Origin of the sequence: Bacillus sp. FSL R12-0074 (assembly GCF_038005725.1) — a bacterium.
Taxonomy (GTDB): Bacteria; Bacillota; Bacilli; order Bacillales; family Bacillaceae_G; genus Bacillus_A; species Bacillus_A mycoides.
Map to the genome: position 1 here is coordinate 1,213,937 of NZ_JBBOTR010000001.1, position 922,746 is coordinate 2,136,682.

The 922,746-nt window shown below is 35.2% G+C and carries 950 protein-coding genes, 1 tRNA gene, 3 other RNA genes, 46 pseudogenes, 11 riboswitches and 12 other annotated features (2 of these 1023 only partly in view); of the genes and pseudogenes, 740 read left to right on the forward strand and 260 right to left on the reverse strand.

Annotated features, from left to right (window positions below; genetic code table 11):
• The 3 genes from fabF to NSS97_RS06280 form a co-directional block, all read left to right on the forward strand.
• On the forward strand, nt 1-543 hold the final stretch of the coding sequence (gene fabF / locus NSS97_RS06270) for a beta-ketoacyl-ACP synthase II (RefSeq protein WP_002030364.1). 696 nt of this gene lie to the left of the window's left edge; 543 of the gene's 1,239 nt are visible here — the last part of the coding sequence; the start codon falls outside the window, past its left edge; the stop codon is at nt 541-543.
• A 115-nt stretch (nt 544-658) separates the two neighbouring features.
• Nucleotides 659-1,450, forward strand: coding sequence for a DUF2268 domain-containing protein (locus tag NSS97_RS06275; RefSeq protein ID WP_002064238.1), 792 nt, complete (start codon nt 659-661; stop codon nt 1,448-1,450).
• 141 nt (nt 1,451-1,591) lie between these two features.
• A complete protein-coding gene (locus NSS97_RS06280; RefSeq protein WP_002030367.1) occupies nt 1,592-2,338 on the forward strand; it encodes a YjbA family protein in 747 nt (248 codons plus the stop codon).
• Nucleotides 2,339-2,602: 264 nt separating this feature from the next.
• Here the strand turns inward: NSS97_RS06280 and trpS are convergent, their stop codons facing one another.
• A complete protein-coding gene (gene trpS / locus NSS97_RS06285; RefSeq protein ID WP_002011330.1) occupies nt 2,603-3,592 on the reverse strand; it encodes a tryptophan--tRNA ligase in 990 nt (329 codons plus the stop codon).
• A 74-nt stretch (nt 3,593-3,666) separates the two neighbouring features.
• Nucleotides 3,667-3,884, reverse strand: a binding site (T-box leader).
• 105 nt (nt 3,885-3,989) lie between these two features.
• Nucleotides 3,990-4,370 (reverse strand): DUF3899 domain-containing protein, encoded by a 381-nt coding sequence (locus NSS97_RS06290; RefSeq protein ID WP_033708890.1) that lies wholly within the window; start codon nt 4,368-4,370, stop codon nt 3,990-3,992.
• 319 nt (nt 4,371-4,689) lie between these two features.
• Between NSS97_RS06290 and NSS97_RS06295 the strand changes: the two genes are divergently transcribed.
• The 5 genes from NSS97_RS06295 (at nt 4,690) to NSS97_RS06315 (ending at nt 10,404) form a co-directional block, all read left to right on the forward strand.
• A complete protein-coding gene (locus tag NSS97_RS06295) occupies nt 4,690-6,345 on the forward strand; it encodes an ABC transporter substrate-binding protein (RefSeq protein WP_107887020.1) in 1,656 nt (551 codons plus the stop codon).
• Between the two features lie 126 nt (nt 6,346-6,471).
• Entirely contained in the window at nt 6,472-7,401 is a 930-nt protein-coding gene (gene opp3b, locus NSS97_RS06300; RefSeq protein WP_000534165.1) for an oligopeptide ABC transporter permease, read from the forward strand.
• Nucleotides 7,398-8,414: an oligopeptide ABC transporter permease gene (opp3C, locus tag NSS97_RS06305; RefSeq protein WP_002086981.1), complete on the forward strand. Its 1,017-nt coding sequence runs from the start codon at nt 7,398-7,400 to the stop codon at nt 8,412-8,414. The genes opp3b and opp3C overlap by 4 nt, the downstream gene beginning before the upstream one ends.
• 18 nt (nt 8,415-8,432) lie before the next feature.
• The gene (locus NSS97_RS06310; protein ID WP_002011337.1) at nt 8,433-9,476 is read left to right on the forward strand and encodes an ABC transporter ATP-binding protein; all 1,044 of its coding nucleotides are present in this window, start codon (nt 8,433-8,435) and stop codon (nt 9,474-9,476) included.
• On the forward strand, nt 9,469-10,404 hold the full coding sequence (locus NSS97_RS06315; protein WP_002086978.1) for an ABC transporter ATP-binding protein: 936 nt from the start codon (nt 9,469-9,471) through the stop codon (nt 10,402-10,404). Before NSS97_RS06310 ends, NSS97_RS06315 begins: the two co-directional genes overlap by 8 nt.
• Before the next feature lie 191 nt (nt 10,405-10,595).
• Here the strand turns inward: NSS97_RS06315 and NSS97_RS06320 are convergent, their stop codons facing one another.
• The gene (locus tag NSS97_RS06320) at nt 10,596-12,041 is read right to left on the reverse strand and encodes an MATE family efflux transporter (protein ID WP_341111958.1); all 1,446 of its coding nucleotides are present in this window, start codon (nt 12,039-12,041) and stop codon (nt 10,596-10,598) included.
• A gap of 354 nt (nt 12,042-12,395) precedes the next feature.
• Here NSS97_RS06320 and NSS97_RS06325 point away from each other — a divergent pair, with 354 nt between their 5' ends.
• Nucleotides 12,396-14,042: an ABC transporter substrate-binding protein gene (locus tag NSS97_RS06325; RefSeq protein ID WP_107887018.1), complete on the forward strand. Its 1,647-nt coding sequence runs from the start codon at nt 12,396-12,398 to the stop codon at nt 14,040-14,042.
• Between the two features lie 30 nt (nt 14,043-14,072).
• On the opposite strand, the gene NSS97_RS06330 is transcribed toward NSS97_RS06325, so the two are convergent.
• A complete protein-coding gene (locus NSS97_RS06330) occupies nt 14,073-14,276 on the reverse strand; it encodes a hypothetical protein (RefSeq protein ID WP_000559981.1) in 204 nt (67 codons plus the stop codon).
• Between the two features lie 579 nt (nt 14,277-14,855).
• Between NSS97_RS06330 and spx the strand changes: the two genes are divergently transcribed.
• Nucleotides 14,856-15,251 carry a transcriptional regulator Spx gene (gene spx, locus NSS97_RS06335; protein ID WP_002011348.1) on the forward strand — a complete coding sequence of 132 codons (396 nt, stop codon included), beginning with the start codon at nt 14,856-14,858 and terminating at the stop codon, nt 15,249-15,251.
• 50 nt (nt 15,252-15,301) lie between these two features.
• Here spx and NSS97_RS06340 read toward each other — a convergent pair whose 3' ends face one another.
• Nucleotides 15,302-15,976 (reverse strand): TerC family protein, encoded by a 675-nt coding sequence (locus NSS97_RS06340; RefSeq protein ID WP_044437786.1) that lies wholly within the window; start codon nt 15,974-15,976, stop codon nt 15,302-15,304.
• Between the two features lie 436 nt (nt 15,977-16,412).
• Here NSS97_RS06340 and mecA point away from each other — a divergent pair, with 436 nt between their 5' ends.
• From mecA to pepF, 4 genes are all read left to right on the forward strand, one after another.
• Complete coding sequence (mecA, locus tag NSS97_RS06345; protein WP_002011351.1) at nt 16,413-17,096, forward strand: adaptor protein MecA; 684 nt, start codon at nt 16,413-16,415, stop codon at nt 17,094-17,096.
• 72 nt (nt 17,097-17,168) lie between these two features.
• On the forward strand, nt 17,169-18,713 hold the full coding sequence (locus tag NSS97_RS06350) for a cardiolipin synthase (protein WP_002064255.1): 1,545 nt from the start codon (nt 17,169-17,171) through the stop codon (nt 18,711-18,713).
• Nucleotides 18,714-18,803: 90 nt separating this feature from the next.
• A complete protein-coding gene (locus NSS97_RS06355; RefSeq protein WP_341111961.1) occupies nt 18,804-20,039 on the forward strand; it encodes a competence protein CoiA in 1,236 nt (411 codons plus the stop codon).
• A gap of 50 nt (nt 20,040-20,089) precedes the next feature.
• Nucleotides 20,090-21,916, forward strand: a complete 1,827-nt coding sequence (gene pepF, locus NSS97_RS06360; protein WP_107887016.1) for an oligoendopeptidase F — start codon at nt 20,090-20,092, stop codon at nt 21,914-21,916.
• A 133-nt stretch (nt 21,917-22,049) separates the two neighbouring features.
• On the opposite strand, the gene NSS97_RS06365 is transcribed toward pepF, so the two are convergent.
• The 4 genes from NSS97_RS06365 to NSS97_RS06380 all read right to left on the reverse strand — a co-directional run bounded on the left by NSS97_RS06365 (nt 22,050) and on the right by NSS97_RS06380 (nt 24,508).
• Complete coding sequence (locus tag NSS97_RS06365) at nt 22,050-22,223, reverse strand: hypothetical protein (RefSeq protein ID WP_000748141.1); 174 nt, start codon at nt 22,221-22,223, stop codon at nt 22,050-22,052.
• A gap of 229 nt (nt 22,224-22,452) precedes the next feature.
• Nucleotides 22,453-23,346, reverse strand: coding sequence for a ClpXP adapter SpxH family protein (locus NSS97_RS06370; RefSeq protein WP_341111963.1), 894 nt, complete (start codon nt 23,344-23,346; stop codon nt 22,453-22,455).
• A complete protein-coding gene (locus tag NSS97_RS06375; protein ID WP_000043388.1) occupies nt 23,346-23,744 on the reverse strand; it encodes a globin domain-containing protein in 399 nt (132 codons plus the stop codon). The genes NSS97_RS06370 and NSS97_RS06375 overlap by 1 nt, the downstream gene beginning before the upstream one ends.
• 185 nt (nt 23,745-23,929) lie before the next feature.
• Complete coding sequence (locus NSS97_RS06380; protein WP_060749442.1) at nt 23,930-24,508, reverse strand: CYTH domain-containing protein; 579 nt, start codon at nt 24,506-24,508, stop codon at nt 23,930-23,932.
• A 144-nt stretch (nt 24,509-24,652) separates the two neighbouring features.
• On the opposite strand from NSS97_RS06380, the gene NSS97_RS06385 reads away from it, so the two are divergent.
• The 4 genes from NSS97_RS06385 to NSS97_RS06400 are packed head-to-tail and all read left to right on the forward strand — an operon-like array spanning nt 24,653 to nt 27,418.
• Nucleotides 24,653-25,024: a UPF0738 family protein gene (locus tag NSS97_RS06385; protein ID WP_002011362.1), complete on the forward strand. Its 372-nt coding sequence runs from the start codon at nt 24,653-24,655 to the stop codon at nt 25,022-25,024.
• Between the two features lie 30 nt (nt 25,025-25,054).
• On the forward strand, nt 25,055-25,693 hold the full coding sequence (locus NSS97_RS06390; protein ID WP_002125951.1) for a GTP pyrophosphokinase: 639 nt from the start codon (nt 25,055-25,057) through the stop codon (nt 25,691-25,693).
• 18 nt (nt 25,694-25,711) lie between these two features.
• Nucleotides 25,712-26,509: an NAD kinase gene (locus NSS97_RS06395; protein WP_002011365.1), complete on the forward strand. Its 798-nt coding sequence runs from the start codon at nt 25,712-25,714 to the stop codon at nt 26,507-26,509.
• A 15-nt stretch (nt 26,510-26,524) separates the two neighbouring features.
• Complete coding sequence (locus NSS97_RS06400) at nt 26,525-27,418, forward strand: RluA family pseudouridine synthase (RefSeq protein WP_341111968.1); 894 nt, start codon at nt 26,525-26,527, stop codon at nt 27,416-27,418.
• A gap of 45 nt (nt 27,419-27,463) precedes the next feature.
• On the opposite strand, the gene NSS97_RS06405 is transcribed toward NSS97_RS06400, so the two are convergent.
• The 7 genes from NSS97_RS06405 to NSS97_RS06435 form a co-directional block, all read right to left on the reverse strand.
• Nucleotides 27,464-28,858, reverse strand: a complete 1,395-nt coding sequence (locus NSS97_RS06405) for a peptidase G2 autoproteolytic cleavage domain-containing protein (RefSeq protein ID WP_107887015.1) — start codon at nt 28,856-28,858, stop codon at nt 27,464-27,466.
• 223 nt (nt 28,859-29,081) lie between these two features.
• Nucleotides 29,082-29,822: a bis(5'-nucleosyl)-tetraphosphatase PrpE gene (prpE, locus tag NSS97_RS06410; RefSeq protein ID WP_002125956.1), complete on the reverse strand. Its 741-nt coding sequence runs from the start codon at nt 29,820-29,822 to the stop codon at nt 29,082-29,084.
• Between the two features lie 79 nt (nt 29,823-29,901).
• Entirely contained in the window at nt 29,902-31,062 is a 1,161-nt protein-coding gene (locus NSS97_RS06415) for an FtsW/RodA/SpoVE family cell cycle protein (RefSeq protein ID WP_002030401.1), read from the reverse strand.
• A 130-nt stretch (nt 31,063-31,192) separates the two neighbouring features.
• Nucleotides 31,193-32,119 (reverse strand): glycosyltransferase family 2 protein, encoded by a 927-nt coding sequence (locus NSS97_RS06420; protein ID WP_002030400.1) that lies wholly within the window; start codon nt 32,117-32,119, stop codon nt 31,193-31,195.
• Between the two features lie 6 nt (nt 32,120-32,125).
• Complete coding sequence (locus NSS97_RS06425) at nt 32,126-32,884, reverse strand: class I SAM-dependent methyltransferase (RefSeq protein WP_002030399.1); 759 nt, start codon at nt 32,882-32,884, stop codon at nt 32,126-32,128.
• A gap of 224 nt (nt 32,885-33,108) precedes the next feature.
• Nucleotides 33,109-33,954 carry a TylF/MycF family methyltransferase gene (locus NSS97_RS06430; protein ID WP_044437794.1) on the reverse strand — a complete coding sequence of 282 codons (846 nt, stop codon included), beginning with the start codon at nt 33,952-33,954 and terminating at the stop codon, nt 33,109-33,111.
• A gap of 122 nt (nt 33,955-34,076) precedes the next feature.
• Entirely contained in the window at nt 34,077-34,973 is an 897-nt protein-coding gene (locus NSS97_RS06435) for a BclA C-terminal domain-containing protein (protein ID WP_341111972.1), read from the reverse strand.
• A gap of 165 nt (nt 34,974-35,138) precedes the next feature.
• Here NSS97_RS06435 and NSS97_RS06440 point away from each other — a divergent pair, with 165 nt between their 5' ends.
• From NSS97_RS06440 to NSS97_RS06485, 10 genes are all read left to right on the forward strand, one after another.
• Nucleotides 35,139-36,236, forward strand: coding sequence for a glycosyltransferase (locus NSS97_RS06440; protein ID WP_107887013.1), 1,098 nt, complete (start codon nt 35,139-35,141; stop codon nt 36,234-36,236).
• Nucleotides 36,237-36,447: 211 nt separating this feature from the next.
• Nucleotides 36,448-37,137, forward strand: coding sequence for a class I SAM-dependent methyltransferase (locus NSS97_RS06445; protein WP_001078430.1), 690 nt, complete (start codon nt 36,448-36,450; stop codon nt 37,135-37,137).
• Nucleotides 37,134-37,820: a glycosyltransferase family protein gene (locus NSS97_RS06450; protein WP_001271183.1), complete on the forward strand. Its 687-nt coding sequence runs from the start codon at nt 37,134-37,136 to the stop codon at nt 37,818-37,820. The genes NSS97_RS06445 and NSS97_RS06450 overlap by 4 nt, the downstream gene beginning before the upstream one ends.
• 14 nt (nt 37,821-37,834) lie before the next feature.
• A complete protein-coding gene (locus NSS97_RS06455; protein ID WP_000651524.1) occupies nt 37,835-38,515 on the forward strand; it encodes a glycosyltransferase family protein in 681 nt (226 codons plus the stop codon).
• A 14-nt stretch (nt 38,516-38,529) separates the two neighbouring features.
• Nucleotides 38,530-39,267: a sugar phosphate nucleotidyltransferase gene (locus tag NSS97_RS06460; protein ID WP_107887012.1), complete on the forward strand. Its 738-nt coding sequence runs from the start codon at nt 38,530-38,532 to the stop codon at nt 39,265-39,267.
• Nucleotides 39,268-39,275: 8 nt separating this feature from the next.
• Nucleotides 39,276-39,821 (forward strand): dTDP-4-dehydrorhamnose 3,5-epimerase, encoded by a 546-nt coding sequence (gene rfbC / locus NSS97_RS06465; RefSeq protein ID WP_107887011.1) that lies wholly within the window; start codon nt 39,276-39,278, stop codon nt 39,819-39,821.
• A 15-nt stretch (nt 39,822-39,836) separates the two neighbouring features.
• Nucleotides 39,837-40,808: a dTDP-glucose 4,6-dehydratase gene (gene rfbB / locus NSS97_RS06470; protein ID WP_044437803.1), complete on the forward strand. Its 972-nt coding sequence runs from the start codon at nt 39,837-39,839 to the stop codon at nt 40,806-40,808.
• Nucleotides 40,809-40,819: 11 nt separating this feature from the next.
• A complete protein-coding gene (rfbD, locus tag NSS97_RS06475) occupies nt 40,820-41,674 on the forward strand; it encodes a dTDP-4-dehydrorhamnose reductase (RefSeq protein ID WP_107887009.1) in 855 nt (284 codons plus the stop codon).
• 108 nt (nt 41,675-41,782) lie between these two features.
• Nucleotides 41,783-42,553, forward strand: a complete 771-nt coding sequence (gene fabI, locus NSS97_RS06480) for an enoyl-ACP reductase FabI (RefSeq protein WP_002011384.1) — start codon at nt 41,783-41,785, stop codon at nt 42,551-42,553.
• Nucleotides 42,554-42,700: 147 nt separating this feature from the next.
• Complete coding sequence (locus NSS97_RS06485; RefSeq protein ID WP_181295479.1) at nt 42,701-43,219, forward strand: CotO family spore coat protein; 519 nt, start codon at nt 42,701-42,703, stop codon at nt 43,217-43,219.
• 48 nt (nt 43,220-43,267) lie between these two features.
• Here NSS97_RS06485 and exsY read toward each other — a convergent pair whose 3' ends face one another.
• Nucleotides 43,268-43,732 carry an exosporium assembly protein ExsY gene (exsY, locus tag NSS97_RS06490; protein WP_002140857.1) on the reverse strand — a complete coding sequence of 155 codons (465 nt, stop codon included), beginning with the start codon at nt 43,730-43,732 and terminating at the stop codon, nt 43,268-43,270.
• Between the two features lie 124 nt (nt 43,733-43,856).
• Here exsY and NSS97_RS06495 point away from each other — a divergent pair, with 124 nt between their 5' ends.
• Both NSS97_RS06495 and NSS97_RS06500 read left to right on the forward strand, forming a co-directional pair.
• Complete coding sequence (locus tag NSS97_RS06495; RefSeq protein ID WP_000899658.1) at nt 43,857-44,216, forward strand: DUF1360 domain-containing protein; 360 nt, start codon at nt 43,857-43,859, stop codon at nt 44,214-44,216.
• Nucleotides 44,217-44,380: 164 nt separating this feature from the next.
• Nucleotides 44,381-44,566, forward strand: a complete 186-nt coding sequence (locus tag NSS97_RS06500) for a hypothetical protein (protein WP_044438098.1) — start codon at nt 44,381-44,383, stop codon at nt 44,564-44,566.
• Between the two features lie 76 nt (nt 44,567-44,642).
• On the opposite strand, the gene exsF is transcribed toward NSS97_RS06500, so the two are convergent.
• The 6 genes from exsF to NSS97_RS06530 form a co-directional block, all read right to left on the reverse strand.
• Nucleotides 44,643-45,146 (reverse strand): exosporium protein ExsF, encoded by a 504-nt coding sequence (gene exsF, locus NSS97_RS06505; protein WP_002011391.1) that lies wholly within the window; start codon nt 45,144-45,146, stop codon nt 44,643-44,645.
• A 167-nt stretch (nt 45,147-45,313) separates the two neighbouring features.
• A complete protein-coding gene (cotY, locus tag NSS97_RS06510; protein ID WP_002011392.1) occupies nt 45,314-45,784 on the reverse strand; it encodes a spore coat protein CotY in 471 nt (156 codons plus the stop codon).
• Between the two features lie 143 nt (nt 45,785-45,927).
• Nucleotides 45,928-47,994: an ATP-dependent helicase gene (locus NSS97_RS06515; RefSeq protein WP_044437809.1), complete on the reverse strand. Its 2,067-nt coding sequence runs from the start codon at nt 47,992-47,994 to the stop codon at nt 45,928-45,930.
• A 223-nt stretch (nt 47,995-48,217) separates the two neighbouring features.
• Entirely contained in the window at nt 48,218-48,640 is a 423-nt protein-coding gene (locus NSS97_RS06520; protein ID WP_044437812.1) for a GNAT family N-acetyltransferase, read from the reverse strand.
• A 1-nt stretch (nt 48,641) separates the two neighbouring features.
• Nucleotides 48,642-49,160 carry a YjcG family protein gene (locus tag NSS97_RS06525; protein ID WP_002011397.1) on the reverse strand — a complete coding sequence of 173 codons (519 nt, stop codon included), beginning with the start codon at nt 49,158-49,160 and terminating at the stop codon, nt 48,642-48,644.
• A gap of 90 nt (nt 49,161-49,250) precedes the next feature.
• Nucleotides 49,251-49,982, reverse strand: a complete 732-nt coding sequence (locus NSS97_RS06530; RefSeq protein ID WP_002030493.1) for an alpha/beta hydrolase — start codon at nt 49,980-49,982, stop codon at nt 49,251-49,253.
• 203 nt (nt 49,983-50,185) lie between these two features.
• Here NSS97_RS06530 and NSS97_RS06535 point away from each other — a divergent pair, with 203 nt between their 5' ends.
• Together NSS97_RS06535 and NSS97_RS06540 are read left to right on the forward strand one after the other, a co-directional pair.
• Nucleotides 50,186-51,097 carry a DMT family transporter gene (locus NSS97_RS06535; protein ID WP_002030492.1) on the forward strand — a complete coding sequence of 304 codons (912 nt, stop codon included), beginning with the start codon at nt 50,186-50,188 and terminating at the stop codon, nt 51,095-51,097.
• Between the two features lie 181 nt (nt 51,098-51,278).
• Complete coding sequence (locus tag NSS97_RS06540) at nt 51,279-51,854, forward strand: Crp/Fnr family transcriptional regulator (protein WP_002064291.1); 576 nt, start codon at nt 51,279-51,281, stop codon at nt 51,852-51,854.
• Here the strand turns inward: NSS97_RS06540 and NSS97_RS06545 are convergent.
• Nucleotides 51,844-52,515 carry a DUF4386 domain-containing protein gene (locus NSS97_RS06545; protein WP_044437814.1) on the reverse strand — a complete coding sequence of 224 codons (672 nt, stop codon included), beginning with the start codon at nt 52,513-52,515 and terminating at the stop codon, nt 51,844-51,846. The genes NSS97_RS06540 and NSS97_RS06545 overlap by 11 nt on opposite strands.
• Before the next feature lie 87 nt (nt 52,516-52,602).
• Here NSS97_RS06545 and NSS97_RS06550 point away from each other — a divergent pair, with 87 nt between their 5' ends.
• Nucleotides 52,603-52,998, forward strand: coding sequence for a PH domain-containing protein (locus tag NSS97_RS06550; RefSeq protein ID WP_044437816.1), 396 nt, complete (start codon nt 52,603-52,605; stop codon nt 52,996-52,998).
• Nucleotides 52,999-53,028: 30 nt separating this feature from the next.
• On the opposite strand, the gene NSS97_RS06555 is transcribed toward NSS97_RS06550, so the two are convergent.
• A complete protein-coding gene (locus NSS97_RS06555) occupies nt 53,029-53,427 on the reverse strand; it encodes an Ig-like domain-containing protein (protein ID WP_002064293.1) in 399 nt (132 codons plus the stop codon).
• 163 nt (nt 53,428-53,590) lie between these two features.
• Complete coding sequence (gene putP / locus NSS97_RS06560; RefSeq protein WP_002086927.1) at nt 53,591-55,069, reverse strand: sodium/proline symporter PutP; 1,479 nt, start codon at nt 55,067-55,069, stop codon at nt 53,591-53,593.
• A 308-nt stretch (nt 55,070-55,377) separates the two neighbouring features.
• Nucleotides 55,378-55,616 (forward strand) — a binding site (T-box leader).
• Nucleotides 55,617-55,658: 42 nt separating this feature from the next.
• Nucleotides 55,659-55,903, forward strand: a binding site (T-box leader).
• A gap of 51 nt (nt 55,904-55,954) precedes the next feature.
• Between putP and trpE the strand changes: the two genes are divergently transcribed.
• From trpE to NSS97_RS06610, 10 genes are all read left to right on the forward strand, one after another.
• On the forward strand, nt 55,955-57,373 hold the full coding sequence (gene trpE, locus NSS97_RS06565) for an anthranilate synthase component I (RefSeq protein ID WP_016094537.1): 1,419 nt from the start codon (nt 55,955-55,957) through the stop codon (nt 57,371-57,373).
• Complete coding sequence (locus tag NSS97_RS06570) at nt 57,370-57,957, forward strand: aminodeoxychorismate/anthranilate synthase component II (protein WP_044437819.1); 588 nt, start codon at nt 57,370-57,372, stop codon at nt 57,955-57,957. Before trpE ends, NSS97_RS06570 begins: the two co-directional genes overlap by 4 nt.
• Nucleotides 57,954-58,979: an anthranilate phosphoribosyltransferase gene (gene trpD, locus NSS97_RS06575; RefSeq protein ID WP_044437821.1), complete on the forward strand. Its 1,026-nt coding sequence runs from the start codon at nt 57,954-57,956 to the stop codon at nt 58,977-58,979. The genes NSS97_RS06570 and trpD overlap by 4 nt, the downstream gene beginning before the upstream one ends.
• 1 nt (nt 58,980) lies before the next feature.
• Entirely contained in the window at nt 58,981-59,742 is a 762-nt protein-coding gene (gene trpC / locus NSS97_RS06580) for an indole-3-glycerol phosphate synthase TrpC (RefSeq protein ID WP_107887007.1), read from the forward strand.
• On the forward strand, nt 59,739-60,353 hold the full coding sequence (locus tag NSS97_RS06585) for a phosphoribosylanthranilate isomerase (protein ID WP_107887006.1): 615 nt from the start codon (nt 59,739-59,741) through the stop codon (nt 60,351-60,353). The genes trpC and NSS97_RS06585 overlap by 4 nt, the downstream gene beginning before the upstream one ends.
• On the forward strand, nt 60,350-61,543 hold the full coding sequence (gene trpB, locus NSS97_RS06590) for a tryptophan synthase subunit beta (RefSeq protein WP_002086917.1): 1,194 nt from the start codon (nt 60,350-60,352) through the stop codon (nt 61,541-61,543). The genes NSS97_RS06585 and trpB overlap by 4 nt, the downstream gene beginning before the upstream one ends.
• Before the next feature lie 3 nt (nt 61,544-61,546).
• Nucleotides 61,547-62,323, forward strand: coding sequence for a tryptophan synthase subunit alpha (gene trpA / locus NSS97_RS06595; RefSeq protein WP_044437825.1), 777 nt, complete (start codon nt 61,547-61,549; stop codon nt 62,321-62,323).
• 74 nt (nt 62,324-62,397) lie between these two features.
• A complete protein-coding gene (locus NSS97_RS06600; protein WP_002086916.1) occupies nt 62,398-62,748 on the forward strand; it encodes a DUF4029 domain-containing protein in 351 nt (116 codons plus the stop codon).
• Nucleotides 62,749-62,875: 127 nt separating this feature from the next.
• On the forward strand, nt 62,876-64,375 hold the full coding sequence (locus NSS97_RS06605) for an L-lactate permease (RefSeq protein ID WP_044437826.1): 1,500 nt from the start codon (nt 62,876-62,878) through the stop codon (nt 64,373-64,375).
• Between the two features lie 91 nt (nt 64,376-64,466).
• Nucleotides 64,467-65,150, forward strand: a complete 684-nt coding sequence (locus tag NSS97_RS06610) for a DUF2278 family protein (protein ID WP_044437827.1) — start codon at nt 64,467-64,469, stop codon at nt 65,148-65,150.
• A 14-nt stretch (nt 65,151-65,164) separates the two neighbouring features.
• Here the strand turns inward: NSS97_RS06610 and NSS97_RS06615 are convergent, their stop codons facing one another.
• The gene (locus NSS97_RS06615) at nt 65,165-65,998 is read right to left on the reverse strand and encodes a hypothetical protein (RefSeq protein ID WP_044437829.1); all 834 of its coding nucleotides are present in this window, start codon (nt 65,996-65,998) and stop codon (nt 65,165-65,167) included.
• Between the two features lie 200 nt (nt 65,999-66,198).
• Here NSS97_RS06615 and NSS97_RS06620 point away from each other — a divergent pair, with 200 nt between their 5' ends.
• Together NSS97_RS06620 and NSS97_RS06625 are read left to right on the forward strand one after the other, a co-directional pair.
• A complete protein-coding gene (locus NSS97_RS06620) occupies nt 66,199-66,981 on the forward strand; it encodes a zinc ribbon domain-containing protein (RefSeq protein ID WP_044437831.1) in 783 nt (260 codons plus the stop codon).
• A 19-nt stretch (nt 66,982-67,000) separates the two neighbouring features.
• Nucleotides 67,001-67,096: pseudogene (locus NSS97_RS06625) on the forward strand (zinc-ribbon domain-containing protein); the annotation flags it as partial.
• A 103-nt stretch (nt 67,097-67,199) separates the two neighbouring features.
• Here NSS97_RS06625 and NSS97_RS06630 read toward each other — a convergent pair.
• Nucleotides 67,200-67,622, reverse strand: coding sequence for a hypothetical protein (locus NSS97_RS06630; RefSeq protein WP_044437833.1), 423 nt, complete (start codon nt 67,620-67,622; stop codon nt 67,200-67,202).
• A 200-nt stretch (nt 67,623-67,822) separates the two neighbouring features.
• On the opposite strand from NSS97_RS06630, the gene NSS97_RS06635 reads away from it, so the two are divergent.
• Nucleotides 67,823-69,157 carry an FAD-dependent oxidoreductase gene (locus NSS97_RS06635; protein WP_107887003.1) on the forward strand — a complete coding sequence of 445 codons (1,335 nt, stop codon included), beginning with the start codon at nt 67,823-67,825 and terminating at the stop codon, nt 69,155-69,157.
• Between the two features lie 157 nt (nt 69,158-69,314).
• Complete coding sequence (locus tag NSS97_RS06640) at nt 69,315-69,725, forward strand: DUF3908 family protein (protein WP_002030461.1); 411 nt, start codon at nt 69,315-69,317, stop codon at nt 69,723-69,725.
• Nucleotides 69,726-69,756: 31 nt separating this feature from the next.
• On the opposite strand, the gene NSS97_RS06645 is transcribed toward NSS97_RS06640, so the two are convergent.
• The 6 genes from NSS97_RS06645 to odhA all read right to left on the reverse strand — a co-directional run bounded on the left by NSS97_RS06645 (nt 69,757) and on the right by odhA (nt 80,269).
• Entirely contained in the window at nt 69,757-70,347 is a 591-nt protein-coding gene (locus NSS97_RS06645; protein ID WP_044437838.1) for a class I SAM-dependent methyltransferase, read from the reverse strand.
• A 92-nt stretch (nt 70,348-70,439) separates the two neighbouring features.
• The gene (locus NSS97_RS06650) at nt 70,440-72,002 is read right to left on the reverse strand and encodes a SagB family peptide dehydrogenase (protein WP_107887001.1); all 1,563 of its coding nucleotides are present in this window, start codon (nt 72,000-72,002) and stop codon (nt 70,440-70,442) included.
• 22 nt (nt 72,003-72,024) lie between these two features.
• Entirely contained in the window at nt 72,025-73,974 is a 1,950-nt protein-coding gene (locus NSS97_RS06655; RefSeq protein ID WP_044437842.1) for a TOMM precursor leader peptide-binding protein, read from the reverse strand.
• A complete protein-coding gene (locus tag NSS97_RS06660) occupies nt 73,971-75,890 on the reverse strand; it encodes a putative thiazole-containing bacteriocin maturation protein (RefSeq protein ID WP_044437844.1) in 1,920 nt (639 codons plus the stop codon). The genes NSS97_RS06655 and NSS97_RS06660 overlap by 4 nt, the downstream gene beginning before the upstream one ends.
• Before the next feature lie 125 nt (nt 75,891-76,015).
• The gene (gene odhB / locus NSS97_RS06665; protein ID WP_044437846.1) at nt 76,016-77,272 is read right to left on the reverse strand and encodes a 2-oxoglutarate dehydrogenase complex dihydrolipoyllysine-residue succinyltransferase; all 1,257 of its coding nucleotides are present in this window, start codon (nt 77,270-77,272) and stop codon (nt 76,016-76,018) included.
• Nucleotides 77,273-77,401: 129 nt separating this feature from the next.
• A complete protein-coding gene (gene odhA / locus NSS97_RS06670) occupies nt 77,402-80,269 on the reverse strand; it encodes a 2-oxoglutarate dehydrogenase E1 component (protein ID WP_002186381.1) in 2,868 nt (955 codons plus the stop codon).
• Between the two features lie 826 nt (nt 80,270-81,095).
• On the opposite strand from odhA, the gene NSS97_RS06675 reads away from it, so the two are divergent.
• The 16 genes and pseudogenes from NSS97_RS06675 to NSS97_RS06750 all read left to right on the forward strand — a co-directional run bounded on the left by NSS97_RS06675 (nt 81,096) and on the right by NSS97_RS06750 (nt 92,180).
• Nucleotides 81,096-81,305, forward strand: a complete 210-nt coding sequence (locus tag NSS97_RS06675) for a helix-turn-helix transcriptional regulator (RefSeq protein ID WP_000428506.1) — start codon at nt 81,096-81,098, stop codon at nt 81,303-81,305.
• 2 nt (nt 81,306-81,307) lie between these two features.
• Nucleotides 81,308-81,685 carry a hypothetical protein gene (locus NSS97_RS06680; RefSeq protein WP_044437847.1) on the forward strand — a complete coding sequence of 126 codons (378 nt, stop codon included), beginning with the start codon at nt 81,308-81,310 and terminating at the stop codon, nt 81,683-81,685.
• A gap of 28 nt (nt 81,686-81,713) precedes the next feature.
• Entirely contained in the window at nt 81,714-81,896 is a 183-nt protein-coding gene (locus NSS97_RS06685; RefSeq protein ID WP_002086895.1) for a DUF3976 domain-containing protein, read from the forward strand.
• Between the two features lie 136 nt (nt 81,897-82,032).
• Nucleotides 82,033-82,395 (forward strand): annotated as a pseudogene (locus NSS97_RS06690) (hypothetical protein).
• 42 nt (nt 82,396-82,437) lie between these two features.
• The gene (locus tag NSS97_RS06695) at nt 82,438-82,983 is read left to right on the forward strand and encodes a hypothetical protein (protein WP_107887000.1); all 546 of its coding nucleotides are present in this window, start codon (nt 82,438-82,440) and stop codon (nt 82,981-82,983) included.
• Nucleotides 82,984-83,142: 159 nt separating this feature from the next.
• Entirely contained in the window at nt 83,143-83,739 is a 597-nt protein-coding gene (locus NSS97_RS06700; RefSeq protein ID WP_002126039.1) for a hypothetical protein, read from the forward strand.
• A gap of 400 nt (nt 83,740-84,139) precedes the next feature.
• On the forward strand, nt 84,140-84,388 hold the full coding sequence (locus NSS97_RS06705) for a polyprotein (RefSeq protein WP_341111989.1): 249 nt from the start codon (nt 84,140-84,142) through the stop codon (nt 84,386-84,388).
• Nucleotides 84,389-86,304: 1,916 nt separating this feature from the next.
• Entirely contained in the window at nt 86,305-87,285 is a 981-nt protein-coding gene (locus NSS97_RS06710; RefSeq protein WP_341111991.1) for a MarR family transcriptional regulator, read from the forward strand.
• Between the two features lie 138 nt (nt 87,286-87,423).
• On the forward strand, nt 87,424-87,750 hold the full coding sequence (locus NSS97_RS06715; RefSeq protein WP_341111994.1) for a BRO-N domain-containing protein: 327 nt from the start codon (nt 87,424-87,426) through the stop codon (nt 87,748-87,750).
• 1,032 nt (nt 87,751-88,782) lie between these two features.
• Entirely contained in the window at nt 88,783-89,679 is an 897-nt protein-coding gene (locus NSS97_RS06720) for a phage major capsid protein (RefSeq protein WP_341111996.1), read from the forward strand.
• Nucleotides 89,680-89,745: 66 nt separating this feature from the next.
• Nucleotides 89,746-90,333 carry a hypothetical protein gene (locus tag NSS97_RS06725; RefSeq protein ID WP_341111999.1) on the forward strand — a complete coding sequence of 196 codons (588 nt, stop codon included), beginning with the start codon at nt 89,746-89,748 and terminating at the stop codon, nt 90,331-90,333.
• Complete coding sequence (locus NSS97_RS06730; RefSeq protein ID WP_341112002.1) at nt 90,330-90,527, forward strand: hypothetical protein; 198 nt, start codon at nt 90,330-90,332, stop codon at nt 90,525-90,527. The genes NSS97_RS06725 and NSS97_RS06730 overlap by 4 nt, the downstream gene beginning before the upstream one ends.
• Nucleotide 90,528: 1 nt before the next feature.
• Entirely contained in the window at nt 90,529-90,999 is a 471-nt protein-coding gene (locus NSS97_RS06735) for a hypothetical protein (RefSeq protein WP_341112006.1), read from the forward strand.
• Nucleotides 91,000-91,021: 22 nt separating this feature from the next.
• Nucleotides 91,022-91,213: a hypothetical protein gene (locus NSS97_RS06740; protein WP_341112008.1), complete on the forward strand. Its 192-nt coding sequence runs from the start codon at nt 91,022-91,024 to the stop codon at nt 91,211-91,213.
• Between the two features lie 216 nt (nt 91,214-91,429).
• A pseudogene (locus tag NSS97_RS06745) lies at nt 91,430-91,615 on the forward strand (Rha family transcriptional regulator); the annotation flags it as partial.
• Between the two features lie 145 nt (nt 91,616-91,760).
• Nucleotides 91,761-92,180 (forward strand): BRO family protein, encoded by a 420-nt coding sequence (locus NSS97_RS06750; RefSeq protein WP_341112009.1) that lies wholly within the window; start codon nt 91,761-91,763, stop codon nt 92,178-92,180.
• Here the strand turns inward: NSS97_RS06750 and NSS97_RS06755 are convergent.
• From NSS97_RS06755 to NSS97_RS06780, 6 genes are all read right to left on the reverse strand, one after another.
• On the reverse strand, nt 92,131-92,721 hold the full coding sequence (locus NSS97_RS06755; protein WP_341112011.1) for a BRO-N domain-containing protein: 591 nt from the start codon (nt 92,719-92,721) through the stop codon (nt 92,131-92,133). The two genes, NSS97_RS06750 and NSS97_RS06755, sit on opposite strands and share 50 nt — an antisense overlap.
• The gene (locus NSS97_RS06760) at nt 92,715-92,936 is read right to left on the reverse strand and encodes a hypothetical protein (protein ID WP_341112014.1); all 222 of its coding nucleotides are present in this window, start codon (nt 92,934-92,936) and stop codon (nt 92,715-92,717) included. The genes NSS97_RS06755 and NSS97_RS06760 overlap by 7 nt, the downstream gene beginning before the upstream one ends.
• Before the next feature lie 105 nt (nt 92,937-93,041).
• Complete coding sequence (locus NSS97_RS06765; protein WP_341112016.1) at nt 93,042-93,824, reverse strand: helix-turn-helix domain-containing protein; 783 nt, start codon at nt 93,822-93,824, stop codon at nt 93,042-93,044.
• A gap of 158 nt (nt 93,825-93,982) precedes the next feature.
• Nucleotides 93,983-94,903 (reverse strand): tyrosine-type recombinase/integrase, encoded by a 921-nt coding sequence (locus tag NSS97_RS06770; RefSeq protein WP_341112018.1) that lies wholly within the window; start codon nt 94,901-94,903, stop codon nt 93,983-93,985.
• 173 nt (nt 94,904-95,076) lie between these two features.
• A tRNA-Val gene (locus NSS97_RS06775) sits at nt 95,077-95,149 on the reverse strand.
• Nucleotides 95,150-95,335: 186 nt separating this feature from the next.
• The gene (locus tag NSS97_RS06780) at nt 95,336-95,560 is read right to left on the reverse strand and encodes a hypothetical protein (RefSeq protein ID WP_044437851.1); all 225 of its coding nucleotides are present in this window, start codon (nt 95,558-95,560) and stop codon (nt 95,336-95,338) included.
• A 283-nt stretch (nt 95,561-95,843) separates the two neighbouring features.
• On the opposite strand from NSS97_RS06780, the gene NSS97_RS06785 reads away from it, so the two are divergent.
• From NSS97_RS06785 to calY, 6 genes are all read left to right on the forward strand, one after another.
• Complete coding sequence (locus tag NSS97_RS06785; RefSeq protein ID WP_002135051.1) at nt 95,844-96,071, forward strand: hypothetical protein; 228 nt, start codon at nt 95,844-95,846, stop codon at nt 96,069-96,071.
• 153 nt (nt 96,072-96,224) lie between these two features.
• A complete protein-coding gene (locus tag NSS97_RS06790) occupies nt 96,225-97,511 on the forward strand; it encodes a serine hydrolase (protein WP_107886985.1) in 1,287 nt (428 codons plus the stop codon).
• Nucleotides 97,512-97,708: 197 nt separating this feature from the next.
• Complete coding sequence (gene sipW / locus NSS97_RS06795; RefSeq protein WP_002064334.1) at nt 97,709-98,278, forward strand: signal peptidase I SipW; 570 nt, start codon at nt 97,709-97,711, stop codon at nt 98,276-98,278.
• A gap of 74 nt (nt 98,279-98,352) precedes the next feature.
• Nucleotides 98,353-98,940 carry a CalY family protein gene (locus NSS97_RS06800; RefSeq protein WP_341112021.1) on the forward strand — a complete coding sequence of 196 codons (588 nt, stop codon included), beginning with the start codon at nt 98,353-98,355 and terminating at the stop codon, nt 98,938-98,940.
• A gap of 161 nt (nt 98,941-99,101) precedes the next feature.
• Nucleotides 99,102-99,935 (forward strand): DUF4047 domain-containing protein, encoded by an 834-nt coding sequence (locus NSS97_RS06805; RefSeq protein ID WP_078422193.1) that lies wholly within the window; start codon nt 99,102-99,104, stop codon nt 99,933-99,935.
• A gap of 444 nt (nt 99,936-100,379) precedes the next feature.
• Nucleotides 100,380-100,973 (forward strand): biofilm matrix protein CalY, encoded by a 594-nt coding sequence (calY, locus tag NSS97_RS06810; protein ID WP_002030430.1) that lies wholly within the window; start codon nt 100,380-100,382, stop codon nt 100,971-100,973.
• A gap of 82 nt (nt 100,974-101,055) precedes the next feature.
• Here calY and NSS97_RS06815 read toward each other — a convergent pair whose 3' ends face one another.
• Nucleotides 101,056-101,379 carry a helix-turn-helix domain-containing protein gene (locus NSS97_RS06815; RefSeq protein ID WP_002030429.1) on the reverse strand — a complete coding sequence of 108 codons (324 nt, stop codon included), beginning with the start codon at nt 101,377-101,379 and terminating at the stop codon, nt 101,056-101,058.
• Between the two features lie 79 nt (nt 101,380-101,458).
• Nucleotides 101,459-101,593, reverse strand: a complete 135-nt coding sequence (locus NSS97_RS06820) for an anti-repressor SinI family protein (RefSeq protein ID WP_002011474.1) — start codon at nt 101,591-101,593, stop codon at nt 101,459-101,461.
• A gap of 342 nt (nt 101,594-101,935) precedes the next feature.
• Here NSS97_RS06820 and inhA1 point away from each other — a divergent pair, with 342 nt between their 5' ends.
• The 11 genes from inhA1 (at nt 101,936) to NSS97_RS06875 (ending at nt 115,055) form a co-directional block, all read left to right on the forward strand.
• On the forward strand, nt 101,936-104,323 hold the full coding sequence (gene inhA1, locus NSS97_RS06825) for a M6 family metalloprotease immune inhibitor InhA1 (RefSeq protein WP_107886984.1): 2,388 nt from the start codon (nt 101,936-101,938) through the stop codon (nt 104,321-104,323).
• A gap of 157 nt (nt 104,324-104,480) precedes the next feature.
• A complete protein-coding gene (locus tag NSS97_RS06830) occupies nt 104,481-105,848 on the forward strand; it encodes an aldehyde dehydrogenase (protein WP_107886983.1) in 1,368 nt (455 codons plus the stop codon).
• Nucleotides 105,849-106,085: 237 nt separating this feature from the next.
• Nucleotides 106,086-107,069, forward strand: a complete 984-nt coding sequence (gene potA / locus NSS97_RS06835; protein ID WP_061675899.1) for a spermidine/putrescine ABC transporter ATP-binding protein PotA — start codon at nt 106,086-106,088, stop codon at nt 107,067-107,069.
• Nucleotides 107,066-107,914 (forward strand): spermidine/putrescine ABC transporter permease PotB, encoded by an 849-nt coding sequence (gene potB, locus NSS97_RS06840; protein ID WP_002126118.1) that lies wholly within the window; start codon nt 107,066-107,068, stop codon nt 107,912-107,914. The genes potA and potB overlap by 4 nt, the downstream gene beginning before the upstream one ends.
• Before the next feature lie 6 nt (nt 107,915-107,920).
• Nucleotides 107,921-108,721: a spermidine/putrescine ABC transporter permease PotC gene (gene potC / locus NSS97_RS06845; protein ID WP_107886982.1), complete on the forward strand. Its 801-nt coding sequence runs from the start codon at nt 107,921-107,923 to the stop codon at nt 108,719-108,721.
• 38 nt (nt 108,722-108,759) lie between these two features.
• Nucleotides 108,760-109,809: a spermidine/putrescine ABC transporter substrate-binding protein PotD gene (gene potD, locus NSS97_RS06850; protein ID WP_341112025.1), complete on the forward strand. Its 1,050-nt coding sequence runs from the start codon at nt 108,760-108,762 to the stop codon at nt 109,807-109,809.
• Nucleotides 109,810-109,868: 59 nt separating this feature from the next.
• Entirely contained in the window at nt 109,869-110,516 is a 648-nt protein-coding gene (locus NSS97_RS06855; protein WP_002126121.1) for a phosphatase PAP2 family protein, read from the forward strand.
• Between the two features lie 110 nt (nt 110,517-110,626).
• On the forward strand, nt 110,627-112,819 hold the full coding sequence (locus NSS97_RS06860; protein WP_002166118.1) for an MMPL family transporter: 2,193 nt from the start codon (nt 110,627-110,629) through the stop codon (nt 112,817-112,819).
• 98 nt (nt 112,820-112,917) lie between these two features.
• Nucleotides 112,918-113,334 (forward strand): hypothetical protein, encoded by a 417-nt coding sequence (locus NSS97_RS06865; protein ID WP_002126125.1) that lies wholly within the window; start codon nt 112,918-112,920, stop codon nt 113,332-113,334.
• Nucleotides 113,335-113,434: 100 nt separating this feature from the next.
• Nucleotides 113,435-114,358, forward strand: coding sequence for an RluA family pseudouridine synthase (locus NSS97_RS06870; RefSeq protein ID WP_107886981.1), 924 nt, complete (start codon nt 113,435-113,437; stop codon nt 114,356-114,358).
• Between the two features lie 91 nt (nt 114,359-114,449).
• Entirely contained in the window at nt 114,450-115,055 is a 606-nt protein-coding gene (locus NSS97_RS06875; protein WP_002126129.1) for a DUF1648 domain-containing protein, read from the forward strand.
• A 35-nt stretch (nt 115,056-115,090) separates the two neighbouring features.
• Here the strand turns inward: NSS97_RS06875 and NSS97_RS06880 are convergent, their stop codons facing one another.
• From NSS97_RS06880 to NSS97_RS06895, 4 genes are all read right to left on the reverse strand, one after another.
• A complete protein-coding gene (locus NSS97_RS06880; protein WP_107886980.1) occupies nt 115,091-115,906 on the reverse strand; it encodes a CAP domain-containing protein in 816 nt (271 codons plus the stop codon).
• A gap of 455 nt (nt 115,907-116,361) precedes the next feature.
• Complete coding sequence (locus NSS97_RS06885) at nt 116,362-117,690, reverse strand: (Fe-S)-binding protein (protein WP_002086860.1); 1,329 nt, start codon at nt 117,688-117,690, stop codon at nt 116,362-116,364.
• A complete protein-coding gene (glcD, locus tag NSS97_RS06890) occupies nt 117,687-119,099 on the reverse strand; it encodes a glycolate oxidase subunit GlcD (RefSeq protein ID WP_061688806.1) in 1,413 nt (470 codons plus the stop codon). The genes NSS97_RS06885 and glcD overlap by 4 nt, the downstream gene beginning before the upstream one ends.
• 117 nt (nt 119,100-119,216) lie before the next feature.
• Entirely contained in the window at nt 119,217-120,326 is a 1,110-nt protein-coding gene (locus tag NSS97_RS06895; RefSeq protein ID WP_107886979.1) for a sugar diacid recognition domain-containing protein, read from the reverse strand.
• A 136-nt stretch (nt 120,327-120,462) separates the two neighbouring features.
• Between NSS97_RS06895 and NSS97_RS06900 the strand changes: the two genes are divergently transcribed.
• The 9 genes from NSS97_RS06900 (at nt 120,463) to NSS97_RS06940 (ending at nt 128,622) form a co-directional block, all read left to right on the forward strand.
• Entirely contained in the window at nt 120,463-121,434 is a 972-nt protein-coding gene (locus NSS97_RS06900) for a YncE family protein (protein WP_044437867.1), read from the forward strand.
• Complete coding sequence (locus NSS97_RS06905) at nt 121,431-122,102, forward strand: response regulator transcription factor (protein WP_002126137.1); 672 nt, start codon at nt 121,431-121,433, stop codon at nt 122,100-122,102. The genes NSS97_RS06900 and NSS97_RS06905 overlap by 4 nt, the downstream gene beginning before the upstream one ends.
• Before the next feature lie 3 nt (nt 122,103-122,105).
• Complete coding sequence (locus NSS97_RS06910; RefSeq protein WP_002011591.1) at nt 122,106-123,506, forward strand: sensor histidine kinase; 1,401 nt, start codon at nt 122,106-122,108, stop codon at nt 123,504-123,506.
• A gap of 229 nt (nt 123,507-123,735) precedes the next feature.
• On the forward strand, nt 123,736-124,425 hold the full coding sequence (locus tag NSS97_RS06915; RefSeq protein ID WP_201053587.1) for a FadR/GntR family transcriptional regulator: 690 nt from the start codon (nt 123,736-123,738) through the stop codon (nt 124,423-124,425).
• Between the two features lie 168 nt (nt 124,426-124,593).
• Nucleotides 124,594-125,313, forward strand: coding sequence for a (Fe-S)-binding protein (locus NSS97_RS06920; RefSeq protein WP_002011587.1), 720 nt, complete (start codon nt 124,594-124,596; stop codon nt 125,311-125,313).
• Nucleotides 125,314-125,329: 16 nt separating this feature from the next.
• Nucleotides 125,330-126,751, forward strand: a complete 1,422-nt coding sequence (locus NSS97_RS06925) for a LutB/LldF family L-lactate oxidation iron-sulfur protein (RefSeq protein ID WP_002011586.1) — start codon at nt 125,330-125,332, stop codon at nt 126,749-126,751.
• On the forward strand, nt 126,751-127,461 hold the full coding sequence (locus tag NSS97_RS06930; protein ID WP_002126142.1) for a LutC/YkgG family protein: 711 nt from the start codon (nt 126,751-126,753) through the stop codon (nt 127,459-127,461). The genes NSS97_RS06925 and NSS97_RS06930 overlap by 1 nt, the downstream gene beginning before the upstream one ends.
• 112 nt (nt 127,462-127,573) lie before the next feature.
• Entirely contained in the window at nt 127,574-128,296 is a 723-nt protein-coding gene (locus tag NSS97_RS06935; protein ID WP_002086842.1) for a prepilin peptidase, read from the forward strand.
• A gap of 14 nt (nt 128,297-128,310) precedes the next feature.
• Complete coding sequence (locus NSS97_RS06940; RefSeq protein WP_002064363.1) at nt 128,311-128,622, forward strand: cyclic-phosphate processing receiver domain-containing protein; 312 nt, start codon at nt 128,311-128,313, stop codon at nt 128,620-128,622.
• A gap of 27 nt (nt 128,623-128,649) precedes the next feature.
• On the opposite strand, the gene NSS97_RS06945 is transcribed toward NSS97_RS06940, so the two are convergent.
• From NSS97_RS06945 to phaQ, 7 genes are all read right to left on the reverse strand, one after another.
• Nucleotides 128,650-129,501, reverse strand: a complete 852-nt coding sequence (locus NSS97_RS06945; RefSeq protein ID WP_002011581.1) for a formate/nitrite transporter family protein — start codon at nt 129,499-129,501, stop codon at nt 128,650-128,652.
• Between the two features lie 209 nt (nt 129,502-129,710).
• Nucleotides 129,711-130,505, reverse strand: coding sequence for a TerC family protein (locus tag NSS97_RS06950; protein ID WP_002011580.1), 795 nt, complete (start codon nt 130,503-130,505; stop codon nt 129,711-129,713).
• 79 nt (nt 130,506-130,584) lie between these two features.
• Nucleotides 130,585-130,757: riboswitch (yybP-ykoY riboswitch) on the reverse strand.
• A gap of 38 nt (nt 130,758-130,795) precedes the next feature.
• Nucleotides 130,796-132,115, reverse strand: a complete 1,320-nt coding sequence (locus NSS97_RS06955) for a TrkH family potassium uptake protein (protein WP_107886977.1) — start codon at nt 132,113-132,115, stop codon at nt 130,796-130,798.
• A gap of 113 nt (nt 132,116-132,228) precedes the next feature.
• Nucleotides 132,229-132,414, reverse strand: coding sequence for an alpha/beta-type small acid-soluble spore protein (locus NSS97_RS06960; protein WP_000241212.1), 186 nt, complete (start codon nt 132,412-132,414; stop codon nt 132,229-132,231).
• A 142-nt stretch (nt 132,415-132,556) separates the two neighbouring features.
• A complete protein-coding gene (locus tag NSS97_RS06965) occupies nt 132,557-133,000 on the reverse strand; it encodes a MaoC family dehydratase (protein WP_001067911.1) in 444 nt (147 codons plus the stop codon).
• 101 nt (nt 133,001-133,101) lie between these two features.
• The gene (gene phaP, locus NSS97_RS06970; RefSeq protein WP_002011575.1) at nt 133,102-133,626 is read right to left on the reverse strand and encodes a polyhydroxyalkanoic acid inclusion protein PhaP; all 525 of its coding nucleotides are present in this window, start codon (nt 133,624-133,626) and stop codon (nt 133,102-133,104) included.
• A gap of 42 nt (nt 133,627-133,668) precedes the next feature.
• Nucleotides 133,669-134,121, reverse strand: coding sequence for a poly-beta-hydroxybutyrate-responsive repressor (phaQ, locus tag NSS97_RS06975; protein ID WP_000903018.1), 453 nt, complete (start codon nt 134,119-134,121; stop codon nt 133,669-133,671).
• A 198-nt stretch (nt 134,122-134,319) separates the two neighbouring features.
• Between phaQ and phaR the strand changes: the two genes are divergently transcribed.
• From phaR to NSS97_RS07000, 5 genes are all read left to right on the forward strand, one after another.
• Entirely contained in the window at nt 134,320-134,802 is a 483-nt protein-coding gene (gene phaR, locus NSS97_RS06980) for a polyhydroxyalkanoic acid synthase subunit PhaR (RefSeq protein ID WP_000566956.1), read from the forward strand.
• 152 nt (nt 134,803-134,954) lie between these two features.
• Nucleotides 134,955-135,698: an acetoacetyl-CoA reductase gene (locus NSS97_RS06985; protein WP_002030515.1), complete on the forward strand. Its 744-nt coding sequence runs from the start codon at nt 134,955-134,957 to the stop codon at nt 135,696-135,698.
• An 83-nt stretch (nt 135,699-135,781) separates the two neighbouring features.
• A complete protein-coding gene (phaC, locus tag NSS97_RS06990) occupies nt 135,782-136,867 on the forward strand; it encodes a class III poly(R)-hydroxyalkanoic acid synthase subunit PhaC (protein ID WP_000206840.1) in 1,086 nt (361 codons plus the stop codon).
• Between the two features lie 94 nt (nt 136,868-136,961).
• Entirely contained in the window at nt 136,962-138,155 is a 1,194-nt protein-coding gene (locus tag NSS97_RS06995) for an NAD(P)/FAD-dependent oxidoreductase (RefSeq protein ID WP_044437878.1), read from the forward strand.
• 23 nt (nt 138,156-138,178) lie between these two features.
• Nucleotides 138,179-139,528, forward strand: a complete 1,350-nt coding sequence (locus NSS97_RS07000; protein WP_002011570.1) for a TrkH family potassium uptake protein — start codon at nt 138,179-138,181, stop codon at nt 139,526-139,528.
• 38 nt (nt 139,529-139,566) lie between these two features.
• Here NSS97_RS07000 and NSS97_RS07005 read toward each other — a convergent pair whose 3' ends face one another.
• Nucleotides 139,567-139,950 carry a DUF3905 domain-containing protein gene (locus NSS97_RS07005; protein WP_002011568.1) on the reverse strand — a complete coding sequence of 128 codons (384 nt, stop codon included), beginning with the start codon at nt 139,948-139,950 and terminating at the stop codon, nt 139,567-139,569.
• A 97-nt stretch (nt 139,951-140,047) separates the two neighbouring features.
• Between NSS97_RS07005 and NSS97_RS07010 the strand changes: the two genes are divergently transcribed.
• The 11 genes from NSS97_RS07010 to cbpA (NSS97_RS07060) all read left to right on the forward strand — a co-directional run bounded on the left by NSS97_RS07010 (nt 140,048) and on the right by cbpA (NSS97_RS07060) (nt 152,586).
• Nucleotides 140,048-140,203 carry a hypothetical protein gene (locus tag NSS97_RS07010; protein ID WP_002011566.1) on the forward strand — a complete coding sequence of 52 codons (156 nt, stop codon included), beginning with the start codon at nt 140,048-140,050 and terminating at the stop codon, nt 140,201-140,203.
• A gap of 228 nt (nt 140,204-140,431) precedes the next feature.
• Complete coding sequence (locus NSS97_RS07015) at nt 140,432-141,508, forward strand: putative 2-aminoethylphosphonate ABC transporter substrate-binding protein (protein WP_002030507.1); 1,077 nt, start codon at nt 140,432-140,434, stop codon at nt 141,506-141,508.
• Between the two features lie 19 nt (nt 141,509-141,527).
• A complete protein-coding gene (locus NSS97_RS07020; RefSeq protein ID WP_107886976.1) occupies nt 141,528-142,529 on the forward strand; it encodes a putative 2-aminoethylphosphonate ABC transporter ATP-binding protein in 1,002 nt (333 codons plus the stop codon).
• The gene (locus NSS97_RS07025; protein WP_131929218.1) at nt 142,530-144,287 is read left to right on the forward strand and encodes a putative 2-aminoethylphosphonate ABC transporter permease subunit; all 1,758 of its coding nucleotides are present in this window, start codon (nt 142,530-142,532) and stop codon (nt 144,285-144,287) included.
• A 21-nt stretch (nt 144,288-144,308) separates the two neighbouring features.
• Nucleotides 144,309-145,103 (forward strand): phosphonoacetaldehyde hydrolase, encoded by a 795-nt coding sequence (gene phnX / locus NSS97_RS07030; protein WP_044437885.1) that lies wholly within the window; start codon nt 144,309-144,311, stop codon nt 145,101-145,103.
• 15 nt (nt 145,104-145,118) lie between these two features.
• Nucleotides 145,119-146,216: a 2-aminoethylphosphonate--pyruvate transaminase gene (phnW, locus tag NSS97_RS07035; RefSeq protein ID WP_107886975.1), complete on the forward strand. Its 1,098-nt coding sequence runs from the start codon at nt 145,119-145,121 to the stop codon at nt 146,214-146,216.
• Entirely contained in the window at nt 146,213-147,397 is a 1,185-nt protein-coding gene (locus NSS97_RS07040; RefSeq protein ID WP_107886974.1) for a saccharopine dehydrogenase C-terminal domain-containing protein, read from the forward strand. The genes phnW and NSS97_RS07040 overlap by 4 nt, the downstream gene beginning before the upstream one ends.
• A 40-nt stretch (nt 147,398-147,437) precedes the next feature.
• The gene (locus NSS97_RS07045) at nt 147,438-148,220 is read left to right on the forward strand and encodes a DeoR/GlpR family DNA-binding transcription regulator (protein WP_002030497.1); all 783 of its coding nucleotides are present in this window, start codon (nt 147,438-147,440) and stop codon (nt 148,218-148,220) included.
• Between the two features lie 422 nt (nt 148,221-148,642).
• A complete protein-coding gene (locus NSS97_RS07050) occupies nt 148,643-150,958 on the forward strand; it encodes an NEAT domain-containing leucine-rich repeat protein (protein ID WP_341114605.1) in 2,316 nt (771 codons plus the stop codon).
• A gap of 249 nt (nt 150,959-151,207) precedes the next feature.
• On the forward strand, nt 151,208-151,837 hold the full coding sequence (locus tag NSS97_RS07055; protein WP_002011549.1) for a class II aldolase/adducin family protein: 630 nt from the start codon (nt 151,208-151,210) through the stop codon (nt 151,835-151,837).
• Nucleotides 151,838-151,962: 125 nt separating this feature from the next.
• Nucleotides 151,963-152,586 (forward strand): cyclic di-AMP binding protein CbpA, encoded by a 624-nt coding sequence (cbpA, locus tag NSS97_RS07060; RefSeq protein ID WP_002086818.1) that lies wholly within the window; start codon nt 151,963-151,965, stop codon nt 152,584-152,586.
• A gap of 67 nt (nt 152,587-152,653) precedes the next feature.
• On the opposite strand, the gene NSS97_RS07065 is transcribed toward cbpA (NSS97_RS07060), so the two are convergent.
• On the reverse strand, nt 152,654-153,424 hold the full coding sequence (locus NSS97_RS07065) for a divergent polysaccharide deacetylase family protein (protein WP_002011545.1): 771 nt from the start codon (nt 153,422-153,424) through the stop codon (nt 152,654-152,656).
• Between the two features lie 488 nt (nt 153,425-153,912).
• Between NSS97_RS07065 and NSS97_RS07070 the strand changes: the two genes are divergently transcribed.
• Nucleotides 153,913-154,194: an aspartyl-phosphate phosphatase Spo0E family protein gene (locus NSS97_RS07070; RefSeq protein ID WP_002011543.1), complete on the forward strand. Its 282-nt coding sequence runs from the start codon at nt 153,913-153,915 to the stop codon at nt 154,192-154,194.
• 29 nt (nt 154,195-154,223) lie between these two features.
• Here the strand turns inward: NSS97_RS07070 and NSS97_RS07075 are convergent, their stop codons facing one another.
• Entirely contained in the window at nt 154,224-155,720 is a 1,497-nt protein-coding gene (locus NSS97_RS07075) for a DUF3149 domain-containing protein (protein ID WP_044437894.1), read from the reverse strand.
• A gap of 194 nt (nt 155,721-155,914) precedes the next feature.
• On the opposite strand from NSS97_RS07075, the gene NSS97_RS07080 reads away from it, so the two are divergent.
• The 4 genes from NSS97_RS07080 (at nt 155,915) to NSS97_RS07095 (ending at nt 159,111) form a co-directional block, all read left to right on the forward strand.
• Nucleotides 155,915-156,361, forward strand: coding sequence for a MarR family winged helix-turn-helix transcriptional regulator (locus tag NSS97_RS07080; protein WP_002011538.1), 447 nt, complete (start codon nt 155,915-155,917; stop codon nt 156,359-156,361).
• A gap of 160 nt (nt 156,362-156,521) precedes the next feature.
• On the forward strand, nt 156,522-158,216 hold the full coding sequence (locus NSS97_RS07085) for a M3 family oligoendopeptidase (protein ID WP_061675920.1): 1,695 nt from the start codon (nt 156,522-156,524) through the stop codon (nt 158,214-158,216).
• A gap of 139 nt (nt 158,217-158,355) precedes the next feature.
• Entirely contained in the window at nt 158,356-158,889 is a 534-nt protein-coding gene (locus NSS97_RS07090; protein ID WP_002030551.1) for a DinB family protein, read from the forward strand.
• 105 nt (nt 158,890-158,994) lie between these two features.
• Nucleotides 158,995-159,111: a DUF6254 family protein gene (locus tag NSS97_RS07095; RefSeq protein ID WP_000038354.1), complete on the forward strand. Its 117-nt coding sequence runs from the start codon at nt 158,995-158,997 to the stop codon at nt 159,109-159,111.
• Between the two features lie 9 nt (nt 159,112-159,120).
• Here the strand turns inward: NSS97_RS07095 and NSS97_RS07100 are convergent, their stop codons facing one another.
• The gene (locus NSS97_RS07100) at nt 159,121-160,329 is read right to left on the reverse strand and encodes an ATP-binding protein (protein WP_044437898.1); all 1,209 of its coding nucleotides are present in this window, start codon (nt 160,327-160,329) and stop codon (nt 159,121-159,123) included.
• A 208-nt stretch (nt 160,330-160,537) separates the two neighbouring features.
• Nucleotides 160,538-160,581, forward strand: a riboswitch (PreQ1 riboswitch).
• 93 nt (nt 160,582-160,674) lie between these two features.
• On the opposite strand from NSS97_RS07100, the gene queC reads away from it, so the two are divergent.
• Genes queC through queF form a run of 4 tightly spaced genes read left to right on the forward strand, consistent with a single transcriptional unit; the run spans nt 160,675 to nt 163,053 of the window.
• Nucleotides 160,675-161,337, forward strand: coding sequence for a 7-cyano-7-deazaguanine synthase QueC (gene queC, locus NSS97_RS07105; protein WP_002086813.1), 663 nt, complete (start codon nt 160,675-160,677; stop codon nt 161,335-161,337).
• Nucleotides 161,337-161,828, forward strand: a complete 492-nt coding sequence (gene queD / locus NSS97_RS07110; RefSeq protein ID WP_002011526.1) for a 6-carboxytetrahydropterin synthase QueD — start codon at nt 161,337-161,339, stop codon at nt 161,826-161,828. The genes queC and queD overlap by 1 nt, the downstream gene beginning before the upstream one ends.
• The gene (gene queE / locus NSS97_RS07115) at nt 161,821-162,537 is read left to right on the forward strand and encodes a 7-carboxy-7-deazaguanine synthase QueE (RefSeq protein ID WP_002086811.1); all 717 of its coding nucleotides are present in this window, start codon (nt 161,821-161,823) and stop codon (nt 162,535-162,537) included. Before queD ends, queE begins: the two co-directional genes overlap by 8 nt.
• Nucleotides 162,538-162,555: 18 nt before the next feature.
• A complete protein-coding gene (gene queF / locus NSS97_RS07120) occupies nt 162,556-163,053 on the forward strand; it encodes a preQ(1) synthase (RefSeq protein ID WP_044437899.1) in 498 nt (165 codons plus the stop codon).
• A 50-nt stretch (nt 163,054-163,103) separates the two neighbouring features.
• Here queF and NSS97_RS07125 read toward each other — a convergent pair whose 3' ends face one another.
• Entirely contained in the window at nt 163,104-163,289 is a 186-nt protein-coding gene (locus NSS97_RS07125; protein ID WP_002064385.1) for a YkvS family protein, read from the reverse strand.
• A gap of 253 nt (nt 163,290-163,542) precedes the next feature.
• Here NSS97_RS07125 and NSS97_RS07130 point away from each other — a divergent pair, with 253 nt between their 5' ends.
• Both NSS97_RS07130 and NSS97_RS07135 read left to right on the forward strand, forming a co-directional pair.
• On the forward strand, nt 163,543-163,701 hold the full coding sequence (locus NSS97_RS07130; RefSeq protein ID WP_002086806.1) for a hypothetical protein: 159 nt from the start codon (nt 163,543-163,545) through the stop codon (nt 163,699-163,701).
• A gap of 81 nt (nt 163,702-163,782) precedes the next feature.
• Nucleotides 163,783-164,385, forward strand: a complete 603-nt coding sequence (locus tag NSS97_RS07135; protein WP_002188882.1) for a histidine phosphatase family protein — start codon at nt 163,783-163,785, stop codon at nt 164,383-164,385.
• A 60-nt stretch (nt 164,386-164,445) separates the two neighbouring features.
• Here NSS97_RS07135 and NSS97_RS07140 read toward each other — a convergent pair whose 3' ends face one another.
• Complete coding sequence (locus tag NSS97_RS07140; protein WP_341112044.1) at nt 164,446-165,024, reverse strand: GNAT family N-acetyltransferase; 579 nt, start codon at nt 165,022-165,024, stop codon at nt 164,446-164,448.
• Nucleotides 165,025-165,285: 261 nt separating this feature from the next.
• Here NSS97_RS07140 and NSS97_RS07145 point away from each other — a divergent pair, with 261 nt between their 5' ends.
• The 19 genes and pseudogenes from NSS97_RS07145 (at nt 165,286) to NSS97_RS07235 (ending at nt 184,626) form a co-directional block, all read left to right on the forward strand.
• Nucleotides 165,286-165,480 carry a hypothetical protein gene (locus NSS97_RS07145; protein WP_002011514.1) on the forward strand — a complete coding sequence of 65 codons (195 nt, stop codon included), beginning with the start codon at nt 165,286-165,288 and terminating at the stop codon, nt 165,478-165,480.
• A 25-nt stretch (nt 165,481-165,505) separates the two neighbouring features.
• On the forward strand, nt 165,506-165,823 hold the full coding sequence (locus NSS97_RS07150; protein ID WP_044437902.1) for a hypothetical protein: 318 nt from the start codon (nt 165,506-165,508) through the stop codon (nt 165,821-165,823).
• A gap of 481 nt (nt 165,824-166,304) precedes the next feature.
• The gene (nrdI, locus tag NSS97_RS07155) at nt 166,305-166,664 is read left to right on the forward strand and encodes a class Ib ribonucleoside-diphosphate reductase assembly flavoprotein NrdI (RefSeq protein WP_000959445.1); all 360 of its coding nucleotides are present in this window, start codon (nt 166,305-166,307) and stop codon (nt 166,662-166,664) included.
• A pseudogene (locus NSS97_RS07160) lies at nt 166,651-167,349 on the forward strand (ribonucleotide reductase N-terminal alpha domain-containing protein); the annotation flags it as partial. The gene nrdI and the pseudogene NSS97_RS07160, both read left to right, overlap by 14 nt.
• A 401-nt stretch (nt 167,350-167,750) precedes the next feature.
• Nucleotides 167,751-169,136 (forward strand): annotated as a pseudogene (locus tag NSS97_RS07165) (ribonucleoside-diphosphate reductase subunit alpha); the annotation flags it as partial.
• A 94-nt stretch (nt 169,137-169,230) separates the two neighbouring features.
• Complete coding sequence (nrdF, locus tag NSS97_RS07170) at nt 169,231-170,199, forward strand: class 1b ribonucleoside-diphosphate reductase subunit beta (RefSeq protein ID WP_002011508.1); 969 nt, start codon at nt 169,231-169,233, stop codon at nt 170,197-170,199.
• Between the two features lie 424 nt (nt 170,200-170,623).
• Nucleotides 170,624-171,973, forward strand: a complete 1,350-nt coding sequence (locus tag NSS97_RS07175; RefSeq protein ID WP_002126196.1) for an APC family permease — start codon at nt 170,624-170,626, stop codon at nt 171,971-171,973.
• 182 nt (nt 171,974-172,155) lie between these two features.
• Nucleotides 172,156-173,436: a Glu/Leu/Phe/Val family dehydrogenase gene (locus NSS97_RS07180; RefSeq protein ID WP_002126199.1), complete on the forward strand. Its 1,281-nt coding sequence runs from the start codon at nt 172,156-172,158 to the stop codon at nt 173,434-173,436.
• An 18-nt stretch (nt 173,437-173,454) separates the two neighbouring features.
• Entirely contained in the window at nt 173,455-173,745 is a 291-nt protein-coding gene (locus tag NSS97_RS07185; protein ID WP_000762559.1) for an SAV0927 family protein, read from the forward strand.
• Nucleotides 173,746-173,772: 27 nt separating this feature from the next.
• On the forward strand, nt 173,773-174,021 hold the full coding sequence (locus NSS97_RS07190) for a hypothetical protein (RefSeq protein WP_002011502.1): 249 nt from the start codon (nt 173,773-173,775) through the stop codon (nt 174,019-174,021).
• Nucleotides 174,022-174,165: 144 nt separating this feature from the next.
• Nucleotides 174,166-176,295, forward strand: coding sequence for a sigma 54-interacting transcriptional regulator (locus tag NSS97_RS07195; RefSeq protein ID WP_016119865.1), 2,130 nt, complete (start codon nt 174,166-174,168; stop codon nt 176,293-176,295).
• Nucleotides 176,296-176,685: 390 nt separating this feature from the next.
• Complete coding sequence (locus NSS97_RS07200) at nt 176,686-178,179, forward strand: aldehyde dehydrogenase family protein (protein WP_044437906.1); 1,494 nt, start codon at nt 176,686-176,688, stop codon at nt 178,177-178,179.
• Nucleotides 178,180-179,553, forward strand: coding sequence for a putrescine aminotransferase (locus NSS97_RS07205; RefSeq protein ID WP_078175602.1), 1,374 nt, complete (start codon nt 178,180-178,182; stop codon nt 179,551-179,553).
• 193 nt (nt 179,554-179,746) lie between these two features.
• A complete protein-coding gene (locus NSS97_RS07210) occupies nt 179,747-180,127 on the forward strand; it encodes a GntR family transcriptional regulator (RefSeq protein ID WP_002030586.1) in 381 nt (126 codons plus the stop codon).
• Nucleotides 180,124-180,822 carry an ABC transporter ATP-binding protein gene (locus NSS97_RS07215; RefSeq protein WP_044437909.1) on the forward strand — a complete coding sequence of 233 codons (699 nt, stop codon included), beginning with the start codon at nt 180,124-180,126 and terminating at the stop codon, nt 180,820-180,822. Before NSS97_RS07210 ends, NSS97_RS07215 begins: the two co-directional genes overlap by 4 nt.
• Nucleotides 180,819-181,607 (forward strand): hypothetical protein, encoded by a 789-nt coding sequence (locus tag NSS97_RS07220; protein WP_044437911.1) that lies wholly within the window; start codon nt 180,819-180,821, stop codon nt 181,605-181,607. The genes NSS97_RS07215 and NSS97_RS07220 overlap by 4 nt, the downstream gene beginning before the upstream one ends.
• Before the next feature lie 14 nt (nt 181,608-181,621).
• Nucleotides 181,622-182,524 carry an ATP-binding cassette domain-containing protein gene (locus NSS97_RS07225; protein ID WP_107886970.1) on the forward strand — a complete coding sequence of 301 codons (903 nt, stop codon included), beginning with the start codon at nt 181,622-181,624 and terminating at the stop codon, nt 182,522-182,524.
• A complete protein-coding gene (locus NSS97_RS07230) occupies nt 182,524-183,300 on the forward strand; it encodes an ABC transporter permease (protein WP_044437913.1) in 777 nt (258 codons plus the stop codon). The genes NSS97_RS07225 and NSS97_RS07230 overlap by 1 nt, the downstream gene beginning before the upstream one ends.
• Before the next feature lie 312 nt (nt 183,301-183,612).
• Nucleotides 183,613-184,626: a CPBP family glutamic-type intramembrane protease gene (locus tag NSS97_RS07235; protein ID WP_107886969.1), complete on the forward strand. Its 1,014-nt coding sequence runs from the start codon at nt 183,613-183,615 to the stop codon at nt 184,624-184,626.
• A gap of 29 nt (nt 184,627-184,655) precedes the next feature.
• Here NSS97_RS07235 and NSS97_RS07240 read toward each other — a convergent pair whose 3' ends face one another.
• Both NSS97_RS07240 and NSS97_RS07245 read right to left on the reverse strand, forming a co-directional pair.
• Nucleotides 184,656-184,838 (reverse strand): DUF3913 family protein, encoded by a 183-nt coding sequence (locus NSS97_RS07240; protein WP_000707108.1) that lies wholly within the window; start codon nt 184,836-184,838, stop codon nt 184,656-184,658.
• 100 nt (nt 184,839-184,938) lie between these two features.
• Nucleotides 184,939-185,391 (reverse strand): Lrp/AsnC family transcriptional regulator, encoded by a 453-nt coding sequence (locus NSS97_RS07245; protein ID WP_341112053.1) that lies wholly within the window; start codon nt 185,389-185,391, stop codon nt 184,939-184,941.
• A gap of 123 nt (nt 185,392-185,514) precedes the next feature.
• On the opposite strand from NSS97_RS07245, the gene NSS97_RS07250 reads away from it, so the two are divergent.
• The 3 genes from NSS97_RS07250 (at nt 185,515) to NSS97_RS07260 (ending at nt 186,982) form a co-directional block, all read left to right on the forward strand.
• The gene (locus tag NSS97_RS07250; protein WP_170935223.1) at nt 185,515-185,928 is read left to right on the forward strand and encodes a carboxymuconolactone decarboxylase family protein; all 414 of its coding nucleotides are present in this window, start codon (nt 185,515-185,517) and stop codon (nt 185,926-185,928) included.
• A gap of 13 nt (nt 185,929-185,941) precedes the next feature.
• A complete protein-coding gene (locus NSS97_RS07255; protein ID WP_341112055.1) occupies nt 185,942-186,496 on the forward strand; it encodes a cysteine hydrolase family protein in 555 nt (184 codons plus the stop codon).
• Nucleotides 186,497-186,583: 87 nt separating this feature from the next.
• Nucleotides 186,584-186,982, forward strand: a complete 399-nt coding sequence (locus NSS97_RS07260) for an SseB family protein (RefSeq protein WP_002011614.1) — start codon at nt 186,584-186,586, stop codon at nt 186,980-186,982.
• Between the two features lie 27 nt (nt 186,983-187,009).
• Here NSS97_RS07260 and NSS97_RS07265 read toward each other — a convergent pair whose 3' ends face one another.
• Nucleotides 187,010-187,930, reverse strand: coding sequence for a S66 peptidase family protein (locus NSS97_RS07265; protein ID WP_002011617.1), 921 nt, complete (start codon nt 187,928-187,930; stop codon nt 187,010-187,012).
• Nucleotides 187,931-188,003: 73 nt separating this feature from the next.
• On the opposite strand from NSS97_RS07265, the gene NSS97_RS07270 reads away from it, so the two are divergent.
• Nucleotides 188,004-189,140 carry an NAD(P)H-dependent flavin oxidoreductase gene (locus NSS97_RS07270; RefSeq protein WP_002140949.1) on the forward strand — a complete coding sequence of 379 codons (1,137 nt, stop codon included), beginning with the start codon at nt 188,004-188,006 and terminating at the stop codon, nt 189,138-189,140.
• Between the two features lie 17 nt (nt 189,141-189,157).
• Here the strand turns inward: NSS97_RS07270 and dltD are convergent, their stop codons facing one another.
• The 5 genes from dltD to NSS97_RS07295 all read right to left on the reverse strand — a co-directional run bounded on the left by dltD (nt 189,158) and on the right by NSS97_RS07295 (nt 193,474).
• Nucleotides 189,158-190,333, reverse strand: a complete 1,176-nt coding sequence (dltD, locus tag NSS97_RS07275) for a D-alanyl-lipoteichoic acid biosynthesis protein DltD (RefSeq protein ID WP_002126231.1) — start codon at nt 190,331-190,333, stop codon at nt 189,158-189,160.
• Nucleotides 190,330-190,569: a D-alanine--poly(phosphoribitol) ligase subunit DltC gene (gene dltC / locus NSS97_RS07280; RefSeq protein WP_002011622.1), complete on the reverse strand. Its 240-nt coding sequence runs from the start codon at nt 190,567-190,569 to the stop codon at nt 190,330-190,332. The genes dltD and dltC overlap by 4 nt, the downstream gene beginning before the upstream one ends.
• A 68-nt stretch (nt 190,570-190,637) precedes the next feature.
• Nucleotides 190,638-191,804 carry a D-alanyl-lipoteichoic acid biosynthesis protein DltB gene (gene dltB / locus NSS97_RS07285; RefSeq protein WP_044437917.1) on the reverse strand — a complete coding sequence of 389 codons (1,167 nt, stop codon included), beginning with the start codon at nt 191,802-191,804 and terminating at the stop codon, nt 190,638-190,640.
• A complete protein-coding gene (dltA, locus tag NSS97_RS07290) occupies nt 191,801-193,315 on the reverse strand; it encodes a D-alanine--poly(phosphoribitol) ligase subunit DltA (RefSeq protein ID WP_044437919.1) in 1,515 nt (504 codons plus the stop codon). The genes dltB and dltA overlap by 4 nt, the downstream gene beginning before the upstream one ends.
• A 12-nt stretch (nt 193,316-193,327) precedes the next feature.
• Nucleotides 193,328-193,474 carry a teichoic acid D-Ala incorporation-associated protein DltX gene (locus NSS97_RS07295; protein WP_002011626.1) on the reverse strand — a complete coding sequence of 49 codons (147 nt, stop codon included), beginning with the start codon at nt 193,472-193,474 and terminating at the stop codon, nt 193,328-193,330.
• A gap of 359 nt (nt 193,475-193,833) precedes the next feature.
• Here NSS97_RS07295 and NSS97_RS07300 point away from each other — a divergent pair, with 359 nt between their 5' ends.
• The 5 genes from NSS97_RS07300 to NSS97_RS07320 all read left to right on the forward strand — a co-directional run bounded on the left by NSS97_RS07300 (nt 193,834) and on the right by NSS97_RS07320 (nt 196,894).
• A complete protein-coding gene (locus tag NSS97_RS07300) occupies nt 193,834-195,012 on the forward strand; it encodes an amidohydrolase (RefSeq protein WP_107886968.1) in 1,179 nt (392 codons plus the stop codon).
• A gap of 222 nt (nt 195,013-195,234) precedes the next feature.
• Nucleotides 195,235-195,399: a hypothetical protein gene (locus tag NSS97_RS07305; RefSeq protein WP_002086761.1), complete on the forward strand. Its 165-nt coding sequence runs from the start codon at nt 195,235-195,237 to the stop codon at nt 195,397-195,399.
• Nucleotides 195,392-195,838: a flavodoxin gene (locus NSS97_RS07310; protein ID WP_002086759.1), complete on the forward strand. Its 447-nt coding sequence runs from the start codon at nt 195,392-195,394 to the stop codon at nt 195,836-195,838. Before NSS97_RS07305 ends, NSS97_RS07310 begins: the two co-directional genes overlap by 8 nt.
• A 24-nt stretch (nt 195,839-195,862) precedes the next feature.
• Nucleotides 195,863-196,636, forward strand: a complete 774-nt coding sequence (locus tag NSS97_RS07315) for a hypothetical protein (RefSeq protein WP_012260605.1) — start codon at nt 195,863-195,865, stop codon at nt 196,634-196,636.
• Between the two features lie 96 nt (nt 196,637-196,732).
• Complete coding sequence (locus tag NSS97_RS07320; protein WP_000651005.1) at nt 196,733-196,894, forward strand: hypothetical protein; 162 nt, start codon at nt 196,733-196,735, stop codon at nt 196,892-196,894.
• Here NSS97_RS07320 and NSS97_RS07325 read toward each other — a convergent pair.
• Nucleotides 196,891-197,739, reverse strand: a pseudogene (locus tag NSS97_RS07325) (aminoglycoside phosphotransferase family protein). The gene NSS97_RS07320 and the pseudogene NSS97_RS07325 sit on opposite strands and share 4 nt — an antisense overlap.
• Nucleotides 197,740-197,749: 10 nt before the next feature.
• Here NSS97_RS07325 and NSS97_RS07330 point away from each other — a divergent pair.
• A pseudogene (locus NSS97_RS07330) lies at nt 197,750-198,115 on the forward strand (biotin transporter BioY); the annotation flags it as partial.
• Between the two features lie 25 nt (nt 198,116-198,140).
• Here NSS97_RS07330 and NSS97_RS07335 read toward each other — a convergent pair.
• The 3 genes from NSS97_RS07335 to NSS97_RS07345 all read right to left on the reverse strand — a co-directional run bounded on the left by NSS97_RS07335 (nt 198,141) and on the right by NSS97_RS07345 (nt 199,917).
• Nucleotides 198,141-198,290 carry a hypothetical protein gene (locus tag NSS97_RS07335; RefSeq protein WP_000743737.1) on the reverse strand — a complete coding sequence of 50 codons (150 nt, stop codon included), beginning with the start codon at nt 198,288-198,290 and terminating at the stop codon, nt 198,141-198,143.
• 18 nt (nt 198,291-198,308) lie between these two features.
• Complete coding sequence (locus NSS97_RS07340) at nt 198,309-198,482, reverse strand: hypothetical protein (RefSeq protein ID WP_000343684.1); 174 nt, start codon at nt 198,480-198,482, stop codon at nt 198,309-198,311.
• A 76-nt stretch (nt 198,483-198,558) separates the two neighbouring features.
• The gene (locus NSS97_RS07345; RefSeq protein WP_016119879.1) at nt 198,559-199,917 is read right to left on the reverse strand and encodes an MATE family efflux transporter; all 1,359 of its coding nucleotides are present in this window, start codon (nt 199,915-199,917) and stop codon (nt 198,559-198,561) included.
• Between the two features lie 182 nt (nt 199,918-200,099).
• Between NSS97_RS07345 and uppP the strand changes: the two genes are divergently transcribed.
• Nucleotides 200,100-200,891 carry a bacitracin resistance undecaprenyl-diphosphatase gene (gene uppP, locus NSS97_RS07350; protein WP_002030627.1) on the forward strand — a complete coding sequence of 264 codons (792 nt, stop codon included), beginning with the start codon at nt 200,100-200,102 and terminating at the stop codon, nt 200,889-200,891.
• Between the two features lie 30 nt (nt 200,892-200,921).
• On the opposite strand, the gene NSS97_RS07355 is transcribed toward uppP, so the two are convergent.
• Together NSS97_RS07355 and NSS97_RS07360 are read right to left on the reverse strand one after the other, a co-directional pair.
• Nucleotides 200,922-201,509: a thioredoxin family protein gene (locus NSS97_RS07355; RefSeq protein ID WP_078175613.1), complete on the reverse strand. Its 588-nt coding sequence runs from the start codon at nt 201,507-201,509 to the stop codon at nt 200,922-200,924.
• Between the two features lie 33 nt (nt 201,510-201,542).
• A complete protein-coding gene (locus tag NSS97_RS07360) occupies nt 201,543-201,974 on the reverse strand; it encodes a regulatory YrvL family protein (RefSeq protein ID WP_002193242.1) in 432 nt (143 codons plus the stop codon).
• A 162-nt stretch (nt 201,975-202,136) separates the two neighbouring features.
• On the opposite strand from NSS97_RS07360, the gene NSS97_RS07365 reads away from it, so the two are divergent.
• Both NSS97_RS07365 and NSS97_RS07370 read left to right on the forward strand, forming a co-directional pair.
• Nucleotides 202,137-202,556 (forward strand): MarR family winged helix-turn-helix transcriptional regulator, encoded by a 420-nt coding sequence (locus NSS97_RS07365; protein ID WP_002064429.1) that lies wholly within the window; start codon nt 202,137-202,139, stop codon nt 202,554-202,556.
• A gap of 153 nt (nt 202,557-202,709) precedes the next feature.
• Nucleotides 202,710-202,865 carry a hypothetical protein gene (locus NSS97_RS07370; RefSeq protein ID WP_002011733.1) on the forward strand — a complete coding sequence of 52 codons (156 nt, stop codon included), beginning with the start codon at nt 202,710-202,712 and terminating at the stop codon, nt 202,863-202,865.
• A gap of 22 nt (nt 202,866-202,887) precedes the next feature.
• On the opposite strand, the gene NSS97_RS07375 is transcribed toward NSS97_RS07370, so the two are convergent.
• Nucleotides 202,888-204,123 carry a dicarboxylate/amino acid:cation symporter gene (locus NSS97_RS07375; protein WP_060750595.1) on the reverse strand — a complete coding sequence of 412 codons (1,236 nt, stop codon included), beginning with the start codon at nt 204,121-204,123 and terminating at the stop codon, nt 202,888-202,890.
• Between the two features lie 1,216 nt (nt 204,124-205,339).
• Here NSS97_RS07375 and NSS97_RS07380 point away from each other — a divergent pair.
• Nucleotides 205,340-206,683 (forward strand): TrkH family potassium uptake protein, encoded by a 1,344-nt coding sequence (locus NSS97_RS07380; RefSeq protein WP_044437938.1) that lies wholly within the window; start codon nt 205,340-205,342, stop codon nt 206,681-206,683.
• Between the two features lie 34 nt (nt 206,684-206,717).
• On the opposite strand, the gene NSS97_RS07385 is transcribed toward NSS97_RS07380, so the two are convergent.
• Complete coding sequence (locus NSS97_RS07385; protein ID WP_080118818.1) at nt 206,718-207,092, reverse strand: imidazole glycerol phosphate synthase; 375 nt, start codon at nt 207,090-207,092, stop codon at nt 206,718-206,720.
• Nucleotides 207,093-207,265: 173 nt separating this feature from the next.
• On the opposite strand from NSS97_RS07385, the gene ytfJ (NSS97_RS07390) reads away from it, so the two are divergent.
• Together ytfJ (NSS97_RS07390) and NSS97_RS07395 are read left to right on the forward strand one after the other, a co-directional pair.
• On the forward strand, nt 207,266-207,673 hold the full coding sequence (gene ytfJ, locus NSS97_RS07390; RefSeq protein ID WP_044437940.1) for a GerW family sporulation protein: 408 nt from the start codon (nt 207,266-207,268) through the stop codon (nt 207,671-207,673).
• A gap of 108 nt (nt 207,674-207,781) precedes the next feature.
• On the forward strand, nt 207,782-207,871 hold the full coding sequence (locus tag NSS97_RS07395; RefSeq protein WP_000608225.1) for a hypothetical protein: 90 nt from the start codon (nt 207,782-207,784) through the stop codon (nt 207,869-207,871).
• A gap of 428 nt (nt 207,872-208,299) precedes the next feature.
• On the opposite strand, the gene NSS97_RS07400 is transcribed toward NSS97_RS07395, so the two are convergent.
• Together NSS97_RS07400 and NSS97_RS07405 are read right to left on the reverse strand one after the other, a co-directional pair.
• A complete protein-coding gene (locus NSS97_RS07400; protein ID WP_002011725.1) occupies nt 208,300-208,539 on the reverse strand; it encodes a YkuS family protein in 240 nt (79 codons plus the stop codon).
• Nucleotides 208,540-208,625: 86 nt separating this feature from the next.
• Nucleotides 208,626-208,865 (reverse strand): DUF3911 family protein, encoded by a 240-nt coding sequence (locus tag NSS97_RS07405; RefSeq protein WP_016119885.1) that lies wholly within the window; start codon nt 208,863-208,865, stop codon nt 208,626-208,628.
• Nucleotides 208,866-208,924: 59 nt separating this feature from the next.
• Between NSS97_RS07405 and NSS97_RS07410 the strand changes: the two genes are divergently transcribed.
• The 21 genes from NSS97_RS07410 (at nt 208,925) to NSS97_RS07510 (ending at nt 227,516) form a co-directional block, all read left to right on the forward strand.
• Complete coding sequence (locus NSS97_RS07410) at nt 208,925-209,122, forward strand: hypothetical protein (protein ID WP_107886966.1); 198 nt, start codon at nt 208,925-208,927, stop codon at nt 209,120-209,122.
• Nucleotides 209,123-209,280: 158 nt separating this feature from the next.
• Nucleotides 209,281-210,177 (forward strand): branched-chain-amino-acid transaminase, encoded by an 897-nt coding sequence (ilvE, locus tag NSS97_RS07415; RefSeq protein ID WP_107886965.1) that lies wholly within the window; start codon nt 209,281-209,283, stop codon nt 210,175-210,177.
• Nucleotides 210,178-210,192: 15 nt separating this feature from the next.
• Nucleotides 210,193-210,421: a binding site (T-box leader), on the forward strand.
• A gap of 73 nt (nt 210,422-210,494) precedes the next feature.
• Nucleotides 210,495-212,195: an acetolactate synthase large subunit gene (gene ilvB, locus NSS97_RS07420; protein WP_002168823.1), complete on the forward strand. Its 1,701-nt coding sequence runs from the start codon at nt 210,495-210,497 to the stop codon at nt 212,193-212,195.
• Complete coding sequence (ilvN, locus tag NSS97_RS07425) at nt 212,192-212,701, forward strand: acetolactate synthase small subunit (protein WP_000822948.1); 510 nt, start codon at nt 212,192-212,194, stop codon at nt 212,699-212,701. Before ilvB (NSS97_RS07420) ends, ilvN begins: the two co-directional genes overlap by 4 nt.
• Nucleotides 212,702-212,722: 21 nt before the next feature.
• Nucleotides 212,723-213,739, forward strand: coding sequence for a ketol-acid reductoisomerase (gene ilvC, locus NSS97_RS07430; RefSeq protein WP_003188179.1), 1,017 nt, complete (start codon nt 212,723-212,725; stop codon nt 213,737-213,739).
• A 1-nt stretch (nt 213,740) separates the two neighbouring features.
• Nucleotides 213,741-215,261 carry a 2-isopropylmalate synthase gene (leuA, locus tag NSS97_RS07435; RefSeq protein ID WP_002064438.1) on the forward strand — a complete coding sequence of 507 codons (1,521 nt, stop codon included), beginning with the start codon at nt 213,741-213,743 and terminating at the stop codon, nt 215,259-215,261.
• Nucleotides 215,262-215,339: 78 nt separating this feature from the next.
• Nucleotides 215,340-216,404: a 3-isopropylmalate dehydrogenase gene (gene leuB / locus NSS97_RS07440; RefSeq protein WP_002011718.1), complete on the forward strand. Its 1,065-nt coding sequence runs from the start codon at nt 215,340-215,342 to the stop codon at nt 216,402-216,404.
• Nucleotides 216,404-217,798 (forward strand): 3-isopropylmalate dehydratase large subunit, encoded by a 1,395-nt coding sequence (gene leuC, locus NSS97_RS07445; RefSeq protein WP_002011716.1) that lies wholly within the window; start codon nt 216,404-216,406, stop codon nt 217,796-217,798. Before leuB ends, leuC begins: the two co-directional genes overlap by 1 nt.
• Entirely contained in the window at nt 217,776-218,357 is a 582-nt protein-coding gene (gene leuD, locus NSS97_RS07450; protein ID WP_002126281.1) for a 3-isopropylmalate dehydratase small subunit, read from the forward strand. The genes leuC and leuD overlap by 23 nt, the downstream gene beginning before the upstream one ends.
• A 309-nt stretch (nt 218,358-218,666) precedes the next feature.
• On the forward strand, nt 218,667-219,929 hold the full coding sequence (locus NSS97_RS07455; RefSeq protein WP_002140970.1) for an ATP phosphoribosyltransferase regulatory subunit: 1,263 nt from the start codon (nt 218,667-218,669) through the stop codon (nt 219,927-219,929).
• Complete coding sequence (hisG, locus tag NSS97_RS07460; RefSeq protein ID WP_033708301.1) at nt 219,905-220,540, forward strand: ATP phosphoribosyltransferase; 636 nt, start codon at nt 219,905-219,907, stop codon at nt 220,538-220,540. The genes NSS97_RS07455 and hisG overlap by 25 nt, the downstream gene beginning before the upstream one ends.
• An 11-nt stretch (nt 220,541-220,551) precedes the next feature.
• Nucleotides 220,552-221,841 carry a histidinol dehydrogenase gene (gene hisD / locus NSS97_RS07465; protein ID WP_044437950.1) on the forward strand — a complete coding sequence of 430 codons (1,290 nt, stop codon included), beginning with the start codon at nt 220,552-220,554 and terminating at the stop codon, nt 221,839-221,841.
• Nucleotides 221,841-222,425 (forward strand): imidazoleglycerol-phosphate dehydratase HisB, encoded by a 585-nt coding sequence (gene hisB, locus NSS97_RS07470; RefSeq protein WP_002030662.1) that lies wholly within the window; start codon nt 221,841-221,843, stop codon nt 222,423-222,425. Before hisD ends, hisB begins: the two co-directional genes overlap by 1 nt.
• Entirely contained in the window at nt 222,426-223,055 is a 630-nt protein-coding gene (gene hisH / locus NSS97_RS07475) for an imidazole glycerol phosphate synthase subunit HisH (RefSeq protein WP_002168816.1), read from the forward strand.
• Nucleotides 223,028-223,747 carry a 1-(5-phosphoribosyl)-5-[(5-phosphoribosylamino)methylideneamino]imidazole-4-carboxamide isomerase gene (gene hisA, locus NSS97_RS07480; RefSeq protein WP_044437953.1) on the forward strand — a complete coding sequence of 240 codons (720 nt, stop codon included), beginning with the start codon at nt 223,028-223,030 and terminating at the stop codon, nt 223,745-223,747. The genes hisH and hisA overlap by 28 nt, the downstream gene beginning before the upstream one ends.
• On the forward strand, nt 223,741-224,499 hold the full coding sequence (gene hisF, locus NSS97_RS07485) for an imidazole glycerol phosphate synthase subunit HisF (protein WP_044437955.1): 759 nt from the start codon (nt 223,741-223,743) through the stop codon (nt 224,497-224,499). The genes hisA and hisF overlap by 7 nt, the downstream gene beginning before the upstream one ends.
• Nucleotides 224,496-224,801 (forward strand): phosphoribosyl-AMP cyclohydrolase, encoded by a 306-nt coding sequence (hisI, locus tag NSS97_RS07490; RefSeq protein ID WP_002086731.1) that lies wholly within the window; start codon nt 224,496-224,498, stop codon nt 224,799-224,801. Before hisF ends, hisI begins: the two co-directional genes overlap by 4 nt.
• Nucleotides 224,802-224,811: 10 nt before the next feature.
• Complete coding sequence (gene hisE, locus NSS97_RS07495) at nt 224,812-225,135, forward strand: phosphoribosyl-ATP diphosphatase (protein WP_002011702.1); 324 nt, start codon at nt 224,812-224,814, stop codon at nt 225,133-225,135.
• Between the two features lie 12 nt (nt 225,136-225,147).
• On the forward strand, nt 225,148-226,182 hold the full coding sequence (locus NSS97_RS07500; RefSeq protein WP_044437956.1) for a histidinol phosphate phosphatase domain-containing protein: 1,035 nt from the start codon (nt 225,148-225,150) through the stop codon (nt 226,180-226,182).
• A gap of 53 nt (nt 226,183-226,235) precedes the next feature.
• Nucleotides 226,236-226,400, forward strand: a complete 165-nt coding sequence (locus NSS97_RS07505) for a YozQ family protein (RefSeq protein ID WP_002011700.1) — start codon at nt 226,236-226,238, stop codon at nt 226,398-226,400.
• Nucleotides 226,401-226,535: 135 nt separating this feature from the next.
• Nucleotides 226,536-227,516 carry a 2-hydroxyacid dehydrogenase family protein gene (locus tag NSS97_RS07510; RefSeq protein ID WP_080784391.1) on the forward strand — a complete coding sequence of 327 codons (981 nt, stop codon included), beginning with the start codon at nt 226,536-226,538 and terminating at the stop codon, nt 227,514-227,516.
• 32 nt (nt 227,517-227,548) lie between these two features.
• On the opposite strand, the gene pssA is transcribed toward NSS97_RS07510, so the two are convergent.
• The gene (gene pssA, locus NSS97_RS07515) at nt 227,549-228,250 is read right to left on the reverse strand and encodes a CDP-diacylglycerol--serine O-phosphatidyltransferase (protein ID WP_002011698.1); all 702 of its coding nucleotides are present in this window, start codon (nt 228,248-228,250) and stop codon (nt 227,549-227,551) included.
• Nucleotides 228,251-228,432: 182 nt separating this feature from the next.
• Complete coding sequence (locus NSS97_RS07520) at nt 228,433-230,319, reverse strand: LTA synthase family protein (protein WP_002086724.1); 1,887 nt, start codon at nt 230,317-230,319, stop codon at nt 228,433-228,435.
• 253 nt (nt 230,320-230,572) lie between these two features.
• Between NSS97_RS07520 and NSS97_RS07525 the strand changes: the two genes are divergently transcribed.
• The 12 genes from NSS97_RS07525 (at nt 230,573) to NSS97_RS07580 (ending at nt 241,579) form a co-directional block, all read left to right on the forward strand.
• Complete coding sequence (locus NSS97_RS07525; protein ID WP_176280957.1) at nt 230,573-230,968, forward strand: DUF3888 domain-containing protein; 396 nt, start codon at nt 230,573-230,575, stop codon at nt 230,966-230,968.
• Nucleotides 230,969-231,057: 89 nt separating this feature from the next.
• A riboswitch (Lysine riboswitch) is annotated at nt 231,058-231,239 on the forward strand.
• A gap of 180 nt (nt 231,240-231,419) precedes the next feature.
• Entirely contained in the window at nt 231,420-232,736 is a 1,317-nt protein-coding gene (lysA, locus tag NSS97_RS07530; protein WP_107886963.1) for a diaminopimelate decarboxylase, read from the forward strand.
• Nucleotides 232,737-232,853: 117 nt separating this feature from the next.
• Nucleotides 232,854-232,962: riboswitch (SAM riboswitch) on the forward strand.
• Nucleotides 232,963-233,034: 72 nt separating this feature from the next.
• Complete coding sequence (locus NSS97_RS07535; RefSeq protein ID WP_000116159.1) at nt 233,035-233,178, forward strand: YezD family protein; 144 nt, start codon at nt 233,035-233,037, stop codon at nt 233,176-233,178.
• An 87-nt stretch (nt 233,179-233,265) separates the two neighbouring features.
• A complete protein-coding gene (locus tag NSS97_RS07540) occupies nt 233,266-233,970 on the forward strand; it encodes a phosphoadenylyl-sulfate reductase (RefSeq protein WP_002011694.1) in 705 nt (234 codons plus the stop codon).
• Between the two features lie 39 nt (nt 233,971-234,009).
• A complete protein-coding gene (sat, locus tag NSS97_RS07545; protein WP_044437961.1) occupies nt 234,010-235,146 on the forward strand; it encodes a sulfate adenylyltransferase in 1,137 nt (378 codons plus the stop codon).
• 12 nt (nt 235,147-235,158) lie between these two features.
• Complete coding sequence (cysC, locus tag NSS97_RS07550) at nt 235,159-235,752, forward strand: adenylyl-sulfate kinase (protein ID WP_107886961.1); 594 nt, start codon at nt 235,159-235,161, stop codon at nt 235,750-235,752.
• A gap of 11 nt (nt 235,753-235,763) precedes the next feature.
• Nucleotides 235,764-237,386 carry a ferredoxin--nitrite reductase gene (locus NSS97_RS07555; RefSeq protein WP_107886960.1) on the forward strand — a complete coding sequence of 541 codons (1,623 nt, stop codon included), beginning with the start codon at nt 235,764-235,766 and terminating at the stop codon, nt 237,384-237,386.
• Nucleotides 237,387-237,396: 10 nt separating this feature from the next.
• The gene (locus tag NSS97_RS07560) at nt 237,397-237,597 is read left to right on the forward strand and encodes a DUF3906 family protein (RefSeq protein ID WP_044437964.1); all 201 of its coding nucleotides are present in this window, start codon (nt 237,397-237,399) and stop codon (nt 237,595-237,597) included.
• 84 nt (nt 237,598-237,681) lie between these two features.
• The gene (gene cobA / locus NSS97_RS07565; protein ID WP_002030683.1) at nt 237,682-238,458 is read left to right on the forward strand and encodes a uroporphyrinogen-III C-methyltransferase; all 777 of its coding nucleotides are present in this window, start codon (nt 237,682-237,684) and stop codon (nt 238,456-238,458) included.
• A gap of 1 nt (nt 238,459) precedes the next feature.
• Nucleotides 238,460-239,212, forward strand: a complete 753-nt coding sequence (locus NSS97_RS07570) for a sirohydrochlorin chelatase (RefSeq protein WP_044437966.1) — start codon at nt 238,460-238,462, stop codon at nt 239,210-239,212.
• Nucleotides 239,187-239,804 carry an NAD(P)-binding protein gene (locus tag NSS97_RS07575; protein WP_002166092.1) on the forward strand — a complete coding sequence of 206 codons (618 nt, stop codon included), beginning with the start codon at nt 239,187-239,189 and terminating at the stop codon, nt 239,802-239,804. The genes NSS97_RS07570 and NSS97_RS07575 overlap by 26 nt, the downstream gene beginning before the upstream one ends.
• A gap of 61 nt (nt 239,805-239,865) precedes the next feature.
• Nucleotides 239,866-240,112, forward strand: a binding site (T-box leader).
• 111 nt (nt 240,113-240,223) lie between these two features.
• Entirely contained in the window at nt 240,224-241,579 is a 1,356-nt protein-coding gene (locus NSS97_RS07580) for a sodium-dependent transporter (RefSeq protein ID WP_002140989.1), read from the forward strand.
• Between the two features lie 32 nt (nt 241,580-241,611).
• Here the strand turns inward: NSS97_RS07580 and NSS97_RS07585 are convergent, their stop codons facing one another.
• Nucleotides 241,612-241,776 carry a hypothetical protein gene (locus NSS97_RS07585; RefSeq protein ID WP_003188170.1) on the reverse strand — a complete coding sequence of 55 codons (165 nt, stop codon included), beginning with the start codon at nt 241,774-241,776 and terminating at the stop codon, nt 241,612-241,614.
• A gap of 98 nt (nt 241,777-241,874) precedes the next feature.
• Entirely contained in the window at nt 241,875-243,149 is a 1,275-nt protein-coding gene (locus tag NSS97_RS07590) for a murein hydrolase activator EnvC family protein (protein ID WP_044437969.1), read from the reverse strand.
• Between the two features lie 492 nt (nt 243,150-243,641).
• Here NSS97_RS07590 and gltP point away from each other — a divergent pair, with 492 nt between their 5' ends.
• The 3 genes from gltP (at nt 243,642) to NSS97_RS07605 (ending at nt 247,140) form a co-directional block, all read left to right on the forward strand.
• Nucleotides 243,642-244,916: a glutamate/aspartate:proton symporter GltP gene (gene gltP / locus NSS97_RS07595; protein WP_002030692.1), complete on the forward strand. Its 1,275-nt coding sequence runs from the start codon at nt 243,642-243,644 to the stop codon at nt 244,914-244,916.
• A gap of 68 nt (nt 244,917-244,984) precedes the next feature.
• The gene (locus NSS97_RS07600; RefSeq protein ID WP_002135200.1) at nt 244,985-245,503 is read left to right on the forward strand and encodes a DUF402 domain-containing protein; all 519 of its coding nucleotides are present in this window, start codon (nt 244,985-244,987) and stop codon (nt 245,501-245,503) included.
• Nucleotides 245,504-245,623: 120 nt separating this feature from the next.
• A riboswitch (SAM riboswitch) is annotated at nt 245,624-245,729 on the forward strand.
• Nucleotides 245,730-245,823: 94 nt separating this feature from the next.
• Complete coding sequence (locus NSS97_RS07605; protein ID WP_341112082.1) at nt 245,824-247,140, forward strand: Na+/H+ antiporter NhaC family protein; 1,317 nt, start codon at nt 245,824-245,826, stop codon at nt 247,138-247,140.
• 68 nt (nt 247,141-247,208) lie between these two features.
• On the opposite strand, the gene NSS97_RS07610 is transcribed toward NSS97_RS07605, so the two are convergent.
• Nucleotides 247,209-247,631 carry a GNAT family N-acetyltransferase gene (locus NSS97_RS07610; protein ID WP_107886959.1) on the reverse strand — a complete coding sequence of 141 codons (423 nt, stop codon included), beginning with the start codon at nt 247,629-247,631 and terminating at the stop codon, nt 247,209-247,211.
• A gap of 310 nt (nt 247,632-247,941) precedes the next feature.
• On the opposite strand from NSS97_RS07610, the gene NSS97_RS07615 reads away from it, so the two are divergent.
• The 6 genes from NSS97_RS07615 (at nt 247,942) to NSS97_RS07640 (ending at nt 251,903) form a co-directional block, all read left to right on the forward strand.
• Nucleotides 247,942-248,298 carry a lmo0954 family membrane protein gene (locus tag NSS97_RS07615; RefSeq protein ID WP_341112083.1) on the forward strand — a complete coding sequence of 119 codons (357 nt, stop codon included), beginning with the start codon at nt 247,942-247,944 and terminating at the stop codon, nt 248,296-248,298.
• Nucleotides 248,299-248,342: 44 nt separating this feature from the next.
• The gene (locus tag NSS97_RS07620) at nt 248,343-249,005 is read left to right on the forward strand and encodes a PspA/IM30 family protein (RefSeq protein ID WP_002011675.1); all 663 of its coding nucleotides are present in this window, start codon (nt 248,343-248,345) and stop codon (nt 249,003-249,005) included.
• A 106-nt stretch (nt 249,006-249,111) separates the two neighbouring features.
• Nucleotides 249,112-249,852 (forward strand): cell wall-active antibiotics response protein LiaF, encoded by a 741-nt coding sequence (gene liaF / locus NSS97_RS07625; protein WP_002126337.1) that lies wholly within the window; start codon nt 249,112-249,114, stop codon nt 249,850-249,852.
• On the forward strand, nt 249,852-250,907 hold the full coding sequence (locus tag NSS97_RS07630) for a sensor histidine kinase (RefSeq protein ID WP_341112086.1): 1,056 nt from the start codon (nt 249,852-249,854) through the stop codon (nt 250,905-250,907). Before liaF ends, NSS97_RS07630 begins: the two co-directional genes overlap by 1 nt.
• Entirely contained in the window at nt 250,904-251,536 is a 633-nt protein-coding gene (locus NSS97_RS07635; protein WP_000598709.1) for a response regulator, read from the forward strand. The genes NSS97_RS07630 and NSS97_RS07635 overlap by 4 nt, the downstream gene beginning before the upstream one ends.
• Before the next feature lie 10 nt (nt 251,537-251,546).
• On the forward strand, nt 251,547-251,903 hold the full coding sequence (locus NSS97_RS07640) for a DUF3992 domain-containing protein (RefSeq protein WP_060750572.1): 357 nt from the start codon (nt 251,547-251,549) through the stop codon (nt 251,901-251,903).
• Nucleotides 251,904-251,927: 24 nt separating this feature from the next.
• Here NSS97_RS07640 and brnQ3 read toward each other — a convergent pair whose 3' ends face one another.
• On the reverse strand, nt 251,928-253,283 hold the full coding sequence (gene brnQ3, locus NSS97_RS07645; protein WP_044437985.1) for a branched-chain amino acid transport system II carrier protein BrnQ3: 1,356 nt from the start codon (nt 253,281-253,283) through the stop codon (nt 251,928-251,930).
• Nucleotides 253,284-253,342: 59 nt separating this feature from the next.
• Nucleotides 253,343-253,601: a binding site (T-box leader), on the reverse strand.
• 262 nt (nt 253,602-253,863) lie between these two features.
• On the opposite strand from brnQ3, the gene NSS97_RS07650 reads away from it, so the two are divergent.
• Nucleotides 253,864-254,073, forward strand: a complete 210-nt coding sequence (locus NSS97_RS07650) for a hypothetical protein (protein ID WP_000880630.1) — start codon at nt 253,864-253,866, stop codon at nt 254,071-254,073.
• Nucleotides 254,074-254,112: 39 nt separating this feature from the next.
• On the opposite strand, the gene NSS97_RS07655 is transcribed toward NSS97_RS07650, so the two are convergent.
• A complete protein-coding gene (locus NSS97_RS07655; RefSeq protein ID WP_044437987.1) occupies nt 254,113-254,889 on the reverse strand; it encodes a class I SAM-dependent methyltransferase in 777 nt (258 codons plus the stop codon).
• A 108-nt stretch (nt 254,890-254,997) separates the two neighbouring features.
• Between NSS97_RS07655 and NSS97_RS07660 the strand changes: the two genes are divergently transcribed.
• Nucleotides 254,998-255,849, forward strand: coding sequence for a hypothetical protein (locus tag NSS97_RS07660; RefSeq protein WP_107886958.1), 852 nt, complete (start codon nt 254,998-255,000; stop codon nt 255,847-255,849).
• A gap of 183 nt (nt 255,850-256,032) precedes the next feature.
• Here NSS97_RS07660 and NSS97_RS07665 read toward each other — a convergent pair whose 3' ends face one another.
• On the reverse strand, nt 256,033-256,230 hold the full coding sequence (locus NSS97_RS07665; protein ID WP_000776287.1) for a hypothetical protein: 198 nt from the start codon (nt 256,228-256,230) through the stop codon (nt 256,033-256,035).
• A gap of 152 nt (nt 256,231-256,382) precedes the next feature.
• Between NSS97_RS07665 and NSS97_RS07670 the strand changes: the two genes are divergently transcribed.
• The 3 genes from NSS97_RS07670 (at nt 256,383) to hmpA (ending at nt 259,513) form a co-directional block, all read left to right on the forward strand.
• A complete protein-coding gene (locus tag NSS97_RS07670) occupies nt 256,383-257,480 on the forward strand; it encodes a site-2 protease family protein (RefSeq protein WP_002011667.1) in 1,098 nt (365 codons plus the stop codon).
• Nucleotides 257,481-257,594: 114 nt separating this feature from the next.
• Entirely contained in the window at nt 257,595-258,113 is a 519-nt protein-coding gene (locus NSS97_RS07675; protein WP_061688841.1) for a hypothetical protein, read from the forward strand.
• Nucleotides 258,114-258,304: 191 nt separating this feature from the next.
• Nucleotides 258,305-259,513 (forward strand): NO-inducible flavohemoprotein, encoded by a 1,209-nt coding sequence (gene hmpA, locus NSS97_RS07680; protein WP_107886957.1) that lies wholly within the window; start codon nt 258,305-258,307, stop codon nt 259,511-259,513.
• A 29-nt stretch (nt 259,514-259,542) separates the two neighbouring features.
• Here the strand turns inward: hmpA and NSS97_RS07685 are convergent, their stop codons facing one another.
• A complete protein-coding gene (locus NSS97_RS07685; protein WP_002086692.1) occupies nt 259,543-260,055 on the reverse strand; it encodes a Crp/Fnr family transcriptional regulator in 513 nt (170 codons plus the stop codon).
• A 170-nt stretch (nt 260,056-260,225) separates the two neighbouring features.
• On the opposite strand from NSS97_RS07685, the gene NSS97_RS07690 reads away from it, so the two are divergent.
• Entirely contained in the window at nt 260,226-260,453 is a 228-nt protein-coding gene (locus NSS97_RS07690; protein WP_000883004.1) for a hypothetical protein, read from the forward strand.
• 293 nt (nt 260,454-260,746) lie between these two features.
• Here the strand turns inward: NSS97_RS07690 and NSS97_RS07695 are convergent, their stop codons facing one another.
• The 3 genes from NSS97_RS07695 to NSS97_RS07705 form a co-directional block, all read right to left on the reverse strand.
• Entirely contained in the window at nt 260,747-261,547 is an 801-nt protein-coding gene (locus NSS97_RS07695) for a sulfite exporter TauE/SafE family protein (protein ID WP_002086690.1), read from the reverse strand.
• Between the two features lie 117 nt (nt 261,548-261,664).
• Nucleotides 261,665-262,663: an inorganic phosphate transporter gene (locus tag NSS97_RS07700; RefSeq protein WP_002126356.1), complete on the reverse strand. Its 999-nt coding sequence runs from the start codon at nt 262,661-262,663 to the stop codon at nt 261,665-261,667.
• Between the two features lie 11 nt (nt 262,664-262,674).
• Nucleotides 262,675-263,295, reverse strand: a complete 621-nt coding sequence (locus tag NSS97_RS07705) for a DUF47 domain-containing protein (RefSeq protein ID WP_002086688.1) — start codon at nt 263,293-263,295, stop codon at nt 262,675-262,677.
• A gap of 311 nt (nt 263,296-263,606) precedes the next feature.
• Between NSS97_RS07705 and NSS97_RS07710 the strand changes: the two genes are divergently transcribed.
• Nucleotides 263,607-265,646 carry a PBP1A family penicillin-binding protein gene (locus tag NSS97_RS07710; RefSeq protein WP_107886956.1) on the forward strand — a complete coding sequence of 680 codons (2,040 nt, stop codon included), beginning with the start codon at nt 263,607-263,609 and terminating at the stop codon, nt 265,644-265,646.
• A 178-nt stretch (nt 265,647-265,824) separates the two neighbouring features.
• Here NSS97_RS07710 and NSS97_RS07715 read toward each other — a convergent pair whose 3' ends face one another.
• From NSS97_RS07715 to NSS97_RS07725, 3 genes and pseudogenes are all read right to left on the reverse strand, one after another.
• Nucleotides 265,825-266,253, reverse strand: coding sequence for a hypothetical protein (locus tag NSS97_RS07715; RefSeq protein WP_107886955.1), 429 nt, complete (start codon nt 266,251-266,253; stop codon nt 265,825-265,827).
• A gap of 219 nt (nt 266,254-266,472) precedes the next feature.
• Nucleotides 266,473-268,726, reverse strand: a pseudogene (locus tag NSS97_RS07720) (Gly-Xaa-Xaa repeat protein).
• A 308-nt stretch (nt 268,727-269,034) separates the two neighbouring features.
• Complete coding sequence (locus tag NSS97_RS07725) at nt 269,035-270,285, reverse strand: ATP-binding protein (protein WP_107886953.1); 1,251 nt, start codon at nt 270,283-270,285, stop codon at nt 269,035-269,037.
• Nucleotides 270,286-270,445: 160 nt separating this feature from the next.
• Here NSS97_RS07725 and NSS97_RS07730 point away from each other — a divergent pair, with 160 nt between their 5' ends.
• Nucleotides 270,446-271,291 (forward strand): DUF72 domain-containing protein, encoded by an 846-nt coding sequence (locus tag NSS97_RS07730; RefSeq protein WP_002086674.1) that lies wholly within the window; start codon nt 270,446-270,448, stop codon nt 271,289-271,291.
• A 215-nt stretch (nt 271,292-271,506) separates the two neighbouring features.
• Here the strand turns inward: NSS97_RS07730 and NSS97_RS07735 are convergent, their stop codons facing one another.
• The 4 genes from NSS97_RS07735 to deoD form a co-directional block, all read right to left on the reverse strand.
• Nucleotides 271,507-271,701: a DUF3924 family protein gene (locus NSS97_RS07735; protein WP_002011737.1), complete on the reverse strand. Its 195-nt coding sequence runs from the start codon at nt 271,699-271,701 to the stop codon at nt 271,507-271,509.
• 120 nt (nt 271,702-271,821) lie between these two features.
• On the reverse strand, nt 271,822-272,352 hold the full coding sequence (locus NSS97_RS07740; RefSeq protein ID WP_000806230.1) for a tyrosine-type recombinase/integrase: 531 nt from the start codon (nt 272,350-272,352) through the stop codon (nt 271,822-271,824).
• A gap of 107 nt (nt 272,353-272,459) precedes the next feature.
• Nucleotides 272,460-274,271 carry a sensor histidine kinase gene (locus NSS97_RS07745; protein ID WP_107886952.1) on the reverse strand — a complete coding sequence of 604 codons (1,812 nt, stop codon included), beginning with the start codon at nt 274,269-274,271 and terminating at the stop codon, nt 272,460-272,462.
• 201 nt (nt 274,272-274,472) lie between these two features.
• On the reverse strand, nt 274,473-275,180 hold the full coding sequence (gene deoD / locus NSS97_RS07750) for a purine-nucleoside phosphorylase (RefSeq protein ID WP_000110707.1): 708 nt from the start codon (nt 275,178-275,180) through the stop codon (nt 274,473-274,475).
• Nucleotides 275,181-275,353: 173 nt separating this feature from the next.
• Between deoD and NSS97_RS07755 the strand changes: the two genes are divergently transcribed.
• On the forward strand, nt 275,354-276,148 hold the full coding sequence (locus NSS97_RS07755; protein ID WP_044438004.1) for a hypothetical protein: 795 nt from the start codon (nt 275,354-275,356) through the stop codon (nt 276,146-276,148).
• Between the two features lie 4 nt (nt 276,149-276,152).
• On the opposite strand, the gene mprF is transcribed toward NSS97_RS07755, so the two are convergent.
• A complete protein-coding gene (gene mprF, locus NSS97_RS07760) occupies nt 276,153-278,738 on the reverse strand; it encodes a bifunctional lysylphosphatidylglycerol flippase/synthetase MprF (RefSeq protein ID WP_107886951.1) in 2,586 nt (861 codons plus the stop codon).
• 186 nt (nt 278,739-278,924) lie between these two features.
• Between mprF and NSS97_RS07765 the strand changes: the two genes are divergently transcribed.
• The 14 genes from NSS97_RS07765 to NSS97_RS07830 all read left to right on the forward strand — a co-directional run bounded on the left by NSS97_RS07765 (nt 278,925) and on the right by NSS97_RS07830 (nt 291,970).
• A complete protein-coding gene (locus NSS97_RS07765) occupies nt 278,925-279,314 on the forward strand; it encodes a hypothetical protein (protein ID WP_107886950.1) in 390 nt (129 codons plus the stop codon).
• A 22-nt stretch (nt 279,315-279,336) separates the two neighbouring features.
• Nucleotides 279,337-279,828: a YpuI family protein gene (locus NSS97_RS07770; RefSeq protein ID WP_002166080.1), complete on the forward strand. Its 492-nt coding sequence runs from the start codon at nt 279,337-279,339 to the stop codon at nt 279,826-279,828.
• 106 nt (nt 279,829-279,934) lie between these two features.
• Nucleotides 279,935-280,849: a superoxide dismutase gene (locus tag NSS97_RS07775; protein ID WP_002030730.1), complete on the forward strand. Its 915-nt coding sequence runs from the start codon at nt 279,935-279,937 to the stop codon at nt 280,847-280,849.
• A 113-nt stretch (nt 280,850-280,962) separates the two neighbouring features.
• Nucleotides 280,963-282,087, forward strand: a complete 1,125-nt coding sequence (locus NSS97_RS07780; protein ID WP_107886949.1) for a serine hydrolase — start codon at nt 280,963-280,965, stop codon at nt 282,085-282,087.
• Nucleotides 282,080-282,676: a spore maturation protein SpmA gene (gene spmA, locus NSS97_RS07785; RefSeq protein WP_002086662.1), complete on the forward strand. Its 597-nt coding sequence runs from the start codon at nt 282,080-282,082 to the stop codon at nt 282,674-282,676. The genes NSS97_RS07780 and spmA overlap by 8 nt, the downstream gene beginning before the upstream one ends.
• Entirely contained in the window at nt 282,673-283,203 is a 531-nt protein-coding gene (spmB, locus tag NSS97_RS07790; RefSeq protein WP_002086660.1) for a spore maturation protein SpmB, read from the forward strand. Before spmA ends, spmB begins: the two co-directional genes overlap by 4 nt.
• Nucleotides 283,204-283,491: 288 nt before the next feature.
• Nucleotides 283,492-284,220 carry a 23S rRNA pseudouridine(2605) synthase RluB gene (gene rluB, locus NSS97_RS07795; RefSeq protein ID WP_044438007.1) on the forward strand — a complete coding sequence of 243 codons (729 nt, stop codon included), beginning with the start codon at nt 283,492-283,494 and terminating at the stop codon, nt 284,218-284,220.
• A gap of 94 nt (nt 284,221-284,314) precedes the next feature.
• A complete protein-coding gene (gene resA, locus NSS97_RS07800; protein WP_002064495.1) occupies nt 284,315-284,836 on the forward strand; it encodes a thiol-disulfide oxidoreductase ResA in 522 nt (173 codons plus the stop codon).
• A 124-nt stretch (nt 284,837-284,960) separates the two neighbouring features.
• Entirely contained in the window at nt 284,961-286,577 is a 1,617-nt protein-coding gene (gene resB, locus NSS97_RS07805; protein ID WP_107886948.1) for a cytochrome c biogenesis protein ResB, read from the forward strand.
• 18 nt (nt 286,578-286,595) lie between these two features.
• Nucleotides 286,596-287,753, forward strand: a complete 1,158-nt coding sequence (gene resC, locus NSS97_RS07810) for a cytochrome c biogenesis protein ResC (protein WP_107886947.1) — start codon at nt 286,596-286,598, stop codon at nt 287,751-287,753.
• Between the two features lie 301 nt (nt 287,754-288,054).
• Nucleotides 288,055-288,771, forward strand: a complete 717-nt coding sequence (gene resD, locus NSS97_RS07815) for a DNA-binding response regulator ResD (protein WP_002011758.1) — start codon at nt 288,055-288,057, stop codon at nt 288,769-288,771.
• A complete protein-coding gene (resE, locus tag NSS97_RS07820; protein WP_107886946.1) occupies nt 288,771-290,546 on the forward strand; it encodes a sensor histidine kinase ResE in 1,776 nt (591 codons plus the stop codon). The genes resD and resE overlap by 1 nt, the downstream gene beginning before the upstream one ends.
• Before the next feature lie 142 nt (nt 290,547-290,688).
• Nucleotides 290,689-291,270 (forward strand): cob(I)yrinic acid a,c-diamide adenosyltransferase, encoded by a 582-nt coding sequence (locus tag NSS97_RS07825; protein WP_002086651.1) that lies wholly within the window; start codon nt 290,689-290,691, stop codon nt 291,268-291,270.
• 85 nt (nt 291,271-291,355) lie between these two features.
• Complete coding sequence (locus NSS97_RS07830; RefSeq protein WP_002141020.1) at nt 291,356-291,970, forward strand: peptidoglycan DD-metalloendopeptidase family protein; 615 nt, start codon at nt 291,356-291,358, stop codon at nt 291,968-291,970.
• 220 nt (nt 291,971-292,190) lie between these two features.
• Here NSS97_RS07830 and NSS97_RS07835 read toward each other — a convergent pair whose 3' ends face one another.
• Nucleotides 292,191-292,877, reverse strand: coding sequence for a hypothetical protein (locus tag NSS97_RS07835; protein ID WP_002030740.1), 687 nt, complete (start codon nt 292,875-292,877; stop codon nt 292,191-292,193).
• Between the two features lie 248 nt (nt 292,878-293,125).
• Nucleotides 293,126-293,265: riboswitch (FMN riboswitch) on the forward strand.
• Between the two features lie 163 nt (nt 293,266-293,428).
• Between NSS97_RS07835 and NSS97_RS07840 the strand changes: the two genes are divergently transcribed.
• On the forward strand, nt 293,429-294,007 hold the full coding sequence (locus NSS97_RS07840) for an ECF transporter S component (RefSeq protein WP_002011769.1): 579 nt from the start codon (nt 293,429-293,431) through the stop codon (nt 294,005-294,007).
• A gap of 117 nt (nt 294,008-294,124) precedes the next feature.
• On the opposite strand, the gene NSS97_RS07845 is transcribed toward NSS97_RS07840, so the two are convergent.
• Nucleotides 294,125-294,373, reverse strand: a complete 249-nt coding sequence (locus NSS97_RS07845; RefSeq protein WP_001151994.1) for a ferredoxin — start codon at nt 294,371-294,373, stop codon at nt 294,125-294,127.
• 297 nt (nt 294,374-294,670) lie between these two features.
• Between NSS97_RS07845 and NSS97_RS07850 the strand changes: the two genes are divergently transcribed.
• From NSS97_RS07850 to NSS97_RS07905, 12 genes are all read left to right on the forward strand, one after another.
• A complete protein-coding gene (locus tag NSS97_RS07850) occupies nt 294,671-295,732 on the forward strand; it encodes a helix-turn-helix domain-containing protein (protein ID WP_044438012.1) in 1,062 nt (353 codons plus the stop codon).
• Nucleotides 295,722-297,251 (forward strand): RecQ family ATP-dependent DNA helicase, encoded by a 1,530-nt coding sequence (locus NSS97_RS07855; RefSeq protein ID WP_002086642.1) that lies wholly within the window; start codon nt 295,722-295,724, stop codon nt 297,249-297,251. The genes NSS97_RS07850 and NSS97_RS07855 overlap by 11 nt, the downstream gene beginning before the upstream one ends.
• A complete protein-coding gene (locus tag NSS97_RS07860; RefSeq protein ID WP_002064506.1) occupies nt 297,251-297,814 on the forward strand; it encodes a CPBP family intramembrane glutamic endopeptidase in 564 nt (187 codons plus the stop codon). The genes NSS97_RS07855 and NSS97_RS07860 overlap by 1 nt, the downstream gene beginning before the upstream one ends.
• A 22-nt stretch (nt 297,815-297,836) precedes the next feature.
• Nucleotides 297,837-298,316, forward strand: coding sequence for a LysM peptidoglycan-binding domain-containing protein (locus tag NSS97_RS07865; RefSeq protein WP_002126396.1), 480 nt, complete (start codon nt 297,837-297,839; stop codon nt 298,314-298,316).
• 71 nt (nt 298,317-298,387) lie between these two features.
• The gene (locus tag NSS97_RS07870) at nt 298,388-299,164 is read left to right on the forward strand and encodes a metallophosphoesterase (RefSeq protein ID WP_107886944.1); all 777 of its coding nucleotides are present in this window, start codon (nt 298,388-298,390) and stop codon (nt 299,162-299,164) included.
• Nucleotides 299,164-300,039, forward strand: coding sequence for a MerR family transcriptional regulator (locus NSS97_RS07875; protein ID WP_107886943.1), 876 nt, complete (start codon nt 299,164-299,166; stop codon nt 300,037-300,039). Before NSS97_RS07870 ends, NSS97_RS07875 begins: the two co-directional genes overlap by 1 nt.
• A gap of 77 nt (nt 300,040-300,116) precedes the next feature.
• Nucleotides 300,117-300,725 (forward strand): genetic competence negative regulator, encoded by a 609-nt coding sequence (locus NSS97_RS07880; protein WP_002011786.1) that lies wholly within the window; start codon nt 300,117-300,119, stop codon nt 300,723-300,725.
• Nucleotides 300,726-301,073: 348 nt separating this feature from the next.
• Nucleotides 301,074-302,360, forward strand: coding sequence for an NAD-specific glutamate dehydrogenase (gene gudB / locus NSS97_RS07885; RefSeq protein ID WP_000225168.1), 1,287 nt, complete (start codon nt 301,074-301,076; stop codon nt 302,358-302,360).
• An 80-nt stretch (nt 302,361-302,440) separates the two neighbouring features.
• Nucleotides 302,441-302,650: a hypothetical protein gene (locus NSS97_RS07890; protein WP_002126403.1), complete on the forward strand. Its 210-nt coding sequence runs from the start codon at nt 302,441-302,443 to the stop codon at nt 302,648-302,650.
• Between the two features lie 94 nt (nt 302,651-302,744).
• Nucleotides 302,745-302,981, forward strand: a complete 237-nt coding sequence (locus NSS97_RS07895; protein ID WP_002011789.1) for a DUF3961 domain-containing protein — start codon at nt 302,745-302,747, stop codon at nt 302,979-302,981.
• 79 nt (nt 302,982-303,060) lie between these two features.
• Nucleotides 303,061-303,591 (forward strand): peptidoglycan recognition protein family protein, encoded by a 531-nt coding sequence (locus tag NSS97_RS07900; RefSeq protein WP_002011791.1) that lies wholly within the window; start codon nt 303,061-303,063, stop codon nt 303,589-303,591.
• A 109-nt stretch (nt 303,592-303,700) separates the two neighbouring features.
• On the forward strand, nt 303,701-304,681 hold the full coding sequence (locus NSS97_RS07905; RefSeq protein ID WP_002030753.1) for a YpdA family putative bacillithiol disulfide reductase: 981 nt from the start codon (nt 303,701-303,703) through the stop codon (nt 304,679-304,681).
• Nucleotides 304,682-304,714: 33 nt separating this feature from the next.
• On the opposite strand, the gene ansA is transcribed toward NSS97_RS07905, so the two are convergent.
• Entirely contained in the window at nt 304,715-305,689 is a 975-nt protein-coding gene (gene ansA / locus NSS97_RS07910; RefSeq protein ID WP_002030754.1) for an asparaginase, read from the reverse strand.
• 213 nt (nt 305,690-305,902) lie between these two features.
• Between ansA and NSS97_RS07915 the strand changes: the two genes are divergently transcribed.
• The 5 genes from NSS97_RS07915 (at nt 305,903) to NSS97_RS07935 (ending at nt 310,398) form a co-directional block, all read left to right on the forward strand.
• Nucleotides 305,903-306,076 carry a DUF5359 family protein gene (locus NSS97_RS07915; protein ID WP_002135263.1) on the forward strand — a complete coding sequence of 58 codons (174 nt, stop codon included), beginning with the start codon at nt 305,903-305,905 and terminating at the stop codon, nt 306,074-306,076.
• A 130-nt stretch (nt 306,077-306,206) separates the two neighbouring features.
• Nucleotides 306,207-306,884 carry a (d)CMP kinase gene (gene cmk / locus NSS97_RS07920; protein WP_002011798.1) on the forward strand — a complete coding sequence of 226 codons (678 nt, stop codon included), beginning with the start codon at nt 306,207-306,209 and terminating at the stop codon, nt 306,882-306,884.
• Nucleotides 306,885-307,217: 333 nt separating this feature from the next.
• The gene (rpsA, locus tag NSS97_RS07925) at nt 307,218-308,366 is read left to right on the forward strand and encodes a 30S ribosomal protein S1 (protein ID WP_002126412.1); all 1,149 of its coding nucleotides are present in this window, start codon (nt 307,218-307,220) and stop codon (nt 308,364-308,366) included.
• Nucleotides 308,367-308,378: 12 nt separating this feature from the next.
• Nucleotides 308,379-309,428, forward strand: a complete 1,050-nt coding sequence (gene fni / locus NSS97_RS07930) for a type 2 isopentenyl-diphosphate Delta-isomerase (RefSeq protein WP_044438018.1) — start codon at nt 308,379-308,381, stop codon at nt 309,426-309,428.
• 250 nt (nt 309,429-309,678) lie between these two features.
• A complete protein-coding gene (locus tag NSS97_RS07935) occupies nt 309,679-310,398 on the forward strand; it encodes a hypothetical protein (protein WP_341112105.1) in 720 nt (239 codons plus the stop codon).
• Between the two features lie 210 nt (nt 310,399-310,608).
• Here the strand turns inward: NSS97_RS07935 and NSS97_RS07940 are convergent, their stop codons facing one another.
• Nucleotides 310,609-310,743, reverse strand: coding sequence for a YpzI family protein (locus tag NSS97_RS07940; protein ID WP_000513901.1), 135 nt, complete (start codon nt 310,741-310,743; stop codon nt 310,609-310,611).
• Between the two features lie 117 nt (nt 310,744-310,860).
• Between NSS97_RS07940 and NSS97_RS07945 the strand changes: the two genes are divergently transcribed.
• From NSS97_RS07945 to NSS97_RS08090, 30 genes are all read left to right on the forward strand, one after another.
• Nucleotides 310,861-311,472, forward strand: coding sequence for a YphA family membrane protein (locus tag NSS97_RS07945; RefSeq protein WP_002086626.1), 612 nt, complete (start codon nt 310,861-310,863; stop codon nt 311,470-311,472).
• Nucleotides 311,465-312,358 (forward strand): YIEGIA family protein, encoded by an 894-nt coding sequence (locus NSS97_RS07950; protein ID WP_002086625.1) that lies wholly within the window; start codon nt 311,465-311,467, stop codon nt 312,356-312,358. Before NSS97_RS07945 ends, NSS97_RS07950 begins: the two co-directional genes overlap by 8 nt.
• Nucleotides 312,355-312,540, forward strand: coding sequence for a capping complex subunit for YIEGIA (locus tag NSS97_RS07955; RefSeq protein WP_002086624.1), 186 nt, complete (start codon nt 312,355-312,357; stop codon nt 312,538-312,540). The genes NSS97_RS07950 and NSS97_RS07955 overlap by 4 nt, the downstream gene beginning before the upstream one ends.
• 124 nt (nt 312,541-312,664) lie before the next feature.
• The gene (der, locus tag NSS97_RS07960; RefSeq protein WP_002011811.1) at nt 312,665-313,975 is read left to right on the forward strand and encodes a ribosome biogenesis GTPase Der; all 1,311 of its coding nucleotides are present in this window, start codon (nt 312,665-312,667) and stop codon (nt 313,973-313,975) included.
• An 18-nt stretch (nt 313,976-313,993) separates the two neighbouring features.
• The gene (locus tag NSS97_RS07965) at nt 313,994-315,016 is read left to right on the forward strand and encodes an NAD(P)H-dependent glycerol-3-phosphate dehydrogenase (RefSeq protein ID WP_002011813.1); all 1,023 of its coding nucleotides are present in this window, start codon (nt 313,994-313,996) and stop codon (nt 315,014-315,016) included.
• 116 nt (nt 315,017-315,132) lie between these two features.
• Nucleotides 315,133-315,384 carry a stage VI sporulation protein F gene (locus NSS97_RS07970; RefSeq protein WP_000369753.1) on the forward strand — a complete coding sequence of 84 codons (252 nt, stop codon included), beginning with the start codon at nt 315,133-315,135 and terminating at the stop codon, nt 315,382-315,384.
• A gap of 227 nt (nt 315,385-315,611) precedes the next feature.
• Nucleotides 315,612-315,815, forward strand: coding sequence for a DUF2768 domain-containing protein (locus NSS97_RS07975; protein WP_002011815.1), 204 nt, complete (start codon nt 315,612-315,614; stop codon nt 315,813-315,815).
• 65 nt (nt 315,816-315,880) lie between these two features.
• Entirely contained in the window at nt 315,881-316,594 is a 714-nt protein-coding gene (locus NSS97_RS07980; protein ID WP_002126422.1) for a hypothetical protein, read from the forward strand.
• Between the two features lie 242 nt (nt 316,595-316,836).
• Nucleotides 316,837-318,315: a stage IV sporulation protein A gene (gene spoIVA, locus NSS97_RS07985; protein WP_000416521.1), complete on the forward strand. Its 1,479-nt coding sequence runs from the start codon at nt 316,837-316,839 to the stop codon at nt 318,313-318,315.
• A 298-nt stretch (nt 318,316-318,613) separates the two neighbouring features.
• Nucleotides 318,614-318,886, forward strand: coding sequence for an HU family DNA-binding protein (locus NSS97_RS07990; protein WP_001043860.1), 273 nt, complete (start codon nt 318,614-318,616; stop codon nt 318,884-318,886).
• Nucleotides 318,887-319,007: 121 nt separating this feature from the next.
• On the forward strand, nt 319,008-319,577 hold the full coding sequence (folE, locus tag NSS97_RS07995) for a GTP cyclohydrolase I FolE (RefSeq protein ID WP_002011819.1): 570 nt from the start codon (nt 319,008-319,010) through the stop codon (nt 319,575-319,577).
• A gap of 271 nt (nt 319,578-319,848) precedes the next feature.
• Complete coding sequence (locus NSS97_RS08000) at nt 319,849-320,601, forward strand: heptaprenyl diphosphate synthase component 1 (RefSeq protein WP_060751482.1); 753 nt, start codon at nt 319,849-319,851, stop codon at nt 320,599-320,601.
• A gap of 29 nt (nt 320,602-320,630) precedes the next feature.
• Nucleotides 320,631-321,344, forward strand: coding sequence for a 2-heptaprenyl-1,4-naphthoquinone methyltransferase (gene menG, locus NSS97_RS08005; RefSeq protein WP_002086620.1), 714 nt, complete (start codon nt 320,631-320,633; stop codon nt 321,342-321,344).
• 38 nt (nt 321,345-321,382) lie between these two features.
• The gene (gene hepT / locus NSS97_RS08010) at nt 321,383-322,345 is read left to right on the forward strand and encodes a heptaprenyl diphosphate synthase component II (RefSeq protein WP_002011823.1); all 963 of its coding nucleotides are present in this window, start codon (nt 321,383-321,385) and stop codon (nt 322,343-322,345) included.
• A gap of 124 nt (nt 322,346-322,469) precedes the next feature.
• Complete coding sequence (gene ndk / locus NSS97_RS08015) at nt 322,470-322,916, forward strand: nucleoside-diphosphate kinase (protein WP_000415879.1); 447 nt, start codon at nt 322,470-322,472, stop codon at nt 322,914-322,916.
• Nucleotides 322,917-323,216: 300 nt separating this feature from the next.
• Nucleotides 323,217-324,389 (forward strand): chorismate synthase, encoded by a 1,173-nt coding sequence (gene aroC / locus NSS97_RS08020; protein ID WP_107886940.1) that lies wholly within the window; start codon nt 323,217-323,219, stop codon nt 324,387-324,389.
• On the forward strand, nt 324,389-325,474 hold the full coding sequence (gene aroB, locus NSS97_RS08025) for a 3-dehydroquinate synthase (RefSeq protein ID WP_002011826.1): 1,086 nt from the start codon (nt 324,389-324,391) through the stop codon (nt 325,472-325,474). Before aroC ends, aroB begins: the two co-directional genes overlap by 1 nt.
• A 116-nt stretch (nt 325,475-325,590) precedes the next feature.
• Nucleotides 325,591-326,703 carry a histidinol-phosphate transaminase gene (gene hisC / locus NSS97_RS08030; protein WP_002188988.1) on the forward strand — a complete coding sequence of 371 codons (1,113 nt, stop codon included), beginning with the start codon at nt 325,591-325,593 and terminating at the stop codon, nt 326,701-326,703.
• A gap of 157 nt (nt 326,704-326,860) precedes the next feature.
• A complete protein-coding gene (gene aroA, locus NSS97_RS08035) occupies nt 326,861-328,135 on the forward strand; it encodes a 3-phosphoshikimate 1-carboxyvinyltransferase (protein ID WP_002086617.1) in 1,275 nt (424 codons plus the stop codon).
• Nucleotides 328,136-328,242: 107 nt separating this feature from the next.
• The gene (locus tag NSS97_RS08040; protein WP_341112111.1) at nt 328,243-329,505 is read left to right on the forward strand and encodes a tetratricopeptide repeat protein; all 1,263 of its coding nucleotides are present in this window, start codon (nt 328,243-328,245) and stop codon (nt 329,503-329,505) included.
• 73 nt (nt 329,506-329,578) lie between these two features.
• Nucleotides 329,579-330,115 carry a ReoY family proteolytic degradation factor gene (locus NSS97_RS08045; RefSeq protein ID WP_002086615.1) on the forward strand — a complete coding sequence of 179 codons (537 nt, stop codon included), beginning with the start codon at nt 329,579-329,581 and terminating at the stop codon, nt 330,113-330,115.
• Between the two features lie 153 nt (nt 330,116-330,268).
• Nucleotides 330,269-330,724 (forward strand): YpiF family protein, encoded by a 456-nt coding sequence (locus tag NSS97_RS08050; RefSeq protein WP_060751479.1) that lies wholly within the window; start codon nt 330,269-330,271, stop codon nt 330,722-330,724.
• A 144-nt stretch (nt 330,725-330,868) separates the two neighbouring features.
• Entirely contained in the window at nt 330,869-331,381 is a 513-nt protein-coding gene (gene qcrA, locus NSS97_RS08055) for a menaquinol-cytochrome c reductase iron-sulfur subunit (RefSeq protein WP_002011835.1), read from the forward strand.
• The gene (gene qcrB / locus NSS97_RS08060) at nt 331,382-332,056 is read left to right on the forward strand and encodes a menaquinol-cytochrome c reductase cytochrome b subunit (protein WP_000932700.1); all 675 of its coding nucleotides are present in this window, start codon (nt 331,382-331,384) and stop codon (nt 332,054-332,056) included.
• A 43-nt stretch (nt 332,057-332,099) separates the two neighbouring features.
• Nucleotides 332,100-332,867: a menaquinol-cytochrome c reductase cytochrome b/c subunit gene (qcrC, locus tag NSS97_RS08065; RefSeq protein ID WP_002011836.1), complete on the forward strand. Its 768-nt coding sequence runs from the start codon at nt 332,100-332,102 to the stop codon at nt 332,865-332,867.
• A gap of 510 nt (nt 332,868-333,377) precedes the next feature.
• The gene (locus tag NSS97_RS08070; RefSeq protein ID WP_002086612.1) at nt 333,378-333,968 is read left to right on the forward strand and encodes a DUF1405 domain-containing protein; all 591 of its coding nucleotides are present in this window, start codon (nt 333,378-333,380) and stop codon (nt 333,966-333,968) included.
• 25 nt (nt 333,969-333,993) lie between these two features.
• Nucleotides 333,994-334,680, forward strand: coding sequence for a lipoprotein intramolecular transacylase Lit (gene lit, locus NSS97_RS08075; protein ID WP_002064533.1), 687 nt, complete (start codon nt 333,994-333,996; stop codon nt 334,678-334,680).
• 107 nt (nt 334,681-334,787) lie between these two features.
• Nucleotides 334,788-335,573, forward strand: a complete 786-nt coding sequence (gene ypjB / locus NSS97_RS08080) for a sporulation protein YpjB (RefSeq protein ID WP_002141040.1) — start codon at nt 334,788-334,790, stop codon at nt 335,571-335,573.
• 105 nt (nt 335,574-335,678) lie between these two features.
• Nucleotides 335,679-336,359: a zinc metallopeptidase gene (locus NSS97_RS08085; protein ID WP_002086606.1), complete on the forward strand. Its 681-nt coding sequence runs from the start codon at nt 335,679-335,681 to the stop codon at nt 336,357-336,359.
• A gap of 133 nt (nt 336,360-336,492) precedes the next feature.
• Nucleotides 336,493-337,143: a uracil-DNA glycosylase gene (locus tag NSS97_RS08090; protein WP_131929264.1), complete on the forward strand. Its 651-nt coding sequence runs from the start codon at nt 336,493-336,495 to the stop codon at nt 337,141-337,143.
• Between the two features lie 28 nt (nt 337,144-337,171).
• Here NSS97_RS08090 and NSS97_RS08095 read toward each other — a convergent pair whose 3' ends face one another.
• Complete coding sequence (locus tag NSS97_RS08095) at nt 337,172-338,053, reverse strand: YitT family protein (protein WP_002011845.1); 882 nt, start codon at nt 338,051-338,053, stop codon at nt 337,172-337,174.
• Nucleotides 338,054-338,558: 505 nt separating this feature from the next.
• On the opposite strand from NSS97_RS08095, the gene NSS97_RS08100 reads away from it, so the two are divergent.
• The 17 genes from NSS97_RS08100 (at nt 338,559) to NSS97_RS08180 (ending at nt 353,624) form a co-directional block, all read left to right on the forward strand.
• Nucleotides 338,559-338,903: a nucleotide pyrophosphohydrolase gene (locus tag NSS97_RS08100; RefSeq protein ID WP_002011846.1), complete on the forward strand. Its 345-nt coding sequence runs from the start codon at nt 338,559-338,561 to the stop codon at nt 338,901-338,903.
• The gene (gene dapB, locus NSS97_RS08105; RefSeq protein WP_002126457.1) at nt 338,900-339,700 is read left to right on the forward strand and encodes a dihydrodipicolinate reductase; all 801 of its coding nucleotides are present in this window, start codon (nt 338,900-338,902) and stop codon (nt 339,698-339,700) included. The genes NSS97_RS08100 and dapB overlap by 4 nt, the downstream gene beginning before the upstream one ends.
• Nucleotides 339,701-339,715: 15 nt before the next feature.
• Nucleotides 339,716-340,111, forward strand: a complete 396-nt coding sequence (gene mgsA / locus NSS97_RS08110; protein WP_000684753.1) for a methylglyoxal synthase — start codon at nt 339,716-339,718, stop codon at nt 340,109-340,111.
• An 11-nt stretch (nt 340,112-340,122) separates the two neighbouring features.
• Nucleotides 340,123-340,827: a bacillithiol biosynthesis deacetylase BshB1 gene (gene bshB1 / locus NSS97_RS08115; RefSeq protein WP_002086598.1), complete on the forward strand. Its 705-nt coding sequence runs from the start codon at nt 340,123-340,125 to the stop codon at nt 340,825-340,827.
• The gene (bshA, locus tag NSS97_RS08120; RefSeq protein ID WP_107886936.1) at nt 340,824-341,969 is read left to right on the forward strand and encodes an N-acetyl-alpha-D-glucosaminyl L-malate synthase BshA; all 1,146 of its coding nucleotides are present in this window, start codon (nt 340,824-340,826) and stop codon (nt 341,967-341,969) included. The genes bshB1 and bshA overlap by 4 nt, the downstream gene beginning before the upstream one ends.
• A complete protein-coding gene (locus NSS97_RS08125) occupies nt 341,956-343,149 on the forward strand; it encodes a CCA tRNA nucleotidyltransferase (RefSeq protein WP_002086595.1) in 1,194 nt (397 codons plus the stop codon). The genes bshA and NSS97_RS08125 overlap by 14 nt, the downstream gene beginning before the upstream one ends.
• Nucleotides 343,134-344,114 (forward strand): biotin--[acetyl-CoA-carboxylase] ligase, encoded by a 981-nt coding sequence (locus NSS97_RS08130; protein ID WP_002086594.1) that lies wholly within the window; start codon nt 343,134-343,136, stop codon nt 344,112-344,114. Before NSS97_RS08125 ends, NSS97_RS08130 begins: the two co-directional genes overlap by 16 nt.
• Before the next feature lie 342 nt (nt 344,115-344,456).
• A complete protein-coding gene (panB, locus tag NSS97_RS08135; protein WP_002011854.1) occupies nt 344,457-345,293 on the forward strand; it encodes a 3-methyl-2-oxobutanoate hydroxymethyltransferase in 837 nt (278 codons plus the stop codon).
• Entirely contained in the window at nt 345,293-346,141 is an 849-nt protein-coding gene (gene panC / locus NSS97_RS08140; protein ID WP_002086591.1) for a pantoate--beta-alanine ligase, read from the forward strand. Before panB ends, panC begins: the two co-directional genes overlap by 1 nt.
• Before the next feature lie 12 nt (nt 346,142-346,153).
• Nucleotides 346,154-346,537: an aspartate 1-decarboxylase gene (gene panD, locus NSS97_RS08145; protein ID WP_000490176.1), complete on the forward strand. Its 384-nt coding sequence runs from the start codon at nt 346,154-346,156 to the stop codon at nt 346,535-346,537.
• A 130-nt stretch (nt 346,538-346,667) separates the two neighbouring features.
• Nucleotides 346,668-349,472 (forward strand): ATP-dependent DNA helicase DinG, encoded by a 2,805-nt coding sequence (gene dinG, locus NSS97_RS08150; RefSeq protein WP_107886935.1) that lies wholly within the window; start codon nt 346,668-346,670, stop codon nt 349,470-349,472.
• Between the two features lie 250 nt (nt 349,473-349,722).
• Entirely contained in the window at nt 349,723-349,893 is a 171-nt protein-coding gene (locus NSS97_RS08155; RefSeq protein ID WP_002166065.1) for a YpmA family protein, read from the forward strand.
• A gap of 7 nt (nt 349,894-349,900) precedes the next feature.
• Nucleotides 349,901-350,404 carry a cell wall elongation regulator TseB-like domain-containing protein gene (locus NSS97_RS08160; RefSeq protein WP_002030789.1) on the forward strand — a complete coding sequence of 168 codons (504 nt, stop codon included), beginning with the start codon at nt 349,901-349,903 and terminating at the stop codon, nt 350,402-350,404.
• An 18-nt stretch (nt 350,405-350,422) separates the two neighbouring features.
• The gene (aspB, locus tag NSS97_RS08165) at nt 350,423-351,610 is read left to right on the forward strand and encodes an aspartate transaminase AspB (protein WP_341112117.1); all 1,188 of its coding nucleotides are present in this window, start codon (nt 350,423-350,425) and stop codon (nt 351,608-351,610) included.
• A gap of 121 nt (nt 351,611-351,731) precedes the next feature.
• On the forward strand, nt 351,732-352,439 hold the full coding sequence (gene dnaD / locus NSS97_RS08170) for a DNA replication protein DnaD (RefSeq protein WP_000728546.1): 708 nt from the start codon (nt 351,732-351,734) through the stop codon (nt 352,437-352,439).
• A 15-nt stretch (nt 352,440-352,454) separates the two neighbouring features.
• Nucleotides 352,455-353,102: an endonuclease III gene (gene nth, locus NSS97_RS08175; protein WP_000933020.1), complete on the forward strand. Its 648-nt coding sequence runs from the start codon at nt 352,455-352,457 to the stop codon at nt 353,100-353,102.
• Nucleotides 353,103-353,105: 3 nt separating this feature from the next.
• On the forward strand, nt 353,106-353,624 hold the full coding sequence (locus NSS97_RS08180; protein ID WP_107886934.1) for a YpoC family protein: 519 nt from the start codon (nt 353,106-353,108) through the stop codon (nt 353,622-353,624).
• A gap of 23 nt (nt 353,625-353,647) precedes the next feature.
• Here the strand turns inward: NSS97_RS08180 and NSS97_RS08185 are convergent, their stop codons facing one another.
• Both NSS97_RS08185 and recU read right to left on the reverse strand, forming a co-directional pair.
• Nucleotides 353,648-356,389: a PBP1A family penicillin-binding protein gene (locus NSS97_RS08185; protein WP_341112119.1), complete on the reverse strand. Its 2,742-nt coding sequence runs from the start codon at nt 356,387-356,389 to the stop codon at nt 353,648-353,650.
• 66 nt (nt 356,390-356,455) lie between these two features.
• Nucleotides 356,456-357,058: a Holliday junction resolvase RecU gene (gene recU / locus NSS97_RS08190; protein ID WP_002030800.1), complete on the reverse strand. Its 603-nt coding sequence runs from the start codon at nt 357,056-357,058 to the stop codon at nt 356,456-356,458.
• Between the two features lie 103 nt (nt 357,059-357,161).
• Here recU and NSS97_RS08195 point away from each other — a divergent pair, with 103 nt between their 5' ends.
• Nucleotides 357,162-358,187 (forward strand): DUF2515 family protein, encoded by a 1,026-nt coding sequence (locus NSS97_RS08195; RefSeq protein WP_107886932.1) that lies wholly within the window; start codon nt 357,162-357,164, stop codon nt 358,185-358,187.
• Between the two features lie 343 nt (nt 358,188-358,530).
• Here NSS97_RS08195 and NSS97_RS08200 read toward each other — a convergent pair whose 3' ends face one another.
• Entirely contained in the window at nt 358,531-358,677 is a 147-nt protein-coding gene (locus NSS97_RS08200) for a phage portal protein (RefSeq protein ID WP_307838389.1), read from the reverse strand.
• Nucleotides 358,678-358,795: 118 nt separating this feature from the next.
• On the opposite strand from NSS97_RS08200, the gene NSS97_RS08205 reads away from it, so the two are divergent.
• Together NSS97_RS08205 and NSS97_RS08210 are read left to right on the forward strand one after the other, a co-directional pair.
• Nucleotides 358,796-359,038 carry a hypothetical protein gene (locus tag NSS97_RS08205; RefSeq protein WP_002011865.1) on the forward strand — a complete coding sequence of 81 codons (243 nt, stop codon included), beginning with the start codon at nt 358,796-358,798 and terminating at the stop codon, nt 359,036-359,038.
• Nucleotides 359,039-359,053: 15 nt separating this feature from the next.
• A complete protein-coding gene (locus tag NSS97_RS08210; protein WP_002011864.1) occupies nt 359,054-359,398 on the forward strand; it encodes a YppE family protein in 345 nt (114 codons plus the stop codon).
• 25 nt (nt 359,399-359,423) lie between these two features.
• On the opposite strand, the gene NSS97_RS08215 is transcribed toward NSS97_RS08210, so the two are convergent.
• Entirely contained in the window at nt 359,424-359,615 is a 192-nt protein-coding gene (locus NSS97_RS08215; protein ID WP_002030817.1) for a YppF family protein, read from the reverse strand.
• Between the two features lie 177 nt (nt 359,616-359,792).
• On the opposite strand from NSS97_RS08215, the gene NSS97_RS08220 reads away from it, so the two are divergent.
• From NSS97_RS08220 to pbuX, 13 genes are all read left to right on the forward strand, one after another.
• Entirely contained in the window at nt 359,793-360,431 is a 639-nt protein-coding gene (locus NSS97_RS08220) for a YppG family protein (protein WP_107886931.1), read from the forward strand.
• A gap of 156 nt (nt 360,432-360,587) precedes the next feature.
• Nucleotides 360,588-360,986, forward strand: coding sequence for a CotD family spore coat protein (locus NSS97_RS08225; protein WP_341112124.1), 399 nt, complete (start codon nt 360,588-360,590; stop codon nt 360,984-360,986).
• 56 nt (nt 360,987-361,042) lie between these two features.
• Nucleotides 361,043-361,597: a DUF1273 domain-containing protein gene (locus NSS97_RS08230; RefSeq protein ID WP_002030808.1), complete on the forward strand. Its 555-nt coding sequence runs from the start codon at nt 361,043-361,045 to the stop codon at nt 361,595-361,597.
• Between the two features lie 97 nt (nt 361,598-361,694).
• Nucleotides 361,695-362,030 (forward strand): cell division regulator GpsB, encoded by a 336-nt coding sequence (gene gpsB, locus NSS97_RS08235; RefSeq protein WP_000622426.1) that lies wholly within the window; start codon nt 361,695-361,697, stop codon nt 362,028-362,030.
• An 87-nt stretch (nt 362,031-362,117) separates the two neighbouring features.
• Nucleotides 362,118-362,509: RNase P RNA component class B (rnpB, locus tag NSS97_RS08240), an RNA gene on the forward strand.
• A gap of 180 nt (nt 362,510-362,689) precedes the next feature.
• The gene (locus tag NSS97_RS08245) at nt 362,690-363,829 is read left to right on the forward strand and encodes a THUMP domain-containing class I SAM-dependent RNA methyltransferase (protein ID WP_002011868.1); all 1,140 of its coding nucleotides are present in this window, start codon (nt 362,690-362,692) and stop codon (nt 363,827-363,829) included.
• Between the two features lie 61 nt (nt 363,830-363,890).
• On the forward strand, nt 363,891-364,073 hold the full coding sequence (locus NSS97_RS08250; RefSeq protein WP_002126488.1) for a DUF3921 domain-containing protein: 183 nt from the start codon (nt 363,891-363,893) through the stop codon (nt 364,071-364,073).
• Between the two features lie 138 nt (nt 364,074-364,211).
• Nucleotides 364,212-366,149, forward strand: coding sequence for an ATP-dependent DNA helicase (locus NSS97_RS08255; protein WP_002011942.1), 1,938 nt, complete (start codon nt 364,212-364,214; stop codon nt 366,147-366,149).
• A gap of 118 nt (nt 366,150-366,267) precedes the next feature.
• A complete protein-coding gene (gene ypwA / locus NSS97_RS08260) occupies nt 366,268-367,785 on the forward strand; it encodes a carboxypeptidase (protein ID WP_341112128.1) in 1,518 nt (505 codons plus the stop codon).
• Between the two features lie 48 nt (nt 367,786-367,833).
• Nucleotides 367,834-368,307 carry a GNAT family N-acetyltransferase gene (locus NSS97_RS08265; RefSeq protein WP_107886929.1) on the forward strand — a complete coding sequence of 158 codons (474 nt, stop codon included), beginning with the start codon at nt 367,834-367,836 and terminating at the stop codon, nt 368,305-368,307.
• Between the two features lie 156 nt (nt 368,308-368,463).
• Nucleotides 368,464-369,210 carry a type I methionyl aminopeptidase gene (locus NSS97_RS08270; protein ID WP_107886928.1) on the forward strand — a complete coding sequence of 249 codons (747 nt, stop codon included), beginning with the start codon at nt 368,464-368,466 and terminating at the stop codon, nt 369,208-369,210.
• Between the two features lie 116 nt (nt 369,211-369,326).
• Nucleotides 369,327-369,428: riboswitch (purine riboswitch) on the forward strand.
• A gap of 107 nt (nt 369,429-369,535) precedes the next feature.
• Entirely contained in the window at nt 369,536-370,129 is a 594-nt protein-coding gene (locus tag NSS97_RS08275) for a xanthine phosphoribosyltransferase (RefSeq protein ID WP_002086571.1), read from the forward strand.
• Nucleotides 370,130-370,131: 2 nt separating this feature from the next.
• Entirely contained in the window at nt 370,132-371,448 is a 1,317-nt protein-coding gene (gene pbuX / locus NSS97_RS08280) for a xanthine permease PbuX (protein WP_002126498.1), read from the forward strand.
• Between the two features lie 15 nt (nt 371,449-371,463).
• On the opposite strand, the gene NSS97_RS08285 is transcribed toward pbuX, so the two are convergent.
• Nucleotides 371,464-372,627, reverse strand: coding sequence for a DUF418 domain-containing protein (locus tag NSS97_RS08285; RefSeq protein ID WP_107886927.1), 1,164 nt, complete (start codon nt 372,625-372,627; stop codon nt 371,464-371,466).
• A gap of 354 nt (nt 372,628-372,981) precedes the next feature.
• Here NSS97_RS08285 and NSS97_RS08290 point away from each other — a divergent pair, with 354 nt between their 5' ends.
• On the forward strand, nt 372,982-373,137 hold the full coding sequence (locus NSS97_RS08290) for a hypothetical protein (protein WP_002011935.1): 156 nt from the start codon (nt 372,982-372,984) through the stop codon (nt 373,135-373,137).
• A gap of 218 nt (nt 373,138-373,355) precedes the next feature.
• On the forward strand, nt 373,356-377,015 hold the full coding sequence (locus NSS97_RS08295; RefSeq protein WP_107886925.1) for a dynamin family protein: 3,660 nt from the start codon (nt 373,356-373,358) through the stop codon (nt 377,013-377,015).
• A gap of 3 nt (nt 377,016-377,018) precedes the next feature.
• Here the strand turns inward: NSS97_RS08295 and NSS97_RS08300 are convergent, their stop codons facing one another.
• On the reverse strand, nt 377,019-377,273 hold the full coding sequence (locus NSS97_RS08300; protein ID WP_341112138.1) for a DUF3931 domain-containing protein: 255 nt from the start codon (nt 377,271-377,273) through the stop codon (nt 377,019-377,021).
• 71 nt (nt 377,274-377,344) lie between these two features.
• Between NSS97_RS08300 and NSS97_RS08305 the strand changes: the two genes are divergently transcribed.
• The 5 genes from NSS97_RS08305 (at nt 377,345) to ssrS (NSS97_RS08325) (ending at nt 379,446) form a co-directional block, all read left to right on the forward strand.
• On the forward strand, nt 377,345-377,812 hold the full coding sequence (locus tag NSS97_RS08305) for a GNAT family N-acetyltransferase (RefSeq protein WP_107886923.1): 468 nt from the start codon (nt 377,345-377,347) through the stop codon (nt 377,810-377,812).
• Nucleotides 377,813-377,833: 21 nt separating this feature from the next.
• Nucleotides 377,834-378,106, forward strand: coding sequence for a YpbS family protein (locus tag NSS97_RS08310; protein ID WP_044438066.1), 273 nt, complete (start codon nt 377,834-377,836; stop codon nt 378,104-378,106).
• Between the two features lie 2 nt (nt 378,107-378,108).
• A complete protein-coding gene (locus NSS97_RS08315) occupies nt 378,109-378,942 on the forward strand; it encodes a sulfurtransferase (protein WP_044438068.1) in 834 nt (277 codons plus the stop codon).
• 116 nt (nt 378,943-379,058) lie between these two features.
• Nucleotides 379,059-379,241, forward strand: a non-coding RNA gene (gene ssrS, locus NSS97_RS08320) — 6S RNA.
• A gap of 21 nt (nt 379,242-379,262) precedes the next feature.
• Nucleotides 379,263-379,446, forward strand: a non-coding RNA gene (ssrS, locus tag NSS97_RS08325) — 6S RNA.
• A gap of 54 nt (nt 379,447-379,500) precedes the next feature.
• Here the strand turns inward: ssrS (NSS97_RS08325) and NSS97_RS08330 are convergent.
• Nucleotides 379,501-379,950, reverse strand: a complete 450-nt coding sequence (locus NSS97_RS08330; RefSeq protein ID WP_107886922.1) for a hypothetical protein — start codon at nt 379,948-379,950, stop codon at nt 379,501-379,503.
• Between the two features lie 83 nt (nt 379,951-380,033).
• Here NSS97_RS08330 and NSS97_RS08335 point away from each other — a divergent pair, with 83 nt between their 5' ends.
• The 15 genes from NSS97_RS08335 to NSS97_RS08405 all read left to right on the forward strand — a co-directional run bounded on the left by NSS97_RS08335 (nt 380,034) and on the right by NSS97_RS08405 (nt 394,480).
• Entirely contained in the window at nt 380,034-380,345 is a 312-nt protein-coding gene (locus NSS97_RS08335; protein WP_002126505.1) for a hypothetical protein, read from the forward strand.
• 3 nt (nt 380,346-380,348) lie between these two features.
• A complete protein-coding gene (locus NSS97_RS08340; RefSeq protein ID WP_044438069.1) occupies nt 380,349-381,584 on the forward strand; it encodes a glutathionylspermidine synthase family protein in 1,236 nt (411 codons plus the stop codon).
• A complete protein-coding gene (locus NSS97_RS08345; protein WP_002086561.1) occupies nt 381,581-381,967 on the forward strand; it encodes a DUF350 domain-containing protein in 387 nt (128 codons plus the stop codon). The genes NSS97_RS08340 and NSS97_RS08345 overlap by 4 nt, the downstream gene beginning before the upstream one ends.
• A 203-nt stretch (nt 381,968-382,170) precedes the next feature.
• A riboswitch (M-box (ykoK) riboswitch) is annotated at nt 382,171-382,336 on the forward strand.
• A gap of 355 nt (nt 382,337-382,691) precedes the next feature.
• Entirely contained in the window at nt 382,692-383,417 is a 726-nt protein-coding gene (locus NSS97_RS08350) for a P-type ATPase (protein WP_107886921.1), read from the forward strand.
• A 132-nt stretch (nt 383,418-383,549) separates the two neighbouring features.
• The gene (locus NSS97_RS08355) at nt 383,550-384,416 is read left to right on the forward strand and encodes a 5'-3' exonuclease (protein ID WP_002135339.1); all 867 of its coding nucleotides are present in this window, start codon (nt 383,550-383,552) and stop codon (nt 384,414-384,416) included.
• A gap of 188 nt (nt 384,417-384,604) precedes the next feature.
• Entirely contained in the window at nt 384,605-384,745 is a 141-nt protein-coding gene (locus NSS97_RS08360) for an FbpB family small basic protein (RefSeq protein ID WP_001228050.1), read from the forward strand.
• 332 nt (nt 384,746-385,077) lie between these two features.
• Complete coding sequence (locus NSS97_RS08365) at nt 385,078-386,238, forward strand: acyltransferase family protein (RefSeq protein ID WP_044438072.1); 1,161 nt, start codon at nt 385,078-385,080, stop codon at nt 386,236-386,238.
• A 33-nt stretch (nt 386,239-386,271) separates the two neighbouring features.
• The gene (locus NSS97_RS08370) at nt 386,272-387,015 is read left to right on the forward strand and encodes a YveK family protein (protein ID WP_002193180.1); all 744 of its coding nucleotides are present in this window, start codon (nt 386,272-386,274) and stop codon (nt 387,013-387,015) included.
• Nucleotides 387,002-387,622: a CpsD/CapB family tyrosine-protein kinase gene (locus NSS97_RS08375; RefSeq protein ID WP_107886920.1), complete on the forward strand. Its 621-nt coding sequence runs from the start codon at nt 387,002-387,004 to the stop codon at nt 387,620-387,622. Before NSS97_RS08370 ends, NSS97_RS08375 begins: the two co-directional genes overlap by 14 nt.
• Before the next feature lie 18 nt (nt 387,623-387,640).
• Nucleotides 387,641-388,279 (forward strand): sugar transferase, encoded by a 639-nt coding sequence (locus NSS97_RS08380; protein ID WP_002030867.1) that lies wholly within the window; start codon nt 387,641-387,643, stop codon nt 388,277-388,279.
• 82 nt (nt 388,280-388,361) lie between these two features.
• Nucleotides 388,362-389,798 (forward strand): oligosaccharide flippase family protein, encoded by a 1,437-nt coding sequence (locus tag NSS97_RS08385; RefSeq protein ID WP_002141066.1) that lies wholly within the window; start codon nt 388,362-388,364, stop codon nt 389,796-389,798.
• A 3-nt stretch (nt 389,799-389,801) separates the two neighbouring features.
• Nucleotides 389,802-391,016 carry an O-antigen ligase family protein gene (locus NSS97_RS08390; protein ID WP_044438076.1) on the forward strand — a complete coding sequence of 405 codons (1,215 nt, stop codon included), beginning with the start codon at nt 389,802-389,804 and terminating at the stop codon, nt 391,014-391,016.
• Complete coding sequence (locus NSS97_RS08395; protein WP_044438077.1) at nt 390,991-391,791, forward strand: glycosyltransferase family 2 protein; 801 nt, start codon at nt 390,991-390,993, stop codon at nt 391,789-391,791. The genes NSS97_RS08390 and NSS97_RS08395 overlap by 26 nt, the downstream gene beginning before the upstream one ends.
• A complete protein-coding gene (locus NSS97_RS08400) occupies nt 391,788-392,840 on the forward strand; it encodes a glycosyltransferase family 4 protein (protein ID WP_107886919.1) in 1,053 nt (350 codons plus the stop codon). Before NSS97_RS08395 ends, NSS97_RS08400 begins: the two co-directional genes overlap by 4 nt.
• Before the next feature lie 92 nt (nt 392,841-392,932).
• On the forward strand, nt 392,933-394,480 hold the full coding sequence (locus tag NSS97_RS08405; protein WP_341112156.1) for a hypothetical protein: 1,548 nt from the start codon (nt 392,933-392,935) through the stop codon (nt 394,478-394,480).
• A gap of 299 nt (nt 394,481-394,779) precedes the next feature.
• Here NSS97_RS08405 and NSS97_RS08410 read toward each other — a convergent pair whose 3' ends face one another.
• Entirely contained in the window at nt 394,780-409,812 is a 15,033-nt protein-coding gene (locus NSS97_RS08410; RefSeq protein ID WP_341112158.1) for a DUF11 domain-containing protein, read from the reverse strand.
• A 122-nt stretch (nt 409,813-409,934) separates the two neighbouring features.
• On the opposite strand from NSS97_RS08410, the gene NSS97_RS08415 reads away from it, so the two are divergent.
• Nucleotides 409,935-410,795: a GNAT family N-acetyltransferase gene (locus NSS97_RS08415; RefSeq protein WP_341112161.1), complete on the forward strand. Its 861-nt coding sequence runs from the start codon at nt 409,935-409,937 to the stop codon at nt 410,793-410,795.
• Nucleotides 410,796-410,829: 34 nt separating this feature from the next.
• On the opposite strand, the gene NSS97_RS08420 is transcribed toward NSS97_RS08415, so the two are convergent.
• On the reverse strand, nt 410,830-411,390 hold the full coding sequence (locus tag NSS97_RS08420; protein WP_002064579.1) for a cysteine hydrolase family protein: 561 nt from the start codon (nt 411,388-411,390) through the stop codon (nt 410,830-410,832).
• A gap of 182 nt (nt 411,391-411,572) precedes the next feature.
• On the opposite strand from NSS97_RS08420, the gene NSS97_RS08425 reads away from it, so the two are divergent.
• The gene (locus NSS97_RS08425; RefSeq protein WP_001195213.1) at nt 411,573-411,833 is read left to right on the forward strand and encodes a DUF6123 family protein; all 261 of its coding nucleotides are present in this window, start codon (nt 411,573-411,575) and stop codon (nt 411,831-411,833) included.
• A 2-nt stretch (nt 411,834-411,835) separates the two neighbouring features.
• Here NSS97_RS08425 and NSS97_RS08430 read toward each other — a convergent pair whose 3' ends face one another.
• The 3 genes from NSS97_RS08430 to NSS97_RS08440 form a co-directional block, all read right to left on the reverse strand.
• Nucleotides 411,836-412,741, reverse strand: coding sequence for a DMT family transporter (locus NSS97_RS08430; RefSeq protein ID WP_002189044.1), 906 nt, complete (start codon nt 412,739-412,741; stop codon nt 411,836-411,838).
• 13 nt (nt 412,742-412,754) lie between these two features.
• Nucleotides 412,755-413,141, reverse strand: coding sequence for a reverse transcriptase-like protein (locus NSS97_RS08435; RefSeq protein ID WP_000573873.1), 387 nt, complete (start codon nt 413,139-413,141; stop codon nt 412,755-412,757).
• A 70-nt stretch (nt 413,142-413,211) separates the two neighbouring features.
• Complete coding sequence (locus tag NSS97_RS08440; RefSeq protein ID WP_341112163.1) at nt 413,212-414,084, reverse strand: aldose 1-epimerase family protein; 873 nt, start codon at nt 414,082-414,084, stop codon at nt 413,212-413,214.
• 132 nt (nt 414,085-414,216) lie between these two features.
• Nucleotides 414,217-414,261, forward strand: a riboswitch (PreQ1 riboswitch).
• A 6-nt stretch (nt 414,262-414,267) separates the two neighbouring features.
• Between NSS97_RS08440 and NSS97_RS08445 the strand changes: the two genes are divergently transcribed.
• Complete coding sequence (locus NSS97_RS08445) at nt 414,268-414,756, forward strand: QueT transporter family protein (protein WP_002011909.1); 489 nt, start codon at nt 414,268-414,270, stop codon at nt 414,754-414,756.
• Between the two features lie 361 nt (nt 414,757-415,117).
• Here the strand turns inward: NSS97_RS08445 and NSS97_RS08450 are convergent, their stop codons facing one another.
• Together NSS97_RS08450 and tnpA (NSS97_RS08455) are read right to left on the reverse strand one after the other, a co-directional pair.
• The gene (locus NSS97_RS08450; RefSeq protein WP_341112165.1) at nt 415,118-416,473 is read right to left on the reverse strand and encodes a transposase; all 1,356 of its coding nucleotides are present in this window, start codon (nt 416,471-416,473) and stop codon (nt 415,118-415,120) included.
• A gap of 35 nt (nt 416,474-416,508) precedes the next feature.
• Nucleotides 416,509-416,745: pseudogene (gene tnpA / locus NSS97_RS08455) on the reverse strand (IS200/IS605 family transposase); the annotation flags it as partial.
• A gap of 306 nt (nt 416,746-417,051) precedes the next feature.
• Here tnpA (NSS97_RS08455) and NSS97_RS08460 point away from each other — a divergent pair.
• Both NSS97_RS08460 and NSS97_RS08465 read left to right on the forward strand, forming a co-directional pair.
• Nucleotides 417,052-417,711: a ribonuclease H family protein gene (locus NSS97_RS08460; RefSeq protein ID WP_002126525.1), complete on the forward strand. Its 660-nt coding sequence runs from the start codon at nt 417,052-417,054 to the stop codon at nt 417,709-417,711.
• 12 nt (nt 417,712-417,723) lie between these two features.
• Entirely contained in the window at nt 417,724-417,900 is a 177-nt protein-coding gene (locus NSS97_RS08465; protein WP_002011906.1) for a zinc-finger domain-containing protein, read from the forward strand.
• A 32-nt stretch (nt 417,901-417,932) separates the two neighbouring features.
• Here NSS97_RS08465 and NSS97_RS08470 read toward each other — a convergent pair whose 3' ends face one another.
• Nucleotides 417,933-418,181, reverse strand: a complete 249-nt coding sequence (locus NSS97_RS08470; protein WP_002011905.1) for a DUF2564 family protein — start codon at nt 418,179-418,181, stop codon at nt 417,933-417,935.
• Between the two features lie 119 nt (nt 418,182-418,300).
• Entirely contained in the window at nt 418,301-418,498 is a 198-nt protein-coding gene (cspB, locus tag NSS97_RS08475; protein ID WP_002011904.1) for a cold shock-like protein CspB, read from the reverse strand.
• Nucleotides 418,499-418,758: 260 nt separating this feature from the next.
• Here cspB and NSS97_RS08480 point away from each other — a divergent pair, with 260 nt between their 5' ends.
• From NSS97_RS08480 to NSS97_RS08515, 8 genes are all read left to right on the forward strand, one after another.
• Nucleotides 418,759-419,487: a YqcI/YcgG family protein gene (locus NSS97_RS08480; protein ID WP_002030884.1), complete on the forward strand. Its 729-nt coding sequence runs from the start codon at nt 418,759-418,761 to the stop codon at nt 419,485-419,487.
• Nucleotides 419,488-419,626: 139 nt separating this feature from the next.
• Nucleotides 419,627-420,259: a LysE family transporter gene (locus NSS97_RS08485; protein ID WP_107887790.1), complete on the forward strand. Its 633-nt coding sequence runs from the start codon at nt 419,627-419,629 to the stop codon at nt 420,257-420,259.
• Nucleotides 420,260-420,278: 19 nt separating this feature from the next.
• On the forward strand, nt 420,279-420,572 hold the full coding sequence (locus NSS97_RS08490) for a hypothetical protein (RefSeq protein ID WP_002011898.1): 294 nt from the start codon (nt 420,279-420,281) through the stop codon (nt 420,570-420,572).
• An 82-nt stretch (nt 420,573-420,654) separates the two neighbouring features.
• A complete protein-coding gene (locus tag NSS97_RS08495; protein WP_002126527.1) occupies nt 420,655-421,284 on the forward strand; it encodes a sterol desaturase family protein in 630 nt (209 codons plus the stop codon).
• Between the two features lie 234 nt (nt 421,285-421,518).
• Nucleotides 421,519-421,860: a DUF485 domain-containing protein gene (locus tag NSS97_RS08500; protein ID WP_002011894.1), complete on the forward strand. Its 342-nt coding sequence runs from the start codon at nt 421,519-421,521 to the stop codon at nt 421,858-421,860.
• Nucleotides 421,861-421,862: 2 nt separating this feature from the next.
• On the forward strand, nt 421,863-423,413 hold the full coding sequence (locus tag NSS97_RS08505; RefSeq protein WP_002011892.1) for a solute symporter family protein: 1,551 nt from the start codon (nt 421,863-421,865) through the stop codon (nt 423,411-423,413).
• A 189-nt stretch (nt 423,414-423,602) separates the two neighbouring features.
• The gene (locus tag NSS97_RS08510; protein WP_341112168.1) at nt 423,603-424,952 is read left to right on the forward strand and encodes an aspartate aminotransferase family protein; all 1,350 of its coding nucleotides are present in this window, start codon (nt 423,603-423,605) and stop codon (nt 424,950-424,952) included.
• A gap of 65 nt (nt 424,953-425,017) precedes the next feature.
• Nucleotides 425,018-425,296 carry a DUF3986 family protein gene (locus tag NSS97_RS08515; RefSeq protein WP_044438089.1) on the forward strand — a complete coding sequence of 93 codons (279 nt, stop codon included), beginning with the start codon at nt 425,018-425,020 and terminating at the stop codon, nt 425,294-425,296.
• 63 nt (nt 425,297-425,359) lie between these two features.
• Here NSS97_RS08515 and NSS97_RS08520 read toward each other — a convergent pair whose 3' ends face one another.
• The gene (locus NSS97_RS08520; RefSeq protein WP_107887788.1) at nt 425,360-426,523 is read right to left on the reverse strand and encodes a cation:proton antiporter; all 1,164 of its coding nucleotides are present in this window, start codon (nt 426,521-426,523) and stop codon (nt 425,360-425,362) included.
• A 267-nt stretch (nt 426,524-426,790) separates the two neighbouring features.
• Here NSS97_RS08520 and NSS97_RS08525 point away from each other — a divergent pair, with 267 nt between their 5' ends.
• Both NSS97_RS08525 and NSS97_RS08530 read left to right on the forward strand, forming a co-directional pair.
• Nucleotides 426,791-427,621 (forward strand): MerR family transcriptional regulator, encoded by an 831-nt coding sequence (locus NSS97_RS08525; RefSeq protein WP_002086530.1) that lies wholly within the window; start codon nt 426,791-426,793, stop codon nt 427,619-427,621.
• Nucleotides 427,622-427,710: 89 nt separating this feature from the next.
• A complete protein-coding gene (locus NSS97_RS08530) occupies nt 427,711-429,066 on the forward strand; it encodes an MATE family efflux transporter (protein WP_107887796.1) in 1,356 nt (451 codons plus the stop codon).
• Nucleotides 429,067-429,104: 38 nt separating this feature from the next.
• On the opposite strand, the gene NSS97_RS08535 is transcribed toward NSS97_RS08530, so the two are convergent.
• Nucleotides 429,105-429,770 carry a DUF421 domain-containing protein gene (locus NSS97_RS08535; RefSeq protein ID WP_002126540.1) on the reverse strand — a complete coding sequence of 222 codons (666 nt, stop codon included), beginning with the start codon at nt 429,768-429,770 and terminating at the stop codon, nt 429,105-429,107.
• A 202-nt stretch (nt 429,771-429,972) separates the two neighbouring features.
• On the opposite strand from NSS97_RS08535, the gene NSS97_RS08540 reads away from it, so the two are divergent.
• From NSS97_RS08540 to NSS97_RS08560, 5 genes and pseudogenes are all read left to right on the forward strand, one after another.
• Nucleotides 429,973-430,509, forward strand: coding sequence for a YdcF family protein (locus tag NSS97_RS08540; protein ID WP_306475273.1), 537 nt, complete (start codon nt 429,973-429,975; stop codon nt 430,507-430,509).
• A 147-nt stretch (nt 430,510-430,656) separates the two neighbouring features.
• On the forward strand, nt 430,657-430,974 hold the full coding sequence (locus NSS97_RS08545; RefSeq protein ID WP_002011879.1) for a DUF4870 domain-containing protein: 318 nt from the start codon (nt 430,657-430,659) through the stop codon (nt 430,972-430,974).
• Nucleotides 430,975-431,139: 165 nt separating this feature from the next.
• Nucleotides 431,140-431,874, forward strand: coding sequence for an oxygen-insensitive NADPH nitroreductase (nfsA, locus tag NSS97_RS08550; protein ID WP_107887795.1), 735 nt, complete (start codon nt 431,140-431,142; stop codon nt 431,872-431,874).
• Between the two features lie 174 nt (nt 431,875-432,048).
• The gene (locus NSS97_RS08555; RefSeq protein WP_044438094.1) at nt 432,049-432,594 is read left to right on the forward strand and encodes a sigma-70 family RNA polymerase sigma factor; all 546 of its coding nucleotides are present in this window, start codon (nt 432,049-432,051) and stop codon (nt 432,592-432,594) included.
• Nucleotide 432,595: 1 nt separating this feature from the next.
• Nucleotides 432,596-433,206 (forward strand): annotated as a pseudogene (locus NSS97_RS08560) (PH domain-containing protein).
• Between the two features lie 201 nt (nt 433,207-433,407).
• Here NSS97_RS08560 and NSS97_RS08565 read toward each other — a convergent pair.
• From NSS97_RS08565 to NSS97_RS08590, 6 genes are all read right to left on the reverse strand, one after another.
• Nucleotides 433,408-434,133 carry a sulfite exporter TauE/SafE family protein gene (locus tag NSS97_RS08565; protein ID WP_044438095.1) on the reverse strand — a complete coding sequence of 242 codons (726 nt, stop codon included), beginning with the start codon at nt 434,131-434,133 and terminating at the stop codon, nt 433,408-433,410.
• 172 nt (nt 434,134-434,305) lie between these two features.
• Nucleotides 434,306-435,526, reverse strand: coding sequence for an MFS transporter (locus NSS97_RS08570; RefSeq protein ID WP_016094413.1), 1,221 nt, complete (start codon nt 435,524-435,526; stop codon nt 434,306-434,308).
• A 19-nt stretch (nt 435,527-435,545) separates the two neighbouring features.
• A complete protein-coding gene (locus tag NSS97_RS08575) occupies nt 435,546-435,995 on the reverse strand; it encodes an ArsR/SmtB family transcription factor (RefSeq protein ID WP_000461279.1) in 450 nt (149 codons plus the stop codon).
• A gap of 128 nt (nt 435,996-436,123) precedes the next feature.
• Nucleotides 436,124-437,347: an MFS transporter gene (locus tag NSS97_RS08580; RefSeq protein ID WP_107887786.1), complete on the reverse strand. Its 1,224-nt coding sequence runs from the start codon at nt 437,345-437,347 to the stop codon at nt 436,124-436,126.
• Nucleotides 437,348-437,352: 5 nt separating this feature from the next.
• Complete coding sequence (locus NSS97_RS08585) at nt 437,353-437,820, reverse strand: VOC family protein (protein ID WP_044441406.1); 468 nt, start codon at nt 437,818-437,820, stop codon at nt 437,353-437,355.
• 192 nt (nt 437,821-438,012) lie between these two features.
• Complete coding sequence (locus NSS97_RS08590) at nt 438,013-438,129, reverse strand: YjcZ family sporulation protein (RefSeq protein ID WP_000007805.1); 117 nt, start codon at nt 438,127-438,129, stop codon at nt 438,013-438,015.
• 304 nt (nt 438,130-438,433) lie between these two features.
• On the opposite strand from NSS97_RS08590, the gene NSS97_RS08595 reads away from it, so the two are divergent.
• Entirely contained in the window at nt 438,434-438,652 is a 219-nt protein-coding gene (locus NSS97_RS08595; RefSeq protein ID WP_107887785.1) for a Spo0E family sporulation regulatory protein-aspartic acid phosphatase, read from the forward strand.
• A gap of 54 nt (nt 438,653-438,706) precedes the next feature.
• A complete protein-coding gene (hfq, locus tag NSS97_RS08600; RefSeq protein ID WP_002012071.1) occupies nt 438,707-438,895 on the forward strand; it encodes an RNA chaperone Hfq in 189 nt (62 codons plus the stop codon).
• Between the two features lie 38 nt (nt 438,896-438,933).
• Here the strand turns inward: hfq and NSS97_RS08605 are convergent, their stop codons facing one another.
• Nucleotides 438,934-439,536 carry an HD domain-containing protein gene (locus NSS97_RS08605; RefSeq protein WP_341112182.1) on the reverse strand — a complete coding sequence of 201 codons (603 nt, stop codon included), beginning with the start codon at nt 439,534-439,536 and terminating at the stop codon, nt 438,934-438,936.
• Nucleotides 439,537-439,707: 171 nt separating this feature from the next.
• Here NSS97_RS08605 and NSS97_RS08610 point away from each other — a divergent pair, with 171 nt between their 5' ends.
• From NSS97_RS08610 to NSS97_RS08630, 5 genes and pseudogenes are all read left to right on the forward strand, one after another.
• The gene (locus tag NSS97_RS08610; RefSeq protein WP_341112184.1) at nt 439,708-440,541 is read left to right on the forward strand and encodes a flagellar motor protein MotP; all 834 of its coding nucleotides are present in this window, start codon (nt 439,708-439,710) and stop codon (nt 440,539-440,541) included.
• Between the two features lie 19 nt (nt 440,542-440,560).
• The gene (locus tag NSS97_RS08615; protein WP_044441413.1) at nt 440,561-441,238 is read left to right on the forward strand and encodes an OmpA family protein; all 678 of its coding nucleotides are present in this window, start codon (nt 440,561-440,563) and stop codon (nt 441,236-441,238) included.
• A gap of 151 nt (nt 441,239-441,389) precedes the next feature.
• The gene (locus tag NSS97_RS08620; RefSeq protein WP_000940577.1) at nt 441,390-441,758 is read left to right on the forward strand and encodes a response regulator; all 369 of its coding nucleotides are present in this window, start codon (nt 441,390-441,392) and stop codon (nt 441,756-441,758) included.
• A gap of 128 nt (nt 441,759-441,886) precedes the next feature.
• Nucleotides 441,887-443,875, forward strand: coding sequence for a chemotaxis protein CheA (locus tag NSS97_RS08625; protein WP_341112187.1), 1,989 nt, complete (start codon nt 441,887-441,889; stop codon nt 443,873-443,875).
• Nucleotides 443,876-444,210: 335 nt separating this feature from the next.
• A pseudogene (locus tag NSS97_RS08630) lies at nt 444,211-444,486 on the forward strand (chemotaxis protein CheC); the annotation flags it as partial.
• On the opposite strand, the pseudogene NSS97_RS08635 reads toward NSS97_RS08630, so the two are convergent.
• Nucleotides 444,486-444,773 (reverse strand): annotated as a pseudogene (locus NSS97_RS08635) (chemotaxis protein CheR); the annotation flags it as partial. The pseudogenes NSS97_RS08630 and NSS97_RS08635 sit on opposite strands and share 1 nt — an antisense overlap.
• Nucleotides 444,774-444,812: 39 nt before the next feature.
• The gene (locus NSS97_RS08640; protein ID WP_107887781.1) at nt 444,813-445,310 is read right to left on the reverse strand and encodes a flagellar motor switch protein FliG; all 498 of its coding nucleotides are present in this window, start codon (nt 445,308-445,310) and stop codon (nt 444,813-444,815) included.
• 143 nt (nt 445,311-445,453) lie between these two features.
• Here NSS97_RS08640 and NSS97_RS08645 point away from each other — a divergent pair, with 143 nt between their 5' ends.
• From NSS97_RS08645 to NSS97_RS08765, 25 genes and pseudogenes are all read left to right on the forward strand, one after another.
• A complete protein-coding gene (locus NSS97_RS08645; RefSeq protein WP_107887780.1) occupies nt 445,454-445,918 on the forward strand; it encodes a DUF327 family protein in 465 nt (154 codons plus the stop codon).
• Between the two features lie 16 nt (nt 445,919-445,934).
• Nucleotides 445,935-446,387 (forward strand): hypothetical protein, encoded by a 453-nt coding sequence (locus NSS97_RS08650; protein WP_002193155.1) that lies wholly within the window; start codon nt 445,935-445,937, stop codon nt 446,385-446,387.
• Nucleotides 446,388-446,404: 17 nt separating this feature from the next.
• A complete protein-coding gene (flgK, locus tag NSS97_RS08655; RefSeq protein ID WP_107887779.1) occupies nt 446,405-447,703 on the forward strand; it encodes a flagellar hook-associated protein FlgK in 1,299 nt (432 codons plus the stop codon).
• A gap of 346 nt (nt 447,704-448,049) precedes the next feature.
• Nucleotides 448,050-448,913, forward strand: a complete 864-nt coding sequence (locus NSS97_RS08660; protein ID WP_107887778.1) for a flagellar hook-associated protein 3 — start codon at nt 448,050-448,052, stop codon at nt 448,911-448,913.
• A gap of 16 nt (nt 448,914-448,929) precedes the next feature.
• A pseudogene (locus tag NSS97_RS08665) lies at nt 448,930-450,299 on the forward strand (flagellar hook-associated protein 2).
• Nucleotides 450,300-450,321: 22 nt separating this feature from the next.
• Entirely contained in the window at nt 450,322-450,690 is a 369-nt protein-coding gene (locus NSS97_RS08670; protein WP_107887777.1) for a flagellar protein FliS, read from the forward strand.
• Entirely contained in the window at nt 450,680-450,952 is a 273-nt protein-coding gene (locus tag NSS97_RS08675; RefSeq protein ID WP_002201054.1) for a hypothetical protein, read from the forward strand. The genes NSS97_RS08670 and NSS97_RS08675 overlap by 11 nt, the downstream gene beginning before the upstream one ends.
• A 386-nt stretch (nt 450,953-451,338) precedes the next feature.
• The gene (gene flgB / locus NSS97_RS08680) at nt 451,339-451,746 is read left to right on the forward strand and encodes a flagellar basal body rod protein FlgB (RefSeq protein ID WP_002117928.1); all 408 of its coding nucleotides are present in this window, start codon (nt 451,339-451,341) and stop codon (nt 451,744-451,746) included.
• Between the two features lie 20 nt (nt 451,747-451,766).
• Nucleotides 451,767-452,180 carry a flagellar basal body rod protein FlgC gene (gene flgC / locus NSS97_RS08685; RefSeq protein WP_107887776.1) on the forward strand — a complete coding sequence of 138 codons (414 nt, stop codon included), beginning with the start codon at nt 451,767-451,769 and terminating at the stop codon, nt 452,178-452,180.
• Nucleotides 452,181-452,190: 10 nt separating this feature from the next.
• Nucleotides 452,191-452,490 carry a flagellar hook-basal body complex protein FliE gene (gene fliE / locus NSS97_RS08690; protein WP_341112202.1) on the forward strand — a complete coding sequence of 100 codons (300 nt, stop codon included), beginning with the start codon at nt 452,191-452,193 and terminating at the stop codon, nt 452,488-452,490.
• Nucleotides 452,491-452,512: 22 nt separating this feature from the next.
• Nucleotides 452,513-454,087 carry a flagellar basal-body MS-ring/collar protein FliF gene (fliF, locus tag NSS97_RS08695; RefSeq protein WP_341112205.1) on the forward strand — a complete coding sequence of 525 codons (1,575 nt, stop codon included), beginning with the start codon at nt 452,513-452,515 and terminating at the stop codon, nt 454,085-454,087.
• 16 nt (nt 454,088-454,103) lie between these two features.
• On the forward strand, nt 454,104-455,108 hold the full coding sequence (locus NSS97_RS08700) for a flagellar motor switch protein FliG (protein ID WP_002193142.1): 1,005 nt from the start codon (nt 454,104-454,106) through the stop codon (nt 455,106-455,108).
• A complete protein-coding gene (locus NSS97_RS08705; protein WP_044441452.1) occupies nt 455,095-455,781 on the forward strand; it encodes a FliH/SctL family protein in 687 nt (228 codons plus the stop codon). The genes NSS97_RS08700 and NSS97_RS08705 overlap by 14 nt, the downstream gene beginning before the upstream one ends.
• A complete protein-coding gene (locus NSS97_RS08710) occupies nt 455,778-457,082 on the forward strand; it encodes a FliI/YscN family ATPase (protein ID WP_107887773.1) in 1,305 nt (434 codons plus the stop codon). The genes NSS97_RS08705 and NSS97_RS08710 overlap by 4 nt, the downstream gene beginning before the upstream one ends.
• Nucleotides 457,083-457,197: 115 nt before the next feature.
• On the forward strand, nt 457,198-457,608 hold the full coding sequence (locus tag NSS97_RS08715; protein WP_002193139.1) for a hypothetical protein: 411 nt from the start codon (nt 457,198-457,200) through the stop codon (nt 457,606-457,608).
• A 1-nt stretch (nt 457,609) separates the two neighbouring features.
• Nucleotides 457,610-458,734, forward strand: a complete 1,125-nt coding sequence (locus NSS97_RS08720; RefSeq protein WP_107887772.1) for a flagellar hook-length control protein FliK — start codon at nt 457,610-457,612, stop codon at nt 458,732-458,734.
• A gap of 3 nt (nt 458,735-458,737) precedes the next feature.
• The gene (locus tag NSS97_RS08725; protein ID WP_107887771.1) at nt 458,738-459,316 is read left to right on the forward strand and encodes a flagellar hook capping FlgD N-terminal domain-containing protein; all 579 of its coding nucleotides are present in this window, start codon (nt 458,738-458,740) and stop codon (nt 459,314-459,316) included.
• Between the two features lie 17 nt (nt 459,317-459,333).
• A pseudogene (gene flgE / locus NSS97_RS08730) lies at nt 459,334-460,600 on the forward strand (flagellar hook protein FlgE).
• Between the two features lie 49 nt (nt 460,601-460,649).
• Nucleotides 460,650-460,985 (forward strand): DUF3964 family protein, encoded by a 336-nt coding sequence (locus tag NSS97_RS08735; RefSeq protein ID WP_002030948.1) that lies wholly within the window; start codon nt 460,650-460,652, stop codon nt 460,983-460,985.
• 424 nt (nt 460,986-461,409) lie between these two features.
• Entirely contained in the window at nt 461,410-461,895 is a 486-nt protein-coding gene (locus tag NSS97_RS08740; RefSeq protein WP_044441464.1) for a hypothetical protein, read from the forward strand.
• A gap of 141 nt (nt 461,896-462,036) precedes the next feature.
• A complete protein-coding gene (locus tag NSS97_RS08745; protein WP_044441466.1) occupies nt 462,037-462,945 on the forward strand; it encodes a chemotaxis protein in 909 nt (302 codons plus the stop codon).
• Between the two features lie 547 nt (nt 462,946-463,492).
• Entirely contained in the window at nt 463,493-464,440 is a 948-nt protein-coding gene (locus NSS97_RS08750; RefSeq protein WP_044441468.1) for a DNA-binding domain-containing protein, read from the forward strand.
• A gap of 222 nt (nt 464,441-464,662) precedes the next feature.
• Nucleotides 464,663-465,594, forward strand: a pseudogene (locus NSS97_RS08755) (spore germination protein); the annotation flags it as partial.
• Between the two features lie 101 nt (nt 465,595-465,695).
• The gene (locus tag NSS97_RS08760) at nt 465,696-465,896 is read left to right on the forward strand and encodes a Ger(x)C family spore germination C-terminal domain-containing protein (RefSeq protein WP_003188425.1); all 201 of its coding nucleotides are present in this window, start codon (nt 465,696-465,698) and stop codon (nt 465,894-465,896) included.
• Between the two features lie 185 nt (nt 465,897-466,081).
• Entirely contained in the window at nt 466,082-466,858 is a 777-nt protein-coding gene (locus tag NSS97_RS08765; RefSeq protein ID WP_003188427.1) for a TerC family protein, read from the forward strand.
• 193 nt (nt 466,859-467,051) lie between these two features.
• Here NSS97_RS08765 and NSS97_RS08770 read toward each other — a convergent pair.
• Nucleotides 467,052-467,243, reverse strand: a pseudogene (locus NSS97_RS08770) (flagellin); the annotation flags it as partial.
• Between the two features lie 256 nt (nt 467,244-467,499).
• Nucleotides 467,500-468,180, reverse strand: a pseudogene (locus tag NSS97_RS08775) (flagellin); the annotation flags it as partial.
• A 518-nt stretch (nt 468,181-468,698) separates the two neighbouring features.
• On the opposite strand from NSS97_RS08775, the gene ltrA reads away from it, so the two are divergent.
• Complete coding sequence (gene ltrA, locus NSS97_RS08780) at nt 468,699-470,003, forward strand: group II intron reverse transcriptase/maturase (protein ID WP_061674703.1); 1,305 nt, start codon at nt 468,699-468,701, stop codon at nt 470,001-470,003.
• A gap of 147 nt (nt 470,004-470,150) precedes the next feature.
• Here ltrA and NSS97_RS08785 read toward each other — a convergent pair.
• Nucleotides 470,151-470,435, reverse strand: a pseudogene (locus NSS97_RS08785) (flagellin N-terminal helical domain-containing protein); the annotation flags it as partial.
• Nucleotides 470,436-470,681: 246 nt separating this feature from the next.
• Here NSS97_RS08785 and NSS97_RS08790 point away from each other — a divergent pair.
• The 17 genes and pseudogenes from NSS97_RS08790 (at nt 470,682) to NSS97_RS08870 (ending at nt 484,563) form a co-directional block, all read left to right on the forward strand.
• Nucleotides 470,682-471,470 (forward strand): transglycosylase SLT domain-containing protein, encoded by a 789-nt coding sequence (locus NSS97_RS08790; protein WP_107887765.1) that lies wholly within the window; start codon nt 470,682-470,684, stop codon nt 471,468-471,470.
• 222 nt (nt 471,471-471,692) lie between these two features.
• Complete coding sequence (locus NSS97_RS08795) at nt 471,693-471,917, forward strand: flagellar motor switch protein FliN (RefSeq protein WP_002189074.1); 225 nt, start codon at nt 471,693-471,695, stop codon at nt 471,915-471,917.
• Nucleotides 471,918-471,931: 14 nt separating this feature from the next.
• Nucleotides 471,932-472,918 carry a flagellar motor switch protein FliM gene (gene fliM, locus NSS97_RS08800; RefSeq protein ID WP_044441476.1) on the forward strand — a complete coding sequence of 329 codons (987 nt, stop codon included), beginning with the start codon at nt 471,932-471,934 and terminating at the stop codon, nt 472,916-472,918.
• 10 nt (nt 472,919-472,928) lie between these two features.
• Complete coding sequence (locus NSS97_RS08805; protein WP_044441478.1) at nt 472,929-473,288, forward strand: flagellar motor switch protein FliN; 360 nt, start codon at nt 472,929-472,931, stop codon at nt 473,286-473,288.
• Between the two features lie 12 nt (nt 473,289-473,300).
• Nucleotides 473,301-473,621: a hypothetical protein gene (locus NSS97_RS08810; protein WP_000121176.1), complete on the forward strand. Its 321-nt coding sequence runs from the start codon at nt 473,301-473,303 to the stop codon at nt 473,619-473,621.
• A pseudogene (locus NSS97_RS08815) lies at nt 473,618-474,377 on the forward strand (flagellar type III secretion system pore protein FliP). Before NSS97_RS08810 ends, NSS97_RS08815 begins: the two are co-directional and overlap by 4 nt.
• 33 nt (nt 474,378-474,410) lie before the next feature.
• Nucleotides 474,411-474,686 carry a flagellar biosynthetic protein FliQ gene (locus NSS97_RS08820; protein WP_002011993.1) on the forward strand — a complete coding sequence of 92 codons (276 nt, stop codon included), beginning with the start codon at nt 474,411-474,413 and terminating at the stop codon, nt 474,684-474,686.
• A gap of 15 nt (nt 474,687-474,701) precedes the next feature.
• On the forward strand, nt 474,702-475,463 hold the full coding sequence (locus tag NSS97_RS08825) for a flagellar biosynthetic protein FliR (protein WP_001055697.1): 762 nt from the start codon (nt 474,702-474,704) through the stop codon (nt 475,461-475,463).
• 10 nt (nt 475,464-475,473) lie between these two features.
• A complete protein-coding gene (gene flhB, locus NSS97_RS08830; protein WP_341112220.1) occupies nt 475,474-476,520 on the forward strand; it encodes a flagellar type III secretion system protein FlhB in 1,047 nt (348 codons plus the stop codon).
• Nucleotides 476,521-476,543: 23 nt separating this feature from the next.
• Nucleotides 476,544-478,610: a flagellar biosynthesis protein FlhA gene (gene flhA, locus NSS97_RS08835; protein WP_341112222.1), complete on the forward strand. Its 2,067-nt coding sequence runs from the start codon at nt 476,544-476,546 to the stop codon at nt 478,608-478,610.
• 13 nt (nt 478,611-478,623) lie between these two features.
• The gene (gene flhF / locus NSS97_RS08840; protein ID WP_341112224.1) at nt 478,624-479,934 is read left to right on the forward strand and encodes a flagellar biosynthesis protein FlhF; all 1,311 of its coding nucleotides are present in this window, start codon (nt 478,624-478,626) and stop codon (nt 479,932-479,934) included.
• Nucleotides 479,935-479,977: 43 nt separating this feature from the next.
• Nucleotides 479,978-480,751: a flagellar basal-body rod protein FlgG gene (locus NSS97_RS08845; RefSeq protein WP_080784544.1), complete on the forward strand. Its 774-nt coding sequence runs from the start codon at nt 479,978-479,980 to the stop codon at nt 480,749-480,751.
• 246 nt (nt 480,752-480,997) lie between these two features.
• Nucleotides 480,998-482,296 carry an NtaA/DmoA family FMN-dependent monooxygenase gene (locus NSS97_RS08850; RefSeq protein ID WP_044441493.1) on the forward strand — a complete coding sequence of 433 codons (1,299 nt, stop codon included), beginning with the start codon at nt 480,998-481,000 and terminating at the stop codon, nt 482,294-482,296.
• 177 nt (nt 482,297-482,473) lie between these two features.
• A complete protein-coding gene (locus NSS97_RS08855; RefSeq protein ID WP_107887760.1) occupies nt 482,474-483,310 on the forward strand; it encodes a helix-turn-helix domain-containing protein in 837 nt (278 codons plus the stop codon).
• The gene (locus tag NSS97_RS08860; RefSeq protein WP_002126646.1) at nt 483,300-484,028 is read left to right on the forward strand and encodes an AzlC family ABC transporter permease; all 729 of its coding nucleotides are present in this window, start codon (nt 483,300-483,302) and stop codon (nt 484,026-484,028) included. The genes NSS97_RS08855 and NSS97_RS08860 overlap by 11 nt, the downstream gene beginning before the upstream one ends.
• A complete protein-coding gene (locus NSS97_RS08865; protein WP_002086437.1) occupies nt 484,019-484,330 on the forward strand; it encodes an AzlD domain-containing protein in 312 nt (103 codons plus the stop codon). Before NSS97_RS08860 ends, NSS97_RS08865 begins: the two co-directional genes overlap by 10 nt.
• Nucleotides 484,331-484,392: 62 nt before the next feature.
• Nucleotides 484,393-484,563: a DUF3951 domain-containing protein gene (locus NSS97_RS08870; protein ID WP_016088508.1), complete on the forward strand. Its 171-nt coding sequence runs from the start codon at nt 484,393-484,395 to the stop codon at nt 484,561-484,563.
• A gap of 25 nt (nt 484,564-484,588) precedes the next feature.
• On the opposite strand, the gene NSS97_RS08875 is transcribed toward NSS97_RS08870, so the two are convergent.
• The 5 genes from NSS97_RS08875 to NSS97_RS08895 all read right to left on the reverse strand — a co-directional run bounded on the left by NSS97_RS08875 (nt 484,589) and on the right by NSS97_RS08895 (nt 487,545).
• Entirely contained in the window at nt 484,589-484,948 is a 360-nt protein-coding gene (locus tag NSS97_RS08875; RefSeq protein ID WP_107887759.1) for a hypothetical protein, read from the reverse strand.
• 11 nt (nt 484,949-484,959) lie between these two features.
• Complete coding sequence (locus NSS97_RS08880; RefSeq protein WP_107887758.1) at nt 484,960-485,553, reverse strand: dienelactone hydrolase family protein; 594 nt, start codon at nt 485,551-485,553, stop codon at nt 484,960-484,962.
• 3 nt (nt 485,554-485,556) lie between these two features.
• Nucleotides 485,557-485,892 carry a monooxygenase family protein gene (locus NSS97_RS08885; RefSeq protein WP_107887757.1) on the reverse strand — a complete coding sequence of 112 codons (336 nt, stop codon included), beginning with the start codon at nt 485,890-485,892 and terminating at the stop codon, nt 485,557-485,559.
• Nucleotides 485,893-486,084: 192 nt separating this feature from the next.
• A complete protein-coding gene (locus tag NSS97_RS08890; protein WP_001025736.1) occupies nt 486,085-486,264 on the reverse strand; it encodes an H-type small acid-soluble spore protein in 180 nt (59 codons plus the stop codon).
• Nucleotides 486,265-486,330: 66 nt separating this feature from the next.
• The gene (locus tag NSS97_RS08895; RefSeq protein WP_107887756.1) at nt 486,331-487,545 is read right to left on the reverse strand and encodes a helix-turn-helix domain-containing protein; all 1,215 of its coding nucleotides are present in this window, start codon (nt 487,543-487,545) and stop codon (nt 486,331-486,333) included.
• 117 nt (nt 487,546-487,662) lie between these two features.
• On the opposite strand from NSS97_RS08895, the gene NSS97_RS08900 reads away from it, so the two are divergent.
• Both NSS97_RS08900 and NSS97_RS08905 read left to right on the forward strand, forming a co-directional pair.
• Nucleotides 487,663-488,931: an MFS transporter gene (locus NSS97_RS08900; RefSeq protein WP_107887755.1), complete on the forward strand. Its 1,269-nt coding sequence runs from the start codon at nt 487,663-487,665 to the stop codon at nt 488,929-488,931.
• Nucleotides 488,932-489,057: 126 nt separating this feature from the next.
• Nucleotides 489,058-489,582, forward strand: coding sequence for a DUF4398 domain-containing protein (locus tag NSS97_RS08905; protein WP_002166025.1), 525 nt, complete (start codon nt 489,058-489,060; stop codon nt 489,580-489,582).
• A gap of 40 nt (nt 489,583-489,622) precedes the next feature.
• Here the strand turns inward: NSS97_RS08905 and NSS97_RS08910 are convergent, their stop codons facing one another.
• A complete protein-coding gene (locus tag NSS97_RS08910; RefSeq protein WP_107887754.1) occupies nt 489,623-490,516 on the reverse strand; it encodes a LysR substrate-binding domain-containing protein in 894 nt (297 codons plus the stop codon).
• Nucleotides 490,517-490,678: 162 nt separating this feature from the next.
• On the opposite strand from NSS97_RS08910, the gene NSS97_RS08915 reads away from it, so the two are divergent.
• From NSS97_RS08915 to NSS97_RS08935, 5 genes are read left to right on the forward strand one after another with little or no spacing between them, the layout of a single operon-like run.
• Nucleotides 490,679-491,671, forward strand: coding sequence for an ATP-binding cassette domain-containing protein (locus NSS97_RS08915; protein WP_107887753.1), 993 nt, complete (start codon nt 490,679-490,681; stop codon nt 491,669-491,671).
• Entirely contained in the window at nt 491,649-492,674 is a 1,026-nt protein-coding gene (locus NSS97_RS08920; RefSeq protein ID WP_341112232.1) for an ABC transporter substrate-binding protein, read from the forward strand. Before NSS97_RS08915 ends, NSS97_RS08920 begins: the two co-directional genes overlap by 23 nt.
• Nucleotides 492,675-492,686: 12 nt before the next feature.
• The gene (locus NSS97_RS08925; protein WP_088038032.1) at nt 492,687-494,357 is read left to right on the forward strand and encodes an ABC transporter permease; all 1,671 of its coding nucleotides are present in this window, start codon (nt 492,687-492,689) and stop codon (nt 494,355-494,357) included.
• Nucleotides 494,354-495,616 (forward strand): MBL fold metallo-hydrolase, encoded by a 1,263-nt coding sequence (locus NSS97_RS08930; RefSeq protein WP_341112237.1) that lies wholly within the window; start codon nt 494,354-494,356, stop codon nt 495,614-495,616. The genes NSS97_RS08925 and NSS97_RS08930 overlap by 4 nt, the downstream gene beginning before the upstream one ends.
• Nucleotides 495,617-495,636: 20 nt before the next feature.
• Nucleotides 495,637-496,470 (forward strand): hypothetical protein, encoded by an 834-nt coding sequence (locus NSS97_RS08935; protein ID WP_107887750.1) that lies wholly within the window; start codon nt 495,637-495,639, stop codon nt 496,468-496,470.
• Between the two features lie 53 nt (nt 496,471-496,523).
• On the opposite strand, the gene NSS97_RS08940 is transcribed toward NSS97_RS08935, so the two are convergent.
• A complete protein-coding gene (locus NSS97_RS08940; protein ID WP_002011948.1) occupies nt 496,524-496,946 on the reverse strand; it encodes a YfmQ family protein in 423 nt (140 codons plus the stop codon).
• Between the two features lie 131 nt (nt 496,947-497,077).
• Between NSS97_RS08940 and NSS97_RS08945 the strand changes: the two genes are divergently transcribed.
• The 4 genes from NSS97_RS08945 (at nt 497,078) to NSS97_RS08960 (ending at nt 499,387) form a co-directional block, all read left to right on the forward strand.
• Nucleotides 497,078-497,194, forward strand: coding sequence for a hypothetical protein (locus tag NSS97_RS08945; RefSeq protein WP_002018064.1), 117 nt, complete (start codon nt 497,078-497,080; stop codon nt 497,192-497,194).
• A 50-nt stretch (nt 497,195-497,244) separates the two neighbouring features.
• Complete coding sequence (locus tag NSS97_RS08950) at nt 497,245-497,406, forward strand: hypothetical protein (protein WP_002011945.1); 162 nt, start codon at nt 497,245-497,247, stop codon at nt 497,404-497,406.
• A 161-nt stretch (nt 497,407-497,567) separates the two neighbouring features.
• Nucleotides 497,568-498,203 carry a cupin domain-containing protein gene (locus tag NSS97_RS08955; protein WP_002064689.1) on the forward strand — a complete coding sequence of 212 codons (636 nt, stop codon included), beginning with the start codon at nt 497,568-497,570 and terminating at the stop codon, nt 498,201-498,203.
• Between the two features lie 86 nt (nt 498,204-498,289).
• The gene (locus NSS97_RS08960) at nt 498,290-499,387 is read left to right on the forward strand and encodes a serine hydrolase (RefSeq protein WP_107887749.1); all 1,098 of its coding nucleotides are present in this window, start codon (nt 498,290-498,292) and stop codon (nt 499,385-499,387) included.
• 76 nt (nt 499,388-499,463) lie between these two features.
• Here NSS97_RS08960 and NSS97_RS08965 read toward each other — a convergent pair whose 3' ends face one another.
• Complete coding sequence (locus tag NSS97_RS08965; RefSeq protein WP_107887748.1) at nt 499,464-500,588, reverse strand: exosporium leader peptide-containing protein; 1,125 nt, start codon at nt 500,586-500,588, stop codon at nt 499,464-499,466.
• Nucleotides 500,589-500,786: 198 nt separating this feature from the next.
• Here NSS97_RS08965 and NSS97_RS08970 point away from each other — a divergent pair, with 198 nt between their 5' ends.
• Together NSS97_RS08970 and NSS97_RS08975 are read left to right on the forward strand one after the other, a co-directional pair.
• Complete coding sequence (locus NSS97_RS08970) at nt 500,787-501,362, forward strand: histidine phosphatase family protein (protein WP_107887747.1); 576 nt, start codon at nt 500,787-500,789, stop codon at nt 501,360-501,362.
• A gap of 89 nt (nt 501,363-501,451) precedes the next feature.
• Nucleotides 501,452-501,823 carry a hypothetical protein gene (locus NSS97_RS08975; protein WP_000461762.1) on the forward strand — a complete coding sequence of 124 codons (372 nt, stop codon included), beginning with the start codon at nt 501,452-501,454 and terminating at the stop codon, nt 501,821-501,823.
• Between the two features lie 39 nt (nt 501,824-501,862).
• On the opposite strand, the pseudogene NSS97_RS08980 reads toward NSS97_RS08975, so the two are convergent.
• The 3 genes and pseudogenes from NSS97_RS08980 to NSS97_RS08990 form a co-directional block, all read right to left on the reverse strand.
• Nucleotides 501,863-502,075, reverse strand: a pseudogene (locus tag NSS97_RS08980) (alpha/beta hydrolase); the annotation flags it as partial.
• A 19-nt stretch (nt 502,076-502,094) separates the two neighbouring features.
• Nucleotides 502,095-502,424, reverse strand: coding sequence for a DUF3147 family protein (locus NSS97_RS08985; protein WP_341112244.1), 330 nt, complete (start codon nt 502,422-502,424; stop codon nt 502,095-502,097).
• Nucleotides 502,408-502,818: a MarR family transcriptional regulator gene (locus NSS97_RS08990; RefSeq protein WP_107887746.1), complete on the reverse strand. Its 411-nt coding sequence runs from the start codon at nt 502,816-502,818 to the stop codon at nt 502,408-502,410. The genes NSS97_RS08985 and NSS97_RS08990 overlap by 17 nt, the downstream gene beginning before the upstream one ends.
• Nucleotides 502,819-502,942: 124 nt before the next feature.
• On the opposite strand from NSS97_RS08990, the gene NSS97_RS08995 reads away from it, so the two are divergent.
• On the forward strand, nt 502,943-503,770 hold the full coding sequence (locus NSS97_RS08995) for a protein phosphatase 2C domain-containing protein (RefSeq protein WP_002012083.1): 828 nt from the start codon (nt 502,943-502,945) through the stop codon (nt 503,768-503,770).
• 46 nt (nt 503,771-503,816) lie between these two features.
• On the opposite strand, the gene asnB is transcribed toward NSS97_RS08995, so the two are convergent.
• On the reverse strand, nt 503,817-505,640 hold the full coding sequence (asnB, locus tag NSS97_RS09000) for an asparagine synthase (glutamine-hydrolyzing) (RefSeq protein WP_107887745.1): 1,824 nt from the start codon (nt 505,638-505,640) through the stop codon (nt 503,817-503,819).
• A gap of 269 nt (nt 505,641-505,909) precedes the next feature.
• Here asnB and NSS97_RS09005 point away from each other — a divergent pair, with 269 nt between their 5' ends.
• Both NSS97_RS09005 and NSS97_RS09010 read left to right on the forward strand, forming a co-directional pair.
• Nucleotides 505,910-506,476, forward strand: coding sequence for a sigma-70 family RNA polymerase sigma factor (locus tag NSS97_RS09005; protein ID WP_107887744.1), 567 nt, complete (start codon nt 505,910-505,912; stop codon nt 506,474-506,476).
• On the forward strand, nt 506,473-507,573 hold the full coding sequence (locus NSS97_RS09010) for a DUF4179 domain-containing protein (RefSeq protein WP_107887743.1): 1,101 nt from the start codon (nt 506,473-506,475) through the stop codon (nt 507,571-507,573). Before NSS97_RS09005 ends, NSS97_RS09010 begins: the two co-directional genes overlap by 4 nt.
• Nucleotides 507,574-507,627: 54 nt before the next feature.
• On the opposite strand, the gene NSS97_RS09015 is transcribed toward NSS97_RS09010, so the two are convergent.
• Nucleotides 507,628-508,701 (reverse strand): glycosyl hydrolase, encoded by a 1,074-nt coding sequence (locus NSS97_RS09015; protein ID WP_107887742.1) that lies wholly within the window; start codon nt 508,699-508,701, stop codon nt 507,628-507,630.
• A gap of 268 nt (nt 508,702-508,969) precedes the next feature.
• Here NSS97_RS09015 and NSS97_RS09020 point away from each other — a divergent pair, with 268 nt between their 5' ends.
• Together NSS97_RS09020 and fbpA are read left to right on the forward strand one after the other, a co-directional pair.
• Entirely contained in the window at nt 508,970-509,869 is a 900-nt protein-coding gene (locus NSS97_RS09020) for a cation diffusion facilitator family transporter (RefSeq protein ID WP_107887741.1), read from the forward strand.
• A 193-nt stretch (nt 509,870-510,062) separates the two neighbouring features.
• Nucleotides 510,063-510,233, forward strand: a complete 171-nt coding sequence (fbpA, locus tag NSS97_RS09025) for a Fur-regulated basic protein FbpA (RefSeq protein ID WP_002012091.1) — start codon at nt 510,063-510,065, stop codon at nt 510,231-510,233.
• A 52-nt stretch (nt 510,234-510,285) separates the two neighbouring features.
• On the opposite strand, the gene NSS97_RS09030 is transcribed toward fbpA, so the two are convergent.
• Entirely contained in the window at nt 510,286-510,957 is a 672-nt protein-coding gene (locus NSS97_RS09030; protein ID WP_107887740.1) for an FCD domain-containing protein, read from the reverse strand.
• A gap of 16 nt (nt 510,958-510,973) precedes the next feature.
• Nucleotides 510,974-511,939 carry a DMT family transporter gene (locus NSS97_RS09035; protein ID WP_341112256.1) on the reverse strand — a complete coding sequence of 322 codons (966 nt, stop codon included), beginning with the start codon at nt 511,937-511,939 and terminating at the stop codon, nt 510,974-510,976.
• Between the two features lie 315 nt (nt 511,940-512,254).
• On the opposite strand from NSS97_RS09035, the gene NSS97_RS09040 reads away from it, so the two are divergent.
• A complete protein-coding gene (locus NSS97_RS09040; protein ID WP_002064702.1) occupies nt 512,255-512,566 on the forward strand; it encodes a DUF3784 domain-containing protein in 312 nt (103 codons plus the stop codon).
• A 75-nt stretch (nt 512,567-512,641) separates the two neighbouring features.
• On the opposite strand, the pseudogene NSS97_RS09045 reads toward NSS97_RS09040, so the two are convergent.
• Nucleotides 512,642-512,759 (reverse strand): annotated as a pseudogene (locus NSS97_RS09045) (GTP-binding protein); the annotation flags it as partial.
• Between the two features lie 3 nt (nt 512,760-512,762).
• Here NSS97_RS09045 and NSS97_RS09050 point away from each other — a divergent pair.
• The 4 genes and pseudogenes from NSS97_RS09050 to fumC all read left to right on the forward strand — a co-directional run.
• A pseudogene (locus NSS97_RS09050) lies at nt 512,763-512,852 on the forward strand (TIGR03943 family putative permease subunit); the annotation flags it as partial.
• Between the two features lie 113 nt (nt 512,853-512,965).
• On the forward strand, nt 512,966-513,625 hold the full coding sequence (locus NSS97_RS09055) for a class I SAM-dependent methyltransferase (RefSeq protein ID WP_107887739.1): 660 nt from the start codon (nt 512,966-512,968) through the stop codon (nt 513,623-513,625).
• 395 nt (nt 513,626-514,020) lie between these two features.
• On the forward strand, nt 514,021-515,424 hold the full coding sequence (gene nhaC, locus NSS97_RS09060) for a Na+/H+ antiporter NhaC (RefSeq protein ID WP_002086402.1): 1,404 nt from the start codon (nt 514,021-514,023) through the stop codon (nt 515,422-515,424).
• 128 nt (nt 515,425-515,552) lie between these two features.
• Entirely contained in the window at nt 515,553-516,941 is a 1,389-nt protein-coding gene (gene fumC / locus NSS97_RS09065) for a class II fumarate hydratase (protein WP_002035171.1), read from the forward strand.
• A 204-nt stretch (nt 516,942-517,145) separates the two neighbouring features.
• Here fumC and NSS97_RS09070 read toward each other — a convergent pair whose 3' ends face one another.
• Together NSS97_RS09070 and NSS97_RS09075 are read right to left on the reverse strand one after the other, a co-directional pair.
• On the reverse strand, nt 517,146-518,495 hold the full coding sequence (locus NSS97_RS09070) for an FAD-dependent oxidoreductase (protein ID WP_341112260.1): 1,350 nt from the start codon (nt 518,493-518,495) through the stop codon (nt 517,146-517,148).
• A gap of 230 nt (nt 518,496-518,725) precedes the next feature.
• Complete coding sequence (locus NSS97_RS09075) at nt 518,726-519,148, reverse strand: PH domain-containing protein (protein ID WP_107887737.1); 423 nt, start codon at nt 519,146-519,148, stop codon at nt 518,726-518,728.
• A 131-nt stretch (nt 519,149-519,279) separates the two neighbouring features.
• On the opposite strand from NSS97_RS09075, the gene NSS97_RS09080 reads away from it, so the two are divergent.
• From NSS97_RS09080 to NSS97_RS09090, 3 genes are all read left to right on the forward strand, one after another.
• Nucleotides 519,280-519,471 carry a hypothetical protein gene (locus tag NSS97_RS09080; protein WP_142933471.1) on the forward strand — a complete coding sequence of 64 codons (192 nt, stop codon included), beginning with the start codon at nt 519,280-519,282 and terminating at the stop codon, nt 519,469-519,471.
• A 343-nt stretch (nt 519,472-519,814) separates the two neighbouring features.
• A complete protein-coding gene (locus tag NSS97_RS09085; RefSeq protein WP_107887736.1) occupies nt 519,815-520,579 on the forward strand; it encodes a DUF2087 domain-containing protein in 765 nt (254 codons plus the stop codon).
• A 228-nt stretch (nt 520,580-520,807) separates the two neighbouring features.
• Nucleotides 520,808-522,217: an MATE family efflux transporter gene (locus tag NSS97_RS09090; RefSeq protein ID WP_002086395.1), complete on the forward strand. Its 1,410-nt coding sequence runs from the start codon at nt 520,808-520,810 to the stop codon at nt 522,215-522,217.
• A gap of 53 nt (nt 522,218-522,270) precedes the next feature.
• On the opposite strand, the gene NSS97_RS09095 is transcribed toward NSS97_RS09090, so the two are convergent.
• Nucleotides 522,271-522,969 (reverse strand): Type 1 glutamine amidotransferase-like domain-containing protein, encoded by a 699-nt coding sequence (locus NSS97_RS09095; protein ID WP_107887735.1) that lies wholly within the window; start codon nt 522,967-522,969, stop codon nt 522,271-522,273.
• 542 nt (nt 522,970-523,511) lie between these two features.
• Here NSS97_RS09095 and NSS97_RS09100 point away from each other — a divergent pair.
• From NSS97_RS09100 to NSS97_RS09125, 6 genes are all read left to right on the forward strand, one after another.
• Nucleotides 523,512-523,910 (forward strand): DUF3942 family protein, encoded by a 399-nt coding sequence (locus NSS97_RS09100; protein ID WP_107887734.1) that lies wholly within the window; start codon nt 523,512-523,514, stop codon nt 523,908-523,910.
• Nucleotides 523,911-524,035: 125 nt separating this feature from the next.
• A complete protein-coding gene (locus NSS97_RS09105; RefSeq protein WP_107887733.1) occupies nt 524,036-524,452 on the forward strand; it encodes a BlaI/MecI/CopY family transcriptional regulator in 417 nt (138 codons plus the stop codon).
• 1 nt (nt 524,453) lies between these two features.
• Nucleotides 524,454-525,266, forward strand: coding sequence for a M56 family metallopeptidase (locus NSS97_RS09110; RefSeq protein ID WP_341112265.1), 813 nt, complete (start codon nt 524,454-524,456; stop codon nt 525,264-525,266).
• A 54-nt stretch (nt 525,267-525,320) separates the two neighbouring features.
• Nucleotides 525,321-526,034 carry a cytochrome c-type biogenesis protein CcdA gene (ccdA, locus tag NSS97_RS09115; protein WP_107887731.1) on the forward strand — a complete coding sequence of 238 codons (714 nt, stop codon included), beginning with the start codon at nt 525,321-525,323 and terminating at the stop codon, nt 526,032-526,034.
• An 18-nt stretch (nt 526,035-526,052) separates the two neighbouring features.
• Nucleotides 526,053-526,607 (forward strand): TlpA family protein disulfide reductase, encoded by a 555-nt coding sequence (locus NSS97_RS09120; RefSeq protein ID WP_044441543.1) that lies wholly within the window; start codon nt 526,053-526,055, stop codon nt 526,605-526,607.
• Nucleotides 526,608-526,621: 14 nt separating this feature from the next.
• Nucleotides 526,622-527,305, forward strand: a complete 684-nt coding sequence (locus NSS97_RS09125; RefSeq protein WP_142933468.1) for a prolipoprotein diacylglyceryl transferase family protein — start codon at nt 526,622-526,624, stop codon at nt 527,303-527,305.
• A 48-nt stretch (nt 527,306-527,353) separates the two neighbouring features.
• On the opposite strand, the gene NSS97_RS09130 is transcribed toward NSS97_RS09125, so the two are convergent.
• On the reverse strand, nt 527,354-527,899 hold the full coding sequence (locus tag NSS97_RS09130) for a helix-turn-helix domain-containing protein (protein ID WP_002012259.1): 546 nt from the start codon (nt 527,897-527,899) through the stop codon (nt 527,354-527,356).
• Between the two features lie 149 nt (nt 527,900-528,048).
• On the opposite strand from NSS97_RS09130, the gene NSS97_RS09135 reads away from it, so the two are divergent.
• Nucleotides 528,049-529,386, forward strand: a complete 1,338-nt coding sequence (locus NSS97_RS09135; protein ID WP_107887729.1) for a D-serine ammonia-lyase — start codon at nt 528,049-528,051, stop codon at nt 529,384-529,386.
• Between the two features lie 154 nt (nt 529,387-529,540).
• Nucleotides 529,541-530,788, forward strand: coding sequence for a DUF445 family protein (locus NSS97_RS09140; protein WP_107887728.1), 1,248 nt, complete (start codon nt 529,541-529,543; stop codon nt 530,786-530,788).
• 30 nt (nt 530,789-530,818) lie between these two features.
• Here NSS97_RS09140 and exsE read toward each other — a convergent pair whose 3' ends face one another.
• Genes exsE through NSS97_RS09160 form a run of 4 tightly spaced genes read right to left on the reverse strand, consistent with a single transcriptional unit; the run spans nt 530,819 to nt 533,817 of the window.
• Entirely contained in the window at nt 530,819-531,775 is a 957-nt protein-coding gene (gene exsE, locus NSS97_RS09145) for an exosporium protein ExsE (protein ID WP_107887727.1), read from the reverse strand.
• Nucleotides 531,772-532,839 carry a hypothetical protein gene (locus tag NSS97_RS09150; protein ID WP_107887726.1) on the reverse strand — a complete coding sequence of 356 codons (1,068 nt, stop codon included), beginning with the start codon at nt 532,837-532,839 and terminating at the stop codon, nt 531,772-531,774. Before NSS97_RS09150 ends, exsE begins: the two co-directional genes overlap by 4 nt.
• The gene (locus NSS97_RS09155; RefSeq protein WP_107887725.1) at nt 532,832-533,275 is read right to left on the reverse strand and encodes a hypothetical protein; all 444 of its coding nucleotides are present in this window, start codon (nt 533,273-533,275) and stop codon (nt 532,832-532,834) included. The genes NSS97_RS09150 and NSS97_RS09155 overlap by 8 nt, the downstream gene beginning before the upstream one ends.
• Nucleotides 533,272-533,817, reverse strand: a complete 546-nt coding sequence (locus NSS97_RS09160; protein WP_341114611.1) for an RNA polymerase sigma factor — start codon at nt 533,815-533,817, stop codon at nt 533,272-533,274. Before NSS97_RS09160 ends, NSS97_RS09155 begins: the two co-directional genes overlap by 4 nt.
• 219 nt (nt 533,818-534,036) lie before the next feature.
• Between NSS97_RS09160 and NSS97_RS09165 the strand changes: the two genes are divergently transcribed.
• The 13 genes and pseudogenes from NSS97_RS09165 (at nt 534,037) to NSS97_RS09225 (ending at nt 546,103) form a co-directional block, all read left to right on the forward strand.
• Entirely contained in the window at nt 534,037-534,675 is a 639-nt protein-coding gene (locus NSS97_RS09165; RefSeq protein WP_000694090.1) for a response regulator transcription factor, read from the forward strand.
• Nucleotides 534,676-534,679: 4 nt separating this feature from the next.
• A complete protein-coding gene (locus tag NSS97_RS09170; protein WP_078203058.1) occupies nt 534,680-535,780 on the forward strand; it encodes a sensor histidine kinase in 1,101 nt (366 codons plus the stop codon).
• A gap of 124 nt (nt 535,781-535,904) precedes the next feature.
• On the forward strand, nt 535,905-536,843 hold the full coding sequence (locus NSS97_RS09175; RefSeq protein WP_002086377.1) for an ABC transporter ATP-binding protein: 939 nt from the start codon (nt 535,905-535,907) through the stop codon (nt 536,841-536,843).
• Between the two features lie 36 nt (nt 536,844-536,879).
• Nucleotides 536,880-537,989, forward strand: a complete 1,110-nt coding sequence (locus NSS97_RS09180) for an ABC transporter permease (RefSeq protein WP_107887722.1) — start codon at nt 536,880-536,882, stop codon at nt 537,987-537,989.
• A 1-nt stretch (nt 537,990) separates the two neighbouring features.
• On the forward strand, nt 537,991-539,136 hold the full coding sequence (locus NSS97_RS09185) for an ABC transporter permease (protein ID WP_107887721.1): 1,146 nt from the start codon (nt 537,991-537,993) through the stop codon (nt 539,134-539,136).
• A 131-nt stretch (nt 539,137-539,267) separates the two neighbouring features.
• Nucleotides 539,268-540,479 (forward strand): cardiolipin synthase, encoded by a 1,212-nt coding sequence (gene cls / locus NSS97_RS09190; RefSeq protein ID WP_142933465.1) that lies wholly within the window; start codon nt 539,268-539,270, stop codon nt 540,477-540,479.
• 294 nt (nt 540,480-540,773) lie between these two features.
• Nucleotides 540,774-541,993: pseudogene (locus NSS97_RS09195) on the forward strand (AHH domain-containing protein).
• 51 nt (nt 541,994-542,044) lie between these two features.
• On the forward strand, nt 542,045-542,617 hold the full coding sequence (locus tag NSS97_RS09200) for an imm11 family protein (protein WP_107887719.1): 573 nt from the start codon (nt 542,045-542,047) through the stop codon (nt 542,615-542,617).
• A 156-nt stretch (nt 542,618-542,773) separates the two neighbouring features.
• Nucleotides 542,774-543,343 carry an imm11 family protein gene (locus NSS97_RS09205; RefSeq protein ID WP_107887718.1) on the forward strand — a complete coding sequence of 190 codons (570 nt, stop codon included), beginning with the start codon at nt 542,774-542,776 and terminating at the stop codon, nt 543,341-543,343.
• Between the two features lie 248 nt (nt 543,344-543,591).
• Nucleotides 543,592-543,843 (forward strand): hypothetical protein, encoded by a 252-nt coding sequence (locus NSS97_RS09210; protein WP_341114613.1) that lies wholly within the window; start codon nt 543,592-543,594, stop codon nt 543,841-543,843.
• A gap of 4 nt (nt 543,844-543,847) precedes the next feature.
• A complete protein-coding gene (locus tag NSS97_RS09215) occupies nt 543,848-544,501 on the forward strand; it encodes an SMI1/KNR4 family protein (protein ID WP_107887717.1) in 654 nt (217 codons plus the stop codon).
• A 239-nt stretch (nt 544,502-544,740) separates the two neighbouring features.
• Nucleotides 544,741-545,310: pseudogene (locus tag NSS97_RS09220) on the forward strand (imm11 family protein).
• 220 nt (nt 545,311-545,530) lie between these two features.
• Nucleotides 545,531-546,103 (forward strand): imm11 family protein, encoded by a 573-nt coding sequence (locus NSS97_RS09225; protein WP_107887716.1) that lies wholly within the window; start codon nt 545,531-545,533, stop codon nt 546,101-546,103.
• A 325-nt stretch (nt 546,104-546,428) separates the two neighbouring features.
• On the opposite strand, the gene pyrH is transcribed toward NSS97_RS09225, so the two are convergent.
• Complete coding sequence (gene pyrH / locus NSS97_RS09230) at nt 546,429-547,172, reverse strand: UMP kinase (protein ID WP_002012233.1); 744 nt, start codon at nt 547,170-547,172, stop codon at nt 546,429-546,431.
• Between the two features lie 379 nt (nt 547,173-547,551).
• On the opposite strand from pyrH, the gene NSS97_RS09235 reads away from it, so the two are divergent.
• From NSS97_RS09235 to NSS97_RS09260, 6 genes are all read left to right on the forward strand, one after another.
• Nucleotides 547,552-548,823, forward strand: coding sequence for a cation:dicarboxylate symporter family transporter (locus NSS97_RS09235; protein ID WP_341112278.1), 1,272 nt, complete (start codon nt 547,552-547,554; stop codon nt 548,821-548,823).
• 24 nt (nt 548,824-548,847) lie between these two features.
• Entirely contained in the window at nt 548,848-550,287 is a 1,440-nt protein-coding gene (gene aspA / locus NSS97_RS09240) for an aspartate ammonia-lyase (RefSeq protein ID WP_341112279.1), read from the forward strand.
• Between the two features lie 74 nt (nt 550,288-550,361).
• Entirely contained in the window at nt 550,362-552,074 is a 1,713-nt protein-coding gene (gene malS, locus NSS97_RS09245) for an oxaloacetate-decarboxylating malate dehydrogenase (RefSeq protein ID WP_341112281.1), read from the forward strand.
• 64 nt (nt 552,075-552,138) lie between these two features.
• Nucleotides 552,139-553,437: an ATP-binding protein gene (locus tag NSS97_RS09250; RefSeq protein WP_107887714.1), complete on the forward strand. Its 1,299-nt coding sequence runs from the start codon at nt 552,139-552,141 to the stop codon at nt 553,435-553,437.
• Between the two features lie 2 nt (nt 553,438-553,439).
• Complete coding sequence (locus NSS97_RS09255; RefSeq protein ID WP_107887713.1) at nt 553,440-554,372, forward strand: DNA-binding domain-containing protein; 933 nt, start codon at nt 553,440-553,442, stop codon at nt 554,370-554,372.
• Between the two features lie 119 nt (nt 554,373-554,491).
• On the forward strand, nt 554,492-557,698 hold the full coding sequence (locus tag NSS97_RS09260) for an SNF2 helicase associated domain-containing protein (protein WP_107887712.1): 3,207 nt from the start codon (nt 554,492-554,494) through the stop codon (nt 557,696-557,698).
• Nucleotides 557,699-557,833: 135 nt separating this feature from the next.
• Here the strand turns inward: NSS97_RS09260 and NSS97_RS09265 are convergent, their stop codons facing one another.
• The gene (locus NSS97_RS09265; RefSeq protein WP_000047589.1) at nt 557,834-557,965 is read right to left on the reverse strand and encodes a DUF3934 family protein; all 132 of its coding nucleotides are present in this window, start codon (nt 557,963-557,965) and stop codon (nt 557,834-557,836) included.
• Nucleotides 557,966-558,373: 408 nt separating this feature from the next.
• Nucleotides 558,374-558,633: a binding site (T-box leader), on the forward strand.
• A 70-nt stretch (nt 558,634-558,703) separates the two neighbouring features.
• On the opposite strand from NSS97_RS09265, the gene asnA reads away from it, so the two are divergent.
• The 3 genes and pseudogenes from asnA to NSS97_RS09280 form a co-directional block, all read left to right on the forward strand.
• Nucleotides 558,704-559,687: an aspartate--ammonia ligase gene (asnA, locus tag NSS97_RS09270; protein ID WP_107887711.1), complete on the forward strand. Its 984-nt coding sequence runs from the start codon at nt 558,704-558,706 to the stop codon at nt 559,685-559,687.
• Nucleotides 559,688-559,831: 144 nt separating this feature from the next.
• The gene (locus tag NSS97_RS09275) at nt 559,832-559,945 is read left to right on the forward strand and encodes a helix-turn-helix transcriptional regulator (RefSeq protein WP_002031128.1); all 114 of its coding nucleotides are present in this window, start codon (nt 559,832-559,834) and stop codon (nt 559,943-559,945) included.
• A 128-nt stretch (nt 559,946-560,073) separates the two neighbouring features.
• Nucleotides 560,074-560,415 (forward strand): annotated as a pseudogene (locus NSS97_RS09280) (helix-turn-helix domain-containing protein); the annotation flags it as partial.
• Between the two features lie 289 nt (nt 560,416-560,704).
• Here the strand turns inward: NSS97_RS09280 and NSS97_RS09285 are convergent.
• On the reverse strand, nt 560,705-561,157 hold the full coding sequence (locus tag NSS97_RS09285) for a VOC family protein (protein WP_107887710.1): 453 nt from the start codon (nt 561,155-561,157) through the stop codon (nt 560,705-560,707).
• Nucleotides 561,158-561,437: 280 nt separating this feature from the next.
• Nucleotides 561,438-562,667, reverse strand: a complete 1,230-nt coding sequence (locus NSS97_RS09290; protein ID WP_107887709.1) for an aspartate kinase — start codon at nt 562,665-562,667, stop codon at nt 561,438-561,440.
• Nucleotides 562,668-562,868: 201 nt separating this feature from the next.
• Nucleotides 562,869-563,055, reverse strand: a riboswitch (Lysine riboswitch).
• A gap of 192 nt (nt 563,056-563,247) precedes the next feature.
• Between NSS97_RS09290 and NSS97_RS09295 the strand changes: the two genes are divergently transcribed.
• Genes NSS97_RS09295 through NSS97_RS09305 form a run of 3 tightly spaced genes read left to right on the forward strand, consistent with a single transcriptional unit; the run spans nt 563,248 to nt 566,403 of the window.
• Entirely contained in the window at nt 563,248-564,156 is a 909-nt protein-coding gene (locus NSS97_RS09295) for a DoxX-like family protein (RefSeq protein ID WP_107887708.1), read from the forward strand.
• Between the two features lie 4 nt (nt 564,157-564,160).
• Nucleotides 564,161-564,772, forward strand: coding sequence for a DUF4166 domain-containing protein (locus NSS97_RS09300; protein ID WP_002141241.1), 612 nt, complete (start codon nt 564,161-564,163; stop codon nt 564,770-564,772).
• 5 nt (nt 564,773-564,777) lie between these two features.
• Nucleotides 564,778-566,403, forward strand: a complete 1,626-nt coding sequence (locus NSS97_RS09305) for a YndJ family transporter (RefSeq protein ID WP_107887707.1) — start codon at nt 564,778-564,780, stop codon at nt 566,401-566,403.
• Nucleotides 566,404-566,431: 28 nt separating this feature from the next.
• On the opposite strand, the gene NSS97_RS09310 is transcribed toward NSS97_RS09305, so the two are convergent.
• Nucleotides 566,432-566,917 (reverse strand): NUDIX domain-containing protein, encoded by a 486-nt coding sequence (locus NSS97_RS09310; protein WP_107887706.1) that lies wholly within the window; start codon nt 566,915-566,917, stop codon nt 566,432-566,434.
• A 174-nt stretch (nt 566,918-567,091) separates the two neighbouring features.
• Here NSS97_RS09310 and NSS97_RS09315 point away from each other — a divergent pair, with 174 nt between their 5' ends.
• The 4 genes from NSS97_RS09315 to NSS97_RS09330 all read left to right on the forward strand — a co-directional run bounded on the left by NSS97_RS09315 (nt 567,092) and on the right by NSS97_RS09330 (nt 571,747).
• A complete protein-coding gene (locus NSS97_RS09315) occupies nt 567,092-568,342 on the forward strand; it encodes an N-acetylmuramoyl-L-alanine amidase (RefSeq protein WP_341112291.1) in 1,251 nt (416 codons plus the stop codon).
• Nucleotides 568,343-568,599: 257 nt separating this feature from the next.
• The gene (locus NSS97_RS09320) at nt 568,600-569,979 is read left to right on the forward strand and encodes an S-layer homology domain-containing protein (protein ID WP_107887792.1); all 1,380 of its coding nucleotides are present in this window, start codon (nt 568,600-568,602) and stop codon (nt 569,977-569,979) included.
• A gap of 197 nt (nt 569,980-570,176) precedes the next feature.
• Nucleotides 570,177-571,439, forward strand: a complete 1,263-nt coding sequence (locus tag NSS97_RS09325) for an MFS transporter (RefSeq protein WP_341112292.1) — start codon at nt 570,177-570,179, stop codon at nt 571,437-571,439.
• Nucleotides 571,440-571,468: 29 nt separating this feature from the next.
• Nucleotides 571,469-571,747 carry a hypothetical protein gene (locus NSS97_RS09330; protein WP_002135550.1) on the forward strand — a complete coding sequence of 93 codons (279 nt, stop codon included), beginning with the start codon at nt 571,469-571,471 and terminating at the stop codon, nt 571,745-571,747.
• Between the two features lie 19 nt (nt 571,748-571,766).
• Here the strand turns inward: NSS97_RS09330 and NSS97_RS09335 are convergent, their stop codons facing one another.
• Nucleotides 571,767-572,231: a hypothetical protein gene (locus NSS97_RS09335; RefSeq protein ID WP_107887703.1), complete on the reverse strand. Its 465-nt coding sequence runs from the start codon at nt 572,229-572,231 to the stop codon at nt 571,767-571,769.
• A gap of 232 nt (nt 572,232-572,463) precedes the next feature.
• Here NSS97_RS09335 and NSS97_RS09340 point away from each other — a divergent pair, with 232 nt between their 5' ends.
• From NSS97_RS09340 to NSS97_RS09355, 4 genes are all read left to right on the forward strand, one after another.
• Nucleotides 572,464-572,772 carry a hypothetical protein gene (locus NSS97_RS09340; RefSeq protein ID WP_002126754.1) on the forward strand — a complete coding sequence of 103 codons (309 nt, stop codon included), beginning with the start codon at nt 572,464-572,466 and terminating at the stop codon, nt 572,770-572,772.
• A gap of 271 nt (nt 572,773-573,043) precedes the next feature.
• Entirely contained in the window at nt 573,044-573,856 is an 813-nt protein-coding gene (locus NSS97_RS09345; RefSeq protein ID WP_341112294.1) for a polyphosphate kinase 2 family protein, read from the forward strand.
• Nucleotides 573,857-574,035: 179 nt separating this feature from the next.
• Nucleotides 574,036-574,575 (forward strand): PadR family transcriptional regulator, encoded by a 540-nt coding sequence (locus NSS97_RS09350; protein ID WP_002086322.1) that lies wholly within the window; start codon nt 574,036-574,038, stop codon nt 574,573-574,575.
• Nucleotides 574,576-574,611: 36 nt separating this feature from the next.
• Complete coding sequence (locus NSS97_RS09355) at nt 574,612-576,360, forward strand: DHA2 family efflux MFS transporter permease subunit (protein ID WP_107887701.1); 1,749 nt, start codon at nt 574,612-574,614, stop codon at nt 576,358-576,360.
• 37 nt (nt 576,361-576,397) lie between these two features.
• On the opposite strand, the gene NSS97_RS09360 is transcribed toward NSS97_RS09355, so the two are convergent.
• A complete protein-coding gene (locus NSS97_RS09360; RefSeq protein ID WP_341112297.1) occupies nt 576,398-578,263 on the reverse strand; it encodes a hypothetical protein in 1,866 nt (621 codons plus the stop codon).
• Between the two features lie 174 nt (nt 578,264-578,437).
• Between NSS97_RS09360 and NSS97_RS09365 the strand changes: the two genes are divergently transcribed.
• A complete protein-coding gene (locus tag NSS97_RS09365; protein ID WP_341112299.1) occupies nt 578,438-579,706 on the forward strand; it encodes an MFS transporter in 1,269 nt (422 codons plus the stop codon).
• 57 nt (nt 579,707-579,763) lie between these two features.
• On the opposite strand, the gene NSS97_RS09370 is transcribed toward NSS97_RS09365, so the two are convergent.
• Complete coding sequence (locus NSS97_RS09370) at nt 579,764-580,747, reverse strand: ketoacyl-ACP synthase III (RefSeq protein WP_341112302.1); 984 nt, start codon at nt 580,745-580,747, stop codon at nt 579,764-579,766.
• A 180-nt stretch (nt 580,748-580,927) separates the two neighbouring features.
• Between NSS97_RS09370 and NSS97_RS09375 the strand changes: the two genes are divergently transcribed.
• The 6 genes from NSS97_RS09375 to NSS97_RS09400 all read left to right on the forward strand — a co-directional run bounded on the left by NSS97_RS09375 (nt 580,928) and on the right by NSS97_RS09400 (nt 587,184).
• The gene (locus tag NSS97_RS09375; RefSeq protein ID WP_107887698.1) at nt 580,928-581,479 is read left to right on the forward strand and encodes a cobalamin biosynthesis protein CbiN; all 552 of its coding nucleotides are present in this window, start codon (nt 580,928-580,930) and stop codon (nt 581,477-581,479) included.
• Between the two features lie 480 nt (nt 581,480-581,959).
• Nucleotides 581,960-583,219: a GTPase HflX gene (gene hflX, locus NSS97_RS09380; RefSeq protein ID WP_060751531.1), complete on the forward strand. Its 1,260-nt coding sequence runs from the start codon at nt 581,960-581,962 to the stop codon at nt 583,217-583,219.
• 290 nt (nt 583,220-583,509) lie between these two features.
• Nucleotides 583,510-584,721, forward strand: a complete 1,212-nt coding sequence (locus NSS97_RS09385; protein WP_098168116.1) for an MFS transporter — start codon at nt 583,510-583,512, stop codon at nt 584,719-584,721.
• Nucleotides 584,722-584,731: 10 nt separating this feature from the next.
• Nucleotides 584,732-585,649, forward strand: coding sequence for a cysteine synthase A (cysK, locus tag NSS97_RS09390; protein WP_044440432.1), 918 nt, complete (start codon nt 584,732-584,734; stop codon nt 585,647-585,649).
• 94 nt (nt 585,650-585,743) lie between these two features.
• On the forward strand, nt 585,744-586,253 hold the full coding sequence (locus NSS97_RS09395) for a GNAT family N-acetyltransferase (protein ID WP_016126768.1): 510 nt from the start codon (nt 585,744-585,746) through the stop codon (nt 586,251-586,253).
• A 106-nt stretch (nt 586,254-586,359) separates the two neighbouring features.
• Nucleotides 586,360-587,184 (forward strand): DUF4037 domain-containing protein, encoded by an 825-nt coding sequence (locus NSS97_RS09400; protein ID WP_044440434.1) that lies wholly within the window; start codon nt 586,360-586,362, stop codon nt 587,182-587,184.
• Between the two features lie 41 nt (nt 587,185-587,225).
• Here the strand turns inward: NSS97_RS09400 and NSS97_RS09405 are convergent, their stop codons facing one another.
• Entirely contained in the window at nt 587,226-588,860 is a 1,635-nt protein-coding gene (locus tag NSS97_RS09405; protein ID WP_044440436.1) for a putative polysaccharide biosynthesis protein, read from the reverse strand.
• Nucleotides 588,861-589,080: 220 nt separating this feature from the next.
• Nucleotides 589,081-589,303: a binding site (T-box leader), on the forward strand.
• Nucleotides 589,304-589,601: 298 nt separating this feature from the next.
• Here NSS97_RS09405 and NSS97_RS09410 point away from each other — a divergent pair.
• The gene (locus tag NSS97_RS09410) at nt 589,602-590,945 is read left to right on the forward strand and encodes a sodium-dependent transporter (RefSeq protein ID WP_044440438.1); all 1,344 of its coding nucleotides are present in this window, start codon (nt 589,602-589,604) and stop codon (nt 590,943-590,945) included.
• Nucleotides 590,946-591,136: 191 nt separating this feature from the next.
• Here NSS97_RS09410 and NSS97_RS09415 read toward each other — a convergent pair whose 3' ends face one another.
• Nucleotides 591,137-591,841 (reverse strand): polysaccharide deacetylase family protein, encoded by a 705-nt coding sequence (locus tag NSS97_RS09415; protein ID WP_107887696.1) that lies wholly within the window; start codon nt 591,839-591,841, stop codon nt 591,137-591,139.
• Nucleotides 591,842-592,167: 326 nt separating this feature from the next.
• On the opposite strand from NSS97_RS09415, the gene NSS97_RS09420 reads away from it, so the two are divergent.
• The 4 genes from NSS97_RS09420 to NSS97_RS09435 all read left to right on the forward strand — a co-directional run bounded on the left by NSS97_RS09420 (nt 592,168) and on the right by NSS97_RS09435 (nt 595,099).
• On the forward strand, nt 592,168-592,431 hold the full coding sequence (locus NSS97_RS09420) for a CD3324 family protein (RefSeq protein WP_002012161.1): 264 nt from the start codon (nt 592,168-592,170) through the stop codon (nt 592,429-592,431).
• Nucleotides 592,432-592,586: 155 nt separating this feature from the next.
• On the forward strand, nt 592,587-593,273 hold the full coding sequence (locus NSS97_RS09425) for a DUF421 domain-containing protein (protein WP_002126773.1): 687 nt from the start codon (nt 592,587-592,589) through the stop codon (nt 593,271-593,273).
• 110 nt (nt 593,274-593,383) lie between these two features.
• Nucleotides 593,384-594,025 (forward strand): FusB/FusC family EF-G-binding protein, encoded by a 642-nt coding sequence (locus tag NSS97_RS09430; RefSeq protein WP_044440442.1) that lies wholly within the window; start codon nt 593,384-593,386, stop codon nt 594,023-594,025.
• Between the two features lie 162 nt (nt 594,026-594,187).
• Entirely contained in the window at nt 594,188-595,099 is a 912-nt protein-coding gene (locus NSS97_RS09435) for a chromosome condensation regulator (RefSeq protein WP_107887695.1), read from the forward strand.
• Between the two features lie 307 nt (nt 595,100-595,406).
• On the opposite strand, the gene msrA is transcribed toward NSS97_RS09435, so the two are convergent.
• Together msrA and NSS97_RS09445 are read right to left on the reverse strand one after the other, a co-directional pair.
• Nucleotides 595,407-595,940: a peptide-methionine (S)-S-oxide reductase MsrA gene (gene msrA, locus NSS97_RS09440; RefSeq protein ID WP_044440446.1), complete on the reverse strand. Its 534-nt coding sequence runs from the start codon at nt 595,938-595,940 to the stop codon at nt 595,407-595,409.
• A 90-nt stretch (nt 595,941-596,030) separates the two neighbouring features.
• Complete coding sequence (locus NSS97_RS09445) at nt 596,031-596,789, reverse strand: SDR family oxidoreductase (RefSeq protein WP_000911713.1); 759 nt, start codon at nt 596,787-596,789, stop codon at nt 596,031-596,033.
• 398 nt (nt 596,790-597,187) lie between these two features.
• Nucleotides 597,188-597,433 (forward strand) — a binding site (T-box leader).
• A 67-nt stretch (nt 597,434-597,500) separates the two neighbouring features.
• Nucleotides 597,501-597,739: a binding site (T-box leader), on the forward strand.
• A gap of 151 nt (nt 597,740-597,890) precedes the next feature.
• Between NSS97_RS09445 and ilvE (NSS97_RS09450) the strand changes: the two genes are divergently transcribed.
• The 6 genes from ilvE (NSS97_RS09450) to ilvA are packed head-to-tail and all read left to right on the forward strand — an operon-like array spanning nt 597,891 to nt 604,792.
• A complete protein-coding gene (gene ilvE / locus NSS97_RS09450) occupies nt 597,891-598,790 on the forward strand; it encodes a branched-chain-amino-acid transaminase (RefSeq protein WP_000528152.1) in 900 nt (299 codons plus the stop codon).
• Between the two features lie 22 nt (nt 598,791-598,812).
• Nucleotides 598,813-600,528: an acetolactate synthase large subunit gene (gene ilvB, locus NSS97_RS09455; RefSeq protein ID WP_107887692.1), complete on the forward strand. Its 1,716-nt coding sequence runs from the start codon at nt 598,813-598,815 to the stop codon at nt 600,526-600,528.
• Nucleotides 600,525-600,755, forward strand: a complete 231-nt coding sequence (locus NSS97_RS09460) for an ACT domain-containing protein (protein ID WP_044440462.1) — start codon at nt 600,525-600,527, stop codon at nt 600,753-600,755. Before ilvB (NSS97_RS09455) ends, NSS97_RS09460 begins: the two co-directional genes overlap by 4 nt.
• A gap of 14 nt (nt 600,756-600,769) precedes the next feature.
• A complete protein-coding gene (gene ilvC / locus NSS97_RS09465) occupies nt 600,770-601,777 on the forward strand; it encodes a ketol-acid reductoisomerase (protein ID WP_107887691.1) in 1,008 nt (335 codons plus the stop codon).
• Nucleotides 601,778-601,823: 46 nt separating this feature from the next.
• Nucleotides 601,824-603,497, forward strand: coding sequence for a dihydroxy-acid dehydratase (ilvD, locus tag NSS97_RS09470; protein WP_002012150.1), 1,674 nt, complete (start codon nt 601,824-601,826; stop codon nt 603,495-603,497).
• Nucleotides 603,498-603,529: 32 nt separating this feature from the next.
• On the forward strand, nt 603,530-604,792 hold the full coding sequence (gene ilvA / locus NSS97_RS09475) for a threonine ammonia-lyase IlvA (RefSeq protein WP_341112315.1): 1,263 nt from the start codon (nt 603,530-603,532) through the stop codon (nt 604,790-604,792).
• Between the two features lie 99 nt (nt 604,793-604,891).
• Here the strand turns inward: ilvA and NSS97_RS09480 are convergent, their stop codons facing one another.
• Both NSS97_RS09480 and NSS97_RS09485 read right to left on the reverse strand, forming a co-directional pair.
• Entirely contained in the window at nt 604,892-605,119 is a 228-nt protein-coding gene (locus NSS97_RS09480; RefSeq protein ID WP_012260734.1) for a hypothetical protein, read from the reverse strand.
• 52 nt (nt 605,120-605,171) lie between these two features.
• Nucleotides 605,172-606,275, reverse strand: coding sequence for a CapA family protein (locus NSS97_RS09485; RefSeq protein WP_107887690.1), 1,104 nt, complete (start codon nt 606,273-606,275; stop codon nt 605,172-605,174).
• A 213-nt stretch (nt 606,276-606,488) separates the two neighbouring features.
• Here NSS97_RS09485 and NSS97_RS09490 point away from each other — a divergent pair, with 213 nt between their 5' ends.
• The 3 genes from NSS97_RS09490 (at nt 606,489) to NSS97_RS09500 (ending at nt 609,516) form a co-directional block, all read left to right on the forward strand.
• Entirely contained in the window at nt 606,489-607,208 is a 720-nt protein-coding gene (locus tag NSS97_RS09490; protein ID WP_341112318.1) for a DUF554 domain-containing protein, read from the forward strand.
• 15 nt (nt 607,209-607,223) lie between these two features.
• Nucleotides 607,224-608,090, forward strand: a complete 867-nt coding sequence (locus tag NSS97_RS09495; RefSeq protein ID WP_044440472.1) for a GNAT family N-acetyltransferase — start codon at nt 607,224-607,226, stop codon at nt 608,088-608,090.
• A 211-nt stretch (nt 608,091-608,301) separates the two neighbouring features.
• Nucleotides 608,302-609,516, forward strand: a complete 1,215-nt coding sequence (locus NSS97_RS09500; RefSeq protein WP_341112322.1) for a multidrug efflux MFS transporter — start codon at nt 608,302-608,304, stop codon at nt 609,514-609,516.
• Nucleotides 609,517-609,571: 55 nt separating this feature from the next.
• Here NSS97_RS09500 and NSS97_RS09505 read toward each other — a convergent pair whose 3' ends face one another.
• Nucleotides 609,572-610,333 (reverse strand): class III extradiol ring-cleavage dioxygenase, encoded by a 762-nt coding sequence (locus NSS97_RS09505; protein WP_107887689.1) that lies wholly within the window; start codon nt 610,331-610,333, stop codon nt 609,572-609,574.
• 209 nt (nt 610,334-610,542) lie between these two features.
• Here NSS97_RS09505 and NSS97_RS09510 point away from each other — a divergent pair, with 209 nt between their 5' ends.
• The 14 genes and pseudogenes from NSS97_RS09510 to NSS97_RS09575 form a co-directional block, all read left to right on the forward strand.
• Nucleotides 610,543-611,466 carry an alpha/beta hydrolase gene (locus NSS97_RS09510; RefSeq protein WP_341112326.1) on the forward strand — a complete coding sequence of 308 codons (924 nt, stop codon included), beginning with the start codon at nt 610,543-610,545 and terminating at the stop codon, nt 611,464-611,466.
• 56 nt (nt 611,467-611,522) lie between these two features.
• Nucleotides 611,523-612,128 (forward strand): pentapeptide repeat-containing protein, encoded by a 606-nt coding sequence (locus NSS97_RS09515; RefSeq protein WP_002031189.1) that lies wholly within the window; start codon nt 611,523-611,525, stop codon nt 612,126-612,128.
• A gap of 122 nt (nt 612,129-612,250) precedes the next feature.
• A complete protein-coding gene (locus NSS97_RS09520) occupies nt 612,251-612,610 on the forward strand; it encodes a YunG family protein (RefSeq protein WP_044440475.1) in 360 nt (119 codons plus the stop codon).
• Nucleotides 612,611-612,663: 53 nt separating this feature from the next.
• Complete coding sequence (locus NSS97_RS09525) at nt 612,664-613,989, forward strand: bifunctional S-methyl-5'-thioadenosine deaminase/S-adenosylhomocysteine deaminase (protein WP_012260737.1); 1,326 nt, start codon at nt 612,664-612,666, stop codon at nt 613,987-613,989.
• A gap of 263 nt (nt 613,990-614,252) precedes the next feature.
• A complete protein-coding gene (locus NSS97_RS09530; RefSeq protein ID WP_002189195.1) occupies nt 614,253-614,408 on the forward strand; it encodes a hypothetical protein in 156 nt (51 codons plus the stop codon).
• Nucleotides 614,405-614,681: pseudogene (locus NSS97_RS09535) on the forward strand (phage holin family protein); the annotation flags it as partial. The gene NSS97_RS09530 and the pseudogene NSS97_RS09535, both read left to right, overlap by 4 nt.
• A pseudogene (locus NSS97_RS09540) lies at nt 614,681-615,190 on the forward strand (N-acetylmuramoyl-L-alanine amidase); the annotation flags it as partial. The pseudogenes NSS97_RS09535 and NSS97_RS09540, both read left to right, overlap by 1 nt.
• A 99-nt stretch (nt 615,191-615,289) precedes the next feature.
• Nucleotides 615,290-615,454, forward strand: coding sequence for an N-acetylmuramoyl-L-alanine amidase C-terminal domain-containing protein (locus NSS97_RS30445; protein WP_369811979.1), 165 nt, complete (start codon nt 615,290-615,292; stop codon nt 615,452-615,454).
• 171 nt (nt 615,455-615,625) lie between these two features.
• Nucleotides 615,626-615,848 (forward strand): annotated as a pseudogene (locus NSS97_RS09545) (replication-relaxation family protein); the annotation flags it as partial.
• 182 nt (nt 615,849-616,030) lie between these two features.
• A complete protein-coding gene (locus NSS97_RS09550; RefSeq protein ID WP_107887687.1) occupies nt 616,031-617,659 on the forward strand; it encodes an ABC transporter substrate-binding protein in 1,629 nt (542 codons plus the stop codon).
• A 443-nt stretch (nt 617,660-618,102) separates the two neighbouring features.
• Complete coding sequence (locus NSS97_RS09560) at nt 618,103-618,312, forward strand: hypothetical protein (RefSeq protein WP_002189198.1); 210 nt, start codon at nt 618,103-618,105, stop codon at nt 618,310-618,312.
• 59 nt (nt 618,313-618,371) lie between these two features.
• Nucleotides 618,372-618,752, forward strand: a complete 381-nt coding sequence (locus tag NSS97_RS09565; protein ID WP_002189199.1) for a BA_1872 family lipoprotein — start codon at nt 618,372-618,374, stop codon at nt 618,750-618,752.
• Nucleotides 618,753-619,079: 327 nt separating this feature from the next.
• A complete protein-coding gene (locus tag NSS97_RS09570; protein WP_107887686.1) occupies nt 619,080-621,125 on the forward strand; it encodes a class I SAM-dependent methyltransferase in 2,046 nt (681 codons plus the stop codon).
• 27 nt (nt 621,126-621,152) lie between these two features.
• Nucleotides 621,153-621,299 (forward strand): annotated as a pseudogene (locus NSS97_RS09575) (radical SAM/SPASM domain-containing protein); the annotation flags it as partial.
• 166 nt (nt 621,300-621,465) lie between these two features.
• On the opposite strand, the gene NSS97_RS09580 reads toward NSS97_RS09575, so the two are convergent.
• Nucleotides 621,466-621,990, reverse strand: a complete 525-nt coding sequence (locus NSS97_RS09580; RefSeq protein ID WP_044440479.1) for a GNAT family N-acetyltransferase — start codon at nt 621,988-621,990, stop codon at nt 621,466-621,468.
• A 53-nt stretch (nt 621,991-622,043) separates the two neighbouring features.
• On the opposite strand from NSS97_RS09580, the pseudogene NSS97_RS09585 reads away from it, so the two are divergent.
• A pseudogene (locus NSS97_RS09585) lies at nt 622,044-622,316 on the forward strand (M23 family peptidase); the annotation flags it as partial.
• A 59-nt stretch (nt 622,317-622,375) separates the two neighbouring features.
• On the opposite strand, the gene NSS97_RS09590 reads toward NSS97_RS09585, so the two are convergent.
• Nucleotides 622,376-623,671: an Nramp family divalent metal transporter gene (locus NSS97_RS09590; RefSeq protein WP_044440483.1), complete on the reverse strand. Its 1,296-nt coding sequence runs from the start codon at nt 623,669-623,671 to the stop codon at nt 622,376-622,378.
• A gap of 493 nt (nt 623,672-624,164) precedes the next feature.
• Between NSS97_RS09590 and trhO the strand changes: the two genes are divergently transcribed.
• Nucleotides 624,165-625,124 (forward strand): oxygen-dependent tRNA uridine(34) hydroxylase TrhO, encoded by a 960-nt coding sequence (trhO, locus tag NSS97_RS09595; RefSeq protein WP_002086277.1) that lies wholly within the window; start codon nt 624,165-624,167, stop codon nt 625,122-625,124.
• 58 nt (nt 625,125-625,182) lie between these two features.
• On the opposite strand, the gene NSS97_RS09600 is transcribed toward trhO, so the two are convergent.
• Nucleotides 625,183-626,658: a hypothetical protein gene (locus tag NSS97_RS09600; protein WP_044440484.1), complete on the reverse strand. Its 1,476-nt coding sequence runs from the start codon at nt 626,656-626,658 to the stop codon at nt 625,183-625,185.
• Nucleotides 626,659-626,834: 176 nt separating this feature from the next.
• Here NSS97_RS09600 and panE point away from each other — a divergent pair, with 176 nt between their 5' ends.
• The gene (gene panE, locus NSS97_RS09605; protein ID WP_044440486.1) at nt 626,835-627,767 is read left to right on the forward strand and encodes a 2-dehydropantoate 2-reductase; all 933 of its coding nucleotides are present in this window, start codon (nt 626,835-626,837) and stop codon (nt 627,765-627,767) included.
• Nucleotides 627,768-627,829: 62 nt separating this feature from the next.
• On the opposite strand, the gene NSS97_RS09610 is transcribed toward panE, so the two are convergent.
• On the reverse strand, nt 627,830-627,958 hold the full coding sequence (locus NSS97_RS09610) for a hypothetical protein (protein ID WP_002086273.1): 129 nt from the start codon (nt 627,956-627,958) through the stop codon (nt 627,830-627,832).
• Between the two features lie 139 nt (nt 627,959-628,097).
• Nucleotides 628,098-628,244, forward strand: a riboswitch (cyclic di-AMP (ydaO/yuaA leader).
• Nucleotides 628,245-628,388: 144 nt separating this feature from the next.
• Between NSS97_RS09610 and NSS97_RS09615 the strand changes: the two genes are divergently transcribed.
• The 5 genes from NSS97_RS09615 to NSS97_RS09635 all read left to right on the forward strand — a co-directional run bounded on the left by NSS97_RS09615 (nt 628,389) and on the right by NSS97_RS09635 (nt 635,295).
• On the forward strand, nt 628,389-630,215 hold the full coding sequence (locus tag NSS97_RS09615; protein ID WP_044440488.1) for an APC family permease: 1,827 nt from the start codon (nt 628,389-628,391) through the stop codon (nt 630,213-630,215).
• A gap of 604 nt (nt 630,216-630,819) precedes the next feature.
• Nucleotides 630,820-631,980, forward strand: a complete 1,161-nt coding sequence (gene nheA, locus NSS97_RS09620) for a non-hemolytic enterotoxin NHE subunit A (protein WP_107887683.1) — start codon at nt 630,820-630,822, stop codon at nt 631,978-631,980.
• Nucleotides 631,981-632,011: 31 nt separating this feature from the next.
• A complete protein-coding gene (nheB, locus tag NSS97_RS09625) occupies nt 632,012-633,220 on the forward strand; it encodes a non-hemolytic enterotoxin NHE subunit B (protein ID WP_044440493.1) in 1,209 nt (402 codons plus the stop codon).
• A gap of 133 nt (nt 633,221-633,353) precedes the next feature.
• Complete coding sequence (gene nheC, locus NSS97_RS09630) at nt 633,354-634,433, forward strand: non-hemolytic enterotoxin subunit C (protein ID WP_341112337.1); 1,080 nt, start codon at nt 633,354-633,356, stop codon at nt 634,431-634,433.
• Nucleotides 634,434-634,668: 235 nt separating this feature from the next.
• Nucleotides 634,669-635,295, forward strand: coding sequence for a LysE family translocator (locus NSS97_RS09635; protein WP_044440497.1), 627 nt, complete (start codon nt 634,669-634,671; stop codon nt 635,293-635,295).
• Between the two features lie 564 nt (nt 635,296-635,859).
• On the opposite strand, the gene NSS97_RS09640 is transcribed toward NSS97_RS09635, so the two are convergent.
• Nucleotides 635,860-636,513, reverse strand: coding sequence for a CPBP family intramembrane glutamic endopeptidase (locus tag NSS97_RS09640; RefSeq protein ID WP_044440499.1), 654 nt, complete (start codon nt 636,511-636,513; stop codon nt 635,860-635,862).
• Nucleotides 636,514-637,204: 691 nt separating this feature from the next.
• On the opposite strand from NSS97_RS09640, the gene NSS97_RS09645 reads away from it, so the two are divergent.
• Both NSS97_RS09645 and NSS97_RS09650 read left to right on the forward strand, forming a co-directional pair.
• Nucleotides 637,205-637,795 (forward strand): TetR/AcrR family transcriptional regulator, encoded by a 591-nt coding sequence (locus NSS97_RS09645; protein ID WP_107887682.1) that lies wholly within the window; start codon nt 637,205-637,207, stop codon nt 637,793-637,795.
• A 387-nt stretch (nt 637,796-638,182) separates the two neighbouring features.
• On the forward strand, nt 638,183-639,130 hold the full coding sequence (locus NSS97_RS09650; RefSeq protein ID WP_044440503.1) for a sugar-binding transcriptional regulator: 948 nt from the start codon (nt 638,183-638,185) through the stop codon (nt 639,128-639,130).
• 48 nt (nt 639,131-639,178) lie between these two features.
• Here NSS97_RS09650 and NSS97_RS09655 read toward each other — a convergent pair whose 3' ends face one another.
• On the reverse strand, nt 639,179-639,541 hold the full coding sequence (locus NSS97_RS09655) for a hypothetical protein (protein ID WP_044440505.1): 363 nt from the start codon (nt 639,539-639,541) through the stop codon (nt 639,179-639,181).
• A 156-nt stretch (nt 639,542-639,697) separates the two neighbouring features.
• On the opposite strand from NSS97_RS09655, the gene deoC reads away from it, so the two are divergent.
• The 6 genes from deoC to NSS97_RS09685 all read left to right on the forward strand — a co-directional run bounded on the left by deoC (nt 639,698) and on the right by NSS97_RS09685 (nt 644,463).
• Nucleotides 639,698-640,369: a deoxyribose-phosphate aldolase gene (gene deoC, locus NSS97_RS09660; RefSeq protein WP_002012110.1), complete on the forward strand. Its 672-nt coding sequence runs from the start codon at nt 639,698-639,700 to the stop codon at nt 640,367-640,369.
• Nucleotides 640,370-640,474: 105 nt separating this feature from the next.
• Nucleotides 640,475-641,656, forward strand: coding sequence for a NupC/NupG family nucleoside CNT transporter (locus tag NSS97_RS09665; protein ID WP_000876193.1), 1,182 nt, complete (start codon nt 640,475-640,477; stop codon nt 641,654-641,656).
• 36 nt (nt 641,657-641,692) lie between these two features.
• A complete protein-coding gene (locus tag NSS97_RS09670; protein ID WP_002086256.1) occupies nt 641,693-642,994 on the forward strand; it encodes a pyrimidine-nucleoside phosphorylase in 1,302 nt (433 codons plus the stop codon).
• Nucleotides 642,995-643,027: 33 nt separating this feature from the next.
• Entirely contained in the window at nt 643,028-643,423 is a 396-nt protein-coding gene (locus NSS97_RS09675; protein WP_000358532.1) for a cytidine deaminase, read from the forward strand.
• Nucleotides 643,424-643,569: 146 nt separating this feature from the next.
• A complete protein-coding gene (locus NSS97_RS09680) occupies nt 643,570-643,965 on the forward strand; it encodes a DUF2871 domain-containing protein (RefSeq protein ID WP_044440511.1) in 396 nt (131 codons plus the stop codon).
• 15 nt (nt 643,966-643,980) lie between these two features.
• Nucleotides 643,981-644,463 carry a CcdC family protein gene (locus tag NSS97_RS09685; RefSeq protein ID WP_044440513.1) on the forward strand — a complete coding sequence of 161 codons (483 nt, stop codon included), beginning with the start codon at nt 643,981-643,983 and terminating at the stop codon, nt 644,461-644,463.
• A 47-nt stretch (nt 644,464-644,510) separates the two neighbouring features.
• Here NSS97_RS09685 and NSS97_RS09690 read toward each other — a convergent pair whose 3' ends face one another.
• Nucleotides 644,511-644,741, reverse strand: a complete 231-nt coding sequence (locus tag NSS97_RS09690; RefSeq protein WP_044440515.1) for a DUF896 domain-containing protein — start codon at nt 644,739-644,741, stop codon at nt 644,511-644,513.
• Between the two features lie 247 nt (nt 644,742-644,988).
• Between NSS97_RS09690 and NSS97_RS09695 the strand changes: the two genes are divergently transcribed.
• Entirely contained in the window at nt 644,989-645,906 is a 918-nt protein-coding gene (locus NSS97_RS09695) for a hypothetical protein (protein WP_341112342.1), read from the forward strand.
• A 52-nt stretch (nt 645,907-645,958) separates the two neighbouring features.
• Here NSS97_RS09695 and NSS97_RS09700 read toward each other — a convergent pair whose 3' ends face one another.
• Nucleotides 645,959-646,678, reverse strand: coding sequence for an urease accessory protein UreH domain-containing protein (locus tag NSS97_RS09700; RefSeq protein WP_341112344.1), 720 nt, complete (start codon nt 646,676-646,678; stop codon nt 645,959-645,961).
• A gap of 15 nt (nt 646,679-646,693) precedes the next feature.
• The gene (locus NSS97_RS09705; protein ID WP_107887680.1) at nt 646,694-647,686 is read right to left on the reverse strand and encodes a F510_1955 family glycosylhydrolase; all 993 of its coding nucleotides are present in this window, start codon (nt 647,684-647,686) and stop codon (nt 646,694-646,696) included.
• A gap of 223 nt (nt 647,687-647,909) precedes the next feature.
• On the opposite strand from NSS97_RS09705, the gene NSS97_RS09710 reads away from it, so the two are divergent.
• The 5 genes and pseudogenes from NSS97_RS09710 (at nt 647,910) to NSS97_RS09730 (ending at nt 653,815) form a co-directional block, all read left to right on the forward strand.
• Complete coding sequence (locus NSS97_RS09710) at nt 647,910-649,193, forward strand: aminopeptidase P N-terminal domain-containing protein (protein ID WP_107887679.1); 1,284 nt, start codon at nt 647,910-647,912, stop codon at nt 649,191-649,193.
• A 118-nt stretch (nt 649,194-649,311) separates the two neighbouring features.
• Nucleotides 649,312-650,967: a multicopper oxidase family protein gene (locus NSS97_RS09715; RefSeq protein ID WP_044440525.1), complete on the forward strand. Its 1,656-nt coding sequence runs from the start codon at nt 649,312-649,314 to the stop codon at nt 650,965-650,967.
• 532 nt (nt 650,968-651,499) lie between these two features.
• The gene (locus NSS97_RS09720; protein WP_165927682.1) at nt 651,500-651,637 is read left to right on the forward strand and encodes a hypothetical protein; all 138 of its coding nucleotides are present in this window, start codon (nt 651,500-651,502) and stop codon (nt 651,635-651,637) included.
• 183 nt (nt 651,638-651,820) lie between these two features.
• Nucleotides 651,821-651,955, forward strand: a pseudogene (locus NSS97_RS30450) (cytochrome c biogenesis protein CcdA); the annotation flags it as partial.
• A 150-nt stretch (nt 651,956-652,105) separates the two neighbouring features.
• Nucleotides 652,106-653,815: an SH3 domain-containing protein gene (locus NSS97_RS09730; RefSeq protein ID WP_131929277.1), complete on the forward strand. Its 1,710-nt coding sequence runs from the start codon at nt 652,106-652,108 to the stop codon at nt 653,813-653,815.
• Nucleotides 653,816-654,231: 416 nt separating this feature from the next.
• On the opposite strand, the gene NSS97_RS09735 is transcribed toward NSS97_RS09730, so the two are convergent.
• On the reverse strand, nt 654,232-654,807 hold the full coding sequence (locus tag NSS97_RS09735) for a hypothetical protein (RefSeq protein WP_080784502.1): 576 nt from the start codon (nt 654,805-654,807) through the stop codon (nt 654,232-654,234).
• A 414-nt stretch (nt 654,808-655,221) separates the two neighbouring features.
• On the opposite strand from NSS97_RS09735, the gene topB reads away from it, so the two are divergent.
• Together topB and NSS97_RS09745 are read left to right on the forward strand one after the other, a co-directional pair.
• A complete protein-coding gene (topB, locus tag NSS97_RS09740) occupies nt 655,222-657,366 on the forward strand; it encodes a DNA topoisomerase III (protein WP_341112351.1) in 2,145 nt (714 codons plus the stop codon).
• Between the two features lie 504 nt (nt 657,367-657,870).
• On the forward strand, nt 657,871-659,118 hold the full coding sequence (locus tag NSS97_RS09745) for a DUF4153 domain-containing protein (protein ID WP_107887677.1): 1,248 nt from the start codon (nt 657,871-657,873) through the stop codon (nt 659,116-659,118).
• Between the two features lie 124 nt (nt 659,119-659,242).
• Here NSS97_RS09745 and NSS97_RS09750 read toward each other — a convergent pair whose 3' ends face one another.
• Nucleotides 659,243-660,208: an arsenic resistance protein gene (locus tag NSS97_RS09750; RefSeq protein ID WP_107887676.1), complete on the reverse strand. Its 966-nt coding sequence runs from the start codon at nt 660,206-660,208 to the stop codon at nt 659,243-659,245.
• 312 nt (nt 660,209-660,520) lie between these two features.
• Between NSS97_RS09750 and NSS97_RS09755 the strand changes: the two genes are divergently transcribed.
• From NSS97_RS09755 to NSS97_RS09775, 5 genes are all read left to right on the forward strand, one after another.
• Entirely contained in the window at nt 660,521-661,213 is a 693-nt protein-coding gene (locus NSS97_RS09755) for an FMN-dependent NADH-azoreductase (protein ID WP_016092819.1), read from the forward strand.
• Nucleotides 661,214-661,450: 237 nt separating this feature from the next.
• On the forward strand, nt 661,451-662,809 hold the full coding sequence (gene brnQ, locus NSS97_RS09760; RefSeq protein ID WP_044444552.1) for a branched-chain amino acid transport system II carrier protein: 1,359 nt from the start codon (nt 661,451-661,453) through the stop codon (nt 662,807-662,809).
• Between the two features lie 86 nt (nt 662,810-662,895).
• Nucleotides 662,896-663,315 (forward strand): VOC family protein, encoded by a 420-nt coding sequence (locus tag NSS97_RS09765; RefSeq protein ID WP_107887675.1) that lies wholly within the window; start codon nt 662,896-662,898, stop codon nt 663,313-663,315.
• A gap of 355 nt (nt 663,316-663,670) precedes the next feature.
• The gene (locus tag NSS97_RS09770) at nt 663,671-665,320 is read left to right on the forward strand and encodes a copper resistance CopC/CopD family protein (protein ID WP_107887673.1); all 1,650 of its coding nucleotides are present in this window, start codon (nt 663,671-663,673) and stop codon (nt 665,318-665,320) included.
• Nucleotides 665,321-665,355: 35 nt separating this feature from the next.
• The gene (locus NSS97_RS09775; protein WP_107887672.1) at nt 665,356-665,976 is read left to right on the forward strand and encodes a DUF1775 domain-containing protein; all 621 of its coding nucleotides are present in this window, start codon (nt 665,356-665,358) and stop codon (nt 665,974-665,976) included.
• A gap of 118 nt (nt 665,977-666,094) precedes the next feature.
• Here NSS97_RS09775 and NSS97_RS09780 read toward each other — a convergent pair whose 3' ends face one another.
• Nucleotides 666,095-666,871, reverse strand: a complete 777-nt coding sequence (locus NSS97_RS09780; protein WP_087995671.1) for an alpha/beta fold hydrolase — start codon at nt 666,869-666,871, stop codon at nt 666,095-666,097.
• 185 nt (nt 666,872-667,056) lie between these two features.
• Nucleotides 667,057-667,962 (reverse strand): DMT family transporter, encoded by a 906-nt coding sequence (locus NSS97_RS09785; protein WP_002086216.1) that lies wholly within the window; start codon nt 667,960-667,962, stop codon nt 667,057-667,059.
• Between the two features lie 97 nt (nt 667,963-668,059).
• On the opposite strand from NSS97_RS09785, the gene NSS97_RS09790 reads away from it, so the two are divergent.
• From NSS97_RS09790 to NSS97_RS09805, 4 genes are all read left to right on the forward strand, one after another.
• Entirely contained in the window at nt 668,060-668,929 is an 870-nt protein-coding gene (locus NSS97_RS09790; protein ID WP_002012297.1) for a LysR family transcriptional regulator, read from the forward strand.
• 119 nt (nt 668,930-669,048) lie between these two features.
• A complete protein-coding gene (locus NSS97_RS09795) occupies nt 669,049-669,480 on the forward strand; it encodes an Rrf2 family transcriptional regulator (protein ID WP_002064865.1) in 432 nt (143 codons plus the stop codon).
• A 103-nt stretch (nt 669,481-669,583) separates the two neighbouring features.
• The gene (locus NSS97_RS09800) at nt 669,584-670,234 is read left to right on the forward strand and encodes a DsbA family oxidoreductase (protein ID WP_107887671.1); all 651 of its coding nucleotides are present in this window, start codon (nt 669,584-669,586) and stop codon (nt 670,232-670,234) included.
• A gap of 73 nt (nt 670,235-670,307) precedes the next feature.
• Nucleotides 670,308-670,910, forward strand: a complete 603-nt coding sequence (locus NSS97_RS09805) for a nitroreductase family protein (protein WP_002135720.1) — start codon at nt 670,308-670,310, stop codon at nt 670,908-670,910.
• A 190-nt stretch (nt 670,911-671,100) separates the two neighbouring features.
• Here the strand turns inward: NSS97_RS09805 and NSS97_RS09810 are convergent, their stop codons facing one another.
• Nucleotides 671,101-671,520: a GNAT family N-acetyltransferase gene (locus NSS97_RS09810; protein ID WP_002126872.1), complete on the reverse strand. Its 420-nt coding sequence runs from the start codon at nt 671,518-671,520 to the stop codon at nt 671,101-671,103.
• A gap of 328 nt (nt 671,521-671,848) precedes the next feature.
• Here NSS97_RS09810 and tnpA (NSS97_RS09815) point away from each other — a divergent pair, with 328 nt between their 5' ends.
• Nucleotides 671,849-672,253, forward strand: a complete 405-nt coding sequence (tnpA, locus tag NSS97_RS09815) for an IS200/IS605 family transposase (protein ID WP_044444549.1) — start codon at nt 671,849-671,851, stop codon at nt 672,251-672,253.
• 128 nt (nt 672,254-672,381) lie between these two features.
• Here tnpA (NSS97_RS09815) and NSS97_RS09820 read toward each other — a convergent pair whose 3' ends face one another.
• Nucleotides 672,382-673,575 (reverse strand): IS110 family transposase, encoded by a 1,194-nt coding sequence (locus tag NSS97_RS09820; protein ID WP_341112357.1) that lies wholly within the window; start codon nt 673,573-673,575, stop codon nt 672,382-672,384.
• Nucleotides 673,576-673,871: 296 nt separating this feature from the next.
• Here NSS97_RS09820 and NSS97_RS09825 point away from each other — a divergent pair, with 296 nt between their 5' ends.
• The 3 genes from NSS97_RS09825 to NSS97_RS09835 all read left to right on the forward strand — a co-directional run bounded on the left by NSS97_RS09825 (nt 673,872) and on the right by NSS97_RS09835 (nt 676,998).
• Entirely contained in the window at nt 673,872-675,227 is a 1,356-nt protein-coding gene (locus NSS97_RS09825) for a transposase (protein ID WP_341112359.1), read from the forward strand.
• 342 nt (nt 675,228-675,569) lie between these two features.
• Entirely contained in the window at nt 675,570-675,704 is a 135-nt protein-coding gene (locus tag NSS97_RS09830) for a hypothetical protein (RefSeq protein WP_002086208.1), read from the forward strand.
• Nucleotides 675,705-675,978: 274 nt separating this feature from the next.
• Nucleotides 675,979-676,998 carry an AI-2E family transporter gene (locus NSS97_RS09835; protein WP_002031308.1) on the forward strand — a complete coding sequence of 340 codons (1,020 nt, stop codon included), beginning with the start codon at nt 675,979-675,981 and terminating at the stop codon, nt 676,996-676,998.
• A gap of 46 nt (nt 676,999-677,044) precedes the next feature.
• Here NSS97_RS09835 and NSS97_RS09840 read toward each other — a convergent pair whose 3' ends face one another.
• Both NSS97_RS09840 and NSS97_RS09845 read right to left on the reverse strand, forming a co-directional pair.
• Entirely contained in the window at nt 677,045-677,329 is a 285-nt protein-coding gene (locus NSS97_RS09840) for a YesK family protein (RefSeq protein WP_002086206.1), read from the reverse strand.
• Between the two features lie 112 nt (nt 677,330-677,441).
• Nucleotides 677,442-678,386: an L-lactate dehydrogenase gene (locus NSS97_RS09845; protein WP_002012312.1), complete on the reverse strand. Its 945-nt coding sequence runs from the start codon at nt 678,384-678,386 to the stop codon at nt 677,442-677,444.
• Nucleotides 678,387-678,586: 200 nt separating this feature from the next.
• Here NSS97_RS09845 and NSS97_RS09850 point away from each other — a divergent pair, with 200 nt between their 5' ends.
• The 7 genes from NSS97_RS09850 to NSS97_RS09880 all read left to right on the forward strand — a co-directional run bounded on the left by NSS97_RS09850 (nt 678,587) and on the right by NSS97_RS09880 (nt 686,006).
• A complete protein-coding gene (locus NSS97_RS09850; RefSeq protein ID WP_341112362.1) occupies nt 678,587-680,023 on the forward strand; it encodes a flavin monoamine oxidase family protein in 1,437 nt (478 codons plus the stop codon).
• Nucleotides 680,024-680,140: 117 nt separating this feature from the next.
• Complete coding sequence (locus NSS97_RS09855) at nt 680,141-681,058, forward strand: CobW family GTP-binding protein (protein WP_170972649.1); 918 nt, start codon at nt 680,141-680,143, stop codon at nt 681,056-681,058.
• A gap of 298 nt (nt 681,059-681,356) precedes the next feature.
• On the forward strand, nt 681,357-682,574 hold the full coding sequence (locus NSS97_RS09860; protein WP_107887917.1) for an ABC transporter substrate-binding protein: 1,218 nt from the start codon (nt 681,357-681,359) through the stop codon (nt 682,572-682,574).
• Nucleotides 682,575-682,664: 90 nt separating this feature from the next.
• Nucleotides 682,665-683,438, forward strand: coding sequence for an ABC transporter ATP-binding protein (locus NSS97_RS09865; protein ID WP_002135736.1), 774 nt, complete (start codon nt 682,665-682,667; stop codon nt 683,436-683,438).
• Nucleotides 683,416-684,120, forward strand: coding sequence for a branched-chain amino acid ABC transporter ATP-binding protein (locus tag NSS97_RS09870; RefSeq protein ID WP_044444542.1), 705 nt, complete (start codon nt 683,416-683,418; stop codon nt 684,118-684,120). Before NSS97_RS09865 ends, NSS97_RS09870 begins: the two co-directional genes overlap by 23 nt.
• Nucleotides 684,121-684,142: 22 nt before the next feature.
• The gene (locus NSS97_RS09875) at nt 684,143-685,003 is read left to right on the forward strand and encodes a branched-chain amino acid ABC transporter permease (RefSeq protein ID WP_002141340.1); all 861 of its coding nucleotides are present in this window, start codon (nt 684,143-684,145) and stop codon (nt 685,001-685,003) included.
• A gap of 49 nt (nt 685,004-685,052) precedes the next feature.
• Nucleotides 685,053-686,006 carry an ABC transporter permease subunit gene (locus tag NSS97_RS09880; RefSeq protein ID WP_107887965.1) on the forward strand — a complete coding sequence of 318 codons (954 nt, stop codon included), beginning with the start codon at nt 685,053-685,055 and terminating at the stop codon, nt 686,004-686,006.
• A 164-nt stretch (nt 686,007-686,170) separates the two neighbouring features.
• On the opposite strand, the gene NSS97_RS09885 is transcribed toward NSS97_RS09880, so the two are convergent.
• Entirely contained in the window at nt 686,171-686,959 is a 789-nt protein-coding gene (locus tag NSS97_RS09885) for a LysR family transcriptional regulator (RefSeq protein ID WP_002031321.1), read from the reverse strand.
• Nucleotides 686,960-687,079: 120 nt separating this feature from the next.
• Here NSS97_RS09885 and NSS97_RS09890 point away from each other — a divergent pair, with 120 nt between their 5' ends.
• From NSS97_RS09890 to NSS97_RS09945, 12 genes are all read left to right on the forward strand, one after another.
• Complete coding sequence (locus tag NSS97_RS09890; protein ID WP_044444539.1) at nt 687,080-687,637, forward strand: DUF4865 family protein; 558 nt, start codon at nt 687,080-687,082, stop codon at nt 687,635-687,637.
• A 24-nt stretch (nt 687,638-687,661) separates the two neighbouring features.
• Nucleotides 687,662-688,072, forward strand: a complete 411-nt coding sequence (locus NSS97_RS09895; RefSeq protein ID WP_044444538.1) for a tautomerase family protein — start codon at nt 687,662-687,664, stop codon at nt 688,070-688,072.
• Nucleotides 688,069-688,392 carry a carboxymuconolactone decarboxylase family protein gene (locus NSS97_RS09900; protein ID WP_002135743.1) on the forward strand — a complete coding sequence of 108 codons (324 nt, stop codon included), beginning with the start codon at nt 688,069-688,071 and terminating at the stop codon, nt 688,390-688,392. Before NSS97_RS09895 ends, NSS97_RS09900 begins: the two co-directional genes overlap by 4 nt.
• A gap of 101 nt (nt 688,393-688,493) precedes the next feature.
• Complete coding sequence (locus NSS97_RS09905; protein ID WP_044444536.1) at nt 688,494-688,937, forward strand: MarR family winged helix-turn-helix transcriptional regulator; 444 nt, start codon at nt 688,494-688,496, stop codon at nt 688,935-688,937.
• Between the two features lie 54 nt (nt 688,938-688,991).
• A complete protein-coding gene (locus NSS97_RS09910) occupies nt 688,992-689,933 on the forward strand; it encodes a VOC family protein (RefSeq protein ID WP_107887919.1) in 942 nt (313 codons plus the stop codon).
• 16 nt (nt 689,934-689,949) lie between these two features.
• Nucleotides 689,950-691,005 (forward strand): LLM class flavin-dependent oxidoreductase, encoded by a 1,056-nt coding sequence (locus NSS97_RS09915; protein ID WP_002031331.1) that lies wholly within the window; start codon nt 689,950-689,952, stop codon nt 691,003-691,005.
• A 599-nt stretch (nt 691,006-691,604) separates the two neighbouring features.
• Nucleotides 691,605-693,008 (forward strand): cytochrome ubiquinol oxidase subunit I, encoded by a 1,404-nt coding sequence (gene cydA, locus NSS97_RS09920; RefSeq protein WP_002012335.1) that lies wholly within the window; start codon nt 691,605-691,607, stop codon nt 693,006-693,008.
• The gene (cydB, locus tag NSS97_RS09925; protein WP_016103182.1) at nt 692,995-694,011 is read left to right on the forward strand and encodes a cytochrome d ubiquinol oxidase subunit II; all 1,017 of its coding nucleotides are present in this window, start codon (nt 692,995-692,997) and stop codon (nt 694,009-694,011) included. The genes cydA and cydB overlap by 14 nt, the downstream gene beginning before the upstream one ends.
• On the forward strand, nt 694,011-695,732 hold the full coding sequence (gene cydD / locus NSS97_RS09930; protein ID WP_044444534.1) for a thiol reductant ABC exporter subunit CydD: 1,722 nt from the start codon (nt 694,011-694,013) through the stop codon (nt 695,730-695,732). The genes cydB and cydD overlap by 1 nt, the downstream gene beginning before the upstream one ends.
• Nucleotides 695,729-697,453: a thiol reductant ABC exporter subunit CydC gene (cydC, locus tag NSS97_RS09935; protein WP_044444533.1), complete on the forward strand. Its 1,725-nt coding sequence runs from the start codon at nt 695,729-695,731 to the stop codon at nt 697,451-697,453. The genes cydD and cydC overlap by 4 nt, the downstream gene beginning before the upstream one ends.
• Nucleotides 697,454-697,649: 196 nt before the next feature.
• Nucleotides 697,650-697,871, forward strand: coding sequence for a hypothetical protein (locus NSS97_RS09940; RefSeq protein ID WP_002031341.1), 222 nt, complete (start codon nt 697,650-697,652; stop codon nt 697,869-697,871).
• 244 nt (nt 697,872-698,115) lie between these two features.
• Nucleotides 698,116-698,565 (forward strand): DUF6376 family protein, encoded by a 450-nt coding sequence (locus NSS97_RS09945; RefSeq protein ID WP_044444531.1) that lies wholly within the window; start codon nt 698,116-698,118, stop codon nt 698,563-698,565.
• Between the two features lie 35 nt (nt 698,566-698,600).
• Here the strand turns inward: NSS97_RS09945 and NSS97_RS09950 are convergent, their stop codons facing one another.
• The 3 genes from NSS97_RS09950 to NSS97_RS09960 all read right to left on the reverse strand — a co-directional run bounded on the left by NSS97_RS09950 (nt 698,601) and on the right by NSS97_RS09960 (nt 700,548).
• Nucleotides 698,601-698,939, reverse strand: a complete 339-nt coding sequence (locus NSS97_RS09950) for an EamA family transporter (RefSeq protein ID WP_002168608.1) — start codon at nt 698,937-698,939, stop codon at nt 698,601-698,603.
• Nucleotides 698,932-699,273, reverse strand: coding sequence for an EamA family transporter (locus tag NSS97_RS09955; RefSeq protein ID WP_002168607.1), 342 nt, complete (start codon nt 699,271-699,273; stop codon nt 698,932-698,934). Before NSS97_RS09955 ends, NSS97_RS09950 begins: the two co-directional genes overlap by 8 nt.
• A 273-nt stretch (nt 699,274-699,546) precedes the next feature.
• The gene (locus tag NSS97_RS09960) at nt 699,547-700,548 is read right to left on the reverse strand and encodes a S66 family peptidase (RefSeq protein WP_044444530.1); all 1,002 of its coding nucleotides are present in this window, start codon (nt 700,546-700,548) and stop codon (nt 699,547-699,549) included.
• A gap of 219 nt (nt 700,549-700,767) precedes the next feature.
• Here NSS97_RS09960 and NSS97_RS09965 point away from each other — a divergent pair, with 219 nt between their 5' ends.
• Both NSS97_RS09965 and NSS97_RS09970 read left to right on the forward strand, forming a co-directional pair.
• Entirely contained in the window at nt 700,768-701,721 is a 954-nt protein-coding gene (locus tag NSS97_RS09965; RefSeq protein ID WP_341112371.1) for a D-alanyl-D-alanine carboxypeptidase family protein, read from the forward strand.
• Nucleotides 701,722-701,969: 248 nt separating this feature from the next.
• Nucleotides 701,970-702,569, forward strand: a complete 600-nt coding sequence (locus NSS97_RS09970) for a nitroreductase family protein (protein ID WP_107887921.1) — start codon at nt 701,970-701,972, stop codon at nt 702,567-702,569.
• Between the two features lie 43 nt (nt 702,570-702,612).
• Here the strand turns inward: NSS97_RS09970 and NSS97_RS09975 are convergent, their stop codons facing one another.
• Nucleotides 702,613-702,783 (reverse strand): hypothetical protein, encoded by a 171-nt coding sequence (locus tag NSS97_RS09975; RefSeq protein WP_002086168.1) that lies wholly within the window; start codon nt 702,781-702,783, stop codon nt 702,613-702,615.
• 705 nt (nt 702,784-703,488) lie between these two features.
• Between NSS97_RS09975 and entFM the strand changes: the two genes are divergently transcribed.
• Nucleotides 703,489-704,781 carry an enterotoxin EntFM gene (gene entFM / locus NSS97_RS09980; RefSeq protein ID WP_002012346.1) on the forward strand — a complete coding sequence of 431 codons (1,293 nt, stop codon included), beginning with the start codon at nt 703,489-703,491 and terminating at the stop codon, nt 704,779-704,781.
• Nucleotides 704,782-704,947: 166 nt separating this feature from the next.
• Here entFM and NSS97_RS09985 read toward each other — a convergent pair whose 3' ends face one another.
• The gene (locus NSS97_RS09985; RefSeq protein ID WP_002200844.1) at nt 704,948-705,712 is read right to left on the reverse strand and encodes an alpha/beta fold hydrolase; all 765 of its coding nucleotides are present in this window, start codon (nt 705,710-705,712) and stop codon (nt 704,948-704,950) included.
• 275 nt (nt 705,713-705,987) lie between these two features.
• Between NSS97_RS09985 and NSS97_RS09990 the strand changes: the two genes are divergently transcribed.
• The 8 genes from NSS97_RS09990 (at nt 705,988) to NSS97_RS10025 (ending at nt 713,703) form a co-directional block, all read left to right on the forward strand.
• Entirely contained in the window at nt 705,988-707,748 is a 1,761-nt protein-coding gene (locus NSS97_RS09990; RefSeq protein WP_002189288.1) for an ABC transporter ATP-binding protein, read from the forward strand.
• An 86-nt stretch (nt 707,749-707,834) separates the two neighbouring features.
• Nucleotides 707,835-708,512 (forward strand): envelope stress response regulator transcription factor HitR, encoded by a 678-nt coding sequence (hitR, locus tag NSS97_RS09995; protein ID WP_002189289.1) that lies wholly within the window; start codon nt 707,835-707,837, stop codon nt 708,510-708,512.
• Nucleotides 708,509-709,582, forward strand: a complete 1,074-nt coding sequence (gene hitS, locus NSS97_RS10000; RefSeq protein WP_002086159.1) for an envelope stress sensor histidine kinase HitS — start codon at nt 708,509-708,511, stop codon at nt 709,580-709,582. The genes hitR and hitS overlap by 4 nt, the downstream gene beginning before the upstream one ends.
• A gap of 168 nt (nt 709,583-709,750) precedes the next feature.
• Complete coding sequence (locus tag NSS97_RS10005) at nt 709,751-710,470, forward strand: 3-ketoacyl-ACP reductase (RefSeq protein ID WP_000818985.1); 720 nt, start codon at nt 709,751-709,753, stop codon at nt 710,468-710,470.
• A 149-nt stretch (nt 710,471-710,619) separates the two neighbouring features.
• Nucleotides 710,620-711,291 carry an O-methyltransferase gene (locus NSS97_RS10010; RefSeq protein ID WP_002126922.1) on the forward strand — a complete coding sequence of 224 codons (672 nt, stop codon included), beginning with the start codon at nt 710,620-710,622 and terminating at the stop codon, nt 711,289-711,291.
• A gap of 133 nt (nt 711,292-711,424) precedes the next feature.
• Nucleotides 711,425-712,303, forward strand: coding sequence for an aminoglycoside 6-adenylyltransferase (locus NSS97_RS10015; protein WP_002168604.1), 879 nt, complete (start codon nt 711,425-711,427; stop codon nt 712,301-712,303).
• A gap of 160 nt (nt 712,304-712,463) precedes the next feature.
• A complete protein-coding gene (locus tag NSS97_RS10020) occupies nt 712,464-713,294 on the forward strand; it encodes a peptidoglycan-N-acetylglucosamine deacetylase (RefSeq protein ID WP_107887922.1) in 831 nt (276 codons plus the stop codon).
• Nucleotides 713,295-713,364: 70 nt separating this feature from the next.
• Complete coding sequence (locus NSS97_RS10025) at nt 713,365-713,703, forward strand: SdpI family protein (RefSeq protein WP_002012358.1); 339 nt, start codon at nt 713,365-713,367, stop codon at nt 713,701-713,703.
• Between the two features lie 44 nt (nt 713,704-713,747).
• Here the strand turns inward: NSS97_RS10025 and NSS97_RS10030 are convergent, their stop codons facing one another.
• Complete coding sequence (locus NSS97_RS10030; protein WP_341112376.1) at nt 713,748-714,356, reverse strand: NUDIX hydrolase; 609 nt, start codon at nt 714,354-714,356, stop codon at nt 713,748-713,750.
• Nucleotides 714,357-714,437: 81 nt separating this feature from the next.
• Here NSS97_RS10030 and NSS97_RS10035 point away from each other — a divergent pair, with 81 nt between their 5' ends.
• From NSS97_RS10035 to NSS97_RS10125, 20 genes and pseudogenes are all read left to right on the forward strand, one after another.
• On the forward strand, nt 714,438-715,076 hold the full coding sequence (locus NSS97_RS10035; protein ID WP_107887924.1) for an MSMEG_1061 family FMN-dependent PPOX-type flavoprotein: 639 nt from the start codon (nt 714,438-714,440) through the stop codon (nt 715,074-715,076).
• A gap of 236 nt (nt 715,077-715,312) precedes the next feature.
• Nucleotides 715,313-715,544, forward strand: a binding site (T-box leader).
• Nucleotides 715,545-715,659: 115 nt separating this feature from the next.
• Nucleotides 715,660-715,891, forward strand: a binding site (T-box leader).
• Nucleotides 715,892-716,046: 155 nt separating this feature from the next.
• Complete coding sequence (locus NSS97_RS10040) at nt 716,047-717,342, forward strand: homoserine dehydrogenase (RefSeq protein ID WP_107887925.1); 1,296 nt, start codon at nt 716,047-716,049, stop codon at nt 717,340-717,342.
• A complete protein-coding gene (gene thrC / locus NSS97_RS10045; RefSeq protein ID WP_044444254.1) occupies nt 717,335-718,393 on the forward strand; it encodes a threonine synthase in 1,059 nt (352 codons plus the stop codon). The genes NSS97_RS10040 and thrC overlap by 8 nt, the downstream gene beginning before the upstream one ends.
• Complete coding sequence (gene thrB, locus NSS97_RS10050; protein ID WP_044444253.1) at nt 718,390-719,283, forward strand: homoserine kinase; 894 nt, start codon at nt 718,390-718,392, stop codon at nt 719,281-719,283. The genes thrC and thrB overlap by 4 nt, the downstream gene beginning before the upstream one ends.
• Nucleotides 719,284-719,375: 92 nt before the next feature.
• On the forward strand, nt 719,376-719,588 hold the full coding sequence (locus NSS97_RS10055; RefSeq protein WP_002031378.1) for a DUF6366 family protein: 213 nt from the start codon (nt 719,376-719,378) through the stop codon (nt 719,586-719,588).
• Between the two features lie 221 nt (nt 719,589-719,809).
• Nucleotides 719,810-722,113 (forward strand): glycoside hydrolase, encoded by a 2,304-nt coding sequence (locus NSS97_RS10060; RefSeq protein WP_107887926.1) that lies wholly within the window; start codon nt 719,810-719,812, stop codon nt 722,111-722,113.
• Nucleotides 722,114-722,472: 359 nt separating this feature from the next.
• A complete protein-coding gene (locus NSS97_RS10065; RefSeq protein WP_002126935.1) occupies nt 722,473-723,474 on the forward strand; it encodes an LCP family protein in 1,002 nt (333 codons plus the stop codon).
• Between the two features lie 62 nt (nt 723,475-723,536).
• A pseudogene (locus NSS97_RS30455) lies at nt 723,537-723,797 on the forward strand (sensor histidine kinase); the annotation flags it as partial.
• A 134-nt stretch (nt 723,798-723,931) separates the two neighbouring features.
• Nucleotides 723,932-724,753 (forward strand): peptidoglycan-N-acetylglucosamine deacetylase, encoded by an 822-nt coding sequence (locus tag NSS97_RS10070; RefSeq protein ID WP_044444251.1) that lies wholly within the window; start codon nt 723,932-723,934, stop codon nt 724,751-724,753.
• A gap of 14 nt (nt 724,754-724,767) precedes the next feature.
• Nucleotides 724,768-725,424, forward strand: a complete 657-nt coding sequence (locus NSS97_RS10075) for a YkyA family protein (protein WP_044444250.1) — start codon at nt 724,768-724,770, stop codon at nt 725,422-725,424.
• 158 nt (nt 725,425-725,582) lie between these two features.
• Nucleotides 725,583-726,263: an MgtC/SapB family protein gene (locus NSS97_RS10080; RefSeq protein WP_002012374.1), complete on the forward strand. Its 681-nt coding sequence runs from the start codon at nt 725,583-725,585 to the stop codon at nt 726,261-726,263.
• A gap of 77 nt (nt 726,264-726,340) precedes the next feature.
• Complete coding sequence (locus NSS97_RS10085; RefSeq protein WP_002141362.1) at nt 726,341-726,877, forward strand: GNAT family N-acetyltransferase; 537 nt, start codon at nt 726,341-726,343, stop codon at nt 726,875-726,877.
• A gap of 250 nt (nt 726,878-727,127) precedes the next feature.
• Complete coding sequence (locus NSS97_RS10090; protein ID WP_107887927.1) at nt 727,128-728,936, forward strand: IucA/IucC family protein; 1,809 nt, start codon at nt 727,128-727,130, stop codon at nt 728,934-728,936.
• A 67-nt stretch (nt 728,937-729,003) separates the two neighbouring features.
• Nucleotides 729,004-730,845 (forward strand): IucA/IucC family protein, encoded by a 1,842-nt coding sequence (locus tag NSS97_RS10095; RefSeq protein WP_016120048.1) that lies wholly within the window; start codon nt 729,004-729,006, stop codon nt 730,843-730,845.
• Nucleotides 730,832-732,070, forward strand: a complete 1,239-nt coding sequence (locus NSS97_RS10100) for an AMP-binding protein (protein ID WP_044444247.1) — start codon at nt 730,832-730,834, stop codon at nt 732,068-732,070. The genes NSS97_RS10095 and NSS97_RS10100 overlap by 14 nt, the downstream gene beginning before the upstream one ends.
• Nucleotides 732,067-732,342 (forward strand): petrobactin biosynthesis protein AsbD, encoded by a 276-nt coding sequence (gene asbD, locus NSS97_RS10105; protein ID WP_002064932.1) that lies wholly within the window; start codon nt 732,067-732,069, stop codon nt 732,340-732,342. The genes NSS97_RS10100 and asbD overlap by 4 nt, the downstream gene beginning before the upstream one ends.
• A 24-nt stretch (nt 732,343-732,366) precedes the next feature.
• Complete coding sequence (locus NSS97_RS10110; protein WP_341112386.1) at nt 732,367-733,371, forward strand: DUF6005 family protein; 1,005 nt, start codon at nt 732,367-732,369, stop codon at nt 733,369-733,371.
• Between the two features lie 14 nt (nt 733,372-733,385).
• The gene (locus tag NSS97_RS10115) at nt 733,386-734,228 is read left to right on the forward strand and encodes a sugar phosphate isomerase/epimerase family protein (RefSeq protein WP_341112388.1); all 843 of its coding nucleotides are present in this window, start codon (nt 733,386-733,388) and stop codon (nt 734,226-734,228) included.
• Nucleotides 734,229-734,350: 122 nt separating this feature from the next.
• On the forward strand, nt 734,351-734,557 hold the full coding sequence (locus NSS97_RS10120) for an alpha/beta-type small acid-soluble spore protein (RefSeq protein ID WP_000113539.1): 207 nt from the start codon (nt 734,351-734,353) through the stop codon (nt 734,555-734,557).
• Nucleotides 734,558-734,774: 217 nt separating this feature from the next.
• Nucleotides 734,775-736,025 (forward strand): MFS transporter, encoded by a 1,251-nt coding sequence (locus tag NSS97_RS10125; protein ID WP_080784646.1) that lies wholly within the window; start codon nt 734,775-734,777, stop codon nt 736,023-736,025.
• A gap of 48 nt (nt 736,026-736,073) precedes the next feature.
• Here the strand turns inward: NSS97_RS10125 and NSS97_RS10130 are convergent, their stop codons facing one another.
• Nucleotides 736,074-736,691, reverse strand: coding sequence for a LysE/ArgO family amino acid transporter (locus NSS97_RS10130; protein WP_002189328.1), 618 nt, complete (start codon nt 736,689-736,691; stop codon nt 736,074-736,076).
• Nucleotides 736,692-736,813: 122 nt separating this feature from the next.
• Here NSS97_RS10130 and NSS97_RS10135 point away from each other — a divergent pair, with 122 nt between their 5' ends.
• Nucleotides 736,814-738,256, forward strand: coding sequence for an aminotransferase class I/II-fold pyridoxal phosphate-dependent enzyme (locus NSS97_RS10135; protein ID WP_107887929.1), 1,443 nt, complete (start codon nt 736,814-736,816; stop codon nt 738,254-738,256).
• 12 nt (nt 738,257-738,268) lie between these two features.
• A complete protein-coding gene (locus NSS97_RS10140; RefSeq protein WP_002086120.1) occupies nt 738,269-738,436 on the forward strand; it encodes a DUF3933 family protein in 168 nt (55 codons plus the stop codon).
• Nucleotides 738,437-738,531: 95 nt separating this feature from the next.
• On the opposite strand, the gene NSS97_RS10145 is transcribed toward NSS97_RS10140, so the two are convergent.
• The gene (locus tag NSS97_RS10145) at nt 738,532-739,497 is read right to left on the reverse strand and encodes a patatin-like phospholipase family protein (protein WP_088032598.1); all 966 of its coding nucleotides are present in this window, start codon (nt 739,495-739,497) and stop codon (nt 738,532-738,534) included.
• 82 nt (nt 739,498-739,579) lie between these two features.
• Nucleotides 739,580-739,741, reverse strand: coding sequence for a YjcZ family sporulation protein (locus tag NSS97_RS10150; RefSeq protein WP_002012392.1), 162 nt, complete (start codon nt 739,739-739,741; stop codon nt 739,580-739,582).
• A gap of 224 nt (nt 739,742-739,965) precedes the next feature.
• Between NSS97_RS10150 and NSS97_RS10155 the strand changes: the two genes are divergently transcribed.
• The 4 genes from NSS97_RS10155 to NSS97_RS10170 all read left to right on the forward strand — a co-directional run bounded on the left by NSS97_RS10155 (nt 739,966) and on the right by NSS97_RS10170 (nt 742,823).
• Nucleotides 739,966-740,718, forward strand: coding sequence for a YwqG family protein (locus NSS97_RS10155; protein WP_107887931.1), 753 nt, complete (start codon nt 739,966-739,968; stop codon nt 740,716-740,718).
• 146 nt (nt 740,719-740,864) lie between these two features.
• On the forward strand, nt 740,865-742,025 hold the full coding sequence (locus NSS97_RS10160) for a transglutaminase domain-containing protein (RefSeq protein ID WP_107887932.1): 1,161 nt from the start codon (nt 740,865-740,867) through the stop codon (nt 742,023-742,025).
• A 108-nt stretch (nt 742,026-742,133) separates the two neighbouring features.
• The gene (locus NSS97_RS10165) at nt 742,134-742,334 is read left to right on the forward strand and encodes a DUF4083 domain-containing protein (RefSeq protein WP_002141377.1); all 201 of its coding nucleotides are present in this window, start codon (nt 742,134-742,136) and stop codon (nt 742,332-742,334) included.
• A gap of 27 nt (nt 742,335-742,361) precedes the next feature.
• Nucleotides 742,362-742,823 carry an NUDIX hydrolase gene (locus tag NSS97_RS10170; RefSeq protein ID WP_002130989.1) on the forward strand — a complete coding sequence of 154 codons (462 nt, stop codon included), beginning with the start codon at nt 742,362-742,364 and terminating at the stop codon, nt 742,821-742,823.
• Between the two features lie 44 nt (nt 742,824-742,867).
• Here the strand turns inward: NSS97_RS10170 and nadE are convergent, their stop codons facing one another.
• A complete protein-coding gene (gene nadE, locus NSS97_RS10175) occupies nt 742,868-743,686 on the reverse strand; it encodes an ammonia-dependent NAD(+) synthetase (RefSeq protein WP_044444240.1) in 819 nt (272 codons plus the stop codon).
• A 270-nt stretch (nt 743,687-743,956) separates the two neighbouring features.
• On the opposite strand from nadE, the gene NSS97_RS10180 reads away from it, so the two are divergent.
• The 3 genes from NSS97_RS10180 to NSS97_RS10190 all read left to right on the forward strand — a co-directional run bounded on the left by NSS97_RS10180 (nt 743,957) and on the right by NSS97_RS10190 (nt 747,529).
• Complete coding sequence (locus NSS97_RS10180; RefSeq protein WP_107887933.1) at nt 743,957-745,837, forward strand: FtsX-like permease family protein; 1,881 nt, start codon at nt 743,957-743,959, stop codon at nt 745,835-745,837.
• A gap of 119 nt (nt 745,838-745,956) precedes the next feature.
• On the forward strand, nt 745,957-746,244 hold the full coding sequence (locus NSS97_RS10185; RefSeq protein WP_002012401.1) for an AbrB/MazE/SpoVT family DNA-binding domain-containing protein: 288 nt from the start codon (nt 745,957-745,959) through the stop codon (nt 746,242-746,244).
• A gap of 334 nt (nt 746,245-746,578) precedes the next feature.
• Nucleotides 746,579-747,529, forward strand: coding sequence for a serine protease (locus NSS97_RS10190; protein ID WP_088032601.1), 951 nt, complete (start codon nt 746,579-746,581; stop codon nt 747,527-747,529).
• 40 nt (nt 747,530-747,569) lie between these two features.
• Here NSS97_RS10190 and NSS97_RS10195 read toward each other — a convergent pair whose 3' ends face one another.
• A complete protein-coding gene (locus NSS97_RS10195; RefSeq protein ID WP_016102179.1) occupies nt 747,570-747,878 on the reverse strand; it encodes an ArsR/SmtB family transcription factor in 309 nt (102 codons plus the stop codon).
• Between the two features lie 107 nt (nt 747,879-747,985).
• Between NSS97_RS10195 and NSS97_RS10200 the strand changes: the two genes are divergently transcribed.
• Together NSS97_RS10200 and NSS97_RS10205 are read left to right on the forward strand one after the other, a co-directional pair.
• Nucleotides 747,986-748,921, forward strand: coding sequence for an aldo/keto reductase (locus NSS97_RS10200; protein ID WP_341112395.1), 936 nt, complete (start codon nt 747,986-747,988; stop codon nt 748,919-748,921).
• Between the two features lie 19 nt (nt 748,922-748,940).
• Nucleotides 748,941-749,145, forward strand: a pseudogene (locus NSS97_RS10205) (hypothetical protein).
• 30 nt (nt 749,146-749,175) lie between these two features.
• On the opposite strand, the gene NSS97_RS10210 reads toward NSS97_RS10205, so the two are convergent.
• Both NSS97_RS10210 and NSS97_RS10215 read right to left on the reverse strand, forming a co-directional pair.
• Nucleotides 749,176-749,400 carry a hypothetical protein gene (locus tag NSS97_RS10210; protein WP_002141385.1) on the reverse strand — a complete coding sequence of 75 codons (225 nt, stop codon included), beginning with the start codon at nt 749,398-749,400 and terminating at the stop codon, nt 749,176-749,178.
• Nucleotides 749,401-749,484: 84 nt separating this feature from the next.
• On the reverse strand, nt 749,485-749,832 hold the full coding sequence (locus NSS97_RS10215; protein ID WP_000426320.1) for a DUF4257 domain-containing protein: 348 nt from the start codon (nt 749,830-749,832) through the stop codon (nt 749,485-749,487).
• A gap of 196 nt (nt 749,833-750,028) precedes the next feature.
• Here NSS97_RS10215 and NSS97_RS10220 point away from each other — a divergent pair.
• The 5 genes and pseudogenes from NSS97_RS10220 to NSS97_RS10240 all read left to right on the forward strand — a co-directional run bounded on the left by NSS97_RS10220 (nt 750,029) and on the right by NSS97_RS10240 (nt 755,084).
• Nucleotides 750,029-750,556: pseudogene (locus tag NSS97_RS10220) on the forward strand (DinB family protein).
• A 182-nt stretch (nt 750,557-750,738) separates the two neighbouring features.
• Nucleotides 750,739-751,788, forward strand: a complete 1,050-nt coding sequence (gene rsgA, locus NSS97_RS10225) for a ribosome small subunit-dependent GTPase A (protein ID WP_016102176.1) — start codon at nt 750,739-750,741, stop codon at nt 751,786-751,788.
• Between the two features lie 208 nt (nt 751,789-751,996).
• Nucleotides 751,997-753,979 carry a methyl-accepting chemotaxis protein gene (locus tag NSS97_RS10230; protein ID WP_002086101.1) on the forward strand — a complete coding sequence of 661 codons (1,983 nt, stop codon included), beginning with the start codon at nt 751,997-751,999 and terminating at the stop codon, nt 753,977-753,979.
• A gap of 164 nt (nt 753,980-754,143) precedes the next feature.
• Nucleotides 754,144-754,449 (forward strand): hypothetical protein, encoded by a 306-nt coding sequence (locus NSS97_RS10235; protein ID WP_107887935.1) that lies wholly within the window; start codon nt 754,144-754,146, stop codon nt 754,447-754,449.
• 266 nt (nt 754,450-754,715) lie between these two features.
• The gene (locus NSS97_RS10240; protein ID WP_002086098.1) at nt 754,716-755,084 is read left to right on the forward strand and encodes a DUF3979 family protein; all 369 of its coding nucleotides are present in this window, start codon (nt 754,716-754,718) and stop codon (nt 755,082-755,084) included.
• Between the two features lie 33 nt (nt 755,085-755,117).
• On the opposite strand, the gene NSS97_RS10245 is transcribed toward NSS97_RS10240, so the two are convergent.
• Nucleotides 755,118-756,158: a YkvI family membrane protein gene (locus NSS97_RS10245; protein ID WP_002031445.1), complete on the reverse strand. Its 1,041-nt coding sequence runs from the start codon at nt 756,156-756,158 to the stop codon at nt 755,118-755,120.
• Nucleotides 756,159-756,393: 235 nt separating this feature from the next.
• Between NSS97_RS10245 and NSS97_RS10250 the strand changes: the two genes are divergently transcribed.
• The 3 genes from NSS97_RS10250 to NSS97_RS10260 all read left to right on the forward strand — a co-directional run bounded on the left by NSS97_RS10250 (nt 756,394) and on the right by NSS97_RS10260 (nt 758,606).
• Entirely contained in the window at nt 756,394-756,837 is a 444-nt protein-coding gene (locus NSS97_RS10250) for a Dps family protein (RefSeq protein WP_002012416.1), read from the forward strand.
• A gap of 108 nt (nt 756,838-756,945) precedes the next feature.
• Complete coding sequence (locus NSS97_RS10255) at nt 756,946-757,410, forward strand: DUF3939 domain-containing protein (RefSeq protein ID WP_000488199.1); 465 nt, start codon at nt 756,946-756,948, stop codon at nt 757,408-757,410.
• 254 nt (nt 757,411-757,664) lie between these two features.
• Nucleotides 757,665-758,606 carry an alpha/beta hydrolase gene (locus NSS97_RS10260; protein ID WP_107887937.1) on the forward strand — a complete coding sequence of 314 codons (942 nt, stop codon included), beginning with the start codon at nt 757,665-757,667 and terminating at the stop codon, nt 758,604-758,606.
• 52 nt (nt 758,607-758,658) lie between these two features.
• On the opposite strand, the gene NSS97_RS10265 is transcribed toward NSS97_RS10260, so the two are convergent.
• Together NSS97_RS10265 and NSS97_RS10270 are read right to left on the reverse strand one after the other, a co-directional pair.
• Nucleotides 758,659-759,660 carry an LLM class flavin-dependent oxidoreductase gene (locus NSS97_RS10265; protein ID WP_002141391.1) on the reverse strand — a complete coding sequence of 334 codons (1,002 nt, stop codon included), beginning with the start codon at nt 759,658-759,660 and terminating at the stop codon, nt 758,659-758,661.
• 104 nt (nt 759,661-759,764) lie between these two features.
• Entirely contained in the window at nt 759,765-759,956 is a 192-nt protein-coding gene (locus NSS97_RS10270) for a DUF3896 family protein (protein ID WP_002012420.1), read from the reverse strand.
• A gap of 187 nt (nt 759,957-760,143) precedes the next feature.
• On the opposite strand from NSS97_RS10270, the gene NSS97_RS10275 reads away from it, so the two are divergent.
• Nucleotides 760,144-761,616: a flavin monoamine oxidase family protein gene (locus NSS97_RS10275; protein ID WP_088039248.1), complete on the forward strand. Its 1,473-nt coding sequence runs from the start codon at nt 760,144-760,146 to the stop codon at nt 761,614-761,616.
• Between the two features lie 75 nt (nt 761,617-761,691).
• Nucleotides 761,692-762,276 (forward strand): GNAT family N-acetyltransferase, encoded by a 585-nt coding sequence (locus NSS97_RS10280; RefSeq protein ID WP_088039249.1) that lies wholly within the window; start codon nt 761,692-761,694, stop codon nt 762,274-762,276.
• Between the two features lie 23 nt (nt 762,277-762,299).
• Here NSS97_RS10280 and NSS97_RS10285 read toward each other — a convergent pair whose 3' ends face one another.
• On the reverse strand, nt 762,300-763,202 hold the full coding sequence (locus tag NSS97_RS10285; RefSeq protein WP_002141394.1) for an aldo/keto reductase: 903 nt from the start codon (nt 763,200-763,202) through the stop codon (nt 762,300-762,302).
• Nucleotides 763,203-763,368: 166 nt separating this feature from the next.
• Between NSS97_RS10285 and NSS97_RS10290 the strand changes: the two genes are divergently transcribed.
• On the forward strand, nt 763,369-764,319 hold the full coding sequence (locus tag NSS97_RS10290) for a CobW family GTP-binding protein (RefSeq protein WP_002086082.1): 951 nt from the start codon (nt 763,369-763,371) through the stop codon (nt 764,317-764,319).
• Between the two features lie 130 nt (nt 764,320-764,449).
• Here the strand turns inward: NSS97_RS10290 and NSS97_RS10295 are convergent, their stop codons facing one another.
• On the reverse strand, nt 764,450-764,920 hold the full coding sequence (locus NSS97_RS10295) for a GNAT family N-acetyltransferase (protein WP_002012425.1): 471 nt from the start codon (nt 764,918-764,920) through the stop codon (nt 764,450-764,452).
• A gap of 138 nt (nt 764,921-765,058) precedes the next feature.
• Nucleotides 765,059-766,009, reverse strand: coding sequence for a metal ABC transporter solute-binding protein, Zn/Mn family (locus NSS97_RS10300; RefSeq protein ID WP_107887939.1), 951 nt, complete (start codon nt 766,007-766,009; stop codon nt 765,059-765,061).
• 197 nt (nt 766,010-766,206) lie between these two features.
• Between NSS97_RS10300 and NSS97_RS10305 the strand changes: the two genes are divergently transcribed.
• Both NSS97_RS10305 and NSS97_RS10310 read left to right on the forward strand, forming a co-directional pair.
• Complete coding sequence (locus NSS97_RS10305; protein ID WP_002012427.1) at nt 766,207-766,431, forward strand: hypothetical protein; 225 nt, start codon at nt 766,207-766,209, stop codon at nt 766,429-766,431.
• Nucleotides 766,432-766,547: 116 nt separating this feature from the next.
• Nucleotides 766,548-767,207 (forward strand): oxidoreductase, encoded by a 660-nt coding sequence (locus NSS97_RS10310; RefSeq protein WP_002031464.1) that lies wholly within the window; start codon nt 766,548-766,550, stop codon nt 767,205-767,207.
• Nucleotides 767,208-767,236: 29 nt separating this feature from the next.
• Here the strand turns inward: NSS97_RS10310 and namA are convergent, their stop codons facing one another.
• Nucleotides 767,237-768,274: an NADPH dehydrogenase NamA gene (gene namA, locus NSS97_RS10315; protein WP_107887940.1), complete on the reverse strand. Its 1,038-nt coding sequence runs from the start codon at nt 768,272-768,274 to the stop codon at nt 767,237-767,239.
• Nucleotides 768,275-768,407: 133 nt separating this feature from the next.
• Between namA and NSS97_RS10320 the strand changes: the two genes are divergently transcribed.
• The 6 genes from NSS97_RS10320 to NSS97_RS10345 all read left to right on the forward strand — a co-directional run bounded on the left by NSS97_RS10320 (nt 768,408) and on the right by NSS97_RS10345 (nt 773,423).
• Complete coding sequence (locus NSS97_RS10320) at nt 768,408-768,866, forward strand: methylated-DNA--[protein]-cysteine S-methyltransferase (RefSeq protein ID WP_002135839.1); 459 nt, start codon at nt 768,408-768,410, stop codon at nt 768,864-768,866.
• A gap of 165 nt (nt 768,867-769,031) precedes the next feature.
• Nucleotides 769,032-770,030: a DUF2628 domain-containing protein gene (locus NSS97_RS10325; protein WP_107887941.1), complete on the forward strand. Its 999-nt coding sequence runs from the start codon at nt 769,032-769,034 to the stop codon at nt 770,028-770,030.
• 71 nt (nt 770,031-770,101) lie between these two features.
• Nucleotides 770,102-771,763: a peptide ABC transporter substrate-binding protein gene (locus NSS97_RS10330; RefSeq protein WP_002189364.1), complete on the forward strand. Its 1,662-nt coding sequence runs from the start codon at nt 770,102-770,104 to the stop codon at nt 771,761-771,763.
• 59 nt (nt 771,764-771,822) lie between these two features.
• Nucleotides 771,823-772,239: a FosBx1 family fosfomycin resistance bacillithiol transferase gene (gene fosB, locus NSS97_RS10335; protein ID WP_002126995.1), complete on the forward strand. Its 417-nt coding sequence runs from the start codon at nt 771,823-771,825 to the stop codon at nt 772,237-772,239.
• Between the two features lie 12 nt (nt 772,240-772,251).
• Nucleotides 772,252-772,794 carry a short-chain dehydrogenase gene (locus NSS97_RS10340; RefSeq protein ID WP_107887942.1) on the forward strand — a complete coding sequence of 181 codons (543 nt, stop codon included), beginning with the start codon at nt 772,252-772,254 and terminating at the stop codon, nt 772,792-772,794.
• Nucleotides 772,795-772,811: 17 nt separating this feature from the next.
• Nucleotides 772,812-773,423 (forward strand): phosphoserine phosphatase 1, encoded by a 612-nt coding sequence (locus tag NSS97_RS10345; protein WP_341112405.1) that lies wholly within the window; start codon nt 772,812-772,814, stop codon nt 773,421-773,423.
• 46 nt (nt 773,424-773,469) lie between these two features.
• On the opposite strand, the gene exsB is transcribed toward NSS97_RS10345, so the two are convergent.
• Nucleotides 773,470-774,078, reverse strand: coding sequence for an exosporium protein ExsB (gene exsB / locus NSS97_RS10350; protein ID WP_341112408.1), 609 nt, complete (start codon nt 774,076-774,078; stop codon nt 773,470-773,472).
• 181 nt (nt 774,079-774,259) lie between these two features.
• Between exsB and cotH the strand changes: the two genes are divergently transcribed.
• From cotH to NSS97_RS10390, 8 genes are all read left to right on the forward strand, one after another.
• Complete coding sequence (cotH, locus tag NSS97_RS10355) at nt 774,260-775,336, forward strand: spore coat protein CotH (RefSeq protein ID WP_107887944.1); 1,077 nt, start codon at nt 774,260-774,262, stop codon at nt 775,334-775,336.
• Nucleotides 775,337-775,441: 105 nt separating this feature from the next.
• Complete coding sequence (locus tag NSS97_RS10360) at nt 775,442-776,059, forward strand: NUDIX hydrolase N-terminal domain-containing protein (protein WP_107887945.1); 618 nt, start codon at nt 775,442-775,444, stop codon at nt 776,057-776,059.
• Between the two features lie 104 nt (nt 776,060-776,163).
• Nucleotides 776,164-776,766 (forward strand): DedA family protein, encoded by a 603-nt coding sequence (locus NSS97_RS10365; RefSeq protein ID WP_000881203.1) that lies wholly within the window; start codon nt 776,164-776,166, stop codon nt 776,764-776,766.
• 96 nt (nt 776,767-776,862) lie between these two features.
• A complete protein-coding gene (locus NSS97_RS10370) occupies nt 776,863-778,242 on the forward strand; it encodes an oligosaccharide flippase family protein (protein ID WP_107887946.1) in 1,380 nt (459 codons plus the stop codon).
• 184 nt (nt 778,243-778,426) lie between these two features.
• A complete protein-coding gene (locus NSS97_RS10375) occupies nt 778,427-779,368 on the forward strand; it encodes a magnesium transporter CorA family protein (protein ID WP_000932392.1) in 942 nt (313 codons plus the stop codon).
• Between the two features lie 199 nt (nt 779,369-779,567).
• Nucleotides 779,568-780,464: a permease gene (locus NSS97_RS10380; RefSeq protein ID WP_000418719.1), complete on the forward strand. Its 897-nt coding sequence runs from the start codon at nt 779,568-779,570 to the stop codon at nt 780,462-780,464.
• 3 nt (nt 780,465-780,467) lie between these two features.
• Complete coding sequence (locus tag NSS97_RS10385; protein ID WP_341112414.1) at nt 780,468-781,337, forward strand: TIGR03943 family putative permease subunit; 870 nt, start codon at nt 780,468-780,470, stop codon at nt 781,335-781,337.
• 119 nt (nt 781,338-781,456) lie between these two features.
• On the forward strand, nt 781,457-781,963 hold the full coding sequence (locus tag NSS97_RS10390) for an acyl-CoA thioesterase (protein WP_341112416.1): 507 nt from the start codon (nt 781,457-781,459) through the stop codon (nt 781,961-781,963).
• Nucleotides 781,964-782,092: 129 nt separating this feature from the next.
• Here the strand turns inward: NSS97_RS10390 and NSS97_RS10395 are convergent, their stop codons facing one another.
• Nucleotides 782,093-782,179, reverse strand: coding sequence for a YjcZ family sporulation protein (locus NSS97_RS10395; protein WP_000505094.1), 87 nt, complete (start codon nt 782,177-782,179; stop codon nt 782,093-782,095).
• A 159-nt stretch (nt 782,180-782,338) separates the two neighbouring features.
• Here NSS97_RS10395 and cls (NSS97_RS10400) point away from each other — a divergent pair, with 159 nt between their 5' ends.
• From cls (NSS97_RS10400) to NSS97_RS10415, 4 genes are all read left to right on the forward strand, one after another.
• The gene (cls, locus tag NSS97_RS10400) at nt 782,339-783,523 is read left to right on the forward strand and encodes a cardiolipin synthase (protein WP_002086049.1); all 1,185 of its coding nucleotides are present in this window, start codon (nt 782,339-782,341) and stop codon (nt 783,521-783,523) included.
• 32 nt (nt 783,524-783,555) lie between these two features.
• The gene (locus NSS97_RS10405) at nt 783,556-784,020 is read left to right on the forward strand and encodes a spore coat protein (RefSeq protein WP_002012450.1); all 465 of its coding nucleotides are present in this window, start codon (nt 783,556-783,558) and stop codon (nt 784,018-784,020) included.
• 197 nt (nt 784,021-784,217) lie between these two features.
• On the forward strand, nt 784,218-784,397 hold the full coding sequence (locus NSS97_RS10410; protein WP_002012451.1) for a hypothetical protein: 180 nt from the start codon (nt 784,218-784,220) through the stop codon (nt 784,395-784,397).
• A 239-nt stretch (nt 784,398-784,636) separates the two neighbouring features.
• The gene (locus tag NSS97_RS10415) at nt 784,637-785,257 is read left to right on the forward strand and encodes an NAD(P)-dependent oxidoreductase (RefSeq protein ID WP_002168577.1); all 621 of its coding nucleotides are present in this window, start codon (nt 784,637-784,639) and stop codon (nt 785,255-785,257) included.
• A gap of 24 nt (nt 785,258-785,281) precedes the next feature.
• Here NSS97_RS10415 and NSS97_RS10420 read toward each other — a convergent pair whose 3' ends face one another.
• The 3 genes from NSS97_RS10420 to NSS97_RS10430 form a co-directional block, all read right to left on the reverse strand.
• A complete protein-coding gene (locus NSS97_RS10420) occupies nt 785,282-785,764 on the reverse strand; it encodes a DUF456 domain-containing protein (protein ID WP_000217328.1) in 483 nt (160 codons plus the stop codon).
• A 1-nt stretch (nt 785,765) separates the two neighbouring features.
• Complete coding sequence (locus NSS97_RS10425) at nt 785,766-787,073, reverse strand: hemolysin family protein (RefSeq protein ID WP_002086044.1); 1,308 nt, start codon at nt 787,071-787,073, stop codon at nt 785,766-785,768.
• A gap of 209 nt (nt 787,074-787,282) precedes the next feature.
• The gene (locus NSS97_RS10430; RefSeq protein WP_088032652.1) at nt 787,283-788,152 is read right to left on the reverse strand and encodes a hypothetical protein; all 870 of its coding nucleotides are present in this window, start codon (nt 788,150-788,152) and stop codon (nt 787,283-787,285) included.
• 388 nt (nt 788,153-788,540) lie between these two features.
• Between NSS97_RS10430 and cbpA (NSS97_RS10435) the strand changes: the two genes are divergently transcribed.
• The 4 genes from cbpA (NSS97_RS10435) (at nt 788,541) to NSS97_RS10450 (ending at nt 791,910) form a co-directional block, all read left to right on the forward strand.
• Nucleotides 788,541-789,188 carry a cyclic di-AMP binding protein CbpA gene (gene cbpA, locus NSS97_RS10435; RefSeq protein ID WP_002141406.1) on the forward strand — a complete coding sequence of 216 codons (648 nt, stop codon included), beginning with the start codon at nt 788,541-788,543 and terminating at the stop codon, nt 789,186-789,188.
• 441 nt (nt 789,189-789,629) lie between these two features.
• The gene (brnQ4, locus tag NSS97_RS10440; RefSeq protein WP_394818273.1) at nt 789,630-790,967 is read left to right on the forward strand and encodes a branched-chain amino acid transport system II carrier protein BrnQ4; all 1,338 of its coding nucleotides are present in this window, start codon (nt 789,630-789,632) and stop codon (nt 790,965-790,967) included.
• A 66-nt stretch (nt 790,968-791,033) separates the two neighbouring features.
• Complete coding sequence (gene csaA, locus NSS97_RS10445; RefSeq protein WP_341112418.1) at nt 791,034-791,363, forward strand: chaperone CsaA; 330 nt, start codon at nt 791,034-791,036, stop codon at nt 791,361-791,363.
• Complete coding sequence (locus NSS97_RS10450; protein ID WP_002193071.1) at nt 791,344-791,910, forward strand: DUF1572 domain-containing protein; 567 nt, start codon at nt 791,344-791,346, stop codon at nt 791,908-791,910. The genes csaA and NSS97_RS10450 overlap by 20 nt, the downstream gene beginning before the upstream one ends.
• Here NSS97_RS10450 and NSS97_RS10455 read toward each other — a convergent pair.
• Entirely contained in the window at nt 791,883-792,188 is a 306-nt protein-coding gene (locus NSS97_RS10455; protein WP_080019332.1) for a permease, read from the reverse strand. The genes NSS97_RS10450 and NSS97_RS10455 overlap by 28 nt on opposite strands.
• A 4-nt stretch (nt 792,189-792,192) precedes the next feature.
• Nucleotides 792,193-792,489 (reverse strand): hypothetical protein, encoded by a 297-nt coding sequence (locus tag NSS97_RS10460; RefSeq protein ID WP_061675470.1) that lies wholly within the window; start codon nt 792,487-792,489, stop codon nt 792,193-792,195.
• An 89-nt stretch (nt 792,490-792,578) separates the two neighbouring features.
• Between NSS97_RS10460 and spoIIP (NSS97_RS10465) the strand changes: the two genes are divergently transcribed.
• The 5 genes from spoIIP (NSS97_RS10465) to NSS97_RS10485 all read left to right on the forward strand — a co-directional run bounded on the left by spoIIP (NSS97_RS10465) (nt 792,579) and on the right by NSS97_RS10485 (nt 797,376).
• Entirely contained in the window at nt 792,579-793,733 is a 1,155-nt protein-coding gene (gene spoIIP / locus NSS97_RS10465) for a stage II sporulation protein SpoIIP (RefSeq protein ID WP_002141409.1), read from the forward strand.
• Between the two features lie 266 nt (nt 793,734-793,999).
• A complete protein-coding gene (locus NSS97_RS10470; protein ID WP_002141410.1) occupies nt 794,000-794,497 on the forward strand; it encodes a GNAT family N-acetyltransferase in 498 nt (165 codons plus the stop codon).
• An 11-nt stretch (nt 794,498-794,508) separates the two neighbouring features.
• A complete protein-coding gene (locus NSS97_RS10475) occupies nt 794,509-795,249 on the forward strand; it encodes a M15 family metallopeptidase (protein ID WP_002031537.1) in 741 nt (246 codons plus the stop codon).
• A gap of 23 nt (nt 795,250-795,272) precedes the next feature.
• Complete coding sequence (locus tag NSS97_RS10480) at nt 795,273-795,719, forward strand: NUDIX hydrolase (protein ID WP_002141412.1); 447 nt, start codon at nt 795,273-795,275, stop codon at nt 795,717-795,719.
• A 187-nt stretch (nt 795,720-795,906) separates the two neighbouring features.
• Nucleotides 795,907-797,376 (forward strand): amidase family protein, encoded by a 1,470-nt coding sequence (locus NSS97_RS10485; protein WP_107887948.1) that lies wholly within the window; start codon nt 795,907-795,909, stop codon nt 797,374-797,376.
• A 224-nt stretch (nt 797,377-797,600) separates the two neighbouring features.
• On the opposite strand, the pseudogene NSS97_RS10490 reads toward NSS97_RS10485, so the two are convergent.
• Nucleotides 797,601-797,726, reverse strand: a pseudogene (locus NSS97_RS10490) (MFS transporter); the annotation flags it as partial.
• Nucleotides 797,727-798,077: 351 nt separating this feature from the next.
• Here NSS97_RS10490 and NSS97_RS10495 point away from each other — a divergent pair.
• The 5 genes from NSS97_RS10495 to NSS97_RS10515 all read left to right on the forward strand — a co-directional run bounded on the left by NSS97_RS10495 (nt 798,078) and on the right by NSS97_RS10515 (nt 802,171).
• A complete protein-coding gene (locus NSS97_RS10495; RefSeq protein WP_002012470.1) occupies nt 798,078-798,506 on the forward strand; it encodes an NfeD family protein in 429 nt (142 codons plus the stop codon).
• Between the two features lie 2 nt (nt 798,507-798,508).
• A complete protein-coding gene (locus NSS97_RS10500) occupies nt 798,509-799,477 on the forward strand; it encodes an SPFH domain-containing protein (protein ID WP_002031527.1) in 969 nt (322 codons plus the stop codon).
• Between the two features lie 23 nt (nt 799,478-799,500).
• The gene (gene spoIIP, locus NSS97_RS10505; protein WP_002193069.1) at nt 799,501-800,706 is read left to right on the forward strand and encodes a stage II sporulation protein P; all 1,206 of its coding nucleotides are present in this window, start codon (nt 799,501-799,503) and stop codon (nt 800,704-800,706) included.
• A gap of 91 nt (nt 800,707-800,797) precedes the next feature.
• Nucleotides 800,798-801,388 carry a histidine phosphatase family protein gene (locus tag NSS97_RS10510; protein WP_002141416.1) on the forward strand — a complete coding sequence of 197 codons (591 nt, stop codon included), beginning with the start codon at nt 800,798-800,800 and terminating at the stop codon, nt 801,386-801,388.
• Nucleotides 801,389-801,394: 6 nt separating this feature from the next.
• A complete protein-coding gene (locus NSS97_RS10515) occupies nt 801,395-802,171 on the forward strand; it encodes a Cof-type HAD-IIB family hydrolase (RefSeq protein ID WP_002031522.1) in 777 nt (258 codons plus the stop codon).
• A 7-nt stretch (nt 802,172-802,178) separates the two neighbouring features.
• On the opposite strand, the gene NSS97_RS10520 is transcribed toward NSS97_RS10515, so the two are convergent.
• A complete protein-coding gene (locus NSS97_RS10520) occupies nt 802,179-802,640 on the reverse strand; it encodes a DinB family protein (protein WP_002031519.1) in 462 nt (153 codons plus the stop codon).
• 171 nt (nt 802,641-802,811) lie between these two features.
• On the opposite strand from NSS97_RS10520, the gene alr reads away from it, so the two are divergent.
• Complete coding sequence (gene alr / locus NSS97_RS10525; protein ID WP_002141421.1) at nt 802,812-803,987, forward strand: alanine racemase; 1,176 nt, start codon at nt 802,812-802,814, stop codon at nt 803,985-803,987.
• Nucleotides 803,988-804,007: 20 nt separating this feature from the next.
• On the opposite strand, the gene NSS97_RS10530 is transcribed toward alr, so the two are convergent.
• The 3 genes from NSS97_RS10530 to NSS97_RS10540 are packed head-to-tail and all read right to left on the reverse strand — an operon-like array spanning nt 804,008 to nt 806,503.
• Nucleotides 804,008-804,721 carry a class I SAM-dependent methyltransferase gene (locus NSS97_RS10530; protein ID WP_002189385.1) on the reverse strand — a complete coding sequence of 238 codons (714 nt, stop codon included), beginning with the start codon at nt 804,719-804,721 and terminating at the stop codon, nt 804,008-804,010.
• Nucleotides 804,714-805,601: a GNAT family N-acetyltransferase gene (locus tag NSS97_RS10535; RefSeq protein ID WP_088039263.1), complete on the reverse strand. Its 888-nt coding sequence runs from the start codon at nt 805,599-805,601 to the stop codon at nt 804,714-804,716. Before NSS97_RS10535 ends, NSS97_RS10530 begins: the two co-directional genes overlap by 8 nt.
• A gap of 23 nt (nt 805,602-805,624) precedes the next feature.
• Entirely contained in the window at nt 805,625-806,503 is an 879-nt protein-coding gene (locus NSS97_RS10540; protein WP_341112423.1) for a phosphotransferase, read from the reverse strand.
• A gap of 383 nt (nt 806,504-806,886) precedes the next feature.
• Between NSS97_RS10540 and NSS97_RS10545 the strand changes: the two genes are divergently transcribed.
• Together NSS97_RS10545 and NSS97_RS10550 are read left to right on the forward strand one after the other, a co-directional pair.
• Entirely contained in the window at nt 806,887-808,095 is a 1,209-nt protein-coding gene (locus NSS97_RS10545; RefSeq protein ID WP_107887950.1) for a macrolide family glycosyltransferase, read from the forward strand.
• 169 nt (nt 808,096-808,264) lie between these two features.
• Nucleotides 808,265-809,122: a YitT family protein gene (locus NSS97_RS10550; protein ID WP_107887951.1), complete on the forward strand. Its 858-nt coding sequence runs from the start codon at nt 808,265-808,267 to the stop codon at nt 809,120-809,122.
• Between the two features lie 44 nt (nt 809,123-809,166).
• Here the strand turns inward: NSS97_RS10550 and pdxR are convergent, their stop codons facing one another.
• Nucleotides 809,167-810,567 carry a MocR-like pyridoxine biosynthesis transcription factor PdxR gene (gene pdxR / locus NSS97_RS10555; protein WP_107887952.1) on the reverse strand — a complete coding sequence of 467 codons (1,401 nt, stop codon included), beginning with the start codon at nt 810,565-810,567 and terminating at the stop codon, nt 809,167-809,169.
• Nucleotides 810,568-810,698: 131 nt separating this feature from the next.
• Here pdxR and NSS97_RS10560 point away from each other — a divergent pair, with 131 nt between their 5' ends.
• The 7 genes from NSS97_RS10560 to NSS97_RS10590 all read left to right on the forward strand — a co-directional run bounded on the left by NSS97_RS10560 (nt 810,699) and on the right by NSS97_RS10590 (nt 815,057).
• Nucleotides 810,699-811,121: a GNAT family N-acetyltransferase gene (locus NSS97_RS10560; RefSeq protein ID WP_088032670.1), complete on the forward strand. Its 423-nt coding sequence runs from the start codon at nt 810,699-810,701 to the stop codon at nt 811,119-811,121.
• A gap of 150 nt (nt 811,122-811,271) precedes the next feature.
• Nucleotides 811,272-812,399 carry a metallophosphoesterase gene (locus NSS97_RS10565; protein WP_341112426.1) on the forward strand — a complete coding sequence of 376 codons (1,128 nt, stop codon included), beginning with the start codon at nt 811,272-811,274 and terminating at the stop codon, nt 812,397-812,399.
• Between the two features lie 231 nt (nt 812,400-812,630).
• Entirely contained in the window at nt 812,631-813,197 is a 567-nt protein-coding gene (locus NSS97_RS10570) for a GNAT family N-acetyltransferase (protein ID WP_088032674.1), read from the forward strand.
• A 6-nt stretch (nt 813,198-813,203) separates the two neighbouring features.
• Nucleotides 813,204-813,764 carry a 2'-5' RNA ligase family protein gene (locus NSS97_RS10575; protein WP_107887954.1) on the forward strand — a complete coding sequence of 187 codons (561 nt, stop codon included), beginning with the start codon at nt 813,204-813,206 and terminating at the stop codon, nt 813,762-813,764.
• Nucleotides 813,761-814,246 carry a GNAT family N-acetyltransferase gene (locus NSS97_RS10580; protein ID WP_002127033.1) on the forward strand — a complete coding sequence of 162 codons (486 nt, stop codon included), beginning with the start codon at nt 813,761-813,763 and terminating at the stop codon, nt 814,244-814,246. The genes NSS97_RS10575 and NSS97_RS10580 overlap by 4 nt, the downstream gene beginning before the upstream one ends.
• Before the next feature lie 12 nt (nt 814,247-814,258).
• Nucleotides 814,259-814,615: a cupin domain-containing protein gene (locus tag NSS97_RS10585; RefSeq protein WP_107887955.1), complete on the forward strand. Its 357-nt coding sequence runs from the start codon at nt 814,259-814,261 to the stop codon at nt 814,613-814,615.
• Between the two features lie 13 nt (nt 814,616-814,628).
• Nucleotides 814,629-815,057: a GNAT family N-acetyltransferase gene (locus NSS97_RS10590; RefSeq protein ID WP_002031496.1), complete on the forward strand. Its 429-nt coding sequence runs from the start codon at nt 814,629-814,631 to the stop codon at nt 815,055-815,057.
• A gap of 64 nt (nt 815,058-815,121) precedes the next feature.
• Here the strand turns inward: NSS97_RS10590 and NSS97_RS10595 are convergent, their stop codons facing one another.
• On the reverse strand, nt 815,122-815,907 hold the full coding sequence (locus tag NSS97_RS10595) for a GNAT family N-acetyltransferase (protein ID WP_107887956.1): 786 nt from the start codon (nt 815,905-815,907) through the stop codon (nt 815,122-815,124).
• 131 nt (nt 815,908-816,038) lie between these two features.
• On the opposite strand from NSS97_RS10595, the gene ytfJ (NSS97_RS10600) reads away from it, so the two are divergent.
• From ytfJ (NSS97_RS10600) to NSS97_RS10615, 4 genes are all read left to right on the forward strand, one after another.
• A complete protein-coding gene (gene ytfJ, locus NSS97_RS10600) occupies nt 816,039-816,464 on the forward strand; it encodes a GerW family sporulation protein (protein WP_002127061.1) in 426 nt (141 codons plus the stop codon).
• A 160-nt stretch (nt 816,465-816,624) separates the two neighbouring features.
• Complete coding sequence (locus NSS97_RS10605) at nt 816,625-817,401, forward strand: hypothetical protein (RefSeq protein ID WP_002085994.1); 777 nt, start codon at nt 816,625-816,627, stop codon at nt 817,399-817,401.
• A 51-nt stretch (nt 817,402-817,452) separates the two neighbouring features.
• Nucleotides 817,453-817,773: a hypothetical protein gene (locus tag NSS97_RS10610; protein WP_002118741.1), complete on the forward strand. Its 321-nt coding sequence runs from the start codon at nt 817,453-817,455 to the stop codon at nt 817,771-817,773.
• Nucleotides 817,774-817,842: 69 nt separating this feature from the next.
• On the forward strand, nt 817,843-818,055 hold the full coding sequence (locus tag NSS97_RS10615) for a hypothetical protein (protein ID WP_002012518.1): 213 nt from the start codon (nt 817,843-817,845) through the stop codon (nt 818,053-818,055).
• Nucleotides 818,056-818,085: 30 nt separating this feature from the next.
• Here NSS97_RS10615 and NSS97_RS10620 read toward each other — a convergent pair whose 3' ends face one another.
• Nucleotides 818,086-818,424, reverse strand: a complete 339-nt coding sequence (locus NSS97_RS10620) for a hypothetical protein (RefSeq protein WP_001253195.1) — start codon at nt 818,422-818,424, stop codon at nt 818,086-818,088.
• 359 nt (nt 818,425-818,783) lie between these two features.
• Here NSS97_RS10620 and NSS97_RS10625 point away from each other — a divergent pair, with 359 nt between their 5' ends.
• The 5 genes and pseudogenes from NSS97_RS10625 to NSS97_RS10645 form a co-directional block, all read left to right on the forward strand.
• On the forward strand, nt 818,784-819,464 hold the full coding sequence (locus NSS97_RS10625; protein ID WP_002085991.1) for a class I SAM-dependent methyltransferase: 681 nt from the start codon (nt 818,784-818,786) through the stop codon (nt 819,462-819,464).
• Between the two features lie 93 nt (nt 819,465-819,557).
• Nucleotides 819,558-821,246: a formate--tetrahydrofolate ligase gene (locus tag NSS97_RS10630; RefSeq protein ID WP_002031556.1), complete on the forward strand. Its 1,689-nt coding sequence runs from the start codon at nt 819,558-819,560 to the stop codon at nt 821,244-821,246.
• A gap of 90 nt (nt 821,247-821,336) precedes the next feature.
• Nucleotides 821,337-821,864 (forward strand): hypothetical protein, encoded by a 528-nt coding sequence (locus NSS97_RS10635; protein WP_002065080.1) that lies wholly within the window; start codon nt 821,337-821,339, stop codon nt 821,862-821,864.
• A gap of 19 nt (nt 821,865-821,883) precedes the next feature.
• On the forward strand, nt 821,884-823,053 hold the full coding sequence (locus tag NSS97_RS10640) for a DEAD/DEAH box helicase (protein WP_002012513.1): 1,170 nt from the start codon (nt 821,884-821,886) through the stop codon (nt 823,051-823,053).
• A gap of 8 nt (nt 823,054-823,061) precedes the next feature.
• Nucleotides 823,062-823,148: pseudogene (locus NSS97_RS10645) on the forward strand (VOC family protein); the annotation flags it as partial.
• 44 nt (nt 823,149-823,192) lie between these two features.
• Here NSS97_RS10645 and NSS97_RS10650 read toward each other — a convergent pair.
• Together NSS97_RS10650 and NSS97_RS10655 are read right to left on the reverse strand one after the other, a co-directional pair.
• On the reverse strand, nt 823,193-823,831 hold the full coding sequence (locus NSS97_RS10650) for a zinc dependent phospholipase C family protein (protein WP_002135913.1): 639 nt from the start codon (nt 823,829-823,831) through the stop codon (nt 823,193-823,195).
• A 29-nt stretch (nt 823,832-823,860) separates the two neighbouring features.
• The gene (locus tag NSS97_RS10655; RefSeq protein ID WP_107887957.1) at nt 823,861-824,847 is read right to left on the reverse strand and encodes a zinc-binding dehydrogenase; all 987 of its coding nucleotides are present in this window, start codon (nt 824,845-824,847) and stop codon (nt 823,861-823,863) included.
• A 206-nt stretch (nt 824,848-825,053) separates the two neighbouring features.
• Here NSS97_RS10655 and NSS97_RS10660 point away from each other — a divergent pair, with 206 nt between their 5' ends.
• Both NSS97_RS10660 and NSS97_RS10665 read left to right on the forward strand, forming a co-directional pair.
• Nucleotides 825,054-825,632: a sigma-70 family RNA polymerase sigma factor gene (locus tag NSS97_RS10660; protein ID WP_002031567.1), complete on the forward strand. Its 579-nt coding sequence runs from the start codon at nt 825,054-825,056 to the stop codon at nt 825,630-825,632.
• The gene (locus tag NSS97_RS10665; protein ID WP_002127077.1) at nt 825,629-826,309 is read left to right on the forward strand and encodes a DUF3600 domain-containing protein; all 681 of its coding nucleotides are present in this window, start codon (nt 825,629-825,631) and stop codon (nt 826,307-826,309) included. The genes NSS97_RS10660 and NSS97_RS10665 overlap by 4 nt, the downstream gene beginning before the upstream one ends.
• 53 nt (nt 826,310-826,362) lie before the next feature.
• Here the strand turns inward: NSS97_RS10665 and NSS97_RS10670 are convergent, their stop codons facing one another.
• The 4 genes from NSS97_RS10670 to NSS97_RS10685 all read right to left on the reverse strand — a co-directional run bounded on the left by NSS97_RS10670 (nt 826,363) and on the right by NSS97_RS10685 (nt 828,708).
• Nucleotides 826,363-826,605, reverse strand: a complete 243-nt coding sequence (locus NSS97_RS10670) for a hypothetical protein (protein ID WP_002141443.1) — start codon at nt 826,603-826,605, stop codon at nt 826,363-826,365.
• 311 nt (nt 826,606-826,916) lie between these two features.
• Nucleotides 826,917-827,351, reverse strand: a complete 435-nt coding sequence (locus tag NSS97_RS10675) for a hypothetical protein (protein WP_002135918.1) — start codon at nt 827,349-827,351, stop codon at nt 826,917-826,919.
• Between the two features lie 85 nt (nt 827,352-827,436).
• On the reverse strand, nt 827,437-828,402 hold the full coding sequence (locus NSS97_RS10680) for an MBL fold metallo-hydrolase (protein ID WP_002141446.1): 966 nt from the start codon (nt 828,400-828,402) through the stop codon (nt 827,437-827,439).
• A gap of 96 nt (nt 828,403-828,498) precedes the next feature.
• Nucleotides 828,499-828,708, reverse strand: coding sequence for a DUF3925 family protein (locus NSS97_RS10685; protein WP_002127081.1), 210 nt, complete (start codon nt 828,706-828,708; stop codon nt 828,499-828,501).
• Between the two features lie 225 nt (nt 828,709-828,933).
• On the opposite strand from NSS97_RS10685, the gene bsaA reads away from it, so the two are divergent.
• Nucleotides 828,934-829,416 (forward strand): glutathione peroxidase, encoded by a 483-nt coding sequence (bsaA, locus tag NSS97_RS10690; protein ID WP_002135920.1) that lies wholly within the window; start codon nt 828,934-828,936, stop codon nt 829,414-829,416.
• Between the two features lie 83 nt (nt 829,417-829,499).
• Here the strand turns inward: bsaA and NSS97_RS10695 are convergent, their stop codons facing one another.
• From NSS97_RS10695 to NSS97_RS10705, 3 genes are read right to left on the reverse strand one after another with little or no spacing between them, the layout of a single operon-like run.
• Complete coding sequence (locus tag NSS97_RS10695) at nt 829,500-831,728, reverse strand: transglutaminase TgpA family protein (RefSeq protein ID WP_107887959.1); 2,229 nt, start codon at nt 831,726-831,728, stop codon at nt 829,500-829,502.
• Nucleotides 831,725-832,939 (reverse strand): DUF58 domain-containing protein, encoded by a 1,215-nt coding sequence (locus tag NSS97_RS10700; RefSeq protein WP_107887960.1) that lies wholly within the window; start codon nt 832,937-832,939, stop codon nt 831,725-831,727. The genes NSS97_RS10695 and NSS97_RS10700 overlap by 4 nt, the downstream gene beginning before the upstream one ends.
• Nucleotides 832,939-833,901, reverse strand: coding sequence for an AAA family ATPase (locus NSS97_RS10705; protein WP_002135924.1), 963 nt, complete (start codon nt 833,899-833,901; stop codon nt 832,939-832,941). The genes NSS97_RS10700 and NSS97_RS10705 overlap by 1 nt, the downstream gene beginning before the upstream one ends.
• 710 nt (nt 833,902-834,611) lie before the next feature.
• Here NSS97_RS10705 and NSS97_RS10710 point away from each other — a divergent pair.
• The 4 genes from NSS97_RS10710 to narI are packed head-to-tail and all read left to right on the forward strand — an operon-like array spanning nt 834,612 to nt 841,017.
• Nucleotides 834,612-838,295 carry a nitrate reductase subunit alpha gene (locus NSS97_RS10710; RefSeq protein ID WP_107887961.1) on the forward strand — a complete coding sequence of 1,228 codons (3,684 nt, stop codon included), beginning with the start codon at nt 834,612-834,614 and terminating at the stop codon, nt 838,293-838,295.
• Nucleotides 838,285-839,760 carry a nitrate reductase subunit beta gene (gene narH, locus NSS97_RS10715; RefSeq protein WP_002141456.1) on the forward strand — a complete coding sequence of 492 codons (1,476 nt, stop codon included), beginning with the start codon at nt 838,285-838,287 and terminating at the stop codon, nt 839,758-839,760. Before NSS97_RS10710 ends, narH begins: the two co-directional genes overlap by 11 nt.
• A 19-nt stretch (nt 839,761-839,779) precedes the next feature.
• Nucleotides 839,780-840,310 carry a nitrate reductase molybdenum cofactor assembly chaperone gene (gene narJ, locus NSS97_RS10720; RefSeq protein ID WP_002031591.1) on the forward strand — a complete coding sequence of 177 codons (531 nt, stop codon included), beginning with the start codon at nt 839,780-839,782 and terminating at the stop codon, nt 840,308-840,310.
• A 17-nt stretch (nt 840,311-840,327) separates the two neighbouring features.
• A complete protein-coding gene (narI, locus tag NSS97_RS10725; RefSeq protein WP_002031592.1) occupies nt 840,328-841,017 on the forward strand; it encodes a respiratory nitrate reductase subunit gamma in 690 nt (229 codons plus the stop codon).
• A 118-nt stretch (nt 841,018-841,135) separates the two neighbouring features.
• Here narI and NSS97_RS10730 read toward each other — a convergent pair whose 3' ends face one another.
• Nucleotides 841,136-841,828, reverse strand: a complete 693-nt coding sequence (locus NSS97_RS10730) for a Crp/Fnr family transcriptional regulator (RefSeq protein WP_002189419.1) — start codon at nt 841,826-841,828, stop codon at nt 841,136-841,138.
• Between the two features lie 376 nt (nt 841,829-842,204).
• Here NSS97_RS10730 and moaA point away from each other — a divergent pair, with 376 nt between their 5' ends.
• The 9 genes from moaA to NSS97_RS10775 all read left to right on the forward strand — a co-directional run bounded on the left by moaA (nt 842,205) and on the right by NSS97_RS10775 (nt 850,284).
• Complete coding sequence (gene moaA, locus NSS97_RS10735) at nt 842,205-843,218, forward strand: GTP 3',8-cyclase MoaA (RefSeq protein WP_341112435.1); 1,014 nt, start codon at nt 842,205-842,207, stop codon at nt 843,216-843,218.
• A gap of 17 nt (nt 843,219-843,235) precedes the next feature.
• Entirely contained in the window at nt 843,236-844,249 is a 1,014-nt protein-coding gene (locus NSS97_RS10740; protein ID WP_002031598.1) for a molybdopterin-synthase adenylyltransferase MoeB, read from the forward strand.
• 43 nt (nt 844,250-844,292) lie between these two features.
• Nucleotides 844,293-845,582, forward strand: coding sequence for a molybdopterin molybdotransferase MoeA (locus NSS97_RS10745; protein ID WP_107887963.1), 1,290 nt, complete (start codon nt 844,293-844,295; stop codon nt 845,580-845,582).
• Nucleotides 845,583-845,626: 44 nt separating this feature from the next.
• Nucleotides 845,627-846,097, forward strand: a complete 471-nt coding sequence (locus tag NSS97_RS10750) for a molybdenum cofactor biosynthesis protein MoaE (protein ID WP_002031600.1) — start codon at nt 845,627-845,629, stop codon at nt 846,095-846,097.
• A complete protein-coding gene (gene moaD, locus NSS97_RS10755; protein WP_107887964.1) occupies nt 846,094-846,327 on the forward strand; it encodes a molybdopterin converting factor subunit 1 in 234 nt (77 codons plus the stop codon). The genes NSS97_RS10750 and moaD overlap by 4 nt, the downstream gene beginning before the upstream one ends.
• A gap of 80 nt (nt 846,328-846,407) precedes the next feature.
• Nucleotides 846,408-847,577, forward strand: coding sequence for a nitrate transporter NarK (narK, locus tag NSS97_RS10760; protein ID WP_002031603.1), 1,170 nt, complete (start codon nt 846,408-846,410; stop codon nt 847,575-847,577).
• A 267-nt stretch (nt 847,578-847,844) separates the two neighbouring features.
• Nucleotides 847,845-848,042, forward strand: a complete 198-nt coding sequence (locus NSS97_RS10765) for a PspC domain-containing protein (protein WP_000737853.1) — start codon at nt 847,845-847,847, stop codon at nt 848,040-848,042.
• Nucleotides 848,043-848,537: 495 nt separating this feature from the next.
• Nucleotides 848,538-849,281 (forward strand): amidohydrolase family protein, encoded by a 744-nt coding sequence (locus NSS97_RS10770; RefSeq protein ID WP_341112437.1) that lies wholly within the window; start codon nt 848,538-848,540, stop codon nt 849,279-849,281.
• Nucleotides 849,282-849,366: 85 nt separating this feature from the next.
• Nucleotides 849,367-850,284: an AEC family transporter gene (locus NSS97_RS10775; RefSeq protein ID WP_002031605.1), complete on the forward strand. Its 918-nt coding sequence runs from the start codon at nt 849,367-849,369 to the stop codon at nt 850,282-850,284.
• A 224-nt stretch (nt 850,285-850,508) separates the two neighbouring features.
• Here NSS97_RS10775 and NSS97_RS10780 read toward each other — a convergent pair whose 3' ends face one another.
• The 5 genes from NSS97_RS10780 to nirB all read right to left on the reverse strand — a co-directional run bounded on the left by NSS97_RS10780 (nt 850,509) and on the right by nirB (nt 856,053).
• The gene (locus tag NSS97_RS10780) at nt 850,509-850,979 is read right to left on the reverse strand and encodes a precorrin-2 dehydrogenase (protein WP_002189424.1); all 471 of its coding nucleotides are present in this window, start codon (nt 850,977-850,979) and stop codon (nt 850,509-850,511) included.
• Nucleotides 850,972-851,682: a sirohydrochlorin chelatase gene (locus NSS97_RS10785; protein ID WP_002189425.1), complete on the reverse strand. Its 711-nt coding sequence runs from the start codon at nt 851,680-851,682 to the stop codon at nt 850,972-850,974. The genes NSS97_RS10780 and NSS97_RS10785 overlap by 8 nt, the downstream gene beginning before the upstream one ends.
• On the reverse strand, nt 851,679-853,103 hold the full coding sequence (locus tag NSS97_RS10790; protein ID WP_002031608.1) for a uroporphyrin-III C-methyltransferase: 1,425 nt from the start codon (nt 853,101-853,103) through the stop codon (nt 851,679-851,681). The genes NSS97_RS10785 and NSS97_RS10790 overlap by 4 nt, the downstream gene beginning before the upstream one ends.
• A 214-nt stretch (nt 853,104-853,317) precedes the next feature.
• Nucleotides 853,318-853,632, reverse strand: a complete 315-nt coding sequence (gene nirD, locus NSS97_RS10795; protein ID WP_002031610.1) for a nitrite reductase small subunit NirD — start codon at nt 853,630-853,632, stop codon at nt 853,318-853,320.
• 15 nt (nt 853,633-853,647) lie between these two features.
• Nucleotides 853,648-856,053: an NADPH-nitrite reductase large subunit gene (nirB, locus tag NSS97_RS10800; RefSeq protein ID WP_107888427.1), complete on the reverse strand. Its 2,406-nt coding sequence runs from the start codon at nt 856,051-856,053 to the stop codon at nt 853,648-853,650.
• Between the two features lie 340 nt (nt 856,054-856,393).
• Here nirB and NSS97_RS10805 point away from each other — a divergent pair.
• A pseudogene (locus tag NSS97_RS10805) lies at nt 856,394-856,483 on the forward strand (transposase); the annotation flags it as partial.
• Between the two features lie 164 nt (nt 856,484-856,647).
• Here the strand turns inward: NSS97_RS10805 and NSS97_RS10810 are convergent.
• On the reverse strand, nt 856,648-857,841 hold the full coding sequence (locus NSS97_RS10810; protein ID WP_002127111.1) for an IS110 family transposase: 1,194 nt from the start codon (nt 857,839-857,841) through the stop codon (nt 856,648-856,650).
• 296 nt (nt 857,842-858,137) lie between these two features.
• Here NSS97_RS10810 and NSS97_RS10815 point away from each other — a divergent pair, with 296 nt between their 5' ends.
• On the forward strand, nt 858,138-859,493 hold the full coding sequence (locus NSS97_RS10815; RefSeq protein WP_326996507.1) for a transposase: 1,356 nt from the start codon (nt 858,138-858,140) through the stop codon (nt 859,491-859,493).
• Between the two features lie 397 nt (nt 859,494-859,890).
• Here the strand turns inward: NSS97_RS10815 and ric are convergent, their stop codons facing one another.
• Both ric and NSS97_RS10825 read right to left on the reverse strand, forming a co-directional pair.
• Nucleotides 859,891-860,598 carry an iron-sulfur cluster repair di-iron protein gene (gene ric / locus NSS97_RS10820; protein WP_107887432.1) on the reverse strand — a complete coding sequence of 236 codons (708 nt, stop codon included), beginning with the start codon at nt 860,596-860,598 and terminating at the stop codon, nt 859,891-859,893.
• 203 nt (nt 860,599-860,801) lie between these two features.
• Complete coding sequence (locus tag NSS97_RS10825) at nt 860,802-861,803, reverse strand: excalibur calcium-binding domain-containing protein (protein ID WP_341112441.1); 1,002 nt, start codon at nt 861,801-861,803, stop codon at nt 860,802-860,804.
• A 210-nt stretch (nt 861,804-862,013) separates the two neighbouring features.
• Between NSS97_RS10825 and exsG the strand changes: the two genes are divergently transcribed.
• The 4 genes from exsG (at nt 862,014) to NSS97_RS10845 (ending at nt 865,279) form a co-directional block, all read left to right on the forward strand.
• Complete coding sequence (exsG, locus tag NSS97_RS10830; RefSeq protein ID WP_000395676.1) at nt 862,014-862,166, forward strand: exosporium protein ExsG; 153 nt, start codon at nt 862,014-862,016, stop codon at nt 862,164-862,166.
• Between the two features lie 250 nt (nt 862,167-862,416).
• The gene (locus NSS97_RS10835) at nt 862,417-862,626 is read left to right on the forward strand and encodes a hypothetical protein (RefSeq protein WP_002085943.1); all 210 of its coding nucleotides are present in this window, start codon (nt 862,417-862,419) and stop codon (nt 862,624-862,626) included.
• A gap of 262 nt (nt 862,627-862,888) precedes the next feature.
• Nucleotides 862,889-864,499: a lipase family alpha/beta hydrolase gene (locus NSS97_RS10840; RefSeq protein ID WP_370671436.1), complete on the forward strand. Its 1,611-nt coding sequence runs from the start codon at nt 862,889-862,891 to the stop codon at nt 864,497-864,499.
• Nucleotides 864,500-865,003: 504 nt separating this feature from the next.
• On the forward strand, nt 865,004-865,279 hold the full coding sequence (locus NSS97_RS10845; protein ID WP_002035358.1) for a stage V sporulation protein S: 276 nt from the start codon (nt 865,004-865,006) through the stop codon (nt 865,277-865,279).
• A 358-nt stretch (nt 865,280-865,637) separates the two neighbouring features.
• Here the strand turns inward: NSS97_RS10845 and NSS97_RS10850 are convergent.
• Both NSS97_RS10850 and NSS97_RS10855 read right to left on the reverse strand, forming a co-directional pair.
• Nucleotides 865,638-866,776, reverse strand: a pseudogene (locus NSS97_RS10850) (site-specific integrase).
• A 20-nt stretch (nt 866,777-866,796) separates the two neighbouring features.
• Nucleotides 866,797-867,029 (reverse strand): annotated as a pseudogene (locus tag NSS97_RS10855) (ImmA/IrrE family metallo-endopeptidase); the annotation flags it as partial.
• A gap of 3 nt (nt 867,030-867,032) precedes the next feature.
• Here NSS97_RS10855 and NSS97_RS10860 point away from each other — a divergent pair.
• The 6 genes and pseudogenes from NSS97_RS10860 to NSS97_RS10885 form a co-directional block, all read left to right on the forward strand.
• Nucleotides 867,033-867,785 (forward strand): annotated as a pseudogene (locus tag NSS97_RS10860) (DnaB-like helicase C-terminal domain-containing protein); the annotation flags it as partial.
• Between the two features lie 22 nt (nt 867,786-867,807).
• Nucleotides 867,808-867,912: pseudogene (locus tag NSS97_RS10865) on the forward strand (cell division protein SepF); the annotation flags it as partial.
• Between the two features lie 63 nt (nt 867,913-867,975).
• Nucleotides 867,976-868,167 carry a DUF3954 domain-containing protein gene (locus NSS97_RS10870; RefSeq protein WP_107887436.1) on the forward strand — a complete coding sequence of 64 codons (192 nt, stop codon included), beginning with the start codon at nt 867,976-867,978 and terminating at the stop codon, nt 868,165-868,167.
• A gap of 35 nt (nt 868,168-868,202) precedes the next feature.
• The gene (locus NSS97_RS10875; RefSeq protein ID WP_254904960.1) at nt 868,203-868,328 is read left to right on the forward strand and encodes a hypothetical protein; all 126 of its coding nucleotides are present in this window, start codon (nt 868,203-868,205) and stop codon (nt 868,326-868,328) included.
• Nucleotides 868,329-868,500: 172 nt separating this feature from the next.
• On the forward strand, nt 868,501-868,899 hold the full coding sequence (locus tag NSS97_RS10880) for a hypothetical protein (RefSeq protein ID WP_044442007.1): 399 nt from the start codon (nt 868,501-868,503) through the stop codon (nt 868,897-868,899).
• Nucleotides 868,900-868,930: 31 nt separating this feature from the next.
• Nucleotides 868,931-869,341, forward strand: a complete 411-nt coding sequence (locus NSS97_RS10885; protein WP_044442005.1) for a hypothetical protein — start codon at nt 868,931-868,933, stop codon at nt 869,339-869,341.
• Nucleotides 869,342-869,778: 437 nt separating this feature from the next.
• On the opposite strand, the gene NSS97_RS10890 is transcribed toward NSS97_RS10885, so the two are convergent.
• The 3 genes from NSS97_RS10890 to NSS97_RS10900 all read right to left on the reverse strand — a co-directional run bounded on the left by NSS97_RS10890 (nt 869,779) and on the right by NSS97_RS10900 (nt 872,429).
• Complete coding sequence (locus NSS97_RS10890) at nt 869,779-870,336, reverse strand: hypothetical protein (protein ID WP_098362613.1); 558 nt, start codon at nt 870,334-870,336, stop codon at nt 869,779-869,781.
• A 1,483-nt stretch (nt 870,337-871,819) separates the two neighbouring features.
• On the reverse strand, nt 871,820-872,119 hold the full coding sequence (locus NSS97_RS10895; protein WP_107887438.1) for a hypothetical protein: 300 nt from the start codon (nt 872,117-872,119) through the stop codon (nt 871,820-871,822).
• An 88-nt stretch (nt 872,120-872,207) separates the two neighbouring features.
• Nucleotides 872,208-872,429: a penicillin-binding protein gene (locus tag NSS97_RS10900; protein WP_107887439.1), complete on the reverse strand. Its 222-nt coding sequence runs from the start codon at nt 872,427-872,429 to the stop codon at nt 872,208-872,210.
• Nucleotides 872,430-872,728: 299 nt separating this feature from the next.
• Between NSS97_RS10900 and NSS97_RS10905 the strand changes: the two are divergent.
• Nucleotides 872,729-873,198: pseudogene (locus NSS97_RS10905) on the forward strand (ArpU family phage packaging/lysis transcriptional regulator).
• Nucleotides 873,195-873,692, forward strand: a pseudogene (locus tag NSS97_RS10910) (tyrosine-type recombinase/integrase). The pseudogenes NSS97_RS10905 and NSS97_RS10910 overlap by 4 nt, the downstream one beginning before the upstream one ends.
• 395 nt (nt 873,693-874,087) lie before the next feature.
• On the opposite strand, the gene NSS97_RS10915 reads toward NSS97_RS10910, so the two are convergent.
• Nucleotides 874,088-874,393 (reverse strand): WGxxGxxG family protein, encoded by a 306-nt coding sequence (locus NSS97_RS10915; protein ID WP_044441992.1) that lies wholly within the window; start codon nt 874,391-874,393, stop codon nt 874,088-874,090.
• Nucleotides 874,394-874,738: 345 nt separating this feature from the next.
• Between NSS97_RS10915 and NSS97_RS10920 the strand changes: the two genes are divergently transcribed.
• The 4 genes and pseudogenes from NSS97_RS10920 (at nt 874,739) to NSS97_RS10935 (ending at nt 876,820) form a co-directional block, all read left to right on the forward strand.
• Nucleotides 874,739-875,254: a DUF3231 family protein gene (locus tag NSS97_RS10920; protein ID WP_000512143.1), complete on the forward strand. Its 516-nt coding sequence runs from the start codon at nt 874,739-874,741 to the stop codon at nt 875,252-875,254.
• Between the two features lie 569 nt (nt 875,255-875,823).
• On the forward strand, nt 875,824-875,991 hold the full coding sequence (locus NSS97_RS10925; protein WP_044441988.1) for a hypothetical protein: 168 nt from the start codon (nt 875,824-875,826) through the stop codon (nt 875,989-875,991).
• A gap of 58 nt (nt 875,992-876,049) precedes the next feature.
• On the forward strand, nt 876,050-876,484 hold the full coding sequence (locus NSS97_RS10930; protein ID WP_044441986.1) for a hypothetical protein: 435 nt from the start codon (nt 876,050-876,052) through the stop codon (nt 876,482-876,484).
• Nucleotides 876,481-876,820, forward strand: a pseudogene (locus NSS97_RS10935) (HNH endonuclease). The gene NSS97_RS10930 and the pseudogene NSS97_RS10935 overlap by 4 nt, the downstream one beginning before the upstream one ends.
• Nucleotides 876,821-876,932: 112 nt before the next feature.
• Here the strand turns inward: NSS97_RS10935 and NSS97_RS10940 are convergent.
• The 3 genes and pseudogenes from NSS97_RS10940 to NSS97_RS10950 all read right to left on the reverse strand — a co-directional run.
• Nucleotides 876,933-877,622 (reverse strand): annotated as a pseudogene (locus tag NSS97_RS10940) (helix-turn-helix domain-containing protein); the annotation flags it as partial.
• Nucleotides 877,623-878,094: 472 nt separating this feature from the next.
• Nucleotides 878,095-879,252: a tyrosine-type recombinase/integrase gene (locus NSS97_RS10945; RefSeq protein WP_000190115.1), complete on the reverse strand. Its 1,158-nt coding sequence runs from the start codon at nt 879,250-879,252 to the stop codon at nt 878,095-878,097.
• 80 nt (nt 879,253-879,332) lie between these two features.
• A complete protein-coding gene (locus tag NSS97_RS10950; protein WP_002094451.1) occupies nt 879,333-879,992 on the reverse strand; it encodes a LexA family protein in 660 nt (219 codons plus the stop codon).
• 202 nt (nt 879,993-880,194) lie between these two features.
• On the opposite strand from NSS97_RS10950, the gene NSS97_RS10955 reads away from it, so the two are divergent.
• The 11 genes from NSS97_RS10955 to NSS97_RS11000 all read left to right on the forward strand — a co-directional run bounded on the left by NSS97_RS10955 (nt 880,195) and on the right by NSS97_RS11000 (nt 884,903).
• Nucleotides 880,195-880,407, forward strand: coding sequence for a hypothetical protein (locus NSS97_RS10955; RefSeq protein ID WP_002094452.1), 213 nt, complete (start codon nt 880,195-880,197; stop codon nt 880,405-880,407).
• Nucleotides 880,408-880,480: 73 nt separating this feature from the next.
• On the forward strand, nt 880,481-880,750 hold the full coding sequence (locus NSS97_RS10960; RefSeq protein ID WP_341114618.1) for a hypothetical protein: 270 nt from the start codon (nt 880,481-880,483) through the stop codon (nt 880,748-880,750).
• An 86-nt stretch (nt 880,751-880,836) separates the two neighbouring features.
• Nucleotides 880,837-881,004 carry a hypothetical protein gene (locus tag NSS97_RS10965; protein WP_197228279.1) on the forward strand — a complete coding sequence of 56 codons (168 nt, stop codon included), beginning with the start codon at nt 880,837-880,839 and terminating at the stop codon, nt 881,002-881,004.
• Nucleotides 881,005-881,124: a DUF6906 family protein gene (locus tag NSS97_RS30460; RefSeq protein ID WP_445285993.1), complete on the forward strand. Its 120-nt coding sequence runs from the start codon at nt 881,005-881,007 to the stop codon at nt 881,122-881,124.
• Between the two features lie 52 nt (nt 881,125-881,176).
• Complete coding sequence (locus NSS97_RS10970) at nt 881,177-881,941, forward strand: phage regulatory protein (RefSeq protein WP_001072886.1); 765 nt, start codon at nt 881,177-881,179, stop codon at nt 881,939-881,941.
• A 12-nt stretch (nt 881,942-881,953) separates the two neighbouring features.
• A complete protein-coding gene (locus NSS97_RS10975) occupies nt 881,954-882,151 on the forward strand; it encodes a hypothetical protein (RefSeq protein ID WP_000665324.1) in 198 nt (65 codons plus the stop codon).
• Between the two features lie 230 nt (nt 882,152-882,381).
• Entirely contained in the window at nt 882,382-882,558 is a 177-nt protein-coding gene (locus NSS97_RS10980) for a hypothetical protein (RefSeq protein ID WP_341112456.1), read from the forward strand.
• Nucleotides 882,559-882,564: 6 nt separating this feature from the next.
• Nucleotides 882,565-883,446, forward strand: coding sequence for a DnaD domain-containing protein (locus NSS97_RS10985; protein WP_000185909.1), 882 nt, complete (start codon nt 882,565-882,567; stop codon nt 883,444-883,446).
• Nucleotides 883,388-884,251 carry an ATP-binding protein gene (locus tag NSS97_RS10990; RefSeq protein WP_341112459.1) on the forward strand — a complete coding sequence of 288 codons (864 nt, stop codon included), beginning with the start codon at nt 883,388-883,390 and terminating at the stop codon, nt 884,249-884,251. The genes NSS97_RS10985 and NSS97_RS10990 overlap by 59 nt, the downstream gene beginning before the upstream one ends.
• Before the next feature lie 107 nt (nt 884,252-884,358).
• Entirely contained in the window at nt 884,359-884,718 is a 360-nt protein-coding gene (locus NSS97_RS10995) for a cell division protein SepF (protein ID WP_341112461.1), read from the forward strand.
• 20 nt (nt 884,719-884,738) lie between these two features.
• Nucleotides 884,739-884,903 carry a DUF3954 domain-containing protein gene (locus NSS97_RS11000; RefSeq protein ID WP_000642661.1) on the forward strand — a complete coding sequence of 55 codons (165 nt, stop codon included), beginning with the start codon at nt 884,739-884,741 and terminating at the stop codon, nt 884,901-884,903.
• 76 nt (nt 884,904-884,979) lie between these two features.
• Here the strand turns inward: NSS97_RS11000 and NSS97_RS11005 are convergent, their stop codons facing one another.
• Nucleotides 884,980-885,453 (reverse strand): CDI toxin immunity protein, encoded by a 474-nt coding sequence (locus NSS97_RS11005; protein WP_341112463.1) that lies wholly within the window; start codon nt 885,451-885,453, stop codon nt 884,980-884,982.
• Nucleotides 885,454-885,882: 429 nt separating this feature from the next.
• Between NSS97_RS11005 and NSS97_RS11010 the strand changes: the two genes are divergently transcribed.
• Nucleotides 885,883-886,119 carry a hypothetical protein gene (locus NSS97_RS11010; protein WP_341112464.1) on the forward strand — a complete coding sequence of 79 codons (237 nt, stop codon included), beginning with the start codon at nt 885,883-885,885 and terminating at the stop codon, nt 886,117-886,119.
• Nucleotides 886,120-886,309: 190 nt separating this feature from the next.
• Here the strand turns inward: NSS97_RS11010 and NSS97_RS11015 are convergent, their stop codons facing one another.
• Both NSS97_RS11015 and NSS97_RS11020 read right to left on the reverse strand, forming a co-directional pair.
• Nucleotides 886,310-886,888, reverse strand: coding sequence for a hypothetical protein (locus NSS97_RS11015; RefSeq protein WP_341112465.1), 579 nt, complete (start codon nt 886,886-886,888; stop codon nt 886,310-886,312).
• A 174-nt stretch (nt 886,889-887,062) separates the two neighbouring features.
• Nucleotides 887,063-887,218 (reverse strand): DUF4021 domain-containing protein, encoded by a 156-nt coding sequence (locus NSS97_RS11020; protein WP_341112466.1) that lies wholly within the window; start codon nt 887,216-887,218, stop codon nt 887,063-887,065.
• Between the two features lie 811 nt (nt 887,219-888,029).
• Here NSS97_RS11020 and NSS97_RS11025 point away from each other — a divergent pair.
• The 12 genes from NSS97_RS11025 (at nt 888,030) to NSS97_RS11080 (ending at nt 895,710) form a co-directional block, all read left to right on the forward strand.
• Nucleotides 888,030-888,152 (forward strand): DUF3983 domain-containing protein, encoded by a 123-nt coding sequence (locus NSS97_RS11025; RefSeq protein ID WP_341112467.1) that lies wholly within the window; start codon nt 888,030-888,032, stop codon nt 888,150-888,152.
• Between the two features lie 113 nt (nt 888,153-888,265).
• Nucleotides 888,266-888,436 carry a hypothetical protein gene (locus tag NSS97_RS11030; protein ID WP_341112469.1) on the forward strand — a complete coding sequence of 57 codons (171 nt, stop codon included), beginning with the start codon at nt 888,266-888,268 and terminating at the stop codon, nt 888,434-888,436.
• A gap of 26 nt (nt 888,437-888,462) precedes the next feature.
• Nucleotides 888,463-888,945: an ArpU family phage packaging/lysis transcriptional regulator gene (locus NSS97_RS11035; protein WP_341112471.1), complete on the forward strand. Its 483-nt coding sequence runs from the start codon at nt 888,463-888,465 to the stop codon at nt 888,943-888,945.
• Nucleotides 888,945-889,487 carry a site-specific integrase gene (locus tag NSS97_RS11040; RefSeq protein ID WP_060749527.1) on the forward strand — a complete coding sequence of 181 codons (543 nt, stop codon included), beginning with the start codon at nt 888,945-888,947 and terminating at the stop codon, nt 889,485-889,487. The genes NSS97_RS11035 and NSS97_RS11040 overlap by 1 nt, the downstream gene beginning before the upstream one ends.
• A gap of 207 nt (nt 889,488-889,694) precedes the next feature.
• The gene (locus NSS97_RS11045; RefSeq protein ID WP_341112474.1) at nt 889,695-890,792 is read left to right on the forward strand and encodes a hypothetical protein; all 1,098 of its coding nucleotides are present in this window, start codon (nt 889,695-889,697) and stop codon (nt 890,790-890,792) included.
• 437 nt (nt 890,793-891,229) lie between these two features.
• Nucleotides 891,230-891,856 carry a hypothetical protein gene (locus NSS97_RS11050; RefSeq protein WP_341112476.1) on the forward strand — a complete coding sequence of 209 codons (627 nt, stop codon included), beginning with the start codon at nt 891,230-891,232 and terminating at the stop codon, nt 891,854-891,856.
• Nucleotides 891,857-891,939: 83 nt separating this feature from the next.
• A complete protein-coding gene (locus NSS97_RS11055) occupies nt 891,940-892,098 on the forward strand; it encodes a hypothetical protein (protein WP_162617267.1) in 159 nt (52 codons plus the stop codon).
• Nucleotides 892,099-892,104: 6 nt separating this feature from the next.
• On the forward strand, nt 892,105-892,425 hold the full coding sequence (locus tag NSS97_RS11060; protein ID WP_341112481.1) for a Rho termination factor N-terminal domain-containing protein: 321 nt from the start codon (nt 892,105-892,107) through the stop codon (nt 892,423-892,425).
• Nucleotides 892,422-892,814 carry an HNH endonuclease gene (locus tag NSS97_RS11065; protein ID WP_341112482.1) on the forward strand — a complete coding sequence of 131 codons (393 nt, stop codon included), beginning with the start codon at nt 892,422-892,424 and terminating at the stop codon, nt 892,812-892,814. The genes NSS97_RS11060 and NSS97_RS11065 overlap by 4 nt, the downstream gene beginning before the upstream one ends.
• Before the next feature lie 83 nt (nt 892,815-892,897).
• Nucleotides 892,898-893,338 carry a P27 family phage terminase small subunit gene (locus NSS97_RS11070; RefSeq protein ID WP_097998818.1) on the forward strand — a complete coding sequence of 147 codons (441 nt, stop codon included), beginning with the start codon at nt 892,898-892,900 and terminating at the stop codon, nt 893,336-893,338.
• Between the two features lie 38 nt (nt 893,339-893,376).
• On the forward strand, nt 893,377-893,925 hold the full coding sequence (locus tag NSS97_RS11075; RefSeq protein ID WP_341112486.1) for a hypothetical protein: 549 nt from the start codon (nt 893,377-893,379) through the stop codon (nt 893,923-893,925).
• A 57-nt stretch (nt 893,926-893,982) separates the two neighbouring features.
• Nucleotides 893,983-895,710 carry a terminase large subunit gene (locus NSS97_RS11080; RefSeq protein WP_341112487.1) on the forward strand — a complete coding sequence of 576 codons (1,728 nt, stop codon included), beginning with the start codon at nt 893,983-893,985 and terminating at the stop codon, nt 895,708-895,710.
• 70 nt (nt 895,711-895,780) lie between these two features.
• Here NSS97_RS11080 and NSS97_RS11085 read toward each other — a convergent pair whose 3' ends face one another.
• The gene (locus tag NSS97_RS11085; protein WP_341112488.1) at nt 895,781-895,975 is read right to left on the reverse strand and encodes a hypothetical protein; all 195 of its coding nucleotides are present in this window, start codon (nt 895,973-895,975) and stop codon (nt 895,781-895,783) included.
• A 79-nt stretch (nt 895,976-896,054) separates the two neighbouring features.
• On the opposite strand from NSS97_RS11085, the gene NSS97_RS11090 reads away from it, so the two are divergent.
• From NSS97_RS11090 to NSS97_RS11190, 21 genes and pseudogenes are all read left to right on the forward strand, one after another.
• Nucleotides 896,055-897,239, forward strand: a complete 1,185-nt coding sequence (locus NSS97_RS11090) for a phage portal protein (RefSeq protein ID WP_341112490.1) — start codon at nt 896,055-896,057, stop codon at nt 897,237-897,239.
• Nucleotides 897,229-897,810 (forward strand): HK97 family phage prohead protease, encoded by a 582-nt coding sequence (locus tag NSS97_RS11095; RefSeq protein ID WP_341112491.1) that lies wholly within the window; start codon nt 897,229-897,231, stop codon nt 897,808-897,810. The genes NSS97_RS11090 and NSS97_RS11095 overlap by 11 nt, the downstream gene beginning before the upstream one ends.
• Before the next feature lies 1 nt (nt 897,811).
• The gene (locus NSS97_RS11100) at nt 897,812-899,110 is read left to right on the forward strand and encodes a phage major capsid protein (protein ID WP_341112493.1); all 1,299 of its coding nucleotides are present in this window, start codon (nt 897,812-897,814) and stop codon (nt 899,108-899,110) included.
• A gap of 1 nt (nt 899,111) precedes the next feature.
• Complete coding sequence (locus tag NSS97_RS11105) at nt 899,112-899,372, forward strand: head-tail connector protein (protein ID WP_000343862.1); 261 nt, start codon at nt 899,112-899,114, stop codon at nt 899,370-899,372.
• Nucleotides 899,350-899,682 carry a hypothetical protein gene (locus NSS97_RS11110; protein ID WP_001126276.1) on the forward strand — a complete coding sequence of 111 codons (333 nt, stop codon included), beginning with the start codon at nt 899,350-899,352 and terminating at the stop codon, nt 899,680-899,682. The genes NSS97_RS11105 and NSS97_RS11110 overlap by 23 nt, the downstream gene beginning before the upstream one ends.
• On the forward strand, nt 899,672-900,001 hold the full coding sequence (locus tag NSS97_RS11115; protein WP_001167240.1) for a hypothetical protein: 330 nt from the start codon (nt 899,672-899,674) through the stop codon (nt 899,999-900,001). Before NSS97_RS11110 ends, NSS97_RS11115 begins: the two co-directional genes overlap by 11 nt.
• On the forward strand, nt 900,001-900,384 hold the full coding sequence (locus NSS97_RS11120; RefSeq protein WP_002192685.1) for an HK97 gp10 family phage protein: 384 nt from the start codon (nt 900,001-900,003) through the stop codon (nt 900,382-900,384). The genes NSS97_RS11115 and NSS97_RS11120 overlap by 1 nt, the downstream gene beginning before the upstream one ends.
• Nucleotides 900,385-900,389: 5 nt before the next feature.
• A complete protein-coding gene (locus NSS97_RS11125) occupies nt 900,390-901,028 on the forward strand; it encodes a major tail protein (protein WP_341112496.1) in 639 nt (212 codons plus the stop codon).
• 13 nt (nt 901,029-901,041) lie between these two features.
• Nucleotides 901,042-901,431, forward strand: coding sequence for a hypothetical protein (locus NSS97_RS11130; RefSeq protein ID WP_105586305.1), 390 nt, complete (start codon nt 901,042-901,044; stop codon nt 901,429-901,431).
• A 5-nt stretch (nt 901,432-901,436) separates the two neighbouring features.
• The gene (locus tag NSS97_RS11135) at nt 901,437-901,652 is read left to right on the forward strand and encodes a hypothetical protein (RefSeq protein ID WP_341112499.1); all 216 of its coding nucleotides are present in this window, start codon (nt 901,437-901,439) and stop codon (nt 901,650-901,652) included.
• Between the two features lie 16 nt (nt 901,653-901,668).
• Nucleotides 901,669-905,544 carry a phage tail tape measure protein gene (locus NSS97_RS11140; RefSeq protein WP_341112501.1) on the forward strand — a complete coding sequence of 1,292 codons (3,876 nt, stop codon included), beginning with the start codon at nt 901,669-901,671 and terminating at the stop codon, nt 905,542-905,544.
• Between the two features lies 1 nt (nt 905,545).
• The gene (locus NSS97_RS11145; RefSeq protein WP_341112503.1) at nt 905,546-906,223 is read left to right on the forward strand and encodes a distal tail protein Dit; all 678 of its coding nucleotides are present in this window, start codon (nt 905,546-905,548) and stop codon (nt 906,221-906,223) included.
• Nucleotides 906,220-908,637: pseudogene (locus NSS97_RS11150) on the forward strand (phage tail spike protein). The gene NSS97_RS11145 and the pseudogene NSS97_RS11150 overlap by 4 nt, the downstream one beginning before the upstream one ends.
• 22 nt (nt 908,638-908,659) lie before the next feature.
• The gene (locus NSS97_RS11155) at nt 908,660-909,715 is read left to right on the forward strand and encodes a BppU family phage baseplate upper protein (RefSeq protein WP_341112506.1); all 1,056 of its coding nucleotides are present in this window, start codon (nt 908,660-908,662) and stop codon (nt 909,713-909,715) included.
• Nucleotides 909,716-909,887: 172 nt separating this feature from the next.
• Nucleotides 909,888-910,373 (forward strand): hypothetical protein, encoded by a 486-nt coding sequence (locus NSS97_RS11160; protein ID WP_341112507.1) that lies wholly within the window; start codon nt 909,888-909,890, stop codon nt 910,371-910,373.
• Between the two features lie 27 nt (nt 910,374-910,400).
• Nucleotides 910,401-910,544, forward strand: a complete 144-nt coding sequence (locus NSS97_RS11165; RefSeq protein WP_341112508.1) for a hypothetical protein — start codon at nt 910,401-910,403, stop codon at nt 910,542-910,544.
• A gap of 83 nt (nt 910,545-910,627) precedes the next feature.
• Entirely contained in the window at nt 910,628-910,864 is a 237-nt protein-coding gene (locus NSS97_RS11170) for a hemolysin XhlA family protein (RefSeq protein WP_341112509.1), read from the forward strand.
• The gene (locus NSS97_RS11175) at nt 910,864-911,103 is read left to right on the forward strand and encodes a holin (protein ID WP_341112511.1); all 240 of its coding nucleotides are present in this window, start codon (nt 910,864-910,866) and stop codon (nt 911,101-911,103) included. The genes NSS97_RS11170 and NSS97_RS11175 overlap by 1 nt, the downstream gene beginning before the upstream one ends.
• Complete coding sequence (locus NSS97_RS11180; protein ID WP_341112513.1) at nt 911,100-912,149, forward strand: N-acetylmuramoyl-L-alanine amidase; 1,050 nt, start codon at nt 911,100-911,102, stop codon at nt 912,147-912,149. The genes NSS97_RS11175 and NSS97_RS11180 overlap by 4 nt, the downstream gene beginning before the upstream one ends.
• 124 nt (nt 912,150-912,273) lie before the next feature.
• Nucleotides 912,274-912,960 carry an AbiTii domain-containing protein gene (locus NSS97_RS11185; RefSeq protein WP_341112515.1) on the forward strand — a complete coding sequence of 229 codons (687 nt, stop codon included), beginning with the start codon at nt 912,274-912,276 and terminating at the stop codon, nt 912,958-912,960.
• Complete coding sequence (locus NSS97_RS11190; RefSeq protein WP_341112517.1) at nt 912,957-913,160, forward strand: hypothetical protein; 204 nt, start codon at nt 912,957-912,959, stop codon at nt 913,158-913,160. The genes NSS97_RS11185 and NSS97_RS11190 overlap by 4 nt, the downstream gene beginning before the upstream one ends.
• A gap of 41 nt (nt 913,161-913,201) precedes the next feature.
• Here the strand turns inward: NSS97_RS11190 and NSS97_RS11195 are convergent, their stop codons facing one another.
• From NSS97_RS11195 to NSS97_RS11215, 5 genes are all read right to left on the reverse strand, one after another.
• Nucleotides 913,202-913,534 (reverse strand): hypothetical protein, encoded by a 333-nt coding sequence (locus NSS97_RS11195; RefSeq protein WP_341112519.1) that lies wholly within the window; start codon nt 913,532-913,534, stop codon nt 913,202-913,204.
• An 88-nt stretch (nt 913,535-913,622) separates the two neighbouring features.
• Nucleotides 913,623-913,871 (reverse strand): hypothetical protein, encoded by a 249-nt coding sequence (locus NSS97_RS11200; RefSeq protein WP_341112521.1) that lies wholly within the window; start codon nt 913,869-913,871, stop codon nt 913,623-913,625.
• Complete coding sequence (locus NSS97_RS11205) at nt 913,861-914,094, reverse strand: helix-turn-helix domain-containing protein (protein ID WP_341112522.1); 234 nt, start codon at nt 914,092-914,094, stop codon at nt 913,861-913,863. Before NSS97_RS11205 ends, NSS97_RS11200 begins: the two co-directional genes overlap by 11 nt.
• Before the next feature lie 107 nt (nt 914,095-914,201).
• Nucleotides 914,202-915,035: a helix-turn-helix domain-containing protein gene (locus NSS97_RS11210; RefSeq protein WP_341112523.1), complete on the reverse strand. Its 834-nt coding sequence runs from the start codon at nt 915,033-915,035 to the stop codon at nt 914,202-914,204.
• Between the two features lie 628 nt (nt 915,036-915,663).
• Nucleotides 915,664-916,428 carry a hypothetical protein gene (locus NSS97_RS11215; RefSeq protein WP_341112525.1) on the reverse strand — a complete coding sequence of 255 codons (765 nt, stop codon included), beginning with the start codon at nt 916,426-916,428 and terminating at the stop codon, nt 915,664-915,666.
• Nucleotides 916,429-916,537: 109 nt separating this feature from the next.
• Between NSS97_RS11215 and NSS97_RS11220 the strand changes: the two genes are divergently transcribed.
• From NSS97_RS11220 to NSS97_RS11255, 8 genes are all read left to right on the forward strand, one after another.
• Nucleotides 916,538-917,185 (forward strand): HD domain-containing protein, encoded by a 648-nt coding sequence (locus tag NSS97_RS11220; protein WP_002065130.1) that lies wholly within the window; start codon nt 916,538-916,540, stop codon nt 917,183-917,185.
• On the forward strand, nt 917,182-919,077 hold the full coding sequence (locus NSS97_RS11225) for an ATP-binding cassette domain-containing protein (RefSeq protein ID WP_107887441.1): 1,896 nt from the start codon (nt 917,182-917,184) through the stop codon (nt 919,075-919,077). The genes NSS97_RS11220 and NSS97_RS11225 overlap by 4 nt, the downstream gene beginning before the upstream one ends.
• Before the next feature lie 75 nt (nt 919,078-919,152).
• On the forward strand, nt 919,153-919,884 hold the full coding sequence (locus NSS97_RS11230) for a Bax inhibitor-1/YccA family protein (RefSeq protein ID WP_002127140.1): 732 nt from the start codon (nt 919,153-919,155) through the stop codon (nt 919,882-919,884).
• Nucleotides 919,885-919,978: 94 nt separating this feature from the next.
• Entirely contained in the window at nt 919,979-920,233 is a 255-nt protein-coding gene (locus NSS97_RS11235) for a DUF4318 domain-containing protein (RefSeq protein WP_002012563.1), read from the forward strand.
• A gap of 161 nt (nt 920,234-920,394) precedes the next feature.
• On the forward strand, nt 920,395-920,733 hold the full coding sequence (locus NSS97_RS11240; protein ID WP_044441982.1) for a single-stranded DNA-binding protein: 339 nt from the start codon (nt 920,395-920,397) through the stop codon (nt 920,731-920,733).
• A 156-nt stretch (nt 920,734-920,889) separates the two neighbouring features.
• Nucleotides 920,890-922,017 carry a conserved virulence factor C family protein gene (locus tag NSS97_RS11245; RefSeq protein ID WP_016094150.1) on the forward strand — a complete coding sequence of 376 codons (1,128 nt, stop codon included), beginning with the start codon at nt 920,890-920,892 and terminating at the stop codon, nt 922,015-922,017.
• 3 nt (nt 922,018-922,020) lie between these two features.
• A complete protein-coding gene (locus tag NSS97_RS11250; RefSeq protein WP_044441980.1) occupies nt 922,021-922,404 on the forward strand; it encodes a thiol-disulfide oxidoreductase DCC family protein in 384 nt (127 codons plus the stop codon).
• Between the two features lie 82 nt (nt 922,405-922,486).
• Nucleotides 922,487-922,746: the 5' portion of a BrxA/BrxB family bacilliredoxin gene (locus NSS97_RS11255; protein ID WP_002012568.1), read on the forward strand. It continues 175 nt past the right edge of the window; 260 of the gene's 435 nt are visible here — the first part of the coding sequence; the start codon lies at nt 922,487-922,489; its stop codon lies off the right edge, out of view.

A 922,746-nucleotide genomic window follows, 5' to 3' on the forward strand; every position in this document is an offset into this window, starting at 1 on the left:
GAAGGATCAGGAATTCTTATTCTTGAAGAATTAGAGCACGCATTAGCACGTGGTGCTCACATTTATGCGGAAATTGCTGGTTATGGTGCAACTGGTGATGCGTTCCATATTACAATGCCTGCTCCTGGCGGTGAAGGCGGAGTTCGTGCGATGCGTCAAGCTTTAGCTGATGCAGGTCTAGAGCCAAAAGATATTGATTACATTAATGCACATGGTACAAGTACAGATGCAAATGAAAAGTATGAAACGATGGCAATTAAAGAAACTTTCGGTGAGCATGCATATAAAGTAGCGATTAGCTCAACGAAATCAATGACAGGTCATTTATTAGGAGCAGCTGGTGCTGTTGAAGCGATCTTCTCAATTAAATCAATTACAGACGGAGTAATTCCTCCGACGATTAACTATGAAACACCAGATCCAGAATGTGATTTAGATTACGTACCAAATACAGCGAGGCATCAAGAAGTGCGGGCTGTATTAAGTAATTCATTAGGATTCGGTGGTCATAACGCAGTATTAGTATTTAAAGCATATAAATAATATGTACAATAAGGTGTCTTTTCGTAAAGTATTACGAAAAGACACCTTATTTATTTTTAATCACCTTTACGTTCCTTTCTTTTTTGCATATATATAAGAAAAGGAGGGATGAAGGTTGGGGGTTGTTGAAACGGCAGAATGGTTACATCTGTATTATGGACGTCCAGAGAAGCTTTGTGAGAAATTTACAAAGTATATTCCATTACCAAAAGAGAGACTGTATCGCTTTTTAATCTCTAAAGGTATGTATCGCCCAGTAATGCGGGGGGAGCAGGAAATTAAAGAGTTAGAGAAGAAAGAAATTTGGAAAGAACTTAGCATGGAGTATGAAAAATTGAAAAGTTGGCTAAAAGGTCCAGATGTCCCTATCTTTATTTTATTATCAGATTCATACAATCGAACTGTACAAGAGGAATATAACGGGAAGGCTGGCTTATCTATGCGTCACGTTATTTTCTTATTCGTATGTGGACGTAATTCAGTAGAGGAACTAAAAGCTTTATTAACGCATGAATACCATCATATATGTAGGTTACATCAAATTGAGACGAAAGAAACAGAGTATACATTACTTGATACGATGATTATGGAAGGGTTAGCTGAGCAAGCTGTGTATGAAAGGTATACAGAAAAAAGATGTGCACCGTGGACTACTTACATTTCAAAAGAAGATGCTATTTATTATTGGAGGAATTCAATACAAGAACGAATAGGCGTAAAGAGAGGTACGAGGGAGCATGATGTTTTATTAAATGGACTGCACTCGTATCCGAAAATGCTTGGCTATGCACTTGGATTTCATATTGTGAAAGATTGTGTAGCATTTGAAGGAGAAAATACACTTTCTTTATTATCTATAGATGCGAAAGAAATATTGAATAAAGCAAATACATTTCATGTTTCATGAAAAACAGGGGAGCTATCTCCTGTTTTTTTAATATTATAGAAGAAAAAATAATAATTAGAATATATTTCCTCAAGTGGAATAAAGTTAAGCAAAACTGAACATAATGATTGGTACAAACAGTAGTGAAGTGAGGGGTAGTGAATGTTATATCTACATGATGTATGGGTAAATTGGTTTGAAGGTGAAGAGAATGGGTATAACGTTTGTCATTTTTACGAATGGCGGAAAGATGATACGATTGAGCTATTAGATCAAGTGCCATTATTAAAAGTAGATGCCACATTATATCATTACATCGAGAACGAATTATTAGAGCTTCCGCAAAAATTATTGGAAGACGTATATCATAAGGCTTATATTCGTAAAAATCACGAACGTTTGCAACAAGAATATTGTTTTGTAGTTACAGATGGAAAAGGAATTATTGCGATTGATTCAATCGGCTATAATGTGCCAATTAGAAAAAGTAGGCTTATACCGCGTCAAGAACAGATGGTATATGAGATGGTAGAGAATGTGCAAGCAGAAAAGTATGAGTTCCAAGTGGAAGAGATTGAAAAAGAACATCATATTTTATCGCCGTCGCCTTTCATTATGAATGGCCTAACTCGTAAAGAAAGACAGTTAAAACAATTATTATTTATGGCATTAGATCAATTACATACAACGAAAAATCCAGCTGAAATTCGCTATTGGTTCACAGAGTGGGATCCATCAGCGTACGGAATGGTCCAACATATGGAGTTTGAAGATGTTTGGGCTAAACTTTATGATGAAGCGAAAACTGGATGGTCTGAGAAGCACGAGCAATTATGTGAGCGCCTTGTAAAAGGACAGCCGTTTTTTGAAAAGTTATGGGAAATGGAAAATGAGCAGAAGGTAAATTAAAAAAACCGCCAATTGGCGGTTTTTTTTATGGAGGTGACAAGAATGTTCGGTGGCTTCGCGCCTTCCTGCGAGGCAAAACCCGCCTCTACGTCAGGAGCTCCATCCCCCTCACATTCTGAACGAGCCGCTTCCGCTTTATAAGAAATCCAGCTCCGGCTCCTAGCCCTTCGCGTCTAAGAACCTTCCCCACGAGAAGGTAAAAAGCACCTTCTGTGGGAAAGAACCTTAGCCGTCAGGGCTAAGCAGTCGCCTCCGCTTTATAAGTTACCTACGCTTTCTACTCAATCCCATTGCGTTTTCTACTTTACGTAGTTGTTTGAATGCAACGTGGTTCGCTTTTTCGGCACCTTTGTCTAGAATTTCGTCTAGTTCTGGTGAGTTGATTAGTTCGTTATATTTGTCTTGGATTGGACGAATTGCTTCTACGACTACTTGTGCTAGGTCGCCTTTGAAGTCTCCGTATCCTTTTCCTTCGTACATTGCTTCTATTTCTTCAACTGTTTTTCCAGAGAATGAAGAGTAGATTGTTAATAAGTTAGAGATTCCAGGTTTGTTTTCTTTATCAAATTTCACGATACCTTCAGAATCAGTTACAGCACTTTTAATTTTCTTTTCAATTGTTTTTGGTTCATCAAGCATACTGATCATTGCTTTTGGATTCGGATCAGATTTACTCATTTTTTTCGTAGGTTCTGTTAATGACATAACGCGAGCTCCTACTTTTGGAATACGAATTTCAGGAACAGTGAACACTTCACGGAAGCGTTTGTTGAAACGCTCTGCTAGGTCGCGTGTTAATTCCATATGTTGTTTTTGATCATCACCAACAGGTACGATTTCAGTGTTGTAAAGTAAAATATCAGCAGCCATTAATGGTGGATACGTTAGTAATCCAGCTGGAACTGAATCTCTACCAGAAGATTTATCTTTATATTGCGTCATACGCTCTAATTCTCCAACGTAAGCAACTGATTGCATAATCCATCCTAGTTGAGCGTGTGCTGGTACTTCTGATTGTACAAATAAAGTAGCTTTTTCAGGATCGATGCCGCATGCTACATAAAGTGCAGCAAGACTGCGAATGTTTTTACGAAGTTGTACGGGATCTTGAGGTACTGTAATCGCATGTTGGTTTACAATACAGAAATAACAGTCGTGTTCATTTTGAAGCTCTGTAAATTGCTTCATAGCTCCTAAATAGTTTCCAAGTGTAATTGTTCCGCTTGGCTGAATACCAGAAAAGATAACTGACATAAGTAATTCCTCCTAAATTTGAATGCGTGATGGGGAAGAGAAGGCATACAAAAAAGCCCATTCATCCCAAATTACATAGGGACGAATGGACCGCGGTACCACCCTAATTATTTCACAGCTGTGAAATCTCTCAAGATCCATAATAACGTCTGGATATAACGCCAAAGCCTACTACTTTCGGTTCGGTTTGGTGCTCAAAAGCCCATTCCATACTGCGCAATTACTTGTTCACACCAGCCACAAGCTCTCTGAAATTGCCTCAATATGTACTCTTCTTTATCATCGCATACATATAAATTTATTTATTGTTACCTAAGCTCTTTTAATATGAAAGAACTAAAGTTTTATAACAAAATGTTTTGCTGATTATTATATCATATGGGATAGTGTTTGCAAACTACATCAAAATAGTAAAGCTAATGAGGATCGAGAACAACCCAAGTACGATACCGGTAATACAAATCGGATACGTCCATTTGAATGAATATGTTTTATAAATACGTTCTTTCTTATCGATAGGTTCCTCTGCTTCTTCAATTAAAGAGTCAATTTTTTTATTCGTACCAAATACTCTTTGGAATGCGTAAATTGTTACGTTAAAAAATCCGTTTTGAAATATGAATAAAAAACCACCTATAAGAATAAAAACCAATGCAATATAGAATGAGATGTTGACAAAATTCAACAAAAAATGAGATGAAACGAGGAATGCGCCCACACTAGAAGCGATTATCGCAACCAAAAATAGTATACAAGTATGAAAAAAAACTTTATTCAAAATATTCCCCTCCGTCAAAATATTACTAGAATTATTATACTATAAAAGTTATAATAAGTAATATAAATAATTTTTTGAAAATTATACGCAATTGAGGTTCTAATTTCAAGATGATGGTAGCAATGTTACCGTATCCCTTTACAAAAAATTAAAAATATAAACATTTTATTAAAAATTTTAACAAAAAAACAAAAAACTATATTCACAATCGTCATATTATATGTATAATGAAAATTGTAGAAACTTGGAGATTATTCTTTCAATTCTACTTTTCTACAAGTGAGGGTACAGTAAGTGCAATTAGGGGAGGCAACACAACATGAAGAAAAGGATACCGTTATTACTTGCATCAACTTTAACTGCAAGTATGTTGCTTGGCGCGTGTAGCTACCAGAAAGAGGACGCTAAAGCAAAAGGAAAAGAAAACACTACTAGTAGTAGTAACGGAAAACAGATTCTTAATTTAACAGAGTTATCTGAAATTCCATCAATGGATGCATCGTTAGCATCAGATTCTGCATCTTCAACAGCATTAAATAATACGATGGAAGGTTTATATCGTACTGGCAAAGATCAAAAGAGAATGCCTGGGATTGCTGAAGATGTCCAAAAGCTAGATGATGGGAAGAAATACATATTTAAGTTAAGAAAAGATGCGAAATGGTCGAATGGGGAACCTGTAACAGCGAAAGACTTTGTGTATTCATGGAAAAGAGCAGTAAATCCAGATACAAAAGCGACGTATTCATACATTATGTTCGATATTAAAAATGCAGAAAAAATTCATAAAAAAGAATTACCTGCTGACCAATTAGGTGTAAAGGCGATTGATGATTATACATTAGAAGTGGAATTAGACAATCCCGTTCCTTACTTTATTGATTTAACGGTTTATCCGGTGTTCTACCCACTAAATGAGAACTTTGTGAAATCACAAGGTGATAAGTTTGGTTTAGAGGCAAATACAACATTATATAACGGGCCATTCGTTATGAGTGATTGGAAACATGAACAAAGCTTCCAATTTAAGAAGAACCCATCATATTGGGATAACAAGACGGTTAAAATCGAAGAAATAAATTTCAATATTGTGAAAAATACATCGACTGATGTAAATTTATATGAGACAAATTCGATTGATCGTGCGGCTCTAACATCGGAATTTGTTGATAAATTTAGACAAACTCCAGAGTTCCAAACACGAAAAGAAGCTGGAGTTGCCTACTTAAGATTTAATCAAAATAATAAGTATTTGAGTAATAAAAACTTAAGAAAAGCAATTTCAATGTCCTTTGACCGTGATAACATTGCAAAAGTTATTTTAAACAACGGCGCAATCGGTGCTTACGGATTTGTTGGAAAAGATTTCGCTGAAGGTCCGAATAAAAAAGACTTCCGTGCTGAAAATGGAAATCTAGTTGAAACGGATTCAAAAGAAGCGAAAAAACTTTGGGAAACAGCAAAGAAAGAGCTTGGCACTGATAAAATTGAACTAGAATTCTTAAGCTTCGATAATGAAGATGCGAAAAAAATTGGCGAATTCTTAAAAGGTGAGATGGAAAAGAACTTACCTGGTTTAACGATCAAAATTAAACAGCAGCCATTCGCACAAAAAAATAAGTTAGAAGACTCTCAAGAATATGATATGGCGTTTGGTATTTGGGGTCCAGACTTCCCAGATCCAGTCTCATATTTAGATATGTTTGTTACGAATGGTTCACAAAATAAAACAGGATATTCTAATCCGAAATATGATGAGCTAATTCTAAAAGCAAAAACAGATACAAAAGATTTACAAGCTCGCTGGAACAACCTTTTAGAAGTAGAGAAAATATTAATTAAAGAGGATGCAGTTATTGCTCCGATCTTCCAAAAAGGTTCAGCATATGTGGTAAAAGGTGCCGTAAAAGATATTATCCCAATTAACTATGGTGGTAAATTAACTTACAAATGGGCATCTGTTGAACAAAAATAATCTTTTTTCCATCGTTTACAAGGGTATATGCCTATGATGGGCATATGCTCTTATTTTAAAAAAATAAAAGTAAGAATATTTTAAACTATCTTATTGCTTTTGAGAAAAACGGGGAGGTGCTTGACTATGGGACGTTATGTATTAAAACGTTTCGTGTACATGGCTTTGACATTATTTTTAATTACTACACTGACTTTCTTTTTGATGAAATTACTACCGGGTTCTCCGCTTAAAAACCAGGAGAAGCTATCACCGGCACAAAAAGAAATCATTCTTGAAAAATATGGTTTAAATGATCCGGTACCAGTTCAATATGCACGTTACTTAGGTAACTTAGCAAAAGGTGATTTAGGGGTATCATTCCAATATGATAACCGCCCAGTAACAGATATGATTGTGGATCGTATTGGACCATCAGCACAACTTGGTTTACAAGCGATTATATTAGGAACATTTATCGGTTTAATTTTAGGAATCGTTGCGGCGCTTCGTAACAATACGTGGGTCGATTATGGGGCGACAATTATTTCCGTACTCGGGATGTCGGTACCCTCATTCGTATTCGCCGCATTACTACAATATTTCGTAGGGGTAAAACTTGGTTGGTTCCCAGTAGCATTCTGGAAAGGACCGGAGTTTACAGTAATGCCTACAATTGCCTTATCGATGGCAGTTATCGCAACAATCGCACGTTTCGCTCGTGCAGAGTTAATTGAGGTTATGCAAGCAGACTACATTTTAACAGCGAAAGCGAAAGGAATTAGCCAAGGCGTTATCATTATCAAGCACGCACTGCGTAACGCATTAATTCCAGTTGTAACAATTTTAGGACCAATGGTTGCAGGATTAATTACAGGGACACTAGTTATTGAGCAAATTTACGCTGTACCTGGACTTGGGGAACAATTCGTTAAATCGATTACAGTGAATGACTATACAGTTATTATGGGAACTACAATTTTCTATAGTGCGATCTTCATCTTAGTTATTTTCATTGTCGATATTTTATACGGAATTATTGATCCTCGTATTCGTTTAGCGGGAGGGAAAAAATGATGAAAGATGTACAAAAATTATCTCCAGATTTATTTCAACCAGCCAATCAGAGTAATGTTGATAATGAAGTCATTGCCCGTCCAAGCTTAACGTTTTGGCAAGATGTAAGAAGACGTTTGTTCCAACATAAAGGTGCAATGTTTGGTTTCGTATTATTAATGCTTATTGTACTACTAGCAATTTTAGGACCGATGGTAAGTAAGCATTCTTATAAAGAGCAGGATTTAGGTCGTGCGAAAATGCCACCGAAAATTCCAGTGATTGAAAATGTTCATTGGCTACCATTTGACGGTACAGATCAATATGGTGTTGACCAATATGAAAAACGTGATATTAAAGAGTACTTCTGGTTTGGTACAGATGATCTTGGCCGTGATTTATGGACAAGAACATGGGAAGGTACACGAGTATCATTATATATCGCTCTTTTAGCAGCAGCGATTGACTTAGTAATTGGGGTTGCATATGGAGGTATTTCAGCCTTCTATGGCGGCAGAGTAGATAATATTATGCAACGTATTATGGAGATCATTAACGGTATTCCATACTTAATCATCGTTATTTTAATGGTAATCATTATGGGATCAGGTATTTGGTCAATTACACTTGCGATGGCAATTACAGGTTGGATAGGGATGTCGCGTATCGTTCGTGGACAGATCCTAAAATTAAAAAACCAAGAATATGTATTAGCATCTCGTACATTAGGGGCAACGAATACACAGTTAATTGTGAAGCACTTAATTCCGAACGTAATGGGACCAATTATCGTAATGACAATGTTTACAATTCCAACAGCGGTATTTGGTGAAGCATTCTTAAGCTTCATCGGACTAGGTATTCAGCCACCATTCGCATCACTTGGTTCTCTTGTAAATGATGGTTATAAATCAATTCAAACGTATCCACATATGATGTTCATCCCAGCGGTTGTCATCAGTATGTTAATCTTAGCATTCAACTTAATTGCAGACGGATTACGCGACGCGTTAGATCCAAAAATGCGTAAGTAAAAGAGGGGAGAAGTAAAAATGAAAACATTGCTAGAGGTAAAAGATTTGCAAGTCTCCTTTGATACACATGCAGGTGAAGTACAAGCTGTACGCGGTGTTACTTTTGATTTGAAAAAAGGAGAAACATTAGCGATTGTAGGAGAATCTGGTTCTGGTAAATCAGTTACTTCTAAAGCGTTAATGGGATTAATTCCGAATCCTCCAGGGCGTATTAAAAACGGTGAAATCGTATTTGAAGGTCGTGACTTAACGAAACTAACAGAAAAAGAAATGCAACAAGTACGCGGTAAAGATATTGCGATGATTTTCCAAGATCCAATGACATCATTAAACCCAACGATGACAATTGGAAATCAAATTATGGAAGGCCTTATTAAACACCAAGGGATGAGTAAAGCAGATGCACGTAAAGTTGCGTTAGAATTAATCGACCTTGTAGGTATTCCGAATCCAGAAGCGCGCTTAAAACAATATCCTCACCAATTCTCAGGTGGTATGAGACAGCGTGTAGTTATTGCGATGGCGTTAGCTTGTAACCCGAAATTATTAATTGCCGATGAGCCGACAACAGCGCTAGACGTTACAATTCAGGCGCAAATTTTAGAACTTATGAAGGACATTCAGCAAAAAACAGAAGCAGCAATCATTTTCATTACGCATGACTTAGGTGTAGTGGCAAACGTTGCAGACCGAGTTGCGGTTATGTACGCTGGTAAAGTTGTTGAAATTGGAACTGTTGATGAAATTTTCTACAATCCAAAACATCCATACACATGGGGCTTAATCGCATCTATGCCAAGCTTAGATGGTGCAGAGGACGAGCTATATGCGATTCCAGGAACGCCTCCAGACTTATTAAAACCGCCAAAGGGTGATGCTTTTGCACCACGTAACCCGCAGGCATTAAAAATTGATTTTGAAATGGACCCACCTTTATTTAAAGTAAGTGATACACACTATGCGGCAACTTGGTTACTTCACGAGCAAGCTCCAGAAGTAAAACCACCGGCAGTCGTTGAAAAACGCATTCTTCAAATGAAAGCAGGTGAACAACATGACTAAACAACGTGAGAAATTAATTGAAGTAAAAAATGTAAAGCAGCACTTCGACGTGAGTGGTGGTGTTGTCAAAGCGGTTAATGATATTTCATTTGATATTTACCGCGGAGAAACATTTGGTCTTGTAGGAGAATCAGGTTGTGGTAAATCGACAACTGGAAGAACGATTATTCGTTTATATGATGCAACTGCCGGTGAAGTGTTGTTCGATGGTGAAAATGTACATGGTAAAAAATCACGTGCAGAGCTGAAGAAGTTCAACCGTAAAATGCAAATGATTTTCCAAGATCCATATGCATCATTAAATCCTCGTATGACAGTAGGGGATATTATCGCAGAAGGTATTGATATTCACGGACTAGCAAAAGGCAAAAAAGAGCGTATGGACCGTGTTCATGAATTATTAAATACAGTTGGTTTAAATAAAGAGCACGCAAACCGTTTCCCGCATGAATTCTCAGGCGGACAACGTCAACGTATCGGTATCGCTCGTGCGCTAGCTGTAGAACCTGAATTTATCATTGCTGATGAACCAATCTCAGCACTTGACGTATCGATTCAGGCGCAAGTTGTAAACTTACTGAAACAGTTACAAAGAGAAAAAGGTTTAACATACTTATTCATCGCCCATGATTTATCAATGGTAAAATACATTAGTGATCGCATTGGTGTAATGTACCGTGGTCAAATCGTTGAGTTGACAACAAGTGAAGAGCTATATGCGAATCCAATGCATCCATATACAAAATCACTACTATCTGCAATTCCGCTTCCAGATCCAGATTATGAGCGCAATCGTAAACGTATCGTATACGATCCATCTCAACATCAATATGGTGAGGAAGCACCAACAATGCGTGAAATTCGCCCAGGACATTTTGTATTATGTTCTGAAGCAGAGTATAAGAAATATAAAGAAATCTATCAATAATAAAGTAGAGCCATTCTTCTATTACAGAAGGATGGCTCTATTTTTTTATACTAATTAAACTTAATTTAGTATAAAGAGATTTTATCCAAGTTCTTTTTCTGTTTAAAGACAGCAAATTAAGAGTTTCCAAGAATGAAGAAAAGGCGACTGAAATTCAGCCGCCTTTTTCTTCATTTAGAAACACTTTTATTTTACTGCGCTTGAACAGAAACACTCTCATCTTGCTCATTTGGTTTAACAAGTGCATAATTTTCCCACGATCTACTTCTCCAGCGGAAGAACATAATAATTGCTCGCGTCCATTCGTCGATAGCAATCGCTAGCCAAATACCAACGAGCCCCATGTCTAAATGGAAGGCGAAAAAGTAACCGAGTGGTAAGCTCATTAACACCATGGAGAATGCGCCGATTAAAACAGGATATTTTGCATCGCCAGCTGCACGAAGTGAATTAATGATGACGATGTTCATCGTCCGTCCTGTTTCAAGTAGTACACTTAGTAAAAGAACGCTTGCCCCTAGAGCGATAATATGAGGATTATCCGTAAATAGTCCCATTAATTGTGTGCGGAATGTAACAACGAGCATGACCATAAATAAAGTTACACCAATCGCCCATTGTACACTTTTCCATACGCGTGTGTAAGCTTCATCTTTTTCATTTCCGCCAACTAGGCGTCCAACGATAATAGCTGTTCCCATACCGATAGCAATGGCGAATAAATAAGTGAACATGGAAATGTTAGTAGCGTATTGTCTTGCAGCTAACGATTCCGTACCTAAGTATGTTGCGTAATATAAGAAGACAATTTGACAAGCTTGATACATGACTTGTTCGAATGCAGATGGAATGCCAATCTTCAAAATTTTGCCAACATATTCTTTTGATAAAGTGAAGTAATATTGTAATTTCACACGGTATTCCATAACGCGGTACAGTAACCAGAAGAAAATGATAAGTGCGATTAACCGGCTGACAGCGGAAGAAATCGCGGCTCCTTGCACACCAAGTTCAGGGAAACCGAATTTCCCGAAAATAAGTACGTAGTTTCCGGCGATATGAATAATATTCATTCCAAGCGAAACAAACATCGCTTGCTTTGTAAAGCCGTGAACGCGGATAATTGCGGCTAATGAGTTAATAATAGCTTGAAGGAAAATAGCACCTCCGACGATGGATAGATAGCTTTGTGCATACGTTAGTACATCGCCTTGTAAATTCATTGCCGTCATCATATGTTTTGAAAATAAAAGAAAACCAGCGCTTATAATGAGTCCGACCACTAAATTTAATGTGACGGCTAATGCTGATATTTTTGATGCTTCCATAAAGCGTTTAGAACCGAGGTATTGGGATACAACGATAGCTGCACCATTCCCTATGACTTCTAGTACTAAAATCGCGATATGAAGGTATTGATTCGCTGCACCAACCCCAGATACAGCATCGTCTGATAATGCACTTAACATGAAAGTATCAGCGATCCCCATCAGCATAAAAAGAAAAACTTCTAGAAAAATAGGCCATGTTAATAAGAATAAACTTAATTTCTCTGTTGGCCCGTTTTTTGAGCGAATTGCTGTCATGTCCGTCCCCTCTTTACCGATATCTATTTTTAGCAAAGTGTATCGTAACACACTTTCATATCCTTTGCACTTATTTTAGCCTACATAATTTCAATATGAATAAACCTTCATTTTATGACAAAAAAGGAGGAATAATTATGCATAAGGTATTATAGAATATAAAATTTATTTTTCTCTGATAATTTAGAAAAGTATAAAAATGGACATTTTTAACACTTTAGTTCAATAAAAACGCAGTGTGAAACGTTTACAAATGCACGTGGTGTTAACAGAAAATTTTAATAAAATAGAAATATAAATATACAAAGAATATATTTGTGTGTATAATATGAATTATTAGAACATATATATATTTCTTTCTGTTTGAAAATGAAAGGGCTAACATTTTTTTTGGAGGGTGGAAGTATGAAAAAAAAGATACCAGTTTTTGTAGCATCAACAGTAGCAATGAGCATGATTTTAGGGGCATGTGGCTACCAAAAAGATGAACCGCAAGCGAACGCAAAAGGGGATAGCGGGAAAAGCGGTGCGAAGCAAGTTATTAACTTAATTGAAACACAAGAAATTCCAACGATGGACCCAGCGTTATCAGCTGATGCAGTTTCTTCAAAAGTAATGAACAATACGATGGAAGGCCTATACCGCCTTGGGAAAGACGATAAATTAGTTCCAGGTGTAGCGAAGGGATTCCAAAAGTCAGAAGACGGTAAAAAGTATACATTTAAATTACGTGAAGATGCAAAATGGTCAAATGGTGAACCTGTAACGGCGAAAGATTTCGTGTATGCATGGCAAAGAGCAATTAATCCAGATACAGCTGCGAAATCGGCTTACATTATGTACGATATAAAAAATGCTGAGAAAATTAATAAAAAAGAGATGAGTCCAGACCAATTAGGTGTAAAAGCGATTGATGATCATACACTAGAAGTAGAATTAGATAATTCTATTCCATATCTTGTTGATTTAATGGTCTATCCGATCTTCTATCCTGTTAATGAAAAGTATGTGAAAGAGCAAGGGACGAAGTTTGGTTTAGAAGCAAATACAACACTTTATAACGGACCATTTACATTAAGTGATTGGCAACATGAACGTAGCTTCAAAATGACAAAGAGCTCATCATATTGGGACAATAAAGAAGTGAAGCTTGAGGAAGTAAACTTTAATATTGTAAAAGATACGTCTACGCCAATTAATTTATATGAAACAAACGCAGTCGATCGAGCGACGTTATTAGCAGAGTTCATCGATAAATATAAAGGAAAACCAGATTTCAAAACGGTAGAAGATACATCTGTATTCTTCCTTCGCTTAAATCAAAAAGACCCAGCTTTAGCAAATAAAAATATTCGTAAAGCAATTTCTCTTGGTTTTGACCGTAAACCATTCGTTGATACATTATTAAATAACGGTTCTAAGCCAGCGACGGGATTAATTCCTGACAATTTCATTAAAGGACCGGATAAAAAAGATTTCCGTGTTGAAAATGGAGATATTGTAAAACCAAATGTAAAAGAAGCGAAAAAGTATTGGGAAGCTGGTAAAAAAGAGCTTGGTAAAAACGAAATTGAATTAGAGCTATTAAATGAAGACGTTGAATTATCGAAGAAAACTGGTGAATATTTAAAAGGTGAGTTAGAAAAGAATTTACCAGGTTTAACAGTGAAAATTAAACAACAACCATTCGCGCAAAAACTAAAATTAGAAGATGCGGGCGACTTTGTAATGTCATTCTCTGGATGGAGTGCAGACTTCCCAGATCCAGTTACATATCTTGATATGTTCGTAACTGATGGGGCACAAAATAAAATGAAGTATTCTAATCCGAAGTACGATGAGATTATTATGAAAGCGAAGAAAGATGGAAGCGACGTAAATGCTCGTTGGAAAAACTTACTTGAAGCAGAAAAAATGTTACTTGATGACGCTGCGATTGTTCCAGTATATCAACGTGGTAGAGCATATTTACAAAGAGAAACAATTAAAGATATGTACAACCATAAGTATGGTGGCGAAGTAAGCTTCAAATGGGCATCAGTAGGAAAGTAACAAAAAAAAGCAGGTAATTACCTGCTTTTTTTAGTACGTACGTTTTTTATAAATGCCTTTTCCGCCAACTTGGTTCCAGCCAGATTGTACATCTAAACTTTTGTTAACAAACTTCATTTTTTCTTTCCCACCAAAGAGTTTTTCACCGATGCTATTTGTAATGACACCAATCAATGCTGTTATTCCGATGATGAGGGTAGCAACAATGATAAAATCAGTAAAAAAAGCGATCATATGCAAATTCCCCCTTTGTCTGTCTGTATTTTTATTGTATGAGATAAATGGTAAAAAAGAAAGAAATGTCAGAAAAATATTCGATTTGCTTTAGAAAGCATATAGACATGAGCGGGGAGATTTGTTAAAATAAGAACAAATGTTCCTTTCGTTTCTAACCTTTAGAGTCTTACATTTCTCAATTGTTTTGTTGGGAAAAGGTAAGAAAACGCTCTCTTTTTAATGGGGAAGATTATGAAACTGTAATTGTATATCAAGTGAAGATTATTGTAGAAAGTAAGTATCAAAAGGGTTGAAGACCGTTGTTAAAGGACAGTTTTACTGAGTATAATCATGTTGCATAGCAGTGGAGTACACGGAGAAATTTTCTCAACTAGCAGTAAATTCACTGTATATTTCTTGCAAAAACTATTGTATAATGATTATAGAAGTTACTTATTAAAAGTAATTATTGTTGCTTACATGAATTGCGATTTTTTACTTTGCTATAAGACAAGTTATCGCGAAAAATTGCGGAAGTTAGAAATTTAAACTGTAATTAGTACAGAATTTGTACTCTTTAAGGAGAGTGAGCTTTGTATGGTAACATTATATAGTTCTCCAAGCTGTACGTCTTGTAGAAAGGCGAAATTATGGCTAGAGGAAAATCATATTCCTTATACAGAACGTAATATTTTCTCAGATCCATTAACGATTGATGAGATTAAAGAGATTTTACGTATGACAGAAAGCGGAACGGATGAGATTATTTCTACTCGTTCAAAAGTTTTCCAAGAATTGAATGTGAACTTAGAGTCTTTACCACTTCAAGATTTATATAAGATGATTCGTGACTATCCAGGTATTTTACGTCGTCCAATTATGATTGACGAAAAACGCCTTCAAGTAGGCTACAACGAAGATGAAATCCGTCGTTTCTTACCACGTACAGTAAGAACGTTCCAATTACGTGAAGCACAGCGTCTTGTAAATTAATTATAATAATATGAAAACCTTCTACCTATTATAGAGTAGAAGGTTTTTTTTTACTGTTTAACATTACGTAATCGCACTTGTTGAACGATAAAGCCTATGCATAAAATGGTGAAAATGAACAAATAAGGGATACTTGTGGCAAAACTAGGATTATGATGAAAAAACGTTGCAAGTCTGTCTTCATGTGTAATCATTTTTCCTGCTGTATAGGCGAGAACTGCTGCTCCGCAATAAATGAGAAATGGAAAGCGTTCCATGAGTATTAAAATAAGTTTGCTTCCCCAAATGATAATCGGGATAGAAATGAATAAACCGATAATTACGAGTGAAAGTCTTCCGTGAGCTGCTCCGGCAATGGCAATAACATTGTCAAACCCCATAACGAGATCCGCGAATACAATTGTACGCACAGCTTGGAATAAAGTCGTTTTTCCTTTGATAGAAGAAAGATCGTTGTTATTATCAGTGAGTAAATTGACCGCAATTAATGTGAGTAAAATTCCGCCGATGAGTTGTAAAAATGGGATATCAAGTAAATAGACAGCTAGTATCGTGAGGAGAATTCGTAGCACAATTGCTAACATAGTACCAATCAAAATGGCTTTATTTCGTTTTGCTTCAGGTAAATTTCGGCTAGCTAATGCGATGACAATTGCGTTATCGCCACCTAGTACAACATCGATACCGACAATCAGTAGTACAGATGTTAAAAACTCTAAGTCCATTCGTCTGCCTCCATTTATGATGTTTTAATAAGCGAAATATATGTATGTGGTGAAGAAAGTTTGTCTAGTTTTGATCCCGCGCTCCCAGGGACAAAATAATCACCTCTAATAGAAGTTTCACTTTATTACAGTGTACGAGGGAATATGGGAATGTATGTCCAAATTTTTTGCGAGCAGTGAATTGGTATAATGGTATATTTATTCCGATTGGTGCGAGCTAATAATCAGTGGAGGATGAAAAAAATACTGATTATTGTTTCACTTCATGTAAAAAGTCGAATACAGATAGGTATATAACTATTTTTGTAAAATAAATCGATTTTATTTCCCTTCTGGAGAATCTTATCATAAAATGAGAGTACAAGAATCTATTGTTTTGTCATATGAGTGGGGAATCCCTTCATAACAATTCTAAGCAGGAAGGGAGCGTTGTATTTTGGATATTGAAAGAATTAATGACCATACGATGAAATTTTTTATTACGTACATTGATATAGAGGACAGAGGGTTTAATCGTGAAGAAATTTGGTATGATCGCGAACGAAGTGAAGAGCTCTTTTGGGAGATGATGGACGAAGCTCGTGATCATGATGATTTCTTTATCGATGGGCCGTTATGGATCCAAGTGCAAGCAGTCGATAAAGGGATTGAAGTACTTGTAACGAAAGCGGAGCTTTCAAAGGATGGACAAAAGCTGGAACTACCAATAGGTGTAGACAAAATTATAGACATTCCTCTAGATGAAGGCATCGAATCATTATTCCAGCAAGAATTAGTGGAAGAGGTAGAAGAACAAGTAGGAACAAACTTTAATGAAGATGGTACGTTTGGCTTTTTAATTAAGTTTAATGATTTTGAAGATGTTATTTCATTAAGTCATCGTCTTATCTTTGAAGATATAAAAGATGAATTACATTCATTTGAGGACCGATATTATGTATATGTGGAATTCGATGAAGTGCTACATGATGAAGAAGAAATTGATCGTATTTTAAGTATTGTTTTAGAATATGGAGAAGAATCTACTTTAACGATTCACCGTGTAAGTGAGTATGGGAAACAGGTTGTGAAAGAGCGTGCGCTTGAGACAATTCGCAACAATTTCCCTCCTAAAATGTAGGCCGATTTCTATAGTATGAAATCGGCTTTTTTTATGAAGAATAGGAAGGCTTTCTTAGTAAGGAGGTAAGAGATGAAAAACACGTTAAAACTACTTTTCTTTTTTCTACTATTGTTCGCATTATTTGTTTCATTACGCATGTTTATTGATGTAGCATTTTATTCGGATGTCATTGGGATAAAGGATGTTTCTATTTTAGGTATTATTAGTATTTTATTTACGGTTTCCGCATTTTTAATTGGATGTGTTATTTTCTTAGAAAACCGCCATCCGTCTAAAACACTTACGTGGTTAATCGTACTAGGTATTTTTCCGGTGTTCGGTTTCTTTGCTTATCTTTTATTTGGACAAAATTTTCGTAGAAAAAGAATGTTCCAAAAGAAGGCATTACTCGATGAACAGGCGTTTTTACAATATAAGGGACACGAAGATTACGAAGAACGGATTTTACGAAATCATAAGCATCAAGAATTGTTATTTCGTTTAGCAGATCGACTAGGTGCTTTAAATATTTCATTTCAAACTGAAACGAGGACATTAACAAATGGAGACGAAACGTTTCAGGCAATTTTAGATGGGTTAAATCGAGCGAAACACCACATTCATATGGAGTATTACATTGTGCGTGATGACAAGCTCGGTACAGAAATTAAAGATATTTTAATAAAAAAATCAAAAGAAGGCGTTGTCGTTCGTTTTTTATACGACGCGGTTGGAAGCTTTAAATTATCAAATTCGTATATTGAAGAATTGAATGATGCAGGAGTAGAAATGATTCCATTTTTCCCTGTGCGCTTTCCAATTTTAAACGATAAAATTAATTATCGAAACCACCGGAAAATCGTTATTATAGATGGAAATGAAGGGTTTGTAGGTGGATTAAATATTGGTGATGAGTATTTAGGGAAGGATAAATATTTCGGTTTTTGGCGAGACACGCATTTATATTTACGCGGTGAAGCAGTTCAAAGTTTACAGCTAATTTTCCTTCAAGACTGGTTTTATATGACTGGTGAGGCGGTATTAGCACCTGAATATTTACAAGCGGAAGCAGTTGAGGGTGATCATTGGGGCGGAGTCCAACTTGTTGGAGGTGGACCGGATAATAAATGGGAAACAATTAAACATTTATATTTTGCAATGATTGCTTCAGCTAGGAAATCGATTTGGATTGCAACACCATACTTTATCCCAGATGATGATATTTTATCTGCATTAAAAGTAGCTGCACTTGCTGGTATTGATGTTCGTTTGTTAATGCCAAGTAAGCCAGATAAGCGGACTGTCTTTTATGCATCAAGATCGTACTTTCCGGAGTTATTAGATGCAGGAGTAAAAATATATGAATATGAAAAAGGTTTTCTTCATAGTAAAGTTGTCATCGTGGATTCTGATCTCGCATCAATTGGGACAGCTAATATGGATATGAGAAGTTTTCATTTAAACTTTGAAGTAAATGCCTTTTTATATGATACAGGTAGCATTCGAAAGCTCGTTCAAGATTTTAAAGACGATTTAGAAGAATCCAGTGAAATTCATGTTGACCGATTTCACAAGAGACGTCTTCATAGGCGGATTGTTGAATCGACGTATCGGTTATTATCACCTTTATTATAGAAAGAGATGTCCTAATTTAGGACATCTCTTTTTTTGAGAGGAATTTGTAGTAAATTGTAGAATACAAGAAGTTGAAAGGGTGTGATGGTGATGTTTATTGCAAGGAGAGAAAACGGAGAGAAAATTCATCTATTATATAACCGGGATGAAGAACGTTTACGCGAAATGCGTAAACGAGAAAAATTCTTTTGTACAGCTTGCGGAAAAGAAGTGCAAATGAAATTAGGAACACAAAAGAGCTGGCATTTTGCTCATAAGAAAGTGGATTCATGTCTTACCTTTTATGAAGCAGAATCTATGTATCATATGCACGGTAAAGAATTGTTATATAGATGGTTGAAACGTCAAAATTTTCATGTGGATATAGAGCATTACCTTCCAAAAATCCAGCAAAGACCAGATGTTTTCGTAGAGAGAGCAGGTAGGGAAATTGCGATTGAATATCAATGCGCCAATCTCTCCATAGAACAGCTTTCTAAACGAACATACTCGTATTGGCAAGCTGGTATACAGGTCATCTGGATCATTGGTGGAAATCAATTAAAAAAGCAATCTGCATATTGGATGAAATTTTCCTCACTTCTGGCTTTCTCCTTACAATCTTATCCTCAGCCATTTCTTATTTTCTTCTGTCCGAAACAAAAATCGTTTATGAAATGCGCATTTATCACTCCGTTTTCTACAAATGTCTCTTTCTCACATACTATTTATTTACCAACTGATACGACTACTGTTGACATGCTCTTTTCCTCTGTTCCTTTCCAAAAAGAGGTATTAGGACAAGAATGGAAGAGAAAAAAGAACCATTTTCGGCAAAACGCTCTATCTATCTGGAATTATAATCATAAGTCACTACTCCGCCTCTTATATCAATATAAATGTACCCCAGCGAGCTTTCCTTCTGAAATCGGTGTTCCGCTCCCATCCACGTTTGCTTTTCAAACAAATCCATTTACATGGCAAGCTTTTCTATACATGAAGTGTATAGGTGAGCTTGCGGTAGGGAAGTGTATTTCCCTTCAATATGTGTGTAGTTATGTAAAAAAAAATACGGAAATGCGCTTACTTCCGTACTTTTCACAACATATATGGAAAGTAGCGGTTACTGAATATATGACTTTTTTATGTTTTGTAGGCGTGTTGCATAAAGTAGGGACTTATACGTACCGAAAAATGAGGAATATAGTTATGTTACAGGCGGAGGAGGAAGTTAGGAAATATGATGAGATTTGCCTAACTTATGCGCTATCTCTATTTGAGACAAAGTTCAACATGAGAGAAGAAAAAGGGGATATAATAAAGAATGAACGTGAAGGAATTACATAAGAAAAACAGAATTGTACTTAAGTAGAGATATTTAAAGGAGGGCTTACAGAATGTCTGAACAAAATAAAGCAAAAACATTACCAGATCGCAATGAGATTGAAGAAGCAAGCACATGGCGATTAGAAGATATTTTCCAAACAGATGCAGAATGGGAAAAAGAATTCCAAGCTATTAAAGAGCTATTGCCAAAGTTAACTGAATTTAAAGGGAAGCTTGGCGACTCTGCAGACAATTTGCTTGAGGCATTGCAATATGAAGATGAAATTTCAATGCGATTAGGTAAGCTATATACATATGCACATATGCGTTACGATCAAGATACAACAAACTCTGTGTATCAAGCACTGAATGATCGCGCAACAAATTTATACTCACAAGTATCTAGTAGTACAGCGTATATCGTACCTGAAATTTTATCTATTTCAGAAGATACATTGCAAACATTTTTACAAGAAAATCGAGAACTAAGTGTATATGAGCATGCATTAGAAGAAATTACACGTCAACGCCCGCACGTATTATCTGAGGCAGAGGAAGCGTTATTAGCAGAAGCATCTGAAGTGATGAGTGCATCAAGTAATACATTCGGTATGTTGAATAATGCGGATTTGAAATTCCCATCTATTAAAGGTGAGGATGGAGAAGAGGTAGAAATAACACATGGCCGTTACATTCAGTTTTTAGAAAGTGATGATCGTCGTGTTCGCGAAGATGCATTCAAAGCTGTATTTGAAACGTATGGGAAATTTAAGAACACATTTTCAAGTACGTTAAGCGGGGCAGTGAAACGTAATAATTTCAATGCACGTATTCGTAAATATGACTCTGCTCGCCAAGCAGCATTAAGCAATAATAATATTCCTGAAGCAGTATACGATCAACTCGTTGAAACGGTAAATGACAACTTACATTTATTACACCGTTACATTGATATTCGTAAGCGTGCACTAGGACTTGATGAGCTTCATATGTACGATTTATATACACCACTTGTACAAGAAGTGAAAATGAATGTGAAGTATGAAGAAGCGCAAGACCTGTTATTAAAATCTTTAAACGTACTTGGTGATGAATATGTTGAAATTTTAAAAGAAGCATATGAAAATCGCTGGGTAGATGTGTACGAGAATAAAGGCAAACGAAGCGGAGCATATTCATCTGGTGCATACGGAACAAATCCGTATATTTTAATGAACTGGCATGATAATGTAAATAATTTATATACACTTGCTCATGAGTTTGGTCATTCGGTGCATAGTTATTACACAAGAAAGACACAGCCACACGTATACGGTGATTATTCAATCTTCGTTGCAGAGGTAGCATCAACTTGTAATGAAGCGCTTCTAAATGATTATTTATTAAAAACAACAGAAGATAAAAAAGAGCGTCTATATTTATTAAATCACTATTTAGAAGGATTCCGTGGTACTGTATTCCGTCAAACAATGTTTGCAGAGTTCGAGCATATCATTCATAAAAAAGTACAAGAAGGACATGCGGTTACGCCAGATATGTTAACGGAGATCTACTACGATTTAAATAAGAAATATTTCGGGGATGCTTTAGTAATCGATAAAGAAATCGGTTTAGAATGGTCTCGTATTCCGCACTTCTATTACAACTATTACGTATATCAATACGCAACAGGATTTAGTGCAGCGACTGCGTTATCTAAACAAATTTTAGAAGAAGGGCAACCAGCAGTAGAACGTTACATTAACGAATTCTTAAAAGCGGGAAGCTCCGATTATCCAATTGAAGTGTTGAAAAAAGCAGGAGTTGATATGGCATCTCCTGAACCAGTGAAAGAGGCACTTCAAGTATTTGAAGAGAAATTAAATGAATTAGAAGCGTTATTATTTGAAGAAAAGTAATGAGAAAAGACGAGGGATTTTATCCTCGTCTTTTTTGTTTGAAAATGTTTTTTGTCGATATTTGTCGATAAAATAAGGAGGATTTCCTTACTTTTTCTAAATTAGAAGGCAGTTTTACAGTTGATTTTTGTAATTAAAATCCTTTAAATCGTTTTCTATAGTTGAAATAAGAGACAGCGATGACGATAACTCCGAATAAAAGAGGAAAGGCAATAATTTTAGGGAAAGCTTGTAATAGAGAGAGGATATACAAGAAAAAAGAAACAATAACACATAGAAAGATAAGAAAAATATGAGATTTTTTCATAAGGAAACCTCCTAAATTGCTTTTTTTATAGCTTATTCAAGAATGAAAACGTTTAGAATGTGACAAAAATGTGAAATTCGACAAAAGGGGTTGTCATCTGACGTCGAATCTTGTAATATAATAAGCGTGAACGAATTCACATACAAACATATACCCCTTTGTTTGAACGTGAAAATTTCTCCCATCCCCTTTAATATTTTTATAAGCCGTAAAGAAAAAGACCTGGTGTTTACACCAGGTCTTTTTCTTTTGCTATCCATTTCCAATAACGCTCGCACTTCACTTCAATCATTTGTACTTTTCGTTTTAGTTGTAATTTTTTTAGTTCACGCTCTATTTCTTGCTGAGGGTAGTCATATATAAATGAGATTTCCTTTGAAGAAATAAATTGTGTTGCTTCTAGTAATACTTCTAAAGGAGGTAATGGTTCTGGCTCAATTTCGCATTTTACCAGTTCTTTTAATAGCTGTACGTATACATCATAGGAATAAATCCCTGTGATTTTAATACCTTCCTCATCTGAATTTGCATGAAAAAATAGGAGGGAAGGTATTTCTGTAATATGCATCTCATTTGTGAATTTTAGGTCGCATTGGAAAGCTTTTTTTGCGCTAACTGAGTGTAGGTCTTTTTTAAATTCCTCTACATCAATGCCACTATCTTTAGCACATGTAAGCAATAATTCACAGTCAGGGTTTGATACATTTTCAAGAAAAATGTATTCTTGGAGTTTTCGCAAAAACTTCGAACCTGCTTTTCGGCCTTGCAACTCCGCCGCCTTAATTGCCATCGAAACTAAATACGGTGTTGACGACGCCTCTTGCATATGTACTTTTCCATCACATGAAAAACCTTGTAAACTAGTTGTCTTTTCCCACACAAATCGAATATTAGCAGGTTTATTCCATTTGTGTGAGGAAGCGTTTGCCCCGTCCACTTTTCCTGTTACTATATGACGAATAGAGAAGTATTTCCCATACTCAAGCCATAGTTTAATAATAAATGGCTCGATATCCCAGCAATCTTTACAAAGTGGATCAATAAATAAATATGCTTCTACAGATTTATGCTCGCATGTGGAAGGAGAAGGCATATTTATATGCTTTGCTTCCTGCTTATCCATTACACTTCACCTGTTTCATTTGGAGTATTGACCATATGTTGAGCAGTTAATGCTAAACGTTCAAAAACAAACTCTCTTATATGACCGTGCACTCCTGTATCATCCATTGCTTGCTCCATACATGACAGCCAAGCTTCTGCGCGTTTTGGAGTAATCTCAAACGGAAGATGGCGTGCTCTTAGCATAGGATGCCCATGTTCTTCAGTGTATAAATTAGGACCACCTAAATATTGTGTTAAAAATTGTTTCTGCTTCCTAGCAGTTTCTGTTAAATCATCCGGGAAGATCGGAGATAAGTCAGGGTGTTCACTGACATAGGAATAAAATGTATCCACTAATGTTGCAATGCATTGTTCACCGCCAATTGCTTCAAATGGTGTCATCGGTTGCTTGCTCATCCTTTATAAACTCCTTTTTCCATGAAATGTATATCTATTGTAGCAATGGAATGTTATGAAGAGCAACTAAACAGCCTTCATAACATTCTTTGCTTATTCTATATGTTGCTAATAAATCTTTTGCTTTTCAAAAAGGTGAAATGTAGCCGTAAGTACAGCTCTTCTTCACTGATGGAAATTTTACTTTAGCGCTCTTCGTTTTGTTTGGCAAGGAAAAAGCGTTTTACTTTGTTGTTTGTATGACGAACTGGTACGTTATGTTGCTTTAATAACCTTATAAATGCTGCTTTACCGGTCTTTTCATCTTGCACTTCGTATTCAATTTCATAATCATCGTGATTGTAATAGAAACTATGATCAAAGACAAGCGTTCCGCCTTCAAATAATATTTCAGCTCTTTCTGTTGTTAAACTACCCATATAAGTTAAAGAGGAAACGGGAATTTGTAATTTGTGTAGCTGATCCATTACAGTTCCTTGAATGATTGTGTTTGTTTCCATCATAAGTTGTGCTTCTTTTTCTGTTATAGATTGATGGGTTTCTAATAAACCAATTTCAGCAGGTTGTTTTAATGTTAATGTATAAGTTCCATCTTTATGACGAATACGAAGTGCAGAGCCTGCATCTTTTAAAGAGAAGTGAGGCGTTTCAAAGTAGTGATTTACTTGTTTTGTAAATGCTTCAATAGAAAAAGATTTGCATAATGTTTGGAATTCTTCCTCTGTAACCATATTTTTAAATTCAATTTCAATTTCTTGTGTCATTGTATGCGCTCCTTTTGAAAAATAATTCTTTCCACATTATCGCTTTTTCGCAAATTTGGTTCAATGTTTTATTTGTTTGCGTCCATGTTATGATACAATAATACTGTTAAGTAAGACAGGAAGTTGAGATGGAGGAGTTCGAGTATGCAAAATAAAATTCAAGTTAAGAGCGTAGAAACGAGAGAGAATGCGCTTATTTTTTGTGCGGAAAATACTGAAATAGAGGTAAAGGAGTTAAGTGCGCGTAATCACGTACTTGTAGACTCAGACAATTTATCATTTTTATATATCTTAGAAAATGAATCATCTTTCATTTATGTAAGTATTCCGCATACATGCTGGGAAGCAATGCATGAAGCGATGAATAAAGATACAGCGATGTTTATTCGCGTGAATGATGTTGAAATAGAATTAGAAGGATTAAAAGAAGAAGTAGAATATTTAGTTGAAAATATTGAAGGTAATGCAAATTACGGAGAAGAACTAGTAACTGCTGTAGAAAAAGTGTTTCTATAAGCAAATGGATTGATTTTGGTGGTGGTTGAAATGAATCGTAATTGGGAAGAATTTTTAGCACCGTATCACCAAGCGGTGGCGGAGCTGAAAGTGAAACTAAAAGGAATGCGTACTCAATTTGCAATGTTAACGGAGCATTCTCCAATTGAGTTTGTAACAGGAAGGGTAAAGTCGGTTGCAAGTATTATTGATAAAGCGGAGAAGAGAAATGTACCGCTAGACCGAATTAGAGAAGATATGCAGGACATCGCGGGCCTTCGAATGATGTGTCAATTCGTAGATGAGATTAAGCCTGTTGTAGAATATCTTCGAAAACGAAATGATTTTGACATTGTAGAAGAACGTGATTATGTAACGCAAAAGAAAGATAGCGGCTATCGCTCTTACCACGTTGTCATTAGTTATCCTGTTCAAACGATACAGGGGGAGAAAAAAGTGTTAGTTGAAATTCAAATTCGCACGTTAGCAATGAATTTTTGGGCAACGATTGAGCATTCTTTAAATTACAAATATAGTGGACGTTTTCCTGAAGATATTAAAATACGCTTACAACGTGCAGCGGAAGCGGCGTTTTTATTAGATGAAGAAATGTCTTCCATTCGTCTTGAAATTCAAGAAGCGCAAAAGGTCTTTTCACGAAAGCAGGAAACGAAAGATTCTGAATCATAAACTAAAGGGTGTTGGGCGATGAAATTTACAATTATGTCAAAGGGAGATCAATCATCAGATACACTAGCAAGTACGATGAAAGAATACTTGTTAGATTTTGGGTTTACAATGGATGAAAAGGAACCTGATATTGTAATTTCTGTTGGGGGAGATGGAACGCTTTTATATGCATTCCATCGTTACTATAATCGATTAGATGAAACCGCATTTGTTGGTGTACATACAGGGCATTTAGGTTTCTATGCAGATTGGTTACCGACGGAAGTAGAGAAGTTGGTGATTGCAATCGCTAAAACACCGTTCCAAGTGGTTGAATATCCACTTTTAGAAGTGATTATTCGCTATGTGAATGGTAGTAAAGAGTCGCAGTATTTGGCGATGAATGAAGCGACTGTAAAAAGTGCAGAAGGTACATTAGTAACAGAAGTGGAAATACGCGGAGAGTATTTCGAAACGTTTCGCGGAGATGGTCTTTGTATTTCTACTCCTTCAGGAAGTACCGCGTATAATAAGGCGCTTGGCGGAGCAATTATTCACCCTTCTATTGAAGCGATTCAAATTGCAGAAATGGCATCTATCAACAATCGTGTATTTCGTACGGTAGGTTCGCCGCTCGTACTGCCGAAGCATCATACATGCGTTTTAAAGCCGGCTGCAGGAATGAACATGCAAATTACCGTGGATCATTTGACGATGGTTCATCAAGATGTGAAATCAATTCAGTATCGCGTTGCAAACGAGAAAGTACGATTTGTTCGTTTCCGTCCGTTCCCATTCTGGAAACGTGTTCGTGACTCGTTTGTTGCAGATAAATAGAGAGGGTTTATATATTTGAACAGATTTACATTGAAATGGGATATAGGGCTGGCTGAAGAGGGAACTTTAGTTAGAGAATTTTTGAAAACAAAAGGGATTTCGAAAGCTGCTTTAACGGATATAAAGTTCCGCGGGGGAGCAATTGAAGTAAACGGTCAACACACAAGTGTTCGTCACAAGTTACAAGCTGGTGAAGAGTTACAAATCTTTTTTCCAGTGGAGGAAAGAAGTGAAGGGATGGAAGTGGAAGAGATCCCTTTATATATCGTATATGAAGATGATGCGGTTCTTGTTATAAATAAAGAAGCAAATATGTCGACGATTCCGTCTAGGGAGCACCCGTCAGGAAGTATTGCAAACGCTCTTTTATATCATTATGATAAACAAAATCTTGCAAGTACGGTGCACATTGTGACGAGGTTAGACCGTGATACTTCAGGGCTTATGTTAATTGCGAAAAATAGATTCGTTCACCACCTTTTATCGAAGCAGCATCAACAAAAAGGGGTGAAACGAACGTATGAGGCAATCGTTCATGGGACTATTTTAGAAGAAGTAGGAACGATTGACGCGCCAATCGGACGAAAAGCGGATAGTATTATCGAGCGAACTGTCTGTGAAGATGGTCAAAGAGCTGTTACTCATTTTAGAGTGATGGAGAGTTCTTCCGATAAGACGCATGTAGCGCTTGAGCTCGAGACGGGAAGAACACATCAAATTCGTGTACATATGGCATATATAGGACATCCGCTACTTGGGGATGATCTATACGGTGGCCGAAGAGATGTGATAAAACGTCAAGCGCTGCATAGTACATCTTTGACGTTTTATCATCCTATTTTAGAAAAGGGAATGACTTTTACCGTAAGTATCCCAGAGGATATGCAATACGCTTTACATAACAATTAAAAGGGAACAAAATTCTTATCATAAAAAGAATTTTGTTCCCTTTTTTTAGCGAAATAATATTAAAATTTGATTTTCACCAGTACGTTTTATAACGAAAAAGCCACTTTCAGCTTTCGTGGCAATGCCGTCATCATTTGGAAGACAATATCCGTGTGTTTCGCAAGTGCCGTCATCACGTACTAACATTTGTCCAATTAATCCGACAGGAAGCCACTCGGTGCGATTTCGTCTCGATATATATTTGCAAGCTGGATCCCATTCTATATTTAAAAGTGGCTGTATTTCTTGCGTATCAGTACGTGTATATTGGCGTTTTCCGAAGCTATCTGTTTTATAACGCTTTGCCCAACTTAAAGCACCGCTATTTCCTATGAGAGCGGGGGTAGCGCTAGATATTCCTAATATGAATGAATCATTTGAAGTAGCTTTTCGAATTTTTTCTTCGCTACTAAATGTAATGAAATAGCCGATATCAATAGGGCTATGATCTGCTGCCTCAAACATTTGTGCAAAATCAGTACCACCTGCATTGTAAGAAGCACCATCGATATACATTTCTCCGTTATGGGCAAGCCATTTGGCACCTATATTATAATCAGTGTCATTTGTCCCATTTGCGATAAACCAGGAATAAGCTTCTTCTGCTGTACCAAATTTACCCATAATATGGCTGCCCGCAAAATTAGCTGTTGATGTATGATTTCCTTCCGCATGAGATGAGAATCCGTTAGCGATAGTTGCGGTTCCTTCTGCATGTGCTGCTTCGCCCAAAGCAATTGCATGTTTTCCTTCTGCATGAGAATAAGAGCCGCCTGCTGTCGTTTCACTTCCTTCGCTATGCGAACTATGTCCAGTTGCCTTTGTTTTTGTCCCTTCTGCATGAGAAAAGGGGCCCGTTGCATGTGTAAGAAGCCCTTCTGCATGTGAAGCGATTCCATCAGCTTTAGAGTGAAGTCCTTCTTTATATGCGTGACGAGCTCCTTTGTTATTTTCTTTTTTTATAGGTGTAGGTACAGGAGCCTGAATAGGGGCGGATCTTTCTATTTGTACATCGTTGCCCGAGATTAATGCTTCTTTTATTTTTTTTACTTGATTTATAATAGTAGCTGGAATTTCTGGTTGTACTTTTTCCTTTATTGCTGCAGGAATGTTTTCTTCTATATTTTCTTGTATCTTTTCCGAATTAAGCACAGGTTCATCATTATTAGAAGCGAGCTTCTTTTTTTGTTTTGCTTTTATTTTCCTGCTATCTATAATTCGCCTCATAACAGCATTTTCTAAAGAGACATATGTTTCTCTCGGTTTGCTTTTTTTTGATGACTCTTGTTCTTCTATTTCTTCTATAGCTGCAGCTCGAATACTGCACCAGTTGTTAATTCCATACATGGGATGGTATAAAGGGTGGAATTTTCTTTTTTGTTTAGAAGATTTTTTCTTCATTCCGTCACCTCCTGCGACAGTATATGCCGTGCAATTAAAAAAAGATGCACTTTATTGCATCTTTTTTTAATTGCTTTATCTAGTTTTAGTGTGGAATATGTCTAGAAAACACCATGATCCTCTGCAAATCGTGAATTGTATTAAGTAGAGGTATTTATCCCGATTGGTGCGGGCTAATAATCAGTGGGGGATGAACAAAACCCCCACTGATTAAAGTTTCACTTTATGAAATTGGGCGGAACTTTTCAGGGACAAAAGGTAGGGAAGAAGGGACAGAAACGGTCTCCAACTCAGGGTAACGTAGTCCAGTTAGTTTACCACCAAATACAGCACCAGTATCAATATTGACTGTATGATTCACAAAGCGAGGTTCATTGACAGGTGTATGTCCATAAACAATCCATGTTTCACCCTTATACTCTTTCGCCCAATCTTGGCGGACAGGTGAGCCGTCAGGGTGTTTTTCGCCTGTAATATCACCATATAATACAAAGGTTTCTACTTTTTTATCTTGTCTTCCTATGTAATCTTGCCGAATACCAGCGTGACAGACGGTTAATTTTTTTTCATCCAGTATGTGATATAGCGGTGATTGTTCGTAAAGAGTAATGAATTTTTCTTTTATTATTTGTTGCTTATTAGAAGGCAATGCTTCATATTCTGCAACAGTTGTTTCGAGCCCATGAGCGATTGTAACATTACGTCCAAGGAAGAAACGATACAGTTTATTACAGTGATTCCCTGGAGCATAATAAGCATCTTTTCTATTTATTACGAGCTCCCATACAATTTCAATCATCCGTAATGAATGAGGACCTCGGTCTGTAATATCACCAACGAATGCAAGCCTTCGTTTTGCGTTATGAATTGGGATACCACTATCCCAGCTATACCCTAGTTTCGTTGTTAAATCTTGAAACTCTTGGAAGCATCCGTGAATATCACCTATAATGTCATATTTCATATTTAAACCTCCAGCTCATTTTTTCATTAGTATATCTAAAATGGACATAGAAAAAAACCATACCGTTTTTCGATATGGTTCATTTAAACATAAAGATTTTAGTTCTTGAGCGTACGTTTAAAATAAATCCAATAGCAACCATATATGTGAGCAGTGAACTCCCGCCGTAGCTCATAAGCGGTAACGTTATTCCTGTAATAGGGAGTAAACCAATTGTCATCCCAATATTTTGGAATACTTGGAACGTAAACATTCCAATTGTACCAGCGCAAATATAACTACCGAAAGGTTCATTGCTTTCTAAAGCGATATGGATCATTCGATAAATGAGTAAGAAAAAAAATGAAATAATAACACTTGCTCCTAAAAAACCGAATTGTTCAGCGATATTTGTAAAAATAAAATCTGTATGTGGCTCTGGAAAATATACTTGTCTATTTTCCCATCCTTTTCCTTGCATCTCTCCTGATCCAGTAGCTAAAAATGCTTGTCTTAATTGATATCCTTGTGCGTCATATTCATAAGGTGCAAGCCAACCATAGAAGCGATTTAATTGATATTCTTTTAGAATGTGCTCTTTAAAGAACTCTGTATGCGTGAAATAAATATATGTTAAGGTAGAGCCTATGGCGAAAATACCGGAGGTTAATCCGAGGATAAAGCGCCAACGTATACCAGAAACTAAAACCATTGTTGCAAGCATCGCTGAAATGACCATTGTGTTTCCTAAATCAGGTTCTTTTGCGATTAGAAGTAGTGGAGGTAAACTAGCTGCAAATATTTTTAAAAGTAAAATGAAATCTTCGCGAGTTGTCCGAAAAAGGTATTTTTCATTATGATTCGCTATAATTCGTCCAACGACGATAATCAAAAATAATTTCATAATTTCAGAAGGCTGAAAGTTTCCGATGCCTGGAAGTCTGTACCACGCGGTAGCCCCTTTAATTGTAACGGCGCCAGGAACTTGAAGTTCTAGGCCAATTAGAAGTATGAGTGCAAAGCTATATAAATACCAAGCAATTTGTTTATAGCGATCGAAATCAATAACCATAATAACACCAATGGCGATAAATCCAATGGCATACCATTGGATTTGTTTTAATACAAAATTTACGTTTTGTAAAAATGGTGGTAAAGAAGCTTGTGCACTTGCGATAGCAAAGCAGCTAACAATCCCAATGGCAAATAAAATGAATATTAATATGTAGTCTATTTGATATTGAGTGTTCGGATCTTTCACTGTATGAATTCCTTTCTACTGCTCTCTATATTAGTGGGTTTTAGTTGGTGCATCACATAGTTTAAAAAGAATGTATGAACTATACGCATTATTCACGTAAAGCTCACACATTTTATTTTCACAGAATAGACTAATGATGTAGCTCTTTTATAATTATGTCCAAACAATGGGAAAGACGTACATGTGCATCTGGAATGAGGTTTGGTAACTGGCTATAATATTCTAAGGAACCTTTACACCATTTATAAGCGCTAATTAGACCTAGTCTATAATCTGTATTATCTTGTAAAAATCCGTATTCTTTTGAAGTTATAACGAGGTGCGTAAAATCCTCAGATCCTTCAAGGAGCTTGCTGTGTATTTGTTGCCCAGTATGGTAGCGAAATTGGCTTAAAGGTTCGGATATGTATACTGCGTCTCCTTTAGAAAGTAAGGAAATCCATGATGCCATATCGACACTACAAGAATAGTGCCTTCCTTTTAGCGTGCCGAAAGGTTCAGTGAGTAACTGTTTTCTAAACAGAATAGTTGTAGGCTCACCGATAATGTTATGTCCACCTTTTAACATCCAGTCGCCTAAAAATATTCCGTTTAATTGAATGTCTTCGCTATATAATCTTTGTGTTGGATGAGCATCTCCAATTAAATTCCCGTGATCATCAATACGTACTCGATAAGAAGTTATAAGAGCGAGATTTTTATTTGTGTCTTGCTCAAAATAAGCCATCATTTTTTGTATTTTATGATTATAAAACACATCATCGTCCATTAAAAAATTTATATACTCCCCATTAGATTTCTCTAAGAGCATAAGATCGTTATGAAATTGTCCTAAAGTAGTGGTATTTCGAATGTATGTTATGTTTTTATAATTAGGTAAATACTGTTCATTTATTAAGATTTCTGTTTCATCATTTGTACTATCGTCTCCTATAATAATTTCAATGTTTGGATAAGTTTGTGCTAATGCACTTTCTAGAGCAATTTTGAAATAGTGTGGTCGATTATAAGTGGGAATAAGGATGGAAACGAGAGGTGACTTTTTTTTATTATTCATACGAAACTACCTTTCAGAAGCTTTTTTTGTAAGAACGATATCTTGATAACTTGTATACTCATTTCTGCCGCACCATAAACCATAATGCGGTTTATTAATTACCTCTAAGCCATGTTTATTTAATAAGGTGCGGATATCTTCTTCAGGATAGGCAACTGCGAAATTAGGAATATCTTTATTCACAACATAACAATTTTCAATTTGATGATAAAAACCTAATGTACTTAGCCCAGAATTTAAGTAATAGGACGATTCAGGGTTAATGAGAAAGAAGGTAATAAAACATCTCCCATCTTTTTTTAGAACACGTACAATCTCAGATACGTAATGTTCTAATTCTTTCGGAAGAAGATGGGTAAATACAGAAGTTAAAAAAATAAAATCGAATGAATCGTCTTCATATGGAAATTTGTATTGAGAAGCATCTTCTTTTCCTTCTGGGTTGTAGAATTGATTATATATATCAACGTGTTCAAAATGGAAATTGCTACGGGCAGTTGAAATATTATTTTTGCACCATGTAATGCCATCTTTAAATAAATCAAATCCATAATAAGCTCCATCATCACCTAAGTAATTCATTAATGGAACCGCCATTCGACCGACACCACAACCTACATCTAACACTGTTTCATTGGATTTTAAACTACCAATTTGAATAAAATGCTTTATGAATTCTTTTCCAACCTTTTGAAAGTCGCCACCTACATATTGGACGAGTTCGGGAGGTGGGATTAATGCGATTTTTTTTTCAAGCTCGCTCATAATTTCACTCCTTCCTTGTAGTAAATAGGGAACCAACATTTTTAATATGCAGCTAACATTTTATAGTGGGAGGGGAAACGATATTAGAACTGTTACGATATGTAAAAAGCTCCCTAGAACAACTGGAAATAGTAATGGGAGCTTTTGTTTTTATTTATCATGCTATTGGCGAAGGCTAATAATTAGTGTGAGATGGAGAAACCCTAACTGAATAAAGTTTCGCCCTATTCTTTTCGCCAATAAACCCCGAATACATCAATTTTAGTAATAGGAGCTTTTAAATTTCTTTGATTTCTAAAGTCTGTCACGGCCTCTGCACAAGCTGGTAGTCCATAGTCATCAATAATAATATAGCCGCCCTTAGAAACTTTATCGTATAAGTTCACGAGACCATCCATTGTGGATTCGTACATATCACCGTCAAGGCGTGCAATTGCAATTTTTTCTATTGGTGCTGTTGGTAAAGTATCTTTAAACCAGCCTTTTAAAAATTTTACTTGATCATTTAATAAATCATATTTTCTAAAATTCTCTTGTACTTGTTCTAAAGAAACGCGTAAGTAATCGAAAGAGTGTAAATAATCTCCGTAATCTTTCGGATAGTGCTCTAAATTCGGTGTTGGCAAACCTTCAAATGAATCTGCAACCCACACATTACGATCAGTAATGTTATTTGCCTGTAAAAAACCATTCATAAAAATGCACGATCCCCCACGCCACACACCTGTTTCAATAAAATCACCTTCTATATTTTCACGGACAACTGTTTCTAGTGCTTCATGTAATTGATTCATTCGTTCCCGGCCGATCATACTGTGTGCTGCTCTTGGCCAATCCATTCCATCATGGCGTTCACTTTTTGAAACATTTGGTTTTACAATTTTTAAGTTATGGTTTTCAGCATATTGCTTAATGAATAAAGGGAGGGGGACTGTAACTGGCTCGAATTCTAGTTCTTTTGAAATATGTAGAGATGCGGGTAAGTATGCCTCATATTCTAACCATATTTCAAATAAAATGGTCTTCTTTAGCAATTCGAGATAAAGCTGAACAGCAGATTTACTTTCCATATTTGTGCCTCCTGCAAAATGTCATACAACAATATGATTATGTAGATAGCGAATGTTTCATGATTGAATTTGAAATTGAAAAAGCAGTAAAACTGATATCAGTTTTACTGCTAAGTAAAAAATTAAGCGATTTTTTCAATAATAATAGATGCATTTGTACCAACAGCTAATGATAGCCCAAGCCCTGTAACGATTACTTCAACTAATGATGGAGTTGTCGTAATTTGCGTAATTGCTTGAACAACGATAGGTGCTCCAACTGAGATTAAAGTGGCCCCAGTACCTGGAACAGATACCCCATTTACTTGGATTGTAAGTCCTCCTAATAGACTTACTGCTGCAGTGTATACGATAACGGTAATTTTATAGAATCCAGTTTGACTAATTACGAAAGTATCAGGATCTAATTGAGAAATTGCTGTACCAAACTGAGATCCAACAGTATTAAATGGTACTGGAGCATTAAGTCCAATATCCAAAGAAATCCCAGCGGAGTTAAATGCATACAATCCTGCTGGAAGCCCTAGTCCAGATGGTCCAGTCGGTCCCGTAGGTCCAGTCGGCCCCGTAGGTCCAGTAGTCCCAGTGCCACCAGTCGGCCCCGTAGGTCCAGTAGCACCATTGTCACCAGTCGGCCCCGTAGGTCCAGTAGCCCCAGTGTCACCAGTCGGCCCCGTAGGTCCAGTAGCCCCAGTGTCACCAGTCGGCCCCGTAGGTCCAGTAGTCCCAGTGCCACCAGTCGGCCCCGTAGGTCCAGTAGTCCCAGTGCCACCAGTCGGTCCAGTTGGCCCGGTTGGCCCCGTAGGTCCAGTCGGTCCAGTCGGTCCAGTTGGCCCGGTCGGCCCCGTAGGTACAGTCGGCCCCGTAGGTCCGGTCGGTCCAGTCGGACCGGTCGGCCCAGTCGGAAGGGTAAACGGTGGTATCGGTGGTAATGTTGGTCCTACAAGATTAGGGTCAAATGCACTAGCAGATAAAGATTCATCGGGATTTAATCCATTTGAATAATTATTATTTGACATAAATTCACCTCCATAAAGCGTTCATTATATAGTAGATGCAAAACCGAAAGAAAATGACACGGACATTTGAATTATTGAAAAGAAATCTTAAACTACTTGAACAATTTAAAAAAATGGAAAGTTTAGTATATGTATAACATATGATTGATTTGGAAGAGGGTGATTATGTTGAACAAGCAAGGAATTACAATTAGTTTATGTATGATTGTTCGAGATGAGGAGGAGACAATAGCCCGTTGTTTAGAAACAGTTGAAAAAATTGTGGATGAAATTATAGTAGTTGATACAGGTTCCGTCGATCGAACGAAAGAAATCGTAGAGAAATACACTTCTAACATATATGATTTCCAGTGGATTGATGATTTTGCAGCAGCAAGAAATTTTTCTTTTTCAAAAGCGACGCAAGAGTATATATTGTGGCTAGATGCAGATGACGTCTTATTAGAAGATGCTCAAGAAGCATTGAAACTTTTAAAAAGAGAATTAGATCCTAAAATTGATGCTGTTTCGATGCCTTATCATCTTGCAATGGATTCTAACGGGAAACCTTTATATTGTACAAAAAGAAATCGACTTGTAAAGCGTGAAAAACAATTTCAATGGTTTGGAAAGGTTCATGAGTATTTAGCTATTTCTGGTGAGGTTTTTAGTAGTAATGTTGCTATTACACATAAAAAAGAAAAAAAAGTAACAAATCGTAATTTGAAAATTTTTCAAAATACTGTAGCGGCAGGTGAAGAATTAAGTCCGAGAGATTTATTTTATTACGCAAATGAATCTACGGATAACCAAAAATATGATGATGCAGTTCTTCTATATGAAACATTTCTTAATCAAGACGAAGGATGGTATGAAGAGAAAATTTATGCATGTGGTAAGTTAGGAGATTGCTATGCAAAGCTCGGAATGTGGGAGAAGGCAATCGAATCTTGTGTGAAGTCGTTTCGGTATGACGTCCCTAGAGGAGAGAATTGTACAAGAATAGGATATATATATATGGAACAAGAAAAATATAATGAAGCGATATTTTGGTTTAAACTTGCTACGGAAGTACCAATGGCAACGGAAAGTCCTTTCCATAGTCCAGCTAGCTACACATGGCTACCCTATTTACAAATGTGTATTTGTTATAGCAGGTTAGGGGAGCAGGATAAAGCGTATTATTACAATGAATTAGCAGCTTCTTATGTTCCGAATAATGCTGCAATTGAATATAACCGTAAATATTTTCGGGGAGTTTTTGATGAACCATATAAAGTGTAATAGGTTTCGTTTTTTAGAAATGATTTATCGCTATTCTAACTCTAATAGATTGGTTATATATTAGAGTATCAGTAACGTAACCAATATAAATAAAAGATTTTATACTGCTATTTGCGGGCTAATAATCATTGGGGGATGAACAAAATCTGCACTTTATAGAATTCATATGAGATTTATATTTCTAATTCAATTTGCATAAGGAGTGTGTGAAATGAATCGCGAAAAAAGTTCTTTATATGAAGAAAAATCCGAGCATTATTATAATGCAGCGAATCCGAATTTATTAAAGCATATAAAAAAGGAATGGAAAGAAGTTCTTGATATTGGTTGCTCGAGCGGTGCATTGGGAGCGGCTATTAAAGAAAATGGTACACGTGTATCAGGAATTGAGGCATTTCCAGAGGCGGCAGAAAAAGCGAAAGAAAGACTAGATCATGTTATTTTAGGGGATATAGAAAAAATAGATCTTCCTTATGAGGAGGGGCAATTTGATTGCGTCATATTTGGGGATGTATTAGAGCATTTATTTGACCCGTGGGCTGTAATAGAAAAAGTAAAGCCATATATAAAGCAAAATGGTGTGATTTTAGCAAGTATACCAAACGTTGCTCATATTTCAGTATTAGCTCCCTTACTTGCTGGAAATTGGACGTATACAGAATATGGTTTATTAGATAAAACACATATTCGTTTCTTTACATTCAATGAAATGCTAAGAATGTTTTTAAAAGCAGGATATTCAATTAGTAAAGTAGATCGTGTATATGTTGATCATAAAATGTATGAGCCACTTATTGAGGAGTTATATGGAATTTGTAAAAAATATCGTCTTGGAAGTGGCTTCATGGCTGAGACAGTTGTATTTCAGTATATTATTGAAGCTGAAAAATCACAATTATGAGTGCTGCAGACAAGACAATATTATTTGTTACATGTATAAATGATCGGAAATTGTATGCAAACTGCGTGCGACATATATTGCAATTGTTAGTACCGCCAGGGTATATTGTCCAATTTATGCCGATTCGAAATGCGAAAAGTATGACGAGTGGATACAATCAAGCCATTTCGCATCCAGCGAAGTATAAAGTTTATTTACATCAAGATGTTTTTATTATAAATAGGGCTTTTTTATACGGATTACTTCAATTATTTGAGGAACATGAACATCTTGGGATGATTGGGATGGTTGGAGCGCAATATGTTCCTCCGACTGGTGTATGGAACGAAGGGCGTGGAATTGTAGGAAAGGTCATTGGTTATATGAATGATTTGTTTTATATGGCAAGTTTAGAACAACCGTATCATGAATCAAAAACATTTATTCCTGTAGAATGTATTGACGGTTTATTAATGGCGACACAATATGATGTTCCGTGGCGAGAAGACTTATTTGACGGATTTGATTTTTATGATGTATCTCAATCATTTGAATTTAAAAAAGCAGGATATACAGTCGGTGTACCTGTACAGCGCGATGCTTGGTGTATCCATTATCATTTTGATGTGAATATGACGAACTATGAAAAGTATCGGAAAATATTTGTGGAACACTATATGTCAGATGTAAATAAGGAAGAATAAAAGGGGGGACAAAAATGAAAGATCATACAATATTAGTCGTTGTTTGTGTAAATAATGAGGAGCTTTTCAAACAATGTGAGAGCCAAATAAGAAACATTTTTGTTCCCCCTGGTTATGTCGTGCAAATTTTTCCGATACGAGATGCACAAAGTATGGCAAGTGCATACAACCGAGCCCTTTCATATCCAGCGAAATACAAAGTGTATATACATCAAGATACATATCTTATTAATCGAGACATGTTTTCTACACTTATATCTCTTTTTAAAGAAAATGAAAAGCTTGGTTTAATAGGAGTCGCTGGGGCTCAGTTTTTACCGAATAACGGGATATGGTGGGAAGGAAAAAATTTAGTAGGGAAAGTGATTGAGTATAGAAGACAGAATTATCAATTATTAAATTTAGATCAGGTTTTTTATGGTAATCAACCATTTTTGTCAGTTCAGGCAATTGATGGTTTATTCATGGCAACGCAGTATGATATTCCGTGGCGAGAAGATTTGTTTCAAGGGTTTCACTTTTATGATGTGTCACAGTCTTTAGAGTTTCAAAGGGCTGGTTATTTAATCGGTATCCCAAATCAAGCAAATTTATGGTGTATTCATTACAACGGGGATGAGTTTGATGCGGATACATATGAGAAGTACCGGAAAGTGTTTGTAGAACATTACAAAGATATATTATCTCCATCATAAAGGAGAGATGCAAAGTGAAAGGAATTATTTTAGCAGGTGGTACTGGATCGAGATTATATCCAATAACGAAAGTAACGAATAAACATTTACTTCCTGTTGGTCGGTATCCGATGATTTATCATGCGGTATATAAGCTAAAACAATGCGATATTACAGATATTATGATTATTACAGGTAAAGAGCATATGGGGGATGTTGTTAGCTTTTTAGGGAGTGGTCATGAATTTGGAGTGTCCTTTACGTATCGTGTGCAAGATAAAGCGGGCGGGATCGCACAGGCGTTAGGGCTTTGTGAAGATTTCGTCGGGAATGATCGTATGGTAGTTATATTAGGAGATAATATCTTTTCAGATGATATTTGCCCGTATGTTAAAGAGTTTGCAAGTCAAAAAGAAGGGGCTAAAGTGCTGCTTCAATCTGTAGAAGATCCCGAGCGATTTGGTGTAGCGCATATTAAGGGCCGAAAAATAATTGAAATTGAAGAAAAGCCGAATGAGCCGAAAAGTTCTTATGCTGTTACGGGAATTTATTTGTATGATTCGAAAGTCTTTTCTTATATAAAAGAATTAAAACCTTCCGCAAGAGGGGAACTTGAAATTACAGATATAAATAATTGGTATTTAAAACGAGGGGTACTTACTTATAATGAAATGAGCGGCTGGTGGACTGATGCGGGAACTCATGCTTCTCTTCAAAAGGCGAATACGTTAGCACGGGATATTAATTTTGGGAAACAGTTTAACGGAGAATAGGTGAGAATATGAAAGTTGTAGAAACAAATTTTACCGATGCAAAATTGTTAGAACCAAGGTTATTTGGAGACGAGCGTGGCTTTTTTTCAGAGAGCTATAATAAGCAGTTGCTAGAAACATTAGGGATTACGTATTCATTTGTACAGGATAACGTATCTTATTCGGCTAAGGCAGGAACGATTCGAGGACTACACTTTCAAAAAAAACCGAAAGCACAAACGAAACTCATTCAAGTTATGCAAGGGGCAATTTATGATGTTATCGTTGATTTGCGAAAAAAATCACCAACATTTAAACAATGGAAAGGGTATATTTTAAGTGCGGATAATCATAGGCAATTATTAGTGCCGAAAGGATTTGCTCATGGTTTTTGTACACTTGTACCTCATACAATTGTTATGTATAAAGTAGATGAGTATTATAGTGCTGATCACGATTCCGGTTTGCTTTGGGAAGATAAAGAATTATCAATTCCATGGCCGGTAACAAATCCTATCTTGTCCGATAAGGATCGAATATTACCATTACTTCAGGAATATGAAGATAGTTTTTAAGTAGGAGAGTTGTTTATGAATATATTAGTTACAGGTGGAGCTGGATTTATTGGAAGTAATTTCATTCACTATATGTTAAAAAACTATGAAACATATAAAATCATTAATTACGATGCATTAACATATAGCGGGAATTTAAATAATGTAAAGTCTATTCAAGAAAATCCTAACTACTCATTTGTAAAAGGGAAAATCCAAAATGGAGAGCTGCTGGAACATGTTGTTAAGGAACGTGACGTGCAAGTAATTGTAAATTTCGCAGCTGAATCACATGTGGATCGTAGTATTGAAAATCCAATTCCTTTTTATGATACGAATGTAATAGGTACAGTCACGCTGTTGGAGTTAGTGAAAAAATATTCACATATTAAACTCGTGCAAGTATCAACAGATGAAGTATACGGTTCTTTAGGGAAAACCGGGAAATTTATAGAGGAAACCCCGCTAGCTCCTAATAGTCCATATTCTTCAAGTAAAGCGAGTAGCGACATGATAGCCTTATCTTATTATGAAACGTATCAATTACCAGTTATTATAACGCGTTGTTCTAATAACTACGGACCGTACCAATATCCTGAGAAATTAATTCCGTTAATGGTTACGAATGCGCTTGAAGGAAAGAAACTACCATTATATGGTGATGGATTGAATGTAAGGGATTGGCTGCATGTAACGGATCATTGTAGTGCAATTGACACCGTTTTGCATAAGGGATGTGTAGGAGAGGTGTATAATATCGGCGGAAATAACGAAAAAACAAATGTAGATGTTGTGGAACAAATTATAAAACTTTTAGGAAAAACGAAAAAAGATATTGAATTTGTAACAGACCGTTTAGGTCACGACCGTCGTTATGCGATTGATGCACAAAAAATGAAGAATGAGTTTGAATGGGAACCGAAGTATACGTTCGAACAAGGATTAAAAGAAACGGTGGAATGGTATAAAAACAATGTGGACTGGTGGAAACCACTAAAAGAAAAGTAAGGGGCATGTAGATGAAAGAACGGATTATCATAACGGGAGCGAACGGTCAGCTAGGGAAGCAACTACAAGAAGAGTTGAATTCTGAAGAATATGATATATATCCATTTGATAAAAAGTTATTAGATGTGACAAATATATCCCGAATACAACAAGTGGTGCAAGAAATAAAACCACATATAATTATTCATTGTGCTGCCTATACGAAAGTAGATCATGCGGAGAAAGAGCAGGATCTTGCATATAGAATAAATGCAATCGGAGCTCGAAATGTAGCGGTTGCTTCACAATTAGTAGGGGCGAAGCTAGTTTATATTAGTACTGATTATGTATTTCAAGGCGCCAGACCAGATGGATACGGCGAATTTCATAGTCCAGCGCCGATAAATATATATGGAGCCTCTAAGTATGCTGGGGAGCAGTTCGTCAAAGAGTTACATAATAAATATTTTATCGTTCGCACATCGTGGCTATATGGTAAATATGGAAACAATTTCGTGAAAACGATGATGCGATTAGGCAAAGAAAGAGATGAAATATCTGTTGTAGCGGATCAAGTTGGCTCTCCTACGTATGTGGCGGATTTAAATATGGTTATTAATAAGCTCATTCATACTTCTTTATACGGTACATACCACGTATCAAACAGAGGTTCATGCTCTTGGTTTGAATTTGCACAAAAGATATTTTCGTACGCCAATATGAAAGTGAATGTATTACCTGTTTCAACGGAAGAATTCGGGGCTGCGGCTGCGAGGCCAAAATATTCTATTTTTCAACATAACATGCTACGATTAAATGGTTTTTTACAAATGCCGTCTTGGGAAGAAGGATTAGAGCGGTTTTTTATAGAAACCAAAAGTCATTAACAAATTTCTGTTAATGACTTTTTTGTTTGCCTTTAAGCGGTTTTATGGTACTATAATTATAGTATCAGGTACTAATAACAAGTATAAGTATTTCTGGGAGGATATATCATGGAACTATTACAAGGGAAAACATTTGTTGTTATGGGCGTTGCGAACCAAAGAAGTATTGCATGGGGAATTGCTCGCTCTTTGCATAATGCAGGTGCAAAATTAATATTCACATATGCAGGAGAGCGTTTAGAAAGAAACGTTCGTGAACTAGCGGAAACATTAGAAGGACAAGAATCACTTGTATTACCTTGTGATGTAACGAATGATGAAGAACTTACAGCTTGCTTTGAAACTATTAAGCAAGAAGTTGGTACAATTCACGGTGTTGCACACTGTATTGCTTTTGCAAATCGTGATGATTTAAAAGGTGAATTTGTAGATACTTCTCGCGATGGATTTTTACTTGCACAAAATATTAGTGCATTCTCTTTAACAGCTGTAGCAAGAGAAGCGAAGAAAGTGATGACAGAAGGCGGAAATATTTTAACTTTAACATACCTTGGCGGCGAGCGCGTTGTGAAAAACTATAACGTTATGGGTGTTGCGAAAGCTTCGTTAGAAGCTAGCGTGAAATATTTAGCGAACGATTTAGGACAACATGGCATTCGCGTTAACGCTATTTCTGCAGGACCAATTCGTACGTTATCTGCGAAAGGTGTAGGCGACTTTAACTCAATCTTAAAAGAAATTGAGGAACGCGCACCACTTCGTCGTGCGACGACTCCAGAAGAAGTTGGAGATACAGCAGTATTCTTATTCAGTGATTTAGCACGCGGAGTAACAGGTGAAAACATTCATGTTGATTCAGGATATCATATTTTAGGATAAATATAATAGGAATTAAAGTTTAAAAAGGACAGTCTCTAAACGTTGAGACTGTCCTTTTTAATTGTTCCCAGAAAGAACGATTTTTAACGAAAGTTCTAGCCACGTTATGAATATAACTATAATAGTACACGATTTATCCAGCTACGTATGGAAGTGGGAGGGACGAGTGTGAAGAATAAAAATAAAAGTTCAACAGTTGGAAAACCGTTGTTATATATTGCACAAGTAAATTTAGAACTCGCTGCACCGAAAATAAAAAGAATTATTTTAACGAATTTCGAAGATGAGGATCAAAAAGAGCAAAGTAATAGAAATGAAAGTATTGTAAGTAGTGCTGTGGAAGAAGTGGTAGAACAAGAGAAACAAGAACCACGAGAGGAGCCTCAAGTGGAGGTGGAAGAAAAAGTAGAGGAAGAGCAAGTGAGAACGGTCCCTTACAATAAATCCTTTAAGGATATGAATAATGAAGAAAAAATTCATTTTTTATTAAATCGTCCTCATTACATTCCAAAAGTAAGATGTAGAATAAGAACGACGACCGTCTCATATATAGGATCGATTATATCTTACCGTAATGGCATTGTATCCATTATGCCACCAAATAGTATGAGAGATATTCGATTATCTATAGAAGACATCAAATCGATTGATATGGCCGGCTTTTAAATATGTAAAGGTGGTAGAAAGCTTCTACCACCCCAATAGTTTTTTAGTTTACTTAACTATAGAAACGTCGCGTAAGCACTGAATAGCACAGAAGCAGCTTAAATCAACAGTAATACAAGTAGATGTCGAGATTAATCTTGCATTTGGTATAGCTAAAAACGTACAAATTGGATCGTCGCCAGGTGGTACAGGAGACCCATCACCTAATACTACAGTTAACACACGTAGGACAGCACAGCTATCGTCATCTACGCTTTCTACACGGAAAATTGGAGATTGGCAGTTAGTAAGGCTTGAAGATGGTGCAAATGCTTCAAATGGCGTTCCAGCTTTTGTGTATAAAATAAAAGGGCGTGTATTTGCTACTGCTGCTGTATTGTGTGCTCCTAAAAATGGAATTTCACAACCAGAACCACATGTTGAACTAGAGCAATCTTGTAGTTCATTGATGAATTTTACGACGTCAACTACGCAGTGAGAAGAGCTATGGTGTTTATTTTCGTTACAACTCATTAATGTCACTCCTTATCTTCTTGTTTGTATTTACATTAATAAGATATTGGAGTGGGGGAGATTTGGTCACAATCTTAAGACCTTTTTTTTTAAATAGGCTAAAGAGGATAGGGAAGGTGGAATTATGTTATTTACAAGCTGGCTTTTATTTTTTATTTTTGCGCTAGCTGCATTTAGGTTAACTCGTCTTATTGTTTATGATAAAATTACAGCTTTTTTGCGAAGACCGTTTATTGATGAGTTAGAGATTACAGAGCCTGATGGAAGTGTATCGACTTTTACAAAGGTGAAAGGGAAAGGATTAAGAAAGTGGATTGGAGAATTATTAAGCTGCTATTGGTGTACAGGTGTGTGGGTTAGTGCTTTTTTATTAGTTTTATATAAATGGATTCCTATTGTTGCAGAGCCTGTACTAGCATTATTAGCCATTGCAGGTGCAGCAGCGATCATTGAAACAATTACAGGATATTTTATGGGAGAATAATAAAGTGAAAATTTAATCAGTGTGGGGCATCCCTCGCTAATTATCAGCCCTCACCAATCTGGATAAATTTTCATGATGTTAGAAAAAGCGGAGTTTAAAAGAATGAGGGAACGGAAATAAGGAGTTGTTCATATAGTGAATAGACAGAATTGACAGTAGAGGAGATGTTTGCTGTGAGCAATAATCCAAGGCGAAATTCATATGACCTGCAGCAGTGGTATAACATACAGCAACAGCAACAAGCACAACATCAGGCATATCAAGAGCAATTACAGCAACAAGGGTTTGTGAAAAAAAAGGGATGCAACTGTGGGAAAAAGAAGAATACAATAAAACAATATGAAGAATGAAACACTCATGTTACGGTGAGTGTTTTTTATTGTAAAAATAAAAAGCGGTATTTCAATTAAGAAATACCGCTTTTTACTAGCTAATTTGTGCAACTGTTAATGCTGCAGCACGGATGTCTACAGTTCCAAGCAGTTCAACTGGTACAATTTGAATTAAGTCACCAGGGTTTAAGTTAATAAGAATAACACCGCTGGATACGTCTACTTCACCAGTACCAATAACGTTAGAGCGAACCGCTGTACCTGATCCAGGAATAATGTTAGCTGGTGTACCTAATGATAAGAAGAAACGACCAGCTTCTGGTGCAGTAGGAACGTTATCAAGACTGATCGTTAATGTATAACTGATTTGATAAATACCAGCTACTTGAATTCGAATACCGTCTCCGACACTTACTGTATTATTTATTACAGGAACAGTAATATTTGGGTTTGGACTTACGCTAGGTAATAGTAGTGGTGTGAATAGTGAAGCGAACTGAGGTGCAGAAGCGTTGAAAGCAAAACCGAAGGCAGGTAGTGTACTAGCTGGTTTCGCCTCACAATCAATGTTATTAAATTCGCAATCAGAAGAGAACATGTTTTTCACTCCTTTATCTGTTTCTACTTTTAGTTAATGAAAAGGACAGGTTCTATGTTCTAGACAAGTTCCCAATTTTATAAAAAATACATAATAATACCTTTTAAGCATGGATTGGGTGGCAGAATCATCTGCCACCCAATCCATGCTTAAATTAGTATTCAGTTTTATATAGAAACATCGCGTAAGCATTGAATAGCGCAGAAGCAACTTAAATCAACAGTAATACAAGAGGAGGTTGATACTAATCTTGCATTTGGTACAGCTAAAAATGTACAGATTGGATCGTCACCAGGTGGTACAGAGGTACCATCACCTAAAACTACAGTTAATACACGCAATACAGCACAGTCATCATCATCTATACTCTCTACACGGAAAATTGGAGATTGGCAGCTAGTAAGGCTTGCAGATGGTGCAAATGCTTCAAAAGGTGTTCCAGCTTTTGTGTATAAAATAAAAGGACGTGTATTCGCTACTGATGCAGTGTTATGTGCTCCTAAAAATGGAACTTCGCAACCAGATCCACATGTTGTGGTTGCACATTCTTGTAGTTCATGTATAAAACGAACGACATTAGATACACAGTTGAAATCACAATCATGGTGTTGATGATCTTCATTACAATTGCAGCTCATTATGTTCACTCCTTATCGTGAGTTCTGACATACACTATTACAATATGAACGGGATATGGTTGATATTACGTTAATTCTCAGGATAGAAACAGGGAATTTATATAGAGGGGATGTACATATCGTGATATGGAAAAAGACACCCATTATTTAATGGATGTCTTTTCAGGTAAATCTTTTTGGGTAGTATATAGAAAACGAGATATATCTAGTTTCTTTCCTCTGAAAAATTGCGGGGAGGAAATGTAAAGTTCTTCTTTTGCGCGTGTAATGGCGACATAGAGTAATCGTCGTTCTTCTTCTAATGCTTCAGAAGTCTCCGTCACACGGTCATTTGCATCTTTTAAAGAAGAAGTATGCGGCAATATACCATCGCTTGCTCCGAGTAAAAAGACGCATGGAAACTCAAGGCCTTTCGCGTTATGAATTGACATAAGCGATACGGTATCTTTTTGCGGCATTGTTTTTAATGCTTCCATTTCTTTTTGACCTTGAATGGCTTCATTAATAAATTGTAAGTAAGCTGGAATATCCGTAAAGCGAGTTGCTGATTCCATTAATTCTTCTAACATTTCTTCTTGTATGTCCTTATGCATCGTAAAGGAAGAACGATCATTACTTTGTAAGTACTCTAAATACTTTCCTTTACCATGAATAATTTCTTTCAATGCTTTTTTCGGTTCAAGTTCTTTTATAAACTTAATAAAATCGATTCGCTCATTTACTTTTTTAACTTGAAAAGGTTTCAAGCTTGGGTTTAGTAATAGAAAATGAAGAAGAGAAGGGAAACGGCCCTCACCATATTTCCATTGTTCACGTTCAATAAATGAAATGCACTCATCACGGCCAATATACATTGTTGGTAATATATTTGAAAGTGATTCGAGGCGGAACGGTTCAAGCACGAGTCGTAAGTGATCTAATACGGGCCTAATTAAAGAATGTTCGTAGAACGATTGGCTCGCTCCATGTTTAATAAATGGAATCTTATGAATTGTAAGCTGATCAAGTAAAGAACGGCTCACAGAATGTGTACGATATAATAAACAAAAATCTTTATAATTTCGTTCACCACTATCTACTTTTTCCTGAATGAGTTGCAAAATTTGATTTGCTTCATCAAGAGTTGTCGCAGGTCGTGCATAAAACGGCTGCATGCCATCGTTACGAACAGAATATAGCTCTTTATCAAAACGTTCTTGATTGAGCTTAATAACTTCATTTCCAAGTCCGACGATAAATGGATTAGATCGATAATTCGTATTAAGTGCGATAATCGTTGTATTATCAAATTCCTTTGGAAAAGATAAAATAATTTGGTGACTTGCCCCTCGCCAGCCGTAAATCGCTTGATCGTCATCACCTGCGATAAATAAATTATTTCTTGGCGTGGCTAACAATTTTACAATTTCATATTGTGCATACGACGTATCTTGAAACTCATCTACTTCAATGTAATGAAAACGCTCTTGTAATTGAGTAAGCAGGGGAGCGTTATTTTCTAACATATAATACATTTCTAATAAGATGTCGTCAAAATCGATATAATTGTGTCGTTGTTTTACCTCTTCGAAACGTTCGTATACTTCTTTGAACTCTTGTTCAACCGGTGTTTTCGCTTTTACATCTTTCGGACGATTCAAGTTGTTTTTCTCAAGTGAAATCATAGCGAGTATCGTTTCGGCATCATAATCGTCTTTTAAGCGTAATTCTTTCAAAATTTTCTTTATCATAATTTGTTTATGTTTTTCATTTGCTAAAATTTGCTGATTATATCCTTGACTACGAAGCAATTTTAAAAAGACAGAGTGGAATGTACCAGCAACGACATAGCTACTTGCGGCATGATTCATACCAGGTAAATTCGCTACACGACTTCGAATTTCTTCAGCTGCTTTTTGTGTAAACGTCAGCAGTAAAATATTTCGCGGATGGACATGTTTTACATTAACTAAATAACCAACGCGAGTTGTTAAAACAGATGTTTTACCACTTCCAGCACCAGCTAGTGTAAGGACAGGTCCTTCTGTCGTTTGCACTGCTTCTAACTGTTTTTCATTTAAATAAACACCTTGCTGTTCTAAAGCGCGGAAATACGCCGCATCTGCATCTTCTTCCATAATTAAATGGGTAGATGTTTTCGGAATATGATACGCCGCTTGCGGAATGCCAGCGTGTGTTAACGGTTTTTGTGAAAATTTTTCTTGTGTCATATATTCACCTTCAAAACTATAGCATCAACATTTAACTTTAGCGGAAGAAAAAGAAAATAGCAATGTAAAAAACAGGAGGGGCTACCTCCTGCTACAAAATTACCCCGCTATTTGCGGGCAGTAAAACTCTCACTTCAAAATTCAGGTGCCCGTAAACGCCCGATTGGTGAAGGCTAATAATCAGTGGGGGATGAACAAAACCCCCACTGATTAAAGTTTCACTTTATAATTCTTTTATCATTACGACGTGTGGGATATTTGCTTCCATAAACACATCAGAAGCCGTCACGTATCCTAGCTTTTTATAGAAAAATTCAGCATGTGTTTGAGCATGGAGTTTCAATTTCGGTAGAGACTCTTCCTTCGCATACGCTTCAAGTGCATCCATAATGATTTTGCCAATGCCTTTTTTGCGATGGGAAGCTAGTACGCAAATGCGTTCCATCTTTCCAACTCCATCAACGATGCGGAAGCGACCAGCACCAACTGGAACATCATTATCATATATAACAACGTGTGTTGAAATTTCTTCAAACTCATCATACTCTTCTTCTGCAGAAACACGTTGCTCATTCACAAATACTTGCTTACGTACAGAGAATGCATCTCTTAGTTGTTCGTCCGTTTGTACGATTTGTGCGTGCAAATTAGTTGTTCTCCTTTCCAAGGTGGAATGTTTCATGTACAGTCCATGTTCCATTTTCTAATTGGTATAGAAGGTGGAAACGATCGATTGGTTGTTCATAATAGAAATCTTTCATACGTAATCGACCTAATACATCAGCGTGCTCTGCGTCTGATAAGTCTTGACCGATTGTTAAATGAGGTACGAAAGAGTACTCGCGCTCTTGTGTAAAGAAACCATTATGCATTTCTTCATTTAAGAAAGTAAGTTCAGGTGTTTTTTCTACTTTAAAATAAAGAACATTATTAACAGGTGCGAATGAACCGACTTTCCCAACATGAAGGGTGAAAGGGTTCGTTTTATTTGCGATTGTATGTAACTCATTCACAATCGATTCTAATTGTTCATCTTGCGTCTCAAAGGGTGTTTTCAATGTAATATGTGGCGGAACTAATGCGTAATGCGGATCATAACGTTTACGTAATCCGTTCGCTTTATCTTGAATCATTTTTGATGGGAAAATTACAATTCCTAATTTCATGTTCCAATTCCTCCCTTTGCAAGTCTAGTTAGATTTTGAGAATAAATCTCTTTATCTATTATATCAAATTATTCTGAATACCGCTCTCTATTATTTCATTGATAGAATATGAGAAAATGCTTTTGGTAAATCTGCTTGCCAATATTTCCATGTGTGATTCCCTTCAAACTCTTCATAATGCGTGATGAAATTTCTATCTGTAAGTAGTTTATTTAACTCGCGATTTGGTTCTACGAAATCAGATACTTGTCCGTCTGTACGCTTGACAGCTGTTTCTTCGGTCCCAATTACGTGATAAAGATCTAGCGCCCCCGGATTTTTGAAATCTTTTGCTAAGTTCATGACTGTTTCATCAACAAATGGTGATTGCATAACGACCTTACCAAATGTATGCGGATACATAAGTGCGGTCATGAAGGAAACTGTACCGCCGAGAGAATCTCCAATTAAAACGCGTCCTTTACCCATTTGATATGTTGGATAATTTGCATCAATATATGGAGCAAGCTCATGAGCAAGGAAACGAATGTAAGCAGCATTCTTTACATCATTTGGGAAATATTTTTCCTTACGATCGTGTACATTTTTATATGGAATACCGACAATAATTGTGCGGTCGATTTCTTCAGTTTCACGAAGACGCTCAATTACACGGTGCGCTTTACCAAGCTGAAAATAATCTCTACCATCTTGTGCAATAACAACCGTATGCTTATGGAGAGGTGTGTAATTTACTGGTAAATAAACAAGAAGTGTAAGCTCCTCTTGAAGTGATGTACTAAAAAATGAAATTTCTTCAATTCTCCCTATTGTTTGATTCATGTATATCCCCCTAAATAAAAATTTACTGTAATGATTGTAAGAGCAACGCTTGTAGTGAAAAGGAAAGAAATAATCACTAATAGGTGCCTTAATTTCTATTTTACCATAATGGTACGAAGAATCTAAAAAATTAGTATTTAAGTTGTGAAAGAAAACGGATATAATGAAGTGGGATTTTTTACAGGTGAGAGGGGAGACAGGATTTGAAACAAGAAAGATCAATCGCACTACCACTAGCAATTTCCATTATAGCAATTTCATTCGCAGCTGTTTTTGCAAAGATGTCCTCAGCACCATCTTCCGTTTTAAGTATGTATCGATTATGGATTATCGTACTTATTATGCTGCCGATCGTTTGGAAAAAACGGGAAGAGTTTAGTAGGATTCAAATAAAAGATTGGGGATTTTTAATTGGATCTGGTTTCTTTTTAGCTCTTCATTTTCTTCTATGGTTTGAATCCTTAAAGCATACGACAGTTGCTAGTTCGACGATTATTTTAGCACTTCAACCGATCGTATCTTTAGTGGGAGGTTTTTTCTTATTTAAAGAAAGAACAACCTATTCAGCAATTGCGACGATGGGAATTGCGATACTAGGCGTAATGTGTATTGGCTGGGGAGATTTAGGGCTAAGTGAGCAAGCAATTTATGGGGATATATTATCCTTTTTAAGTGTAATAGCAGTTGTCGGTTATTTATTTATCGGACAAACGACAGTAAAGAAAGTATCTCATTGGATTTATAGTTTCACTGTATTTGCCTTCGCTGGTATATTTATAGCGATTTATAACGTTATACTTCAAGTGCCATTTACAGGCTATACGAAGTGGGATTGGAGTATTTTTCTTTTACTTGCGATTGTACCGACAGTGTCACACGTCATTAATAATTGGTTATTAAATTACGTAAATGCAACAACGATTTCAATGAGCATTTTAGGAGAACCAGTTGGGGCATCTATACTAGCGTTCTTCTTACTTGGAGAAAAATTAAATGCAATGCAAATTATCGGTAGCATGCTCGTATTGTTTGGTGTATCTGTTTTCTTACTACAGCAACAAAAGCGAACAGCAAAAAATGTGGTGAACGAACCGGCTTATACACAGGAATTATAACGAGTTTATTCTAATATACGAAAAGAGAAGTTATTGGTAACTTCTCTTTTTTTTGTTCCATGCAGAAAATAAAACAGCTTAATAGGGGGAATTCCCGCCATGTAGCATGAAAAAAGATAATATATAGTGGAGTTACATCATACGTTTCTCATACAAATATAGAGGGGGAAGGAGAGACCAAATGAAAGAGATTTTAATGAAATACATGACAAATCTTACAACATTAAGTGAAGAGCAGCAGCGCATGATCGTAGAAGAATTACAAATTGAAGAGTATAAAAAAGGAACAGTGCTCTTAAGACAAGGAGATGTTCCGTCTAAATGTTATTTTGTATTAAAAGGATGCGTGAGGCAACATTGTATAGATGAATCTGGAAAAGAAGTTACATCAAATTTTTATACAGAAGAACAAGCAATCGCAAATTTCAATCATCATAAACAAGATAAATTATCCCCACATACGTTAACGTGCCTAGAAGATTGTCTAGTTGTAGTTGGCGATCTGTATAGTGAAAAGGACATGTATAAGAAATATTCACAGTTAGAAGAAATGACGCGCCAAATGATTGAATACAATTTTGGTGAAGTACAAGAAGAACTTACATTATTTATTACATCGACACCAGAAGAGCGCTACAAATCATTATTACAAAAACGACCGCATTTAATCGATCGTGTTCCTCAATATCAATTGGCAAGTTATCTAGGTATTACGCCAGAATCATTAAGCAGAATTAAGAAACGACTCAAACAGTAGAGTTTTTTCCACCTCTAAGCAATAGCCATATACTAAATCCTAGTTCACCTGTGATCATCGGTAGTTGAAAGACAACGTTAAGAGTGGAAATAATCGCATCATATTGTGAAAACATCGTATTCATTACGTTAATGATGATATAGCCGATTGCAGCAATGAGCAGTAATATACTAATAGTCTTCGGTATGTTTTTAGATTGAAAGGTTACGTATCCTAAGGTGAGAAGATGTAAGCCGAAAATGATTAATCCTACAGACCAAATGTATTCAAAAGCTTCTAGAAATAACATTGTATATGCTTCTGAATTAGCAACTGTGCTTTTTGAAAGAAGTAATACAAATGTTAAATTGAATATAGCAATACTAAGTATAGCTGTATACATAAGACGAAGACAGGTAGCTAGCAATGAGAGGCTAGTATGGATAGGTTTTAGAAAGAAATAAAGAGCCCACGAGGCGATAATATCCGTAATAAAAATGATAATCCATCCGAAAATTGCTGCTTTGAAAAGTGAACTTGAAGTTTGAATATTATGGAGTGTCGTGCTCGCATTACTTGGTACAACGAGATTTCCATGAACAAAACCGTAAGAAAAAAATGCAGTGAATGCCATGATAAGAAGAGAAGTGCCTGCAAATAAGGCAAAATTTCGCTCAGTCATAATACGTCCTCCTATTCTAATGTTGTTTTCATTGTAATAGGGAAGAGGAGGAGATTCATTGACTTAAATCAAGGGAGAGGAAGTTTAGTGGAATTTTCATCAAAAAAAGATGTATGGTTATATCCGATTTTTTTCGTTGTCATTGGAGCGTGTTTTGCGCCCATATTTGCAGGGAGAGAATATTTTTTCTTATTTTTTACAATTCCGTTGGCTATACTGTTTAGTTGGAGTTGGTTTTCAACAAAATATATCGTTAAGGAAGAAATAATTATAATTACATCAGGTCCCGTTAAAAAACGTATATTTATACGAGACATAAAACGAATTTCCAATACAAAAAATCCAATCGCAGCTCATGCACTATCATTCGATCGATTAGAAATTGTTTACGGATCATATGAAACAGAACTTATTTCTCCAAGAAATAAAGAAGAATTTATTTTGTTGTTAAAAAGAAAAAATCCTGGGATTGAAATAAAGTAAGAGAGTGGATTCATATCTACTCTCTTTATGTCACTTTGGATTTGTCATATAAGGTTGCACGTGAACGACACATAAGTCGCGGAATTTTCCTTCAGCAGTTGTGACAATTACGACTGCTCTCCCTGCACTTTTTCCAGTAATCGTTACTGTCTCACCTTTCGGATAGATGGTGATGACGTCGGAGTTCATATTTGTCCAAATAAGCTCTTGATTCTTTGCCTGCATTGGCAAAACGGAAGCTGATAAATCGGCACTTTGTCCGGTTTTTATTTTAAGCTTATTTTTCTGTATATGAATACCAATTACAGATATAACAGAAGGAGCAATTGAAATTTTGGATGGATTAGGTTGTATGTTTAAACGAGAAGTAGAAGTGTTTGTGATAGGTGAAAATTTTCTTATATGTTGTTGCTGTAAAGATGCTAACATTGTGGAGTCCCCTTTCTGTATAGGTGTCGATACTAATAATATAAAGGAAGAATGTTATAGTAAATTTAACGAAACATAAAGAATTTGTTAAATTTGAGAAGAAGATTGTCGAACTGTAATAAAAAGAAAGCTCTGCTGTTATCGTAACAGCAGAGCTTTCTTTTTATAGATTATGAATATGTTGTTTTTCAAAATTCTCAAATTGCTCTTCAACTTCTTTTGAAGGTTTGGTTAGTAAACTAACAATTATGATCACTATTAAACTAATAGCGAAACCAGGAATCATTTCATATAAGAAATCTTTTAGGAACTTAAACTGTGTCCAAATAATTACTGTGGCTGCACCTGAAATCATACCAGCAAGCGCGCCCCATTTCGTCATACGTTTCCAATATAAGCTTAATAAAATAGCAGGTCCAAATGAAGAACCAAATCCAGCCCAAGCATATCCAACAAGAGCTAAAATCGTATCATTTTGTTTAAGCGCTAATGCACACCCAATTAAAGCAACACCAAGAACAGCCATACGACCGACAAATACAAGTTCTTTATCAGAAGCAGAACGCTTAAAGAATGTTCTATATAAGTCTTCTGTTACTGCACTTGAAGTAACGAGAAGCTGAGAAGAAATTGTACTCATAATAGCGGCTAAAATAGCGGCTAATAAAAATCCAGTAATAAGTGGATGGAATAAAATTTTTCCAAGTTCAAGGAAAATTGTCTCTGGGTTAGATAATGTCAAACCTTGTTGTGAATAGTAAGCAATACCGATAAGACCAGTAAACATAGCTCCGACAACAGAGAAAATCATCCAGCTCATACCAATTCTTCGCGCGCTTTTAATTTCTTTTACAGACGAAATTGCCATAAAGCGTACGATGATATGAGGTTGTCCAACATAACCAAGGCCCCATGCGAATAAAGAAATCATTCCTAAAGTAGAGGCACCTTTAAAAATATCTAGACGTGTTGGATCTACAGATCGAATTGTATCAAATGCAGGTCCAAGTCCGTTTGTATTCATAATTGTTACGATAGGAACAAGAATAAGGGCAACTACCATAATGATTCCTTGCACGAAGTCTGTCCAACTTACTGCTAAGAAACCACCAAATAATGTGTAAGCTACAACAACGCCTGCTACAATGAGTAATCCAACATGATAGTTCATACCAAATGAATTTTCAAATAATACAGCGCCTGAAACTAATCCTGAAGCTACATAGAAAGTAAAGAAAATCATAATAACAAGTCCGGATACTAAGCGTAGCATGTGAGATTTGTCGTGGAAACGGTGTTCCAAAAATTCTGGAATAGTAATAGAGTTGTTTGCAATTTCAGAGTAGGTACGTAAGCGAGGAGCGACATAAAGCCAGTTTGCGTATGCGCCTAGTGTTAGGCCGATCGCAATCCAACTACTACTTAATCCAACGCTAAACATTGCACCGGGTAATCCCATTAAAAGCCAACCACTCATATCAGATGCTCCAGCACTTAATGCTGTTACTGCGGGGCCTAGTGTACGCCCGCCAAGCATATAATCTGTTAAGTTGGACGTTCGTTTGTAGGCGAAATAGCCGATTACTAACATCCCGAGCATGTAAATAGAGATAGAAGTTAAAGTTAACATCTGCGTACTCATGTAGTTCCCCTTCCTTTTGTCATGTCTTTTGATGCATTTTGCATATTTATAATCTATCATGATTATTCTGAAAAATCCATATACAAATATGAATTTTCAGAAATGTAAGCGTTTTTTGACATCATTTTACTTTTTAAATATATAAATTTCAGACGAAAAAACCTTAATTTTAATAGAGTATTTATTATATTTACATAAAAACACGTTGTTTTGTCAATATAATATTGAAAGAAGGGAGAAATAATTTTTTTTTAAAAAGTATTGACTTGTGAAAAAAGTTAGGTCTATAATGAGTGCAACTTAAAAAAATGCAAGCGTTGATGAAGAAGAGTACACATGATGAACATGTCAGAGAGCTGATGGTTGGTGCGAATCAGTATGGGATTGATGTGGAATGGGCTTCGGAGCTTCCAAACCGAAACGAAAGAAGTAGGCTTTGGCGACATGATCTCATCGATACAAGAGACACGTATTATTTTTTGATACGGCAAAGTGCGTTACATTCGTAACGAATTAAGGTGGCACCACGGGAGTACCCGTCCTTTCTATAGGATGAGTACTCCCTTTTTGTGTACAAAAAATTAAATATGTTAAATCGTTTAAGTAAGAAGAGTACGTATATTGGAGACGTTTCAGAGAGCCGGGGACAGGTGGGAGCCCGGTGCGGTGCCATATACGGAATGGGCTTACGAGAGGTATGCTGAACAATTATTTTCAGTAGGCAACCCGGGTTCCGCCGTTACAAGGATAAGGTATATATTTTGTACCTGAATAAAGCGGGATGCTTTTGCGTCCAACCTGAGGTGGTACCACGGTAAATTTATCGTCCTCTACATATTTCGATATGTAGGGGACTTTTTTATTTTTCAGAGTGAGGTGAAAGGCATGATGACAAAAGAGGAATTTATGAAGCAAAAAGAACAAAGAAACACATTTTTAGTAATTGCTGAAGAAGAAGGAGATAGCATTACGCCAATTTCTTTATATAGACGTATGAAGGGAAAGAAAAAGTTTTTATTAGAAAGTTCGCAGCTTCATCAAGATAAAGGGCGCTATTCTTACTTAGGGTGTAATCCTTATGGAGAAGTGAAAAGCGTTGGTATAGAAGTAGAGCGAATGATGTATGGGAAAAAAGAAAAGCTGCAGGGTAACGTACTGCAAATGCTAGAAGAGGTAATCGCACCAGCGCAAGTAGACAGTCCATTTCCGTTTTGCGGGGGAGCAGTTGGTTATATTGGCTATGATGTCATTCGGCAGTATGAAAACATTGGAGCAGATTTACACGATCCATTAAATATTCCAGAAGTACACCTTTTACTATATCGTGAGTTTACCGTTTACGATCATTTACGCCAAAAGTTGTCATTTGTATATGTATGCAGGGAAGACGATTCAGCTTCTTATGAAGAAGTATACGAAAGATTGCAAGTATACAAAGAGGAAGTGCTAAAGGGAGAAGAAGCGGAAGTAAATGAAATACAATCAATATTATCATTCACTTCTTCAATAACTGAAAAAGAATTTTGTGAAATGGTAGAAACAGCGAAAGAATACATTCGGGCCGGAGATATTTTCCAAGTTGTATTATCCCAGCGTTTGCAAAGTGAATGTAAAGGAGATCCATTTGCATTATACCGGAAACTTCGAATTGCAAATCCATCACCATATATGTTCTATATCGATTTTCAAGATTATGTTGTACTTGGCTCTTCGCCGGAAAGTTTGTTATCAGTAAGAGAGGATAAAGTGATGACAAACCCAATTGCTGGTACGAGGCCGAGAGGGAAAACGAAGCAGGAAGATGAGGAAATCGAAAAAGAACTGTTAGGAAATGAGAAAGAGCGAGCAGAGCATATGATGCTTGTGGACCTAGGACGAAATGATATTGGCAGAGTAAGTGAAATTGGCTCTGTGACGATAGATAAATATATGAAAGTAGAAAAATACTCTCACGTTATGCACATTGTATCTGAAGTTTACGGAACATTGCGAAAACAAACGAGTGGATTTGATGCATTAGCGTATTGTTTACCAGCTGGTACAGTATCAGGTGCTCCGAAAATAAGGGCGATGGAAATTATTAATACGTTAGAGCATGAAAAAAGAAATGTATACGCCGGAGCAGTTGGATATATTTCATTCTCAGGAAATCTTGATATGGCGCTAGCAATTCGAACGATGGTTGTGAAAGATGAGAAAGCGTACGTTCAGGCAGGAGCAGGTATCGTCTACGATTCAGACCCGGTTGCTGAATATGAAGAAACATTAAATAAAGCGAGAGCGCTTTTGGAGGTTATGAAATGATTGTACTGATTGATAACTATGATTCCTTCACATATAACTTGTATCAACTATTAGGCGAGTACGAAGAAAACATCGTCGTCGTAAGAAATGATCAAATAACAATTGAACAATTAGAGGGGATGAAGCCGAAAGGAATTGTGCTCTCACCAGGACCTGGGAAACCAGAAGATGCTGGAATTTGTATCGATGTTATTCGTCACTTTTATAAGAACGTTCCCATCTTAGGAATTTGCCTTGGCCATCAAGCAATCATATCCGCATTTGGAGGAGAAATTGTTAGAGCAGAGCGCATTAAACACGGAAAAACATCGCGTGTGAAACATAACGGAACGTCAATCTTTTCGTACGTTACGCAGCCGCTAACAGCGATGCGTTACCATTCACTCGTCGCAGTGCAAAATAGTTTGCCGCAGTGTTTTGACATACTAGCGACAGCGATGGATGACGGAGAAATCATGGCAGTTCGTCACAACTATTATCCGCTCTTCGGATTACAGTTTCACCCAGAATCAATTGCAACAGAAGAAGGCGGAAAGTTAATACGTGCCTTTTTAGCAGAAGTGAAAGAGGAGGAGAGAGTATGAACAGTTATCTTCGAAAATTAGTAGAGGGACAACATTTAACAGAAGAAGAAATGTATGAAGCGGGACTTCTTTTATTAAGTGACAACATATTGGAAAGTGAAGTTGCAGCTTTCTTAGTATTGCTGAAAGCGAAAGGCGAAACAGCAGAAGAAATATACGGTCTCGTTCGTGCTCTTCGCGAAAAGGCATTACCGTTTTCAAATCATATAAAAGGCGCGATGGACAATTGCGGAACGGGTGGTGATGGTGCGCAAACATTCAATATTAGTACAACATCGGCATTTGTACTTGCCGGAGCTGGTGTAAAGGTTGCGAAACATGGAAACCGCGCTGTTTCTAGTAAAACAGGAAGTGCTGATTTATTAGAAGAACTCGGTGTAAACATAAGCTGTACGCCGGGTGAGATTGACTATTTATTAGAGAATGTAGGTATTGCCTTCTTATTCGCACCAGCGATGCATCCAGCATTAAGACGTATTATGAAAATAAGAAAAGAATTAAACGTTCCGACGATCTTTAACTTAATTGGACCGTTGACGAATCCGGTTAATTTAGAAACACAATTTGTCGGTATTTATAAGCGAGATATGTTATTGCCGGTAGCGGAAGTATTGCAGAAACTTGGCAGAAAACAAGCGCTCGTCGTAAACGGAAGTGGCTTTTTAGATGAAGCATCATTACAGGGAGAAAATCATGTCGTCGTTTTAAAAGATAATGAAATAGTAGAAATGAGTATTGATCCAGAAAAGTATGGTTTTTCAAGAGTGAAAAATGAAGAAATTAGAGGTGGGAATTCAAAAGAAAATGCAAAGATTACACTCGGAGTATTAAGCGGAGAAAAGAGTGTCTATCGCGATACTGTTTTATTAAATGCAGGTCTAGCCCTTTTCGCAAATGGAAGAGCAGAAACGATTGAAGAAGGAATTACACTAGCGGCACATAGCATTGACTCTGGAAAAGCATTAGCCAAGCTAAACTTATTAATTGCAGCAAGTCATGAAAAATTAGAAAGGGTGAATTAAAATGGGGACGATTTTAGACAAAATTGTAGAGCAAAAGAAAGTAGAAGTTGCGGAGTTATATGAAACATATTCACCAGTGAAAGAAAAAAGGAAAACACACTCACTTGTAAAAGCTTTAGAGCAGTTTACTGTAATAGCGGAGGTAAAGCGAGCGTCTCCATCAAAAGGCGATATTAATTTACACGTTGATGTGCCAAAACAAGTGAAAACATATGAAGAATGCGGTGCTGGAGCAGTTTCGGTTTTAACAGACGATCAATTTTTTAAAGGGTCGTTTCACGACTTACAAACGGCAAGAGCAGAAAGTAACATTCCGCTTTTATGTAAAGATTTTATAATCGATAAAATCCAAATTGATAGAGCGTATGAAGCAGGAGCAGATCTTATTTTATTAATTGTTGCAGCATTGTCAAAAGAGAAATTAAACGAGCTTTATAACTACGTGCTAGAAAAAGGATTAGAAGCGATTGTTGAAGTTCATGATGAACAGGAATTAGAAATTGCAATCGAATTAAATCCGCACGTTATCGGTATTAACAATCGTAATTTAAAAACATTTGAAGTAGATTTAAGCCAAACTGAAAAGCTCGGAAAACGACTGAATGAGGAAAACCTACTTTGGATTAGTGAAAGCGGCATTCATTCAAAAGAAGATATTATTCGCGTCAAACGAGCTGGTGCAAAAGGTGTATTAGTTGGAGAAGCACTTATGACATCATCTTCTATAAGTAACTTTTTCGAAGACTGTAGGGTGAACATATGAAAGTGAAAATTTGCGGCATCACTGATGTTGAAACAGCAAAACATGCTTGCGAATACGGAGCAGATGCAATTGGATTTGTTTTTGCAGAAAGTAAGCGGAAAATCACCCCAGGGCTAGCGAAAGAAATTATTGGGGAAATTCCAGTCCACGTTTTCAAGGTAGGTGTTTTCGTAAATGAATCAGTAGAAGTGATCCAGAAAATTGCAGAGGGGTGCGGGTTAACGCATGTGCAACTACATGGGGATGAAGACAATCATCAAATTAGGAGATTGAATATTCCGTCTATAAAAGCAGTAGGAGTAACTTTAGAGAAAGATATTGAATGTGCGAAAAAATACGATACAGATTATCTGTTATTTGATAGCCCGAAAGAAAAGTTCCACGGAGGAAACGGAAAGACATTCTCATGGGAGTTACTCGCACATATGCCAAACGAGTTGCGAGAGAAAACGATATTAGCTGGCGGATTAAACATCCTTAATATAGAAGAAGCAATTCGAACCGTTCAGCCATATATGATCGATGTGAGCAGCGGAGTAGAGACAGAAGGAAAGAAAGATCTAAAGAAAATAAAACAATTTATTAAAAAAGCGAAGGAGTGTTCCAAATGAATTATGCATATCCAGATGAAAAAGGTCATTACGGTATATACGGAGGACGATACGTTCCAGAAACGTTAATGCAATCTGTATTAGAACTAGAAGAAGCATATAAAGAAGCGATGCAAGATGAAGCGTTTCAAAAGGAATTAGATCATTATTTACAAACGTATGTTGGAAGAGAAACACCGCTTTATTTCGCTGAAAATATGACGAAGTATTGCGGCGGAGCAAAAATCTATTTGAAACGTGAAGATTTGAACCATACGGGAGCTCATAAAATTAACAATACAATCGGTCAGGCACTTCTTGCGGTAAGAATGGGTAAGAAGAAAGTTGTCGCTGAAACAGGAGCAGGACAACACGGAGTTGCAACAGCTACTGTATGTGCACTTTTCGGTTTAGAATGCGTCATCTTCATGGGAGAAGAAGATGTGAGACGACAAAAATTAAACGTGTTTCGAATGGAATTACTCGGAGCAAAAGTAGAAAGCGTTGCGGCAGGTAGCGGCACGTTGAAAGATGCGGTAAACGAGGCGCTTCGTTACTGGGTTTCACATGTACACGATACGCACTACATTATGGGATCAGTTCTCGGGCCACATCCATTCCCGCAAATTGTTCGTGATTTCCAAAGTGTAATTGGGAAAGAAACGAAAAAGCAATACGAAGCGTTAGAAGGGAAATTACCAGAAGCAGTCGTTGCTTGTATTGGCGGTGGTAGTAATGCAATGGGAATGTTTTATCCGTTCGTACACGATGAAGAAGTTGCTCTTTACGGTGTTGAAGCAGCTGGAAAAGGTGTTCACACAGAAAAGCACGCAGCCACTTTAACGAAAGGAAGTGTCGGTGTTTTACACGGATCGATGATGTACCTTCTGCAAAATGAAGAAGGGCAAATTCAAGAAGCGCACTCTATTTCGGCAGGGCTGGATTACCCAGGTGTTGGGCCAGAACATAGCTTGCTAAAAGATATTGGCCGCGTTTCTTATCATTCCATTACAGATGAAGAAGCGTTAGAAGCATTTCAATTATTAACGAAAAAAGAAGGGATTATCCCGGCATTAGAAAGTTCACATGCTGTTGCATACGCTTTAAAACTAGCGCCGCAAATGAAGAAAGACGAAGGACTTGTCATTTGTTTATCCGGCCGCGGTGATAAAGATGTAGAGAGTATAAAACGTTATATGGAAGAGGTGTAAAAAATGGGAGTAGAAAAAATTATAGCAGCGTTTGAAAATGGCAAGAAAGCATTTATTCCCTATGTAATGGGCGGAGATGGTGGACTTGAAAAGTTAAAAGAAAGAATTCGTTTTCTTGATGAAGCAGGAGCAAGCATCGTTGAAATCGGTATTCCGTTCTCAGATCCAGTCGCAGACGGTCCAACTATTCAAAGGGCAGGAAAAAGAGCATTAGATAGCGGTGTAACATTGAAAAGTATTTTTCAAGCATTAATAGAGGTGAGGCAAGAAGTTCAAATTCCATTTGTACTTATGACATATTTAAATCCAGTACTCGCATTCGGAAAGGAACGTTTCATTGAGAGCTGTCTTGAAGCAGGGGTGGACGGTATTATCGTTCCAGACTTACCGTATGAAGAACAAGACATTATTGCACCGCTCCTTCGCGTGGCGAATATCGCTTTAATTCCACTCGTTACCGTAACGAGCCCTATTGAACGAATTGAAAAAATTACGAGTGAATCACAAGGATTCGTCTATGCCGTTACAGTAGCGGGCGTAACGGGAGTACGTCAAAACTTTAAAGATGAGATTCGTAGTTACTTAGAAAAAGTAAAAGCACACGTCCACTTACCAGTAGTCGCAGGATTCGGTATTTCAACACGAGAGCAAATTGAAGAAATGATTACAATATGTGACGGCGTTGTCGTTGGAAGTAAAGTCATTGAGCTGTTAGAAAATGAAAAGCGAGAAGAAATTTGTGAGTTAATACATGCAGTAAAAGAAACAGAAGAGGCTTAAGTCTCTTCTGTTTCTTTTGTGTAATAAATGTTAAAATATACAGAAAATACTTATAAATTAGAGGGTGAGAAGGCATGCTAAGACGTAAACTATTATATCTTCTTTTAACTGTACCATTATACGCTTGGCTTATTAGCATGACGAAAATAGAGTTGATGGCTCTGTTTTTAGGATATGTATTCATCTTTTCCCAATTAAATCGAATACAAGAGCAATCTATTTTAGAAGTATGTATATTTTCGGTTAGTATAGAACTATTTAGTATCGTTTCGATTGTATTATTAAGTGAATTATTCCAATGGATCCATTCATTTGAATTAATAAAACTTGGGAATATTGTATTGCAAGTAATATGTGCTTATATTGTGTTTGTTGTACTAGAAAAAATGATTGGACAGCAGACGGTTTTTCAGGATAAAAGATAAAATATTAGTTATTCAAAAAAGGAGCCAAGCGGCTCCTTTTTTAAATCTGTTATAAAAATAATTGAAAATCATAACATCTGTTATATAATAGTTAAAAATTGCAATTTTTACGAAAAGAGATGATAGCATGGCCATATTGTTGGCACTTATCCCAATTATGATGATTTTTATTTGTTTATTTTTGTTTAAACAAACGTCATTAAGGGCTTCATTAATTTCTTATGCCGTTTCTGTCGGAATCGTTTTACTTTCGCCAACGTTCCAATTAGGGATAAGTGAAACTGTGCACGCAACGATTAAAGGTTGGTTAATTTGTTTTATTGTCGGATACGTGTTGTTTTTTGGTATTTTTTTATTTCACCTCATGAACAAAATGGGATACATCGATCAAGTAGCACGATTTCTAGAACAAGTCACGCGCGATCGATTATTGCAAATGCTTCTTATGTGTTTTGGTATTTGTCCACTCATTGAATCAGTAAGTGGATTCGGAATTGGTTTTATGGTCGCAGCACCTATTTTTCTTTCGCTCGGTTATAAACCGTTTCAAGCTGTGCTACTATCGTTTATCGGTTTACTTGCAAGTTCATGGGGCGCGATGGCAACGGGTACGATTATCGGTTCTCAGCTTATTAACATGCCGCTCACAACTCTTGGTACAAATACAGCATTATTAAGCATCCCGATTTTCGCATATTTTATCTTCCTTTCTTTATACGTTGTCGGTGGCTGGCAGGCAGTTATAGAAAAGTGTAAGGAAGGAGTAGGATTCTTTCTATTATTTTCTCTCGGAATCTATCTTTCTAACGCATACGTAAGTGTTGAACTTGCAGGGATATTAAGTTCTATCGTTACCATTACATTTGGCTTTCTAATCATTAAATTAAAAGGCAAAAGTGAGCAAAACTTTATAACAGAACATGCGGCGACTGCAGAGAGAGAAGTATCTATTATAAAAATTATTAGCCCTTATATCTTTTTAACAGTTTGTATTTTACTTTCCCGCCTCGTTCCAGTATTACATGATTTTCTTAGGTCATATGCAGTTCTCGATTTAAAATCATATTCTTACAAACTAGAGCTACTATATTCACCAGGATTTTGGCTCGCTATGACTTGTTTATTTACAATTATTTTCTTCCGCATTCCATCAAATATTATTAAACAATCACTCTCACAAACGATAAAACAATGGATTCCTTTCGCTATTACAACGACAATGTTTATCGCAATTTCAGAACTAATGGGTGCATCTGGTATGCATTCATTACTCGCAAAAACAGCTGGTGAAACATTTGGGACATTTTTCGTTTTCGCTGCTCCTTTCATAGGCGGAATTGGCGGCTTTTTAACAGGTAGTAACGCAGGATCAAATGCGATGTTTATAAAACTACAAATGCAAACAGCGCAAAACGTAGCGCTCCCGTGGCAATATGTCACAACACTCCAAAACACCGCATCATCAGTAGCCACAATCGCTTGTCCATCACGGATTACACTAGGCGCGTATTTATGTAATATCCCTTATCGTGAAAATGAACTATTAAAGAAGACGACGTTAATGATTTTTGGTGCGGTGTTGCTTGTAGTGGTGGAGGTTATTGTTTGGTATATGTTGAGAAAATAAGAAATCCTCCTGGGAAAGGAGGATTTTCTTTTTATATGGATAATGCCTAAAGTATGAAAAGCTTCTACTAAATGAATAGGAGATGAAAGAGATGCCCTTAAAAAACTACGGTGTATTAAAAGGTACAGTTGTACAATCTAAGATTGGAAAAGGGAAAACAGCTCATTATCAAGTTCATTTACAAGGCGAAGCAGGAGTTAATTATCGCATTGCAATTAACGTGAAATCGCAAAGCTATCCGTCGGAAGTTTTATATTTTGCAAGCGAACATATTGATTCAGAAGCTATTCACATTTTACCGACATTACCGTTCGGTTTTACGGAAGTGAAAAACAATGAGCCGAAAGTGGCTTTAGATTATGTAAGAGGTAATTTATTTGATTCGAAGCAAATGATTCCTTTGCCAGCTGAAAAAACGGGATCTGATAATGATTTAAATGAAAAGATAGAACGTTATATAAAACGAGCAATAGATGAGAAAGCAATTATTTATGCGTTTGGTGAAAGGTGGGGACCAGAAGAAAAGGTTCCGGATTCGTATTTTCATTTTACACCTGGAAACGGTATACACGATATTCATATGAATCAAGGGAATGTAGAGAAATGGCAAGGTGATGATGGCAAATGGCAAGACGGTGGGATATTGATTCACTTTGAGAAGAAGGAAGAGTGGATTGGTATTTTTCTTGCCTTTCAGTCACAGTCATGGTGTACCGATGAAGAAGGGCACGCTCGTGTTCCGGTTGAGCATTGTGATTATAAGAGAAATAATTGATGAGAAGAGGGCGTTCACAATGAACGCCCTCTTCTTATTTTATAAAACACAAAACTCACAAGTGTAGAAATACAAGAGAAAAGAAGCGCCACACTAGAAAACGCGATGAAATACATATTATACTTCATCATTTTACCGATTAGTTGGTTACTATCGTACTGAAACAGTCCCGCTATTATATTGAATAAAAATAATAAGATAAACATGACGATGACGCCGTCTATTGATCCTTTAATGTCTGGTTTACTTAAAGCGATATGTGCGGAAATACAAATAGCGATAAATAAAAATAACCAAAAAGAAGGGGTCAATAAATTGTTCATTGTAAACAAGCTTTTTAATAAAAAGAATGTTGATAAAAACATGTTTTGGATCATGTCTAAGTTAATAGAAGTCGATGCAACAGTTGTTTCGAGAGTTGTATTAAATAAAGAATATGACTCTGGTACGAAATAGCGCATTAAAAGTATTAAGGCAGTAATACCAGAAATAATAGGACCGATGCCGATAAAGAAATTACCGATTCGTTGGTATATACTTTTTTGATTGTATTGATGTTGTACGTAACCTAAAGCTCCCTGACTTGTATCTGTTGGGAAAAACTGCGTTGCTACAATTTTATGACGAAATACTAGACACATAATTGCATGCCCAAGCTCATGAACGGGAACACCAATCCACGCGGTTAAAAGAAAACCTTTCCTACCAAAAGCTCTCGACCAATACGTTCGTGTGAGAGATTCTAAATAACCTAATATAAATCCAATTACAATGATGACACCAATTAAAGAAAATAATTGGATCACACTTGTAAGGAGTGTTTGAAAAATCGAGTTTACAAATTCCACTGTCTTCATCCAATCTGTTTAAAGTTTCACTTTATTTGCTCTGTTTCATAATAACATTATTTTTCTATATTACTAGCACACATAGTTTCGTTTAAAAGAAGGATTTCATATTCTTTTTCTTGTAGTCATGTTTTATGTACAAAGTCATATATTGAATTTGTAACACCCTATAAGGTATATGCTTAAGGAGGGATGAGAGAATGAAATGTCCGGCATGTAATACTGAAAATGCAGCGGAAGCAAGGTTTTGCGGAAATTGTGGACATTCGTTAACGGAAGAAGTGGTAGCGAGTGGTGGGCAGGAAGAAGGGCAGCTATCGCGCCCGGCACGAGTAAAGGAAACTCGTCCGAATGAAACGGTAGAGCAAGTGAAACAATTTGCAAGTGGCTATTTTCAGTTCTTTAAAAATGCTTTTAAATCACCATCGGCCATTATGGAAAGTGGAAATATTGAAGTGCGAAATGGAATTGTAAGTCTTGTGCTTATTTGCTTTTTAGGAGCATGTATTTTTTATAGAATGATGAGCGCAGCGGCGACTGTTACGAGGACATTAGTGCCAGATATAGCTACTCCTACTTTCTTTGGAGAATCTGTAATGGTCTTTTTCTTTTTATTAATTTTAACTTTATTTGTCGGATTTATTATTTTTGTAAGTGGTAAGATGATGAAATCATCTTTTTCTTTTCTTGAGGCATTCGGTATATGGGGGACGATAGCGACGCCAGCTATTGCTATACTAGTTCTTTCTTTTCTATTTAGTTTCCTATTGATCTTTTTTTTACCAATCTTATTAGGGCTGGCTACAACGTATATGGGAATTAGTATAATTGTAGCTATATTAAAACTAGACAACGGCGGAGTAGATCTTGTTTACACACTTATTATCGCAAATGTTTTAATCGGAATTGCAACGTTTATCGTGTTTTGGTCTTACATTAAAACGATAATCCAAACCTTTATCGGGGGATTAACAGGCTTCTAACGAAAAGGTGGTTGAATGGATGAATGTATGTACAAAATGCGGAGCTCAGTATGAAGATGGAGTGCAATTTTGCCAAAACTGCGGGATGAAGAGGGGGAATCCTGTAGTAAAGAAGCAGAAAGTGTTAACTAATATTGAATCTTATAATTTTGAACTGATCAAATCAAGAGAATAGAGTGCATGATAAAGGTACAGTGCATAACTGTACCCTTTTATGGTTATTTAGCTGGACCAGGATCCCTTGAGAAAAAGATATGAAAGAGGAATGTGACTTTGCTTGCTCCTCCTGATGTACTTGCTTGCACATCAGATAATGCACTAGATGTTAAAACACCTTCAGAACGAGGGGGTACGACTATTTTGAGAGTATCATCTTTTTCTGATGATGCAGTAACTGTTATTGTATCATCAGATAAGTTCAAAATTTTAACAGTACCGATTGGTAAGATGGACTTGCCAGCGTGTGATGCTGAAGCAAAGCGAGAGCCTTTCCAAATCGTTTGTGCGAAAGTCTCATCATTAGATAACCAAGCACGAGCGCTGTATAATGTTGCGTTAATAGAAAATTCTTGATCAAGTGGCATGGCGGCTTTCGGTTCTTGCGGTTCCTCTGGAGTTTGAGCGAGAAGGCCGGCGCACATGTATGTTTCACCTACTTTCAATAGTTGCTGTTATAGCATATTAAATATGTTGTTTATAAGACACGACACTTACCTATTAAAGCATAGGTAAGTGCACCAAATTTGAAGATGAAAGTCTCATTCTTTACAATGGAAGTAGGTGTTATTTCTAAAAAATATGGAAAACGTAAAGAGTATGTAAAAAAAGAAGGAGTGGTAAAGTGAACTATGTCATTATTGGTGGAGATGCAGCTGGTATGAGTGCAGCTATGCAAATTGTTAGAAACGATGAAAATGCAAATGTTGTAACATTAGAAAAAGGTGAAATTTATTCGTACGCTCAGTGTGGATTACCGTATGTGATTAGTGGTGTTATTGCTTCTACTGAAAAGTTAATTGCACGCGATGTAAAGACGTTTCGTGATAAATATGGAATTGATGCGAAAGTACGTCATGAAGTAACGAAAGTAGATACGGAAAAGAAAATGGTGTACGCAGAGCATACGGAGACGAAAGATGTTTTTGAATTTCCGTATGACCGTTTATTAATTGCGACTGGAGTGCGTCCTGTTATGCCAGAATGGGAAGGGCGAGATTTGCAAGGCGTTCATCTTTTAAAAACAATTCCGGATGCTGAGCGCATATTAAAAACGCTAGAAACGAATAAAGTTGAGGCTGTAACTATTATTGGCGGCGGTGCAATTGGTCTAGAGATGGCAGAAACATTTGTAGAACTAGGAAAGAAAGTAAGAATGATTGAGCGAAACAATCATATTGGCACAATTTATGATGCCGATATGGCGGAATATATACATAAAGAAGCAGATAAACATAATATTGAAATTTTAACAAATGAAAATGTAAAAGCGTTTAAAGGAAAAGAGAGAGTGGAACAAATTGAAACAGATAAAGGTACGTATAAAACAGATCTCGTTTTAGTATCTGTCGGTGTACAGTCAAATACTGATTTTCTTGAGGGGACAAATATACGTAAAAACCATAAAGGTGCAATTGAAGTAAATGCTTATATGCAAACGAATGTGAAAGACGTATACGCTGCTGGTGATTGTGCAACGCATTACCATGTTATAAAGGAAATGCATGATCATATCCCGCTTGGAACGACTGCGAATAAACAAGGGCGACTTGCCGGACTCAATATGGTTGATAAACGAAGGGCATTTAAAGGTACGTTAGGTACGGGCATTATTAAATTTATGAATCTGACGCTCGCAAGAACAGGCTTAAATGAAAAAGAAGCGAAAGGGCTAAACATCCCGTATAAGACGGTCAAAGTAGATTCAACAAATATGGCAGGCTATTACCCGAGTGCTTCGCCACTTCACTTGAAATTACTATATCACACCGATACGAAACAATTGTTAGGCGGACAAGTAATTGGAGAAGAGGGCGTAGATAAACGTATTGATGTTATCGCAATGGCACTTTTCAATAAAATGAGTATTCACGATTTAGAAGATGTCGACTTAAGTTACGCACCACCATATAACAGCGTTTGGGATCCAATTCAACAAGCAGCAAGGAGAGCGGAATAGCACTTTTTAAGTGCTATTTTTTTGTTAAAGGGGAATAAATAAAGTTTCACTTTATTTTGAATATACCGTTCACCCTTGAAAACATAGTACGTATCGCTTATATTGTCATATAGTATTTATTTTTTAACAAAGCAATGAACGAACCAGGGGGCACAGTATGGCAATTAACATGAATACAATCGAAGAATGGATTGCTGAATCAAATGCAAGAAACGAAGAAGACTTAGGAAACGTTGTTGAAGAGATGAAAGAAGTATGTGTCGGACTTGATAACGCGACATTAATTTATACGAAAAACGTATTTTGTTTCGGTAAGAAAGTAGAAGTATTCTTCTTCTTCCAAGATCACGTCGTTATCGGAGAAGAGAAGGAAGAGTATATTGAGATTGAAAAATTAAAGTATGATGACATTACAAATAGCAACTTAAAAACAAATGACAAAAATACAACGTTAGAACTAAAGTTTTCTAACGGGAAAGCTATTAATTTAGATAGTCTAAATGATAACTACGGTACGAAAAACTGGTTATTTGCAAGACAAATTAAGAGTATTTTTAAAGTAATCTAGTAAAAAAGCAGACCTTGAAAGGTCTGCTTTTTTACTTATTTCCTATTAAACAAAGGCACCCTCTTTCTTCGTAACATTTCACGCTTGTAAATCCCGTCTCATAAAAAAGGTTTACTAATTCTTCGGTCGTCTTAAATTTATCCATATGATATTGGATTTTGAAAGTTTCAGCGACTAGTAAAAAGGATCCATTCGGTTTTAAGACGCGAAATACTTCTTTCATATCATTCTCAACATCAGGCCAAAAGTAGTGGGTTTGAAAAGCGGTAATGAGATCAAAGAAGTCCGGATGATATGGAATAGAGGAGACGCTTGCTTGATGAATAATTACTTTCGCTGCTTTGACATCCTTCATATTTGCTTTCTTTGAGTTTTCAACAGCTTGATTGGAGTAGTCGATCCCGTATATTTTCCCAAGTGGAGTTCGTTTTGAAAGAGTCTGTATGGTTTTACCACCCCCACAACCAATATCTAAAATAATTGCATTTTCACGTATATGTATTTTTTGTAAAGCCCAATTTGTTAGTCTCGTATGCGCAGCATTCATAATGCAAAGCATAGAGGAACCAATTGTCCCGCGAGGATTTTTCGCTTGCTCGATTAATCTTTGTAAAATACTCAATTCAAACTCTCCTTTTATATAAGAATATGTATTTATTTCGCTTTTAATAATTTAACTCCTTTAAAAAAAGCACGCCATTAATCGGCGTGCTTCTAATTATGCAAGGACCCTTTTAGCCAATTTCGCGCTCGATACGCCCCAACCGGAATTTGAATGAGTGAAGTTTCATTTCCGGCATCAATCCCGTACAATTGATCGCATGAATTTGTATCAAAACTTAGTAACGGGTGCCCGCCCATCCCCATAGCGGTCGCAGCTAAAACGAGTTTATGAACGAGCATGCCAGCTTCCATTTGATGAATGCGATATCCTCTATAACCTAATTTATTTTTATAGTAATCTTTATTTCCGACTACATGTAGACAAAGTGGTACTTGAAAAAGGTTTACGTTATCCATCGTCATACTGGATTGCAGAGAATAACGAAGATCTCCGTACCGAATTGGCTGTATGGAATGTGTCCTACTGTTATAAGCGTAAGCGCCGTTTTCTATGTCTTTTACGTTATAAAAACATCCATATAGTGAGACTCGTGCGTTTTCATTTACATACTTGCCATCAAGGTCGTTGTAATAAGGGAAGGAGAGGCTCGCTGCTTGTAGTAGAGTAGCAAGCTCGGCTGCATCCCATTTCGTTAAAATGAAGTCAGAATCAGGTGAATATCGTTTTTTACAAAGTTGTAAGAAATCATATGATAAACGTTCCACTTTAGGTAGCTGCATAGCGTGTGTACTATATTGTTGTCGTTCTTCACAGGTAAATGTTTGGAAGTGTTCTGTCGATTCAATCATAGATGCCGCGGTTATTTTTTTTATCATCGGATAGTCATCTACATGTTTTGAACGAACGAAATGCTCATGTGTTAACGGCGGGATTTGTTGCAACAAGTCATGAGAAGTAACGGTTTTATTTTTACGATGATCATCATGAAACCAATCTGTATTCGGTTCTGTACTTAAAGGAATAACAGCATACACACTTTCTTCACCTTCTGACAGTCCAAGTAAATGATTCATTGCCCGATCTAGAAACTGAAAATACACACCATTTGTATAACCAAATTGTTTTGCGCATTCAAGTAATTGACCGATGAGAACACCGCTATCTAATCCTTGAAGACGATACGAAAAGTTATTGTATTTAAAGAAGTTTTTCCAAAACATAGTGGATACAAATGCAGCACCAAAACAAGAATGTATGTTACAACGATTGCCGAGTGCTTCTGTAAGATAAGAATCGAAATTTCCTTCGCGAAGTAAGATAAGACGGTGATGCGCGGCGTCGTAATGGTAAATGCCGTCTGGATAATGATCAATTTTTAAATACATATATAATTCATTCGGATATAAAGCACCCCCAGAAGGGATGAATCTTCGAAATAGAGTCGTTGTTTTATTATTTTCTAGGTTAGTAGTAGGCTGACATAATTGTGTTAAACCAAATGAGTACCAAAGATAATGACCGATTTCCTCTAAGTTAGGTTTAGTAGAAGAATTCCGCAAAGTTAATGGGATTTCTAAAGAGAGAGGGATTACTGGTAAATTTCGATATAATTTATAAGGAAGTGGTGCGTCTTCCCAGTCAATCTCTTTATCGGACGACATAATTTCATTAATAGAAAAATGGAGATGATGTAAAAAAGTATCAGGTTGCATCAAATTTCCCCCTCACTATGAATTATGGAAACGGATGCGGATGTGGATTTAAACTTTCATTCGTTAAAGGCTCAGCCCAATATCCAAGTGTCATCGGTACGGTATACACTCTATCCAGTCCTGTAACCCGAGTGAGATGGTGACCGAACGTCATCGGTAACATGCCTGGAATAATTACTTTTACACAATGTAAGCCGTTCTTTTCTATAAGGGGGACCGTTTGATCTACAACAATTACTTCAAGTCCAGATTGATGTAACCTGTTTAAAAGTTGATGAAGATCAGATGTTAAATCCATATCAAATGATTGTAATGCATTCATTTCTTGGAACGTTTGCACTGGAGCATCATCACGTAAAAGGAAGTGAAGACGCTCTTCAGCTTCTTTCAATCCGTACAGCATACTATGATCTTCCATTTGCGAAACAAGATAGGGATCTTGTAAACAGTGTTCATATTTCTCTCTTTTTTGTTCAAGCTCTTCATCTGTTATAAGTAACATGCCTGCTATTTCGTGAATTGCATTTTTTACAGCTCGAATTGGTTCCATATGTGCGCCGCCAGCACAGACGAGATTCATACCATCTTGCCTTGTATTTTTCGCAATGACCCATATGCTCGGAATACCATGTTCCATCGTCGCGTTGAAAACGTATAATTCATATCCAGTAATTGTGCGTAAGCGTTCCAACATTAGTTGCAATTCAGTATCATTGGCTGAACTAAGATCGAGACGGGGAAGAGGTAATTCGGCATACCAAGTGAGCAAAAAGGCGTCACGCTCTACAATTTCTAAAATGCCGTGAAAAATTGCTTCTTCTAAACTACCACCAATTGCACATCCATTTGATGTTTCATACACGAAAGCATCTCTATGACCAAGGCTATAATAAGCGATTGATTCTGGAACTAGAAGTGGTCGGTTTTGTAATAAAGAATATCCCCATACCCAGTTTTGCTCATAATCAGGATCAAACGGCTTAAATGGAAAACTATCACGATTGTAATGTTCATTTGTATGCACACCAAGTGTGAGGGGATTCAGTGCAATATCTTCTAGCTCACGAAAACTGCCATGTACATTTGTTTTTTTTCCACGAGGCGACATACCGCAATAGCGTTCTAAACCTTCTAAAATAGCGGTTGCTTCACTAAGTGAAAATGAATGAGTCCGGCCCGCGACACCTTCATTTCCAAACAGTAACGGCATGTTTATAATGACATCAGCAAACGGTAATAGAGAATGTTGCATTTTACCGTTTAAAATACCAGTCCGGTAATCTAAATAGTCTCTCGTTAAAAATGTGTTTAGCTCATGAATGGAACGACAGCGATACGTTTCAGTACTCGTTTTCAAACTTGGTTGTAAAGAAATTTGCGCTGCATCTGCTGTATCGTCAGGCAAATTGCTGCATACCGGACAGAGAGGGTCTGGAAGAAACGAATTCCGGGTACATTGTAACGTTTGTAAGTCCAGTAAAATGAGTTCGTTTTCTAAAGAAGAATATCCATGAGCTAATATTTTCTCTGTTTCAGCATGAATGAGCTGGCACATTTGTAACATTCCATTTTGGGTGGCGCGTACATCACGCCTCGTCACGTTCTCTGCTTTTAATGCATATTTTCGTTGTAGTTCCCACATTTCTTTTTGATCAAAGCCAGCTATAAACCGGCGTCCATCAGCGCAGTGGGAACATCCAGTTGTAAGAGGCTTCACGTAAGGACCGATAATACCTTCACCAAACGAAGTAAACGCGCGAAGCCACGGAATATTATTTGAGCGAAAGATAAGCTCAGCATCACGATGTACGGAAGAAGGAGACCCGTCATGTAAGACGAGAGCAAGATGAATGTTTTCAGGGAGAGCTTCTGTAATTGTATGCTGGCGGATGAGTGAATATTGCTTGCACAATTGCTCATGTACATAGTCTGTGAGTAGGCCATCTCCTATAAGTAGTATGTTTTGAGTCATTGGTCATCCTCCTTTGCAATTAATACCCCATATACACCGTCTAAGTTGTCTCTTAAAAATGACTCAATAGCTAAATCAAAAACGAATGGATACAAGTTGTTTTCCGTTAAATTTTGCAAAGCAACTTGTAAAGACTGTACGCCTGGAATTTCTTCCTCTTCTTGTATTGCTACTCTAACAGGATCCGTACTATATAAAACAATGGATGATTCCGGTAACATATTAGCTTTATAAGGAATCTCTTCATTTTGAATATGAAGGAGTGCTTGTTGCAGAGCATTTCTTAATGCGAGTGTTATATTAATATTTGCCGCACCATACCATCTATCATTAATACCGATCCAAACGACAGGAAAACCAAGTAACTCCTCACTCATTCCTACTTTAGGTATTTCATGAATTGTAGAGAGAGCATCGTAGTAAAACCTACAATGTTTATCATGAATTTCGGTTAAATAAAGCTCTGTAATCTCTTCTAGCATATGTGATTGGCGTTCATATAACTTATTATTTAAATGTTTTTGGAGTGCTCGGTATACACCTTCTGTCATCGTTTCCCCAGCACCAATACCGATATCAGTATGTTCGGGGATAAGACGATGAATCATTTCAGCTACATATGTTTCAACGCCTGTTAAACCAGCTTCGCGGCGTGCTTCATTATGAGTTAATCCACCGCAAGTTATAGTAGGAAGGGGAGAGGTAGGTCCGTCTGATAATGGATTTGCAACTTGAATATTGCACTGTGATAAAGGCAATTGGTATAAATCTTGTTCATCCCACATGTGGAATATGCCAGCTTCTTTAGAAGTTAACGCATCAAAAAAACGAAAAAGTTCAGTTGAAGTATATTGTCCGGAACGTTGGGCAAGGTTTTCTTGAAGATTTTGCACCGTATCAATTGTAAAGGTTTCATCGGTTGCGAGAAGATGTTTTATGAAAGGGTGCCACTTTCCTTCAAGTGTTTCCAAGTTTAATAAAAAGAATTGAGGATTATGCTGCCTATGTGAATCTTCAGCGACATGTTTAAATAACTCAAAAACGATAACATTTGCTAACATTGCAGATGCAATTGGTGAGAAAGGTTCAGGTGGATTTTCACTTTGTAAAGTAGTTTCGTGTAGACGATGCCAAGCTGATTCCCAGCATTCTTCACGGTCTGCGGTTACGACGGGTCCAGCTAAACCAATTCTTGATAAGCAAATAGCTGGTATGAAATTTTTCTTAAACTCTCTACAAATAGTATGGATTGCTCTTAAACTTTCAATATCTCCATTTTGGGAAACGTATAAAATCCAGTCGAAAGGCTCGAATACTTCATGTAAAGGGCGATCAATTGTAATATCTATTTCTTGAATGAGTACATTGTCATCATTTGCATATGCACGTTCGCTTAATTCATGAATTCGATTGTAGTTTGTTTCAGCACGATCTGTAACAAGATAATGAAATGTAGGTAAACCAGATTCTAATAAAGAAGAAACTAGGGAAGTAAGCATATCGCCAGAACCAATTATAAGCACATTTGCTGCGCGGTACGTTTCGAATTTTAAAGCGCCTGAATGGGAATCAGCTTCTAAAAACTCAATTTGCGAAGCATATCTGTCGAGTAATGCACTGTTTAATTCGTGGGGAGCATCTTGGCTTACATCACGAACGAAACCATTTTCATATAAAATCTCTCCAATTTCAAATACACGATTTTGATAGGGGAGAGGGAGACCATCGGTTATTTCTGTCAAAGAATGATTACCGTTAAACATAGGCATTAATTTCTCAATCCAGTCATAAATTCCATCACCATCCATACGGAATGAACTGGAGTTATTTCGAAAGTAAACACCCCCGTTTGAATCGGGGAGGAAGAAAGTATCCTTATTTGCTTTAAGTTTTGCATGAACTGGAAGGTTATTCATGTTTATCCCCCTTACGTTTTAGGCATACATTATTAGTCTATGTAGTGTGATTTGTCCCATATGAACATAATGAAAAAAGGCTGTAGAATGATTCATTCTACAGCCTTTAATAGATTAATAATCTATCAACCTTCTAATAATAATGATTTTGGATCTTCAAGCATATCTTTAACAGCAACAAGGAAGCTAACTGCTTCTTTACCATCAACAATACGGTGATCGTAAGATAGTGCAAGGTACATCATTGGACGGTTTTCCATACGCTCGTTATCGATCGCAACTGGACGTACTTGGATTTTATGCATCCCTAAAATACCTACTTGTGGACTATTTAGGATTGGTGTCGACATTAGAGAACCGAACACGCCACCGTTTGTAATTGTAAATGTACCACCTTGTAGCTCTTTTAATGAAAGTTTATTATCGCGTGCTTTCAGACCTAAATTACGAATCTCGCTTTCAATTTCAGCGAAGTTCAATTGGTTAGCATCGCGTACAACTGGAACAACTAATCCATCTGGAGCTGCTACTGCAATACCGATATCATAGAATTTTTTAATGATAAGCTCATCGCCTTGAATTTCAGCATTTAATAATGGGAACTGTTTTAATGCTGCAACAACTGCTTTTGTGAAGAATGACATAAAGCCAAGACGTACATCATGTTTTTTCTCGAAAGCATCTTTGCGTTCTTTACGTAATTCCATGATTGCACTCATATCAACTTCGTTAAATGTAGTTAACATTGCAGATGTTTGTTGAACTTCTACAAGACGTTTTGCAATTGTTTGACGGCGGCGGGACATTTTCACACGCTCAACTGGTTTTTCAAATTCAGTTTTTGCAACTGGAGCCGGACTTTGTTTTGGAGCAGCTGGTGCTTCTTTTGGCGCTGCAGCGTGAGCTTGTACATCATGTGGTCTCACACGTCCAAGTGGATCTGTGCTACGTACTTCGTTTAAATCGATTCCTAATTCACGAGCCATTTTGCGAGCAGCTGGTGATGCGATAGGACGATTTGTATTTGGTAAACCTTGCAACGCTTTATTTTGTTCAGCACTTGGAGCTGCTGCTTTCGGTGCTTCAGTAGTTTCTTGTTTTGGTTGCTCATTAGCCGGAGCAGGTGTGCTTACTTCAACCGCTGCGCCGTTTGCATCTAAAATTGCGATAGTAGCACCAACTTCAACTGTATCTCCAGGTTCGCCTAGTAACTTCGATACAATACCTGAATCCTCTGCAATGATTTCTACATTGACTTTGTCAGTCTCAAGCTCAACAACGCTGCCACCTTTCTCAACTTTGTCGCCTACGTTGATAAGCCATTGTGAAATAGTTCCTTCTGAAATAGATTCTGCAAGCTCAGGTACTTTAATTTCGATCATTTTAAATGTCCTCCCCTTATTTGCCTAACGGTGTGTTTTATCTTCTTTAATCTTCGGTAATCTCCATTTGTTAGCCTGGCTGTGGCAGACTATCTGCCACAGCCAAGCCTGAAAAACTCATTGTTACTTTCAGTTGCTGAAAACTTCAATTTCTTGTTTATCTTGACGGAAGTTGTACTTCACATCTAAAGCGTGTGCAACGATTAATTCTTGCTCAGCTTTGTGAGCGAATGGATCGCCACCAGATGGGCTAGAACGATCCGGGCGTCCAATGTAACCTGTTTTCACTTTATCCCCAGCTAGTTCGAACAGAATTGGAGCCATGTAATGCCATGCGCCCATATTACGAGGTTCTTCTTGAACCCAAATGATTTCTTCTAAGTTTTTAAAGCGTTTAATAATAGATTGAACTTTTTCAGCAGGGAATGGGTACAACTGCTCGATACGAACCATATGAACTTCATCTAGGCTGTACTCATGCTTACCACTTTCGATTTCTGCTGCTAAGTCAATTGCCATTTTACCTGTACTTAAAACAAGACGTTTTACTTTGTTTGGTTTCGCACCAAGGTTTTCTTGTTCTAAAGCAGGTTGGAAACGTCCTTCGCTTAACTGACTAGCAGTTGAAAGCGTAAGTGGATGACGTAATAAACTCTTTGGTGTCATAAGCACTAACGGTCGAACAGCTTCTGTTCCTAAGATAGATGCTTGACGGCGCAAGATATGGAAGTATTGTGCCGCGCTCGTTAAGTTTGCAACTGTCCAGTTGTTCTCAGCAGCTAATTGTAAGAAACGCTCTGGACGTGCACTAGAGTGTTCTGGCCCTTGACCTTCATAACCGTGTGGTAATAGAAGAACTAAACCAGATTTTTGACCCCATTTTGCTCTTCCTGCTGAAACATATTGATCAAATAATGCTTGCGCAGTATTTGAGAAGTCACCGTATTGAGCTTCCCACATCACAAGAGTTTCTGGAGCAAATACGTTGTAACCATATTCGTAACCAACAACAGCAGCTTCTGATAACGGACTGTTATGAACAGAGAATGATGCGTTAATGTTCGGTAAACGGTGTAATGGTGAATATGTTTCGTTTGTATCAGTATCGTGTAATACGATATGACGGTGCGCGAATGTACCACGCTGTGAATCTTGACCAGTTAAACGAATTGGCGTACCTTCTTGCAAAATAGAAGCGAATGCTAACGATTCAGCAAGTGCCCATTCAATTTTACCGTTCTCTTCAAGAGCATCTTTACGGCGCTCAAGAATTTTCTTCACTTTTGGATATACGTTAAAGCCTTCAGGCCAAGATAATAGTCCTTCATTAATTGCACGAAGTGATTCAATTGAAACACCAGTGTCAATCGGTTGAATTCCTTTTGCAACAACCTCTGGAACTTTAACGTGAATTGTTGCAGCACTCGTATCAGCTGGTGGCACTTGTGCGTATTCAGCCTTTAATTCCTCTTGTATAAACTGAGTAATTGTTTCAACCTCATCTGCATTCAGAACGCCAGCAGATTGTAATTGATCTGCATAAATTGCTCTTACAGTTGGGTGATTTTTAATTTTTTTGTACACTTGTGGTTGCGTAACTGCTGGATCATCCATTTCGTTATGACCATATCGGCGGTAACCGATTAAATCGATTAAGAAGTCCTTTTTGAACAGCGTACGATATTGGATCGCAAGGTTTGCAGCAGCAAGACAAGCCTCCGGATCATCAGCATTTACGTGAACAATCGGAATATCGAAACCTTTTGCAAGGTCGCTTGAATATTTAGTAGAACGAGAATCATAGCTATCAGTCGTAAAGCCGACTGCATTATTTGCGATAACATGGATCGTTCCGCCAGTTTGGTATGCATTCAATCTACTTAAGTTGAGTGTCTCAGACACAACACCTTGACCAGGGAATGCAGCATCACCATGAACTAAAATTACGAATGATTTTGTAGTATCTTGTTCTGGAAGACCAGATTTTTTACGATTCTCTTGAGCTGCGCGTGCGAAACCTTCAACAACAGGGTTAACGAACTCAAGATGACTCGGGTTATTTGCTAATGTAACACGAGTGCTAACTTCTTCATTACCAACGACTTGTTCTCTACCTAAATGGTATTTCACGTCGCCAGTCCAGCCAGCATTTGCCACTGCACCTTCTATTTTTGCATGTTTGAATTCTGCAAACATGTGATTATATGGCTTTTCTAATACGTGAGCGAGTACGCTTAGACGACCGCGGTGAGCCATACCAATCATGACATCTTCTACGCCGCCTTTAGCACCTTCAGAAACAATTTCATCTAGTACAGGTACAAGCATATCAACGCCCTCTATTGAGAAACGTTTTTGACCAACGAATGTTTTATGCAAGAATTGCTCGAAACCTTCAACAGCAGCTAAACGTTTTAAAAGAGCAGTTCGTTTTTTATTTGATAATGGTTGACGCAATGAATTTGATTCCACCATTTGATGCAACCACGCGCGTTCTTCACTATCTTGTATATGTGAAAATTCATAAGCTAAAGATTTTGTATAAACGTCTTTTAATCTATGAATTACATCAAGTGCAGTGTGAATACCCTCTGGTGCATCTTGCCATACTGTTTTTGCTGGAATCGCTTTCAAGTCAGCATCGCTCAGTTCGTTCATTGTTTTCTCGATAAGAGATTGGCCGTTTGCAGCATCTTCCATCGGATTAATGTGAGCCAATGTATGCCCGAAAGAACGGATCTGTTCAACAAGTTGAACGACTTTAAGAATCTTTTCAATGTTCCCTGTGTTTTGAGGAGAAAAATGTGTTGCTGTGTTGTCCCCTGTTACGACATCATCTTGAAACGAAGGAGCTCCAAAAATTTCAAAAAGCTCTTGTAATTCCGGATCAACAGAACCTGCTCCAGTTACGTAAAGATCATACTGTTCAATAACATAACCAAGGTTCGGACCATGGAACTTGGCCCAAGGGTTTGTCGTTGTATTCTTCCTCGTCATTTGTTTAAACCTCCCAATGCATATAATCCTTTTTCCATACAAAAAGGTGCATTTTGCTCTTTTCAATAATTGATGAACCAATAATCAATGTAAATGTTTTTCTTTACTCTTATGTTATTACAATAATTTACATAATACCAAACACTATTACTTATCTGTTTTGTAAAAAAACATTCACAATAACTTATCACCCAAGTTAATCTTTCATGTTATAAAGTAATTTCACGGGAAAACGGGGTGGATATATTTGGTATACCTACATTAATACCTATAATTGTTGCATTTAAATATAAGTATAACTATCAGAATGTTTCGATAAAGTTTAGTTCGAATTATGTATATTGGAATAATAAGCGCTTTCATTGATATTATACAACAATATAACGGAATATAGTATAAAAAATAAAAAATTATGAATTTACCATAAACTTTATCTCGATAGTGTTAAATATCGAAAGGAAAATGAAGGATTTCTACAAAAAAAGTGGCTATACATAAAAAATGCTTCATAAACCGTTAGTTTCTATAAATATGGCGAAAAACAACGTAAAAACAATAGCGCATTTCACCCGATAAAGAGCAGAATGAAACATTTTAAAAGGATAAAACAAATATGGAGATATTAAATTTTCATAAAAACGGAGAGGAGATATAGTAACGGCTATATACATTGTTCCATGTTTCATTTCAAAATAGACGTGCTGAATTTGAAAAAGTTTCTTCTATATAAATAGAATGAAAAATAGACGAAATGAATGTAAAGGAAACTTGACGTAAAGTTTACTTTACATATATACTCGGTATAAGGAAGGAGGGAGAAATTTCCTTGGAAAATAAAATGGTTGAATACCGAAAAAAATTTGGACTATCTCAAGAAAAATTGGCTGAGAAACTTGGAGTTTCCAGACAAACCATCATTTCAATTGAAAAGGGAAAATATGATCCATCACTTCCGTTAGCATTTGAAATAGCAAAAACATTTCAGACAACGATAGAACATGTATTTATTTATGAAGGAAAGGAAGAGGGGGAATAAAGATGAACTATTCACAAAAGTACTTCGTTATGATGGGAATTATTTTTCTATTTATGAGTGGATTTATGATATTAACAGGTATAATGACGCATTCTGCACCACCGGCTCCAACGTATACATTGCTTGGGATGATGATTATGAGTTTCTGCCTAAGTTACTTGCACCCACAATTTAAAGAAAAAGACGAGCGAATGAAGCTTATTCGTTATAAAGGGATGTTCGTGACCTTTTTTGCACTAACCGCATATTATCTTCTTTTCTCTATCGGCTTAAACTTAAAAATACTTACACTATCTGCTACTGAACTATTGAACATACTTATGGCACTCACGATGAGTACAGTTTTTATATCGTTTGTTGTTTTATCGAAAAGATATTAAGATGTAAAAGAGAAAGGAAGATTAACATATGCAAATGATGTATGCTTTTGGCATGGGCCTTGTATTATTTTTAGCCGTATTCTTATTTATTCGTAAAGACGTTCAAGGCGGGACGTTAACGAAAAGAGGATTTTATAAAATGATCGGCTGTTTAGTTGTTATGTTTATAGCGATTATCGTAATGATCGTTTTAATAAATCAGTCATTATAGAACTTAAAAACGGAACCTTACTTTATAGTAAGGTTTTTCTATTTGAAATTAATACTAAAAAACACCATAAAAACTAGTTGGTGACTATATTTCCTATTATATAATCCAATAAAATGATAGATAAGGAGAATAGTATATGAACAAAAAAGCTATCTTCTTTTTATTAACATGTCTACTACTGATAGCTAGTATTACTTATATAATATGTAACAAACGAGAACATGTACCACCTATATTAGTATGGGAGGGCTAGGAATACTACGTTACAAATGAACCTGCAAAAGCAGAAGAAGTTGGGCAAAAACTTGGCGAAGTGACGAAGAAAATTGAAACAAGCAAAAAGCCTACTAACAATAGCGAATCTAATACATTAAAAGAAAAAACAGAAGTATTCACAATGATTGAGGAAGAAAAAAATGCTCATTCGCCATTAATCATAAAGGAACCTTATGGTGACGAATATAGAATAGTAAGGCTGATGTTAAAGCAAGTATTATAATATAAATGAAGAAACAAATTTTTAATAGGGAGTAGTGGCGTTATGAGATGGAAAGTAGGGATTTTTGAAAAAATAGAAACAAACCATTCATCTATTGAGCAACTTATAAACACATTTAAGAAACAAAACTTAAATGGTGGAGCAGTAATAAGCTGTTTTAAAGTACATAACGAAAATTTTTCCAAAGAAATACCTTATGAAATAGATAGATACGAGCACTTTTTCAAAAAAGTCTTCAACTCTTTAGATATAATCAATAACTTAGAGGAATTAAAAATACATACATCAAAAAAATATAAGTTTCAATTTAAATATAATAGTGCGGTAATACTTGATGGGAGTATTGCATTTCAAATTATAAGAAGCGGAGCATATAAATATTTTCCAGAGAGAATGGTAGTTGCGAAGCAATTAGCGAGCGATGTATGCCAATACATGTTCCAAGATCGTTATGAGGATATTATAGTGTTCGAAAGTCAAAGCCCTTGGACGGACTGGTTTTACGATGTTGCATGGGATAATACTTGGATGGTGTTAGATAGTAAGGGGCATAAAATGTGGTTAATTTGCGCTACGGATACGGATTGATAGAAGAGGGAGCTTTGTAGAAATGCTACAAGGCCCTTTATCTTCTGGGAATGAATAGAAAACGAATCATATAAATGCTATACTAAAAAATGTTTGTAATGTCAGTTTCATACTATTGTATAATGCTGACTTACTAGAAAAGATAAGAGGAGAATGAACGTGAAAAAGATACAGAAATTATTGCTGTTAATGATGGTAGTAGGATTGACAGTAGGTGTTTTAGCAGGGTGTGCAAATCCGAAAGATACTACAGAAGAATTTTTAACAGCGATACAAAAAGGTGATGTAGAAAAGGCTCGTACATTTGTTGAGAGTGACAAGGAATTTAATAAACTAAATGAAAAAACAGATGATGCTGAGGCAAAAGCAATGCTGAGTGCAATTACGAAAAACTTTAAATTTGAAAAGCCAGAAGAAGTATCGAAAAAGGATGACAAAGCAGAAGTGAAAGTGAAAATTACATCTGCTGATCTATCCGTTGCTGTAACAAAAGCAGTGGGAGAAGTTATGCCAATGGCCTTTGCTAGTGCTTTTAGCGAAGACAAAGAACAATCTGAAAAAGCAATCGAAAAAACAATGACATCAACTATCGTCAAAAACTTAGCGGATAAAGATGCAGCAATGGCAACTCGCGAAGTTACATTGAACTTAAAGAAAAACAAAGATGGCGACTATAAAATCGTTGCTGATGATAACTTGAAAGAAGTATTATTTGCCAATGCGAAGTCTTTGGAGAAGATGTTTGGTGGGAAGTGATTAACTGGTAAGATTTTTAGTTTTTATAAGAAGTGCCTTGGATAAAAAAAGACACGATATCACCTAGTAGGTTGATATCGTGTCTTTTTTTATGACCCCGGAGAGGTTCGAACTCACGACCTCCACCCTGTCAAGGGAACTTCCCAGTGAACTGTAGAGGTTTGGGATCAGTAAAACTTATATGCATCAAGGCTCTCGAGTTATTATCCTCATTGAGAACCACTTCAGTTAGAGTTTCTTATGGAAAATAATAAAGTAGTTTTAATATTTAGTCAACCCTCTTTTGCTACGACCTCCACAGTTTTAACTTTTGAGTTAACGTTCTCAAGGGTGGTATTGATAGGGAAAACTTGGGAATAAATAGAATAACTATTTATGAGAACTAAGAGGAGGAATTATAATGTTCGGATGGTTTAAGAAGAGGGTTAACTGGCACGATAATCTAGATCAGGCAGCTATTGAGTTCTACATTGGTGACGATAGAGTCGTTCTCATAGGTGCTGATGCAAGGAACTTTGTAGCTAACTTTAATAAGAAATACAAAACTCTATATGTTGAAAATAAATTAACTGGAATGAATATACGGTTCAAGGTGTACCACGTGGGTACCTACAAGAGAACAACTTATAAAGTAGCAACTGGGAGGTGATACTAAATAGCAAAACCCCCACCTCGATGGACTGACTTTCCCTACACTAGGATATCGAATAGTATTCACCCCATCAGCTACTACCCAGTAGTTATCCTCCCTCATATGTACTGTATGAGATAGTGCATAACCAACCGACTAAACCCTGTAGGTACAACGACGGGATGGTATATCTATACAGCACTATACAGCCGTACTCATAGTGATAATTATGCATTATATACCCATACAGGTAACCTATCCCTTGTGGCTCTAAGGCTCACCTCTTGGATGTAACTAATGCGGTTACTTATTATAAGATATGTTATGTTAACAAGGTAGGTGATACCTGTTATGCTATCTATCTCTACTGAGTATGGCTAAGTAGTACGCAATGTACCCATAAGAATGACCTCACAGGAGTCTATCTAAGTGTATCTAATGAGATAGCAACCATTTGTACTACTCCATAGGATAAGGCCTCATAAAGGGAAGCCTGATAAGCCTCAGAGGTATCTTAGTGAGTTTGCTTCTCGTGTCTGGCTCGTTAGGTGATCAAGTAGGTCAGCTCCCTCGAATATTAGAAAGTATAGGGGGGTTCTCCCACTCGGTAGTTGCCAAATGTAGTAGAAATATAGTAGGAAAATCGCCCCCTAGGTTCTATTTTAGTAGGGGTCATTTTGCCACTTACTAAAATCTCTCTAATTTCTTTGCCATCTTAGTTTTGCCTCCTCGTATTTATTTAAAATATTTATCTCCCAAAGTTGAACTTGTCGTTATCACCTCCAGAGATCGGCTACCTCAGGTATTACTCAGGGACTATGCTCAACATAGGTCGTCCTTATAAGGTATTTAAATATATTCATATATGAGATGGTAACCCCTAGAGTCGGCAACCTACTTGTATATACCTGTGAGTTATCCTATCTCGTATCACTACCCGAGTTAACTAGTGAGACTGATACAAACCAGTAACATGTAGGAATTGATACCTAAGTTACACAACAGTCCTCCTTAGATGTTAATACTGAGGAGTGAAATACACGTAATGTGCCATAAAGCACTACACAAGTTTTACAATATACTAAAAAGAGTTAACTCGATAGGTACCACTTGATAGAAATACCTAATTAGGAATAACCAATAGGTAATCATAGAGAAAGAAAAATAAAAAAGGTCTATAAGAGGAGTAGCTCTAAGAGTAACCTATCAAGTAGTAACTATCCGATGAATCGGAAAGAATAACCCTGATAGGATAAACTAAGAGATGCCAGCTCATATAGGTATTAGGTATTAAATGATTTTAAAACAATAACCATGAGGAAGCAGATATAGAGGTTAAGCTATCAGGTTGTACTAGCCGAGAATCGGCAGAGAATCCTTGATAGTAAATCTATATAGATTCCCCGTCTCAGGTTTTGTATTTATTGTTTTGAGAAAGTAGAATCTAATTAGGAATATCCCAGGAGGCAGCCAATCAGGTTTGTCTCCTTTTGTTATGCCTAACGAGGACGGACAAAGGAGTTTGCCTCCAAAGGTAAAACTCATAGGTTGCTGGAGAGATAGCCTAGTAGGGTTGTCTAAGAGTAAAGAAGGGTTTACAAGCCGAAACAGGCTCAATCCCTTGGGGGAGTAAGGCTGAAGCCTATTTGAATCGACGCATTTTTTTTACACTTTTGGAAGAATCGACGCATTTTTTTTACAGGTTTTATTGTATAGTGTGCTATTAGGATATATCTATACGGATACTATATGTAGTTTGTAACACAAAAGTAACATACTAAATATTGAATATCTATTGAAATTGAGGCCTATATATGGTAAAATATAGGTATCCGGTAAAACGAAATCAAGAAACCTATAGAGAGAAAAAACAGGCTTTCTCGTGGACTGACTACCCACTGAGGGAGCCAAAACTATTTATAGGAGGAATATTCATGAGTAAACGAATTGGAACACTTTTAGGAGCTGGAAAGATTAACTTTGAGGACATTAGGTACAAGCCATACCCTCAATTAAGCCCAGCTGAGATGGACTATCTCGCTAAACTACATGTAGAAAACGGAGGTGGAAAAGTAACCACTGGAGCACAATTGGAACAACAAAAGAAATACAGTGAGAAGAAAGCTAATCAGGATAGTAAACATTTTAGCATGCAAATACTAGAAAGATATGAAGCTTTGCAGGAAAATCTAACATTACAACAACATGGATTACTTTTGTATTTATCAACATGTATGAGACTCAGCAAAAAGAACGAGTCAGGTAAGAAAAAAGGACAACTCTATGATGGAAGAGGAAACCGAGTTAGCGTATCACTATTAGTAAAACAACTAAATAAAACACGATCTCAGATAAACAGAATTATCTCAGAGTTAGAATTGAATGGAGCTATTACTCGAGTAGCCGAGGGAAAGACAACCTATATAGATATGACTGAAATGTTTTATGTCTGTGGTAAACTCGAGGAAGATTATAAAACAGTTAAACTATTTAAGGCTCACCTCCACGACAAGGCACAGGAGCTACCTTTGAACGCTCTAGGATTATTCGCTCGATTGCTAACATATATGAGCTGGACGACAAATCTAATTGTAGAGAATCCTGATGAGCAGGACACTAGCGAGCTTGTACTATTAAAGCGATCTCACTTGGTTGACCTGTTAGGACTATCAAAACCAACTGTAAATAAACTTATGGGAGAATTAAACCGAGCTAGATTGATTGTAGAGGTTAAAACTATAACGGATGCTATCTGTTTAGATCCCAAAGCAGTAAGCAGACAAGCTAAGAAGATAACTTTCGAGGAGCTTCTTGACAATATCGAGGAAGCTTCTCTTTCTGTAATTAACTTTAAGGCAAACAAAAAGGCTGTAACCTTTGCAGAGGCACAACCTATAAATGTAATAGCTATGTAGTTTTAAACTTGGTAGGCATTGTAGTGCCTACCTCTATATTATCAGATAACTTGTGAGAATGCAAGTACTTTATTGATAAACTGAGGAGGAGCTGGCCTAACAGGTTGGCTCTTTTTGTTTGTCTAAGGGGGAATATTAATGAGTAACTTAACAGTCGTACACCAACAAGAAGTTTTAGGTCAAGGATTCAGGGTTTATGGATCTATTGAGGAACCGATTTTTTTAGCAAAAGATGTAGCTGAGTGGATTGAATATCCAAACGGAAACATAACTAACATGCTAAGAAGTGTCGATGAAGACGAAAAGCTGAAATTAAAATTCTTAATCTCAGGTCAAAATAGGGATACAATGTTTTTGACTGAAGAGGGTATCTACGAAGTTATCATGCAGTCACGAAAACCAATCGCCAAACAGTGGAAAAGGGAAGTAAAGAAAATCGGATCGAACGGACTAGATTTAATCTAGGTCTACTGGGTTACCTGAGAAGGGTAGCTCCTTTTAAAACCTTCTAATTGGAGGTTTTGTTTTTTACCTGATGGCGTTATATATCTATCTGACTATTGTTATTTATAAGGGAATAAATTAGCACACACTACGGTCCCCTTACTATAGTTATGTAGGCAGTTAACACATTAGTTAACTAATCGTGTTCTTTCCTATACTCCAGTTACTCATAGTATCGTCCCCCTTTAGTCTTGCTGAGAACGGAAAACTCAGCAGGGCACCCTTTTTAGCATTGCATTACCTACTGAGTCCTCCAGAGAACGTTCACTTCCTCAGTAGGTAATGGAGTGTTAAACTCCAGTGTTGAACCTAAGATTAAATCTGACATGTATTTAACCTCCTGTGGATGGTGATGGGGATCACCTACATAGGCTACCTCACTAGCCTTCAGCCAGCTGGTGGGGTCTTCTTTTTAATTAACTACTCTGTAGTACAGAGTATCATATATAGATAAACGAAAGAGGAGTGATTGTATGCCAATCAAGTTTAGTAACGAAGAGTTAGATATCAAGTTAGCAATGAATCAGGCTACACGAGAACGCTATAAAGCTTACAAGGAGAGAGTAGGTTGTACTAACTCAGCGTTTGCATCTCGTGTAGGATTCTCTAGAACGATTATCCAGAGATGGATGAATGGCTCATTTGATTTCTCTCAGCAGAGTTGTGAACATATGCAGTTCTATATGAGTTGTATTCATGACAAGTTGGAGGACATCAAAGGGTGATAGCAATGTAGCAATAACGAGCTGGCAACTGCTGAAGGTACTAGCTACTGGAGGTTTCCGTTCTCGTAGTTGTTACAAAGAGAAATACTGTTAGGTTTTCCTCCTCCTGGGGTTTTCCTAACAAGTATGTCTTTTTGTAATGGCTTAGCTACTGGGTAGCACTATTTCGTCATTACCAACCCCAGCGGAGACCGTACTCTTGCGGTTATCCCAACAAATCAACTAAATGGATATATCTTCACATGAGGATATACGAGGAGGAACACACATGGGATATGATTTAACACTTGGTAACCATCCAGCTCTTAAAAAGATTATGGCTCCACGTATTCGTGAGCTATCAGAGAAACGCTTTGTTGCTGATGCTTTACTAATGAAGACTACAGCAGATGCTCTAGCAGTTAAGTACTTTAAGGATGCTGAAGGTTACGGAGCTTACGAGGAAGTGCCCGAAGTAGGTGAAGGCTCAGGATTCAAACGTATTGGCCTATCTGAGGAAGCTCGCTTAGAGATGATCCGTAAATACGGTTTAGAATTTACGTACTCTTATGAGATGCAACGATGGGGTTCAGCTGGACAGTTTGAGAAAGCTTTCCGTAAGTTGTCTAACTCAGTAGTGGCCATGGTGAATAATTTAGTTTATGACAAACTACATGCAGCAGCTACAGCAGGTAACGGCAACCTAGTTAACAAGACAGACAAGTTCTGGGATGCTCCTATCATGGCACCTACAGCAGGACAGGCAGTACCTCCAACAGGTGCAGATAACATGATCGCTGACATTGTAGCGGCTAAAAAGGTTGCTAAGTCTAAAGGGTACAAGCTAGACACGATGGTAATCGGCATCGACGTTGAGGCTGTCTTACTATCTAGTAAATCTGTTCGTGATGCTCTAAGCAAGAATAACGAGGACGTATCCTTCTTAGAGGGCTACCTTGGAGACTTCTTAGGCTTATCAGTTATCGTCGATGAGAACTACCCAGGAGACCAGGCTTTACTAGTAGAGCGTAACATCGTAGGTGAGATTGCTGATGCTGAACCTCTTAAGTCTAGCACGTATAACCATGAGGAAGACATGACTACAATTGGTCGAGTTACTCGCTTCACTACAGCATATGTAACTGACGAGTCAGCGTTATTCCTAATCAAGAACGTTATCGCTTAATCTAATAACTAGGAGCTTGCCTACTCGGTGGGCTCCTTTTTTTATTATCCATAAGAGGTGAAACATATGAATTACAAAATAGAGAGATTCAACGAGTCAGGGAAGCTACAGGAGTCTTCTAGCTCTAGTGGTAAAGACTTGCTAAAAGATGCAATCTTATTCGAGGCAGGCACCCACAGAGGAAAAGAATACACTGTAGATCACCTACAGGCGCTTGCTAGCTCGTTTAACATTGAGGATAGCGTACCAGTACAGCTTGACCACTCAGAGAGCGCAAAGGACACTGTAGGCTTCCTCGAGTCGGTATACGTGAAAGGTAATCAGCTACTAGGTAAGCTACGTGTTATCGAGGAGTTCGCAAAGGAGAAAGTCTCCAAAGGCCTTATGAAGAAGGTGTCCATCTCGTTTTATACAGACAAACAGGGCAACCCTAATAGGATTCGAGAAGTAAGCCTAGTAGCATTTCCGCAGCTCAAGGGGGCTACCTTGTTTAGAGAGGGTGCAAGATGCACCTCACCTCAGCATACACCTGAGGAGGTCTACAAGGCTTTCAAATTAGTACTGGATGCTGTCTCTCGGGAGGAGCAGGACTTAGAGAAAGAACTACAGCAATATAAAGAATCATTGGGATTAACTAGGAGGCGGACTATATGAACAAAGTTAAGATTGTAACTATTTCAGGTGGCACATTAGAGGTTTCCCTATCAGATGACAAGCTACAAGAGTTTAAAGCTTGGCTAGAAAGTGAATCCAGCTCACTGTTTACTATAGAGGTAGACGACAAGAAGGAAATTAATCTAACATGCGTATCAGTATTACTGTTTAGCGTGACTAAGGAGGGTAACTAATATGGGACACTTTAAATCAGAGGAGTCAAAGGCACGAGCTGTAGCAGGACTAACACACCATACTGGCCCGAAAACTCCAGAAGGAAAAGCGAAGGCATTAAAGAATCTAACTCCAGGGAATTACGTCCACGGTATCTACACAAAGACGTTCAGAGAGGAATGGAATCCTGAGGAGCAAGCATACTATAACGACTTCATGGATCATTACCAAGAGGAGTATGAACTTAGCAAAATGGATATTGACATGCTAGACCGCTATCTCGTGGCAATGATTAAGACGAGAAGGGTAGACTCTGTGGGGATGAAGTACGCATTAAACCGTCCAGCTAGTATGATTAACTTTGACCAGGAAGCGGTAAGAATGGCACAGGAGCTGGGCTTGTCGAGACGTTATAGACTAAGCAAAGGTAACTCTGAAAACAAATCAGAGGTTGACCTGTCAGTGTTGTTTGACGGTATGAACGAGCAGTAATAAACCTAGAGGGGGAATGTTTATGAAGGCTTACAAGTGTTTCGTGAGATGGTCTAATGGTAACAATGAGTACCTGTCAGAGTTTACTGTAGAGACGAAGAACTCTGAGAGCTGGCTATATGAGGATATAGCTAAGAGTTACAATAATCAATTTAGGTACTTGCTAGATGGACGACTAATAGGAATTGAAATAGAGGAGATAGCTGATGTATAAAATATATATATCAGGTGGATGTACGTGTGGGTGTATGGATCACTATTCTGGTTCATCGTATTTCTGCTCATGTAGGATATCCTAAAAGTACAATACCGAGATAGCATATTCTGAGGAGATTAACTTTCCCTAGTTGATACTAGGTAGGGCTAACTCTGTAGAATATGCTATCTCGGTATTTTTTGTACACAACAAAAGACACGATCATTTAATTAGAGACATGATCACTTAATCAGGGATATTGATAATTACGTAAGTGTTTTGACTCAAAACCCAAAATTGGGGTCTGATAATTTCTTCGTAGAAACGACTTATACAGCTGGAACTGGAAAGAAATACAAGAGCTACCTTCTAACTCGTAAGGGTTGCGATATGGTAGCGAACAAGATGACTGGTGAGAAACATGATAATTTAGTTAGAGATATTGATAACTACATCAATGTTACTATTACTTCAGTATTACCATAATAAGTCAAGAAAGTAAATGTTTACATAAATAGAGAAACAGCCATATAATTAAAAGAAATACTATCGAGGGGGAGTTGTAGTGTTCGATATTATAAAATCGGAGTTTGGGGATTTGAGAACTCAAAAGGTCAATGGTGTTGAATGGTTTGTTGCAAGCGATATTTGTAGAATGATAGATTATAAAAACCCTTCGGATGTGTTCAAAAAGGTTGATCCTAAGGAGCTAAAAAGGGTTAGGGAGGCTACAGGGAATAAACTGTTAATTGCAACATCTACAGGGTTAGAGCAATTTTTTGAGACTAATAAGCGCTCCAAGAAAGAGGATTTTAAGCGTGTAAGGGAGTGGGCTTTTGAGGCTAATATTATTCAAAATTACGAGAGGGACGAAAAGGTAGTGAATAATGTTCACACCCTTGGAGGGTGTTTGCTTCAGATGAGTTTAGTAAACGTCAAGCTCTTGAGACTAATGGTAAACTACAGTTTTCAACTATGGAGGTAATTAGATAACTTGTTAATAAGTGCAAAGAGGACATCAGGAGATGTTGAAAAGGGTGCCGATTAAAACGACACCCTCTAGAGATTTCTAGACCTCTCAAGTCTAACACCATAGCCTTCTTAACTTCTTCGGAGAAACTCGGGAAGTGACTGTGAATAAATTCTTCCTCACGGTCAACCTGTACGTGTCCTCCGTTGAGACGAATATTCTTTAGGATTTTCTTTACTTCTTTTTTCCACTGTTTGGCTATTGGCTTGCGGGAAAGCATTAATAATTCATAGATGCCTTCCTCTGTTACAAATGTAACATCTCTTCTTTGACCTGCACTAAACATTGTTTCGACCAGCTTTTCGTCCTCGTCTACACTTTTAAGCATCATAGTTAAATTACTGTGTTCAATCCACTCAGCCACATCCTTCGCCAAAAATAACGGGCTCTCGATAGTTCCATAAACTTTAAAAGGTTGCCCTAAAACTTCTTGCTGGTGAATTACTTGTAAACTATGAATGTTAATCTGTATAAATTGAACCTGTGGAGTTAACAATCTTCCTCAGTTAATTCATCTAAATCAAAACTAAGAGTTTTAGAGATTTTGCCAGCTCGTAAGATAACCACGTATGTAGAGCCTAGTTGTAATGTATCTACTTTGCAAATTTTATTAGTGATACGAGATAGTGAGTCTTGGAAGTTAGATACCAGAGTGTCGATTTCCTCCATAATGATATCTAAATTAGTTGGTTGAATAGTATTTGTTGTCATAAAAAATCTCTCCCTTTAGTTTTTATTTGTTTACACGAGATAGGACAGCACCAGTTAGCGGGGATTAATACTTATCAGTAATAACAGTGCGTAGTTCTCCTTAGATTAATCTTGTAGGAAATTGAAAAATTTATTCTTCAGCTTTCTTTGCTCAACAGACATCATCTTTGCGAGAACGCCAAATAGGTAACCTTTGAAGTCTTTTCTAATCTTGTTCATCTTCAGAGCAAATACAGCTTGTTTAAACGCAGAAATCGCCACCTCAGTTGTATCAATTAAATCGGGTGCATACTTGTTTGTAGCCAATTTAACTTTCCCCCACATAGCATAGATTTCCTTAGCTGTATCAAAGAAAGGGGATACTGTTTTGATAAATTCCATTGGTACACATGAGTTAGCCAAATAAGATACATCTAACGCATCCAGCTCAATAGGTGCGCTATTACGTATCTTTAATTCTTTAGAGCTTTTAGCTTTAAGTGTAATGGCTTCTTCCCTGTGAGATGGCTCGTCAGGTTGCTCAGGAGTAGGCTCTACAGCTTCCTTACAAGATGCCAGCTCATGGTGACGCTCAAAAGGATTAATTACACAGATAAATGCTGAGTAGCCACCCTTAACAGGTTTGAATTGTTCAATGCGAGTAATGATACCTAGCTCGCTAAAATGTTTGAGGGCACGCTGAATTGTACGTTTAGAGTATCCTGTTAGATCTGCTAACGTATTATTTTTTAAATATGAAACTCCTACAAATTTACACGAATAGTTTGATAGCTTTAGAAGTATTACTCGCTCGCTATCTTTTAAGTGGTATTCTTTTAGAGTAAAATCAATAGTTTTGTTCATCGCAGCTACTGAATCAAATGATATGTATTTTCGTAGTTCCTTCATTATAATGTTCCTCCTATATAATTAAGAAGGAACACCCCTTGAGCTAGTACCAATAAGCATGATACAATAGCAAACAAGAAAGCTCCTTCAGAGTTTTCCTCCAAGAGAGAGCCCTGTCTGGTCGCCAAACTAAGAGCAGGGTTCTCTTTTTATTTGTCTTAAATCTCAAGTGAATTAAGTGGATTAAACTTATCGTTTTGTTCTTTCAAGGCAGTTCCCCAAAGAGCAAGATACCTCTCAGTCATTCTTAAACTGCTATGTCTCAGCATTCTTTGGAGAGTGAAAACATCCATACCAGCCATTAAGCAACGATGAGCAAAAGTGTGACGGAAAGTATGAGCCGATAAGCGAACATCAGTAAAGTTCATTACCGCTTTGAGTCGTTTAAATATGAGTTTGATACCATTAGGTGTAAGCTGAGTACCTTCCCGAGTAGTAAAGACGTACTCAGGGGTTTTACCTAGCTCACGTCCTGCAAACACCTTGTACTCACAAAACTCTTTTACAAGCTTGTCCGTGAGAGGGACAGTCTGCTGCTTACGAGCTTTACCGAATAGGGTTACTGTTTGGTTTACCAAGTCCAATTCACTCCATTTAATGTTAATAAGCTCTCCTAACCTTGAGCCAGTTCCTAAAAGGAAAACTATAATAGTGTGATCTCGATAAGCGTAGAAGCTTTTATTCCTTGCTTTCAGTCTCCTATAGTAGCGAAGCATCTGTTTGATATGCTCATCTTGGAATACCTCTATCTTGATTTCCTCTTTAGCCAGTTTCATTTTACGAATAGGGTTTTCTTTCTCAGTGATAATCTCCTCATGTTGTAAATAGTTAAAGAAAATCTTTAAGTGATGAAGCTTTGTGTTTCTTGTTACTACATTGTTTTTTCTTGTTCGTTGGCAATACATGAGATAGCTCTTAACAGTTGCTTCTCTAATATCTCGTGTATCTATCAGTTCTCTCTCAGAGCAGAAGATCTGGAACTCATGCATGGTAGCCATATAAGATTGAATTGTACGAGGGGACAGATTAGCGAACTCTTTTTCCTCCTTGAAATCCTTCATAGCAAACTTAAGTAGCATTTTCTTTTCAGTCCTTTCTCAGTTTTATGGAAACAAAAAAAAGAGGACTACCCCTTAGCCAGCTGGTTTGCTGACTAGAAGTAGTCCTCTGTTAACTTGTGGTGTCTGATGGAGACCTCCACAGTTTTAGCTTTTGAGAATACCCTCTCAAGCCTTGATACTATTAGGTTTTATGACCCCGGAGAGGTTCGAACTCACGACCTCCACCCTGTCAAGGTGGCGCTCTCCCTGCTGAGCTACGGGATCTTAAAAAATGCTTATGTAATAGCATCTTTAATCATTATGCTAAAGTAATTATATATAATTAACTGAAATTTTACAATATTTTTATAGTAAGTTTTTAAAGAGGTAGTCCAATATCAAATAGGTTTTATTTCAGAGGTATACTAGTATGTATGTTTTTATATTTAATAAATAGAAGATGCTGAAGTGTTATGATTTCCGATACCACTCCAAAGGACCCTCATCACTTAAATCAACAAGAAAAGGGAGTAAGAAGTGTAAAGGTAAGCTTATAAGTTCTGGCATAGCGTTCAATGTTTTCTTTGATAGATATTGTCTTTCGAAGCAATACGGACAATCTTTTTCAAATGTTACGAGTATCGACCATACATCTTTTACTTTCCACTTCGTTTTACAATATGTACAACGCGCCATGGAGTTCCTCCTCATTTTAAGGTGTTTTCTAATATATTCTATTTGATTGTACTAAAGTCAAGTGTAGTTAGTGTGATAGAATGTAAGTTGGTTTGTTTTTTTATATGGATGTCTTCCGTAATTTATGACTAAATGAATGTAGTGTGAGGGTCATATAATAAGAGATTTTCATTTTTAATATGCAAATTGGCCAATATATCCTTTTTACAATTTTCAAGAAATCATGTATAAAAGAAGTACAAGATATTTATAAATATTCAGGAGTAGAGGGAGAATAATTGTAATGGTAAGAAAAACGTTTAAGATGCGTGTGTCTAGAAATAGAACGATTTCGATTGATGGTTCGATTCTTGATGTGGATGTGACGCATGATGAGTTTTTACAAGAGTTCGTTGAGTGGGTCGATTCTAAAGGTTGGTCGTTTATGGGTATGACGGACGAGATTACGCCCGAAGAAGCTGGGCAAAAGTTAATAGATTCGTTGATTGATGAGAAGGATAAGAAAGAGTAATTCCTTCTTATTTTTTGTTGTATATTTATGTTCCTAATCGTAAAAGTGTGATATATTAAAAAAGTGAATATTCTTCCAAATTAATACAAATTACATATAGGTTGGTAGAGGTATTTTATAGAATGTGAAAGTAAAGGGAAAAGGGAGAGTCATATGGTAAATTTTAAGAAAATTTCGGTTTTTGTTATGGTTATTTGTTTATTTTTTTTGACACCTATGACGTTATATGCTGAGACGAATATTGGAGTAAATCCGGAGCAAGTGGCACCTCCACCTGCGGAAGGGCCGAATGTTTTTAGTCAGTTTGCGACTACGATTGATGCGAAAACAGGAGATATGTTGTACGACAAAAATGCACATCATCGTGCGTTCCCCGCTAGTATGACGAAAGTGTTAACGGCGATTTTACTGATGGAGCATACGAAGCCAGAGGATCAATTTACGTTTTCACAATTAGCATTAGATCAAGAGAAGAGTAATTATCAAATTGAGTTTCACCCTGGTGAGACTATTAATAGAAATACTGCACTTATGATTTTAATGGTGCTGAGTGCGAATGATGTGTCGTATGCGATTGCGGAGCATATTGGAGGAAGTGTTGAAAACTTCGCCAATATGATGAATGAAAGGGCGAAGCAATTAGGGGCTAAAGATAGTCATTTTGTAACGCCAAATGGATTGCATGATCCAAATCATTATACGACGCCATATGATATGGCCATGATTACGAGAGGTGTGCAAAAGTATCCTGAAATTTTACAAGCGATGAATACGAAAAGAACGACGGTTACGACATCTACGCAAACAGTTTCTATTTTTAATAAGTCTACTTATTTTGAAAATCCATATAGCATGGGTGGTAAGACAGGATTTACGAATGAAGCACGCAATACGCTCGTTTTATTAAATGAGAAGGATGGTAATCGTATTATAAATGTAGTAATGGCTTCTCAAAGACCTGAAATTTATGAAGATTTGAAGCAGATGGCGGAATATTCTTTTGGGCAATTTACGAAGCAAACTGTACTAGATAAACATAGTTGGCACCAAAAGGCAAAGTATTTAAATAAAGATGTTGATTCTGAGCTGGAAAAAAGTGCAGAGCTTATGCTAAAGAAAGATGAAGGGAAAAATATAAAAACGGCTTTTCGGGTTACTTCAGTGGATAAAGAATCTTTGTATCAAAAAGGAATTCATCGCGGTGAAGTAGTTGGTGCGGTAGATATTATAAAGAATAATCAAACGATTGCGACTATAAATGTTCTTTCAAAAGAAGATGTTACTTTTGCGATGCCTAAAAAAGATACAGTTGCACCTGAAGTAAAGGAATCGAATGTGAAAGTGATAAGTGTTGGAATAGGTGCGATTTTATTATTTGGAGCGATTTTATATGTAGTGCTGCGCCGAAATAACCAAGGGATGAAATCAGAAGAAAAATAAATTGCTAGTAGACCGTGATGAGATTTTGTCACGGTCTTTTTTGTATGCATTTCAAAAATGATTTAACTAATAATTGTAAATTTTCTTATTGCATTTCCAAATCGTTCGTTATATTATTTACTTGTGTTCTTGTTAGAGAACTAAAGTGGATATTGTATACTTCAAATAACATAAAACAACGGAGAGGGAGAGAGACGATGAAATTAATTTGGAAGGTGATTAGCAACGTTATCTCATTTGTTTTATTTGCGGTAATGGTTTGTTTAGCTTTTGTAGTTATTTCTTCAAAAGCGAGTGGCGGGGATCCAACAGTGATGGGATATCAATTTAAGAGCGTTCTTTCAGGATCGATGGAACCAACATTTTTAACAGGATCAATCATTGCGATAGAGCCAACGAAAGATGGTTCTAAATATAAAAAAGGTGATGTTATTACGTTTAAAGAGAAAGATGACAAAATTATCACTCACCGTATTATCGGTGTGAAAGATACAAATGGAAAAGTAATGTATGAAACAAAAGGGGATAACAACAACGGACCAGATTTAGCACCAGTACTTGCAGAGAATGTAATTGGAAAGTATGCAGATATTACAGTTCCATACGTTGGTTATGGACTGAATTATGCGAGTTCAAAAGCGGGAGCAGCATTACTTCTCATTATTCCTGGAGTCTTTTTACTTGGCTATTCCGCAATTTCTATTTTTGGCGCTATTCGTAGCATTGACGGAGAAAAGAAAGATAAAAAAGTAGAACAATCCGTCTAGTTCGTTTGGTTATACTTTCCGTTTAGGAAGTTAACAAATATATATATATATATATATATTAAGGGGAAATGGACATGACTTTAAAGAAAAAATTAGGAATGGGTATCGCATCAGCAGTATTAGGAGCAGCATTAGTTGGTGGAGGAACATTTGCATTCTTTAGCGATAAAGAAGTGTCAAATAATACATTTGCGGCTGGTACGCTTGATTTATCATTAAGTCCATCAACAGTTGTTAATGTATCGAATTTAAAACCTGGTGATACAATTGAAAAAGAATTTAAACTAGAAAATAAAGGCTCTTTAGATATTAAAAAGGTTCTATTAAAAACAGACTATAATGTAGAAGATACGAAGAAAGATAATAAAGATGATTTTGGTAAACATATTAAAGTAACATTCTTAAAAAATGTAGATAAGCATGAGACGATTGTGAAAGAAACTACATTAGATAAATTGAAGGGTGATACACTTACAGCAGTAAATAATGATTTAGCTGCTTGGTTCTGGGATGAAAAAGTTATTTCTGCAGGTAAATCTGATAAATTCAAAGTGAAATTTGAATTCGTTGATAATAAAAAAGACCAAAATGAATTCCAAGGCGATAAGTTACAATTAACTTGGACGTTTGATGCACAGCAAGGCGATGGTGAAACGAAATAATAATGACAACAAAAAGAGACTATCAAAAGTGGTAGTCTCTTTTTGTGTTAAAAGAGAAATGTAAAAAGAAACATAATTTTTATATCATTTTGTAATTCACTTTATTATAATAAAGGTATAGTTCTTGATAAAGAACAAGTTGTTCGATAGGAGAGATTAAAATGCTGAAGGCACCTCGCAAATTCAAAAAGATGCTTATATTGCCATGTTTGTGCTCTATTACTTTTTATTTAGGTTCTCAAATGATGACTTATACAGAGGCAGCTTTCATTCATGAGACGAAAGTGCAGGCAACAATTTCTACAGCAAGTATTTTTCCAAAAACAGTTGATCAGTTGACAGAACAAGCTAAGCAACATAAGGAAGTAATTTTGCATGAGTATGAAGAGATGAAATCGAAAGTAACTTTCACTTCCACTCAAGAATTAGAACAGGCGCTTGTTACGTGGAAGCAAGGACGTGAGAAAATTGTTACTGAGAGGGAACTGTTACAAAAGGTATATGCATCAATAGAAAATCCTTATAACAAAGTGAAAGAAGAGTTAAAGGGAAATAAAAGTGAATCTAATAAGCAAGTATTCTCGTATGTGAATGCTGGTTTTCATATAGTTAAAGAGCACTGTGAGTATGTTGATAAAGAGGTTAATTTACAGGTGATTGATAAACAAATTCAAGCTTTTGAAAAATTATTAGTAGATGAAACAGCAAAGCAAGTGAGTGAGGCTGAGAAGCAAAAGAAATTAGAAGAGGGTAAGAAGCAAGAAGAAGCGAAAAAGCTAGAAGAGAGCAAGAAACAAGAAGAGGCGAAAAAGTTAGAAGAGAGTAAGAAGCAAGAAGAAGCGAAAAAGCTAGAAGAGAGCAAGAAGCAGGAAGAGGCGAAAAAACTAGAAGAGAGTAAGAAGCAGGAAGAGGCGAAAAAACTAGAAGAGAGTAAGAAGCAAGAAGAGGCGAAAAAACTAGAAGAGAGTAAGAAGCAGGAAGAACAGAAGGAATAGTAAGTAAAATACAGCAGCATTTCGGAAGGAATAAATACAATGATAAGACAAATAGGTGAGAGAGCCTTACGACTCACCTATTTGCTTTGTTTTTCTTATTTCACTATTCGTGGGTATAGGTCTTCACCTAAAAATTTAACGAATGCGAGGAAGTTAGTTGGCAGCCCACCGCTTGGTGAAGGTTAATGATCAGTGGGGATGGACAGAAAAACTCTGATTAAAGTTTCACTTTATTTCTCAATACTTTTCTGAAAAAAAGGAAAAAATGTTGAGAAATAAAAATAATCAAAATATATATATTGTATTTATATAGTCTTGTTCGTTATAATGAACTTAAGGTTTTAAAAAAAGAACAAATATTAGCTAAGCTAATATAGTTTTAGTTACACCTCTTATTTTGAAATAAGAGATAAAAATACAAAAAACAGCTAGGGGGAATTGATTGTGAGTCTGAAAAAGAAATTAGGTATGGGAGTTGCATCAGCAGCATTGGGGTTATCTTTAATTGGTGGAGGAACATTCGCTTACTTTAGCGATAAAGAAGTATCAAACAATACATTTGCAGCTGGGACGTTAGATCTTACATTAAACCCTAAAACGCTTGTAGATATTAAAGATTTAAAACCAGGGGATTCTGTTAAGAAAGAGTTCTTATTAAAGAACGACGGTACGTTAGCAATTAAAGATGTTAAATTAGCGACAAAGTATACTGTGAAAGATGCAAAAGGTGATAATGCTGGTGAAGACTTCGGTAAGCATATTAAAGTGAAATTCCTTTGGAACTGGGATAAACAAAGCGAGCCTGTATATGAAACAACTTTAGCTGATTTACAAAATGCTGATCCAGATCTTTTAGCTAAAGACATCTTTGCTCCTGAGTGGGGAGAAAAAGGTGGCTTAGAAGCTGGTACAGAGGACTATCTATGGGTACAATTTGTATTCGAAGAGAATGGTCAAGATCAAAACAAATTCCAAGGCGATTCATTGAACTTAGAATGGACATTCAATGCTAACCAAACAGATGGAGAAGAAAAATAATAAATAAAAAAAGCGGGGGATTCCCCGCTTTTTTTTATAAAGAAAAAAAGAAGTGCCCGTTTTAAGCACTCTTTTATATGTATTATTGTTGATTTTTCTTCCATTGTGTAAATTCGAGAAATTCACGAAACTGTTCTTTTGAGACACCAGAGCTCATCGCATCTTTAACGAGCTGTGTCCATTCGGAGTCTAGGTGACCCTCCGTTGTTGTTTCATCGTGAAGTAAAGTATCAACTGGAATTTGTAGAACAGCTGCAATTTTTTCAAGAAACTGAATAGAAGGGTTTTTTTGTAAATTCCGTTCTATAGAACTAATGTAAGATTTAGCGACACCAGCTTTTTCGGCGAGTTCTGTTAATGAAATGCCTTTTTGTAAACGAAGGCGTTTTATACGTTCTCCTATCATATTTGCGCACCTTTCTATCAATATGTAGTCGTCTTATGATGTGATTATTATAACATAAACTTCGTTAAAAAGAACGAGGCTATTGAGCCTGGCTCGTATGCTTCATACGTTGAAAAAAGTGTTCAATATCTTGCAGGGCAATGCCAGCATCTAGAGCTTCAAGTATTAAATCAATCCATTCTTGATCTAGTGAGTCAGCCTTATCTTTGTACAAATGTAATTCCTCCCTAATTAGTGGTCATAATTGCTGCTACAGAATATATGATAATGCAATCGGATTTTGTATTTTATATAGTGAATTATCAAATATTTTGTAGATGAAACAAAGATAAAATCCCCATTAAATTCCCTCTATGGCGATTATAAAGTTTCTGACAAATATTTTCAATATTTTCCGAAAACATTGTTGAATTGTGATATATTCGTATGCTAACTATGAAATTTTTACAAATATATTAAAAAAATTACATAATATAACTAAATATTGAAAATATATTGAATTTTTAATAATATAAAGTATGTAATACATATTTTATATTAGGGGAGGCAATAAGGGATGAAAAAGAAACCATTTAAAGTGTTATCATCAATTGCTTTGACAGCTGTTCTAGGCTTGTCGTTTGGTGCTGGAAGCCAGTCTGTATATGCTGAAACGCCGGAGAACAAGACAGCTACAAGCCCAGTTGATGATCACTTAATCCCAGAAGAGAGATTAGCAAATGCGCTAAAAAAACGTGGGGTAATTGATTCATCTGCTTCAGGGACAGAAACAAAGAAAGCTGTCGAAAAGTATGTAGAGAAAAAGAAGGGTGAAAATCCTGGGAAAGAAGCGGCAAGTGGGGACCAACTTACGAAAGATGCATCTGACTTTTTAAAGAAAGTGAAAGATGCAAAGGCAGATACGAAAGAAAAATCAGAGCAGCCAGCAAACGGGACTACAGCAGGAACAGGTCCAGTTAGAGGAGGCTTAAATGGGAAAGTACCAACTTCACCTGCTAAGCAAAAAGGGTATAACGGTGAAGTTCGTAAAGATAAAGTACTTGTTTTACTTGTAGAGTACGCTGATTTCAAGCATAACAATATTGATAAAGAGCCTGGCTACATGTATTCTAACGATTTTAACAAAGAACATTATGAAAAAATGTTATTCGGTAATGAGCCATTCGCGTTAGAGGATGGAAGCAAAATCGAAACGTTTAAACAATATTACGAAGAGCAATCAGGTGGTAGTTACACAGTGGACGGAACAGTCACAAAATGGTTAACAGTTCCAGGTAAAGCTGCTGATTACGGTGCAGATGCTGGTACAGGTCATGATAATAAAGGACCAAAAGGACCACGTGATCTAGTAAAAGATGCATTAAAAGCGGCTGTAGATAGCGGACTTGATTTATCACAGTTTGATCAGTTCGATCAATATGATGTAAATGGTGATGGGAATCAAAATCAACCGGACGGTTTAATCGATCACTTAATGATTATTCATGCGGGTGTTGGACAAGAAGCTGGCGGTGGTAAATTAGGTGATGATGCAATTTGGTCACATCGCTGGACAGTTGGACCAAAACCATTCGCAATTGAAGGTACACAAGCGAAAGTTCCATATTGGGGCGGAAATATGGCAGCTTTCGACTACACAATTGAACCAGAAGATGGCGCGGTTGGTGTATTCGCACATGAATATGGCCATGATTTAGGTCTTCCAGATGAGTATGATACACAGTATAGCGGTGATGGTGAACCGGTTGAAGCTTGGTCTATTATGAGTGGCGGAAGCTGGGCTGGTAAAATCGCAGGAACAACGCCAACGAGTTTATCACCACAAAATAAAGAGTTTTTCCAAAAAACAATCGGTGGTAACTGGGCGAATATCGTAGAAGTAGATTACGAGAAATTAAATAAAGGTATCGGTCTTGCAACATACTTAGACCAAAGTGTTACGAAGTCAGATCGTCCAGGTCTGATTCGTGTTAACTTACCAGATAAAGATGTAAAAGGAATTCAGCCTGCATTTGGTAAACAGTATTACTACAGCACAAAAGGTGATGACCTTCATACAACGATGGAAACGCCACTATTCGATTTAACGAAAGCAACGACTGCAAAATTCGATTATAAGTCATTGTATGAAATCGAAGCAGAGTACGATTTCCTTGAAGTACAAGCTGTAACAGAAGATGGACAAAAAACGTTGATTGAAAGAATTGGTGAGAAAGCAAATAGTGGAAATGCAGCTACGACAAATGGAAAATGGATTGATAAATCATATGATTTAAGTCAGTTCAAAGGTAAGAAAGTGAAATTAACATTTGAGTACATTACGGATGGTGGTTTAGCGTTAAACGGATTTGCTCTTGATAATGCGTCATTAACAGTAGATGGTAAAGTTGCATTCTCTGATGATGCAGAAGGTACACCACAATTCAAATTGGACGGTTTCGTTGCATCTAACGGAATGGATAAGAAAAAGCATAACTACTATGTAGAGTGGAGAAACTATGCGGGTTCAGATAACGCATTGAAATTTGCTCGCGGTCCAGTATATAACACTGGTATGGTTGTATGGTATGCGGATTCAGCTTACACAGATAACTGGGTTGGCATACATCCAGGACATGGTTTCCTTGGTGTAGTTGACTCTCATCCAGAAGCAATTGCAGGAACTTTAAATGGCAAACCAACATTTACAAGCAGTACGCGATTCCAAATTGCTGATGCGGCGTTCTCATTCGACAAAACGCCAGCTTGGAAAGTTGTATCTCCAACGCGTGGAACATTCGTATACGATGGATTACCAGGGGTACCGAAGTTCGATGACTCTAAAAAGTATATTAATGAGCAGATTCCAGATGCAGGACGTATTTTACCGAAGCTTGGTCTGAAGTTTGAAGTAGTAGGACAAGCTGATGATAATTCTGCAGGTGCTGTTCGTTTATACCGTTAATACAGTAAAACTACCGGGAGATTTTCTTTCGGTAGTTTTTTGTGAGCAATGAATTTTATATAAAAGAAAAAATTATATATAATGTAATTTTACGAGTAAAAAAGTTCTATATAAATAATGAAAGAATTGGATAAAAATAGTGGGAGAAGGTGAATAGATGAGCATTTCTTCTATTGTAAATAAACAAAAGCAATATTTTTATAATGGATATACGAGAAGTATAGAAACAAGAAAAAATAATTTAAAAAAGCTTTATGATGGAATTCAGCGTTTTGAAGGTGAGATTTTTCAAGCGTTGAAATTAGATTTGAATAAATCAGTTCACGAATCATTTACAACAGAAATTGGATATGTACTAAAAGAGATTTCTTTTCAAATGAAGCATATTTCATCTTGGAGTAAACCAAAGCGTGTTCGCACAGCTCTTACTCATTTTGGATCGAAGGGGAAAGTGGTGCCAGAACCGTATGGTGTGACGCTTATTATCGCACCGTGGAACTATCCGTTTCAATTAGCAATTGCACCACTCGTAGGAGCATTGGCAGCTGGCAATACAGTCGTTTTAAAGCCGTCAGAGTTAACGCCAAACGTTTCAAAAGTGCTTACGAGAATGTTAGGTGAATTATTCCCAGAAGAGCTTGTATCGGTAGTAGAAGGCGGTGCTCAGGAAAGCACTGCACTTTTAAAGGAATCGTTTGACTATATTTTCTTTACAGGTAGTGTTGGTGTCGGAAAAGTTGTTATGGAAGCAGCGGCGAAAAAATTAACGCCTCTTACGTTAGAGCTTGGCGGGAAAAGCCCATGTATTGTACATAAAGATGCAAAGCTAGATGTAACCGCAAGACGTATCGTTTGGGGCAAGTTTTTGAATGCTGGGCAGACGTGTGTAGCGCCTGATTATATGTATGTTCATTCTTCAGTGAAAGAGCAGTTAATCGAGGCATTAAGACATGAAATCGCAGAGCAATATGGAAAAGATGCTTTGCAAAATGACAATTATGTACGAATTGTGAGTGAGCGTCATTTTGAACGCTTATGTACATTTTTGCAAGATGGTAAACCTGTGATTGGCGGGAATTATACGAAAGAAACATTACACATCGAGCCGACAGTGTTAACGAATGTTACATGGCAAAGTGCTGTTATGGAAGATGAAATTTTTGGGCCGATTTTACCAATTATAGAATATGACAAAATAGAAGAGGTAATTGAAACGATTCAGCACCATCCAAAGCCGTTAGCACTATATGTATTTTCTGAAGATAGAAAAGTGCAAGAGAAAGTGACGAGTAATATTTCATATGGCGGAGGATGTATAAATGATGTCGTATATCATCTTGCAACGCCATATTTACCTTTTGGGGGCGTTGGAAGTAGTGGATTAGGCAGCTATCATGGTGAACAAAGTTTTCGGACTTTTTCCCATTATAAAAGCATTTTGTCCCAATCTACAGCATTCGACATGAAAATTCGTTACTCTTCTACAAAAAGTGCTTTAAAATTCATACGAAAGTTGTTAAAATGATGATGGTGTTTATCAGTAGGCGTAGCCGTATGATAAAAACCCCTTCGCAACTGAAGGGGTTTTTCTGTTCGACATATGTATCATGCGAAAATGAATCAAACATACTACATAAAGAATAGAAGAGAACGCTGCTAAACAACCATTTTTGTTTGGATCGAAACAAAAAAATAGTCTATAGAACATAAATATTTATTCATGAATATAAAAATTAAAATTTAAGGTAGATAGGACGGGAAAATGAAAAAGATTATTAAAGTTGAAGCAGTAGAAAAACATTTTGGAAATCAAGTGATTATCCCCCCTCTTTCTTTAGATATTAAAGAAGGAGAATTTTTAACAATTTTAGGACCGAGTGGTTGCGGGAAAACGACTTTACTTCGTATGATCGCAGGATTTGAAACCCCAACTAAAGGGAATCTTTTATTAGATGATGAAAAGATTAACGATTTGCCGCCATACAAGCGTCATATGAATTTAGTGTTCCAACATTACGCACTATTCCCACATATGAATGTTGAAAAAAATATTTGTTTCGGTATGAAAATGCAAAAAGTATCAGCAGCAAAACAGAAAGAACGTGCGGAAGAGGCAATGCGTTTAACGCAGTTACTTGAGTTCCGTAATCGTAAACCTTCGAAGCTTTCTGGTGGACAGCAGCAGCGTGTAGCAATTGCAAGAGCAATTGTAAACAACCCACGTGTATTACTATTAGATGAGCCACTTGGAGCGCTTGACTTTAAGTTAAGAAAAGATTTGCAACGTGAATTGAAAAACTTACAACGTAATTTAGGAATTACGTTCATATATGTAACGCACGATCAAGAAGAAGCGATGAGTATGAGTGATCGTATTGTCGTTATGAATAAAGGGCATATCGAACAAGTCGGCACGCCTAAGGAAATTTACAATAAGCCGAAAACATTGTTTGTTGCGACGTTCATCGGTGAAAATAATATCGTGAAAAATGGGGAAAACTACGTAGCAGTTCGCCCTGAAAATGTAAAAGTTCGCTCGGTTGAAGAGCCAATTTTAAAAGAATACCATCTTGGACATATTGAAGATATTGAATTTGTTGGAAATATGGAAAAGCTATATGTACGTGAGGAGAAAACAGCGGAATTACTAATGGCATACCAAACTGCTGAAGAAGCAACGCAGTGGAGCATTGGAGATAATGTATATGTAGGCTGGGAGCAAGAGGACGAGGTGACCTTAAATTGAAGAAAGGGAAATTACTCGCATTACCTACAGTCGTATGGCTGTTACTCTTCTTCCTAATTCCACTTCTGTTCGTATTAGCATTTGCCTTCATGCAGCGCGGAGCATACGGGACAGTGGAAATGAAATTTACATTAGATAACATAGCACGTGTGTTTGACCCATTATATATGGGGACGTTATGGGAAACAGTGAAGATAGCTGTTATTACGACAGTACTATGTTTATTAATCGGTTATCCATTCGCCTATACAATTACAATTGTTGATCGTAAATATCGTTCTATCCTTCTATTATTGGCAACGATTCCGTTCTGGATTAACTTTCTTGTTCGTTCATACGCATGGATTGTTATTTTACGTTCACAAGGTCTTGTAAACACATTGCTATTGAAACTAGGTATTATTAGTGAACCTTTAAATCTGCTATATAATACGCCTTCTGTAATACTCGGAATGGTATATTCTTTATTACCATTTATGATTTTACCAGTGTATGCAGCAATTGAGCAGCTTGATAAGCGTAAGCTAGAGGCGGCTTATGATTTAGGAGCAACACCAGTAAAGGCATTTTGGAATGTAACAGTACCGATGACGATGTCAGGGATTACAACTGGTTCTATTTTAGTATTCGTTTCTTCTATCGGAATGTTTGTTGTATCAGACGTTATGGGTGGATCGAAAGTAGCATTAATCGGAAACGTAATTCAAAACCAATTCTTAGGTTCACGTGACTGGCCGTTTGGTTCCGCGTTATCTATGATTGTTGTTCTATTCTCTGTTCTGTTAATTTACTTATATTATCGTGCAACGAAAGTATATAAATATGATGGAAACGGAGGGGAATAGGCAAAAATGAAGAAGTTTTTAGTTTCTTATTCTTGGTTAATCTTATTGTTTTTGTATTTTCCAATGATGGTTTTAATGGTATATTCCTTCAACGATTCTCGCATTAATGCGGAATGGGAGGGCTTTACACTCCATTGGTATACAGATTTATTTCAAAAACAAGATGTTATTGATGCGTTTGTAAATAGTATGACGATTGCTGTTATAACGACAATTGTGACGACAGTTCTTGGTGTGATTTTTGCTATTGCATTACACCGTTACAAATATCGTTTTGAAGGGGCCATTAACGGTCTTGTATATTTACCAATTTTAATTCCTGATATTTTAATGGGATTATCTTTACTTATCCTATTTAGTCAATTAGGTATGGAACTTGGAAAAACAACAATTATTATTGCACACATTACATTCAGTATTTCATTTGTTGTTGTTATTTTAGCGGCACGTCTTTCTGGTATGGGACGTGATTTAGAAGAGGCTGCAAACGATTTAGGAGCAACGCCGTGGCAAACGTTTCGTTATGTAACGTTTCCAGCAATTGCACCAGGAGTTATTTCAGCCGCATTATTAACATTCACATTATCGATTGATGATTTTGTAATTAGTTTCTTCGTATCAGGACCAGGATCAACAACATTGCCATTATACATTTATAGTATGGTTAAGCGTGGAGTATCGCCTGAAATTAATGCTCTTTCTACAATATTAATTGTTGTAATTGTAGGATTAATGGTGCTATCGGAAATTTTCCGTAATAAAGGTGCAGACGGTGAAGAGAACCCTGGAGGACACCTTCCTTTATAATACGAATGATATAGAAAGAACGAGGAGGTAATAAACCGATGAAATTAGTGAAGAGATTAGCTGGTATAGCAATTAGCTTCAGTCTTGCTGCAGGTGTACTTGCTGGTTGTGGTGAGAAAAAAGAAGAATTAAACATTTATAGCTGGGCTGACAATTTTGATGAGCAAGTTTTAAAAGATTTTGAAAAGAAATATAACGTGAAAATTAACTACGATAAATATGCAAGTAATGAAGAAATGCTTGCGAAATTACAAGCTGGTGGCGCGACATATGATTTAATTCAGCCATCTGATTACATGGTGAAAACGATGGCGAAGATGGACTTATTAGCGCCTTTAGATAAGAAGAATATCCCGAACATCGAGAACCTTGTTTCTAACTTTAAAACACCTGCGTTTGATCCAGAGAATAAGTATTCTCTAGTATATACTTGGGGTGTAACAGGAATTGCATACAATAAAAAGTATGTGAAAGAAACACCTACAAGCTGGAATGATTTATGGAACGAGAAATATAAAGGACATGTTACTTTATTAAACGATTCTCGTGAAGTATTAGGAATGGGACTTAAGAAAAACGGTTTCTCTAATAGCACGAAAGAGGATGCACAGTTAAAGACAGCGTCTGCTGATTTGCAGAAGCTACTTCCAAACTTATTAGCATTCGATACAGATAATATTAAACAAAAATTCATTACAGAAGATGCTTGGATCGGGACAGTTTGGTCTGGAGACGCAGCATTCATTGCGAAAGACAATAAAGATGTAGGATACGTTGTACCAAAAGAAGGTGGCACAATTTGGGCTGATACGTTAGCAATTCCAAAAGGTGCGAAAAATAAAGAACTTGCAGAGAAGTTTATGAACTACTTATTAGATGAAAAAGTAAGTGTGAAAAACTACGAGTCAATTGGTTACAGTAATCCAAATGAAAAAGCTTATCCTCTTCATAGTAAAGAATATCGTGATAATCACATGATCTTCTTAACAAAAGAAGAATTAGATCGTACAGAGTGGCTTGTTGATGTAGACGATAAGTTAAAAGACTACGATCGCTACTGGACAGAGCTGAAAACAAAAGGTAAATAAGTAAGAAAATGCGGTTTCTAAAGTAGAAATCGCATTTTTTCATAGTAGGAGGAAATCGATTGAAGAAAAAGTTACATCAGTATGAGTTAATGTGTATCATTTTATTGTTTGTTCTATTTAGCATCATCGCTTGGAGGGTACATGTAGGTGGTGTTACAATGATGGATACATACGTACGTGATATGGTAAAAGGATTACAAACGGAAAGCTCACTTACATTCTTCTCATACTTTACAAAGCTAGGATCTGCAATTGGAGTTATAACGACACTAATTATAAGCTTGCTCGTTTTTTGGAAAAAGCGTTATTATGCTGCTATGATTGTGTATCCAATGGCTATATTAACGACACACCTTGTTAATAAGGGAATAAAAGAAATTGCAAAAAGAGACCGCCCATCATTAAATGAGGCACTTGACGCACTTGGGTATAGCTTCCCAAGCGGACATGCAATGCTATCTATTATAACATTCGGTTTTCTTGCCTATATCATTGCTGCCAATTTGAAGAGTGTAGCTGGAAAATGTGGTATTACGATTTCGATGGGCATATTAATTATATTGATTGGATTAAGTAGAGTTATTTTAAATGTTCATTACCCGACTGATATTTTAGCTGGTTACTGTGCAGGTGGCATTTTGTTAATCATCGCAATTTATTGTCATCGTTTACTTACCGAGAGATTGGGACTTAATAACGAGAGATAAAAAAACGTCTAGAAAAACTAGTATTATAGTTTTTCTAGACGTTTTTTGTTTATGGGGAGATGTGATAAAGTATAAATGACAAGTGAATTATATAAAGTAGGTGAAAATGTGTGAAGACAAATGTACATAAAATTGATAAGTGGGGGAAGTTAGGAACTTTTTTGTATCAATTTCGTTATACAGTAATTGTAGCATTACTACTACTTGCGATAGTGCTCGGTATTTTTGCTCCAAAACTTCCAGGAGTATTGGGCGGTGATGGTTTCCAAACAGAAGGGGATTATCAAAAGACGAAAGAAATTTTAGATAAAGATTTTAAGCAGTCTCAAGATACACTTTTACTCGTTTTTGAGAAGGAAAAGGATACTTCGCATGAGGAGTTCCAAAAGCGTATAGAGGGGATAATAAATCAAATTGAAGAGAAAGAAAAATACGAATCTTTCCATCATCCAATGCAAAATAAAGAGATGTTACAAGATGATATCGGTTATGCGACGATTTTATTTTCCGGGAAAACAAATAAAGAACGAATGGAAAAGACATTACAATTTGCCGGGAAAATCGAGAAGGAAAGTAATAGCGTATTAAAAGTAACACCGACAGGATATCCGAAAATTAATCAAGAGATTAATGAAAGAACGCAAAATGATTTAAAAGTAGCAGAGATGATTGGATTACCTATTGCTTTTCTCGTACTATTATTCTCATTTGGTAGTCTGATTGCGTCTATTTTACCGATTGTAAATGGCGCGCTTAGTGTCATTAGTACGATGGGGATTTTATATTTTATAGGTAGTGATAAAGAGCTATCTATTTTCGTGTTAAATGTTGCACCGATGATTGGGCTCGCATTATCAATTGATTTCGCACTGTTATTTGTAAATCGTTTTCGAGAGGAAGTTGCGAAGAGAACAGTGAAAGAAGCGATAGCGATTACGTATCAAACGGCAGGGCGTGCTATCGTATTTTCAGGGTTATGTGTATTCGTCGGTTTATCAGGCTTATTTTTCTTTAAGATAGATTATATTCAGTCTGTTGCTATTAGCGGGATGATTGTCGTTATTATGAGCATTTTGTTTTCGCTCACACTTCTTCCGGCGCTATTATCTTTAATTGGTAAAAGGATATTAAAAAAGAATCAGGCGGCGCCTACGCCATCAAATGTATGGCGTAAATTTGCACAGTTTGTAATGAAACATCCAATCGTCATGATTATTGTTGTTACAACATTTATTGTTATTTGTTTATTACCACTACGTACAGCTAACTTGCAGTTTCCTGGTGTTGAAGCGTTACCTGAAAAGAGTGATACGAGAGTTGCATTTGAGAAGTATGAAGAAGCCTTTAATAAAACTGTCCAAACACACGCTGATGTGACATTAGTAGTAGAGACGAAGAAAGATATAACAGAAAAAGAAAGTTTACAAAAGATAGAAGCTGTTGTTCAAAAGTTAAAAGACGATAAGCAAGTATATAAGGTGAAAAGTGTATATGACGGGCTAAATGGAATGAAAGCAGATCAAGTTGCTGGAATGTTACAGTCGCCAGAAGCTGCGAAAATAGCTCCTGTATTTGAAGCGTATACGAAAGGGAATAAAACAACAATGGAAGTCTTTTTGGATACGAAGCCAAGTACAGAAACCGCAAAACAATGGGTTCGTGATTTCAAAAAGAATTATAAAGAAAATGATGTTACTTATTATTTGGGCGGTATGACGACGTTCCAGCAAGAGTTAGAAGATGAAATTAAAGATAAAGTTGCAATTGGTATGTCTGTTATATTTGGATCAACCTTTGTCATTTTATTATTCGCATTCCGCTCTATACTCATTCCAATTAAAGCTATTATTATGAACGTACTTAGTTTAAGTGCAACAATTGGAATTGTAATTTGGTTATTTGAAGGTGGTCATTTCGGATTAGAAGAGAGTTCAGTTTTATTTGTATTACCAATCTTTATTTTCGGCCTCGTATTTGGGCTTAGCATGGATTATGAAGTATTTCTTATTTCACGTATTCATGAGCTTTATGAAGAAACAGGAGATAACGATCAAGCAACGTTAGAAGGACTTGTTTCGACAAGTAGAATTATTACGTCCGCCGCTTTAATTATGATTGTTGTTACCGGTGCGTTCGCCTTTACTGATATTTTACCAGTAAAGCAGATGGGGCTTGGGGTTGCATTAGCAATATTTCTTGATGCAACAATTATCCGTCTTATGCTCGTACCAAGTTTAATGAAATTGTTTGGGGATTGGAACTGGTGGCTACCATTTCGAAAGAAAAGAGAAAAATCATCGTAAAAAACTCATCTATAAGATGAGTTTTTTTTATGAATAGCAGGGCCCATATTTTGCGCATAGTATGTGATAAGAACATTACATACAAGTAGGTGAAGGCAATGTTTCGTTATTTTAAGTTTAAGCTAAATGATACAGTACAGTTTGCTGAAAACGATGGGCATATGTATCGCATTGTCGGTTATCGGTTGGAAAAAGGGTTTTACCCAAAAGATGAATGGACTCATATTATTTATGAACTGCTTAGAGACTTTGACGGGTATACGATGGATGCGGAAGAAGAGGAACTTGTAAAAGTCATTCAAGTAGAGGATGAGTATTACAAAATACAAGAAGTATCGGGGTATCGCTATCCAGTAAAAATGAAGCAAAAGCAACAAGTTATGAAAGGAGAGAAAATAGACGACTTATTAGATACGTACAACGACTATAAACGATTGGCGGATTTCTTTAAAGATTTATTGTATGAACAAAAAGCTGAAGAAGTGTTGCAGGAAATGAAAAGGCTTAGAGCGTGAGGGGACAGTCGATTATAAGGCTGTCCTCTATTTTTGACGGTGCATCAAAGTATGTTTTCCGTTACAATGAGAGAATCAATAGAAATAAGGTGATTATAGTATGGAAACAAAGAAAAAGGGCGAATGGTGCGAAATTACGGTTCCAGCGACGTGGAATGGTATAAGTATTGAGTCGTTGTTAAAAATGGAATGGGAAGTACCAAAAAAGTTATTACATCAGCTTCGTATGGAAAAAGGTGTTACGGTTAACGGAGAACAAAGGAGATGGAATGAACTTTTAAAAGAAGGGGATAAGTTACAAGTTCATATGTTTATGGAGGAGGAGTACGGCGTAGAGCCGGAATATGGTGAATTAAATGTAGTGTTTGAAGACGATCACGTACTCATTGTAAATAAGCAGGGGCAAATGGATACACATCCTTCTGAAAAAAATGGGACGGGAACACTTGCCAATCTTGTTGCTTTTCATTTTCAAATGCAAGGTTTAGAGACGAAGGTTCGGCATATCCATAGATTAGATAAAGATACGACGGGTGGTGTTGTATTCGCAAAACATAGAATTGCGGGTGCAATTATGGATCGTTTATTAATGGAACGGAAAATTAAAAGAACGTATGCGGCACTTGTTGAAGGAAAAGTAAAAAAGAAGCAAGGGACAATTGACGCGGCCATCGGAAGAGATCGACATCATGCTACAAGGCGCCGTGTTTCTCCAAAGGGAGACAAAGCTATAACGTACTATAAAGTAGAGAAATATTTTAAAAAACAAAATGCGACGCTCGTAACGTTACAGTTAGAAACCGGTAGAACACATCAAATTCGCGTTCATATGAGCTATAATGGAAATCCATTAGTTGGGGATGTATTATATGGTGGGCAAACAACATATATGTCCGGGCAAGCGTTACATGCGATGAAGATTAATTTTTTGCATCCGATTACGAAAGAAGAGATCGTTGTTGACGTACCTTTCCCTACAAATTTAAACGATACAATGAAAAAACTTGAAAGAGAAAATAGGTAAAGTGTAAGTTTAAAGTTGAAAAAGGTAGATTTTTGCAGGGATTTCTCTGAAAGAGGCGAAGCCGTTAAGAGAAAAGAGAGGTGAGAATTACTTGATCAAATATAAATATATGCTAGGGATATTTTTCGCTTGTCTCTTACTTACTCTATGTATTTATCCATATTTACCAACTCGTATGGCAGTGCATTGGAACGAGAATGGTGGAGCGAACGAGTTTATGAGTAAACAAGTTGTCGTATTATTTATCCCTGTCCTTATTATTATTTTACATGGATTAGTATATGTTATTTTACATAATATATATAAGTTTAATGAAGGGGAGTATTTCATTATAAATGGATTTATAAAGAGTATTACTTTATTTATGATGTTTGTCCATATACTAATTCTCTTTATTAATTTGGGAAGTATTATATCCTTTCAGACAGGACTAACGATTGGAATTAGTATGTTTCTTTTTATGTTTAGTAAAGTGTTTAAAAAGGTGAAGGATAGAGAGAAAGAACCGATCAAATTACAAAAAATCCGTTTAGTTAGTAGGCGAATCTTTCAAGTGATGGCATGTAGCATATTATTTTCGTTGCTTTTGAGCCTGAAGTGGGGATTTTACTTGTTAATTAGTGTAATAAGCTGCGGGTCTATTTTGTTTATGTTCTACATTTTATACGCATACATATTAGAAAGCTATGAAACATAAAAAAAGAGTCTTCTCCTAGAAGACTCTCTTTTTTTTTACTTCGTAATAAATTGTTGTGTCCAGTAGTTGCCGCTTTCTACATAGCCAACACCAATATGAGTGAAGCCACTATTTAAGATGTTTGCACGGTGTCCAGCACTGTTCATCCAAGCTTGTACAACTTCTTCTGGAGTACGTTGTCCTTGGGCGATGTTTTCACCTGCAGATTTATAAGAAATACCAAATTTCTTCATCATGTCAAACGGAGACCCGTATGTAGGGCTGTTATGATCAAAGTAGTTGTTTTTTTGCATATCTTCAGACTTAATGCGTGCTACTTTGCTTAATTCAGTATCGATTTGTAATGCTGATAAGCCTTGTTTTGTACGCTCTGCGTTTGTTAATTCAACAACGCGTTGTTCGAATTCGCTTAAAGATTTTGCTTCTTCAGCAGGCTTTTGTGTTTCGTTTTGAGTATTGTTGTTTTCAGCTGGTTTTTGAGCTTCTGGTTTAGCAACTTCTTCAGCAGGCTTTTGTTCAGCTGGTTTTTGAGTTTCCTCAGCAGGCTTTTGAGCTTCTGGCTTAGCTGTTGGTTGTTCAGTAACAACATTTTCAGTAGGCTGTTGACCAGGAATGAAGCAATCCTGTTGGAATTGTCCTTGGTTCCATTGTGCTAATGATTCAACTCCCATAGATTGTAAGAATGCTTGTAATTCTTGTTGGCTCATTTGCTTCATCATCATTTTTGAATGCTGAATATTTTGAACCTTTATGTTAGATGGTTGTACTGTTGCAGCTTGTGCATCTAAAGAAGATACTCCTAAAGTAAGAGCTGTTGCAGCAGCTACAGATAATAAAACACGCTTTTTCATGATGTGTGTCCCCCTATATAAAGTTTTAATTTGTTTTCACACGATTTGTTTTTGACAGCCTGTCTGACTGACCAATTCATCGTAGCATACAATTTGCGAGAAAAAAGATGGAAAAAAATTCATAGACTTAAAATTTTCCTAATTTATCCTAAGAGGAGGAAAGGGATGAAATAAGAGAAACATAGAGTATAAAAGGAATTTTCAGCATTTTTATACTTGGTTTTAAGAGGGGGTTTTTGGATAAATGTACCTATATTAAAAATGAAGAATCCTATTGTATCAATGATTTTAGCATTTTTTTGAGGAATATACTGGATGTATTTTTACAAAACTGTAATGTTTCTGTTGTTCTTTTTTATAATAAAGTAACATATTTTTAATGTTGTAGCGGACAAAAAAGCGGCTATCTCTTTACATAGACGAAGGAGATAGCCGTTTTCCTATTATTACGTATGTTACGAGTTGGTTTCAATTGCTTCTAATAATAGATCAACAATGTGAATTCCTCTCATTTTATGAGAAAGACCTTCACGTTCAATACCTAGTTTCATTTGTAATAGACATCCAGGGTTTGCAGTAACAATTGTCGCTGCATCTGTTTCATGTACACGGTCCATTTTGTAATCTAGAAATTCCATTGATAACTCCGAATGGACAATATTATAAATACCAGCAGAACCACAGCAACGGTCCGCATCTTTCATTTCGCGGTATGTTGCGCCTTGAATGGCCTCTAGTAACATACGAGGTTCCGAAGATGTTCGCATAACATTACGTAAATGACAAGAGTCTTGATACGTAATGATTTGCGGCGTGAGTCGTAAGTCATTACGTTTATGGAAATCTAGTTCTACTAGTATAGCAGTAATATCTTTAATTTTAGAAACAAATTGCTTTGCGCGTTCAGCCCATTTGGGATCATCTTTTAACAGATAATCATAGTCTACGAGGTAAGCTCCGCAACCACCTGCATTCGTAATAATATAGTCGATGTTTAAATCTTCGAATGCTTCTATATTTCGTTTTGCTAATTCTTTTGCTCCACTCTTTTCACCAGCATGCCCATGTAATGCCCCGCAGCAACTTTGTGTTTTCGGAATAACGATATCACAACCAGCTAACTGAAGAAGTTTCATCGTTGCGTTATTTGTTTCTAAAAACATCGTATCCATTAAACAGCCTGTGAAGAATGCAACTTGTTTCTTCTTTGCCACCTCAGCAGGTAAAAATTCAGGACGATCTTTCATCGCTTTCATTTTAGGGACTTTTGGCAAAACGAGGTCCATCGTTGCAAGTGTTTCAGGGAATAACTTCATAATACCTGTTTTATGTGTTAGCGTTTGTAAACCAGAACGCTGGTAAAATCCGATTAGTCCTGTTAATGTTCGCATTCGGTTTTGATGCGGGAATAGTCCTTCAAAAACAACTTTACGAACAGCTCTCACGGGCATGGAGAACTTTTTATTTTGATTAATAATATCACGAGCTTCTTCTAATAAATGTCCATAATTCACACCAGATGGACAAACAGGTTCACAAGCGCGGCAGCCAAGGCAAACATTTAATGTATCTTCAACATCTTCATCCGGCTCAATTAAACCATCAACGACGGCTTTCATTAAGGCGATACGTCCGCGTGGGGAATGTGATTCTTTATACCCAGATTGAATGTAAGTAGGGCAAGTTGGTAAACAAAAGCCGCATCGCATACAGTTTAGTAGTTCATCTTCACTTAATCGTTCTTTAAATTCCTTTTGAATGTTTTCTTTATTTAATGTGGTCATCGCTCAACCACCACTCTTTTACGAGAGTCTTTCGCGAACATCTTTCCAGGATTCATAATGTTGTTTGGGTCGAAGGCTTGTTTAATCCCTTGCATAGCAGCGATACCTTCTTTACCTAATTTCATTTCTAAATACGGAGCTTTCATCGCGCCAACACCATGTTCGCCGGTAATCGTACCACCAAGCTCAATCGCTTTCGCAAATATTTCAGCAAAAGCCTGTTCAGCACGGTGCATTTCGTCTTCATTACGGGCATCTGTCATACAAGTCGGATGCAAATTACCATCACCAGCATGACCAAAAGTACAAATAGGAATATTATATTTCTTTGCAATTGCATTAATTGCTTCAACCATTGGAGCGATTTGTGAACGTGGTACAGTTGCATCTTCTAATATTGTTGTCGGTTTTAGTCTTGCAAGTGCTGATAGTGCACTCCGGCGTGCTGTACGAAGCGCATCTGCTTCGGCTTCATCTTTTGCAACGCGAACATCGACCGCATTCATAGCACGGCAAACGTTAGCCATTTTTTCGATATCTCGATTGACAACCTCGGGCGGGCCATCTTGTTCAATTAATAAAATTGCTTTAACGTCAGTTGGTAAACCGATTTGTGCAAACTCTTCTACAACTTCAATTGTTGGTTGGTCTAAAAACTCAAGTGTCGCCGGAATAATTTTATTTGCAATAATAGCAGAAACAGCTCGAGCAGCTTCGTTAATATCTTCATATAGCGCAAGCATCGTTTTCTTCGTTTCAGGCATAGGGACAAGTTTTAATATAGCTTCCGTAACAACACCAAGTGTTCCTTCAGAACCAATAAATAAACGAGTTAAATCATAACCAGCTACATCTTTTGCTAATTTACCACCAGTGCGAATGATATCGCCGTTCGGTAAGACAAGTTCAAGCCCCATTACATAATCACGTGTTACGCCATATTTTAAACCACGTAATCCGCCGGAGTTTTCATTAATGTTACCGCCGATTGTAGAAATTTTCATAGAGCTTGGATCTGGTGGATAAAATAAACCTTTTTCTTCTACTGCTTTAATAATATCAAGTGTAATAACACCAGCTTGTACAGTAATTGTTAAATTCTCTTCGTCAATTTCTAAAATATTGTTCATATGGCGGAAAATAAGGACGATACCACCTTCAAGTGGACACGTTCCAGCGCAAAGATTTGTTCCAGACCCGCGAACGTATACTGGGATTTTATGAGTGTTACACACTTTTAACACGTCTGCTATTTCATTTGTATTACGAGGAGCGATGACTGCATCAGGCATCGCTTGGAAGTTTGGAGTGGCATCATAACTATAAGTTAAACGCCCCATATTGGATGTATCTACATTATCTTCGCCAACAATAGATACGAATGAATCAATAATTTGCTTTTCTAACATTGGAAATCCCCCTCAAACTGTTAACGTATTTCGTCATAATAAAAAACGTTGTAACAGTGCTTTCATTATAATGATAAAAAAGTTGGAGGATTCTTTCTATGTACAATCATCTAAAGATTAATCAATTTTATCGTTATTTTTTGTATGATTATCTAATAAGAGGAGTGCGAAGTATAAAACATTTAAATCTTTGAATTGTTTCGGGTCAAGTCCTGTATGTTCTTCAATCTTTTTTAGCCTGTAATGCAATGTGTTAATGTGTATATGTAATTGCTCAGCTGTCTGCTTATAAGATTGGTTATAATCGATAAATAAACGTAAAGTGTGCATAAGCTCAGGAGATGATACTAAGTTTTCAATGGTACGCTCTAGAAACTGTTCTCGAGTTTCAGTAGAAATATCTTGTAAGCACATTTCTAAACGTAAATCTTCATTAAATACAATTTTTTTCGTTTCAAGTGATACTGAAAGGGCGCGTAATGCTTGTTCGTACGATAAGTTCATATTGCTTGGCGTAACTGTTTGTCCAATCCCGATATATAAAGTAATAGAAAATAAAGTTTCACAGTCTTGTTTTAACCGTTTTAAAAATTGAAAGGTTTGCTCTTTGGATTGGATTGTTGTAAACAAAATAAACCGATCATTTCCCCAGCGAACAAATAAATTTTCTTTTGCTAAAATGTTGCGCATATGTTGCCAAATTTTACGCTGGAGCATCGTATTATCTTGGGCGATTGATAATAAAATAAGTTGTTTCTTCTTATATAAATCAATGCCAAGCGTTTTTGCACGATCGAGAAAACTTGGAGACCAGTCTGTATTTTGAAGCCAATCAAAGACAAATCCTTCATAAGAACGGTGCTCAAGTTCTAGTTGTTCTAAAAAGTAGTTTTCATGAATTAATAATTCGGTCATCTTACGTAATATTTCTCCGTATTGTGAAATATTTTCAGGTTCTCCTGTAATTCCAATCACGCCGATTACTTCGTCATGGAATAGTAAAGGAAGGTTCATCCCAGCTTTTACACCTTGCAGTCGTCGTTCATCGTCTTTTGTAATAATGACAGTTTTCTTTTGTTTCGCACAGCGGAGTGCACCTTCATGAAATTGACCGATTCTTTCCGCATCTGTACTTGCGATAATAACGCCTTGTATAATAATAATGTTTTCAGTAATTAATCTGCGTACTTCACGTACAATTTTATTCGCTAAATCAGGAAAAAGCATAATTTACACACCTCAAATTCTATTTGTTGTACATTATATATGTAAGTTTATTAATAAAGGAAGATTTCACATTTTCCACACATTTATTTGTTATTTTACAATTATAACGAAATCATCCGAAGATGGAGGGAATCTTTTGAGAAAGTATGTTTTTCTTCTCTGTTTTTTATTTCTATTAGTAGGGTGTCAAGGAAGTTCGTATACACCGATTGCTAAAGATAAAAGTGTTATTATAACAACAAATATAAAGGAAGGTAGTATTAGTTTTATTGATAAAAAAACAAAGAAGCTATTAACAACATGGGAATTAAATGAGCCGATTGCGGGGGTTACGCTACTTCCAAATGGCGAGGAAATACTTGTTTATGGTAAGCAATTAGAATATATGTATGTATATTCACTAGCAGAAGGAAGACAAGTGGACAAATATAAGATTGGAAAAGGAATTGCTAATGTTATCGCATCAGATGATGGAACACAATTATTTGCTGCCGATCAAAATGAACAAAAGGTAAGGTTCTTTACGATAAAAGGAAAAGAGACAGGGAGTGTTTCAGCAGGAAAAGGGCCGATAACGATGGTAGAGCATCATAACCAGTTATCTGTACTCAACTTTTATGATACGAAATTAACGACCATTGATACAAAGAAAAAAGAAGTGATACAGTCCTTTATGATTCCACCAGCATCAACAGGAGCAACGGTTAGCGCTGACGGGAAAGAAATATGGATTGGTGGACATGGTGATGGAAGTCAAGTGAATGAGAAAGTATTAGTGTATTCTTTACAGAGCGGAGAGATGATGCGTTCTTTACATGCTCCGTTTATGCCTGTGAATATAACAAAGGATGATAAGTATGTATATGCGCTAAGTCACGGTTCAAATACGCTTAGAAAGTTTGATGCAAGTACGTATCAAGAGGTAGGATTTGCAGAAGTAGGATCTAATCCATTTGCATTTTTGAAAAGCGGTGCAGAAGGATATGTAGCTAGTTATGATAGCGATGAAGTATGCGTAATGGATATGAAGAATATGAAAATAAAACAAACAATTAAAGTCGGAAAAGGACCGTTTCAACTCATAGAGAGAGAAGGGGAAGGACAATGAGTAAATATAACGTGCTAGTCGTAGATGACGAAAGTGATATGAGGCAACTTGTCGGAATGTACTTAGATAACTTCGGATACGAGTGGGGAGAAGCTGAAAATGGAAAAGAGGCACTTCGAAAATTAGAGACGGATCATTATGATTTCGTTGTACTAGATATTATGATGCCTGAGATGGATGGGCTTTCAGTTTGTAAAGAGATTCGAAAAACGTCGGATGTACCTATTATATTTTTAACAGCAAAAGGTGAAGAGTGGAATAGGGTGAACGGCTTACGTATGGGAGCAGATGATTATATTGTAAAGCCATTTAGTCCTGGGGAACTAATTGCTCGTATGGAAGCTGTTTTAAGACGATATACAAAGCAAGAACAGCAAGAAGAGATTCAATTTGGACCGATTCTTATTAATGAAAAAAGTAGGAGGGTCGAGACGAATGGTGAGACGATTCCTCTTACGGTAAAAGAGTTCGATTTACTATATTTTCTTTGCCAACATAATGGACAAGTATTTAGCCGGGAACAATTGCTTGAAAAGGTGTGGGGATATGATTATGCAGGAAGTACAAGAACGGTAGATACGCATGTGAAAACGATGCGTCTAAAGCTAGGAGAAAGTGGAAACTACATTCAAACCGTTTGGGGTGTAGGTTATAAATTTGAGGTGTAACGTATGTTTACGATGGTACAAAAGCTTTGGCTTACAGTAGTATGTGCAGTATGTGTAACAGTTTCCTTTCTTTATTTTGTATCTTTATACTCATATGAAAAGTTATACGTTGATAATTTAAAAGATTCATTAGTAATGGAAGGGAAACGTCTTGCCACGCAATATGATAAACGTGAAGGAGTATCCACTTTTGAAGAGAAAGTAAGGGCATATGATCAAATATCTAGTTCAGATGTCCTTTTCGTATACAATCCGCGTGATTTAAGTGCATGTTTGCCTTTTGATGTTCACCATCATTCTCTTATAAGTGAAGGGGATAGACAGGCGCTATTAGATGGGAAAACTGTGACAAAGATAGGGTATGAAGAACATTTTGATCGTAATATTATGGGTGTTGTCATCCCTGTTTTAGATAATAAAAAATTAGTTGGTATTGTATACTCTTATATTCCTTTAAAAAGTATAAAAGACTTAATATTTGATATGGGTCTTATTTTAGCGCCGTTAGCACTTGCAATGATTTTAATTACAATATGGATTGGTAGAAAAATTATTATCGCCATTACGAGACCGCTTTCGCAAATGGAACGAGTTGCAAATCATTTGGCTACTGGAGATTTCTCAGAGCGGATTACAATTTCTTCAGAAGATGAAATTGGACGATTGGGAAAAGCCTTTAATAAAATGGCAAACTCCTTAGAAACAGAAGATGTAAAGCGTAAGGAATTTTTAGCTAATGTTTCGCATGAACTTAGAACACCGCTTAGTTATATTAAAGGATATAGTGAAGCTATTTTAGACGGTGTAGCGAAGGGGCCGCAGCAGGAAAAAGTAACGCAACTTATTCATAAAGAAGCAGGTCGCATGCAGCGCCTCGTTCATGATTTATTAGATCTAGCGCAGCTAGAAGGTGAACACTTTCCCTTAAAGAAACAACCTATCGTTTTTTCACAGCTTATTGAAGATGTACTAAATACGTACGAGTTACAGTTTGTAGAAAAAAACCTTCGTATTTCAACGAATTTAAATCCTGAAATTATCGTAATGATTGATGAGGATCGTATGCAACAAGTACTTCATAATGTATTAGATAATGCGATACGTTATACAAATCAAAACGGGGATATCATAATAACATTAAAGCAAATCGATGATTATTGTGAATTGCACATAAAAGATACAGGAATAGGTATTGATAGAGAGCATTTAGAAAATCTGGGGGAACGCTTTTACCGAGTAGATAAAGCGAGAAGTCGTCAACATGGTGGAACAGGTTTAGGTCTTGCAATTGTAAGGCAAATTGTTCATATACATGACGGTGAGTGGAGAATAGAAAGTGAAAAAGGTAAGGGCACGACAGTTAGTATTAAATTAAAAGCACAAGATGAGGAGAGCATATTCTAACTTTTGGAATATGCTCTTCATATTGAAGGTAAATAGTTACGCGTAAATGTATTAATTAATATCAAACAAATATCAAAAATTTGACTATTTTATGAACAAAACATTTGTACTTCTTACTAATTCGTTCTAAAATAGTTATGGATGCTAAGTTCTTATAAAACGTTACAATTGTTGTTTGGAAGATACTGAGGTGATTTAACTGGAGTACAAATCTATTAAACCGAAAAAAATTTACGAAGAAGTATCTGAAGCTATTTTAACAATGATTAAAAATGGTACGTTAAAACCTGGTGACAAACTACTTCCTGTTCATCAATTAGCTGAGCAGTTTCAAGTTGGCAGATCTGCTGTTCGTGAAGCGCTAAGTGCGCTAAGAGCAATGGGCTTAATTGAAATGAAACAAGGAGAAGGTACATATGTAAGGAATTTCGATCCTTCTTCATTAACAAAATCACTAAATAACAAGTTATTAATGAAGAAAGAGGATATTTTGAATTTATTAGAAGTACGGAAGGTGCTCGAAGTGGGGGCAGTTCGAGCGGCAGCGGCAAAACGTACGGAAGCTAATTTGCAAAATATGAAGCAGTGGTTAGATGAAATGGCAAAGAGCATTGGAGATGAGAAGGCTGGCGAAAAAGCAGACTTTCATTTTCATATGGGAATTGCAGAATCTTCGCATAATAACATCTTGCTTGAGCTCATGAATCATGTTTCAGAGATGATTGCTGAAACGATTGGTGAATCAAGACGCATTATTTTATATGGTGAACAAACAACATCAGAACGACTTTTAGAAGAGCATCAATCTATATATGATGCGGTGTTAAAGCAAGATGTGGAATTAGCGCAGCAAGCGATGCTAGATCATTTAACAAATGTAGAACATATTGTCACAGGTAAAAGCGATATAAATTCGTAATTTAATCTTTTAAAAATCTAATTTTCTGATAAAATAGAGAGAGATTAAGTAAGCGTTTTCTTTAGAATAGGGAGAGGATAGGCCATGGTTGAGCCTACTTCTTCTAATCTTAGTCATCTGATGACCATATGATTTTTGGCGGAGTTGTAATGAGGGGGAATTATAGTTATGAAAGTTACTTTATTTGTTACTTGTTTAGTCGATATGTTTGAAACAAACGTCGGTAAAGCAACAGTTGAAGTATTGGAGCGTTTAGGTTGTGAAATTGAATTTCCAGAAGCACAAGTTTGTTGTGGTCAGCCTGCTTATAATAGCGGCCATGTAGAAGCAGCAAAAGAAGCGATGAAACATATGATTGAAACTTTCGAAGATGCAGAATATATCGTTACGCCATCTGGATCTTGTGCGACAATGTTTCATGAGTATCCGCATGTTTTTAAAGATGATCCGAAGTGGGCTAAACGTGCACAAAAGGTTGCTGATAAAACATATGAATTTACACAATTTATTGTAGATGTTTTAAAAGTTACAGATGTTGGTGCAAGTTTACCAGGGATAGCTACTATTCATAAATCTTGTCATATGACACGCCTGCTTGGAGTAAAAGAGGCACCAGGAATTTTATTATCAAGCGTAAAAGGATTAATTGTGAGAGAACTGCCGAACGTGCAAAATTGTTGTGGGTTTGGGGGAACGTTTTCAGTTAAGATGACTCCAATTTCTGAGCAAATGGTAGATGAAAAAGTAGATAGTGTAATGGAAACAGGTGCAGATTATTTAATCGGTGCAGATTGTGGGTGTTTGTTAAACATTGGCGGACGTATTGAGCGTTTAGGAAAAGAAGTAAAAGTAATGCATATTGCTGAGGTCTTGAATAGTCGCTCATGAAGGGGGAACATAAGCTATGTCTATGAAAATCAGTGAGAAAAAATTTAATGATCGCGTTGGCGATGGAATTCAAGATTCGTTTATGCGCGGAGCGGTATCTTCTGCACAAACGCGTTTATATACAAATCGATTAAAAGCAGCTGACGAGTTGGGAAACTGGGAAGAGTGGCGTGAACTAGGTGAACAAATTCGTCAACATACGTTAGAAAATCTTGATTATTATTTAATGCAGTTAAGTGAAAATGTATCAAAAAGAGGCGGTCACGTTTACTTTGCGAAAACGAAAGAGGATGCAGCAAAGTATATTCAAGACGTTGCAAAAAAGAAACAAGCGAAGAAAGTTGTAAAATCAAAATCAATGGTAACTGAAGAAATTAGTATGAATCATGCCCTTGAAGAGATTGGTTGTGAAGTGTTAGAGAGTGACTTAGGAGAGTATATCTTGCAAGTAGATAACGATCCACCATCACATATTATTGCGCCTGCACTTCATAAAAACAGAACGCAAATTCGTGATGTATTTAAAGAAAAACTTGGATATGAAAATTCTGATGATCCATACGAAATGACAAAGTTTGTTCGTAAACAACTTCGTGAGAAATTTATGGATGCAGAAATTGGTGTGACAGGTTGTAACTTCGCTGTTGCAAATACTGGCTCTCTTTGTTTAGTGACGAACGAAGGTAATGCCGATCTTGTCATGTCGATTCCGAAAACACAAATTGCAGTAATGGGTATGGAACGTATGGTTCCGACAATGGAAGAATTAGATGTTTTAGTTGGTTTACTATGTCGTAGTGCGGTAGGTCAAAAATTAACAAGTTATGTAACAGTAGCAGGACCAATTCAAGAGGAAGAGGTAGATGGACCAGAAGAGTTTCATTTAGTCGTTGTTGATAATGGCCGCTCTCAAATTCTTGGATCGGAATTCCGTTCAATATTGCAATGTATTCGTTGTGCCGCTTGTGTTAACGTATGTCCCGTATATCGTCACGTTGGTGGACATTCGTATGGATCTATTTATTCAGGACCAATCGGTGCGGTATTAACACCACTTTTAGGTGGGTATGACGATTACAAAGAGCTTCCTTATGCATCTAGTTTATGCGGAGCATGTACAGAAGCTTGTCCAGTAAAAATTCCATTACATGATTTATTATTAAAACATCGTCAAGTCATCGTTGAGCAAGAAGGTCGTGCCCCACTTGCAGAAAAATTAGCAATGAAAATGTTTAGTATGGGTGCTTCTTCAGCAGCTTTATATAAAATGGGATCGAAAATGGCACCGGCAGCAATGAGTCCATTTACATCTGGTAACCGTGTATCAAAAGGTGTTGGACCACTTAAAAACTGGACGGATATTCGTGAATTCCCGGCTCCAAGTAAAGAACGATTCCGTGATTGGTATAAAGATCATAAGAAAGGCGGGGACAAATAATGACAGGATTAATTCAAAACCGTGAGTCCTTTCTAGATAATATCGCAAAAGAACTTGGGCGCGCGCGTAAAACAGAAGGTGTAGAACGACCAGCATGGAAAAGTAATGTGAATGTAGAAACGTTAAAAGATTATTCACAAGAAGAATTGTTAGAAGTATTTAAAAAGCAATGTACAAACATTCATACAACTGTTGTGGAAACGACAAACGACCGCTTACGTGAAGATATTCAAAAAGTAATCGTTGAAAACGGCGGAGGACCTATTATATTATCAGCAGATGAACGTTTTGATTCCTATGGATTGACTTCTTTATTTAAAGAAGAGCTTCCAAAGCAAAATGTTGAGGTAAATGTATGGGATCCTGAGAAAAAAGAAGAGAATATGCGTATAGCGGAAAAAGCGAATATCGGTATTGCATTTAGTGATTATACTTTAGCTGAATCTGGTACGATTGTTGTACAAAGTCATAAAGGACAAGGGCGTTCTTTACACTTTTTACCGACTGTATACTTTGCTATTATTCCACGTGAAACACTTGTACCGCGTATTACACAAGCAGTTCAACATATGAACTCTCGTGTGGAAAAAGGTGAAGCAGTCGCATCTTGTATTAACTTTATTACAGGACCAAGTAACTCTGCGGATATTGAAATGAATCTTGTTGTCGGAGTACACGGGCCGTTAAAAGCAGTATATTTCATCGTATAAAATAGGGGAAAGCAGGCCGGAAAACGGCCTGCTTTTTTAATAGAATAAAGATAATATGAAGTAGAAGTTCTCTCCTTTTTTTGTTATGTTCTTTTGGAAAGGAGAGGAAGGGATGTTCACTTATTTATATGCATTGTTAATAGGTATGGTGTTTGGTTCTTTTTTTATGGTGATTGCGATGAGAGTTCCAGTAGGGGAATCTATTATTACACCGCGTTCGTACTGTCATTACTGCAAGTATACGTTACAGCCGAAAGAACTTATTCCAATCATTTCATTTTGTATACAAAAAGGGCGTTGTACAAATTGTAAGAGCAAAATCTCAAGTTTGTACATAGTATTTGAATTTGTTACAGGCAGTTTATTTTTTCTTACTGTATATGTAATTGGAATGGAAAGAGAGCTCATCATCATTTTATCGCTTTTTTCGTTACTTCTAATTATTTCAGTTACAGATTTAGTATATATGCTAATACCTAATCGTATTTTAATTTGGTTTGCGCTTTTGCTTATTTTAGAATGTATTTTTGTACCGTTAGTTACTTGGATAGATAGTTTAGCTGGTAGTGGAACTATATTCATTTTGTTATATTGCATGCAAAAGATTTATCCAGATGGTCTTGGCGGAGGTGATGTAAAATTACTTTCGTTACTCGGATGTATAGTCGGAGTGAAAGGGGTTTTTATAACTTTATTTTTAGCATCTTGCTTTAGTCTTTGTTTTTTCGGGATAGGTATAGCGCTAAAACGTATAAACATAAGAACTCCAATTCCGTTCGGACCTTTTATTAGCCTTGGAGCAATATGTTATGTGTTGGTCACATATGCAAAATAGAGAGGAGATAGAAAATGAATGTATATATGGATGATCAAAGAAGTTGCCCATACGGATATGTTTTGGCAACTACAGTAGAATCTGCCTTGCAAATTGTTAGGGATAATGAGGTGAATATTATTTCCCTCGATTATAATATGGGATGGCGACAAAAAAGTGGGTTAGATTTCGTAGAAGCTTTCTGCAACGAAGGTTTATATGTTAATGAAATTCACCTTCATACAAATGATGTCATCGGTATGCATCAGATGAAAAAGAGCATAGAGAGAGGGAAGGAAAACGGGGAAATTAATCCTTATATTGCCTTGAAATATGTAGGGAGCTAAAAACTCCAAAGTAAAACTTTGGAGTTTTTAATGTTTCATATGTGCTTGTAAAGGAATAATTTCCTCCGTTTGAGCTCCAACTAATTGAGTTTTCTCTTGTTCAACAACAGGTGCTTTCTTTGTTAAGTAATGATATACCATACCGACAAATACGGATCCGCCAATAATGTTACCGATTGTAACTGGAATTAAGTTATGAATAGCGCCCGCAAAAGAAATTGTCTCAGGATGTGGTGATACTAAAGATAAAGCAAACAGTGATAAGTTTGCAATGCTATGCTCATAACCAGATAAAAAGAAAGTGAAAACGAGCATCATCATCATCAATATTTTTGCTGTGTCACCTTTCACTTGAGAAGGTAAGAAGCAGGCAAGACATACGAGCCAGTTACATAAAATCGCTTTAAAGAATAATTGCATTGTAGGTGTATTCATCTTTCCTTCAACAACTTTATTCATTAAATGACTGTGATCAATTGCTTCGAAAATTCCAGTTGCGTAAAATAGTAAGGCAAAGAATAAAGCGCCAGCTAAGTTACCTGCATAACAAGCAACCCAGTTGCGAAGTGTATCAGAAATCGTTGTTTCTTTTCTTAAAGTTGCCACTGTGAAGTACATTGTATTGCCAGTAAATAATTCAGCGCCGCCATATATAATAAGTACGAGAGCAATTCCGAAAAACATGGAGGAAGCTAAATATGTTGCTGGTGAATCTGCAATATGAAAAAAGTTACCTAATTTAAAACATAGTACAATAATAAAACCGATATAAATGCCTGCAAGTGCAGCACGAATGAAATATTGCATTGGATTTATATCTAGCATTTGTTTTTTGCTCTTAGCCAGTTTTACAACGTAATCTAATCCTTGTTCTAGCATGAGTAATACGCTCCTTTAATACATCGTCTATAAATACTCCTTATATGAATAAGGTACATGGATTTGTTCATAGTTTCAATAAGTTTGTGCAATATTTCACAAAAAGGACATACATCTAGAAAGGAAGCGTTTACAAAAGGTAGTATAATGGAATTTTTTCTGAAAATAGAGAGGGGAATTGAAACGAGAAAAAAGAAAAAGCGCTGTAATTACAGCGCTTTTTCGTCTAAATTCTTTTCTACTTTTACTTCTACTTCTTTCGAGAAGAACCAACCGCAAACTGCGATTCCAACTAATACAATCCAGAATGTAAGCTTCCACGGAGTGGATTCTGGGAATGAATGCGGAAGGACATTTAAAGCAGGGTGTGCTAGCGTATAAACTGTTAATTTCACACCAACCCAACCTACAATTAAAAATGCTGCAGTTTCAAGTCCTGGTTTACGTTTTAATATTTGTACGAAAGCAGTTGCTGCAAATCGCATTATAACTAATCCGATAAGTCCACCTGTAAAGATAACGATAAATTGACCTGTATCAAGACTACCAATCGTACCTAATCCTGTTTTCGGTAAAGTCACTGCTAATGCAACAGCAGCTAAAATTGAATCAACTGCGAAGGCGATATCAGCAACTTCGACTTTAAATACAGTCCACCAAAAGTTCTCTTGTTTTTTCTTTGCTTCTTTTTCTTCTGTTTCTTCATGTGTATTCTTTTTAACATACGTTTTAAATAAGTGATTCCCCGCGATAAACATAAGATAAATCGCACCAATTGCTTGCACTTGCCATACATCTACTAGGAACGAAATCATAAATAGTGATCCGAAGCGGAAAACGAACGCTCCTGCTAATCCATAAAATAGTGCTTTCTTTCGTTTTTCTTCTGGTAAATGTTTTACCATAATTGCGAGAACGAGAGCGTTATCAGCCGCTAAAATCCCCTCTAGTGCAATTAGGATGAGTAATACCCAACCATACTCCAATAATAATGATACATCCATGTACATTCTCCTCTCATTTCTATAAAGACTAAACAAGTGAAGAAGTTCCCCACTGTTTAGTTTCCCCATACTCCTGCGTATCAACGGTGGAAGGAATTTGAAAACAAAAAAGACCTCTGCCGTTGATAGGCAAAGGTCTTGCTAGACATATGTAATGAAAATGCCAACAAAGCCGGAAGAACTAAGTTCTACGTAATGACGACTTTGTTTCCAAGAAATAGTTCTTGGACGCTACTCCCCTTTGGAGATATGCTATTGTACTCTCATTATATGGATAATTTATACGGTTGTCAACCTGTTAAAATATCTTCGTTGGGATATTTTATTTTTCTTTGTTTTTTACGTGCAAATGAAAAGGCTAATGTTAAAGGCCCCATCTTTCCAAAAAACATCATAAAGATAATAATTGTTTTGCCGATGATTGTTAAGTGTGGCGTCAAATTCATGCTAAGGCCGACAGTTCCAAATGCTGAAAATACTTCAAAAGCACTCATTAATAAAGGAACCTTCTCAGTGATGCTTAAAATTAAAATGGAAAGAAAAATAAACGAAATTGAAATAATAGTAATTGTTAATGATTTGACAATGAGCGTATCTTTAATGGATTTTTTAAACACGACAATATCATCTTGTTCTTGCAAAAATTTAAATACGCCGAAAAACATAATCAAAAAAGTCGTTAACTTAATCCCACCACCAGTTGAAGCACTGCCAGCACCAATAAACATAAGAAGCATCATTAATAAAAGTGAAGGTTTTGATAATGCAGAGATATCAACAGTATTAAACCCGGCAGTACGTGTTGAAACCGCTTGAAAATAAGCAGCCATACCTTCTTCAAATGGTGTAAAACCTCTCATGGAAATTGAATTATGGAACTCAAATATAAAGATAAAAGCTGTAGCAATAATATTGACGATTAGAGTAGAAGAGAGCATAAGCTTTGAGTGCAAAGTAAGGTTTTTAAAGTTTTTCTTTCTTTTTATATCTACGATAACCGTAAAACCAATCCCACCTAAAATAATGAGGGAAGAAATAACGAGATTGACGAGAATGCTATGGGAGTGCGACATTAAATTATCGCTCCACACAGAAAACCCAGCATTGTTAAAGGCTGAGATAGAATGAAAAAAGCTATAATATATACCTTTGGCAACCCCGTATTTTGGTACCCATTCAAAAGAGAGAAGTAAAGTAGCGATACATTCTACAGTAAAAGAAAATAAAAATAATGCTTTTGCAAGACGAATGATTCCGCCGACATTTGTTTGGTTTAATGCTTGTTGTAATAAAATCCGGTTTTGAAGGCCGATTTTTCTGCCGAGCATAATTGCGATTAAAACAGCAAAGCTCATAATGCCAAGCCCGCCAACTTGTATAAGTGTTAAAATGACACATTGGCCAAATAAGGTAAATACTTTACCAGTGTCCACAACACCAAGCCCTGTAACCGTACAAGCAGAAACCGTTGTAAATAAAGCATCGAGCCATGAAATAGACGTTGTTGTAGCAATTGGCAATTTCAATAGGCATGTACCGATAATTGATAGCATAATAAAAGATACAATAAGAACACGGGGAGGACTCATGCTAATGTTAATCCGTTTCATTTCACATATCGTTCCTTTCGATTTGCTCTTACTAGTATGTGAAGAAGCACTATTATGTATGTTAAAAAAGAAAGAGGCAGAGAATATCTGCCTCTAAGCCATAGGTTATATAGTTATCCGCGTAATTGTTGTTGAGCTAAAGCAACAAGACGTTTCGTTACTTCACCGCCAACTGATCCGTTAGAACGAGATGCTGTATTAGATCCTAAGCTTACACCGAATTCTTGTGCGATTTCATATTTGAATTGTTCAAGTGCTTGCTCTGCACCCGGAACTAGTAATTTGTTTGTTTTCACCATGTTGATACACATCCTTAAAGAGTAATCCAGTTTAGCTAAGTGCTATCTGGTAATGTTATTTTATGTGTAAACGACGTACTCATACACGGAAGTAAACGGTGTGATTAGAAGTTCTTGGATAGAAAAAAGAGTAGCAAATTTGCTACTCTTTTTTCAGTATTGTCGCTGTACCTTCTACGACAATATCATCAGATTGATTATATATGTTTGTTTGCAATGTGATAATTTTTTTATCGTCCCGTTTTTTAATAACTTCTGCCACAACGCGAAGTGTATCACCGATTTTGACAGGAGCACGGAATGAAACGTTTTGTGATAAATAAATCGTATTTTTGCCAGGAAGTTTCGTTCCAAGAATGGTAGAAATAAAACTTGAAACGAGCATGCCATGGGCAATACGTTCTTTGAACATTGTCGTTTTTGCAAAAGAGTCTAGAATGTGAATAGGATTTACATCTCCAGTCAATTTTGCAAAATTGATAACGTCCTCATCCGTAATTTTTTTTGTCAGTGATGCTTGATCACCGACTTGAATCTCATCGTAACGAAGCTCCGGAACAGTTTGTGCTTCTTGAAATGGATTCATTTTGTCCTCCTTCTTTTCCATATCGAAAAATGTAAGCCATCTTGATGTAGTAGGAGGAAGAAAGAGTTTTGTTTGTGCTGCAGTTAGTTGCCACATTTTTCTTACTTGATGGAAGTAAATAGATTTTTTGAGTTTTCCTCGAACTGCTTTGCAAGTTCGAGTTGTTTGGACTTGAACTCTCCCAAAAAAACTTCTAACTGTTTTTGAACCTCTTCACGTTGCGACTGTTGTTGTTCGATAAAGTGTTTTGTTGTTTCTTCAAATTGGCCGCTAGTTTGAGTAAGAATAGACAAAGATGTTTTCGTAGGCGAAACAGTAAGTTGGTGCATTTGATTAGAAAGCTCATTCCACTTTTCTTGCCACTCGTTAATTTGATCATTTAAGGAGTTTCCAGTTAATTGCTTCACATAGTCTGTATATTGGTTATTGAACTGAGCAGTGAATTGGTGTAGTTCTTTTTCTAGTTCATCTACTCCTGATGTTAATTTATGCAAAGCGTCTTGTTGTTGTTTTAACGTTTCTAAAGTAAGTTGCTCTAATTGTTTCCCAGCTGAAGAGAAGAGGGAAAGAGATTGAGACCAGTTTTTCCAAAATGCATCGACTAATTCGTATGGCTTAGTTTCCATTGTTTGACCTCCAAATGTTTTTTTGCATATTGTGAACGCAGATTACTCTGCTGTACCACCAGGTGAAGATGAAGAATCCTTTTCATCCTTTTCTGGAGAAGTAGAAAATGGAAAGAATGCATTGGTGTATAACGTGAAAAACGTCCGCAACATATTTTGATAATGTTCAAAAGAAGTCGCACATGTTGTTAAATATTGCTCTCCATATTCTGTTAAAGAATAAATTCGTTTCGCTGGCCCGCCTTCGCTTGTATCCCAAGTAGAAGAAATAAGATTTTCTTTTTCTAATTTGCGTAGTGTCCTATACACATTACCTTGGTCAACAGAAGAAAAGCCGATGTCCATTAGCATTTGAATAAGTTTGTAACCATGAAGACTCCAGTCTTTTAGACAGAGAAGTAAGAAAGGAACTAAGAAGTTTTTTGGCATGGAGTTTGGTTGTTTCGCTTGGTTTTTTTCCAAACTTTCTGGGTGTTCTGGTTCATTATGTAGCATGATTGTGCATCACCTCATGAATCAGTTAGATGGAATTTTTTGCTTATAAGTGCAATTTACACCTATCTGTTTTTAATGTCAATACATTTGTTAGAAAATAAAGAAAAATAAAATATATACTTGAAGTTTTATTCGGAATATTAGAAAATAGTGAATAGGTTGAATTGTTTCAAAAACGAAAAAGGGAGTGTAGTCGAAGTGATTGATCAAAAATTCGATCCATTGCAAGCATGGAAAAATGCTTATGAACAAACCGAAACATTTTGGGGAAAAGCGCTCAATGAAACAATTAAAACAGAAGAATATTCTGCTTGGATGGGCAGCGTTCTAGATTTGAATTTGTTTTATCAAAAAGCATTAAATGATACGACAAAAAATTATTTAGAACAGGTGAATGTGCCGACGAGAGAGGATATCGCTAGAGTAGCTACGCTTGTTATTAACTTAGAAAATAAAGTTGATAACATCGAGGAAATTCTAGAAGAGAAAGTGGATTCATTAGGACAAGCTCCTACATTAAAGCGTGATGTTACGAAAGTAAAACAAGATATGCGCACGTTAGAAACGAAAGTTGATCAAATTTTAGAATTGCTAGAAAAGCAAAATGCAGTACTAGCTAAACTACAAGTACCTGTAAAAGAAGAAGTAAAGCCTGTAAATAAGCCAGAAAATAAAAAATGATAATGGCGTTTGTTTATAACGTGTAAAAGAGAGAGGGAGAATCTCTTTTCATGTATAAACAACGAAACATAATTAATATATGGACTCAATTAGTATGAGTACCAAAATGATTCATAACAATCGTTCACAAATTCATTTAAGGGGGAAAAGAAATGGTTCAATTAAATGGCAAAGTAGCAATCGTAACAGGTGGGGCAAAAGGAATTGGAAAAGCAATCACAGTAGCATTAGCACAAGAGGGAGCAAAAGTAGTTATTAACTATAACAGCAGTAAAGAAGCAGCTGAAAACTTAGTAAATGAATTAGGAAAAGAAGGACATGACGTTTATGCAGTTCAAGCGGATGTTTCTAAAGTAGAAGATGCAAACAGACTTGTAGAAGAAGCTGTGAATCATTTTGGTCAAGTTGATATTCTTGTTAATAATGCTGGTATTACAAGAGATCGTACATTCAAAAAATTAAATCGTGAAGATTGGGAGCGCGTAATTGACGTGAACTTAAGCAGTGTATTTAATACGACAAGTGCGGTACTTCCATACATATCGGAAGCAGAAGAAGGAAGAATCATTAGTATTTCTTCTATTATTGGCCAAGCTGGTGGATTTGGACAAACAAACTACTCAGCAGCAAAAGCAGGTATGCTAGGATTTACAAAATCATTAGCGTTAGAACTTGCAAGAACAAATGTAACTGTAAACGCAATTTGCCCAGGATTTATTGATACTGAAATGGTAGCAGAAGTACCAGAAGAAGTGCGTCAAAAAATCGTTGCGAAAATCCCGAAAAAACGTTTTGGTCAAGCTGATGAAATTGCAAAAGGTGTAGTATATCTATGCCGTGACGGTGCGTATATCACAGGTCAGCAATTAAACATTAACGGCGGATTATACATGTAATGAAGTAAGAAAAAAGTGCATATCCATAGCAGGAATGCACTTCTTTTTTTAGAAAGAAATTGACCAAAAAGGAGATAGGAAAAATGACTACATTCGTAACGGAATGGGAAAAGCAATTGGAGTTGTACCCAGAAGAATATCGTAAAGCATATCGCCGTGTGAAAAGAGCGAGCGAAGTTTTATTACGCGAACCAGAACCACAAGTTGGTTTAACACCGAAAGAGGTTATTTGGACGAAGAATAAAACGAAGCTGTATCGTTACATTCCAAAACAAGAAAAAACACAGAGAGTTCCAATCTTATTAATATACGCTCTTATTAATAAACCGTATATTATGGATTTAACTCCAGGAAATAGTTTAGTGGAATATTTAGTAGATCGTGGTTTTGATGTGTATATGCTTGATTGGGGCACATTCGGTTTAGAAGATAGTCATTTGAAGTTTGATGATTTCGTGTTCGATTATATTGCAAAAGCAGTGAAAAAAGTAATGAGAACTGCAAAATCGGACGAGATTTCTTTACTTGGTTATTGCATGGGTGGAACGTTAACATCTATTTATGCAGCGCTTCATCCGGACATGCCAATTCGTAACTTGATTTTTATGACAAGTCCTTTTGATTTCTCTGAAACAGGATTATACGGTCCTTTATTAGATGAGAAATATTTCAATTTAGATAAAGCGGTTGATACATTCGGAAATATTCCGCCAGAAATGATTGATTTCGGAAATAAGATGTTAAAACCAATTACAAACTTTGTCGGTCCATATGTTGCTTTAGTCGATCGTTCAGAAAATGAGCGATTCGTCGAAAGTTGGAAATTAGTTCAAAAGTGGGTAGGCGATGGTATTCCGTTCCCAGGTGAATCGTATAGACAATGGATTCGTGATTTTTATCAAAATAATAAATTAGTGAAGGGTGAACTCGTTATTCGCGGACAAAAGGTAGACCTTGCAAATATTAAGGCGAATGTCTTAAATATTTCTGCGAAGCGTGATCATATCGCTCTGCCATGTCAAGTAGAAGCTTTACTTGATCATATTTCTAGCACAGATAAACAGTATGTATGTTTACCGACAGGACATATGTCTATTGTGTATGGTGGAACGGCTGTAAAGCAAACATATCCGACGGTTGGAAATTGGCTTGAAGAGCGTTCTAATTAAAGAGAAGAAATCCAACTAGCTTATGTTAGTTGGATTTTTTTATGGAAAATGACGAAACATAGGAAGGAGAAAATACATTGTAGGAGTATAATATATGAAGCTTATGACTGGTAAGTTGTTTTGGAGTGCTGGAGTTTCTGTACCTTGTTATCCAACGTTAGAAAATGATATGATATGTGATGTACTAGTAATTGGAAGTGGAGAAGCAGGTGCTCATATAGCGTATTCGTTAGCTAAAATTGGAATGCGTGTTATGCTCATTGAAAAAAGAGCAATTGCATGTGGTAGCACAGCTGCAAATACAGGATTATTACAATTTGTTCATGATAAATCGTTGACCTCTCTTATTCATACATTTGGTGAAGAGAAAGGGGTACGAGCATATAGACTTTGTTATGAAGCGCTGCAAACAATGGAAAAGGTTGTGCTAACTCTCGATATTGATCCCCATTTTATTCCGCGAAATAGTTTGTATTATGCAAGTAGAGATGAGGATATTTCATTTTTACAAGAAGAATATAATACGTTACGCCATTATGGATTTCCGGTTGAATATTTTACAGAGTCTGATATTAAGAAACGTTATTCATTTACAAAACAAGCAGCGTTATATACAAGCGGTGATGCAGAAGTGAATCCGTATTTATTAGCGCATAGTCTTTTGCATAAAGCGAAACAAATGGGCGCTACTATATATGAACATACAGAGGCATTACATATTAAACAAATCCAAAATGATTTAATTTGTTACACGAAAACAGGAAATAAAATTGTAGCAAAGAATATTATTATGGCGACAGGTTATGAAGCAATTTTTGGAAAGAAAGAAAAAAATACAACAGTAGAAACGTCTTATGCCGTTGTGACAAATAAGATAGATTATTTTGAAGGCTGGCATGAGCAATCGTTAATTTGGGAAACAGCACGTCCGTATTTGTATAGTCGAACGTATCAAAACCGCATTGTTATAGGCGGATTAGATGAGGCGCTGAAAATTCAAAAAATCGGCGATACGAAATTATTGCATAAGCGTGATCTTCTTATTAACATTGTAAAAGAAATGTTCCCGCAGTATAAAAATATACGGGCAGAGTACTATTGGGCAGCAGCATTTGGTGGCAGTCATGACGGTCTTCCTATTTTAAAAGAAGATAAAAAAATACATAATTTATATTACGCACTGCCGTATGGGGGCAATGGAACTGTATACGGAATGGTATTTGCGAAACTATTTCAGCAGTTATTTACAAATGAAGAAAGTGATGATTTTTCTTTATTTAATCGATAGAAAAAAGGTAGCGAAGTGATGGAATGAGAGATATAAAAAAGTTTTTACAAAAGTTACGTCCCGTACAACTTATCGTTGTATTTTATTTACTAGCAGTAGTCGTATCGGTAATTTTGCTTAGTTTACCATTTGTTACGAAGCCTGAAGTGAAATGGACATTTATCGATGCACTATTTACATCTGTTAGTGCGGTAAGTGTTACGGGACTGTCTGTTGTTACGATTTCAGATACGTTTACAACGGCAGGAATTATTGTTTTAGCTCTTATTTTACAATTAGGCGGATTAGGAATTATGGCGCTTGGTACATTCGTCTGGATTATAACGGGGAAAAAGATTGGTTTGCAAAGAAGAAGATTAATTATGGCAGACCATAACCAAGGGAATTTATCGGGCCTTGTAGAATTGATGCGTTCTATTTTAATTGTAATTATTTCGATAGAACTCATTGGAGCAATACTGTTAGGTACAAGGTTCTTACTATATTTCCCGACTTGGCAAGAAGCTTATTTTCACGGTTTCTTTGCCGCTGTGAGCGCAACAACGAACGGAGGATTTGATTTAACAGGACAATCACTTATTCCGTACAAAAAAGATTATATTGTTCAAATGATTCATATGTTGCTTATTATTTTAGGAGCTATCGGTTTCCCAGTGTTAATGGAAGTAAAACAATTCCTTAGTAAAAGGCGACAACAACTATTTCGCTTTTCGTTATTTACAAAATTGACGACAACGACATTTTTTGTACTCGTTATTGTTGGAACAATTATGATTTTTCTATTGGAACGAAATCATTTTTTAGTAGGAAAGTCATGGCATGAAACTGTATTTTATACATTATTCCAATCTGTGACGACGCGAAGTGGAGGACTCGCTACAATGGACATACGTGAATTATCACAACCAACGCTTTTATTTATGAGTATATTAATGTTCATTGGGGCATCTCCAAGTTCAGTTGGGGGCGGAATACGTACAACAACATTTGCAGTTAGTATATTATCGTTATATACATTTGCAAGAGGCGGGAGAACAGTCCGAGTTTTCAAACGTCAGCTACATGAAGAGGACGTGTTGAAAGCATCTGTCGTTATGACGATGGGGATTTTATTATGTGCCTCAGCGCTATTCATTTTATCTATTACGGAAAATGTACCGCTTATGAGCTTAATCGTTGAAGTTTGTTCTGCTTTCGGAACGACGGGACTATCAACAGGTGTTACTCCTGATTTAACAACTGTTGGTAAACTTGTACTTATTGTACTTATGTTTATCGGACGCGTCGGTATTTTGACATTTATTTTAGCTAGTGGTGGAAGAGAGCAACCAGCTCGCTATAAGTACCCGAAAGAGCGAATTATTATTGGATAGTATGAAACCATTCTACCTGCGTTAGGTAGAATGGTTTTTTAGTCGTTAATTCCAAATTGGGGATGCATAAAAGCATCATTTTTATTATCAACTTCGTTTTTAAGTAATTCTTGATTTTCTTCTGCAATCCATCCGATATCATTTGTAGGATGGATCCATTCTTCCCCAGCCATAATGGCAGGATCTACCTCATCACTCCAATTATTAAGAGGACTGTTAGTGGAATCGTATTTACTGTCTCCAATTACAACATCATATTGATTTATAAAAGGTTGTTGCATCTTTTTGCCTGTGCCTTTAAAAGAAGGAAAGTTCATTTGATGAGGGAGCGTCTCGTCTAAAATTGGCGATTGTATCGTTTCTTTTTCTTTCAAAGTAATCGCTCCTTTTTGTAATGGCTTGTTCGTATGTAGTATTTCCATCTATAAGCTCTTATGTACTTGTTAACACTTCCCAGTAATAATTACTGTAAGTTGTTTCAAACTAGAATAGAAAGTTATTTCGTGAGAGCAGGTGAATATGTTGGTAAAAAGAAAAGTAAAACAAAATGCAGCAATTAATAATAATAAAACTCCGAAAGAAAGCTTACCAGATGCAGAATTTGCATTAGAGTATGAAGGAGAAAATAGTGCGAAGTATGCAAATCGTAATTCAAAAAAAGGTAAACAAAAATGAGGCGTTTTTTACAAACGCCTCATTTTTTTGTGGGATTATAAAGGTTTTTTTAATTATTTGTAAATTTCACGTTTGATATTAGCAGAAAAATGCGAAAAAACATAGAAGTAGCAACGTATTACACAAAAACAAACAACAAACAAAAGATTAATGTTGGTTTAATACTGCTTTTACACTAGTTGTTTATATTAGAGTTGTACATAAGATTTGTAAAAGGAGAGAGAGACAGTGAAAAAAACAATCTTTAAAGCTGTAGCAACTGGAATGGTATTTTCGTTATTAATGGGGTGTGGTGCAAAGAAAGAAGAAAGTGCTGGAGCAAAAGTAAAAGATGATAAATTATCTGGATCATTAACTGTTTACACAGCGATTGAAGAAGAGCTTGTACCGATTTATCTTGATTCTTTTAAACAGAAGTACCCAGACGTGAAGTTGAACATTGTTCGTGATTCAACAGGAGTTATTACAGCGAAATTGCTAGCTGAAGGAAAAAATACACAAGCAGATGTTGTATGGGGAACTGCAGCGTCTAGTCTATTAGCTTTAGAGAAAAAAGATATGTTAAAAGGATACTCTCCAAAAGGAGCAGATCGTGTCCTTTCGCAATTTAAAGACGATAAGAAACCAGAAAAATGGGTAGGAAATACTGCATTTATGACGGGGATTGCTGTAAATAAAGAAGAATTGAAGAAGAAAAATTTACCGATGCCAGAATCATATGAAGATTTAACGAAGCCAGAATATAAAGGAACGCTAGTTATGCCGCATCCGGCTTCTTCTGGAACAGGATTTTTAACAGTTTCTGCATGGCTACAAATTATGGGAGAAGATAAGGGCTGGGATTACATGAAGAAACTTCATGATAATATGGCAACTTATACTCATTCAGGTTCAAAACCAGCGAAATTAGCAGGCGCAGGTGAATATCCAGTTGGTGTATCAATGGTTTATAGTGCTTTGAAAGAGAAACAAAAAGGTGCACCAGTTGAAGTTGTACTGCCGAAAGAAGGATTAGGCTGGGAAGTAGAAGCGAACGCACTTATTAAGAAAGATAATGCTAAAAATGATAAATTAGCGCAAGCATTTTTAGATTGGGCAATTACAGATGATGTAATGAAGTTATACTTCGAGAAAAATGGATTTGCGACAATTAAAAATGATTATAAACTTCCAGATGGATTCCCTAAAGATGTGACAGAAAAGTTATATAAAAAGAATGACTTTAAATGGGCAGCAGAAAATCGTGACAAAATTTTAGAAAAATGGGAAAAAGAGTTTGGCCAAAAAGCAGAACCGAAAAAGTAAGTGAGTGGGAGAGAGAAAAATGAGCGAATATTTATCAATTCAACACATCCAAAAACAGTTTGATGCATTTACAGCGTTAAAGGATATTTCTTTTACTGTGAAAAAAAATGAGTTTGTTTGTTTATTAGGCCCAAGTGGTTGTGGGAAAACGACATTGCTCCGAATTTTAGCGGGGCTAGAAGAGGCAACAACAGGTAGTATTGCTGTGAATGGAAAAGATATTACAGCATTACCACCTGGAAAGAGGAACTTCGGAATGGTTTTTCAATCGTATGCATTATTTCCGAATTTAACTGCACTTGAAAACATTGAATACGGCTTAAAAACAAAAAAATATGGAAAAGCAGAAGTAAAAGAAAAAGCGCTAACGGCGTTAGAACTTGTTGATTTGCTGAATGTAAAAGATAAATATCCTGCTCAAATGTCTGGTGGACAACAGCAGCGAGTAGCACTTGCACGTGCGCTCGCTCTGTCTCCCGATATTTTGTTACTTGATGAGCCGTTATCTGCTTTAGATGCAAAAGTGCGTGGAAAGTTGCGCAGAGAAATGCGTGATTTGCAAGAAAAAGTGGGAGTAACAACTATTATGGTAACGCATGATCAAGAAGAGGCATTAACGATGGCTGATAAAATTGTTGTAATGAATCATGCGGAAATTATGCAGATTGGAACACCAGAGGAGATTTATCAAAGACCAGCCAATCCGTTTGTGGCAGATTTTATTGGTTCTATTAATTTCTTTTCGAAAAATAACGAAGAACATGCGATTCGTCCTGAACATGTAACAGTTGTACAAAATAATGGTATTAAAACAGTTGTAGAAAGCATGGAATTTCGCGGTTCTGTATACCGGACGGAAGTGCGGGTCATAGAAGAGAAAACACACCTTTATAATGAGAAAATTGTAGTGGATATATTGGCATCAGAAGTAGAGGAAACTGCTATTAGAAAAGGAAAGCCAATTCAAATCTCTTTCTCAGAAAATCATATGTTGTCATATGGAAAGAAGGTCATTGTATAGATGGAGATGTTAGAAAACTTTAAGGCAGAAAGTACAAAAAAAAAGATTAAGAGACGTATCGGTAAAGAAGAGTGGATACAAAGACTATTAATTATTGGTATGCTTCTTTCATTTTTTATCATGCTTGTATTGCCTTTATTACAACTGTTTACACAAGCCTTTTATGATAAAGATGGAGCTTTTGTTGGTGTTGCGAATTTCAGTAAATATTTCACAACACCAACGCTAGTTCAATCACTACAAAATACGATATGGATTTCGGGCGCTACAACAATTATTTCGGTTACACTCGCTTTCGCTTACGCATATGCGATCGCTCGTACAAATGTTTTTGGAAAGCGCGTATTTCAATACATAGCATTATTACCATTATTCGCACCAACGATGATGCACGGTATTGCGCTTACATATTTATTTGGTAATCAAGGGTTAATAACAAAAGGAATGTTTGGTTTATTTGAAGGAATACAAATACCGTTATACGGACCAGTAGGAATTGTAATGGCTGAAGTTATGTATACATTTCCGCAAGCATTCCTTATTTTATTAATTGCTCTCCAAGGTTCTGATTATCGTTTATATGAAGCTTCTAATATGTTGGGTGCAAGTAAAGTGAAACAGTTTTTTACGGTTACTTTACCTAGTGTGAAATACGGATTAATTAGTGCGATGTTCGTTGTATTTACACTTAGTTTCACTGATTTTGGGGCACCTAAAATTGTTGGAGGACAATATAACGTACTTGCTACTGACGTATATAAGCAAGTAATTGGACAGCAAAATATGTCCATGGGCGCAACTGTCGGAATGATTTTATTGATCCCAGCTATTTTCGCATTTGCAGTTGATCGTATTACGCAAAGAAAACAGGCAAATCTCTTATCTTCAAAAGCAGTACCTTACAGAATAATAAATAATAAGAAAAGAGATGTTATTTCATTCGTATATTGTAGCGTAGTCACGTTTATGATCATTCTTTTATTTGTGGCAGTTGGTATTGCTGCAAGTGTGAAAGTATGGCCATATAATATGAGTTTTACACTTGAGCATTTTAATTTTTCGAGTTTGACAGGAGACGGAATTGAAGCATTTAAAAATAGTGTAATTGTCTCAGCTATTACGGCAGTTATCGGGGCGATTTTAACATTTGTGTTCGCTTATGCGATTGAAAAAATAGAACAGCTACAGTTTTTCAGAAAAGTAGGTTACTTTTTCTCTATTGTACCGTTAGCGATTCCTGGATTAGTACTTGGATTAGGATATGTCTTTTTCTTTAGTCAACCAACAATTCAAATTCTAGGACTTTCAGTAACAAATCCGTTTCATTCCTTATATGGCACAATTGCTGTTTTAGTATTAGTAAATATCATTCATTTTTACTCTGTAACGTTTGTTACCGCAACGACTGCTTTAAAGAAACTAGACCGAGAGTTTGAACTTGTTTCACAGTCGATGAGCGTACCGTTTTATAAAACTTTCTTTCGAGTAACAGTACCGATGTGTTTACCAGCTATTTTAGAAATGGTTATGTACTATTTCGTAAATTCAATGGTGACTGTATCGGCAGTAGTGTTCTTATATGCGGCTGATTTTAAACTAGCTGCTGTATCAATTGTAAATATGGACGATGCAGGAAATGTAGCACCAGCAGCTGCAATGAGTGTACTTATTGTTGTTACAAATATTGTAGTGAGGGTTGTATATGAATGGGGAACGAAAGCACTTCGTAACCGAACGTCACAATGGCAAAAAAGATAAGTAAGAAGGGTGATGGATAGAATGAAAATTGAAGCAGTTATTTTTGATTGGGCAGGTACGACAGTTGATTACGGATGTTTTGCACCATTAGAAGTATTCATGAAGATTTTTCATAAACGCGGTGTTGAAATTACAGCAGAAGAAGCTCGCAAACCAATGGGGTTATTGAAGATTGATCATGTTAGGGTATTAACGGAAATGCCCCGTATTTCGAATGAGTGGAAGCGTGTCTTCGGACAATTACCAACAGAAGAAGATATTCATGAGATGTATGAAGAGTTTGAAGAAATTCTCTTTGCTATTTTACCGTACTATGCCACGCCAATTGATGGGGTAAAAGAAGTGGTTTCTTCACTACGTGAAAGAGGTATTAAAATTGGATCAACAACTGGTTATACGAGAGAAATGATGGACATTGTTGCAAAAGAAGCAGAAATACAAGGGTATAAACCTGATTTTCTTGTGACGCCAAATGATGTTCCAGCAGGTCGTCCATATCCGTGGATGTGTTATAAAAATGCGATGGAACTCTGTGTATACCCAATGAATCATATGATAAAAATTGGAGACACCGTGTCAGATATGAAAGAGGGCAGAAATGCTGGAATGTGGACTGTTGGTGTAATCCTCGGTAGTAGTGAGCTCGGTTTAACGGAAGAGGAAGTTGAGAATATGGATCCGTTAGAGCTTCGTGAAAAAATAGAAGTAGTTCGTAATCGTTTCATTGAAAATGGGGCTCATTTTACAATTGAAACGATGCAGGAGCTCGAAAACGTAATTGAACATATCGAGAAACAAGAACTTATTATTTCATAAAGGGGGCACACGATCATGAATGAAAATCACTATTTATTATTAACACCAGGACCATTAACGACAACAAAAACTGTAAAAGAAGTTATGTTATACGATTGGTGTACGTGGGATGTTGAATATAACACGATGGTGCAAGATGTAAGAAATAGGCTTGTATCGTTAGCGACAAAGGAAGAAGAAAAGTACACAACAGTTTTAATGCAAGGAAGCGGTACGTTTTCGGTTGAAGCAGTAATTGGTTCTGTTATTCCTAGAAACGGAAAGCTGCTAGTTTGTACAAATGGTGCGTATGGTAAGCGGATTGTACAAATGGCAGAGATGTTACATATAGATGTGGTGGTCAGTCAAACAGAAGAGTGGGAGCCTACTAATATTGCAGAAGTAGAACAGTTATTACAACAAGATAAAGAGATTACGCATATTGTAGTTGTTCATTGTGAAACAACTACAGGTATTATTAATCCAATTGTAGACGTATGTAAATTGGGAAAACAATATGGAAAAGTTACACTGGTTGACGCAATGAGTAGTTTCGGTGGTATTGAAATAGATATCGCTGAGTTGCAAATTGACTTTCTAATTAGTAGTGCGAATAAATGTATTCAAGGTGTTCCCGGATTCGGTTTTGTCATCGCAAATCGTGATGAACTATTGAAATGTAAAGGGCAAGCTCGTTCTTTATCATTAGATTTATATGATCAGTGGGAAACGATGGAAGAGCAAAATGGGAAATGGCGCTTTACTTCACCTACACATGTTGTACATGCTTTTTATCAGGCATTGCTTGAATTAGAAGAAGAAGGCGGGGTAAGAGCCCGTTACAATCGATATTATAGCAATCAAAAACTACTAGTGCACAAAATGAAAGAAATAGGCTTTAAGCCATTATTAGATGAAAAATATCAATCTCCTATTATTACATCTTTCATTTATCCAGAAGCAGGATTTGAATTTTTGCAGCTATATAATAAATTAAAGCGATATGGATTTGTTATTTATCCAGGTAAAATTTCGAAAGTAGATACGTTCCGCATTGGAAATATCGGTGATGTACATGAAGACGATATTAATCGCTTAGTTGATAGTATTGCTAAAGGGGTTGTTATAGGGTGAAAGTATTTTGCTTAGGTGGAGCAGGTAAAATTTGTCGTGAAGCAATTTTAGATTTAGTTCAATTTTCATCTTTTGAGACGATTACGGTAGCCGATTTTAATGAAGAGGAAGGCCGAAAAGTAGTAGAGTGGTTAAATGATTCTCGTGTTGATTTTGTGAAAGTCGATGTGACAAATCATGAGGATACGGTCGCAAAAATGAAGGGCTATAACATTGTAATGGATGGTACGACGATAAAGTTAAATGGATTGTCTACTCGCTGTATCGCAGATGCCGGTTGTCACGGTGTGAACTTAAATGGATTTGGTGAAGAAAATGAATTCCACTCTAAATTTGTTCAACATGGAACAACATGTTTACCTGGGTTTGGTATGACACCAGGTGTAACGCAAATGATGGCCATGTATGCAGCAAATCAGTTAGATACTGTAGAGTCAGTTCGAGTAAGTCATGGCTCGTATCGTCCAATTGCTTTTTCTGCATCAATTACAGAGACAACGACATATGAATATGATCCACATTTGCCGACGCGTACAGTGTATGAGGAAGGTGAATTTAAGCAAGTACCTCCGTTTGCGCGCCCGAGAGAAATTGAATTACCAGCACCTTACGGAAAAACAATGCAGTATATAATACCGCATTCAGAAACGATTACGTTAGCGAAGGCACTGGAAGATAAAGGTGTACAGCTTATTGAAACAAGAGGAACTTGGCCAGAGCAAAATATGCAGCTCGTTCGTGCTTTATATGATTATGGTATATTGCGTAATGATCAAATTGAAATAAACGGTAAAGAAATTGGTATTATGGATTGTATTTCGAAGTATCTATTAAAATCGAAAGAAGGACAAGCAACAGAGCTTTATGGTTATGCACTTCATGTAGAAGTAGTAGGTATGAAAAATAATCAAGAACAAAGGCATGTGTTATACCATACGCATCCGCTATCTGACGGTTCTGTAGTAGGTTGGGAGAAATTAAGGGCCTATACAAGAAATGTTGGTATCCCATTTGGAAACGCTACAGAGTTAATTGCAAAAGGAGTAGTTAATAAAGTCGGTGTTATTACTCCTGAAGAAGCTTTCGAAAATCCACAAATTATTTTTGACGAACTAGAAAAGCGCGGTATTTATATTCATGAAGAGATTTTCACTGAAAAAGAAAATTATAACTTTGTATAAGTAAGACAGTTTATGAGGTAGATATAAATGGGGTGAGGCTATGTCTGTAGTAGGTGAAGAGAGAAAGAGGACAATTCTTGAGAAGGTAGAGTTTAAAGGAAAAGTAAAAGTTTCAGAATTAGCGAGAGAGTTCGCAGTATCAACAGAGACGATTCGTCGGTATTTAGAAGAATTAGATCGTGAAAAAAAATTGAAGAAAGTGTACGGTGGAGCCGTTCAACTTCCGGGAGCTGGGATAGAGGCACCGATGTTAGAACGAGAGATGCTGCATATAGAAGAGAAGAAAAGAATTGGGTACAAAGCAGCAACGTTTGTGGAAGATGGAGATGTTATTGCGATTGATGATGGAAGTACACCACTTCAAATGGTGCCATATCTTGTTCATCGTAAAAATTTAACGATTGTAACAAGTTCATTTCCAGTAGCAACACAATTAATTTCTTCTATTAATAAAAAGATGTTTCACGGTGAAGTTTTATTTATAGGCGGGAAAGTATCTCCAAAACATTCACGTGTGTCGGGGTCTATTTCACAGCAAGTAATTCATCAATTTCATTTTCATAAAGCATTCGTTTCGATTGATGGGTTGTTGCAAGGTTTTGGGGTTTCTAGCTTTGAATTAGAAAAGGCGAAACTGTCAGAAGCGATGATGAAATTAGCTGAGAAAACGTATATTTTATGCGATCATACAAAGGTAGGCGTCAAAGGGAACTACCGAATAGCAGGATTTTCTCGTATTCAACATATTATTTGTGATAAGAAAATGCCCTATAGTTTTGAAGAAGAAGTCAAAAAGCATAATATTCAATGGACAGTTTGCTAAATGAATTGAATACGTTTAGACTCCCACCTAATTTTTAGGTGGGAGTTTTACTATCAGCAAGTAAAAAAATAAAAGCTTTGTATTTATGCAAAAAGTGGACACATTTTCTCATCTCGTTCATATAATTTACCAATACAAAAAAAGTTGGTCGAAGGAAAGAAGGGAAAGTATGTCGGAACGGATATATAATAAACTTGTATTGTATGCAAACATTTTGCAAAAAATTGGTGTTATTAATGAAAAAGAAAAAAGTGAAATCCTTCATACGATAGGCAAAAAAGCCCTTTGAGTAAAGGGTTTTTTATTTTTTATCTATGGAAATATAAACTTAATGTAATATTCTTATTGACAATGATAATGAGATTCATTATCATTTGTTATGTTAGCAATTGATAGTAATTATCAATTGAAATATATATAAGATAAGGGGATATTATTTTGAAAAAAGTTATATTAAAGCTCTAGTAGTAGCAACAACATTAGCTATTCCATTTGCTGCGTATTCTACTCCAGCGTTAGCAGCAATAAAAATTGAAGCAAACCAGTCGGTAGCAGCAGCCAGTGATCGCACGTATGATACTGAGATTAAAATATATAAGGATCAAAAAGATGAGCCATCTATGGTTTCTCAGTACATAAAAAATCCTAAAGTAGCAATTGAAGATGGGAAAAAAATCGTTACTGTAACAATACAAGATAGCGATTATTTTCAATATCTTAGAATAGAAGATAGAAATCAACCTGGTGTATTTCATGATGTGAAAGTTCTGTCAGAAGATAAAAGAAAAAATGGAACGAAAGTAGTCCAATTTGAAATTGGCGAATTTGAGCAGAAGCACAATATGCAAATGCATATATTTATTCCGGCTATTGGATATGATCACAAATATCAAGTTCAATTTGAAATTAAAGATCCAACTGTAGGTGAAAAAGAAACAGAGAAACCAGATGATAACTCTAATTCAGGCAATACGGAAACAGATAATCCAGTTGATAATCAAAATATGATAACAGATAACAAATTAAGAGAACTTGTTAATAAAAAAGTATTTAATAGAAAAGATTTAAATACACCAATTACGAAAGAAGAGTTATTACAAGTAAAGGACTTGTTTTTAAACACGAATGAGATTCTGGATTATAGTGCATTAAAATATATGCCAAATTTAAAATCTTTAACAGTTGCGAATGCGAAGATAACAGATCCGTCGTTCTTTGCGAATTTAAAGCAATTAAATCATTTAGCTTTGCGAGGTAATGAATTTTCAGATGTAACACCACTTGTTAAGATGGAAAATTTAGAATCTCTTGATTTGAGTAATAATAAAATTACAAACGTTGCACCACTAATTGAAATGAAAAATGTAAAAAGTTTATATCTATCAGGCAACCAAATAGAAGATGTAACAGCATTAGCGAAAATGGAACAACTAGATTACTTGAATTTAGCAAATAATAAAATTACGGATGTTGCTCCATTAAGCGCATTGAAAAATGTAACATACTTAACTTTAGCAGGTAATCAAATTGAAGATATTAAACCGTTATATTCATTACCTTTAAAGGACTTAGTATTAACGCGTAATAAGGTTAAAGATTTATCGGGTATTGATCAAATGAATCAATTAAATAAATTATTTATCGGTAAAAATCAAATTGAAGATGTGACACCACTTGCTAAAATGACTCAGCTTACAGAATTAGATTTACCTAATAATGAGTTAAAGGATATTACTCCATTATCAAATCTAGTAAACTTACAAAAACTTGATTTAGAAGCAAATTATATTTCAGACTTATCGCCAGTTAGTAAGTTGAATAAGTTAGTATATTTAAGTTTTGTTGCAAATGAAATCCGCGATGTTAGACCAGTAATAGAACTAAGTAAGAAAGCTTATATTAATGTCCAAAACCAAAAAGTCTTTTTAGAGGATACAGAAGTAAATAAAGAAGTAAAAGTACCTATATACGAAAAAGACGGCGAGGTATCTACAAAAATCCGTCTGAAGAGTGATGGTGGTACGTATAGTAATGGTGTAGTGAAATGGAGTACACCAGGTGAGAAAGTATATGAATTTGGAGTGAAAGATCCATTTGCGGATACAGGAATCTTCTTTACAGGATCTGTAATTCAAAATGTAGTAGAAAGTAAAGGGGACAACAATTCTAAAGAAGACAATACTTCTAAAGAAGATGAGAAAGTAGAGGTAGTAGAATTTAAAGATGTACCAAAAGGACATTGGTCAGAAGAAGCAATTCATTATTTAGCGAAAGAAAATATTTTCAAGGGATATGGAAATGGACAATTTGGATTTGGGGATAATATTACTCGTGGACAAGTTGCATCTTTAGTACAAAGGTACTTGAAATTAGAAAGTAAAGTAGAGCAGAAAGAGATATTTACTGATACGAAAGGGCATATGTTTGAGCAAGATATTGCTACAGTTGCACAAGCTGGAATTATGCAAGGAGATGGTACAGGTAAGTTTCGTCCAGAAGGAGTATTAACTAGGTACGAGATGTCAGTAGTATTACAAAAAGTATTTCAGTTAAATGAAACTGAAAATAATTTGGAGAACTTTACAGACGTACCAACAGGTCATTGGGCAGAAGGATATGTGAAAGCATTAGTGGATAATAATATATCAAAAGGTGACGGGAATGGGAACTTTTTAGGGGATGATTTCGTAACACGTGAGCAATATGCGCAATTTCTGTATAAGGCAATAAAAAAATAATAAATGAGAAAAATACGTTATTCTTTAATAAGAAGAATAACGTATTTTTTATATGTACAAAATCAAGTGCTAAATAGACAGGAGTGTTTACATGTGATAGGCCTATTTTTCCGATAGGTGCTGAAACCATATTGACAAAAAGGCATTCTCGTGTGATAATTCAATTAAATTTTTAGAATAATCAAAAAACATTCCTTTTATATAGAAAGGATTTGAATATTATATTAATATTACGCCGGGGGTGACGAAATGTTATTTTTTCTGAAAAAATGGAACGAATTAAAAGATGTGAAAGCAGAATTGGCACTTCGCGATTGGTTTTATGGTACGAAAATTAGTTTATCGATGTGTACGTCAAAAGAGCCATTAACATTTTTAGTGAATGTAGAGGGAAGAGATAAAGGGGTATTTTCTGAAGAAGATTTTATTGTCGTAAATTGCATGTGTGAGCCAGTATTTGAAAACGAAGAAAAACCAGCTATAGAGTCATTTATGCATGCGGATATTTATAAAAAAAGTAGTGCAGAATGCATTTTACAAGTCCAGACTGTAGATAGTCATTTAATGTCAGAGCTATATGGGAAAGAAGGAGAAGTAACATTCGAAAAACGTAGTGTGGAACGTGTTTTTGGAAAAGACGGTATTACAGAAATGACAATTCCAATTGTAGAAGATGAAAAGAAATTCGCTAATTTATTAGAAAATAATGTTCCGAATTTTATTGAAGGTGGAGGAGTAGTCCTTGTTCATAATTACGGAATGATCGTGTGGGGGAAAACTCCAGAAGAAGCGAAAAAATGGTTGGAAGGTATAGAGTATTTAATGAACTATCACGTAAAGCTTTTAATGATAAAAGGGGCAAAAAGTTCTGTTATATAAAGATGTATTCACAGAGATTACCATCCCTTAAAAATGAAAGCGTTTTAAAAAGAGATTTTACTCATAAAATATAGGTCTCCTTATTATATATAGATTACATGTTGACATGTAAGGAGGAACATATTTTGCGAGTTAAATATCATTTTCTGCCAAAACAGCAGGTGACATTTTGCAAAACGAATGATTCTGGTGAAAAGGCGTTACAAATTATGAATGAAACGGGATTTCGCGCAATTCCTGTATTAGCAGAAAATGAGAAGGAATTCACGGGGATTATTTATAAAGTAGATCTTTTAGAAAAGAAGTGTAATAGCAGATTAGAGGATGTAAGTACAGAAGATGTACTGGAAAGTCCAAATTCGTTTATTTTTGAAAAGGATTCTTTTTTTAGAGCTTTTTACGTTATTCGTCGTCTCCCGTTTTTAGCGGTTTTAAATGAGTATAATGAATTTGTCGGCATTTTAACACATTCTAATGTATTTGATGTCATTGAGGATTCGTTCGGTATGCGGACGGGTGGTTATATATTAACAATTGCAACACAAGATTGTAAGGGAACAATTAAAGAGCTTGGGACATTATTAAAAGCATATAATATCGGTGGACTGTTTACGCTTGATAACGGTGATCAATATATTCGCCGTGTTATCGTAAATATATCGGATGAGTTAAATGAAAAAAAATTAAAGCAATTAATTGAAAAGATAGAGAAAAAGGGATTCAGGGTGAGTCATGTAGATTATATTTAAGTTGAAAAGGAAAGGTACCTATCTGCTATGTGTAGATAGGTATCTTTTTTAGTGCGAGAAATGAATTTTATTTTGAAACAGAAGGTGGAGATAATGCTAAATCAGATAAAAAAATAAAGTCTGCATGCTCACGAATTTTAGGAATAGAAGTTTCGATAATACGTGATGTAATTTCACCTGGAGCCCCAACGTGTCCGATAGCTACCATAATGGGTTTGTCTTGGATTTTTTTTATGAGTAATTGTGCTTGTTTTGAAATGTGACTTACCGTATATACATCATCAAAAAATAATTGGTTTTCAATAATAGGAACGCCTAATTCTTTACCGATTTTTGGGACAACACTATTAGGGTTTGTTTTACTATCTAAATAAAATAAACCGTGCTTTTTACAGGCAGAAAGTATAAGACGTACAATCCTTTCATCAGCGGTTACTTTTGATCCCATATGATTGTTCATTCCTATTGCATGAGGTATTTCTTGAATTGCTTGTTCGAGTCGGTTGTTTATTTCTTCATCGCTTAAATCTGTTGTAATCGCTTTTGGTCCAAGCCACTCTTTTTTTCCTCTAATTGGTTCCATTGGCATATGTATAATAACTTCATGCCCTTTTTTATGGGCAGCTATTGCATCTTGTTTAGTAGAAGGAAGAAATGGCATAACAGCAACAGTGAGTGGAATAGGAAGTGATAACATCTTATCTGTGCCTTTCATATTATTGCCGAAATCATCGATGACAATAGCAACTTTATTCGTATGAGCGTTTGCTTGAATAGGAAAGAGGAAGAATGGTATGAACAGGGTGAAGATGAGAACTGTAATAGTATATTTGCGCATATAAATATTTCCTTTCTATTTTATCCCGCTATTTGCGGACAGTAAGACTCCCAACTCAAAATTTGGCTGGAGTAAAGAAGTTAGGTGGAAAATCCACTGCCCGTAAACGCCCGATTGGTGAAGGCTAATAATTAGTGGGGATGGACAAAACCCCCACTGATTAAAGTTCACTTTATCAATCATCATTATGTTTTGCGTTTTTACATAAATTAAACAAAAAATGTCGAAGAAAAGTACATTGAAAATAGAGAAGCCACTGTTTACTGAGTATTTACAAAAAAGAAGATGAAAAAAATGTCTATTATTGCGAATGTATTTACAAAGATAGAATAATTTGTAATAATTCTCAAAGTGAGGGTAAAGATTTGTAAATTACAGGGGAAAAATGTTAAATTTTCTGATTCTTCAATTTTAAATAAAATTAAGTGTTTAAAGGGCTAAAGTAGAAGAGGCGTTGAGAGTATGGAAGAAAAATAAGGGGGATATGGATGTTTACTGTAAAAAGGAAGTACACATTAGAAAAGCTTTCGCATGATATTCATATGAAACGTGAAGAAATGATTCATTTAGGATTAACAAGTGGGTTGAATAGTATGGAGACAATTCAAGTTAGTCAAGAATTGGACAAGCTTATCGTACAGTATCAGCGTTACAAAGAAAAACAAACACCGAAATGGTTTTCAATTATAAAGGTTCCTATTTTTCAAATTGGGTATGAAGGGAAATCAAACAATTTTTGGAGAATGTTTGTAGCTGGTTTTATGAAATAAGTATAATTACCCTTTTAGGATAAGGATAATTATACTATGTGTAATGGAATCTCTATATGAACTGTCGTTCCTTTGTTTTCTTTACTATCAATAAATATATGCCCATTGTACATCTCTACAATTCGTTTACATATAACAAGCCCAAGACCTGTTCCAGTATCTTTATTAGTAAAGAACGGATGAAAGAGGTGTTTTTGAATATGTTTAGGAATCCCTTTTCCAGTATCAATAATTTGCAAGTGTGCGTGTTTTTCGTTGTTTGTTACTACAATGGTTAATGTATCACCAGAAGCCATGGCTTCAATTGCATTTTTTGTAATGTTTAAAACCACTTGTTTCATATGGTCTTTTGAGCAACGTATATGAACAGGGTGGTCTGGCAAATGTAAATGAAATACAATGTTATGTAGATTCGCTTCAGATTGGATAATTAATGCTACCTCGTTAAGAATCGTTCTTACATCATATGTTTGTTCAATGATGGCAGTTGGTTTTCCAAGAATAAGAAATTCGCTTACAATTTCATTAATCCGCTCTATTTCTTGTTCGATTACGGAAAAGTAGAACTGATCCTGTTCATCTTTATATTTCTCTTTTAACAGAGAAACGAGTCCTTTAATTCCAGTAAGAGGGTTACGGATTTCATGAGCTGTACTAGCTGCAAAAGTTCCAACCAATTCAATTTTTTGTAGTTCATTTTGTTGTCTTTCTAGTTTTGTTTGACGTTTTAATAACATATATTGAGCAAGTAAAAATAAAATAGACATTAAAAATAAAGTAGCTATACATTCTATTGAAACTAACTGGTATAAAGTTTGTTGATGAATAGGTAACGGAGAAACAGAGACTTTCCAATTTAATCTTTGGAGTGGGGTAGTAAGCATGTTAGAATGCCCATCGCTTGTTTCGTTATTATCATCGGTTAGAAAAACTACATCATGTTTATCAGTCACTTCGAAATGATATTGTGGTTTAATAGCATTTAAAGAGGCTGAAATGTAGTCAAAGCGTAAACTTGCTAATAATAAGCCTGAGAGTTCCTTTTGTCTATTAAATATTGGAGACGCAATCATAATAGCTTGATGTCCAAGAACGCGATCTGTAATAACTGATGATACAGTTGTTTTCTTAGATTGCAATGCATCTTGGATGTATTGGCGGTCAGAAACGTCAATAGGCGGCGAATCGCCTTGGGATGCGAGTGTAATCATCCCATCTGTCGTAGCGTAATATAGACCGGAAAAACGTTCATCATTTCCATCGGTATCATGTACAATCTGTTTAATCCCATTGATGTTTCCAGTTTCGGTCCCTACGACTTTTGCGAGCATTTCTAAGGCAGATATAGCTTCACCAAGGTGATGGTCTAAATAGTCTCTATATAAAAAGAGAACAGTGTGAGCAGATAGTTTGTTTGCCTGTTTCATTTGATAAGTGTGATATGAAAAAAATGTGGCACCAATCCCTATCGTTGGCAGTATAACAAGCAGTATGTAAAAAACTATGCTTTGTAATTTGACTTTCAAATTTGGTACTCCTTCTTTTTTTATTATCATTATATATAAACTATGTTAAAATTGTCATGTTTTTATTCAAGAATCATTTGCATTACATTAGGGAAAGGAAAAGGAATGAGTGAATATTCATTCGGAAGTTGTAATGAAGTGCTACGTTGCTTTTCTTTTTGTTGCGGAGAATTTAAGTGAAGGGTTGAAATGGTATGACATCAAATAATGAGCGAGAAGACATTTCTCAATCTTTAAAAGTATTTATTGCATTATCCCGTGTACATCGTTCTGTTATGGATACTACAAATAAATCCATACAAAGTAACGGATTAAATCCAACTGAGTTTGCTGTATTAGAATTACTATATCATAAAGGGGGCCAACCACTTCAGCAAATCGGTGAGCGTATTTTAATAGCTAGTGGCAGCATTACATACGTTGTAGATAAGCTAGAGAAAAAAGGGCTTGTAAAACGAATTCCATGTCCAAATGACAGGCGTGTTATTTATGCACAATTAACGGAGTCTGGAGAGAGCTTTATTGCTTCTATTTTTCCAGGTCATGAGCAAGTTATATATCAGTCTTTTGAAATGTTAACGAAGGATGAGAAGGATGAATTACTCGAGCTATTGAAAAAAATTGGAAAGTATGAAAAATGATGATATGTTCCAAAGGAGCTTTGGATAAAGAAATCCAAGGCTTTTTTGTGTGCATGTATTTATGACATCATCTACCGCATTTTGCTGAAGAATAAGAGGAGATTTGTAAGTAAGAATTGAATTATAATAATGATGCATATAATGGAGAGGGGGCTCGTTCATGTCATTTAAAGACTATGAATATAAACGGCCAAATATTGAAGAATTAAAAGGGAAATTTACTGTTGCTTTAGAGAAGTTTGATAACGCAAAAACTGTAGAAGAACAAAAACAAGTTATCAATTCAATTAACGAAATTCGTAATGACTTTGGTACAATGGGTAACCTTTGTTACATTCGTCATTCTGTTGATACGACAGATGCCTTTTATAAGGATGAGCAGGATTTCTTTGATGAATTCTCTCCAGTTGTACAAGGGTATGGTACAAAGTATTATAATGCGTTAATTCATTCTCCATTCCGCGAAGAATTAGAGGCGTATTATGGAAAGCAATTATTTGCTCTAGCTGAATGTGATTTAAAAACATATTCAGATGAAGTAGTGAAAGATTTACAATTAGAGAATAAATTGTCTTCACAATATACACAGTTATTAGCATCTGCAAAGATTGACTTTGCAGGAGAAGAAAGAACGTTATCGCAACTTATTCCGTTTATGCAAGGAAAAGAAAGAAGTGAACGTAAAGCAGCAAGTGAAGCATACTACGGATTTTTAGCTGAGAACGAGGAAGAGTTAGATCGTATTTATGATGATCTTGTTAAAGTGAGAACGAAAATCGCAAAAACACTTGGTTTTAAAAACTTTGTTGAATTAGGATATGCAAGAATGTATCGTACAGATTATAATGCTGAAATGGTAGCGAACTATCGTCAGCAAGTATTAGATTATATCGTTCCAGTTGCAACAGAGTTAAGAAATAGACAAAAAGCACGCATTGGTGTAGAAAAGCTCGCTTATTATGATGAAAACTTTGAGTTTGCTACAGGTAATCCAACTCCAAAAGGCGATGCAGATTGGATTATTAATCATGGGAAAACGATGTATAAAGAATTATCAGCTGAAACAGATGAGTTTTTTAATTTCATGCTCGATAATGATTTATTAGATTTAGTTGCGAAAAAAGGAAAAGCTGGTGGTGGATATTGTACATATATCGAGAATTATAAAGCGCCATTCATCTTCTCAAACTTTAATGGAACGTCTGGGGACATTGATGTATTAACACATGAAGCTGGTCATGCTTTCCAAGTATATGAAAGTCGTAAGTATGAAATTCCAGAATATAATTGGCCAACATATGAAGCATGTGAAATCCATTCAATGAGTATGGAATTCTTTACATGGCCATGGATGAAGTTATTCTTTGAAGAAGATGCGGATAAATATTATTTCTCACACTTAAGTTCAGCACTTCTATTTTTACCGTACGGTGTATCTGTAGATGAATATCAACATTATGTATATGAAAATCCAGAAGCATCGCCAGCAGAACGTAAGTCAGCATGGCGTAACATAGAGAAGAAGTATTTACCACATCGTGATTATGAAGATAATGATTATTTAGAGCGTGGTGGTTTCTGGCAACGTCAAGGTCATATTTATAGCTCACCTTTCTATTATATTGACTACACGTTAGCTCAAATTTGTGCACTGCAATTTTGGAAACGTGCAAGAGATAATAGACAAGAGGCTTGGGAAGATTATGTGAATCTTTGTCAACAAGGTGGAAGTAAATCATTCTTAGAATTAGTAGAAGTTGCAAATTTAACATCACCATTCGCTGAAGGGTGTGTAAAAAGTGTAATTACAGAAATTGAAGCGTGGTTACGTGCTGTTGACGACACAAAATTGTAAAAAAACATGCACTTTTTTCCTATGTTTAACATCGACATAATAGAAAAATGATGAGATAATAAAAGAAAATTCAGAATTATTTTAGGGGTGTTTCTCATGGGGAGCGCCCCTTTTCACCAACAAAAGGGGGGAAAGCACTATGCTTCAATCTAATATGGATGTTAGTTTAGAAACTTTAGTCCACTCATTACAGTCTACACGAAGCACGCTGTTATCAGAAATTGAAATGTTAAATGATACGGAGGTGAATGTAAAGCCACGCCGTGATAAATGGAGTATTATTCAAATTTTGCATCATTTGCATTTAGTTGAACAGTCTGTCACATCTGCCCTTGTATATGCTTTGCAAAAAAAAGAAAGAAAACTTGCTCCATTTAAAGACCTCCAACTTACGCTTGATCGCACACATAAAAGGGAAGCTCCTCAACAAATGAAACCAACAGAAACATTAATGAAAAAACTGCAAGGAATTCAATTACTAGAACATTCACGACAAGAATTATTACATGCCCTTCATAGTGTAATAGATGAAAAAGAATTATTTGAAAATGGATTAAAACATCCTATTTTTAATGATTTGAATTTATATCAATGGGTTCAATTTCTAGATTTACACGAACAAAGACATCTTACACAGCTAAAAGAAGCGAAACATGCAATTTTACAGCGTTAAAATGAAAGAAGTGGGGAACCGCTTCTTTTCTTTTTTACTCATGCATAGTTTTCTTTCTCATTTTGGAATACTACATGGAGAAAAGAAAAGAAGGAGTTGAAAAACATGTCAAAGAAAAAGAGAGAAGAAGAGCGCGCCTGGAAAGCTCGGAAAGAAAATCAAAAGCCGCATGGGAAAGTGAAAGCTTTTGCAGAATTAGTTGAAGGAACAGAAAAAACGTGATGAAGTTCATCACGTTTTTTGTATGAGTGGGAAAGTTAATAAGAAAGTTGTACCTGTCCCTTTTTCGCTTATAATATCAATCTTTCCATCCATTGCTTGAATGACGCTGAAGACGACCATCATTCCGAGTCCGGTACCTTTTTCTTTCGTTGAGTAGAAAGGTGATCCAAGGCGTTTGATTTGTTCTTGATCCATACCAACTCCTGTATCTTTTATATATAATTGTATATGTTTATGGTCTGGAACTAATGTAAGAATAAGGTCGCCACCTGTAGGCATAGCCTCAATACAATTTTTAAAAATATTTAATAAACATTGGTTCAGTTTTTGCTTTTCGCCAGCGATAAAGAAAGATGTACTTTGTTTTATATAATTTATACGAACATTTGCTAAATTGGCGAGAGGTGTGATCAAAGACAACGCATGAAGTAATTCTTCCTCTACTTGTAATTGTTGTTCTTTTTCAATACTCGGTTTTGCAAAAGTTAAGTAGTCTGTAAGAACGTGATTTGCTTGTTCGATACCATTAATGGCTATGTCGATATATAATTTTCGTTCTTTCTCAGAACATGTATCTGACTGTAAAAGTTGTAAAAAACCTTTCGTTGCAGTTAAAGGATTACGAATTTCATGAGAGATAGAAGCTGCCATTTCGCCGATTAAATGAAATTTCTCAGCGTTCATAAGTTCATTTTGGAGACGAACTTGCATTTGTAATATGTGTAGTAAATATAAAATAAGGATTGTGCCAATCATCGTACATAGTTCGTACACAATGATATGTGGTATATAATCTGCCTCATTTGTAACACTTGCAAGGAAAAATGGTATCCAACTAAATCCATAAGTAAGACTGTAAAAAATAGCAAGTGTTATTTTTATATGATTAGAACTTCGATTAAAAAATTTGTATGTTAATAGTAGAACAATAAATAGGAGAATAGAAGCGATAAAGGATGGAAACGCACCTATTCCTCCCAATAAAAAGCGATAAATGTTTAATACAGCTAAAATAGAACCACCAGCAATAGGCCCTCCCGTTAACGTGCCGACAATTAATACGATATGTCGCATGTCGAACTGAAAACCATTATTTGTTTTTGCTGCGAAAGTGATACATAGTATGGTAGCGAGGCAACACAATACAATAAATATGGCTGAATTTAATTTAGGAGATCGTTTCCCTTTCTGATTCCAAAATAAATGATATACGAGCATTGTAACGAGAATAGATAATATATTTAAAAAGAGGTAAATAATAAAGAGTTCCAGTGGGATGCCTCCTCTCTTCTAACATTAAATTAATCATACTATAAAATGAAATAAATGAAATGCGAAATAGCGGAAAAAATCAGAAATTTTTTCTGGTAGTATACAATATGTTACAATAATCTTTGTCAATGAAAGAAGAAATTCCGTGCACTGCATGGGAGAGGTTCGCGAACTCCCTCTATAAAAAACTATGGAAACAACAATATCATTAGGTATTGTTTTGTTTTTTTATTGTGACAGTTCAAGAACGTTCTTTCTTCTTATTCGTAGTAGAGAAGGAGAATGAGTGAAATGAAAAAAGAAAAAGCAGTTGTTGTTTTTAGTGGTGGACAAGATAGTACAACATGTTTATTTTGGGCGATACAGCAGTTTGAAGAAGTGGAAGCTGTAACATTTAACTACAATCAACGTCATAAATTGGAAATTGATTGTGCAGCGGAAATTGCGAAAGAGCTAGGAATTAAACATACGATACTAGATATGAGCCTATTAAATCAACTTGCTCCAAATGCGTTAACGAGAACGGATATGGAGATTACACATGAAGAAGGTGAATTGCCATCAACATTTGTAGATGGACGAAATTTACTATTTTTATCATTTGCGGCTGTATTAGCAAAACAAGTTGGAGCACGTCATATTGTAACGGGTGTATGTGAAACTGATTTCAGTGGTTATCCAGATTGTCGTGACGTGTTTGTGAAATCATTAAACGTTACATTAAATTTATCTATGGATTATCCGTTTGTTATTCATACACCACTTATGTGGATTGATAAAGCAGAGACATGGAAATTATCTGATGAACTTGGAGCATTTGAGTTTGTTAGAGAAAAAACATTAACATGTTATAACGGAATCATTGGTGATGGTTGCGGTGAATGTCCAGCATGTCAACTTCGTAAAGCGGGATTAGATACGTATCTACAAGAACGCGAAGGAGCGAGCAACTAATGGATAACTTTTTTGGATTTCGCATCGTAGAAAATTTGCAAAAAATGGACAAGGATATTCAGCGTGAACAACTCAAATATCATAATAAAAGAGTAATGGTCAGCAAGGAATTTACATTTGACGCAGCGCACCATTTACACTGCTATGAAGGGAAATGTAAAAATTTACATGGACACACATATAAAGTCGTATTTGGAATTAGCGGATATGTAAATGAAATAGGCCTTGCAATTGACTTTGGAGATATAAAAGAGATTTGGAAAAATGAAATAGAAATTTATTTAGATCATCGTTATTTAAACGAAACATTGCCAGAAATGAATACGACTGCTGAAAATATGGTCGTTTGGATTTATGAAAAGATGGCAGAAGCATTAACGAAAGATAATCGTGCGAACGAATATAAGGGAGCTCGTGTTGAATTTGTTCGTCTTTTTGAGACGCCGACTAGTTATGCGGAAGTAAGACGGGAGTGGATGCTCGATGAGTAAAATCCCCGTCTTAGAAATATTTGGTCCAACCATTCAAGGAGAAGGGATGGTTGTAGGACAAAAGACAATGTTTATCCGTACAGCGGGCTGTGATTATAGCTGTGCTTGGTGTGATTCTGCTTTTACATGGGATGGATCGGCCAAAGATCAAATTAAACAAATGACACCGGAAGACATTTGGAATGAGCTTGTAGAAATTGGTGGAGAAAATTTTTCTCATGTTACGATTTCGGGTGGAAATCCTGTTTTGCTGAAAAATATGCAATTTCTTCTTTCTATATTAAAGGAGAATGGAATGCGAACAGCGGTAGAAACGCAAGGGAGTAAATGGCAAGATTGGTTGCTTCAAATTGATGAGGTAACGATTTCTCCAAAACCACCAAGTTCAACTATGAAAACAGATTTTCAGATGTTAGATTCTGTTATTCATAAACTAGCAGGGAAAGATTTTAGTTTAAAAGTAGTAGTATTCGATGATCAAGATTTTGAATATGCAGTTAAGATGCACGAGCGTTATCCGAATGTACCATTTTTCTTACAAGTAGGGAATGATGATACGAAAACAGTGGATGATGCGGTGCTTATAAAAAAACTATTAGAAAAATATGAGTGGCTTATTGAAAAAGCTGTGAATTGTAAAGAAATGAATGATGCGAAAGTACTGCCTCAGCTTCATGCGTTAGTATGGGGAAATAAACGAGGGGTATAATGAGAAGGGATGTTTAAAATGGCAGGAAGATTAGATGAAGATTTAAAAGATGTAACATTATTAGGAAATCAAAATACAAAATATTTATTTGAATATAGCCCGGAAATTTTAGAGATATTTGATAATAACCATCCAAACCGTGATTACTTTGTAAAATTCAATTGTCCTGAATTTACAAGTTTATGTCCGAAAACAGGACAACCAGATTTTGCAACAATTTATATTAGCTACATTCCAGAACAAAGAATGGTAGAGAGTAAATCTTTAAAGCTATATTTATTTAGCTTCCGAAATCATGGTGACTTCCACGAAGATTGCATGAACGTTATTATGAATGATTTAATTAAATTAATGGATCCACGCTATATTGAGGTATGGGGGAAATTTACACCACGTGGTGGTATTTCAATCGATCCTTACTGTAACTACGGCCGCCCAGGAACTAAGTATGAGAAAATGGCAGACTACCGCATGATGAATCACGATTTATATCCAGAAAAGATCGATAATCGTTAATATAGAAAGAAAGGATCTGTATGATATACAGATCCTTTCTTTCTATTATATTATGCATGTTGATTAATGACAGTATAGTTTTTATGGCTTACAACTGTAAGAGGTTCCATATCTAGTTCTCTAAAATTCTCCATAATTGTTATATCAACAATAACGGAGTTTTGATTTACCTTTTGAACACGGCCTTGCATTCCACCTTTAAATTCAATGATATCTCCAGTTTCTGCGATCTGCATAAGCAACTCTCCTTGTTCCAGTTTTCCCAAAAAAAGAATAATTTGGGCTTTTTTATTTCTTCCTATTTTGAACTATATTTACCACTTTGTAAATGTTTCCAAAGTAAAAATTCGAAAAATATTCACTTTTTGTAAGAAAATATGTAAAAAATATTGTTTAGGAGAAGAATGATGAAAATGCATACATCTTTATACGGGAGTATAATAAAAGATACAATGACCTACTAAAGTGGGAGAAATTAGGGGCTGGAAAATGATGTTTGAAATTGTGGGGAGCTTTATAGCGATTTTATTATTTTTATTTTCATATATACAGTTGAAGAAAGTGCGTCATCATGAAACAACTACATATTTTGATGGACTGGATGGTGTGCACACTTCGATAACACATGATAGTGGTGGGGATATATAACTTTCTTTTTATGCATGGTATGATGGCAAGAAGAAATAGTACGTAATATAGTTCGTAAGTGATGAATCGGGAGTGGAAAGAATGCGAATTTCTTTTATTCGTCATGGTCGTTTGGACAGTACTATAGAGCCAATGACAATTATTTCATTTCGTGAATGGATGAAGCAATATGATTTAGGGACTACAGTAAAAGAAACTCCTATACCAATTGAAACAATTGAGGCGATTGAATCAGCGAAACTGGTTGTAACGAGTGATCAAAGGCGCGCTGTACAGTCAGCGGCTGAGTTATTGGATTCCCTATCTTTTGTGCAAAATCCTCTTTTTAGGGAAGCTGAAGTTCCAACGAGTTTTTATGCTCCAAAATGGTTGAAATGTAAACCGAATGTATGGATGTTTATTGGACGTACACGATGGATAGTTGGTTATAGTAAAGAGGTTGAGTCTTATAAGGAAGTACGAGAAAGAGCAAGGCAAGCCGCTAATATGTTGCACCGCTATGCGCTCGTACATGGACATATTGCCCTTGTAGGTCATAGTTATTTTAATGCAATGATTGGGACTGAACTGAGGGCAATGGGGTGGTCTGGTTCGCCTATTTTTCATAGGAAGCCATGGGGATGTACAACGTATACATTTCATGAGGCGATGGATGGAAATGTATTAAATACAAAATTAATTTAAAAGAGGCTGTCCCTTTGGCAGCCTCTTTCTCTACATAACAAGTAAAAAAGAATTGTCCTTTTAAGATATAGAAACCAATGACCGTAATGGTTTTATTAGATGGGCATACGGTTCACCGACGAGCATAACGGTTTTATCTTCTTTGTAACCAAGTTTTTCATATAGTGAAAAAGCGCGTTTGTTTTCTAAATTAACAAGTAAGGCGATTTTTTCATGCCCTTTTTCAGTTGCATGAAGTTCAGCTGCATCGATTAATTTAGAGCCAATAAAACGTCCACTGTACATACTTGAAACTGACAACGTGTCAATATAATACTCATCAAGTTCAGATTCTTTTTCTAACGTAATGGATTCGTCTTCATGTAGTTCTCTTAAGTAGTGTATGATTGGTGCATCAAGTTGTTCAGCGTCACTACCGTGATAAACGACAATAACCCCAACTACCTTTCCACCTTGTTCAGCCACTAAACAGTTTTCATAGCTCAATCGATTATTTTCTTTTACGAACCATGTTTCAAGTCCTAGTATTACTTTTGCTTCAACTGTGCTACCTGTGATTTTTTCAGCAATCTCGTGCAGAGCGTTATACAATAAAGGTGCTACTTCTACCGCATCTGTCTTTTTTGCTTTCCGAATCATAGTATCCCTCCTAGTTCTAAATGTATATTGTAGCATAAAATAAAATATCAAACAGTGATTTGGAACTTTGTTATACAGGGCATCAAAAAGTTTGATATAGAGAAGTAGCTATGTTAGTATATGATATTTAGTGCGAATATAATAAAGTGATATAGATATAAAAATAATGAAAGTGAATTACATAATAGTAACGGGATAATTTTACCGTTGTCGACCTATAGAAGATGCGATAGAATAAAATATTGCAGAGAGGTGAAATACATGGATAAACAATTAGCAAATACAATTTTGGATCAGCTGAAAAATGATGAAATAAAGGAGTATGTTGCGACGAAAGATGTATTTTATACGTTCAGAGAAGTTGTTGTAAATCGAGAAGATTTTAAGCATATTATCGGGAACGCACAGCGCGGTGGACAGGTAATTTATACATATTCAGAAACACCACGTTCATAAATAGAAGATAAAGGAGAGGAGAATTATGGGAGATTTTAAACAAGGCATATTGCCACATTGGGATTACATGTGGAAAGATAGAGCTGGGAATAGGTTTATGGGAATGGTTATGTATCCAGAGAAACGAAAATGTTCAGCAAAAATGCTTCAGAAAATAAAAAGAGCATATGAGCAAGCAATAGAAATTAAAGTAACTGTACAAGTTCAACATACATATCAGTACGTAGAAGGAATGATCGTATACTTTGATGAAGAAGCTCCTGTATGTACAATGCTCGATAAAGATGAGAATCCACATCATATATTTGTAAGAGATATTTTGCGTATTGAGCAGCCTGAATGATTTTTTTCATAAATAAATTGAAGTTCCATAATAATAATAATCTTTTTCTATAATAGTTATCTTTTAGTATGTAACGAGGAACGAAAGAGTATGTATAAATATTTAATAAAGTAAAATTGATAAATGTAATCGTTTTTTGGAACAGATTATCGTTTAAGGTCTGTTCTTTTTTGCGTGATGCTGGAGAAATATATTACTCCAGCATTTACTGTTTTATGACAAAAAATATTGTTAACTTTTTTTAAAATAAGGTTAAATTCGTTGACAACTTTTTTGAAAAGCACTTTATTGACATGAGTTTTAGAATGTTGTTTCATAGTCTTTGTATTGAAAAAAATCGACGGTCATGTCGAAAAGTAAAAGTTAAAAAAAGAAAGAATTTATACATATATCTTGTGTCTTATTTTGAAACGTAATACAATATATAGAGAAATCAAGAAACGACATACAGAGAATATAGATCGGAGAGGGAGGGTCGGAAATGTTAGTTGCATATGATTCTATGACAGGAAACGTGAAGCGTTTCATTCACAAATTAAATATGCCGGCCGTTCAAATTGATGAAGCTCTAGTATTAGATGAAGACTTTATTCTTATTACGTATACAACAGGTTTTGGAAATGTACCGGAACGTGTTTTAGACTTTTTAGAACGCAATAATGAAAAATTAAAAGGCGTATCTGCAAGTGGCAATCGTAATTGGGGAGACATGTTTGGTGCAAGTGCTGACAAAATCTCTACTAAATATGAAGTGCCTATTGTATCAAAATTTGAGTTATCTGGAACAAATAATGATGTAGAATATTTTAAAGAAAGGGTGCGGGAGATTGCGACACATTGAACTGAATAATGAAATCACGCAAATGCAGGACGGTTTTTATCAGCTTCATAAAGATAAAGAGGCATTAGAAGTCTTTATGGAAGAAGCTAGAGAGAATACCGTTCATTTTAATAGCGTGGCAGAGCGAATGGAGTATATGAAAGAACATGATTACTATTACAACGTTCTGGACGAGTATAGCTTGGAGGAAGTAGAAGGAGTTTATAACATCGCTTATGGTGAAAACTTCGAGTTCCAATCTTATATGGCAGCATCTAAGTTCTATAAAGATTATGCGTTAAAAACGAATGATCAAAAACAATACTTAGAAAGCTATGAAGATCGTGTAGCAATTGTGTCATTATACTTAGGACGCGGTGATGTTGCGAAGGCAAAACACTTCGCAAGCATGATTGTAAAACAAAACTACCAACCAGCGACACCAACCTTTTTAAATGCGGGACGAAGCAGAAGAGGAGAAATGGTGTCTTGTTTCTTGTTAGAGATGGATGATAGCTTAAATTCAATCGGCTTTAACATTAATACTGCAATGCAATTATCGAAAATCGGTGGTGGAGTAGCTTTAAACTTATCTAAGCTACGTGCACGTGGTGAGCAAATTAAAGGTATTGATAACGCCGCAAGTGGTGTAGTACCTGTTATGAAATTACTTGAAGATTCGTTTTCGTATGCGAATCAGTTGGGTTAACTTTATGGCTCAACTATAAAACCAGGTCAATTGCTGGAACGCCTGAGTATATCAAGGTAGGATACTACGAAGAAATTACGTAGCGAACCCTGAAAATCCAAGATTGCAGGAAATCAGCAGCCGAGCTCCTAAATTTATTAGATAAGGAGAAGGTTCAACGACCAAGTGGCTATGTAGGTGACTAAGTAGCTCGAACCTGGCTTCTCAAAACAACCAAATTCAAAGGGTGTATACAGTTATTATAGTTTATGCCATATTCATGTGCATCAAACATATGATAAATGGTTAAATGAAGAATTTGGCGAGAAGAAGATATGGTCTGAACTCTATAGCGATATAGAGAGGATAGCAGAAATGACTATCCCCCATACGTTTTGACGATATGGAGTAACAATATGCAACGAAAAGGTGCAGGTGCAGTATACTTAAACATTTTCCATTGGGATATTATTGAATTCCTTGATACTAAAAAAATCAATGCCGATGAGAAGAGCCGTATTCAGTCTCTATCAATCGGAATTATCGTTCCAAGTAAGTTCTTTGAACTTGCTGAGAAAAACGAACCTTTCCATGTTTTCGCGCCTTATACAGTATTTAAAGAGTACGGAAAACATTTAGATGATATAGATATCGACGAAATGTACGATGAATTAATGGGCAATCCGAAAGTGAAGAAGAAACCATTAGATATTAGTGCGCGTGATATGCTGATTAAAATTGCTATGATTCAGCTTGAGTCTGGTTACCCATACTTAATGTTTAAATCAAATGCAAATAACCAGCATCCACTGAAGGATATTGGAACTGTGAAGATGTCGAACTTATGTACAGAAATCTTCCAACTACAAGAAACTTCTGAAATAAATGATTACGGTACAGAAGACATTATCCGTCGTGATATTAACTGTAACTTAGGATCGTTAAATATCGTAAACGTAATGGAAAATAAAGAAATTCGTGAAGCAGTTCATGCGGGAATGGAAGCTTTAACAGCTGTTTCTGATATGACGATCATTCCGAATGCCCCAACTGTGAAAAAAGCAAATGATGAGCTTCATTCAGTTGGACTTGGAGCAATGAACTTACACGGATATTTAGCAAAAAATAAAATCTCTTATGAAAGTGCAGAAGCGAAAGAATTCGCTCGTACATTCTTTATGATGTTAAATTACTACTCGATTGAGAAAAGTATGGAAATCGCTAAAGAAAAAGGCGAGACATTTAAAGACTTCGATAAGTCTGATTATGCAAACGGCACATACTTTGCAAAGTATGAAACGACAGATTACAGCCCAGTAACTGAAAAAGTTCAGCAATTATTTGAAGGAATTCATATTCCAACAAAAGAAGATTGGACAAGTTTAAAAGAGCAAGTACAGAAGAATGGTTTATACAACTCATATCGTCTTGCAATCGCTCCGACACAATCGATCAGTTACGTTCAAAATGCAACTTCAAGCGTAATGCCGATCGTAAATCAAATTGAATCAAGAACATATGCGAATGCGACAACATATTATCCAATGCCGTATTTATCAAAAGATACGTTCTGGTACTATAAATCTTCTTATGATATGAATCAGTTTAAATTAATTGATTTAATCGCAGAAGTTCAAGAACATATTGACCAAGGAATTAGTACAATTCTTTATGTTAATAGTGATATTTCAACACGTGAGTTAGCACGTTACTACATTTATGCACATAAAAAAGGCTTGAAGAGTCTTTATTATACGAGAACACGTAAATTAAGCGTGGAAGAGTGCGTGGCTTGTACCGTTTAATATAAAAAATGAGACATTATGAGCAGGGTTTTTCTGAACCCTGCTCATGCTTAGTTATCAATTTTTTATGTTTATTTAGAGAAGGGGCGATTTAATGCGTGCGGTAAACTGGAACAAAAAAGAAGATGATTTTAGTTTAATGTTTTGGAAGCAAAACATCGCTCAGTTTTGGACAGAAGAAGAAATCGCAGTGTCTTCTGACAAAAATACTTGGGCACAATTATCAAAAGAAGAGCAAATTGCTTATAAGCGTGTATTAGGTGGTTTAACACTTTTAGATACGAAACAAGGTGGCGAAGGGATGCCACTTGTACTTGTTCATCTTGAAAATTTACAAGCGAAAAGTGTATTAGCTTTCATGGGCGCTATGGAAGAAGTACATGCGAAGAGTTACAGCCATATTTTCACAACGTTAGCTACTGAAGAAGAAATTGATGATATTTTTGAATGGGTAGATAACCATCCATTACTTGAGAAAAAAGCTGGTATTGTTACTAGTTACTATCGTCGCTTATTAAAGCCTGAAGTAACGAAAAAAGAGTTATACATGGCAATGGTAGCAAGTGTGTTCTTAGAAAGTTACTTATTCTATAGTGGATTCTTCTATCCACTTTACTTAGCGGGTCAAGGGAAATTGACGGCAAGTGGTGAGATTATTAACCTAATAATTCGTGACGAGTCAATTCACGGCGTATTCGTTGGTATTTTAGCACAACAAATCTTCACAGAACTTTCTGCAGAAGAGCAACAAGAAGTACAAACGGAAACGCAAGAGTTATTAATGGAACTGTATGAAATTGAATTGGCATATACAGAAGAAATTTACACTTCTATCGGTCTTGTAGAGGATGTAAATCGTTTCGTTCGTTACAATGCGAATAAAGGACTTATGAACTTAGGACTTGAGCCGAAGTTTGAGGAAGAAGAAATTAACCCAATCGTTTTAAATGGTTTACGTACAGATACGAAAAACCATGACTTCTTCTCTGTAAAAGGAAATGGTTACGTAAAAGCAACGAATGTTGAAAAGTTAGCAGACGATGACTTCGTATTCAATTTTTAATATAGTGTTATAGAAAAAGCTGTCTTTATAGAAAAGACAGCTTTTTTGCTATGAATAGTTTACATAATGTTATTATTTCATGGAAATATTTTAATCTTGTAAAAGCCCAATTTTTGAGGAAGTGGGAATCAAGAAAAAACACGGATTAAGGTTTTATTTTCATATTTAGTCGTATGAGAGATTGAATAACTTATGTCAAAATGAATAAAAAATGAGAAGAAATGAGGTCTAATTCCACCTATACGTTCTTTTTAATATTGAATTTTTAAACTCTAGAAATTTTGGCTTGAAAATTGCATGAATATTTAAAAAGTAACAAAAAGGGAGGTAATACTCGGTGTGATATATAGTTATTTGAAAACGCTTCCTTTTGATTGTCGATTTTTAAATGGAAATTAGATAGAGAAAGTAGGAGGAATGATAGGTGGGGAAAGTAGTTGGTTTAAAACGTTCATTAGGGCTTTGGTCAATTGTTATGCTAGGGGTCGGGTATATGACACCGATGGTTGGGTTTGACACATTTGGAATCGTTTCTGAAAAAACGGGTGGTCATGTTCCAGGAGCTTATCTTATTGCATTAGCGGGGATGTTGTTTACCGCTGCAAGCTACGGAAAAATGGTAAAGGCTTTTCCTACCGCAGGATCTGCTTATACGTATACACAGAAGACAATTAGTGCAAGGCTTGGGTTTCTTGTTGGATGGTCCGCGTTATTGGATTATTTGTTTCTACCAATGGTGAACGCACTATTAACGAGAATTTATATGTCAGCATTTTTCCCAAGTGTTCCTAGTTGGGTATGGGTCATTGGCTTTGTTCTCCTGGTTACATTAATAAATATGATTAGCGTAAATGTTACTGCTAATTTCAATACGTTCTTAGTAATATTTCAAGTGTTAGTAATGGCCGTATTTGTTTTTCTAGTTATAAAAGGCTTATTAGCGGGAGAGGGAACAGGAGAAGTTTTTTCCATTCAGCCGTTTTTTCAATCAGATATACAAATATCACCGTTAGTTGCAGGTGCAACAATTCTTTGTTTCTCATTTTTAGGTTTTGATGCAGTAACTACATTTTCAGAAGAGACACCAAACGCCAAAAAAACAATTCCTCGAGCTATTTTTCTTACTGCTTTAATCGGCGGAGTTTTATTCATTACTACAACGTATTTTACACAATCTATTTTTCCAGATACATCTGTATTTAAAAATCAAGAGTCAGCATCCCCAGAAATTGCGCTATATGTTGGCGGGAAATTATTTCAAGCTTTCTTTTTAGTAGGAACCCTTATGGGGACACTTGCGTCTGGTTTAGCTTCTCATACAAGTGTATCTCGATTATTATACGTAATGGGGCGAGATAATGTAATTCCGAAGAAAATATTCGGATACATTCATCCTCGCTGGAGAACCCCAGTATATAATATTATTTTTGTAGGAATTATTTCGCTCTTCGCTATATTCATTGATTTAGAAACAGCAGCATCTCTTATTAACTTTGGAGCGCTTATTGCATTTACATTTGTTAATTTGTCTGTAATTTCTTACTATATAATCAAGAAAAAAAGATATAAGACGATAAAAGATTTCTTAAATTACTTAGTTATGCCTATTTTGGGTGCTGCTACTGTAGCCGTACTATGGTTTAATCTCAATATCCATTCACTTATTTTGGGACTTTGCTGGGCTGCTATTGGAATTGGGTACCTTCTATATGTTACAAATATGTTCCGTTCAGCTCCTCCGCAAATGCATTTTGAAGAAGCACAGGAAATATAAAAAGAAAAAGGCATCGGATAAGTTCCGATGTCTTTTTTTATATTTGATAATCATGCAGCATTGCATAAGTCACTCAAAGATTCATAAGTAAAGGGGATGACACGATATGATTAACGTAGTATTTTCACTTGGCACGATTATTGCTTTGTACAATTAGTAAAAGTATAAAGAGGGGTGTTATCGTGCCGATTCAATCAGAAAAACATACAAATACAGTTGAAGTTGAAAATCCTTTAGAGGAATTTCAAGCTATATTAAAAGAGGCGCTTCATTTTTTAAGTTATCCAGACGAAGTATTCGAATTTCTGAAAAAACCAATGCGTTTTTTAGAAGTAAGCATTCCTGTTCGAATGGATGATGGAACAACAAAGGTATTTCAAGGGTATCGCGCTCAGCATAACGACGCAGCAGGGCCAACAAAAGGTGGTATTAGATTTCATCCAGATGTTACGGCAGAAGAAGTAAAAGCACTTGCTGGCTGGATGAGCTTGAAATGTGGAGTGACAGGACTGCCATATGGAGGCGCAAAGGGCGGGATTATTTGTAATCCACAGGAGTTGAGTTTTAGAGAACTAGAGTTACTGAGTCGTGGGTATGTAAGAGCAGTAAGTCAAATTGTGGGGCCGACGAAAGATATTCCAGCACCTGATATGTATACAAATGCGCAAATTATGGCTTGGATGCTAGATGAATATGACCATATCAGGGAGTTTGACTCTCCAGGCTTTATAACCGGGAAGCCATTAATGCTAGGAGGATCACAAGGGCGGGAAACAGCAACGTCTAAAGGTGTATTGTATACACTTCAGTTAGTAAGTGAGTTAAAACAAATTCCGCTACAAAATATGCGAGTTATTATTCAAGGGTTTGGGAATGTTGGAGGTTATTTGGCAAAATATTTATATGATATTGGTGTGAAAGTAGTCGGGGTATCAGATGCTATAGGAGGAATTTATAATCCAGACGGTCTAGATGTTCCTTATTTACTAGAAAACAGAGATTCTTTCGGTGTAGTATCGAATCTCTTTAGTAAAACAATTTCTAATCAGGAGTTGTTAGAAAAAGAATGTGATGTACTCATTCCGGCGGCAATTGGAGGAGTCATTACAAAACATAATGCAGGAAAGCTTGGATGTAAGATTATCATTGAGGCTGCAAATGGACCAACAACAAAAGAGGCGATAACCATGTTAGAAGAAAAGGGAATTTTGGTTGTTCCAGATATTTTAGCAAACTCTGGTGGCGTGATTGTTTCATATTTTGAATGGTGTCAAAATAACCAAGGATATTACTGGACGGAGCAATATGTTGATCAATGTTTAAAGGAGAAAATTACATCTAGTTTTTCTAACGTACTTGATACTTCTAAACGCTTTGGAGTAAATATGAAAATTGCTGCCTATATGGAAGGGGTTCGCAAGATTGTAGAAGCATCGCGCCTAAGAGGTTGGTTGCATTTTTAACCTAAAGGGAGGGCTAAAATGAAACTGGATATTTTATTAGAAGAAGTGGAGAGACAACAAATCGGTTATTACTGTATTGTGTCGAATAGTCATCGTTACGATATAGCTGTTACGTATTCGCAACAGTTTCTTGGAAAAGCAATGGTTACCTCAATTCAAAATGGGAGAATGGTTTTATTAAGCCAAGAAGATATTGGAGAGGAACAATATTGGGCAACAAGGCTAGGCATTGAGGTAGAGGACATAGAAGAGTTTCAAAGCTTTTTCTATATGATTCTTCAGTCACAAAGGTTAGAAGAACAATATTAATAGAATAAAAGAAAGGGATGATTGATTATGTATTATGATATTATTACGAGTCCGTGTTATGGAATAATTGAAAAAGTGTCTATCGATAAGGATTCTCGAATTTATGAATGGGAGCCATTATTCGCTATTAAAGATATGAATGGTAAACTGGAAGTAATTAAGATGGGATGTAGTGGAGAAGTTCAATCTTTAGAAGTAGAAGCGGGAGATAAAGTAATTCCAGGTATGGTATTGGCTTATATTCAAGAAGATCTTTTCGTTAGTGGTAGTGATTAATGATAGAACTATGGGGAAGATGGAGGCACTCATCTTCCTTTTTTTATTAAATAAAGAAAGAAATGTTTTATTTTCGGATTAATTAAAAAAATCTGTATTTAATGATACAATACAAATTAAATAGTTCAAAGGAGGAATAGCAGAATGTTTTCCATCGCTCATACAAAAATTAGACCCATAGTTTCTCTACCTATCGATCAATCTGAAAAGGAATGGAATATAGATGTTAAAAATATAAAAGAATCGTTTCTATTTTTAAAAAGAGGAGAGAAATTATTTGCATACGTTCATGTGAAGGATCTGCTATCAAATAGTAAGGAATTAACTTCTAAGCTATTACTTTCAAATGCTGTTTCACTAGATACAATATGTCATCTTAGTAAAGATATTTCTTTAACAGCTCTTTTTCAAATTATTGGAGCGCCGATTGCCATAGTAAAAAATGAAGTGGATGAGCTAACAGGATATATAAGAAGAGAGGATGTTTTTGCAGAACTATTTAAACAAGAAAATCAGAGTGTTGATATATTGAAAATTATTTTAACGTCTATTCCAATGGGGATTTTTGTAGTAGATCGAGAAAAGAAAATTGTAAATTGTAATGAATCTGGTTTGAAGATGATTAAATCGACTCCTGAAAAAGTTATGAATGTACCAGCAGAACTGATTTTTAATGGAGAACACATTAATAACGTATTTACAAAGGGAAAAACGATCTTGAATCAATTACAAATCACAAATGAGATGGGTGTATTAGTTGACTATAGTCCGATTCCAAACTTTGATCAAAGTATTGAAGGAATGGTTATTATTGTGCAAGATTTGCCGATGGTCGAGGACATGGCGATGGAAATTGAATATATAAAGGATTTAAATAAAGATTTACATGCAATTTTGTCTAGCATTTATGATGAAATATTAGTTGTTAATCATAAAGGGGAATTAATTCGTTATAGTGAAACTGTTATCAATGATTTTTGGGGGAGTAATTTGAAGGACTTGTTAGGAAAAAATCTTTTAGACCTAGAAAAGAAAGGATTATTTAGTCCATCGGTTACGCGATTAGTGTTGGAAAAACAAAAAAAGGTATCAGTTGTACAAGAAACAAAAAGCGGAAGAAAAATATTAGCAGTTGGAAACCCTGTATTTAATGAAAACGGAGAGCTTCATCGTATTATTATTGCCTCCAGGGATATTACCGAAGCAACGAGATTGAAGACGGAATTACATGAAATAAAGAAGATATCAGAGCAATATAAGAAGGAGTTAGATGACTTTAAAAATAAAGATCGTTTTCTTAAGAAGCTTATTTACTGTAGTCCGAAAATGGAGCAAATTATTAACCAAGCTAAAAAAATAGCAGATTTTTCTTCCAATGTTCTTATTTCTGGAGAATCTGGCGTCGGAAAAGAAGTAATTGCTCAGGCAATTCATCAACTTGGAAACCGATCTTCAAAGCCATTTTTAAAATTAAATTGTGGTGCAATTCCAGAAACTTTGCTAGAAAGTGAACTATTTGGTTATACGAAAGGTGCTTTTACAGGAGCCGATAAAAATGGAAAAGAAGGATATTTTAAGCGAGCTGATCAAGGTATTTTATTTTTAGATGAAATTGGAGAAATGCCTTTACATTTGCAAGTAAAATTGCTTAGAGTCCTGCAGGAACAAGAAGTAATTCCTATTGGAAGTACAACACCTATGAAAATAAATGTACAAATTATTGCTGCTACAAATAAGAGCCTTGAAAAGATGGTCGAATCTGGAACATTCCGTGAAGATTTATTTTATCGCCTCAATGTAATTCCACTGCGAGTTCCTTCTTTACGAGAGCGAATGGAAGATGTTCCGGTACTTGCCTTTCATTTCTTACAACAGTTAAATGAAAAATATAATAAAAATTATCATTTAACTCCAGATGCACTTAATTTACTAGAGTTCTATTCATGGCCAGGAAATGTCCGTGAATTACAAAATATGATTGAACGTTTAGTAGTATCAGCAGACGATCCAGTAATTGAAGCGGAGTTTGTTAGTAAGTTTTTAACACCCGGTTATGACTTTAATAAATCAAAACCAGTTATTACAAGAGTATTACCATTACAAGAAGCACTACATTCTGTAGAAGAACAATTGATTTTGCTTGCAATGAAGCAGTATAAAACAACGACTAAGGCTGCAAAAGCTCTTGGAATCAGCCAATCTTCAGTGAGTCGTAAATATCAAAAGATTGTTAGTGAAAAAGAGATAGCGGCTGATATCATCTCATATTCCTAAAAAAGGAGAAGGTCACATAGACTTCTCCTTTTTGTGTGCGCTCAGCATGTACATATTCTCTGGGATTCAAGTCCCGAGTGGTGAAGGCGGTAGCGGAAATGATTAAAGTTTCACTTTATGCAAAATGGAATAGTGTATGCGGAAATGCATAAAATGTTTGTTGTTTTTAAGAAAATAGTCAGTTTATCCCGATATTTGTGGGCAGTAAAACTCCCACCTCAAAATCCAGTTGGAGCAAAGAAGTTAGGTGGAAGCCCTGCTGTCCGTAAACGCCCGATTGGTGAGGGCTAATTAAAGTTTCACTTTATGTATGATTCCTTTGGATTTTAAATATTGGCATGAAAATTGCTTATAAATATATAAACGATCGATGAAGGGGGATTCAATATAGTGCTAGATTTAAAAATGTATGTAAACGGTGAATGGAGAGAGTCTAGTAATCAAGAGAAAAGAACGATTATTAACCCTGCGAATGGCAAGGGTATAGCATATGCACCTGAGGGAACGATTGAGGATGCAAAATACGCGATAGAAGTGGCAAGAACGGCTTTCGATAGCGGAATTTGGTCAGCAACATCCACTGCTGAAAGGGCATCATATTTATTTAAAATAGCAGATGAAATTGATAAAAATATGGAAGAATTAGTATACCTTGAAACAATGGATAATGGAAAAACATACCGTGAGGCAGAAGGAGATATTGGAGATGCAGCGGCTTGTTTTCGCTATTATGCCGGATTGATTACAAAGCCAGATGGTCAAACATATCATGTAGCCGATCCGATGCAAGCGATGGTTGTAAGAGAGCCAGTTGGTGTTTGTGGATTAATTGTTCCATGGAATTATCCGCTATTGATGAGTGTATGGAAAATTGCACCTGCTTTAGCGGCTGGAAATACAATTGTGTTTAAACCTTCTGAAGTGACACCAATCACTGCAACAAAGCTATTCGAAATCCTTGAAAAAGTAGGGCTACCAAAAGGTGTTGCCAATATGGTAATGGGGGCCGGTCCAATAGTAGGAAATGAAATTGCAGCGAGTAATAAAGTGGACATGATTTCCTTTACAGGTGGAACAAAAACAGGTAAGCACATTATGAGAACAGCGGCAGATAATATGAAAAAGATTTCGTTAGAACTTGGAGGGAAATCTCCAAATATTATTTTTGCAGATGCAGATTTTGGGACCGCTATTGATTATGCTCTATTCGGTATTTATGCAGGTAGCGGACAAGTATGTTCAGCAGGATCAAGAATCCTTGTAGAAGAAAAGATTTATGATAAATTTGTTAATAGTTTTGTAGAGCGAGCACAGCAAATTAACGTTGGACCTGGTGATAATCCAGAATCAGAAATGGGGCCACTTGTAAGTCAAGAACATATGGAAAAAGTATTACGCTATATTGAAATTGGGAAAGACGAAGGTGCAAACGTTGCTTGCGGAGGTAGACGAATAATGGAGGATGGAAAAGGTGATGGTTTCTTTATTGAACCAACAGTCTTTGTCAATGTAAAACCTGATATGCGCATTGTCCAGGAAGAAATCTTCGGTCCTGTTGTAGTAATTCAAAAGTTTAAAGACGAACAGGAAGCAATTGAGTTGGCAAACGGTACAGACTATGGTTTGGCTGGAGGAGTATTTACAGTCGATGGTGCAAAAGCAATGCGTGTGATTCGCAAACTTCGCGCAGGAATTACGTGGATTAATAGTTATCATCCAACATACAATGAGGCACCTTGGGGCGGATATAAGCAAAGTGGTATAGGTCGTAGTCTAGGAACGTTTGGGTTAGAAGAATTTCAAGAAATTAAGCAGATTAATATAAATCTAGAAGTAGAACCAATAGGTTGGTTTACAAATAAAAAAAATGTAGGAGTGAATTAGATGGAAACGAACGTGAAAAATAAATTGAATGAGAAAGAATCGAATGTAAATGAGTATATTACGAAAGTACTACAGTTAATTGAAAAAGAAAAGGTTACTGAAGAAGAGGCAAACTGGATTCAAAAAGAAACAGTAGACGGATTTAGAGAGCATGTAAACCCTGGTTTTCTTGCTTATAGAAAAACAGTAACAAAAGATGGACAATTTGCAGCAGTAGAGTGGTCAGATGAAGGATCTTGTTTCATGGATATTAACGGTAAAAGATATATTGACTGTTTAGGTGGATTTGGAATTTATAATGTTGGTCACCGTAATCCGAAAGTGGTAAAAGCTGTGACAGATCAATTAAAACGTCAAGCATTGCACAGTCAGGATTTACTGGATCCACTTCGAGCAATGCTTGCAAAGATTTTAGCGGATATTACACCTGGTGATTTGAAATACGCCTTCTTTACAAACAGTGGTACAGAAAGTGTGGAGGCAGCACTAAAACTAGCAAAAATGTATAGTGAACGAACAACGTTCATTGCTACAACGCGTGCTTTCCATGGTAAGAGCCTTGGTGCTTTATCTGGGACGGCAAAAGGAATGTTCCGTAAGCCATTTTTACCATTAATTCCGGGTTTCCGTCATGTTCCGTTTGGCGATATTGATATGATGAGAAAAACATTTGAGACATGTGCATTAGTGGGAGAAGATGTTGCAGCAGTTATTTTAGAACCAATTCAAGGAGAGGGCGGTATTATTTTACCTCCAGAAAATTATTTGAAACAAGTACGAGAGCTTTGTGATGAGTTTGGATCACTCCTTATCTTTGATGAAGTACAAACTGGAATGGGACGTACAGGAAAAATGTTTGCTGCAGAATTATATGATGTCGTGCCGGATATTATTTGTCTTGCGAAGGCGTTTGGTGGAGGTGTAATGCCAGCGGGAGCTATTGTTGCGAAAGAAACAGTATTCAAAAGTTGGTTTGAAAATCCATTTATGCACACAACAACATTTGGAGGAAATCCACTTGCATGTGCTGCTGCAATTGCAACAATCCATGTTTTATTGGAAGAGAAATTACCGGAACGAGCGATGGAAGTTGGGGAGTATTTCTTAAAAGGATTGAAACAAGCAGCAGAAGGACACGAAGATAAAATCTTTGAAATTCGTGGTCAAGGTTTAATGATTGGGATTGAATTCCATAAAGACGAGATTGGTTATGAAGTGTCAAAGGCGATGTTTGATCAAGGAATTCTTGTTGCGGGAACATTAATTAATTCAAAAACTATTCGTATTGAACCATCCCTTACAATTAGTTATGAAGAAGTAGATACAGTTATTAATACGTTTAAATCTGTGCTAACTCAAGTAAAAGTAAAATAAATTTTGTATAAGGTTATATGTGAATTCAAACGATTGAAACTATAATTAGAATAGATTTACCTGTATGTTATTACAGGAAGGCAGTGTAACGAAAAGTTACACTGCCTTTTTATTACATTTTTTATTGTAAGTATTTACATATAATTTGTCTTAGTGTACTATTTAACTAACACACTAAGACAGGAGGGGAGAAATGAAAATCGAGTTTTCTCCAAATACACCAATTTACATTCAGGTAATGGAATACATAAAGAAAGAAATTGTAACGGGTCATTTATTGCCTGGCGATAAAATTCCCTCCGTACGTGAATTAGCGAGTGAATTACAAGTAAATCCAAATACGATTCAACGTACATTTCAAGAGTTAGAGAGGGATGGAGTTGTTGTAACACGTAGAGGAATGGGGCGATATGTAACGAATGAAGGGGAGAAAATTATGGAGCTGCGAAAAGATATGGCGAAAGAATTACTTCATTCTTTTATAGATGGAATGGACAATTTAGGTTTTTCAGAAGAAGAAATTCTTACAATCCTTCGTTCTTCATTACATGAGAAAAGGGAGGAGAGCGAATGACAGAGTTATTAAAAATAGAAAATCTATGGAAGCGGTACGGATTAAAAGCAGTGATCCGTGAGTTAAACATAGAGATTACAGAAGGAAAAATCGTTGGGCTTGTTGGAGATAACGGAAGCGGGAAAACGACGTTATTAAAAATGATTGCAGGCCTACAACACCTTTCTGAAGGCAGCATAGTAATTAACGGTAAAAAAGTAGGGTTAGAGACGAAAGAAATCGTTTCATTTATGTCTGATAAGCCAGTCTTTGATGATTGGATGACGGTAAAAGATTCTTTATTTTTCTATCGAGATTTTTATAAAGACTTCGACATTCAAAAAGCGGTAGACACGATTGCGGAATTTAAAATACCGTTAGAAGAAAAAATTACAGCTTTATCAAAAGGTATGGTTGAAAAGCTACAAATTATTTTAACATTTTCGAGGAAAGCGAAGTTATACGTACTAGATGAACCGCTTGGCGGAATTGATCTTGTTTCTAGAGAACACGTATTGAACCTCATTCTACAATTTTATAGAGAAGATTGTACGATACTAATCTCGACTCACTTAATAAATGAAGTTGAAAATATTTTTGATGAAGTAATCTTTTTAAAAGATGGGGAAATTGTATTGTATGAAAATGTAGAAGAGTTACGTTTTCAGAGAGGGAAAGCTGTCACAGATGTGTTTAAGGAGGTGTTTAGTAGGTGAAGTCGAGCTTAATATATATGTACAATGTGAATAAAAAGCAAATTATTATTTCATTATTATCATTTATATTCGTTGTAGCTGTCGCTTTCGTAAGCTTGGGAAATTATATTAAGCAAGAATCAGGAGAGGTAAGGCAAATAATTATAGTTTCCTTAGTCATCTTAGTATATATAATTTTTATAGCATTGATATTTATTCAGGCGATATCTGCATTTGGAAAAATGACTGAAAGTACATTATTTCGGTTAACACCGACATCAGGTAAAAAGATTGTTTTAGCAATATTGTTATATACTGCAATTAGTTTACTTATTTTTGAAGTAATAGGTTCTATTTTTTTATATAGTATTTCTATGAAAATAATAAAGGGTACAGAGCTCTATGAAGTGTTATTTACCCAAAGTGTATTCAATCCATTAAAGCACCTCTTTAGTACTATGTTATATGTATTTAAATTATCTAGCATATTGCTTGTATTACTTTTTGCAGTAGCTAGCGTTAAAGTTTTTTCTTTGAAAAAGAAGAAGCTAGAATATACGATTATATTTTTGTTGTTTTTATTAGTAACAAAAGTGATGAGCGTTATATATGAAATGTTGGGTGGGCTTGCTCCTATAGTGCCCTTAATAAGAAATTTAATTTATATAGATGAATCGTCAGATGGAGATATAATGTTATTCCCGGAAAAGCTTATGAATTTATATAGCCTTAGTTTTTCTATAGGAATATTTATCCTACTTGTTTATATAACAGGGCGCATCATCGACAAAAAACTAGAAGTTTAAAGGAGGAATCATCATTGGGAAATGTAGTAGTGAAATTAGAAAATGTCCGAAAAAAAATCGGTAGAACAGAAATTATTCGGGGCTTATCATTTGAGGTTCGTGAAGGAGAGGTATACGGATTCCTTGGACCGAACGGTAGCGGTAAGACGACGACAATTCGTATGATGACAGGTCTTATTTCGATGACAGAAGGCGATATTACAATTTGTGGTCATAGTATTCGCACAGAGCGTGAAAAGGCGCTAGAGCAAATTGGAGCGATTGTAGAAAATCCCGAGCTATATGATTATATGACTGGAATGCAAAATTTAAAGCATTTTGCGAACATGGCGATTACCCCAATTAGTAAAGAGCGCATCGCTGAAATTGTAAAGCTTGTTGAATTAGAGCATGCGATTCATAAAAAGGTGAAAACATACTCACTTGGTATGAAACAGCGTTTAGGAATTGCGCAGGCGTTACTTCATCAGCCGAAAATCTTAATTTTAGATGAACCGACAAATGGATTAGATCCAGCTGGTATTCGCCAAATTCGTGATTATTTACAACGATTAGCGAAAGAAGAAAATATTGCAGTCATTGTATCAAGTCATTTATTAAGTGAAATTGAATTAATGTGTGATCGCGTAGTTATTATAAAGCGAGGTGAGTTTGTACAAGAGTATAACTTACATGAACAAGCGAAGCATGATGAAACAGTTGTAGTTGCATTTGAAGTAGATCAAGTTCAAAAAGCGAACGAAATTATTAAAGGTAAAGTACAAGGAAATGTAGCTGTGGCATCTGTAATGAAAGAAGAGATTCCGCAAATTGTAAAACAGTTAGTGAATGCTGATGTACTCGTATACGGTGTTACTGTTCAAAATAAAACGTTAGAGGATGAGTTCTTAGCGATTACAGGGGGAGTGAAAGCGTAATGTTTAAATTAATTCAAAATGAATTTTTAAAGTTACATGCGAAAAAAGGTATGTACATTTTAATAGGTGTAATTGCAGCATTGGAGATTTTGGGAGTTTTAGCGATGCTGAAATGGGGAGGAGGAAATGAGTTTAAAGGATCATATTTAGATTTTGTAAGTTCAGAGATTGGTTTAATTACCTTATTTGCAACAATTTTTGGAATTACGATTGCGTCTCGTACAATTACTGATGAGTTCCAAAAAGGTACAATTAAGCAGTTATTAATCCGTCCGAGAAAACGAATTACAGTTTTGTTCTCTAAATATATTACAGTGTTACTTACTATATTATTTATCATATTTGCTAGCACGTTAATCGCAATGATTATTGGCGGGATTGTAATGGACGGTAGTAAAACAGGAGTAACGTTAGGAATCGTAATGAAGTCCATTTTATATCAAGTACTTTCACCGTTCTTCTTTGCAACTCTTTCATTTTGCTTAGCTAATGTATTTAGAAATTCTGTATTACCATTAATTATTACGATGTTCCTATTTTTCTTACAAGGACCAATTAATATGGTACTAATGATGTTTGCAAAAGGTGTAGCGAAATTTGTGGTGTTTTTCCATTTAAATTTAAGTGTTTACGACAGTAATAAATTAGTAAGCGGTGGAATGGAACCACCATTTACAGAATTTACGTTTACAACTTCATTATTACTTGTGGTTGCATATTTTGCTGTATTACTTGTAGCATCAAGTGTATTATTCCAAAAACGTGACGTATTATAGTAGAAAAATCCCCGTGTTAACGGGGATTTTTATTAACCAGCTTTTTTGATTTATGTAGCTTTTAAGTGTGGCAGATACATATTTACTTAGGAACATAATTGTAACTAAGTTGAAGAACATTGATATGGTATATCAAATAGGATTGTTATTATGTAATTTAATACGTATATTATTCGGAATAAAGTGAGAAAAATAGGAAGATTTTCAACTATATTCATATTATAATTTAGTTATCCGGCCATTTGTGGAGAAGGGCTACCCATAAAATACTGATTAAAGTTTCACTTTATATCATCTCTGGAGGTGTTCAATATGCAACATGCATTTTCACGTATAAGGCTACGTAGTTTTTTTGGATGGATGATTATAGGGATGTTCCTGACGATGATTCCATTAAGTTTATCAGGTGCTTCTGACAATACGATAGAGTTGCTGTCACAAATATCAATATTTTTTGCATTTCCACTATTGTGGCTATATTTAAAAACAAGTAAAAATAATGTTGTTTTTAAAAGTTTTTTTGATAAGCCCGGACGTTTACATTGGGGGTTAATTGTATTAGCAACGATCATGGGAATGATTTTTGCAGTCGGTATATCCCAAATTCAATTTTATATTTTAGCACATACTTTACCTAATTTCTTAGTTACCATGTTAGAAGATGGAAATGTAATTAATACGAGTAGCATATACATGACGATATTTACTTTCATTTCAGCATGTGTATTAGCCCCAATAATGGAAGAGGTTATTTTTAGAGGTTTTTTCTTGCAGCGAATGGCTTACAAATGGGGGATTAAACGAGCGGTTATTATATCCTCTCTTATTTTTGGACTAGGACATTTTGATGTTATCGGTGCTTTCATGTTCGGTGTTATTATGTGCCTTCTATACATAAAGACAAAAAATATATGGACGAATATTGCTGTGCATGCTCTAAATAATTTGATTGCAATGAGTATGCAATTTGTAGGTGGAGATGGAAGTGACGCAATCTCGATTACTGAATTACAAGCACAAAGTAATTTATGGATCGGCATTGGTCTTGTGATTATCGGTTTATTATGGTTCATTCCTTTTACTTGGAACCAATGGCGTACAGTAAAAGAAGTTGGTGTGCCACCGATTCGTTTCATAAATGAAGAAAAAGTAGTGAATACATCAGAAGAAAATGAAATATATAGCCAAGTGATAGTAACAGATAGATTGATGGCTGTAGAATTACCTGATGAAGCTGTAAATAAGCTTCGGTTAGAAGAAAATGATTATGTAACAGTTTCTGTAGAAGAAGATAAAATTGTTATAAAGAAAGCGCATAATAGATAATTAAAAAGTAGCTCCTAAAGAGCTACTTTTTAATTTGTAATAATCTCTACACGAAAATTATTACCGTTCTTTACATATTTAATATCTGTAACGATCCGAACGGTTTTTAGAAGTTCAACTTTTTCACCAATTCGAGGGATGGTCGGAACATTGTCCCAAATACCAAGCAAGTCATCTAATTGTGCCGTTTTTTCATAAAACCAGATTTTCAATGTAAAGCCCCTTTCTCGAACTTTATGTATTTTAATACATGATATATCATTTTTATTCTTAATGTAAGGGGTTTTTACTCTTTTTGTGAATAAAGATGAATTAAACTTCTGGGAATATATGTTCAATGTCCGGAGTAAGAGCTACTTCTGATAATACGATATGAGAAACTGTCGTTGCATATGAAGAAACATCATTGATAAATTCTTCAAGTTCAACGAGTGAAGGAACAGAGATTTTTACAATGTAGCATAAGCTTCCTGTTACTCGGTAACAAAAACTTGCAGATGAATAAGACTGAATAAACTGTTGCATACGTGTTGTATCACCATTTTTTAAAGTGATTTCTAAAATACAATCTAAAACAAGTCCTGCTTTTTTATAATTGATATCGATTGTGTATTTTTGAATAATCCCCTCACTTTCAAGTTTACGTACACGTTCTGTAGTAGACGGAGCCGATAAGTTTACTCGTTTTGCTAATTCACGCATCGAAAGGCGGCTATCATTATATAATTCATTTAAAATTTTTCGATCAACACGGTCTAATTGCATTTGTAAATATACCTCCAGTAAAATGATAATTTTTGTAAAGAAAAATTTAAAATTAAGATTCATATGAAATGTAAAGTGAACTTTATTTATTTTACAATAAAAAAGAAGGAAATAGGAGGGGAAATGATGGAGAGAATTACATTATCAAATGTAGGAGATACAAAGTTTCAAAAATTATTAGGTCATAATCCAGATATATTAAATTCGTGGAGTACGTTAGAGAATACACTGTATAGTACAGGGGCCCTTTCCGTAGAGTTAAAGGAGCAAGTAAGAAGAACATTAGCGTTTGGGAATGAATGTCCGTACTGTATGGCAAAGGGAAAGCCGGATGATATACAAAAAATAGAAGAAATTAGCGTAGCCGTTACTTTTGCGCATGCATTTGTTCATGACCAAAAGGCGATAGATGATAATATGTTTCATATATTAAAACAATATTGGACTGAAAAAGAAATTGTAGAGCTTTGTGCCTATATTTGTTTTATTACTGCTTCGCAGCAACTTGGTTTTCTGTTTCAATTACAGCCCAATTAATTAGGAGGATATTATGCTTAATCAAGCAGCACTTATAATCATTGATGTACAGGAAGCATTCAACTTACCATACTGGGGCGTGAGGAATAACCTTTTGGCGGAAGAAAATATGAAAAGTTTGTTAGAAGAATGGAGAAAAAGAAAACTACCAGTTTTTCATATTCAACATGTAAATAAAGAAAATGTTCAATCGATGTTTTATCAACATGCGGAAACGGTAAACTTTAAAGAAGAAGTGCAACCAATGCCAGATGAAATAATTATCCAGAAATCCGTTAATAGCGCGTTCATTGGGACAAATTTGGAAGAACAATTAAGAGAACAAAATTGTAATACGGTAGTGATTGTAGGATTAACAACAAATCATTGTGTGGAGACTACAACACGGATGGCAGGTAATTTAGGGCTTACAACGTATTTAGTGAGCGATGCGACGGCTACATTCAATCGTAAAGGTCTGAACGGGACAGAGTATAGTGCAGAGGACATTCACAATATGACACTTGTAAACTTACATGATGAATTTGCCAAAATCGTTACGACTGAAGGTGTTTTGAAATTATTTTAAGAAAATAATTGTGGAATTATGTAGAAAAAAATAAGAATATTTCGTATAATCTAAGTATAATCATTTTGAAAATAGGGGTGGCATCATATGGAGCAAATTCCAGTAAAGAAAATAGAAGAAGTACTCGTTTTAGCAGGAGATGATAAACAAAAGCAAAAGGAATTTTATGAATTGCTCTTAACAACGGAGTTTTATGTTGCTGGTTCACTTGAAGCAGAAGACGGGGCAACGGAAGGAACACTTCGTTTGCGTCATTTCCAAGGAGAGGGTAGATGGATCGTTCCGTTCTTTACACAATTGAAATTTGTAAAAGATGTGTTGCCAGAAGGTACACCCCTTATTACGATACGTGGAAAAGAATTATTGGGTAGCATCGAGAAAGATGCGACAGCTGTATTAAATGTTGGAACAGATATGAGTAAAACATTTATTCCAGAAGAAATTGCAGAGATAGCATCAGGACGAATCTTTAATTATTATAAGTAAAAGGAAAAGCTTAGCAGCTTTTCCTTTTTAATTTGAACATGGAGTGGCTATACCAGAAGAAATAGAAACAGTTTTGTTAGTTGTATTTATTGTTGCTGTAGCTCCGAGGGGAATACCGATATTTGGACTTATATGTCCAATCGGTAAACCGAATAAAACAGGTATATTATATGGCGTGAAATATTCATATAATATTGTTTGCAATGATTGAGATGGCTTAGAAGGGTTGCAGTCGTGACAACTTGTAAAAATAACGCCGCTGCATTCATTAAACTGTCCAGATAAAAGTAGTTGATTTAACATCCGGTCAATGCGGTACGGTTCTTCACCAATATCTTCAAGCAATAAAAGTTTATTTGACGTATTTATCTCATAGGGCGAGCCAATTATACTTGTTAACACAGTTAAATTCCCTCCAACTAATGTGCCTGTAACTGTACATGGAGAGGTAGGTACGATACATTCTGATGCATATAAGATAGATGAATACGGATGGAATAGTTGATTGAAAGAAGATAAAGAGAGAGAATCTATACCTTTTCCTAATTCTTCAATCATTGGACCATGAAAAGTAACCAGCTCCGCATAACGTGAAAAGGCAGTATGTAAAGCGGTAATATCGCTATATCCCCAAAAAATCTTTGGATTCCGTTGAATGATTTCATATTGAATGTAAGGGAGGAGACGAGCGCTGCCGTAACCACCTCGTGCACAAAAGACTGCTTTGACCTCAGTATTTGTAAATGCTTCATGTATATCATCAAGACGAACTTGATCACTTCCAGCTAAATATCCATATTTTTCATAAACACTCTTTCCAATTATTACGGATAATCCCATCTCTTGTAATACGTTCACCCCTTTTAATATATTCTCAAGTGTTGGTGGGCCAGACGGTGCAATAACCATTACTGTATCACCTTTTTGCAAAGCATTTGGATAAATCATTGTTCTTAGCCTCCTTCTCTTTCAATATATTCGCTTGAGCGAAAGTTCAATCCTTGTAAAAGAAGGGGAAAGCATGTCATATAAAGAAGGTATAGGGAAAGTAGGAGGGAAAATGATGTTTACAAGTCGAGTAATAGATATATTACAAATTAAGTATCCGATCATTCAAGCAGGTATGGCAGGAGCGATTACAACGTCAGAACTTGTTGCAGCTGTGAGTAATAGCGGAGGATTAGGTACGCTTGGAGCAGGGTATATGAGCCCAGAACAAATCCGTGAAGCGATTTATAAAATAAGGGAACTAACAAATAAGCCTTTTGGTGTTAATTTACTTTTAACGAAAGAGATACAGATAGAAGAAGAGAAGGTAAACGAGGCGAAAGTATTACTTAGTGGAGTGAATAGAGAATTAGGTATAGAGGAAGAAAAGACTTTAAAACTTCCAAAAAGCTATAAAGAACAATTACAAGTATTATTAGAGGAAAAGGTACCAGTCGTTAGTTTTGCATTTCAAACGTTAGAAAAAGAAGAAATAGATGATTTGAAAAAGGAAGGGATAAAAGTTATCGGAACAGCTACCCATGTAGCGGAAGCGAAAGCACTTGCTAAGTTAGGCGTAGATATTATTGTCGGGCAAGGTAGCGAGGCAGGAGGGCATAGAGGAACGTTTATTGGGAAAGAACAAGATGCGATGATTGGTACATTTGCATTAATCCCGCAATTAGTAGCGGAAGTACCTCATATCCCGATTGTTGCAGCAGGTGGTGTAATGAATGGGCAAGGGCTTGTTGCGGCATTTGCGTTAGGGGCAGAAGCTGTTCAAATGGGATCAGCCTTTTTAACGAGTGAAGAAAGTATTACGCATGACGTGTATAAAGAGGCGATTTTACATAGTACAGATACGAGTACAACGGTAACCCGTGCGTTTTCCGGGAAATATGCACGGGGTATTCGTAATGAATTTATAGAGAAACATGAAGGAAGAGAAGAGAATTTACCGATGTATCCAGTGCAAAACGTATTAACTTCAAAAATACGTCAAGAAGCAGCGAAGCAAAATAAGGAAGAGTATATGTCGCTTTGGGCGGGACAAGCATCATCATTAGCACGAACGGAATCAGCTCAGCACGTAGTGAAACGTGTCATGAAAGAAGCAGAGAACGTAATTGAACAATTACAAGATGTATATAAAAAAAGACCACTTGAATAATTCAAGCGGTCTTTTCGTTAGTTTGCTTTATAAAATTGTTGGATAGCTTCGTCGATGTAAACCCAGCCTTTCCAACCTAAGTGCATATGATCTTTTAAGAAGTACTTATCATATTCATGATTTGAGAAATCAGCAATTGGATAGCCAGCTTGCTTAATTTGCTCATGAACTTTATTGTAGTATAATTCGCGTTTTTCTTTCGGGAAGCCAGCGTAATCATACCAAGGACCTTTTACAGGAACAGAAATGAAGAGCGGTTTTGCGCCAGATTGTTTTAATAAATCAAGTACAATTTGTAAATCTTCATATTCTGGTGATTGGTCATAAGCATCATTTTTTAAGTAACCTTCACGTTGTTTTAATTTCTTCTTAATTTTGCTATTGAAGTAATCATCTTCGATGCCATATTCGTTAGAGCTTGATTCTACTGCACCTGTTTGATCAGCATGCTTACGAGCTTCTTCCCAGTTCATTTGTTTCAATGATGGATCAAGCTGTTCTTTATGCGGCTTAATATTAAACATAACTGTAAATAAATCTTTACGATCTAGAATGTTACGATAAATATAAGCGAAAGGTTTAGCAGCAAGTGCTTTTACTTTATACTTTGTATCATCGTAGGCGATACCTTCAAGCGAAATTTTTAATAAAGTTTCTTTTTTAACAATCTCAAAGTTTAATAAGCGTTTTGCAATTTGTTTTTTCATTTCAGGTTTTAAATCATCGTTGAAAATGAAGTGGTAACCTTGTTGTTTTGAAAAGTTAGGTGCAAAGTGTGTCTCATCAATACCTTGTGGTACAAACCATTGCGGAGAAAGAACGAATATCATTTTCTTATCTTTCAATTGATCCATTGTAGATGTGAAGTTTAATACATGTACAAGGTCTTGTGTTCCACCGCGCCCAAGTAGGAATGGTGTGAATCCTTCAGGCTTTACTTTGAAATAATTCGATGGATGGAAAGCATCCATACGTGCGAATTCCGATGAACCGTACATCGGAAGATATTTCGGGTCTGCTAACATCTTTTGCTGTAAAATCATACTTTGAATCTTTTCTTCTTTTAAAGAAGTCGCAGCTTGTTCTACTTTCTCATCACTTAAAAGTGGGAGTAGGAAGCGCGTAGGAATAAGTAAGAATACAGCAAAAAGGGCCAATGCTAAAAGCATCGGACCAAATTTCACTTTGTTCATCGGATTTCTTCTAACTTTTTAATAACCATATTTGGTGTAGCCCACTCATCGCGGTCAAAATCAGAAATAGAAACTTCAATCTCTAAACGCTCTTGGAATTCTACTAATAAAGATACTACAGCGAAAGAATCAAGAATACCTTCTTCAAATAATTGAACATCTAAGTTTTCTTTCACAATATCGTTTTCACATACTTCTTCTAAAATATCTAATACTTGCTCTTTGAATTCTGCCATTTTTAAAATCTCCTTTATATCCGAAATATATTATATGTGCAACTTCTTAATAGTATAAGAAGGGTGCATTAAAAGTATCTGTTAAGGTGTCCAGAGAAGATCAGGAAACCGAAACATACAACGTGGAACGTAATTACAATCGCAAGGACGTGTGTAAATTTATTGTTTGGCCAAAACTTATGCTTCTTGTTTTTTCGTTCGAAAATATCGAATAAGATAAACAAGGCAGCGTGATAAAGACCATAAATAATGTATTGATACACATGCTCACCAGTAATATGCCATATTCCCATGATGAAAAAGTTTAAAAATGCACCGATATACGAAATTGTGTAACGGTTTTTAATTAACTTTTTCTTCGTTGCGAAAAAGACGAAACGCATGTAAATAAAGTCACGGAACCAGAATGATAAACTCATATGCCAGCGGTTCCAGAAGTCTTTAATGTTACGACTAATGAATGGTTTATTAAAGTTTTCTGGAGTTTTAATTCCCATCATATAACTTACACCAATTACAAATGAGCTATAACCAGCAAAGTCAAAGAATAAATATAAGCTATAGCTATACATGTAAATCATATTTGATAGGATTGTATCTTGCTGAGCGAATGCCGGATCCATAAAATATTGCTTTATTAAGTAAGCAATAATAAATTTATACAAGAAACCTTGGAAAATACGGTTTAGCCCTGTATATAGTAAATTTTGATATTCTTCTGCACTAGGTGGCTTTTGAATATCTTTTTGGAATCTGCGGTAACGATCGATAGGTCCCGTTGAGATAGCTGGGAAGAATAAAACGAATTCCCAGAAATTAAAGAAGGAAAGTTCTTTAATTAAGTTATCACGAACTTCAAATACCATTTGTACTGCTCTAAATGTTACATAGGACATTCCTAAAAATACAACAAACTTTAGCTCAGGTACAAACGGTGCAATTTTTGCTAAAACAAGCGGTAAAATCGACAAAATAACAGCCATATAAAACCTAAATGTACTATTATTTTGTTTTCTTAACATTAAATAGCCTTTAATAAGGGTATATTGCCAAATAATAAATGCGGCTAACATGATTGCTTGCTTCGGTTTATCAGAGAAGATAATAACGAGCATTACTAATGTTAAAACGGCATTATATTTACGCAACATTTTACCTTTTAATCCAGCTATGATAGTAGGTATTAATAAAATGCCTACTATAGCGAAAAAATAAAATGATCCATATGCGGTCATGCTGTAACCTCACTCAATAATTTTTTGCGATCTACCTTTCCATTTGGTGTCATTGGAATAGAAGATTGATACATGAATTTACGTGGAATCATGTAATTTGGTAATCGCTCATTGAGTTCTTTTTTGATTGCAGATGTTAATTTGAATTCTTTTTCAAACGAATGCTCTCCAGGAACAACAACCGCTAATAAGTAATCATATTTTTCACCTTTTTTAATTGGAACAACAACTGCACCTTCTACGTAAGAACACGCGCGAAGATGATGTTCGATTTCTTCTAATTCCATTCGATAACCATGAAGCTTAATTTGGAAATCAAGACGACCATTATAGAATAGAAGACCATTTTCTACATAGCCAGCATCACCTGTTTTATAGGCACGCTCACCATCAATCATGGTAAATACTTTTTCTGTTAATTCAGGGCTTCCTAAATAGCCAACGCTTACGCTTGGACCGACAATTACGATTTCACCTTTTTCACCGTCAGGTGCAATTGTACCATCTTCTTTCATAATAAGAAGGCGACAGTCTGATTTACAGTAGCCAACTGGAAGTGATTTGTATTGATCAAGCACTTCTTCTGTAACGTGAATGCCTGTTACAGCAACAGTAGCTTCTGTTGGACCGTACGTATTCATAATTGCTGCTTTCGGGAAACGCTCAATTAATTTTCTAGCTACTTCATTTGGCAACACTTCACCGCAGAATAAGAATGTTTTCATGTTTGGTAGCATACTTTCAGAGAAAGAGGCTTCCATTAAACACATTTCTGCGAAAGATGGTGTCGAAGTCCATACTTGTATATCCGATTGCTCTAAAGAAGCAAACAAGTCTTTTGGACGTGCAATCATATCTTTATCGATTGCCCAAAGTGTACCACCTGTTACTAATGATGGGTAAATATCCATTACAGATAAATCGAATGAGAAAGGTGCTTGGTTTAAGAATACTTGCCCTGTTTGTAAGTTGAAATCTTCTACAGCCCATTTTGTAAAGCTAACAAGACAGTTATAAGTAATCTGAACCCCTTTCGGATTACCTGTACTTCCTGATGTGTAAATAATGTAGAAGTTCTCATCACCTTTTACCGCATGTTCAGGATTTGGAATGTTCCCTTTATGAGTAAAGAAAATATCTTTTAAGTTGTCTTCACTTACGATACGAACTGGTAAATCAGTTACAGTTACTTCAGTTCCTGATAAAAGTAATTTCGCATCAGAATTTTCAGCGATACGTTGTACGCGATCAGCTGGGATAGATAAATCTACAGGAATGTAAGCATGTCCAGCTTTTACACAACCTAAAAAGTTAATAATCATTTCAGGTTGCATATGGCCATAAACCATAATTGGTGAACGATCATCTGGATACTCAGAAGAAATCCAATGTGCTAACGCATCAGAATCTTCCTTTAATTGTTTGTACGTAATTTTCGCATCTCGCCAAACAAAAGCGGTTTGATCAGGCGTTTCTACAGCCCACTTTTCAATTTGTTCTAATAACTTCATAACGTTCCCACCCTAGAATTCATTGTAAATAAATGTACTTGTGTTTGTATCATGGAATCCATACAACCAAAGTAATGCAAATAAAATTGCAAGGTAATAAACCGTCTTTGCAACCCATTGTGTGAGTGGTTGAGACCATATCTCTTTTAATCTTTCCATGTCTTTCCCTCGCTTAATGAAATAATAGCTCTTTGTAGGTATCATGTCCTACATTATTGTGAAAAAAACAAAATCCCACATTTTAGGTAAAAATAAGTCAAAAGGCTCTTTTCTGATATTAGCACTAAATACTAAAAAAGAAAATCCCTAACTTAGCAATTATATTACATTCAGCATGAATTTGTAATGGGTTTGACATGTAAATAGGAAGTGGATTGTGTGAATGTATAAAAGTGGATTGTGAGAAGGCGGGAAAATATAATGTTTGTTTTGTTATTCCTGAATTGGAGTGGGTTAATAATCACTGGGTACTTAGTACATTTTCAAGGTATAGAGCCTATTAAAAGGAGGTAATTATTATGAAAAGAGAGTGGAGGAGTTTTATTTCAGAGGAAAATATCATTAAATGGAGACGGCATTTCCATAAGTATCCGGAATTATCGTTTCATGAAAAAGAAACTTCGCAATTTATATATGAAACATTATGCTCATTTTCTTCTTTTGAAGTAACAAGACCGACTAAGTACAGTGTACTAGCAATTAAAAGAGGAAGGCAACAAGGGAAAGTAGTTGCGATTCGAGCTGATATAGATGCTTTACCAATCCAAGAGGAGACAAGGAAACCTTATACGTCTGTGCATAAAGGAATAATGCATGCATGCGGGCATGATGCTCACGCAGCTATTTTATTAAGTGCAGCAGAGACGATAGCAAATATGAAGGAAGATTTTGCAGGCGAAATCCGTCTGTTCTTTCAGCACGCAGAGGAAGTGTATCCCGGTGGTGGACAAGAAATGGTGGAGGCCGGTGTTATGGACGGCGTCGATTATGTAGTAGGTTTGCACGTTATGTCTGGATTAGAAAGTGGAAAGATAGGAATTGTATATGGCCCTATGATGGCAGCACCAGACGTATTTACAATTGAAATTTTAGGAAAGGGTGGTCACGCGGCACGACCAGAAGAAACGATAGATCCTATTGCTATCGGAGCACAAATTATTACAAATTTACAACATATCGTATCAAGAAATACAAGTGCTTTTATGCATAGAGTAGTGTCAGTTACACAATTTCATGGGGGGATGGCCGATAATATCATTCCTAGTGCAGCAGCTTTAATGGGAACTGTTCGATCTTTTAATCAAACATTAAGAGAGGAAGCAAAAGAGAAAATTGAGCAAATTGTAAAAGGAATTACAGAAGCACATGGGGGAGATTATACATATACGTATCGTTACGGATATGATCCAGTTGTTAATAATGAGTACATTACGAAAATAGTAGAAAAAAGTGCGATAAAATTGTTCGGAAATCAGCGTATTGTGCATCTTGAGCCTTCTATGGGAGGAGAAGATTTTTCAGCGTATTTAAGAAAAGCACCTGGTTGTTTCATTAAATTAGGAACAGGGAATAAAAATATTGATACTTGTTATCCACATCATCATCCGAAATTTGATGTGGATGAATCGGCTTTAATTAATGGAGTGGAACTATTTTTAGAGACAATTATACGACTACTAGAAACTGATAAAGCATAAAAAAAGGCAACTGCACTCTATTGCAGTTGCTTTTATTTCTTCCGTCAGAGAGGGCTGAGAAAGAACTATGCTCATTTATAGTATATGAATAGCTAACGGACAAGCTTGTACATTTTAACTATTTTAAAAAAAATAGTTATTGACTTTGATAATCAATTTCAATTAATCTAATGGTATAATTGAATTGATAATTATTATCAATGAAATAGATGAGGAACCTTAATGAGAAAAACATTTCACCTTTTACGAAGGGAATTAAAAAATAAAGATGTTGATAAGCATATTGAATGGCAACGAAATGTAATTCGTTCTGAATATGTAGGTGAGAAGAGTACACTTCAAACAGAAAAAGAGATACAAGGTAAAAGGAGAGGTTCAGTTGAGTAAGTTAGTAATGATTTTTGCAAGTATGAGTGGAAATACAGAGGAAATGGCTGACCATATTGCGGGTGCGATTCGTGAAACAGAAAATGAGATTGAAGTAATTGATATTATGGATACACCAGAAGCTTCTATATTAGAGCAATATGACGGGATTATTTTAGGTGCTTATACTTGGGGAGATGGTGATCTTCCTGATGATTTTTTAGATTTTTATGATGCAATGGATTCAATTAACTTAACTGGTAAAAAAGCAGCTGCATTCGGTTCTTGTGATTCGGCTTATCCGAAATACGGGGTAGCGGTTGATATTTTAATAGAAAAGCTGCAGGAGCGCGGGGCAGCAGTTGTGTTAGAAGGATTGAAAGTAGAATTAACGCCAGAAGATGAAGATGTAGAAAAATGTTTACAGTTTGGAGCTGAATTCGTAAAACACCTTTCTTAATGGCAGAAGGGAGATGAAGAGCAATTGCATGAGAAAATCTCAATCAAAACGATGACAGATTACCATTTGTATGATTTTATGCGTTGTCCGCATAAATTTTATTTCCGTCATATAAAAAGAAGAGAACCTTCTTCATTTGAATGGCAACAAATAGCGCAAATGATTGTGAATCAAATTATTAATGAATATTACACGCTACCTGCGGGCCAACAAACGAAAATTGTACTTTTAATATTAATAGAAAAGTATTGGAAAAAAGTAAGGATTAATATGTTTGCTTCAAAGGCGGAGTACTATATTGTTTTAGCAAAGCTAACTGATCACTTATTACAGTTTGTTGAAAGGGATGATAGTCAGGCACCGCCGTTATTTTTATATGAGAAGTTTCAAACATATATGGAAGAGTTAGGTGTCCACATGTCATTGACATTTGAAGTTGGTGAGTGGAGTGCTGAATCGTTTGTAATTAAAAAGTATGTTATCGATGCGGATGAGGAAATGCTTGCTCTTTGTCAGAAGCTAATGACAGTATTCAGTTATAAAGCTTTCGGTATTCTTCCAGGGAAAATTGAAGTTATTAATTTAATAGAAGGAACTAAGTATGAGTACATTCCAAAGCAGGAAGATATTATAACTGGAATGGATGATTTATTTAGAATGAAAGAAATGTTGCAGCAACCTGAGCACTATACAGAGCGTCATTTTCGTTCTGAGTGTATGAGTTGTGCGTTTCGTAGTGAATGCCAAAGGGAAGAAGTAAAGAAAGAAGCGAAGCAGAAGAAAAATATAGTACATTAAAGGATGCAAATTTGCATCCTTTTTTGTTATTGACATGAAAAGCTTTTCATCATTTACCGTATATTTGTAGCAGATTAATAAAGGGAGGAATAATCAATGAAAGATGAAATGAAAGTATTTCAATGGTTAAAAGAACAGAATGCTCCTTTTGGAATTCAACTGCAAATTTTACAGGCGTTTCAATTGTATAAAGTTATTGTTGAAATGGATAAAAAGTTAATGATGTATGAGGAGAGAGAGTATAGGGAGAGAATTTAATCTCGTCCCTGTAGTATTGCTTTAAGCTGTTCTTCATTCTTCTTTAATATTATTTCGTTGTTTGTTTCAATGTTATAAATAAGGTTATGTAGTAAAGGGCTGTATTGATAAAAGGTAGTGATGCGGTGAATGAATAATGGATCGCGGTGAGAAATAAGTGCACTGTATTGTTCATATACAGATGTAGTAAACTCACGACCGAAATCATAATATAGCCCAGCAAAATCAAAAGCGGGATCGCCAATTTAAGCATCTCCAAAATCGATAACACCTGAAATGGTTTTGTTCAAGTTGTTAAATAAAATGTGGTGATGTGTAAAGTCAGCATGGATGATTGTATTTTGAAAGGTAGATTTAGCTATACAGGTAAAGAAATTTTCGAATAAACGATTTAAGGCTGATTTCTGTAATGAAGTAAGATTGTTAGTAAAATATTGATTTAATTTTGTTTGTAGTTCTTTCCAGTAGGTAAGTGTTTTTTCGATAGGGAACCCTAGCGTTTCAGTACGTTTTAAAGGAATACTATGTAAAGCCGCAAGGAAAGTGGCTAATTGTGTAATAATTACTTCAAGTTCTTTTTTCTCTAGCTTTGCAACTAGTTCAGTTGTTAATGGTTCACCATGAATGAGAGGGTAATAGCTGCAAAATGGAACAGTATTACAATCATTCTTATACAATAAATGATACTTAGGAATCTCGATTTCTTGTAATGAATGAGAAAGAATTGTGCACAGTTCTTTTTCTAACGGAATTCGGTTTGCATATTCAAGTTTTCGTGGGAAACGAAATAGTAGTTCGTCATTTATAATAACCGTTATATTATCCCACCCTTCTTCATTTTGCATATATGAATGTATAGAAACTTTAACTCATAAAGAAATGAAAAATGTAGGAGAACACTTTGTGACAGCGCAACTAGCAGTGTTTGAGTTTAATAATAAAGAAGATGTGAAACGAAAAGGTGAAGAAATATTTGTAAATAGAGGGTATGAACAGTTAATAGAAAATTATTACCCAAACCGTTTTCGGGATTTAGAGTATAAATTTACAAACGAAGAGATACGTGAAGAGACAGATGAGAGTTTTCGCTATCATGCTGTAGCGTACGTTGCTGGTATTGAAAATGGTAAGAGAAGTGAAATGAAATTAAATTATGACATGAAAATTGTAAAGGTTAATAATTTATTCATGGTGTTAGAACAAAAACAATATGTACAATAAAAAACCCTCTAGAAGCAGAGGGACTTTAAAGATTTTCATTTTGTTGACCAAGTTCTTTTTGAGCAATGTATAAATTTCCTTGCTCAACTTGTTTCAGTGTATGAACAGAATCTCCTGCATATCCTTTTTCTGTTTTAACAGTTCTTTTTGAACGATTTGAATCTTGTTTCTTCATATAATAGACCACCCTTCCTTAAAAATAGACGAAAATGATGAGCACGAGTAATACAGCTGCAAAAATGGTAATGCCCATTAAAAAAGAAGTGTTTTTATATTTAGGTGGCTTATGTACATCTTGCCGATATCCAGGTGAAATTTCAGGGGCGAATTCTTCATCGAATGATTGTTTCTTTTGTTTTTCGTCCATATGTATCCACCTTTCTTTTTCATTATGTTACACGTTACAAGAAAAAATATGCATGAAGAAAACAGCCGCTATATCATTAGCGGCTGCTTTGAGTTGTATATTTTCTTTGTACTTGAAAGAGACGGATAAGCAGGAAGATTGCTCCAAATGCTAGACCGATAATAAGACCAATCCAATAACCTTTTGCTGCCCAGTCAGTATAAATTGCTAACATGTAGCCAAGAGGTAGACCTATTACCCAATAAGCTATTAATGTCATAATTAAGGCAACATTTACGTCTTTATAACCACGAAGTGCTCCTTGTACTGGAGTTGCAATAGCATCTGAAATTTGAAATAAAATCGCGAATATAAGAAATTCTTTAGCTAAATGATGGACATTTGCATTTGTCGTATAAATAGAAGCAATTTCATCATCAAAGAAATAAAGAAGGATTGAATATAAAAGAGCGAAAGCAAGGGCTAACCCAATTCCGATAAATCCATATTGTTTCGCATTATTGTATCGTTTTGCTCCAACTTCAAATCCAACGGCTATCGTCATTGCCATTGCTAAACTTAAAGGAGTCATATATAACAAGGAAGCAAAGTTCATAGCTGCTTGATGTGCTGCTATTGTTGTCGTGCTAAAATTACTCATCATAAGTGTTACCGCAGCGAAAATACTCGTCTCAAAAAAGATAGCAAATCCGATAGGGACGCCAAGTTTCAGGAATTCCTTCCAGATTGTAAAGGAAGGGCGGTATAACTGTTTAAAGATATTGAAAGAAGCGAAAGGCTCTTTCGTACGAATAATAATAACCGTAATAATTAAAATACACCAATAGGTTGCTGCAGAAGCGATTGCCGCACCAACACCACCGAGTTTTGGAAAGCCAAAGTGACCAAAAATTAATAAGTAATTTAATACTACATTAATTGGTAATGATAGTAATGTAATAATCATCGTTGTTCGAGTTTTTCCTAATGCATCAATAAATCCACGTAAAACGGTGTAAGTAAATAAAGGGATAATTCCAATCGCGATAATAATTAAAAATTGTGCTGCAATACGTTCCACGGGTTCTTCTAATTGCATGCCATTTAAAATAGGTGAAACAGCGAAGAATCCGATAAGGATAACAACGAAACTAGCACAAATTGCTAAATATACTGCTTGTATGACAATGTGGGGAACGTCCTCCTTTTTCTTTGATCCAACGAGCTGTGCAACAATAGGAGTAGTAGCCATTAAAATTCCTGTTAAGCCGGTACTAACGGGAAGCCATATACTTGTTCCGATAGCAACACCCGCTAAATCAATAGGACTCGCATGTCCTGACATTGTCGTATCAAAAAAGCTCATCGCAAATAATGACATTTGCGTTACAAAAATCGGGAAAAAGAGTAATAAAAATTGCTTTAACTTTTGTGAGAATGAATTAGTTTCTTTCATAAAATCCCCTTTCAACGTAAAAAACAAACTCTTATTATCATACAATTTAATCAAAAAATAGAAAAGAAATAAGCGTATACAACAAATGAAATCAATAAAAAAAGGATGCACTTTGAAAAGGGATAAGGTATTATGATAAGGTGTGAAAAAATTACATATTCGTTATTAAGGAGGCACTACTTGTGGCTGATTGGTTAATTGGATTAATCATGGGTGCTGTTGAAGGTTTAACAGAGTTTTTACCAGTATCATCAACAGGACATATGATTTTAACAGGACACTTAATTGGATTTGAAGACGATAGAGCGAAAGTTTTCGAAGTTGTTATTCAGTTGGGATCGATTTTAGCAGTTGTTGTTATATTTTGGAAACGTTTATGGTCATTAGTTGGAATAGGGAAAGTAACTGATGGACCATCTTTAAATTTATTACATATTATTATCGGGATGATTCCTGCCGGCATACTCGGCGTACTATTCCATAGCGCAATTAAAGAAGTTTTATTCGGTCCAGGACCGGTTGTTATTAGTTTAGTAGCTGGTGGTATTTTAATGATTGTTGCTGAGAAGTTTTCAAAACCAAGTACGGCAAGAACGTTAGATGAAATCACATATAAGCAAGCATTTACAATCGGAATGTTCCAATGTTTAGCACTTTGGCCAGGATTTTCTCGTTCTGGATCAACAATAAGTGGTGGTTTATTAGCACGTGTTTCGCATACAGCGGCAGCGGAATATACATTTATTCTAGCGGTGCCAATGATGGTAGCTGCAAGTGCCTTAGATTTAATTAAAAGCTGGGATATATTAAGCGTGGCTGATATACCGTTATTTGCAACTGGATTTATTACAGCATTCGTTGTTGCGATGCTTGCAATTGTTTCATTCTTAAAATTATTAGGTCGTGTAAAACTAACACCGTTCGCTTACTACCGTTTCATTTTAGCTGCGGTATTCTATTTCTTCATTATGTAATAAAAAAACATGCCGAATTCGGCATGTTTTTTATTTTACTACTTTCTCAATCATGCTTTCCATTACATGTTCCCAAAGAGAAGTATCATCAGCTAATGTAGCACGGAAATTAGCATACATTTCTTTTTGTTTCTCTTCGAATGTTGGATCTTCTTTTTCAGGTAATGTAGCGCGCATTGAAGTTACTAATTCTTGTACTTTTGGAGCGCGTGGTCCAAAGACGGCTTGTTCATTTCCATCTTTATCAATGAAAATAAAGATTGGAATCGCACGTGCTGTTCCGTTTGTTAAGTATTGATCCATTAACTCTAAGTTTTCATCGCGAATTAATAAACGCATATCAATATTTGCAACTTCAGAAATTCGTTTCATAACAGGTACACATAAAAGAGCGTCGCCGCACCAGTCAGCTGTTAATACGATAACGCGCCAGCCATCATTTTGACGTTCTTCTAAAACTGGAAGTAATTCATTTGGAATTAAAAAGTTATTGTAAATGTGTAGTAGCTCGTATTGGTTTACTTTCATTTCATTCACATATGTATCAAAGGACATGCCTTTATCGGCCCATTGTAGTAAGTTCATAAGTAACACCTCTTTAGTATGATTTATTTTTATTGTACCAATTTTTATATAGAAAAGCTTGTATTCTTACTCTTTCTTATCACTAAATAATTTATTTAGTGTGTAAAGGAATAGTGCGACACATAATTCAGCTATGTTGGGCATTTGTACACTCTCTATCCAGTCATCGGCGGTATGTATGACAAACCAATCTAACGTAATTTCAATTATAGAGAGCAGAGCAATTGAGAGCCAATTGGGCATACTTGTCATCATTGGATGTAGGAGCACTTTAAAGAAAATGAATATAAAATATGTAATACCGTCTAATAAAAGAATGAGTAAAAAAAAGAGTAGTAGAGCTGTTCTTGATGAATATTCTATACCTGTAATATGAAAGATTCCTACATATACAAAAAATATAAATGCAAAGAATATAATGAGAATAAGAATAACAACACTAATAATAATAGTCTTATCTTTTAGACTGAGATTAGAAAGTTTGTCTTCTTCACTCATTGCCCCAACTCCTTTTTCTGGAAAATCAATTTCATTGTACCATGAAATATCTATTAAAAAACTACGAATTATGGGGAAATAAGGTGACAAAAAGTAAGATTTCGTGTAAAATTATTAATAAGGTTTTTATTTAACTAAATTAAATAAAAGGGGCTGTCAAAGTTGTCTCAAAATCGAGAACAATTAATGGAAGAACTATCGACAAATGTTTTTGCAATGTTTCGCACGTTGCGTAATGATATTGGAAAAATATTTGGTGGTTACATACCGTGGAATGAGTTCATTGTCCTTAGAATATTGAACCGTACGAATAAAGAAATGGTCTCACGTGTAGCTAATGAGTTAAATGTGTCGAATAGTCATATTACAGCTGTTACAGAAAAATTAATTAATAAAGGCTTTGTAACTCGTTCACGTTCTACATCAGATCGCCGAGTTGTATATTTAGAGATTACAGAACAAGGGAAAGAGTTAGTTGCGAAAATGGAAGGTGAGAAAAAGAAATATTTACAAGAAAGATTTTCCGCACTTTCAGAAGATGAAATGGATATAATGATATCTATTTCTAAAAAACTTATTTAAATAATTACAAATAAGAAAACGCTTACCTAATGAAAAAGAAGACCTTCCTCATATATGGAAGGTCTTCTTCTGTGTGTAATAGATGATAAAAAATAAAATGTGTATGAAAAAAGATAGAGCGCCATACTACTAATAAAGGAAGGGGGGAGAAATATGACGAATCGTAATGGTAGTCAAGGAAGTGGGAATCAAGGTTCACCAAAATCAGGGCAATTCCAGCAGGAGTTTAGTACTGAATTTGAAACGGGAAATGATAATAAAGGAAAAGAATATCGTTCGAAAAAAGGAAGTAAATCAAAAAAGGAGTGAAATGATTCACTCCTTTTTTGATTTAAGATGCTGCAGATTGATCCGTATTATATTTTTCTTCTGATTTTGCGACAATCATTGCGCAAATTGCATCACCGGAAATATTTACAGCTGTTCTAGACATATCTAGGATGCGATCAATACCGATAATTAAAGCAATACCTTCTACTGGTAGGTTTACTTGATTTAAAACCATCGTAAGCATTACAAGTCCAACACCTGGTACACCAGCAGTGCCGATACTAGCTAGTACAGCAGTTAATACGACCATGGCTAATTGTGCTAATGTAAGTTCAACTCCGTACACTTGAGCGATAAATACAGTTGCCACACCTTGCATAATGGCAGTGCCATCCATATTAATCGTTGCACCTAGTGGTTGTACAAAAGAGCTTATCGCTTTTGGAACTCCAAGTTTTTCTTGTGCGGTTTTCATAGCAAATGGAAGAGATGCATTAGAGCTAGATGTACTAAATCCAATTGCCATTACCGGTCCGAAATGTTTAAAGAAACGAATAATACTTTCTTTTGCCAATACCTTTAATAAGCCGCCGTATACGAAGACACCGTGAATAATGAGTACCAACATAACGACAATCATATACTTGAACATCGCAGCGACGCCTGCAAGACCCATTTTACCAACGGACGAAGCGAGCAACCCGAATGTTCCGATTGGAGCTAATTTCATGACGAGATTAACAAGATACATCATTAATTCGTTGCCCTGTTCAAGTAATGAATGGATACCTTGAACTCGTTTTCCTAAAACAGCTAAACCGAGTCCGATTAATGCGGCAAAGGCAATGATTTGTAACATGTTACCATCAGCCATCGCTTTTGCTGGATTATCTGGCACAATATTCAGCAATGTATCAACGAAAGATGTTTCAGTTTTTGCACCTTCATACTTAAGCCCGTCTGTTTTAAAGTTACCGCCAGCTCCTGGTTTTATGATAAGTGCAAATGTAACTGCAATAGAGATAGCGACAGCTGTTGTTACGAGAAAGAATGAAATTGATTTTAAACCAATTCTTCCAAGTTGTTTCGGATCTCCAAGACCAGCAGCCCCAAGTACGATAGAAATGAACACAACAGGAACAACTAGCATTTTAATAAGTCGAATAAACAATTGACCAAGTGGATTGAACGCATATTGATTCAATGGCTCAAAAATAGATGGAGCAGCTAAATTTAAAGTGAGTCCGACAACTAGACCGAGAAATAATGCAATTAAGATTGCCTTTGTTTGTTTCAATAAAAGTCCCCCCTTTGTTTTTGTAAAATTGTTTTCTAAATTAATTATACCGAAAAAATACCTATTTTGACAATATTTTCTGAATATTTAGTATAAAACTGTCTATTTCAATGTATATAGTCCAGTTTTGCTGAAATATGTGGAAAGAATACATTTATGTATTTGGAAAAAAAATAGACCATCACATGATGGCCTAGGGAAGGGGACAATTTATATCAATTTAATTAGGGATGGAAGCTATTCAAAGACACTGGGGAATGTCTTATAAATTAGGGAGGAACAGCTTCGATACATATACTATAAAAGATAGATGTGATCATAGAGTGAAAGAGAGAGGGAGTTTTAAGTAAGAAGAAAGAGAGAATAAAAAATAAGACCATCACATATAGGATGGTCAAAGGAAGGGGACAATTTATGTCAATTTAATTAGGGATGGAAAGCTGTTCAAGACACTGGGGAATGTCTTATAAATTAGGGAGGAACAGCTCCGATACATATACTATAAAAGGTAGATGTGATCCTCATGTGAACATGGAGTGAAAGAGAGAGGGAGTTTCAAATAAAAGATAGAAAGAATAAAAAAATAAGACCATCACATATAGGATGGTCAAGGGAAGGGGACAATTTATGTCAATTTAATTAGGGATGGAAGCTATTCAAAGACACTGGGGAATGTCTTATAAATTAGGGAGGAATAGCTTCGATACGTATACTATAAAAGGTGGATGTGATCCTCGTGTGAACATGGAGTGAAAGAGAGAGGGAGTTTCAAATAAAAGATAGAAAGAATAAAAAAATAAGACCATCACATATAGGATGGTCAAGGAAGGGGACAATTTATGTCAATTTAATTAGGGATGGAAAGCTGTTCAAGACACTGGGGAATGTCTTATAAATTAGGGAGGAACAGCTCCGATACGTATACTATAAAAGGTAGATGTGACCCTCGTGTGAACTTGGAGTGAAAGATATGGGGATTTGAAAAGGGATAAAATAGTTTTTGTAAGAGTTATAGTATAAGTGGAGATATAATAGAAAATATTCTTTTGTAAAACGATAGGAGTCTGAATATAAATAAAAGTTGAAATCTATGAAAAAAAGGATTATGCTCAACTATATTATAAGAATATAAGGTTTATCCCGCTACTTGTAGGCTCTTAAAGAGTCTTTATTTATGAGGGGATAAAAGCTTCACTTGATAAAGGGAGTTAGTGATATGGAAGTAGCAAAAAAACAAGGGTTGTATAATCGCTTTATACGATTAAATCCACCACAAATTTTAGCATTAGGCTTTTTTTGTTTAATTGTGGTCGGAGGATTGTTATTAAAGTTACCGTTTGCAACGAAAGTACATATTAGTTGGGTAGATGCTTTCTTTACAGCTACGTCGGCAGCGACTGTAACCGGTTTAGGTGTTGTAGATACTGCGAGTACGTTTACGATGTTTGGTGAAATTGTTATTATGTTTTTAATTCAAACGGGTGGTCTCGGTCTTATGACGATAGCCATTTTAATTGTTTGGGTATTAGGGAAAAAAATTGGTTTACGCCACCGATTATTAATTGGAGAAGCATTTAATCAAACAAATATTGGTGGTCTTGTGAAATTAGTAAAACGTGTTTTTATTTTTTCTATTTGTATTGAGCTAATTGGAGTTATCTTTTTATCGATTCGCTTTATTCCAGAGTTTGGTTTTGGAAAAGGTTTATACTATAGTATTTTTCACGTTATTGCGTCATATAATAATGCCGGCTTTGCGCTTTGGCCAGATAATTTAACAAGATATGTAGGAGATCCTATTATTAATATTGGGATTTGTTCTTTAATTGTAATAGGAGGGTTAGGATTTACGGTATTAATTGATATATGGTATAGCCGTAGTTTCCGAAAATTATCACTGCACTCCAAAATCATGATTGTTGGAACGATAGCACTTAATGTTATTGCGATGATTGTGATTTTTGTATTGGAATATAATAATGTGAAGACTTTGGGGCACTTATCTTTAAATGAAAAATTATGGGCTTCGTTCTTCCAAGGAATTACACCTCGTACAGCTGGTTTTAACACGGTAGATTATGGGGGGATGGAAGAGTCATCGATACTATTTACGATGGTATTAATGTTTATTGGTGCGGGAAGTGTATCGACAGGCGGTGGAATTAAGTTAACGACATTCGTTATTTTAATTACATCAGTTCTTTCTTTCTTTAGAAAGAAAGAGAATTTTGTTTTATTTCAGCGTACGATTAAAATGTCGACAGTAACGAGAGCGTTAGCAATTGTCGTTGCTAGTCAAATACTTATTTTTACAGCGGTATTTGTATTAATGCTTACAGAAGACTTCAGTTTTATTCAGTTATTATTTGAGACAATTTCAGCGTTTGGTACAGTAGGGTTAACAATGGGGATTACTGCGAAGCTATCGGCGTTTGGAAAATGTATTATTATGTTTGTTATGTTTTGTGGATTAATCGGACCGTTAACACTTGTGTTCTCTTTGGCACGACCAGCAAAACAAAAAATTAAATATCCATCAGAAGATGTATTTACAGGATAAGGTATCCCGCATAAAGCGAGATACCTTTTTCTTTTTAAAAAAGAGAGAACAATAAACCAATAAGCGCCACTCGGAATAAAATCGCAATGAGTGCAGCGATACCACCCACAATGGCAGCGGTACCGCCAGTTACAGTAGCCCCGCGATTATAAGCGTAAATACCAAGTAGAACAGACACAAGACCAAATAGTGTTGGGAATGTGAATAATGATAATATTGCTAAGGCAAGAGCAATGAAACCAGCAGTCGATCCAGCTGCAGACGATCTTACCTCAGCGTTATCTTTATCATCATAATCGATATGCTGTGGTGCAACTTCAGCTGCGTATTCTTCTTTATAATCACTATCTATTCGATCTCTTTTTTTATATTCATCAAATTTCTCAGTCAAAGTAAGGACTCCTTTCATAACAAGGTTTCAATAGTAGTATGTATCTCTTTTCCCTTTTTATCCGAGCATGTACAGGGAGTAATATCCAATTGGAAAGTGGAAAATGTTTTTTCAAAATAGGAAAACTTAGTATGACTTCCTCTATTTTGGAAAGTATAAAAAAGAATAATGAGGAAAGGGTGTAGTACATAATGGAACATCCAATTGAAAATTTAATGAAAACAGCAATGACAAATTTAAAAGAGATGGTAGATGTAAATACGATTGTTGGAAGTCCGGTTTCAACAGCTGACGGAAATGTAGTATTAACAGTATCTCAAGTGGCTTTTGGTTTTGGAGCTGGTGGAAGTGACTTTAAAGGGGATTTTATTTCTGAAAAACATAACGGCGGACAAGGGCAGCATAAAGAGAACAGGCAAAGTCATCCATTCGGAGGCGGAAGCGGGGCTGGGGTTTCTATTAGCCCAGTTGCTTTTTTAGTAGTTGGTTCTAACGGTGTGCAAGTGTTGCATCTCAATAGTGGTACACATTTAATTGAAAAAGCGTTAAATACTGTGCCAAGCACTGTGGATAAATTTGTGAATGGTCGCCAAAAGTGAACTTGCATTTTTTAGGAATTATGATATATTAGAAAAAGTGCGCTTTATGACGATCGGAATAATTGAACTGTAAATATATATGATGTGTGGAATAAGGGAGAGGAATTTATGATTAATATCAAAAACTTAGTAGTTGGCTTATGTATGTTAGTAAGCGGTTTTGTTGTATATGTAATAAAAGAAAAAGCTCCATTCTAAAACAGACAAACCGTTAATGTCTGTTTTTAATTTGTAAAAAATGTTGACAAGTTATTGTATTGGTGTTATAATTTTAATTCGTGTCTCGGTTAAAGCTAGTGTAAAGTAAATAAATCTTATGAATATAATACGAAAAGTTTGCGAAAGATCGGGTAGTCTTACCAACAACTTTTGTGAACAAACCCTATAAATTGTATATGTAAGCTTTATATGTATACTAGTGAATCAAGGAGCGGTCAGTGGAACCGTAATGATGAGAGAGAGGTAGGGCTTTCATCCAGTATATGTTACTTTCCCGTTAGGTGAATATAAAAAAGAGGGCTCCTTTTGAAAAGGAGCCCTCTTTCTATAAATAAATTGAAACTATAATCAGTGGGACCATTCTATTTCCTTTACATGTTAGCTCACAAATAATGTGATAAAAATGATTAAGTGCGGTTTTCAACTTGCTGACAAATTTCATCTGTTGTTAAACCATGTGCTTTAATTACAGATCCTTTTATCGATGTATCTGCAATGCCCATCATATTAGAATCTTGCCCGGTTACAACGCAACAATCACACCCATGTGCATCATTTTCAGAGTTAAGTGAAACGACTTCATGTCCTTGTTGCTGAAGAGCTTGTTGAACATCTGTTAAAGAGTTCTCAACACCAATTCTAGCCATAATTTTCACCTCCTACCATCTAGTTGCTAGTATGCTCAAGTTCATAGCATATATTTATGAAAAGATGGTAGGAAGAGAATATTTGTTTAGTCGTTATATACACCAGTAAGCATTTGACTTACGAATTGATCGTTTAATGTATCTTGTGCTGAACTGTTATTAGACTGAATATCGATTGAAGCTGTGTAGTTGTTATGTTTTTTGCTATGTGGTTCTACTTCAACGTAATTATCGAATTTACAAAAACCTTTCGTATCCATTAAATCAAATAATTGAAGCATTTCTACTACCTCTTGTCTCGTTCCTTTAATTTGTACACACGCCATTGTTATTTCCTCCTTCAATTTGACAAATTGTTTTTTAAAAATAGGATTATGATTACTAAATGAAAAATATGAATGTTATTTTTAGACAGCGTTATTTTTGTTATTTTCCCCCTTTTTCACCAAAAGTCGTTGTATATTACCGGATTTATAAAATCGGACGTCCGTTTATTGAATACAATAGATTCGTATCAATTGGCGAAAACCCTTCTTTTGAACAAATATTTTTTTTAGTAGAATTTGACGAAAAAAAATTTTGACTTTTTGTAAACGTTAACAATGTTATTAAATCAATATAAACAAAGATGTACGTACGATTAAAAATTAAAAATTTTCTAAAAATTCACTTGATTTATTTGAAAAGGAGAGTAGACTAGGAAACAATAAAAAACTCATAGAACATAGGGGGCGCTTTCAAGTGAACGAGCAGTGGATTTTCTTAAATGGAGAATTTGTTCCAAAAGACGAAGCAAAGGTTTCAGTATATGATCATGGCTATTTATATGGCGATGGAGTGTTCGAAGGAATTAGGGTATATAGCGGTAATGTTTTCCGTTTGAGAGAGCATCTTGTCCGGTTATATGAATCAGCGAAATCCATCATGTTAGAAATTCCATATACGTTGGAAGAAGCAACGAAAATCGTTGTTGAAACGATTCGACAAAACAAAATATCTAATGGATATATCCGCCTCGTTGTATCAAGAGGACCTGGGAACTTGGGATTAGATCCCGATTCTTGTACGAAACCAAATGTAGTAGTAATTGCAGAGCAATTATCTTTATTTCCACAAGAATATTATGAAAAAGGGATTCCGATTATAACAGTTGCAACGCGTCGCAATCGCCCGGATGTTTTATCGCCTCAAGTAAAATCTTTAAATTACTTAAATAATATTTTAGTTCGCATTGAGGCGAAATTAGCTGGAGTACAAGAAGCACTTATGTTAAATGACCAAGGATATGTAGCTGAAGGCTCTGGAGATAATGTATTTATTGTGAAGGGAAATAAATTAATTACACCACCAAGTTCTGCTGGAGCGTTAGAAGGTATTACACGAAACGCGATTTTAGAAATCGGCGAAAAACTTGGATATGACGTAAGAGAAGAATTATTTACAAGGCATGATGTATATGTAGCTGATGAAGTGTTTTTAACAGGAACAGCTGCTGAAGTAATTGCTGTTACGACAGTAGATGGAAGAACGATTGGTTTAGGTAGAACAGGGCCACATACGAATCGTTTATTAGAAGAATTCCGTAAATTAGTTGTAGAAGATGGAGAGAAAATTTACGAAGAAAATAAAGTTGGATAATAGCTCTTATGACATGATAAAGCGTTGATAGGGAGGAGTAGTTGACTGTGAAGCCTCACAGAGAGTCGGTGGTTGCTGGAAACCGATGGTTCACGTCGACGAACATCACCCTTGAGTGCTAAGCTGAAACGTTTGTTTAGGCTTAGACGGTAGCTCCGTTATTAGCTAGACTCATATCCCGAGTCACTGAGGCAAGAGTAATCTTGCAAAGAAGGGTGGTACCGCGAAATCTTTCGTCCCTTCAGCACATAGCTGGAGTGTGGACGTAGGATTTTTTTATTTTATAAATGTTTTAAAAAAGGGGGCTTATAAGAAAAATGTCTTCAAAAACGGAAGAGAAACTGGCAACTGGTGCACAGCTATTGTTAGAAGCGCTAGAAAAGGAAGGAGTAGAGGTGATTTTTGGTTATCCAGGTGGTGCGGTTTTACCTCTATATGATGCGCTTTATGATTGTGAAATTCCGCATATTTTAACGAGGCATGAGCAAGGTGCAATTCATGCTGCTGAAGGATATGCAAGAATTACAGGCAATCCAGGAGTGGTAATTGCAACAAGTGGACCGGGTGCTACAAATGTTATTACTGGTCTAGCTGACGCGATGATTGATTCATTGCCACTTGTTGTATTTACAGGGCAAGTAGCAACAACGTTAATCGGGAGTGATGCTTTCCAAGAAGCTGATATTATGGGGCTTACGATGCCGGTGACAAAACATAATTATCAAGTACGAAAAGCATCGGATTTACCCCGAATTATTAAAGAAGCATTTCATATCGCTAGAACAGGAAGACCAGGCCCAGTCGTAATTGACCTTCCGAAAGATATGGTAGTAGAGAAAGGTGAGCGATGTAGTGATGTACAAATGGATTTACCAGGATACCAGCCTAATTACGAACCGAATCTACTACAAATAAACAAATTATTACAAGCGATTGCGACTTCAAAAAAACCGTTAATTTTAGCAGGAGCAGGTGTATTGCATGCAAAGGCATCGAAAGAATTAACAAGCTTTGCTCGTAAATATGAAATTCCTGTTGTTCATACATTACTTGGTCTTGGTGGTTTTCCGCCAGATGATAAATTATTTCTTGGGATGGGAGGAATGCACGGTTCTTACACGGCTAATATGGCGTTATATGAATGTGATCTACTTATAAATATAGGAGCAAGATTTGACGATCGTCTTACTGGAAATTTAGCTTATTTTGCTAAAGAAGCGATTGTCGCACATATAGATATTGATCCAGCGGAAATCGGAAAAAATGTGCCGACTGAAATTCCAATTGTTGCGAGTGCGAAGCAAGCATTAGAAGCTCTACTCAACTTTAAGGAAGGGGAAGTAAATCACAATGATTGGCTCTCATTATTGAATAGTAGAAAAGAAAAATACCCTCTTTCTTACAAAGAGCATTCGGAATGTATTAAGCCTCAATATGCAATTGATATGCTATACGAAATTACGAAAGGGGAAGCGATTGTAACGACAGATGTTGGGCAACATCAAATGTGGGCAGCTCAATATTATCCGCTGAAAAATCCAGATAAATGGGTAACTTCTGGAGGCTTAGGAACAATGGGCTTCGGGTTTCCAGCAGCAATAGGTGCACAAATCGCAAAGCCTGAAGAACTAGTTATTGCAATTGTCGGTGATGCTGGATTTCAAATGACCCTGCAAGAACTTAGTGTGTTAAAAGAGCATTCTTTACCAGTTAAAGTTTTTATTTTAAATAATGAAGCTTTAGGGATGGTAAGACAATGGCAAGAGGAATTTTATAATGGGCGATATTCGCACTCCTTACTTTCATGCCAACCAGATTTTGTTGCGCTTGCCAATGCTTATGGCATAAAAGGTGTTCGTATTGAAGACCCACTTCTTGCAAAGCAACAATTACAGTATGCAATTGAGTTAAGAGAGCCTGTTGTAATTGATTGCCGCGTACTTCAATCCGAAAAGGTAATGCCGATGGTTGCTCCAGGAAAAGGCGTTCATCAAATGGAGGGAGTGGAGAAAAGGTGAAGAGAATTGTAACAGCGACAGTTCGAAATCAAAGCGGTGTGTTAAATCGAATTACAGGTGTTATGACACGTAGACATTTTAATATTGAAAGTATTTCAGTAGGTCATACGGAATCATCGGATATTTCGAGAATGACGATTGTTGTACACGTTGAAAATGAACAGCAAGTTGAGCAGTTAATTAAACAACTTCATAAGCAAATCGATGTACTGAAAGTATCAGATATTACAGAAGAAGCGATGATCGCTAGAGAACTTGCACTTATTAAAGTAGCAACGTCTGTAGCAAGAGCAGAATTATATAGTTTAATTGAACCGTTCCGAGCCGCTGTAATAGACGTTGGGAAGGATTCCATAGTTGTGCAAGTAACAGGTACCCAGGAGAAAGTAGAAGCGTTAATTGAATTACTTCGTCCATATGGTTTGAAAGAAATTGCTAGAACAGGTGTAACAGCATTTACACGTAGTATGAAAAAACAAGATAAACAAGTTATGTTAATTCAATAATTATTTAAAAAATAGGGGGAAATGAAAATGGCGAAAGTTTATTATGAAAAAGACGTAACGGTAAATGTATTAAAGGAAAAGAAAGTAGCAATCATCGGATATGGATCGCAAGGCCATGCGCATGCGCAAAACTTACGTGATAACGGATTTGATGTGGTAGTAGGACTGAGGAAAGGGAAGTCATGGGATAAGGCGAAAGAAGACGGTTTTTCTGTATATACAGTAGCGGAAGCAGCAGAAAAAGCAGATGTAGTAATGATTCTACTACCTGATGAATTACAGCCGGAAGTATATGAAGCTGAAATTGCACCAAACTTACAAGGCGGCAATTCTCTCGTTTTCGCGCATGGATTTAATGTTCACTTTGATCAAGTAAAACCGCCAGCTAATGTAGATGTATTTCTAGTAGCACCGAAAGGTCCAGGACATCTAGTACGTCGTACGTTTGCGGAAGGGGGAGCTGTTCCTGCATTATTTGCAGTATATCAAGATGCAACAGGAGTTGCGACTGAAAAGGCACTTTCATATGCAGATGGAATTGGGGCGACGAGAGCAGGTGTATTAGAAACAACGTTTAAAGAAGAAACAGAAACAGATTTATTTGGAGAGCAAGCTGTACTTTGCGGCGGAGTGACTGCACTAGTAAAAGCTGGGTTTGAAACGTTAGTTGATGCTGGTTATCAACCGGAAGTTGCATATTTTGAATGTTTACATGAACTAAAACTAATCGTTGACCTTATGTATGAAGGCGGACTTGAAAATATGAGATATTCAGTTTCAGATACAGCGCAGTGGGGCGACTTCGTATCAGGACCACGCGTTGTAACGGAAGATACGAAGAAAGCGATGGGTGCAGTGCTAGCAGAAATTCAAGATGGTACATTTGCAAGAGGCTGGATTGCAGAGCATAAAGCAGGAAAACCAAATTTCCATGCGACAAATGAGAAAGAGAATGAACACGAAATTGAAGTAGTTGGACGTAAATTACGTGAAATGATGCCGTTTGTACAGCCGCGAGTAAAGGCAGGGGTCAAATAATATGAAGCAAATTTTGTTCATGGATACGACGCTACGTGATGGCGAACAATCACCAGGAGTTAATTTAAATGAACAAGAGAAATTACAGATTGCGAGGCAACTAGAGAGACTTGGTATTAATGTAATGGAAGCTGGATTCGCAGCAGCTTCTGAAGGTGATTTTCAATCGGTAAAACGTATCGCAAATACCATTCAAAATGCTACGGTTATGAGTTTAGCTAGAGCGAAAGAAAGTGATATTCGAAGAGCCTATGAAGCTGTGAAAGGCGCTGTCTCTCCTCGTTTACACGTATTTTTAGCTACGAGTGACATTCATATGAAATATAAGCTTTGTATGTCAAAAGAAGATGTATTAGATAGCATACATCGCTCGGTTACGCTCGGGAAATCACTATTTCCAACAGTTCAATTTTCAGCAGAAGATGCAACAAGAACATCGAGAGCATTTTTAGCTGAAGCAGTAGAAGTCGCGATTCGCGCAGGAGCGAATGTAATCAATATTCCTGATACAGTTGGATATACGAATCCAGAAGAATATTATTCTCTTTTTAAATACTTACAAGAATCCGTTCCGTCGTATGAAAAAGCAATTTTCTCTTGTCATTGTCACGATGATCTTGGGATGGCAGTAGCGAATTCGTTAGCTGCGGTTGAAGGCGGAGCGTTACAAGTAGAAGGAACGATTAATGGAATTGGAGAAAGAGCGGGGAATGCGGCGCTAGAAGAAGTCGCGGTTGCTCTCCATATTAGAAAAGATTTCTATGAAGCAGAATCCTCTATGACATTAAAAGAAATTAAAGCGACGAGTACGTTAGTAAGTCGGTTAACGGGTATGGTTGTACCGAAAAATAAGGCGATTGTTGGAGCAAATGCTTTTGCTCACGAATCAGGTATTCATCAAGACGGTGTATTAAAAGAAGTAACGACGTATGAAATTATTGAACCATCACTGATTGGAGAGTCACAAAATTTATTTGTATTAGGAAAGCATTCCGGGCGCCATGCGTTTACTGAAAAAATGAAAGAACTTGGTTATGAGTTTACAAAAGAAGAACGAGATGTGGTGTTTGAAGCATTTAAAAACTTGGCTGACCGTAAAAAAGAAATTACAGAAGAAGATTTACGTGCGCTTATGCTTGGTGAAGCAGCATTTGCGGCCCAGCAATATAGCATTACTCAATTGCAAGTACATTTCGTATCAAATAGTACACAGTGTGCAACGGTTGTACTAAAAGATGAGGAAGGAAATATGTACGAAGATGCAGCAACTGGTTCTGGAAGTATTGAAGCGATCTATAATGCAATTCAAAGAATTTTAGGATTAGAATGTGACTTAGCGGATTATCGCATACAATCTATAACGCAAGGTCAAGATGCACTTGCACATGTTCATGTTGAATTAAAAGAAGGAACTCATCAAGTATCAGGTTTTGGTGTTGCGCAAGACGTATTAGAAGCATCGGCGAGAGCGTATGTTCATGCGGCCGGAAAATTAAAATCTTTTATTACTCTTGTGAAGTAACTGTTTGATAAGTGAGGGGATCGTCCCTTACTTATCGAAATATATTTCTGAAAATTCAGATAAAAAGGAGTGTTTTAATTGGAAAAACGTATCGTTTGTTTAGCGGGTGATGGTGTTGGTCCGGAAATTATGGAAAGCGCGAAGGAAGTATTGCATATGGTAGAGAGGCTATATGGACATCACTTTCATTTACAAGATGAGTACTTTGGCGGAGCGGCTATCGATTTAAATGGGCAACCATTACCACAGCGAACACTTGCCGCTTGTTTAGCGAGTGATGCGGTTTTACTTGGAGCGGTTGGTGGACCGCGTTGGGATGATGCGAAAGAAAGGCCAGAGAAAGGATTATTAGCTTTAAGAAAAGGACTTGGTGTATTTGCGAACGTTCGTCCTGTAACAGTAGAAAGCGCAACTGCACATTTATCGCCATTAAAAAACGCAGATGAAATTGACTTCGTTGTCGTTCGTGAACTAACAGGCGGTATTTATTTCTCTTATCCGAAAGAAAGAACGGAAGAATCGGCAACTGATACACTTACGTACCATCGTCATGAAATTGAACGTATCGTGTCGTATGCTTTTCAATTAGCGAGTAAGAGAGAGAAAAAAGTAACCTCTATTGATAAAGCGAATGTTTTAGAATCTAGTAAATTGTGGAGAGCTGTTACGGAAGAAGTAGCTCTTCGTTATCCTAATGTTGAATTAGAGCACATTTTAGTAGATGCAGCTGCTATGGAGTTAATTCGAAACCCAAGGAGATTTGACGTTATCGTAACAGAAAATTTATTTGGTGATATTTTGAGCGACGAGGCTTCTGTATTAGCAGGGTCATTAGGAATGCTTCCATCAGCGAGCCATGCGGAAAACGGGCCGTCTTTATATGAGCCTATTCACGGATCAGCGCCAGATATTGCAGGTAAAAATAAAGCGAATCCAATTGCGATGATGCGTTCAGTAGCGATGATGCTTGGGCAATCATTTGGATTAACGAGAGAAGGGTATGCGATTGAAGAGGCAATTTCTGCAGTTCTTCAATCTGGGAAATGTACAGCTGATATTGGGGGGAATGAGACGACAACTTCATTTACGAGGGCAGTTATTCAAGAAATGGAAGAGCAGGCACTAGTAGGGAGAGGAAGATAATGGGGAAAAGGTTACTAGATAAGCTTTGGGAAAGACATGTAGTTGTAACGAATGAAAATGGATTGGATTTATTATATATCGATCTTCATCTCGTTCATGAAGTAACGTCACCGCAAGCCTTTGAAGGCTTGCGGCTTGCAAATCGAACTGTTCGGAGACCGGAATTAACGTTTGCAACGATGGATCATAATATTCCAACGAAAGATGTTTGGAATATTACCGATCGCATTGCGAAGCAGCAATTGGATACACTTCGTGACAATTGTAAACAATTTAAGGTGCGATTAGCCGATATTGGTGATGAAGAGCAAGGAATCGTTCACGTTATAGGACCAGAACTTGGGCTCACACAACCGGGGAAAACGATTGTATGCGGTGATAGCCATACAGCAACCCACGGTGCTTTCGGTGCTTTAGCGTTTGGTATTGGTACGAGTGAAGTAGAACATGTATTAGCAACTCAAACGTTGTGGCAACGAAAACCGAAAGCGATGGGGATTGAATTAAAAGGAAAGTTACCGAAAGGCGTTTATGCAAAGGATATTATTTTGCATCTTCTCTCAAAGTACGGTGTAGCGGTTGGAACGGGGCATGTAATGGAATTCTACGGAGAGACGATTCGTGATATGGGTATGGAAGAGAGAATGACACTTTGCAATATGGCAATTGAAGGGGGAGCGAAAGCTGGCATCATTGCACCAGATGAGAAAACATTTTCTTATGTAAAAGGGCGTGAATATGCACCGAAAGACTATGAAACGTTTACGGGAAAATGGTCGGAGCTTTATACAGATTCAGATGCAATTTATGATTTACATATTTCGGTAGATGTTACGGATTTAGCACCGTATGTCACTTGGGGAACAAATCCTAGTATGGGTGTTCCTATTGATGAAAAATTACCAGAGAAGCATAACGAAAATGATGAGAGAGCATTTTCATATATGGGATTGAGCCCTGGGCAAAGTACGTTTGAAATTCCTGTTAAGCACGTCTTCATTGGTTCTTGTACAAATTCACGTTTATCTGACTTAGAAATTGCTGCATCTGTTGTAAAAGGGAAAAAGGTAAAAGAAGGTGTGCGAGCACTCGTTGTACCAGGATCAAAAAGTGTGAGAGAGCGGGCGATGCAAAAAGGCTTACATCGCATATTTGAAGAAGCGGGATTTGAATGGAGAGAGCCTGGATGTTCAATGTGTCTTGGGATGAATCCAGATCAAGTACCTGAAGGAGAACATTGTGCTTCTACTTCAAATCGTAATTTTGAAGGAAGGCAAGGGAAAGGAGCACGAACACATTTAGTAAGTCCAGCTATGGCTGCAGCAGCTGCGTTATATGGTCATTTTGTTGATATTAGAAAGGAGAGTTACGATGGAACCATTTCATATTCATAAAGGTACTGCCGCAGTACTTATGAATGATAACATTGATACAGATCAAATTATTCCGAAGCAATATTTGAAGAGAATTGAAAGGACGGGATTTGGAAAATATTTATTTGATGAGTGGCGTTACGATAATGAGCGCCATGAAAATCCTAATTTCCCCCTTAATGCACAAGAACGAAAAGGAGCAAGTATATTAATTACAGGTGATAATTTTGGATGTGGTTCTTCAAGAGAACATGCTCCATGGGCGCTTGCGGATTATGGTTTCCGCGTTATTATCGCCGGAGGATTTGCAGATATTTTTTATATGAATTGTATGAAGAATGGTATGTTACCGATTGTAATGGATAAAGAGATGCGTGAACAACTTGCCAAAACGAATGCGAGAGATCAAATGGAAGTTGATTTAGAGAATGAAGTAATTATTACGAATACGCACAGGTTTCATTTTACAATCGAGAAAATGTGGAAAGAAAAATTATTAAATGGTCTAGATGAAATCAGCATTACAATGCAATATGAACAAGAAATTGAAGAGTATGAAAGAAAAGTAGCTTCACATTAACTGAAAGTAGAATATTCAAAATGTATTTACATTCAGAATTAACTGTTATATAATATGTAAAAAATCAGAGGAGAAAGGGAGTAAGTATTATGAATATCGTGCAATCTATTAAAATGCTTACAAAACTACATCATCATACATGAAACCCTTGAACCTAACGTGAAAACGTGTAGGCACAAGGGTTATTCCCGTTGTACCTACACTCTACTAAAGAGCCTTGTAGGTATTTTGTCTACAAGGCTCTTTTTATTTTCGGTTTGGGTGGATGGAATGGGCATAAATTAAAGAGGGAAGGGTGTGTGAATTCAGATGACAAAGTGGAAACGGGCAAATCCGAATGGAACGAGAGATTACTTATTCGAAGAATGTACGTTAATTGAAGAAGTGGAACAAAAATTAAGACGGACCTTTTTAGAGAGAGGTTATGAAGAAATAAGGACACCTACAATTGAATTTTATGATGTTTTTGCATTTCAAAACAGGCCGATAGATGAAGAAAAGATGTATAAATTTTTCGATGAAAAAGGACGGATTATCGTTTTACGCCCAGATATGACAATTCCTTTAGCAAGAGTAATTGGAACACAGAGAGGGGATATTCCTCTTAAAGTAACTTATAGCGGGAATGTATTTCGGGCGAATGAGTCCCTTACTGGGAAATATAATGAAATAGTGCAAAGTGGTATTGAAATTATCGGGATTGAAAATGTAAGGGCCGAAATTGAATGTGTGATAAGCGTAATTCAAGCACTTCAAAAATTAAAGGTGCAATCTTTCACAATTGAGATTGGGCAAGTGCAGTTATATAAATGTATCGTAAAAAAGCTCCCCATTAATGATGAAGAAGAGAAGTTACTTAGAACGTATATTGAAAGTAAAAATTATGCCGCACTCTCACACTTTATAGAAGAAAAGAAATTAAATCGATGTGATGAAACAGTAAGGTTACTTGAGAAACTACCAAGGTTATTCGGGAGTTTAGATGTTGTTGAGGAAGCAGAAAAACTCGCCTCAAGTAATGAAATGAAAATGGCCATTGCGAGAGTGAAAGAAATATATGAAACAATTGAACAGTTAGGATATGGCTCTTACATATCAATTGATTTAGGTATGGTTCAACATTTGGATTATTATACGGGTGTTATTTTCAAAGGGTATATATATGAAATTGGAGAAGAGATTGTTAGTGGCGGAAGATATGATGAGTTAATTGGAAATTTTGGAGAGATGATGCCAGCGGTTGGGCTCGCGGTGCAAGTAAATCAAATAGTTAAGGCACTTCAAGAGCAGCAAGAACCATATAAACGAAAGAGAATAGATATTATGATTCATTATGAGTTAAATAGATTAGCAGAAGCGGAAAGGTTACGAAATTTACTTCAAAAGGACGGGAAGAATGCCCAGTTATCTTTATTCTCTAATTTAAACGATACTTTTCAATTTGCAAACAAGAATAAAATAATGACAGTCGTTGAGGCGAAGAGTGAGTCACTAGTGGAATATGTATGGAGAGAGAAATGGATCATCCAGAAAGAAGGGGAGGCTTCATGCGTAACATTCAAATTGCGTTAACGAAAGGAAGATTAGAAAAGCATGTTATTCCACTGTTTGAAAAAATTGGAATTGATTGTTCAGAGCTCAAAGATAAAGGAAGAAAACTTGTGTTTAAAAGTAAAAACACAAACATTTCATTTATTTTAGTGAAAGCGGTAGATGTTGCTACTTATGTAGAACATGGCGTAGCTGATATTGGAGTCGTTGGAAAAGATATATTAATGGAATTTGAGAAAGATATATATGAGATGGTCGATTTAGGAGTGGGCGTGTGTAAATTTTGTGTCGCTTCTATTCCTACGTATAATCCGAAGAGTTATCGAAAAAAACGAATTGCTACGAAATATCCGCACATTACTTCTACATATTTTCATGATAAAGGGGAGGATGTAGAAATTATTAAAATAGAAGGATCTGTAGAGATTGCTCCACTTCTAGGTTTGGCAGATGCAATTGTTGATATTGTTGAAACAGGAAAAACATTACAAGAAAACGGGTTAATTGTATTTGAGGAAATGTGCTCTATATCAGCTCGAATGATTGTGAATAAGGCTGCATTGAAAACTAAAAAAGACGAAATATTCTGTATTATAAATATGATGGAACAAGAAATTTTGTCAGGGAAATAGGGGGATTTTAAATGGAGATAGTTTTTGAAGATTTCCAAGAGGCTTTATCGAAAATAAAATCGCTACGAGAAAGCGCTAATATAATAGAAGAAACTGTTCAAAAAAGTGTAAGTGAAATTGTTCAAAACGTAAGGGAGAGTAAAGATGAGGCTTTATCGTTCTATACAAAAAAGTTTGATGGTGTAGAGACAAAAGATTTTCGTGTAAGTGAGGAAGAAATAAAACAAGCAAGTAAGTTTGTAGAACAAGCTTTTTTAGAAGCGTTAAAAGAGGCGAAGAAAAATATTATCTCGTATCACGAAAAGCAAAAAAGACAATCTATGTTTGATTGCGTGAGTGAAGGGGTAATTAGAGGGCAGCTTATTCGTCCGTTAGAAAATGTAGGTGTATATGTGCCGGGCGGGACTGCCTCGTATCCTTCATCAGTATTAATGAATGTATTGCCAGCAAAACTCGCAGGAGTGAAAAAAATTGTAATGGTAACACCGCCGAGGCAAGGAGGAATTGATCCGCATATTTTAGCTGCTGCAAGTCTTGCAGGTGTAGACGAAATTTATATGGCCGGTGGTGCTCAAGCAATTGCTGCTCTAGCATATGGAACGGAATCGATTCCTAAAGTAGATAAAATAGTTGGACCTGGAAATTTATATGTTGCTCTAGCGAAGCGAGAAGTATATGGGATAGTCAATATCGATATGATTGCTGGACCATCAGAAATTGTAGTTATCGCAGATGAAACAGGAAATGCCGAATATATTGCTGCTGATTTATTATCACAGGCAGAACATGACGAGAGGGCAACAGCTATTTGTATTACAACAAATATAAAGCTTGCTAAAGAAGTAGAAAGAGAAATAGAAAGGCAGCTAGAGACGTTGCCTAGAAGTGAAATCGCTCGTGAATCCATAAAAAGAAATGGAGCAATTTTTATTGTCCCTTCTTTAGAAGAGGCGTTTCATTTATCAAATGAAATCGCTCCAGAACATTTAGAGTTACACATAAAAGAGCCAATGAATGCTCTAGCTTATGTAAAGCATGCAGGATCAATTTTTCTTGGCCCATATGCACCTGAACCGCTCGGAGATTATTTGGCGGGGCCGAATCACGTATTACCGACAAGTGGAACGGCAAGATTTTTTTCTCCGTTATCCGTCGATGATTTCGTAAAAAAATCAAGCTTCGTTTCGTATACGGAAGAAGCGTTAAGAAGTGTACAGCATCATATTGTAGAACTTGCAAATAAAGAAGGTTTACATGCACATGCAAGAGCAATCCAAATTAGGTTTAAGGAGGAAGAATAATGCGCGAGTCTAGTCAAGTACGTGAGACGACGGAAACAAAAATTAAATTAAGTTTGCAACTTGATGAAAGTACGAATGTTTCTGTGCAAACGGGAGTTGGATTTTTTGATCATATGCTAACTTTATTTGCTAGACACGGAAGATTTGGTTTGCAAATTGAAGCTGAAGGTGATGTATTCGTTGATGCTCATCATACGGTTGAAGATGTTGGAATTGTACTCGGAACTTGCTTGAAAGAATCATTGCAAAATAAAGAGGGGATTAACCGTTACGGCTCAGCGTATGTACCGATGGATGAATCTTTAGGATTTGTCGCGATTGATATAAGCGGGCGCTCATATATTGTATTTCAAGGTGAATTAACAAATCCGAAGCTAGGGGATTTTGACACAGAATTAACGGAAGAATTTTTTAGAGCAGTTGCTCATGCTGCAAATATTACGTTACATGCTCGCATTTTATACGGAAGCAATACACATCACAAAATTGAAGCTTTATTTAAAGCGTTCGGTCGAGCGCTTAGAGAGGCAGTCGATAAAAATGCCAATATTAATGGTGTAAATTCAACGAAAGGGATGTTGTAATTGATTGCAATTATAGATTATGGAATGGGAAATATTCGTAGTGTGGAACAAGCATTAAAATATATTGGAACAGAGTACATCATAACGGATGATAAAAAAGAAATATTGAGAAGTGATGGAGTTATTTTACCAGGAGTAGGCACATTTCCGAAAGCGATGGGCGTTTTAGAAGAAAAAGATTTAGTATGTGTGCTAAAAGAAGTTGGGAGCTTAGGAAAACCGCTTCTGGGTATTTGCTTAGGAATGCAGCTTTTATTTGAGAAAAGTGAGGAACTACAAAATTGTAACGGATTAAATTTATTGCCAGGTGTTATTCGAAAGTTAAAAGTTCCTTATAAAATTCCACATATGGGGTGGAATGAATTAAAAAAAGAAGGAGAAATATCGCTTTGGAATGGAGTAGAGGACGGTTCTTTCGTATATTATGTCCACTCTTATTATGCAGATTGTCCGAATGAAATTGTGTATGGGGCAAGTGAATATGGTGTGAAAGTACCTGGTTTTGTAGCAAAAGGAAATATATTTGGCGCACAGTTTCATCCTGAAAAAAGTGGGGAAATTGGGATGCGAATGTTGAAAAATTTCAAAGGGGTGGTAGAAGCATGGAAATCTTCCCAGCTATCGATGTAAAAGAAGGACGATGCGTCAGGCTTTATCAAGGAGAGTTTAGTAAAGAAACGGTGATGAATGAAGATCCAGTCGCACAAGCAATCATATTTGAAAAACTTGGAGCGAAAATACTACACGTTGTTGATTTAGATGGAGCAATTGTTGGGGAGTCAGTAAATTTACCTGTCATTGAAAAAATATGCAAGGCGGTACGTATTCCGGTGCAAATTGGAGGAGGAGTTCGGTCACTCGCGGCAGTGGAGAAGTTGTTGTCAGTAGGTGTAGAAAAAGTGATATTAGGAACGGCTGCCCTTTACGATAAATCATTTTTAGAAGAAGCGGTTCGTCTATATAAGGAGCAAATCATAGTTGGAATTGATGCGAAAAAAGGTTTCGTAGCAACGAGGGGCTGGTTAGATGTGTCTGAAATTTCGTACATCGATTTAGCGAAGCAAATGGAAAGTGTAGGTGTTCAAACGATTGTGTTTACGGACATTTCAAAAGATGGGACACTTGCAGGACCAAATTTTGAGCAATTAGAGTTACTGCAAAAAAGCGTGGGTATTCGTGTGATTGCATCTGGAGGTGTCGCATCTATTCAAGATGTGAAAAGATTAAATGATATGAACATATATGGCGTCATTATTGGGAAGGCACTTTACGAGAAAACGATTGATTTAGAAAAAGTGTTACAGGTAACAAAACTATGTTAGCAAAACGAATTATTCCATGTCTAGATGTGAAAGAAGGGCGGGTAGTAAAGGGTGTGAATTTTATAGGGTTACAAGACGTCGGTAATCCTGTTGAAATAGCCGCATTATATAATGATGCGGGAGCAGATGAAATCGTATTTTTAGACATTACTGCGACGCATGAAGGGCGAAAAACGATTATAGATGTTGTAGAACAAACAGCCTCAAAGGTGTTTATTCCTCTTACAGTTGGCGGGGGGATTTCAAGTGTTAAAGATATGTACAATTTACTAAGAGCTGGAGCAGATAAAGTTTCAATAAACTCAGCGGCAGTGAGAAATCCGAAGTTAATCCAGGAAGGTGCGGAACATTTTGGCTCACAATGTATTGTCGTAGCAATTGATGCTAGAAAAGTAGCAGAAGATAAATGGAATGTATACGTAAATGGCGGAAGACTTAATACGGGAATGGATGCAATCGAATGGGCGAAGCGCGTTGTTAAGCTCGGGGCAGGAGAAATTTTGTTGACGAGTATGGATGCAGATGGAACGAAAAACGGATATGATCTTCGTTTAACAGGAGCAATTTCAAACAGCGTTTCTGTTCCAGTAATCGCATCAGGTGGATGTGGTCATGTGGATCACATTATAGAAGTATTTCAAAAGACAACAGTTGATGCAGCATTAGCGGCATCAATCTTTCATTATGGTGAAGCGACTGTACAAGATGTAAAGAGAAAATTAAGAGAAGCAAACGTTGAGGTGCGGTTATGAAACCTAATTTTGCAAAAGGATTGATACCAGCTGTTGTTATCGAGGAAGATACGAAAGAAGTTTTAATGTTAGCTTATATGAATGAAGAAGCGTATGACAAGACGCTGGAAACGAAAAGAACATGGTTTTATTCCCGTTCGAGACAATCGTTATGGAATAAAGGAGGTACATCGGGAAATGTCCAATATGTGCAATCACTTTATTTAGACTGTGATCAAGATGCAATCGTTGTTGTCGTAAAGCAAGTAGGGCCTGCTTGCCATACGGGAGAAAAAACGTGTTTTCACTACAAAATTATATAGGGGGATACATATGGAAGATATCCTTAAGTTATTATTTGAAACAATTGAAGAACGAAAGAAAAATCCACTCTCTGAATCATATACGAATTATTTATTTTCAAAAGGTGAAGATAAAATTTTAAAGAAAATTGGTGAGGAGTGCACCGAAGTAATTATTGCGTCTAAAAATAATGATAAAGAAGAAATAGTAAAAGAAATGGTTGATGTGTTCTATCACTGTTTTGTTCTATTAGCCGAAAAAAATATTCCATTAGAAGATGTCATGCAAGAAGTGAAAGAAAGAAATGGAAAGCTTTCGCGAGTAGGGGACAGAAGAGAAATAGATACATTATAAGGGGGAATATGGATGAAAGTGGACTATCACATTCATTTAGAAGAAGGACCATATTCAATAGGGTGGCTAGCTAAAATAAATGATGCGCTACAATATTTTGAACCGCTTAAAGAAGAAAAATATTCTATGGAATGGCTTATGAAAACACAAGAACGCCTGCAAAGACGTGTGAAGGAAGGTCCATTTACAGCGAAATGGATTGATTTATATTTAGAAGAAGCTGTGCGAAAAGGTATAAAAGAAGTTGGTATTGTCGATCATTTATATCGTTTTCATGAAGCGAAAGGATATTATGAAAAGTATGTAGATATTAGTGATTCTAAGCTTGGTCGCCTGCAAAAAGAATGGTTAGATCAAGTAAGAGTAACGTCTATTTATGATTTTACAAAGGCGATTGAAGTGGCAAAAGAGCGATGGAGTAAACGAGGGATAACGCTCAAACTTGGAATTGAAGCGGATTATTTTATCGGGGGTGAACAAGAGTTAAAAGGTTTACTAGCATTAGGAGACTTTGATTATGTAATCGGTTCGGTCCATTTTATAGATGGATGGGGATTTGATAATCCAGATACGAAAGAGTATTTTGGTACGCATGAGTTACATACTTTATATCACACGTTTTTCGCTACAGTTGAAAGTGCTGTTCGTTCCGAGCTTTTTGATATTATAGCTCACCTCGATAACATAAAAGTATTTAATTATCGATTGGATGAGAATGAACAGCTTTCTTATTATAAGGAAATTGCTCGTGCGTTAGTGGAAACAAATACAGCAACAGAAATAAATGCGGGATTGTACTATCGATATCCTGTGCGCGAAATGTGCCCAAGTCCGCTTTATTTACAAGTATTAGCTAAGCATGGAGTTCCGATTACTCTATCCTCAGATGCCCATTATCCGAATGATTTAGGAAAGTATGTGGAAGAGAATATAAAGACATTACGCAATCATGATATTTCTCACATAGCTACATTTACGAAACGAGTAAGAACGATGAGATTGCTTGAAGAAGAAGGAATAATTTCAAAACGAAACACGATTTTTTGATGAAAATCACCCTTTTTGTTCAAAATAAGAAAGAATGAAAAGGAGGATGAAAAATGGTGAAACAACAAAATAAACAAAACGTACAAGCGGCAGATCAAGCCTATACTTCTGAAACAAATAATACTGCTAACTCAGTTATTGAGGAACAAATTAGCGATACAGTTGCAGAAGGAACAATCGATGCGAAGCTTGGGAAAGAATCGCAAGAAAAAGCGTAAAAAGAGGGGAGAGTTGCATCTCCTCTTTTTTTATGGAAAAGTGTCGATTTTCAAAACTATAATCAAATTCCTTGGTTTTTATATGTAGATTTCTTACAATGAAATATAAGAGATATCATATTTTGTATAGAAGAGGTGTTAGTAGTGGCGAAAATATTAGTAGCAGGGAAAATTCCAGAAATCGGATTAGAATTATTGAAAAATCATGATGTAGAAATGTACAATAAAGAAGAATTAATTAGTGTAGAAGAGTTAGCAGAACGTGTAAAAGATAAAGATGCACTTTTAAGCTTACTTTCTACGAAGGTATCGAAAGAGGTTATTGACGCAGCACCAAGCTTGAAAATTATCGCAAATTATGGTGCTGGTTACGATAATATTGATTACACATATGCAGGAGAAAAAGGAATTGCGGTAACGAATACACCGAAAGTATCAACTGAAGCGACAGCAGAATTAACATTTGCACTTCTTTTAGCAGCTGCACGTAGAATTCCTGAAGGTGATACGTTATGTCGTACAACTGGATTTAACGGATGGGCACCGTTATTTTTCTTGGGCCGCGAAGTACACGGTAAGACAATCGGAATTATTGGCCTTGGAGAAATCGGGAAGGCAGTTGCAAAGCGTGCGAGAGCATTTGGAATGAATGTTTTATATACAGGACCAAATCGAAAGCCTGAAGCTGAAAGTGAACTGGAAGCGACATACGTAACGTTGGAAGAATTATTACAAACAGCGGACTTTATTACAATTAACTGTGCTTATAATCCGAAATTACATCATATGATTGATGAAGAACAGTTTAAAATGATGAAGAAAACAGCATATATTATAAATGCTTCACGTGGACCAATTATGAATGAATCAGCACTTGCTCATGCACTAAAAACGAATGAAATTGAAGGTGCAGCTCTTGACGTATTTGAATTTGAACCGAAAATTACAGAAGAGCTAAAAGGATTAAAGAATGTAGTACTTGCTCCTCACGTAGGAAATGCAACATTCGAAACACGTGATGCAATGGCTGAAATGGCAGTAAGAAATATTTTAGCTGTATTAAATGGTGAAGAACCTGTAACACCTGTAAATCAAAAAGTATTAGTTACAAAATAATAAAGAAACCTTCCGAAATACGGAAGGTTTTTTTATTTTTCTTTATTCGCTTTTTTAGAAGGTCTTTGTCTAATAAATTGAGATAACATATACAAAATGTATAGTGGAATGGCAATGAATAAGAAAACAGAAATGTTGCCAAAACTTGTTTGGTACATTGTGATAATAATTCCAACTAAAAATAGTGTAATAATTATGCTATATCGTGGAATTGGTACATCTTTTAAACTTGGGATACGAACACGGCTCACCATTAAAAATGCGAACGTTACGAATACGGTAATGAGAACGATTTTTGGAATGGTATGTGAAAATAATGTTAAGAAAGCAACAAGCCCTCCTGCTGCAGTAATCGGAACTCCAGTGAAATATTTCATAGAAGTAGAAGATGGTGTTACATTAAATCGTGCTAAGCGATATGCTCCGAACAGAGGGAATAATCCCGCTATGTATAGTCCAATGATTCCGTAGTTGGAAAAAGATGTGTAATACATTAAAACAGCAGGTGCTGCGCCAAATGTTACAACATCCGCGAGTGAATCAAGCTCTTTTCCCATTTGTGAATCAACGCGTAATAAACGAGCGACACGACCATCAAGACTATCTAACATCATCCCGATCAGTACTAAAATAGCAGCTGATTTATAATATCCTAAAGATGCATAGCCGATTGACAAAAATCCGCTATATAAATTCCCGAGCGTAAATAAGTTTGGAATAGCTGCTCTATACAAAATCTGATCCCTTGCTTTCTGTTATAAATTCTTAATTAGTGTATGAAAGTTTACTTATTTTATCATACCATAAATTTCTTTCTCAGACGAAAAAAATTCCCAATTTGTGAAAGATTGTATAGAAGAGAAATTTGAAAAATAAGTAAAAAAAGGAAGCAACTTTTGTAAAGTTGCTTCCTACACTATTCAAATTTCGTTGTCATCGTTCCGGTTTTATATCGATTGTTAGGATCAAAGCGTAATAAATCTCCATAAATGAGTTTGTCGGATAATTTTAATTCTGTTTTTGCTTTTTCAATATAAGGCTGACATAGTGTTAAATCAGCTTCTTCACCTGTGCTTCTTTTATAGCACATATTTTTTGTATAAACATAATCTTCCGAAACAAAACTGCCGTCCCGCATTACCATAAGAGGGTCTTTTTCTTTCGTAAATAAGTCTGTTCCAAATTCTACGGATTGATTTGTTTTAATACCAAGTAAATGAAGTAACGTTGGTTTAATATCAATTTGACCAGATACTTTAGAGATGACTTTTCCTTCTTGGCCAGGCACATGAATAATGAGAGGGACGCGTTGTAATTGCATAGAATCAAACGGTGTAATAGCGTCTTTCCCAAGGAACTGAGCCATAGCTGCATTATGGTTTTCAGAAATGCCGTAATGATCACCATAAATGACAATAACGGAATTATCATATAGTCCTTCGTCTTTCAATTGTTTAATAAATAATTTAAGAGCTTCATCCGTGTAACGAACGGTTGGGAAGTAGCGATTTAAAACACCACTTTCGGAATTAAATTCATCAACATATTGATCTTCTGGATTTAGAAGAAATGGAAAATGGTTTGTTAACGTAATAAATTTTGTATAGAACGGTTGTGGTAAAGATTTTAACTTTGGAATAGATTGCTCAAAGAACTCTTTATCTTTTAATCCCCAACCGACAGACATTTGTTCCGTTCCTACGTAATCATTTAAATTAAAGTAACGATCATATCCAAGCGCAGGATACATTACGTCACGATTCCAAAACGTTTTATCGTTTGAATGGAAGACAGCAGAAGAATATCCGTATTTCTTTAATTGTTCTGGTGTGGCAGTGTATTCATTTGTTGCATGAGTAAAGAATACAGAACCACGGTCTAACGGATAAAGGGAATTTTCAACGATAAATTCAGCATCAGAAGTTTTACCTTGTCCCGTTTGATGATAGAAGTTATCGAAATAAAAACTATCTTTAATAAACTCATTTAAAAATGGAGTAATCTCTTTTCCATTTATTTTTTTATTAATAACAAAACTTTGTGTAGATTCCATTGAAATTAAAATTACATTTTTACCCTTTGCAGCTCCAAATAAGTTTTTATCAACTTGTTTATCTTTTGAGTCTGTATAGTTTTTAATTTCAGAGAACCCGTCTCCACTTGCAAATACACGCTCAGCTGAAGACTTAGATTGAAGTGTAATATCAAATAGATGATATGTGTATAACCCTAAATTTTTCACGACAGTTTGACGATCAAACGAGCGTGAGAACATTTGTGGTTTATATATAACTGAAACAACAATTTGTAGTGCTAATAATACTGTTACGCCGCTAAAGAAAGTTCGCTTCTCAGAGCGAGAAAGGGGTGTTTTATCACCAAATGATGGGAATTTACGCGAAATAAACATTAAAATAATTGCGTCTGCAAATAAAAGTAATGTTTTATACGTAAAGAGTTCTTTTATACTCGTCCCTAAGTCAGCCATATTATTTGTTTGGAATAAAACAGGGAAAGTAACAAAATCGTTATAGAACCCGTAAAACATTGCATTTCCAAATAAAATAAATGACAGTATAAAACTAATTACAATAATAATTCGGTTTCGGTACTTAGATGCAAGTAAAGCGAAACCAAAAAATAAAAGTAACGAAGCTAGTGGGTTAATAAAAAGCATAAACTCTTCAAAGAAGTTATCAATTCTAATATCAAATGCTAGCTTGTACACAATATATGTTTTTATCCATAATAAAACGACTGCAACTAGTGCAAATCGCAGTTTTGGAAACAGATTTTGTAGCATAATATACTCCTCTCCTAAAAGCATGACGGTTCTTGTGAGCCGGTTTGATTAGCGCCTCATTTTATATATACGAACAGTCCTTTGTTATTATGTTTATTATACTATGAGTATCATTATACGAAAATAAAAGAGAGTTGTGGGCTTTTTTATAATAATTGAGTAGAAAAAGGGCAGTGGGAGACAATAAAACGGAGTTTCTATGTATGATAATTATCGTGCGCAAAAAGAATCGAGTAATAAAACGGAGGTTATAATGCGAAAATTATTATATTTTATAGTATGCAGTAGTGTTATACTTTTTGCTTCACCGAGTGTGTCGGTAGCACAATATGATGCACCCCTTATGGAAGATGCCCTTTATTCTGTTTTATTTCCAAAAATAAATAAGGCAATTGAAAAACAATATGGGAGCTTGAAGCCTTATCAATGTCCTAAAATTATTAGTTTAAAAAAAGTGTATAGTGGTACATATTTATTTCAAGCGAGTATTGAAGTAACGAAGTATGAACAGGTTGGTGGGAAAATTGTTCCACCATTTGAGAAGGTAACGGTTACATTTAATAACGAAGAGGGCGAATGGGAAGTGACAAAGGTTTCAGTAAAGCGCTTACCAAATGATACAAAATTAAACTGTAAAAAAACAATATAAAAAATTGTTTGACAAATAAAATGGTCCTTTGGTATTGTTAATAGCAACAATTAGATGTTTGAAAATTAAATAGACTTACCTCATCTACTCTCAAAGGTAGAGGCCGCGATAGGAAAGAGTAAGCTATGGGAGATTTAATGGAATCTGTGATCATAGGTTGAAAGGGACTATTGCCGAAATATAAGAATAACCATCTTATTCATATATTGGGACTGCATTGAATAAATGTAGTACTGTCATAAAATTTATTTTATGAAGAGCTATTTGGAGATGTTGATGCGGTTTCTTATTTTGAGGAGATAACAACTCGTTTATTTTTTCAATATATATTTTTCCTAATAAGAAACGCGTGTGAACATTGTTCCGCGCGTTTTTTGTCTATCTAAAAGCGTGCTGCAATGAATAGAAGATTGGGGTTATGAGTTTTAGAGGAAATAAGGGAGGAATTCAAATGTATTTACACGGCACAAGCCGAATCAATGGGCAAGGACACTTAGAAATTGGTGGGTGCGATACGACGCAGCTAGCAAAACAATACGGAACACCACTTTATGTATACGATGAAGAGTCTATTCGAGGAAAGTGCCGCGCGTTTCATCGTGCTTTTAAAGAAAGTGGTTTCTCTTATCAAGTAGCATATGCAAGCAAGGCGTTCTTGTGCATGGAGATGTGCCGAGTAGCTCGTGAAGAGAATATGTCTTTAGATGTTGTTTCAGGAGGAGAATTATATACTGCGCTCCAAGCTGGTTTTCCGGCATCGCGTATTCATTTTCACGGAAATAATAAAACAGAAGAAGAAATGATTATGGCTCTTCAGGCGAATATCGGTTGTTTTGTAGTAGATAATTTCTTAGAATTAGAAATCTTACATGATTTAGCAATGCAACATGGGAAATTTGTGAACATATTAATTCGTGTAACGCCTGGAGTAGAGGCACATACACACGAATATATAACAACAGGTCAAGAGGATTCAAAATTTGGATTTGGTGTTTCAAATGGTCAAGCGATGCAAGCAATTGAGCTTGCCTTGCAAAAATCAAATTATAATGTGCTAGGAATTCACTCGCACATCGGATCACAAATATTTGAAACGGCTGGATTTGTTCGAGCAATTGAAGTACTCCGCCAATTTTTAGAAGAAGTGAGAGAGCGAACACATTATGTGATGAAAGTATTAAATGTGGGCGGAGGTTTCGGTATACGTTATACGGATTCAGATACACCGTTAACACTTGAAACGTATGTGCACGCTGTAACAAGTACGATAAGAGAACAATTTACATTATGTGAATATCCGCTTCCAGAAATATGGATTGAACCAGGTCGTAGTATTGTAGGTGATGCTGGAACAACACTTTATACAGTCGGAGCGGTGAAAGAGATTCCTGGCATTCGGAAATATGTTTCAGTCGATGGTGGAATGACAGATAATTTAAGACCAGCGCTATACGGAGCCCGTTATGAGGCGATGTTGGCGAATCGAGGGAATGATGAGAATGAGGAACTCGTTTCGATTGCTGGGAAATGCTGTGAAAGTGGAGATATGCTGATTTGGGATATTAACTTACCGCAAGTTGTTTCTTCTGATTTACTAGCAATTTCTTGCACGGGGGCATATGGGTACTCGATGGCGAATAATTATAATCGTATTCGTAGACCAGCTGTCGTCTTTGCAAAAGGCGGGACGTCACAAATTGTCGTAGAACGTGAAACATATGAAAATATCATTGGGAACGATCGCATACGTATTAAAGAGCTGGTGTGAATGAGAAAGAAGGAGTTGTCTAGTAAAGGCAGCTCCTTTTAAAAAAATAAAAATAATTAAATATATCGGAAAACTAGGATTGAAAAAAATCAGAATTGTGATAAAATACAAATACAAAGCTTATCAAGAGAAGCTGAGGGAACTGGCCCTACGAAGCTCGGCAACCTGCTTATAGAAAGCAAGGTGCTAAATCCAGCAAAATGGAATCCATTTTGAAAGATAAGGTAAAATATATTACCGAACAGTCTTTTCGAAATGGGAAAGATTTTTTTTATGAATAAAAAGGGGGGCTGTTTGCGTGAGCGTACGGGAGCATTTTGATGAAGTATCTGAGAAAATTCAAGCGATGCTTGCTGATATGAAATATGGTTCCATTACAATTGTTGTGCAAGATGGAAAAGTGATTCAATTAGAAAAAAGTGAAAAGGTTCGTTTAAAGTAAAAAGCGCTGACTAGAAAAACTAGAGGCGGTTTTAATCTATTTTTAATAGGTTAAAGCCGTCTTTTTGCTTTTACAGGGGGAAAAAACATGTTGACGTACGAAACGTGGAAAGAAAATAGTGTTTCATTTTCTGAAGAAGATGAAACGAAAGGCGCGCTATCAGTATTAAGTTGGGCTTATAACGAATATAAAGATGAAATTGTATATGCATGTAGCTTTGGGGTGGAGGGAATGGTTTTATTGCATCTTATAAACCAAGTAAATCCATCTGCTAAAGTTGTATTTTTGGATACAAATGTTCATTTTCAAGAAACGTACGAATTAATTAAGAAGGTACGCGAGAGATTTCCTTCATTAAATATTATAGAAAAACAGCCAGAACTTACACTCGATGAACAAGCGAAGCTTCATGGAGAGAAGTTATGGGAAAGTAATCCGAATCTTTGCTGTAGTATTAGAAAAATTTTACCGTTAGAAAAATCATTAGCAGCGGAAAAAGCGTGGATATCAGGCTTAAGAAGGGAACAATCAGAAACGCGTAAGCATACACAGTTTATAAATCAAGATCGTCGTTTTCAATCTATTAAAGTTTGTCCGCTCATTCATTGGACTTGGAAAGAAGTTTGGCGATATGTATATAAACATAGTTTGCCGTATAACCCATTGCATGATGTTGGCTATCCGAGTATTGGGTGTGAGAAATGTACATTACCTGTAGGTGATGGTGGCAACTCAAGAGATGGAAGATGGGCTGGGAAAATGAAGACGGAATGTGGCCTTCACTTTCAATGAGATAGATTTTGAAATAAAGCTAAGAAGGGATATAAGAAGATGAGTACAACAAATGAATTAGTAAACCGCATTGATGAAACATATGAAATATCGAACATTGTAAAGGAAATCGAGATAGACAAAATTGCACTTAGTGATTTAGAACTTTTGGCGACAGGAGGATATAGCCCTCTTACAGGATTTTTAGGGAAGAGAGATTATGATTCAGTAGTAGAAACGCTTCGTTTAGCAAATGGTAGCGTATGGAGTATACCGATTACACTACCGGTAACAGAAGAAGTAGCCGAGAAACTGCAGGCTGGAGAGGAAGTAAAACTTGTCAACGCCGGAAATGTATATGGTGTTATTCAAATAGAAGATATTTTTGTACCCGATAAAGAAAAAGAAGCGTTACTTGTATATAAAACGACGGATGAAGCACATCCAGGGGTGAAAAAATTATATGAACGACCAAACGTTTACGTTGGAGGAGCTATTATTCTTACAAAACGCTTTGGAAATAATCCGTTTCCTTCTTATCATTTAGATCCAATTGAAACGAGAGAAGAATTTAAAAAACGCGGTTGGAAAACAGTAGTTGGATTTCAAACGAGAAACCCAGTACATCGTGCCCATGAGCATATTCAAAAATCTGCCCTTGAAATTGTAGATGGTCTCTTTTTAAATCCGCTCGTTGGGGAAACGAAGTCAGATGATATTCCTGCTGATGTAAGGATGGAAAGCTATGAAGTATTACTTCAAAACTATTATCCGAAAGATCGTGTCTTTTTAGGTGTATTTCCTGCAGCAATGCGTTACGCAGGACCAAGGGAAGCGATATTTCATGCACTAGTAAGAAAGAACTTTGGTTGTACCCACTTTATTGTAGGGCGTGATCATGCTGGGGTAGGGGACTATTACGGAACATATGAAGCGCAGGAAATCTTTACGAATTTTACAGTAGAAGAGTTAGGGATTACGCCGTTATTTTTTGAACATAGTTTTTACTGCACGAAATGTGAAGCAATGGCTTCAACGAAAACATGTCCGCATGGAAAAGAAGACCGTGTCATTTTATCGGGTACGAAAGTACGAGAAATGTTAAGGAATGGTGAGATTCCGCCAAGTACATTTAGTCGTAAAGAAGTAGTGGAAGTGCTAATTAAAGGTTTGAAAAAAGAAGTAGTAACAGAATAGGGAGAGAATGAGATGGATACGAATATTACTTGGCATACAGCTTCTGTTTCAAAAGATGAGAGAAGAGTGAAGAATGGGCATCACAGTTTTGTAGTTTGGTTTACTGGTTTATCAGCTTCGGGTAAATCTACAGTAGCGAATGCGGTTGCTCGTAAACTATTTGAAAAGAATATAGGAAATTATGTGCTAGATGGGGATAACATTCGGCACGGTTTAAATAAAGACTTAGGTTTTTCTGAAAGTGATCGTATGGAAAATATAAGACGTATTGGCGAAGTGGCGAAGCTATTTGTAGATCAAGGTACTGTTGTCCTTACAGCGTTCATTTCACCATTTCAAGTAGATCGAAAACAAGTTAGGGATTTATTAGCGGCAGATGAGTTTATAGAAGTGTTTGTAAAATGTCCAATTGAAGAGTGTGAAAAACGTGATCCAAAAGGGTTATACAAAAAAGCGAGAAAAGGTGATATTAAAGAGTTTACTGGTGTTGATTCACCGTATGAGGAACCAAAACAAGCAGAATTAATTGTAGAAACGCACAAGTATTCTATTGAAGAATGTGCAGAACAAATCGTGAAATACTTACAAGAGCGTAGTTTTATATAGGGGGATTAAAAATGACTTATGAAAAAGTATGGGCAAATAATGAAAAATTGAATCCGTCCGAGAAAAAGAAATTAGAAAAAGATGGATTAGAAATCTTTAATGATATTCCTTACTATGCGGAGAATGGATTTAAATCTATTCCGAAAGAAGAGTGGGACGCTTTTAAATGGGCAGGATTGTATTTGCAAAGGCCAAAAGAAGCGGGCTATTTTATGATGCGTGTCAACATTCCTTCTGGAATTATTACAAATGCGCAGGCAGAGGTGCTGGCTTCCATTGCTGAAGATTATGGGCGTGATGTGTTAGATATTACGACAAGACAGGCGATTCAGTTTCATTGGTTAGAAATTGGGCAAATTCCGGATATTTTTAAGAGGTTAGCTAGAGTTGGTTTATCTTCAGCGGGGGCATGCGGTGATATTACGCGTAATATCACAGGAAATCCACTTGCTGGAATTGATGCGAATGAACTATTTGATACAACATCGATTGTTAAAGAAATATACGATTACTTCCAACATAATGAAGAGTTTTCTAATCTACCACGTAAATTCAAAATGTCTATTAGTTCTAACATTTATAATTCAGCAAATGCAGAGATTAACTGTGTGGCATTTACACCTGCTACGAAAGAAATAGATGGTGAGAAAAAAGTTGGTTTTCATATAAAAGTAGGCGGAGGCTTATCAGCTCGTCCGTACTTAGCGGAAGAATTAGATGTATTCGTTTTACCAGAAGAAGTGAAGGCAGTGTCGATCGCAATTGCTACTATATTCCGTGATTTTGGATATCGTGAAAAACGCCACTTAGCACGTTTGAAATTTCTTGTCGCTGACTGGGGCGCTGAGAAATTTAAAGAGAAACTAGTAGAATACACAGGCCTATTGCAAAGTAAAGGGGAAAGTGCTCTCAAAGGCTGGAATGCAGGATACTTTTATGGCGTTCAAGATCAAAAACAAGCAGGATTAAAGTATGTCGGCTTTAATGTACCAGTAGGGCGTTTAAACGCAGAGAAAATGTTTGAGATTGCAAGAATTGCAAAGAAATATGGAAACGGGCAAATTCGAACTTGTAACTCTCAAAACTTCATTATTCCGAATGTTCCGCCAGAAAATACTGAAGGGCTATTAAGTGAACCGTTGTTTGAAGCAATTTCTGCAAATCCGAAATCATTTATCGGTCATGCGGTTTCATGTACTGGTATTGAGTATTGTAATCTTGCGTTAGTAGAAACGAAAGAAAGATTACGCAAAATAGCAGAGTACTTAGATACACAAATTGCACTTGATGTACCAGTTCGAATTCATATGGTAGGATGCCCGAATTCCTGTGGTCAACGTCAAATTGCTGATATTGGTTTGCAAGGAGTGAAACTGAAAACGAAGGAAAAGGGAATCGTTGAGGCGTTTGAAATATATGTGGGCGGAACACTATTAGACGGAGGAGCATATAACGAAAAATTAAAAGGGAAAATAGATGGAGAAGATTTGCCGGATGTTCTCGTTTCCTTTTTAAGTTATTTCCAAAAGAATAAATTACTAGCCGAAACGTTTTATGATTTCGTCGGACGTATTGGAGTGGAAGAATTACAAATTATACTAAACCAAGTAGTAGAAGAAGTAATAGCGTCTTAGGAGGGACAATATGGATTTATATCGATTTGAAGCTGTATTAGTGAATAGTGTTGTTCCAATTGTTGTCGTTGCTCAGAGTGAAGAACAGGCATTTAAGCTTGCGGAAATTGAGCTTGAAAAACATTTTTTACCGTTACCAGAAGTGAAAGAGATTTCTTTGTTTGAAAAAAAGAAGATTCGAAAAGGGGCGGCATTTGTTATTCATGAGTAGAGAACATGTAATACGAAATAATAGTAACTTCCATTCGTGATTAAGAGTGGAAGTTTCATTTTATAGTAGAAATGAGGAGAGATTATGGGGAAGGTTTATATTGTCGGGGCGGGTCCTGGTGATCCGGATTTAATTACTGTTAAAGGGTTGAGATGCATCGAGAAGGCTGATGTTATATTGTACGACCGTCTCGTAAATAAAGAATTGCTTTCTCATGCAAAGCCTGAAGCGGATTTAATTTATTGCGGGAAACTCCCAAATTATCACACGATGAAGCAAGAGACAATTAACACATTTCTTATTAAATATGCGAAAAAAGGAAAAGTTGTAACGAGACTTAAGGGCGGAGATCCATTTGTATTTGGAAGAGGTGGAGAAGAAGCTGAAGCGTTAGCGAAGCAAAGTATCCCATTTGAAATTATTCCTGGTATTTCAGCTGGTATAGCTGCTCCTGCTTATGCTGGAATTCCAGTAACGCATCGCGATGCAAGTGCAAGTTTTGCTGTTGTGACAGGGCACCGGAAAGAAGGGGCTGAAGAGGAAGTGAAGTGGGAAAGTTTAGCGAAAGGTGTAGATACATTAGCGGTCTATATGGGGGTTAGTAATTTACCTTACATATGTGAACAACTAATAAAACATGGAAAAGATCAAAGTACACCTGCCGCTATCATTGAGTGGGGAACGACATCTATGCAGCGTACTGTTACAGCGACGTTAGGAACAATTGTAGATGTTGCCAAAAAAGAACGAATTCAAAATCCAAGTATGATTGTTATTGGAGAAGTTGTCCGTTTTAGAGAAAAGATACATTGGTTTGAGAAACAAACGGAAAATGCATATCAAGTAAGCGGAGTATTGTAAAATGAAGGCTGTTATATATATATGTCATGGAAGCCGTTTGAAAGCAGCAAAAGAAGAAGCGGTTGCATTTATTACGTCATGTATGAACCGTGTAGAGGTAAATATTCAAGAAATTTGTTTTTTAGAGCTAGCGAATCCTTCTATTGAAGAAGGATTTCGTACATGTGTGAAGCGTGGTGCTACAGAGATTGTCGCTATTCCTGTTTTTTTATTAGCGGCAGGACATGTAAAGAAAGATATTCCGTTTGAATTACGAAAGTTAAACGAGGAATATCCGGATATCAAAATAGTGTATGGTAATCCATTTGGTGTATCAGAAGTGCTTGTAAAAGCGGTATATAACGGAAGTGGTATTAAAGACTATAAAGAAGAAGTAACACTTTTGCTCGTTGCAAGAGGGAGTAGTGATCCGGAAACTTTACAAGATATAAAGTGGATTTCTTCTTTATTTCAAAAAGAAGAGAACATTAAAGAGGTGGAAGTTTGTTATTTAGCAGCCGCGGAGCCGAAGTTTGATGAGAGGTTGAAAGAAATTGTAGAACAAAAAGAACGGAACATTGTTGTGTTACCTTACTTATTATTTACAGGCTTACTCATGAAACATGTTGAGAAAGAAGTGCGTCAATATGAGTCGGAAGAGATAAAAATAAGTCCCTATTTAGGAAAGAATGTAGCGTTTCGAGAGATGTTAATTCAGAAAACAGAGGAAATATTGAAGGGAGATCAATATGTATCCACTTACAGTGCGAGTTGATAAGAAACGTGTTGTTGTCATTGGTGGAGGGAAAGTAGCGGGGTTTAAAATTATTCCTTTACTAAAACAAGGTGCGGATATTGTTGTAGTAAGTACAGAATTAGATGCAAATTTAGTGAAACTTGTAGAAGAAAAGCAAATTCGTTGGTATCAAAGAGAGTATGAGAAAAGTGATATTAAAGATGCTTTTTTAGTAGTTGCAGCGACTAGTGATTCGGTACTAAATGAACAAATTGCTGAAGATGCCGCAGTGAATCAATTGGTAAATGTTATTACGAATCCGGAAAGTGGAAATGTTCATTTTCCGGCGGCAATTCATCGTGGATTACTTAATGTAGCTGTTTCTACTGGAGGGGCAAGTCCGAAACTTGCAAAAAAAATTCGTGATGATATCGCAAATAAATATGATGAGAAGTATGAATCGTATCTTGATTTTTTATATGAAGTTAGACTAAAAGTGAAAGAATTACAAGTAGAGAAAAGGCAAAAAAATATATTGTTACAAGAAGTATTAAAGTCGATATATGTTCAAAGTGAACAAAAAAGAGAGCTTTTTTTACAAGAATTAGAGAGGGGAATTTATATAGGATAGTGAGTGAATTGTGCTTTACAAATATAAAAATATAATTTATAATCACAAGTAACTTCAAAAGATGAAATCGATGAGCAAGAAGAGTACGTATATTTGATGCGTTCAGAGAGCTGGGGTAAGGTGTGAGCCCGGTACGATAAAATATACAGAATGGGCTTGCGAGAGGTATGCTGAACATTGCAGTAGGCAACCCGGGTTCCGCCGTTAAAAGGATAGGGTATCGGAATTTTCCTGTACCTGAACAAGTGGGATTTATTGATCCAATTGAGGTGGTACCACGGTATTCTATTACATATATCGTCCTCTACATGCATATTTGCGTGTAGGGGACTTTTTTATTTTCTAAAGGAGGTGTGCGAGTATGAAATGAAAGTGTATAATTGATAAAAGTTATAATATTCAGAAAAGGAGAATTTATGATGAAAGAAACACAGCAATGGACGTCGAAAATTGGCTTTGTACTCGCAGCAGCCGGAGCCGCAGTAGGTCTTGGTGCAATATGGAAGTTTCCATATGTTGCAGGTAATGGTGGAGGAGGCGCATTCTTCCTTGTATTCTTACTATTAACTTTATTTATTGGTATGCCTCTTCTTTTAGCTGAATTTGTTATTGGCCGTAGTACTCAAAAAGAGGCCGTTACAGCTTATAAAGTATTAGTACCGAATAGCAAGTTATATCCTTGGATTGGTCGTATGGGGGTTGTTACTTGTTTTAGCGTACTATCTTTTTATAGTGTTGTAGGTGGATGGATTTTACTTTATTTATACTATAGTGTCACAGGTAGTTTCTGGAACGGAGTAGTCGATTATGGACAATTGTTTGCTGAAACAATTTCAAATCCAGTAAGTGCGATTGGGGCGCAATTCATCTTTATGCTTTGTACCATTTTTGTTGTTAGTAAAGGTGTGGAAAAAGGCATAGAAAAAGCAAGTAAGTACATGATGCCGTTATTATTCATTTTATTTATTGCTATCATTATTCGTGCGTTAACACTTGATGGTGCTATGGCTGGGGTAGAGTTCTTCTTAAAACCAGATTTTTCAAAGCTTACAGCAGATACGATTTTATATGCGATGGGACAATCTTTCTTCTCACTAACGGTAGGTGCCTCGGTAATGGTAACGTATAGTTCGTATTTAAAGAAAGAAGAGCATTTAGCTAAATCAGCAACATCTATTGTAAGTTTAACTGTATTTATTACAGTACTTGCAGGATTAGCGATTTTTCCAGCGATTTTCGCATTAGGAGTTAAACCGACAGAAGGACCAGGACTACTGTTTATCGTTCTTCCTGCTGTCTTTGCAAAAATTCCATTTGGACAATTTTTCTTCATTATGTTTTTAGTTTTATTCTTCTTTGCGACTTTAACATCTGCGATTTCAATGCTTGAAATTGTAGTAGCATCTGTTGCGAAAGATAATGAGAAGAAGCGTCCATCAGCTTCGTTATTAATTGGTATTCTTATTTTTGCAGTTGGAATCCCATCAGCGTTATCGTTTGGAATTATGAGTGATGTGAAAATATTTGGTAAGACATTCTTTGATTTCGTCGATTTTTCGGTAAGTAATGTATTACTGCCACTCGGAGTACTAGCCATTTCGTTATTTGTACCAAATAAAATGAGTAAAGAGCTATTAATGAAAGAATTAGAAGTTACGGAAACGAAAGGGAAAACATTGTTTAATATTTGGTTCTTCTTGCTTCGTTATGTTATTCCGGTAACTGTAATTATCGTATTTTTAAATGCGATAGGTGTATTTAAAATGTTTGCATAATAAAAAGACGGAGATGTGGATTCTCCGTCTTTTTATTGTGTTGTAGAAGTATTTAATAAGCGATTATATGCTTTATAAGCTGTGACAACTGCGATAAATGATCCAATTAAAAATAACGCTGAGCCGCCGAATGTAAATAGCCGGCCAATGTATGTTTCTCTAGCTTCTTCTATTTCTTCTTGTAATTGTGTATTCATATTTATCCCCCCGCAAAATATAGGCATTTAGTTGTAGTTTATGTAAAACGCCTAAAAAGTGTGAAGTAGTAAAAAAAACTCGGTATGCACCGAGTTTTTTATAATCCGATATAAGGAGATGGATCAACTGCGTTTGTCTTACCGACATTCCATTCCCCAAGGTGAAGTTCGAAGTGTAAATGTTGTCCGTATGATTGGCCAGTGTTCCCCATAAATCCAAGTTGAGTGCCTTGTTTTACAGTTTGTCCATTAGATACAGAACGGCTACTCATATGTGCATATACAGTTGTATATGTTTTTCCGTTTATACGGTGAGATAAGTATACAACATTTCCGTAACTAGATGATAATTCTGAACGGATAACGACGCCATCTGCAGCAGCTACGATTGGCACTGTTCCTGAAGCTGCGATATCGATTCCTTTATGGTTATCTAAAGAACGTGTACCAAATCCTGAAGTTTTCGATCCAGCGGCAGGTTTAATAAATCCACCTTTGTTCGTATCTTGCGGTGTTGGTGCGGATTGTGTGCTTTCTTTAGCAGAAGCGGCTACCTGTTTTTTTGCTTCCTCAGCCTTACGTGCCTCTTCAGCTTTACGCGCTTCTTCTGCACGTTTTTCTTCTTCAATTGCTTTTTGAACAGCTTGACGCTGGTTTTCTAAAATGCCTTTTGATTCTTCTAACCCTTCAATCTCTGAATCTACTTTTGCTACTTTCGTATGTAGATCGTTAATAAAAGTTTGTTGCTGTTGTTGGTTACTTTGTAATTCTTGCTGTTTTTGTTCTAATTTTTGCTCAGATTCTTTCAGTTGTTGCTCTTTTTTCTCAACAGCCTCTTTTTCTGTCGTCACAGCATTTTGATCGCTTGTTTGTTTTTTCACAATATCTGTATCGTTATTTAAAATTAAACTTACAGAATACATATTATCAACAAGATCGGCAATATTTGCAGAACTTGTTATTACTTCTGTAATGATACTCGTACGAGGCTTTTCTTGCATAGATTGTAGTCGTTGTTTAATAACTTCCTGCCGTGTATCTATGTTCGTTTGTAATTGCTCTATATGTTTCTTTTTTTCAGTAATAACTTGCTGTGTGTTGCTAATTTCTTTTTTTGTATCGTTTAATTCAGCTTCGTTTTTATTAATAGAAGTAGTTAATTCGTCGATTTTCTTTTGTAATTCCTGGATTTCTTTTTCTATTTGTTCTTTCTCAGCTGATTTATTTTGTAAGTCATTTTGTTTGCCTTCTAATTCGGATTGAATATTAGATAATTTATTCTCATTCGTTTCAGCGTATACGGGTGAAAGTAACGGGGAAACGAAAATCGTTCCAGCTGCTAAAACACTAAATGCTGCAAATTTCTTTTTCATGGTTGTCTTGCTCCTTTCCCTATGAATGTTATATATCATAAGAAGAAGAGTGTCTATCGTTGTAATCATAATGTAAAGAAAATTTTATAATTTTGCTAAGTTTTGTCGGAATTTAGTATCTTTTCGTAGTGTTTGTCATAAATTTAAAATTCTTGAATGTATAGAAAAAGATATCAATTTCTATATTTTTTTAAAAAAACATGGAAAATGATGGAATTTTCCATAATGAAACAGTATTTTAAAAACCTATCAATCACTAGTAAGGAATCGATTTCATGTGAGGTTTTCTGACATGAAGTTTATTTTTGTCAAGAAAATTATTTGCATTCGTGCAAACTTATTTTGTTGTCAGATTTTAAATTTTGATTTATGATTTTCAACAGGGACAAAATGTAGTGAATTGTCGAATAATATGTAATACTCTTAATTTCAAGTTTTATAGAGATAGAATGAGAGATAGAGTGACACATCGAAGAGGGGGTTACCACAAGTATGAAAAGAATAGGACTTGCATGGCAAATTTTAATAGGACTTGCGCTTGGTATTGCAGTTGGGGCGATTTTCTTTGGCAATCAGGAAGTGGTGAAGTACTTACAACCAATTGGTGATATTTTCATCCGATTAATTAAGATGATTGTTGTACCGATTGTTGTAGCGAGTATTGTTGTTGGGGTTGCTGGTGTTGGCGATATTAAAAAGTTAGGTCGACTAGGCGGAAAAACAATTATTTACTTTGAAATTATTACAACGATTGCAATTGCTGTCGGTCTATTAATAGCAAACATTTTCCAACCTGGAAAAGGCGTTGATATGGATAAGTTAACAAAAACAGATATTTCTAAATATACACATACGACAGAGCAAGTACAAAGTCATTCGTTCGCAGATACGTTTGTAAATATTGTTCCGACGAACATTATGAAATCATTAGCTGAAGGTGATATGCTTGCTATTATCTTCTTCTCAGTATTATTTGGTTTAGGTGTAGCAGCAATTGGTGAGCGTGGCAAACCAGTTCTACAATTTTTCCAAGGTGTAGCAGATGCAATGTTTTATGTAACGAACCAAGTTATGAAGTTTGCACCATTTGGTGTATTCGCATTAATTGGTGTTACAGTTTCTACATTCGGATTAGCTTCATTAATTCCATTAGGGAAATTACTCATTGTAGTATACGGAGCAATGATCTTCTTCGTTGTAGTTGTATTAGGACTTACAGCGAAAATATTCGGTATTAACATTTTCCAATTCTTTAAAATTTTAAAAGACGAGCTGATCTTAGCGTACTCTACAGCAAGTTCAGAAACGGTTTTACCGAAAATTATGGAGAAAATGGAGAAATTCGGTTGTCCGAAAGCAATTACATCTTTCGTTATTCCAACAGGTTATTCATTTAACTTAGATGGATCAACTTTATATCAAGCAATTGCGGCAATTTTCTTAGCGCAAATGTACGGTATTGAATTATCCATTACACAACAAATTACGTTATTACTTGTATTAATGGTTACATCAAAAGGTATCGCGGGTGTACCGGGTGTATCATTCGTTGTATTATTAGCAACACTTGGTACAGTAGGTATTCCAGCTGAAGGTTTAGCGTTTATTGCAGGTATTGACCGTATTCTTGATATGGCTCGTACAGCAGTTAACGTTGTAGGTAACTCTTTAGCGGCTGTAGTTATGTCTAAGTGGGAAGGTCAATATGACGCTGAAAAAGGACAAGCCTATTTAAAAGAGATATCTGAAAAGGGTCAAGCAGCTTAATTATAATATGAACAAGCTCTCACATAATATGTGGGGGCTTTTCTATATATAGAAGAGGAGCGGACGTAATGAAACGTAAATATGGTGACGGTTCTTCGTGGAAGCGACTAATAGAGAAGGATTATAGGGTTAAGCAAGTAGAGGATGGAATGTTAGGAATACTGGACATAAAAAAAGTGAGAGAACCTAGTCATAAAGAATACAATGGTAAACAGCTTTGCATTGCAGGTGATGGGTATACATGGATGCAATATTTTATAAACGGGAAAAACTTTGCAATTACAGCTATGTTAGACAATCAAAAACAATTAGTACAATATTATATCGACGTGACGAAAGAATATAAAATAGACGAGCGTGGTTTACCTTATTTTGATGATTTATATTTAGATGTAGTATTGTTACCGAACGGTGAGATCTATGTACTGGATGAAGACGAGTTAGAGGATGCCTATAAAATTGGTGATGTTACAAAAGAAGAATATGAGTTAGCATGGAATACAACAAAATGGATTATCGCGACGATAAAAAATAGAAAATTTTATTGGATCTCAATATTGGATAAAGAAATCGAAAAGTTAAAATGATTGGTTTATTCATATTTTTGTATAATTACCAAAAAAATCTATACAAAAAATAATTGACTTTTGTTTTGTAAGCGAGTAAAGTTAGGAAAGAAATTATTATTGAAAAATAAATATGAAACCTTCTTATAAAGAGAGGCGGAGGGACTGGCCCTACGATGCCTCGGCAGCGGACTCGATTTCAGAGTGCTGTGCCAAATCCAGCAAGCATGTGCTTGAAAGATGAGAAGAGTGTTTCTTATAGATGTATAAGACCTCTTCTCATCGGAAGAGGTCTTTTGTTGTTCATTAGAAAAGGTTGAAAACTAGGGAGAGATGATACTTTGAAAGAAACGAGAGGAAATGGTTTAGCGTTATTACCACTTGGAATATTTTTGGCGCTATTTATTGGTTCTGGAATTATTACAGGTGATTTCTATAAATTGCCGATACTTGTAGCAATTTCAATTGCTGTAGGAATTGCTTTAGTGATGAATCGTAAGGAAAGCTTTAATGTGAAAGTAGAACGATTTGCTAAAGGTGCAGGAAACCCTGATATTATGATCATGGTTCTGATTTTTGTACTTGCAGGGGCGTTTTCTGAAACAGCAAAAGGAATGGGCGGAGTTGATTCCACTGTTAACTTAGCGTTATCTATTTTACCCCAAGGATTTATCGTTGCTGGAATTTTTGTTATAGGGGCATTTATTTCATTAGCGATGGGAACTTCAATGGGAACAATTGCTGCATTAGCACCGATTGCTGTAGGTATTAGTGGGCAAACAGATATCTCAATTGCACTTACGATGGCTACTGTTGTGGGCGGAGCGATGTTTGGCGATAATTTATCATTTATTTCTGATACGACAATTGCTGCTGTTCGTTCGCAAGGAACAGAAATGAAAGATAAGTTTAAAACGAATTTTTTAATTGTATTGCCAGCTGCAATCATTACAATTGTAATATTAGTAATGATTACTTTAGGCAATGATACAGAAATTAAAGCTCATACATTTGATTGGGTGAAGATTTTACCATATGCAGGTGTACTTGTTACAGCGCTACTTGGCTGGAATGTACTTATTGTATTAACCGGTGGAACGGTACTATCTGGTGTTATCGGTCTTATAGATGGAAGTTATACGTTAGAGAGTTTCTTTAAAAGTGTAACGACTGGAATGAGCGGTATGATGGAGTTAGTGTTACTTGCCATTTTAATCGGTGGTATGGTTGAACTTATCCAGTATAATGGTGGCATTCAATATTTAATGAATCTTTTAACACGTAATATTCATTCGAAAAAAGGAGCGGAGTTTGGTATTGCTGGCTTAGTGAGTATGACGAATGTGTGTACAGCAAACAATACAATCTCTATCATTTTTACAGGTCCGCTTGCGAAAAATATTGCGGATCAGTATGAAATTGATCCCCGTAAATCAGCGAGTGTACTGGATCTTTTCTCTTGCTGTGTACAGGGGTTAATCCCGTATGGTGCTCAAATGTTAACAGCGGCAGGATTTGCTGCGTTATCTCCGGTCGAATTGTTACCATATGCATTTTATCCAATTTTAGTTGGAGTATGTGGAATCATTTCTATATTAATTGGTTTCCCGAGATTTTCTAAAGTGGCGGAAAAAAAAGAGTATCATAAAACTGCATAACATAAAGAGACATTTATTATTAGCAGTTGAAAACGCTCGGAGAACATTCTCTGAGCGTTTTTTATTATTTATAAATCCTTTTTCAAATAGTAGTGTTTATAATCTCTTCCTACGTTATCGAGGATACCATACTCTTTATAACCATATTTTTTATAGAAATCTAATGCTTGAAAGCTTAAAGTGTCAACTTTTATAAAATCACAATTTCTTTCTAAAGCGATTTTTTCTACTTCTAATAACAGTTTAGTTCCATACCCTAATGCACGTATACCTTCATCGATGATAAAAGAGTGAATCTCTAACCAATTCCAACAGACTTCACCTAATATTCCCCCGCATATTTTACCATTTTCATCTTTAAGAAATAAATGAATCTCTAAGTATCTGTCTCTTAAATCAGATGGAAAGTGCTTTAAATTATATTCATAAAGCTGATTGTTTATATAGTTTTTAGCGGCGGTATTGATTTCTTTCGTAATGTGTAAATTCATGATATATCCCCTTTAATTTAAATGTAGCCTTCTGATTTATTTTAACATAATTTTCTTAATAATATATTTAATGTAATTTAATAAACATTTGTATGTATTGCTAATTTTTTGGACGCGCAAGTTGAGATTTTCATCCGTTATTGAATAAGAATTTTTCTGTATCTATACGCATCGCATACATGTTCGTTTTGCAAAAGGCTGAATTTAACTCAGTCTTAAGTCTGAGTTAAAAACGGTTCTTAAGCTCGTTATGAAAAAATGAAAAAATAGTTAAGATAAGAGTATCAAATCGAAGGGAGGCAAGCACAAGATGAAACAATTTCTAGCGTTTATCGCAGCTGGTATTTTGGCTTTAATTGCTCTTGGTAGTCTTGCTGGTATTGTAGGATTCGCCATTGGAGCAGGAGTTGTGTACTGGAGCTATAAATCATTTGTGCGAGCTAAATCATTCTTTGGAAAGTTAGCTTGGGGTATTGTTGGTTTAATCGGTTTGTCCATTGCACTTTCTCATTCCCCAGCATTAATCGGTATCGCAGCATTAGTAGTTTTATACTACGGATACCGTGAGTGGAAAAAAGAAAAAAATGTAGTTGTTGATTCTGCTCCAGAAAGTGCTAAACCATATAGCAACTTTGAAGATGAGTGGAACAAGTTAATGAAAAACTAATATAAAATAAATCAAATTATAAAGTAGAAGAGAGGAAGATTATAATGAAACAATCTTTATTCGGACGTGTACGCGATGCAATTTTAGCTGATTTTCATAATGTGTTAGATGAGAAAGAAAGAAAAAATCCAATTGCTATGTTAAACCAATATTTACGAGATAGTGAGCGTGAAATAACAAAAATTGAGAAGTTAATTCAGCGTCATAAAACATTAAAATCTAACTTCGCTCGTGAGCTTGAGCAAGCACGTTATTTCGTTAATAAAAGATCAAAGCAAGCTATCATCGCACAAGAAGCAGGCGAATTGCAATTGCATGAACGTGCATTAGAAGAAGTAGCGTATTATGAAGGGCAAGTAACTCGCTTAGAAGAAATGTATGCTGGTGTTGTAGAGCAAATTGATGAGTTAGAGCGTCGTCTTTCAGAAATGAAAAATAAATTAAAAGAAATGAACGCAAAGCGTATGGAATTAATGGCACGTGAAAATATGGCGCATGCAAACCGCCGTATGAATACTGCTATGCATAAAATGGATGAAAATAATCCGTTCTTACGATTCGAAGAAATTGAAGATCACATTCGTGACATAGAACTTCGTATAAATGAAGAGCATGAGCGTGATACATTTGATATGAAAATTGCAAAACTAGAGAGTGAAATGAAAGAGAAAAATGAAGTATCGTTAACGAAAGAAGTAACAAAATAATTGTAGTATATAATAAAACAGGCTTATGATATAGTGATAGGAGAAAAGGTGTTGGAAAGCAATGCCTTTTCTTCTATGTATATGTGACAAGGAGGGGGGAGCTGAAATGAAGAAGCAATTTTCAAAAACACAATTTATGGGGATGCTCCTCATCATATTTGGATTCGGTCTTTTTCTTGATATGATACTTGGACATTTTGAACCAGGTGGTCTAATATTTGCATTTATTATGATTATGTTTGGAAGACATTATCGAAAGAAGAACCGTTATGTAAGAGGGAATGTATTTTTATTTGTCGGTGGTATTGTCTTCTTATTCTTCTTATTTTCATCAGCGGCATTCGTACTTGTTGTGTTTGCTTGTTTAGCTTTGATTGGTTATCAACTTATTCAACAAGGACATCGGCAAAAAGCAATGAAAGTTGAAATTAAAGAAAAAGGATATATAAATGAAGAAAAACAAATATATCGTACAGAACCGTATATAAAAAATATGTTTGTAGGTAATGTACGAATGATGGATCATATTTATGAAATAGAGGATATTAACGTCCAATATGGTGCTTGTGACGTCGAGATTGATTTAACAACTGCTATGATTCCAGAGGGAGAAACGGTTATTGTGATTCGGGGCGTCATTGGTAATATTCGCTTATATGTACCATATGATATTGAATTGTCTTTAAATCATTCTGTTATTGTTGGGCGAGTGCTCCTGCCAGGACACGAAGAAACTGGATTTAACCGTAATGTTACGTTTAGAACAGAACAGTATAAAGAAGCCCCTCGTCGTATTAAAATTATTTCTTCGCTTGTCGTAGGCGATACGGAAGTGAGGAAAGTATAATGAAAAAACAAAGGAATATTTCGTGGATGTATATTCGTTATTCTATGTTGTCCTCTGTGAGTATCGCACTTATTTGTACAATTGTATATGTATGGAAAAGCGAGCAACAAGTTTATGATTTACTCTGGAAAGAATCCATTGCTTCTGTTCCAATTGGCTTGTTTATTATGAGTACGAGTCTTCTTATCGGAGGAATTGTAGGATATGCAATCGGTTATTATATAGAACAGCGTATACAAGGATTAAATACTTTTCTATTTGAAGTAGAGCGAGGGAATTTTCCGAGTGATGTTTCATTTACTGCGGACGATGAATTTCATGAAGTGGAACGAAAAGTAATTGGTCTTGCTCGTCGCTTAGAGGAGCAAGCTGGGCTATTTCAAAAAGTAACGAATGAACGAGCCCATTGGAATGAAGAGATGAGACAAGAAGCGATTTCTCAAGAAAGGCATCGATTAGCGAGAGAGCTGCACGATTCTGTAAGTCAGCAGCTTTTTGCAATGTCGATGATGATGTCAGCCATTAATGAGCAAGCAGCTGAAATTCCAGACACGACGAAAAAACAGTTGCAGCTTGTTGAGAATATGGTTGTAAATGCACAATCAGAAATGAGAGCATTGCTCCTTCATTTACGCCCAGTGCAGTTAGAAGGTAAGAAACTAACAGAGGGTATAGAAGAATTATTAACAGAACTGTCTAGAAAGCAACATATGAAAATTGAATGGTTAATTGAACCGATTCAATTAAAAAAAGGTGTAGAGGATCATTTATTCCGTATTGTACAAGAGGCGCTGTCTAATACTTTACGGCATGCGAAGGCAAAGAAAACCGAAGTACGTCTTCGGAAAATTGATCAATATGCGATTTTGAAAATTATTGATGACGGTGTTGGGTTTAAAGTTGGTGTTAATAAGGCTGGTTCATACGGTTTAAGGTCAATGCAAGAGCGAGTTCATGAAATTGGTGGTACATTAAAAATTCTTAGTTTTCCGAATAAAGGTACGCAAATAGAAGTGAAAGTACCTATTATGATTGAGAGAGGGGGAGAATCATGATAAAAGTATTACTAGTTGATGATCATGAAATGGTTCGAATGGGTGTATCAGCATATTTATCAACGCAGCCAGATATTGAAGTAGTTGGAGAAGCTGAAAATGGAAGAAAAGGTTCAGAGTTAGCTTTGCAATTAAGACCGGATATTATTTTAATGGACCTTGTTATGGATGAGATGGATGGGGTTGAAGCGACACGTGCTATTATTCAAGAATGGCCAGAAGCGAAAATTGTAGTTGTCACGAGCTTTTTAGATGATGAAAAGTTATATCCTGTTATTGAGGCGGGGGCGACAAGTTATTTATTAAAAACATCAAGAGCGAGTGATATTGCAGATGCTGTAAGAGCTACTTATGATGGGGAAACGGTATTAGAGCCGAAAGTTACTGGCAAAATGATGTCTCGTATGCGTCAGAAGAAAGAACAACCTTTGCATGAGGAGTTAACAGAAAGAGAGTCTGAAATTTTGTTATTAATTGCGGAGGGGAAAAGTAATCAAGAGATTGCAGATGAGTTGTTTATTGCCCTTAAAACAGTAAAGACACATGTGAGTAATATATTAAATAAGCTAAATGTAAGTGACCGGACACAGGCGGTTATTTATGCGTTTAGACACCAATTGACGAAATAAGAAGGAAGCTTTGACTATATATGGTCAAAGCTTTTTATTGACGGTTATTTATGTAAGCGTTATCATTAAGGTGTTAACAGTACATACAAAGGGGAGAGAGTGTATGTTAGTTCAAACGATATTTGGAATGGATGAAACGAAAAAATTAGGTAACTATGTGGATGCGTTGCAAGCACTTTGTGAACAATATGATATTGAAACAGATCGTATTGCAATTATTGAGGCGACAGAAGAATATTATTTATTTCTAGTGAAGCAAGAAGATTGCTATGATGTTGTAAAAGTAGAAACAGTGGATACGAATATTGATTACTATACGAAAGCTTATAAAGTAAGTAGCTTTAATCATACTTCTTATCAAATGTAAAAAACTCCCGAAATGGGAGTTTTTTTATGATACTTTCGATTCAGGTGAATGATCCGTTAATGGTACTGCTTTGGCGCCACTTAATTTTGCGATAGCAAAACCGATAATAGCCCCAACTAATGCTGGTACTAACCAGCCAATTCCTTCATTATATAATGGAATAAACTCGAAATAAGATGTGATAGATGAAACAGGAATATTCCCTTGTTTTAATCCATCAAATACGCTCACAACTGCAGAACCAATTAACGCACCTACATAAACAGAACGATATCCACCGAAATATTTATGAAGTAATGATAGTAATACGAGTACAATCGCAATTGGATATACAACAAGTAAAATAGGAACAGAGATTGCGATAATTTTTGTTAAACCTAAGTTGGCAACTAATAATCCTAATGTGCAAATGACACTTGCTAACGTTGTGTATGAAAATTTTGTTAATAATGTTGAGAAGTATTGACTGCATGCAGATACAAGTCCAATACATGTTGTTAAGCAAGCGAGTGTAACGATAAGAGATAATAGAATTAGACCATATGGACCGAGTAATTGTTGTACGATAACGGTAAGTAGCTGTCCGCCGTTTGTTGCGTATCCGAGAGAGACACTAGTTGTACCGAGCCAGCCAAGTGCACCATATACAAGTACGAGACCAGTAGCGGCAATAAGTCCTGCTTTTGTTGTTGCGATGGCAATTGATTTGCGGTCATTCACACCTTTTGAGCGAATTGCATTTACAACGATAATTCCAAATGCAAGCGCTGAAATGGTATCCATCGTTAAGTATCCTTCCATAAAACCTTTGAAAACTGGAGAAGTTTGATACTCTTGCATTGCTGGTCCTGATTGCCCAAGTGGTGAAAATACACTCTTAAAGAATAATAAGAAAATAGAGAGTAATAAAATAGGTGTTAATACGCTTCCGATACGATCGACGAGTTTAGAAGGATTTAAACTAAGCCAAAATACGATAGCAAAGAAGATGACTGTGTATAAAAATAGCGTTAGGCTGCTAGAGCGAATAGTTTCTGGTAAGAAAGAACTAATTCCCATTTCATAAGCGACATTAGCAACACGTGGGATGCCCATAGATGGACCGATTGCAATGTATACAACTACCGTAAAGAATATTCCGAATAATGGGTGAACATGACTCGCAAGTTGTTGCATTCCATTTCCTGATAGAGAAATAGCGATAACAGTAAGTAGTGGTAAGCCGACTCCTGTTAGTAAAAAACCAATCATTGCTGGCCAAAAGTTTTCACCAGCATTTTGTCCAAGCATTGGAGGGAAAATCAAATTTCCTGCTCCAAAAAATAAAGAAAACAGCATAAGACCTGTGAAAAAAACATGTTTTTTTGATACAGTGTTCATTGTTTTTTTTCTCCTTTTTTGTAAATTCATTGTAAGAACACAAAAAACTCGTCCCTTAAGAAAGGGACGAGTTATATTTACCCGCGATACCACCCTAATTTATACATGTAGAAATATATCTATATGTATACGGCTTTACAACGTACAACATGATACGTGTTCCTTGTAACGGGGGACGACCGGTAAGAACTTACTTTAGCATTCGGTTCTACTTCTCGGAGATGATTTTCGGTTACGAACTGAGCGTTGGCTTTCAGCAAAATACCACCTCTCTGGGGAACAGCTCTATAACATACTCGTTCTCGTCAATGAATTTTTATTCAAGTATTCTGACAACATTTTTACATGTTTTTTTTAGAAAGTCAACATATTTTTTGGGAAATACACTTTCCTGTAGAAATATAGCTGAGAATATAAGGGTTAATACTATTTATAAAAATGCTGTAAAACATTATAGAGAATTGTAAAGTTTATGGAGAAAATCGATATTTATAGGAGTAAGGAAGGAATTGTTTGAATTTGCAGAGAATAATACAACAATCCACTTGCTGGAAAGAACAAACCAAAAGAGGTGACTGAAATGCTTGCGATGGGAGTATTATTTGGCATTATTGCTATAATTGGTTTTATGTGGTTATATTATTCGCGTTCGTTTAAACAAGCAGAAGTTTTACTCTTTCAAAAAGGTAGTTTGTTGACAAATCAGTCTAGATATTTAGTATGTCCGAAGTGTGGAAGTGCACAGGCCAGGAGTGGAGGATATCAAGAGTGTTGCAAAATTAGATTATGAAAGAAGGAAGCCTCACATTATTTTGTGAGGCTTCCTTCCTTACAATTTTTTCGCGCTCCAAATTGTCCAACGATCTCTTTCGATGATAGGAGAGACGTTTTGTAATGCCGTTTGGATATGATGTAGAAGTTGAGAAATTTCATTATCTGTTAGTTCATATAGAATGGATCGACCTGTTCGAGGAGATAAATCTTGTAGCAAAGCCTCTACAGAATCATGTACTTTTCGTACTTCCCATTGTGTTTGAATGGGGAGCGCTTGAAGAGGATATGTTTGTAATAATTGCTGTATAGTAGTGGTTTTTGGTCTTCTTTGCGCTTCTGTTTCAATGAGTTTTGGAAAGACCGAGAAAAAATATCCACGAAGGTGTTCAGGACTTCCTGGGATTATACAATCTTCAATGGTCCGGTCTTGTAAAATAAGTAGACCGTCTTTTTTTAATATACGAGAAGCCTCTCGTATAAATGTGGGAATATCATGCAAATGATGAATGACTGCACGAGAAATGACAAGGTCGAATGTTTCATTAGGGAATGAGATATTATGTGCATCACCGTGAATGAATGAAATGTTTGGGAAGGCATTACAATTTTCTTTTGCAGCTTGTAATATTTCTTTTGAAAAATCAAGCCCAACAACATTTTTGGCTCCCATAAGAGCAAGTTTTTTCGTATAAATGCCTCCACCACAACCTATATCAATTATTTGTTTGTTTTGTACATCTACAATATTGTTTATTGTTTCCTGCCATGAAATATGTGCGTTACGATTTGCATACGTATACTTATTATTTGCATCATGAAAATTAATGGACATTGTAAAATCCTCCCTTCAGTTTATAGTATAGCTCATTCTATATAATATAACGTTTTTGTTTTATGCATGAGGATTATAAGAATTTCTTATTGGAAAAGGAGAATCGATTTGAAAGGGAAATATTTAATGTTTTTATGTGTTATTTTACTCGCGTCGTGTGGTCAATCTGAGCAAAAGAAAGAACCGAAACAAGTAGAGGAGACAGTGAATGAAATGAGAGAACCATTACAAGTAACTGTTATGCAAAAAGGTAAAGAAGAAAAAAATTTAAAGAAAATGGATGCGGAGTTGGTGGTGGATATTATAAACAAAGCGGAAAAACAAGAAGTAACGGGTAGTTTTGGTGAACCAGAATATGAAATACAAATTAGTAGTGATGGAAAAAAAGAAACATATTATGCATGGTTAAGAGGAGAAGATCGCCGAGGATGGATTCAATATAAGAAAGATATGTATATGCTTAACGAAAAAGATACGGAAAAGCTTTTGGCTATCTTTCCAAAGATTTCAGAACAAAAAGAAGATGAGATGCAGGTAGGTACTTTAACGGAAGTAACAAAAAAAGACATGCAGATTACTGCGTTTCATATTAAAGCAGGTGATCAAAAAATGAATTATACAGTACGTTATACGATTTCACAATCACTATATAATAAGTTAGCAAAGGAACAAGAATATTATTTGCAATTAATTTTCCCGGAAAAGGTTCAAAAATTAATTGGCGCAAAAGAGAGTGAGATAATTTCAGCTGAAAAAGTAAAGGAAGGGTATAAACAGTATGAGTTGAATGTTACTGTTCCGATAAAAGATGCTTCAGAATCACAATTAAAATCACTAGAAACCTATTATGATAATCACGATTTACAAATATTAAATAGTAAGAAAGAAAAAGTAGGAGCATTTCAAAACATTATTCAAATTGTTAAAGAGTATGGTGAAAAAATGAATTTACAAAGATAAAGTGAAATTTTAATCAGTGGGGGCATCCCCCGCTGATTATTAGCACGACTCCTACCTAAATTCTTTGCTCCAGCCGAATTTTGAGGTGGGATTCTTACTGCCCGTAAATAGCGGGCAGTAAGAATCATAAAGTCTATATGGCCTTTCCTAGGAAATGATAATAGAGGGGAAAGATCCCCTCTATTATTTTGCTTTTGCAGATGGCTCATTCATTGATTTTCGTGTAATTAGAAAGGAAATCATAAGAGCAGAAAGAATAATAAGGGCTATAAATAAGTGATTTGGCAACCAATCTAATAATAATACGTAGCTGACGGTATAAAAAATAAGAGTTGAAGCTAAAAACGATAGAGCGCCTATCATAAGAGATTGTAATTTCATTTGTATTTACCTCCTTTTATTTTTATTTTTGGCTAAAAATGGATGTAATAAACATTATTTCTAACAATAGAAAAAAATATGTCATAATAGAGAAAAAGAATAAGTTTTGATGAGTGTATATGGCTCAATAAAGCGAGATAAAGGAGAGGAATATGAAAAATAATAAAAAAGGATTATGGGGAGTTATCGTTGCAATAGGGTTATTTTTACTATCTAAGTTAAAATGGGTATTTGCAATTTTTAAGTTAGCAAAATTTTCAACAGTATTTAGTATGTTTTTATCGCTTGGTGCATACGCAGTCATATATGGTTGGAAGTTTGGGGTAGCACTCGTATATTTATTGTTTGTACATGAGATGGGGCATTTATGGGCAGCGAGAAAGAAAGGTATACCAACATCGCCAGCAATCTTCATACCATTTATGGGAGCTCTTATTGGGATGAAAGAGATGCCGAAAAATGCAAAAGATGAAGCTTACATTGCATATATGGGACCTCTTTTCGGATTGCTTTCGTTTTTACCCGCGATCCCACTGTATATAATAACGAAAGAGCCGTTTTGGGCGCTTATTATTTTACTTGGAAGTATGATTAATTTCTTTAACTTAATTCCAGTTTCTCCATTAGATGGTGGACGAATAATTTCAGTTGTAAGCACGAAAATTTGGGGGGCAGGGCTAGTTTTACTACTCGGCTATTCTATTTACTTCAAAAGTATTTTAGGAGGATTTATTTTTATTATCGGCTGTATGGAACTATATAGAGTAATAAAGAGAGATGAGCCGATTAAGGAATTAGGATATAAAATCGATGGAATGAAAGAATATGTTGCTAGGCTTGAAGAGGAATTAAAAGAAACTGGTGCGGTGCATCGAACGATTTATATGATTCACCATGAAATGAATGTATTAAGACAAAGAGAACGTGAAAAAGAATTAAAAACAGGAGAACTTCAAAAGATTGAAGTGCTAGAGTACCTTTTACCAAAATTTGAGCCACTTGATTATGTCCCATATGAAGATGAAAAAGAAATGCATACAATTCATATAAGAGAAGCATTTGAAATGTCAGAAAGAAAATTAAATGAATGGGAAACAGAAAAGGAACAACAAGAAAATTATTATAAAGTCGATACGAAAACGAAATGGACAGTATTTGCTTGTTATATCGGATTAATGGCTATACTCGGTTATACAGCTTATGAAGGTTATGTTGTTTTACAAGAGCATTTACCAAGGAGAAGTTTGTAGAAAAATAGTGTCGAAATGAAAAGGAGGATTTAAACAGGAATTACATTTCTACGAGAGAATGTTACAAGTGTAACAGTACATTGTAATATTCATAGTAGAAAAGGGGTTCTGTATATGAAGAAATTGTTAAGTGTATTGGTAACTATTACTGTGATGGCAATAGCGAGCTATAGTCTTATGAAAGTACTATTATATTATGCGAATAAGTCTGCTGGAGTAAATACAGTAGCACAAATAGAAGAGGTGCAAGAGAAGAAGAAGACACTCGATTTTGTTCGTACGACACATGAAAGTTATAATAATTTCTTGAATTATGGCAAGGCAGAGAAATATACAGATGGGGATTGGAAACATTTTAAACAATGGTTTCAAGAGCAAGAAGCCTCTTTAAAAAATATACATAAAGAAATAAAAAATGAAAAAATAAAACGCGATGTGAATAGAAGTTATGAAATTGTAAAAAAAGGTGTGGAGCTTCAGAATATGGAGTATGTAATCTATGCTCATCGCGTATATCATGACTTGGATATACTTGTAAATAAATATAAAGGTGAGACGAATGTATGGGGGTATACCGAGTTTGGAGATGGGCAGAATATACAAGTAATTGAACAAGCAATACAAACGAAGTAGTAGGCTAGCTAGAATTCTAGTTAGCTTTTTTTTGAGCACTATTAATGATGGCTAATTAAAATTTACTTAATATGTGCATTGTTCATATATTTTTCACAAAAACACCATGTTAATAGTGATTAAAATCACAATATGAATTATACAATTCAGTTAAACTAAAAACAGTTAAGGAAATAGAGGAGTGGGATACAATGTTAAGTGCAAAAACAATTGAAATCGTAAAGTCAACAGTACCGTTATTACAAGAAAAAGGCGTTGAGATTACAACGAGATTTTATCAAATTTTATTTTCGGAACATCCGGAGTTATTGAATATTTTCAACCATACGAACCAGAAAAAAGGAAGACAACAACAAGCATTAGCAAATGCTGTTTATGCAGCTGCAATGTACATTGATAATTTAGAAGCTATTATTCCAGTTGTAAAACAAATCGGTCATAAGCATAGAAGTTTAGGTATTAAAGCAGAGCATTATCCAATAGTAGGTACATGCTTACTACGAGCGATTAAAGAGGTCGCAGGCGCACCTGATGAAGTTTTAAATGCATGGGGAGAAGCGTATGGCGTCATTGCTGATGCATTCATTAGCATTGAAGCGGGTATGTATGAAGAAGCTGCACATAAAGAAGGTGGATGGAAAGATTTCCGCAACTTTGTGATTGTTAAAAAAGTGAAGGAAAGCGACGTTATTACATCATTTTATTTAAAACCTGAAGATGGCGGGAAAGTTTCTTCATTCATCCCAGGACAATATGTAACGATTCAAATAAATATTAAAGGTGAGACATATACACATAATCGTCAATATAGCTTGTCTGATGCTCCAGGAAAAGAATATTATCGTATTAGTGTAAAGAAAGAAAAAGGTGTAGATACACCAGATGGTAAAGTATCTAATTACTTACATGATCATGTAGGGGAAGGGGATGTCTTACCAGTAAGTGTACCAGCGGGAGATTTCGTATTAAATATGGAGTCAACATTACCTGTTGTACTAATTAGTGGTGGAGTAGGTATTACACCGATGATGAGTATGTTAAATACGTTAATTGAACAAGAATCAAAGCGTAATGTATGCTTTGTTCATGCGGCGATAAATAGTAATACACATGCGATGAAAGAGCATGTTGAGACAGTAGAAAAAGAGTATGAACAAGTTAAAGCATATACTTGCTATTCTTCACCGACAGAGCAAGATGTGGAAATGAAGAATTTTGATCAAGAAGGATTCATTGAACGTGAATGGTTACAAACTATTATTCCAACGACTGATGCAGAATTTTATTTCTGCGGTCCAGTACCATTTATGAAACATATAAATGCTGCATTAATTGATTTGGGTGTTAAACAAGAGAACATTCATTATGAATTTTTCGGTCCCGCAGCAAGCTTACAATAGGTTAACGTTGCCAAGCGAAAAACGAGGTATTATTTTACCTCGTTTTTTGCTTGTTCTCTAAGTAAGCGATTTACTGTTTCGCGGCGTACACCTATGAGCTGACCAATTTCAGTTTGTGTTAATATTTCATAAATAGGGATGTCACCTAAATAAAAGGTGAACCACTCTTGTAAACGATGAAGGCGCTCTTTAGGAGAGACAGTTGTCAATTGATCGATACGCTGTTGCATCATTCTTAACTTCGATTGTAATTGTATAGCGATATTTTCATATGATGCAGGATTTGCCTGAAGTTTGTCGTACCATTCATTGCTAATTATAGGCTCCACTTCTGTTTTCATTAAAGCGATAGCTGTACCGTGATATTCCTTCGGTGAAATTAAAGAGTGGTGAGGTATCGTTTCACCAGGAACGATAATATTAAATAAAAATGGTGTTCCGTCTTCTTCTAACCGAATAACTTTTAATAAACCTGTTTTTATAAAATATAATGGACCGTCCTCACCTTGACGGAATAATACATCTCCCTTATGTAGAATCAATGTTAGCCCCCCATTAAAACATTTCTATTTCTTATATTTTAGCGTATATGTATAAAGACAATATGCTCTTTAAACAGCAATTTCATTGACGAAATGTATGCTATTACAGTAGTATACTATTTAGTGTGTAATAGTACTAGCAATGAATACGCTGTAGGGGGTTTAGTATATTGTTAGATGCGATGAAGATGACGGATATGAGAATTCCGGCGAATGCTATCATTCATGTGGAAGAGATGAAAGGTGGAGTCGTTTTATCCGTTGAAATAGACGGCCAAATTATTTATACGATGGCTTATGATGAAGAAACAGATAGTTATGCTGAATTATATGATCGAAACGATAAGAGGGCGTGCCAGGTACATGAAGACTTTATGGGATGGTCACTTCTTCACTAAAAAGATGTCAATATGACATCTTTTTTTATTGAATCGATAGATTATACAAAGAAATGAAATATAAGGATAAAATTTGTAATAAATGATTTTGCATTGTTAGCGCTTTGTAACTGTAAGATAACTGTTTTTTCGCTATCATAAAGATAACAGTCATAGCTATAGGAGTGATCTACTTGAAGAAATTACATATTTCAAATTTTATGCTATTAAGTGTTTGTTTAGTTTTATTTGTTCTCCTAGGAGCCTTTTTATATTCATGTGTATAAGAAAAAACGCATTCTAGAAAGAACGCGTTATAAAAATGAAGTAATGATTAATCTAGTTCCAAGAATAATTAATGTGATACGTAATAAATTAATTACTGCATTACCGCTTAATTTTGTGTTAATATAAGCCCCGATTTTTCCGCCAATCCATGCACCAGGAATAAGAATTAATGCATAAGCCCAGCTGACATTTCCTAGAGAGATGTGAGTTAAAGAACTTACAATTGCTGAGAGAAATACGATAAACATTGAAGTTGCTACAGCAATGTGTGCTGGGAACGCAAAAAGGAGCATCATCGCTGGCACAAGTAAGGCACCACCACCGATTCCAAATAATCCGGATATAAATCCAACTATAAAGGCAATAAAGATAGCGAGAAATGGTGGAAATTGATAGTCTACAGTATTTCCTTCGTTATCTGTAAAAGATCGCTTAATTACAGTCATATTTGATAGGGAAAGAGGTTTCAATTTGTCTCGTAGTATAAGAAGAATGGAGACGAATATAAGAAAAATCCCAAAGTATAAAGAAAATGTATCTTGGTTTAAAAATTTGTTTGCCCATGATCCGATAATACCACCAGGGCCACTCCCGATAAATAAAATAAGTCCACTTTTGTAATCTACCCGTTTATGTTTCATATAAGTAAGGGTAGAAGCCAGCCCTGTAAAAACGACTGTTACCATAGAAGTTCCTACTGCGAGTTGTGGTGATAAACTGTGTAATCCAATTAATAACGGAACGATAATAATTCCGCCTCCAAGTCCGACTAGGCTCCCGACTGTCCCGGCGATTAATCCGATGAAAAGTAACATGATGTATTCCAAAATTGCCAACTCCTCTATATAACTTATCCATCAATCATTATACACGCTTTTTAATAAGAAATAGGCTTGTTCACAAAAAAGTCGTCTTCCTAGAAAAATAAGGAAGACGACTTTTGATTAAAAGATTAAGTGTAATAAGTAGTAAAATAATGCAGCTAAAGAAGCTGAAATAGGAAGTGTAATAACCCATGTAATTAACATGCGTTTTGCAGTTCCCCATTTTACACCTTTCACGCGATGTGAAGCACCAACTCCTAAAATAGAAGAAGAGATAACGTGCGTCGTACTAACCGGTAAGTGAATAAATGTTGCGCCGAAAATAACAAGTGATGATGATAAATCGGCAGCTACACCATTTACAGGACGAATTTTCATAATTTGTCCACCGACAGTTTTAATAATTTTCCAACCACCGACAGAAGTACCAAGACCCATTGCGATTGCACAAGATAATTGTACCCAGAAAGGGATATCGCCAGAAGTATGATAGTTATTGGCCATAAGAGCCATCGTAATGATTCCCATTGCTTTTTGTGCATCATTCGTACCGTGCGTATAAGCTTGTAATGCAGCGGTGAAAATCTGGAATATACGGAAGTTCTTGTTCGTTTTCGTTAAGTTAAAGTTTTTAAATACCACTTTAAAAATACTATATACGATGTAACCAATAACAAAAGCGATAATCGGTGAAATGATTAAAGCTTCAAGAATTTTTATAAACCCTTTATAGTTTAATGAGCTAATACCAGCAGCAGCAATTGCTGCACCAGCGATTGCGCCAATGATTGCATGCGAAGAACTACTTGGAATGCCATAGTACCAAGTGATCAAATTCCAGACTATTGCCGCAAGCAAAGCAGCTAAAATTACAAGAGAACCATTTTGCAAGGCAAACGGGTCAACAATATCTTTTGTAATCGTTTTTGCTACACCTGTAAATGTCATCGCACCTAAAAAGTTCATAATAGCTGCCATAACAATTGCATGTCTAGGCTTTAGAGCTTTCGTTGAAACAGCCGTTGCAATAGCGTTTGCTGTATCGTGAAATCCATTGATAAAGTCAAAAGCTAAAGCGCAAATGACTACTAAAACGGTCAGTATCAAGAGTGTATCCATGATCAAACTCCTTACGCGTTCTTCATAATGATTGTTTCTAATACGTTTGCAACGCTTTGACAGCTATCAGCTACTTCTTCAAGCTCTTCGTAAATCTCTTTAAATTGAATAATCTTAATCGGATCTTTCTCACGAGAGAATAAGTGCTTAATCGCATGACGGCGAATATCATCACATTGTGACTCGTAATCCTTAATCTTGATCGCATTTGTGCGAATATCGACTAATTTCTTTTTAGAAAGTAGTTCAACAGAATTTGCAATCTCAATCGCACATTGATTAATTGCTTCAACGAATTTAATCATGTATTCATCAGCTTCTGTAATAGAATACATTTCGAATAGACTAGCACTGTGATCTAATCCGTCTAATACATCATCCATACTCATTGCAAGTTGTAGGATGTCTTCACGTTCAATAGGAGTAATAAACGCTTTGTTTAGCTCCATAATGATTTCGTGAATGAATGAGTCACCTTTTGACTCATACTCTTTCATGCGCATAGAAAACTCTTTTAAATCGCTAGCATTTTTAATTTTATACTCCACGAAAAACTGCGCGCCTTCTTTTAAATTTTCGGAAACGTTCATAAGCATTTCAGAAAATTTATCTTTTTTTGATTTAAAGACCATTATTGTTACCCCCACAAAAGTAATATATGTAAAATATATTGGCTAATCAATTCTAACAAAAAACTGTCGTTTTTTAAAACATTTTATCGAAAAGTTTACAAAAACTTAACATAACTCTCATTGTTGTATTAATAATATTAATACTCAACAATGAATATCTTACTTGTAGAATGTCCTTTTCTTGCAAAAAGTATGAATGTGAAAGAAAAGCTTTACACTATAGGAACGACTACGTTATTATAATAAATTTAAAAGGAGGTATATTCTTCCTTTTAAAAAGAAAAGTGTAAACAAATGAAGGAAGTGAACCAATGAAATTGAAGAACACTCACTTTAAAAAAACGCTTGAGTGGTTCAATAAGAGGAAGAAACTACGCAATTCATTAATTGTATTGGGAAGTTTACTTGCTACTCTATTTATTGTTGTAAATATAATAATTTCCATTCAAGATATATCTGAATTAAAACAAGCTGTTCCACAACCGACTTTAATTTATGATGCAAATAATGAAGTTGCGACTAAATTAGCTTCTTCTAAAACAGAAGGAGTTAAAAGGAAAGATATTCCTGATATTATGGTTCAAGCAATTGTTGCAGTAGAAGATAAGGAATTTTTTAGTCATCATGGTATTTACTATAGTGGAATTATAAGTGCTGTATTTAAGAACATTACAGCCGGTGAAGTTGTGGCAGGTGGTAGTACAATTACACAACAACTTGCGAAAAATGTATTTTTAACGCAAGACCGTACATTCTCGCGTAAAATAAAGGAATACTTTCTAACGAAAAAAATAGAACGTACTTATACGAAAGATGAAATTGTTGAAATGTATATGAATCAAATTTATTTTGGTGAAGGTGCTTGGGGGATAAAAAGAGCAGCTAAATCTTATTTTGATAAAGAAGTAAAAGACTTAACGATTTCAGAAGCTGCAACGATTGCAGGATTAATTAAAGCGCCATCTGCGTATTCGCCGTATAAAAACTTTAATAAATCAATTGAAAGACGTAATGTCGTATTAGGTTTAATGAAGGAGCAAGGATATATTTCTGAAGAACAATATAATCAGGAGAAAGAATCAGGTCTTGTATTACGACGTGGTGTTGACGATAAATATAAGGGGAAATATTCTCAATACGTAGATTATATTGTTAGAGAAGCGATGGACAAGTATGAATTAACACAAAATGAAATTTTAGCAGGTGGCTATCGTATTTATACGGAACTTGACTCGAAAAAACAACAAGCGGTTGAAGATGTTGTGAATAATGATAGTTATTTTAAAGATAGTAGCTCAGATCAGCTTATGCAAACTGGAGTGGTCCTTATGAATCCAAAAACTGGCGGTGTTCCGGCTTTAGTTGGAGGCAGAGGTCCTTATCAATTTTTACAGTTTAATCATGCAACACAATTAAAAAGACAGCCAGGTTCAACGTTAAAGCCTCTTGCAGTGTATGTACCAGCGTTAGAACAAGGATATGAAGTATACGATGTCTTAAAAGATGAACCGTTTAATATTAAAGAATATGCACCACAAAATAGTGATCATACGTTCCATGGTAATGTGACGATGTATGAAGCGGTGGCAAAGTCATATAATGTTTCAGCAGTTTGGCTATTAGAGAAAATTGGATTAGATAAAGGATTGAAATCTTTAGAGCGGTTTGGTATTCCATTAGAGCCTGAAGACCATACGTATCCGATTGCTTTAGGAGGTATGCATGTAGGGACTTCACCATTTGTAATGGCTCAAGCGTATAGCGCACTTGCAAATGATGGTGTCCAAGTAGAAGCTCATGCCATTAGAGAAATCCAAAATGCTGAAGGGGAAACAATTGGAAAATGGTATAAGAAAGAAACTCGTGTGACGAACGAGAAAGTTGCCCAAAAGATGACATACTTATTAAAAGGTGTTATTGAAAGGGGAACAGGTGAAAAAGCGAAAGTTAATAATATCGATACCGCAGGCAAGACAGGGACTACCCAGCTTGTAAATGGACCAAGCACTGGTGCGAAGGATTCGTGGTTTGTTGGATACACACCGGATTTAGTAGGTGCGATTTGGGTAGGGTATGATAAAACGGATAGTGAGCATTATGTGCCAGGAGGCAGCCAAATTACAACGACAATGTTCCGGGATATTATGAAGAAAGCGAATGGAAATCCAACTCAAAAGGCATTTCAGTTATCACTAATACCTGAGGCGGATTATACAAAACAATTAAAAACGATTGAGGAAGAAAAACGAAGGAAAGAAGAAGAGAAAAAACGAAAAGAAGAGGAACAACAAAGAAAAGAACAGCAAAATGAATGGATAGATAAAGTGAAAGAGTGGATTCCATTTTGGTAAAAAAAGAGGCGAATAACGAGTTCGCCTCTTTTTTATGAGAAATGAGCGGTTTTATCTCGGTTCAAAATGTGGCAACAGAAAAGAAGTTAGGTGAGAATCGAGCTGCCTATAAAAATTTGATGGGTTTAACTTAATAATCCGTGGGGATGGGAAAAGCGCCACGGATTAAAGCTTCAGTTTATTTATTTAGCGTAACATTGGTCCTACCGAAGGATTGAGAATCATACGTGACGGTTATTATTCCTTTACTAATAGGTTCATATGGCAATTCCTCTTCGAAACTTCCAGTATTTTCATTATGGATAGAGAGTGTTATTTCATCAACGTCTTTATTTTTATATTGATCTTTAATCGTTTCAGCGATTTGAAGTAGGTTTTCATAACTAGAAGCTTCTGTAATAAGCATTCCTTTTATAACTTTTTTTTCATTTTGTGTGGAAGAGGAATACGGGATGTTGTTTGGTTTTGTATACAGAAGTTCGTATGGAATTGTTTTTCTTTCTGCTTTTGAAACATTTGAATAGTTTAGAGTTAAAAGAAACCCTATACATAAAATTATGCATACCATAAGAACAAACCAAAAACGTGTCAGTGATATAATTCGCATTGTCATCCCTCTTTCATGTCTTTGTCTTCACTATTCATCATACAAAAAGAGGATTAAGCTAGAGTAAATTTGAAGTAAAGAAACGTAAAGAAGGAGCACTTATCCTCCAAAATAAGTGCTCCTTTTTATTAAAAGAAAGATTTAACATACAATCAAAATAATACAAATTACTATAAATCAAACATTCTTGGTCGTTCAAAAATAAAATGAAAACTAAAATTAGTAAATTCGGAAGACTGATAGTGTAGCTGTTGTGTCACCAGTGTTAGGGATGGAAATAGTATTTACTGTAGGTTGTACAGAGATTGTTGTACCAGCTGTTAAAGTAACAATTGTGGAGAAAGAAACCGCACTACCGATAACGTTAGTTGAAAAATTACGAGTAGGTGGTTGACCGTTGAATGAAATACCGAATCCAAATGGTGAAGAACCCGGGAAGGTTGTAGATGCTGAGAAACTAATATCGTATACTCCTGTTTCTAAAATAGTTAAAGTATCTGAATTGTCATTAAAAATGAGATTATTTAGTTCGAAAACTTGATTAAATTGGATGTTCGTTCCAGGTGATATAGTTTGTGGATTAGAATTTCCTATTGCTGCTATAGTTACAGGGAGTGGTTTGCCCGATGGTCCAGTAGCCCCACGAAGTCCTTGAGGTCCAGTAGCGCCGGTAGCACCAGTAACGCCACGAAGTCCTTGAGGTCCAGTAGCGCCGGTAGCGCCGGTAGCACCAGTAACGCCACGAAGTCCTTGAGGTCCAGTAGCGCCGGTAGCACCAGTAACGCCACGAAGTCCTTGAGGTCCAGTAGCGCCGGTAGCGCCAGTAGCCCCACGAAGTCCTTGAGGTCCAGTAGCGCCGGTAGCGCCAGTAACGCCACGAAGTCCTTGAGGTCCAGTAGCGCCGGTAGCACCAGTAACGCCACGAAGTCCTTGAGGTCCAGTAGCGCCGGTAGCGCCAGTAGCCCCACGAAGTCCTTGAGTTCCAGTAGCGCCGGTAGCGCCAGTAACGCCACGAAAGTCCAGTAGCGCCGGTTAGCCCCACGAAGTCCTTGAGGTCCAGTAGCGCCGGTAGCGCCAGTAGCGCCAGTAGCACCCACGCCACGAAGTAGCACCAGTAGCCACGAAGTCCTTGAGGTCCAGTAGCGCCGGTAGCACCAGTAACGCCACGAAGTCCTTGAGGTCCAGTAGCGCCGGTAGCGCCAGTAACGCCACGAAGTCCTTGAAGTAGCGCCGGTAGCGCCAGTAGCCCCACGAAGTCCTTGAGGTCCAGTAGCGCCGGTAGCGCCAGTAGCCCCACGAAGTCCTTGAGGTCCAGTAGCGCCGGTAGCACCAGTAACGCCACGAAGTCCTTGAGGTCCAGTAGCGCCGGTAGCGCCAGTAGCCCCACGAAGTCCTTGAGGTCCAGTAGCGCCGGTAGCGCCAGTAACGCCACGAAGTCCTTGAGGTCCAGTAGCGCCAGTAACGCCACGAAGCCCTTGAGGTCCAGTAGCGCCGGTAGCGCCAGTAGCCCCACGAAGTCCTTGAGGTCCAGTAGCGCCCGGTAACGCCACGAAGTCCTTGAGGTCCCACCGGTAGCCCCACGAAGTCCTTGAGGTCCAGTAGCGCCGGTAGCACCAGTAACGCCACGAAGTCCTTGAGGTCCAGTAGCGCCGGTAGCGCCAGTAGCCCCACGAAGTCCTTGAGGTCCAGTAGCGCCGGTAGCACCAGTAACGCCACGAAGTCCTTGAGGTCCAGTAGCGCCGGTAGCACCAGTAGCCCCACGAAGTCCTTGAGGTCCAGTAGCGCCGGTAGCGCCAGTAACGCCACGAAGTCCTTGAGGTCCAGTAGCGCCAGTAACGCCACGAAGCCCTTGAGGTCCAGTAGCGCCGGTAGCGCCAGTAGCCCCACGAAGTCCTTGAGTTCCAGTAGCGCCGGTAGCGCCAGTAACGCCACGAAGTCCTTGAGTTCCAGTAGCACCGGTAGCCCCACGAAGTCCTTGAGGTCCAGTAGCGCCGGTAGCACCAGTAGCACCTCCACCAAGGCAACCAGAGCCATATTTAACTAAAATGGTTTGGATTTCTATAATCAGCTTAATAAGTTTGTCTATAGTACAGCAATTAACTTTAAATAACTTAGCGATATACAGTAAAAAATTAAGCAGGCTTTGCAGTTCAACGTATAATGCTCCGCACGAGAAAGGTTTTGTTTTTAGAATAGTTAATAGGTGAGTAATAATAGAAGTTCCGATTTTTTCTTGTGCAGGTGATAAGTCTAAACATTTGAGGGATTTTTGTAGATTATCTAGGGTAGCTATAAGTTTATCAATATTACTTTGAGAAGGATTTTGGAATATATCTTTAATATTTTGTCCAAGAGCTTGAAGGATTTTAATAAATTCTTTAAGTTCAGATTTAGAGATGTTAATAAAACTACAAGCCCGGACTTCGCAACAATCGTTACCGAAGAATACTTTCCCTCTATTTTTATTGTTCATCTTTTCATTCCTTTCTTTTATAGAATAAATAGTCTCAATATAATAAAATGAAAATAAAACTAAATTCGTGATGGACAAACTACTATTTCAAAAAAAATAAGGGTTTTACCTACTTAGTAAGGGGAATTAAAGAGATTGAAAGATTTCTATCTAGCAAAAGGCTGATTAGTTAGGGTTAATAAGCAGTAGGAGATGCAAAAAACGCTGATTAAAGTTTCATTTTGTATAGTTTTTTAGGAAAATGATGAGTTAAACAAAAACAGTGGGGCAGTTAAAAACTGCCCCCACTGTTTTTGTTTATCGACACTTTAACTATCTCTTTTGGGCAACGATGGGATAGATATTGTAAAAGTTGTCCCACTGTGATTACTAGTAACTTTTAATGTACCATTATGATTTTGAATAATTTTCTTCGTTACTGATAATCCCAGTCCCGTTCCTGAGTCTTTTGTAGAGAAAAACGGATCAAATATATATTCTTGAATAGATGGAGGAATGCCGGTTCCATTATCTTTGAAAGTAATACGGACAAAATTATCTAAGCGATAACTAGTAATTTGAATAGAAAGAGGTTCTTCACCTTGAGCGTCGACAGCATTTTGAAATAAATTTAAAAAAACTTGCACGAGTTCATGGCGATCAATATTGACGAGTACACCATCTAATTCGGTAGAAAAATCATAGTCAATAGAAATGTTGTGCAAAAAAACTTCACTAGCAAGTAGTTGTTGAATATATTCGCGTAAAAACGTATTGATGGGAAAAGGTTCTCTAGTAAATTCACGCGTTTTTGAAATGGCTAAAAATTTTGTGATAATACTATTTGCACGATCTAGTTCAGGAATGAGTAGACTTTTAAACAATTCTTTATTGGATGGAGAAACGTTATCTTGTAGAAATTGCAAGTATCCACGTACCGTTGTAAGGGGATTTCGTACTTCATGAGCAATCCCAGCTGCGATTCGTCCTGCTAATGAAAATTTTTCTGCATCACGTTCTGTGTTTAAATAATGGAAGACACTAATAACTCTAAAAATCTCTCCGTTATAATCTCGAATAATTCGATTGTTTAAAATACCATAGTTTTTGTCTAACACTTCTTCATTATATATTTCTGTTCCTGTTCTTAATGTTTCAATCGCTTTAATTTGTTCTTCTGGCAAGTTTAGTAATTGTTGAATTGGCTTTCCAATTATATCATTTCGTACTACACCAAAATCATCTGCTGCAGCTTGATTACATAAAGTTATATTTCCTTTACTATCAACAAAGGTGACATGATGTGAAAAAGCATCAAAAATATGAACAAAGTATGTTTCAAGTTGTTCAAATAAAAATAATGAATCGCAAGTAAGTTGAAAATCAGCCTTTTTATTCTCTTTTTGTATGTTTTGAATGGAATGAGTCGTTCTCGTTTTCTTTATTTGTAAACCAATATGTGGATTTTTGTATGTGAAATGATGTGGTAATTGATTCACAAGCTCTTCATATAACCGCACTTTATTTTCTAGTTCTTCTATTCGTTTTTCATGAGATACAATATCATCGTTTGGAAGCATAAATAAATAACCCCTCAATTTAAAAATTCTTCCATTTAGTATATCATATTTTTATACGGATACTCTTAAAGTAGGGGCTACTTAATGAAATTGATTAGCTGAAATGTCCGGGAAGTGAGTAGAATGGATAGAAGGTGAAGTTAAAAAGGGAGGGATATATTTGCTTTTCATTGGAGTGACAGGGTGGGGAGATCATGATTCTTTATATATAAATCCCTATGAAAATAGAAATAAATTGCGAACTTATAGTGAACATTTTCCCATTGTGGAAGTAGATAGTTCATTTTATGCGATACAACCTGCGCGGAATTATACAAAATGGGCGATGGAAACGCCGAAAGATTTTTCTTTTATAGTAAAAGCCTATCAAGGAATGACAGGACATATGAAAGGGGAAATCCCTTTTTCTACGTTCGATGAGATGTTTGATGTGTATAAACAATCCATTCTTCCTTTAATAGAAGCAAATAAATTAAAAATGATTTTATTTCAATATCCACCATGGTTTGATTGTAAAGTGAAAAATGTAGATTTACTTCGATACACGAAAGAAAAAATGGAAGATTTACCATGTGCAATAGAATTTCGAAATCAAACATGGTTTTATCCAGAAATGAGAGATAAGACGTTACAGTTTTTGGAAAAAGAAAACTGGATTCATACAATTTGCGATGAGCCTCAGGCTGGAATAGGATCAGTACCGCTTATATTAGAGGCAACAAACTCGGACATGGCGTTAATACGTTTTCATGGTCGAAATGTTCATGGTTGGCTGGATAAAGGAGAAAATTGGAGAGCGGTTCGCTGTTTATATCGTTATAATAGTAAAGAATTGGCGGAATGGGTAGAACGATTAGAGCGATTGAAAAAGAAGACGAAGGATATATTTGTATTGTTTAATAATAATTCGGGCGGAGATGCAGCGGATAATGCGAAACAGCTTATGAAAATGATGAACATTACATATGGTGAGCCGAAGCCTGAGCAATTAAATTTGTTTGAATAAATACAAACAAGAAAAGCACTGTACAAACAGGGGGAATGTACAGTGCTTTTCTATATGAAAAAGAGGGGTAACAATGTTACTGAGCGTTTGGTTGATTCATCAATTGTTGGCTTCGTAATAAATGATAATGGTTATCATTATCATAGTCAATAGTTTTTCGGAAAATAAATAAAAAACTTTTGATATTTTGAAAATAAATAAAAAAAGAACAGCAATTACTGCTGTTCTTTTCCATTGATGATTTGTTGTAAATCAAAAGGAGTTATCGCTTGGATAAATTCCTTTGAGATAAGTGTTTGAACGAGAGTGCTTTCAGAAATTGTAGCACCTGTTTTCTTTTCATAAGATTTCTTTAATAAATCAAGTTTTTCAGCCGTTTCTTTCGGTAATTCAATTGTTAATGTGTTCATAATTTCTCCCCCTTACTATTAGAGTACCACTACAGTATAGGAGAGACAAGAAAAGAGAATATGAAACATAAAAAAGGTTACCAAATTTACAAATGGTAACCTTTTTATGTATAAGAGTTATTAAGCAATACCGATATACTTTAAAGTTTTGGATGGAGTACTGTGATCAAAGAAGTGTTGTAAAAATGCAATATCAACACCTGATTTGTATGCACAATAGCCCCAAGTTTTTCGAAGTGTATGTGAGCTAATCCCTTCTAATCCAACTTCTTTTGCAGCTTTGTTTAAAATGTACCATGCATGTTGTCTCGTAATAGACTTTGTTCCTTTTTGAGACTTTAATAATGGTTCATTACGTTTCCAAGTTTTACGTTCTTTCATGTAGTCTTCGATTGCGTGCTGTAAGTCTTCATTTACAGCAAACCATTTATGTTTCTTTACTTTTTCATTGTAAAATAAAATGGAATGGCGAACATTTTCGTCTTCATCGATTACATCACTAACTTTTAATTGTAAGATTTCACTTACTTTTAAGCCAGAATTTACAGCTAATACGAATAATAAGCCATCACGTTTCGAAGATTGTAAAAGTATATTTTTGATAGTTTCTAATTGTTTTTCATTTTGAATAGGTTGTCCTGCTTGTTTCATTTCACGCACTCTCCTCTTTTATATGTGTAAAGGAAAGGATTAACTTGTTTCTTACTATAAAGGGAGAGTGTGAATTTCATGTGAACTCCTAGTGAAATTAAGACAAATTATTTGACTTCTTTTACTTTTTGTAAATTAAAATAAAATACAACGCTATTAGTGGTATTATACACGCCGTATTCAGCGTGATGGAGATCTAAAATGTTTTTCACAATGGATAACCCAAGGCCAGTACCCCCAGTATGACGGCTACGAGAAGCGTCTAAACGGTAGAAGCGATCCCAAATTTTTTCAAGGCTTTCTTCTGGAATAGGATTACCTGTGTTTTCAATTTTGATTTTCACTGTATCTTCCGTTTCTATAACAGAGACGTGTATTTTTTCACCATCTGGAGTATAGCGAATTGCATTGCTAAGTAAGTTTACAACGACTTGCTCAATACGGCTACGATTTGCTTTAACAAATAGAGAAGAGTCAGCATGGATGTCCACTTGTAAATGTTTTTCCTCCATGCTAAATAATAATTTTGTATAGACTTGTTGAATTAATTCACCGATCGAGAATGTCGACATTTCTAGTTTGTACGTACCTGATTCTAGTTTTGCTAATTCTAACATTTCAACAATGAGCCTGTTCATATTATCTGTCTCTTCCAAAATAACATTTGTATAATATGTCGTATCTTTACTTACGCCATCTTGAATACCTTCAGCGAAGCTACGAATAACACTAAGTGGTGTTTTTAATTCATGAGATACACCAGAAATGAATTCTTTTCTCGTTTTTTCCAATTGACGTTCGCGTTCAATATCTTGTTGTAATTTTGTATTGGCAACATTTAATCGGTCGATTCGATCTTTTAAATTTACAGAGAGTGTATTAATACCACTTGATAACCCGCCAATTTCATCGTCTGCTGTAACAGGTAACTTCTCGCTAAAATCAAAGTTGGCCATTTTTTTTGTAACACGATTTATCTTAATTAATGGTTTAACAATGATTTTTGAGTAGTAGAAGGATAACAAAATAATAACGAGAAACACGATAATTAAGGCATAGACATAATAATCTTTTAAAACGAGCATCGCTTCATTAACAGGTTGTAAAGATGCTATCACAAAAGCGTAATCCTTAATTTTTCCGTTTTCCATAATAGGTTTTACAAAGATACTATTTTTTATATTCTCTCCGCCATCTAGTATATAAGTGTTTAATTGCTGCGAGTTAGCAGTGCCATTTCTAATAATCTCTGCAAAATATTGAACGGCTTGTAATGTTTCAAAATCATTTGCAAGACGAACCTCGGCTTTTGATGGAAGCTGTAACTTAGATACAATACCAGTAAAATCAATTTGAGTCGCAGTTTTGTATCGGTTTGTAAGTCTATTTTTAGAAGGGTTGCCATTAATGGATTGAAAATCCGAATTGACATTTTCATTTCGCCATCGATTATAATTAGTCGTCAGTTCTAGTGGCGTTATTATATTATCTTGTAAAAATCCCTCTACGTGAATCATGCCCTCTTTTTTTAAGCCTAAATTTTCGAATTTATTATATTCTTCGGGTGTTAAAAGGTTATTAAGTGGGATGGAATAGGTTTTATTGTTATTAGGGTTAATTACCTCAATGTAGTAATTGTTTTCACTTTTAATAATGCCGTTAGAATCTAAAAATTGCATTTCAGCATTCGTTTTATCGTGAAATTCTTGTTTTAGCTTTCTGATTTCCTCAAAACTTTTGTCGCTTTTTTCGTAATTATCTACGAATTTTTCAAAAGCCGTTTGAACGGTTTTTATTTTTTTATTAATATAAAACTTCTCTAAAAATAGAGATTGTCCAAGGAAAAAAAGGAGAAATATGATTGTAAATAAAGTTGATGTTAATAAAAATAGTTTAAAGACGATGCTTCTGTTCTTCACTGTTTCACCTCGTATGAAAAATACTGTAATATAAATGATTTCTTAATTATAACAAAGGTTACAAAAAAGTAGAGGGGATAAATCTGTCTCTCTCTAAAGTAGTTTTTTATAGAAAGTCACATAAAGAGACGGTACAGTGACTATAGAAGTATTTTAGCATAAAAAAGAACTCGCCAGACGTATGACGAGTTCTTTAGTGTACTATTGCTGAATTGCTGCATCTAAAGCGATTTCAATCATTTCGTTAAATGTAGTTTGACGCTCTTCAGATGTTGTTTCTTCACCAGTGAAGATATGGTCGCTTACTGTTAATACAGATAATGCATTTACACCATATTTAGCTGCTAATGTGTAAAGAGCAGTCGTCTCCATCTCTACTGCTAATACACCGTAATCTCCAAGTTTTTTAACCATGTCCATGCTCTCACGATAAAATACATCCGCTGTTAATACGTTACCAACACGAACGTGTAATCCTTTTTCTGTTCCAGCATCGTAGGCTTTCTTTAAAAGATCAAAGTTTGCAGCAGGAGCAAAATCAAAACCCGGGAATGTTAAGCGATTCATATTAGAATCTGTACAAGCCGTCATCGCAATAATAACGTCACGTACCTTAACATCTTTTTGAATTGCACCACATGTCCCAACACGAATTAAATTTTTTACTCCGTAGCTTTGAATTAATTCGTTTACATAAATAGAAATAGAAGGAACACCCATGCCTGTACCTTGAACAGATACACGCTTTCCTTTGTAAGTTCCAGTGAAACCTAACATGCCACGCACGTTATTATAACAAGTAACATCCTCTAAAAATGTTTCAGCAATATATTTTGCACGTAATGGATCACCAGGTAATAGAATAGATTCAGCAATTTCGCCTTGTTTTGCTTCAATATGTACACTCATGAAAAATCCTCCTTATAATGTATTGATAGAAATCAATATCATTTGCATTATACACTACGACTCCTTTCAATTAAAATCTTTTTTATTTGTAATATGTGCAAAAGAGGAGGATTTCATAAATCATAATCTAGAATATATATTTAAGAGGTTTTGCATGGATAAAGACAATAAAAATGGTAGGTGATATTTTGAAAAATCTTGTCATTGGGCTTATTGCACTAGTACTTATTGTGGCAGGAGGATTTTACATAAAAAAATATCAAGAAACTGTAGAAACGACCGGAGATGTTCAAGAAGTGAAATGGGATGTGAAAAATAAAAAGGGAAATGAAAAAGCCGATATTTCGTTTCAATTGCTAAATAAAATGAATAATGAAGTTCGTGGTGTGAACGATCAAATTCGAGCAGTGATAGTGGATGGGAATTTGAAAAACATACAACAAACGAAGCCTATATTTGCTGGAAATGGATCGTATAAGCTATCTTCAGATGTAGCAAAAGGTGAAGGGTACACGATATTTTTGTATGAAAATGAAAACAAGTCCGTGGAATCATTTGCTAAGAAAGATTTTGGTGAAGAAAAAAAGGAGACAAACAAGGACAAGAATAAAAAGAAGCTACCTGTCGATACTGTACTTACAAAAAATATAGGAGAGCATCAAGTGTCTCTTTTATTTGGTGCATTACATCCGAATGAGGCAACGACATTAACATTTCAGTTTCAAGCGAAAAAGGGAGAAAAGCTGAAATTAAATTCAGGGAGAGGCGAAGTCAACGCGCTATATATCGTTGATGAAACGAGGGGACATTTTTTATATGCCATTCCTGTTGATACGGATGAGCAATTACAATATCGTATTACATTTCCAGAAGAAGGAACATATAAAATATGGGGGGATTTCTATATAAATGGTAAGAAGTATGAAAAGGAGTTTAGTATACAAGTGCAAAAACGAAAAAACAGCTAAGTACTTAGCTGTTTTTTCGTTTTCCTATTAATTTTGTTACAGAGAGCATTGTAATTGGTAAAGAATGATTCTTTCGAAATGCTAAATACTTTCCACTCCATGCAGGTTTGTATTTTTCTTTAAAATGTCGTAAACCGCTGAAGCTATATGTGTAACGAACGTTATTAAATATTGCAGCAGCAACTCGTTCAGACCAGAACGATTGCGTTGATAAACCGACATTTGAGAGTGGTGCCATACCAATATTAAAGGAATGGTATTCATTTTCTTTTGCCCAGTGGAATAAGTGGATAAAAATTGCATCCATAATTCCGCTAGGGGCATCTGGATAATAACGCATTAAATCAACAGATAATATGCCACTTTGATATACTGGCATAAAGGTTGTGAATGCAATAATTTTTCCTTCTGCATCAGATAATGTAGCGATAGGGGCACGACTAATATACTCACGATCGAAGTACCCAAGTGAAAATCCCTTCTCTTTTTTTCCGCCGAGCCAAGCATCAGACACTTTCTTTAATTCCTCGTATAATTCGTCTGAGAATGGTGGCTCATGAATAGAGAATGTATAACCTTCTCGTTCAAAACGGTTGAAAGTGGCGCGCATACCAGCACGTTTCTTTCCTGTTATTGTAAACGTATTTAAATCAACGACAGCCTCTTCACCAAGTTTAAAGAAGTTGTAGCCAAAATCGTGGTATAAGCTCATCCATTTGCTTTCAATTTGATAGAATACGCAAATATACCCAAATCGATCAGCTTCAGTTAAAAATTCTTGCAACACAGTGCGATAGGAGGATGGATCACCAATTGGATCACCTAGTACAACAAGACGTTTTCCAGTAATTGAAAAGAGAAGAAGTGCTTTTCCGTCACTACTGAAGAAGAACTGTTTATCTCCTAAAAAACCTAAATGACTAAGTACATTCCCGCCATGTTCATCTAAGAAGTTTTCTAACCTTTTATCATTAGCTGGTTGCCCGGGAAATTGACTACGGTAACGATTGGCAATTAGTGAGCCGATAAGTAAAAAAGTAGGAACGAAAAAGGCTGCTGCTAATGCACTTCGTTTAACTTGTGTAATATTTCGAACGACAAAATCAGGTTGGAACGCTTCTTTTGCACCCGCAAATAAAATACCTAAGTTTTTATATAAATATAGCGTAAGTAATAAGAAGATAAATACTTTTACGATATCAGAAAGTGAGACTTCCATTTTCTCGCGTATAAATCTTTTACGAAGCATATACAACACAGCAAGTACGATTAATAAAATAAAGGTTTCTTCAATGTCAATTCCTTTTAGGGTATTAAAGATTGCTGCTCCAATTAAAGAAACAATCGTCATATAGTAAGAACGCTTTGTTCCATAATATATGCCTCGCGAAAGAATCAGGAGGAGAATACCGAATGTTAATGATAAGCTAAAAGAAAATTGAATAAGGTGCTTTGGAGCTAAAATATGTAAGGCGTGAGCTCGATTTATACTAGTCGGTAAAATTGTTGATAGAATAACCATTAAGCCAGCGAATACTGTTAAAGCGGCGGATGCCCATGAACCTAATTTTCCTAAAAAATCACGTTGTAAAGTCCAAATTACACCAGTTGTTTCTAACGCAGGTGCAATAAATGGTTTATCTTCAATTTTTTTTATGGCAGCTCCTGTCATTTCAAAGGCTGCAAAAATGAGACCTAGGCAGAATGGTAAGATGTAATAGACAAGTCGGTATAATAACATAGCAGGTAGTAATACGCCTGTATCAACGCCGTATTGTCCTAGTCCAGTTAAGAAAACAAGGTCAAATGAACCAAGGCCACCAGGAACAAGACTTACGACACCAGCTAAAGCAGCAATTACGTAAACACCTAAAAACTTTTGAAATTCGATATCAATTCCAAACAATATTAAAATGACGTACATAACGATACCGGCAGATACCCACTCGACTAATGAAACTAATGAATATAAAACAGTTGGATTTTTCTCTTCTTCTTCTTCCTCTTGTCCGTCTAGCTGTTTTGTTTTTCTATTTTTAATTTTAGAAAACCCAATATATATAGGAACGAAAAGAGCAAAGAAGATAAGAACAGGCCATAACCACGGTTTTTCGTGCAGAATAAAACTAGTGTCTAATATTCCAATAAGGCCGAGGAATGACAGAATGGCTAATCCGTTAATAAAAGCGGTTGTCATCCAAGCAATACTTTTAATAAGTTTTCCATTATCTTTTATATGCGGACGATATAGCATTGTACGTACACCGGCACCAACAAGACCACCAAAACCGATAAATCCATTTAAAGTGTTGGCAATCCATGAGATGCGGAAGATCTTTTGTACAGGTATATCTACTTTTAAGTAACGAAGCATAACAAAGTCATAAAAGAACATTGTTGAAACGGCAAATGCACCGAGTGTAATCGCTAAAAATACCCCACCAGTTGGAATGTTTTTAATTGTTTCAATTGCTTCTAAAAAAGAAATGCCTGCTAATTCTTTTTTAGCTTGAAAGAAAACAATTGTTAAGACAACAAATGGGAAGATTATTTTCCCGATTTGTAAGAAACGTTTCCATGAAAACGACATAAATACAACTCTCCTTGTGTAAGAAAACTGAGACAATAATATTATTATGACAAACTTCAAGAAAAATAAAAAGGTAAATTCCTGTATAGGGAAGCTATTTTTTATATAGGTTATATTTAAAAGAATATTTCGTTTATTAGAAAATTGAGTTAAGATAAGGTGAAAGAAGGAAGAGAGGGGAAGTAGATGATTATAATAGGTTATGCAGGATATGAGTTAGAAAAAGCAAAATCGAATACATCAGAAGATTTTTTTAATAGATCTGAAGTAACATATATATTAAATAATCAAGAGAAAACCTTTTCTGTCTTATATGTTCGATATTTTGAAGAAATTTTACAAGAAATTACCCCTTTTGAAGGAAATCCAGTTTATAAAGTAGAAGAACAAGACGTATATTTACGAGATATTGTAGCGATCGCTTGTTTAGTGAAAGATAAAGAGCTACGCGCGCAGAAGCGCTTGTATCTCAATGAAGTAACAGACTTTCAACGATACTTTGACGAGGGAACAGTGGTGAAAGTACAAGAAATATTAGCTGAATTACATAAAAATAAGAGAGTAGAAATAGCGTAAAACGGCAAAGGAGAGAGAAGCCATGTCTAATTTGATGGTTGAAAATCAAACAGAACAAGTTTCTATATTTTTAGAAGATGTAATTTCCTTGATAACTAATTATGTAAATTATCATACGTTACCTTCTTTATTGGAGGAGACACCAACAGGAAACGAGCAATATTATAAAGGGATATTAGCGTCAATAAGAAGACTTCTTGTTTTTTGTGAAGAAGGACTTGATGCATGTTTTGTTTTGCTGAATAGCCAACCATTTCGAAAGACCGCAGCTGAAACAGTTTTATATAAGATTTACCATCAAGTAATTGCAGAGTTTTTTTCGCCAAAGAATGATCATTGGTATGAAAATAGTCGTTCTGCTTATACAGGGAAAAATTCTATTGTTTTTCAGCAAATCCCCCCTGGTTCTATAGAACGAATAATGAAGGATTTAGAAGGGAAATTTCAATTGATGCGTGAAGAACTAGAATATTATGAGACAGATTACCAAACAAAAATGTTGCACAAATATTAATTAAGGAAAAGAAGCTAAGGAAACTTAGCTTCTTTTCCTTTTGTCCAGTTATATAAGGGATTTTAATTGAATATAGTTAAAGTGGATAGCATCAAGGAGGTGTGACATGAGTCAGCAAGGTGTATTTACAGATTACTTTCATGAAGTAGAAAGCTGGTGTGAAAGTGTTCTTCAAGTATTAGATAGCCGTGCAATGGAAGTGTATGATGTCCATATGCTTGCTTATAAAATTCAAACGTTATTAGAGCGTATGAAAGAGCATGAATACGACACAGATGCCGAGTTTATGTATGAAATAAGTGATGATGTAGAACATATTCAACACCATTTACAGGAAGTATTTATGCAAGAAGGAGAGGAATATGAACTATGTGAAAGAGGGGATAGCGAACGAGCTGTTCCGATTGGGGGGCATACCCTTCCGCCATTACCTTATCCATATAATGCGCTAGAACCGTACATTTCACGAGAAATTATGATGTTACACCATGATAAACACCATCGTAGTTACGTGGAAGGATTAAATAAAGCAGAGAAGATGATGGAAGAAGCGAGAAAAACAAATCAATTTGATTTAATTAAGCATTGGGAAAGAGAAGCGGCTTTTCATGGATCAGGTCATTACTTACACACGATATTTTGGAATAACATGAAAAAAGATGGTGGTGGAAGTCCGAGAGGGGCTTTTTCACAACAAATTGAGCAAGATTTCGGAAGTTTTTTACGTTTTCAAAAGCATTTCACGGAAGCCGCTTCTAAAGTGGAAGGTTCAGGATGGGCAATTCTTGTATGGGTACCCCGTTCAGGAAGGTTAGAAATTTTGCAAAGCACGCTTCATCAATTGTTTACACAGTGGGATACGATACCACTCCTTGTACTGGATGTATGGGAACATGCGTATTATTTACAATATCAAAATCGAAAAGATGAATATATTAAAAATTGGTGGAATGTTGTAAATTGGCCAGATGTAGAAAAGAGATTTGAAAGTGCGAAGCAAATTGAATGGACACCGTATTAGACGCATATCTCATGCGTCTTTTTTAGTGGAGGTGGAAGGAAGATTTCGTTCATATTTTAAAAGGCCAAGCATACACTTGTACAAAAAGTGCCAAAAGGACGTGGGGGGGAAATATGAGACGAATTTGTATAATAATTACGCTAATTATAATGTACGCAAGCGTTATGCCAATTCCTGCATATGCAAAAATGAACGGTGGTGTCAGTGCTCGTAACGCAGTCTTAATGGAACAACAATCCGGTCGTGTGCTATATGGGAAATTAGAACATGAGCCACAAAAAATTGCTAGTATAACAAAAATTATGACAGCATTGTTAGCTGCTGAATCAGGAAAAATGAAAGAATTAGTATCGGTTAGTAATGAAGCGGTACGAGTAGAAGGATCGGCAATTTATTTAAAACCTGGACAAAAAGTTAAGTTAGAAGATTTAGTTTACGGATTAATGCTTAGATCTGGTAATGATGCAGCACAAGTAATTGCTGAAAATGTGGGAGGGAGTATAGAAGGATTTGTATATTTAATGAATGAAAAGGCGAAAGAAATCGGAATGAAAGATACGCATTTCTCAAACCCGCATGGCTTGGATGGGGATGGATCGCATTATTCGTCGGCTTATGACATGGCATTATTAACGAAATATGCAATGGGGAACGAGACCTTTAAGAAAATTTTTGGAACAAAAACGTATAAATCAGATTCTTGGGATTATCCGTGGAAAAATAAACATAAGCTTGTGACATCTTATTATGAATTTGCAACAGGGGGAAAGACAGGTTTTACGAAGAAAGCAGGACGGACGCTTGTCACAACAGCTTCAAAAGATGGACTAGATTTAATTGTCGTAACTTTGAGTGCTTCTAGTGACTGGGATGATCATATGAATTTGTTTGATAAAGGCTTTGAACGCTATAAGCAAGCGAAAGTTTTAGGACAAGGCGCACTCGCTGAAATAAATGAAAAGAAATATGCCAATCATGTTTATACGAAAAATAGTTTTTCTGTACCTTTAACTGAAGAGGAAAGAAAGAGCGTGTTATTGAAAGTTGAGCTCGATAAAAGTGCAAAACTTACGGATGGAGTAAAGATTGGGAAGACAAAAATTTATGTAGGGAACGAGAAAGTTGGAGAACGAAATTTGTTTTACAGTAAACGAAAGTTAGTAGCTACAACGGGAATGTATTGGAATAACGTAAAAGAAATCTTCTCTTACATGATAGGTGTTGGGATAGATGGTTAATCTCGTATGGGCAGCGATGGCAGTTATAGGGATTGTGTATGCCATGATAAATGGAACGATGGAAGAAGTGACCAAAGCAGTGTTTGAAGGGTCAAAAGATGCTGTAACGATTTGTATTGGACTTATTAGTGTTTTAGTATTTTGGCTCGGTTTAATGAAAATTGCTGAGGAAGCTGGATTGTTAAAGAAGTTAGTATCACTTTTTATGCCGATAGTAAAAAGATTATTTCCAGAAATACCGAAGGATCACCCGTCAATGGGATTCATTTTATCAAATATGATGGCGAACTTTTTTGGGTTAGGTAATGCAGCAACACCTTTAGGTATTAAAGCAATGGAACAACTGAAAGAGTTAAATGGTGGAAAGGATTCAGCAAGTCGTTCTATGGTGACGTTTCTAGCATTAAATACTTCAGCGATTACATTAATTCCGACTACTGTCATTTCGATTCGAATGACTTATGAATCAGCAAACCCTACTGAAATCGTTGGCGTAACATTTATAGCACAAGTGTTATCGATGATTGGAGCGATTTGGATTGACCGCTATTTTTACCGGAGAAGGAGTAGAAAGGGGCGGAAAAAATGAGTATTGTAAATACAATTTCATTATGGGTAATTCCTTGTGTAATTGGTTTTATCCTTTTGTATGGCACGATAAAGAAAGTTCCAACGTACGAATCGTTCGTTGAGGGCGGAAAAGAAGGGATTCAAATTGCGGTTTCCATTTTGCCGTTTATGGTTGGAATGCTTGTATCTATTTCTATTTTCCGGGCATCAGGTGCTTTAGATGCGATGATATCGGTAATGAAGCCGATGTTAGACTTTATTCATGTACCAGCCGAAATCGTTCCACTTGCACTTATACGTCCGATTTCGGGATCTGCTGGTTTAAGTATTACGACCGACTTAATCGCTACATATGGGCCAGACTCGTTTATTGGTAGGTTAGCTTCAACGATGCAAGGTAGCACAGATACGACTTTTTATATATTAACAGTATACTTTGGGGCTGTCGGTATTAGAAAAATGGGAGATGCATTAAAGGTAGGACTTTTTGCAGATTTAATCGGAATTATTTGTTCAATTGTGTTTGTTTCCCTATTGTTTCGGTAATGCTATTCATTTTTTGCGCTATTTAGCTTATAATACGTATACGACCACTATTAACGTGTAGTTTAATAGTGGTTTTTTTATGCGGTGTTTTTGACAAAATGATGAACTTTTATCGTGGACAACATGAAAAAGTGTAAACAATAATAAAGGGTGAAAACGTGATATGCCTTTAGACGTTTATCATCATTGCTATGTTGTTAAAGATAGGCGAAGTAAATGGCATAAAGCTTAGGCGGTTGCCAAGTCTTTCTAATGTAAGGTAAGATAAATTTGAGGTGAAAAAAAGAAATGGAACGATTACAAAAAGTGATTGCGCAAGCAGGTATTGCATCGAGAAGAAAGGCTGAGGAATTAATTCAGCAAGGGAAAGTGAAAGTTAATGGGAAAATAGTGAAGGAGTTAGGAACAAAAGTAACTCCTCAAGATAAAGTGGAAGTAAATAACATCCCTCTTGAAAAAGAAGAACCTGTTTATTTTTTACTATATAAACCAACTGGTGTAATTTCAAGTGTATCAGATGATAAAGGAAGAAATGTTGTAACAGACTTTTTCCCTGAAATTAGACAACGTTTATTCCCAATCGGACGCTTAGATTATGATACGTCTGGCGTATTATTGATGACAAATGATGGTGAATTTGCAAATGTATTAATGCATCCGAGATATAAAGTTGAAAAAACGTATGTTGCGAAAATTAAAGGGCCATTAACAGGTGAGAAAATTCGCATGTTAGAACGAGGTGTTGCATTAGAAGATGGGAAAACAGCACCAGCACAAGCGAAAATTATTTCTTGGGACAAGCGTAAAGAGATGGCAATTATACAATTAACGATTCATGAAGGACGTAACCGTCAAGTACGCCGCATGTTTGAAGCGTTAGATTGTAAAGTAATGAAATTAAAACGTGAACGGTATGCCTTTTTAGAAGTGGGTAGCTTGCGTCCTGGCGATGCAAGAGAATTGACACCACATGAGGTGAAACAATTACGTGCATTGGCTTCTACAAAGCCTCGCTAATCTATATTGTGAAACTTTCACCAGTGGAATGCTCCGCTGGTGATTTATTAAAAAATACATATATTTATCACTCGTCGAAGAGAGGGGAGACAACATGAAAAAAAATCGCTTATTATTTCGTGTTATCATTTTGCTCATTTTAAGCGGTGCGGTAGGGTTTACGCTATATCAAGGATTTTTTACTGATAAAGAGAAAATGCAAATTGGAAAAGAAGCACCTAACTTTGTTGTAACTGATTTAGAAGGAAAGAATATTGAATTAAAAGATTTAAAGGGAAAAGGTGTATTTTTAAATTTTTGGGGAACTTGGTGTAAACCCTGTGAAAAAGAAATGCCTTATATGAATGAGTTATATCCGAAATATAAAGAAAAAGGCGTTGAAATTATTGCCTTAGATGCAGATGAAACGGATATCGCAGTGAAGAACTTTGTGAAACAATATGATTTGAAATTCCCAGTTGCAATTGATAAAGGGCAAAAGATCATAGGTACATATGGAGTGGGACCATTACCAACAACCTTTTTAATTGATAAAGAAGGCAAAGTAGTAGAGCAAATTATAGGTGAGCAAACGAAGGAACAATTGGAAGAGTACTTAAAGAAAATCACTCCATAATTAAGAAAGCCTTTACATAAGAGGTGCTTACGTATAGCGCCTTCGCTTTTAAAATTCTGAGTATTGCGGTAACTCTAGGCTGGAATATACAATAGTACATATAGATAAAAGGGCGGTGAGAGCTTTGAAAGAAATTAAGTGTGAATGTGGACATGTTAATCCGATAGGAACCATTTTTTGTGAAGCATGTGGGAAACCATTTGAAAGTAATGAAAATATAAAATTATTGGATATGAGATATGAGGGGAGTGCTCGGAGATCTCTCACACATACAAAAACGATAGTCGATAAAATTTGGAGTTTTTTCTCTTCTGTAAAAGTAGGTGTATGGTTAATCGTAATAACTTTAGCTTCATCGGCAATAGGAACTATCTTTCCCCAAGAAATGTACATAACTCCAGGAATCGAACCAGCTGAATATTATAAGACCGAGTATGGATTTTTAGGACAATTATACTATCAATTAGGATTTAATAATTTATATGGATCATGGTGGTACATGATTTTAATTGCTTCCATTGGTATTTCACTTGTTATATGTAGTTTAGACCGTGTCATTCCTCTTTATAAAGCTTTAAAAAAACAAGGGGTGAAAAGACACCCAAGTTTTTTGAAAAGACAGAGAGTGCACGGGACTGGTACGCCGCATGAAGGTGACTTAGAACGAGTTCAAATTAATTTAAAGAAACGTAATTATAATGTAAAAGTGGAAGACGGGAACGTTTTAGCGGAAAAGGGACGTTTTTCACGTTGGGGTCCATATGTAAACCATATTGGTCTTATTATCTTTCTATTCGGTGCAATGCTACGTTTTTTACCGAGTATGTATGTAGATGAAGCACTTTGGTTACGTGACGGTGAAACGAAAGAAATACCAGGAACAAATGGTCAATACTATTTGAGAAACGAAAAGTTTATCAAGGAAGTTTATGATAAGAGTAAGGATAAAGAAGTTTTTGATGAAGCAATTGATCGTGTTGGTGATAAAATGATTGCGAAAAACTTCCAAACAAATGCTGTATTATATAAAGCGGTAGGAGAAAATATAGCGGGTCAAAAACCAAAATTAGAAAAGGTAAAAGAAGCTGAAATTCGAGTGAATGAGCCACTGAAATTTGATCAATTTGCTGTTTATCAAGTGGATTACAAAGAAAGTGAATTTAAAAGCATGTCTTTCCATTTGCAAAACAAAGAAAATAATCAAAAGTTGGGACCGATTAAAGTAGATTTAGCGAATCCTACAGAAAAATATGATTTAGGAAATGGGTATTCTCTAGAACTATTAAGCTATTTTCCTGATTTTTATTTTGATGAGAATGGAAGGCCGAATACGAAAACAAAATTACCGAATAATCCTGCATTCGTCTTTAAAATGTTTACCCCGGAAACACCAGATGGTGAAGTTAGTTTCGTCGGTATTCAGCAAAACATAGAGCCTGACGGGAATAATAAATATAAAATGTCATTTGCAGGTGTGGAAATGCAAAATGCAACAGCTCTTACAGTAAGAAAAGATTTGACGCTTTGGATTCTCGGTATTGGAGGATTTATATTTATGGTTGGTGTGATTCAAGGTATGTATTGGAACCATCGCCGTATTTGGATACAACGTGTTAATGATGAATGGTGGGTTGCAGGCCATACGAATAAAAATTGGTTCGGCTTAAAGAAAGATATTGAAAGAGTACTAGAAGGAACAGCGATTCCACAACCACACGATAAAATGAATGAAAAAAATTAGTTAAGGTGGGGAAACGATATGGTACAAATAAGTAGTAATTTTCTGTTCGCGGCGTTTATCTTATATTTAATTGCAACTTTATTTTTTGGAGGAGCAATTAAAGAAAAAGGTAACAAGTGGGCAAATATAGGTATAACTATAACAATTTTGGGGTTTATTGCACAAATAGTATATTTTATTACAAGATGGATCGCATCAGGACATGCACCGGTTAGTAACTTTTTTGAATTTGGTACATTTTTTGGCATGATGCTTGTGGGAGCTTTTATCATTATGTACTTTGTATATCGTGTAAGTATTATTGGTTTATTTGCTTTACCGGTAGCTCTTTTATTAATCGCTTATGCAAGTATGTTCCCGAGAGAAATTTCGCCGCTTATCCCATCTTTAAAGAGTAATTGGCTACATATTCATGTAACGACAGCGGCAGCGGGACAAGCAATATTAGCAATTAGTTTTATTACAGGCGTAATGTATTTACTGAAAAATGTAGATCAATCAACAAGAAGTAAGCGTACATTTTGGTTAGAGACAGTAGTTTTCACACTTGTTTGTACAGTTGGGTTTATTGGAATAACAACGGTATTTTCTAGTATGAAATACGAAGCGAAGTTTCAATGGATTGATAAAAATGAACAACAAGTTGAAATGAAGTATAATCTCCCTGCTTTAGTTGGACCGCATGAAGGGAAGTTAATGACAGAAAATAAATTAGAGCCAACAGTTGAAGTTCCAGCGATTGTAAATGCGAAAAAATTAAATACTGTTATTTGGTCAGTGTTAGTGGGAACGCTACTTTATATTGTATTAAGACTTGTTTTACGTAAGCGAGTGTCAGCGGCACTTCAGCCGTTAGTAAAGAATACGAATAGTGATTTATTAGATGAAATCGGATATCGTTCTATTGCGATAGGATTCCCGGTGTTTACATTAGGAGCATTAATCTTTGCAATGATCTGGGCTCAAATCGCTTGGACGCGCTTTTGGGGTTGGGATCCAAAAGAAGTTTGGGCGCTTATTACTTGGCTCTTTTATGCTGCGGTATTACATTTACGTTTATCTAAAGGATGGCATGGAGAAAAATCCGCCTGGCTTGCAGTGATTGGTTTTGCAATCATTATGTTTAACTTTATTGTAGTAAACTTAATTATCGCGGGTTTACATTCATATGCATAGAGAAATAAAATAGGAGAGTGTATGTCACTTTCCTATTTTATTTTTGTCAAATTTTCTTCTTTTTTGAGAAAAACATGACAAAGTAGCGGTTGATTCTGTAAAATGATGTCGAGGACCAAATATACTGTTCAAAAAAAATACATAGTTTTGGAAAAAAAATGAACAAACTTTATTATTCTTGTGAAGCATAATATGGGAAGTGGAACGTTAAAAAATGCTTAATTAAACGAGGATAGGTGCAACATTATATTGTAGAAGGGTAGGTGTAAACCGTTGTGGTAAAAGTACGCAGCGGGTAGAAATGGAAAATGAATCAAGAATTTTAATTGTAGACGATGAGGATCGTATTCGTCGTTTATTAAAGATGTATTTAGAAAGAGAGCAATACACAATTGAAGAAGCGGATAATGGTGATACAGCTTTAGAAATGGCGTTACAAAATGATTATGATTTAATCCTACTGGATATTATGATGCCTGGTAAAGATGGTATCGAAGTGTGTAAAGGGATTCGTGAGAAGAAAGCGACGCCAATTATTATGCTGACAGCAAAAGGTGAAGAAGTAAATAGGGTACAAGGGTTTGAAGTTGGAACTGATGATTATATTGTAAAGCCGTTTAGCCCGCGTGAAGTAGTACTTCGTGTGAAAGCGGTATTACGCCGCGCTGTACCAACGACATTCTTTACACAAGATACAACGACGAAAGATGTTACTGTTTTCCCTCATTTAACAATTGATAATGATGCGCACCGCGTTACAGCGGATGGTAATGAAGTAAACTTAACACCGAAAGAATATGAATTACTATTATTCTTAGCGAAATCCCCGGATAAAGTTTTTGACCGTGAGCAATTGTTAAAAGAAGTATGGCAATATGAGTTCTTCGGAGATTTACGTACAGTTGATACGCATGTAAAGCGTTTACGTGAAAAGTTAAGTAAACAATCACCAGATGCAGCGAAAATGATTGTTACCGTTTGGGGCGTAGGTTACAAGTTTGAGGTTGTGAACGACTGATGCTTTGGAGAAGTGTAGTAGGGAAGTTATGGATGACCATATTACTTCTCGTTTCGTTTGTTCTTGGATTTGTTGCTATTTTACTTTCACAGTTTTTTAGAACGTATTATGTTGATATGAGTGAAGCTAGGCTTCAGAAAGTTGCAACAAGTGTCACGGAATTAATTGAAGAAGGTGCCGATGTAAAAACGATTGAGGATATTGCTTACAAATTTTCTGATCCACTTTCAAGGATTATCATTGTAGAAGACGGTAAGGAAATTTCTTCTTCGCCGAAACAAGAAGGATTAGTTACTCTTACAATAGATTATTTGAAAAATGATAAAGAATTAGCAGCTGTTTTTACAGATAAAAAGGATATTAAGAATAATATTAGAAAAGCTTCTAATAGTAGGAAGAATAAAAATACTGAAAATGATATTATGATCGTCGGGAAACCAGTACAGTCAAAAAATCAAAGTGCAGTGTTTGTATATGAATCATTGCAAGTTCCAATACAAGGTATGGAGAGAACGACTGATTTTATTTTCTTATCAGCCGGGATTGCGATTATTTTAACAACTTTCTTTGCATTTTTCTTATCTACTCGAATTACGGCACCGCTTCGTAAAATGCGTGAGGTTGCATTTGAGGTAGCACGCGGGAAATTTGATACGAAAGCCCCTATGGTGTCGCAGGACGAAATTGGTGAGCTTGCAACTGCTTTAAATCAAATGGGGAAACAGTTGAAGTTTAATATGAATGCCCTGCAGCAAGAAAAAGAGCAGTTAGCTAGCATTTTGAGTAGTATGGCAGATGGTGTTGTTACGTTAAATCAAGAAGGTGAAGTCGTTGTTATCAACCCACCGGCAGAACACTTCTTACAAGTTTGGCAAGAAGAAAAAGAAGTAGAGTTAATTAAAAAACTGCCTTCTGAACTTGTTGAACTATTCCATCTCGTTGTAGAAAGTGAGCAACAACAAGTTGTTGAAATTAATTTGCAAAAAGGTAACTACGTAGTTCTTATGACACCGCTTTACAATCAAACAAAAATTCGTGGAGCTGTAGCAGTATTGCGAGATATGACGGAGGAGCGTCGTCTTGAGAAAATGCGTCAAGACTTTATTGCGAATGTATCACATGAACTTCGTACACCGATGGTAATGCTTCAAGGATATAGTGAAGCGATTTTAGATGATATTGTGCAAACGAAAGAGGAAATTAATGAGTTTGTTCAAATTATTTATGATGAATCTGTTCGTTTAGGTAAACTTGTAAATGAGTTATTAGATTTAGCCCGTATGGAAAGTGGACATGTAGAGTTACATATAGGTGAAGTAGATATTCATCCATTTGTCGAAAAAATTGGCCGTAAATTCCAGGGGATTGCAAAGGATAAAGAAGTCCAATTAACAGTGGATTTCCAAAGTCCAATTGAACAATATCCGTTTGATGCAGACCGTATGGAACAGGTACTGACGAATTTAATTGATAATGCAATCCGTCATACAAATGCAGGTGGACATGTTACACTTGTAATTAATACGAAAAATAGTGGCCTTACTTTCGAAGTGCAAGATTCAGGTGCTGGTATTCCAGAAGAAGATATTCCGTTCTTGTTCGATCGATTCTATAAAGCTGATAAAGCAAGAACGCGAGGGAAAAAAGTTGGAACAGGACTCGGGCTTGCGATTGCTAAAAATATTGTTCAAGGTCATGACGGGAAAATTTCTGTATCAAGTGTCGTTGGAGAAGGAACTACATTCTCTGTATATTTACCAAATCGTATAATTTAGATATATATGTTTTTTAAAAGTTGATCATGAATAAAAGCTTTACTGTTTTTTATTTTTTTGTAAGTGCAATTAAATAAAGAATGGTAGAGTTTTTTTTCTTTAATAATCAGAATGAAAATAAAAAGAGAGGTGTCATAATGAAATGAAACTTTATACAAAAACAGGTGATAAAGGGGAAACGAGTGTCATAGGTGGCCGAGTGGATAAAGATCATATACGTGTAGAAGCTTATGGAACAATTGATGAGGCGAATTCTCATATCGGATATGCCATGTCTAAATTACAAGAGGAATGTTTTCGTAACATTTATAACGAACTTGAAAATATTCAACATGAACTATTTGATTGTGGAGGGGATTTAGCAATAGTAGAGAAGAAAATCCCTTATAAAGTAACGATAGAGATGGTCGAGTATTTAGAGAGACGAATTGATTCGTATACAGAAGAAGCGCCGCCTTTAGAGCGTTTTATTTTACCAGGCGGTAGCGAGATATCGGCTGCACTACACATTGCACGTACAGTTATAAGAAGAGCAGAACGTTGTATAGTGTCATTGCAAAAAGAAGGAGAAACCAATGAAATTGTTCTAAAGTATATAAATAGGTTATCTGATTATTTATTTGCGCTTGCTAGAGTAATAAATGCGCGTTTACAAGTGAAAGATGTGGAGTATAACCGCAGTGCACTTGTTTTTCGTAATAAAGAAGAGAAGGAAGTGGAGTAATACACTTTCTTTTTTTTGTATACTTTTTTCTGTAATATCCCACAATAGAGAAGGTATGACGGTTATTAGAAAACGGAGGATGTATATGAAAGCGTTAAAATGTGGCGTGGTGATATTGAGTGTATTATTTTTATCTCAATTACATGTTTACGCTGAAGGGAATCAGTGGATATGGCCTGTTGATGGGCAGATAAGTGATTATTTTGGGACAAGACATGGGAAACACTATGGTATTGATATAGCTGCGCCTATTGGAACGCCTGTTGCAGCTATTCAAAATGGTAAGGTGACAAAGTCTTATTTTTCAAGTAGTTATGGAAATGTTGTGTTTATTAAACATGGAGAATATGAGGCTGTTTATGCGCATTTAAATAAGAGATATGTAGTTCAAGGTGATAACATTTCAAAAGGAGAGCTAATTGGAGAGGTAGGGAATACAGGAGAATCGCGAGGAGCGCATTTACATTTAGAAGTGCATCAAGGGAGATGGACGATGGAGAAAAGGAATGCGATGAATCCGTTGCTTGTTTTAAATGAACAAAAAAATCAAGTTGTGTCATCATCACTATATATTGTACAAAAAGGTGATACTTTAGTTGGTATTGCCCGGAAATTTAGTATGACGGTTGAGGAAATTAAAGTGAGGAATGGATTGCGACAAGAGCAAATCTATCCGAACCAACAACTATACGTCAAGTAAAGGCAACGTCTCAAAAGCATAACTTTTGAATAAATTTATTTTTTTCTTATTTAAGATTGCGATAGTAAATGAAATTATATCGACGAAAATTTATATCGAACATAGCTATTATTATATCGACATTTCGACAAGAAATATCGACTAACAATAAAATGCGACAGTAAGAGTAACCTATTCCTAACGAAAAACCGTCCCAAAAGATCTTTTGGGACGGCTTCTTTTACCAAAAAATAAAGACACATATAAATCCAGTAATAGCTAAGTAGCTATATAAGTAAAAGACTTTTGTTCTTGTTTTTTCTTTTGTCCGAAATAGTACGATAGTTGGTTCGATTAGACCAATTGTAAGACAAAGTAAACCAAGAAGCATAAAGCCAATTGAAAGAGAATACAGGGCGATTTGTGGTGCTTGAAATGGAATCATCCATTTTAATAAAAATGCAATAAGTGCAGTGTAACAAATGCAACCGATGTATTTATTCAATGGTGTATCAGAACGGAAACCAGGAAGTTTCTTGGAAAACGGACGGGAAACAACTTCCGTTTGTAAAGATGTATGTTCTTCAATTATTTTTTGAGCTTCTTTTCCTTTTTGGAAAAGGGATAAAATCCAGTTTCGCTCACCTTGGAAAATAAATTGAGAAGTTGTTAAATAGTGATCAACTTTTACCTTATTCCAACTCTTCCATGGATGACGCTCACACAATTTTAATTTACTTTCTGTTTTTTTATCATACTGATAAATACTTATGCCATCTTGGTCAAAAGTAGCGTAGTATGTCTCTCTTGAGAATGTGCCTAGATCAATTGGACAGTAGAAAAGTAATTCTTTTTTCAAATAAAAGTATTCTTTTCTTAAGTTCTTTTTCATTGCTTCTCGAATAGAGTGTCTTTTATCTTTCTTCATGACATTTCCTCCATAACTCAGAAAATGTTCTTATCTTAACAATTCAACATCTTATCACTTTTGACGACATATGACTAGGGGGATTCATAAGAGAAATACCGAATTATAAAAAATATGGGTTGTATTGTAAAATATAGTGATCGTTTCTTTAATTATATAAAATCAATAACTTATTTTTAGTAAGTTACACTTTTTTTGTTCACAATACGATCATGTTGTTGTATAATGAAGTGGAAAATAGAATATCGGTCTATCTTCGGGGCAGGGTGAAAATCCCGACCGGCGGTGATGAACATTTAATAATTTCGTTCTAAGCCCGCGAGCCGTTAAGGCAGGATTTGGTGTGATTCCAAAGCCGACAGTACAGTCTGGATGGGAGAAGATGGAGGTTCAAGCGTTCAAAAAAGATAAGTATTTGAACGTCTGTTTGATGTGCCTTAAAATTCTCCCTTTGTGTAAATCACAAAGGGTTTTTTCGTTCTATGAAAAAATAGGCATAGCAGAACCTTTCCACTTTCCATGAGAAGATCGATGGAAAAGGAGAGAGAAAGATGAAACAAAAAAACAGTGTAGTGCAGATGGTGAGTGTAGCGATGCTAAGTAGTATTGCGTATTTACTAATGATGTTGGATTTTCCATTCCCAGGGCTTCCGCCATTTTTAAAAATTGATTTTAGTGATGTGCCAGCTTTAATTGCGGCGATAATTTTTAGTCCAATTGCAGGTGTAATTGTAGAAGCGATAAAAAATATTTTGCATTACGGAATTCAAGGAAGTTTAACGGGAGTACCAGTAGGAGAAGTAGCAAACTTTATAGCGGGATGTTTATTTATTGGTCCAGCAGCATTCTTATTCCGAAAGTATCGCACAGTAAAAAGTTTAACGACAGGATTAATGCTAGGTACAATTACTATGACAGTTATTATGAGTGTGTTAAACTACTTTATTATTTTACCAGCGTACACTTGGTTTTTAAATTCACCAGCTATGTCTAGTGATATTATGCGACAAACTATTGTAACGGCGATATTACCGTTTAATGTAATTAAAGGAATTGTTGTAACAATTGTATTTGTAGCATTATTTTCACGCTTGAAAGTATGGGTATTTGCAAAAATGAAAAATGCTTAAAAATATTAAACCATTGGCAGCGTAACTGCTAATGGTTTTTTTGTTAGTGAGAATGAAAAAGAGTGCAAAAAATCCCCCTCATAAGTATGAGGGGGATTTTTTGAAGTTAATAAAAGACTATTCGAATTTTAAAGAGTCGCCATCAAATGATTCGTCAGCAACTTTAATTGAGTCAGTTGGACAACCTTCGAATGCATCCATCATATCTTCAATTAATACATCTGGAATTTCAACGATACCTTGGTTATCGTCTAATGTTACAAATGCAATGCCTTCATCATCATAGTCATAAATGTCTGGTGCAGCAGCACCACAAGCACCGCATGCAATACAAGTATCTTTGTCAACGATTGTATATTTTGCCATATTTTTTCCCTCCTGATAATATGTATGTGAAAAGTTCGCCAAAAAATTATAATCTTATTGTAAAACGGTTTTAAAAACTTTTCAACATAAAATTATAATGATAATGCTTATCAATTAGAGTGTCAACTTATTTTTGAATTATTTCATAAGATTTTCAAAATACTTAAATGTTATTTCGTTTGATACAATAGAATATATACAAGCATGTAGTGTGAATATGATAAGTTAAATGAATAGCAGTTAATGTGCAATCGTATTGAAAAAGGAATGAAGTTAGACTGAGAGGTGGAAGCGGTAATGCAGCTACAATATACTTTATTATATTGTTTAAAACAATTGAATGGTGAAAGAACCGTTTCTTCGATTTATTATTTATTAAAAGGAAAGAGATCGTCGCAAACATTACAAGATGGGAATATGTTTCAAATTTCTTTTTTGTTTGGGATTTATAAGTCATTAAATAGAGCTGATTATGATCAAGAAGTTGCAAAGTTGTTACAAACGGATTTAGTTCAAGGTATACATGATAATACATATGTGTTAACGACTGCTGGTAACGTGCAATTAAACAAATGGGAAGGTGACTTTGCCTTTCCGACATATTTAAATGGTTTACACTATGGTGAAATAGGTGAAACGTTTTGGAAGAGATTATCATTGATCGTTCAAACCATTTCGAATTTACAACAGGCGAATACGAAATTTATTCCAATTCAACAGGATACAGAAATAATGATGTGGGTGAAACGTTTTCTCACTGGAATACCGTATATGAGAAGTGAATTGGCTAAAAGATTATGGAAGGAAATGCATACTCTTTTACAAAAAAATAATCCAGTAGAGGCTACAATCGTAATATATCGGTTAACTGGGTATAAACGTATTGGGTGTACTTTACAACAATTAGCGGAAATTACGAAACAAGATATATTTCGAGTGTATTTTTTATTTTGGGGTACAATTCATTTCCTTATTCAAGAAGTTCGCAATAAAGAAAATGAGTTTCCATTATTAGCTGAAATTATATCTTATCCAAATGAGAAAGCTGATTTATTTAGTTTATCAACGAAAAAAACATATAATCTTTGGAGACAAGGACGCTCTTTAGAAGAAATAGCAACAATTCGGAATTTGAAGGTTGCCACGATAGAAGATCATTTTGTAGAAATTGCTTTACGAGAAAAAGAATTTTCTATTGAAATGTTTATGGAAAAAGAAAAAAAGGAAAAAGTAACAAAAGTAATTGAAGCATTACAAACACGTAAATTGCGTGTGTTGAAGCAAGCGGTTGGAGAGGAAATCTCTTATTTTGAAGTACGTCTTGTATTGGCACGGATGGAGGGTATAAATGAAGCTTGAGGAATATTTATATAAGTGGTTTGGATATTCTGAATTTCGTCCGGGGCAAAAAGGAGTTATTACGGACTTATTGGAAGGAAAAGATGTTGTAGCAATGCTTCCGACTGGAAGGGGAAAGTCAATGTGTTATCAACTTCCGGGGCTTCTGCAAGAGGGTACGGTGCTTGTTGTATCACCATTATTATCTTTAATGGAAGACCAAGTTACGCAATTAAAGTATGTCGTGAAAAATCGAGTTATTGCATTGAATAGTTTTCGGACGTTAATTGAAAAAAGAGAAGCGATGAAAAAGCTATCTTTTTATAAATTTGTTTTCGTATCGCCAGAGATGTTGCAGTCGGAACTTCTAATAAGAGAATTGAAAAAAATTCATATTTCATTATTTGTCGTAGATGAAGCGCATTGTATTTCACAATGGGGCTATGATTTTCGGCCAGATTATAAAAAATTAGATAAAGTAATTGAGAGTATCGGATCTCCGACAGTACTAGCATTAACAGCAACTGCGACAAAGGATGTATTGCGAGATATAGCGGAAAGTTTAAATCTAAAAAATATTGCTGAGCATGTGTACTCAATTGATCGTCCAAATATTGCGATGGAAGTGCAATTTGTGGAAACAATAGAAGAAAAAAAAGAGGCGCTTTTTGAGCATGTAATGTATTTGCAAGGGCCTGGTATTGTTTATTGTTCAAGTAGGGCCTGGACAGAGCGTTTAACCGAGTATTTAAGAGGAAAAGGAATTACAGGTGTAGCTTTTTATCATGGTGGTATGGAACATGAAGAGCGTATGTTAATTCAACAACAGTTTATGAATGACCAGTTGCAAATTGTAATATGTACAAGTGCTTTTGGGATGGGGGTAAATAAGGCGAATACAAGATATATTATTCATTTTCAATATCCGACAAATGTAGCTTCCTATTTACAAGAAATTGGAAGAGCGGGAAGAGATGGAGAATTGAGTATAGCCATTTTATTATGTAGTCCATTGGATCACGATTTGCCAATTTCAATCATTGAAGATGAATTACCAAGTAAATCGCAAATACAATTTTTATTTTCGTTACTACAAGAAAGAATGTTTCAAACGAAAGTATTACCATTAGAAGATGTAGAAGAAATTTGTTATAATGCAGCAAGATTTAATGAACAGTATTGGCGCTTTACACGTTATCATCTCGAACATCTTGGAATCATACAACAGCGAAATCTCATGCTAGAGAGCTTGTCAGATGAAATAATGCACAGATTAATAGCGGAAGTGGAAGTGAGAATGCGTAATAAATATAGTGAGCTAGAAAATATGAAGTCATGGATACAAGTTCAAGGATGTAGACGTGAATATTTATTACAACAATTCGGTTATAGAAAAGAAAAAGAGATAGAAAACTGTTGTGATTACTGTGGTATTACAAAAACGGATTATAAAAAAAGACGAGCGCAACAGTTAGTTTTCGACTATAATTGGGAAACAGAGTTACAAAAGCTTTTCGGCCTAGGAAAGATGGAGGAATGATGAACATTCAAAGGCATAATGTTGAAGATATGAGTCCGAGAGAAATAAGACTGAATCTCTACATAACACAACTAATCATTATTGGTATCGGTTGTTTACTAGCATATATATTATTTCAAGATAAAAGAGAAGTTTATAGTTTATGGAAATGGGAACCGGTTTCTATACTTTTAATAGGTAGCTTGTTAGCGATTTGTATTGTGTTATTAGATTATGTTGCAATGCGAGTGTTTCCAGAATCTTGGTTTGATGATGGTGGCATTAACGATAGAATGTTTCAAGGGATTTCTGTCATGCATTTACTCGTTATCACGTTTATTATTGGCTTTGCGGAAGAGTTTTTATTTAGAGGTGTAGTGCAGACTCATTTCGGAATTGTAATAGCGAGTTTAATTTTTGCTGTGTTACATATTCGGTATATAACGAAGCCTTTTTTGTTTTGTTTCGTCTGCTTTATTAGTTTTGTTTTTGGTTATGTATTCGAGTGGACAGGAAATTTGTTTATAACAATCTTTGCACACTTTCTTGTTGATTTTATAATGGGGCTCCAATTAAGAAAATAAATGGAAGGTGGTGGTGAACAACATGAGAAAACGAATTCCTGATTTTGAAGAGGAGTTAGAAGTTGAGCAAGTGGAAGAAGATGAAAGTTTACCGCCGCGTAGTGAAATTCATAGAAATAAAGAGAACAAACCAAAGTTTAAAATGAATCACATTTTCGTCCGAGTGTTAACATTTTTGTTCATATTGTTACCTATTAGTATCCTATGGTATACGGATAAGTATATACAGGTAAAAAGTGATAGTAATAATGCTGAGAAAAGTGCGTTTGAAGTAATTTTCTTTGATTCCGCTAAGACCGAATCAAAGAAGCAGCCTGAGAAAGTAGCAACTCATGTTGTGAAAGATGGAGAAACTTTAGAAAGTATAGCGAAGCAATATTTCTCAGATGAAGATGGGATAGAAATAATAAAAAAGTATAATGATTTACAAGAAGACGAAGTGAAGGTAGGACAAGAATTGAAAATTCCTATAAAAGATAAGTCCACGAAGTATGAGAGCTAGCTAAATGAGTGATATATAGCTCCACATAAAATTAAGGACTATACTTTACGAGGAGGGAGAGTAAAAAATATATGTCATGGATTATATTATTATGTACTCTCATAAGCATTGGTTTTGTATGTCTTCTTGGAATGTATAAAGAAGCGATGCGTAATACAGTGTTGGAACATACTTTAGTATTCGAAGAATTTCCGGAAAGTTTTCAAAAAGTTAAAGTTTTTTTTATTTCGGATATTCATAGAAGGATCATTTCTAGCTCGCTAATTGAACGAGTGAAAGGAAAAGCAGATATCGTAATTATTGGCGGTGATTTAGCTGAAAAAGGAGTACCTTTATTGCAAATCGCTTTAAATATTCAAAAGTTAAGAGAAATAGCCCCTGTATATTTTGTATGGGGAAATAATGACTATGAAATTGAGTATCACGAATTAGATGCTTTATTAATAGAAAATAATGTGAAGGTATTAGATAATACAAGAGTTGTATTTGAGTCTGAATTAGGAGAGAAAATTTGCTTACTCGGTATCGATGATGTTGGATTAGAACGAGATCGTTTAGATTTAGCGTTGTCTGATTGTAAAGAAGAAGGTTTTCGCATTTTAATTAGTCACAACCCAGATATAATAAAGAAAATGTCTGGTAATGAACAAATTTCGCTCGTATTAAGTGGACATACACATGGAGGTCAGATTCGGTTGTTTCCATCTGAAAAGTATTTAAAGGGTGGCGTATATAAGCATTCTAATACGACTCTCTTTGTTAGTAATGGGTATGGAACAACATTGTTCCCTCTTCGTTTTCGGGCACCTTCCCAAACACATATCATTACGTTATGCGGAGGGAAATAATGCCGAATTCAAATGGAAAATATAATATAAAAGCTGTCTCAAATATACTCGGAATTCAACCGAGTACACTTCGCGCATGGGAAAGACGCTATCATATTATTGCCCCAAAGAGAAATCGTGCGGGGCATCGTTTATATACAGAAGAGCATATTCATATTTTGAAATGGTTAATGAACAAAGTTTCTGAGGGGATGATGATTGGACAAGCAGTTCAGTTATTAGAAGGGAATCGGTTGCAGAACAACGTTCAAAAAGAAAAAATTACTGATACAGAAGTTGTTTTAGTGGACGATATACTACAAGCTTTGTTAGAATTTGATGAAATTACAATTTCTGCATTATTAAACGAGGCTTTTAGTATATATTCAACGGAAAAGGTTGTTACAAGCATCATTCTTCAAGTGGCAAACAAGTTGTTAACTTTAAAAAGTAATAATGAGATTACAATGTCGCAATTCAAATATGTTGTATCATTCTTACAAACACGTTTAGGGATGATCTATCATAATGCGTCGGTGTATTCTTCCGTTAACAAAGTTTTCGTTTTAGAAAATAATATATTAAAAGGATTTATTTTCGCGACGTATTTACGACTAAAAGGATATCAAACAATGTATATGGGGACAAGTTTAGATGAAGAAGGTATTTTACTAGCTATTGAACAATTACAACCTAAATATTTGTTTATATCTTTTGATGATGAACGAGAACTTGAAGAGGCAGTAGAATTTATTGACTTGTTGCAAGAAAAAAATGAAAACATCTCTGGTGGTTTTATAGGAAGAAAAGGCATTGGAGATCAATTAAATCTTCAAAATATCCTAATTGGTAACACGAAAGAAGAATGGGATGGATGGTTAAAGATGCCGGAATAGTCGTTCGAAAAGAACCATCTATTTTCTATTTCATATAATAAAAATTAGATGCAATGGTTACGTAGGGAGGGTATGAGATGAGACTGGAACGTTTAAATTATAATAAGATTAAAATTTTCCTAACATTTGATGATTTATCTGAACGAGGATTAACGAAAGAAGATTTGTGGAGAAATGCACCGAAAGTACAGCAACTATTCCGTGATATGATGCAAGAAGCAAATACAGAATTAGGGTTTGAAGCGGATGGACCGATTGCTGTTGAAGTATTTTCTCTACAAGCTCAAGGTATGGTTGTAATTGTAACAAAAGAAAATCACGAAGTGGACACAGAAGATGAGTTCCGTGACGAGTTTATTGAAATGCAAGTGACTCTTGATGAAAGTGAACATATACTTTACGAGTTTGCTACATTAGATGATGTAATCAATTTGTCAAATCGCTTATATAACCTTGGTGTAACTGATGGGAAGTTGTATACGTGGGATGATCGTTTTTATCTTTGGATAGAAGAAGAAGAGCAATTTCAATTATTGAAGGCGGATTTTATAGCTATTTTAGCGGAGTACGGTAATCCGTCAACAGCAACAATTTACCGCGTAATGGAATATGGTAAAGAATTAATGGATTCTCAAGCGATTGAACAAATATACAATTACTTTGTGAAAAAACAAAACCTCAGCTAATGTAACGTAGCTTGAGGTTTTATTTTTATTCAGCTGAAAATCTAAAATCTATAAAACGAAGTGTAGGTAACAAGACTAGCCGATCTGTATGTTAAAATGTAATCATTATTTCTTGATGAAATAATGGTTTTATCGAATGTATTTTGATGAAAATAAAAAATATTTAAATATTTAAGTATTTTACTTTTCTAAAAGCGATAAAAGGACTATAATAATAGTGAAAACGCTTGCAATACAAAATAGTTTGTATATATTTGTTAGCGTTTTCTATTGCATTCCAAATTTAACGGTGTATACTAGGCAATGAAGGTTTACTAAACAAGTGAAATTACAGGGGGTTTACTTACTATGGTAGCCGAAAAGGGAACTCAAACGAAAACACAACAACAAGGGGAACAACATTTTGAATTGTTAAATTCAACACAAATTGTAATTAATGAAGCATTAGAAAAATTGGGTTATCCAAACGAAGTATATGAATTATTGAAAGAACCAATTCGTATGATGACAGTGAAAATTCCAGTTCGTATGGATGACGGGACTGTTAAAATATTTACAGGATATCGTGCACAACATAATGATGCTGTTGGTCCAACGAAAGGTGGAATTCGCTTCCATCCAAACGTAACAGAAAATGAAGTGAAAGCACTTTCTATTTGGATGAGTTTAAAATGTGGTATTGTTGATTTACCATATGGTGGAGGTAAAGGTGGAATCATTTGTGACCCACGTGAGATGTCTTTCCGTGAATTAGAAAGATTAAGCCGCGGTTATGTACGAGCAATTAGCCAAATTGTTGGTCCGACAAAAGATATTCCGGCTCCAGATGTATTTACAAACTCACAAATTATGGCATGGATGATGGATGAGTATAGCCGTATCGATGAATTTAATTCACCAGGATTTATTACAGGTAAACCACTTGTATTAGGTGGATCACACGGACGTGAAACAGCGACTGCAAAAGGTGTAACAATTTGTATTCGTGAAGCTGCGAAAAAACGTGACATTGATATTAAAGGTGCACGCGTTGTTGTTCAAGGATTTGGTAATGCGGGTAGCTTCTTAGCTAAATTTATGCATGATGCAGGCGCGAAAGTAATTGCAATTTCAGATGCTTACGGTGCATTACATGATCCGAATGGATTAGATATTGACTACTTACTAGATCGTCGCGATAGCTTTGGTACTGTAACAAAACTATTTAATAATACAATTTCAAATACAGAACTGTTAGAACTTGATTGCGACATTTTAGTTCCTGCTGCAATTGAGAACCAAATTACAGAAGAAAATGCTGATAAGATTAAAGCGAAAATTGTGGTTGAAGCTGCAAATGGTCCAACTACATTAGAAGCAACAAAAATCTTAACAGATCGTGGTATCTTACTTGTTCCAGACGTATTAGCAAGTGCTGGTGGCGTTACGGTATCTTACTTTGAGTGGGTACAAAATAACCAAGGTTACTACTGGACTGAAGAAGAAGTAGAACAACGTTTAGAAAAAGTAATGGTAAAATCATTCGATTCAATTTATGAAACATCACAAGTTCGTAAAGTGAACATGCGCTTAGCTGCATACATGATTGGTGTTCGTAAAATGGCTGAGGCTAGTCGCTTCAGAGGTTGGGTATAATATATAATGTTTTGAGAAAACGTGATTTCCTTTCGAGGGAATCGCGTTTTTTTGTTGAAGTATTAAATGAGGTGTTGTATATGGGGAATGAAATAATGGAACGAGTAGACCAATTAGAAGAAAAGGTTAAGGTGTTAGAGGGTGAACTTGCAAGAGCTAAGAGAGCCCGAAAAACAAGTGTCGTTCGGGTGTTCGGCGAAGGATTATTATTTTTAATATTTGGTGCAGTTGTAGTTGGACCAATTATCGCGTTTATATTCACAATTATTACTTGGTTTGGTGAAAAATAGAATAAAAAATAAAAAAGAACGCTTGTTCTGCACGAACAAACGTGCTATACTTTCCTTAGATAAGCAAAACGGAAATGATTTTAAGGAGAGATAAATGATGAAAATGACAGTAGACCAAAGATTTATGATGCCAGCAGATGTTGTAGAACGAGTGGAAGTATTACGAAACAAACAAAGCAAGCGTGGCACATTATTACAATCGGTAAATAAATTTTTCGGTTTAGATACGAAAGAAGATTGTATTTGGTTTTACGGTTTTTACGGAGTGGCTGTAAGTATTGTATTATTTATGGTATTCACATCAAATATTTTCGATGTTCTCTTCGCATAAGAAATATGCCATAAGGACATTGCCACCGAATACATATATAAGGAAGTAAGGTAATTTTTTAGAGCGGGAGTTGGTAGTAATGGCGATGTTCCCTATAGAGCGTAACTATATTGGGTATGGAAATTCACGACCAGGAATTCCTCTTTCAAAAGTAAGATTTATTGTAAGTCATGACACGGGGAACCCTGGTAGCAATGCGATAGGAAATCGGGATTACTTTAATGAAATACAACCGAAAGCTTCAGCGCATACATTTATTGATGATAAAACAATATTAGAAATTGTCCCTATAAATGAAGTTGCGTACCATGTTCGATACAATGTGCCAACGGATAATGAGTTATTCGGTTATGATGCGAATAAGGCTGCAATTGGGGTTGAACTTTGCTATGGTGGCGACGTAAACTTTTGGGAGGCGTATACTCGTTTTACGTGGTATCACGCTTATTTATGTCAAAATTTCGGTTTAAATCCTAAAAAGGCTATTGTGTCACACAAAACGTTGGATCCTACTCGGAAAATCGATCCTGAGAATGTATTAGGGCAACAAGGAATTAAATTTCAGCAGTTTTTAGCAGATGTCTATCGGATGTATGTTTCGTTTAGATGACAAATATATGAAAAATGAATACAATAAAGATAGATGCCTACTGCTGTAAGTAGGTTTTTTCTTGTTTATATAAATAGAGCAGAGGTAGAAGACTAGGAGTGAACTAAGTATGCAAAAAGAAACAGTTATTATTATCGGAGGCGGTCCATGCGGATTAGCAGCGGCGATTTCGTTGCAAAAAGTGGGGTTAAATCCGTTAGTAATCGAAAAAGGAAACATTGTAAATGCAATTTATAATTATCCAACTCATCAAACATTTTTCTCCTCTAGTGAAAAATTAGAAATTGGTGAAGTTGCTTTTATTACAGAAAATCGTAAGCCATTTCGTAATCAGGCGCTTGCGTATTATCGTGAAGTAGTAAAGCGTAAATCTATACGTGTAAATGCATTTGAACGAGTGGAACAAGTTCAAAAAGATGGTGATGTTTTTAAAGTTGAAACGACGAAGCGTGACGGAAACAAAGAAATATATGTTGCGAAATACATTGTTGTCGCAACTGGATATTATGATAATCCGAATTATATGAATGTACCTGGTGAGAAACTTGAGAAAGTAGCTCATTATTTCAAAGAAGGACACCCTTATTTTGATCGAGATGTCGTTGTAATAGGTGGTAAAAATTCAAGTATAGATGCAGCGTTAGAGCTTGTTAAATCGGGTGCACGTGTAACAGTTCTATACCGTGGTGGGGAATACTCGCCAAGTATTAAGCCGTGGATTTTGCCGGAATTTGAGGCGTTAGTACGAAATGGGACAATTCAAATGCATTTCCATGCGCATGTAAAAGAAATTACTGAGCATACGTTGACGTATACAGTAGATGGTGAGGCAAATACAATTCAAAACGATTTTGTATTTGCTATGACGGGTTACCATCCAGACCACAGCTTCTTAACAAAAATGGGAGTTCGGATTGATGAAGAAACAGGGCGCCCGATTTATATAGAGGGTAGTATGGAAACAAACGCTGAAAATATTTTTATTGCAGGTGTAATTGCTGCGGGGAATAACGCAAATGAAATATTTATCGAGAACGGTAGATTCCATGGAGATGCGATTGCGCAAACCATTGCATCAAGAGAAGAATAAAAAGAAGCTGTCGAAATCTTCGACAGCTTCTTTTTAATCGTGCATAAACATATGTTGGATTGTTTCGTGAGAGTTTGTGTTTTCTAGTGCGACTAGTAATTTAATTCGCGCCTTTTGAGCGTTTAAACCGTAGGTGAAAACAATGCCCATATCTTTTAATTGTTTTCCGCCACCTTCATAAGAGTATACGTCTTGAACGATACCGTTAAAGCAGCGTGAAACTAATACAATTGGAATGCCTTTTTCTATTAATCGCCCTAGACTAGGAAGTGTTCTTGGAGGTAAATTACCTTGTCCAAGTGCTTCAATAACAATTCCGTCTACTGGTAGTGTTTCGATTGCTGATAATAATGTATCATCCATACCTGCGTATGCTTTTAGAACGACAACGTTTTTAGAAATCTGTCGTACTGTGCATGTTTCGTGATGCACTAAAGCATGATGGAAAACAACACCACGTTTTGTTACCATGCCAATTGGTCCGTACTGTGGACTTTGGAATGTCGCGACATTACTTGTGTGCGTTTTTGTTACATTTGTAGCACAATGTATTTCGTCATTTAATACGACTAGAACGCCTTTTTCAGCAGCTTCATTACTACTAGCAACTTTTACAGCTGATAAGAAATTATATAGACCATCGGCACCTAATTCATTACTAGAACGCATTGCCCCTGTCACAACGATTGGGATAGTTGCTTGAACTGTTAAATCAAGAAAATAAGCTGTCTCTTCTAATGTATCGGTACCATGCGTGATGACTACGCCATGAATATCGTCTTGTTTTACTCTTTCGTCAATGATGACTTGCAATTGTAGCATTTCGCTAGGAGTCATGTGAGGAGATGGAAGATGGAACACATCTTCGACAATTAAATCAACATCGCCTTCTAAATCAGGAATGAATTTTAAAAGAGGATTCTTTTTACCTGGTTGTACGACCCCAGTTTCTTTATCTTCCTCCATTGCAATTGTTCCACCTGTGTGTAAAACTAGGATTCTTTTCAATGCTTATACCCCTTTCAAGTTGAAAAATACATTTAGAACATAACATGTTTTGAGTAAATTCGACAATGAAAATGTATAAAAGTATGCTTAGAAAATGACAATAAAATAAATTACCTTAAGTGTGCTCCGGTAAGTGGTTATTAGGTTAGGTTTTGTTTATGGGAATTTATGAGAGTAGATGTGTAAGTGTAGAGAGGGAAGGAGTGAGTTTTTTTGAAAAAAGTGGAGAAAATTATAATTCGTATATTACTGATTCAATTTATTTTTCTTTCTGTCGTCCAACTGCTTTTTATACATAAATCTTCAGTGAAATATTTATCGAAAATTGTTTATTACGAAGGTGTCGTCACGAAAAATAAGGCGGAAATCTTACAGGTGAATAAGTAGTTTTCATTTTCTTCTATGATGGATTATGCTACAATTATTGAGGATTTAATGACGTGAGGCAAATGAGAAGAAGCAGGGGGAAAATACCTGCTTTTCGTTTTGTTTTATAAGTGAAAAATGAGGTGTTACAATGGATAAACGAATTTCGATTGCTATAGATGGTCCAGCGGCTGCTGGGAAAAGTACAGTGGCAAAAGTTGTTGCAAAAAAACTTTCATATGTTTACATTGATACAGGCGCAATGTACCGTACTATTACATATGCAGCCCTTGAACAAAAAGTGGATATTGAAAATGAAGAAAAGTTAATGGAAGTTGTAAAAAATGTAAATATTGAATTCCAGCAAGGGGAAAATACACAACTTGTATTTTTAAATGGACAAGATGTTTCTGAAGTGATTCGTACGCCAGATGTGACGAATCGTGTATCTATTGTAGCAAAGCATCGTCTTGTTCGTGAAGAAATGGTACGTCGTCAACAAGGATTAGCTAAAAAAGGCGGCGTAGTAATGGATGGCCGTGATATTGGTACACATGTACTACCAGATGCTGAAGTGAAAATCTTTATGCTTGCTTCTGTAGAAGAAAGAGCGGAAAGAAGACATTTAGAAAATATGAATAAAGGTTTCGATTCTAATTTAGAGCAGTTAAGAGAAGAAATTGCTAGGCGTGATAAATTAGATTCAGAACGCGAAGTTTCTCCTTTGAAAAAAGCTGATGATGCATTGGAATTAGATACAACTTCTTTATCAATTGAAGAAGTTGTCCAAAAAATTATGGGTATTGTTTCAGGAGTATTTGCGAAATAAAGAAAGAGGACTATCCTCTTTCTTTTTTTTTTTTTTTGAAATGTAAAGGATAAGTGAATTATAAGTCTCTTTTCTTGACAAATGGGCTAATTTGTAAGAAGTTAGTTACAGAGGAAAAAAACTGTCAGAATATATTCGCTATTATATTTCAAATCATACTTTCTTCAAGATGATTTTGCTGTATACTATTTATATAGATTTAATATAGTTTCTTGTGAACTGTATTGAAACAGAATATGTGATGATAAATTCTTAAACATGCAAATGAAAACATTTGTTTTCATTTCGTATATACATAAAAATGCTTTGTCAATTCTGTAGGGAGGTATTTCCATGGTAGAGAAAATGAATGAAGAAGTTATGAATTCAAAAGAATTACAAGTTGGTGACGTTGTTACAGGTTCTGTAACGAAAGTTGAAGAGAAACAAGTTCTTGTAAATGTTGGATACAAAACAGATGGCGTAATTCCGATTAGTGAATTAGCTAACGTTCATATTGAAAAAGCAAGCGATGTTGTAGAATTAGATCAAACACTTGAATTGAAAATTATTAAATTAGAAGATGATGATCTTGTTTTATCTAAGAGAGCTGTTGACGCAGAAAAAGCGTGGGTAGAATTACAAGAAAAATTTAATTCTGGTCATGTATTTGATGTTATTGTAAAAGATATCGTGAATGGTGGGTTAGTTGTGGACCTTGGTGTTCGTGGTTTTATCCCAGCTTCACTTGTAGAAGTACATTATGTAGAAGACTTTGCTGACTATAAAGGAAAAACATTAGCGGTGAAAATTGTTGAATTAGACCGTGAAAAAAATCGTGTTATTCTTTCACATAAAGCGGTAGTAGAACTAGAACTAGATTCTAAGAAAAAAGAAGCAATTTCTTCGTTAAAAGAAGGGGATATTGTTGAAGGAACAGTACAACGATTAACGGATTTTGGTGCTTTCGTTAACGTTGGTGGTGTGGACGGTTTAGTTCACATTTCACAAATTTCACACGAACGTGTAGAGCAACCTTCTGAGGTATTAGAGCAAGGTCAAAAGGTAAAGGTAAAAGTGTTATCTGTTGATGCTGATACGCAACGTATTTCTTTATCAATTAAAGCAGCTCAGCCAGGACCTTGGGAAAATGTTGCTGGCGAAATAAAAGCTGGAGATATTCGTGAGGGAGTAGTAAAACGCCTTGTTACATTCGGTGCGTTTGTTGAAATTTTACCTGGTGTTGAAGGGCTTGTACATGTATCTCAAATTGCAAATCGTCACGTGAAAAATCCAAATGAAGTATTGGAAATGGGACAAGAAGTAAAAGTGAAAGTACTTGAAGTCCATGTAGCAGAAAAACGTATTTCTTTAAGCATAAAAGAAACGCTTGAAGAAAATAATGTAACAGAAGATTATAGCCAATATGAGCCAAATGCTGATTCGGCTACTTTCCAGTTAAGTGATATTATTGGTGAACAACTGAAAAAATTAAAGAAATAAAGAGGGGTACAAGTGGTAAGGGCAAAACGTAAATTAGATCATATTGAATATGCTCTTTCTACTGGTCAGTCTCGTACGCATGGCTTTCATGATATTGATTTTGTGCATCAAAGCTTGCCAAATTCAAGTTATGACACTATAACATGTGAAACAAAAATCGGCGAACTTTCACTAAGTTCGCCGATTTTTATCAATGCGATGACTGGTGGTGGAGGAGAGCAAACATTACATATTAATGAGCAATTAGCATATGTAGCGAAACATCATAACCTTGCTATGGCTGTAGGTTCGCAAATGGCAGCTTTAAAAGATGAAAGTGAAGCGGCTTCGTATAAAGTTGTTAGGAAAGTAAATCCGAATGGGATTTTTTTCGCAAACTTAGGAAGTGAGGCAACTGTCGAACAGGCAGAGCGTGCCGTTGATATGATTGAAGCGAATGCACTGCAAATTCATTTAAATGTCATACAGGAGTTAACGATGCCAGAAGGAGACCGTGATTTTACTGGTGTACTTCAGCGGATTGAGAAAATAGTTTTAAAAAGTAAAGTACCTGTCATCGTAAAAGAAGTCGGTTTTGGAATGAGTAAGGAAACAGTACAACAGTTAGCGAATATAGGTATAACAGCAATTGATATTGGCGGACAAGGTGGTACGAATTTTGCTGCTGTTGAAAATGAAAGAAGACAGCGAATGCTTTCTTATTTTAATAACTGGGGCATACAAACAGCTACCTCGATTATTGAAGCAACCTCTACAAATAATAACCTCTCTTTTATTGCATCTGGGGGTATACAAACAGCACTTGACGTGGCGAAGGCAATCGCATTAGGGGCGAATACAACTGCGTTTGCTGGATACTTTTTACGTATTTTAATGCAAGATGGTGTTGAGAATTTAGTGGGTGAAATTGATCTTTTACATACAGATTTAAAGTTTATTATGACAGCTCTTGGCGTGAAGACGATAGAAGAGTTTCAATCTGTACCTCTTGTTGTAAAAGGTGAAACGTACCATTGGTTAGCGCAGCGAGGGATTGACACTGCACATTATAGTAGGCGATAAAAAATCAACCATCCGGTTGATTTTTTTGCGTTTTATTTTCGTAAAATGAAGAGGGGAGGCGAGAAGTTATCATTCTATATAATTCTATAAATGGAAAAAAGAGAGAGTTTACATTATAATAAAAGTATATATAAATATCGTACAGAAAAGCTAAAATTGAAAAAAAGGGTTATAGAAATGAAGAAATGTAAAAAATATGCCGCTGAATTATTGGAGTATTCTTACTTTTGCCATGTTTGTGGAGAGAAACATGGCAAAAGTAAGAAAGTATTCCTCTCTATATAGCTGGTTAGCGATAAAACAAGATAAGAGATTGCTATTTAAGAGTCAAAAGAAACAAGGGAAAATTTACTATAATTTTGAGGATGAGGATGTTAATAAAAAAGGAGATAATGTATCTTCAAATAGTAAAAATACAATAGGACGCATTACATATAATAGTGAAGATTTTAACATCCATGCACGAAATATAAGAGAAGATACAGCGGTTTCTGGATATAAGAAAAAGGTTGGAATTTCATTAACTTCAAATGTAAGAGAAGGAGATTCTAGTTCAACAACAGCACAATCAGCAATTAAAACGGCGAATATTGCAATTGCAGTCGGGAATAAATTGTATAGGAATCCAACGGTGAATGCAGGAAGTGGAATAGAAGCACTAATTTTGCCAAGGGAATTAGGAGAAGACAAAAATCCATCGGAAGATTCGTATACAATTTATTATTTTAATATACCAAATGAAGTTAGTTTAAGTAATGCTGAAGTAGTATTACTTTCTGATCAAGGAAATACCATTGTGAGTAGGGAAATTAAAGGAGAAAAAGAAGATATTGTAGGTGCGAAAAAAGAGGTTGAGCGAAAGTTAAATGAGATAAGAGAGACGGATTATGTACGTGTAGAGGTAAAGAGTAAAGATCCTTCTCTACATACGTATTATGTTATTACATATTCTAAAAAACAACAGGTGTAGTTACGATTAATGCCTCGTTGAGTGATAGGGTTTATAATGCGAAAACAAAAGAATTATATTACGAGTAGAAATAAATAAAATAATCGTGTAAAAAGACGGTTTCGTACAATATCGAAACCGTCTTTTTGTATTGCCTATTTGAGGGCGGCTCGATTGGTGTGGGCTAATAATCAGTGGGGATGGATACCCCCCACTGAAGTTTCACTTTATTTAATGCTGATTCTGCTTTCGAGCTTGCTCCGGTGTATCAAGACTTGTTGCACCGGGATATTGAAGTGATTGGTCGCGATCAGATTCAACGCGGCGTGATTCTCTTAGCTTTCGTTCTTGGCGATCTTTACCCATTGTGAGTTACACCTCCTTATTAAAAGTTTTGCTGTTATGAGAAAAACTATGCACAAAGAAAAGGAGGATTAACTTTCATAAAAAGTTCCCATAATGGAAATCATAGGAGGTGAAATGATGGATGGGAGTACTTTTTATTTTGTTGCTTGGATAGGGTGGATTGTCGTGACCTTTTTTATGAAAAAGGAATCTATTCGTTGGAAGATAAGTGCTTGTATATTAATTTTTATTATTTGTTCTCCGTTAAATGTGACGATTGCTTCTTTCACAATATCGGTAAATGCCCTTTTGCTTTGTATTATTTCTTTTGTAGGTATCGCGTTATATTCTATTTGGAAAAAATTATATACCTTACTTTCGGCACTTATTATTGCAATGTTATATACAAGCTTTCATTTGTTAGAAGTATATGATCCAATTTGGATTGTGGTTGATAGGTTGTTGCTGTTAAGTGGTGCACTTGTGTATGCATCGGTTTTATTGCACGGGGATCGCATATTACGATTATGCTCCTTATATATAGGGATGTTACAAGGAGAATTATTGGTGACGCTGATTTTTCGTAAATTACATTTTCCTTATGAATACGGCAGTTTAGCTTTTTTAGATGTTGCTGCTGTTTCCACTTTATTTATGGCGATTTTACTTTGGATTACAAAGGCATCGGTATATATGGAACAATTTAAGAGGAAAACACGTAAAAGAAAGGCGAGGGTAATACATGACTGAATATACACCAGCTATTTTATGTGGCGTAATTGCAGGTACAATAACTAGGTTGTTAATGCTTCGTACCGATACGAGACAATATCCGACGAGGCTTCACGGGAAAATTATTCATATCGCGATGGGATTAATTGCGGCTGCCTTAGGAGCAATTGCGATTCCGTCTGTTTTGAAAAAAGATTTCTCTGCAATTACATTTCTTACGTTAGCAGCGACGCAATTTCGTGATGTGCGCAATATGGAAAGAAATACACTTCAACAATTAGATGGATATGAGCTCGTACCACGTGGTAATACATACATTGAAGGAATTGCATTAGTATTTGAAAGTCGTAACTACTTGGCGATGTTAACGTCGTTTGTAACAACGTTTGCGTATATAGGATTCGATTCATGGATTGCCGGGGTAATTACTGGTATAGTAAGTTTTTTCATTGCGAAAAAATTAATGTCAGGTAAAAGACTTCATGATCTTGTAGAAATAGAGCACGTTCCACTTCGTTTTGAAGGAGCGGGACTTTATATTGATAATATTTACATTATGAATATTGGATTGCCAGCAAGGCAAGAAGAAATTATGAAATATGGAATGGGATTTATTTTAAAACCGAAATCGATAGATGCGATGGTTACAATCTCAAACTTAGGACAACGGCAAGCTATTTTACATGATGTTTCGGTTGCTTTAGGAATATATAGAGATTCTGGAACGCCGGCACTTGTACCGTTAGCGAAGCGTGATTTAGAGGATGGGAGAGTTGGGATTTTTGTTCTGCCGCAAGATCAAGATGCAGAAAAAGCGATAGGGGTAATCGGAAATGTACCAACATTAGAGAGTGCTGTTCATATGTCATCAGAAGCTCCGAAAGGAAGGGGAGATAAGAGATGATGTTAGAAAGTGTTATTCTCGCAGTCATTACAACAACGCCAGAGAAATTTGCAGGTGGTGCCCCTTTATTTATTTGCGAGTCGACAGAGGAACTGGAATTTGTTGCAAATAATTTAGAGGCTATTTTAGATGGTATTGCACATCGCTTACAAGATAATGTATATATTATTGTGAAACATTAGTAACGTGTGGTATAATGTGAGGTGTTTTGATACGTTGAGAAATATTCTGGAATGCAAATCCCTTCTTGCACAAAGAAGGGTTTTTTACATAATAAACAGAAGCAAGTTGAAAGGATGAAAGTATATGCCGAAACCAGTAATAGCGATAGTAGGCCGCCCGAACGTAGGGAAATCTACTATTTTCAATAGAATTGTTGGAGAAAGAGTTTCAATCGTAGAAGATATACCAGGTATAACGCGAGACCGTATTTATAGTGCGGGAGAATGGTTAAATCATGAGTTTAACATTATTGATACAGGTGGAATTGATATTGGAGACGAGCCGTTCTTGACACAAATTCGTCAACAGGCGGAAGTAGCGATTGATGAAGCAGATGTTATCATTTTTATGACGAATGGTCGCGATGGTGTAACTGCAGCAGATGAAGAAGTTGCTAAAATTTTATACCGTTCTAAAAAACCAATTGTACTTGCGGTAAATAAGGTTGATAATCCAGACATGCGTAGTGATATTTATGATTTTTATGCATTAGGATTTGGCGAGCCATTCCCGATTTCAGGTACACACGGTTTAGGACTTGGTGATTTGTTAGATGAAGCTGCAAATCATTTTCCAAAGATTGAAGAAGAAGCGTATGACGATGAAACAATCCGTTTCTCTTTAATTGGACGTCCAAACGTAGGGAAATCATCACTTGTAAATGCACTTCTTGGTCAAGAACGTGTAATTGTAAGTAATATAGCGGGAACGACACGTGATGCTGTTGATACACCATATAGTAAAGATGACCAAGATTATGTAATCATCGATACAGCTGGTATGCGTAAAAAAGGGAAAGTATACGAAAGTACAGAAAAGTATAGTGTACTTCGTGCACTTAGAGCGATTGAACGTTCTGACGTTGTTTTAGTCGTTTTAGACGGAGAAGAAGGAATTATTGAGCAAGATAAAAAAATCGCTGGATATGCTCATGATTCAGGACGAGCTGTTATTATCGTTGTAAACAAATGGGATGCAGTGAAAAAAGATGAAAAAACAATGAAAGCATTTGAAGAAAACATTCGTGCTCATTTCCAATTTTTAGAGTATGCACCGATTGTATTCTTATCTGCGAAAACGAAAAAGCGTACACAAACGTTATTACCGGTTATCAATGAGGTAAATGAAAGCCATAGCATCCGTGTACAAACGAATGTATTAAATGATGTAATTATGGATGCGGTAGCGATGAATCCAACGCCGACACATAATGGTAGCCGTCTGAAAATCTTCTATGCGACACAGGTTGCGGTAAAACCACCAACATTTGTTATATTTGTAAATGATACAGAATTAATGCACTTTTCATATGAGCGCTTCTTAAAGAACCGTTTACGTGAAGCGTTCGGTTTTGTAGGAACGCCGATTCACATTATCGCTAGAGCAAGAGACTAATGGAGAGGATGTGATTTTATGACAAAAATCACAGTAATAGGAGCAGGTAGCTGGGGAACAGCGTTAGCGATGGTATTAGCTGACAATGGGCATGATGTACGTATTTGGGGAAACCGTCCTGAACTCATGAATGAAATTAATACGAAGCGTGAGAACAGTAGATATCTTCCAGGGATTACATTGCCAAGCACAATCGTAGCCTACTCTTCTTTAGAAGAAGCATTAGTAGATGTAAATACAGTACTGCTAGTAGTACCGACGAAAGCGTACCGAGACGTATTGCAAGAGATGAAAGAAATTGTTACAGAGCCAATTACTTGGATTCATGCAAGTAAAGGAATCGAACCAGGTACGTCAAAACGTATTTCGGAAGTGATTGAGGAAGAAATTCCAGAGAGCTTGATTAAGGATGTTGTTGTACTATCTGGGCCGAGTCACGCTGAAGAAGTTGGATTGCGTCAAGCGACAACTGTTACGTCTGCAGCAAAGCGTATGGAAGCGGCTGAGGGAGTACAAGATTTGTTTATGAATAGCTATTTCCGTGTATATACAAACCCAGATATCGTTGGAGTTGAACTTGGTGGTGCTTTAAAAAATATTATTGCACTAGCTGCGGGGATATCTGACGGGCTTGGATTAGGTGATAATGCGAAAGCGGCATTAATGACACGTGGTTTAACAGAGATTGCTCGTTTAGGAAGAAAAATGGGCGGAAATCCGTTAACGTTTGCTGGTCTAACTGGTATGGGAGACTTAATTGTAACTTGTACAAGTGTGCATAGCCGAAATTGGCGCGCTGGAAATATGCTTGGAAAAGGGCACTCTTTAGAAGAAGTGCTAGAAAGTATGGGTATGGTTGTAGAAGGTGTAAGAACAACGAAAGCTGCTCATGAATTGGCGGAGAAAATGGAAGTTGAAATGCCGATTACAGCTGCTTTATATGACGTGCTGTTCAATGGGAATAATGTGAAAGATGCAGTAGGCTCATTGATGGGACGTGTTCGAAAACATGAAGTTGAAGCGATACCTGATTTGTTATAAAGAAAGCGGTAGAAGTACATTTCGTACTTCTACCGTTTTTTATTTTTTATGGGTCTTTTCACCAATTTTTCATCTCTGCATAGGATGAAGAGTAACTTGAGGAGAGGGTGAAAAGAATGGATAACAACATTTTTAATAACATTGAAAAAGAAGCGAAAGTGAACAAAGAAGATATTTTTAAATTAGCGTCGTCTGTTCAAAATGCGAACTTACGTGATGAGACAGTGCTTCGCCAATTGATTCATCAAGTTGCTCTAATGGCAGGACGCGAAGTGCCGAAAGAGCAAGAGGATCAAATTGTAAAAGCGATTATTAACAATAATATGCCGGCGGATTTTGGTTCGTTAAGTAAAATGTTTAAAAAATAAATTATGAGAAACAAAGAGTTTAGAGAATGCATATGATAGTTATGAAAGAATGGGAATAGAGCTGTTAAGGGCATATTTGGTCAACCGAAGCGCATCATTTCGTGCTTCGGTTTTATTATTTTAAATAAAAATCATCAATTCACGGAAAAATGATGATTTTTATTTGTTTAAAGATTTTAATTTGTTAAAATAGTATAAAAATAGATTGAAAGTAAAGGGGTGTATATATGTCGGAAGGGCTTATGAAAATGTGGTTTGCTTTAGGGGCAATTGGATTTATGTTTCTTGCAGTAAGTTTTATTTTATTGAGTAGGCATAAAATGAAGAATAAATTTTTGAAAGGGATTACAGCTTTAGTAGCGTACACCCTCATGATTGTATCGGGAATTGTTATTTTCCTTGTTGTATTTAGTGGCCCTATTGAGCAATAAAGGATGTGTAGTCGGTAAATGTTACAAAAGCAACAGTCCATACTAGCATGAAAAGGTGATTGTCAGTGAAAAAAATCCATATTATTTTAATATTTTGTTGCATGAGCATTTTAACAGGGTGTATGTATCCAAGAGAAAATATGAAACAAAGTGCTATTCCTTATGAAGACCAGTTGCAAGTTGTACAAAAAGCCATTAATACATATAAGGAGCAAACGGATGGTTTATTACCAATTAAGACGCGTGATATGAGTACGCCGATTTATCAGAAGTATCCAATTGATTTTCAAAAAATTGCTCCAAGGTACATACAAGAGGCACCAGGGAATGCGTATGAAAGTGGTGGAGTATATCAATATGTATTAATAGATGTTGAAAAAAATCCGACAGTAAAGTTAATTGATGTGAGAATGGCGGAACAAATTCAAGAAGTGGCATTGAAGCTAAGAATGTATCGTGATGAACATCAATATCCACCTTTTAAAAAAGTGATCACAGATGGTGTTTATGAATTAGACTTCAAAAAACTGGGATATAAAGATGTACCACAAGTGACAAGTCCGTACTCAGGAAAAGGTCTCCCTCTTGTAATTAATGAAAAAGGAGAATTGTTTGTTGATTATAGAATCGACTTATATGAAGCGTTGAAAAAAAATGAAGGACAATTTAAAGAAGGTGAAGATATCCGGAGTATACTATCGAAGGATTCCCCGTTTGTTCCTGCATACTCTTTGCCGTATACAGTAAAAAATGGAGAACCAATTTTTTTGAAATCATAAGTCATGAACCTTTCTTTTAGTGAATAAGTTCTAGAAGAAAGGTTTTTTATGTTATACAACTTGCGATGCAAACAAAAGGTATTTTTAAATAGTCATATGAAATTGGACAAAATTATATGATATATTGTCCGAACTTCTAGAATACCATTATATTATATCAGATATTATAGGCAACGTTAGAGAAGGTATTAGTTGACTATAAACGTGGAATTATTCCCAAAAATATTGAGGGAGGGAATCACTTGGAAAAGGTAGATATTTTTAAAGATATTGCGGAACGCACAGGCGGTGATATTTATTTTGGAGTTGTAGGAGCTGTTCGAACAGGGAAATCAACATTTATTAAAAAGTTTATGGAACTTGTTGTTATTCCCAATATTGAAAATGAGTCAGACCGTCAAAGAGCGCAGGATGAACTGCCTCAAAGTGCTGCTGGTCGTACAATAATGACGACGGAACCGAAGTTTGTTCCAAACCAAGCGGTTTCTATCGAAGTAGATGAAGGTCTTGAAGTGAATATTCGATTAGTAGATTGTGTTGGATATACGGTTCCAGGAGCAAAAGGCTATGAAGATGAGAATGGTCCGCGCATGATTAATACTCCTTGGTATGAAGAGCCTATTCCATTCCATGAAGCTGCAGAAATCGGAACACGTAAAGTAATTCAAGAGCATTCAACAATTGGTGTCGTTATTACAACAGATGGAACAATTGGTGAAATTCCAAGAAGAGATTATATAGAGGCAGAAGAACGCGTTGTAAATGAGTTAAAAGAAGTAGGAAAGCCTTTCATTATGATTATCAATACTGTACAGCCATACCATCCAGATACGGAGCAGTTACGTCAAAGTTTATCAGAAGAATATGATATCCCAGTAATTGCGATGAGTGTAGAGAGTTTAAGAGAAACAGATGTGTATAACGTACTGCGAGAAGCATTATTCGAGTTCCCGGTTTTAGAAGTGAATGTAAACCTTCCGAGCTGGGTAATGGTGCTAAATGAAGGGCATTGGTTACGCCAAAGTTATCAGGAAGCGGTTCAAGAGACTGTAAAGGATATAAAACGTCTTCGTGATGTGGACCGTGTCGTTTGGCAGTTTAGTCAATATGAATTTATTGATCGAGCAAGTCTAGCTGGCATCGATATGGGGCAAGGTGTGGCAGAGATTGATTTATATGCGCCAGATGAATTGTATGATCAAATTTTAAAAGAAGTAGTAGGAGTAGAGATTCGAGGGAAAGATCATTTATTAAAGCTTATGCTCGATTTATCTCATGCGAAAACAGAGTATGACCAAGTGGCGGATGCCCTGCGGATGGTAAAACAAACCGGATATGGAGTAGCAGCGCCTGCATTAGCTGATATGAGCTTAGATGAACCGGAAATTATTCGTCACGGCTCAAGGTTCGGTGTTAAATTAAAAGCGGTTGCGCCGTCTATTCATATGATTAAAGTGGATGTAGAATCAACATTTGAACCAATTATCGGTACTGAAAAACAAAGTGAAGAACTAGTTCGTTACTTGATGCAAGATTTTGAAGATGACCCGCTATCAATTTGGAATTCTGATATATTTGGGCGCTCTCTTAGCTCTATTGTTAGAGAAGGAATTCAAGCGAAGTTATCTCTAATGCCAGAAAACGCTCGTTATAAATTAAAAGAAACGCTAGAAAGAATTATTAATGAAGGATCTGGCGGATTAATTGCGATTATATTATAAGAAAAAAATCCCTCTAATTGTAGAGGGATTTTTTTCTTTTTGAGTACGTAATAGAAAAATAAACAGTCATTATCTAATATTTTGTTGTAAATTGTCAAGTTTCATCAGAATTTCACATTTTTAGAGTAACAATTTCCTTAAAAATATTGAATTATAAAGGAGAATCGTATAATATAGGCGTTGATAATGATTTATCTACATCTTTGTAGTATAGAATTTGTAAAAATTGCCTACAAATGAAAGTAAGACTCATTTTATGATCATTATACAGTCTTATCTTTGGGAGGAGGTGAATGGCATGAACAAGACAGATTTAATCAATGCTGTTGCAGAAGCAAGTTCCCTTTCTAAAAAGGACGCAACAAAAGCAGTGGACGCTGTTTTTGATTCTATCTTAGAAGCTTTAAAACAAGGTGATAAAGTACAACTAATCGGATTCGGTAACTTCGAAGTTCGTGAGCGTGCGGCTCGTAAAGGTCGTAACCCACAAACAGGTGAGGAGATTGAAATCGCTGCAAGTAAAGTACCTGCATTCAAACCTGGTAAAGCGTTAAAAGATGCGGTTAAATAATCCTTACATATTAACAGGGAAGAAGAGTTTCCTTTTTGGAAACTCTTCTTTTTGCTTTTAAAAACATAAATATGCTAGAATGTGTTCGTATCACTTTTAGGTTTTTCGGGAGGGCTAGCGGATGGCAAAAGTTAATTTAGAACAAATTGAACATGCAGTACGTCTTATTTTAGAGGCAATCGGAGATGACCCAAATCGCGAGGGAGTACTTGATACACCGAAACGTGTTGCGAAAATGTACGCAGAAGTATTCTCAGGAATGCATGAGGATCCGAAAGAGCATTTACACAAAGTATTCGGAGAAGACCACGAAGAGCTTGTGCTAGTAAAAGATATACCATTCTATTCGATGTGTGAGCATCATCTTGTTCCGTTTTATGGAGTTGCTCACGTTGCATATATTCCGCAAGGTGGAAAAGTAACGGGACTAAGTAAATTAGCTCGTACTGTAGACACAATTGCGCGTCGTCCACAACTACAAGAACGTATTACATCAACAGTAGCTAACTCTATTATGGAAGTACTAGAGCCGCATGGTGTAATGGTAGTAGTAGAAGCAGAGCATATGTGTATGACGATGCGTGGTGTGAAAAAGCCTGGTGCGAAAACAGTAACGACTGCAGTGCGCGGCGTGTTAGAAAATGATGCAGCAGCACGTAGTGAAATTTTATCGTTTATTAAGACGAATTAAAGAAGAGCGGGAAACTGCTTTTCTTTTTTTTATATACAAAAAAATGATATAGTTTTAATGTTAAAGAGCAAGAATATAAAGGTTGAAAATTACTTCTGCCTTTTGTGTAAATGAATGTTTGTAGTTGTTAGAGACGAAGATAACTTGTATGAATAAAAGTTGAGGCTTTATTCGGTGGCAGTTTGGCAGAAGTAGCCAAGTTTTGATTATAGAAAATAGAATGTATGTGTTATAATAAATTTTATGAATTAGAAAACAAGGGTGATTTTTTGTGTGTGACATCTACGGAGGGTATGCGGGTATTAAAGAGAAATTGATGGAGAAATTACGCCATCCTTATTTTATAAACTATATTGAAGAACCATTTATTGATGAAGAAAAAATAGCGCTGTTATACGGTGCATTAAAAAGTGCAAATATACATAAAGAACAAATTGATCATTATGTCGTAACGATTATGCTTGTACAAATTGCTCTTGATACACATGAAAAAGTATCAAATAAAGCAAACGAAGAGACGAGTGGATTCCATAAGCGTCGTCAATTGACAGTTCTTGCAGGGGATTATTATAGTGGTCTATACTATTACTTATTGTCAATGAATTGTGATATTATCTTAATTCGTGCACTTGCTGAAGGAATTAAGGAGATTAATGAACATAAAATTATGCTGTATCAAAAAGCACATGTGACGATTCAAGACATAATGGAAAGTGTAGTAATAATTGAATCTGCGCTTTTGCAAAAAACATGTGATCATTTTCAGTTATCTAATTGGAAACCATATATAACTTATGTGTTAGGAAAAAATCGTCTTCAAAAAGAGTGTCAATTGTATGCTGATAAACAAAATTCACCTGTTTTTCAAGCAGTCCAAAAAATCTCATTGGATGATGATAAAAATTTGGAAACAGTTATTAATGAATGGCTTATGGAAATGAGAAAGCAAGAAGAAAAAATTTTAGAGAATCATACAGAAGTTAATGAGATAATTTCTATGTTAAGAGATAAATCAAGGACATAAGCAACTTTACATTGGAAGAAGGTACGAGCATGCAACAATCAAAAGAAGAAAGAGTACATGACGTATTTGAGAAAATTTCTGATAAATACGATGTGATGAATTCTGTAATTAGTTTTCAAAGGCATAAGGCATGGCGCAAAGAAACGATGCGAATTATGGATGTGAAACCCGGGAGTAAGGCACTTGATGTATGCTGCGGGACGGCAGATTGGACAATTGCACTAGCGGGAGCTGTAGGTGAAGATGGGAAGGTTTACGGTTTAGACTTTAGCGAAAATATGCTAGCTGTCGGTAAACAAAAGGTAGAAGCTTTAGAATTAAAGCAAGTAGAACTTATGCATGGAAATGCAATGGAACTTCCTTATGAAGATAATACGTTTGATTATGTAACGATTGGTTTTGGGTTACGTAACGTTCCGGATTACATGCAAGTATTAAAAGAAATGACGCGTGTAGTAAAGCCTGGTGGAAAAGTAATTTGCCTGGAAACATCTCAACCAACGATGATAGGTTTTCGTCAAGGATATGTCTTATACTTTAAATATATCATGCCGTTATTTGGAAAGATGTTTGCGAAAAGTTATAAAGAATATTCATGGCTTCAGGAATCTGCTAGTACATTCCCAGGGATGAAAGAGTTAGCACGTATGTTTGAAGAAGCTGGGCTTAAGAATGTGCAAGTGAAACCATTTACTTTTGGTGTAGCAGCTATGCATTTAGGTATTAAACCAGAATCAAAATAGAAAATAGAAAAAAGACGTTTTAGGTTAAGGTGAACAATATGAAGTTACAACTTATGTACTCTTTTTTACGATCGGATATTAATGTTATAGAAAAAGAATTGAAGAAGACAGTTGCTTCTGAGCAGCCGTTAGTAGAAGAAGCGGCATTACAGCTTATTGAAGCAGGTGGGAAGCGGATTCGCCCTGTTTTTGTTTTGCTTGCAGGGAAATTTGGGGATTATAAGTTAGATGCAATTAAGCATGTTGCGGTTGCATTAGAACTAATTCATATGGCTTCGCTTGTTCACGATGATGTCATTGATGCTGCGTTTTTACGACGCGGTAGCGCAACAGTGAATGCGAAATGGGGAGATCGTATTGCAATGTATACAGGAGACTACTTGTTTGCGAAGTCTCTTGAATGTATAACAAATATAGAAATTCCAGATGCACATCAAGCGTTGTCTCATACAATTTTAGAAGTTTGTAAAGGTGAAATCGAACAAATTAAAGATAAGTATAACTATGATCAAAATTTAAGAACGTATTTAAGAAGGATAAAACGAAAAACAGCATTGTTAATCGCCGCAAGTTGTCAGTTGGGGGCAATTGCTGCTGGTGCTAATCGCGATACTGTAAATCGTCTATTTTGGTACGGATATTTTGTTGGTATGTCTTATCAAATTATTGATGATATTTTAGATTTCGTATCGACAGAAGAGAAGCTTGGAAAGCCTGCTGGTGGTGATTTATTACAAGGTAACATTACATTACCTGTTTTGTATGCCATGGAAGATCCAGTTCTTCGTCAAAAAATTACATCTGTGCATGAAAATACAACAGCAAGTGAAATGAAAGAAATTATTGATGATATTAAAGCGAGCGAAGCTATTGATAAAGCATTTTCGTTTAGTGAACGTTATTTACATAAAGCATTAGAAATAATAAAACCACTCCCTCGTGGACAGGCGAAGTATGCGTTGCAAAATGTCGCAAAGTATATTGGAAAACGAAAATTTTAGTGTTTTGTCTAAAAAATAAAATAATCTCTCTATTTCAAAACTATTGCGCAATTGTGATAAGGGTGTTAATATGTGTGTGGGGATATACAATTACATACATAATTCAGAAGTGGAGAGATTTTTTATGGAAAAAACATTTCTAATGGTAAAACCAGACGGTGTACAACGTGCCTTCATTGGGGAAATTGTAGCTCGTTTTGAGAAAAAGGGCTTTCAATTAGTTGGTGCAAAATTAATGCAAGTTACTCCGGAAATTGCTGAACAACACTACGGTGAGCATAAAGAAAGACCTTTCTTTGGTGAATTAGTAGACTTTATTACATCTGGTCCTGTATTCGCAATGGTATGGCAAGGTGAAGGTGTAGTAGATACAGCACGCAATATGATGGGTAAAACACGACCACATGAAGCTGCTCCTGGAACAATTCGTGGAGATTTCGGTGTAACTGTTGCGAAAAACATTATCCACGGTTCGGATTCTTTAGAAAGTGCAGAACGCGAGATTGCTATTTTCTTTAAGGAAGAAGAATTAGTAGACTACTCAAAATTAATGAATCAATGGATTTACTAATTATTTTGAAATAATTTGTAAACGCTTTAATAACTGTGATAATAGTAAAAAGTGCGAGAAGAATAGGGGTATTCTTCTTGCACTTTTTTTATTTCAATCAGTTACGAAGTTAGGACTGTTATGATATATTGGTATGTAAAGTAAAAGGTCTAATATTATGAAAATAATCGAACAATTACAAGTAGGGAAAGCAAACATTCGATTTACTATATAATTTCTTTGTATTTTAAAGAGTGATGGAAGGTAATATAGCTGCTTTATGTAGCGGGATAAATACATATGCGAAAAGAGGAATAACGTATGCGATATATTACAGCTGGTGAATCCCACGGTCCGCAACTTACGACAATTTTAGAAGGTGTTCCGGCAGGGTTATCTTTAGTAGCGAATGATATAAATGAAGAATTAGCTAGAAGACAAAAAGGATATGGACGCGGTAGACGCATGCAAATTGAGAAAGACCAAGTACAAATTGTAAGTGGTGTTAGGCATGGGAAGACGATGGGGTCACCGATTGCACTTGTTGTTGAAAATCGTGATTTTACACATTGGACAAAGGTTATGGGTGCAGAGCCGTTAACTGAGCAGGAAGAGAAAGAAATGAAAAGGCAAGTTACGAAACCTAGACCTGGACACGCAGATTTAAATGGTGCGATTAAATATGGTCATAGAGATATGAGGAATGTATTAGAGCGTTCTTCAGCACGTGAAACGACAGTTCGTGTTGCAGCTGGTGCAGTTGCAAAAAAAATATTAGCGGAATTAGGTATACAAGTAGCGGGACATGTTATCGAGATTGGTGGTGTACAGGCAGCAAATATTAAATATAACTCTATTGTGGAATTACAAAGTACTACAGAAGCATCTCTTGTACGTTGCTTAGATGAAGAGGCCGGTAAAAAGATGATGCAAGCAATTGATGATGCGAAGGCAAATGGTGATTCTATCGGTGGTATTGTTGAAGTAGTTGTAGAAGGAATGCCAATTGGAGTAGGTAGCTATGTACATTATGATAGAAAATTAGATGCAAAATTAGCAGCGGCAATTATGAGTATTAACGCTTTTAAAGGTGTTGAAATTGGAATTGGTTTTGAAGCAGCACATAGACCTGGAAGTGAAGTGCATGATGAAATCCTTTGGGATGAAGTGCAAGGGTACAGAAGAAAAACGAACAATGCAGGTGGATTAGAAGGTGGCATGACAACTGGTATGCCGGTTGTTGTGCGCGGTGTTATGAAACCGATACCGACATTATATAAACCGCTTCAAAGTGTTGATATTGATACGAAAGAACCTTTTACAGCGAGTATTGAACGTTCAGATAGTTGTGCAGTGCCAGCAGCTAGCGTTGTGGCTGAATCTGTTGTGGCTTGGGAGCTCGCAACAGCTTTAATTGAACAATTTGGATTAGATCGTATCGATCTTATACGTGAAAATATTAAGAAACATAATGAATATGCGAGGGGATTTTAATGGAGAACATACATATTCAAACGAAATCAAAAGAATATGATGTACATGTTGGAAGGGAGGCGTTGTCACACTTAACAACGCTTATTCAAAAAATGAATCCTGCAGTATCTAACATAATGATCATTTCTGATGAAGCTGTTGCATCACTGCATTTACAGACAGTTGTTGATGCATTGCAAGTAGAGCAAAAAGTATTTTCGTTTGTTGTACCGAGTGGCGAAAAAGAGAAGTCTTTTGAAAATTTCTATGAGGCTCACACTTCGGCTCTTGAAAATAAATTAGATAGAAATTCTTTAATCATCGCACTTGGAGGCGGAATGATTGGAGATTTGGCTGGATTTGTTGCCGCGTCGTTTATGCGTGGTATTCGCTTTGTCCAAGTTCCAACGACTTTATTAGCTCACGATAGCGCAGTAGGCGGGAAAGTAGCAATTAACCATCCACTAGGAAAAAATATGATTGGAGCGTTTCATCAGCCAGAAGCTGTTGTATATCATACGCCATTTTTACATTCACTTCCTGAAAAAGAGTGGCGATCAGGTTATGCAGAAGTGATAAAGCATGCTCTTATTGGTGATGTAGAGCTATATCATTGGTTAAAAGAAGAAGTGCAAACGTTAACGGATCTTCGTGATGAAAAGTTAATTCATATATTAACGAAGGCGATTCCTGTGAAAGCGAATATTGTGTCGCAAGACGAAACAGAAAAAGGTGTACGTGCCCATTTGAATTTTGGGCATACGTTAGGACATGCTCTTGAAAAAGAGTTAGGATATGGGAATATTACTCACGGTGATGGAGTAGCGGTTGGCATGCTATTTGCTATGTTTTTAAGTGAGCAAGTGTACAAAGTTGATCTTTCTTATGAAGAAATGAAGCAGTGGTTCTTGAAATACGGTTATCCAAAAATGCCAAGTGACTTGAATGTAGAACGTCTCGTTCAGTTGATGAAACAAGATAAAAAAGCAAATGCTGGAACAATTCATATGGTGCTTATGCAGGAATATGGGGGAGTGAATGTCGTATCTATTTCAGATGAGACTGTTCATATTGCGTTAGAAGCATTTCAAAAGGATATGGTGTAAAAAGTCATAGAACAGGTATGAAATGCATATTTAAAGGTATTCTCGTAATGGTGACGGTTATGATTAAAGATGACAGTAAGACATTATAAATCATATCAATGACTGGGGGAAGAAAAGTGAGAGTAAAAGAGCAATTGTTAACTTTGAGAGCATATGTACCTGGGAAAAATATTGAGGAAGTAAAAAGAGAATACGGATTGTCAAAAATTGTAAAATTAGCATCGAATGAAAATCCGTTTGGCTGCTCTGCGCGTGTGACAGAAGCATTAACTTCGTTAGCTAATCAATATGCACTCTATCCGGACGGGGCGGCATTTGAGCTTCGTGAGAAAGTAGCAGAGCATTTAGGTGTAAAAGCGGAACAACTTTTATTTGGTAGTGGGCTAGATGAAGTCATTCAAATGATTAGTCGTGCTTTGCTACATAATGGAACAAATGTTGTAATGGCGAACCCTACGTTCTCGCAATACCATCACCATGCTGTTATTGAAGGAGCAGAAGTTCGTGAAGTACCACTTAAAGATGGCATTCACGATTTAGATGCAATGTTACAACAAGTAGATGAGAAAACGAAGATTGTATGGGTTTGTAATCCGAATAATCCGACAGGTACATATGTAGAAAAACAAAAATTACTTTCATTTTTAGAATCAGTTCCAAAGTCAGCGCTCGTTATTATGGATGAAGCATATTATGAATATGCTGGGGCAGAAGATTATCCGCAAACATTACCTCTTCTTGAAAAGTACGAAAATCTTATGGTGCTACGCACATTCTCAAAAGCATATGGATTAGCTGCTTTTCGTATTGGATATGCGATTGGTGATGCAAAGCTTATTGGGCAGCTAGAGGTAGCAAGACTACCATTTAACACATCAACTATCGCCCAAGCGGTAGCATTAGCGGCAATAGAGGATCAACAGTTTTTACAAGAGTGTGTGAAGAAAAATGCCGGAGGATTAAATCAATATTATGCATTTTGTAAGGAATATAACGTATTCTACTATCCATCTCAAACGAATTTCATTTTCTTGAAACTTGGTATACCTGGTAATGAAGCTTTCGAACGATTAATGAAAAAAGGATATATCGTTCGTTCTGGTGCAGCATTTGGTATGCATGATGGTATTCGTATTACTGTTGGATTAAAAGAAGAAAATGATGAGATTATTGAATTACTTACGGAACTTGTAAAAGAACAAGTGAAGAAAGAAGAAACGTATTCTTAAGAAATGGTGGAGGCTCCTGTTACAGGAGCCTTTTTCATTTGAACTGCAATAAGGGGAGTTGTTTGCACGTTCAAGAAAGAAAACGTTACAATAGAAGTAGACGTATAAGAAGAACTATTGTACATATAACTTATTTAAAATGTGAGGAGGATACAGTTTGAAACTAGTAGGACGAAAAAATAGTTTGAATGGGAAAATTGTTGTTCCAGGTGATAAATCTATTTCGCATCGCTCTGTTATGTTTGGAGCGATAGCGGAAGGGACGACGAAAGTATCAAATTTTTTATTAGGAGAAGATTGTTTAAGTACAATTGCATGTTTTCAAAAACTAGGTGTCCAGATTGAACAGTTTGGTAACGATGTCACGATTTACGGTAAAGGATTACATAATTTACAAGAACCGAAAGAAGTATTAGATGTGGGGAATTCAGGGACGACTATTCGTCTTATGCTTGGGATTTTAGCAAATACGCCGTTCCATAGTACGATAATTGGTGATGCATCAATTGGAAAACGTCCTATGAAACGTGTTACAGACCCGCTTAGTAAGATGAATGCTCAAATTGATGGTAGAGAAAACGGACAATATACACCTTTATCTATTCGCGGTGGTAAGGTAAAAGGTATGCATTACCATTCACCAGTAGCAAGCGCACAAGTGAAGTCAGCAGTTTTACTTGCGGGTTTGCAAGGGGAAGGGATTACTACGGTAACAGAGCCTATGCAATCTCGTGATCATACGGAAAGAATGTTGCGTGCATTCGGTTGTACCGTAGATGTTAATGGACGGACTGTTTCATTACAAGGTGGACAACAACTTAAAGGTGCAGACATAGAAGTTCCAGGAGATATTTCTTCGGCGGCATTTTTCTTAGTAGCTGGTGCAATTGTCCAAAATAGTAAGCTTGTATTGGAAAACGTTGGTTTAAATCCGACGAGAACAGGGGTTTTAGATGTATTAACAAAGATGGGTGCACTTATTTCTATCGATCATATTAGAAATGAAGAGTTTGAACCGTGCGGGGATATTACGATTGAAACATCTAAACTAAAAGGAATAGAAATTGGTGGAACTCTTATTCCAAGATTAATTGATGAAATTCCTGTAATTGCTTTATTAGCAACGCAGGCAGAAGGAATTACTGTTATTAAAAACGCTGAGGAGTTAAAAGTAAAAGAAACAAATCGTATCGATACGGTTGTAGATGAATTAGGCAAATTAGGTGCGAAGATTGAAGCTACACCAGATGGTATGATTATATATGGTAAACAAAGTTTAAAAGGAAATACTGTTAATAGTCACGGCGATCATCGTATTGGGATGATGCTTGCAATCGCATCGTGTATTATAGATGGAGAAGTGAAAATAGAGAATAGTGATGCGGTCGCTGTATCGTATCCGGAATTTTTCGAACAATTAGCTGCGCTATAAGGGAAAGTATAGGAAGAGGTAGCTCACTCAAAAGGTTGCGTTCTTACACCTAGTTGCTTATGATAAATGAACAGAAGAGAATATTTTTTGAATTAAAGGAGACGTTTATGCAAAAGTTTGAACAGGCTGTTTCTTATATTGAAAACGGTGAAGCAGAAAAAGGATTACAATTATTAAAAGAACAACTACGAGTTGCTAATGATGAAGAGAAGTATGATATCGCTCGTTACTATCATACACTTGGGTTTATGGATGAGGCGTTAGCAATTACTGAAGACTTACGCTTGCTATATCCGGAAGAAAGTGAATTTACGGTATTTTTAGCAGAATTATATATTGATTTAGATAAAGAAGATGAAGCGATTGAAGTGCTTCATGATATTCCAGAAATCGATGATTTATATGTTCAATCGTTATTACTTGTAGCGGATTTATTCCAAATGCAAGGTTTTGATGATGTAGCAGAACAAAAACTATTAAAGGCGAAAGAAATGATGCCAGACGAACCTGTTATTACGTTTGGGTTAGCAGAATTATATAGTAGTAAAGGTGAAGAGCAAAAGGCAATCACTTATTATGAATCGTTACTAGCAGAACATAAAGTTATGGGTGGTGTTGTCATTGCGCTTCGTCTAGCAGAAACTTTAAGTGCTATTGGAAACTGGGAAGAGGCAATCTCTTACTATGAAGCGGGGTTAGAAGAGCAAAAAGATATTCACTCATTATTTGGATATGCCTTCACATTATACCAAGGAGAAGAATATCAAAGAGCAATTGGTGCTTGGCAAGAATTAAAAGAATTAGATCCTGAATACGCATCGTTATACATGTATTTAGCGAAAAGCTATGAAAAAGAAGGCATGCTTCAAGAAAGCTATGAAACACTTCAAGAAGGAATTAAAGTAGATGAGCTGTCTGTTCCTTTCTATGTAGAATTAGCGAATATTGCGGCGAAATTAGGTAAAATAGCGGAGGCAGAAGAAGTGCTTCAAAAAGCGCTGGAGCTAGATCCGGGACATTTAGGTGCGATATTAAAATATGCGTATATTTTAAAAGAACAAGAGAAATACGAAGAGCTAATTGCAGTTGTAGAGCGTGCAATTGACAGTGGAGAACCAGATACACAACTACTTTGGGATCTTGCATTTGCAAAAAAACAATTAGAAATGTATTCGGATGCATTAAAACACTATGAAAGTGCATATACTTCTTTTAAGAATCATCCAGATTTCTTGGAAGAGTACGGTTATTTCTTATTAGAAGAAGGAATGCGAAAAGAGGCGAAAGAAGTATTTACGCAGTTAATACAACTAGACCCGACACAAATTCATATTGAAGAATTGTTATATAATTTAGAGGATTTTTCATAAGTTGGAAGGAAACTGAATGCCGCTTCTTGAATCTAAAAAGAAAAGAGAAAGACAGAGGAGGGACTTAATCGCTATGAATACCCCTGTTTCTGTAAACGAGAAGAAGGATTTTGTAAAATGGTTTTTGAATAATTACCAACTGAAACAGCGTGAATGTGTATGGATTTTGAATTATTTAATGAGTCACGATCAATTAATGCATAAAGTCCACTTCGTAGAACATGCAAAATATTGTCCGCGTGGCTTAGTAATGTCAGCAAATTGTGTGAAAGACACACCGTTTCACTTTTTCAAACAAAATGTAATGACAACAGATGCAGAAAAATCGTTTCATGATATTCGTTTGAATCGAGATGAGGATATTTATATTCAGCTTAATTTTAAATCATCGTTCCAAAATGCAAACTATGTAGCTGTATTAGAAGAAAACCCATATTTGCCAAAGCATATTGAAGTGAATGAAAAAGATCGGTTGCTTGCAGAACGATTTTTAGAAGAAAGTGTATTCTCATTTAGAAGAGAACGTCTTTTGAAACAAATTGATGAAGCTTTGGATAAGCAAGATAAGGAAGCATTTCATAGGTTAACAGCAGAGTTAAAAATTTTATAGAATTCATTTTGATTATGTAATCTTTACGAAATTCAGACTTTTTAAGAAAAACTACTTAATAATAGGTAGTTTTTCTTTTTTTACCTCTTTTAGTATGGTTTAATATATATAAAGTGAAAGTTCTGTTATTTCGAATGGAGGAGGGGAGAAAAGGTGAAATGGATTGTAAAAGATGTAGAACAGTTTGAGCAAGCGAGGGAGTATGTAGATACAGGGATTATACCCCTTTTGTCTATTTCGGCAGCAAAAGAAATGAAAATGGTTGTAGAGCAAGGTGAATTTATTGAGGCTTTGAGTATGGAGTTGGAAAGGGAGTATAAAGGAAGAGTGCTTTTACTGCCCGCATTTACGTATTTGGTAGAGAGCCAAAAGAATGAAAAAGACCGTTTGCAAGAATGGACAGATCATTTGCAAAGGCAAGGTTTTAAGCATATTGCCTATGTGACAAGTGACTTTTCATGGAAAGAAGATATGAGAGATGTGCAGGGTGATTTATTTTGGTTTCCATCGTTATCATTAGAGCAATTTAGTGACCAAGCGAAAAGGGAAGTTATTCGTGCACACATAAAAAATATTATGGAAATGTTGGAAGAAAGATGGATAAAATAATAATAAACAGAAAGTTCTTATTATTATGAGTAGTATGATATTGACCTATACAAGAGGGTATTATATCATGATAGTGTCCTAGTTTTTATTTTTTATATAATTTTTTCACGAGGGGACAATTTCTGATAGAGGGGGGAAATTTTCGTGAGCGAGAAAGAACATCGTGTGTCAAGAAGACAGTTTTTAAATTACACACTTACAGGGGTAGGAGGCTTTATGGCGGCGGGTATTTTAATGCCGATGACGAGGTTTGCGCTTGATCCGGTGTTAAGAAAAGAAGCGGGAACAGATATGGTTGCTGTTGGACAAGTAAAGGATATTACAACAGAGCCGAAGCGCTTCGATTTTAAGGTGAAGCAGGTTGACGGGTGGTACAAGTCTGAAGAGCCAAAATCTGCTTGGGTGCATAAAGATGAAAGTGGAGAAATTGTTGCGTTTTCGCCAGTATGTAAACATTTAGGTTGCACAGTGAACTGGAATTCGGACAAAGCACATCCTAATCAATTCTTTTGCCCGTGTCACGGGGGACGTTACACAAAAGATGGGATGAACATTAAAGGCACACCGCCTCTTGCTCCGCTTGATGTGTACGAGTCTAAAGTGAAAGATGGAACGCTGTATTTAGGAAAAGCGAAGCCAAGAGGGGGTGCAAAGTAGATGCTAAATAAAATTTATGATTGGGTGGACGAACGTTTAGATATTACACCGATATGGCGTGATATCGCTGATCATGAAGTACCTGAGCATGTTAACCCGGCACATCACTTTTCTGCATTCGTCTATTGCTTTGGAGGACTTACCTTTTTCGTTACAGTAATTCAAATTTTGTCCGGAATGTTTTTGACGATGTATTATGTGCCGGATATTAAAAATGCTTGGGAGTCGGTTTATTATTTACAAAATGAAGTAGCTTACGGGCAAATTGTTCGTGGTATGCATCACTGGGGTGCTAGTCTCGTAATTGTAATGATGTTTTTACATACACTCAGAGTTTTCTTCCAAGGTGCGTATAAAAAGCCTCGTGAGTTAAACTGGATTGTTGGTGTTCTTATTTTCTTTGTTATGTTAGGTCTTGGTTTTACCGGATATTTATTACCGTGGGATATGAAAGCGTTATTTGCTACGAAAGTAGGGATTCAAATTGCAGAGCAAACGCCGCTCATTGGTCCTTATATTAAAACATTACTCGCTGGTCATTCCGAAATCGTTGGCGCTCAAACATTAACTCGCTTCTTTGCTATTCACGTCTTCTTCTTACCAGCAGCACTTCTAGGTTTAATGGCCTTCCACTTCATCATGATTCGCAAACAAGGTATTTCCGGTCCGCTATAAGAGATTGCTAAATTAAAGGGGAAAGAACAAAAGGAGGGAGATTATGCATCGCGGCAAAGGGATGAAGTTTGTAGGAGATTCTCGGGTACCAGTAGCCCGGAAACCAAATATTCCAAAAGATTATTCTGAATATCCAGGGAAAACAGAAGCGTTTTGGCCGAATTTCTTGTTAAAAGAATGGATGGTTGGTGCAGTTTTTTTAGTCGGTTATTTATGTTTAACAGTGGCGCATCCGTCACCGCTTGAGAGAATGGCGGATCCTACAGATGCAGGATATATACCACTTCCAGATTGGTATTTCTTATTCTTGTATCAGTTATTAAAGTATTCGTATGCTTCAGGCTCATTTACTGTAATTGGTGCGTTTATTATGCCGGGGATTGCGTTTGGAGCGTTACTATTAGCTCCGTTTCTAGATCGAGGCCCAGAAAGAGCACCATTGAAGCGTCCTGTAGCAACGGGGTTTATGCTTTTAGCAATTGCATCGATTATTTTTTTAACTTGGGAATCTGTAGCACACCACGATTGGGAAGCTGCAAAAAAACAAGGAGCAATTGTAAAAACAGCACCAGTTGATAAAAATGATGACGGCTACAAGTTGATGCAAAAAAATACTTGTTTAACATGTCATGGTGACAATTTACAGGGCGGAGCGGCAGCACCGGCTTTGCAAAACTTAACTTTAAAACCAGAAGAAATCGCTAAAATTGCGAAAGATGGAAAAGGTTCAATGCCTAAAGGTGTATTTAAAGGTACAGATGAGGAACTGAAAAAGCTTTCGGAATTCGTTGCAAAGTATAATAAAAAATAATAGAAAAGCTGACTACAAAATCTGTGGTCAGCTTTTTATTTTGCGTGCCCAGCGAAGCTGGGCACTGTTTGATGGTGAAAGGTTTAAATAGAATTCTACAAGGATTCAAAATTATTATAGCCTATCTTCAATTGGACAGAAGTGGCTCGGTAAAATAGATTGGTACGTCTTAGAACGGCTTAACCTTTTCTGGATAAGAAAAGAAATGTTCGAAAGAAACATGGTCGTATCAAGGACTTGATGAAGAAAATAACATACACACTCGTGAAAGTAGGAAGCTAGAACAAACTGAAAGCTAAAGAAGGAAGAGCATCGGAAAGCCGTATGAGGGAAAACCTCACGTACGGTTTGATAAGGGGAAGCTGAAACAGAAAAGGGATAGCAAAGCCATCCCTAAAGAAAATTTAATCTGTTTCAGTTTTCTACTCTACGATGACGGAAAGTTTGCTATATAATAGAGTAGAGTTCGATGAAAGAATTACTTTGTTTGAAAGGTGTTGGACATACAGATTGGCTTACTTGTATGCAATGTTAAGGCAACGTTCGGTACTATTATTTTTATTGGTTGTTAACATATTAGGTACAATTTACGGATTCATATGGTATGGAAATCAATTAAAAGAAACCTCACCTATATTTTGGCCGTTTGTACCAGATAGCCCTATGGCGACTCTCTTTTTTGTCTTTGTTTTAATTGCTTTTTTGATGAAGAAGAACTGGGGGTTAATAGAAGCGCTAGCGATAGTTACTTTAATAAAATATGGTGTTTGGGCTGTTGTTGTAAATGCAATTATGATTTATGTAAAAGGCCCTATTGGCCTTATGGGATATATGTTAATGTTATCTCATTTTGCGATGGCAGTGCAGGGAATGTTATATGCTCCGTTTTATCGGATAAAAAAATGGCACTTCACTGTAGCTGGCATATGGACATTACATAATGATGCAATTGATTATTTATTTTGGCAAATGCCGAGATATGGGATTATGCATTTATTTGTAGAGAAAATTGGTTATTTTACGTTTTGGTTAAGTATTGCTGTACTGTGTATTACATATTATTATTGCTTACGTGAGAACCGAAAACAGTTTTCTTTATGATGGTGAGGACATTTAGGGGGAGAAAATGAAGAAAAATAAGAGCGGTATAAACATATTGGATCGATTGATCACTTTAGTAGTTTCCTATAGCATAGCATTTTCTGTTTTCGCTCTCGCGACAACGGTAGTTGTATATGGAAAATGGTTGTATTATTTTGAAATTGATTTTTTAAATATTCCAGATTTAGCGGATATGACGAAAGATGAAATTAAGAGAAACTATGATGTGCTTATTACATATTTATCGCCGTTTTATGAAGGTGCATTACAATTGCCGACATTAGATATGTCCACAAATGGACGCATTCATTTTGTAGATGTTAAAAATATTTTAGTAAAGATTCAATATATAATGTATGGAACGATTGTAATTGCTGTATTAGGAGGAGCGTATTTATTAAAAAAGAAAAAAGAAAAGTTTTTACTTCACGGAGCGATTCTTACAATTATTTTTCCAATAGCTCTTACGTTACCAATCGCTATTAATTTTGAAAAGAGTTTCGTATTATTTCATAAGCTTTTATTTAGCAATGATTATTGGATGTTTGATATTGAAACAGATCCGGTTATTTTAATGTTACCGGAAGAATTCTTTATGCATGCTGCATGTATTATTTTATTATTGATTTTAGGTGGTAGCATGCTTTGTTACGGTGTGTATAAATATTTAGTGAAAAAGAAAAGGGTTTCAAAGAAAAAATTCTCTGTTTAAAGAGAATTTTTTTGTTTTCATAGAGATAATATATTTTTTGGTTTTGTTCTGTTCTATTCTTGTCCAATTCCACATATTTTGTACTAGTAGTTATAGGGGGGACCGGGATGAAGAGAACATTAATTGGACTGATAGCATTTCTAATTATAATGTTTCCAGTACGTATATATGCTGAAGAGTGGAGTGAACTAACTGGATTGCTAGATGACTCTTTGCAGTTAGTGAAGAAAAAAGAAGATGAAAAGGCAATACAAGTACTGTACCATTTCTCAGAGCAATTTCTATCAAAGGAGAATGAAAATAATTCAAAAGTAACTCCGGGACAAATTAGAGTCGTTTCTTTAGCATACGATAAGGCGAAACAATCTCTCGCGGAAGATTCAGATAGGCAAGTTAAAGTGGATAATATGTTAGCGTTACAACTTGCTGTTGATGCACAAGTATCTAAATATCAGCCACTTTGGATGGAAAGAGAAAGAAAGATAATGAATGCTTTTTCTCAAGTAGAAAAGGCGATGGAAAAAGAAGATGATGGACAGTTCCAACAGACGCTAAATACATTTTTAAATGAATTTAATATTATTTATCCTAGTTTAATGATTGCTCTGCCAGAAAACGAAGCGCAGCGTGTAAATGCACATTTATCTTATTTGGATGAATTTCGTAACGTTATGTTAAAAACGAAAGGTGGACAAATGCAACTAGGGATTATTAAAGGTGATTTGCAAAAAATATTTCATACAGTAAAAAAAGATGAGATTGCTCCCTCTCTCATTTGGTTTATGACAATTACTGGAGGACTTATTTTGTTCACTTTAACGTATGTTGGATGGAGAAAGTATAAAGGGGAGAGAGAGAAGCGGAGAAGCAACTTGCATTCTAAAGATAGATAATACGCATAAATAAAGATACGGATTGTAAGGTTTATTTATTGACAACGGTGGAAGAAAAAAATAGAATGAGAAGTACTATAATTAAAACTTCAATGGAGGTTTATGATGTTTTATTTAATTTACTTCGCGATCATTTTGATCATACCGTTGTATGCACAGTCAAAAGTACGTAGTGCCTATAGCAAGTATTCACAAGTTTATTCAACATCAGGTATGACAGGAGCGGAAGTGGCTCGAAAAATTTTAGATGAAAATGGATTGTACAATGTAGCCGTAGAAGAAACACCAGGTCATTTGTCAGATCATTATGACCCGCGTGTAAAGACGGTTAGATTATCGACAGATAACTATTATGGTCATTCAGTTGCTGGTACAGCTGTAGCAGCACATGAAGTAGGACACGCAATTCAAGATGCGAAAGATTATAACTTTATGCGTGTACGCCATTCGTTAGTGCCAGTTGCTAATTTTGGTTCAAACATGTCATGGGTTTTTGTCCTAATTGGTGTATTTGCACAAATGTCTGGTTTGTTGTTACTAGGAATTATTTTAATGGCAGCAGGTGTTATTTTCCAACTTGTTACATTACCAGTTGAGTTTGATGCATCAAAACGCGCAATGCAACAAATTGAAGCACTTGGTATCGTATCAACAGATGAGTACGGTCAAGCTCGTAAAGTATTAAATGCGGCAGCATTAACATATGTAGCAGCAGCTGCTGTAGCAGTATTTGAATTATTACGTCTCGTATTAATTTATACTGGTATGCAGCGTAGCGACGATTAAAGACTATCAATTTTGATAGTCTTTTTTTGTTTTGTGGATTGAATCTTATAATATGTTACAAATGGAAATAATAGAGAGAATATGGGGTGTAGAACTAGTTAAAATAAAGATAAGCATGGAATGATGAAAGAAGGTGACGGACATAGAATATCCATATTATTTAGTTCAACAAGTGAAGGAGCGTAGTGCTACATACCAATTAGAAGGTTTTTTAAGTGGACAGGGCCCTAAAAATCCAAAATTAATGCTTGTTGGAGAAGCACCTGGTGAAACAGAAATTCATAATGGGATTCCATTTAGTGGGAGAGCGGGAAAACATTTAATGGGATTTTTAGAACGTATTCACGTTACAAGGGAAGAAGTATATATTACGAGTGCGGTCCGAAGTAGACCTTATAAATGGAGAGAGAAAAGGGAACGAAATGGCGAAATAATACAGAAGAAGTACAATAGAACACCGAATCAAGGTGAGATACTTGCCCATGCACCTTTGCTAGATTATGAACTGGAATTTATACAGCAGCCGGTTATTGTCACACTTGGTAATATTGCATTACAGCGTTTAGTTGGTAAAAATAATAAAATTACGGATGTTCATGGGGAATTGTTAAAGCAACCTGTGCAGCGATTGAAAGATAGCAGCAGTACAGAATTTATTTGGTCAGAAAAAGAATATCATATTTTTCCGACCTTTCATCCAGCTTCTATTTTCTATAATCGGAGTTTGTTGGAGCTTATTTATGAGGATTTGGAGAAACTTAAAAGATTTATAATAAAAAACTAGAAAAGCTACAGAGCTTTTCTAGCTGAATTTAATTATGTAACGGTTTTTTATTTTCATCTAATGTAAATCCTTCACCAACAACATCGTGTACATCACTTACAGCGACAAAGGCATGTGGATCTACTGAAATAATGATATTTTTTAATTTTACGATTTCATTTTTAGCAACAACACAATATAGTACATTACGTTCTATTTTTGTATAGGATCCAACTGCTTTTAAAAAGGTTGCTCCGCGCTCCATTTCTGATAAAATTTTTGAAGCAATTTCATCGTTTTTATCAGAAATAATAGTTGCTCCTTTTGCTGCATAAGCACCTTCTTGCATGAAATCAATAACCTTAGCCCCGATAAAAACAGCAACTAACGTATACATGCCCTCGCGATATGATAAATATGTAAGAATAGAGATAATGATAACGACCGCATCAAACATAAACATCGTTTTTCCCATACTCCAGCCAACATATTTGTGAGCTAGCCTTGCGATAATATCAACACCGCCAGTAGTCCCGCCGTATTTGAATATAATTCCAAGTCCTATGCCGATAAATGCCCCAGCGAATAAAGCAGCCAGTGTCATATCATTTTGCAAGTTTAAATGTAAGTTGAGAACCTCGTAGCGCTGAAACACCCAAAGGAATAAAGAGACGCTAAATGTACCGATTAATGTGTATAAAAATGTTGTTCGGCCGAGTAATTTCCAGCCAATGAAAAATAGAGGGACGTTTAAAATTAAGTTTGTATAGGAAGGATCAAGTGAAAATTTAAAATATAATAATAGCGTAATGCCGGTAAATCCACCCTCTGCAAGATGATTTTCAATATTAATATTCACAATACCGAAAGAAAAAATAGCGGAACCGATTAAAATAAAAATGATATTTCGAATCTTCAAATTTGATGTCATTTAGAAATCCCCCTAATTATGTAATGATTGCATTGCTCCTCTTAAACGATAGAACATAATAATAAGTTATTTCTAGTTGATAGTAAAAATAGAGAATGGTATAAGAGCTTAATTAGTTCAGCCTGATATTGTGCGGAAAAAATGCAAAAGAAAGTTTCACTTTATCCCGTCCCAACGGCTGGTAGAGGGAAAAGCGAAGAAGAAAAGGTCGAACCAGCCGCAGGGACCCGATTGGTTCAGGTTGATTTTTTGCAAAAATCACGAAAAAGAAGTTTCACTTTACCCTCTAACGGCTGGTAGAGGGTAAAACAGTGAAGAAAGGTCGAACCAGCCGTAAGAGCCCGATTGGTTCAGGATGATTTTTTGTAAAAATCACGCAAAAGAAGTTTCACTTTATTATAGTCTATCCTAAAAAGAGTCGTAAATAGTGATATGAGGGAATAATATTTGTCAAATCGCGATGAATTGGCTAACATGAAAGAGGAAGGAATAAGAGGTGACTAGTATGGAAGCAAAAACGATGAAAGATATGCAGAAAGAAGTAGATGCATATATCGGTCAATTTAAAGAAGGTTATTTTAGTCCGCTTGCAATGATGGCTCGTTTAACTGAAGAAATGGGAGAGCTTGCAAGAGAGGTTAATCATTATTATGGTGAGAAACCAAAGAAAACGACTGAGAAAGAACGAAGTGTTGAGGAAGAGCTTGGAGATGTTTTATTTGTTATGATTTGTATGGCAAATAGTTTAAATATTGATTTAGAAACAGCGCATAACATTGTAATGAATAAATTTAATACACGTGATAAAGATCGTTGGACACGTATTGATGAGGGAGAGAAAGACGCATGAAAGAAATTAAAGTAATTATCGCTGGACCACGAGGACGCATGGGATATGAAGCAGTCCTTCTTATGGAAAGAACAGCGCATTTCAATTTAGTAGCAGCAATTGATTATAAGCATGGCGGAGAAAAAATTTCTGATTTACCGGGAATGCCAGCGCTAGATGCACCTATTTACGCGGATTTACATACTTGTTTAGATGAAGTAGAAGCAGATGTATTGTTAGATTTAACAACACCAGAAATTGGAAAGAAACATGTGACACTTGCAGTTGAACGTGGACTTCGATCAGTTATTGGTACAACTGGATTTACTGAAGAAGAACTAAAGCAATTAACAGAAAATGCAAAAGAAAAAGAAGTAGGAACAATCATTGCTCCAAACTTTGCGATTGGTGCAGTTCTTATGATGAAGTTCTCTCAAATGGCAGCGAAGTACTTCCAAGATGTTGAAGTAATTGAATTACACCATGATCAAAAATTAGACGCACCATCTGGTACAGCTGTAAAAACAGTAGAATTAATCCGTCAAAATCGTGTGCCAAAAGAGCAAGGGCACCCTAATGAAACGGAACAATTAGAAGGGGCACGTGGTGCAAATGTAGACGGTATTCACATTCATAGCGTACGTCTACCAGGGCTTATTGCACACCAAGAAGTAATGTTCGGCGGAGATGGACAAATGTTAACAGTTCGTCATGATTCATTCAACCGTGCATCATTTATGTCAGGTGTAAAACTATCAATTGAAACAGTAATGAACCTTGATCATCTTGTGTACGGTTTAGAAAATATTATCGACTAAAGGGGGAGACAACGGATGAAAATTGCCTTAATCGCACATGACAAAAAGAAAGATGATATGGTTTCGTTCGCATACGCATATAAACCAATTTTTGAAAAACATGAACTTTTTGCAACAGGAACGACAGGACTTCGTATTATGGAGGCAACTGGTTTAGTTGTAACAAGATATCAATCCGGTCCTCTTGGTGGAGATCAAGAAATTGGTGCAATGATTGCAAAAAATGAGATGGATATGGTGATTTTTTTCCGGGATCCACTAACAGCCCAGCCGCATGAACCAGATGTTAATGCGTTACTTCGTTTATGTGATGTATACGCCATCCCATTAGCAACAAATATGGCAAGTGCTGAAATGCTAATGCATGCATTAGAGCGGGGAGATTTAGATTACCGAAAGTTAAGAAAATGAGGGGAACAATTATGAGTGGATTACATATATTAGCGTTTGGTGCTCATGCCGATGATGTTGAAATCGGCATGGCAGGTACCATTGCAAAGTATACGAAGCAAGGATATGAAGTAGGCATTTGCGATTTAACAGAAGCTGATCTTTCTTCAAATGGAACGGTAGAACTAAGAAAAGAAGAAGCAAAGGCTGCAGCTCGTATTATGGGAGTAAAAACGAGAATTAATTTAGCAATGCCAGACCGTGGTTTGTATATGAAAGAAGAATATATACGTGAAATTGTAAAGATTATTCGTACATATAAACCAGCACTAATTTTCGCACCATATTACGAAGATCGTCATCCAGACCATGCTAATTGCGCGAAACTTGTGGAAGAAGCTATCTTTTCAGCGGGAATTCGTAAATATATGCCTGAACTTCCGCCGCACCGTGTAGAGTCTTTTTATAATTATATGATTAATGGTTTTCATAAACCGAATTTTTGTATAGATATTAGTGAATACCTTTCTAAAAAGGTGGAAGCGTTAGAAGCGTATGAAAGTCAGTTTTCAACAGGGAGTGATGGTGTTAAGACGCCATTAACCGAAGGATACGTTGAAACTGTAATCGCTCGGGAGAAGATGTTTGGGAAAGAAGTTGGAGTGCTGTATGCCGAAGGATTTATGAGTAAGAAACCGGTTTTATTACATGCTGATTTAATAGGGGGATGTAAATGAAATTGAAAATAGGTATTACATGTTATCCTTCTGTAGGTGGTTCTGGGGTTGTTGGGACAGAGTTAGGAAAGCAATTGGCGGAACGCGGGCATGAAATTCATTTTATTACATCGGGTGTACCATTTCGGTTGAATAAAGTGTACCCGAACATTTATTTTCACGAAGTAACAGTAAATCAATATTCTGTTTTTCAATATCCACCTTACGATTTAGCATTAGCGAGTAAAATGGCAGAGGTTGCTCAAAGAGAAAACCTTGATATTTTACATGTGCATTATGCAATCCCTCATGCTATTTGTGCATATTTAGCAAAACAAATGATTGGGGAGCGTATTAAAATTGTTACGACCTTACATGGAACGGATATTACTGTGTTAGGTTCCGACCCTTCGTTAAATAATTTAATTCGCTTTGGTATTGAACAATCTGATGTTGTTACAGCTGTGTCACATTCGTTAATTGAAGAAACAAATGAACTTGTAAAACCAGATAAAGAAATTGAGACGGTATACAATTTTGTAGATGAACGTGTTTATTTCAAACGTGGTATGTCTCAATTAAAAAAAGAATATGGTATACGAGAAAATGAAAAAGTGTTGATTCATATTTCAAATTTCCGAAAGGTTAAGCGTGTACAGGATGTTGTGCAGTCATTTGCCAAAATTGTAAAGGAAGTAGATGCGAAATTGCTTCTTGTTGGTGATGGACCAGAGTTCTGTACTATTTTACAATTGGTGAAAAGTTTACATATTGAGGAACGTGTCTTATTCCTAGGAAAGCAAGATAATGTTGCAGAGCTTCTTGCGATGAGTGATTTAATGCTACTTTTATCAGAAAAGGAAAGTTTTGGTCTTGTTATATTAGAGGCGATGGCGTGTGGTGTGCCTAGTATCGGAACGAGGGTTGGGGGCATTCCAGAGGTCATTCAACATGGTGAAACAGGATATATATGTGAAGTTGGAGATACAGACGGAATAGCTAAGCAAGCAATTCAGCTACTAGAAAATGAAGAACTTCACCGTAATATGGGAGAGCGAGCGATGAAATCTGTATATGAGCAGTTTCGTTCGGAAAAAATCGTTTCACAGTATGAGGCGATTTATTATGACATACTAAGGGATGACAAGAATGGAAAGATTTAAAAAAGCTAGTTCAATTATTGAGATGTTAAAACAGCACGGACATGAGGCTTACTTCGTTGGTGGAAGTGTACGCGATCTTATTATCGATAGACCGATTGGAGATATCGATATCGCAACATCTGCTTTACCAGAAGAAGTAATGGCTATTTTCCCAAGACATGTTCCGGTTGGTCTTGAGCATGGAACTGTAATTGTTGTAGAAAATGGTGAACCGTATGAGGTAACTACTTTTCGAACAGAAAGCGAATATGAAGATTTTCGAAGACCTAGTAGTGTTCAATTTGTCCGTTCATTAGAAGAGGATTTAAAACGACGTGATTTCACGATGAATGCAATTGCAATGACAGAGGAAGGCGAAATGGTTGATTTATTTGCTGGGAAAGAAGCGATTCGTCTGAAGGAAATTACAACGGTTGGAGATGCTGCAGACCGTTTTCAAGAAGATGCACTGCGAATGATGCGTGGTATTCGGTTCGTAAGTACGTTAGGTTTCTCTTTGGAAATAAAGACGAAACAAGCAATTGAAACGTATGGGCATTTGCTCGAACATATAGCGATTGAAAGAATTACAGTTGAATTTGAAAAATTGTTGACCGGTACATATTGTGTGAATGGTCTTCAAGAGTTAGTAGAAACTAAGCTATTTTCTCATCTGCCATATTTGCAAATGTCAGAAGAAAGACTCTTGAAAGCTACGCAGTATAAATGGGATTCTTTCGAAACAGACGTTGAGGCGTGGGCATTTTTCTTATATTGTATCGGCGAAGAGCATCCATCTGTCTTTTTGCGTCAATGGAAGTTCTCGAATAAAAAGATTAAAGATATCGTAGCGGTTTTATTAGCAATTCGTTCTAGAAAGGAGAAGGAGTGGGATACAATCCTTCTTTATAAAACTGGGATTCGCATCGCTGAGATGGCGGAAAGAGTATATGAAGCGATAATAGAAAGCTATAATAGTGCGTCTGTTAAGCAAGTACAATCATTATTTCATGCATTGCCGATAAAAAATCGTCAAGAAATGAATGTGACTGGTAATGATTTATTAAGCTGGACAGATAAAAAGCCAGGTCCGTGGGTTGCCGAAATGCTTCAAAATATTGAAGAAGCAATCGTACAAGGAGATTTAGTTAATAAGAAAGAGGATATAAGGGAGTGGCTACAAAGATGCAATCTACTATAAGAAAGCAGTTATTACAAGTTTTTTCTGAAGCAGATGGTGCATTTGTATCTGGTCAAATACTTAGTGACAAACTTGGTTGTTCGAGAACCGCTGTATGGAAGCATATGGAGGACCTTCGTAATGAAGGATATGAACTAGAAGCTGTACGCCGCTTAGGGTACCGAATTGCTAGTAAACCAGATAAAGTAACTGCGAATGAGATTCAATTAGGATTACAAACAGAGCGTATCGGGAGAACGGTTTATTTTGAAGAATCGGTTGAGTCTACTCAGCATATTGCAGCGAGACTTGCTTATGAAGGCGCAGAAGAGGGAACAATTGTCGTTGCTGAAGAACAAACAGCAGGTAGAGGACGTTTAAGTAGAAAATGGTATTCCCCAAAAGGAACAGGAATTTGGATGAGTATTATTTTGCGTCCCTCGATTCCAGTTCATCATGCACCACAGCTTACTTTATTAGCAGCTGTTAGCGTAGCGCAAGCAATTGAAAAATGTACCGGTGTAAACGTAGGGATTAAATGGCCGAATGATATTTTAATTCAAGGTAAAAAAGCTGTCGGTATATTAACGGAGATGCAAGCTGATCCAGATAAAATTAATGCTGTTATTATGGGAATTGGCATTAATGCAAATCAGAAACAAGAACATTTTGATGAGGAAATTCAGCAAATTGCAACTTCATTAGCAATTGAATCGGGTAAGCCGATTGTTCGTGCGGAACTTATGCAACAAATTTTCTTGCAACTAGAGAAATTGTATGAAGAGTATTTAAAAAATGGCTTCTCTGTTATTAAAATTCTTTGGGAAAGTTACGCAGTAAGTATCGGAAAAGAAATTACAGCTCGAACGATGAAGGAAACTATTAATGGGCTAGCAAAAGGAATTACGGAGGATGGTGTATTGTTACTTGAGGATCATCAAGGACAAGTGCACCACATTCATTCTGCTGATATAGAAATTAAGTAAAAGAAGTTCCTATTTTGGAGCTTCTTTTTGTCATTTAGATACTAATAAATTTCACATACCGTAATAGGGATAAAAAATTATTTTTTCGAAAAAATGTAGCAATTCCTTTTCAGAGTTTGCTATAATTAGTTCGAATATGGGCAGTATCAAAGCGAACTGCACCATTATTTTACGCAGTATGAAAAAATAATAATTTGGATTCTGCCTTGATCCAATAATGGACTGGGACAGAGGGATGAATAATGCCGACTAACACACAACCCTTCTGCCCTTTTATGGCCAGAGGGGTTTTTTATATGATTTCGGCCATCTCCTCTCTCCTGCATAAAGGAGGAGTAGTTTTTGAAAACAAAAACAGATTTTTTGAAAATGAAAGAGCAAGGTGAGCCGATTACAATGCTAACGGCGTATGATTATCCATCTGCTAAATTAGCAGAAGAAGCTAAAGTCGATATGATTTTAGTGGGTGATTCTCTAGGAATGGTTGTACTTGGGTATGATTCAACAGTTCCAGTAACAGTAGAGGATATGATTCATCATACGAAAGCTGTACGCCGCGGAGCGAAAGAGACGTTTATTGTAACTGATATGCCATTTATGTCTTATCATGTCTCATTGCAAGATACGATGATTAATGCACGTCGCATTGTTCAAGAGAGCGGGGCACATGCATTAAAGGTAGAAGGTGCTGGAGAAGTTATATCAACTATTCACTACTTAACGAATGCGGGAATTCCCGTTGTGGCGCATTTAGGTTTAACTCCTCAATCTGTAGGAGTGCTAGGTGGGTATAAAGTACAAGGGAAAGATGCTGAAAGTGCAAAAAAATTAATAGAAGATGCAAAGAAATGTGAGGAAGCTGGTGCGATAGCACTTGTGCTAGAATGTGTGCCAATGCAATTAGCAGAACTTATTTCAGAGCAGTTAACAATTCCTACAATCGGAATTGGAGCAGGACAAAAAGTAGATGGGCAAGTTCTTGTATACCACGATCTTATCTCGTACGGCGTAAATCGTGTTCCGAAATTTGTGAAGCAATATACGTCTGTTCAAGAGGAGATTGTGCGAGGGATTTCGCAATACGTTACTGAAGTAAAGACAGGGCAATTTCCTGAAGAAAAACATTCATTTACAATGAAAGAGGAAGAGTGCTTAGCGTTATACGGAGGAAAACAATAATGAAAATCATAACTACAGTGCAAGAGATGCAGCAAATTACAAACGAACTGCATGCAAGTGGAAAAAGTATCGGTTTTGTTCCAACGATGGGGTATTTACACGAAGGGCATGCTACGTTACTACGTAAGGCAAGGGAAGAAAATGAAATTGTAGTTTTAAGTGTATTTGTAAATCCACTACAATTTGGACCAAATGAAGATTTAGATCGATACCCACGTGATATTGATAGAGATGAAAATGTAGCAAAAGAAAATGGTGTTGATTATTTATTTTATCCGAGTGTAGAAGAGATGTATCCAGCAGAACAAACGACAACAGTAGAAGTTGTGAAGCGTACCGACGTATTATGTGGCAAACAAAGACCTGGTCATTTCGCTGGTGTTGCGACTGTACTAATGAAACTATTTAATATTACATTGCCAACGCGTGCTTATTTCGGTATGAAAGATGCACAGCAAGTAGCTGTAATTGAAGGATTCGTAACTGATTTTAATATTCCCGTTACGATCGTACCAGTTGATATTGTAAGGGAAGAAGATGGATTAGCGAAAAGTTCTCGTAATGTGTATTTATCACTAGAAGAACGTGAAGAGGCTCCTCATTTATACGGCAGTCTATGTATAGCGAAAGAACGAATTGAGGCAGGCGAACGTAATCCGGAAATCATTATGAATCTTGTGAAAGAGCATATTGAGAAGTATACGAAAGGCACTGTAGATTATGCTGATTTATATGCATATCCTTCATTAAAAGCAATAAATAAAATTGAAGGAAGAATCATTTTAGCGATTGCAGTTAAGTTTGAAAATGTACGATTAATTGACAATATAACATTAATGGGGAAATAAGGGGGAGCATCTATGTTTCGCACAATGATGAGAGCGAAGTTACATCGTGCAACTGTAACAGAAGCAAATTTAAATTATGTAGGTAGTATTACAATTGATGAAGATTTAATGGATGCGGTAAATATTGTAGAAAATGAAAAAGTACAAATTGTAAATAACAACAATGGAGCTCGCTTAGAGACATATGTTATTAAAGGAGAGCGCGGTAGCGGTGTTGTGTGTTTAAATGGTGCAGCTGCAAGGCTTGTACAACCGGGGGATAAAGTTATTATTATTTGCTATGGTTTAGTGGCAGAAGAAAATATTCATAAACAAGAGCCGAAAATTGCAGTATTAGACGATGATAATCAAATTATTGAAATGTTAGGTGCTGAAAAAGCTGGCACGATATTATAAGTAGGAAGGCTATCTCTAATTAATGAGATAGCTTTTTTGTGCATCTTTTCATTAAGATGAGGTAAAACGTGGTATAGTAACATTATATAATTTTTGTGTTTGATAGGTAAGAAATTGAGGTGTTACATATATGAGTAAGCGTTATGTCGTTGTTGATTTAGAGACGACAGGGAACTCCTGGAAGGATGGGAAGGATAAAATCACCCAAATTGCAGCTGTTGTAGTGGAAGATGGAGAGATATTAGAGATTTTTTCATCTTTTATTAATCCGAAGAGAGAGATTCCCCTATTTATTACAGAATTAACTGGGATTGATGAAGATCTTGTAAAACAAGCCCCGTTATTTCGAGATGTAGCCCCGATGATTGTTGAGCTATTACAAGGTGCGGCTTTTGTTGCACATAACGTTCACTTTGATTGGAATTTTTTAAATGAAGAATTAAGGCAGGCTGGATATACAGAAGTACATTGTCCTAAAATTGATACAGTTGAATTGGCGCAAATTCTTTTGCCGACAGCTGATAGTTATAAATTACGTGATTTAGCTAGGCAGCATGAACTAGAGCACGATCAACCACATCGTGCGGATAGTGATGCTCTTGCAACAGCGGAGTTGTTTTTACAATTTTTAAGTGAAATTGAAAAGTTACCACTTGTCACATTACAATCGCTTTATGAATTAAGTGATGTTTTCCAAAGTGATATAGCTGATGTACTTTCTGAAAATATTTTAAAGAAAATGATGCATGGTAAAGAAGAGGCAGAGGAGTGTGAGGTGTATCGAAATATTGCGCTTCGAAAGCGGAATTATTCTTTAAGCCTCAGTGAAACATACTCATCTAAATTTGATGCTTTCTTACATAAGACAATCGATAAACTTGAATTGAATATGCCAAAGTTTGAAAAAAGAGAAAGCCAACAGATTATGATGAAGGAAATATATACAGCGCTAAGAGATTCTAGGTTTTCACTGATTGAAGCAGGAACAGGTACGGGGAAGACGCTTGCATATTTACTTCCAAGTATTTATTTCGCAAAGAAAAAAGAAGAACCTGTCATTATAAGTACACAAACTGTACAATTGCAACAACAAATACTAGAAAAAGAAATTCCTTTATTAAAGAAAATAATGCCATTTTCATTTGAAGTAGCTCTTCTGAAAGGAAGAAAGCATTACCTTTGTCTACACAAATTTGAATATGCTTTGCAAGAGGAAGAGAAAAATTATGATATGGCGCTCACAAAGGCAAAGATTTTAGTGTGGTTATTGCAAACGGAAACTGGCGATCGTGATGAATTGAATATTCCTGAGGGCGGCAAGTTACTTTGGAACCGTATTTGTAGTGATGTACATAGTCCAGGCGGGATGCAAAGCAACTGGTATAGTCGTTGTTTTTATCAAAGAGCAAAGAATAAAGCACTATTTGCAGATATCGTTATTACAAATCATGCGTTATTATTTCAAGATTTTTCAAGTGAAGAACCACTATTTGCTTCATGTGAACATATTATTTTTGATGAAGCTCATCATATCGAGGAAGCGGCGAGTAGAACATTAGGTGAACAGTTCTCATGCATGTATTTTCAATTAGCTTTATCTCGTCTTGGTACGCTAGAAACAGATGATGTACTTTCTAAAGTATATAAAATGATGAAAAAATCAGAGCAAGCATCGCGTTCGACTTTCCGTATGGTGAGTCATAGTTTGAAGGAATTGAAATTTGATGCGGATGAACTATTTCAAATGTTACGGACTTTCGTATTTAAACAAACAAAGCAGGAACAAGGGATGAGCAATATGCCACTCATTTATCGATATAACACGGAAGTAGAGAAAGGTAAGTTATGGGATAGCATTACCGAGTTAACAAATCGATTTGTGTATGATGTAAGAAAGTTATTGACTACACTTGAGAAGCAAGCTGAAATATTGCAAAGTAAATTAGAATGGGAGATGCATGTCGTTACAGGTGAATTTATGCATCTAATTGAGTTGTTGAGAAAGATGGCACAATCTTTACAATTACTCATTTTAGAAAAAAATTCATATGTGACATGGATGGAGACTGAAACGAAGGGAACGATTCATTCAACAGTTCTATATGCGCAGCCTGTTCATATTGGTGAAAGATTTGCTGATGAATTTTTAACCCAGAAAAAGAGTGTTATTTTCACATCAGCAACGTTAACAGTTAATGATTCATTCGACTATATAAAAGAGGAGCTAGGTTTACATGATTTTGCTCCCAATACATTAAAGGTTCCATCACCATTCCGTTTTGAAGAGCAAATGAAATTAATGGTTTCAACGGATGTACCTTTTATTAAGAAAGCAAGTAATGAAGAATATATTGAGTCTATATCGGCACATATTGCGAAAATAGCGAAAGCTACAAAAGGTAGAATGCTCGTTTTATTCACCTCGTATGAAATGTTGAAAGAAGCGTATACGAATTTGAAAAATGATGAGACATTAGAAGGATATTTATTATTAACGCAAAGTGTGAATAATAAGAGCCGAAGTCGTCTAATCCGCAAATTCCAGGAGTTCGACAAATCGATTTTGTTAGGAACAAGTAGTTTTTGGGAAGGGATAGATATACCTGGAGATGCCCTAAGCTGTCTTGTCATTGTCCGTCTGCCTTTTACCCCTCCTCATCAGCCGATGATGGAAGCAAAAGGAGAGTGGTTAAAAAATCAAGGAGAAGACGTATTCGATAAGTTGGCGCTCCCGCAAGCAATCTTGCGTTTCAAACAAGGGTTTGGTCGTCTTATTAGAACAAATACAGATACGGGAACTGTATTTGTATTAGATCGTCGTTTGACAAGTTCTTCCTATGGAAAACGATTTTTACAATCAATCCCAACTGTACCGCTCTATGAAGGACCGTTAGAAGAATTGTTAGTACAGTTAGAAGAATCGTCAAATGAATAAAATTGGAAGAAAAATACGCCTGAAGTACATTTAAACTTCAGGCGTAAAAAATGTGGGTAGGAGGAATTTTATTTTTCTTACTTCTTGTATACAAAATATATTGCTTTTCGATTTGAAACCTTTTTTTGCTGTACATGTCCTGCTATAATAGATGGGTGATGAAGCAGGGGTTGTAAAGAATGTACTCTTATTGTAACCGCATTGCGTTCTTCTATAATTAGAAATTTTTGTGTAACGGAGGAGTTTTTTCATGGATAAGAAAATCGAAGTCCTATCAACGACGCGTATTAAATATTCGTCTGACTTGTATAAAATTGTTGATGGTTTGAATCGTACGTTAAAAGAGCAGGACCTCATGTTCGGATTAGCATTAGACGAAAAAGATAAAGAAATAGCTGTATTTACGATTTACAGAACGTAGTGATACAATGAAAAAGTGGATCTTTACAATCATTATCGTTATCGTTGCTAGCGGAATATATGGGGCATATGTTTATAATAAAGCGATGGAAAAGAAAATTCCAAAAGAGTCAAAGTCTGTAGAAATTGCGAAAGAAAAGGCAAAGCTTACAAAGGTAAATACCGTTGATTATTATAACGGAAAATCTTCATATACAGTCGTACAAGGTACAGATGAAAAAGGAGAACAACTTATCGTTTGGGTGCCTGAGAAAAAAGGGGAAACTATAGTAAGGAAAAAGAGCGAAGGTATTTCTGAAAAAGATGCTTTACAAAGAACGATTGAACAAGTCGGAGATGAAAGTAAAGAACCCAAAAGTAAGCCGAAAGAAATTTTAAAAGCAAAATTAGGCTTTGAAAATAATATACCATTATGGGAAGTTACATATATTGATGATGACAATCGTTATAGTTACTACTATCTTGAATTTAAAGATGGGAACTTTTTAAGACGATATAGCATTGAAAAATAGATGTAGGGGGAACTACAAATGAAATTAGCAAAGCGAGTAGCTGCTTTAACACCATCTGCAACTTTAGAAATTACAGCAAAGGCACAAGCATTAAAAGCAGAAGGTCATGATGTAATTGGATTAGGAGCAGGAGAACCTGACTTTAATACGCCAAAACATATTATGGATGCTGCGCATAAAGCGATGTTAGAAGGACATACGAAATATACACCAACAGGTGGATTACAAGCGTTAAAACAAGAAATTGTGAAGAAGTTTACTCGTGATCAAGGAATTGCGTATGATCCATCTGAAATTATTGTATGTAATGGTGCCAAGCATGCATTATATACATTATTCCAAGTGTTACTTGATGAAGGAGATGAAGTTATCATCCCAACTCCTTATTGGGTAAGTTATCCTGAGCAAGTAAAGCTTGCTGGTGGTAAGCCAGTTTATGTAGAAGGTCTAGAAGGCAATGAGTACAAAATTACAGCAAAGCAGCTGCGTGAGGCAATTACAGAGAAAACGAAAGCTGTTATTATTAATTCACCGAGCAATCCAACAGGGATGATTTACAGCAAAGAAGAATTACAACAGCTTGGAGAAGTATGTTTAGAGTATGATATCTTAATCGTTTCAGATGAGATTTATGAAAAATTAATTTATGGTGACGCGGAATATACTTCAATTGCCCAGCTTTCTAATGTATTAAAAGAACAAACACTTATTATTAATGGTGTATCTAAATCACATTCTATGACAGGTTGGCGTATTGGATATGCAGCAGGAAATAAGCAGCTTATTAAAGCGATGACGAACTTAGCGAGTCATAGTACGTCAAACCCTACTTCAATTGCTCAATACGGTGCAATTGCTGCATATGCAGGCTCACAAGAACCTGTAGAAACAATGCGTCAAGCGTTTGAAGAAAGATTGAACATTATTTATGATAAATTAATTCAAATTCCTGGTTTCACTTGCATTAAGCCACAAGGTGCTTTTTACTTATTCCCAAATGTAAAAGAAGCCGTAGCGTTAGCTGGGTATGATACAGTTGATGAGTGGGCAAAAGCATTATTAGAAGAAGAAAAGGTGGCTCTTGTTCCAGGTACAGGATTTGGTGCACCAAATAACGTTCGATTATCGTATGCGACATCTCTTGAGCAAGTTGAGAAAGCATTAGAACGAATTCATACGTTCATGAAAAGTAAAGTACAGGCTTAATCGTCTGTTTCTTGTAGTAAATGGCAAAAAACCTCCCTATATATAGGGAGGTTTTTTTGACGAATTGTGGCAAAAAGAAATGGCTAAAGGTGTGTTATACTAGAGAACGAGGTGTTTGGTGATGAAAAAGAAAATGATGTTACAATGGTTTGAACAGGGAAGCATAGCGATTCCTAAATTGCTTATGATGCATTATAAAAAGCTAGGTTTAAATGAGACGGAATTTATGGTAGTACTTCATGTACACACATTTTTAGAATCAGGTAATTCGTTCCCGACTCCTTCAGAGATTTCAGAACGGATGACGATAACAGAAATGAAATGCATGGAAGTGATTCAGACTTTAATCCAAAAAGGTTTTTTAGCACTAGAAGGTGGACGAAGATCTGAAGCGATGATGTGTGAAAGTTATTCTTTACAACCACTGTGGGAAAAAATATTGCACTTTTTAATGAATGAATCTATAGAGGAAGAGCAAAAAGAACAAAAACAAATTCAAGTAAATTTATATACAGTATTTGAAAAAGAATTCGGAAGACCACTTTCGCCATTTGAATGTGAAACATTAGGGATGTGGGAAGATCAAGATCAACACCATCCGAATTTAATTCAAGCGGCTCTTCGTGAAGCTGTTATGAGTGGTAAACTTAATTTCCGGTATATTGATCGTATTTTGTTTGAGTGGAAAAAGAACGGAATTAAAACGGTAGATCAAGCGCAAAATCAAGGCCAGAAATTTAGAGCGAATCAACAACGCACACAACAAACGACAAAACAAGAGACGAAATTTACTGGGAAAGTGCCTTTTTATAATTGGTTGGAGCAGTAGTGTAGGAGGAAAGATATGTTGAACAAAACGCAAATTCGTTATTGTTTAGATACAATGGCGGATATGTATCCAGAAGCGCATTGTGAATTAATTCATGATAATCCATTTGAACTTGTAATCGCAGTGGCATTATCTGCGCAATGTACAGATGCACTTGTGAATAAAGTGACGAAAAACTTATTTCAAAAATATAAAACACCAGAAGATTATTTAAGTGTGTCTTTAGAAGAATTACAACAAGATATACGTTCCATTGGATTGTTTAGAAATAAGGCGAAAAATATTCAAAAATTGTGCCGGATGTTACTAGATGATTATAACGGGAAAGTTCCAGAAGACCGTGATGAGCTGACGAAATTACCAGGAGTAGGGAGAAAGACAGCGAATGTAGTTGTTTCGGTAGCGTTTGGGATTCCAGCGATTGCTGTTGATACGCATGTAGAGAGAGTGAGTAAACGGTTAGCAATTTGTAGATGGAAAGATTCTGTGTTAGAAGTGGAAAAGACATTGATGAAGAAAATTCCAATGGATGAGTGGGGAGTTACACACCACCGTATGATTTTCTTCGGACGTTATTACTGTAAGGCGCAGCGACCACAATGTGAAGAGTGTCGATTACTAGAAATATGTCGCGAAGGAAAGAAACGAATGAAGGGGAAATAAAGGATGGAGCGAGTTATAGAAATACCGAAAGAGTTTCGGTGCGTACCATTTTTTAAAGAGAGTGCAAATTCGATTAGGTATCACACAGACCAATCTTTTGAAGAGATAATACAAAATACTTACTTTATATTTGATATTGAAAGAAAATATGAGCCATGGAATGAAATTGAAACAAGTATTCCAGCGGTGTTAAATATATGGAAAAGCAGGCATGAAGAAATTGCTACACTATTTCGAAACCGAAAAAAACAAGAAGCTGAGGGTCCGATGATTCTTTTTGCAGCACACTTGCTATCGATTGTATATTGGCTAAATGAGAAGCCTGTTCATAGTTTGTATGAGATACAAGTAAATACGAATGAATTGGAAGCACAACCTGTTAATTTTATAGAACGATACTCATTTATTATAAAGAAACCGAGTAATTATCATTCGTATATTCAATTAGCACAGTTGTATATTGAAATAGAAAAGCTACATGTTAAGAAAATGATAAAAAAAAAGAAGTCCTTTTCTCGTTAAGAGTAAGGACTTCTTTTTTTTTATTAAGACTCTGATGTAACAACATCTCCGTCTGCGTGAGGTGTATCTCCTCCGGTATTCTGTTGGTGCTGCTCTTCTTCAGCTTTTTTTCTAGCTTCTTCTTCAGCTTTTTTCTTAGCTTCTTCTTCAGCCTTCTTCTTAGCCTCTTCTTCAGCAGCTTTCTTTTGAGCTTCTTCTTGCTGTTTACGTTGTTGTTCTTGTTGCTGTTGTTGTTGTTGCTGTTGTTGTTGCTGTTGTTGCTGTTGTTGTTGTTGCTGTTGCTGTTGTTGCTGTTGTTGCTGTTGCTGTTGTTGCTGTTGTTGCTGTTGTTGCTGTTGTTGCTTACGCTGATCTTCTTCAGCTTTTTTTGTAGCTTCTTCTTGTTTTAGTTTATCTTCATTGGCCTTTTTCAGGGCCTCTTCGTCAGCCTTCTTCTTAGCCTCTTCGTCAGCTTTTTTCGCATCTGGAGTTCCGCCAGGGGCAGTGAAGGATGCACCAACTGCAGGGCTTGTTCCAGTACCCTTTTTCGCTACTACAGAGAAACTGTAAGTAACACCTGGTTTAATACCACCAAGAGTAGCTGTCGTACCGCTTACTGATAAGCTACCACTAGAACCGTCAGTAGCTTTATAGCTTGCTGCGTATGCATCAACATCTGATGATGGTCCAGACCAGTTCAGTGTCACTGTGCTAGCGCCATCGAAAGCGACATTAAGGCCACTAGGTGGATCTACTTTAATTTGTTTAACTGCATCTTTTTTCGCACCTTTTACGTACAATTCTCCGTTTATTTCTTGAACAGAAGAAGGACGTTCGAAACGAGATTTATCTGTAGCGAATTTGCTCATCATTACTTGGAACATTTGTTGTGCAATTTTAGTATAACGATCGCTAATGTAATTTTCTGGACCATTCTTTTCGTAACCAGTCCACACAGCCATCGTATATTGTGGTGTATATCCAGCGAACCAGCTATCTCTGTTCGCATCAGCTGGGATGCCATATTTTTTTATATCTTTTGCATCAAAGTTTTGTGTTCCTGTTTTACCAGCAACGTCGAATCCAGAAACATATGCTGTTGGACCTGTACCGCCAGAACCAGGTTTTACTACGTCACGAAGAACGTCAGTGACCATGTAAGCTGTATAGTCATGCATTGCGCGTTGTTCTTTCGGTTTAAAGCTTTTCTTTTTTCCATCTGGGAAAATAACTTCTTTAACGAAATGGGGTTTATTGTATACACCGTCATTTCCAAATGCTGCATAAGCTCCAGCGACATCTAACGGAGAGCCTTCATTACTACCGATTGCAGTAGATTCATATGCTTTCCCATCTTTAAACGTCATTCCTAAACCTTCAGCAAACTCTTGTGCCTTAGGAATACCGACTGTTTGAGCTGTTTTTAAAGCCGGGATGTTTAATGACTTCTTCAATGCTTCACGAAGTGAAACGTCACCTTTAAAATTACCCGTAGCATTTTTAATCTTTGTGCCATCAGAGTAAGTATATTCAGAGTCATTTAATTGATGATAAGTAGACCATTGAAGGTTTTCAATTGCAGGACCATAGTCGAAAATTGGTTTCATTGTTGAACCAACTTGGCGTTTTAAATCAACTGCCATATTATGACCTTTGAAAGTAGATTTACTTTCTTTACGACCAGCGCCGATTGCTCGAACTTCTCCAGACTGAGTATCCATAAATACGAATGATCCTTGGAATTGATCGTTTGGATACTTGATGAGATTCCCATCCATAATTTTCTCAGCGTAATCTTGAGCATCTTGATCAAGTGTTGTATGAATCGTTAAACCATCTGAACCGATATTTACATCAGGGTATTCTTTTTCAACTTCCTTTACAGCAGCATCTATAAATGCTTGATACTTCATTTCAGTCACTTCTGAAGATGGAAGAAGTCCTTGTGTTACAGAGATTTGCATTGCATCATTCATTTCTTGTTTCGTTATATACCCGTGTCGGTTCATTAATGTTAATACGATATTACGACGTTTCGTTGCTCTATCAACGTTATCTGGTTTTGTTGGATCATAAATGTTAGGACCTTGGGGTAAACCAGCGAGCATAGCAGCTTCGTGTAGTTGTATGTCTTTTAAATCTTTGCCGTAATATTTTTTGGCAGCTGTTGAAATACCATAAGAGCGATTACCTAAGTTAATCTTATTTAAGTACATTTCTAAAATTTCATGTTTTGAGTACTGTTGCTCTAACTTATAAGATAAGTACCATTCCTGCACTTTTCTTTTTGCAGTTTTGTCCATCGTTAGAAAATAGTTTTTAACTACTTGCTGTGTAATCGTACTACCACCTTGTGATCCAAAACCACCAGTGACATTTTCCATGACTGCCATTCCAGTACGTCTAAAATCAATTCCATTATGATCGTAGAAACGAGCATCCTCAGTCGCAAGGAATGCACTTTCAATTACTTTTGGAATTTGATCGTATGTAACATGGGTTCGTTTTTCAGCACCGTATTCATAGAAGAAATTCCCGTTTTTATCAAGGAATTTTGTTGATAAAGGATTGACAAGTTTTGATTTGTCTAATTTCGGAGCGTCCTTTACCATAACAAAGAAAGCCGAAACGCCAGCTACGAGGCCGACGATACCAAGAAGTAGACAACCTATAAGGAATTTCTTGAAAAAGGAACCTTTTTTCTTTGGCTTTTCTTCTTTATGAGTTTCTTTCGTTTGATTTTTTACATGATTTCGTTCTGTACGAGAACGATAATTATCTGACATTATACTTTCTCCTACCTTTCATTCTCTCCCCCAAAAGTCGAAAAAAGAGCCTTAGTGATGACTCTATCACGAAAAATAAACCGTGTCTAGTACGCGGATATAATCAATTCGAGGGTGATAACCGCATGATAATAAAGACCCATGCTCTTCTATTTCTTGTTTAGTAATCGATTTACGTCCACCAGTATTTTGACGATTCCAAAATGCAATAATATGTTTTGCATCTAATAAATAAAATTCATCAAAAAGTGTAAATTTAATAATAACAAATGCAATTCCATTATGAGCGACTACTTGCTTCATATGTTCAATTTGATGAAGGTGGAAGTTTTGAAGTGGAAAACTGGTTTTATTTTTAGTTTCTTTCGCTTCAAAATCGATGTATTTCCCTTTGTATACACCGTTGTAATCTGTTGTAGAAGGTTGTTTGAAATACGCTTCTTTTACCACTGCAGCACTTCGAGCGGGGTAATCTACTTTTACAATTTGAAGAGGTGTAGGTTTTTTATGTACGCATGCAATATTATGGGTTAAGTAATATTGATTGGTGTCATTCAATTCCTCTTCAAGGGACATACCTCTATTACTGTAAGTATGTTTTTTTATTGGTGTTTTATGAGGTTGTGAAGCTTGATCGTACCTTTTTCCATTTGGGTAACGAATGGTCATATTTTGTCCACTCCCAACTTGATAAGATTTACTTACAAAGGTGATTATATCAAAAAATGAAAAAAGATGTGACCTTTTTCAAGAAAGGTATGGTGACTTATTCATGTTTCGATGGAATGATTACGAAAAAATTAAACAGACCCGTAATGATATTTTTTGTACAGAAGAGGAAAAAGCTATAGTTCTTAATATTAAGGAGAGCACGGATGTAGCTAACGTAGATAATATTTCACGTACACAATCTTACCAAGAATATTATTTGAGAAATAGAGAAATTAGATGGTCTTTTTTAGCAAGCATGGTTTCAAGGAATGGGGGATGGAACATGACAGATTTAGAAGGAGAATATTATTCTAATCTTTTATCTCAAACAGTTAAGAGACGATTATTTCATTTGTATGAGAAAGCCAATTGGCTCATTTTTTTAGATGCATTTCCTCAACTATTACTGTATGAGGAAAGTAAAAAGAGATGTGCGCCGCTCTTTCATTTGTTACAATTTTTCAACATATCAATTTTTATGGAAAAAGAATGGGGCGCGTTTTGGGAGAAAAAAGATATAAATAGGCTTATGACGGCACTTATTATTAATGAACAAAATAAAATTCAAAAACCAGTAATTGAGAATGCATACTTTCAAAAACATGTATTTGATACTGCACTATTCAAATTTCAAGAAATATTTCACGTTAGTGCAGTTATTTTTCCAACGGTGGAAGGGGGAATGTATGGATTTTCAGTTTATCAATTTGAAACGTTGCAAAAACGTATAGAACTGGGGAAACAATTAGCTTGGTTATTATTTCATTCAAAGTATAAGGCTTCTTTTTATAAATTTGCAGTGCAAACTAGGCATACAGGATCAAGGATGGATTATGAATGTAATATAAGGGGAATTAGAAAATCATGTACGCCGGCTCTTCGGGATGTGTATTCTATTGTCACTCATGAAAAATTAATTGAAAAAGATTGGTTTAGTGAAGGGGTGGAAATAGATTCATTATTTTTACTTGAAAAACCTAAGGGGGAAATTAATATAACAGAATGGTATAGAAAGAAGAGGGAGCAAATACATACTCTTTCTATATTAAGTAGTTTTGTTAAAAGAATAGATGAGTTCATGATATAATAAAGAAGTCCCGCCTTCTTAAATGAAGGCGGGACTTCTTTATTAAAAGTAATATGCTCTACAACAAGTTACTTTCTAATCGGCTATTTGCCAGCAGTACGACTTTAACTTCAACACTTATCGAAAGCGAAGAGGTAAGGTAGACTAGAAAATAGTTGTTTGTAAAAGCCACTTTGGTTAAAGTGTCTTTTTATCCCGCTATTTGCGGACAGTAAAACTCCCACCTCAAAATTTGGCTGGAGCAAAGAATGTAGGTGGAAGCCCTGCTGTCCGTAAACACCCGATTGGTGCGGGCTAATAATCAGTGGGGGATGAACAAAACCCCACTGATTAAAGTTTCACTTTATGTAGCGGGGAAATTTGGACCATCAAGCTTTGGATTACCAGTCTCAGGTTTGTTTTGTTGTTTGTTTTGCTTTTTCTTTTTTTCGTTTTTATTTTTTGTCATCGTAATACACCTCCTTTTTGTATTGTTACCATTTCTAAAAATGGCATACTAAATGATTTCTTTGACGAATATCAACTAGTTTTGTCATGTGAGAAGGAGTAATTAATCAATCGGCGAAATTACATGACAAAGGAAAGGCAAAGAAGGGGGCGTTTTAAATATGGCGATGGTTCAGAAGGAAGATGTTATGAAAAAAATGGATCAAATGTTAAGTTCTCTCGATTTGCTGGAAATGAAGATTGGGATTAGAATGAATCATGCATTGAAGGATAAAGGTGAAAAAATATGCAATAAGATAGAAATAACAGAAATGCATATAGAACATATGGAAAATAAATTAGTGCATCACGAAGAAAAAGGGAGCTGGGTAAAGACATTTCAAAACGTCGTAGTGAGTGCATAATAAGGTGGGAACAAAATGGGACATGAAGCATTAATCCAGTCTTCGGAGAAGTTAATGCAGTATAATGATGAAGCGAATGTGAAAAAAAGAGAGATGGCTGAATATGATTTTTATAAGGATATGAAGCCATTTGTTGATATTGTAGATGCGGAGTTAGAGATGTGGAAAGAATTAGCTTATAGGTGGATAAAGGAAGAACGACCTAAGTATATACATGTACAACAAATTGATCAAGTGTATGATAATTTACAAACTAATGTGCTACAATGTTTTGTTAATAAGGGAAAAGGCAAACGTTTCTTTGAAACTCATCAAGCTATTTCGTACACTTTGCAAAATATCGTAGATCAATGTAAATAACAAGAGGGAAAACCCTCTTGTTTTTTTATGCCTCTGTCACTGTTGTAGGTTTTGTTGCACCGTTTATTTCTAACTCTCGTATTAATGTTCGGTAATCTGATATGCATACTTTTCCTTCAAGATAACAATGTCTTGCAAAGTCTAACAGTTCATTCGAATTTTCTGTGTAATACCCCTTTTTTTGAGAAAACGCTTGTTTTAAATCCCCTAATACCATGTTGATTCCTCCCCCATGAGAATCTTCTTCCTTATTATCATAGCATGGAAGGGTTTACTTTCTAATTTTTTTAAAAATTTAAACTTCCGACAAAAACAGACAGGTACTCCGTCACACATTTTATTTTATAGGTACATATTCTATATGTAGAAACTTATGCCAAGGAGGAGAGAATGCATGTTTCAACAACCTAATGTATATCAGCAAGCAAATCCATATGCACAGCAAAATATGTACCAATATAATGAGGATACATATTTACGATATAATATGTATCCTTTCGAGCCTCATTATGGAAACCAAAATTATTATCAACCATTTGAAGTGTCGTTTGGGAATCAACCGCAGCAAGCGCATATGAATCAGCCGCAACAAGCATATACGAATCAACCACAGCAAGCGCATATGAATCAACCGCAACAACCGCACATGAATCAGTCGCAACAAGCGTATATGAATCAACCGCAACAACCGCACATGGATCAGTCGCAACAACCGCATATGAATCAGCCGCAGCCAATGTATACGAATCAACCACAGCAAGCGTATATGAATTCACAAAACTACATGTCGCCAGCTCAATATGTAAATCAACAAGCTATGTTTTATCCACCAAAACAACCATATCCAACGATGAATAAACAAAAGCAACAGCAACAGCAACCAAGTCAGTTTTCTAGTTTTGTTTCACAATTTAAATCATCAGATGGTAACTACGATGTAAATAAAATGATGAACACGGCTGGACAAATGATGAACGCGATGAATCAAGTAACAGGGATTGTTAAGCAAGTCGGGGGCTTTTTTGGTAAATAATAGTAGGGGGTTGTCTATAATAGGTATTACGTATGAAATTGGATACTAGACAAATTTCCATGAAATAAATGGGTATATATAACAAGCGGCTTTAGCCCCTCGCTCATATTGTAAAGTGTAGTCAGATTTTTTTAATGAGAGAGGAGAGAAAAAACTATGCATCATTGTCATCCTTGCTTTGGAGGGCATAAGCCTGTAGGACCTATTTGTACGACAGCGCCTGTCATTCACCCAACGAAACAATGCGTAACACATTCTTTTTCAACAACGGTGGTGCCACACATTTTTCCAACTCATACAACGCATGTTCATCATCAACAAATTAAAAATCAAAACTTCTTCCCACAAACAAACTCGAACGTAAACGTTGTAGATCCTGGTGATCCAGGATTCGGCGGAGGATGTGGACCATGCGGTCATGGCCATCATCACCATGGGCATCAAATATCACCATATGGACCAGGACCGAATGTATCACCATATGGACCAGGACCGAATGTATCACCATTTGGACCAAATATCGGACCAAACGTTGGTGGAATGTTTAAAAAGTAAATGATATGTTAGAACTAGCGAAATGCTAGTTCTTTTTTTGTAATTGGAGTGTTGATATGAAGGTTGTTGCTGTAACAGGATATAAGCCGTTTGAACTTGGAATATTTAAAAATGATCATCCAGGAGTAGAGTGTATAAAAAAGGCGCTGCGTCGTAAATTAACTGTTTTTGTAGAAGAAGGTTTGGAGTGGGTTATTATAAGTGGTCAGTTAGGAGTAGAGCTATGGGCTGCTGAAGTTGTTTTTGAAATTCAAGTAGAATATCCAAATTTAAAATTAGCTGTATTTACTCCTTTTTTAGAACAAGAGGAAAATTGGAAGGAAGATAACCGTGAATATTACGAATTTATTCTTTCACAAGCAGATCACATTGATAGTATTACGAAACGGAAGTACGAAAGCCCAGAGCAATTTAAATTAAAGAATCAATTTTTTATTGAAAAAAGCGATGCACTTTTAGCTGTATATGACGAAGAAAAGTCTGGGAGCCCTAAATATATTGTAGAAGCAGCTAAGAAAAAAGGAGAAATAGAAAATTATCACAGTTATTTCATTCTTTTTTCTGATTTACAAGATATAATGGAAGAGGAACAGTGGAATAATGCAGAGTAATATGTAATATAGTACTCGTATATTTGATTGACAAAAGGCGTTGTTTCTGAAAAAATTTAGTTAATGAAAGCTTTGGCAAAAATTTGAGGTGAAGAAAATGATTTCGGATAAAATTAAATTAACAGCGAAAGATATTTTAGAAAAAGAATTTAAAACAGGTATGAGAGGTTATCAACAAGAAGAAGTAGATAAGTTTCTTGATATGATTATTAAAGATTATGAAGCTTTTCATAAGGAATTTGATCAATTAAAACAACAAAATGCTCGTTTGAAACGTGAATTAGAAGAACAAAAAGTAGCGGCAACACAAGTTCCGCAACAACCGGTACAAACACCAGTTGCACAACCAGTGTATAACAATACGAATACGGATATTTTAAAACGTCTATCTAATTTAGAAAAAGCTGTATTTGGAAGTAAGTTATACGAATAAATTAAGGTAACAAAAAGGTTAAAGCATTTTACATAGAAAAAAACATTGCAAAATCTTTTTGTTTCCACTATACTAATGTTTGTCATAACGTTTGGGTAATCGCTGCAACGCCAACGTTGTAGAGGAAAGTCCATGCTCGCACGGCCTGAGATGGCTGTAGTGTTCGTGCCTAGCCAAGTCATAAGCTAGGGTATTCTGGCTGCAAGGCTGGTTTAACGGCAGGGAAAAAACCTAAGTCCTTTCGGATATGGTTTGACTACCTTTAAAGTGCCACAGTGACGAAGTCCTTGAAGAAATGATAGGAGTGGAACGAGGTAAACCCCACGAGCGAGAAACCCAAATAATGGTAGGGGAATCTTTTCCAAGGAAATGAACGACGGAAAAGGACAGGTTTTCGTAACCTGTAGATAGATGATTACCACCGGAGTACGAGGCGTGGGCCGTTTGCAGTACAAAGGAACAGAACATGGCTTACAGAACGTTATGAACCAACTATGAAATAACTCAGCTCTCCTTTGTTAGAGGAGGGCTTTTTATTTGTATGAAGTTATAAGTTGTGAGTTAAAATGGTAAGTGAGAATATTCTTCGTAATATGTGATAATTAATAGAACAACATGTTATTAATTATTGTTTGATTATACATAAGAGGTGAATGCAAATGGGAAAAGTTACTTTAATTGCAACAGCGGCAATGGGTATTGAAGCGTTAGTTGCCCGAGAAGTTCGCGATCTTGGTTATGAATGTGAAGTGGAAAACGGAAAGGTAACGTTTGAAGCGGATGAAAAAGCGATTTGTCGTACGAATTTATGGTTACGTACTGCAGACCGTGTGAAAATTAAAGTCGGTGAATTTAAAGCAACAACATTCGATGAGTTATTTGAAAAAACAAAAGCGTTAAACTGGGGAGATTATATTCCAGAGAATGGAGAATTTCCTGTTATTGGGAAATCTTTGAAATCAACATTATTTAGCGTTTCAGACTGCCAACGTATCGTTAAAAAGGCTGTTGTTGAGAAATTAAAAACAACGTATAGACGCACAACTTGGTTTGAAGAAGATGGACCGTTATTCCGTATTGAAATTGCAATGCTCAAGGATATTGCGACGTTAACAATCGATGCGAGTGGTGTAGGTCTTCATAAACGTGGATACCGTCTTGAGCAAGGTGAAGCGCCTTTAAAAGAAACATTAGCTGCTTCTTTAATTAAGTTAACAAACTGGAAGGCGGATCGTCCTTTCGTTGATCCTTTCTGTGGATCTGGTACAATTCCAATTGAAGCTGCATTAATTGGACAAAATATCGCACCAGGATTTAACCGAGGCTTTGCATCGGATGAATGGGGCTGGGTTGGTAAACAAAATTGGCGCGAAGCTCGTCAAGAAGCTGAAGATTTAGCTAATTATAATCAACCATTGCAAATCATTGGATCAGATATCGATCACCGTATGATAAGAGTTGCCCAAGATAACGCAGAAGAAGTTGGATTAGGGGATCTTATATCATTTAAACAAATGCAAGTAAAAGATTTCACGACAAAAGAGGAATATGGCTATGTTGTAACGAATCCTCCATACGGAGAACGTTTAAGTGAAAGAGCGCTTGTTGAAAAATTATATAAAGAAATGGGAGAGGTATTCCGCCCATTAGATACGTGGTCAATGTATTTATTAACAAGTTATGAAGCATTTGAGAAATGTTATGGGAAAGATGCATCGAAAAAGCGTAAACTGTTTAACGGATTTATCCGTACAGATTACTATCAATACTTCGGAAAGCGTCCACCGCGTAATTCATAGTATAAAACTCCTCTAGCACGCATATACTGGCTATTATGTAATGCGTAAAGGAGGAAGTGATATGGATAGTTTCCAATTATCGATGATTCAAAAAGCTATTCACCGTACGTATGATGAGCTCGGAAAAGAAGTGGATAGTCAAGGTGCAATTGTAGATGGAATACAAAAAGCGCAGGAAGAATATTTGTCAGCTCTTTCACATGAAACAGCGATTGATAAACGTTATTTAAGGTCATTAATATAGAAAAAAATTTTCCTTTTTCGAAAGGAAAATTTTTTTTCGTGTATTTCTATGTATTGTAACAGGGGAAAGTGGCTGCGCACATGTGAGTAGCAGTTGCTATATCTTTTTATAGAAAAACTGTTTGGTTGGAGGCTAAGGATGTTTACTGAGAATAGGTTACCATTTGAAGTAGGAAAACAAGATAATTTTTATGATAAGTTGAATGAGTGGATTGGAGATGTGTTTTACGACATTCTTCCGGAAAAAGGCTTTGAAGAGCGTGATGAACAGATTTTTATGGCGTTTCAGTTAGAGCGCGCTTTCCAAGAGAAGAAAGTTATGTTTGCAGAAGCAGGTGTAGGAACAGGGAAAACAATTGTATATCTTCTATATGCAATTTGTTATGCACGTTATACAGGGAAGCCGGCTATTATCGCTTGTGCAGATGAAACGTTAATTGAGCAGCTTGTGAAAGAAGAAGGAGACATTGCTAAGTTATCTGAAGCATTAGGGCTATCTGTTGATGTTAGACTTGCGAAGTCAATGGATAATTATTTATGTTTACGTAAACTTGAAGATGTTATGAGTGGACGAGCTCCAGAAGTAATTGAAGATGTATATTACGAATTACCTCAGTTCGTATTCGATCATGGTACGATGCAGAACTTTACTCACTATGGTGATCGAAAAGAATTTCCACTGTTAAATGACGAGGAATGGTCAAAGGTAAACTGGGATTACTTCCAAGATTGCTTCACTTGTGATTCTCGTCATCGTTGTGGTCAAACTCTTTCGCGCGAGCATTATCGTAAAGCGGCAGATTTAATCATTTGTTCTCAAGATTTCTATATGGATCATATTTGGACGTACGAAGCTCGCAAACGTGAAGGACAAATTCCGTTATTACCAGAAAGTAGCTGCGTTGTATTCGATGAAGGGCATCTTGTAGAATATGCAGCTCAAAAAGCTTTAACGTACCGTTTAAAACAAACGATGATGGAGCAACTTTTAACGAGATTATTACAAAATGATATTCGTGAAGAGTTCGCACATTTAGTAGAAGAAACAATTTGGCAAACTGAACAATTCTTTGGGGTACTACAAGAGAATAAAAAGGAAATTGAAGGTTCTGATCGTTTAGAAATTACTGTGACAGAAAAGGTAACTGCAGAAGCGAAAAGACTTTATGCGAAAATCGGTGAAGTCGGTGATGCATTAGTATTTGAAAGTGAAATGCATACAGTAAACACATACGATTTAAATATTGTTGATGAGCATTTAGATGTGTTAGAGCATTCGCTTCGTCTTTTCATGCACGAGAAAAATGTAATTACGTGGGGTGAAGAAGGCGATGGTGCTTTCACGTTAGTTATTATGCCGCGTGCAGTTGAAGAAGTGTTACAAGAAAAAGTATTCTCGAAGAAGATTCCATATATTTTCTCTTCTGCGACATTATCTGACAATGATTCGTTCGCATTTACTGCAAATAGTCTAGGGGTAAAAGATTACTTATCATTCTCAGTTGCTTCGCCGTTTGATTATGAAGAGCAAATGACAGTAAACTTACTTCCGTATACGAAAGAAAATGAATGGGAAAGAAAGTGTCAATATACACTTGAAAATATACAAAAAACAAATGGACGTACACTCGTATTATTCCGTACAACGCAAGAACTTGCAGCGTTTAAAGAATATGTAAGTAAAGAGCAAATGTCAGTTCCGTTCCTATATGAAGGAGATCAAGAAATTAGTCAGCTCGTTTCTCGTTTCCAAAATGAAGAAGAGACTGTACTTTGTGCCGTTCATTTATGGGAAGGTTTAGACATTCCAGGTTCATCATTATCACATGTTATTATTTGGTCATTACCATTCCCTCCAAACGATCCTGTGTTTGAGGCGAAGCGTAAACATGTGAATGATCCATTCTGGGATGTAGATGTGCCTTATATGATTTTACGTCTTCGCCAAGGAATTGGACGTTTAATTCGTACAAGTGAAGATAAAGGTGCTATATCATTATTCTTATCAGATAATGAAGATGAAAAAGTGATAGAAGCAGTGAAGAAAGTACTTCCGGTAGAAGGAAAAGTACTTTAAGCGAAAAAATGTTGTAGGGAAAAGTTTGGCATTTGCCAAGCTTTTTTTCTATTAGAAAAGGAATTTATGTTTCAGTGTCGAAATAAGTTTGAGGTAGAAAAAGGAGGTTTTTTATACTATGACAGTTGCTACATATGAAGTGGAAAAACAATTTTTAACATATGTGAAGAAGATAGAGAATTACGGAGAGGCATTAAGCTTAATGTTTTGGGATTTAAGAACAGGTGCACCAAAGCAAGGAGTAGACCAGCGTTCAGAAGTAATTGGAATGCTTTCATCCGAAGTGTTTGTGATGTCGACTTCAGATGAGATGGGGAACTATTTAACTGAACTAGAATCTTTAATTGTTGAAAATAAACTTTCTGAAACGACAAAGAAAATGGTTGAAGAGTGTCGTAAAGAATATGATAGAAATAAGAAAATTCCACAAGCGGAATATGAAGCGTATGTGAAATTAGAAGCGAAAGCGGAAAGTGTATGGGAAGAAGCTCGCGAAAAATCTGACTTCGAAATGTTCCGTCCGTATTTAGAAAAAATTGTTGAATTCAAAAAGAAGTTTATTACATATTGGGGTTACGAAACGTACAAATATAACACGCTATTAGACATGTATGAGCCGGGAATCACAGTAGAAGTGTTAGATCATGTATTTGGTCAACTACGTGAACGTATCGTTCCGCTTGTGAAAGAAATTTCTGAGTCTAAAAAAGAATTAAAAACAAATGCTTTAGCTGAACATTTTTCAAAAGAAAAACAAAAGAATTTTACTTTAGAGTTATTAAAACAATTGAACTATAACTTTGAAGCGGGTCGTCTTGATGAAACGGTACATCCTTTTGAAATTACATTAAATAGAGGGGATGTTCGTATTACGACTCGTTACGATGAGAAAGACTTCCGTATGGCTGTTTTCGGCACGATTCATGAATGTGGTCATGCTGTATATGAACAAAATATTGCAGAGGAATTTGAAGGTACACCGCTATGTAGTGGAACTTCTATGGGTATTCATGAGTCACAATCATTATTCTTTGAGAACTTTATCGGTCGTAATAAATCATTCTGGAAGAAAAATTATGATTTATTAAAAGAGTATAGCGATGGTCAATTCAATGATATATCAGTAGATGAGTTTTATGATGCGATTAACGAATCGAAGCCATCGTTTATTCGTATAGAAGCAGATGAGCTTACATATCCGCTTCACGTCATGGTTCGTTATGAACTTGAGAAAGAATTATTTGATGGTACATTACAAGTGAAGGATTTGCCAGTGGCTTGGAATGATAAGATGGAAGCATATTTAGGAATTCGTCCGGAAAACGATGCACAAGGTGTATTGCAAGATGTTCACTGGGCTGGTGGTTCATTTGGATACTTCCCATCTTATGCGCTTGGTTATATGTATGCAGCGCAATTTAAACATAGGATGCTAAAGGATATTCCAAACTTTGATGCATTATTAGAAGAAGGAAACGTGACACCAATTCGTGAATGGTTAACAGAGAATATTCACCAATATGGCAAAACGAAAAAACCACTTGAAATTTTAAAAGATGTGACAGGTGAAGGTTTAAATGCAAACTACTTAGCTGATTATTTAGAAGCTAAATATAAAGAGATTTATGAGTTATAAAACAGGAGCTGCTTAATTGCAGCTTTTTTTTATGAGGGAGTGAGAGAAATGGGCTATATGTTTACAGTAATGTCGCAAGCGGAAGCAGAAGAAATTGCATATAACTGGCATTATGAAGGGGAGTATTCCTTTTATGATATAGAGGCAGATGAAGAAGATTTAGCTGAGTTTTTAGAGGATGAGAGTAGAGGGAATCATACATTTTCTGTGAAGGAAAATGGTACTCTCATTGGTTTCTTTAGTTTTAGTAACATAAATAATCAAACGGTTGATATAGGTCTTGGAATGAGACCTGATATAACTGGGAATGGATTTGGTCTACAGTTCGTAAAAGCTGGACTAGCTTTTAGTAAAGAAAAATACGGATGCAATTATATAACACTATCAGTAGCGACATTTAATGAAAGAGCGATTAAAGTGTATAAAAGAGCAGGATTCGAAGCTGTTGGAACGTTTGTACAGAAAACAAATGGTAGTTGTTTTGAGTTTTTGAAAATGAATTATATATGTAAAAATGATTAAAAAACAGAGGAGAGCTTCTGTTTTTTTTTATTTTGATGTAGAAATAAATGATGTTTGTTTTTGTACTTGTTGTAATTAGAAGTTTTGAAATTTTGGAAGAGGATGTGTATGATTGAAGTTTAGTAGCAAATAGCAAGTTTAGTAAGGAGAGGTAGTATGATTACAATTAAAACGAAAAATGAAATAGATTTGATGCATGAATCTGGGAAGTTACTAGCTTCTTGTCATAGAGAAATTGCAAAAATGATGAAACCAGGAATAACGACACAAGAAATTGATACGTTTGTTGAAGCGTATTTAGAAAAGCATGGTGCAACATCTGAACAGAAAGGTTACAACGGGTATCCATATGCGATATGTGCATCTGTAAACGATGAAATGTGTCACGGTTTCCCTAGTGATGTACCTTTACAGGAAGGAGATATTGTGACAATTGACATGGTAGTAAACTTAAATGGTGCGCTCTCGGATTCTGCATGGACGTATATAGTTGGAGATATTTCTGGTGAAGCAAAAAGGTTATTGTTAGTAGCAGAGAGTGCTTTATATAAAGGGATTGAGCAAGCAATAAGTGGTAACCATGTTGGAGATATTGGATACGCAATTGAAAGTTATGTAGCCTCTGAAGGGTTTTCTGTTGCAAGAGACTTTACGGGACACGGAATTGGTAAAGAAATTCATGAGGAACCAGCAATTTTTCATTTTGGTAAGCCAAGGCAAGGACCAGAATTACAAGAAGGAATGGTAATTACAATTGAACCTATTGTAAATGCCGGTATGCGATATTCTAAAGTAGATTTAAACGGATGGACTGCACGGACGATGGATGGGAAATTATCTGCACAGTATGAGCATACAATTGCGATTACGAAGGATGGTCCTATCATATTAACGACGTTGTAATATGAAATGTGAAAGTTTGAAAAACTCGAACAAAAATGGTATTTTCATAAAATTCGTACGTGTTTTTTCGATAAATGCTTTTCAAAGTGAAAAAAGTGCGTTATAATCCTTCTATAAATAAATAAGTTAGCTACACTCATATAATCGCGGGGATATGGCCTGCAAGTTTCTACCGAAGTACCGTAAATACTTTGACTATGAGTGAGGACGAATATATTTGCTTGTTTAGCATTCTTTTTTGCGAAACTCCAAAAGCACGTCTCTCACTTGTAACGAGTGGTGGCGGCTTTTGGAGTTTTTTATTTGCATAAGAGGAGGAACTAACATGAAAGTATTACAAGAAAAGATTTTGAACGAAGGAAAGGTTTTATCTGGTGATGTATTAAAGGTAGATGCATTTTTAAATCATCAAATTGATCCAGTACTTATGCAAGAAATCGGAAAAGAATTCGCTAAGCGTTTTAAAGAAGAGAACATTACAAAAATCGTGACGATTGAATCTTCAGGCATTGCACCAGCGGTTATGGCTGCTTTAGAGCTTGGTGTAAAAGTAGTTTTTGCAAGAAAGCGTAAATCGTTAACGTTACAAGATAATATGTATGTTGCAAACGTATATTCATTTACAAAACAAGAAACGAACGAGATTTCATTATCTCGAAATCATATTGATGAAAATGATCATGTATTAATTATTGATGACTTTTTAGCAAATGGTCAGGCTGCTTTAGGTTTAATGAGTTTAGTAGAGCAAGCCGGGGCAAGTATTGCGGGAATTGGTATTGTTATTGAAAAAGCATTTCAAGATGGAGGAAAGAAGCTGCGTGAACAGGGTGTTCGTGTTGAATCACTAGCAGAAATTGCATCACTTGATAACGGCACAGTTACATTTGTACAGCAAGAAACTGCGGAGGTGAACTAACGATGAAGCAGCACCCATTTAAAATCGCATCGCTTGGTATTCAGCACATGCTTGCCATGTACGCTGGCGCAATTATTGTTCCTCTTATTGTCGGCGGGGGACTTGGTTTAAATCAACAAGAATTAACGTATTTAGTATCGATTGACTTATTAATGTGCGGCGTAGCAACGATTTTACAAGCATTATCAAATCGCTTTTTCGGTATTGGGCTTCCGGTTGTACTTGGTTGTACATTTACAGCGGTTGGACCGATGATTGCAATTGGTAAACAATACGGCGTGTCCTCTATATATGGAGCAATTATTGCTGCGGGATTATTTGTTGTTATTTTCGCGAAATTATTTGGGAAGCTTGTAAAACTGTTTCCTCCTGTTGTAACAGGATCTGTCGTTACAGTTATTGGGGTTACACTTGTTCCAGCAGCTATTAATGATATGGCTGGAGGAGTTGGAAGTAAAGATTTCGGAAGTCTAGAAAATTTAGCGTTAGCATTTGGTGTTTTATTATTTATCATTATTATGTATCGTTTCTTTGATGGATTTATCCGTTCAATCTCTATATTACTTGGTCTTTTGTTCGGTACAATCGTCGCAGCATTTATGGGGAAAGTAAGTTTGCAAGCGGTTGGAGAGGCAGATTGGTTCCACGGTATTCAGCCGTTTTACTTCGGTACACCAACATTTGAATTAACGCCAATTATTACGATGATTCTCGTTGCTTGCGTAGGAATTGTGGAAGCAACAGGGGTATATTTTGCATTATCTGATATTTGTAATAAAAAGATCGGTGAAAAAGAATTAACAAAAGGTTATCGCGCAGAAGGATTAGCAATGGTTCTAGGTGGTATTTTTAACGCATTTCCATACACAACATATTCTCAAAACGTAGGACTTGTTCAATTAACTGGAGTAAGAAATCGCGTCATTATCTATACTTGTGGTGGTATGTTAATTGCTCTTGGGTTTATTCCTAAAATCGCAGCCATTACAACAATTATTCCGAAATCAGTACTTGGCGGTGCAATGCTAGCAATGTTCGGCATGGTTATGGCATATGGTATTAAAATGTTAAGCAGTGTTGATTTTGGAAAACAAGAAAATTTATTAATTGTTGCATGTTCTGTCGGAATCGGACTTGGAGTTACAGTTGTTCCAACGTTATTTTCACAGCTTCCGGAAAACATTCGTATTTTAACAGATAACGGAATTGTACTTGGAAGTGCATCAGCAGTACTTTTAAATATTGTATTTAATATGGTGCCGCAGCGTAAAGTAAAAGAAGAGCCAGTTCCGATGCAAAGTGCAGTAAGAGAAGCATAGAAAAGCAAGGTCTCATTATGAGACCTTGCTTTTCTTTTTAAGTGGCATCATCTTACCGTATGTACCAAGGCGCCAAATGTATTCAAGTGGCCCATATTGGTAACGTGAAAGCCACCAGCGGCTAATAAAGATTTGTAACGTATAAAAGCCGATGCAAAATAGTGGTCCTACCCATAATGGAGCGGGATAATAATTTTTGAAAAATAGGCCGAATACAAGTAACGTAACAATCGTATGCGTGATGTAATTTGTTAACGCCATTCGTCCGACATATTGGAATGGTCGTAATAATTTTTGCCATCTTTCTTTTTGTAATAAGCGCATGAGTGTAAAAATGTAAAAGATGAATAATGTTTTTCCACTAAACCTTGTAAAGGCGCTCATATAAATCGGATCATAAGGTTGTTTTGACAAGAAATAACGAACCATAAAGAACCACATTGGTAATGTTAAAACGAACATAATGATTTGCCATTTTTTTAGTTTTGGATCTAATTCTTTTGAGCGGCGGAAAATATCTTTTTTACCAGCATATAAACCAAGCAAAAATAATCCAACTGTTTCTGGAAGCATGAATGCACTTAGCCCAATTGCTTCAGAATAAAACGCATGGAAACGATTTTGTATTTGTAACATCCAGTCTTCTAATGGCATGATTGGTAAGGAGAGTCCTAGCTCATCTCTTGGCATTAAGGCAATTCCAATGCTAGTAATTAGCATTAAAAATTGAAAAATGCTTAGTAAAACTAATGCCCAAATCAAAATAGTACGAGGTTCTCTCTTATAAAATAACAATAAGAAAAATCCAGCGATTGCATAACTATGTAAGATGTCCCCGTCCCATAAAAGAACGTAATGCAAGAACCCAAATAATAATAAAATAAGCAAGCGGCGAACAAATAAAGTTTTCGGACGATCTGTTTTCGCCTCAGCACGATTCATAAAGATATAAAAACCTAATCCGAATAAAAATGAAAAAATAGTATAAAACTTCGTTTGAATAAACATGTCATAAAATAAGCGAATATAGCTGTCTAATCCATCATAAACGCCGGAAATGTCTCGAGAATCAACACCAGCGATAACTGGCCAGTTAACAAGAAAAATACCTAGTACAGCTATTCCTCTAATAATATCGATGGAATGTATCCTCTCGCCTTGTGAAATATTTTGTGTCATTATTTTCCTCCTTGTTAAGTAATTCCCTTTTATCCCGCATTAACAAGCAGTAAGACTCCCACCTCAAAATTCAGTGAATACGAGGAAGTTAGGTGGGAGATCAACTGCTTGTAAAAGCCTAATTGGTTCAACTAATAATTAGTAGGGATGGGAAATATCCCCACTAATTACAGTTTCACTCTATTATACAAAATGTAAAGAGGAGGGTATATAGGTAATTTCCAATTTTTAAAACTGCTAAGATGTGCATTATGAGATATAATAAGGGTGCACAGCAAGTTTTAAACTTCTTTAAAACAGGCAGTAAAGCTCCTTTTCCCGAAGGAGCTTTCTTTTTTTAGAAATTTGTTGATAATGATTCTCTTTAATGATAAAATGTATTCAAAAGTGATAATCATTATCAAAAAAGGTTGGTGTGTTAATATGGTGTATGCACTTGTTGCAGGAACGATTGCTATATATGTTGGTGTTACAAAGTATGTTTTAAATGGAGTAGGAACAACAAAATGAATACTATTACATAAAATCCCTTTCATTTGTAAAAAGAATGAAAGGGATTTTTTATTTTTGATGTGAATATGCTGAAAATTTAGTATGATAATAAAGTGAAACTTTAATCAGCGGGGAGGTCTATCCCTCACTGATTACTAGCCCGCACGAAACGGGTTTTTACTGCCCACAAATAGCGGGATAAAGTATATACATCTTGGATAAAGGGGAACAAGGGGATGACAAACATAGTACAGACAAACGGTATGAAAAAACTTGTTTGTTTTTATGAAGAGTGGCAAAAAAACGGCGATGTAGAGAATAGTTTGAAGTTGTTTGAAGTGATTCAAAAGTATAAACAAGAGCAGCTTATGCTAGCTTTTTGTGGTCATTTTTCTGCGGGGAAATCGACAATGATGAATCACCTATATAAAGCGCAATTATTACCGACAAGTCCGATTCCAACGAGTGCTAACGTTGTTAAAATTGAAAGAGGATCTGATCGTGTTGTTGTAACGATTAAGTCTGGAGAACAGTATGAATATGACGGCGCATATTCAGCAGAAGAATTAAAACAAATATGTAAAGACGGTGATGAAGTAATTGGTGTTCATATTTATCGAAATGATGCGCCAATTCCTGATGGGGTTATGTTAGTTGATACGCCCGGAATTGATTCTACGGATGATGCCCACCAATTAGCGACGGAATCAACACTGCATCTAGCAGATGTTATTTTCTATATGATGGATTATAACCATGTCCAATCAGAGGTTAACTTACAGTTTGTTAAAGAATTGAAACAACGTAATAAAACGGTTTATCTCGTTGTAAACCAAATAGATAAACATAAAGCAAATGAGTTATCGTTTGAAGAGTATAGAGATAGTGTAAAACAGTCTTTTTCTAACTGGGATATTGAAGTAGACGGTATTTTCTATACATCATTGCGAATGATGAATCATCCATACAATGAAATTCAAAGTTTAGAAGCATTAATCTTTTCTATCATGAAAGAAAAAGAGCAGTATGTAAGAAAGGGAATGGAGCGAGAAACAGAATATTTACTGCAAGAACATTGTTCGTTTATTCTTTCTGAAAATGAAAAACATCTCATGAAATATGAAGAAGAATTAACATCACCACTGTCACTTTCAGAGATAGTTGAAAAAAAGGAAGAGTTAACTGAAAATAAAAATCGGGTGGCTAGTAAAGAATCTGATGTGAGAAATGAATTTATAAAAGGTTTACAAGCCATATTAGATAACGCGTATTTAATGCCATTTGAAATGAGAGAATTGGCAAATAAATATTTAGAAACGAAATTAACGAAGTTTAAAGTTGGCTTGTTATTTGCGAAAGGAAAGACGGAGCAAGAAAAACAGAGACGTGTAGATGCTTTTTATTCTGCTCTTCAAAAGACTGTTGAAACGCAACTTGATTTTCATGTGAAAGAATTTATTGTAGCCTTCTTAAAAGAAGAAGGGTTATTTACAGAGGAAATAGGGAAAGACATATATGCGTTAGAAATTGCTTTCGGACCGGAAGTGTTGGCTGAAACAATTAAACAGGGGGCTGGATTTACCGGTGATTACTTACTTCTTTATACTGCTGACGTTGCAAATGAGTTAAAGAAAAGATACTTTATGAAATCTCAGCAAATCTTTGGAAAAAGTACGGGTATATTGCAGAAGAAAGTGAAGATAGAGATTGCTCGTATTGAAGAAGAAATTGAAAAATACACGATGTTACAAACAGCAAAAGAAACAAAATTACAATACATTAAGACGTATGAGGAATATGAGAGCTATTTAGGAGATATTTGGAATGAAAATGTTTCTATACCAGATGGATTGCAAATAGACGAAATATTACAAAGTAAAAAACAAGTTGTTAGTGAGAAGTTTAAACTACAAGAGCAAGAAATTGTAAATGATAACGTAGCGGCTAGTGAAGAAGAGATTAAAGGAACGAAAGCTTTAAATATTCAGCGTATATTAGAAAAAGTGAAGAAAGCTGAAACGATATTAGATCCATTGCCTACACTGAAACATCTACAGCAAGAAGTAGTTGGAAAAAGACAGCGTGTAGAAACGAAGCAATTTACAGTAGCGTTATTTGGAGCTTTTAGTGCTGGGAAATCATCATTTGCTAACGCATTGCTCGGTGAAAAGGTACTTCCTGTATCACCAAACCCAACGACAGCAACAATAAATCAAATTTTGCCAGTTACAGAAGATAAACCACATGGAACGGTAATTGTCCAGTTTAAGTCAGAGCAAGCGCTGTTAGAAGATATGAAAGCTGTTTATAAAATGTTTCACTATGAAATTGCTACATTGGAAGAAGCGTTAACGAAAATTGATCAAATTATGAAATACCCTTCACCAAGCGGGAAGCAAAAAACAACATTTAGCTTTTTGCGAGCGGTACAAAAAGGATATGACGCAGTTGCTAATCATTTAGGGGAACAATTACAAGTTACGTTAGAGGAGTTCTCTGATTATGTAGCTAATGAAGAAAAATCATGCTTTGTTGAGTACATGGAGCTTTATTATGATTGTGCTTTAACAAGGCAAGGAGTAGCTCTTGTAGATACACCAGGGGCGGATTCTATTAACGCGCGCCATACGGATGTTGCATTCCAGTATATTAAAAACGCAGATGCTATTTTATTCGTAACATACTATAATCATGTTTTCTCTCGTGCGGATCGTGAATTTTTAATTCAGCTCGGTCGTGTAAAGGATACATTTGCACTTGATAAAATGTTCTTCTTAATAAATGCTGCCGATTTAGCACAATCTGAAGAAGAACTTGAAATGGTAAAAGGTTATATTGCGGATCAGCTCTTGCAATACGGTATTAGAAATCCACGTTTATTTGCAATTTCAAGTTTATGTGCGCTTGAAGAAAAGCAAGGGAAAAGTATTGATAAAGAAAAGTATGGTATTTTACAAAACTCCGGGATTACTAAGTTTGAAGAATCATTTACGTCCTTTATGATGAGGGATTTAATGCTTGTATCTGTGCATGCTTTATATGGTGCATTGCAAGGAGCGAATCAGCTTCTTGTAAATATGATAAATGGCGCAAAGCAGGGAAATGATGAGAAAGAGAAGCAAACAAAAAAATATGAAGCAGAGCGTAATCAGCTACTTCATATTATTTCATCATATAGTGTACTTGCTGAAGAGCAAGCAATGCAAAATGAAGTGAAAGAATTGCTTTATTATGTACACCAACGTCTATTTTTACGCTATAACGATGTGTTTACTGAATTTATTAATCCGGCGTCGTTACGAACAGATGGGAATGTGAAAATGCAGTTGCAGCAATGTGTAATGGAATTAGTTTCATTTATTCAACATGATTTATTACAAGAAATGCGTGCGACATCATTACGTCTTGAAAAATGGATAGATGAAGCGATGAAGCGTGCAAAGGATGAAATTGTTGTGAATTGCAAAGTGGAAAATGAATCGATTTCTATGGGTGGAACAGTGGATTATGAATATAAAATTATTACACATAAAGAGCCGTTTCCTTCAATAGAAATAAAAGATTTTAAAAAGGCACTAGCACATTTTAAAAATGAGAAAAGCTTTTTTGAAAAAAATGATAAAGCTTTTATGCAAGAAGACGCTAAAGGAGTGTTAGAACCTTTCGTATCAAACTATGTAGTTGATGAAGAAGATTTATTCGTTCATCATTATAAGCAAGAGTGGGATGCAAAATGGAACCTATTCCAAAAAGTGATGCAGCAAGATGTTGAGAATTATTATGAAAGTATATTATTCGCTTTAGCTGAAACAATTGATGTATCACTATACGAACAAAGTAAAGAAGAGCTACAAAAGCAGTTAGTAGAAATTGAAAAAGAAATTTATATTAAATAGCTGTTATGAAAAAAAGATTCGTTCAATTTTCTTTTGTAGTACAGTATCTAAAGATTTTACAAACCCTGCAAACTCATCAGTAGAAATCATATGGGTAAGAACTAAGCGTCTGCCGTCTGGTGTTTCACCGCATAAGACGAATGAAGAAAACTCATACGTTTTGCTTTCTACTACTAATTTTGGATAGGAATATGTGTCGCTCTTCTTTTTCTTTCCATCAATAGAGATGACGTTGCATGTTTTCTCATTGTTGTCCATGGTGAATCCCTCCTTTCTATTATCTATGGTAGACAAGGGGGGGTTAGAACAATAGAGGAGGGGGAATTTTTATGTCTGTTGTCATAGAGCGTATTTCGAAAGAAGCTATACCGAAATCTTTATTACTCCTTGCTGATCCAAGTGAAAGCCAAATTGATGCATATGTAAAGAGTGGGTTTACGTATATAGCTAAACAAGAAGAAAGAATCATCGGCGTATATGTGCTTTTGGAAACAAGACCAAGGACAATGGAAATTATGAATATTGCGGTTGTAGAGCATTTGCAAGGAAAAGGGATTGGAAAGCAGCTATTAAGTCATGCCGTAGAAACTGCTAAAGGATATGGTATGTCAAAACTTGAAGTTGGTACAGGCAATTCTAGTGTTTCACAACTTGCTTTATATCAAAAATGTGGATTTCGTATTTTTTCTATTGATTTTGATTACTTTTCAAAGCATTATGAAGAAGAGATTATTGAAAATGGAATTGTATGTCGTGATATGATTCGGCTTGCAATGGGATTGAATAAGAACGTATAACTTATTTAGGGGGAAGAGAAGATGGAAGTACATAAAGCTATTACAGCACATTCTCGTAAACAAAATGAAAGTGTAAAAGCATGTTTACAATTAGATGCGCAGCGTGAAGCAGCTATTGAAGCAGCCGTATCTCTTGCGTCAAAGGGGAAAGAATTTTCGGTTGATGTTATTAATGTTGTAACAAAGCAAATTAATGAACTTGCAAAAAATGGTGTTACACTGCAGCGTAAATTTGTTACAGAAGAAATGGTTATGGAGTATGTAAGTCGTTTGCAAGAGAAAGAAGGTCGTTAAAGATGATAGTTACAGTCGAATGGTTACGTGAGCATATAGAAGATGAGAATGTCCGTATAATCGATTGTCGTTTTGATTTAGCGAATCCTAATTGGGGTAGAGAAAAGTATGAGGAAGAACATATTCTTCATGCGTTATATTTTGATTTGAATGTAGATTTATCAAGTCCTGTAACAGAACATGGTGGTCGCCATCCATTGCCGAATATAGAGGAGTTTGCAGACAAGCTTTCACAAGCTGGTATTGGTGAACATACGACAGTAATTGCATACGACAGTCAAGCGGGTGCAAATGCTTCTCGTCTCTGGTGGTTATTAAACTATGTAGGACATGAGAAAGTATATATATTAGATGGCGGATTTCCAGCTTGGAAAGAGAATGGACTACACACAACGCCGAATATCCCAGTTATTGCACGAAAACCTTTTATACCGGAAATACAAGAAAATATGCTTGTAACGATGGAAGATGTGAGAGGGAATATTCGTGCAGGTGCAAATATGACATTAATTGATTCTAGGGAACCAAAACGTTATGCTGGTGCGGAAGAGCTCGTTGATTTGAAGGCAGGGCATATTCCGACGGCAGTAAACTATTTTTGGAAAGATGGGATTTTAGAATCGGGACACTTTAAAAACGAAGAGGAACAGCAAGGGCGTTTCCAAAATCTTGATAAAGAGAAGGAAACAATCGTATATTGTGGTTCTGGTGTTACAGCGTGTCCGAACATAGTTGCATTAAAATTAGCTGGTTTTCAAAATGTTAAATTGTATACAGGTAGCTGGAGTGATTGGATTTCTTATCCAGAAAATCAAATTGCAAAAGAAGAAGATTAATCACTTGCATGCAAAAATAATTTGTATTAAAATAAGGTCACAAGCAAGAGATTGCTTCAAAAAAATTATATTTTACACATTGGAAACAATGTGATAATATAACGACAAGTAAATAATACATCCTGCGGTGTGCGTAACTTATTTATGTCTAAAACCGATGTTAGTTTTACGGAAGCTCAATATTTAGTGACCATTATCAAGCCTTCCTTGTGGAGGAAGATATACGGTAACTGTGAGGGCATCCACCTGCGAGTAGCGGGTTTTTGGACATTTACGAGAGACGGCACTTGCGGGGGTCTTATTTCAACTAATAGTATATAAAATTCCTACGGTGTACGTAGCTTGTGTATGTCTTAAACCAATAAGTATAATGCGGAAGTTCAATATTTAAATGTAGATAGCAGGCCATCTTTTTAAGAAGGAAGTTACAAACATTTGTGAGAACATCCACCTGTGAAAGCAGGTTTATGGACATCTATAGATAACGGCATATGTGGGACTATATAAAAAACCTTACGTTTTATACGTAAGGTTTTTTGTTGAATAAATATACTCATGTTATCTAGATTTACCTGTAAAGTTCCCATAATAAATATAGCACTTGCGGTCTTCATCAATTTCTCTTGAATCGAGGGTGAATTCCAAATGTATTCCATCCCGTTGAATATGTATAATATCTGAATGGAGAGAGGGTAAGATATCCTCGTAATTCCAAATATCTTTACTTTCTATCATAATTGAGCAGGTTTCCTTTAGTTCTCTAATTTCAAAACCTATGTGCGAGTATGTAGGATCTGAAGGGTCGTTGGAAAAAACTTCTTTTTGTATATATAACACTGCTGTTCCGTCTGGATCTACTGAAGTTGCAGTAACGATATATGTATTTCCATCTTTTGTAAAATATTCACAAGTCATGCGCGCGACAATTTCAGAATTAGAAATATTTGCGTAGTTCCATAAAGCTGGATACCCGTTTGTTTCATCATTGAGCCGATATTCCAATCGCATTTTATCCCTCTTCTTCCTTTTTCTTCTACTTTATCATGACATCTTATATAATAGAAATATAATTTAAAAAGGGGAGTGCAAAGGTGACAAAAACGAAATGGCTAGTAGGTGGTGTCCTAACATCTTTAATGACGGGCACTTTATTTGGCTGCGCGCAAGATATTCCCCCCGAACCGAATGATAATAGTTGTTCTGATTGGGATTGGGATGATGAGCTTGGTGTTTGGCAGTGTGATGATAGTAGTTCAGGTTATCGTGGACATTACTTTTATGGTGGTACATACTATCAAAATAAATCCACCTTCAAAAATTCATCAGAGTTTAAAACTTATCAATCTTCGGCCGAATTTAAAGGTGGAATTGGAAGCGGTTCAAAAGGTGGATTTGGAGGTTAAAATATGTCGCAATACATAAAGAAAAGAAAAGAATTTTATTCGAATTATCCTCATTTCTGGTCGGATTTATATGAATGTGAGTATAGTTTGTTTCATGTTTTCCCGATAACAGAGCAAACGATGAAACAATTACAAGTAGCAACTGAACGAATGGGAAAAATATTTTTTAAGACTGCTAGGGTTCTTCGGAATTTATCTAATGAACAGCTTCTTGAACTCGGTTTTCCAACTGCAAGCTTGCCTTTTATTAGACTGAAAGGGATGTATCCTGAATCTGTTATTTCACGATTTGATTTTGCTTTAACAGAGGATAATCGTATTAAAATGCTTGAGTTTAATAGTGATACTCCAACTTTTATTGTGGAATGCTTTCAAATGAATGGAAAAGTTTGTGAAGAACTTGACTATGATGATCCAAATGCAAATCAAGAGCGCTTACTTTCTTCTGGTATTACAAAAGCCGTAATGGAGTTTACAAAAGGAATGGAAGATCCAAATGTTGTTTTCACAGCTCATCCTGAACATATAGAAGATTGGAATACGACTATGTATTTGAGTGGGCTATGTCATGTTGAAAATAAAGTGATGCCAATGACAGAACTTAGAATTACAGATGATGCTTTAGTAGATAGAGATGGTTTACCAATTGATGTTTTGTATCGCCAAACATATCCAATTGAAGACTTAATTGAAGATCAAGATCCCGAAACGGGGGATTTGGTGGGAGTAGAACTTTTGCAACTTGTAAAAGAAGGAAAGCTTTTTATTATAAATCCTTTGTCGGCCTTTTTACTTCAGCCGAAATCAATTCAATGTCTTATTTGGGGATTAGCAGAAGAAGGTGCTTTTTACACAAGTGAGGAACAAAAGTGGATTAAAGAATATATGCTTCCTACATATTTAGAGCCAGATTTATTTTTGGGGAAAAGTCCTTTCGTTCAAAAACCTTCGTTCGGTAGGGAAGGTGACACGATTACGATTCGTGATAAGAATACAAATATTATGATTCGAAATGCACATGAAACATATAAATCGTCACTGCCTATATTTCAGAAATATACAGAGCTTCCAGTTGTATTTTTGGAAACTGAAAAAGGAATTGAGAAGCTGTCGTACGTGTTTGGGGCTTTTTTAATTGCTGGAAAAGCGAGCAGCATCGGTATACGTGCCGGAGAAAAAATTACGGGAAATGAATCGTATTATTTACCGGTAGGTATTAAGAAGGAGGAAAATAAATGATTAATTTTTTACTATATTTAGCAGTATCACTTGTACTTTTGTGTATCGGTCTTTTTCTTATGGAAGTGACAACGAAAGTTAAGGAATTTAAGTTAATGGCTCAAGGGAATAAAGCGGTAAGCTATGTACTTGGAGGAAGACTACTTGGTCTTGCTATCGTTTTATATTCAACGGCTGCTAATTCTATTTCAATTCTTGATATGGTTTCATGGGGAGCTGTTGGGATCTTAGCTCAAATTATTGTCTTTTATTTAGCGGAATGGCTTACACCACGTTTTAATATTAATAAAAGTCTTGAAGAAGATAATCAAGCAGTTGGTCTTTTCCTTATGTTTTTATCACTTTCCATCGGAATTGTAATTGCTGGTTGTGTAACGTATTAAAACCCTTACATTTTAACGTAAGGGTTTTATTTTTCATTTGCTAATTTTTTGCAATATGTGTTCAATTAATTTATGTAGCCGAACGCTGAGCAGGATGCGTATTAGTGTACTAAACTCGAGATAGTTATTGTAATAAGGAAAAGTTTCCATACAAAGTGTTGACATCTATTTTAAATAAGAGTAACATTTTCTATGTAATTATAATAAGTCTCTGTTAGGTGAGGCTCCTGTATAGAGAAATGCTACTGCCCAAAAATGTCGAGAGACGCCAATGGGTCAACAGGAATGATCGAATTAAGGTTTTTCTTAACGTAGCTGGTAATGAACCTATGCTATACAGTGCTAAAACTCGGCGAGGGAGAGGTCCGTAGATTTCTAATTGTTATTATATTAGGAATCGCTTATTTGTGTATGCAATGACCTTTGCTCTCTTATGAGTAAGGGTCTTTTTTGTTAGCAAGCTATGAGTAATTTCATAGTATAGATTATAACTAAAAAATTAAAGAGGAGGTGAGGAGCATGTCAAATTCTGACTCGGTTCCGTTACCCATATACTTCAAATCAAAAATATATGATGTAGGCAGGAAACGACTTGTTCCTCCCTCTATATTTATCATAATGTAGCGTTTATTCGAGTATTTAAGCGCTAGACACTTTCACAGTAAAGTGGATAAATTGAGAAACAAAGCGTTTCTTCCTATGTTGTAAAGGAGGAGACGATAATATGTTATATGTAAATAAAAGTGTGGGTAACACTTCGTATAAATTAAGTAAAAAAGCAATGAAAGAACAAACAATGCTTCAAAAAAATAAAGATTTATTAATTGAAATTGCAACAAGAGATGTAAAATCTGTATTTGCGTATTTTAAAACAACAAGAGACGGACTATCTATGAAAGAGGCACAAAAGCGTATTCAAGTATACGGTCGAAATGAATTAACTTCAAAAAGAGCGCGTATTGCGGAAGTAATGATGAAGCTAAGTGGAATGATCCCAGGTCTTTCAAAACAAAATATGGGTGATGAATTACAATGTGAAACAGTTACTGTTTCTAGAGTAGCTGGCTGTAGCGTAACAGGGCTAAACAGTGAACTGAAAATGATGAAATTACCAATACAAGAGCTTGTACCTGGAGATATGATTTTTCTTTCAGAGGGCGATACAGTGCCAGCAGATGTACGTATTATTTATGCAAATGATTTATTAGTAAATGAATCTATGCTGACAGGAAATGATGCTAGTATTGAGAAATTTGAAAGTTGCTATCATCTTGAACGTAAACGATTTATTCCATTAAAACGGATGAAAGACTATAATCCACTTGAACTTGAAAATGTATGTTTCAAAGGTACGTATATTGTTGACGGAAATGCAAAGGCTGTAGTTGTTTCGACAGGTAAAAATACGTATTCAGGAATACTTCATACGTGCTGCGATAGAATGTCTTAATGTGTTAATGATGCTAAATATACAAAAACAATGTATAATAGACAAAGTTGAACAGAAACGTAGAATGGTAATCTATATATAACCTTACGTGATAACGTGAGGTTATTATTTTTTGTTAGTAGGAGAGGAATTATGAAAAAAGTATTATTAGTTGATGGTATGGCACTATTATTTCGTGCTTTTTACGCAACAAGTGTATATGGACAATTTATGAAACGACAAGATGGTACCCCGACGAATGGGATTCATGGTTATATGAAGCATTTATTAACAGCAACACAAGCAATCGAACCAACGCACATTGTAACGTGCTGGGATATGGGAAGTACGACATTTAGAACGGAATCTTTCTCGAATTATAAAGCAAATCGTGCAGCACCGCCGGAAGAATTAATTCCGCAATTTGATTTAGTGCAAGAAATGACTGCGAAATTATCTATGCCTGTAATCGGTATGAAAGGTTATGAAGCGGATGATTGTATCGGTACGCTTGCAAAACAATATTGCAATGAAGCGGAAGTTTATATTTTGACAGGTGATACAGATTTACTTCAACTTGTTGATACGAATGTTACAGTTATGCTTCTTCGTAAAGGAATTGGAAATTACGAGTATTACACACCGGAAAAAATCATGGAAGAGAAAGGTGTAGAACCTTGGCAAATTGTTCATGCGAAAGCTTTCATGGGAGATACAAGTGATAATTATCCGGGTGTAAAAGGTATTGGTGAAAAAACAGCGTATAAGCTGATTCAAGAATACGGGACAGTATCGGCAGTGCTAGAAAATATAGCATCATTAACGAAAGCGCAGCGCACAAAAATTGAAAGTGATTTAGAGAATTTAAATATCTCTTTACAATTAGCGCAAATTCATTGTGAAGTTCCAATTTCATGCTTATTAGAAGAAGGGTTACACACAATGGACGAAGAAAAACTACGCTTTGTTTGTAACGAAATGAATTGGGGAAGACCTGAAATATTAATTAATATGCTTTAAAGAGCATGGAAAGGTTGATCAAATATATTTTTGATTAACCTTTCTTTTTTTTGTTCACAAAGTTGTCAGAAAATAAACGGAATTTTCATCTGAAGTTCAAATGGAATTCACAACAATCAATTATTATAAGAACACACAGATAATTCCTTATCTTTTATATAAACCATCCCCCAAGGAGGAAAATAAACATGCGAAAAAAAGTGAGAAAATCCTTTAAACAATTATTAATAGAAAATAAACAATCCCTACTAACTAATAAAGAGAATATGAAAGAAATTGAAGAACGGATTGAGAAACGACATGTAGCATATAATGGTGCTAATAATTAAATAAAATAAAAAAGATAGCCTATAAATAAAGGCTATCTTTTTTATTTTATATTGAAAAAACACTAGTCCTCTCTTTAATTTTGTAAGTATGCAACATATTTTTATAGTGTTTTTCTAACAATATTACCCATTTTTCGAGGTTGAAATTGGTATATACCAATTTCGAAGATTCGCTATTCATAATATTACAAAAAATGTTACAATACACTCAAATTTATACTATAAAATCATTTTAATATGAAAAATTGGAATGAAAAGAAAGGAGAGGAATATGAATAAAGATGTCGCTTTGAAATGATTATTATCATTTCATTAGGAGTTGATGTAAAACGATGGAGAGGCATGAAGAACTGGATTCTATAAGAGGAATTTCTTCATTGGTAGTAATGATTGGTCATTATTTGATGATTTTCTCAGCATTTCAAAATTACAGTTATGAAGATAATAAACCATTTGTTGTATATCTATTAAAAGAAACGCCTGCACGTCTTATTTTTAGTAGTGGTAACGAATCTGTTATTATCTTTTTTGTTTTGAGTGGATTTGTTTTGTATGAATCTATTCAAAAAACAAATAGTAGCTATGGATCATACCTTTTAAAACGTATATGCAGAATATACATTCCATATATTGTGGCAATAGTCATAGCTATTATATGCCAGACTACAATAAGTAAATATGGTATTTCTTATTTAAGCGAATGGTTTAATCGCTCATGGACGATTGAAAGTTCTTTAAGTCTAATAGCACAGCATGTTTTATTGGTTGGGAAATATAATACAGATACATATAACAGTGTGATTTGGTCACTTGTACATGAAATGCGAATATCTATAATTTTCCCGTTAGTTTTGATGGTTTGTTTACGCAAAACAGTAAGGGGTTCATTACTATCATTGTTTAGTTTTAGTATATGTTCTGTCGTGATATTATTTTTATTTCGCTCGAGTTTAACATTAACAAGCTATGTATTAACGTTGCATTACACAGTGCTGTTTTTACTAGGAGCACTAGTTGCGAAGTATAAAAATAATTTAATAGCTTTTTATAGTAATTGTACTAAAAATACGAAAATCACATGGTTTTTATTTGCGATTTTACTTTATATGTATGAAGGGCTTATTGGAGAAATTAAAGTGCTCAATAATTTTATATTTCGAGACTACGTAGTAGCGATAAGCGCATGTCTATTTGTCATATTAAGCCTTTCAGTGTCAACATTTTCAACCTTGCTACGCAATAAATACTTGTTGTATTTGGGGAAAATTTCTTACAGTCTTTATTTGTATCATCTTATATCATTATTTTCCTTAATATACATGCTCAATGAAATATTACCGCTAACTATTATTTTGATTATGTCGCTCATTCTTTCTTTTATACTTGCAACGATTTCATATTTGTTTGTAGAGAAATTTTCATTCAGATTAGGAAAGTATATAACAAAACAAGCAGATATAGAAAAGAAAGGGTTATCTGTACAAAATGATTAACAGGATGCTATTCATAAAAAGGCGGTGGAATCATTGAAGCAAGAAATTAGTATGAAAGATTTTCAACAGTTACTGAAAAGAAGATTCGTAACGATCATTTTGACGATGTGTTGTTTAACCGTTTCTCTAGTTATTATTTCTATGTATGTGCTAAAGCCTTCTTATCAATATTCAGCGCAAATTCTTGTTGGAAATTTAGATGAGTTTAATAAGGAAAATACAGCGAATAAAACACAAGAAAATAAGCAACTTGTAACATCGTTTGTTGACATTTTAAAAAGTCCACTTATTATTTCGACAGTAAGAAACACTTTGAAATTAGAACAATCAAGTTATGAATTAGCACAAAAAATTTCGGTGTTGAATACGGACAACTCACAAATTGTTACTGTTACAGTAAAAGATTCGGATCCTAAAATCGTGAAAGAAATTGTAAAGTCATTGGCAGAACAATCTCAAAAAAGCTTTCAACAGTATACGAATGTACAGGGGGTAAAAATATTAACTGACCGAGAGTTACAGGAAGAAGCTGAAAAGCTGTTTCCGAAATTTCAACTTATCATTCCTATCTCTTTAATTGTTAGTTTTTTTGTTGGTGTAGGTTTAGCTGTATTTCGAGATTATTTTGATGAACGTATATACGTGGAACAGGATTTAGAGAAAATAACGACAGTCTCTGTTATTGGTCATATAAATATGAAACCGAAAAGAAAAAAGAAACCTACAGAGGTTGATAAGCAATCATCTATATATCGAGGTGAACATGTCGATGTTTAAGACAAAGAAAAAGCTGCCATTCGATCCGCATGATGCTCTGATGAAAGAGCAATTTTATACTATATATCATGAATTGAAAAAATCAGGAAGACGAGTATTCACAGTTAGCTCAACGAAGGATAGAGGTGTTGTTGCTTCACTTATAGTAAATATGGGATTAGTTTTTGCGGAAATGAAAAAAAAAGTATTACTTGTCGATATGAATTTTTCTGATCCTAAACTCCATCTACTATTACACAGCAACCATATGACAACAGTAAACGATATATTAAGCTCTTCCGCCTTAAATTATGAATCTTTTTCTAGTCCTTTTTCTGAATATTTATATTGTATTCCCGCAAAAAAAAATGTACATACTGGGACGCCCTTAGTTGCTATGGATGAATTTGATAATGTAATAGACAAGTGGAAAGTAGACTTTGATTATATTTTCTTTTATTCATCCGAAGTATTTGAGCTTCCTGCTACGTATATTATTGCGGAGAAATGTGATGGAGTAATTTTGGCAGTCAAAAAACGAAAAGATTCGCTGCGTACAGTGAAAAAAGTAATAACGGACATAAAGAGGAAAGAATGTGAATTGCTAGGTATAGTTTTATATTCTTGAATTTGGGGGTAACGATCCATGATTCGTGAAACAAATCAAGCTAAGTTGTATGCTATTCCGGCTCAAGAAAAGGATAAGGTTTTGAATCGAAGTGTAAAACGCTTGTTTGATATTATATTTTCACTCATATTGTTACTTTTTACGATACCAATTATGTTGTTTTTTTGTATTTTGATTGCTTTAGAAACATCAGGGGCTCCAATCTATTTTCAAGAGCGTTTAGGAATCAATGGAAAGAGATTTTATTTATTTAAATTAAGATCGATGGTTAGCGATGCTGAAAAGAACGGACCACAATGGGCAAATGAAAATGATCCGAGAATTACAAAGGTTGGATTGTTTATAAGAAAAACGAGAATGGATGAATTACCACAACTTATAAATATTTTAAAAGGTGATATGTCTTTTGTTGGTCCTAGGCCAGAGAGAGAGTATTTTTATGAAAAATTCGAAGTTAATATTCCAGAATTCAGGCACCGTTTATTAGTAAAACCAGGGTTAACAGGGTGGGCACAAATAAATGGAGGATATAATCTTGATCCGAAAGAAAAGTTGGAATTGGATATGGAATATATTGAAGTGAAGACGATTAGAATGGATATTCGTATTTTATGTAAGACAGTTTTTATTGTATTGAATGGGAATGGCGCAAGATAAAAACATAGTAAATATAATTTTATGTAAATATTAAATTAATACACAACAAATATAAGTAGGTTACATGCAAAGGAGAACTGGTATGGGTAGATCCATTCTAAACAATATTGTACATCTATTTTATAGTACGATTTTAGCTAATCTTCTTCAAGCCATTAGCTTAATTGCTTTAGCCAACTTTTTTAATGCACAAAATTACGGGATGTTTAGTGTTGCGATAGCATTTACGTTTGTAATGTTATTTTTTACAGATTTAGGGCTTAGTAATACATTTCTTCGAGAAGGGGCAAAGGATGGAGTAGATTTAGGGACGATTGTATCTTCATACATAAAGATAAGGATACTTCTTCTTATTTTTATTTCTGTAATTGGTTATATAGCTATTCATTATGTGTACGAGGATAAGAATTTAATTTATATGATGTTAAACGTAATGTTCCTGATGTTAATAGGCCTTACATGTCAAAATATAGGGATTGCCTACTTTCAGCTTATGGAACGTATGAAATATATAGCACTAATTAAAGTTGTATCCGCAACAGTTGTCATTATAATTACATGCTTTTGCATTTTCGGAGAATTACCAGTGTATATAACAGCTCGCTTATATGGTTTTGGTTATATGATTGGCGGTTTATTTAGCATATACGTTATGAGAAAAAAGACGAACATTAATATGAAAGTAGCAATTCATAAAGGATTGTTTTGGAAATTAGGTCCTTTTATTGTTAGTGGGTTTTTAATAATGAGTACGCCACAATTAGCACCCATCTTACTCAATTATACATTACCATTAAGTATGGTGGGTGTTTTCGCGGTAGCTTATCGGATGCCAGCGGCTTTATATCAAGTGCCAGGGGTAATTGCAGGGGCATTTTTCCCAGTGCTCTTTAAACACTATAACCAGAATAATTTAGAAGAGCATACGAAATTAAATATGATTCAAATAAAATCAATGGCGGTCGTGGGAATATGTATGACGATAGGTTTATATAATTTAGCACCCTATTTTATTTCTATATTTTTTCATGCGGAATGGAGTAATGCAGTAGAGCCGCTCCAAATACTATCTTTTCTCATTGTATTACAAAGTTTAAATGTTGCTATTGCCGATGGTTTAACAACGAGTGGATTTCAAAATAAGAGAACTGCCGTACAGTGTGTTGCTTTAGTAATTGGAGGAATTATGCTATATAGCTTCAGTAGCATTGGTGGAGTTAGAGGAGCGGCTTACGCTATGGTTTTATTTGAAATAGTGGCTTTGATTGGATATACAGCAGTAAGTACAGTGAGGAAAAAAATTGTATTCCAAATTGTAATACCGTATACAATTTATTTTGGTGTAACTTTTATTGGAGTGCAATATGTATTAAAGACATATAATTTGATTGCACTTGTTCTTAATACGTTTATCGTAGTAGTTGGTATATTCCTATATGATTATGAGTTAAAAAAACTTATTCTTTCATTTATAAGAAAAATACGAGAAAAGGATTATATTACGAAGCAGGAGATATAGCCTATGGAAAATAATATGCAAATTTCAATGAAATGGACTTTTCTTCTAATCTTGTTTGTTATGTTAAGTAAATACAACATATATATAGGGTTTTCTTTGAAGATATATATGATTTTTCTAGTCATTTATTTTTGTTTAACAATTAAAGATTTTTATATTCGAAAGCTATATTTTCATGAAGTTGTATTTTTACTGTTTTATTTCATCTATTGTTTAAGTGGCATTCTTTCTATATATTTAAGTGCTAGTATTCGTATGATTTTCGGCGTATTACTTGTTTTAGGATGTTATTTTATTATGAGGAATTTACTGGGGAACACCGAAATAGTAGTGCTCGAGTCAGCCATTGTCTATGTAGGATTAGTATTTAATATTGTAAGTCTCATACTCTATATAGTTGGATTACAACATTTTGGATTATATGGCGGAGAAGAGAGAGAGATTTATGCTGGATTATTAGTAGATAGAGGATATCCGAGATTAATTGGATTATTAGATGATCCCAACATCTTTATTTTTTATAATACAATATTTTTTATGTATTATATGACAAATTTATATAATATCACCAACGTAATAGGATTGATTCTATGTGTTACAACGAGTTTATTAACTTTTTCAAGAGGTGGTATTTTAGCAATTGTGCTCGTCATTTTTGTATATGTATGCATGTCCAGTTTTGCCAAAAAAGTAAAAATAATAATGGGCTTAGTATTGTTTAGTGTTGTTATTTTTAGTTTAGCGAATGTAGTAATGGGTGGACAACTAGATGATATATTGAACGGTCGAATTTCTGATTTTTCACGCGATAATGGGAGTGGCAGATTTACACTATGGGAAGCTGCTTTCAAATATTTTTTATCTAATCCATATATCGGTATCGGTGCTTTTAATTTTTCGAGTTATTATGAGTATCAGTTCAATGAAAAACTATATGTGCACAATACATTTTTAGAAATTTTATCTGAATCGGGTACAATTGGTTTTCTTTTATATAGCGCTTTTTTATGTATTTTAATGGTGAAGTTGACTAAGTATAACTTGTTTTGTGAAAAGCCATATCTTTTATTGACTATGATTGCATTTTTATTTCAGATGATGTCATTATCACTTATTATTAACGAAGCTTTCTTTCTATTTTTAGCAGTTGTTGTGAAGTACATTTCAACATATGAAGGAAGGGGAATGATAGATGGTAAAGTGTCTATCAGTACATAATGAGGTGCCTTGTATTTCTATAATAACACCTTCTTATAATAGTTTACGTTTTATTGGTGAGACAATCAGATCTGTGCAGAGTCAATCTTATAAAAATTGGGAAATGCTTATCGTTGATGATGCTTCAACGGACCACTCAGCTGTAAAAATTAAAGAGATGATAGAAGGGGATTCACGAATTCGGTTATTATCATTAGAAGAAAATATGGGGGCTGCTAAAGCTCGGAATATAGCGATTAAAGAAGCGAGAGGAAGGTATATTGCTTTTTTAGATAGTGATGATATTTGGCTACCAAATAAATTGGAGACGCAATTGTTATTTATGGAAGAAACACATGTTGCGTTTTCGTATACGTCCTATAGTTTAATAGATGAAAATAATAATGATCTGAATAGAGAGGTGAACGTACCGGAATTTGTTGATTATCATTATTTAGTGGGAAACACAATTATTGGGTGTTTAACAGTGATGCTTGATCGTGAGAAGATTCCTTGTATTGAAATGCCCAGTGTGCAGCCTGAAGATACAGCGTTATGGCTACAATTGTTATATAAAGGATATGAAGCGAAAGGGATACAGCAGGTATTGGCAAAATATAGAATTGTTACAAATTCTGTTTCAAGAAATAAAATAAGGGCGGCCTTCCGATATTGGAAGCTGTTAAGAGCACAAAAACCACTTAATTCATTGCAAACCTTTTTTTATTTTAGTAAGTATGCTTATCATGCTTACAGAAAAAATAAAATCAATGTAGTTGGGAAGACGCAAGTATGAATATATTGTTGATGACAGATAAATTGATAACTGGGGGAGCCGAGAGTTACTTCTGTAAATTGGAAAACAATTTGCAATATGAAAACATTACGGTTTATACAGCTGCAGGTGAGGGAGAATTATATCAATCTCTTACTAGAAAAGAAAATTTCATGTTACTTAGTCGATGGAATCATTTGAGAAATATTCATTACTTACGAAAAGAGATTTATAAACGAAAGATAGAACTTATTCATGCAAATAGTTTGCGAATGGTATTATATGCTTTTCTACTTCAAAAGTTTATTAAAAGAAAGATAAAAATCGTGTATACGAAACATAATGTAACGATACTAGAAAAGAAAATGCCAATTCTTTTTCGTTATGTCATGAATAAATATGTGAACAATATTATTACAGTAAGTGAATTTGAAAAGAATAACTTAATTTCAATTCATGTAGCTGAAGAGAAAGTAAAGACAATTTACAACGGTGTGGATATTGAAAAATTTTTATTCCAGCAGAAAAAGAAAGAATCTACTTATAAAGTAGGTATATTAGCTAGATTATCCAAGGAGAAAAATCATCAACTATTTGTTAAAATTGCAAATGTGTTGAAAAAGAGAAATGATTTTATGTTTTATATTGCTGGTGATGGACCAGAGAAAGAATCTATTATGAAAGAAATAGAAAAATATGACTTGCAACAAAGTGTAAAGATGTTAGGAAATATTTCAGAGCCACATAAGTTTATAGGAAATATGGATGTATTACTTTTATTATCTTTTCGTGAAGTGTTTCCAATGGTAGTAATTGAAGCAATGGCTACAGGAACACCAATTGTTTCAATAGATGTCGGCGGAATAAATGAAGCGGTAATAGATGGAGAATCAGGTGTTTTAATATCTGAATATTGCGAATCTGAATTCGCAGACGTGCTGGAGGAATTACAAGGAAATGAAGAAAAGGTGAATGATATTAGAGTGAAAGCGCGAGAAAAAGCGGAAAGAAATTTCTCGTTAACTAAAATGGTAGAAGAAACGAAGGATATATATGAATTAAACAAATGACCGTGGAGGTCGTTTGTTTTTTTTATGATACAAACTTTTAAGAGAGAACTCACATATTATATGAAAAAGGCAATATGAGGAGTGAATTTATTTTGTCAGAATATATTTCTTCACAAGAGGAGTGTGCGCCAGAAAATAGTGTTCATATTGATTGCTTTGGTGCAGTTCCGAATTCAGGAAGTGATAGTTCGTTAGCGATTCAACAAGCGATTAATTATTGTGTAGCGAACCGAATTTCGAAGGTAAGAATTACAGGGGTTAATACGTATAAAATATTGAAGCCGATTGTTATTAAATCCAACGTAAGATTAGAGTTAGATCCTACCGTAACGCTGCAAATTGATGGAGATTTTAATGCGTTTGAGTTACAAAGTAATGCTTCTATAACTGGCGGTACTATTCAAGTTATTAATCAAGTATTTCAGTCATCTGTTATTTATGTTTCCGGTTCACAACAAATAGAAGTGCCTAATCAATCTGTCATATCAAATATAAATATAATAAATACCACACCATCATATAAAGGAAAAGCTATACATTTTTATTGTCAAAAAGCGTGGGATTATATTAGTTTCTTTCAAGTTAACTATGTTCAAGTTAAAAATTTTCAAACTGCAATATATTTAAAAACGGAATATATAGACAATATAAATACACCTTGCTGGATTAACGCAAATGTATTTCAATCTATATTTATTGATGGATGTCAGTATGGAATAGAAGTAGATGGGAATAGTGATTTACCAAATGAAAGTTCAGGAAATACGTTTCATGATATTCAAGTGCAATGTAGACAACAAACGAAAAAAGCAATTCGTTGTTCAGGTGCTTATAATACATTCAACTGTATGATTTGGGATACGTACAGGATGAGTAGTGAACAAATAGTAATTGAATTTTCTTCCAATTCCCATCGTAACTACCTTTTTTCAAATTTACTTTCAACAACTATTGTAGATAACGGACAATACAATGTTTGTAAGTCTACTTATGAAGAATCACTTCGGATTCAGTTACCTTTGACGCTGAATAAACCACATTTAATAGGAAATCAAGATGATATTTTAGTAAATGCTCAGCTGAAGTATAGTGTCAAGCAAGTAAGTGGGAAATTACCTTACGGAGGAAATATCGCTAATTGTTTTAATTTAATAGATGAACAAAGTGTGAATTATATTGATGTTCCAGATAGTAATCCAGTTGTTATTGAATTGGACTTTACGAAAAATCCGATCAAAATGTTGAATTGTATTGGGATGTACTTTGGATGGGGAGAGAGCCCAAAGAAAATTAAAATTGAATATGCATTAAGTGCAACTGGGAGTTGGATTATCGCGGCAGATGTTCCATTAAATGTTGGAGATACAGTTATATCGAATATGAAAGCTAATCAGTTATATAAAGTAAGAATTACATTGAGTGGTTACTCTCAAGACCATAAGCGTTTTCGAATTAATCGTATTTTTGCAAGGTCTTCTATGGAAAATGGAAATGCTTGGTTAGCGACAACTGGCGGAAGAATGTTTGGAGATATTGAGCTGGAAGCGAGTCAAGGTGTAATTATGAAGACTGCTAGTGGAGCGAAATGGAAAGTTACTATTAATGAAGTTGGTCAGCTTATTACGACTAAAATAACGTGAGATGATCCTGTCTTTGTATAATTTTGGACGAGTACTAGGCGACGTGATAAAGTGAAACTTTAATCAGTGGGGTTTTGTCCATCCCCCACTGATTATTAGCCCGCATTAATGGGGCTTTTACGGGCAGCCCGACTCCACCTAACTTCCTCGCATTCGCCGAATTTTGAGGTGGGAGCCTTACTACCCGCAAATAGCGGGATAAATTCAATTTAAAAGAGAAATGTGTAGTCTGTGGAATGAAAAAAAGATTGTAATTTGGTCCAAATCAACCAAAATACAATCTTTTTTGTTGTACTGAATTACTGCCACCAAATCCAAGTCCAAAAGTAATTTCGTATATTTCGAGGAGTAATGCGTATGAAACGTTCACCGTCAAAGAAACAATTTAAATTTGGAAGTGTTTCATCTGGATTTTCTGGAATAAAGGTGACGATGTTTTCGTTACTTGTAATGGTTACTGTGATTGGTGGATCGGTAGGAGAGACTTGAAGTTGTAAAGAAACGTTTGCCTTGTTTTTAAATTCATTATTAATAGGTGGACTTATCACTTGTACTGTGAATAACACGATAATTGTTTCGTTCGGTTCCAAATTAGTAGCGACTAGGAAACCGATATTCGGATTCGCTAGTGGAGAGCGTTCCCCATTAATGAAGACCGTACCGTTCATAAATTGTAAACCTGCTGGAATGGTGTCTTGTAATGAAATATTTGAAAGTGAAATCTCGGAAGTATTCGTAATACGCACTGTATAATCAAAATATTGGTTTAAATAAGCAGAGCTGACGGAAGCATTTTTTATCACTGCTGCCGTTATAAATTGAACTGGTATACGAACAATATTCGAATTAACGATGAAAGTAATAATCGGATCCTGTGGTGTCAATTGGAAAGCAGCTGTAACTGTTGCGGAATTGATAATTGTACTGTTTGAAGGGATAGAAGTTACGAGAACTTTAAATGTTATAGTTGCTACTCTATCTGCCGATAAGGAACCAATGTTAATACCAGTGTCTGGTCGAATATTTGGAAATAGTATTCCATTAATTGTTACACTATTTTCAATAAATGTTGTACCCGCTGGAATCGTATCTAAAATGGAAGTACTTATAGTCGGAATCGGAGAATGATTAAATACGTCTAGTGTGAATGTAATGATATCTCCTGTAATAGTAATAGATTTGTTAGCGATTTTTGCAATACCAACCATTGGATCCACTATTGTTGTTGTGACGACATTTGTTTGCTTTGTAATTGTAATAGGTGGTTCATTCGGATCAATGGTAACAGTATAGGAAACAGAAGCATCGTTATTGATTGCAGGTAGAAGAGTCGAAGAAGATATTGTTACTTGGAACGTAATGACAACAGATTCATTAGGAGCAAGGTTTCCTAATGGAATACCATTTTCAGGATTCGCATTAGGCTGATTGATCCCGTTAATCGTAACACTGCCAGTAATGAAAATTGTATCTACTGGTACGGTGTCTATGGCAAGAAGGTCTTCAATCGTTACATTACCGCTATTAGTAATTGTAATTGTATACGTTAAAGTTTGACTAGGTAATGCATTCGTGGCATTAACAGATTTTATGGCAACGACATTATCATTTTGGACAGTTGTTGTGACAGTATTTGTTGTAGTCGTATTTGTAACAGGTAAGTTATTTGGATTGACTATATAGTTAAAAGTAGTAATTGCTTTGTTGTTGAGTTCATTTGGTGTTGGAATAGAAGTTACAGTTACTTGGAATGAAGCGATGGCATCTCCACCTACAATTATAGTACCAATTGGTATGCCGCTTACTGGATTAACTCCCGGAACAGTTTCTCCGTTTACAATGACACTATTTTCTATAAACGTAGTACCTTGAGGAATAATATCTTGAATGACTACATCATCTGCTGAAACATTACCAGTTTGATTTAGTGTAATCGTATACGTTAACGTATCACCGACCGTTGCAAATGCAAGGTCAACAGTTTTATTGCTATTTAAATTCGCGTGATGAATTTCTGTTACGGCAGCTGATGAAATAATAGTTTCGGTAATAGGTGGCCTATCTGGTACCGTGTATTCATATTCAATTGTACTCGTGTTAGAGATTGGATTTGTTTGCGGAATGGAAGTAACCCGGACTTGGAATAGAATAGTTGCTGTCGTATTAGGCGGAATGTTATCAATTTGTATACCGCTAAGTGGATTGTCATTTGGACGAGCGGTGCCATTCACAATAACACTGTTCTCTATAAAGCTCGTATTTGCTGGGATGATATCAGTAACGATAATGTTTTCTACTTGTATATTCCCATTGTTTGTGATGGAAATTGTGTAAGGGATGATAGTTTGTAGGTCAGCATATTGGATAGGCGTTGTTTTTGTTGCAATTACATTAGCAGAAATAACTTCAGTGAAGGTAATATTACTAGTCGATATTTGTTCTTCACCATTAATTGTATAACGAGAAGTGGATTGATTTTGAATACGACCGCTAGCTGGAAGAGCTAATACAGTAACGGAAAACGTGACTGGAATAGAAACGTTAGGTGCAATCGTTCCTACAAGTATACCAGTACTTGGATTCGCGTTAAGCTGAGGAATATTATTTACTAAAACGCTACCGTCTATAAAGGTTGTTCCATCAGGTATGTTGTCTGTAAATACAACAGCAGTAGCATCTGTATTTCCTATATTCGTTAAAGTTGTTGTATAAGTTAAAACGTTGCCAATCGTTACAGAAGTCGAATTAACAGTTTTCAGTGAAACGATATCGGCATCATTAATTTGGACGAAAGTAGTATTGGAAGTAGTAGATTTTTGAATTGGTGCAAAGTCAGGATTGAAAATAAAGTCGTAGACGATGTTTGCAGTATTAGGCATTGGATTTAAAGCTGGTAAATTCGTAACGGAAACTTGGAACGTTATTGTAGTCGCTTGCCCTGACGCAATATTAGGAATGAAAAAGCCGATATTAGGATCTGCTGCAGGAAGTACAGTGTTGTTAACTGTTACACTTCCCGGAATAAATACTGTTCCATCTTCTATAGTATCTGTAAAAAAGATGGAGTTAGTTGTAGTAGATCCGTTATTTTGAATGAATACTGTATATTCAATGGTGTCATCAATATTAGCTAATACTTTATTAGCGGATTTTGTAGCGATAAGAATAGCATCAATAAATTGTATATTTGTAGTATTAGAAGAGGTCGTTTCTGAAATTGGTGGTGCGCTTGGTTCCGGTTGATATTCATAGTGTATAACAGCGATATTATTAATAGTATTTTGTGCAGGTATAGAGACTACATTTACTTGGAACGTAACAATAATCGTATTATTTGGAAGGATAATACCAAGATTGATACCGGTAATTGGATTTTCGTTAGGTCTTGGTATGCCATCTACAAGGATGCTATTTGGAACGAATGTGGTGCCAGCAGCAATTGCGTCAATTTGGAGAGTATTTGTAATAGGTACTGTACCAGCGTTTGTAACGGCGACTGTATATGTGATGATTTGACCGATGCGTGTAATGGATCTATTGGCGGATTTAATTGCACTAACATTTGCCGTCCGCACTTCCGTGTTTACTGCATTTGATAACGATCTACGCTGAATAATCGGAGAGCTAGGGTCAATTTGGTATTCGTACGAAGTGTCTGAAATATTAATGACTGTATTGCCGGACGGTATATTTGTAAGTTGTACTTGGAATGAAATAGTGACTGTTTCATTTGGTTGTATCGTGCTGAGAGTTACTCCGTTTTCAGGATTCGCGCCAGGCTGAATCACATTATTTATTGATAAGCTATCTTCAATGAATATAGTACCTTCTGGAATGTTATCAATAAACACGGTATTGTTAGCTGGAATGGTTCCTATATTTTGTAGTGTATTTGTGTAGGTAATAATTTGCCCAATTGATACGAAAGTTACATCCGCGCTTTTAACAGAAATAATATTTGCATTTTGAAGTGATGTTGTAACAATGTTAGAATTTGCAGAGCGATTCACCGGTGAAGCTGTAGGAATACTTACATATTGGTAATTTCCAGAAGATTGATTTACAATTTCGGTTTCAGTAGGTGGATTGTTTGTTTGCACTTGAAATAGTATCGTTTTGGAACTGTTTGCTGGAATTGTTCCAAGTGGTATTCCGTTTTCTGGATTTACACCTGGCTGCAGGACACCGTTAATTGTGACACTATCGGAAACGAATGTAGTCCCAGCTGGAATAGAATCTGTAAAAATAATATTTATTGCGTCAACATTGCCGATATTTTTCACTTCAGAAATATAAAGTATAGTTCCGCCAATATCCACAGTTATTGGATTGGACGTTTTTGTAACTGTCAATTGTGCTTGCACGAAATTTGTAATGACAATATTACTTGTAGATGTTTCAGTAATAGGCGGTTGTCCTGGGTCTAGTTGAATTGTATATGTTGTATTAGATTGATTTGTAATCGATTCTTGCGAGAATGAATCGTTAATAAGAATTTGGAACGAAATAAGGTGAGTAGCGTTTGCTACTAGGTTAGGCAAAGCAACCCCTACATTTGGATTTGCACCAAGTATAGCTGTTCCATTAAGTGTAAAACTATTTTCTACGAATGTAGTCCCTTCTGGAAGCGTATCTGAAAATATGAGATTAGTAGCTGGAATATTTCCGGTATTTTCTAGCGTTATCGTATAGGTCAAAATGTCACCGGTTGTTGCTTGTTGTGCATTGACAGCTTTTAAAGAAAGAACATTCGCATCCGAAATTTGTGTGAAAGCTGGATTAGAAGTAATTGTACGAGAGATGATAGGAGAGGTTGGATCGGCGATAAAAGTATAGTCAATACGGGCTGTATTAGAAATTGGATTCACGCTTGGAATGGATTGAACGATAACTTGGAATGTGACGGTGACGATTTCTGACGGCGCGATGGCGTTTAATGGTATCCCTACGTTTGGATCGGCACCTGGAACGGAAACGCTATTAATGGTCACGCTATTAGGAATAAATGCAGTTCCTTCAGGGACCAAATCTGTTAAATTAACTGTATTTGCAGTTGTATTTCCGTTATTTTGAACGACTACTGTGTAAGTGATTGTACCGTTAGTAGATTGTACGAGAGAATCTGTATTTTTAATTACGGATAACGATGCATCAACGACAGCTGTATTAACCGTATTAGATGAGGATGTTGCTGTAACTGGAGGTTGACTTGGGTCGACAATATAAGTGTAACTTGTAAGTGCTTGATTTATAATCGCTCCTTGCGGTGGAATAGAACTTGCAAGAAATTGGAACGTAATAGTAGCAGAATCACCTGGTGCGATAATACCAACTGGAATACCGAGAGTTGGACTTGTATTTGGAAGCGAAATTCCATTTAACGTAACGCTATTTGGAACGAATACTGCACCTACAGGAACTCCGTTTATGAGCAATACAGAATTTGCAGGGAAGTTTCCGGTATTTGTTAATGTTGCTGTATACGTAATTATATCTCCGATGGATACGATTGATCGATTTGCTTCTAAAACAGTAGTAACGGTAGCGTTATTAATTTGTGTTGAAGCGCCATTAGAATTTATTGTGCTTGTAACAGGAGGAGCTGCCGGGTCAACAATGAATGTGAATTGAATAGATGCAACGTTTGTAATTGGGTTTGAGGGTGGAGTAGATGTGACTATGACTTGGAAAGTAACAGTTAAGGAACTGTTCGTACTAACGGTTCCGATATTAACTCCGTTATTTGGATTTGCCCCTGGAATGATACTTCCATTTACAGAAAAACTATTTTCAACAAAGGTCGTTCCAGCTGGAATAAGATCTGAGAAATTTACATTCGTAGCGTTTGTATTGCCGCTGTTTTGAATCAAAACTGTATAAGTGATTGTGTCTCCGATATTCGAAAAGGCTGTATTAGCAGTTTTTACAGCTGAAAGTATTGCTGAATTAATAGAAGTAACGAAGACGTTCGTCTCCACATTGCCAGGCTGAGCCTGTAATGAATTGCCTACGTTATATTGGAAGTTAACAAATCCTAAGTTTTGGAGTTCAGGTGTGAAGGTTGTTGGATTGCTTATTATTTGGACTTGGAACATAATTGTTACGATTTGATTTGGAGTTATCGTATTTATGCCAACACCGCTAATAATAGAAGCGGATGGTAATGGAGTGCCATCAACAACAACTGATCCAGCAACAAATTGTGTCCATGTTGGTATAGGGTCTGAGAAAACAACGTTGTTAGCAGAGATATTTCCTGTGTTCGTAATAGTAGTTGTATACGTAATCGTATCACCGATAGTTGCAAAAGCTTTATCTCCTATTTTAATAGTGTTTAAAATAGCACTTTCAATTTTTGTTGTAACGCTATTAGAAGTAATATTTTTTGAAACAGGTGGATTAGCCGGATTAACGATATGCTGGAAGCTAACGCTAGCTTGATTGGTAATTGGATTTATAGGCGGAATTTCATTGGCATTAATATGAAATGCTACGATGACAGATTCGTTTGGCGCGATATCACCAATTGGAACACCTGTAATTATATTTGCATTTGGGATGCTAATTCCGTTAAGTGTAAAACTATTCGGTTCAAAGGAAGTTCCGGCTGGAATAAGGTCGGTAAAAATAACATTGGTTGCACTAACATTTCCGCTATTTGTAATTGTAACGGAGTAGACAATATCTTGCCCAATATCTACTGTTTCCACATTTGAATTTTTTTGTGCAGTAAGGATAGCGCTATTAATTTGAGTTGTCGTTGTATTCGATTGATTGGAAGTTGTAATAGGTGACTGGCTAGGATCAACGACATAATGATATGTGGTAGAAGCAAAATTAGAAATTGGATTAAGTGTTGGAAGTGTAGTAACAGTTACTTGGAATGTAACGATTGCCGTATTACCTCCATTAATTGAACCTATGTTTACACCAGTAGACAAATCAGCGTTTGGAATGGTTTGCCCATTAACTGTGAAACTGTTTGGAATGAAACTTAAATTGCTATCAAGAATATCGATAATAGTTACATCAGTTGCAGCCGCATTCCCTGTATTAGGAAGGTTAAGTGTAAATGTTATTGTATTACCAACATCCGCAAAAGTAAGATTTGCTGTTTTTGTGCTAATAATATTTGCGTTGTTTATTTGAAGAAGTGTAGTGTTGGAGCTAGCTGTATTCGATACCGACGGATTACCTGGATCAACAGTAAACTCATACGTCGTTGATGCTGTATTCGGTGCTGGATTACTAGGTGGAATGCTGTTCACTGTAACTTGAAAAACAATACTATATATTTCATTTGGTGGAAGTGCTGCAAGTGTCACACCTGTATTCGGGTTTGCGTCAGGTTGTAAAATACCATCCACAGTTAATGTGTTAGGAACAAACGTGAGTCCACTTGGTAATATATCTGTGAATACAATATTAGTTGCATCCGTATTGCCTACATTGGCAATAGAAGTAGTGTAAAAAGCAGTTTGCCCGACATCTGCAAAGGATAGACTTTCATTTTTCGTCATAGATAATATAGCTTCTCTAATTTGTGTTGAAACAGGATTACTAATTGAAGTTTCTGCATCAGGCGGTGAGACTAATTGGTACGATGTCGATGAGAAATTTACAATTGGATTTTCAGTTGGTAATGACGTTACAGTAACCTGGAAAGAAACATTTACTGTAGTACCAGCTGTTATAGATCCGATATTTACACCGTTCACTGGATTTGCACCACTTTGAGGAATTCCATTAATAGAAAATGTGTTTGCAATAAAAGTAGTTCCGCTCGGCACGGTATCTGTGAATATAACATTTTGTGCGGAGGAATTTCCATTGTTTGTTAAAGTGACAGTATAAGTGAGTGTGTCTCCGATATGGCTAAATGCTTTATCAACTTGCTTTGATGAAAGAATGGTAGCTGTATTAATTGTAGTAAACGTTGTGTTTGAAGTAACATTTCTTGAAACAATTGGTGCATTTGGATCAGCGATAAATGTGTAAGAAGCAGTAGCGGAGTTGGCAATGGGATTTTGAACAGGGGTGGAAGTAGCGGTAACTTGAAATGCTATTGCTATTGAGCTATTAGGAGCAATTGATCCAATTGTAATACCTGTATTAGGATTAAGACCAAGTTGTGTGATGCCATTTATTGTGACACTATCCGAAACGAACGTTGTACCGTCTGGAATAAGGTCAGTGAACGTAATATTCGTAGCATTTGTATTCCCACTATTCGTTAAAAGTGTCGTATAGGTAATAGTATCACCTAGTGTTACAAGTGTTTGATCAACTGATTTAATCATCGTTATCATAGCATCTAGTACAGGGTTTGTAACGATGTTCGTTGAAGTAGAAGTAGTAACAGGAGCTGCGCTTGGATCAACGGTATAAGAGTATAAAATTGTATCGTTATCCATAATTGAACTTGAAGGGGGAACAGAAATAACAGTTACTTGGAAAGTAACGGTTACTGTTGCGCCAGGAGCGATATTGGGTATATTGACTCCAAGTGCTGGCCGTGCACCAAGTTGCTGCATACCATTGATTATGACCGAATTTGGTATAAATGTAGTGTTGGCTGGAATAGCGCTTGTGAAAGTAATATTCGTTGCTGGTGTATTTCCTATATTTGTAATAGTAGTTGTATACGTAATTGTATCACCGACAGAAATAATGGATTTATCAGCACTTTTTGAGGTAGCTAATATTGCGCTATTTATTGTCGTAGTAACGGTATTAGATGAAGCGGTTTGAGTTATAACTGGTTGACTTGGATCGACAATATGCTGAAATTGTACAGAACTAGAATTAGAGATTGGATTTATACTTGGAATGTTTGTAACAAGTGCGTTAATAGTAATAACGGCCATTCCGCTTGGGTTTATATTTCCAATCTGTATTCCGTTCCCAGGATTTCCAATTTGCTGAGCACCAGAATCATTTACAAGAGTACCAGATATAAATGTCGTTCCATCAGGCAAAATATCCGTGAAAATTATATTTTGTGAAGTGACATTTCCAGGGTTGCTTAATGAAATTGTATAGGAAAGTGTATCCCCGATCTTTGCAAAAGTTTTATCTACAGATTTAACTGCCAAAATTTCTCCGGAATTTATTTGTGTTGAAACCGGATTAGATGTTGTACTTCGTGAAACAAGTGGTAAATTAGGTCCTGTCATAAATTGATAATTAATAGAAGCTCCGTTTACAACAGGTGAGTTTGGTCCTCCAGGTCCGATTGTGAAAATTGGATTTGGGATGCTAACTACTTGCACACGGAAGGTGACGTTTATAAAATCTCCTGCAATAATATCCCCAATTGGTATCCCATTCGCCGGATTTACTCCAGGTAATAAAACCCCACCTACTCGAACGCTATCTTCTATAAATACTGTATTATTTGGAATCGGATCTGTAAAAGTGATATTAGTAGCAGTTGTGTTTCCTATATTTTCTAATAAAACTGTATAAGTTAAAAATGAATTTCCGGGTGCGATGTCAGAAAATAGTCGATCGACACTTTTTGTTGCTTGAATAATTGCTTCGTTAATTTGCACTAAAGTTGGATTACTTGTAGCTGTTTCTGTCACTGGCGGCTGGGTAGGATCCACAATGATAGAATATGTCGTACTGGATTGATTCAACGTAGGATTTGTAGCTGGTATTGAGCCAACGATCGCTTGAAAACTAATTGTTGTCGTTCCTCCAACTGGAATTGGGTCTAAAGGAATCCCGTTATCTGGCCTAAATCCGAGTTGTGGTGTGGTATTAATTTGTACGCTATCAGGAACGAATGAAAGTTCAGGTGGTAATATATCGATAAAAACAGGTGTGTTTGCAGTTGTATTTCCGTTATTAGTGAGAGTAGTTGTATACGTAATTGTATCGCCAACAGCAGCAAATGCACTGCTCGCAGTTTTTGTTGCGATAACGGAAGCAGTATTTACTTGTGTAAAAGTTTTATTGGATTTAACTGTTCGTGAAACAGGTGGTTCATTAATATCTACAATAAAACTATATTGAAGCGATGATTTGTTAGGAATTGGATTCGGATTTGGGATCGTTGTAATGTTTACTTGAAAGCTGAGTATAACTGATGCATTTGAATTTATGTTACCGATATTGATACCATTTTGTGGATTTGCATTAGGAATGGTTGTTCCATTTACTGTAAAACTATTTGGAATAAACGTTGTACCATCTGGAATTAAATCTGTAAAAATAACATTGTTTGCGGTAGTATTACCGGAATTAGTAATGATAGAAGTGAAAGTAAGTGTATCTCCAATAGTAGCGAATGTTGAATTGACAGTTTTATTTATAGATAGAGTAGCATCAATAATTGGAGTAACCGTTGTGTTTGTAATTGTACTACCAACAGCAGGTGATTGGTTTGGGTTCACTGTATATTCATAATTTACAAGGGCATTATTTGTTAATGTGCCACTAGGTGGTATCGCTAAAATTTGTGCTTGAAAAGTAATGAATACAGTATCTCCTGGCGGAATATCTGCTAAGTGAACACCAAGTGATGGATCTAATCCTGGTTGTGGAACATTATTGATAGTTACGGAATTTTGAATAAATGAAGCTCCTGCACCAAGTCCATCCGTTAAAACTGTAGCACTAGCAGGGATATTTCCTGTGTTCGTAACTGCAATCGTATAAGTAACGATATCACCAATTGCAGCTGTCGGTGTATTCACTGATTTAGTAGCGACGATCGTAGCGTTATTAATTTGAGTTGTTATTACGTTACTTACCGTATTGGAGGATGCTGGAGGTAAGTTAGGATTTACAATATATTGATACGTTGTATTACTTTGGTTCGGGATTGGATTTGGGCTAGGGATGGAATTTACTTTTATTTGAAATGAGATTGTAGTATTTGCATTCGGATTGATTGGATCAATTGCAATTCCGTTTGCTGGATTTACATTAGGGAGTGTATTCCCATTTACTGTTACACTATTAGGAATAAACGATGTCCCGTTTGGAATTACATCTGTAAATATTACATTTGATGCAAGTGTGTTCCCACTATTCGTTAAAGTAGTCGTGTACGTAATAATATCATTTACGTTAGCAAACTGTTTATCTGCAGATTTTGTAGCGGCAATTGAGGCGTTATTAATAGTTGTCTGTACCGTGTTAGAAGCCACCATCTGAATTACAGCTGGTTTGGATGGATCGTACGTATATTGGAATGTTGTGCCTGATTGATTTGTAATCGGATTTACAGCAGGGATATTTGGTACAAAAACCTGGAATGAAACGGTACGTGATGAATTCGCCCCGATCGTACCGATCAAAATACCGTTAGCAGGATTTGCATTTGCTATAGGGACATTGTTAATCGTTACAGTATTAGGAATGAACAGGGTACCCGCTGGAATGATATCTGTAAACGTTACATTAGAAGCAGGGATATTCCCGTTATTTGTTAAAATAGTCGTATATAATATGACATCACCAACATCAGCGGAATTTGTGCTCGTTAGTTTTGTAGCAACAATATTAGCAGTATTAATTTGTGTAGTTACTATATTACTAGTAGCGTTTTTCACAACAACAGGTAAATTTGGATCAGCGATAAAGCTATATTGAAGTGAAGCGCTATTTTGAATTGGATTTGGTGAAGGTAGCCCATTTGCACTTATTTGAAAAACAATCGTTGTAAAACCACCTGCAGGAATGGAGCCGACTTGAAGGCCGGTACTTGGGTCTGCACCTAGCTGTAAAGCGCCACCTATAAAAATACTATTTGGTACGATAGTGGTGCCGGGAGGGATTATATCGGTAACAACAACATTGTTTGCTGTAGTATTGCCAAGGTTAGCTAAGGAAATTGTATATGTGATTGGTTGCCCGACATCGGCAATAGTTAAATCTACCTCTTTGACAATAACTAAATTTGCTAAATTAATTTGTGTACTTACAGTATTACTTAAAGATGTTTCTATAATTGGTGGATCACCTGGATTTAGAATGAAACTATACTGTGTACTCGATGAATTAGTTGTTGGATTTTGGGCTGGTAAAGCAGTGACAGTTACTTGATAAGAAACGGTAATTAATCCGCTAGCAGGAATGGAAGGTAACGGAACACCTATATTTGGATCTGCGTTATTTTGGAGTACACCGTTAATAAGGAAAGTGTTTGGAATAAAGGTAGTGCCATCTGGATTTGTATCTACGAAAGTTGGACTATCAGCAGAAACACTTCCTGCATTCGTTAAAATAACGGTATAAGTTAATATATCTCCAACGGTAGCGAACTCTCGATCCACTGTTTTTGCCGAAATTACATTTGCTTCGTTTACTTGAGTAAATGTAGTAGTTGAAGTTGTATTTTTACTTACAGGTGAAGCATTTGGATCAACAATAAAGTTATAGGAAATGGAAGCGCTATTCAAAATAGGATTAGGATTTGGAATACTAGTTATTAATATTTGGAATGAAGCTGTAATTGTAGTATTAGCATTGATGCTACCAATATTGATGCTAGCTGGTGTTGCGCCCGGCTGAGTAACACCGTTAACTATAACACTGTTCGGTACAAAGGAAGTGCCATTCGCAATGGAATCGGATAGTAATACATTGTTCGCCGCAACATTTCCATCGTTTGTAAGAGCAAAGGTGTAAGTTAATACATCTCCAACTTCCGCAAACGTTTTATCTACAGATTTACTAGCATGAAGATTTGCTAGTCTAATTGTTGATGTAACAGAATTAGAATTTGCTGTTTTTGAAGTTGGTGGCAGGCTTGGATTTACAGTGTAAATATAAGAGGAGAAAGCGTTATTAATGATAGGGTTTTGTGCAGTAATGTTAATGACTGTTACTTGGAAGGATAAGGTGAAAGTAGCTCCACCAGGAATTGTGCCGATAGGTAAAGCAACGAGAGAATCTACATTTTGCAAAACTCCGTTGAGCGTTACAGAACCTAATGTTAATATCGTTCCATGTGGAAGTGGATCTGTTAGTTGAACGTTATTGGCGGCCGTATTTCCACTGTTTGTAATAAGGATTGTATAACTTATCGTTTCGCCAATTGTGGCAAATTGTTTATTTGTAGACTTTGTTAATGTTAAATTCGCATTGTTAATTTGAGTAGTAACGACGTTAGAAGAAATGTTTTTCATAATGGGTGATTGGCTAGGGTTAACGGTGTACTGATAAGAAGCGCTTGATCCGTTAGATACGGCATTTGACACGGGTATTGTGTTTACTACTACTTGAAATGAAACACTTTTGGTTGTGCCAGTTAGGATGGATCCTATGTTCACACCATTAGCGGGATTAGCGCCAACTTGTGTCGACCCATCTATTGTTAAACTGTTTAGGACAAAAGTTGTTCCTGTAGGAATGACATCTGTAAAAATAACATTGTTCGCATTCGTATTACCTGTACCTGTAAAGGCAACAGTGTAAGTCAGTGTATCGCCAATATCTGCATAGTTTTTATCTACTGCTTTCGTCATTGTTACAGTAGCATTATTCACTTGAGTGGAGACAATATTTGTCGTATCAGTTCCACTTACTGCCGGCTGATTTGGTACAGGAATGTATTGATATGTTGTTGTACCACTATTTAATATTGGATTTGTTTGGGGGATAGAAGGAACGAATACTTGAAAGGAAATGGTAGTAGTAGAATTTGCAGCAATAGATCCAATTGATATACCATTAGCAGGATTTGCTCCCCCTTGAGTAACCCCGTTAACAGTTACACTCCCTGGAATGAAAGTAGTCCCGCTAGGAATCGGATCCGTATATATAACGTTCGTTGCAGCGATATTTCCTATATTAGCTAAGGCAATACTGTAAGTTAACGTTTCACCAATATCGGTAAAAAGTTTGTTAACTGATTTTGTTCCATTAATATCTGCGAGGTTAATTTGTGTTCCAGCAGAGTTGCTTGTTGCAAGACCGTTAAAAGTCGTTCCTCCGGCAATTGGTGTATATTGAAATGTAATATTAGCAGTGTTAGAAATAGGGTTTTGACTTGGAAGAGAAACGACAGTCGCTTGGAAAGCTACTGTACGAGAAGAGCCATTATTAATTGTCCCCAGAGATATACCGGCGACCGGATTTGCGTTTGTTTGTGGTACGTTATCTATCGTTACGCTTCCAGGTATAAAGGAAGTACCGTTAGGGAGAACATCTGTAAAAGTAACGTTATTTGCAGGAAGAAGCCCGGTGTTAGGAACAGTAACTGTATAGGTTAGAATATCTCCAATTGTAGCGACACTTTTATTCACACTTTTAGTTGCTTGTATATTAGGTGAGTTTATATTGATTTGTAAACCGACTGTATTTAACATATATGCATCTCCGTTAGTAGTTAAACGAATTGCGGCAGATACTTGGGAATTTGTTAAATAAGGAGAAATATCAATGGAAGTAATGTCCCATCCTTGTCTTCCAGCGGAGATATTTGTACTTGTAGAGGCACTTTGATTTCGTGTTCCAAATGTACCAGTTGTATCTAAGTTCCCTGCAGCATTATTAATTTGAGAACCGAAGAAATTATTAACAGCATTATTTGGCCCAGATAATGCATTTAATGAACTGAAATTTGGTCCAAATAAAGCTTGATCCCCAGTTAAATCAGCATCCCCTTCAGTAGAACTTAAAAATAATCTCCCGCTTACAGGTCCCCCGGCAGGTGTTAAAAACCCTGAGACAGATACATCTGCACTACCGGTTTCTACAGAAACACGGTTACCAGCTACGTAAATTGTTAAATTTCTTGCGGGTAAGGAACCGTTTTGATAAGCGACAATAAGCGTCCATCCTGCAGAATTAATGGCTCCATTAGAAGCGTCTAAAGGATCTACAAGTCCAGGAACAGAACCTGTTGTATAAGATCCAGATCCAGCAGCTTGAACGAGTGACGTTACATCCGCTGATCGTGTATAAAATCCAAATGTGACAGATCCAGAAACGAATGTTTGATTTGAAGCTGTAACAGCCGAAGGGGTAATTGAGTATGTTGACACAGGTGTTGTAAAAGAAACGGGGTTTCCTAATACACTCGTAATGTTTTGATCCCGAGATAAATAGTTTCCACCCCAAACGAGTTCTGCGTAAAGAATAGTACTACCAGCAGGGATATTTAAAAGAGCGGTAGAACTATTTTGTGTATAGTTTAATGTTGTACCAGCAGGAAAAGTAGGTACTTGTAAAGCAGTATTCGTAGTTACGAATGCACCAATTGCACCGATTGTACCAGCACGGTTTAGATTGCTAATTTTACTTAAACCTAGTGTGTTTCCTGTAATAGCGAGTGCGCCGTTAGTGGTGGTAGAAAATCGATTCGTAATGGGCATGTTGTCACCTCATTTACAATAGAGTCTTGGTCAAAATAGGATATGTGTGTAACTGGTAAAGGGAAACATGTACAAGTTAATTCGGAAAGAATGATGCAAACGTCTAAATATGGGGATGGAGAATGAGTGAATTGGAAATTAGAGTGGAGCGTCTTAGGAAAGGAAAAATAGAGGATATTGTAGCATTATCTTCTCATATTGGCTGGGATTACAACAGAGAGGAAATTGAGACGATTTTGCATACGGGTATAGTATATGGTGTAGTAAATGAGAGGGAAGAGCTTATTGCTAGCGCAGCAATTATACTATACGGGGAGACATTAGCTTCAATTGGAATAGTAATTGTACATCCAGATTATAAAGGAAGAGGGATTGGAAAGATAATAACGGATTCATGTGTTAAAAGCGTATCAACTCAAACCCCAATTATGCTTATTGCCACGGATGAGGGAAAAATTTTATATGAAAAACTAGGATTCAGGGCTGTTAGTTATGTTTCTAAATACATATGTAACTCGTACAATGCGAATTACCATTGTGTAGGAAATGAAGAGTATATTGTGAATTATGAAGAACGTGATTTAGAAGATATAATACAAATAGATAAAGATGCATTTGGAACAAATAGAGAAGAGTTTTTAAAGTATCGAATTATACAAAGTGAACAATGTATTGTTACAAAGGATGCACAACAGAATGTATTAGGATACGGTATAAGTATACAAACGCCAGAAAATAAAATAATAGGACCAATTGTTGCTAAAAATGATAAGATGGCAATGAGAATGGTACATTATTTAGCAAAAGGGCATAATGGGAAATTAAGAATGGATGTACCAGAAGGAAAGAAAGATTTCATGAAAGAATTAGAGATTATCGGTTTTAAAAAGGTTAATACACCACCAATTATGATGAAAAATAGCGATAAATTATTAAAAAGGAATAATGAGCTATATAGTATTGCGGCACAAATTTTTGGATAAAAAAGAATCCTTCTGAATGAAGGATTCTTTTTCGTTAATCACGATATTGGTCGTGAGTTGGCTGAAAGAGATCTTCCTCGATATCTCTCACCATAGAAAAATGATCAACATTATAATGACCGTGTAGAGTTTTATTATGATGACCAATAATTTGCTCTGCAGACAATACGTCAGAATCAGTTGTGGAATGACCATTTTTAATTAATGTAACGTCAAATCCTTGTACAGTAGCTGTTCTAACTGCGGTGTCAATGCAATGTTCTGTTTTACATCCCCCTATAACAATATGATTAATTTTTTCTTCTTTTAAAAGTTCAAGTAAAGAAGTGCCATAGAATGAGTTTGTTGCTGCTTTATTAATAAGGATTGCAGACTGAGGTACTTTAATTTGATTATGTACTTCAAATCCTACACCACTACCAGAAGCAACATCGATATCTCTTACGAAAACAATAAGGGCATTTGAATCTATTGCTTTCTGTACGGCTGTATTTAGTGTAGATAATAGCTCGGTTTTACGAAAAACTTCATTTTCTTGTTCATTTCCATCAATTAATTCTTGCTGAGCATCGATAATTAATAGTGCTTGTTTCATTCGATATCCCCTTTAATATAAAATAAATTCCACTTTACATATTCTTTTATATTGTAAGGAACTCCTCTTTTTTCTAAGAAGTAGACGATAGATTTACAAAGTTGTCAAATAAATTTCATTCTCATAGAGTATAAAAACATGTATGATAAGAAGTGGAGAATTTTTGAGTAGGTGGGAATATCATGCAAACAGTAGAAGATTATCTTTCATTCTTACATACGAAAGGATTTAAATTATCAGAGGAAGCACAAGGATTTATTATGTTCGGACAAGGATATACTGGTGCATCTGATGGGATTGTGAACGTAGCAATAGAAGCGACGATTAAACATCAATTACAGTTTGATGGCAGTTATTTTGTTGCGTTATTAGAACGATTGAAAGAAGAAGAAATTACAGATAAAAAAAGCGCTAAGGCTTTTATGCGGAAGTTACAAGCGTAACTTCACGCAGCCTGCGCTTCTTTTTTTGTTTTGGAAGGTAATTCAACAAAAACCATACCTAGGAAAATACATAGACATCCAATAATAGCAGAAATAGAAAGCTGTTCATTTGCTACTAGAACACCTGTTAATGCTGCAAAAACAGGCTCCATTGCGAAGATTATTGCTACTCTCGTTGGAGAAGTGTGTTTTTGTGCAGAAGTTTGAATGAAAAAGGCAATTGATGTCGCAAATAGGGAAGTTAGAAATAGAGCGAATAAAAAGGATTGATTCGTCCATAGTGAAACTGAAAATAATTTTTCCCAATCTTCAAACAAAAAAGCGCAAATAGAAGAAAATATACCGACAGCTAATACTTGAGAGGTGCTTAGTAATAAAGGTGATATTTTCTTAGAAAAGAAACCGTTAACAAGAATATGGGCAGCAAAAGCAACTGCACAACCGAGAACGAGTATATCTCCAATGTTTAATTGAAAAGAATCACCAGCCGTTAATAAGTATAAACCTGCTGTTGCTACAGCAATACCAAGTACGATGAAAATTGTAGCCCGCTGTTTTAAAAAGATAAAAGATAGGATTGGAACCATAACGATGCTAAGTCCAGTTAAGAAACCAGCTTTTGAAGAGGTTGTATAAAGTAAGCCGAATGTTTGTAATAAATAGCCAACACATAAAAAGAATCCAACAATCAATCCAGCGAGACTACTCTGTTTTATATCTTGTTTTGAAGTTTTTTGTGAGAAAATCATTTGAACGAATAATAAAATAATTCCAGCGAATAAAAAGCGAATCCCATTAAAAGTAAATGGACCAACGAAAGACATAGCATTTTGGACGACAACAAACGTAGCTCCCCAAATAAAAGAGACAAATAATAAAGCAAGAGGAGCAATCCAATCTTTTTTCACACTCATACCCCCGTTAATTTTGTAAGATAGCTTTCCTAGCCAATTCATCAGCAACTTTATTTTGACTACTTGGAATCCACTTAATAAAAAAGAGATCGAAACTTTTTATGTACTGCAATGCTTCCTCTAATAGTGGTGCAAACATTTTATTTTTTGCGTATTCTTTTTCGACAGCTCGCTCGACAAGTTGCGAATCTGTACGAAAAGAGACAATGTTATAATTATGCTCCGTGCAATATTTTAATGCCGCAAGTAAGGCGTGGTATTCTGCTTCATGATTGGACATTGTCCCAAGGGGCAATGATAATTGTACAGCTGGTTGCACCCCTTTAATAAACACTCCAGCACCAGAAGGACCAGGATTTCCTTTTGATGCACCATCAATATATACTTCAATCAAAATGAGAAACCTCCAAATTATAAGATGATCCCCTACTTATATGTTTTTTTGAAGTAGGGGATAGAGTACTTTAGCCGATTGTAATACTATAACGACATGTAAATGTTTCATTCGCTTGTAAAGATTGAATTCCTTTTTTTTCCTTGAAATCTTTTGCCGGATTTACTTCATCAGCAATACCGTACCAAGGTTCAATACATAAGAAAGGTGCGTTTTCGCCTGGTGTCCATACGCCGACAAATGGGAATCCGTCAAATTCTACTTTTACAAATTTATTATGTTTATGAGAACGAATAGAGATTTCATCCGTATTCATATTTTCAAAAATAAGCGCATCATTTTTGAATAAATCGTATGTAAGTGGTAATTCATTCGTATTTTCAGCAATTAATTGTTTTTTACTTGAAAGATAAGGTCCTTCTAATACGCTTGTTTCTAAGCGTTCAGAACCATTAAATGCTAAATGATAATCAGTAAATGATTCGCCCTCTAATAAGGGGAAGTTGAAACCAGGATGTGCTCCGATTGAGAAGAACATCTCTTTTGAAGCAGGATTATTTACTTCATATGTTACATGGACGATTTGTCCGTCTAGCTCATAAGAAACGAGTAATTCGAATTCGTATGGGTATTTTTTTAATGTTTCTTCATTACTAGTTACAATATAAGTGATTTTCGTTTCACTTTGTTCTTGTACAGAGAATGTAAGATCACGAGCAAAGCCGTGTTGTGTTAAAGAATACGGTTTACCATCTACGTAGTATGTATTATCTACTAATCGGCCGACAATTGGGAATAAAATTGGTGCGCGGCGCCCCCAATAAGTAGAATCGCCTTGCCATAAGTATTCAGTGTTATCTTCTTTTAAGCGAACGCTTTGTAATTCTGCACCTTTGTCAGAAATGGAAACCATCACTTTTTCATTTTGAATTGTTGCTGTCATGAAGTGAAACCTCCTAAAACTTTCATATGTTTTATTATACGTTTTCTAAAAGAAAAAAGGTAGTTAATGATAGGAATCTATTGACGAGAGAGTGTCTATTGCGTAGAATATATTCTTGTTGCTTAAAAAACGAATAACGTGGTTCGAAACCATCCCACGTAAAAAAACTAAGGAGATTTTGTCATGAATATAAGGACATTAGTCGGTAATGGTATTTTAGCGGCATTATATATTGCTGTTTCTATGCTTATTCAGCCATTTGGCTTTACCAGTGTACAGTTTCGTATTTCAGAGATGTTTAATCATCTCGTTGTATTCAATAAGAAAGCAATTTACGGGATTGTATTAGGTGTATTTTTAACGAATCTCTTTTTCTCACCTATGATCGCTTATGATTTAGTATTTGGAGTAGGGCAATCCATTCTTGCATTACTTGCAACTATTATTTCTATGCGCTTCATTAAAGGTGTTTGGGCTCGTATGATTTTTAATACAGTTATTTTTACAGTCACAATGTTTATGATTGCAATTGAACTTCATCTTGCGTTTGATCTGCCATTTTTATTGACATGGCTAACTTGTGCAGTTGGTGAATTTGTTGTAATGGCAATTGGTATGCCTGTAATGTACTGGATTAATAAGCGAGTGCAATTTGAAAGATTTATGCAATAGATGAAAGAGCTGTCCTTACTTAGGATGGCTCTTTTTGTATGTGATTAAATTGTATATAATACTGTGACTCTTGGTCAACTATCCCCACTGTGATGAAACGTTTCAGTGGGGGCTTGAGTTAGAACTCTAGGTCTTTTCATCTATCGCTAGACAGTTTGACGCTCTAGAATTCATGCCACCTTACGGTAACACCCCAAGTAAGTTTTTGGTTGGTACTAGAAACGAACAATCGTTTCCCCACTTGCACCACCCTTTTGAAAAAGAGCAGTTCTTCCTTATGGAAGAAGCCACCACTCAGATGAATCCAGCGTGTGCTACAAGCCCCGACAAGTCGAGTACACATGGATGGTTGACACACCCACTAAGCTATGCACGAAGCAACAACCTTACGTTTTTGCACTTCTAATAGAATCGGCGTTTTCACTTTAAGATTTTCATCCAATTCTACAACTCTTGATTTTTGCAATGTATTCAACGCACCATTAATATCCGCATGGATACATGTTCCTGCTTTACTTTGGTACAGACCACGAGTGATTCGTTTGCCACTAAAGCGATAATACGTCTTATCATCCTTAGACCAAACTGGAACCGGATCTTTATCAAGAAAACTAGCTTTTGAAGTATAGCTTTCTTCTTGTTTTAAAAATCGTATACCTTCTTTTATACATTTATTCTCAATTGCTGCAATCAGTTTATGAAATGGGATTTGAACAAATTTTTGGTTATTCTTTTTTCCCATATCAGATTTTTGTTTCCAACCAGTGTTATACCCTACGACAACCGTATCTATGTTGCATGCTTTCACTTTTTTGAACAACAAACCTACAGTTTGTGAAATGTAACCATTTATTTGTCTTTCTCGTTTATGCCAAAGTGCAGCCATTTTATTCGTTACAACACGTTTGGAAAGTCCATTTTCCACATTTTTCAGTTGGAGATTACGTATCATTTTGTTGAAGTACTGGTTAATGGATTTTAATTTTTTCCCATCAATTAAAAATGCATCACCTGTATTTGTTACGCAACTTAATAATCTATCTACACCTAAATCGCAACTCAAAGCGTTACTAGTAGTCGTGGATTGTTTCTTCATTTGAGAAACGTGCATCTCATATGTGTAATGCACCTCAAAGAACCGACCTTTTTGCTTCGGTACAATCTCAATGTAGGAGATTTTTTTATTTCTTACATTTTTAGGCATACGTATTTTAATGGAACCGAATTTTTTTCTGAATGCCACATTCATCGGAATCAGCCAATACCCGTTATCATCCACTTTTGGAACTTGATAGATTTCAATAATTCGTTTGTCAGTTGAACCGGAATAATTCGGAAACTTAGGACGCCCTGTGAAGGTTTCTGGGTTTTTTTTCCACTGTTCCAATGCTTTAAAAAAGCTCTTCACTTCTGTAAATAAGGCCCTACGAATCGCTTGAACAGAGTTTGATTGAATGCCCCAGTAGTTCATATCGGTTTGCATGGCAGTATCCACTTCTTTTACAGTAGCCATCTTGTTATTATTCAAGTAACTTTGTTTAATCGTGTACAATCCAACATTTCGCAATGCTTTTGAACTATGTGACATGCGCTGAAGTAAACGAAATTCTTTTGCTGTGAGACAAGCTCGTCCGATATTCTGTTTCTGCGTGAATCGTTGCATGGTTTCTCTTTTCTTTTGTTTACGTAATACTTTCACTGCTTTCTTTCTAGCCATTGTTTTCACCACCTTTCTCAGAGAGTTCATTAAAATTATTGCTTTCCTTGTGATTCAATGTACTTACGGATAGAATCTATAGGTACACCGCCCGTTGTTAAAAGACAATAACTTCGAGACCAAAACATTTCTTTCCATAGATCATGTTTTATCTTAGGAAAATCCCGTTTCAGGAAACGAGAACTAACACTTTTGTAACTGTTAATCGCTTTTGACAAAGCATTATTTGGAACGAAACGGAACAAAATATGAACATGATCTTCATCGTAATTCCTTTTGGCTCAAGTAACCAAATGATTATTATTATCCAATTTCGTTGTCTTACGATATATTCCCTCCTTATCTACGACAGATTATATCGTAAGACAAAAAGAAACAAATATTCGCCCTCAAAAAATTGTTATGAACGAAACAAAAGTGTTTGGTCTACCTTCTGACGGCAATTCATCTCCACCTGAATTGTTGGGTTTCACCCGTAACGCAAATCAGATGGAGTCTGCTTGCCGAAAGGGATAAAATAAAGTGAGGCTTTCATTAGCTGGCTACATATAAGAAGTCTTATAAAAGGGGAATCTAGTATGAAATATAAAATACATTGGTTGTATAAAACGAAGCGTGGTTTACAAACTGAATTAACAACAGATTATATGAACATAGAAGAAGTGCTTCAATTTGCGGAGGATTTTGAGAAAACAGGTAGGGTGAAAGAACTTTTATTTTTCGATGAAATGGACGCGGAATGGTCATTAAAAGAAATGAAAAAACTGAGTAAGCAAGTGGAGGAAGATCCGCAAGAAATTCAAGTTTATTTTGATGGTGGTTATGATGTACAGACGAAAGAAGCTGGGGTTGGTATATGTGTATACTATAAAAAAGGAAATACAAATTACCGAATTCGTCGCAATGCATACATAGAAGGCATATATGATAATAACGAAGCGGAGTATGCAGCATTATTATACGGGATGAATACACTCGAGGAATTAGGAATTAAATATGAAGCAGTTACACTTCGTGGAGATTCTCAAGTTGTACTGCAGCAATTAGCTGGTGAATGGCCTTGCTATGATGAACATTTAAATCATTACTTAGATCAAATTGAACAAAAAGCGAAGCAAATGAAATTAAAACTTATTTGTGAACCGATATCTAGAAAACAAAATAAAGAGGCACATCAATTAGCAGCGCAAGCATTAGAAGGGACGACAATTGATAGTCATAAAGAAATAACCGAATAGAGAGGTGCACACGTGAAGAAGAAGCAACTCATTACAGAGGTAAATGACTTATTAGAAACGTATTGCGGAGGGTGTTTCCTGCAGGAACATAATCGGAAAAATCATAGTAAATACTATGCCCATTCTTTTTGTATACGGCAATGTACGGTTGGAGAGAAGTTGAAAAAGTATGGGGAGCAATTGTCATAAAAAACATCCAGAGAATTTTCTCTGGATGTTTTTTAGTGCTTCGCTTCATGTAATTGATGCTCGCATTTACTTAATTTTTTTTCTTCATTCATTAGAAATGGCTCATCTAAATCCGTTGCAACGGATTTCATGATTTCAAGCTGAGAACGAGCCGATTCTACTGCAGTAGTGGCATGCTCTAATGTGTCTGGATCCATTGAAATTGTTGCAGAACCTACCATTTTTTGTGCAGTTTCTACACGGAATTTTACTTCTTCAAAATCATTTACATGTGACCCCATTGTTATTGCCTCCTTTGTATTTTGCGCATTTCACATAGTTTTTGCTCTGGAAAACGGAAATATACAAAGGAATAACAAAGGAGGTTACCAAGTAAGGTAACCTCCTGTCATAAGTGGGATTAAAGTTTTGCCACGTTAGCAGCTTGAGGTCCACGGTTTCCTTCAGTAATGTCGAAAGATACTTCTTGACCTTCCTCTAAAGCTTTGTAGCCGTCGCTTTGAATAGCAGAGAAATGTACGAATACATCTTCAGAGCCTTCCATTTCGATAAATCCAAAACCTTTTTCATTGTTAAACCATTTTACTTTTCCTTGCATGTCACAATTCCTCCTAAAAACGATTCCTTTTTTCATTTAGTGAAATTCATTAAAAAATAATAAAAATAAAAAATGCTATATTCTCGAATATTCTGCTAAATGATTAATTTAAATATACATGAATTGGTAGAATTTAGTCAAGTAAGCGTTTTTAAAATTTTGTATTTTGAATTAATTTTTTCTTGAATTTTTAAAAAGGTATAGGACAAGCCGAGTATGTAATATTCTTAAGTGAATGCTGTACATAATGAGGTGAAAGAATGGATGAGTCTTATTTATTAGATAATGAAGGGATGAAAAATAGAGTCGACATACCGAATTGGGTTGCAAAAGAATTTCATGATTTTTCGAGTGTCGTGTTAGAACCAACCTTCCCGTGTTATTTCGGTTTAACAGCTTTGAAGAAGAATGAACTTCGTTATTCATTTCTCTCTCATAATGATTGGAGTCATTTGCCCAATACAATGTTAACTTTTTTGGAGCTAATGAAAGAGCGGCCGATTGTAAGAAGAGGATTTTTTCTTTTTGTGGAACCGGAATGTGAAGAAAAATCAATCGAATATTATCGAGATTATTTTTGGAAAGTACTACAATATTTGCATGAACAAGATAATCAATTATGGCCAAAGCAAATCCCGAAAAATCCAGACCATCATTTATGGGAATTTTCATTTGGTGGTGAACCAATATTTGCATTTGGGAATGCGCCAGCTTATAAACAGCGAAAGACTAGGCATTTAGGAAATTCTCTCGTTATTGGATTCCAGCCACGAACTATTTTCGATGGATTAGAAGGAGATCGTCCTAAAGGGTCGTATTCAAGACAAATGGTCCGTGAACGAGTTGAAAAGTGGGATCAGTTGCCGAAGCACCCTAACATTAGTCACTACGGCGATCCTAATCATCGTGAATGGAAACAATATTTCATAGGGGATGATATTGAGCCGATTAAAGGTAAATGTCCTTTTCATCATAGGGTAGAGAAATAAGAGCCATCAACTGGATGGCTCTTTTGCATATTTTGGATAAAAAAGGGTATTGTATTAGTGAATAATTTTTATGAAAGCTAGTCTATTTTCTTTATTTGCATCATTACTTAATAGTAAAAGAAGTAGAAAGGATAGAGTGATGTTTGGAGCAATTATACAACAAATAGTATTAGGTATTTCATTAGCTGCACCTGTAGGTCCGATTAATATTGAAATGTTAAAACGAGGAATTGAACGTGGATTTTGGCATGCGTGGATTGTTGGAATCGGAGGAATGACTGCTGATATTTTGTTTATGCTGCTTATTTATTTTGGTTTATCTTCTGTGTTTATGTATACATATGTACAAGCTTTTATGTATTGCGCTGGTTTTTTCTTGTTGTTTTATTTAGGGTTTCAAAGTGTAAAACAAGGAATTTCTCACTCTAATATGGAATATAAACAAGAAGAGATAGGTGGCCTTAAACAATCTTTTATGGCAGGATTTCTAATTGCGATATCCAATCCATTAAATCTCGTTTTTTGGTTTGGTATATATGGAAGTACACTTAGCTCGTTGCTTATAAAGGTAACAAAACAAGAAGCTTTTTTGTACAGTCTTTGTATTATTGTTGGTATTATTTTGTGGAATTTAAATATTGCTTTTTCTGTACATTTTGGAAGAACTTTATTAAAGAAAAAAGCACTTGGCTATATTACAGCCGGAGCAGGTATTATTTTAGTAGGATATTCTATCCATTTTGCATACAAAGCTTTACAGTTGTTCATATAAGATTGAAGGGGAGATTTTTATGTATCGAACCACTATTGATGGAAAAGAAATTATCATCACTTTAGCACCAAAAATCCGAAAAGAAATTACTGATAGGAATCCACTATATGAAGCGGTATTTAAAAATGCAGCAAGGTTACTGCAAACGAAACAACCAACGTTTGCGGTAAATCATGAAGTATTTGGTCTCATTATTGGAGAAGTACAAAGAGGAGAAGTAACAGTGTTTGCAGTAGAACACATTATTCCGAAGCAAAATATATTTGGTCCGAACACTTTTTTCTCGACAATAGAACAGCAGGCAAATTTGTAAAGTGAATGGAATAAGAATGAAATAGAAAAAAATGGTCGTAACGATATGTTGCGGCTGTTTTTGTGGAAAAGGGGGAAGTAAGATGAAGAGAGTGGTGAAAGAGTTTTTTTTACAACATGATATTGTTATTATGTATAGTGTTCTATTAATTTTTATTATTATTTTAAAAATGCAATTTTTTACATGGATTGGTATGTTAGCGTGTATGTTTGGGATTGTTTTTTATACGTTTAACGAATATATGACACACCGTTTTTTATTCCATTTAAAGCCGCCTAAAAACGCATTTTTATTAAAAATGTTAAGAAGATTACATTATGATCATCACGTATATCCAGATGATTTAAAACTTTTATTTTTGCCTGTATGGTTTAGTATACCTAGCTTTACTATATATTTACTTATAACGTATGGTATTACAAAAAGTGTTACTGTTACACTTTCATTCGGAATCGGAATGATTATCATGCTCCTCGTTTATGAATGGAAACATTATATTGCACATAAACCGATTCGTCCCTTCACTAAGTTTGGAAGATGGCTAAAAAAACAGCACATATTACACCATTATAAAAATGAAAAGTTTTGGTTCGGAGTTTCAAATCCAGTATTCGATTTTATATTTAGAACACTTAAAGATGGAAAAGACGTTGAATTAAGTGAAACAGCTCGTAATTTAGAAAAGGAGACAAAGAAAGAAGTAGTGCGATAAGCACTACTTTTTTATTCTATTAATGGGAATAAAAGTTTAATCGAATCAATCAAATTTTATGTTAAAAAAGTATATTGAAAATTTAGGAGAAAATGACGAAAAATGTCTATCGAAAAATCTTTGCAGGAATGTACGGATTGTCTAAAATGAAAATAAGTTTCTGAATATTTATAAAATTTAGTCTTTGTGTATGCAAGGTGAATTGTATTTTAAGTTAAGAGAGGGGACCAGAGAATGAAACGAGATGATACGTCAGCACGTAAGTTAAAAAATGAGGTGAATTATACAGAAGTTGTTCAGTCTGAAGAGTTTCAATTGTTATTAAATACGAAAAAGAAGTTTATCATTCCGATGAGTATTTTCTTTTTAAGTTTTTTTATAGCACTACCTATTTTAACATCGTATTCAAAGGTGCTTAATACACCGGCGTTTGGTGATGTGACATGGGCATGGGTATTTGCTTTTGCGCAATTTATTATGACATGGTCATTATGTATGATTTACAGCAAGAAAGCCGAATCCTTTGATGAAATTTCGCAAAAAATTCTGCAAGATATGCAAAAAGGGAGGGGCTGAATTTGAATACTACTGCGTTTGCACTATTTTTAATTATTGTTCTTGGTACGCTCGTCATAACCTATTTTGCATCAAAAAAAACGAAAAATGCGAGTGAATTTTATACGGCTGGAGGGGGATTAACTGGCTGGCAAAATGGTCTGGCTATTGCTGGGGATTACATGTCTGCTGCGTCATTTCTTGGTATAGCCGGAGCGATAGCGTTAACTGGGTTTGATGGGTTCTTTTATAGTATCGGCTTTTTAGTTGCTTATTTAGTTGTTCTATATCTTGTCGCAGAACCGCTTAGAAATTTAGGGAAGTACACGTTAGCAGATATGATTGCGGCACGTTTTGATGCGAAAAAAGTTCGTGGTATAGCAGCGCTTAATACGATGACGATTTCAATTTTTTATATGATTGCACAATTAGTTGGTGCGGGTGCACTTATTAAACTATTATTAGGTATTGAATATACAACATCTGTATTAATCGTAGGTACACTTATGACTGTGTATGTTATTTTTGGAGGAATGACAGCTACGAGCTGGGTTCAAATTGTAAAGGCTGTACTACTTATGGCAGGGACATTTATTATTTCTGTTATCGTTTTCTCCAAATTTAATTTCAGTGTGACTGAAATGTTCGCTCACATGAAAACAGCTACTCCATTAAAAGATTCGTTTTTAAATCCAGGAGTAAAGTATAAGGATGGTCTTGATACACTTTCTTTAAATTTAGGACTAGTCCTTGGTACAGCGGGATTACCACATATTCTTGTCCGCTTTTTTACAGTACGTGATGCAAAAACTGCACGTCAATCTGTTGTATATGCGACATGGTTAATTGGCGCGTTTTATATTATGACAATTTTCTTAGGGTTTGGAGCAGCAGCGTTTGTAGGAAATGAGGCGATTATTAAAGCAAACCCTGCTGGTAATATGGCAGCACCTTTATTAGCAAAAGCATTAGGCGGAGATTTCTTATTTGCTTTCGTATCAGCAATTGCTTTTGCAACTATTTTAGCTGTAGTAGCAGGACTTGTGTTAACAGCAGCATCAGCATTCGCGCATGATTTTTATAATGAGATTATCCGTAAAGGAAAATCAACGGAAAAAGAGCAAGTGTCAATGGCTCGTTATGCGTCTATTGGAGTAGCGATAGTATCTATTATACTTGCTTTATTTGCTCAAACATTAAACGTAGCATTTTTAGTATCACTAGCATTTGCGGTTGCAGCGAGTGCAAATTTACCGGTTATATTATTTACAATCTATTGGAAGCGTTTTAATACAACAGGAGCAATTTCTGGTATGATTGTTGGTCTTGTATCAGCGATTGTTCTTGTAGCGTTAAGTCCAAATGTTTGGAACCCAGTAGCTGGAAAAGCTATTTTTGTTGGAGAAGCGATATTCCCATATACGACACCTGGAATTATTTCGATCCCGCTCGGGTTTCTTGCAGCATATTTAGGAACTGTTTTCTCTAGTAAGAAAGAAGATGCAGCGAAATTTGATGAAATTCTTGTGAAATCTAATACTGGTCATGGTATTAGTGATGCATCTTCGCATTAAAAAAGAGGAGCTTTTCGAAATATAAGAAAAGCTCCTCTTTCTTTTGACATTTTCTTATAAATATTACTTTAATTTTGGTAGGATTTGTCTTGTGTTTGTGGAATGAAAATAGGCAGGGAGAAATTTAACTCATCATGGCACCAGCGCAGCTTTGTGAAAAATAAGTTGTTATGGAAGGTGGAAGAAATGATGAAGACAAAACAAACCGATGAATTATTAGCAAAAGATGAGCAATATGTGTGGCACGGAATGCGTCCCTTTAGTCCAAGTAGTACAATGGTAGGGGCAAAAGCAGAAGGGTGCTGGGTTGAAGATATACAAGGAAAAAGATACTTAGATGGTATGAGTGGTCTTTGGTGTGTAAATAGCGGATATGGAAGAAAAGAGCTTGCAGAGGCAGCTTATAAGCAATTGCAAACATTATCATATTTTCCGATGTCACAATCACATGAACCAGCAATTAAGCTCGCTGAAAAGTTAAACGAGTGGCTTGGTGGAGAGTATGTTATTTTCTTCTCTAATAGTGGATCAGAAGCGAATGAAACCGCTTTTAAAATAGCAAGACAATATTATGCTCAAAAAGGTGAACCGCATCGTTACAAATTTATGTCACGTTATCGTGGTTATCACGGAAACACAATGGCAACGATGGCGGCAACTGGCCAAGCACAACGTAGATATCAATATGAGCCATTTGCTTCAGGTTTTTTACACGTAACGCCTCCAGATTGTTACCGCATGCCAGAAGTGGAATCGCAAAATATTTATGATGTAGAGTGTGTGAAAGAAGTAGATCGTGTTATGACATGGGAATTAAGTGAAACGATAGCAGCATTTATTATGGAGCCAATTATTACAGGCGGAGGTATTTTAATGCCACCACAAGACTATATGAAAGCAATTCACGAAACATGTCAAAAACACGGAGCACTACTTATAAGTGATGAAGTTATTTGTGGTTTCGGGCGTACAGGAAAAGCATTTGGGTTTATGAACTATGACGTTAAGCCTGATATCGTTACGATGGCAAAAGGTATTACGAGCGCATATTTACCATTATCAGCAACAGCTGTAAAAAAAGAAATTTATGAGGCATTTAAAGGAACAGGAGAATATGAATTCTTCCGCCATATTAATACATTTGGTGGAAATCCAGCGGCTTGTGCATTAGCGCTTAAAAACTTAGAGATTATGGAAAATGAAAATTTAATTGAGCGCTCTGCACAAATGGGTTCGCTTTTATTAAATCAATTAAAAGAAGAAATCGGAGAACATCCACTTGTTGGTAATATTAGAGGGAAAGGGCTATTAGTTGGAATCGAAATAGTAAATGATAAAGCGACGAAAGAACCAATTGATAATGACAAAATTGCAAGTGTTGTAAATGCTTGTAAAGAAAAAGGGCTTATTATTGGGCGTAACGGTATGACAACAGCAGGTTATAATAACGTTTTAACATTAGCACCGCCGCTTGTTATTTCAGGTGAAGAAATTGCTTTTATTTTCGGAACGTTGAAGACAGCGATGGAACGTATTTAATAAATAGAACGAGAGGAGCGAGCTGTAATATAAGGCTCGCTTTTGTTTACAAGGAGGAGCTTTTAATGGAGAAATATGATCCTAACAAACATTATCACATTGGTTATTATGAAGACGGATATGATTTAGAAGTGACAGCGTACAAAAGAATAAATGAGGCAGTTTGGGATGCATATATTCCACACTATGAGGTAGATGATTTTTACAAAAAAGTGGAGGAAATGAAGCTAGGTGAATATATAGATGATTATGGCATTAAGGTGTATTCATTTAGTAATGATATCGATGATGAAGAAGCGCGAACTATGTTTGAAAACTGGTTAAAAATGAATGGAATTGTTTAAAGATAAAATGAAAAAGGAGATTGCTCTCTTATAAGATAGCAATCTCCTTTTATTATATGAAACTTATTTACTTGCTTTTATTGCTTTATCTTTTGCACCAAAAGTGTATTTTAACATTGGTGGTGTAATCATCGTTGTTAAAATAACTACGATAACGATTGCTGTAAAGTAATCTTGTGCTAATAGGCCAGAAGAAAGTCCTGTTCCTGCGATGATAAGTGCAACTTCACCACGAGAAACCATACCAGCACCGATAATTGCAGAAGACTTTGCATCAAATCCAGTGATTCGTGCACCAAATCCACAACCGATTAGTTTTGTGAATACAGCGATAACTGTTAATGCTAAGATGAACCAAATTTGATCGCCAATACCGTCAAATGTAATATTCATGCCGATACTAACAAAGAATACTGGAACGAACATAGCGTAAGCAATTGGTTCTACTTTCTTTTCTACTTCATGTTTGTAGTTCGTTTGAGAAATAGCGATACCAGCTGCGAAAGCACCGATAATACCAGCAATTCCTAATAGTTCGCCGAAGTATGCGAATGAGAAACAGATGATAAGCGCAGCACTAACGATAGACTCAGATACGCGAAGCGGTGATAACCAACGCATGATTGCTGGAACACCTTTCCAACCAATTAAAATGATAGAAGCAAAGAATACTACTTTCTTCAAGATAATCATTGTTAAGTTAACGTCATCTGTGCCTAAGAAGCTCATTGCAAATGCTAATAAAATAACAACAAGAATGTCATCAAATACAGCGGCTCCAAGCATCGTCGTACTTTCACGTGTTTTCATTTTACCTAAATCACGAAGTGTTTGAACGGAAATACTAACACTTGTTGCACATAGAAGTAATCCTAAAAAGACAGCATTCCCTTGTTCCATACCGACAACAAGACCGGCAACGTAACCACCTACGAATGGAAGAACGATACCTCCAAGTGCAACAGCTAAAGAAGAATTACGATTTGCGTTTAATTCTTCTAAGTCTGTTTCAAGTCCTGCCATAAACATTAAAAGAATAACTCCGACATTACTTAATTGTGTTAGAAGCTCTGAATTTTCAATCCATCCGAATATAGCTGGACCGATAACGATACCAACAATTAATTTACCGAGTACAGAAGGTTGACCTAATCTAACACTAAGGTCACCAGCGAGCTTTGTACTTAATAAAATAAGTGCAATCTGAAAGAAAAATTCGAATTCCATTTGATCCTCTCCTCATCATTTTTTATTTTTATCATACGATTTCTCGGAATTTGCCTAATGATAATATGTAAAGATCCATTAAACAAAGGGTCTATTTACGAGTTCTTTTGAACTTGTAATTTGAACCTGTAATTAATATATAATAAAATTTATTAAAAATCAATGAAAAAATAGCAGATTTTCATGAGAGGATTCGTTTTAGAAACGGAGGATATAGATATATAATAGGAAGTAATAAAGTTTACATATAATGAATGGAGAAAGAAAATGTTATTAAATCAACGTTTTACAATTGGGGAAATGGCGAAAATGCATAATATAGCGGAATCTACATTACGTTATTATGATGAAAAAGGGATTTTTCATCCGTCAATTGTTGACCCTCAAACCAATTATCGTTATTACACAATTGATCAGTTTTCACTATTAGATACGATTAAATTTTTACGCCAATTGAACATCCCGTTAAAGGAAATAAAGAAATATATTGATGAACGAAATCCATCTTATGCGCTGAATTTACTTGAAAAACAACAAGAAATGATGCTGAAAAAACAAAGAGAAATCGAGTATGCTTTGGCAAAAATGGAACATAAAATCCATTTAATGAAGAAAGCGACGAAATCTGAAGCAAATCAAATTATTTATAAAAAGATACCGAAACGAAAAATTACAGCAATTGCAGTTGCACCAAATACAACGGATGATATGTTTGAATATTATATCCATTCGTTGCAAAAAAATATGAAGCAAATTGATAATAGTTTATTTTCAGGTGATATCGGTGTAACAGTTTCAAAAAAAGCATTAATGCAAAATGAGTTTCAAGCATATAACAGTGTGTTTATTTTATTGGATTACATGCCTTTTGAAGCGCATACTTCAGATGAAATAAAAGAAGGGATATTTGCCTGTTCTTATCACCATGGACCATATGAAGAAACAGACGCAACGTATACGGAATTATTAAAGCACATTGATAACGAAGGATATGAAGTGTGCGGAGATGCACTGGAACTTGCATTAATTGATTGGTCCGTAACAGAAAATCCGAAGGAGCAAGTAACGGAAATTCAAATACCTGTTGTTAAAAAATAGGCTTATATATTTTTCGATTCTCTATTGACCTTCAAGTAACTTGAAGGTTTAAACTGTGAACAGAGCATTGAAAAAGGAGCATTTATATGATGGAAACAACAGAAAAATTAAGAGAAAAACCAATTAAAAGTTTATTTATTACGTATTTAATACCAGCTGTTCTTGGGATGGTATTAATGTCGGTTAATATTGTGATTGATGCAGTCATGATTAGTAGAGGAGTTGGAGCGAACGGTTTAGCCGGAGTAAACGTAGCTATTCCAGCATTTTCAATTTTCTTCTCTATTTCATTATGGATTGGAATGGGCGGAGCAACGCTATATTCCATTGCACTAGGTGAAAATAAACTGGAAAGAGCAAGGTCTATCTTTACTCAATCTATGACAGTAGCAGTTGTTATCGTGGGCGTTTTAGCGGCTATTTGCTTATGGAGAATAGAAGATTTAGCATATTTATTTGGTGCGAATGAAGTGATTTTACCATACGCATTAGACTATTTACAGGTGTTATTAACATTTGGAATGATATACGTTTTAGAAAATATTTTAAGTACATTTATACGAAATGACGGAAATCCTAATTTAGCAATGGCAGGTCTTGTTGTAACGGCTGTATTAAATATAGTGTTCGACTATATTTTTATTTTCATCTTTGGATGGGGTGTAACTGGTGCTGCTTCAGCTACTATTCTTTCGGCGGCAATTGGTTTCCTTGTATTATTAACTCACTTCTTTAGAAAAAGTAGTATTTTAAAATGGACGAAATTCCATTTTGAATGGGATACGGTTAAACAAATTATGGTGATCGGTTTCCCAAGTTTTACAGCAGAAAGTACAGTTGCAATCGTAACGATTGGTTTTAACATTGCATTCGTTCAATATGCAGGAGAAATAGGAGTCGCTTCTTATGCGATGGTGAATAGTATTCATGCAATGACATTGCTATTATTCTTCGGTGTTGGTGCAGCGTTACAACCAATCGCTAGTTTCCATTACGGTGCAAACTTATCAGAAAGATTGCGTGAAGGATTGCAGTTTGCTATAAAAATTGCGCTTGTACTCGGAGGTATTGCAATTGTTGTCGGTTTATTCTTCGGGAAATATATTATAGGTTTATTTAATGTTCAATCGCCAGAACTACTGGAGTTAACGTTAACAGGTATTAGTTTATTCTTTATTCAATATGTATTTTTAGGCTATAACATTGTATATGGAGAGTATTTCCAATCAGTGCGACAAACGAAAAAATCAGTACTTATAATAATGAGCCGAGGTTTATTATTTGTTATCCCATTGTTATGGATTATGCCAAAAGTATTTGGTATAAACGGAATTTGGCTCGTTATGCCAGTAGCGGAAGTATTGACAGCAATTATCGTATTTACGATGAATCGTATGAAACATCCTGTTCCGTTAAACATGGCGAGAGAGAAAAAAGCAATATAGTGAAGAAAATCCCCTTGAACAAGTAAGGGGATTTTTTTTCATTCTTTTAAACTAATCGCAAAAGATCCATCTGTCTCCTGCACAGAAGCGAAAGCCACATTTTTAATATTTGTAACGCCTTTCTCCATTAACTCTGCATGTAACCACTTTTCATTTTTATGGATTAATTTTAAGTTATCGTATTGAATTTGTGAATCAACGATAAGAGCAATTGGTAAGCCTGCATACTTAACATTTATATTCAAATCTTTTGGAGTCAGAGGCACAAGTTCTCTTTTTGGTAAAATACTAATAGCTCCATTCGCTTCTAATATCGCATACTCGATTTCATGAACACTTGGATATCCTGCGACGCGAAGGTTAGAAAGCAATTCAGGGATCGGATATCTACTTTTTTGTAAGTTCTCAAAAATAATATCACCATGTTTAATTAAAATAATGGGGTGTCCGAGAATAAAACGATTTAGTTTGTTGAGTAGGCTTAATTTTGTAAGAAGCAAATGCAAACATGTAATAACGACCATACCGAGAAATGCTTGTAAAGCACCAGCGACTGGTATGGCTTGAAAAGCTAAATAAGATAAAAAGATAATAGCCCCAAAATCATGAGGAGTTAGTTGTGCTAATGCAGATTTACCAAGTAGCTTAAGTGATAGTAAAAATAAGATGAAAAAGAATGATACGTTACATAAAAAGAGAAGCAATAGGGACACTCCTTCGTGCGAAGTTGTACTTACTATTCCCGAAATTAATAGAAATATTACCTTTTGGAGGATAAATTAGGCTTAATTGGAATTCGTCTGTATACAAACGCATAAATGGATATTATGATAAAGGAAGTAAAGGGAATAGGGGTATATGGATATGAGAAAGAAGAAAATAATCAAGTATATTTTAGTTGTTATAATGATTTGCGCCGTATATGCGGGGTTTTTACAATATAACATTTATAAGCATGGGCATATGAATGCAATTGATGATGCGGATTATATAATTGTACTAGGATCGAAAGTAAATGGAACAAAACCTTCTTATTCATTGCAATATCGTATTGATAAAGCAGCTGAGTATTTAAAATTACATGATAAAACAATTGCTATTGTATCTGGAGGCCAAGGAAAAGGTGAAGATATTACAGAAGCATTAGCGATGAAACAAGGATTAATGAAACAAAATATTGCAGAAGACCGCATTATAATGGAAGATAAGTCGACGAGCACAGATGAAAATATTAAATTCTCAAAACCGTTAATTCCAGCCAATATGAAAAAAGGTATGATCGTAACAAACGATTTCCATATGTTTAGAGCGAAAAAAATAGCTGCAAAACAAGGTTTGCAATTAGAAGGGCTTCCGGCCAAAACACCGAAGCCAATTATCATTCCATCGAATGTACGAGAATATTTAGCGATTACGCAATATTGGTTTATGAATCGAATATAGTTAAAGTAATCCCGCCCAAAATTTGAGGCGGGATTTATTTCGAGGAAAATCTTACAAAAATGTCATGTTCATGAAAGGTAAAGCGATAGTTTCTGGAAAGGTTTCCTGACATAATGAAGGTAACAAAAAACTTTAGAGGTGAATCGTATGAAAGGAAATAATATTTTATCCTCGCTATGTTATTTTAGTATCTTTTTTGCACCATTTTTACTACCAATTATCGTTTACTTCGTTGCGGAAGATGAAGTGAAATATCATGCGAAAAAAGCATTCTGGTCACATGTTTTCCCATATGCAATTTTATTTGGAGGGTTAGCTTTATCAGGAGTATACGGTTTAAGTTTCAATCAGTCTGAGAGCGTTGGAATTGGGATGGTTATAACGTATGCAGTGTTTATTCTTGTAGGGATTTACTACTTCATTTGGAATATTGTTAAAGGTATTAAAGTATTGAAAGCAGCTTAACGTTGTCGTTATGTGTGTAAAGTCGATATAATTTCATTTACCATATTAATATGTATTTAAAAAAGAGCAACTCACAAAGGAGTGCTCTTTTTTTGCTTATAAGTTGTGAATAATGAAAAAGATATGTTAATTTTTTATTATGAAGAGAAAAAAGGAGTGGTTTTTATGAATGAGATGATACATAAAATGGAGCAACACGTTTCAGTTCGTAAATATAAAGAAGAACCAATTTCAAAAGAGATAGTAGAAAGAATGGTGCAAGCTGCGCAGCATGCAGCTTCCTCACATTTTGTACAGGCGTATTCTCTTATATATGTAACAGATCAGGAACTAAAGGCTAAACTAGCTGAATTATCCGGGAATCGTCATGTGAAAGACTGCGCAGCATTCTTTGTATGCTGTGCGGATTTAAAACGTCTAGAAACTGCATGTGAGAAACATGGAACAGAAATTAAATATGAGGGAGTAGAGGACTTTATTGTAGCAACAGTAGATGCCTCATTATTTGCACAAAACTTAGCACTTGCAGCTGAATCATTAGGATACGGCATTTGTTATATTGGCGGAATTCGTAATAACCCGAAAGAAGTGAGTGAATTGCTTCATTTACCGGATAAAGTATATCCGGTATTCGGAATGACAGTGGGCGTACCAAATGAAGATCATGGAGTTAAGCCACGTTTACCGGTAGCGGCCATTCTTCATGAAAATGGATACGATGAAAAGAAATATGATGAATTATTAAACGAATATGATGAAACGATGAGTGCGTATTACAAAGAAAGATCGTCAAATCAAAAAAACGTAACATGGACGGAATCAATGAGCTCATTTATGTCCAAAGAGAAAAGAATGCATATGAAAGAGTTTTTAAATGAAAAAGGATTAAATAAGAAATAAGTAAAAAGGCAAACCTGGAATGCGGGTTTGTCTTTTTTGGAGGAGAAATGTATTTTTTTGCTATCATATACATAGAAATAAAAATTAATAAATTTTTACAAAAGTGATAGAAAATGAGAATGAAATGCCAATAGTAAGTAAAAGCAGCTGCTAAAGGGGAACTGAGGAAGGAAGATGTTTATGATTTTTGATTCTGAAGAGGATTTAATTATAGCTATGAAAAAACGTGATCAAGATGCTTTGAAAGAAGTCATTGATCAATATGGAAAATTAGTTTTATACATTATTCATAAATCATTAAGTACCCCTATTGAGAAACAATATGTAGATGATTGTTATAACGATGTATTTACTGTCATTTGGTTTCATATCGACCAATTTGATATAGAAAAGGGAAACTTAAAATCTTGGATGATGGGTATTACTAAATTAAAGGCATTGGAATATAAAAAGAAAGTATATAGAGAGAACAAAATGGATAAAGACGTAGAAATAGATAAAGGTATCCATGATAGTTATGAAATAGAACAAGAAGAAGAGATTATGGAAATAGTGCAAGATTTAAATAAAAAGGATCGATATATCTTTTTAAAGAGGTATATTGATGGATATTCCATTGACGATATTGCAAAAGAATTAAAAGTAACAGCGGATTATATATATAATCGAATTTCTCGAGGTAAGAAAAAACTTCAAAAACTGTGGAAGGGGAGTGTGTAATATGGATAAAAGACTATTATCGATGTTAAACGAACTCCAATATTCAGAAGAAGAAATTACACGTTTAGAGAAAGAAGCGAATGAGTCTATAAATATAGATAAGTATTATGTGAGAAATGGAGAGTTACTAAAAAAATTAACTGTACAAATGCTAGAAGAATCAATTCGCAACGAATTACAAGCTGGTGAAGAAATTGAGAAGGAACTGTTAGTAGACGAAGGATGTATGGTAAATAGTAAAGTCATACCGAATATATTATACGCAGGAGCTACCTTTTATTATTATATCGTTTTAACAAATAAAAGGGTGATTATGAAAGGGTTAGATTGCTATTTTAAAAAAACAAATGAACATAGCATGCCAATAGAGGATATACAATCCGTTTCGCAACATAAAAAAATGAAAAATGTCTTCGAGATTAAATATAATAACAATTATATACAATTTGGAAGTAGTGCGTATGCACATGAAATTGCAATGATTATTATGGAGTTAAAAAAACGCGGAGTAAAAGTAGAAAGTATACAGATTTTGAAAAAGGGTTTTTCTTATTTTTTAATATATTCGTGATAGTAAGTGCAGGTCTTTGCTTTATAAAATATTTAATGTAAAAAGCGGCATAACAGCCGCTTTTTATCGTTTTATTTAGTATTCGATTTAAAATATTTGTCTTATGAAAGAACGATTATTGCTAATTGTAAACTGCCAATAAAGTTATTTAAGTTTTGATATAGAATGCCCCATCGCACTTGAAAATGCAGCAATAATTTCGTTTGAACCTATCTATTATTGTCCACTATCTAAAGCACCCTCTATAACAAGTTCAAACTTTCAATAAGAAGATAACCCCCCGTGCAACTTAAAAGGATATACGTAAATATTTTGAAAATCCGTTGATTAAGCCATTTGAAAATAATTTGACCTATATACAAACCTAGAAATACGATTGGAATAGCATAAAAACTTGATTCCCAAATTGTTTTGTTTGTGTCAGTAAAGAGTATTTGAGTTAGTAGACTAATGAAATATATAAATAGATAAAAAGCTAAAGTAGTTGCTCTCAACTTCTCTTTTTTCGTATCAGTTCCTGTAAAGTAAAGTAACAGGGGTGGTCCTGGCATACCGATACTTGTCGTTAAAAGACCGGATAATCCACCCACTAAGAAATCTCTAGATTTTGTTGATTTAATCTTAAAGTTGCATATTAGCATCAACGTTAATAGTAAGAGCAGGATGCTAATTGCTAATTTAAATGTGTTGATGTTAATGGAAATGAAAATTAAAATACCAAAAGGAACACCTACTATACTTCCGAAAATTAATCTTTTCAGTAGAATAAAATCAATGTCCATTCTTATTTTCCAAATGAGTGATATGGAAATAATTAATGATAAAATGATATTTATTTGTATAGCTTCTTGTGGTAGAAATAACATGAGTAAGAAAGGTGTTGCCATAATAGAAAAGCCAAAACCTGTACTTGTTTGTAAAATAGAAGCTACTAATATAATACATATGAAAATGAATATAATCTCCAAAATAGCCCCCCTACATAATCAGATCCAATAAATATTTTAACATAAAGTGAAATTTTAATCAGTGGGGGTTTTGTTCATCCCCCACTGATTATTAGCCCACACCACTCGGGATCTTACTGCCCGGCAAATAGCGGGATGAAAAGCGGAAAAATAGCCGCTTTTTATGTTGCGGTTAATATTCCAAAGATGATCCTGTAGCTTTAAAATATTTTTCTCGTGAAGGAGTCATTACCCGGAGTGCTAATAAACAGGAAAGGAAAAGAATGAGTAACGAGCTACTTATTACAGTAATTTGAACGGAAAGAAATTGTGCGGATGCCCCAATTGCTAAAATGAAAAAGATTTGAATGAAATTTTTTATTGAATCAAACACGCTATCGATACGTCCTATCATATGTACAGGGATGTTATTTTGATAAAATGTTATAAAGCCAGTACCAGCAAATGATGAAGAAATGCCAAGTAAAATGAAACCGCCTGCTGCGACTATAAATGAATTTGAAAAGGCGAAAATTACATACCCTATTGCTGTGAAAATCATACCTAATCCGATACAATGTTGAATTGGTAATCGTTTGGCAAATAGAGAGACGAGAAATGAACCGAAAACGTAAGCGGCACCAGTTATACTAACAAGCATGCTATATTCTATATCGGATAAAAACAGTACTTGATTTGTGAAAACAACTTCTTGTGAATCGAGTGCCATAGAAACAAGCATAGTAGCTTGAAATAAAACGAATATGAGAATTATGTAAGTTTCCGTTCGAGCGAATGAAAAAACTTGTTTCCAATCACTTCGTAATGTTTGTAAGAAAGTATTTGAAACCTCTTCGTTTTGCTTTGTTTGTAATGTAATGTTTGGCAAGAAGTAAATGAGAATGGTAGAAAGTAGAAATGAAAGTGAGTTGCAGTAAATAACAAAGGATGCTGAGTACGTGGTGAGAAGTATTCCAGCAAGGGCTGGACCGATAATAAAAGCCCCGCTTGTACAAAAGTTATTCCAAGCGTTGAATTGAGCGCGCTCTTCAGCTCGTATGAGCATTGTTTTATAAGTAAATGAAGCTGGATCGAAAAATGATGTAGCAATGCGAGTTAAAAAGATAAAAATATAAATGACCCAAATAGAATCAAATAGTGGAATACAGCCAATGAGAGCTGCTCGAATTATATCTGTGATGAGCATAATTGACCGTTTATTTAATCGATCTACAATACTACCAGACCATATTTTTGTAACAACGGTGGCAATTGGACCGACAATCCATAGGCCTGCTACAGCAGCGGGAGAGTTTGTACTATTTAACACCATTAAGTTTAGAGCTATGAGGTACATAAAATCACCTAAACGAGAAATGCCTGTGCCCGACAATAATAATAATTTATTTTTCATGGGTATATGGACCTTTCTTTCATTGTTTTTTTATCCGGCAGGAAATAGCGTATTCTTCTTCTGAGGCTGATTGACGAGCGGTTTTGCTTTCCCAGCGTAATAAAACTTGTGAGATTTCCCAAGTGAGTTGTTGTAATTCCTCTGGAGTTAAAAATAAATGAGATACAATATGGCTCCCTGTATTTGTTCCTTCAGTGCCTGCTTCTTCAATATAGAAGTGAGCAGATTTTGCTTTATAGTACTTTTCAATAATCCCCCGTTTTTCCTTTGTATCTACTAATTCAAGTAAGCCTCCGTCAAATAAAATTTGGATGTGATAGTGAACGCTACCAGCAGATTTATTTAGTTTAGTAGATACTTGTTTTGCAGTGAGTGTTTCGTCTTTTAAAAGGTGAAGAATTTGAATGCGAGTTGCATTGGAAATTAGCTTTTGTTGTTCTGCTGAAATGGTAAGTCGATCTTCAAACATTTTGTTAGCTCCTTTCTTATAATCTAAATTTATTGTACGTTCTAAAAAATTAGATTGTAAGAGAAATAAATCGCCTTTTTCTTGTGAATTTCGACATAAATAAAAATGGCATGTACATATACATGCCATTAAGTGATAGTAGATTCTTCACTAAGCTCCCCATGATAAAACAAGAAAAGCCATATAAAACTAACAAAAATACAGCATAGAGCTAACAAGCTACCAATCACTTGAGGAGAAAGGATTTCTAAAAGCCACCCTGTAATAAACATAGATAACTGAATAAGCGATCCGTAGATGGAATAATGAAATGAAAAAACTTTACCAATCATGTTTTCTTGCGTATACGTTTGTAGTAATGTCGTATCAAGTGGAACGATGATTCCTCCTGCTATACGCATACAGAGTAATGTAATGATACCGATAATAAGTTGATCGGATAGAATGAATCCGAGAAAGAAAATTCCTTGTAGTAAATAGGCCCAACCAAATGCTCTTTTCATTTTGTCTTCATTTTTAGACATATAAAGATTAACGAGGAGACTGCCAATCATAAGTCCAGCCCCTTGAACCGCATATAAAATACCAATGTTAGTGTGGAAGATTCTTTCGGCATAGATTGTTAGAAGTAACTGATAGGCACCTCCAATAATGCCCCATGAAATGCCGACAAGAATTAATGTTAAAATAATTTTGCTTTGTAATATGTATGTATAACCATCTTTTATATCAGTGAAAAACGCTTTTTTCGTGCTAAAAGTGTCACGAGAAGGGATCTTTATTTTATAAATAATATAGGCTGAAATAAAGTATGATAGGCTATTAATAAAAAAGGCAATCTCGATACTTAAAGATTGTGCAATGAGCCCACCTAAAGAAGCTCCCATAATAGACATAAAACCATTGATTGTACTAGAAAGAGAGTTAGCGGTTACAAAATGCTTTTGATGTACGATATTTTTTAGAGTTGATTGCTTAGCAGGCTCGAATAAGCAAGAGAGTACTGCTAAGCATATATTAGAAACGAAAATAATTTCAATTTTGTAGAATGCTAATAAATAAGTGAGGACGATAATTCCTCGTAAAATATCGGTAAAAATCATAATTTTCTTTTTTGAAAAACGGTCTACAAGTCCGCCTATGAATGGGATCAGAAGAAGTTGAGGTAACCCTTTGCTCATAAAGGTGAGTGCTAACATAAATGAAGATTCTGTTATGCTATAGACGAGTGTTAATAAAGCGACAGTATAAAACCAATCCCCAAGTACACTTAATGTTTGACCATAAAATAGTTTTTTAAAGTTTTTATTTGTTCTAAGAAGTGTGGAATAAGAAACTGATTGCACTGACATAAAAATTAATCCCTATCTATTGGCGATGTTTGTACATGCTTTTTCCATTCAATTAAATACATTTTCTCTGCTTTAGGTAGTCCAACAGGTAATTGTGCAATGAATTCTAAACTATTTCCATCAGGATCGTTAAAATATACGGAGGCGTGTGCTAATTCTGGAAAAACGATTGGCTCAATTGGCTCCATTCCAAAGTCTTTTCGCGCTGGAATTCCTTTCTGTTTGAGCCAGTGTATTGCGTTTTCTAAATCGTGTAAGCTTACTTGGAAAGCGATATGTCGTAAGGATGGATGATAATTGACTTTGTATTCTTTTCCTTCCCAAAGACCAATCCAACTTTCATTTTCTACAAACCAAAAGAAGGCGATATCGTTGTCTCTTTTATATAATTTTAACCCCAGTGATTCATAAAAAGGTATCGAAATTTCTAAATTACAGACAGGTAAATGTGCTTCATAAAGACCTTTAATCATTATAATCCTCCTTAGTAAAAATGTTTCTTATTCCATAGTAAACGATTTCTTGTTAGTTGAAATCACAAAAAAGATGGACATAAATTCATACGAAAGTATGAAAAAACAGCTCAAATATGAGCTGTTTTCGTATAGTTTTTAGTTAACCTATTTCATTCATTTAGAGTTTAGCGAAAAGGATACGTATTATATTTAAAACCCTCCGCCGCCACCCCAACAGCTACATCCGATAATGATTAGAAGGATGAATAGCACGATGAGTAAAGCAAATCCACCGCCGAAACCAGCGCAACTACCACCAAAGCTCATGTTTTTTCCTCCTTTTTAGGAAATTAATCTATATAACTAATGGATTACTTTATAAGATATGTTTTTATTTAGAAAAGGAGCAAGTCTTACTTCTAATTAGACAAGAGCCTGTGATCGGATTTAAATGTGATATTTACTTTGTTTCATAGCGCTTTTTTAAAAATGGTAAAACAATATGGAAGTGTATACTAGGTGAATGTATTGCAAATGAAAGGGGTATGTAACTTACAATTACATTAAAATTTCTTTTCATAAATATAAAATTTGTAAAAAAAGCCATTTTTTTATTTTTTTATGAGTGGAAATGTACTATAATTTTACAAGTAATATTATGGGAAAAAGGAGTTTTAGTATAGAGATGGAGATGGGACAATTACACAATAAAATAGAACACAAAAAGAAAGAGTTAATTCAACTTGTTGCTAGGCATGGATTAGATCATAATAAAGTTTTGTTATTTAGTCGAGATTTAGATATACTAATTAATAAGTTTATGAATATAAAAGACAAAGTATATAAGTGATTAATCTTTATTTTTTTATATTAGGATTATTTATTTGTAAAGGGGAAAACAGTTATGGAACATTTACAAGAAGAGTTGTATAAACAAATAAAAGAAGAAAAAGGTGCAGTTACTATATTTTTAAAGAGCGGAGTAAGAATAGTAGGGGAAGTAGTTGGAGTAGATAGATTTACAGTATTAATATTAGTAGATGGAAAACAACAACTTATTTATAAGCAGGCAATATCAACAATTATGAAATAAGACACTCATTTTGAGTGTCTTATTTCATAATTAAATGGTTACTGTTTGCATGCTTCAACGTCAATGCCGGCAGCGAGTAATTTTTTTTCTCCGTCTTGTTCAATGATTTTTTGTAATTTAGATAAGAAAGAGTCAAAATCTGTATGTTTACCAACTTGGAAAGTCATTTTATGCTCAATTGGTAGCCAAGTATCAATATCAGCTTCGTTATGCTGAATTTTCACTTCAAGTTTATCAAGTGCGTTAGCAACTTTTGCTTCATACGTTTCTTTCGCTTCGAACTCCATCCATAAATCGTATGATTCTTCACCAAGAGGACCTTTTAATGTACGTTTAATATTTAAAATGGCCTCTAGCTCATTTTTCTGTTTTTGCAATTGTAATTCACGGCTATTCATCGTGTCGAAGGCGGGGATGTCACCAGCTTCTGCTTCAACAAGGTCGTGAATAATAACCATTTTAAGTAATTTTTCTATATTTACTTTTTGATCCAAATAAGGCTCAACTAAGATAGCCATTAGGGACATACGCCACGTATGTTCAGCAACACTTTCTTGACGTCCGTTAGAAAGCCAACTATGTCGCATTTCATATTTTAGTTTTTCTGCTAATGCAATGACTTGCAAAATGTTATGTTCCATCGAGATCCTCCTCATATTTCCATACTATAATTCTAATGTGGAAATGAAATGTGTCAATTTTATGAGTATATTGCGATAAATAGATGATAAGCGTATAATGAATGTTATATGTAAAAACGCATTATTAAAATAAAAAAATGTTTTATAAAAATGACAAGGAAGGGAAGGAATATGGGAGATAAAAATCAAGTATTAGCTAGACCACAAAGAAAAAAAAGGAAGTTTGAAATTTCTAGCCCAATTGGCATTATAGTAGGTTTTGCGATTGTAATAGCGGCAATCATGTTTGGCGGTGGTGGAATAAAAGGGTTTAAAAATTTCTTAGATGTTTCATCTATTTTAATTGTCGTAGGGGGAACAACAGCGACAATCGTTGTGGCATATAGATTTGGAGAAATAAAAAAATATATGAAAAGTATTTTTACTGTTTTACATAGAAGAGAAGAAGATTTAGAACAGTTAACGGATTTGTTCGTTGATTTTTCGAAAAAATCGAAAAAATATGGATTGCTTTCATTAGAAGTTGATGGAGAGCAAGTAGACAATCCTTTTATTCAAAAGGGAATTCGTTTAATGTTAAGCGGCTATGATGAAGCGGAATTAAAAGAAGTGTTAATGAAAGATGTTGAAACTGAAGTGTATGAGTTAAGAAAAGGAGCGACATTATTAGATAAGATTGGTGATTTCGCTCCAGCATGGGGCATGATAGGAACGTTAATCGGTCTTATTATTATGTTGCAAAACTTACAAGATACTTCACAAATTGGTACAGGGATGGCCGTTGCAATGTTGACAACATTATATGGATCTATTATTGCAAATATGATTGCAATACCGCTATCTGAAAAAGTGTATCGTGGTATTGAAGATTTGTATACAGAGAAGAAGTTTGTAATAGAAGCAATTTCAGAGCTGTACCGAGGACAAATTCCTTCCAAATTAAAGTTAAAACTTGATACATACGTATATGAAACGAAGATAAAAAAAGAAAAACGAGCAGCCTAGTAGTTTGAGGAGTGGTATGATGAGTAAGCGACCGGAAAAAGGATCGCCTCGTTGGATGACGACTTTTACTGATTTAATGATGTTATTGCTAACTTTCTTTGTATTACTAGTTGCGACTTCAAAGCAAGATACAGTAAAATTATCAAAGATGCTTGAAAAGTTTAGTGACGCGGAGCAAGTAAATGCAAAAGCAATGGAAAATACAATACCAGATATTTCACATGAAAAAAATGATGAAAAAGCAGTTTCAAAAAAGCGCATGGATGAATTGTATAAAAAGTTAAAAGCATATGTGGATAATAATGGTGTTAGTCAAGTGAATGTATATCGAGAAGATACAGGTGTTAGCATCGTTATAGTAGACAATTTAATATTCGATACGGGTGATGCGAATGTTAAGGTGGAAGCGAAAGAAGTAATTAGTCAATTAGTAGGGTTCTTCCAATCGGTACCAAATCCAATTGTTGTAGAAGGACATACGGATAGCAGACCGATTCATAATGAAAAATTCCCTTCCAACTGGGAATTATCTTCAGCGCGTGCAGCTAATATGATTCATCATTTAATTGAAGTGTATAATGTGGATGATAAAAGATTAGCAGCGGTAGGATATGCAGACACAAAACCAGTAGCGCCAAATGATTCACCACAAAATTGGGAGAAGAACCGCCGCGTTGTAATATATATTAAGGAATAATATATTTCTATTTTAGTAATAAAATAATAGAAATACAGAAATTCTTTTAAAAAAATATTAAATTTTATCATTTTATTTTGTATAATGAGTGAGAATGATAAGGTGAAATATTAAGATATTTTTATACATAGTAAGGAGAGAACCGAAAAGAATGGCACATAAAATTTTAGTTGTAGATGATGCGATGTTCATGCGAACAATGATTAAAAACTTGTTAAAAAGTAATTCTGAATTTGAAGTTATCGGTGAAGCAGAGAATGGCGTAGAAGCGATTCAAAAGTATAAAGAGCTTCAACCTGATATTGTAACACTAGATATTACGATGCCTGAAATGGACGGACTTGAAGCATTAAAAGAAATTATGAAAATTGATTCGAGTGCAAAGGTTGTCATTTGTTCCGCAATGGGACAACAAGGTATGGTGTTAGATGCGATTAAGGGCGGGGCAAAAGACTTTATTGTAAAGCCATTCCAAGCGGATCGTGTTATTGAAGCTTTAACAAAAGTAGCAAACAGCTAATATAAGGGGTGCCACAAGGAATCAAAACAATGATAGTAGATAGATATGTGGCCCCCCTTTTTTCTTGTTTTAAAACACTAAATTGTTATACATAAATGAAATGTTTGTTAGACAGGTAGGGGATTAAAATGCAAACAGATCTATTAAATATATTTTTTGAAGAAGCAGAAGAACATTTACAGTCGCTAAATGAAAATGTGCTAAATTTAGAACGCAATCCTGCCGATATGGGTGTTGTAGGAGAAATATTCCGCTCAGCTCATACATTTAAAGGTATGTCTGCGAGTATGGAATTTACAGAAATGGCGGATTTAACGCATAAAATGGAAAGTGTTTTAGACGAAATCCGTCACGGAAATATGATGGTGAATGCTAATATTATTGATGTTATTTTTGAATGTATTGATAATTTAGAAAATATGGTTACAGATGTGCAGCAAGGCGGAATGGGTAATATAGATGTTGTATCAACGAAACTTAAATTAGAAGCATTATTGAATGGCAATGTAGAAGCTTCTATGGAAAATGTAGAGCAAAGTAGTATAAATAATGATGATACAGTTTCTCATGAAGTATATATAACTGTTGAACAACAAGCTATTTTAAAAGCGGTACGTGCCATTATGTGTATTGAAGCGTTACAAAATTTAGGTAATATACAAAAAACGGTTCCAAGCATTGAAGAAATTGAAGCGGATGCTTTTGGATTTGAGTTTACAGTATATATGAATACTGATCATAGTGTTGAAGAATTGAAACGAGTAGTGCTTCATGTTTCTGAAATTGAGAAAGTAGAAGTGAAGCAAGGTAGTCATAAAGTACAAGAAGTCGTACAGGTGGAAGAAACGATTCCACAGGTTGAAACCAGACAGCTGAAGTCACCTTTAGAACTGCCAATTCAACCGGTGAGCAATACGTCAACTAAGAGTACTACAAAAACGAAAAATGCTAAAGTGGAGAATCGTTCTATTCGTGTTCAGTTAGAAAAAATCGAAACATTAATGAATATGTTTGAAGAAAGTGTAATTGAGCGTGGGCGAATTGATGAATTAGCAGAAACGATTCAAAATAAGGAGTTAATCGAGCATTTAAATCGATTAGGGGATATTTCAAAAGATATTCAAAATGTACTATTAAATATGCGTATGGTACCAATTGAAACAGTTTTCAATCGTTTCCCGCGTATGGTGCGCATGTTAGCGAAAGATTTAAGGGAAAAAATCGATTTACAAATTACAGGTGAAGATACTGAAGTTGATAAAATAGTTATTGATGAAATTGGTGATTCACTCGTTCATTTAATTCGCAATGCAATTGATCATGGGATCGAGACTGTTGAAAAACGCCGTGATGCCGGCAAAAATGAAACAGGTACTATTAAATTAGAAGCGTTCCATAGTGGAAATCATGTCGTAATTCAAATTACTGATGATGGAAACGGTATTTATAAAGAGAAAGTATTAGAAAAAGCGATTAAAAATGGTGTTATAACAGAAGCAGAGGCAAATAAATTAACGGATCGTGAAGTGTATGATCTTATTTTCCAACCAGGATTTAGTACAGCTGAAGTTGTGTCTGATCTTTCTGGACGTGGTGTTGGATTAGATGTTGTTAAACATACGATTCATAGTTTAGGTGGGCATTTAATTATTGATTCTGAAGAAGGAAAGGGAAGTACATTCAGAATTGAACTTCCGTTAACATTGTCTATTATTCAATCAATGCTTGTTCAAACAAATGATACGCGTTATGCGTTGCCTCTCGGTAATATAGTCGAAGCGATTCGAATTCAAAAGGAAGACATTCAATCATTACAAGGAAAAGACGTTTTAAATTATCGCAATCAAATTATTGAAGTAAAACATTTAAACAATGTATTTGGTGAAAAAACAGTAGAGGATGCGTTTGCATCATATGATAGTCAAATGGTTCCTGTATTAATTGTTCGTAATTCACGTCGTAGCTATGGACTTATTGTCAACACAATTATCGGTCAAAGAGAAATAGTCTTAAAGTCATTAGGCGACTTCTTTGCAGAGAGCTCTAACTGTTTCTCTGGTGCGACAATTCTCGGTGATGGACGAGTGGTCCTCATTTTAAACCCAGAAGGTTTATAATAGGAATGAAGGAAGCTCCCCACTTGTATACAATTGGGGAGCTTTTTGGTTAGAACTATTCATTAAGTGTGTGACAACTGTCGTTTGCAAATATTGTGGGAATAATACGTTTGATAAATATAACGAGTGTAATAGACAGTTTATCCCACTATTTGTGGGCAGTAAAACCCCCACCTCAAAATTCGGTTGGAACAAAGAAGTTAGGTGGGAGCTCTGCTGCCCGTAAACGCCTGATTGGTGAGGGCTGATAATCAGTGGGGGAGGAACAAAACCCCACTGATTAAAGTTTCACTTTATATCGTTGAAAGAAAAACAGAAATGGGGAGGCAGGGAAAATGCCTGAGCAACACACAAAAGGGAATACGAGCACGATTGTGCTCGAAAAAGAAAATGAGCATTTAACGCCTCAAGAATGCGATATTCTTGGCGAGATTGCAAATATATCATTTGGTTCAGCTTCGACTGTATTATCAACAATCTTAAATAGGCAAGTAAACATTACTGCTCCTCGTATAGAATTGGTAGATTTATATGATACAAGCGATGTTGAAGTTCCACATGTTGTGTTAAATATTCATTTTACAAAAGGATTAGATATGGAAAATCTTCTATTTTGTTCAAGTAGCTTTGGTAGAGCTTTTGTCTCTAATGTTTGCCAGCGTTCTTTATTTCTGAAAAACTCTGAAACGTTAATCGTAATGTAGTCAATAAAACTTAAAAATAATGTTTGATCAGTGCGTAAATTGTTTAAAAAGCTTGTATAATTGTCAAAACCTTTTCTTGAAATGAACGCATCGATTCTTCTGTGCATTCTATCTTGCTTATAGGAAGCGATATCCATATTAAATAGCTGTTTAAAACTCGTAATAAAATGATTATAATCTTGTTCAGTTTTCATATTTACAATAGGCACAATAACGATATTGTGCCTCCCCCTTTACATCATACGAATTTTTTGTTCAAAGCTTTTTTTCATCTGCTTTTCATGTAAGCCTGGTAAATCATAAATAACGGCGTCAATTCCTGCATCTTTTGCAATGTCAACAGGAATGACAGACGTATGTTTATCCCTATTATAAAAACAGAGAACTAAATCAGTATCTTCGACAATTTGTTTTACAAAAAACATATAATCTGATCGATAAATGGAGTCGGAAGGATGATCAAAAGCAATATATTCAGCTCCGTGTTTTTTTAAATAATCAACGACTTCTTGAAATTCGTCTGTTAATACATGTAACGGTTGTAGCGTATAAAAGCATAAATTTTGAGCGAGTCTTTCATTTTCAATGAAAAAACGAAGAACTTCATTTTCAATAGATTTATAACATAATATGTAAATTTTATGTTTGTGAGCATAGTCAATTAAAATTTTTTTTATTTCTTCTTGATCTAATGCTGTTAATTGATTTGAACCACAAAGAAAAATATTCATAGATTCGTGCCACCTCATGCTAAATTGTAACATATCTTCTATAAAAAATAACTGCAAAATATGAGTGTTCAGAGTATAATTATAAATAACTGGATTTTACGATTAAGTTTTGAAAGAAATAAAAAAATAAATAGGTGATATATATGCTACGTTCTATCTCGCATAATCCAATTTTATCGCATATAACGCCTGCTACTCAAATGCCGAAAGAAGCAAATGTCAGGACAGGACTTGCATTTTCGGATAATTTGCATGCAGATCCGAAAAAAGATAAATTGTTAGAACAAATGGAAGCGCTAGTTGATAATATTGGGGAAATTAAAGAGAAAATTGAATTAGAGTTAACGCTCGATAATGTTATGGAATACAAAAATACTGTGAAATCATTTTTGAATTTTTACGTTGATAACTTACTGCAATATAAAGATGTTATGTCTCGTCATCCACGTTATGGATATTCGCAGAAAATGACAATTGTAAAACAAGCTGAAGTGGGATTAAATGAAATGGAAGATGTTATGAATTTAATTAATACGAAAACAGGGCATTTAGAAATGTTAAATCAAATTGGAGAAATTCATGGTTTAATTGTAAATTTAGTCTTGTAAAAGGGAAGGAAGCTATATGTACATACAATTATATGAAAAGCTTGTTATCATTCAAAAAGCATATGAAAATATTCAAACGCTTGGAGAACAAATATATGAGAATTTAAAACATAAAAATGTAAATGCAGTTCAAAAGCTGCAAGTGGAACAATTGCAGTACATAGAAGGTGTAAAAGGATTATCTCGCTCTTTTGAGGAGATGGTTGTTCAGTTTTGTGAAGAAAAGAAAGTCGAACAATTGCGTATGCGTTCGCTATTTTCGTATTTTTCACCGGAAGAAATTGAAAAAATGGAAGAATTACAAAAAAGTTTAAATGAATTAGAAGGAAATGTAAAAATGATTCTTTTGAAAAATCAATATTACTTAAACGTACTATTAAAAACTACAGAGAGTATTGTGGATTCCGTTTCTGAATACAATTTGGAGAAAAACAATAATTCGCAAATCTTTATGAATGAACTATTGTAAAGGAGAAGTGAAGCATTATGAGGTTATCCGATTATAATACACCGCTATCTGGTATGCTAGCGGCCCAAATGGGATTACAAACGACGAAACAAAACTTATCTAATATTCATACACCTGGCTATGTGCGTCAAGCCGTGAATTTAGGTTCTGTAGGAGCAAGTAACGGTCATACGCCAGGACAGAGAATTGGTTTGGGTGTACAAACATTAGGTGTTGACCGAATTACTGATGAAGTGAAAACGAAGCAATTTAATGATCAGTTGTCACAGTTCTCTTACTACGCATATATGAATTCTACTTTATCACGAGTAGAGTCTATGGTAGGAACTACAGGAAAGAATTCATTATCTAGTTTAATGGATGGTTTTTTTAATGCTTTTCGTGAAGTTGCGAAAAATCCAGAACAATCAAACTACTACGATACATTAGTTGCTGAAACTGGAAAGTTCACAAGTCAAATAAATCGTCTTGCGAAAAACCTAGATACAGCGGAAGTACAGACGAAAGAAGATATTGAAGCGCATGTCAATGAATTTAATCGTCTTGGTGCTAGTTTAGCAGAAGCGAATAAAAAAATTGGACAGGCAGGAACACAAGTACCTAATCAACTATTAGATGAACGTGATCGCATTATTACAGAGATGTCTAAATATGCCAATATAGAAGTGTCTTATGAATCTATGAATCCTAATATCTCGAGTATTAGAATTAATGGTGTTTTAACCGTAAATGGACAAGACACATACCCACTTCAATTAAATAAGGGGAACGAACCGATGACTGTTTCGATTTATGGATCGGATATTCCTTTAACAGGTGGAGCCATTCAATCAGCAATAGATACGAAAGGGAAGATTGCTAGTTATAAGAAAAATATTGAAGACTTAATGAGTTCTGTGAAAAATCAAGTGAATACAGTGATGGGAAAAGATTTCTTCGTTGGAGATCAGGCGAAAGATATTCAGTTAAATCCTGAATTCGCAAAAGATGTTTCAAAAATGAAAATTTCTGCTGAAACAGCAAATAAACTGGCAGGAATTACAGATGGAGATTATAAAGAAGGTCTTTCTTATAAACAAGCGTTAGACCAATTCATCGTTGGTGTAGCTTCTGATAAAAGTGCAGTGAATGCTTATCAAAATATTCATAAAGACTTATTAGAAGGTATTCAGCAAGAAAAGATGAGTATAGAAGGCGTCAATATGGAAGAGGAAATGGTTAATTTAATGGCCTTCCAGAAATATTTTGTCGCAAACTCTAAAGCTATTACGACGATGAATGAAGTATTTGATAGTTTGTTTTCGATTATTAGATAAAACGTAATAAAAAAGAAAAAGCTTTTTTTATGCTGGAAGAGAGGGTCTAGCATAGTGTGGAAGCGGACAGAGCCTTTTAGTGGACCGAGCGATATGAGACCAGAGATATGAAGTGGTTGTGGGATAAGTTAGGTTAGAGAACAGCCGTGTCAAATAGAAACGAAGCCCCTTTTTTATGTGTAGAGAGAGGATCCGGTATAGTGTGGAAGCGGATAGAGCCTTTTAGTGGGCCAATCCGCGTTAGATCAGAGATATGAAATGGTTGAAGGCTAGGGAAGAAACTAACAGTACATAGTTGCAGTTGCTTCTCTAGCCCAGTCAAATATAGATAAAGGAGAAGATAGGGATGAGAGTATCTACATTTCAAAATGCAAACTGGGCAAAGAATCAGATGATGGATTTGAATGTGCAACAGCAATACCACCGAAATCAAGTAACTTCTGGGAAGAAAAACCTTCTTATGAGTGAAGATCCACTTGCGGCAAGCAAATCATTTGCGATTCAGCATTCTTTAGCAAATATTGAACAAATGCAAAAGGATATAGCGGATTCTAGAAATGTGTTAAGTCAAACGGAAAATACATTACAAGGTATTGTGAAATCTTTAACGAGAGTAGATCAATTAACTTTGCAAGCGGTAAACGGGACGAATAGTCCTAATGAATTAAAAGCAAGCGCTGCAGAAATTGATCAGCTTTTAAGACAAGTGGTGTATTTAGCGAATAAACAAGAACAAGGGCGATATATTTTTGGTGGAGATAGTGCTTCAAAACCACCATTTGCAGAAGAAGGTACATATCAAGGTGGGGAAAATGACGTTACCTGGAAATTAAATGATGGATATGAACTCAAAATGTTTCGTAATGGAAAAGATTTATTGGAACCCGTAATTAAAACGTTAACAAAAATAAGAGATGCTATGCAAAAAGGAGACCAAGATGCACTGGAATCTGTAATGGGAGAAAATAAAAAAAGTTTAGATAATATATTGAATCGTACGACTGAAGTAGGTTCAATATTAAATACAGTGGACACATTTAAGACGATATTAAGTGAACAAAATCTAGCTCTTCAAGAAAATAGAAAAGAGATAGAAGATGTAGATTTAGCGGTAGCAATTTCAGATTTAGCTTATATAAATGCGACGTATGAGGCAACATTAAAAGCGGTTAGTACAATGAGTAAGACAAGTATTTTAGATTATATGTAGAAAAGGAGTGAAAAGCTTGGGGACTTCAGTATCAAATTTAGGTGGAAGACAGCAAATATGGAATCTTGGTAACAATATTATTGATAACTCTAATCTAGTAAATTTAGAATTGCAGGCTTTAGAAATGAAAAAAACACCTTACAATAATCAAAAACAAACCTTAGCTACGGAACGAAATGTATATGCGAGTATGAAAAAAGAATTCGGTAGTTTTATGCAAGTATTCAAGGATATGTATGCGTTTAAAGGGAATGAGAAGAAAGCAGGGGTGTCTAAAGAGGGATTTATTAATGTTCAAGCTGATGCTTCCGCAATTGCAGGAACGTATACGATTAATGTTAAAAAAGTAGCGGAAAGACATCAGATTACAACTACACTCATAGATAAATCTGATTCTGAAAATCCTAAAAATATAATCGACTTGGATTCGGAAATTGGAAAAGATGCTACATTTCGTATTAACGATAAAGAAGTTAAGCTTACTAAAGAGATGACATATAAGGATTTTGTTAATAAAATGAATAATGGAAATTATGGAGTGTCTGTATATTCATTAGGTGGACAGTTGTTTTTCACATCAACTACTGCTGGGAAAAATGGAGAAATTAAATTAGTTGATGGTGAAGGTGGAATATTAAAAGACATTGGATTGGTAACTTCGGAAATGATAGATGGAAAAAATGTAATTGCCAAACAAGTAACAGCGCCTCGAAATGCCGAATTTACAATTAATGGTATGACTGATAGCAGTCCCTCTAATAAAATTGATACAATTCCAGGATTAACTATTGATTTGGAAAAGGAAACGACTGAACCAATTAAGGTTACGATTGAAGATTCAAACATTAAAGAATCAATCAATATGATAAAAAAAATGAGAGATCAATATAATAAGGCTGTTTCAACGCTCGATTTATTTGCCGGCGAAAATGGAGCTATGCAAGGTAATAATATTGCATTTTCTATTAGTAATACTATGGCTAATGTATTTAGACACAAACAAGATGATAAATTTATGTTTTCATTTGGAATTGAAGTCGATAAGACTGGAAAAATGGTTCTCGATGAAGAAAAGCTAAGTAAGGCTTTTAAGGAGAATCCAGAAACTGCAAAACAGTTCTTCTTTGGCTTTAATGGACTAGGGCATGAGATAGAAAAAAACTAGATGGTATTTTAGGAGATGAAGGTGTAATAGGGCAGAGGTCAAAAAGTATAGAGGGGCAAATAAAAGAGCTAGATAAAAAAATTGATGCAATAGATAAGCTGAATAAACAAAAACAAGAGACCATTATTGATAAATATTCAAAGTTAGAACAACAGTTATCGATGTTAGATCAGCAACTAAAAACAATTAAAGCAATGACAAAGCAAAAAAGTGATGATTAATGAAAGTTAAGGACGTGATCGTATGCAAGCATGGCAACGCTATATGCAAAATGATATTATGACGAGTAATCCAATTAAAAATACAATTTTTATTTATGAAAGATGTATCGTTGAGTTTCGTAATTTAGAAGAGCTTTTAAATACTTTTAAACTACAAGAAGGAGATGCACTTCTTGAAAAATTAGAACGTATTTTTGAAGAGTTAAAGCTTCAATTAAATCCTGAGATTACTAAAGATTTATATGATAGTCTATTCGGTTTATACGATTGTATTAGTATTCAAATTCAGACGATGAAAGTAACGCGTGAAGCAAAAGACATTGATGCGATTGTACAAGTGTTACAAGATTTAATAGACGGTTACCGTGGAGCACTTGAAAATGAACAATGATATTTATCGAGCGTTTGTCGGCTGCTTTAATGAAATCGGTGAATTGCAAGTGTCAGATGAAGAATTTGCTGAGAAAAGTGCTATGTTAAATCGCTGGATGATGACCTTGGATGAAAAGACGAGAGCAGATGTTGCAGCGGAAGTGAGTCCATTAATAATAAAGGCAGCTCAACATATTCGAGATAAGCAAAAAATCTTGGAAGAAATGATTATGACAAATGATGGACGAATGAAAGCTAATTCGTTTTACGGTAAATATTAATTGTAAAGTATGGAAACGGGTTCTCTTTATTACAAGGGGGATCCATTCCGTTGTTTAAATAAAGGCGTTCCGCTCATTGAGGTTTCACTTTATGACTGTAATGAAAAAACAGAAATAATATAAAAAATAAAAAAATGAACTTTTTTTATTTTTCTTATATTGAAATGTTATATAGATTACTAAGTGAATACAGTTTTTTTTATTCTTTTATATATTTTTGTATTTTTCTAAAGACAACAATGGGAAAATGGAATAAAATATGAAAGGGTACATAAGAGGTAATATTTTAATAAATACATATAAGGAAATAAATAATAAAGTGAAACTTCCATCAGTGGATGATCATGCCATAAGCGAGCATGATGGAGTAAAGAAGGGTGTGGAATATGCCGGACTTAGTTAGTGATGTTAGTCATTATATGAATTATTTAGTAACGAAGCGAAATACTGTTTCTAGTAATATTGCAAATGCGAATACACCGGGGTTTAAAGCACAAGATGTAACATTTGCTGAACAAATGAATATGAATAATCCACTATTCAAAAAAAATGCTGCGGATTTAAAGAGTAATTCAGACTTATATCAAACGAATGAAATGCACTTGCCGACAGCGAATACGAAAAATACATATGCAAAGATTCAAACGAAATCAATGCAAACGAATAAAGATGGAAATAGTGTGGATGTAACGACAGAAATGCTAGATTTAATGAAAACAAACCAATTATATGGTATCTCAATTAATGCGATTAATACGCAATACGCAATTAACCAAGCAGCACGTGGACGTTAAGAGTAGAAGGGGAGACAACGATGTTCCAAGCAATTAATGCAAGTGGCTCAGCGCTAACTACAGCGAGAAAATGGATGGAAGTTACTTCTAACAATATCGTAAATACGAATACGACGGGAGCGCCAGACGCAGAGCCGTATCACCGCCGAAGTGTGGTGCTAGAATCAAATAATAATTTTGCAAATATGCTACAGGGAGCTCCTGCTAACGGAGTGAAAATAAAAAGTATTGAAACAGATCGAAATGAAAATCTAGTATATGATCCAACACATCCACATGCAAATGAAGAAGGCTATGTACGTTATCCGAACATTGGTGTGACAGCTGAGATGACGAATGTAATGGTTGCTCAAAAAATGTATGAAGCAAATACAAGTGTATTAAATGCGAACAAAAAAATGCTCGATAAAGATTTAGAAATCGGCCGAGGATAAGAGGGAAAATATGAAAATCCAACCAATGTTAAATGCCCAGCCATTTGGAGCGATTCAGCCAATTGGTGCACCGAAAACTTCACAAACATCTGTAGTTGAAGGCAAAAAGTTTATTGATTTATTGGAATATATGAATCTAACGCAAAATAATGCACAAACAGCAGTATATGATTTACTGACGAAAGGGGTAGGAGAAACGCATGATGTTTTAATTCAGCAGAAGAAAGCTGAATCACAAATGAAAACGGCTGCTCTTGTACGAGATAATCTTATTGAGAATTATAAGTCACTAATTAATATGCAAATTTAGGAAAATGGACGGGTGTGTTTAAATGGAAAAGATAAAAAATATTTTCCAATCGTTGAAAACGTGGCATAAGTTAGTAATTGGTGCTGCGCTCTTAGCGATTGTAACAGGAGCACTTTTATACTTCACCTTGCCAGATAAATATGTTGTTGTATATCAAAATTTAAACGATACAGATAAGCAAGAGATTACAGCAGAATTATCGAAGCTAGGTGTTGATTACCAATTAGCAGCCGATGGTTCGATTCGAGTGCAAAAGAACGATGCTCCATGGGTTCGAAAAGAAATGAATGGAATGGGCTTACCGTTTAATTCAAAAAGCGGTGAGGAAATTTTATTAGAAAGCTCGCTCGGTTCAAGTGAGCAAGATAAGAAAATGAAGCAGATTGTCGGTACGAAAAAGCAATTGGAGCAAGATATTGTACGAAACTTTGCGACAATTGAAACGGCAAATGTTCAAATTACATTACCTGAAAAAGAAACCATTTTCGATGAAGAAAAGGCAAAGGGAACAGCAGCAATTACTATTGGTGTGAAACGTGGACAACTATTAACAGCTGATCAAGTTGCGGGTATACAGCAAATGATTAGTGCAGCCGTTCCGGGTGTGAAAGCAGAAGAAGTAAGTGTTATTGATAGTAAAAAAGGTGTTATCTCAAAAGGAGCAGATGCAGCGCAATCTACTAGTTCCTCTTCTTATGAAAAAGAAGTTGAGATGCAACAACAAATTGAAGGCAAATTAAAGCAAGGTATTGATGCGACGTTAATGACGATGTTTAAGCCAAATGAATATAAAGTGAATACGAAAGTCTCTGTAAATTATGATGAAGTTACACGTCAGTCAGAAAAATATGGGGATAAAGGTGTACTTCGCAGTAAACAAGAGCAAGAGGAAAGCTCTACTGCGCAAGAAGGGGCGGATACGAAGCCAAGTGCTGGTATTACAGCGAATGGTGAAGTGCCAAACTACGGTACGAACAATAATCAAAATGGTAAAATCGTCTACGATAATAAAAATGGTAACAAAGTTGAAAATTATGAAATAGATAAAACAGTTGAAACGATTAAGAAACATCCAGAATTAACGAAAACAAATGTTGTTGTATGGGTAGATACTGATACGTTAGTAAAACGAAGAATTGATATGACGACGTTTAAAGAAGCAATAGGTACAGCAGCTGGACTTCAAGCTGATCCGAACGGAAACTTTATAAATGGTCAAGTTAACGTTGTAACTGTTCAGTTTGATCAACCGAAAGTAGAGAAAGAACCAGAAGAAAGTGGTATTAATTGGTGGTTATTCGGTGGAATTACAGGTGGATTGTTAGCGCTTGGTGGCCTATTATTATGGTTCTTCTTAGCAAGACGTAAGAAAAAGAAAGAAGAAGAGGAATATGATGAATACTTAGCAGAAGAGGAAGTTGCTGCTAGTAGTGAAAGCATTATGGAAATTCCTGAAGAGAAAATAGTACCAGAGCCAAGAAAAGAACCAGAACCAGTAGAACCGACAGAACCTACATTAGATGACCAAGTGCAGGAAGCTACGAGAGAGCATGTAGAAGGTACTGCAAAAGTTATTAAAAAATGGCTAAACGGATAGTAAGGGAGGAAAAACAATGTTAGATGAAATCTCCTCCAAAGAAAAAGCTGCCATCCTCATTCGTACATTAGACGAAGAGGTGGCAGCAAAAGTCATTGAATATATGACGGCTGAGGAAAAAGAAGTGTTACTTCGTGAAATTGCGAAGTTTCGTGTATATAAAGCAGAAACGTTAGAAAATGTACTAGGGGAGTTTCTGTATGAACTAAATGTAAAAGAATTGAATTTAGTGACCCCAGATAAAGAATACATTCGTCGTATATTTAGAAATATGCCAGAAGACGATTTGGAAAAATTATTAGAAGACCTTTGGTACAATAAAGATAATCCGTTTGAATTCTTAAATTCACTAACAGATTTAGAGCCACTTCTTACAGTGCTTAATGATGAATCGCCACAAACGATAGCAATTATTGCTTCTTATATTAAGCCTCAATTAGCATCTCAATTAATTGAGAGATTACCAGATCATAAGCGTGTAGAAACGGTAATGGGCATTGCGAAGCTAGAGCAAGTAGATAGTGAATTAATTAATCAAATTGGTGAGTTATTAAAAGCAAAATTAAATAATATGGCATTTAGTGCTATTAATAAAACAGATGGCTTGAAAACGATTGTGAACATTTTAAATAATGTTTCACGAGGCGTTGAAAAAACAGTCTTTCAAAAGCTCGATGAAGTTGATTATGAGTTATCTGAGAAAATTAAAGAAAATATGTTTGTCTTTGAAGACTTACTTGGTCTTGAAGATCTTGCACTTCGCCGTGTATTAGAGGAAATTACAGACAACGGTGTTATTGCGAAAGCAATTAAAATTGCAAAAGAAGAAATTAAAGAGAAATTATTTACATGTATGTCTTCAAACCGTAAAGAGATGATTTTAGAAGAGTTAGATGGCTTAGGACCGCTTAAGATGACGGAAGCTGAAAAAGCGCAGCAAACGATTACAGGTACAGTGAAAAAGCTAGAGAAAGAAGGAAGAGTTATCATTCAAAGAGGTGAAGATGATGTCCTTATTTAAAAACAGAATTCCGAAGAATTCTGTTTCTTTTTCTGAGGAAACGTATGAATTACAGTTTCCAAAGCCAATACCAGTTCACACTGAAGGGGAAATACAAGTAGATCATGCAGAACTTCTTGCGCAGCAAGATGCATTGCATATTGAAATGAATCAGCTAAGGCAGCATCAACAAACGTTAGAACGAGAGCATCAGCAGTTGTTGCAGGCTAAAGAAGAGTTTCAAATGCATATTCATGAACAAATGGAACAGATGGAAGCAGCGCGTATGCAGTTTCAAAAGGAGCAACAAGAAACGGCATACGAATGGACTGAGTTATTATGGAATCAATCTTTTCAATTAGCAGAAAAAATTGTGAATCAAGCGGTAGATTCACGAGTATTAGACGTTCTGCCAATATTAACAGGTATCGTTCAAACTTTGCCTACTTCATTTGAAAAGTTAATTATAACGGTTCATCCAGAAACATTTGAGCGTATACAAGAAGAGAAGGAAAATACGAAAGAGTATTGGTTGCTACAATTAGTAGAATGGAAGTATGATTTTTCTTTACAGTTTGGCGAATTTGTTTTGGAAGAAGAGAAGGAGTTCTTTGAATTTAAATTTGCACCTATATTTGCGAAACTTCGTCATAAATGGGAAGAAGAAAAGTTGTTTGAGGAGCAAAACGTATGAACAATAAGCTCATGAACGAACATAATAAATGGAATACGTTTATTGAAACGCCGTTTTATACGAAATTTGGCAAAGTTCATAGTGTACAAGAGCAGTTTTTTGTAGCGAAAGGTCCGAAAGCGAAGATTGGAGATGTTTGTCTCGTTGGAGAACATAGCGTCTTATGTGAAGTTATTGCAATTGAAAAAGAAAACAATATGTTACTCCCATTTGAACAGACAGAAAAAGTGTGTTACGGAGATTCAGTTACATTAATTGCAGAAGATGTCGTTGTGCCCCGTGGTAATCATTTGCTTGGCAAAGTGTTAAGTGCAAATGGAGAAGTGTTAAATGAAGATGCTGAAAATATTCCAGTACAAAAAATAAAATTAGATGCACCGCCGATTCATGCATTTGAGCGTGAAGAAATTACAGATGCATTTGAAACGGGAATTAAATCGATTGATTCTATGTTAACGATTGGAATCGGTCAAAAGATTGGTATTTTCGCTGGATCAGGTGTTGGGAAATCTACATTACTTGGAATGATTGCAAAAAACGCAAAAGCTGATATTAATGTTATTAGTTTAGTAGGTGAGCGTGGCCGGGAAGTAAAAGACTTTATTCGAAAAGAATTAGGCGAAGAAGGCATGAAAAAAAGCGTCGTTGTTGTAGCGACATCAGATGAAAGTCACCTTATGCAACTTCGTGCGGCAAAGCTTGCTACATCTATTGCTGAATATTTCCGTGACCAAGGAAATAATGTATTACTTATGATGGATTCGGTTACTCGTTTTGCTGATGCTCGCCGAAGTGTTGACATTGCAGTCAAAGAATTACCAATTGGTGGTAAAACACTGTTAATGGAAAGTTATATGAAAAAGTTATTAGAGCGATCCGGAAAAGCACAAAAAGGGGCAATAACAGGTATTTATACAGTGCTAGTTGATGGTGACGATTTAAATGGTCCTGTACCAGATTTAGCTCGTGGTATTTTAGATGGACATATTGTATTAAAACGTGAGCTCGCAACTCTTAGTCATTACCCTGCCATTTCTGTACTAGATTCGGTTAGTAGGATTATGGAAGAAATCGTATCGCCGAATCATTGGCAACTTGCAAATGAAATGAGAAAAATTTTATCTATTTATAAAGAAAATGAATTGTATTTTAAACTAGGAACAATTCAAGAAAATGAAGAAAATGCTTATATTTTTGAATGTAAAAATAAAGTGGAAGCTATAAATATGTTTTTAAAACAAGGTCGAACGGATAGTTTTCATTTTGAAGGTGTTGTCCAAGCAATGCACCATATTGTATAAGATCTCGTCCCTTGAGGTCTTATTTTTTTGTTTTTAATATTTCACAGATTTTTTTGTGAAAAAACTATATAATAGAAAAAGGGAACGTTATAATAGGAAGGGGCTATGAAAACGGGTGGATAAGCAGCAGTACGACACGATAAAATTGCAGATTAATCAAGAGAAAGAACAAATCTTGAAAGAAGTGTACGAACTAACAGCTGAAAAAAGAAAAATAGAACAAAAAAAAGAATATGATCTGTATGTTGTGAAATCACGTAGTAAAGTCGTACAAACTGGGCAACGTATTATGGCTGGTATGCTGTCTTCACATACATTTTCACCTGAAAGAATAGAAGAATGGAATCGGAAAATTAAAAAAACAGAAGGTTTTATTCAAAAAAATGAAAGCCTTTTAGAGCAAATAAAAGAAAAAGAACGTGTCCTTGATGAAATGTATCAAGAAGATTGTAAGAAGCTTGTGGAAGTAAAAGAAAAGTTAGAAGAAAAAATGCTTCTTGATTTAAAAATGTGTATGAACGGATGAGGTGGATGTAGTGATACAATTTGTATTACCGGTGCAACAAAGTTTACCTCCGCAAAAAGAAAAAGGGCTAGAAATAAAATCGAAAAATGAAAATTCTTCATTTGATAATACAATGAGAATTGAAAATAAAAAGCAGCCGAAAACGGAGAAAACGAAACGAGAAGAAGCACCAATAGAAGAGAAAAAAGATTATATTCTTTCTAAAAAATCGGTAACGAAAGAAGAGCCTATTGTTAAGAAAGAAGAAAAAAAAGAGACAGAACAGTTATTATTATCTGTATCTGAGCAAATGGTTGCAATTGAGCAATTACGTGTGCAGTCAGAATTGTTATATCAATACATACAAAAAATACAAGAGTTATATAAAGAATACGGAAATATTAAACTGAACGAATTGCCCGCAGCTGAATTACAGCAATTACAAGAGCTTCTTTCAAACATAAATATTAAAAATGCCATATATTTAGAAGATACAATGCAAATGACGTTAGACAAGGTGACGATGCCAGAGCAGATGTTGCAAGTATTAAAAGTCGTAGAATCAGAAACTTGTAATATTGCAAAGAAACAAGAAGAATTTAAAGACTTAGATGTAGATCTTCCGAAATCAGAGAGTGATGATGTAAAGATAGACTTGCCAGAAGTTGATACATTAAACGATTCGAGTTCTGCGGGTGTGGAGTTATTAAATAAAGCGACCAGTACCGATCAAATAGGAAAATCAAATGGTGGCGCTGAGAAGGTTTCATTGCCTGACTTAGGAAAGAAAATGGAAGCGCAAGTAGAAGCGCTACAAAAATTTGTAGTGAAACAAGAACGCGTTTTATTCCAGCTAAATCCAGAAAAACTTGGTACATTAACTGTGTTTATGAAAAAACATGGAGACCAAATTGATGTTCATGTAGAAATGGAAAAACACGATGCGAAAAAACGTGTTGAAATCATTTTTGATGAATTGAAACTAAAGTTAAAAGAAAAAGAAATCAATATTCAAATTAGCTATTCAGATAAAGATGAAAATCGTAAAGAACAGCGAGAACAAGAGCAAAGGCAAAAACAAAAATTAGCAAATACGAAACATGAGAAACAACAATCAAAAGAATTTGCGGGATTATTGGAGGAATAAAGCGTGCCAACAGTTGGATTAAATACAACGAGTACAAATCATATTCCGTTACAAGCAGGAGCGCAAAAAAGTAATGTACCTGTTAACGGTGTACAATCGCCAGTTCAACAAGCAAATGGAGTTTCAGCAGGAGAGCAAAAGACTCCTGGGGTAATGGGGAAAGATGATTTCCTAAAATTGTTTTTATCGAGTTTCCAGCACCAAGATCCATTTAATGCGATAGATATGAATCAAATGATGAACCAAACAGCGCAGTTATCTCTTATGGAACAAGTACAAAATATGACCAAAGCAGTTGACTCTTTAAGAACGACGATGTATTCGACAGCGCTTGATGGTGGAATGAAGTTTTTAGGAAAGTATGTAAGAGGTATTGACGGTGAAGGGAACAAAGTAACTGGTCAAGTAGAGACAGTTCGCCTTGCAGAAAATAACGATGTACAGCTCGTTATTAATAATAAAGTAGTATCTCTTCGTTTCGTTGAAAGAGTGTCTGATAAACAGATTGGAGATACGAATCCAGAAGATGTAAAGGAAGCCGATCAAAAAGTAGTTGAAGAAGTAAAAACAACAAATTCATAAGGAAGTGTCCATACATTATGATTAAAGCGTTATATACAAGTATTACAGGAATGAATGCAACACAAAATGCATTAAGTGTAACTTCAAATAATATTGCCAATGCACAAACAGTTGGTTATAAAAAACAAAAAGCAATGTTTGATGATTTATTATACAACAATTCAATTGGTGCAAAAGGTGATGATAGATACGCAGGGACGAACCCTAAAAGTATCGGTAACGGTGTAAAAATGAGCGGAACGGTGACGGATTATAGCGATGGTACAATTACGTTAACAGGTGGTAAAACACAAGCAGCAATGGAAGGTAATGGTTTCTTCGTTGTAGGTGATTCAAAAGCTGGAAATATGGAATTTACACGTAAAGGGACATTTGAAATATCTTCAGATTACTATATTACGAATATAGAAGGTCAATATGTATTCGCTTATCCAGCAGATCCATCAACTGGTAATGTTGACTTATCTGGTATCCCGGGACCATTGCAAATTCCAATGGGATCAGCAATCGGTGGTATTCGAACATCAAAAGGAGTCGTTGGAGGGAATATTCCAGCCGATGCAAAACAAATTACGCAAGAATTGCCTGTATACGATGATGCCGGTAATACATGGACAATGCGCGTGGAGTTTACACAAACTAGTGAACATAATTATAAATATACAGTAAAGATGCGTAACGACTCGAAGAAAGAAACAACGTTTAATGAGGTTCAAGGCGCAGGTGGTGATATGACGTTTGATGCAGTAGGAAAGCCAAATCAGCAAAATCCTGGAGCATCTATTCCATTTAATGGCGGCACAGTAAATTTAGATTGGAGCATCTATTCCATTTAATGGCGGCACAGTAAATTTAGATTTTAGTAAACTAACAAACCATCCGACAGAAAAAACATTAGCAGTAACAAACGTAGATGGTAGAGCAGCAGCGACTGTTAAAGATTGTTTTATTGCTGACGGTGGATATTTGATGGTGAAATATTCTGATGGAAGTATGAAAGCTGCGGGTCAATTAGCTGTTGCAATGTTCCCGAACGAAGGCGGCTTAATGAAAACTGGTAATGGTAACTATACAGCGACAAATACAACGGGTATTTTAGCAATGGGTGTATCTGGTCAAAATGGTGCAGGAAAAGTACGCGGTAGTGCACAAGAAGGTGCAAACGTAGATTTATCTGTAGAATTCGTTGATTTAATGTTATACCAACGCGGATTCCAAGGAAATGCGAAAGTAATCAAAATTTCAGATGAAGTATTAAATGAAGTTGTGAACTTAATTCGATAATAAATCGTAAAGAAAAATTGTAACGTAGTAGGAAGGGTTTTATATTCGTATGACAAGACAAGAGCGAATTTTACAATTGCCTTTTTTCGAAAATAAACGTGAGCTTGCTGAGCAAATGTTAAAAATAGAACGAGAAGAGCATGTATATTTACCAGATCAATTTGAAATCAAACAAGTGCCTCCATATTCGTTTGGTGAAAAACAAGCAATCATTGGCCGTATACACGAGTTTTACTTCGTAAGTATTGGTAGTAGTGGTGTTTGGAAGTATCAACTGTTTAAAGATGAGATGAAGTGCCGTGAGTTTTTTGTTATGTTGCCGGATATTACGGATCAGCAGCTTGCTTTTTGGTTCAATAACATTGAGTTGTTGAAAGGGGCTTAAAAGATTTTTTTTAGGTTTTGAGAGAGGGCCTAGCGATGAGTAGTAGCGGTCAGTGCCTATGAGTGGTTCGTGCATTGTGAGACCAGAGATATGGAGAGGTACTAGGTTAGCTTAAGATGTGTGAACCGATAGTTTAGATGAATAACGATTATAGTTGTATTCATTTAAAGTTTTGAGAGAGGGCCCAGCGATGTTTAGTAGCCGTCAGTGCTTATGAGTGGCTCGTATGTTGTAAGACTAGAGATATGTAGTGGTTTTAAGGTAGTTGGAGAGGCTGGAATCCAAGTGTTTAGGTGGTGCCTCTTCGCTCTTTGAAGATATAGGGCCTATGAGCAGTGATTTGAAATAGATATAGATTAATTTAAGATAGTTGTGCTATGTTGTACAATTAGACTAAATTTATATAAAAGGAGAGGTGAGGAGGATGGCGCAGAATAAGTATCGCGTTACATTCATTTCGCCAAGTGAGGTTGAGCAACGTACTGTAATGATGGCGAGTAGTTTGCCTAATTTAATACGTCAAGTAGAGAGTATTATTGCAGATCTGAACGGTTATTTTGTAAATGATAAAAAGAATAATTGCTATTTTAAAGTGATTAAAGAAAATGTTACGTTTATTCAATATGAGTTACTATTTTCGGGTAAGGAAATTCACATTGAAAAGTTAAAACATATAGCACCGGCGGTATTGAAACAATTATTTGAAAAAATAAACGATCCGGAATTATATGCACTTGCACTTCTTGATGTCGATATAGCGACAAAGGAATATGTGCTAGGAGAAATGAATCCAGAGCTTAGAGTGAGAGTGGAAACAGAGCTTTCGAAAAAATGGGAAGCGATGCCGACAGAAATTGTAGGAGCGCAAGAAGTGTTACTAGAAGCACTTGCTTCGTTTATACAAGATTAAGCTTTACCAGTGTTTTTATTATTTTAAAACGGCAAGGCTCACGCAACTATCTATATTTTTCATATAGGTAGTTGACTTTTGGATGTTATTAAAGCTTAATAATTAAATATACGGAATTAATGAAAGGGGAGCGAAACCTTTATGTCACAAGCACAAAGTATTTTATTAGAAAGTGGAACAAACGAATTAGAAATCGTAACTTATACTGTGGGTGAAAATTTATTTAGTATCAATGTAATGAAAGTGCGTGAAATTATTAATCCATTCCCTGTTACAACTGTGCCGGAATCCCATCATGCAGTTGAAGGTGTTGTTCAAGTACGTGGCGAAATTTTACCTGTTATTAACTTAGCGACAGCTCTTAATTTAAAATCTACAAAGCCACTTGATCAAACGAAATTTATTATCTCGGAATTAAACCAAATGAAAGTTATCTTCCGTGTTGATGAAGTACATCGTATTCAACGCATTTCTTGGGAACAAATTGATGAGCCAGCTTCATTATCTATGGGACTAGAAGAAACGACGTCTGGAATTGTAAAACTAGATGGGAAAATTATCTTATTGTTAGATTATGAAAAAATTGTTTGCGAAATTAGTAACAGTGGTTATGACAATAAAACACTTTCAGGATTAGAGCAAAAAACAGATCGAGCTGAAAAGGTTATTTATATTGCGGAAGATTCAGCGATGCTTCGCCAAATACTAGAAGAAACATTATCAACAGCTGGATATACGAAAATGAATTTTTTCAGCAATGGTGCAGAAGCGTTAGCGCAAATTGAAAAACTAGCAAAAGAGCAAGATGAAAAAATGTTTGAACATATTCATCTGCTTATTACAGATATTGAAATGCCGAAAATGGATGGACATCATTTAACGAGGGTGATTAAGGATAGTGAAGTGATGAATCATTTACCTGTTATTATTTTCTCTTCTTTAATTACGAATGAGCTGTTCCATAAAGGTGAGGCTGTAGGAGCAAATGCTCAAGTGAGTAAGCCGGATATTCAAGAGTTAATTGGTTTGGTTGATAAGTTAGTGTTATAAAAAAGCTTTTTAGTTGGAAGAGGGAACTATCCTGTAGTACAGGGTGGTTCTTCTTTTTTGTTCCATTTATGTAAAGAAAGAATGAGGGAGTGTTTCAAATTATAGTCACGGTTTTATTTGAAAGCGTCTTCTTGACTGGGGAATTGATTCTAGGACGTTTTTTATTATTTAATATGTAGAAATATTGAAATTGCTGTGTGTAGTTCAATTTAATTTTCATCCTGTATTCCCTACTTTTAGTATAAAGGTGAGTTTTTTATTTGGAAATATAGTGGTGAAATTACGTGATGGCGCAAATTTCCGGTGGAATTATATTGGAAATACCATATGATATAATCGGATAGATTCCTACTAATACCACTTTATACTATTTATATATATATTTTCTAAAAAGTTTTTCTATTGTTTTTTGATTTTTTTTGTTGATTTATCATTTGACGGACAATTTCGAAATGCTATAATGTTGATATGTAAAAATTTCTATTTTCTTGAAAGACATGGGGGTCATATGAGAATTGTGAAAGAATGAGGGGGAGTGACACGTATTATGTATCACCACACAGCAATCAATGTATTAAGTCTTTTAAAAAAAATGTCAAATGATAAAATGAACGATACGAAGTTGGGAGCGGAATTTCAAAAAATAGAGAAACAATTCCGCATAGAGTATGAAGAGCTAATAGATTTATATAATAGAATGGTATTATTTCAAATAGATATAGAGAAAAATGGTGGTATACGAGCCTACGAAAAATCAACGATTACATGGCTGAAGTCTGAACTAGAATTACTTTATGAAGTGTATCAATTTTGTCAACGTCACGGGTTAAACATCGCAAATATTTCAAAATATATTAGTAAAAATGAACTGAATCTTTTTCAAAAAACGGAAAGTCAATTGCAAAACACATATTATAAATTGAAGAAACAAGAGATACCGTTTGAAAATATTGAAAAACAAAAACCTGGGCGGAAACGTAAATATACATTTGCAAAAGAAACAACTTCTAAGATGAAACAGGAGAGAAAACAGGAAGTAATCGAAGAAGTTCAAAATGAAGCAGATGAAAAAAAACTCGTAACAGTTATATCTGGAATTGTTGATAATTTTGAAACAATTAATCAACATGGTGAAGAAAAAGAAGGTGAATTACATAAGTTTATGAAAGGGATTTATAAACTTTCTAGCATGGCCGCAGAGCGTTCAAAAGATGAAAAAAACACACGTGGTCTTGAGGGTGAATTACAGTTACTACGAGCTGAAAATGATAAGTTAATACGAGAAAAAGAAGAACTCATTTACGATATTAAAGATTTAACGCAGTATCTGATTCATTTCATAACTAGCTCTGATATTGATCAACTTCGTACGTTACCGACTTTCGTAAAATGTTGTAAAAAAGATTTAAATAAACTTGGATTATATAACGCACAAGACGGTAAAATGAAAATAATGGTCGACCGTAGAGGGCAAGTTATGACAGTAATACCTTAAATATAGGATACAAAAAAGAACCTGTTTCTAAAAATCGTCAAAAACGATCTTTTGGAGACAGGTTTCTTATTTACTTTTATATTGTGAAAATATGTAAGTTTAAATAATTAACTGCTCATAATAAAAAAACATAGATTCTTCATAACCTAAAGAAGAGTATATGTCTTTAAGTATTCATCCATAATAACCCATATGAAACACAACAACGAAAAAGGTGAATGTATGGATTCTTTTCATAAATGGTTACGAGGTGAAAAATCTTTTTCTACGCAGGAACAAGCTGACATTGTAATAAACGGTTCGGTTTCTTCTATGTCTTATAAACCTAGAGCAATTGTCCAAACTATTTAGCGGAATTCCAGAGCTAGTTATAAGAAGTTTTCCGTTGAAAAGCGGACAAAGAGTCACGCTCGTGTATATGGAGGGGTTAGTAGACAAAAATGTCATTAATACGGATGTTCTACGACCTCTCTTATTTCAAGAATGGAATGAAAAAGATTTTTGGGAGTCTTCAATTTCTATTGGGCAGATTAAGAAGGTAAAAAAATGATTAGAAATCAAATAGGCTATTTTACATGGTAAAAGCATTTTGCTTATAGATGGTCAGTACACAGCGTTAGAGTTAGACACGCAGGGGCACCTAAGAGGAGTATTCAGGAACCAACAACTGAAACTTCATTAAAAAGTTCACACGAAGGTTTTACGGAAGTAGCGAGCGAGAGTATTGCCTTCATTCGCTGATATATTCCAAATCGTGAATTGAAGGTGAAAGAGTTCACTGTTGGAGATCGGGCAAATTCAAAAATTGTTATGCTGTATTTAGCAGATGTTACAAATGAAACTGTCGTCCACGAAATGGCAAGTCGTATAAAATCAATCAACATTGATGCTATTCTCAGTACCGGTACATTAGAGGGACTCGTTGAAGATAATTCATATACACTATTCCCACAGTTTTCTATAACCGAACGTCCAGATACAACTTCGCATCATATTTTGAAGGGCCGAATTGCGATTGTTCACCAGGTGTGTTAATTGGTCCGATGACTTTTTCATCATTTTTTCAAACGATGGATGATTACAGCTTAAGGATAGCTATAGCATCATTTACATGGCTACTTCGCCTCACGGGATTATTTATTGCGATCTTTGCTTAGGCTCTTTATATTGCTATGATTTCCTTTCATTATGAAGTAATTCTTCTTAAAGATAGTCATTTGATTTATCTATTGCCGAGCGTACATTCGATGTAAATATGAAGAAAGATAAAGGGGAACTAGTTGCACTTATTATGATACAGCTAAATCATGATTTAAATGATCTAATTCATAAAGTACAAAGGCAGAAGCTAGATCCATTTGGATTTGGTGACTATGCACGTACTTTTCAATATGAGCATTGGAAAAAGTCGAAAATGAATGGCCGAATACATTTTCAGAAGCAAGTGTTAAAGTAACGCTGGTATTAAAGATTTTAGAAAGTGGGATTATTAAATGATTTCAACTTATAACAAATAGAGGACAGAAAAGTAACTGTCAAAATGTTTTAGCCATAAGTTTTAGGATTTAATTTGGCTTAATAGGAAATTCTATTGATAGCAAAGCCCTTATCTGATTTTAATTTTAGAAAGGAGAGAAACGGATGGAGTCAATATGGCTAGAGTATGCTTGGGCATTATTAATTCTAATCGGATTAGAAGGTTTGTTATCAGCGGACAATGCCCTTGTACTAGCAGTTATAGCGAAACATTTACCCGAAGAAGAGAAAAAAAGAGCTATAAATTACGGAATCATTATGGCCTTTGTATTTCGATTTGCAGCCCTATTTGCCATTTCATTTATTGCAAATGTTTGGCAAATACAAGCGATAGGAGCAGCCTATCTTCTTTATTTAGGATTGAAGCATGTCATTCAGGCGCAATTCGGAAAAGGCAATCAAAATATTCATAAGGACGATGAAAAGAAAGCGGCAGGTAAAAGCTACTGGTTCACAGTAGGGAAGATTGCATTAGCTGACCTCGCGTTTGCAATTGATTCGATATTAGCTGCGGTTGCTCTTGCTCTGGGGCTTCCGGATTCACCGCTTGACGATTTCGGAGGTATGGATGGAGGACAGTTTATTGTTGTACTTCTTGGAGGGATCGCTGGACTTATTTTAATTAAATTTGCGGCAACTTGGTTTGTTGGGCTTCTTGAGAAACGGCCAGCATTGGAAACAACGGCATATGCGATTGTTGCTTGGGTTGGTGTCAAACTAGCTGTAATTACACTGGCTCATGAGGACATTGGTATTTTAAATCATGATTTTCCGCACAGTACAACTTGGACTTTAATCTTCTATGGAGTATTAGTTGCCATCGCACTAATTGGTTGGTTTGCACCGGGAAATAAGTCAGCCGAAAATAATCCCGAAAGGTAAGTATCATTAACTGTATTTAGCGTTTTAAACATTTGTTCTTTTCTAATTTAAGGAATACGGAGTGAAACTATACTAATTTTTATTCAATATATAGTTTCTTTTTTTACATTAAAGAGAACGATTGGAGTAGAATCATTACTAAAAAAGGTCAGAGCATTATATGTTTTGTCCTTTTAGCACATTATTCGAAAGAATTTGCACTAATTGCAAATCGAACAGCTAAATCACGCATACGAGTCACAATTGTCACATTCGCAGGATTATCAGAAGCAGCATTTAACTTCTTACCAGTCGCTAAACGCTCCATCCCAACATTTATACTCTGCTCATTCTTATATAAAGCTAACTTAGCGTTCATACTTAAAACGTTTGTACTAATACGCATATTGGACACTCCTTATAGATTGATATATGGTCAGTATTCTAACGCTAATAAACGGCTATGAAGAGAAAAAAGGGCTTATGCTCACTTTATCTTTTGGTTTTCATACACAGGACGAGGATAAAATAAGCCCTGATCGCTTCTAAATATGGCTGGAGCTTCTCTCCAGGCTAAAAATAAATCTATTAATCTATTTATATAGAAAAAACAAAACTCTTCGCAAGCAGAGAGGTTTGTTCATGAAACTAACTCAAATGGCTTATTGTAATAATTTAGAAACCATTTGTGGAGTTTGGTTTGCTTGAGAAAGCATGCTGATACCAGCTTCGTTCAAGATTTTGAACTTAGTCATTTCAGACATTTCTTTCGCCATGTCAGCGTCTTCGATTTGAGAAGCAGAAGATGCCATGTTAGAAGCTTGGTTATTTAAGCTTTCTACATTGAAGTCTAGACGGTTTAATGTAGCACCTAAATCAGCACGGCTACCTGCGATAGATGCGATCATACCATCGATAGCTTTAAATGCATAGTTAGCATTATTGATAGCAGTAGTATCATCTTCAGTTCCAGCAGTACCTGCGTTTGTTGCTGAGATAGAAATTTGGTTAAGTTTCTTTTCATTACCTTCTAAATTAGCACTTGTAACATTTGCTAGTTTGATATCGATAGTGCCGTTAATAGCAGGTTTTGTAGTACCAGGATCAGTACCAGTACCAGGATCAGTAACAGGATCAACAACAGGAGCTGCTGATCCTGTTGCAGCAGTTGCTTGTCCATCATCATAACTATGGATTTTAATAGATCCATTATCACCATTTAATAATGTTTTTCCGTTAAACTGAGTGTTTGTTGAAATGTAATCAATTTGATCTCTTAATGCAGAAAATTCTTTTTCTAGTGCACCACGGTTTTCGTTTGTGTTTGTACCGTTGGCAGATTGGCGTGTCCAGATAAGGACACATTATCTAGTTGGTGAAAGTCCAATCGGGAGAATAGACTCCACTCCCGTAGCCTGAGAGGCGCCATGAAGTGAAAGCGACACGGCGAAGCCCTCTGACATCACATGCAAAAGGCATGTGGGCAAATCTCCAGGTTGTAACGTACAGTGAACGTAGACGTAGCCTCGTTACACGCAATTCCGGTGGCTGAGACGGTCGATAACGTGCGAAAGCAGCAAGAACTGACCGAAACGAGTCTGGAACGGCAGTTCTCACCGGCGGGGTATCAGCGGCGACATGGAGAGAAAGATAATGTGGAAACTGGAGAAGCCCTCGACACCCGATGAAGAAACCTCATCGAGGAGACCGTCTCTATAACCGCGATCGGGAAGTGAGAACGGTAGGTGTCAGGGTGGCGGAACGGATCGTAGTACCAGAGATCTGCGTGCAGCAAAACGCGCGGGGAGGGAAGGGTCCGAACCTGTAAATATTTCGTACGACCAAAGGAGGCAAGGGTGCCATGATAAAAACACCTATTACTTTGCAGGAACTAAGGCGACGAATCTATCAAAAGGCGAAGTCTGAACCTACGCATCGGTTTTGGGGAATATTTTCCCACATTACCAAAATAACAACCCTTCATGAAGCATATCAGCAAGCGAGGAAAAACAACGGTGCCCCAGGCATCGACGGGAAAAGTTTCGCTGATATAGAGCTAGAGGGAGTTATGCCGTTTTTAAAGAATATCCAAGCAGAACTACAGGCTGGAACATATCAACCACAAGCTAATCGTAAAGTAGAAATCCCAAAAGAAAACGGAAAAATGCGGACACTACAAATCCCGTGTATACGGGACCGCGTGGTCCAAGGAGCGCTAAAACTCATATTGGAAGCCATCTTTGAAGCTGATTTCTGTTCAAATTCCTACGGATTCCGACCAAAACGCTCTCCACATCAAGCACTGGCAGAAGTGCGACGTAGCATATTGCGCCGGATGACTGTAGTAATCGATGTTGACCTGTCACGCTACTTTGATACAATTCGACACCACATACTTTTGGAGAAAATTGCAAAGCGTGTCCAAGATTCGCAAGTTATGCACCTTGTAAAACAGGTAATCAAGGTGACAGGAAAGATTGGTGTCCCGCAAGGGGGACCATTTTCTCCCCTAGCCGCAAACATCTACCTCAATGAAGTAGATTGGACATTTGATGCCATTCGACGTAAGACAACAGAAAACCATTACGAGGCTGTAAACTATCACCGTTTTGCTGATGATATAGTTATCACTGTAAGCGGACACTCTAGTAAACGTGGATGGGCTGAATTGGCATTGCGACGACTGTGGGAACAATTAAAGCCTTTGGGAGTTGAACTGAATCTGGAGAAGACCCGAGTGGTTAATGTTTTAAAAGGAGAATCCTTCGGATTCCTAGGATTTGATTTGAGGCGAGTACTTAATCGAAATAAGAGTAGATACTTTGTTCTTATTACCCCGAAGAAGAAAGCCTGTACGAAAGTGAAAGCAAAAATCCGAGAATTAATCAGAAACGCAGGCGCCAAGCCTGCACAAGATTTAGTAAAACAAATCAATACTGTACTGATTGGATGGGTGAATTACTTCCGGGTTGGGAATTCTAGTCGAGCTTTTAGTAAAGTACGAGACTATACAGAGATGAAAGTCCGTACGTTATTGACGAGAAGGAAACGGCGACAAAAGCGTAGCATTGGATGGCAGAGATGGAGTAATGAATATCTCTATGGTGTACTAGGACTCTACTGGAACTGGAAAGTTCGTCCTCTCGAAAGCTCGGGAAGATATTGATAAAAGTGTCTGCCATCTGATAGGTCTCATAACCCTTTTGATGAAGTTTATGGGGTGAGCTGCTTGAGGGAAAACTTCACGAGCAGTTCTTATGGGGAGGGGCTGGAGACGGGTCATAACTGATACCGCGCCAGTTCTTTACCCGACAACTGCTAGGTCACGCATACGAAGTAAGATGTTAGATACTGAGTTCATTGCTGAATCAGCTGTACGAATCATAGAGATACCATCTTGTGTATTACGAGATGCAACACCTAATCCGTTTTCTTTTGCACGCATACGAGTAGCGATTGCAAGTCCAGCTGCATCGTCAGCTGCACTGTTAATACGTTTACCGCTTGATAAACGGTTCATAGAAACATTCATTTTGTCTTGGTTTTGACGCATGTATTCTTGCGTACGCATGCTATTAATGTTTGTATTGATTCTCATGTGAAGAACCCCCATTTTTTTATATTGACTTTTCTGTAAATTGAAAAACGGTAATATGCGAAAAAATCGATTTCGAGATTTATTGTAAGCCTTGCTACAAAGGGTGTCAACTAAAAATTCGAATTAATAAATATAAAAAAATAACGGTTTAACAATATAGTCATTTTTTTATTGCAAAGGATTATTGCAAACTTTTTAAAAAAACTCTAATATTAGATTATCTTTGTTTATCGAAAAGGTGATATTATGGTAGTTGGAAATATAGTAAAAGAAGTTCTTGCATATAAAAAAGGACAATTTCAGCAAAAATTAAGTAGTCCGCAGGCGTTCGTTAGTAGTCGTTTTCAAGATCAATTGCAAAGTGAACCTGCGAAGGAGACGAAGGTTGCTCCGCAAACGGCAAAAGTAGAGGATATGAGTCAGCCGGTACAATCTATGAAAATAGAAACGGTTGTTAATAAACCAGAAGAACCTATTAATAAAGTAGTAGTGGAAACGAGTAAGCCTGAGGAGAAAGCTGAAACGAAGAAAGTAGATGAAGTGCAAGTTGCACAAAAAGAGTTTGAGCGACGTTTCCCAGAAACGAAAAATGAGCCTGCTGATACGTGGGGATTAACGAATGAATATAATATTCAGAAAATACGTTCTTCAAATGAAGGTAAGTATGAGGATATTATTGATCGCGTAAGTAATACATATGGAATTCCGAAAACGTTAATTCAAAAAATGATTGAAGTAGAGTCTAATTTTAATCCGAAAACGGTGTCACATGCAGGAGCGATGGGGCTTATGCAGCTTATGCCAGCAAATGTGAAAGAGATGGGTATAAAAAATCCATTTTCACCAGCTGAAAGTATTGAAGGCGGTGTGAAAGAGTTAAGCGGTTATTTAAAGAAAAATAACGGTGATCTCGTACTAGCCCTTGCTTCTTATAATGCTGGTCCTGGTAATGTGAGAAAGTACGGAGGCGTACCACCATTTAAAGAAACGCAAGGATATATAAAGAAAATATTGAATATAGACGTTTCGAAATAAGAAATTTCATTTATATATAAAGTGAAACTTTAATCAGTGGGGGTTTTGTTCATACCCCACTGATTATTAGCCTTCACCAATCGGGCTTTTACGGGCAGTTGCCCCTCCGCCTAACTTCTTTGCGTTCGCTGAATTTTGAGGTAGGGGTCTTACTGCCCGCAAATAGCGGGATAAATAGAGAATATGAAATTTTCGTTAACATGATATGGGAGTTGGCAAGATTTGAAATTACAAGATGATATTCCGTTAACAATTTATTTTGAAATCGGAAATACAAAAAAGAAAATTGAAGATCTGCTTCATATTACGAAAGGTACATTGTATCGTCTTGAAAATTCAACGAAAAATACGGTGCTTATTATGCTTGAGAATGAAGAGATTGGAACCGGAAAGATTTTGACGAAGAATGGAAAAATGTACGTTGAAATTGTTGAATTGAAAAGGTAGGGAAGGGGATTTTCATGAGTGGCGATAAATTAAGTCAAGAGCAAATTGATGCCCTACTGAAGGCGGTAAATGAAGGCGAGGAAATGCCAGCTTTCGCACAAGAAGCAGGGAAGCAAGATAAATTTCAAGAGTATGATTTTAATAGACCGGAGAAGTTCGGTGTTGAGCATTTACGTAGTTTGCAAGCGATTGCGTCTACTTTTGGCAAACAGACGTCACAGACGTTGTCAGCGCGTATGCGTATTCCAATTGAACTAGAGCCTTCGACCGTTGAGCAAGTTCCGTTTACGAGTGAGTATGTGGAGAAAATGCCGAAAGATTACTATTTATATTGTGTTATTGATCTCGGTCTTCCAGAGCTTGGAGAAATTGTAATTGAAATTGATTTAGCGTTCGTTATTTATATTCATGAATGCTGGCTTGGCGGAGATAGTAAGCGTAACTTTCTAATGCGTAGACCGTTAACGGCGTTTGAGTTTTTAACGCTTGATAATATATTTGCTCTTCTTTGTAAAAATTTACAACAATCATTTGAAAGCGTTGTTGCGATTGAACCGAAATTTGTAACGACGGAGACAGATCCGAATGCGCTGAAGATTACGACAGCGAGCGATATTATTTCACTATTAAACGTAAATATGAAAACGGATTTTTGGAATACGACAGTTCGTATCGGTATTCCGTTCTTATCTGTTGAAGAAATTATGGATAAGTTAACGTCTGAAAATATTGTCGAACATTCTTCAGATAAGCGTAGAAAGTATACGTCTGAAGTAGAAGTGAAAGTAAATCAAGTGTACAAGCCTGTTCACGTTGCGATTGGTGAGCAGAAAATGACAATGGGCGAGACTGAGCAAATTGAAGAAGGCGATATTATTCCGCTTCATACGAAAGTAACAGACCAACTGCGTGGTTATGTAGATGGAAAACATAAATTTAATTGTTTTATCGGGAAAGATGGAACGCGTAAGGCGCTCCTATTTAAAAGTTTTATAGAGTAGGAGGATCTATATGAAGCATGAAGTATCTCCTGTGTCATTAATGGTATTAGAAGAATTTGCAGGGAAGCGAAATGAAGCGGGGAAGGCACATATTGATACCGTTTCGGATATTTCGATTGAACTTGGAGTAAAACTTGGGAAGTCATCTATTATGCTTGGTGATGTGAAGCAATTAAAAGTTGGCGATGTTCTTGAAGTAGAGAAAAATTTAGGACATAAAGTAGATGTATATTTAAGTGATATGAAGGTCGGTATTGGTGAAGCGATAGTAATGGATGAGAAATTCGGCATTATTATTTCTGAAATTGAAGCTGATAAGAAACATGCAGCGCTTATGAAGGCGCAAAATCAAATGCAGGATAAAGAGTAGAGGAGGAGTCATATGTCGTATATGACGACCTTATTTCAAGTCGTTTTACTGTTTGGTGCGCTCGGCTATGGTGCATATTATATGACGAAAAAGACGCGCAAACAGCAGTTTTTTAAGCAAGGTGAAAACGGCCATATTCAAGTGAAAGACGGCGTGTATTTAAATCATCAAACGAGCGCCTTTTTGTTTGAAGTGGACGGAAAGCAAGTGTTCACTGTTATTAGTAATAACGGTGTACAATCTGTGCAGTTAACAGGAACAGGAAATCAGTTTCAGCAAGCGCTAGAAGACGCGGTGAAGAGTGAAACGAAAAAAGTAGAGGATCCATCATGAGAATAAAGAAACAGTTAGCGTTATTTGCCGTTATTTTCGTATTTTCTATTATTTTTTCATTTGTTTTTGTAAATCCAGCGTATGCAGCCCCGAACGGCTTTATTAATTTCGAAAATGGAAAAGAGTTTACGAGTAATTCAAGTGTACAACTATTCGCGCTCGTTACCCTGCTATCATTATCTTCTTCTATCGTTCTTTTATTTACGCATTTTACTTATTTTATGATTGTTCTTGGGATTACTCGTCAAGGGCTTGGGGTTATGAATTTACCACCGAACCAAGTGCTTGTTGGACTCGCATTATTTTTATCACTATTTACGATGCAGCCAGTGCTTGGTCAATTAAAGAGTGATGTGTGGGACCCGATGACGAAAGAAAAAATAACAGTAAGTCAAGCTGCGGAGACGACAGCTCCGATTATGAAAGATTATATGTCGAAGCATACGTATAAGCATGATTTGAAAATGATGCTGAAAGTGCGCGGAGAAGAGTTGCCGAAAGATTTAAAGGATCTTTCACTGTTTACGCTTGTGCCATCCTTTACGTTAACGCAAAATTCAAAAAGGTTTACTTACAGGGATGTTCATTTATTTAGCGTTTGTCTTTATTGATTTAATTATTAGTACACTTTTAATGTACCTTGGGATGATGATGGTACCGCCGATGATTTTAAGTTTACCATTTAAAATACTCGTTTTCGTATATTTAGGTGGATATACAAAAATCGTCGATATTATGTTTAAGACGGTCGCCTGAAGCGTTTGATGCTATGTGATAGGAGTCATATAAATGAATACGTCACCAATTATAGATATTTTCCAAACCTTTTTTTATAAAGGGGTTATGATTTTAATGCCGATTGCCGTTGTAAGTATGATTGTCGTTATTATTATCGCGGTTATTATGGCGATGATGCAAATTCAAGAGCAAACGCTGACGTTTTTACCGAAAATGGCGAGTATTGTGCTCGTTATTATCATTTTAGGTCCGTGGATGTTTCAAGAGTTAACGATGCTTATTTTAGATTTATTTGATAAAATCCCATCGCTATTGCGTTCGTACTAAGATAGGTGAACTGAAATGAATATGGAATTATGGGCGGCGACGTTTTTTGCGTTTTGTCGCATTACTTCATTTTTATATTTTCTACCGTTTTTCTCAGGCCGATCAATTCCGGCGATGGCAAAGGTTACATTTGGACTCGCTCTTTCGATTACAGTGGCAGATCAAGTGGATGTCTCTCACATAAAGACAGTTTGGGATGTAGCAGCTTATGCAGGAACGCAAATTGTAATTGGGTTATCACTTTCAAAAATTGTAGAGATGCTGTGGAACATTCCGAAAATGGCAGGGCATATTTTAGACTTTGATATCGGTTTATCACAGGCGAGTTTATTTGATGTAAATGCAGGGTCACAGTCCACTTTGCTATCAACAATTTTTGATATATTTTTTCTTATTATTTTTATTTCACTGGGCGGCATTAACTATTTCGTTGCCACGATTTTAAAGTCGTTTCAATATACAGAGGCGATTTCAAAATTGTTGACGACTAGTTTTTTAGATAGTCTACTCGCAACGTTATTATTTGCAATTACATCAGCGGTTGAAATTGCTTTGCCACTTATGGGCAGTCTATTCATTATTAATTTCGTCCTTATTTTAATTGCAAAAAATGCACCGCAATTAAACGTTTTTATGAATGCGTACGTAATTAAAATAACGTGTGGTATTTTGTTTATTGCGATGAGTGTACCGATGCTCGGTTATGTGTTTAAAAATATGACAGACGTATTACTGGAAGAGTATACGAAACTATTTAACTTTTTCTTAACGAAGTAGGGGGACGCGCATGGCAAAGGATAATAAAACAGAAAAGGCCACCCCGCAGAAGCGTAAAAAATCGCGTGAAGAAGGGAATATCGCCCGGAGTAAAGATTTAAATAATTTATTTTCCATTCTTGTATTAGCAGTTGTCGTTTACTTTTTCGGAGATTGGCTCGGCTATGAGATTGCACATTCCGTAGCGGTACTGTTTGATCAAATTGGAAAAAATACAGATTCGACCGAGTATTTTTATTTAATGGGTATATTACTTCTGAAAGTATCGGCTCCTATATTAATACTTGTATATGCTTTTCATTTGTTCAATTATATGATTCAAGTCGGTTTCTTATTTTTTTCTAAAGTGCTTAAGCCGAAAGCATCACGTATTAATCCGAAAAACTATTTTACGAGATTGTTTAGTCGTAAAAGTTTAGTAGATATTTTGAAATCATTGTTTTATATGGGATTAATCGGTTACGTTTCGTACGTTCTCTTTAAAAAGAATTTAGAGAAGATTGTTAGTATGATTGGATTTAACTGGACAGCGTCACTTACTGAAATTATTAGCCAAATTAAATTTATCTTTCTAGCCATTTTAATTATTTTAATCATTCTTTCTATTATTGATTTCATTTATCAAAAATGGGAGTACGAACAAGATATTAAGATAAAAAAAGAAGAAGTGAAACAAGAGCATAAAGATAATGAAGGGGACCCGCAAGTAAAGGGGAAACGAAAAAACTTTATGCATGCCATCTTGCAAGGGACAATCGCGAAGAAGATGGATGGTGCAACGTTTATTGTGAACAATCCGACGCATATTTCAGTGGTGCTTCGTTACAATAAACAAGTTGATGCGGCGCCTATTGTCGTTGCAAAAGGGGAAGATGAGCTCGCATTATATATACGAACGCTTGCCCGTGAACAAGAAATACCAATGGTGGAAAACCGTCCGCTCGCTCGTTCTTTATATTATCAAGTCGAGGAAGACGAGACGATTCCAAAAGATTTATACGTAGCTGTAATTGAAGTTATGCGCTATTTAATTCAAACGAACGAACTTGAAGTATAATAGCGCGTTTGGAGGGGATCTCTTTGTTTAAGATGGATTCTGCAAGAACCTATTTTTCTATCTTTTTAGCAGCGTCATTCGTTGTGGCGCTCTTAATTCCACTTCCACCATTTATACTTGATATCGTTATCGTTTTTCTACTAAGTATGTCAGTGCTTATTTATATGCGAGCTACAAGTATTAACGAGTGGGATGAATTAAAGTCATTTCCGACGATGTTGTTATTAATCGGGATTTTCCGCGTATCGATTAACGTTTCGACGACGCGAGCGATTTTAACAGACGGAAATGCGGGTCATGTTATTGAAGAGTTCGGTCAGTTCGTAATTGGCGGGAACTTATTAATTGGTATCGTTATTTTTATAGTATTAATCATATTCCAGTTTATCGTTGCAAACGGTGCGTCTCGTACAGCTGAAGTAGCAGCTCGTTTTACACTTGATTCTTTACCAGGGAAACAAATGTCTATCGATGCTGATTTGAATCAGCGTCTTATTACAGAAAAAGATGCACAGGCAAAACGAAAAAAATTAAATATGGAAACAGAGTTTTACGGAGCGATGGATGGTGCCGGAAAGTTCATTAAAGGGGACGTTATTTTCGGGATTGTCATTTTATTCGTAAACATTATTTTCGGTTTAATTGTCGGTATGATGCAGCAAGGAATGAGCTTTGCAGATGCGGCTATTCACTATACGCAGTTAACTGTCGGTAACGGAATTGTAAACCAAATCGGTTCGTTAATGCTTGCGATTTCAACAGGTAGTATCGTAACGCGAGTATTTGACGGCTCATCTGATACAGTAACTGAAGGAATCTTTAAAGAGTTATTAGCGCATGAAGTTGTTGTATATGCACTCGGTGGCTTATTTATCGCAATGGGTGTTTTTACACCGTTACCATTTCTACCCTTTGCTCTCGTTGGAGGCACGATTGTTTTCTTAGGAGTTCGTAATAAAAAGCGAATAAAGAAAGAAAAAGAAGACGAGCTTCAAAAAGAATTAGAAATGATTCAAGGCGATGAAGAGCAACTGCAACAAGTGGAAGATTCATTCGGCGTCTTTACAGATAAATATCCAATTATCGTAGAGCTCGGTTTAGATTTAGCGGCACTTGTAAAGCAGAAGATTAACGGGGAAACAGCTCGTGATAAAGTTGTTCTTATGAGGAAGTCGATTATTACCGACCTTGGTATTAACGTTCCTGGATTTAACTTTAAAGATAATACGAGCTTTAGACCACGCGGACGTTACATTATTCGTATTAAAGGTGCGAAGGCGGCTGAAGGTGTTTTAAAATCAGGTTATTTATTAGCACTGAAAACACCGAATGTAATGGCTGATTTAGATGCAGAGCCGGCGAAAGATCCAATTTTTGGTGAAGATGGATATTGGATTTTGGAGCATATGGTACAAGATGCACAAATGAAAGGCTATCAAGTGTTAGAGCCGCTCAGCATATTAATTACGCATTTAGATGTTGTCGTTAGACGTAATCTTCATGAGTTAATTCAGCGTCAACATGTGAAAGACTTGATTAACTCGCTTGAAACTGATAATGGCGTTTTATTAGAAGAAATTAAGAAGAAAGAAATCGATTTATCACTCGTGCAAAATGTTATTAAACAACTTCTGAAAGAAGGAATTTCAATTCGTGATTTACCAACAATTATTGAAGGTATTATTGACGGGAAAGAAATTTATCAAAACCATGTTGATGGTGTCACTGCATTTGTTCGTGAATGTATTTCAAAAGTTATTTGTGAGAGTGCGAAAAATCCTGATGGGAAAATTTATGCAACGCTTTTCGCTGATTCAATCGAGTTAGATGCGGATGTTGTTAATAATTCATACCAAGGTTATTTATTAAACTGGGATTTAGATTTAGAAACGCGAGTAGTAGAGCAAGTACAGCGCGTTTTCAAACAAGCTCGTTTAATGGGAAGAGAGCCAGTATTATTAACACGCAGAAAAGATTTCAGGTTTGCGATTGTGAGACTTCTTGAACGTTATCAAATAGAAGCTAAAGTATTATGTATTAGTGAATTAGCACCAGAAATTGTTGTAGATCAAATTGCTTATATTGAATAGTAGGGGTGAAGTAATGGAAAGTACAGAAAAAAAAGAAGCGTTAATGCGAATAAAAGCAGCTTCGAAAAATGAATTGTATCGAAAGTTATTTGACCAATATGGTACAGATTATTACTACGTTGTCGATGAAAGTGTAAAACGAAACATCCCGTTTTTTTGGAAGAAGAATTATGAAATGTTAGTCGCTTTTCCTGAAGATAAACAGGAAGAAAGTAACGAAGGCGTAACTCAATTTCATGAACAATTAATGGATGTTGTAAATGAACCTTCAGAAGAAATTGTGAAGGCAAATGGAATTCAATCGGTACTGCACAATTTAGAAAACGTAACGACTTCTATGCCGTACGCAGCGATGCAAACAGGAAATAGTGAAGAATGGGCAAGAAAAAAAGAGAAACTATTACAACTGTTTGAAAAAGGGATTGTCGTTGTGAAACATACGGAGGCGACGAAAGTAACGAAAAAACAGCCTACTGTGAAACAAGCTGTTCCTGTAAAGAAAGAAGAAGTAGTTGTTAAAAAAGAAAAGCAGGAATCTGTGCCATTTATTATTCAAAAAGTAATTCGGATGTTAGAACAAAACGATGTGGAACAATATTTCATTCATGCATATGCTGAAAAATTAAAAGTGAAGTTTGAGAATGCAACGATGATTACAGAAGAGGAAGTCATCGGATACATATTGGAAGATATGAGATCTCATTTCAATACTGAAAACGTATTTGAAAAAGAAATACAAACGATTGCATTAATAGGTCCAACTGGTGTTGGAAAAACGACGACACTTGCGAAAATGGCATGGCAGTTTCACGCTAAGAGAAAAACAGTTGGTTTTATTACGACGGACCACCCTCGCAGTGGAACAGTGCAGCAATTACAAGATTACGTAAAAACAATTGGGTCAGAAGTAATCGCTGTGCGAGATGAAGCAGCTATGACAAGGGCACTCAGTTATTTTAAAGAAGAAGCGCGCGTCGATTATATATTAATAGATACAGCCGGTAAAAATTATCGTACGTCAGAGACAGTTGAAGAGATGATTGAGACGATGGGACAAGTAGAGCCAGACTATATTTGTTTAACGTTATCAGCTTCCATGAAAAGTAAAGACATGATTGAAATTATTACGAACTTTAAAGATATTCATATAGATGGTATCGTGTTTACGAAATTTGATGAAACAGCGAGCAGTGGTGAATTGTTGAAAATTCCAGCTGTATCATCAGCTCCAATTGTATTAATGACAGATGGACAAGACGTGAAGCAACATATACATATCGCTACAGCTGAACATTTAGCAAAACAAATGTTACAAACATCGTAAGAAAAGAGGTGAAGAATAAGGCACTTGCCTTATTCAAACGAGTATGAACGGTCTTTATATAGGTTCTATGGGTATGATGAATTACATGCAGCATATTAATGTTCATTCGAATAACGTCGCAAATGCCCAAACGACAGGATTTAAAGCAGAAAACATGACGTCTAAAGTATTTGATGTGCAAGACACATATCGCCGGGGAGACGGATCGGCGACAAATATCGGCTCGGTCGATTACGCTGTCGTACCAGCTGCGACGCATGTGAACTTAGTACAAGGAAATGTACAAATGACAAATAGTGCTACAGATTTCTTTTTAGACGACGGTGCGGCTGGCACATCATCATTTTTCGTTACATCTAAAAATGATGAAACATTTTTAACGAGAGACGGTAGCTTTACATTAAATAGTGATCGTTATTTACAAACAGCATCTGGTGCTTTCGTAATGGGTGAGAATAATGAACGTATTCGTATTCCAGAAGGAGCAAAGATAGCTGTACAAGCAGACGGTACATTATACGATGAAGTAACACAAAATAATATTGCCCGTCTGCAAACGAAAACAGTAGACGTAGAAACGAACGCTCGCCTCGTACAACATGAAAATAAAAGTTTTTCACTAGCAGAAGGAAACGTTGCTGATTTACCGAATGGAACAGGGGCAGTACGTAATCATATGCTAGAAAATTCAAATGTGGATATGACGAAAGAAATGGCTGACCTTATGACGAATCAAAAAATGATTCAAGCATCGCAGCGCATCATGACTTCGTTTGATAAAATTTATGAAAAAGAAGCGAATGAAATATTGAGATAAAGGACTTCCAATTAGTGGTGGTCTTTTTTTTATCCCGCAAAAGCCCGATTGGTGAAGGCTAATAATCAGAGGATGGGAGCTCCTCCTCTGATTAAAGTTTCACTTTATTGTTGCTTTTATTATAGTTACACCATAAAATGATAATGATTATCAATATCATTTTATCTTTAATAAGAATAGAAGCTGCGATGGTCGCATCACTTGTTTAACTAGGTGAATTAAAAACTAAGGGGAAGGTGTGTACATATGTCTACAAAAAAACAGCTTTGCATTGGACTATGTTTGATTTCTAGAAAGAAAGAACAAGAGAGTATGTTTAATTCAGGGATAGATGAACAAGTAGAGTTGGCACTACAGGCAGAAAAGGCTAAGTTAGATTTTGTTTTTAAAGCGGATTATTTAGTGGCACATCCTGATTTAATTGCTCGTAATAAGGGGAATGTAATTTTAGATCCGACACTATTGTTTACTGCTATTGCTTATGCAACAGAAAAGATTGGAGTCGTTACGACCGCTTCAACATCATTTTATCCACCATATATACTAGCGAGGCAACTACAATCTTTAAATTGGGTTAGTAACGGCCGAGTAGGTTGGAACATTGTCACATCAATTGATGGTGCTGAAAACTTTGGTGAGACAGGGATGCCACCATCTGAGGAACGATACGCGAAAGCGGCAGAATGTACAGAGTTAGTAAGAAAACTTTGGAGGAGCCATCCTTATGAAGTTTTAAAAGAAGACAACGCAGATGTAATTAGAGAAATGGTACAGCCAATTGAGCATCGTGGTGAGCATTTTGAGGTGAAAGGTCCACTTAATATCCCGCAACATATTTCTGGGGAAATGCCTTTATTTCAAGCGGGTGCTTCAGAGTCTGGCCGGAATTTCGCTGCTTCTGTTGCGGATGCAATTTTCGCCGCGATGCCAGATGTAGAATCAGGAATCGAACTTCGTCAAGATTTAAGAAAAAGAGCAGAAAAGCATGGCCGAAAGCAAGATGATATACGTGTATTGCCTGGTTTATATTTCTTTATTGGTGATTCATATGAAGAAGCACTAGAAATGCACAGGCAAGCTCACCAACATCTTACAAAAGAGAAGAGGTACGCTTTACTCGAAATGGTTCTCGGATTAGATATTAGAGGGATGCCATTAGAAAGTAAGGTTACTGAACATATGCTACCAAGTAGAAATCAAGCTGTACGTAGTAAAACACATGCCGAATTATTACGGAATTTCATCATAAAAAATGAACCAACTGTTGAGCAAATACTAGAACGACCAGAAATTGTTGGTTCTGCTCATTGGGTCGCTATAGGCACACCACAAGATGTTTGTAAGCAAATTATGGAAAGATTTGAAGCAGGGGCACTAGATGGATTTATTGCAATTCCAGGGGGACCTCCAAAATCATTGGATTTATTCTTTAGTGAAGTCATTCCTTTATTCGTGAGAGCAGGTGTATTTAGAGAAGAGTATACAGGTTCAACCTTACGTGAGCATTTGGAGGGTAATATATCAAATGCTCTACAGTTGAAATAATTCATTATGCACAAAAAGCCTTTCAAAAGAAGGCTTTTTATTTCGAATAAAAATTCAGAATTGTCAGTTGACTTGTAGAGGCTTCTTTTTTATATTAGTAGGTATAGCAATAACTACTAATGGAAAGTGAGATCGTTTTTTTGAAATTAGAGCTATATAAATTGTGAGGGGTTACGGATGGATGAAATAATAAAGGAGTTACAAAAGTTAGGTTTTTCCCAGTACGAATGTAAAGCGTATATTGGACTATTAAAACATTATCCAGCAACAGGTTATGAAGTGAGTAAACAAACAGGCGTACCTCGTTCAATGATTTATGAAGTACTTGGCAAGTTGATGGATAAAGGAGCGGTGCATATCGTTCCTTCTGAACCAGTGAAATATGTACCAGTGCCAGCTACGGAATTAATGGATCGAATGCGAAAAGATTTTGAAAAGTCCTTGGAATTTTTAGACCGAAAATTAAATTGTTTAGAACAAGAGCGACAAATTGATGTAATTTCGCATATTCGCTCAAATGATCGTGTTTTGAAAGAAATATGCAATATAATTAATAGAGCAAAAGAAGAGTTATGGATTTCTGTATGGGAGGATCAAGTGCACGAGATTGAGCCATTCATTCATCAAAAGGAAGCGGAAGGCGTACATATTTTTTCAATTTTATTTGGTGCTCCAGAAACAAAAATAGGAGCGACATTTCACCATAATTATATGACACCTCACGTCGTTGAAAAGAGAATGGGTGGTCATTTAACTGTTATCGCGCGTGATGGGGAAGAAGTATTAATTGCTAATTTTTCAAATGATAGCACTTCATGGGCCGTTACAACGTATGATCCAGCTTTAGTTCTCGTCGCTACAGAATATGTTCGGCACGACATTATGGTGGAGGAGATTACGAAGGAATTTGGAGCTGATAAATTAGATACATTATGGCGTGAAAACATAGATTTAGTTCATGTCGTAACAGGAAAACGTACTATGGAAGAAATGGAGGGAGATAATGGTGAATAAAGCTCAAGCACATATGACACTGCAGAGCGATGATTCATTTCAGCAAGGTGTAAAGGATTGTTTACCAACTGTATTTGGATATTTGAGCATCGGTATAGCGGCTGGTGTTATTGCGAAAACAGCAGGTTTCTCGATCATAGAAATTGCTTTTATGTCCACATTAATTTACGCAGGTTCTGCTCAGTTTATATTAGCGGGTATGTATGCAGCGGGTGCCCCAGCCTCGGCAATTATTTTTACTGTGTTCTTTGTTAATTTACGTCACTTATTAATGAGTGCTGCACTCGCACCTTACTTCACCAAGATACCTCTTTTTAAAAATTTAATAATTGGTTCGCAAATTACAGATGAAACTTTCGGCGTTGCAGTGCAACAAGCAGCACAAAAAGGCCATTTAGGCGAGAAATGGATGATGGGACTTAATGTAACAGCATATTTAAATTGGATTTTAGCTACAGTTCTCGGAGGGCTTTTTGGAGAGTGGATACCAGATCCTCATACGTACGGAATGGATTATGCGTTACCAGCGATGTTTATCGGATTATTTGTACTTCAGCTAATAAGTAGTAAACCGAAACTAGCCATTCATCTAAGTGTTGCAATTGTAGCGATTATTATCGCATACGTTTCACACTTATTTATGCCAGATAGTATAGCAGTTATTATCGCAACACTTTTAGCTGCGACAATCGGGGTGGTGATTGAAAAATGGAAGTAAGATTGGACGTATTATTCCTTTTACTAGCAGCAGGAGCTGTCACACTCGTACCACGTATTTTACCTCTTCTCGTATTTAGTAAACTACAAATTCCAGACTGGGGTTTAAAATGGTTAAATTACATACCGATTGCGATATTAGCAGCACTTTTAGCACAAGTATTATTTATGCATGAGACAGTGCAGTGGGATTATATCATTGCGGCAATCCCGACATTCTTCGTAGCGATATATACTCGTAGTTTATTAGGAACAGTATTAACAGGAGTCATTGTAATTATTTTGTTACGTTTATTTTTCTAAAAAGGATTCAGCTCATATAATAGCGAAAGGTGTAATAACATGAAATATATAGGGGTGGTGTTATGATACTTTTAACGATAGGAGCAATATTGTTAACGTTGTTTATTTTTTTTATTATCGGCTTTATTACGTTTATGATGTTTGTGGATAAGGCGACACCTCAAATTTATTACACACCTTGTGAATCAGTGACAGTGAAATCTAAAGGTAAACATAGAAGGAAGAAAAGTTGAATGAAGGCTTTTCTTTCTTCTATTTTTACATTCCCGAAAGAACTAACAACAATAATCCAAATAGAAAACTAATAGAAGAAAGGAAACCAATAGATATGGAAAAAATACGATTGTTCTTCCATTCGTGTGCGAAAACGATAAAGCCTAAAACGCAAAGGAAAAACCAAATAGGTAGAAATATAAATCGATTAACTTTCTCAGGTAGCAATGAATAAAAATTCGTTAAATATAATATCCAATTCGCAAAAAATAGAGCACATACGATGAATGATTGTAAGTATGGTCTGTTTAAAAAATTTCCTTTTTTGACTGTCATAAAAATGAGAGCTAATGCTGAAATGAATGGAATGATTATGAATATGAGCAATAATAATGTTAGTGGCATATGAAACTCCTTTACAACATAGTTTTCATAAGAAACGAATCTATTATTTTGTATACTTGCGTTGTAGATTGTTCGTTATATGTTACTGCGGATGGATTTAAAAATCCATGTTCGCCATGTAGTTGTTTTATTTCTAATAGAGGATTCCTTTGTTGCTGCAATGCTTTCATTAAAGAGGATACTGAAAAACTAGCTTCTTGTTCAGGGAAAATAAGTAATGTAGCACATGTAGGTTTAATGTGAACATAGTCACGTATACGGGAACCGTAACATCCAATGATAAAATCTATTGTTGGATTGTTACTACAGAGCCAAGCGATGGTAGCCCCAACACTAAAGCCGATAAGTCCTATATGCGTGTAATCATTTGAAAGGGTAGAAATTACCTCATTAATTTGTTCTTTCCCATAATCAAATCCAATATGATTCATAAAATATTGATATGCTTTTTCTTCATCACTATAATGAAATGAATTTTGTAGTTGTAAAAGGTTAGGACAGAATACATCTATATGAGATGTATTGAAGTGGTCAATAACACGATGCATATGATCGTTCACACCGTATATTTCATGAATAGCAACGAGAGCCAATTTTTTCTTCATAAGTTACAAGGTATCTCTATGAAACTTATATTCTTTCTCAACAAGGCAGATACGCAGGTGGAAGTTTTCATACCATTGCTCACGGCCTCTTTTTTTCGCTTCTTTATGTAAGGCGTTCTGTTTCCAATTTTCAATTGCTTCAAGTGATTCCCAATAAGAAATTGTAATTCCTAATCCTGCATTACCTCGTGCGCTTTCTACACCTAAAAATCCAGGTTGCTGTTTCGCAAGTTCCTCCATTTTTTCGGCAACGGTACTATAGTCTGTTGTATCATTCGATAGATTAGAAGTGAATATAACCGCATAATAAGGGCTAGTTTTTTGTGGATTAGTTCCCATTATCTTTCCTCCTTAACATATATGGTACGAATGTTCAGTTCATAGTTTGTATTGTAGCACGTAATAACAAGAACAGCAGCAGGAAGCTTCTGTTCTTGTTCAGGTGCTGAAAAACAGGGGTGAGAAGGAATATACAAATTAAGTGATACAAAGTAAGAAAAATGCCACTTCAAAAAAAAGAAGTGGCATTTTTTATATTTCCTCTAAGCTATTAACTGGAACAGTTAATTCGCGTTTTGGATTTGTTACTTCATATATGCGGGCGGTTTCGTTGCTTTCATCGACGTGTTGAATCATAACAGGCATGCCTTGAAAACTGACATTGGCTTCTTCAGATGACTCGGAAAGCTCTTTTGCGCGTTGTATATTCATTTATATTCCTCCCATCATTATTATCTTTGCAAAAAAGGAGGAATAATATACCATTTCGAAACATTTTTAAAGTTTTTGTATTATTTGTAATGTTTCTTTAATAAATGAAGAGAAGATGGAATCAGGATAGTCATCTATCGCTTGAACTGCTTCTTTTGCTTCTTTCAGAGCAGATTTTTTATCTTGAAGTTCTATATAGCAAAGAGCACGATAAGATCCAGCTGTTAATAACCACGATTGATCAAGTGGATGACTCGTATAATCCGGTATGATAGCACGCTCTAATACTTCTAAAGCTTCCTCGTAACGTTTTAAACCATACAAATATTTTCCTTTTTCAAGATAATACAATCCATCGTCTTGAAAAATTGGTTCATCTTTTAGTTTTTCTCGAAATTGTTCTAAATGTTCTAATGCGATTGTATATTCATTCGTAATTGTATTGTAGTAATAAGCTTTTAATATATCTATATTTGCAGCGGATAAAGTATCTTCTGTAAAAATGGCAAATTGCTCAGATTTTTTTATGTAATATAAATATCTTTCTTTATCCGCCGTAATGATTTTTTGATAAGATAAAATACGATAAAAATCATCTGTTTTATAATACACTTGATGTTTTTTGGAAAAGGCAAGTGCATCTAAGATGACTCTTTCACATTTTTCATAATTGCCATATGCGAGTAAAATAATTGCTTCTTTTAAGTATAACTGTATATGTGTAATAAGATCCATTTCTAAATTCTTCGTTTTATATTCATCACGAATAATGGTAATCATCTGTAAACATTCTTTATATTTTTTACGTTTGAAGAGCATATAGTAAAACAGTAGTTTCGTTTCAGTGCTTTCTCGATATAAAGTATATTTTTCAAATATAGAAATAGCGGTTTCGACGTAATATTCAATATTATAATCGTTCATAATAGCTGCTCCAGTTATGAACTGTTTATATATACGAGCCGTATTTAAAGTAGAAGGTAGCTCTTTTTGAACGATAGGTAGTAAAGTATCATATACTTCATCGCATTTATTTGTCTTTATTAGTTCCTCCATTTTTTGAATGAGTTCTACAATTTCTCCATCATCTTCTTCTAGTAAAAAACTCATTTCACATCCAAGTTTATTAGCGATATATTGTAATGCTTTCATGGAAGGTGTAGCTTTTCCATTTTCAATTTGACTTAGCATACTTTTTGTCAGTTCTGAACCTGCTATTTCTGTTTGAGTAAACTTTTTTTCTTTTCGTAACGTTTTAATTTTTTCGCCTAGAGTAGCCATCACATGCTCCTTTATAATTAAAAAGTTAAATACAATTAAACTTTTTGTTGTAAAAATTGGAAAGTTGATTATATAATAAGTTTAACACAATTTAACTTTTAAGGGGAGAGTGTCATAATGGGGGATGTAAGTATAGGTCAAAATGATTCAAAAATGAAGATTGCAACGAGAAATATTATGCTAATGATGATTGGGAAAATGACATCTTTATTAGGTGCAGGTATTTATACGTTTGCAATGGGATTATACGTATTAAAGACAACGGGTTCAGGAATGGGATTTGCAATTACACTAATTTGCGGATCAATACCAAGAATGATCTGTGGACCAATTGCAGGTGCTGTAGCTGACCGCGTCAATCGAAGATGGCTTGTCATTGGTACTGATTTATTAAGTAGCTTAACAATGCTTATTATGTTTATTATGGCTACTATGTTTGGGCCATCACTTCTTTTTATTTATGTATCAGCGGCATTATTATCCATTTGTGCAAGTTTTTATTCTGTAGCATTAACTTCGTCTATTCCTAATTTAGTAGATGAAGGGCGTATTCAAAAAGCGAGTGCTTTAAATCAGACGGCATCATCTTTATCGAATATTTTAGCGCCGATTATTGGAGGAGTTGTATTTGGTTTCTTTTCAATCAAGTTGTTCTTTTTGTTAAATAGTATTACGTTCTTTTTAGCAGTGATTGTGCAATTATTTATCGTATTTGATTTATATAAAAAAGAAGTGGCTGAGAGTAAAGAGCATTTCTTGACGAGTATAAAAGAAGGTTTTTCATATGTAAAACGACAGCATGAAATATATGGTTTAATGAAAATTGCAGTAGGGGTAAACTTTTTTGCGAGTGCACTGTTCGTTTCACTTCCGTATATTATTATTAAAAATTTGCATTTATCCTCGAAGCAACTCGGTGTTGTAGAGGGAATGTTAGCAGTCGGGATGCTAATTGGTGCAATTGTTTTATCAGTACGTAAAGAAGTGAATAATCCGTTTCGCTCTGTTTATATTGGGCTGTTTTTATTTGCGGGCTTGAGTTTATGTACAGTCTTTCCATTGTTAGTTACCATTCCGAAAGTAGTAAGTTTTATTTACTATATCGCTTTTATGATTTTAACTGGTATATCAATGATGGTTGTAAATATACCTATGCAAGTACATATTCAAAAGACGACAGACCCAAGCTATTTAGGACGCGTTTTCGGTTTACTTGAAACAATTTCTACCGCAATCGCACCGCTTGGTATGATTGTATATGGATTATTATTAGATATGTTGCCGACTAGCATTGTTATGATGACATTAGGTGGAGGGTTATTATTAGTTGTATTAGTTGGAGTAAGAAAGCAAGTGGCGAAAAAGCAAGTGGATGTGTCGGCCTAAAAATAAGAAAGTAATAAAAAATTGACTGGAAATAATAAAAATGACCAAATTAGTATTTTAGTTTTTGAAACTCTTTTTCATGTATGTTACAGTATAGTGAGCAGGCAAAGAAAAGGAGAAAACATCATGAGAAAATTAAGTTTTGTAATGCTTTTTCTGTTAGTCGTAATGACTGGATGTAGTAATTATGACACGTATATTGAAACAGGTATGCAATCATTGAAAAATGAAAAATATAGTGATGCGATTATGTGGTTTGAAAAAGCGGAAAAAGAGAAATCAGGAAATGAAGCGAAGGCATATAAAGAAGTCGCTCAGTTACTAGATCACGGTGCGACAGCATTAAAAGACGGTAAGTATTCAGAAACGAAAGATATTGCAAATGAAGTGTTACAAAAGAAAAAAGATGATGCACTTGAAAAAGCTGTGACATCAAATGCAGAGAATATGCTTCAAAAAGCAAAAGATGTGGAAGAGAAAGTAAATGAAAGAGTAGCGAAACGAAAAAAGGTAAATGAAGAAGGAATCGATAAATTAATTAAAGCTGTTGATAGTATAGATGATGTAAAAGAAAAAGAGAAAAAAGTTTCAGAAGCATTAGATAAGGCTGAAGAGGCACAAGCAAAAATTGAGGATAAGAAAAACAAATAGAGTTATAGTTTAAAAGGCTGTCGTGTATAACGACAGCCTTTTAATTTTTTTCTGCAAAAGAAGTAATGCTATGTAGTAAAAAAGAAATTATTTTAGAATTCCATCTGTCCTCATGATGAATGGTATAAATATTACGCTGAAATTCAAAATCAGGGATCGGTATATAGCATAGCTCATTTCGTTGTACTTCTTGCTCAATAGCAAGTTTTGAAATAAAGGCAACCCCATTACCATATTTTAAAATTTGTTTCATCGTTTCTAATGAATCTAGTTCAATTTCTGATTGGAATGTAACGTTATGTGCTAACGTCCATTGTGTAAGTAAATCTCTCGTTGTAGATGGGTTACGATGCAATAATATACGTTCTTTTTCGATATCTTGTAATGATACATTTGTTCTTTTAGAAAGATGATGTTCTTTGGAAAAGGCAAGAACAAGTGTATCAGGCATTACATTCATTTGTTTTAGAAGTGGTTCGTCAAACGGTGCCGCAGAAATTACCCCGAGATCAATTTCATGATTTTGTAGCATCGTTCGAATTTCAGGAGCTGTTTTTACTATGAGTGTTATTTTTATATTTGGAAATTCGCATTGAAATTGGTGAACAACTTCTGGTAAAAGATAAGTCGCTGGTACATAACTAGCACCAATTGTTATAGCGCCTTTATTAAAATCTTTAAACTCTTGTGTGACCCGTCTAGCTTCTTTCATAAGTGCATCTATTTTGCAAGCATAATGATGCAATGCCTCGCCAGCCTCTGTTAAAAAATATCTTCCGGAACGTAATTCAAATAAAGACACACCGAGTTCTTCTTCTAAGCTTTTTATATGAAACGTAATAGTAGGTTGTTTAACGCCAAGTTTTTCTGCAACAATAGTAAGCTTTTTGTATTTTTTAATAAGCACTACAATTTCTAATTTTAAGAGATTCATGATAAGTTGGCCCCCTTTTTCTTCTAACTATAGAAAAAATCTATAGAAATAAATAGTTTATTAGAGATTTTTTAATTTAATCTTTACAGTACATTAACATTCAGTATAAAACTTCCAGATAGAATGAAAGCAGGTTAAGAATGAGGGGAGAGAGGTGAAACGATGGATATTAAAATTCATGGATTAGAAAAGGCATTTGGGAAAACACAGGCGTTAAAGCCGTTACAGATTGTAATGAAAAAAGGGGAATTCACCACACTTTTAGGACCTTCAGGATGCGGGAAAACGACTTTACTTAGAATGATTGCAGGGCTTGAGGAACCGGATAAAGGTGAAATATATTTTGGAGATAAGTGCATGTATTCTTCTGCTAAAAAGATAAAAACATCTCCTCATGAGCGGAATATCGGCATGGTATTTCAAGATTTTGCTTTATGGCCGCATATGACTGTATTTGAAAATGTTGCATTTGGTTTAAGGGCTACAAAGCAAACGAATCAATTAAGAGAAAAGGTAGAAGATGCGATAAAGCGAGTTCGTTTGCAAGGTATGGAGAAAAGATATCTGCATGAACTCTCAGGTGGACAGCAGCAACGTGTCGCATTTGCTAGAGCGATTGTAACGAAACCTCATTTTATTTTGTTCGATGAACCGTTAAGTGCACTCGATGCAATTTTGCGAGAAGAAATGCGATTAGAACTTATGGACATCGTTCATTCAATTGGTTTAACGGCATTGTATGTAACACATGATCAAACAGAAGCTATGTCAATGTCAGACCAAATTATTGTCATGAAGCAGGGTGAAGTATTACAAAAAGGAACACCAGAAGACATTTATGTGAAACCGTCTCATGAATTTGTTGCAAAATTTGTTGGTAAGGCAAATTGGCTTGTAGAGGGGAAAAAAATGATTCGTCCAGAGCATGTGAGCTGGACAAAAAATGACTTGTGCGAAATGTATACAGGTGAAGTTCAGCACGTTACATATGTAGGAGAACGTTATGAAGTGAAAGTAAACATGGGGACACTCGGTGTATGGACAGCTTATCACAATAGTAAGCTAAGCGTTGGTAAACCGGTATCGTTATATGTACCAAAAAAATGTATTCATCATATAGGGGGAGAATCGTATGAAGAAATTCAGTTCGCTTAAGTCTTTATTTGTATGTACTTTACTATTTTCTGCTGTAGTAACAGGTTGTAGCTCAAAGACAGGCAGTGTAGATGCAAAAAATAAAAACGCTAATGAAAAGAAAATTGTTGTATATAGTGCAGGACCAAAAGGATTAGCAGAAAAAATTCAAAAGGACTTTGAAAAGAAAACAGGGATAAAAGTAGAAATGTTTCAAGGAACAACAGGTAAGATTTTAGCAAGAATGGAGGCTGAAAAGAAAAATCCAGTCGTTGACGTTGTCGTACTTGCTTCTTTACCAGCGATGGAAGGATTAAAAAAAGATGGGCAAACGTTAGCTTATAAAGAAGCAAAACAAGCTGATAAGCTTCGTTCTCAATGGTCGGATGATAAAGGACATTATTTTGGATATAGTGCTTCAGCATTAGGAATTGTGTATAACACAAAAAATGTGAAGACAGCACCTGAAGATTGGAGCGATATAACGAAAGGAGAATGGAAAGGGAAAGTGAATCTTCCAGATCCAGCACTTTCAGGTTCAGCTTTAGACTTTGTAACAGGATATGTGAAAAAGAATGGACAAGATGGATGGAATTTATTTGAACAGCTTAAGAAAAATGAAGTTACAGTAGCTGGGGCAAACCAAGAAGCGTTAGACCCAGTTTTAACAGGTGCGAAAGATATGGTAATCGCGGGTGTTGACTACATGACGTACAGTGCAAAAGCAAAGGGTGAACCGGTTGATATCGTATATCCAAAAAGCGGAACAGTCATTAGTCCACGTGCAGCAGGCATTATGAAGGATAGTAAAAATGTAGAAGGTGCAAAAGAGTTTATTGATTATTTATTATCAGATGATGTGCAAAAACAAGTTTCTAAAGCGTATTTGTTGCCAGGTAGAAAAGATATAAAAGCTGAAAATAGACCGAATGTAGAAGAGATTCCAGTATTAAATATTGATTGGAAAACAGTTGAGAAAGAACAAGATGAAATAGCAAAACAATTTAAGAAAGTATTTCAATAAGATGGTGATTACATGGTAAATCGATTCGTATCAGTAAGACAAGTTGGAATGACAGTAGCTTTGTTACTTGTGGCGATGTTAATCGTCATTCCGCTTTTTCTCATTTTATTTTCTAGTGTATATGAAAATAGCAGTTGGAATTTTTTAAAGCCTTTTGAAGTCATGCAGAGTGGTGGATTAGCTGGGATTTTTCTAAATTCGATGCTTCTAGGTGTACTCGTTGTAATAGGAGCTACAATATTTGCGTTTCCATTGGCGTTCATTATGAGCAAAACAGATGTAGGAAAGTATAGTAAGTTAGATATTGTTTTTATGATCCCATTTATGACCCCGCCCTATATCGGATCGATGGGCTGGATTTTGTTCATGCAACCTAACGGTTATTTTGAACAATTTTTTCCGGCTTTAAAGCCGATTTCATCATCGTTTTTTAGTTTAGGCGGTATGGTTTTAATTATGAGTCTGCATTTATTCCCATTCCTTTACTTCATGTTGAAAAACACGTTACTTCAGATTGGGAGTAGTAAAGAAGAAGCTGCAGCAGTTCATGGTGGAAGTTTTTTCTATCGTTTAAGAAAAATAATACTACCGTTATTGTTATCAAGTTATGTAATGGGTGCTTTACTCATTTTCGTAAAGACGATTGCTGAATTTGGAACACCAGCTACATTCGGACGTAGAATAGGATTCCATGTGTTAACATCTGAGATTCATAAATTTATCTCTAGTTGGCCGATTGATTTTGGCAGTGCCACAGCATTATCTTCTTTATTACTTAGTGCGTGTATGCTCATTTGGTATATGCAAAATGTATTAAATCGAAAGTATACATATGCAATGGTTAGTGGAAAAGGTGTGAAATCTAAAAGGTATACTTTGTCTATAGTTACACGTTTTATAGCATGGGTTTATGTAATTGGCTTACTAATAGTAGCAATTGGAATCCCATACTTTTCTATACTTATTGCTTCTTTGTCGAAGTTAAGAGGCGGTGGCTTACATTTTAATAACTTTACAACAAGCCATTATGAAGCATTATTTACAATTGGTTCTCCGGGATTAGAAGCTTTATGGAACAGTTTTCTTTTTTCACTCGTAACGGCGATTGTTGCTGTAATTATTGGCGTATTTTTGGCGCTTATGATTCGAAAGGGGAAAAAGTCCTCTGAAAAATGGCTTGATATGTGCGGCATGTTACCGAATATGGTACCAGGAATAGTGATGGTTGTAGGGCTTATTTTATTTTGGAATTCACCCTATATGCCTATGTCAATTTACAATACACCAGTCATGGTTATCGTAACGTATGTTGTTCTCTTTTTACCTTATACGGTGCAGTATGTAAAAGCATCGCTCGGACAAATTGATGATTCTCTTGTACAGGCAGGAAGTATTTTTTCCGGGAATTATATTTATATTTTTAGAAAAATAATATTGCCGCTTATTATTCCAGGAATTCTTGCTGGATGGGCGATGACATTTACGATTTCGATAAGAGAGTTAGTAGCATCGCTTCTCGTACTACCTCCATCAGTAGAAACGTCAGCAACGTTTATTTTTGCTCAATTTGAACAAGGAGAAGTATCTATAGGAATGGCAATGGCTGTTGTTTCTGTTGGGCTTACAACAATGTGCTTATTACTTCTGCAACATATGGAGCAAAAACGAAAAGGGGTAGCATGATGAGGATGGAAGTATGGGGAGGAGCGGGAGAATACGGTCGTTCCTGCTATTTTGTAAAAAATAAAGAGACAAAAATAGTATTTGATTGTGGTATTAATCGATCATATGAGGATAGTTATCCCAAAATAGAAAGAGAAGTTGTTCCATTTTTGGATGCAGTATTTTTATCACATATTCATGAAGACCATACGATGGGTTTACCTTTATTGACGAAGTATGGATATAAGAAAAAAATTTGGACGAACCGTTATACGAAGGAGCAACTTCCAGCTTATTTTGAAAAATGGGGAAACTACAATCTTTCAAAAGGGTGGAATTTACCTTATAACGATCAAAATATTAAAGATCTAAATTATGTATGTATTGATGAGATTAGTAATCCAAATGAATGGATACAGATTACACCAACGTTGCGGTTTCAATGGGGGTATAGTGGGCATGTATTAGGAGCTGTTTGGTTTTTAGTGGATATGTGTAATACATACGTATTTTATTCTGGTGATTATTCAGCAGAATCTAATATACTACGAGCTAATTTACCTGAAGATTTGCGAAGCGATATAAAAATTGCAATTGTAGATGCCGCTTATCACACTGATGATGTTTCACAAAAGGAACGAGTAGACGAATTATGTGCAGAAATTGAACGAGTTGCGCACAATAAAGGAACAGCATTACTACCACTGCCCTCACTTGGTAGGGCGCAAGATATAGTATTGTATTTATATGAACGATATAAAGAACTTCCAATTATAGTAGATAAAGAAATTTTTGCTGGATTTGAAGAGATGTTCATATATAAAGATTGGTTAAAAAATAATGAAAAACTTGAACGGGTTGTGGAGGGTTTAAAAAGAAACATAATAGTTATGGATAAGGACATTTGTATGCAAAATAGTTATGGAATAGTTGTAATGAGTGATGCGAATATGCAAACGAAACGAGCACAGTTGTATTATGAACAACTTCGGCATGAAGAACGAAATTCTATTATCTTTACTGGACATATTGCTAAAGGAAGTTTTGCAGAAAAAGTTTTGAAGGAACGTGTAGGTAAAGAATGTAGGGTGAAGCGAGTTCCATATAAAGTTCATCAAAGTATAAGTGACGTTAAGGAAATGTTAAATACACTATTACCAGAACATACGGTGTTAGTACATGCTTTGAAAGAGGATACGGATCGATTACAACAAAAGCTAAGCACAGCAGGATATGAAAATGTGTATTCGCTTACTATGGAACGTATAGAAGTAATTTAAAATGTAAAGGAGATCGGTATATGAAAAAGGTATTTGTATTCGTAAGTATTTTCTTTTGTTGTTTCCTTTATAACGTTAAGGAAGGTTTTGCTGCTAGTCCAATGAAACCTAGCTTTGAAGTGAAGTTATTATTAAAGCCAGAACAAGTATTAGGTTATAACAAAGAGATAAAGCAAGATGTACTAGAACATTTTCAGGCTGGTACAAATTATGAAAGAATACAGGTGCAATTTTTAGATACGGCAAATAAAAATTTAAGTAATGAAGGTTGGTTTGCGAGAATCCGAAAGAAAGAATTTAGTAAAGATTTTGAGCTAACATATAAAAAAAGATATCCTATTCAAAATGGTGTAATTCAAGATGCACTAGAAGTAGCTAAAAAAGATGGATTTGATAGTAAAACTGATAGTTATGAGGCGGAAATAGATTGGGGATTTGGGAAGAAAACGTTAAGTATTTCAAATAAGAAAAGTTACAGTGCTAAAGGATATGGGGTACTTGATTTACCAAATGAACAAGCTGCTCAAAATATGTTAATAGAAAAGTTACCAGGGAAAATGAAAAAATGGTTGTATACGAATTGGGGAGAAGAGATGCTCAAGGATTCTCACATTTACGGTCCTGTATTAATGAAACGGTATACAGGTGAATTTGAAAATATAAAAACGAATATTGAAATTTGGCCATTAAGTAATACCGGGAAGATAGAAGATGACTTCGTAATAGAAGTGTCGTTTAAAACAAATGAGGAAAGTATCGCGACAAAACAAAGAGAATTATTAATGGCGAGTATAGAGAAAAAAGGATGGTTGTTACCGAAAGATAGTTTGAAGACAGAGCTTATTTTTCAGTAAATAGGAAAGAAGGAATCCATGTGCCATGGATTCCTTCTTCTAATATATGAGCATTAAGCTAAATCAGCTGACACGAACATATCATTATTTTGAAGGTTTTTAGAGCGTAAACTATAAGCAACTACCTTCTTTTTATGTTGTTTTACTACATCAACATGCTCTTCATGACTATAAATATAAAATGTAAAATCTTTTTTGCCACGTTTTGCATTGATAATTAAAGGAGTGCCTTCATTGTGTGGTGGTGCATAATAGCGATCTAAAAATAATCCTTCGTTAAAATCATGAATAATTTTGGATTTCTTTTCGCCTTCTAAGTTATTTCCATTGATTGTAACAGTCACATTCTCTTCTTCAAGTTGTGGATGTGTTTCGTACTTGCTAATAATGGATTCAATAGCAGAGTTAGGAAGGCTAGAAACAATAATTTTAAATGCTCCAAATACAACTAACATTACAATAAACCAAGTCGTCATAGTATTTCATCCCCTTTATCCCACAGTAACGGTCCGTAAAATCCTGGTTGGTGCGGGCTAATAATCAGTGTGGGATAGATACCCCGTACTGACTAAAATTTCACTTTATCCTATTTAACAATATAACTCATGTGGTAATAGTACATATGGTGAAGTTTTGTATAATTTGTGAAAAATATGCCATTTTTATGAACGAAATATTAGAAAAATCAATTTTGTTACAAAAAGTTGAAATCGAAGTATTTTAAAAGAAAAAGGTTTATAATAAAAATATAACTAATTACAAGGAAGTGTAACTATGAGTACTGTAGCTATCGTGTATGGTATTATTCTTTCCACAATTATTATTTTATTTTTCGTTGGGATTTCACGTTATATTCATAAATGGAAAGAAGGAGTTGCGAAATTAAATCACATTGAAGAAGAACTTAGTGATTTAATGTTACATCATGGTAAGTAAAAAGTTTATTTTTTAACTAAACAATGTGAAAAAAATCACAAAACATGCTCTCATCATGAAGGCATGTTTTTTTGTTATGTTGTTAATAGGCACATTTATAAAATTTCCCCATACGATACAGTGTAAAATCAGAAATGTTCGGAGCGGGAAAGAGGGATTGAATGAGTAATTCAGGTTATGTTACAGATAATAAAAATTTAAAGAAAAGCTCAGGAACGCCAAATCTTTTCTTTGATTCGAGAAAAAATGTCTTTTTTAAAAGAGATGAGAAAAACGTTGCATATGAAGTTACCTCAACGCAGTTACCTGCGATGATAGGAGGGGCGTTTGTTGATTTATTTATGACGAAAGGGCATATGCGGGAACCACATTGGCATCCGAATGCGTGGGAATTAGATGTTGTTGTATCAGGAGAAGCAGTTACATCCATTTTAAATCCCGAAACGAATCAATTGCAAAATTATCATGTGAAAGCGGGGCAAACTGTCTTTATTCCAATGGGATGGTGGCATTGGATTACAGCGGTAACAGAAGAAGTACAATTACATTTGTTCTTCAATAACGATCAGTTTGAAACAGCAGAGGGATCAGACATACTTAGATTAACACCGCCAGAAGTATTTCAAGCTGCATACGGTGTAAGTGCAGAAAAATTAGGAAAGGACCTTTCGCCAATTAAGGAGTCAGTTGTAATTGGTCCTCCTAACTCAAATCGACTAAATAGCGTTAAAGAAAGTGACGACTCAAATATAATCGTTACGTTAAATGGACAAATAACATCATGTGAAATAGAGTAACTCTTTCTGTTTTAGGAAGAGTTACTCTATTTTGTATAATTTTGTAATTCGATTCGTTATAATTATTATATAGAAGGGGGCATATTGTGAACATATTAAAGATTACAGGAATTGTTGTAGGAGTTATTATAGTAGTTGTTATAACTTTCTTTGCATTTATGAAATATTATTTGTCAAAAGAAGATCCTGATTACGTATTAAACTACATAAAAGAACATAAAGGTGATGAAATATGTTCATTACTTATTAGAAAAAACGGTGAAGTAGTAACATCTGTAAATGAAAATAAAAAATTACCATTAGCAAGTATGGCAAAAATCGTAATAGCAGTTGAGTTTGCTAAACAAGTGTCAGAAGGAAAAATAAGTCGAGATGAACAAATTTCATTGCAGGATTTAGAAAAATATTATGTTAAAAACACTGATGGTGGAGCGCATCCTGACTGGTTAGAAGATTCAAAAGAGAGAGAGTTAGTGCAAAATGGACAGATTGCTTTAGAAGAAGTGGCTAAAGGGATGATTCATTATAGTTCTAATGCGAATACAACATATTTGTTAGATAAGCTTGGAATAGAAAGAGTAAATGATAGTTTAAAAGAGTTAGAACTTACTAGTCATGACAAGTTCTCTTCGTATACTGCTTCACTATATATGAGAGGGTATGTAGAAAAAGAGCTTAATGAGCCAGAAAATCAATCGTTAGAAACGATACGTAACATGTCAATGGATGAGTATAATAAACATGTGTTACAAATTCATGAATGGATGAAAGATGAAAGCGAATGGAAGAAACGTGATATACCATTAAAAATAGATATGGAATTCCAGCGTATTTGGTCAGATCGATTAGTGAGTGCAAATGCTAAAGATTATATGAGTTTAATGGAAAAGATAAATAGTAGAAATTATTTTCCAAAATCAATGCAAGATGAAATTGATAATGTTTTTAAAGGAACAGTTGAAAATAGTAAGTTGGAATATGCTGGTCAAAAAGGTGGTTCTACCGCATTCGTATTGACAAAAAGTTTGTATACTACAGATAAGAAGGGAAATAAGGTTGAGGTTGTAATAATGTTTAATGATATAGATAATCAAATTACATACCAAAAGCTTAGAAATAATATAGATTACTTTATTCGAGATGTTATAACAAGTGAAGAACATAATAAAAATATAGTGATATAATTTTATTATGTAAACAAAAAGATGCTTTATATAAAGCATCTTTTTGTTGGTTTTATAAGAAATGTACTCAAAGGAATTAACCGATATCTAACCGAATTAATTGAATAGATGCATTGATGGCAGGAACGCCAGTAACTGTAATAGGGATAACTGGTAAAGCATTAGTAGTAGTGCCTACATTTCGAATAGTTACAGGAGTTCCTCCAGGAATGTTGATTACGGCAGACCCAGATAATAATAAATTTCCAGTGGCATCTGTAGATTGCGAGTAAGAAGTTGTTGCCTGAGGAACCCCACCCACAGTTATTGCGTAAGTGGCTGTATCTGGTGATGTAACTAGCACTTTGAAAATAACTAAATATGATCCGCCAACTGTAGGATCTACATTGGCGTTTGTAGTACCAGGAGTATAAAAAACACTTTTTAATGAGCCGTTGGAGTCAAATACAATATCTGCACCTGGCCCGATAGATTGAGCAGTTGTACTATAAACATGACCATATGCTTCTGTACTTGTATCAAATGAACCAGTAGAGCCAGTGTCTCCGGTAGAGCCAGTGTTCCCAGTAGGACCAGTGTCCCCGGTAGAGCCAGTGTCCCCAGTAGGACCAGTGTTGCCAGTAGAGCCAGTGCCCCCAGTAGAGCCAGTGCCCCCAGTAGAGCCAGTGTCTCCAGTAGGACCAGTGTCCCCAGTAGAGCCAGTGTCCCCAGTAGGACCAGTGTCCCCGGTAGAGCCAGTGTTGCCAGTAGAGCCAGTGCCCCCAATAGGACCAGTGTCCCCAGTAGAGCCAGTGCCCCCAGTAGGACCAATGTTGCCAGTAGGACCAGTGTTGCCAGTAGAGCCAGTGTCCCCAGTAGGACCAGTGTTGCCAGTAGAGCCAGTGCCCCCAGTAGGACCAGTGTCCCCGGTAGAGCCAGTGTTGCCAGTAGAGCCAGTGCCCCCAGTAGGACCAGTGTCCCCGGTAGAGCCAGTGTTACCAGTAGAGCCAGTGTCTCCGGTAGGACCAGTGTTGCCAATAGGACCAGTGTCCCCAGTAGAGCCAGTATTCCCAGTAGAGCCAGTGTCCCCGATAGGTCCAGTGTTGCCAGTAGGTCCGGTAGGAAAAGGGAATAAGGAAGGAGGTGGAAATGTAGGTCCAATATGTTCGGGATTAAATGCACTTGATAGTGGAACTTTATTATTTTTTTTATTGAAAGACAATGTATTCTCCCCCTAATGAAAGCATAGTACATTATAAACAAAAAGCATGAAAATAATGAGTAATAAAGTTAAGAAGATTCTACATATAAGTAGGTTGCAATTTGAACCAAAAATAAGAAGGAGTATTTCTCTTCAAAATCTATGATTTAGGTGGAGAGGTTCACAGTAAATGATTTTAATAGGAAAGGATTGGATGTTATGACCACAATATATTTTGTTAGGCACGCTCACTCTACATATACAAAGGAAGAAAGGGAACGTCCCTTATCGGAGAAGGGGCACTTTGATGCAGAGCATGTAGCGTATATATTAAAAGATGAACATATTGATGTTGTGATTTCTAGTCCGTATAAAAGGGCGATTCAAACCGTGCAAGGAATTGCGAATACATATAATTTATCAATACAACTGGAAGAAGATTTACGGGAAAGGTTATTAAGTAAAGAGCCAGTAACAGATTTTAACGATGCTATTCAGAAGGTGTGGGAAGACTGGACTTTTGCATACGAAGGCGGGGAATCAAATGATGTAGCGCAGAGGCGTGCTGTATTATGTATGCAAAATATATTGGGAAAATATAAAGGGAAGAATATTGTAATAGGCACTCATGGGAATATTATGGTATTACTAATGAATTATTTTGATTCGAAATATGATTTTCAGTTTTGGAAAACACTTCATATGCCCGATGTGTACAAATTAACTTTTGATAATAATCGTTTCATTTATGCTGAAAGAATAGAGAAAACAGGTCATCGGATAAACATTTTGTAAAAGTTTATCAAAAAAAGAGGAAAGAGAGAAAGTATTGTAGAAGTATGACTTTGTAACATAAAAAATATTTGTTAAAGGAGGCTGTTTACATGTTTGAGAAAGAGAAAGAAGGGCTTATTGAAGTTCACAACGTATATGAAATCGCACCAGCAGATGGAGCAATTATAGGTATGGCAACGGAAGAAGAAATGGAGATTGCTGCTGAACTAGAGTTACAGTACTATGCCCATTCTCGTTTATTAGAAGCAAATATTCAGTTAGACGGTTCCTCCTATAAAGAGTTACTTCAGGAGTTCCAGGAGTACGAAAGAAAATCAATGAACTTTTGGAGAGCAATACATAAACGTTTAGCCGTGCCGTGGGCATGGGTACTACGTATTGATGTTGCGAACGGTCCTATATATGTAAGCAATGGGAGTTCGTATTATGAAGAAGTCGATGATGAAGAAGACTATGAATAGATAAGTAAGGAAGCAGCTTTAGTTGCTTCCTTTTTTTATTTACAATAAGTGAATGGCTTCAATGATAGCATCTGGACGATCGTTTTCTATCCCGTGACTAGCATGTTCAGCCAAAATATATTGGCTATTTATTGAGAGATTTAGTTGTTCACGAATAAGTTCTTGCCACATATCTTCAAGTTGTGTAGCTTCTTCTTTTGGCATACCGCCCTCAATCAATTGAGCAATAGAATATTGAGGATCTCTTCTGATCTATTAATAGTAATTCCCCCTAAGCTTGAAATACTTTTTGGCAAGTAAAGACGATACACCAGGCACATATGCCGAAGAGTATAGGTGTACTAAGTGAAAAGGAGTTCTTTAAACCGATATAAACAATAAATAATAGTAGTGCAGATGCAGGAAATCCATATAATACGCCTAAAGCGAATTGACTTAATTCTTGTTTACTCCCACCTTCGAAAGAAATCCAAAATAGGCTTAGTAAACTAATAAGAGGAAGGGCTGCGATAAAGCCACCAAGCGTACTAAAATATTTGGCAAATTCGGTTACACCCCCAATAATGAGGGCGGAGACGATGACCTTAACGAGGAAATGCATATTTTGCCTCCTTAGCTAATAACGAAAAGGCTTTTTCTATTAGTTGTTGCTCCTCTTTTGATAATTGTGATTCTAATATTTGTATCTTTTCTTTGTCTAGCAAAGTATGCTTTTCTAAGGCTTCAATTCCTTCTGTCGTTAATGTAAGATTCACAACTCGTTCATCTTGTTTATTTCTTTCTTTAATGATAAATCCTTTTTGGATAAGGCGTTTTACATGTTCGGACGCTGTGTTATGAGATAAACCAAGTTCAGAAGCAATTTTTCCAATTGTTATATCTTTCGCTCGAGAAATGATTTGTAAAATACGAATTGCTTGATGAGAAAGATTGTCTTCATATTCATAGCGTAAGTGATAGTATATTGTCTCCCAATGTGGATTAATGTCTTTCATATTATAATTCCCCCTAATTTTTATATCGTATTATAAGATATATTCGCTTGATAAGAATTAAAATCCTGTTATTTTCATAATAAATGTTGAAAAAGTTTATTTTTATTGAAATATAAGGTAATCTATGTGTAAAGGTATACATTTAGCAAGAGAGAGGATGATAGCTGTGAATACATTTAAATGGATTAGTCATGAAAAGATGTATGTAGATCAAATACATGTTGAAAAATGTGGTCCTCTTTCAGTCGGCGTATATGGAGGAAATCAAGAGAGTGATGCATATGAAAGAGGAGATGCAGTGCTAGCTTGGTGGGATCCGAAACTAGAATTTGAATTTGTTATGATTTTTGATACACATCATAAAACGAAAAATATACATTATATAATAGAAGCGATTTCAGAAAGAGAAGAAAAACTAAAAGAGTTATTTTCATACCCAATCCATTTAGCTTTTCATCATACACATATGTATTTATTAGCGTTATTTACAGATGAGCTCTTTATCGAGAAATGTGACCAAGATGATGAGGAACTTGCATGTTTAATTTGTTTACGAAAAGGCGAGTTCTTATATTGGCTATCAGTTGGTGATTGCTTCGCGTATTTATTCCATTCAGAGCAAACGAAAAATGGAAAAGGTAGGCTAAATAAGCGTAAGAACTATGAATACATAGGAAGAAAAAATGTTTTTGCAGCGAATACACCTTGTTTTACATCAGGGGTAAGGGGATTAGAAAAAGGTCAGAATCACATTGTAATGGCAACGGATGGTATTTTAGAGTGTGATAAACTAAAGTTTGATGATGATCAATCTTTAGTAGAAATATTACACGACGGATCTTGTTTACAGATTGAGCCTGTATTAACAAATGTACTTCAGTGGAAAGGCAGAGATTGTGCCACTATTATTGGATGGTCCATCGATACTGAAAATAGACAATGTGCCAATTAATAAATGAAAGAGAGTTCAAGGGTTTTTGTCCTTGAACTCTTTTTTGTTAAACAATATGAATATGATACGTTTTTAACCATTCATTTACTTGTAGCATATACTCCATAGCACTTCTTGCTTCAAAATTGGTAATCTCTTTGTTACTTTGATCAGCAATTGCAAGTAATATGGAATGGTTAATGAGTGAGAAAACAGGATTGTTTTTATTACTACACATATCAAGTGTTAAATTACGGATTGTTTGTAAGTAGTGTGGATCTTGTGAAGTTGGATAAGCACTTTTTCTTCTATTTCGTACGTCATCAGGTAAAGCTGGTTTCAGTGCCCTACGTAAAATTCCTTTTTCAATATTATCAATACTTTTTATGTTGAAAGGAACGTTCCATAAATATTCAACTAATCTATAATCGCAAAACGGTACACGAACTTCAAATCCTACAGCCATACTCATACGGTCTTTACGGTCGAGTAAGAACGGAAGGAATCGTGTTAAAAATAAATAAAACATTTGACGCTGTTTCGCTTCTTTTTTACTTTCACCTTCAAGAGTAGGTACTTCAAGAGCAGCTTCATGGAATCGTTTATTAATATACTGCTCAGGATTACATTGAGTTGTTACGTCGTTTAATAATAGAGAAGATGTATTTTTCCAGTTTGTTAACCACGGAAACTTATCTACATATAATAGTTCTTCTTGATGAAACCAAGGATATCCCCCGAATACTTCATCAGCAGATTCTCCAGATAAAGCTACGGTTGCATCTTTTTTCATTTCGCAAAATAGTAAATATAGTGAAGTTTCCATTTCGCCAGCACTTGGTAAATCTTTTGCACGGAGGGGAACGAATAAGTGATTTGCTAATTCTTCAGCATTCACAATAATATCATGGTGCGATGTCCCTACATGTTCAGAAACGCGTTTTACCCAAGGAGCATCTAAACCAGTACGAGCAAATGTCAGCTCGAAATCTTTTGCGCTGTTTACAAAATCAATTGAATACGTGTGAAGTGTTTTGTTTTCCTCTGCAAATTCTTTACCCGCAAGTGCAGTAATACCGCTAGAGTCTAATCCGCCTGATAACATACAGACGAGAGGAACATCGGCAATTAATTGTCTTTTTACTGTATCTTGTAAAATAGATAAAATATGCGATGATGTGTCTCTGGTAGAGTCTGTATGAATCTTACTTTCTAAATTCCAATACTTTTGAACTACTTTTTTATCACGTGTGAATGTTATAGAATGTCCAGCACGAACTTCTTGAATATGTTTAAAGACGCCACATCCTGGAGTTCGAAATAAGCCTAATCCAAATATTTCATTTATGCCGTCCGCATCAATTTCAGCAGGAACAGATGGATGAGCTAATAATGCTTTTATTTCAGATCCGAAAATAATACTGTCATTTCTTTCTGTATAAAAGAGTGGCTTTACGCCTAAATGATCACGTGCTAAAAACAGTTGTTGCTTCTGATCATCCCATAAGGCGAAAGCGAAAATTCCGTTTAAATGTTGTACGCAGTCTTCTTTCCATTCTAAATAAGCATGTAGTAATACTTCTGTATCTGAATGCGTTTCAAATGCATGACCACATTTTCGAAGCTGTTCTCTCAGCTCACGAAAATTATAAATTTCTCCATTATAAGTAAGAGCATACGTATAATCACCAGCACGAAATGTCTTCGGCTGCGTCCCACCTTCTGGGTCAATAACAATTAAACGTCGGTGTGCAAAGGCCGCACGAGGAGAAAACCAAAATCCTTCAGCATCAGGACCGCGATGCTGAATACTATTCGCCATCTTTTCTAAAATAACATGTTCATTTGAAAGATCTTTCTTCCAATCTACCCAACCTGTAATTCCACACATACAAATCTCATCTCCTAATTTAAAATTATAAAAGTAGATTAATTAAATGAAATGTACACCAGGTTAAAGAGTGTCTGCATAAATAGTGTACTACACTAATTGAATTACAGACTTGAGAAAATTTTCTTCAAGCTTATATTTATATGAGACAATGGCTAAGGAAAAGTATCCCATTACATACAAAAAATAAAAAAAGATGAGAGAAAAAAATTTCCAAAACGTTATATAGGGTGTAAAAGCTTTTACAAAAAAATAAGGGGAATCGCTACATGAAATCCAATGAGAAAAATTTTATAAAAAGATTACAGCGGCAAAAAGAAGATGCGCTAGAATTTGTTGTCGATACATACTTACCGCTCATAAAGGGGATAACGCACAAAGTTCTTCTTCCGGTTCAAAATGATGGACTCATAGAGGAATGTGTAAACGATATATTTCTTTCCATTTGGAATAATGCAAAGAAATTTCATGGAGAGCCGAATGATTTTAAAAAATGGATTGCAGCGATTGCAAAGTTTAAGGCGATTGATTATTACCGGAAAGCGACTAGAACAGTAGAAATTATTTCAGATGAGTTTCATATTAGTACAGAAAAATCGGCAGAAGATGAATTAATCGTTATGGAAGATAGGGAAGAGTTATTGAAGCTTATTAATCAATTAGAACCGTTAGATCAAAAGGTGTTCATTATGAAATATCTTCTCGGTATGAAGACAGAGGAAATCGGTGACAAGTTAGGATTAACCAGGGCAGCGATCGATAATCGTGTGTACCGGGGAAAAAAGAAACTACAACAAAATGCTACGAATATTAGTTTTGGAGGTAGTGCAATATGAAAGACATTTATGAACTATTAAATGACATTGATATAGATGAAAAAGAACTTGAGGAAATTGAGGCTTCTGAAATTGAAAAAGAAAAAGTAAAACGTAATGTAAAACAATCGATACGTATGAAGAAAAAGATGAAAAGTTGGAAAAAGGGTGTCGCTGCTGCATCTATTTTAGTAGGGATATCAGTTGCAACGCTTGGTATTGGGTTTCCTACATATGCTGGAGGATTGCCAATTGTAGGTGATATATTCCGATTTTTAGATAATGGTAGAACAGGACTATATGAAAATTATAAAGAGTTTTCGACTGAATTGAATATGACGAGAGAGAGTAATGGGGTTAAGGTTACAATTAATGATGTAATTTCTGATGGCAGAACATTATCTATAACGTATTCACTGGAAAGTGAGCAAGACTTAGGGGATGATCCTATTATATTAGGTGGATTGGATATAATGGACGCTCATGGTAGTTCAGGAAGTGGGAAAATGACTAAAGTTACTGAAAAAAAGTATGTAGGTATGGTAACAACGACGCACCATGATATTAATAAAAAGGACAAAGTAAACTTTAGATGGAATATAGAGGGAATAGAGATGCCAGATAGGAAAAAATCAATACAAGGTAATTGGAATTTCGCATTAACTGTAAAATCAATGGATAGTAAAGAGAGAACAATTGGTGGAAGTTCGGAAAAAGAAGGTATAAAAGCAAATATGGAAAAGGTCGCAATGTCGCCGGTTTCATTTATTCTTTATTACAATCAAGAAGTTTCTAAGGGTGCGAGGAAAGAATGGGATAGTGTAGATGTTGAATTGACGGTTAAGGATGATTTAGGGAATGATTATTCGGGTGAAGGAAATGGGGGAAGTGGCAACGATCCTTACAATATTCGATGGAGTGCTACATTCCAAAAGTTGAACGAAAATGCAACAAAGCTTATCGTTACACCTCGTGTACACTTGCGAGTTCATACACCTGAAAATCATGGTGGAGTGGAATATGTGAATGGAAAAGAGAAGAAAATTGAAGTGCCGAAAAAAGAAGCGAAGAGTAAAGATATAGTGTTAGATGATATTGTCATTGATTTAAAGAAATAAATAAATAAATAAACAAATAAAGAGACTGCCTTAAATGAAGGCAGTCTCTTTTTGTTAAGAACTAGTAACGAGCAATGCATGCGGATGCTGCGTTTTATACTCATCTTTCCATGTAATGTTTAGGTGTTCCCACGTTTCACCGCTATCAGTGGATTGAAAGATGCCATTGTTATTTAAAGTGTAAAACGTATGTGGTTCGGCTGGATTTGTAGCAAACATCGAAATGACTGTACCAATTGCAGATGGTAGACCTTGCTGTACTTGCTGGAACGGAGTATCTTTCGTTTTCCGATAAATATAAGATTCATAAGGAATACGGTGATGAGCAAGGTCGGCACTTGGTGCGGCAGAAACGAGAATTGTATCGCAATCAGCGGGATCGATAGCCATGCTGTATAAATAATGATGCTCAAGTCCGTCACTACATGAGATCCAGCTGTTTCCACTGTTATAACTTTCAAGATATGCACGATCAGGTCCGCCCATAAATCCGTCACCACATGATGCATAAAGGCGATTTGGGGCTTCAGGGTGCATGAGTAATTGATGAGCATCGATAGGAGCACCGAATTTTTTATCAATCCATGTATGCCCTTTATCATTACTTTGAATAACAGCACCAGCTTCGATTGAAACATGGAGTGTATTTGGATTGTTTGGATCAACTGTAATCCAGCGTACGTGATGGGTAAAAGGTCTCGGCGGAAAAGCCCACGTATAGGAAGATAATAATGATTTCATATTTTTAAGTTCAGTCCACGTTTCACCACCATTTTCTGAACGGAATAAAGCACTAGGTTCTGTACCTACATAAACGACACCATATCCGTTAACTTGTTCATTAGGGCTTATCGTAATGGAAGTAATCGAAGAATGTAAAATACCATCCTCTTTAGGGAAATCAAAGTAACGATATGAATCTCCAATTGGTCTCCACGAATCCCCGCCATCGTCACTTAGCCATAAACCTCGTCCAAATGTGCCGCAATAAACACGATTTGTTTGGAATGGATCAACCACAATACAGGTAGGTTGCATATTTTGTAAATGATATGCGGTTTCATAGTTACCATATTGTTCTTTTACTACAACAAGTTCACGCTCCATGCAGAGAAATAGTCGTTTCAATTTTGTAACCCCCTTAAAAATTCTTTCATTAGTAAACAATATGAAAATAAAAAAGAAGTAGTCTTGTTTTTAGTTGAGAAAAAGGACTTGTTTGAAAAGTAGCGAAGTTTGTATACAGAGGAAGCGGGATAAAGTGAAACTTTAATCAGTGGGGTATTGTTCATCTTCTACGGATTATTAGCATTCACTATCGGGCGTTAATGGGAGATAAAGATAGGGAATTTGTTTCATACTAACATACAGATATTGCACTTAAAGGAGCATTTGTATGGGACACTCACATGATCACGATCATTCAAAAAATAAAAAAGCGTTATTAATTGCCTTCTTATTAACAACAAGCTTTATGATTGCTGAAGTTATTGGCGGATTTGTAACAAATAGCTTAGCACTATTGTCTGACGCAGGGCATATGTTAAGTGATGCAGTATCCTTAGCTTTAAGTTTACTTGCGTTCAAGCTTGGGGAAAAAACGGCAACGGCCGCGAAAACATATGGGTATAAGCGAGTCGAAATGTTAGCGGCATTATGTAATGGTGTCGTTCTTATTGTCATTTCAGTATATATTTTTATTGAAGCAATTCGTCGTTTTAAGGAACCAGTTGAAATCGCTAGTAATGGAATGCTCATTATTGCTGTGCTTGGTCTGCTTATTAATATTGTATCAGCTTGGATATTAATGAGAGGCGGAGATGTGAAAGGTAATTTAAATTTAAGAAGTGCGTTCTTACATGTACTAGGCGATTTATTAGGTTCAGTTGGAGCGATTATTGCTGCGTTACTTATTAAATTTTTTGGATGGACTGCTGCAGATGCGGTTGCTAGTATTCTTGTGTCTATTTTAGTCATTATAAGTGGATGGCGTGTAACACGTGATACAGTTCATATATTAATGGAAGGTGCACCGCAGCACATAGATGCTGAAGAGGTGAAAAATACATTATTAAATATTACTATTGTAAAAGAAGTTCATGATTTACATATATGGTCTGTAACATCAGATTTTCAAGTATTAACTTGCCATCTTATTATCGAAGGTAATGAAACGCAAAGCGTATTGAAAGAAGCAACGGATGTATTAAAGGGGAAATTTCATGTAGAACATGTCACCATTCAAGTTGAAATAGAAGGTGAATTTAACCATAATGAGACAACTTGCAAAGTATGAAAGAAAAAGGGTATGAAAAAATGTCATAACATTTTTCACGTGGCATACATATATATAATGTGGCCACAAATACTTTGTAAGGTAAATATTTCATAAGATTACTTTACTTATTAAGAATCATCTTTTATAATCAAAAGTATTAATTGATAAAGATTATCGTTTTCAATGATCGTAGAAAGGAGTTTTTTAAAAGATGAGTAGTCAACTCCGTTTTGCTGTTGAAAATCGTAAGAGACATTTAATTGATGAGTTAATTGGAGCAGGGGTGTTTAAGATTCGCGACCGACAATTATACGAGCTGTCTTTAGAGGAATTGGAAAAAGAGTACGAGCATATTGAAGATTACGCAAATATTCAGGCATAGCATATAGATTATTAAAGAAGGAGCTGGTTACACTTTTGTGTAACCAGCTTTATTATTTCACAGAAATTATTTTTTGTATTTCTTTCATTGGACGGAGCCAGTTTTGAGACATCATTTGTTCCATTCGTTTTCCATCCTGTTTTTGTAGTGCTTGAATTATAGAGTGATGTTCTTTAATAGATTGACTTGCAGGCACGAAGTTTTGGAAAAATAAATATTCAAGGCGTAAAATGTGAAGTTGCATATTTTCTAGAAAAGGTTCAATATATCGGTTTTTAGCAATAGAAGTAATTGTATTGTGAAATCGTATATCTAGTTCTAAAGCTTTTTTTGAATCTTTTTCATGTATAGATTGTTGAAAAGCATCATTTATCTCGGAAAGTAGTTTAATATCAGCGTCTGTAACTTTTTGAAGTGCTTGCTTTCCTATAATTGAGTGAAGACCAGCTATCGTCTCATAAATGATAGATACGTCGTCTAACTTAATAGGCGCGATTTTCGTTTTTTGCCCAGGTACCATTTCAACTAATCCAGAAAGCTCTAAAATTTGTAAAGCTTCTCTAACAGGTGTTCTGCTTACTCCTAGTGCTTCTGCCAATTCCCCATCATTTATTTTCTCATCAGGTCGTAAAACACCTTCTATAATCCAATCTTGCAGTTGATTTAAAACGAGTGACTTTGCTGAAACTCTTCCTGGTTTTTTATAATTTTGAGGGACAGGCATAGTGAATTCAATCCTTTCATTGTATATGTTTCTTTTTCGTATTAACAAGCTTTAATTTTGGTTTTCCTTTATCCGGTTTTTGGCTTAATATGAGCACCATTACAATTACACAAAAAGCACCTAATAACTGAAAAGATTGAAACGGTACGTGCAAAATAAGCACAGAAGAAATAATAGCTGCGAGTGGTTCTGTACAGCCAAATAATGTTGTTTCTTTAGGCGTAAGGTATCTTATGCTATCTAAGTATAAATAAAATGCGATGAGTGTCCCGAAAATGACGACAAATGTAATGAGCGGGAGGGTACTTAGTTTTACATATTTCATAGTTGATAATAAAATGAATTCGTTTGTGGAAATAAAGTGTAAAATCTTTACGCCAATCCCCCCAATGATCATCCCCCATCCAACGATAACGGATGAAGACCACTTTTCTAACAATTCTTTTGAATACAAACTATAAAATGCAAGAGATAGTCCAGATAAAATGCCCCAAATGATAGCAGGTGTAGATACAGCTAAGTTATGAACAGAACCGTTTGTTAATAGGAGAAAAGTCCCTACTAATGAGAGGGTAATTGAAATATAATCAATTTTTGATGGACGAACGCTCCATTTGAAAAGTAAGTATACAGTGATAAATATAGGGGCTAAATATTGTAACAAAGTTGCAACAGCAGCGTTTCCTTCTTTAATAGAAGCGAAGTACGTGTACTGTACAGCAAGCATGCCTAAAAGACCGAACAAAATTATCTTATTTGCATCAGACTTTTGTTTCCAAATTCCAAATATTTCTTTTTTGTTCGCTCCGAATGATGACATAATGAGCAAAATAGCACCGGATATAAGCAAACGGATTGTAACTAACCATTCAGTAGAAACGTTTTCATATTGAAAAAGTTGTTGCGCAGCTGTTCCGGATAAGCCCCATAAACAAGCACCGATTACAACCATAATAATTCCTTTTAAACGATTTGAATCCATAAAATATATAAGTCCTCCTTTTTAAAAAAATATATTGGATACAATATGCAATATATCACAGAATGGAATATAAATAAACTGAAATTTCTAATTAAAAATAAAATTGTTTATCCCGCATTAACGGACAGTAAGACTCCCACCTTGAAATTCGGCGAATGCGAGGAAGTTAGGTGGGAGTCGTGCTGCTCGTAAAAGTCCAATTGGTGAGGGCTAATAATCAGTGGAGGATGGAAAAACCCCCACTGATTAAAGTTTCATTTTATTAAGAACGATCATCTTTTTTGTGTATAGTAAAATATCGTAGGGGGGAGTTATATGCTAGCAGGATTTTTGGTTTGTTTATTTGTTGGATTACTTATCATTTTTTTAGGGTATCAAATACATGTGAAAAAGAGATTGTTTTTGTTGGCAGGCTATCAGGAAGAAACGTTTGTTGGAGATAAAAATAAATTAGCGAAGCTTTCAGGTGTGTTTTCCTATATAGTCGGAGTTGCTACTATACTATTACCGTTTGGCTTAGAAAAAATAGGTGATGTAGTTGGTATCGTATATGCTATCTTAATTGTTTTAGGTACAATTGTGTTTCTTATTAAAGCAAATATGTTAAATAAGAGTACTACAAAGTGAAAAAGGCTCCATGCCACGGAAGCCTTTTTATTATGAAGTGAAAGTAAAAGCCGGAATAGGATCAACAAATGTATTTCAATCTTGTTTCATTTCTTTTTCTGTTAATAGAACGATTCATATCGATGCCGATAAATACAAGTTCAGTTATTTGATCTCCATATCGTTCATCCAAGTTTTTCAATGCTTCTGGTTCTAAGGAATGCTATTTCCACTTGTGAAAATAAGTAAAGTAGAGAAGATTAAGAAGCCAACAAATCCATATGTATATGATGCTTTACCTCAATAAGAAAGGGCTAATTCTTCATCTTTTTTATGAAATAGAATCATAATTACAATGATAAGAAAATAAAGATAAGAGTAATTTGGTTTGTTAAAAATATGTGTATAAGGAGATACGCGATGAACTGGGTTACTCATAAACCATCGTTTGAATTTGAAAATTTTAGTTCTATTATTCGGTCACAATCTGCGTGGAGTGGGCATTTAGATTTCGCATATGATTTAGTAAGATTTGAAGAACCAGCAACTTTAGTTGAGTTAGGTACGCATTTAGGTGCTTCCTTTTTTAGTTTTTGCCAGGGGGTAAAAGATGGTGGGTTAGCCACAAAATGTTTTGCTGTAGATACTTGGGCTGGAGATGGGCATACAGGTCCATATGGAGAAGGGGTTTTTCAAATAGTAGAAAAAGTGGTGAGCGATAACTACCTGAATATAGGAAATTTAATTCGGTCTACTTTTGATGATGCTCTGGATCAGTTTCAAGATGAAACGATAAATCTTTTGCATATTGATGGCTATCATACGTATGAAGCTGTTTCTCATGATTATAAAACATGGTTACCTAAAGTTGCGAAAAACGGTATTGTATTATTTCATGATATTGAAGTTAAAAACGGTGATTTCGGTGTGTATAAGTTTTGGGATGAGGTCAAGGTGAAACACCCTCATTTTCAGTTTGGGCATTCATATGGACTCGGGGTTTTATTTCCGAAAGGTTGTAGCGATAAGTTTTCGGAAATACTTAAAAATAAAGAAGAGATACAAAATATGTATAAATAAAAGAGGGGCATGCATCGATTAAATGATGTGTGCTCTTTTTTTATGTGGAAATATATTATTACATATGAGGTGAAAGCGGTAGTAAAAAGTTTTGTTGAGGCAAATATTAAAAAGGTTATTATGGGTTAATAATTAGTGGGGATGGATAAAACCCTCATTGATTAAAGTTTTATTTCATTAGGTGTTTTTATCTAAATAAATAAAAATACAACATTTTTTATATTTTTCATTGCGAAAAGCGCAATCTACTTTTACAATAGAAAGGGTTGTGAATATATTATACTGAAAAAATAAATCGAAATAATATGAAAATTTTGTTTTGTCTTCGCTAATTGTATACTACATACACGTAAGACTACATACATCATGTTATCGACTTGTAAGGAGAGAAAAAAATGAAAAGTGTAAGATTACCATCGATGCTAGAAATTATTATTCTTTTATGCCTATTTCTTGCTGTCGTCTTTTCCTTCCAAACGATTTTTGATCTCCCAATTCAATTAGCGCTATTTATTTCATGGTTTTTAGTTATTGCGCTTGGATTAAGATTAGGATTTCGTTATCAAGAATTGCAAGATGCAATTACGAAAGGGATTTCTAATGGATTAGAAGCAATTCTTATTTTAGTTGCAGTTGGGGCTTTAATTGGAACGTGGATTGCTGGTGGGGTTGTACCTACATTAATTTATTATGGATTAGAATTCATTCACCCTAGCATATTCTTATTGGCAACTTTAATTATTTGTTCAATCACTTCTATCGCGACAGGAACATCATGGGGAACAGTTGGAACTGCAGGTATTGCTATGATGGCGATAGGTGAAGGGCTTGGATTACCACTTCCGCTTGTTGCGGGTGCAGTCCTTTCAGGAGCTTATTTCGGAGACAAATTATCACCACTTTCTGATAGCACAGTTCTTGCAGCTTCTATGGCGAAAGTAGATGTTATTGCTCACGTTCGAGCTATGCTCGTATTAGACGTTCCAGCTTATATTATTACCAGCATTATGTTTACTGTTGCTGGATGGATGTATGGCGGGGATAATGTAGATTTAAATAGAGTTGAGTTTTTAAAAGAATCTTTATTAAAGCACTTTGATATTAAAATATGGATGCTTGTTCCAGCGGTAATTGTTATTGTGCTATTGGCGATGAAGAAACCATCTATGCCAACAATTGCTATGGGAGCTTTAATTGGTGCAATTTGGGCAACACTTTTCCAAGGAATGCACTTTGGAGAGGCAATTGGAACAGCATATAACGGATTCTCAATTCAATCTGGTGTCGAGTTTGTCGATAAGTTATTAAACCGTGGTGGAATTAATGGTATGCTTGGTTCAGTAGCCGTTATTATTTTCGGCTTAGGTTTTGGTGGATTACTTGAAAAGCTAGGTGTTCTAAAGGTAATCGTATCGAAATTTGAGAAGAAATTAAATTCTGCAGGCAATGTAACATTGTCTACATTAATCGTTGCGTTTTTAGCTAACATATTTGGTTGTGCGATGTACGTATCACTTATTTTAACACCAAAAATTATGGAAGAAAGCTATGATAAATTAAAAATAGATCGCCGCGTATTAGCACGTAACTCAGAAGTAGGTGGAACTTTGACTTCTGGTATGGTTCCATGGTCTGATAATGGTATTTTTATGGCTGGTATTTTAGGTGTATCAACATTATCATACGTTCCATTTATGTGGCTAAGCTTCGTATCACTCATTTTAGCAGTTATTTATGGATATACAGGCAAGTTCATTTGGTATGTAGATGATGCGGATAAAGGAAAGCAAGCATCATAAAAAAATTACCTTCTGCGGTGGCGGAAGGTAATTTTTTTTTTATATGTATTAATGAGAATTCTTATCATTTGATAGAAAGTCTGTTAAAATAAAAGATGTAGGTATTTTATTTTCAAGGGGATGAAAAAATGGAGTACAGAATTGAAAGAGATACATTAGGAGAAATGAAAGTTCCAGCTGATAAATTATGGGCAGCACAAACGCAGCGTAGTAAGGAAAATTTTCCGATTGGAACAGAGCATATGCCGCTTGAAATTGTAAAAGCATTTGCGATTTTAAAGAAGAGTGCAGCGCTTAGTAATCAAAAATTAGGAAAGCTATCAGAAGAGAAGACGCAAGCAATTGTGGAAGCTGCTGATGAAGTTATCGCAGAAAAATGGAATGAACATTTTCCACTTGTCGTATGGCAAACGGGTAGTGGTACACAATCGAATATGAATGTAAATGAAGTAATTGCAAACCGCGGTAATCAAATTTTGAAAGAAAAGGGATCTGACGTACATATTCATCCGAATGATGACGTGAACATGTCTCAAAGTTCCAATGATACGTTCCCAACAGCACTTCATGTAGCGTGTGTAATTGCGGTAGAAAATCATGTATTGCCAGCTATTACGAAATTAAAAGAAACATTAGCAGAAAAAGTAACTGCATTTGAACATATTATTAAAATCGGTCGTACGCATTTACAAGATGCAACACCTTTAACGTTAGGACAAGAAATTAGCGGATGGCACCGTATGCTTGAAAAAACAGAGCGTATGATTGCAGATAGCAATACATATATGAAAGAATTAGCAATTGGTGGTACTGCGGTTGGAACTGGAATTAATGCGCACCCTAAATTTGGTGAGATGGTAGCAGAAGAAATTAGTCTGTTTACAGGTAAACAATTTGTTTCTGCACCAAATAAATTCCATGCGTTAACGAGCCATGATGAAGTTGTATTTGCACATGGAGCATTAAAAGCATTAGCTGCTGATTTAATGAAGATAGCTAACGATGTGCGCTGGCTCGCAAGTGGTCCACGAAGTGGTCTTGGGGAAATTATTATCCCTGCAAATGAACCAGGAAGCTCTATTATGCCAGGTAAAGTAAATCCAACGCAAAGTGAAGCATTAACAATGGTTGTAGCACAAGTTATGGGGAATGACACAACAATCGGATTTGCTGCGAGCCAAGGTAATTTTGAGCTAAACGTATTCAAACCAGTTATTGCTTACAACTTCCTGCAATCTGCTCACTTATTAGCTGATGCAACCGTTTCGTTTAATGATAAATGTGCAGTTGGTATTGAAGCAGATGAAGAAGTAATTAATGAAAATGTAAATCGTTCATTAATGCTTGTAACAGCGCTAAACCCACATATCGGGTATGAAAATGCCGCGAAAATTGCAAAGCATGCCCATAAAGAAGGGTTAACTTTAAAAGAAGCAGCATTGCAATCTGGACTACTAACAGAAGAGCAATTTGATGAGATTGTAGATCCGAAAAAAATGATTGCTCCGAAAGAATAATAGAAGAGGCCAAGATTCTTAATTTAGAATCTTGGCTTTTTTATCCCGCTATTTGCCGGGCAGTAAAACTCCTACCTCAAAATTCGGCTGCAGCAAAGAAGTTAGGTGGGAGCCCTGCTGCCCATAAACGCCCGATTGGTGAAGGCTAATAATCAGTGGGGGATGAACAAAACCCCACTGATTAAAGTTTCACTTTATCGCATATTAATTTTTAATTCCTTGCGGAAAAGTAAATACACATAAAGGGTCATATTTTTTACTGATTTTTCTTAATTTGTTCGCATGTGTCCCGTAATAAGCGTTCATATAATCTTTCAAATCGCTGTATGGGAAATTGATGAATGAGCCGTCTGTTATAGATTCTATATAGTCAAATCGGCTTTCTAACCATTGGGAATTATCCTTTTTAACAATCGGATCTTCCCATATAGTTTGGATTCCTAGAATATAATGTGCATCGCGGTAATAAAAAGCGCTCGCATCTTTACCTACATCTTGAATTTTTCCTCCAAGGGGGGAGAGACTTATAGCTGCAAAAATACTACCGGAAGCTCTATCTTCAATAAGACTAATAATTATTTCGATTTCTTCCTCGTTATATTGTTTATGAACGAACCGGCCTGTAGATTTAAATTGTTCAGACGGTGGATATGAAGATTCTACAATGGCCATTGCTTCAAGAAAACTGATATATTGTAAATTCATCTTCACCCCGTTTATATTGAGTAAATCTTGTAGAATGAACGCTGCATCTTCTGGGGTACCGTAATATAAACCTCGTCCATATATTGCAAGTCCTTCCACAACAGAGTTGTATATGCTCGCACCGATTGTCATCTTACTATTTAAATTTACTAGCCAGCTTTGCCATGTGTGAAGAAATTCCTTTTGGATGTCTACTGAAGCGTTAGGCCAATATAGTTCAACGAAAGTAACTTTATCAACTATTGGAGGGAGCTTAAAAGTTAGCGAAACAACGATGCCAAAATTTCCGCCACCTGCCCCGCGACAAGCCCAAAATAAGTCTTTATGGCAAGTTTCATTAGCTGTAATTACTTTACCTTTATAGTCAATTAATTCTAACTCTATTAAATTGTCACAACCAAGGCCGAAATACCTACTAGAATAGCCCCAACCTCCACCTAAAGTGTATCCACTTACTCCAACAGTTGGACAAGTTCCTCCTGGAAATGGATAACCTTTTGAAGAGATAAAGTCATAGATTTGTTTATTTTGAGCACCACCTTGAATGACTAATGTATTTTTATGTTCATTAAGCTGCATACAGTTCATTTTACTTATATCAATTACGAGGACATTGTTTCCGACAGAATATCCTTCGTAATGGTGTCCACCAGAACGAATGCGAATAGCAATTTCATTTTTTCTCGCCCAAATAATCGCATTACTAACATCCCATTTCGTAAAACAATAAATGATAGCTAAAGGAAACTTTTGAATAGCCCGATTCCATTCTTGTCTAGCTTCTTCGTACTCACAATCATATCTTGTAATAATTTCACCTGTTAACCCTTCATAACTTAACTCATACATAATAAGCACCTTTCATTCATTTTGTGTAGTAGTTTGTTTTTCTAGAAATAGTGTATGTTCGTATCGTTTGTTTGTGATGAAGGCGTAGTATCTTTATGTAATAAAAAATAGACTAACTATTGGGGAGTTAGCCTGAGGGGAGAATAAATATGTAAACGGCGGTTTTACTTGGGGAGGATATTCAATTCTTATATAGTTATCCTAATAGCATTGAACTGTCTCAAACAAAATTATTCATTTGAGGTGCTATTGATTATTTTCACATTTGGCCAGTTTTCTTTTAAGAGTGAAATGAATTTCTCCTCTTCTTGTGGTACGAAAGATGTTACTGAGTCGAATAAATTATAATGAATTTCTATTTGTTGTCTTGTCCAATTTTCTGAACGAAGCTTTTTACCAGAGTATTTAATGTGGCGTATATATTCAAATGGAATTTCAGTACGGAGTATGAAACCATGTTTAACAATAAGGGCAGATTCCGTTATTTTGTAATGAGAAAAATAGAAAGAAGAGAGATTCACGATATTTAAGAGCATCATGAGAGTGAAAAAAATAGAATTCTCATTTTGAAAGAATAGAGAAATGAAAAAAACAACTAAAAACAATGAGATTAAAATGATATGAAATGGATTTTTTTTCGCTTTAAATTTCAAGTGAATCACCTCGGTATACCAGTCATTAAAATAATTAAATCACAATATTGTAATGAAACGTAAAAATATGCAACATTACATATTCTTACGTTTCATTATTCGTGTAAACTTTTTTGATGGGGTAAATTTGAATGAAGTTTTCAAAAGTGGAGTTGCATAAAATGATTTGGAGAAAAAGTATTAAAGTAATAGTCATAATTAGTTGTATGATGATGATTAGTGGTTGTTCAAATAGATTCGTTGAGGATGGAAATCGAAAACATGTATTTGTACAAGCGAGTAAAGTTTTAGTGGAAGTTGTTTATAAAATATATAAAAGGTAAAAGGTGTTTTCGTATATGGAAACACCTTTTTTGTAGTTAAAATTGAATGCTGAAGTTTTGGAATGTGTGAATGCCGGTTCCATGTTGAATTAGGTTTGTATCACTTAAATATTGAACAGCATATTTCACATCTTAATAATAAGTGGTTTCTAAAAACACATTCGCTGTTTGTTGGGATAAGTCTTTTTTATAACGTATAAATAGATATTTTTATAAAAGTTTGTAAAATAGGTAAACGAAATATTGAATTGTTTGCTTTTGATATGGTAAGATGATGGAGTGGTAATAAACGGTATCGTAATTTGTTTATGGTTTTAATAAACCTTTTGGAGGAATGTTTAGTATGAGTGATATTTCAGAGAAGTTTTGGAATGCGTCGATAGAGGAATTGAAGAAAGGGTATGTATTTGACGAGGAAGCAGAGGAGTATGTTTGTTTAGCTTGTGGAGAAACGTTTATTAAAGGGGTTATTTATCAAGAAAATCAAGTTTTGTATGAAGCGGAGAAGTTTGTACAGTTGCATATTCAAAATGAGCATACATCTATGTTTGAATATTTATTAAATCTTGATAAAAAGTTTACAGGCTTAACTGATTTGCAAAAGAAAATGGTTCAGTTTTTCCATATGGGACTTAACGATAAAGAGATTGTAAAAGAAATGGATGGCGGGAGCACATCGACGATTCGCAATCATCGATTTACATTGCGCGAGAAAATGAAGCAAGCGAAAGTATTTTTAGCGTTAATGGAATTGTCAGAAGAAAAATCAAAAGTTCAAACTAAATTTGTACCGATTCATAGAACAGCTACGATGGTGGATGATAGATACAATATTACAGAGGAAGAAAATGCTGAAGTTTTAACAGCGCATTTTACAGAAGGTTTGGATGGACCGCTTTCTAAATTTCCGAAAAAGCAAAAGCGTAAATTAATTATATTACGTCATTTAGTGAAGAAATTCGATAGTAATAAAAAGTATACTGAAAAAGAAGTAAATACAGTTTTAGAAAATATATATCCGGATTTTGTAACTTTGAGAAGATATTTAATCGAATATGGTTTTTTAGATAGAACAGCTGATGGAAGCCAATATTGGGTGAAGTTATAAGAATGAAGAGAAGAAAATGAATAGATGCACATAATAAAAACAACTATACAAAGAGATAGAGGATTACAGATACGAAAAATATGTTAAAGTTCTATGATGAATTTGAAAATAGTGAGTGGAAGAGCCAATTACTTTGACGAGCAAACAGTATAGAAATGGTTGGAGTAATTACAACTATTTGAGCACCGATTTAACCGTGCAGATTTTAAATAAAAGGAGAAATGAAATTTGAAACCACCTACAGATAACAATAAAGAAGGTGTAGAGTCACAGAAGTCAGAAACGGAACATAAGCCGATATGGAAATCGATGTCCATGTTTTTAGTGCCGTTACTTTTAAGTAATGTATTACAGTCAGTTGGACAGTTATTTGGAATGGTAGTAGTAGGAAGATGGCTTGGCGTAAATGATCTAGCAGCTATATCGGCATTTTTCCCGTTATTTTTCCTACTCGTTTCATTTGTAATTGGAATTGGTTCTGGTAGTTCAATTTTAATTGGTCAGGCATTTGGTGCTAAAAATGAGGAGCGCTTAAAAGCTATCGTTGGTACGACGCTTACGTTTACTTTTATTATCGGAGTCGTGTTGGCGATAATAGGTAGTATTTTTGCGATGGATATTATGCGTCTTATGGGAACGCCAGAAAATATTATTGAAATAAGTGTGCATTACGCAAGAATTTTATTTATATCTATGCCAGTATTATTTTTATATTTTGCATATACAACATTTATGAGAGGTACAGGAGATTCAAAAACGCCATTTTACTTTTTAATCGTAAGTACAGCGCTAAATATGATTTTATTACCAATTCTTATTTTTGGCTGGTTAGGAGCTCCGAAATTAGATGTTTACGGAGCAGCCTATGCTTCAGTTATATCTACAGTTATTACGTTTATTGTTATGCTAGTGTATTTAAAGAAGAAAAATCATCCACTACAATTAGACGGGACAGTAAGAAAATATCTTCGTATGGACTGGGAGTTATTAAAATTATTGTTACGCCTCGGTATTCCAGCGAGTATTAATATGATATTAGTTTCATTATCAGAGATCGCGGTAATCGCATTTGTAAATCGGTACGGTTCAGATGCAACAGCGGCGTATGGTGTTGTGAACCAAGTTGCAAGTTATGTACAAATGCCAGCAGTTAGCCTCGGTATTACCGTATCAATTTTTGCAGCGCAATCAATTGGTGCGAACCAATTTGATCGATTGCAGAAAGTTGTTAAGGCCGGAATTATTATGAATTATATCATTGGTGGTGTATTAATATCGCTTATTTACTTGTTCTCAAGAGATATTTTAGCACTATTTTTAACAAGTCAAAATACAATTGACATTGCTCATAGTCTAATCATGATTACATTATGGAGTTACTTAATTTTTGGTCATGCGCAAATTATTAGTGCCACAATGCGAGCAAGTGGTACTGTACTATGGCCAACTGTAATCAGTGTTGTATCAATTTGGCTTGTTGAAGTACCTGTGGCGTATTATCTTTCTTACCATACGAGCCTTGGAATAGAAGGGATATGGATTGGGTATCCAGCTGCATTCATCGTCAGCTTAATATTACAGTATGCATATTATAAGCTTTCATGGCAGAAGAAACGAATTACACGATTAGTGAGTTAAAAGATGAAAATGTCCCTAAGTCATTATACTTAGGGACATTTTTTTATGAATGCTTATAAATAACTTTTTAAAGTTATGTCAAAATGTTGTCTAATGAGTTCTCCATTATTCATATAAAACTCCCAAGCTGTATCTGGCTCACCGATAATTTCAAATGAACCTTCTGTAATATATAAAGCGCAATTATCTTCTAATGCAATACCTTCTATATTACCTTGGTGAGTTTGTAAAAACGTATGGAAGGCATTCATTCTATTTAATTGATTGTAATGGGGGCAAAATCTTTTGTTAACAATACCCCAGCCACTACTTTCTATATAACCGGAACCTTCATAATCTGAACGAATGCTAGATGTGAACCAGCACATAGCACCGGCACTATATCCTGCAATAAGTGTTCCACGTTTTAAAGCAAATAGTAACTTTTCATCTAGTTTATGTACTTTCCATTGTTCAAGCATGTGAACGTAATTTCCACCGCCAAGGTAAATTAAATCGGCAGAATGAATCATCTCATCTATTTCATATTTAGTAGGTGTTTCGGTTGAAATGCGTAAAATTTGAACCTCACAATGTAATTGCTTTTCAAATGTTGCTAAAAATAACTTTATATATCCTTCATCATCACGACTAGCTGTAGGAATGAATAATACTTTTGGGTATTGTTTATTCGTTAATTCTATAAGTCGTTCATTAATATGCAAGTGATTTGGATCTTGTAAATCACCGCCACCAATGACAGCTAATTTCATAGTAAAGCACCACCTAATAATATTTGTTATGTAAAAATTCGATAGTGGGGAGTTACATTCCTTCTGTGATTTAATGAATAAGGGGAAATAAAGTGAACAATATATTGAAATAGCATAAGGAGTCGATAGCTGTGGATAGAAAGGAATTAGAAGCAGTTTATCCCGCTATTTGCGGACAGTAAACTCCCGCCTCAAAATTCGATTGGAGCAAAGCAGTTAGGTGGGAGCCCTGCTGCCCGTAAACGCCCGATTGGTGTGGGCTAATAATCAGTGGGGGATGAACAAAACCCCCATTGATTAAAGTTTCACTTTATTGATATATAATACTGGAAAATATTGTTTCAAAATATGGGAACAATATGTTTAAATGAATATAACGACGTACTAATGAATGTTGAAAGAGTATTATATTTAAAAAGTACAGGGAATACCAAAAGTTTTACAAAAGTGTTTTTTACTTTTTATAGGAACTTATTTTATAATATAGTTAAATTATATTAATATACTTATTAACGTAGACTAAAAAGAGGGAGCGTGAAAGAGTGGATTTTCGATTTGAGTTCGCATCGAAGGTGAAAGAATATTTAGACGATGAAAAAGATGAAAAAATAATAAAAGATGGACACAGAGATATAATTTATAAATATTTATATCCGTTAGAGAGTGAAATTGGAATTTTTAAAAATCCTAACTTTACTTTTTTTGCATCAGGAAGACGTTCACATATAGTATTAGAAAATATTGAATTTAAAACAGAAGTAAACGTAGAAAGTAATATAATTGAAATTACAAAAATAGTGGATAATGTGGTGATTCCATTAGATACTATCGTAGCTAAAGATCGGGAATTATTTGCACTTGGGCGTAATGAGAAATTTAGTGTGCAAATATTAGAATATTATCTCTATGATACATTTGGAGAGAAGTTAGGTCTACAATGAATCGAACGTGGTACAGATAACTAATTAGTGGAGATTAGGATTCATTTAAGTATCAGTTAATATCATTTATGTTTGACCTTCTATATATTTTGTACTACAATTTGTAGTGTGAAAGGGGCCATACGATGTTTACTCAAAACTACAAGTTAAATGAGCATGGGTTAAATCACTTTTTCGGACCGCTTGAAGCGAAAATAATGGAGATTGTTTGGGCTACTGAGGGTATTACCATTAAAGATGTGCAACAAAAATTAAGTGAAGAATCCCCGGTGAATTTTAACACTGTAATGACAGTTATGAACAGATTAGTAGAGAAAGCACATTTAGAAAAGCATATCGTGAAAAGAAGTGGTATGTATCGTACTACACAAACGAAGGAAGAATTTTTATCTAATCAAACGAAGAAAATGACACAGGAATTAATGGGTGAATTTGGAGATCTTGTTGTGAACCATATGATAGATGAGTTAGAACAAGCTGATCCATCTTTAATAAAAAAATTAGAAGAGAAATTAAGTCAGCTAAAAAAAGAGGACCGCTAAAATGAAGTGGCAAATGCGTAAAATCGTTTTGTTAGCAGTGACTATTAGTGTACTTTTTTTAAGCATGTTAGTATACTACGTTACATACCCATTTCTTTTTCAAAATAAAGCATTTTTCCTTTCGCAATTTTGTTTATTTGAATTACAAAAACATATGAGGGAACTATCAATACTTCGTATAATGATAGCCGGATTACTGTTATTTACTGTAATCATTATGAGTAAAAGAATTTGGAAGCAATTTTTTTATAGTAAAAGATTGAAAAGAAATCTCGTGTCTATTACTAGAAAAGGAAAGCAAGTGTACGTATTATCAACGTTACAGATTACGGCATTTACAATTGGATTAGTTCGACCGAAAATTGTCATTTCAGAAGGAGTGTTTCAGGCATTTTCTGAGGAAGAAATTGATGCGATTGTATTACATGAGGAATATCATCAAAAAAATCGAGATCCATTAAAGTTATTTTTCTTTACATTGTTAGCTGAGGGAATGATGTATATTCCTATATTAAAAGGGATGTTGCAGCGTTATCATGTATATCAAGAGCTATCAGCTGATAAATATGCGATGCAAAAAATGAAATCTTCATTTGAGCTAGGTAGTGCATTATTAAAGTTAATTAAAATAAAAACGATGGAAAATCAATGTATTACAGCGTCGTTTGCAAAAACTGCAATTAATTTACGAATTGAGCAAGTGTTGAATGAGGAAGTTGTTAAGCTGAATATGCCATTACATACAAATTCAGTATATGTAACGTTAGGGCTATTTTGTATGTCGATTGTACTTATTGTCGGAGAGTGTATATAGCCTCTTTTTTTAATAATCAACACTACGTATTGTAGTGTATCTAGGAGGAATAAAATGAATGCGGCGGATTTAACAATTTGGCTAGTAGCAGGGGCTGGGATACTTTCATTTATATCACCATGTTCTTTACCGCTATATCCATCTTATTTATCATATATTACAGGTGTGTCTATTCAAGATTTTAAAAAAAATCGTGGAATTATGCAAAAATCAGCGATTATACATACAGTATTTTTTATGATCGGTTTCTCGGTTATATTTTATGCGTTAGGTTTATCGGTGAGTTGGATTGGGATTACTTTTTCATCTAATCAAAGATTGATTCAGCAAATTGGTGGGATTTTTATTGTTTTGATGGGGTTATTTATGACTGGATTGTTTCAGCCTAAGTGGCTTATGGCAGAGAAAAAAGTGCAGTATAGAAGTAAATCGACAGGCTATATTCGCTCGATTTTGGTTGGTATGACATATGCAGCAGGATGGACACCGTGTGTTGGTCCGATATTTTCTGCAGTGCTTATGCTCGGGGCGACCAATCCTGAAAGTGCGCTTCTTTATATTACGGCATATACTCTTGGCTTTGCAGTTCCGTTTTTCGTGATGGCATTTTTTATTGGAAAGGTAAAATGGATTGTTACTTATGCCAATGTCATGATGAAAATCGGCGGTGGAATGATGATTTTAACAGGGGTTTTATTATATACAAATCAAATGACGAAAATTACAGCGTTCTTTATTCGTCTATTCGGTGGATTTACGGGATTTTAGAAATGAGGAGGAAGAAAAGTGAAGAAACTAATTGCTATTATACTAGCTGGGGCACTAATTTGGGCAGGAGTTAACTTTTATAATACTAAGAAAGAAGAAAAAGAAAGAAAAGCGAAACAAGCGGAGTTACAAGAGAAAGAAGTATTACCACAAGTGGGATTTAAAGCGCCGAACATAACATTAAAAGGATTAGATGGGAAGCTTTATTCGTTAAATGATGCAAATGGAAAACCATATGTTATTAATTTTTGGGCATCATGGTGTGGACCATGTGAAATAGAGGCTCCTGACTTAGTTCGTTTGTATGATAAATATAAAAAGGATGTTGAAATCTTTGCGGTAAATGCAACAATCGGGGATCCAGTACAAGAAGCGAGTGCATTCGCAGATCGCCACGGATTTAAATTTCCAGTTCTATTAGATATGGACGGAGTAGCTGGATTAGATTATAAAGTATTCTCTTTACCAACGACATTTTTCGTTAATAAAGATGGAATTATAGTAGATCAAGCACGAGGTGTATTACCTCCAGATCAATTAGAAGAGAAGTTTAAGAAAATAATTGAGAATTAAGAGGGGATTTCATAGTGATGGAGTGGATGTTGAGGTTACAACCCGTTTCTCTTATAATAGGAAGCCTATTTGGATTTACTCTAATGAAACTAAGGATGAAAAAGCAAAATATTCAATATGAAAAAATGATGGATGCAGTAACGAATGGCTTTCTTATCATTGTATTAGTATGGAAATTCGCACCGGCAATTTTAAATCCGGTATGGGTCATTGGGGCGCCAATGCCAGCATTATTAGCTGTAGGAAGTATTCAGCATATTATAGTAGGATGCGTAATTGCGAGTATATATATTGTTTGGAAAAGTAAAAAAGAGCAATTTTCTCTTCGGATTTTACTTGATACATTACCTTTTGGATTTTGCGTGAGTATAATCTTTTATTTTATATTCCATCAAGAAGTAGGTGCACAAACGACACTGCCGTGGGGGATGAAAATATATGAATCAAAATTTTTGTATCATCCTATTTTCATGTATGAGATTATACTCGCACTCGGTATAATTGGCTCGTTATGGATTAAAAATGAAAGATTAGGAAATGGAAAGAATATAAGCTTTTTTCTAATTTGCGAGGGAATTGCTCATATCATTATTTCACTTATTAGTGAACAAAATTCAGTTCTATTTGGTCTTTCAATACAGCAAATACTCAGTTTTTTTGTTATTAGTTTAGGGATTTTGTTAGTACCAAAAAAATAAAAATAGCCATGCACGGAGAGCATGGCTATTTTTGTATCATCATATGAATTAAAAAATCGGCGGAGTAACAGAAAATAAAACAATCGCATTTTTCTCGAATTGATTTACCCATTTATGTTTTAAATAAGCTGGTATTTTTACGCTATCACCAGTTTCTAATGTGTATTCTTCTTCATTTAAGTGCAATGTGATTTTTCCGTCTAATACAAATGCTAATTCTTCACCTTTATGTTCTAGAACATTTTCTGATGAAGCAGTATTTGGTGGGATAGTCATAATTGCTGTTGCTAAATTTCCTGTGAAATCAGGTGATAACAATTCATATGATAAATTATCGATAATCATTTTTTTTCTTTTATGAGAACGTACAATTAAATCGTCTGTATTATTTTCTTCAAGTAAAAAACTAAATGTTGGAACATCAAGAGCTTTTGCAAGTACCTTTAATGTTTGAATAGAAGGGTTAGCAGAACCACGTTCAATTTGACTAAGCATTGATGGTGTGATTTCGGCCATCTTTGCTAATTCTTTACTAGTTAATCCTTTTTCTTTTCTTTGTTTTTCAATCTTTTTACCAATATCTATATTTTCCATAATAAATGCTCCTTAATAATTATTAAATTATATTTAAATATATTAAATTGAAATTAACTAAAATGAATTATTTATGTTAAACTATATTAAAATTAATTTAATTATAATTTATTATATGGCTATCTACAAGGATATGAGGAGGAAGAGGAATGAAGGAGATAGAGGCATTAAAAGAGCAATATCCACTAGTAAATAACTTAATCGCAACAGAAGAAGTATTTTGGATAAACCCAAATATGGAAAAGTATGAAACAGCAATAAAAAATTCGCCACTTAATGAAGAACATGTAAAAGACGCGGAAGAGAGATTAAAGCGTTTTGCACCATATATTGTGAAAGTATTTCCTGAAACGAAAGAAACAGGCGGTATTATAGAATCACCTTTAGTGAAAATCTCTTCTATGAAACAATCTTTAGAGAAAAGTTATGGGAAACCTATTTTAGGGGAATTACTATTAAAATGTGATAGCGGGCTTCCGATATCAGGATCAATAAAAGCTAGAGGCGGAATATACGAAGTGCTGAAACATGCAGAGCAACTGGCACTTCAGCATGGAATGTTAACAGGGAAAGATGATTATTCAATTTTAGATAGTGATAGATTTAGAGGTTTTTTTGCGAAGTATTCAATTGCAGTAGGTTCTACTGGAAATTTAGGGCTTAGCATCGGTATTATGAGTGCGAAATTAGGTTTTAATGTGACTGTTCATATGTCGGCAGACGCAAAAGAATGGAAAAAAGATTTATTAAGAAGTAAAGGTGTAAACGTTATTGAATATGAAGCTGATTATAGTAAAGCAGTAGAAGAAGGAAGACTGCAAGCAGATGCAGATCCTAGCTGTTATTTTGTTGATGATGAAAACTCACATGATTTATTTTTAGGATACGCAGTAGCAGCGTCACGTTTACAAAAACAATTAGAAGAGTTAGAGATTGTAGTAGATGAAGAATACCCTTTATTCGTTTATCTTCCGTGCGGGGTAGGTGGTGGGCCTGGCGGAGTAGCATTTGGTTTAAAGTTATTGTACAAAGACAACGTACACTGTTTCTTTGCGGAGCCTACGCACTCTCCGTGTATGTTACTCGGTTTAATGACAGGGCTTCACGATAAAATTGCCGTTCAAGATATCGGAATTGATAATATAACCGATGCGGATGGACTTGCGGTAGGAAGACCATCTGGATTTGTCGGTAAAACGATGGAACCATTTTTGAGTGGAAATTACACAGTAAGTGATGAGGAGTTATATAGATTATTAAAAGAACTGGCTGATACTGAAAATATTTATTTAGAGCCTTCTGCATTAGCGGGTATGATAGGGCCGTTGAATGTATGTAAAGCTGAAAATGAGTATTTACAAAAACAACAGTTAACAGAGAAGGTGAAGAAAGGTACTCATATTGTGTGGGGAACTGGTGGGAGTATGGTTCCGGAAGACGTGATGAATGGGTATTATAAGAAAGGTTTGGAATTAACGTTAAAATAAAAATGAGGCTATTTACAGCCTCATTTTTTTCATGTGCATAAAATTCTTTGTTATTTTCGCATTAGTTCATTATAGTATAGATATAAAGGATTGCTAATATCGAATAAATATAACAAAAAAGCTTTATTTTACATAATAAGAGGATGTGTATACGATGTCATTACAGACTAAATATATAGCGGGTATTTCGCTTGGGGTTATGGGCGTAGGTTTTGCGGCTTCAATCCCTTTTCAAGGAACAGTAGCTGGAGAAATTATACAAGGTGGATTTGAAGCTGGGTTAGTTGGTGGACTTGCGGATTGGTTTGCGGTTACAGCTTTATTCCGTCATCCGTTGGGAATCCCAATTCCACATACAGCATTATTACCGAAAAATCGTAAGCGGGTAACAAAGGGACTCGTTTCTACGTTAGAAAATGAATGGCTGACGAAAGAAAGTATTACAAGTAAAGTAAAAGAAATGCAGCTAGCACAAATGGTACTGCAAATTGCTGAGAAAGAGTTACAGTCTGATGCTGTGAAAAAAGGGATTGTAACAATTGCTGAGAAAGCGATTCTCCAAATAGATACGGAAAAATTGGCAGTTATTATTGAAAAAGAATTAAAAACATATTTGCATACAATTAACACAAGTAACATATTACAAGTTCTTGTGGATCAATTAGTAGTGCAAGAATATGATGAAAAAACACTTGATTACATATTAGTAAAAGTGAAAGATTGGACAGCTCAAGATGAAGCGCGTTATCAGCTCGGAAGCTTAGGCATGAAGGCGATGGAAAACATAAAAGTAGATGGATTCCTACAGTTTACTTTGAAATCGTTTATGAATATTGTTGATGAAGATAAAATTGGCGGCATTTTGCAGAAGTTTATTATTAGCAATATTAACAGCTTGCAAGATGCTGATAATAGCACAAGACAACTTATATTAGCGAAGATTCGTCAAGAAATTATAAATGTAAAAGAAAATGAATCTTTATTACAGGAATTAGAGAAGTGGAAAGAAAAATGGATTGCAAATTGGGATGCTACTGAAAAAATAAAAGAGATGCTAGAGCAAGTACAACAAAGGGCAGTTACCTTTGTGAAGAATGAAGAATTTGCTGATAAATATGTTGTTCCATTCTTACAAACACAAATGAATAAAATAAAAGGAGACGAACTGGCTGTTCAAAAAATAGAAGATTGGTTACAAAAACAAGTTGTTACTATTGTTGAAAAGAATCATTCGAAAATTGGAAAGCTTGTGCAAGAAAACCTTGATAAGTTAGATGATAAAACATTAATCGAAATGATTGAAAATAATGTCGGTAAAGATTTGCAGTGGATTCGTGTAAACGGGGCTGTTTGTGGTTTTATGATTGGATTAGTTTTAGAAGGAATAAAAGCGATTATATAAGAAAAACCTTCCACAATTGTGGAAGGTTTCTTATTTTTCGATAACACTCATATTTATATTATAAGCTTTCTCAATATTTAATTTGTACGTTCCATTTCCTGTTTTAATTGAATTTTTATACCAATGTTCTTGCCCATTTAATTCTGGATTTTCTTCTGAAGAATTATTTTCTTTTTTCGCTAAATCTTCTACTTGTTCCCAAGGTGTGTTTCCGTGAGTTTCTTTTTGATTTGTAACGGCTGTTAAAGAAACATCACTTTCTTTAGCTAAATGAACAGATACGTTTGAACTGTTTTGTACAAACCAATTATTTTGTAATTGACCGGGATAAAGAGATAGTTCGTTATTCGAAGCACGAATTTCCACATTTTTATTTTGCGGAAGAACGAGGGTTTGTTTTACCTGTGGTGCGAAGTTAAAAAACGTATGCTGAACCGGTAATGGTTTTAACGTTATATACATCGTTTCTCCAGCCGTTTGAACTGAAAGGAAATCAGCTCTTTTTAAATTAGGTTTTTCATTTGCTTTTGTCGTCATTTCATATGTTCCAAAAAGATGAATTTGATTTGTATTATCTCCCTCTATCGTTAGAGGGTAATGCCCCGCATCCACTACGATTTTTTTGATAGATTCAGGTATATCAAGTTGTCCGTCTGGAATATTACTTGTTTGTCTAGTTGTGTTAATAGAATGACGAACTTCTTCTAGCAATCCAGTTGATAATAAGCAGTAAAAAGCAATTCCAACACTTCCTAAAACTCCGATAAAGAAAATACTAAAAATATCATATTTAATAAATGAATGTTCCTTCTTAGAAAATAGAAGGTATAGTAAAATTTCAGCGCCAAGTATGATAAGTAAAACAGGCCACCAGGCTGTTAATGTATCTAATGCTTGAACTCCTTTTACGACTGAAAATAGTAAAAAGCAACCTAATGTAATAATGGAGAGCCCCATTGAGAATGTTCCAACGCGCCATGTTCTCATTCGTTTGTACCACCTTTGTTTTCTTTATTTCCAAGTAACAATTTAAAGCCGCCACCAATTAAAAGGAGAGCAACGATAGATGTTTGGAAATAGCGATAATATAGTTCGCTAAGATGAATATTAAATATAGTTGCAAAATAGTCATTCAAAATAGGAAGGACTGTTTGATCTAATAAATAATAACCACCTAATGCGATTAACCCAATACCGATCCATCTTTGATGATTGATAAAATAGTCAATGATAGGTTCGTCATTTACACGTTCTTTTCCGTATTTTGCAGTTTGCTGTAACGCATCAAAAAAGCTATAGAACCAAATGATTGGTACTAAAAATAAAAACGCAGAAAGTCTTAATAAGTCGAGCAAATAAATAGATAGTAAAAAGGCTGCCATAAGCTGAAGACCACGGCGCTGTAAGCCTAAATACATATGTCCTGCTCCAGGAAACATTGCTAAAATGGAAGCGAATGTTTTATTTTTCTTTCCTTGTTCTCGGTGCTCTTCAAACTCTTCGAAAATAGTACGGTCATCTAGTTGCTCTCCGCGTTCTTTTTTCTGTAGTTGTTGAACAACATCAAAGAAGTTATAAATCCATAAAACAGGTAGCGTAATAAGGAAGATAAGGAAACTTTCTTGAGATGTTAAGAGTGCAACGAATATAATCATACTTCCTATTCCTGTACAAGCTACTAAAAATGTAAGTCCTCGCTGCATAAGTCCTAATTGGAAATGGCCAAGTCCAGGGATAATTGATAGGAGAATGATATAAAATCGTTCGCTCTCTTTAACGGATTCTCGATTTTCTCCAGTTTGCTGTTTCTGTGATTGCTTCATTATTGTAATGATTAAGTCTATTATATTTATCACCCATAATACTGCTAATAAAAATAAAGGGAGAAAAATAATTTGGTGATTTCCAAGAACGGTAAACCCTACTGTTGCAATAAATAGTAATAAAGATCCACCGCTATATAAAATAAATCGTCCAAATTTCTTTAAATATAAATGTCCAAGCCCAGGAATTAGCCCTAATACAAGTGCTAAAAAGGGATTTTTATTCATGCTTTGAACCTCCGTCCTTTTTTGATGTGTCTACCGATTTGTTTACAATTTGTTGTGAGATAGAAGACTCGTTATGTTTTGAAGATTTCTCGAAATTTGATGTCGCTGTGAAAATATACTGGAATAAACCACTTACCATAAAAATAATTGTAGCCGCAGTCGCAATTATGTAGTGAATAATTGTGCGCTTTAGTGAGTTTGTTTTTATATTTTCATTAGATTGTAGTGTTTCAAAATTAATTTGCGTCATAACTTCGTTCGTAAATGAATCATCATTTATCATTGGAAGGTTTTCATGTTGTTCATCAATACTTTCCATATAAATTGCTAAACAATGATCACATTCATAAAGATGTTCTTCCATAGATTCACGTTCATTGTTTGATATAACATCTAATGTATAATTGCGCCAATCTTCTTTTGAATAATGCATCATAGAAACTCTTCCTCCTTCCAATGTTTTTTAATCCATTTTCTTGCCCGATACAGTTTCATTTCGACTGTTTTCAATTCAATATTTTCTTGCAAAGCAATTTCTTGATAACTTTTTTCTTCTAAGTAATGTGCGAGAACGACGTCACGGTAATTGTCGGGAAGTTCTCTCAGTTTTTGAGCGATGAGTAATTTTTGCTCTTTCGTCAATAATAAAGCCTCAATATTATGAGAGGATTTTATATTTTCCGCAGTTTCTTTACATAAGGAGAGTTCTTCGTTTTCTCTAGCTTTTTTTCTCTTATAATCAATAGCGTGATTGGTGGCAATACGTGCCATCCACGTTTTTAATCCGCGAAATTGATAATTTGGGAGAGAGGCGTGAATTTTTACGAATACTTCTTGTGTAACATCTTTAGCATCTTCTTCATGTCTTAAAATAGAAAAGATAACTTGAAAAATATAATGACGATATGTTTGTACAAGGATACGAAAAGCATGTTCGCTTCCTTGTTGTGCTTTTTCAACTAATTGTTTTTCCTCAATCGGTCTCTCCCTCCTTTTTGACGCATTCTATTATATAGACGTAAGAAATGATAAGTCACCCTACACATGTTATAAAAAAAGAATAATATATTTTTAGCAGGAGGGCTATACGAAAAAGGTGTGAAAAAATGGTAAAGAGAAGTATATAATGAGCAAGAAGGAAATGTTACACAGAGAAAGGATGTGAATGTTAGTAGGGGAAGGGCCATACTAACAAACATGAAAATTAAAATATTAATAGCGGACGATAATTCTTTTATTAGAGAAGGCATGAAAATTATTTTAAATACATACGAAGAGTTTGAAGTGTTAGATACTGTAAATGATGGAAAAGAGGCTGTAGCGTATTGTAAAAAGTATGAAGTTGATATCGCGCTTTTAGATGTTCGTATGCCAAACATGAACGGGGTAGAGGCGACGAAAATAATTTGTGAAGAGACAAAAACGAAGCCTCTCATTTTAACGACGTTTGATGATGATGAATATATTTTGGATGCAGTAAAAAACGGAGCGAAAGGTTATTTGTTAAAAAATAACGATCCAGAGCGTATCCGTGATGCAATAAAAGGAGTATATAACGGTCAAACTGTTATGCAAGATGTAGTACTTGATAAAATTAAGTCTAATTTAATGGAAAGTAAAGAAGAAGAATCTAAAATTGATAAGAGCCTTTTCACAGAAAGAGAGCTTAGTATTATCGCATTAATTGCGAAAGGTTTCTCAAATAAAGAAATTTCGAAGCAACTTTTCATATCTGAAGGAACGATTGCAAATTATATTACATCAGTTTTAGGGAAAACGGGACTTGAACATCGCACACAAATTGCGATTTATTACTTAACAGGGAAAGTAGATTAATGTTATGGAATTTTGGTTAACTGTAAGTAAACTTATTGTCTTTTTATATATAGTGTTTAGCTACATTCATTTAAATGTTACGAACTTACCGTGGATTATACTTACTTTGCTTTTATATCTTTCTGTAAACGTGTTGATCTCTATATTTAAAAAAGATACGTACAAAAACATATTAACTTGTGTGTCAATTGGCGTAGTTATGTTATTTACATGGAAGGTTCATCCGTTTTTTATTTTGTTTTTACCTTTGAACTTATATGAAATTGCAAATTATTACATAAAAAAGAAATGGTTAATCTTTTTCATTATGATTCTTCCTATTATTTTTATAGGTGAAGGTATTCAAATGACGTATGGACTTATTAGTGCATTTTGTTTTTTTTCCTTAACGATAGCCCACCGCTATATAGCACGATTATTAAAACTAGAAATGCAAAATGATAAAATGAGAAAAGACATACAAAGACTTACGAAAAGCTTAAATGAAAATAAAGATTACATAAGGCAATCTGAATACACATTTAAATTAGAGGAAAGAAATCGACTATCTCAAGAAATTCATGATAAAATCGGTCACTCAATGACAGGTGCACTAATTCAAATGGAAGCAGCAAAGAGATTAATGGAAATAGATAAAGAAAAATCTGCGGAATTATTACAAAATGCCATTCATATTTCAAAAGATGGAATTGAAAGCATTCGGATTACATTAAAAAATATGAAGCCACCAACTGAGCAAATTGGTATTCATCGTATGAAATTATTCATAGAAGAATTTGCCGGTAAGCATGATATAAATATTCCATTCGTATATAAAGGGAACTTAGATATGATTTCTCCAATTCAGTGGAAGATTATCGGTGAAAATGTTATGGAGGCACTAACAAACGCGATGAAATACGCTGATGCGACAGTCATCTCAATAGATATTCATGTACTTAACAAGATGGTAAAAGTACAAGTGAAGGATAATGGTAAAGGTGCAGCTCTTGTTAAGAAAGGCCTCGGTATTATGGGGATGGAGGAGCGAACAGCATCAGTAAACGGAAAAATTATTGTAGATGGAACAAGTGGTTTTTCAGTAACGATGTTGTTGCCGATATGAGGGATGAATCATCTCATATGAAAAAAGTGAATAATCTCATGTGAAAAGGGTGAACTTCTGCACTGAGCAGGTTCATTCTTTTTGTTTATAATAAAAGCAGAGAAACCGAAATAGGGGTGAAATGATGAACACATTGGAAATTAAAAATTTAACGAAAAAATTTGGTGATTTCATCGCGGTAGATAATATGTCTTTATCTATTAAAGAAGGAGAAATATTTGGCTTTTTAGGTTCGAATGGTGCTGGTAAGAGTACAACGATTAATATGATTGCTGGTTTGTTAAGAAGTAATGAAGGTGAAATTAGCATACTAGGAAAAAATATAAAGAAACATAATCGATTTGCGAAAATGAATATCGGTATCGTACCGCAAGATATTGCGATTTATGAAGAGTTAACTGCCTATGAAAATGTGAAATTCTTTGCTGGATTGTATGGATTACGAGGAGCCGAGCTAAAAGCGAGAGTAGAGGAAGCACTTCAATTTGTAGGCCTTAGTGATAAACATAAAAGTTATCCGAAAAACTTTTCTGGCGGGATGAAACGAAGACTGAATATCGCTTGTGCAATCGCTCATAGACCGAAGTTAATTATTATGGATGAACCGACAGTTGGAATTGATCCGCAGTCAAGGAACTACATTCTTCAGTCTGTCCGAAAATTAAATGAAATGGGAAGTACGATTATTTATACGAGTCACTACATGGAAGAAGTGGAAGAGATTTGTACGAAAATAGCAATTGTCGATCACGGTAAAGTAATTGCAGAAGGAACGAAAGAACAGTTAAAAGCGATTATTACAGATACGAAAGATATTTGGATTGAAGTAAAGTCAGTAGAAAATTTAGATGTAGAAAATTTAAAAGAGATAAATGGTGTGAAAGCTGTTCAAATTGAAGAGAACGTAATCAAGGTAAACTCGGATGCAGGATTAAATAATTTAAATAAAATTATTCAGCATTTCATTAATCATGACATTGAAATTCGTTCGTTAGAGGAGCAGGCTCCAAACTTAGAAACAGTATTTCTTACGTTAACTGGAAGAAACTTACGAGATAAATAACGGTAAATGAAGAAAAGGTAAAGGGAGGTTCATCAATTGAACATCTTTAACATTGCAGTGATGCACATTAAAAGAGATTTCAGGGACGTAAGAACTTTAGTTTTTATGTTAGCATTTCCGATTGTACTTATGCTTGTGTTAGGAACAGCGTTAACGAATGCATTTAATAGCGATAGTCAATCGTTTAAGGATATACAAGTGCTATATAAAGATGAAGCAAGTAGCACGTTTTCTCAATCATTTGAAGCATTTACGAAAGAAGTCGATAAATCAGGTATTCATTTTAAAAAAGTTTCCGAAGGTATAGATGGGAAAGAAGAAGTGAAGCAAAATAAATATGCTGCTTATGTAGAGTTAAATAAAGATGGTGCAAAATTTTATGGAAGTGACAAAAGTAGTATTGAGGGAAGTATTGTGGAAGGCATGCTTACAACATTTGTTGATAAGTACAACGTAGTGGCCGAAGTTGCAAAAGTAGATCCGAGTAAGGTTAGCGCAGTTATTTCAAACGGAAATCATAATGATTATATTAAAGAAACCTCTTTACAAGCTGCTAAAAAACCAGGTTCTATGGATTACTATGCGGTTGTAATGACGACGATGATTGCACTGTACGCTGCAATGGGGGCGAGCTTTTTAATTCGAGGAGAACGAATACGTAAAACAGGAGACCGTTTAATTGCAGCACCTATAAGTAAAGCTGAAATTTTCATTGGGAAAGTGCTCGGTAGTCTTGTAGCGAATGCACTTTGTCTATTACTTGTCGTTTTATTTAGTAAATTTGTTTTTCAAGCGAATTGGGGCGACCATATTGGAATCATATTTATTATTTTACTAACAGAAGTCTTTTTAGCAATTAGCTTCGGTTTAGGAATCGGATATATTACAAAAACAGGTGAGGCATCTAGAGCGATTATTATGGTTGTTGTGCAATTAGCGTCTATTTTTGGTGGTGCGTATTTCGTAGTGGAAGAAAATTCCGTTACGAATTTATCACCATTAACGTGGGCAAACACAGCTATTATGAAAATTATTTATGCAAATGATGTAGGAGCGGCACTGCCGGTAATATCTTTAAATCTTGGGATTTCAGCAATCTTCTTATTAATTGCGATTATTGCATTACGTAGACGGGAGGGGCTATAGTATGAAAGATATTTTATGGCTCATACAAAAAACGTTATCTGTGCTTCTGAAAAATAAAAAGGGGCTACTCATTATTATTAGCTTGCCGATAATAGGAACGCTCATTTCCTTTTCGATATATGGGAATGTAGGGCAAGGAACGTTAAATATTGGGGTTATAAATAAAGAAAATCAACCTATCGCAAATGATACAGTGAAATTTTTAGAAGGACTCAATCATGTAAATGTTAGTAAAATTAAGGAATCTGAAGTGGAAGATAAACTCACTTCAAAAAAACTTGATGGTGTTATTACATTACAGTCTGGTTTTTCTGAAAGTGTTCGAGAAGGGAAACCGAGTCATATTGAGATTTCATCGATTAAAGGCGATCAAGTAACAGGATTTATAAAATCGTATTTATATAACTATGTTGATAACATCGCTGCGATTAGTAAAGTGGCAGGGGCCGATCAAAGTACGTTTAATAGTATGTACGCGGGTTATCAAAAAAGTTCATTTAAAGTAAAGTCTGAGACACTTGAAGATACTTCAAAAAATAAAGATATGACAAATCAAACGATGGGTTATCTTATTATGTTTATGTTATTTTCAGCAGTGAACTTATCAGGATTTATTTTAAAAGAAAAAGAGAACAGAACGTATTTTAGATTATTATCAACGCCGATTGACGGAAAGAAATTTATATTATCTAATGTCGCAGTAAATATGATGATATTAACAGTACAAATTGTAATTGCAGTATTCTTTATGACGAATGTTTTTCACACAACTATAAATATGCCTTTCATAGTTATGATTGGTGTGCTTATGATATTCGCTTTAATTGCAATTGGTTTATCATTAGTCATTGTGTCTTTTTCAAAAAGTTCAACTGCTTCAAATGCAATGCAAAATATAGTAATAGTACCAACATGTTTACTTGCTGGATGTTATTTCCCGTACGACATTATGCCGAAAGCAGTACAAAAAGTAGCTGATTTCCTTCCGCAGCGTTGGTTACTAGGTACGATTTCAAAACTACAGCAAGGAATTCCGTTTTCAGAGTTGTATTTAAATATTCTAATCTTATTCGCCTTTGCGATAGCGTTCTTCTTAATTGCGATTTATAAGTTTGGAAGAAATAATGATGCGAGGAACTTTGTTTAATGAAAAAAGGTGTGGCGTAAATGCCACGCCTTTTTTGTTCGTAATTAAAAGTAAGGAATACATTTCGTATGAAAAAGTAATTTAATGAAACACTACGAAATAGTAAGTAATATGATCGGAAGGAAATCCAAATGATTAAAAAGATATTGCGAGTCACTTCTATTATTATTGCTATTTTCGTTGTTATTTTAATTTGGATGCATATTGACGTTACGCTCGGAAGGAAAATGGAAGCCGGGAAAAATATGCCGACAGAGTATGCACCTCATTATAGTGACTTTCAATTATATGTAGAAGGGAAGTCGTTTTATAAACAGTTATTTACTGATATAAGTGAAGCGAAGCAATCTATTTACACTTATTTTTATATTTTATCGGATGATAAAAGTAGCCATGTTTTTTTAAACTTATTAAAGGAGAAGGCGAAAGAAGGAGTAAACGTCTATTTATCAGTTGATCGTATTAATGATTTATCATTTGAAAGAAAGATGAAAAATGAATTGCGGGAAAGTGGTGTACATTTTACATATAGTAGAAAACCTGAATTGCCATTCGGATTTTATTCACTTCACCATCGTAATCATCGTCGTATTACGACAATTGATGGGGAGATTGGCTATACGGGTGGCTTTAATATGGGGGATGAGTACTTAGGGAAAGATAAGCGATTTGGATATTGGCGTGACTATCATGTGCGGCTTAGAGGAGAAGGAGCAAAAGATTTAGAAGAGCAATTCGCTTTAGATTGGAAACGAGATACGAAAGAACATATAAAAAGAAGTACGAATAAAGCGAGTAAAGGGAATACATTACATACGATGGTTAGCTACAATGGACATCACGTCGCTGAAAAATATATAAAGTTAATAAAACAAGCGAAACATTCAATTGTAATTACAACACCTTATTTTATAGCGAAAAATAAAGAATTAATGAATGCTTTAATTGGAGCGCAAAAACGTGGTGTTACAGTAAAAATACTATGGTCATATAAACCGGATATACCTCTTATTAAAGAGGCGGCATATCCTTACATTCGTCAAGCTGTTAATAACGGGATTACGGTATATGGTTATAAAAAAGGTATGTTTCATGGAAAGTTAATGCTGATTGATAATGAACTAACTGTTATCGGTACTACAAACTTTACTGCACGTAGCTTCTATATTAATGATGAGATGAATTTGTATATTCATGGTGGACCTATCGTTTCAGAAGTGAATAAGGCGTTAACAGAAGATTTTCATGATTCGAAAGAAATGACGAAAGAGTTTTTTGAGAAGTTATCTTTGTGGGAGCGTTGTAAGGAGAAATTTGCGGGATTGGTTGATTTTTATTTGTGATGATTTAACTGGAATAATGGAAATGTAGAATATAGTAAATAGAAAGCTGTATTGTTTATTCAAAAAGTTGAGAAGTAAGAAAGAACCTTCAAAAACAGAAGGTTCTTTCTTATTTTATAATTTATTATGGGTAGTTAAAAAATAGTCTGGTCTGGCGGGTGCCCCTCCGTCTTCATTTGCGCTTCGTTAAAAAATTCAATATATAGTTAAAATAAAGTTAAGCTAATGTCTCTATTTTGATTAAGGGCTCTAAGTGAGTTCTAGTTGAATGCTTAAAAAACTGTAGTTTTATAACTGAAATTTTTTATAAATCAAAATAATCATCTATGTGAATTTAACTATACGTCCAGTAATAACTACAGCACAGCTCTTCAACTAGTGGCTAGCATTACTACCGGCCTCGCTGAAGTTCAAAGCGGGAAAGGATTTAGTCCTGTAAGTGGTACGTTTAGTACACAAGGATTAAATATGGATTGGACCGTTTCGATTCAAGAAATTGCTGATGAAAGAAAACGTCAAGTTGATAATCTTTTAAAGGAGAGATCAATGGAAGAGGGAGCGGTGTGCAAGAAACCTCCCGAAAAATCTACATCCGAAAAAATTATAGATGGTATTTTAGAAGGTACGGGTCAAGCTGTTGAAGATACAATAGATGGTGTTGTGGCACTTGGTAAATGGGAAACATGGGAGAACATGGGGTACGCTGTTACTCATTTAGATGAAACCTTACCTGCTATGTGGAACACATTGTCAGATTCGTTTATTAATGATGTAATAAGTGGAGACGCTGAAAGTCGTGCTAAGTGGGGAAGTTATGCATTAACACAAGTTGGATTAGGGCTTATTGGTGATAAAGGGATAAGTAAAGTCACGACATTAGCTAAAGGTGCAAAATTTTCTACAGGAATCTCTTCTTTCACAAATAAATTACCGCTGACAGATCGGTTGGCATTTGCAGGTGCAAGTGGATTTGGAAGCAATCAAATAAAAACATTTGAAGTTTTACGCAAAGCTCGTGAAACATTTATGTTTTCCAAAACTAGTGGAAGAAGTAAAGTTAAAGATGTTCAAGAAGTAATTCAGGAATATGCAGATAAGGTTCTTGATAGAGTAGAGGTGAAAAGGTGAAAAACGAATATCCTGATTCTTATACAGCATCTCAAAAATTACGTGCAGAACTTAAAGATGCAGGGGTTGACACACCTCCATATCCTAATGCAACACATCATATTGCACCTTGGAAGGATAAAAGGGCGAAACAAGTGCAAGAGCTATTAGAAGAGTTTGAAATACACCATGATTCAGCGGCTAATGGAGTATTTTTACCCTATAAAGTGAACGATTATGTGACTACTGAAGCGCTACATATAGGTAATCATAGTCCAGAGTATATAAGGGAAGTATACAGAGTATTAAGTGAAGTGAAACGCTTTGGGGGTAATCAAGAAGATGCAGTTGCTGCCTTGCATAATATAAGAGAGAGGTTATTGGATGGTAGTTTAAAACTAAATTAATTTAACCGATTATAGATACTTAATAATTAAATTCTGAAGGAGTAAAAAGGTATGAAAATTTGGCAATTAAAAAGCTTATTTGATAACTATCAATCTTTTCAGCTACTAAATTTAAAAGAAGACCGTAAAAAATATTTTGATGGAAAAATTGATTTTGCAATAAAACTGTCTGATTCGTGTGGGGAAATTTTTATTGAATGTGTAGAAGGTGATAAACAAAGTGACTGTCCTATGTTCTGGGGAGAACTTGGTACACCAATGATTAGCAGAAAAGCAAAAGAAATATTAGAGCCTCTAATCTGTAATAATGTTGAGTTCCTTCCATTAATTCATGATGTTACAAGTGAGGTTTATTACCTAATAAACGTTCTAAATACAGTTGATGCAATTAACTACAATAAAGCAGTTTTGGAAAAACTAAGTACAGGGTTAATAATAGGGTTCGAAAAATACGCATTTTTAGCCAATAGAGTTGAGGGACAGATAATATTTAAAACATTTTTAAATCAAAGATTACATTCTTCTACTGTCTTAGTATCTGATGAATTTAGAAATACAGTTTTAGAAAACAATTTAAAAGGTTTCGAATTTGTTGAGTTATGGGATTCAGAAGAGCATGCGTAAAGAGATATAATAAAATTAGATTATTGATGTAAATTCATACCTAAGAGAGTAATAAATATAATATAAGAAGCTTATGTATTTGCATAAGCTTTTTATTATGAATAAGTGAAGGTTCAGAAACAACAACATATTACTCAGTAGTAAAGGAGAATCACTATGAAGATATGGGAATTGAGAAGTTCCTCTGATAACTATAAGTCTTTTCAATTATTAAATTATAAAGAAGATAAAAAGTTTTTTGAAGGGAAGTTTAACTCTACAATAAAACTAATAGATTCATGGAGAAAGTTACCTATTGAATGTTTAGAAGGAGGAAAGGCCAGTGATTTTCCACACTTCTGGGGAGAAATTGGTGCCCTAATGGTTAGTGAAAAAGCAAAAGCATTATTAGAACCTTCAATAGGCGATAATGTTGAATTCTTACCACTTTTACGCGATTCAACTAGTGAGCTATATTACTTGGTCCATGTGTTGAATGTACTAGATGCAATTGATAGTGATAAAGCAATTTTTAAAAAACTGATTACAGGTTTAATAATAGGATGCGAAAAATTCGCATTTGATAGTAATACTGTTCAAAATGAGATGATTTTTAAGGTTTATATAAATGGGAAAATTCATCCCACGGCTGTTTTTATTTCAGATGAATTGAAGGTTCTTATTGAACAAAGTGATTTAAAAGGTTTTGAATTTATTGAAATATGGGATTCAGAAGAGCTTTCGTAAAGAAATTTAATAAAATCACATCAGATTAATGATGTTAATTAATACCTAAGAGAGTAATAAATAAAATAGAAGAAGCTTATGTATTTGCATAAGCTTTTTATTATGGTTATGTATAAAAAGGCATACTAATCAATATTAAATATATATTTTGAGGTTGCAAAGTAAGTGGTGATTGCGCTCCAGGACATAAAAATATAGCTGCTGATAATCGAATACAATCACATCATCCTATACAAAATGAATGGGCTATTAAGGGTGGGTTTGATTATACCGAAAAGAAAGCACAAACAATACTTTTACCATCAAGTTCTGGTTTACCTCATGCGAAAATTTCCGCTATGCAAAGAAAGCGAAGAAGGCTTGAAGGATATGATACTGAAATAAATTATGAATTTAATGTAAGCTATAGAGAAATGATTGAGGCAGGAGTTGATCAGAAAACTGCAAGAAAAGTATCGGTAGATACTTGTAAATATTTTGATAGTTTGGGGGGGGGTTAAAAAAGTGATAAATTCACCTAATGTTTCTGGTTTAATAAAAAACAAGCCAGCAAATGACATTGAAATTCAAGAAATAGAAGATGTAATGAAAGTTGAATTACCAAATGTACATAAAGATTTATTGAAATATACAAATGGTTTTTCTATAGGTGGAGGATTAATAATTTATGGTACTGATGATATTATAGAACGAAATGAGACTTGGGAAGTAACAGAATATGCAAATGGTTATGTTGCTATTGGTGATGATGGTAGTGGCAATGTATTTTTAATGTCGCAAGGTGCAGATGTACGAGAAGTAAGGGCTGTTGATTCTGGTGATATGAATCCAAATCATGCCACTGTAGTTACATTAGATTTTATTGAGTGGATAAATACGGGGTGTTTGAATCAAAAAATACAGAAAATAAAAGAAGAAATCCCTGATACGTGTAATATAGTGTTAATAGAAATTCCTAATGGAGGATTAAAAGATTTAGTAAAGATAAAAAGTGTACTAGCACTTGATATTTCAACAGGGGAACTATTAAAAGGATCGAAAAACCTTCCTTTTACATTAGTAAAAGGAGCTCCATATGGTAAAGTAAAAAAATTAATTGAAAAATTAGGGTCTGTTGGTTTAGCACTAAATACAATACCAATGGATAAAAATAATTAATGTTAAATATAATTTGAAATTCATTTTTGATTACCTGATATTAATTTAATGATTTATTAAAAACGAACTAACATTTTAAAGGTTAGTTTGTTTTTTATTTTTTACAAGAATTAAATAAGGAATGTGAACCCAAACAGTGTTACATGGAATAAGAAGAGATTTATTAGAAGGTAATTTACGATTAAATGAACCCAAGAAATAACTATATAAATAAATGGTAATAATAAAGGAGAATATATATGAAGATTTGGCAATTAAAAAGCTCGACTGATAATTATGAAGCCTTTCAATTATTAAACTATGAAGAGGATAAAAAATATTTTAAAACTAGTTTTAATTCTATGGTGAGTTTGTCAGATTCATGGACGCCTAAGTTTATTGAGGTAACAGATGAAGGAAAGTCAAGCGATTCCCCTATTTTTTGGGGGAAGTCTGGTGTACAAATAATTAGTGAAAAAGCCAAGAATGTTTTAGAATCTATAGTAGGAGATAATGTTGAATTTTTACCATTAATTCATAAACAAACAAATAAACAATACTATGCTATGCATGTTTTAAGGGTGTTGGAAGCACTTGATACTAATAAAACAATCTTTGATAAGTTAAGTTCAGGTTTAATAATAGGGTGTAAAAAATTTGTATTTATTCCTTATGTTGTCCAGGATGAACCAATTTTTAAATTGAATATAAATGGGAAGGTACATCCTAACTAACTTTTAGTATCAGATCAATTCAAAAATGCAATTTTAGAGAGTGAATTAAAAGGTTTTCAATTTACTGAAGTGTGGGATTCAGAAGAGGGTGCGTAAAGAAATCTAATTTAATTAGATTATTAATGGGAACCCATATCTAAGAGAGTAAAAAATAAAAAGCTTATGCACTTGTATAAGCTTTTTATTATGAATAAGTATAGTAATTCATATTCAAGATATATTTTAGAATCACAAAGTAAATAGTAGTAAACGATTTTTTGTTACGTAATATTCTATTTTACTTTAGAAGATAAAAGAATAGTTAAGGGGAATAAGCATGAAAATATGGGTATTAAAGAGTGTATTAGATAACTATGAATCTTTCCAGTTGTTAAATTTTGAGGAAGACCATAAAAAATACATTGATGGAAAAATAAATTCAATAACTCATTTAGCAAATTCATGGGGAAATATATATATAGAGTGTATTGAAGGAGATATTCATAGTGATTTCCCTAAATTTTGGGGAGGAACTGGTGCACCAATGATTAGTGAAAAAGCCAAGCAAGTGCTTGAACCTTTAATAGGTGATAATGTTGAATTCTTACCACTTTTACGCGATTCAACTAGTGAGCTATATTACTTGGTCCATGTGTTGAATGTACTAGATGCAATTGATGGAGATAAAGCAATCTTTAAAAAACTGATTACAGGTTTAATAATAGGATGCGAAAAATTCGCATTTGATAGTAATACTGTTCAAAATGAGATGATTTTTAAGGTTTATATAAATGGGAAAATTCATCCCACGGCTGTTTTTATTTCAGATGAATTGAAGGTTCTTATTGAACAAAGTGATTTAAAAGGTTTTGAATTTATTGAAGTGTGGGATTCAGAAGAGCTCTCATAAAGAAATTCTAAAATTATAAAGGGCCTTGATAAGTTTACGATAAAAACTTAAGTCCCCTTGTTATACAAAGTAGGGGACTATTTATCCTACATTAACGAGCGGTAAGATTCCCACCTCAAAATTCGGCTAAAGCAAAGAAGTTAGGTGGGAGATCAAATGCTCGTAAAAGCCCGATTGGAGAAGGCTAATAATCAGTGGGGATGGACAAAACCTCCACTGATTAAAGTTTCACTTTATTTAAGTTTGTTCTATCAACATTATGGTCACTTAAAGCACTTCACTAAAGAAGATGATCTGTAAAAGCTCCCTTTGTTAATGGAAAATACTATTTTTCATGCACAAGCATCGAAACATCATCATTAATCAACGTCCCAACATGTTCACCTAAACAAATTCTTTTCATAACACCAGGCTCATCAAAGTTAAAGACGTGTGCCGGTAAATTATAATCTCGAGCAAGCAATAAAGCTGCTTGATCCATTACTTGTATGTTTTGCCTAACAATATCGTTATAGTTCAGTTTACTGTACATTTTCGCTGATTTGTTATGTTTCGGATCACTTGTAAAGACACCGTCTACTCCTTGTTTTGCGACTAAAATGGCGTCGCTATTCATTTCAATGGCTCTTTGTACACTTGGGTAATCTGTCGTAACGAATGGTTGCCCGTTACCACCACCGAATATGACAACATAACCGTTATCTAAATGATGTACTGCACGTAGGCGAATATATGGTTCAGCTACTGCATTAAAAGGGATGGAAGTCATAACGCGTACTTCTCTATCTGTTTTACTTGTTAAAACGCCGCGAAGCATTAAGCTGTTAATAATCGTACCTAGCGTACCGATATTATCAGCTTCTACACGATCAATTCCCCATTCTTCAGCTAGATGACCTCTGAAAATGTTACCGCCGCCGATGACAATGGATACTTCGATATCTAGGTCAATAATGGATATTATTTCGTTTGCGATATGTTCTAATCGTTTGGAGTTAAAGCTATTTCCAGATTGATCAGCAAGTGCGCCGCCACTTAGTTTAATTAGGACGCGTTTATATGGTTTCATAACAATTCCCCCTATATAGATTGCAATAAAAAAGGAACAAAGGCGAATGCCTTTGTTCCTTCGTAAGAAAATGAAATAGAAAAGAAATAGATATGATGAACTTCTTCACGTGATTTTTCATAACATCCACTCCTTTTCATCCCCATTTATTTAGAATACGTATATCTTTTAGATTATACGAAATAATCTGATGTTTTATCAAGGTTATTTTATTTCTTTTTTATAAAAAAGTGTCAATGAATATTATAAGAAAAAAATTCGAATTTTTTGTGACGAACTTGTAGGTTTTTGTATGATTTTGTAGGTTCGCCTATATGATGTGTGAGTAAGCTTTTATAAATACGAAATGAAAGCGTTCGCATAAAGGGGATGAACATAAATGAAAAAATTCGGATTGGCAACACAAATTTTTGTCGCGCTTGTTTTAGGGATTGTAGTAGGGGCAGTCTTTTATAGCAATAAAACGGCGATTTCTTATATCACACCAATTGGGGATATATTTATTCACTTAATTAAGATGATTGTAGTACCAATTGTTATTTCAGCATTAATTGTTGCGGTAGCTGGTGTAGGGGATATGAAAAAGCTTGGGAAACTGGGCGGTAAGACAATTCTTTATTTCGAAATTATTACGACGATTGCTATTTTAATGGGATTACTTGCAGCAAATATATTCCAACCAGGTACTGGCGTTGATATGAGTAATTTACAGCAAAGTGATATTTCTTCTTATAAACAAACAGCAGATGCAACAGAGAAGAAAGGCTTTGCAGAAACGATTGTTCATATTGTACCGAAAAATATATTTGAGTCTATTACACAAGGTGACTTATTACCGATTATATTCTTCTCAGTACTATTCGGTTTAGGAGTTGCAGCAATCGGAGAAAAAGGAAAGCCTGTTTTTAACTTCTTTGAAGGTGTGCTCGAAGCGATGTTCTGGGTTACAAATCAAGTGATGAAATTCGCACCATTTGGTGTGTTCGCATTAATTGCTGTTACGGTTGCAAAATTTGGTGTAGCAACACTACTTCCTTTAGGAAAACTAGTGCTAGCTGTATACGTAACTGTTATACTATTCGTTGTGATTGTATTAGGTATTAATGCGCGAATGGTTGGAGTAAATATTTTTACATTAATGAAAATTTTAAAAGAAGAACTTATTCTTTCATTTACGACAGCAAGTTCAGAAGCTGTTTTACCTAATATAATGAGAAAAATGGAAGAGTTCGGTTGTCCAAAGGCAGTTGCCTCTTTCGTAATTCCGACAGGTTATACATTTAACTTGACTGGATCAGCTATTTATCAAGCGTTAGCGGCATTGTTTGTTGCACAAATGTACGGTGTACACATGTCACTGACGGAGCAAATAACGCTATTATTCGTTCTCATGTTAACATCCAAAGGTATGGCGGGAGTTCCGGGTGCATCATTCGTTGTTGTATTAGCGACGTTAGGATCAATGGGCTTACCGCTAGAAGGCATCGCATTAATTGCGGGAATTGACCGCATTTTAGATATGATTCGCTCAGCTGTCAATGTATTAGGAAATGCATTAGCTGCCATTGTTATGTCGAAGTGGGAAGGCGAATTCGATGATGAGAAAGCAAAACAATATGTAAAAACGGTCAAACAAACAAAAGCAGCGTAAGAGATTGTTAAGGAGTGAGTAATCATGGCAACATTAACTGAAGTTAAAAATGGAGTACGAATTGAAAAAGATTTTTTAGGTGAAAAAGAAGTACCAAATTATGCGTACTACGGTGTACAAACAATGCGTGCAGTAGAGAATTTCCCGATTACAGGATACAAAGTCCATGAAGGTTTAATTAAAGCGTTAGCAATTGTTAAAAAAGCGGCAGCACTTGCTAATGCAGATGTAGGAAGATTGGAATTGAAAAAGGGTGGTGCTATCGCAGAAGCATCACAAGAAATCCTTGAGGGGAAATGGCATGATTATTTCATCGTTGATCCAATTCAAGGTGGTGCAGGAACTTCAATGAATATGAACGCAAATGAAGTCATTGCCAATCGTGCCCTTGAATTATTAGGAATGGAAAAGGGAGACTATGATTATATTAGTCCAAACAGTCATGTAAATATGGCACAATCAACAAACGATGCATTCCCAACAGCGATTCATATTGCAACATTAAATGCATTAGAAGGCTTATTACAAACAATGGGTTATATGCATGATGTATTTGAATTAAAAGCAGAACAGTTCGATCATGTTATTAAAATGGGTCGTACACATTTACAAGATGCTGTGCCAATTCGTCTTGGACAAGAATTTAAAGCATACTCCCGCGTACTTGAACGTGACATGAAACGTATCAAGCAATCACGTCAACATTTATATGAAGTAAATATGGGAGCAACTGCAGTTGGTACAGGCTTAAATGCAGATCCAGAATATATTGAAGCAGTTGTAAAACATTTAGCTACAATTAGTGAACTACCACTTGTTGGTGCAGAAGATTTAGTAGATGCAACTCAAAATACGGATGCGTACACTGAAGTATCTGCAGCACTTAAAGTATGTATGATGAACATGTCTAAAATTGCGAACGACCTTCGTCTAATGGCATCAGGTCCACGCGTTGGATTAGCGGAAATTATGCTACCAGCTCGTCAACCAGGTTCATCTATTATGCCAGGGAAAGTAAACCCTGTTATGCCAGAAGTAATTAATCAAATTGCGTTCCAAGTAATTGGTAACGACCATACAATTTGCCTTGCTTCAGAAGCAGGACAATTAGAATTAAATGTTATGGAACCAGTACTTGTTTTCAACTTACTTCAATCTATTAGCATTATGAATAACGGTTTCCGTGCCTTTACAGATAATTGCTTAAAAGGAATTGAAGCGAATGAAGATCGCTTAAAAGAGTACGTTGAGAAGAGTGTAGGAATTATTACAGCCGTGAACCCTCATATCGGCTATGAAGCAGCAGCTCGCGTTGCGAAAGAAGCAATTGCGACAGGGCAATCCGTTCGAGAACTATGTGTGAAAAATGGTGTATTGTCACAAGAAGAATTAGAGTTAATTCTAGATCCATTCGAAATGACACACCCAGGGATTGCAGGAGCAACTCTTTTAAAGAAAAATTAAAAGAAGAGGGGGACAATCCCCTCTTTTTTGTTTACAATATAGAAATGCTATATATGAATAGAGGTAGGGATGTTATGAGTAAGTTTACAGTGGCTTCTAATGGTGCATTAGAAACAACATTAAGAGGAGCAGAAGTATTATCAACACCACTTTTAAATAAAGGGGTAGCTTTCACACAAGAGGAAAGAGAAGAGTTAGGTTTAAAAGGGTTATTACCGCCAGCGGTTTTAACGTTAGAAGAACAAGCACGCCGAGCGTATGAACAATTTAGTTCTCAGCCGGATGATTTATTAAAGAATGTATACTTAACAGCGTTACATGATCGAAATGAAGTGTTATTTTATCGTATTTTAACAGAGCATTTACGTGAAATGTTACCGATTGTATATACACCAACTGTAGGTGTAGCAATTCAAAGATATAGTCATGAATACCGTAAACCACGTGGCATTTATTTATCAATTAACGATCCATCAGGTATTGAAGATGCATTTGCAAATATCGGTGCAACAGCTGAAAACATTGATTTAGTCGTTGTAACGGATGGAGAAGGTATATTAGGAATTGGTGATTGGGGTGTTGGTGGAATTAACATCGCAATCGGGAAATTGGCTGTATATACGGCCGCAGTTGGAATCGATCCTAGCCGTGTATTACCGGTAATTTTAGATGTAGGTACAAATCGTGAGGAATTATTAAACAATCCATTTTATATTGGAAATCGTCACCCTCGTATAATAGGTGAAGCTTACGATGAATTTATTGATACGTTTGTTCAAGCGGTAAATAAACAATTCCCGAAAGCACTTCTACATTGGGAAGACTTCAGTTCTCGAAATGCACGAAAAATTTTAGATAAATATCGTCATGACGTTTGTACATTTAATGATGATATTCAAGGTACAGGGGCAGTTTCACTTGCTGCTGTATTATCGGCAGTAAAAGCTTCTGGTGTACCGTTAAGTGAACACCGTGTAGTTGTGTTTGGTGCTGGTACGGCTGGAATCGGTATCGCAGATCAAGTAAGAGATGCAATGGTTCGTGTCGGCTTATCAGACGAAGAATCACATAATCGTTTCTGGTGTATTGACCGTAATGGGTTGGTTACAGATAATATGGAAGATCTTCTTGATTTCCAAATTCCATATGCAAGAAAAGAAGCTGAAGTAAGTGATTGGAAACAAAATGATGCTATCGGACTTGCTGAAGTTGTGAAACATGTAAAACCGACAATTTTAATTGGTACATCTACTGTTGCAGGCGCATTTAAAGAGGAAATTATTAAAGAAATGGCTTCTCACGTAGAAAGACCAATCATTTTACCAATGTCGAATCCAACGCCACTTGCTGAAGCGAAACCAGCAGATTTAATCGAGTGGACAGAAGGAAAAGCATTAGTTGCAACAGGAAGTCCGTTTGAACCGGTTACATATAACGGTGTAACGTATGTGATTGGACAGTCAAATAACGCACTTATTTTCCCAGGACTAGGTCTTGGTACAATTGTTGTTCGTGCAAGCGTCATGACGGATGGAATGTTCGCAGCAGCAGCAGAAGCAGTTGCAAGTATGGTAGATACAAGTCAGCCAGGAGCGCCTATTTTGCCAGAAGTTGAAGAATTACGTAATATCTCTGAACTGGTTGCGATTGAAGTAGCGAAAGTTGCAGTTGCAGAAGGTGTTGCTAGAGAGAACTTAAGTGATGACGATATTAAGATTGCAGTAAAAGAAGCAATATGGGAACCGGAGTATCGCCAAATAAAAGCGGTAGAAAAGGTTAGAATATAGAAATAAAGCCCGTTTATAATTATAAGCGGGCTTTCACTTTTACAATTGAAAAAAAGCATAGGAAGTGGCACCTTTGAATTGGAATCAATTATGGAAGAAAGATATGTATCTTTTAATTATATTAATGGTTGTTGTTCCGATTGCTGGAGAGCTGAATTTTCATCCTTTTAATGATATGTTTCGTGTTAGTTTCGGGACACCGCTTTTCTTCTTTTTATTACTATTTTTAAGAAGAGTGCCAGCAGCAGCTGCAGGTATTCTTGTAGGTATATCTGTAGTCTTATTTCGTGTATGTCTTGACTGGGTATTGCAAGGTTCATTCCATATGACAGAATCATTTTATTTGCGTTATCCTGTGTTCTTTTATTATTTTATATATGGAAGTCTTTTTTCGCTTTGTAGGGTGAATAAGTTTCATCAGAAGCCAATTGTGATAGGATGTCTTGGAATTACAATTGAAATTATCGCAAGTATGTCTGAACTTGCGTTTTATCATATGTTAGTGCTGGGGACAACGATAACAGTTTCTGAAGTGAATAAACTAATTATTATTGCTATTTTTCGTAGTTTCTTTGCGCTTGGTTTTTTAAATATGATGAACTTGTATGAAACAAAATTAAAAGAATCACAAGTGCGAAAAGAAAATGAAAAAATGTTGCTGCATCTTTCTAACTTATATGTGGAATCTGTTCATTTGAAAAAAACGTTACAAAATGCGGAGTTAATTACACAAACAGCGTATCAATTATATCGGAATTTAAAAGCGAACGATGATTCGAGTAGTAAAACAGCATTGAAAATAGCGGGAGAAGTACATGAAATAAAAAAGGATAATCAAAGGATTTTTGCAGGGTTATCTAAACTGTTATTAGATAAAAATGTGGCTGAGTATGTAGAAGGACATGAGCTTGCGGAAATGATTGTGAGAATAAATGAGAAGTACGCTGAAATGTTGGGAAAAGATATACGTTTTTCTAAACATATAGAAGGTGAGCATGCAGAATATCATGTGTATACGGTCTTATCAATTTTTAATAATTTAGTTGCAAATGCAGTTGAAGCAATTGCGGATAATGGCGTTATTATTATTAAGTTATATAAACTTGATAAACATACATTCTTTGAAGTAATTGATGATGGACCTGGTATTGCACAAAAATATAAGAAATTAGTATTTAAGCCTGGATTTACTTCAAAGTATGATCAAACGGGAACACCATCAACAGGAATTGGACTTTCTTACATAAACGAAATGGTAACAGAGCTCGGAGGAGAAGTAAGATTGGAAGACCTGGAAACTGGTGAAGGGTGTAAGTTTGTCGTTTGTTTACCGGAGTGCAGTTTAAAGCGGGAAGGAGAATGAAGTTGTTTTATTATATCGTAGATGATGATGAAGTTTTCCGCTCCATGCTTTCACAAATTATTGAAGATGGCGATCTTGGGGAAGTAATTGGAGAGTCGGAAGATGGAGCTTTTATTGAAGCAGATCAACTAAATTTTAAAAAAGTAGATATTTTATTTATTGATTTATTAATGCCAATGCGAGATGGGATTGAAACAGTTCGCCATATTGCATCCTCTTTTTCAGGGAAAATCATCATGATTTCTCAAGTTGAATCGAAACAGCTTATTGGTGAGGCGTATACACTTGGTGTTGAATATTATATTACGAAACCATTAAATAAAATTGAGGTTGTATCTGTTGTACGTAAAGTAATGGAACGTATTCGTTTAGAGCGCTCTATACATGATATTCAAAAATCATTGAATAACGTTTTTAAGTGGGAACAGCCGCAAGTTCGAAATGAGCCAATGCAGGAAGGAAAAAGAATAACAGATTCAGGGCGCTATTTATTATCAGAACTCGGTATTGCGGGAGAGAATGGAAGTAAAGATTTACTTAGTATGTTGGAATATTTATATGGACAAGAAAAAGAGCAAACGTTTGAATTTGGATTTCCTGCGCTAAAAGATATCTTTCACCATATAACTATAAGAAAATTAGAGAATATAGCTTCAGATGCAGATATAGATAAGGAGAGAAAAGCATCTGAACAAAGGGTACGTAGAGCGATTTATCAATCGTTAAATCACTTAGCTTCCCTTGGATTAACAGACTTTTCAAATCCGAAATTTGAAAGCTATGCTCCGAAATTTTTTGATTTCACTGTAGTTAGAAAACGAATGACAGAAATGACAAAGGATGAAGTAGCAACTTCTGGCCATATACGAATTAATACGAAGAAATTTATTCAAGTGTTGTATTTTGAGGCGAAAAGGTTGATGGAGATAGAGTGAAAAAAGGTGCTTATATACAAGCATCTTTTTTTATTAAATCTACATTTTATATTTTCTCGTAGAGCATGTAAAATGTTAGTTAAGAGAAACTGGTTTTAAATTAAGGAAGTGTCAAAACAATGGGTTTTACATTAAATAAATCGATTATTAAAGAAGTATGCGGAGAAACCTCATATAAAAGAGGCGAAGCTTATTATAAATCAAATAAAGTAATAATAAATCATTATGATGAAAATAAAGAAATTTGCGAAGCGACGGTAAAAGGGAACGAAGATTTTCATGTTACAGTAGAAAAAGCTAAAAAAGGTGATGTTGTTGCGAAATGTAGTTGTCCTTCGTTAGCGTCTTTTCAAACATACTGTCAACATGTTGCGGCAGTATTGATACAAATAAATTATAATCAGCAAACCGGTGGAATGGTGCCTCTTAGTAGCGGGAATATGAGTGGAAATGATCAATTAACAAGCGGGATGTTTCATTTATTTGCAGAAAAACCATTAAGACCAAAAAGTAAACAACACCGTTTTGATACACGTGAAATACTTCATGTTGAATTTATATGTACGCCAGTAGTTACGAAAAATGGTGGGGCACTGCTAGGTATTCAGTTTAAACTCGCCAAGATGTATTTTGTAAATCATATTAGAGAATTTCTTTCCAATGTGGAGAAAAGAGAGTCCTATAATTGTTCGAATGAATTTACATATACACCGGATGTACATAGCTTTAAGCAAGAAACGGATGCGATTATTCAGCAGCTCATTAAAATTTATCATAATGAAAAAATGTATGAGGATACACTGGAAGTACATGCAAAACAAGATGATAGTATGATTTTAATACCGCCAGCTTCATGGAAGGATATGCTTTCTTTACTTTCTAAAGTTGAGTTTGTGGGACTTAATCAAGATGGAAAATCTTTTCACGGTTTACAAATTTCAAAAGGGCTACTTCCTTTACATTTTGAGTTTAATAAAGGGAGTAACGGTGGGTTTACACTTTATATTGACGGCTTACAACAAGTAGAAGTAATGGATACGTATAGTTATGCTCTATTTGGAGGGAAACTGTATCAGTTGAATGCTGAGGATTGTAAGCGGCTTATCGAATTACAAAAAATGATGAATCGTTCTAGTAGTAACCAATTGTATATTCCAGCAGATAAGATGGAGCACTTTGTAGCAAAAGTTGTACCAGGGTTAATGAAGCTAGGAACTGTGCGAATAGATGAGGTAGTATCAGATTGTGTGGAAACGCCTTCGCTAAAAGCAAAATTGTATTTAGATCGAGTGAAAAATCGTTTGTTAGCAGGTCTCGAATTTCATTATGGAAACGTCGTGATTAATCCGTTAGAAGAGGATGGGCAGCCATCTGTTTTTAATCGTGATGAGAAAAAGGAAAAAGAGATTTTAGACATTATGAGTGAAAGTGCCTTCGCGAAAACGGAAGGCGGTTATTTTATGCATAATGAAGAAGCTGAGTATAACTTTTTATATCATGCTGTTCCAACGTTAAAAGGTTTAGTTGATATTTATGCGACGTCAGCAATCAAATTACGAATTCATAAGGGAGACACAGCTCCTCTTATAAGAGTTAGAAGGAAAGAGAGAATTGATTGGTTATCATTCCGCTTTGATATAAAAGGTATTCCAGAGGCAGAAATTAAAGGGGTATTAGTCGCTCTTGAGGAGAAACGAAAATATTATCGTTTAGCAAGTGGTGCTCTACTATCACTTGAGAGTAAAGAGTTTAATGATATTAATCAGTTTATAAAAGAATCTAGTATTCGAAAAGAATTTTTAAAGGGCGAAGAAATAGATGTCCCTCTTATTCGTAGTGTGAAATGGATGAATTCACTGCAAGAAGGAAACGTATTAAGTTTAGATGAGTCCGTTCAAGAATTGGTAGAGAACATTCAAAACCCTAAAAAGCTGAAGTTTGCGGTGCCAAGTGGCTTAGATGCGATAATGAGAGAGTATCAAACGTACGGATTCCAGTGGATGAAAACACTTGCCTATTATCGTTTTGGCGGCATTTTAGCTGATGATATGGGACTTGGGAAAACGTTGCAAAGTATTGCTTTTATAGATTCTGTTTTGCCTGAGATTCGAGAAAAAAAACTGCCTATATTAGTTGTTTCTCCGTCTTCCCTCGTTTATAACTGGCTTAGCGAGTTGAAAAAATTCACTCCGCATATTAGAGCTGTTATTGCAGATGGAAACCAAGAAGAGCGCCGAAATCTTTTAAAAGATGTAACGAAATTTGATGTGGTAATTACGTCATATCCTTTACTGAGAAGAGATATAAGGTTATATGCGCAGCCATTTCATACGCTATTTCTTGATGAAGCACAAGCATTTAAAAATCATACGACGCAAACTGCAAGAGCGGTAAAAACAGTTCAGGCGGAGTACCGTTTTGGATTAACAGGAACACCTGTAGAAAATTCATTAGAAGAGCTATGGTCTATCTTCCACGTTGTCTTCCCAGAATTATTACCAGGAAGAAAAGAGTTCGGCGATTTAAGACGTGAAGATATTGCGAAGCGGGTAAAACCTTTCGTGTTAAGAAGGTTAAAGGGAGATGTATTACACGAACTCCCAGAAAAAATAGAGCACTTACAATCATCAGAACTTTTACCAGATCAAAAGAGGCTTTACGCAGCTTATTTAGCAAAGTTAAGAGAAGAAACGTTAAAACATTTGGATAAAGATACGTTACGTAAAAATAAAATTCGGGTTTTAGCTGGTTTAACGAGACTACGGCAAATTTGTTGTCATCCTGCTTTGTTTGTTGATGACTATAAAGGTAGTTCAGCTAAATTTGATCAGCTGCTAGAAATTTTGAAGGAATGCAGAAGTACAGGGAAGAGAATTCTTATCTTTTCCCAATTTACGAAGATGCTTTCGATAATCGGACGTGAATTAAATCGTCAAGCAGTTCCATACTTTTATTTAGATGGGAGTACACCAGCGCAAGAACGTGTAGAGCTATGCAATCGGTTTAACGAAGGAGAAGGGGATCTATTTCTTATTTCGTTAAAAGCAGGTGGCACAGGACTAAATTTAACAGGTGCAGATACAGTTATATTGTACGACTTGTGGTGGAATCCAGCTGTTGAACAACAAGCAGCGGATAGAGCGTATCGAATGGGACAAAAAAATACAGTGCAAGTGATTAAGTTAGTAGCACATGGAACAATTGAAGAAAAAATGCACGAGTTACAAGAGAGTAAGAAAAATTTAATCGCTGAAATTATCGAGCCAGGAGAAGAGAAGTTATCTTCTATTACGGAGGAAGAAATCCGCGATATTCTTATGATTTAATATGGAAAAAGCTATGCTTTCACAGAGATGAAAGCATAGCTTTTTTGTTGTAATAATTATATTTTGTTTTGTACAAAGTAAAGAGATAAAGTGAAACTTTAATCAGTGGGAGTTGTTCATCTCCCACTATTTATTTTATTTCTTTGTACCTTTACTTTTGTATGGTTTTGCAGCTTTCTTTTTCGCACTTGATTGCCAACGGTTCCATCCTTTACTTCCTGTACCTTGTCCTACACCTTTTTTCGGTTTTGCTTTCGTTTTACTCATATGATCACTCCGTTATATAAAAAATCTGATTTGATAATAGCCAATGTTTTAGAAAAATACTATCGATAAATGACTATGCTTGCTTTAAATAAAAACAAACTGCTTGAATGCTATAGTATATCATGAAATTGCGAGTAAACTGAAAGGAATTATAAAGAAAATGAAAATAATAAGAAATACTGCGGATTCTATATTTCGAACAATCACACTAGTTGTTGTATATATGTTAGTTTCAATTAGTGAAATGTTTTTTGGATTGAAGAGACAAAGGAAATAAAAATGTTATATTAAGAACAATCGGTAAAGGCATAAAATAAAGAATTGAAAAATTTTTTAAAACTTTTTGTTGACTTTATCGATTTTTTGTATAGAATAATCATTAATAAAATGTTTCAGAGATGTGACAATAAAACGACTATGAAAGGACGAGTAGTAGTAGGATGTAGTTTAAGCGAGTCAGGGGCGGTGTGAGCCTGATACGAAGCCTATTATGAAGAACCTCCTGGAGTCGCTAACCGAAATCCTTTATAGGAAAGTAGACTTAGCCGGGAACTTCGCCGTTACAAGAAGAACAGTATCGAGATTTTTTAATCTCCGTACTGTATAAGTGAGCAACCTCTGTTGCTAATTTGGGTGGTACCGCGGAACCAAAGTCTTTCGTCCCAGTTTTTTGGGAAAGAAGGGCTTTTTTTGTTGGCTTCTTTTCACAACATCCAAACATTTTAGGAGGAAACCACCATGTATCAATCATTAATGACAGTAAGAGAGACTCAAATCGCAATTAAGGAAGTTAAAACGTTTTTCGAGGATCAATTAGCAAAGCGCCTTGAACTATTCCGCGTATCTGCACCATTATTCGTAACGAAAAAATCAGGATTAAACGATCACTTAAACGGTGTAGAACGTCCAATTGAATTTGATATGTTACATTCAGGAGAAGAATTAGAAATTGTGCATTCACTAGCGAAGTGGAAAAGATTCGCATTACATGAATACGGATATGAAGCTGGTGAAGGTTTATATACAAACATGAACGCGATTCGTCGTGATGAAGAACTTGATGCAACGCATTCCATTTATGTTGACCAATGGGATTGGGAAAAAATCGTTCAAAAAGAATGGCGTACTGTCGATTACTTACAAAAAACAGTACAAATAATTTATGGAATATTCAAAGAATTGGAGGATCACTTATTTGAAAAGTATCCGTTCCTTGGAAAGTATTTACCAGAAGAAATTGTTTTCATTACTTCTCAAGAACTGGAAGATAAATATCCAGAATTAACACCGAAAGATCGTGAACATGCAATTGCGAAAGAACATGGTGCAGTCTTTATTATTGGAATTGGTGATGCACTCCGTTCAGGTGAAAAGCATGATGGACGCGCATCCGATTATGATGATTGGAAATTAAACGGTGACATTTTATTCTGGCACCCAGTACTACAAGCTTCATTCGAATTATCATCAATGGGAATTCGTGTTGATAGTAAATCACTTGATGAGCAGTTAACGAAAACTGGCGAAGATTTCAAACGTGAGTACGATTTCCATAAAGGTATATTAGAAGATGTACTACCATTAACAATTGGTGGTGGTATCGGCCAATCAAGAATGTGTATGTACTTCTTACGTAAAGCACATATCGGTGAAGTTCAATCTTCTGTATGGCCTGACGATTTACGTGAAGCTTGCAAGAAAGAAAACATTCATTTGTTTTAATATAAGTGAGAGGGAGAGTGGCTCGAAAATAGAGCTACTCTCCCTTTTTTATTGTGTAAACTGGTGGTTTACAGTGAGTGTTACTAATAGTTTCTTTCTTTTTTATCTCCTTTTATGTAATAATTTGTTAAAGGAGGGGGCGTTATGAACTTGGGAGAACAATTAAAAAAATTACGAGAATCAAAAGGATTTTCACAAGAGGATGTCGCTAAGAAAATTGGGGTGACGAGGCAAGCGGTGTATAAAGTGAAACTTTAATCAGTGGAGCGATTTATCCCACTGATTATTAGTTGAACCAATCGGGCTTTTATAGGCAGTTAATCCCATCTGGCTTCCTTGATGTATTTAAAAGCTACGATGGGATTTAGTGCCTGTTAAAGCGGGATAAATGGGAAAATGATAAAAGTTACCCTGACATTGATAATTTAATTTTACTTAGCGAAATGTACAATGTTACGCTAGATGAGTTAATAAAAGGGAATCAAAGCTTTAAAGAGAAAATACATATTGATGAAGAAGATGAGGATTTTGAGAAAGAGAATGAGTTTGGCTTTTATATTGGATTTGGTTTGCTAATTATGAGTGCTTTCATTGATTACGAAGGAATTCAAGAGATTTTATTAGGGGCTGCGCTATTCATGATGGTCTTTTATTCCGACGTAAAGAAAGTTATTTTGAATGAATTTCGCTCGTTATTTAAAGGAAAAGATATATATGATAAGAAGTGATAAGAGTCCGTTATATTTCCTAGGAAAAGGTATTGCGAATAATTTAATTGTTTTATAACGATTTTTAGATATAGGTAATATGTTAAAAAGCTGTTTGTATAGAGTCTTGAAATCTATGTGTAAAATGATAATAAAGTTATTTAATTTTAAAAGCTCAAACGAGTATAGCCCCGTTCTAAAGTTAGGACGGGGCTGAAAATTTAAGTTTTATGGAGTAAGAATGTGCTTCAAATATTTTTAATTCAGTAATGAATATTTCAGTAAAGGCTTTTTATAAAACATCACTTACTTATTTGTTATCGAGTTCTTCCGCCAAACCGATTAAAATTCCTTCGGTTCCACGAATGTAGCAGAGTCGATACGAGTTCTCATACTGAACTACTTCTCCAACGAGCTGAGCACCATGCTTAGTAAGTCTGGATACCATTTCGTCAATGTCCTCGACGGTGAACATGACGCGCAGATAACCGAGGGCGTTTACAGGAGCTGTCCGGTGATCTGCTATAGTAGGTGGGGGGAGAAATCGCGAAAGTTCAATTCGGCTGTGACCATCTGGCGTAACCATCATAGCAATCTCTACGCACTGAGAACCGAGTCCAGTTACGCGACCAGCCCATTCACCTTCGACAGTAGCTCGCCCTTCGAGTTTTAATCCAATCTCCTTGAAGAAAGAGATTGCGTTATCAAGAGATTCTACAACGATGCTGACATTGTCCATTCTTAGTAATCTGTTGTTTGCCATAGTCTTTATCTCCTTATGTGTAAAAATTTATCCCGCTATTTGCGGGCAATAAGACTCCCACCTCAAAATTCGGCGAATGCGAGGAAGTTAGGTGGGAGATAACTGCCCGATTGTTGAATAGAATGAATTGCTTCCGTTTTTTAACAATTTTATTGTTCTTCAAACGACTTTATTTTAAACTAAATAACCTTTTTCTCACTTTCCACTATGCAAACAGCTTTCTATTTATATAGGAAGGAAATAGATTTATATAATTTATTTTAATTTTTACAGGTGGAAATTAACTCATCTGCACTAAAGGCTCAATTTTCGCCATAAATGATTGATGTAGTGCTTCAACACCATCTACTAAGTGAATACGGTCAATTACAACTGATACTTTAATTTCCGATGTACTTACCATTTTAATATGAATACCGCCTTCTTTTAAAGTAGTAAACATATTCGCAGCAACTCCTGGGTTAGATACCATACCAAATCCTACAATTGATACTTTTGCTAAATGATTTTCATGTTCTACAGATTCATAGTGAAGTGCTTCTTGATTTTGTTCCAATACTTCTAATGTTTCTCTTAAATCATTAGAATGGATTGAGAAGGAGAGGTGAACAGTTCCTTCATTTGTAATACTTTGAATAATAATATCTACATTAATATGTGCTGCTGCTAATGTAGAGAAAACTGTTGAAAGTGCACCTTGTTCTAATCCTTTAATTGTGACACGTGTAATATTATCCTCAAATGCAATACCTTTAACGATTGATTGTTGTTCCATGTTACATTCTCCCCTTACAATTGTTCCGTTTTCTTGTTCCATACTTGAGCGAACTTCTAAAATTACATTATGATTTTTAGCAAATTCAACAGCGCGTGGGTGTAATACGCCAGCACCGAGGTTGGCAAGCTCTAACATTTCGTCATAAGAAATTTCATCTAATTTATAAGCATCTTGTACAACTCGTGGATCAGTCGTATATACGCCGGTCACATCCGTATAAATATCACATTTTTTTGCTTTTAGTGCAGCAGCTAATGCGACAGCAGTTGTATCAGAACCACCGCGGCCAAGCGTTTTAATTTCATTTTCTTCACTTATTCCTTGGAAACCAGCTACTATAACAATCGTTCCTTCAGTAAGGTGAGACTGAATACGAGTGGTGTTAATGTCAGTAATCCGTGCACTACTATGTACAGATTCTGTCGTAATACCAGCTTGCCATCCTGTTAATGAAATTGCGTTATAACCTTTTGTTTGTAGTGCTATTGTTAATAATGAAATAGTTACTTGTTCTCCTGTAGATAGGAGCATATCCATTTCACGTTTACTTGGATTTTCAGTAATAGCGTTAGCAAGTGCTACAAGTTTATCCGTACTTTTTCCCATTGCTGAAACGACAGAGACAATACTATGTCCTCGTTCATATTCTTCAATAATTAAATTTGCTACATGTTGAATGCGTTCGACGCTTCCGACAGAAGTACCGCCAAATTTTTGTACAATCGTTTCCATTACGAATTCCTTCTTTCGTCCATTTTTAAGAATAGGTTAGGACATATACAAATCCCAATATTCCTGTAGTTACCAGAGAGAAAAACAAAAAACACCATCTCAAATAAGTGAGGATGGTGCTGTTACAGGAAAAGGGAAACAGAAAACGGAGCTAATAAAAAAACCGCCAAAAAAGGAATATCATAAAAATGATATCTCTTTTTTGTAGATAGCTCTTCATACGTACACGTCTGTACATATGACAGTTCTGTTTCTATTCGAAAACAGCCCCAATTGATAAATGCAGAGAAATTTATCAATTTCGGCAACACTTCCTTTCCTCTAAAATCGTAGACATCTCTGTGTCTCCTTTAGAATACTTATAAGCGTTGCAACCTCTATCTCACGTTTTAGGCGAGAGTGTATGATTTATGAAGTTGTTGGTAACATTTGTTTTATAATAATTTAAATTTTTCAGGGAATCAAGTGTTTTTTGTATTTTTTTGAAATTCTATCTTTTTATTAAATTAGTTTGTGAAAAATGTAGCAAAATCGATTCATTGCATGTACATTGAAAATATAGCGCATGGGAGGTGGAAGGATGGGGAAGAAAAAGCCTATTTATGTAGCCACAGAAATGAACATAACAATGGAGAAACTATGGGCATATACACAAGAGCCTGATATACATACAGAGTGGGATGCTCGTTTTACTGAGATTTCGTATTTAGAAAAAAAAGAGGGAGAACCACAGAAGTTTTTATATAAAACAAAGATCGGATTTGGACTTGAAATAGCCGGAGAAGGGGAATCGATAGGTGAAATAAGAAAAGAAACTGGAGAACGCATTTCCTCTTTAAAATTTTGGACAGACAATCAATTATCACTTATACAAATAGGGCGTGGTTATTGGAAGTATACACCGAATGAAGAACATATTCATTTTGAAACGCAATATGATTATGATACGAGATTTGGTCGTATAGGAAATGTGATAGATTTATATGTTTTTCGTCCACTATTAGGTTGGGCGACAGCATGGAGTTTTGATGCTTTAAAATTATGGTTAGAAAAGGGACTTCACCCTAAGTTGCTAATTAGAAGAACGATGACGTATTGGCTAGTTTGCTTTTTATTTGCTTTCGTATGGTTATATCAAGGGATTGTACCGAAATTGATGTTTACTCATTCAGAAGAAGTAAAGATGCTTTCTGCACTAATCGGATCGAATGAAAGTAGTATTTTTATACTTAAAATAGTTGGGTTTTTAGAAATAATATGGGGTGTTATGTGGCTATTGCCACTTCAAAAGCGAAAACTATTTATATTGCATATTATATTGTTAATAGTTTTAACATTAGCGGCAGGATCGACGAATATCGCTAGTTTTACGCAACCGTTTAATCCGATTACATTAAATTTTCTTCTAATAGGGTTATCGATTGTCGGTTATATAAATAGCACTAATTTGCCAAGCGCAAAAAATTGCAAGAGGACGAGAAAGGGATAAGTATATGGTTAATATTTATGAAAGATTATTAGGGGATTCTTATAAAAGGCTTCATCCAAAATTGCAGGAACGATATGCGATAACAAAGGAAAATAGCTTTATTGGGGAAGGGGAAATGGATGAAATTTATGGAGGATCTTTTTTCGTTAAATTAATATTAAAAATTACATCGAAGTTTCGAATGTTTTTCTCTGAGCGAGGGCAAAAAGTTCCGTTTGTGATACATAATACCGCTGAGCGAGATGAACATGGAAATGAGTTTGTACGGTGGAATCGTACTTTTTATTTTCATAATAAGAAAAGATATTTTAACGCTGTTATGCAGTTGGATGAAGAGAATAATGAAATTGTAGATTATTTTGGTGAGCCACATTTACTCGTTTCTACATTGAATTTTTATATTGATGAAAAAGGCGGGATGCATATTTCTTCAAAGAAACAATGGTTTTTTATGTTTGGAAGAAAAATCCCGTTACCAAAATTTTTATATGGAGAGGCAAAAATTGTTGAAAGTTATGATGATGCACTGCAATGTTTTCGAATTCATGTACAAGTACGGAATCCGTTAATTGGTTCGTTATTTTCATATAAGGGAACATTTGTGGAAAGGGAATAAACGATATGAAAAATATACTGTTTGGGCTTGCTTGCTATATTATTTTTCTAATATGTGAGTGGTCAAATGTAAACCCAGTTGAAGCAATTATTTTATTATCTATTTTGTTATTTATACCGATGTCTTTTTGTATTATTGATAAGAAAACAAGAAATGGATCGTATTTATTATTTTATAAATTTGTATCGTTTTTATATCCAATCGCAGCAATCAGTGCAATGCTAGCTTTCGTAACAAATCACTATTTCTTTGCGCTACTTTGGTTTGCATATACAGGAATCGTTGCGTTATTTGGTGTAAGTAGATTGTTAGAAAGAGGATGGAAACCGATAGAAGAGACGGCTATCGATAGTGCGTTTATTTATTTGTTTTTAGGTGGTTTTTGGTTTTTTGCTTCTGTAGCAAAGGTTTCAATTATGCACTTTAGTTCTGACATTGTTTTACTTACAGCGGCACACTTTCATTATTCGGCGTTTTTATTACCATTATCAGCGGGTTTAATAGGGAGGAAAAGAGAAAAGAGAAGTAAAGTATATGATGCTATTATGTTTATCATAGTCATTTCACCTATGACAGTTGCGATAGGAATTACATACTCAAGGATATTTGAATTTTTTGCAGTGTTCATATATTTATGTGCGATTTATGGATATGGAGTTTACGTGTGGAGAACGAAATTCAATGCTATAAGTGCAAAGATTCTCCTTACTCTTTCATCCAGTACACTTATGGTAACAATAATGTTTTCACTCATATATTCATACGGAAATTTCAAACAAGTAATGACGATTACAATTGCACAAATGGTCTGGATTCACGGTGTTGTAAATGGAATGGGAGTAGCGTTACCAGCTTTTCTTGGTTGGATGATTGAAAAGAGTACTCCGAATTATAAATATTACGGGAAAACAATGAGCAGGTTAAGAGGAAATGCGACAGTTGGTGAAGCATTTTTACATAACAGAAATTTAATAGATAGCAAGGAATACAAAGGTTTAGTTGATAAAATGAATGATTTTCATAGTGAGGCATTTGACATGACGAAGATTCCTTTAAGTATTATTCGTTTTTATGAAAATACAAAAGAGTATGAGTTACAATCGCATATTAAATGGACTCGTTGGTTCCGCCCGGTTGCATTTTGTTATGAGAAAATGAGTAAGCGTGTAGGACAAATACATTTAGGAATGGGCGGCAAGTGGGAAACGATGCATGGCTCTATCATTGGGATAATAGATGAGAAGGATGGAAGAGAGAATGTAAGGGCTTGGCTAAGAAAAAATGAAGCAGGGGAGACAATTTTTGTAGCTCTTTATTCAAAGCATACATACAAGAAAGATACATATATGAATATCGCATTACCTTTACCATATTCGAATATGACTGGTATTTTGAAGTTATGCAATGATGATAATGCTTTAATCATTACAAGTAAGTTAAGAGAGAATGGCAGGGGAGATGAGGGGATTTATTTATATACTCGTTTCTTTACAATACGTTTACCATTAGCAGAGACATTTATCATTAAAGAGAGCGCGGACCAAATGTTAACAGCTCACCATAGAATGTGGATATTCGGAGTCAAGTTTTTAGAAATTGATTATGAGATTAAGAAAATAGAGGAGAAGTAAGAGAAGCTTGGAGAGATTCCAAGCTTTTTTATGTATGGGTAATTGTCATAGCAACCTGTTTATCTAAGTCACGATCCCAAACACGTTGAATTTCAAACGTACCTTTTTCAAAAAATAATGGGAATCTCTCTTTAAACCAATCTTGCATAGGAAGATTGAGTGCTGTATCAATTGGCACCCATAATAATTCGCCTTCAGGAGGATTCAAAAGGAGTTCACCTTCAAATGAATCTGTCCAATAGTTAAATACCATATATCGAACATTTTCTTTCGGATTTACGTATTCATCTAATCCCTTAAAAGTTAAATTTGAAACAAGTAATCCAGTTTCTTCTTTTACTTCTCTTATAGCGGCTTGAACGATACTTTCTGGAAAATCTACTTTACCGCCAGGAGCGATGTAACCAGGGAAGCCTAGATGATCGGGGCGCTGTATTAGCAATATTTCGTTATTCCGCTGAATCATACACATTGTATAAATACGGTGTTCTATATTTTTCCAATTCTTGCTCATACGAAACTCTCCTCTTATATAATAAGAATCTTATAGTTTTTAACTATAGTTATTTGTTCCAAAAAATACAATAATAAGACAAAATTATACAAAATGCAATTGACTATTACTAATTTTCAGAACTATAATTACTCTGTTATATAAAAAATTGTACTTGAGAGGGGAATATATTCTATGAAAAATAGAATAATCGCAGCAGGAATAATCGCAGCTAGTATATTATCTTATTCATCTAGTAGTTTCGCACAAATAAAAACGTTTCCAGATGTCCAAGCAGGGCACTGGGCAGAAGATTCTATTAACTACTTAGCAGAAAAAGGCGCAGTTACAGGTAACGAGAAAGGAATGTTCGAGCCTGGAAAAGAGATCACTCGTGCAGAAGCAGCTACAATGATGGCTAAAATCTTAAACTTACCATTCGATAAAGATGCTAAACCATCTTTCGGTGACTCTCAAAACGGATGGTATACCCCATACATCGCAGCTGTAGAAAAAGCTGGTGTTGTTAAAGGGAAAGGCCCAGGCCCAGGCGTATTTGATCCAACTGGGAAAATTGACCGAGTTTCAATGGCCTCTCTTATTGTAGAAGCTTACAAATTAGATTCTAAAGTAAATGGTACTCCAGCAACTAAATTCAGTGATTTAGAAAAAAGCTGGGGTAAAGCAAAAGCTAACATCCTAGTTGAATTAGGGATTTCTGTTGGTACTGGTGATAAATGGGAGCCTGAAAAAATTCTAACTAAAGCAGAGGCAGCTCAATTTATTAAAAAGGCAGATTCTCTTAAAATAGGTAACCCTTTAGTAGAAAAGGTAGTTATTATTGATCCTGGTCATGGAGGATTTGATCCAGGGAATCCAGGACAAGGTGTAGAGGAAAGTAAAATTGTATTTGATACATCTTTAAGATTACAGAAGTTGTTAGAGAAAAATACACCTTTAAGAGCTTTGTTAACACGTGAAGAGAACGGAAATCCAGGAAGTAACAAAAATGAATCTCTTGCGAATCGAGTGAAATTTGGTCAAGAGAACAATGGAGATATATTTGTAAGCATTCATGCAAATTCTTCTGAAAATCATGATGGTTATGGAACAGAAACGTATTACTATAAAAAATCCAAGCGTGGAGAAGAGACACAGATTGAAAAGGATAGCGAAGTATTAGCGAAGAAAATTCAAAAACGAGTAGTAGAAGCACTACATACAAGAGATAGAGATATAAAAGATGATCATTCATTTTATGTAGTAAATAAAAATACAGTACCAGCAGTTTTAACAGAGCTTGCCTTTATTGATAATAATATAGATAATGGCAAATTAGCTACTGAATCAGGAAGACAAATTGCTGCAGAGGCAGTTTATGCTGGGATTTTAGATTATTATGAGTGGAAAGGTTTCGATGTTTCAAAATATCGTTTAGCTAAATAAAAAATATTAATTGTTAAGTCCATCATCTATATAGAGATGATGGACTTTTTATATGAGTTTATATAATTTTGTATCAAAATAAAAAGATATATCGTATTATGCTGATTACAAATAAAATAATGGTAGATTAGTTTATTTGTATCACGTATACTTTTACTGTTGACTAATTAAGAGTTTGTTAGTTTGATAGGGAAAATTTTATTATAAAGGGAGGCAAGTTAACACGGGACAAGCATATACATAACGTGTTAAAAAATATGAAAAAAATTATTTCTAATGTGTTAGCAGTGACAGTCGCACTTCAAGTAGTGATGGCTCCGGCAACTTCATTTGCAGCTGAAAAAGATTTTCCAGACGTTCCAAAAGGTCATTGGTCGTATAAAGCAATTACTAATTTAACGTCAAAAGAAATTATTGCAGGATATGATAATGGTAAGTTTGGATTCGGGGATGTTGTAACTCGTGAGCAAGTAGCCGCATTAATGTATCGCGCGTTAAAGGCAGAAGCGAAAAGCGAATATAAAAATCCATACTCTGATATTAACGAAGGGACAACAATGTTCCAAAAAGAAATTTTAGCTTTAACAGATATGGGGATTTTCGTAGGTGATGGTAAAGGAACATTTAGACCGAAAGAATCTTTAACTCGTGCTGAAATGGCTGTAATTTTACAGAAAGCCTTTAAACTAAAAGTAAAAGCTAATCATACATTTAATGATGTTCCGAAAGATCATTGGGCAAATGAAGCGATTAGTGCATTAGAGTCTAACGGTGTTGCTGCAGGTAATGGAGCAGGTGCATTTAATCCAACAGGTGTTTTAACACGTGAAGAATATGCACAATTTTTATATAACGCCATGGCATCATATATCGATTTAGATGTAACATTACCTTCTAATGTAACAGCTCAAGAGATTGATAATTATATTAAAAGATATCATCCTGATAGTCCGCTTGTTGGAGTTGGACAAGAATTTATTAAAGCGCAAAACGAGTATGGCGTGAACTCTTTATATTTAGCAGCACATGCAATCTTAGAGTCTGGATACGGGAAATCAGAAATTGCATATCGTAAACATAATTTATTTGGACTACGAGCGTATGATTGGGATCCATTCGCACATGCAAAATATTTACCATCTTATGGATTAAGTATTTCATACAATGCTGATTATGTGAGAAAGAATTACTTAGAACAAGGTGCTAAGTATTTCAAAGGTTACACATTACCTGCGATGAATGTAATGTATTCAACTGATAAAGAATGGGCTGGCAAAATCGCTAATATTATGGAACGTATTAAGCCTTTCAATAACAAAGATTATCAAAATGTAAAACGATTACCGAAAAACCCTAATACATTAAATGTAGATGCATTAGGCGAAACAATTCCGTATAAAGATTATGCAAAAGATGCGAAAGCTACAGTTCAATCAGTAGGATCTTACTATCAAGTTCCATTCCCGTTTAACAACCCAATAAAGAGTGTACCAAATGTTACACAAAATGAAGTTGGAAAATTAGAAAATGGTACAAAAGTAAATGTATATCGTGAAGATCCAAATGGCTGGGTAGAATTCTCACTTGAAAATGCTCAAGAAAAATATTGGACATTGAAGAAGAACTTAAAATTATAAATAAAAAAGGTGTTTTCATATATGAAGACACCTTTTTTATTTATATTCAACACGTAATATTTGTAGATTCATTATGATTTTCTTTTTTATATTTCTACCAATAATTTAACAGTTTCATATATAATTAAAGTTATTAAAGATTGAATTTTCTGTGTTTATTTTTGGGTATTAACTTAATTTGAAAAGAGGAGAGAGATATGCAAGGAGAAATACCAACAGAGAAAAATTTAGGTTATGTCGGTAAATTGTTATTGCCAGTTAAAGTGTCACCGCACTTTAAGTTTTTATGGATTGGGCAATTACTTTCGACTTTAGGTAGTTCGATAACGATGGTTATTCTGCCAGTCGTTGTGTATTCATTAACTGGTTCAATGGTTGTAATGGGAATGACTATGGCAATATACATGCTTCCTAATATTCTTGCGTTACCGTTTGCTGGATTAGTCGTGGATCGAATTGACCGGGTGAAATTGATGTTATTTACAGATATAATTCGCTGTATATTAATGCTCTTATTTGCAACACTTATATTTATGGACATTTTAACAATTCCACTTTTATATGTACTGGTTGCATTATATGGACTTATGGAAGGGATATTTCAGCCGGCATATTCAGCTGTAAGAGCAAAAGTATTTGTACCGGAAATTCGAAATGCAGCTAATGCATTAACGCAAATGAGTAATCAAGGAATACGACTAATTGGACCGGCTCTTGGAGGATTGATCGTTTCAGTTGCATCCGCCGGAATAGGATTTGGTTTGGATGCAGTAACATATTTGCTATCATTTTTATGTTTATTATTTTTAAGAGAACTAAAGTTTAATAAAGTACAGAAATTTGAAAGAAATAAAATCAATTACAAAAAAGATTTTATGGAAGGGATTCTTGTTCTAAAGAGTCATCCATGGTTGTGGATTACCATTCTAGTCTTTTCTTTCGTTAATATTTGTTATGCTGGCGTAATCGTTGTATTAATTCCATGGTTGTTTAATGTTCATCATCATTTTGAAGCTTACGTATATGGATTGGGTATGGCTTCTTCTGGAGCTGGAGCTGTAATCGCAGCACTAATTTTTGGTGGGAGGCAGCGGTGGCATAAGAGAGGATTACTTGCGTATGGTGGTGTTTTAATTAGTGGAATGGCGTTATTAATTATGCCTTTCGTTTCTTGGGCACCCGCCTTAATTGGATTAATGGCAATTGAAGGATTCGGTATTATGATATTTGGGCTTATTTGGGAAACAAGTTTACAAGAGCTTGTACCAGAAGAAGCTTTTGGAAGAGTGGCAAGTCTTGATATGTTAGGCTCATTTGCCTTATTACCATTAGGGTATGTGGTGGTAGGCTGGTTAGCTACTGTAATAGGTGGAAAGATAACAATTATAATGCTAGCTATTTTAGTACTCATAACAATTGGAATGGCATTGTCTGTACCAAGTATTCGGCGGTTCGATTGATTATGTAGGCAAAAAGGGGGGGATGGTATATGACTATAGAAAATCTACATGATTTAGTAGTACATGAGTTGGGATGTAAATACGTTTTGGGAGAAAAGGTATTTGAAGCAAGGAATTTTACGGTGTATATTGCTACTCCTATAGAAAATAAAATGACATATAATCGATTCATCTTAATTAAGCATTTGTCTAATGAAGAGCCTTCCGTACATGTTTGGGACAAAAAAATCTGTGTAGACGCTACAAAAATACATATTGCAAAAGAAGTGACAGAAGCAATTCAATCGGGTTTTGTAAATAAAGAGTAAGCCCTAATTAAATTAGGACTTACTCTTCATTAAACACAAATGTTTGCTTCATTTTTTTACTCTCATGTACTGGATGACCGTTGTAAGAGAAATTCTTTTCTTCCCAAGTAATGACAACTTTAAAATTATGGCTATTAAAGTCTAATGGGAATACCATGTAGTCAAAGCTTGTATGACTTTTTGAAACGTTGTTATTAGATGAAGTAGGATTAAAGGTAGCTTTAGATGTAGGTGTGTTATCAAGTATTTCCACCGATACATTTGCAACATCATTACCAATATTTTTTAAGAGTAAACTATACGTATCATATACACCTTGTTTTGGCTGCACGGCTTGCTTGTTTGAGTTATGAGATTTGTCAATTTCGATATACCACTGTTTAGACTTTGACGCAATTGGTAGTGATTGAAATGTGTATGCACTAGCTTGTATTGGTAGTGCTAAGCAGATAAGGAGGAAAAGAGATATTATTTTTCGTTTCATTTTGAAAAACCTCCATTCTTTAACAAAGTTATTTGTTATTATTCGCTCTGTTTGAAAAAATATACCATATAATGTAAGGGGGTAGGGGGATGAGTCTCGGCTTAGGAATCATTATAGTATTCGCTACGGTTATACTTGGCACGTTTGCTTAATAGCTGGTATATACGCGATCCATATGCTGGCTGATACACACCAAATCCAGTCAGAGTGAATTGTAAGGGAGAACATTATATTGAAAGTACTAGTAAGCACGGGGAGTAGTATTTTTCTACAATTTTTATTTTTGTATATATTTATTTCGGGTATTTTACTGGAAGTTAACCCTTGGTATGCGGTAGTTTTATATACAAGCATTGCGATGCTAAGTCTATTTCTTGCGATATATTCAATTATTAGCTCTATAAGGAAGAGTTCGACTGCTATCTTTCTTACAATACTGGTTGGAGTTGAAACGTCGTTATTTGCAATATTAATTATCGGTTTTACAGTGTTTGCTTATTTTTTACCGGAAGCAGGTATTCCACCGGTAATTAGTTTGTAGTATAAGTGGATGTGTCAAAAGATAAATGCCATTAAAGTGATATATTAAGGGGAATTAGATAAGGAAGCTGTGTAGAGATTTTTCTACACAGCATTTTTTGTGTCTAGCGTTCAATTACATATGTTTGTTGGTATGTATATATCGCCTTTGTATCAATTTATTAAACTGAAGATAGAGAGTCCCACGTATGAATCAAAAGAATATTAATATGAAAAAATTACCAATAAATATGTTAAAATAACATTGTCATATAACAAGGGGGATTCGTTTGATGGAAAGAGAGCATCTTGCTAAAGTAGATTTAACGAAAAGAATTGAATCAAAATCTAAGTACAAAAAGAAACTCGAAAAATATCAAATGTGCTTATTGGCACTACAGCAAATTTTAAAAGAAGAAAAAATAGCTGTTATGCTTGTTATGGAAGGCTGGGATGCAGCAGGTAAAGGTGGAGCGATTAAGCGAGTGACTGAACATCTTGATCCGCGTGGATTCCAAGTAAATCCAATTGGCGCGCCTGCTCCTCATGAAAAACGGTATCATTATTTGCAACGTTTTTGGCGGAAACTTCCTCAATATGGGCAAATTACTATATTCGACCGTTCATGGTATGGGCGTGTATTAGTTGAGCGTGTTGAAGAGTTCGCCACAAAGGAAGAGTGGACGAGAGCGTATGGTGAAATTAATGATTTCGAAAAACTATTAACTGATGATCATTACATAATAGGAAAGTTTTTCTATCATATTAGTAATGACGAACAGTTAAAGAGATTTACAGAAAGAGAGAACAACCCTCTTAAAAGGTGGAAAATTACAGATGAAGACTGGCGAAATCGTGAAAAATGGGATGAGTATGTCGAAGCAATGGAAGACATGTTTGAAAATACGAATAAGCCGAATGCAAAATGGCATATTATTGCGAGTAATGATAAATTATACGCTCGTTTGAAAACATTGAAAGTGATTATTTCATTAATTGAGGATTATTTCTTAGAGCATAATATAGAATTACCTTCATATTATAATGAAATAAAGGAAGGAAAGAAAAAGAAAATTGAATCTGTGCAAGATGTAGGGGCTAAATAGTAAGAAGGTTTGTATAGGAAATATGGAGGGAAGCTGTCTTGTAATTTGGTAAACCCAAATTACAAGACAGCTTTTTTAGTTAGAAACATTTTACAATTTACAGAATAAGGTATATAATCAATAATCATATTAACGATGTTAATATGATTATTGATTATATACTGTGTGGGGGTCTTATTTTGAAGGGAAGAGATGTTGTTTTAGGTTTATTAATGGAAAAAGAATTGTCTGGTTATGACATTAAAATTGTGTTTGAGGATGTATTTACTTACTTTTTTGATGGAAGCTTTGGAATGATTTATCCAACGTTACGACAATTGGAAAAGGAGGGGAAAATTAAAAAAGAAATTGTCATGCAAGAAGGGAAACCGAATAAGAAAATGTACTTTATTACAGATGAAGGGCGTGAAGAGTTTTATAAATACATGCAAACGGATGTAGAGAAAGACGTTTTACGTTCAGATTTTTTAATGAGGATGTATTTTGGTAATTATAGTGATGATAGGGCGATAAAAAAATGGATTGAAGACGAAATTGAAAGGAAAGAAGCGTACATTGCGGATCTTCGTTTGAAATATGAAAAATGGAGAGAAGGTATTACTTTCGTTGAAGAAATTTCGCTCGATGTAGGTATTGCATCATATAGTGCACAAGTAGAGATGTTGAAGAGGAAGTTACAGCAATTAGAAGCAAAAGAAAACAATAAAACGGAAGAATGAAAAACACGTTCACAATAAATAAAGGGGTAGATTAACATGGAGCAGTCAAAGGGTATTAAGATTGTCTTTTTAATGTGCTTAGGTATTTTTCTTTGTATGATTGATACAACGATTATGAATATAGCTTTACCAACAATACAATCGAGTGTAAATACTTCATTAGAGAAGATGTCTTGGGTATTAAATGTTTATACAATGACGATTGCAGTACTCGCAATCCCGCTAGGACGGATAGCTGATATTTTTGGGAAAGCAAAGGTGTATATTCTCGGTTTAATTATTTTTGGTGGTGGATCAGTGCTTTGTGCTTTTGCTAATACAGGTGACTTCCTTATTTTTTCTCGTTTTATACAAAGTGTTGGAGCAGCAATTTTATTTCCGACAAGTATGGTAATTGGTGTATCAGCTATGCCGTTAGCAAAGAGGCATGTTGCACTTGCTATTTTAGGAGTAACGCAAGGATTGTCAGCTGCACTTGGTCCGGTAATAGGCGGAATTATTACGCAAAATGTAGGATGGAGATGGGTGTTCTTCGTCAATGTTCCGATTTGTATTCTTGGAATCATTTTATGCTGTATTATGCTACAAATAAAAAATGAAGAACGTATTATCTCAAAAATTGATTGGATTGGGCTTATATTAAGTAGTTCAGCGATTTTCTCTTTTACTCTCATACTAGTAAAAGGTAATACATGGGGATGGCAAAGTAATATTGCTTTGTCTTGTTATGCAATTAGCACTATTTCTCTTATTCTATTTGTTTTAGTGGAACGAAAGATTCATAATCCAATGGTGAATTTAAATTTATTTAAAGATCGAATGTTTGTCGGAGCGTCTATCGTTGTTATATTAAGTAATTTATTCTTAATTGGCGTTACTGTATTGCTTCCAACTTTTTTGACAAAAATACAGCACCGAACGGAAATTGAAGCTGCTTTTTTAGTGACACCTATTTCAGCGATGATATTTTTTATCTCACCTGTTGCAGCAACTTTAATTAAAAAGCTTGGAAAAGTAACTATTATTTTGTCAGGGTTTCTTGTTATGGGCCTATCCTACTATTGGTTGCAAATGATTGACGTCAATTCAACAAATATAGAAATTATTATTCCGTGTATGATATTAGGTGTTGGATATGGTTTAGTAGTGGGACCAATTACAGTTTTAAGTGCATCTTCGTTTGAAGGAGAATTATTAACTGCTTCTCAAAGTGTTGTATCAATGTTGCGGCAAGTAGGGATTGTATTAGCGGTTGCAATATTTGTATCTAATTTAACTCACAACTTATCTTTAAATAAAGAGAATGTATATCGTTATGCAGAAGAAAAAGTGCGTAATATTCATGTGAATAGTGCTCAGCAAGCTGAGATATTACAGGTAACAAAAGAAAAAATAGAGAAACAAAGTATAGAAACAAATGTAGAAAAGAAACAAAATGAAACATTGGTGGGATTAAGTAAAGAGAAAAAAGACGAACTAATTCACCAAAAAGTGGATGAAGTATTAAGTGGTGTTCCAGTAGAATATAGAGATATAAAAAGAGAAGAAATTACGAATCAAGTAACAAAAGAAGTTGAAAAACAAGAGGAGAGTATAAAGAAAGAAGTACTTGCATTTTCAAAAGATGTAAGTCGGTATGCCAAAAATAAGATGGCTATGAGTTTTACTGATTTATATAAAGCGAGTGTTCCAGTTATTATAATTTGTGCTTTAGTAAGTTTGTTATTTTGGGAAGGAAAGGCTTTGAGTAAAAAGAGAAGGGAAAGAGTGGTAGAGGAAGTGTAAAGAAAAACAGGCTAATAGCAGCCTGTTTTTCTTTACGCTAGTATGAAAAATCTGGGTTTAATTCGTTAAACTTATGACTGTAATGCATCTTATTATTAAAACCAACAAAATCTATGCCGATGCAAGGTTCTAAATTACCATCTACAACTTTAGAATCCACGAAGCTTAAATGTTTTAACTTTGGTAGTTCTTTAATGAATTGTAGATTTTGTATGTTACCACAACCTGATAGAATGAGTGTTTCTAACTCTGTTAAATAACGTAAATAGTCGTGATTTTTCATTTTACTGCAATGATCGAATTCGACGTATTTTAAAGTTGAAGCATTGTTTTCAATTTCATCAATATGTTCTAAATTTCTTACATAATTGATTTCTAAATGTTTTAATTTAGGAAATGCTCTACATCCTTTTAATGAGTTAATGTTCCCTTGTGTAATTCTTAGTTTTTCAAGGTTTTGTAAAGACATTAATTCTTCAAGGTTTTTTTGTTTCGGTTTGTATTTCCAAATGTATAGTTCTTTTAAGTTAGAACAAGATTCGAACCCTGTAATGTTTTTATTCCACTGTATGTAAAGTTCCTCTATATTTTTAAAGCTTTCTAGTGCTGTTAAGTTTAAAGGGACTTGTGGTTCTTCTAGTGATAAAGAGTTCAAGTTTTTTAATTTATATAAAGCTGAATAATCGGTAATATAGGTACTATTAATTTGTAGCGCTTCGATTTGCGGACAGCGTTCTAGAAAATCAAGATGCTCCATACTATACCCAAGGTCATTAATGTAAACTTGGGTATAGTTGTTTGTATTAATGAATTCTACGTATTCATCCAGTCTGTTTTCATGAATTTGTACTGTGCCATCCATAACTAAAAAGTCTTTTGGTTTCTTCTTGATAGATATTTGTAAAGGATTCGCATGTTGAAATATTACCGTTTTGTTTTCTAAAATAGTTTCAACACTTGTTTTAACATTAGAAACACTGTCTTTTTCTTTGTATGCTATTAAAATAGACTCTATTTCTGAAGGATCTGTTAATAAAATTTTGGGATTCATTTCATATATTATATCTTCATTTGAAGGTATGCAGCTAACCATTGCTTCCAGTGCTATTAAACTTAATGGTTGTCCTTTTGTTAGCCAAGATTTAATCCGCGTCCAAGTTAGTTGTGATACTGCAGCTAATCGTCCCCAATCGCTATGAAATGATACTGCATTTTCCTCTATCCAATCCAATATTGCTGAGGATTGAAAAGAATGTAAACAAATGAAGGAAGTGGTCGGAAGCTCACATTCTAATACTGATTTTAGCTTTTCTATTACTAAAGGGAATGCTTCTTCAAATGGTAAACAGTAAGCGGCAGCGTGTGAAAGAGGTGCAATTAAATCTTCATCAAATTCCTTCCACAGTTTTCTTATCCAATCAGAGGCATTTTCTCCTAATACACATATAACAATCTCGAGTAATCGAGTTTTAATTACACCATTTATCGTGTTAGAAAAGCGGTTCATAACAGCATCTAATATTTCGCTTTTATCGTACATATTAAGAGCTTCAATTTCTTCTTCTTGAAGAAACCATCGAGTCATTGTGTAATCAAGTAAGTTTTTAAAGTTTGAGCGAACTTCTTCTAAAGTAGGCACGGGTGCAAGTTTATGCTCATCCATCTCTAATTCTGGTTGCGTCGCCTCACCATCTCCTTCATAAAAATCGTCGTGCAAATAATACTTATAAGGTGAATGAACGATTGCAAGATTGTACCATTCATTTGGATGTAAAGATAACGAGATAAGACGTTCATGACATTGGCTACATAATTTATAAGGTTGATTTGCTTCATCAGATTCTTCTATTTGCTGTACTGGATTATGTTTGCAAGCTTCGCATAATTCTAGTGTTTTTTTCATTGTTTTCTCCTTGTATATTGTGAATAGTAGTATTTTTAATATAGCATGAGATAAGTAAAGTATAGTTAGAGATTTTTTAATAATTAAAGAGACGGATGAAAAATGACATTGAATATGTAACGTTAAACATAGTACATTAACAAGAGTAATGAATTTTATTAAGTGGGTGAGAAAATGCTAGATAAGGCGGATGCTTCAATAAGTAATCATATGTATACAGAAGAAGAGCAACGAAAATTATATAAACGAACGTTAATAATCGTAAGTATTTCACAAATGTTTGGCGGAGCGGGATTAGCTGCTGGAATTACAGTAGGTGCACTTCTTGCACAGCAAATGCTTGGGACGGATGCGTATGCAGGATTACCGGCTGCTATGTTTACAATGGGATCTGCGGTAGCGGCTTTCTTTGTTGGGAAGTTATCGCAAAAATATGGTCGCCGAATAGGACTTGCAACAGGGTTTATAATAGGGGGACTAGGGGCTATTGGAGTTGTATTGGCTGCGTTAACAAATAGTATTATTCTTTTACTAGTTTCTTTACTCATATACGGTGCAGGTACAGCGACGAATCTACAAGCTCGTTATGCTGGTACCGATTTAGCAGATAAGAAGCAGCGAGCAACTGCTATTAGTATTACGATGGTTATGACGACTTTTGGTGCGGTGGCTGGTCCGAATTTAGTAGGTGTAATGGGGGATTTTGCTGATTCAATTGGAATTCCTAACCTTGCTGGTCCGTTCATATTATCAGCAGCGGCATTTATACTTGCGGGTCTTGTTCTTTTTGTTATGCTTCGTCCAGACCCGTTAATTATTGCTAACATAATAGAAACATATAAACAAGAACATACATATAAAGGGCAACCAGTAACAGAAGAAATAATAGAGAATAAGCGTGGTGTTACCGTTGGAGCAATCGTTATGATACTTACTCAAATAGTGATGGTTGCGATTATGACGATGACGCCAGTTCATATGGGACACCACGGTCATGGTTTAAGTGCAGTAGGTCTCGTGATTGGTTTTCATGTAGGTGCAATGTACCTTCCATCGCTTGTTACAGGAATGTTAATTGATAAAATTGGCCGTACTACGATGAGTATAGCTGGTGGAGTAATTTTACTAGCGGCGGGTGTCATAGCTGCGATAGCGCCGAGTGATTCTTTACTATTATTAATTGTTGCTCTGTCTTTACTTGGGTTAGGGTGGAACCTCGGTTTAATAAGTGGTACAGCTCAAATTGTTGATGCAACTATACCTTCTACACGTGCTAAAACACAAGGGAAAATAGATGTTTTTATTGCGTTAGCCGGAGCTTCAGGTGGAGCGATGTCAGGAATGGTAGTAGCTAATTCCAGTTATGCGGCATTATCATTAGCGGGAGGATTGTTAGCATTATTGCTAATTCCTGTTGTGATATGGTCTCGGATAGGTAAATAAATTTCATGAAATTAAAAAGAGGTTCTAGTTATTCCCTAGAACTTCTTTTTAATGTATTTAACTTAAATCCCATGCCACAATAAGCCCTAAATGCGTAAGCCCACCACCAAATCCGTATAGCAAAAGTGTGTCTCCGTTATTTAATCTTCCTTTTTTTCTAGCTAAATCTAAAGCGAGTGGAATAGAGACGGAAGATGTATTCCCCATATCTTCCACACTCGTTAATGTTTTTTGAATAGATATTTTTGATTTTTCGCAAATAGATTCAATCATTCTTAAGTTAGCACTATGTGGTATGAACCAGTCTATATCATCTATTTGCAAATTTGCAGTATGTAATAGTTTTTTTATGCCGTATGGTACTGTTCGTACAGCCCATTTATATACTTCTCTTCCATTTTGAACAATTTTTTCACTTGTTTGTAGTGGTGTGCCATTCATAGTAGTAGATAAGTTTGTTCTGTATAGATGAATGCCACCGTCACCGTTTGTTCCCATGTGAGCAGCGATAAAGTTTGGTTTGTTTTCATCTCTTTCTAATAAAATAGCTCCAGCGCCATCACCGAACAAAATACAGGACGTTCTATCGGTGTAATCAGTAACTTTAGATAATGTCTCTGTCGCTATGACGAGTACTTTTTGATGTGATCCAGAAGTGATTAAGCTATTACCGACATGCAGTCCGTATGTGAAACCAGCGCAAGTCGCATTTAAATCAAAAGCTAGTGTATGAGGTATGTTGAAGTATTGTTGTATTTGGCAAGCAACACTAGGGAAAACATAGTCAGCAGTAGTTGTAGCGACGATGATACAGTCAATATCCTCTAAGTTTTTCTTATATGTTGTACACAAATTTTCGATTGCTTTAATGGCTAAGTGTGAGGAGTATTCGTCTTCGTTAGCAATTCTTCTTTCTTTCATGCCTGTTCTTTGTACAATCCATTCATCATTCGTATGGACCATCTTTTCTAAATCGTTATTAGACAATACTTGATCTGGAACATAAGTACCAATTGCGGTAATACGAGATTTAGAATTCATAGGAACATCTCCTAACTTGTTTTTATAACCTGATACTAATATCAGGTTATAAAAATGTCAATAAAGATTTTCTGTTTAATAAAATTAATATATTTTAATAAACGGAAAGGGATTTGAGGAGTGATGTCCAAATAATATACGGAAAGCTTCTAAATTTGATAATGAAGGGGTTTGAGATTCTTGAAAAGAATCGTATATGTATTGTCTCTTGTTTTAATTTGTAGCTTTACTTATTTTATTTTACCAGAGAAATCTTATGCTTGTGATTGTACTAAAGCATCACCAGAAGAGAGGTTACAACAAAATGATGTAGTGTTTGAAGGTAAGGTATTAGAAGTTCAAGAGAAGGACGGAAGAATGAAAACATTATTTGAAGTGAAGAAAATTTGGAAAGGGACAAGTTCTTCGCAAATTATTATATATACAAGCAGTAGTAGTTGTGCGTTTCATTTTGCAGAGGGAGGAGAGTACCTAGTGTTCTCTTCTCATAGAGGAGAAGAGAAACTGTTGGAGACATCTAGCTGCAGTGGAACGAAGAGATTAGATGAGGCAGAGATAGAGAAAATGGCTTTAAGTCATATTGCAAAAGAGTCTGTTCCAACGAAGAAAGTGAATTTAAAAGGGGATATGGTGAGCGGCTTAAGTTTGTGGCAAGTTGTGGTTATTGTTATAGGTGTATTATTTATTGTAGCTGTTGTTATTTTTATTGTGAAAAGAATTCGCAAAAAATGACGATTAAAGTAAAAATATAAAGATTTTCTTTCTGTTTCTATAGGTGGTTTAATCTTGTGAAAGCGAATTACTTATGCTACACTTTATGTAACTTAAAATGAACGGAGGGGCTTCCTTTGATCTTAATCAGATTACGTCTCAATACTTTGTGCCGATAATTGAATAGCGCTCAAAGGCTCTGTCTGTGTACAGAGTGAACGGGATTGGTCTGCCTATTTTAAAGGAACCCTTTATTAAGCTTATATGTGAAAAAGAGGGAGGGACGAATACGCCCTCTTTTTGTTTTGCCTTTATAAATAGAATGGGATAGTATAGGTGAACACTTGTTGGATACGTATACTATCTTGGGACTTTTTGACCATGTATAGGACGAAAGCACTGCTTTCTTCTATTTCTTTGGTGAACCCTTATCCGTTTACGAAAACACAGGCAGTGACCTGTGTTTTTTATTTTGCGTAATCGAAATGGAGGAATAAATATATGGAAGAATTATTACAAAGAGCAATATTAGTTGGAGTAAATTTAGGTAAGGAAGCTGATTTTGCATATTCGATGGAAGAGTTAGCAAATCTTACGGAAGCTTGTGATGTGGAAGTAATCGGTCAAGTGACGCAAAATTTACAACGAGTAAATCCGTCGCATTATATTGGAAAAGGGAAGATTGAAGAAGTAGCAGCGTATGTGAAAGAAGCAGATGCAAATATGGTCATCTTTAATGACGAATTATCTCCTTCACAAATTCGAAATTTAGAAGAGGATTTAGATTGTAAAGTAATTGATCGTACCATTTTAATTTTGGATATTTTTGCGCAGCGTGCGAAAACGAAAGAAGCGCAGTTGCAAGTAGAAGTGGCCCATCTTCAGTACATGATGCCTCGCTTAATCGGTCTTCGTGAATCGTTAGGAAGACAAAGCGGGGGAGTTGGCACGAAAAATAAAGGTGTCGGTGAGAAGAAGTTGGAATTAGACCGTCGTAAAATTGAAGAACAAATTGCGGCTCTAAATAAAGAATTAGAGGCACTTGTTGCACAGCGTCAAACGCAGCGTAAACAACGTAAGAAAAATGAAATGCCAGTTGTATCATTAGTAGGATATACGAATGCAGGTAAATCAACGATAATGAATACAATGCTTGAAATTTTTAATGGTACTGTAGAAAAACAAGTATTTGAAAAAGATATGTTATTTGCGACGTTAGAGACATCTGTACGAAATATTGATTTGCCGGATAATAAATCATTTTTATTAACGGATACTGTTGGATTTGTAAGTAAATTACCGCATCATCTTGTGAAAGCCTTCCGTTCAACGCTAGAGGAAGTGGCAGAAGCGGATTTACTCATTCACGTTGTAGATTACTCAAATCCCAATTATGAGCAATTAATTGATATTACAAATGAAACGTTAAAGAAAATTGGCGTGGAAAATATCCCGACGATTTATGCATACAACAAATCAGATTTGGTAGATGTTGAAATTCCGAAAGTGCAAGAAGATCGCGTTTATCTATCTGCGAAGAAACATGTTGGAATTGAAGAGCTTGTAGAAGTAGTTCGTTCACACATTTATAAAGAGTATACGAAGTGTGAAATGTTAATTCCGTATGATCAAGGGCAGGTAGTTTCGTATTTCAACAATCATGCACACGTTTTATCTACGAGTTATGAAAACGAAGGTACGAAAATGGCACTAGAATGTAAGACGAGTGATTATGAGAAATATAAGCGTTTTTCTATTTAATAAAAAAAGGCGATCCTAATATGTTTTAGGATCGTCTTTTTCTTCATATTTGCAAGCCTTCCTTTCGTCCTGCCTTAGTATAAAAGAAAATACAAAGAGTTCATATAAATAAATCCGACAAAGCACATAGAAAAAATATATTTTTTTAGAAGTTGAATTTCTGGAAAAAGAAATGAAACCAGTATAGAATAGAAATGTTTCAAAACTCAGAATTTATTCTGATTAAAGTCTAAATTTATTACACTAACTGTAATAAATATATATTTTGTACAGGAAGGAGAAATACACATATGCAGGCAGTTTCACAAAAAAATACAGTAGAAACACCGACAATATATCGAATATTATTTGCGATTAGTTTCGGACATTTTTTGAATGATTCGATGCAAGCAGTTGTGCCAGCGTTGTTTCCTATTTTGGAAAAAACGATGAATTTATCCTATATGCAAGTAGGGTGGATTGCGTTTGCGTTAAATATGACGTCATCGATTATGCAGCCGGTTTTTGGGATGTATTCAGATAAGAAGCCGTCACCATTTTTATTACCGCTCGGTATGTTTTCGAGTATGCTTGGGATGATTGGACTCGCATTTGCACCGAACTTTATAGTTGTTATTATTTCTGTTTTATTTATTGGATTAGGTTCCGCGGTCTTTCATCCGGAGGGCGCTCGTGTTGCTTACATGGCAGCCGGTGCAAAACGAGGTTTAGCACAAGCGATTTATCAAGTGGGGGGAAATACAGGGAATTCTCTAGCACCTATTTTTACAGCATTAATTTTCGTTCCGCTCGGTCAAATTGGTTCTTTAGGTTTTACAGCCTTTGCAGCAGTTGGAATTGTATTACTAATTTTCGTATCAAATTGGTATAAAAATGAATTAGCGACTGGTGCTGTAAGAAGGAAAAAGAGGGCTGCACTTGAGGCTGAAAATGCGATTGTAAGTACGCACATTAAATTTGTTATTATACTTCTTGTTTTTCTAACATTCGTACGTTCTTGGTACGGTGCTGGTATCGGGAATTTCTATCAATTTTATTTAATAGAGCATTACGGTTTATCTATAAAAAATGCACAGTATTTCGTCTTCGCTTTTATGATTGCTGGTGTATTAGGTACTTTCTTTGGTGGTCCGCTAGCGGATCGATTCGGTAAGAAAAAGATTATTGTCTTTTCAATGCTCGGTTCAGCGCCACTTGCACTATTGTTACCTCACGTTTCTCTTATGTGGGTTGTACCGTTATTTTTATGCATTGGATTTATTAGCTCTAGTAGTTTTAGTGTAATCGTTGTATATGCACAAGAACTTGTTCCAGGGAAAGTTGGAATGGTGTCAGGATTAATTGTCGGTCTTGCGTTTGGTCTTGGAGCATTAGGTGCTGTAGTCCTTGGGAAATTGGCTGATGTGTATAGTCTTCAGTTTATTATGCTATTATGTAGTTGTTTACCATTAATTGGACTGACTTCATTGTTACTGCCAAATGATAAGAAAACGATAGAATAGGAGATGTGCTATGAAAGTATGTGAAAACGTTACAGAATTAATAGGAGATACACCTGTCGTTCGATTATCTAAATTTATTCCAGAGGACGCAGCGGATGTGTATGTAAAACTGGAAATGTTTAATCCGTCACGCAGTGTGAAAGATCGTGCTGCCTATAACTTAATTCATATTGCCGAGGAACACGGCCTCATTAAGCCGGGTGATACAATTATTGAACCGACAAGTGGAAATACAGGAATTGGCTTAGCGATGAATGCAGCTGCTAAAGGATATAAAGCTATTTTAATTATGCCCGATAATATGTCCAAAGAGCGTATTAATTTATTGAAAGCATACGGCGCAGAAGTAGTTTTAACACCAGCAGAACAAAGAATGCCAGGAGCAATTGCGAAGGCGGTAGAGTTACAAAAAGAAATTCCAAATAGTTTTATTCCGCAGCAATTTGAAAACCCAGCAAATCCGAATATTCATCGTTATACGACTGCACTTGAAATTTATGAACAAATGGATGGAGAACTTGATGCATTTGTAGCAACCGCAGGAACAGGTGGAACAATTACAGGGACCGGTGAAACGTTAAAAGAGAAACTACCAAACTTATATATTGCCGTAGTAGAACCGAAAGGATCACCAGTGTTATCTGGTGGTGTTCCAGGCCCTCATAAACTAGTAGGAACAAGTCCTGGTTTTATTCCAAAAAACTTAAATACGGAAGTGTATAACGAAATTATTCAAATTGCGGATGAAGAAGCATTAACTACAATGAGAAACTTAGCAAGACAAGAAGGCTTATTAGTAGGACCATCTTCAGGAGCTTCTGTGTACGCTGCAATTATGATTGCAAAACGCTTAGGCGCTGGTAAAAAAGTTTTATGTATTGCACCTGATACAGGTGAGCGTTATTTGAGTATGGGGCTATTTGAATAAAAGTGATAGAAGCACCTTAATAGTAAGGATGAAAATCCGCTATTAAGGTGTTTCTTTTAGAAAAATAGATAATGGGTGAGTGGGGAGAATGACAATGAAGCTATTGAAACCAACATACGAATATAGCGAACAAATTATGGAGTATAGGCAGGCGTTTTTACATTCAGGAGAAGAACCGCACGGTAGTTGTTCTTTACAAAATTTCGATTCTATTGGTGAATGGTTTGAAAAAGTAAGTACACAAGAAGGGGGAAATTTACCATCTAATCGAGTGCCATCTAGTCAGTTTTTTAGTGTTGAGAATGGAAAAATAATAGGTTTTGTGAATATTCGACACCGGTTAAATCCAGAGTTATTGTGGGAAAGCGGTCATATCGGTTATAGTGTTCATCCGAATAAACGTCGCCAAGGTTACGCAACTGAGCAACTGCAACTTTCATTGGCTGAGGCGCAAAAATTCGGGTTGAAGAAAGTGCTAATAACTTGTGATAAAGCTAATATTGGTTCGGCTAAAACGATTCAAAAGGTTGGCGGTGTATTAGAAAATGAAGTAGTTTCTTCTAATTCTGGCGAAATTGTGCAGCGTTATTGGGTAGAAATTTGATTAAGTGAATTTTGAAAAGCTGAAAGTGGTAAAGGGAATACAAGATGTAAAATTGAAATAGATAAATATAAAAAAGAGAAGGGTATAGTTATAGGGGGGAAATGAGATGGGATTAAAAGAGAAAGCGATAGAAATATCGGAGATTTATAGGCGAAATCCGAAAGTCGAAGCTATTATTTTAGCAGGCTCTGTAGCGAGAAAATTAGAAGATGAACATTCGGATATCGAATTACATATTTTATGGTCAGCATCACCTGAGGATAAAGACCGTCAAAAGCCAATCGAAACTATAGGTGGCACTATTTTGTCATATCATCCATACGAGGAAGAAGAATGGTCGGAAACGTATTTGACGAAAGAAGGAATTAAACTAGAGATTAGTAATTTTTTAACAGTGACAGTGGAAAAGGTTATTTTAGAAGTTGTAGAGCAGTATGATATAAATTATGAGAAACAATGTATTGTGTCATCAGTTCATGATGGTGTGAGTTTGTATGGAGAGGTGACAGTACAGGATCTAAAAGATAGGGTTGAAGCATATCCAGAAGAACTGGCGAAAAGTATGATCTCAGAAAATCTTTGGTTTAGTAATCGTTGGCATAATCGAGAGGCGCTTTTAAAACGGAAAGATTGGCTTATGCTATATGATGTCATTTGTGAAGTACAAAGAAATATATTTGGGGTCTTATTTGGTCTGAACCGAATGTACGTGCATCATCCTGCGTTTAAATGGATGCCATATAATGTGGGACGAATGAGTATTAAACCTGAAAATTTATATGAGCGTATGGCGAATACGTTGATAGGGAAACCGGAGTATAGTGTACAGGAGTTAGAAGTGCTAATTGAAGAGGTATTACATTTAGTAGAACAATATGCTCCGGAGTTAAATATCGCTGAACAACAAAAGCGTATTCAATATGCGAAGTAAAAAAACAAGAGATGTAACAATGAGTTACATCTCTTGTTTTTTTATTTAACTAACTTTCCTAGTATAGGTAAACGTTGAATACGATTACCGAGAATATGCGAAGCAAGTCCACTCGTTAATACGAATAAAAGATAAACAAGTCCTCCTGCTGCGGCGCATATAAACACAATGATCAGTGATTCTATATAAGATTGTCCAGGAATAATCCAGCTTATAATTGCTCTTAATGCAATTACAACAGCAGACATTGCTGCGGAGTAAATCGTAATAAGAAATACTGTTTTTGCTGTTTCGCCAATTTTAAATTTCGCAAACTTAACGATGCAGTACAACATAATAATATTTGAAACGAGATATCCAAGAATTGTTCCAAGTACAGCACCATGTCCACCGAATAAATGTAAGAGCGGTGTGTTCACCACAATTTTAACGAGAATACCGGCTGAGAATGCAATCATTGTTTTTCTTTGATAATCAATTCCTTGTAATATAGCGGCTGAAACTGTGAAAATTGCACTTAATACAGCAGAAGGTGCAAATGAAATTAAATATTGTGATCCACCAAGTGCAATTTCAGGATTTACATAAACCATGCGGAATGCATCGTAAGCGATACTAGCAAGACCGAATGCGGCTGGGATAGTGAAGAATAACAACACTTGAAATATCTTTGAAATTTGTCCTTGTAATTCATCTAGCTTCCCGCTTGTAAATGATTTCGTTATAGCCGGAATAATTGTTAATGAGAATCCAGTTGCAAGTGAAGCCGGAATCATAATTAACTTTTGGGCATAGTTCGTTATATAAGCGAAAACTGCATTCGCGGTTTCTAAAGGTTCTCCCATTGCTCTAAGGACATCAGCTACGGTATATTGATCTACTAACGTATAGAGCGGGATTGCAATGCCTACAAATACAATTGGAATTGCATAACGTAGTAATTCCATATAAATACTTCTTAACGGAATGTTTGATGATCTCGTTTTCAGCTCACCTTCAGGAGGTTTTAATCCATTATATTTTTTCCAGTACATCATTAAAATAGAGACGCTTGCAAGTGCCCCGATAACAGCACCAAATGTAGCAACTGCAACAGAAGAAGCTACTGAACCTCCTAATAGTTTTGAGACGATAAAACTACCAACTAAAATGAAAACGACACGTGCGATTTGTTCTACGACTTGAGAAACAGCACTTGGTTTCATATGTTGAAAACCTTGGAAATAACCACGTGTAACACTCATAGCTGGTACGATAATAAGCGCGAAGCTTAATGCTCGCATTGTAAGTGTTACGTCTGCGATAAATTGTGGATCTGGTGTTTTCGAGCGAATAATAAATTGTGATATGTACGGTGCTCCAATAAATAAAGTTAAAAATCCTAAAAAGCCCATAAACATCATTAATTTTACGCTCGAGTTATACAATTTTTTACTTGTACTATAATCACCAAGTGCATTATGTTTTGCAACAAATTTTGAGACGGCAATAGGAATACCAGCTGTTGAAAAGCTTAATAAAATACCGTACCAAGAGTATGCGTATCCATATAAAGCGACCCCTTGCGTTCCAACTAATAATTGAAAGGGGAAAAAGTATATAAAACCTAAAATTCGTGAAATCATTGTTGCACCACTTAATAAAGCGGTACCTTTTAAAACTTTTGAAGTAGACAAAATTCTTTCCTCCTACTCGTGCTGTCTTGCATTTATCGTATACTACTATAAACCTGCTAGAGAAGTTAATACAGTATAAACCATAAATGTTCTAATACTATTCATACAAAAGTCATATTTTGAATTTTTAAATAGAATGTAATGCATAAAATTTTAAAATATAAGTTGACACTATTTTTAATGTATGATAAAAATGATAGTAATCAATTCGGAAAATAATATTTGGGCAATGAAAGGGTATAGTAGTGAATATCTCCCTATTTCAGAGAGCTGATGGTTGGTGTGAATCAGTATATAGATTATTCATGAAGTTCGTCCTGGAGCATCTTTCATAAATCTCATGTTTTGAGGAAATGAAAGACGGTAGTTTATACCGTTATCAAATAAAGTGGTGAAGATTGTTTCACAACTAGGGTGGTACCGCGATATTTATCGTCCCTACGTATTTACGTAGGGACGTTTTTTATTTAGGTCCTAATTTTGGTGTGGCTTCATAACTAGGGTGGTACCGCGATATTTTATCGTCCCTACGTATTTGCGTAGGGTCGTTTTTTATTTAGGTCCTAACTTTGGTGTATCTTCACAACTAGGGTGGTACCGCGATATTTTTGTCGTCCCTACGTATTTACGTAGGGACGTTTTTTATTAGGGAGGAAGTGAACGTATTAGAAAAGAGTATGGATAGAACAATATAAATACCGGATTGTAAAACAGAAAAAGATAAAGAGAGGAGATTAACAAATGAATTCACAGCAATGGACATCGAAATTAGGTTTCGTATTAGCTGCAGCAGGTTCAGCGATTGGTCTTGGAGCGATTTGGAAGTTCCCGTATATGGCCGGAATTGGAGGAGGCGGCGCGTTCTTCCTTATTTTCATCGGTTTCACATTATTAATTGGTTTACCGCTATTATTAGCTGAATTCGTTATCGGAAGAAGTACACAAAAAGAGGCCGTTGATGCATATAGAGAAATCGCACCAAAAACATTATGGCCATGGTTAGGGAAGTTAGGGATTGTAACATGTTTCATATTACTTTCTTTCTACAGTGTTGTAGGAGGATGGATTATATTATACTTATGGAATGCAATTACAGGTAGACTATGGGAAGGAAATGGAGCATACGAAGCTACGTTTGGTGAAATCATTTCCAATCCGTATTTAGCAGTTGGATCACAGCTATTATTCATCCTTATTACTATTTTTATCGTAAGTAAAGGTGTACAAAATGGTGTTGAAAAAGTAAATAAATATTTCATGCCAGCATTATTCGTTTTATTCTTTGTATTAATTGTTCGTGCACTTACGTTAGATGGTGCTGGAGAAGGAGTTCGATTCTTCTTACAACCTGATTTCTCAAACGTAACATCAGAAATCATTTTATATGCAATGGGGCAATCGTTCTTTTCGTTATCTGTCGGGGTAGCCGTTATGGTAACGTATAGTTCGTACTTACCGAAAGAAGAAAGCTTACCACGTTCAGCATTTTCTATCGTAGCTTTAACGCTTGTGATTACATTACTTGCAGGGCTTGCAATTTTCCCAGTAGTGTTCGCATTTGGAATGGAACCATCTCAAGGGCCGGGGCTATTGTTTATAGTACTGCCAGCTATTTTCAGTAAAATGGCGTTCGGGAAATTATTCTTCATTGTTTTCTTATTACTATTCTTCTTTGCTACTATTACATCGGCAATTTCGATGTTAGAAATTAGTGTTGCGTCTTTAACAACTAAAGGTAAAAGTAAAGGGAAACGTGAAAAAATGGCATTAATTGTTGGCTTGTTAATCTTTGTTGTAGGGGTTCCATCAGCCTTATCATTCGGTTTGTTAAGTGATGTGAAACCATTTGGGAAAACAATTTTTGATTTAGCAGACTATGCGGTTAGTAACATACTAATGCCACTTGGTGTTTTATTAGTTTCCATCTTTGTCCCTTTAAAAATGAAGAAAGATGTATTAATGAAAGAACTTGGTGTAAGTAAAAATAAAGGCTATAAACTGTTCGTAGTATGGTTATTCTTACTTCGCTATATTGCACCAATTGCGATTATTATCGTATTCCTAAATGTACTTGGAATTATATAAAAAGAAAGGTAGCGTATCGCTCTATGATACGCTACCTTTTTATCCCGTATTAACGGGCAGTAAGACCCCCGCCTCAAAACTCAGCGAAAGCGAAGAATTTAGGTGGGGGATCAACTGCCCGTAAGAGCCCGATTGGTTCAACTAATAATCAGTGGGGGCTGGACAAAGCCCCCACTGATTAAAGTTTCACTTTATTTTGCTCTTTTTTGTAATTCGTTTACTGTTACGAACTGATAGCCCTTCTTAGATAAAGAGTCTAAAATACCTTCAATGGTCTGTAAATTTTCATTAGACTCATCATACATAGAGTGCAGTAAAATGATAGAACCTGGTTTTACATTTTTATTAACATATTCAATTTTATCAGCTGTAGATGTATAAAAAGTATCAGGTTCAAGGTCCCATGTGATTGTTTCGATATTGTTTTTATTTAAATAATAGGGCAGACCAATTAGCTTTTTACCGTTAGGTGGTCTAAAATCAATTTCATCTGTATATCCTGTTTGACGGATTATCGAGTTCGTTTTTTCTATTTCTTCTTTAATAAAAGAAGGAGTTTTGAAAACCATTCTGTTATGAGAGTATGTATGGTTTCCAATTTGGTGTCCAGATTGTACGATATCTTCTCCTAACGATAGGTTTTTCTCTAGTTCATTTCCGATTAAAAAGAAAGTAGCTTTTGCATTGTATCGATCTAGTAGCGGTAATATTTGTTTTACATTGTTAGTAGGACCATCATCAAAAGTTAAAGCAATCACTTTTTCATTTGTTTCTACTCGGTTTGTTAAACCTCCAAACAATTGAAAACTTCTTGCGTTCATCAATTTGTATGTTCCGAATAATGCTACAGTAATAATGAATAATGTAACGATTGTAATGATAATATTCTTTTTCATAACGAAACCTCACTATACTTTTGGATTGGACTAAAAAGTATTATATCAAACTAAGTAACTTCGTGCTTTAAAAAGGATGTGGATGCAAGGGGAAGAAATTTATCATATAATAAAATGCAAAAGGTATATTAGGAGGTGTTTATATGGCGATTATAATTCAATTGCCAGACACTGCAGCGTCTCATGCAAAGCCAAGTATGGAAATGGCGATACTTTGCGTGGGGTAGACAAGTAATATACAATCGCCTAAATGAGCTCGTATCATTTTTTATATTTGGCTTTGCACCTTATTGAAATGAACCATAAAAAATAAGGGGCGAGCAGAAATGAAATACGTTAAAGCTGCGACGGTTTTACCAGAAAGTTTAATTGCTGAAATTCAAAAGTATATACAAGGTGAAACAATTTACATTCCAAAACAAGAAACAAAACATTATAAATGGGGTACACAATCTGGAGGAAGAAAACAACTAGATGAAAGAAACAAAGCTATTAAAGAAGCGTTTAAAAGTGGAATTTCCATTCATCAACTTGCGGAGGAGCATTTTCTTTCCGGAGAAACGATTAAAAAGATTGTGTATTCTAAATGAAAATAAAAGAGTCTAGTTCAATTATTAAATTGAACTAGACTCTTTTTGTTTTGTATCTATTGGATATGAATGGGCAAGATAATAGAAAAAATGTGCCGGCTTTTTACTAAATAGAATATAGAGCATTTGAGTGAAAAGCAGAAAGGTGAGCATATATGAATCATCTAGGACAAATAACGATAGAACTATTTTTTGGTTTTTTTGTGCTATTGATTGCTACTAAAATATTAGGGAAGACACAAATATCTCAGTTAACGCCATTTGATTTTATTTCTGCCATAGTTCTCGGAGAATTAGTAGGAAATACTATATATGATCCGGAAATAAAAGTATGGTCTATTTTATATGCAGTACTTGTATGGGTAGTGTTAATTTATACAATAGAAGTGATAACGCAAAAATTTAGAGGGACGAGAAGTTTTTTTGAAGGCTCTCCGTCAATCATTATCCGTAATGGATATATTGACCGGGAACAACTAAGTTCAAATCATTTGGATATTAATCAACTACAACAAATGCTAAGACAACAAAAAGATATATTTTCAATCCGAGAAGTTGAATATATGATTTTGGAACCTAATGGAAACATAAGTGTTCTGAAGAAAAGCAAATATGAATCTCCTACTATAAATGATTTAAGTTTAAAACATAAACCTGTATACTTACCGATTTCATTAATTAGTGATGGTAAAGTAGTGAAAGATAATTTGAGGGAAGCAGGTTTTGATGAAGGATGGCTTTATAAACAAATAAAGCAAAAAGGGATTACTAAATTTGAAGATGTATTATATGCAGAATGGAAAACAGATGATGGTTTCTTTTGTCAGGAAATGCCTCGGTAGAACATAGTCAGAGTATGTAATGTTCATTTCTAAGTTATCTTTTACATATCAAAAAGCTGAATCATTGTATACAATAAGACTAGATCAACAATTTGTATGGAGTGATAAAGATGGAAGCTTTTATTAGAAGTGATCAATACAATTTTATAAAGTCACAAGCTTATATTTTAGCAAATGGACATGCGACGGCAAATGATAGAGGTGTAATTCAAGCGTTAAAATCACTTGCGATTGAAAAGATAATACATGTATTTGAGAATTTAACGGATGAACAGAAAGAGTTAATTGATACGGTATTAACAGTTCAAAATAGAGAAGATGCAGAATCGTTTTTAATGAAAATAAATCCGTATGTCATTCCGTTTCAAGAAGTTACAGCACAAACATTAAAAAAATTATTTCCTAAAGCGAAAAAATTAAAGCTCCCTGATATGGAAGAACTGGACATGAAAGAATTATCTTATTTAAGCTGGATTGATAAAGGGTCAAGCAGGAAATTTATTATAGCGAAAAATGATAAAAATAAGTTTGTTGGTCTGCAAGGGACGTTCCAAAGTTTAAATAAAAAGAGCATTTGTTCATTATGTCATGGGCATGAAGAAGTAGGGATGTTTTTAGTTGAAATTAAAGGTAATATACCAGGAACTTTCGTGAAAAAGGGAAACTATATTTGCAAAGATGGTGTAGCTTGTAATCAGAATATGAAATCACTTGATAAATTGAACGATTTTATTGAACGATTGAAGAAATAAAGAAGGAACCTCTAGTATTTAAACTGGAGGTTTTTATTTTTTAAAAGAAGTAATAGTAGTCTTTTTCGTAGATGTAGATTTATAAAAAGTCAGATCATTTATAATAAAATTTGATGAAAATATTTATTTTGATATGGTTGCTTATATACAAGGAGGTAAAACATGAATTACATTTCACCGAAAGAAGAGATATTAAAAATGAAACGGTGGCCTAAAGATACGATAGCAGCGGGGCGTGGTCATACTGTTGCACTTAAATCGGATGGCGCGGTTGTAGCAGTGGGGCGAAATAAAGAAGGTGAATGCAATGTAAGCAGCTGGTGTGATATGGAAGCAGTCGCTGCGGGCAATGTTCATATGGCGACGAACACTGGGAACGCTCATACAATCGCTCTTAAAAGTGATAATACTGTGGAAGCGGTGGGGTGGAATAAGCATGATCAATGCGATGTAAACGACTGGCATAATATTGTATCGGTTGCGGCGGGATGGCGTCGTACTATTGGCCTTAAACCGGATGGCACGGTAATAGCGGTGGGGCGAAATAAAGAAGAAGAATGCAATATAAGCGGCTGGAGAGATATTGTGGCGGTCGCGGTGGGTGACTGGCATACAGTCGGTCTTAAATTGGATGGAACTGTGACGACTGTGGGTAATAATCGATATGGCAAATGCAATGTAAGTAGCTGGCGTGATATTGTGGCGATAGCGGCGGGATATCTTCATACAGTTGGTCTTAAATCTGACGGAATGGTGACGGCTGTGGGTAATAATAAACATGATCAATGTGATGTAAGCGATTGGCGCGATATTGTGGCGATAGCGGTAGGGAGTAATCATACAATTGGTCTTAAATCAGACGGCATAGTGACGGCTGTGGGTAATAATAAACATGGTCAATGTGATGTAAGTGATTGGCGCGATATTGTAGCGATAGCGGCGGGTTGTGTCCATACAGTCGGTCTTAAATCAGACGGCACAGTGGTAGCGGTGGGTGATAACGAATATGGCCAATGCGATGTAGACAGCTGGCACGGTATCCGATTGCCCGATCCAAATATTTTGTTAATCTAAATATTTGTTGATGGGTAATAAGAATGTTTAATTTCTAATAAATCGCGATTGTTAATCGGAATAATTGGCTGTCTTGCTATAAGAATTTGTACGGATTTATTCACATTCATCAAGTGGACAATCAAACAAAGGAAATCTTGAATATGCTTAATAGTTATAGGGAGGGAATGAAATGACGAAGAAAAAGAATAGATTAAAAAACAAGATAGCACTTTGGACATTAACAGCGGTTGTTCTCATCATTGTAGGGTACTTTTTTCAAAGATAAAAATGCATCGTACTTAAAAGGTACGATGCATTTTTATTATTATTTTTGCCAATTTTCTTTTATAAAGTCTTCACGACCAGATTCTTTTTGCTCGGTAGCATATTTCTCTGGATTCTTTTTATAGAAATGCTGGTGGTATTCCTCTGCTTCATAAAAAGGTGCAGCTGAGCGAATTTCAGTCACAATAGGACCTTTAAACATACCGCTTTCTGCTAGAGTTTGCTTCGATTTTTCTGCAAGCTCTTTTTGTGTTTCATTATGATAAAAAATTGCAGTGCGGTAAGATGGACCACGATCGAAAAATTGTCCGCCGTCATCAGTTGGGTCAATTTGTGGCCAATATAAATCTAGTAATTTTTGATAAGGAAAAATAGAAGGATCGAATGTAATTTGTACAACTTCTAAATGTCCAGATGTTCCAGTCTTTACTTGTTCGTATGTTGGGTTTTCTACATGACCACCTGCATAGCCGGAAAGTACTTTTTGAATACCGGGAAGCTCATCAAATGGTTTTACCATGCACCAAAAACAACCGCCTGCGAAGGTTGCGAGTTCGTATGTTTTTTCAGACATTGCTGTAATCCTCCTAAATGTATATGTTTTATATAGTATTATATAAATTGTTTTATTGCGCAATAAAAAAGATTTGAAAATATATGTTTTTTATAAACAAGATCCTCCGCTAACATCAATTAATTGTCCAGTAACCCAGCGGCTGTCTGGAGAAGCAAGAAAAGCAGCAGTATCGGCAATATCTTCTACTTCACCTAAGCGATTGAAGGCGGAAATAGTAGTAGCGTACTGTTTCATCATTGGATCGCTCAATAGTTCTGCGTTCATATCTGTTTTAATAAAGCCTGGAAGTATTGCATTTACTGTTATTCCTCGTGCTCCGAGTTGTTTTGCAAGCGTGAAAGTCATCGTGTTAATTGCACCTTTCGTCATACTATATGCAACGAAATCAGGCAAAGAAATGCGGGTGGCAGCTGATGAAATATTAATAATTCGGCTATTATCACGTAAACGTGGTAGTGCTTGTTGAATGATAAAGAATGGTGCTTTTGCATTTACTGAAACCATTCTATCAAAAAATTGTTCAGTCGTTTCTTCAATAAAAGCACCAGGACCGATTCCAGCGTTGTTTATTAAAATATCAAATTGTGTTCCACCAGTTCTTTTTTGTAATTCGTTATCTAAAGAAATATAAAGGTTGTCTACACCGTGTAAAGATTCAAGATTTGCACCGATAGAAAAAGCTGATCCGCCATTTGATTGAATTTCATGAACAGTTTCTTCAGCATCTTCTTTTCGATTTCCATAATGAACAGCAACTAATGCACCGTCGTTTGCTAACCGTTTTGCGATAGCACGTCCAATTCCTCGGCTTGCTCCTGTAACTAATGCTATTTTACCTTTTAACATAGTTTTCTCATCTCCTCATAAATTTTATCCCGCTATTTGCCGTGCAGTAAGACTCCCACCTTGAAATTCGGCAAATGCGAGGAAGTTAGGTGGGAGTCGGGCTGCCCGTAAAAGCCCGATTGGTGAGGGCTAATAATCAGTGGGAGATGGACAAAACCCCCACTGATTAAAGTTTCACTTTATATGTTTTTAAGTTGTTTTTCTTTATGTAGTAACGCGAACGTACTTAAGTAATATATGAGTATGTGTAAGAAGTTCATTCCGATTTTGTTTTGAGAAAAAATAAATAGAATGAATTTTAATTTTTTTCTAAAAACATGTTGACAATGAAAAGAACCGCGTCCTATAATACGTGTAACAAATAAAAGTTAATTAAGAATTTTCTAATTTTATATGTTGTATATGCAAAGAAGAGGAAAGTAGATGATTATGGTCGTTTCAGAGAGCTACTCCTAGGCTGTGAGAGTAGTAGCAATCGAATCATTGAAGATCACCTCGGAGCATCGCTTGCGAAAGGGAAACTGAGTAGAGGGCGGCGGCATCGTCTCCGGTAAAAGGACGGAGGTCTGATTGGACCTATGAAGCTTATATTTCGTGAGAAGTATAAGGAAGCTGAGTGGTAACGCGAAACTCTCGCCTCAGCAATCAAAGCTACTAATTTGTAGTAGTTGATTGCTGAGGCGAGAGTTTTTATTTTAAAAAATAGAATAAAAGAATGCGAGAAAGAGGAGAGTAAATGATAAAGATTGTTTCAGAGAGCCGCCCAAAGGCTGTGAGGGTGGTAACAATTGAATCATTGAAAATCACCTCGGAGCACTGCTTTTGAAGTTAGTAAAAAGTAGCGGAGTTGTTTCCGATAGAAAAATAAAAGTCTAATTGGACTTGCAGAGCTTATATTTCGTGAGAAGTGTAAGGAAGCTGAGTGGTACCACGAGTCTCTCGTCTCAGCAATGGATTGCTACAAGTGTGTAAGTAATCGATTGTTGAGACGAGTATATTTTTAAGATTAGTATACTGAATATTCTGTTAAAAATACTCATCTCAGCAATCGATATAGAAATAGGTTGCAAAAATAGAGAGAAAAAAGAGGAGCGATGTGAGATGGGAAACCAGTACATTTACATGAATGGGGAATTTGTAGAAAAAGAAAAGGCAGTTGTTTCAGTATATGATCACGGCTTTTTATACGGGGACGGTGTATTTGAAGGGATTCGTAGTTACGGAGGAAATGTATTTTGTTTAAAAGAACATGTGAAACGATTATATGAATCGGCGAAATCTATTTTACTTACAATTCCAATGACGGTTGACGAAATGGAAGAAGCAGTTTTACAAACATTGCAAAAAAATGAATACGCGGATGCCTACATTCGATTAATTGTTTCAAGAGGAAAAGGTGACTTAGGACTTGATCCGAGAAGTTGTGTGAAACCGAGCGTAATTATTATTGCAGAGCAATTAAAGTTATTCCCGCAGGAATTTTATGATAATGGACTAAGCGTTGTATCTGTTGCATCAAGACGTAATACACCAGATGCATTAGACCCACGTATTAAGTCAATGAACTATTTAAATAACGTACTTGTGAAAATTGAAGCCGCACAAGCAGGTGTACTTGAGGCACTTATGCTCAACCAACAAGGATATGTTTGTGAAGGGTCTGGAGATAATGTTTTCATTGTGAAAGATGGAAAAGTGTTAACACCTCCTTCGTACTTAGGGGCGCTAGAAGGTATTACGAGAAATAGTGTGATTGAGTTATGTGAGCGACTTAATATTCCGTGTGAGGAAAGGCCATTCACTCGCCATGACGTATATGTAGCAGATGAAGTGTTTTTAACAGGAACTGCAGCGGAACTAATTCCTGTAGTGAAAGTAGATTCAAGAGAAATTGGAGATGGAAAACCAGGAGATGTAACAAAAAGATTAACCGAAGAATTTAAAAAATTAACGAGAGAAAGAGGAGTACGTGTTCCAGGATTGGCGGAAAGTTTAGCGTAAATAGGGAGAGGAGTTAATTGAAATGGAGGAACAGTATACAGCATGTGATGAACTGCAGAGTGAAGAAACTACAGGTGCTGGACACGTTATTCAATGTTTGAAGAAATTAGGTGTAACGACCGTTTTCGGTTATCCGGGCGGAGCGATTTTACCAATATACGATGCGTTATACGAAAGTGGTTTAAAGCACGTGTTAACTCGTCATGAACAAGCTGCAATTCATGCAGCGGAAGGATATGCGAGAGCTTCTGGAAAGGTTGGGGTAGTCTTTGCTACCTCTGGCCCAGGGGCGACGAATTTAGTTACGGGTTTAGCAGATGCTTATATGGATTCGATTCCTTTAGTTGTCATTACAGGGCAAGTTGCAACGCCTTTAATTGGTAAAGACGGATTTCAAGAAGCGGATGTTGTCGGAATTACAGTACCTGTTACGAAGCATAATTACCAAGTTCGTGATGTAAATCATTTATCACGAACTGTGCAAGAAGCTTTTTACATCGCCGAAAGCGGGCGGCCAGGACCGGTATTAATCGATATTCCAAAAGATGTTCAAAATGCAAATGTAACAAGTTTCTTTAATGAAGAAGTGGAGATTCCAGGATATAAACCAGAACCTTTGCCAGACAGTTTGAAACTGAGAGAGGTAGCAAAATCAATTTCAAAAGCAAAACGCCCACTCCTTTATATCGGGGGAGGCGTCATTCATTCAGGTGGATCTGAAGAACTCATCAAGTTTGCGAGGGAGAATCGTATTCCAGTCGTTTCAACTTTAATGGGACTGGGTGCATATCCGCCGGGAGATCCGTTGTTTTTAGGAATGCTCGGTATGCATGGAACGTACGCTGCAAATATGGCAGTAACAGAATGTGACTTATTACTGGCGTTAGGTGTTCGTTTCGATGATCGTGTAACAGGAAAATTAGAACTTTTTTCTCCGCATTCGAAAAAAGTACATATTGATATTGATCCTTCTGAGTTCCATAAAAATGTAACTGTAGAGCATCCGATTGTTGGTGATGTAAAAAAGGCGCTATATATGCTGTTACATATGTCTATTTATACACAAACAGATGAATGGCTTCAGAAAGTGAAGAAATGGCAAGAAGAATATCCACTTTCATATAAGCAAAAAGAATTTGAGTTAAAACCACAGCATGTTATCAACTTAGTAAGTGAATTAACGAATGGTGATGCGATTGTCACGACAGAGGTAGGACAGCATCAAATGTGGGCTGCTCACTTTTATAAAGCGAGAAAACCACGGACTTTTCTAACATCAGGGGGATTAGGGACGATGGGATTTGGTTTTCCAGCAGCAATTGGTGCTCAGCTTGCAAAAGAAGAAGAACTTGTCATCTGTATTGCTGGTGATGCTTCTTTCCAAATGAACATTCAAGAGCTGCAAACAATTGCTGAAAATAATATTCCTGTCAAAGTATTCATCATAAACAACAAATTTTTAGGAATGGTAAGGCAATGGCAAGAAATGTTTTATGAAAACCGTTTGTCGGAATCGAGAATTGGGTCACCAGATTTTGTGAAAGTAGCAGAAGCTTACGGTGTAAAAGGGCTAAGAGCAACAAATTCGTTTGAGGCAAAAAAGGTAATGTTAGAAGCATTTTCTCATGAAGGTCCTGTCGTAGTTGACTTTTGTGTAGAAGAAGGTGAGAACGTCTTTCCAATGGTTCCGCCAAACAAAGGGAATAACGAAATGATTATGAAGAGGTGGGAAGAATGAGTCATACTTTTTCATTAGTTATTCATAATGATCCGAGCGTCTTATTACGTATAAGTGGAATTTTTGCTCGGCGTGGTTATTATATTTCATCTTTAAATTTAAACGAAAGAGATACAAGTGGTGTTTCTGAAATGAAACTAACAGCAGTTTGTACTGAAAATGAAGCAACGTTACTTGTCAGTCAGTTGAAAAAATTAATCAATGTATTGCAAGTAAATAAATTATAAGGAGTGTATGGAATATGAAAACTTATTATGAGAAAGATGCAAATTTAGAGCTATTAAAAGGGAAAACAGTTGCGGTAGTCGGATATGGATCTCAAGGTCATGCCCAAGCAAAAAATTTACGTGATTCTGGTGTGGAAGTTGTAGTTGGTGTTCGCCCTGGTAAGTCATATGAAGTAGCAAAAGCTGATGGATTTGAAGTAATGTCTGTTTCAGAAGCGGTTCGAATCGCACAAGTTGTACAAATGTTATTGCCGGATGAACAACAAGCGTATGTATATAAAACAGAAGTAGAAGAGAATCTTCGTGAAGGACAAATGTTACTTTTCTCACATGGTTTTAATATTCACTTCGGGCAAATTAATCCGCCAAGTTACGTAGATGTAGCGATGGTCGCGCCGAAAAGTCCAGGTCATCTCGTTCGCCGTGTATTCCAAGAAGGAAATGGTGTCCCAGCATTAGTCGCAGTGCATCAAGATGCAACGGGAACAGCACTACATGTAGCATTAGCGTATGCAAAAGGTGTAGGTTGTACACGTGCAGGGGTAATTGAAACGACATTCCAAGAAGAAACAGAGACAGACTTATTCGGTGAGCAAGCAGTGCTTTGCGGAGGAGTAACAGCACTTGTGAAAGCTGGGTTCGAAACGTTAACGGAAGGTGGATATCGTCCTGAAATTGCATACTTTGAATGTTTGCATGAATTAAAGTTAATTGTTGATTTAATGTACGAAGGTGGTTTAACGAACATGCGTCATTCTATTTCAGATACGGCAGAGTTTGGAGATTATGTAACAGGATCAAGAATTGTTACAGATGAAACGAAGAAGGAAATGAAACGTGTTCTTGCAGAAATTCAGCAAGGTGAATTTGCGAAGAAATGGATTTTAGAAAATCAAGCAGGGCGTCCAACGTATAATGCGATGAAAAAAGCAGAACAAAATCATCAGCTAGAAAAAGTAGGAGCAGAGCTTCGTGAAATGATGAGCTGGATTCATGCACCGAAAGAATTAGTAAAGAAATAGATTAAGAGAGTATAAGTGAAAAATATGTAAGAGGGGATTTGACAAGATGAGAAGTGACATGATTAAAAAAGGTTTTGATAAAGCTCCGCATCGTAGTTTATTAAAAGCAACTGGTTTAAAAGATGAAGATTTTGATAAACCATTCATAGCAATTTGTAATTCTTTTATTGAAATTATTCCAGGTCATAAGCACTTAAATGAGTTTGGGAAACTTGTTAAAGAAGCAGTACGTGCAGCAGGCATGGTTCCATTTGAATTTAATACAATTGGAGTAGATGACGGTATTGCGATGGGTCATATCGGTATGCGTTATTCGCTTCCGAGTCGTGAAATCATTGCAGATTCAGTAGAAACAGTTGTAAATGCACACTGGTTTGACGGAATGATTTGTATTCCAAACTGTGACAAAATTACACCAGGTATGATGATGGCTGCACTTCGAATAAACATTCCAACTGTTTTCGTTTCAGGTGGTCCGATGGCAGCGGGGAAAACATCTAAAGGGGAAGTTGTCGATTTAAGTTCTGTTTTTGAAGGGGTAGGAGCCTATCAATCTGGGAAAATTTCAGAAGAAGAATTAAAGGATATTGAAGATCATGGCTGTCCATCTTGTGGTTCTTGTTCCGGTATGTTTACAGCGAACTCTATGAACTGTTTATGTGAAGTGTTAGGTTTAGCTCTTCCTGGTAACGGGAGTATTTTAGCGATTGATCCAAGACGTGAGGAGTTAATTAAACAAGCAGCAGAAAAATTAAAAATTTTAATTGAAAGAGATATTAAACCACGCGACATTGTAACAGAAGAAGCAATTGATGATGCGTTTGCACTTGATATGGCGATGGGTGGATCAACGAATACAGTATTACACACGTTAGCACTCGCACAAGAGGCGGGGTTAGATTACGATATGAACCGCATTGATGCAGTTTCAAGGCGTGTACCGCATTTATGTAAAGTAAGTCCAGCTTCTAATTGGCATATGGAAGATATCGATCGCGCAGGCGGGATTAGTGCAATTTTGAAAGAGATGAGCCGAAAAGAAGGGGTACTTCACCTTGATCGTATAACTGCTACTGGGCAAACATTAAGAGAAAACATTGCTCATGCAGAGATTCAAGATAAGGAAGTTATTCATTCTCTAGAAAATCCTCATAGTGAAGAAGGAGGATTACGTATATTAAAAGGAAACCTTGCGAAAGACGGAGCGGTTATTAAAAGCGGAGCAACAGAAGTAAAGCGATTTGAAGGACCTTGTGTTATTTTTAATTCACAAGATGAGGCGCTTGCCGGTATTATGCTTGGAAAAGTTAAGAAAGGAGATGTAGTTGTTATTCGTTATGAAGGGCCAAGAGGCGGGCCAGGTATGCCGGAAATGTTAGCACCAACATCAGCAATTGCTGGTATGGGATTAGGAGCAGATGTTGCACTTTTAACTGATGGTCGCTTCTCTGGTGCTTCACGTGGTATTTCAGTAGGGCATATTTCACCAGAAGCAGCTGCTGGCGGAACGATTGCACTTCTTGAACAAGGAGATATTGTATGTATTGATGTTGAGGAACGCTTGTTAGAAGTGAGAGTTAGTGATGAGGAATTAGAGAAGCGTAAAAAAGGATGGAAACGACCAGAACCAAAAGTGAAAACTGGGTGGCTTGGACGTTATGCACAAATGGTAACATCGGCGAATACAGGTGCAGTTCTGAAAATCCCGAATTTTGATTGAGCCAATATAAAAAGAGATAAGGATGATATAAAATGGTGCAAAATGTAAAGGAGAGAGTGAAAATTGAAGATATCTTAATGGCTCATAATTGCATGAAAGATATCGTTATTAAAACACCGTTACAACGAGATTCAGTTTTATCTGAGAAATATGAATGTGACGTATATGTTAAGCGAGAAGATTTACAAGTTATTCGTTCTTTCAAAATTCGTGGTGCGTATAATTTAATTCAAAGTTTACCGAAAGAAAAGTTACAAAATGGTGTTGTTTGTGCAAGTGCTGGTAATCATGCACAAGGAGTTGCTTATACGTGTAATTTATTGAAGATTCCGTCAAAAATTTTCATGCCGACAACGACACCTAAGCAAAAAGTATCACAAGTTGAATTTTTCGGTGGTGATTTCGCAGACATTGTATTAGTCGGTGATACATTTGATAGTTCTTTCCAAGAGGCGCAGCGCTATTGTGTAGACAATAGGATGAAATTTGTACATCCGTTTGATGATCCGTATGTCGTTGCTGGTCAAGGAACAGTCGCTGTTGAAATTATGCATGATATGGAGAAACCAGTTGATTATATATTTACAGCAATTGGCGGTGGTGGATTAGCATCTGGTATTGGTACATATGTAAAGGGGGTTAGTCCTACTACAAAGGTAATCGGTGTAGAACCGATGGGAGCTGCATCTATGAAAGAAGCTTTTCTTCAAAATGAGAATGTTGCATTAGAAAAGATTGATAGTTTTGTTGATGGAGCAGCTGTTAAGAAGGTAGGAAAGTTAACTTTTGAAACATGTAAAGATGTAATTGATGACATAGTTTTAGTACCAGAGGGAAAGGTTTGTACGACGATTTTAGAACTGTATAAGAAAAATGCAATTGTAGCAGAGCCAGCTGGTGCGCTTTCTATCGCGGCACTTGATCTATACAGAGATGAAATAAAGGGAAAAACAGTTGTATGCACGTTAAGTGGTGGAAATAATGATATTGATAGAATGCAAGAAATGAAAGAACGATCCCTTATTCATGAAGGATTAAAGCACTATTTCATCATTGAATTTCCGCAACGTTCAGGAGCACTACGAGAGTTTCTTGATAAAGGATTAGGACCGGAAGATGATATTACTCGCTTTGAGTATATTAAGAAACATAATAAAGAAAATGGTCCAGCTTTAGTGGGGGTAGAATTAAAGCATAAGGAAGACTATGAAGCTTTAATTACTCGTTTTCAAGAAAATAACATTCAATTCGTGGAGCTTAATAAAAATCCTGTGCTGTTTGATTTACTTATTTAATAAAAGAAAAGAGTTAACATACAATTCTACTTGAAATAAAAAAGGTAGATACAAGCGGAGGGGAATCCTGCTTGTTCTATCTTTTTTATTCTTTGAAAGTTAAACGAAATACGCTCCATATTCAAGAAGGATAAAGCTAGTTAACCAAAAAAGTATTGCAATACGAATGATTACATACATTGTAAATTCAAAGGGAGTAAGTTTTCTCTCTCGCTTTATTTTTCTTAGAAGTCTAACAGAAAAAAATGAACATAAAAGCAGGATCGCTATAGATATTTTATACACGTTTTCTAACAGACTTATATTTTCTAATAAGTTTTTCAGCATATTCATCACCTATCCCGTAATGTATGTTACAGAGAAATGAATCTCGTGCTGTTTAGTTGCGTTTGTTTATTATTTTCCCAGTGTCATCAATTTCTACATCAGTTGAAACCGTTTGTAAATATTGCAGTGCTTTTTTCTTTTCTTCTTCATTTACAGGAGAAACTTGGTTGTTGCGAATGATGTAAGGATTGAATGACATTTGGACATCCTTACCTTTAAAGGTTAAAGTTAATACGCCTGTTTCGGCACTCTTTCCATTTACATAATTCGGGAATAAAAAGTTTCCTAACGAGTATGCGATAGGAACTTTATTGTAATACTCAAATCCTTGTAACCAATGCGGGTGACTTCCAACGATTGCATCAGCACCCGCCTCTACCATTTTCGGGACATATTGTTTCTGGTATTCTATTGGACGATTAGATTTTTCGACGCCCCAATGCATATAGACGATTACAAAATCAGCATCTTTCTTTTGCTCTTGAATTGTTTTTGTTACAAGATCTAGATCATATCCGTTTGCAACGCCAGGTTTATTGTCACCAGCTACCCAATTAAAGTTAGGCATAAAGCGTACAAAGGAAAGAAATTTAAACTTTTTTCCTTTTACAGTTAGTTCACGAGCAGTATAAGCATCTTCAGCATTTTTTCCGGCTCCAGTGTAAGGTAGTTTTAATTTTTCGACGTGAGAAATGGTGTCTAGTAGTCCATCTTGCCCATAATCAAGCGTATGGTTATTGCCAATGTTCACGATGTCATATCCGGTGTTTTTAATGGCTTGTAGTGTGGATGGATCACTTTTAATCCAAAATTGTTGCCCAGGTACTTTTTTTTCTCTCGTTGTAAATGCTGACTCTAAATTAACAAAAGAAATATCAGCTTTCGTTATTTCTTCTTTTACGTGTTGGAATGGATAATCAGCCCCATTTTTTTCGATTATGGGACGTAATTGCCAATCGAACATTGTATCACCAGAGAAGGTGAGTGTGATTTCAGGGTCTTCGGTTTTCTTTTCGCTTTTTGAAGCTGTTTTACTAGATTTGTTTTGCATATCAGGTTTGTCTTTCGCTTTTGAAATAAAAGAGTAGTTGATTAATAAAACAATTGGTGTAATGAAAAAGGCTATTAACAGAAATCGTTTTAGTAAAGTTTTCATAAATACCTTCCCTTTTGAGTTTATCCCGCAATTAGATTAACAATGAATCTACTAAAGGCAATCGGTCTTTGTATAGTTACAAAAAAATAGCGGGTTATGTAGTGAAAAACGTTTGTTAATATTCACGATATTACGTTAACATATAGGTAACCTGTAAATCAATGTATAAACCAAAATATAGAAATAAAGAATTCGAAGGGTGAAGAATGAGAAATGGTTATATTAGGAGCAGTTGTAAATGGGATTTGTATTATATTTGGTACTTTACTTGGTAAATTATTTAGTGCGATTCCAGAAAGTATGAAGGGAACAATTATGCATGCAATTGGTTTAGCGGTTACTGTACTTGGACTTCAAATGGCATTAAAAAGTAAAAATTTTCTTGTTGTCATACTAAGTTTAGTTATTGGTACGGTAATCGGAGAATGGCTACAATTAGAAGAAAGGTTAAAACTGTTAGGGGATTGGCTAGAAAATAAAGTTGGATCGAAAGGGAAAGGGAGCATATCAGAAGGCTTTGTAACAGCCACGCTTATTTTTGCAATCGGAGCGATGGGGATACTTGGTGCATTGGACAGTGGGATTCGCGGAAATCATGATATTTTATTTACAAAGGCGATTATCGATGGATTCATTTCTATTATATTAACGACAACTCTAGGAATTGGCGTAGTATTTTCAGCGATTCCAGTGATTTTATATGAGGGAGGTATTGCAGTTTTTGCAACACAAATTAATAGTTTTGTACCAGAGAAATTAATGAATCAATTTATAGTGGAAATGACAGCAACTGGTGGTATTATGATTTTTGCAATTGGATTAAACTTACTTGGATTCATTAAAATTAAAGTAGCAAATTTACTTCCAGGGATATTAGTAGTTGGAATAATTGTTTCAATTATATATATTTACGGCTTGATATCAAGTTATTAGGGGGGAGGGATGTATATGGAGGAATTTCAATTTACAAAACGTGCACATAAAATATTGGAGATTGCAACGCGAGAGGTTGAGTGTAATAAAGGTATTATTCATCCTATGCATCTATTTATAGGAGCTTGTAAGGAAGGTAATGGAGTTTGCGCGGAGTTACATATGTATTTATTTCACACGGTGGGTATGGATTTTTTAGCAAAGGTATCGCTACTTCAACAATATTATGCAAATGAAATAGAATACATAAATGTTGGGGAGTTTAAAGTTTCAAATAAGACGATAGAAGTTTTACAAGTAGCAAAGAAACGGATGGACCGTTTTCAGCAAGTATTAATAAATGAAGGGCATGTTTTATATGCACTGTTTCAAGTTGATACAGTTATTGAAAAGGTTATAAGTAAAAACGTGCAAAAAGAGCTGCTAAGTATTACATCTGAGTCAAGAGACTTAACCGTTGATTTAAAAAGATTTAATCCTATTTATAATAATTTAAATTTTAATGTTAGAAGAGCTGTCTTTTCTGATTTTGAAAAGTTGGCACGTTTTGTTAAGGATGAATTTGGTGAACGTTGGTTAAAATCTTTAGATTATGGATTTCGGACATATAAAGAGGAGTTGCCTATTTTTATTGCTGAGCAGGAAGGAGCAATCATTGGTTTCGCTTGTTACGATGTTGTGAGAGGAAAAAAAGGGTTGTTTGGCCCGATGGGTACAGCGAAACATAATCGTGTGAACGGTGTTGGGAAGACGTTATTGAATCACTGTTTATATAACATGAAGAAAAGCGGATATGAGTATGCAATTATAGGACAAGCAGGTCCGATTGAGTTTTATGAGAGGTGCTGCAATGCACGTTTAATACCGATAGAGGATAATTAACCAACTCCATTTGCGGTGGAGTTGGTTTTATTATGAAAATAGTGCGTCGATGTAGTGAGGATTTGTGAATCAGGATGTTGATTTTTGTTAAAAACATTTGTATTTTTTTGAAAATAACGGGAGTTGTAATTAATATTACGTATAAATCAAATTACTAAACTTTTTCCAGGAAACGGTGTAGAATGGGTATCTAATGAAAGAAGGTGTGAAAATGGCCAGCTGGAAACGAAATTTAATGATTTGTTGGCTAGGTTGTTTTACCACTGCAGCCGGTATGAGTTTAGTAATTCCTTTTTTATCTTTTTATATTGAGGAATTAGGGGTGACCGGCACTGCTAGTATTGCACAGTGGTCGGGACTTGCATTTGGTGTAACATTTTTAATGGGTGCGATTGTATCACCGATATGGGGAAAGCTCGGTGATATACATGGACGGAAATTGATGCTTATACGTGCTAGCCTTGGTATGGCGATAATTATGACGCTTATGGGGTTTGTGACAGATGTGTATCAATTAGTCCCACTTCGGTTTTTAATGGGATCGGTATCAGGTTTCCTTTCTACAGCGATGACACTTATTGCTGCAGAAACTCCGCAAGAACATTCAGGTTGGGCAATTTCTACAATTTCAACTGGAGGCGTGAGCGGTTCATTACTTGGGCCGATACTCGGAGGTTATTTGTCAGAGTTAATTGGAATGCGCCATGTTTTTCTAGTTACAGGAGCTTTCTTATTCCTTTCCTTTCTTATCGTCTTTTTCTTCTTACATGAGGAGAAACATTCTGCTAAAGAAAAAAAGGCACAGCCGAAGAAAGTATGGACGATGGTCCCTGCAAAACATTTAATAATAAGTTTATTTGTAGCAACGTTTATTATTCAGCTTGCAAATATGTCGATTCAACCTATTATTACGTTGTACGTAAAGCATTTGGCAGGACCAGGAACAGATCATATTGAAATGCTTGCAGGTGCAGTCATGTCTGCGACAGGATTAGCAGTAATTTTAGCAGCTCCTAAGCTAGGAAGATTATCAGATCATATTGGACCTCAAAAAACGTTAGTTGTAGCGTTGTTTGCTGCAGGAATTATTTTTATTCCGCAAGCATTTGTAACCTCAGCTTGGCAACTATTAATTCTTCGCTTTTTATTAGGTATTGCACAAGCAGGACTATTACCTTCCGTACAAACTCTACTAAAACAACATACGCCAACCCATGTAACGGGACGAATATTTGGATATAATCAATCGTTTCAGTTTTTAGGAAATATGATTGGGCCAGTACTTGGTGGACAAATTGCAGCTCATGCAGGCTTCCAATATGTTTTCTTCTCTACATCATCACTATTATTTATTGCGTGCATTTGGGTTTATTTTCATAGTAAGAACGAAGAGGTATCAGAGAAACGACATTTGGAAGTTAGTTAACTATGTGAATGAAAAACAGAAAAAGGATGAAGCAATATTGCTTCATCCTTTTTCATTAAAATTGAAGGCAAAGATAACTTAATGTACCAAGCTCGTAGCTACGGTGAATGACCGTACCGTCGTTCTCACCACTACCCATCGCGATAAATAGAGGAACAAAATGTTCCGCTCTTGGTACAGCTAATTGTGCATGAGGAGCATTTCTTTCCCAGTTAAACAATGCATCTTTATCGCTAGTATGCATATGATTTATAATCCAATCATCAAATTCAATCGCCCATTGTTCCGGAGTTGTTTCATTCCATTTTAATGCTCGTAAATTATGAACAGTAACTCCGCTGCCGATTACTAAAATATCTTCTTGTCCAAGTCCTTTTAGTGCTTTTCCAATTTCAAATTGTTCTTTTGCAGGAAGGAATGGATTTACTGATATTTGTACGACAGGAATATTGGCTTCTGGGTACATACGATGCAGGAGTGTCCATGAACCATGATCTAAACCTCTCGTCATATTATGATGGACTGGAATGCCTTTGTTTTTAAATTTTGTTTCTAGCATAGACGCAATGCTAGAAGAGCCTTTCGCATGATATTTGATTTCGTATAGCTCAGGAGGAAAACCTCCAAAGTCATAAATTGTTTCATATACTTCATCTGAAGAGGAGATCGTTAATACTTCACTTTCCCAGTGAGCGGTAAAAATAACAATAGCTTTCGGTTTATATGTTTCTCCAAGTGTCTTTAAAAAGCGTGTATAGTCTGTATCTTGAATAGCAAGCATAGGTGATCCATGTGCTAAAAATAGTGAGGGCATCATGATTAAAACCTCCTAAAAATATATTAATTACTTTATGTAAGTAACTATATAATTTTATTTTAAATTCGTCAAGATAATAGTTTAATATGTAATCGGAAAAATAGATCATTTGTCATAATGAAAGCAATTGCATATAATACATAATAAGAATAATGAATGTTTATTCATTATAAAAAAAGATATACATAATAGATTTGGAGGCTGTCGGAATGAGCATACAGGAAAATTTCGTTACGGCATTGGATAAATCGGAAATTTACTTGCGTAAATGGTTACCAGAAGGAAATCCGCGGGGAATTGTTCAAATTGCACATGGTATGACAGAACATGCAGGTGTTTATACAGAATTTATTGATGCCTTATTAGAAGCAGGATATGGTGTTTATGCTCATGATCATAAAGGGCATGGAAAAACAGTAAAAAGAGAAGAAGACTATGGTCATTTTGAACCAAATGTAGGTTGGAATCAGGCTGTGTCTGATGTTATCTTTGTTTCGGAAATGATAAAAGAAGAGCAGACATGCCCGTTATTTTTACTTGGACATAGTATGGGTTCTTTTTTATCAAGACGTGCTGTACAATTTAAAGGTGAATTATATGATGGATTCCTTATTTCAGGAACTGGTGGAAATCCAGGGCTTTTAGGAAGTATCGGTCATAAAGTAGCGACAATTGAGATGAAACTACGCGGGCCCAAAACGAAAAGTCCGATGCTGAACTTCTTATCTTTCGGAAACTTCAATTCGCACTTTAAGCCAAATCGTACGAAATTTGATTGGTTATCTTCAGATATTAATCAAGTTGATAAATATATTGCGGATCCGTTATGTGGATTTATTTGCACGACTAGTTTTTACCGAGAATTGTTTCATGGAGTTCTAGAAGTAAATAAAATAGAAGAATACAAGAAGACACCAAAAAATCTTCCAATACATATATTATCTGGTGATCGTGATCCTGTTGGGGATATGGGGAAAGGTGTAAAAGAAGTATACGAAAACTATAAAAAATGTGGTGTGAAAGATGTAACACTTCGTTTATATGAAAATGGTAGACATGAAATGTTCCATGAAGTGAATAGAAAAGATGTATTTCAAGATTTGATTTCATGGTTAGATGAGCATATTGTATAAGAAGAAACCTCACTTCATGCTGAAGTGAGGTTTTTTGAAAAATTGGAGGATTGATTATGAGTGAATTTGTAAATAAAGAATATGTAGAAATAGATTTTCAAGATGTCTGGATAAAAGACGAGGAATTGAAAAATTGTACCTTCATAAAATGCCGTTTTAGAGGGATAGATGCATCAGAAGTTTTTACTAAAAATTGTAATTTCATAGAATGTGATTTTACTGGTACCCTTTTTAATGCTTCTATCCATCAAGGAACTACGTTTGCTAATTGTAGGTTTTTTGGTGCGAATTTATTTGTATCTAAGTTTGAAGAATGTAAAATGACTGGTTCGGATTTCGAAGAGGCGAATTTAGACGGAATAACAATTATATCAGGCGATTGGTCATATACGAATTTAAGGTTTGCGAACTTGAGTAAACAAATGTTAAAGGGTATTCGTTTAATTGAAGCTGACCTATATGAATGTAATTTAGAAAAAGCAGATTTGCGTGAAGCGGATTTAACGGGCGCACAATTAGGTAAGGTGAAACTTAGTGGGGCGGATTTAAGAGGAGCTGTAGTTGATAGAGTTGATTTTAAAGCTTTTGATTTAAAAAACGTGAAATTAGATATAGCGCAGGCGGTTGCAGTCGCGAGATGTTATGGAGCAAAGGTGAATTAAATCATTTGTAACACCGTTCAATATATTGAACGGTGTTACAAATAGTAATGATTTTTAAAAATTGCCTTTTACCGCTTTTATAATATGATGTGTGAAATTGCTAATGTCAGGAGATGCTGAATATGGATAGCATAAAGATTAAACAACTATATGAAGCATTAAGACAATCTTGGTCAATAGAAACGAGTTCTAAGTGGACGAGCGAAAGCCCAGCAAAGGGACAATGTGGTGTAACGGCCCTTATTGTCCAAGAATTGTGCGGGGGAGAGATAATAAAGACGAAGATAGGTGAAGTATGGCATTTCTACAATAAAGTAGATGGGAAAAGGTATGATTTTACTAGGACCCAATTTCATGAAACATTAAACTATATGGACATGAAGTCGAGCCGTGAAGAAGCATTTGCAGATACAAATGAAAAACAATATAGCATTTTGAAGGAAAAGACAACGAAAGAATTAAAATTATCTTTTGACTCTTAATCTTCAATAAGTTACTATAGTGGTGGTAACTAATTAAAGGGAACTTCATAGAGTTGAAAGGGGAAATACTTTTGAAAACAACTTATGTAAACGCTACAATTGCAACGATGAATGAACAAAATGAAGTGATAGAAAATGGATATATCATTGTAGAAAATGATCAAATTATAGATGTAAATAGCGGAGAATTCGCTAACGATTTTGAAGTAGATGAAGTAATTGACATGAAAGGAAAGTGGGTTTTACCAGGGCTTGTCAATACACATACACATGTTGTTATGAGCCTTTTGAGAGGTATCGGAGATGATATGTTATTGCAGCCATGGCTTGAGACGAGAATTTGGCCACTTGAAAGTCAGTTTACGCCAGAGCTTGCGGTCGCTAGCACGGAATTAGGATTACTTGAAATGGTGAAAAGTGGTACAACATCATTCTCTGATATGTTTAATCCTATTGGAGTAGACCAAGATGCAATTATGGAAACGGTATCAAGGAGTGGAATGCGTGCTGCTGTTTCAAGAACTTTATTTAGCTTCGGAACGAAAGACGATGAAAAGAAAGCAATTGAAGAAGCTGAGAAATATGTGAAGCGTTACTATAACGAAAGTGGTATGTTAACTACGATGGTTGCACCGCATAGTCCATATACATGTTCCACAGAACTGTTAGAAGAGTGTGCTCGTATTGCAGTAGAAAATCAAACGATGGTTCATATTCATCTTTCTGAAACAGAGCGTGAAGTACGTGATATTGAAGCACAGTATGGGAAGCGTCCAGTAGAATATGCAGCAAGTTGCGGATTGTTTAAACGCCCAACAGTTATTGCGCACGGTGTAGTATTAAATGAAAATGAGCGTGCATTTTTAGCAGAACATGATGTTCGAGTAGCTCATAACCCAAATAGTAATTTAAAACTAGGTTCTGGTATAGCGAATGTAAAAGCGATGCTAGAAGCAGGAATAAAAGTAGGAATTGCAACAGATAGTGTGGCGTCTAACAACAATTTAGATATGTTTGAAGAAATGCGTATAGCGACTTTATTACAAAAAGGTATTCATCAAGATGCAACAGCATTACCAGTTGAAACAGCTCTTTCTCTTGCGACAAAAGGAGCTGCGGAAGTAATTGGTATGAAACAAACGGGATCACTTGAGGTTGGTAAGTGTGCTGATTTTATTACGATTGATCCATCTAATAAGCCACATTTACAACCGGCAGATGAAGTGTTATCACATCTTGTGTATGCAGCTAGTGGAAAAGATATAAGCGATGTAATTATTAATGGTAAACGTGTCGTTTGGAATGGTGAATGTAAAACGTTAGATGAAGAGCGTATTATATTTGAAGCAAGTCGTTATAAACGAGGTTTACAAAGATAGGTATTTATATACCAGTTGAGAAAGCTATCCTTTCTAGAAAATAGAATAGGGTAGCTTTTTTTATTGAACGAATAAATATTCAAAAGAATGTCGCATCTTTCTATTGGTATTTCTGCTGCAATATGGGCTGCATTAGGAGATAGTATTACATCACTAAATTATGCAGACATTCCTTATTGGAAAGTGATTAGTAATGCTAATAATATAATTACTATGGTATTTCGGGGTTTCGTATAGCAGTGTGGGAAGGACACGACCGGCCAATGTGTACAAGATATGCAAACATGACCGATGACGCAGATATCATTACTGTTTTCGGAGGTACAAATGATTACGGGAATACGGTTACACTGGGAACAATAAACAGTGTAGATACAGGTGCTTTTTACGGAGCATTGAACGTCCTGTGTGCAGGTTAAAAAGTAAAGTTGGCTTCAAAGGCATCGCCAAAAAGGTGGTGCTTTTTCTTTTGAGTGGAGTGGAAACCCAATTAGGTACAGCACTTGGAGGTAATAGTGCTATTCGTGAAGCGACAATTTTTTATCGGAAATGAGTTGCTTTCACTTTTAGAAAACGCTGGTCGTATGGGAATTCCGCTACCTTCAGCACTAACGAATGCAGTTGAAATTTTAGGTGGCAAGAGCAATAAGACAAGTTCTGAATATGATAATAAGAAAGGAGATGTTGAATAATGACACGTTATAGTTTACACGGAGGGCACAACAGTATTGTACAAGGGGCTAATTCCGGAAATCGAAAAGAGCATATTATGGACCGTCAGGTGAAAGATGCGGTGGCAGCTAAGTTAAGAGCTTTAGGACACACAGTCTATGATGATACAGACGAAGTAGGAAGCACTCAAGCGCAAAATTTAAATAATATCGTTCGTAATAGTAATTCCCATAATGTGGATTTGGTTGTTTCTTTTCATCTTAATTCAAGTGATGGGAATGGGCAGGGTGTGGAAGTTCTGTATTATGATCAGAAAGAGCTGGCGGCTAAAATCTCAGCTCAACTAGCAAAAGATATTGGATGGCGTGATCGTGGTGCGAAACAACGTACTGATTTAGCCGTATTGAATGGAACTAAAGCACCAGCTATTCTTATCGAATTAGGATTCATCGATAACGAATCCGACATGGCTAAATGGAATGTTGATAAAATCGCAAATTCTATCGTATATGCTCTAACGGGACAAACTGTTGGGGATGGTGGAGGAAACGGCGGTTCTAATGGTGGATATCAATATGTTAAGTCTGGTGAATTCGGGACAAACTATCTAAATGAAGCGATTCAAGCTATGGTTGAACGAGGAACAAAGGGAAAAGTTGTTGTTAATCCATTAACAGGTCTTGCTTATATCCAAACTGAGGTATTGCCTAATTCAGAACTAGATAAAATCACTTGGTGGATGGATACTCGACCAGGTGGTAAGTGGTGGTATGAATATATTAAAGTGAATTAATAATTTTTTTAACAAAAGAATAGTTTGGTGACAAAAAATAAAAGCCGTTAATTACGGCTTTTATTTTTATTTTTGAGGATGAGCTATCTCCATTCTCTTTTATTCTTTTTTCGTGTTCTTTCTTTATTTCATCTGGAATGATGATTTCAATGTTACCCCATATTTTTTTATATTCCTGATGTGAAATTTCGTGACGAAGAAGGGATACTTCATGGAGTCGAAGTAGATCGGTCACAGAAAATGAAAGTGAATGAAGAGAAGTTAAAAAAGTATGAAGAGTTCACACAAATATATAAGCAGAAATATAACGGGAAGATGCCAGTCATTCATTTCTTTACAGTTACCAGCTAAGTATGATGTGTTTGTGAAATTGTATGTAATAGAAGAAATATAAAAAGTGCTAACAAATTTGCAAACGAACTTGCTAACACCTATACGAAATAGACATAAAATATCGCTGATACGTCGCTAAATAAAATGAGAATAATTAACGACTAATAATGAATAATGGTTTATTATAATGGAAGCAACAAAATATAACGTTTTATAATATTTTATATTTAAGGAGAGCAATTCATGAAGCGAAAAAAGAGCCGTTTAATGGTAATGGCACTTGTTACATCTTTATTTTTAACAGCTTGTAATAATAAAGCGAATAAAAGTGATGTAGAAGCTAAAAAACAAGTGTTAAATGTAACAGTATCAGAAGAAATTCCTTCCCTTGATACTACGAAAACGATGGATGGTACATCAGCACACGTTATGCAAAACATATTTGAAGGATTGTATGTGATAGATGATCAAGATAATCCAACTCCCGCTATAGCAAAATCGTTTGAAAGAAGTAAAAATGGTAAAAAATATACATTTGATTTGCGTAAAGATGCAAAATGGTCAAATGGAGACAGTGTAACAGCAAATGATTTTATGTTTGCGTGGAAACGTGCAGTTAACCCTGAAACGGCATCTCAATATGCATACATGCTCTTTTATTTAAAAAATGCGAAAGAAATAAATAAGGGAACAATGCCACTTGATGAACTTGGGGTTAAAGTTATAAATGATTATAAGTTAGAAGTTGAACTAGAACAGCCAATTCCGTATTTTTTACAGTTGTTAGCGTTACCTATATACTTACCACAGCACGAATCATTTTTAAAAGAACAAGGAAAGAATTATGCATTGGAACCTAGTAATCTCATATATAACGGTCCATTTGTATTAGAGAAGTGGAAGCATGAACAAGAATTTCAATTAAAGAAAAATGATACATATTGGGATAAAAAGAAAGTGAAATTAGAAGAAATAAACTTTCAAATTGTGAAGGATACAATGACAGCAGTAAATTTATATGAAGCTGGCGATTTGGATCGAGTACCAATTAATTCTCAATTTGTAGACAAGTATAAAGGGAATAAGCAATTGCATATGTCGAGCGATCCTGGAATTGCTATGCTCCGTTTTAATGAAAAAAATAATGCGTTAGCAAATAAGAAAGTGCGTCAGTCTATCTCATTAGCGTTAAATAAAGAAGATTTTGTTGCTCACTTTATTAATAACGGGGCAAAACCTGCAAGTGGACTTGTACCAGTTGGTCATGTAAATGAAGAGACTGGTAAAGATTTTAGAAAAGAAAACGGAGATCTTTCTCCATATGATTTGCAAAATGCGAAAAAGATTTGGGAAGAAGCGAAAAAAGAACTTGGAGTAGAACAAATAAAACTCGAGTTTTTAACGTTTGAACAAGATAACGCAAAACGTATGGCGGAATATATAAAAGGTGACTTAGAGAAGAATTTGCATGGATTAACGATACAAATTAAACAACAGCCATTTAAGCAAAAATTACAATTAGAACAAACAGGTGATTACGATATATCTATGGTAAATTGGGGACCAGATTATAAAGATCCAATTAGTTATTTAGAGCTATTTACGACAAGTAATCCAAATAATAAAATGAATTATTCTAATCCTCATTACGATGAGCTAATAAAAAAAGCTAAAAATGATCTTATACTAGATCAAAAGAAAAGATGGGAAGCGTTGCGAGAAGCTGAGCAGGTCATATTAGAGGACGCTGCGGTAGCACCGCTTTATCATATTGGTTCCGCTTATGTACAAAAGGATTATGTAAAAGGAATTGAAAAGCATCAATTTGGTGGCGTTTATACTTATAAGAATGCTTATATCGCTAATGAATAAATACAAAAAACCTTACTTTTTAAAAAGTAAGGTTTTTTTAAAGAGTACATGGAATAAGGGAATACAGTACAAATCAGCATACAAACAATCTCTTGTTGTAACTATGTTTGTTTTTAATTATATAAAAAATATTAGATTATATATTTTGTCATTGATATACTTAAAAGGTAATTGAGGTATTAAGATGAATCGATAGAGATGTTTGTGTGGAATTATTTGAGTATTATAAAAATAAGGGAGCTTAAGTGTTTGATTTGAACGGGGCTTTTTCTATATGAATTAATTGGTATGTATAATACTTGGGGATATTAATTTGGGAATCTCGGGGGATCCTTTGAAGCTAGAAAAAGCAGAGTCAAATTCCATGTACCATTAGGTCCTGGTGTAGGTTTATGGGGATTTGGTTTAGAAGTTAATGTTAAGGAATAAAGGGGATAATTAGTATGAATAAGAAAGTAAAAAGATTTAAATATTTTATGGTTGTATTAGCCTGCATTGCAATTTTTGGTACAATTTTACCTAATGCATTAGATCCAAATGAAACATTAGCAGGTAAAATTTCAATTGCAGTTTTTGGCATAGTTGGTACTTGTTTATTATTTTCTATTACTTATTTTATTATAAAAACAGCTATTTTAAGAGGTGGGAAATAAGATGGTACAAAATTTAGAGTTAGAATTTTAATTCATATACATAAAAAAGGAGAATTTCTATGAAATTACTACGTTTATTTATGATTTTCACTCTTGTTGTATTGTTAAGCGCATGCAATACAGCAACACAAGTCACAAAGGTTCAAAAAAATGGCGAAACGACTTTGAAAATTGGTTCGTTGCAAGGGTATTACGATGTGCAAACGATTAAAGCTGAAAAAGGAAATGTGGAAATTCCTTATGAAGCAGCCGTTGAAGAAGGTACGATTTTATTGCAAGTTACAAAAGGTGATAAGGTTATTTATGAAGAAGAAGTCACTTCTCAACAAGAAGGTCTGCTTTCTTTTGAAGCGCCAAAATCCGGGTCATATGATTTAATTGTACGAGTGAAGGGTGAAAAAGAGAAAGCAAAAGAAATTCAAATACATACTAATCTGTGAAAAAATGGCAAGTGGAGTGCACCCGCTTGCCGTTTCTATTTTCGGTTGATTCTATCACAACATATGTTTATCAATTTAAGAAATGCTTCGCTGAGTCCTGCTGTTTATTCCGCCGAAATTCCTGATGAAGTTAAAATAAGAGATGAACAAAAGAATGTGTTACAAACTTGGCATGTTAGAAACGAAATTGATAACTCTCTTTTACATGATAAAAAGACTGGGTTTGATGCATTTGTATTTGAAAGAGATATAGATGGTAAAGGGGGCATAAGGTGATAATCTTTTTAGAGAAGATGTCCCAGACCATACTACTGATATTGATTATATATGGGGGTAAATAAGTTGGAAAATATTGAGGTTCTAAATAAATACATTGAAGGGTTTTCTAATACTCTCCCTACGTGGTTAAAGTATCTAATCGAGGCAGAGGAGATACATCAAAACTATGAGAATGTACAAGTACTTGGTGAATTAAAAACAGATGCGGTGTTGTACTATGTACACCGTACGCTGCAAGTGTTAGATGGATTGTCTTTAGATGAAGAAGCGTATCGCATTATTGAAAAAGTACTAACGTATAGTGAGCTTGCAAAGGTAGGCTCTTTAAAACAGCGAGAGAAATGGAAGAAGAACGGAATCAATCTATTGGTACATAACGAGGGTTCTGCTGATATCTTTAGTGATATTCAGTTTATCGAACATATAGAGACAAACTTAAACTCTACTGAGTATTTGTTTGTTCGAGATTTAATTAGAACACATGGATTAATCGGGCAGTATATCCGCGGAGAGGCTCGTTTGAACTCTCATATTGATTTAATTGACACATATAAAGAAGAATACGGAGACGTTAGGTTAAAGGAGATTCTATACTATCTTAATCAATGTATTATTGAAGGTGTATCAAAATCTTTGTGGAGCGAAGTAAAGAACGATGTGAAGATTACAATTGATGGGCTATTTGATGGTTATGTGGAGCCATTTACTTCTCGTGTACATAGACTCACGCCAAAACATAAGGAGTCAGTATTTGAAAAAGATATAATTATGGGGAGCGAGAAGAGAGACGTTCAAACATTTTTATCTGATAAGGATTTGTGGTATGTAGAACCGTCTATGCATGCCCTTAGCTTCGAGGATATTTGGACAGTTTTTGTTATGTTAAAGAACGAGATAGGCACTAGAAAGGTTCAGCATATCCATTTCGAGAAATTGATGCAGCAGTTGCACTATGATTTCAAAGGCGAGAAGAAGGACAACGTGTATCGTAAGCGGGTTATTGAGAAGTATCTACGGGAGTACCGTGAGAACGAGAAGCCGAATACAACACATGTTTCTTTTGAGGTTAAAGTCGATGAAGATATGAAGACTGCGTATGTGTCGTTTCAGTTTTCTGCTGTAGGTGAAGCGTTAATCATCTTCTGTGTAGAGGCAGAAAAGATAGATATGATGCATGCTCGGGCAAATGTACTGCTCTTTGATTTCTTCGGGTTACGAAAGGATGCATATGATAGATTCCATAACGAAGAAGTGTATTTGGAGCATATGAATAGTTCGGCTGATGATAAACGAATTATTCTTGATTATATAAAGGGAGATACGATTGTAGATGTCGGATCCGGTGGTGGTGTTATGCTAGACATGATTGAAGAAGAGACCGAGGATAAACGAATCTACGGTATCGATATTTCCGAAAATGTGATTGATACGTTGAAAAAGAAGAAACAGGACGAAAGTCGTTCTTGGGACGTCATTAAAGGGGATGCTATCAACTTAGGTAGCTCGTTTGATAAAGAATCGGTTGATACGATTGTGTATTCTTCTATCCTTCATGAGCTGTTCTCTTATATTGAGTATGAAGGTAAGAAATTCAATCATGAAGTAATTAAAAAAGGGTTACAGAGTGCTTACGAGGTGATAAAGCCAGGAGGTCGTATTATCATTCGTGATGGCATCATGACTGAAGATAAAATGTTAATGCGTGTGATTCATTTTAAAGATGCAGGTGGAATGAAGTTCTTAGAGCAGTATGTCCGTGAATTTAAGGGGCGTATAATCCAGTATGAGGTACTTGCAGACAATACAGTCAAAATGCCTGTTAACGATGCGATGGAGTTCTTATATACGTATACATGGGGTGAGGATTCCTTCGTTCACGAGGTGCAAGAGCAGTTTGGAATCTTTACGACAAACGACTATAAGGATTTCGTAAAGGGTATCTTTGGAGATAAAGTAAACATCGTTCAAGCTATGAACTATTTACAGGATGGATATACACAACATCTTAGCGAGAAAATCGATTTTAAAGATGAGTCTGGGAATGCGGTTGTGCTACCGGATAGTACGTTCTTTATGGTTTTAGAAAAGAGGTAATGATATTGAAAACTTATAAAAAGTTTAGTTTGTGGGTTTCGATATGTTTGTGGAGGATCTCGTTCTAAAGCATATGCAATGACGGGAGATTACATGGAAAGCGAACCTTTCTGTGTATACATTCCAAAAGCATTGCGAAAACAGAAAAAGAACGTAAAAAAGGGACATGAGTAAGAATATGCTCATGCCCTTTGTTTAGATTATATAATTTATTGTACTTCGCATCAGTCGTATGATGATCTAAGAAATGAAAAACGCTCGGTTTCCCATCTTTCGTTAAAAATCCACTATCTTGATTCATTATGCTGAAACGAGTTTTTACGTATAATTTCTATTAAACTCATTTTAATAAAGAATAATAATTCGTATCATATGGAATATCATCTTGATACATATAATTTTTTAGAACACCTTCTTTTTCAAACCCTAATTTTAATAGCACTTTATTTGAAGCCTCATTTTCAAGAAAGACAATTGCTCCGATACGTTTTAAATGAAGTGTGTGGAAACCGTATGATATAACTTCAGAAACCGCTTCAGTCGCATATCCATTTCCCCAGTGTTCAGGCAAAAAGGCATAACTTATATTTGCTCGTTTATGTTCGGAAGACCAATCATGAAAACCAATTGTTCCAATGAGCCCTTTCTTGTCTTTTAATTCGATTCCCCATTTAATGCCGCTTCTTGCGTTGTACCCCAATTTAAAATTAGTAAGGATTTGTTTTACTTGATCCAAATTTTGCAATGGTTTTTGGCCATAATGGCGCAGGACATCAGTATTAGAAAAGCATTGTAGTATACTCGGTGCATCTTCGTCGGTAAGTTCTCGTAAAATGAGTCGGTTGGTTTTTAATATAGGAAACATGCTTTCACTCCATTTCTTCTGAAACTAGAATGTGTTGTTATTATATAATCTAATCTGAAAATAAAGATTATTCAAGGGGTAAGGATGATTTTGAATCTATGGCTGTTAATCATATTTATTTACGACTAGATGAATCGGCGGTATTTTTGTTTCTTGCCCAAGTCGGTAACTCAGGAAGTTCAAGTGAACCACATTTACATATCCATCATCAAAGGCAGGATCCATCCAAGGTGAGTATGTTTTTCACGGAAGGCTTGCCACTTTATTTTCGAACTGAAAAAGGTGCGATAATGCCGGAAAGAGGGACATACATAAGTGGTAAGTAGAAGGAAATCATTTCATACAAAAAGGGTATTCCAAATCAAATTTGGAATACCCTTTTTTATTAACCTATAAATGTTTGATACAGTAAGAAAATATTTAAAACGATAATAAGTGCAGCGATTAACCACGCGATAAATGTTGTAATGCGATGGTTGACGAGTGCGCCCATAATCTTCTTATTACTTGTAAACATAATAAGTGGTACTAATGCAAAGGCAATACCGAAAGATAAGACAACTTGACTCATAACGAGAGCGTAAGTTGGATTTACACCTAAAGCGATAATAACGAGAGGCGGAATCATTGTTATAAATCGGCGTAAGTATAACGGAATATGCATTCGAATGAATCCTTGCATAATAATATCACCAGACATCGTACCAACAGAAGAACTAGATAAACCTGCTGATAAAAGTCCAATCCCAAATAATGCAGCCGATACAGGACCGACTAAATTACTGAACTGGTTAAAAGCAACATCAAGGTCTTCAACGTGCAAGCCGTTTTTAAAGAATAGTGCAGCTGCTACAATTAACATACTTGCATTAATTGCTCCAGCGATAACCATTGCAATAATAATATCGATGAATTCGAAGCGGAAAATCTTTTTCTTTTGTTCATCATTTGTTCCGACTACACGGCGCTGCGTTAAGGCCGAATGTAAATATATCGCGTGCGGCATTACTGTCGCACCTAAAATTCCAGCTGCTAAAAGGATGCTACCTACACCTTGGAATTTTGGAGTGAAAAGTCCTGAGAGTAGAGGGCTTAATTCCGGTTTTGCGTAAAAGACTTGGATACCAAAAGCGATAACAACGATAAAAATCATACCTGTTATGATAGCTTCTAATGGACGAAAGCCTCTGCGTTGAAATTCAAGAATAATAAATGATCCAACTGCTGTAATTAAAGCAGCTGGTAACATCGGAATTCCAAATAGTAAGTATAAGCCAAGTGCTGCCCCGATAAATTCAGCTAAATCTGTAGCCATAATAACGAGTTCCCCTTGTATCCATAAACCGATGGAAACTGGTTTGGGGAAGTTTTCGCGAGCTACTTCAGGAAGATTTCTCCCAGTAGCGATTCCTAATTTAGCTGATAAAGTTTGAATTAATACAGCCATTAAATTAGAAGCGAGTATTACCCAAAGCAATAAATACCCATATTGTGATCCAGCTGCGATATTTGTAGCGAAGTTCCCAGGATCAATATAAGCAACTGATGCGATAAAAGCAGGTCCTAAGAATGGTAACAGTCTTTTAAAGCCTTTTGTTTGTCCACTTAACGCTAAATGGGCTGATTGAACTGTTGTACTTTGAGAAGGGACTTGTTCATCTTTTGTTATATCTTTATTCATAGTAGTATTCCCCTTTGAAATCTTAACTTGATTAAAGTTTCACTTTATTCTTACTCATTATTTCAATACATTTGGATATATGATGTGGCAATTTCATTTGAACATAAAAGTTTCCTTAATGCAAATTATATGACTGTGTGCAATGAATGGTGTGACGATGCAAAAATATTTTGGGAGTTTATGGTTGCTGAATAAGGGAGAAGATAATAAATTATAGGGTTGTTTTTGAAATTTATGTGAACATACAGCCTATATTACAGCATATTAATTGATGGAAATGAAATTGTATGATATATAATATATTGGGATTACAACCTAACCGTAGTGTTTTGTTCTGTAATCTTGTTTTTATTTCTGTTAACTTATAGAAAAAATTGTAAATAGAAGAAAATAGGCTACGTATAATTTTGTATATATTTTCTTATTATATATGTTTTGATATGAACGTTAACTTATACATGATTTTAAAATTTAGATAGGTGGTAGAAATACATTGGCAACTACAAAACCATATAGAGTATTACTATATTACATGTACACAACAATTGAAAACCCAGAAGAATTTGCTGAACAGCATTTAGAATTTTGTAAATCACTTGAGTTAAAAGGAAGAATTCTTGTAGCGACAGAAGGAATTAACGGAACTTGTTCTGGAACTGTTGAACAAACAGAAAAATACGTGGAAGCGATGAATAATGATCCACGTTTTGCTGGAATCGTATTTAAAATTGATGAGGCAGATGAACATGCATTCAAGAAAATGCACGTACGTCCTCGTTCAGAGTTAGTTACACTTCGTCTAGAAGACGACATTAACCCGAAAGAAATTACAGGGAAGTATTTAGAACCAAAAGATTTTTATGAGGCAATGAAACAAGAAGATACAGTTATCATTGATGCACGAAATGATTATGAATTTGATTTAGGACACTTCAAAGGTGCGATTAAACCAGATATTGAATCATTCCGTGAATTACCAGATTGGATTAGAGAAAATAAAGAAACACTTGAAGGTAAAAAGATTTTAACGTACTGTACAGGGGGAATTCGTTGTGAGAAATTCTCAGGTTGGTTAGTTCGTGAAGGTTATGAAGATGTAAGCCAGCTTCATGGCGGAATTGTAACGTACGGAAAAGATCCAGAAGTACAAGGTGAACTTTGGGATGGTCAATGTTACGTATTTGATGAGCGTATCGCTGTACCAGTAAACCAAAAAGAGCACGTTATCGTTGGTAAAGATCATTTTACAGGTGAACCTTGTGAGCGCTATGTAAACTGTGCAAACCCTGAATGTAACAAGAAAATTTTATGTTCTGAAGAAAGTGAAGCAAAACATTTACGTGCATGTTCTCATGAATGTCGTGTACACCCACGTAATCGTTATATCGTGCAACACGAATTAACAGAAGAGCAAGTAGCTGCTACATTAGAAAAAATCGAAGCAGGTAAGTAAGCAAAATTAGCTTAATAAAAAAACAGATGGTAGCATCTTGCTGCCATCTGTTTTTTATTTACTTCGTATCTTTTTTCTCTTTAACAGCAGATAATACAGTTTGTTTTACCCATGCTTTTCTTCTTTTATGCTGTATAGCCCATTGGTATAAACCTTGTGCACCTAAAATGAGGGAAATGACTATACCGCTAATCGCTATTAATAGAGCGAAAAATTCAAAAGGCGATGATATTTTGTTTGAATCGGTGTTTCTTAAAAGATCAATCATAGTAAACCCTAACATTTGGCCTACAACAGAATAGAGCGTTAAAATTAATAATAAGAGGCTATCTTTTTTTGAAGCAACATTTTCTTGATATTTAAATAAACTATCGAGATTTTGTTTCGCGTTCGTGTACAGTACTTCAATGTTAAAAAGTTTTCTTAGACGAAAGAAAATATCTTCACTTTGTGATTGGGATACTAATTCTAAAGAAAAATAATTAGCTGTAAACGAATTTATTGAATAAATTAATTTCTCAATCTCATTTGTGTCTTGTTCAATATTTAATTCAGCATAGGCGTTTGCCATCTTTAATAAAACAACTTTATGAAATAAATTTAATAATAAAGCGTAATAAAACTCCCCGTACATTTGGCTAGCAAGTTTAGCTATTTTATTATCATCTTCGTTCGTAATACATGTGAAAATATGTTCTTCCATTATGAAATAACGATTAGGAGCCCACCTTTGATAGGCGTGTTGTTTTAAATAATCATGAATATAAGGGAGATTATTCGCGCTTACATAGGGTTTTCCATCACTTGTTAATCCAGAAAGACTGGAAGTACGATAAACATCAATTACATTAAGTTCCATATTTTCTTTTAGGGATAATAAAGTTTGAACGTACATTCTTTGGTCTTCGAAGAAAGGGAAGGTTTGAAAGTATGAACTTCTTACTCTTTTCTTCTCAAAAAAGTCCGTTAAACCGTTAAATAAATAACCAAAAATGAACTTTTCAACTTGTGAATACCTATTTCCGTTACATTCTATACAAATGGTTTCGTCCTTTTCATTTCGCGTTTCAAGTACGCGAAAGCGAGCAGCGAATTCTATTGCTTCTGATAATGTTATAGTAGGAGAAATGTTAACTTCTGTTCGGATTGTTAGAAACCCAAGTTCATAAGGACAAAGTGTTACATCAATTGAGTGCACTGTGAACGGGACAGAGATAAGATTTGTTGTTAAATGGCCGTTTAAATTGAGATCTTTAGAATAGCGCTGTAATCCTTTTTGATGCTCAGAATGAGGGAAGAGAATTTTATTCGTAAATGAAAGATAGTATGCTTCCATATTTTGATGTGAAACATGAAACTCCCCGTAATATGTATTTTCATCTTCGAGATGATCGAGTCGAAAGGGCCGGAAATCATTTTTTTGTAAGAAAGGGAACATATTTTGTTCATATCCACTTTTGAACGAAAATGGGAAAATAAATTGAAAAATAGCGGTTGATACATATTTTTCTTCGATCGTTTGTATTGCCTCCATTTATATTGTTTCCTTTCAATGTAAGCTATAGAAACAACATGCCCTAATCTGCTAAAAAATAACCACGGGATTTTCATAGAATTAAGAATGAAAATTCAGCTTATTCATTAGGCGACATGTATAATCTTATGTATACTAAAAGGAGTAGAATTGTGTTTTGAAAAGGGGGATGTATTATGCGTATTTTAGTATTAGGAGCCGGAGGCGTTGGAGGTTTTTTTGGTGGCCGACTTGCCGAAAAGGGAGAAGATGTAACTTTTCTCGTACGTAGTAAACGGAAAGAACAATTAGAGGAAAAAGGTCTTGTTATCCGAAGTATTAACGGCGATTTTTCATTTCAACCGAAACTAATAACGAAAGAAGATATTACCACTCCATTTGATGTGATTTTATTCTCAACAAAAGCGTATCACCTAAACGAGGCAATAACAGATTTGAAACCATTTGTAGGAGAGAATACAGTAATAATTCCAGTGTTAAATGGTATCGCTCATTTAACACTATTACAAAAGGAATTCGGCGTGGAAAAAGTAATTGGCGGTTTATGCTTTATCGAGACGACGTTAAACGATCAAGGAGAAATTGTACAAACTAGTGTTGCCAACAGACTTGTATTTGGGGAAATTAAGCCTCAAGATTCAGAGAGAATAAAGCTTATTTCTAAAACATTTGCAGATACAAAAGCTAGTTTTGTTTTAAGTGAAAATATTGTGCAAGATATGTGGCATAAATATTTATTTATCACCGTAATGTCAGGTGTGACAACATTAATGCGTGCGCCGATAGGACCGATTCGTGAGAGTGATGGAGGCCGAGAATTTATTAGGAACTTATTTGAAGAATCAGTGCAAATCATGAAATCTATGGGGGCTCCAGTTAAGGACAATATCGCCCAGGAACATATGAAAACGATTGATAAAATTTCGTATGATATGAAGTCATCGATGCAACGGGATATGGAAAAAGGTTCGCTCATTGAAGGGAAGCATTTACAAGGATACTTATTGAAATTAGCAGAGGAAATGTCTATAGATGTGCCTTTATTAAGTGTTGTGTATCAAAATTTAAAGATATATGAAAAAATGATTTTTACTAAAGAAATGGTATGAAAAAGAGTAAAGGATAGCAAAATATAAATGTTGCTATCCTTTTTTTGTTTCTTTTTGACAATTTATTCGTTTCTTTTCGGTTTATCTGTCGTATTTCGTTCTCTTTCACGTTTACCATATAGCTGATTAATTTCATTTGCTACTGCATCTAAATATGAATCGGAAAAAAGTGGCTTCTTTTCTTTAGACATACGGGTCTCCTTTGTGGATTTTTAGTATTCATTATGTATATTTTTCGGTGGATTATGCGCAATCGTTTTAATTTTTTTCTTTTTTAAAATTTTTGTTTACTTTTTGAAAATAAAGGAGTATTATAATCCACAGTTTCAATTTTCTAAATCGCTGAAGCCGCATGGTGCGGGGGACCCGTTCTTATGGATTAGTACATAATCCAATGGGGTGAATCCTTGAAAAAGGTAGGGCTACTCATAGGCCCGAATCCGACAGCTAACCTCGTAAGCGTTATATTGAGAAGGAAGGTGGAGCTTGTGCGACAAAAAAAATAATGTCTACAAGTCTATTTCGTTATGGCTTGTAGACATTTTTTGTTTTCTGAAGAAATAGTTTATCCGCTGTAATTAGCAGAAAAATTCGTGCAAAATTATTGGAGAGTGGACAGCAGTGGTTTCATCTATCAAAAGGTTTTTAATTGGAAGGCCGTTAAAATCAACTGAGTTAGGAGAGCAAAAGCTTAATAAAACGAAGGCGCTAGCCATTTTATCTTCTGACGCATTGTCATCGGTTGCATACGGACCAGAGCAAATATTAATTGCACTAGCAGGCCTTGGAGCGGTAGCTTATTGGTATTCCATTCCGATTGCAATTGGGGTATTAGTATTATTGACAGCTCTTATTTTATCTTATCGACAAATTATTTTTGCTTACCCTCATGGCGGCGGAGCATATGTTGTATCAAAAGAGAATTTAGGGATGAACCCAGGCTTAATAGCAGGAGGATCTTTATTAGTTGATTACATTTTAACGGTTGCAGTAAGTGTATCTGCGGGTACAGATGCGCTCACATCTGCTTTTCCTAGCTTACATGCACATAATGTAATCATTGCGATTATATTTGTCATATTGATTACCATCTTAAATTTAAGAGGCGTAACGGAATCAGCTTCCGTTTTAGCATATCCGGTTTATTTATTCGTTGTAGCATTATTTATATTAATTGGTGTAGGAATATATAATATTTTGACTGGTCACGTTTCACCCACGCTGCATTCGCCAATTGGAACACCAGTTGCGGGAATTAGTTTGTTCTTACTGTTACGAGCATTTGCTTCAGGAAGCTCTGCTTTAACGGGTGTTGAGGCGATATCTAACGCAATTCCAAACTTTAAAGATCCTGCACCTAACAATGCAGCGAAAACATTGCTTGCAATGGGTGCATTACTTGCAGTTTTATTTTCTGGAATTGTCTTTTTAGCTTATTATTACGGAATTAATCCAAGTAAGGAAGTAACAGTCGTTTCACAAATTGCTGAACAAACTTTTGGACGTAATTTCATGTACTATTTCATACAGGGTACAACAGCTTTAATATTAATTCTTGCGGCTAACACAGGTTATTCTGCATTTCCACTATTAGCGGTTAATCTTGCAAAAGATAAGTTCATACCGAGAATGTTTACGATTAGAGGAGACCGCCTAGGTTATTCAAACGGTATTATTATACTTGGGATTTCTTCGATTATTTTAATTGTAGCTTTTCAGGGGAAAACAGAACACTTGATTCCGCTATATGCAGTAGGGGTATTTATTCCGTTTACACTTTCTCAAACTGGAATGGTACTAAAATGGCTTCGTGAAAAGCCTGAAGGATGGGCTTTAAGATTAACGGTCAATTTAATTGGTGCAGTCATTAGTTTTATCGTAATGAGTATGTTCTTTTTAACTAAATTCGCACAAGTTTGGTCGATCCTTATTTTCTTACCTGCCATTATCTTCTTGTTCCATCGAATAAAGAAGCATTATGATGCAGTGGGGGATCAATTAAGTTTAAAAACTTGTGAACCACTTGTTCCGATTGAAGGGAATGTAATTGTCGTTCCTGTAGCTGGTATGACTCATGTAGTAGAAAATTCACTGAACTATGCTAAAGCTCTTTCTGCAGATCAAGTTATCGCTGTGTATGTTGCTTTTGACAGAGAAGAGGAAAAGAAATTTGAAGAGAAATGGGAGAAGTGGCAACCTGAAGTAAGGCTTGTTACATTACATTCTCATTATAGAAGTATTATTCAGCCGCTAACAAAATTTATTGATACAGTACAATATAAGGCGAGTGAATCAAATTACCGAGTTACGGTCGTTATACCACAGTTTATTCCGAAAAAAGGTTGGCATAACATTCTTCATAATCAGTCTAGTTTACTCATTCGTGCGTATTTACTCTATAAAAGAAATGTTGTTATTACGACAGTTCCATATCATTTGAAAAAGTAATAAGATTTTTTAAGGATAGCTTCACGAAAGTGAAGCTATCCTTTTTGTGTATATGCTATGCATAATTGCATATAGGCCTTAAAGTTATATTGGTATAATATAATCACTTATGAGTAAACAGTGTTTTTTGTTGTGATATATGGATATTTTAATGGAGGAAGTTAAGTGGATTTTATTTTGGAATAAGGACATGAGGTCTTGAAAATAAAGGGAATTAAAATACTTCTTTACGATAGATGAATAGCTGTGTTTAAATGACCTTACAGTACAAAACTTTAATAAAAACAAAACGGAATTTCATATTTACGTGCGTTATTTATCTTAAAATGAATAATATTTTCATGTAATATATTCACTGTGTGAATATGGAAATTGCGATGAAACAGAAATTTTATACAATATTATTCATACTAAGCACATGCGAAAAGTTATGAAATGTTTTATAACAATAAGTAAGTACTGTAGAAATAAAGTTTGAGAGAGGTGTTTCGTACATGACTCACGGTGAGAACGTTCTCTATTTTTAACCATCTCAAATAATGTGCAAGAAAATAGAATAATAAAATGCGATAGTAATAGTTGCTAATACATAGGAGGGGTTAAAGTGAAAAAAACTTTAATTACAGGGTTATTGGTTACAGCAGTATCTACGAGTTGCTTCATTCCTGTAAGCGCTTACGCTGAAGAGGGGCAACCAAAGGTGAAAGTATTAAACGTGCAAAATGTAATTGCTCCAAATACATTATCAAATTCAATTAGAATGTTAGGGTCACAGTCACCACTTATCCAAGCATACGGATTAGTTATTTTACAACAACCAGACATTAAGGTAAATGCGATGAGTAGTTTGACGAATCATCAAAAATTTGCAAAGGCGAATGTACGAGAGTGGATTGATGAATATAATCCGAAGCTAATCGACTTAAATCAAGAGATGATGAGATACAGCACTAGATTTAATAGCTATTATAGTAAGCTCTATGAACTAGCAGGAAAAGTAAATGAAGATGAACAGGCAAAAGCAGATTTTACAAACGCATATGGAAAATTACAATTGCAAGTCCAAAGCATTCAAGAGAGTATGGAGCAAGATTTATTAGAGTTAAATCGATTTAAAACGGTATTAGACAAAGATAGTAATAACTTATCAATTAAAGCTGATGAAGCAATAAAAACACTGCAAGGATCAAGTGGAGATATTGTGAAATTAAGAGAAGACATAAAAAGAATTCAAGGGGAAATTCAAGCTGAACTAACTACTATTTTGAATAGACCACAAGAAATTATTAAAGGTTCTATTAATATCGGTAAACAAGTATTTACAATCACAAATCAAACTGCACAAACGAAAACAATCGATTTTGTTTCTATCGGTACTTTAAGTAATGAAATTGTAAATGCTGCAGATAGTCAAACGAGGGAAGCAGCTCTTCGTATTCAGCAAAAACAAAAAGAGCTACTACCACTTATTCAAAAGTTATCACAAACTGAATCAGAGGCGACTCAAATCACATTCGTTGAAGATCAAGTAAGTAGCTTTACAGAACTAATTGATCGCCAAATCGCAACTTTAGAAACGTTATTAACGGATTGGAAAGTTTTAAATAATAATATGATCCAAATTCAAACGAATATTGAAGAAGGCACGTATACAGACAGTAGTTTACTTCAAAAACATTTCAATCAACTCAAAAAAGTAAGTGATGAAATGAATAAGCAAACGAACCAATTTGAAGATTACGTTACAAACGTTGAAGTACATTAAAAATAAGTAACGATATAGGGAGAGAAGAAAAATGACAAAAAAACCTTATAAAGTAATGGCTTTATCAGCACTTATGGCAGTATTTGCAGCAGGAAACATTATGCCAGCCCATACGTATGCAGCTGAAAATACAGTGAAACAAGCCCCAGTTCATGCGGTAGCAAAAGCTTATAATGACTATGAGGAATACTCATTAGGACCAGAAGGCCTAAAAGATGCAATGGAAAGAACAGGTTCAAACGCTTTAGTAATGGATCTGTACGCTTTAACAATTATTAAACAAGGTAATGTTAACTTTGGTAATGTATCGTCAGTTGATGCAGCTTTAAAAGGTAAAGTGATTCAGCATCAAGATACAGCTAGAGGGAATGCACAACAATGGCTAGATGTATTGAAGCCACAGCTTATTTCAACGAATCAAAATATTATTAATTACAATACGAAATTCCAAAACTATTATGATACTTTAGTTGCTGCGGTTGATGCAAAGGATAAAGCAACTCTTACGAAAGGTCTAACTAGATTATCAAGTAGTATTACTGAAAATAAAGCGCAAGTAGATAAGTTAGTAGAAGACTTAAAGAAATTCCGAAATAAAATGACGTCGGATACTCAAAATTTCAAGGGAGATGCAAATCAAATTACATCCATCTTGGCTAGTCAAGATGCTGGAATCCCGCTTCTGCAAAATCAAATTACAACGTATAATGAAGCAATTAGTAAATATAATGCAATTATTATCGGTTCATCTGTTGCGACAGCTTTAGGCCCAATTGCAATTATCGGTGGTGCAGTAGTTATTGCTACTGGTGCAGGAACGCCGCTAGGAATCGCATTAATTGCAGGTGGTACAGCAGCTGTAGGTGGTGGAACAGCTGGAATCGTATTAGCGAAGAAAGAGCTTGATAATGCACAGGCAGAAATTCAAAAGATAACAGGACAAGTTACAACTGCGCAATTAGAAGTAGCAGGATTAACGAACATTAAAACACAAACTGAGTATTTAACAAACACAATTGATACAGCAATTACAGCGTTGCAAAATATTTCAAACCAATGGTATACAATGGGATCGAAATATAATTCATTACTTCAAAATGTAGACTCTATTAGTCCAAACGACCTTGTTTTCATTAAGGAAGACTTGAATATAGCTAAAGATAGCTGGAAAAACATTAAAGACTATGCAGAAAAGATTTATGCTGAAGATATTAAAGTAGTAGATACGAAAAAAGCATAATAGCGATTAAACTGTTACAACGTGATGTATAGATAATTAGTTATTGTAAAATAGAGAGCTCCTGTTCAGTAGTGAGCAGGAGTTCTTTTACCTCTAACGTTTCATATCCTCATAAAAAGAATAGGTGATAAGTATGCGTAGTAATTTCTATAAAAAATGCCTTTTAACGATAATGATTGCTGGAGTGGCAACGAGTAATGCATTTCCTTTACATCCTTTCGCAGCAGAACAAAACATAAAAACATTACAAGAGAGTGCAAAAAATTATTCTCTCGGACCAGCAGGGTTCCAAGATGTAATGGCGCAAACGACATCAAGTATATTTGCGATGGATTCATATGCAAAATTAATTCAAAATCAACAAGAGACTGATTTGAGTAAAATAAGTTCAATTAATGGTAATTTAAGAGGGAATATGATTCAGCACCAAAGAGATGCAAAAATTAATGCGGCGTATTGGTTAAATAATATGAAGCCTCAAATTATGAAAACGGATCAAAATATTATAGATTACAACAATACTTTTCAAGCGTACTATAGTGACATGCTATTAGCGATTGATCAAAAAGATAGCGTAAAGTTAAAAGCGGATTTAGAAAAGTTGTATGCGGACATTTTAAAGAATCAAAATGAGGTAGATGTATTATTAGGGAATTTGAAAGCTTTTCGCGATAGAATGGCGAAAGACACAAATAGTTTTAAAGAGGATACAAATCAATTAACAGCGATTTTGGCAAGTACGAATGCTGGTATTCCAGCTCTAGAGCAACAAATAAATACATATAACGATTCGATCAAAAAGAGTAACGATATGGTGATTGCTGGTGGTGTACTTTGCGTAGCACTAATAACATGTCTTGCTGGCGGACCGATGATTGCGATTGCGAAAAAAGATATTGCAAATGCAGAACGAGAAATAGCCAGTTTAAAGCATAGAATTTCTGGAGCACAAGCAGAAGTGGCAATTTTGACAGATGTAAAAAATAAAACAACAAATATGACAGAAACAATTGATGCAGCAATTACAGCACTGCAAAACATATCAAATCAGTGGTATACGGTAGGTGCGAAATATAATAATTTACTACAAAACGTAAAAGGAATCAGTCCCGAAGAATTTACCTTTATAAAAGAAGATTTAAATACAGCGAAAGATAGCTGGAAGGATGTAAAAGATTATACAGAAAAATTACATGAAGGCGTGGCGAAATAAATAGCGGACTAGTTCCACTGTTTATTTTTTTTATCCCGTTTTTTGTGAGAGCCGAGCTTGTAATTTTACCCATAAGTTTGCCGTGTGTTTTATCAATGTAACTTTAGGATAATGTTTGATCAAATTGATACTAATAACCTCGATAAACTCCTGATCACGCTTTTTATATTTAATATTTTTAGTAAAAAAGCTATACTATAGGAAAAACTAAAAATTGGAAAGGAAATACTAGAACATGGAAAATTATTTGTTATTTATCCTTACAGCAATCCTAATCATAATAATGCCTGGTCCCGGTTTTGCTTTAGTTACAAAAAACACTATCTCGCATGGTAAAAATGGTGGGATAAAGACTGTTTTAGGAACGATATCTGGAATGATGATTCATACAATAATGGCTACACTAGGACTTTCTGCTATCCTAATGAAATTTGCTATGCTATTTACATTTATAAAATATGCTGGAGCTTTTTATTTAATTTTCTTAGCTGTAAAGTCAATTAAAAGTGCCTTACATAAAAAAGAAGATATGTCAGGTTCAGTGGGAATGAACTCTAAGGATATTGGAACGATTAAAAGTTTTAGACAAGGATTTACCACGGCAATCTTAAATCCAAAAACTGCTGTGTTTTTCCTTAGTTTTTTACCCCAATTTATTGTGAGTAATCAAAATCATTTCCTACAATTTCTTTTATTAGGAGTCACATTTACGACTTTGACAGCAATATGGTATTTACTTTATATCTCACTAATACGTCAATTAAGAACTTTTTTAAGAAAAGAAAAAGTGAACCGTACAATAGAAGGTATTACTGGCGCAGTATTGTTAGTATTTGGAGTTAGGTTATTTTTCCAAAAATAAATATGTATATGAAAAGAGAAATAATCAATGGTGGTTATTTCTCTTATTCATTTATTCTAAAACTATCATTTTACAATTGACTTCACACCTTCATACTAATCTTATATACCTATCTAACATGGGCTTTAAAAATGAGGTCCTTAATCACTTGACACATTTTGCTGTATAAGAAAAAATCAAGGTAGTTTAGATAATTTAAGCAAAATTGATACTTCATCTTTTCTCTTAACTAAGCAATTTAATTTTTATGTATTATAACTTAAGGGCTGAGGAACAAATTTTTCTTCAGCTACTAACCCGCTAATAAAATTCTGGATATTTCCCAAAAATGTTTACTGTAATGGGATATAAGGGGAACATATATTAGGCATGGTATTTCCTTTTTTAGTTTGATTGTGATGCGGTGGGCCCCCCATATAAAAGAAACCACAGTTTACATCCAAACTGCGGTATTTCGACGTACAAGGAATTTCATAAATCATTAGTCACTGTCTAAATTGTACTCCTCATTTATCAATATCTGTTTCTATTTTTTTACTTTGCAAAAGAACTAAGTCTAATTTCTTATAGAATGAAACCAAGGCAATTGTTTAATATATGTATCGCCATAACATATGCAAGGGATCTTTTAGAAATAAGATAAGCCGCAGTAAGTATTACCGATCCAGGTAAATATATAGCAATATCCGAAAGCTGGTTCGTATGAAGAACTGTAAAAATTATAATCGAAATGATAGATGCAATAGCAGTACCAATATAATGTGAAAAACGATTTAATATTATATAACGAAATATAATTTCTTCAAGTATTGGACCCAGAATACCAAATACAAGCAATGTAAATATAAGAGGTATCTCCGCGCCCGTTTCAAGGAGCTGTTCTTGGTTCTCTGGCTGACCAGTTGCTAGAAAACGCATAACAGACTGTTCCACAATTACCGTAAATAAAACCACCATAGGAATACTTACTATTTTCAAAATTGTCTTCTCTTTAAAATAAGTAAAACTTTCAATAATTTCTTTCCTAAAGAAAATTATTCCTACAATAGCAGGTACAGTCAAACCGATGGCACTAAGAGCAAATTCTGATTCAACTAAATTGCTGTTAGTTAAAAGTGATATGCCAAATAATATGAACAAGCCAATTTGAAGTAGTGCAAACATTGTATAAACTATTAGCATAATAAGTTCTTTTTGATTCATTTTAATAAAGTTCACCTTATTACCTCCATAATTAAATTACTTAGAATCTTTGAATTTTCTTTCTGCATTAGGTTCTCCTTCTAAATATATTTATACAAGATTCTAAACCGGACGGTTCGGTCCGAAAACTAATAATACTATAAGTTTCTAGTTTTGTTAATCCTTTTTACAAATTATTAACAAAATCAAAATGGCAAAAATACAAAATACTTATATGTCAGTTTTTTTATTTACAATTAAATTTCAGTACTCATTAATTATTAACGATTCCCTTTTTATAGAATGAAGTGATAAGGCTTTTAACCGCAAGGAATGCGGTAGATATCCTAATATATGAAGTGAAAGTGGGGGTAGTTCAAACACTTTAGCTAAACATATTAATAGAGATTATATATAATAATCATATGTCTATACACTAAAATATATATTTTTACATCTTCTACGATTTTAGGTAAAATTAGTTGTATAACATGACTGAATTAAACAATTGGTCATGTTATTTTTGACAGAAAATTCACTCGAATAATATAGATGATACAATTTGATTAACCTCTTTTCAAACTGTATTGTTTGAGGGTTCCATAAGATAGGGATTGATAAGATATTTCTGTTCCAAACTTATTTATACTTACAAAAAAATTAAGAAAATAGAGGGTAAACATTACCTGGAATATTAAGATCGTTTTTATTAGGAGGATTACAAAGCATGACTAAAGTTGATAAGGTAAAAGAAAAAATTATTGAAACATCTTTATATTTATTTAATACTAATGGGATAACTCGTACATCCATCCAGGATATAATGACAGCTACTGAACTACCTAAAGGATCTATTTATCGTAGATTCAAAAATAAAGAAGAAATTGTCCTTGCTGCCTACGACAAAAGTGGTGAGATTATGTGGAGTCATTTTCATAAAGCAATGGAAAATAAAAAGACAGCAATCGATAAAATCCTTGCAATATTCCTTGTATATCAAGATGCAGCTAATAATCCTCCTATTGCTGGAGGCTGTCCATTACTTAATAGCGCAATTGAAAGTACTGGAATATTTCCAGAATTACAAAAAGCAGCAGCAAAAGGTTATGACGATACAGTAATGTTAATGGCTTCTCTCATAAAAGAAGGAATAGAGAAACAAGAACTTAAAGAAGATATAGACATTATATCACTCGCTTCTTTTCTTGCATCTTCAATGGAGGGAGCTATTATGGCAAGTCGAGTATCTAACGATAATATACACCATCATTATTTTATTGAACAAATAAAACATCATCTTTTCACTTATTCTAAATAAGTGAGAACTCGCATTGTTTTCATCCAATTTTTATAGACTTAAATTGAATAAATACCCCTCATAAACAGTATCTTCTGTTTATGAGGGGTATTTGAATAGTTTTTAGTAAAGGGAGCTTTTTAGACGATGTTTCATGTTTCTTATTGAACGGCTTTGTTATCGTTACTACAGAAAAAGCAAAAAAGAATGAATTACATATAAATCGATTTATATGTTTCAAGTGTATCTATGTTGAGGTTGTAAATCTATACAATAAGTTTTCATTGTAAATACTAAGTGTAGTAGAAGTTCAGTTAGATAAAATTCGGTAGTCGAATTTTTTTGCATAAAGCTGTATAATGCTTGTAACGAAAAGGAAATACAGGAAAGGATATGTAATGAGTTACTATGGATAAGGATAAACAACAATTAAGCGTTGAAGTTGCAAGATTATATTATCAATCAGATTATAGTCAGCAAGAAATTGCTAACAAATTAAATATCTCAAGACCGACAATCTCTAGATTATTAAAGTACGCGAAAGAAAAAGGATTTGTTCAAATTAGTATAGCGGATCCATTTGCTGATTTAGATAACGTCGGGAACTTACTTAAAGAAAAGTACAACTTGTTAGAGGCGCATGTTGTATTTTCTCCAGTGCCAGAATATGCAACGATTACTGAGTATATTAGTAAATATGCAGCTGAGTATATGGAAAAGACAGTGAAAACTGGTGATATCGTTGGTGTAAGCTGGGGAATGACGATGTATGAAATCGCTAGAAAAATCGTACCGCAACATGTGAAAGGTGTAGAGGTTGTCCAGTTAAAAGGTGGCATTAGTCACTCAAGTGTAAATACATATGCGAATGAAACGATCGCGTTATTTGCAGATGCTTTTCAAACGACGCCAAGAAATCTACCTCTTCCAGTTATATTTGATAATGCGGTGACAAAAGAATTAGTGGAGCAGGATCGACATATTCATCACATTATTGAAATGGGAAAACAAGCGAATATTGCAATTTTCACTGTTGGAACAGTGCGTGATGAAGCGTTATTATTCCGATTAGGATATTTAGATAAGGATGAAACGAACATTTTGAAAGAACAAGCTGTCGGTGACATTTGTTCACGTTTCTTTGATGGAGACGGAAATATTAGTAGCGAAGAAATTAATAAGCGTACAATTGGAATTGAGTTAGAGGAACTTAAATTAAAGAAACGTTCTATTTTAGTTGCAGGTGGTAATAGAAAAATAAAAGCAATTGACGGTGCGTTACGTGGCGGGTATGCAAATGTACTAATTATAGATCAGCATACAGCAAAAGAATTGTTACATTATCAAAAAGATTAGAAATAAAAGGCTTTCTCAAAATATTAATTTTGAGAAAGCCTTTTATTTTTAGTATGAATAAATCAATGTGTAGTACCTTGTAAAGTATTTGTAAGGAACGCTCTTTGATTGATCTTCTTTTTCAAAAATTAGTGAGTTAGCCATAATATCTCTATCTACAAAACTCCATCCATCTTGCTCCATCATATCGATAAAAGGTTCCATTTTTCCGCGCTTTACTAAGTAGGGGCATTGATTATCTATCGGTTCTACTTCCACCATTTCTTTATCTTGAATAACCATCTTAGACATAGCTAAAGCAAATGGAACTGGGTTTCCTTCTTGGAAAATAACATCCCTTTTATAAAAAATAAATATGGATAGTGAGGTGCATACTAGCAATGTGAATATAAAGAATTTTGACTTAAACAAGTGGTTCACATCCTTTATTTACAAGCTTATACTACTTTCAATGTATTACTAGAAATTCCCTTCTGAAAAAGAATGAACAAAAGTTCAAAAGTGTATTTACATTTGTTCAACTAAGGGTTAGAATGAAGTTGTTAAAAGATATGAGGAGTGAAGATAATGAACATTGCAAAGTTAATTGATCATACAATTTTAAAACCAAATTCTACAAAAGAAGATGTTATGAAAGTAATCGAAGAGGCAAAGCAATACAAATTTGCTTCAGTTTGTATTAATCCTACATGGGTAAAGCTAGCTGCTGAAGAATTAGCTGGACATGATGTAGACGTTTGTACTGTAATCGGTTTCCCATTAGGAGCAAGCACTACTGAAACAAAAGCATTCGAAACAAAAGATGCTATCGCAAAAGGTGCAACTGAAGTTGATATGGTAATCAACGTAGGTGCTTTAAAAGATGGCGACAATGAGTTCGTTGAAAAAGACATTTATGAAGTAGTACAAGCAGCAAAAGGAAAAGCTCTTGTAAAAGTAATCATTGAAACTTGCCTTCTAACAGATGAAGAAAAAGTTCGTGCTTGTGAATTATCAGTAAAAGCTGGCGCTGATTTCGTAAAAACTTCAACTGGATTCTCAACTGGCGGAGCAACTGCAGAAGATATCGCATTAATGCGTAAAACAGTTGGACCAAACGTTGGCGTGAAAGCATCTGGCGGCGTTCGTACACGTGAAGATGCAGACAAAATGGTAGAGGCTGGAGCTTCTCGCGTTGGAGCAAGTGCTAGTGTTGCAATCGTATTAAATGATGCAAAAGGTGCTACAGATAATTACTAATTAATAAAGTGTGAAAAGCAATAGATACACGTTTAAAGTAAAGTGTATCTATTGCTTTAACAATTGAAAAGAATGTAAGCGGATACGAATGGGAGGAGACGGCTTATGAAATACTTAATCGGTGTTTTAGGCCTCGTATTGATTTTAGGTATCGCTTGGCTTGCTAGTAATGATAGAAAGAAAGTCAAATATCGCCCAATCATAACGATGGTTATATTACAATTCATTTTGGGGTTTTTATTATTAAATACAAGCGTAGGGAATATATTAATTAGCGGAATAGCAGATGGTTTTGGAGAATTATTAAAATATGCCGCTGATGGTGTGAATTTCGTATTTGGTGGATTAGTAAATCAAAAAGAGTTTTCATTCTTTTTAAGTGTATTAATGCCAATCGTATTTATATCAGCTTTAATAGGTATTTTGCAACACATTAAAGTATTACCTATTATTGTGAAATCTATCGGTCTAGTATTAAGTAAAGTAAATGGGATGGGGAAACTCGAATCATATAACGCGGTAGCTTCTGCGATTTTAGGACAATCTGAAGTGTTTATTTCAGTTAAGAAACAACTAGGATTATTGCCAGAGAAAAGAATGTATACATTATGTGCATCTGCAATGTCTACAGTATCTATGTCTATCGTTGGATCATATATGGTGTTATTAAAACCGCAATATGTTGTAACCGCTTTAGTGCTTAACTTATTCGGTGGCTTCATTATTGCTTCTATCATTAACCCGTATGAAGTTACTGAAGAAGAAGATATGTTAGAAGTACAAGAAGAAGAGAAAAAGACATTCTTTGAAGTATTAGGGGAATACATTATAGATGGATTTAAAGTTGCGATTACAGTAGCAGCTATGTTAATTGGTTTCGTTGCCCTTATCGCATTCATTAATGCAGTATTTAAAGGTGTAATCGGTATCTCATTCCAAGAAATTCTTGGTTATGTATTTGCACCATTTGCATTTATTATGGGTGTTCCATGGCATGAAGCAGTTAACGCAGGGAATATTATGGCAACAAAATTAGTATCAAATGAATTTGTCGCTATGACAGATTTAGCAAAAGGAAACTTTAATTTCTCAGATAGAACGACAGCGATTATATCTGTATTCTTAGTTTCATTTGCAAACTTCTCTTCAATCGGGATTATTGCGGGGGCAGTTAAGAGCTTAAATGAAAAACAAGGGAATGTAGTCGCAAGATTCGGTTTGAAATTACTTTTCGGTGCAACATTAGTAAGTTTTTTATCAGCAACAATCGTTGGCTTATTATTTTAACAGATTCATATAATATAAAAAGGAATGGTGATTACAATGAGAATGGTAGATATTATTGCGAAAAAACGTGATGGAAAAGAATTAACGACTGAAGAAATCAAATTCTTTATTAATGGATATACAGATGGAAGTATTCCTGATTATCAAGCGAGTGCACTTGCAATGGCAATTTTCTTTAAAGATATGACGGATCGTGAACGTGCAGATTTAACGATGGCAATGGTTGAGTCTGGAGAAACAATCGACTTATCAGCAATTGAAGGCATTAAAGTAGATAAGCATTCAACTGGCGGTGTTGGTGATACAACAACATTAGTATTAGGACCATTAGTTGCTGCTTTAGATGTACCAGTAGCAAAAATGTCTGGTCGTGGTTTAGGACATACGGGCGGGACGATTGATAAATTAGAAGCGGTAGAAGGATTCCACGTTGAAATTACGAAAGAACAGTTCATTGATATTGTAAACCGTGACAAAGTGGCTGTTATCGGACAAACAGGAAACTTAACACCTGCTGATAAAAAGATTTATGCATTACGTGATGTAACAGGAACAGTAAATTCAATTCCTCTAATTGCAAGTTCAATTATGAGTAAAAAAATTGCAGCTGGTGCTGATGCAATCGTACTTGATGTAAAAACAGGTGCTGGTGCATTTATGAAAACCGAAGAAGATGCAAAAGAATTAGCTCATGCAATGGTACGTATCGGAAATAATGTTGGACGTCAAACGATGGCAGTAATTTCAGATATGTCACAACCTCTTGGTTTTGCGATTGGTAACGCTCTAGAAGTGAAGGAAGCAATTGATACTTTAAAAGGCGAAGGTCCAGAAGATTTAACAGAATTAGTACTTGTATTAGGAAGCCAAATGGTCGTACTTGCGAAAAAAGCAAATACATTAGAAGAAGCTCGTGAAATGCTAATTGAAGTTATGAAAAATGGAAAAGCAACTGAGAAATTTAAAGAGTTCTTAAGCAACCAAGGCGGAGACAGCTCGATTGTAGACAATCCAGAAAAAATGCCACAAGCGAAGTATGTAATTGATGTACCTGCAAAAACTTCAGGTGTGATTTCAAACATTGTTGCAGATGAAATCGGTATCGCAGCTATGTTATTAGGTGCAGGTCGTGCGACAAAAGAAGATGAAATCGATTTAGCGGTAGGATTAATGTTACGTAAAAAAGTTGGCGATGCAGTAAAAGAAGGCGAGCCGTTCGTAACAATCTATGCAAATCGTGAAAATGTAGAAGATGTAAAAGCTAAAATTTATGAAAACATTTCTATCGCTGAAACAGCAGTGGCTCCTAAATTAGTGCATACAGTTATTACTGACTAATCATCATTAAATTTACTTTGAGGAGGAAATAATATGGATAAGAAAAAATATATCGAAGAAGCAAATAAGATGTTATCGAAAGCGTATATTCCGTATTCTAAATTTCCTGTTGGTGCAGCATTAGTTACGAAAGAAGGTAAAATCTATACTGGTTGTAATATAGAAAACGCTTCTTACGGTTTATGTAACTGTGCAGAAAGAACAGCGATCTTTAAAGCAGTATCAGAAGGTGAGCGCGACTTTAGTTACTTAGTCATTACAGGAGAAACTGACGGACCTATTTCACCATGTGGTGCTTGTAGACAAGTTATTGCTGAATTTTGTGATCCGAAAATGCCTGTATTACTAACGAATGTAAAAGGTGATGAAAAAGAAGTGACTGTGGAACAGTTACTGCCAGGTGCTTTCTCAATTGAAGATTTAAAATAAGTTAAAAGGCCATTCCACAATGAATAGTTGTGGAATGGCCTTTTTATTTTCAAAAATAGAATGTAATATTCCGTTCATATTCCGTTCATAAACTTTGCGTAAAATGATTGCATCGAATATGGAAAGTTTACAGCAGGAGGAATATGATGAAGAAATTATATAATGCAGCATTCATTTACTTAATTATTGGTTTATTATCAGGTGTATTTGCTAGAGAGTATACGAAAGCGCAAGGAATTAAAGGATCCACTATGTTGCAATTAGTGCATACACACGTATTAGTGCTCGGCTTCGTATTCTTTTTGATCGCTTTAGCTCTATTTAAAGTATTTAATGTCCATGAAACAAAAAGTTTTCGTGCGTGGTTTGTTTTTTATAATGTAGGATTAATTTTTACTATTGCTACAATGGTATTTAGAGGTCTTCTACAAGTAAACGGAACTGACTTTAATGGTTTAAGCCATATGGCTGGATTAGGTCATGTCATTATAAGTATTGGGCTCGTTTGGTTTATGATTTTGCTCAAAAAGTCATTTAAATAGATAGGGGTGGAGAGTATGAGTTTAGCACTTTTATCAAGTATAGTAGCGGTTTGTATGGCTGTTGGTGTAATGTTTCTTCGCTTTAAGTCAGCGAAAAAACCGATAGTGAAAAAGAAAATTATATTACCACCAATTTTTATGAGTACGGGTGCAATGATGTACTTCTTACCAGAGTTTCGATTAACATCTTTAGAAATAGTAGAGGCAATTAGTATAGGACTTATTTTCTCTATATTTCTTATTAAAACATCGAAGTTTGAAATAAGAGGCGAAGATATATATATGAAACCGTCAAAAGCGTTCATATTTATTTTAGTTGGATTATTAGCTGTACGAGTAGGACTTAAATCATATTTAAGTCAATCGATTGATTTGGCGCAATTAAGCGGGATGTTTTTCTTACTTGCATTTGCGATGATTGTATCGTGGAGAATTGCTATGTATCGCTCATTTACTAAATTAGAAAAGACAATAAAAAGAGCTGGAATTTCTATATAGGAAATCCAGCTCTTTTTATGTTTTATTGAAATTCTTTAGCACGGAGCTCATTTACTAAATTTCAAACGATCTTGAGCATCTTGTAATGCAACTGGTGTAACGTTAAGACCATTTTGATCAACGATTTTTGTGTTTAATAAAATGGAATCTAAGCTTCCACGAAATGTTTTTGTATAGTTTTGACGCAACATTTGTTGTTCTTGTTTTTCATCAACCGTTAATCCAGATGCTTTTTCTTTTTTTGATAATTCGTTAATACGAAATAAAATGTTTTTCATTTGTTTTCACCTCTAGTAAAATTTAATTACATTAGTTACTTACTAATGCATAGTTATCTTAACTTATCTTTTAATAAGTGTCAATGCCTATAAACATTCCTTGTTTTGTAAGTGTGTGGGGTGATAAAGAATGAAAAAACTACAAATACTTGAAATAGGGAAGATGTTAATATACAATACCTAAGTAGGGTATATAAAGTTATTGTTTTACTTTATGAGAGTAATAAGCAAAAAGGAGTATGTAATAATGAATGCAGTAATTTCAAAGAAAGAAACAATCATCTCATATACGATTGCTATTTTATTTATTTTAGCTATGGTAATAGCAGGTGTGTTATTAAATGATCCAGAAGTAATTTTGCCGGAAATAGCTGCGATGGCAATAGCTTTATGGGCATACCGTGAGCCGGGATGGCTAAGACAACCAGAAAAAATCTTTATTGCGCCGTCAATAACAGTTGTTATTGGTTTTGCAGTGAATCAAATGGATATTTCCTATATGGGAAAAGTTAGCTTAACACTTATATTAATGATGTTGTTTTTACGTGTTATTCAATCCAATTTAGCACCATCTATTGCGACAGGTTTATTACCATTAGTAACAAATGCGACGGAATGGTCATTTGTTATCTCAGTCTTCGTTTTGACATTTATTTTAATGATTGGTGTTCTTATTTTTAAATTGAATAACGGTATTGAGAGAAAAGTTAAAATCCAATATAAATATATGGTTGTATTTCTATTTTTAAATTTTGTATGGATCAGTTTATGTTGGATAACTGGTTATGAACAATTAGCGGTTATTCCGCCAATTCTAGTCGTAGTGTATGAATCACTTCAAAAACCGATGTACAATGAAAAAATGGCATTTAAACAAATATTAGTATTAACTACATCAGCAACTGTTGGAACTTTATTGTATTTTGCAATTGATTCATGGATTGTAGTCACTTTATTAAATATGATATTAATGCTAATTTTATTAAAAATCGTTGGAGTACGTATTCCAGCAGCATATGCATTTCCGTTATTGCCGCTCGTATTTCCTGATGAAATGATAAAAATGTTACCTGTAGGCTCATTCATTGCGGGGGTATTCTTATTTGGGGCAGTACTACTGTATAAAAAATGGGAGATGAAGCAGAGGGGGATGCAGAAGAGTTAAAAATAATTTGCAAAAAAGGTAAGTTCAAGTCACTTGAGCTTACCTTTTTTATTTATACCCAATATAAGGATATATCATAAAGTCCAATTAAAATGAGTAGTACCCCTGCTATAAGTTGAATGTTTTTTCCTATTTTTCGGCTCTTTTTCAGTAAAGTCCCATTTAATCCAAGATAGGAGATGATGAACATTAGTACAACGATAGGTAGAGCAGTTCCTATCGAAAAGAATGTCGGAAACAAGTATCCATAATTAGATGAGAAAGATAAAGGGATTAACGTTCCGAAAAATAGAACGAACATAGTCGGACAGAAGGCTAAGGAAAAAAAGAATCCAAGTAAAAATGAGCCAACCTCATTTTGTTTTCGTATAAATTTGATCGAGAAGAAACTTCTTCCTTTTATAATACCTGCCAACATTAACCCCATTAAAATTAATAAAGGTCCAATTATTTTTCGTAACCATGGGAAATACAAAGTTAATATTTGCTGAATCTCTTTTCCTAAGAACCATACTAATAGTCCAAGTGTCGTAAAAGCTACTATTTTTCCTAAAATGAATAACAATATATGTTTCCATGCATGTCCCTTTTGTAAAGATTGATTCCCATAAAGTGTAATAGCGCTAATGTTTCCTGTTAATTGGCAAGGAGCCAGGGTACCTACTACGCCTAATAAAAACGCAAATAATAGAGGTACTGATTTCGTAGCATTCGCGGCATCCATTAAAGGAGACATGAGTTGATAACTCCACTCGCTAATTGTTGAAAACACGTTATATTCACCTTTCTAATTAAATTGGAATGTTCCCTCTTTAGTAATCTGCTTCCACGTTTTCCCCTCATCTGTAGAAAGGAACACATTTGTTTTCATTGTAGCAAATACTATTTCAGCTGAATTTTGAGGGTTTTGTGATATGTACATAATTGTATCTTTAGAATCTAAAGATGGAATTTGTAAGTTTGTTTCTTCATTTGTAGCAATTGATTTCTTCGTTATCATTTGTTTGTTTTCCTTATTAATAGGGGCATAAATGACATCTTCATCGCTAAATGTAACTGCTGTCGATTCAAGAGATTTAGAGAATAATTTAAAAGTATTCCCGTAATCTGTAGACAAATATACACCGTCTTTAGCACTTACCGCGACTACACTAGATTGATCTGGATGTGCTGAAAAGGAATGGATTGTACTTGAAAGACCGTTTAACTTACTATTTTTCCATTCTTGTCCGTTGTCCGTACTGAAATAAAAACCTTGTTCTAATTTAGAATTAGGACGCTCATTGTATAAATAAATTGCTTCCGTATTATATCCGACAGCAAGGTTATGAAAATCAGATTCTCCATAAAACGCTAGCTTTTCAAGGGTATTACCGCCATCAGAACTTTTCATTAATCCTAAAGGGTTTTTTAAGTTTGCTCCTGGTTCAGGATGCCCGCTAGCAAAAAATCCATTTTTTGTTGCCTGAAAGCCCATATAATCGTGTAACTGTGTAGTAGTTTCAAACCATTTGCCATCTTGATAAACTTTTATACCACTGTGCGTGGCGATAGAAATCCCAGGCATATTTCCTGCATAGCCAATTCCATGAATGTGCTCGATTTTTCCAGATGTAATTTCTTTATAGAAGTTTTGCGGAATCGTATTTGCTGTTTCTGTATTTTTGGGTTGAGATTGCACGGTTTCTTTTTTAGCTGGTGCTGTTTCAGCATTGCTAGAACATCCTGTAATTATTAATAAAGAAGTAATTGCTAACCCTGTTGCTACATAATGTTTCACTTTTGTAGACTCCTTTCTATATATATGAGATTTTAAGTATATGGAATAAATGTCAAGAAATTGTGGAGTGGTATGCATAATTTAGAGTGGAAGGGGCCCTAGTAATGAAAATTTTCTTTTCTCTATGAGTACTATTAATTGACGAAAAATTATAACAATAATAGAATGAATTATATTGGATAATCAGTTTCAAAATTATACATAGAACGCTAGGGGGATTATTATGAAATCAACATTTTTTGCTCAAAATAGAGAACGATTAGTAAACACATTACCGGATGAATCTATTACTATTTTATTTGCTGGGCAAGCACCTCATATGTCAGCCGATGCACATTATAAATTTGTGCCGAATCGAAATTTTTACTATTTAACGGGAATCGATGAGCCAAATGTTATTTTCCTGTTGAAAAAGTTTGGAAATAGTGTGGAAGAAACTCTTTTCATTGAAAAATCAGATCCAGTAACGGAAAAATGGGACGGTAAAACAGTTTCTAAAGAAGATGCAGAACAAATTTCAGGCATAAAAAAAGTTGTATATATAGAAAGCTTTGAGAAGACAATGGCAAATACACTTTTCACAGAAAATGTGAAGCATCTGTATTTAGATTTAGAGCGTCGTGAGTGGAAGGGTACTGAGACGAAAACGTTAGCGTTTGCTAAACATGTAAGAGAACAGTACCCACACATAACAATTGGTAACGTATACCCGATCGTTTGTGAATTACGAGTGTTTAAAACAGAAGAAGAAATTGAAATCATTAAAGAAGCGATTGCTGTAACTAAAGAGGGTATTTATAACGTGCTGAAGCATGCAAAAGCAGATGCGATGGAATATGAATTAGAAGCTCATTTTGATTTTACGCTTAAATCATCTGGAATTAAACATCATGCGTTTAATACAATTTTAGCGAGCGGTAAAAATGCTACAGTCCTTCATTATGAAGATAATGATGCACAAATTCAAAATGGTGATTTAGTACTGCTCGATTTAGGTGCTCAGAAAGATTACTACAACGCTGATATTAGTTACACATTCCCAGCGAGTGGAACATTCTCTAGTCGCCAAAAACAAATATATAATATCGTGTTAAAAGCATTGAAAGAAACAACTGAGATTATTAAGCCAGGAGTAAAGTTTGCTGCATTAAATGAGCATACAAAAAAAGTACTAGCAGAAGAGTGTAAAGCAATTGGTTTAATTCAAGAAGACGAGGAACTATCTAAATATTACTATCATGGTGTCAGCCATTTCCTTGGTTTAGATACTCACGATGTAGGAACATACAAAGATAGAGTATTAGAAGAAGGTATGGTTATAACAATTGAACCTGGTCTATATATTGAAGAAGAATCAATTGGAATTCGTATTGAAGATGATATTCTTGTAACAAAAGTTGGCTATGAAAACTTGTCAAAAGATATCATTAGAGAAGTTGAAGAGATTGAAGAATTTATGAGTGAAAATAATGTAAATGTAAAAGAAGATGAAGTTGTTACGAAATAATAATTAGAAGAGACGCTCAATTTTGGGCGTCTTTTTATTTTGCTCATTTTATATCTCCATATTTTCTTGAAAATTGTCTTCTATAATAATCTTGAAAAAGAAAAAGGAGGGATTTTCCATGAAGAGATTTGTATTAACAGCAGTTACAATCTCCGTAATATCTTTAATTGCTGCATGTTCTGCGACCACAAATACAACAAATGATCATAAAAATATGAATGATAAAAAAGCAGAACAGACTGAAACTGCTACAAAACCATTGAAAGTTATAAAAGGACCAGAAGTTACTTTAGTAGCGAAAGAAGAAAAGCAAAAGCTAAGTAGCGGTGTTATTGTTCCGGTCTGGACATTTAATGGTTCATCTCCTGGACCAGAAATCAGGGTGAAAAAAGGTGAAAAGGTTAAAGTGACATTAAAAAATGAATTATCTGCACCAGTATCTATTCATTGGCATGGATATCCAGTCCCAAATAACATGGATGGAATTCCGGGTGTGACACAAGATGCGGTTGAATCAGGAAAAAGTTTCACCTATGAATTTGAAGCGAACGTACCAGGAACGTATTGGTATCATTCACATCAAGATTCTGTAAATCAACTAGATAGAGGTTTGTATGGTGCTCTTATTGTAGAGGATACAAGTGAAAAGTATGATAAAGATTACACATTAATGTTAGATGAATGGGTAACAGATAAAGAAGAAATTAATAAGCAGTTAAAAGAAATGACAAAAGGGAAAACAGAAAAAGCAGACGGTAATAAATCTAGTAAGGATAATGAAAATACGAAAAAGAATGATGATATGAAAGGCATGGATCATTCCGGTATGGATATGGGCAGTGATAAAAAAGATGCCGGCAATATGGCAGGAATGGACCATGGAAATATGAAGATGGAAGGTCATGATATGAGTATGTATGACATATTCACAATCAATGGTAAAAGCGGAGATTTAGTAGAGCCATTAAAAGTGAATAAGGGGGATAAAGTTCGTCTTCGACTCGTTAATGCGGGTTATCTATCACATGATATACACGTTCACGGTCATGATTTAAAAGTAATTGCAACAGATGGTCAACCAATTAATGATCCAAAAGTTATAAAAGACAAAGTAATTTCAATTGCACCGGGTGAACGTTATGATGTTGAATTTACAGCTAACAATCCTGGGAAATGGTACGTTGAAGACCATTCGAAAAATAAGGGTGCAAAAGGAATGAAAGCTGTTATTGAATATGAAGGTAGTAAAGAGATGAAAGATAAAGCAAACGAAAAAGAAAAACTACCAAAATTAGATATGACGAAATATGGTGCGAAAAAATTAGGTAGTTTCACGTTAGACCAGCAGTATACTGCCACATATAATATGGACTTGAATACGCAAATGAATGGAAAGGAAATGGTATATACAATTAACGGAAAAATATTTCCGGATATTGATCCAATTCCAGTGAAAAAGGGTGATTTAGTAAGAGTAAAATTAGTAAATCGCTCTAAAGCGGACGATCATCCGATGCATTTACACGGTCATTTCTTCCAGGTGTTAAGTAAAGACGGAAAACCGGTAGAAGGTTCTCCAATTGTTAAAGACACTTTGAACTTAAAACCAGGAGAAGAATATGAAGTAGCCTTTGTAGCAGACAATCCGGGTGATTGGATGTTCCACTGTCATGATTTACACCATGCTTCAGCGGGGATGGTAACAGAAGTAAAATATACAGATTACAAATCTGATTATGTTCCAAACCCTAACATTCCTAATAAGCCAGAATAAAGTAAAATTCAAGTAGTTTATAATAAAATAAAGCAGTTATCTTATGGATAGCTGCTTTTATATGTAATGTTGTGAATTGGGAATATTATTTTTATAAAAGTTTAGACAATAAGAGAGAGAAATACCGTGTAGTAAGAGTTTACAAGATTAAAAATGGGATTTTTGCTATTTAGATATTTTAAAAAGCATACTCGTTTTTGATTAGAAGTTGAGAAAATTACAGTGATAAATTTAATGTATTGTAGTTCAAAAAGGATAGATACTTATATTTGACCTTTCTTTTATTTTATACTACAATCCGTAGTGTGAAGGGAGGATGGGTATGTTCAAGTAAAATTATAAGTTAAATGAAGAGGGCCTAAATTACTGTTTTTGACCGTTTGAAAAAAAACATAGTAAATATTTGGTATTTAGAAGGTGTCATAATTAAAGAAGAGCAGTAAAAATTAATGCTACGACGTTATAGCACATTTCAAGAATCGTTAGCTGATCAGTACATAATATGAATTCATCTTTTGGATTTTGAAGTGCTTTGCTTAATTTTATTGGGATGGAAAAAGCTTCAAATGAGCTTGTAACCGTATCTTTTACGAAAACAGCGATTAACTTACGGATGCAGCAGATTGTAGATCCATCTTCTGTTACATGGAATATTCAGTTATACATATGAAAAGTTAATGAAACAGCAGGGCTATTTTTTATTTTTGCAGTATTAATTATGGGTGAGTGTTTGTAGCTTTTTTTTGAGAATTTAAACTACACAGTGTAGTGTTCGGTGAAAAGAAGCAAAATGAATGCAGCAGATTAAAAGATATGGATTGTACTAGGAACGGGGATGCTTTCATTGGTCTCACCGTGCATCGGTCCAATTTTGACAGCATTATTAATGCTTGGTGCAACGAATCCAGATCAAGTATTTATTTACATTACAGTTTACAAACTGGGATTTGCGATTCCTTTTTTCTTAATTGCCTTCTTCGTTACGAAAGAATGGAATAATACCTCCGTTGAATATCTAGAAATAGAGGTTGATAGAAAAGAAGAGTACAACATGAGTAGAAAAGCATTTGATATAAAAAATAATAAACTAAAGATATGATGATACTTAAATGTATTTATGGGAAGGTGTTTAATACCTATGAAAAGAATTTTAGCTAGTGTGGCAGTAGTTTCTGTTGCAGGAAGTACATTTATTGGTAATGCTCAAGCGCAAACTTCTATAATGCCAAAAGACAAAAAAAATGAGCAATCTACTGATGCAGTAACATATGAAAATCCAGTAACAGTAAACACGAATGTTCTACGTGTTCGCACACAGCCAAATACGTCTAGTGCAATAATGGGGCGCGTGTATGAAGGGAAAGTTTTACAAGTTATTGGAGAAGATAACGGTTGGCTGAAAATTAATCATAACGGAAAAATTGGCTACGTAAGTGGTGAATTTGTTTCGGGAAAAGGTGTATCAGCGAAGACGAATGTAAGTACGAGTCGTAGTAAAACTGTAACTGCTAATATATTACGTGTTCGCACACAGCCAAATACGTTTAGTGCAATAATGGGGCGCGTGTATGAAGGGAAAGTTTTACAAGTTATTGGAGAAGATAACGGTTGGTTGAAAATTAACCATAATGGAAAAGTAGGTTATGTAAGCAGTCAATTTGTAATAGACGATAGCTCAAATGGAAGTGATAATAACAATGGAAAAGTTCAAGTAGCGAGTGGGAATTACAAAGTTAACGTATCCTCCCTCCGCGTTCGTACAGGTCCAAGTACTTCCCATACGATTTTAGGCTCTATACATAAAGGACAAGTTGTTCAAGTAACTGGTGAAGTTCAAGACTGGGTCAAAATTAACTATAGTGGACAAACTGCTTATATTAGTAAAGATTACATTTCAAAGAGTGGCTCTAATGCAAATGTAGGCCAAACAAATGAACAACAAAATAATGTTACGGTTCAAACTGACGGTACATACATTGTAGACGCTACTTCTTTACGTGTGCGTACAGGTCCTGCTACTTACCATAGTGTAATTGGTGGTGTATTAAACGGACAAACATTGCAAGTAACTGGCGTTGAAAATGGCTGGTTGAAAATTAATCATAATGGAAGAACTGGTTATGTAAGCAGTGAATATGTAAAATTCGTTAAAGGGGGTACACCATCAAAACCTGAAACAAGTAATCCATCTACTGGAGCAACAGTTGGTGACTACTATGTTAACGTAAGCGTGTTAAATGTAAGAAGCGGTGCTGGTACAAATCATGGTGTAATCGGTGCTTTATCAAAAGGAATAAAAGTACAAGTTCTATTTGAACAAAATGGATGGGGGAAAATTAATTACAACGGTAAAAACGGTTATGTATCAAGTAAATTTCTATCAAAAACAAGTGAGACTGATGCAGAGGAGCAGCGACAATCCCAAGAGGTAAATACAACTAATGAAATTAAAACGAATGACTTTATTCAACCAGCTGTAGGAAGATATACTTCTGGATTTGAGAAACGTGGTGGGCAAATGCATCACGGATTAGATATTGCTGCTTCAGGAACAGTGCCAGTTGTTGTTGCCGCAGAAGGTGTAGTCACTCGCTCATATTATTCCACAAGCTACGGTAATGTTGTGTTTATTTCTCACAATATTAACGGACAAACATATATGACTGTATACGCTCATTTAAAGAGTCGTTCTGTTTCTGCAGGTCAAAAAGTGAAGCAAGGACAACAACTTGGCATAATGGGGAATACAGGACAATCTGAAGGACAACACTTACATTTTGAAATCCATAAAGGTGAATGGAATGCACAGAAGAGCAATGCTATGGATCCAAAAACATATATTAGTTAAGTAAGAATTTATTATTTCAAGGTGGAATTGTATACTTTATCAAACTAAGAGAATTGAATATCTATGAAATGAAAAAATATACTATCAATCATATAGATTTAGAAGGTTCATTAAGTGTAGAAAAGTAGGAAAATAATTGATGGTGAAGATTATGACATGAAGTAATTTGAAAAAGAGAGGTCACAGCATTGTAATTCTGTGACCTCTTATTATATAATGCAAAGCTATTATTTATTAGTTTTCTGTATAATTATTAATCCTGATCCCATGCCAGAAGCTAAACTATAGTTATTATCTACAAATACTCCGAAATAATAAGTAAGTCGCATCCGTAAACCACTTTTCATTTGGGGCTGACGATTCAAAAGTATTTTTTATTTTCATCTGTTAAAAAATAAAATTATCGATTATAGCTGCTAGTGTTTATGTATATGTTGTTCATGTTCGGAGGGGAGCGGTGGGATATGGTCTGGGAATGTTACGAATACAGTAAGAACAATTACTACGCTGATCGAAAGTAATAATAGAAACCGACGATGGATATAAGTAGAAAAGGTTTCTGATAAAAGCTGAATCATACATGACATAGTTATCGTTATGGTAAGTAAGAGGCTAATGAACAGTATACTATGGGCTTGTTGAGCGTTTAACATCTCTGTAATCATAGCTCCCATCATACTTGCCATTAATCCAGAGAACAGTCCTTCTAAAGCAGTATATAGGTGAAAACGTAGACCGACTAAAAAACCGATAAACCCACTAATCAAAATAGCAAGCAAAGTAGAATATAGTAATTCTCCTTTAAAGAGAATACCTAAATAAAAACCGATACTTAAACCGATACTCATACTAAAAGACATAATAAATACCATATACTCCATTAGGGTACCCTTACGTTTAGAAATATATGATGTAATAATAATCGAGATACAACAAAGTGTTAAGGCAGTTAACGTATAAGCGAACATCATGATACCTCCCTGTCCTATCATTCACTTCATCATATGTTCAAATGGAGAGTACTTATGCTAATATATATCTGCAAATTATCTGCACAATTTAAAAAAGGTAAGTTCAATATAATTTTTAAATAATGATGGTTATCTTAGTAGACGATGCTTCATAAGGAATTGTTGTATTTTAAATTTTATAGAATATATGAAAGCAAATAGTAGTGAATGGAAAGGACGCTCGATTTTGGGGCGTCTTTTTTGTTTGTGAGCATGCGAAAGAAAGTGTTATATAATGAGTTTCTATTGTGAAGCTATAAAGAATAAGCGTATAATATTATAGGTCTCCCATTTGTGAGACAAACCGCGAATGATAAATAAGATTGTTGTATTATCATCGCCTCTAAAGATATAGACAATGAAAGTAACACTGGAATACAGATAGGGAGTTATAAAATGAAATTAATATTAGCCGAGAAACCAGATCAAGGTTTGGCTCTTGTTTCACAGTTTAAATATCGCCGGAAAGATGGGTATTTAGAAGTAGAAGCAAATGAGTTATTTCCAAATGGAGCGTACTGTACATGGGCAATTGGTCATTTGACGCAGTTATGTAATCCAGAACATTATCACGCTGAGTGGAAGAAATGGTCACTTAATACATTGCCGATGATTCCAGAGCGTTTTCAATTTGAGGTAACAAAGTCAAAGTATAAGCAATTTAACGTTGTGAAACAGCTGTTACATAATCCACAGGTAACAGAAATTATTCACGCGGGCGATGCTGGGCGTGAAGGGGAACTGATTGTAAGAAATATTATTAATCTTTGTAATGTGCAAAAGCCGATGAAACGTCTTTGGATTTCATCTTTAACGAAGCAAGCTATTTATCAAGGGTTTAAAAACTTACTAGATGAAGCAGATACGATTAATACGTATTACGAAGCATATACAAGATCTTGCGCTGACTGGGTCGTTGGTATGAATGCATCGCGTGTCTTTAGTATTTTGCTAAAGAAAAAAGGAATGAATGATGTGTTTTCCGCTGGTCGTGTACAAACACCAACATTAGCACTCATTGTAAAGCGTGAAAAAGAAATAGAGAATTTTAAGTCAGAGCCGTTTTGGGAAGTGTTCGCAACCTTTAATATAGAAGGAAAGAAGTATGAGGGGAAATGGGAGAAAGATAATGAGTCCCGCTTAAATGATCCTGATTTGGCAAATAAAATTGCAGCGTTTTGTCAAAACAAACCGGCTGTAGTAAAAGAAATGAAAACGGAGCGTAAAGAGTTTCAGCCGCCGTTTTTATTTAATTTATCAGCACTGCAAGCGACAGCGAATAAAGCCTTTAAATTTTCACCGAAAAAGACGCTAGATATCACGCAAGCACTATATCAAAAAGGGATAGTCTCTTATCCACGTTCGGATTCTAACTATGTTACACAAGGAGAAGCAGCGACGTTCCCTGATATTTTACAGAAGTTAAGTCAGTTTGATGAATATAAAGGTTTATTGCCAGCACCAATTGAATCGATTATGAATAATAAGCGTTATGTGAATGAAAAGAAAGTTACAGATCACTACGCAATTATACCGACAGAGCAAGTTACAAATCCAAGCAAACTATCAGGTGATGAAAAGAAAATTTACGATATGATCGTAAGAAGGCTGATTGCGGCGCATTATGAAGTAGCAATCTTTGATTACACAACGATTACAACTCTTGTAGACGAACGTGCAGCGTTCATTTCGAAAGGAAAACAGCAAATTCAAGAAGGTTGGCGTAAAGTTATTTTCCAAGACGATAAAGATGACGAAACGATTCTTCCAATTGTAGCTGAAGGTGAACAAGGAAAAGTTGTAAAGGTGAAAGTGAAAGAAGGAAAAACACAGCCACCGAAACGTTATACAGAAGGACAACTCATTACGTTAATGAAAACGGCCGGTAAGTATTTAGAGAATGAAGAGCTTGAGAAAGTATTGAAGAAAACAGAAGGTTTAGGTACTGAGGCCACTCGTGCTGGTATTATTACAATGCTGAAAGACCGTAAATATATAGATGTACAGAAAAACCAAGTGTACGCAACCGATAAAGGGAAAGTATTAATTACAGCAATCGGTGATAAAATACTGGCTTCACCAGAAATGACAGCAAAATGGGAGCAACGCCTTGCGGAAATTGGAGAAGGTACAGCTTCACCAGCGACATTTATGGAGCAAACGAAAAAGCTATCAGCTAAAATTATTGAAGATGCGGTAGAAATGTCGGAGAAATGGGATTTCACCGGATTACATGTTGAATCGATTGAACGAAAAGGATCGAAATTTACAACAGGTAAAAAGGTCGGGAACTGTAAAAAATGCGATGGCGATGTTATTGATAAGTCGACGTTTTACGGTTGTTCTAACTACAATACAACACAATGTGACTTTACCATCTCGAAGAAGATTTTAAGCAAAGCTATTTCGCAAAAAAACATGACGAAACTATTAAAAGGTGAGAAGACCGATTTAATTAAAGGCTTTAAAAAAGGCGAGAAAACGTTTGATGCGAAGTTAGAGTGGAAAGATAATAAGATTAATTTTGTGTTTGAGAATTAAGTGGTTTCAACAAATGAAAAAGCTCTTTCCCGAGTAAAATGTGCTGTATTAGGTTTGAAAATATAGATAGAAAAGAAAAAGCATGACAATTTTATGTCATGCTTTTTTATTTTATAATTACAGAGTCTTGTATACTAGCACTAAAATTTATTTGAAATAATTGTTTGAAAAGGTGTTATTAAATTGGGCGTTTATATCATTTTGATCATTTCTTTTATATAAAGGAAAAATAAGAAATTAGAAAATAAAAACAAGCAATGAAGAGAACAGCTGAAAGTAGCTTACACCGATGTTTATAAAAAGTTATAGAGCATTTCTTTGAATGAGGAATGCTTTTTGTTTTTGCTTGGAATAAAAATATACAACAAAAATACTATCTAAAATAATAAAAAATTATTGCGAAACGATAAAATTTATATTAAAATCAAAATCAGAATAAATAAGTGTGGTGCTTTTTATGGAAAAGGTAACAACGTTATTTTTAAAATTAGAGGAGGTATAAATATGGAGGTTAACAATGTGATAATTGAAAATATGGATAACCCTCATGAGTTGGAGAGAATGTATAGAAAAGACCCGAAAGCTTTTAAAAAGTCATTCTCACAAGCATGGGATGAAAACCCTGATTCTCAGGTTCTTGGTGCTTGGTATGAAAGATTGCATTTCAAGGAGACGGCAAATACAGAAAAACCTTCATTGTTTCAAAAAGGTTTCTTATTCATGGGCATTTTAGCTATTCTGGCAGGGCTAAGCACCAGGGTAATCTTCCATTTTGTCGAACAGGGAGCAATTGCTCCAATTAACTTGGCTTTTGGTGTAATTCCCTTTATTACTGCTTATTTTGTTTACAATAATACTCCGAAAAAAAGTATTATTTATTCCCTTGTAGCGTTGTTCCTAATTTCCGGGTTGTATCTTAATATGTTGCCATTAACTTATAAAGACAGCATTATCCTTGCTTATTTACATCTTCCTATATTCTTATGGGTCTTAGTAGGGCTTGCGTTTACAGGAAATGAATATTCAAAAGGAAGTACGAGATTAGCTTATATTAAATTTAATTTGGAATATGGTATTCTCTACGCCAGCATGGCAGTGAGCGGAATGGTACTAGCAGCATTAACCATGCAGTTATTTAGGTTTGTTGACTTGAATATAGAAGACTTCTATTTTAGTAATGTTATTTTATTTGGTGCTGCCGCTCTCGCTATTGTGGCTGCATACTTGGCATCAATGAATCTTAAACTTGCTAAGAATATTACACCATACATATCTAAAATTTTTAGTCCTCTCGTCTTGATCACATTGTTGATTTATCTTATAACGGTTATATGGGTCGGGAAAAATCCGTTCTTGGACCGCAATTTCCTAATGGCCTTCAACGGAATACTCCTTGGTGTATTGGCTGTTACCATATTTTCCATTGTTGAGAGTGAATCAGATGAGAAAAAGAACATTTCAGATTATATCAATTTTGCCTTAATTGTTCTTGCGCTTATTATTGACACTGTAGCTTTGTCAGCCATCGTATTCAGACTTTCTTCTTATGGGATTACACCTAATAGACTTGCTGTCTTAGGAGTAAACATACTGATCTGGGCAAATCTAATTTGGATTATGTTTTCCTATATGCGTTTTCTACAAAACAAATCAGGACCAACAGCTATCCAAGATGCCGTTACGAAGTATTTGCCAATTTACGGACTTTGGGCAGCTTTCGTTATATTTACTTTCCCTATAATTTTTAATTAGAAAGACTTTGTTAACGTAACGACAAGCTAATTTTCTATAACGTATAAAATCCTTAGAGCCGATAAGTATCGTTACTTCTATACTTTCTCGACAATAAAAAAACGTCCCAAAGTAGGACGTTTTTTTATGTGTATTGCTGTTTTTTCTTAATAAGTAATAACACTTGTGACACACACGCTAGTACTGGTAGTTCTATTAACGGTCCAATCACTAATGCAAGCGCGATAAGAGGCTCGTCTGGAAAAGCAGTCACAGCAATTGCGAGTGCAACAGGCGAGTTTCTCGCTAATGTTGTTAAGCTTAGGCTTACAGTGTCTTCATAGGATAAATGCATTATACGTCCTACAAACTGTCCTAGTATAAAGTTAATTATGAAGAACAGTAATACTGGTATAAGTAACAATAAAACAACATTCATATTTTGTAATAAGTACTTACCTTGTGAGGCAAACATCGCTACTATTGCTAAACTTAAAAATACAATTTGAGCAGAGCTGAAAAACGGAATGAGTTTATTCTCAAGTGTTTCAGCTTTTTTCATTTTATGCATAATGAATTTTGTAGCGTGCGCAAGTAAAAATGGTAAGACGATTACGATAACAATACTTTCTACTAAAACAGAAACCGCTACAGTTTTCATGACACCAGCAAATAAAAATAAATAAATTGGAAGCAGTAGTACTTGTAAAATTAAATTTACTGGTAGAATTGATGTAGATAATGCGACGTTACCTTTTGCAATCTCTGTGAAAATTAAATACCAGTCTGTACACGGAGTAACCATTAACATAATAAAGCCGACCCAAAGTGCTGGGTGATCTGAAAGAAATAATGCGCCTAATCCCCAAGCAAGAAAAGGTGTCCATATAAAGTTAATACCTAGGCTTGTTCCAGCGAATTTTAAGTTACGGAAGCCATTTTTTATATCATTTAATGGGATGCTGAGGAATAATCCGTAAAGCATTAAAAATAAGAAGGGGACAATAAATTTTTCTGAATGCATATGTATCATATTAAATTGTCCTAATATAACCCCTAATATAACAGCTGCAAGAATGATAAAGGTTTGAATCTTTTCTAAAGTACTCATTAATAAATCCTCTCTATAGATGAATTTCTCTCTCTAGTTGTATTATACAAGGGATTTCACTTATGTGTTTTCGAATTTATCATTTCGAATGAGGAAATATATTTCTTTGTTATTTTTAATCCGAGATATTTTTCTTTTTGAGAAGTTACTTGACTAAAGTAAGTAGGTGTATTACAATCACTTACATAAGGTAATTAAATAACAAAAAGTTTTAATTTACTTAGGTTAAGGTATCAATTGGAACTTTTTATTAGAATAAGAATTTTTATGATGATGAATAATGAATATGATAAGAAAGTTTAGGTGAAGAAAATGGGATTATTTAGCTCGTTATTTGGTAAAAAAGAAGAAAATACAAAAGTAGAGGAGAATAAAACTATGTCAAAAGTATTATTTGTAAAAGCGAACGATCGTCCAGCGGAGCAAGCAATTAGTTCAAAAATGTATGAAACATTTGTAAGTGCTTATAAGGAAGCAAATCCGAATACAGAAATTACGGAGTTAGATTTATTCGCATTAGATCTTCCGTATTACGGAAATATCGCTATTTCAGGTGGATATAAACGTAGTCAAGGAATGGAGATAACAGCTGAAGAAGAGAAGGCAGTTGCTACAGTGGATAAGTACTTAAACCAGTTTTTAGAAGCTGAAAAAGTAGTATTTGCATTCCCATTATGGAACTTTACAGTACCAGCACCATTAATCACGTATATTTCATATCTTTCTCAAGCGGGAAAAACGTTTAAATATACAGCGAACGGTCCAGAAGGTTTAGTTGGTGATAAGAAAGTAGTTGTTTTAGGTGCTCGTGGTTCAGATTACTCTTCTGAACAAATGGCTCCTATGGAAATGGCTGTTAATTACGTTACAAACGTACTTGGGTTCTGGGGAATTGCAAATCCAGAGACAGTTGTAATTGAAGGACACAATCAATATCCAGATCGCTCACAGCAAATTGTTGAAGAAGGTTTAGATAACGTTAAGAAAGTAGCGGCGAAATTTTAATTAATGATAGTAAATGTAAAACCAACATGGATGACCATGTTGGTTTTTTAGTCTATTTTCCGTGTAAAAAAATGTATATTCATAAAATAAATGAAAAGTTTGAAAATAGTATTGCAAAATATTATATAACAAATTATAATAAGTTCAAGAATAGTTGATACTTAAATTAAATATTCAGAAAATTCAATTAGTTAAAATTGGAAAATGAGATAAGGAAATTTGAATGGGGGTTATATTATGGCGAATAAAGTACCGTTTTCGTTCATAGTAGTTATCGGATTAATGTTATTTGCACTATTTTTTGGAGCAGGAAATTTAATATTCCCAGCGATGCTTGGTCAATCGGCAGGAGAGAATGTATGGATTGCTAACGCTGGATTTTTAGTAACAGGAGTAGGTTTACCATTACTAGGTGTATTAGCATTTGGGATTTCAGGTAAAGAAGATTTACAGTCATTAGCAAGCCGAGTGCATCCAGTATTCGGAATTGTATTTACGACAGTTTTATACTTAGCGATCGGTCCGTTATTCGCTATTCCGAGAACAGGAAGCGTTTCTTATGAAATTGGTATTAAACCTTTCGTGCCAGAAGGCTTAAGTTCTACAGCGCTAATTCTTTTTACAATTGTATTCTTTAGCATCACTTGTTTTTTTTCGCTAAATCCTGCGAAAATTGTCGATATTGTTGGAAAAATCTTGACGCCAATTAAATTAACGTTTATTGGAATTTTGGTAGTCTTTGCTTTTATTCATCCAATGGGAGAAATGCAAGCACCTGCAGAGGCTTATACATCACATGCGTTCTTTAAAGGGTTCCAAGAAGGATACTTAACAATGGATACGTTAGCATCATTCGTATTTGGTATTATCATTATCAATGCTATTAAAGAAAAGGGCGCAAAAACAAAAAAAGAAATTATGATTGTTTGTGCAAAAGCAACATTGATCGCTGCATCTATTTTAGCAATAATTTATTCAGCACTTTCATTTATGGGGGCTTCAAGTGTTGCGAAACTTGGTCACTTAGATAACGGTGGTGCAGTATTAGCAAAAGTTTCAAGCTATTATTTCGGTTCATACGGCGGAGTTATATTAGGTATAATGGTTATAGCGGCATGTTTAACAACTAGTGTTGGACTTGTCTCAGCGTGTTCTTCATTTTTCCATAAGCTATTCCCAAGTATTCCATATAAAACGATTGCAATTACGTTATCAGTGTTCAGTGCAGTTGTTGCAAATGTAGGTTTAACACAATTAATCTCAATTTCAGTTCCTGTATTAACAGCGATTTATCCATTAGCAATCGTATTAATTTTCCTAACGTTCCTTCACCCATTGTTCAATGGAAGAGCTGAAGTGTATCAGGGAAGTTTATTAGTAACATTTATTGTAAGTATGTTTGATGGATTAAGTGCTGCTGGTGTGAAATTAGCAGTAGTGAGCGATATTCTTACTAAGTTACTTCCAATGCATGAAGTTGGATTAGGCTGGGTATTACCAGCAGTAATTGGTGGATTAATTGGATACGGCATTAGCGTTGTGAAAATGAAAAATGGAGTTCGCCCAGCAGCTAGTGCGAATAAGAAAATAAGTTAAATGAAAAAAGTTATAGAATTTGATTCTATAACTTTTTTTGTTACTATTGATAAGAATAGAAAAAATAAAGTAATAGGGGAAATAAAATGAAAAAAACAATTGACCATATCGGGATCGCAGTTCGTGATATAGATAGTACGATACAGTTTTATGAAAAGGTTTTATCAGGAACTTTAATAGATCGATACGTAAGTGAAGCACCTGGTGTTGAAAGCGAAGTAGCTATTCTTGAAGTTGATGGTGATAGAATCGAATTACTTGCGCCAACGAATAATACAACTTCTCCAATAGCACGATTTATAAAGCAAAAAGGGAAAGGTGTCCATCATGTTGCGTATCATGTAGACGATTTAGATGTAGCTTTAGAAGAATTAAAGGAACAAGGGATTCGAACGTTAGAACATACGCTTCGCATCAATAAGCATGGTAGACGATTAATTTACCTTAACCCAGCGGATACAGAGGGAACAATTATTGAGTATTGTGATTATCCGGAAGAGAAATAAAGGGATTTTATCCTTGAGAAAAGGTGTTACGTAATAACGTAACGCCTTTTTAATTTGTGTATTTCTCTTTATATGGGAGGTTATTTCACACTTTTTTCACAAATGATTCACGATAACTTTTCTTCTTTAGAAACTTACATAAATATATTTTATGCTATAATAATAATCTACTTTAAAAATATAAGTAATATATATATAAGTAGCTACTATTTTGTTGGAAGTGTAGAGGTGAGGAATAAATAGAGAGTGATACTAAATAAATCCTTATACTTAATCAGGTTAATATTTTATCAAGAAATAAAACTTGGGAAGTAAAAAGTAATGAAAGTGTAGCGAGAAAGAAGAAAGAAGTGAAATGATTGTGAAAGTAATACGAAGGTTAGGGGCATGGCTATTAATAGCGTGCGTGTTTATCATATTGATACCAAAAAGCGCATCTGCTCATGCGTATGTTGTGAAATCAAATCCTGCTGAAAATGAAACGTTAAAGAAAGCACCATCTGTTGTGAAAATTGAATTCGATGAGGACATACAAGTTTCAAGTTTTAATACATTGTTCGTAAGAGACACCTCAGGTAAAAGAGTAGATTTAAAAGATGCACATATTGATAAGAAAAACAAAAAAATATTAGAGGCTGGGTTAAAAGAGAATCTCAAAAATGGTCTCTACTCTATTCAGTGGAAAGCTATTTCAGCTGATGGACATCCGATTCAAGGAGTTATTCCATTCCGTATTGGATTAGCAGAAGCGGGAACAGATGATATAAAAGTAGAAGAGATGGGCTATGTTCCCCAAATCGATATGATTATGGAACGCGGAATTTTATATACAAGTTTTTCTCTATTTATCGGTGTTTTATTATTTAATCTTATCCTTTATAAAGGAAGTGCAAGTCAAGTTCAGTCGAGGAGTAAGAAAATAATATGGATATCATTATTTGGGATATTCATTAGTTTACTTTTCAATTTACCGTTGCAAGCGAAAATAAATGCTGATGTTTCATGGTTAGAAGCATTCGATCCTTTATTATTAAAAGAAACATTACAGCTATCTGTTTTTGGTTATGTATGGATCACTCAAATGGCTCTTATTAGTACGCTTATGATTGTTACATATTTTGCAGTGAAGAGTGAGAGGCTTTCGTCGTTTAAAGTATGGAGCATTCCAATTGTATTATTTATTGGGTTACTTGTTATGAAAGCCTTCAATAGTCATGCATATGGATTAAAGTTTAAAGAAATTGCTGTCGTTATGGACTTTCTACATTTATTCGCAGCTTCGTTATGGATGGGGGGGCTATCATCGATTGTTCTTCTTTTACGTAAAGAGGATGACAAGTGGACTATGTATTGGGATGCGATTAAGCGTTTTTCACCATGGGCAACAGGTACTGTCATAGTGATTTTATTAACGGGTCTTTTTAACAGTACATTTTTTATTCCCACGATCCATTCCCTATTTGATACGAAGTATGGATTGGCCTTATTAGCAAAGATACTTTTATTCGTGTGTATGGGGATATTGGGAATTATTCATTATGTGAAAGGGAGAATGCGAGCGCAGCAAAGGTTAGGAGCTACGGTGAAAGTAGAGTTTATCATTGGAATTATCGTTTTCGTAATCGTAGCTTTTATGACAAATGTACAAACGCCGCCGATGCCTCCTACGGGACCTTTTACAGAGAGTAAACAATTAGATAATGGATATGAACTTACTTTACATGTAAGTCCTAATAAGGTAGGACAGAATACATTTCATATTACTTTGAAGGATGAGAATGGACAGCCTGTTACTGATATGGAACAAATTGTATTGACGACTCAATCTTTAGATATGAATATGGGCAAAGGTTCATTTAAAGTTTCGGCAGTGTCACCGGGAGAATATGAAGCGGAAGGTATGTATATTAACATGACAGGAAACTGGAATATACAAGTTCACGGATTAACAAAATCTCTTGATAGTTTCGATACGGATTATAAATTTATTGTAGGTGGCAGATAAAAAAGACGTTATAAATGAAAAGGAGTTTATAGAAAATGAAACGTATAAAAAAATTAGGAACAACAATGATCGCAACAATAATTGCAATGGGGATTTTTTCGTTACCTGTTAGTGCTCACGTAACTGTGAAACCAGCAACTTCTGACGTTAGCTCTTGGGAGACTTATACAATAAAGGTACCTGTTGAAAAGAATATGGCAACAACAAAAGTCACACTGAAAATACCGTCTGGAGTCGAGTTTCAACAGTACGAGCCAGTGCCAGGGTGGAAAGTGGAAGAACAAAAAGATGCAGCTGGAAAAGTTAAAACTGTAATATGGGAAGCAACAGGAGAAGGGATTTTACCTGGTCAGTTCCAACGATTTACTTTCGTTGCTAAAAATCCAGATAAAGAGCAACAAATAGCTTGGAATGCATATCAACAATATAAAGATGGAGAAATTGTTGAATGGACAGGCGATGAGAAAGCTGAAAAGCCCCACTCACTTACTACGATTGCAAAAGGTACATCATTAACAGGGGAACATGGTGAAGTATCTAGTGTGGAAAAAAATGAAGGTACAAGTAATATGCAAACAATAGCAATTGTCTTATCAGTTTTAGCGATTGTATCTTCCATAGGTACGTGTGTTTTTGTAGTACGTCGTAAAAAGTAGGGAACATTGAAAGGTCTCATTGAAAGTAATGAGACCTTTGTTAATAAAATTTTGAGATTAAGCAGCTTCGAGGGGGGGTAGAGCTACAAATACAACATGGTTTATTAAGATAAGGAACTCAATTGACTGTCATTACTTCTTCTGGTAGGTTATCATGCTTAAGCCAGTTTTCAATTAAAGTATTAAATAGTTTGGGATTTGCTAAAGGGATTCCATGACCGATTTTAGGAATGATAATACCTGTGCAATTAGGATTGCTTTCAAGGATTGCAGTCATCGAGTCTTTCATGATTCTTTTTTCGTTTTCTCCAACAGTCACTAATATATTGCTACTAGCATTCTCGAAACCTTTTGGTATTGTAAACGACATATTTTCTTCTAATATCCTCACAAATGTATTTTTACTTATTTGACAACTTTCATGATAATAGTTATCAAATTGTGTTTCATCTATGCACATTGATTTTGCTTGTATTTTGGAAAACGTCTTACTCTTTATAAGTGGATAGGTTAAGCCAAGGGATCTTATTAATGTTTTAGCGAAAGGAATTAGTTTAACTAATGCGCTATTTATCATAGCGTATTGAATTAAGTTTGGTTTCATGCTGAGCATTGCAATTAATACTTGAGCACCTAACGAAAAACCGATTACTATAACAGTTTTACCTTGTCCTTTTTCTTCAACTAATTCGATGATTTTTTCAGCACTAAAGTGTATTGAAAAATGATCCTTACTACTATTTTCCCCTTGCTCGGGTAAATCAGGAACAAGGCAGTGAAAGTTAGTAAAATGTTTAATTTGTTTGTCCCACATCCATCCACTGACTCCGCCCCCATGAATAAAAACCATAAGTGGAGAGCTTGAATCTCCAAATTCTTTATACTGTAAAACCATATAATTCCCCCTTATGATTAGAATTGTTAGTCCATACATATGTATTAGAGATAATATTTTCTACTTAATTATCATCATACAATAAAAAAGGAAAATTTTCCTTTTGCTAAGATGTTAAGTGACTGTACTCATAAAATGGTAAAAAAGAAAGAGCCTACAAGTGGTAGACTCTTTCTCATATCTATTTATTTCACTTCAACTTGCTGCCTTACAGCAAGTGCTTTCGGCTTTATATTTACAAAACAAATGCTTACGATAATAAATAAAAGTCCGATGAATAAGCTAATTGTAATGGCCTCATGTAAGAAAATTGAACTTACAATAATAGCGATCAGTGGGATAAGGAACGTATAAGCCCCAACTTTACTTGCCTCACCAGCTCCTACAAGTGTAAAGTAAGCGAGCCATCCCATTGCAATAACAAAGAACGAGATGAATAGTAGTACACTTACAAATGGTATACTCCAAGCGATGTTAGACCAGCTCTCAAATTCTGAACCAAATCCGATTAAGCAAAGTCCGCCAATAATAAGCTGAAGTGTTACCATCCAAATGGCATTAACGCGGTGTCCAGTTTTCTTAATAAATACTGTGCCGAGTGCCCAGCCGATAGCGCACCCTAAAGCAAGTAGTACACCGATAATAGAAATATGTCCAGTTAAACTACTAGAGCTAATAACCCCAACACCAATAAATCCAAGAATAAGTCCGAAAATTTTCAAGCCGTACATAGATTCTTCAAGCCAAATCCATGAGAAAATGCCGAGTAAGACAGGTTGGAGAAATACGATTGCGGAGAAGAGTCCGGCGGGCATATACTGAAGTCCGACAGTTTGTAGTCCGTAAAACAAAATAATATTGAGTAAAGATGAAATAAAGTATAAATGCCAAGTTTCCTTTAAATTTAATTGTTTGTATTTCGGTAATGCGAAAGTAAGTAAGATAAATCCTCCTATTAATGTTCTAATCCCTGCAAAGAGTACGGGTGGTGTGTAATGCAGAGCGAATTTTGATAACGGCCAATTAATTCCCCACATAATAACGAGAAATGTAAGGATTATGGCCGTCTTAGTTCGAGAAAGCTGTGTCACTGTAATCCCTCCTTGTTGTATTCCATTTCACTATGATATGATATCGACTATGATAAATAAAATGAATCTTTTTTATAAGGAGTATAAGTGATTAGTTATGACCATTACACAACTTCAAGTTTTAATTAAAACGGTTGAATTAGGGAGTTTTACGAAGGCTGCCGGGATGTTAAATATGACACAGCCAGCTGTAAGTCATGCGATTTCAAGCATTGAGTCAGAGTTAGGAGTTACCATTCTTATACGCGATAAACGAAAAGGGCTAATCGTTACGGATGTTGGAAATAGAATTCTTGTACATATTAGAGAAATCTTAAACGGCGTGGAGAAGATTGAACAAGAAGTAGCGATGGAGAAAGGGCACGAAGTTGGGACGATTCGAATTGGGAGTTTTCCGAGTGCTTCTGCACATTTCTTACCCAAAATGATAAATCTTTTTAAGGAGAAGTATCCGAACTTAGAAGTCGTTCTTTGTGAAGGCACGATTAAAGAAGTTGAAGATTGGTTAGTATCGAGGGTTGTTGATATAGGAATTGTTATTTTGCCTAATAAAGATATGGAGATCGTGCCCTTAACGAAGGGGAAAATGGTTGTTGTCTTAAGAGAGGATCATCCTCTTTGTAAGAACGATTCTATTACAATAGGTGATTTAGAGAATGAACCGATCATATTATGTAAGGGTGGGTACGAACCACCCATTATCGATATGTTTAAACAAGCGAACGTACCACTTCGGGCTGAATATATAATTTCCACAGTTACAACAGCTTTAAATATGATTCAAGAAGGATTAGGAATCGCAATTTTGGCTGAGTTATCTTTAACGAGTTTACCAAAGAATATACAAACGAGAGAATTGGAACCACAAGTATGGAGAGAAATTGCTTTAGCTGTTCCTTCATTAAAGGATTCTTCAATCGCTGTGCAGCTATTTATTGAAGAATTTCAAGACTTGTTTGCAGAATAAGAAGAGGTGTCTCATATATTGTAATGGGGCACTTTTTTATTTGCTTTAAAAAATTTGTAAAAAGGATTGACTTATATTCCGGTTGTAACTATAATGATTACATAGAGGTGGTGATCACGATGAAAATTAGTAGCCGCTTTTCTATAGCTGTTCATATTTTATCTATTTTGAAAAACAATCCATCTTCAGTTTGCACTTCAGACTATATGGCCGAGAGTGTAAATACAAATCCGGTAGTCATTCGTAAAATAATGTCTTACTTGAAACAATCTGGATTTGTTTACGTAAATCGCGGACCAGGTGGCGCGGGATTATTAAAGGATTTACATGAAATCACATTGTTAGATGTGTATCATGCAGTGAATGTAGTGGAAGAAGACAAACTATTTCACATTCATGAAAAACCGAATCCAGACTGTCCAATTGGGGCGAATATTCAAGCTGTTTTAGAGGTTATTTTAGTTCAGGCGCAATCTGCGATGGAAGAAGTGTTGAGAAATATTACGATGGGGCAGTTATTTGAATCTTTACAACAAAAAATGAATGCATAATATGATAATTGCAAGTCTCTAAAAGAGAATGCATATTTTTTTCTTAAAATTGTAACTGTTTTGGTTACATCTAAAAATAAAAAGAAGGTAAGGTGTAAAAGATATGACTGTAAAAATGAAAGTATACTCAGATTTTATATGCCCGTTTTGCTTTTTAGCAAAAGGCCCATTAGATGAAGTAGCGAAAGAGAAAGATGTAGAAATCGAATGGATGCCATTTGAATTGCGTCCAAGTCCATATTCTAAAATAGATCCTTGGAACGAGCCAGATAAGTTAGGTTCATGGGATTCTTTCATTCTTCCTACTGCAAAAAAATTAGGGGTTGAAATGCGTCTGCCCCGCGTTTCTCCGCATCCATATACACATTTAGCTTTTGAAGGGTGCCAATTCGCGAAAGAGCGTGGACTTGGAAATGAGTATCATCACCGCGTATTTACTGCGTTTTTCCAAGAAGAGCAAAACATTGAAGATATTGATGTATTAACGAAATTAGCGGTAGAAGTAGGGCTTCCTGAAGCAGAATTTAAAGATGCTTTAGTAACTCGTAAATATAAAGAACAACATCAAGAAGCAATTCAACATGCATATGATGAAGCAAATATTATGGCTGTTCCAACTGTCATGATTGGTGATGAAGTCATTCAAGGGCTTGCTAGTAAAGAAACGTTAGAAAGAGTAATTGATAAAGAAATCGAAAAGGATAAAACAAATTCATTTGAAGGTATGCAATGTAAGACGGATGGATATTGCTAATTCGTCTTGCATGAAAGACTCAAGTTGATTTGTTTAAATAAAAATAATAAAACATATATTTGGAGGAATTAAAATGTCAGCAACTACAACAAATTTAAAAGAAGCAATCGTGAACCGTCGTTCAATTCGTAAAGTAACAAAAAACGCTACAATTACAAAAGAAAGAATTGAAGAAGTTTTAAAAACAGCTTTACACGCACCAACTTCTTTCAATATGCAAAGTGGCCGTATGGTTGTATTAATGGATGGAGAGCATGAAAAGTTTTGGGATATCGTAAAAGAAACGCTTAGATCACGCGTGCCAGCAGAAAATTTTGAAGCAACAGTAGAAAGACTAAAAGGCTTCCATGCAGGTGTAGGAACAGTTCTATTCTTTGAAGATCAAGCAACAGTAGAAAAAATGCAAGAAAATGCACCATTGTATAAAGATCAGTTCCCATTCTGGTCTCATCAAGGAAATGCAATGCTACAACATACTGTATGGATGCTATTATCGGCTGAAGGAATTGGAGCGTCATTACAACATTACAATCCAATCGTAGATGCTGAAGTGAAAGCAACTTGGAACATTCCAGCAGAGTGGAGCTTAGTAGGACAAATGCCATTTGGTGAGCCAAATGAACAACCAGGGGAAAGAACATTCTTACCTACTGAAGATGTAGTGAAATTTTATTAAAAAATACAATTCAAAATCAAAATTAAAAAAAGTTAGATAAATGAAAGGACAGTAGATAGTATATATACTATCTACTGTCCTTTCTTATTTAATATTCACACCCAATCGTGGAAGATCTTATTTAAGATAAGCATTACTGTGAGAACAATTTCTTCAATATTGATGACGTATAATTAAAAATCTATTATGTTTATTTTTTTGAAATGACAGTAAACATCCCCGTCATGTTTGGTGAGTAATCTTTAAAATCATATTTTTCATAGAAAGATTCTTTACCTTGTGATGCAAACAAACCGACAAATGCCTTATCAGGGGCATTCTGATTTAAGTATTCAACCAAAATATGCATGATTTCTTTCCCGATTCCATTTTTCTGATAATCTGGATGGACTACTATATCTTGAATATAGAAATAGATAGCCCCATCACCAACAATTCTCCCCATACCCACAATTTGTTCATTATCCTTGACTGTGATGCAGTGAACAGAATTCTTCAGTGAAGTTTCCACCACTTCAAAATTCATATAATTAGTCCATCCCACAGACTCGCACAAATATTTGTACTCTTCCAATGTTGGAATGTTATTTTTAAACTCATATTTTTTCAAAATGTATCCTCCAAGTCCTCAAATTCAACAAGTATAATAAATTCGACATTTTTTTATCTATTCCTCTTACGCAACTAAACTTCCGTTAGCTATTGAACATAGTCTATTTAATTTAGTACAGCTTATGTGTGTTAATTTATCCTTTTCGGCAAGAAGAATCCATCTGATTTGTGTTACGGGTGAAACCCAACAATTCAGGTGGAGATGAATTGCCGTCAGAAGGTAGGCTGAACTCTTTTGTTTCGTTCATAACAATTTTTTAAAGAGCGAATATTTGTTTCTTTTGCGTCTTGCGATATAATTAGTCGTAGATAAGGAGACAATATATATGACAACGAAATTAGATAATAATAATCATTCAGTGTTCTTACTCTACTATCATTTAGTTTTGGTTATTAAATACCGTAAAAAAGTGATGAACGATGAAATTTCAGATTATCTGAAAGAGCACTTCATTCGGTTGCTTGAGCCAAAAGGAATTACTGTAGAAGAATGGAATCACGATGAAGACCATGTTCACGTTTTGTTCCGTTCAGTTCCAAACATTGATTTGTCAAAAGCGATTAACAGTTACAAAAGTGTTAGTTCTCGTTTCGTGAAACGAGATTTTCCTAAGATAAAACATGATCTATGGAAAGAAATGTTTTGGTCTCGAAGTTATTGTCTTTTAACAACGGGCGGTGCACCTATAGGTTCTATCCGTAAGTACATTGAATCACAAGGAATGAACTGATTTTAATGAACCCCCTGAGAAAGACCAACTATGAAATGTCAAGCGTGAAATACAATATAAATGAAGAGTGTTTACCCTAAAAAAGGGTAACTTAAATAAACCTTGAGAAGTCTCAAAAAATAAAAAAGTTATCTCTGGCAGGGGAATGGAGGAATTTTATAGGGTTTATTACTCTTTAGAATGGCATAGACAATATAACACAACTTCCTAGCTACAGCTCCTATACAAACATAATAGTGTTTTCCTTGATTTCGTTTCTTTTCATAAAAAGCTTTTAATACAGGATCATGTTTATAAGCAGTAATAGCCGCTTGAAATAATGCTCTACGTAGATGGGAGGAGCCACGTTTGGACATAGACATACCAGTTGATTCGTATTGACCTGATTGAGAAATAGTGGCATCAATACCGGCATAAGCCACAAGTTTAGAAGGTTTGTCAAAGCGGTCTATATCCCCAATCTCGCTTAATATGGTGGCACCTAATATAGGACCAATACCCGGAATAGTAGTGATTGGTGTATCTAAGTCACTTAATAGTTGAGACATTTGATTCTCACATTCTCTCAACTGAGTTTCAATAAAGCGGATTTGCTCCATCAACATTTTTAATTGGAATGAGAAAGCATCTTTACAAAAGGTGACACCAAATGAGTTTGAGGCTAATTCCATCAGTTGATTGGCTGTTTTTTTTCCAAGTCGGCAACGACTTGCTTGCTCAATTATTAGTGTCAAATCATCAATAGACAGTCTTTCATAATCGCTAGGAGATGTATATTCAATTAGGAGCTGTGAAGACGTTTTGCCAAAGACATTAGAGAAAATACTTTGATATTCTGGAAAGGTTTGATCTAACACGACAAGCGCCTTGCGTTTTAAATCACTTATATTACGTACAAGAGAATTACGAAACCGGCTTAGTTGTTTTAAAGCGAACATTTTCTCGTCTACGAGTGGAGTTTCAAGGGAGCGGCCAAATCGTATGACATCGGCAATCATAGTGGCGTCAATGGCATCTGTTTTTCTCTTTCTAATTTCTGTTCCCTTTCGCCATGCATTGGTTTGGAGTGGGTTCAGTACAATCACAGAAAAACCATGATCTAGTAGAAAAGAATAGACAGCTATCCAATAGTGACCGGTAGCCTCCATCCCGATTGACAGTTCTGTCGGAGAACTAATGTATCGGTAAAGCCAAGTTAATAAAGCTTGTCCACCTTCTTTATGATTGTGGAAAGGAAATGGCTTGGTAATAGGTTTCCCAGTGGAATCAATGATGGAAGCATAGTGCTTGTGTTTGGCAATATCAATACCTAAGTAGAACATAGTATACACCCCTATTTTGATGATTTTTAGATAGTGTTATCCTCCCCTGAACTAATAAGCGCTACTACCTCGTAAGAGATACGAAGAATGACCAATGGTCATCAACATCCAACTCATTCGTAAACTACTTATTAGACAGAGGTACCAATCTTTCAATCGAATACAAGGATTCAAGGTGGTGATCGGCAACACTCTATCTACAAATATAAGTATCTCATAAAGCTGGATACTCTTGGGTTTATAGGTGAATCCCATTCCTAAAAAACCTAACTTAATCATACGAGGTGGTGAAAACAATGGGTAGAAAGAAAGCAGTAAAAGTATTACGTAAACAAAAGAAAAGAGAAAACATGCAACGCTTCACTCAGAAACAGAATATCGGACGAGCTTGCCTTACTGCGAAAGAATTTCGTCTACTGCAACGCATGTCACATAGTTCAAAAGCGTTGCGAAATGTTGGATTGTACACGATTAAACAAAGTTATCTGAATAATAACAAGATGGCTACTGTAAAAGAAGTGGACACTGCCATGCAAGCCGATATGAACTACTCGGGCGTCCAATCAAACTCTGTTCAAGCGATTCGTAGAGCCTTATTTACAGAAGTAAAAAGCTTTTTTAAAGCATGGGAACAGTGGAAGAAAAAACCGGAAACATTCACAGGCCGTCCTAGGTTTCCGAATTATTCTGGTTCAACGGACAAACGAATCATTGAAATCTATCAAGTTCCAAAAGTGGATGATAACGGGTATTGGATGATTCCGATGAATGTGGCATTCAGAAAAAAATTCGGTTCCATTAAAATACGTATGCCTAAAAACGTAAGAAATAAAAAAATCTCCTACATTGAGATTGTACCGAAGCAAAAAGGTCGGTTCTTTGAGGTGCATTACACATATGAAATGCACGTTTCTCAAATGAAGAAGCAATCCACGACTACTAGTAACGCTTTGAGTTGCGATTTAGGTGTAGACAGATTAGTAAGTTGCGCAACAAATACAGGTGACACATTTTTAATTGATGGAAAAAAACTTAAATCCATTAACCAGTACTTCAACAAAATGATACGTAATCTGCAACTGAAAAATGTGGAAAATGGACTTTCAAAACGAGTTGTAACGAACAAAATGGCTGCACTTTGGCATAAACGAGAAAGACAAATAAATGGTTACATTTCACAAACTGTAGGTTTTTTGTTCAAAAAAGTGAAAGCATTCAGTATAGATACGGTTGTCGTAGGGTATAACACTGGTTGGAAACAAAAATCTGATATGGGAAAAAAGAATAACCAAAAATTTGTTCAAATCCCATTTCATAAACTGATTGCAGCAATTGAGAATAAATGTGTAAAAGAAGGCATCCGATTTTTGAAACAAGAAGAAAGCTATACTTCAAAAGCTAGTTTTCTTGACAAAGATAGGGTTCCAGTTTGGTCTAAGGAAGACAGGACGCATTATCGCTTTAGTGGCAAACGAATCACTCGTGGAATGTATCAAAGTAAATCAGGGAAATGTATTCACGCTGATATTAATGGTACGTTGAATACATTGCAAAAATCAAAAGTTGTAGAATTGGATGACAATCTCAAAGTAAAAACGCCGATTCTATTAAAAGTGCAAAAACGTAAGGCTGTTGCTTTGTGCATAGCTTAGTGGGTGCGTCAACCATCCATGTGTACTCGACTTGTCGGGGCTTGTAGCACACGCCGGATTCATCTGAGTGGTGGCTTCTTCTATAAGGAAGAACTGCTCTTTTTCGAAAGGGTGGTGCAAGTGGGGAAACGATTGTTCGTTTCTAGTACCAACCAAAAACATACTTGGGGTGTTACTGTAAGGTGGCATGAATTCTAGAGCGTCAAACTGTCTAGCGATAGACGAAAAGACCTAGCGTTCTAACTCAAGCCCCCACTGAAACGCTTCATCTCAGTGGGGGTAGTTGACAAGAGTTTAGGGAAGAAATATAAGAAATGATCTGGTGAAAAAGGAAGTGGAAATATGAGTGATGAGAAAAAATATACAGTGGTAGGTACTGATGTCGAGGAAGTAAAGCGTTTAAACAAAAATTCAGGGTTAACGTATAACCAAGTGAAGGAATTGTTAGCGAAGCAAATGCAAAAAAGAAATAATTAAGCTTTTCATTTAGCATTTTTCTAGAGAGGGTTAAGTAATAGATAACTCTCTTTTTTCGATATGAAAAATCTACTAAGGAGCAACAATCTAAAAATAGATGATCTCCTAAAATATAGAGTTGATAAAGTAGTTTTTAGAAAAGTATTAGATGAAAAATCCGACATTAGAAAAGAAAAAAAGGATTCTTCCTAATTAGTAAGAAAGATTGTCTATAGAAGTTCATAAAATGTAATATATCCAATTTCCATCCATTGAAGGGGGAGGTTAATTCTTAATGAATGAAGTGAAAAATTTCTTTCGAAGCAGAGGGTTTCAACGGTTTCTCGTTTTAATAATATTAGTGCTTGTATTGTATGGATTAAAAAGTATGATTAATTTAATATTAATTACGTTTATTCTCACGTTTTTGATGGATCGATTTCAAAAGTTTATTTCAAAAAAATTGAAAGTAAATAGGAAAGTGGTTATTGCTGGTTTATATATTGTGTTAGTGACGTTTATTGTAACTACACTATATAAATATTTGCCTGTACTAACGATACAAATTTCACAATTAATTTATCAATTTAAATTGTTTTTTCAAAATCCACCTGATAACGAGATAATTAAATATGCACTTTCGACAATTAATGGAATGGAAGTATCGAAATATATCGAACAAGGTGTAGATGTCATTTATCAATCGATAGCAAACATAGGAAAAGTCAGTTTACAAATACTACTTTCTCTTATTTTAAGCTTATTTTTCCTATTAGAAAAAGAACGCATTATAGCATTTACTTCGAAATTTAAAGATAGTAAGCTGAAAATTTTTTATGAGGAGATTGCATATTTCGGTGAAAGGTTTGCAAGATCGTTCGGAAAAGTGATTGAAGCACAGTTTTTAATTGCGGTTGTAAATTGTGTACTCACTGTAATTGCACTTGTCATTTTAGGATTTCCACAGCTTCTTGTATTGGCTGTCATGGTCTTTCTACTCGGTTTGATTCCGGTTGCTGGTGTTATTATTTCCTTGTTTCCACTTTGTATCATTGCCTATAACGTCGGCGGGGTTGTGTATGTTGTTTACATACTAGTGTTCATTACAGTAATCCACGCTCTTGAAAGTTATTTATTAAATCCAAAATTTATGTCTGCAAAAACGAATTTACCTGTTTTTTATACATTTATGATTCTTATCTTTTCAGAGCATTTCCTCGGAATATGGGGGCTTATTATTGGGATTCCAATCTTTATCTTTTTATTAGATGTACTTGATGTAAATAATGATGAACCGATTAAAGATAATAAGTGATAGAAAATGACCGATGTTTTCTCTTGATGAAAACATCGGTCATTTATTATTTTTTCTTTGGAGGAGGTAGTTTAATGAAGGTATTTGCAATTAAAGCTATAATAACAGCAGCAAAAATAAAGACTGCGATTACACTAACTCCCATACCTGCCCATCCTCCTACAAGGAAGATACTTATCGGTATTGCTAACAAGCTTAAAATAATTAGAATCAATCCGAGATTCTTATCATATTTTTTAGTTGGAAATAGCGTTCTGATGATTAAGAAGAGGAAAAGTATTAAGGATGCTACAGCTAGCAAGAGGATTGCAATCGTCAAAGAATCATTCATGAAATCACCCCTTTTTATAGATAATATTACCGTTTAAATTGAGGGGGAACTATAAAAATATAAAAAAGCAATCCAATATAAATCGGATTGCTTTTTTGATTGAAAAATATGATTAAAGAACAGGAGCCATTGTTTCTTTCAACACTTGAACAGAGTGATCGAATTTTAATTCTTCCTCTTCACTTAGTTCAACTTCTAAAATTTCACGAACACCGCCGCGGTTTAAAACAGCAGGTACGCCGATATAAACATCTTGTTGGCCGTATTGACCTTCAAGATATGCTGATACAGTTAATACGCTGTTTTCATTGCTTAAGATTGCTTTCGTAACACGTAAAAGTGACATGCCGATGCCGTAGTATGTAGCACCTTTTCGTTCAATAATGTGATAAGCTGCATCACGAACGTTTACGAAAATATCATCTAAATCTTTTTGGTTATATGTGTTGTCTTTTTCAAGAAGCGTTTGTAGTTTTTGAATACCAATTGATACGTGACTCCACACCGGAAGTTCTGTATCACCATGCTCTCCGATAATATAAGCGTGAATGTTATGAGGTCCAATATCGAAGTACTCACCTAACATATAGCGGAAACGAGCAGAATCAAGAGTTGTACCAGAACCGATTACGCGTTCTTTCGGTAATCCAGATTCTTTCCAAGTTACGTAAGTTAAAATATCTACAGGGTTTGTTGCGATTAAGAAGATACCGTCAAAGCCGCTATCCATAATGCTACGAACAATTTGCTTGAAAATTTTAGCGTTTTTCTCAACTAAATCTAAACGTGTTTCACCTGGCTTTTGTGGCAATCCAGCTGTAATTACAACAAGATCTGCGTCTTTACAATCTTCATAACTACCTTTCCAAACTTTTGTTGGAGCTGGTGCGAAAGGAACGGCATGGCTTAAGTCCATTGCTTCTCCTTCAGCTTTTGCTTCATTTACATCAACTAAAACAAATTCTTCAGCTACAGCTTGGTTAATCATGCAGTAAGCATAACTACACCCAACTGCTCCTGTTCCTACTAATACAACACGGTTAATACCTTTTTTCATTTCAAAATTCCTCGCAATTTCATTAATTTTATTATGTAAGATAATACGTCTTACTTCTATAGTTTCATATCTATTTTATTACATTTTATAAAATATATTCAAGTAATTGAAAATGTATCCGCTCAATTACTTGAATGAAACATAGGAATCCTGTTAAATGAATATAATTCAGTAAAATCCTTCATAAAAGGGGAATTGGCATGGGGAATCCATTATCGATGGAAGAAATGCTTAAAATTATTCATGAAGGGCTTGCCAAAACAAATAACCCCAAACGGATTACAATTGCCGGTGCAGGGATGTCTGGATTAGTTGCAGCATCTTTATTAAAAGAGGCTGGACACGAGGTAACGATTATAGAAGCGAATAACAGAATAGGTGGCAGGGTGTATACGATTCGTGAACCATTTAGCGCAGGGTTATATTTTAACGCAGGCCCTATGCGTATTCCGGATACTCATGATTTAACTTTAGCCTACATTCATAAATTTAAACTACCGTTAAACCTTTTTATTAATAAAACTTCTTCAGATATAATTTATACGAATAACAAAAGAACGAGATTGGATGTGTTTGAAAAGGATCCAAGTGTACTTGGATATCCAGTTTTAGATAAAGAAAGAGGGAAAACAGCAGAAGGGTTAATGTTAGGGGTATTGGAACCGATACTTAATTATATTAAGAAAGATCCGGATAAAAACTGGATTATTGTTGAAAAAAAGTATAAAACATATTCGCTCGGTTCATTTTTAACCGAGTATTATTCAGATGGGGCAATAGATATGATCGGAGTACTTCTTGATATGGAAGCATACATGGGAATGTCTTTAATTGAAGTATTACGCGAAATGATCTTTTTCACTTCAACGACGAAATATTATGAGATAACGGGCGGAATGGATAAATTACCAAATTCATTTTTACCAGAGCTAAAGGATAATATTTTTATGCCGTATAAAGTAGAAAAAATTATACAGGAAGATAATAAAGTAATGATGCAAGTAACACATGAACAAACGTTAAATTCATTTATAGTAACTGGTGACATCGCTATTGTCACAATTCCATTTTCAGCTTTGCGATTTTTAGAAGTTCAGCCATATCATTTATTCTCTTATTATAAAAGGCGGGCAATTCGTGAATTAAATTATATTGCTTCAACTAAAATTGCGATAGAGTTTAAAAGTAGATTTTGGGAAAGAGCAGGACAATATGGTGGTAAGTCAATTACAGATTTACCTATCCGCTTTACATATTATCCGAGCTACGGCATTCATACACCAGGGGCGGCTATCGTTTTAGTGAGTTATACGTGGGCAGATGAGGCGTTAACGTGGGATAGTCTCTCGAATAGAGCAAGTATTCGTTATGCGTTGAAAAATTTAGCGCAAATATATGGAAATGTGGTTTATAGTGAGTATGTTGCGGGAGAATCTTTTAGCTGGAGTCAAAATCCGTATTCTTGCGGAGCATTTACAGCTTTTGAACCAGGGCAAGAGCTTGAATTGTTTCCATATATTACGCCGCCAGCGGGTAGAGTGCACTTTGCAGGAGAACATACGACATTAACACATGGATGGATGCAAGGGGCAATCGAGTCTGGAATTAGAGTTGCTCATGAAGTGAATGGAAAATGAAACGATAATCTAGCAGTTTTGTTTACAAATAGGTATTCTTTTAATAAAATGATAAATATAAATCGTAATAATTACGCTTTGAAGAAATTTGAAGTAGAGAAATGGATGGTCGGTCGAATGAGTAAAGTAGAAATTCATATATTAGGTGGTTTTTTAGGTAGCGGAAAATCAACATTGCTGCAAAATTTATTATTAGCAGAAAAGAAGAAAAATCGAAAAGTTGCAGTTTTGATGAATGAAATCGGTGAATACTCGGTAGATACAGATATTATTGGAAAAGAGAATGTGTTAAGGGAACTTCTGAAAGGATGTATTTGTTGTACGTTAAAAGAAGAGCTTGAAATTCAATTACATTCTTTATATCAACAAGAAAGACCAGATGTAATTTATATAGAAACAACAGGTGTCGCACATCCAATTGAAGTGTTAGATGCATGTGTATCACCAATTTTAGCTCCTTTCCTTGAAGTGAAATCTATAGTAGTCGTATTAGATGCAGTAAGATGGTTAAACCGAAGTATATTAAGTGCAAATGTACAACAGCTATTACATGAGCAAATGAAATATGGAAGTCATATTCTTATTAATAAATCAGATTTATTAACAGATTCAGATAAGAACAAAGTACTTGAAGACGTAAAAGCAATAAATAATCATGCGAAATTGTTTGAAACAAAGTATTGTAATATATCTTTAAAAGATATAGAAGAAGCTGAATTTGTGAGAGATGGAGAACATGAGACACTACATGTCAAACAGCATTTACATATACAAACGATGACGTATCAATTTACGAAATCGATTGATCAAGATAAATTATACGAATGGCTTTCGAATTTACCAGATAGTATTTATCGCGTAAAAGGATTTGTGAAATTCCATGGAGATAAATACCCGCATCTATTCCAATATTCGTTCGGGGTACCGACTTTACTGGAACAAGACTTCGGTTTCCCGACAAACTTGGTAGTAATAGGGGAAGGATTAGATAAGAAGCAATTGGTTGAGGGGTTAGAGAAAGTCGAAAATAATTAATCGGTTTTTCTAATCATTTTTTTAGGTAAGCTGCAAATAATTGACTTAATGAATTAAGTTAATTATTTGCAGCTTTTTGCGTGATGATTACTGTAATGAAACAGTAATTTCATTTGAACAACGGAATATATATTGATTGTATGTCCGTTTCCATTTAATAGGAAGGTGATTATAGATTTGTGCCGAATGTAGAGGTTACTACAAGAGTTTTCCATTACCAATTTTAAAGTCATGATTACGGACAGGGGAATTTGGCGTGTTTGATTCTATCAGAAAGTAAAGTATGGGGAGGATCACAATGTCGATGAAAAAACGTAAATGGCTAAGAACGGTGGTTACTGGTTGTGTTTTAGGGTCATTATTAGTAACAGTAGCTTGTTCGGGAAAGAAGACAAGTACAGAAGATGAAAAAACGATTAAGGTAGGGGTTCTTGCTTCGTTAACAGGTCCATTAGAATCGTATGGAAAACAAACAGTGAACGGGTTTGAATTAGGGTTAGATTATGCAACTGGTGGAACTGGGAAAGTGGAAGGGAAGAAGATTAAGTTTGTTGTAGAAGATACGGAAACGAAAGCCGATGTAGCGGTTAAGAAAGCTACGAAATTATTAGAAGAAGAGAAAGTTGATTTTTTAGTCGGATCATCTAGTTCAAGTGATACATTAGCAGTTTTACCACTAGCTGAAGAGTATAAAAAGATTATGGTTGTAGAACCAGCAGTTGCTGATAGTATTACCGGGAAGAACTGGAATAAATATATTTTTAGAACAGGTAGAAACTCTTCGCAAGATGCGATTGCTGGGGCTGCCTCAATTGCTAAAAAAGATGTAAAGATTGCGACGTTTGCTCCAGATAATGCTTTCGGTCGTGAAGGAATTACAGCATTTAAAGCGGGAGCAAAGAAATTAGGTGCGAATATTGTAAACGAGCAATACGCGGATACGAATTCAACTGATTTCACTGCAAATATTCAAAATATTATTAGCTCAAAACCAGATTATTTATTTATCGTTTGGGCAGGTGCGAATTCACCATGGAAACAGTTGAAAGATATGAATGTGGAAGCGCAGGGTATTAAAATTTCTACTGGTGCACCTGATATACCAGCATTAAAAACGATGGATGCGCTAATAGGGATGCAAGGGTTTTCTGTTTATTATCACTCACTTCCAAAGAATAAGGTGAACGATTGGCTAGTAGAAGAACATAAAAAACGTTTTAATGGTGCTGTTCCAGATCTGTTTACAGCAGGAGGAATGTCAGCGGCAATTTCTATCGTCGAATCTTTAAAGAAAACGAAGGGCGATACAGATGTAGATACACTTATTAAGAAAATGGAAGGGATGGAATTTGAGACACCGAAAGGAAAGATGAAATTTAGAGAGAAGGATCATCAAGCATTACAAACTCTATATTCTATAACGCTGAAAAAGCAAGATGGTGTTGATTATCCAGTACCAGTGTTAGAGAGAGAATTAACGATGAAAGAGACAGAACCATCAATTCAGAATAAATAGACTGAATTTTCTGTTGTTTTTGTATAAAGAGGGAATACCCTCTTTATACTTGTTTCTTTCATAAACATGGCTTTCAGTGGGAGGGATTTTATGACACATTTGTTAGAGACGAAAAATCTTTGTGTATCTTTTGGGGATCATCATGTTATTAAGGATGTTAATTTAACGGTGCAAAAAGGAAAGCTCATTTCAATAATTGGACCGAATGGTGCTGGAAAGACAACACTATTCAATTTATTAAGTGGGCAAATTTCTCCGACGAAAGGTGAAGTTTATTTTAAAGGACAGGATATTACAAAATTATCAATTTCAGATCGAACGCGCTTGGGGATTGGTCGTTCTTTTCAGCTGACAAATATTTTTCCAGAGCTAACAGTACTTGAAAATGTGCGTCTAAGTGTTCAATCGTTTGTTCAGGATTATTACAGTTTCTTTCCGAATGCAGCCAAGTTAAAGCAGCAAACTGGAGAAGCGAGACGTCTTTTGAAGACAGTACTCCTTCACGAGAAAGGGGACGTATTAGCTAAGGATTTAGCTCACGGAGAAAAAAGAAAGTTAGAGCTTGCTATGTTATTAGCATTAAAAACGGATGTATTACTACTAGATGAGCCGACAGCAGGTATTTCTGTTGAGGAAGTTCCGGCTATATTACAAGTAATCGAAAATATTAAAAAGAATCCAGAGAGCACAATCGTACTTATCGAACACAAAATGGATATGGTGCTAGATTTATCAGATCATCTTATCGTTTTATTTCATGGGGAGTTATTGGCTGAAGGATTGCCGGAAGAAATGATGAAAGACGAGCGAGTACAAAGTGCTTATTTAGGGGGATTATATAGTGGCACTACTACAAGTGAATAATATAGAGACGTATTTAGATCAGTTTCATATTTTACAAGGGGTGTCCCTTTCGGTTGAGAAGGGAACGATTACAGTATTGTTTGGAAGAAATGGAGCTGGAAAAACAACAACATTACGCTCGGTTATGGGGTTTCACCGGATAGCAAATGGAGAAGTTTATTATGATAACACAAAAGTAAATGGGTTATCTACACATTTAATTTCAAGAAAAGGTATAGGTTATGTACCAGAAAATCAAGGTATTTTTCATGATTTAACAGTAGAAGAGACATTCTCACTTGCTAGGGGGAAAAATGGGGAAGAATCTGAAGAGAAAATAGATTGGATGCTCGAACTATTTCCCGATTTAAAGCAGTTTTGGAATAAGAAAAGTGGGCTCTTAAGCGGGGGACAAAAGCAGATGTTGGCTATTTCAAGAGCATTTATTAATAGTGATGGACTATTGCTTATTGATGAGCCGAGTAAAGGGCTGTCTCCAATTATGATAGAAAAATTAATGGTAGCTATTTTGAAAATGAAGGAAAAAACGACTGTTTTACTTGTTGAACAAAATTTTATGATGGCTAGTCAAATCGGTGATTATTTTTACATTATGGATAATGGGCGCATTGTGCATAACGGTTTCATGGAGGAACTGCGAGAGGATAAGGAAACATGTCATAAATATTTAGGTATTTCTTAACATTGATACGGGGGGATAGAACGTGGATGTGCTAATTAACTTATTTGTAAACGGCGTTTCGACAGGGATGCTTATTTTTTTATTAGCGTCTGGTCTATCACTTATTTTCGGTTTAATGAGCGTACTAAATTTTGCGCATGGCGGTTTATTTGCATGGGGAGCATTTACAGGCGTTTGGTTATTTAATATGACAGATAGTTATTTATTAGCGCTAATTGGCGCAGTCGCTATGGGTATGTTTCTTGGTTTCATTTTAGAAAGATTTCTTATTAGACCAGTGTATGGAAACCATGTTCGGCAGCTTCTCGTTACACTCGGAGGAATGCTCGTTCTTAGCGAGTGCATCAAAATATTTTGGGGTCCTAATCCAATCGCTGCAAAATTACCGTTATGGCTTCAAGGCAGTTTTACATTTGGAGGAGTTATCTTAATAAAATATCGCCTATTCGTTATTTTAGTTGGGATACTAATTTACATCGCTTTACTATTGCTGCTGAAAAAAACAAAGATAGGACTTATGATTCGCGCTGGTGTAATGGATAAAGAGATGGTTCAAGCTCTCGGGATTAACGTAAAAGCGATATTCTCGTTTGTTTTTTTATTAGGAGCAGGGATGGCGGCGTTAGGTGGCTTTCTACTAGCACCGTATTCAGGAGTTATTTTTGCTGAGATGGGTATGCAGTATGCAATTTTAGCCTTTATAGTAGTTATCATTGGAGGATTAGGTAGCGTTCAAGGTTCAGCGCTAGCATCTTTAATTGTCGGATTAGCCGGTGCTTTTACAGCGTATTTTTTGCCGGATTTATCACTTGCAATTAATATGTTAATGTTACTATTTTTCTTAATAGTGAAGCCAACGGGCCTTGTTGGTGAAAAGGGGTGAAACGGTGAACAGCACATCAAATCGAATTAAAGTATACTTCGGAGTTTTTATGCTCATTTGTTTAAGTGTATTTCCATTCGTAAATGATTCACGGAGCTTGTTAATTTTGTTCACTCAAATCTTCATCTTTGCTATTTTCGCTATGAGTTTTGATGTTCTCCTTGGATATACGGGTATTGTTTCATTCGGTCATTGTATGTTCTTTGGAATAGGGGCGTATGGTGTGGCACTCTTATTTGATCGGCAAGGGGTGTCTATAATGAACTTTTTTATAGGAATAGCAGCCGCAATTATTGTATCAGCCATCGTTAGTTATATAATTGGTATGCTTTCATTACGTTTGAAAAGTCATTTTTATGCAATGTTAACGCTCGCTATTTCCCAGCTGTTTTTTGTACTTGCTGAAAAATGGCGTTCACTGACTCATGGAGGAGATGGATTTACATTTCGTGTACCAGATATATTCCGTGATCGTTTTACATTTTATTATATAACATTTATATGTCTAATCGTCATTTTCATCTTGTTACGTCTTTTCACAAAGTCTTCAATTGGAAAAGTATTAAAGGCCATTTCACAAAATGAACAACGCGTTGAAGCACTTGGATATAAAGTTCTTCATTATAAAATTATTGCTAGTATTGTTGCGGGGGTAGTTGCTACGATTAGCGGTGGTTTATTTGTTATCACTTTACGCTTTGTTAATACAACTGTATTTTCAATTGAAATGACATTAAATGCATTATTGATGACAATGATTGGTGGCGTTGGAACGTTAATTGGAGCAATCGCGGGAGCCGGTATTATTGAATCACTAAAATATTATTTATCAGAACTAGCCACAGAGTATCCGATTTTTGAACGATGGACGATTATTCTTGGTTTATTATACATTATCGTGCTTCTAGTTTTTCCGAAAGGGTTAGTTGGAACAGTTAAGAAGTTGAAGAATTTTAAAAGAGGTAAGAAGGAGAAGAGCACAGGGGTGGAGCAGAACGTGTAAAATAAGTCTTCAAGATAAAAAGGGATGTCCTAGTAGTTAAACATATTAACTAGGTAACATCCCTTTTTATTTTATTAAGCCGTACGATAGTATATGAAGTTATATTAGCGATTCGAAAAGGGATATCTATTTACCCGTAAAATAAGACAAGTGTAGCCTCTTTATTAATTAAATAGTTCACCTGGAATCACTTTATCTAAGTCTCGAGTTGTAAAGAAGTTAATGGGTAGTTTTTCAACCGCGACATTTTCAACTGGAACTAATTTATCATTTCTAATCGGTAAAAAAGCTATCCCATTTCCCTCAACAATAAACTCTTCAATAAGCGAATAAGAATCTAACTGTTGAAGTTGATGCTGAGATAGATTGTTTTCTTTTAGAAATTGTATTGTCATATTTCTAAAAGGGCACTTTTTATCGTTACTAACAAAGAAAAGTTCTTTTGAAAAGTCAATGTTACACTGTTCTTTCGCTTTTAATAAGCCTACAGAAATTGAAGTGGTGAATACTTTTTTAAACGCTGCGTCGGGATAATCCTCATAAGTTATGACCATATCAACTTTTTGTTGCTGTAGTAGTTTTTGTAAATGGCTACTACTTTCTATATATATTTGATAATTCCTGAAATTTTCTTTAATACGCATACTTAAATAATTAGTCAAAATAGATTGTGACGTCGCTATTACATAAGAAGAAGCACTTGTTTTAATTTCATCTTTCGCTTCTTCTAAAAGAGCTAATATTTTATTCGTGTAGTCTAATAAAATGTCACCAGAAGGTAACAGGGAAACACCTTTGTTATCTCTATGTAGTAAAGGTGTTTCTAATTCTTGTTCTAATTTTTTGATTCGCTCAGTTACATTTGGTTGTACATAGCCTAGCTCTTTAGCAGCTTTACTAATAGAACCTTCGTTAGCTACAGTTTTAAATATGATAAGATCATTTATTTCCATTCATTTCAGCCCCTTATACGGTATCATTATAAATGATATCAAACATAATTTATACCTATTTTACGTCAGCCGATCGTCGGTTTATCATTATGTATATAAGATCGAAAGGGAGTGATGAACATGATTGGTATGCAATATAAGGTCATTTTGCCAAAAGATTATGATATGGGGACTATTAGAGCAAGGGTGAAAAAGAATGGTTATAAAACGGATGGTTTTCAAGGGTTGAATTTTAAGGCTTATTTAATTGCTGAGGCAGGTAAGGATGGGGATTTCCATAATTGTTATGCACCTTTATATATTTGGAATGGTCATGAAGGGATGAATAAATTTATCTTTGAAGGGTATTACGATAATATTTTGCAATCGTTTGGGTGGCAACGAATAAATATAGGTGTTCCATTAGTTGTTAATTTAAGTAATGATTTTAGAAAAAGTAGATATGCTGTTGAATATGCAGGGAGTATTTCTCAAAGTAAATCGCTGATTGGGACGCAATTAAATAAAAATGTGCAAAACATAGAAAAATGTTTAGGAAATGTAATAGTTTATAATCCGGATAAGTGGGGATATAGCCAATTCAGTTTTTATAAGGAAAAGCCTGAAATAGATGTAATGGACGATGTTACTATTTATGAGATTTTACATATTTCACGAGGATATGTTGTTGAATGCTAAATTAAGAAAAAGGAATGAAAATCTATGCCTTTTGTGAACGTTTATTATCATGAAGATATATTAAATAAAGAAGAATTGAAAAAGATAGGTGAATGTATCCATCTTTCATTAATCGAACATTTTAACATTCCTGAAAATGATTATTTTCAAATATTTTTACCTTATCAACAAAATCAATTTTTGTATAATCCATATTATTTGTTGGAAAGAGGAGAAATGAGAACTGAGAATATGATTCATGTTTCTATTACATGTGGACCTGGAAGAACAGTGCAACAGAAAAAAGGATTGTATCAATCTATATCCTTTGAAATTTCAGCATGTTCTAATGTGAAAGTTACTGACATTTTTATTACATTACATGAGACAGCTGCTGAAAACTGGTCATTTGGTCAAGGGATGGCACAATTGGTAAAAATGAAGGGAGCAAAATGATGAATGAACCAATTGAATTCTATATTCCAAAGAAAATGAGAGAAGTAGCACCTGTATTTTCTCATTATAGTGAAGAGATATTATTTGAGGAAGTGTGGCGGGATGCCGCTTTAACATTAAGAGAAAGAAGCTTATGTACATTGTCGGCACTAATCAGTCTTGGTAATACAGAACAATTATCATTTCATCTGAAGCTAGCTAAACAAAATGGGATAATGGAGAATGAATTAGTTGCATTAATAACACATATGGCTTTTTACGTTGGTTGGCCAAAAGCTGTGGCAGCTTTAAATATAGCAATGAATGAAATGGAAAGTTAAGAATAATGATTTTGGGAGGTATTTTTAACATATTTCTACTTGCATTACTATCACTTGAGTGGTAAAGTGATAATAAGATCAACGCTAGGAAGTGATGAAACATGCGTGAAAATACGATAGGATCGTTAATATGGTTACGCCTAATACGATTTACGAACCAAAGTAATCAAATGTCAAATGAGTTTTTAAAACGTTTTGATTTAACAACAGCTCAATTTGATGTGCTTTTGCAAATACGGACTTATCAGCCATTAACACAAATGGAGTTAGCCGAAAAAGTTACTGTGACGCAAGGTGGTATTTCTAGAATGTTAACACGCCTTGAAAAAGAAGAGTATATAGTACGTAAACAAGATTGGAAAACGAAAATGATTAGCCTTACTGAAAAGGGTGAAGCAGTGTTAGAAAGAGCATTGCCAGAGCAACTTGCATTTCAATCATCATTTTTTGATGATGTATTAGATGAGGAAGAACAGAAAATACTATACGCGTTAATGACAAAAGTTCATAAGTATAGTGAAAAAAAAGAATTACCAGCTGAGTAATTTTTTTTACGCCATCAATTGACTAATCAAGTGATAATTAGAGGAGGAAATATTATGTATACAATTCCAGGGCATCACCACATTTCTATGGTGACTAAAAATGCGAAAACGAATAATAATTTTTATCGAGATGTTTTAGGATTACGCCGGGTGAAAAAGACAGTCAATCAAGATAATCCATTTATGTATCATTTGTTTTATGGTGATTTAACAGGGAGTGCCGGAACTGAATTATCATTTTTTGAAATGCCGAATGTAGGTAGAACAATCCGTGGTACAAATGCAATAACACAAATAGGCTTGCTCGTACCTTCAATAGAAAGTCTTACATTTTGGAAGAGACGTTTTGAGTCACTCCAGGTGGCGCATGGGGAAATTACAACTTACGCCGGAAGAGACGCACTGCACTTTGAAGATCCAGATGGTCTACGGTTAGTGCTGTTAAATAATAAAGATGAAGAGGTGCCTGAATATTGGACTGCATGGGATGAATCTTCTGTAGAGCAGAATCATCGTATTTTAGGCATGGGAACAGTTGAAATGACAGTGCGCAGTTTAAATAAATTATCAAAAATATTAACAGGTTTGTTTAGTTATAAAGAAGTATCTCGTTCAGACGATGAGGGGATTTATCAATCTATTGATGGTCAATCTTTTGGAGAAATTTTGGTGAAACAGCAAGAGGGAGAGAGTGAAAGACCTGGAAAAGGAAGTATTCATCATTTAGCTATTCGCGTAAAAAATGATGAAGAACTGAGTTATTGGAATGAAGCGGTGAAAGATAAAGGGTTCCAATCAACAGGGATTATCGATCGCTTTTATTTTAAAAGTTTATATTTCCGTGAGTCAAATGGCATTTTATTTGAGATTGCGACGGATGGACCAGGATTTACAGTAGATTCAGCAGTTGAAGAATTAGGAAAAGAGCTGGATTTACCACCATTTTTAGAAGAGAGAAGAAAAGAGATAGAAGAGAAATTAATACCACTTAATTAAAAGGGAGAGAGCAACTATGGAAAAATACCGTATTGATACAAGTAAGGGAATTGAATTTGGATTATATTCAATTGGAGATCATATTTTAAATCCGCATGATGGTTCGAAAATAAGTGCAGAAAAAAGAATTCATGAACTAATTGAAACAGCTAAGTTAGCAGATGAAGCTGGAATTGATGTGTTTGCTGTCGGTGAAAGTCATCAAGCGCATTTTACAACGCAAGCTCATACAGTTATTTTAGGAGCTATTGCACAAGCTACGAAAAATATTAAAATCGCGAGTTCTGCAACAGTATTAAGCACGTCAGATCCGGTTCGTGTATATGAGGATTTTGCCACAATTGATTTAATTTCTAATGGTCGTGCTGAAATCGTTGCTGGTCGTGGATCTCGTATTGGGGGATATAGTTTACTTGGTTACGATGTAAATTATTATGAAGAACTATTTGAAGAGAAGATGGATCTTTTATTAAAAATAAATAAAGAAGAAAGTGTAACATGGAAAGGGCAGTTTAGAACGCCACTTGAACATGCGGCAATTATACCGAGAGCTAAAAATAACAATATGCCAATTTGGCGTGCTGTTGGAGGGCCACCTGCTAGTGCAATTAAGGCAGGACGCGCAGGTGTACCAATGATGCTTACGACACTTGGTGGCCCAGCTGTTAATTTTAAAGTTTCGGTTGATGCATATCGTGAAGCAGCTGAGCAAAGTGGTTTTGATCCAGCAACATTACCAATTGCGACAACAAGTTTATTTTATACAGCAGAAAATTCACAAGATGCACTTAGTGAATATTATCCTCATATTAATGCTGGTATGCTTGCGCTACGCGGTGGTGGGTATCCAAAACAACAATTTACTAACGCAGTAGATCACCGTGATGCGTTAATGATTGGTAGCCCGCAACAAATTATTGAAAAAATGCTTTATCAATATGAATTATTTGGACAGCAACGTTTTATGGCACAGATTGATTTTGGCGGTGTACCATTTGATAAGATTGAGAAAAACATTGAATTAATTGCTACTGAAATTATGCCGGCTGTTAGAAAATATACAACGAAATAAATAAAAAAGTACCGGGAATATAATCTATTCTCGGTACTTTTTTATTTAGTCAGTTTGAAAAATGACAAAAAAACGAATTTTATGTCTAGAGAAAGGGGAGTTTTTTTCTATTTGTGAATAACAATATTGTTGATTTGAATTTTGGAAATACATTTTTCTCTTGACAAAAATCTAACGTGTTTTCAGGTTTGATTCGAGGACATTTTTCAAAGGGAAAGTCAAGCGTATGAAGAGAAAAACATAATAACAATTGATATAAGAGTGTGTTGTATGTTTGAAAAGTACGTTTTTAAAATGTGAGAAATCTAATTCAAAAAAATTACAAAAGACATATTTCAGACAAAATCCTGTCAATAATACGTCAAAAATCACCTGAATTTATTATGTAAGTATATTATACAATTCGATTAACGAATAAAACACTACTGAAATAGTGAAAAGGTAAATCGTATGAAGAAAGTTCTTTTGTAATTATCTAAAAAACTGACAATCTATATTTTCAGAAAGTACATAAACGAATTTATCTTTTTGTATTTCTAAATGATTGAATTGTTCATTCAATTCAATCGATAAAAAATTATGAAGGAAGTGATTTAAGCATGGAAACGCTCGAATTGGCACGAATACAATTTGCATCAACAACGATTTTTCATTACTTTTTCGTTCCGCTGTCTATAGGTTTAGCTTTTATCATTGCGTTAATGCAAACGTTGTATGTGGTAAAGGGACAAGAAATTTATAAGAAGATGACAAAGTTTTGGACACAAATATTCCTTGTTAACTTCGCAGTAGGTGTAGTAACAGGTATTTTACAAGAATTTCAGTTTGGTATGAACTGGTCAACGTATTCACGTTTTGTTGGTGATGTTTTCGGACCATCACTTGCAATTGAAGGTTTATTAGCATTTTTCATTGAGTCTACATTCCTAGGTTTATGGGTATTCGGTGAGGATAAACTTCCGAAGCGAGTTCACCTTTTATGTATTTGGCTCCTCTCAATAGGAACAATGTTATCAGCATTTTGGATTTTAACTGCAAGTGCATTTATGCATGCCCCAGTAGGATATGAAATGGCAGCAGATGGACGTGCACAGATGAATGATTTTTGGGCGATTATTCAAAATCCACAATTATGGGTGCAATTCCCACATACAATCACAGCGGCAATTGCAACTGGTGCATTCTTTATTGCAGGTGTAAGCGCATGGAAAATATCAAAAGGTCAAGAAACTGCGGTGTTTAAAAAATCGTTCCGAGTTTCTATCGTTGTTGGAACAATTACAACTGCATTGGTATTATTTTTCGGTCATGCACAAGCACAAAATTTAATTAAGACACATCCGATGAAAATGGCAGCAGCTGAAGCATTATGGAATACGAGTGAGGATCCAGCGCCATTTACAGTATTTGCAAAAATTGATACAGAGAAGAAAGAAAATTCGTTTGAAATTCAAATCCCTTATATGCTAAGTCTATTGTCATACGATAAATTTAGCGGTCAAGTTGAAGGGATGAATCAAATTCAAAAACAATATGAAGAAAAATATGGACCTGGAGATTATATTCCGCCAGTACATACTATGTTCTGGAGTTTTAGAGCGATGGTAATGAGTGGAACATTCATGCTTCTTTTAGGAATGTACGGCTGGTTCTTATCAAGAAAAGATCGCTTAACTGAAAACCCTTGGTATTTAAAAATAATGGTATATGCAATTGCACTACCGTTTATCGGTAATACAGTAGGATGGATCATGACTGAAATGGGACGTCAGCCTTGGGTTGTCTTCGGTGTTATGAAAACAGAAGATGCTGTATCTCCAAACGTTTCATTTGGAGAAGTATTATTCTCTCTTGTTTCATTCACATCACTATATTTAATTGTTGGAGGAATTACTGTTTACTTATTCGTTCGTATCATTAAAGGACATGCGAATAAGAAAACGAAAAAGGATTATCAAAGCCATGATCCATTTGATAAGGAGGAAGAGTATGTTATCTCTTAATGAGTTGTGGTTTCTAATTATCTCAACCTTATTCGTTGGCTTCTTTGTACTTGAAGGTTTCGATTTTGGTGTAGGAATCGTTTCAAGGTTTTTAGGAAAAAACGATTTGGAAAAACGTATATATTTAAATACAATTGGGCCGTTTTGGCACGCAAATGAAGTATGGCTTGTTTGTGCTGGTGGCGCTATGTTTGCGGCATTCCCGCACTGGTATGCAACTTTATTTAGTGGGTTTTATATTCCATTTGTGTTTATGCTTCTTGCATTAATTATAAGAGGTGTTTCCTTTAAATTTCGTGCGAAAATAGAAAATCATAAATGGAAGAGTTTCTGGGATTGGGGCATGTTTATTGGAAGTTTGCTACCTCCCATACTTTGGGGAGTTGCAATCGCAAACTTTATGACAGGTGTACCAATTGATGAAAGTAAAAATATGGTAGGCGGATTTATGAAATTACTTCACCCATTTGCGTTACTTGGGGGAGTTATGTTTCTTCTTCTATGTATTGTTCATGGTTTGCAATTCCTTACTATACGTACAACAGGAAAATTACGAGAACGCGCACGTATTGCCGCGACAAAGATTGCACCTTTTGCATTAATAACACTTCTTGTTTTTGCAGCTGTAGGGTTATGGAAAACAGATATTTTCACCGCACATGGTTCAGAGTGGCTAATGGTTCCAATTGGAGCTTTTGTAGCGCTATTTGTTTCTACTTTATTAAATAAAAGAAGAAGAGATGGTTGGGCTTTCTTTATGACGAGTTTAACAATCATTTTGTTAAGTGCAAGTGTGTTCATCGGTATGTTCCCGCGTGTCATGATTAGCTCATTAGGAGCGGTAAATGATTTGACAATTTATAATGCGGCATCAGGACCTTATGCATTAAAACTGATGAGCTATTTTTCTCTTGCTATTTTACCGTTTGTTATCGGTAGTCAAATATGGAGTTTCTATGTATTTAGACAACCTGTTAAGTCAGACAAAGATTTGGAGTACTAATGAAAAGAAAAAGAGGACTTCCGTCGTATCCTGGTAGCCGAGTTTTATATGTAACTTTAAGTCTTATTAGCATTTTAGAGGCGTGTAGTATCATTGCGCAGACAGTGTTTTTAGCACGAGCAATCACATTTTTATTTCATGGAGAAACAGTGCAAGCTGTGCTAAATGAAACTGTTTATTTTGGGATCACGTTTGCAGCACGCCAAATGTTAGTGCGAACATCGCAAATATTGGTTGAGCGTTTCGCTGAAAAAACAGGATTTGCATTACGTAAACAGTTAATAGAAGCATATTTTACGTTAGGGCCGAGATTTGTCCAAACGAATGGGACTGGTCATCTGGTTACTTTATCGATAGAAGGTATTGAGAAATTTAAAACATATATTGAATTGACAATTCCTAAAATGATTAGAAGTAGTATCGTTCCAGGGCTAATTGTTCTATATGTTTTTACACTGGACATTAAGTCTGGAATCATTTTAGTTGTAACGATTCCAATTGTGATCATATTTATGATCCTTCTAGGATTAGCAGCGCAGAAAATGGCGGATAGCCAATATGAGACATATCGTGTACTTTCTAATCATTTTGTAGATACGTTAAAAGGATTAGAAACATTAAAGTATTTAGGGAAAAGTAAACAGCACGAAGGAAAGATTGAAAAAGTAAGTAAACGATATAGAAAAGCAACGATGCGTACTTTGCGAGTTGCTTTTCTTTCTTCTTTTGCATTAGATTTCTTTACGAGTTTATCAATTGCATTTGTAGCAGTTGGATTAGGGATACGGTTAATAGATGGGACAATTATACTGTTGCCAGCTCTTACGATTTTAATTTTAGCGCCGGAATATTTTCTGCCGATTAAGCAAGTTGGAGCGAATTATCATGCTACATTAGATGGACAACTTGCAATGGAGCAAATAGAAGAAATTTTAGAGAAACAAAAAGAAATAGAAAAGAAAGATTCAAATGTAGATATAGTATGGAATTCTTCTAGTAGTTTGAAATTACAAGATGTAAAAGTAAATAATGATGAATCTGAAAAGGCTATATTAGAGGGAATTGATTTTACTTGGCAAGGTAACGGTGCTATAGGCATTATTGGTGAAAGTGGGGCAGGGAAATCAACGTTAATCGATGTGTTAGCAGGATTTCTACCGCCTTCGGGTGGGAAGATGTTAGTAAATGGTGTGGAAATTGGTGAATCTACTCGAGAAGATTGGCAAAAAAATATTGCTTATATTCCGCAGCAACCTTATATTTTTCCGCTTTCATTAAAAGATAATATTTGTTTCTATGAAACGAATACAATTGATGAAGAAGTTGAGAGAGTTATTAATGAAGTTGGTCTTCGTTCGCTCGTTGCATCATTACCACATGGGATGTACGAAAGAATTGGAGAAGGTGGACGTATGCTTAGTGGCGGACAAGAACAACGTGTCGCTATGGCACGTGCACTTTTAAGTAAAAAGCCAATCATTTTATTAGATGAACCTACAGCACATCTTGATATTGAAACTGAATTTGAAATAAAGCAATCGATGTTACGTCTGTTTGAAGGTAAGTTAGTATTTCTTGCAACGCATCGTCTGCATTGGATGAAGCAAATGGATCATATTCTTATTTTAAATAAAGGGGAAATTAAAGAAAGTGGAACATATGAAGAACTTTTAAAGAATGAGACATTACATTTTCATAGGGAAGAGAGGGGAGAGCGATGAGTAATTGGATTAAACCTTATATACAGCAAAATAAAGGTAGAATGACGTTGACTATTTTCCTCGGGCTTCTTGGAGTTAGTTCAGGTGCGATGCTACTTTTCATTTCAGGTTATTTAATTTCTAAATCTGCTCTCAGACCAGAAAATGTAATGGCTGTATATGTTCCTATAGTTGCAACGCGTGCGTTTAGTATAGGGCAAGCTGTCTTTCATTATTTAGAGCGTTTAGTAGGGCATGACGTCGTTCTACGAATTTTAGAAAAAATGAGGACAAAACTATATAGAATTGTAGAACCACAGGCGTTATTTTTACGCTCTCGATTTCAAACTGGTGATGTACTAGGTGTATTGTCTGATGATATAGAACATTTACAGAATCTATATTTACGTACAATATTCCCTAGTATATTAGCGTTAGTTGTATATAGCATTTTCGTAATTGTTATCGGTGCATTTGACTTAGTATTTGCACTTATCGCAGCTTGTATGTTAGCTGTTATTGTTTTTCTTCTCCCATTCGTATCACTACTTTTGATGAAACGACATCATGTTGCTTTGAAGCGAGGAAGAAATCGTTTGTATCAACAATTGACAGATGCTGTATTTGGGTTATCTGATTGGCAGGCGAGTGGTAGAAAAGATGAATTTATTAATGCGTATGTAGAGCAAAATGTCCAGTTGTTAAAGACAGAAAAGAGAGTGAAACGCTGGTACCATATTCGAGACAGTATCATTCATTTAATAGTCGGCATTGTAGTTATTTCAATGATTATGTGGACTGGAAATCAAGCAGCAAGTGAACAGATTGCACCTACAGTTATTGCAGCGTTCGTATTAATGACATTATCTGTGACAAATGCGCTTATCCCTATATCAGATGCTATTGATCGAATTCCATCTTATGTAGAATCTGCTCATCGGCTTAATGGCGTAGAAAGTGAGAGCACTTTGGATGGTGGTAAGGAGTTACCTGTAAATAAAGAATACGTTGTATCAAAACATGTAGATATTGAACTGAGTAATGTGTCGTATAATTACCCGGATAGTAATGAACCTGTATTAAAAGATGTATCATTGCAAATAAAGGCAGGAAAGAAAATTGCTATTTTAGGTAGAAGTGGAACAGGAAAATCTACTTTACTAAAACTGTTAACTGGGGCATTACGTCCGGTAAGTGGCCAAGTTATATTGAATGGTGAACAAGCTCATACGGATTTTTTGTCAAAATATATTTCTGTATTAAACCAAAAACCACATTTATTCGATACGACAATTGGAAATAATGTGCGGATAGGTAAACCAGAGGCTAATGATGAAGAGATATGGAGAGCTTTAGAGAAAGCACAGCTAGCACCGCACATTGCTTCTCTTCCTGATGGATTACAAACAAAAATGCATGAAATGGGAAAGAGGTTTTCTGGCGGAGAAAGGCAAAGGGTAGCATTTGCAAGAACTCTTATGCAAGAAGCGTCGATTATTGTGCTTGATGAACCGACTATCGGTTTAGACCCTAAAACGGAATTAGCCTTAATAGAAACAATGTTTTCTGCAACAGAAGAAAAGACTGTTATTTGGATTACACATCATCTTGTAGGAATTGAACATGTAGATGAAGTTATTTTCCTTGATAGTGGCCAAATCACTATGCAAGGTAGTCACGAACAGCTACTGAAAGAAAATGAGAAATATCGTAGGTTATATGAGCTTGATAAAGGTATATAAGAATGAAATGCAAAAAAACACAAATTCTTGGTAGTTCAAGGTTCGTGTTTTTTTTGTATTTGTGGTGAAATCATATAAGCCGTATAAGCTATTTGATCATGAAATGGTTATATATTGTTAGAAAGGGTGTTTAAAACCTATCCTTTCAAGGCAATACTTGAGCCATAGTGAATGGATTGTTGGAAGGCGTGATTATATGTTTGAAGAGGATGGCATTGTTTTAATTCTGGAGCCTGCTGATGAGCGGAATATGAGGAAATTTATTTTTACAGTACCGAAGTCAGTTTATGAAAAAAAAGAAATTTTATTACATTACGGAACACCTTTAGGCCAAGGATATACGGACATTATAGAAGATATTATTAGTGTACATATAGACATAGATATTATAACAGTAATAGGGCATGTGAGAGGATAAAGAGAAACTTTAATTAGTGAGAGTTATACGTACCTGGAAAACAGACGTACTGAAAATAAGTATGTCTGTTTTTATATTTAAATGAAGATAGTTTCGAGGCACATGTTGAACAGGATAATAATGATTTTTCTAGAATGTATAAGAGGAAGATTAAAAAAATAAGATATGATGTGATAAAGTGTATAAGAAGAAAATAAAGTGTTTATAAATGAATAACAGTATGGAAATTATTTAGGAGGTAAAAATGAAGTTTACAAAAACAATGTTACTTTCAATTGTAGTTTCAATTGGTTTGATGGGATGTTCGCTAGTAGAGGAAGGGAAGAACTCCATAGATTACGCTCAAAAAGCGACAGATTATGTAAATGAAATAAGTGCATTTGCAAATGAAGCGCCAGCATTAGCAGAAAAGGCCGTTAATGATGGGGAAGCCCGGAAAGAACTAGAAACGAAACTTACTGAAATTAAACAAGATATACCAGCTTTTAATGAATTAACACCACCAGATGTAGCGAAGGATCTTCACCAGCAAATCGTCGGGTATAATGAAAAGTTAAATACATTAATTGATACATCTATGACAAAGATAGAGGAAGGGAAAATGAATGTAGAGCAGTTTAAAAACTCTGAGCTTATGCAGACGATAGAACAAGTTCGTGATTTGAAAGAGAAGGTTCAAAATTTAGGGCAATAACAAAAAGATCCGTTTATCATAAACGGATCTTTTTGTTATTGTATACAATAGATGATTACACCAATGACAATAATAATGTTGCCAATGATTTTTCGTTTCGTTATTTTCTCCCCTAGGAAGTACCAACTGAAAATTAAAATGATGATATAACTTAATGATTCTAATGCAGATGCTTGCTTTAATGCCAAGCCCTTTAAGGCGATCACATTTAATCCGGCATTAATTACAAATAAAAAGTAGCCGATGATAACATAAGGATTCACATATTCTTTTATTCTAGAATCGTATTGTTGTAAAGTAGCCTTTTTTAATAATATTTGTGAGTAATTGGCTAAAATTATCCCAAAAATAAATAATAACATATAACTATTCATCTTTTGTCACCACCACAATTCCGACGATAATAATAGCTGCGCCAAGTATGTGATTCCACTGTATCGTATCTCCAAATAGGAATACTGACCAAAGCATGGACCATAGTATGATAATCCCACGGTGTGAATATGCTCTAGAAATTTCAAAATTCTTAATGACTTGTTGCCATAGAATTGCATATCCGAATAAAAGTACAACAAGTCCGAAGTAAGCAATAAAAAATGAGATTGATGCAACAGGGAATTGAGCTGCCCATTTCATGTAAACCATAATGATAGAATATATCAAGAAGGCTACATGTAGAAATACATAGTTTTTAATAGTTGGTTTCATATATTCACTCTCTTTTACATATAAATACATACATTTGAAATGAATGTATGTAATCAATAGTTTCTTATTACATAATGTACATTGAAATTGTTTTTTCAGTACATATCATAGATTGTTGCTGATCATTTCACATTCCAAAATATATAGTAACATGTCTTCTATTGTAAAACAACAGAAGACATTAGGCACTATTTGTTATGAGTGATATCCACTTCCTTCTATTAAAAATGTAATTGTATTTTTAAGCATTACAAGATAGTGGAATAAGTGTCGTTAGTCTCTCCAGCGCTCTATAATTTGTATCGTTTTATTTGTTGCATCCATCTCTACTTGAATACCTATTGGCAAAGTAATCATTGGATGAGTATGACAACAATCAAAATCGGCTAGAAAAGGAAGTTTTTGATTTTGTAATACTTCTAATAATATTTCGTAAGGTTTTCTATTTGTACCACAATCATCAAATTGCTCATGTTTTCCAAGGATGATACCTGAAACTTTATCAAAAACGCCGTTAATTTTAAGTAATGAAAAACTTCTTTCGATAGTAGCTGCATCTTTTGAGCTATCTTCAATAAAGAGAATGTCACCATCTTGAATAAGTGGCATATAGGGGCTACCCCAAATACCTTGTATAGTATTTAAATTCCCACCAATAATACGTCCAGTAGCTTTCCCACCAATTACTGAAATCCAATTGTTCGGTCGAAGATCTTTTTCTTTCGTTTTTTCTTCCCAATTAATAAATTCATCTGACCAAAATAACGGCTGGTTTATGTTGTAAGGAAGGTGTTGATCAGTTAATAAAGTATCCGCAAAATATTTGTACGTGCAATCTACGAAAGGCTCAAATTCACCAAAAGAAGGAACAAGTGCTGGACCATAAAATGTAGGAATGCCTGTTTTTGCATAAATTCCTAGTAATAATGCTGTTGTGTCTGAATAGCCAATCATTATTTTAGGATTCTTTTGAAAAGTCGCATAATCAATATAAGGTAGTAATGAATTTGAATTCAGTCCCCCAATTGTCGACATGATACAAGAGACGTTAGGGTTTCTAATCAAGTCATTTAATTCCTCAGCACGCTCTTTAATGCTCCCGGAACGATAATAATCATATTGACCTGTTAGTGAACCTTCTAATATATGAAATCCTTTCTTTTGTAAGTATAATTTTGCGCGCTCAAATCTCTTTGGAGAAGTATAGGTTACTGGTGAAGAGGGAGAGTAGATGCCAATGGTATCGCCATATTTTAATGCTTTTGGAAGTATCATTTGTATAAATCCTTTCTATTATATAGTGTTTTTGTGTTTAAATGTAATTGAATATTCTTATATTTCGTTGTTTTTAGTGTAACACATATGAAAAAGAGAACGAGGTTGAAATTATAATTGTTATAGATGAATAAATATGCTTTTTACCTTGACGATATAAAGTAATTGTTGTTATGGTTAAACATGAGTGTATAAAAGGTTTGTTAAAGGAGTTTTAGAATGAAGCGGTTAAAATGGGGAAGATTAACAATCCTGTTAGTAGTAATTCTGGGTATATGTTGGTTCTTTTTCCAAGGAGTTCAAAAGAGTGAAACAAATGTAGATACTCAGCCTTTACAAGTGGCAGAGCTACCTAAAACAGGGCTATCTGAAAAAGTAGTTCCATCAAAATATATACCACCAGAAATTGATGCAAAAGCAGCTATTATTATCGATGCGAGTAATGAAGAAGTTATTTATCAAAATAATGAAAATGAAGCTGTTGCCCCTGCTAGTATGTCAAAAATGATGACAGCATATCTCGTTTTAGAGAGTATACATAATGGGAAAGTCCACTGGGAAGATCCAGTGAAAATAAGTGCAAAGTCGGCACAAACAGAGGGTGCAAAAATCCCGATGCAAGCAAATGATACATTAACTGTTAAGGACTTATATCATGCGTTAATGATTGAATCGGCTAATAATTCGGCTGTCGCTTTAGCGGAACATGTAGCTAAGACAGAAAAAAACTTTGTTCAACTTATGAATGAAAAAGCAAAGCAGTTAGAAATGTCAGATAAAGCTAAATTCGCGAATGCTTCCGGATTACAGGAGCCCGACGGAAGTGAAACGAAAATGACAGCAGCTGACGTAGCAAAATTAGCGTATCATCTTATAAAAGACTATCCAGAGATATTAGAAGTGACTCACTTACGTCAAAGTCAGTTAGCATTTAATAATATTAATGTTACAAGCACAAATGAGATGTTAAACAAAAATAATAAAGCTTTATATATAGAAGGAATAGACGGTTTAAAAACAGGGTTTACAGATAGCGCAGGGTATTGTTTTACAGGTACTGCAAAACAAGGCGATAATCGTGTTATTACAGTTGTTATGGGGACAAAAAGTAAAACAAAACGTTTTACAGAAACAAATAAATTAATGTCCTATGCATTTCAATTGCTTAATTAGGTGAAGAAAGAAGTAATTTAGATTGTTATAAAAATAAGACAGACAGTTTATTGAACCTTGATTTTGGTGACAATAAACTGTTTTTTTATTTTTTGACGTATAGGAAGTGAAAACTCAAGTGATATCATTTGAGTTTGTTTTTGTTTGTTGATATTATTAAGTTAAGAACTTATTAATAATAAGTTCGAGAGGCATTATATGCTTCGTACATATGATACTGCCTCAAATGAAAATTGGAGGGAATTGTAATGGCAAAAGATTTTTACTCAGCAATTGAAGACAGAAGATCTATTTACGCGATTAGTAAAGAGCAAGTAGTTTCTGATGAAAGAATTCAAGAAGTGATTTATCATGCTGTGAAACATACACCTTCGGCTTTTAATTCTCAAAGTGCAAGAGTTGTTGTATTACTAGGCGAACAACACGACAAATTATGGAATGTTACGAAAGAAACGTTACGAAAAATTGTACCTGAAAATAATTTTGCACCTACGGAAGAGAAAATGAATGCATTTAAAAGTGGCTATGGGACAGTTTTGTATTTTGAAGATAGTAAAGTAGTAGAAAGTTTGCAAGAGAACTTTGCACTATACAAAGATAATTTTCCTACATGGTCTCAGCAATCTTCTGGAATGTTGCAATTTTCGATTTGGACAGCATTAGAGATTGAAGGTTTTGGTGCTACATTGCAGCATTATAATCCGTTGATTGATGAGGAAGTAAAAAAAGAATGGGATGTACCTGAAAACTGGAAGTTAACTGCGCAAATGCCATTTGGTAAACCGGTAGTTTCGGCAGGAGATAAAGAATATCAGCCATTAGAAACTCGTGTGAAAATTTACAAATAAAATAAAAAATAAAAGGTGAACAGAGATATAATCTGTTCACCTTTTATAAGTAGTAAGGATTTTTTTTGTAGGAATTTTTCATCTGATTTTTTAATTTGTTTTTACGTGTTTCAATAGTTGATACTTTTTGTAATGTTATAATTGAAACGAATTGAAAAAAAGCATAGTACAGTTCTATATTTTTATTTATAGGATCATCTATTATGTTTTTCATAAATATATCTCCTTTTTTTATCTCACTATTTGCGGGCAGTAAGGCTTCCATATCAAAATTCAATGACCGACCTGTAAAAGTTAGATTGGTTTCAGTGTGGGGTGAATAAAATTTATATGGATTAAAATCCTACTTTATATATGATAATACAAATATCCTGAAAATTCCATAGATAGTGAAAAATAGATAGTGGAATGTGTATTTTCGTCAAATTAGAACAGAATTTTTGGAGTTAAATCTTACAAATCGTCAAATCTTTTAAAAACGATGGATAATATCAAAAATAGTTTTCTGAAAATATTATACTATTGATAAAAAAAGCATTTTTTTGTCATGATAAGAGTATACTTCATGGAAGGGACTTTACTAGAAAATACACTCTTTGCATTGTATTAGATTAATAGAGTTTTTTAAAGTGGATAGCAAAAGAAAAATATATATTAAGATAATGAATGGAATGTCGAATTTTCAATGAAATACATAAGAAATTTGAAAAAAGCATTGCAAAAACACACTGTTTAATGATAAAGTTCACATGAAGTTCACACTAAATTCACTTCAATCGTTTAAAATAAATGATGTGTGAAAAATAAAACTCTTGCTAAAAAATGGAACTGGATGAATATTTTACTTTGATAATATTGTAAAGTACTAAGTTTATAGTTTTCTCAAGAGGATAGTAGGGAAAGGAAGTAAAGACAACTTATGAAAAAAGTAATCGCAGGTTTAGCAGCAGCATCTGTAGTAGGTGTAGCAGTTCCTGGAATGGATTCTGCTCATGCACAAGTTTCAAATGATGCGCTAAAAGAAATTAATGGACAAACTCAAACTCAAACGACTGTAACTGAAACAAAAACGGTAGAAACAACTTCTGAATTAAAATACACAGTAACAGCTGATGTATTAAATGTACGTTCAGGTGCTGGTACAGGACATAACGTTATTTCTAAAGTGAAATCAGGTCAAGTACTTCAAGTAATTGGACAAGAAAACGGTTGGTTCAAAGTTAGTGTAAACGGTCAAACAGGTTATGTAAGTGGGGACTTCGTAACAACTGGTGGCAACAAAGGAACTACTACTACTGTTCAGCAAGGAACAGGTACTTACACAGTAAACGTTTCTTCATTAAACGTACGTACAGGCCCAAGTGCATCTCATACTGTTTTAGGTTCTGTAAATAAAGGAAAAACAGTTCAAGTTGTAGGTGAAGTTCAAGATTGGTTTAAAATTAACTTCAATGGTGGAACTGGATACGTAAGTAAAGACTTCGTAACAAAAGGTGGTTCAGCTGTATCTAACGAAACTCAGCAACCAACTACAAACAACAACAACAATACTACTACAGTTCAAACTGGTGGATCATATGTTGTTAACACAGGTGCTTTAAAAGTACGTACAGGTCCAGCTACATATAACCCTGTAATTGGTGGGGTAACAAACGGTACAGTATTAAACGTTACTGGCGCTGAAAATGGTTGGTATAAAATTAACCATAATGGCCGCACTGGTTACGTAAGTGCAGACTTTGTTAAGTTTGTAAAAGGCGGAGTGAACAATGTAGTTACTGGTGGTAACCAAGGTACGAACCAAGGTACGAACCAAGTACAAAAACCAACAGCACCAACAGGTGGAGATACATCTTCAATCGCTGGATTCGCTAGATCTTTAAATGGTTCACCATACAGAACTGCTGGTACAACACCTGCTGGTTTTGACTGCAGTGGATTCATTCACTACGTATTAAATCAAACTGGTCATAAAGGCGCTCGTCAAACAGTTGCTGGATACTGGAGCTCTAAAACAAAGACTAACAGTCCACAACCAGGTGATTTAGTATACTTCCAAAATACTTATAAATCAGGTCCTTCTCACATGGGCGTTTACTTAGGTAATGGACAGTTCATCAGTGCAGAAACTGACGCAACTGGTGTACGCATTAGCTCTGTAAGCAACTCTTACTGGAGTAAGCACCTATTAGGTTACACAAAAGCATACTAAGAAAAAGTATTTTATATACTTTTCGTATAGAGAAAAGGCTTTCCAGGGAAACTTGGGAAGCCTTTTTCATAGTTGGATAAACTAACAGTATAGTAGTATTTATCCTGCTATTTGCGGGATAATAATCAGCGGGGATGGACAAATCCCCGCTGATTAAAGTTTCACTTTATGTCAATTTTCCATGCAAAAACTTAGCATATAAATCATGAAAATAGTTTGGACGGAATAAGTTTGCTGCATGACCTGCTAATGGAATTTCTTTATATAAAACGTTCGGAAGAATGGACTTCAAATCAAAGAGACAAGATTTATAGAGATGATCATGTTCTCCCATCACCCATAATATAGGATGGGGAAGTGCTTTTAATTTAGATTTTAAGTCGAATTCTAAGCGGTGTCGTAATGACTCAGCAATAATGGACGAGTGTAATTGTAATCCGAAACGGTAATAAATATTTCGTGAAATAACAGCGAACGGATTTGCCCTTAGTATTCCACTTGGAAAAATAGTACTAGCATACTGAGAAAGCCAAGATGAATATTCATCACCACGTTTTTCCCAAAATTTCTGAAAAACATTATATAAACGGGAAGGGTTATTATAATGTCCACCAATATGACAAATACTCAATACTTTTTCTGGATGCATTTGTGCAAATGTCGTAGAGATATAACAGCCATAGCTTAGAGCACAAATATGAGCCTTTTTAATTCCCTCTTTTTCATACAAGTTCAATAATTGATCTACGAGGCGCTGTATTGAAAAGTCGATAGCTTCTCCTTTATCGTCGCCGTGACCTAATAAATCATAAGTTATAATGTTGTAGGAGGCAGAAAATCGTTTATGCTCTTTTTTGAAGGCGCGGCGATTTCCAACTAATCCATGAATAAAAATGATTGTTTCCTTTTCGGAATGTGTATTTGTTTGCAAAAAGGATACTCCTTTCAATGCTGGAGATTTATATAGTGTTTTAAATTAGCTAATTGATAAAATTAGTTATATATTTTCTATGCGTAGTCTATAATTTACATAGAATAATAATAAGTACCAGGTAATAATATCAGATATTTATACTTGTTGTAAAGATGAGTTTATATGTATATTTTGTAAAATTAGAAAAAAGTGTGTTTACATTCAGTTTACATTTATAGCGTATTCTAGTTTTAGAAAGAATAGTTTTGTTTATAACGAGGAGATGAACGACAATGGAAGTTAGGAATACAGAAAAGAAAAAAGGGAATTGGAGGCAGTTTTTACGTCTCATTCAAGATACAAATCCACCGAAAGGCATTCTTATTTTTGCATTAATAATGAGCTTACTTTCTACTGGAGCGAGTTTGTTTATTCCAATGCTGACAAAAGGTTTAGTTGATAATTTTTCACTTTCTTCAATTAGTACGGGACAAATTGTTGGATTAATTGCATTCTTTATTATTCAAACAATTGCTGCGGGATTGTCAATTTATTTACTGAATTATATTGGACAAAAAATTGTGGCTGGACTTAGGGAACGATTGTGGAAAAAGGTACTTATTTTACCAGTGTCTTATTATGATCAAAACAGAACGGGAGATACAATTAGTCGTATGACAAATGATACAGGTGTTGTTAAAACATTAATTTCTGAGCATTTGTCAAACTTATTAACAGGCGGTATCTCAATTATTGGGTCATTAATTGTATTATTTGTTTTAGACTGGAAAATGACAATTTTACTTTTAACGGTTATTCCATTATCGGTACTAATTTTAGTTCCACTTGGACGGAAAATGTATAAGATTTCAAAAGCACTTCAAGATGAAACGGCTTCTTTTACTAGTGTATTAACACAAGTACTATCAGAAATTCGTTTAGTAAAATCTTCAAATACGGAAAAAAAAGAATATGAAACAGGTAATACAGGTATCCAAAAATTATTGCAATTTGGTTTGAAAGAAGGAAAAGTGCAAGCATTAATTTCACCTGTTATGTCGTTTGTTTTAATGGCATTGCTTGTTATTATCGTAGGGTATGGTGGAATGCGAGTTTCTAGTGGTGCATTAACAACAGGTGAACTTGTAGCATTTATTTTGTATTTGGTTCAAATTATTATGCCAATGAGTCAGTTATCAATGTTCTTTACTCAGTTCCAAAAAGCAATTGGTGCAACCGAAAGAATTAATACGATTTTAGAATATGAAGTAGAAGATCATGAGACAGGTATGAATGTTACAAATGCGAAGCAGTCGATCGTTATTGAAAATGTACATTTTGAGTATAACGAAGAAGAGAAAGTGTTGAAAAATATCGACTTTACGATTGAATCTGGAAAAGTAACAGCGATTGTAGGACCAAGTGGTAGTGGAAAAACAACTTTATTCTCGCTGTTAGAACGTTTTTATGAGCCAACTAGTGGTTTCATAAAATTAGGGAAAGAACCAATTACAGCATATTCATTACAATCATGGCGACGTCAAATTGGTTACGTTTCACAAGATAGTCCGTTAATTGATGGAACGATTCGTGATAATATTTGCTACGGTGTTGAGGGTGAAGTGACGGATGAAGAAATTGAAAAAGTAGCAGCGATGGCGTATGTTGATGCGTTTATTCATGATTTACCAAGTGGATACGCAACAGAAGTTGGAGAGCGTGGTGTGAAGCTTTCTGGAGGGCAAAGACAACGAATTGCGATTGCTCGAGCGTTACTACGAAACCCGCAAATCCTTATGTTAGATGAAGCGACGTCAAGTCTTGATAGTAAATCGGAATCGGTTGTTCAGAAGGCGTTAAATAACTTAATGAAAGGTAGAACAACTTTAGTTATTGCGCATAGACTTTCTACTGTTGTAGATGCAGATAAAATTATCTTTATTGAAAAAGGGAATCTTACAGGAAGTGGCTCACATGATGAGTTATTACGGACACATGACATGTACCGTGAATTTGCAATGCAACAATTGAAAATTAAAGAAGGAGCATTATAGAATGAAAACAATCAGTGAAGGGGCACTTCACTGATTGTTGATTTTAGAGTGCTAAAAAGTATGTTAAGCAGAAAGGATATGATTCCTTGATACCCAAAATTTTAATTGTAGATGATGATCCGCACATTAGAGAACTTGTTTCTGTATTTTTGGAACGAGAAGGTTTTCAAACATATGAGGCCGTTGATGGATTAGATGCTCTTCGAAAAATAGAAGAAGTGAAAGTCGATATGTCGATTATTGATATTATGATGCCAAATATGGATGGGTTTGATTTATGTTATGAATTAAGAAAATACTATGATATCCCAATTCTTATGCTGACTGCTAAAGGTGAAACATCTCAAAAAGTAAAAGGATTTCACCTCGGAACAGATGATTATCTTGTAAAACCATTTGATCCTTTAGAATTAGTTGTGAGAGTGAAGGCATTATTGAAACGTTACCAAATTACAGTATCGCAATCTATTCAAGTTGGGAATGTACTGTTAAATCGTAAAACATTTGAAGTTAACGTTGGAGAACAAACGGTGACGCTGCCGCTAAAAGAATTTGAGTTGCTCTTTACATTAGGATCTAAAGCGGGGAGAACTTGTTCAAGAGAGCAATTAATAGAAGACGTATGGGGATATGATTTTGAAGGGAATGAACGCACGCTAGACGTTCATATTAATCGGTTGCGTGAAAAGTTTCAAGAAGAGTTATCGAAGTTTAGTATAAGGACGATAAGGGGCTTAGGGTATCGCTTAGAGGTAAGTAAATGAGAAAAAGAGAAAGAATGAGTAAGATGAAGATGTTAAAAGTAATGGGGGCGATAGTAGCGCTCTTTACTTTTCTTACTATAATTTGGTCAATAGCCTTTTTTGTATCGTCTAGTGTAATGAAAGCTTTTGAAATAAACGTATCGCCTTTTATTACTTTTCTAATTAGTGATATGGTCGGCTTTGTTTTTATCGTTCTTATTTGGACATTAATCGGAATTTTAATGAGACCGAAGCGAGAGGCGATGATTTGGACGATCATTGAACCGATACAAAAAATTGCAAAAGGGGACTTCTCTGTAAAAATACGGAATGAAGAAAAGTATGATGGCGAAATTGGTGTGCTTGTAAAAAGTATTAACGATATGACGGATGAACTTAATGCAATGGAGAAAATGAGACAAGAATTTGTATCGAATGTTTCTCATGAAATACAGTCGCCATTAACATCTATTAAGGGATTTGCTCGAGCGCTACAAGATGATAATCTACCAGTTGAAAAAAGAAAACATTATCTTACTATTATTGAAACTGAAACAACGCGATTATCTAAATTGAGTCAAAATTTATTGAAGCTAACACTTTTAGAGTCAGAGGAGTATTCACCAGAAAGAGCTACTTATCGATTAGATCAACAGTTGAAACAAATTGTGTTAAATAGTGAGCCTCTTTGGGATGAAAAAGGACTTGAGCTAGATCTTGATATGGATAAAGTGTGTGTTACTGCAGACAAAGAAAGTATGAGCCAAGTATGGATTAATTTAATTCATAACAGTATTAAATTCACACCAAATGGTGGCACGATTACAATTCATTTAAAAGAACATAAGGAATTCCTGGAAGTAAGTATTCATGATACGGGAATTGGTATATCCGAAGAACAGAAACAACATATTTTTGAACGTTTTTATAAAGCGGATTCTTCACGAAACCGTGCTTATGGAGGAAGTGGATTAGGTCTAGCAATTGTAAAAAAAGTACTCGACCTTCATCAAGGAAAAATAAAAGTTGAGAGTGTAGAGGGAAATGGTACAGAATTTATTGTGCGTATTCCAAATCATGAAGAAAAATAGTGTTAGAAGGAGGCCTTCTAACACTATTTTTCTTTAAAAATGCATTTACCATTACTATAGTTACCTATAAGTAACCTACGCACATAAAAGTGCATCATTGCCTTTTTACATAAACATAGATACACTTTTAATATAATAAACAACTGAGAAGATTAAGGAGTGTTACACTTGGCAGAATTATTACAAGGAAAAAATGCTTTAATTACAGGAGCAGGTAGAGGGATTGGTCGCGCTGTAGCGATCGCATTAGCGAAAGAAGGCGTAAATGTTGGTCTTTTAGCTCGTTCAGAAGAAAACTTAAAAGCAGTTGCGAAAGAAGTAGAAGCAGAAGGCGTAAAAGCTGTTATTGCGACTGCTGACGTATCTTCATATGAAGAGGTAACTACTGCAATTGAAACATTAAAAAACGGTTTAGGATCTATCGATATTTTAATTAATAACGCTGGTATTTCTAAATTCGGTAAGTTTTTAGAATTAGACGTTGCTGATTGGGAAAAAATCATTCAAGTAAACTTAATGGGTGTATACTATGCAACTCGTGCAGCTTTACCAAGTATGATTGAACAACAATCTGGTGATATTATTAATATTTCATCTACAGCAGGACAAAAAGGTGCACCTGTAACAAGTGCATATAGTGCTTCTAAATTTGGTGTTCTTGGTTTAACAGAATCGTTAGCGATGGAAGTTCGTAAACATAATATCCGTGTAACAGCTTTAACACCAAGTACAGTAGCAACTGACATGGCTGTAGACTTAGGATTAACTGATGGAAATCCTGATAAAGTAATGCAAGCGGAAGATATTGCAGAGTTTATCGTAGCGCAGCTGAAATTAAATAAACGTACATTTATTAAATCAGCAGGACTTTGGTCTACTAATCCGTAAGGGATAAATATAAAATACAAAGAAGGGACATCTATTCTGTAATGGAGTGGGTGTCCCTTCTTTATTTTTTGTGTATGAAACGGAATTTTCGGTATAATTAAATTTGAATGGTAGATAAGTATTAAAAACTTGAAGGGGATGGTATTTCCATGAGTACGATTGAGAAATGGACGGCTGTTGATCAATATATGAGTGATGTATTAATACCGAAAGACTCTACATTAGAAGAAGTTCTTCAAGCAAACGCTGCAGCTAATTTACCGGCACATGATGTATCGCCAACTCAAGGGAAGTTTTTACAACTATTAGTACAAATTCAAGGAGCGCGTAACATTTTAGAGATTGGCACTCTAGGCGGATATAGTACAATATGGCTTGCAAGAGCATTGCCATCTGGAGGGCGAATTGTTACATTAGAAGCAAGTGAAAAGCATGCTGAAATTGCACGGAGCAATATTGAGCGTGCCAATTTGAATGATAAAATTGAAATACGATTAGGATTAGCGTTAGATTCTTTAAAACAAATAGAAAATGAGAAGTATGAACCATTTGATTTTATTTTCATAGATGCGGATAAACAAAATAACCCTGCTTATTTTGAATGGGCACTGAAACTATCACGCCCTGGTACTGTAATTATTGGGGATAACGTAGTACGTGAAGGTGAAGTTATTGATAATACTAGTAGCGATCCTCGTGTACAAGGGATACGCCATTTCTATGAGCTAATAGCTGCTGAGCCGCGTGTAAGTGCTACTGCGCTTCAAACTGTAGGAAGTAAAGGGTACGATGGGTTTGTAATGGCAGTCGTAACAGAGTAATGTAAGGAGGAAAAAGGGATGAAAAAGAAGTTTCAAAAATTATAACGTGTATCTTGTACAACGAATTTAGCTCGTGGACCTCCAATTTACATAGCTTTATATTATATATTAAAAACTTGGAGGCTATAAGAAGATGAGAACTGAAAAAGAAATGTTAGACTTAATTATAAATACAGCAAAAGAGGATGAAAGAATTCGAGCTGTCATCATGAATGGGTCACGTGTGAATCCAAATGTGAAAAAAGATTGTTTTCAAGACTATGATATTATTTATGTTGTAAAAGATATACAATCTTTTACGTGTAATCATAGTTGGATTAATAGATTTGGAGAAATAATGATTGTGCAAATGCCGGAAGAAATGTCGTTACTTCCAGCTGATAAAGACGGGAAATTTCCTTATTTAATGCAGTTCATGGATGGGAATCGAATTGATTTAATGCTAGTTCCAGTTGATTTAATAAATAAATTTATTGGACAGGATAGTTTAAGTAAATTACTACTGGATAAAGACAAATGTATTGGAGAATTTCCGCCAGCAAGTGATAAAGATTACGTTATAAAAAATCCTACAGAAAAAGAGTTTTTGGATTGCTGTAATGAATTTTGGTGGTGCAGTACAAATGTAGGAAAAGGATTGTGGCGCGAGGAACTTTCTTATGCGAAAGGAATGCTTGAAGGCCCAATGCGTGATATGTTAATCGTAATGCTAGAATGGCATATTGGTATGAAAACAAATTTTACAGTGAATACCGGAAAGTTTGGTAAGCATTTCGAGCAATATGTTGAAAAAGATACGTGGGAGCAATTTAGAAAGACATTTTCAAATGCAGAATATGAAAATATATGGGAGTCATTCTTTGTAATGGGTGATTTATTTAGGGAAGTTGCGAACGAAATTGCTAACACATATGGATATCAATACCCGCAAGATGATGATGACAAAGTGACAAGCTATTTAAAACATGTGAAAGTTTTGCCGAAAGATAGTACATCGATTTATCCCGCATAAACGGGCAGTAAAACCCCCACTGATTAAAGTTTCACGTTATTAATTGTATAAAGCAGTAAGACTGTCCTAATTACGGACAGTCTTATTTTTGTTCATGAATAAGAATTTCTCTAACAAAGTACAGATGAATCACATATGAAATTTTAGGGAGGTTTTTATCATGTATTATTTTTACGCACCAGAAATGTTCGTTCCATTTCATTGGGGACTAGAACGAAATGTTTCGTATGCTTATATGCCATATCATTCATTTTATTATGGAAACTATATAGACGCAGTGCCGTATGTATTAAATGTTCCGCAAAATGATCAAGTCAAAGTGAAGGAAGAGAATCGGGGGTCATGGACACCTTTTTCATGGGTTGAAAAATATGCGTATGCATTTTCAGGACCATACAATAAAGCGGAAGTAGCTCTTACATTTGATGATGGACCAGATTTAGTATTTACGCCAAAAATTTTAGATAAGTTAAAACAATATAATGTAAAAGCTACTTTTTTCTTACTTGGTGAAAATGCAGAAAAGTTTCCGAATGTAGTAAAGCGTATCGCGAATGAAGGGCATGTAATTGGTAACCATACGTATAGTCATCCGAATTTAGCGAAAGTAAATGAGGCTGAATACCGTAATCAAATTATAAAAACGGAAGAAATATTAAATCATTTAGCTGGTTATGCACCGAAGTTTATACGTCCACCATACGGTGAAATACTTGAAAATCAATTGAAGTGGGCGACAGAGCAAAATTTTATGATTGTACAGTGGAGTGTTGATACAGTTGATTGGAAAGGGGTAAGTGCTGATACGATTACAAATAATGTGTTAGGGAATTCATTTCCAGGAAGTGTCATACTTCAACATTCGACTCCAGGTGGACATTTGCAAGGATCTGTCGATGCACTAGACAAAATCATTCCGCAGTTAAAAACGAAAGGGGCACGTTTTGTAACACTTCCAAGTATGTTCCAGACATCTAAAGAGAGAAAATAAAAATGTTAATAATTGGGATTTTAAGAGTTGTATAGTATAATGAAGGTGTAAGTTAGGGGGGATATAATTGATGGATGCACTAGTAAACATAGGAATGAGCATATTGATTGGTATTATATTTATACTGGCGGCACTTATTCTTCAAAAAAATCCACCGACGGATATTAACGCAGCATATGGTTACCGTACGAAACGGTCTATGAAAAATAAGGAATTATGGGATGCAGGTAACAAGTATAGTGCAGAAGTGATGAAACAAAATGGATTCATTATGATGTTAATTGGAAGTGTTATTAGTATACTGTTTAGATATCCACATACGATGATAGCGATTATGATTGTTATGCTGTTGTTAATTATACGATTATTTATACGAGTAGAGAAAAAATTAAAGATACTTGAGCAATAAAAAAATAAGACTCCCGAATAAAGTAAGCTGGGAGTCCTATTTTTTTATAAACTATTTTTGTTTAGCGATTCTTGTCCTTGCACTATAACAAATTCATAGTATTCAAGATCATAAGGATAAATATCTTCAAATGTTATCGTTATCGGATTATTGTTTAAAACAGAATTAGTCGTTAAAGATGAAATCTCTCTTCTTAATAGTTGTAGAAAAGAAGTCGCATGTACTTTCATCACATCGTCTACTTCTTCACCTGGTGCAAATGGAAGTGGTTTTATTACATTGTGGAAATACATATGACAAAACTCACGATCAGTAAGAATTGAAATTTCATAATCTATTTTATAGATTCCTTTGTATGTTAAATCATTCGTTTGGAAGGAAAGACCCAGTTCTTCCTCAATTTCACGTAGACCGCCAATTAGTACATCTTCATCATGCATAATATGTCCGGCGGATGTAATATCCCATATACCCGGAGCTTCTTTTTTATTATTAGAGCGTAATTGGAAATATAAGAACATATCCTCAGCATCTTTTTCTACAAACCAGCAATGAAATGTTTCGTGCCAATCACCGTCACGATGCACGTCATCACGTAATTTCTTTCCAAGTGTATTTCTTTCAGGATTAAATATTGTTAACCACTCTGTCATTTTAATTCCCCTTTCTGCAAATTTTATTATACAATATTTGTATTGAATTTTGGGAAAATAAAGAAAAAGGAGTGATTATTAGTGAAGATAGAGAATAAGGAAATAAAATCAATAATTTCAACTGAGGAAGAATTACGACAAATATTGGGGCAACCAAGTGAACGGGCTTTGAAAAAAGTTATTTCATCACTTGATCACCATTGTGTAGATTTCCTGTCTAAATCGCCTTTTCTAGTATTATCTACTGCAAATAAATTCGGAGAGTGTGATGCTTCGCCGAGGGGAGACGCACCTGGATTTGTATATGTATTAAATGAAAATAAAATTATCATCCCAGAAAGACCGGGTAATCGTCGTATAGACTCTATTTTAAATATAATTTCAAATTCGCACGTAGGGTTAATCTTTTTTATTCCGGGTCTTGGGGAAACAGTCCGAATAAACGGTAAAGCATATATTACGAATGATGAAGAAATTTTGAAAGAAATGCAGGCGAATGGACGCAATCCGTTACTTGGAATTGTTGTTGAAATAGAAGAATGCTATATTCATTGTGCAAAAGCTTTTATTCGTTCAAAAATGTGGGATCCAGAGTCATGGTTAAATAAAACAGAGCTACCTTCAGCACCGAAAATGTTAATGGAGCATGCGAAAGTGAATGCTTCAGAAGAGGAAGTTGCACGTTCTTTAGAAGAAAGTTATAGGGAAAGATTGTATTAAAAATTATTTTTTAAATATAGTGTTGAAGTATGAAACCCTAAACGTTTTAGAGTGAGACTTTAACTATGAATATTGTTAATTTGTATGTGATGAATATATGTGCAAGAGAATAAATCTGTATTAGATGATTTGTTATTTTAAAATATAATTATTCATATTCTTAAAAATTGTGAAGAAAAATAGGCTTGCTTTTTGAAAAGTTGATAACTATAATAAGTTAACAAATAGACATGAACGAAAAAGTAACGATAAGGACATGAGATGATTTTTACGGTTTACAGAGAGGGAAGACAAGGCTGTGAGCTTCCTAACACGAAAAATGATCTTACCACCTTTGAACTTCAATAGTGAACGAGTAATCTAGTAATTATTGACGGTATCAGCCGTTATCTGAACTTGAGCAATCTAGAAGAAAGTAAGTCTAGGTTGGAACAAGGGTGGAACCACGAAAACACATTCGTCCCTTTCCTAGGGATGAGTGTGTTTTTTTATAGTTTTTAAGATTGAAAATTTAAAATAATTAAAAAATAGTATTGATTTTGTTTTTTATGCGAGTATAATGAGTTAACAAATAAACATGAGCGAAAAAGTAACGATAAGGACATGAGAACATTTTTACGGTTTACAGAGAGGGAGGCCAAGGCTGTGAGCTTCCTAACACGAGAAATGATCTTACCACCTTTGAACTTCAATAGTGAACGAGCAATCTAGTAATTATTGACGGTATCAGCCGTTATCTGAACTTGAGCAATCTAGAAGAAAGTAAGTCTAGGTTGGAACAAGGGTGGAACCACGAAAACACATTCGTCCCTTTCCTAGGGATGAGTGTGTTTTTTTATTACTTTGAAAGGAGGTGCGGTAACATGAAACGATTAGTACGTACGGAAATAACCACCACCTGCATGATTAAAAAGCAGAGTAAGGTGATTCACAGGTGTAACAATTAAACTATTTAGGAGGAGATTAGAAAATGAATAATGTTATTAATGTTGGGGTATTAGGGTTAGGTACTGTCGGAAGTGGTGTTGTCCATATTTTGAAAGAACATTATCGAAAGATCGCTCTTGATACAGGATATGAAGTAAAGGTAAAGATAGTCGTTGTACGTGATTTGGAAAAGGAACGTGATGTTTGCATTGATGGAATCGTAGTAACAAGTAATGTCGATGAAGTTCTAAATGATTCAAATATTGATATTGTAGTAGAGGTAATGGGCGGAATTGAAGAAGCGAAAGAGCATATTGTGAAGGCTTTGCAAAGTAAGAAACATGTCGTAACAGCAAATAAAGATTTAATGGCTGTATATGGTGCGGAGCTTCTGCAACTGGCAAATAAAAATGAATGTGACCTATGTTACGAAGCGAGTGTAGCCGGTGGGATTCCAATATTAAGAGGATTATCAGACGGGCTAGCTTCAGATCAAATTGAAAAAATAATGGGAATCGTAAATGGAACAACAAATTATATGTTAACAAAGATGAGTCAAAATGGATGGTCGTATGAAGAGGCTTTACAGGAAGCGCAAAAATTAGGGTTTGCAGAATCAGATCCGACAGCGGATGTAGATGGACTAGACGCTGCGAGAAAGGTAGCAATTCTTGCAAACTTAGGTTTTTCGATGAATGTTTCTTTAGATGATGTTCAAGTTAGAGGTATTCGAAAGGTTGAAAAAGAAGATTTAGAGATGGCCGGAAAATTAGGATTTACAATGAAATTAATTGGTAAAGCTGAAAAACAAGGATCATCCATTCACTTAAGTGTAGAACCGACTTTATTACCACGTCATCATCCGCTATCGAATGTGAATAATGAATTTAATGCGGTGTATGTTCACGGTCAAGCAGTAGGGGAAGTGATGTTTTACGGACCTGGAGCTGGGAAGTTACCAACTGGTTCTGCTGTAGTAAGTGATATTATTTCAATCGTTAAAAATATGAATCAAGTTCCGAAAAATAAAAGTGCGTTAAAAGAACCAGAGCCTTACGAATTACAAGGAGATGAAGAAGTAGTTTCGAAATATTTCTTACGTATTTCATTACGAGATGAGCCAGGGATGTTACAAAAAGTGACAGAATGTTTCGTTAATTATTCTGTAAGTTTAAAAGAAGTTATTCAATTACCTTTAAATCGCGAACTTGCAGAAGTCGTTGTTGTGACGCATCGAACTTCAAAATATCAATTCGAACAAGTTTTAGGAGCGATAGAAGATGTCGCAAGTGAAATAAACAGTTACTACATTATTGAGGAGGAAAAACAATATGTATAAAGGACTATTAAAACAGTACGCTTCTTATTTACCGGTGAATGAAAACACACCTGATGTCAGCTTAATGGAAGGGAATACACCCCTGATTCCATTATTAAACATATCAAAACAATTAGGGATTCAGTTATACGGAAAATATGAAGGAGCGAATCCAACAGGTTCTTTTAAAGACCGTGGTATGGTAATGGCAGTTGCAAAGGCGAAAGAAGAAGGTTCAGAGGCTATCATTTGTGCATCTACAGGTAATACATCAGCATCAGCTGCCGCATACGCGGCACGCCTCGGAATGAAATGTATTATCGTAATACCAGAAGGAAAGATTGCGCATGGGAAATTAGCGCAAGCAGTTGCTTATGGAGCGGAGATCATTTCAATAGAAGGGAATTTCGATGATGCACTTAAGGCTGTAAGAAATATTGCTGCAGAAGAGCCGATTACATTAGTAAACTCAGTAAATCCTTACCGAATTGAAGGACAAAAAACAGCAGCATTTGAAATTTGCGACCAGTTGGAAAATGCACCAGATGTTCTAGCTATTCCGGTTGGGAACGCAGGGAACATAACAGCATACTGGAAAGGATTCTGTGAATATGAAAAAGAAAAGGGTTATAAAAAACCAAGAATTCACGGCTTTGAAGCCGAAGGAGCAGCTGCAATTGTAAAAGGGCATGTAATTGAAGAACCTGAAACGATTGCAACAGCGATTCGTATTGGTAACCCAGCGAGTTGGTCGTATGCAGTAGAGGCTGCCGAACAGTCTAATGGTGAAATAGATATGGTGTCAGATGAGGAGATTTTACATGCGTATAGATTGTTAGCAAAAACTGAAGGAGTTTTCGCAGAGCCAGGATCAAATGCTTCATTAGCGGGCGTAATTAAACATGTTCAATCTGGAAAAATCAAAAAAGGCGAAACAGTTGTTGCAGTTTTAACTGGAAATGGTTTAAAAGATCCTGATATCGCAATTTCTTCTAATAAATTTGATATTGCAAGTGTGTCAAATGATATAGAACAAATTAAAGATCATATTAAAGGGGTGATTATGTCGTGATACCATTAAGAGTTCGTGTTCCTGCTAGTACAGCGAATGTTGGACCAGGATTTGATTCTGTTGGAATAGCTTTGTCATTATATTTAGAAGTAAGTGTAAAGGAAGAAGCTGATAAGTGGCAAGTGATACATTCTTTTGACGATTCAATTCCAAAAGACGATAAAAATTTAATTGTTAGCACGGCATGTAAAGTATGTCCTTCTTTATCACCCCATATAATAGAAGTTACTAGTAATATTCCGCTGACAAGAGGGCTAGGAAGTAGCGCATCAGCGATTGTAGCAGGAATAGAGCTTGCGAATCAGCTTGGAAATTTGAACTTAACAACTGATCAGAAAGTTCAAATTGCTACAAATTTTGAAGGACATCCAGATAATGTTGCTGCTTCTATTTTAGGTGGAACTGTAATCGGAGCGCTGGATGGAAAGAATGTTTCGGTTGTAAGGATTGAAAGTAAGGAATTAGGCGTAATTTCTCTTATTCCAAATGAAGAGCTAAATACGGAGGAAAGTCGATCTGTATTACCAGAGGTGTTTCCGTTTCATGAAGCGGTTAAGGCTAGTGCGATAAGTAACGTATTAGTAGCTGCATTATGTCAAAAGAAGTGGGAAGTTGTAGGTGAAATGATGGAACGAGATCATTTCCACGAGCCATATCGTTTAGAACTTGTACCGTTATTACCATCAATTCGTAAATGTGCAAAAGAATTCGGAGCATATGGCACAGCGCTTAGTGGTGCGGGACCATCCATTTTTATTTTAACTCCGTACGAGAAGCGTAAAGAAATAGCTGACCAATTAGCGAGAGTATTTGCAGCTATGAAAGTATGTGAGCTTGAAATTGATCATAAAGGGATTACTGTAAATAAGGAAGAACATATTGGATTATAAAGAAAGCTAGCATCGCTAGCTTTCTTTAAGTTATGGAGAATCTATTTTAAAGGGGATTTTTCGGAATGAACATTAATTTTAGAGGTGATTATATGAGTTCAAAAGAGTCACCAGAAGAAAAAAGAGAACGCATGAGACAAAGTGAATTGAAAAATAATCCTACCGGTTCTTTGAATGATGGACTCAACAGGGCGGAATCAGGTAGCCCCGCTGATATGACAGGTGGTATGAATTGGAAAGGTACAGGGATATTAATTTTAGTGCTAGTTTTAGGATATATTATATATAGTTACTTTTTCAGTTAAGGAAAGCTTGATGGAATTTAGATTTGCTTGATCTAATTATTAGTGAGAATAAAAAAACAAGGATTAAAGTCCCACTGTATTACATATTTTCTTTAAACAGATTACAGTAATACGTAAATTTTTTTTGCTCATAATAGAGCTAGCATTATGCTAGCTCTATTATTTTTTTGCCATATTCCTGTAACAAACCTCCTGTATATTCATTGGTGGAGGTGCAGAAGATGAAAAAAATGATAGCGATATGTCTTCTTACAACATTGTCACTTTCGACTTTAGTCGGGTGTGATGTAAAAGGTAATGATGCTTTACAAGAGTCTAAAATAAAGAAAGCGACGTATAAAGATTTTACTTACGATGTAAATCCTGAGACTTTTACGTTAACTGTAGAACATGATGGTGTAAAAGAACAGGCATCACAACCGTTACCAAAAATGAAGGTATCTAATTTGAAAAAAGAAAAGGATCATACATCATGGGAATATCCGGATCAAAAAGTAAAAGTAAATTTAGAAAAGAAAAAAGACCACTTAAATATTGAAGTGGAATCGACTGGTGCAGAAAGTTTTACATGGCCAAAAGTGCAAGCTGAAAATTATACACTTCCGTTATGGGAAGGTAAGCAAATTCCGAGTAATGATGAGAATTGGAAGAAGTTTTTAAAGGATGATGCATATTCATTTGCTGAATCATTTTCTATGAAGTTTTTTGCATTAAATGGTTCTAAATATTCGATCGTATATATTGCGAACAATATGTTTAATAATGAATTGAAATTTCATTCAGATCCGAAAATAGGGTTTGATTTTACACATGAATTCCCGAGTATAAATAAAAATAAAACATATGGATTTCAATTATATGTGACAAATAATGATGCAGTAAGTATCGCTAAACTGTATAAGGATAATATTGCTCAAAAAGGTGAATTTAAAACATTACAAGAAAAGGCAAGAAAAAATAAAGAAATCGAAAAACTTTACGGGGCAGCTCATTTTTACTTTTGGAATCAAAATGGTTTATCAGAAAGTAACGTGAATTGGCCGAAGCTAAGAGAGCAAATAAATAGCCCGGTGTTTAGTCATATAAAAGGGCTTATTCAAAAGAATAGTTCGGAGCCTGGAGAACTGAGTGTGTTTGAGCAAGTAAGTAAACAAGATTTCATTGATAAGTACCAAAAAAATGTTATTTTACGCTATACAAACGAAGTATTATCTATGAAGGAATTGTATAAAGAGGATATTTTCCCGAAAGTTAATCAGGAAGCTAGTGTGTTATTAAAGAAAGGTGTAGATCACTTATCGAAGACAGAGCTGTATAGCTTAAATAAACATTTATTAAAGTCAGTACTCGGTGATGCAGTTGAAGAAGTAAGTAAATGGGGTAAAGCAGATGGAACGGATATAATAAAGGAAATGAAAAAAGTAGGGATAGACAAAGCGTGGATTGGTCTACCGAACTGGGAACAAGGATTTATGCAGCCTAATTTCGTGACAGAAGCTAAGAAAATAGGATATTTAGTTGGTCCGTATGATTCTTATCATTCTATTCACGAAAAAGCTGATAAAAATTGGAATACAGCTTCTTTTCAAGATCCATCGCTATATGAAGAGGCAACTGTGACGAAGAAAAATGGGGAAAAAGTGCAAGGATTTTTAGGTAGAGGGCGAAAGTTAAATCCAACTTTATCTCTTCCTAGTGTAAAAGAGCGAATGAACGAGATATTACAAAATGGACCTAAATATAATTCATGGTTTATTGATTGTGATGCAACAGGTGAAATTTATGATGATTATTCGGCCAAACATATAACGACACAAGAACAAGATTTAAAAGCAAGGTTGCAACGAATGGATTATATTGCGCAAGAAAAAGGTATGGTAGTTGGCTCAGAAGGCGGAAATGACTTTGCAAGTAGCACGATTGCATTTGCTCACGGCATTGAAACGCCTGTTATTAAATGGGACGATGAAGATATGAGGAAAAATAAAACAAGTCCGTATTATGTGGGCGGATATTGGTCACCGAATCAAAATGTTCCAGAAAAATATGCAAAACAAGTACCGTTAAAAGAAGAATATAAACAAGTATATTTAAATCCAGTATATTCGGTACCATTATATAAACTAGTATACAATGATTCGGTTATTACAACGCACCACTGGGAATGGGGAAGTTTGAAAGTAAAAGATGAGGTAGGAAACCGAATGTTATATGAGTTATTGTATAATGTGCCTCCGTTGTACCATTTAGATGAAGTAGAGTGGAATAAGCATAAACAAGAAATTACGCAGCATCTGAAAGTTTGGAATGAAGTTCATGAAAAGGCAGTAAAAGAAGAAATGACGAACTTTGCATATTTGTCAGAAGATAAATTAGTCCAATCTGCTTCTTATGGAAAAGGGATTAAAATCATTGTGAATTTCTCTAATGATGATGTGGAAATAGAAAAAACGAAAATAAAAGCAAAATCAGCTTTAATTTATAATAATGGGAAGCAAATGATATACACACCAAATGAGAAATAATAAAGTGAAATTTTAATCAGTGGGGGGGTTATCCCTCACTGATTATTAGTCATCACCAATCAAAATTTCACGGCCCAAACTTGACTCTTTTATTCCTGATAAATTATGAGGTGAAAGTCTTACTACCTGCAAATAACAGAATGATAAATCTGTAAATTTGAACGTTTTGAAGTGTTAAATTTTTGAAGTTGATAAATAGTGACTTGCCAAAAATAAGCACGAGAGTATAATGTGAAATGGAATACATATTGGATTCATGATGTAACCTTACAAAAATGTAAGGTGATTGAAAGGAAATTCAATATGAAGATTACTAGACATACATTATACTAGGAAAAGAGAAAGAGAGGAGAATGAACATGAGCTCTGAATTAGAACAAGATACGAGAAGCAGTAAAAAACGTTCTAAAAGAAAATCAATAAAATGGTTCATTTTAATTCCATTTTTCCTACTTGTTTTTGGAGGAGTAGGATATGGATCGTTTATATATAACAAAGCAAAAGCTGTTGTAAGTGATGCATATGCACAAATTGATAAGTCATCAAAAAGGGACAAAGAAGTGGAACCTTTAAAGGATAATATTTCGATTTTAATCATGGGTGTCGATGGAAGCGAAATGAGAAAAAGCCAATATGGTGAAGCGGTTCGAACAGATGCACTTTTATTAGCGACAATTAATAAAGATGATAAATCCGTTAAATTAGTAAGTATTCCTCGTGATTCACGTGTTTATATTCCATCTAGAAAGAAATTAGATAAAATTACACACGCACACGTATTTGGTGGTGTTGAAAGTACAAGAGATACAGTGGAAAGATTTTTAAATGTACCAGTTGATTATTATGTGAAGTTTAACTTTGAGTCATTTGTACAAATTGTAGATTCAATTGGTGGTATTGATATTGATGTACCTGTTACTTTCACAGAACAAGATAGTAAAGACCAAGCAGGTATGATCCATTTAGAAAAAGGTTACCAACATTTAAATGGTGAACAAGCCCTTGCACTTGCTAGAACGCGTAAAATTGACAGTGACGCAATGCGTGGTCAAAGGCAACAACTTGTAATTGAAGCAATTGCGAAAAAAGCAATGTCTGTTCAATCAATTAGTAAAATGGGCTCTTTACTTGATGCAGTTGATAAAAATATGAAAACAAACTTAACGTTTGATGATATGCTTGCTATTACGAAAAATATGGCAGGATCAGATTTGCAAATGGAAAAGATGCAAATAGAAGGAACGGATAAACGTATTGGTGGTATTTATTATTACATTCCAAACGAAAAAAATGTGAAAGATATTTCGACTAAGTTAAATGAGCATTTAGGTGTTACACCAAAACCAACTCGAAATGAATAAGTATAAAAAAAGGTTGGCCTCAGCCAATCTTTTTTTATGGAAATGGATTGCTTCATTTATTTTTAGTAGAAGGGCTACTAGTTTTTTCACGTCTACAGTTAAATCATTTTAATTTATATAAACAAAAGGTGCAATTGTACGATATACTAGAGGAAAGAATTTGGTAATTAACTCCTAAAATAGAGAAAATAAATTCATCTCATTGCAAGTTGAAAGCGAATTGAATTGATAGAAGATCAAACAGGTTAAAACAAATCTTCTTGAAAGTTGTACATAGTGCAATCAAGAATTGGTATGAAAAGAATAAAGAGTTTGTTGAGGCAGGAAGAACAATTTTGATAAAACTCCCATTATAATTCATATTTTAGATTGTTTATATAGTGTAATAAAATAAATAGATGTATAATTATATTGGGTGATTTATATATAAGATTAATAGGGAGAGGAATTCGATAGAATGGAAAAGGCTTTTAAAATTAAACGAGTTGCAGTTGTTTCAGTAGCGATTGCAATAGTAGCTATTGGGTATTTCATGTTTCAATCTATTACTTCACCAGCAAAAGCTGTTGCGAAGCAAGAAAATATAGTGCAGCTTGCAAGTGAACAATCGAAAGTTGAAATGAATAAAACGGCGCCAAGTCGTTTTAACGGAATGGAAAGAAAAGTTGCTTATCTTACATTTGATGATGGGCCAGGGAAATATACGGCTGAATTATTAAATATGTTAAAACAGCATGATGCGAAGGCGACATTCTTTTTAATAGGAGCGAATGTAAAAGCGTTTCCTGATTTAGTAAAACGTGAAAATGCAGAGGGTCATTATGTTGGAATGCATAGTATGACACACAATTTTGCGAAGTTATATAAAAATGGCGAATATGTTAATGAAATGAAAGAAGATCAAAGCTTAATCGCAAATATTATTGGAAAATCACCTCAATTAACACGTCCACCATACGGGTCGAAGCCTGGTTTAAATGAAGGCCTTCGAAACAAAGTAGTAGAGGGTGGTCTTAAAGTATGGGACTGGACAATTGATTCTTTAGACTGGAAATACAATAAAGTACCAGTCGATGCAGCGGCAGCACAAATCGCTCAAAATGTATTAGCTGGTGCAACAAATCCTCAAGAAGTCATTTTAATGCATGATATTCATCCGCAATCAGTCGCAGCTGTGCCAGCAATATTAAAGGGTCTAAAAGAAAAGGGTTATGAGTTTGAAGCATATCATGAAGAGAATCACTTCCCCGTGAACCTCTGGCATGATAACCGTATGTAATGGAGGAATTGAAGTTGAAATATGGAAAAGTAGCAGTAGTTGGAGCATTATCAGTAGGATTATTATCAGGTTGTTTCGGTGAAAAGCCAGAAGAAAATTTATTTACGGCTTTTGAAGCAGCATCTACACAGGAAAAATCTTTAGCAGATGACACAAAAAAATTAGAGAAGTTAGAAAAGCAAGGACAAGAACTTTATTCTCAAATTTTACAAGAAGGTAAAGAGCATAATGAAGCAGTTTCAAAGAAAATAGAGCAAGCTACTGCAAATGTAGACGAGCGTGAAAAAGTATTGAAAAACGAGAAGGAACAGTTAGAAAAAGCGCAGAAAGAAACGACATCTGTTCAAAATAATATTGAAAAACTCGAAGATAAGAAATTACAAAAACAAGCAAAAACAGTAGAAGAATCGTATAAAAATCGTTATGATTCCTTCCAAAAGATGAATGAGAATTACACGAAGGCGTTAGCGACTGAAAAAGAACTGTATGAAAAATTAAAAGTAAAAGAAACGAAGTTAAAAGAAATTGGTGAAAAAGTTAAAACTGTTAATGAGTTAAATGTGGAAGCGCAAAAGGCGAAAGAACAGTTTAATAAACATACAAAAGAGTATAATGATAATAAGTTAGCATTTTATAAAGATGCACAAATTAAAATTAAAGAACAAAAATAAAGAAAGATCTTAATTATAATAAAAAGCCGGGGGAACATTGTCAAAAATGTTTTTTCGGTTTTTTACTTTAAATGAATAGAAAAGACTGGAATTGATATCATAAAAGAGTTATAGTGAAATATTCGAAGGGAAACATTGTAAAGTAAGGAGAAGGAATTATGTCATATGAATTTTTATTCAAATTAGGTTTAGCACTCTTTTTAGGATTATTCATCGGAATAGATAGGCAGCTAAAGAATAAACCGCTTGGTGTGAAAACAAGTATGGTTATTTCCGTAGCGAGTTGTTTAATTACAATGGTTTCAATTGAATCAGTGAATGTTTATTCTGTACCGGGTCATACAAACATGGATCCAATGCGTCTCGCCGCTCAAATTGTTAGTGGGATTGGTTTTCTTGGAGCAGGCGTAATTTTACGAAGAAATAATGACGTTATTTCAGGATTAACGACAGCCTCTATGGTATGGGCCGCTTCAGCACTAGGTATTGCGATTGGTGCAGGGTTTTATATACAAGCGACGGTTGCTATGATTTTAATTATATTAGCGATTAACGTACTTCCGCAAATTGTGAAAATTGCAGGCCCTTATTCATTAAGACAAAAGGACTTATCTATAAAAATTACCGTAAACAAACATCGAGAGTTAGACGGGATTTTTAAGCAAATTAAAAATTTAAATATGCAAGTGAAACGAGTGAAAATTAAAGATATTGATAATGGGGCATCTCAGCAATTGGAAATGGTCATTTTAGCTCCAGAAGATTTATATACAACTGAATTATATAGTTCTTTAAAAGAAATCGATCATGTTGTTTCAGTAGAAGTTGAAAGTAGATAAAAAGAGTGATGAAAATTCACTCTTTTTTTAATGCATACAAAACATCTTGCTATAATTATTTTCTAAGGGGGATGAGTATGGTGGAGATACATATTAGAAGGGCAATAAAAGATGATATTTCGGCAATTGCAAAAGTGCATGTGGATAGTTGGAAAACAACGTATAAGGGAATATTCTCTAATGAAATTTTAGACAATATAACGTATGACCAACGAGAAAAGCTATGGGAAAGTATATTTCAAAAAGAAGACGGGCATCAATTTAGGTTTGTAGCAGAAACGTTAAATGGTAAAATAATTGGATTTATCGATGGGGGAGTTGAAAGAACAGGTACATATAATTGTGATGGGGAATTATATGCAATATACATTTTACAAGAGTATCAAGGAATGAAGATAGGACAAAGATTATTTCAAGCTTTACTATTTGATTGTAAAAAAGATAATATGCAATCTCTTTTAGTTTGGGTAGTTTCTAATAATCCTTCTAAAAAGTTTTATGAAAAATATAATCCGGAAAAAATTGACACGAAACTTTTAGAAAGACTAAATGTAGAAGAAATAGCATATGCTTGGCGAGATATGGATTGTTTATACAAATCACTATTAATTTAGAACACGATAATATTATTATGTAAACTTAATCTACAAGAATGAAAAAATACATCAATAATTATATTGGTGTATTTTTTTGTTGACGGATTAAATGTTTTGAAAAGGTGAAAAGTTTAGCTAGATAAAAAAATTCTGAAATATATCTTGGAATGATTATCATTATCAATTAAAATCATAGTTGATAATAAAATTCAACTGTCAGAAGTTTCACGAAAAAATGATAGTGTTCGTCTAAAAGAGGAGGAGCAGTATGCAGCATGCGAAACAAATCGCGGAACATGCAACAATACAAAGCTTTTTAAATTGTTATTTAAGAGAAACAGGAAGTGGAGAATGGATTACGGAGGATAAAAGGATAGAAAATATTTTCTGCCATTCATTTCAAAGAGACGCTATCCCCACTTATTTATGCTGTCGGTTATCGGCACAAAACGTTACTTTGTATGGGGAAGTTATATATAAATCGTCAACGGACCGTCATCTATTTGGAGAACAATTTTATTACCAAATTGGCGAAAATAAAAATGTTATTAAAGCAGATTATATTACGGTTATTATGTTTTTAATAAAGGAAATGTCTATTAACTATGGAGAAGGTACGAATCCTGATGAACTTATGCTTCGAGTTATCTGTAGTTGTCAAAATATTGAGAAGTTTATACAAGGAAGGGAGCTGGATACAGCTGAATTATATGGTTTCCATACGACTTTTATAGAGGCGGAGCAATCTTTATTATTTGGACATTTAACTCATCCTACACCAAAGAGTAGACAAGGTATATTGGATTGGAAAAGTTCAATGTATTCTCCTGAATTAAAAGGGGAGTGCCAACTTCACTATTTTAGGGCACATAAAAGTATAGTAAGTGAAAAGTCATTGTTACAAGATTCTACAACGGCGATGATAAAAAAGGAATTAAAGAACGATGAAAAGGTAGGTCAAGAATTTATTGAAGAGTACTGTCAAGAAGATGAATATTCATTAATTCCAATCCATCCGCTACAAGCAGAATGGCTATTACATCAATCTTATGTGCAAAATTGGATGAATCAAGGTGTACTTGAATATATCGGTTCAGTAGGTAAGTGTTATATGGCGACATCATCACTTAGAACGCTATATCATCCTCATTCGAAGTATATGTTCAAGTTTTCATTCCCTGTAAAGGTCACGAATTCAATGCGTATTAATAAATTGAAGGAACTTGAGAGTGGACTTGAAGGTAAGGAAATATTGAATACTAAAATTGGAGAGGTGCTAGAAAAGTTTCCAGGATTTGATTTTATATGTGATCCGGCCTTTATTACTTTAAAATACGGGGCACAAGAGTCTGGATTTGAAGTGATTATTCGAGAAAACACATTTTATAGTGAAAATGAAAATGATGCAACGCTTATCGCTGGATTAGTACAAGATGCAATTCCGGGTGAAAGAACTCGTTTAGCAAATATTATCCATCGCTTAGCGGATTTAGAAGGTAGAAGCTGTGAAGAAGTAAGTTTAGAGTGGTTTAGACGATATATGAATATCTCTTTAAAGCCGATGGTATGGATGTATTTACGTTATGGCGTTGCATTAGAAGCGCATCAACAAAATAGTGTTGTTCAATTGAAAGATGGTTATCCAGTTAAGTTTTACTTCCGTGATAATCAAGGTTTTTATTTCTGCAATTCAATGAAGTCAGTGCTAGATAATGAACTAGCGGGTATTGGCGAACGTACTGGGAATCTATATGACGATTACATTGTAGATGAAAGATTTCGTTACTATTTAATTTTTAATCATATGTTTGGACTAATTAACGGTTTTGGTACAGCAGGATTAATAAAGGAGGAAATTCTTCTTTCGGAATTAAGGTCTGTACTTGAAGCGTTCCTTCCATATAACCGCGAACCTTCTACATTTTTAAGTGAATTGTTGGAAGAAAATAAATTGGCATGTAAAGCAAATTTGCTAACGAGATTTTTCGATGTTGATGAACTGACAAATCCTTTAGAGCAAGCAATTTATGTACAAGTAGATAATCCACTCGTTAGAGAAGTGGCTGTTCGTTCATAAGTAGTGCTAAAATTTCACGTAATACAAATAATGGAATTTGATATTCCGTATTATAGCGGAGGGATTTATGAAAGAAGAAGTTTATCACATAAAAATATTGAAGGCACTCCAATCAAAAGAGTACATTTCAGTAAGAAGAAGAGTATTCCGGCAATTAGTAGAATCGTTAATTTATGAAGAGATCATTACACCGATTCGTATACAAAAGGGAGAGCAAATACTTTTTATTATACAAGGTCTTGATGAAAAGGATCAAAATGTAATGTACCAATGCTATGGGCAAGAACGTATGACATTTGGGCGTATTTGTTTACATGACTCATTAATAATGAGAGTTCAAGATGAGGAAGAAGAAATACAATCAGTTTCACAATTTTTACAGGAGATTTTTCGGATTGTTCAAGTGGATCGAACGAAATTGGATTCTTTTATTCAAGAATTAGAACAAACAATCTTCAAAGATACGATTGCACAATATGAGAGAAGTTGTGAAGAAGACTATCTTGCGAAATCTTATGATGAGCTTGAAAGTCATTTAATAGATGGACACCCGTATCATCCTAGTTATAAAGCACGCATCGGGTTTCAATATCGTGATAATTTTCAATATGGATTTGAATTTATGCAATCAATGAAAATTATATGGATTGCAGTTCATGAGAAATATACGACTGTAGGATATGAAAGTGAAGAGAGTTATAACTGTACCTTTAAAGAAGAAATTGGTGAAAAGAAAATCGAAGAGTATATGGATCGTATTCGAACAATGGACTGTGATTCGAAGAAGTACATGTTTATACCTGTTCATCCTTGGCAGTGGGAGAACTTTATTATTCCGAATTATACTGACCATATACAGGATAAATATATTATTTATTTAGGGAAATCAGAAGATGATTATTGCGCGCAGCAGTCGATGCGGACATTAAGAAATGTTACGAATCGAGAGAAACCATATGTAAAGTTATCAATGAATTTACTCAATACTTCAACTATCCGTACATTAAAACCACATTCGGTTGTGAGTGCACCTGCTATATCGAATTGGTTAAAAGATATAGTAAATCATGACCCTTATTTAAGGGATGAATCGCGTTTAATTTTGTTAAATGAATTTTCGAGTGTTACGTACGATGCGAATAAAAAAGCTACGTATGGCTCATTAGGATGTATTTGGCGCGAAAGCGTTCACAAATATTTAGATAAGAAAGAAGAGGCAATCCCATTTAACGGTTTATATGCCAAGGGAAAAAATGGGACACCAACTATTGATTTGTGGTTAAAGAGATATGGAGTAGAAAGCTGGTTACAATTGCTTATTCAAAAAGCAATTATCCCAGTTGTACACCTCGTTGTAGAGCATGGAGTCGCATTAGAATCACATGGACAAAACATGATTTTAGTTCATGAAGAGGGAATACCAGTCCGTATTGCACTAAAAGATTTTCATGAAGGACTGGAGTTTTATCGTCCATTTTTGAAAGAACTCGAAAAATGTCCTGACTTTACTAAAATGCATAAAACATATGCGAATGGTCAAATGAATGATTTCTTTGAAATGGACCGTATTGAATGTTTACAAGAAATGGTTTTAGATGCGCTTTTCCTATTCAATCTAGGTGAACTGGCTTTCGTGCTGGCAGATGAGTATCAGTTGAAAGAGGAACAATTTTGGATCATTCTTGTTGAAGAAATAGAAGATCATTTTGAAAGATTTTCGCATTTGAAAGAACGTTTTGAAGCATTACAATTATATGCACCTACATTTCATGCAGAGCAATTAACGAAGCGTCGTTTATATATGGATGTGGAATCGCTTGTTCATGAAGTTCCAAATCCATTGTATAGAGCAAAGCAACTTACAATACAAAAATCAGTTGTTACAGGGGGAAATCATGCTAATCGTTAATAAACAAGAATTTAGCAAATATGATTTTGAATTGAGATTACAAGGTTACGAGGGAGTGGAACAATTTCAAGAAGCAGAAGGAAATAGATTTGCACTTTGTCTGAAAGATCCATTCGATATTATTACGCTTGTGTTTTTCCTAAAAGAAAAAAGAGCATCTGTACTACTTATTCATGAAGATACGCCAAAGGATACAGCTATTGAAATGGCAAAGCGCGCAAAGTGTACTGCACTTTTATACGGAGAAAGTAACGACTTTACAAAATTAGAAGTTCCAAATCTATTACAAGAAGAACCGTCTTTATTGCAGTATAGTTCAGGTACAACAGGAGAGCCAAAACTGATTCGTAGAGCATGGACGGAAATTGAAACAGAAATTGCTGCTTACAATGAAGCTTTAAAATGTGAAGAAGACGAAGTGCCAATTGTAATGGCTCCAGTTTCACATTCATACGGATTAATTTGTGGCACGTTATCAGCAATTACGAGAGGTAGTAAGCCTATAATCATTACAAATAAAAACCCTAAATTCGCATTAAATATAGTTCGTAATACCGAAAAACATATCATATACGCAGTACCACTTATGTTACATATTATGGGGAGTTTTCCACAAGGGACTTTTCAGTTTCATAAAATTATGACATCAGGATCACCTTTGCCAGAAACGCTATTTTATAAGTTAAAAGGCATGACGAAATACATGATGCAGCAGTACGGCTGTTCTGAAGCTGGTTGCATTAGTATATGTCATGCTATGGAAACACATTTGGATTTAGGAAAACCACTTCCTCATGTAAGTATTAACATAGGGTCAAATGAAGATGAACCTGAAGAAATCGTAGTGAAAATTGCTGAAAAGGAGATTTATACAAAAGATTTAGGTTATAGATCTGAGCAAGGCATTCATTTCATGGGGCGAATAGATGATGTTATTAATGTGTCCGGTCTAAAGGTATTTCCTATAGAAGTGGAAGAAACGATACTTCGATTAGAAGGTATTCAGGAGGCGATTGTATACCGGGGCAAGCATCCTGTGATGGGAGAAATAGTAAAAGCGAAAGTAGTCTCTCGTATTGAACCAGTACAAATACGAGAATGGTGCATACAGCATTTACCGTCTTATAAAGTGCCACATGAAATTGAAAATGTAGCAGAGATTCCGAAAAATAAAACAGGGAAAGTAAGTCGGAAGTTATTAGAGATGGGAGAGATAACAACATGAGTCGTGAAATGTTAAAAGAAGCAGTTTTAAGTATTATGAGAGAAAAAATGGAACTGAAAAATGTAACGCATTTAGAAGAAACGATGCGTTTAAATCAAGATTTATATATAGATTCGGTAATGATGTTACAGCTTATAGTATACATAGAAATGGATTTAAAGCTATGCGTTCCAGAGGATGAGATAGACCCAAAGGCTTTTCTTACTGTAGGATCTTTGCTTGACTTTATGGAAGAGTTACAGCCGTTACACGAAATAAATGTGAATAACTAACCTTTTAGGAAAGTGGATGAGAGTATGACTTCAATTAAAGTTCACTGTTTAGTGAGTTGTTTTTGTGAAATTATAAAAAGGCGTAGCGATATAGATTTCCGTCCATTTTATTTCGGATTATGGGATGGAGATTTTGATATAACAGAAGACGGGATTATTTCTTATCATTCCGAAAACATTAATCATGATAACTACTTACTTTGGTATGAAAAATTGTATGGCATTAAAGTGAACGAATGGTACGATCATTCAAAAGATAAAAGTAGCAATGTAGAAACATTTTTAGAATTAGTAGAAAATAAGCCGGAAAATCGTTACGTAATTGTAATGGTTGATATGTCTTTATTGCCTGAGAGAGAAAATAAGTTTCATCAAAAACCGTTTCCGCATTACTTAATGATATCGAAGACAGAGAAAGAAGATGAATGGTTCATGCTTGATCCTGATTTTCGCTGGGAAGGGAATATGGAAAGAGAAAAAGTGCTCCATTCTGTTAAAGACAACCCATTTGGTGGAGGCTATTTCATTGATATAGAAGGAATTCAGGAGCCAACACAAGAGATGGTAGAAAGTTATTTCATGGAAACATTCAAAAAAGATGATAATGAACTAACAATGGAATTAAAAAAATTAATAATAAAAATGGTAAATGAAGAGGGTGGGTATTCACTTTCCGGGCTCGTAACGGCAGTAAAGCAAATACCCGTATTGGCAATACGTAAATATAGCTATGAACATGCCTTTGCATACTTCCGTGAAACTTTACAATATTCGGAGCAAGAATTTGATTATTGGTGTGATCGAGTGGAAGACATTGTACAAGGATTTACAAATGTACAGTACCGTGCTATTAAAATGGCAATGACAAATAATAAAGATATGTTATTACCAATTGTTGAGAAACTTGATGAAATGAATACAATTGAACTGCAAATTAAGGATGAACTAGAGAAACAGTTTCTGTTATGGAAAGAAATGACAACAAATCAGTCTTTCTTAACTAATACAAGTTCATTGAATTTAAGATAAGGGAGTTCAAATCAATGAAATATTCGCTATGTACAATTTCATTTCGCCATCAACTAATTTCATTTACTGATATTGTTCAATTTGCATACGAAAACGGTTTTGAAGGAATTGAGTTGTGGGGGACCCATGCACAAAATTTATATATGCAAGAGCGTGAAACGACAGAACGAGAAATAGATTATTTAAAGGATAAAAATTTAGAAGTTACGATGATAAGTGATTACCTGGACATATCATTATTAGCGGATTTTCAAAAAACGATGGAAAAATGTGAACAACTGGTAACACTAGCTAATTGGTTTAATACAAATAAAATTCGTACGTTTGCCGGGCAAAAAGGTAGTGAGGATTTCTCGGAACAAGAGAGAAAAGAGTATGTGGAGCGAATTCGCAGGATTTGTGATCTATTTGCTCCGCATAATATGTATATACTATTAGAAACACATCCAAATACGTTAACGGATACTTTGCCGTCTACTTTGAAATTGTTAGAAGAAGTAAATCATCCATATTTAAAAATAAACCTGGATTTTCTTCATATATGGGAGTCTGGTGCAGACCCTGTAGATAGTTTTCATCGATTAAAGCCATGGATACAACATTACCATTTTAAGAATATATCATCAGCGGAGTATTTACACGTGTTTGAACCAAATAATGTATATGCCGCTGCTGGAAGTCGTATAGGAATGGTTCCATTATTTGAAGGTATTGTAAACTATGATGAAATCATCCGGGAAGTGAGAGATACTGATCATTTTGCTTCGCTTGAATGGTTTGGGCATAATGCGAAAGATATATTGAAAGAAGAAATGAAAGCATTAACGAATAGAAAATTAGAAGTAGTAAGTTCATAAGGTGAAATGATGAAAGAGTCTCGTTTAGGAGACTCTTTTTTCATTTTATCAATAACCAAAAATTACCATGTATTTAATTTCGGATTTGATACAGTTTAATATATATAAGGAGGTGATCGGTAATGGCTAGAAATCGTAACGCTAATCAATTAGCATCACATGGAGCACAAGCAGCTCTAGATCAAATGAAATATGAAATTGCACAAGAGTTTGGTGTACAGCTTGGAGCTGATACTTCTTCACGTGCAAACGGTTCTGTAGGCGGTGAAATTACAAAACGCCTTGTAGCGATGGCAGAACAACAGCTTGGTGGCGGATATACTCGCTAAATGTAGAAGGTTATAGGAGAAAGGAAGGATTCTTCCTTTCTTTTTTATTTTCAATTAATTGGTATGGATATATTGTGAACAGGATTCAAAGAATAGGAGTAATGCTATATTTTACCCAATTTCTTTTGTTGTAAATGGAAAGTAGTAAAGATGAAATAGCCCTGGTGGAATGTAAACATAATTTCCAGCAGGGCTATTATATGGTAAGAAATATATGATGAAAGGTTCCGAAATCAACATGTTAAAAAAAGAAAACTGTTGTTTAATTGCACTTGCATCAGTTCCACTTGTTATGACGCTAGGTAATTCAATGCTTATTCCAATCCTGCCAACCATTGAAAAGAAATTACATATTTCATCTTTCCAAGTATCCATGATAATTACAATTTATTCTATCATTGCAATTATACTTATACCGATTGCTGGTTATTTATCAGATAGATGGGGACGAAAGATGGTAATGGTTCCAAGTTTATTAATTGCAGCTATTGGAGGAGCGATAACGGGATGGGTATCATGGAAAGTTGATAACCCTTATGTTTGGATTCTTATCGGAAGAGCAATTCAAGGGATAGGTGCTGCTGGTGCTATGCCAGTTGTCATACCATGTGTCGGTGATTTATACAAAGATGAAAAACAGGTTAGTGCAGGTTTAGGAATCATTGAGACGTCAAATACATTTGGAAAAGTATTGAGTCCCATATTAGGATCAGCTCTTGCAGCTATTGTATGGTTCTTACCATTTTGGGCGATTCCAGTTTTATGTGTAATATCGATTGTTTTACTACTGGTACTAGTAAAGGCGAAGAAACAAGAAGAAGAAGCCCCACCACTTAAGGAATTTATTCAATCTATTATCTCTACGTTTCGAGAAAAGGGAAGATGGTTAATTGCCATTTTTATACTAGGTGCAATTATTATGCTTATTTTATTCGGAATACTTTTTTATCTGTCAACTATACTGGAGTCGAAGTACGATATTCATGGTATATGGAAAGGGTGTGTACTGGCTATTCCTTTACTTGTACTATCACTTAGCTCATATATGGCTGGTAAAAAAATTGGAGATAAACAAGATATTATGAAAAAGTGTATCTATATTGGATTTTTACTGGCTGCTGCATCTGTCTTCTTACCTTTATTTTTAAAAGGAATCTATTTGCTACTTCTTTGTCTCGTTATTATGGGGGGAGGAATTGGTATGGCGTTACCATGTCTAGATGCTCTTATTACACAAGGGATTGAAAAAGAGCAGAGGGGGACAGTTACGTCATTTTATAGTTCAATGCGATTTATCGGTGTAGCAGCTGGACCACCCCTATATTCTTTTTTTATGAAAGGGGCAGACCATGAAGTGTTTTATTTAACAAGCATCTTCGCTGCTATTGGTGCTGTCATAGCAATTATTTGGATTAAACCAGCAAAAGATGAAATGATGTTAAAACAGAAACCGGAACCAACTTCATAATGCGAAAGAGAATTGCATGCCAATTACATAACATGCAATTCTCTTTAATTAGTTAGGAAAAACAACTTGTTTTAACATATAAAGTGCGACTCCCCATATGAGTAGCCCTGAAATTTTATTTAATACTATAATCGTTTTTCCTGTTGAGTCAAATCCTTTTAGAAATTTTCCAGCAAAAGCTAAACTAATAAACCAGATCCAAGAAACTATAATTGTTGCAAAAGTGAAAGCCCATTTCTCACTTCCTATGTACTGTATAGAGTTTGTTCCGATTACACCAATTGTGTCTAAAATTGCGTGTGGATTTAGTAATGAAACTGATGCGGCGAAAATAATTTGATTTTTTAAAGGCATGCTTTTTTCTTGTTTTACATCATTTGAAGGATCGCTTCTCCAAATAACCCAGCCCATATACATAAGAAAGAAAAATCCAATCATATACAAGGTGGTTGTTAACCAAGAAAAAGTTAAGAGGACAAGGGAGACACCTTGTACAGCAATTAATATTAATAATGTATCACATATAGATGCAGTCAAGACTACAGGAGCAGCTCGCCAAATATTTGGTTGACTAGCGCCTTGGTTAAAGACGAAAACATTTTGGACACCTAATGGAATGATAAGACCAAATGCAAGGATGATACCGTGAATAATTGCTTCACTCATCAGATTACCTCCTACTTAATTTGATTAATTATGATAGTCTATATTGTATAGAAGAAATGAAAATTTGTATCCATCCATATGGTTGGATAGGTTACCAACCATAAAATATGTGAGGTGAGATAATGGAAAGGCTCGTTTGGAAACCTAATATGTCTTCATCTGTTCCTTTGTATAAACAAATAGAATCTTATATAAAAGAGAGAATTGTTAATGGGGAATGGACAATTGGAACTAAATTACCTTCCCAAAGAGCTTTGGCGCATGCGTTTGAAGTGAACCGAAGTACAATTGTAATGGCTTTCGATGAGTTAATAGCAAAAGGGTATATTGAGGGGAATGGACGGAAAGGAACAATTGTTATAAAAAATAGTGAGAATACTTCAACATATGCCCCGCCTCCAAACTGGCAGTCTTACGTAGAAACAGGACTTCATTATCCGAATCTTCCTGCTGTACAAGAGATTAATCAAGCTGAATTTACTCCCAATGTAATTCGATTAGGAACAGGTGAACTTTCACCGAGTCTCTTGCCTGAGAAAAAGATGAAGGGTATTATTAATAAAATTTTACAATCAAATGTTCCACTTGGGTATGAGGAACCGAAAGGAAATCTCCATTTAAGAGAAAAAATTGCGGAATATTTAAAAGGGCATGGGATATATGTATCTCCTGACTCTATTTTAATTGTTTCAGGGGCAATTCAAGCATTGCAGCTTATTTCTATGGGGCTTCTTCCGAAAGGAGCGTCAATTTTATTAGAAAAACCATCATATTTATATTCGCTTAATGTATTTCAATCAGCAGGAATGCGCTTGATTGGAATACCAATGAATGAGAATGGTATAAATACTTCATACATTACAAAATATAAGAAACAATTTAACGCATCTATTTTATATACAATCCCATCTTTTCATAATCCGACCAATTTTAGTATGAACGCTAAGAAGAGGGAGGAAGTGATGGAGATATGTAATGAAATTGGATTACCTATTATTGAGGACGCGGTATATCAAGATTTATGGTTCGATGCACCAGTTTCAAAACCTTTAAAGGCATATGATAAAAATGGGATTGTGCTACATATTGGAAGTATGTCCAAAGTCATTAGTCCTGGTTTAAGAATTGGGTGGGTTGTTGGATCAGAATCCGTTATTCAAAGATTAGCAGATATAAAAATGCAAACTGATTATGGTTCAAGTTCTATATCCCAGCAGATTGCAGCGGAGTGGTTTGAAAATGGATTGTATGATGAACATTTACAGTTTGTAAGAAGTGAATTGAAAAAACGTAGAGATTTTATGATAAGTATGTTAGAAAAGTATTGTAGTGGCATTGCAACTTGGCATGAGCCAGTAGGAAGCTTTTACATTTGGCTACATATAAATCTACCAATTTCGAATCGTAGTTTATTTGAAAAAGCTTTACAAGAAAAGGTGTTGTTAAACCCAGGCACTTTGTATGATAGAAGTGCTAACCAATTTTTACGTCTTTCTTATTCCTATGCAACTGTAGAAGAAATTGAAGTTGGAATAAAAAAGATCGCGCAATTAATTAAAATGTAAAAGGAGAAAACCATGAAACAATATGTGATTTGCCAAATGATTGATGGAGATAAATATTTAGCTGCTTATGCGGAGACAAAACAGGATGCAATTGAAAAAGCAGAATTGCTAGGTTTAAGAACTGGAAATCGTTACATAGTAATTACCGCAAAAGAAGCAGAAGGGTTAACTTATCCTTAAATAATGGGAGAGTACATAAGAAGTAAATAAGCCTAATAATGTACTATATTATTAGGCTTATTTACTATTAAAGTGTGACAGGGAAAATAATATAATTATGAGTCAAGTTGACGGAAATACCGATTTGTTTTTCGATCCTGATTTCCGTCTCTATATTCATCAACATATTGTCTGAAGTTCCAGGATTGTAAAAACTTATTAGCTGCATTATAACCAGAGTTATAGAGCCATTCTTTCTCTTCTTTAGTTAGTTGAAAATTAGTACTGGTAATGCTTCCTGTCGGAATTGTAATAGTTCTAGCCTTTGATTCTTTATCTAAATGACGTAAATCATGAGCTTGCATCATCGTTTTAAATAATCCTTTGAACATGGAAATAGGTTCGTCATAGTGGGCGGGATCAGCTTGAATCTCATCTTTTACAAAATGAAATCCAAAGGTAGGCCAGCGAGGAGAAGTCGGTGAATCGAAAATCCAAATTGGGTAATTACTTAAAATACCGCCGTCAACCATATAACAAGGCTGCTTCCATTTTGGTGTTCTCCATTTCACTGGTTCGAAGAAGAAAGGAATGGTTCCACTCATTCTTACTGCTCTAGCGATAGAGAAGCGGTAATTTAAAAATCCGTAGTTTGGTAAGTCATCGGGAAAAATAACCATTTTACCATTGCTTATATCTGAAGCAATAATTTTGAGTTTATTCAAATCGGGTAAGTCTGTAAACAAATGAATTCCTTTTTTTCTAAGCAGGTCTTCTAGCCATTCTTCGAGAAATACATTTGAATAAATACCTAGAGTAGACCAAGCGCTTAATCCTTTACCAATAAAGGGGATTTTATCAAGAAAAGTTTTTTTAGTGAATTTTTCATAATCAATGTCTGTTACAATCGTCTTTAATTCGGAACAAGAATATCCTGCTGCTAGAAGAGCTGCAATAATAGCGCCGGCTGATGTTCCAGCTAAACGTTCCCATTCATATCCTTTTTCGGCTAACGCGCAAATTGCCCCTACATGAGCAATTCCGCGTACACCGCCTCCTTCAAAAACACCATCAATTTTCATTGAACATACTTCCTTTCTAAAAAATGAAAATGGAAAAAAAGCACGTATTGTACGTGCTTTTTTACAATAGTTTTTAAGTTTACTAGCAGCCTACAAAGCCGCCCCAACAGCTAGCTCCGATGATGATTAGAAGGATAAATAAAACGATTAATAAAGCGAAACCTCCATAACCACAACCGCCACCACAACTACCGCCGTAACCGTAACCACCGCCGTAACCGCCGCAACTATATCCGTAACCCATGTGGAATTCCTCCTTAAATTAAAAATAAAAATGAACGAGGGGAAAATGTACTGGAAGAAATAAAGAACTATCGTGTTTGTAGGAACAATGTATACTATGCTTTTTTAAACTTGTTCGCGTACGAGGGATAAGCCCGTTTTTTGGAGGGCTTGTTGAATTTGCAATGAATGAAGTATAATCTTTGTGCTATGATACAAATAAGTATGTAAATGTAAGGAGAATTTATGGAACAGAAAATTGAAATATTAATTGATAAATATGAACTAACACATTTGAAACAGGAACTTATTAATACTGTATTTCCTTGTATAAAAGTTGTGCCAAAACAACAGGAAATAATTGCGATAGGCAGTTCGAAAATGGGCGGAGTTCCTGATTTGCCAAATACATTTGAATATCCAACATACAAAGAGAATCCGTTACGTTTTATCGCACAATTTAATTTAAGTGATTTACAAAACGTTGGTATGGATCATAATCTTCCTAAGACAGGGATGTTATATTTCTTTAGTATTGAAAATTACTTTGAAGAAGATGTGGATCCAACCGAAGCTGGACGTGTACTTTATTATGATATCCCTGTAGAGCAATTACGTAGAGCAGATGAAATACAAGCGAAATATAACCAGTGTGCAATTACTTTTGAACTGACGTATAAATTACCGGAGCTTTTCATTGAAGATGAGGCGGATTCAGATCGTTTCTTGCAATTACTTGAAGAGCTAATCCCAGACAACTATGATAATCATCAAATGTTTGGAGAACCATTCTCTGTACAAGATGAGGTATTGTACGAGACTGGACAATATATGGGGATAGATCCACAGCATATGACGCTCTTATTCCAAATTGATTCAGATACTAAAAATTGTAATATGATGTGGGGAGATTTAGGGATGCTTTATTTCTGTATTGGAAATGAAGACTTGAAAAATCGCCATTTTGAAAATACATGCTGTGTGTTGCAAACTTGCTAAAAAAAGGGTTGTTCTTTTTCTAAAAGAACAACCCTTTTAAAAATGTTAAATATGCATAATCTCATATGACCTATTTTGAAAAGTATTGTATACTCTGAAACTATACGATACTTTTTGTATAGTTATAGAATGTAAGGAGTGACAAGATGGGAAAGACAAGTAAGTATGTGACAGCTGCCGCACTTTGTTCAACTATAGTAATGGGAGGCTTACAGGCGTCAGCTGTATCTTATGCGGCTACGAATCCGACTACAGTGACAACACAATCAGATGCAAAGTTGTTAAATGATTTCAGAAAAGAATTAAAAAAACAGATTGATAATAGAGAAGAAAATATTACAATCACATATAAAACAAAAGATAGAAATGCTAGAAATATTATGGACCAATTGTATGGCGAGTTTAATAAAATTGTAGATGCTGATGAGTATGTAAAATATAATGTAGCGTCTACTAAATATTCTATAAAAGGGATGCCTGGGAATTATACATTTACATTACAAGTGAAGTATCGTGAATCAAAAGAGCAAACACAGTATGTAAAGTCTCAGGCGAAAGCAATTGTAAATTCTATCATTAAACAAGGCATGGATGAGCATGAAAAAGTGAAAGCTATTCATGATTATGTTGTGAAACAAGTATCATATGATACGTCTTATCAAGCATATACAGCGTATGAAGCGTTAGCGAATCGTTCTGCCGTTTGCCAAGGATATACATTGTTAACATATCAATTACTAAAAGAAGCAGGTATTCAAAATCATATTGTAACAGGTACAGGGAATGGACAAGCTCACGCATGGAATTTAGTGAACATTGATAACAAGTGGTACCACCTTGATACTACATTCGATGATCCAGTTCCTGATAAAGCTGGGCGCGTAACATATTCATATTTTAATATGTCTGATGAACAATTAAGCAAAGACCATGAATGGGATCGTAGTGAATATCCAGCGGCAACTACAAGCTACTTCAACGAATTAACAAGCAAAATAAAAGCCGGTAGTTCAAAAACTGCTATATATGAACAAATGTTAAAAGAAACAAATTTAAAGTATTTATCTGCACAATACGGAGCGGAAAATTACAATGAGTTTAAGAAAAAATTACAGCAACAATTTGCTTCCAAGCCAGAAAAAGTAGAAGTACGATATAAGCAGTCAATGGATGGAACGATGCAAGATATAAAGAAAGTATTAAATGAAATAACTTGGCCAAAAGGTGCAAAGCGTGTATCTTATCAAGTTGCGCCATATAGTGCAATGACAGGTTATTCATTAGCGACAATTACATTTACGTATTAATGAAAAAGAGCATCTTTAAAAGGTGCTCTTTTTGCGTTTGATTATAATCCTAGTGACTATTTAGAATTATGTGATAAAATAATTGAAAATAGAGGATGTGATAGCTGAATGAATTTGTTCGAAAATAATATATTTGCATTGATATATTTTTGTCTAGTAATCGGACTTATCGTTTTGTTTTTTGTATCATTTACTCTGTTCATTAAAAGGTTATTGCAAAACAACACTATGAAAAAACAACATGTGATTAATATGAATCAGAAGTTAGATCGGATTATTGAATTGCTTGAAAAAGATAAAAAAGAATAATGGAAGATGGATAAAAAGGAGAAGCAGATGGCGAATTATATAAAGGAATTACGTGAAAAAATAGGGCATGATTATGTTATTTTGAATTTTGCAGGAGGTTGTGTATTTAATGAATTTGGTGAAGTGCTTCTGCAAAAAAGAGGAGACTTTAATGCTTGGGGATTTCCAGGCGGTGCAATGGAAATCGGGGAATCTGCGGCAGAAACTGCGATTCGAGAAATAAAAGAAGAAACAGGATATGATGTGGAAATTGATGAGCTCATTGGTGTGTATACGAAATATTTTCAAGCATATCCGAATGGAGATCAGGCACAGGCAATTGTAATATTTTTTAAGTTTTCAATCGTTGGAGGGAATACAAAAATAGACGGTGATGAAACGTTAGATTTGCAGTTTTTCCCTTTAGACAAAATGCCGCCATTGTTTAATAAACAACATGAAGATTGCTTACAGGATTTATTAGAGAAAAGAGTAGGGGTATATCGTTAACGTATAAAAAAGAAGCTAAATGAGATTAGCTTCTTTTTTATGTCCTATTTCCACCAATCATCAAACATTGACGCTGGTACTTGTCTTTTATGTTCACTCACTTTATAACGCTTCTCGATCTTTTCAGCAACGTCAGCTGGAACGGATTTACCTTCTAAATAGTCATCTAATTGATCGTAAGTAATGCCTAGCTCTGTTTCATCAGCTTGACCTGGTTTTTCATCTAATAAATCAGCTGTTGGCATTTTTAAGTAAAGTCGCTCGTCTGCACCTAATTCTTGTAATAAATCACGTCCTTGGCGTTTCGTTAATCCCGTTAATGGTAATAAATCTGCACCGCCATCTCCGAATTTTGTGAAGAAACCTGTTACAGCTTCAGCAGCATGATCAGTTCCGATAACGAGTAGCCCTTGTTGTCCGCCGATTGCGTATTGTGTAACCATGCGAATGCGTGCTTTTACGTTTCCTTTATTGAAATCTGTTAATGATTCACCTAATAAGTTTTCGTATTGATTTGAGAAGGCATCAACTGTTGAAGCGATATCAAAAGCAACAGACTGATCAGCTTGAATAAATTGTAATGCTAATTGTGCATCATCTTCATCTTTTTGTACTTTGTATGGAAGACGTACGGAGATAAACGTTGCGTTACCACCTTCATTACGAACTTCTTCGACTGCAAGCTGTGCTAAACGTCCTGCCAGTGTAGAGTCTTGTCCGCCGCTAATTCCAAGTACAAATCCTTTTGCACCTGTAGTTTTTAAATAAGCTTTTAAGAAATCAATTCGTTTACGAATTTCTACTTTCGGATCAATTACAGGCTGAACATGTAATGCTTTCATAATTTGTTCTTGTAATGTCATTATGTTTTCCTCCTATTCATATTAAAGCGGTAAATAAGATTATATGTATATTGGTACATACTTCTATCCTTTATTATTTCGCAAAACTAACGAATATACAATAGGATGCGTGTATGAATATGAATGTAGTCATTATAATGAAACTGTTTTATATAAGCAATTGTTTAAAACCTTTCAATAATGTAAGGTTTTTGTCATTTGAATCGATGGAAGGTATTTCCGAACTTTACTAATATAAAAGTATAGTTAGTAGAAGGGCGGAGAAGTAGTATGAACATTAGAGAACTCGCATTTCGAAATGTAACGCGAAATAGACGAACATACTCAGCTTATTTTTTGAGTAGTGCATTTGCAATTATGGCCTTTTTTGTGTATTCATTTTTTGCGTTTCATCCGGCATTAAGTGCTGGAGAATTAGGACAGTACGTATTCGTAAGTATGTCTTTTGCGCAGTCTATTATTTACTTATTTACATTCTTCTTTATTTTATATTCAATGGGAATGTTTTTAAAAACGAGAAAGCGTGAACTAGGAATTTTAATGATGTTAGGTATGACGAAATATCAATTAAAGCGTCTTATCTTCTTTGAAAATATAATGATTGGAATAGGGGCAATAATTTTTGGGATTCTTTCAGGTATGTTGTTTTCAGGAATATTAATATTTGTAGCTCCGATGATATTAAAACTAGATATTTCTTTATCCTATTACATACCGATGAAAGCGATTGTTGTAACGAGTATTATGTTTTTCGTATTATTTATGATCATTTCATTGTTTAGTGCAGGAATGGTTCGTAAAAATAAAATTATGAAATTGTTTAGAGGATCAGCAGAGGCGAAGCCAGAACCGAAGGCATCTATAATTTCTTCTATATTAGCAGTAGTATTGCTTAGTGCTGGTTATGCAGGAGCTCTTATGTCACATGGTGCAATGGTATTTATAATGATGATTCCTGTTACAACGGTAGTCATTATTGGTACGTATTTGCTGTACAAGCAGTTGAGCGTCTTTATTATTAGACTATGTAAAAAAAGTAAACGTTTCTATTGGACACAGACAAATATTATTACTTTGTCAGATTTAGCATACCGTATGAGAGATAACGCAAGAATGTTCTTTATTGTAACGATTATTTCAACAGTAGCATTTTCAGCAATAGGTACATTGGTTGGGTTTGCTTCGATGACGAAAGAAATTATGGACAGACCAATTGCGTTTCACTATCAGTCTAAGCAAGGTAATAGCAATGAGCCACAGCATCTGAAAATCATTGACGAAGGATTAAAGAAACATAATATAGCAGCTTCAAAAATAAATATTTCATCGAAGAAAACGGAGGAGCAGTCGTTAAGAAGCGCCATTTTTATAAAAGAATCAGATTATAAAGAATATGCAAAGTTAACAGGAGAACCATTTAATACTGTATCAAATAAAGAGGCTTTATTTTTGTCAGTCGAAATACCCGGACCACCGATGAAAGAAAGAAAAGAAATTACTTTACCAAATATGAATGAACCTTTAAATGTGAAAAAAGTTAATACTTCTTCATTAAGTAAAATACTAAGAGCTAATGTGTATGTAATCTCTAAAAAACAATATGATTCATTACAAGATGGATTTAAAGAAGAAAAAGATTATATGTATAAAACACAATCCGCGAAAGATGAAATTGAGGTTGGTAAAGAGCTTACGAATCAGATTAAGCCTTATCAAGAACATTCAACGTTTAGTGCAGAAGAGTACGATCAAAATCAAAGTCTACAAATCGCAGGACCCATTTTATTTGTAGGTTTCTTTATTGGTATTGTATTTTTCGTTTGTGCAGGAAGCTTCCTTTACTTCCGTTTATTTTCAGATTTGGAGGACGATACTCGTTTATTTGAAATGATTCGAAAAGTTGGATTGACGAGAGGGGAATTATCGAAAGTAGTCACAATCCGCTTAGCGCTTTTATTCTTCGTTCCAGTTGGAGTTGCAACATTACACGGGGCAGTAGCATTAACTGCGTTAGGACAAATGTTTGAGTACTCACTGTTTAAAGAAAATACAATTGTATTAAGTATTTTCGTAGGTATTCAAGTTGTATACTTCTTAATTATACGATCGCGTTATTTAAAACAATTGAAAGAAAGATTGAATATTCGTTAAATGTGTTTTTTTAACTTTTGTACTATATTTTCTAAAAAGAGTAAGGCATTACCAAATATATAGTGATAAAATGAAAATAGCGAGGTGAAAAAAATAATAGAGAGTAAGGGGGGAGTAACATGAAAGCAACAGGAATTATTCGAAAAGTAGATGAATTGGGACGGATAGTTATTCCTAAAGAATTACGGGATGTATTAGGAATACAAATCAAATCACCACTTGAAATTTTTGTAGAAGAAGACAAAGTCATTTTACAAAAATATCAACCATACAATGCTTGTCAAATAACAGGTGATGTTTCAGATCAAAATATTTCATTAGCAAATGGAAACATTACTGTTAGTATAGAAGGCGCAAAACATGTAATAAAAGAAATTGAGCAGTTTTTGAACAAGAGTAAGATTTAGTCTTAATTTATCCCGCTATTTGTGGGCAGTAAAACTCCCACCTCAAAACTCGGCTGAAGCAAAGAAGTTAGGTGGGAGATCAACTGCCCGTAAAAGCCCGATTGGTGAGAGCTAATAATCAGTGGGGGATGAACACCACCCACTGATTATAGTTTCACTTTATATTATTCTATTGAAAAACTGAAAAAGAAAAGGACCATTAATGGTCCTTTTCTTTTGTTTATTGAGAAACATTTGAGAGGAAGGGAAATGGAACGAATAAAACGAATGTTAAATCTAAACGCATTCAATAGTGGTCTGAAATGAAAATAATATATTTTCAGGAGGGATTACGATGAATAGTAGTACAGCGAATAAACAAAAAGGCATTAAATTAATTCCGTTTACTGTAAATAAAGTGGTTGAACAAGTAAATGAAATTCCACCAGGTGTACAATTGATTCATGCTCCGCAAGTATGGGAAAAGAGCGCGAAAGGAAAAGACATTGTCGTTGCTGTTTTAGATACAGGTTGTGATGTCAATCATGTAGATTTAAAAGATCGTATTATTGGTGGGAGAAATTTCACAAAAGATTATGAAGGAAATCCCAATATTTATCTTGATAATAATGGGCATGGTACTCATGTAGCGGGGACAATTGCAGCGACTGAAAATGGAGTGGGTGTACTAGGAGTCGCACCACTTTCTAAAATGTTAGTTTTAAAAGTATTAGCTGGAGATGGTTCTGGAAGTTATGAGCAAATTATTGAGGCCATTCATTATGCTGTAAATTGGAGAGGACCGAATAAAGAGAAAGTGAGAATTATTTCAATGTCACTTGGTGGTCCGCAAGATGTACCAGAGTTACATGAAGCTATTCAAAATGCGGTAAAACAAGACGTACTTGTCGTGTGCGCTGCAGGAAATGATGGAGATTGTAACGATGATACTGAAGAATTAGATTTTCCGGGTGCTTATTCTGAAGTAATTGAAGTAGGTGCTGTTAATTTAGAGCAGAAAATTTCATGCTTTAGTAATTCAAATCAAGAAATTGATTTAGTAGCGCCGGGTGATGAAATACTGTCTACGTATCCAGAGGGGAAATATGCGGTATTAAGTGGTACTTCAATGGCGACGCCGCATGTCGCTGGGGCGCTAGCACTTCTCATAAAGCAGTGTGAGAGAGAGTATGGTAGAAAATTATCAGAGCCGGAAATATATGCGCAACTTATAAAAAGGACTGTACCTTTAGGGTATGAACGTACATCTGAAGGGAATGGATTAATAGATTTATTAAAAGAATAGTAATTACTAAAAAACATCTCATATTTATATGAGATGTTTTTTAGTATGGTTCTGTCGCATGTATTACAACATCTAATAAACCAGGGAATCGAGCATTTAAATCATCTTCACGAATTGAAATGAAACGTTGCGTTCCCTCAAGTCGTGTAAACATAACACCAGATTCACGTAAAACTTTGAAATGATGAGATAAAGTTGATTTTGCAATTGGAATGTTTAACGCACCACAAGATTGTTCATTTTTCTCTAGTAGCATAGTTACAATTTGTAAACGAATTTGATCGCTAAGTGCATATAAGACAGAAGAGAATTGAATTTCTTCTCGATTTGGATGATAGAGAGTACGCATTTTTTCACCTGCTTGTATAAGTTAATATATTTGCACTATAACATATAAAGTGGTATATTTCTATTGTTCGAATATAATCGAACAATAGAAATATAGGGGGATAAAAAATGAAGTATACAAAATTGAAAAAGGCAGGACTAAATATTTCGAAGTTGGGGTTAGGAACAAACGCTGTTGGGGGACATAATTTATATGCTGATGTGAATGAGGAAGAAGGAAAAAGATTAATAGAAGAAGCAATTCAGCAAGGGATTACATTTTTTGATACAGCAGATTCATACGGTTTCGGTAGATCAGAGGAATTGGTAGGAGAAGTATTAAAAGGAAAACGCCACGAGTTTGTACTTGCTACAAAAGGTGGAATTCAGCCGTTATTAAATGGAGAGGTTCATATTAATAATGAACGAAGCTATTTAAGAAATGCTGTGGAAAATAGCTTAAGAAGATTACAAACTGATTATATTGATTTATATTATTTACATTTTACAAATCCTAAAACAAGTTACATAGATTCAATTGGAGAGCTTACTCGCCTAAAAGAGGAAGGGAAAATTCGTTCAATTGGAATATCTAACGTAAATGTAGAGCAACTAAAAGAAGCGAATCAGCACGGACATATAGATGTTGTACAATCACCGTATAATATGTTGGATCGTGCTGCTGGGGAAGAACTTTTGCCATATTGTATAGAATCAGGTATTTCATTTATACCGTACGGGCCTCTTGCTTTTGGGATACTAGGCGGGGAATATACAGAAAATTTTAAATTAAACAAAGGCGATTGGCGTCAAAGTGTAAATCTATTTGAAGAAAATACATATAAAAATAACTTTAAAAAAGTTGAGATGTTAAAAGATTTAGCTAAAGAAATGAATCTTGAAGTATCACATTTAGCTTTAGCATGGCTATTAAATAAAAAAGGAATTGATACTGTTATTCCTGGTGGGAAACGAGCGGAGCAAATAAGAGAAAGTGTAAGAGCAGTGGATGTTTCATTGAATGAAAAAGTTATGAAAGAGATTGAATCTATTTTAGAAGATTAGTTAAAAAGAGAAGAAATACATGAAGGAGCTTTTGAGTACAGGGGGTAAAAAAAGTAGACAAATAATAGAAATGTATTGTAATAAAATTATGGGGAATCCAAAAATAAAAAATCCCTAAAGAGATAGGGATTTATATATCGGCATATAGTTCCTTGGAAAAGGATATACTTAGTTTAACATATAGGAATACTTATATTTGTGAAATAGATGTGAAAGTAATGTGAAAAATGCCGTAATAAAAAGCACTGTTTTAGCTAAAACAGTGCTTTTCGTTTAGATTGAACTGTTGCCGCATTTTCATCATGTATTCCTGCTTCTTTAATAATTCGTTTTTTTACTTTATTTAATAGATGGTCTACTGCCTCACCAAAATAGTTAGCTTCGCTTTTTGTGCGGGCTTCTCGTAAACATTTATAGTTTTCTAGCAGTTCCTCTTTTTCGGTGTTTGTTAAGAAATCTTCTATTTTCTTTTTTGTCATACGAAACACCCTTTCTTCTGACAAACGACGCAATAGAAAATATTTATTTTTTATTATAACAATAATTTTTAGAGAAAGTATAGACTAACGTCGTAATAGTTTGTCAATTTCTTGGATTTTCTCATCAGCTTTCCCAATTTGCGTATTTTTAGCCTGTTCACCACCAAGAGCTTGGTGAAGTAAAAACGTTTGACCGGAAATAGCGGTCACAATGGAGACTTTTATAATTTCTTTTATTAAGGTGACATCGAATAAAACGAGTCCAAGAAGTGCGGCGAGGCTACCTGTAAAAATATCAGTTAAAAATCCAAAATGAAAAAAAGTTTTTAAACGGCGTGGAAGCAATAACTTGCCTTGGTTATTGATCAGATGGGAAACGAAGCCAGTAATGCCACCAACGAGAACAGCGGTTAGCCATTGATACATTTCCATCGAATCCACTCCTTTTAGTGAATAAGATTCGATAATTTTATATTGATTCCTTTTAATATTTCATATAAGCATATTGAGAAAGTTTGTTTAGGTTTATTCTGTATTCAATTTAATTATAACAGAAAAATCTGATATATTTCAGTCTATTGTATGAAGCGGTTATTCCTTAATATGAATGTAGAAAGGGGTGCGTGATATGAATATAGATTATCGAATAAGAAGTGTAGATGGTTATACAAAAAATATAGGGGAATTAGTAAGCATGCTGGAACATACGAGGGCTGTAACATTACAGGAAATAAACGAGCTATCAGTTGAGCAATTAGATTTAATTATGCCGAGTGGAGGGAATTCCATCGGAGCGTTACTAAAGCATATAGCAGCTATTGAAAAAGCACATCAGCTTATTTCATTTCAAAAGCGTGACTTTACAAAAGAAGAATTAGAAATATGGGAAGATGCACTGTATTTAGGGGAAGCAGGGAAATCTATTCGTGGCTATGACATACCGTATTATGTACAACTTTTGCAAAGTGTTCGAGAAGAGTCGCTAAAGTATTTGAGTGAAGTAGATGATACATGGCTAATGTCAGAAAGAAAGTAGCCTAACGGTGTAGCGTATAATCAGCACTACCTTTGGTTTCATGTGCTAGAAGATGAAATTAGTCATCGCGGACAAATTAAAATGCTAAAAAATAAGTTATTTGAAAATTACGTTAAATGAGGTAGCTTTTTAAATCAATATTCCATATAATGAGAGTAATTAAAATAAGAACGGGGTGATGTATTATGGCGAAATTAACTTATATGAATAATAAACCAAATACAAAGGTGGACGGAAAGGGCGATACTCTATAAGTGAGCGCACGATCCTTCCACTAAGTTCAAACTAGGGAGGATATCAATTTGGATCAAAATATTTTAGAATCTTTCGGATGGGATTCTTTTTTTGAAGAACAAGCTGTAGAGAACTATGAAGTAGGGCGTATTTTACTTGAGCATAAGCATATATATCGGATTATTTGTAATGATGGTGAATATGTAGCGGAACTGTCTGGGAAGTTTCGTCATGAAGCGTTAACGAAGGGAGATTATCCGGCAGTTGGGGATTGGGTATATATAAAGAAAATAGAAAATGAGAAAAAGGCAATTATTCACCGTATTTTTCCGAGAAGAAGTTCTTTTTCAAGACAAGAAGCTGGTAACAGAACTGAAGAACAAATTATCGCAACAAATGTAGATTATCTATTTTTAGTGAATGCACTTAACCATGATTTCAACGTAAGAAGGATGGAACGTTATTTGCTGGTGGCTTATGAGAGTGGTGCAATGCCTGTTATTGTTTTAACGAAGAGTAGTTTATGTGAAGATGTGGAACAGAAAATTGCAGAAACTGAAGCGGTAGCAATCGGTGTTCCTATATTTGTTGTTGATAGCTTAGTGTACGTCGGAATAGAATTATTGCAACAATTTGTTTCACCAGGAAAAACAATTGCTTTAGTTGGATCTTCAGGTGCAGGGAAATCTACTTTATTAAATGCATTAATAGGAACAGCTGTAGCAAAAACCGGAGATATACGTGAAGAAGATAGTAAAGGAAGGCATACGACAACTCACCGTGAATTGTTCCAATTACCGAGTGGCGGTTTAGTAATTGATACGCCTGGTATGAGGGAACTTCAGCTTTGGGAAGGAAGCACGGCAATTCAAACTACATTTTCCGATATTGAAGATCTTGCAAATACTTGCCGCTTTCGAGATTGTAAACATGAAGGTGAACCAGGATGTGCAGTGCGAAATGCTATAGATAACGGAACTATACCCGTAGAGCGCTTACTAAGCTATAAAAAGCTGCAAAGAGAATTGGCATATGTTATGAGAAAACAAAACATTACTCTGGCAAGGGCGGAACGAGATAGATGGAAGAAGATTTCTAAACAACATAAAAAAATGTAAAAAACCAAAGGACTATTCCTTTGGTTTTTTGTATTTGTAAATTTTATAATAATATTATTCATATATATAGACAAAGGGGGGATATTTGTTTAAACTTTACAAGGTGTTTATCAAAAACGAATTGTAAAAATAGAGGATAGGGAATGGGATATATTCATAATTGGTTATTTATCTTTAAAACTTAATATTTAAATGTATGAGGTTTATAATGAGTAAACTGTTAAGGTGGTTTCGAGATATAAAAGTAGCAAAAAAGCTATTAATTTCATTTTTGATAATTTTAATTGCGGCTGTCTCTATTATTGGAGGAATGTCTTATCAAACGGCTAAAAAGAATTTTGAATCACAAATTACGAGTAGTGCTCACGATAATATAAAAATATTAGATAATTTAATCAATCAAATGATTGAGGCGAAATTTAACGAAGTAAATAACTTTGCACGAGTGATTCATAGTGATATGTATCAAGGAGATAATCAAGATGAATTAAGAAAGGTATTATCTCAATATATTAATTTAAATAAAGATATTGAACAAGTATATGTTGCCGGCAATGATAAGAAGTTTGTTCAAGAACCAAATATACAAATGGCAGCAGATTATGATCCAACAACTCGTTCTTGGTATAAAGATGCAGTGAGTAAACAAGGTGGAATCGTGGTCACTGAACCGTATAAGGCGAAAGGAAATGGACATATTGTCGTAACGATCGCGAAACAAACAGAAGATAAAAATGGTGTTGTTGCGGTAGATTTAAGTTTAGAGAATTTATTGAAAACAACAAAGTTAATCAATATTGGTAAAAAAGGATATACTTTCATTTTAGATGGAAAACAAAAAATAATTGCGCATCCTCAAGAAAAACCAGGAGATAAAGCAGCTGATTCTTGGGCAAAGAGAATTTACGAAGATAATCAAGGCACTTTTTCATACACGTATGATGGTAGTGAAAAGAAAATGGTATTTGCTACAAACTTAAAAACAGGTTGGAAAATCGGTGGAACGATGTACTCAAATGAAGTAATTGAAGCTGCTCAGCCTGTATTTTATAATATGTTAATTGTTATGCTTATTTCATTAGTTGTAGGAGGGGCACTTATTTATTTCGTAACTCTTTCTATTACAAAACCTTTAAAGAGATTAGTTGCCACTTCTAAAGAAATAAGTGAAGGAGATTTAACGCAAACAATTGAAATTAATTCAAACGATGAAATCGGTCAACTTGCAAAAGGTTTTAATGAAATGACAGATTCACTAAGAACGTTAATTGGAAGAATTAATACTTCAGCAGGGCATGTTGCAGCTGCATCTGAAGAGTTAACAGCAAGTGTGAGACAAGCGAGTGAAGCGACTGAACAAATTACATCAGCAATGGATGAAATATCAAGTGGTGCAACGACGCAAACAGCAAGCGTAGAAAATGGTGCTATGTTACTGTTTGATGTAACAGAAGGGATTCAGCATGTAGCAAATAGCTCATCATCTATTAATACTGCTTCTGCTCACACTCGCGAAAAAGCAGAAGATGGTGGAAAGCTAGTTGGAAAAACAGTAAATCAAATGCAATCTATTGCGGAATCTGTTTCACAGTCAGATGCTGTTATTCAGTTGTTGAATAACAAATCAAAGCAAATTGGTGATATTTTAGAAGTTATTCAAAATATTGCAGATCAGACAAATCTTCTAGCTTTAAATGCAGCAATTGAGGCTGCAAGAGCTGGTGAGCATGGAAGAGGCTTTGCAATTGTTGCTGATGAAGTACGAAAATTAGCAGAACAATCTAGTGTATCATCAAGTGAAATTAGTAAATTAATTTGTGAAATACAAGATGATATGAGTAAGACAGTAAAATCTATGAATAATGTAAATGAAGAAGTGCAATCTGGACTTGTTATTGCAAATGAAACAAAACAAAATTTCACTGAAATTTTACAATCTACAAATGAAATTGCTGACCAAATTAAAACGATGGTTGAAACAGCTAATGGGATGTCAAAAGGTGCAAATGAAGTATCTATTTCGGTTGGTCAAATTGCTATGACGGCACAAAATAATGCGACGAGTACACAAAGTGTTGCAGCGTCAGCTGAGGAGCAGTTAGCTTCTATGGAAGAAATTGGTTCTGCAGCTGGTACACTATCTCAAATGGCTGAAGAGTTACAAGTATTAATTGAAAGATTTAAAGTATAAAAAGGGGAGGCTGTCTCAAAATAGCATTAGTGCTATTAGAGACAGTCTTTTAGCTGATAAACGGATTAGAGGTTCAATGTATTTAATGTTTGTCGAAAAATAGAGGAATTTGTTAAGCGGGTGTATAATTAATATAATATAGACTACGTTTAAAGGAGATCAGTATGGGAGTGTATTGGGGAACGAAAAGACATTCTTGGCTTAGCTATGTCTCGTTTTGGTTAAGCATTTTATTCTTTGTTGTTTTTTTAATTGAAGTGTTTGTATTTAAAACACTTTCAAATAGTTCATTACAAATCGTTAAATATCTTTATTTGATATTTGTCCCATTAAATATCATTCTTTGTTTAAGGTTATTATTTAAGAAGAATGAAAAGAAAATATTACCGATTTTTAGTTTAATTGTAACACTATTATTTGCAAGTTTAATTATAGTGTTAGCATTAGCAGCTACAGGAAAAATCTTATGAGGAGAGTGATATAAATTACTCTTCTTTTTTGTGGTTTTTTAAGAGTTATAAGTAGTGTATAGGAAATAAGGAAAGTGATAAGTTATCAGTAAGAGGACGTACTAGTGAATAGAGAGTGAACTGAAAATACTATATGTTTTGTATGTGTTTATAAAGCAAATGAATGCGGTAAGATTCATGATATATGGTACAATAAACATGGATAGTGATAGAGATAAAGGGTATATAAAATACTCATCGTTTTTTAGTAAGAGAGGGGTTATCTTATGCTATACGAGGATTTGATGACATTATTCCAAGCTGCTCCGATAGAATTGGATAGAGGCGGCTGGAAATATATAATCCAGGAACAAAATGATAATTATGAAATTGTTGATGAAATGTTAAAAAAGCAAATGAATGTTGAATTGTATTTTAATGAGTATGATGAGGTGAAAATCACTTTATATAAAGATGGAAGCCCTATTACTACTATGCAAAGAATTGCTATTTCAAAAGTTGAGTTGGATGAAGAGGAAGACGGCATTCAATTCGTATTGGAACGCATGCCAAGTCGAATGATTCGTTTGCAATTAAAGCCATATCTTGCAGTAGAAATGGGGCCGTACTGGGAAGTATGTGAAGACTGTGAATGAAGATGAAAAACATCCGTATACACGGATGTTTTTTTATGTTTTTTGAAGTTGTTTAAAGGCAATAATCGGTAGTAAAATGATGCTCACCCAACCGATAATAGGGTATAGAATATGAAGTAATTCACTATATCCAATGAAACTAAAGCAATAACTAATTAGTAATATGAAGTAAATAATGTTATTACTTTTCCATCCGGTAATGGATTGCATTTGTTTTGTCATTCCGAATATATTCCCAACTAATGTGGTGAATACTTCACCAAAAATGATAAGAACAAAGAAAAAATGGAAAGTTGCATTAAACCTTCTTACAACTTCAGCCATTGGGATGTTATATTGATAAAATTGTTCAACGGATAATATTGCTAAATGGCTACATAATAAAATAAAGCAAAGCCCCGCGCCGCCTAAAATACCACCCCATAAAATAGCTTTTCGATCTTTTACTTCACTGGCCAATGGGACGAGAACACTTTGGGCGAGAGACAGATTTAATGCAACATATGTAATAGGGCTAGTAATCCATTTCATATTCCAACTTTCTGTAGGAACGGTGTCAATAATAGGAGTTGTACCATGAATAAAGGTTGTAATAGCAAGTCCGATAATGAAAATCATCATAATAGGTACGACAAGTGTATTCACTTCAAAAACACCTTGTAATCCCCGGCTCCCAATAATGAGGCAGGCGATGACTGTGATGAAAATACCAAGTTGTCTCGGGAGACGAAGTTGTTCTTCAAATACTGCCCCGGCTCCTGATAACATAACGCTAGTTACGCCAAATAATACGAGTAATAATAAAGTATTTACGACATTTCCAAATACATCCCCAAATAAATATTTATTAAATTCTTGCGCTGAAAATGCCCCGATTTGTGATGAAAGTAACATCATTTTTGTACCGAGCCAAATAAAAAAAAATCCACTTATACATATGCCAATGGTTCCGTACAATCCGTTAACTGTAAAAAATTCGACAATTTCTCGCCCAGTAGCAAATCCAGCTCCAACGACCGTTCCGATATAAGTAGCAGCGACTTTCTTTGCTACTTGCCATTGTTGATTGTCCATGTTATCCCTCTTTCTTCTATGATGAGCTTGACTTACTATTATGCATATGTGTGAGCTTGGACAATTAGACATATGAAGTAGTTGAAAGGATACATGAATTATATGATATTAGGGAAATATTAAGGTTGTTAAAACTTTGTTACATATAAGCTGTTCATTCAAAAGAATAGGGAATGTATGGTAAAATGAAGTTAGGTAATTAAAAGATAGTAACATGATAAGAGGAGTGGATTGTATGAGTACGAAAACGAATGTTGTTGAAGTATTAAACAAGCAGGTAGCAAACTGGAATGTATTATATGTCAAACTGCATAATTATCATTGGTATGTGACAGGGCCGCACTTCTTTACATTACATGAGAAATTTGAAGAGTTTTATAATGAAGCAGGAACATACATTGATGAGTTAGCAGAGCGTATTTTAGCGTTAGAAGGAAAACCGTTAGCGACAATGAAAGAGTATTTAGCAACTTCAACTGTAATCGAAGGGACAAGCAAAGAGTCTGCAGAAGAAATGGTGCAAATTTTAGTAAACGATTTTTCTGCACTTATTCAAGAATTAAAAGAAGGTATGGAAGTAGCTGATGAAGCTGATGATGAAACATCGGCTGATATGCTATTAGCAATTCATACGACATTAGAACAACATGTATGGATGTTAAGTGCATTCTTAAAATAAACATAAATGGATTAAAGAAAAACTCTATTGAAAAATTCTTTCAATAGAGTTTTTTATAATTTTTCAGTTTTCTTTTATGCTATAATATAGTAAAAAGGAGGCGATACAATGTTTCGCTTTTTCAGAACTGGAAAAGAAGATAGGGAAATTACGAAAGATGAATTAGAACAAGCGATGGCGAAGTTTCTAGAAACGAATGCTAATATCGTTTATACAGTTTTAGTAAATGATGATTACACAGTAAATTATGATTTGTTAAAGCCCTATTTACCTGCATTTCCAACAAATTTTTTTCTGATAACGAAGGAAACGCTTGAAGTATTTGAACATACAGAAGAAAATTTAAACCTAGTTAAAGAAATTGATATCGTACAAAAGGCCGTAGATCAATATGTAACAGAAAAAGAAATGTTCCCAATTGTTGAAGATAGCGAAGATCGCCTCATATGCGGAGTGAAGCTAGGACCATATTTAAATCGTATATTAAAAAGAAACTTATATATTTCAGAAAAGCATTATTTAGTTTCAAGTAAACCAGATAAGAAAAAAAAGAATAGTGGGCAGATGTTATGAGAACAACAATAATATTATTGTTGTCTTTTTTTTATTAAAATATTGATTTTTCAGTTTATTTAACTTTATACTACAACTAGTGGATAGGAAGGAGTGGTGTATTATGCGTATACATACATTAACTATTAAATATCATTCTGAGAATCAGGTATTGTTAAGTTGAATTGTAGAATTTAACTATTTATACCGTGACCCTAGAATGATAGGAAGATTGGAGAAGCAATTATTATAAAAGGTTACGGGGGAATTCCTATATGGAAAATAATATGACTTATATTAAGTTATTAAATGAAACGTTACATTGTTATGCAAATAAAGGAAGTTTTGAAGCGTATTCTTATATAATGAATAATGCTAAAGATGTAATGGGTAATGAAGCACAAATATATAATTTTAAATATGCATTAGCAAGTGCAGCAGGACTTGAAGAAGAAGCGTTGCATTTAATGAAGAAAGCAATTATAGAAAATGGATTTTGGTACGGAAGTGAGTATTTAATTTCCGATGATGATTTAAAACCACTACATAAATTTGAAGAGTTTCATAGAATGGTTCAATTATGTAAAGAAAGAGAAGAATTAGAAAAGAAATCGGAACAAGCAGACGTGAAATATAAATACAGCAAACAAACTGAAAATCTACTAATAACACTGCATGGGGATCAAGAAAATATACAAATAATAGAACCATATTGGAACTCTGTAAAGGAACAAGGTTTTATGCTAGCATTGCCTCAATCTTCCCAAATTCAATTTTCAGATGGATATGTTTGGGATAATATCGAAAGAGGAAGAGAAGAGTTAAAAGGACATTACAATAAGATTAAAGTGAATAAACCATTTGAGAATATTATTATTGGTGGCTTTTCTGCTGGGGCAAGAGTAGCGTTACATTCCATGTTACAAGGTGAAATAGAAGTGAACGGTTTTATTTTTGTGGCACCGTGGCTCCCGGAAATGGAAGAATGGGAAGAAATGATTGGAATATTGCATGATAAAAGCATAAAAGGATATATAATATGTGGGGATCAAGATGAAGATTGTTTTGAAGGTACACAGCAATTTGTAAAGTTATTAAAGGATAAAAATATAGAACATAAGTATAAAGTTGTGCCTAACTTAAATCATGATTACCCTCATAATTTTGATGAGTTATTAAAAGAAGCTATTGAATATATAGGAAGCAAAAACAATTGATTGGTAGTAAGAAAAGGAGATGCATCATATGTGATGCATCTCTTTTTCGTTATTATAAATTAAAAGCATCTGCCAATAGGCGATAAGAGTTTAATTTATGTTCAAATTGATGAGTAATCGTGACAATCATAAATTCGTCAGTATTATACGCTTTGCTTAAGTTTAATATTTTTTCTTTCACAGAAGACGGATCACCGACAATCATACGTTGACGATTTTCTTTTATGCGGAATAGATCATAAGCACTATACGAATAATTTTGAGCAGTTTCAATAGAAGGAGTACCAGTAGTCCGTTTTCCTTGTTCTAATAGTAAAATCGATAAATCAAGGCTTGATGCAATCTTCTCCGCTTCTTCATTTGTTTCTCCGCAAATAACAAAAATAGATACGATTGATTTTGGTTTATCACCTAAATAGGAAGGTTGGAATTGTTCTTGGTAAGCCTTCATTACTTCAGGGCCACCGTATCCGTTAATGAACTGTGCAAATGCAAAAGAAGCGCCTTGCTTTGCGGCAATCATTGCACTTTCTCCGCTAGAACCGAGCATCCACATTTCAGGAGATGTTGGGATAACTGGAGTAGCCTTTAAGTTTGCATAATGATGGTTTTCTGGTACTTGATCATGTAAGTACATAGCAACATCTGCAATTTGTTCTGGATATTGATCAAGTGAGACCATTTTACCTTCTTGAAGTGCGCGAGTTGCTATCGGCATACCACCAGGCGCTCTACCGACACCAAGGTCGATGCGGCCCTTATAAAGTGCTTCTAAAACGCGGAAATTCTCGGCAACTTTATATGGACTATAATGTGGCAGCATAACACCACCAGAACCAACTCTAATACGGTCAGTTTTCGCGGCAATATGTGAAATGAGTATTTCTGGACTTGAACCAGCTAAGCTAATTGAATTATGGTGCTCGGATACCCAAAAACGTGTGAATCCGAGTTTCTCAACTTCTTGTGCAAGCGTAACTGTATGCGAAATAGCCTGGGCTGCTGTGCTACCATCTGAAATAGGTGATTGGTCTAATACACTTAATTTGATCATAGAATATACCTCTCAATCTTAATGTACATCCTATTATATATTTACTTACGAAAAATGCGTAATGAAATGCTCAAAAGGAAAAGTGAATAATTTTTTATCCGCTTTTAATGAGAAAACCCTCGTTCATAATGATTCATTTCGACTAAGTTTAATATATATTCGTAGTTATCAATTTCTAAATGTATTTGCTTGCGTTCTTCTTCAGTTAGTTTAACGCTAGTGAGTTTTTTACATAACTGCTGTTTTTTTAATTCTAAATGTTTTTTTGTAGCCTGATAATCGTAAGTACGTTTCATGTGTATCCATCCTTTCCATACAGTTACTATCTGTATGTTTATCATATGAAGCATGTGGAAGGGGGAGAGCTGCACCTTATGTATTTTTAGTGAATTTTCAAATTGTGGTGGTGTTATGTTTAAGTGAATTTATGAATAAAATGCACTAAACCACTAATTCGTATTTCATGAAGTAAGGGGTGGGATTGTGCAGAAAGATATAATGTTTAACAATGAGATGGATGAAACGTTAAAAGTTATAAATAAGGGATTGAAGAAGACGACACGTCCGAAACAAATCATTGTAGTAGGGGCTGGTATGGCTGGATTAGTTTCGGCATCTTTATTAAAAGCAGCAGGGCATGAAGTGAAGGTTTTTGAAGCGAACAACCGTGTAGGTGGCCGCATAGAGACAGTTAGGATGGAAGATACCGGATTATATTTAGATGTTGGAGCGATGAGAATTCCGTATTCGCACAAATTAACGATGGCATATATAAGAAAGTATGGGCTACAGGTGAGCCCTTTTATTAATAGGAATGAGACTGATATTATATATGTTAATGGCCGAAAAACAACGTTGAAACAATATGAAAAGGACCCAAGTATTTTAAAGTATCCGGTGGAAATGAACGAAGAGGGGAAAACGTCGGAGGCCCTATTATTATTAGCGGTACAGCCGATTATAAATTTTATTAAAAGAAATCCAGAAAAAAATTGGGATATTGTAGTAAAGGATTTTGGGAAATATTCTACAGGTCAATTTTTAAAATATCATCCTTATCAATATAATACGTACTTTTCACCGGTAACGATCGAGATGATTGGTGTTCTATTAGATTTAGAAGGTTTTTTGGAAAGGTCATTTGTTGAGACGTTACGATTTTTATACATTATGCAAGAGGAAAGTGGATTTTGTGAAATAATAGGTGGGAATGATAGATTACCAAAGTCTTTTTTACCACAATTAGAAGAAAATATTATATATAATCAAAAATTAATGAAGCTTCATCAACAAGCCAATAGTGTAACAGCCTATTACCGGAACGAGGAAACTTTTGAATATAGTAGTATTACAGGGGATTTAGTTATTGTTACAATTCCTTTTTCAACAATGCGATTTGTAGAAGTAGATCCATTTGATTCGATATCTCATGCGAAGTGGAAAACAATTCGCGAATTGCATTATATGCCGGCTACAAAAATAGGGATTCAATTTAAAAGTCGTTTTTGGGAGGAACAAGGGCAATTAGGTGGGAGAATTATAACAGATCTTCCTATACGTTATGCGTATTATCCAAGTCATGGAATCGGTTCAAAAGGACCAGCCATTATGCTAGGGAGTTATACATGGTCATACGATGCATTACTATGGGATGGGTTATCAAAGGGGGATCGTATCTATTACACACTACAAAATTTAGCAACAATATTAGGTGGTCAAGTATATGATGAGTTCATGTCTGGAATATCAAAGAGTTGGACATTAGATCCATATGCGCTTGGAGGGTTTGCACTATTTCAAGCTGGCCAAGAATCAGAATTACAGCCAGTCATTGTAAAACCTGAGGGGAGAATATACTTTGCCGGAGATCATACAACGCTGTATCACGGATGGATTCAAGGTGCGATTGAATCTGGAGTTCGTGTAGCGATGGAAGTGAATGATCAAAAAGTTTAAAATTCAGAAATTTCTTTACTGTATAACTTGAGATGGATATTATTATATATAAAAGAATTATAGGGAGTGTTTACAGTGAATCCGTTATTATTCGATTTTCCTTCTGAATTTTATACTGACAGGCTTTTTATTCGAATGCCAAAACCAGGTGATGGTAAAGTTGTATATGACGCAATTCAAGCTTCAATACAAGAATTAAAACCTTGGATGGTCTTTGCACAAAAAGAGCAAACAGAGGAAGAAATAGAAGAGAGTATTAGAAAATCGCATATTCAATTTTTGCAGCGTGAGGATTTGAGATTACTAGTTTTTTCGAACGAAACAGGCGAATTTATTGCATCTGCCGGATTACATCGTATTAATTGGGATATACCTCAATTTGAAATCGGGTATTGGGTTGATTCAAGATTTAGTGGAAAGGGCTATATGGTAGAGGCTGCAAAAGGAATAACGGATTATGCTTTCACTGAACTGAAAGCAAACCGGGTAGAAATTCGTTGTGATTCTCTAAATAAGAAGAGTAGAGCGATACCAGAGAAATTAGGCTTTAAATTAGAGGGTACTTTAGAAAGCGCGAGTGTTGCGGTGGATGGAAATGGATTAAGGGATATGTGTGTATTTGCAATGACGAGAAATACATATGAAAAAGAAGAGCTGTAAGAAAATAGCTCTTCTTTTTTATATTATGGTACAGGATGACCGTTAGAGCTTTCGAAAATTGTAAACCATTGTTGGCGGTCTAAATTAACTTTTGTTGCCATTGCAGCCGTTTTTACTCGATCTAATTTGCCAGAGCCAACAATTGGCATCATTTTAGCTGGATGAGCAAGTAACCATGCATACATAACAGTATCGATGCTATCAACGCCTAGCTCAGTAGCAATTTTTTGTAAAGTTTCACGTACACGTACGGCGCGTTCTGATTGGCCAGTAAAGATTTCTCCACCAGCAAGAGGTGACCAAATCATTGGATTGATTCGTTTTTCTTGGCATAAATCAATCGTACCTTTTTCAAAATGCTCCATTTGCATCGCAGATACTTCAATTTGATTTGTAATGAGCGGGAAATCTAAATATGAACTTAACATATTAAATTGAGAAGGTAAAAAGTTAGAAACACCGAAGTGACGAACTTTTCCTTCTTGCTTTAAGCGTGAGAACGCTTCTGCCACTTCGTTTGGGTCCGTGAATGGATCAGGACGATGAATGAGCAATACATCAATATAATCTGTATGTAAGTTTTGTAATGAATCCTCCGCGCTCTTTATGATATGTTCAGCACTCGTATTGTAGTGAGCAACATATCGTTCTGGAAATTTCGGTGATGGGGGAGCGATTCCACATTTAGTGATGATTTGCATATTTTCGCGTAAGGAAGGCTTTAATTGTAACGCTTCTCCAAACAATCCTTCACACGTATACCCACCATAAATATCAGCGTGATCGAAAGTAGTAATCCCCAAATCCATACAGTCTTCAATAAAAGAAAGTAACTCTTGCTTTGGCATATTCCATTCTGCTAAACGCCAAAAACCTTGAATAATACGAGAAAATTCTAGCGTTTCGGCCATTTGAACTCGTTCCACTATAAGTACCCCCTATATGAATGAATAATATTTTTGAAAAGGCTTTCTTACTACGTATTATTATATAGTTACAGGGTCGTACATACAATAAATATGTTTTGCTACAAAAACGTTTTTCTCTGTATGCTATAATGTAGAAACATATAGCTATAAGGAGATGTAAGGAATGATTCCAGTAACAATACTAACTGGTTTTCTTGGATCAGGGAAAACGACATTATTAAATCGAATTTTATCAGAGGATCACGGCAAGAAATTAGCAGTGATTGTAAATGAAATAGGACAAATTGGTATCGATAATCAATTAATTATGAACGTTGAAGAAGAAATTATGGAAATGACAAACGGTTGTTTATGCTGTACTGTGCGTGAAGATTTACTTGTTGCTTTAAAACAATTACTGGATGTGAAAGCAGAAGGGAAAATGGACTTTGATGGATTAGTAATCGAAACAACAGGTCTTGCAAATCCAGGTCCGATTATTCAAACTTTCTTTTTAGATCCAGTTATTCAATCTGCATACCAAATTAACGGTGTTGTAACAGTTGTAGATAGCTATCATATACATAAACATTTTGAAAAGGGACTAGAAGCAAAAGAACAAATTGCCTTTGCTGATGTTGTGTTAGTTAATAAATTAGATTTAATTGAAGAAAATGAGAAAGAAAATCTCTTGCATGAACTTCAAGGAATTAACCCGACTGCAAAGTTAATCGAGGCGACTAACTGTGAGGTAGATATTCCATCGTTATTACAAATTCAAACGTTTAAAACGAAAGATACGCTGCAAATTTACCCTCATACAGAACATAACCATCTAGAAGGTGTAAAATCGTTTGTACTACGTGAAGAACGTCCGTTAGATTTACAAAAATTGAATGAGTGGATGTCAGCTGTCGTTCAAGAACTAGGGGAGCATTTATATCGCTACAAAGGAATTTTATCTATTGATGGAGTAGATAAACGTATTGTTTTCCAAGGTGTGCATACGTTATTTGCTGCTTCGTACGATAGAGAGTGGCAGGAGGGCGAAGAGCGAGTAAGCGAAGTAGTTTTCATCGGAAGAGATATTAATAAAGAATGGTTCCAAGAACATTTTGAAGAATGTGTGAAATAAGTCTGCGTAAATCGCAGGCTTATTTTTTATGAGTATTTTAATGAGATAATACTAGATTACAAAAATGAAGTAATAAGGGAACGAAACAAAAATAGATAACATTGATAAATGCATAATAAAAAGCCTGTTTTCACAGACTTGTATTTTCATCTATAAGTAATTCCATTACAACACCTACAACTGGACCTTCGTCATCAATATCCCCATTTAAACGGAAGCCAAATGACTCATATAGTCCCATTGCGTGTTTGTTGTCAGGATGTAAACTTAAATAAATTATTTTACATTCGAATTTTTGTTGCAAGAATTGAATTAGTAAGCGAAGGAAACGTTTTGCGTATCCTTTTCCTTGAAATTGTTGGTCAATCATAAAACGATCTAACCATACGCTTTCATGTTTTTGGGAATACCAACCGTACATTGCGTATCCAACGAGTGTTTCTTTGTCATATAAGCCTACTGACGTTCCGTTTTCTTCATATAATGATTCCGCTAAAGAAAACGCATTGCTTTCAATAAACTGCTGCTGGTCTTTTGCTACGTCTAAAGCAGCAACTGAACGCCAATTATTTGCTGTTACTTCACAAATGTGAAGATTCATAGTTCCAACTCACCTTCTAAATTAGTATAGCTTACAAGCTAATATGGATAATTCTACTTGTTATTTCGATCAAGTCAAGGATAAATACATAAAAAGGCAGCTGGATGACATATTCAGCTGCCTAGAAAATATAGTTGATTAGTTTGTTGCTTCTTTTAAAGTATTTACGTTTTCTTCCATTAATGTGAAGTAATCTTTATTGTTCTTTGCATCATCCTCAGAAATAGTAGCAAGGTGATTTAAGCGTAAAATTTTTGTACCTGTTTCTTTTTGAATAACTGATGCTACTTTTGGAGTAGAGAATGTTTCAAATAAAATATATTGTAGACCGTGCTCTTTTACTGTTTTTGTAATGTCAGTAAGCTGCTTTTGAGATGGTTCATCAGATGCTGAAATTCCAGCGATTGGAATTTGTTTCAAACCGTATCGTTGTTCCCAGTAGCCGTAAGCTGCGTGTGAAACTAATATTTCTTTCGTTTTTGCATTTGCAACAACTGCTTTAAATTGATCATCTAAATCAGTAAATTTTGTTTGTAGTGCTGCAAAGTTTTTTTCGAATTCTTTTTTATGTTCAGGCTGTAATTCTACAAGTGCATTTTTAATTTTTTCTGCTTGTTTCATCGCAAGAGTAGGGTCTATCCAAACGTGTGGGTCTTTATCGTGATGATGTTCATCTTCTTTATGACCGTCTCCATGATCGTGCTGCTCTTCTTCAGATGAAGCACGAAGTTCGATATCTTTAGATGCATTTACAATTTTTACGTTTTCTTTTTTTAATGATTTTTCCATTTTTTCGGCAAATGGTTCTAATTCTGCGCCGTTATAAACAAATAAATCGGCTTTCGCCACTTGTACAGTCTGCTTTTGACTTGGTTCAAATGTATGAGAATCCGCACCAGGTGGGTAAATTGTTTCTACATTTACATAATCACCACCGATTTTTTTTGCAAAGTCAGCGAGTGGGAAAATGGTTGTATAAACAGAAAGTTTCCCATCTTTTTTCGCTGCACTATCTTTGTTGTTAGAACATCCAGCAGAGATGAGTGTGAAAATAAGTATAAATGAAAATAGAGCTAATTTTTTAGGCATATAATTCTCCTCTTTTCTTTTTTACAATTATATTTTCTCCAAATATAAGAAGAAAATATCGTTTTAATACAAAACGGAATAATTACGTTTTAGTTTGCGAACCTAGTATAATACATCTTTATGAAAGTTGCAATAAATAATAATCATTACGATTTGATTTTGTAATAAATCTGTCAAAAAGAAAGGTATTAATTTTTATGATTGGTGCATATGTGACAATGTTACTTTCATATATTGGGAGGGAGCAGAAAAAAGGGGATGAGCGCTTGGGTTACTTCATGGAAGCTATCTTATTAATACTTGCGGTTGTTTTGCCATTATCTTTTGTTTTAATTTTTTTAAGAAGACTAATAAGTAATTTAGGGGATGCTACAACAATTACAAAATTGCCAGCAGAAGAAAAAGAAGAGAAAAAAGAGTAAGTAAAGCACTATGCATACGCATAGTGCTTTACTTATGGTAAAATGGGAGAACGGAAACTCCTGTTAGCGACGATTAGCTATAGGAGAGAATAGTAAATAAAGAGGTATACACATATATGAATAAGCGAACAGCGTTAGTACTTGGCGCAAGTGGGTTAGTTGGACAAGAAATAACGCGACTATTACTTGACTCAGATTACTACGATTCGGTTACTATTTTTGTAAGGGAACCATTACAATTACAGCATGAGAAATTGCAACAGAAACAGGTGGATTTTTCAGTATTAGAGGAATACAAAGAATTTTTTGCAGTAGATGATGTTTTTAGTTGCTTAGGAACAACGATAAAAAAAGCGAAGTCGAAGTCTAATTTTAAAAAAGTAGATTATGAATATACATTACGAGCTGCCTGCTTAGCTGAAAAACAAGGCGTGCAAAATTTTCTTGTTATTTCATCAATGGGAGCAAAACCTAAATCATTTTTCTTTTACTCGCAAGTGAAGGGGAAAATGGAAGAGGAGCTGAAAAAGCTAGTTATTGGTGGCATACATATTTTCAGGCCGTCATTATTAGTTGGAAATCGTCAAGAATATCGTTTTGGGGAAAGAATGGCTGAGAAATTATCTCGTATTCTTCCGTTTATATTTAAAGGGGCTTTTAAAAAGTATAAACCAATTTCAGCTAAAGATGTGGCGAAAGGAATGTATATAACAGCGCTACGTGAAGAATCTGGTATTCATATTTATAGTTCAAACGATATTATAGAAATAAAATAAGTAAAACCGAGAAGAATAATTTCTCGGTTTTATTTATTAGTTTTAATTTTCCCGGGTGCTCGTTGGTACTGATATGGTTCTTTTAATTCAAAGCCAAGTTCATTGGCAGCTATTCTTGGGAAGTATGGATTACGAAGTAACTCGCGTCCGATAAAAATTAAATCTGCTTCGTTATTATTTAAAATTTGCTCTGCTTGTGATCCGGTTGTAATTAATCCTACCGCACCAGTCGCGATGTTAACATGCTCCTTAATATGTTTAGCATATTGTACTTGGTAACCAGGATACACATCAATATGTGCGGGTACAACAGCACCAGAACTACAATCGATTAAATCTACCCCTTGTTCTTTCATCCATCCTGTATACTGCACATAATCTTGAACCGTTAACCCGGCGGGATGATAATCATTTGCTGAAATACGAACAAATAACGGTCCGTTCCAAACTTCATTTACAGCATCGATGATTTCGCGTAAGAAACGATAGCGATTTTCAGGTGAGCCCCCGTATTCATCAATCCGCTTATTGGAAAGCGGAGAAAGAAATTCATTAATAAGATAACCGTGAGCACCATGTAATTCAATAACGTCAACCCCCGCTCGTTTAGAGCGTAAAGCTGCTTTTTGAAAAGCAGAAACAGTTTCTTTAATTTGCTGTTTATTCATTTCTACTGGTATTTTCATTCTATCGTTAAACGGAATTGCTGAGGGAGCGAAAGCATCTGTTTCTAATTCAGCCTTTCTTCCGGCGTGAGCGAGTTGAATGGCTGCTTTTGCACCGTTATTATGTATAAATGTTGTCGTTTTATGTAAGCCTTCAATTAGATTATCATCCCAAATGCCTAAGTCTTTGTTAGAAATTCGTCCTTCAGGTAACACAGCTGTTGCTTCAATCATAACTAAACCTACTTGGCCAGCAGCCCTGGTTCCATAATGGACGAGATGAAAATTAGTTACTTGGCCATCCTCATTTTCTGATGAATACATGCACATAGGTGACATAATGATACGGTTTTTTAGCGTAACGTCCTTAATTGTATAAGGTGAAAAGAGTTGAAACTCCATCAAATATCCCCCTTGATTGAATTTTCTTACATTGTATCATCCTCTTTTTTGTTTCCCTAATAAAACGCTTATACGAAAAATTTCGTCTATTCGTGTTACAATAAATAATATGTAATGAATTGGAGGATGACATATGTACCAGGCTTATTATGATAGTGAATTAGGTTTGTTAGAAATTACAGCGAACGAAGAAGGAATTACGTCTGTTATATTTGTTGAAGAAAGAAAAGAAGAACATAAAAATGAACTTGTTGAACAATGTATAAATGAATTAGATGAATACTTTGAAGGAAAAAGAAAAGAGTTTACAGTTCCATTGTCTGCTGAAGGAACACCATTCCAAAAGAATGTATGGGATGCACTTTACACTGTTCCGTATGGCGTAAGTGCTTCATATTTAGATATTGCGGAGAAGGTTGGGAATACGAAAGCTGTACGAGCGATAGGAGGGGCAAATAGCCGGAATCCAATTTCAATTATCGTTCCATGCCATCGTGTAATAGGAAAGAGTGGAAAACTTGTTGGGTATGCGGGTGGTTTATGGAGGAAAGAGTGGTTATTGAAACATGAAGGTATTTTAAATAAATCGTAAGAAACAACCTTTGGAACGAGGGAGTTAGCTCGGCTGTCCTAAGACAAATTCGTTAGCTATCAAAAGTAACGATGAACCGAGAAGCCCCCACTTCGGGGTAAGCTCGTAAGAGATACTAAGTGGTGGGTAGTTCACAATGAAGTATGGATGGAAAGAGGGATTGTTTTGAAATGTATAAATTGTGGGCGACCTTGTATTAATGATCAGCTGAATTGTGCAAATTGTCAACGAAACTTGCATAATGAACAAGGTGAAGAAAGCTCGCTAATAGACAAAGAATTAGAAGTATATGTAGGGAGACAATATCCATATTACAAAAGAAAATGGGAGCTTGAGAATAAGCGAATTGCTAGGTGGAGCTGGAATGGTCTGGCTGCTATTTTTAATGTAGGTTGGCTTGGATATCGCAAGTATTACGTACCTGCTGCTTTATTTATACTGTTATTAGTAGCATGTGATGCATTTTCTTATTATATGGGGTTCAACGTAGCGTTGCCAATCATTAATATGGTGCCTCTTACGTTTTTATTACTCATTTTCATTCTATTTGGGATGGGGATTTTTGCAAATGGATTATTTTATCAATTTGCAGAAAGGCGTATATATCGAATAAAAGCACGGGGAATTAAAGATGAATCGGTTGAAAATTATCTCATCCGTGATAGTGGTGGAACGAGTAAAATGGGAGCAACAATCGTTACTATTTTAGCAGTTGCTAGTATTTTTTTCAGTCATTTCTTTTTTCCGACTGATCGAGATATTATACAAAAAGTTCGTACAAGCTCGCTTTATGAATATCCAGTCTTTTCAATTGGTGAATCGTTCGAAAATTATTTTCAAAATTCAGGATGGATATACTATCGGGGAACGGAAGGATTAGAATTAGTAGAATTTCAGGGGGAGAGTCCTGAGATGCCAAGGAAAAAGGTGACAATTCAATTTATTGTTGATTATAAATTGGGAGAAGTGGAACCATATTCACTTACGATTAACGGTGAATCTAAAAATGAAGAAGAGTTTTTGAAGATAATGGAGGAAATATTTAAAGTTCAAAATCCATTTGATATAGAGGATGGCTTACAAGTAAATGCTATTCAACAAAGCGGAGGGAAAGCAATTTCTGACCGCTTTTTTTCTTTTTATGAAAATAAATATTTAAAATAATCAGAATTTTTTGTATAATAAAATATATTATACAAGTTTTAACTTATACATATAGATTGGGGGAAGGAAGAATGAAGAGAAAGGTAACAACGATTGCTGCAGTTGCATTATCGGCTAGTGTATTGGTTGCAGGTTGCGGAAATGGGGAGAAGGCATCTACAACGAAGAAAGAAGCAGGTAAGGGAGTAGCGGATAAGCAAGTATTAAACTTACTAGAAACAGCTGAAATTCCTTCAATGGATACATCTAAATCAACAGATTCTGTATCTTTCCGTGTATTTGTAAATGCAATGGAAGGATTATATCGTCTAGATAAAGATAATAAACCAACTCCAGGTATGGCCAAAGACGTGAAGATTAGTGAAGATAAAAAGACATATACATTTGAATTACGTGATGCAAAATGGTCAAATGGTGATCCAGTTCGAGCACAAGATTTTGTATATGCATGGCAACGTACATTAGATAAAGCAATAGCAGCAGAATATGCATTTATTTTATTTGATGTGAAAAATGCACAGAAAGTAAATAAAGGAGAAGTACCGTCGGATCAATTAGGTGTTAAAGCGAAGGATGATAAAACGTTGGTAGTAGAATTAGAGCAACCAGCACCTTATTTCCTTGAGCTTACTTCGTTCCCTACATTCTTCCCATTAAATGAAAAGTATGTAAAAGGACAAGGGGATAAATACGGATTAGAAGCAGATAAATTATTGTACAATGGACCATTTACAATGAGTGAATGGAAACATGAACAAAGTTACCAGTTAAAGAAAAACCCAAATTATTGGGATAAAGATGCTGTAAAATTACAAGAAATTAATGTGGGTATAGTAAAAGAGACAAGTACTGGGGTAAATTTATATGATAGTGATCAAGCAGACCGTGTCATTTTAAGTTCTGAGTTTGTAGACAAATATAAAAAGAATAAACCAGATGAATTTAAAACGAAGCTAGACCCACGTATGTATTTCCTACGTTTTAATCAAAAAAATGCAACGTTTAAAAATCAAAAGGTTCGTGAGGCGATTGATTTAGCGTACGATAAAAAAGGAATTGCGGATGTAATTTTGAATGATGGATCATTGCCAGCGTATTTCTTAGTACCTGAAAAGTTTACGACAGGACCAGATGGAAAAGACTTCCGTACTGTAAATAAAAATTTCCGTGACAGTAAAGATAATGCTGCGAAAGCAAAAAAACTGTGGGAAGAAGCGAAGAAAGAACTTGGTCAAGATACAATTACAGTAGAATTACTAAATGATGATAACGGTAGTCGTAAAAAAGTGGGCGACTTTATTAAAGAAGAATTAGAGAAAAACTTACCTGGTATTAAAGTGAATCTGAAGCAACAACCATATAAGCAGAAGTTAGATTTAGAAAAGAAATTTGAATATGAATTCTCATTATCTGCATGGAGTCCAGATTATCCAGACCCAATGACATATATTGATATGTTCGTTACTGGAAGCTCGTTTAATGAAATGGATTATTCAAATCCGAAGTACGATGATTTAGTAGCAAAATCAAAAGGAGAACTACTAAAAGATGACGCAGCACGCTGGAAAGCACTAGCAGAAGCTGAAAAAATCTTAATTGGTCAAGACGCTGCAATCTCACCTACGTACCAACAAAGTACAGCTTACTTAGAGAAGACGTATGTAAATGGTATTGCTAACCATACGTTCGGTGGCGACTTTAGTTATAAATGGGCATATATTACAAAGAAATAGTATAATAAAAGATGAGCGAATTTTCACTCATCTTTTATTTGTTTAGGGAGGAACGTGGAGTGTTGAAAGGAATCAATCATCTTTGTTTTTCAGTATCAAATTTAGAAAACGCTATTATGTTTTATGAAAGAGTGCTAGAAGGAGAACTATTAGTTAAAGGGAGAAAACTTGCATATTTCAATATATGTGGAGTATGGATAGCACTGAACGAAGAGGCACATATTCCAAGAAAGGAGATTCATCAATCTTATACGCACCTCGCATTTTCTGTTGAACAAGAAGACTTTGAACGCTTACTGCAGCGATTAGAAGAAAATAAAGTTCATATTTTACAAGGAAGAGAGCGTGATGTGAGAGATTGTGAATCTATATATTTTGTTGATCCTGATGGTCATAAATTTGAGTTTCATTCAGGGACGTTACAAGACCGTCTAAATTATTATAGAGATGAGAAACCTCATATGACATTTTACTAAGGGGGGAAGAAGTTGCATGCGCTTGTAATTGGTGGAACAGGAATGTTAAAGAAAGTTTCTATGTGGCTTTGTGATCAAGGATTTCGTGTGTCTGTTATTGGACGAGATGAAGTGAAATTAGAAAATGTTAAGCAAGCTAGTTCGGCACCAGAAAATATTACATGTCTTCCTTTAGATTATCAAAATGACGATGATCTAAAGCGATCTATTACTAATACAATTGAACAGAATGGTCCAATAACATTAGTTGTTGCCTGGATACACTCTAGTGCTAAGCATGCATTACGACTCATTTGTAATGAGGTAGAATTGTCGTCGGAAAAGTACAGTTTATTTCATATATTAGGTAGTAGTGCATCATGTACGAAGTCAAAAAAAATAGGCGGGGCATTATGTAGTTATTACAGAGTTATATTAGGGTTTATTTTAGAAGATACATATGCAAGGTGGCTTACTCATGAAGAGATAGCTGACGGAGTTATAAAAGGAATTGAAAGTAAATGCACAGAATGGATTGTAGGGAGAGTAGAGCCGTGGGAATTGCGGCCGAAATGACAAGGGGGAAATAGGAAATGAAGACAACAGTATATGTAACAAGGCACGGTGAGACAGAATGGAATGTAGCAAAGCGGATGCAAGGACGAAAAAATTCAGCCTTAACTGAGAATGGTATGATACAAGCGAAACAATTAGGGGAGCGTATGAAGGATTTACCTCTCCACGCCATATATAGTAGTCCAAGTGAAAGAACGATTCATACTGCCGAATTGATTAAAGGAGAACGCGATATTCCAATTATAGCAGATGAACATTTCTATGAAATAAATATGGGGACATGGGAAGGGCAAACAATTGCTGATTTGGAAATGCAATATCCAGAAGAAGTACATTTATTTTGGAATGAACCACATCTTTTTCAATCAACATTAGGGGAAAACTTTGCGGCCGTTCATAAAAGAGTAATTGAAGGGATACAATTTCTTTTAGAAAAGCATAAAGGGGAAAATATTTTAATTGTCTCTCATGCTGCAGCAGCGAAATTACTCGTAGGGCATTTTGCAGATTTTGAAATTGAACATGTATGGGAAGAGCCATTTATGCATAGCGCGAGTCTTAGTGTGATTGAATTTGATGAAAACCGTGGTAAAGTAAAACAATTTGCAGATATAAGTCATTTTCAGTAAACGTAAAAAAGGTCGCAAAGCGACCTTTTTTGGTGGACATAAAAAACTAGCAATTACGTTTTTTATACCAGAAGTGATCGAATTTTTTATTCTTGCAAGAAGAAGACTTGTGTCTGCTATCTTTGCAATCGTCCCATTTGTGCCCGTCATCGTGACAGTCCTTGCCACGATCCCACGAATCATCACAAGAACCATGATGGCTATGAGGGAAAAATACACATTTTTTACAGAAACATCGTTTTGTCCAGAAACATTTCTTTTCAAAGCGAACGCATTTTGTAACGAAAGTGCATTTTTTCACGCGAGTACGTTTTGTAACTATAACGCATTCTTTTCTGCGAGTAACCTTTGTAACGAAAGTCCATTTTTGAACGCGTACACGAGTACATTTTGTAACAAATGTCCATTTTTTTACATGAGTACATTTTGTAACGAAAGTACAATGTTTCACGCGAGTACATCTTGTTCTTGGACATTTACGCCCTGTTGTACATTTACGCCCTGTTGTACATTTACGCCCTGTTGTACATTTACACCCTGTTGTACATTTATGATGATCATCATCGCAATCAAAAGTACTTGGATCTTGGTGTAAGAAATCCTCCATCCCAGCACTTTTGATTTCTTCAACAGCTTTTCTAATGTCACGTTTCATAGAAATCCTCCTTATCGTGTATTAAATTGAACAAGTATTCTTTTTCCTTAACATGATATGAGATTAGGTTTCTTTCTGAACAAGACAAGAGTGTAATTTTATATAAATAGATGATAGCGGATGTATGGACAAGACAAGGCGCATACATTGAATGAAGAGAACAGAGAAGGGATGAGAATATATGCTACCTTCATATGAATTTTTTATTCATCCAATGTACTTAGTGGAAATGAAAAAAGACATTTGGTCAGATAGTCCAGTGCCAGCAAAGTTAACATATGGAAAAAAGAAGTATGATATTGATATCGTTTATCGGGGTGCTCATATTCGTGAGTTTGAGAAAAAGTCATATCATGTTCAGTTTTATAAACCGAAAAAATTTCTAGGTGTGAAGGAATTTCATTTAAACTCTGAATTTATGGATCCATCCCTTATTCGTAACAAATTATCATTAGACTTTTTTAATGATATTGGGGTACTTTCACCGAAGTCACAGCATGTGTTTATAAAAATAAATGGTCAAATTCAAGGTGTGTATTTACAGTTAGAATCAGTTGATGAAAACTTTTTGAAAAATAGAGGGTTACCGAGTGGTTCTATTTATTATGCGATAGATGATGACGCAAATTTTTCTCTAATGAGCGAGAGAGATAAAGATGTTAAAACTGAGCTTTTTGCAGGGTATGAATTTAAATGTTCGAATGAAAATAGTGAAGAGCAACTTAGTGAATTCGTTTTTCAAGCAAATACACTATCGAGGGATGAGTATGAAAAAGGGATTGGAAAATACCTTAATGTTGATAAATATTTACGATGGTTAGCTGGAGTTATTTTTACGCAAAACTTTGATGGTTTCGTTCATAACTATGCACTATATCATAACGATGAGACAAATTTATTTGAAGTGATACCGTGGGATTATGATGCGACTTGGGGGCGAGATGTACAAGGGAGACCACTTAATCATGAATATATTCGTATTCAAGGTTATAATACGTTAAGTGCAAGATTGTTAGATATACCTGTATTTAGAAAACAATACCGAAGTATTTTAGAAGAAATATTAGAAGAACAATTTACCGTTTCGTTTATGATGCCGAAAGTAGAAGGTTTGTGTGAATCGATTCGTCCATATTTACTACAAGATCCATATATGAAAGAAAAATTAGAAACATTTGATCAAGAAGCTGATATGATTGATGAATATATAAATAAAAGAAGGAAGTATATACAAGACCACTTACATGAATTGGATTAATTTTGAAAGAGATTGGAACATTATCAATCTCTTTTTTTGTATAATAAAGATGTATCGATTGAATTGACGTAATATTTACTTAATAAAGAATGGAGATGTGGAAACATGACGGTCAAGTGGATTGATTGGGTAAAACAAATACAATCTATAGCTCAAGCGGGTTTAACGTATTCTCAGGATGTATATGATATAGAGCGTTTCCAACAATTACGGGACATTTCAGTTTCAATGATGTCACATTACACAAAGACAGATTGGGAAGTAGTAGAGAATTTATTTGCAAGTGGGACAGGCTATCAAACACCTAAAGTTGATATACGGGCAGTTATTTTTCAAAATGAAAAACTATTATTTGTGAAAGAAAAAAGTGATAGGAAATGGGCATTGCCAGGTGGATGGGCTGATGTTGGTTATACGCCAACAGAAGTAGCAGCAAAAGAAGTTTTAGAGGAGACGGGCTATGAAGTAGATGATTTTAAGCTACTCGCTATATTTGATAAAGAAAAACATCAACCATCGCCTTCAGCAACACATGTATATAAAATTTTTATTGGCTGTAAGATTATTGGTGGCGAAAAGAAAACTAGTATTGAAACAGAAGATGTGGAGTTTTTTGGTGAGAATGAATTGCCTAATTTATCGATTGCTAGAAATACAGAAGAGCAAATTAAAGAAATGTTTGCCTACATGAAAGAACCTCAAAAAGAAACATTAATAGATTAATAATGCTTATGCCGATGATATTGTTGAAATGAAGATATTGGCAGAATGCGACCTTTATGTAATAATGGGATGGTATGTGAAGAAAAAAGGAGATAGAAAATAAAATGTTAGCAAGCATAATAGATCAGTTATTGCAATTTTTTGCAAGCCTAGGTTACTTTGGAGTAGCGCTAGCTTTAATGATTGAAATTATCCCGAGTGAAATTGTACTTTCGTATGCTGGATTTTTAGTAGCGGATGGTAAAATTAGTTTTGTCGGTGCAGTTATCGCTGGAACTATTGGTGGTACTTTAGCCCAAATCTTTTTATACTGGCTTGGATATTACGGAGGGCGTCCGGTTGTAGAGAAATATGGGAAATATCTACTTATTAATAAACACCATTTAGACATAGCGGAAGGTTGGTTTAAGCGTTACGGAGCAGGAGTAATCTTTTCTGCACGCTTTATCCCAGTAGTACGTCATGCAATCTCTATTCCAGCAGGATTAGCTAAAATGCCGTTAAAACTATTTACACTATATACAGTAGTTGCGATTATTCCATGGTCAATACTATTTATATACTTAGGTGAAAAGCTTGGTGGAAATTGGCGACACATTAAAGAGTATGCATCTGATTACACACATTACATAATTATAGGGGCTGTTCTCTTTGTTGCTCTATACTTCGGTTTAAAGTATTTAAAAAAGAAAAAAGCAGCGCGTTAAAGTCAATGATTTTTCATTGGCTTTTTTTATTGTTTCAGTTCTAAAAAAAAGGAGTTGTCCATAATGTGTAATAATAAAGCGTAGCGGGGGAATGTGATGAAAGGATCACCGTTTTTACGTGGAACGATATTTTTAACGATGGCAACGATGATATCTAAAATGTTAGGGTTTATATATGTTATACCATTTACAGCAATGGTGGGTACGAGTGGGTACGTATTATATACGTATGCATACCGTCCTTATACAATTATGCTTAGTATTGCAACGATGGGATTACCACTTGCCGTTTCAAAAATGGTTTCAAAATATGATCAACTCAATGATTATCACACTGTTAAGAGAGTGCTAAAGAGTGGTATCGTTTTTATGGTCATTATGGGCGTTATTTCTTGTTTAGCATTATATATGTTAGCACCACATTTAGCTAAACTTGTGATTGATGGAAATGATCAGTCGGGGAATAGTGTGGTAGCTGTCACGCACAATATTCAAATTGTAAGTTTTGCGTTAATACTCGTTCCTGTAATGAGCTTGTTACGTGGTTTCTTTCAAGGTTTTCAATCTATGGGACCTTCTGCGCTCAGTGTAGTTGTAGAGCAATTTTTTCGGGTCTTAACTATTTTGATAGGAAGCTTTGTCGTTTTATATGTTATAAAAGCTTCTGTTTCGTTGGCAGTTGGTATTTCAACGTTTGGAGCATTTATGGGAGCACTAGGTGGATTAAGTGTTTTAAGTGCGTATTATATAAGAAGGAGAAAACATTTAAAGAAAAAAGAGATTGCCAGTATACCACAAACGACGAAAACTTTTTTTTCGTTGTATAGAGAACTGTTTACATATTCTATTCCTTTCGTTGTAGTTGGATTAGCGATTCCGTTATATCAGACGATTGATACATTTACAATTAATAAACTACTTATACAAATAGGGTATATGCAAGGAGAAGCGGAGAAGATTAATGCGATAATTGGTCTTGTCCAGATGGTTGTACTTATCCCGGTTTCCGTTGCGACTGCTTTTAGTATGTCTCTCGTACCTGAGATGACAAAAGCCTATACAGCAGGGAATGTGAAGTTACTGTACAAACATTTTACGAGGACGAATGTATTAGTAGTAGGTATTACGGTACCAGCGGCGATTGGAATGATGTTGTTAGCAAAACCAGTGTATACTCTTTTATTTGGTGCTGGAAATGATCCGGAGATGGGCAGTATTATTTTGCAGTACTATGCTCCTGCTTGTATACTATTCTCACTATTTACAGTAACCGCTGCCATGTTACAAGGAATTAATCAACAACAGAAAACAGTGCTAGGATTAGTAATCGGAATAACTGTGAAGATAGTTTTAAATATTGTATTGCTACCGTATTTTGATTATGTAAGTTTTATTATTTCAACATACGCTGGCTATACGATTTCAGTTGGCTTTAACTTGTGGATGCTTTCTAAATATGTTATAAAGGCAACATAAGCTTTTTAAGGCAGAGAGCACTCTGTCTTTTTCTTTGTTTAGAATATTTTTCTTATAAAAACGTTTTCAAAATAATTTTTCTATTGAAATTTAAACGTATGTTTCATATGCTGAGAATGGCGGTTCAAAAACTGTTATGTAAGAGAGGTAGATTCCTACATGTAAAAAGAATCGGGGTGATAGTATGTTAAATATTTATTTAACAGACCGAAACGGAAAACTACAAGAGGTTGAGGAAATGCAAAAGGGTTGCTGGATTAATGTACTTCATCCAACGGAAGAAGAAATTCAATATCTAGTACAAACTTTAAATGTAGACTTAGATTTCATTAAAGACCCTTTAGATGATGAAGAACGCTCTCGTATTGAAAAGGAAGACAATAATACTTTAATAATCGTGGATATTCCAACAGTTAGACATGATGAAGAAGGAAATTCGATTTATGACACGATTCCAATAGGTATGATTGTAATGCCAGATTGTTTTGTGACAATTTGTTTAGAAGAAAACCCAATTTTTGAACGTTTTATTAATCAACGTATTAAAGAATTTTATACGTTTAAAAAGACACGCTTTGCACTTCAGCTCTTATATACGATTTCTACTTATTATTTAAGATACTTAAAGCAAATTAATCGAAAAACAATCGATTTAGAGCACCAATTAAATAAGTCGATGAAAAATAAAGAAATTTTCACATTGCTCGGCCTTGAAAAAAGTTTAGTTTATTTTACAACATCATTAAAGGCAAATAAAATTGTAATTCAAAAATTAATGCGAAACAGTACATTTTTGAAAATGTATGAAGACGATCAAGATTTACTAGAAGATGTATTAATTGAAAATAAGCAGGCTATTGAAATGGCGGAAATATATAGTCACATTTTAAGTGGAATGATGAATACATTTAGTTCGGTTATTTCTAACAATTTAAATAGTGTTATGAAACTGTTGACTTCTATTACAATCATTTTATCATTACCAACGATGGTTTCTAGTTTCTTTGGAATGAATGTAAAGGTTCCGTTTGAAGGGGAAGCACATGGTTTTGTAATTGTACTTATAATATGTGTAACATTATCTTTCACTTTAGCATTTGTTTTTTGGAAGAAACGTTACTTTTAATGATAGGAAAGCTGCGCTAGCATAGTTATAAAACTGTGCTAGCGCAGCTTTTTTTGCTATGAAATCTCAATTTTGGAACAGAATATAACTTGTGAAATGTAATGTGTATGAAGGTTATGAATTCCATATAACTCTTGTTCAAATAATGAAATGGGGTTAAAATTACATATTGTTAATGAAAAGTTGGAGGAAATACATCATGGAATTGTTTCAATTACCGAAAGCATTCCTGCAAATGAATACAATCTTTATCTCAATATTAATCGAAGCACTTCCTTTTGTGCTAATTGGTGTATTTATTTCAGGATTCATTCAAATGTTTGTGACAGAAGATATGGTGGCAAAATGGATGCCTAAAAACCGATTTCTGTCTGTTTTATTAGCGACTTTTTTAGGTATGATGTTTCCTGGATGTGAATGTGGAATTGTTCCGATTGTAAGACGATTAATCGGAAAAGGGGTTCCACCCTATGCAGGAATTGCATTTATGTTAACTGGACCGATTATTAATCCAGTTGTATTATTTGCAACATATGTTGCTTTTGGAAGTAGTATGCACATGGTATGGTATCGTTCTATTGTAGCGATTATCGTAGCAATTATCGTTGGAATTATATTATCATTTATGTTTAAAGAACATCAATTAAGAGATGATCACTTCCCAGAAGTGAACCATAAGCGTCCGTTACGTACAAAAATGTGGGATGTATGTACACATGCTGTTGAGGAATTTTTCTCAATGGGGAAATATTTAGTGTTAGGAGCGTTAATTGCTGCTGCAGTTCAAACGTTTGTACAAACTTCAACATTGCTTGCTATTGGACAAGGTCCGTTTTCTTCATCAGCTGTAATGATGGGACTTGCTTTCATTTTATCACTTTGTTCAGAGGCAGATGCATTTATTGCTTCTTCGTTCCAAAGTACATTTTCAACAGCGTCACTTGTCGCGTTTCTCGTATATGGACCGATGGTGGATATTAAAAATATGTTTATGATGCTTGCGACATTTAAAACAAAATTTGTAATTGTTGTGACGGTTACAGTTACACTTGTTGTTTATGCAAGCTCACTACTCATTTATGCGATGGGGTGGTAGGTTATGTTTCGAGCATATATATTATTAGGCTTTACAATTTTAATTGGACAGCTTCATATTTCCGGTAACATTACGAAGTATATAAATATGAAGTACGCCTATTTATCAAAAACTGCTGCTATTATTTTAGGTTTCTTAACGATTGTACAAATTATTATCGTTTTCCAAAAAGAGCACCAAAAGGAAAAAGAGAAACATGATTGTAGTTGTGATCATAGTCATTGTGGGCATGATCATTCGAAAGATGAGAATACATGGTGGAAAAAAGTGTTTTCTTACACGTTATTCTGTTTTCCAATCATTACAGGATTGTTTTTCCCAATTGCAACATTAGATTCCGATATTGTTAAGGCGAAGGGATTCCATTTTCCAGTAGCGCAAGCAGAAAGTAAAGATCCATTTATGACAAGACAATTTCTAAGACCGGATACGAGTATTTATTACGGGAAAGAAGGATATCGTGGTGTAATGGAAAAAGGGAAGAAAGAGTTTGTTACGAAAGATAATATCACTTTAAAAGATGAAGATTTCTTAAAGGGTATGGAGACAATTTATAATTATCCTGGTGAATTTACTGGTAAAACTCTGTCTTATAAAGGATTTGTTTTCCGAGATGATTCTTCTAAAAAGGAACAATATTTCTTATTCCGTTTCGGTATTATACATTGTGTAGCGGATTCGGGTGTATATGGTATGTTAGTTAAAAAACCGGAAGGTGTAGAGTGGAAAAATGATGATTGGATTCAGGTAGAGGGAGAAATTTCAAGTGAATTTTATCAGCCGTTCCATGCAAATATTCCAGTGTTAGAAGTAACGAAATGGAATAAAGTTGAACAGCCGAAAGAACAATATGTATTTAGAGGAGCCGATTGATAAAATCGGTTCTTTTTTGTGGACTAAAAGTTCTGAAAATTGTTAATATTAAACGTGTAGTTCATGAGGTGTAGTGTATATTGGGATATTAGGGATAAATAATTAAAGGGGTGATAACAATGACTGAAGTAAAGGGTAAAACAGCTAATGAATCAAGGGTGTTTAAAACGAGTCGAGTATTTCCAACGGATTTAAATGATCATAACACGCTATTTGGTGGAAAGATATTGGCGGAGATGGATATGGTTGCTTCAATTTCAGCAACGAGACACTCGAGAATGGAATGTGTCACAGCGTCTATGGATTGGGTAGATTTCTTACATCCAGTACGTTCTTCAGATTGTGCTAGTTATGAATCTTTCGTAATTTGGACGGGAAGAACTTCTATGGAGATATTTGTGAAAGTAGTAGCAGAAGATTTAATTTCAGGTAAAAAACGTGTAGCAGCAACTTCATTCGTTACTTTTGTTGCGCTTAGCAAGGAGAATAATCCAGTCCCTGTACCGCGTGTTATCCCTGAGACAGAAGAGGAGAAAGAATTGCATCGAATTGCTGTGTTACGTGCAGAACAGCGCCATATTCGTAAGGCAGAGAGTAGGAAGGTAGCTACACTGCTAACTTTTTGATGTAAAATATTTTCCTAGTGGTACTATTTTGTAATAGGTTAGGAGATTTTTGAAATGAAAAGCGGACACCTAAAAATAGGTGTCCGCTTTTATAGTTTTTTCATCCCCATATCGTACTACAATAACTGCTTAGCAGAAGCAAGCAGCACCGACGATAATTAAGAGGATAAATAATACGACTAGTAGCGCAAATCCATTACCATGTGCGAAGCCCATTGTTATTTCCTCCTTTTATTTTAAGATACAACATACAATATGCAGATGAGCTCCTGTTTGATATGGACGTATATCATGCAATGACATATTTTTTGTATGATAATGTTTTAAAAAAGGAAAGATATAGGAATAACAGTAGTTAGAGAAAGGAACGTATCCATGAAGCGCTTTTTAATTGTAATAATTTGTTTTATAGGTGTATTCATATGGATGAACGTTGATGTGGAAATGGGGAAGAAAATGGCTAGTGGATATGAATTAGAAAAAATCCGATCAGGGGATTTTCAAGTATATACGAACGGTGATGAGTTATATAAAAGTTTATTTGAGGATATAAATCGTGCAGAAAAGAATGTGTATATTCATTTTTATATTGTAGGAAAAGATGAAGTAAGCCAAAAGTTCTTACAGTTATTAGAGAAAAAAGCATCTAGCGGAGTAGATGTGAAATTGTCAGTAGACCGCATTGGCGGATATAAGCTTAAGAAAAAGATAATTAATCAATTAAAAGAAAAAGGCGTGAAGTTTACATTTAGTAAAAAACCTAAATTAAAAAACTTATTTTATTCTTTGCATCAACGTAATCATAGACGCATTGTTACTATAGATGGGAAAGTTTCGTACATTGGTGGCTTCAATATTGGAAAGGAATATCTTGGACAGGATCCTAAATTTGGTCCGTGGCGTGATTATCATGTACGCATCGAAGGGAATGGAGCTACTGATATGGAACGGAAGTTTGCGGAAGATTGGCAAGAAGATACGGGAGAAAAGTTTCCTATACACCAAGAGTTACCTGTACAAGGAAATGTAAAATATCAATACGTATTTTCGAATGGAAAAGGTTTATGGAAGGAGTATGGAGCGTTTTTAAAGAAGGCAAAACATTCTTTAATTATCGCTACACCATATTTTGTACCGAGTAAAGAAATGGTGAAGGGGCTGAAAGATGCATTAAATCGTGGTGTCCATGTAAAAATCCTCGTCCCATTTAAAAGTGATGCAGTATTGCTAAAACAGGCTGCCTATCCTTATTTGAAAGACATGTTAGATGCTGGAGCGGAGATTTATCAATATCGAAATGGATTTTTTCATGGGAAAGTAACAATCATCGATGAGGAAATGGTTGATATTGGTACAGCAAATTTTGATAATAGAAGTTTTTACTTAAATAACGAATCTAACTGTTTCATATATGATAAGACAGTCGTTGCTGACGTATGGAGTCGATTGAAAGAAGACTTTCATAAATCAAAACGATTTTCTGAAGAAGATTTTGAGAAAATTAGTAGATGGGATTGGTTTCTAGCAAGAATATCAAATGTTATCGCATCATATTTATAGTATAGAGATGAAATAGGAAGGGAGGCGCTTTAATGGATTGTATGAAAGAATTGATGACATATAGTTACACACTTATATATAAAGTTGGAGAATACACGAGCAAGGTTCGAGATGAAGAATTAAAGGATATATTACAGCATCATTTGCCGTATATGTTACAAGCATATAATGAACAAGTGAATTTTCAAGAAGGAGAAAATATACAACATATAACTTGTAAACAAATGTGGCCGGAATTTACTGAAATGGATAGGGAAACAGATAATGAGTATACAGGGGATATTGGGATTGCTATTTGTTATATTTCACATTTGAAGCGATTAGCATTAAAGTTTGCTCAAGTTGCAGTGGAAGTTGCGAACCCAGAGTTTCGTTCTTTCTTGGAAAATTGTTTTGTGAAAATGAATCGTTATGCTTATAGTGTTTGGCAATATGTTGTGAAGAAGGAATATAAAATTAAACATTTATATGAAAATGAAAGTGAGAAGTTTGCGTGAAAAACTAAGACGGAATGAAAGGCGTCTTAGTTTTTTTATGTCTAATGAAAGGCTCAATTAGAAGAATTGAGACAAACCAGTTGTGTTATCAGAGTATTTACAAAAGTTTACAATATCTTTACTGTTTTTAAATCTTTCCTTTAAAAATAAAGAGTAATATGGGATTGTACATATTCTATCAAAGGGAGGAAACGCAAATGAACAAATGGGTTAAGTCATTAGCTGCTATGGCACTTGCAAGTTCTTTATTAATGGTAGGTTGTAGTAAAGATGAGGATAAAAAGAAAGAGGATGACACAACTTCGCAGCAAGATGAAAAGAAAGATAAAGAAACAAGTGGAACAGAAAAATCTTCTGATTCGAAAGAAAAGAAATAAAGTGAAACTTTAATCAGTGGGGATTTTGTCCATCCCCACTGATTATTAGCCCACACCAATCGGGCATTTACGGGCAGTTATCTCCCACCTAATTTCCTCGCATTCGCCGAATTTACTGCCCGCAAATAGCGGGATAAATGGATAATAGAGCTTCCTCACATATATGAGGGAGCTTTTTTGTTGCGTATTTGTAAGTTTTGCGGAAAAATAGAGAGAAAGAATGGGAGAGGGGATAATATATGAAAGTATGTATATTAGGAGCGACAGGTAGAGTAGGATCACACATTATGAAATTGGCATTACATGATTCATATGAAGTGACGGTATTAGTTCGTGATTTGAGTAGAGTGGAAACAGAGCATGAAAGGTTACATATTATAGAGGGAAATGTGTTAAACGGAAATGATATAAAGGAAGCGATTAAAGGATGTGATATTGTAATTAGTGCTCTTGGAACTGATCGGAATGGGACGTTAGAGAAGAGTTTACCGATTATTATAAAGCAAATGGAAGAAGAGGGCATAAAGAAAATTGTTACAATAGGAACTGCTGGTATTTTACAAGCACGAACAAACCCAAGTATATATCGTTTCCAATCAAAAGAATCGAAAAGAAAAATGACAACAGCTGCGGAAGATCATTTAGCTGCTTATGAAGCGCTGAATAATAGTAAACTATGTTGGACTGTTGTTTGTCCGACGCATTTAATAGATGGTGATGTAACCGGTGTATATCGAACTGAACAAGATATGTTGCCAACAGATGGATCGAAAATAACAGTTGGTGATACAGCTCAGTTTACATGGAGTTTACGTAATAAAAGCTTATACGAGAAAAGTCGAGTAGGTATTTCATATTAAAAAACCATCCCAAAATAGGGATGGCTAAAAAATGATATAGCATACAAAGATGATAATCATAATGATTTGGAGAATTGCTTTCGCTACTGTACTACTTAAAAAACCGACAACAGTTGCAATTCCGACTAAAAGGGCGTCTTTTGGCGCCTTTTTATGCATTAGTTCCGTAATAAATACAGATAAGAACGGTATGATAATAAGCCCGAATGGTGGGAAGAAGAACGATCCGACAATGATAGAAACCATACCAACACGTTCGCCCGATTTTGTACTTCCGTATTTTTTTAGGAAGTATCCATTTGCAATAAAGTCAGCAACGAAAATGAAGAGTGTAAAAATGACTTGAATAATCCAAAAAGATGTCGTTAACTCTCCGCCGTTTATTCCAAAATGATAAATGAAATAGCCAGCCCATACGGCAAGGATGCCAGGGATAATGGGGTATATAAAGGCAAGAAATGAAACAATGAAACAAGCAATGATACAAATTGTTAGTAAAACAGTCACTTTATAACTCCTTTGTAGTATCTAATTTATGTACAGCAATCTTTTTAATTTGATGCCCATCAAGTTCTAATGCTTTAAATTGAAAACCATCATATTCAACTGAATAGCCAGCCTCAATATTTAAATCAATTGATTGAGAGAGAAGCCAACCACCAATTGTATCTAAATCACTTTCATCGATATGTAGGCCAAACATATCATTTACTTCAGAAATGAGTACTTTCCCATCTAAAACAGTAAGCCTAGGAGTACGCTTTTCAATCATTGGTGATTCGTCTGCGTCAAATTCATCTTGAATTTCTCCGATAATTTCTTCAAGAATATCCTCCATCGTTAAAAGGCCAGCAGTTCCGCCGTATTCATCCATAACAATCGCCATTTGTACGCGGTTCTTTTGGAGGTGTATTAACGTTTTACGAATGGGAACTGTTTCAAATACAGTTAAAACAGGATGTATGTAGGCATCAAGTGGTTTGTAAATGCCTTTTGTTTGATTATGAAAAATCTCTTTCGTATTTATCATTCCAATAATATCATCTTTATCCTTTTCAATAATAGGATAACGTGTATACTTTTCAGTTGCAACGATTTTCATATTTTCTTCTAACGTATTTTCAGTAGATAAACAAACCATTTCAGTTCTAGGTACCATAATTTCTTTAGCAACACGATCATCAAATTCAAAAATATTATTTACATATTTATATTCGGTTTGATTAATTTCGCCGCTTTTATAGCTTTCACCTAAAATGAGTCGTAGTTCTTCTTCGGAATGGGCAAGTTCATTTTCTTTCGCAGGCTCTAAACCGAGTAATTTTGTGAAAAATATAGCTGCACTATTGAGAAGCCAAATGAACGGATACATAATTTTATCAAATAAAATAAGTGGTTTTGCAAATTTTAATGTGATTGCTTCAGCTTTTTGGATTGCGAAAGACTTAGGAACTAACTCGCCTAATACAACATGGAAAAAAGTAATCACACTAAAAGCAATAATAAAGGATAACGTGTTAGCCATTGTTCCAGTAATATTGATTTTTTCAAATAGTGGTCGCAGTAAATGTTCCACAGTTGGTTCACCAAGCCAACCAAGTCCTAAAGAGGTGATAGTAATGCCAAGCTGACAAGCGGATAAATAAACGTCTAAGTTAGATAAAACGCTTCTTGCAGCTAATGCTTGTTTATTACCTTCATTAGCAAGCTGGTCAATTCGACTTTTTCGTACTTTTACGACAGCGAATTCTGAAGCAACGAAAAAACCAGAAATAAGGATAAGTATAAAGATGAGAAAAATATTTAATATGTCCAAGTGTGTTCTTTATTCCTAATTTGGAATAAAGATGTCACCTCCTGTAATTATGTTATACTTTTATAATAAATCCAAATGAAAAGATTAGTCAAAGAAAATGGGTAAATAATGGTAGGTTTCTATAGTAGTTTTTTAATTTGCTGTTATTTTGTCCTCTATATAATAGGAATAACCGTCTACTTTTAATTTAAGTAGACGGTTATTCTATGTTATGGTTTCGAAATACTTCTAGTTAAAGTATACGTGTTTTGTTTAGAGTGGTTTGTTGTCCATAAAGCTTGGAGAAACGATAAGATGCTATATGGAATATAAAGTAGTAATAAACCAATTGTGACAACTATAGGTGCATTTCTACCAAATTGGACGATAAATTGTAATAGTCCGTTTGTATGAAAAATACATTCCATAAAAACGAATGAAAGAATAATGGAACTCAAAATAGATTTATGATTGGAAGTAAGCGCAATAAATAACGTATCAACAAGGAAAGATGAATTTTTTATTTCGTATTCATTAGTAGTATTTAAGAACGGTAGCCATTTTTTAATTGCTTGCATAACGATTATCATCGAGGTGCTACATACGATGATAAAAGAAGAGAAGAAAGGAAACTTTATGAATTTAGATATGTAGAGAAGTGATAATAGGACTGAACATTGTAATATCACAGTGCCAAAAGAATACGGTATCCAGCGAAATAAAGAACTACACTTTTTTAATGAGTTTGGTGCTTTTAAAAATAGATGGCCAATTCCTAGACTTATAAAGAAACCGATTACAAGAGTGAATGTGAAACGAACGATTGATAAAAAATATATTTCCCATATGTAGGGGAACAGTGGTGACGAATGGTTAGAGGTATGTACAAGCTGATTTGCTGAGAAAAGGATAGGCTCATGCATCCAATCAATTGTTGGAATTGAAATGGAAGAAGGCTGTGCTAAATTATGAAAAATGCTTACAAATCCAGTTAAGTAGGAGTAATTATGTGTAATGAATAATGCTGGAAGGGGACTTATGACAAAAATAATCAAAACACCGGCTATAAATTTACATATATGTGAGCGCAATAAGGACATACAATCACCTACTCTTTGAATATTCAGAAAATTCTTATTCTTATTTTAGCTTTTTTCGGATAAAGTTACAACATATTTTTCTCGAAGTAAGTTAGAGAGATTATCCCGCTTTAACGGGCAGTAAGACTCTACCTCAAAATGCGGCGAATGCGTAGAAGTTAGGTGGGTATATCGACTGCCAGTAAAAGCCCGATTGGTGAAGGCTAATAATAAGTGGGGGGAAATCCCCACTTATTAAAGTTTCAGTTTAAATAAGTGTATGATTAATGAATAAATTATGACGGAAAAATGAATAATTTTCAGAAAAATAAAATAATATATTTATTTTTTTCTGAAAATATAATATAGTTATGGCACAGAAAGTATTTTAGCATAAGGAGGCTTTTTTATGAGGATTAAAGGGAATTATGTGCCAAAAAGGGAAGTTTTGTTTTGCTCAAGTTCAATTACGATAGGGGAAACGCTGGAACATTTAAATAAAACGGGGTATCGTTGTGTACCAGTTTTAGATGAAAAAAAAGAGAAGTTTTTAGGGAATGTATATAAAGTAGATATTTTAGAATATAAAGGTTCACTTGAAGATAATGTATTACAATTATTGAACGATAAAAATGGGTACGTGAGAGAAGACTCTTCCTTCTTTAAAGTATTTTTTACAATTAAAAAACTACCGTATTTATCAGTAGTTGATGAAAAAGGGGTCTTCCTTGGTATTTTAACTCATAAAAAAGTTTTTGAACTATTAGAAGATGCATGGGGAGTCCATTCTAGTAAATATTCTGTCATGATTGGAACACAAGATTATAATGGGGCCATTCAAAAATTATCGACAGTGCTAAAGAAATACACTGGTATTCAAAGCTTAATGACTTTTGATAATGATGCTTTATTAGTACGTAGAATAATGTTTACATTGGGAGAAGAGTTTGAAGATAGTGAATTAGAAACATTGCTAAAGGATTTAGAAGATCATGGATTTAGAGTTGTGTATGTTGAAGAGATGAAAAATCCACGTGAAGTTGAAACGATAGACTAACAAGTAAAGCCATCTTATTTTTGATGGCTTTTACTTTCTTTCACATAAAGATATCTAAATATAATAAAATATATGAATCGTAAATTTTAAAAAATATTTGTGTAATAGAATGAATAAAGGAAGTATATGTAGATAATTTTGATTTTCAAAAAAATCAAATTGAAAATATGTTTTTATTTTTCAACTAAATATGTTACTATATGTGTGATAAAAACAAAGAGGTCTGACAACTAAACTCCACGTTATACCACTCTAATGAGTTAAATTTTCGAAAAAATCAAAAATTAATAATTAGAGTAAGAATAAGGGGAATGGAGAAATTATGGAGAAAGACACTGCTTTGTAAGGGGCATATTTTATCATCTTGAGCAGAGAGGAGGATGCATAGCATATTGTGAAAAGAGATATAAACAATGAAAAAGTGCTATGCAAATGAAAAGCATGAAGGGACGTTTAAGGCCAGGTGATACGGTAGCGATTGGTTTAATGTTATTTGCACTATTTTTAGGAGCAGGAAATTTAATTTTCCCGCCAGTTTTAGGTCAACAAGCAGGAGAAAATGTTTGGATTGCTACAATTGGATTCCTTGTAACGGGAGTCGGATTACCCCTATTAGCTGTAACAGCTGTCGCGTTTGTAGAGGGGGACTTGAAAGCGCTATCTTCTAGAGTTCACCCTATATTTGCGTTTATTTTCCCATTGATTAGTTATTTAGCGATTGGACCATTTTTTGCGATTCCGCGTACTGGAGCTGTTTCATTTGAAATGGGTATGAAGCCATTTCTATCAGAGACAATGGTTTCTGAGTGGTACATGCTATTTCTTTTCACTATAGTTTTCTTCGGAATAACGTGGTATTTATCATTAAATCCATCTAAATTAGTGGATTGGTTCGGGAAATTTCTTACACCATTGTTAGTATTGATTGTTGCTGTTATTGTCGGAAAAGCAATTATTGATCCAATTGGAGAACCGGCTGCACCTTTAGCTGCTTATAAAGAGAATGCTTTCTTTGGTGGATTTATTCAAGGATATTTAACGATGGATGCGATTAGTGCACTTGTGTTTGGGATTGTTGTTGTACAAGTTATTCGCTCAAAAGGGATAAAAGAGAGCGGACAAATCGCAAAAATAACAGTTGTATCAGGGGTTATTGCTGTATTAGGCTTAACGTTAATATATTTATCACTTGCATATCTCGGATCTACAAGTACATCACTTGGTGTGTCGGAGAACGGTGGTCTTATTTTAACGAATGTTGTAAATGAGTTATATGGAACAAGTGGCAAAATTTTATTAGGACTTGTAATTATACTCGCTTGTTTAACAACTTCTGTTGGATTAACATCTGCGTGTGCTGGCTTCTTTACAAACTTATTCCCAAAACTTTCGCATAAAACGATTGTAACTATGGTATGTGTATTTAGTTTAATTGTATCTAACCTAGGGTTAACACAATTAATCACAGTAACATTACCAGTGTTAATGATCATTTATCCAGTTGCAATTGTATTAATCGTTCTTTCATATTTCCATAAATGGATAGGGAAGCGTAATACAATATATATTGGAGCTATTTTAGGTGCGTTGTTAATTAGTTTCTTTAACGGTTTAGAAAGTGCGAACATTAAAATTGATGCGATTTCTAATGTGCTACAAATGTTACCATTATATAAAGAAGGAATAGGATGGCTAATCCCATCATGTATTGGCGGGATTCTCGGTTTCTTCTTCTATAAATCAAATGAATTAAGTGAATTACAAAAGAAAGGTGCTTAGGCGCCTTTCTTTTTTTAAAGGGGATTTTTGTATTTTGTCTAAGTAATAATTGGGAGGAATGATAAAATGGCTAATTTTGAAGATTTTTTAACTTTTGATGTAAGAATTGGAACAGTAACACAGGCAGAGGAATTTAAAGAAGCGAGAGTGCCAGCGATTAAACTAGAAATTGATTTTGGGGAGCTTGGGGTCAAGCAGTCAAGTGCTCAAATTACGAAGAGATATAATCCAGAAGACTTAATCGGTCAGCAAATTGTTGCTGTTGTAAATTTTCCGCCAAAGCGTGTGGCAGGATTTAAATCGGAAGTGCTTGTATTCGGTGGTGTTCCTGAAGCTGGTGATGTTGTGTTGCTTCAGCCTAATATGGAATTGCCAAATGGAACGAAAATTAGTTAGTGTGAAGGTAGGGGTAAACATGGATATCGGACGAGAATATTTACAATGTGCCATTTCGAATTTCAAGGCAACACAAAAACAAGGAGAACGTGTACTTTCTCAATTATCTTATGAACAGATAATGTGGTCAGCTCAGGAAGAGACAAATAGTATCGCGATTATTATTAAACATTTACATGGTAATATGCGTTCAAGATGGACGGAATTTTTAACGTCTGATGGCGAAAAAATAGATCGTAACCGAGATGGTGAATTTGAAGGTGGCTACAATTCAAAACAAGAAGCGCTTGCTGCGTGGCAAGAAGGGTGGGAGTATGTCTTTAAAACGATGGATACTTTAACAGCAGAACAGATTTTGCAGAAAGTATACATTCGCGGAGAAGAACACACTGTCATGCAAGCGATTGAAAGGCAAATTTCTCATTATGCTTTACATATTGGACAAATCATTTACATTGGTAAAATGTTAAAAGAAAATGAATGGGAGTGTTTAAGTATTCCTAGAGGTCAATCTACTAGTTATTTACAGAAAAAACGTTCAACGTAATAATATGAAAGAAACCGATATAAAATAGGAAGTAAAAAAATAAGCCAATTGATAGAGGGCTCCGTGAACATTAGAATGCTGCCAGCAATAAGCCCATATGTAATAAGAAAGAAACCAAAGAGTGTATTTATAGGAATAAAGCGTGAGACAAATAATTGCTGATTTTTGAAACAAGTGTTGTGAAACAAATAAAAGCGGAAATACCGTGTAGAGGTAATAAGATCTTTCTTTCTCGTTATTCTTTTTTTACATTTATGACAGATGAATGGTGGCTGCATTTCATTACGCTCCATTTTTTATATTTGTAATAATGTAAGACAAAAGTAAGTATAAAGTGTATGTTCCTATATACGCTCCTGCAATAAGGAAAAATGGATTCAGTAAAATTCCATGAATGCTCGTCATGAAAACTAAATCTTGTATTAAAACATCGTATATATTAATGGAAATAACTGTACCGAGTACATACAGTGCCAAGTACGCAGAAATATGTAGCACAATAGAGACTTTTGGATGTTTAGCGGACAAATAAAAAATAAATGATAAGACGATTGGTAATGTTCCTATTAGTAGCTTCAATTCATTTCACCTCATTAACAATATAGCCGGAATTTAAGCGGTCTATTCTCTAGAGCTTGTACATAACTTGAAATAGAGAGGGTGATAGTATGAATCGAGGCTTTTTTTACGTGAAGTTCACAAGTGTACGTAAGTTAGTTTTATTTATTATTACTACAGTACTGGCGACTTTTTTTCTTATTAGTATGATGGTAACCTCTATGAAAGAGACAAAGTCAACGTATTTATATAATTGGTTAAATGAGTTATCGATGAATGGCTACATGTACGTTATTGGGAAAGAGAATCATTATTTTACACAGGAGTACCGGAATTTGAATCAAGACTTTTCTATTTCTTCATTCCTCTTTTCGATGGCTACGAATATTCGTTTTGATGATGTACGTAGTTTTGTCGGGAAAGAGCTTCCTGGCTTTGGTAAGTACGATACAGAAATCGTTATCGCAGGTGAGGGAACAAATTATTCTAACTTACCGATAGAGTCGAGTGTTCCTCTTGAAGAAGTAGTGAAAGAACGGACTGGAGAAGGTGGACAAGCGCCAAAGCCTGATACGAATAAAGAGAAAAAACAACCAGCTCAAACGACTGGAAAAAGACAAGTTGCATTTATATATCATTCACATAGCTGGGAATCTTATTTGCCGTTACTTAACTTAACAAATGATCCTAATCCAAATAAAGCAACGAGTTCTGTAACGAATATTTCAATAGTTGGAGATCGCTTTCGTGAACAACTGGCAAGTGAAGGGATAGGTGCTACTAACGATAAGACTAATGTCGGTCAAAAGTTAATAAGTAAAGGATTGAATGATACTAGTTCTTATAAAATGTCACGGGAAATTGTACAAGAAGCGATGGCTGGTAATAAAGAATTACAATACTTCTTCGATTTACACCGTGATAGTGCACGGAAAAATGTAACAACAAAAACAATTGGAGATAAATCATATGCTAAGCTTGCTTTTGTAATTGGGAAAGGTAACAAAAACTATGAAAAAAACTTACAATTAGCAACTGCGTTACATGAGACGATTAGTAAGAAATATCCGGGAATGAGCCGTGGTGTAATTCAAAAAGGATTCCAAACAGGAAATGGAGTCTACAATCAAGACCTATCAGGACAAGCGATATTAATTGAAGTTGGCGGGGTAGATAATACAGAGGAAGAATTAAATCGATCAATTGATGCACTTGCTAAAGCATTTGGTGAATATTTTTGGCAAGCAGAAAAAGTGAATGGATAAAGTGAAATTTGAATTAGTGGTAGGCATTGCCGATGGTTATCAGCCTACATCAATTGGGGGAAAACGTAAGTGTACAGCTTACGTTTTTTGTTTGTCATGAAATGAGGATGATAAGATGTCACATTATAGACATAATTTGTAATTGCTATAGTAATATCGAAATTTGTCTATTTATAATAGGAGAATTAGAAAGGGATTTTCGCAAAAATAGAGAAAATCTTTTTACAAGGAAAATTTTTAACTAACAGAATGGGTAGGGGATCAAGGTGATACGAGAGATTAGAGTAGAAGATGCAACATCGTTTTTGCAATTAAATAAGCAATTGGACGAAGAAACGAAATTTATGTTATACGAACTAGGAGAAAGAAAAACTACAGTAGAGCAACAAGAAAAGATGGTCCACCGTTTTATTGAAAATGAATATGCGACAATATTTGTAGCAGTTGAAGAAGAGAGAATAGTAGGGTTTATTTTAGTTAATGGAAATAATATTCAAAGAAAGAGACATGTGGCAGGCATTGTAATTGGTATTTTGCAAGAGTATAGTGGCCGAGGTATTGGAACGAGTTTGTTTAAAGAAGTAGAGAAGTGGGCAAGATTACATGATGTATGGCGTTTAGAATTAACGGTAATGGCCCACAATACAAGAGCTCAGGCACTATATAGCAAAATTGGATTTGAACAAGAAGGTGTCAAAAAATCTGCTCTTATCATCGATGGAAAAGGTATCGATGAGTATGAAATGGCCAAATTATTAAAATAAGAGGTCGTTATATGAAAAAAAGATGGGCACTACTTGGTATCGTAGCAATGATACTGATCATTGGAGTAGCAGGAATAAATTATAAGATGTACAAGGAGCAAGAGGCGAAGGAAGTAAATGTAAACAATATATTTCCGAAAGCTAAAGAAACGATTGCTAATATGGATGGGGATATCGCAGTCATTAGTAATCCAAGTTCGATGCTTGTACTTGTGAATAAAAATAGGCGTTTACCAGATGGGTATAGACCGCCAGATTTAGTTGTTCCGAAAGTACGTTACTCTAGTGAAGGTGATCAAGAGAAGAAAAAGATGAGGAAAGAGGCAGCGGTGGCACTTGAGGAAATGTTTCAGCAAGCCAATAATGAGCGGATTTTCCTTTTTGCAGTCTCTGGATTTAGATCTTTTGATCGACAAAAAGCATTAAATACAATGTATAAAAGACAAGATGGAGAAGCAAAGACAGCGATGTCTAGTGCAGTCCCTGGTACGAGTGAACATCAAACAGGACTAGCTATGGATATTACATCTCAATCTGCTAAATTTCAGCTAGAAACTGTTTTTGGGGAGACGAAAGAAGGAAAGTGGCTTTCTGAAAATGCCCATAAGTTTGGTTTTGTTATTAGATATACGAAAGAGAAAGAAGGGATTACCGGTTATCGTTATGAACCGTGGCATGTACGGTATGTTGGGAATCCGCAAGCTACATATTTATATGAAAACCAACTGACGATTGAAGAAGTAACGCAGTAATGAATTGAGGGGAGAGGGCTAAGATGACGATGTTATATAAGAAAAAGGTACATGCATATATTACGAGAGAAAAAGAAGGGGCTATGCAACTACTCGTTTTTAAACATCGTGATATACGAGAGGCTGGTATCCAAGTTCCAGGCGGGACGGTAGATGAAGGCGAAACGTTAGAGGCAGCAATTTTACGTGAAGTACAAGAAGAGTCAGGACTACGCCATTTTTGTATCGAGCGCTTCCTTTCTGATTACATTATTTATATGAAAGAAAAAAAGGAATATCAAAAACGTCATTTTTTCCACATTTCATTATTAACAGATGTGAAAGATACGTGGGAACATATAGTAAGTGCTGGTGAGGAAGACAAAGGTTTAGTATTTTGTTATGAATGGATTGATATTAACAAATGCCCTGAATTAGCAGGTAAACAAGGCGAGTTTTTACATTTGTTAGAAGAGGTATATGTAAAATAATAAAAAGAGTCTGAGGCGATATTGTATTCGTTTCAGACTCTTTTTATTTCTCTGGAAATTAAAGGTTTTTAAACTGGTGAGTTGAATTTCTTTAAAGGGATTGTAGCTGTTTATGCGAGGAGCGGAGAAAATGAAAAAGTAATAGATACACGTCATATATATAAGGGCTTATAAAAGGAGAATGAAAATGGAAATTCAGTTTAATACATTATTGCAAAAAGAATTAACAATTCATGATATTCAAAAGGAAATGGAAGCTGGGAAGTTAACTTCAAAAGAACTAGTCATGTATTATCTTCATAGAATCGCAAAGTATGACCAAGATGGTCCGAAAATCAATTCTATTTTAGAAATCAATCCGGATGCTATCTTTATTGCAGAAGCGCTAGATCATGAAAGAAAGACAAAAGGTGTAAGAGGCCTATTACATGGTATACCTGTTTTACTTAAGGATAATATTGAAACGAATGACTCAATGCATACAAGTGCAGGTACGATTGCCCTGGAACAAAATATAAGTAGTGAAGATGCATTTCTTGTTAAAAAGCTCCGAGAAGCAGGTGCGATTATACTAGGGAAAGCAAATATGACAGAGTTAGCAAACGGAATGTCTTTTGAAATGTGGGCTGGATATAGCGCTAGAGGCGGTCAAACGATTAATCCTTACGGTACAGGAAAGGATGATATGTTTGTTGGTGGATCGAGTACAGGATCTGCCGTTGCAGCTAACTTTACTGTATTATCCGTTGGAACAGAGACAGATGCTTCTATTTTAAGTCCAGCTGTTCAAAACTCGGTTGTAGGTATTAAGCCGACAGTTGGTTTAATTAGCCGTAGTGGAATTATTCCGTTCACATATTCTCAAGATACAGCCGGTCCGTTTGCTAGAACGGTAACAGATGCTGCTATTTTACTAGGGAGTCTAACTGGGGTGGATGAAAAAGATGTAGCTACTCATAAAAGTGAAGGCATGGCATATCAAGATTATACATCTTATCTTGATGCTAATGGTTTAAAGGGAGCGAAGATTGGTGTTTATAGCAATGCGCCAAAAGATTATTACGAAAATGGTGAGTACGATGAAAAATTGTTTGAGGAAACGATCCAAGTATTACGTAGTGAGGGAGCGACAGTAGTAGAAGATATTGATATTCCGTCTTTTCATAGGGAATGGAGTTGGGGAGTTCCACTTTATGAGCTGAAGCACAGCTTGGATAACTATCTTTCTAAATTACCTTCTACTATTCCAGTACATTCTATTTCGGAGTTAATGGAGTTTAATAAAAACATAGCAGAAAGAGCTTTGAAATATGGACAAACTAAGTTAGAAAGAAGAAAAGATTTTCCTAATACGTTAAGAAATCCAGAATATTTAAACGCAAGATTAGAAGATATATATTTTTCGCAAAAACAAGGTATTGATTTTGCGTTGGAAAAATATAATCTGGATGCGATACTGTTCCCTTCTTATATAGGATCTACTATATGTGCGAAAGCAGGTTATCCATCTATAGCAATGCCTGCGGGATATATGGATAATGGGAGGCCTTTTGGAATTACTCTTGCAAGTGCTGCTTTTAGTGAAGGGGCATTAATTAAACTAGCATATGCTTTTGAACAAGCGACAAAACATAGAAAAATGCCAAACTTATCGTAAATAGAAACGAGAGAAGGTTGCCTGAAATGGATTTATGGAGGCCAGCCTGCTCTTATTAATAGCTAAAAGTATTGTCGATTTCTTTTGATGAATCGATATCTCATATCGAATCGTTGATATATTGTAAGTTGTAATATATATAATTGAAAAATCGTTGATATAAATTCATTGGACTATTTAGTTGGAAGTCTTATATAAGAAATAAATCACTTAGATACAATATGTTAAATAGAAATCTCTTTCTTTGGCAATCTCTGATGCTTTAATAAACGAAAAGACAAACAAGTAGAACATAAAATAAGAAAAGAAGCGATAATATAAATAGTACGAACATCGAAAATATCGGTAATTGTAGCTGATTTAGTTGTATACAATGTCAGCGAGGATAATACACATTTTGGAGCCTAAATAGTAAGCTAGTGAACGTTTCGGCAATAAGAAGCCCATCTTCAAATCAATAATATTTTTCAAATTATAATCAGAAAAATATATTTTTGAAAGAATTAAATTTTTTGTCATTTTTTGAAAGGGGTTTTCGTGTATAATGAAGAATATATTAATATAGCATTATATTAATGCTTGTTGTAACAGCGAATACATATAATAGCTTGTAGCAAACGCCCCCTCTATGAGAAAGGGCGGATAAACCATTCTTTTCTTCATATACATATAGAAAATGAGAAAGAAAGTGAGGGTTGCATATGGCTGGATGGGTGATTTGGTTTATAATAGCGGGTATTTTATTTATTGCAGAAATGTTGTCGATTACGTTTTACATGCTTTGGCTTGGAATTGGAGCTGTTGTCGGAGGTCTTATTGCTTTGTTTGCTCCTGATGCACTATTTTTACAAGTTGTTGTTGGGGCGATTGTAAGTTTAACATTGACTTTCTTTACGAAAAGAATTTCTAAAAACTTTCGAGAAGCAAAAGGTTTTACTGATACAGTAGATAAACTTGTTGGTAAAAAGGGAATCGTTATGCAAACGATTACAAGTGAAGTGAACGGTATTGTGAAAGTGGATGGAGATACTTGGACAGCTATTTCGGATACTCCTATTGATGCTGGAGAAAAAGTCGTTGTTATACAGAGGCATAGTACTATTTTACAAGTGAAAAAGGAGAGTGAATAAATATGGCAGTAGCATTAACGTTAACGATTATTTTCGCATTGATTGTCGTTGTATTTATTGCATTGACAATTAAAATTATTTCTCAGCAAAAAGTTGGGGTCGTTGAAAGGTTTGGTAAATTTCAACGGATTATGCACCCAGGATTAAATATTCTAATCCCAATTGTAGACCGCGTTCGTGTATATCACGATTTACGTATTCAACAAACGAATGTACCACCACAAAAGGTAATAACGAAAGATAATGTACAAGTAGAAATTGATACAATTATTTTCTATCAAATTGTTGAACCAGAGCTTGCGACATATGGTATTTCAAACTATGAATATGGTGTTCGTAATATTACATCTGCAACAATGCGTCAAATTATTGGTAAAATGGAGCTTGATGAAACATTATCAGGTCGTGAAAAAATTTCAACAGAAATTCGTTTAGCACTTGATGAAGCGACAGAAAAATGGGGCGTTCGTATTGAGCGTGTCGAAATAGTCGATATTAATCCACCAAAAGATGTGCAAGTATCAATGGAAAAACAAATGAAAGCAGAACGTAATAAACGTGCGATCATTTTAGAAGCTGAAGCAGCGAAACAAGATAAAGTCCTTCGGGCTGAAGGGGAAAAACAAAGTAAAATTTTAATGGCTGAAGGGGATAAAGAAGCGCGTATTCGAGAAGCTGAAGGTTTAAAAGAAGCAAAAGAATTAGAAGCGCAAGGGGAAGCAAGAGCGATTGAGGAAATCGCAAAAGCAGAACAAAACCGAATTGAATTACTTCGCGCAGCAGATTTAGATGAACGCGTACTTGCTTATAAATCGTTTGAATCATTAATTGAGGTTGCAAAAGGACCAGCGAATAAAGTCTTTATTCCGTCTAATGCAATTGAAACACTTGGTACTCTTGGTGCAATTGGGGAAATCTTCAAAGAAAAACAAGCGAAGAAATTACCTTCGTCAGATACAGAAAAAGAATAATAAGAGTGAGAAAGAGAAATGGGATGCCATTTCTCTTTTTTTTTGCGTATATTACGAAAAGCTTGTACATATCCATGTATAAAGAAGGTGATACATTGAAAAAGTATGCAACCCGTATACATGGGAAGAAACTAATCTCGTTACTCTTTCTATATGCACTAGTCATAATTATTATTGCGTCGATTTTGACGTCGCTTTTACATACAATGAAATCGAATTACGTGAATCAATGGTTTGGAAAAGTATCGATGCAAGGTTTTGTTCAAATGATAGAAAGTGAGAATCGCTATTACGGATTTGATTATTTTAAGCAGAATAAAAGGGAGTCATTTGGAAATTTAATGTTCTCGATTGCGACGGATTTGAAAATTAAAGATTTAAGAACGTTTGTCGGTAAAGAAGTGCCTGGTATGTCAAAGTATTACTCTAACATTATCGTAGCTGGGGAAGGGACAAACTTTACGAATATCCCAAATGAATCTAGTGTACCGATTGAAGAAGTAACGAAAGAGCGAGAAGTAGCAAAAGATAAAGTTACAGAAGCTGAAAAGAATAATCCGGTTCAGAAAAAGAACGGAGCGAAAAAAGGTGAAAGTGCAGTATATATTTATCATACACATAGCTGGGAATCTTTCTTTCCGTTATTACCAGGGGCTACCGATCCATCAAGTCCAGATGTAAATGTGTCCTTACTAGGGAAACGTATGAAAGAACAACTTGAAGGACAAGGAATTCCAGTAGTTCATGATAAAACGAATATGGGGGATTTATTAGCGAGTAAAAAATGGAAATGGCCGCAATCATATAAAGCGTCTCATGAATATGTAAAAGAAACATTAGCACAAAATAATAAAATTGCGTTTCCGATTGATATACACCGTGATGATCAGCGGAAGAAGGTAACAACAAAAGTAATTAACGGGAAATCGTATGCAAGATTATATTTTATAATTGGGATGGAAAATGAAGGGCGTGCTGAAAATGAAAAAATTGCAAGAGCAATCAATAGTTATTTAGATGAAAACTATTACGGATTAAGCAGAGGAATCTTTCCAAAGTATAAAAAAGATGGAAATGGCGTTTATAATCAAGATTTATCTAAAAATGCGATGTTAATTGAAGTTGGTGGTGTTGATAATACATTAGATGAATTATATAACACAATTGATGTGTTGACGGAAGCGTTTAGTAAGTATTATTGGAATGATGCAGAGAAAGTGAATGGATGAGGGGCGGGAAACCGTTCCTTTTTTGTTATATAAAGTTAAGAATATGATATAATGGAGTTTTGTGAGTATTAAACAAGGGAGCGGAAGAAACATGCAAATACTACTAATACGCCACGGTGAATCAGAAGCAGATATTTTAAATGTACATGAAGGTCGAGCTGACTTTGAATTAACAGAAAAGGGAAGACAGCAAGTACAAAGACTTGTACAGAAAGTGAAAGCAGATTTCCCGCCAGATTTCATTTGGGCAAGCACATTAAAACGTGCTCGCGAAACTGGTGAAACATTAGCAGAAGGAATTGGGTGCCCAATTCAACTAGAAGAAGAATTAATGGAGTTTAATAATGGGGTACAAGCAGGGTTATCATTTGAAGAAGCGAAAAAATATCCAGAGCCAAAATTTCTTCATGATCGTTTTGAAAACGGGGAATCATTTATTGAATTTAGAATGAGAATAGAAGGGATTTTTTCTAAAATCGTGACAGAGAATACATATGACCGAATTGCAATTGTTGCACACGGTGGTGTAATAAATAGTATTTTACGAGCGTTTTTCCAAATGCCAATTAGCATGGACTATTATTTTAAAATGGGAGATACGGGAATTAGTTTGATTGAACTTACGGATAAACAGAAAACTATTCATTTTATAAATGATACAAATCATTTAGAGGGAATGTAAGAGGATATGTACAAAGTTGTATTTTTTGATGTGGATGGTACTCTTTTAAGTGAGATTGATAGAAGTATGCATGAAAGCACAAAAGAAGCGATACAAAGGTTAATAGATAAAGAAATTCACGTAGTTGTTACAACAGGGAGACCATATAGTTTATGCTCACAATTTAAAGAGCTGGGCATAAATACGTTTATTTCTGCAAATGGTGCACATATAAAATGTGCTGATGAAGTTATACATAAATCGGTACTTTCAAGTGGAATTGTTCATGATATTTCAAATTTCGCTGAATTACATGGTCACAGTGTTTCTTATTTTACAGAGGAATTTGTAATGAATGGTATTGCCTCAAAAGACGAACGTGTAATACGAGCATTAAATGAAACGTTAAATTTAGAGCGGTATCCTGACAAAGTTAGAAACTTATCAGAAGAGATTTATTGTGTATGTCTGTATGCTGATGAAACAGAAGCTCAAAAATTCTTTGAAAGATATCCAGCACTTACGTTTGAACGTTTTCATGGTTACGTTATGAATGTGTTGGAAGATAGTAAAGTATCGAAGCTAACTGCAATTCAAAAGGTATTGGAACATCTGGAAATTTGTAAATCAGAAGCAATTGCTTTTGGTGACGGTGGAAATGATGTTGAGATGTTACAGTATGTAGGACTAGGAATTGCGATGGGGAATGGCGGAGAAGAGTTAAAAACAAGAGCAGATTTCGTTACAAAGAAGGCGAGTGAAGGTGGTATTTTATTTGCCTTAAAAAAGTTTAATGTCGTCTAACATACCTTTATTGAAATAAAGGTATGTTAGGATCTTTAACGTGCTCACATAATAAAATATGAATTTGCCCGCGATGATGATAAAAATGTGCAACGATTTCAAGCAACCATTCGAATCGAGAGTAAGAAATACCCCAATAAGCAGTCATAATTTCCGCTAACTCTTCATTGGAATAGGATAAAAAAGTTTTAGAAAGTAAATCGTACCCTTGTATCATCGTTTGCTGTATTTGAGTAATTGTTTCTGGTGTTTGTTCTATATAAAAGGTATGTAAGTCTTTTTCCGTAATACCATTTAATATGAGTAAATCAGCGTGGCAAATAAGGGAAAGATGTGTACACATTTCAAATAATGCCCGCTTTGATTCAATCGACTTTATTTTCAAATCACTTTCAGTATATTGGTTCAGTATTTGAATGGAAGTATCGATAGCAATTTTAACTTGATTCAATGCAGATGGAACAAACATTGTAATTATTCTCACCTCCGTATATAATAGTTTCTTAAGGGTATTATATCATACTCAAAATTCCGAAAATTCTAGTAGTTTGACTAGCATAGTGAAAAGTATTATATTGTAAAAGGTCATATGAAACGTGAAATAGAATGGAATGTAATTATTGAGTTAGGAGTTAGACCAATGAGCTTGAAATATGGAAGAGATACAATTGTTGAAGTTGACTTAAATGCGGTAAAACATAATGTAAAAGAATTTAAAAAACGTGTGAATGATGAAAATATTGCAATGATGGCTGCTGTAAAAGCGAATGGGTATGGTCATGGGGCAGTTGAAGTTGCGAAATCGGCTATTGAAGCAGGAATAAACCAACTTGCAGTTGCATTTGTAGATGAAGCAATTGAATTAAGAGAAGCTGGAATCACTGTACCTATTTTAATTTTAGGATATACACCAGTAGCAGCTGTAGAAGATGTAATTCAATATGACGTTATGATGACTGTTTATAGAGTAGAAGATTTACAAGGTATAGATGAAGTTGCAAACCATCTTCAAAAGAAAGTGCGAATTCATGTGAAAATTGATACAGGAATGAGCCGTATTGGTTTACAGGAAGAAGAAGTTAAACCGTTTTTTGAAGAGTTAAAACGTATGCGATATGTAGAAGTAGTAGGGATGTTTACACATTACTCTACCGCTGATGAAATAGATAAAACTTATACAAATATGCAAACAAGTTTGTTTGAGAAAGCTGTAAATACAGCGGAAGAATTAGGAATTCATTTTCCATATATTCATAGTTCAAACAGTGCAGGATCAATGGAACTTAGTAACACATTTCAAAATATGGTTCGTGTCGGTATTGGAATTTACGGTATGTATCCTTCAAGAGAAGTGGATCATACAGTTGCTTCCTTACAGCCAGCGTTGTCTTTAAAATCAAAAGTAGCTCATGTTAAACATGCGAAGAAAAATCGTGGTGTTAGCTATGGGAATACTTATGTAACAACGGGCGAAGAATGGATTGCAACTGTACCGATTGGTTATGCTGATGGTTATAATCGTCAGCTATCTAATAAAGGGCATGCACTAATAAACGGAGTACGAGTACCTGTAATTGGCCGTGTTTGTATGGATCAGCTTATGCTAGATGTTACAAATGCAATGCCAGTACAAGTAGGAGACGAAGTTGTATTCTACGGCAAACAAGATGAAGAAGAGATTGCGGTAGAAGAAATAGCAGATATGCTAGGTACAATTAACTATGAAGTTACATGTATGTTGGACAGAAGAATTCCACGTGTCTATAAAGAAAATGATGAAACGACTGCAATTGTAAATATATTAAGAAAAAACTGAATCGATATGATTCAGTTTTTTTATTTTTGACAAATGAAAAATGTTCTATTTGCACCATGTAGTTGAATGTTTTTAAATCCTACAGATTCCAACGAAGAAATTATTTCTTCATTGGAGTAACAGGCTTCCTCAAAAGAAAAGTCACTTCTTTTCCAACTATCATCTATGTCATGTTTAAATAGTATGAAGTTCATTTCTGCTCTGTTACTTTCACTATCATACGTGGAATCAATGGTACAAACATATTCTCGTTCTGAAATATGAAACGAAGCACTCCAGTTTTCAAGAAATCCTTTTTCTGTATTTATATCAAATGCGAATGTACCTCCATCATATAATGCCGAATAAACATGATGAAAAGCGTCTTTTAGCTCGTTTAATTTCATAATGTGATTTAAGCTATCACCGGCTGAGATGACGTAGTGGAATTGCTCATTTATATTGAAATAGCGAGCATCATCGACGATGAAGGTTGCATCTGGCGCATTTTGACGTGCGTGTTCGATCATTTGAGCAGAACCATCTATACCAGTTACTATAAAATTATTATCAATTAGTTTCCTAGTAAGATGACCAGTCCCGCAGCAAAGGTCTAATATACGGGAGTGGGAAGCGGCATCTTGTAAAACAAATTTATGATAGGCTGGATAGGAGTGTTCTGCAAAATGTCCCCAATGTTTATTATAAATGTCTGCAAAAATATCATAATCAGAATAAATTAGTTTTTTAGACATATGTATTCTGCTCAAAATTCATTAAATTATAATAGTCATGCTTCTTTTTAATTTCAAAACCACATTGTGTATATAGTTTTAAAGCATTGTTATTTTTCGTTTCGACGTCTAGTTCAATTGTTGAAACTCCTTCTGTAATAAGTGTATGTACCATATAACTAAGAATACCTTTACCATATCCTTTACCTTGATAAGAAGGATGAACTGCAAATCCTGATAGTGTAGTAGATTGCTCTTGCTCAGTAACTGTAATCGTTCCAATTGCTTTTTCATTAATAAGAGCAATGTAAACTTGATGAGAAGGTGAATTCATCATTTTCTGTAACCATGTAGCGGTATTTTCTACAGAATCTCCAAAGGCTTTACTGGAAATTTCAATAAGATTAAGAAGTGATTCTGAAGATGCAAGAGTGAGCTGTATAGTATTCTTTGTTGTTTTTTGCACTTCTTTTGCTTTGAACTCCATACTATATTCACTATATAAATAAGGTAACTTCATTTGTTTTGCAAATTCTTTCCCAGAAGCAGAATCCCCATTCAAAATAAGAAGAGCTTCATCTGCCTCTCTTATTCGTATTTCTTTCATTGCGGTTTGTAAAAGAGTGGTGCCTATATGTTGTTTCCTATAGTTTGGATGAACAAACCCTATTAACTCCAGTTTTGTCGGTCTTTCAAAGTCATACATACTTAATGCACCAATTAATTGAGTACCATCATAAAATATAAAATCATTTATCCTTTCTTTATTACGGGCAGTTAAAAAGTTGACATGTAAATCTGACGAGTAATCAATTTGATCGTGTTGTCCGCAAATATGAGCTAAATCTTTCATTTGCTGAATTTCGTTTGCTGTTAAAGATTTCTTTTTTTCAATATTCATTTCATAATCCCTCTCATTCGTATTTAAAAATAGGATGGATGACTTAGCCACTTTTCTAACTCCACACTGCCCTGAACAGATAATAACCGGTACAAATATCGATAGGGGTGTCTACATTCTTCAAGACGAGGAATGGGCATAATGGTTTCGTAACCTTGTTTAAAAGCATGAGCCTCTTTTTCTGTAAGTACATATTCTAATCCAATAAAATCAAACTCTCGTGGAGAAATTGCATAAGCCTCTGTATCTACTAAACCAGTAATAGATTCTCCATCTGATAAAAACTGAGTAGGATCCATATCAATTAAAACGAGTGTAGATTCCTTCGGTGACGGCAAGGAAGAGAGCTGTGACTCAAAAGTATGAAATGCGTTTTGGATGCTCGCGTTATCGGAATAGAACTTATTTACAAGATCTTTACTGACTTTTAATATGTGAGACTTAAATTCTTCTAGTGGAATGTGGAAAGTATTTGATGGGTTTCCTATAAACTCTGCTTGAAACGAATGAATTTCTGCTAATCCTTTTCCAAGGCTGAATAAAATAGAATCAGGTTGTCCGATAAATGATTGCAGCGTATTTCCGGTTAGTTTTTCGACGATTACATACTCTCGCTCATTTAAAACATGTTTTTGCAAAATAGTCGGGATGGGTAAGGTAGTATGCTTTTTCAATAATGCGTGTATTGTTTCTAAATGATGTGCATGCCTTGGATCAATTCCAAAAAGGTTTTTACATCCCCACCAAAAATCATTGTCGGGCTCTTCAGTCATTTTTGAGGAACGAACAATAACTTCTTCAGCTTCTGTTTTAACAAGAAACACGTCGCTTGCATGGTCTACATAGCCTGGATGCAAAGTTTGAACAGATAAAATGGGTGAAGTGAACAATTGTTGTAGCATGAAAGGGCTCCTTATTCTGTAAATTCTATAAATTCATTATATAACAGAATATGTACCAAGTGGATAATGATGGGGACAACATAGAACTTAAATAAATTTATGGTGAGAAATCAGTGTGAAAATTATATTTTTCTAGTTTTGTATGAATTATCAAAATAATGTTTCTGATGATAAATCTGTAAAAATGCCTGAATGTAAATCCCGTATTTTTCAATAAATGAAAGGTTAAGCCTACTTTTATAAGAGTTATAATGTAGGTTATGAAAAATATTTCTCAATAATAAAATGAAGAGAAAAATATGAAGAAGTAGAATAGATTACTTAATAGTTTTAAATTAATTAATATGATTAACTATTAATTATATTAGATAGGAGAGAATATTATGGCAAATGTACTCGTAATAAATTTCCCTGGAGAAGGTCATATAAATCCGACTTTAGCTATTGTAAGTGAGTTAATTCGGCGAGGGGAAACAGTTGTTTCGTATTGTATTGAAGATTATAGAAAGAAGATTGAAGCAACAGGTGCAGAATTCCGAGTGTTTGAGAATTTTCTCTCTCAAATTAATATTATGGAACGAGTAAATGAAGGTGGGAGTCCTTTGACGATGCTATCTCATATGATTGAAGCATCAGAGCGTATTGTTACTCAAATTGTAGAAGAAACAAAAGGGGAAAAGTACGATTACTTGATATACGATAATCATTTTCCAGTAGGACGTATTATAGCGAATGTTTTAAAATTACCTAGCGTTTCTTCTTGTACAACGTTTGCTTTTAATCAGTACATTACTTTTAATGATGAACAAGAATCGAGACAAGTAGATGAAACTAATCCATTATATCAATCTTGTTTAGCGGGAATGGAAAAATGGAATAGGCAGTATGGAATGAAATGTATTAATATGTATGATATTATGAATCATCCTGGTGATATTACTATTGTATATACTTCAAAGGAATATCAGCCGCGTTCAGATGTATTCGATGAATCGTATAAGTTTGTCGGTCCATCAATTGCTACTCGAAAAGAAGTAGATAGCTTTCCTATGGAAGGTTTAAAAGATAAACAATTGATTTTCATTTCTATGGGAACAGTTTTTAATGAACAACCTGAGTTATATGAAAAATGTTTTGAAGCGTTTAAAGATGTAGAAGCGACAGTCGTATTAGTTGTTGGTAAGAAGATAAATATAAGTCAATTTGAAAACATTCCGAATAACTTTAAGTTGTATAATTATGTGCCGCAATTAGAAGTATTACAGTACGCTGATGTATTCGTGACACACGGTGGTATGAATAGTTCGAGTGAAGCACTATATTACGGTGTCCCGTTAGTTGTAATTCCGGTAACAGGAGATCAGCCTTTAGTTGCGAAACGAGTGAGTGAAGTAGGAGCTGGAATAAGGCTTAATCGTAAAGAATTAACTTCTGAATTGTTACGTGAGACTGTAAAGAAAGTAATGTATGATGTAACGTTTAAGGAAAATAGTCGTAAAGTTGGAGAGTCACTTCGAAATGCTGGTGGGTATAATAGAGCAGTTGATGAAATATTTAAAATGAAAGTGAATTCATACTTAAAACTTAAATAAATGTTTGGAGCACACTTACTGAAATACGTAAGTGTGTTTTTATAAATAAATTACATAAAAAATCACTATAAAGGTGAAACTTTTGTGTATATAAACTGATATCTTTGAATTAGTAGTAAAATTACGTTAAAATAATACTAAGAAAATATATAAGTTTTGGGGGTAATGAATGAAAAAATTATTCGAATACGTATTATTAACAATTGGATCCATTATTGTAGCGGGCTCACTAGAGCTTATTTTAGCGCCTAATGGCCTAGTAGACGGTGGGGTAACTGCGATTGCTATTATGGCAAATAAAGTTGCAGGATTACCGCTTTACGGAGTGTTTTTAGGACTTAATATTCCTATTTTGTTATTTACTGCAAAAGTAATGGGAAAGAAGTTCTTCATCCGTACATCCTATGCAAATGTTGTTACAACACTTGGATTGATTTATTTAAAGCCATTTCCAGCAATTACGACTTCGGAATTATTAATTGTACTTTATGGAGGAGTTCTATTTGGTGTTGGTGTTGGGATTGTTGTAAAAATGGGCGGAGCAATTGATGGATCAGAAATGTTAGCTGTTTGGATGAACAAGCATTTTAAAGTACCAATTAGTACATTTTTACTTGCTGTTAATGCAGTTATTTTCATTTTTGTTGCCATTTTATTTTCAATTGAACAAGCGATGTTCTCATTAGCTATTTTCTATATTGTTACGAAAATGATTGATTTCATATTAGATGGTATTAATCAAGGAAAGAGCGTTATGATTATTTCTGGGAAAAATAAAGAAATAGGCGATTTGCTTATGAAAGAATTGCAATTATCCGTTACGTATCTACATGGAGAAGGTGGTTTTTTAGGAGAGCACAAGAAAATCATTTATTGTACTACAAACCGTTTCATTTATCCAAAAATGAAAGATCTCGTTCTCTCTGTAGATCCAACCGCTATAATTGAAGCTTCTTATTCAACAGAAACAACTGGTGTTAAGCGTCCAGGAAGGACTGCTCGATCAGGAGACGTATCAGAAAAATAGTGTGTAAAATAACTCCACATAAGTATAACTTATGTGGAGTTATTTTACTTAGGGAACCAGGCTTCCTTTAGTAATTTGACTACAATTTCGATACTATCTTCGGGAATGCTGCCGAAACCGAGTAGTACATATGACGCCTCGCTTAAATTATGTACAGAATCATATGTAGAGAGTGGGTATAATTTGATTTGTTGGTTTGCAGCAGTATGAATCAGTTCTTGTTCGTTCATACCATTATGAACATGAAGTACGATATGAAGCCCTGATTGTTCACCGAGTATATGAACGTTATTGCCCATTTCATTTGTAATAGATTTAACTAAAGAAATATGTTTTCTTTTATATAACGTACGACTTCGATTAATATGGCGTTCCCAATCCCCATTTTGAATAAAGGTTGCAAAGGCAAGTTGCTGCAGGGTAGAAACAGTTTGTTTAAACATGCCCCCAAGCGCTTTATAGATTTTTAAAAGATGAGGTGGTAAAACGATATACCCCATTCGCAAAGAAGGTAAAAAGGATTTCGAGAAAGTTCCCATATAAATAACGCGTTCATTTGAATCTAGTCCTTGTAAAGAGGGAATAGGTTTTCCTACATAACGAAATTCCCCGTCATAATCATCTTCAATAATATATCCTTCGCAATCATTGGCCCATCTTAATAATTCGAGCCTTCTAGATAATGGCATAATCATTCCAAGAGGAAATTGGTGAGATGGAGTGACGTATGCTACATTAGCACTTGATTCACGTAAAGCTGAAATATGAATCCCTTTATCATCTAGAGGTATAGGGTGAACAGGAAGAGCAGAGCTTTGAATCATAGCAGTTATACGGTGAAATCCAGGGTTTTCGATTCCGTATTCTTTTTTTGAACCAAGCAGTTGAAGTAGTAGCCAAAGAAGAGGCTGCGTACCGGCTCCAATAATAATTTGATCAGGTGTAGAATGTACCCCGCGAGCATGGTATAAATATTTTGAAATATGTTCTCGTAGAATGAACTCACCTTGAGGATCTTCTTTAGCAAATAATTCATTTTCATACTGGAATAAAGTTTCTTGTAATGCTCTTTTCCAGTTTGTAATTGGAAAAGCTTTTTGATCAATCAGCCCTTGGCTACAATCATAGTCATATTGTTCTTTTTTTATATTGTTAGCGCTGTTTGACACAACTTGTTGTTTATTTTGAATGACATCAATATCAACTTCCACAACAAAAATCCCGCGCTTCGGTTTACTTTCTACATAACCTTCAGCTAGTAATTGTTGATAAGCAGATTCAACAGTAATACGGCTAACATTAAGTTGTATCGCTAAATTTCTGTGAGAAGGAAGGCGTGTACCGGCAGGCAGTGATCCCTGAGAGATTTCTCGTTTCATATATTCGTAAATTTGTAAATAAATTGGTGTTTTACTTTCTAATTGTAATGGGATAGTAAGATCCATTTTAAGAATTCTCCTTTAAAAACTGGCCATATAAAAAATAATCGAACTGTCACTTAAGTTAAGGGCAGTTACTTTTTATAATGATGATACAACATTTAGAAAATTTAATAAATAGAAAGAGGAGAATCAAAATGAATATTAGAGAAATAGTAACAGAAGCTGATTTACATGATGTATTCCCTGTATTACAGCAATTACGAACAAAAATTTCAAGAGAAGAAGCAAGTTCTTTATTTCAAAAAATGAAAAAAGAAAATTATAAACTACTCTCGTTACAGAATGAAGATGACGAAGTTGTTAGTCTAGCTGGTGTAGCGATTTGTACGAATTTTTATAATGAGAAACATGTTTTCGTATATGATCTTGTAACTGCAGAAGCTCACAGATCAAAAGGATATGGTAAGGTTCTGCTGTCATATGTAGAAAAGTGGGGGGAAGAAAAAGGGTGTAGTTCTATCGTTCTTACATCAGCGTTTCCAAGAGCTGATGCACATCGTTTTTATGAAAGAGAAGGCTATGATAAGGTAAGTTATTCTTTTTATAAAGAGTTATAATATTAAGTAGGTTCTATGTGAGGTAACATATAGAGCCTACTTTTATTTAGAAGTTTAAGATGAAGAGGGTTAATTGCTTATTTTGTCGAATAGTTTCTTTATAATTGAGACGATAATATTGAATGTAAAGAAGGTTAGGGGAGTTCATACTTGGAAAAAATTCAGAAACTATTAATCCCAAAAGGTGTAAGAGTTATCGTAATATCTGATATTCATGGCGAATTAAATCTTTTAAAGGAATTATTACATAAAGTTAATTTTAAAGATGAAGATTATTTAATTATTAATGGTGATCTTTGTGAGAAAGGAAGAAATAGCATTGGCGTCGTAAACTATGTGATGGATCTAGTAGTTAGCAAGCCAAATGTTTATGTAATTGAAGGGAATTGTGAAGCTGTAGTTGAAGCGCTTGTAAATGAAAATCCTGCGCTAATAAATTATTTATGTACGAGAAAGAATACAATTTTTAATGAATGGTTAGCGAAATTGAACGTTACCGTTAATGAAGAAAGTGATATTTGTGAAGTGAAAAAAATATTGATGAGCCATTTTTCAAAAGAAATAAAGTGGCTAACAGAATTGCCAACTGCTATTGAAACTGATGATTATATCTTTGTACATGCTGGCCTTGAAGATAGAGAGAATTGGAGACAAACAGACAGGAAAAATGCAATTGCAATGCCGGAGTTTTTTAATAAGTCACATAGAGCGGATAAGTACGTAATTGTTGGACATTGGCCTGTTGTGAACTATTCCGAGGAGGCGCCGTCTAACAATCCAGTTATTGATAAGGAGAAAAAAATTATTGCGATTGATGGTGGTAATGCGATTAAAGAAGCAGGGCAATTAAATGCATTTATTATTCAGAGGACAACTTCAGGTGATACGTTTTCTTATACATATGTAGATCATTTTCCGCAGTATGAAGTATTGGCCGATTTTAATGCGAATTCAGTAATGCAGGGCGGGGTTACATATCCGCATTATTATATAGAGCCTGTGGAGAGAATGAAAGGTTTTACCGTATGTAAACAACTAGGAACAAATGAATTACTTCATGTGAAAAACGAGTATATAAAGCAACTTGAATCAGGTGAGTATACAGTGAAAACGGATATTTCTTGTGCGCAAATTAGTATTAGAAAAGGGGATACAGTTTCTTTAATTGATGGTAGCTGCATGGGATATGATTTAATTAAAAAAGATGGAGTAGAGGGCTGGATAGAGAAAGGGATTCTACTTGAGGTAGAAAAGAAGGGAAATACAATATTTAGCTAAAATGGGAGGGATATAACCTCCTGTTTTTTATTAACTATGCTACGAGCTCGTACTTCATCCAATTTTTTCCGAAGTTCAGTTTCTAAATTAAACTCGAAAAAATTGGCTAATTTATATAAATAATTCGTATCATATAACAAAATTATACAAAATAGAGTGGAGTTTTGTTTTGATTTTTCTGAAAAAATATTATAATTGTATATGAAATAAAGAGGAATGTAGGAGGAAATTATGCAAAACGTTATATTAAAGGGGAACAAAGTTACAATTCGTACAATAGAAGAATCAGATATAAAAGAATTATGGAGTATTGTATATAAGGAAGAACATCCAGAGTGGAAAAGATGGGATGCACCATACTTTCCGTTCTCAATTCAGGAATATTCATCATACAAAGAGAAATTACAATCACGTTTAAAAGAAGAACCGTTATCAAATCTTATTGTGGAAAATAATGGTCAAATTATTGGGGCAGTAAGTTTTTATTGGGAACATAAACCGACGCGTTGGTTGGAGATGGGGATTGTTATTTATGATCCAACATACTGGAATGGTGGCTACGGTACAGAAGCATTAACACTATATAGAGATTTGCTATTTGAAAATATGGAGATTGGTAGAGTTGGGCTCACAACTTGGTCTGGCAATGAAAGAATGATGAAAGTAGCGGAGAAAATAGGAATGAGCTTAGAAGGTAGAATGCGAAAATGCCGATATTATAACGGGACATACTATGATTCTATTCGAATGGGAATGATTCGTGAAGAATGGGAAGTGCTATGTGTAACGAAGGGGTGAGGAAGCATGTACGCTATTATTGCTACATTTGATTGTGTGTTCACTAATAAAATTAGAGAATTGCAAAATGAATTAACAAATATAATTGGAACAAATCCACTAGCCGGAGTAGAACCACATATTACATTGGCTGATTATAATGAGTTAGATGTTAATTTATATACTGAGAAGTTAGAGGAGTTTGTAGTTTTTCAAGAGAACATTGCTGCTGTAACTTTTCCTTCTGTTGGAACTTTTCCTACTAATAGAACGATCTTTCTAGCACCAACCATTACCGATGAGTTATTAAGACTTCATCATTCTTATCATGATTATTTCAAAGTTTTTCATGATAATCTACAGTCATATTACGTACCAGGAAAATGGGTTCCACATTGCACGATTGCTAATGGGTTAAATTCAAATCAATTTTTAAGTGTAATGGAATATATATATGAAAAATTTAATGTTACACTAGCTTCGATTGAGAAGTTAAAATTAATTAAGGTAAATTATGAAGATGGTTCTGCCGTTTCTTCTAGTATTTTAGCAGAGTGTAATTTAAAGAGAATGGAGACATCGAGATGACATATGTAATTAGAGAAATGAAGCAAGAAGATATTCATGCTGTACAAAACGTAGCGAAAATAGCTTGGCATGATACTTACGAAGGAATTATTCCGGGAGAGATTCAAGACAACTTTTTAAATGAAGCGTATTCCGATGAAAAAATGAAATATCGTCTTGAAAATACACATTTATTTGTTGCGGAAGAAGAGGGAGAAGTAATTGGCTTTGCAAATTTTTCACCAATTAGACTGCAAAACGAAGCAGAATTAGGTGCAATTTATTTGTTGCCAGATCAGCAAGGGAAAGGGATAGGGACAGCTTTGTTACAAAAAGGGATCACGACGTTAAAAGGGATTCGAAAAATGTACATTCATGTAGAAGCGGAAAATGAAAAAGGAAAACGATTTTATGAAGCAAAAGGTTTTGCGGCTTTAGAGCAATTTGAAGAAGATTTCGAAGGACATATGCTGCAAACAGTGAGAATGGTTTTATACATATAAGGAGGATCAGAATTGAAAATTTTTGATTTCAGTGAAAAAGTGGGAGAGCATATATCAGCATTTCAATCTAACTTTATAATGTCAAAAATATTAAAACATCAAGGGAATATACATATCGGTGCCATGCATTTACAAGAGAATGGAATTATCGGATATCATGAAGCAGTTGTATCTCAACTGCTTCTTATTGTGGATGGTGAAGGATATGTATGCGGGGCAGATAAAGAAAAAGTGAAGGTGGAAGCTGGACAAGCTGTGTTTTGGGAGAAGGGTGAGTTTCATGAGACGAGTACGGAAAAGGGCTTGATGGCAATTGTAATTGAGTCGGAGGGACTTGAAAATGGTATTTCAATGATGATTAGAGGGTAGGAGGGAGAAAGGAATGATTACAAAAGCGAATGAGAAAGAAACGGAAAAAATATTACATTATGCAGCTCAATCACTTTTCGAAGGAACGAGAGGGAATTGTCAGTTAAGTAAAGAAAAAGCGATTGAAATTACAAAGCCAATAATAGAAAAAGGGGCATATTATTTAGTCATTAAAGAAGAAAATAAAGTAATGGGATGGATATTAATAGGGGAAAATACAGACTATTTTTCTCGTGAAAAACTTGGATTTATATATGAGCTGTATGTGTTTTCAGAATATCGCGGGAGAGGATTATCGCGAGAATTGATGGAGGCTGGCATTAAGGAATTGAAGGAGAAGTATTCCGAAATTCGTTTGAACGTATTTGCTGGAAATTTTGCAAAAGAGATGTACGAAGAATTTGGGTTCATTGAAAGACAAGTAATTATGACTTTGAAGTGAGAAAATATTTCAAGCTGGAATAGCAAAATATAAAATAAAAGAAGCCGATGAATAAATCGGCTTTTTAACGATACATCGTCCACATTCCAATATCTTTAAACCCTAAACTTTTATAAATTCGTCCAGCAGCTGGATTGTTATAAAATAAGCAAAGCGTTCGGCCTTCTTTCGTAAAGTCTTGAATCATTTTTTGTAATATGAGCGAAGCATATCCATTCCCGCGATGATTCGGATGTGTGCAGACTCCAACAACCATAGCCGATAGTGAATTTTCAGCGGAAGTAGAAGCAGATGCGATAATAGCACCGTCTTTTTCAATATAATATGTACGTCCTGTATTTGTTTCGAGAGTTTGTCTTAATATTTTCTCTGATTCATTAGCAACTGGAAATTCAGCAATGTTACTTCGTAATTGCATAATTCGCGCCACATCATCTAGTGTGGCAAGTTTAATTGTTTCTTGGACAGGTGTGCTAGGTAAGTTGCTGTCATTTAGACATTCGCAAAAATACATTTCATTTTTGGCGCCTAGTTGTACACTTGGAGCAGTTTCAAATCTTTCTACAATAGTTGACTTGCCAGAGAGTTTAAGCGGCTTATATGCGGAAAGAAGTGCCTCATAGTCAGTAACCACAAACTCTTCTTTACTATACGGTATAAATGTATCGTGAAAGCGAAGTAAAATCGATTTTAATGTTCCATTCTCTTTATATACGCCCCATAATTCTTGAAAGTCTGTTTCATAACCGAAAGCTTCTAAATCCCCAATAATAAACAAGTTAAGGGTTGCTTCTTCTTTTAGGTAAGCGAATACTTGTTCATGATCTTTCTTTGTTAATTTTCTCATCATAAAAAATCGACCTCTTTTTTATTTTTCTAAATATTACAACTTAAGTTTTTTGAAATCAATATAAAATTTTATGTTTAGTTCACCAACTTTCGGAAAAACTAGGAAAGATATGACAAAGGAGGTTATGAACGGTGGATCATCCAATTCAAGGGTTAATGAAAGCGGCAATGGAAAATTTAAAAGAAATGGTCGATGTAAATACGATTGTTGGAGAGCCTGTTCAAACGGCTGACGGTGGTGTAGTGTTAACGGTTTCTAAAGTAGCGTTCGGTTTTGGAGCAGGAGGTTCTGATTTCCAAACGAATGATGGACAAAGAGCGAACGGTAACCCTGCATTTGGTGGCGGTAGCGCGGGTGGTGTTTCTATTACACCAGTAGCATTTCTAGTCGTGAATAAAGACGGGGTAAATATTCTTCATTTACAAAATGCGACACATTTAGCAGAAAAAATAATTGAATTAGCTCCACAAACAATTGATAAAATTCAATCGATGTTCCAAACAGATGAAAAGAAAGAGGGAAATCATCACCCTCAAAACCCAGATGAAATCCTTTAAAAACGCCTGCTCATAAGCAGGTGTTTTTTCTTGTAATCAGTATGTAATAAAACACATGAAATTGTAAATAGTTTTTGAAGTTTTTTCTATGTTTCTAAAATTTTTCATGTTAAAATATGCTATAGAATTGAAACATATAAAACGAAGGTGGCTAGGTGCTTTGTCTGGAGGATCTGACCAAGTAAACAATATGATATATATTAATGGTAATCGTCGGGGTCATTGTTTTATTACATCTGGAATTACGTTTAAAGAGTTTGCAAGTAACATCCCTTCACCGCTTCATCAAGTATTGCTTTTAAAGCATAATTTTGAGTGGACAGATTTTCATTATCATACTTTATTTGAATATGTTGAGGAAGAAAACATACATAAACTCATTCAAGCAGAGATTGATGAATTTGATGAATTTTGTTGGGTAGATTTCGATGATGCAAGCGATTTAGATGAGTTAGAGCCAAAAGAAATTGCAGAATTATTATATTTGGCTCACAAAAAAGAACCACTTGGAAGAACGTTCTTCCCATTGTTGAAGAATAGATTCGTTTATTTTTCACATGATGACGGTTGGTACAACAAAGTGTATTACCGTAGAATCGGTGATTTTGTAGGAATGCTGAGTAAAGTGATTCCATATAAACTCGGTTCGTTTGGAAAGAAACGTTTTACTTTCTTCCAAAAATCAAAAATTTTCCCAGCAATTTCAAAGGAAGTTATCCTTGGGCTTATGCCGTTAATGGAAGATGGATTATACATTGATTTAGCGGGGAAAATTGAGTCGAGAAGAGGTCTTGAAATTCCGGTATATGTAGTAGGATCATTCGAAAGTACGGATGAGGTACTAGATAATATCGATGAATTGAAAGCGGAAGCAACAGAAACGGGTTGGCTCATTTTTGATAAGAAAGAACAAGAGTGGCAATGGGTTGTAGACTAAGAAAACTTGGCGCATGAAGTCAAGTTTTCTTGTCTTTTGAAAGGAGAACAAATGAAGAAATATTATACAATTGTGGGTATTGTAAGTATTATTCTCGTGGCAATATTACTTATAACTTGTCCGAAAGAATCAGATTTTAAATTGTATTTAGAGGATAAGTATGCATTGAAATGTGACGAGAGTAGCTTTGAATGCACGCAAAATGTAGATGAAAAAAAAGAGAAATTACAGTTTGAAAGTATTGATGCACGAAATGGTGTTTTCTTTATGACTGTAAAGCAAACGTATAAAACAGAAGCTGGTGTTACGAAAGAATATAGCGGAGTAGGTATATTCGGTACATTTCTTTTTGTTTCAGAGAAGACTTTCTAGTAATAGAAGGTCTTTTTTTTATGCTTATGTTCATATAGATGAAGTAAGACAAGCATAGGAGGGGTATTGATGAAGAAGGGATGTATCGTTTGTGGTGGTGAGGAGTTTTTTTCTTCAACATTATATGCACGTACGAAACAAGATTGGGCATATGCGCCAAACATGTACCGATTTGAAAAGGTGTTTATTGAGCATAGAGATGAAGAAAATTATCCAGTTTTTCAAGAAATTACAGCGAAGCATTGTTGTGGATGCGGTCATATCATGTTGTATCATGAATGAACACACCAAGTATAACTTGGTGTGTTTTTTTTAAAACGCTGACAAAGCAAGCGGATAGAGTAAAGTAAATAAAACAGAAAAACTACCAAAACCAATTGCGGTATATCCAAGTGTTCTCGCTCCAAAATTGACAGCTAATAAGCCAACTAAAATAGCAAGGGAGCCGAGTGTAACAGGATAAAAAGCAATGGAGAATAACGAAAGAAATAATGCGACATAGCCGATCATTGCACCAGTATTTGTACCTTCTATTTCATTTGCAATTTCTTTGCGCTCATGTCTAATCGGAATACCAGCCGGAGATATTTCAGCTGCATACTCTTCGTTTTTTTCACCACTTTTAAAATGATGATTTCTCTTTCTTCGCATGTACATCCCTCTCTTTCAATTGGGTGTATCTATAGTATCTTTCATAAGGAGCAGAACATGAGTATGAGTTAAACCCAAGTAAAGCAAAAATTGGAGAAAATAGATTCCGTTGTTATCCTGTTTATCCCGCTATTTGCCGTGCAGTAAGACCCCCGCCTCAAAATTCGGCTGGAGCAAAGAAGTTAGATGGGAGTCGGGCTACCCATAAAAACCCGATTGGTTCAAAGAATAATCAGTGGCGGACGAACAAACACCCCCACTGATTAAAGTTTCACTTTATCTCCTTATGAAGATAAACAGGGATTTTGGAACATGATGTAGAATGAAATGAATGATAATACGTGAAGGTAGGGGAATGTATGGCGAAGTTTAATTGGCATGAATCGGCAGAGAAAAAATGGGATAACAATGCAGAGTTTTGGAATCAAAATAGTCAAGAAATGTGGGATAGCGGGAGCAGGAGTACAATCATTCCATTTTTTGAGCAGTACGTGGAAAAGGAAGTACAAGTGTTAGATGTTGGCTGTGGTGATGGGTATGGTACATATAAATTAAGTCTTACTGGCTACAAAGCGGTTGGGGTGGACTTATCGGAAGTTATGATTCAAAAGGGTAAGGAGCGCGGAGAAGACCCAAACTTATCTTTTATAAAAGGTGATCTTTCTTCATTACCATTTGAAAATGAGAAATTTGAAGCAATTATGGCAATTAATTCTTTAGAATGGACCGAGGAGCCGTTGCGAGCATTAAATGAAATAAAGCGTGTTTTAAAGAAAGATGGATACGCATGTATTGCAATTTTAGGACCGACAGCAAAACCGAGAGAGAACAGTTATCCGCGCCTATATGGCAAAGACGTTGTTTGCAATACGATGATGCCTTGGGAATTTGAACAGTTAGCAAAAGAACAAGGATTTGAAGTTGTAGATGGTACCGGCGTATATAAGCGCGGAGTAAATGAGAAGATGTTAGGTCAGCTACCTACAGAGTTACAACAAGCGTTAACATTTTTATGGGTATTTATGTTAAAAAACGTATAACAAAATTGAAGGGTTTTAGGAGGTAAATAAGTGCAGAAAATACAAAAAACTGATACAATATCATCAGAATCAATTAAAGGGGGACTAGGGTATATGACAACTACTACAACAGTTAAATCTGATATTGAAATCGCACAAGAAGCAAGTATGAAGAAGATTCAAGAAATTGCAGCTAATTTAAATATTTTAGAAGAAGAACTAGAGCCATACGGACATTATAAAGGCAAGTTATCTCTTGATATTTTTAAGCGTTTACAAGATGAGAAAGACGGTAAAGTTGTTTTAGTAACAGCGATTAACCCAACTCCAGCAGGAGAAGGTAAATCAACAGTAACAGTTGGTTTAGGTCAAGCTTTTAATAAAATTGGTAAGAAAACAGTAATTGCACTTCGCGAACCATCTCTTGGACCAACAATGGGATTAAAAGGCGGAGCAGCAGGTGGTGGTTATTCTCAAGTAGTACCAATGGAAGATATTAACCTTCACTTTACTGGAGATATTCATGCGATTACAACTGCCAATAACGCATTAGCGGCGTTCATTGATAATCATATCCAACAAGGAAACACACTTGGAATTGATACGCGTAAAATCGTTTGGAAACGCTGTGTTGACTTAAATGATCGTGCCCTTCGTAATGTAGTAATTGGCCTTGGTGGACCGGTTCAAGGTGTACCACGTGAAGATGGTTTTGATATTACAGTAGCATCTGAAATTATGGCCGTATTCTGCCTTGCAACAGATATTCAAGATTTAAAATCACGTCTATCTCGCATTGTTGTCGCTTATAATTTTTCAAATCAACCTGTAACAGTTAAAGATTTAGGAGTAGAAGGAGCGTTAACACTTCTATTAAAAGATGCATTAAAACCGAACTTAGTACAAACATTAGAAAATACACCAGCTATCATTCATGGCGGACCATTTGCGAATATCGCTCACGGTTGTAACAGTGTTATCGCTACGACAATGGCAGCAAAATTAGGTGATTATGTTATTACAGAAGCTGGATTCGGTGCAGATTTAGGTGCCGAGAAGTTTTTAGATATTAAAGCACGTGCAGCTGGTATTAAACCAGAAGCGGTAGTTATTGTTGCGACTATTCGTGCGCTTAAAATGCACGGTGGTGTTGCGAGAGATCAATTAAAAGAAGAAAATGTAGATGCGTTAGCAAAAGGTATGGAGAACTTACAGAAGCATGTTGAAACAATTCAAAGCTTCGGTGTTCCTTTCGTAATTGCCATTAACAAATTCATTACTGATACAGATGCAGAAGTTGCATACTTACAAGAATGGTGCAATGAGCGTGGCTATGCAGTATCCTTAACAGAAGTTTGGGAGAAAGGTGGCCAGGGCGGAGTTGACCTTGCTGAGAAAGTGTTAAAAGAAATTGAAAAAGGTGAAAACAACTACGCACCACTTTATGAATTAGAATTACCATTAGAAGAAAAAATTCGTACAATTGCTCAAAAAGTGTACGGCGCAAAAGATATTGAATTTGCTCCGAAAGCACGTAAGCAATTAGCTCAATATGAGGGAGAAGGTTGGAGTAACCTACCGATTTGTATGGCGAAAACACAATACTCTCTTTCAGATGATGCAACAAAATTAGGTCGCCCATCTGACTTTATCGTTACAATTCGTGAATTAAAACCATCTATCGGTGCAGGGTTTATCGTTGCGTTAACAGGAACAATGTTAACAATGCCAGGCCTTCCAAAACAGCCAGCTGCGCTGCAAATGGATGTAAATGAAGATGGAAAAGCAGTAGGTTTATTCTAAAAGGTTGTAATTCATCTCGTTTATCTGTAAACTATATATACATCAAGTGGCGCCTTTCCATCGAAAGGCGCCTGTTTTTTGGAGGAAATTATGTTTGATCCAACTGCTTTTGAAAATTTAAAGGTAATTGTGGAAGGAGCTGTCTATGATTTCGATTTACACGGTGATATTCTCGTAACGGATCGAAAAGATGTGATGGACCTTGCTTCATTAAGTCGTATGTATAGTATTTCATTTCAACTAACAGAAACATTTAAAACGATGGTAGAGGCGACATTTTCACTATCTGTTGATGCAAAGAATTTATCAGGTGAAATATTAGAAGTACCTCAGTTTATACCAGGTTGTGAAATGAAGCTGGAATTCTCGTTCGAAATGGAGCAACCAGAGATAGGATGCGAAGAAATTGAAACTTTATTGCATTCTATATGGGGAAAAGAGCGAATGATTACGCAAAAAATTTCATACGAATATAATAAGCAAGCGATTTCATATCATAATAAGGTAGAGGTTCTATTTCAAAAATCGATTACAGAAGACCATGTTGATGATTTAATAGCTGTTATTTCACACATGATAGAAACGGTGCGAACAATACAACATTTTCTTCAAAAATAGAGATAAAGGAGAAAAACAAATGATAAAAGATATGCAACCATTTTTACAACAAGCTTGGGAAAAGGCTGGTTTTAAAGAATTTACTGAAATTCAAAAACAAGCGATTCCAACTATTTTAGAAGGACAAGACGTTATTGCTGAATCTCCAACTGGAACAGGAAAAACATTAGCGTACTTATTACCACTTTTACATAAAATTAATCCTGAAGTTAAACAACCTCAAGTTGTAATTTTAGCGCCAACTCGTGAACTTGTTATGCAAATTCATGAAGAGGTTCAAAAGTTTACAGCAGGAACGGATATTTCAGGTGCGTCTTTAATTGGTGGTGCGGATATTAAGCGCCAAGTTGAAAAATTAAAGAAACATCCGAGAGTTATTGTCGGTTCACCAGGACGTATTTTAGAGTTGATTCGCATGAAAAAATTAAAGATGCATGAAGTGAAAACGATTGTATTTGATGAGTTTGATCAAATTGTAAAACAAAAGATGATGGGTGCTGTACTTGATGTAATTAAATCAACGATGCGCGATCGTCAATTAGTGTTCTGCTCGGCGACAATAACAAAAGCTGCAGAAGATGCGGCACGTGATTTGACAGTTGAACCACAATTAGTACGTGTAACACGTTCAGAGGCACAGAGCCTAGTTGAACATACGTATATCGTTTGTGAGCGTCGTGAAAAAAATGATTATATTAGAAGAGTTATGCATATGGGAAATGTAAAAGCAGTTGCCTTCTTAAATGATCCATTCCGTTTAGATGAAATTACTCAAAAACTGAAGTTCCGTAAAATGAAAGCAGCAGCACTTCATGCAGAGGCAAGCAAACAAGAGCGTGAAGTAACGATGCGCGCGTTCCGTAGCGGGAAATTAGAAATATTACTTGCTACTGATATTGCAGCACGTGGATTAGATATCGATGATTTAACACACGTAATCCACTTAGAGTTACCAGACACAGTAGACCAATATATTCACCGCTCAGGACGTACTGGACGTATGGGAAAAGAAGGAACAGTTGTTTCTCTTGTAACAGAACAAGAAGAGCGTAAATTACTTCAATTTGCGAAAAAATTAGGTATCGTGTTTACGAAACAAGAAATGTTCAAAGGAACATTTGTAGAATCGAAACCACCAGCACCAAAGAAAAAGAAACCAGCTTTTACTGGTAAGAAAAAGCCTAGATAAATAATTGGGAAGACGTAACTATGCCTTCTGGTAAAGTGTTTAACTTTGCTGATAGTAAAGGGAATTACTTTGCAGTAATGGGAAAAAATAAATAATTATATAGTTATGTGAAAATCCCCCTCGTAAATAATGAGGGGGATTAAATATTTGAAGTCAATTTTTTATTAACGAGTTGTTCTATAAAAAATGTTCCTTTTTCAATTGCAGTCTCAATATAACCAACGATTTGATCAAATGAAAACACTTGTAAGTTTTCGTGCAAGTGTTGCTCAGGATATAGCATATCTTCAAAAATATATTGCCGAAAAGCTAAAACATTCTTTCTAGAAATCTCCTCTATATTCACAATGTTAGCCTCTTGATTAAGTAGGGCGAAGAGCTGCTGTTCTTTATCGTAATGATGCAACAATTGTGCGTTCAATAATTTAAAATCGTTATAGTACATAGGTGCGATAGTTTCGTCGTTTTCTATTCTGTTTTTAAGCCAAGGTAGAAAAAAGCCGCTTAGCCAATTATCATCGGCAATGAGGTGGGTATAATAACCTAAAATATAAGGGGAATCCAGATGATCTTCGTATTTATGAATAAATGAATCATAATCTATTCTTCTCGTATAGTTCTTCGTTGTACCAGCGTAAAAATGTGAAGTTCCTTTTTCTTTTTTTGAATGAACAGCATCAGGAGCTACACCACCAAGTAAGAAAGAAGTTTTATCTTGAATAGAAAGTTTCTCAGCAATACCGCTCGCGATAATGATATGCATAATTCGTGATCCCATGAATAACACCTCTATTTCATGTATTCATTTTAGGGAGTTGTCTGAACGTGTAGTATTACTTTCCCTGTACTTTGTCTACTTTCGACCCATTCATGTGCTTTCCCTGCATCTTGAAGGGGAAAAGATTTCGTAGCCTTAATTTGTAAACTTCCATCGCGTAAATAACGGAAAACTTCATTCGCAGTTTCTTGAAGCAATTCAGGACGTTTTTTCCGTGTAGTGCCAAAGCTGAAACCGAGTATAGAACGGCAACTTGCGTGTAAATCTTTCGTTTGAAAACTACCAACTTCTCCGCTAGCATTGCCGAAATGGACGAGGCGACCGTAATAAGCAAGGCAGTTTAAACTTCTTTCAGAAACAGTTCCAGAAATAGAATCTAAAACAATATTAACGCCTTCTCCGTGTGTAAGCTGATTTACCCTCTCTACAAAATCTTCATCTTGATGACAAATAACATAATCAGCGCCAGCATCTAAAGCAATTTTTCTTTTTGCTTCACTTCCGACAGTCCCGATTACTTTTTTAGCCCCTAATAATTTTGCGAGTTGAATCGCGGTAGTACCAATTCCTCCAGCAGCTGCATGAATTAGAACAGATTCACCTTGTTGAATCCTTGCAACATTTGCGAGTAAATTATAGCTTGTAAAAGATACGATAGGGCAAGCGGCTGCAGTTTGGAAATTAACTTCATCAGGTAATACAAAAGTAAGATTTTCGTTCGCGACAACATATTCAGCGTAAGAGCCATTTTGAGGAAAAGTAATGACACGCTGGCCAGGATGAATGTTTTTTACATGAGAGCCTACGTGTTCTACAATACCAGCTGCATCTATCCCTGGAATAAAAGGTAAGGATTTGTTTCCTTTTTTGCCATAACGTGATTTAATATCGGCGAAATTAACACTAGTAGCAACAACGCGAATTAAAACTTGATTATCTGAAATTGTAGGAATATCCATGTCCGTATATTTCAACACTTCAGGACCACCGAATGAAGTTACAACGATAGCTTTCATATACATCCTCCTAAATTTGACTATATATATTATTTTAAATCTTCATTAGGAATTGGAAAATTATATAATTGTTATGCAGGGTTATAAGTGAAGCTTATGAAGTTATTGCATCATTATATTAATTTATTTGAAAAATCTTTGAAAGAAATCGAACGAAATATCGTTTGCTTGCCAATATATAGTGTAAGACAAAGGAGGGATGGTACATGAAAGATGAAACAGTGTATACAGATTTAATCCAATTAACTTTATCAGGCAATAAAGAAGCGTATAGCGAATTGTATGATAAAACGATTCAAGAAGTATATAAGACAGCACATTTTTTAATAGAGGATAAAGCAGATATAGATGATGTCGTTCAGGAAATATACATACAGCTATATGAATCGCTTCGTAAATATGATAGTGAGAAGCCATTTCGTCCATGGTTAATTGGACTTGCGATTAAACAAATCCATTCTTATAGAAGAAAGAGGTGGATGCGACTGCGAATTGTAAAAAAAGCAGAAGAGCAAAGAAAACCAGTAGAAATTGATTTTTCTAGCGATGTTGTAAGTAAAATATCAAACCAAAAATTAATTGAACTCATTCATAAATTACCATATAAATTGAAACAAGTTATTATCTTAAGATACTTACATGATTACTCACAAGAAGAAGTAGCACAAATATTACATATTCCAATCGGTACCGTGAAATCTAGAATTCATGCGGCCTTAAAGAAACTACGTCAAAAAGAGCAAGTAGAAGAAATCTTTTTAGGAGAGGTAGGGAATGTGAAATGAGCTTAGATTGTAGAGTTAGAGAATCTATACAAGAAGAAGCGAAGGGGATTATTGCCCCGCCGGAGTTAAAAGAAAAAGTAATTGTTCAAATAAAAATGAAGAGCGGGGGAAGTAAAAGGAAGAAGCGCCTTATCGCAGGAGTGCTTGCAGCCGCATTTTTAATCCCAACGACTGGTTTTGCTTACCAATCTATTATGGCGGATGGTATATACGGATCTTTTGAGAACTTAAAAAAACATGCCGGAGCTATAACATTAGAAGGATACATGCGTTTTAATGCAAAGTTATCACAAGCGAAAGACGAAATGGGTGCGAAGGAATATGAAGAGTTTACAAAAGAACTAAAGAAATTAACGAATGCAAAGCTTGAGTACGGGGATTCGAACGGTAATATTGATTATGATCAATTATCACCAGCTAAAAAAGAGGAAATGAAAAAGGTAGAAATGGAACTTCAGCCGTATTTTGATAAATTAAATGGCCATAAATCTAGTAAAGAAGTATTAACTTCAGAAGAGTATGAACAATATATGGAAGCGTTAATGTCATATCAAACTGTATTAGTAAAAGCGAAATCGAGTGGTGGGATAACAGTAGAAGAAGTACCTGAAGCTTATAAAGAAAGATTTATTAAAGCAGAACAGTTTATGGAGTATGTAGATGAAAAGGTGAGATAAGTAAAAAGCTCATAGCTTAAGCTGTGAGCTTTTCTTATTGAAACGTAAATATATTAACCACCTATTCCTTTTGCTAGCAATAAGAAATATACAAATATTAGTATGACTCCATTTAATGTCGTACCAACTATTTTAAATAGCCAATTCTTTGATGCGATCGCAAAAATAATACCGAGTAATGAAAGAATACTTAGAAGCACAATAATTAATGTTAAATTTGCATTAGGTCCTCTTAAAACAAAGAAAGAACATATACTTGCGATAAACGTTAGAAACGAGAAAGTCCCTAATTTCATAATAAGTCTCCCTTGTTTGAAATGCATTTTGATTTAGTGCGCGACTTTCTTTAGTTTAACATAAATTTCCTATTACCAATTAAATATATGAACAATAAAAAACGAGTATAAAATCTATGCGATTTTATACTCGTTTTGTTATTACTTAAATTTCCTTACCACATGTATAGCAACTCTTACTAGGAGTATTGCACTTATAAATAACCCAGCATAACCAACGGCACTTAAAAATTGAACATTAGGTTCTTTTGCATACAAGTCAGGGGCAGAATTACCTTGACTTGCTTAATAAAGTGAAAGTGGGAAATCACTTAGTTATATTCCTTACTATTCTCCTTGTCTTTTTGTATCAAACAATCTAAAAGTGAGTAACCAGCTATTAAACTAATAATGGTAATGAAAGTTGTATTCACAAGAATAATATTAGTTAAATAAGGTAGGTATTTACCAACTGGTGAAAAGAGTAGAGCTGGAGAAAAGGCAATGAATAGTGTTGGCAACGTAATAGCGATAAACTTATCCGGCTGAAAGTTCCAGTTTTGTTTACTCGTTTCGCGATTAATTGATTGTAGGAATCGTAATAAAATGCCGACCAAAAGAGGGAAGAGTGTAAAGTAGAATAATCTTGGATAGACGTTAAAGTTCACTTGCGCGTCTGTATCTAAATAAAATTGAATTTTAACACCTACAACTAATAATAAGATGATAAATAATGTAAAGCAGAGGTATAGTATCACTTTTTGCATTCCATTCCACCATCCTTTATTAAAAAATATATTCAAGGAGCGAAGATATATACGATAATGGCGTTGTATATATCTTCGTTTTCTATTAGTTAATTGTGGATTTTGTTTGCTTCGTTAAGTAATCAATAATTCCCATCGCGCTAATTTCTAAATCAAGATGTAAAATGTTATAAACAGAATGATTGGATGGAACATTTAGCTTTGTAAGATGAGTGGAGACTTTCTCCAGTAGCAAAGATTGTAATGCCTTAGTAGCCTCATCAAAATCAGTATGTTTTTGAAAAATTTCATTTCCAGTATTAACGAAAATAGGTAACCAATGTTCAAGTTGGTTATATACTTCTGTAACATTGGATGATGCGCCGTAATGACCGAAATAAATAGTATCTACATTCATACTTTGAATATGATTTTTAGAAGCAATCATCGCATCTGGCTGGAATTGTGAAGGAGACGTTGATGGTAGATATAGTTCTACATCAAGGTCTGCGAGTTCTCTATAATAAATTCCTATTGTATCACCAGTAAAAATGCCGTTTGTTAATGAATCGTGAATGCTAATATGGTGCTTCGCATGTCCCGGTGTATCATAAAATGTGAGTGTACGGTCTTCTGCAATTTTTAATGTATCACCATTTTGTACAATATGAACACGTTCTTCTTCAATTGGAAGAATTGGATCAAAAAGTTTATCAAAATCTTCTTTGTACACAGCTTTTGCGCCAAGAATTAGTTTTGTTGGATCAATCATATGACGAGCCCCGCGCGGATGCACAAATAGAGTAGCATTTGGGCACTTTTCCATCATTAACCCTGCTGCGCCTGCGTGATCTAAATGAACATGTGTAACGATAATGTTTTTTACATCATTTAAATTAATATGTAATTGCTGTAAGCCGTCTAAAATATAGGGAAGAGAAGGGGCCGCACAAGTTTCAATTAAAGTAATATCGTCACCTAATAAAACGTATGTACCTGTGCGTTCATCATGTTGTAAGTCATAATCATCAATAAGATATAGATGAGAAGATAGTTGTTCTACTTTTTTCATACTTACCACTCCTTATATACGGTATGTATCTATTATACGCTAAAAACAGAAAAAGACAGAAAACGAAAGCTCGTCTTCTGCCCTTTTGTAATGTAGTTATTTCGTTTGTTCTTTATTGATAGACATAACGAACAGTCCAACAATGCCACCAACGATCGGAAGCATAATTTCTCCTGCTAAATTAAAGTAGGAGCTTAAAAATAAACCATTTACATCGATTACCCAGCCAATAACATACAATAACATCATATATAGTACGAAATAAAACTCGCGATTTGAAATCGTTTCATGTTGTGCAGTTTTCATAATGAACACCATCCTTTTCTATTATAATGGAAATATAAACTGTCACATTTTGTTCACAAATTAATTGTAAAACTTTCCATCATAAAAGTCTAGTATATTGTGTCGAATTTTCGAACGAAAATAAAGCGCTATCATTACGGTATGTGAATACGTAATAAGAGCTGTATATTCACGAATGTAGTATAGTATAAACATAGAATGATAGTGAAGAGAGGGGTATGAACAATGACAGTTTATGATTTTTCAGCTAAAACAATAACAGGAGAAGAAAAATCGTTAAAAGATTACGAAGGAAAAGCACTTCTTATTGTAAATGTAGCTAGTAAATGTGGATTTACACCACAATATAAAGGGTTACAGGAAGTATATGATAAATATAAAGACCAAGGACTAGAAATACTCGGTTTCCCTTGTAATCAATTTGGGGGACAAGAACCAGGCACAGAAGCTGATATTACTAGTTTTTGTGAATTGAACTACGGTGTGAACTTCCCAATGTTTGCAAAGATTGATGTAAAAGGTGACAAGGCTCATCCTCTCTATACATACATGACAGAACAAGCGCCAGGTTTACTCGGTATGAAAGCAGTGAAATGGAACTTTACTAAGTTTCTAATTGGAAAAGACGGGAAAATAGTAGGGCGTTTTGCACCACAGACGAAGCCGATGGATTTAGAGGTTGAGATTGAGAAGGTACTTGGGGAATAATTAGGAGTTTCACTTTATTAACAAACACCTCAAAGAACAAAGTAGCTCTTTGAGGTGTTTTCTTTAAACTCACATTATCAAGATTAAATCACTCTATCGTAGTCGTTTGATTTAGGCAGAGAAGCTGCTTTTTTCATAAGCACTTCCCATAAGTGTACGGATGTCTTCCATTCGGCTGCGGCCTGTTCCTTTTGATACATAGCGTTCTCATAACTGAAAGTAAGTTGTTGCATATCGGCCGAATTGTAAAGTGTATCGATGTGGAGAGCGTATTCTCGGAATGTTTGACTTTCACCCCGTGGTATGCCGATTCTCGCAAATTGTTTTAAAAGTGCACCGTAAGCTTTTTGATAAACAGCATCATCTTTTAGGTATTTATAGAAAAGAATAATAAAAAATGTAATCCATTTCATTCTAGTGGTGAAGAGAATGTATCCGATGATACTAATCGGTATCGTAGAGAGGAATACGTACCACCAAGAAAAATCATTTTTAGAATTTGTGATCTTTTTAGTAGAGGCTTCTTCTGTATTTTCTATTAAACTTTTGAGCTTTGCTTCATTGTTCCGTTGGTGTATTGGCTCGTTATTAGAATTATTTACTTCGTTATTTTGTGAAGTAGAAGCAGGAGTATTATTTGTAAAATTATAGGGATTAGTAAATCCTTTTGTTGGTTCGAATGGAATCCATCCGTATCCTGGGAAATATACTTCGACCCAAGAGTGTGCGTTATCGTTCGCGATTTTATAAACATCCTCACCTTCTGCAGAGGCAAGTGTATTATCAAGAGTTCCTTCTGTATAACCTTTTACCCAGCGAGCAGGAATCCCGGTAGAACGAAGTAACACAATCATAGACGTCGAGAAATTATTACAGTAGCCGCTTTTTGTATCGAAAAGGAATTGATCTACATAATCTTGGTTTTTGGAAGGGAACAACACATTCATTGTTTCATATACAAAAGAATGGTCGGTAAAGTAGTTTTCAATAGCTAATACTTTATCATATCGGTTGTCTTTATCATTTGTTAGATTTACAGCTAAGTCTTTTACTCGCTGTGGTAATGATTCGGGAAGTTGCGTGTACTTTGTCATGAAATAAGGATTTGATTCTTGACCTTCATTTGTTTTTACAGCTTTCAAGTTTTCTATGGAAAACTCTGGGACCCCATATGTTACTTTATATGAATTTAAAATAGTAGAAGAATCTCCGTCCATCGTATAGATTTTTTCTGAAAAGGGGTCAACGCTGTATGATACATTAGAAGAAGCCTCAACTGATATTAATCCTGCTGGATAGGTAAGGTGTGGATAACTTTTTTTCATGGTGATTGTCGCCTCAGTGGCCTCCGTTTTTGTATTTTGTTCGTACCAGCTCACGACGTCGTTTTTATTTTTAAAAGAAATCTTTTTTTGATTTTCAGAAACTTCCCAGCCTTTTCCTGTATAAAAATCTTTCGTTTCGACTCTCCAATATTGTTTGTTTTGCGTTTGTGCTGTGAAAACAATTGTAGGATCTGCCTTAAAAGGACCGCCTAATCGCGAGTCATCTAAACCATATCCAATTTTAGAAACTTCTTGTTTTTTACTTGCTTCGGATGTGTTGAATTTTAAAAAATCCATTGGGTTTGGCCATTGAGGGCCAAATTTTGGAGCAAAGTATGCGATAGTTGCTGACAATACAATAAATATTGTAAGAGGTCTAAGTAATTTTGAGATTTCTCTAGCAAAATTTTGTAAGTTTTCCATCTCTCTTATTCGTTCTATGCGAAGAAGACTAAGCATAAAAAAGCCGATGACAATAGTACGAATAATAGCGTAGTTTGCATTGTATAAATGTAAGTTATGAAAAATGGTGATATAAATAATAGTCAATATAAGAAATAACAACCCACGTTTTTTATGAATCATCCAAAAAGAGATGAAAGCACTCAAAAACCAAAAGGATAAAAAAAATAAAAGTGTTGGAAAAACGGGAGAAATATCTAGCAAATTCCCCTGGAAAAACAGAGAGGAATTTCGAGAAATATCAGCAAAAAATTTCGTTAGCCAAGATGGATTTATAAAAGCATTTTTATAATACAGGAAATGAATGATGAATAAGATCGTGACGATCTTTATTGGAATCTGCCACCTTGTTTGAAAAAAAGAGAGAGTGAAGCAAATTCCTATAAATATTACAAAAATATCTAATCTACCTACGTTTGTAATACCTATAAGGGGTCTTAGCCATTCTAGTAAAAGTAGAAATGCACATACATGCATGAAGAATCTGCTCATATCCCATTTGTATTTTGTTCGTAATGTTATCATTTGCTCACCTCAAAAAACACGTTTGTATACCGGTTCCCATAAACCACATTTACAAATATTTTTCGTTTTTGTAGAGTTTCTAGAATACTTAGTTCTCGATGTGAGAGTTGATTTGCTTTTTCTTTCACGACAAACACCATTAATTTTCTATTTTTAATAGCGGCATAGTCAGCCGCCTTTTGAATATCGGGAGAAAGATCGCTTGTCACGAGTATAATCGTTACGGGCTCATAAATTTTTCTTAATTCCATTTCTACACTCCGGGAGAGCGGGAATACACTGTCTGCTTGTACTTTCGCTAAATGACAAAAGATTTGTTGTAACTGACTATCTCCATTGTCTAAAGGGAAAAAAGTTCGTTCTTTTCCGACAGACACGAATGACGCTGGTGAATTTTGCTTCAAGACAGCCCTTACAATAGAGGCGGAAAATGTTACGACTGATTCGAATAGAGGGGACTCAGTTCTGTCCATGAATATCATGATATTATGGCTGCGCTGTTGTTCAAACTCTTTCGTCATAATATTGTTTGTTCGGGCAGTTGCTTTCCAATCAATCCATGAAAAGCGGTCACCAGGTTTATAGTCTCTGACACCGACAGAGATTGTAGAGTCTTTTGCTAAATTTATATTTGCTGAAAGCGCTCCTTGTTCGAAATGATTTTCCAATTGTCGATACGTTATATCTACGTACTGGGGATAGATTAAAAATGTATCTGGAACTGAAAAAGTTACTTCCTTCTCCATCATACCGAATAGATCACCAGTTTTGACACGTACGCTTGAAAAAGTGTGCTCTCCTCTAGGGATTGTGTCAATAACATATTGAAACGAAATATTCCGTTTGAATCCTGGAAAGAGTATTACCTTATTCACCTTCGTTTGTCTACAATTTGTAAATTGTGATGGCAGTTCATCTTCTATAATTAAATAAAGTAAGGGAAAAGGAAATCTTCTTTTTATTGTAATGGTGCTTAAAAATTGTTCTCCTGCTGCATATTCATTTTGGTTTGTTATTCGTTTTACTTCAGCGTCTCGTAAAGCGTAGAAGGGAAGTAGTAGTGAATAAAGACCAATAGGAATCGTACTGTAAAACAAAAACCAACTTACAAATCCTCCTTGAAGCATAGCGTACACAAATGTTAAGACTAGGCATAAAGGGATTAGCAATAACTTCGTAACGTGATATAGTGCTCGTAGTATTCGTTTCATCAAAGGTTTTTCGTCCTTTGAGTCGGCACGGTAGTTCGTGCAACGATTTTGGCGATAACTTGTTCTCCTGTTATTCCTTCAAATCTTGCTTCCATTTTTAGAATGAGTCTGTGAGCTAAAACGTAAGGAGCTAAAAATTTAACATCGTCTGGAATAACATAATTTCTGCCATGGATGAATGCATAAGCTTGTGAAGCTTTCATTAAAGCGATTGAGCCGCGTGGACTTGCACCTAGCTGTATAGAACTATAAGAACGCGTCTGAGTAACAAGTTTTACAATGTAATGCTTGATTGCTTTGTCCATGCTTACTTCCCGTACGCTTTGTTGTAAATAAAGTAATTCTTTTATTGTAGTAATAGCTTGTAAATGAGAGAGTGGATTTGTTTTTTCCATCCGGTTTAAAATTTCAAATTCTTCTTCTGGTGTAGGATATCCCATTCTTAGCTTCAACAAGAAACGATCGAGCTGAGCCTCTGGTAAAGGATATGTTCCCTCATATTCGACCGGATTTTGTGTAGCCATTACAAAGAAAGGTTTTGGTAACGATCTTGTAATGCCATCTATTGTGATAGTGCCTTCTTCCATACTTTCAAGTAAGGCAGATTGTGTCTTTGGAGATGTACGATTAATTTCATCAGCAAGTACAAAATTCCCCATAATCGGTCCAGGCTTGAACTCAAATTGGAGCTCTTTCGGATTATAAATAGAAACACCTGTTACATCTGACGGCAGTAAATCAGGTGTGAATTGAATACGCTTGTAATCGGCATCAATGGATTTAGAAAGAGCACGTACTAGCATTGTTTTCCCAACGCCAGGAACATCTTCTAATAGTACATGACCTTCAGCTAAGAGAGCTGTCAAAGCTAAGATCGTTTCTTTTCGTTTTCCGACCATTAATTTTTCAATATTGTTGATTATTCTTTCTACTATGGGATGTAATGAATCAAGCTGGGGCATCGTAATCCTCCTAATTTTATTATCTTTTCTAATTCATTTTTATGTTAAAGAAAAGGAGCTCCTTCATTTTAATGCAGTATAATAGTAATCTAAGAGGTAAGTAGGAATGGTTTATATAAGTTCATATTGAGAACTTATATAAATAGGAAAAACTTAAATGTTAAAAAATCATGGTGATATACTTTATAATTTATATGTCCCAAAAGGAAATCATACTCATAATTTTATGAATATTCAGATTATATATGCAGATAACATCTAGTATAATTGTTTCCGTAATTAAGGGCAATACAGTAAATAATGATTTGTAGTTTTATCCCTCTATTTGCGGGCTGATTAAAGTTTCACTTTATATAAAATATGTCTTGATAATAGTATCGTTGCAGAAAAGTAAATTCCTTATAGCGTTATTGAAGTAGTATCAAAACTCTTTTTAATATATTTATATAAAAACGTAGGAATTTCTCCTGCGTTTTTTCTTATGCAAAAAAAGGTGAATCCTCCAAATACTATTCTCCTAATAAGCCCACCGCTGACCGAAATCTTCACAACAAAACAAAGTAATCTTTACTTATAAATGTTTCCCCTTAAACCGATTTCCAAATGAATTTATGACAATCTCTTGAACTGTGCGAAATGTCACATCTGTATTTTACAACCTCTTTTATAGTAAGGGTATGTAAGAGAGACGTATTAAAGGAGTGAACAGTATGAAGAAGAAACCTTCAGCATTAATGAGACGTTTAAAATATTTTTCACCAATAGATCGTTATAACGATAATCATACACAAGAAACATATGAAGATCGCGAATGGGAAAATATGTATAGAAAGCGTTGGCAGCATGATAAAGTAATCCGTTCTACACATGGCGTGAACTGTACTGGTTCTTGTAGCTGGAACATTTATGTGAAAGATGGAATTGTAACATGGGAAGGGCAGGAGCTTAACTATCCGACTACAGGTCCTGATATGCCTGATTTTGAACCACGAGGATGTCCGCGTGGAGCGAGCTTTTCTTGGTACATTTATAGTCCGCTTCGTGTGAAATATCCATATGTACGTGGTGTGCTTTGGGAAATGTGGCAAGAAGAACTACAAAATAACGAGTCACCACTAGACGCTTGGAAAAGCATTGTGGAAAACCCTGAAAAAGCACGTACGTATAAGCAGGCGCGTGGTAAAGGGGGATTCATTCGTGCGAATTGGGATGAAGTATTACAACTCGTTTCTGCTTCATTACTATACACAGTAATTAAATACGGTCCAGACCGAAATGTTGGTTTTTCACCAATTCCAGCTATGTCGATGTTAAGTCATGCAGCTGGTAGCCGCTTTATGCAACTTATGGGTGGACCAATGCTTAGTTTCTATGATTGGTACGCAGATTTACCACCAGCTTCTCCGCAAATTTGGGGTGATCAAACTGATGTACCAGAAAGTAGTGACTGGTATAACTCTGGTTACATTATGACATGGGGTTCAAACGTACCGATGACGAGAACGCCAGATGCACACTTTTTAGCCGAAGTTCGATATAAAGGAACGAAAGTCGTTTCTGTAAGTCCTGACTTTGCCGAGTCTACAAAGTTTGCAGATGATTGGATTAGTGTGAAACAAGGTACAGATGGTGCACTTGCGATGGCAATGGGGCATGTGATCTTACAAGAATTTTACGTAGATAATCAAGTGGAATACTTCACAAAGTATGCGAAGCAATATACTGATTTTCCTTTCTTTGTCACATTGAAAGAAAAAGGAGATCAATTCGTTGCTGATCGTTTCTTAAATGCTTCTGATATTGGACGCGAAACGAAGTTAGGGGAATGGAAACCTGTAATTTGGAACGAGAATACGAATGATTTTGCAACACCTCACGGCACAATGGGATCACGTTGGGATAACGAGAAGAAATGGAACTTGCGTTTAGAAGATGAACAGACAGGTGAAACGATTGATCCGCGTCTTTCTTTACTTGGAATGGAAGATAGTGTTGAAACAGTGCAAATTCCGTACTTCTCTGATGATGGAAATACAATATTAGAACGTACAATTCCAGTGAAAAAAGTTATGACAGAAGAAGGCGAAGTGTGCGTTACAACTGTATATGACTTAACGTTAGCAAATTACGGTGTGAACCGAGGTCTTGGCGGGCAAGAACCGAAAGATTTCAATGATGATGTACCGTTTACACCTGCATGGCAAGAGAAAATGACCGGAGTAAAGCGAGAGCTTATTATTCAAATTGCTCGTGAGTTCGCGCAAAATGCAGTTGATACGAATGGCCGCTCGATGATTATTATGGGAGCTGGTATTAACCATTGGTTTAACTCTGATACGATTTATCGCGCAGTTTTAAATCTTGTTCTTCTCGTTGGGGCACAAGGTGTAAACGGCGGCGGTTGGGCACATTATGTTGGTCAAGAAAAATTAAGACCAGCAGAAGGATGGCAAACAATCGCGATGGCGAAAGATTGGCAAGGGCCACCGAAATTACAAAACGGTACATCTTTCTTCTATTTCGTAACAGATCAATGGCGTTATGAAGATACACCTGTTGGACATTTAGCATCACCAGTTGAGGGCAACTCTCGTTATCAACATCACGGTGATTACAACGTATTAGCAGCACGACTTGGCTGGTTACCTTCTTATCCAACATTCGAGAAGAATGGGATTGAATTATATAAAGAAGCTGTTGCTGCTGGTGCAACAACACAAGAAGAAATCGGAAAATACGTTGCACAAAAACTAAAAGAAAAAGAACTGAAATTTGCGATTGAAGACCCAGATAATAAAAACAACTTCCCGCGTAACTTATTCGTATGGCGTGCAAACTTAATTTCAAGTTCCGGTAAAGGACACGAATATTTCTTAAAACATTTATTAGGTACAACAAACGGATTAATGAATGACGATAGTGACTCATTAAGACCAGAAGAAATTAAGTGGCATGAAGATGCACCTGAAGGGAAGTTAGATTTACTCATTAATTTAGATTTCCGTATGGCTGGAACGGCGCTTTATTCTGATATCGTCTTACCTGCTTCAACTTGGTATGAAAAGCATGATTTAAGCAGTACGGATATGCATCCATTTGTGCATCCATTTAATCCAGCAATCGGTTCACCGTGGGAAGCACGCTCTGACTGGGATATTTTCACCTCTCTTTCTAAAGCTGTGTCAGATTTAGCGAAGAAAATCGATCTTGAACCAATGAAAGAAGTTGTTGCAACACCACTTCTTCACGATACACCGCAAGAATTAGCACAACCACTTGGTAAGATTAAAGACTGGAGCAAAGGTGAGTGTGAACCGATCCCAGGTAAAACAATGCCGCAAATTCATGTTGTCGAAAGGGATTATAAAACGATTTATGACAAGATGACAGCGCTTGGACCAAATACCGGAAAACAACCGATTGGTACGAAAGGGATTTCTTGGTCGGCAGAAAAAGAATATGAGCAATTAAAGAGTCGATTAGGAGTTGTTCGAACGGATTCTATTGCGAAAGGATGCCCAGACATAAAAGAAGCAATTAATGCTGCTGAGGCGGTATTAACACTTTCTTCTACAACAAACGGTCATATGGCGGTAAAAGCATGGGAAGCGCTTGAAAAACAAACCGATTTAAAACTACGTGACTTAGCAGAAGAACGTGAAGAAGAATGCTTCACATTTGAACAAATTACAGCGCAGCCTAAAACAGTAATTACTTCTCCGGCCTTTACGGGTTCTGAAAAAGGTGGACGCCGTTACTCACCATTTACAACAAATGTTGAACGTCTCATCCCTTGGAGAACGATAACTGGTCGACAATCTTTCTACTTAGATCACGACATGATGAAAGAATTTGGCGAAACGATGGCAACATTTAAACCAATACTGCAACATAAACCATTCCGTAAATCACGCCCTGAAGTAGAAGGGAAAGAAATTACACTAAACTATTTAACACCGCATAATAAGTGGTCGATTCATAGTATGTACTTCGATTCATTGCCAATGTTAACGCTGTTTAGAGGTGGTCCAACTGTTTGGATGAATAAAGATGATGCGAATGAAGCTGGTGTTGCTGATAATGATTGGATTGAATGCTTTAACCGTAACGGCGTAGTCGTAGCACGTGCTGTTGTAACACACCGTATACCGAGGGGGATGGCATTTATGCACCATGCGCAAGATCGTCACATTAACGTGCCTGGTACGAAATTAACAAGCACCCGCGGGGGAACACATAATAGTCCAACCCGTATTCACGTTAAACCAACACATATGATTGGTGGATATGGCCAATTAAGCTATGGATTTAACTATTATGGTCCGACTGGGAACCAGCGTGACTTAAACGTTGTAATCCGTAAACTGAAGGAGGTAGATTGGCTTGAAGATTAAAGCGCAAGTCGGAATGGTAATGAACTTAGATAAATGCATCGGCTGCCACACTTGTAGCGTAACATGCAAAAACACCTGGACGAATCGTCCAGGTGCTGAATATATGTACTTCAATAACGTAGAAACGAAACCTGGAATTGGTTATCCGAAACAATGGGAAAATCAGGAGAAATACAAAGGCGGCTGGGAATTGAAAAATGGTGAAATTCAGCTGAAATCCGGTTCGAAAATGAAGCGTCTTATGAATATTTTCCACAATCCAGATCAGCCAACAATTGATGATTACTTTGAACCTTGGAATTATGATTATGAAACATTAACAAATAGCCCACAGCGTAAGCATCAACCAGTTGCTCGTCCGAAATCAGCAATTACGGGTGAATTTATCGACAAAATTGAATGGGGTCCAAACTGGGAAGATGATTTAGCAGGCGGACATATAACAGGGTTACAAGATCCGAACGTCAAGAAAATGGAAGAAGGAATTAAAACGGATTTTGAAAATGTCTTTATGATGTATTTACCACGTATTTGCGAACATTGTATGAATCCATCTTGCGTTTCTTCTTGTCCATCGGGTGCGATGTATAAACGTGAGGAAGATGGGATTGTTCTTGTGGATCAAAATGCATGTCGTGCATGGAGATTTTGTGTATCGTCTTGTCCGTATAAAAAAGTATATTTTAACTGGCAAACAAATAAAGCTGAAAAATGTACAATGTGTTTCCCTCGTATTGAAGCTGGTATGCCAACAATTTGTTCTGAAACATGTGTAGGACGTATTCGATATATTGGGGTAATGCTATATGACGCTGACAAAGTAAAAGAAGCGGCTTCTGTTGAAAATGAAAAAGATTTATATGAATCTCAGCTTACTGTTTTCCTAGATCCAAATGATCCAGAAGTAGCAGCTGAAGCGAAAAAACAAGGGATTCCTGAAGAATGGATTAAAGCGGCACAACAGTCGCCAATCTATAAAATGATTATCGATTGGAAAATCGCTCTACCTCTTCATCCAGAGTATCGTACAATGCCAATGGTTTGGTATATCCCGCCGCTTAGCCCAATTATGAACATGGTGGAGGGGAAAGGTAGTAACTGGCAAGCAGAAGAGATTTTCCCTGCTATTGATAATATGCGTATTCCAATTCAATATTTAGCGAATTTACTCACTGCAGGAGATGAATCACATATTCGTCTTACATTGAAAAAATTGGCTGTCATGCGAACACATATGAGAGCATTGCAAATTAATAAAGAACCAAATGAAGCTGTATTAAAAGAACTCGGTTTAACGAAAGAAGATGTAGAAGATATGTATCGTCTTCTTGCTATTGCGAAATATAAAGATCGCTTTGTTATCCCGACGTCTCACCGCGAACAAGTTGCAGATTTATATAGCGAGCAAGGAAGTTGTGGTTTATCTTTCGCAGGTGGGCCAGGCTCTTGTACGACAATTTCTTAAAAAAAGGGGGCAGAAAACTATGAAACAAAGTTTACAAACAGCTTTTTCTTGTTCTTCTTTTCTTCTCTCCTATCCTGAACTAGGTTGGAGGGAAGCTTTACTAGAATTACAGGAAGAGATTCAAGAAATTGAACAGGAAGAAATCAGAGCATCACTTACAACATTTATAAAAGAAGCGCTAAATAAAACAGACAATCAACTTATTGATTCTTACGTCTATACATTCGACTTTGGAAAGAAGACAAATATGTATCTTACCTACATGAAAACAGGTGAACAAAGAGAGCGTGGAATTGAATTATTAGAGTTAAAACAGCATTATCAAAAATCTGGTTTTAACGTAACAGATAAAGAACTACCTGATTATTTACCGCTTCTACTTGAGTTTCTTGCAAACGCGAATGAAAAAGATAGCGAACCAATTATGAGTAAATACACGGAAAATATACAAGCGTTGCACGGGCAATTAAAAGAAGCAAACTGTATGTATGAACCAATTCTCGCCGCTGTTCTACTCGCTATCAATACATGGGGTGTACAGGCAAATTAGAAAGGAGAGTTGTCAAAATGATGGATCAATTTCTATGGGTATTGTTTCCCTATATCATTTTTGCAATCTTTATCGGTGGACATATTTTCAGATACAACTATGATCAATTTGGATGGACGTCAAAATCTAGTGAACTATTAGAAAAGAAAATGCTCCGAATCGGAAGTCTATTATTCCACTTTGGGATCATGTTCGTCATTGGTGGTCATGTTATGGGGATTTTAATTCCAGAGTCTGTATACCGTTCAATAGGTATTTCTGAGCATATGTATCATATAATGGCAATTAGTTTCGGGCTTCCGGCAGGTGTTGCTTCTATCATCGGTTTAATTATATTAACGTACCGCCGTGTAACAGTAAAACGCATCATTGCAACGAGTACAAGGGGAGATTATATTGCGCTTATTTTATTACTAATCGTAATGCTAGCGGGACTTTCTTCAACCTTTTTAAATATCGACTCAAAAGGGTTTGATTATCGTACAACAATCGGTCCGTGGTTCCGAAGTCTCTTTATTTTCCAACCGAAAGTTGAATATATGATGGAAGTACCAGTATGGTTTAAAATTCATATAATTGCAGGTATGGGTCTATTCGCAGTATGGCCATTTACTAGACTTGTTCATGTATTTAGTGCCCCAATTAAATACTTAAGCCGTAGTTATGTGATTTACAGAAGACGTATTCCTAATGAATTGAAAAAATAATGCCACAGTAAACGAATAGAAGTTAGCAACTAACATGAAACGAGGTCTAATGGAAGGCCTCGTCTTTTTTAGGAAATAACTGTATGCAAGAGAAAAAGAGTAGCATCTAAATAAGATGCTACTCTATGCTACAAACAGAGGCAGAGCAATCTTCACAAGCAATTTCACATTTTAAAAATTGTAAATCATGGATTGTAATCTTTCCTTTATGAATAGAAATCGTACCTTTTTTTTTCAAATCATTTAACATTCGATTTACGCTTTCACGCGAAGTTGCACAGAAGTTTGCAAGTTCTTGATTCGTTAATGGTAAATCGATGAGAATCCCATTTTCTTTTAACACACCATAACTATTTGTCATTCGAATGAGAGTAGAATATAGGGCACCTTTTTTGCCGTGTAATACTAGATCTCGGAACTTCGTTTGCATTCTTCTTAAATGTTCACTAATCCATTTCATAAATTCAAATACAAGAGCGGGTTTTTGGAGTAATGCTTTTTCTAAGGCTTCACGCTTTATAACGCCTACTTCAACATCTTCAAGGCATTTTGAATTTAATAAATACCTTGCATCCTCCGTGAACAATGTTAATTCCCCAATAATATCATTTTGTGAACAAATGCGAAGTGTTAATTCTTGTCCGTCAGCACTAAGTTTACTGATTTGCACTTTTCCAGAGTGAATGATATAAATCTCTGTTGCTTCCATACCTTCTTGAAAAATAAAACTCCCCTTATTGATTTGCATTTTATATTCAACAGATGAAAGTAACTCCTTTAAATCTTTGGATAATGCCGTACTGTTTGCCACAGCAATCACCTTTCTTCTTATAAGCAGTATATTTCTTATTTTGGATGTAATCATGATGAAATTGCAAGAGATATTTTTGAAAATAAAGTAAAATTTCAATGACCGTAAGGAAAAACGACCTTAAATGTCTAAAAAGCTACTTATAGTAAGGGTTTATATTATACGAATATAAGTTTTTTAGTTTAAGAAATTTTAGTATGTAAAGAGAATGGGACTAGAGATGTGAACAAAATTCGAACGGATTTGTGAAGAATTTTTGAATGGGGAAAGTAATGTGAGAAAAGTCACATTGAATATGTAGCTTCTTTTTTATAATGAAGGCAAATAAAAAATTTGAAAGCTTACTAATGATTGCAGTAGAAAAGAAGGGATATAGATGCACGAGAAGATGAAAGATTCTTTAGAGCGGCCACTTCAAGATTTACGTATTTCAGTTATTGACCGTTGTAATTTTAGGTGCACGTACTGTATGCCAGCTGAAGTGTTCGGACCTGATTATGCTTTTTTACAGGAAGAGTTTTTATTAACGTTCGATGAAATAGAAAGGTTAGCGAGATTATTTATAAGTAGGGGTGTTAATAAAATTAGACTTACTGGCGGCGAACCGTTATTGCGTAAAGATTTACCGAAGTTAATTGCAAGGCTTGCAAAGCTAGAAGGCTTAAAGGATATTGGACTCACAACAAACGGTATTCATTTAGCAAAACAGGCAAGGGCATTAAAAGAAGCGGGATTAAAACGTGTAAACATTAGTTTAGATGCGATAGAAGATCATGTCTTCCGAAAAATTAATGGACGAAATGTAAGTACAAAACCTGTATTGAAAGGAATTGAAGCAGCAAAAGCAGCTGGATTAGAAGTAAAAGTAAATATGGTCGTAAAAAAAGGGATGAATGATAGTCAAATTCTTCTTATGGCTCGTTATTTTAAAGAACAAGAAATTCAGCTTCGTTTTATCGAATTTATGGATGTGGGCAGTACGAACGGATGGAACTTTGAACAAGTTATTACGAAGGAACAATTAATAGAGAAAATTAATCGTGTATATCCGATTGAGCCTGTTAAACCTCGTTACTTTGGAGAAGTTGCGAAATTGTATCGATATGTAGGGAGCGATGCAGAAGTTGGATTTATTACTTCTGTTTCTGAATCTTTTTGTTCCTCTTGTACGAGAGCTCGTATTTCGGCAGACGGTAAGTTTTTTACGTGCTTATTTGGAACGAAAGGAACCGATTTGCGAACGCTTCTTCGAGAAAATATTTCTGATGCTTCATTATTAAAAATTCTCCAACATACATGGGAGTGCAGAACAGATCGTTATTCGGATGAAAGAACGGCTGAAAGTACAAATAAACATCCAAAAGTTGAAATGTCTTATATTGGTGGATAGCGAAAGGAGGATTCCCTATGCAAGAGCGATATTCAAGGCAAGTATTGTTTTCTGGAATTGGTGAAATGGGACAAAGAAAAATAAGAAAAAAACATGTGCTCCTAATCGGTGCGGGTGCACTAGGAGCAGCAAATGCGGAAGCGCTCGTTAGGATGGGGATTGGGAAATTGACAATTGCTGACCGTGACTACGTCGAATGGAGTAATTTACAGCGGCAACAGTTATATACAGAAGAAGATGCACAGCAGTGTAAACCAAAAGCAATTGCAGCGGCAGAACATTTAAGAAAGATTAATTCTGAAGTAGAAATTGTACCAATTGTAACGGATGTCACAATGCAAGAAATAGAAGAGTTAACAAAAGAAGTGGATCTTATATTAGATGCGACTGACAATTTCGATACGCGTCTACTTATAAATGACATTTCGCAAAAAGAAAATATACCTTGGATATACGGTGGATGCATTGGAAGTTACGGTGTAACGTATACAATTCTTCCGGGGGAAACACCATGCTTTCGCTGCCTAATGGATCATCCTATGGGCGGTGCAACATGTGATACAGCAGGAATCATTCAGCCGGCTGTACAAATGGTCGTTGCTCACCAAGTGACAGAAGCGATGAAAATATTGGTGAATGATTTTCAGGCGCTAAGGGGAACGATGTTATCATTTGATATTTGGAACAATCAATATCTCTCATTAAAAGTAAATAGGCAGAAGAAAAGTACATGTCCATCTTGTGGGAATGTACGCACTTACCCAAATTTAACATTTGGATCACAGATGAAAACTGAAGTGCTATGCGGGCGGAATACAGTTCAAATCCGTCCAGGGATAAAGCGAGTTCTTAATTTAGAAGAAGTTCGAAATCGCTTACAAAAAAGCGTGAGTGTCAAAAAAACTCCATATTTACTATCGTTTCTAGTAGATGAATATCGTTTTGTTTTATTTACAGACGGTAGGGCATTTATTCATGGGACAAATGATGTAAAAATGGCAAAACGATTATACGCAAAATATATAGGATGAACAGAAAGAGAGTTTATCCTTATCAAAACGAGGTGAAAAAAGAATGCTAGAAAAACGTAAACCAATTCCAGTAGCAGAAGCAGTTGCACGCATAATGGAGTATGCTCATCAAGGTGAAATAGAAAAGGTTTCTCTTATAGACAGCTACGGTAGAATGCTTGGAGAAGATGTTATTGCAGATCATGATGTCCCGCATTTCGATCGCTCTCCGTACGACGGATTTGCGATTCGAGCGGAAGATACAAAAGAAGCAAATAGCAGTAACCCGATTCAGTTCGAAGTGATTGGTGAGATCGGGGCAGGTTCTGTTTTTAGAGAAGAGGTGAAAGTATTTCAAGCTGTACGTATTATGACAGGAGCTGCAATTCCAGCAGGATGTAATGCGGTTGTTATGTTAGAGCTAACGGAAGGATTTGAAGAAAAAGAAAAGACTTATATGAAATTAAAACGCTCTTTTGCTGCTGGTGATAACATTTCTTTTAAAGGAGAAGATGTAAAACAAAATGCCATACTTGTGAAAAAAGGGACTTCTATTAACCCTGGAGTAGCGGCGCTTCTTGCTACGTTTGGTTATAGTTCCGTACATGTTGTAAAACAGCCGGTTATTGGAATTGTAGCGACAGGAAGTGAACTTTTAGAAGTACATGAACAGCTTAAATCGGGGAGGATTCGAAATAGTAATTCCTATATGATTGCTGCTCAAATTGAGCGAGCAGGTGGAATTGTACGCTATTATGGACAATTTGCTGATGATTTAGAGACGTGTTATGAGACCGTAAAAAGAGCAATAAAAGAAGTCGATATTTTAATTACAACTGGTGGCGTTTCAGTAGGAGACTACGATTATTTACCTGCTATTTATGAGAGATTACAAGCTAATGTACTTTTCAATAAAATAGCGATGCGACCAGGAAGCGTGACAACTGTAGCTGAGCTAGAAGGAAAACTATTATTTGGTCTATCTGGTAATCCCTCTGCTTGTTATGTCGGATGTGAATTATATGTTAGACCAGTTATTCGAACATATTTGCAAAGAAAAGATCCGCATGTATATCGTGCAGAAGCGATTTTACAGAAAGATTTTCCGAAAGCAAACCCATTTACTCGTTTTGTAAGAGGGAGAGTAGAAATTGTAGATGGCCAATTGCAAGCTACACCAGTTGGTTTAGATAAATCTAGTGCAATTTCTTCACTTGCAGAGGCGAACGCATTTATCGTCCTGCCGGGCGGAACAAGAGGATTTGAAGCAGGAATAATTGTTTCGGTATTATTATTGGAATCGAACATAGGAAGTGAGTGGCCGTGGAAAGAACCACTTCGATCATACAAGTAATAGAAAAATAGATTGCTAATTTATACAAAGGTAAGAGGTGCAAAATGACACATACGTATTATGAAGTAATTGATACACCTATTTCAATTGAAGAAGTTACAAACAAAGTAATTCGGTGTGAGTGTGGTGCGGTTACTACTTTCATTGGTACCGTCAGAGAATTTACGAAAGGACGTCGTACGCTATATTTAGAGTATGTAGCATATAAAACAATGGCGGAAAAACAGCTTGAGAAAATTGGTAATGAAGTAGAAGAGAAGTGGCCTGGGACATATGTAGCAATTACACATCGCATTGGTACATTGCAAATTTCTGATTTTGCTGTTGTTGTCGCCGTTTCAACACCACACCGGAAAGCAGCCTATGAGGCGAACGTATATATTATGGAGCGTATAAAACAAATTATTCCGATTTGGAAGAAAGAGTTTTGGGAAGATGGTGAGTCATGGATAGGTGATCAGTTAGAGAAAATAGCATATGCAAATGGTGAGCCTGAAAGGGAGATGAGAACATGATTGAAGTACTATTATTTGCACATTTGCAAGAAGAAGCAAGTAAGCCGGCCTTGTACATAGATTGTGAAAATATTACGGTTGTTGAACTAAAGGAAGTTCTCATTAAGAAATACAGCGTAGCGATTTCAAACGAGATAATGGTCGCCGTAAATGAAGAGTATGCAAATGAGGATGACATTATTCAAACTGGCGATGTAGTAGCAATGATTCCGCCAGTAAGTGGTGGTTGATTCTTTTCAGCCTAATCATGTTAGGACGTGATTAGGCTGGAGAGAATGAATATAACTATGCATACATAGGAGGGAACAAGGTGAAAAGTCCTAATTTTCAATTAAGTTTACAAACTTCTAATCTAGTTATCGGTTTTATGGTATGGGTTATCTTATCATCATTAATGCCATATATTAAAGCGGATATTCCATTAACTGCGGGACAAATTTCTATGGTCACAGCAGTACCCGTTATTTTAGGTTCTATTCTTCGCATTCCAATTGGTTATTGGACAAATCGTTACGGAGCAAGAAAATTGTTCTTTATTAGTTTTATACTTTTATTATTCCCTGTCTTTTACATTAGTGTTGCCAATTCTATGATGGATTTAATTATTGGTGGATTATTTGTAGGGATTGGTGGTGCTGTATTCTCTGTAGGAGTAACTTCTCTACCGAAATACTTCCCGAAAGAGAGTCACGGTTTTGTAAATGGTATTTACGGTGTGGGTAACGCTGGAACAGCAATTACTTCATTTTTAGCACCTGTAATTGCGACATCAGTTGGCTGGAGAACAACAGTACAGTGTTATTTAGTTTTACTTGCAGCATTTGCACTTATGAACTTTTTATTAGGCGATCGTAAGGAAAAAAAGGTGAATACACCATTAATGGAACAAATAAAAGGTGTATATAAAAATGAAAAACTTTGGTTTCTATGTATCTTTTATTTTTTAACTTTCGGATCATTTGTTGCATTTACAGTATATTTACCAAACTTTTTAGTATCTCACTTCGGATTAGAGAAAGTAGATGCAGGCATGCGGACAGCTGGATTCATCGTATTAGCAACAATGATGCGCCCGATTGGTGGTTGGCTCGGTGATAAATTTAATCCATTTAAAATATTAATCTTCGTATTTATCGGCTTAACACTATCTGGTATTGTTTTATCATTCATGCCTAGTATGAACGTGTATACGTTTGGTTGCTTACTAGTCGCATTCTGTGCAGGTATTGGAAATGGCACAATCTTTAAGCTTGTTCCAATGTACTTCTCTGAGCAAGCAGGGATTGTAAATGGGGTTGTGTCAGCTTTAGGTGGATTAGGAGGGTTCTTCCCACCATTAATTTTAACGTTACTATTCCAACTAACAGGTCATTATGCAATTGGATTTATGGCGTTATCAGAAGTCGCTCTTGCTTGTTTAATCATTACAGTATGGATGTATAGCCAAGAGAAGCTGTTAGTGATGTTAAAGAATCATTAATAAAGAAAAAGAACCCTCCTAAAGTAATCTAGGAGGGTTCTTTTAGTAATAGGCTTCGATATGTTTTTTATTGCTAACTTAACAAACACTTGTATTCTAAAATAATGTGGTTTAAAAATGAAAAACAGAAGTTTTATGGAATTTTATGTTAAAATATAGATATCAAATGTTATTCAATTAAAGGGTTAGTTAAAGAAAGTTTAAATCTCTTCCGAAGATAGAACTAATTTTTAGCATACAAATACTTAATTGGATCGGGGTGTTTAGATGAAAAAATTATATAAGTCCACTCAAGATAAACAAGTATCAGGTGTATTAGGTGGCTTAAGCGATAAGTATGGAATTGATGTAAGTATCCTTCGCATAGTCACTGCATTATCAGCCTTTTTTACTAGTGGATTTACGGTGTTACTTTATATAATAGCTGCAATTGTTTTACCTACAGATAAAGATATTAAGAGATAAATGTATGAACTTAAATCTAATTCCACAATCGAGAACTCTGTTTTTTGTCTATTGAAAGTTTCCAAAGTAAAAGCAACAGTACGATTGTTATAAGACTGAAATGAACAAACGAAAAATCCTCATAAAACATTCGGAATATATCGAGAACGAAAATAATAACTTTTGAATTAAACGATGACTATTGATCGCTAACGAATCGATAAATAGTCGCTCCTTTCTAAAGGATATCTATTAATCTGTATAAAAATATATTGGTGGATTTAAATATTCTGAAATTCCAAAAACATATGACGGTATTTATAACAAGAAAAAACTTCATATTTTTTAGGGCCAGATTTTTTCGTAAGGCTAATGGATATTGTGAAAAAGTACACTTAAAATAAAGAATAAAGTTTAGGTCGATAAGATAAAATTATGAATTTGTATAAATAATCCATAATTTTCTTTATGAGTCATATTTGATATGTTAAAGAAAAGAGAGGGGAGGGAAATGAAATGAGAATTTTTGATGCACATTTTCATATTATTGATTTTAATTTTCCGATTATTGAGAACCAAGGGTATTTTCCACCCAACTTTGTTGTAGAAGATTATCAGAATGAAACTCCTAATTTGAATGTAATTGGTGGAGCGATCGTATCTGGTTCTTTCCAAGGGTTTGATCAAGAATATTTATTAAAGGCACTAAAACAGTTGGGTTCAACATTTTGTGGCGTAACACAATTACCTTTTACAGTGACGGATGAAGAAATACTAAATTTAAATGAAAATGGGGTAAAAGCATTACGCTTTAATATTAAAAGAGGTGGTTCAGAAGGTTTATCGAAGCTGGATTACTTTGCTAGAAGAGTTCATGATTTAGTAGGATGGCATAGTGAGCTTTATATGGATGCAAAAGAGTTGCCCGAAATTGCATCCACTATAGAAAAATTACCAGCTATATCAATTGACCATTTAGGGTTATCAGAAGAAGGTTTACCATATTTATTAAAACTAGTTGATAAAGGGGTACATGTGAAAGCTACTGGTTTTGGTCGTGTCGAATTAGATGTTGAGAATGCCTTAAAGTCGATTTATGAAGTTAACCCAGATGCACTTATGTTTGGAACAGATTTACCATCTACAAGAGCAAAAAGACCTTTTGAGTATGGAGATATCAAATTGATTCAACAGCTATTTGATGAACAAGCTACCGATAAAATCCTGTATACGAATGCTTTCAAATGGTATTTTGGGTAGCGTCAGGGGCTACATTTGAATTAACTGTATCCATATTTAGTAAAGAGTTTAATCCAACTATAATGTATTTAGAATGGGGTATTAAATGTTTGTTTTTATTATATTAGACGTGATATTACCAATATTAATATTGATTCTAATTGGTGCAATCTTACAAAGAAAGTTCCAATTTAACTTAAAGCAGCTATCTACACTTATTACTTATTGCTTGATGCCAGCGGCTGTATTTGTGAATATATATGATATTAGTATAGAAACAGGTTTGTTGCTCCAGATAATATACTATTTAATACTTTACAGTCTGAGTGTGATGATAGTAAGTCATTTCATTTCAAAAACATTAAAGTTAGAAAAAGGAGAAAGTGCAGCTCTAAAAAATAGCATTTCGTTAATGAATTCCGGTAATTATGGATTACCAGTAAGTCAATTGATTTTCAGTCACAATCCAGTGGGGGTTTCCATTCAGATTTTCATTGTGATTTTCCAGAATCTTTTAACTTATTCATACGGGATATATAACTTACTATCAGCAACAAAAACAATCGGAAGTATTATTCAATCATTTCTAAGACTGCCTGTATTTCATGCACTCATATTAGGGGTTCTCTTTCAATCTTTTACAATTCAAATACCTAATTCTATCTTTCTACCTCTTAATCAGCTTGCGAATAGTTTTGTTGCAATAGCACTCATATTGCTAGGAGCGCAATTATCCAACATTAAGCTTAATTTTTTCCATCGAGTCATAACATGGGCTTTAATTGGAAGATTATTGATGGGACCATTATTAGCACTTGCCATGATATACCTACTAAACATTGATGGTATTGTTGCACAATCATTATTTATTGCAAGTTCTTTTCCTACTTCAAGAAATACAGCAACTATTGCTATGGAGTATCAAATAGAGCCTGAACTACATGCACAAATCGTTTTATTTTCAACACTTTTCAGCATTATTACAGTAACTGTCGTTATTTATTTGTCATATATTTTGTTTTGAATATACGTGCAAAAACGGATAGATTTGAGGCGGTAAATGATGGACGGAAATCCCATCGATATGAGAAGAAAACAGTCTTTGATATATTGGGTGTCGTTTACAATTGTACCATGTCTGATAATCAAGCGGCTTAATTCAAAAAAGGAACTAAAACAAAAAGAACAAACGCTTCTAAAAAAACGTTTGTCCAAAGGTAATTACTATTTTAGCTAAGAAATAGATTATTATTTGTGAGTACGAGAAAGCTTTTTTATAAGTTTAGGAAATATAGATGTTAGTTCCTGCTTCAAACGCTTTGTAAACGATGGATCCTTACCTGAAGTTGAAATCGTTACAATATATTCATCATTTCGGATGACACCAGGTGTGTGAAAGGATGATTCTGTGCCATCACTTACAACGTTAACCCATTGGAAATCATGGGAGGCCTGTTTGACCATCATATTGACATCATGTTGATTTGTAGCTGCATAAATAAGGTGAGCATCTTTAATATCATCATTACTAAAAGTTTTTTGCTTCCAAGTAATATAAGGAAGTTCCTTCATTTCCTCGCAAATCTCTGGGCTGATAACGGTGACAAAAGCGCCTGTATCTTTTAATCCAGACGCTTTCCGATATGCAATTTTACCACCACCAACTATAACAACAACTTTTTTATCTAAATTAAACATAAGAGGATACATATTATACATACACACATTCCTCCATTCGTTCTAATAATGCCAACTTCATATATGTATCAAATTGAAGACAATTACAAGTCGTAACGTGATCATATTTTTTTGTATGCAACTTAATTTTTTGAAGCAACAATCCGGTAAAGAGAAGGTACGGCATGACATATACATGGGACGCAGTCGATGTTATCGTCTTGAGCTCAGCAGTAAAAGAGGGCGCTCCTTTCGTTAAAAAGGAGCACGATACGGGCATACCGAGTTTTCGTTCGACCGCTGCTCCGATTTGTTGTAACTCATGTATCGGCTGTGGATCACTACTGCCTCGTCCTACGAGTAAAACGCTACTATCTTGCTTTGGCATAGTTTCACGTATTCTTTTCACTACAAGTTCAACCATATGTGGATGCGTACTAAAAGGTGGTACAACTGAAAATGTTATATGTGGATATTTCTTTTGTAGTTGCTCTATTTCAAAAGGAATATCACGTTTATAGTGAGCTGCTGCAAATAATAAAACAGGTACAATCAATATTTCAGTTGCGCCCTCTAGTATTGCTTCTGTAACTGCATCCGAAATGGTAGGTGTCGTTAGTTCTAGAAAAGCTATTTTTTGACTCCTTTCGTTACGTTCTTTCATAACAGATTGAATAAAGTGAATGAATTGTTCATTACCTTCTCGCAGGCGACTACCGTGTCCAACATATACAATTCCTTTCATCGTACCACCAAATCTTTCTTCATAATCATGTCTTGTAATTGCTCATCTACATTATGAAAACCAACTTTATTCGCATAGTGTAACGTTGGAATGTCGGTATACGAGAAGGGAAGAGTAAGAATATCGATAAAGCCAAGTCGTTTTATTTCTGCTAGAAACGTATCAATTGAAGCACGCCCTTCAAATACAATGCTATCCCATGAGAATTCAGAAAGCATACGAGAATGAATTTCATCGAAGCGATGATCAATTGTATACTCATGAGTCATCATATAAGACCCAGCACCAATTTTTTCTTGAATAAAACCAATTCGATTAATATTTCTGCCTAAATAAACAGTTGTATCGGAAGAGAACTCTGCTTGTTTACTTAGTAGCCCATATTGCATAAGTTTTTCTTGAGTGGCAACGTTCATATACTGCAGTTTCGCCTGTAAGGAACGAATATCTTTCTGGTGTTTACTACATGATCGCATCAAGATTTCTACACTTTCATCTGAACAAAATACAAGGCGATCAACGTTAAAAATTTCATTGATTTGTTCAGATGTTAACGTGTATTCTTCCCTTTTGAAAGTTGGAATTTGATATGTTTCTGCACCGCATTCTTGTAACTTTTGCTTTATGAAACTGGTTTTATTTGTTGCGGATGCAAATAAAACTTTTTTACCATGCAATGGTTTACGTTCTTTCCAAGCGATTTGATCCCGTAAGGAAACGACATCACCAACAATTGTCATAGAAGGGTTAGAAATATTTTCGTTTTTGACGACAGGAACAATGGTTGAAAGTGTTCCTGTGACAACGCGTTGCTTTCCAGTTGTACCCCACTCAATGACTGCTACGGGTGTATTTTCTTGTTTTCCTGCTTGTAGTAAATTTTCACAAATTGTAGGTAAGTTTTTTATACCCATGTAGTAGGCAATTGTATCGCTATTGTGGGATGAATTATATTTTCCATGATCGGTTAAAGGACCTTTTGCATGCCCAGTTAGTAAAGTAACGCTATTACTATAGTCACGGTGGGTGAGGGGGATACCTGCATAGCTACTAGCGGCGATGCTAGATGTAATACCTGGTACAATTTCATATGGAATGTCCGCTGCTGCTAAAGTTTCTGCTTCTTCACCAACACGGCCAAAAATAGATGGATCTCCGCCCTTTAAGCGGACAACGATTTTTCCTTCTTGTGCAAATTGAAGGAGGTGGGCGTTAATCATTTCTTGACGCATAGTATGATTCTTTGGCATTTTACCGCAATAAATAAGTTCACAAGTTGGCTTTGTATAGCTAAGAAAGTTAGGGTTCAATAAGCGGTCATATAAGACAATATCTGCACGCTTTAAGCAATCTATCGCTTTCTTTGTAATAAGCCCTTCATCACCTGGTCCTGCACCAACTAAATATACATATCCGTTCATAATCGCACCTCATCATTTTTTATTTAAAAGGAAGCCAGAGGAGGCTTCCTTTCGTAAATTACATGTTTATCCCGCTATTTGCAGGGCAGTAAGACCCCTACCTCAAAATTCAGCGAAAGCAAAGTAGTTAGGTAGGGATCAACTGCCCGTAAAAGCCCGATTGGTGAGGGCTAATAATCAGCGGGGGATGAACCAATCCCCGCTGATTAAAGTTTCACTTTATATAAATGTCACCATCAATAACTTCTACTTCGTACGTTTGGATACAGCCGTCATCAGGTTTTTGAACTTCACCTGTTAGTAATGAGATTTTCCAATCATGCAGTGGACAAAAGACGAATTCCCCAGATACAATTCCTTCCGCTAACGGTCCATTTTTATGAGGGCACCGATTTTCTACAGCTCGAATATCACCATTTGAAAGGCGGAATAGGGCGATAGACATGTCTTTCATTTGTACCTCTTTACCAATTTGAATAGGAAGGTCTTCCGCACGCATAACTTTTATTTTTTCTTTCGTTTGTATCATATAGATCACAGCTCCTTATTTCACAGTTTCTACTTCATACATCGCTTTTAAAGACTTCGTTTCTAGTGCTTCTCCCCAAGCTTCCGTATATGTGCTACGAGCTGTTTGGAAACGATCATTTAACATCGTGACCATACTTGTATCTTGTAGTATTTCTTTTATATGATCGAAGCCTAATCGTTCTGTCCAATAGGCAGTACGCTCCCCGTAAATACCAGTTTCACGATAATATTGCATGTAAGCTGTAGCGATGCGAAGGACATCGTCTTCAGTAGGGACGATCATTACAAAATCAGCCTCGCGTACTTCCGTACCACCATTTCCACCGATATACAGTTGGAATCCATTTTCAACACACACAACGCCGAAATCTTTCGTAAGTACTTCCGCACAGTTACGTGGACAACCTGTTACACCCATTTTCATTTTATGAGGTGTATCTACCATTTCTAATGACTGTTCAAGGAGCATACCAAGTCCTAAAGAATCTTTCGTACCGAAACGACAGAAGCGAGAACCAACACATGATTTTACATTACGAAGCGATTTTGAGTACGCATATCCAGAAGTCATATTTAAGTCAGCCCATACGTTAGGTAAATCTTGTTTCTTAACACCATATAAGCCGATTCGGCTCGCACCTGTAATTTTCACAAGAGGAACGTCATATTTTTTTGCGACTTCAGCAATTTTCATTAAATCATCTGCGGTTGTAACGCCTCCGTACATACGTGGAATAACAGAGAATGTACCATCATGCTGGATGTTACCATTCATTCTTTCATTAACGTAACGGGATGATTTATCATCTACATATTCTTCCGGAATCGCCATACGTAAATAGTAATTTAAAGCAGGACGACATTTCGAACAGCCGTCTTCATGTGCAAAACCGAGTACATTTCGTACTTCTTTTGGCGATTTTAAACCTTTCTCGTGAATGGCGGCTACGACTTCGTCACGTGATAAAGTTGTACATCCGCACATACCAGCAGACTGCGCAGAAGCATCAAAAGCATCTCCGAGTGTATGAGCTAGAACTTGTTCCACAAGCGGACGACATTTACCACAAGACCCTGCGGCTTTCGTGCATCCTTTAACTTCTTCAAAAGTAGTTAACTCTTGTTCTAAAATGGCATGAACGATTGTACCTTTCGTAACGCCATTACATCCACAAATTGTGTCATCCGCACTCATTGTAGCAACGTCAAGTTCACTTTCTTCACCAGCTTTGTGAAGAAGGGAAGCGGCTGTATATTCTTGTATATCTTCTTCTTTCTTTAACATGCTAAAGAGGCGTGTACCATCAGTTGCATCACCATATAAAACGATACCGACGACTTTATTGTCACGAATTAATACTTTTTTATAGGAACGTTTACATTCATCAAAGATTGAAATTGCTTTCGTTTGATCATCTTCATAAATTTGACCAGCAGAGAATAAATCACAACCTGCAACTTTTAACTGTGTACCGACGATGCTGCCCGTATATCCATTAGTTTGTAAATTCGTTATATGTTTTGCTAATATTGCGCCTTGTTCATAAAGAGGAGCAACAAGTCCATATGCGATACCGTCATGTTCTGCACATTCTCCAACTGCATAAATGGATTCATCATTCGTTAGCATATAGTCATTGACTACAATGCCGCGATTTACAAGTAAACTAGCATCTTTTGCTATTTGAGTATTTGGGCGTATTCCGACAGCCATTACGATTAAATTACAATCTACAACTTCACCATCTTCAAATTGAATGCCCTCAACATGGTCTGTACCAAGAATCTTTACAGTTTTCTTTTCCATTAGAAACTTCATGCCTTGCGCTTCTAAATCTTCACGCAATAGGGAAGCTGCTTTCGTATCTAGTTGTTGCTCCATTAAGCTAGGCATTAAATGAACAACATGTACGTCCATTCCTAAGTCAATAAGACCTCTTGCGGCTTCTAAACCGAGTAATCCACCACCAATGACAACGGCCTTTTTCTTTTCTTTAGCGGTATCCATCATAAATTGTGTATCTTCAATTGTTCGAAATCCTGTTACACCAGGAAGGGTGGAACCTTCAACTGGTAAAATAAAAGCACTAGAACCTGTTGCGATAATGAGTTTGTCGTATGTAATAGTACGATTTTTTTCTGTAATAATAATTTTTTCTTTTCGGTTAATACTTTGAACTCTTTCATTTGTATACAAAGTTATTTCATTTTCTTCATACCAACTGTATTGATTCATAATGATATCTTGCATATTTGTTTTTCCTTGTAATACATGAGAGAGCATAATACGGTTGTAGTTCGGATGTGGTTCATCTCCGAAAATAGTAATCTCATATAAATTACTATCATGTTTTAATATTTCTTCCATACAACGTATGCCAGCCATACCATTTCCGATCATAACTAAACGTTTTTTCATTTTCGTTTCCCCTTTTTATGTGAAATGTTGAACAAAGGATTATATTTCTATTATAGAAAATTAAAAAAGAGGGAGATGTGATATTTATCACATTTTTATCCCTTTCGGCAAGAAGACTCCATCTAATTTGTGTTACGGGTGAAACCCAACAATTCAGGTGGAGATGAATTGCTATCATTCAATAGACCAAACACTTTTGTTTGGTTCATAATAATTTTTTGAGGGCGAATATTTATTTCTTTTTGTCTTGCGATATAATCCGCCCTTAGATAAGGAGGGAATATATCGTAAGATAACGAAATTGGATAATAATCATCATTCGGTTACTTGAGCCAAATGTAATTACGATGAAGAACATGTTCACATTTTGTTACGTTTCGTTCCAAATATTGATTTGTCAAAAGTAATTAACAGTTACAAAATTATTTCTTTCCTAAGATAAAATACTATCTTAGGAAAGAAATAATTTTAATGGACTCTCTAAGAAAGACCAACTATGAAATGTCAAGCGTGAAATACAATATAAATGAAGAGTGTTTACCCTAAAAAAGGGTAACTTAAATAAACCTTGAGAAGTCTCAAAAAATAAAAAAGTTATCTCTGGCAGGGGAATGGAGGAATTTTATAGGGTTTATTACTCTTTAGAATGGCATAGACAATATAACACAACTTCCTAGCTACAGCTCCTATACAAACATAATAGTGTTTTCCTTGATTTCGTTTCTTTTCATAAAAAGCTTTTAATACAGGATCATGTTTATAAGCAGTAATAGCCGCTTGAAATAATGCTCTACGTAGATGGGAGGAGCCACGTTTGGACATAGACATACCAGTTGATTCGTATTGACCTGATTGAGAAATAGTGGCATCAATACCGGCATAAGCCACAAGTTTAGAAGGTTTGTCAAAGCGGTCTATATCCCCAATCTCGCTTAATATGGTGGCACCTAATATAGGACCAATACCCGGAATAGTAGTGATTGGTGTATCTAAGTCACTTAATAGTTGAGACATTTGATTCTCACATTCTCTCAACTGAGTTTCAATAAAGCGGATTTGCTCCATCAACATTTTTAATTGGAATGAGAAAGCATCTTTACAAAAGGTGACACCAAATGAGTTTGAGGCTAATTCCATCAGTTGATTGGCTGTTTTTTTTCCAAGTCGGCAACGACTTGCTTGCTCAATTATTAGTGTCAAATCATCAATAGACAGTCTTTCATAATCGCTAGGAGATGTATATTCAATTAGGAGCTGTGAAGACGTTTTGCCAAAGACATTAGAGAAAATACTTTGATATTCTGGAAAGGTTTGATCTAACACGACAAGCGCCTTGCGTTTTAAATCACTTATATTACGTACAAGAGAATTACGAAACCGGCTTAGTTGTTTTAAAGCGAACATTTTCTCGTCTACGAGTGGAGTTTCAAGGAAGCGGCCAAATCGTATGACATCGGCAATCATAGTGGCGTCAATGGCATCTGTTTTTCTCTTTCTAATTTCTGTTCCCTTTCGCCATGCATTGGTTTGGAGTGGGTTCAGTACAATCACAGAAAAACCATGATCTAGTAGAAAAGAATAGACAGCTATCCAATAGTGACCGGTAGCCTCCATCCCGATTGACAGTTCTGTCGGAGAACTAATGTATCGGTAAAGCCAAGTTAATAAAGCTTGTCCACCTTCTTTATGATTGTGGAAAGGAAATGGCTTGGTAATAGGTTTCCCAGTGGAATCAATGATGGAAGCATAGTGCTTGTGTTTGGCAATATCAATACCTAAGTAGAACATAGTATACACCCCTATTTTGATGATTTTTAGATAGTGTTATCCTCCCCTGAACTAATAAGCGCTACTACCTCGTAAGAGATACGAAGAATGACCAATGGTCATCAACATCCAACTCATTCGTAAACTACTTATTAGACAGAGGTACCAATCTTTCAATCGAATACAAGGATTCAAGGTGGTGATCGGCAACACTCTATCTACAAATATAAGTATCTCATAAAGCTGGATACTCTTGGGTTTATAGGTGAATCCCATTCCTAAAAAACCTAACTTAATCATACGAGGTGGTGAAAACAATGGCTAGAAAGAAAGCAGTGAAAGTATTACGTAAACAAAAGAAAAGAGAAACCATGCAACGATTCACGCAGAAACAGAATATCGGACGAGCTTGTCTCACAGCTAAAGAATTTCGCTTACTGCAACGCATGTCACATAGTTCTAAAGCATTGCGAAATGTTGGATTGTACACGATTAAACAAAGTTATTTGAATAATAACAAGATGGCTACTGTAAAAGAAGTGGACACTGCCATGCAAACCGATATGAACTACTGGGGTATTCAATCAAACTCTGTTCAAGCGATTCGTAGAGCCTTATTTACAGAAGTGAAGAGCTTTTTTAAAGCAATGGAACAGTGGAAGAAAAAACCTGAAACCTTCACAGGTCGTCCTAAGTTTCCGAATTATTCCCGTTCCACTGACAAACGAATCATTGAAATCTATCAAGTTCCAAAAGTTGATAATAACGGGTATTGGATGATTCCGATGAATGTTGCATTCAGAAAAAAATTCGGTTCCATTAAAATACGTATGCCTAAAAACGTAAGAAATAAAAAAATCTCCTACATTGAGATTGTACCGAAGCAAAAAGGTCGGTTCTTTGAGGTGCATTACACATATGAAATGCACGTTTCTCAAATGAAGAAACAACCCACGACTATTAGTAAAGCTTTGAGTTGCGATTTAGGTGTAGACAGATTAGTAAGTTGCGTAACAAATACAGGTGATGCATTTTTAATTGATGGAAAAAAATTAAAATCCATTAACCAGTACTTCAACAAAATGATACGTAATCTACAACTGAAAAACATGGAAAATGGACTTTCTAAACGAGTTGTAACGAACAAAATGGCTGCACTTTGGCATAAACGGGAAAGACAAATAAATGGTTACATTTCACAAACTGTAGGCTTGTTGTTCGAAAAAGTGAAAGCATTCAACATAGATACTGTTGTCGTAGGGTATAACGCTGGTTGGAAACAAAAATCTGATATGGGAAAAAAGAATAATCAAAAATTTGTTCAAATCCCATTTCATAAACTGATTGCAGCAATTGAGAATAAATGTATAAAAGAAGGCATCCGATTTTTAAAACAAGAAGAAAGCTATACTTCAAAAGCTAGTTTTCTTGATAAAGATAGGGTTCCAGTTTGGGATAAGGATGATAGGACGCATTATCGCTTTAGTGGCAAACGAATCACTCGTGGTCTGTACCAAAGTAAAGCAGGAACATGTATCCATGCTGATATTAATGGTGCATTGAATACATTGGAAAAATCAAAAATTGTACAATTGGATGACAATCTCAAAGTGAAAACGCCGATTCTATTAAAAGTGCAAAAACGTAGGGCTTTTGCTTCGCGCATAGCTTAGTGGGTGTGTCAACCATCCATGTGTACTCGACTTGTCGGGGCTTGTAGCACACGCCGGATTCATCTGAGTGGTGGCTTCTTCCTCAAGGAAGAACTGCTCTTTTTCGAAAGGGTGGTGCAAGTGGGGAAACGATTGTTCGTTTCTAGTACCAACCAAAAACTTACTTGGGGTGTTACCTTAAGGTGGCATGAATTCTAGAGCGTCAAACTGTCTAGCGATAGACGAAAAGACCTAGCGTTCTAACTCAAGCCTCCACTGAAACGTTTTATCTCAGTGGGGGTAGTTGACAATGATTCACAAATTGTTAAAATTAGGATTTGTGTGAGGGGGATGTGGATATTTTTCAAAAAATGAAAAAGCAGGACATAAGTATTTACACTCATGTCCTGCACTTGATTTATACTCTCGTAATAGCACGCGGAAATAAAATATTATTTTCTAAATGAATATGCTCAAATAAATCAGATTCAATGGCTTCAAGGCGCTGGTAAACAAGGCGATAAGTACCGCAAGCTCCTTCTGGTGGAGTAAAGTCATTTGTAACCTTACGAAGTTCTTTAATAATATTGCCAGCGTGGTTATGTTCATTTTCGAGCTCATCTACTACTTTACGTAACTTTGCATAGTTTTCATCAGTTGGATTTTGTTCGAATTCTAAAATTAACGGGAAATCTTCCGTTTCTTCTTTAATTAAATGTTGTTCTAATTCAATCTTAAGTTCATGAAATAGTTTATGAATTTGAGCTAAATGAGGCTGACTTGCCCCATGAACGCGTAATACTTTCGTCACATATGGACTTAACTGTGGCAACTCTTCATTTAAATAGCGATGATGCTTATTAATCACATAATCAATCAATTCACGATATGAAGCATTTTTCCAATCAATTTCAGATTCATTTAATAGTTTCGTATTATTATAAAGTGTATTTAACTCTGTAATTACCTCTGTTGCCGATAAATTTCTTTCATTAATTGCGTCAATAAGTGGTCTATTACCACCACAACAAAAGTCTATTCTATATGATTTAAAAAGGTCACTAGCTTTCGGAAATTGTGTAACAATCTCACCGATAATTGAAGTTTCAGTAAATGTATGTTTCATATGAATGCCTCCATAAAGTTTAAATGTAATATCTAAATTAAGAATAGCGTTAAATTAAAATCAATGTGGTGATTTAAATCACTTATTATGTGTCATTTTTGAGAATAATAAAATGAGTTTTATAAAAGGGAGAGGGAGGGTAATTCGTCGCAATAGTTTCTGATAATAAAAAAAGAAGCTTACTAGAAGCTTCTTTTTTACTACTATTTTTCACATGCAACTCCATCGCCATCACGATCAAGTTTAGAGCTATAACCTGGTTGATCTCTATATAATGGAGCTTTTCCAGCGTTTTTAACTTCAGTACAATTTTTGTAAGTTACATTACTATTGTTACCTGCAGCTGGTTGTGTTTGAGCTTGCTGTGCTTTTTGTTGTTCCTGTTGTACGCGAGCTTGCTCAGTAGCTTGACGTTGTTGTTCTTCTTGTTGTTTGCGAGCTTGTTCATCAGCTAGACGTTGTTGCTCTTCTTGTTGTTTACGAGCTTGTTCATCAGCCTGGCGTTTTTGCTCTTCTTGTTGTTTACGAGCCTGTTCATCAGCCTGGCGTTTTTGCTCTTCTTGTTGTTTACGAGCCTGTTCATCAGCCTGGCGTTGCTGCTCTTCTTGTTGTTTACGAGCCTGTTCATCAGCTAGACGTTTTTGCTCTTCTTGTTGTGTACGAGCTTGTTCATCAGCTAGACGCTTTTCATCTTCTTGCTTAAGAGCTTGCTCTTCGGCTTGGCGTTTTTCATCTTCTTGTTGTTTACGAGTTTTTTCGTCCGCTTCTTTCTTTTCTACTTCCTTTTTCTTTTTGTCATCTTTTTTCTCTTCACTATTAGAAGCGACTTGTTTATTCGTTGCTGTCGTTTTTTCAGAAGAAGGACTTGAAATACCTGATAGCACAACAAAAATGACAAATAAAACAGCTGTAATTATAAATTGCTTTTTTACAACACCGGTTTTCTTAATTACAGATAAGATTGCTAGAACAAGGAAAAATATAAATAGAATGAAACTTAAAGTAGAAAAAAATTCTACGACTGGGTGTTCAGATTTTGTTGAGCCAGTCATTATTAATATAATTGAAATCATAAAAAGAATAACAGTAAGACGCCCATATTGTTTTGCTTTTCCATTTTTCTTAAAGAATGAAATGATACATAAGATTAAAAGAATAAAAGCTATAAAAAATAAAGCTACACCAATATTACTCAAAACTGCCATTTTCACACCTCCATTTGTAAGATTTTCTCTATTGATTATATAGGGATTTATTGGATATTACACGTTTTATATTAATTTAGAAAATTAATATTTTTAATAGATATATATAAACATTTATTTCGTATATAAGGAAAAATAGATATATTTACTATTACATTTTAAAAGAGATTTCATAAATTATAGTATATCGATTGAAAGGAGGAGATTTGAATGGAATTTCAATTATTAGTGAATTGCGTGTTACAAGAAGGGAATGCTTACTTTTTAGTAACAAAAGTAGACGATGTTATTACGTTGAAAGTGCCAATTACAGCAGGAGTAGCAGGTTTATTCTTAGCTTTAGGTGTACCAAGATGTTCTTAATTTAGCTTTTGATAGTAAAAGGATGAGGGACAAGCCTTTCCCTTTTACTATTACATAATTTTTTTTATGTAAACTAAATAAGGCTTTTTAAGTTTTTTAATATTATTTTTGCCATAGCACGTTTAAAACGGACATGCATATACTATAATGTTTCATTGGCCTTTGATGATGAACGATAGTTTTAAAAAGTGTATCGAAAGTAGAAGTGATATTCTTTTCAATAATGAAAATAGAAGAGGTGCTAGTATATATGAAAAGACGAACGTATGATATTCCAGTCGTATTACGAAGAGAATGGTTTTTAATAGAATTAGCGCATTTAACAAAAAAATATGGGATTGAAATAGCAACTAGTAAAATAGAAGATGCACCATTTCTAAGAGATCAAGTTACAGAATTCAAAATAGGAGCGGGTTTGCAATACGATAAATATGATGATGAGTACATCATCGAGTTTTAAACAAAGAAGCTGCGTATAAAAGGTTATTAAAGAGACCTTTTATACGCAGTTTTTTTGTAAAGAGAAAGCTTTATTGAGAAATATTCAAAACGCTTATTGTAAAAAGGAATGAAGAAATGTTGAGAGAATAACGTTTGATAAGAAAGGAATGCGGCTATTAATTTCTTATTATATTGTAACGTAAAAGTAATTGATTTAATGGAATTTAAAACAATTGGTGTTCAACGGAATGGCAGCGTTTTCTTTCAGGAGAAAAAGGGGGATGTTAATGGGAATTATGAAAAGGAGTATCGCATTATTTATTGTACTTTGTTTTATGAGTCCGCTGGTTTTTAGTGCAAATGTACACGCGGAGGTTGTAACAGAGCTTAAGACTGGCTTTCCAGATCAAGAAGTATTTACTCCTGGAGAATGGTTTTTAGGTCAGAAACCTGCTAATTATGATGAGAATAAAACACCAATTCTCTTTGTACAAGGAAGAAATGGTAATGCGGATAGTTGGTATGGAAAGACAGTATATCATGAGATGAATGATATGTACGATTATGCTTTGAAAGCAGGCTATCAAACTGTATTTATTCAATTATATGATGCCGCGGGGAAAGGATCAGCTAGCCAATGGGACAATGGAAAATTGTTAGCACAAAAGCTTGAAGAGATTTATAATCATTTTGGCAAAAAAGTAAATATTGTAGCTCACAGTAAAGGTGGTATTGATACACAAGCTGCGTTAGTTGGATATGGAGCGAATCGATTTGTTGGAAATGTTATTACGCTTGCCACTCCGCATTACGGATCCAATTTAGCGGATTTATCATATAGTTGGTGGGCAGGATGGCTTGCCTCTATATTAGGTCAAAAAGATGATGGGACATATTCATTGCAAATAGGTGAAATGGCAAAGTTTCGTTCTACAATAGATAATAATCCTGCAGCTAAATTAAACCGTTACTATACGGCTACTGGGACAAGCTGGGGACCTGTTTTTTCAGCACTATCTATGGGTGGGTTGTATTTGTCATCATACGGTTCTAATGATGGATTGGTGAACGAATGGAGTGCTAAGTTACCATATGGAACACATTTATTTACAGATTCACGATTTGATCATGATAATATACGAAAAGGTTCAGCCGTTTTCGCACGAATTGAACCATATTTACGGACAGTAAATGTACCAGTACCAGCTTTATTAGCCCCGAGTAATAGTTCAGAGGATAAGGTAGAACAATTAAACACAACTTCTAATCAAGCTATTTTAGGAGGAGAGTTGTCACAAAATGAGTGGGTAGGACAAACTGTCGCAGTTGATAAAAAAGCAGAAGGGGTAGTTTCTATTTTAACAGCTTCTTCAGATGTAGAAATACAACTAATATCTCCAAAAGGAAAAGTTTATACAAATAAAGATAGTGCTGTATCTACAGGTGAAGGTGAATCTCTCTTTAAAGGAGCCACTATAAGAACATTTAAATTTGATAAAATGGAAGCAGGAGAATGGCAAGTTAAAATGATGGCGAAGCAGCCGAAAGATGCATATTTAATCGTGACCGATTACAAAAAAGATGCTCCGTTCGTCCTTCAAATGCCGGCAAAGGTTAAAGTAAATAAAGCAGAGTATAAACTCAAAAAATCACCTGTAGCTCCAGAAATGAAAGGCGATCTTTCAGTAACAGTACGAGTAATTAATAAAGATGGAAAATTAGTTTCTGAATCAAATGAATCGAAAAACATTAATACAACTACATTTACAGGTGCTTTGAAAAATATAGAACAGCCAGGTGTATATAACGTTACAATTGATATGAAAGGAATGAATAAGGAAGGACAACCTTATAATCGTACGATAGTTAAATCGGTTTATGTGGAGAAGTAGGAAAGAATGAATCGGTTTTAATAAAAAAAGTGCCGAATTCTTGTGGAAGAAGGATTTCGGCACTTTTTCATGTTTATTAGATGAATAGAAAAGTGAAATAGGAGTTTATGTTCTATAAGAGGACGATAGGAATCAAAAAAACGTTATGCAATAAAAAAGATGCTGAATTAGCATCTGAATGTGAGGGAATAGTATTAACTTAGTTTTGTAACTGTTAATTCAACTGAATTTATACCATTATCACAAATATCGCCAAAGTAAAGAAGAGAAGTATTTAAAGGACAGCATTTTAGTGAAACAGAGAAATGGATAAAGCGATGATTAAGTTTTTAACTTAGTCGTCGCTTTTTATTTATGTAGTTGTGCAGGAAGAAGGCAAAAAATATCGAATGAATGTAATTATACAGAATTGTTTGTATTTATTTCGAATAGTAGTTAAAGATACGTTAGTTATATTTCAAACAGTAAGAAAAGAGAGATTAAATAATAGAGGGAGCAACTTACATGGAAAATATATTAAAGGTATCCTCAAAATCAAGTCCGAATTCAGTGGCAGGTGCAATAGCGGGCGTACTAAGAGCAAGTGGCAAAGTAGAAATCCAAGTGATTGGAGCTGGTTCTTTAAATCAAGCGATTAAAGCAATTGCGATTGCAAGAGGTTTTGTAGCTCCAAGTGGCATTGACTTGGTTCTTGTTCCAGCGTTTCAAGAGGTTACTATCGATAATCAAGAAAGAACAGCAATCAAATTAATTGTAGGTCCTAGAAGGAGAAGGTCTTAATAGCGAGCATTAATATAAGGGGATTTGAAAAGGTCAATAGACTCCAAAAAGTTAGACACGTTATTTCATTTGACAGTTCCTTGGGCGTGGATACAGTATTGTACCGGATTTATGACTTTTAATTCCTCTTTATATTTAGCGGGTTTTTCTAGAAACTTAAAAATGCCAAATTCTTTGTGAAATAAGGGATTTGGCATTTTTGAGGTTTTTATGTTTTTTTAAATCAACAATTCTAAAACTGCTCATTCTTCTCCCAAGATTCAAAGATATAGGCTTATAAACCTTGTTATATCAAGGTTTCTGAGCCCTGTTTTTACTCAATGCTCACATTTTGCTCACATTAGAATTTTTCGGTTCTTTATTTGATATTTTCATAAGGTTTTATAACGTTCTCAAAACTTTCGGCAGCTTGTTGCTGCATGTTTTGTGTGATATGGCTGTACTTGTCTAAAGTCATTTGAATGGAAGAATGGCCTAAGCGATCCTGAACGATTTTAGGGTGCTCTCCAGCTTGAAGCATGAGTGTAGCGTGAGTATGTCGTAAGTCGTGTATACGAATTCGAGGAACACCAGCTTTTTTATAGTGATCATTCAAAAAGCGATGAGGAGCATCTATATGTAAGGGCGAATGTATCGTATTGCCGGTGAAAATAAAGGCCTCTTCATTCAAGTGTATACCCCAGCGGGAAAATTCTTTCTTTTTATAGGAATAGTAGGATTGTAACTGCTCTATAACAAAAGAAGAGATACCAATGCTTCTATTTGAAGAATTAGTTTTTGTAGCAGCTTTAAATAGTCCTTTTTCTGTTTTTACAAGCGATTTATTAACCAGGATACGTTTATTATCAAAGTCCATACCTTTCCATGTTAGTGCAAGTAATTCTCCGCGTCTCATACCTGTATAGATTGCAAGTAAGAAGAACATATGGTACTTAGTATTTTTTTCTTTTAGATAATGAAGAAATTGATTACATTCTTCGCTAGACCATGTTTTCATCTCACCTTGCTCTTCGCGTGGTTTTTAACCTTATTTATTATATTATCATGTATGATTTCCCATTCTACAGCGTGTTTGAAAATACATCTTAGGCAGCGGTGGATATTACTGATTGTACCATTTGATAGTCCTTTTTCCTTAAGTTCAGCATAGTAGCTTTGAACCATAACGGGTTTAATACTTTTAATTTCTTTATAACTAAATGTGGGAAGGATATAGAGCCTAACTAAACTCATGTCTTTTTCATAAGATGTAATTTTTAATTCAGCTTTACGAAGAGGCTTTAACTTTTCCCATATATCTAAAACAGTTAATTGTTTGTCATCAAAATATATTCCTTTTTCGATCTCTATAATCATTGTTGCAGCAGCATTTTGGGCTTTTTTCTTTGTTCTAAATCCACTTTTACTTTTTTGCTGTCGTTTTCCTGTGACCGGATTTATACCGATGTCTATTGTAAAAGACCACATATTTCTACGTTTCTGAAAACTTCCTTTCATGTTCAATACCTCTATTATTGTTAATTTTTAAAATTACAGTATTGTGATATTTGGTTCTGTAATTTACTTGCTAGTAATTGATTTTCATAATGTAAAAGCCTTTTTTCAGCAAATTGTGGTGTTACATTGAATTTTTCTGTGATTATATATGTTTTTAACTGTAGGGAAGGAAGTTTTCTTAACATAAAAGTAGGGACACAAAATTATTTGCTTTTGCTTCTTGATAATCCAGAAACATTTGATGCATAAATAATTATTACAAGAAGGCGATTTAATCATTGTTGGTGCTCGACCTTCAATGGGGAAAACAGCATTTGTATTAAACGTCGCTTTTCATGCAGCAACAGGGGTATTTTCGCTAGAGATGGGAGAAAAACAGTTAATTAAGCGTATGATTTCAAGTACTGGAAATATAGATGCTACGAAATTAAAGAATCCCAAAAAACTATGCGATTTAAAAGATTGGGAAAAGATTAGTCAAGCAATGGGTTTGATAAATGATTTACCACTAGAAATTTACGATAAAGCGAATGTAACGATGCAAGAGATTTACGCTAAGACTAGGAAATTGAAGCGAAAGCATCCTGATAAAAAGGTATTAATTGCAATTGATTACTTACAGCTCATTGTCGGTGATCCAAAGCATAGAGGGAATCGTATGCAAGAAATCGGTGAGATTAGTCGTAAGCTAAAACTTATGGCAAGAGAGTTAAATATCTGCGTAGTCGCACTATCACAATTAAGCCGTGCTGTTGAAAGCAGGCAAGATAAAAGACCGTTACTTTCAGACCTACGTGAAAATGGTCAAATTGAGCAAGATGCGGACTTAATCGCATTCTTATATCGCGAAGATTACTATGACCGTGAAACAGAAAATAAAAACATTACGGAAATCATTTTAGCGAAACAGAGAAATGGTCCAGTTGGTGTTGTTGAACTAGCATTCATTAAAGAATTTAGTAAATTTGTGAACTTAGACCGGAAGTTTAGTCATCAACAGGAGGCTTAATCATGTAGTTACGGCAGGAAGTAGAGCGGAGGATAAACAATTTGTATGGGAAGAAGCTGAAGAAATGTGTAAGCGAGCAAGAGATGAAAAAGCATTCATTCCAGAAAACATTGTGCAATATTTGTAGACAAATAAAAAAGCCGAGACCACTCCCGAATTACTTCGACAAAGTAATTCGGGAGTGGTCTCGGTGGGAATTATTAAAGAAAACATTGCAGAAATGACAGCTGAAATTTCATTAAATCAGAATATGATTTACGTTGTGAAAGATGGAAAAGTTCATCTGATTGAACCACCAACTAGTGATTACGGTGAACAGTCCTTTGTATATAAAAACGGAAAAGTAACTCGTATGGATGAGCGGAAAACGCAATTAATTTAATAGAGTTTGAATTTTGTATAGAAAGGCGTGGAAATATGGATAAGAAAAAGAATCTGGAAAACATTATCTGGCACATTAAGATGAATAGAACGGTTTTGGGTGATGAAATAACATTGAATCATGTGTTAGAAGCGTTAGAAAACATGGTAGAGGAAAACTAAACAAAAGCGTTATTGTAACAACAAAAAGCCCTAGCAGGGGAGCTAGGGCAGGGGACGGGGTATTAAGAATTATTGATTCTATAAATAACGAATGACATCTTCGAATGAATTTAGTGTAACACACAAACTTGTATACATCTGTTACAAAATCATGAACAAAGGGGAATGAGAGATGAAGAAAGATAGATATCAACGCATAGAAATTGTGAATTCACTTCTTAGTTACTTAGCAGATTACAAAAAGGATTTCTTTCGTTATGAAGATGAAAATAGAACAGCTCATTTTAAACATGATGGTAGAAATCTTTGGTTTGTAGATCACTATTCAAATGTTCCTATGCGTATGACAAGAAGCTCATATAAGAACAAGAAGCAAGAAAGGTACTTCTCAAGCGGTAGAACGATGTGGGCACTAAGTAGAGATTTTACTGACTTCATCTATGGGAATGAGAATCCAAACGGTAGAAATGGATATGGCGGTCTGTACTGTACTCATTGGGGGTGGTCAGAGGAAGAAATGAAAAAGATGCGTGATTATGCAAGGGGAATTGGATACTTAAAAGCTTCATAAAATAGTTATCTTGTAGAAAAGAGGTATGTAAATGAAATACCAGGATATAAGAGAAGATAAATCGATTTGGGAGAAGAAGCATCTTGAAGGTGTAGGTGAGGTGCTTCTCGTTGAAGAGAATTATTATGATTGGATTGCAGAATTTGTTGAAAAAACAAATAAGGTCCAAATGAAATTCTATAAAGTGATGTTTGGTTTTGGTGAAAATATAAAAGTCATTAGGGCGAAGAGTCGATATGAAGCGGTTGGGTATTACCTAATGGATGTTATAGGCTTCGGAGATATTCATGATGTTGTCATTGAGGAAATGGACTCGGCTGAAAAAGTCGAATGGGAGTGTATTGGATTCCCTGTTTATAAAACGTTAGAGGAAATTCATATGGAGAAAGAAGCAGGTTGGTCGGATGACACACCATATTTGGTGGTAGGTCTAGAAGATTAAACAAAAGCGTTATTTTAAAGCTAAAGAGCGCTTAAGAAAAGCGCCCTGCACCAAGATGTATATTGAAAGAGGAAACATGACATTATATGCATGATGTTTTAGAATGGTGTGATTTTAAAGCTTAATCTTCATTGAATAACAAATAAAAAGAGCACACATATAAGTATGCTCTTAAACAAGAAAAGTTGATTTCTATGAGTGGAGAGTCTCCATACAATAGCGTATGCTTGTCCAGTTTAAGTGTGAAAAGTTTTTAACAAAAACATTATTTGGTACTAAAATTATTCACTTTAAAAGAGCACTATAAAAAGTGCTCCTTCAAAAAAGTATTGTTATTTACTTAATTTTAATAATAACTAACAAAAAGAAATTGGAGTTTGCTTACTGTGATATAAGTTGCGGAAAATTTATTACGGCTGGAATTACTGTGAATATTCTTAATGAAATTGTTGTTGACCTTGTTGGTTACCCATTTGTTGACCTTGTTGGTTACCCATTTGTTGACCTTGTTGGTTACCCATTTGTTGACCTTGTTGGTTACCCATTTGTTGACCTTGTTGGTTACCCATTTGTTGGCTTTGTTGGCCACCCATTTGTTGGCTCACTTGATCAACTTGTGATTGAGCCTGAGAAATAGCTTGATTTATTTGACTTAACGTTTGATTAGATTGTAGATACTGTAATCCTTGGTTTAATGTTTGAATAGCTTGTTGAATTGTTTGCTGTAATTGTTGATCAGCTTGTTGCATTTGTTGTTGAGATTGATTACTAAATTGTTGAAGTTGTTGCATTAATTGATTAGCTTGTTGTAATCCTTGTTGGCCACCCATTTGTTGATTTTGTTGTAATCCTTGCTGTTGACCTTGAGATGCTTGTGATAAAGATTGATGTAACTGTTGAATTTGATTTTTAAGACTAGTTAATTCTTGTGAAACTTCTAAATCAGCAGCTTTACGTGCCACAGCTTCAACTTTTTTCTCAGTACGTTTGTCCATTTTTAACTCCTCCTTATGTAACCACATAATAGTGTGGAACATTTTTATAATGTACAAATTCTTATTTTTGATACTAAAAAATAAAATTTAGAGACTAGGGAAGAGAGGTATATAAATAGTACTTTAATCGAAAATAGAACAAGCAAAATTGCTTGTCCTAGAAGGAGGAGATGCTTCAAAACACCAAAATGACTTGTATTGGTAAACAGGTTCCTGGATAGTATGATTCAAATTAAGAAAGTTATACAAAAATAGCAGGCAAAGTTTCCTTGCCTGCTTGTGGGTTGAACGAGTTAGCCAATTGCGATAAATTGCCTTCCCATTCTTTTACAAGAAGAGTGAAGCCACTAGTTCGAATGGCTTATAAGTATCGTGTGCAGTTTAGCTAAAAAATATGTAAAAGAAGATAAAGAATTTATTTTATAACAAAAAAAGAGCGCTATTTGTAAGTGCTCTTGAAAGACGAGCTTCAATAATAACAAGAGATCGATTCAATAAAATTGATGATTTTCTTATTTTAAGGTAAAAATTAAACGTAAAATAGGAGAACAGATACATAGGCTGTTCTCCTAAGGAGCGGGAATACTGAATTTGAAGTGCATCTCAAATGACAATCAATCAAGCATTTCATAAATAGTATGTACTTATGTTGAATTTTAATACAACAAAGCAGCTAGCTAATTAAGCTAACTGCGATGTTCTCAGTACTGTCTCTAAAGGATATGTGATTCGGCACAATTTCATAGGAAAACAATTATGGCTGTTAGCCCACCTATAGTATGTAAAATTTTTAGGGATTTATTCTTGGATTTTATAATAAAGAACCAATGAAAATAATATGGCAGACAGTTGGTAAGTGAAAACTGCCTACCAAATGAATGAACAGCTGTGATTTGGAAAGATTGAGCTACATCTGTAATAGCTCATGGGTAGTATAGGTGAAAACTTAAAAGTTTATTCAGTGGGTAAAGTGAACTAGGCAAAAAATTCATTTGAAAATAAAATCAACATGTAAAAAAAGAGCACTGTAAACAAGTGCCCATCGATAAGGAGGTAACTCTTTGAGCGAGTGTCTTGCGATACTAGGATATGTTTAAGGAGCGTGGAATAAAACCAAATTTGTATAAGAATAACAAAAGACAAGAAATTTTACTTGTCCATGAGTTTAGAGAGTGAAATGCCCCTTTTAACTGATATGTAAGCAGTATGTGTAATGAAATTGAGAATATAAAAAAAGCAGCTAGCAAAAGCTAACTGCTCGCTACAAGGAGATACAGAGAAAACTACTTTAAATGAGTTTTGGCATACAGCCTATCTACATTATTGACGGAGTATTTAGTTTTATTTGGCCGAGCCAAAAAAAGAACTGTATATTAGTGCTCTTCAGACTAAGTCTCTTACAGTATCAGTTACTGGCGTTATGTGTAAGAACTACAAGTGTATCTTAAAAATAATGCTTATTTATTCAAATATAACTTCACAATTAGAGTAGAATCGCATCAATACGCTCACAGTTAACTACAGTGATATCTCCGTTTTCACCTATAAATGTAGCAAGGCATGATTTATTATGGAATCCTACAAATATAGAAGCTTTTAATACTGTGCCGTTAACTAAAAGTTGCTTTATTTTTTTTCCTAAGTAAAATGTTTCTAAAAGATAGCAAATATCTTTAGAACTCTCTTTTGGGGGTGGGATAAAAGAAGGGCGGTTATTTGGAAGAGATGTTAGATTAGGATTGAATACTTTGGGAGTAAGAGCATAGTTTATGAAAACTGACATTTTTCTGGCTCCTCTTTTTTATAGTTTATATTGAAATATGCTTATGGAATTGTGAGATGGGGCTTTTTTCCAAAGCCCCATCTTTACTCTACCCAGCTTCAATTCTAAGTGCTTGAATATCACGACAGTCCAAAATAATAATAGAGCCAGGTTCTGTTGTGTTATCCACAAATGTTACACAAAAATTATCAGGATTAAAGTTAGTAAAAATAAGATCCTCTAGTGTTGTTCCTGTAAGGAAAACATCTACTTCTGTACCTAACTGTAATCTTTCTAATTGTTCGCAAACACATTTTGTATGCTCAGCCATATAAAAAACCTCCTTTCCTCGGTTTACTGTTAATATATGTATAAATTAAATAGAACGATTGGAGTAATAGCTTAATAATACTAATTATTTTGCTAGTTAATATGTTTATAAAATAATCCTTTGAATAGAAAAATAGATAAATTATGTAAAAATGGTATAATAAATAAAAATTAAATATTTAGTCCTACTGGAAGAACTAGCGGACATCAAACCATAAAGAGCATTAGCGATAGTGCCCTATGGTTTGATGTCCGCTTTTTTATTTTCATTAATAAAACAGACAAGGAGTGTTTATACATATGAAGCAATTAACATTCTTACCCAAAATCGATCGTAAAGCAACACAAGTTCGTTTAGAAGAGATTCTTGAAAATGTTCGTATTTATAGACAATTTGGGATGATTAGAAATGAGATGAAGGTTACAGCTTCTTGTGAGGTGAGATATCACGGTCCAATAAACATAGTAGGAAAGCCAGCTGAAGATGTTGCTTTAGCAAATATTGCAATGAATGAAAGAGAAGTGAAATTACAACGTTTATCTTTCAAATCGATAAGGCGTTAAGTCGCTTTAGCAAGAGTCAAAGGGAGATTATTGTAAAACGATATTTAGAAGATGAAGAAGTGTTTGATTACATGGTTTATAACGATATTGGTATGAGTGAACGTACATATAGAAGAAATAAATCTAATGCTTTTTATAAATTAGCTTTTGCTCTTAGATTAGAAGTATATGAGACAGAAGAACAAAATGGAGGGAAGGATATATGAACTTTGTTCAACCTATTCGTGATCCAGAGCAAATACAGCAGATTAAAGAATATCTGAAGGAAAACAATGAACGCAATTATATTTTGTTTGTAATGGGAATTAATACGGGATTACGTATTAGTGACATTCTAAAATTGAAGATAGGTGACTTGAAAGGTAGCCATATTTCAATGAGAGAAAAGAAGACAGGCAAACAGAAACGGATTCAATTAACTCCAGCGTTAAAAAGAGAACGGTACATTGAGGAAAGAGATGAAAATGAATATTTAAATTAAGAGTCGTGAAGGAACTAATAGACCAATTGGGCGCAGCATGGCAATAAGATACTTAGAAGTACAACGGCAGAGTTTGGCTTAAAGGAGATAGGTACTCATACGTTAAGAAAGACATTTGGATATCATATGTACATGCAAAAAAAGAACATTGCGTTGTTAATGGAGATATTCAATCATTCAAGTGAGAAAGTGACACTTCGATATATAGGTGTAAACTAAGATGCGATGGATAAGGCTATGACTCGATTTAAGATATAGCAAAGTCCTTTTTGTTTTTTGATTTTTATAATTACCCATTTTTTATGCGTTGTGTAACTTAAAAGGGAAAGTATTATGAAGCTAAGAATATCAAGGGATTCAGCAATAGGGGCAGTTACACAAAATATAAGATATGGGTAAGTGAAGAAAAGGCATAAAAAAGGAGCGTAGTTCGTCAAATCGATGTAATGCTCTATTACTATTAAGTTAAGAAATTCATTGTTTCCGATTAATTGCATCCGTTTATTGTGATTGTTATTGATTTTAAAAAATAAAAAATCGCCTTATTAAAGGCGATTCATTTTGTATTCTTTTGATAAATAAATATCTTTTAAAATTAAATACAATGTTCTACATTAACGTGTTTCTGGATCTTTGTCTTTTTTTCTAAGACCAAATAATCCTAGTAGTCCCAATAAACCAAGCCAAGTCCAATTATTATTTTTATTACGATTATCATTTAAATCATTTGTCGTATTTACATTTCGAGTTCTCACATCATTATTAACTCTATTCATGTTATTGTCATTAACTCGAGTTGTAATATTATTATTGTTAACTCTATTCGTATTATATCCATCGTATTCAGCATGGACGCTTGTACCAAAAACCATAATAGTTAGTAATAGGGCACCTAAAATAGATGAAAGTTTTTTCTTCATGGTTTTCCCTCCTTTCGTATTTAGTAATATCTCCAGTTCCTTTAGACAATATTCGGTTGAAAATATATAAAACCATTTGAATTGAAATTCCAATAAACATCTTTAATTTTTATTATTAAAAGTACTTATAATAATGGATTAAGTTAATTGAAATGTATTTATTCTTTATAAGAATAAATTTTTGGTAACGGTACATTCTATGAGAGGTAATTACTATATTTGGGTAAGGTGTTCCTTATGAGTTATAAGAACTTATTTTCTTTAATCAAGAACATGGTTAGGAAAATTTTTTCTATAGTAAGTATTGTTGCTAAAATTTTAATTTCTTTAAGGAGGAATATTTTTATGGGTATTTTAAGTGGAAATCCACAGAATGAACCAATGCACTACGGAGAAGTCTTTGGGATTTGGAGTTATCTTGCAGCGGCACAAGGCGCAATTGCTGGATATCAAGTTCTTATTAACCACACAGGAGATGAGGATTTAAAGAAATTCTTAGAAAACCTTGTAGAGAATGATATCCAATCAGAAGTTGAAGAATTAAAAAATATATTAAAATTGAATGGTGTTGCATTACCACCAGCACCTCCAGAAAGACCAGTTGCATCTATTGAAACTATTCCTCCTGGTGCTCGTATTAATGATGCGGAAATTGCAGCTAAAGTTTCTATGGATCTTGCTGCTGGGTTAGTAGCATGTAGTCAAGCTATGGGACAATCTCTTCGAGAAGATGTCGGAATGATGTTTGGTCAATTTCATATGAAAAAGGCCCAAGCTGGAGCTATATTACTTCGTCTGAATAAGAAAAAAGGTTGGATTATTCCGCCTCCATTACATGTTCTACAATCAGATCAAGCATAATAACTAAATAAAATTCAATCTATTCTTTATGGTTGTTGCAGTGAGGTTGTCTAGGGAAATAAAGGCGATTAGCAAATTAAAATAATTGGCAGAGTCGTGACCGCTTTTTGGCAGTAAATGTGCCGGTTGTTTTGGAATCAACGTGATATCTTTGTATTGTGAGTAGTGGCGGAAAACATTGCTCACAAAACTCCTTATATCTGAAAATGGATCGTCATAACCGGTGGCGATGGTTGCAGATTGGATGAACAGTTGTTTCTTGATTTCACATTCAATTGCAATTCACGTTGTGTAAACGGAGAAGGGCTTTTGCTCTTCTTCCAGTTACTTAATATTGTTACCCAGATAAGTGTAAACAACGTTAGGTGGTTGGAAGAAGAATAAAACTTCATTTACCGTATTTATAGTAATAGCATAAGATTTTGACGAAAGGGCGACTGACGCATGGTTGCTCTTTTATAATGCCAAAAGTGTATAATTCGTGTGAGATTTGAAAAAATAGTATATTATCTTTCTCGATGTACATATTAAATAAAGTGTTTAATATCATACATAAAAGGCGGGAGAATATGAGTGAAAATAAGAAAAATGAAGAATTGAATAAGGTAAAGAAGTATTATTTTAATGAGGATAATCAGCCAGTAGCTGGTATAGAGTTAACTTTGCCGCCTGATATAGGAAGCTTGTTAGACCCGAAATCAGTTAATGATGAAAGTAGAGATATTGATAATGAATAAGTTTAATCTAAGCATCCATTCGGGTGCTTTTTATTTTATAGATAAGGAGTGAGGATAGATGTGTGAGGTACGTACAGAAACAAGATATTTCAATCGTTCTGAATGTTTAGCGTGTGGTCATCAAAATAAGGTGTATCATCCATCTAAAGAAAAATATCAAGAAGTAACCGTTTGTCCGAAATGTAACGGTGCTTTTGTAGATATGTTTAAGTTAGGGAAGTACAAACAATCGGATGATATAAAAGCTAACGAAGAACCTTTATTACAAATTGTGCAATCAGATATCAATGCTGTTCCTATTGTGCTTTATAAAGGCGAAGAGATAAAAGGTAGAGTAAGAGTTAGTTTTGATTGGAAGACAAACTATAATTGTAGATTAGGTTCTTACATTCACACCGAACACGTTGAACCAGATGAACAAGGTATTAACACAAAAATCATACAGCATAATCATCCTATTGTGGGAGAACAGGTAGAGTTCTTTCGGTTATGAAAGAATACAAAACCAAACAACAGAAGCGTAAGTTCTATTACAGTGGCGAGTGGAAGAGTATACGAGAACAAGTAAAGAAACGAGACAACTATGAGTGCCAACCAAGAATGTAAACGAAATGGTCGAGTTCAAACTGATACCAATGAGTATAGTGAGAGCGCAAAGCGTAAGAAGATACAACTCGTTGTTCATCATATAAAAGAACTAGAACATCATCCAGAACTTGCATTAGAAATAGACAATCTCGAAACAGTCTGTGTTAATTGCCACAATAAAGAACACGGAAGAACATTTAAAAAGAAAATCAACAAATGGGAACATGATGAAAAGTGGTGAAAATGATTCGGAAACAGCACCCCCCCTTAAAATATTTCATCAAAAATTGCTCTAAGGGGCACCGGAGGAGGGGATCGATTTTCTAAATTTATCACCGTTTTCGCGTTATATTAGTAACCTCTTGGTCCTTAGTAAATGCTTTATCACCTGTAGAGAAGTTTGTAACTTTATTGCACTGTCTTACGACCTTCCACAGTTCTTGAATTGTTTTTGATTCACTGTAAAAAGAGCTAGTTAAAGAAACAAAACGTTCTGGTACCCAGTGAGCTACGAAATCAGCTTCTTTAATGTTTTTTTCAGGAGTATTGCTATTCTCATTACTATTACGTTTGTTTTTATCTTTTATATTTTGTTTTAAGGAAGAAGGGGTTGTTTTAATGGTAGGGCACTTTGTAGGAGTTTTTGTATTTACCTTGTCGGATACTTCTTCCACAATTGGTTGAATGATAATGGCATTAGAAGTTTGTAGCATATCTTTTGTGCGCTTCATTGCCACTTGTTTAATCATCTCTAAATCGACAAGTTTCTTCATTAAACGTTGTACAGTTTTATATGAAACTTCCATCTATGCAGCAATTCTATTTCTGCATAGGAAACTAACACCTACATATTTAAAGCTGTGGCGCTTTAAAATTTCAAGTAATGTAATTAATTTAGATTGTACGTCAGTACGTTTAATAGACATACGAATGTTGTCTCTGTATGTACGTACAGTTTTATTTAGTTCTTCTAAATCTGTGAATGATGATAAATTGTGGAAGGATTCTTTACTTGCGATAACATCGATACGTTTCTTTTCCATCATTAATTAGCCCCTTTGTATAAACAAAAAAGCAACAGAATGCCAAGTGTAAGCAAACTGTTGTTAAGGAGCTCTTACGTACTGTAAAATAGTCCGTAAGAGTACAGCAAGTGTTTGTGCCTATCTAGCGTAGGCGGACGGTATATAGAGTGTTGGTATCACCTTATATACACGCTATGCTCTTTTGTTTTAGATTTAAAAATGCCCGATTTTATACAGTGTATTTTGATTTATCGAATATACAAAAGGCTGATAAAGTAATGTTTCACAATGAATTTGATTTGAATTAATATCCTGAAATTTGTTCCGCACGCAAGTTCACCAATGGGAACGCGATCAATATATGTCTCTATACTAAGAGGCTTAAACCCTTGACACACAACGTGTTGAGGGTTTTTTGTTTATCGGGCATTTGTGTATAAAGTTAATCGGGATGTTAGTTGCCCGATAATTGCCCGATTTTTTGAGGGAATTATTTCAGGATTGTTTTCATATGTTCTTCAAATTTATTCATTGCTTCTTTATCAAGCTTTTTGCTTACATGCGAATATACATCAGATGTGATTTGCATACTACCATGCCCAAGACGTTCTTGTAAATACTTCATACTTGCACCAGCTTCAAGCTGTAATACAGCATGTGTATGACGTAATGAATGAATAGGTAGCGAAGATAAATTTGCTTTCTTTAAAATTCTAGAGAAAGAATTGAAAAGACTGGATTTCGGTAAGTAGTTTCCATCATTTCTGCAGAAAACCAAATTTAACTCGAAATAGTAACAATCGTTTAAGGCGACTTTATTTTGATTTTGGTATTTTTGATGAAAACGTAAATCGCCAGCTAAGCCTTCGCTAATGGTAATAGTTCGTTTGGAATTATAGTTTTTTGTATCTCCAAACATCATTTCAGGACTTTTAGACGCTAATCTAAAATCCAATGATTTATTAATAGTAATTGTCTTTTCTTTCAAGTCAATATCAGTCCATTGAAGTGCGGCTGCTTCACCTTTTCGCATTCCAGTTTCAATTAGAGTTTTATAAAAAACCCCGTAAATATAATCATATTTATAAGCTTCTCTCAAAAAATCTGCAATCCTATCGGATTCAATAAATTTAACCTCAGGATCTTTTGCTTTGATTTTTATTTCTACTCCAACACAAGGATTCTTTTGTATTTTTTCTAAAGTTATAGCCTTATCCATAGCGTTATGCATAGTACTATGGACTATTTCAATGGTGCGTCTACTGTAGCCGTTATCGACTAGTGAGTTAATAAATCTTTGATATAAAACTGGCTTAAAGTCTTTTAAAAGAATGTTTTTGAAATAAGGAATAATATGCTTTTCTACATTGTTCTGATGAGAGAGAAATGTATTTGTAGCTATTGTTCCTTTCTTGTATTCATTCAGCCACATAAGAAGATAATCTTTCAAATGTTCATTGCTTGGATTGATACCCTCGCGTAATTGTTTTTCCATTTCTTCAGCTGCTATTTTAGCTTCAGCTTTACTAGTAAAGCCTTTTTTAGATTTTTCTCGAATTTTTCTACTAAGAGTATCTTGATAATATATACGGTATTCCCAAAAATCTTTAGTAGATCCTTTCTTTTTGTATTTATGGAAGGTAGCCATAAGAGAGCCCCTTTCTTTTTTTGTTTAAAAAGAGTAGACCGTCGCCTACTCTTTGGTGTTAAATTGCTAGCGCTAGAAATTTAATAATTTTTTACTGATTGCACAACTCGACCGATGATTTTTACATCTTGGACTGACAGATCGTAAGTTTGTGGCTCGTGGATAGGATCATTACTCAAAGGTATTAAGGTAATGATGTCTCCTGATTTTGAAATCTTTTTCACGGTAGCATCATAACCATTGACTTTTATAACAGCAATTTGACCATTCTCAACAAAAGGAGTTTCCTCTACAAGAACGTAAGAACCGTCAGGGAATTCAAGGTTCATGCTAGTACCTGTAACAGTCAGGTAAAAATATTTTTTACGTGTATTTAAAAATGTACTTAGCACCGGTAAATAACCGTCTATATTTTCTTCGGCTAAAAAAGGCATACCTGCTGCAACAGAACCAATGATAGGAATATGAACAATGTTAGATTGATCGTTCCGAATAGTTTCGTATATGGAAACTTCCTCTTTAATCGAACTATTTTCTTCATTTGCTAATCGCTCTAAATCATCTGTAGTAATCCCTAATCCTTTACAAACTTTTATTACGTTATCAATAGATGCCTTACCTATTCCTCTTGATAACATTGATTGCAATGTTGTGGGGGGAAGTCCAATCTTTTCTGCAAAAGCTCTTTTGCTGTAGCCAGCCTCTTTTATTAATCGTGTTACAATCTCTGCTTTTTTCATTAATTTCACCACCTTTCCTATTAAAATGTATACGATATTTCGTATATCTGTTTATATCATAACCTAACTGAATTTGTATGTAAATAGAAAACATACGATAATGAGTATGTTTTTTCGTTTTTTCGTTGACTTTGTACGAAAATGCGTTTATATTAAAAAAGAAATGAACGCAGTATCGTACGAAAGGTTAGGTGGTGAGAAAATGTATCCGAATTTGCGTGCAGAGATGGCGAGAAAAGGAATTATGATTACAGAAGTGTCTTCGCATCTGAATCTTCGCCACGCGACAGTGAGTGACAAAATAAATGGTAAGTTTCGTTTTTACTATAATGAAGCACTTGAAATTAAGAAAACTTTTTTTCCGGAACATAACTTAGAGTATCTATTTGAGTTTGAAGAAAATAAAGGCAATTAAATTTCGCGGGGAAATCCTCACTTTTTTTGAGCCAGAAATGTCGAATTTTATTGATAAGAAAGAAGGTGGCAACATGCTTAATATTCAACTCGATAACAAAATTATCGAGCAGCGCTTTATCGAAGAGTTAAGGAAGCGATTAGATCAAATTGAGCGGAGAAAAACTCTGTGGGATATGAAAGAGCTTTGTAAACAAACAAGCATGAGTGAAAACACTATCAAAGAGAAGTTCTTTTATGATAAGCGTTTTCCTAAATATAAAATAGGTGGGAAATGGTACTTTCCAGCAGTAGAAACTGAATGTTTTTTACTGATGTGGATAAAGGAACAGCCAATACATTGATAAATAAGGGCTTTATTTTTTTTGCCTGTAAAATGTCGAAAAATGAAGTCGTTATTTATCGAAAATAAATGAAAGATGGTGAAAAAATGAACGGAGTATTCACAGCGACAAAATTAATGAAAGCACATGAAGTTGTCAAACGATGTACCGAAGCAAAGAGCAATCCTACATTGTTACTGGCTATGGAAATAGAAGCAAAGAAACGATTGTACGCAATGAGCCGTAATGTTTCATCTCGAAGGGAGGTGAGTTAATTGAAGAACGGTAAAAATCCAACCAAAAAGGAGAAGAGTCATATTAAGTCATACAACCTTAATCCTGATAATTGGTTAATCTTCAAAAAAGTAAGTAACGAATTACATTTGGTACATTGAAATATGAATAAAACTAAGGTTATTCCGAGTTTGTAGTTGGGAGGAAATTCAAATGAATCAATTAACTGTAGTGAATGAAACGCCAATACATAGTGAACTGGTATTTGAAAGCAACGGAGAAGTTGTTACAGATAGTTTGATGATTGCGGAAGTGTTTGATAAAACTCATGACAACGTATTGAAGGATATTCGCAAGCAAATGGGTTATGCAGGTCGTGAATTTTCGCTCGTAAATTTTCACGAGCGAACTTATGAAAACAGAGGACGTCATTATCCTAAAGTTGACCTAACAGAGGAAGCTTTTACATTAGTCGTTATGAGTTATAACACAAAAGAAGCTGTTCAAATGAAAATTAAGTTTATTGAAGAATTTAAACGCATGAAACAACACATACAAAATCAGCAAAAAATACCTACAGATCCAATGGGTGTTTTAAAACTAACGTTTCAAGCTTTAGAGGGGCATACTCAGGAGATTCAAGTTATTAAATCCGAGGTAAAGGACTTACGAGAAAATGCTCCTTTATATGCTGTCGAATGTGATGAAATATCAAAGGCTGTAAGAAAGTTAGGGGTTCTTCTATTAGGTGGTAAGGATTCTAATGCATACCGGGATATTAGCCTTAGAAGAAAATTATATAGTGATATTTATAGTCAACTACATAGGGAGTTCGGCGTGAATAGCTATAAGGCTATTAAACGTCATCATTTAGATAGAGCTATTCAAATCATTAATGAAGAATATTCAGTTCCAACAATTTTGGACGAAGAAATCAGGGCTATAAATGCACAAATAAATATGACGGAAGTTCAATAGGAGGAAAAGAAAATGAAGGAAACTAAATATTTTGTACTTCACAACAGGGGATATGGCCTAAATGCTTACGAGTGTGAATCAAAAGCAGAAGCAGCTCGTAAGATTAAGAGGTTAATTGAAGATGGTGAACCAACATCAACTATCATACTTACACAACAGGTTTCTCTAAAAACACAGATTCACCATGTAACAGTTGAAATTGATGATTAATAATATGCTGAATTTATATAGAAAGGGAGCGATTTAGTGGAAGATTCAACATTGTTAGCCATATTAGGAATGTTAATCGAATGTAGTGCATGGCTGTTTTATATTACTTACGAACCAATAAAACAATGGGCTTGGAGTGATGTAAAGGAAAATAAAAAGACCCATTGCAGTGGGTCCTTTTCAAAAAACAAGTTGTTATAAGTGTATCACGGAAAGTAGAGAAATAGTACATGGATTTAATTGAATATCAAGTGTTATTACCTAATAAATTCTGGGATTTAGCAAAAAGCAAAGATGAATTAAAACGATTGGTTGAACAGTATCTCAGTGTTGGTTATCCACAGTATGAGATTCAAAAAATTATTAAAAACGGACAAGCACATCTGGCGATTTGTATTAGGAGGTAATAGTTTATGACAAACACTGTATTTGAAATTGGTGGATTAACTTTTAAAGGTAATGTGGTAGATCATGAATGGTTTAATTACATCACTTTTAGCAACGGCAAACCTCATATTGTAGCAATTATGATTTTAAGTGAAATCGTTTATTGGTACAGACCTACGGTAATCCGTGATGAAGAAAGTGGAAAAGTAACATACAAGAAAAAATTCAAATCAGATAAATTGCAAAAGAGTTATCAACAATTAGCAGAAACATTCGGGTTTTCAAAATTACAGGTGAAAAGGGCATGTGATTTGTTAACGGAAATGACTCTTATCAAAGTTGAATTTCGAACTATCCATGTTGAAGGGAAAGTTTTAAATAATGTGATGTTTGTAGAACCGGTAGCAAATGAAATCAAACTGATCTCTAGTATGTATCAAAATACAGAAGTCCCTGGTTACTTTGAAGTAAAGAGCCCTATTACTCCAAAGTCATCACCCTCTTTACTTAAAAGTAAGGACTCTCCCGACTTAGAAGTAAAGACAAATACAGAGATTACTACAGAGAATACTACAAAGAATGTAAGTAGTAGTAATATCTTCTCATTCTATGAAAATAATTTTGGGATTTTAAATCCATTCGTAGCTGATAGTATTACCCAATGGGCAAACGATACAAGCGAAGAACTTGTACAAGCATCCATGGAACGTGCATTGAAACAACAGAAAAAATGGAACTACGCTGAGGGAATTTTAAAACAGTGGGTTAATAAAAACATTCGTACATTAGCAGATGTACATGCGTCAGAAACCGAGTTTAAAAACAAAGGTAAAAAAGGAGATAAAAACAATGCAAGCAATCAAAAAGATAGTAGCTTCATCGACAAATACGACTTCAAGAAACACTAGTCAAAAATACGTATTGTCTCCTAATAGATGTAAGAATGTCTTTTTAGTAGGGAAAGAAAAATTTAAAGACGTTTGCAGTAAACGCATGTTGATAGATATAGAAACAAATGAGGAATTTTGTCCTCAATGTAGATCGATAGAAAAAGAAGATCAGAAATTAGCTATAGAAACACTAGCTATAAAAAAGAAAAATGAAATCATTCATTTATATGATTCATTCGCTGATAACAGCTTAATAAATGACAAACTCAAAAAAGCCACATTTGAAAATTATGTACCACCTAAAAAGGAATTGGCTAATGCGAAAGAAACGATTATGAATTTTGTTACTTCATTCAATAAAGAAGAACCAACAAGCATGATTATAACGGGTGATTACGGAGTAGGAAAAAGTCATTTGTGTGTGGCAGCCACTAAAGAACTTATGAAAAAGGGTCACAGTGCAATGTTTATTCAAATGAATAAGCTATTTACCAAAATCAAATCCACTTGGAATAAAAACAGTGAAATGACAGAGGACAAGCTTATGTCCCTTCTAGCAAAAGTTGATGTCTTGATTATCGATGATTTTGGAGCGGAATTCACGGAGAAGGATAAAGAAGGTGTCACTTGGAAGCAAACGAAGACAAACGAAATCGTAGATAGTCGTATAGTTAAAAGCACTTTATTTACTACTAATTTTACGATTGGTGAATTAGCAGGAATGTATGGAGAACGTGATTTTAGTCGGATGATGGAAAATGCCGAAATGTTAGAAATGCATGGGGATAATTATAGATTACGCAATTTTAAAAAGGGGGATTAATGATGAAAAAAATACAGGTATTGCAAGAAAAGTGGACGAGCGAATGTTTTTAAGTAAGCAAGGGGCAAGTGAGTTATTAGAACTCATTAAAAGGAGTGGAAAGGTGCATGCTTAAACAGCTAAATATTTTCGAGGTAGAACCAGAAATTATTAAATTTGATGTCTCAAAAGCTAATGTAAAAAAGGGGTCTGGAAGAGTTGTATATACAGATATACGTGTCCAGATACCTAGAAACGCAAAATGTACGGACGAGCTTCCGCGTACTACAAATCCAGACGATCGTTATGAAACGTTTGAACAGTACGCAATGGCAATTTGGAGGTTTCAACGTGCAATTGATAAGCTGTTTAATTGGGAATCTGCTGAAGAATTATGCAAGGCTGCACGTGATAAAAAAGAAGCCATTCCAGTGAGGGTTTATTTAGGTAGTGGATTTAATCCAAATGTTGTTGAGTATATGAAATAGAAAAAGGAGAACAGATAAAAATGAAAGCTGAAATTGATGTAACAAAAAATCAAATTTTTGTGGTGAATGAGGGTGTAGTTACTTCTTATGAACAACCTAAGACTGGATATGGAGAACAAATGGTGATTTGGGTTAATGGAAAAGCAATTCATGTAAAAACAACATACATTGAGAAGCTTAAGTGATTTTTATGAACGTTCGGATAATAAAACCGAATTTGAATTTTGTAGAACAGCAGAATGAGGAAAGATGATTAGAGTATTAGCGAAACCCAACTCTAATCATTTCTTCATCTTTTATTTCAATTACGAATCTATATTCTTTATCTAATAGCCAGTAATAAAAACTGACTGCATCAACGTCAACAAGTGATTGGAATACTTTATCAAGATTTGTACTTACTACAGGGATTTCATAGTTATCCCATAATATAAAAATCTGTTCATCAAAATCTAGTTGGTTTGCTCTAATAAGGTAAATTAGTTGTTCTTTGTTTGAAGCTATTAATTGATTGTCTATCTGTTCCCAATCTATTTTTCCAGAGACGGTTATAGGAAATAAATTAATTAAATTACTAGTAATCTGCTGGCTTTTCTCCTGAGAGAAGATTAGAGTTTTGTCTCCTAAGGATTCAAGACATTCAGTAAACAAAGGGTTTGTATCATTTCTGTTTTTTGTTTTCAATGCCTTTAACTTTTGTTGCATTTTCCATTGCCTTGAGGATTTAACATTCATTTTTAACATTCCTTATACAATTATTTAAGAATGAGTATAGCATATAAGGGCAGTCCTTATGAAAATGAATTTTTAAAATATAAATTATACAAAAGCGTTATTTGAATAGAAAAGGGGAACTAAAAGTGGATAAATTCGATTTGTTTAGGATCGTTGAAGAACATATTGAAGAAATAGCGAGGGAATGCAACGTTTCTGAAGAGTTCGTTATAAAAGAATGGATTTCGTCTATAAAAGAATGAAGAAAGATTTTCAACAAAATAGTTATTTGAATGGAAAATAATAAAGCCCTAGCAAGGGAAGCTAGGGCAGGGGATAGGGTATCAAGAATTTTCGGGTCAATAACGAATGACTTCTTCGAATGAATTTAGTGTAACACACAAACTTGTATACATCTGTTACAAAATCATGAACAAAGGAGAATGAGAGATGGCAAAGTGTTGTGATCGTTGTAAAGCAGCTATTAATCCTAAAGAAACATGCACAGTTACATTTGAATTTAAATTTCGTGAACGTGTAAAAAGTTATTTACTATCGGTTCAACGTAGAATGAACGGGCAAAGTGAATACGATGATATAACTGCGACTGGGAAAATCGATATGTGTGCAAATTGTAGAGAATCTTTAAAGGATTTCTTAAATGGAGCAGATGTAGCTAAATCTTAATTTTTAACAAAAGCGCTATTTGAAAGAAAGGGAGAATGGAAATGGACTTAAGAAAGGCATATGAAACGATAATTTAGATTAGTTAGAATCATCAAATGAAATGCTGACACAAGTTTAGTTATACCAGTACTATACCGATGTAGTTAAACTTGTGTCAGTCAATAATACCTGCCGGCTATTTATCACTGGTCTAAGGAAGAACGAATGTTTTTTGCTTAGTGATATCTGATGTGAAGACAGCCGTTACATTTGAGTTTTTTAAATGTATAGCTATGTCTTTACCAAGCAAATCTTTTACTTTCTCAAATTGCTTATCAGTAATAGGTGTTCTCCGGGTGTAATGATAATAAATTGCTTCATTAGGAAGCACAGACTTCCTGTTGGCATTTTGGATTTTTTTTATGCCGTCACGACTATCAAGGAAAGAGATTTTAAAATCATCATTTGAGTTGACTACACTTTGGATCGACTCTTTAAGTTTTTTCTGAAACTCGGTAAACCCTGGGTTTGTTGTGTTACTTAACCCTATAGCGTATGTATAGTAATGGCCCCAGTGCATACCGATATTAGCAACACCATTTTTGAAAAAGACTGGGTAATTTTTAACAAATGAGATTTTACTATTTTCACACACAAGAACCAAAAATCGATTTTCTTCTTTGTTAGAAAAGAAGATTTTAATTCTATGATTTTTAAAGTCAAATGCAATTTCTAGTATTTTATCAGGATTTATAGAGTTCAATATTTCATATTCTTCTTGAAATTTCATTAAAATGCACCTCCTAACTCTGTCAATTTTCGACATTTAGGAATGTAAGTCCTGCATAATTTGTAGAGATAGGTTGAAGATTAAACAAAAACGCTATTTGGTTTAATCTCCGAAAATTAGGAACACATTTTGCAATGTGCTCCTAATCAGAAAGGTGTTATGTGTAAATATGTACTAGATTTTAGGTGAATTGCTTTTTTTATGGTGATCTTTTTCTTCAATATCAGTTTCAGGCATTCCATATAATCCGTTCATAGCCTGTTCATCTAAATCAAGACCAAGCACATTATTATTTGTCACATCATTTTTTTCTTTTTTAGAGTTATTCATATATATCACCTCCTATTTTTAGGGTGTCTAAAAGTGATATAAACATTCAAGGTTTATTTCATGATAAAAACTTCATTTTGCACAACAAAGCGGTCAGCTTAACTAGCTAACCACTTGTTGTACAAAAAAAACTAGGCCCTACAAGTTAGTATGTGTAACTTTAAGTTACAGTTATAGTGTAAACCAGATTGGAAATGTTATGCGGGAGTGAAAGCAATAAAAATTTCATTTTGTAGAAATAAGGAAACTAAAAAAGAGCACCATGCATAAGTGCTCTTTAAGATAGGAGGTAACACTTTGAACTGGGTCTAGGTTAGAAGTATATGGTGTAAAAAAAGAAATAAGAACAAAACTTTATTATTAGTTCAATATAAAAGAGCAGCTAGCAAAAGCTAACTGCTCAGCCCTCAGAGAAAGGGAAAAAGAAAATTACAGAGGTCACTGTGAATTCAAGCTGTATCAGCCCATTTATAGTATTGGACAGAATTTAGAATTTTATTCGGACAAACTCAAAAAGAACAGCTAGCAAAAGCTAACTGCTCATTCTTGAAGAAGATCTAACTGGTTACAGCACATTAAAGATGGGTTATCTATAGTATGGACGGAATATTGAGTTTTATTCAGGGCTGGTTCCAAAAAAGTGACATACCGCCAAAATATAAAATTATTAAAAGGACAATTACTATGAAAGCAATTAAAGAAACTTTCTTCCATAAATTTTTCATCAGTATACCTCCTTTATGAAGAATATTAACATTCTTTCAGAATCTGAACAAAATAATCCTTTGAATAGAAAGTGAGGTTAAGAGAAATGTCTAAATTAAAGAAAAAGAAAACCAGAAAAGCTATTGCTCGACGTGCGAAATCCTTTGAGAAATATAGAGTTAAAAGTACTTGGAGAAACATTTTTGTACAAGCTGGTATTTTAAAGTGAAAAGAAACTGAATATAGTCCGGCTAGAAAACTAGAGGACACCAATTTTTAGAGCAGCAATAAAGCTGTTTTAAGGAATGGTGTCCTCTTTATTTTTGAAAGGGGATGTGGAGAATGAAGGCATTAAAAGAACAATTACGTGAATGGAAAAAGCATTCAAAACAAGCAAAGAAGAAAAATAAGACAAAACGAAAAGAGAAATTTAGCACTCGTGAGATTGAAGACTTAATGGGGATGCATAGACCTTGTTACGAACGAAGACATGGAGCGATAAGACAAAAGTAATAAAAAATAAAAAGGAGTGGTCTTGAATGACTAAACAATTATCTTTCTTACCAAAAATCGATAGGACGGCAACACAAGAGGAATTAGAAGGTGTGCTGGAAAGCGTACGTATACATAGGCAATTTGGGATGATGCGTAAAGAAATGAAAGTCACTCCTTCTTATGAAATGCGTGAGCACGGTCCTACACATGTAGTTGGAAAGCCGTTAGAAGATGTTGCTATAGCAAATATTCAACAAAGTAAACGAGAAGAATGGCTTGAAAGGATGTCATTACGTATTGATCAGTTTCTAAATAGATTAGGAAACGGACGTGCAGGAAGTATTCAAAGGGATATTATTTGTAAACGTTATTTAGAAGAAGAGGATATGTGTGATTACATGGTTTATAACGAAATCGGAATGTCAGAGCGTACCTATCGACGTTGGAAGTCTAAATCGTTTTATAAACTTGCTTTTGCACTTGGATTAGAAGTTTACGAGACAGAAGAGACTGGAGGTAATGAATAATGAACTTTGTTCAGCCGATACGTGATCCAGAAGAAATACAGCAGCTAAAAGAGTATTTTAAGGAAAAGAGTTTACGTAATTATATTTTATTCATTATGGGAATCAATACAGGTCTGAGAATCTCTGATATTTTAAAATTGAAGGTAGGGGATGTCAAAGGGAGTCATATCTCTATGAGGGAAAAGAAAACAGGGAAACAAAAACGTATTCAAATTACTGCAGCATTAAAAAGAGAACTTAAATGGTTTATTGAAGAAAGAGAAGACAATGAGTATCTATTACAAAGTAGGCAAGGGAAGAATCGTCCTATCGGTCGTAGCATGGCATATAAGATATTAAGTATAGCCGCAGCAGAATTCGGATTAGATGAAATTGGTACACATACCTTGAGAAAGACATATGGCTATCATATGTACATGCAAACGAAGAACATAGCATTACTTATGGAGATATTCAATCACTCATCTGAGAAGGTCACACTACGTTATATAGGTGTAAACCAAGATGCGATGGATAAAGCAATGACTAGGTTTAAAATCTAATCATTGTTTTTTCTTTTTTTATTTATACAGTTACTCATAATTTTTGTACTGTGTAACTCAAAAGAGAAAGTATTATGAATTCAATGATAGCAAGGGATTCAGCGGAGGGATCAGTTACACACAATATAAGATATGAGTAACTCGAAGGGAATATTCTAACTCTTATATTTTAATGATAGAATATTAGATAAAAGGGGGGGTTAACCAATGGGAAAGAAAAAAAGATATATAAAGAGGATTGCAGTAGAAAAAAGAAAAGAAAAGGATCGAGTTGAAGTAGAAGAGGTTGTAAAGATGATTTCCAACCAAAACTTATACTCGTCTGAAATAACTGGAATTTTATCGGATGCACAAAAATTATGGCATGAGCAAACGAAACCAATGTATGAGATGCAACGTGCATGGCATGAGAAAATGAGCCCAATGGTAGAAATCCAAAACGCAATACGTGAGAAAATTCAACCGGTCTTAGATGCACAGAAGGCATGGCATGAGAAAATGAGCCCAATTATAGAAATCCAAAACGCAATGCGTGAGAAAATTCAACCGGTTTTAGATGCACAAAAGGCATGGTATGAGAAAATGAGCCCAATTATAGAAATCCAAAACGCAATGCGCGAGAAAATTCAACCAATAATGGAGATTTATAACAAAATTGATTGGGATTTATTACGTGAAGCAGTAGCAGAAGAAATAAAAGAGTTAGAGGGTATATTAGTAGAGCAAGAAGAGATTTATTGGTGTTTAGATATAGGTACTGCGACTGCTATAGTAAATGGAGAGATAGAAAAAGATGACTTGTCAGAATATATGGATGAAAATCTTGAATCAAATATAACAAAGATAGTTCAAGATCCTATATATGAACTTCATGCAACTTTAATCCAAGAAACTTATGAAGCATATAAAGCTGGATTCTATAAATTGTGTGCAATGCCGCTTTTTGCAGCGTTTGAACATGTTGTTAAATTATGGTGTTTTGGATATATAAAACAGGATAATATAGTTGTTAATCATAAACCGAATAGATATGGGATGAAAAAACAGATGAATCCTGAAAATTATAGCCATGTAGAAAAAGAGAATTTAAATAAAATTTTTGCGCTATCTGTATTTCGAATGTATGAAAAAATATTTGCTGATATACCAGAGCAATTGGGGCAAGAACTAAATCGTAATGCGATAGCACATGGCTATTATGATTACAATTCGCTATCTAAGATAGATATTCAAAAATTATTCCAATTGCTTAAGGCTACTTTGATATTAAAATCATTTGAACCAAATAAAGTGGCAGAGTCGTGACCGATTTTTGGCAGCAAATGTGCCGGTTGTTTTGGGTTCAGCGTGATATATTTGTATTGTGAGAAGTGGCGGAAAACACAACTCACTATGTTGTTCTTAAATTTCTAAACGGTTCGTAATGACGGCACATAAAATCCGAAACCAGCAGATGGTAATGATTGAATGCTACCGTTATTAAGGAGAGCTTTTGCTCTTCTTCCAGTTACTTAATATTGTTGGAGCGGATGAATGTAACGGTATTAAGTGATTGGAAGAAGAGTAAAAATTCATTTACCGTATTTATAGTAATAACATAAGAAATTGACGAAAGGGCAACTGATGCATGGTTACTTTTTTGTAAATTTATGTCGAAACTCTTCTTACGTATAACTCTTTGTTGGAGCGAATGCTTGTGTTAGGCTTGTATTATAAGTAACTTCGTAGGAGAGTGATGAAAAGTGAATTTTGATGAACAAATTGTAGAAAAAAAGCAAAAAAAGCAACAACTATTAGATACAATGGAAATAAAAAAAGAAATATTTCTTGAGAAAGTAATAGAATTTACAACTAGATGGTTTGAAGAAGAAACTTTATCTACAATAAAGAATAATCCCGAAAAAATAATTGGACTAGGGAAAGATAAAGCTAGGGAATTAAAAGGAAAATTGAAAGAACTTAAAGAGCGAAGTTCTAAATTAGTTCAGCAATATATGGAGAAAGAGTATCTTTGGTGGCATACAAATGAAGATAGAGAATCGTATTATAAAAGTCATAGATTGATAGACAAACACGAAAAGCAAATAAAATTAATGTTCGGTGAGTTAGGAAAAATTTTAATCCAATATGGAATAGTAAATGCTGGTTCGGAATTTGATAGAAAACATTCTAGTAGTTGGATTTATGTAGACCACAACTTTAAAACAGTGCAGTATGGATATGGTCTTGTCTTCCCGGAAGAACTTTTTGGTATAACCAATGAGTATAGAGAATTAATAATGGAGGCTCAAGATATTAATCAGGATATTCAAGAATTAGAAGAAAAGAAAAAAGAAGACAATGTTGAAGAATGGTGGGCATCACTTTAATTATTAAAAATATATTTTATTTAAGTCACACTCAAACGAGTTGTGGCTTTTTATTGTGGACAAAATTACAAGGTGGTAATGAAATGTATTATTGTCTGAGCTTTTTTGGTGGGTTCATACTTTGCTTAGTTATTATGATTCAATTCATTAAAGCAAAAGAAGTAAAGGAAATGACTGTTGCTGATAAGGTGCAACTAAAACAAATGAAACGTTTGAAGTCGATAAGAGAAAGTAAGGAGTGAGGATGGATGATTGTAGAAATTAGAAAGACTGTATCTGGTACAGAGTATTGGGATACAGAAGAAAAGAAAAGTCTATTTGTTCCTACAGGTGAAGAACCAGGGTTCGAAGTAACTGTTAATCCTGAGAGTATGATTGCTGATAAAGAATTAGCAACAGGAGGATATTTCACTGGAAACAATGAGGGACAAGTAATTGGCGAATCAGGTACTGAACTTATCTTGAGTAACAAGACAGTAAAAGAGTTACGTGAGTATGCTGATGAGTTAGGTATTGAGATTCCAGCTGATGTTAAAAAGAAAGAAGACATCATTGAATTGCTATCATGAAGTACTGTGACTTTAACGGCTGCCGTAACAAGATAAGCAAAGGGCGTTACTGTGAAGAACATAAGCGTAACAAACCAAGGAAGAAGAAAGATAAGAAGAACATCTATCATCACGAAAACAAACCTTTTTACAGAACAGATCAATGGAAGTATGTGAGGTCTCAAGTATATGAACGAGAGAAAGGATACTGTCAACGATGTGGAAGGTTCGTCTTTGGTCGGAGTGCTCATGTTCATCACATCATACCGATTAAAGAAGATGAAACACTTAAGTTAGAATTAAACAACTTAATGTTACTTTGTCCAAAATGTCATATCAAAGAAGAAAATGAAGATAAACCGAAAAAGGTTTTTCCGAGTTATTTTGGAAGCCCCCCTATCAAAAAATAAAATTTGTCCTCTGGGGAGGATAGGTAGCGTAGGGGGCATTTCTATCGTTAGACAACATTTTAAAAAATAAAGGGGGGTGTGAAATGTCTACAAAAAAAGAACGTCAAAAAATAGTTGCCGATAAGACAGAAGCTGAGAAAAATCGGATATTAAAAATCATGCGTGATGCAGATATTTACACCCTTACTTTAGATCCATTAATTGAATCATATTTAGATATTTTCGAAGTTTATATGACGATGTTTATCGAATGGAAAGAGAAAGGATTTCCGCCTACGCAGCGCCATACCAATAAAGCAGGAGCAACCAATAACTCAAAGCATCCATTGGCGCAGCAAGTAGAAACTTGGGCTGATAAAAAAACAAAAGCATTGGATTTATTGGGGCTTACTAATAAGGCTAAACCAGGTAAATATGTCACGGGTGGTTCCACTGTCGGGAAAAATGAAGAGGTAAAAAAACCTAAAGCGAAGGTTAGTGAATTAGATAAACATCGTGAAAAATGGAGAAAAATTACTAATTAATGTTATAATTTATGTAAAAATGAATAGGAGATACATAGATGGATAATGTTAATATTTCAGAATTAGTACAAATAATTTCTCCAATAGTAGGGATAGTTACTTCAATAGTGGCAGTTTTTATTTCTGTAGGTTCTTTAAGAGCAACTAGAAGTTCTATTGAAGAAGCGAACAGACCATATGTGGTTGTTTACAGGGATTATATACAAGTTTTATCTAATATCCATGAGTATCTAATTATAAAAAATTTTGGTAAAAGTGGAGCTACTATTGATTCTTTAACTTTTGAACCAAAATCAGTTAATTCAGTAACAGGTAAAGACTTTTTTGAGAATACTAGGAATACTTTTATAGCTCCAGGACAATCAATATCTACAGTAGTTTCAGCAAATGCTTTTGGCAAAGAAAACAATGGTATAGTTAAGGTTACAATAAAATATCATACAGAGAAAAAAGAGTATCAAGAGGTAATAACTTTAAATGACGAAGCACGCCGAGATATCGTATTTACAAAACAAAAAGCAAACAGTAGATCCATTGAAGAAGTTATGACAAATGCTACTGAAGAAGTTCTAAGAAGACGTCTTTAGACAGTTTAGGTCACACATTTGTGTGGCTTTTTATTATGCCTTGGAGGTGGTGTTTATGTGATTGAACGTGGCGTTAATTATGCAGATATTTATACGAAACAAGTAAGAAAGAATCCTAAAAAATATCCCGACACTATCAAAGCAATGGTAGATCGTTATTATAAATGGAAAAAGCGTAAAGATATTTGGTTCGATGTGGACCGTGCTAATGAAATGATGGATTGGGTTGAAACGTTTGTCCGTCATACTAAAGGTGATTTAGCTGGACAACCTTTTATCCTGGAAGATTGGGAGAAGTTTGCTTACTCCTGGATATATGGATGGGTTCATAAGAATGAAAAAGGACAAATTGTCCGAGTTACTCGTGAAGCTTACATTCAGGTTCCTAAGAAGAATGGTAAAACTTTAATCGGTGTTGGTGCTCTTGGTTATGCGATGTACGGTGAAGGCGTGCTTAGTGCCGATTGTTACTGTTGTGCGAGTGATTTTAACCAGGCTCAATATGCAGCAAAGCCATTTGCAGCAACAATTATGAACCATGATGTATTAATGGAGTGCTCACACATTTATAAAGGACCGAAAGGCACTATTTCCAGTGTGACTTATGACTACATTCGTGATGATTTAGCTTATCAGAATCAATTCATTGTAATGAGTAAAAACATTCAATCCATTGAGGGTTCCAATCCACACTTCATCCTAAACGATGAGCTCCATGCTCAAGAAAATATGGATCAGTACGATAACTTTAAATCAGCACAGGTTTCTCGTGCTGAGCCGATTATGTTTAATATATCAACGGCTGGTAAAGGTTCTTCATCTGTTGGTATGCGAGTATATCGTGAAGCAAAAGAAGTATTGAAACGTGATGATAATGACTCAAGTTTCGTCATGATATACGAACCTAACAAGAATTATGATTGGACAGACCGAAATGTTTGGGCAATGGTTAATCCGAACATTGGTGTATCTGTAACGATGAGTGCACTTGAAACGGAATTCATCTCAGCATCACGTTCAGCGCATAAAAAAGCCGAGTTTCTTTCTAAACATTTGAATGTATTCGTAAATGGAGCTGAGAACTTCTTTGAGCAAGGACAAGTTGAACATGTTCTTGTGGAAGAACTGGGCGATTTAACAGGTGAAACTTGCTACATCGGTTTAGACTTATCGAAAACAACCGATTTAACATGTGTGAGCCTGAATTTTCCTAACTCTGGTTATACCGAAGATGGAAAGTCAATTATAAAAGTTAAACAAATGTATTTTGTACCTAATGAAGATATTGAACATCGTGAAAAAGAAGATAACGTTCCATATACTGATATGGTTGAACGTGGTTTTGTTACTTTTTGTGATGGTAAGATGATAAATCAGGATCAAGTTATGGATTACATTGTGGAATGTATGAATTTATATGATGTACAACAAATAAATTACGATCCAGCGATGTCTCAAAAGTTAATTGAAAAACTTGAGAACCTTGGTTTGGAATGTATTTCTGTAGGTCAGTACCCTAACGTTATGAATGCAATGCTGGATGATTCGGAAATACTTATTTATGAAAAACGTATAATGACCGATAATCCTCTATTTGTTTATTGTGCTCTTAATGTTGTAGTTGTAACAAATATCAATGGAATGAAAGCGCCAAGTAAGCGACAGTCCAAAAAGAAGATTGATGGATTTGTTGCTTTTTTATGTGCTCATAAAGAAACGATGATGGTTATGGATAGCATCACTGAAGAAGGCATGGATGAATTGATTGGTGATATTTATCGATAAGAAGTGAAACAAAATAAAACAGCTTAGTCAGGAAACTAAGACTAAACTGTTTTATCACTTACTGTAATTATCAAAAGGATCTAATTGATGCTCTTGGGCTGTCACCATTACGAAAAGACTCACTAACTTCTTTTGAAGTAGTTATGTATAAATCCACAATTTCACTTGGTGATTTACCAGTTAAGTCTTGGTTCTGTAAGTAAAGCATTGTTAATGCTTGAACTTTATTACTTGGGAATGTATTTAAGTTAACATTATTAGCCATAATATCCACCTCCTTCTATTTAATTTTATCAGAAAGAGAGTGTAAGTTTAATAATTTTGTCTTGAAAGGCGGTGAGAAATTGGGTTTAAGGGATAGGTTTTCAAATTACTTATTTAAAAAGGCTGAAAAGCGTGGTTTTCTTGACGATGTATTAGGAAAAAGTATCCGTTATGGCGGTGTGTATGTTACAGATTCAAACATCTTGCAATCTAGCGATGTTTACGAGTTGCTACAAGATATTAGTAATCAAATGGTATTGGCTGATATTGTTGTGGAAGACGAATTTGGTAATGAAATTAAAGATGATATTGCACTTCGTATTTTAAAGAATCCGAATGATTATCTTACACAATCTGAATTCATTAAATTAATGACGAATACCTATTTACTCGAGGGGGAAACATTCCCGATATTAAATGGTACTCAAATACATTTAGCTTCAAATGTTTTTACAGAGTTAGATGATAATTTAGTAGAGCATTTTAATATTGGTGGTCACGAAATTCCACCTTTTATGATTCGTCATGTGAAAAATATTGGTGCCGATCATTTAAGAGGAAAAGGTCTTCTTGATTTGGGAAGAGATACACTTGAGGGGGTTATGTCAGCTGAGAAAACCTTAACTGACAAATATAAAAAGGGTGGGCTATTAGCATTCTTGTTAAATTTGGATGCTCATATCAACCCACAGAATGGTGCACAGTCAAAATTAATCAATGCAATTTTAGATCAGTTGGAATCTATTGATGATGCAAGGTCAGTTAAAATGATTCCTCTTGGAAAAGGGTACTCAATTGACACGCTTAAAAGCCCTCTAGACGATGAAAAGACCTTGGCATATCTAAATGTATATAAAAAGGACTTGGGTAAGTTTTTAGGTATAAATGTGGACACATACACAGAGCTAATCAAAGAAGATATTGAAAAAGCAATGATGTATATACACAACAAAGCAGTAAGACCAATAATGAAAAATTTCGAAGACCATTTGAGTCTTCTTTTTTATGGCCAGAATTCGGGAAAACGAATTAAATTCAAGATTAATATTCTTGATTTCGTCACTTATAGCAACAAGACAAATATCGGTTATAACCTTGTGCGTACAGCTATTACTTCACCTGATAATGTTGCCGATATGCTTGGATTCCCTAAACAAAATACAAAGGAATCACAATCTATATACATTTCAAATGACTTAACCGAAATTGGTAAGAAAGAGGCAAGCGATGGTTCATTGGGAGGAGGTGAAGAGAATGAAAATTGAGGTCAGAGGGAATCAAGTCATACTTGATGGTTATGTAAATGTTGTGGACAGAGAAAGTCGAATGTTGCCTTCACCGAGGGGATATTTCAAAGAGAGAATTGTCCCTAAGACGTTTGAAAAAGCGTTAAAGAAAGCAAAGAATGTGGACTTACTTTTTAACCACGATAAGAACAGAAATCTTGGCTCTATTGAAAACGGAAATCTGGAATTGTATGAAGACAATATTGGTTTAAGAGCCATTGCTACGGTTACAGATGAACAAGTGATTGAGAAAGCAAGGAATCAAGAATTACGTGGCTGGTCATTTGGTTTTGTTTCTGAAAAAGATTCATGGGAAGAAGGTGAATCTGGTGTTCAAAAACGATCTATCGAAGAATTAGAACTCTTAGAAGTTTCTATTTTAGATATGACACCAGCATATGTTGCCACTTCAATTGAAACCAGGGGCGAAAATACAGCCATGATTGAAATGAGAAGTGAAGAAGCAGCCGTAAAAACAGTTGTGGAAGATGATACAGAAGAAAGAAACAACATTATTAAACAAATAAAAAAAGTCTTGGGGGAAAATTAACATGAATTTAAAAGAAATCTTAAACGCATCTTTAACAAGAACGAAATCTCGATTAGCAGAATTACAAGGAAAAGTAGAAAAAAATGAAGTTCGTTCGGAAGAATTAGCAGCAATTAAAGCTGAAGTAGAAAACTTAACAAAGGAAGTACAAACTATCACTGATGAGTTAGCCAAATTAGAAGAAAAAGAAGAAGATCCAGACAAAAAGAAAGAAGAAGATCCTGATAAAAAAGAAGATCCAGCAGCACAAGAAAATCCGGATGTAAAAACGGAACTGTCAGAAGAACAACGTTCAGCTATTTCAGCATCTATCGCAGCAGCTCTTTCTACTAAAGGTCATCGTGTAAATAAAGAAACAGAAATTCGTTCCGTATTTGCTAACTACATTGTAGGTAATGTTGATGAAAAGGAAGCTCGTGCATTAGGGTTAGTGACTGGTAATGGTTCAGTTACGATTCCAGATTTCTTGAGTAAAGAAATTATTACGTATGCTCAAGAAGAAAACTTCTTACGCCGATTAGGAACAGGAGTAAAAACAAAGGAAAATATTAAGTATCCTGTTTTAGTTAAAAAGGCAGAAGCACAAGGACATAAAAATGAGCGAACAAATAATGAAATTCCAGAAACAGATATCGAGTTTGATGAAATCGAATTATCACCAACGGAATTTGATGCACTTGCTACAGTAACGAAAAAACTATTAGCGCGTACAGGTTTACCAATTGAACAAATTGTTATGGATGAGCTGAAAAAGGCTTATGTTCGTAAAGAAACTCAATATATGGTTAATGGCGATGAAGCTAATAATATAAATGATGGTGCATTAGCAAAGAAAGCCGCTGAATTTAAAACGGATGAAAAAAATCTTTATGATGCATTAGTGAAAATGAAAAATACACCTGTTAAAGAAGTACGTAAAAAAGCACGATGGGTATTAAATACAGCAGCACTAACAAAAATTGAAACAATGAAAACAGATGATGGTTTCCCATTACTCCGTCCATTTAATCAAGCAGAAGGTGGAATTGGTTATACATTATTAGGATTCCCTGTTGAGGAAGAAGATGCAATTGATATTACAGGCGCACCAGATACACCAGTGTTCTACTTTGGTGACTTCTCTAAATTCTATATTCAAGATGTTATTGGCTCATTAGAAGTGCAAAAGCTAGTTGAGTTATTCTCACGTACAAATCGTGTAGGTTTCCGTATTTGGAATCTATTAGATGCTCAATTAATTTATTCCCCATTTGAAGTGCCAGTTTACAAGTATGTTTTAGAAGCTTCTACTGGAGCTTAATATGGACGAATTAATTGAGAAATTAAAATCTCATATTCATTGGGAAGAGGGCATGGATGATTCTTTGCTCTCTTTTTATATTGAACAAGGGCAACGATATGTAAAAAAAGCGTGTGGAAGAGAAGTAGAGTACCTGGTCATTATGTGTGCAGGTATTTTTTATGAATATCGTGTAGCAGAAAAAGAATTAGGTCAGGCTCTTGATGCAATGACACCTTTCTTTATCCAGGAGGTATACGATGCCGAAGAGACAGACAAATAAACTTAAATGGCTGGGAGATCTACTCAAATTAGGAGAGTCCATTGATCCAGAAACAGACCGTGTTGTTATGGGGTATCCATTTGAACGTAAAATTCGTTATAACAATATTGGGGTTACAGCCACTGATAAATTTACAACGAAAGATACGAATGAAATTGTAAAGAAAATTGAAGTGCGTATTGATCGTGATCTTGAAAATAATCAAAAGGATTACCGTGTAAAAGTTGGTGGGCGTATTTACGATATCGAGCGCATTTATGTACAGGAAGAAGACAGATTGATGGAGGTGTCACTCTCTTATGCAAATTAGCTTTCAACAATTAAGAGACATCATGAAGAAATCTGGTATTCCAGTTTATCGTGATGAAGCTCCTTCAAAGGCAAAGTATCCTTACATTGTGTATGAATTCGTGAATGAAACGCATAAACGTGCATCATCTAAAGTTCTTAAATCAATGCCTTTATATCAAATTGCAGTAATTACAAATGGTACTGAAAAAGATTATGAACCATTAACAGCAATTTTTAATGAAAATGGAGTTGAATATGCTTCATTTTTTGGCATTCCCTATGATGAGAATGATGACACTGTAACGCAATTCATAACATCGGTGAGGTGTATTAATTAATGGCTGCTAACAATAATGGATTTGCTGATGCTTTAGAAGATATTAATACGTTGCTTAGAGTTAATAAGCAAGTAGAAATGGATGTATTAGAGGAAGCAGCTAAATATTTTGCATCAAAATTAAAAGCAAATATTAAACTCTCAAACAAGAACAAAAGAACTCATTTAAAAAATAGCTTGAAAGTCGTTATAAAAAATGATCGTGTTTCTGTGGAATTTGAAGATAGAGCTTGGTATTGGTATTTAGCTGAACATGGTCATAAAAAAGCGAATGGAAGAGGTCGTGTGAAAGGCTTACACTTTTCTCAAAACACATTTGATACAGAGGGTGACAAAGTAGCCGATATTTTAGCAGAAAAAATAATAGATAAGATGGAAGGATGATATAAATGGCAACGACAACAAAAGCGCAGGATTTATTATATCCAGTGGGGATTGAATCATTATATATTGCAATGATGACTGGTGGAAAAGATACAAATCTCGCAATTCCAACATACGAAAAAGATATTTATATAATGGACATCATTACTGAACTTGGGATTGCAGGAAATAGTACGACAGTTCAAAAATGGGCAAGTAATAAATTATTTGTAAATGCAAGTAAAAATAGTAAATACACATTGTCTTTAAGTTTTGCAGCATTACCACAGGTTGTTAAAGATGCAATTTATGGATATGTTGCAAAAAAAGGTGTGGTATTTAATAAAGCAACAGTAAAAGAATTCCCAATGTTCGCTTTAGGGTTTGTTGCTCCATTATCGGATGGTTCTCGTGTTGGTCGTTGGTATCCTCGTGTTCAAATTACACCAGCCGAAGAAAAGTTCTCGACAACAACCGAAGAAGCAGAGGTTAAAGACCAATCGTTAGTAATGGAAGCAACCCCGTTATTATTCAATGATGTAACGGAAGTGGATTTTTCAGAAGTTCGTGATTCCGCAACAGGCGTTACAATTAAAGACTTTATGAAACAAGTTATTTGTGATGAATCTCAATTAAATACATTGGGAACAAGTACAGGACAGTAGGGGGAGAATGTAAATGGCACGTTTAAGTGATTTAGTTAATGTTGAAATAAATATAAATAAAATCAAAGTACAGGGTGTAGAAATCCCTGTTATTTTTTCGTTTGAATCATTCCCTTATGTGGAAGAATCTTATGGAAAACCGTATCATGAGTTCGAAAAAGAAATGAATGAAATGGTAGGGAAGGCTAACTTTTCTTTAGGTGAAAAAGAAGCTAAATTGATGCGCTCTTTAATTTATGCAATGGTTCGAAGTGGTGGAACAGAGTGTACACCTATGGAAATTAAACACGCAATTCCGCTTTACGATGTACCTGGTATCTTCCAAGTAGTATGGGATATCTTTAACGGCCAGAACTTCCAAGTTGATGATATGGAGAAGTTGAAGAAGGATGAAAAAAAGTAAAGAATGTGTTTACCAAGGAATCTCAGTCTGAATTAGACTGGGATTTTTATTTTTATGTTGGTAACACATTGCTTGGTTTAAGTATGGATGATTTTTGGAAAATCACTCCTAATCATTTTTTAAAACAATACATTATGCATCTTCGATACAACAATCCGGATGCATTAGTTGAAGAGAAATCCAAACAAGTCTACACGTTAGATCAGACACCATTTTATTGAGGAATGAGGTGAGAAAATGCCAGGGAATAAAGAAAGAAATGTTGTTCTTAATTTCAAGATGGATGGTCAGGTTCAGTATGCTCAGACATTGAAGCAAATTAACATGGTCATGAATAATGCAGCAAAAGAATATAAGAACCATGTTGCAGCTATGGGGCAAGATGCCACTATGACAGATAAATTAGTGGCTGAAAAGAAAAAGCTTGAGATACAAATGGAAGCCGCCAAGAAACGTACATCGATGTTACGTGCTGAATTTGAAGCAATGTCTAAGGATACTAATACAACTTCTGAACAACTCAATAAAATGTACGGGAAATTACTTGATGCGGAACGTGCTGAAAATACCCTTAATACTGCAATGAAAAGAGTTAATAAAGGTCTTTCAGAGCAAGCGATTGAAGCACGAGAAGTACGTGGGAAATTACTTGATTTACAAGAGGACTCAAAGAAACTTGAGGTAGAGCAAAAGCAATTATCGAGCGCTTTTAAGCTTCAAACAGCTGAATTAGGTCGAAACGCAAGTGAATCGGATAAGTTAGAATTAGCGCAGAAACAATTACGTCAGCAAATGGAAATGACGGATAGAATCGTCCACAATTTGGAGCAACAATTAAGTGCTGCAAAAAGCGCATATGGTGAGAATTCTACAGAAGTGAAACAACTTGAGACAAGTTTGAACCAGGCGAAAACAACTTTAAAACAATTCGAGAATTCGTTAAAAACTACGAACGAAGGTCTTTCACAACAGGCGACCGAGTCCAGAAAAGTAAAAGGTGATTTAGATTCTTTACAGCAAAGTGAAAAGAATTTAGAAGCTGAACAAAAGAGATTGACCAGCGCTTTTAAATTACAAAGTGCTGAATTAGGAGCAAACGCCAGTGAAGCTGATAAATTAGGCCTATCTCAAAGACAGTTGAGCCAACAAACAGAAATGACTGGGAGAGTTGTAGATAACCTTGAACGCCAATTGAGTGCAACAAAGCGTGTGTATGGCGAAAATTCTAAAGAAGTGCAGCAGTTGGAAACGAAACTGAATCAAGCGAAAACTACATTAAAGCAATTTGAGAACTCATTGCAGAATGTCGGGCGGAGTGGAGGTCAAGCCGCAGATGGTATGGCGGAGTTAAACAAGAAGATGGATTTAAATAACTTCTTGGAAGCTAGTGAAGTTTTACAAGGGATGTCAGAGAAACTGATTGAACTGGGCAAATCAGTTGTAGGTGTCGCTGTAGATTTTGATAGATCCCAAAGGAAAATACAATCTTCATTAGGATTGACTCAAAAAGGTGCAGAGAATCTCGGTAAGATTTCGCAAGATGTGTGGAAAAAGGGATTTGGTGAAAGTCTTGAAGAGGTTGATCAGGCCCTTATAAAAGTTTTTCAGAATATGAGGGACGTTCCATACGATGAGTTGCAGATGGCATCAGAAGATGTTCTAACACTTGCTAAAGTCTATGATGTGGACTTAAACGAAGCAACTCGTGGTGCAGGACAAGTAATGAGTCAGTTTGGATTATCTACAGAGAAAACATTTGATCTATTAGCAGCAGCTGCCCAAGAGGGTCTTAATTACTCGGATGAATTGTTTGACAACCTTTCAGAATATGTTCCCCTCTTCAAACAAGCAGGGTTCTCAGCTGAAGAGATGTTCACCATTCTTGCGAATGGAACGCGTGACGGCGCTTATAATTTGGATTATATCAATGATACTGTTGCTGAATTCGGAAAGAAAGTACAAGACGGATCAAAAGGTACAGCGGATGCTTTTGCTGATCTTTCTGAGGAAACGCAAGCGGTTTGGAAATCATTTAATGATGGTAAAGCAACAGCCGCCGATGTGTTTAAAGCTGTAATAGGCGATTTAGGAAGCATGGATGACAAGGTAAAACAGAATCAAATTGGAGTTGGCTTGTTTGCTACCCGTTGGGAAGACATGGGTGCTAAAGCTGTATTAGGTCTTACTGATGTAAACGGTGGTCTGGGTGATGTAAATGGTCGTATGGATGAAATGAAGAAGCTTCAAGAAGAATCCCTCGGACAGCAATTTCAAAAAGCATTAAGGGAAACCCAAGCAGCATTAGAACCGCTTGGAAAGAAGATGGCAGAACTCACCAAAGATGTTTTACCGCCAATAGTTGACGGGATTAAATCATTAATAGATTGGTTTACAAAGTTACCAGAACCAGTTCAGTTATTCGCTGGGGTACTCGGAGTGTTAAGTGTTGCTTTTCTTGTATTAACACCTATTGTTGCAGCATTAGCAATTTCATTTATGGCATTAGATGTTGCTTTGTTACCTATAATCGGTATTATCGTAGGTCTTGCAGCTGTTATAACTGGAATTATTTTAGTGATTCAGAATTGGGGCGCTATAACTGATTGGCTTTCTGAAAAGTGGACCCAATTTAAAGATTGGTTTGGTGAATTGTGGGATAGCATAGTTCAAACTTGTGAAGATGCTTGGTCCTCCACAGTTGATTATTTTTCAAACGCCTGGTCTTCTTTCTTAGATATGGTACATGAGTTCTTCGAACCTATAGGGCAATTTTTTTCCGATTTATGGACTGGAATTTATGATACGGCATCTGAAATTTGGACAGGTATTACTGATTATTTTTCAGGATTGTGGGCTTCGTTCATTGAACTAGCAAATAGTATATTGTCTCCTTTAGGTGAATTTTTCAGTGAGTTGTGGACTAGTATCGTTGAAACGGCAACTTCATTCTGGGAACAATTAAAAACAAATTGGGAAGAAACTTGGAATTCCATACTTACATTTTTAGATCCAATTATTTCGTTAATTTCAACAGTGCTACAGGCTGGGTGGTTATTAATACAAGCAGGAGCGCAAATTGCGTGGGCGGCAATATCTCAATATATTATACAACCGATTCAAGAAGCTTATGATTGGGTAAGTAAACAAATTGGCGAATTGGTCACTTGGTTAGGTAAACAATGGGAAATTGCGAAGGCAGCAGCGCAGATTGGATGGGGTTTATTTAAACAATATATTATTCAGCCAGTCCAGGAAACTTGGAATCTAGTCAAAGAAAAATTTGGAGATTTAGTTTCATGGTTGAATTCACAATGGGAATTAGCGAAATCTTATACGTTAGCAGGTTGGAATTTAATAAAACAGTATGTTATCCAACCAGTTCAAGAATTGTGGAATACAACAAAGCAAAAACTAGCAGATTTGGCTAATTGGATATTAGGAAATTGGGAAAAGATAAAATCCTATACGTTAACAGCTTGGAATTTGGTAAAGAAATATGTGATTGATCCTGTTGTTGAAGCGTACAATTCAGCGAAACAAAAATTTAATGAATTGTATAACGCAGCACGAGAAAAATTTGATTCCGTGAAAAACGCAGCGCAAGAAAAATTTGAAGCAGCGAAGCGATTTATTATTGATCCAATAAAAGACGCAGTTGATAAGGTGAAGGGACTTATTGATAAAATTAAAGGCTTCTTTGATAATTTGAAGTTGAAAATTCCTAAGCCTGAAATGCCTAAAATGCCACATTTTAGTTTGGAAACTAGTACGAAAAACGTTTTAGGAAAAGACATTACGTATCCATCTGGTCTTAATGTACAATGGCGTGCTAAAGGTGGTATTTTCACTAGACCGACTATCTTCGGTATGAACGGTGGTAATTTACAAGGTGCTGGTGAAGCGGGACCAGAAGGTGTTTTACCACTGAATAAGAAAACGCTAGGTGCAATTGGTGAAGGTATTGCAGCAACTATGTCAAGTGAGCCAACAATTATCAATATTAATAATCCAATTGTAAGGAATGATAGAGATATTAAACTGATGGGAGAAGAAATTGATAGTGTTCTTGCTCAACGGGGACGTAATGCGAAAATAGGAATAGGGAGGAATTAATGTGCTGGACATGGGAATTGACAATGAATTAGTAAGTAGTTTCGAAGTATATATGGTAGGTCGTCCAGTTATTCCAACCGTAAACCAAAAAGTAGAACATATCGAAGTACCAGGACGACATGGATCGTTAACAAAGAAAGGGGCATATGAAGATGTTCCTTTTAAAGTTAAATTCAATTTGCTTGAAAGTGAAAATATAAAACCATTAATAAGACGTGTAAAGTCATTATTTATTAATGGAAAAACGTTGTTTTTTACTGATGATGAAGTTTATCGGAAAATAAAACATGTAAAAATCGGGGATATCGCTAACGATATTGAAGAACATGGAGAATTTGAAGTGGAATTTACGCTAGATCCTTTTGAATATGTTAAATCAGTTCCTTTTTTATTAACAAAACCAGAAACCGTTTTAAACCCTGGTAATATTGAATCTTTTCCGAAGTTAGAGGTATTCGGTAATGGTGACTTGAGAATTATGATAAATGAAGTTACATTCCAAATAAAAGGAGTAACTGATTCAGTTATTGTGGATTCTGATTTGTTAATAGCTTATAAAGGTGCAGTCCCTATGAAAACAGTAGGCGAGTTTCCGCTATTCAAAATTGGAGAGAATTCAATTGAATGGTCTGGAAATGTAAGCAGAATTTTAGTTGAGCCAAGGTGGCGATATGTATGATTACATTATATAAACCAGATGAGACGGATTTCACACATAATGGAATTGGGATTTTAGACAAATATATTTATGGTGCAACTGTTGAGGAAGAACTCAACGGTTTATTTGCATTTACATTTAGTTATCCTTTATTTGCTCCACATGGAATAGAAATTGATGGTATGAGCATGATTAAAGTTCCCACACCAGACGGTGACCAGATATTTCGTGTTGTGAATCCTAAGCCAAGTATGGGAGAACTAACTGTACAATGCTATCACATCTTTTATGATTTAACAGAAAATCTAATAGAAGATATATTCATTCAAACGACCAATGGTAATGGGGCAATGAATCGATTGGCAGGAGGACAATACAAACATCCTTTTACCTTTTATTCTGATATTCCTACTATCGCAAGTGCTCGTATTGTAAGGAAAAATCCAGTTGAAGCAATGTTAGATACGAGCTTAGATAATTCTTTCATAAATAGATGGGGCGGAGAATTAAAATGAGATAATTTTGATGTTAAAATGCTCAAAAGTCGTGGTATGGATCGTGGTGTTGTTATTCAGCATAAAAAGGATTTACTAGGCTATGAAGGTAATGTGGATTGGAAGAGCCCGATTACGAGAATCATGCCACAGGGATTCGATGGATTATTTTTACCAGAAAAATATGTGGATAGCCCTATAATTCATAAGTATCCACATCCGAAAATTAGAATTGTGGAATTTAAACATATTAAAGCAGCAATTGGTGAAAATGCAGATGATGATGCAGTTCCTTTAGACGAAGCATATAAATTATTACGTCAAGCCGCTAAAGAAATGTTTGATATTCATCATGTTGACCAACCTAAAGCAACATATAAAGTTGAGTTCCAAGAACTATCTCAAACAGAAGAGTATAAGGATTATGCTATTTTACAACGTGTATATATGGGAGATATCGTTACTGTCGAGCATGTGGAAGACAACATTGATATCCAGGCTAAAGTTATTGCTTATAAATATGATCCAATAAAGAAAGAATATATAAATTTAACAATCGGTAACTTTAAAGAAAACTTTACTGATATGGCTGGTAAAGTAGATCAAATGCATGATGAATTAAAGGATATGCCTGGTTCTATATTAGATGCAGCAAAAGAAAATGCGACGAACCTGATTAACTCTGGATTTGGCGGACATGTTAGGATTTATCCTGATCGTATTTTAATTATGGATACCAAGTCAGAAATGACCGCTTCAAAAGTTTGGCAGTGGAATATCAACGGATTAGGGTATTCCCCTTGGGGAGTAAACGGCCCATATGAAACTGCCATTACATATGATGGGCGAATTGTTGCTGATTTTATAACAGCTGGTACGCTTGCTGGTGATTTAATTAAGGGCGGAGAGATTAGTGGTACTACTTTAAGGTCGGATGATTCTAAAAACTATGTAAGTATATCCAAACAATTCATGCGAATTATGGAAAATAATATTACCCGTATGTTTTTAGGGTATTACAAAAATTCAAGGGATGAATTACAACCTACTTTGCTTTTAGGTGGAGACAATGACGATACAGCATCACAAGGAGCACTTGCACTTTATCAGTATTCAAATATTTACCCTAAAGGGGCAGGGATAGGAATTACACGAGGTTTTGTAGGTAGCAGTAAAACTGATTTGTATTTTCCCTCCGTTATTAAATTTGGTCAAAATGGAGATTTAGTCTTAAAAGCAGAGGAATATTTGCAAATGGAGTCCCAATTATCATACTTCGATATAAAAGCAGGTACAAACTTTGCAGCAAAAGCAAAAAATGATTTCATCGTTGAAGCCACAAATGGAAATATGCATTTCACTGCTGGGCAAAAGTTTTATTACTATAAAAACGGTAAAAGAATATTATCTTTTGATACTTCTTCTGGTGGAGACACGGATATTATCATGCAATATTGTATGTTGCGTAATTCGGATTATGAGAATGGGTATCTTCAAGTTAAATCTGGTACAGGTTCATTCTATGGTGGAATAATTGCAGGAGATTTTAAAGTATCTTCGCAAGCTCAATATAAGACGAACATACGTGAAATTAAATTTGATGCGTTAGAAAAAGTAATGGACTGGGATATAAAACAATATAACCTCAAATTAGATATGGCAAAACTATATGAAATGCGGATGGATCGTAAAGAAGGAGAACCTACTTTAACAACAAATGACATTCCAACTCATTATGGTATTGTCATTCCAAACGAATCCGAAGAAACAGGTGTAGGCTTATATGGGATGCTTTCGCAGGTGACCAAGGCTTTCCAAGAATACGTTACAAAAACAGATGCTAGAATTAAAGAATTAGAGCCGATACAACCCAAAGGTAACGTAAGACATAGAGTGAGAAAAAAACGTATTAAACGGGCCCCTAATCGCATTAAAAGATGATTCGAGAAAGGAGATGGATCACATGAGAGATGAGGTAATTTCTATAGATTTAGCTGATCCAGTTTTCACAAAAACAATACGTTCTCGTCAGAATGATAAAAATGGTTTGAGGATTGTTGTTTATTTAAAGGGAAATGGGCAAAAAGTAAATTTGAAGGGATATTCAGTTAAATATGAAGCCACGAATCATTTAGGACAATTGATTAGAGATGACGCAAAAATAATTGATGCAAATAACGGAGCTTTTGAGTACACATTGTCAGAAGAAGCAGTTTCGATGGCTGGTGATTGGACAGCTTATTTCGTTTTAGAAAAAAACGATTTAGAGCGAATGACTACGCCAGATATTCGGATTTCTTTAAAAAGAGATGTACGAGAAGGAAATATTAAAATAGAAAACTATATTTCTGAGTTTGATAAAGCCCTTGAAAGAGTGGCAGGTTATCTGAAAGTAATTGATGATACGAATAAAAAGATTGCTGATTTAGTAGCATCAATTAACGCAAACCAACTTGTTCGGAAAATAGGAGATAGCATGTCTGGTCCTCTTAGTATAGAACATACTGGAACTGATGCGCCTTTACTAGTCGCAAATGCATTAGGGCGTATGAGGTTCTTAATGACTAATGATGTGAACTATATCCAGAGCGGAACGTTAGATAACAAGTCTAGAAATTTACTTCTAACTGGTTACAATGGTTCTATTATGGATGAAGTACAAGTGAAAACGAAAAAGTTAATAGTAGAAGGTACGGTTAAACAAAGTGTAGATATCGATTGGACAACTTTAAATACAACAGGTGTTACAAATGTATCCGATAGAATTCTGAAATATAAAAGGAGTGGTGTAATCATTAATGTAATTGGATCAATACGAAACCCTAAAAATGTTACACCATTTGCCACTCTTCCTGTTGGATTTCGTCCACCACAAGATGTTGCCTTTACGGGTATTGCTATTGGAGATGTAACGACTTCATGTGAAGTTACCGTTCAAGTAAGTGGTAATATATTTGTTAACAATCTTCCTAGCGGTACTAATATTACCGTGCATATGGTTGCTAATTTTATGATTTAAAAAACAAGACATTCCAGCTTTAATTGCTTCAAAAGAAGTAGCAGAAAAAGCGAAAGCTGAATCTGAAAAGAATACGAATCAAATTGGGATTTACTTTTATTTCGTTTTATAAAGGATTCCTCCTTTTTATAAAGAATAGTATTTAAGTTAGAGAAAAGGAGGGTTTTTAATTATGGAAGATTTATTTAATGAAATTGAAAGAGGATTAGATGCAGGAGTATATCACTTGTCTTTAGGGATAGCTTTATGTATACCTGATATTTGTGCTGCTTTACAATCAGATGATGGAAAAACAAGTGGTAGAAAGTATAAAGAGTGGTACACCAGTTATGTAGGAAATAAATTTAGGATGTCCGCTGATGAGTGTTACTATTTTAGATGTTCGTTCTTACATCAAGGGAGTACACAGCATGAAAAATCGAATTATAAAAGAATAATATTTATTGAGCCAGGTCCAATGGTCTTTCATAACAATGTCTTTAATGATGTTCTAAATATTGATATAGTGATTTTCTGTAAGGATTTAATAGAATCAGCAAGACAATGGATTGAAGATATTAAGGAGAATGAAAATTTCATTCGTAATCATGCCAATTCATTTAAAAGATATCCAAATGGATTACCACCATATATCGTTGGTACTCCTGTATACGGATAAGCTATCTATTTCATAGGAGGTGTTAATTTGACTGTAAAAGACTTAATTGCATATTTAATGGAATTGGATCACGAAAGTGAAGTTTTTATCTCCTGTGAAGGTGGATGTGTAGTGGATAATGAAATAACGGTTAAACAGGAAGACGATAAGGTTATTTTAGAGATTGAATAATAAATTTTTAATAAAATACGGCTTTTATAGATTAAGAGAGGCACATAATGTGCTTCTCTTTTTTATTTGAAAGGAGTGAAATGATGCAAGAAATTCAAGATTTAAAGCAAGAGATCCAACAGATTAAATCAGAACAAAAGAATATACAACAAGATATTCGAAATCTAGAATCTCGTACTTTAGGTAACGAAAAAGACATCATAAACATTAATAAGCAGCTTGATAAAATCAGTGCCAATACAACCTGGATTCTCCGCATCATTATTGGTGCAATCGCAACAGCACTTATTGGCTTACTATTGAAGGGAGGTGGTATGTAATGTTTGAAATCACTGTAATGATTGGAATTGTAGTTGGTCTTTCACAGATTGCGAAAACAATTGGATTACAAACAAGATACGTTCCGTTATTAAATTTAACGCTTGGCATTGCGCTAGGCGTTTTATTTTTGTCCCAAGACTTAAAAACGAATGTATTTCAAGGAATCATCATTGGGTTGTCAGCAAGTGGATTATTTGACCACACAAAAATTATGAAAAAGGATGTTGATGCTAAATGAAAAAGACAATGAAACATATTACCTCGTTTCTTATGATTCTAGTACTTGCTGTTTCTTTTACAACAAGTGCTTTTGCTGATAGAACGCTTATTATTCCGGATTTACCAAAACAGCCATACCGTTATGGTGTAGGTACTTATGAAGGCGTTGTAGCTCATTCAACTGCAACACCAGAAGCGCCAGCAATTAATATTAGAAACTATGAAGCGAGAACATGGAGAAATGCTTTCGTTCACTATGCGACGGATTGGGATGAAAATATTCAAATTGCATCTACAAAATACCAAGCATGGGGAGCAGGTCCAGCAGCTAATAAGAGATTCGTTCATGTGGAGTTATCTGAAACTAGTGACCCTATTAAATTTAAAAAATCATATGAACGATATGTTAAATTACTAGCTGATATTTTACGTGAGCGCAATATCCACCCGTCAAAAGGATTGTGGACTCATAATGATGTTACGTACAATCTTGGTGGTACAGATCATGAAGACCCACTTGATTATTTAAAAAGTCATGGTGTATCAGAATCGCAATTCCGTGCGGATGTTTTAAAGGTATATAACGGTCATTCTGTAACTGTGGATGCAAAACCACAACAACCTTCTGGAAGTGTAACAGAGGTAAGCGGAGTGGCTTATATTGATGGTCAAAATGTTAACCTTCGGTCTGGACCATCCACAAACAATAATATCATTCGCAAACTACAAAAAGGTGAATCATATAAAGTTTGGGGACGTTTAGGAAATTGGTTAAATGTTGGTGGTAATCAGTGGATTTATAATGACTCTTCATACATTCGTTATGACAGTGGACAAGATGCATCTGTAGTCGGTAAAAGAGTAGAATCAAAGGTTAATAGCTTAAATTACTATGATCGTCCTACATGGAATAAAAGCTATGCTGCAGGTACAGTTGATGCAGGTTTAGGGTTTACAATCATTGATAAAGAATCTGTGGACGGTTCACCGCAATATAAGATGAAAAACAGTAGAGGTAATGTGTTCTATATTACAGCTAGTTCTTATTATGTAGAAATTAAATAGTAAGCATAAAAAGTGCCGGCTCTTAATTGAGTCGGCTTTTTTTATTTTTAGATGTTGAATTAATTGCATGTGATTTTTAAATCTAGTAGACTAAAAAGTAATTTAATAGTAACGGAGTGATAATATGGCAAGAAGTCAGCTTCTAAAAGACTTGGTTAATGGTCAAGAAACACTTGAAAATATTCTCTTGAGGTTAAAAGTTATACTATCAGACCTTGATAACGAATTAATTATGAATTGGATTCAAGGGGAGTTACAGGGGTTTGATACAAAGGAAGATATTCCTACATATAGAATAAAAAAAGGGGTCCCTGTAGGTACATATTTTGTAAACTATTCAACTAAATATACAAATGCTCAAGTCCCATTAGAAGCCTTGATATCGCAAGAACGGATTGATCAGCTTACTACAATGCATATAAACGACAGTATTAATACGCTTCAGGAAGTAATAGACAAAGATGGCATAGGTTATGGTTATGCAAGAGTTGTACCAACTGCTTTGTGTCACACTATCTCAACGGAAGAATTGCAAATTGCTGGGATGAGTATAAAATGTCCTTCAAATGTACTAAGCAAAATAGTTGCTAATGTAAAATCTAAACTCGTAGATGTAATTATGGAACTGGAAAAACAATATGAAAACTTGGATGACCTAGATTTAAAGTCGCAGGTAGAAATGGATGAGAATAAAAAAGAACAAGTTATTTTCAACATAGAAAATATAATTTTTGATGAATCCATAAAAATGGGAGATAAAAATAAAGTTACTGGTTCTAGATTGGGTCATTGGTTTGGAGGGCGAAAATGAGTATAAAAGTTGGTAATAAGAACAAAATCAAAAATTCTTCTATTGGTCATCAATTTAACGCTACAACGCCGCCCGAGAAGAAATCTCTTGCAGAAAGACATCCTATTATTATTTCATTCTTAGTTTCCTTAGTTGTAGGATTTATTTTACTTTTTTCTTTTTGGAAACCTATTGTAGAATGGATAGAAAACCTTTTTTGATTTTTAAAAGCCAACTTATATAAGTCGGCTTTTTTTATTTACTACAAATCAGATATTCTTCTAACTTGTTTTTCCTTCTTCTTAAAATTCTTCTTGTATTGTTTAAAGTCTTCTTTATCTACATGAAACTTTTCGCCTGTAGCTACGTTTTTTACTAAGTAAGTTTTTGTTACAAACATTTTTATTAAAGCGTAAATGCCAACCAGTGCAATCGAAAATCCAAGTGTAGGAATCATTAAAAGTAGTCCGATGATGATTAGTGCTCTATCTAAAGTACTATCTACACGTTTTAGCACTAAACGTTTTCCGGTTGCAGCCTGAGCTTGTTCTAATTGTTGCATACGTTGTAGCGATGCAATTGTATCATAACTCATGAAAATACCCCCTTGAAGTAATGCCTAAATCATACCAATTTCATGCAACAACTGTAAATATTGCGTTTTGTAAATTTGGAACTTGCGTTTAGAGATTTTTTGCTTGTTTTAGTAATTCTTGAATCTGTGTATGTTTCTCTTTTAATTCATCTAAAGATTTTTTTGTTAAAGCAGCATTTTGTACGAAATAATCTTTATGTGAATGACATTCGAGAATAAGATTTGAAACTTCTGAGTGGTTTTCATGTTGTACTAATAAGCTAGCAGCCTCCTTCTGTTTTTTATACATATCTCTAATTAATTTATCTTTTTCAAATGCTATTGGATCAGTTATCATAGTTGAATCCTCCTATTAAAATTTTAATTGCTCTTGATTTTGATGGATCACGATGGATATATCCTTTTTCCTCTAGATGTATCAAATGACTATGTACAGTAGAAGGAGATGAAACACCTATTTCTTCTCCAATTTCACGTACAGTTGGGGGATATCCGTTTTCAATTACCTTTTGTTGCATAAAAGTTAGTACTTGAGCTTGTCTAGGAGTTAATGGTTTCATTATGTAATGCCCTCACTTCGGTAGGAAATATTTGACTATATATTACCAGAGAAACAACAACAAATCAAACATTTGTTCGTATTTGTCTTGGGGGATTTTGATAAATATTACATTCCCATAAACTCACTATCAAAGTAGAACTGGTCCATTAAGTTATTCACAATGCCGTTGAAATAAGCAAATTTACCCTTGTTCATTTTTGCTCCAGATTTAATTTTCATAACAAATTCTTTAATAGCTTTTAGGCCAATAGTAAGCTCCTGGTCTTTAGTAAATGCTTTATCACCTGTAGAAAAGTTTGTAACTTTATTACACTGTCTTACGACCTTCCACAGTTCTTGAATTGTTTTAGATTCACTGTAAAAAGAGCTAACTAGAGAAATAAAACGTTCTGGTACCCAGTGAGTAACAAAATCAGCTTCTTTAATGTTTTCTTCAGGTGTATTGCTATTCTCATTACTATTACGTTTGTTTATATCGTTTATATTTTGTTTTAAGGAAATAGGGGTTGTTTTAATGGTAGGACACTTTGTAGGACTTTTTGTATCCACCTTGTCGGACATTTCTTCCACAATTGGTTGAATGATAATAGCATTAGAAGTTTGAAGCATATCTTTTGTACGCTTCATTGCTACCTGTTTAATCATCTCTAGATCCACAAGTTTCTTCATTAAACGTTGTACAGTTTTATATGAAACTTCCATTTTTTCAGCAATTCTATTTTTGCAAAGGAAACTAACACCTACATATTTACAGCTGTGGCGCTTTAAAATTTCAAGTAACGTAATAAGTTTAGATTGTACGTCAGTACGCTTAATAGACATACGGATAGTGTCTCTGTATGCGCGTACAGTTTTATTTAGTTCCTCCACATCTGTGAATGATGATAAGTTGTGGAAGGATTCTTTACTTGCGATAACATCGATACGTTTCTTTTCCATAATATTGGCCCCTTTGTATAAACAAAAAAGCAACAGAATGCCAAGTGTAAGCAAACTGTTGCTAAGGAGCTCTTACGTACTGTAGAATAGTTCGTAAGAGTACAGCAAGTGTTTGCCTAGTGTGATTAGGCGGACGGTATATAGAGTGTTGGTAGCACTTTATATACACGCTGTGCTCTTTTGTTTTAGATTTAAAAATGCCCGATAATCGCCCGAAAAATGCCCGATTTTACATAGTGCATTTAGGGGTGTTTTGATTTATCGAATATACAAAAGGCTGATAAATTAACATTTCGTAATAAATTTGATTTGAATTGATATCCTGAAATATGTTCCGCACACAAGTTCAAAAATGGGAACGGTAATACCTATTTATCAAGGTGATTGTAATACAATATTTATTGTAGAAATGTATGTTAAATGAATTGTTTTTAAAATAAAAATCGATTTAATACAGTTTAATTAAAAGGCTATTATTTGCTCACAAATAATATAAAAACACGTGAAAAAATATGAAATTCCCTATTGAAATAGAATATAATATAACAAATGAAAAAGTGTCACAAATGCTTGTATAACAGGCGTTTGCGACACTTTTATAGTTTTACTTAACACAAGATGAATAAGATTAAAACTGCTCATTCTTCTCCCAAGATTCTACAATATAATGAGCAATCGTTGGGTTGAATCCTTTACCAACTAAGAACATAATCGCAGCAACTTCTGTTAAAGCATGTTTGTGTGAGGTATGTTTCGCTTCATTTAAACCGTAATCTACCCAAGGTTTTACGAAATCAAGTACAGGTTTCTTTAAAGGTAAAAACTGTGTACCGACAACTTGTTGGATTTGTTGTTGCGTTGGTTCTGTAATAGGTCCAGGTGGTAAAATTTGAGGCTGCGTAATATCGAATGTAGGTCCAGGTGGTAAAATTTGAGGTTGCGTCGGATCGATTGTTGGTGGTTTTGGTGGTGAGACACGTGCGTCGTAGTTGGGTTGATACATTTGTTGTTGGTATTGTGGTTGTTGTGGCTGAGTTGGGTATGGATTTTGTTGTTCTTGAGTTTGCTGAGTTGGGTATGGATTTTGTTGTTCTTGAGTTTGCGGTGCTGCATATGACTTTTGAGGATATTCATAATTTGGACGTGTGTCATATGGATTTTGTTGTTCTTGAGTTTGCAGTGCTGCATATGGATTTTGAGGATATTCATAATTTGGACGTGTGTCATATGGATTTTGTTGTTCTTGAGTTTGCGGTGTAGCGTATGGATTTTGTTCGTATTGTTGTTCTTGCTGTTGTAATTCTTGCTCCTCATATTGTTCAGCATATCTTTGTTCCTGATGTTGAGGATAAAGAGGTTGTTGTGGGTAAGGCGGTTGGTTATTATAGAACATTTTTATTCCTCCTTCATAATGATGCCTACCACCTAGTGTATGGGCGGACAAGAAAATATGTGATGAAAAAATGCGGGCGTGTTACAATAAGTAACTGGGTGAAGATAAAATGATAAAACAAGAAAAAATACAAAAAACAATAACTTTCGTAAAGCATATTTTAGAAAAAGATGCGAGTGGGCATGATTGGTATCATATTGAACGCGTACATAAATTGGCGATTTCTTTATCCGAGCAAGAAGGGGGAAATCGTTTTATAATTGAAATGGCAGCATTACTTCACGATGTAGCAGATGAGAAGTTAAATGAGAGTGAAGAAGCAGGAATGAAAAAAGTTTCTGATTGGTTAGAAGAGTTACGTGTTGAAGAAGAGGAAAGTAAGCATGTTCTTCATATCATCGCCAATATGTCTTATAAGGGCGGTCATGGTGGCACAGTTGAGTCACTTGAAGGGAGAATTGTTCAAGATGCGGATCGTTTAGATGCTCTTGGTGCAATTGGAATAGCTCGAACGTTTGCATACGGAGGAGCGAAAGGGAGATTAATGTATGATCCAACTATCCCTCCTCGAGAAGTGATGACGAAAGATGAATATAGAAAAAATAATGATCCATCTTTAAATCATTTTTATGAAAAGCTTTTAAAACTAAAAGATTTAATGAACACGAACGCAGCAAAACAAGAGGCTGAAGTTCGTCATCGTTATATGGAACAGTTTATTGAACAATTTATGAAAGAGTGGAATGCACAAATATGAAAATGTTAACTGTGGAGAACTTATCGAAATCATACGGAGAAAAACCGTTATTTGATGGATTATCATGTAGTATTACAGAAGGACAACGTGTCGGAATTATCGGTGTAAACGGTACTGGTAAATCAACGTTATTAAAAATTATTGCAGGATTAGAAACTCCTGATACAGGTGATATGACGCATTCACGCGGATATACAATTAGTTATTTATCACAGCAACCAGAGTTTGATGAAAAACTAACAGTATTAGAGCAAGTGTTCCATGGTGATACACCTTTAATTCGTCTTCTTCGTGATTATGAACAATCGTTATTAAATATCGAAAAAGATCCAAGTAATGAAAAAGTACAGGAACAATTATTTGCAGTGCAGCAACGTATGGATGCGATGAGTGCATGGGAAGCAAATGCGAATGCAAAATCGTTATTAACGAAATTAGGAATTACTGATTTTACAGCAACTGTTGGAAACCTATCTGGTGGACAAAAAAAGCGTATTGCAATGGCGCAATGTTTTATTGAAACACCTGATTTATTAATTTTGGATGAGCCTACGAACCACCTTGACCATGAGACAGTTGAATGGTTAGAAGAATATTTAGCAAGATATACAGGTGCGGTATTACTTGTAACCCATGATCGTTATTTCTTAGATCGTGTGACAAACCGTATTTTTGAATTAGATAACGGTAAACTGTATAGCTACGAAGGAAACTACAGTACATTTTTAGAAGCGAAAGCACTTCGTGAAGAGCAAGAATCGGCACAAGAATCAAAACGCCAAAATTTATATCGTCGTGAACTTGCTTGGATTCGCCGTGGTGCAAAAGCCCGTTCTACGAAACAAAAGGCGCGTATTCAGCGTTTTGATGAGCTAAAGGGACAAGAAGGACCAGCAGCGAAGCAATCAGTTGATATTGCACTAAGTGGAAGTCGTTTAGGAAAGAAAGTACTTGAATTAAAAGGTGTAACGAAAAAATTTGGTGATAAAACAGTATTACATAACTTTAATCATATTGTGAAGCCTGGTGATCGTATTGGAATTATCGGAGCAAATGGAAGCGGAAAATCATCACTATTAAATATGCTTGCAGGAAAATTCTCTCCTGATAGTGGTGAAATTGAAGTAGGACAAACTGTAAAAGTTGCCTATTATACGCAAGAAAATGAAGAGATGAATTTAAACCAGCGTATGATTGAATACATTAAAGAAATTGCGGAAGTTATTCATACGACAGATGGAAAAGTAATTGGCGCATCTCAAATGTTAGAACGTTTCTTATTCCTACCGCATTCACATGGAACAACGCTTGGTAAACTATCTGGTGGCGAAAGAAGACGGTTATATTTATTGCGTATTTTAATGGGAGAACCAAACGTACTATTACTTGATGAGCCTACGAATGATTTAGACACACAAACATTAACAGTGCTAGAAGATTATTTAGAAGATTTCCCAGGTGTCGTTTTAACTGTATCGCATGACCGTTACTTCTTAGATAAAGTAGTAGATGAATTGTTCATCTTTACTGGCGAAGGCGAAGTGCGTGAATTCCTAGGTAGTTATACAGAGTATTTAGAAATGGAAAAAACGAGAGAACTCATTGAGAAAGCAGAAGTTCAAAAGGAGAAAAAAGTAGTAGAAGAGGCTCCGAAACAACAACGTAAACGTAAACTTTCTTACAATGAGCAGCGTGAATGGGAAACAATTGAAGATACAATTGCACAACTAGAAGAGAAACTTGAATCAATTGGAGAAGAACTTACGAATGTTGGATCTGACTTCACAAAGGCCCAAGAATTATCTGAAGCAGGGCAGAAGATAGAAGAAGAGCTAGAAAAAACGATGGAACGATGGAGTGAACTATCCGACATCGTTGAAGGATTAAAATAAAAACAAGCTGCATATATTGAAAAGTAAAGAGAAAAACTTTACACTATTGGTAGAACCTATTTTAGGAGGGAAAAAATGAGAACATCTAATCCAATGTTGAAAAAAGAGGCATTCCGTAAAGAGGGAGCAAATACTTCCGCGATGACTATTGGCGGAACAGTAGGCAAAACGTTTATCATGCTTATCTTGCTGCTTGCAACGTCTGTCTATTCATACATACAGATGACGCAAGGTACGATGAAAATGCCAGTATTAATTGGTGCTTTAGTTATTGCGGCAATCGTTGCATTTGCATCTATCTTCTTCCCGCGCATATCACCAATTGGTGCACCGATTTATGCGGCAGTAGAAGGGGTAGTGTTAGGAAGTATTTCAGCAGTTTATGCAATGAAATTTCAGGATTCTATCGTTTTAAACGCTGTATTACTAACAATCTCAATTCTATTTGCGATGTTAGTTTTATATGCAACACGCGTAGTGAAGGTAACTGATAAATTCCGCACAGGTGTTATGGCAGCAACAATGGGAATTATGGTTATGTATTTAATCGTATTCTTATTAAACATGTTCGGTGTTTCTGTTCCATATATTCACCAAGGTGGAACAATTGGTATGATCATTAGTGCAGTTATTATTGTAGTTGCTGCATTAAATTTATTACTAGATTTCGATTTAATCGAAAATGGTGCACGTAGCCAAGCTCCAAAATATATGGAGTGGTACAGTGCAATGGGTCTAATGATGACTCTAGTATGGTTATACTTAGAAATTCTTCGTTTCGTTTCTTACTTTACGAAAAATGACTAATAAAAAATCCTGCATGAAATGTGCAGGTTTTTTTATTTTTAAAGATAAATTGAAAATATGGATGTTGGCGACTTAAATTGAAGGGGGATGGAATATGATGAAAGAGAAAAAAGGGATTATGAAAAAACTATTTTCTAAAAGTTTTTTCATAGAACTAGATGACGCTTTAACATATCCATCAGCAGAAGTTATTCGTTCAGCTATTGAAAGCTATGCGGCTAAATGTAATGAACAATTAAAAATTGAGAGTAAAGTTAAACCGATTACTTTCTACTTAGAAAATGTAATGTACCGCGCTGAAATAAAGATGGCCCGCGGAGGATATTACATATCTTGCAGTGAAGTATAATATTTTTGGAAACCTTACATGTTTATACTATGTAGGGTTTCTTTTTTTGATTTGTAAGATATAAAGTAATAATTTTTGCTTACAAACATATCATTTTGCGCTTTTTACCCTTCCAACATTTTTCTTTACAATGAAGAAAAATATGTGAGGTGGTATAACTTATGATGAATCGAGTTGTATTAATCGGTAGATTGACAAAGGAGCCAGAATTATACTACACAAAACAAGGTGTCGCTTATGCACGAATATGTGTTGCGGTGAATAGAGGTTTTCGAAATAGTTTAGGTGAACAGCAAGTAGATTTTATTAATTGTGTTGTATGGAGAAGGTCGGCTGAAAATGTAACAGAATATTGTACGAAAGGCTCACTTGTTGGGATTACAGGGCGTATTCATACGAGTAATTACGATGATGAACAAGGAAAGAGAGTATATAGAACTGAAGTTGTGATTGAGAATATTACATTTTTAGAGAGAAGGCGGGAGGGTGCATCGCAATAATATTAGACTTTTAACGATAGTTTCGGATTAATTAGGTGGAAAGAGAAAGTATGATGATGGGAAGAAATCAATAAAATTAAGCATCCGAGTAGGAGTATAAAGGGGTAACATGTTACAATACAGCTAAGAACACGCAATAAAGGAGAGTATTTTTACGTGAAAATTAAAGCAATTGAACCGACGCCAAGTCCGAATACAATGAAAGTTATTTTGAATGAAGTATTACCATCAGGAGCGCGTAATAATTATACAAATGAAAATAAAGAACAAGCACCAGTGCAAGTGCAAGAAATTTTGAAGATTGAAGGCATTAAAGGTGTGTATCATGTTGCAGACTTTTTAGCAGTGGAGCGAAATGCGAAGTATGACTGGAAAGTTTTATTACAACAAGTTCGTGCTGTTTTCGGTGAAGAAATAGTGGAAGAAAGCGAAGAACAACAACTTTCTCATTTTGGAGAAGTGAAAGTGTTTGTTCAAATGTTCTTTACAATTCCGATGCAAGTGAAGTTAACAGATGGAACCTCAGAAGAGCGTGTTGGTTTACCTGATCGTTTTAAAGAATCAATTATGAAAGTGCAAATGTCTGCACCTAACGTTGTGAAAGAGCGTAAGTGGGTAGAGCAAAGTACACGTTACGGTAATTTTGAAGAAATCGGGAAAGAAGTAGTAGAAGAAATTATTGCTGCTTATTCAGAAGAACGTGTAAATGAAACGGTTAAAGAATTATTAGATCAAGCAGGTGCTGTTGAAGTAACGATTCAAAAGCGTGAGCCATATAAAGTAACAGAAGAGATGATGAAAGATTCTGACTGGAAAAACCGTTTTGCAGCTTTAGAACAAATGGATCCAACGGAAGAAGATATGATGGTATTGAAAATGGCATTAGATGATGAGAAAGTATCTATCCGCCGTTTAGCAACAGCTTATTTAGGTATGGTAAAAGGTGATGGAGTATTGCCGTTATTATATAAAGCGTTATTAGATCGTTCAGTAAGTGTTCGTCGTACAGCAGGAGATTGCTTATCGGACGTAGGTGATCCAGCAGCGATGTTCGTTATGATTAAATCTCTGAAAGATTCAAGTAAATTAGTACGCTGGCGTGCAGCAATGTTCTTATTTGAACTTGGTGATGAAAGTGCAATTCCGGCACTAAAAGCAGCAGAAGATGATCCGGAGTTTGAAGTGGCGATGCAAGCACGTTTAGCTTTAGAACGTATTGAAGGCGGCGAAGAAGCAAAAGGATCAGTATGGAAGCAAATGACGGAGTCTCGTAAAGGGGAATAGTTTATGATTGTTTTCTATGATAGTTGGTGCCCGATGTGTACGGCGGTTGCAGAACGTACGAAAAGATTAGATAAAAAGGGTAAGATGAAATTTGTTTCATTTCGAGATGAAGATGTAGTTGAGAAGTATGAACTTTCTCAAGAATTACAAAGTAAAATGGAACAAAGATTGTATATTTTAAAAAATAATAAGTGGTATGACGGAATTCATAGCATTAACGTATTAGCAAAGGCCGTTCCATCTTATTGGTTTGCAGTACCGTTTATAAAACTATCTATCGTCCTTGGATTTGGAAATAAAGTATACGATTATATTGCCAACAATAGAAAACTTGTCCCAGTTGGACACTGTCGTGAAGGGGTTTGTGAAATCCCTTCAAAAAAATGAAATCATCGTTATCTTTCTTTTGCACCTATTAATAGAGCGTGATATGATGAATTTGGAATGAAAGTTGAAGGAGAGATACAAGATGTCAAATGCATATGAAGAATACATGCGTCAAATGGTAATTCCAATGCGCCAAGAGTTAGTGCGTTCTGGATTTGAAGAGTTAACTACAGAAGAAGCTGTAACAGAATTTATGGAGAATGCATCAGGTACAACTTTAGTAGTTGTAAACTCTGTTTGTGGTTGTGCAGCTGGTTTAGCACGCCCATCAGCAGGTCAAGCGGTTGTACGTGCTGAAAAACAACCTGATCATCTTGTAACTGTATTTGCAGGTCAAGATAA

Excerpts from the sequence above, each read along its gene's own strand:
- NSS97_RS06280 (WP_002030367.1), top strand. The coding sequence starts at position 1,592 with ATGTTATATCTACATGATGTATGGGTAAATTGGTTTGAAGGTGAAGAG.
- trpS (WP_002011330.1), bottom strand. The coding sequence starts at position 3,592 with ATGTCAGTTATCTTTTCTGGTATTCAGCCAAGCGGAACAATTACACTT.
- NSS97_RS06295 (WP_107887020.1), top strand. The coding sequence starts at position 4,690 with ATGAAGAAAAGGATACCGTTATTACTTGCATCAACTTTAACTGCAAGT.
- opp3b (WP_000534165.1), top strand. The coding sequence starts at position 6,472 with ATGGGACGTTATGTATTAAAACGTTTCGTGTACATGGCTTTGACATTA.
- opp3C (WP_002086981.1), top strand. The coding sequence starts at position 7,398 with ATGATGAAAGATGTACAAAAATTATCTCCAGATTTATTTCAACCAGCC.
- NSS97_RS06310 (WP_002011337.1), top strand. The coding sequence starts at position 8,433 with ATGAAAACATTGCTAGAGGTAAAAGATTTGCAAGTCTCCTTTGATACA.
- NSS97_RS06315 (WP_002086978.1), top strand. The coding sequence starts at position 9,469 with ATGACTAAACAACGTGAGAAATTAATTGAAGTAAAAAATGTAAAGCAG.
- NSS97_RS06325 (WP_107887018.1), top strand. The coding sequence starts at position 12,396 with ATGAAAAAAAAGATACCAGTTTTTGTAGCATCAACAGTAGCAATGAGC.
- NSS97_RS06330 (WP_000559981.1), bottom strand. The coding sequence starts at position 14,276 with ATGATCGCTTTTTTTACTGATTTTATCATTGTTGCTACCCTCATCATC.
- spx (WP_002011348.1), top strand. The coding sequence starts at position 14,856 with ATGGTAACATTATATAGTTCTCCAAGCTGTACGTCTTGTAGAAAGGCG.
- NSS97_RS06340 (WP_044437786.1), bottom strand. The coding sequence starts at position 15,976 with ATGGACTTAGAGTTTTTAACATCTGTACTACTGATTGTCGGTATCGAT.
- NSS97_RS06350 (WP_002064255.1), top strand. The coding sequence starts at position 17,169 with ATGAAAAACACGTTAAAACTACTTTTCTTTTTTCTACTATTGTTCGCA.
- NSS97_RS06355 (WP_341111961.1), top strand. The coding sequence starts at position 18,804 with ATGTTTATTGCAAGGAGAGAAAACGGAGAGAAAATTCATCTATTATAT.
- pepF (WP_107887016.1), top strand. The coding sequence starts at position 20,090 with ATGTCTGAACAAAATAAAGCAAAAACATTACCAGATCGCAATGAGATT.
- NSS97_RS06365 (WP_000748141.1), bottom strand. The coding sequence starts at position 22,223 with ATGAAAAAATCTCATATTTTTCTTATCTTTCTATGTGTTATTGTTTCT.
- NSS97_RS06370 (WP_341111963.1), bottom strand. The coding sequence starts at position 23,346 with ATGGATAAGCAGGAAGCAAAGCATATAAATATGCCTTCTCCTTCCACA.
- NSS97_RS06375 (WP_000043388.1), bottom strand. The coding sequence starts at position 23,744 with ATGAGCAAGCAACCGATGACACCATTTGAAGCAATTGGCGGTGAACAA.
- NSS97_RS06380 (WP_060749442.1), bottom strand. The coding sequence starts at position 24,508 with ATGACACAAGAAATTGAAATTGAATTTAAAAATATGGTTACAGAGGAA.
- NSS97_RS06385 (WP_002011362.1), top strand. The coding sequence starts at position 24,653 with ATGCAAAATAAAATTCAAGTTAAGAGCGTAGAAACGAGAGAGAATGCG.
- NSS97_RS06390 (WP_002125951.1), top strand. The coding sequence starts at position 25,055 with ATGAATCGTAATTGGGAAGAATTTTTAGCACCGTATCACCAAGCGGTG.
- NSS97_RS06395 (WP_002011365.1), top strand. The coding sequence starts at position 25,712 with ATGAAATTTACAATTATGTCAAAGGGAGATCAATCATCAGATACACTA.
- NSS97_RS06405 (WP_107887015.1), bottom strand. The coding sequence starts at position 28,858 with ATGAAGAAAAAATCTTCTAAACAAAAAAGAAAATTCCACCCTTTATAC.
- prpE (WP_002125956.1), bottom strand. The coding sequence starts at position 29,822 with ATGAAATATGACATTATAGGTGATATTCACGGATGCTTCCAAGAGTTT.
- NSS97_RS06420 (WP_002030400.1), bottom strand. The coding sequence starts at position 32,119 with ATGAATAATAAAAAAAAGTCACCTCTCGTTTCCATCCTTATTCCCACT.
- NSS97_RS06425 (WP_002030399.1), bottom strand. The coding sequence starts at position 32,884 with ATGAGCGAGCTTGAAAAAAAAATCGCATTAATCCCACCTCCCGAACTC.
- NSS97_RS06430 (WP_044437794.1), bottom strand. The coding sequence starts at position 33,954 with ATGGAAAGTAAATCTGCTGTTCAGCTTTATCTCGAATTGCTAAAGAAG.
- NSS97_RS06435 (WP_341111972.1), bottom strand. The coding sequence starts at position 34,973 with ATGTCAAATAATAATTATTCAAATGGATTAAATCCCGATGAATCTTTA.
- NSS97_RS06440 (WP_107887013.1), top strand. The coding sequence starts at position 35,139 with ATGTTGAACAAGCAAGGAATTACAATTAGTTTATGTATGATTGTTCGA.
- NSS97_RS06445 (WP_001078430.1), top strand. The coding sequence starts at position 36,448 with ATGAATCGCGAAAAAAGTTCTTTATATGAAGAAAAATCCGAGCATTAT.
- NSS97_RS06450 (WP_001271183.1), top strand. The coding sequence starts at position 37,134 with ATGAGTGCTGCAGACAAGACAATATTATTTGTTACATGTATAAATGAT.
- NSS97_RS06455 (WP_000651524.1), top strand. The coding sequence starts at position 37,835 with ATGAAAGATCATACAATATTAGTCGTTGTTTGTGTAAATAATGAGGAG.
- rfbC (WP_107887011.1), top strand. The coding sequence starts at position 39,276 with ATGAAAGTTGTAGAAACAAATTTTACCGATGCAAAATTGTTAGAACCA.
- rfbB (WP_044437803.1), top strand. The coding sequence starts at position 39,837 with ATGAATATATTAGTTACAGGTGGAGCTGGATTTATTGGAAGTAATTTC.
- rfbD (WP_107887009.1), top strand. The coding sequence starts at position 40,820 with ATGAAAGAACGGATTATCATAACGGGAGCGAACGGTCAGCTAGGGAAG.
- fabI (WP_002011384.1), top strand. The coding sequence starts at position 41,783 with ATGGAACTATTACAAGGGAAAACATTTGTTGTTATGGGCGTTGCGAAC.
- NSS97_RS06485 (WP_181295479.1), top strand. The coding sequence starts at position 42,701 with ATGGAAGTGGGAGGGACGAGTGTGAAGAATAAAAATAAAAGTTCAACA.
- exsY (WP_002140857.1), bottom strand. The coding sequence starts at position 43,732 with ATGAGTTGTAACGAAAATAAACACCATAGCTCTTCTCACTGCGTAGTT.
- NSS97_RS06495 (WP_000899658.1), top strand. The coding sequence starts at position 43,857 with ATGTTATTTACAAGCTGGCTTTTATTTTTTATTTTTGCGCTAGCTGCA.
- NSS97_RS06500 (WP_044438098.1), top strand. The coding sequence starts at position 44,381 with ATGTTTGCTGTGAGCAATAATCCAAGGCGAAATTCATATGACCTGCAG.
- exsF (WP_002011391.1), bottom strand. The coding sequence starts at position 45,146 with ATGTTCTCTTCTGATTGCGAATTTAATAACATTGATTGTGAGGCGAAA.
- cotY (WP_002011392.1), bottom strand. The coding sequence starts at position 45,784 with ATGAGCTGCAATTGTAATGAAGATCATCAACACCATGATTGTGATTTC.
- NSS97_RS06515 (WP_044437809.1), bottom strand. The coding sequence starts at position 47,994 with ATGACACAAGAAAAATTTTCACAAAAACCGTTAACACACGCTGGCATT.
- NSS97_RS06525 (WP_002011397.1), bottom strand. The coding sequence starts at position 49,160 with ATGAAATTAGGAATTGTAATTTTCCCATCAAAAATGATTCAAGATAAA.
- NSS97_RS06530 (WP_002030493.1), bottom strand. The coding sequence starts at position 49,982 with ATGAATCAAACAATAGGGAGAATTGAAGAAATTTCATTTTTTAGTACA.
- NSS97_RS06540 (WP_002064291.1), top strand. The coding sequence starts at position 51,279 with ATGAAAGAGATTTTAATGAAATACATGACAAATCTTACAACATTAAGT.
- NSS97_RS06545 (WP_044437814.1), bottom strand. The coding sequence starts at position 52,515 with ATGACTGAGCGAAATTTTGCCTTATTTGCAGGCACTTCTCTTCTTATC.
- NSS97_RS06555 (WP_002064293.1), bottom strand. The coding sequence starts at position 53,427 with ATGTTAGCATCTTTACAGCAACAACATATAAGAAAATTTTCACCTATC.
- putP (WP_002086927.1), bottom strand. The coding sequence starts at position 55,069 with ATGAGTACGCAGATGTTAACTTTAACTTCTATCTCTATTTACATGCTC.
- trpE (WP_016094537.1), top strand. The coding sequence starts at position 55,955 with ATGATGACAAAAGAGGAATTTATGAAGCAAAAAGAACAAAGAAACACA.
- NSS97_RS06570 (WP_044437819.1), top strand. The coding sequence starts at position 57,370 with ATGATTGTACTGATTGATAACTATGATTCCTTCACATATAACTTGTAT.
- trpD (WP_044437821.1), top strand. The coding sequence starts at position 57,954 with ATGAACAGTTATCTTCGAAAATTAGTAGAGGGACAACATTTAACAGAA.
- trpC (WP_107887007.1), top strand. The coding sequence starts at position 58,981 with ATGGGGACGATTTTAGACAAAATTGTAGAGCAAAAGAAAGTAGAAGTT.
- NSS97_RS06585 (WP_107887006.1), top strand. The coding sequence starts at position 59,739 with ATGAAAGTGAAAATTTGCGGCATCACTGATGTTGAAACAGCAAAACAT.
- trpB (WP_002086917.1), top strand. The coding sequence starts at position 60,350 with ATGAATTATGCATATCCAGATGAAAAAGGTCATTACGGTATATACGGA.
- trpA (WP_044437825.1), top strand. The coding sequence starts at position 61,547 with ATGGGAGTAGAAAAAATTATAGCAGCGTTTGAAAATGGCAAGAAAGCA.
- NSS97_RS06600 (WP_002086916.1), top strand. The coding sequence starts at position 62,398 with ATGCTAAGACGTAAACTATTATATCTTCTTTTAACTGTACCATTATAC.
- NSS97_RS06605 (WP_044437826.1), top strand. The coding sequence starts at position 62,876 with ATGGCCATATTGTTGGCACTTATCCCAATTATGATGATTTTTATTTGT.
- NSS97_RS06610 (WP_044437827.1), top strand. The coding sequence starts at position 64,467 with ATGCCCTTAAAAAACTACGGTGTATTAAAAGGTACAGTTGTACAATCT.
- NSS97_RS06620 (WP_044437831.1), top strand. The coding sequence starts at position 66,199 with ATGAAATGTCCGGCATGTAATACTGAAAATGCAGCGGAAGCAAGGTTT.
- NSS97_RS06630 (WP_044437833.1), bottom strand. The coding sequence starts at position 67,622 with ATGTGCGCCGGCCTTCTCGCTCAAACTCCAGAGGAACCGCAAGAACCG.
- NSS97_RS06640 (WP_002030461.1), top strand. The coding sequence starts at position 69,315 with ATGGCAATTAACATGAATACAATCGAAGAATGGATTGCTGAATCAAAT.
- NSS97_RS06650 (WP_107887001.1), bottom strand. The coding sequence starts at position 72,002 with ATGCAACCTGATACTTTTTTACATCATCTCCATTTTTCTATTAATGAA.
- NSS97_RS06655 (WP_044437842.1), bottom strand. The coding sequence starts at position 73,974 with ATGACTCAAAACATACTACTTATAGGAGATGGCCTACTCACAGACTAT.
- NSS97_RS06660 (WP_044437844.1), bottom strand. The coding sequence starts at position 75,890 with ATGAATAACCTTCCAGTTCATGCAAAACTTAAAGCAAATAAGGATACT.
- odhB (WP_044437846.1), bottom strand. The coding sequence starts at position 77,272 with ATGATCGAAATTAAAGTACCTGAGCTTGCAGAATCTATTTCAGAAGGA.
- odhA (WP_002186381.1), bottom strand. The coding sequence starts at position 80,269 with ATGACGAGGAAGAATACAACGACAAACCCTTGGGCCAAGTTCCATGGT.
- NSS97_RS06680 (WP_044437847.1), top strand. The coding sequence starts at position 81,308 with ATGAACTATTCACAAAAGTACTTCGTTATGATGGGAATTATTTTTCTA.
- NSS97_RS06685 (WP_002086895.1), top strand. The coding sequence starts at position 81,714 with ATGCAAATGATGTATGCTTTTGGCATGGGCCTTGTATTATTTTTAGCC.
- NSS97_RS06695 (WP_107887000.1), top strand. The coding sequence starts at position 82,438 with ATGAGATGGAAAGTAGGGATTTTTGAAAAAATAGAAACAAACCATTCA.
- NSS97_RS06705 (WP_341111989.1), top strand. The coding sequence starts at position 84,140 with ATGTTCGGATGGTTTAAGAAGAGGGTTAACTGGCACGATAATCTAGAT.
- NSS97_RS06710 (WP_341111991.1), top strand. The coding sequence starts at position 86,305 with ATGAGTAAACGAATTGGAACACTTTTAGGAGCTGGAAAGATTAACTTT.
- NSS97_RS06715 (WP_341111994.1), top strand. The coding sequence starts at position 87,424 with ATGAGTAACTTAACAGTCGTACACCAACAAGAAGTTTTAGGTCAAGGA.
- NSS97_RS06720 (WP_341111996.1), top strand. The coding sequence starts at position 88,783 with ATGGGATATGATTTAACACTTGGTAACCATCCAGCTCTTAAAAAGATT.
- NSS97_RS06725 (WP_341111999.1), top strand. The coding sequence starts at position 89,746 with ATGAATTACAAAATAGAGAGATTCAACGAGTCAGGGAAGCTACAGGAG.
- NSS97_RS06730 (WP_341112002.1), top strand. The coding sequence starts at position 90,330 with ATGAACAAAGTTAAGATTGTAACTATTTCAGGTGGCACATTAGAGGTT.
- NSS97_RS06735 (WP_341112006.1), top strand. The coding sequence starts at position 90,529 with ATGGGACACTTTAAATCAGAGGAGTCAAAGGCACGAGCTGTAGCAGGA.
- NSS97_RS06740 (WP_341112008.1), top strand. The coding sequence starts at position 91,022 with ATGAAGGCTTACAAGTGTTTCGTGAGATGGTCTAATGGTAACAATGAG.
- NSS97_RS06760 (WP_341112014.1), bottom strand. The coding sequence starts at position 92,936 with ATGACAACAAATACTATTCAACCAACTAATTTAGATATCATTATGGAG.
- NSS97_RS06765 (WP_341112016.1), bottom strand. The coding sequence starts at position 93,824 with ATGAAGGAACTACGAAAATACATATCATTTGATTCAGTAGCTGCGATG.
- NSS97_RS06770 (WP_341112018.1), bottom strand. The coding sequence starts at position 94,903 with ATGCTACTTAAGTTTGCTATGAAGGATTTCAAGGAGGAAAAAGAGTTC.
- NSS97_RS06780 (WP_044437851.1), bottom strand. The coding sequence starts at position 95,560 with ATGGCGCGTTGTACATATTGTAAAACGAAGTGGAAAGTAAAAGATGTA.
- NSS97_RS06785 (WP_002135051.1), top strand. The coding sequence starts at position 95,844 with ATGGTAAGAAAAACGTTTAAGATGCGTGTGTCTAGAAATAGAACGATT.
- NSS97_RS06790 (WP_107886985.1), top strand. The coding sequence starts at position 96,225 with ATGGTAAATTTTAAGAAAATTTCGGTTTTTGTTATGGTTATTTGTTTA.
- sipW (WP_002064334.1), top strand. The coding sequence starts at position 97,709 with ATGAAATTAATTTGGAAGGTGATTAGCAACGTTATCTCATTTGTTTTA.
- NSS97_RS06800 (WP_341112021.1), top strand. The coding sequence starts at position 98,353 with ATGACTTTAAAGAAAAAATTAGGAATGGGTATCGCATCAGCAGTATTA.
- NSS97_RS06805 (WP_078422193.1), top strand. The coding sequence starts at position 99,102 with ATGCTGAAGGCACCTCGCAAATTCAAAAAGATGCTTATATTGCCATGT.
- NSS97_RS06815 (WP_002030429.1), bottom strand. The coding sequence starts at position 101,379 with ATGATAGGAGAACGTATAAAACGCCTTCGTTTACAAAAAGGCATTTCA.
- inhA1 (WP_107886984.1), top strand. The coding sequence starts at position 101,936 with ATGAAAAAGAAACCATTTAAAGTGTTATCATCAATTGCTTTGACAGCT.
- NSS97_RS06830 (WP_107886983.1), top strand. The coding sequence starts at position 104,481 with ATGAGCATTTCTTCTATTGTAAATAAACAAAAGCAATATTTTTATAAT.
- potA (WP_061675899.1), top strand. The coding sequence starts at position 106,086 with ATGAAAAAGATTATTAAAGTTGAAGCAGTAGAAAAACATTTTGGAAAT.
- potC (WP_107886982.1), top strand. The coding sequence starts at position 107,921 with ATGAAGAAGTTTTTAGTTTCTTATTCTTGGTTAATCTTATTGTTTTTG.
- potD (WP_341112025.1), top strand. The coding sequence starts at position 108,760 with ATGAAATTAGTGAAGAGATTAGCTGGTATAGCAATTAGCTTCAGTCTT.
- NSS97_RS06865 (WP_002126125.1), top strand. The coding sequence starts at position 112,918 with ATGTTTCGTTATTTTAAGTTTAAGCTAAATGATACAGTACAGTTTGCT.
- NSS97_RS06870 (WP_107886981.1), top strand. The coding sequence starts at position 113,435 with ATGGAAACAAAGAAAAAGGGCGAATGGTGCGAAATTACGGTTCCAGCG.
- NSS97_RS06880 (WP_107886980.1), bottom strand. The coding sequence starts at position 115,906 with ATGAAAAAGCGTGTTTTATTATCTGTAGCTGCTGCAACAGCTCTTACT.
- NSS97_RS06885 (WP_002086860.1), bottom strand. The coding sequence starts at position 117,690 with ATGACCACATTAAATAAAGAAAACATTCAAAAGGAATTTAAAGAACGA.
- glcD (WP_061688806.1), bottom strand. The coding sequence starts at position 119,099 with ATGTTAGAAAAGCAAATTATTGATTCATTCGTATCTATTGTTGGCGAA.
- NSS97_RS06895 (WP_107886979.1), bottom strand. The coding sequence starts at position 120,326 with ATGCTTTTTCCTGATTTAGCGAATAAAATTGTACGTGAAGTACGCAGA.
- NSS97_RS06905 (WP_002126137.1), top strand. The coding sequence starts at position 121,431 with ATGAGTAAATATAACGTGCTAGTCGTAGATGACGAAAGTGATATGAGG.
- NSS97_RS06910 (WP_002011591.1), top strand. The coding sequence starts at position 122,106 with ATGTTTACGATGGTACAAAAGCTTTGGCTTACAGTAGTATGTGCAGTA.
- NSS97_RS06920 (WP_002011587.1), top strand. The coding sequence starts at position 124,594 with ATGAAAGTTACTTTATTTGTTACTTGTTTAGTCGATATGTTTGAAACA.
- NSS97_RS06925 (WP_002011586.1), top strand. The coding sequence starts at position 125,330 with ATGTCTATGAAAATCAGTGAGAAAAAATTTAATGATCGCGTTGGCGAT.
- NSS97_RS06930 (WP_002126142.1), top strand. The coding sequence starts at position 126,751 with ATGACAGGATTAATTCAAAACCGTGAGTCCTTTCTAGATAATATCGCA.
- NSS97_RS06935 (WP_002086842.1), top strand. The coding sequence starts at position 127,574 with ATGTTCACTTATTTATATGCATTGTTAATAGGTATGGTGTTTGGTTCT.
- NSS97_RS06940 (WP_002064363.1), top strand. The coding sequence starts at position 128,311 with ATGAATGTATATATGGATGATCAAAGAAGTTGCCCATACGGATATGTT.
- NSS97_RS06945 (WP_002011581.1), bottom strand. The coding sequence starts at position 129,501 with ATGCTAGAACAAGGATTAGATTACGTTGTAAAACTGGCTAAGAGCAAA.
- NSS97_RS06950 (WP_002011580.1), bottom strand. The coding sequence starts at position 130,505 with ATGGATGTATCATTATTATTGGAGTATGGTTGGGTATTACTCATCCTA.
- NSS97_RS06955 (WP_107886977.1), bottom strand. The coding sequence starts at position 132,115 with ATGAAACGGATTAACATTAGCATGAGTCCTCCCCGTGTTCTTATTGTA.
- NSS97_RS06960 (WP_000241212.1), bottom strand. The coding sequence starts at position 132,414 with ATGGTGAAAACAAACAAATTACTAGTTCCGGGTGCAGAGCAAGCACTT.
- NSS97_RS06965 (WP_001067911.1), bottom strand. The coding sequence starts at position 133,000 with ATGAATCCATTTCAAGAAGCACAAACTGTTCCGGAGCTTCGTTACGAT.
- phaP (WP_002011575.1), bottom strand. The coding sequence starts at position 133,626 with ATGGAAACTAAGCCATACGAATTAGTCGATGCATTTTGGAAAAACTGG.
- phaQ (WP_000903018.1), bottom strand. The coding sequence starts at position 134,121 with ATGCTACATAATGAACCAGAACACCCAGAAAGTTTGGAAAAAAACCAA.
- NSS97_RS06985 (WP_002030515.1), top strand. The coding sequence starts at position 134,955 with ATGGTTCAATTAAATGGCAAAGTAGCAATCGTAACAGGTGGGGCAAAA.
- phaC (WP_000206840.1), top strand. The coding sequence starts at position 135,782 with ATGACTACATTCGTAACGGAATGGGAAAAGCAATTGGAGTTGTACCCA.
- NSS97_RS06995 (WP_044437878.1), top strand. The coding sequence starts at position 136,962 with ATGAAGCTTATGACTGGTAAGTTGTTTTGGAGTGCTGGAGTTTCTGTA.
- NSS97_RS07000 (WP_002011570.1), top strand. The coding sequence starts at position 138,179 with ATGAGAGATATAAAAAAGTTTTTACAAAAGTTACGTCCCGTACAACTT.
- NSS97_RS07005 (WP_002011568.1), bottom strand. The coding sequence starts at position 139,950 with ATGGAAATACTACATACGAACAAGCCATTACAAAAAGGAGCGATTACT.
- NSS97_RS07010 (WP_002011566.1), top strand. The coding sequence starts at position 140,048 with ATGTTGGTAAAAAGAAAAGTAAAACAAAATGCAGCAATTAATAATAAT.
- NSS97_RS07020 (WP_107886976.1), top strand. The coding sequence starts at position 141,528 with ATGAGCGAATATTTATCAATTCAACACATCCAAAAACAGTTTGATGCA.
- NSS97_RS07025 (WP_131929218.1), top strand. The coding sequence starts at position 142,530 with ATGGAGATGTTAGAAAACTTTAAGGCAGAAAGTACAAAAAAAAAGATT.
- phnX (WP_044437885.1), top strand. The coding sequence starts at position 144,309 with ATGAAAATTGAAGCAGTTATTTTTGATTGGGCAGGTACGACAGTTGAT.
- phnW (WP_107886975.1), top strand. The coding sequence starts at position 145,119 with ATGAATGAAAATCACTATTTATTATTAACACCAGGACCATTAACGACA.
- NSS97_RS07045 (WP_002030497.1), top strand. The coding sequence starts at position 147,438 with ATGTCTGTAGTAGGTGAAGAGAGAAAGAGGACAATTCTTGAGAAGGTA.
- NSS97_RS07055 (WP_002011549.1), top strand. The coding sequence starts at position 151,208 with ATGTTATTTTTTCTGAAAAAATGGAACGAATTAAAAGATGTGAAAGCA.
- NSS97_RS07065 (WP_002011545.1), bottom strand. The coding sequence starts at position 153,424 with ATGCGCAAATATACTATTACAGTTCTCATCTTCACCCTGTTCATACCA.
- NSS97_RS07070 (WP_002011543.1), top strand. The coding sequence starts at position 153,913 with ATGTTTACTGTAAAAAGGAAGTACACATTAGAAAAGCTTTCGCATGAT.
- NSS97_RS07080 (WP_002011538.1), top strand. The coding sequence starts at position 155,915 with ATGACATCAAATAATGAGCGAGAAGACATTTCTCAATCTTTAAAAGTA.
- NSS97_RS07085 (WP_061675920.1), top strand. The coding sequence starts at position 156,522 with ATGTCATTTAAAGACTATGAATATAAACGGCCAAATATTGAAGAATTA.
- NSS97_RS07090 (WP_002030551.1), top strand. The coding sequence starts at position 158,356 with ATGCTTCAATCTAATATGGATGTTAGTTTAGAAACTTTAGTCCACTCA.
- NSS97_RS07095 (WP_000038354.1), top strand. The coding sequence starts at position 158,995 with ATGTCAAAGAAAAAGAGAGAAGAAGAGCGCGCCTGGAAAGCTCGGAAA.
- NSS97_RS07100 (WP_044437898.1), bottom strand. The coding sequence starts at position 160,329 with ATGCTCGTATATCATTTATTTTGGAATCAGAAAGGGAAACGATCTCCT.
- queC (WP_002086813.1), top strand. The coding sequence starts at position 160,675 with ATGAAAAAAGAAAAAGCAGTTGTTGTTTTTAGTGGTGGACAAGATAGT.
- queD (WP_002011526.1), top strand. The coding sequence starts at position 161,337 with ATGGATAACTTTTTTGGATTTCGCATCGTAGAAAATTTGCAAAAAATG.
- queE (WP_002086811.1), top strand. The coding sequence starts at position 161,821 with ATGAGTAAAATCCCCGTCTTAGAAATATTTGGTCCAACCATTCAAGGA.
- queF (WP_044437899.1), top strand. The coding sequence starts at position 162,556 with ATGGCAGGAAGATTAGATGAAGATTTAAAAGATGTAACATTATTAGGA.
- NSS97_RS07125 (WP_002064385.1), bottom strand. The coding sequence starts at position 163,289 with ATGCAGATCGCAGAAACTGGAGATATCATTGAATTTAAAGGTGGAATG.
- NSS97_RS07130 (WP_002086806.1), top strand. The coding sequence starts at position 163,543 with ATGATGTTTGAAATTGTGGGGAGCTTTATAGCGATTTTATTATTTTTA.
- NSS97_RS07135 (WP_002188882.1), top strand. The coding sequence starts at position 163,783 with ATGCGAATTTCTTTTATTCGTCATGGTCGTTTGGACAGTACTATAGAG.
- NSS97_RS07140 (WP_341112044.1), bottom strand. The coding sequence starts at position 165,024 with ATGATTCGGAAAGCAAAAAAGACAGATGCGGTAGAAGTAGCACCTTTA.
- NSS97_RS07145 (WP_002011514.1), top strand. The coding sequence starts at position 165,286 with ATGGATAAACAATTAGCAAATACAATTTTGGATCAGCTGAAAAATGAT.
- NSS97_RS07150 (WP_044437902.1), top strand. The coding sequence starts at position 165,506 with ATGGGAGATTTTAAACAAGGCATATTGCCACATTGGGATTACATGTGG.
- nrdI (WP_000959445.1), top strand. The coding sequence starts at position 166,305 with ATGTTAGTTGCATATGATTCTATGACAGGAAACGTGAAGCGTTTCATT.
- nrdF (WP_002011508.1), top strand. The coding sequence starts at position 169,231 with ATGCGTGCGGTAAACTGGAACAAAAAAGAAGATGATTTTAGTTTAATG.
- NSS97_RS07185 (WP_000762559.1), top strand. The coding sequence starts at position 173,455 with ATGAAACTGGATATTTTATTAGAAGAAGTGGAGAGACAACAAATCGGT.
- NSS97_RS07190 (WP_002011502.1), top strand. The coding sequence starts at position 173,773 with ATGTATTATGATATTATTACGAGTCCGTGTTATGGAATAATTGAAAAA.
- NSS97_RS07195 (WP_016119865.1), top strand. The coding sequence starts at position 174,166 with ATGTTTTCCATCGCTCATACAAAAATTAGACCCATAGTTTCTCTACCT.
- NSS97_RS07205 (WP_078175602.1), top strand. The coding sequence starts at position 178,180 with ATGGAAACGAACGTGAAAAATAAATTGAATGAGAAAGAATCGAATGTA.
- NSS97_RS07210 (WP_002030586.1), top strand. The coding sequence starts at position 179,747 with ATGAAAATCGAGTTTTCTCCAAATACACCAATTTACATTCAGGTAATG.
- NSS97_RS07215 (WP_044437909.1), top strand. The coding sequence starts at position 180,124 with ATGACAGAGTTATTAAAAATAGAAAATCTATGGAAGCGGTACGGATTA.
- NSS97_RS07230 (WP_044437913.1), top strand. The coding sequence starts at position 182,524 with ATGTTTAAATTAATTCAAAATGAATTTTTAAAGTTACATGCGAAAAAA.
- NSS97_RS07235 (WP_107886969.1), top strand. The coding sequence starts at position 183,613 with ATGCAACATGCATTTTCACGTATAAGGCTACGTAGTTTTTTTGGATGG.
- NSS97_RS07245 (WP_341112053.1), bottom strand. The coding sequence starts at position 185,391 with ATGCAATTAGACCGTGTTGATCGAAAAATTTTAAATGAATTATATAAT.
- NSS97_RS07250 (WP_170935223.1), top strand. The coding sequence starts at position 185,515 with ATGATGGAGAGAATTACATTATCAAATGTAGGAGATACAAAGTTTCAA.
- NSS97_RS07255 (WP_341112055.1), top strand. The coding sequence starts at position 185,942 with ATGCTTAATCAAGCAGCACTTATAATCATTGATGTACAGGAAGCATTC.
- NSS97_RS07260 (WP_002011614.1), top strand. The coding sequence starts at position 186,584 with ATGGAGCAAATTCCAGTAAAGAAAATAGAAGAAGTACTCGTTTTAGCA.
- NSS97_RS07265 (WP_002011617.1), bottom strand. The coding sequence starts at position 187,930 with ATGATTTATCCAAATGCTTTGCAAAAAGGTGATACAGTAATGGTTATT.
- NSS97_RS07270 (WP_002140949.1), top strand. The coding sequence starts at position 188,004 with ATGTCATATAAAGAAGGTATAGGGAAAGTAGGAGGGAAAATGATGTTT.
- dltD (WP_002126231.1), bottom strand. The coding sequence starts at position 190,333 with ATGAACAAAGTGAAATTTGGTCCGATGCTTTTAGCATTGGCCCTTTTT.
- dltC (WP_002011622.1), bottom strand. The coding sequence starts at position 190,569 with ATGGCAGAATTCAAAGAGCAAGTATTAGATATTTTAGAAGAAGTATGT.
- dltB (WP_044437917.1), bottom strand. The coding sequence starts at position 191,804 with ATGACCGCATATGGATCATTTTATTTTTTCGCTATAGTAGGCATTTTA.
- dltA (WP_044437919.1), bottom strand. The coding sequence starts at position 193,315 with ATGAAGTTATTAGAACAAATTGAAAAGTGGGCTGTAGAAACGCCTGAT.
- NSS97_RS07295 (WP_002011626.1), bottom strand. The coding sequence starts at position 193,474 with ATGGAAAGATTAAAAGAGATATGGTCTCAACCACTCACACAATGGGTT.
- NSS97_RS07300 (WP_107886968.1), top strand. The coding sequence starts at position 193,834 with ATGAAAAGAGAGTGGAGGAGTTTTATTTCAGAGGAAAATATCATTAAA.
- NSS97_RS07305 (WP_002086761.1), top strand. The coding sequence starts at position 195,235 with ATGAGAAAAACATTTCACCTTTTACGAAGGGAATTAAAAAATAAAGAT.
- NSS97_RS07320 (WP_000651005.1), top strand. The coding sequence starts at position 196,733 with ATGAAAGATGAAATGAAAGTATTTCAATGGTTAAAAGAACAGAATGCT.
- NSS97_RS07335 (WP_000743737.1), bottom strand. The coding sequence starts at position 198,290 with ATGAAGAAACAAGATTCAAATCGTTCAAAAAGAACTGTTAAAACAGAA.
- NSS97_RS07340 (WP_000343684.1), bottom strand. The coding sequence starts at position 198,482 with ATGGACGAAAAACAAAAGAAACAATCATTCGATGAAGAATTCGCCCCT.
- NSS97_RS07345 (WP_016119879.1), bottom strand. The coding sequence starts at position 199,917 with ATGAAAGAAACTAATTCATTCTCACAAAAGTTAAAGCAATTTTTATTA.
- NSS97_RS07360 (WP_002193242.1), bottom strand. The coding sequence starts at position 201,974 with ATGAGTGAAGAAGACAAACTTTCTAATCTCAGTCTAAAAGATAAGACT.
- NSS97_RS07370 (WP_002011733.1), top strand. The coding sequence starts at position 202,710 with ATGACGAATCGTAATGGTAGTCAAGGAAGTGGGAATCAAGGTTCACCA.
- NSS97_RS07380 (WP_044437938.1), top strand. The coding sequence starts at position 205,340 with ATGGAAGTAGCAAAAAAACAAGGGTTGTATAATCGCTTTATACGATTA.
- NSS97_RS07385 (WP_080118818.1), bottom strand. The coding sequence starts at position 207,092 with ATGAAAGGAGTCCTTACTTTGACTGAGAAATTTGATGAATATAAAAAA.
- ytfJ (WP_044437940.1), top strand. The coding sequence starts at position 207,266 with ATGGAACATCCAATTGAAAATTTAATGAAAACAGCAATGACAAATTTA.
- NSS97_RS07395 (WP_000608225.1), top strand. The coding sequence starts at position 207,782 with ATGATTAATATCAAAAACTTAGTAGTTGGCTTATGTATGTTAGTAAGC.
- NSS97_RS07400 (WP_002011725.1), bottom strand. The coding sequence starts at position 208,539 with ATGGCTAGAATTGGTGTTGAGAACTCTTTAACAGATGTTCAACAAGCT.
- NSS97_RS07405 (WP_016119885.1), bottom strand. The coding sequence starts at position 208,865 with ATGGCGTGTGTACAAATTAAAGGAACGAGACAAGAGGTAGTAGAAATG.
- NSS97_RS07410 (WP_107886966.1), top strand. The coding sequence starts at position 208,925 with ATGAAAAATATGAATGTTATTTTTAGACAGCGTTATTTTTGTTATTTT.
- ilvB (WP_002168823.1), top strand. The coding sequence starts at position 210,495 with ATGTCTTCAAAAACGGAAGAGAAACTGGCAACTGGTGCACAGCTATTG.
- ilvC (WP_003188179.1), top strand. The coding sequence starts at position 212,723 with ATGAAAATGGCGAAAGTTTATTATGAAAAAGACGTAACGGTAAATGTA.
- leuA (WP_002064438.1), top strand. The coding sequence starts at position 213,741 with ATGAAGCAAATTTTGTTCATGGATACGACGCTACGTGATGGCGAACAA.
- leuC (WP_002011716.1), top strand. The coding sequence starts at position 216,404 with ATGGGGAAAAGGTTACTAGATAAGCTTTGGGAAAGACATGTAGTTGTA.
- leuD (WP_002126281.1), top strand. The coding sequence starts at position 217,776 with ATGGAACCATTTCATATTCATAAAGGTACTGCCGCAGTACTTATGAAT.
- NSS97_RS07455 (WP_002140970.1), top strand. The coding sequence starts at position 218,667 with ATGACAAAGTGGAAACGGGCAAATCCGAATGGAACGAGAGATTACTTA.
- hisG (WP_033708301.1), top strand. The coding sequence starts at position 219,905 with ATGCGTAACATTCAAATTGCGTTAACGAAAGGAAGATTAGAAAAGCAT.
- hisD (WP_044437950.1), top strand. The coding sequence starts at position 220,552 with ATGGAGATAGTTTTTGAAGATTTCCAAGAGGCTTTATCGAAAATAAAA.
- hisB (WP_002030662.1), top strand. The coding sequence starts at position 221,841 with ATGCGCGAGTCTAGTCAAGTACGTGAGACGACGGAAACAAAAATTAAA.
- hisA (WP_044437953.1), top strand. The coding sequence starts at position 223,028 with ATGGAAATCTTCCCAGCTATCGATGTAAAAGAAGGACGATGCGTCAGG.
- hisF (WP_044437955.1), top strand. The coding sequence starts at position 223,741 with ATGTTAGCAAAACGAATTATTCCATGTCTAGATGTGAAAGAAGGGCGG.
- hisI (WP_002086731.1), top strand. The coding sequence starts at position 224,496 with ATGAAACCTAATTTTGCAAAAGGATTGATACCAGCTGTTGTTATCGAG.
- hisE (WP_002011702.1), top strand. The coding sequence starts at position 224,812 with ATGGAAGATATCCTTAAGTTATTATTTGAAACAATTGAAGAACGAAAG.
- NSS97_RS07500 (WP_044437956.1), top strand. The coding sequence starts at position 225,148 with ATGAAAGTGGACTATCACATTCATTTAGAAGAAGGACCATATTCAATA.
- NSS97_RS07505 (WP_002011700.1), top strand. The coding sequence starts at position 226,236 with ATGGTGAAACAACAAAATAAACAAAACGTACAAGCGGCAGATCAAGCC.
- NSS97_RS07520 (WP_002086724.1), bottom strand. The coding sequence starts at position 230,319 with ATGCTACAAAATCTGTTTCCAAAACTGCGATTTGCACTAGTTGCAGTC.
- NSS97_RS07525 (WP_176280957.1), top strand. The coding sequence starts at position 230,573 with ATGCGAAAATTATTATATTTTATAGTATGCAGTAGTGTTATACTTTTT.
- lysA (WP_107886963.1), top strand. The coding sequence starts at position 231,420 with ATGTATTTACACGGCACAAGCCGAATCAATGGGCAAGGACACTTAGAA.
- NSS97_RS07540 (WP_002011694.1), top strand. The coding sequence starts at position 233,266 with ATGTTGACGTACGAAACGTGGAAAGAAAATAGTGTTTCATTTTCTGAA.
- sat (WP_044437961.1), top strand. The coding sequence starts at position 234,010 with ATGAGTACAACAAATGAATTAGTAAACCGCATTGATGAAACATATGAA.
- cysC (WP_107886961.1), top strand. The coding sequence starts at position 235,159 with ATGGATACGAATATTACTTGGCATACAGCTTCTGTTTCAAAAGATGAG.
- NSS97_RS07555 (WP_107886960.1), top strand. The coding sequence starts at position 235,764 with ATGACTTATGAAAAAGTATGGGCAAATAATGAAAAATTGAATCCGTCC.
- NSS97_RS07560 (WP_044437964.1), top strand. The coding sequence starts at position 237,397 with ATGGATTTATATCGATTTGAAGCTGTATTAGTGAATAGTGTTGTTCCA.
- cobA (WP_002030683.1), top strand. The coding sequence starts at position 237,682 with ATGGGGAAGGTTTATATTGTCGGGGCGGGTCCTGGTGATCCGGATTTA.
- NSS97_RS07570 (WP_044437966.1), top strand. The coding sequence starts at position 238,460 with ATGAAGGCTGTTATATATATATGTCATGGAAGCCGTTTGAAAGCAGCA.
- NSS97_RS07575 (WP_002166092.1), top strand. The coding sequence starts at position 239,187 with ATGTATCCACTTACAGTGCGAGTTGATAAGAAACGTGTTGTTGTCATT.
- NSS97_RS07580 (WP_002140989.1), top strand. The coding sequence starts at position 240,224 with ATGAAAGAAACACAGCAATGGACGTCGAAAATTGGCTTTGTACTCGCA.
- NSS97_RS07585 (WP_003188170.1), bottom strand. The coding sequence starts at position 241,776 with ATGAATACACAATTACAAGAAGAAATAGAAGAAGCTAGAGAAACATAC.
- NSS97_RS07590 (WP_044437969.1), bottom strand. The coding sequence starts at position 243,149 with ATGAAAAAGAAATTTGCAGCATTTAGTGTTTTAGCAGCTGGAACGATT.
- gltP (WP_002030692.1), top strand. The coding sequence starts at position 243,642 with ATGAAAAGAATAGGACTTGCATGGCAAATTTTAATAGGACTTGCGCTT.
- NSS97_RS07600 (WP_002135200.1), top strand. The coding sequence starts at position 244,985 with ATGAAACGTAAATATGGTGACGGTTCTTCGTGGAAGCGACTAATAGAG.
- NSS97_RS07610 (WP_107886959.1), bottom strand. The coding sequence starts at position 247,631 with ATGAATTTACACATTACGAAAGAAATCAATACCGCCGCTAAAAACTAT.
- NSS97_RS07615 (WP_341112083.1), top strand. The coding sequence starts at position 247,942 with ATGAAACAATTTCTAGCGTTTATCGCAGCTGGTATTTTGGCTTTAATT.
- NSS97_RS07620 (WP_002011675.1), top strand. The coding sequence starts at position 248,343 with ATGAAACAATCTTTATTCGGACGTGTACGCGATGCAATTTTAGCTGAT.
- liaF (WP_002126337.1), top strand. The coding sequence starts at position 249,112 with ATGAAGAAGCAATTTTCAAAAACACAATTTATGGGGATGCTCCTCATC.
- NSS97_RS07630 (WP_341112086.1), top strand. The coding sequence starts at position 249,852 with ATGAAAAAACAAAGGAATATTTCGTGGATGTATATTCGTTATTCTATG.
- NSS97_RS07635 (WP_000598709.1), top strand. The coding sequence starts at position 250,904 with ATGATAAAAGTATTACTAGTTGATGATCATGAAATGGTTCGAATGGGT.
- brnQ3 (WP_044437985.1), bottom strand. The coding sequence starts at position 253,283 with ATGAACACTGTATCAAAAAAACATGTTTTTTTCACAGGTCTTATGCTG.
- NSS97_RS07650 (WP_000880630.1), top strand. The coding sequence starts at position 253,864 with ATGCTTGCGATGGGAGTATTATTTGGCATTATTGCTATAATTGGTTTT.
- NSS97_RS07655 (WP_044437987.1), bottom strand. The coding sequence starts at position 254,889 with ATGTCCATTAATTTTCATGATGCAAATAATAAGTATACGTATGCAAAT.
- NSS97_RS07665 (WP_000776287.1), bottom strand. The coding sequence starts at position 256,230 with ATGAAATTACAATCTCTTATGATAGGCGCTCTATCGTTTTTAGCTTCA.
- NSS97_RS07670 (WP_002011667.1), top strand. The coding sequence starts at position 256,383 with ATGAAAAATAATAAAAAAGGATTATGGGGAGTTATCGTTGCAATAGGG.
- NSS97_RS07675 (WP_061688841.1), top strand. The coding sequence starts at position 257,595 with ATGAAGAAATTGTTAAGTGTATTGGTAACTATTACTGTGATGGCAATA.
- hmpA (WP_107886957.1), top strand. The coding sequence starts at position 258,305 with ATGTTAAGTGCAAAAACAATTGAAATCGTAAAGTCAACAGTACCGTTA.
- NSS97_RS07700 (WP_002126356.1), bottom strand. The coding sequence starts at position 262,663 with ATGGATACACTCTTGATACTGACCGTTTTAGTAGTCATTTGCGCTTTA.
- NSS97_RS07705 (WP_002086688.1), bottom strand. The coding sequence starts at position 263,295 with ATGGTCTTTAAATCAAAAAAAGATAAATTTTCTGAAATGCTTATGAAC.
- NSS97_RS07710 (WP_107886956.1), top strand. The coding sequence starts at position 263,607 with ATGAAATTGAAGAACACTCACTTTAAAAAAACGCTTGAGTGGTTCAAT.
- NSS97_RS07715 (WP_107886955.1), bottom strand. The coding sequence starts at position 266,253 with ATGCGAATTATATCACTGACACGTTTTTGGTTTGTTCTTATGGTATGC.
- NSS97_RS07725 (WP_107886953.1), bottom strand. The coding sequence starts at position 270,285 with ATGCTTCCAAACGATGATATTGTATCTCATGAAAAACGAATAGAAGAA.
- NSS97_RS07735 (WP_002011737.1), bottom strand. The coding sequence starts at position 271,701 with ATGAACACATTAACAATTGAATTACCGAAAGAAACGGCTGAAAAACTT.
- NSS97_RS07740 (WP_000806230.1), bottom strand. The coding sequence starts at position 272,352 with ATGAAACAAGCAGGACAACCTATTCAAAATGAAAAACAATTAGAAACT.
- deoD (WP_000110707.1), bottom strand. The coding sequence starts at position 275,180 with ATGAGTGTACATATTGAAGCAAAACAAGGCGAAATTGCTGAATCTATT.
- NSS97_RS07755 (WP_044438004.1), top strand. The coding sequence starts at position 275,354 with ATGGTAGGTGATATTTTGAAAAATCTTGTCATTGGGCTTATTGCACTA.
- mprF (WP_107886951.1), bottom strand. The coding sequence starts at position 278,738 with ATGTCGTTTTCATGGAAACGTTTCTTACAAATCGGGAAAATAATCTTC.
- NSS97_RS07765 (WP_107886950.1), top strand. The coding sequence starts at position 278,925 with ATGATTATAATAGGTTATGCAGGATATGAGTTAGAAAAAGCAAAATCG.
- NSS97_RS07770 (WP_002166080.1), top strand. The coding sequence starts at position 279,337 with ATGTCTAATTTGATGGTTGAAAATCAAACAGAACAAGTTTCTATATTT.
- NSS97_RS07775 (WP_002030730.1), top strand. The coding sequence starts at position 279,935 with ATGAGTCAGCAAGGTGTATTTACAGATTACTTTCATGAAGTAGAAAGC.
- NSS97_RS07780 (WP_107886949.1), top strand. The coding sequence starts at position 280,963 with ATGAGACGAATTTGTATAATAATTACGCTAATTATAATGTACGCAAGC.
- spmA (WP_002086662.1), top strand. The coding sequence starts at position 282,080 with ATGGTTAATCTCGTATGGGCAGCGATGGCAGTTATAGGGATTGTGTAT.
- spmB (WP_002086660.1), top strand. The coding sequence starts at position 282,673 with ATGAGTATTGTAAATACAATTTCATTATGGGTAATTCCTTGTGTAATT.
- rluB (WP_044438007.1), top strand. The coding sequence starts at position 283,492 with ATGGAACGATTACAAAAAGTGATTGCGCAAGCAGGTATTGCATCGAGA.
- resA (WP_002064495.1), top strand. The coding sequence starts at position 284,315 with ATGAAAAAAAATCGCTTATTATTTCGTGTTATCATTTTGCTCATTTTA.
- resC (WP_107886947.1), top strand. The coding sequence starts at position 286,596 with ATGGTACAAATAAGTAGTAATTTTCTGTTCGCGGCGTTTATCTTATAT.
- resD (WP_002011758.1), top strand. The coding sequence starts at position 288,055 with ATGGAAAATGAATCAAGAATTTTAATTGTAGACGATGAGGATCGTATT.
- resE (WP_107886946.1), top strand. The coding sequence starts at position 288,771 with ATGCTTTGGAGAAGTGTAGTAGGGAAGTTATGGATGACCATATTACTT.
- NSS97_RS07825 (WP_002086651.1), top strand. The coding sequence starts at position 290,689 with ATGAAACTTTATACAAAAACAGGTGATAAAGGGGAAACGAGTGTCATA.
- NSS97_RS07830 (WP_002141020.1), top strand. The coding sequence starts at position 291,356 with ATGAAAGCGTTAAAATGTGGCGTGGTGATATTGAGTGTATTATTTTTA.
- NSS97_RS07835 (WP_002030740.1), bottom strand. The coding sequence starts at position 292,877 with ATGAAGAAAGATAAAAGACACTCTATTCGAGAAGCAATGAAAAAGAAC.
- NSS97_RS07840 (WP_002011769.1), top strand. The coding sequence starts at position 293,429 with ATGAAACAAAAAAACAGTGTAGTGCAGATGGTGAGTGTAGCGATGCTA.
- NSS97_RS07845 (WP_001151994.1), bottom strand. The coding sequence starts at position 294,373 with ATGGCAAAATATACAATCGTTGACAAAGATACTTGTATTGCATGCGGT.
- NSS97_RS07850 (WP_044438012.1), top strand. The coding sequence starts at position 294,671 with ATGCAGCTACAATATACTTTATTATATTGTTTAAAACAATTGAATGGT.
- NSS97_RS07855 (WP_002086642.1), top strand. The coding sequence starts at position 295,722 with ATGAAGCTTGAGGAATATTTATATAAGTGGTTTGGATATTCTGAATTT.
- NSS97_RS07860 (WP_002064506.1), top strand. The coding sequence starts at position 297,251 with ATGAACATTCAAAGGCATAATGTTGAAGATATGAGTCCGAGAGAAATA.
- NSS97_RS07865 (WP_002126396.1), top strand. The coding sequence starts at position 297,837 with ATGAGAAAACGAATTCCTGATTTTGAAGAGGAGTTAGAAGTTGAGCAA.
- NSS97_RS07870 (WP_107886944.1), top strand. The coding sequence starts at position 298,388 with ATGTCATGGATTATATTATTATGTACTCTCATAAGCATTGGTTTTGTA.
- NSS97_RS07875 (WP_107886943.1), top strand. The coding sequence starts at position 299,164 with ATGCCGAATTCAAATGGAAAATATAATATAAAAGCTGTCTCAAATATA.
- NSS97_RS07880 (WP_002011786.1), top strand. The coding sequence starts at position 300,117 with ATGAGACTGGAACGTTTAAATTATAATAAGATTAAAATTTTCCTAACA.
- gudB (WP_000225168.1), top strand. The coding sequence starts at position 301,074 with ATGGTAGCCGAAAAGGGAACTCAAACGAAAACACAACAACAAGGGGAA.
- NSS97_RS07890 (WP_002126403.1), top strand. The coding sequence starts at position 302,441 with ATGGGGAATGAAATAATGGAACGAGTAGACCAATTAGAAGAAAAGGTT.
- NSS97_RS07895 (WP_002011789.1), top strand. The coding sequence starts at position 302,745 with ATGATGAAAATGACAGTAGACCAAAGATTTATGATGCCAGCAGATGTT.
- NSS97_RS07900 (WP_002011791.1), top strand. The coding sequence starts at position 303,061 with ATGGCGATGTTCCCTATAGAGCGTAACTATATTGGGTATGGAAATTCA.
- NSS97_RS07905 (WP_002030753.1), top strand. The coding sequence starts at position 303,701 with ATGCAAAAAGAAACAGTTATTATTATCGGAGGCGGTCCATGCGGATTA.
- cmk (WP_002011798.1), top strand. The coding sequence starts at position 306,207 with ATGGATAAACGAATTTCGATTGCTATAGATGGTCCAGCGGCTGCTGGG.
- rpsA (WP_002126412.1), top strand. The coding sequence starts at position 307,218 with ATGGTAGAGAAAATGAATGAAGAAGTTATGAATTCAAAAGAATTACAA.
- NSS97_RS07935 (WP_341112105.1), top strand. The coding sequence starts at position 309,679 with ATGGCAAAAGTAAGAAAGTATTCCTCTCTATATAGCTGGTTAGCGATA.
- NSS97_RS07940 (WP_000513901.1), bottom strand. The coding sequence starts at position 310,743 with ATGGGTAAAGATCGCCAAGAACGAAAGCTAAGAGAATCACGCCGCGTT.
- NSS97_RS07945 (WP_002086626.1), top strand. The coding sequence starts at position 310,861 with ATGGATGGGAGTACTTTTTATTTTGTTGCTTGGATAGGGTGGATTGTC.
- NSS97_RS07950 (WP_002086625.1), top strand. The coding sequence starts at position 311,465 with ATGACTGAATATACACCAGCTATTTTATGTGGCGTAATTGCAGGTACA.
- NSS97_RS07955 (WP_002086624.1), top strand. The coding sequence starts at position 312,355 with ATGATGTTAGAAAGTGTTATTCTCGCAGTCATTACAACAACGCCAGAG.
- der (WP_002011811.1), top strand. The coding sequence starts at position 312,665 with ATGCCGAAACCAGTAATAGCGATAGTAGGCCGCCCGAACGTAGGGAAA.
- NSS97_RS07965 (WP_002011813.1), top strand. The coding sequence starts at position 313,994 with ATGACAAAAATCACAGTAATAGGAGCAGGTAGCTGGGGAACAGCGTTA.
- NSS97_RS07970 (WP_000369753.1), top strand. The coding sequence starts at position 315,133 with ATGGATAACAACATTTTTAATAACATTGAAAAAGAAGCGAAAGTGAAC.
- NSS97_RS07975 (WP_002011815.1), top strand. The coding sequence starts at position 315,612 with ATGTCGGAAGGGCTTATGAAAATGTGGTTTGCTTTAGGGGCAATTGGA.
- NSS97_RS07990 (WP_001043860.1), top strand. The coding sequence starts at position 318,614 with ATGAACAAGACAGATTTAATCAATGCTGTTGCAGAAGCAAGTTCCCTT.
- folE (WP_002011819.1), top strand. The coding sequence starts at position 319,008 with ATGGCAAAAGTTAATTTAGAACAAATTGAACATGCAGTACGTCTTATT.
- menG (WP_002086620.1), top strand. The coding sequence starts at position 320,631 with ATGCAACAATCAAAAGAAGAAAGAGTACATGACGTATTTGAGAAAATT.
- hepT (WP_002011823.1), top strand. The coding sequence starts at position 321,383 with ATGAAGTTACAACTTATGTACTCTTTTTTACGATCGGATATTAATGTT.
- ndk (WP_000415879.1), top strand. The coding sequence starts at position 322,470 with ATGGAAAAAACATTTCTAATGGTAAAACCAGACGGTGTACAACGTGCC.
- aroC (WP_107886940.1), top strand. The coding sequence starts at position 323,217 with ATGCGATATATTACAGCTGGTGAATCCCACGGTCCGCAACTTACGACA.
- aroB (WP_002011826.1), top strand. The coding sequence starts at position 324,389 with ATGGAGAACATACATATTCAAACGAAATCAAAAGAATATGATGTACAT.
- NSS97_RS08040 (WP_341112111.1), top strand. The coding sequence starts at position 328,243 with ATGCAAAAGTTTGAACAGGCTGTTTCTTATATTGAAAACGGTGAAGCA.
- NSS97_RS08045 (WP_002086615.1), top strand. The coding sequence starts at position 329,579 with ATGAATACCCCTGTTTCTGTAAACGAGAAGAAGGATTTTGTAAAATGG.
- qcrB (WP_000932700.1), top strand. The coding sequence starts at position 331,382 with ATGCTAAATAAAATTTATGATTGGGTGGACGAACGTTTAGATATTACA.
- qcrC (WP_002011836.1), top strand. The coding sequence starts at position 332,100 with ATGCATCGCGGCAAAGGGATGAAGTTTGTAGGAGATTCTCGGGTACCA.
- lit (WP_002064533.1), top strand. The coding sequence starts at position 333,994 with ATGAAGAAAAATAAGAGCGGTATAAACATATTGGATCGATTGATCACT.
- ypjB (WP_002141040.1), top strand. The coding sequence starts at position 334,788 with ATGAAGAGAACATTAATTGGACTGATAGCATTTCTAATTATAATGTTT.
- NSS97_RS08085 (WP_002086606.1), top strand. The coding sequence starts at position 335,679 with ATGTTTTATTTAATTTACTTCGCGATCATTTTGATCATACCGTTGTAT.
- NSS97_RS08095 (WP_002011845.1), bottom strand. The coding sequence starts at position 338,053 with ATGACATCAAATTTGAAGATTCGAAATATCATTTTTATTTTAATCGGT.
- NSS97_RS08100 (WP_002011846.1), top strand. The coding sequence starts at position 338,559 with ATGGAAGCAAAAACGATGAAAGATATGCAGAAAGAAGTAGATGCATAT.
- dapB (WP_002126457.1), top strand. The coding sequence starts at position 338,900 with ATGAAAGAAATTAAAGTAATTATCGCTGGACCACGAGGACGCATGGGA.
- mgsA (WP_000684753.1), top strand. The coding sequence starts at position 339,716 with ATGAAAATTGCCTTAATCGCACATGACAAAAAGAAAGATGATATGGTT.
- bshB1 (WP_002086598.1), top strand. The coding sequence starts at position 340,123 with ATGAGTGGATTACATATATTAGCGTTTGGTGCTCATGCCGATGATGTT.
- bshA (WP_107886936.1), top strand. The coding sequence starts at position 340,824 with ATGAAATTGAAAATAGGTATTACATGTTATCCTTCTGTAGGTGGTTCT.
- NSS97_RS08125 (WP_002086595.1), top strand. The coding sequence starts at position 341,956 with ATGGAAAGATTTAAAAAAGCTAGTTCAATTATTGAGATGTTAAAACAG.
- NSS97_RS08130 (WP_002086594.1), top strand. The coding sequence starts at position 343,134 with ATGCAATCTACTATAAGAAAGCAGTTATTACAAGTTTTTTCTGAAGCA.
- panC (WP_002086591.1), top strand. The coding sequence starts at position 345,293 with ATGAAAATCATAACTACAGTGCAAGAGATGCAGCAAATTACAAACGAA.
- panD (WP_000490176.1), top strand. The coding sequence starts at position 346,154 with ATGTTTCGCACAATGATGAGAGCGAAGTTACATCGTGCAACTGTAACA.
- dinG (WP_107886935.1), top strand. The coding sequence starts at position 346,668 with ATGAGTAAGCGTTATGTCGTTGTTGATTTAGAGACGACAGGGAACTCC.
- NSS97_RS08155 (WP_002166065.1), top strand. The coding sequence starts at position 349,723 with ATGGATAAGAAAATCGAAGTCCTATCAACGACGCGTATTAAATATTCG.
- NSS97_RS08160 (WP_002030789.1), top strand. The coding sequence starts at position 349,901 with ATGAAAAAGTGGATCTTTACAATCATTATCGTTATCGTTGCTAGCGGA.
- aspB (WP_341112117.1), top strand. The coding sequence starts at position 350,423 with ATGAAATTAGCAAAGCGAGTAGCTGCTTTAACACCATCTGCAACTTTA.
- dnaD (WP_000728546.1), top strand. The coding sequence starts at position 351,732 with ATGAAAAAGAAAATGATGTTACAATGGTTTGAACAGGGAAGCATAGCG.
- nth (WP_000933020.1), top strand. The coding sequence starts at position 352,455 with ATGTTGAACAAAACGCAAATTCGTTATTGTTTAGATACAATGGCGGAT.
- NSS97_RS08180 (WP_107886934.1), top strand. The coding sequence starts at position 353,106 with ATGGAGCGAGTTATAGAAATACCGAAAGAGTTTCGGTGCGTACCATTT.
- NSS97_RS08185 (WP_341112119.1), bottom strand. The coding sequence starts at position 356,389 with ATGTCAGATAATTATCGTTCTCGTACAGAACGAAATCATGTAAAAAAT.
- recU (WP_002030800.1), bottom strand. The coding sequence starts at position 357,058 with ATGACCATTCGTTACCCAAATGGAAAAAGGTACGATCAAGCTTCACAA.
- NSS97_RS08195 (WP_107886932.1), top strand. The coding sequence starts at position 357,162 with ATGTTTCGATGGAATGATTACGAAAAAATTAAACAGACCCGTAATGAT.
- NSS97_RS08205 (WP_002011865.1), top strand. The coding sequence starts at position 358,796 with ATGGCGATGGTTCAGAAGGAAGATGTTATGAAAAAAATGGATCAAATG.
- NSS97_RS08210 (WP_002011864.1), top strand. The coding sequence starts at position 359,054 with ATGGGACATGAAGCATTAATCCAGTCTTCGGAGAAGTTAATGCAGTAT.
- NSS97_RS08215 (WP_002030817.1), bottom strand. The coding sequence starts at position 359,615 with ATGGTATTAGGGGATTTAAAACAAGCGTTTTCTCAAAAAAAGGGGTAT.
- NSS97_RS08220 (WP_107886931.1), top strand. The coding sequence starts at position 359,793 with ATGTTTCAACAACCTAATGTATATCAGCAAGCAAATCCATATGCACAG.
- NSS97_RS08225 (WP_341112124.1), top strand. The coding sequence starts at position 360,588 with ATGCATCATTGTCATCCTTGCTTTGGAGGGCATAAGCCTGTAGGACCT.
- NSS97_RS08230 (WP_002030808.1), top strand. The coding sequence starts at position 361,043 with ATGAAGGTTGTTGCTGTAACAGGATATAAGCCGTTTGAACTTGGAATA.
- gpsB (WP_000622426.1), top strand. The coding sequence starts at position 361,695 with ATGATTTCGGATAAAATTAAATTAACAGCGAAAGATATTTTAGAAAAA.
- NSS97_RS08245 (WP_002011868.1), top strand. The coding sequence starts at position 362,690 with ATGGGAAAAGTTACTTTAATTGCAACAGCGGCAATGGGTATTGAAGCG.
- NSS97_RS08250 (WP_002126488.1), top strand. The coding sequence starts at position 363,891 with ATGGATAGTTTCCAATTATCGATGATTCAAAAAGCTATTCACCGTACG.
- NSS97_RS08255 (WP_002011942.1), top strand. The coding sequence starts at position 364,212 with ATGTTTACTGAGAATAGGTTACCATTTGAAGTAGGAAAACAAGATAAT.
- ypwA (WP_341112128.1), top strand. The coding sequence starts at position 366,268 with ATGACAGTTGCTACATATGAAGTGGAAAAACAATTTTTAACATATGTG.
- NSS97_RS08265 (WP_107886929.1), top strand. The coding sequence starts at position 367,834 with ATGGGCTATATGTTTACAGTAATGTCGCAAGCGGAAGCAGAAGAAATT.
- NSS97_RS08270 (WP_107886928.1), top strand. The coding sequence starts at position 368,464 with ATGATTACAATTAAAACGAAAAATGAAATAGATTTGATGCATGAATCT.
- NSS97_RS08275 (WP_002086571.1), top strand. The coding sequence starts at position 369,536 with ATGAAAGTATTACAAGAAAAGATTTTGAACGAAGGAAAGGTTTTATCT.
- pbuX (WP_002126498.1), top strand. The coding sequence starts at position 370,132 with ATGAAGCAGCACCCATTTAAAATCGCATCGCTTGGTATTCAGCACATG.
- NSS97_RS08285 (WP_107886927.1), bottom strand. The coding sequence starts at position 372,627 with ATGACACAAAATATTTCACAAGGCGAGAGGATACATTCCATCGATATT.
- NSS97_RS08290 (WP_002011935.1), top strand. The coding sequence starts at position 372,982 with ATGATTCTCTTTAATGATAAAATGTATTCAAAAGTGATAATCATTATC.
- NSS97_RS08295 (WP_107886925.1), top strand. The coding sequence starts at position 373,356 with ATGACAAACATAGTACAGACAAACGGTATGAAAAAACTTGTTTGTTTT.
- NSS97_RS08300 (WP_341112138.1), bottom strand. The coding sequence starts at position 377,273 with ATGGACAACAATGAGAAAACATGCAACGTCATCTCTATTGATGGAAAG.
- NSS97_RS08305 (WP_107886923.1), top strand. The coding sequence starts at position 377,345 with ATGTCTGTTGTCATAGAGCGTATTTCGAAAGAAGCTATACCGAAATCT.
- NSS97_RS08310 (WP_044438066.1), top strand. The coding sequence starts at position 377,834 with ATGGAAGTACATAAAGCTATTACAGCACATTCTCGTAAACAAAATGAA.
- NSS97_RS08315 (WP_044438068.1), top strand. The coding sequence starts at position 378,109 with ATGATAGTTACAGTCGAATGGTTACGTGAGCATATAGAAGATGAGAAT.
- NSS97_RS08330 (WP_107886922.1), bottom strand. The coding sequence starts at position 379,950 with ATGCGATTGGAATATCGGCTCAATGATGAAACAAACGGGTATCCAGCT.
- NSS97_RS08340 (WP_044438069.1), top strand. The coding sequence starts at position 380,349 with ATGTCGCAATACATAAAGAAAAGAAAAGAATTTTATTCGAATTATCCT.
- NSS97_RS08345 (WP_002086561.1), top strand. The coding sequence starts at position 381,581 with ATGATTAATTTTTTACTATATTTAGCAGTATCACTTGTACTTTTGTGT.
- NSS97_RS08350 (WP_107886921.1), top strand. The coding sequence starts at position 382,692 with ATGTTATATGTAAATAAAAGTGTGGGTAACACTTCGTATAAATTAAGT.
- NSS97_RS08355 (WP_002135339.1), top strand. The coding sequence starts at position 383,550 with ATGAAAAAAGTATTATTAGTTGATGGTATGGCACTATTATTTCGTGCT.
- NSS97_RS08360 (WP_001228050.1), top strand. The coding sequence starts at position 384,605 with ATGCGAAAAAAAGTGAGAAAATCCTTTAAACAATTATTAATAGAAAAT.
- NSS97_RS08365 (WP_044438072.1), top strand. The coding sequence starts at position 385,078 with ATGGAGAGGCATGAAGAACTGGATTCTATAAGAGGAATTTCTTCATTG.
- NSS97_RS08375 (WP_107886920.1), top strand. The coding sequence starts at position 387,002 with ATGTCGATGTTTAAGACAAAGAAAAAGCTGCCATTCGATCCGCATGAT.
- NSS97_RS08380 (WP_002030867.1), top strand. The coding sequence starts at position 387,641 with ATGATTCGTGAAACAAATCAAGCTAAGTTGTATGCTATTCCGGCTCAA.
- NSS97_RS08385 (WP_002141066.1), top strand. The coding sequence starts at position 388,362 with ATGGGTAGATCCATTCTAAACAATATTGTACATCTATTTTATAGTACG.
- NSS97_RS08390 (WP_044438076.1), top strand. The coding sequence starts at position 389,802 with ATGGAAAATAATATGCAAATTTCAATGAAATGGACTTTTCTTCTAATC.
- NSS97_RS08395 (WP_044438077.1), top strand. The coding sequence starts at position 390,991 with ATGGTAAAGTGTCTATCAGTACATAATGAGGTGCCTTGTATTTCTATA.
- NSS97_RS08400 (WP_107886919.1), top strand. The coding sequence starts at position 391,788 with ATGAATATATTGTTGATGACAGATAAATTGATAACTGGGGGAGCCGAG.
- NSS97_RS08410 (WP_341112158.1), bottom strand. The coding sequence starts at position 409,812 with ATGCCCATTACGAATCGATTTTCTACCACCACTAACGGCGCACTCGCT.
- NSS97_RS08415 (WP_341112161.1), top strand. The coding sequence starts at position 409,935 with ATGAGTGAATTGGAAATTAGAGTGGAGCGTCTTAGGAAAGGAAAAATA.
- NSS97_RS08420 (WP_002064579.1), bottom strand. The coding sequence starts at position 411,390 with ATGAAACAAGCACTATTAATTATCGATGCTCAGCAAGAATTAATTGAT.
- NSS97_RS08425 (WP_001195213.1), top strand. The coding sequence starts at position 411,573 with ATGCAAACAGTAGAAGATTATCTTTCATTCTTACATACGAAAGGATTT.
- NSS97_RS08440 (WP_341112163.1), bottom strand. The coding sequence starts at position 414,084 with ATGACAGCAACAATTCAAAATGAAAAAGTGATGGTTTCCATTTCTGAC.
- NSS97_RS08445 (WP_002011909.1), top strand. The coding sequence starts at position 414,268 with ATGAATATAAGGACATTAGTCGGTAATGGTATTTTAGCGGCATTATAT.
- NSS97_RS08450 (WP_341112165.1), bottom strand. The coding sequence starts at position 416,473 with ATGGCTAGAAAGAAAGCAGTGAAAGTATTACGTAAACAAAAGAAAAGA.
- NSS97_RS08460 (WP_002126525.1), top strand. The coding sequence starts at position 417,052 with ATGAAATATAAAATACATTGGTTGTATAAAACGAAGCGTGGTTTACAA.
- NSS97_RS08470 (WP_002011905.1), bottom strand. The coding sequence starts at position 418,181 with ATGGGGTCACATGTAAATGATTTTGAAGAAGTAAAATTCCGTGTAGAA.
- cspB (WP_002011904.1), bottom strand. The coding sequence starts at position 418,498 with ATGCAAGGAAAAGTAAAATGGTTTAACAATGAAAAAGGTTTTGGATTT.
- NSS97_RS08480 (WP_002030884.1), top strand. The coding sequence starts at position 418,759 with ATGGATGAGTCTTATTTATTAGATAATGAAGGGATGAAAAATAGAGTC.
- NSS97_RS08485 (WP_107887790.1), top strand. The coding sequence starts at position 419,627 with ATGTTTGGAGCAATTATACAACAAATAGTATTAGGTATTTCATTAGCT.
- NSS97_RS08490 (WP_002011898.1), top strand. The coding sequence starts at position 420,279 with ATGTATCGAACCACTATTGATGGAAAAGAAATTATCATCACTTTAGCA.
- NSS97_RS08495 (WP_002126527.1), top strand. The coding sequence starts at position 420,655 with ATGAAGAGAGTGGTGAAAGAGTTTTTTTTACAACATGATATTGTTATT.
- NSS97_RS08500 (WP_002011894.1), top strand. The coding sequence starts at position 421,519 with ATGAAACGAGATGATACGTCAGCACGTAAGTTAAAAAATGAGGTGAAT.
- NSS97_RS08510 (WP_341112168.1), top strand. The coding sequence starts at position 423,603 with ATGAAGACAAAACAAACCGATGAATTATTAGCAAAAGATGAGCAATAT.
- NSS97_RS08515 (WP_044438089.1), top strand. The coding sequence starts at position 425,018 with ATGGAGAAATATGATCCTAACAAACATTATCACATTGGTTATTATGAA.
- NSS97_RS08520 (WP_107887788.1), bottom strand. The coding sequence starts at position 426,523 with ATGGAATTCGAATTTTTCTTTCAGATTGCACTTATTTTATTAAGTACA.
- NSS97_RS08525 (WP_002086530.1), top strand. The coding sequence starts at position 426,791 with ATGTTATTAAATCAACGTTTTACAATTGGGGAAATGGCGAAAATGCAT.
- NSS97_RS08530 (WP_107887796.1), top strand. The coding sequence starts at position 427,711 with ATGGAAACAACAGAAAAATTAAGAGAAAAACCAATTAAAAGTTTATTT.
- NSS97_RS08540 (WP_306475273.1), top strand. The coding sequence starts at position 429,973 with ATGATTTGCGCCGTATATGCGGGGTTTTTACAATATAACATTTATAAG.
- NSS97_RS08545 (WP_002011879.1), top strand. The coding sequence starts at position 430,657 with ATGAAAGGAAATAATATTTTATCCTCGCTATGTTATTTTAGTATCTTT.
- nfsA (WP_107887795.1), top strand. The coding sequence starts at position 431,140 with ATGAATGAGATGATACATAAAATGGAGCAACACGTTTCAGTTCGTAAA.
- NSS97_RS08555 (WP_044438094.1), top strand. The coding sequence starts at position 432,049 with ATGTTTATGATTTTTGATTCTGAAGAGGATTTAATTATAGCTATGAAA.
- NSS97_RS08570 (WP_016094413.1), bottom strand. The coding sequence starts at position 435,526 with ATGAAAAATAAATTATTATTATTGTCGGGCACAGGCATTTCTCGTTTA.
- NSS97_RS08575 (WP_000461279.1), bottom strand. The coding sequence starts at position 435,995 with ATGTTTGAAGATCGACTTACCATTTCAGCAGAACAACAAAAGCTAATT.
- NSS97_RS08580 (WP_107887786.1), bottom strand. The coding sequence starts at position 437,347 with ATGTCAGTGCAATCAGTTTCTTATTCCACACTTCTTAGAACAAATAAA.
- NSS97_RS08585 (WP_044441406.1), bottom strand. The coding sequence starts at position 437,820 with ATGATTAAAGGTCTTTATGAAGCACATTTACCTGTCTGTAATTTAGAA.
- NSS97_RS08590 (WP_000007805.1), bottom strand. The coding sequence starts at position 438,129 with ATGAGCTTTGGTGGTAGTTGCGCTGGTTTCGGCGGTGGATTTGCTTTA.
- NSS97_RS08595 (WP_107887785.1), top strand. The coding sequence starts at position 438,434 with ATGTACTATAATTTTACAAGTAATATTATGGGAAAAAGGAGTTTTAGT.
- hfq (WP_002012071.1), top strand. The coding sequence starts at position 438,707 with ATGGAACATTTACAAGAAGAGTTGTATAAACAAATAAAAGAAGAAAAA.
- NSS97_RS08605 (WP_341112182.1), bottom strand. The coding sequence starts at position 439,536 with ATGGAACATAACATTTTGCAAGTCATTGCATTAGCAGAAAAACTAAAA.
- NSS97_RS08610 (WP_341112184.1), top strand. The coding sequence starts at position 439,708 with ATGGGAGATAAAAATCAAGTATTAGCTAGACCACAAAGAAAAAAAAGG.
- NSS97_RS08615 (WP_044441413.1), top strand. The coding sequence starts at position 440,561 with ATGAGTAAGCGACCGGAAAAAGGATCGCCTCGTTGGATGACGACTTTT.
- NSS97_RS08620 (WP_000940577.1), top strand. The coding sequence starts at position 441,390 with ATGGCACATAAAATTTTAGTTGTAGATGATGCGATGTTCATGCGAACA.
- NSS97_RS08625 (WP_341112187.1), top strand. The coding sequence starts at position 441,887 with ATGCAAACAGATCTATTAAATATATTTTTTGAAGAAGCAGAAGAACAT.
- NSS97_RS08640 (WP_107887781.1), bottom strand. The coding sequence starts at position 445,310 with ATGAATATTTTTCTTTGTGGTTCAAATCAATTAACAGCATTAGATCAA.
- NSS97_RS08645 (WP_107887780.1), top strand. The coding sequence starts at position 445,454 with ATGCTACGTTCTATCTCGCATAATCCAATTTTATCGCATATAACGCCT.
- NSS97_RS08650 (WP_002193155.1), top strand. The coding sequence starts at position 445,935 with ATGTACATACAATTATATGAAAAGCTTGTTATCATTCAAAAAGCATAT.
- flgK (WP_107887779.1), top strand. The coding sequence starts at position 446,405 with ATGAGGTTATCCGATTATAATACACCGCTATCTGGTATGCTAGCGGCC.
- NSS97_RS08660 (WP_107887778.1), top strand. The coding sequence starts at position 448,050 with ATGAGAGTATCTACATTTCAAAATGCAAACTGGGCAAAGAATCAGATG.
- NSS97_RS08670 (WP_107887777.1), top strand. The coding sequence starts at position 450,322 with ATGCAAGCATGGCAACGCTATATGCAAAATGATATTATGACGAGTAAT.
- NSS97_RS08675 (WP_002201054.1), top strand. The coding sequence starts at position 450,680 with ATGAACAATGATATTTATCGAGCGTTTGTCGGCTGCTTTAATGAAATC.
- flgB (WP_002117928.1), top strand. The coding sequence starts at position 451,339 with ATGCCGGACTTAGTTAGTGATGTTAGTCATTATATGAATTATTTAGTA.
- flgC (WP_107887776.1), top strand. The coding sequence starts at position 451,767 with ATGTTCCAAGCAATTAATGCAAGTGGCTCAGCGCTAACTACAGCGAGA.
- fliE (WP_341112202.1), top strand. The coding sequence starts at position 452,191 with ATGAAAATCCAACCAATGTTAAATGCCCAGCCATTTGGAGCGATTCAG.
- fliF (WP_341112205.1), top strand. The coding sequence starts at position 452,513 with ATGGAAAAGATAAAAAATATTTTCCAATCGTTGAAAACGTGGCATAAG.
- NSS97_RS08700 (WP_002193142.1), top strand. The coding sequence starts at position 454,104 with ATGTTAGATGAAATCTCCTCCAAAGAAAAAGCTGCCATCCTCATTCGT.
- NSS97_RS08705 (WP_044441452.1), top strand. The coding sequence starts at position 455,095 with ATGTCCTTATTTAAAAACAGAATTCCGAAGAATTCTGTTTCTTTTTCT.
- NSS97_RS08710 (WP_107887773.1), top strand. The coding sequence starts at position 455,778 with ATGAACAATAAGCTCATGAACGAACATAATAAATGGAATACGTTTATT.
- NSS97_RS08735 (WP_002030948.1), top strand. The coding sequence starts at position 460,650 with ATGACAAGACAAGAGCGAATTTTACAATTGCCTTTTTTCGAAAATAAA.
- NSS97_RS08740 (WP_044441464.1), top strand. The coding sequence starts at position 461,410 with ATGGCGCAGAATAAGTATCGCGTTACATTCATTTCGCCAAGTGAGGTT.
- NSS97_RS08745 (WP_044441466.1), top strand. The coding sequence starts at position 462,037 with ATGTCACAAGCACAAAGTATTTTATTAGAAAGTGGAACAAACGAATTA.
- NSS97_RS08750 (WP_044441468.1), top strand. The coding sequence starts at position 463,493 with ATGTATCACCACACAGCAATCAATGTATTAAGTCTTTTAAAAAAAATG.
- NSS97_RS08760 (WP_003188425.1), top strand. The coding sequence starts at position 465,696 with ATGAAGAAAGATAAAGGGGAACTAGTTGCACTTATTATGATACAGCTA.
- NSS97_RS08765 (WP_003188427.1), top strand. The coding sequence starts at position 466,082 with ATGGAGTCAATATGGCTAGAGTATGCTTGGGCATTATTAATTCTAATC.
- ltrA (WP_061674703.1), top strand. The coding sequence starts at position 468,699 with ATGATAAAAACACCTATTACTTTGCAGGAACTAAGGCGACGAATCTAT.
- NSS97_RS08790 (WP_107887765.1), top strand. The coding sequence starts at position 470,682 with ATGGTAGTTGGAAATATAGTAAAAGAAGTTCTTGCATATAAAAAAGGA.
- fliM (WP_044441476.1), top strand. The coding sequence starts at position 471,932 with ATGAGTGGCGATAAATTAAGTCAAGAGCAAATTGATGCCCTACTGAAG.
- NSS97_RS08805 (WP_044441478.1), top strand. The coding sequence starts at position 472,929 with ATGAAGCATGAAGTATCTCCTGTGTCATTAATGGTATTAGAAGAATTT.
- NSS97_RS08810 (WP_000121176.1), top strand. The coding sequence starts at position 473,301 with ATGTCGTATATGACGACCTTATTTCAAGTCGTTTTACTGTTTGGTGCG.
- NSS97_RS08820 (WP_002011993.1), top strand. The coding sequence starts at position 474,411 with ATGAATACGTCACCAATTATAGATATTTTCCAAACCTTTTTTTATAAA.
- NSS97_RS08825 (WP_001055697.1), top strand. The coding sequence starts at position 474,702 with ATGAATATGGAATTATGGGCGGCGACGTTTTTTGCGTTTTGTCGCATT.
- flhB (WP_341112220.1), top strand. The coding sequence starts at position 475,474 with ATGGCAAAGGATAATAAAACAGAAAAGGCCACCCCGCAGAAGCGTAAA.
- flhF (WP_341112224.1), top strand. The coding sequence starts at position 478,624 with ATGGAAAGTACAGAAAAAAAAGAAGCGTTAATGCGAATAAAAGCAGCT.
- NSS97_RS08845 (WP_080784544.1), top strand. The coding sequence starts at position 479,978 with ATGAACGGTCTTTATATAGGTTCTATGGGTATGATGAATTACATGCAG.
- NSS97_RS08850 (WP_044441493.1), top strand. The coding sequence starts at position 480,998 with ATGTCTACAAAAAAACAGCTTTGCATTGGACTATGTTTGATTTCTAGA.
- NSS97_RS08855 (WP_107887760.1), top strand. The coding sequence starts at position 482,474 with ATGGATGAAATAATAAAGGAGTTACAAAAGTTAGGTTTTTCCCAGTAC.
- NSS97_RS08860 (WP_002126646.1), top strand. The coding sequence starts at position 483,300 with ATGGTGAATAAAGCTCAAGCACATATGACACTGCAGAGCGATGATTCA.
- NSS97_RS08865 (WP_002086437.1), top strand. The coding sequence starts at position 484,019 with ATGGAAGTAAGATTGGACGTATTATTCCTTTTACTAGCAGCAGGAGCT.
- NSS97_RS08870 (WP_016088508.1), top strand. The coding sequence starts at position 484,393 with ATGATACTTTTAACGATAGGAGCAATATTGTTAACGTTGTTTATTTTT.
- NSS97_RS08875 (WP_107887759.1), bottom strand. The coding sequence starts at position 484,948 with ATGCCACTAACATTATTATTGCTCATATTCATAATCATTCCATTCATT.
- NSS97_RS08880 (WP_107887758.1), bottom strand. The coding sequence starts at position 485,553 with ATGAAGAAAAAATTGGCTCTCGTTGCTATTCATGAAATATACGGTGTG.
- NSS97_RS08885 (WP_107887757.1), bottom strand. The coding sequence starts at position 485,892 with ATGGGAACTAATCCACAAAAAACTAGCCCTTATTATGCGGTTATATTC.
- NSS97_RS08890 (WP_001025736.1), bottom strand. The coding sequence starts at position 486,264 with ATGAATATACAACGCGCAAAAGAGCTTTCCGAGTCATCTGAAGAAGCC.
- NSS97_RS08895 (WP_107887756.1), bottom strand. The coding sequence starts at position 487,545 with ATGGCTACTCTAGGCGAAAAAATTAAAACGTTACGAAAAGAAAAAAAG.
- NSS97_RS08900 (WP_107887755.1), top strand. The coding sequence starts at position 487,663 with ATGGGGGATGTAAGTATAGGTCAAAATGATTCAAAAATGAAGATTGCA.
- NSS97_RS08905 (WP_002166025.1), top strand. The coding sequence starts at position 489,058 with ATGAGAAAATTAAGTTTTGTAATGCTTTTTCTGTTAGTCGTAATGACT.
- NSS97_RS08910 (WP_107887754.1), bottom strand. The coding sequence starts at position 490,516 with ATGAATCTCTTAAAATTAGAAATTGTAGTGCTTATTAAAAAATACAAA.
- NSS97_RS08915 (WP_107887753.1), top strand. The coding sequence starts at position 490,679 with ATGGATATTAAAATTCATGGATTAGAAAAGGCATTTGGGAAAACACAG.
- NSS97_RS08920 (WP_341112232.1), top strand. The coding sequence starts at position 491,649 with ATGAAGAAATTCAGTTCGCTTAAGTCTTTATTTGTATGTACTTTACTA.
- NSS97_RS08925 (WP_088038032.1), top strand. The coding sequence starts at position 492,687 with ATGGTAAATCGATTCGTATCAGTAAGACAAGTTGGAATGACAGTAGCT.
- NSS97_RS08930 (WP_341112237.1), top strand. The coding sequence starts at position 494,354 with ATGATGAGGATGGAAGTATGGGGAGGAGCGGGAGAATACGGTCGTTCC.
- NSS97_RS08935 (WP_107887750.1), top strand. The coding sequence starts at position 495,637 with ATGAAAAAGGTATTTGTATTCGTAAGTATTTTCTTTTGTTGTTTCCTT.
- NSS97_RS08940 (WP_002011948.1), bottom strand. The coding sequence starts at position 496,946 with ATGACGACTTGGTTTATTGTAATGTTAGTTGTATTTGGAGCATTTAAA.
- NSS97_RS08950 (WP_002011945.1), top strand. The coding sequence starts at position 497,245 with ATGAGTACTGTAGCTATCGTGTATGGTATTATTCTTTCCACAATTATT.
- NSS97_RS08955 (WP_002064689.1), top strand. The coding sequence starts at position 497,568 with ATGAGTAATTCAGGTTATGTTACAGATAATAAAAATTTAAAGAAAAGC.
- NSS97_RS08970 (WP_107887747.1), top strand. The coding sequence starts at position 500,787 with ATGACCACAATATATTTTGTTAGGCACGCTCACTCTACATATACAAAG.
- NSS97_RS08975 (WP_000461762.1), top strand. The coding sequence starts at position 501,452 with ATGTTTGAGAAAGAGAAAGAAGGGCTTATTGAAGTTCACAACGTATAT.
- NSS97_RS08985 (WP_341112244.1), bottom strand. The coding sequence starts at position 502,424 with ATGCATTTCCTCGTTAAGGTCATCGTCTCCGCCCTCATTATTGGGGGT.
- NSS97_RS08990 (WP_107887746.1), bottom strand. The coding sequence starts at position 502,818 with ATGAAAGACATTAATCCACATTGGGAGACAATATACTATCACTTACGC.
- NSS97_RS08995 (WP_002012083.1), top strand. The coding sequence starts at position 502,943 with ATGTGTAAAGGTATACATTTAGCAAGAGAGAGGATGATAGCTGTGAAT.
- asnB (WP_107887745.1), bottom strand. The coding sequence starts at position 505,640 with ATGTGTGGAATTACAGGTTGGGTAGATTGGAAGAAAGATCTTTCAAAT.
- NSS97_RS09005 (WP_107887744.1), top strand. The coding sequence starts at position 505,910 with ATGAAATCCAATGAGAAAAATTTTATAAAAAGATTACAGCGGCAAAAA.
- NSS97_RS09010 (WP_107887743.1), top strand. The coding sequence starts at position 506,473 with ATGAAAGACATTTATGAACTATTAAATGACATTGATATAGATGAAAAA.
- NSS97_RS09020 (WP_107887741.1), top strand. The coding sequence starts at position 508,970 with ATGGGACACTCACATGATCACGATCATTCAAAAAATAAAAAAGCGTTA.
- fbpA (WP_002012091.1), top strand. The coding sequence starts at position 510,063 with ATGAGTAGTCAACTCCGTTTTGCTGTTGAAAATCGTAAGAGACATTTA.
- NSS97_RS09030 (WP_107887740.1), bottom strand. The coding sequence starts at position 510,957 with ATGCCTGTCCCTCAAAATTATAAAAAACCAGGAAGAGTTTCAGCAAAG.
- NSS97_RS09035 (WP_341112256.1), bottom strand. The coding sequence starts at position 511,939 with ATGGATTCAAATCGTTTAAAAGGAATTATTATGGTTGTAATCGGTGCT.
- NSS97_RS09040 (WP_002064702.1), top strand. The coding sequence starts at position 512,255 with ATGCTAGCAGGATTTTTGGTTTGTTTATTTGTTGGATTACTTATCATT.
- NSS97_RS09055 (WP_107887739.1), top strand. The coding sequence starts at position 512,966 with ATGAACTGGGTTACTCATAAACCATCGTTTGAATTTGAAAATTTTAGT.
- nhaC (WP_002086402.1), top strand. The coding sequence starts at position 514,021 with ATGAAAAGTGTAAGATTACCATCGATGCTAGAAATTATTATTCTTTTA.
- fumC (WP_002035171.1), top strand. The coding sequence starts at position 515,553 with ATGGAGTACAGAATTGAAAGAGATACATTAGGAGAAATGAAAGTTCCA.
- NSS97_RS09070 (WP_341112260.1), bottom strand. The coding sequence starts at position 518,495 with ATGTATGAGTTAAGTTATGAAGGGTTAACAGGTGAAATTATTACAAGA.
- NSS97_RS09080 (WP_142933471.1), top strand. The coding sequence starts at position 519,280 with ATGAAGTTTTCAAAAGTGGAGTTGCATAAAATGATTTGGAGAAAAAGT.
- NSS97_RS09085 (WP_107887736.1), top strand. The coding sequence starts at position 519,815 with ATGAGTGATATTTCAGAGAAGTTTTGGAATGCGTCGATAGAGGAATTG.
- NSS97_RS09095 (WP_107887735.1), bottom strand. The coding sequence starts at position 522,969 with ATGAAATTAGCTGTCATTGGTGGCGGTGATTTACAAGATCCAAATCAC.
- NSS97_RS09105 (WP_107887733.1), top strand. The coding sequence starts at position 524,036 with ATGTTTACTCAAAACTACAAGTTAAATGAGCATGGGTTAAATCACTTT.
- NSS97_RS09110 (WP_341112265.1), top strand. The coding sequence starts at position 524,454 with ATGAAGTGGCAAATGCGTAAAATCGTTTTGTTAGCAGTGACTATTAGT.
- ccdA (WP_107887731.1), top strand. The coding sequence starts at position 525,321 with ATGAATGCGGCGGATTTAACAATTTGGCTAGTAGCAGGGGCTGGGATA.
- NSS97_RS09130 (WP_002012259.1), bottom strand. The coding sequence starts at position 527,899 with ATGGAAAATATAGATATTGGTAAAAAGATTGAAAAACAAAGAAAAGAA.
- NSS97_RS09135 (WP_107887729.1), top strand. The coding sequence starts at position 528,049 with ATGAAGGAGATAGAGGCATTAAAAGAGCAATATCCACTAGTAAATAAC.
- NSS97_RS09140 (WP_107887728.1), top strand. The coding sequence starts at position 529,541 with ATGTCATTACAGACTAAATATATAGCGGGTATTTCGCTTGGGGTTATG.
- exsE (WP_107887727.1), bottom strand. The coding sequence starts at position 531,775 with ATGAGAACATGGCGCGTTGGAACATTCTCAATGGGGCTCTCCATTATT.
- NSS97_RS09150 (WP_107887726.1), bottom strand. The coding sequence starts at position 532,839 with ATGAATAAAAATCCCTTTTTAGCACTTGTATTAGGGCTAATTCCTGGG.
- NSS97_RS09155 (WP_107887725.1), bottom strand. The coding sequence starts at position 533,275 with ATGATGCATTATTCAAAAGAAGATTGGCGCAATTATACATTAGATGTT.
- NSS97_RS09165 (WP_000694090.1), top strand. The coding sequence starts at position 534,037 with ATGAAAATTAAAATATTAATAGCGGACGATAATTCTTTTATTAGAGAA.
- NSS97_RS09170 (WP_078203058.1), top strand. The coding sequence starts at position 534,680 with ATGGAATTTTGGTTAACTGTAAGTAAACTTATTGTCTTTTTATATATA.
- NSS97_RS09175 (WP_002086377.1), top strand. The coding sequence starts at position 535,905 with ATGAACACATTGGAAATTAAAAATTTAACGAAAAAATTTGGTGATTTC.
- NSS97_RS09185 (WP_107887721.1), top strand. The coding sequence starts at position 537,991 with ATGAAAGATATTTTATGGCTCATACAAAAAACGTTATCTGTGCTTCTG.
- cls (WP_142933465.1), top strand. The coding sequence starts at position 539,268 with ATGATTAAAAAGATATTGCGAGTCACTTCTATTATTATTGCTATTTTC.
- NSS97_RS09200 (WP_107887719.1), top strand. The coding sequence starts at position 542,045 with ATGAAAATTTGGCAATTAAAAAGCTTATTTGATAACTATCAATCTTTT.
- NSS97_RS09205 (WP_107887718.1), top strand. The coding sequence starts at position 542,774 with ATGAAGATATGGGAATTGAGAAGTTCCTCTGATAACTATAAGTCTTTT.
- NSS97_RS09225 (WP_107887716.1), top strand. The coding sequence starts at position 545,531 with ATGAAAATATGGGTATTAAAGAGTGTATTAGATAACTATGAATCTTTC.
- pyrH (WP_002012233.1), bottom strand. The coding sequence starts at position 547,172 with ATGAAACCATATAAACGCGTCCTAATTAAACTAAGTGGCGGCGCACTT.
- NSS97_RS09235 (WP_341112278.1), top strand. The coding sequence starts at position 547,552 with ATGAAAAAATTCGGATTGGCAACACAAATTTTTGTCGCGCTTGTTTTA.
- aspA (WP_341112279.1), top strand. The coding sequence starts at position 548,848 with ATGGCAACATTAACTGAAGTTAAAAATGGAGTACGAATTGAAAAAGAT.
- malS (WP_341112281.1), top strand. The coding sequence starts at position 550,362 with ATGAGTAAGTTTACAGTGGCTTCTAATGGTGCATTAGAAACAACATTA.
- NSS97_RS09260 (WP_107887712.1), top strand. The coding sequence starts at position 554,492 with ATGGGTTTTACATTAAATAAATCGATTATTAAAGAAGTATGCGGAGAA.
- NSS97_RS09265 (WP_000047589.1), bottom strand. The coding sequence starts at position 557,965 with ATGAGTAAAACGAAAGCAAAACCGAAAAAAGGTGTAGGACAAGGTACA.
- asnA (WP_107887711.1), top strand. The coding sequence starts at position 558,704 with ATGTATCAATCATTAATGACAGTAAGAGAGACTCAAATCGCAATTAAG.
- NSS97_RS09275 (WP_002031128.1), top strand. The coding sequence starts at position 559,832 with ATGAACTTGGGAGAACAATTAAAAAAATTACGAGAATCAAAAGGATTT.
- NSS97_RS09285 (WP_107887710.1), bottom strand. The coding sequence starts at position 561,157 with ATGGCAAACAACAGATTACTAAGAATGGACAATGTCAGCATCGTTGTA.
- NSS97_RS09290 (WP_107887709.1), bottom strand. The coding sequence starts at position 562,667 with ATGGAAACGATTGTACAAAAATTTGGCGGTACTTCTGTCGGAAGCGTC.
- NSS97_RS09295 (WP_107887708.1), top strand. The coding sequence starts at position 563,248 with ATGGGGAAGAAAAAGCCTATTTATGTAGCCACAGAAATGAACATAACA.
- NSS97_RS09300 (WP_002141241.1), top strand. The coding sequence starts at position 564,161 with ATGGTTAATATTTATGAAAGATTATTAGGGGATTCTTATAAAAGGCTT.
- NSS97_RS09305 (WP_107887707.1), top strand. The coding sequence starts at position 564,778 with ATGAAAAATATACTGTTTGGGCTTGCTTGCTATATTATTTTTCTAATA.
- NSS97_RS09310 (WP_107887706.1), bottom strand. The coding sequence starts at position 566,917 with ATGAGCAAGAATTGGAAAAATATAGAACACCGTATTTATACAATGTGT.
- NSS97_RS09315 (WP_341112291.1), top strand. The coding sequence starts at position 567,092 with ATGAAAAATAGAATAATCGCAGCAGGAATAATCGCAGCTAGTATATTA.
- NSS97_RS09320 (WP_107887792.1), top strand. The coding sequence starts at position 568,600 with ATGAAAAAAATTATTTCTAATGTGTTAGCAGTGACAGTCGCACTTCAA.
- NSS97_RS09325 (WP_341112292.1), top strand. The coding sequence starts at position 570,177 with ATGCAAGGAGAAATACCAACAGAGAAAAATTTAGGTTATGTCGGTAAA.
- NSS97_RS09330 (WP_002135550.1), top strand. The coding sequence starts at position 571,469 with ATGACTATAGAAAATCTACATGATTTAGTAGTACATGAGTTGGGATGT.
- NSS97_RS09335 (WP_107887703.1), bottom strand. The coding sequence starts at position 572,231 with ATGAAACGAAAAATAATATCTCTTTTCCTCCTTATCTGCTTAGCACTA.
- NSS97_RS09345 (WP_341112294.1), top strand. The coding sequence starts at position 573,044 with ATGGAAAGAGAGCATCTTGCTAAAGTAGATTTAACGAAAAGAATTGAA.
- NSS97_RS09355 (WP_107887701.1), top strand. The coding sequence starts at position 574,612 with ATGGAGCAGTCAAAGGGTATTAAGATTGTCTTTTTAATGTGCTTAGGT.
- NSS97_RS09360 (WP_341112297.1), bottom strand. The coding sequence starts at position 578,263 with ATGAAAAAAACACTAGAATTATGCGAAGCTTGCAAACATAATCCAGTA.
- NSS97_RS09365 (WP_341112299.1), top strand. The coding sequence starts at position 578,438 with ATGCTAGATAAGGCGGATGCTTCAATAAGTAATCATATGTATACAGAA.
- NSS97_RS09370 (WP_341112302.1), bottom strand. The coding sequence starts at position 580,747 with ATGAATTCTAAATCTCGTATTACCGCAATTGGTACTTATGTTCCAGAT.
- hflX (WP_060751531.1), top strand. The coding sequence starts at position 581,960 with ATGGAAGAATTATTACAAAGAGCAATATTAGTTGGAGTAAATTTAGGT.
- NSS97_RS09385 (WP_098168116.1), top strand. The coding sequence starts at position 583,510 with ATGCAGGCAGTTTCACAAAAAAATACAGTAGAAACACCGACAATATAT.
- cysK (WP_044440432.1), top strand. The coding sequence starts at position 584,732 with ATGAAAGTATGTGAAAACGTTACAGAATTAATAGGAGATACACCTGTC.
- NSS97_RS09395 (WP_016126768.1), top strand. The coding sequence starts at position 585,744 with ATGAAGCTATTGAAACCAACATACGAATATAGCGAACAAATTATGGAG.
- NSS97_RS09400 (WP_044440434.1), top strand. The coding sequence starts at position 586,360 with ATGGGATTAAAAGAGAAAGCGATAGAAATATCGGAGATTTATAGGCGA.
- NSS97_RS09410 (WP_044440438.1), top strand. The coding sequence starts at position 589,602 with ATGAATTCACAGCAATGGACATCGAAATTAGGTTTCGTATTAGCTGCA.
- NSS97_RS09415 (WP_107887696.1), bottom strand. The coding sequence starts at position 591,841 with ATGAAAAAGAATATTATCATTACAATCGTTACATTATTCATTATTACT.
- NSS97_RS09420 (WP_002012161.1), top strand. The coding sequence starts at position 592,168 with ATGAAATACGTTAAAGCTGCGACGGTTTTACCAGAAAGTTTAATTGCT.
- NSS97_RS09425 (WP_002126773.1), top strand. The coding sequence starts at position 592,587 with ATGAATCATCTAGGACAAATAACGATAGAACTATTTTTTGGTTTTTTT.
- NSS97_RS09430 (WP_044440442.1), top strand. The coding sequence starts at position 593,384 with ATGGAAGCTTTTATTAGAAGTGATCAATACAATTTTATAAAGTCACAA.
- NSS97_RS09435 (WP_107887695.1), top strand. The coding sequence starts at position 594,188 with ATGAATTACATTTCACCGAAAGAAGAGATATTAAAAATGAAACGGTGG.
- msrA (WP_044440446.1), bottom strand. The coding sequence starts at position 595,940 with ATGTCTGAAAAAACATACGAACTCGCAACCTTCGCAGGCGGTTGTTTT.
- NSS97_RS09445 (WP_000911713.1), bottom strand. The coding sequence starts at position 596,789 with ATGTTAAAAGGTAAAATAGCATTAGTTACAGGAGCAAGCCGAGGAATT.
- ilvE (WP_000528152.1), top strand. The coding sequence starts at position 597,891 with ATGGGAAACCAGTACATTTACATGAATGGGGAATTTGTAGAAAAAGAA.
- ilvB (WP_107887692.1), top strand. The coding sequence starts at position 598,813 with ATGGAGGAACAGTATACAGCATGTGATGAACTGCAGAGTGAAGAAACT.
- NSS97_RS09460 (WP_044440462.1), top strand. The coding sequence starts at position 600,525 with ATGAGTCATACTTTTTCATTAGTTATTCATAATGATCCGAGCGTCTTA.
- ilvC (WP_107887691.1), top strand. The coding sequence starts at position 600,770 with ATGAAAACTTATTATGAGAAAGATGCAAATTTAGAGCTATTAAAAGGG.
- ilvD (WP_002012150.1), top strand. The coding sequence starts at position 601,824 with ATGAGAAGTGACATGATTAAAAAAGGTTTTGATAAAGCTCCGCATCGT.
- ilvA (WP_341112315.1), top strand. The coding sequence starts at position 603,530 with ATGGTGCAAAATGTAAAGGAGAGAGTGAAAATTGAAGATATCTTAATG.
- NSS97_RS09480 (WP_012260734.1), bottom strand. The coding sequence starts at position 605,119 with ATGCTGAAAAACTTATTAGAAAATATAAGTCTGTTAGAAAACGTGTAT.
- NSS97_RS09485 (WP_107887690.1), bottom strand. The coding sequence starts at position 606,275 with ATGAAAACTTTACTAAAACGATTTCTGTTAATAGCCTTTTTCATTACA.
- NSS97_RS09490 (WP_341112318.1), top strand. The coding sequence starts at position 606,489 with ATGGTTATATTAGGAGCAGTTGTAAATGGGATTTGTATTATATTTGGT.
- NSS97_RS09495 (WP_044440472.1), top strand. The coding sequence starts at position 607,224 with ATGGAGGAATTTCAATTTACAAAACGTGCACATAAAATATTGGAGATT.
- NSS97_RS09500 (WP_341112322.1), top strand. The coding sequence starts at position 608,302 with ATGGCCAGCTGGAAACGAAATTTAATGATTTGTTGGCTAGGTTGTTTT.
- NSS97_RS09505 (WP_107887689.1), bottom strand. The coding sequence starts at position 610,333 with ATGATGCCCTCACTATTTTTAGCACATGGATCACCTATGCTTGCTATT.
- NSS97_RS09510 (WP_341112326.1), top strand. The coding sequence starts at position 610,543 with ATGAGCATACAGGAAAATTTCGTTACGGCATTGGATAAATCGGAAATT.
- NSS97_RS09515 (WP_002031189.1), top strand. The coding sequence starts at position 611,523 with ATGAGTGAATTTGTAAATAAAGAATATGTAGAAATAGATTTTCAAGAT.
- NSS97_RS09520 (WP_044440475.1), top strand. The coding sequence starts at position 612,251 with ATGGATAGCATAAAGATTAAACAACTATATGAAGCATTAAGACAATCT.
- NSS97_RS09530 (WP_002189195.1), top strand. The coding sequence starts at position 614,253 with ATGTGTACAAGATATGCAAACATGACCGATGACGCAGATATCATTACT.
- NSS97_RS30445 (WP_369811979.1), top strand. The coding sequence starts at position 615,290 with ATGGTTGAACGAGGAACAAAGGGAAAAGTTGTTGTTAATCCATTAACA.
- NSS97_RS09550 (WP_107887687.1), top strand. The coding sequence starts at position 616,031 with ATGAAGCGAAAAAAGAGCCGTTTAATGGTAATGGCACTTGTTACATCT.
- NSS97_RS09560 (WP_002189198.1), top strand. The coding sequence starts at position 618,103 with ATGAATAAGAAAGTAAAAAGATTTAAATATTTTATGGTTGTATTAGCC.
- NSS97_RS09565 (WP_002189199.1), top strand. The coding sequence starts at position 618,372 with ATGAAATTACTACGTTTATTTATGATTTTCACTCTTGTTGTATTGTTA.
- NSS97_RS09570 (WP_107887686.1), top strand. The coding sequence starts at position 619,080 with ATGGGGGTAAATAAGTTGGAAAATATTGAGGTTCTAAATAAATACATT.
- NSS97_RS09580 (WP_044440479.1), bottom strand. The coding sequence starts at position 621,990 with ATGTTTCCTATATTAAAAACCAACCGACTCATTTTACGAGAACTTACC.
- NSS97_RS09590 (WP_044440483.1), bottom strand. The coding sequence starts at position 623,671 with ATGAATAAAGATATAACAAAAGATGAACAAGTCCCTTCTCAAAGTACA.
- NSS97_RS09600 (WP_044440484.1), bottom strand. The coding sequence starts at position 626,658 with ATGGAGGCAATACAAACGATCGAAGAAAAATATGTATCAACCGCTATT.
- panE (WP_044440486.1), top strand. The coding sequence starts at position 626,835 with ATGCGTATTTTAGTATTAGGAGCCGGAGGCGTTGGAGGTTTTTTTGGT.
- NSS97_RS09610 (WP_002086273.1), bottom strand. The coding sequence starts at position 627,958 with ATGTCTAAAGAAAAGAAGCCACTTTTTTCCGATTCATATTTAGATGCA.
- nheB (WP_044440493.1), top strand. The coding sequence starts at position 632,012 with ATGACAAAAAAACCTTATAAAGTAATGGCTTTATCAGCACTTATGGCA.
- nheC (WP_341112337.1), top strand. The coding sequence starts at position 633,354 with ATGCGTAGTAATTTCTATAAAAAATGCCTTTTAACGATAATGATTGCT.
- NSS97_RS09635 (WP_044440497.1), top strand. The coding sequence starts at position 634,669 with ATGGAAAATTATTTGTTATTTATCCTTACAGCAATCCTAATCATAATA.
- NSS97_RS09645 (WP_107887682.1), top strand. The coding sequence starts at position 637,205 with ATGACTAAAGTTGATAAGGTAAAAGAAAAAATTATTGAAACATCTTTA.
- NSS97_RS09650 (WP_044440503.1), top strand. The coding sequence starts at position 638,183 with ATGGATAAGGATAAACAACAATTAAGCGTTGAAGTTGCAAGATTATAT.
- deoC (WP_002012110.1), top strand. The coding sequence starts at position 639,698 with ATGAACATTGCAAAGTTAATTGATCATACAATTTTAAAACCAAATTCT.
- NSS97_RS09665 (WP_000876193.1), top strand. The coding sequence starts at position 640,475 with ATGAAATACTTAATCGGTGTTTTAGGCCTCGTATTGATTTTAGGTATC.
- NSS97_RS09670 (WP_002086256.1), top strand. The coding sequence starts at position 641,693 with ATGAGAATGGTAGATATTATTGCGAAAAAACGTGATGGAAAAGAATTA.
- NSS97_RS09675 (WP_000358532.1), top strand. The coding sequence starts at position 643,028 with ATGGATAAGAAAAAATATATCGAAGAAGCAAATAAGATGTTATCGAAA.
- NSS97_RS09680 (WP_044440511.1), top strand. The coding sequence starts at position 643,570 with ATGAAGAAATTATATAATGCAGCATTCATTTACTTAATTATTGGTTTA.
- NSS97_RS09685 (WP_044440513.1), top strand. The coding sequence starts at position 643,981 with ATGAGTTTAGCACTTTTATCAAGTATAGTAGCGGTTTGTATGGCTGTT.
- NSS97_RS09690 (WP_044440515.1), bottom strand. The coding sequence starts at position 644,741 with ATGAAAAACATTTTATTTCGTATTAACGAATTATCAAAAAAAGAAAAA.
- NSS97_RS09695 (WP_341112342.1), top strand. The coding sequence starts at position 644,989 with ATGAATGCAGTAATTTCAAAGAAAGAAACAATCATCTCATATACGATT.
- NSS97_RS09710 (WP_107887679.1), top strand. The coding sequence starts at position 647,910 with ATGAAATCAACATTTTTTGCTCAAAATAGAGAACGATTAGTAAACACA.
- NSS97_RS09715 (WP_044440525.1), top strand. The coding sequence starts at position 649,312 with ATGAAGAGATTTGTATTAACAGCAGTTACAATCTCCGTAATATCTTTA.
- NSS97_RS09730 (WP_131929277.1), top strand. The coding sequence starts at position 652,106 with ATGAAAAGAATTTTAGCTAGTGTGGCAGTAGTTTCTGTTGCAGGAAGT.
- NSS97_RS09735 (WP_080784502.1), bottom strand. The coding sequence starts at position 654,807 with ATGATAGGACAGGGAGGTATCATGATGTTCGCTTATACGTTAACTGCC.
- topB (WP_341112351.1), top strand. The coding sequence starts at position 655,222 with ATGAAATTAATATTAGCCGAGAAACCAGATCAAGGTTTGGCTCTTGTT.
- NSS97_RS09745 (WP_107887677.1), top strand. The coding sequence starts at position 657,871 with ATGGAGGTTAACAATGTGATAATTGAAAATATGGATAACCCTCATGAG.
- NSS97_RS09750 (WP_107887676.1), bottom strand. The coding sequence starts at position 660,208 with ATGAGTACTTTAGAAAAGATTCAAACCTTTATCATTCTTGCAGCTGTT.
- NSS97_RS09755 (WP_016092819.1), top strand. The coding sequence starts at position 660,521 with ATGGGATTATTTAGCTCGTTATTTGGTAAAAAAGAAGAAAATACAAAA.
- brnQ (WP_044444552.1), top strand. The coding sequence starts at position 661,451 with ATGGCGAATAAAGTACCGTTTTCGTTCATAGTAGTTATCGGATTAATG.
- NSS97_RS09765 (WP_107887675.1), top strand. The coding sequence starts at position 662,896 with ATGAAAAAAACAATTGACCATATCGGGATCGCAGTTCGTGATATAGAT.
- NSS97_RS09770 (WP_107887673.1), top strand. The coding sequence starts at position 663,671 with ATGATTGTGAAAGTAATACGAAGGTTAGGGGCATGGCTATTAATAGCG.
- NSS97_RS09775 (WP_107887672.1), top strand. The coding sequence starts at position 665,356 with ATGAAACGTATAAAAAAATTAGGAACAACAATGATCGCAACAATAATT.
- NSS97_RS09780 (WP_087995671.1), bottom strand. The coding sequence starts at position 666,871 with ATGGTTTTACAGTATAAAGAATTTGGAGATTCAAGCTCTCCACTTATG.
- NSS97_RS09790 (WP_002012297.1), top strand. The coding sequence starts at position 668,060 with ATGACCATTACACAACTTCAAGTTTTAATTAAAACGGTTGAATTAGGG.
- NSS97_RS09795 (WP_002064865.1), top strand. The coding sequence starts at position 669,049 with ATGAAAATTAGTAGCCGCTTTTCTATAGCTGTTCATATTTTATCTATT.
- NSS97_RS09800 (WP_107887671.1), top strand. The coding sequence starts at position 669,584 with ATGACTGTAAAAATGAAAGTATACTCAGATTTTATATGCCCGTTTTGC.
- NSS97_RS09805 (WP_002135720.1), top strand. The coding sequence starts at position 670,308 with ATGTCAGCAACTACAACAAATTTAAAAGAAGCAATCGTGAACCGTCGT.
- tnpA (WP_044444549.1), top strand. The coding sequence starts at position 671,849 with ATGACAACGAAATTAGATAATAATAATCATTCAGTGTTCTTACTCTAC.
- NSS97_RS09820 (WP_341112357.1), bottom strand. The coding sequence starts at position 673,575 with ATGTTCTACTTAGGTATTGATATTGCCAAACACAAGCACTATGCTTCC.
- NSS97_RS09825 (WP_341112359.1), top strand. The coding sequence starts at position 673,872 with ATGGGTAGAAAGAAAGCAGTAAAAGTATTACGTAAACAAAAGAAAAGA.
- NSS97_RS09830 (WP_002086208.1), top strand. The coding sequence starts at position 675,570 with ATGAGTGATGAGAAAAAATATACAGTGGTAGGTACTGATGTCGAGGAA.
- NSS97_RS09835 (WP_002031308.1), top strand. The coding sequence starts at position 675,979 with ATGAATGAAGTGAAAAATTTCTTTCGAAGCAGAGGGTTTCAACGGTTT.
- NSS97_RS09840 (WP_002086206.1), bottom strand. The coding sequence starts at position 677,329 with ATGAATGATTCTTTGACGATTGCAATCCTCTTGCTAGCTGTAGCATCC.
- NSS97_RS09845 (WP_002012312.1), bottom strand. The coding sequence starts at position 678,386 with ATGAAAAAAGGTATTAACCGTGTTGTATTAGTAGGAACAGGAGCAGTT.
- NSS97_RS09850 (WP_341112362.1), top strand. The coding sequence starts at position 678,587 with ATGGGGAATCCATTATCGATGGAAGAAATGCTTAAAATTATTCATGAA.
- NSS97_RS09855 (WP_170972649.1), top strand. The coding sequence starts at position 680,141 with ATGAGTAAAGTAGAAATTCATATATTAGGTGGTTTTTTAGGTAGCGGA.
- NSS97_RS09860 (WP_107887917.1), top strand. The coding sequence starts at position 681,357 with ATGTCGATGAAAAAACGTAAATGGCTAAGAACGGTGGTTACTGGTTGT.
- NSS97_RS09865 (WP_002135736.1), top strand. The coding sequence starts at position 682,665 with ATGACACATTTGTTAGAGACGAAAAATCTTTGTGTATCTTTTGGGGAT.
- NSS97_RS09880 (WP_107887965.1), top strand. The coding sequence starts at position 685,053 with ATGCTCATTTGTTTAAGTGTATTTCCATTCGTAAATGATTCACGGAGC.
- NSS97_RS09885 (WP_002031321.1), bottom strand. The coding sequence starts at position 686,959 with ATGGAAATAAATGATCTTATCATATTTAAAACTGTAGCTAACGAAGGT.
- NSS97_RS09890 (WP_044444539.1), top strand. The coding sequence starts at position 687,080 with ATGATTGGTATGCAATATAAGGTCATTTTGCCAAAAGATTATGATATG.
- NSS97_RS09895 (WP_044444538.1), top strand. The coding sequence starts at position 687,662 with ATGCCTTTTGTGAACGTTTATTATCATGAAGATATATTAAATAAAGAA.
- NSS97_RS09900 (WP_002135743.1), top strand. The coding sequence starts at position 688,069 with ATGATGAATGAACCAATTGAATTCTATATTCCAAAGAAAATGAGAGAA.
- NSS97_RS09905 (WP_044444536.1), top strand. The coding sequence starts at position 688,494 with ATGCGTGAAAATACGATAGGATCGTTAATATGGTTACGCCTAATACGA.
- NSS97_RS09910 (WP_107887919.1), top strand. The coding sequence starts at position 688,992 with ATGTATACAATTCCAGGGCATCACCACATTTCTATGGTGACTAAAAAT.
- NSS97_RS09915 (WP_002031331.1), top strand. The coding sequence starts at position 689,950 with ATGGAAAAATACCGTATTGATACAAGTAAGGGAATTGAATTTGGATTA.
- cydA (WP_002012335.1), top strand. The coding sequence starts at position 691,605 with ATGGAAACGCTCGAATTGGCACGAATACAATTTGCATCAACAACGATT.
- cydB (WP_016103182.1), top strand. The coding sequence starts at position 692,995 with ATGTTATCTCTTAATGAGTTGTGGTTTCTAATTATCTCAACCTTATTC.
- cydD (WP_044444534.1), top strand. The coding sequence starts at position 694,011 with ATGAAAAGAAAAAGAGGACTTCCGTCGTATCCTGGTAGCCGAGTTTTA.
- cydC (WP_044444533.1), top strand. The coding sequence starts at position 695,729 with ATGAGTAATTGGATTAAACCTTATATACAGCAAAATAAAGGTAGAATG.
- NSS97_RS09940 (WP_002031341.1), top strand. The coding sequence starts at position 697,650 with ATGTTTGAAGAGGATGGCATTGTTTTAATTCTGGAGCCTGCTGATGAG.
- NSS97_RS09945 (WP_044444531.1), top strand. The coding sequence starts at position 698,116 with ATGAAGTTTACAAAAACAATGTTACTTTCAATTGTAGTTTCAATTGGT.
- NSS97_RS09950 (WP_002168608.1), bottom strand. The coding sequence starts at position 698,939 with ATGAATAGTTATATGTTATTATTTATTTTTGGGATAATTTTAGCCAAT.
- NSS97_RS09955 (WP_002168607.1), bottom strand. The coding sequence starts at position 699,273 with ATGAAACCAACTATTAAAAACTATGTATTTCTACATGTAGCCTTCTTG.
- NSS97_RS09960 (WP_044444530.1), bottom strand. The coding sequence starts at position 700,548 with ATGATACTTCCAAAAGCATTAAAATATGGCGATACCATTGGCATCTAC.
- NSS97_RS09965 (WP_341112371.1), top strand. The coding sequence starts at position 700,768 with ATGAAGCGGTTAAAATGGGGAAGATTAACAATCCTGTTAGTAGTAATT.
- NSS97_RS09970 (WP_107887921.1), top strand. The coding sequence starts at position 701,970 with ATGGCAAAAGATTTTTACTCAGCAATTGAAGACAGAAGATCTATTTAC.
- NSS97_RS09975 (WP_002086168.1), bottom strand. The coding sequence starts at position 702,783 with ATGAAAAACATAATAGATGATCCTATAAATAAAAATATAGAACTGTAC.
- entFM (WP_002012346.1), top strand. The coding sequence starts at position 703,489 with ATGAAAAAAGTAATCGCAGGTTTAGCAGCAGCATCTGTAGTAGGTGTA.
- NSS97_RS09990 (WP_002189288.1), top strand. The coding sequence starts at position 705,988 with ATGGAAGTTAGGAATACAGAAAAGAAAAAAGGGAATTGGAGGCAGTTT.
- hitS (WP_002086159.1), top strand. The coding sequence starts at position 708,509 with ATGAGAAAAAGAGAAAGAATGAGTAAGATGAAGATGTTAAAAGTAATG.
- NSS97_RS10010 (WP_002126922.1), top strand. The coding sequence starts at position 710,620 with ATGAGTACGATTGAGAAATGGACGGCTGTTGATCAATATATGAGTGAT.
- NSS97_RS10015 (WP_002168604.1), top strand. The coding sequence starts at position 711,425 with ATGAGAACTGAAAAAGAAATGTTAGACTTAATTATAAATACAGCAAAA.
- NSS97_RS10020 (WP_107887922.1), top strand. The coding sequence starts at position 712,464 with ATGTATTATTTTTACGCACCAGAAATGTTCGTTCCATTTCATTGGGGA.
- NSS97_RS10025 (WP_002012358.1), top strand. The coding sequence starts at position 713,365 with ATGGATGCACTAGTAAACATAGGAATGAGCATATTGATTGGTATTATA.
- NSS97_RS10030 (WP_341112376.1), bottom strand. The coding sequence starts at position 714,356 with ATGACAGAGTGGTTAACAATATTTAATCCTGAAAGAAATACACTTGGA.
- NSS97_RS10040 (WP_107887925.1), top strand. The coding sequence starts at position 716,047 with ATGAATAATGTTATTAATGTTGGGGTATTAGGGTTAGGTACTGTCGGA.
- thrC (WP_044444254.1), top strand. The coding sequence starts at position 717,335 with ATGTATAAAGGACTATTAAAACAGTACGCTTCTTATTTACCGGTGAAT.
- NSS97_RS10055 (WP_002031378.1), top strand. The coding sequence starts at position 719,376 with ATGAGTTCAAAAGAGTCACCAGAAGAAAAAAGAGAACGCATGAGACAA.
- NSS97_RS10060 (WP_107887926.1), top strand. The coding sequence starts at position 719,810 with ATGAAAAAAATGATAGCGATATGTCTTCTTACAACATTGTCACTTTCG.
- NSS97_RS10065 (WP_002126935.1), top strand. The coding sequence starts at position 722,473 with ATGAGCTCTGAATTAGAACAAGATACGAGAAGCAGTAAAAAACGTTCT.
- NSS97_RS10070 (WP_044444251.1), top strand. The coding sequence starts at position 723,932 with ATGGAAAAGGCTTTTAAAATTAAACGAGTTGCAGTTGTTTCAGTAGCG.
- NSS97_RS10080 (WP_002012374.1), top strand. The coding sequence starts at position 725,583 with ATGTCATATGAATTTTTATTCAAATTAGGTTTAGCACTCTTTTTAGGA.
- NSS97_RS10085 (WP_002141362.1), top strand. The coding sequence starts at position 726,341 with ATGGTGGAGATACATATTAGAAGGGCAATAAAAGATGATATTTCGGCA.
- NSS97_RS10090 (WP_107887927.1), top strand. The coding sequence starts at position 727,128 with ATGCAGCATGCGAAACAAATCGCGGAACATGCAACAATACAAAGCTTT.
- NSS97_RS10095 (WP_016120048.1), top strand. The coding sequence starts at position 729,004 with ATGAAAGAAGAAGTTTATCACATAAAAATATTGAAGGCACTCCAATCA.
- NSS97_RS10100 (WP_044444247.1), top strand. The coding sequence starts at position 730,832 with ATGCTAATCGTTAATAAACAAGAATTTAGCAAATATGATTTTGAATTG.
- asbD (WP_002064932.1), top strand. The coding sequence starts at position 732,067 with ATGAGTCGTGAAATGTTAAAAGAAGCAGTTTTAAGTATTATGAGAGAA.
- NSS97_RS10110 (WP_341112386.1), top strand. The coding sequence starts at position 732,367 with ATGACTTCAATTAAAGTTCACTGTTTAGTGAGTTGTTTTTGTGAAATT.
- NSS97_RS10115 (WP_341112388.1), top strand. The coding sequence starts at position 733,386 with ATGAAATATTCGCTATGTACAATTTCATTTCGCCATCAACTAATTTCA.
- NSS97_RS10120 (WP_000113539.1), top strand. The coding sequence starts at position 734,351 with ATGGCTAGAAATCGTAACGCTAATCAATTAGCATCACATGGAGCACAA.
- NSS97_RS10125 (WP_080784646.1), top strand. The coding sequence starts at position 734,775 with ATGAAAGGTTCCGAAATCAACATGTTAAAAAAAGAAAACTGTTGTTTA.
- NSS97_RS10130 (WP_002189328.1), bottom strand. The coding sequence starts at position 736,691 with ATGAGTGAAGCAATTATTCACGGTATCATCCTTGCATTTGGTCTTATC.
- NSS97_RS10135 (WP_107887929.1), top strand. The coding sequence starts at position 736,814 with ATGGAAAGGCTCGTTTGGAAACCTAATATGTCTTCATCTGTTCCTTTG.
- NSS97_RS10140 (WP_002086120.1), top strand. The coding sequence starts at position 738,269 with ATGAAACAATATGTGATTTGCCAAATGATTGATGGAGATAAATATTTA.
- NSS97_RS10145 (WP_088032598.1), bottom strand. The coding sequence starts at position 739,497 with ATGAAAATTGATGGTGTTTTTGAAGGAGGCGGTGTACGCGGAATTGCT.
- NSS97_RS10150 (WP_002012392.1), bottom strand. The coding sequence starts at position 739,741 with ATGGGTTACGGATATAGTTGCGGCGGTTACGGCGGTGGTTACGGTTAC.
- NSS97_RS10155 (WP_107887931.1), top strand. The coding sequence starts at position 739,966 with ATGGAACAGAAAATTGAAATATTAATTGATAAATATGAACTAACACAT.
- NSS97_RS10160 (WP_107887932.1), top strand. The coding sequence starts at position 740,865 with ATGGGAAAGACAAGTAAGTATGTGACAGCTGCCGCACTTTGTTCAACT.
- NSS97_RS10165 (WP_002141377.1), top strand. The coding sequence starts at position 742,134 with ATGAATTTGTTCGAAAATAATATATTTGCATTGATATATTTTTGTCTA.
- NSS97_RS10170 (WP_002130989.1), top strand. The coding sequence starts at position 742,362 with ATGGCGAATTATATAAAGGAATTACGTGAAAAAATAGGGCATGATTAT.
- nadE (WP_044444240.1), bottom strand. The coding sequence starts at position 743,686 with ATGACATTACAAGAACAAATTATGAAAGCATTACATGTTCAGCCTGTA.
- NSS97_RS10180 (WP_107887933.1), top strand. The coding sequence starts at position 743,957 with ATGAACATTAGAGAACTCGCATTTCGAAATGTAACGCGAAATAGACGA.
- NSS97_RS10185 (WP_002012401.1), top strand. The coding sequence starts at position 745,957 with ATGAAAGCAACAGGAATTATTCGAAAAGTAGATGAATTGGGACGGATA.
- NSS97_RS10190 (WP_088032601.1), top strand. The coding sequence starts at position 746,579 with ATGAATAGTAGTACAGCGAATAAACAAAAAGGCATTAAATTAATTCCG.
- NSS97_RS10195 (WP_016102179.1), bottom strand. The coding sequence starts at position 747,878 with ATGCGTACTCTCTATCATCCAAATCGAGAAGAAATTCAATTCTCTTCT.
- NSS97_RS10200 (WP_341112395.1), top strand. The coding sequence starts at position 747,986 with ATGAAGTATACAAAATTGAAAAAGGCAGGACTAAATATTTCGAAGTTG.
- NSS97_RS10210 (WP_002141385.1), bottom strand. The coding sequence starts at position 749,400 with ATGACAAAAAAGAAAATAGAAGATTTCTTAACAAACACCGAAAAAGAG.
- NSS97_RS10215 (WP_000426320.1), bottom strand. The coding sequence starts at position 749,832 with ATGGAAATGTATCAATGGCTAACCGCTGTTCTCGTTGGTGGCATTACT.
- NSS97_RS10230 (WP_002086101.1), top strand. The coding sequence starts at position 751,997 with ATGAGTAAACTGTTAAGGTGGTTTCGAGATATAAAAGTAGCAAAAAAG.
- NSS97_RS10235 (WP_107887935.1), top strand. The coding sequence starts at position 754,144 with ATGGGAGTGTATTGGGGAACGAAAAGACATTCTTGGCTTAGCTATGTC.
- NSS97_RS10240 (WP_002086098.1), top strand. The coding sequence starts at position 754,716 with ATGCTATACGAGGATTTGATGACATTATTCCAAGCTGCTCCGATAGAA.
- NSS97_RS10245 (WP_002031445.1), bottom strand. The coding sequence starts at position 756,158 with ATGGACAATCAACAATGGCAAGTAGCAAAGAAAGTCGCTGCTACTTAT.
- NSS97_RS10250 (WP_002012416.1), top strand. The coding sequence starts at position 756,394 with ATGAGTACGAAAACGAATGTTGTTGAAGTATTAAACAAGCAGGTAGCA.
- NSS97_RS10255 (WP_000488199.1), top strand. The coding sequence starts at position 756,946 with ATGTTTCGCTTTTTCAGAACTGGAAAAGAAGATAGGGAAATTACGAAA.
- NSS97_RS10260 (WP_107887937.1), top strand. The coding sequence starts at position 757,665 with ATGGAAAATAATATGACTTATATTAAGTTATTAAATGAAACGTTACAT.
- NSS97_RS10265 (WP_002141391.1), bottom strand. The coding sequence starts at position 759,660 with ATGATCAAATTAAGTGTATTAGACCAATCACCTATTTCAGATGGTAGC.
- NSS97_RS10270 (WP_002012420.1), bottom strand. The coding sequence starts at position 759,956 with ATGAAACGTACTTACGATTATCAGGCTACAAAAAAACATTTAGAATTA.
- NSS97_RS10290 (WP_002086082.1), top strand. The coding sequence starts at position 763,369 with ATGATTCCAGTAACAATACTAACTGGTTTTCTTGGATCAGGGAAAACG.
- NSS97_RS10295 (WP_002012425.1), bottom strand. The coding sequence starts at position 764,920 with ATGAATCTTCACATTTGTGAAGTAACAGCAAATAATTGGCGTTCAGTT.
- NSS97_RS10300 (WP_107887939.1), bottom strand. The coding sequence starts at position 766,009 with ATGCCTAAAAAATTAGCTCTATTTTCATTTATACTTATTTTCACACTC.
- NSS97_RS10305 (WP_002012427.1), top strand. The coding sequence starts at position 766,207 with ATGATTGGTGCATATGTGACAATGTTACTTTCATATATTGGGAGGGAG.
- NSS97_RS10310 (WP_002031464.1), top strand. The coding sequence starts at position 766,548 with ATGAATAAGCGAACAGCGTTAGTACTTGGCGCAAGTGGGTTAGTTGGA.
- namA (WP_107887940.1), bottom strand. The coding sequence starts at position 768,274 with ATGGAGTTTCAACTCTTTTCACCTTATACAATTAAGGACGTTACGCTA.
- NSS97_RS10320 (WP_002135839.1), top strand. The coding sequence starts at position 768,408 with ATGTACCAGGCTTATTATGATAGTGAATTAGGTTTGTTAGAAATTACA.
- NSS97_RS10330 (WP_002189364.1), top strand. The coding sequence starts at position 770,102 with ATGAAGAGAAAGGTAACAACGATTGCTGCAGTTGCATTATCGGCTAGT.
- NSS97_RS10345 (WP_341112405.1), top strand. The coding sequence starts at position 772,812 with ATGAAGACAACAGTATATGTAACAAGGCACGGTGAGACAGAATGGAAT.
- exsB (WP_341112408.1), bottom strand. The coding sequence starts at position 774,078 with ATGAAACGTGACATTAGAAAAGCTGTTGAAGAAATCAAAAGTGCTGGG.
- cotH (WP_107887944.1), top strand. The coding sequence starts at position 774,260 with ATGCTACCTTCATATGAATTTTTTATTCATCCAATGTACTTAGTGGAA.
- NSS97_RS10360 (WP_107887945.1), top strand. The coding sequence starts at position 775,442 with ATGACGGTCAAGTGGATTGATTGGGTAAAACAAATACAATCTATAGCT.
- NSS97_RS10365 (WP_000881203.1), top strand. The coding sequence starts at position 776,164 with ATGTTAGCAAGCATAATAGATCAGTTATTGCAATTTTTTGCAAGCCTA.
- NSS97_RS10370 (WP_107887946.1), top strand. The coding sequence starts at position 776,863 with ATGAAAGGATCACCGTTTTTACGTGGAACGATATTTTTAACGATGGCA.
- NSS97_RS10375 (WP_000932392.1), top strand. The coding sequence starts at position 778,427 with ATGTTAAATATTTATTTAACAGACCGAAACGGAAAACTACAAGAGGTT.
- NSS97_RS10380 (WP_000418719.1), top strand. The coding sequence starts at position 779,568 with ATGGAATTGTTTCAATTACCGAAAGCATTCCTGCAAATGAATACAATC.
- NSS97_RS10385 (WP_341112414.1), top strand. The coding sequence starts at position 780,468 with ATGTTTCGAGCATATATATTATTAGGCTTTACAATTTTAATTGGACAG.
- NSS97_RS10390 (WP_341112416.1), top strand. The coding sequence starts at position 781,457 with ATGACTGAAGTAAAGGGTAAAACAGCTAATGAATCAAGGGTGTTTAAA.
- NSS97_RS10395 (WP_000505094.1), bottom strand. The coding sequence starts at position 782,179 with ATGGGCTTCGCACATGGTAATGGATTTGCGCTACTAGTCGTATTATTT.
- cls (WP_002086049.1), top strand. The coding sequence starts at position 782,339 with ATGAAGCGCTTTTTAATTGTAATAATTTGTTTTATAGGTGTATTCATA.
- NSS97_RS10405 (WP_002012450.1), top strand. The coding sequence starts at position 783,556 with ATGGATTGTATGAAAGAATTGATGACATATAGTTACACACTTATATAT.
- NSS97_RS10410 (WP_002012451.1), top strand. The coding sequence starts at position 784,218 with ATGAACAAATGGGTTAAGTCATTAGCTGCTATGGCACTTGCAAGTTCT.
- NSS97_RS10415 (WP_002168577.1), top strand. The coding sequence starts at position 784,637 with ATGAAAGTATGTATATTAGGAGCGACAGGTAGAGTAGGATCACACATT.
- NSS97_RS10430 (WP_088032652.1), bottom strand. The coding sequence starts at position 788,152 with ATGTCCTTATTGCGCTCACATATATGTAAATTTATAGCCGGTGTTTTG.
- cbpA (WP_002141406.1), top strand. The coding sequence starts at position 788,541 with ATGAGGATTAAAGGGAATTATGTGCCAAAAAGGGAAGTTTTGTTTTGC.
- brnQ4 (WP_394818273.1), top strand. The coding sequence starts at position 789,630 with ATGAAGGGACGTTTAAGGCCAGGTGATACGGTAGCGATTGGTTTAATG.
- csaA (WP_341112418.1), top strand. The coding sequence starts at position 791,034 with ATGGCTAATTTTGAAGATTTTTTAACTTTTGATGTAAGAATTGGAACA.
- NSS97_RS10450 (WP_002193071.1), top strand. The coding sequence starts at position 791,344 with ATGGAACGAAAATTAGTTAGTGTGAAGGTAGGGGTAAACATGGATATC.
- NSS97_RS10455 (WP_080019332.1), bottom strand. The coding sequence starts at position 792,188 with ATGCAGCCACCATTCATCTGTCATAAATGTAAAAAAAGAATAACGAGA.
- spoIIP (WP_002141409.1), top strand. The coding sequence starts at position 792,579 with ATGAATCGAGGCTTTTTTTACGTGAAGTTCACAAGTGTACGTAAGTTA.
- NSS97_RS10475 (WP_002031537.1), top strand. The coding sequence starts at position 794,509 with ATGAAAAAAAGATGGGCACTACTTGGTATCGTAGCAATGATACTGATC.
- NSS97_RS10480 (WP_002141412.1), top strand. The coding sequence starts at position 795,273 with ATGACGATGTTATATAAGAAAAAGGTACATGCATATATTACGAGAGAA.
- NSS97_RS10485 (WP_107887948.1), top strand. The coding sequence starts at position 795,907 with ATGGAAATTCAGTTTAATACATTATTGCAAAAAGAATTAACAATTCAT.
- NSS97_RS10495 (WP_002012470.1), top strand. The coding sequence starts at position 798,078 with ATGGCTGGATGGGTGATTTGGTTTATAATAGCGGGTATTTTATTTATT.
- NSS97_RS10500 (WP_002031527.1), top strand. The coding sequence starts at position 798,509 with ATGGCAGTAGCATTAACGTTAACGATTATTTTCGCATTGATTGTCGTT.
- spoIIP (WP_002193069.1), top strand. The coding sequence starts at position 799,501 with ATGCCATTTCTCTTTTTTTTTGCGTATATTACGAAAAGCTTGTACATA.
- NSS97_RS10510 (WP_002141416.1), top strand. The coding sequence starts at position 800,798 with ATGCAAATACTACTAATACGCCACGGTGAATCAGAAGCAGATATTTTA.
- NSS97_RS10515 (WP_002031522.1), top strand. The coding sequence starts at position 801,395 with ATGTACAAAGTTGTATTTTTTGATGTGGATGGTACTCTTTTAAGTGAG.
- NSS97_RS10520 (WP_002031519.1), bottom strand. The coding sequence starts at position 802,640 with ATGTTTGTTCCATCTGCATTGAATCAAGTTAAAATTGCTATCGATACT.
- alr (WP_002141421.1), top strand. The coding sequence starts at position 802,812 with ATGAGCTTGAAATATGGAAGAGATACAATTGTTGAAGTTGACTTAAAT.
- NSS97_RS10530 (WP_002189385.1), bottom strand. The coding sequence starts at position 804,721 with ATGTCTAAAAAACTAATTTATTCTGATTATGATATTTTTGCAGACATT.
- NSS97_RS10535 (WP_088039263.1), bottom strand. The coding sequence starts at position 805,601 with ATGAATATTGAAAAAAAGAAATCTTTAACAGCAAACGAAATTCAGCAA.
- NSS97_RS10540 (WP_341112423.1), bottom strand. The coding sequence starts at position 806,503 with ATGCTACAACAATTGTTCACTTCACCCATTTTATCTGTTCAAACTTTG.
- NSS97_RS10545 (WP_107887950.1), top strand. The coding sequence starts at position 806,887 with ATGGCAAATGTACTCGTAATAAATTTCCCTGGAGAAGGTCATATAAAT.
- NSS97_RS10550 (WP_107887951.1), top strand. The coding sequence starts at position 808,265 with ATGAAAAAATTATTCGAATACGTATTATTAACAATTGGATCCATTATT.
- pdxR (WP_107887952.1), bottom strand. The coding sequence starts at position 810,567 with ATGGATCTTACTATCCCATTACAATTAGAAAGTAAAACACCAATTTAT.
- NSS97_RS10560 (WP_088032670.1), top strand. The coding sequence starts at position 810,699 with ATGAATATTAGAGAAATAGTAACAGAAGCTGATTTACATGATGTATTC.
- NSS97_RS10570 (WP_088032674.1), top strand. The coding sequence starts at position 812,631 with ATGCAAAACGTTATATTAAAGGGGAACAAAGTTACAATTCGTACAATA.
- NSS97_RS10575 (WP_107887954.1), top strand. The coding sequence starts at position 813,204 with ATGTACGCTATTATTGCTACATTTGATTGTGTGTTCACTAATAAAATT.
- NSS97_RS10580 (WP_002127033.1), top strand. The coding sequence starts at position 813,761 with ATGACATATGTAATTAGAGAAATGAAGCAAGAAGATATTCATGCTGTA.
- NSS97_RS10590 (WP_002031496.1), top strand. The coding sequence starts at position 814,629 with ATGATTACAAAAGCGAATGAGAAAGAAACGGAAAAAATATTACATTAT.
- NSS97_RS10595 (WP_107887956.1), bottom strand. The coding sequence starts at position 815,907 with ATGATGAGAAAATTAACAAAGAAAGATCATGAACAAGTATTCGCTTAC.
- NSS97_RS10610 (WP_002118741.1), top strand. The coding sequence starts at position 817,453 with ATGAAGAAATATTATACAATTGTGGGTATTGTAAGTATTATTCTCGTG.
- NSS97_RS10615 (WP_002012518.1), top strand. The coding sequence starts at position 817,843 with ATGAAGAAGGGATGTATCGTTTGTGGTGGTGAGGAGTTTTTTTCTTCA.
- NSS97_RS10620 (WP_001253195.1), bottom strand. The coding sequence starts at position 818,424 with ATGCGAAGAAAGAGAAATCATCATTTTAAAAGTGGTGAAAAAAACGAA.
- NSS97_RS10625 (WP_002085991.1), top strand. The coding sequence starts at position 818,784 with ATGGCGAAGTTTAATTGGCATGAATCGGCAGAGAAAAAATGGGATAAC.
- NSS97_RS10630 (WP_002031556.1), top strand. The coding sequence starts at position 819,558 with ATGACAACTACTACAACAGTTAAATCTGATATTGAAATCGCACAAGAA.
- NSS97_RS10635 (WP_002065080.1), top strand. The coding sequence starts at position 821,337 with ATGTTTGATCCAACTGCTTTTGAAAATTTAAAGGTAATTGTGGAAGGA.
- NSS97_RS10640 (WP_002012513.1), top strand. The coding sequence starts at position 821,884 with ATGATAAAAGATATGCAACCATTTTTACAACAAGCTTGGGAAAAGGCT.
- NSS97_RS10650 (WP_002135913.1), bottom strand. The coding sequence starts at position 823,831 with ATGGGATCACGAATTATGCATATCATTATCGCGAGCGGTATTGCTGAG.
- NSS97_RS10655 (WP_107887957.1), bottom strand. The coding sequence starts at position 824,847 with ATGAAAGCTATCGTTGTAACTTCATTCGGTGGTCCTGAAGTGTTGAAA.
- NSS97_RS10660 (WP_002031567.1), top strand. The coding sequence starts at position 825,054 with ATGAAAGATGAAACAGTGTATACAGATTTAATCCAATTAACTTTATCA.
- NSS97_RS10665 (WP_002127077.1), top strand. The coding sequence starts at position 825,629 with ATGAGCTTAGATTGTAGAGTTAGAGAATCTATACAAGAAGAAGCGAAG.
- NSS97_RS10670 (WP_002141443.1), bottom strand. The coding sequence starts at position 826,605 with ATGAAATTAGGGACTTTCTCGTTTCTAACGTTTATCGCAAGTATATGT.
- NSS97_RS10675 (WP_002135918.1), bottom strand. The coding sequence starts at position 827,351 with ATGCAAAAAGTGATACTATACCTCTGCTTTACATTATTTATCATCTTA.
- NSS97_RS10680 (WP_002141446.1), bottom strand. The coding sequence starts at position 828,402 with ATGAAAAAAGTAGAACAACTATCTTCTCATCTATATCTTATTGATGAT.
- NSS97_RS10685 (WP_002127081.1), bottom strand. The coding sequence starts at position 828,708 with ATGAAAACTGCACAACATGAAACGATTTCAAATCGCGAGTTTTATTTC.
- bsaA (WP_002135920.1), top strand. The coding sequence starts at position 828,934 with ATGACAGTTTATGATTTTTCAGCTAAAACAATAACAGGAGAAGAAAAA.
- NSS97_RS10695 (WP_107887959.1), bottom strand. The coding sequence starts at position 831,728 with ATGATAACATTACGAACAAAATACAAATGGGATATGAGCAGATTCTTC.
- NSS97_RS10700 (WP_107887960.1), bottom strand. The coding sequence starts at position 832,939 with ATGAAACGAATACTACGAGCACTATATCACGTTACGAAGTTATTGCTA.
- NSS97_RS10705 (WP_002135924.1), bottom strand. The coding sequence starts at position 833,901 with ATGCCCCAGCTTGATTCATTACATCCCATAGTAGAAAGAATAATCAAC.
- NSS97_RS10710 (WP_107887961.1), top strand. The coding sequence starts at position 834,612 with ATGAAGAAGAAACCTTCAGCATTAATGAGACGTTTAAAATATTTTTCA.
- narJ (WP_002031591.1), top strand. The coding sequence starts at position 839,780 with ATGAAACAAAGTTTACAAACAGCTTTTTCTTGTTCTTCTTTTCTTCTC.
- narI (WP_002031592.1), top strand. The coding sequence starts at position 840,328 with ATGATGGATCAATTTCTATGGGTATTGTTTCCCTATATCATTTTTGCA.
- moaA (WP_341112435.1), top strand. The coding sequence starts at position 842,205 with ATGCACGAGAAGATGAAAGATTCTTTAGAGCGGCCACTTCAAGATTTA.
- NSS97_RS10740 (WP_002031598.1), top strand. The coding sequence starts at position 843,236 with ATGCAAGAGCGATATTCAAGGCAAGTATTGTTTTCTGGAATTGGTGAA.
- NSS97_RS10745 (WP_107887963.1), top strand. The coding sequence starts at position 844,293 with ATGCTAGAAAAACGTAAACCAATTCCAGTAGCAGAAGCAGTTGCACGC.
- NSS97_RS10750 (WP_002031600.1), top strand. The coding sequence starts at position 845,627 with ATGACACATACGTATTATGAAGTAATTGATACACCTATTTCAATTGAA.
- moaD (WP_107887964.1), top strand. The coding sequence starts at position 846,094 with ATGATTGAAGTACTATTATTTGCACATTTGCAAGAAGAAGCAAGTAAG.
- NSS97_RS10765 (WP_000737853.1), top strand. The coding sequence starts at position 847,845 with ATGAAAAAATTATATAAGTCCACTCAAGATAAACAAGTATCAGGTGTA.
- NSS97_RS10770 (WP_341112437.1), top strand. The coding sequence starts at position 848,538 with ATGAGAATTTTTGATGCACATTTTCATATTATTGATTTTAATTTTCCG.
- NSS97_RS10775 (WP_002031605.1), top strand. The coding sequence starts at position 849,367 with ATGTTTGTTTTTATTATATTAGACGTGATATTACCAATATTAATATTG.
- NSS97_RS10780 (WP_002189424.1), bottom strand. The coding sequence starts at position 850,979 with ATGTATAATATGTATCCTCTTATGTTTAATTTAGATAAAAAAGTTGTT.
- NSS97_RS10785 (WP_002189425.1), bottom strand. The coding sequence starts at position 851,682 with ATGAAAGGAATTGTATATGTTGGACACGGTAGTCGCCTGCGAGAAGGT.
- NSS97_RS10790 (WP_002031608.1), bottom strand. The coding sequence starts at position 853,103 with ATGAACGGATATGTATATTTAGTTGGTGCAGGACCAGGTGATGAAGGG.
- nirD (WP_002031610.1), bottom strand. The coding sequence starts at position 853,632 with ATGATACAAACGAAAGAAAAAATAAAAGTTATGCGTGCGGAAGACCTT.
- nirB (WP_107888427.1), bottom strand. The coding sequence starts at position 856,053 with ATGAAAAAACGTTTAGTTATGATCGGAAATGGTATGGCTGGCATACGT.
- NSS97_RS10810 (WP_002127111.1), bottom strand. The coding sequence starts at position 857,841 with ATGTTCTACTTAGGTATTGATATTGCCAAACACAAGCACTATGCTTCC.
- NSS97_RS10815 (WP_326996507.1), top strand. The coding sequence starts at position 858,138 with ATGGCTAGAAAGAAAGCAGTGAAAGTATTACGTAAACAAAAGAAAAGA.
- ric (WP_107887432.1), bottom strand. The coding sequence starts at position 860,598 with ATGAAACATACATTTACTGAAACTTCAATTATCGGTGAGATTGTTACA.
- NSS97_RS10825 (WP_341112441.1), bottom strand. The coding sequence starts at position 861,803 with ATGGCAGTTTTGAGTAATATTGGTGTAGCTTTATTTTTTATAGCTTTT.
- exsG (WP_000395676.1), top strand. The coding sequence starts at position 862,014 with ATGGAATTTCAATTATTAGTGAATTGCGTGTTACAAGAAGGGAATGCT.
- NSS97_RS10835 (WP_002085943.1), top strand. The coding sequence starts at position 862,417 with ATGAAAAGACGAACGTATGATATTCCAGTCGTATTACGAAGAGAATGG.
- NSS97_RS10840 (WP_370671436.1), top strand. The coding sequence starts at position 862,889 with ATGTTAATGGGAATTATGAAAAGGAGTATCGCATTATTTATTGTACTT.
- NSS97_RS10845 (WP_002035358.1), top strand. The coding sequence starts at position 865,004 with ATGGAAAATATATTAAAGGTATCCTCAAAATCAAGTCCGAATTCAGTG.
- NSS97_RS10875 (WP_254904960.1), top strand. The coding sequence starts at position 868,203 with ATGGATAAGAAAAAGAATCTGGAAAACATTATCTGGCACATTAAGATG.
- NSS97_RS10880 (WP_044442007.1), top strand. The coding sequence starts at position 868,501 with ATGAAGAAAGATAGATATCAACGCATAGAAATTGTGAATTCACTTCTT.
- NSS97_RS10885 (WP_044442005.1), top strand. The coding sequence starts at position 868,931 with ATGAAATACCAGGATATAAGAGAAGATAAATCGATTTGGGAGAAGAAG.
- NSS97_RS10890 (WP_098362613.1), bottom strand. The coding sequence starts at position 870,336 with ATGGACAAACGTACTGAGAAAAAAGTTGAAGCTGTGGCACGTAAAGCT.
- NSS97_RS10895 (WP_107887438.1), bottom strand. The coding sequence starts at position 872,119 with ATGTCAGTTTTCATAAACTATGCTCTTACTCCCAAAGTATTCAATCCT.
- NSS97_RS10900 (WP_107887439.1), bottom strand. The coding sequence starts at position 872,429 with ATGGCTGAGCATACAAAATGTGTTTGCGAACAATTAGAAAGATTACAG.
- NSS97_RS10915 (WP_044441992.1), bottom strand. The coding sequence starts at position 874,393 with ATGAAGAAAAAACTTTCATCTATTTTAGGTGCCCTATTACTAACTATT.
- NSS97_RS10920 (WP_000512143.1), top strand. The coding sequence starts at position 874,739 with ATGGGTATTTTAAGTGGAAATCCACAGAATGAACCAATGCACTACGGA.
- NSS97_RS10925 (WP_044441988.1), top strand. The coding sequence starts at position 875,824 with ATGAGTGAAAATAAGAAAAATGAAGAATTGAATAAGGTAAAGAAGTAT.
- NSS97_RS10930 (WP_044441986.1), top strand. The coding sequence starts at position 876,050 with ATGTGTGAGGTACGTACAGAAACAAGATATTTCAATCGTTCTGAATGT.
- NSS97_RS10945 (WP_000190115.1), bottom strand. The coding sequence starts at position 879,252 with ATGGCTACCTTCCATAAATACAAAAAGAAAGGATCTACTAAAGATTTT.
- NSS97_RS10950 (WP_002094451.1), bottom strand. The coding sequence starts at position 879,992 with ATGAAAAAAGCAGAGATTGTAACACGATTAATAAAAGAGGCTGGCTAC.
- NSS97_RS10955 (WP_002094452.1), top strand. The coding sequence starts at position 880,195 with ATGTATCCGAATTTGCGTGCAGAGATGGCGAGAAAAGGAATTATGATT.
- NSS97_RS10960 (WP_341114618.1), top strand. The coding sequence starts at position 880,481 with ATGCTTAATATTCAACTCGATAACAAAATTATCGAGCAGCGCTTTATC.
- NSS97_RS10965 (WP_197228279.1), top strand. The coding sequence starts at position 880,837 with ATGAACGGAGTATTCACAGCGACAAAATTAATGAAAGCACATGAAGTT.
- NSS97_RS10970 (WP_001072886.1), top strand. The coding sequence starts at position 881,177 with ATGAATCAATTAACTGTAGTGAATGAAACGCCAATACATAGTGAACTG.
- NSS97_RS10975 (WP_000665324.1), top strand. The coding sequence starts at position 881,954 with ATGAAGGAAACTAAATATTTTGTACTTCACAACAGGGGATATGGCCTA.
- NSS97_RS10980 (WP_341112456.1), top strand. The coding sequence starts at position 882,382 with ATGGATTTAATTGAATATCAAGTGTTATTACCTAATAAATTCTGGGAT.
- NSS97_RS10985 (WP_000185909.1), top strand. The coding sequence starts at position 882,565 with ATGACAAACACTGTATTTGAAATTGGTGGATTAACTTTTAAAGGTAAT.
- NSS97_RS10990 (WP_341112459.1), top strand. The coding sequence starts at position 883,388 with ATGCAAGCAATCAAAAAGATAGTAGCTTCATCGACAAATACGACTTCA.
- NSS97_RS10995 (WP_341112461.1), top strand. The coding sequence starts at position 884,359 with ATGCTTAAACAGCTAAATATTTTCGAGGTAGAACCAGAAATTATTAAA.
- NSS97_RS11000 (WP_000642661.1), top strand. The coding sequence starts at position 884,739 with ATGAAAGCTGAAATTGATGTAACAAAAAATCAAATTTTTGTGGTGAAT.
- NSS97_RS11005 (WP_341112463.1), bottom strand. The coding sequence starts at position 885,453 with ATGAATGTTAAATCCTCAAGGCAATGGAAAATGCAACAAAAGTTAAAG.
- NSS97_RS11010 (WP_341112464.1), top strand. The coding sequence starts at position 885,883 with ATGGCAAAGTGTTGTGATCGTTGTAAAGCAGCTATTAATCCTAAAGAA.
- NSS97_RS11015 (WP_341112465.1), bottom strand. The coding sequence starts at position 886,888 with ATGAAATTTCAAGAAGAATATGAAATATTGAACTCTATAAATCCTGAT.
- NSS97_RS11020 (WP_341112466.1), bottom strand. The coding sequence starts at position 887,218 with ATGAATAACTCTAAAAAAGAAAAAAATGATGTGACAAATAATAATGTG.
- NSS97_RS11025 (WP_341112467.1), top strand. The coding sequence starts at position 888,030 with ATGTCTAAATTAAAGAAAAAGAAAACCAGAAAAGCTATTGCTCGACGT.
- NSS97_RS11030 (WP_341112469.1), top strand. The coding sequence starts at position 888,266 with ATGAAGGCATTAAAAGAACAATTACGTGAATGGAAAAAGCATTCAAAA.
- NSS97_RS11035 (WP_341112471.1), top strand. The coding sequence starts at position 888,463 with ATGACTAAACAATTATCTTTCTTACCAAAAATCGATAGGACGGCAACA.
- NSS97_RS11040 (WP_060749527.1), top strand. The coding sequence starts at position 888,945 with ATGAACTTTGTTCAGCCGATACGTGATCCAGAAGAAATACAGCAGCTA.
- NSS97_RS11045 (WP_341112474.1), top strand. The coding sequence starts at position 889,695 with ATGGGAAAGAAAAAAAGATATATAAAGAGGATTGCAGTAGAAAAAAGA.
- NSS97_RS11055 (WP_162617267.1), top strand. The coding sequence starts at position 891,940 with ATGTATTATTGTCTGAGCTTTTTTGGTGGGTTCATACTTTGCTTAGTT.
- NSS97_RS11060 (WP_341112481.1), top strand. The coding sequence starts at position 892,105 with ATGATTGTAGAAATTAGAAAGACTGTATCTGGTACAGAGTATTGGGAT.
- NSS97_RS11065 (WP_341112482.1), top strand. The coding sequence starts at position 892,422 with ATGAAGTACTGTGACTTTAACGGCTGCCGTAACAAGATAAGCAAAGGG.
- NSS97_RS11070 (WP_097998818.1), top strand. The coding sequence starts at position 892,898 with ATGTCTACAAAAAAAGAACGTCAAAAAATAGTTGCCGATAAGACAGAA.
- NSS97_RS11075 (WP_341112486.1), top strand. The coding sequence starts at position 893,377 with ATGGATAATGTTAATATTTCAGAATTAGTACAAATAATTTCTCCAATA.
- NSS97_RS11085 (WP_341112488.1), bottom strand. The coding sequence starts at position 895,975 with ATGGCTAATAATGTTAACTTAAATACATTCCCAAGTAATAAAGTTCAA.
- NSS97_RS11095 (WP_341112491.1), top strand. The coding sequence starts at position 897,229 with ATGAAAATTGAGGTCAGAGGGAATCAAGTCATACTTGATGGTTATGTA.
- NSS97_RS11100 (WP_341112493.1), top strand. The coding sequence starts at position 897,812 with ATGAATTTAAAAGAAATCTTAAACGCATCTTTAACAAGAACGAAATCT.
- NSS97_RS11105 (WP_000343862.1), top strand. The coding sequence starts at position 899,112 with ATGGACGAATTAATTGAGAAATTAAAATCTCATATTCATTGGGAAGAG.
- NSS97_RS11110 (WP_001126276.1), top strand. The coding sequence starts at position 899,350 with ATGCCGAAGAGACAGACAAATAAACTTAAATGGCTGGGAGATCTACTC.
- NSS97_RS11115 (WP_001167240.1), top strand. The coding sequence starts at position 899,672 with ATGCAAATTAGCTTTCAACAATTAAGAGACATCATGAAGAAATCTGGT.
- NSS97_RS11120 (WP_002192685.1), top strand. The coding sequence starts at position 900,001 with ATGGCTGCTAACAATAATGGATTTGCTGATGCTTTAGAAGATATTAAT.
- NSS97_RS11125 (WP_341112496.1), top strand. The coding sequence starts at position 900,390 with ATGGCAACGACAACAAAAGCGCAGGATTTATTATATCCAGTGGGGATT.
- NSS97_RS11130 (WP_105586305.1), top strand. The coding sequence starts at position 901,042 with ATGGCACGTTTAAGTGATTTAGTTAATGTTGAAATAAATATAAATAAA.
- NSS97_RS11140 (WP_341112501.1), top strand. The coding sequence starts at position 901,669 with ATGCCAGGGAATAAAGAAAGAAATGTTGTTCTTAATTTCAAGATGGAT.
- NSS97_RS11155 (WP_341112506.1), top strand. The coding sequence starts at position 908,660 with ATGAGAGATGAGGTAATTTCTATAGATTTAGCTGATCCAGTTTTCACA.
- NSS97_RS11160 (WP_341112507.1), top strand. The coding sequence starts at position 909,888 with ATGGAAGATTTATTTAATGAAATTGAAAGAGGATTAGATGCAGGAGTA.
- NSS97_RS11170 (WP_341112509.1), top strand. The coding sequence starts at position 910,628 with ATGCAAGAAATTCAAGATTTAAAGCAAGAGATCCAACAGATTAAATCA.
- NSS97_RS11175 (WP_341112511.1), top strand. The coding sequence starts at position 910,864 with ATGTTTGAAATCACTGTAATGATTGGAATTGTAGTTGGTCTTTCACAG.
- NSS97_RS11180 (WP_341112513.1), top strand. The coding sequence starts at position 911,100 with ATGAAAAAGACAATGAAACATATTACCTCGTTTCTTATGATTCTAGTA.
- NSS97_RS11185 (WP_341112515.1), top strand. The coding sequence starts at position 912,274 with ATGGCAAGAAGTCAGCTTCTAAAAGACTTGGTTAATGGTCAAGAAACA.
- NSS97_RS11190 (WP_341112517.1), top strand. The coding sequence starts at position 912,957 with ATGAGTATAAAAGTTGGTAATAAGAACAAAATCAAAAATTCTTCTATT.
- NSS97_RS11195 (WP_341112519.1), bottom strand. The coding sequence starts at position 913,534 with ATGAGTTATGATACAATTGCATCGCTACAACGTATGCAACAATTAGAA.
- NSS97_RS11200 (WP_341112521.1), bottom strand. The coding sequence starts at position 913,871 with ATGATAACTGATCCAATAGCATTTGAAAAAGATAAATTAATTAGAGAT.
- NSS97_RS11205 (WP_341112522.1), bottom strand. The coding sequence starts at position 914,094 with ATGAAACCATTAACTCCTAGACAAGCTCAAGTACTAACTTTTATGCAA.
- NSS97_RS11210 (WP_341112523.1), bottom strand. The coding sequence starts at position 915,035 with ATGGAAAAGAAACGTATCGATGTTATCGCAAGTAAAGAATCCTTCCAC.
- NSS97_RS11215 (WP_341112525.1), bottom strand. The coding sequence starts at position 916,428 with ATGTTCTATAATAACCAACCGCCTTACCCACAACAACCTCTTTATCCT.
- NSS97_RS11220 (WP_002065130.1), top strand. The coding sequence starts at position 916,538 with ATGATAAAACAAGAAAAAATACAAAAAACAATAACTTTCGTAAAGCAT.
- NSS97_RS11225 (WP_107887441.1), top strand. The coding sequence starts at position 917,182 with ATGAAAATGTTAACTGTGGAGAACTTATCGAAATCATACGGAGAAAAA.
- NSS97_RS11230 (WP_002127140.1), top strand. The coding sequence starts at position 919,153 with ATGAGAACATCTAATCCAATGTTGAAAAAAGAGGCATTCCGTAAAGAG.
- NSS97_RS11235 (WP_002012563.1), top strand. The coding sequence starts at position 919,979 with ATGATGAAAGAGAAAAAAGGGATTATGAAAAAACTATTTTCTAAAAGT.
- NSS97_RS11240 (WP_044441982.1), top strand. The coding sequence starts at position 920,395 with ATGATGAATCGAGTTGTATTAATCGGTAGATTGACAAAGGAGCCAGAA.
- NSS97_RS11250 (WP_044441980.1), top strand. The coding sequence starts at position 922,021 with ATGATTGTTTTCTATGATAGTTGGTGCCCGATGTGTACGGCGGTTGCA.